The sequence below is a fragment of the Novosphingobium tardum genome (genome assembly GCF_042652045.1).
GTDB lineage: Bacteria > Pseudomonadota > Alphaproteobacteria > Sphingomonadales > Sphingomonadaceae > Novosphingobium > Novosphingobium tardum.
In genome coordinates, this window is the sequence record NZ_JBHSDR010000003.1 from 616,094 (window position 1) to 1,278,094 (window position 662,001).

General features: G+C 66.4%; 634 protein-coding genes, 9 tRNA genes, 1 other RNA gene and 5 pseudogenes (1 of these 649 running past the window's edge). 345 read left to right on the plus strand and 304 right to left on the minus strand.

The features are described from left to right. On the plus strand, positions 1–300 hold the final stretch of the coding sequence (locus tag ACFO0A_RS03115; protein ID WP_379537516.1) for a DMT family transporter. It extends 624 nt beyond the left edge of the window; the window shows 300 of its 924 coding nt (coding positions 625–924); the start codon falls outside the window, past its left edge; its stop codon occupies positions 298–300. Here the strand turns inward: ACFO0A_RS03115 and ACFO0A_RS03120 are convergent. Next, the gene (locus ACFO0A_RS03120; RefSeq protein ID WP_379537517.1) at positions 201–1,088 is read right to left on the minus strand and encodes a Rossmann-fold NAD(P)-binding domain-containing protein; all 888 of its coding nucleotides are present in this window, start codon (positions 1,086–1,088) and stop codon (positions 201–203) included. The genes ACFO0A_RS03115 and ACFO0A_RS03120 overlap by 100 nt on opposite strands. A 179-nt stretch (positions 1,089–1,267) precedes the next feature. Between ACFO0A_RS03120 and pepN the strand changes: the two genes are divergently transcribed. Beyond that, complete coding sequence (gene pepN / locus ACFO0A_RS03125; protein ID WP_379537518.1) at positions 1,268–3,943, plus strand: aminopeptidase N; 2,676 nt, start codon at positions 1,268–1,270, stop codon at positions 3,941–3,943. Further along, complete coding sequence (gene pgeF / locus ACFO0A_RS03130; RefSeq protein ID WP_379537519.1) at positions 3,936–4,700, plus strand: peptidoglycan editing factor PgeF; 765 nt, start codon at positions 3,936–3,938, stop codon at positions 4,698–4,700. The genes pepN and pgeF overlap by 8 nt, the downstream gene beginning before the upstream one ends. On the opposite strand, the gene ACFO0A_RS03135 is transcribed toward pgeF, so the two are convergent. Further along, on the minus strand, positions 4,697–5,347 hold the full coding sequence (locus ACFO0A_RS03135) for an SOS response-associated peptidase (protein ID WP_379537520.1): 651 nt from the start codon (positions 5,345–5,347) through the stop codon (positions 4,697–4,699). The genes pgeF and ACFO0A_RS03135 overlap by 4 nt on opposite strands. 29 nt (positions 5,348–5,376) lie before the next feature. Between ACFO0A_RS03135 and ACFO0A_RS03140 the strand changes: the two genes are divergently transcribed. Next, the gene (locus tag ACFO0A_RS03140; protein WP_379537521.1) at positions 5,377–6,138 is read left to right on the plus strand and encodes a class II aldolase/adducin family protein; all 762 of its coding nucleotides are present in this window, start codon (positions 5,377–5,379) and stop codon (positions 6,136–6,138) included. Positions 6,139–6,164: 26 nt separating this feature from the next. Further along, complete coding sequence (locus ACFO0A_RS03145; protein ID WP_379537522.1) at positions 6,165–6,707, plus strand: (2Fe-2S)-binding protein; 543 nt, start codon at positions 6,165–6,167, stop codon at positions 6,705–6,707. Here ACFO0A_RS03145 and ACFO0A_RS03150 read toward each other — a convergent pair. Further along, positions 6,704–8,794, minus strand: coding sequence for a TonB-dependent receptor (locus tag ACFO0A_RS03150; protein WP_379537523.1), 2,091 nt, complete (start codon positions 8,792–8,794; stop codon positions 6,704–6,706). The genes ACFO0A_RS03145 and ACFO0A_RS03150 overlap by 4 nt on opposite strands. A 126-nt stretch (positions 8,795–8,920) precedes the next feature. Here ACFO0A_RS03150 and ACFO0A_RS03155 point away from each other — a divergent pair, with 126 nt between their 5' ends. Then, entirely contained in the window at positions 8,921–9,265 is a 345-nt protein-coding gene (locus tag ACFO0A_RS03155) for an arsenate reductase family protein (RefSeq protein ID WP_379538151.1), read from the plus strand. 202 nt (positions 9,266–9,467) lie between these two features. On the opposite strand, the gene ACFO0A_RS03160 is transcribed toward ACFO0A_RS03155, so the two are convergent. Further along, entirely contained in the window at positions 9,468–10,637 is a 1,170-nt protein-coding gene (locus ACFO0A_RS03160; RefSeq protein WP_379537524.1) for a M14 family metallopeptidase, read from the minus strand. After that, a complete protein-coding gene (locus ACFO0A_RS03165; protein WP_379537525.1) occupies positions 10,634–11,239 on the minus strand; it encodes a DUF4136 domain-containing protein in 606 nt (201 codons plus the stop codon). The genes ACFO0A_RS03160 and ACFO0A_RS03165 overlap by 4 nt, the downstream gene beginning before the upstream one ends. A 177-nt stretch (positions 11,240–11,416) precedes the next feature. On the opposite strand from ACFO0A_RS03165, the gene galE reads away from it, so the two are divergent. The 3 genes from galE (at position 11,417) to ACFO0A_RS03180 (ending at position 13,367) form a co-directional block, all read left to right on the plus strand. Next, positions 11,417–12,421, plus strand: coding sequence for a UDP-glucose 4-epimerase GalE (gene galE / locus ACFO0A_RS03170; protein ID WP_379537526.1), 1,005 nt, complete (start codon positions 11,417–11,419; stop codon positions 12,419–12,421). 109 nt (positions 12,422–12,530) lie between these two features. After that, complete coding sequence (ykgO, locus tag ACFO0A_RS03175; RefSeq protein WP_003046794.1) at positions 12,531–12,656, plus strand: type B 50S ribosomal protein L36; 126 nt, start codon at positions 12,531–12,533, stop codon at positions 12,654–12,656. Positions 12,657–12,722: 66 nt separating this feature from the next. Next, on the plus strand, positions 12,723–13,367 hold the full coding sequence (locus ACFO0A_RS03180; protein WP_379537527.1) for an HAD-IA family hydrolase: 645 nt from the start codon (positions 12,723–12,725) through the stop codon (positions 13,365–13,367). Here the strand turns inward: ACFO0A_RS03180 and ACFO0A_RS03185 are convergent. Then, a complete protein-coding gene (locus tag ACFO0A_RS03185; protein ID WP_379537528.1) occupies positions 13,364–14,845 on the minus strand; it encodes a hypothetical protein in 1,482 nt (493 codons plus the stop codon). The two genes, ACFO0A_RS03180 and ACFO0A_RS03185, sit on opposite strands and share 4 nt — an antisense overlap. Beyond that, positions 14,842–15,852, minus strand: a complete 1,011-nt coding sequence (locus tag ACFO0A_RS03190; protein WP_379537529.1) for an NAD(P)H-dependent flavin oxidoreductase — start codon at positions 15,850–15,852, stop codon at positions 14,842–14,844. Before ACFO0A_RS03190 ends, ACFO0A_RS03185 begins: the two co-directional genes overlap by 4 nt. Positions 15,853–15,944: 92 nt before the next feature. Here ACFO0A_RS03190 and ACFO0A_RS03195 point away from each other — a divergent pair, with 92 nt between their 5' ends. Next, a complete protein-coding gene (locus ACFO0A_RS03195; protein ID WP_379537530.1) occupies positions 15,945–16,940 on the plus strand; it encodes an aldo/keto reductase in 996 nt (331 codons plus the stop codon). Between the two features lie 16 nt (positions 16,941–16,956). Here ACFO0A_RS03195 and ACFO0A_RS03200 read toward each other — a convergent pair whose 3' ends face one another. Beyond that, positions 16,957–18,225: an aspartate kinase gene (locus ACFO0A_RS03200; protein WP_379537531.1), complete on the minus strand. Its 1,269-nt coding sequence runs from the start codon at positions 18,223–18,225 to the stop codon at positions 16,957–16,959. Between the two features lie 78 nt (positions 18,226–18,303). Between ACFO0A_RS03200 and ubiG the strand changes: the two genes are divergently transcribed. Beyond that, positions 18,304–19,041: a bifunctional 2-polyprenyl-6-hydroxyphenol methylase/3-demethylubiquinol 3-O-methyltransferase UbiG gene (ubiG, locus tag ACFO0A_RS03205; RefSeq protein WP_379537532.1), complete on the plus strand. Its 738-nt coding sequence runs from the start codon at positions 18,304–18,306 to the stop codon at positions 19,039–19,041. Here the strand turns inward: ubiG and ACFO0A_RS03210 are convergent. The 4 genes and pseudogenes from ACFO0A_RS03210 to ACFO0A_RS03225 all read right to left on the minus strand — a co-directional run bounded on the left by ACFO0A_RS03210 (position 19,014) and on the right by ACFO0A_RS03225 (position 20,776). Beyond that, a complete protein-coding gene (locus tag ACFO0A_RS03210; protein ID WP_379537533.1) occupies positions 19,014–19,538 on the minus strand; it encodes an AAA family ATPase in 525 nt (174 codons plus the stop codon). The two genes, ubiG and ACFO0A_RS03210, sit on opposite strands and share 28 nt — an antisense overlap. Next, a pseudogene (gene pnuC, locus ACFO0A_RS03215) lies at positions 19,511–20,086 on the minus strand (nicotinamide riboside transporter PnuC). The gene ACFO0A_RS03210 and the pseudogene pnuC overlap by 28 nt, the downstream one beginning before the upstream one ends. Before the next feature lie 10 nt (positions 20,087–20,096). Beyond that, positions 20,097–20,468 (minus strand): arsenate reductase, encoded by a 372-nt coding sequence (locus tag ACFO0A_RS03220; RefSeq protein ID WP_379537534.1) that lies wholly within the window; start codon positions 20,466–20,468, stop codon positions 20,097–20,099. Next, positions 20,465–20,776, minus strand: a complete 312-nt coding sequence (locus ACFO0A_RS03225) for an antibiotic biosynthesis monooxygenase family protein (RefSeq protein ID WP_379537535.1) — start codon at positions 20,774–20,776, stop codon at positions 20,465–20,467. The genes ACFO0A_RS03220 and ACFO0A_RS03225 overlap by 4 nt, the downstream gene beginning before the upstream one ends. 108 nt (positions 20,777–20,884) lie before the next feature. On the opposite strand from ACFO0A_RS03225, the gene aroC reads away from it, so the two are divergent. Then, a complete protein-coding gene (gene aroC / locus ACFO0A_RS03230) occupies positions 20,885–21,961 on the plus strand; it encodes a chorismate synthase (protein WP_379537536.1) in 1,077 nt (358 codons plus the stop codon). A 76-nt stretch (positions 21,962–22,037) separates the two neighbouring features. Beyond that, positions 22,038–23,354, plus strand: coding sequence for a dicarboxylate/amino acid:cation symporter (locus tag ACFO0A_RS03235; protein ID WP_379537537.1), 1,317 nt, complete (start codon positions 22,038–22,040; stop codon positions 23,352–23,354). On the opposite strand, the gene nth is transcribed toward ACFO0A_RS03235, so the two are convergent. Beyond that, positions 23,351–24,028 carry an endonuclease III gene (gene nth, locus ACFO0A_RS03240; protein ID WP_379537538.1) on the minus strand — a complete coding sequence of 226 codons (678 nt, stop codon included), beginning with the start codon at positions 24,026–24,028 and terminating at the stop codon, positions 23,351–23,353. The two genes, ACFO0A_RS03235 and nth, sit on opposite strands and share 4 nt — an antisense overlap. Continuing rightward, positions 24,025–24,753, minus strand: coding sequence for a 4-hydroxy-tetrahydrodipicolinate reductase (gene dapB, locus ACFO0A_RS03245; RefSeq protein ID WP_379537539.1), 729 nt, complete (start codon positions 24,751–24,753; stop codon positions 24,025–24,027). Before dapB ends, nth begins: the two co-directional genes overlap by 4 nt. Before the next feature lie 35 nt (positions 24,754–24,788). Between dapB and ACFO0A_RS03250 the strand changes: the two genes are divergently transcribed. Next, on the plus strand, positions 24,789–25,505 hold the full coding sequence (locus tag ACFO0A_RS03250) for an NAD-dependent deacylase (protein WP_379537540.1): 717 nt from the start codon (positions 24,789–24,791) through the stop codon (positions 25,503–25,505). Here the strand turns inward: ACFO0A_RS03250 and ACFO0A_RS03255 are convergent. From ACFO0A_RS03255 to mutM, 4 genes are all read right to left on the minus strand, one after another. Then, complete coding sequence (locus ACFO0A_RS03255; protein ID WP_379537541.1) at positions 25,491–26,261, minus strand: HesA/MoeB/ThiF family protein; 771 nt, start codon at positions 26,259–26,261, stop codon at positions 25,491–25,493. The two genes, ACFO0A_RS03250 and ACFO0A_RS03255, sit on opposite strands and share 15 nt — an antisense overlap. A gap of 61 nt (positions 26,262–26,322) precedes the next feature. Further along, on the minus strand, positions 26,323–27,813 hold the full coding sequence (dnaA, locus tag ACFO0A_RS03260; RefSeq protein ID WP_379537542.1) for a chromosomal replication initiator protein DnaA: 1,491 nt from the start codon (positions 27,811–27,813) through the stop codon (positions 26,323–26,325). A gap of 424 nt (positions 27,814–28,237) precedes the next feature. Continuing rightward, positions 28,238–28,498 (minus strand): 30S ribosomal protein S20, encoded by a 261-nt coding sequence (gene rpsT / locus ACFO0A_RS03265; protein ID WP_379537543.1) that lies wholly within the window; start codon positions 28,496–28,498, stop codon positions 28,238–28,240. A 154-nt stretch (positions 28,499–28,652) separates the two neighbouring features. Continuing rightward, a complete protein-coding gene (mutM, locus tag ACFO0A_RS03270) occupies positions 28,653–29,465 on the minus strand; it encodes a bifunctional DNA-formamidopyrimidine glycosylase/DNA-(apurinic or apyrimidinic site) lyase (protein ID WP_379537544.1) in 813 nt (270 codons plus the stop codon). 54 nt (positions 29,466–29,519) lie between these two features. Here mutM and ACFO0A_RS03275 point away from each other — a divergent pair, with 54 nt between their 5' ends. From ACFO0A_RS03275 to ACFO0A_RS03285, 3 genes are read left to right on the plus strand one after another with little or no spacing between them, the layout of a single operon-like run. Then, a complete protein-coding gene (locus ACFO0A_RS03275) occupies positions 29,520–30,257 on the plus strand; it encodes a class I SAM-dependent methyltransferase (protein ID WP_379537545.1) in 738 nt (245 codons plus the stop codon). A gap of 16 nt (positions 30,258–30,273) precedes the next feature. After that, positions 30,274–31,836, plus strand: a complete 1,563-nt coding sequence (gene ubiB, locus ACFO0A_RS03280) for a 2-polyprenylphenol 6-hydroxylase (protein ID WP_379537546.1) — start codon at positions 30,274–30,276, stop codon at positions 31,834–31,836. Between the two features lie 11 nt (positions 31,837–31,847). Continuing rightward, positions 31,848–32,996: a hypothetical protein gene (locus ACFO0A_RS03285; protein WP_379537547.1), complete on the plus strand. Its 1,149-nt coding sequence runs from the start codon at positions 31,848–31,850 to the stop codon at positions 32,994–32,996. On the opposite strand, the gene ACFO0A_RS03290 is transcribed toward ACFO0A_RS03285, so the two are convergent. Further along, positions 32,969–33,367 (minus strand): hypothetical protein, encoded by a 399-nt coding sequence (locus ACFO0A_RS03290; protein WP_379537548.1) that lies wholly within the window; start codon positions 33,365–33,367, stop codon positions 32,969–32,971. The two genes, ACFO0A_RS03285 and ACFO0A_RS03290, sit on opposite strands and share 28 nt — an antisense overlap. 104 nt (positions 33,368–33,471) lie before the next feature. On the opposite strand from ACFO0A_RS03290, the gene ACFO0A_RS03295 reads away from it, so the two are divergent. Continuing rightward, positions 33,472–35,163, plus strand: coding sequence for a bifunctional phosphopantothenoylcysteine decarboxylase/phosphopantothenate synthase (locus ACFO0A_RS03295; RefSeq protein WP_379537549.1), 1,692 nt, complete (start codon positions 33,472–33,474; stop codon positions 35,161–35,163). Beyond that, positions 35,156–35,626, plus strand: a complete 471-nt coding sequence (gene dut / locus ACFO0A_RS03300) for a dUTP diphosphatase (protein ID WP_379537550.1) — start codon at positions 35,156–35,158, stop codon at positions 35,624–35,626. Before ACFO0A_RS03295 ends, dut begins: the two co-directional genes overlap by 8 nt. Positions 35,627–35,671: 45 nt before the next feature. On the opposite strand, the gene ACFO0A_RS03305 is transcribed toward dut, so the two are convergent. The 4 genes from ACFO0A_RS03305 to secB form a co-directional block, all read right to left on the minus strand. Next, positions 35,672–36,397, minus strand: a complete 726-nt coding sequence (locus ACFO0A_RS03305) for a DUF4136 domain-containing protein (RefSeq protein ID WP_379537551.1) — start codon at positions 36,395–36,397, stop codon at positions 35,672–35,674. A 141-nt stretch (positions 36,398–36,538) separates the two neighbouring features. Further along, positions 36,539–37,552: a tryptophan--tRNA ligase gene (gene trpS / locus ACFO0A_RS03310; protein ID WP_379538152.1), complete on the minus strand. Its 1,014-nt coding sequence runs from the start codon at positions 37,550–37,552 to the stop codon at positions 36,539–36,541. 37 nt (positions 37,553–37,589) lie between these two features. Beyond that, positions 37,590–39,203 (minus strand): murein biosynthesis integral membrane protein MurJ, encoded by a 1,614-nt coding sequence (gene murJ / locus ACFO0A_RS03315; RefSeq protein WP_379537552.1) that lies wholly within the window; start codon positions 39,201–39,203, stop codon positions 37,590–37,592. Between the two features lie 54 nt (positions 39,204–39,257). Further along, the gene (gene secB / locus ACFO0A_RS03320) at positions 39,258–39,794 is read right to left on the minus strand and encodes a protein-export chaperone SecB (protein ID WP_379537553.1); all 537 of its coding nucleotides are present in this window, start codon (positions 39,792–39,794) and stop codon (positions 39,258–39,260) included. A gap of 229 nt (positions 39,795–40,023) precedes the next feature. Between secB and ACFO0A_RS03325 the strand changes: the two genes are divergently transcribed. The 3 genes from ACFO0A_RS03325 to ACFO0A_RS03335 all read left to right on the plus strand — a co-directional run bounded on the left by ACFO0A_RS03325 (position 40,024) and on the right by ACFO0A_RS03335 (position 42,547). Then, the gene (locus ACFO0A_RS03325; protein ID WP_379537554.1) at positions 40,024–40,713 is read left to right on the plus strand and encodes a Tim44/TimA family putative adaptor protein; all 690 of its coding nucleotides are present in this window, start codon (positions 40,024–40,026) and stop codon (positions 40,711–40,713) included. A gap of 185 nt (positions 40,714–40,898) precedes the next feature. Continuing rightward, positions 40,899–41,972: a murein transglycosylase A gene (gene mltA / locus ACFO0A_RS03330; protein WP_379537555.1), complete on the plus strand. Its 1,074-nt coding sequence runs from the start codon at positions 40,899–40,901 to the stop codon at positions 41,970–41,972. Further along, the gene (locus ACFO0A_RS03335) at positions 41,969–42,547 is read left to right on the plus strand and encodes a Smr/MutS family protein (protein WP_379537556.1); all 579 of its coding nucleotides are present in this window, start codon (positions 41,969–41,971) and stop codon (positions 42,545–42,547) included. Before mltA ends, ACFO0A_RS03335 begins: the two co-directional genes overlap by 4 nt. Positions 42,548–42,551: 4 nt before the next feature. Here the strand turns inward: ACFO0A_RS03335 and dapE are convergent, their stop codons facing one another. The 9 genes from dapE to ACFO0A_RS03380 form a co-directional block, all read right to left on the minus strand. Next, complete coding sequence (gene dapE, locus ACFO0A_RS03340; protein WP_379537557.1) at positions 42,552–43,697, minus strand: succinyl-diaminopimelate desuccinylase; 1,146 nt, start codon at positions 43,695–43,697, stop codon at positions 42,552–42,554. 28 nt (positions 43,698–43,725) lie between these two features. Next, positions 43,726–44,649: a S1/P1 nuclease gene (locus ACFO0A_RS03345; RefSeq protein ID WP_379537558.1), complete on the minus strand. Its 924-nt coding sequence runs from the start codon at positions 44,647–44,649 to the stop codon at positions 43,726–43,728. Next, complete coding sequence (locus ACFO0A_RS03350) at positions 44,571–45,236, minus strand: glutathione S-transferase family protein (protein WP_379537559.1); 666 nt, start codon at positions 45,234–45,236, stop codon at positions 44,571–44,573. Before ACFO0A_RS03350 ends, ACFO0A_RS03345 begins: the two co-directional genes overlap by 79 nt. 91 nt (positions 45,237–45,327) lie before the next feature. Then, complete coding sequence (gene yihA, locus ACFO0A_RS03355; RefSeq protein ID WP_379537560.1) at positions 45,328–45,987, minus strand: ribosome biogenesis GTP-binding protein YihA/YsxC; 660 nt, start codon at positions 45,985–45,987, stop codon at positions 45,328–45,330. Then, positions 45,984–47,855, minus strand: a complete 1,872-nt coding sequence (gene yidC / locus ACFO0A_RS03360; RefSeq protein WP_379537561.1) for a membrane protein insertase YidC — start codon at positions 47,853–47,855, stop codon at positions 45,984–45,986. Before yidC ends, yihA begins: the two co-directional genes overlap by 4 nt. A 60-nt stretch (positions 47,856–47,915) precedes the next feature. After that, on the minus strand, positions 47,916–48,128 hold the full coding sequence (gene yidD, locus ACFO0A_RS03365; RefSeq protein WP_379538153.1) for a membrane protein insertion efficiency factor YidD: 213 nt from the start codon (positions 48,126–48,128) through the stop codon (positions 47,916–47,918). Positions 48,129–48,151: 23 nt separating this feature from the next. Further along, complete coding sequence (rnpA, locus tag ACFO0A_RS03370) at positions 48,152–48,532, minus strand: ribonuclease P protein component (protein ID WP_379537562.1); 381 nt, start codon at positions 48,530–48,532, stop codon at positions 48,152–48,154. Positions 48,533–48,594: 62 nt separating this feature from the next. Continuing rightward, a complete protein-coding gene (rpmH, locus tag ACFO0A_RS03375) occupies positions 48,595–48,729 on the minus strand; it encodes a 50S ribosomal protein L34 (protein ID WP_379537563.1) in 135 nt (44 codons plus the stop codon). A gap of 160 nt (positions 48,730–48,889) precedes the next feature. After that, the gene (locus ACFO0A_RS03380; RefSeq protein WP_379537564.1) at positions 48,890–49,645 is read right to left on the minus strand and encodes an alpha/beta hydrolase; all 756 of its coding nucleotides are present in this window, start codon (positions 49,643–49,645) and stop codon (positions 48,890–48,892) included. 132 nt (positions 49,646–49,777) lie between these two features. On the opposite strand from ACFO0A_RS03380, the pseudogene ACFO0A_RS03385 reads away from it, so the two are divergent. Together ACFO0A_RS03385 and ACFO0A_RS03390 are read left to right on the plus strand one after the other, a co-directional pair. After that, positions 49,778–50,464: pseudogene (locus ACFO0A_RS03385) on the plus strand (magnesium chelatase domain-containing protein); the annotation flags it as partial. A 32-nt stretch (positions 50,465–50,496) separates the two neighbouring features. After that, entirely contained in the window at positions 50,497–51,342 is an 846-nt protein-coding gene (locus ACFO0A_RS03390; RefSeq protein WP_379537565.1) for a hypothetical protein, read from the plus strand. A gap of 62 nt (positions 51,343–51,404) precedes the next feature. Here ACFO0A_RS03390 and ACFO0A_RS03395 read toward each other — a convergent pair whose 3' ends face one another. The 4 genes from ACFO0A_RS03395 to ACFO0A_RS03410 form a co-directional block, all read right to left on the minus strand. After that, positions 51,405–52,088 carry a recombinase family protein gene (locus ACFO0A_RS03395; protein WP_379538154.1) on the minus strand — a complete coding sequence of 228 codons (684 nt, stop codon included), beginning with the start codon at positions 52,086–52,088 and terminating at the stop codon, positions 51,405–51,407. A 2-nt stretch (positions 52,089–52,090) separates the two neighbouring features. Beyond that, on the minus strand, positions 52,091–52,228 hold the full coding sequence (locus tag ACFO0A_RS03400; RefSeq protein WP_379537566.1) for a hypothetical protein: 138 nt from the start codon (positions 52,226–52,228) through the stop codon (positions 52,091–52,093). Between the two features lie 592 nt (positions 52,229–52,820). Continuing rightward, complete coding sequence (locus ACFO0A_RS03405; protein ID WP_379537567.1) at positions 52,821–53,402, minus strand: hypothetical protein; 582 nt, start codon at positions 53,400–53,402, stop codon at positions 52,821–52,823. Positions 53,403–54,058: 656 nt separating this feature from the next. Next, the gene (locus ACFO0A_RS03410; RefSeq protein WP_379537568.1) at positions 54,059–55,633 is read right to left on the minus strand and encodes a recombinase family protein; all 1,575 of its coding nucleotides are present in this window, start codon (positions 55,631–55,633) and stop codon (positions 54,059–54,061) included. 37 nt (positions 55,634–55,670) lie between these two features. On the opposite strand from ACFO0A_RS03410, the pseudogene ACFO0A_RS03415 reads away from it, so the two are divergent. Then, positions 55,671–56,546: pseudogene (locus tag ACFO0A_RS03415) on the plus strand (YifB family Mg chelatase-like AAA ATPase); the annotation flags it as partial. An 18-nt stretch (positions 56,547–56,564) separates the two neighbouring features. Here the strand turns inward: ACFO0A_RS03415 and ACFO0A_RS03420 are convergent. After that, positions 56,565–57,065 carry a winged helix-turn-helix transcriptional regulator gene (locus ACFO0A_RS03420; protein ID WP_379537569.1) on the minus strand — a complete coding sequence of 167 codons (501 nt, stop codon included), beginning with the start codon at positions 57,063–57,065 and terminating at the stop codon, positions 56,565–56,567. A gap of 164 nt (positions 57,066–57,229) precedes the next feature. On the opposite strand from ACFO0A_RS03420, the gene ACFO0A_RS03425 reads away from it, so the two are divergent. The 8 genes from ACFO0A_RS03425 (at position 57,230) to ACFO0A_RS03460 (ending at position 65,255) form a co-directional block, all read left to right on the plus strand. Continuing rightward, positions 57,230–57,601, plus strand: coding sequence for a CC_3452 family protein (locus ACFO0A_RS03425; protein WP_379537570.1), 372 nt, complete (start codon positions 57,230–57,232; stop codon positions 57,599–57,601). Between the two features lie 195 nt (positions 57,602–57,796). Continuing rightward, a complete protein-coding gene (locus tag ACFO0A_RS03430; protein WP_379537571.1) occupies positions 57,797–58,519 on the plus strand; it encodes a hypothetical protein in 723 nt (240 codons plus the stop codon). A gap of 81 nt (positions 58,520–58,600) precedes the next feature. Next, on the plus strand, positions 58,601–59,584 hold the full coding sequence (locus tag ACFO0A_RS03435) for an SPFH domain-containing protein (protein ID WP_379538155.1): 984 nt from the start codon (positions 58,601–58,603) through the stop codon (positions 59,582–59,584). A 4-nt stretch (positions 59,585–59,588) separates the two neighbouring features. Beyond that, on the plus strand, positions 59,589–60,038 hold the full coding sequence (locus ACFO0A_RS03440; protein WP_379537572.1) for an NfeD family protein: 450 nt from the start codon (positions 59,589–59,591) through the stop codon (positions 60,036–60,038). Positions 60,039–60,119: 81 nt separating this feature from the next. Continuing rightward, positions 60,120–60,545 (plus strand): peptide-methionine (R)-S-oxide reductase MsrB, encoded by a 426-nt coding sequence (gene msrB / locus ACFO0A_RS03445; protein ID WP_379537573.1) that lies wholly within the window; start codon positions 60,120–60,122, stop codon positions 60,543–60,545. 106 nt (positions 60,546–60,651) lie between these two features. Beyond that, positions 60,652–62,901, plus strand: coding sequence for a transglycosylase domain-containing protein (locus tag ACFO0A_RS03450; RefSeq protein ID WP_379537574.1), 2,250 nt, complete (start codon positions 60,652–60,654; stop codon positions 62,899–62,901). A gap of 91 nt (positions 62,902–62,992) precedes the next feature. Beyond that, positions 62,993–64,939, plus strand: coding sequence for a S9 family peptidase (locus tag ACFO0A_RS03455; RefSeq protein WP_379537575.1), 1,947 nt, complete (start codon positions 62,993–62,995; stop codon positions 64,937–64,939). 73 nt (positions 64,940–65,012) lie between these two features. Then, positions 65,013–65,255, plus strand: a complete 243-nt coding sequence (locus ACFO0A_RS03460; protein WP_379537576.1) for a hypothetical protein — start codon at positions 65,013–65,015, stop codon at positions 65,253–65,255. Positions 65,256–65,327: 72 nt separating this feature from the next. Here ACFO0A_RS03460 and ACFO0A_RS03465 read toward each other — a convergent pair whose 3' ends face one another. The 3 genes from ACFO0A_RS03465 to hflK form a co-directional block, all read right to left on the minus strand. Further along, entirely contained in the window at positions 65,328–66,875 is a 1,548-nt protein-coding gene (locus tag ACFO0A_RS03465) for a Do family serine endopeptidase (protein WP_379537577.1), read from the minus strand. Positions 66,876–67,036: 161 nt separating this feature from the next. Continuing rightward, positions 67,037–67,879, minus strand: a complete 843-nt coding sequence (hflC, locus tag ACFO0A_RS03470; RefSeq protein ID WP_379537578.1) for a protease modulator HflC — start codon at positions 67,877–67,879, stop codon at positions 67,037–67,039. Further along, positions 67,876–68,991, minus strand: a complete 1,116-nt coding sequence (gene hflK / locus ACFO0A_RS03475; RefSeq protein ID WP_379537579.1) for an FtsH protease activity modulator HflK — start codon at positions 68,989–68,991, stop codon at positions 67,876–67,878. The genes hflC and hflK overlap by 4 nt, the downstream gene beginning before the upstream one ends. Before the next feature lie 132 nt (positions 68,992–69,123). Here hflK and ACFO0A_RS03480 point away from each other — a divergent pair, with 132 nt between their 5' ends. From ACFO0A_RS03480 to ACFO0A_RS03495, 4 genes are read left to right on the plus strand one after another with little or no spacing between them, the layout of a single operon-like run. Further along, entirely contained in the window at positions 69,124–70,179 is a 1,056-nt protein-coding gene (locus ACFO0A_RS03480) for an Mrp/NBP35 family ATP-binding protein (protein ID WP_379537580.1), read from the plus strand. Positions 70,180–70,225: 46 nt separating this feature from the next. After that, on the plus strand, positions 70,226–72,505 hold the full coding sequence (locus ACFO0A_RS03485; RefSeq protein WP_379537581.1) for a molybdopterin cofactor-binding domain-containing protein: 2,280 nt from the start codon (positions 70,226–70,228) through the stop codon (positions 72,503–72,505). 5 nt (positions 72,506–72,510) lie between these two features. Next, a complete protein-coding gene (gene hemH / locus ACFO0A_RS03490; RefSeq protein ID WP_379537582.1) occupies positions 72,511–73,524 on the plus strand; it encodes a ferrochelatase in 1,014 nt (337 codons plus the stop codon). A 43-nt stretch (positions 73,525–73,567) separates the two neighbouring features. Continuing rightward, positions 73,568–74,959, plus strand: a complete 1,392-nt coding sequence (locus tag ACFO0A_RS03495) for a cytochrome P450 (RefSeq protein ID WP_379537583.1) — start codon at positions 73,568–73,570, stop codon at positions 74,957–74,959. A gap of 3 nt (positions 74,960–74,962) precedes the next feature. On the opposite strand, the gene ACFO0A_RS03500 is transcribed toward ACFO0A_RS03495, so the two are convergent. After that, positions 74,963–75,430, minus strand: a complete 468-nt coding sequence (locus tag ACFO0A_RS03500) for a thermonuclease family protein (protein ID WP_379537584.1) — start codon at positions 75,428–75,430, stop codon at positions 74,963–74,965. A 161-nt stretch (positions 75,431–75,591) separates the two neighbouring features. On the opposite strand from ACFO0A_RS03500, the gene ACFO0A_RS03505 reads away from it, so the two are divergent. Both ACFO0A_RS03505 and ACFO0A_RS03510 read left to right on the plus strand, forming a co-directional pair. Further along, a complete protein-coding gene (locus ACFO0A_RS03505; RefSeq protein WP_379537585.1) occupies positions 75,592–76,041 on the plus strand; it encodes a ferritin-like domain-containing protein in 450 nt (149 codons plus the stop codon). A gap of 73 nt (positions 76,042–76,114) precedes the next feature. After that, positions 76,115–76,300: a hypothetical protein gene (locus tag ACFO0A_RS03510; protein WP_379537586.1), complete on the plus strand. Its 186-nt coding sequence runs from the start codon at positions 76,115–76,117 to the stop codon at positions 76,298–76,300. Between the two features lie 43 nt (positions 76,301–76,343). Here the strand turns inward: ACFO0A_RS03510 and ACFO0A_RS03515 are convergent, their stop codons facing one another. From ACFO0A_RS03515 to gluQRS, 5 genes are all read right to left on the minus strand, one after another. Further along, positions 76,344–76,715 (minus strand): hypothetical protein, encoded by a 372-nt coding sequence (locus ACFO0A_RS03515; RefSeq protein ID WP_379537587.1) that lies wholly within the window; start codon positions 76,713–76,715, stop codon positions 76,344–76,346. Positions 76,716–76,810: 95 nt separating this feature from the next. Continuing rightward, positions 76,811–77,680: a 3-hydroxyacyl-CoA dehydrogenase NAD-binding domain-containing protein gene (locus ACFO0A_RS03520; protein ID WP_379537588.1), complete on the minus strand. Its 870-nt coding sequence runs from the start codon at positions 77,678–77,680 to the stop codon at positions 76,811–76,813. Positions 77,681–77,769: 89 nt separating this feature from the next. Beyond that, positions 77,770–78,351: a cob(I)yrinic acid a,c-diamide adenosyltransferase gene (locus ACFO0A_RS03525; RefSeq protein WP_379537589.1), complete on the minus strand. Its 582-nt coding sequence runs from the start codon at positions 78,349–78,351 to the stop codon at positions 77,770–77,772. A gap of 32 nt (positions 78,352–78,383) precedes the next feature. Further along, positions 78,384–78,614, minus strand: a complete 231-nt coding sequence (locus tag ACFO0A_RS03530; RefSeq protein WP_379537590.1) for a hypothetical protein — start codon at positions 78,612–78,614, stop codon at positions 78,384–78,386. Beyond that, a complete protein-coding gene (gluQRS, locus tag ACFO0A_RS03535; protein WP_379537591.1) occupies positions 78,611–79,459 on the minus strand; it encodes a tRNA glutamyl-Q(34) synthetase GluQRS in 849 nt (282 codons plus the stop codon). Before gluQRS ends, ACFO0A_RS03530 begins: the two co-directional genes overlap by 4 nt. Before the next feature lie 194 nt (positions 79,460–79,653). Here gluQRS and ACFO0A_RS03540 point away from each other — a divergent pair, with 194 nt between their 5' ends. Then, positions 79,654–80,271, plus strand: coding sequence for an HNH endonuclease (locus tag ACFO0A_RS03540; protein WP_379537592.1), 618 nt, complete (start codon positions 79,654–79,656; stop codon positions 80,269–80,271). 2 nt (positions 80,272–80,273) lie between these two features. Here ACFO0A_RS03540 and kynU read toward each other — a convergent pair whose 3' ends face one another. The 4 genes from kynU to ACFO0A_RS03560 are packed head-to-tail and all read right to left on the minus strand — an operon-like array spanning position 80,274 to position 83,576. Continuing rightward, on the minus strand, positions 80,274–81,497 hold the full coding sequence (gene kynU, locus ACFO0A_RS03545; protein WP_379537593.1) for a kynureninase: 1,224 nt from the start codon (positions 81,495–81,497) through the stop codon (positions 80,274–80,276). After that, the gene (kynB, locus tag ACFO0A_RS03550) at positions 81,494–82,120 is read right to left on the minus strand and encodes an arylformamidase (protein WP_379537594.1); all 627 of its coding nucleotides are present in this window, start codon (positions 82,118–82,120) and stop codon (positions 81,494–81,496) included. Before kynB ends, kynU begins: the two co-directional genes overlap by 4 nt. After that, positions 82,117–82,908: a tryptophan 2,3-dioxygenase gene (locus ACFO0A_RS03555; protein ID WP_379537595.1), complete on the minus strand. Its 792-nt coding sequence runs from the start codon at positions 82,906–82,908 to the stop codon at positions 82,117–82,119. The genes kynB and ACFO0A_RS03555 overlap by 4 nt, the downstream gene beginning before the upstream one ends. 35 nt (positions 82,909–82,943) lie before the next feature. Continuing rightward, on the minus strand, positions 82,944–83,576 hold the full coding sequence (locus ACFO0A_RS03560; RefSeq protein ID WP_379537596.1) for a class I SAM-dependent methyltransferase: 633 nt from the start codon (positions 83,574–83,576) through the stop codon (positions 82,944–82,946). A gap of 119 nt (positions 83,577–83,695) precedes the next feature. On the opposite strand from ACFO0A_RS03560, the gene ACFO0A_RS03565 reads away from it, so the two are divergent. Continuing rightward, positions 83,696–84,118, plus strand: coding sequence for a hypothetical protein (locus ACFO0A_RS03565; RefSeq protein WP_379537597.1), 423 nt, complete (start codon positions 83,696–83,698; stop codon positions 84,116–84,118). 17 nt (positions 84,119–84,135) lie between these two features. On the opposite strand, the gene ACFO0A_RS03570 is transcribed toward ACFO0A_RS03565, so the two are convergent. The 3 genes from ACFO0A_RS03570 to ACFO0A_RS03580 form a co-directional block, all read right to left on the minus strand. Continuing rightward, entirely contained in the window at positions 84,136–85,068 is a 933-nt protein-coding gene (locus ACFO0A_RS03570) for a sulfotransferase domain-containing protein (RefSeq protein ID WP_379537598.1), read from the minus strand. A 327-nt stretch (positions 85,069–85,395) separates the two neighbouring features. Beyond that, a complete protein-coding gene (locus tag ACFO0A_RS03575; RefSeq protein WP_379537599.1) occupies positions 85,396–85,740 on the minus strand; it encodes a DUF1294 domain-containing protein in 345 nt (114 codons plus the stop codon). A 136-nt stretch (positions 85,741–85,876) separates the two neighbouring features. Further along, a complete protein-coding gene (locus tag ACFO0A_RS03580; protein WP_379537600.1) occupies positions 85,877–86,941 on the minus strand; it encodes a ribonucleotide-diphosphate reductase subunit beta in 1,065 nt (354 codons plus the stop codon). Between the two features lie 229 nt (positions 86,942–87,170). On the opposite strand from ACFO0A_RS03580, the gene ACFO0A_RS03585 reads away from it, so the two are divergent. Both ACFO0A_RS03585 and ACFO0A_RS03590 read left to right on the plus strand, forming a co-directional pair. After that, positions 87,171–87,338 (plus strand): hypothetical protein, encoded by a 168-nt coding sequence (locus ACFO0A_RS03585; protein WP_379537601.1) that lies wholly within the window; start codon positions 87,171–87,173, stop codon positions 87,336–87,338. Between the two features lie 27 nt (positions 87,339–87,365). Beyond that, entirely contained in the window at positions 87,366–87,599 is a 234-nt protein-coding gene (locus ACFO0A_RS03590; protein WP_379537602.1) for a DUF2171 domain-containing protein, read from the plus strand. A 108-nt stretch (positions 87,600–87,707) separates the two neighbouring features. Here ACFO0A_RS03590 and ACFO0A_RS03595 read toward each other — a convergent pair whose 3' ends face one another. The 3 genes from ACFO0A_RS03595 to ACFO0A_RS03605 all read right to left on the minus strand — a co-directional run bounded on the left by ACFO0A_RS03595 (position 87,708) and on the right by ACFO0A_RS03605 (position 90,538). Continuing rightward, positions 87,708–88,214 carry a PepSY domain-containing protein gene (locus ACFO0A_RS03595; protein ID WP_379537603.1) on the minus strand — a complete coding sequence of 169 codons (507 nt, stop codon included), beginning with the start codon at positions 88,212–88,214 and terminating at the stop codon, positions 87,708–87,710. A gap of 129 nt (positions 88,215–88,343) precedes the next feature. Further along, positions 88,344–88,637, minus strand: coding sequence for a hypothetical protein (locus ACFO0A_RS03600; protein ID WP_379537604.1), 294 nt, complete (start codon positions 88,635–88,637; stop codon positions 88,344–88,346). Beyond that, a complete protein-coding gene (locus ACFO0A_RS03605) occupies positions 88,619–90,538 on the minus strand; it encodes a ribonucleoside-diphosphate reductase subunit alpha (RefSeq protein WP_379538156.1) in 1,920 nt (639 codons plus the stop codon). The genes ACFO0A_RS03600 and ACFO0A_RS03605 overlap by 19 nt, the downstream gene beginning before the upstream one ends. Positions 90,539–91,220: 682 nt before the next feature. Here ACFO0A_RS03605 and ACFO0A_RS03610 point away from each other — a divergent pair. Continuing rightward, positions 91,221–91,844 carry a GNAT family N-acetyltransferase gene (locus ACFO0A_RS03610; RefSeq protein ID WP_379537605.1) on the plus strand — a complete coding sequence of 208 codons (624 nt, stop codon included), beginning with the start codon at positions 91,221–91,223 and terminating at the stop codon, positions 91,842–91,844. 100 nt (positions 91,845–91,944) lie between these two features. Further along, positions 91,945–92,190, plus strand: coding sequence for a GlsB/YeaQ/YmgE family stress response membrane protein (locus tag ACFO0A_RS03615; protein ID WP_379537606.1), 246 nt, complete (start codon positions 91,945–91,947; stop codon positions 92,188–92,190). A 4-nt stretch (positions 92,191–92,194) separates the two neighbouring features. Here the strand turns inward: ACFO0A_RS03615 and ACFO0A_RS03620 are convergent, their stop codons facing one another. The 3 genes from ACFO0A_RS03620 to ACFO0A_RS03630 are packed head-to-tail and all read right to left on the minus strand — an operon-like array spanning position 92,195 to position 95,996. Then, positions 92,195–93,439, minus strand: coding sequence for an APC family permease (locus ACFO0A_RS03620; protein ID WP_379537607.1), 1,245 nt, complete (start codon positions 93,437–93,439; stop codon positions 92,195–92,197). Next, the gene (nadB, locus tag ACFO0A_RS03625) at positions 93,436–95,034 is read right to left on the minus strand and encodes an L-aspartate oxidase (protein WP_379537608.1); all 1,599 of its coding nucleotides are present in this window, start codon (positions 95,032–95,034) and stop codon (positions 93,436–93,438) included. Before nadB ends, ACFO0A_RS03620 begins: the two co-directional genes overlap by 4 nt. Positions 95,035–95,036: 2 nt before the next feature. Next, on the minus strand, positions 95,037–95,996 hold the full coding sequence (locus ACFO0A_RS03630; RefSeq protein WP_379537609.1) for an ABC transporter ATP-binding protein: 960 nt from the start codon (positions 95,994–95,996) through the stop codon (positions 95,037–95,039). Between the two features lie 177 nt (positions 95,997–96,173). Between ACFO0A_RS03630 and ACFO0A_RS03635 the strand changes: the two genes are divergently transcribed. From ACFO0A_RS03635 to ACFO0A_RS03650, 4 genes are all read left to right on the plus strand, one after another. Continuing rightward, the gene (locus ACFO0A_RS03635; protein ID WP_379537610.1) at positions 96,174–96,800 is read left to right on the plus strand and encodes a DUF4402 domain-containing protein; all 627 of its coding nucleotides are present in this window, start codon (positions 96,174–96,176) and stop codon (positions 96,798–96,800) included. A 54-nt stretch (positions 96,801–96,854) separates the two neighbouring features. Continuing rightward, positions 96,855–97,100, plus strand: a complete 246-nt coding sequence (locus ACFO0A_RS03640) for a zinc-finger domain-containing protein (RefSeq protein WP_379537611.1) — start codon at positions 96,855–96,857, stop codon at positions 97,098–97,100. A 45-nt stretch (positions 97,101–97,145) separates the two neighbouring features. Then, positions 97,146–98,588 carry a metalloprotease TldD gene (tldD, locus tag ACFO0A_RS03645; RefSeq protein WP_379537612.1) on the plus strand — a complete coding sequence of 481 codons (1,443 nt, stop codon included), beginning with the start codon at positions 97,146–97,148 and terminating at the stop codon, positions 98,586–98,588. Positions 98,589–98,687: 99 nt separating this feature from the next. Then, complete coding sequence (locus tag ACFO0A_RS03650) at positions 98,688–99,104, plus strand: hypothetical protein (protein WP_379537613.1); 417 nt, start codon at positions 98,688–98,690, stop codon at positions 99,102–99,104. 93 nt (positions 99,105–99,197) lie between these two features. Here ACFO0A_RS03650 and ACFO0A_RS03655 read toward each other — a convergent pair whose 3' ends face one another. Both ACFO0A_RS03655 and guaA read right to left on the minus strand, forming a co-directional pair. Further along, positions 99,198–99,653 (minus strand): CHRD domain-containing protein, encoded by a 456-nt coding sequence (locus ACFO0A_RS03655; protein ID WP_379537614.1) that lies wholly within the window; start codon positions 99,651–99,653, stop codon positions 99,198–99,200. Positions 99,654–99,774: 121 nt separating this feature from the next. Continuing rightward, positions 99,775–101,334 (minus strand): glutamine-hydrolyzing GMP synthase, encoded by a 1,560-nt coding sequence (guaA, locus tag ACFO0A_RS03660; RefSeq protein ID WP_379537615.1) that lies wholly within the window; start codon positions 101,332–101,334, stop codon positions 99,775–99,777. A 104-nt stretch (positions 101,335–101,438) separates the two neighbouring features. Here guaA and ACFO0A_RS03665 point away from each other — a divergent pair, with 104 nt between their 5' ends. Further along, the gene (locus ACFO0A_RS03665) at positions 101,439–102,671 is read left to right on the plus strand and encodes a TCR/Tet family MFS transporter (RefSeq protein ID WP_379537616.1); all 1,233 of its coding nucleotides are present in this window, start codon (positions 101,439–101,441) and stop codon (positions 102,669–102,671) included. On the opposite strand, the gene ACFO0A_RS03670 is transcribed toward ACFO0A_RS03665, so the two are convergent. From ACFO0A_RS03670 to ACFO0A_RS03680, 3 genes are all read right to left on the minus strand, one after another. Further along, positions 102,647–104,284: a class I adenylate-forming enzyme family protein gene (locus tag ACFO0A_RS03670; RefSeq protein ID WP_379537617.1), complete on the minus strand. Its 1,638-nt coding sequence runs from the start codon at positions 104,282–104,284 to the stop codon at positions 102,647–102,649. The two genes, ACFO0A_RS03665 and ACFO0A_RS03670, sit on opposite strands and share 25 nt — an antisense overlap. A gap of 373 nt (positions 104,285–104,657) precedes the next feature. Continuing rightward, the gene (locus tag ACFO0A_RS03675) at positions 104,658–106,088 is read right to left on the minus strand and encodes a M20/M25/M40 family metallo-hydrolase (RefSeq protein WP_379537618.1); all 1,431 of its coding nucleotides are present in this window, start codon (positions 106,086–106,088) and stop codon (positions 104,658–104,660) included. Positions 106,089–106,153: 65 nt separating this feature from the next. Continuing rightward, positions 106,154–107,560 carry a M20/M25/M40 family metallo-hydrolase gene (locus tag ACFO0A_RS03680; protein ID WP_379537619.1) on the minus strand — a complete coding sequence of 469 codons (1,407 nt, stop codon included), beginning with the start codon at positions 107,558–107,560 and terminating at the stop codon, positions 106,154–106,156. 109 nt (positions 107,561–107,669) lie between these two features. On the opposite strand from ACFO0A_RS03680, the gene gyrB reads away from it, so the two are divergent. Genes gyrB through ACFO0A_RS03695 form a run of 3 tightly spaced genes read left to right on the plus strand, consistent with a single transcriptional unit; the run spans position 107,670 to position 110,955 of the window. Next, positions 107,670–110,192: a DNA topoisomerase (ATP-hydrolyzing) subunit B gene (gene gyrB / locus ACFO0A_RS03685; RefSeq protein ID WP_379537620.1), complete on the plus strand. Its 2,523-nt coding sequence runs from the start codon at positions 107,670–107,672 to the stop codon at positions 110,190–110,192. A 30-nt stretch (positions 110,193–110,222) separates the two neighbouring features. Next, entirely contained in the window at positions 110,223–110,648 is a 426-nt protein-coding gene (locus tag ACFO0A_RS03690) for a voltage-gated chloride channel family protein (RefSeq protein WP_379537621.1), read from the plus strand. A 7-nt stretch (positions 110,649–110,655) separates the two neighbouring features. Beyond that, entirely contained in the window at positions 110,656–110,955 is a 300-nt protein-coding gene (locus tag ACFO0A_RS03695) for a CBS domain-containing protein (protein ID WP_379537622.1), read from the plus strand. A gap of 34 nt (positions 110,956–110,989) precedes the next feature. On the opposite strand, the gene ACFO0A_RS03700 is transcribed toward ACFO0A_RS03695, so the two are convergent. Together ACFO0A_RS03700 and ACFO0A_RS03705 are read right to left on the minus strand one after the other, a co-directional pair. Further along, positions 110,990–111,394 (minus strand): acyl-CoA thioesterase, encoded by a 405-nt coding sequence (locus ACFO0A_RS03700; protein ID WP_379537623.1) that lies wholly within the window; start codon positions 111,392–111,394, stop codon positions 110,990–110,992. Positions 111,395–111,454: 60 nt separating this feature from the next. Then, positions 111,455–112,093, minus strand: a complete 639-nt coding sequence (locus tag ACFO0A_RS03705) for a TetR/AcrR family transcriptional regulator (protein WP_379537624.1) — start codon at positions 112,091–112,093, stop codon at positions 111,455–111,457. Positions 112,094–112,272: 179 nt separating this feature from the next. Here ACFO0A_RS03705 and ACFO0A_RS03710 point away from each other — a divergent pair, with 179 nt between their 5' ends. After that, positions 112,273–114,048 carry a bifunctional metallophosphatase/5'-nucleotidase gene (locus ACFO0A_RS03710; RefSeq protein WP_379537625.1) on the plus strand — a complete coding sequence of 592 codons (1,776 nt, stop codon included), beginning with the start codon at positions 112,273–112,275 and terminating at the stop codon, positions 114,046–114,048. A 73-nt stretch (positions 114,049–114,121) separates the two neighbouring features. Here ACFO0A_RS03710 and ACFO0A_RS03715 read toward each other — a convergent pair whose 3' ends face one another. The 3 genes from ACFO0A_RS03715 to ACFO0A_RS03725 all read right to left on the minus strand — a co-directional run bounded on the left by ACFO0A_RS03715 (position 114,122) and on the right by ACFO0A_RS03725 (position 116,095). Beyond that, a complete protein-coding gene (locus ACFO0A_RS03715) occupies positions 114,122–114,547 on the minus strand; it encodes a hypothetical protein (RefSeq protein ID WP_379537626.1) in 426 nt (141 codons plus the stop codon). 112 nt (positions 114,548–114,659) lie between these two features. After that, positions 114,660–115,454: a DUF1295 domain-containing protein gene (locus tag ACFO0A_RS03720; RefSeq protein ID WP_379537627.1), complete on the minus strand. Its 795-nt coding sequence runs from the start codon at positions 115,452–115,454 to the stop codon at positions 114,660–114,662. Then, positions 115,451–116,095: a lysophospholipid acyltransferase family protein gene (locus ACFO0A_RS03725; protein ID WP_379537628.1), complete on the minus strand. Its 645-nt coding sequence runs from the start codon at positions 116,093–116,095 to the stop codon at positions 115,451–115,453. The genes ACFO0A_RS03720 and ACFO0A_RS03725 overlap by 4 nt, the downstream gene beginning before the upstream one ends. A gap of 93 nt (positions 116,096–116,188) precedes the next feature. Here ACFO0A_RS03725 and ACFO0A_RS03730 point away from each other — a divergent pair, with 93 nt between their 5' ends. Both ACFO0A_RS03730 and ACFO0A_RS03735 read left to right on the plus strand, forming a co-directional pair. After that, on the plus strand, positions 116,189–116,953 hold the full coding sequence (locus ACFO0A_RS03730) for a histidine phosphatase family protein (protein WP_379537629.1): 765 nt from the start codon (positions 116,189–116,191) through the stop codon (positions 116,951–116,953). After that, entirely contained in the window at positions 116,946–117,830 is an 885-nt protein-coding gene (locus ACFO0A_RS03735) for an NAD(P)H-hydrate dehydratase (protein WP_379537630.1), read from the plus strand. The genes ACFO0A_RS03730 and ACFO0A_RS03735 overlap by 8 nt, the downstream gene beginning before the upstream one ends. A 1-nt stretch (position 117,831) precedes the next feature. Here the strand turns inward: ACFO0A_RS03735 and ACFO0A_RS03740 are convergent, their stop codons facing one another. The 7 genes from ACFO0A_RS03740 to ACFO0A_RS03770 are packed head-to-tail and all read right to left on the minus strand — an operon-like array spanning position 117,832 to position 125,202. Further along, complete coding sequence (locus ACFO0A_RS03740) at positions 117,832–118,776, minus strand: NAD(P)/FAD-dependent oxidoreductase (protein WP_379537631.1); 945 nt, start codon at positions 118,774–118,776, stop codon at positions 117,832–117,834. Continuing rightward, on the minus strand, positions 118,773–119,231 hold the full coding sequence (locus tag ACFO0A_RS03745) for a GNAT family N-acetyltransferase (RefSeq protein ID WP_379537632.1): 459 nt from the start codon (positions 119,229–119,231) through the stop codon (positions 118,773–118,775). The genes ACFO0A_RS03740 and ACFO0A_RS03745 overlap by 4 nt, the downstream gene beginning before the upstream one ends. Continuing rightward, positions 119,228–121,114, minus strand: a complete 1,887-nt coding sequence (locus ACFO0A_RS03750) for an acetyl/propionyl/methylcrotonyl-CoA carboxylase subunit alpha (RefSeq protein ID WP_379537633.1) — start codon at positions 121,112–121,114, stop codon at positions 119,228–119,230. The genes ACFO0A_RS03745 and ACFO0A_RS03750 overlap by 4 nt, the downstream gene beginning before the upstream one ends. After that, complete coding sequence (locus ACFO0A_RS03755) at positions 121,111–122,019, minus strand: hypothetical protein (RefSeq protein ID WP_379537634.1); 909 nt, start codon at positions 122,017–122,019, stop codon at positions 121,111–121,113. The genes ACFO0A_RS03750 and ACFO0A_RS03755 overlap by 4 nt, the downstream gene beginning before the upstream one ends. Further along, positions 122,016–123,623, minus strand: a complete 1,608-nt coding sequence (locus ACFO0A_RS03760; protein WP_379537635.1) for a carboxyl transferase domain-containing protein — start codon at positions 123,621–123,623, stop codon at positions 122,016–122,018. Before ACFO0A_RS03760 ends, ACFO0A_RS03755 begins: the two co-directional genes overlap by 4 nt. Next, positions 123,620–124,048 (minus strand): VOC family protein, encoded by a 429-nt coding sequence (locus ACFO0A_RS03765; protein ID WP_379537636.1) that lies wholly within the window; start codon positions 124,046–124,048, stop codon positions 123,620–123,622. The genes ACFO0A_RS03760 and ACFO0A_RS03765 overlap by 4 nt, the downstream gene beginning before the upstream one ends. Next, positions 124,045–125,202: an isovaleryl-CoA dehydrogenase gene (locus ACFO0A_RS03770; RefSeq protein WP_379537637.1), complete on the minus strand. Its 1,158-nt coding sequence runs from the start codon at positions 125,200–125,202 to the stop codon at positions 124,045–124,047. The genes ACFO0A_RS03765 and ACFO0A_RS03770 overlap by 4 nt, the downstream gene beginning before the upstream one ends. Positions 125,203–125,305: 103 nt before the next feature. On the opposite strand from ACFO0A_RS03770, the gene ACFO0A_RS03775 reads away from it, so the two are divergent. From ACFO0A_RS03775 to ACFO0A_RS03795, 5 genes are all read left to right on the plus strand, one after another. Beyond that, positions 125,306–126,820, plus strand: a complete 1,515-nt coding sequence (locus ACFO0A_RS03775; RefSeq protein ID WP_379537638.1) for a sensor histidine kinase — start codon at positions 125,306–125,308, stop codon at positions 126,818–126,820. 68 nt (positions 126,821–126,888) lie between these two features. Then, positions 126,889–127,380: a MarR family winged helix-turn-helix transcriptional regulator gene (locus ACFO0A_RS03780; RefSeq protein ID WP_379537639.1), complete on the plus strand. Its 492-nt coding sequence runs from the start codon at positions 126,889–126,891 to the stop codon at positions 127,378–127,380. Then, on the plus strand, positions 127,373–128,500 hold the full coding sequence (locus ACFO0A_RS03785; protein ID WP_379537640.1) for an HlyD family secretion protein: 1,128 nt from the start codon (positions 127,373–127,375) through the stop codon (positions 128,498–128,500). Before ACFO0A_RS03780 ends, ACFO0A_RS03785 begins: the two co-directional genes overlap by 8 nt. Positions 128,501–128,507: 7 nt before the next feature. After that, positions 128,508–130,109 (plus strand): DHA2 family efflux MFS transporter permease subunit, encoded by a 1,602-nt coding sequence (locus ACFO0A_RS03790; RefSeq protein WP_379537641.1) that lies wholly within the window; start codon positions 128,508–128,510, stop codon positions 130,107–130,109. A 162-nt stretch (positions 130,110–130,271) separates the two neighbouring features. Further along, positions 130,272–131,048: a sulfite exporter TauE/SafE family protein gene (locus tag ACFO0A_RS03795; protein ID WP_379538157.1), complete on the plus strand. Its 777-nt coding sequence runs from the start codon at positions 130,272–130,274 to the stop codon at positions 131,046–131,048. A gap of 18 nt (positions 131,049–131,066) precedes the next feature. On the opposite strand, the gene ACFO0A_RS03800 is transcribed toward ACFO0A_RS03795, so the two are convergent. The 11 genes from ACFO0A_RS03800 to ACFO0A_RS03850 are packed head-to-tail and all read right to left on the minus strand — an operon-like array spanning position 131,067 to position 143,496. Then, positions 131,067–133,445 (minus strand): TonB-dependent receptor, encoded by a 2,379-nt coding sequence (locus ACFO0A_RS03800; RefSeq protein ID WP_379537642.1) that lies wholly within the window; start codon positions 133,443–133,445, stop codon positions 131,067–131,069. Then, on the minus strand, positions 133,432–134,394 hold the full coding sequence (locus tag ACFO0A_RS03805) for a FecR family protein (protein WP_379537643.1): 963 nt from the start codon (positions 134,392–134,394) through the stop codon (positions 133,432–133,434). The genes ACFO0A_RS03800 and ACFO0A_RS03805 overlap by 14 nt, the downstream gene beginning before the upstream one ends. Then, positions 134,384–134,998 (minus strand): RNA polymerase sigma factor, encoded by a 615-nt coding sequence (locus ACFO0A_RS03810; RefSeq protein WP_379537644.1) that lies wholly within the window; start codon positions 134,996–134,998, stop codon positions 134,384–134,386. Before ACFO0A_RS03810 ends, ACFO0A_RS03805 begins: the two co-directional genes overlap by 11 nt. Further along, positions 134,995–136,080 carry a glycosyltransferase family 4 protein gene (locus tag ACFO0A_RS03815; protein ID WP_379537645.1) on the minus strand — a complete coding sequence of 362 codons (1,086 nt, stop codon included), beginning with the start codon at positions 136,078–136,080 and terminating at the stop codon, positions 134,995–134,997. Before ACFO0A_RS03815 ends, ACFO0A_RS03810 begins: the two co-directional genes overlap by 4 nt. Positions 136,081–136,085: 5 nt before the next feature. Further along, positions 136,086–137,444: a lipopolysaccharide biosynthesis protein gene (locus tag ACFO0A_RS03820; protein WP_379537646.1), complete on the minus strand. Its 1,359-nt coding sequence runs from the start codon at positions 137,442–137,444 to the stop codon at positions 136,086–136,088. Beyond that, entirely contained in the window at positions 137,431–138,630 is a 1,200-nt protein-coding gene (locus tag ACFO0A_RS03825) for a hypothetical protein (RefSeq protein WP_379537647.1), read from the minus strand. The genes ACFO0A_RS03820 and ACFO0A_RS03825 overlap by 14 nt, the downstream gene beginning before the upstream one ends. A gap of 47 nt (positions 138,631–138,677) precedes the next feature. Beyond that, positions 138,678–139,364 (minus strand): class I SAM-dependent methyltransferase, encoded by a 687-nt coding sequence (locus tag ACFO0A_RS03830; RefSeq protein ID WP_379537648.1) that lies wholly within the window; start codon positions 139,362–139,364, stop codon positions 138,678–138,680. Further along, a complete protein-coding gene (locus ACFO0A_RS03835; protein WP_379537649.1) occupies positions 139,361–140,020 on the minus strand; it encodes a tetratricopeptide repeat protein in 660 nt (219 codons plus the stop codon). The genes ACFO0A_RS03830 and ACFO0A_RS03835 overlap by 4 nt, the downstream gene beginning before the upstream one ends. A gap of 38 nt (positions 140,021–140,058) precedes the next feature. Beyond that, positions 140,059–140,826: an SDR family NAD(P)-dependent oxidoreductase gene (locus ACFO0A_RS03840; RefSeq protein WP_379537650.1), complete on the minus strand. Its 768-nt coding sequence runs from the start codon at positions 140,824–140,826 to the stop codon at positions 140,059–140,061. Continuing rightward, complete coding sequence (locus ACFO0A_RS03845) at positions 140,819–142,900, minus strand: AMP-binding protein (protein WP_379537651.1); 2,082 nt, start codon at positions 142,898–142,900, stop codon at positions 140,819–140,821. Before ACFO0A_RS03845 ends, ACFO0A_RS03840 begins: the two co-directional genes overlap by 8 nt. Next, entirely contained in the window at positions 142,897–143,496 is a 600-nt protein-coding gene (locus ACFO0A_RS03850) for a thermostable hemolysin (RefSeq protein WP_379537652.1), read from the minus strand. Before ACFO0A_RS03850 ends, ACFO0A_RS03845 begins: the two co-directional genes overlap by 4 nt. Positions 143,497–143,633: 137 nt before the next feature. Here ACFO0A_RS03850 and ACFO0A_RS03855 point away from each other — a divergent pair, with 137 nt between their 5' ends. Next, entirely contained in the window at positions 143,634–145,100 is a 1,467-nt protein-coding gene (locus ACFO0A_RS03855) for a hypothetical protein (protein WP_379537653.1), read from the plus strand. A gap of 177 nt (positions 145,101–145,277) precedes the next feature. After that, positions 145,278–145,706 (plus strand): UrcA family protein, encoded by a 429-nt coding sequence (locus ACFO0A_RS03860; RefSeq protein ID WP_379537654.1) that lies wholly within the window; start codon positions 145,278–145,280, stop codon positions 145,704–145,706. Between the two features lie 30 nt (positions 145,707–145,736). Here ACFO0A_RS03860 and ACFO0A_RS03865 read toward each other — a convergent pair whose 3' ends face one another. Beyond that, a complete protein-coding gene (locus tag ACFO0A_RS03865; protein ID WP_379537655.1) occupies positions 145,737–146,138 on the minus strand; it encodes a (deoxy)nucleoside triphosphate pyrophosphohydrolase in 402 nt (133 codons plus the stop codon). A gap of 89 nt (positions 146,139–146,227) precedes the next feature. Between ACFO0A_RS03865 and ACFO0A_RS03870 the strand changes: the two genes are divergently transcribed. From ACFO0A_RS03870 to ACFO0A_RS03885, 4 genes are all read left to right on the plus strand, one after another. Then, positions 146,228–147,955: a tetratricopeptide repeat-containing sulfotransferase family protein gene (locus ACFO0A_RS03870; protein ID WP_379537656.1), complete on the plus strand. Its 1,728-nt coding sequence runs from the start codon at positions 146,228–146,230 to the stop codon at positions 147,953–147,955. Between the two features lie 135 nt (positions 147,956–148,090). Next, entirely contained in the window at positions 148,091–150,496 is a 2,406-nt protein-coding gene (locus ACFO0A_RS03875; protein WP_379537657.1) for a TonB-dependent receptor, read from the plus strand. 495 nt (positions 150,497–150,991) lie between these two features. Continuing rightward, complete coding sequence (locus ACFO0A_RS03880) at positions 150,992–152,359, plus strand: vanadium-dependent haloperoxidase (RefSeq protein WP_379537658.1); 1,368 nt, start codon at positions 150,992–150,994, stop codon at positions 152,357–152,359. A 264-nt stretch (positions 152,360–152,623) separates the two neighbouring features. Next, positions 152,624–153,463, plus strand: coding sequence for a creatininase family protein (locus ACFO0A_RS03885; RefSeq protein ID WP_379537659.1), 840 nt, complete (start codon positions 152,624–152,626; stop codon positions 153,461–153,463). Between the two features lie 207 nt (positions 153,464–153,670). On the opposite strand, the gene ACFO0A_RS03890 is transcribed toward ACFO0A_RS03885, so the two are convergent. Both ACFO0A_RS03890 and ACFO0A_RS03895 read right to left on the minus strand, forming a co-directional pair. After that, positions 153,671–153,746: transfer RNA gene (locus ACFO0A_RS03890), tRNA-Thr, on the minus strand. Between the two features lie 93 nt (positions 153,747–153,839). Further along, a complete protein-coding gene (locus ACFO0A_RS03895; protein WP_379537660.1) occupies positions 153,840–154,223 on the minus strand; it encodes a hypothetical protein in 384 nt (127 codons plus the stop codon). Positions 154,224–154,503: 280 nt separating this feature from the next. Here ACFO0A_RS03895 and ACFO0A_RS03900 point away from each other — a divergent pair, with 280 nt between their 5' ends. Both ACFO0A_RS03900 and ACFO0A_RS03905 read left to right on the plus strand, forming a co-directional pair. Beyond that, a complete protein-coding gene (locus ACFO0A_RS03900; protein WP_379537661.1) occupies positions 154,504–156,099 on the plus strand; it encodes a hypothetical protein in 1,596 nt (531 codons plus the stop codon). 77 nt (positions 156,100–156,176) lie between these two features. After that, entirely contained in the window at positions 156,177–158,867 is a 2,691-nt protein-coding gene (locus tag ACFO0A_RS03905) for a TonB-dependent receptor domain-containing protein (protein WP_379537662.1), read from the plus strand. Between the two features lie 42 nt (positions 158,868–158,909). Here the strand turns inward: ACFO0A_RS03905 and ACFO0A_RS03910 are convergent, their stop codons facing one another. Next, the gene (locus tag ACFO0A_RS03910; RefSeq protein WP_379537663.1) at positions 158,910–159,587 is read right to left on the minus strand and encodes a response regulator transcription factor; all 678 of its coding nucleotides are present in this window, start codon (positions 159,585–159,587) and stop codon (positions 158,910–158,912) included. Between the two features lie 219 nt (positions 159,588–159,806). On the opposite strand from ACFO0A_RS03910, the gene ACFO0A_RS03915 reads away from it, so the two are divergent. After that, positions 159,807–161,558 carry a cation:proton antiporter domain-containing protein gene (locus ACFO0A_RS03915; protein ID WP_379537664.1) on the plus strand — a complete coding sequence of 584 codons (1,752 nt, stop codon included), beginning with the start codon at positions 159,807–159,809 and terminating at the stop codon, positions 161,556–161,558. Here the strand turns inward: ACFO0A_RS03915 and ACFO0A_RS03920 are convergent, their stop codons facing one another. The 6 genes from ACFO0A_RS03920 to ACFO0A_RS03945 all read right to left on the minus strand — a co-directional run bounded on the left by ACFO0A_RS03920 (position 161,559) and on the right by ACFO0A_RS03945 (position 169,358). Continuing rightward, positions 161,559–163,454: an ABC-F family ATP-binding cassette domain-containing protein gene (locus ACFO0A_RS03920; protein WP_379537665.1), complete on the minus strand. Its 1,896-nt coding sequence runs from the start codon at positions 163,452–163,454 to the stop codon at positions 161,559–161,561. 42 nt (positions 163,455–163,496) lie between these two features. Beyond that, positions 163,497–165,230, minus strand: coding sequence for a DEAD/DEAH box helicase (locus ACFO0A_RS03925; protein ID WP_379537666.1), 1,734 nt, complete (start codon positions 165,228–165,230; stop codon positions 163,497–163,499). Positions 165,231–165,388: 158 nt separating this feature from the next. Then, a tRNA-Cys gene (locus tag ACFO0A_RS03930) sits at positions 165,389–165,462 on the minus strand. A gap of 68 nt (positions 165,463–165,530) precedes the next feature. Next, complete coding sequence (locus tag ACFO0A_RS03935; RefSeq protein ID WP_379538158.1) at positions 165,531–167,117, minus strand: M28 family peptidase; 1,587 nt, start codon at positions 167,115–167,117, stop codon at positions 165,531–165,533. Between the two features lie 117 nt (positions 167,118–167,234). After that, positions 167,235–168,038, minus strand: coding sequence for a crotonase/enoyl-CoA hydratase family protein (locus ACFO0A_RS03940; protein WP_379537667.1), 804 nt, complete (start codon positions 168,036–168,038; stop codon positions 167,235–167,237). A gap of 120 nt (positions 168,039–168,158) precedes the next feature. Beyond that, positions 168,159–169,358, minus strand: coding sequence for an LL-diaminopimelate aminotransferase (locus ACFO0A_RS03945; RefSeq protein ID WP_379537668.1), 1,200 nt, complete (start codon positions 169,356–169,358; stop codon positions 168,159–168,161). A 144-nt stretch (positions 169,359–169,502) separates the two neighbouring features. Here ACFO0A_RS03945 and ACFO0A_RS03950 point away from each other — a divergent pair, with 144 nt between their 5' ends. The 3 genes from ACFO0A_RS03950 to clpS all read left to right on the plus strand — a co-directional run bounded on the left by ACFO0A_RS03950 (position 169,503) and on the right by clpS (position 172,949). Further along, complete coding sequence (locus ACFO0A_RS03950; RefSeq protein ID WP_379537669.1) at positions 169,503–171,413, plus strand: PHA/PHB synthase family protein; 1,911 nt, start codon at positions 169,503–169,505, stop codon at positions 171,411–171,413. A 151-nt stretch (positions 171,414–171,564) separates the two neighbouring features. Then, entirely contained in the window at positions 171,565–172,401 is an 837-nt protein-coding gene (locus ACFO0A_RS03955) for a phasin family protein (RefSeq protein WP_379537670.1), read from the plus strand. Between the two features lie 161 nt (positions 172,402–172,562). Further along, positions 172,563–172,949, plus strand: coding sequence for an ATP-dependent Clp protease adapter ClpS (gene clpS / locus ACFO0A_RS03960; RefSeq protein WP_379538159.1), 387 nt, complete (start codon positions 172,563–172,565; stop codon positions 172,947–172,949). A 19-nt stretch (positions 172,950–172,968) separates the two neighbouring features. Here the strand turns inward: clpS and ACFO0A_RS03965 are convergent, their stop codons facing one another. Beyond that, positions 172,969–173,364 carry an MAPEG family protein gene (locus ACFO0A_RS03965; protein ID WP_379537671.1) on the minus strand — a complete coding sequence of 132 codons (396 nt, stop codon included), beginning with the start codon at positions 173,362–173,364 and terminating at the stop codon, positions 172,969–172,971. Positions 173,365–173,585: 221 nt separating this feature from the next. Here ACFO0A_RS03965 and lptF point away from each other — a divergent pair, with 221 nt between their 5' ends. The 6 genes and pseudogenes from lptF (at position 173,586) to ACFO0A_RS03995 (ending at position 178,945) form a co-directional block, all read left to right on the plus strand. Beyond that, complete coding sequence (gene lptF / locus ACFO0A_RS03970; RefSeq protein WP_379537672.1) at positions 173,586–174,863, plus strand: LPS export ABC transporter permease LptF; 1,278 nt, start codon at positions 173,586–173,588, stop codon at positions 174,861–174,863. Continuing rightward, positions 174,853–175,953 (plus strand): LPS export ABC transporter permease LptG, encoded by a 1,101-nt coding sequence (lptG, locus tag ACFO0A_RS03975; RefSeq protein WP_379537673.1) that lies wholly within the window; start codon positions 174,853–174,855, stop codon positions 175,951–175,953. Before lptF ends, lptG begins: the two co-directional genes overlap by 11 nt. A 71-nt stretch (positions 175,954–176,024) precedes the next feature. Continuing rightward, positions 176,025–176,192 (plus strand): annotated as a pseudogene (locus ACFO0A_RS03980) (plasmid stabilization protein); the annotation flags it as partial. A 292-nt stretch (positions 176,193–176,484) separates the two neighbouring features. Continuing rightward, complete coding sequence (locus ACFO0A_RS03985) at positions 176,485–177,213, plus strand: sterol desaturase family protein (protein ID WP_379538160.1); 729 nt, start codon at positions 176,485–176,487, stop codon at positions 177,211–177,213. 1 nt (position 177,214) lies between these two features. Continuing rightward, positions 177,215–178,402, plus strand: a complete 1,188-nt coding sequence (locus ACFO0A_RS03990; RefSeq protein WP_379537674.1) for an N-acetyltransferase — start codon at positions 177,215–177,217, stop codon at positions 178,400–178,402. An 81-nt stretch (positions 178,403–178,483) separates the two neighbouring features. Further along, complete coding sequence (locus ACFO0A_RS03995) at positions 178,484–178,945, plus strand: response regulator (RefSeq protein ID WP_379537675.1); 462 nt, start codon at positions 178,484–178,486, stop codon at positions 178,943–178,945. 219 nt (positions 178,946–179,164) lie between these two features. Here the strand turns inward: ACFO0A_RS03995 and ACFO0A_RS04000 are convergent, their stop codons facing one another. Further along, entirely contained in the window at positions 179,165–179,914 is a 750-nt protein-coding gene (locus ACFO0A_RS04000; RefSeq protein WP_379537676.1) for a Crp/Fnr family transcriptional regulator, read from the minus strand. A gap of 154 nt (positions 179,915–180,068) precedes the next feature. On the opposite strand from ACFO0A_RS04000, the gene ACFO0A_RS04005 reads away from it, so the two are divergent. After that, entirely contained in the window at positions 180,069–180,455 is a 387-nt protein-coding gene (locus tag ACFO0A_RS04005; protein WP_379537677.1) for a response regulator, read from the plus strand. Between the two features lie 87 nt (positions 180,456–180,542). Beyond that, positions 180,543–181,349, plus strand: a complete 807-nt coding sequence (locus tag ACFO0A_RS04010; protein WP_379537678.1) for a response regulator — start codon at positions 180,543–180,545, stop codon at positions 181,347–181,349. A gap of 66 nt (positions 181,350–181,415) precedes the next feature. Here the strand turns inward: ACFO0A_RS04010 and ACFO0A_RS04015 are convergent, their stop codons facing one another. Further along, positions 181,416–183,131 carry a CHASE domain-containing protein gene (locus ACFO0A_RS04015; protein ID WP_379537679.1) on the minus strand — a complete coding sequence of 572 codons (1,716 nt, stop codon included), beginning with the start codon at positions 183,129–183,131 and terminating at the stop codon, positions 181,416–181,418. 231 nt (positions 183,132–183,362) lie between these two features. Between ACFO0A_RS04015 and ACFO0A_RS04020 the strand changes: the two genes are divergently transcribed. The 4 genes from ACFO0A_RS04020 (at position 183,363) to ACFO0A_RS04035 (ending at position 185,694) form a co-directional block, all read left to right on the plus strand. Beyond that, complete coding sequence (locus ACFO0A_RS04020; protein WP_379537680.1) at positions 183,363–183,518, plus strand: NepR family anti-sigma factor; 156 nt, start codon at positions 183,363–183,365, stop codon at positions 183,516–183,518. Then, the gene (locus ACFO0A_RS04025; RefSeq protein ID WP_379537681.1) at positions 183,511–184,110 is read left to right on the plus strand and encodes a sigma-70 family RNA polymerase sigma factor; all 600 of its coding nucleotides are present in this window, start codon (positions 183,511–183,513) and stop codon (positions 184,108–184,110) included. Before ACFO0A_RS04020 ends, ACFO0A_RS04025 begins: the two co-directional genes overlap by 8 nt. 104 nt (positions 184,111–184,214) lie before the next feature. Next, positions 184,215–184,424: a hypothetical protein gene (locus tag ACFO0A_RS04030; RefSeq protein ID WP_379537682.1), complete on the plus strand. Its 210-nt coding sequence runs from the start codon at positions 184,215–184,217 to the stop codon at positions 184,422–184,424. Positions 184,425–184,503: 79 nt separating this feature from the next. Next, complete coding sequence (locus ACFO0A_RS04035; protein ID WP_379537683.1) at positions 184,504–185,694, plus strand: AI-2E family transporter; 1,191 nt, start codon at positions 184,504–184,506, stop codon at positions 185,692–185,694. A 41-nt stretch (positions 185,695–185,735) separates the two neighbouring features. Here ACFO0A_RS04035 and ACFO0A_RS04040 read toward each other — a convergent pair whose 3' ends face one another. Further along, the gene (locus ACFO0A_RS04040; protein WP_379537684.1) at positions 185,736–186,350 is read right to left on the minus strand and encodes a superoxide dismutase; all 615 of its coding nucleotides are present in this window, start codon (positions 186,348–186,350) and stop codon (positions 185,736–185,738) included. 115 nt (positions 186,351–186,465) lie between these two features. On the opposite strand from ACFO0A_RS04040, the gene ACFO0A_RS04045 reads away from it, so the two are divergent. Further along, positions 186,466–187,455, plus strand: a complete 990-nt coding sequence (locus ACFO0A_RS04045; protein ID WP_379537685.1) for a sensor histidine kinase — start codon at positions 186,466–186,468, stop codon at positions 187,453–187,455. Here ACFO0A_RS04045 and ACFO0A_RS04050 read toward each other — a convergent pair. Further along, positions 187,452–188,726: a dicarboxylate/amino acid:cation symporter gene (locus tag ACFO0A_RS04050; RefSeq protein ID WP_379537686.1), complete on the minus strand. Its 1,275-nt coding sequence runs from the start codon at positions 188,724–188,726 to the stop codon at positions 187,452–187,454. The two genes, ACFO0A_RS04045 and ACFO0A_RS04050, sit on opposite strands and share 4 nt — an antisense overlap. A 128-nt stretch (positions 188,727–188,854) precedes the next feature. On the opposite strand from ACFO0A_RS04050, the gene glmM reads away from it, so the two are divergent. Genes glmM through thiD form a run of 3 tightly spaced genes read left to right on the plus strand, consistent with a single transcriptional unit; the run spans position 188,855 to position 191,168 of the window. After that, complete coding sequence (glmM, locus tag ACFO0A_RS04055) at positions 188,855–190,195, plus strand: phosphoglucosamine mutase (protein ID WP_379537687.1); 1,341 nt, start codon at positions 188,855–188,857, stop codon at positions 190,193–190,195. Then, on the plus strand, positions 190,195–190,422 hold the full coding sequence (locus ACFO0A_RS04060; protein WP_379537688.1) for a DUF1272 domain-containing protein: 228 nt from the start codon (positions 190,195–190,197) through the stop codon (positions 190,420–190,422). The genes glmM and ACFO0A_RS04060 overlap by 1 nt, the downstream gene beginning before the upstream one ends. Next, a complete protein-coding gene (gene thiD, locus ACFO0A_RS04065) occupies positions 190,419–191,168 on the plus strand; it encodes a bifunctional hydroxymethylpyrimidine kinase/phosphomethylpyrimidine kinase (protein ID WP_379537689.1) in 750 nt (249 codons plus the stop codon). Before ACFO0A_RS04060 ends, thiD begins: the two co-directional genes overlap by 4 nt. Before the next feature lie 12 nt (positions 191,169–191,180). Here thiD and ACFO0A_RS04070 read toward each other — a convergent pair whose 3' ends face one another. The 3 genes from ACFO0A_RS04070 to ACFO0A_RS04080 all read right to left on the minus strand — a co-directional run bounded on the left by ACFO0A_RS04070 (position 191,181) and on the right by ACFO0A_RS04080 (position 194,311). After that, positions 191,181–192,059: an LOG family protein gene (locus ACFO0A_RS04070; protein WP_379537690.1), complete on the minus strand. Its 879-nt coding sequence runs from the start codon at positions 192,057–192,059 to the stop codon at positions 191,181–191,183. Between the two features lie 317 nt (positions 192,060–192,376). Beyond that, the gene (locus ACFO0A_RS04075) at positions 192,377–194,053 is read right to left on the minus strand and encodes a M10 family metallopeptidase (protein ID WP_379537691.1); all 1,677 of its coding nucleotides are present in this window, start codon (positions 194,051–194,053) and stop codon (positions 192,377–192,379) included. Positions 194,054–194,237: 184 nt separating this feature from the next. Beyond that, positions 194,238–194,311, minus strand: a tRNA-Gln gene (locus tag ACFO0A_RS04080). A 161-nt stretch (positions 194,312–194,472) separates the two neighbouring features. On the opposite strand from ACFO0A_RS04080, the gene ACFO0A_RS04085 reads away from it, so the two are divergent. From ACFO0A_RS04085 to ACFO0A_RS04095, 3 genes are read left to right on the plus strand one after another with little or no spacing between them, the layout of a single operon-like run. Then, complete coding sequence (locus ACFO0A_RS04085; RefSeq protein ID WP_379537692.1) at positions 194,473–195,666, plus strand: Ppx/GppA phosphatase family protein; 1,194 nt, start codon at positions 194,473–194,475, stop codon at positions 195,664–195,666. Then, entirely contained in the window at positions 195,663–196,343 is a 681-nt protein-coding gene (locus ACFO0A_RS04090; RefSeq protein ID WP_379537693.1) for an RlmE family RNA methyltransferase, read from the plus strand. Before ACFO0A_RS04085 ends, ACFO0A_RS04090 begins: the two co-directional genes overlap by 4 nt. Positions 196,344–196,360: 17 nt before the next feature. After that, positions 196,361–197,758, plus strand: a complete 1,398-nt coding sequence (locus ACFO0A_RS04095; protein WP_379537694.1) for a peptide MFS transporter — start codon at positions 196,361–196,363, stop codon at positions 197,756–197,758. Positions 197,759–197,762: 4 nt separating this feature from the next. Here ACFO0A_RS04095 and ACFO0A_RS04100 read toward each other — a convergent pair whose 3' ends face one another. After that, positions 197,763–198,464, minus strand: a complete 702-nt coding sequence (locus ACFO0A_RS04100; protein ID WP_379537695.1) for a c-type cytochrome — start codon at positions 198,462–198,464, stop codon at positions 197,763–197,765. Between the two features lie 144 nt (positions 198,465–198,608). Between ACFO0A_RS04100 and ACFO0A_RS04105 the strand changes: the two genes are divergently transcribed. Next, positions 198,609–199,514 carry a prephenate dehydratase gene (locus ACFO0A_RS04105; RefSeq protein ID WP_379537696.1) on the plus strand — a complete coding sequence of 302 codons (906 nt, stop codon included), beginning with the start codon at positions 198,609–198,611 and terminating at the stop codon, positions 199,512–199,514. A 113-nt stretch (positions 199,515–199,627) separates the two neighbouring features. Here the strand turns inward: ACFO0A_RS04105 and ACFO0A_RS04110 are convergent, their stop codons facing one another. From ACFO0A_RS04110 to ACFO0A_RS04120, 3 genes are all read right to left on the minus strand, one after another. After that, on the minus strand, positions 199,628–200,074 hold the full coding sequence (locus ACFO0A_RS04110) for a hypothetical protein (protein ID WP_379537697.1): 447 nt from the start codon (positions 200,072–200,074) through the stop codon (positions 199,628–199,630). Positions 200,075–200,206: 132 nt separating this feature from the next. Further along, positions 200,207–201,151 (minus strand): isoaspartyl peptidase/L-asparaginase family protein, encoded by a 945-nt coding sequence (locus tag ACFO0A_RS04115; protein WP_379537698.1) that lies wholly within the window; start codon positions 201,149–201,151, stop codon positions 200,207–200,209. Between the two features lie 2 nt (positions 201,152–201,153). Then, positions 201,154–201,663 (minus strand): phosphatase PAP2 family protein, encoded by a 510-nt coding sequence (locus tag ACFO0A_RS04120; RefSeq protein ID WP_379537699.1) that lies wholly within the window; start codon positions 201,661–201,663, stop codon positions 201,154–201,156. 98 nt (positions 201,664–201,761) lie between these two features. Here ACFO0A_RS04120 and ACFO0A_RS04125 point away from each other — a divergent pair, with 98 nt between their 5' ends. From ACFO0A_RS04125 to ACFO0A_RS04150, 6 genes are all read left to right on the plus strand, one after another. After that, the gene (locus ACFO0A_RS04125; protein ID WP_379537700.1) at positions 201,762–202,280 is read left to right on the plus strand and encodes a GNAT family N-acetyltransferase; all 519 of its coding nucleotides are present in this window, start codon (positions 201,762–201,764) and stop codon (positions 202,278–202,280) included. Further along, positions 202,277–202,834, plus strand: a complete 558-nt coding sequence (locus ACFO0A_RS04130) for a GNAT family N-acetyltransferase (protein ID WP_379537701.1) — start codon at positions 202,277–202,279, stop codon at positions 202,832–202,834. Before ACFO0A_RS04125 ends, ACFO0A_RS04130 begins: the two co-directional genes overlap by 4 nt. Positions 202,835–202,941: 107 nt before the next feature. Then, a complete protein-coding gene (ispG, locus tag ACFO0A_RS04135) occupies positions 202,942–204,078 on the plus strand; it encodes a flavodoxin-dependent (E)-4-hydroxy-3-methylbut-2-enyl-diphosphate synthase (RefSeq protein WP_379537702.1) in 1,137 nt (378 codons plus the stop codon). A gap of 2 nt (positions 204,079–204,080) precedes the next feature. Continuing rightward, the gene (locus tag ACFO0A_RS04140) at positions 204,081–205,007 is read left to right on the plus strand and encodes an EamA family transporter (RefSeq protein ID WP_379537703.1); all 927 of its coding nucleotides are present in this window, start codon (positions 204,081–204,083) and stop codon (positions 205,005–205,007) included. After that, entirely contained in the window at positions 205,004–205,486 is a 483-nt protein-coding gene (locus tag ACFO0A_RS04145) for a GNAT family N-acetyltransferase (protein ID WP_379537704.1), read from the plus strand. Before ACFO0A_RS04140 ends, ACFO0A_RS04145 begins: the two co-directional genes overlap by 4 nt. A 236-nt stretch (positions 205,487–205,722) precedes the next feature. Beyond that, positions 205,723–206,346 (plus strand): murein L,D-transpeptidase catalytic domain-containing protein, encoded by a 624-nt coding sequence (locus tag ACFO0A_RS04150; RefSeq protein WP_379537705.1) that lies wholly within the window; start codon positions 205,723–205,725, stop codon positions 206,344–206,346. Between the two features lie 55 nt (positions 206,347–206,401). Here the strand turns inward: ACFO0A_RS04150 and ACFO0A_RS04155 are convergent, their stop codons facing one another. Next, positions 206,402–207,757: a L,D-transpeptidase family protein gene (locus ACFO0A_RS04155; protein ID WP_379538161.1), complete on the minus strand. Its 1,356-nt coding sequence runs from the start codon at positions 207,755–207,757 to the stop codon at positions 206,402–206,404. 140 nt (positions 207,758–207,897) lie between these two features. Here ACFO0A_RS04155 and ACFO0A_RS04160 point away from each other — a divergent pair, with 140 nt between their 5' ends. The 5 genes from ACFO0A_RS04160 to ACFO0A_RS04180 all read left to right on the plus strand — a co-directional run bounded on the left by ACFO0A_RS04160 (position 207,898) and on the right by ACFO0A_RS04180 (position 213,507). Then, entirely contained in the window at positions 207,898–208,794 is an 897-nt protein-coding gene (locus ACFO0A_RS04160) for a DMT family transporter (RefSeq protein ID WP_379537706.1), read from the plus strand. 127 nt (positions 208,795–208,921) lie between these two features. Beyond that, positions 208,922–211,600, plus strand: coding sequence for an aconitate hydratase AcnA (gene acnA, locus ACFO0A_RS04165; RefSeq protein WP_379537707.1), 2,679 nt, complete (start codon positions 208,922–208,924; stop codon positions 211,598–211,600). Positions 211,601–211,690: 90 nt separating this feature from the next. After that, positions 211,691–212,326, plus strand: coding sequence for a hypothetical protein (locus ACFO0A_RS04170; RefSeq protein WP_379537708.1), 636 nt, complete (start codon positions 211,691–211,693; stop codon positions 212,324–212,326). 526 nt (positions 212,327–212,852) lie between these two features. Then, the gene (locus ACFO0A_RS04175) at positions 212,853–213,296 is read left to right on the plus strand and encodes a hypothetical protein (RefSeq protein ID WP_379537709.1); all 444 of its coding nucleotides are present in this window, start codon (positions 212,853–212,855) and stop codon (positions 213,294–213,296) included. Next, positions 213,289–213,507 carry a helix-turn-helix transcriptional regulator gene (locus ACFO0A_RS04180; protein ID WP_379537710.1) on the plus strand — a complete coding sequence of 73 codons (219 nt, stop codon included), beginning with the start codon at positions 213,289–213,291 and terminating at the stop codon, positions 213,505–213,507. The genes ACFO0A_RS04175 and ACFO0A_RS04180 overlap by 8 nt, the downstream gene beginning before the upstream one ends. Here the strand turns inward: ACFO0A_RS04180 and ruvB are convergent. The 9 genes from ruvB to ACFO0A_RS04225 all read right to left on the minus strand — a co-directional run bounded on the left by ruvB (position 213,475) and on the right by ACFO0A_RS04225 (position 219,039). Next, entirely contained in the window at positions 213,475–214,518 is a 1,044-nt protein-coding gene (gene ruvB / locus ACFO0A_RS04185; RefSeq protein ID WP_379537711.1) for a Holliday junction branch migration DNA helicase RuvB, read from the minus strand. The two genes, ACFO0A_RS04180 and ruvB, sit on opposite strands and share 33 nt — an antisense overlap. After that, positions 214,515–215,120, minus strand: coding sequence for a Holliday junction branch migration protein RuvA (gene ruvA / locus ACFO0A_RS04190; RefSeq protein ID WP_379537712.1), 606 nt, complete (start codon positions 215,118–215,120; stop codon positions 214,515–214,517). The genes ruvB and ruvA overlap by 4 nt, the downstream gene beginning before the upstream one ends. A gap of 189 nt (positions 215,121–215,309) precedes the next feature. Then, the gene (locus tag ACFO0A_RS04195) at positions 215,310–215,555 is read right to left on the minus strand and encodes a hypothetical protein (RefSeq protein ID WP_379537713.1); all 246 of its coding nucleotides are present in this window, start codon (positions 215,553–215,555) and stop codon (positions 215,310–215,312) included. 86 nt (positions 215,556–215,641) lie between these two features. Next, on the minus strand, positions 215,642–216,109 hold the full coding sequence (gene ruvC, locus ACFO0A_RS04200) for a crossover junction endodeoxyribonuclease RuvC (protein ID WP_379537714.1): 468 nt from the start codon (positions 216,107–216,109) through the stop codon (positions 215,642–215,644). A 33-nt stretch (positions 216,110–216,142) separates the two neighbouring features. Then, entirely contained in the window at positions 216,143–216,886 is a 744-nt protein-coding gene (locus ACFO0A_RS04205) for a YebC/PmpR family DNA-binding transcriptional regulator (protein ID WP_379537715.1), read from the minus strand. 130 nt (positions 216,887–217,016) lie between these two features. Next, the gene (locus tag ACFO0A_RS04210) at positions 217,017–217,337 is read right to left on the minus strand and encodes a YbjQ family protein (protein ID WP_379537716.1); all 321 of its coding nucleotides are present in this window, start codon (positions 217,335–217,337) and stop codon (positions 217,017–217,019) included. Between the two features lie 75 nt (positions 217,338–217,412). Next, the gene (locus ACFO0A_RS04215; RefSeq protein WP_379537717.1) at positions 217,413–218,288 is read right to left on the minus strand and encodes an SDR family oxidoreductase; all 876 of its coding nucleotides are present in this window, start codon (positions 218,286–218,288) and stop codon (positions 217,413–217,415) included. A 106-nt stretch (positions 218,289–218,394) separates the two neighbouring features. After that, positions 218,395–218,631, minus strand: a complete 237-nt coding sequence (locus ACFO0A_RS04220) for a DUF2312 domain-containing protein (RefSeq protein ID WP_379537718.1) — start codon at positions 218,629–218,631, stop codon at positions 218,395–218,397. Between the two features lie 102 nt (positions 218,632–218,733). Beyond that, positions 218,734–219,039 carry a DUF1244 domain-containing protein gene (locus tag ACFO0A_RS04225; RefSeq protein ID WP_379537719.1) on the minus strand — a complete coding sequence of 102 codons (306 nt, stop codon included), beginning with the start codon at positions 219,037–219,039 and terminating at the stop codon, positions 218,734–218,736. A 105-nt stretch (positions 219,040–219,144) separates the two neighbouring features. On the opposite strand from ACFO0A_RS04225, the gene pyk reads away from it, so the two are divergent. Next, complete coding sequence (pyk, locus tag ACFO0A_RS04230; RefSeq protein ID WP_379537720.1) at positions 219,145–220,608, plus strand: pyruvate kinase; 1,464 nt, start codon at positions 219,145–219,147, stop codon at positions 220,606–220,608. Positions 220,609–220,625: 17 nt separating this feature from the next. On the opposite strand, the gene ACFO0A_RS04235 is transcribed toward pyk, so the two are convergent. Next, complete coding sequence (locus ACFO0A_RS04235) at positions 220,626–221,306, minus strand: YggS family pyridoxal phosphate-dependent enzyme (protein WP_379537721.1); 681 nt, start codon at positions 221,304–221,306, stop codon at positions 220,626–220,628. A 22-nt stretch (positions 221,307–221,328) separates the two neighbouring features. On the opposite strand from ACFO0A_RS04235, the gene ACFO0A_RS04240 reads away from it, so the two are divergent. Beyond that, positions 221,329–221,859 (plus strand): thiamine phosphate synthase, encoded by a 531-nt coding sequence (locus ACFO0A_RS04240; RefSeq protein ID WP_379537722.1) that lies wholly within the window; start codon positions 221,329–221,331, stop codon positions 221,857–221,859. A 90-nt stretch (positions 221,860–221,949) separates the two neighbouring features. Continuing rightward, positions 221,950–224,292, plus strand: a complete 2,343-nt coding sequence (locus ACFO0A_RS04245) for an FtsK/SpoIIIE family DNA translocase (RefSeq protein WP_379537723.1) — start codon at positions 221,950–221,952, stop codon at positions 224,290–224,292. 21 nt (positions 224,293–224,313) lie between these two features. Here ACFO0A_RS04245 and ACFO0A_RS04250 read toward each other — a convergent pair whose 3' ends face one another. Then, positions 224,314–225,102 carry a hypothetical protein gene (locus ACFO0A_RS04250; protein ID WP_379537724.1) on the minus strand — a complete coding sequence of 263 codons (789 nt, stop codon included), beginning with the start codon at positions 225,100–225,102 and terminating at the stop codon, positions 224,314–224,316. Positions 225,103–225,194: 92 nt separating this feature from the next. After that, entirely contained in the window at positions 225,195–225,821 is a 627-nt protein-coding gene (locus ACFO0A_RS04255; protein ID WP_379537725.1) for a flavin reductase family protein, read from the minus strand. Between the two features lie 154 nt (positions 225,822–225,975). On the opposite strand from ACFO0A_RS04255, the gene ACFO0A_RS04260 reads away from it, so the two are divergent. The 3 genes from ACFO0A_RS04260 (at position 225,976) to ACFO0A_RS04270 (ending at position 231,813) form a co-directional block, all read left to right on the plus strand. Then, positions 225,976–228,759: a TonB-dependent receptor plug domain-containing protein gene (locus ACFO0A_RS04260; RefSeq protein ID WP_379537726.1), complete on the plus strand. Its 2,784-nt coding sequence runs from the start codon at positions 225,976–225,978 to the stop codon at positions 228,757–228,759. 132 nt (positions 228,760–228,891) lie between these two features. Next, entirely contained in the window at positions 228,892–230,007 is a 1,116-nt protein-coding gene (ald, locus tag ACFO0A_RS04265; RefSeq protein ID WP_379537727.1) for an alanine dehydrogenase, read from the plus strand. Positions 230,008–230,103: 96 nt separating this feature from the next. Beyond that, entirely contained in the window at positions 230,104–231,813 is a 1,710-nt protein-coding gene (locus ACFO0A_RS04270; protein WP_379537728.1) for a GGDEF domain-containing protein, read from the plus strand. On the opposite strand, the gene ACFO0A_RS04275 is transcribed toward ACFO0A_RS04270, so the two are convergent. Next, entirely contained in the window at positions 231,810–232,208 is a 399-nt protein-coding gene (locus ACFO0A_RS04275) for an acyl-CoA thioesterase (protein ID WP_379537729.1), read from the minus strand. The two genes, ACFO0A_RS04270 and ACFO0A_RS04275, sit on opposite strands and share 4 nt — an antisense overlap. Beyond that, positions 232,205–234,286, minus strand: a complete 2,082-nt coding sequence (locus ACFO0A_RS04280; RefSeq protein WP_379537730.1) for a S9 family peptidase — start codon at positions 234,284–234,286, stop codon at positions 232,205–232,207. The genes ACFO0A_RS04275 and ACFO0A_RS04280 overlap by 4 nt, the downstream gene beginning before the upstream one ends. A gap of 55 nt (positions 234,287–234,341) precedes the next feature. Here ACFO0A_RS04280 and ACFO0A_RS04285 point away from each other — a divergent pair, with 55 nt between their 5' ends. The 5 genes from ACFO0A_RS04285 (at position 234,342) to ACFO0A_RS04305 (ending at position 239,757) form a co-directional block, all read left to right on the plus strand. Beyond that, positions 234,342–236,156 (plus strand): aminopeptidase P family protein, encoded by a 1,815-nt coding sequence (locus ACFO0A_RS04285; RefSeq protein ID WP_379538162.1) that lies wholly within the window; start codon positions 234,342–234,344, stop codon positions 236,154–236,156. A 57-nt stretch (positions 236,157–236,213) separates the two neighbouring features. Further along, positions 236,214–236,591 (plus strand): VOC family protein, encoded by a 378-nt coding sequence (locus tag ACFO0A_RS04290; protein WP_379537731.1) that lies wholly within the window; start codon positions 236,214–236,216, stop codon positions 236,589–236,591. A gap of 224 nt (positions 236,592–236,815) precedes the next feature. Beyond that, complete coding sequence (locus ACFO0A_RS04295) at positions 236,816–237,574, plus strand: EF-hand domain-containing protein (RefSeq protein ID WP_379537732.1); 759 nt, start codon at positions 236,816–236,818, stop codon at positions 237,572–237,574. Between the two features lie 27 nt (positions 237,575–237,601). Beyond that, a complete protein-coding gene (locus ACFO0A_RS04300) occupies positions 237,602–238,348 on the plus strand; it encodes a response regulator (protein WP_379537733.1) in 747 nt (248 codons plus the stop codon). Further along, positions 238,348–239,757, plus strand: coding sequence for a sensor histidine kinase (locus ACFO0A_RS04305; RefSeq protein WP_379537734.1), 1,410 nt, complete (start codon positions 238,348–238,350; stop codon positions 239,755–239,757). Before ACFO0A_RS04300 ends, ACFO0A_RS04305 begins: the two co-directional genes overlap by 1 nt. Before the next feature lie 4 nt (positions 239,758–239,761). Here the strand turns inward: ACFO0A_RS04305 and ACFO0A_RS04310 are convergent, their stop codons facing one another. Further along, entirely contained in the window at positions 239,762–241,345 is a 1,584-nt protein-coding gene (locus tag ACFO0A_RS04310) for a helicase HerA-like domain-containing protein (RefSeq protein ID WP_379537735.1), read from the minus strand. A gap of 104 nt (positions 241,346–241,449) precedes the next feature. Between ACFO0A_RS04310 and pabB the strand changes: the two genes are divergently transcribed. The 4 genes from pabB to arfB are packed head-to-tail and all read left to right on the plus strand — an operon-like array spanning position 241,450 to position 245,510. After that, positions 241,450–243,264 (plus strand): aminodeoxychorismate synthase component I, encoded by a 1,815-nt coding sequence (gene pabB, locus ACFO0A_RS04315; RefSeq protein WP_379537736.1) that lies wholly within the window; start codon positions 241,450–241,452, stop codon positions 243,262–243,264. A 53-nt stretch (positions 243,265–243,317) separates the two neighbouring features. Then, positions 243,318–244,442 carry a pyridoxal phosphate-dependent aminotransferase gene (locus ACFO0A_RS04320; protein WP_379538163.1) on the plus strand — a complete coding sequence of 375 codons (1,125 nt, stop codon included), beginning with the start codon at positions 243,318–243,320 and terminating at the stop codon, positions 244,440–244,442. Beyond that, entirely contained in the window at positions 244,439–245,095 is a 657-nt protein-coding gene (locus ACFO0A_RS04325; RefSeq protein WP_379537737.1) for an RluA family pseudouridine synthase, read from the plus strand. The genes ACFO0A_RS04320 and ACFO0A_RS04325 overlap by 4 nt, the downstream gene beginning before the upstream one ends. Then, positions 245,088–245,510 (plus strand): alternative ribosome rescue aminoacyl-tRNA hydrolase ArfB, encoded by a 423-nt coding sequence (gene arfB, locus ACFO0A_RS04330; RefSeq protein WP_379537738.1) that lies wholly within the window; start codon positions 245,088–245,090, stop codon positions 245,508–245,510. The genes ACFO0A_RS04325 and arfB overlap by 8 nt, the downstream gene beginning before the upstream one ends. Here the strand turns inward: arfB and ACFO0A_RS04335 are convergent. From ACFO0A_RS04335 to ACFO0A_RS04365, 7 genes are all read right to left on the minus strand, one after another. Further along, complete coding sequence (locus ACFO0A_RS04335) at positions 245,507–246,358, minus strand: HTD2 family dehydratase (RefSeq protein ID WP_379537739.1); 852 nt, start codon at positions 246,356–246,358, stop codon at positions 245,507–245,509. The two genes, arfB and ACFO0A_RS04335, sit on opposite strands and share 4 nt — an antisense overlap. A 2-nt stretch (positions 246,359–246,360) precedes the next feature. After that, positions 246,361–247,584, minus strand: coding sequence for an acetyl-CoA C-acetyltransferase (locus tag ACFO0A_RS04340; protein ID WP_379537740.1), 1,224 nt, complete (start codon positions 247,582–247,584; stop codon positions 246,361–246,363). Beyond that, positions 247,581–248,807 carry a CoA transferase gene (locus ACFO0A_RS04345; RefSeq protein WP_379537741.1) on the minus strand — a complete coding sequence of 409 codons (1,227 nt, stop codon included), beginning with the start codon at positions 248,805–248,807 and terminating at the stop codon, positions 247,581–247,583. Before ACFO0A_RS04345 ends, ACFO0A_RS04340 begins: the two co-directional genes overlap by 4 nt. Before the next feature lie 3 nt (positions 248,808–248,810). Further along, positions 248,811–250,007, minus strand: coding sequence for an acyl-CoA dehydrogenase family protein (locus ACFO0A_RS04350; RefSeq protein ID WP_379537742.1), 1,197 nt, complete (start codon positions 250,005–250,007; stop codon positions 248,811–248,813). A 12-nt stretch (positions 250,008–250,019) separates the two neighbouring features. Further along, positions 250,020–250,937 carry an SDR family NAD(P)-dependent oxidoreductase gene (locus ACFO0A_RS04355; protein ID WP_379537743.1) on the minus strand — a complete coding sequence of 306 codons (918 nt, stop codon included), beginning with the start codon at positions 250,935–250,937 and terminating at the stop codon, positions 250,020–250,022. 77 nt (positions 250,938–251,014) lie between these two features. Further along, on the minus strand, positions 251,015–251,263 hold the full coding sequence (locus tag ACFO0A_RS04360; protein WP_379537744.1) for a hypothetical protein: 249 nt from the start codon (positions 251,261–251,263) through the stop codon (positions 251,015–251,017). 136 nt (positions 251,264–251,399) lie between these two features. Continuing rightward, on the minus strand, positions 251,400–251,723 hold the full coding sequence (locus ACFO0A_RS04365; RefSeq protein ID WP_379537745.1) for a hypothetical protein: 324 nt from the start codon (positions 251,721–251,723) through the stop codon (positions 251,400–251,402). A gap of 173 nt (positions 251,724–251,896) precedes the next feature. Between ACFO0A_RS04365 and ACFO0A_RS04370 the strand changes: the two genes are divergently transcribed. The 12 genes from ACFO0A_RS04370 (at position 251,897) to ACFO0A_RS04425 (ending at position 265,094) form a co-directional block, all read left to right on the plus strand. Then, positions 251,897–252,922, plus strand: a complete 1,026-nt coding sequence (locus tag ACFO0A_RS04370) for an ArsR/SmtB family transcription factor (protein WP_379537746.1) — start codon at positions 251,897–251,899, stop codon at positions 252,920–252,922. Next, positions 252,922–253,887 carry a methylenetetrahydrofolate reductase [NAD(P)H] gene (metF, locus tag ACFO0A_RS04375; protein WP_379537747.1) on the plus strand — a complete coding sequence of 322 codons (966 nt, stop codon included), beginning with the start codon at positions 252,922–252,924 and terminating at the stop codon, positions 253,885–253,887. Before ACFO0A_RS04370 ends, metF begins: the two co-directional genes overlap by 1 nt. Next, positions 253,884–254,930 carry a homocysteine S-methyltransferase family protein gene (locus ACFO0A_RS04380; protein ID WP_379537748.1) on the plus strand — a complete coding sequence of 349 codons (1,047 nt, stop codon included), beginning with the start codon at positions 253,884–253,886 and terminating at the stop codon, positions 254,928–254,930. The genes metF and ACFO0A_RS04380 overlap by 4 nt, the downstream gene beginning before the upstream one ends. Before the next feature lie 22 nt (positions 254,931–254,952). Beyond that, positions 254,953–257,559 carry a methionine synthase gene (gene metH, locus ACFO0A_RS04385; protein ID WP_379537749.1) on the plus strand — a complete coding sequence of 869 codons (2,607 nt, stop codon included), beginning with the start codon at positions 254,953–254,955 and terminating at the stop codon, positions 257,557–257,559. A gap of 73 nt (positions 257,560–257,632) precedes the next feature. After that, positions 257,633–259,822 carry a prolyl oligopeptidase family serine peptidase gene (locus ACFO0A_RS04390; RefSeq protein ID WP_379537750.1) on the plus strand — a complete coding sequence of 730 codons (2,190 nt, stop codon included), beginning with the start codon at positions 257,633–257,635 and terminating at the stop codon, positions 259,820–259,822. A gap of 119 nt (positions 259,823–259,941) precedes the next feature. Then, positions 259,942–261,729, plus strand: a complete 1,788-nt coding sequence (gene recQ, locus ACFO0A_RS04395) for a DNA helicase RecQ (protein WP_379538164.1) — start codon at positions 259,942–259,944, stop codon at positions 261,727–261,729. An 83-nt stretch (positions 261,730–261,812) separates the two neighbouring features. Continuing rightward, the gene (locus tag ACFO0A_RS04400; protein ID WP_379537751.1) at positions 261,813–262,745 is read left to right on the plus strand and encodes an SPFH domain-containing protein; all 933 of its coding nucleotides are present in this window, start codon (positions 261,813–261,815) and stop codon (positions 262,743–262,745) included. Positions 262,746–262,748: 3 nt separating this feature from the next. Beyond that, positions 262,749–262,964 (plus strand): type II toxin-antitoxin system antitoxin, encoded by a 216-nt coding sequence (locus ACFO0A_RS04405; RefSeq protein ID WP_379537752.1) that lies wholly within the window; start codon positions 262,749–262,751, stop codon positions 262,962–262,964. A gap of 56 nt (positions 262,965–263,020) precedes the next feature. Then, positions 263,021–264,007, plus strand: a complete 987-nt coding sequence (locus ACFO0A_RS04410) for a right-handed parallel beta-helix repeat-containing protein (RefSeq protein ID WP_379537753.1) — start codon at positions 263,021–263,023, stop codon at positions 264,005–264,007. A gap of 70 nt (positions 264,008–264,077) precedes the next feature. Next, positions 264,078–264,341 carry a DksA/TraR family C4-type zinc finger protein gene (locus ACFO0A_RS04415; protein ID WP_379537754.1) on the plus strand — a complete coding sequence of 88 codons (264 nt, stop codon included), beginning with the start codon at positions 264,078–264,080 and terminating at the stop codon, positions 264,339–264,341. 52 nt (positions 264,342–264,393) lie between these two features. Continuing rightward, positions 264,394–264,738, plus strand: a complete 345-nt coding sequence (locus ACFO0A_RS04420) for a hypothetical protein (protein WP_379537755.1) — start codon at positions 264,394–264,396, stop codon at positions 264,736–264,738. 56 nt (positions 264,739–264,794) lie between these two features. Then, a complete protein-coding gene (locus ACFO0A_RS04425; protein ID WP_379537756.1) occupies positions 264,795–265,094 on the plus strand; it encodes a hypothetical protein in 300 nt (99 codons plus the stop codon). Positions 265,095–265,109: 15 nt separating this feature from the next. On the opposite strand, the gene ribA is transcribed toward ACFO0A_RS04425, so the two are convergent. From ribA to ppk2, 5 genes are all read right to left on the minus strand, one after another. Continuing rightward, the gene (gene ribA / locus ACFO0A_RS04430) at positions 265,110–266,174 is read right to left on the minus strand and encodes a GTP cyclohydrolase II (protein ID WP_379537757.1); all 1,065 of its coding nucleotides are present in this window, start codon (positions 266,172–266,174) and stop codon (positions 265,110–265,112) included. After that, entirely contained in the window at positions 266,171–266,962 is a 792-nt protein-coding gene (locus tag ACFO0A_RS04435; protein WP_379537758.1) for an exodeoxyribonuclease III, read from the minus strand. Before ACFO0A_RS04435 ends, ribA begins: the two co-directional genes overlap by 4 nt. Positions 266,963–267,220: 258 nt before the next feature. After that, positions 267,221–267,898, minus strand: coding sequence for a LolA family protein (locus ACFO0A_RS04440; RefSeq protein ID WP_379537759.1), 678 nt, complete (start codon positions 267,896–267,898; stop codon positions 267,221–267,223). 101 nt (positions 267,899–267,999) lie between these two features. After that, positions 268,000–268,167, minus strand: coding sequence for a 50S ribosomal protein L33 (gene rpmG, locus ACFO0A_RS04445; protein ID WP_349029074.1), 168 nt, complete (start codon positions 268,165–268,167; stop codon positions 268,000–268,002). Between the two features lie 140 nt (positions 268,168–268,307). After that, a complete protein-coding gene (gene ppk2, locus ACFO0A_RS04450) occupies positions 268,308–269,087 on the minus strand; it encodes a polyphosphate kinase 2 (RefSeq protein WP_379537760.1) in 780 nt (259 codons plus the stop codon). Positions 269,088–269,230: 143 nt separating this feature from the next. On the opposite strand from ppk2, the gene phhA reads away from it, so the two are divergent. Continuing rightward, positions 269,231–270,169 carry a phenylalanine 4-monooxygenase gene (gene phhA, locus ACFO0A_RS04455; protein WP_379537761.1) on the plus strand — a complete coding sequence of 313 codons (939 nt, stop codon included), beginning with the start codon at positions 269,231–269,233 and terminating at the stop codon, positions 270,167–270,169. A 99-nt stretch (positions 270,170–270,268) separates the two neighbouring features. Here the strand turns inward: phhA and ACFO0A_RS04460 are convergent, their stop codons facing one another. The 11 genes from ACFO0A_RS04460 to ku form a co-directional block, all read right to left on the minus strand. Continuing rightward, positions 270,269–270,577, minus strand: a complete 309-nt coding sequence (locus tag ACFO0A_RS04460; RefSeq protein ID WP_379537762.1) for a hypothetical protein — start codon at positions 270,575–270,577, stop codon at positions 270,269–270,271. A 73-nt stretch (positions 270,578–270,650) separates the two neighbouring features. Then, the gene (locus ACFO0A_RS04465; protein ID WP_379537763.1) at positions 270,651–270,920 is read right to left on the minus strand and encodes a GlsB/YeaQ/YmgE family stress response membrane protein; all 270 of its coding nucleotides are present in this window, start codon (positions 270,918–270,920) and stop codon (positions 270,651–270,653) included. A 102-nt stretch (positions 270,921–271,022) separates the two neighbouring features. Further along, positions 271,023–271,850, minus strand: a complete 828-nt coding sequence (locus ACFO0A_RS04470; RefSeq protein WP_379537764.1) for an undecaprenyl-diphosphate phosphatase — start codon at positions 271,848–271,850, stop codon at positions 271,023–271,025. Between the two features lie 31 nt (positions 271,851–271,881). Further along, positions 271,882–272,529 carry a 2-hydroxychromene-2-carboxylate isomerase gene (locus ACFO0A_RS04475; RefSeq protein ID WP_379537765.1) on the minus strand — a complete coding sequence of 216 codons (648 nt, stop codon included), beginning with the start codon at positions 272,527–272,529 and terminating at the stop codon, positions 271,882–271,884. Next, complete coding sequence (locus ACFO0A_RS04480; RefSeq protein WP_379537766.1) at positions 272,526–273,221, minus strand: glutathione binding-like protein; 696 nt, start codon at positions 273,219–273,221, stop codon at positions 272,526–272,528. Before ACFO0A_RS04480 ends, ACFO0A_RS04475 begins: the two co-directional genes overlap by 4 nt. A 67-nt stretch (positions 273,222–273,288) precedes the next feature. Next, positions 273,289–275,430, minus strand: coding sequence for a M13 family metallopeptidase (locus ACFO0A_RS04485; RefSeq protein WP_379537767.1), 2,142 nt, complete (start codon positions 275,428–275,430; stop codon positions 273,289–273,291). Positions 275,431–275,513: 83 nt separating this feature from the next. Then, a complete protein-coding gene (locus ACFO0A_RS04490; RefSeq protein ID WP_379537768.1) occupies positions 275,514–277,658 on the minus strand; it encodes a M13 family metallopeptidase in 2,145 nt (714 codons plus the stop codon). Between the two features lie 149 nt (positions 277,659–277,807). Beyond that, complete coding sequence (locus ACFO0A_RS04495; protein ID WP_379537769.1) at positions 277,808–279,634, minus strand: ABC transporter transmembrane domain-containing protein; 1,827 nt, start codon at positions 279,632–279,634, stop codon at positions 277,808–277,810. Between the two features lie 40 nt (positions 279,635–279,674). After that, a complete protein-coding gene (locus tag ACFO0A_RS04500) occupies positions 279,675–281,813 on the minus strand; it encodes a TonB-dependent receptor plug domain-containing protein (RefSeq protein ID WP_379537770.1) in 2,139 nt (712 codons plus the stop codon). 136 nt (positions 281,814–281,949) lie between these two features. Beyond that, positions 281,950–284,496, minus strand: a complete 2,547-nt coding sequence (gene ligD, locus ACFO0A_RS04505; protein WP_379537771.1) for a DNA ligase D — start codon at positions 284,494–284,496, stop codon at positions 281,950–281,952. A gap of 3 nt (positions 284,497–284,499) precedes the next feature. Beyond that, complete coding sequence (gene ku, locus ACFO0A_RS04510) at positions 284,500–285,372, minus strand: non-homologous end joining protein Ku (protein ID WP_379537772.1); 873 nt, start codon at positions 285,370–285,372, stop codon at positions 284,500–284,502. Between the two features lie 156 nt (positions 285,373–285,528). Here ku and ACFO0A_RS04515 point away from each other — a divergent pair, with 156 nt between their 5' ends. Continuing rightward, on the plus strand, positions 285,529–286,098 hold the full coding sequence (locus ACFO0A_RS04515) for a hypothetical protein (protein ID WP_379537773.1): 570 nt from the start codon (positions 285,529–285,531) through the stop codon (positions 286,096–286,098). Between the two features lie 74 nt (positions 286,099–286,172). Beyond that, positions 286,173–286,844, plus strand: coding sequence for a glutathione S-transferase family protein (locus ACFO0A_RS04520; RefSeq protein ID WP_379537774.1), 672 nt, complete (start codon positions 286,173–286,175; stop codon positions 286,842–286,844). A 17-nt stretch (positions 286,845–286,861) separates the two neighbouring features. Here the strand turns inward: ACFO0A_RS04520 and ACFO0A_RS04525 are convergent, their stop codons facing one another. Next, the gene (locus tag ACFO0A_RS04525; protein WP_379537775.1) at positions 286,862–287,830 is read right to left on the minus strand and encodes an NAD-dependent epimerase/dehydratase family protein; all 969 of its coding nucleotides are present in this window, start codon (positions 287,828–287,830) and stop codon (positions 286,862–286,864) included. A 222-nt stretch (positions 287,831–288,052) separates the two neighbouring features. On the opposite strand from ACFO0A_RS04525, the gene ACFO0A_RS04530 reads away from it, so the two are divergent. The 4 genes from ACFO0A_RS04530 to ACFO0A_RS04545 all read left to right on the plus strand — a co-directional run bounded on the left by ACFO0A_RS04530 (position 288,053) and on the right by ACFO0A_RS04545 (position 293,349). Continuing rightward, positions 288,053–288,139 (plus strand) — tRNA-Leu (locus tag ACFO0A_RS04530). A gap of 89 nt (positions 288,140–288,228) precedes the next feature. After that, positions 288,229–289,803, plus strand: coding sequence for a DUF6538 domain-containing protein (locus ACFO0A_RS04535; protein WP_379537776.1), 1,575 nt, complete (start codon positions 288,229–288,231; stop codon positions 289,801–289,803). Positions 289,804–290,019: 216 nt separating this feature from the next. Further along, entirely contained in the window at positions 290,020–292,455 is a 2,436-nt protein-coding gene (locus ACFO0A_RS04540) for a TonB-dependent receptor (protein ID WP_379537777.1), read from the plus strand. A gap of 108 nt (positions 292,456–292,563) precedes the next feature. Then, the gene (locus tag ACFO0A_RS04545) at positions 292,564–293,349 is read left to right on the plus strand and encodes an SDR family NAD(P)-dependent oxidoreductase (protein ID WP_379537778.1); all 786 of its coding nucleotides are present in this window, start codon (positions 292,564–292,566) and stop codon (positions 293,347–293,349) included. 22 nt (positions 293,350–293,371) lie between these two features. Here ACFO0A_RS04545 and ACFO0A_RS04550 read toward each other — a convergent pair whose 3' ends face one another. Further along, on the minus strand, positions 293,372–294,421 hold the full coding sequence (locus ACFO0A_RS04550; protein ID WP_379537779.1) for an NAD(P)-dependent alcohol dehydrogenase: 1,050 nt from the start codon (positions 294,419–294,421) through the stop codon (positions 293,372–293,374). A 108-nt stretch (positions 294,422–294,529) separates the two neighbouring features. On the opposite strand from ACFO0A_RS04550, the gene ACFO0A_RS04555 reads away from it, so the two are divergent. From ACFO0A_RS04555 to ACFO0A_RS04565, 3 genes are all read left to right on the plus strand, one after another. Continuing rightward, entirely contained in the window at positions 294,530–295,312 is a 783-nt protein-coding gene (locus tag ACFO0A_RS04555; protein ID WP_379537780.1) for an SDR family oxidoreductase, read from the plus strand. Between the two features lie 37 nt (positions 295,313–295,349). Then, positions 295,350–296,141, plus strand: a complete 792-nt coding sequence (locus tag ACFO0A_RS04560) for an SDR family oxidoreductase (protein ID WP_379537781.1) — start codon at positions 295,350–295,352, stop codon at positions 296,139–296,141. A 62-nt stretch (positions 296,142–296,203) separates the two neighbouring features. Beyond that, positions 296,204–297,424 (plus strand): alpha/beta fold hydrolase, encoded by a 1,221-nt coding sequence (locus tag ACFO0A_RS04565; protein WP_379537782.1) that lies wholly within the window; start codon positions 296,204–296,206, stop codon positions 297,422–297,424. Here ACFO0A_RS04565 and ACFO0A_RS04570 read toward each other — a convergent pair. Next, the gene (locus ACFO0A_RS04570; RefSeq protein ID WP_379537783.1) at positions 297,380–298,657 is read right to left on the minus strand and encodes a glycosyltransferase; all 1,278 of its coding nucleotides are present in this window, start codon (positions 298,655–298,657) and stop codon (positions 297,380–297,382) included. The genes ACFO0A_RS04565 and ACFO0A_RS04570 overlap by 45 nt on opposite strands. A gap of 64 nt (positions 298,658–298,721) precedes the next feature. Here ACFO0A_RS04570 and ACFO0A_RS04575 point away from each other — a divergent pair, with 64 nt between their 5' ends. Further along, positions 298,722–299,837, plus strand: coding sequence for a phospholipase D-like domain-containing protein (locus ACFO0A_RS04575; RefSeq protein WP_379537784.1), 1,116 nt, complete (start codon positions 298,722–298,724; stop codon positions 299,835–299,837). Here the strand turns inward: ACFO0A_RS04575 and ACFO0A_RS04580 are convergent. From ACFO0A_RS04580 to ACFO0A_RS04590, 3 genes are all read right to left on the minus strand, one after another. After that, positions 299,834–302,215, minus strand: a complete 2,382-nt coding sequence (locus ACFO0A_RS04580; RefSeq protein ID WP_379537785.1) for a putative bifunctional diguanylate cyclase/phosphodiesterase — start codon at positions 302,213–302,215, stop codon at positions 299,834–299,836. The genes ACFO0A_RS04575 and ACFO0A_RS04580 overlap by 4 nt on opposite strands. 98 nt (positions 302,216–302,313) lie before the next feature. Further along, positions 302,314–303,120: a transglutaminase-like domain-containing protein gene (locus ACFO0A_RS04585; protein WP_379537786.1), complete on the minus strand. Its 807-nt coding sequence runs from the start codon at positions 303,118–303,120 to the stop codon at positions 302,314–302,316. A 50-nt stretch (positions 303,121–303,170) separates the two neighbouring features. Further along, entirely contained in the window at positions 303,171–303,974 is an 804-nt protein-coding gene (locus tag ACFO0A_RS04590; RefSeq protein ID WP_379537787.1) for a crotonase/enoyl-CoA hydratase family protein, read from the minus strand. Between the two features lie 121 nt (positions 303,975–304,095). Between ACFO0A_RS04590 and ACFO0A_RS04595 the strand changes: the two genes are divergently transcribed. Both ACFO0A_RS04595 and ACFO0A_RS04600 read left to right on the plus strand, forming a co-directional pair. Further along, the gene (locus ACFO0A_RS04595; protein WP_379537788.1) at positions 304,096–305,238 is read left to right on the plus strand and encodes an acyl-CoA dehydrogenase family protein; all 1,143 of its coding nucleotides are present in this window, start codon (positions 304,096–304,098) and stop codon (positions 305,236–305,238) included. Between the two features lie 10 nt (positions 305,239–305,248). Beyond that, the gene (locus ACFO0A_RS04600; protein ID WP_379537789.1) at positions 305,249–306,205 is read left to right on the plus strand and encodes an acyl-CoA dehydrogenase family protein; all 957 of its coding nucleotides are present in this window, start codon (positions 305,249–305,251) and stop codon (positions 306,203–306,205) included. A 1-nt stretch (position 306,206) separates the two neighbouring features. Here ACFO0A_RS04600 and ACFO0A_RS04605 read toward each other — a convergent pair whose 3' ends face one another. Further along, positions 306,207–306,623 (minus strand): secondary thiamine-phosphate synthase enzyme YjbQ, encoded by a 417-nt coding sequence (locus tag ACFO0A_RS04605; protein WP_379537790.1) that lies wholly within the window; start codon positions 306,621–306,623, stop codon positions 306,207–306,209. A gap of 20 nt (positions 306,624–306,643) precedes the next feature. On the opposite strand from ACFO0A_RS04605, the gene ACFO0A_RS04610 reads away from it, so the two are divergent. From ACFO0A_RS04610 to ACFO0A_RS04620, 3 genes are all read left to right on the plus strand, one after another. Beyond that, positions 306,644–307,243 (plus strand): alpha-ketoglutarate-dependent dioxygenase AlkB, encoded by a 600-nt coding sequence (locus ACFO0A_RS04610; RefSeq protein WP_379537791.1) that lies wholly within the window; start codon positions 306,644–306,646, stop codon positions 307,241–307,243. Positions 307,244–307,256: 13 nt separating this feature from the next. Further along, entirely contained in the window at positions 307,257–307,745 is a 489-nt protein-coding gene (locus tag ACFO0A_RS04615) for a protein tyrosine phosphatase family protein (RefSeq protein WP_379537792.1), read from the plus strand. A gap of 163 nt (positions 307,746–307,908) precedes the next feature. Next, positions 307,909–308,769 carry a CPBP family intramembrane glutamic endopeptidase gene (locus ACFO0A_RS04620; RefSeq protein WP_379537793.1) on the plus strand — a complete coding sequence of 287 codons (861 nt, stop codon included), beginning with the start codon at positions 307,909–307,911 and terminating at the stop codon, positions 308,767–308,769. A gap of 9 nt (positions 308,770–308,778) precedes the next feature. Here the strand turns inward: ACFO0A_RS04620 and ACFO0A_RS04625 are convergent, their stop codons facing one another. Continuing rightward, positions 308,779–308,991, minus strand: coding sequence for a hypothetical protein (locus ACFO0A_RS04625; RefSeq protein ID WP_379537794.1), 213 nt, complete (start codon positions 308,989–308,991; stop codon positions 308,779–308,781). Positions 308,992–309,180: 189 nt separating this feature from the next. Here ACFO0A_RS04625 and icmH point away from each other — a divergent pair, with 189 nt between their 5' ends. From icmH to ACFO0A_RS04650, 5 genes are read left to right on the plus strand one after another with little or no spacing between them, the layout of a single operon-like run. After that, the gene (gene icmH / locus ACFO0A_RS04630) at positions 309,181–310,014 is read left to right on the plus strand and encodes a type IVB secretion system protein IcmH/DotU (protein WP_379537795.1); all 834 of its coding nucleotides are present in this window, start codon (positions 309,181–309,183) and stop codon (positions 310,012–310,014) included. Positions 310,015–310,028: 14 nt separating this feature from the next. After that, a complete protein-coding gene (tssM, locus tag ACFO0A_RS04635; RefSeq protein ID WP_379537796.1) occupies positions 310,029–311,363 on the plus strand; it encodes a type VI secretion system membrane subunit TssM in 1,335 nt (444 codons plus the stop codon). A gap of 2 nt (positions 311,364–311,365) precedes the next feature. After that, a complete protein-coding gene (gene tagF, locus ACFO0A_RS04640) occupies positions 311,366–311,965 on the plus strand; it encodes a type VI secretion system-associated protein TagF (RefSeq protein ID WP_379537797.1) in 600 nt (199 codons plus the stop codon). After that, on the plus strand, positions 311,962–312,717 hold the full coding sequence (locus tag ACFO0A_RS04645; protein ID WP_379537798.1) for a PP2C family protein-serine/threonine phosphatase: 756 nt from the start codon (positions 311,962–311,964) through the stop codon (positions 312,715–312,717). Before tagF ends, ACFO0A_RS04645 begins: the two co-directional genes overlap by 4 nt. Next, entirely contained in the window at positions 312,717–314,654 is a 1,938-nt protein-coding gene (locus tag ACFO0A_RS04650) for a serine/threonine-protein kinase (protein WP_379537799.1), read from the plus strand. Before ACFO0A_RS04645 ends, ACFO0A_RS04650 begins: the two co-directional genes overlap by 1 nt. Positions 314,655–314,664: 10 nt before the next feature. On the opposite strand, the gene tagH is transcribed toward ACFO0A_RS04650, so the two are convergent. After that, complete coding sequence (gene tagH, locus ACFO0A_RS04655) at positions 314,665–315,825, minus strand: type VI secretion system-associated FHA domain protein TagH (RefSeq protein ID WP_379537800.1); 1,161 nt, start codon at positions 315,823–315,825, stop codon at positions 314,665–314,667. Positions 315,826–316,270: 445 nt separating this feature from the next. Then, on the minus strand, positions 316,271–318,379 hold the full coding sequence (locus ACFO0A_RS04660; protein ID WP_379538165.1) for a protein-disulfide reductase DsbD family protein: 2,109 nt from the start codon (positions 318,377–318,379) through the stop codon (positions 316,271–316,273). A 65-nt stretch (positions 318,380–318,444) separates the two neighbouring features. Between ACFO0A_RS04660 and ACFO0A_RS04665 the strand changes: the two genes are divergently transcribed. Next, the gene (locus ACFO0A_RS04665) at positions 318,445–320,154 is read left to right on the plus strand and encodes an alkaline phosphatase family protein (RefSeq protein WP_379537801.1); all 1,710 of its coding nucleotides are present in this window, start codon (positions 318,445–318,447) and stop codon (positions 320,152–320,154) included. Beyond that, positions 320,144–321,394, plus strand: coding sequence for a UbiH/UbiF/VisC/COQ6 family ubiquinone biosynthesis hydroxylase (locus ACFO0A_RS04670; protein ID WP_379537802.1), 1,251 nt, complete (start codon positions 320,144–320,146; stop codon positions 321,392–321,394). The genes ACFO0A_RS04665 and ACFO0A_RS04670 overlap by 11 nt, the downstream gene beginning before the upstream one ends. Before the next feature lie 4 nt (positions 321,395–321,398). On the opposite strand, the gene ACFO0A_RS04675 is transcribed toward ACFO0A_RS04670, so the two are convergent. Genes ACFO0A_RS04675 through hemC form a run of 3 tightly spaced genes read right to left on the minus strand, consistent with a single transcriptional unit; the run spans position 321,399 to position 324,009 of the window. Then, positions 321,399–322,388, minus strand: a complete 990-nt coding sequence (locus ACFO0A_RS04675; protein WP_379537803.1) for a hypothetical protein — start codon at positions 322,386–322,388, stop codon at positions 321,399–321,401. Then, a complete protein-coding gene (locus tag ACFO0A_RS04680; RefSeq protein WP_379537804.1) occupies positions 322,361–323,065 on the minus strand; it encodes a uroporphyrinogen-III synthase in 705 nt (234 codons plus the stop codon). The genes ACFO0A_RS04675 and ACFO0A_RS04680 overlap by 28 nt, the downstream gene beginning before the upstream one ends. After that, positions 323,062–324,009: a hydroxymethylbilane synthase gene (gene hemC / locus ACFO0A_RS04685; protein WP_379537805.1), complete on the minus strand. Its 948-nt coding sequence runs from the start codon at positions 324,007–324,009 to the stop codon at positions 323,062–323,064. The genes ACFO0A_RS04680 and hemC overlap by 4 nt, the downstream gene beginning before the upstream one ends. Positions 324,010–324,073: 64 nt before the next feature. Between hemC and tsaD the strand changes: the two genes are divergently transcribed. The 5 genes from tsaD (at position 324,074) to ACFO0A_RS04710 (ending at position 329,200) form a co-directional block, all read left to right on the plus strand. After that, positions 324,074–325,123 (plus strand): tRNA (adenosine(37)-N6)-threonylcarbamoyltransferase complex transferase subunit TsaD, encoded by a 1,050-nt coding sequence (tsaD, locus tag ACFO0A_RS04690; protein ID WP_379537806.1) that lies wholly within the window; start codon positions 324,074–324,076, stop codon positions 325,121–325,123. Continuing rightward, complete coding sequence (locus tag ACFO0A_RS04695) at positions 325,120–326,115, plus strand: NAD(P)H-dependent glycerol-3-phosphate dehydrogenase (protein WP_379537807.1); 996 nt, start codon at positions 325,120–325,122, stop codon at positions 326,113–326,115. Before tsaD ends, ACFO0A_RS04695 begins: the two co-directional genes overlap by 4 nt. 3 nt (positions 326,116–326,118) lie before the next feature. Further along, positions 326,119–327,630 (plus strand): lipopolysaccharide biosynthesis protein, encoded by a 1,512-nt coding sequence (locus tag ACFO0A_RS04700; RefSeq protein ID WP_379537808.1) that lies wholly within the window; start codon positions 326,119–326,121, stop codon positions 327,628–327,630. 56 nt (positions 327,631–327,686) lie between these two features. Beyond that, entirely contained in the window at positions 327,687–328,436 is a 750-nt protein-coding gene (locus ACFO0A_RS04705; protein WP_379537809.1) for an OmpA family protein, read from the plus strand. A gap of 158 nt (positions 328,437–328,594) precedes the next feature. Beyond that, positions 328,595–329,200 (plus strand): hypothetical protein, encoded by a 606-nt coding sequence (locus tag ACFO0A_RS04710; protein WP_379537810.1) that lies wholly within the window; start codon positions 328,595–328,597, stop codon positions 329,198–329,200. Here the strand turns inward: ACFO0A_RS04710 and ACFO0A_RS04715 are convergent. Both ACFO0A_RS04715 and uvrB read right to left on the minus strand, forming a co-directional pair. Continuing rightward, positions 329,197–329,841, minus strand: coding sequence for a hypothetical protein (locus tag ACFO0A_RS04715; protein WP_379537811.1), 645 nt, complete (start codon positions 329,839–329,841; stop codon positions 329,197–329,199). The two genes, ACFO0A_RS04710 and ACFO0A_RS04715, sit on opposite strands and share 4 nt — an antisense overlap. Next, complete coding sequence (uvrB, locus tag ACFO0A_RS04720; RefSeq protein WP_379537812.1) at positions 329,838–332,024, minus strand: excinuclease ABC subunit UvrB; 2,187 nt, start codon at positions 332,022–332,024, stop codon at positions 329,838–329,840. The genes ACFO0A_RS04715 and uvrB overlap by 4 nt, the downstream gene beginning before the upstream one ends. A gap of 138 nt (positions 332,025–332,162) precedes the next feature. On the opposite strand from uvrB, the gene ACFO0A_RS04725 reads away from it, so the two are divergent. The 17 genes from ACFO0A_RS04725 (at position 332,163) to ACFO0A_RS04805 (ending at position 348,007) form a co-directional block, all read left to right on the plus strand. Further along, positions 332,163–332,750, plus strand: a complete 588-nt coding sequence (locus ACFO0A_RS04725; protein WP_379537813.1) for a DUF3617 domain-containing protein — start codon at positions 332,163–332,165, stop codon at positions 332,748–332,750. A 39-nt stretch (positions 332,751–332,789) separates the two neighbouring features. Continuing rightward, entirely contained in the window at positions 332,790–333,605 is an 816-nt protein-coding gene (locus tag ACFO0A_RS04730) for an esterase/lipase family protein (RefSeq protein ID WP_379537814.1), read from the plus strand. Between the two features lie 58 nt (positions 333,606–333,663). Next, the gene (locus ACFO0A_RS04735) at positions 333,664–335,094 is read left to right on the plus strand and encodes a circularly permuted type 2 ATP-grasp protein (protein WP_379537815.1); all 1,431 of its coding nucleotides are present in this window, start codon (positions 333,664–333,666) and stop codon (positions 335,092–335,094) included. Next, on the plus strand, positions 335,094–336,038 hold the full coding sequence (locus ACFO0A_RS04740) for an alpha-E domain-containing protein (protein ID WP_379537816.1): 945 nt from the start codon (positions 335,094–335,096) through the stop codon (positions 336,036–336,038). Before ACFO0A_RS04735 ends, ACFO0A_RS04740 begins: the two co-directional genes overlap by 1 nt. Before the next feature lie 22 nt (positions 336,039–336,060). After that, entirely contained in the window at positions 336,061–336,861 is an 801-nt protein-coding gene (locus tag ACFO0A_RS04745; RefSeq protein WP_379538166.1) for a transglutaminase family protein, read from the plus strand. Between the two features lie 63 nt (positions 336,862–336,924). After that, the gene (locus ACFO0A_RS04750) at positions 336,925–337,695 is read left to right on the plus strand and encodes a proteasome-type protease (protein ID WP_379537817.1); all 771 of its coding nucleotides are present in this window, start codon (positions 336,925–336,927) and stop codon (positions 337,693–337,695) included. 146 nt (positions 337,696–337,841) lie between these two features. Continuing rightward, positions 337,842–338,459 (plus strand): response regulator transcription factor, encoded by a 618-nt coding sequence (locus ACFO0A_RS04755; protein WP_379537818.1) that lies wholly within the window; start codon positions 337,842–337,844, stop codon positions 338,457–338,459. A 42-nt stretch (positions 338,460–338,501) separates the two neighbouring features. Next, the gene (locus ACFO0A_RS04760) at positions 338,502–338,885 is read left to right on the plus strand and encodes a cupredoxin domain-containing protein (RefSeq protein ID WP_379537819.1); all 384 of its coding nucleotides are present in this window, start codon (positions 338,502–338,504) and stop codon (positions 338,883–338,885) included. A gap of 207 nt (positions 338,886–339,092) precedes the next feature. Continuing rightward, positions 339,093–340,220, plus strand: a complete 1,128-nt coding sequence (locus ACFO0A_RS04765; RefSeq protein WP_379537820.1) for a phosphoserine transaminase — start codon at positions 339,093–339,095, stop codon at positions 340,218–340,220. A gap of 95 nt (positions 340,221–340,315) precedes the next feature. Then, positions 340,316–341,899, plus strand: coding sequence for a phosphoglycerate dehydrogenase (gene serA / locus ACFO0A_RS04770; protein WP_379537821.1), 1,584 nt, complete (start codon positions 340,316–340,318; stop codon positions 341,897–341,899). 25 nt (positions 341,900–341,924) lie between these two features. Beyond that, entirely contained in the window at positions 341,925–343,061 is a 1,137-nt protein-coding gene (locus tag ACFO0A_RS04775; protein ID WP_379537822.1) for an ATP phosphoribosyltransferase regulatory subunit, read from the plus strand. Positions 343,062–343,189: 128 nt separating this feature from the next. After that, on the plus strand, positions 343,190–343,753 hold the full coding sequence (locus ACFO0A_RS04780; RefSeq protein ID WP_379537823.1) for a hypothetical protein: 564 nt from the start codon (positions 343,190–343,192) through the stop codon (positions 343,751–343,753). 472 nt (positions 343,754–344,225) lie between these two features. Continuing rightward, positions 344,226–345,515, plus strand: coding sequence for an adenylosuccinate synthase (locus ACFO0A_RS04785; protein WP_379537824.1), 1,290 nt, complete (start codon positions 344,226–344,228; stop codon positions 345,513–345,515). Between the two features lies 1 nt (position 345,516). Then, the gene (locus ACFO0A_RS04790) at positions 345,517–346,005 is read left to right on the plus strand and encodes a L,D-transpeptidase family protein (RefSeq protein ID WP_379537825.1); all 489 of its coding nucleotides are present in this window, start codon (positions 345,517–345,519) and stop codon (positions 346,003–346,005) included. A gap of 50 nt (positions 346,006–346,055) precedes the next feature. Beyond that, entirely contained in the window at positions 346,056–346,793 is a 738-nt protein-coding gene (locus ACFO0A_RS04795; protein WP_379537826.1) for a class I SAM-dependent methyltransferase, read from the plus strand. Between the two features lie 57 nt (positions 346,794–346,850). Continuing rightward, complete coding sequence (locus tag ACFO0A_RS04800) at positions 346,851–347,855, plus strand: winged helix DNA-binding protein (protein WP_379537827.1); 1,005 nt, start codon at positions 346,851–346,853, stop codon at positions 347,853–347,855. A gap of 76 nt (positions 347,856–347,931) precedes the next feature. Then, positions 347,932–348,007 (plus strand) — tRNA-Val (locus tag ACFO0A_RS04805). Positions 348,008–348,012: 5 nt separating this feature from the next. Here the strand turns inward: ACFO0A_RS04805 and trxC are convergent. The 4 genes from trxC to ACFO0A_RS04825 form a co-directional block, all read right to left on the minus strand. Beyond that, a complete protein-coding gene (gene trxC / locus ACFO0A_RS04810) occupies positions 348,013–348,471 on the minus strand; it encodes a thioredoxin TrxC (RefSeq protein ID WP_379537828.1) in 459 nt (152 codons plus the stop codon). 75 nt (positions 348,472–348,546) lie between these two features. Further along, positions 348,547–349,704, minus strand: coding sequence for an efflux RND transporter periplasmic adaptor subunit (locus ACFO0A_RS04815; RefSeq protein WP_379537829.1), 1,158 nt, complete (start codon positions 349,702–349,704; stop codon positions 348,547–348,549). Next, positions 349,701–352,067, minus strand: coding sequence for an ABC transporter permease (locus tag ACFO0A_RS04820; protein WP_379537830.1), 2,367 nt, complete (start codon positions 352,065–352,067; stop codon positions 349,701–349,703). Before ACFO0A_RS04820 ends, ACFO0A_RS04815 begins: the two co-directional genes overlap by 4 nt. Further along, complete coding sequence (locus ACFO0A_RS04825; RefSeq protein ID WP_379537831.1) at positions 352,061–352,801, minus strand: ABC transporter ATP-binding protein; 741 nt, start codon at positions 352,799–352,801, stop codon at positions 352,061–352,063. Before ACFO0A_RS04825 ends, ACFO0A_RS04820 begins: the two co-directional genes overlap by 7 nt. A 148-nt stretch (positions 352,802–352,949) precedes the next feature. On the opposite strand from ACFO0A_RS04825, the gene ACFO0A_RS04830 reads away from it, so the two are divergent. Then, a complete protein-coding gene (locus tag ACFO0A_RS04830; RefSeq protein WP_379537832.1) occupies positions 352,950–354,257 on the plus strand; it encodes an acetyl-CoA hydrolase/transferase family protein in 1,308 nt (435 codons plus the stop codon). A gap of 1 nt (position 354,258) precedes the next feature. Here the strand turns inward: ACFO0A_RS04830 and ACFO0A_RS04835 are convergent, their stop codons facing one another. Further along, the gene (locus ACFO0A_RS04835; protein WP_379537833.1) at positions 354,259–355,599 is read right to left on the minus strand and encodes an erythromycin esterase family protein; all 1,341 of its coding nucleotides are present in this window, start codon (positions 355,597–355,599) and stop codon (positions 354,259–354,261) included. Positions 355,600–355,721: 122 nt separating this feature from the next. Between ACFO0A_RS04835 and ACFO0A_RS04840 the strand changes: the two genes are divergently transcribed. Then, positions 355,722–356,438, plus strand: a complete 717-nt coding sequence (locus ACFO0A_RS04840) for a phosphoribosyltransferase (protein WP_379537834.1) — start codon at positions 355,722–355,724, stop codon at positions 356,436–356,438. Between the two features lie 72 nt (positions 356,439–356,510). After that, positions 356,511–357,251 carry an SDR family oxidoreductase gene (locus tag ACFO0A_RS04845; protein ID WP_379537835.1) on the plus strand — a complete coding sequence of 247 codons (741 nt, stop codon included), beginning with the start codon at positions 356,511–356,513 and terminating at the stop codon, positions 357,249–357,251. Here ACFO0A_RS04845 and ACFO0A_RS04850 read toward each other — a convergent pair. Then, positions 357,248–357,856: a TlpA family protein disulfide reductase gene (locus tag ACFO0A_RS04850; protein WP_379537836.1), complete on the minus strand. Its 609-nt coding sequence runs from the start codon at positions 357,854–357,856 to the stop codon at positions 357,248–357,250. The two genes, ACFO0A_RS04845 and ACFO0A_RS04850, sit on opposite strands and share 4 nt — an antisense overlap. Positions 357,857–357,872: 16 nt before the next feature. On the opposite strand from ACFO0A_RS04850, the gene argH reads away from it, so the two are divergent. The 4 genes from argH to ACFO0A_RS04870 are packed head-to-tail and all read left to right on the plus strand — an operon-like array spanning position 357,873 to position 361,656. Then, on the plus strand, positions 357,873–359,258 hold the full coding sequence (gene argH / locus ACFO0A_RS04855; RefSeq protein WP_379538167.1) for an argininosuccinate lyase: 1,386 nt from the start codon (positions 357,873–357,875) through the stop codon (positions 359,256–359,258). Continuing rightward, on the plus strand, positions 359,255–359,593 hold the full coding sequence (locus tag ACFO0A_RS04860; protein ID WP_379537837.1) for a hypothetical protein: 339 nt from the start codon (positions 359,255–359,257) through the stop codon (positions 359,591–359,593). Before argH ends, ACFO0A_RS04860 begins: the two co-directional genes overlap by 4 nt. Then, entirely contained in the window at positions 359,594–360,853 is a 1,260-nt protein-coding gene (gene lysA, locus ACFO0A_RS04865) for a diaminopimelate decarboxylase (protein ID WP_379537838.1), read from the plus strand. Between the two features lie 5 nt (positions 360,854–360,858). Beyond that, positions 360,859–361,656, plus strand: coding sequence for a siroheme synthase (locus tag ACFO0A_RS04870; protein ID WP_379537839.1), 798 nt, complete (start codon positions 360,859–360,861; stop codon positions 361,654–361,656). Here ACFO0A_RS04870 and ACFO0A_RS04875 read toward each other — a convergent pair. The 9 genes from ACFO0A_RS04875 to pyrE form a co-directional block, all read right to left on the minus strand. Beyond that, a complete protein-coding gene (locus ACFO0A_RS04875) occupies positions 361,622–362,056 on the minus strand; it encodes a PaaI family thioesterase (protein WP_379537840.1) in 435 nt (144 codons plus the stop codon). The two genes, ACFO0A_RS04870 and ACFO0A_RS04875, sit on opposite strands and share 35 nt — an antisense overlap. Continuing rightward, on the minus strand, positions 362,053–362,532 hold the full coding sequence (locus ACFO0A_RS04880) for a PaaI family thioesterase (RefSeq protein WP_379537841.1): 480 nt from the start codon (positions 362,530–362,532) through the stop codon (positions 362,053–362,055). The genes ACFO0A_RS04875 and ACFO0A_RS04880 overlap by 4 nt, the downstream gene beginning before the upstream one ends. Positions 362,533–362,599: 67 nt before the next feature. Further along, complete coding sequence (gene ruvX, locus ACFO0A_RS04885; protein ID WP_379537842.1) at positions 362,600–363,100, minus strand: Holliday junction resolvase RuvX; 501 nt, start codon at positions 363,098–363,100, stop codon at positions 362,600–362,602. After that, positions 363,082–364,191, minus strand: a complete 1,110-nt coding sequence (locus ACFO0A_RS04890; protein WP_379537843.1) for a DUF3089 domain-containing protein — start codon at positions 364,189–364,191, stop codon at positions 363,082–363,084. The genes ruvX and ACFO0A_RS04890 overlap by 19 nt, the downstream gene beginning before the upstream one ends. Before the next feature lie 3 nt (positions 364,192–364,194). Beyond that, on the minus strand, positions 364,195–365,310 hold the full coding sequence (locus tag ACFO0A_RS04895; protein WP_379537844.1) for an AI-2E family transporter: 1,116 nt from the start codon (positions 365,308–365,310) through the stop codon (positions 364,195–364,197). Continuing rightward, the gene (gene lepB, locus ACFO0A_RS04900) at positions 365,307–366,209 is read right to left on the minus strand and encodes a signal peptidase I (protein ID WP_379537845.1); all 903 of its coding nucleotides are present in this window, start codon (positions 366,207–366,209) and stop codon (positions 365,307–365,309) included. The genes ACFO0A_RS04895 and lepB overlap by 4 nt, the downstream gene beginning before the upstream one ends. Further along, the gene (gene acpS, locus ACFO0A_RS04905; protein ID WP_379537846.1) at positions 366,209–366,619 is read right to left on the minus strand and encodes a holo-ACP synthase; all 411 of its coding nucleotides are present in this window, start codon (positions 366,617–366,619) and stop codon (positions 366,209–366,211) included. The genes lepB and acpS overlap by 1 nt, the downstream gene beginning before the upstream one ends. 10 nt (positions 366,620–366,629) lie before the next feature. Then, complete coding sequence (locus tag ACFO0A_RS04910) at positions 366,630–367,367, minus strand: pyridoxine 5'-phosphate synthase (protein ID WP_379537847.1); 738 nt, start codon at positions 367,365–367,367, stop codon at positions 366,630–366,632. Then, positions 367,364–367,948: an orotate phosphoribosyltransferase gene (gene pyrE, locus ACFO0A_RS04915; protein WP_379537848.1), complete on the minus strand. Its 585-nt coding sequence runs from the start codon at positions 367,946–367,948 to the stop codon at positions 367,364–367,366. The genes ACFO0A_RS04910 and pyrE overlap by 4 nt, the downstream gene beginning before the upstream one ends. 222 nt (positions 367,949–368,170) lie before the next feature. Between pyrE and coxB the strand changes: the two genes are divergently transcribed. The 9 genes from coxB to ACFO0A_RS04960 all read left to right on the plus strand — a co-directional run bounded on the left by coxB (position 368,171) and on the right by ACFO0A_RS04960 (position 375,802). Then, the gene (coxB, locus tag ACFO0A_RS04920; RefSeq protein WP_379537849.1) at positions 368,171–369,367 is read left to right on the plus strand and encodes a cytochrome c oxidase subunit II; all 1,197 of its coding nucleotides are present in this window, start codon (positions 368,171–368,173) and stop codon (positions 369,365–369,367) included. A 23-nt stretch (positions 369,368–369,390) separates the two neighbouring features. After that, the gene (gene ctaD / locus ACFO0A_RS04925; protein ID WP_379537850.1) at positions 369,391–371,094 is read left to right on the plus strand and encodes a cytochrome c oxidase subunit I; all 1,704 of its coding nucleotides are present in this window, start codon (positions 369,391–369,393) and stop codon (positions 371,092–371,094) included. Between the two features lie 74 nt (positions 371,095–371,168). Then, positions 371,169–372,137, plus strand: coding sequence for an alpha/beta fold hydrolase (locus ACFO0A_RS04930; protein ID WP_379537851.1), 969 nt, complete (start codon positions 371,169–371,171; stop codon positions 372,135–372,137). Between the two features lie 46 nt (positions 372,138–372,183). After that, positions 372,184–373,101, plus strand: coding sequence for a heme o synthase (locus tag ACFO0A_RS04935; protein ID WP_379537852.1), 918 nt, complete (start codon positions 372,184–372,186; stop codon positions 373,099–373,101). After that, the gene (locus ACFO0A_RS04940) at positions 373,098–373,268 is read left to right on the plus strand and encodes a hypothetical protein (protein WP_379537853.1); all 171 of its coding nucleotides are present in this window, start codon (positions 373,098–373,100) and stop codon (positions 373,266–373,268) included. Before ACFO0A_RS04935 ends, ACFO0A_RS04940 begins: the two co-directional genes overlap by 4 nt. 4 nt (positions 373,269–373,272) lie before the next feature. Further along, entirely contained in the window at positions 373,273–373,857 is a 585-nt protein-coding gene (locus ACFO0A_RS04945; protein WP_379537854.1) for a cytochrome c oxidase assembly protein, read from the plus strand. A gap of 89 nt (positions 373,858–373,946) precedes the next feature. After that, a complete protein-coding gene (locus tag ACFO0A_RS04950) occupies positions 373,947–374,768 on the plus strand; it encodes a cytochrome c oxidase subunit 3 (RefSeq protein WP_379537855.1) in 822 nt (273 codons plus the stop codon). Between the two features lie 81 nt (positions 374,769–374,849). Beyond that, entirely contained in the window at positions 374,850–375,203 is a 354-nt protein-coding gene (locus ACFO0A_RS04955; protein WP_379537856.1) for a DUF983 domain-containing protein, read from the plus strand. Continuing rightward, positions 375,200–375,802, plus strand: a complete 603-nt coding sequence (locus tag ACFO0A_RS04960) for an SURF1 family protein (protein ID WP_379537857.1) — start codon at positions 375,200–375,202, stop codon at positions 375,800–375,802. The genes ACFO0A_RS04955 and ACFO0A_RS04960 overlap by 4 nt, the downstream gene beginning before the upstream one ends. A 9-nt stretch (positions 375,803–375,811) precedes the next feature. Here ACFO0A_RS04960 and ACFO0A_RS04965 read toward each other — a convergent pair whose 3' ends face one another. Next, positions 375,812–376,270 (minus strand): SRPBCC family protein, encoded by a 459-nt coding sequence (locus ACFO0A_RS04965; RefSeq protein ID WP_379537858.1) that lies wholly within the window; start codon positions 376,268–376,270, stop codon positions 375,812–375,814. A 51-nt stretch (positions 376,271–376,321) separates the two neighbouring features. Between ACFO0A_RS04965 and ACFO0A_RS04970 the strand changes: the two genes are divergently transcribed. The 9 genes from ACFO0A_RS04970 to ACFO0A_RS05010 all read left to right on the plus strand — a co-directional run bounded on the left by ACFO0A_RS04970 (position 376,322) and on the right by ACFO0A_RS05010 (position 382,495). Beyond that, positions 376,322–376,666, plus strand: a complete 345-nt coding sequence (locus tag ACFO0A_RS04970; RefSeq protein WP_379537859.1) for an ArsR/SmtB family transcription factor — start codon at positions 376,322–376,324, stop codon at positions 376,664–376,666. Between the two features lie 55 nt (positions 376,667–376,721). Continuing rightward, positions 376,722–378,125 carry a threonine synthase gene (gene thrC / locus ACFO0A_RS04975; protein ID WP_379537860.1) on the plus strand — a complete coding sequence of 468 codons (1,404 nt, stop codon included), beginning with the start codon at positions 376,722–376,724 and terminating at the stop codon, positions 378,123–378,125. 32 nt (positions 378,126–378,157) lie between these two features. Continuing rightward, a complete protein-coding gene (locus ACFO0A_RS04980) occupies positions 378,158–379,015 on the plus strand; it encodes a class I SAM-dependent methyltransferase (protein WP_379538168.1) in 858 nt (285 codons plus the stop codon). An 88-nt stretch (positions 379,016–379,103) separates the two neighbouring features. Beyond that, entirely contained in the window at positions 379,104–379,478 is a 375-nt protein-coding gene (locus ACFO0A_RS04985; protein WP_379537861.1) for a dihydroneopterin aldolase, read from the plus strand. Next, entirely contained in the window at positions 379,471–380,262 is a 792-nt protein-coding gene (locus tag ACFO0A_RS04990; protein ID WP_379537862.1) for an SDR family oxidoreductase, read from the plus strand. Before ACFO0A_RS04985 ends, ACFO0A_RS04990 begins: the two co-directional genes overlap by 8 nt. After that, a complete protein-coding gene (gene moaA, locus ACFO0A_RS04995; protein ID WP_379537863.1) occupies positions 380,259–381,281 on the plus strand; it encodes a GTP 3',8-cyclase MoaA in 1,023 nt (340 codons plus the stop codon). Before ACFO0A_RS04990 ends, moaA begins: the two co-directional genes overlap by 4 nt. An 11-nt stretch (positions 381,282–381,292) precedes the next feature. Continuing rightward, positions 381,293–381,529, plus strand: a complete 237-nt coding sequence (locus ACFO0A_RS05000; protein WP_379537864.1) for a MoaD/ThiS family protein — start codon at positions 381,293–381,295, stop codon at positions 381,527–381,529. A 1-nt stretch (position 381,530) separates the two neighbouring features. Beyond that, positions 381,531–382,010 (plus strand): molybdenum cofactor biosynthesis protein MoaE, encoded by a 480-nt coding sequence (locus ACFO0A_RS05005; protein ID WP_379537865.1) that lies wholly within the window; start codon positions 381,531–381,533, stop codon positions 382,008–382,010. Positions 382,011–382,072: 62 nt separating this feature from the next. Then, on the plus strand, positions 382,073–382,495 hold the full coding sequence (locus ACFO0A_RS05010) for a hypothetical protein (RefSeq protein ID WP_379537866.1): 423 nt from the start codon (positions 382,073–382,075) through the stop codon (positions 382,493–382,495). On the opposite strand, the gene ACFO0A_RS05015 is transcribed toward ACFO0A_RS05010, so the two are convergent. Both ACFO0A_RS05015 and ACFO0A_RS05020 read right to left on the minus strand, forming a co-directional pair. Further along, positions 382,492–383,187: a Crp/Fnr family transcriptional regulator gene (locus tag ACFO0A_RS05015; protein WP_379537867.1), complete on the minus strand. Its 696-nt coding sequence runs from the start codon at positions 383,185–383,187 to the stop codon at positions 382,492–382,494. The two genes, ACFO0A_RS05010 and ACFO0A_RS05015, sit on opposite strands and share 4 nt — an antisense overlap. Further along, positions 383,184–383,693 (minus strand): hypothetical protein, encoded by a 510-nt coding sequence (locus ACFO0A_RS05020; protein ID WP_379537868.1) that lies wholly within the window; start codon positions 383,691–383,693, stop codon positions 383,184–383,186. Before ACFO0A_RS05020 ends, ACFO0A_RS05015 begins: the two co-directional genes overlap by 4 nt. A gap of 222 nt (positions 383,694–383,915) precedes the next feature. Here ACFO0A_RS05020 and rplU point away from each other — a divergent pair, with 222 nt between their 5' ends. From rplU to ACFO0A_RS05035, 3 genes are all read left to right on the plus strand, one after another. Further along, on the plus strand, positions 383,916–384,353 hold the full coding sequence (rplU, locus tag ACFO0A_RS05025; protein ID WP_379538169.1) for a 50S ribosomal protein L21: 438 nt from the start codon (positions 383,916–383,918) through the stop codon (positions 384,351–384,353). Between the two features lie 30 nt (positions 384,354–384,383). Further along, positions 384,384–384,653, plus strand: coding sequence for a 50S ribosomal protein L27 (gene rpmA / locus ACFO0A_RS05030; RefSeq protein WP_379537869.1), 270 nt, complete (start codon positions 384,384–384,386; stop codon positions 384,651–384,653). A gap of 216 nt (positions 384,654–384,869) precedes the next feature. Then, the gene (locus tag ACFO0A_RS05035; protein ID WP_379537870.1) at positions 384,870–385,466 is read left to right on the plus strand and encodes a GNAT family N-acetyltransferase; all 597 of its coding nucleotides are present in this window, start codon (positions 384,870–384,872) and stop codon (positions 385,464–385,466) included. 39 nt (positions 385,467–385,505) lie between these two features. On the opposite strand, the gene ACFO0A_RS05040 is transcribed toward ACFO0A_RS05035, so the two are convergent. Continuing rightward, complete coding sequence (locus ACFO0A_RS05040) at positions 385,506–386,399, minus strand: metal-dependent hydrolase (RefSeq protein ID WP_379537871.1); 894 nt, start codon at positions 386,397–386,399, stop codon at positions 385,506–385,508. Positions 386,400–386,427: 28 nt separating this feature from the next. Between ACFO0A_RS05040 and ACFO0A_RS05045 the strand changes: the two genes are divergently transcribed. After that, complete coding sequence (locus ACFO0A_RS05045; protein ID WP_379537872.1) at positions 386,428–387,009, plus strand: TetR/AcrR family transcriptional regulator; 582 nt, start codon at positions 386,428–386,430, stop codon at positions 387,007–387,009. A 6-nt stretch (positions 387,010–387,015) separates the two neighbouring features. Here ACFO0A_RS05045 and ygfZ read toward each other — a convergent pair whose 3' ends face one another. Then, positions 387,016–387,765: a CAF17-like 4Fe-4S cluster assembly/insertion protein YgfZ gene (gene ygfZ, locus ACFO0A_RS05050; protein WP_379537873.1), complete on the minus strand. Its 750-nt coding sequence runs from the start codon at positions 387,763–387,765 to the stop codon at positions 387,016–387,018. 83 nt (positions 387,766–387,848) lie between these two features. On the opposite strand from ygfZ, the gene pyrC reads away from it, so the two are divergent. Beyond that, the gene (pyrC, locus tag ACFO0A_RS05055) at positions 387,849–388,916 is read left to right on the plus strand and encodes a dihydroorotase (protein ID WP_379537874.1); all 1,068 of its coding nucleotides are present in this window, start codon (positions 387,849–387,851) and stop codon (positions 388,914–388,916) included. On the opposite strand, the gene rarD is transcribed toward pyrC, so the two are convergent. Continuing rightward, on the minus strand, positions 388,913–389,860 hold the full coding sequence (rarD, locus tag ACFO0A_RS05060) for an EamA family transporter RarD (RefSeq protein WP_379537875.1): 948 nt from the start codon (positions 389,858–389,860) through the stop codon (positions 388,913–388,915). The two genes, pyrC and rarD, sit on opposite strands and share 4 nt — an antisense overlap. Positions 389,861–390,024: 164 nt before the next feature. Between rarD and ACFO0A_RS05065 the strand changes: the two genes are divergently transcribed. Continuing rightward, on the plus strand, positions 390,025–390,510 hold the full coding sequence (locus tag ACFO0A_RS05065) for a glycine zipper 2TM domain-containing protein (protein ID WP_379537876.1): 486 nt from the start codon (positions 390,025–390,027) through the stop codon (positions 390,508–390,510). Between the two features lie 115 nt (positions 390,511–390,625). Here ACFO0A_RS05065 and ACFO0A_RS05070 read toward each other — a convergent pair whose 3' ends face one another. The 4 genes from ACFO0A_RS05070 to ACFO0A_RS05085 all read right to left on the minus strand — a co-directional run bounded on the left by ACFO0A_RS05070 (position 390,626) and on the right by ACFO0A_RS05085 (position 395,072). Next, positions 390,626–391,801, minus strand: coding sequence for a tetratricopeptide repeat protein (locus ACFO0A_RS05070; protein WP_379537877.1), 1,176 nt, complete (start codon positions 391,799–391,801; stop codon positions 390,626–390,628). 25 nt (positions 391,802–391,826) lie between these two features. Next, positions 391,827–392,927, minus strand: coding sequence for a tyrosine-protein kinase family protein (locus ACFO0A_RS05075; protein ID WP_379537878.1), 1,101 nt, complete (start codon positions 392,925–392,927; stop codon positions 391,827–391,829). A 315-nt stretch (positions 392,928–393,242) separates the two neighbouring features. Next, on the minus strand, positions 393,243–393,503 hold the full coding sequence (locus ACFO0A_RS05080) for a hypothetical protein (RefSeq protein ID WP_379537879.1): 261 nt from the start codon (positions 393,501–393,503) through the stop codon (positions 393,243–393,245). A gap of 162 nt (positions 393,504–393,665) precedes the next feature. After that, the gene (locus ACFO0A_RS05085; RefSeq protein WP_379537880.1) at positions 393,666–395,072 is read right to left on the minus strand and encodes a sugar transferase; all 1,407 of its coding nucleotides are present in this window, start codon (positions 395,070–395,072) and stop codon (positions 393,666–393,668) included. Between the two features lie 278 nt (positions 395,073–395,350). On the opposite strand from ACFO0A_RS05085, the gene ACFO0A_RS05090 reads away from it, so the two are divergent. Then, positions 395,351–396,607 (plus strand): polyhydroxyalkanoate depolymerase, encoded by a 1,257-nt coding sequence (locus ACFO0A_RS05090; RefSeq protein ID WP_379537881.1) that lies wholly within the window; start codon positions 395,351–395,353, stop codon positions 396,605–396,607. Beyond that, positions 396,564–397,577: a dipeptide epimerase gene (locus ACFO0A_RS05095; RefSeq protein WP_379537882.1), complete on the plus strand. Its 1,014-nt coding sequence runs from the start codon at positions 396,564–396,566 to the stop codon at positions 397,575–397,577. The genes ACFO0A_RS05090 and ACFO0A_RS05095 overlap by 44 nt, the downstream gene beginning before the upstream one ends. On the opposite strand, the gene ACFO0A_RS05100 is transcribed toward ACFO0A_RS05095, so the two are convergent. From ACFO0A_RS05100 to ACFO0A_RS05120, 5 genes are all read right to left on the minus strand, one after another. Then, positions 397,547–398,209: a DUF4126 domain-containing protein gene (locus ACFO0A_RS05100; protein ID WP_379537883.1), complete on the minus strand. Its 663-nt coding sequence runs from the start codon at positions 398,207–398,209 to the stop codon at positions 397,547–397,549. The genes ACFO0A_RS05095 and ACFO0A_RS05100 overlap by 31 nt on opposite strands. Positions 398,210–398,280: 71 nt before the next feature. Beyond that, positions 398,281–399,456 (minus strand): acetyl-CoA C-acyltransferase, encoded by a 1,176-nt coding sequence (locus ACFO0A_RS05105; protein ID WP_379537884.1) that lies wholly within the window; start codon positions 399,454–399,456, stop codon positions 398,281–398,283. Between the two features lie 49 nt (positions 399,457–399,505). After that, positions 399,506–399,958, minus strand: a complete 453-nt coding sequence (locus ACFO0A_RS05110; protein WP_379537885.1) for a MaoC family dehydratase — start codon at positions 399,956–399,958, stop codon at positions 399,506–399,508. Between the two features lie 95 nt (positions 399,959–400,053). Continuing rightward, positions 400,054–401,421, minus strand: coding sequence for a putative O-glycosylation ligase, exosortase A system-associated (locus tag ACFO0A_RS05115; protein WP_379537886.1), 1,368 nt, complete (start codon positions 401,419–401,421; stop codon positions 400,054–400,056). Beyond that, positions 401,418–401,588: a hypothetical protein gene (locus tag ACFO0A_RS05120; RefSeq protein WP_379537887.1), complete on the minus strand. Its 171-nt coding sequence runs from the start codon at positions 401,586–401,588 to the stop codon at positions 401,418–401,420. The genes ACFO0A_RS05115 and ACFO0A_RS05120 overlap by 4 nt, the downstream gene beginning before the upstream one ends. Positions 401,589–401,698: 110 nt before the next feature. Here ACFO0A_RS05120 and ACFO0A_RS05125 point away from each other — a divergent pair, with 110 nt between their 5' ends. The 6 genes from ACFO0A_RS05125 to ACFO0A_RS05150 all read left to right on the plus strand — a co-directional run bounded on the left by ACFO0A_RS05125 (position 401,699) and on the right by ACFO0A_RS05150 (position 412,353). Next, a complete protein-coding gene (locus ACFO0A_RS05125) occupies positions 401,699–402,934 on the plus strand; it encodes a TIGR04063 family PEP-CTERM/XrtA system glycosyltransferase (protein ID WP_379537888.1) in 1,236 nt (411 codons plus the stop codon). A 92-nt stretch (positions 402,935–403,026) separates the two neighbouring features. After that, positions 403,027–404,094 carry a hypothetical protein gene (locus ACFO0A_RS05130; protein WP_379537889.1) on the plus strand — a complete coding sequence of 356 codons (1,068 nt, stop codon included), beginning with the start codon at positions 403,027–403,029 and terminating at the stop codon, positions 404,092–404,094. 168 nt (positions 404,095–404,262) lie between these two features. Next, on the plus strand, positions 404,263–408,903 hold the full coding sequence (gene gltB, locus ACFO0A_RS05135; protein WP_379537890.1) for a glutamate synthase large subunit: 4,641 nt from the start codon (positions 404,263–404,265) through the stop codon (positions 408,901–408,903). 15 nt (positions 408,904–408,918) lie between these two features. Beyond that, complete coding sequence (locus ACFO0A_RS05140; protein WP_379537891.1) at positions 408,919–410,352, plus strand: glutamate synthase subunit beta; 1,434 nt, start codon at positions 408,919–408,921, stop codon at positions 410,350–410,352. An 88-nt stretch (positions 410,353–410,440) separates the two neighbouring features. Next, entirely contained in the window at positions 410,441–411,109 is a 669-nt protein-coding gene (locus ACFO0A_RS05145; RefSeq protein ID WP_379537892.1) for a helix-turn-helix domain-containing protein, read from the plus strand. A 299-nt stretch (positions 411,110–411,408) separates the two neighbouring features. Beyond that, positions 411,409–412,353 (plus strand): GGDEF domain-containing protein, encoded by a 945-nt coding sequence (locus tag ACFO0A_RS05150; RefSeq protein ID WP_379537893.1) that lies wholly within the window; start codon positions 411,409–411,411, stop codon positions 412,351–412,353. A gap of 6 nt (positions 412,354–412,359) precedes the next feature. Here the strand turns inward: ACFO0A_RS05150 and ung are convergent, their stop codons facing one another. Beyond that, positions 412,360–413,046 (minus strand): uracil-DNA glycosylase, encoded by a 687-nt coding sequence (gene ung / locus ACFO0A_RS05155; protein WP_379537894.1) that lies wholly within the window; start codon positions 413,044–413,046, stop codon positions 412,360–412,362. Positions 413,047–413,154: 108 nt separating this feature from the next. Between ung and ACFO0A_RS05160 the strand changes: the two genes are divergently transcribed. From ACFO0A_RS05160 to ACFO0A_RS05170, 3 genes are read left to right on the plus strand one after another with little or no spacing between them, the layout of a single operon-like run. Next, positions 413,155–413,772 (plus strand): ribonuclease D, encoded by a 618-nt coding sequence (locus ACFO0A_RS05160; RefSeq protein WP_379537895.1) that lies wholly within the window; start codon positions 413,155–413,157, stop codon positions 413,770–413,772. Between the two features lie 24 nt (positions 413,773–413,796). Beyond that, a complete protein-coding gene (gene lptC, locus ACFO0A_RS05165) occupies positions 413,797–414,441 on the plus strand; it encodes an LPS export ABC transporter periplasmic protein LptC (protein ID WP_379537896.1) in 645 nt (214 codons plus the stop codon). Positions 414,442–414,494: 53 nt separating this feature from the next. After that, a complete protein-coding gene (locus ACFO0A_RS05170; protein ID WP_379537897.1) occupies positions 414,495–415,067 on the plus strand; it encodes an LptA/OstA family protein in 573 nt (190 codons plus the stop codon). A gap of 21 nt (positions 415,068–415,088) precedes the next feature. Here ACFO0A_RS05170 and holA read toward each other — a convergent pair whose 3' ends face one another. From holA to ACFO0A_RS05190, 4 genes are read right to left on the minus strand one after another with little or no spacing between them, the layout of a single operon-like run. After that, positions 415,089–416,129: a DNA polymerase III subunit delta gene (gene holA, locus ACFO0A_RS05175; protein ID WP_379537898.1), complete on the minus strand. Its 1,041-nt coding sequence runs from the start codon at positions 416,127–416,129 to the stop codon at positions 415,089–415,091. After that, the gene (lptE, locus tag ACFO0A_RS05180) at positions 416,126–416,638 is read right to left on the minus strand and encodes an LPS assembly lipoprotein LptE (RefSeq protein ID WP_379537899.1); all 513 of its coding nucleotides are present in this window, start codon (positions 416,636–416,638) and stop codon (positions 416,126–416,128) included. Before lptE ends, holA begins: the two co-directional genes overlap by 4 nt. Further along, a complete protein-coding gene (leuS, locus tag ACFO0A_RS05185) occupies positions 416,635–419,163 on the minus strand; it encodes a leucine--tRNA ligase (protein ID WP_379537900.1) in 2,529 nt (842 codons plus the stop codon). The genes lptE and leuS overlap by 4 nt, the downstream gene beginning before the upstream one ends. 22 nt (positions 419,164–419,185) lie before the next feature. Then, the gene (locus ACFO0A_RS05190) at positions 419,186–419,638 is read right to left on the minus strand and encodes a DUF3576 domain-containing protein (RefSeq protein ID WP_379537901.1); all 453 of its coding nucleotides are present in this window, start codon (positions 419,636–419,638) and stop codon (positions 419,186–419,188) included. 421 nt (positions 419,639–420,059) lie between these two features. Between ACFO0A_RS05190 and ACFO0A_RS05195 the strand changes: the two genes are divergently transcribed. Beyond that, positions 420,060–420,839: a hypothetical protein gene (locus tag ACFO0A_RS05195; RefSeq protein ID WP_379537902.1), complete on the plus strand. Its 780-nt coding sequence runs from the start codon at positions 420,060–420,062 to the stop codon at positions 420,837–420,839. A 143-nt stretch (positions 420,840–420,982) separates the two neighbouring features. After that, the gene (gene phbB, locus ACFO0A_RS05200; protein ID WP_379537903.1) at positions 420,983–421,705 is read left to right on the plus strand and encodes an acetoacetyl-CoA reductase; all 723 of its coding nucleotides are present in this window, start codon (positions 420,983–420,985) and stop codon (positions 421,703–421,705) included. A gap of 40 nt (positions 421,706–421,745) precedes the next feature. On the opposite strand, the gene ACFO0A_RS05205 is transcribed toward phbB, so the two are convergent. Further along, positions 421,746–422,525: a helix-turn-helix domain-containing protein gene (locus ACFO0A_RS05205; RefSeq protein WP_379537904.1), complete on the minus strand. Its 780-nt coding sequence runs from the start codon at positions 422,523–422,525 to the stop codon at positions 421,746–421,748. Positions 422,526–422,634: 109 nt separating this feature from the next. Here ACFO0A_RS05205 and ACFO0A_RS05210 point away from each other — a divergent pair, with 109 nt between their 5' ends. After that, entirely contained in the window at positions 422,635–422,877 is a 243-nt protein-coding gene (locus tag ACFO0A_RS05210; protein WP_379537905.1) for a ribbon-helix-helix domain-containing protein, read from the plus strand. 79 nt (positions 422,878–422,956) lie between these two features. Here the strand turns inward: ACFO0A_RS05210 and ACFO0A_RS05215 are convergent, their stop codons facing one another. Both ACFO0A_RS05215 and murA read right to left on the minus strand, forming a co-directional pair. Further along, on the minus strand, positions 422,957–423,913 hold the full coding sequence (locus ACFO0A_RS05215; protein WP_379537906.1) for a hypothetical protein: 957 nt from the start codon (positions 423,911–423,913) through the stop codon (positions 422,957–422,959). 214 nt (positions 423,914–424,127) lie between these two features. Then, on the minus strand, positions 424,128–425,411 hold the full coding sequence (murA, locus tag ACFO0A_RS05220) for a UDP-N-acetylglucosamine 1-carboxyvinyltransferase (RefSeq protein ID WP_379537907.1): 1,284 nt from the start codon (positions 425,409–425,411) through the stop codon (positions 424,128–424,130). A gap of 89 nt (positions 425,412–425,500) precedes the next feature. On the opposite strand from murA, the gene galU reads away from it, so the two are divergent. Both galU and ACFO0A_RS05230 read left to right on the plus strand, forming a co-directional pair. Continuing rightward, a complete protein-coding gene (gene galU, locus ACFO0A_RS05225; RefSeq protein ID WP_379537908.1) occupies positions 425,501–426,376 on the plus strand; it encodes a UTP--glucose-1-phosphate uridylyltransferase GalU in 876 nt (291 codons plus the stop codon). A 40-nt stretch (positions 426,377–426,416) separates the two neighbouring features. Further along, positions 426,417–426,968: a pseudouridine synthase gene (locus tag ACFO0A_RS05230; protein ID WP_379537909.1), complete on the plus strand. Its 552-nt coding sequence runs from the start codon at positions 426,417–426,419 to the stop codon at positions 426,966–426,968. Between the two features lie 15 nt (positions 426,969–426,983). Here ACFO0A_RS05230 and ACFO0A_RS05235 read toward each other — a convergent pair whose 3' ends face one another. From ACFO0A_RS05235 to glnE, 7 genes are all read right to left on the minus strand, one after another. Next, positions 426,984–428,147 carry a ribosomal protein uL16 3-hydroxylase gene (locus ACFO0A_RS05235; RefSeq protein WP_379537910.1) on the minus strand — a complete coding sequence of 388 codons (1,164 nt, stop codon included), beginning with the start codon at positions 428,145–428,147 and terminating at the stop codon, positions 426,984–426,986. A gap of 43 nt (positions 428,148–428,190) precedes the next feature. Next, on the minus strand, positions 428,191–429,516 hold the full coding sequence (locus ACFO0A_RS05240; RefSeq protein WP_379537911.1) for a cytochrome P450: 1,326 nt from the start codon (positions 429,514–429,516) through the stop codon (positions 428,191–428,193). After that, the gene (locus tag ACFO0A_RS05245) at positions 429,516–431,057 is read right to left on the minus strand and encodes an acyl-CoA synthetase (RefSeq protein ID WP_379537912.1); all 1,542 of its coding nucleotides are present in this window, start codon (positions 431,055–431,057) and stop codon (positions 429,516–429,518) included. The genes ACFO0A_RS05240 and ACFO0A_RS05245 overlap by 1 nt, the downstream gene beginning before the upstream one ends. Positions 431,058–431,242: 185 nt before the next feature. Next, positions 431,243–431,932 (minus strand): M23 family metallopeptidase, encoded by a 690-nt coding sequence (locus tag ACFO0A_RS05250; protein WP_379537913.1) that lies wholly within the window; start codon positions 431,930–431,932, stop codon positions 431,243–431,245. Positions 431,933–432,123: 191 nt separating this feature from the next. Next, positions 432,124–432,924 carry a ferritin-like domain-containing protein gene (locus tag ACFO0A_RS05255; RefSeq protein ID WP_379537914.1) on the minus strand — a complete coding sequence of 267 codons (801 nt, stop codon included), beginning with the start codon at positions 432,922–432,924 and terminating at the stop codon, positions 432,124–432,126. Beyond that, entirely contained in the window at positions 432,921–433,418 is a 498-nt protein-coding gene (locus tag ACFO0A_RS05260; RefSeq protein ID WP_379537915.1) for a peroxiredoxin, read from the minus strand. Before ACFO0A_RS05260 ends, ACFO0A_RS05255 begins: the two co-directional genes overlap by 4 nt. Further along, positions 433,415–436,132 (minus strand): bifunctional [glutamate--ammonia ligase]-adenylyl-L-tyrosine phosphorylase/[glutamate--ammonia-ligase] adenylyltransferase, encoded by a 2,718-nt coding sequence (gene glnE / locus ACFO0A_RS05265; protein WP_379537916.1) that lies wholly within the window; start codon positions 436,130–436,132, stop codon positions 433,415–433,417. Before glnE ends, ACFO0A_RS05260 begins: the two co-directional genes overlap by 4 nt. 129 nt (positions 436,133–436,261) lie before the next feature. Here glnE and ACFO0A_RS05270 point away from each other — a divergent pair, with 129 nt between their 5' ends. From ACFO0A_RS05270 to ACFO0A_RS05280, 3 genes are read left to right on the plus strand one after another with little or no spacing between them, the layout of a single operon-like run. After that, the gene (locus tag ACFO0A_RS05270) at positions 436,262–437,953 is read left to right on the plus strand and encodes a M28 family metallopeptidase (protein WP_379537917.1); all 1,692 of its coding nucleotides are present in this window, start codon (positions 436,262–436,264) and stop codon (positions 437,951–437,953) included. Between the two features lie 9 nt (positions 437,954–437,962). Then, complete coding sequence (locus ACFO0A_RS05275; protein ID WP_379537918.1) at positions 437,963–438,952, plus strand: agmatine deiminase family protein; 990 nt, start codon at positions 437,963–437,965, stop codon at positions 438,950–438,952. A gap of 22 nt (positions 438,953–438,974) precedes the next feature. Further along, a complete protein-coding gene (locus ACFO0A_RS05280) occupies positions 438,975–439,277 on the plus strand; it encodes a putative quinol monooxygenase (RefSeq protein WP_379537919.1) in 303 nt (100 codons plus the stop codon). On the opposite strand, the gene ACFO0A_RS05285 is transcribed toward ACFO0A_RS05280, so the two are convergent. After that, the gene (locus tag ACFO0A_RS05285; protein WP_379537920.1) at positions 439,274–439,726 is read right to left on the minus strand and encodes an RrF2 family transcriptional regulator; all 453 of its coding nucleotides are present in this window, start codon (positions 439,724–439,726) and stop codon (positions 439,274–439,276) included. The two genes, ACFO0A_RS05280 and ACFO0A_RS05285, sit on opposite strands and share 4 nt — an antisense overlap. A gap of 84 nt (positions 439,727–439,810) precedes the next feature. On the opposite strand from ACFO0A_RS05285, the gene ACFO0A_RS05290 reads away from it, so the two are divergent. Further along, on the plus strand, positions 439,811–440,260 hold the full coding sequence (locus ACFO0A_RS05290) for a globin domain-containing protein (protein ID WP_379537921.1): 450 nt from the start codon (positions 439,811–439,813) through the stop codon (positions 440,258–440,260). A 2-nt stretch (positions 440,261–440,262) separates the two neighbouring features. Here the strand turns inward: ACFO0A_RS05290 and ACFO0A_RS05295 are convergent, their stop codons facing one another. The 3 genes from ACFO0A_RS05295 to metX all read right to left on the minus strand — a co-directional run bounded on the left by ACFO0A_RS05295 (position 440,263) and on the right by metX (position 442,633). Beyond that, positions 440,263–440,787, minus strand: coding sequence for a hypothetical protein (locus ACFO0A_RS05295; RefSeq protein ID WP_379537922.1), 525 nt, complete (start codon positions 440,785–440,787; stop codon positions 440,263–440,265). Positions 440,788–440,865: 78 nt separating this feature from the next. Then, complete coding sequence (gene metW, locus ACFO0A_RS05300; protein WP_379537923.1) at positions 440,866–441,453, minus strand: methionine biosynthesis protein MetW; 588 nt, start codon at positions 441,451–441,453, stop codon at positions 440,866–440,868. Positions 441,454–441,517: 64 nt separating this feature from the next. Then, on the minus strand, positions 441,518–442,633 hold the full coding sequence (gene metX, locus ACFO0A_RS05305; protein ID WP_379537924.1) for a homoserine O-acetyltransferase MetX: 1,116 nt from the start codon (positions 442,631–442,633) through the stop codon (positions 441,518–441,520). Positions 442,634–442,718: 85 nt separating this feature from the next. Between metX and ACFO0A_RS05310 the strand changes: the two genes are divergently transcribed. Then, entirely contained in the window at positions 442,719–443,822 is a 1,104-nt protein-coding gene (locus ACFO0A_RS05310) for a pyridoxal phosphate-dependent aminotransferase (RefSeq protein WP_379537925.1), read from the plus strand. After that, a complete protein-coding gene (locus ACFO0A_RS05315) occupies positions 443,819–444,748 on the plus strand; it encodes a prephenate/arogenate dehydrogenase family protein (RefSeq protein WP_379537926.1) in 930 nt (309 codons plus the stop codon). Before ACFO0A_RS05310 ends, ACFO0A_RS05315 begins: the two co-directional genes overlap by 4 nt. Here ACFO0A_RS05315 and ACFO0A_RS05320 read toward each other — a convergent pair. Further along, on the minus strand, positions 444,745–445,890 hold the full coding sequence (locus ACFO0A_RS05320) for a DUF418 domain-containing protein (RefSeq protein ID WP_379537927.1): 1,146 nt from the start codon (positions 445,888–445,890) through the stop codon (positions 444,745–444,747). The two genes, ACFO0A_RS05315 and ACFO0A_RS05320, sit on opposite strands and share 4 nt — an antisense overlap. Positions 445,891–445,979: 89 nt before the next feature. Beyond that, entirely contained in the window at positions 445,980–446,972 is a 993-nt protein-coding gene (locus ACFO0A_RS05325; RefSeq protein ID WP_379537928.1) for a tetratricopeptide repeat protein, read from the minus strand. Positions 446,973–447,242: 270 nt separating this feature from the next. On the opposite strand from ACFO0A_RS05325, the gene ACFO0A_RS05330 reads away from it, so the two are divergent. Genes ACFO0A_RS05330 through ACFO0A_RS05340 form a run of 3 tightly spaced genes read left to right on the plus strand, consistent with a single transcriptional unit; the run spans position 447,243 to position 449,968 of the window. Continuing rightward, a complete protein-coding gene (locus ACFO0A_RS05330; RefSeq protein ID WP_379537929.1) occupies positions 447,243–447,962 on the plus strand; it encodes an AAA family ATPase in 720 nt (239 codons plus the stop codon). A gap of 17 nt (positions 447,963–447,979) precedes the next feature. Further along, positions 447,980–448,567 carry a hypothetical protein gene (locus ACFO0A_RS05335; RefSeq protein WP_379537930.1) on the plus strand — a complete coding sequence of 196 codons (588 nt, stop codon included), beginning with the start codon at positions 447,980–447,982 and terminating at the stop codon, positions 448,565–448,567. A 48-nt stretch (positions 448,568–448,615) separates the two neighbouring features. After that, a complete protein-coding gene (locus tag ACFO0A_RS05340) occupies positions 448,616–449,968 on the plus strand; it encodes an SPOR domain-containing protein (RefSeq protein ID WP_379537931.1) in 1,353 nt (450 codons plus the stop codon). A 16-nt stretch (positions 449,969–449,984) separates the two neighbouring features. Here the strand turns inward: ACFO0A_RS05340 and ACFO0A_RS05345 are convergent, their stop codons facing one another. Continuing rightward, positions 449,985–451,217, minus strand: a complete 1,233-nt coding sequence (locus tag ACFO0A_RS05345; protein ID WP_379537932.1) for a dihydroorotase — start codon at positions 451,215–451,217, stop codon at positions 449,985–449,987. Next, positions 451,214–452,221 (minus strand): aspartate carbamoyltransferase catalytic subunit, encoded by a 1,008-nt coding sequence (locus ACFO0A_RS05350; protein WP_379537933.1) that lies wholly within the window; start codon positions 452,219–452,221, stop codon positions 451,214–451,216. Before ACFO0A_RS05350 ends, ACFO0A_RS05345 begins: the two co-directional genes overlap by 4 nt. 123 nt (positions 452,222–452,344) lie before the next feature. Between ACFO0A_RS05350 and sppA the strand changes: the two genes are divergently transcribed. Further along, positions 452,345–454,237 (plus strand): signal peptide peptidase SppA, encoded by a 1,893-nt coding sequence (gene sppA, locus ACFO0A_RS05355; RefSeq protein WP_379537934.1) that lies wholly within the window; start codon positions 452,345–452,347, stop codon positions 454,235–454,237. Positions 454,238–454,267: 30 nt separating this feature from the next. Here sppA and ACFO0A_RS05360 read toward each other — a convergent pair whose 3' ends face one another. Then, the gene (locus tag ACFO0A_RS05360) at positions 454,268–454,441 is read right to left on the minus strand and encodes a hypothetical protein (protein ID WP_379537935.1); all 174 of its coding nucleotides are present in this window, start codon (positions 454,439–454,441) and stop codon (positions 454,268–454,270) included. A gap of 153 nt (positions 454,442–454,594) precedes the next feature. On the opposite strand from ACFO0A_RS05360, the gene ACFO0A_RS05365 reads away from it, so the two are divergent. From ACFO0A_RS05365 to clpX, 4 genes are all read left to right on the plus strand, one after another. After that, a tRNA-Leu gene (locus ACFO0A_RS05365) sits at positions 454,595–454,679 on the plus strand. A gap of 59 nt (positions 454,680–454,738) precedes the next feature. Further along, on the plus strand, positions 454,739–456,319 hold the full coding sequence (tig, locus tag ACFO0A_RS05370; protein ID WP_379537936.1) for a trigger factor: 1,581 nt from the start codon (positions 454,739–454,741) through the stop codon (positions 456,317–456,319). A gap of 197 nt (positions 456,320–456,516) precedes the next feature. After that, positions 456,517–457,194: an ATP-dependent Clp protease proteolytic subunit gene (locus ACFO0A_RS05375; RefSeq protein ID WP_379537937.1), complete on the plus strand. Its 678-nt coding sequence runs from the start codon at positions 456,517–456,519 to the stop codon at positions 457,192–457,194. A 134-nt stretch (positions 457,195–457,328) separates the two neighbouring features. Further along, a complete protein-coding gene (gene clpX / locus ACFO0A_RS05380) occupies positions 457,329–458,603 on the plus strand; it encodes an ATP-dependent Clp protease ATP-binding subunit ClpX (protein ID WP_379537938.1) in 1,275 nt (424 codons plus the stop codon). A gap of 33 nt (positions 458,604–458,636) precedes the next feature. Here the strand turns inward: clpX and ACFO0A_RS05385 are convergent, their stop codons facing one another. Together ACFO0A_RS05385 and ACFO0A_RS05390 are read right to left on the minus strand one after the other, a co-directional pair. Continuing rightward, complete coding sequence (locus tag ACFO0A_RS05385) at positions 458,637–459,548, minus strand: endonuclease/exonuclease/phosphatase family protein (RefSeq protein WP_379537939.1); 912 nt, start codon at positions 459,546–459,548, stop codon at positions 458,637–458,639. A gap of 226 nt (positions 459,549–459,774) precedes the next feature. Continuing rightward, entirely contained in the window at positions 459,775–460,719 is a 945-nt protein-coding gene (locus tag ACFO0A_RS05390; RefSeq protein ID WP_379537940.1) for a cation diffusion facilitator family transporter, read from the minus strand. A 360-nt stretch (positions 460,720–461,079) separates the two neighbouring features. Here ACFO0A_RS05390 and ACFO0A_RS05395 point away from each other — a divergent pair, with 360 nt between their 5' ends. After that, the gene (locus ACFO0A_RS05395) at positions 461,080–464,454 is read left to right on the plus strand and encodes a TonB-dependent receptor (protein WP_379537941.1); all 3,375 of its coding nucleotides are present in this window, start codon (positions 461,080–461,082) and stop codon (positions 464,452–464,454) included. A gap of 91 nt (positions 464,455–464,545) precedes the next feature. On the opposite strand, the gene mtgA is transcribed toward ACFO0A_RS05395, so the two are convergent. The 4 genes from mtgA to ACFO0A_RS05415 all read right to left on the minus strand — a co-directional run bounded on the left by mtgA (position 464,546) and on the right by ACFO0A_RS05415 (position 469,420). Next, positions 464,546–465,268 carry a monofunctional biosynthetic peptidoglycan transglycosylase gene (gene mtgA, locus ACFO0A_RS05400; protein ID WP_379537942.1) on the minus strand — a complete coding sequence of 241 codons (723 nt, stop codon included), beginning with the start codon at positions 465,266–465,268 and terminating at the stop codon, positions 464,546–464,548. A 49-nt stretch (positions 465,269–465,317) separates the two neighbouring features. Beyond that, on the minus strand, positions 465,318–467,255 hold the full coding sequence (locus ACFO0A_RS05405; protein ID WP_379537943.1) for a hypothetical protein: 1,938 nt from the start codon (positions 467,253–467,255) through the stop codon (positions 465,318–465,320). A gap of 155 nt (positions 467,256–467,410) precedes the next feature. Further along, on the minus strand, positions 467,411–468,289 hold the full coding sequence (gene rpoH, locus ACFO0A_RS05410; RefSeq protein WP_379538170.1) for an RNA polymerase sigma factor RpoH: 879 nt from the start codon (positions 468,287–468,289) through the stop codon (positions 467,411–467,413). 141 nt (positions 468,290–468,430) lie between these two features. Continuing rightward, complete coding sequence (locus tag ACFO0A_RS05415) at positions 468,431–469,420, minus strand: RluA family pseudouridine synthase (protein WP_379537944.1); 990 nt, start codon at positions 469,418–469,420, stop codon at positions 468,431–468,433. Between the two features lie 39 nt (positions 469,421–469,459). Between ACFO0A_RS05415 and ACFO0A_RS05420 the strand changes: the two genes are divergently transcribed. From ACFO0A_RS05420 to rnpB, 4 genes are all read left to right on the plus strand, one after another. Further along, positions 469,460–469,840 (plus strand): M67 family metallopeptidase, encoded by a 381-nt coding sequence (locus ACFO0A_RS05420; protein ID WP_379537945.1) that lies wholly within the window; start codon positions 469,460–469,462, stop codon positions 469,838–469,840. 58 nt (positions 469,841–469,898) lie between these two features. Further along, on the plus strand, positions 469,899–470,552 hold the full coding sequence (locus ACFO0A_RS05425; RefSeq protein WP_379537946.1) for a histidine phosphotransferase family protein: 654 nt from the start codon (positions 469,899–469,901) through the stop codon (positions 470,550–470,552). A 25-nt stretch (positions 470,553–470,577) separates the two neighbouring features. Continuing rightward, positions 470,578–471,276 (plus strand): N-acetylmuramoyl-L-alanine amidase, encoded by a 699-nt coding sequence (locus tag ACFO0A_RS05430; protein WP_379537947.1) that lies wholly within the window; start codon positions 470,578–470,580, stop codon positions 471,274–471,276. A gap of 6 nt (positions 471,277–471,282) precedes the next feature. Then, an RNA gene (gene rnpB, locus ACFO0A_RS05435) (RNase P RNA component class A) lies at positions 471,283–471,706 on the plus strand. A gap of 29 nt (positions 471,707–471,735) precedes the next feature. Here the strand turns inward: rnpB and ACFO0A_RS05440 are convergent. Both ACFO0A_RS05440 and ACFO0A_RS05445 read right to left on the minus strand, forming a co-directional pair. After that, positions 471,736–471,945 carry a hypothetical protein gene (locus ACFO0A_RS05440; protein ID WP_379537948.1) on the minus strand — a complete coding sequence of 70 codons (210 nt, stop codon included), beginning with the start codon at positions 471,943–471,945 and terminating at the stop codon, positions 471,736–471,738. A 123-nt stretch (positions 471,946–472,068) separates the two neighbouring features. Next, positions 472,069–472,956: an MBL fold metallo-hydrolase gene (locus tag ACFO0A_RS05445; protein WP_379537949.1), complete on the minus strand. Its 888-nt coding sequence runs from the start codon at positions 472,954–472,956 to the stop codon at positions 472,069–472,071. 85 nt (positions 472,957–473,041) lie between these two features. Between ACFO0A_RS05445 and ACFO0A_RS05450 the strand changes: the two genes are divergently transcribed. Genes ACFO0A_RS05450 through ACFO0A_RS05460 form a run of 3 tightly spaced genes read left to right on the plus strand, consistent with a single transcriptional unit; the run spans position 473,042 to position 474,687 of the window. Further along, the gene (locus ACFO0A_RS05450) at positions 473,042–473,353 is read left to right on the plus strand and encodes an ArsR/SmtB family transcription factor (RefSeq protein ID WP_379537950.1); all 312 of its coding nucleotides are present in this window, start codon (positions 473,042–473,044) and stop codon (positions 473,351–473,353) included. A 4-nt stretch (positions 473,354–473,357) separates the two neighbouring features. Continuing rightward, positions 473,358–473,882 carry a rhodanese family protein gene (locus ACFO0A_RS05455; protein ID WP_379537951.1) on the plus strand — a complete coding sequence of 175 codons (525 nt, stop codon included), beginning with the start codon at positions 473,358–473,360 and terminating at the stop codon, positions 473,880–473,882. 19 nt (positions 473,883–473,901) lie between these two features. After that, on the plus strand, positions 473,902–474,687 hold the full coding sequence (locus ACFO0A_RS05460; protein ID WP_379537952.1) for a sulfite exporter TauE/SafE family protein: 786 nt from the start codon (positions 473,902–473,904) through the stop codon (positions 474,685–474,687). Between the two features lie 20 nt (positions 474,688–474,707). On the opposite strand, the gene ACFO0A_RS05465 is transcribed toward ACFO0A_RS05460, so the two are convergent. Together ACFO0A_RS05465 and ACFO0A_RS05470 are read right to left on the minus strand one after the other, a co-directional pair. Next, positions 474,708–476,024, minus strand: a complete 1,317-nt coding sequence (locus ACFO0A_RS05465) for a UDP-glucose dehydrogenase family protein (RefSeq protein ID WP_379537953.1) — start codon at positions 476,022–476,024, stop codon at positions 474,708–474,710. After that, positions 476,021–476,824 (minus strand): metallophosphoesterase family protein, encoded by an 804-nt coding sequence (locus ACFO0A_RS05470; protein ID WP_379537954.1) that lies wholly within the window; start codon positions 476,822–476,824, stop codon positions 476,021–476,023. Before ACFO0A_RS05470 ends, ACFO0A_RS05465 begins: the two co-directional genes overlap by 4 nt. A gap of 285 nt (positions 476,825–477,109) precedes the next feature. On the opposite strand from ACFO0A_RS05470, the gene ACFO0A_RS05475 reads away from it, so the two are divergent. Together ACFO0A_RS05475 and ACFO0A_RS05480 are read left to right on the plus strand one after the other, a co-directional pair. Continuing rightward, positions 477,110–477,877, plus strand: coding sequence for a TorF family putative porin (locus ACFO0A_RS05475; RefSeq protein ID WP_379537955.1), 768 nt, complete (start codon positions 477,110–477,112; stop codon positions 477,875–477,877). 115 nt (positions 477,878–477,992) lie between these two features. Continuing rightward, positions 477,993–478,412, plus strand: coding sequence for a VOC family protein (locus ACFO0A_RS05480; protein WP_379537956.1), 420 nt, complete (start codon positions 477,993–477,995; stop codon positions 478,410–478,412). 1 nt (position 478,413) lies between these two features. On the opposite strand, the gene nhaA is transcribed toward ACFO0A_RS05480, so the two are convergent. After that, positions 478,414–479,613, minus strand: coding sequence for a Na+/H+ antiporter NhaA (nhaA, locus tag ACFO0A_RS05485; RefSeq protein WP_379537957.1), 1,200 nt, complete (start codon positions 479,611–479,613; stop codon positions 478,414–478,416). Between the two features lie 125 nt (positions 479,614–479,738). On the opposite strand from nhaA, the gene ACFO0A_RS05490 reads away from it, so the two are divergent. The 6 genes from ACFO0A_RS05490 (at position 479,739) to ACFO0A_RS05515 (ending at position 485,849) form a co-directional block, all read left to right on the plus strand. Then, the gene (locus ACFO0A_RS05490) at positions 479,739–480,506 is read left to right on the plus strand and encodes a glycosyltransferase (protein ID WP_379537958.1); all 768 of its coding nucleotides are present in this window, start codon (positions 479,739–479,741) and stop codon (positions 480,504–480,506) included. Further along, positions 480,413–481,234, plus strand: coding sequence for a glycosyltransferase family 2 protein (locus tag ACFO0A_RS05495; protein WP_379537959.1), 822 nt, complete (start codon positions 480,413–480,415; stop codon positions 481,232–481,234). Before ACFO0A_RS05490 ends, ACFO0A_RS05495 begins: the two co-directional genes overlap by 94 nt. Continuing rightward, positions 481,231–482,322, plus strand: a complete 1,092-nt coding sequence (locus ACFO0A_RS05500) for a hypothetical protein (RefSeq protein ID WP_379537960.1) — start codon at positions 481,231–481,233, stop codon at positions 482,320–482,322. The genes ACFO0A_RS05495 and ACFO0A_RS05500 overlap by 4 nt, the downstream gene beginning before the upstream one ends. Positions 482,323–482,380: 58 nt before the next feature. Continuing rightward, positions 482,381–483,295: a sulfite exporter TauE/SafE family protein gene (locus tag ACFO0A_RS05505; RefSeq protein ID WP_379537961.1), complete on the plus strand. Its 915-nt coding sequence runs from the start codon at positions 482,381–482,383 to the stop codon at positions 483,293–483,295. Further along, a complete protein-coding gene (locus tag ACFO0A_RS05510; protein WP_379537962.1) occupies positions 483,292–484,059 on the plus strand; it encodes a TIGR02186 family protein in 768 nt (255 codons plus the stop codon). The genes ACFO0A_RS05505 and ACFO0A_RS05510 overlap by 4 nt, the downstream gene beginning before the upstream one ends. Before the next feature lie 92 nt (positions 484,060–484,151). Then, positions 484,152–485,849: an ATP-binding protein gene (locus tag ACFO0A_RS05515; RefSeq protein WP_379537963.1), complete on the plus strand. Its 1,698-nt coding sequence runs from the start codon at positions 484,152–484,154 to the stop codon at positions 485,847–485,849. An 18-nt stretch (positions 485,850–485,867) separates the two neighbouring features. Here ACFO0A_RS05515 and ACFO0A_RS05520 read toward each other — a convergent pair whose 3' ends face one another. From ACFO0A_RS05520 to ACFO0A_RS05530, 3 genes are read right to left on the minus strand one after another with little or no spacing between them, the layout of a single operon-like run. Beyond that, entirely contained in the window at positions 485,868–487,331 is a 1,464-nt protein-coding gene (locus tag ACFO0A_RS05520; protein WP_379537964.1) for an MATE family efflux transporter, read from the minus strand. Next, positions 487,328–488,074 (minus strand): 7-carboxy-7-deazaguanine synthase QueE, encoded by a 747-nt coding sequence (locus ACFO0A_RS05525; protein ID WP_379537965.1) that lies wholly within the window; start codon positions 488,072–488,074, stop codon positions 487,328–487,330. The genes ACFO0A_RS05520 and ACFO0A_RS05525 overlap by 4 nt, the downstream gene beginning before the upstream one ends. Beyond that, on the minus strand, positions 488,071–490,740 hold the full coding sequence (locus ACFO0A_RS05530) for a valine--tRNA ligase (RefSeq protein ID WP_379537966.1): 2,670 nt from the start codon (positions 490,738–490,740) through the stop codon (positions 488,071–488,073). Before ACFO0A_RS05530 ends, ACFO0A_RS05525 begins: the two co-directional genes overlap by 4 nt. 124 nt (positions 490,741–490,864) lie before the next feature. Here ACFO0A_RS05530 and ACFO0A_RS05535 point away from each other — a divergent pair, with 124 nt between their 5' ends. Genes ACFO0A_RS05535 through ACFO0A_RS05550 form a run of 4 tightly spaced genes read left to right on the plus strand, consistent with a single transcriptional unit; the run spans position 490,865 to position 494,521 of the window. Then, positions 490,865–491,977: an MlaE family ABC transporter permease gene (locus tag ACFO0A_RS05535; RefSeq protein WP_379537967.1), complete on the plus strand. Its 1,113-nt coding sequence runs from the start codon at positions 490,865–490,867 to the stop codon at positions 491,975–491,977. Continuing rightward, positions 491,974–492,948 carry an ABC transporter ATP-binding protein gene (locus ACFO0A_RS05540; protein ID WP_379537968.1) on the plus strand — a complete coding sequence of 325 codons (975 nt, stop codon included), beginning with the start codon at positions 491,974–491,976 and terminating at the stop codon, positions 492,946–492,948. Before ACFO0A_RS05535 ends, ACFO0A_RS05540 begins: the two co-directional genes overlap by 4 nt. Before the next feature lie 23 nt (positions 492,949–492,971). Next, positions 492,972–493,910, plus strand: a complete 939-nt coding sequence (locus tag ACFO0A_RS05545; RefSeq protein WP_379537969.1) for an MlaD family protein — start codon at positions 492,972–492,974, stop codon at positions 493,908–493,910. A 29-nt stretch (positions 493,911–493,939) separates the two neighbouring features. Then, positions 493,940–494,521 carry an ABC-type transport auxiliary lipoprotein family protein gene (locus ACFO0A_RS05550; protein ID WP_379537970.1) on the plus strand — a complete coding sequence of 194 codons (582 nt, stop codon included), beginning with the start codon at positions 493,940–493,942 and terminating at the stop codon, positions 494,519–494,521. Positions 494,522–494,530: 9 nt separating this feature from the next. Here the strand turns inward: ACFO0A_RS05550 and ACFO0A_RS05555 are convergent, their stop codons facing one another. From ACFO0A_RS05555 to crcB, 6 genes are read right to left on the minus strand one after another with little or no spacing between them, the layout of a single operon-like run. Next, positions 494,531–495,232 (minus strand): ATP12 family chaperone protein, encoded by a 702-nt coding sequence (locus ACFO0A_RS05555; protein WP_379537971.1) that lies wholly within the window; start codon positions 495,230–495,232, stop codon positions 494,531–494,533. Then, positions 495,229–495,444 carry a hypothetical protein gene (locus ACFO0A_RS05560; RefSeq protein ID WP_379537972.1) on the minus strand — a complete coding sequence of 72 codons (216 nt, stop codon included), beginning with the start codon at positions 495,442–495,444 and terminating at the stop codon, positions 495,229–495,231. The genes ACFO0A_RS05555 and ACFO0A_RS05560 overlap by 4 nt, the downstream gene beginning before the upstream one ends. Then, complete coding sequence (locus ACFO0A_RS05565) at positions 495,441–496,103, minus strand: HAD-IA family hydrolase (RefSeq protein WP_379537973.1); 663 nt, start codon at positions 496,101–496,103, stop codon at positions 495,441–495,443. The genes ACFO0A_RS05560 and ACFO0A_RS05565 overlap by 4 nt, the downstream gene beginning before the upstream one ends. 4 nt (positions 496,104–496,107) lie before the next feature. After that, complete coding sequence (locus ACFO0A_RS05570) at positions 496,108–496,710, minus strand: FMN-binding negative transcriptional regulator (RefSeq protein ID WP_379537974.1); 603 nt, start codon at positions 496,708–496,710, stop codon at positions 496,108–496,110. After that, complete coding sequence (locus ACFO0A_RS05575; protein WP_379537975.1) at positions 496,710–498,029, minus strand: RluA family pseudouridine synthase; 1,320 nt, start codon at positions 498,027–498,029, stop codon at positions 496,710–496,712. The genes ACFO0A_RS05570 and ACFO0A_RS05575 overlap by 1 nt, the downstream gene beginning before the upstream one ends. Next, positions 498,026–498,445, minus strand: coding sequence for a fluoride efflux transporter CrcB (crcB, locus tag ACFO0A_RS05580; RefSeq protein ID WP_379537976.1), 420 nt, complete (start codon positions 498,443–498,445; stop codon positions 498,026–498,028). The genes ACFO0A_RS05575 and crcB overlap by 4 nt, the downstream gene beginning before the upstream one ends. 246 nt (positions 498,446–498,691) lie before the next feature. Here crcB and rpsU point away from each other — a divergent pair, with 246 nt between their 5' ends. The 5 genes from rpsU to gatB all read left to right on the plus strand — a co-directional run bounded on the left by rpsU (position 498,692) and on the right by gatB (position 502,889). Further along, on the plus strand, positions 498,692–498,898 hold the full coding sequence (gene rpsU / locus ACFO0A_RS05585; RefSeq protein ID WP_379537977.1) for a 30S ribosomal protein S21: 207 nt from the start codon (positions 498,692–498,694) through the stop codon (positions 498,896–498,898). A gap of 116 nt (positions 498,899–499,014) precedes the next feature. After that, the gene (locus tag ACFO0A_RS05590; RefSeq protein WP_379537978.1) at positions 499,015–499,539 is read left to right on the plus strand and encodes an FKBP-type peptidyl-prolyl cis-trans isomerase; all 525 of its coding nucleotides are present in this window, start codon (positions 499,015–499,017) and stop codon (positions 499,537–499,539) included. 73 nt (positions 499,540–499,612) lie between these two features. Further along, positions 499,613–499,915: an Asp-tRNA(Asn)/Glu-tRNA(Gln) amidotransferase subunit GatC gene (gatC, locus tag ACFO0A_RS05595; RefSeq protein WP_379537979.1), complete on the plus strand. Its 303-nt coding sequence runs from the start codon at positions 499,613–499,615 to the stop codon at positions 499,913–499,915. Next, entirely contained in the window at positions 499,915–501,399 is a 1,485-nt protein-coding gene (gene gatA, locus ACFO0A_RS05600) for an Asp-tRNA(Asn)/Glu-tRNA(Gln) amidotransferase subunit GatA (RefSeq protein ID WP_379537980.1), read from the plus strand. The genes gatC and gatA overlap by 1 nt, the downstream gene beginning before the upstream one ends. Next, complete coding sequence (gene gatB / locus ACFO0A_RS05605) at positions 501,396–502,889, plus strand: Asp-tRNA(Asn)/Glu-tRNA(Gln) amidotransferase subunit GatB (protein ID WP_379537981.1); 1,494 nt, start codon at positions 501,396–501,398, stop codon at positions 502,887–502,889. The genes gatA and gatB overlap by 4 nt, the downstream gene beginning before the upstream one ends. A gap of 52 nt (positions 502,890–502,941) precedes the next feature. Here the strand turns inward: gatB and ACFO0A_RS05610 are convergent, their stop codons facing one another. The 3 genes from ACFO0A_RS05610 to ACFO0A_RS05620 are packed head-to-tail and all read right to left on the minus strand — an operon-like array spanning position 502,942 to position 508,439. Further along, positions 502,942–503,241, minus strand: a complete 300-nt coding sequence (locus ACFO0A_RS05610) for a hypothetical protein (protein ID WP_379537982.1) — start codon at positions 503,239–503,241, stop codon at positions 502,942–502,944. 41 nt (positions 503,242–503,282) lie between these two features. Further along, complete coding sequence (locus ACFO0A_RS05615) at positions 503,283–506,168, minus strand: M16 family metallopeptidase (RefSeq protein ID WP_379537983.1); 2,886 nt, start codon at positions 506,166–506,168, stop codon at positions 503,283–503,285. 60 nt (positions 506,169–506,228) lie between these two features. After that, positions 506,229–508,439, minus strand: a complete 2,211-nt coding sequence (locus ACFO0A_RS05620; RefSeq protein ID WP_379537984.1) for a penicillin acylase family protein — start codon at positions 508,437–508,439, stop codon at positions 506,229–506,231. Between the two features lie 137 nt (positions 508,440–508,576). Here ACFO0A_RS05620 and clpB point away from each other — a divergent pair, with 137 nt between their 5' ends. Then, complete coding sequence (gene clpB, locus ACFO0A_RS05625) at positions 508,577–511,156, plus strand: ATP-dependent chaperone ClpB (protein WP_379537985.1); 2,580 nt, start codon at positions 508,577–508,579, stop codon at positions 511,154–511,156. Positions 511,157–511,204: 48 nt separating this feature from the next. Here clpB and ACFO0A_RS05630 read toward each other — a convergent pair whose 3' ends face one another. Both ACFO0A_RS05630 and ACFO0A_RS05635 read right to left on the minus strand, forming a co-directional pair. Next, on the minus strand, positions 511,205–512,203 hold the full coding sequence (locus ACFO0A_RS05630) for a 2OG-Fe(II) oxygenase (protein ID WP_379537986.1): 999 nt from the start codon (positions 512,201–512,203) through the stop codon (positions 511,205–511,207). 74 nt (positions 512,204–512,277) lie between these two features. Continuing rightward, positions 512,278–515,505 (minus strand): TonB-dependent receptor domain-containing protein, encoded by a 3,228-nt coding sequence (locus ACFO0A_RS05635; protein ID WP_379537987.1) that lies wholly within the window; start codon positions 515,503–515,505, stop codon positions 512,278–512,280. Between the two features lie 312 nt (positions 515,506–515,817). Between ACFO0A_RS05635 and ACFO0A_RS05640 the strand changes: the two genes are divergently transcribed. From ACFO0A_RS05640 to ACFO0A_RS05670, 7 genes are all read left to right on the plus strand, one after another. After that, entirely contained in the window at positions 515,818–516,990 is a 1,173-nt protein-coding gene (locus ACFO0A_RS05640) for an acetyl-CoA C-acetyltransferase (RefSeq protein ID WP_379537988.1), read from the plus strand. A 112-nt stretch (positions 516,991–517,102) separates the two neighbouring features. Next, on the plus strand, positions 517,103–517,885 hold the full coding sequence (locus ACFO0A_RS05645) for an SDR family NAD(P)-dependent oxidoreductase (protein WP_379537989.1): 783 nt from the start codon (positions 517,103–517,105) through the stop codon (positions 517,883–517,885). Between the two features lie 19 nt (positions 517,886–517,904). Beyond that, the gene (locus ACFO0A_RS05650; RefSeq protein WP_379537990.1) at positions 517,905–518,777 is read left to right on the plus strand and encodes a crotonase/enoyl-CoA hydratase family protein; all 873 of its coding nucleotides are present in this window, start codon (positions 517,905–517,907) and stop codon (positions 518,775–518,777) included. Continuing rightward, the gene (locus tag ACFO0A_RS05655; protein WP_379537991.1) at positions 518,774–519,418 is read left to right on the plus strand and encodes a TetR family transcriptional regulator; all 645 of its coding nucleotides are present in this window, start codon (positions 518,774–518,776) and stop codon (positions 519,416–519,418) included. Before ACFO0A_RS05650 ends, ACFO0A_RS05655 begins: the two co-directional genes overlap by 4 nt. Further along, on the plus strand, positions 519,415–520,047 hold the full coding sequence (gene maiA / locus ACFO0A_RS05660; RefSeq protein WP_379537992.1) for a maleylacetoacetate isomerase: 633 nt from the start codon (positions 519,415–519,417) through the stop codon (positions 520,045–520,047). Before ACFO0A_RS05655 ends, maiA begins: the two co-directional genes overlap by 4 nt. Positions 520,048–520,098: 51 nt before the next feature. After that, positions 520,099–520,557, plus strand: coding sequence for a MarR family winged helix-turn-helix transcriptional regulator (locus ACFO0A_RS05665; RefSeq protein WP_379537993.1), 459 nt, complete (start codon positions 520,099–520,101; stop codon positions 520,555–520,557). Between the two features lie 40 nt (positions 520,558–520,597). After that, positions 520,598–521,605 (plus strand): fumarylacetoacetate hydrolase family protein, encoded by a 1,008-nt coding sequence (locus ACFO0A_RS05670; protein ID WP_379537994.1) that lies wholly within the window; start codon positions 520,598–520,600, stop codon positions 521,603–521,605. 46 nt (positions 521,606–521,651) lie between these two features. Here ACFO0A_RS05670 and ACFO0A_RS05675 read toward each other — a convergent pair whose 3' ends face one another. The 7 genes from ACFO0A_RS05675 to ACFO0A_RS05705 form a co-directional block, all read right to left on the minus strand. Continuing rightward, on the minus strand, positions 521,652–522,659 hold the full coding sequence (locus ACFO0A_RS05675) for a type II secretion system F family protein (RefSeq protein ID WP_379537995.1): 1,008 nt from the start codon (positions 522,657–522,659) through the stop codon (positions 521,652–521,654). A 19-nt stretch (positions 522,660–522,678) separates the two neighbouring features. Continuing rightward, positions 522,679–523,647, minus strand: a complete 969-nt coding sequence (locus ACFO0A_RS05680; protein ID WP_379537996.1) for a type II secretion system F family protein — start codon at positions 523,645–523,647, stop codon at positions 522,679–522,681. A 90-nt stretch (positions 523,648–523,737) separates the two neighbouring features. After that, the gene (locus ACFO0A_RS05685) at positions 523,738–525,009 is read right to left on the minus strand and encodes a pilus assembly protein CpaE (RefSeq protein ID WP_379537997.1); all 1,272 of its coding nucleotides are present in this window, start codon (positions 525,007–525,009) and stop codon (positions 523,738–523,740) included. Between the two features lie 2 nt (positions 525,010–525,011). Beyond that, entirely contained in the window at positions 525,012–525,674 is a 663-nt protein-coding gene (locus ACFO0A_RS05690) for a CpaD family pilus assembly protein (RefSeq protein ID WP_379537998.1), read from the minus strand. Between the two features lie 14 nt (positions 525,675–525,688). Beyond that, entirely contained in the window at positions 525,689–527,194 is a 1,506-nt protein-coding gene (locus tag ACFO0A_RS05695) for a type II and III secretion system protein family protein (RefSeq protein WP_379537999.1), read from the minus strand. A gap of 55 nt (positions 527,195–527,249) precedes the next feature. Beyond that, positions 527,250–528,278: a Flp pilus assembly protein CpaB gene (gene cpaB, locus ACFO0A_RS05700; protein WP_379538000.1), complete on the minus strand. Its 1,029-nt coding sequence runs from the start codon at positions 528,276–528,278 to the stop codon at positions 527,250–527,252. A gap of 74 nt (positions 528,279–528,352) precedes the next feature. Further along, on the minus strand, positions 528,353–528,835 hold the full coding sequence (locus ACFO0A_RS05705; RefSeq protein ID WP_379538001.1) for an A24 family peptidase: 483 nt from the start codon (positions 528,833–528,835) through the stop codon (positions 528,353–528,355). Between the two features lie 144 nt (positions 528,836–528,979). Here ACFO0A_RS05705 and ACFO0A_RS05710 point away from each other — a divergent pair, with 144 nt between their 5' ends. From ACFO0A_RS05710 to ACFO0A_RS05720, 3 genes are all read left to right on the plus strand, one after another. Continuing rightward, positions 528,980–529,894, plus strand: coding sequence for an alpha/beta fold hydrolase (locus ACFO0A_RS05710; protein ID WP_379538002.1), 915 nt, complete (start codon positions 528,980–528,982; stop codon positions 529,892–529,894). Continuing rightward, a complete protein-coding gene (locus ACFO0A_RS05715; protein WP_379538003.1) occupies positions 529,891–530,988 on the plus strand; it encodes an NAD(P)/FAD-dependent oxidoreductase in 1,098 nt (365 codons plus the stop codon). Before ACFO0A_RS05710 ends, ACFO0A_RS05715 begins: the two co-directional genes overlap by 4 nt. A gap of 75 nt (positions 530,989–531,063) precedes the next feature. Then, positions 531,064–531,246 carry a YegP family protein gene (locus ACFO0A_RS05720; RefSeq protein WP_379538004.1) on the plus strand — a complete coding sequence of 61 codons (183 nt, stop codon included), beginning with the start codon at positions 531,064–531,066 and terminating at the stop codon, positions 531,244–531,246. A 13-nt stretch (positions 531,247–531,259) separates the two neighbouring features. Here ACFO0A_RS05720 and rnhA read toward each other — a convergent pair whose 3' ends face one another. From rnhA to ispH, 3 genes are read right to left on the minus strand one after another with little or no spacing between them, the layout of a single operon-like run. Continuing rightward, on the minus strand, positions 531,260–531,700 hold the full coding sequence (gene rnhA, locus ACFO0A_RS05725) for a ribonuclease HI (protein WP_379538005.1): 441 nt from the start codon (positions 531,698–531,700) through the stop codon (positions 531,260–531,262). A gap of 25 nt (positions 531,701–531,725) precedes the next feature. Beyond that, positions 531,726–532,724, minus strand: a complete 999-nt coding sequence (gene thrB / locus ACFO0A_RS05730; RefSeq protein ID WP_379538006.1) for a homoserine kinase — start codon at positions 532,722–532,724, stop codon at positions 531,726–531,728. A 12-nt stretch (positions 532,725–532,736) separates the two neighbouring features. After that, entirely contained in the window at positions 532,737–533,708 is a 972-nt protein-coding gene (gene ispH / locus ACFO0A_RS05735) for a 4-hydroxy-3-methylbut-2-enyl diphosphate reductase (RefSeq protein WP_379538007.1), read from the minus strand. Between the two features lie 126 nt (positions 533,709–533,834). On the opposite strand from ispH, the gene ACFO0A_RS05740 reads away from it, so the two are divergent. From ACFO0A_RS05740 to tatC, 9 genes and pseudogenes are all read left to right on the plus strand, one after another. Continuing rightward, on the plus strand, positions 533,835–534,497 hold the full coding sequence (locus tag ACFO0A_RS05740; RefSeq protein ID WP_379538008.1) for a hypothetical protein: 663 nt from the start codon (positions 533,835–533,837) through the stop codon (positions 534,495–534,497). 98 nt (positions 534,498–534,595) lie between these two features. Then, entirely contained in the window at positions 534,596–536,347 is a 1,752-nt protein-coding gene (argS, locus tag ACFO0A_RS05745) for an arginine--tRNA ligase (protein ID WP_379538009.1), read from the plus strand. Positions 536,348–536,350: 3 nt separating this feature from the next. Continuing rightward, positions 536,351–537,181, plus strand: a complete 831-nt coding sequence (locus ACFO0A_RS05750; protein WP_379538010.1) for an SPOR domain-containing protein — start codon at positions 536,351–536,353, stop codon at positions 537,179–537,181. Between the two features lie 104 nt (positions 537,182–537,285). Further along, positions 537,286–538,329, plus strand: coding sequence for a beta-N-acetylhexosaminidase (nagZ, locus tag ACFO0A_RS05755; protein WP_379538011.1), 1,044 nt, complete (start codon positions 537,286–537,288; stop codon positions 538,327–538,329). After that, positions 538,326–539,135 carry a segregation and condensation protein A gene (locus ACFO0A_RS05760; RefSeq protein ID WP_379538012.1) on the plus strand — a complete coding sequence of 270 codons (810 nt, stop codon included), beginning with the start codon at positions 538,326–538,328 and terminating at the stop codon, positions 539,133–539,135. The genes nagZ and ACFO0A_RS05760 overlap by 4 nt, the downstream gene beginning before the upstream one ends. Continuing rightward, complete coding sequence (scpB, locus tag ACFO0A_RS05765; protein WP_379538013.1) at positions 539,128–539,769, plus strand: SMC-Scp complex subunit ScpB; 642 nt, start codon at positions 539,128–539,130, stop codon at positions 539,767–539,769. The genes ACFO0A_RS05760 and scpB overlap by 8 nt, the downstream gene beginning before the upstream one ends. 72 nt (positions 539,770–539,841) lie before the next feature. After that, positions 539,842–540,030 (plus strand): annotated as a pseudogene (locus tag ACFO0A_RS05770) (twin-arginine translocase TatA/TatE family subunit); the annotation flags it as partial. Positions 540,031–540,259: 229 nt separating this feature from the next. After that, complete coding sequence (gene tatB, locus ACFO0A_RS05775; protein WP_379538014.1) at positions 540,260–540,613, plus strand: Sec-independent protein translocase protein TatB; 354 nt, start codon at positions 540,260–540,262, stop codon at positions 540,611–540,613. After that, a complete protein-coding gene (gene tatC, locus ACFO0A_RS05780; protein WP_379538015.1) occupies positions 540,610–541,434 on the plus strand; it encodes a twin-arginine translocase subunit TatC in 825 nt (274 codons plus the stop codon). Before tatB ends, tatC begins: the two co-directional genes overlap by 4 nt. A gap of 136 nt (positions 541,435–541,570) precedes the next feature. On the opposite strand, the gene ACFO0A_RS05785 is transcribed toward tatC, so the two are convergent. From ACFO0A_RS05785 to ACFO0A_RS05795, 3 genes are all read right to left on the minus strand, one after another. Continuing rightward, on the minus strand, positions 541,571–541,795 hold the full coding sequence (locus ACFO0A_RS05785) for a hypothetical protein (RefSeq protein WP_379538016.1): 225 nt from the start codon (positions 541,793–541,795) through the stop codon (positions 541,571–541,573). 297 nt (positions 541,796–542,092) lie between these two features. Next, positions 542,093–543,784: an amidohydrolase gene (locus ACFO0A_RS05790; protein ID WP_379538017.1), complete on the minus strand. Its 1,692-nt coding sequence runs from the start codon at positions 543,782–543,784 to the stop codon at positions 542,093–542,095. Then, complete coding sequence (locus tag ACFO0A_RS05795; protein WP_379538018.1) at positions 543,781–544,698, minus strand: NAD(P)-dependent oxidoreductase; 918 nt, start codon at positions 544,696–544,698, stop codon at positions 543,781–543,783. Before ACFO0A_RS05795 ends, ACFO0A_RS05790 begins: the two co-directional genes overlap by 4 nt. A gap of 126 nt (positions 544,699–544,824) precedes the next feature. Here ACFO0A_RS05795 and ACFO0A_RS05800 point away from each other — a divergent pair, with 126 nt between their 5' ends. The 6 genes from ACFO0A_RS05800 (at position 544,825) to ACFO0A_RS05825 (ending at position 555,329) form a co-directional block, all read left to right on the plus strand. Next, entirely contained in the window at positions 544,825–545,214 is a 390-nt protein-coding gene (locus ACFO0A_RS05800; protein ID WP_379538019.1) for a hypothetical protein, read from the plus strand. A 64-nt stretch (positions 545,215–545,278) separates the two neighbouring features. After that, positions 545,279–546,556 carry a threonine ammonia-lyase gene (locus ACFO0A_RS05805; protein ID WP_379538020.1) on the plus strand — a complete coding sequence of 426 codons (1,278 nt, stop codon included), beginning with the start codon at positions 545,279–545,281 and terminating at the stop codon, positions 546,554–546,556. 184 nt (positions 546,557–546,740) lie between these two features. Continuing rightward, on the plus strand, positions 546,741–547,595 hold the full coding sequence (locus ACFO0A_RS05810; RefSeq protein WP_379538021.1) for an arginyltransferase: 855 nt from the start codon (positions 546,741–546,743) through the stop codon (positions 547,593–547,595). Then, the gene (locus ACFO0A_RS05815; protein ID WP_379538022.1) at positions 547,552–549,801 is read left to right on the plus strand and encodes an autotransporter assembly complex protein TamA; all 2,250 of its coding nucleotides are present in this window, start codon (positions 547,552–547,554) and stop codon (positions 549,799–549,801) included. Before ACFO0A_RS05810 ends, ACFO0A_RS05815 begins: the two co-directional genes overlap by 44 nt. Then, positions 549,801–553,994: a translocation/assembly module TamB domain-containing protein gene (locus ACFO0A_RS05820; protein ID WP_379538023.1), complete on the plus strand. Its 4,194-nt coding sequence runs from the start codon at positions 549,801–549,803 to the stop codon at positions 553,992–553,994. The genes ACFO0A_RS05815 and ACFO0A_RS05820 overlap by 1 nt, the downstream gene beginning before the upstream one ends. Before the next feature lie 51 nt (positions 553,995–554,045). Next, on the plus strand, positions 554,046–555,329 hold the full coding sequence (locus ACFO0A_RS05825) for an MFS transporter (RefSeq protein ID WP_379538024.1): 1,284 nt from the start codon (positions 554,046–554,048) through the stop codon (positions 555,327–555,329). Between the two features lie 37 nt (positions 555,330–555,366). On the opposite strand, the gene ACFO0A_RS05830 is transcribed toward ACFO0A_RS05825, so the two are convergent. The 8 genes from ACFO0A_RS05830 to ACFO0A_RS05865 form a co-directional block, all read right to left on the minus strand. Beyond that, entirely contained in the window at positions 555,367–556,791 is a 1,425-nt protein-coding gene (locus tag ACFO0A_RS05830) for an aldehyde dehydrogenase family protein (RefSeq protein ID WP_379538025.1), read from the minus strand. A 101-nt stretch (positions 556,792–556,892) separates the two neighbouring features. Then, positions 556,893–557,477, minus strand: coding sequence for a fasciclin domain-containing protein (locus ACFO0A_RS05835; protein ID WP_379538026.1), 585 nt, complete (start codon positions 557,475–557,477; stop codon positions 556,893–556,895). Between the two features lie 90 nt (positions 557,478–557,567). Continuing rightward, entirely contained in the window at positions 557,568–558,587 is a 1,020-nt protein-coding gene (locus ACFO0A_RS05840; RefSeq protein WP_379538027.1) for a hypothetical protein, read from the minus strand. A 169-nt stretch (positions 558,588–558,756) separates the two neighbouring features. After that, the gene (locus ACFO0A_RS05845; protein WP_379538028.1) at positions 558,757–559,755 is read right to left on the minus strand and encodes a PAS domain-containing protein; all 999 of its coding nucleotides are present in this window, start codon (positions 559,753–559,755) and stop codon (positions 558,757–558,759) included. Positions 559,756–559,922: 167 nt separating this feature from the next. After that, positions 559,923–561,332 (minus strand): type I glutamate--ammonia ligase, encoded by a 1,410-nt coding sequence (gene glnA / locus ACFO0A_RS05850; RefSeq protein ID WP_379538029.1) that lies wholly within the window; start codon positions 561,330–561,332, stop codon positions 559,923–559,925. Between the two features lie 109 nt (positions 561,333–561,441). Further along, positions 561,442–561,780: a P-II family nitrogen regulator gene (locus tag ACFO0A_RS05855; RefSeq protein ID WP_379538030.1), complete on the minus strand. Its 339-nt coding sequence runs from the start codon at positions 561,778–561,780 to the stop codon at positions 561,442–561,444. Positions 561,781–562,054: 274 nt separating this feature from the next. After that, positions 562,055–562,879 carry a type I methionyl aminopeptidase gene (gene map / locus ACFO0A_RS05860; RefSeq protein WP_379538031.1) on the minus strand — a complete coding sequence of 275 codons (825 nt, stop codon included), beginning with the start codon at positions 562,877–562,879 and terminating at the stop codon, positions 562,055–562,057. 39 nt (positions 562,880–562,918) lie between these two features. Continuing rightward, on the minus strand, positions 562,919–563,761 hold the full coding sequence (locus ACFO0A_RS05865; protein ID WP_379538032.1) for a DUF4163 domain-containing protein: 843 nt from the start codon (positions 563,759–563,761) through the stop codon (positions 562,919–562,921). 68 nt (positions 563,762–563,829) lie between these two features. Here ACFO0A_RS05865 and ACFO0A_RS05870 point away from each other — a divergent pair, with 68 nt between their 5' ends. From ACFO0A_RS05870 to argC, 3 genes are all read left to right on the plus strand, one after another. Next, positions 563,830–565,245, plus strand: coding sequence for a leucyl aminopeptidase family protein (locus ACFO0A_RS05870; protein WP_379538033.1), 1,416 nt, complete (start codon positions 563,830–563,832; stop codon positions 565,243–565,245). 66 nt (positions 565,246–565,311) lie between these two features. Then, positions 565,312–566,076 carry a C40 family peptidase gene (locus tag ACFO0A_RS05875; RefSeq protein WP_379538034.1) on the plus strand — a complete coding sequence of 255 codons (765 nt, stop codon included), beginning with the start codon at positions 565,312–565,314 and terminating at the stop codon, positions 566,074–566,076. Further along, positions 566,073–566,999: an N-acetyl-gamma-glutamyl-phosphate reductase gene (gene argC / locus ACFO0A_RS05880; RefSeq protein ID WP_379538035.1), complete on the plus strand. Its 927-nt coding sequence runs from the start codon at positions 566,073–566,075 to the stop codon at positions 566,997–566,999. Before ACFO0A_RS05875 ends, argC begins: the two co-directional genes overlap by 4 nt. 3 nt (positions 567,000–567,002) lie before the next feature. On the opposite strand, the gene ACFO0A_RS05885 is transcribed toward argC, so the two are convergent. After that, a complete protein-coding gene (locus ACFO0A_RS05885) occupies positions 567,003–567,320 on the minus strand; it encodes a 2Fe-2S iron-sulfur cluster-binding protein (RefSeq protein ID WP_379538036.1) in 318 nt (105 codons plus the stop codon). Positions 567,321–567,430: 110 nt separating this feature from the next. On the opposite strand from ACFO0A_RS05885, the gene ACFO0A_RS05890 reads away from it, so the two are divergent. The 3 genes from ACFO0A_RS05890 to ACFO0A_RS05900 all read left to right on the plus strand — a co-directional run bounded on the left by ACFO0A_RS05890 (position 567,431) and on the right by ACFO0A_RS05900 (position 569,724). Beyond that, positions 567,431–568,048 carry a DNA-3-methyladenine glycosylase family protein gene (locus ACFO0A_RS05890; protein ID WP_379538037.1) on the plus strand — a complete coding sequence of 206 codons (618 nt, stop codon included), beginning with the start codon at positions 567,431–567,433 and terminating at the stop codon, positions 568,046–568,048. Positions 568,049–568,190: 142 nt separating this feature from the next. Further along, the gene (locus ACFO0A_RS05895; RefSeq protein WP_379538038.1) at positions 568,191–569,018 is read left to right on the plus strand and encodes an SDR family oxidoreductase; all 828 of its coding nucleotides are present in this window, start codon (positions 568,191–568,193) and stop codon (positions 569,016–569,018) included. Positions 569,019–569,022: 4 nt separating this feature from the next. Continuing rightward, complete coding sequence (locus tag ACFO0A_RS05900) at positions 569,023–569,724, plus strand: VIT1/CCC1 transporter family protein (RefSeq protein WP_379538039.1); 702 nt, start codon at positions 569,023–569,025, stop codon at positions 569,722–569,724. A gap of 3 nt (positions 569,725–569,727) precedes the next feature. Here the strand turns inward: ACFO0A_RS05900 and ACFO0A_RS05905 are convergent, their stop codons facing one another. After that, complete coding sequence (locus tag ACFO0A_RS05905) at positions 569,728–570,018, minus strand: 4a-hydroxytetrahydrobiopterin dehydratase (protein ID WP_379538040.1); 291 nt, start codon at positions 570,016–570,018, stop codon at positions 569,728–569,730. An 80-nt stretch (positions 570,019–570,098) separates the two neighbouring features. On the opposite strand from ACFO0A_RS05905, the gene ccmA reads away from it, so the two are divergent. The 30 genes from ccmA to ACFO0A_RS06055 all read left to right on the plus strand — a co-directional run bounded on the left by ccmA (position 570,099) and on the right by ACFO0A_RS06055 (position 601,850). Beyond that, positions 570,099–570,713, plus strand: a complete 615-nt coding sequence (gene ccmA / locus ACFO0A_RS05910) for a heme ABC exporter ATP-binding protein CcmA (protein WP_379538041.1) — start codon at positions 570,099–570,101, stop codon at positions 570,711–570,713. Next, positions 570,710–571,372, plus strand: coding sequence for a heme exporter protein CcmB (gene ccmB / locus ACFO0A_RS05915; RefSeq protein ID WP_379538042.1), 663 nt, complete (start codon positions 570,710–570,712; stop codon positions 571,370–571,372). Before ccmA ends, ccmB begins: the two co-directional genes overlap by 4 nt. A gap of 91 nt (positions 571,373–571,463) precedes the next feature. Next, positions 571,464–572,471, plus strand: a complete 1,008-nt coding sequence (locus tag ACFO0A_RS05920; protein ID WP_379538043.1) for a cysteine synthase A — start codon at positions 571,464–571,466, stop codon at positions 572,469–572,471. An 18-nt stretch (positions 572,472–572,489) separates the two neighbouring features. Beyond that, complete coding sequence (locus tag ACFO0A_RS05925) at positions 572,490–572,897, plus strand: hypothetical protein (RefSeq protein WP_379538044.1); 408 nt, start codon at positions 572,490–572,492, stop codon at positions 572,895–572,897. Positions 572,898–572,904: 7 nt separating this feature from the next. Beyond that, positions 572,905–573,696: a Gldg family protein gene (locus tag ACFO0A_RS05930; RefSeq protein WP_379538045.1), complete on the plus strand. Its 792-nt coding sequence runs from the start codon at positions 572,905–572,907 to the stop codon at positions 573,694–573,696. A gap of 382 nt (positions 573,697–574,078) precedes the next feature. Further along, a complete protein-coding gene (locus tag ACFO0A_RS05935; protein WP_379538046.1) occupies positions 574,079–574,552 on the plus strand; it encodes a division/cell wall cluster transcriptional repressor MraZ in 474 nt (157 codons plus the stop codon). Continuing rightward, positions 574,549–575,499, plus strand: a complete 951-nt coding sequence (gene rsmH / locus ACFO0A_RS05940) for a 16S rRNA (cytosine(1402)-N(4))-methyltransferase RsmH (RefSeq protein ID WP_379538047.1) — start codon at positions 574,549–574,551, stop codon at positions 575,497–575,499. Before ACFO0A_RS05935 ends, rsmH begins: the two co-directional genes overlap by 4 nt. After that, a complete protein-coding gene (locus tag ACFO0A_RS05945) occupies positions 575,496–576,083 on the plus strand; it encodes a hypothetical protein (RefSeq protein WP_379538048.1) in 588 nt (195 codons plus the stop codon). The genes rsmH and ACFO0A_RS05945 overlap by 4 nt, the downstream gene beginning before the upstream one ends. Continuing rightward, positions 576,080–577,807 (plus strand): peptidoglycan D,D-transpeptidase FtsI family protein, encoded by a 1,728-nt coding sequence (locus ACFO0A_RS05950; RefSeq protein ID WP_379538049.1) that lies wholly within the window; start codon positions 576,080–576,082, stop codon positions 577,805–577,807. The genes ACFO0A_RS05945 and ACFO0A_RS05950 overlap by 4 nt, the downstream gene beginning before the upstream one ends. Continuing rightward, on the plus strand, positions 577,804–579,276 hold the full coding sequence (locus ACFO0A_RS05955) for a UDP-N-acetylmuramoyl-L-alanyl-D-glutamate--2,6-diaminopimelate ligase (protein ID WP_379538050.1): 1,473 nt from the start codon (positions 577,804–577,806) through the stop codon (positions 579,274–579,276). Before ACFO0A_RS05950 ends, ACFO0A_RS05955 begins: the two co-directional genes overlap by 4 nt. Next, a complete protein-coding gene (locus tag ACFO0A_RS05960) occupies positions 579,273–580,766 on the plus strand; it encodes a UDP-N-acetylmuramoyl-tripeptide--D-alanyl-D-alanine ligase (protein ID WP_379538051.1) in 1,494 nt (497 codons plus the stop codon). Before ACFO0A_RS05955 ends, ACFO0A_RS05960 begins: the two co-directional genes overlap by 4 nt. Further along, the gene (mraY, locus tag ACFO0A_RS05965; protein ID WP_379538052.1) at positions 580,766–581,830 is read left to right on the plus strand and encodes a phospho-N-acetylmuramoyl-pentapeptide-transferase; all 1,065 of its coding nucleotides are present in this window, start codon (positions 580,766–580,768) and stop codon (positions 581,828–581,830) included. Before ACFO0A_RS05960 ends, mraY begins: the two co-directional genes overlap by 1 nt. Positions 581,831–581,843: 13 nt before the next feature. Then, positions 581,844–583,214, plus strand: coding sequence for a UDP-N-acetylmuramoyl-L-alanine--D-glutamate ligase (gene murD, locus ACFO0A_RS05970; RefSeq protein ID WP_379538053.1), 1,371 nt, complete (start codon positions 581,844–581,846; stop codon positions 583,212–583,214). Beyond that, on the plus strand, positions 583,211–584,464 hold the full coding sequence (locus tag ACFO0A_RS05975) for an FtsW/RodA/SpoVE family cell cycle protein (protein WP_379538054.1): 1,254 nt from the start codon (positions 583,211–583,213) through the stop codon (positions 584,462–584,464). Before murD ends, ACFO0A_RS05975 begins: the two co-directional genes overlap by 4 nt. Further along, positions 584,461–585,645, plus strand: coding sequence for an undecaprenyldiphospho-muramoylpentapeptide beta-N-acetylglucosaminyltransferase (murG, locus tag ACFO0A_RS05980; protein WP_379538055.1), 1,185 nt, complete (start codon positions 584,461–584,463; stop codon positions 585,643–585,645). The genes ACFO0A_RS05975 and murG overlap by 4 nt, the downstream gene beginning before the upstream one ends. Next, positions 585,642–587,069 carry a UDP-N-acetylmuramate--L-alanine ligase gene (gene murC / locus ACFO0A_RS05985; protein ID WP_379538056.1) on the plus strand — a complete coding sequence of 476 codons (1,428 nt, stop codon included), beginning with the start codon at positions 585,642–585,644 and terminating at the stop codon, positions 587,067–587,069. The genes murG and murC overlap by 4 nt, the downstream gene beginning before the upstream one ends. Further along, the gene (gene murB / locus ACFO0A_RS05990; protein WP_379538057.1) at positions 587,066–587,959 is read left to right on the plus strand and encodes a UDP-N-acetylmuramate dehydrogenase; all 894 of its coding nucleotides are present in this window, start codon (positions 587,066–587,068) and stop codon (positions 587,957–587,959) included. Before murC ends, murB begins: the two co-directional genes overlap by 4 nt. Then, entirely contained in the window at positions 587,956–588,939 is a 984-nt protein-coding gene (locus ACFO0A_RS05995; protein ID WP_379538058.1) for a D-alanine--D-alanine ligase, read from the plus strand. The genes murB and ACFO0A_RS05995 overlap by 4 nt, the downstream gene beginning before the upstream one ends. Then, positions 588,936–589,874 (plus strand): cell division protein FtsQ/DivIB, encoded by a 939-nt coding sequence (locus ACFO0A_RS06000; RefSeq protein WP_379538059.1) that lies wholly within the window; start codon positions 588,936–588,938, stop codon positions 589,872–589,874. The genes ACFO0A_RS05995 and ACFO0A_RS06000 overlap by 4 nt, the downstream gene beginning before the upstream one ends. A 7-nt stretch (positions 589,875–589,881) precedes the next feature. Continuing rightward, on the plus strand, positions 589,882–591,186 hold the full coding sequence (gene ftsA, locus ACFO0A_RS06005; protein WP_379538060.1) for a cell division protein FtsA: 1,305 nt from the start codon (positions 589,882–589,884) through the stop codon (positions 591,184–591,186). A gap of 121 nt (positions 591,187–591,307) precedes the next feature. Then, positions 591,308–592,876, plus strand: coding sequence for a cell division protein FtsZ (ftsZ, locus tag ACFO0A_RS06010; RefSeq protein WP_379538061.1), 1,569 nt, complete (start codon positions 591,308–591,310; stop codon positions 592,874–592,876). A gap of 237 nt (positions 592,877–593,113) precedes the next feature. Next, the gene (locus tag ACFO0A_RS06015; RefSeq protein WP_379538062.1) at positions 593,114–594,955 is read left to right on the plus strand and encodes an SPOR domain-containing protein; all 1,842 of its coding nucleotides are present in this window, start codon (positions 593,114–593,116) and stop codon (positions 594,953–594,955) included. Positions 594,956–595,100: 145 nt separating this feature from the next. Next, positions 595,101–595,604: a type III secretion system chaperone family protein gene (locus tag ACFO0A_RS06020; RefSeq protein WP_379538063.1), complete on the plus strand. Its 504-nt coding sequence runs from the start codon at positions 595,101–595,103 to the stop codon at positions 595,602–595,604. Further along, a complete protein-coding gene (locus tag ACFO0A_RS06025; protein ID WP_379538064.1) occupies positions 595,601–596,404 on the plus strand; it encodes a pyrroline-5-carboxylate reductase family protein in 804 nt (267 codons plus the stop codon). The genes ACFO0A_RS06020 and ACFO0A_RS06025 overlap by 4 nt, the downstream gene beginning before the upstream one ends. A gap of 133 nt (positions 596,405–596,537) precedes the next feature. Continuing rightward, entirely contained in the window at positions 596,538–597,287 is a 750-nt protein-coding gene (locus tag ACFO0A_RS06030; protein ID WP_379538065.1) for a Bax inhibitor-1/YccA family protein, read from the plus strand. A gap of 193 nt (positions 597,288–597,480) precedes the next feature. After that, positions 597,481–598,392: a hypothetical protein gene (locus tag ACFO0A_RS06035; protein WP_379538066.1), complete on the plus strand. Its 912-nt coding sequence runs from the start codon at positions 597,481–597,483 to the stop codon at positions 598,390–598,392. 104 nt (positions 598,393–598,496) lie between these two features. Then, positions 598,497–598,572, plus strand: a tRNA-Ala gene (locus ACFO0A_RS06040). Positions 598,573–598,649: 77 nt separating this feature from the next. After that, positions 598,650–599,705, plus strand: coding sequence for a GTPase ObgE (gene obgE, locus ACFO0A_RS06045; RefSeq protein ID WP_379538067.1), 1,056 nt, complete (start codon positions 598,650–598,652; stop codon positions 599,703–599,705). Between the two features lie 79 nt (positions 599,706–599,784). Continuing rightward, positions 599,785–600,933 carry a glutamate 5-kinase gene (gene proB, locus ACFO0A_RS06050; protein WP_379538068.1) on the plus strand — a complete coding sequence of 383 codons (1,149 nt, stop codon included), beginning with the start codon at positions 599,785–599,787 and terminating at the stop codon, positions 600,931–600,933. Beyond that, entirely contained in the window at positions 600,933–601,850 is a 918-nt protein-coding gene (locus tag ACFO0A_RS06055) for an NAD-dependent epimerase/dehydratase family protein (RefSeq protein WP_379538069.1), read from the plus strand. Before proB ends, ACFO0A_RS06055 begins: the two co-directional genes overlap by 1 nt. A gap of 6 nt (positions 601,851–601,856) precedes the next feature. On the opposite strand, the gene ACFO0A_RS06060 is transcribed toward ACFO0A_RS06055, so the two are convergent. The 9 genes from ACFO0A_RS06060 to ACFO0A_RS06100 all read right to left on the minus strand — a co-directional run bounded on the left by ACFO0A_RS06060 (position 601,857) and on the right by ACFO0A_RS06100 (position 610,268). Beyond that, positions 601,857–602,648, minus strand: coding sequence for a phosphoadenylyl-sulfate reductase (locus ACFO0A_RS06060; protein WP_379538171.1), 792 nt, complete (start codon positions 602,646–602,648; stop codon positions 601,857–601,859). Between the two features lie 13 nt (positions 602,649–602,661). Further along, positions 602,662–603,117, minus strand: coding sequence for a DUF934 domain-containing protein (locus tag ACFO0A_RS06065; RefSeq protein ID WP_379538070.1), 456 nt, complete (start codon positions 603,115–603,117; stop codon positions 602,662–602,664). Then, positions 603,110–604,744, minus strand: a complete 1,635-nt coding sequence (locus tag ACFO0A_RS06070) for a nitrite/sulfite reductase (RefSeq protein WP_379538071.1) — start codon at positions 604,742–604,744, stop codon at positions 603,110–603,112. Before ACFO0A_RS06070 ends, ACFO0A_RS06065 begins: the two co-directional genes overlap by 8 nt. After that, positions 604,744–605,040, minus strand: coding sequence for a DUF2849 domain-containing protein (locus ACFO0A_RS06075; protein WP_379538072.1), 297 nt, complete (start codon positions 605,038–605,040; stop codon positions 604,744–604,746). Before ACFO0A_RS06075 ends, ACFO0A_RS06070 begins: the two co-directional genes overlap by 1 nt. After that, positions 605,037–605,807: a uroporphyrinogen-III C-methyltransferase gene (gene cobA / locus ACFO0A_RS06080; protein WP_379538073.1), complete on the minus strand. Its 771-nt coding sequence runs from the start codon at positions 605,805–605,807 to the stop codon at positions 605,037–605,039. Before cobA ends, ACFO0A_RS06075 begins: the two co-directional genes overlap by 4 nt. A gap of 69 nt (positions 605,808–605,876) precedes the next feature. Beyond that, the gene (locus ACFO0A_RS06085) at positions 605,877–606,830 is read right to left on the minus strand and encodes a mechanosensitive ion channel family protein (RefSeq protein ID WP_379538172.1); all 954 of its coding nucleotides are present in this window, start codon (positions 606,828–606,830) and stop codon (positions 605,877–605,879) included. A gap of 2 nt (positions 606,831–606,832) precedes the next feature. Next, positions 606,833–608,059, minus strand: a complete 1,227-nt coding sequence (metC, locus tag ACFO0A_RS06090; protein WP_379538074.1) for a cystathionine beta-lyase — start codon at positions 608,057–608,059, stop codon at positions 606,833–606,835. Positions 608,060–608,076: 17 nt separating this feature from the next. Beyond that, positions 608,077–608,919 (minus strand): 3-mercaptopyruvate sulfurtransferase, encoded by an 843-nt coding sequence (gene sseA, locus ACFO0A_RS06095; protein ID WP_379538075.1) that lies wholly within the window; start codon positions 608,917–608,919, stop codon positions 608,077–608,079. A gap of 104 nt (positions 608,920–609,023) precedes the next feature. After that, positions 609,024–610,268, minus strand: a complete 1,245-nt coding sequence (locus ACFO0A_RS06100; RefSeq protein ID WP_379538076.1) for a hypothetical protein — start codon at positions 610,266–610,268, stop codon at positions 609,024–609,026. Positions 610,269–610,421: 153 nt separating this feature from the next. Here ACFO0A_RS06100 and queF point away from each other — a divergent pair, with 153 nt between their 5' ends. Continuing rightward, complete coding sequence (gene queF, locus ACFO0A_RS06105; protein WP_379538077.1) at positions 610,422–610,874, plus strand: preQ(1) synthase; 453 nt, start codon at positions 610,422–610,424, stop codon at positions 610,872–610,874. 10 nt (positions 610,875–610,884) lie between these two features. Here queF and ACFO0A_RS06110 read toward each other — a convergent pair whose 3' ends face one another. The 4 genes from ACFO0A_RS06110 to ACFO0A_RS06125 all read right to left on the minus strand — a co-directional run bounded on the left by ACFO0A_RS06110 (position 610,885) and on the right by ACFO0A_RS06125 (position 614,937). Continuing rightward, entirely contained in the window at positions 610,885–612,612 is a 1,728-nt protein-coding gene (locus ACFO0A_RS06110) for a DUF885 domain-containing protein (RefSeq protein WP_379538078.1), read from the minus strand. Between the two features lie 30 nt (positions 612,613–612,642). Continuing rightward, a tRNA-Thr gene (locus tag ACFO0A_RS06115) sits at positions 612,643–612,718 on the minus strand. A 25-nt stretch (positions 612,719–612,743) separates the two neighbouring features. After that, positions 612,744–613,607: a hypothetical protein gene (locus ACFO0A_RS06120; RefSeq protein ID WP_379538173.1), complete on the minus strand. Its 864-nt coding sequence runs from the start codon at positions 613,605–613,607 to the stop codon at positions 612,744–612,746. 4 nt (positions 613,608–613,611) lie between these two features. Further along, a complete protein-coding gene (locus tag ACFO0A_RS06125) occupies positions 613,612–614,937 on the minus strand; it encodes a replication-associated recombination protein A (protein ID WP_379538079.1) in 1,326 nt (441 codons plus the stop codon). 106 nt (positions 614,938–615,043) lie between these two features. Between ACFO0A_RS06125 and ACFO0A_RS06130 the strand changes: the two genes are divergently transcribed. Continuing rightward, complete coding sequence (locus tag ACFO0A_RS06130; RefSeq protein WP_379538080.1) at positions 615,044–615,712, plus strand: PadR family transcriptional regulator; 669 nt, start codon at positions 615,044–615,046, stop codon at positions 615,710–615,712. A gap of 108 nt (positions 615,713–615,820) precedes the next feature. Then, entirely contained in the window at positions 615,821–616,288 is a 468-nt protein-coding gene (locus ACFO0A_RS06135) for a hypothetical protein (protein WP_379538081.1), read from the plus strand. Here the strand turns inward: ACFO0A_RS06135 and ACFO0A_RS06140 are convergent. Beyond that, a complete protein-coding gene (locus ACFO0A_RS06140; RefSeq protein WP_379538082.1) occupies positions 616,285–617,454 on the minus strand; it encodes a glycosyltransferase family 4 protein in 1,170 nt (389 codons plus the stop codon). The genes ACFO0A_RS06135 and ACFO0A_RS06140 overlap by 4 nt on opposite strands. A 200-nt stretch (positions 617,455–617,654) precedes the next feature. Between ACFO0A_RS06140 and ACFO0A_RS06145 the strand changes: the two genes are divergently transcribed. Beyond that, positions 617,655–618,506, plus strand: coding sequence for an outer membrane protein (locus ACFO0A_RS06145; RefSeq protein WP_379538083.1), 852 nt, complete (start codon positions 617,655–617,657; stop codon positions 618,504–618,506). Between the two features lie 84 nt (positions 618,507–618,590). Here the strand turns inward: ACFO0A_RS06145 and ACFO0A_RS06150 are convergent, their stop codons facing one another. From ACFO0A_RS06150 to ACFO0A_RS06165, 4 genes are all read right to left on the minus strand, one after another. Beyond that, a complete protein-coding gene (locus ACFO0A_RS06150) occupies positions 618,591–618,977 on the minus strand; it encodes a hypothetical protein (protein WP_379538084.1) in 387 nt (128 codons plus the stop codon). Positions 618,978–619,129: 152 nt separating this feature from the next. Further along, positions 619,130–620,971: a translational GTPase TypA gene (gene typA, locus ACFO0A_RS06155; RefSeq protein WP_379538085.1), complete on the minus strand. Its 1,842-nt coding sequence runs from the start codon at positions 620,969–620,971 to the stop codon at positions 619,130–619,132. A 131-nt stretch (positions 620,972–621,102) separates the two neighbouring features. Then, positions 621,103–623,631: an ABC transporter permease gene (locus tag ACFO0A_RS06160; RefSeq protein WP_379538086.1), complete on the minus strand. Its 2,529-nt coding sequence runs from the start codon at positions 623,629–623,631 to the stop codon at positions 621,103–621,105. Continuing rightward, entirely contained in the window at positions 623,628–624,368 is a 741-nt protein-coding gene (locus ACFO0A_RS06165) for an ABC transporter ATP-binding protein (RefSeq protein WP_379538087.1), read from the minus strand. The genes ACFO0A_RS06160 and ACFO0A_RS06165 overlap by 4 nt, the downstream gene beginning before the upstream one ends. Before the next feature lie 27 nt (positions 624,369–624,395). Here ACFO0A_RS06165 and ACFO0A_RS06170 point away from each other — a divergent pair, with 27 nt between their 5' ends. Then, entirely contained in the window at positions 624,396–625,124 is a 729-nt protein-coding gene (locus tag ACFO0A_RS06170; RefSeq protein ID WP_379538088.1) for an arylesterase, read from the plus strand. On the opposite strand, the gene recF is transcribed toward ACFO0A_RS06170, so the two are convergent. After that, positions 625,121–626,191 carry a DNA replication/repair protein RecF gene (gene recF / locus ACFO0A_RS06175; protein WP_379538089.1) on the minus strand — a complete coding sequence of 357 codons (1,071 nt, stop codon included), beginning with the start codon at positions 626,189–626,191 and terminating at the stop codon, positions 625,121–625,123. The genes ACFO0A_RS06170 and recF overlap by 4 nt on opposite strands. Before the next feature lie 240 nt (positions 626,192–626,431). Between recF and ACFO0A_RS06180 the strand changes: the two genes are divergently transcribed. Together ACFO0A_RS06180 and ACFO0A_RS06185 are read left to right on the plus strand one after the other, a co-directional pair. Next, complete coding sequence (locus tag ACFO0A_RS06180) at positions 626,432–626,566, plus strand: hypothetical protein (RefSeq protein WP_379538090.1); 135 nt, start codon at positions 626,432–626,434, stop codon at positions 626,564–626,566. Beyond that, positions 626,563–626,787 (plus strand): PspC domain-containing protein, encoded by a 225-nt coding sequence (locus tag ACFO0A_RS06185; protein WP_379538091.1) that lies wholly within the window; start codon positions 626,563–626,565, stop codon positions 626,785–626,787. Before ACFO0A_RS06180 ends, ACFO0A_RS06185 begins: the two co-directional genes overlap by 4 nt. Before the next feature lie 30 nt (positions 626,788–626,817). Here ACFO0A_RS06185 and ACFO0A_RS06190 read toward each other — a convergent pair whose 3' ends face one another. After that, a complete protein-coding gene (locus ACFO0A_RS06190; RefSeq protein WP_379538092.1) occupies positions 626,818–627,576 on the minus strand; it encodes a queuosine precursor transporter in 759 nt (252 codons plus the stop codon). Positions 627,577–627,656: 80 nt separating this feature from the next. Here ACFO0A_RS06190 and ACFO0A_RS06195 point away from each other — a divergent pair. Continuing rightward, a tRNA-Arg gene (locus ACFO0A_RS06195) sits at positions 627,657–627,733 on the plus strand. Positions 627,734–627,927: 194 nt separating this feature from the next. Here the strand turns inward: ACFO0A_RS06195 and ACFO0A_RS06200 are convergent. The 3 genes from ACFO0A_RS06200 to ACFO0A_RS06210 are packed head-to-tail and all read right to left on the minus strand — an operon-like array spanning position 627,928 to position 630,321. Further along, positions 627,928–629,607: a recombinase family protein gene (locus ACFO0A_RS06200; RefSeq protein ID WP_379538093.1), complete on the minus strand. Its 1,680-nt coding sequence runs from the start codon at positions 629,605–629,607 to the stop codon at positions 627,928–627,930. Next, positions 629,600–630,031 carry a DUF2924 domain-containing protein gene (locus tag ACFO0A_RS06205; protein ID WP_379538094.1) on the minus strand — a complete coding sequence of 144 codons (432 nt, stop codon included), beginning with the start codon at positions 630,029–630,031 and terminating at the stop codon, positions 629,600–629,602. The genes ACFO0A_RS06200 and ACFO0A_RS06205 overlap by 8 nt, the downstream gene beginning before the upstream one ends. Then, the gene (locus ACFO0A_RS06210) at positions 630,031–630,321 is read right to left on the minus strand and encodes a DUF3489 domain-containing protein (protein WP_379538095.1); all 291 of its coding nucleotides are present in this window, start codon (positions 630,319–630,321) and stop codon (positions 630,031–630,033) included. Before ACFO0A_RS06210 ends, ACFO0A_RS06205 begins: the two co-directional genes overlap by 1 nt. A gap of 302 nt (positions 630,322–630,623) precedes the next feature. On the opposite strand from ACFO0A_RS06210, the gene ACFO0A_RS06215 reads away from it, so the two are divergent. Further along, the gene (locus tag ACFO0A_RS06215; RefSeq protein WP_379538096.1) at positions 630,624–631,127 is read left to right on the plus strand and encodes a Ros/MucR family transcriptional regulator; all 504 of its coding nucleotides are present in this window, start codon (positions 630,624–630,626) and stop codon (positions 631,125–631,127) included. A gap of 132 nt (positions 631,128–631,259) precedes the next feature. Here the strand turns inward: ACFO0A_RS06215 and ACFO0A_RS06220 are convergent, their stop codons facing one another. Next, the gene (locus tag ACFO0A_RS06220) at positions 631,260–631,946 is read right to left on the minus strand and encodes a Crp/Fnr family transcriptional regulator (protein WP_379538097.1); all 687 of its coding nucleotides are present in this window, start codon (positions 631,944–631,946) and stop codon (positions 631,260–631,262) included. Between the two features lie 179 nt (positions 631,947–632,125). Between ACFO0A_RS06220 and ACFO0A_RS06225 the strand changes: the two genes are divergently transcribed. The 4 genes from ACFO0A_RS06225 to ACFO0A_RS06240 are packed head-to-tail and all read left to right on the plus strand — an operon-like array spanning position 632,126 to position 637,426. After that, positions 632,126–634,387 (plus strand): TonB-dependent receptor, encoded by a 2,262-nt coding sequence (locus ACFO0A_RS06225; protein WP_379538098.1) that lies wholly within the window; start codon positions 632,126–632,128, stop codon positions 634,385–634,387. Between the two features lie 22 nt (positions 634,388–634,409). Beyond that, complete coding sequence (locus ACFO0A_RS06230) at positions 634,410–635,708, plus strand: CitMHS family transporter (protein WP_379538099.1); 1,299 nt, start codon at positions 634,410–634,412, stop codon at positions 635,706–635,708. Positions 635,709–635,721: 13 nt separating this feature from the next. Beyond that, positions 635,722–637,137, plus strand: a complete 1,416-nt coding sequence (locus ACFO0A_RS06235; protein WP_379538100.1) for an acyclic terpene utilization AtuA family protein — start codon at positions 635,722–635,724, stop codon at positions 637,135–637,137. Beyond that, a complete protein-coding gene (locus tag ACFO0A_RS06240; protein ID WP_379538101.1) occupies positions 637,121–637,426 on the plus strand; it encodes a DUF4387 domain-containing protein in 306 nt (101 codons plus the stop codon). The genes ACFO0A_RS06235 and ACFO0A_RS06240 overlap by 17 nt, the downstream gene beginning before the upstream one ends. A gap of 189 nt (positions 637,427–637,615) precedes the next feature. On the opposite strand, the gene ACFO0A_RS06245 is transcribed toward ACFO0A_RS06240, so the two are convergent. From ACFO0A_RS06245 to ACFO0A_RS06280, 8 genes are all read right to left on the minus strand, one after another. After that, on the minus strand, positions 637,616–638,608 hold the full coding sequence (locus ACFO0A_RS06245) for a GlxA family transcriptional regulator (protein ID WP_379538102.1): 993 nt from the start codon (positions 638,606–638,608) through the stop codon (positions 637,616–637,618). Between the two features lie 39 nt (positions 638,609–638,647). Beyond that, positions 638,648–640,054, minus strand: a complete 1,407-nt coding sequence (locus ACFO0A_RS06250; protein ID WP_379538103.1) for a flavin monoamine oxidase family protein — start codon at positions 640,052–640,054, stop codon at positions 638,648–638,650. 144 nt (positions 640,055–640,198) lie between these two features. Further along, positions 640,199–640,699, minus strand: coding sequence for a PaaI family thioesterase (locus tag ACFO0A_RS06255; RefSeq protein WP_379538104.1), 501 nt, complete (start codon positions 640,697–640,699; stop codon positions 640,199–640,201). Beyond that, positions 640,696–642,123 carry an amidase gene (locus ACFO0A_RS06260; RefSeq protein WP_379538105.1) on the minus strand — a complete coding sequence of 476 codons (1,428 nt, stop codon included), beginning with the start codon at positions 642,121–642,123 and terminating at the stop codon, positions 640,696–640,698. The genes ACFO0A_RS06255 and ACFO0A_RS06260 overlap by 4 nt, the downstream gene beginning before the upstream one ends. Continuing rightward, positions 642,120–642,455 (minus strand): nitrile hydratase accessory protein, encoded by a 336-nt coding sequence (locus ACFO0A_RS06265; protein ID WP_379538106.1) that lies wholly within the window; start codon positions 642,453–642,455, stop codon positions 642,120–642,122. The genes ACFO0A_RS06260 and ACFO0A_RS06265 overlap by 4 nt, the downstream gene beginning before the upstream one ends. Next, a complete protein-coding gene (gene nthB / locus ACFO0A_RS06270; protein WP_379538107.1) occupies positions 642,452–643,099 on the minus strand; it encodes a nitrile hydratase subunit beta in 648 nt (215 codons plus the stop codon). Before nthB ends, ACFO0A_RS06265 begins: the two co-directional genes overlap by 4 nt. Continuing rightward, entirely contained in the window at positions 643,096–643,749 is a 654-nt protein-coding gene (gene nthA / locus ACFO0A_RS06275) for a nitrile hydratase subunit alpha (protein ID WP_379538108.1), read from the minus strand. The genes nthB and nthA overlap by 4 nt, the downstream gene beginning before the upstream one ends. Before the next feature lie 26 nt (positions 643,750–643,775). Continuing rightward, entirely contained in the window at positions 643,776–645,998 is a 2,223-nt protein-coding gene (locus ACFO0A_RS06280) for a TonB-dependent receptor (RefSeq protein WP_379538109.1), read from the minus strand. Between the two features lie 233 nt (positions 645,999–646,231). Here ACFO0A_RS06280 and ACFO0A_RS06285 point away from each other — a divergent pair, with 233 nt between their 5' ends. Both ACFO0A_RS06285 and ACFO0A_RS06290 read left to right on the plus strand, forming a co-directional pair. Beyond that, positions 646,232–647,053: an MBL fold metallo-hydrolase gene (locus ACFO0A_RS06285; protein WP_379538110.1), complete on the plus strand. Its 822-nt coding sequence runs from the start codon at positions 646,232–646,234 to the stop codon at positions 647,051–647,053. Between the two features lie 23 nt (positions 647,054–647,076). Next, the gene (locus ACFO0A_RS06290; RefSeq protein WP_379538111.1) at positions 647,077–647,487 is read left to right on the plus strand and encodes an ester cyclase; all 411 of its coding nucleotides are present in this window, start codon (positions 647,077–647,079) and stop codon (positions 647,485–647,487) included. A gap of 52 nt (positions 647,488–647,539) precedes the next feature. On the opposite strand, the gene ACFO0A_RS06295 is transcribed toward ACFO0A_RS06290, so the two are convergent. The 6 genes from ACFO0A_RS06295 to ACFO0A_RS06320 all read right to left on the minus strand — a co-directional run bounded on the left by ACFO0A_RS06295 (position 647,540) and on the right by ACFO0A_RS06320 (position 654,912). Continuing rightward, positions 647,540–648,688 carry a hypothetical protein gene (locus ACFO0A_RS06295; protein ID WP_379538112.1) on the minus strand — a complete coding sequence of 383 codons (1,149 nt, stop codon included), beginning with the start codon at positions 648,686–648,688 and terminating at the stop codon, positions 647,540–647,542. Further along, entirely contained in the window at positions 648,685–649,575 is an 891-nt protein-coding gene (locus tag ACFO0A_RS06300) for a DMT family transporter (RefSeq protein ID WP_379538113.1), read from the minus strand. The genes ACFO0A_RS06295 and ACFO0A_RS06300 overlap by 4 nt, the downstream gene beginning before the upstream one ends. Next, positions 649,572–651,134, minus strand: a complete 1,563-nt coding sequence (locus ACFO0A_RS06305) for a flavin-containing monooxygenase (RefSeq protein ID WP_379538114.1) — start codon at positions 651,132–651,134, stop codon at positions 649,572–649,574. Before ACFO0A_RS06305 ends, ACFO0A_RS06300 begins: the two co-directional genes overlap by 4 nt. Beyond that, the gene (locus ACFO0A_RS06310) at positions 651,134–651,901 is read right to left on the minus strand and encodes a TetR/AcrR family transcriptional regulator (protein ID WP_379538115.1); all 768 of its coding nucleotides are present in this window, start codon (positions 651,899–651,901) and stop codon (positions 651,134–651,136) included. The genes ACFO0A_RS06305 and ACFO0A_RS06310 overlap by 1 nt, the downstream gene beginning before the upstream one ends. Before the next feature lie 158 nt (positions 651,902–652,059). Beyond that, complete coding sequence (locus tag ACFO0A_RS06315) at positions 652,060–653,505, minus strand: aldehyde dehydrogenase family protein (RefSeq protein ID WP_379538116.1); 1,446 nt, start codon at positions 653,503–653,505, stop codon at positions 652,060–652,062. Between the two features lie 60 nt (positions 653,506–653,565). Continuing rightward, complete coding sequence (locus tag ACFO0A_RS06320; protein WP_379538117.1) at positions 653,566–654,912, minus strand: LLM class flavin-dependent oxidoreductase; 1,347 nt, start codon at positions 654,910–654,912, stop codon at positions 653,566–653,568. 129 nt (positions 654,913–655,041) lie between these two features. Here ACFO0A_RS06320 and ACFO0A_RS06325 point away from each other — a divergent pair, with 129 nt between their 5' ends. The 3 genes from ACFO0A_RS06325 to ACFO0A_RS06335 are packed head-to-tail and all read left to right on the plus strand — an operon-like array spanning position 655,042 to position 658,051. Next, positions 655,042–655,641: an NADPH-dependent FMN reductase gene (locus ACFO0A_RS06325; RefSeq protein ID WP_379538118.1), complete on the plus strand. Its 600-nt coding sequence runs from the start codon at positions 655,042–655,044 to the stop codon at positions 655,639–655,641. A 50-nt stretch (positions 655,642–655,691) separates the two neighbouring features. After that, on the plus strand, positions 655,692–656,876 hold the full coding sequence (gene ribB / locus ACFO0A_RS06330; protein ID WP_379538119.1) for a 3,4-dihydroxy-2-butanone-4-phosphate synthase: 1,185 nt from the start codon (positions 655,692–655,694) through the stop codon (positions 656,874–656,876). Next, positions 656,876–658,051: an acyl-CoA dehydrogenase gene (locus ACFO0A_RS06335; RefSeq protein ID WP_379538120.1), complete on the plus strand. Its 1,176-nt coding sequence runs from the start codon at positions 656,876–656,878 to the stop codon at positions 658,049–658,051. Before ribB ends, ACFO0A_RS06335 begins: the two co-directional genes overlap by 1 nt. Before the next feature lie 893 nt (positions 658,052–658,944). Here ACFO0A_RS06335 and ACFO0A_RS06340 read toward each other — a convergent pair. Next, on the minus strand, positions 658,945–659,334 hold the full coding sequence (locus tag ACFO0A_RS06340) for a MarR family winged helix-turn-helix transcriptional regulator (RefSeq protein ID WP_379538121.1): 390 nt from the start codon (positions 659,332–659,334) through the stop codon (positions 658,945–658,947). 89 nt (positions 659,335–659,423) lie between these two features. Between ACFO0A_RS06340 and ACFO0A_RS06345 the strand changes: the two genes are divergently transcribed. From ACFO0A_RS06345 to ACFO0A_RS06355, 3 genes are all read left to right on the plus strand, one after another. Beyond that, complete coding sequence (locus ACFO0A_RS06345; protein ID WP_379538122.1) at positions 659,424–661,169, plus strand: chloride channel protein; 1,746 nt, start codon at positions 659,424–659,426, stop codon at positions 661,167–661,169. Continuing rightward, entirely contained in the window at positions 661,166–661,423 is a 258-nt protein-coding gene (locus ACFO0A_RS06350; RefSeq protein WP_379538123.1) for a hypothetical protein, read from the plus strand. The genes ACFO0A_RS06345 and ACFO0A_RS06350 overlap by 4 nt, the downstream gene beginning before the upstream one ends. Positions 661,424–661,647: 224 nt before the next feature. Continuing rightward, a partial coding sequence (locus tag ACFO0A_RS06355) for a thermonuclease family protein (protein WP_379538124.1) occupies positions 661,648–662,001 on the plus strand: 354 nt, incomplete at its 3' end.

The following is a 662,001-nucleotide window of genomic DNA, read 5'->3' on the forward strand; positions in this document are numbered from 1 at the left end:
GCGCTGGTTCTTGCCGGTCCACCGCAATTCGACTGGCGGTGGACCTATGGCGCGGGCGTTGCGTACCTCGCTCTCGTCGGCTCGGTGGTGACCTTTCCGATCTACTTCGGCCTGGTGCGTGAACTCGGCGCCGGCCGCGCGGCTTACAATGGGGTCGTCGTTCCGATCATCGCGATGCTTCTTTCGACCCTGTTCGAAGGCTATCGCTGGTCGCTTCTCGCCGGAACGGGGGCGGTGCTGGCGCTGGGCGGACTGGTGCTGGCATTGAGAGCGCGCAATCCCTCGACGAAAGAAGGATAGCGCGGCCGCCAGCCCAGCAGGCGCCTGGCCTTGCCGTTCGCAACACGGCGGTTCTCCGCATAAAAAGCGCGCGCCATCGGCGACAGGCCTGCTTCGTCCAGCGATTGCAGGGGCGGCACGGGCATCTGCAGCAGGCGGCAGGCCTCCTCGATCACCGTATTCTGGCTTGCGGGGAGATTGTCGGCCACGTTGTAGACCCCTGCGGGCCCGGCGAACGAGGCCGCGATCGCGGACGCGATATCTTCGACATGGACGCGGCTGAAGACTTGCGCGGGCAGGTCGATCCGATGCGCCGCGCCGCTGCGGACGCGGTCGAGCGGACTGCGGCCGGGGCCATAGATGCCGGGCAGGCGAAACACGCGCATGTCGGCGCGCAGCGCTTGCCACGCCTCGTCCGCCGCAGCCCGCGCGGTGCGCCGGCCACGCCCGATCTCCGCGGTCTCGTCGACCCAAGCGCCGCCGGTGTCGCCATAGACGCCGGTGGACGAAAGGTATCCGGCCCATTGCGCACGCGCTGCGGCCAGCGCGTCGCCATAGCGCGCGAGCACCGGGTCGCTTCCCGCGCGGTCGGGCGGGACCGACGAAAGAACATGAGTGGCGTCGGAGAGAGCCGCGCAAACCTCGGCCTCGTCGTCGAACGCGATGTCGCCTGAGCCGCCCGTGCCGCGGATGGTCCAGCCCCCGGCGCGCAGCTGCCCGGCCAGCGTCCGTGCGGTGTAGCCCATGCCGAAGACGAACAGCCTGCCGGGCGGTCCCACGGGCGCTGATGTCCGCGCCGCCGCGATCATCGGCGCGCGCAGACCGAACTGGCGCAAGCGGGGAAAGCCGCGGCGAAGGTGTGCGCTGGGACCACCGGAGACAAGAATTCCCTCTGTCGAGAACGGCTCGGCGATGCGGGGCGCGCGTTTGTCCTGTCAAGCGATGTTTGTCGTTTGCCCGGGGGCTGGCGGGGCCTACATTGCCACGCATGACAGACCTTGCCCCCAACCCCAGCACCCCTCCCGGCAATCCCGAGCTCGCCGACGCCGCCCCGCCGCCACAGGCTCCGGCAATCATCCAGCGCAAGGACTATCGCGTCCCCGAATGGTTGGTGCCGACGATAGATCTCGACTTCGCGCTAAAGCTCGACGCGACCCGGGTGAAGTCGACGCTGCGAGTCGAGCGTAATCCCCACGGAGAGCAGGGAACGACGCTTCGTCTGAACGGCGACGGGATTACCGCCGACAGCGTGACGGTGGACGGGCAATCGACCAATTCGTGGCGGATGGACGGCAGCGACCTCGTGATCGAACTCGATGGGGATAAGCACGAGATCGTGATCGAGACGACGCTCGATCCTGCAGCCAACAGCCAGCTTTCCGGCCTTTACGCATCGAACGGGATGCTCTGCACGCAGTGCGAGGCTGAAGGCTTTCGCCGCATCACGTTCTTTCCCGACCGGCCCGACGTTCTCAGCCGCTATGCCGTCCGCCTGGCGGGCGACAAGGCGAAGTTTCCGGTCCTTTTGGCCAACGGCAACGAGGTTGCCCGGGGCGCCGACCCCGAACGTGACGGCCCCGGCACGCATTGGGCCGAATGGCACGACCCGTGGCCCAAGCCGAGCTACCTCTTCGCGCTCGTCGCGGGCGAGCTGGTCGCCAATCGCAGCTCGTTCGTTACCCTTTCGGGCCGCAAGGTCAGGCTGGCGATTTACGTCCGCCCCGGCGACGAGGCTCGGACGGGGCACGCGATGGAATCGCTCAAAGCGGCGATGAAGTGGGACGAGGACGTCTACGGGCGCGAGTATGACCTCGACGATTTCAACATCGTCGCGGTGAGCGACTTCAACGCCGGAGCGATGGAGAACAAGGGCCTCAACATCTTCAACACGCGCTACATCCTGGCCGATCCCGATACCGCGACCGACGGCGATTACGATGCGATCGAAGGCGTCGTGGCGCACGAGTATTTCCATAACTGGTCGGGCAACCGCGTAACCTGCCGTGACTGGTTCCAGCTCAGCCTCAAGGAAGGCTTTACCGTGCTGCGCGACCAGCAGTTCTCGGCTGCGATGGGCTCGGCGCCGGTCAAGCGGATCGAAGACGTTCGCGTGCTGCGCGGCGTGCAGTTCCCCGAGGATTCGGGTCCGCTCGCCCATCCGATCAGGCCCGACAGCTACCAGGAGATTTCGAACTTCTACACCGCGACGGTCTATAACAAGGGCGCCGAAGTCATCCGCATGATGACCGTGATGGCGGGCCTCGACCGTTTCCGCCGCGGCACCGATCTCTATTTCGAACGCCACGACGGCGAGGCGGCGACTTGCGAGGACTTCGTCAAGGCGATCGAGGACGGCGCCGGGCTCGACCTCAAGCAGTTCCGCCGCTGGTACGAACAGGCCGGAACGCCCCGGGTGGAGGTGGAGATGCGCCACGATGCCACCAGCGGAGAAGTCCGGCTGATCTTGCGCCAGACCGTTCCGGCAACTCCGGGCCAGCCCGACAAGGCGCCGATGCCGATCCCGCTGCGCACCGCCCTGTTCGACCGCATGAGCGGCCGCCACGGCGGCGAGCAGACGCTAATCCTCGACGATGCGACGCGCGAGTTCAGCTTTACCGGATTCGCGGAACCGCCGGTTCTGTCGATCAACCGCGGGTTCTCGGCTCCTGTCGCCATCGCCACCCCGACGCCCGCGGAAGACCTCCTGTTCCTCGCGCGCCACGACGACGATCCCTTCGCCCGCTACGAGGCGATGCAGCAGCTGGTCGTCCAGCATCTCGTCGGGGTCGTGAACGGCTCGGTGACGGGCGCGGCGCTCGATCAGGGCCGCGCCGCGATCGGCGAGGCCTTTGAAGCGATTCTCGATGACCGTGCGCTGGACGACCTGATGCGCGGCGAGTTCGTCATCCTGCCGGGCGAGACCTACCTGGCCGAGCAGTTGCTGGTGAACGAACCGGCCGCGATCCACGCCGCGCGCGAGGAGCTGAAAGCCTGGCTGGGAATTAACCTGGGCGCGCAGTTCCGGGCGCTCCACGACCGTTGCAGCGCGGTGCCCTACAGTCTTTCGCCCGAGGCGCGCGGCAGCCGCAAGCTCAAGACCCAGGCGCTCGTCTATCTTGCCCCGGCCGATCCGGCAGAGGCGATCCGCCGGGCCAAGGCCCAGTTCGACGGCGCCGATAACATGACCGACCGCCAGGGCGCGCTGATGGTCCTGTGCGGCCTTTCCGGGCCCGAGCGCGAGGAGGCGCTGGCGGCCTTCCACGATCGCTACGCCGGAAACGCGCTGGTGATCGACAAGTGGTTTTCGCTCCAGGCAGGCTCGCTCAATCCCAAGGCGCTCGAACATACCAAGGCGCTGGCCGATCATCCCGACTTCAACCTGGCTAATCCCAACCGCGTGCGCTCGCTCTACATGGCCTTTGCGGCCAATCCGCAGGCGTTCCACGATGCGAGCGGCGAGGGGTATCGGATGATCGCGGACCTGATCGAGACGCTCGATCCCCTCAATTCGAGCACCGCAGCGCGGTTCGTGACTCCACTTGGCCGGTGGAAGAGGATGGAGCCGGGACGCTCGGCGCTGATGAAGGCCGAACTGGAGCGCCTCGCCGCCGTGCCGACCCTGTCGCGCGACACTCGCGAGCAGGTGAGCCGCAGTCTTGACTGACGGGCCCGAGGTGCTGCGCGCGGCTGCCCTAGCCGGCGCGCCGCACGGGTTCCTCGGCCGGCGCGGGGGTTCGTCGCACGGCATCCATGAGGGGCTCAATGTCGGGCTGGGTTCGGACGATTCGCCGAGTGTCGTGGCTGAAAACCGCCGTCTCGCAGGCGATGCCGTGCTTCCCGGCGCCGCGCTCGTCACCGTCTTCCAGTTTCATTCGCCCGAGGTCCTGACGGTCACCGAACCTCCGGCGGGCGACGAACGGCCCCGCGCCGACGCAATGGTCACCGCGACGCCCGGTCTTCTGCTGGGCATCCTCACGGCCGATTGTGCGCCGGTGCTGTTCCATGACCCGCGCGCGGGCGTGGTCGGCGCGGCCCACGCCGGGTGGAAGGGCGCGTTGGCGGGAGTCACCGACGCCACGATTGCCGCGATGGAAGCGCTCGGCGCGCACCGCACCGACATTGCTGCCGCGATCGGGCCCTGCATCGCCCAGCCAAGCTACGAAGTCGACGAAGCGTTCGTCGCCCGGTTCGGGAGCGACAATGCGCGGTTCTTTTCGCCGGGCAGGGCGGGCCATGCCCAGTTCGACCTCGAGGGCTATGTCGCGCATCGCCTCGAAGCCGCGGGGATCGGCAGCGTTACTCGGCTGGGTGAGGATACTTACGCACAAGAGGACCGGTTCTATTCCTATCGCCGCGCGACCCATCGGGGCGAGGCCGATTATGGCCGGCAGATCTCGCTGATCGGCCTTCCGGCCGCCTAGAGCAGCGAGCCCTGCACTGGCGGCGCGGCGTCGGGAGCAAGCTCGGGCACCTCGACCTCGCGCATGCCGGTGTCGTCGAAGGCGCATTGCATGGTGGCGGCGCTTTCGCCGTCAGCCGCCAGCCAGCGATCCGCCTCCTCGCCGCCGCGCAGGATCACCGGCATCGCCTTGGGATGGATCGCGCCGACCAGCCGGTTGGCTTCGCAGGTCAGGAAGGCATAGCGCGGGCCATCCGCGGTAGGCCGCCACAGGCCGGCAAAGGCGAACAGCGGATCGTCGCGCAGCGCGAACCAGTGCTTGCGCTTGCGCCCCGTGGCGGGATCGGGAGTGGCCGACCATTCCGAGAACTCGGTAACCGGCACAAGGCAACGGCGGCGCGGATCGGCCAGGGCATTGCGCCACATCGGCGAGGCCAGGTTGCGGATGTTGGTGATCGGCCGCTTGACCTGCCCGAACGGCGGCCAGCCCCATTTCATCTGCGCGATCCGGCGCGGTGCGCTGCTGTCTTCGTCCGCGACGATGACCGGCGCTTCGTAGTCGGGGAAAATCTCGTGATAGGCGGGCACGTTCACCCCGCCCGTCGCAAGCGGGGCGAAGAGCTGGGCGATTGCATCGGCATTGCTGGTCATGCGATAGAGGTTGCACATCGAAACCAGGATACGGCGGAGAGAGAACGATGGCCACCCAACTCAAGCGCAACCTCGATTGCACCGAGGCCGAATGGGCCGCGCGGCAGGACCTTGCCGCCTGCTATCGCATCTTCGATGCGCTCGGCTGGTCTGAGTCCATCTACAACCACATCTCGCTCAAGGTCCCGGGCGAGGATGATGCGTTCCTGATCAATCCGTATGGCCTGATGTATTCCGAAGTCTGCGCCAGCAACCTCGTGAAGATCGACATCGACGGCAACAACCTCGACGGTAGCCCCTATCCGGTCAACAAGGCGGGCTTCACCCAGCACGCCTATTTCCACCGCCACCTGCCCAACGCCCATGCCATCTGCCACGTCCACACCACCGCGACGATGGCGGTATGCAGCCTGGAGCAGGGGCTGATGCCGACCAACTTCTACGCCTGCAATTTCATTGGCAAGATCGGCTACCACGACTTCGAAGGCGTGACTGTCCGCGCGGAAGAGGGCGAGCGCCTGCTGGCCAATCTCGGCGACAAGCGCATCCTCATGTTGCGCAATCACGGCCCGGTGGTGCTCGGCCGCACGATCGGCGAGATGTTCATCCAGATGTGGGCGCTTCAGCGCGCCTGCGAAATACAGTGCGCGACGCTGGCGATGGGCCAGCCGGTGCATGTGTCGGATGACGTCGTGGCGGTGCACCAGCGGGACCTGGGCCAGGTCGCGCTGCCCGGCGGGCCGGGCGCGGCCGAGTTCGCCGCATGGACCCGCAAGATCGACCGCATCGATCGAAGCTGGCGCGACTGATCCGACGCGGCTAGGGGCTGGCGGCGATGCCCCGGCTCACCGTCAACGACCGCCCCATCCAATTCCGGATGGACCCGCAGACCCCGCTGCTGTGGGCGCTGCGCGATGCCGCGAACCTTACCGGCACCAAGTTCGGTTGCGGAGCGGGCGATTGCGGCGCCTGCATGGTCATCATCGACGGCGAGGCGATCCGGGCCTGCCTGGTCACGCTGGCCGAGGTCGAGGGCCGGTTCGTCACCACGATCGAGGCACTTAGCCGCGATCGTGGCCACCCGGTGCAGCAGGCCTTCGTTGCCGAAGGCGCGATCCAATGCGGGTTCTGCACGCCAGGCATGGTGATGGCGGCAGCCGCCCTGCTGGCGCGAAACGCCGATCCCGCCGAGGCGGAGATTGCGGCCGCCATTCCCAACCTTTGCCGCTGCGGCGTCTATCCGCGGGTCACGCGGGCAGTGCAGCGCGCCGGCCGCGTGATGCGTCGGGAAGAGACGATCAGCGCGGCTCCGGCGCCGGGGATCAGTCCTGCCGATGCCGCCCGCGCCGTTCCAGCGCTCGGCACCGCCAAGCCCTAGAACTTTACCCGCAGCGTCAGCCGCGCGTTGAGCGGCTCGCCCGGTGCGATGTTGTTGTCGGTATGCGCGGCGGGCCAATAGCGCGAGTCGAACAAGTTCTCGACGTTGAGCTGAAGGCCTAGCTTCGGACTGATATCCCAGAAGACCGCCGCATCGACGCGCGTGAACGCCGGGAGGGCGACCGCATTGCTAATCGTCGTGAACTGACGCGACTGGTGGACGACGCCCGCGCCGAGACCCAGCGACGGCAACAGATCGTAGCGAGTCCACGCCGAGAACTGGTGGCGCGGCAGCTGGGCCAGCCTCCGGCCCGCCGGAGCCGCGGTCGTCGTCGAGCGGATTTGGCCGTCCTGGAGCGAATAGCCCAAGCTGGCCTGCCACCGGGAAGTGATCTGCCCGTTGAGATGAGCCTCGATGCCCTTCGTTCGGGTCGCGCCGGTCAGGACGAACAGGCCAGGATTTGCCGGATCGGCGGCGCGGGTGTTAGACCGGTCGAGCCGGAAAGCCGCAGCGGCGAACGAAAGCCCCGGCGTCAGGTCCCACTTGACCCCCGCCTCGAGGTTGCGGAATCGTTCGGGGGCGAGGGCCGCGGTCGACTCGTCAAGCGCGCCGAACTGGTCGCCCGACTGGGGTAGGAAGCTTTTCGCGTAGCTGGCATAAAGCGAGATATTGGCCTGCGGCTTGACGATCAGGCCGATGCGCGGGCTCCACACGCCGTCCGTCCGGCGTGCGGCGAACCGGGTAAGCCGGTTGAGCGAGGTCAGCCGGAAACGATCGTAGCGCAGGCCGCCGATCAGCTGGACATGCTCGCCCAGTTCGACCTGGTCCTGGATATAGGCCGACAGGACGGTGGCGTCGGAGGTGCTCGAACGGCTGATGGGGGCGAACATCGCGGCCGGCAAGGCGAGGCGACGGGCCAGCGGCACTGTGGTGCGCAGACTCGTCCCGCCGCCGGCCGTGGCGAAGAGAACGTCCGCACGGGTAGAACTGCTGTCCTGCGCCGCGGCTTCTGCGCCGATCAGAAGGGTATGTCGCAAGGGTCCGGTGTCGCCCTGCCAGACGAGGTTGGCCTGCCCGATCCAGTTTTCGCGCCCGTTCGTGCTGTTGTAGCCCGTGACGTCGACCTTAGTGGCGGTAGCGGCGGCGGGCAGGATGTTGCCATAATATTTGTCGTAGTTGGCGTATTGCGCGGTCAGGTTGGCGGTGAGGCTGGCGGAAAAGGAATGCTGCAGTCGCGCACGGGCGACATGTGCCTTTACCCGGCTGTGGTTGAGATCCTCGTCGCCGAAGAAGGTCCGATCGTATCCACGCAGTGGCGAGCCGGCGAAAGATGGAATGCCCCGGTCGGTGACGCGGCTATCGTCGTCATAGGTATAGCTGGCGGTGATCCGGGTATCGTCGCCGGGCTGGACGGTGACCGCCGGACTGACCCCTATGAAGCGGCCGTCGAAGACATCGCGGTGGTTGGCGAAATGCTCGTAGATCGTGTCGATCCGGGCAGCGGCGATGTCGGACAGCGGCTGGTTCACATCCGCGGCGACAGACCATGCGCCGAAACTGTCGACCGAGCCCCGCACCCCGGCCGCTGCACGCGCCGGATCGGCCTGGCGGGTAACGCGGTTGATGACCCCGCCACCGCCGCCGCGTCCGAAGATCATCGCGTTGGCGCCCTTCAGCACCTCGACCCGCTCGATGTTGTAGAGCGGGCGATAATACTGCGCATCGTCGCGAAGGCCGTCGACGAAGAAATCCGCGGTCGTCGACTGGCCGCGCAAGGTGATCTGGTCGCGCTGCCCTTCGCCGGTGCCCAGGGTGACGCCGGGGACGTAGCGCAGCGCGTCTCCCAGTTGCTCGAGCGCCTGGTCGTCTAGCCGCTCGCGGGTGATGACAACGACCGTCTGAGGCACGTCGATCAGCGGCGTGGGCGTCTTCGTGGCGGACGAGCCGTCTCGCGCGTCATAACCCGCTCGATCACCGTTCACGATGATCGGAGCCGCGGCCTCCTCTTCCGCATGAGCGACGAAGGGCAGCGCGATGAAGCCGCCGGAAAGCAGATACGCAGCAAACTTGGCACGACGGTCAGGCATTCAACCCCCTCTTGAGAATCGCTCTCAAGAAGGTCCGTATTGCGATCAATTCTCATTTGCAAGTCATGAATGGATAGCCATTGTCGCGCTTGCGTTTTGTCTCGTCGGAGGCAACAGGAAAGCATGATGAAGGCAACGATCTGGCACAATCCCGGCTGCGGCACGTCGCGCAACGTCCTCGAAATCCTGCGCGCTGCGCCAGGCGTCGAGGTCGAGGTGATCGAGTATATCAAGCATCCACCGAGCGTGGACCAACTTGCCGCGCTTTACCGCGAGGCGGGCATGCGCCCGGCGGAAGGACTGCGCTTGCGTGGGACCGATGCCGAAGAACGAGGCCTGACCAAGGCCGACGACGATGCGGTCCTGGCAGCAATGGCGGCAGAGCCTGTCCTGATCGAGCGGCCGCTGGTGCGGACCGAAAAGGGGGTCCGCCTATGCCGGCCGAAGGAAAAGGTGCAGGAAATTCTCTAGACCGGAGTGGCTCCCGAGCCCGTCAGAAGGGCAGCGGCTGGCCCGCGAAGATGAGCGCAAGCGCTGAACCCGAAACCACAGCGGCACGGACCGCGCCCATCCGCGATAGGCGGAGCGGGGCTTCGAATCGGGCAAACAGGGCGGCCATGCGCCAATCTTGCCCGAACCGGCCCTAACGAACCCTTAAACCTGGCCCCGCAAATCAGTCGCCAGGGCGCAGCCATTCGGCCAGCGCGGCGAGGCAGTCGCGCGCCAGAAGCCGGCTGCGTTCAGGACTCCAGCCCTGCTCCGCGTCGGGGAGCCCAGCATTGTCCTTGAACGGCATTTCCAGCGTCATCGACACGCACCCGTGCGAAGCTCCGAACCGCTCGGCCAGCTGATTGGTCGACATGGTCAGGTTGGCCTTGCCCTTTGGCGTGGTTCCGTAGCCCAGCTTGCGCTGGAAGTCGGGCGTGCGACGCTCGAGAATCTCCTGATACCGATCGTAGGCCGCGCCCTGTTCCGGGGTCCACGAAGGGATGCCTTCGAACCCGGCCATGAACACCGCCGGGATCGCCTCGTCGCCGTGGACATCCATCGCGAAATGAACGCCCGTCGCATCCATGGCATTGCGGATCGCCAGCACCTCGGGGGATCTCTCGAGCGAGGGTTCGGCCCATTCGCGATTAAGGTTCACCCCGGCATAATTGGTCCGCAGGTGGCCACGGCGCGATCCGTCCGGGTTGCAGTTGGGCACAAGGTGGAACCGGCAGGCAGCGCGCAGCACGCGCGCGACCGGATCGGACGCGTCGGTCAGCAGCGCCAGCGCGCCCTCCATCCACCATTCCGCCATCGTCTCGCCCGGATGCTGGCGGGCGTAGATCCAGACCTGCCGATCGCCCTCGCCCAGTTCGAGGCAGTCGATCGGCTGGCCTTCGAGGCTATGGCCCAGCACCCGGTGGGAGACGCCTTCCGCCAGCGCCGCCTCGGTCACCAGGTTGTGATGCTGCTCCATCGAATAGGGGGCAAAGTAGGCGAACCAGGCGATGTCACCCTTCGGCGTGCAGGTGATCGTCAGCGTGCCGCCGTCTGCATCCTTGTCCCACGCCGAATCAGCACGGGCCCAGAACTCGCGGTCCTCGGAGTAACAGGCGCGGTATCCCGGCCAGCCCTGCGGATAGGCGCTTTTCTCCAGACCCGTGATCCGCAGCGTCAATTTCCGCCCCGCCGCACCGGTTACCCGGAAATAGAACCACTGGGCGAATTCCGATTCGCGGTCCTTGCGGATCGCGAGGCGGGCCTCGCAGCCATCTAGCGAGAGGACCTCGATGTTGCCCGCGTCGAATGCGGCGTCGATGACGATGGGAGCGGCGATGTTGGAAGGTGCGTTCATCGCACCTCGATAGTCTCGCCGGACCGTCCGGGGAAGCCCGCGAACAATGCCCTGGCCAAACGGGTCGCGACCACCTGCGTCGCGGCATCGCGCGACTTGTCCTTGACCCGGGTGTCCGCCCGGCCTTCCCACAGCGAAGCGCCCGAGCCGTCGCGGAGGGTCACCGCCAGCTCGGTGTCGATCATCGCCTTCGATCCGCCGCCAAGGCCGATCCCGATGCCGAGCCCGACCCCGCCGAGGCCGCCATGGCGATAGTTTCCGGATCCGAAGCCTCCGCCGACCCCTACCGATACCGGCGAACGCGCGCGCTCGCCCGTGGCAACAGATCGGGTCACGCGCACTTCGGCGGTGCGCGGAGCACCGCTGCCGGGCACCGCGATTCCGCCCCGATTGAGCTCGGCCGCGACCGCTTCCAGGAACACGCGCGTCTCGATCCCGCTAACGTCGCTGCCGGGCGCAGGCACGACCGTGATCGGGCCGCGTCCCAGGGCGGCAAGCGTGGCAGGCGTATGGAAGCGCGTCACCTCGACCGGCGAAGCGGCCTGCACCGCTGATGGGGCGAGGGCGAGGGCGGCGAGCATGAGAACAGGGGCAAGGCGCATGGCTGTGTTTCCCGGAGCATGACGAAAGACTGCGCGCAATTGGCGCGAACGTGGAATATCCCCTATCATCAGGCAATTGCCCAAGGCTGAACGATTTAGCGGCCATCTCCGGAGTGAATTGCGGTCGGCGGCAGCGCTGGCTACTGCGAACCGGGCGCAAACCTTCGAGGACCATCCGTGACCAAGCTTCCCGTCCTCGTCACCGGCGGTGCCGGCTATATCGGCAGCCACGCGGTATGGGCGCTGCACGATGCCGGCTGGCCGGTCAGCGTGATCGACAACCTTTCAACCGGATTCAAATTCGCGCTGCCGGCCGATTGTCCGCTCTACGAGGGGGACATCGAGGACGCCGCATTGCTGGCGCGGATCTTTGCCGAGCAAGGGACGTGCGCGATCATGCACTTTGCAGGCTCGATCATCGTTCCCGAATCGGTCGCGCGCCCGCTGGACTACTATCTCAACAACACGGTGAAGAGCCGGGCCTTGATCGCAGCGGCGGTCGGCGCCGGGGTTCCGCATTTCATCTTCAGTTCGACCGCGGCGGTCTATGGCACGCCAGAGGTAAGCCCGGTGGCCGAGGATGCGCCGCAGCGGCCGATAAATCCCTATGGGATGTCGAAGCTGATGACTGAAGCGATGCTGGCCGATACCGCCCGCGCCCACCCGCTCAACTACTGCGCGCTTCGGTACTTCAATGTCGCGGGTGCCGATCCGCAGGGCCGCACCGGCCAGTCGACCGCGGGCGCTACGCACCTCATCAAGATCGCGGTGGAAGCGGCGCTGGGCAAGCGTGAGCAGGTGGGGATCTACGGCACCGACTATGCCACGCCTGACGGGACCGGGGTGCGCGACTATATCCACGTGTCCGACCTCGCCGCCGCGCATGTCCTGGCGCTCGAGGCTCTCGCCGCAGCGCCGACGACAAGCCTGACCATGAATTGCGGCTACGGGCAGGGCTATTCGGTGCGCGAGGTGCTCGACGCGGTCGATCGCGTGACCAACCGCAAGCTGGTGCGCCAGGAGCTGCCGCGCCGTCCTGGCGATGCCGATTCGCTGGTGTCCGACAACCGCCGGATCATGGCGACCTTGCCGTGGACCCCGCGTTACGCGGACCTTGATGTGATCGTCGGCCACGCATTGGCTTGGGAGCGTCGGCTCGAGGATATCCGCGCCGCCGGCTGACCGCCTTGGCGGTTGACTTGGAGCGGCCCCGCGACTAACCGCCCGGGCTTGTTTTCGCGAGCGCATGACCTTCCCGGCCACCGCGTTCAGCACTTTTCGGACCGTAGCCATGAAGATTCGCAACAGCCTCAAGTCGCTCAAGGACCGTCATCGCGATAATCGCGTGATCCGTCGTCGCGGGCGCACTTACGTGATCAACAAGACCAACCGCCGCTTCAAGGCGCGCCAGGGCTGAATCGCCGGCGCGTTCCCCGCAAGATGCGGGCGGACCCTGGAATTTTGACGACAACCCCTGCCGCGCGTGGCTGACCGCGCCGACAGCGGCGAAGCCATGCCCGTCACCGCGGTGACCTGGGACATCGGTCGCGTCCTCTATCGCTGGAGCCCGCGCTACCTCTACGAAAAGCTGATCGTCGACGCCGCGAAGCTCGAATGGTTCCTCGACCACGTCGTGACCGAGGAATGGCATTTCCAGCACGATGCCGGTCGCCCGCTCGATCGCATGATCTCCGAACGCGTCGCGCAGTTTCCCGCTGATGCGGCGCTGATCGAAGCCTACCACCCTCGCTGGCTCGAAACGATTCCCGGCCCGGTTCCCAAAACTCACGAGCTGGTCGAAGCGCTGGCGGACGCAGGCGTGCCGCAATTCTCCATCACCAATTTCGGTGCCGATACTTTCGCCATGTTCCGGCCCACCGCGCCGATTCTCGACCGGTTCGGTGATATCGTGGTTTCGGGGGTGGAGAAGCTGGCAAAGCCCGATCCGGCGATCTTCGCGCTGGCCCGCCGCCGTTTCGCGATCGATCCCGCGCAAACGCTGTTCATCGACGATAACGCGGCGAACATCCGCAGCGCCGCGGCGTGCGGCTGGCAAGTCCATCATTTCGTTGGCGCGGAGCCGCTGATCGAGGATCTTTCCGCGCGCGGCCTGATCGGCGCGCGCTAGCCTTCGCGCGGCGCGATTCGCGCCAGGAGCGATTCGCTGTCGCGATAGACGATCGTGGCCCGCTTCGGCAGCAGCGCCCGGGCCTTGCCCATGTACCAGACATAATCGGCGGTGACCGGCAAGACTTGCATGTTCATCGCGTTGAGCTTGCGGTTGCGGCGGCGAAACTGCGAGGGATCGACCCACTCGGTATAGGGTGCGCGAACCGACAGCATGTGCACGCCGGGGATCGCGAAGTTGCTGTTGGTGAGCGCGTCGCGGCGAATGACCGCATATCCCGAAAGATGGGAGTTGCTCGGCATGTCGTAGAGACTGCCGTTGGACAGGACGAAATTGAGGACGCGGCTGCCGGGCTCGACTTCCTCGAGCGCGGCGACCTGGCGCTCGCGCAACTCGCCATCGTCGTGCCAGCCGGACGCGACGATCGCCATGCGCGCCGCGAACAGCGCGATTGCCGCCTGACGCAGCCAGTCCATTCCTTCGGCTCGCAAGGACAGGAAGAAGAGCAGGCCCGCGACCGGAAACAGCCGCACGTCGGCAAGGTCCCCGCCGCCGAACGAACGTGGTAGGACCATCGCGGCCATGAAGACGAGCGCGGCCGGGATTCCGAGGCGCAGGTCGATCCGCACGATCCCGCGCGCAATCAGCACGGCCGCAAGCAGCAGGAGCAGGGCAAGGCAAACCGCGTCGAGCAGCTTGAACCGCCCGGTCAGGCAATAGGCCAGCGCGGTGAGCTTGTAGTTCCATGTCGTCAGCGGCGCGTGCCCCGCTACTTGGACGGTCTTGTCCAGCACCAGCGGAAGCGGGGCCAGGGTGGGCAGCGCGCGCAGCCCGGCGATGATCGGGTTTCCGGTGCGAGCCAGCTCGTAGCCGCCGACCATCAGGACCAGCGCGCCCCAACCGCCGGAATGGCACAGCCAGATGCCGCAGGCGGCGAGCGCCATCAGGGGTGCGCGGGAGTCGCGACCCTCGCGCGTGACCCACGCGGCGAACGCGAACAGGGCCAGCGCGATCGACAGCGTGTAGTTGAGGAACCCGAGTGAAAAGGGTGCTGCCCAGACGAAATTGACCGCGAGGTAAGCGGGTGCAGGGATCTGCCCGTAAATCGCCCGTGCGACCAGGAACAGTGCCACCAGGGTGAGCGGAACGATCGATCCCGCGATGATCTGCCCGGCGAGCTCGACCCCGAAAATCCGCCCCAGGGGCAGCGCCAGTAGGTCGGTCCCGAGGTTGCCGACGAGATGCCAGTGGAAGTCATAGAACTTGTGCAGGAACGGCGAATCGTCGAGGTCCAGCATCACGTGCCAGCGCGCCAGGTGCGACGGATAGTCGGTCAGGCTGGGGAAGCTGGTGACGAGGAACGGCAGCAGCGCCATGCCGGCGAGCGCGAGCCAGACCGGAAGTTCGCCGAAGCCGGCCAGCGCGTTGCCGCGCGGTGCGGCTATGCCGATCGTCGGGATGGAAGTGTTGTCGCTCATCGCCGGACCAGTGCCGCTTCACTCTGGGAAAGGAGCGCGGAGATGATGTCTGTCACCGGCTCTTCCTCGTTGACCATGCCGACCGACTGCCCGGCCATGAGCGAGCCGCCCTCGACGTCGCCGTCGATCACGGCGCGGCGCAGCGCGCCCGCCCAGTAGTGTTCGATCTGAAGTTGCGCTTCGCCCATGGCGATGCCTTCTTCGTCAAGCGCGCGTGCCACTTCAAGCTGCTTCGCGGTGAACGCCTCGGTTCCCTTGTTGCGCAGGGCGCGAACCGGGATGACCGGAAGGCGGGGGTCGACCTGCACCGAAGCGACGGCATCGCGCGCGCTCGCCCGAAAGAACGCCTTCTTGAAATTGGGATGCGCGATCGATTCGCTGGCGCAGGCGAAACGGGTGCCGAGCTGTACGCCGCAAGCACCCATCTCGAGATAGCCGGCGATTGCCTCGCCGCGGCCGATTCCTCCGGCGACAAACACGAGGTTGTCCCCAGCGAGTTCGGGCAGGATTTCCTGCGCGAGGACGCTGGTGGAAACGGGGCCGATATGGCCGCCGGCCTCCATTCCCTCGATGACCAGGGCATCGGCGCCGGACCGCAGCAGTTTCTTGCCGAGCGCCAGCGTCGGTGCAAAGCAGATCACCTTCGCGCCCGCTTCCTTCAATGCCTCCACGCTGCCCTTGGGCGGAATGCCGCCGGCCAGGACCACGTGGCTGACCTTGTGCGTGGCGCAGGTCGCGATAAGCGCGAACAGGTCGGGATGCATGGTGATCAGGTTCACGCCGAACGGCTTTTCGGTCAGCGCGCGCGTCGCGGCGATCTCGGCATCGAGCAGGGCCGGGGTCATGGCCCCGCACGCGATCACGCCGAATCCGCCCGCGTTGCTGATCGCGCTGACGAGGTTTCGTTCGGAAACCCAGCTCATCGCACCGCACAGGATCGCGTGGCGGCTCCCCAGAAATTCGGCACCACGGCGCATGAGGGCGTCGGTGCGGGGTGTTGCGGTCATGCGGGGAAAGGCCTTGGCAAGGTGGGAACCAGTTGGTTCTGGTCGCGCTTTAGTCGAAAATGCTGCGTCGCGGCAAGAACGAGGATTGTATTATGCAGCAAAGACGCCTCGGTTCGTCCGGTCCGGTGGTCTCGGCGATGGGCTTGGGCTGCATGGGGATGAGCGGAATGTACGGTCCGTCCGATCGGGCGGAGGGCAGTGCGACCATCCATGCTGCGCTCGATGCGGGCGTTACGCTGCTCGATACGGGCGACTTCTACGGCATGGGCCATAACGAGCTGCTGATTGCCGAAACACTGCGCGAAGTACCCCGCGACAGCTATCAACTGAGCGTCAAATTCGGCGCGCTGCGCGACCCCGCGGGCGGGTGGGCTGGATTCGATGCCCGCCCGGCCGCGCTGAAGACGTACCTCGCCTACTCGCTGCGGCGGCTCGGCGTCGACCATATCGACATCTATCGCCCCGCGCGGCTCGACCCCAGCGTGCCGATCGAAGAGACGGTGGGCGCGATTGCGGATTGCATCGCCAAGGGCTGGGTTCGCCACATCGGACTTTCGGAAGTGGGGCCTGAAACCTTGCGCCGTGCCGCAGCGGTTCATCCGATCAGCGATCTCCAGATCGAATATGCGCTGGTCAGCCGGGGCATCGAGGCCGAAATCCTGCCCACCTGCCGAGAACTCGGCATCGGCATCACCGCCTATGGCGTTCTCTCCCGTGGCTTGATCAGCGGCCATTGGGACAAGGGCAGGCAGGCGACCCGCGACGATTTTCGTGCCCACAGTCCCCGCTTCGCAGGCCGGAACCTCGATGCCAATCTGCGGGTCGTCGAGCGGTTGCGTGACGTTGCAACGGCGCTCGATCTCACGGCGGCCCAGGTCGCGATCGCGTGGGTCGCCTGCCAGGGGACGGACATCGTGCCGCTGGTCGGTGCGCGTCGCCGCGACCGGCTGGCCGAAGCCGTCGAAGCGATCGGGATCGAGTTCACGCCCGCTGAAATGGCGGCGATCGAGGCGGCGGTCCCGGCCGGGAGCATAGCAGGCGAACGCTATCCCGCGGCGCAGATGGCGATGCTTGACTCCGAGCGCTAGGCTCGGGCGATACAGCTCAGACCGCGGCGTCCACAGCGTCGAGGCCATAAGCGGTATGCAGCACGCGCACGGCCAGCTCGGTCTCGTCCTCGTCGATCAGAACGCTGACCTTGATTTCGGAGGTGCTGATCGCCTGGATATTGATGCCGCGGTCGGCCAGCGCCTTGAACATCGTGCTGGCGACCCCCGCGTGGCTCTTCATACCGACGCCGACGACGCTGATCTTTGCGACATGCGCATCGGACAGGACGCGGTTGAAGCCGATTTCTTCCTGCTGTCCTTCGAGCAGGGCCATGCTGCGGGCAAGGTCGGCGCGCGGGACGGTGAAGGTCACGTCGGTCTCGCCGCGATCCTTCGACACGTTCTGGATGATCATGTCGACGTTGATCCCCGCCGCCGCGAGCGGTGAGAAGATGTGCGCGACCGCGCCCGGCTTGTCGGGCACGCGCGTCAGCACGATCCGCGCTTCGTTCTTGTCGTGGGCGATGCCCGTGATCAGCTGACGTTCCACTTTGCTTCCTTCCACTTCCTCGTCGCTGACGATCAGCGTGCCCGGCAGGCTGTCGGCGGGCGGCGCATCGTCGTCGATGAACGACGACAGGACCTGCACCCGCACCCCTTCCTTCATCGCCAGGCTGACCGACCGCGTCTGCAGCACCTTGGCTCCGACCGAGGCGAGTTCGAGCATTTCCTCATAAGTCACCCGGGCAAGCTTGCGCGCCTTCGCAACGATCCGCGGGTCGGTGGTGTAGACCCCGTCGACATCGGTGTAGATGTCGCAGCGGTCGGCCTGGACTGCGGCCGCCACGGCCACCGCCGATGTATCCGAACCGCCCCGCCCCAGCGTGGTTATCCGGCCTTCGTGCGAAACGCCCTGGAAGCCGGGGATTACCGCGATTTCGCCGGCCGCCATCGAGGCGAGAAGTGCCGCCGAATCAATCGTTTCTATCCGCGCCCGCGCATAGGCGTCGCTCGTCGCGACCGGGAGCTGCCAGCCGAGCCAGGACCGCGCCTTGCAGCCCAATGCCTGGAGGGTCAGCGCGAGGAGACCCGAGGTGACCTGTTCGCCCGAAGCGACCACGACATCGTATTCGGCCGGGTCGAAGGCGGGATTCGCCTCGCGGCAGAAGTTTACCAGTCGGTCGGTTTCGCCCGCCATCGCGGACACGACCACGGCGACCTCGTGCCCGGCCGCCTGCTGGCGCTGGACGATCCTCGCAACCCGGCGGATACGCTCGGTCCCGGCCATCGACGTGCCGCCGAATTTCATCACGATGCGGGCCAAGGCCAACTCCACCAATCGGCAATAAAATTGCGCAACGCAGCTCTCGCGCCGCAGCGGCGGCCCTGTTAGGCAGCAGACATGAGCAATGCAACCATCCAACCGGCAACGATCCGGGCCGAAGAAGCATCGCACTTCGGGAAGCTGGCCGCCGACTGGTGGGACCCGAAGGGCTCGTCCGCCATGCTGCACCGGCTCAACCCAGTGCGGCTGGGCTTCATCCGCGAGGCGGTGGACCGCCACTGGCACGGCGATGCCTCGACGCTGAGGCCGCTCGCCGGAAGGCGCGCGCTCGACGTGGGCTGTGGCGCGGGCCTGCTGACCGAGCCGCTCGCCCGTCTGGGCGCGGCGGTGACGGGAGTCGATGCCGCGCATGAAAACATCGCCGCGGCCACCGCGCATGCGCAAGGTTCCCGGCTGGTCATCGATTACCGCGCCGGAGAACTGGGCGCGCTGGAATTGGGCACTTTCGACCTCGTCACCGCATTGGAGGTCATCGAGCACGTGGCGGACAAGGCTGCGTTCGTGCGCGCACTCGCCGCCTCGCTTGCGCCCGGCGGCCTGATGGTCATTTCCACCCCAAACCGCACGCCCCAGGCGGATCTGCTGATGGTTCGCGGCGCCGAACTCGTCGGTGCGATCCCGCGCGGCACCCATCACTGGGACGATTTCATCACGCCCGATGAGCTGCGGGAATTGCTGGCAGCCGAAGGACTGGTCATGGGACAACCGCGTGGGATCGTCTTCTCGCCGGTGAAGGGCCTCCACCTCGGCGAGAACCTCGCGCTCAACTACATCGTCACCGCTGCCCGGACCTGAGCCTCGCGCGCGGCCCAGTCACCCGCGATTCGGGCGAACGGCACTTGCGCCCGCACCAGCACGGCCTCGGCGATGGCCGCGAAGCGGGCCCGCTCGACTGGGGTGCCGAAGAAGCGGGTGCCGTCGCCGACCCAGGGAACGTCGGGCGCAAAAAGCAGGTAACGATCCGCCTTGGGGTAGGCGAGCAGGACGCTGGGCACCTCGCCAAACAGCATTTCGGCCCATGCGGCCGTCATCAGCGGGTCGGTGTCCAGCATCACCAGGCTGGGAGATGAGGCCGTCACGGTACGCATGCGGCGGTCCTGTCCTTCGGCGATGGCGAGCAGGTCTTCCATCGAGAGGTCGGTACCCGTCTCCTCGCAATATTCCCGGCCGTATTCGGGCACCCACGGGCAATGCAGCTCGGCCGCCAGCTTCTGCGCCAGCACGGACTTTCCCGTGCTCTCCGCCCCGTGAAAGCAGAACGTTTTCACGGCTTGCGCGCGGCCCAGATCCACTCGCGCAGGCCCACTACCGACAGCACGAAATAAACGACGTATAGCGCCGACGCGAACCACAGACCGCGCCAAGCGAACAGCGGGATCGAGACGGTATCGATGGCAACCCACAGCACCCAGTTCTCGACCTTGCGGTAAGTGAGGAGGAATTGGGCGGCGATGCTGGCCCCGGTGATCGCCGAATCGGCGAAGGGGAGCACGGCGGTGGTGAATCGCGCCATCATCCATCCGAGCGAAAGCGACAGCACCGCGGTGGCCGCCGCCCAAACGCCGCGCGCGGGCCAGGCGAGCTAGCTCACCGGCACCGCTTCGTCGGCCGCGGTGGGCTCCCTTTGGGCAGCGCGGTGCCACAACCACCAGCCATATCCCTGAACGACAAAGAAGAAGGCCTGGAGCCCGGCCTCGCTGAACAGCCGCGCCTCTGCCAGAACAAAGCCCAGCAGCGCGACAGAGCCCATTCCAAAGGCGAAATTCCACACGCTGCGCCGAACCAGCAGCACGACGTTGACGAGGCCGAGCCCCGCCGCTGCGATTTCCAGCGGGTTCACCGACGCTCGGTCAGGTCAGCGACCCGCCAAGTGCGGTCGACCATTCCTGCGGGTCGAATCCCACCAGCAGGCCGCGCCCGTCCTCGTGCGAATATTCCACGACGGGCCGCTTGATGGCGGACGGGTTGGCTTCCATCAGCGCCACTGCCTTATCGGCATCGAGATCGGTTCGCTGCAATTCGGGCAGCTTGCGAAAGGTGGTGCCGCGGCGATTGAGGATGGTTTCCCACCCGCGCTGTTCCACCCAGTGGCGCAATCGCGCGCCATCGACACCGTCCTTCTTGTAGTCGTGAAAACGATAGCGAAGTCCCAGTCCGTCGAGCCAGCCGCGCGCCTTCTTCACCGTTTCGCAGTTGGGAATGCCGTAAACGGTAATGCTCATCGCGGCTCTCGCTTGAAGTGGTGGATGCGCGGGCTGGCACAGGCGAACAGCGTGTAGTCGGCGTAATAGTCGGACTTGCCGCGCGCCTGCGTGGCGGCGTGTTCGGCATTGCGGCGCCAAGCCAGGGCCGCAGCCTCGTCCTCCCATTCGGACAGGGCGATCACCTCGCCATCGGCGGAGAAGTAGCTCTTGAACGAGACAAAGCCGGGCTGTTGCGCGGCCAGCACCTCCATGCGTCCGGCCTCTGTGTCATAGGCCGCCACGTCGATGTCGGCGCGCTTGCGGTTGCGGAAGACGACGAGGAACATGCCGCACGGGTCTATGTCGTGCAGGCCTTCTGGACAAGCACCGGCTTTGCCGCGAAAGCGCGAGGCCAGAGGAGCCGGCGCGACGCGGCCGGTGCGAAGGGTACTGCGATGAGCCACAACAGCTTCGGGCACCTGCTGCGCTTCACCACTTGGGGCGAAAGCCACGGCCCCGCGCTTGGCGCGGTGGTCGACGGGTGCCCGCCGGGGATCGGCTTGGGGGAAAGCGACATCCAGCCGTTTCTCGACGCGCGGCGCCCCGGCACCAGCCGCTTTACTACCCAGCGGCGCGAGCCTGACGAAGTCCGCATCCTGTCGGGGGTGTTCGAGGGGAAGACCACGGGCACCCCGATCAGCCTCATGATCGAGAACGTCGATCAGCGTTCGAAGGATTATTCGGACGTCGCAAAGGCCTATCGTCCGGGCCACGCCGACTATGCCTACGACGCCAAGTACGGCCTGCGCGATTATCGGGGCGGAGGGCGTAGCTCGGCGCGCGAGACGGCTGCACGGGTCGCGGCGGGCGCGGTGGCGCGGCTCGTCATCCCGGAAGTCCAGATCATCGGCTGGGTCAGCGAGATTGGTGGCGATCCGATCGATCCCGCGGCGTTCGACGAGGCGGAGATCGGTCGCAATCCGTTCTTCTGTCCCGATCCGGCCGCCGCCGCGCGGTGGGAGGGGCTGGTCGATGGCGCGCGCAAAGCGGGCTCGTCGCTCGGCGCGGTAGTGGAATGCGAGGCGCGCGGCGTGCCCGCGGGCTGGGGAGCGCCGCTCTATGCCAAGCTCGATGCCGATCTGGCCGCTGCCATGATGAGCATCAATGCGGTCAAGGGCATCGAGATCGGCGATGGCTTTGCCGCCGCGCGCAATACGGGCGAAGGAAATGCCGACGCGATGCGCCCCGCGCCGGAGGGCGGCGAAGGTCCGCAATTTCTCGCCAATCACGCGGGCGGGATCGCCGGGGGGATCTCGACCGGCCAGCCTGTTCGCGTGCGGGTGGCGTTCAAGCCCACGAGTTCGATCCTTACCCCGGTCGAGACCGTCGACCGCAGCGGCCAGGCCGCGGAAATCGTGACGAAGGGCCGCCACGACCCGTGTGTGGGCATTCGCGGAACGCCGGTGGTGGAGGCGATGATGGCGCTGGTGCTGGCCGACCACAAGCTGCGCCACCGGGGTCAATGCGGATAGGCGATCGGTCGCCCGCATTTGCGCGTTGCGCCAAAAGCCTGTTAGTCGTCGGCCCTACGCAATTTCGGGAGCATCCATGGCCAGGCGCCTGACCCTCTACATCATAGTCGGCATGATCCTCGGCCTCATCGTCGGGTTCACCCTCAACACCACCTTCGATGCCGCCGATCCGCGGCTGGCGCTGGCGGCCGACTATCTCAAGCTCCTGGCCGACGTGTTCCTCAAGCTGATCAAGATGATCATCGCCCCGCTGGTGTTCGCAACGATCGTCGCGGGAATCGCGGGCATGGGCGATGCCGCGGAGCTTGGCCGGATCGGTGGCCGCGCGCTTGGCTGGTTCATTTCGGCAAGTCTCATCTCGCTTTCGCTCGGGCTTTTGCTCGTCAACACGTTCCGCCCGGGGGTCGGTCTCGAAATGACTGCCGCCGGCGATGTGGGCGAACTGGCGACCTCGACCTTCACCGTGCGGCACTTCATCCTCGAAATCGTGCCGACGAGCGTGTTCGACGCGATGGCGCAGAACCAGATCCTCCAGATCCTGCTGTTTTCGCTGTTCACCGGCGTCGCGCTCTCCGCGCTGGGCGAAAAGGGCGCCATGCTCGCGCGGGGCGCCGAGGCGCTGGCCGACCTGATGCTGCGGATGACCGATTACGTAATGCGTTTCGCGCCGTTCGCCGTGTTCGGCGCGCTGGCGTCCGTGATCGCGACCAAGGGGCTGGGGATCGTGGTCACCTATGGCGTGCTCGTCAGCGAATTCTATTTCGGGCTGCTGCTGCTGTGGGTGATCCTTCTGACGCTGGGCGCGGTGTTCCTGCGCGGCCGGATCTGGGCGTTGATCCGCTACATCCGCGAACCGCTGCTGCTGGCGTTTTCGACCGCCAGTTCGGAAGCCGCTCTGCCCAAGCTTTTCGAACAGCTCGACCGGTTCGGCGTGCCCCGCCGCATCTCCGGCTTCGTGCTGCCGCTGGGCTACAGCTTCAATCTCGACGGCTCGATGATGTACATGAGCTTCGCGACGATCTTCATCGCGCAGGCCTATGGGATCGAGCTGTCGGCCGGGCAGCAGATCGCGATGCTCTTGACCCTGATGGTCACCTCGAAGGGCATCGCCGGGGTGCCGCGGGCGAGCCTGGTGGTCATCGCCGCAACGCTGACCCAGTTCGGCCTCCCGATCGAAGGTATCGCCCTCCTCCTGGGCATCGACACCTTCCTCGACATGGGACGCACCGCCACCAACGTGGTCGGCAACGCGGTGGCGACATCGGTCATTACCAAGTGGGAAGGAATGCTTGAAAAGCCCGAGCCCGACGCCATCGACCTGCCGGGGGCACCGTCCCACACGCCCGAACGCGGTCGCAAGGGCCTGGACCTGGACCCCACGGCCAACGCCTAGGGGGCGGACGCGGCCCGTCCCTTGGGTGGCGAAAGGTTCTTTTCGCGCCAGCCACACAGCCCGATGACCGGGCAGCGCCAGCATTCGGGGGCACGCGCCTTGCAGGTGTAGCGGCCATGCAAGATCAGCCAGTGATGCGCGCCTTGCCGGAATGGCGCGGGCACTCGCTTTTCCAGCAGTGCCTCGACCGCCTCGGGTGTCTTGCCCCGCGCAAGGCCGGTCCGATTGCACACCCGGAAAACGTGCGTGTCGACCGCAAAGGTTTCCTGCCCCCAGGCGCAATTCATCACCACGTTGGCGGTCTTGCGTCCCACCCCGGGCAGCGCGGTCAGCGCATCGCGGTCCTGGGGCACCTCACCGCCATGCTCGGCGATGAGCTGTTCCGACAGGAGAATGACGTTCTTGGCCTTTGAGTTGAACAGGCCGAGCGTCCTGATGTGCGCCTTGAGTCCTTCCTCGCCCAGGGCAACCATCTCGGCCGGGGTGCGCACGGCTTCGAACAGCGCGCGCGTCGCCTTGTTCACCCCGACGTCGGTCGATTGCGCCGACAGCACGACCGCGACGAGCAGCTGGTAGGTGTTCCCGAAGGCAAGCTCGGTCTGCGGGTCCGGGTCGGCTTCGGCGAGGAGGCGGAAGAACTCGAAGATCTGTGCCTTCGTGCGCGGCGCGGTCAAAGGCCGAGCACTTTCGCCATGTCGTATCGGCCCGGCGCCTGGCCGGTCAGCCACTGCGCCGCGCGCACCGCCCCGCGCGCGAAGATCGAGCGGTTCTCGGCGCTGTGCGAAAGCACGATACGCTCGTCCTCGCCCGCCATGATCACGCTGTGCTCGCCCGCCACCGTGCCGCCGCGCAACGAGGCAAAGCCGATCGCGCCGCGCCCGCGCGCACCGGTGATCCCGTCACGTCCCCGCTCGCTGTTGTGCTCGATCGCGATCCCGCGACCCTCGGCCGCCGCTGCGCCCAGCATCAAGGCCGTGCCCGATGGCGCATCGACCTTGCGTCGGTGATGCATCTCGAGGATTTCGATGTCCCAGCTTTCGTCCAGCCTCAGCGCCGCTTCGCGAACGAGGTGGACGAGCATGTTGACGCCGAGCGAGGTGTTGCCCGTCTGAAGAACGGGAATGGATTCCGCGGCTTGGTCGACGAGGAAGTGGTGGCGCTCCTCGAGGCCTGTCGTTCCTACCACGATCGGAACGTTGCCCGCCACGGCGGCATCGAGGTTTGCCTCGAGCGCGGCGGGTGAGGAGAAATCGACCAGAACGTCGCTCGCCGAAACAAGGGCCGCCAGATCGCCGTCCTTGTCGATCCCGCCGGCATGCGTTTCGCCCGCCGCGGCGATCGCCTGCACCAGCGCCTGGCCCATTGCCCCCGCACTTCCGATGATTCCGATCCTGGACATTGCTCACCCCGCTAGTGGCGTGCTTCATGCGGCACATGACGACTGATCTCAATGATGTCCGCAATATCGTGATCCTGACCGGCGCGGGGATCAGCGCGGAAAGCGGGATCGATACGTTCCGTGGCGGCGGTGGCCTGTGGGAAAAGCACCGCGTCGAGGACGTGGCGACGCCCGAGGCCTTCGCCCGCGATCCCGAGTTGGTCCTGTGCTTTTACGACATGCGTCGCGCTGCCATCCAGGAAAAGGAGCCCAACGCCGCGCACGCGGCGCTCGCCCGGCTGGACGCGGGCTGGCCGGGCGACTTGCTGATCGTCACCCAGAACGTCGACGATCTGCACGAGCGGGCAGGGGCAAGGCGCGTGCTCCACATGCATGGCGAGCATCTGAACGCCTGGTGCACCGCGTGCGACGTCCGCAGCCCGTGGCGCGATTCGCTGGTCGATCGCCCGGCTTGCCCCGAATGCGGGGAACGGGCGCTGCGGCCAGACGTCGTCTGGTTCGGCGAGATGCCTTACCAGATGGACCGGATCTACGATGCGGTACGCAAGGCGGACCTGTTCGTTTCGATCGGCACTTCGGGTGCGGTCTATCCGGCGGCGGGGCTCGTGCGCACCGCGCGCGATCTGGGCGCGGCGACACTCGAGCTCAACCTGGAACCGAGCCAAGGGTCGGCGTGGTTCGACGAGACGCGGCTGGGGCCTGCCAGCGACTTGGTCCCAGCGTGGGTGGACGAGGTTCTAGGCGCGCGTTGAACAGGCCCGGCAGGCGGGATCCTTGGCAATCGACATGGCGCGCAGGGACGGCACCAGGCCTTCGAACAGGTGCAGCCGCCCGAACTGCGGATCGCCCAGAGCGCTGACGCCCTCGAGCAGAACGCGGGTCGCCTGCAGCGCGGCAAGCGTTCCGACGATCCCTGCCATCGCGCCCAGCATGCCGTCATCGGCGCAGGAGTCGCAGTCCTCGGCGTCGAACGCGTCACCGACAAAGCAGCGATAGCAGGGTTGATCGGGCAGGTGCCCGGCAAAGGCGCCGACCTGGCCCTGGAAGCGCCCGACCGCAGCGCTAAGCAAGGGCACGCCTTCGCTGACACAGGCATCGGACACGGCAAGGCGCGTCGCGAAATTGTCCGTTCCGTCGAGCACAAGGTCGGCGCCGGCGATGGCGCTCCCCGCATTGGCAGGGTCGATTCGCCGGTCGATCAGGTCGACCGCGATCGCCGCGTCGAAATTCGCCAGCCAGCGCCGTGCCGAAACCGCCTTGCCGTGGCCCACGTCGCGCTCGGCGTAGATCGTCTGGCGCTGCAGGTTGGACGTCTCGACCTTGCCGTCGTCGATCAGCGTGAACCGGCCGATGCCAGCTCCGGCAAGATACTGCAGCGCGGGGCTGCCGATCCCGCCGAGGCCGACCAGCGCGACATGACTGCCGCTAAGCGCGACCTGACCCGCGCCGCCGATCTCGGGCAGGACGATTTGGCGGGCAAACCGTTCAAGGCGTTCAGGAGGCAGCATCGTCCCGGTGGACTACTCTGTTCACAAGCCGGGCAAAAGCTGTTCGCCGACTGTTGGCGAATCAGCTCTCCAACTGGCGCAGCAGGCTGCGCACGTCGCCGTCCATGTCGGCGTCGCGCGTGCGCAAATCCTCGATCAGTCGAACCGCGTGGATGACGGTCGAATGATCGCGGCCCCCGAACTTGCGGCCGATCTCTGGATAGCTGCGCGGGGTCAGCACCTTGGCGAGGTACATCGCGACCTGGCGCGGGCGGACGACGGCGCGCGCGCGGCGCTTGCTCGCCATCTCGGTTCGGTCGACCCGGTAGAATTGGCAGACGGTGCGTTGGATCTCGTCGATCGTGATCCTGCGGCGGTTGGCCGAAAGGATATCGGTTAACTGTTCTTCGGCGAGTTGCAGCGAAACCGGCTGTCCGGTGAGCTGGGCATAGGCGATGAGCTTGTTGAGCCCGCCAACCAGCTCGCGAACGTTTCGATTTATCGTCCGGGCGAGGAACTCGATCACGTCGGCCGGCACCTGCGAGGCATTGAACCGGGCGAGGCGGTGCTCGAGAATCTGGCGGCGCAGTTCGATGTCGGCCGGCTGGATGTCGGCGACGAGACCCATCGACAGCCGCGAGAGCAGGCGCTGCTCCACCCCGTCGAGCGCCTGTGGGGCGCGGTCGGCGGCAACGACCAGGCGCTTGCCCACGGCAAGCAGGGCGTCGATCGTGTGCAGCAGTTCCTCCTGCGTGGATGCCTTGCCGATGATGAACTGGATATCGTCGACCAGCAGCAGGTCGAACCCGCGCAGCCGGGCCTTGAACTCCAGCATCTCGTTCTGGCGCATCGCCTGTACGAATTCGATCATGAACCGCTCGGCCGAGCAGTAGAAGATCCGGGCGCCGGGGCGCGCGGCGGCAAATGCGTGGCCGATGGCGTGGAGCAGGTGGGTCTTTCCCTGCCCGGTCGATGCCTTGAGGTAGAGCGGCGAGAACTGGGGCACCGCTTCGGCGCCCATGCGCTGCGCGGCATTGCAGGCCAGCACGTTGGCGGTGCCGGTCACGAATTCGGCGAACGTCAACGAAGGGTCGAGACCAGCCGAGAGCGAATCGGCGATACCCCGCGAATTGAGCGCGGCCGCCGAGGATTCCATTGTCACCAGCGCCGCCGGACGCGCGCCGATCTGCAGTTCGGGTAGCGCGCGGCGCCGGGGATGAACGGTGATGCGCACCTGGCGCACTTCCTGGCGGGCGATCTTCCACGCCAGGCTGAGCCGGTCGGCAAAGCGGTCGGCAACCCAGTTGGCGGAAAATTCAGTCGGCAGGAACAGGTCCAGCGTTCCGGTTTCCTTGCAGAAACAGCCGAGCTGGATGGGCTTGATCCACTGCGTGTGGAGTTGCTGGCCGAGGTCCTTGCGCAAGCCCTGACTGATATCAGACCAGTCTGCCGCGAGATCGAGTGCTTCCTGATCCTCGATGCTCGCTTCTCCTGCCACTCGACGCGCCCCCTGCCTTGTTGCGGGTCCGTGCGCCACGCGCACCCCGTCTTGTGTTGCCGTTGCGATCACCATCCCCGATCCCTGCCACATCATTCGTTTTCCGGCCCGCAAGCTTGCTGGCCGAAGGACATGATTCGTCTATGACCGACCCCCCGTTGGCCCGGCCCAAGATCATAAAACCTGTCTTGTGCGGCCCGCAGCATGAATCGCCGCGGACCCGCATTCCTAGGGTCGGCCCGGCGCGAGAGGCAAGGCCGTGAACCGTAAAAAAACTGAAATAATCGGCTTGACTCAAAACGGTCCGCAGAATGCCGCGCGCTTGATCGTCAAGTATTTGAAATTGCTAGGGAAGTCGTTGCCGTGTGAGCGAATCGCCGCAAAAGCTTGATTCAGTACGCGAAGGAATCCGCGTCCCAAAAGGAAACGCCGGCGGGGTTGCCGCCGGCGTTTTAAATGTTCCGGTTATGTGCCGCGCGGGCAGCGCGCGGCGCGCGAATCAGAGCGAAGCGATTCGCTTTGTCAGGCGCGAGAACTTGCGGCTGGCGGTGTTCTTGTGAACCACGCCGCGAGCGACGCCGCGTGCCAGTTCGGGCTGCGCGGCAGCCAGCGCCTGCGCGGCGGCTTCCTTGTCGCCCCCGGCGATCGCGGCTTCGACCTTCTTCACGAAGCTGCGGATGCGGCTCATCCGGTTGCCGTTGACGAGCGCGCGGGCTTCGTTGCGGCGGATGCGTTTGCGGGCTTGCGGCGTGTTGGCCATGATCTTCCTTCTGCAGGCCGCGGCGCGGCCTCTCGCTGATTCGAACGCTGGTGCGAAATGTCTGACAGGCGGTCAGAGCCGCCGGAAAGCGCGGCCCTTAGCGACAGGGGGGCGAATCGTCAACCGCTCAGAGCACCGGCTGCGGCGCGGCGAGCTACTTCTGGCACTTCGGACAGAACCAGGTGCTGCGCCCACCCTGGACGATCCGCTTTACCGTTCCCCCGCATGGGCACGGTTCGCCCTCGCGGCCATAGACGTCGAAGCGCTTGGCGAAGTAGCCGAGCTGGCCGCTCGGCTGGGCGTAGTCACGCAAGCTCGATCCTCCCGCTTCGATCGATTCCTCCAGGACCTGGCGCAGCGCCGGCACGAGGCGTCCCAGCGCTGCCTTGCCGACCTTGCCCGCTGCCTTGCGGGGATCGATCCGCGCCCGGAACAGGCCTTCGCAGACATAGATGTTGCCGAGACCGGCGACGATTCTCTGGTCGAGCAGGAGAAGCTTGATCGCGGCATTCCGTCCGGCAAGAGCCTTGGTCAGGTGTGCCGGGGTAAACAGCGGGCCGAGAGGCTCCGGGCCGAGCGCGGCGAACGGCGGCCACGCATCGAGCCCGACCTCGTCGACCAGGTCGATAGATCCGAACCGCCGCGGATCGCACAGCGACAGGACGTGGCCGCCGGCTGTTTCGAGAACGAGGTGGTCGTGCTTGCCGATCTCTTCGGGATCGATTCGCCAGCGCCCCGACATGCCGAGATGGAAGACGAGGCTGCGGCCGCGGTCGGTATGAATGAGGCCGTACTTGGCCCGCCGGCCAAGACCGGTGACCCGCGCGCCGGTCAGCGTCTGGACGAGATCGGCGGGGAACGGGCGGCGCAGTCCGTCGCGGTGAACCGCCGCGCGCGCGATGCGTTCGCCATCGAGGATGCGGGCGAGGCCGCGCACGGTCGTTTCGACTTCGGGAAGCTCTGGCATCGACTGGCTCTAACAAGCTTTGCGCACACCGCAATTGCATCTAAAGCCGCGGCGATGAGCGAACCCGAGAGCGTTTCCTTCGGCTACCAGGACGTCGACCCCGCGGAAAAGACCGCGCGGGTGGGTGCCGTATTTTCAAGCGTGGCGCGCCGCTACGACATCATGAACGACGCGATGTCGGCGGGAATGCACCGGCTGTGGAAGGCGCGCTTCGTTCGCCGGGTGAAGCCGCGCGAAGGGGAAGCGATCCTCGACATGGCTGGCGGCACCGGAGACATCGCCTTTCGCCTCGCCGAGGCGGGCGCGCAGGTGACGGTCTCGGACATCAACCAGGACATGCTCGACGTCGGGATCGAGCGGGCGATGGAGCGCGGGATCGACGGCCTCGTCTGGTCGCGCCAGAATGCCGAGGAGTTGGCGTTCCCCGACCGGACCTTCGACGCCTATACGATCGCCTTCGGGATCCGGAACGTCACCCGGATCGACCGCGCTCTGGCCGAGGCGCGCCGCGTGCTGAAGTACGGCGGACGTTTCTTCTGCCTCGAGTTCTCGACCACGCTGTGGCCCGGATTCGCCGAGGCGTACGACCTCTATTCCCACAAGATCGTGCCGCGGATCGGCGAGGCGATAGCCGGCGACGGCGAATCCTATCGCTACCTGATCGAATCGATTCGCCGGTTCCCCGACATGGAGGCATTCTCGGGCATGATCCGCGCGGCGGGCTTCGAGCAGGTGCGCAGCGAAGCGATCCTGGGCGGGGCGGTGGCGATCCACTCGGGATGGAAGACGTGACCGGGCGAGCTTTCGGGTGACCCGTCCCGCCACGCACATCCTCCGGCTGCTGAGCTGGGGCCGCACGCTAGCGCGTCACGGTGGACTGCGGATCATCGAAACCGATCCCAACACCCCGCCGCAGGTACGCCGCCTAAGCCGGATCGCGCGCTTCGGCACGATCCAGCCGCGCATCCCCGATTATGCCGGCGCGTTCCAGGACATCGGCCCGGCAGCGATCAAGCTTGGCCAGACGCTGGCGACGCGGCCCGACATCGTTGGCGAGGAAGCGGCAAACAACCTTCTGACGTTGCAGGACAGTCTGCCGCCGGTCCCGTTTCCCGCGATCCGGGCCGAGATCGAGAGCACGTTCGGGCGCCCGCTCGACGAGCTTTACGCCAGCGTCGATCCGGTTCCGGTCGGCGCCGCGTCGATCGCCCAGGTCCATCGCGCGGTCACCAGCGACGGGCGCGCCGTGGCGATCAAGGTTCTGCGCCCGGGCATCCGCGAGAAGTTCGCCCGCGACATCGACACCTACGAATGGGCCGCGGCCCACCTCGAAGCGCTGGGCGGCGAGGCCAGCCGCCTGCGCCCGCGGCTCGTCATCGCCAATTTCAAGCGCTGGACGGTGCGCGAGCTCGATCTGCGCCGCGAAGCGGCCTCCGCCAGCGAGCTTGGCGAAGCGATGCGCGCCTTTCCTCGCTACCGGGTGCCCGCGATCGACTGGGATCGCACCAACGGGCGGGTCATGACGCTCGACTGGGTCGAGGGGATCAAGATCAGCGAGACTGCCGCGCTCGATGCCGCAGGCCACGACCGACCCGAGTTGGCCCGGCGGCTGGTGCTGTCTTTCCTTACTCAGGCCATCAGCCACGGGCTGTTCCATGCCGACATGCACCAGGGCAACCTGTTCGTCGAACCCGATGGGACCATCGCCGCGATCGATTTCGGCATCATGGGGCGGATCGATCGCCGCGCCCGGGTCTGGCTGGCCGAAATCCTCTATGGCCTGACGACCGGCAACTATCGCCGCGTCGCCGAAATCCATTTCGAAGCGCAATACGTGCCGCCGCACCACTCGGTCGACGAGTTCGCCACCGCGTTGCGCGCGGTGGGAGAGCCGATGCGCGGCAAGCCGGTGAGCGAGCTGTCGGTCGGCCAGATGCTTGACGGGCTGTTCGCGATCACCCGGGACTTCGACATGCAGACCCAGCCCCACCTGCTGCTGCTGCAGAAAACGATGGTGATGGTCGAAGGCATCGCCACCAGCCTCGATCCCGCGATCAACATGTGGGACGTGTCCGCGCCTTTCGTGCGCGACTGGATCCGCGACGAACTGGGTCCCGAGGCCGCGATCGCCGAGCGCATCCGATCGGGAGTGGAAACGCTGCAGCGCTTGCCCGGTCTGGTCCGCCGGATCGAGGACCGCTTCCCCGAGCGCGGCGGCGCACCCGATCCCCTGCCCTTGCCGCGGATCGAGCTGATGTGGGACCGACGGCGCCGGCGCGGATCGGGCGGCGCGATCGTCAGCCACATCCTCGCACTCGCCATCGGCGCCATGCTGGCATGGACCGCGTTGCGCCTGGGATGGTCCGGCTGAACCCGCACGCGATGCAGGCCGACACCACCTGGGACCGGTTCGCGGGCTGGGAGCGCTGGCCCGCGCGAATCCTGCTTGCGCTCGTCGCGATCCTCGTCGCGTTTTCGGCGGTCGTTCCGATCTCGGCCAGCAGGGGTCATCCCCACGCCACACCGCCGACGGTGGCGGCCGCTCTCAAGAAGCATCCGAACGAGCGACCGCGCGATGCCGACCTTGCCCTCTACGACCGGGTGATCGAACGCGTTGCGAACGGCGATAATTACTATCGGGTCGTGGCCGAGGAACACCGGGCCCAGCGGTATCCCCTGCGTCCCGCAATGGCGGTTCGGTTGCCCACGCTGGCCTTTGCCGAGGCCGCGGTCGGCGTTCCGGGAGAGATTGTAGCGGCGATACTGCTCCTGGCACTGACCCTGATCGCCTGGTGGCGGCGGCTCGCCGAGGAGCCGGGCGCCGCACGTTATCGGCTCGTTGCGATGGCGCTGTTGCTCACGAACGCCTCGCTCGGCCTCAATCGCACTTTCTTCGTGATGCACGAATTGTGGGCGGGAATGCTTCTTGCTCTCGCATTCGGGCTTCACCGCCCGCGCAGCGCCACCCGGCCCGGGCGCTACCTTGGAGCGCTTATCGCTGCAGCGCTGGCCTTGGCGATCCGCGAGCATTCGCTGCCGTTCGTATTGCTCATGGCGGCAATGGCGGCGTGGCGGCGGGACTGGCGCGAAGCCGCGGCCTGGAGCGCGCTGGTGGTGATCTTCGCTCTCGCGCTGTCGTGGCACCTTCAGCAGGTTACCGCCGTGACCCTGCCGACCGACGTGCGTTCGGCGCCGTGGATCGCGCTTCGCGGTCTCTCGGGCTTCCTCTCCAACACCGTGCTTTCAGGCAGCCTGCGGTTTCTTCCCCACTGGATCGCCGGGCCGGTCGTGATCCTGACGATGTTGGGCTGGGCGGGATGGCGGTCACCCGCCGGGGCATTGGGCACGCTGTTCTACGGCGGCTACGGCACGGCCTTCATGATCGCCGGGCGGCCCGAGAACTATTACTGGGGCGTGATGATCGTGCCGGCACTTCTGATCGGCCTTGCCTTCGCGCCCCGGGCGCTTGTTTCGCTGGTGCGCGCCGCGCGGCGCGACGGCCCTCAGTCGGCGATTTCCTCGATCGGGTGATGGGGCAGGAGCTTCCACGCCGCGACCAACAGGACGACGTGGAATGCTTCTACCGCCATCGGCATCCAGAACATCGGCGCCGTCCCGTCAGCGAAGATCGAAACCGCGCGTCCGCTGAACGCGATCCCGAACAGCACTGCGGGAACCAGCAGCAGGTCGCCGTTGCGGCGCCAGGCGCCCCAGATCATGCATGCCGCGGCGACAACGAAGAATGCGGTGAAATCGGCTCGCAGTACGGCAAGGCCGCCGGGCCCCACAGGGGAGAGGAAGAAGTTCGACGCGGCTTCCGCCGGATGGATCAGAAATCCCAGCCCAAGGATCAGATCGAACAGTCCGGCGACGAAGATCAGCGCGGTAAGAACGAAACGCATCGGTAAACTCCCCCTGCTACCGAGCGCCTTGTGCCTCGTCCTCGCCTTTCCGCCAAGCTGCAAACAGGTTGCGCCCGGCGCGCGGCCATTGCACAAGCCGCACGATGACGGGGCCCCGCATACTGTTGATCGTCGGTGGCGGCATCGCGGCCTACAAGGCGTGCGAACTCGTCCGCCTGATCCGCAAGGGCGGCGGCTCGGTGACTTGCGTGCTCACTCACGGCGGGGCGCAGTTCGTTACCCCGCTGACGCTTGCCGCGCTTAGCGAGAATATCGTCCACACATCGCTCTGGGACCTCAAGAACGAGGTCGAGATGGGACACATCCAGCTCAGCCGCGAGGCCGATCTTGTTGTCGTTTGCCCGGCGACCGCCGACCTTTTGGCCAAGATGGCTGCCGGCATGGCCGACGACCTGGCGACCACGCTCCTTCTGGCAACCGACAAGCCGGTCCTGGCAGTGCCGGCGATGAACGTACGAATGTGGCTGCATCCCGCGACGTTCCGCAGCGTCGCCACCTTGCGCAACGACGGGGTGACGGTGCTCGAGCCCGACGAGGGCCCGATGGCCTGCGGGGAATACGGGCCGGGCCGCCTGCCGGAGCCCGAGGCGATCTGGCACGTGATCCAGCAAATGCTCGGAGCGTCCGGCGAGGACATAGACTACTCGGGCGCGGAGGATGACCACGACCTCACCGAAGGTGATTCGGAGGAGCCGCAGCCAGTCCAGTCGGGACTGTCCGGACTGGTCAGCAAGGGGCTTGCGGGCCTGTCGGGCATGATGATCCCGCGCTCGCGCCTGCCAGTGAACTTGGCGGAGGACGACTGGGTCGAAGACCAGGGCGAGCCTTGGCCCGAACCGGAGCCGCTGCCAGCACCCGTGCCGGAACAAGCGCCGGCCGAACCGAACGCCGCGCCGCTCCTCGCACGAAAGGGCAAGGGCAAGGCCGCCCCGCCGACCGATCCCCAGGCGATTGCCGAACTGATGGGTTCGACCACGGTCGATCCCGACGCGGGACCAAGCCCCGGCTTCGCGCTGCTGGGGGACGATCCCGCACCTCCCGCAGCGCCGGATGTCCCGGACCTGCTCGATGGCCAGCCCGACTTCGTTGAGGAGCCGGCGCATCGGCCCCTGTTCGGGCGACACGTTCTCGTCACCGCCGGGCCGACGCACGAGCCGATCGATCCCGTGCGCTACATCGCCAACCGTTCGTCGGGTAAGCAGGGCTTTGCCATTGCGGCGGCGGCGGCAGTGGCGGGTGCCCGAGTAACGCTGGTGACGGGCCCTGTGGTGCTGCCCACGCCTCCCGGGGTGGACCGGATTGACGTGGAGACCGCACGCGAGATGGCAGCGGCCGTCGAGAACGCGCTGCCGGCAGACGCGGCAGTGATGGTCGCCGCGGTCGCCGACTGGCGCACGGTCGATACCGCGGCTGAAAAGATGAAGAAGCGCGGGTCGGCTCCGCCCGCACTGCGTCTTGCCGAAAATCCGGACATCCTCGCCACGCTCGGCGCTAGCCGGCGCCGGCCGCGCCTTCTCGTCGGGTTCGCCGCCGAGACCGAGAATGTGCTCGAGAACGCGCGCGACAAGTTGCGGCGCAAGGGTGCGGACTGGATCGTCGCCAACGACGTTTCGGGCGACGTGATGGGTGGGGGCGAGAACCTCGTCCACATCGTCAGCTCGGCGGGCATCGACAGTTGGGAAAACCTTCCCAAGGAAGACGTCGCGGCACGTCTCGTGGAACGGATTGCGCAAGCGCTGGACGAGATCGACGGAGCAACGGTTGCCGATGACTGACGATTCCGTGCCCGTCATGGTCAAGCGGCTGCCGTCGTTCGAAGGACTGACCCTGCCGGGCTACGCCACCGAAGGCGCGGCGGGGATGGACGTCCAGGCGGCCGAGGACGTGACCCTGGCCCCCGGCGCGCGCCATGCCGTCGCCACCGGCCTTGCGCTGGCGATCCCCCACGGGTTCGAAATCCAGGTGCGCCCGCGCTCCGGCCTCGCCTTGCGGCACGGGATCACGGTGCCCAACACGCCGGGCACGATCGATTCCGACTATCGCGGCGAACTGAAGGTGATCCTCATCAACCACGGCTCCGAGCCGTTCGAGGTGATGCGCGGCGACCGTATCGCCCAACTCGTTCTCGCGCCCGTCGTGCGGGCAAGCTGGCTCATGCTCGACGAGCTTGACGAGACACAGCGCGGCGCGGGCGGTTTCGGTTCGACCGGAGTGGGCGTCGTAAGCCCGTTCGCCTGACGATACAGGCGCGCCGCCCCGGCTTTCGCCGGAGCGGCGGCTAGATCAGTCGACCCTGCGAACGGTCGTCTTTTCCGGAGCGACCGAAATCCGCACCGTCTCGCCCGAACGTCCGGGGAAGTCGGTGAACATCGCTTCGACCAGATTGGGGACGAGGTAAGCCAGGCGGTTCGATCGCGAAGCGGCCTGGGCCTTGCCTTCGAAAAGGCGGCGGCCATCGGCCTTGTTGTCGATCTTCACGTCGAGTTCGCTGGTATAAACGGTGACGACATCGATATCGTCGTAGCCGCTGCCGTAGAAGAACGGATCCTGCCACCCGTATCCCCAGGCGCCGCGGCGGTAGTAAGGTGCGTAAAAGCCGGAATGGCCCCAATAGCCGCCGAAGCTGGAACCATAGCCGAACCGCGAACCGTACCACGGAGACCAGAACGGATCGCGAAAGCCGGTCTGGCGCACGCGGTCACGACCCTTGTCGACGCCGTAGTCGAGCCGGACGATCATCGCGGCATGGCTCGGATCGGTGCGGACGTAGCCGAGGCGGCTCATCTGCGCGGCCACCAGGTCGGCGTACTGGCTGAATTCGATGCCCCCGGCATCGCGCGGATCTTCGGCGACAACGGCGTAGCTCTGTCCCGCGGGCGTCGGCATCGCGCTCGAAAAGCGCTTGACGTTCGCGTTGAACGGGGTGGCGCAGGCGGCAAGGCCGGCAAGCAGCAATGGCGCGGCGATGAAGCCGAGACGGCGGGCAAGGGGGGTGCGGCGGTTTTCCATCTGCGGGAGTCTCCAGTGTCCAGTCCGGCTGCCCCCGGAAACGCACCGGGCACGTGACTGTCATTACAACCGGATAACTAGCACGAAGTCGCTGAATATCGCTTGAATACTGGGTTTAACATCTGACGTATGGCGGTGCCGTCAGCCGTGGATCAAACCCAGTGCCCGATAAGCTGTGTCGAGCGTCGGCCGCGCTCTGTCGCGCGCGGCGGCCGCGCCCTTGGCAAGGATCGCGTTCAGGGTAGTCGCATCGTCCTTCAACTCGACGAAGGCGCGAGCGATCGGGGCCAGCGATTCGGCAAGAACCTCGCCCAAGGCGGGCTTGAACGTGCCGAATCCTTGTCCCCCGAACTGCGCCAGCACCGCGTCTGCCGTCGATCCTGTCATCGCCGCGTAAATGCCGACCAGGTTAGCCGCCTCTGCCCGGCCCTCGAGGCCCGCAATCTCCGACGGAAGCGGTTCGGCATCGGTCTTCGCCTTGCGGATCTTCTGCAGGATCGTGTCGGCATCGTCCGAAAGGTTGATCCGGCTCATCTCGGACGGGTCGGACTTGCTCATCTTTGCCGCGCCGTCGCGCAGGCTCATGATCCGGGCTGCCTCGGGCGGGATTATCGGGTCGGGCAGAGTGAAGATCTCCTCGCCCGCGCCGAAGTCGTTGTTGAACTTCTGCGCGATGTCCCGCGCCAGTTCGAGGTGCTGCTTCTGGTCCTCGCCCACCGGGACGTGCGTCGCCTGATAGGCGAGCACGTCCGCCGCCTGGAGAACAGGGTAGGTGAACAGAGCGACGCTGGCGCCCTCGCGGTTCTTGCCCGATTTGTCCTTGAACTGCGTCATCCGGTTCAGCCAGCCCATCCGCGCGGTGCCGTTGAGCAACCATTGCAGTTCGGCGTGGGCGGGAACCTGGGCCTGGTTGAACAGGACCGAACGGTCGGGATCGATCCCGCAGGCGACGAGCGCAGCGGTCATCTCGCGCGTCGCGGCGCCGAGTTCGGCAGGATCGTGCGGTTGGGAGATCGCGTGCAGGTCGGCCAGGAAGAACAGGCACTCGCTTCCCGGCTCCAGCGAATCCTGCATCCTCACCCAGTTGCGGATCGCGCCAAGGTAGTTGCCAAGGTGCAGCTGCCCCGTCGGCTGGATGCCGGACACGATGCGCAGCGCGCGCGTAGGTTGAGGATTTGCCATGGATTGACCTTTAGAGTGCGGGGCCGGCCGCGTCGCGCGTCCGTCCCGGGCGGCGCCGTAGCTGGGCGAGCACCCGCTTGTCGAGCGCGCCGAAGGCCCATGCCGCGATCACGAATGCCGCGCCACCCGCCGACACCAGCAGCCCCAGCGATGTCGCGCGTTCGAATGCCGTGCCAGCATAATGGGTCTGCATCTTGGGAAGCAGCCAGTAGAGGACCGCTCCCATGACAGCGCTCGCAGCGGCCTGGCGCGCGATCCGTGAGGCGAGGCGGGCGCTGAAGCGGAACCAGTGGCGAGCGTGAAGCACAGCATAGAGGAGAACGCAGTTGAGCGTGGCCGAGGCAGCGGTTGCCGCCGCCAGGCCGACAATCCCGAAGCGCCTTACCACGACCAGATTGACGGCGACGTTGAAGGCCAGCGCAGCGAACGCGGTCATCACCGGGGTGCGCGTTTCCTCGCGCGCAAAGAAGCCAGGGCTCAAGATCTTGACGAGGACGTAGGCCGGCAATCCGCAGACGAGTGCGACCACGATGTGGGCCATCAGCGCTCCGTCCCCTGCGGTGAACTTGCCCCCGACAAAGAACGCCGCGGTGAAGGCCGGGGCGCAGATCGCAAGGGCCACGGCGGCAGGCAGTGTGAGCAACGTCGCCATCTCGAACGCCTTTGCCTGAATGTCCTGCGCCTCGCGGTCCTCGCCGGCGTGAATGTGGCGTGCCAGTAGCGGCAGGATCGCTGTGCCCAGCGCAATTCCGACGATTCCCAGCGGCATCTGGTTGAGTCGGTCGGCAAGCTTGAGCAAGGTCAGCGAACCCTGCGGCAGTTGCGTGGCGAAGAACGTGTCGACGAACTGGCTGATCTGGTAGATTCCGGCGCCGAAGGTCGCGGGAAGGATAAGCGCGCCGAGCTTGCGCACCTGCGGCGTAAAGCGCGGGCGGCGAAGGCTTAGCCGCACTCCCGCCCGGCGTGCCGCCCAGCCCATCCAGACGAGCTGCGCCACGCCCGCGAGGCTTACCGCCATGGCCAGTGCGAGTGCCACGATACGGTCATCGCCATTCGGGCCGCGCAGCCACCACCCGGTGAGAATGCCGGCGATCAGCACGACATTGAGCAGCACCGGTGCGAAGGCCCCCGGCGCGAATCGCGCCCGTGCGTTGAGCAGGCCCGACAGCATCGCCACGAGGCTGACGAGCGCGAGATAGGGAAAGGTGATCCGGCTGAGCAGCACGGCCAGCTCGAACTTGCCGGGCACCGCGCGGTAATCGTGGGCAAGGGCAAAGACGATCGCAGGCATCGCGATCATCGCCAGCGCACTGAAGATCAGCAGCACCCAGACGAAGACGGCCAGCACGTCGCTGGCGAAATCGGCGGCGGCGTCCTCGCCCGCCTCTTGTGTCGGTGCCCCGTGGAGCGCGCGGCTGTAGAGCGGCACGAACGCCACCGAAAATGCGCCTTCCGCGAACAGCCGGCGGAACGTGTTCGGAAGCGTGAAGGCAAGTTGGAACGCGTCGCCCGCAAGGCCGGCGCCAAGGACGCGGGCCAGAAGCATGTCGCGGACGAAGCCGAAGACCCGGCTGATCGCGGTCAGCCCGCCGATCGTGCCGACGCTGCGGGCAAGTCCGCTCATGAGTGGCGGTTCAGCGCCGGAACGCGCATTGCGCGGCCCGGCGCCGAAATCCGGTCAGGCGTTGCCGAACGGCGCATCCTGGCCGCCCTGCTCGGCATCGCGCTGGGCGATCTGCTGGACGTAGAGGCCGTTGAAATCGATAGGTTCAAGCATCAGCGGGGGGTAGCCCGCGTTGCGCACCGCATCCGCGACGATCTGGCGGGCAAAGGGGAAGAGGATGCGCGGCGCTTCGGCGAACAGGAACGGGTGCATCATCTCTTCGGTCACGTTGCGCATGCCGATCAGGCCGCAATAGGCGAGCTCGACGATGAACGCGGTGCCCTGCTCGGCACGCGAGGTGATGTTGATCTTGAGCTCGACCTCGTGGACGTCGGGACCCAGGTTGCGCGAGCCGATGTTGAACTGGACATCGACCTGCGGCGCGTCTTCCCACGAATAGCTTTCGGGGGCGTTCGGATTCTCGACCGACAGGTCCTTCACGTACTGCGAGATGATGCCGACCGCGGGGGACGTATCCTCGCCGTTCGTGGCGGGACCGGTCGCCTGATCGTCGAGGCCCAGATCGCTGATGATGTCGCCTTCGTTGGCCATGTTGCCATGCTTTCGTGGATTTGATGAGAATTGGCGCGCGCCTAGCAGGATGCTCAGGCAGCGGCAACCGGCGGCTGAGTGACAGCCACGGTTCGGCAGACAGTGCAAATTGTCCGGGAACGTGCGCGCATCCACGCGTTGTTCATTTGTATTTCGTACCTATTTAGGGCAGGTTCGCTGCCAAGTTGCCGACATCCCGCGGGTGCCGGCGCCTATTCGGGAAAGACGCGTGATCATCCAAATCGTGATTCTGGCCATGGTAGCCGCCTTCCTGGGCTTGCGGCTCTATTCGGTGCTCGGTCGCCGCGCGGAACACAACGACGAGCCGCTCCAGAAGCCCGTGCACCGTCCCGATGCCCCCCAGGCCGGCCGCGCCACGCCTCCCGCCGCCGAACGGACCGCTACCCTGCCGCGACCACAGTCGCCCGCCGGAAGGCCCGAAATTGCCGTTCCGACCGGCTTCCAGCCGGTGGCCGAGCGCGGCATCCGCGCGATAGTCGCCGCCGACCGCCGTTTCGACATGGGTCAGTTCCTCGAAGGCGCCAAGGGCGCCTATGCGATGGTGCTCGACGCGTTCTGGCGGGGCGACAAAGAAGATCTTCGCCAGCTGTGCGATGCGGACGTTTACGAAGGGTTCGCTGCGGCAATCGATGCGCGCGAGGCTGCGGGTGAAACGCTCGACAATCGCCTCATCCGCATCGAGGAAGCGACAATCGCCGGCGCAGAGTTCGCCGCCCCCACCGCGCGGATCACGGTGCGCTTCGTGGCCGATGTCGCGTCCGTTACGCGCGACCGCGATGGCCACGTCATTGCCGGCTCGCTCGACGACGCGATCGAAAGCCGCGACCTTTGGACCTTCTCGCGCGACGTCAATTCCACCGATCCTGATTGGCTGCTCGACGAAACCGACGAAGGCTGACCGGCCGTAATTCAAGCATGGCCGGTCCGATCATAGTGAAGGGGCGCCCTCTACTTACGGGCAGCCTGTTTCGATTCCTGGCAATTTTCGCGGGCATCGTCCTGCTCAGCGCGTGCGGCAGGGTCATTCCGCCGAGTCGCACGCCACCGCCCGTAGGGTCGCCGTCGCCTGGGCCCACTTCAGCATTGCAGCCTTCGACCGCCGCGCTCCTCGGCGTGCGCAAAGGGCCGGCCGTGGCCAGCCTCGGCCTCGGCATGTCGGACGCGGCCGACGCGCTGCGATCGTTCCGCGAGAGCTGTCCCCGCCTCCTTTCGCGCGCGGACGCCAGTGGGCTGACCCGCACGGGTGACTGGACGGCGCCCTGCGCCGCCGCCGCGACCTGGCCCGCGGGCAGCGAGGCGGCGTTCTTCGCCCAATACTTTGAAACCGCCCGGATCGGCCCGGGCGATGCATTCGTTACCGGCTACTACGAACCTGAGATTGCAGGCGTGCGGACGCGTCAGCCGGGGTTCGACATTCCAATCTACGGGATGCCGCCGGATCTCGTGCGGGGATGGAGCGCCGATACGCCTGAGAGCGAGCGGACCGGGCGCGCCCCGCTTGGCCGCTACGACGAAACGGGCGCGTTCGTCCCCTATTTCGACCGCGGCGAGATTGAGGACGGCGCGCTGGCCGGAAAGGGCTTGGAAATCGCCTGGGTTGCAGACCGCATCGAACTGTTCTTCCTCCAGATCCAGGGATCGGGACGGCTGCGCGCGCCCGACGGCTCGATCATGCGGATCGGCTATGCGGGGCAGAACGGACGAGAATATGTCGCGATCGGCCGGACATTGCGCGATCGCGGGCTCTTGGAGCCTGGTCAGGCCAGCATGCAGGGCATAATTGCCTGGCTTCATGCCAACCCGGCTGAAGCCGACGCGGTGATGCGCGAGAACAAGAGCTGGGTGTTCTTCCGCGAGCTCACTGGCGATGGCCCGCTCGGCGCGCTCGGAGTTCCCGTGCGCGGCGGATCAAGCGTGGCTGCAGATCCGTCCTACACTCCGCTGGGCGCGCCCGTGTGGCTGTCGCTCGACCGCGCGGAAGCGAACGGACTGTGGATCGCGCAGGATACGGGCGGCGCGATCAAGGGCGCCAATCGTTTCGACAGCTTCTGGGGCGCCGGTGACGACGCCCGCAGGATCGCCGGGGGCATGAGCGCTTCGGGCCAGGCGCTGTTGCTTCTGCCCAAGGGAACGGTCGCCCGGCTCACAACGCCGTGACCGCGCCACGCGGGCTGACGCCCGCCGAGGCCGCATTATGGCGGAAGGTGGCGGACACTGTGACGCCCCTCGAACCAACCCGGATCGCCCCGCCGACCCTGACCGAACCCGCGGCTGTGGCGCCTGCCCCCGCCAAGTCGCCACCAAAGTTCGTGAAGCCGACGCGACGGACCCCGGTACCAGTCGCGGTTCAGCCCGCGCGCTCAGCAGCGCCGCCGCGCGAATTGACTCGCGCCGGGCTTGACGGATCCTGGGACGGAAAGCTCGCCAAGGCCGAGATTGCGCCCGATCTCACTATCGACCTGCACGGCCACTCGCTCGATTCTGCCTATGCCTTGCTGATGGACGGACTGTCGCAGGCCAGCGCGATGCGCGCGCGGCTGGTTCTGCTGGTGACCGGCAAGCATCGACCGCACGGCGATCACGATGCCCGGGGCAGTCGGCGCGGGGCCATCAGGGCCAAGCTCCTGGACTGGCTCGCCGCCTCTCCCCATGCCTCGCGGATCGCAGCGGTGCGCCCCGCCCACCCTCGTCACGGCGGCGCGGGCGCCGTCTATATCGTCCTGCGTCGCTAGGGCTTCAGTCCACCAGCGCGGCGCGCACTACGCGGCCGTAGATGCGCTGGAGGACCTCAAGATCCTCGACCGCCACGGCTTCGTCGCGCTTGTGCATGGTCGCGTTGACCAGCCCGAACTCGATGACCGGACACAGGGCGCGGAGAAAGCGCGCGTCCGACGTGCCGCCGGTCGTCGACAGTTCAGGCGACAGCGACGTTTCAGCGATGATGGCGTCGGCAAGAAGGGACGAGAAGGCGCCCGGAGGGGTCAGGAAGGGTTCGCCCGAGATCACGGGCCGCGCGATGGCGCCATGGCGGTCCGCAATCTCGGACACGCGCTGGGCCAAGTCGGCGCCGCTGTGGAGGTCGTTGAATCGAATCGAGATCCGGGCCTCGACCTTCGCTGGAATGACGTTCGTGGCGGGGTTGCCGACGCTGATGTCGGTAATCTCGAGGTTTGAGGGCTGGAACCAGTCAGTACCCTGATCCAGTTCAAGCGAATCAAGCTCGGCCAACAGAGCGATCATGCGGGGCAGGGGATTGTCGGCCTGATGCGGATAGGCGACGTGGCCCTGTGTTCCCTCGACCGTCAGCCAGATGTTGACCGAGCCGCGTCGGCCGATCTTGGCCATGTCCCCTAGGCGGGCGACCGAGGTCGGTTCGCCGACGAGGCAGAGGTCGGGTCGCTCGCCATCGGCGGCCATCCGCTCGATCAGCGCGATCGTGCCGAAGCGCGCTGGGCCTTCCTCGTCGCCGGTGATGATGAAGCTGATCGTGCCGGCATCGGCGGGGACCGTAGCCACCGCTGCGATCATTGCCGCGATTGACCCCTTCATGTCCACCGCGCCCCGGCCGTACAGCATGTCTCCGCCCGGGCTGGCGCGGCGAACGGGCGCGAACGGAGCGCTTGACCACCCGTCGCCTGGAGGGACGACGTCGACATGGCCGGCAAAGGCGAAATGCCGGCTGCCCGGAGGGCCCCGGCGCACGGCAAACAGGTTCTCCACCGGGCCATCAGGCGGGGTGCCTGCAGTAAAGCGGGTGACGGCAAATCCCTGGGGAACCAGCATCGCCTCGAGACAATCAAAGACGAGACCCGATGCAGGCGTCACGCTCGGGCACTCGATCAGCCGTTCGGCCAAGGTGCAGACATCAACCGGTTCGCCCATGGCGGCGAGTTAGACGAGCGGCGGCGCGCTAGTCCAGCGCTTCGTCCAGCAAGCGCGCAAGGCGCAGGCCCCCGCGCGCGATACGATCGCGCACTGCGGGCAGGGCCGCCTCGATCGCCGCTTCATCGAGCACGACCGGGTGCGGGGCGGCTCCATCGCACGGATCGCCCTTCAGCGCGCCCCGATAGGAAAGGTCGCGACTGAGCTCATAGCTCTCGCGCGACCAATCCACGACTTCGCCGGAGCCCCATGCGGCGCGCTCGACAGCGGAATACCGCCGGGTCAGGGGCGGGGATGCCGAGGACACCGCGCGTTCTGCAAGATAGCGATCCCAGATCGTGTGAAGATTGCCGACCGGCGCAATGCCGTAGTCCGCCTTGAGCGCATTGGCGCCGGCATCGTCGCGGTCGGCTTCGTGAAGCGGCTGGTGCAGGTCACCGACGAAATGGACGAGAAAGGCCAGCGCCTCCATCCGGAGCGGTGCCGGCAGCGCGCGGTCGGCCAACAGCTTGCGGTTGCGTTCGACTTGGGCGGACACGCAGGTTCCGTTGGCGCAGGTGACCTGGGGCTTGAACGGCTTGCAGATGTCTTGGTCATCGTAGTGCCAAGGGGTCGTATAAGCCCATCGTTCGCGGTCGCGGCGCACGCAGTCCGGCCAGGTCGCGGCATCCTCGATGCTCTTGACCGGGCAGTCAGGCGTGCCGAGCTGGGGTGCGGCGCGCAGCAGGCGCGCAATTTCGGCGCGGGTATGCGGTCGCACGTTGTCTTGCGCGATCGTCGCGATAGCCCGGTGGGAATAATCGCTCCACGCCAGCGCGGGCTGGACGGTGGCGGCGAAAATCAGGCAGGCGACGACCCGGGCGACTGTTCGTCTCAGGATGGCTGGGGACCCTCGAAGCGGCCGATCGTCCAGTCTTCCGCCTCGGCGGCGGCGACCCAGTTCTTCATCCACTCATGCTCCCAGACCGCCTGCATGTAGGCCACGGCAAAGCCCGGCACGGGAACACCGTAGGTGATGAAGCGGCTTACGACCGGGGCATAGATGATGTCGGCGGCGCAGAAGCTGCCGAACAGGAACGGCCCCCCCTTGCCGAAGCGCGCCCGCGCCTCTGCCCACAACGACAGGATGCGCACGATGTCGGCTTTGGCGTCGTCGCTGAAATGGTGATCTTCGACCCGCTTGCGCACGTTCATGGGCAGCTGGCGGCGCAAGGCGAGATAGCTCGAGTGCATTTCGGCGACCATTGACCGGGCCATGCCGCGGGCGGTCTCGTCCTTGGGCCAGAAGCGGTCGCGCCCCACCCTGTCGGCAAGGAACTCGATGATCGCAAGACTGTCCCAGACCACGCATTCGCCGTCCCACAGGATCGGCACCTTGCCCGAAGAGGGCGCAAGTTCATCGGACTTGCGCTCCTCGTCCCAATCCTCGCCGTAGAGGGGGACAGTGATCTCCTCGAACGCCAGGCCGGATTGCTTGGCGGCCAGCCAGCCGCGCAGGCTCCAGCTCGAATAGTTCTTGTTGCCGATGATCAGCTTCATGCGCTTGCCCCGCTCTTGCAGTCCCGGAAGCCGTAGGTGTTCACGATTGGCGTGTCTAGGATGAACGGCAGGCTTGGGTCCGTGGTACGCCCTAGAGGTTGAGCGCGTCCGCCAGAACCGCAGCGCGCAGTTCCGGGATGCCGGCCTTGGTCTCGGCCGACGTTGCGATCACCTGTGGATGCGCCGCGGGATGCTTGCGCGCTTCCGCCTGCGTTGCCGCGAGGACGGCCTCGAGCTCGGTCGGCTTGATCTTGTCGGCCTTGGTCAGGACCAGGCGATAACCGACCGCGGCTTCGTCGAGCATCTTGAGCATTTCGCCATCGACCGGCTTCAGCCCGTGGCGCGCATCGATCAGCACGAGCGTCCGCTGGAGGACGGCGCGTCCCCGCAGGTAATCGCGCACCAGCCGGCGCCATTTCTCGGTCACCGCGGGCGGCGCCTTGGCGAAGCCGTAACCGGGCATGTCGACCAGCCGCATCACGGTGGGTTCGCCGACCTCGAAGAAGTTGAGTTCCTGCGTTCGCCCCGGAGTGACCGAGGCGCGGGCAATCGACTTGCGCCCCGTCAGCGCGTTGAGAAGCGACGACTTGCCCACGTTCGAGCGGCCGGCAAAGGCCACTTCCGGCGCATCGGGATCGGGCAGGAACTGAAGCTGGGGCGCACTCTTGAGGAAGTCCACGGGCCCCGCAAACAGCCGCCGCGCGCGTTCCCCGATCTCGTCGCTGTCCCCGGCGGGGCGGTCGTCGCTCATCGCGTGCGCGGCTTTGGCTTGGCGCGGGTGGTGGTGGTCTTGGCGGTCGGCGCGGGGCGCGCGGTGTCGCGCTCCTTCGCGCGCGAACGATCGGCCGCGTCCTTGTCGTTCTGGGCCTTCAACTGCGGGTGGCGCATGTAGAGGTACTTCTGCTGCGCGATCGTGAGCAGGTTCGAGGTGATCCAATAGATCAGCAACCCGGCCGCGAACGGTGCCATCACGAACATCATGATCCAGGGCATGAAGGCAAATACCTGCGCCTGGGCCGGGTCCATCGGTTGCGGGTTAAGCTTGAACTGGAAGTAGGTAGTGATGCCCAGGATCAGCGCCAGGAGCCCGATCGCCAGGAACGACGGCGGGGTGAAGGGAAGCAAGCCGAACAGGTTGAGAAGGTGCAACGGATCGGGCGCGGAAAGATCCTTGATCCACAGCACGAACGGCTGGTGCCGCATCTCGATCGTCAGGATCAGGACCTTGTAAAGCGCGAAGAACACCGGAATCTGCAGGAAGATGGGCAGACATCCGGCCAGCGGATTGACGCCCTCGTTCTTGTAGAGCTCCATCGTCTTGGCCTGAAGGGTGGGCTTGTCGTCCTTATAGCGTTCCTGCAGCGCCTTCATCTTGGGCTGGATGGCACGCATCGCGGCCATGGACTTGAACTGCTTCTGCGCCACTGGGAACATCAGCGAGCGGATGATGACCGTCAGCAGGATGATCGCCACGCCGAAGTTGCCGGCAAGCCGGAACAGCCAGTCCAGCAGGTAGAAGATCGGCTTTTCAAACCAGCGGAACCATCCCCAGTCGATCGCCAGGCTGAAGTTGCTGATCCCGGCGGCCTCGTAGGCATCCAGAACGCGATTTTCCTTCGCGCCGGAGAACATCCGCGTCGTGCGGGTGAGCTGCTGGCCGGGAGCGAGCGCTGTCGGACGATAGATCAGGTCTGCGCGATAGATGCTGTTGCCGAGCGAGCGGAAGTCAGCCTGCGCCGCGGCGTCGGTCTGCGGGATGAGCGCGGAGAGCCAGTAAACGTCGGTAAATCCGATCCACGTCGGCCGACCGGCGGGAGTGACCGTCCGCTGCTCGCTTTCGCGCACATCCTTGTAATTGGTGCCGAAGTCGACCGAGCCGTCGAATGCCCCGATCGGTCCCGAATGGACGTTGAAGCTGTCGGCACTGGCCGTCCGGTCGGTGCGGTTGACGAGGGCAAAGGGTCGCACGACGACGGGTGCGCCGCCGCGATTGGCGACCGTCTGGGTCGCGGTGATCATGTAATTCGCGTCGATCGCGAAGCGAATTGCGAAGTCCTGTCCGGTGGCGTTGGACCAGCGAAGCGTGACCGGGGTCTGTGCCGTGAGGCGGGAGCCTTGCGCGGTCCATACGGTGCGCGCGTCGGGGAGCTGGATCCCGGCGTTGCCGCCATCCGCCCCGACCCATCCGACCTGGACGAATTGCTGCGCAGGCGTCCCGGCCGGCGAGAGCATGCGTACCGGCGGGGTGTTCTTTTTCTCGCCGCTGCGATGGTCGTTCAGCGTCAGGTCGTCGATCACCGCGCCGACGAGGTTGATCGATCCGCTGACCCGGGGGCCGGCGATCGGCACACGATTGCCGCCCGCCAGGGCTACTGCAAGGTCGCGCTGCTCGGCCGCTACGTCAGCAGCAGCGGTCAGGCCCCCTTCGCGGTTCGTGCGCGGCTGCGCGGCAGGCTCGCCCGCATCGGTCGTGGCGACGGGGGCGCTGCCCGCAGGCGCGGTGGCAACGGCCGCCGGCTTGGGCGGGGCCGGATAGAGATAGCGCATGGCGCCATCCCAACCGAGCAGGAGCAGGCCGGTGAGCACCACCGCCAGGATCAGGTTACGCTGGTTGTCCAAGTGAGGAGATCCTGCAATTCGCGTCATGGCTCCGGGCGCGGCAGGCGCGGAAACCTTGGGTCAGGGAACGGGGTCATAGCCGTGGCCGCCCCATGGGTGGCAGCGCAATATACGCTTCGTCGCCAGCCAACCACCCTTAATCGCACCGTGGCGTGCTAGCGCCTCGATCGCGTATTGCGAGCAGCTTGGCGCGAACCTGCAGGTCGGCGGCAAGATCCGCGACGGTCCCAGTTGCCAGCCGCGCGCGACGAGGATGAGGAGGCGTGCGGGCAAGGCCGTGAGGCGGGAAAGAACGCTCATGCGCGAGCACTGCGGCGGTGCTGGCCGCTGCGAGGACGGCGCGGGGGATCGCCCTTTCCCGCCGCGGCGCGCTGAAGCGCGGCCATCAATTCGTCTCGCAGCGCGGCAAAGTCACGCTCGACGCCGCCTTCGCGGCCGATCAGGACATGGTCGGCCCCTGCGATCCCGGCGACGGGTAGCGCGCTGCGAAGCAATTCGCGAAATCGCCGCTTCATCCGGTTGCGGACGACCGCGTTGCCGATGCGCTTGGTGACGGTGATCCCGAAGCGGATTGCCGGAGCGGCATCGTCACGCGAGCGCACGAGCAGCACGAATCCGGGCCGTGCGACCCGGATGCCCTGGTTGGCGCTGAGAAAGTCCGCCCGCTTGCGCATCACCTCTAAACGAGGGGCACGCGGACAGGGAGGAGACTGCGGCGGCGAACCTTCGCCGGCGGCGGTCAGGCCGAAAGCTTGGCGCGGCCGCGAGCGCGGCGGGCGCGGATGACCTTGCGGCCGCCCGGGGTCGCCATGCGGCTGCGGAAGCCGTGGCGGCGGGCACGCACGAGGCGGCTGGGCTGAAAGGTGCGCTTCATCGTATCTATTCCCGGTATGGGCGCCGTCTGGGCAACCCGCGATTCGCCTGGAGTCAGCAGCAGTGGAGACTGCGACCGCCGTTATTTCGAGCGGGGCCGATAGGCGAAACGGCCCGCCGCGTCAACCTAGGTTCCGGGCCGATCGCGCGGCGCGGCGCGATCAGTCCAGCGCGGCATAGCGCTTCATCTCGGCCACCGAAAGCCAGCGCGCCTCCGCATTGGGGACCGAATTGGTCATCGCGTAGAACGCCTGTGCCTGCGCATCGGACATGCCCATGTCGCGGTAGTAGGCGATATAGGCCTGGTTTACAGGATCGCTGGGCGCGAAATCGGGTGGTTCGCGTCCGTTTTCGTCTTCCCAGCTATGAACGGCGAATTCTGCGCCAAGGTCTGCGCTCCGCCGCGATCCGGCAAGGAACAGCTCGACCGCGCCCGAACGGACGGACCCACCGGCGGGAACATGGGTAGCGATACCGGCGCGTCGGATCATGCGGCCGAGCCGCAGGTTCGCATTGTCGTCGTCGGTGCCCGGACATTCGACCATTTCGATGACCGCAATACCGGGATACACCGCCAGCATCGCGGCCAGCGCTCGCGGGCTGCCGGCGTTGGTCCCCGCGACCAGCGCAGCGCGGTGCGGATCGAGGACGCGGAACGGCCCGAATGCGGCGATCGCGGTTGCTTCGAGATGGGCGTCCGCGAGTGCCGAGGCCACGAATCGGTCGCTTCCCCGCTCGTCGTCAACGACTGTGTCCTCGACGATCTCGTAGGTGGTCGTGGCCTCGGCGACGGGCGGCAATGCTTGTGCGCGAGCAGTCACGGGCGCGAAGCAGCTCGCGGCGCAGCCGAGAGCGAGTGGCAGGAAGGAGCGGAATGTCGCCATCGCGGGCGCACCGTACGCCAGCCAAGGCTGCACTTGCCCTAACGCGCAAGGTTAACCGGCGGGGGACATTGATTTTCCTTGCCTGCCGAGATGCATGCGCAGCCTCGACAGGCGGAGCCCATTAGGGCATGCGCAAGACGGAACAAACAGGGGTCGTTCTTTTCCATGGTCGCACTGGTATCGACGGTTGCCTATCTCGGTCTCGAGGCTCGCGCGGTCGAGGTTCAGTGCCAGGTGGCGCGCGGAATGCCGGGTTTCCACCTCGTGGGCCTGCCCGACAAGGCGGTGGGCGAAAGCCGCGAGCGTGTTCGAGCCGCGCTTTCGGCGCTGGGGCTGGCGCTCCCCCCCAGGCGAATCACCATCAACCTCTCGCCGGCGGACCTGCCCAAGGAAGGCTCGCACTACGATCTACCGATCGCGCTCGCGCTGCTTGCAGCAATGGGTGTGGTCGACGTGGAGCAGATCGCCGATTTTGTCGCAGTGGGCGAACTCGCGCTCGACGGCCGGATAATCGGGTCGCCGGGCGTGTTGCTGGCCGCGCTTCACGCACACGGCGCGGGCAAAGGTCTGATCTGCCCTGCCAGCCAGGGCTCCGAGGCGGTGTGGGCCGGAGGTATCGAAATCCTCGCCGCGCCCGATCTCACCAGTCTGCTCAATCACCTTAAGGGGACGCAGCGTTTGCCGCTGCCGCTGGCGGGAGAGGCGGAGCCGGTGCGGCGCGTCGCCGACCTGGCGCAGGTCAAGGGACAGGAGACCGCCAAGCGCGCGCTCGAGATCGCGGCGGCGGGCGGGCATAACCTGTTCAAGTTGGGCCCTTCAAGACCTCTCTCAGAAGTGTTGACCACATGTGTTAGTGAGGTCCGCTTCCAAAGGAGTGTCAGGGTGTGAAGGATCTGAGGGACGAGGCTGCCACTGGTGTTCGCTTCAGCTTGAATTATCTCTCACGCGGAGGCCCGCTCAAAGATGGTGAGAGATTCCGAAGGAGGCTCTATCGGCTCTTTTCAGACGTGGCGCTGGATCCTGAGAGCATTGCAATTGCCGTCGAGTATGAAACCGGGGCCCGCGTGCCGTGGGGCGGTTATGGTCATGACTGGGAGGACTTCTTTCAGGACGCGGAATTGCGCGATATCTTAGACGCGATAACTGTTATTTGGCGGCTTCTCGGTCCCGGCGGACGGGGCCAAACATGGTTGAGAGAAACTGGGCGCATCTTTCGCGAAGAAAACCTGGGGTATCGTTGTGACGAAAAGGCCGGCGTTCACTTTGCCGTGGACGACGAGTTCCAGCGGAATTGGGCATCCACAATTTCCGGTCTTGGGCTTCCACGTTATGGAGCCGCGCGGGCTGCGTTTGAAGCTGCTCAAGCCTCCTTCGACATGTCCCCGCCTTCGGGTCGCGAGGCTATTAGACACACCTTTGATGCTGTCGAGAACGTGTTTCGCCTAGTCTTAGGTTCTAAGGTTTCGCGGCTTGGCTCCACGGAAATTCAAAAATCGTTGAGGCCGTTGGTGTTGTCGCTTCACGAGGGCACTGCGCGAGAGGGCCTTAATAAGCTGATCTCTGCTTTTGCTGATTGGGTCGATGGGGCTCACCCTTACCGCCATGCGCAAGGCGTCGAGGCCATGGAAGTTGTTCCGCTGGAGGTCGCGGTTCTCTTTTCCAGCTTGGGTGCAAGCATCCTCCGGTGGCTCATAGAGCTGGATCTCAGGATCGCGGAAAAGCGGGCCTAACTACGATCATCGAAGGGTTTTCGACGAAAGGCAGGGGCCAAGGGAAATGCAAACGTAACAGATCACCCGGATAGAGCGGCTATTCGCTGCAAAAGGCGCTGCACACCCACAGGGTGCCACGCCCCGCCCCTAGGGGCCTCAATCCCAAGCCCGTTGAGCCCCCTCGCGAGGTCCCTAAGGCTCTCCGCGCCTTCCGCGCGCAGCAATGCGATATCTTTCGCCAATGCGGCGCAGCGGGCATCAGCGGCGCGCTTACGGGCGACCAGTGAGGCGCTGTTGCCCTTGCCTGCCCGCCGAAGGGCGGCAGCGCCGTTTGGGTTCCCTAGGCGGGTGCCCCGCGCCTTGGCAGCGGCGAGGGCCGCTTTGGTGTTTTCCGAAATCCGCTCTCGCGCATCCTCATTGATGACGGCAAGCACGCCGATGGTGAGGCGGTTCACTTCGGGGTTGTCCGCGCAGATGAAATCAACCCCGCTATCACGCAAGCTAAGCGTGAACGCGGCGTTGCGGCTGAGCCGGTCCAGCTTTGCAACCACCAGGACGGCCCCGGCGAGGGTTGCCCGCCGAAGCGCCTCCGATAGTTGGGGCCTATCGTTGTTCTTCCCGCTCTCGACCTCCGTAAACTCGGCAATCAGGGAGAGACCCCGGGTAGCGCACAGTTCCGTAACCGCCCTGCGCTGCGCCTCAAGGCCCAAGCCAGACCGTCCCTGCGCAGCCGTGGAGACGCGGTAATAGGCTACGGCTTTCATGGTCACAGACCCAGCAGGGTGTTGATGCGGTCGCGGATACGCATTGCGCGGGCAATCTGAAGCGCCTCTTGCCCCCTTGCGGCGCGCGCGGCGGCTTGGGCATCAGCAATCAAGGCGGCGACAGTGGCTTCAATGGACATAGCTATCTCCTGTTACAAATGGCGCAACGACCATTACGCTAAAGGTAACAGGCGGTCAAGAGGCGGGGAGTTAGGCCATAAGGCGGCCCGCTGCCCCGCCCCTCCGCCCTGACAACAGGGGCGCGGCGACTGCTCCTGCCGCGCCCCCTCAAGGGCACCCCCATGGGGGGAAGCCGCCAGTTGTCTACCGCGCTAGGGCCGCGCGGATTTATGCGCCGAAATCAATCGGGCAGGCCGTGGCCCGGCATGGCGTAGTTGGCGAACCGCGAAGGCTCGTCCCCCTCCGCAGCCTTAGGGGGTCCCTTCGGGTCCGGCGGGGGCGGGGAAGCCGGGTCCTCCGACCTAGCGGCGGGCTTAGGCTTAGCCGTTGGTCCTCGGCGCTTCCGGGCAATACCCTCCACATTGTCGAGATAGGTCACCATGACAGTGCCCCCGGGCAACTCGCGAACCTCCGTCACGCGCTCGCTGTCAGCAATCCCCGCCCAATGATCCGGGGACGAGGCCCAATCTCCTACCGGATATTGAGGGGGCGGCGGCAGGCCGCGTTCCTGCCTTCGCCTCGCGCGCTGAGCGAGCCGGGCAAGGCGGGCGCTCACGGCTTAGGCCGCGACTTGCCGTAGGCAGCCGCCTGCCGGGCAATCTCTTCATCCATGGCGATCTTGGCCGCCAGCCGCTTGGCCTGATCGGCAATGTATTGGTTGCGGAAGAGCGCCTTCGTATTGCGCACCGCCTCATCCACTTTCTTTTCCAACGCCAGGCGTCCGGGCTCACCCTCAAGCCGCGCCTTGTCCTCCTGCACAACGGCCAGCCGGTCCACTAGCGCCTTGACCTTGGTGGGGGAGGCCATGGAAATGGCTTCTCCCGTCACCGGGTCATAACTACGGACCTCTGTCAGCGCGCTCATGATGCGGCGCGCTTCAGCGTCCAACGCTTCCTTGGCCTGCTCGTGTTCCCACACGGCGTACTGCACGTCGGTTCCATTAGGGCCGGGGCCCAGAGCATGCCGGGCAGCTAGAACCTTCTGGCCCAACTCTCCGGTAAAGTCCGTTGCGGTTCCATCGGGGGAACCAGTGGGTCGCCAGAATGCCGGTCCTGAGGTTCGCACCAATTCGGCGCGAATGTCGCTGTCGCTCGGCATACCGGGTATGTCGGCGTATTCGTCGATATCGTTCATCTTGGTTTGCTCGTGGTCGGGGTTCTCAGGGTTGAAAAGGGCCGCCGCCCCCCGGAGAAACCAGACACAAGACAGGGGGCGGCGACATCGGGCGGCAGAGCCGTCCACAGGGGGGATTTGGAATTTGCCTCTAGGAGGCCCGTAGAGGCCCTTCGACGTCTTTCCCTAGCGGCGACATAGGTAAGGTTCGTTTTGACGTCTGGCGGCCCATTTCTGGGGCCCTGAGGACCTATTTAGACGGCACCAGTATCCCTACACTAATCAGGGGGGTGAAATTTGCCTCTTTAGGGTGGCCTTAACCGCTCGCGGCAGACGAGGCGCTCAGGTAAGACCATCCCCGGCCTATGGGCCGACGACCACCCGCGCTAAGGGATGGGGAAGAGGCGGAGCCTCTTGAGCCCCCCCCTTAGAGGTAACCTCTAGGGCCCTTAGAGGGTTCTCCTAGTGTCTATCCGTTAGGATGGTAGATAGAGTTATCCTCTTACTCTCTATCCGTAGGATGATACCTTAGAGGGGACCTCTAGGTTCTCCCTAAGGAACCCTTCCAGACACATGAAGAAACCATATGGGAATCCCGTGGGGTTCTCCTATATGTGGGCCCGGATTGACAAGCGGCCTAAGTCATTGATTTATCGTTGCTGATGCAAGGCGCACTTCTAACCGCCCAATCCGGGGGCAGGGGGCATGGAAAACAGCATGGGGGTGACCCCGCCTTGCCGCCAATGGAGCCGCAGTTCTCCGGCCCGATAATCAACTACTACGGCGTCAAACAGCACCTTCAAGGCAGCATTGATCGCGGCCCTATCGGCTTCCCCGCGCTCCTCTATCGCCTCTCCAAGCGCCACTGCTCGCGCATGGATCAACCCGCCATCGGTAAGCCTACGACGCTCCTCAAGGTCCGCTAGGGCGGCCTTGTGTGTGCCAATCTCCGCCTCCAGCGAAGCAAGCCGCCGGGCCAGCGCAACCGAAGGGGCTTGCTCTAGCGTCTCGCCAAGCTCTCCAAGGTGATCCTCAAGGCCCGCGATGGTGTTCCGGGCTGATTGAGCCTCCCTGTCCAACTCTCTGCCGCCATCGCCAGCGGGGATGTTGTCAACGAACCAAGCGGGCTTTGCAAAGACGGCCCGCTCAACCTCCCCAAGGGGAACGGAGTGATAGACACAGCCCGCCCCTGCCTTCGCCCGGGTGCAGACTAGCTTAGGTTGCCCGCCCTTGGCGGGGTTCCCTTTCTGCACCCTCGTCATGGCAGAACCGCAGATGGGGCAGCGGGCCAGCCCCGCTAGCACGTTAGCAAGAGGGCGCTTGGCCCCCTGCCCCCTAGCGGCGGGCGCATGGCCGTCCTTAAGGGACCTCACGGCCAACCAGTCGGGCTCCACAATGATCGCGGGAAAGGCCCCCGGTATGGGCTCCTCAAGGACCCTGCGCTTCACTCCGTCCTGATATTCGATCTGCCCGGGGGTGAGTTCGCCAATGACAGCGGGGTTGCGGAGCAACTTGGAGACGCTGGACCTATGCCACAGCTTCGCCCTGCCTAGCGGGGGCACGCCTTCCCGATTGAACCGCTGAGCAATCATGTGCTCGCCTTCCCCGGCAAGAGTGAGGGCATAGACCCTGCGGACAATGGCCGCCCTGGCTTCATCGACGGACCATCCGGCGGGTTCCTGCCAGCGAAGCCATGCGGGGGCCCTTGAGGTAAGCTTGGCGGCTTCCCCTGCGCGGACCTTACGGCGCTTTTCTGCCCACACTCCGGCAAGCCGAGTGCTCTTTATTCTGCTTTCCTCATATCCCCGCCCGGACGACATGACAGACACCACAAGGCCCAACCCGCCGTCCGCCTTAAGGCTCTCTCTGGAATAAATGTGACCATCCGAAAGGGTGGCAACGGCGATGCCCGCGCGGATCAGCGCCGTAAGTTCAAATTGAACATCGAGGGGTTCCATGCGGGAAAACCTGTCGAGGCTTTCCAAGGCTAAGACCGAACCGGGCTCGACTAGGCCGAGTTGAACTGCGGCCATGAACTTACCTAGACCAGCATCGGCGGAAAGGTTCGCCCCCCGGTAAGCGGAAACGCCCGCATCGGTAATTTGCAAGGTATCGTCTAACTCTAACCCCTGCTCCGCTGCGAACGCCTTCGCTGCCGCTGCCTGCCGCCGAAAGCTGTCGCCCCGGGCCTGCTCAGGAGTGGAAAATCGGATGTAGCTATAAACCTTTGGCATGGCGAAGAAGTGGCGCATTGCAGAGGCTCCTGCAAGAGGTCTCTGCGCTCCATATATGTTGATGATCGGACCGCCGGGCGCGGGCAAATCGCTGATGGCGAGCTGCCTTCCCGGGATCCTGCCCGAACTGACCCCCGCCGAGGCACTTGAGGTGTCGATGGTCGCGTCGGTCGCGGGGACGCTCGAGGAAGGCCGGATCAGCCGCGCACGGCCATTTCGCAGCCCGCACCATTCGGCCTCGATGGCGGCCCTGACGGGCGGCGGCCTGCGCGTGCGTCCTGGCGAGGTGAGCCTGGCGCATCTCGGCGTGCTGTTCCTCGACGAGCTTCCCGAGTTCCAGCGCGCAGTCCTCGATTCGCTGCGCCAGCCGCTCGAAACCGGCGAAGTCACTGTTGCCCGCGCGAACGCCCACGTGACCTTTCCGGCCCGGGTTCAACTCGTCGCCGCAATGAACCCGTGTCGGTGTGGACACCTTGGCGATCCGGCCCTGGGATGCAGCCGCGCGCCGCGCTGCGCGGGCGATTACCAGAGCCGCGTGTCGGGACCCTTGCTCGACCGGATCGACCTGCACGTCGAGGTCGATCCGGTGAGCGCGGCCGACCTTGCGTTGCCCCCGTCATCAGAAGGCTCGGAGCAGGTCGCCGCGCGAGTGGCGCGCGCCCGGTCGGTACAGACTGCACGCATGGAGGGCTCAGGCGCGCGCACGAACGCCCAGCTCGACGGGGATTCACTCGAAAAACATGCAACGCCGGACGAGGCCGGGCGCAAGCTTCTCGCACAGGCTGCTGAAGCGATGCGCCTTTCCGCGAGAGGCTATACCCGGATGTTGCGGGTGGCGCGGACGGTGGCGGACCTGGGGGGAGCCGAGCAGATCGGCCGGATTCATATTGCCGAGGCGCTGAGCTACCGGAGGCAGCCGCCGCGAGCGTGAAGCTCTGTAAGAGCGTCGTCAGGCCGCGTTAGCGCGGCGGTCGACCCGTTCGAGTTCCTCGGCGTCCAGTTCGTGGCGTTCGCGCCAATGAAGGTCGTTGTGATCGAGCAAGCGCCCGTCGTGCGCGTAGATTCCGATCGGCGCGATTGGCTTGCCGTCCCGCTCGTCGCACAGGACGAGGTCGGAGGGACAACCCAGTTCGTAGCGCTCGCCCCATTCGCGCAACGCGAGCATCGCGGGCAGGAGGGCAAGTCCCTTGTCGGTTAGCCGATACTCGATCCGACGGCGGTCGTCTTCGCAATGATCACGGCGCAGAATGCCGACGTCGACCAGCTTGGACAGGCGATTGGACAATATGTTTCGCGCGATGCCGAGCGATTCCAGGAATTCCTCGAAATGGCGGACGCCGTTGAACGCGGCTCGAAGGATCATGAAGGACCAGCGCTCGCCCATCGCCTCGAGCGCGACCGGCAGGCCGCATTGGCCGATTTCGGCAAGTGGTTCTCTTAATTTGCCCATTCTCATCCTCTGACCCGTGGATATCGCATTTTTGTGGGAGGTGCAAAAATTATCGGTTTCAGGTTGCAACTAGAAACCTATTGGATTAGGTAGCGATTCGCAACGGAAAAACGAGGGCCTTTCGCCCGGTCAATTTCCGCCCAGGAATCGAAAGGGGAATACACATGAACGCCATCCTCAACCGCTCCGCCATCGGCCAGGCCGCCGTCGTGGCTCTCGCCCTGCTGGGTACCGCGGGTTCGTTCGGCATCACTGCCGGCCAGGCTCATGCCGCGACCGGCGGCCGCTACTACCGCGTCCAGCTCGAAGCTCCCGTCACCGCCGCCCGTACTCAGGTGGTCAACGACGTCGCCTTCAACTGCGCCGGTAGCGAATGTGCCGCGACCAAGGGCACCTCGCGTCCCGAAGTCGTTTGCGCCCGGCTGGCCAAGAAGGTCGGTCCCATCGCCAGCTTCACCGCCAAGGGCGAAGCTCTCGACGCCGATGGCCTTGCCAAGTGCAACGGCGTGGAGCGTTCGGAAGTCGCCAGCAAGTAATCAGCAGCTTTCGCCTTCGACAGTCCCCGGCGCGTCCGCCAGCTCTCCTGTCCACCCTGACAGCGAACAAGGACGCGCCGCTTCTCGGGCCGCGCGCGGGATATGGACCCCGCCGCGGCCCGGTTTTTTGTCCCTGAGCGACGCACCCGTTTTGTTCATGACGGGTTGCGGCGCGGTCCCTATACCGTGCGCGCCATGACGAACTCATCCCGCGCGGTTCGCGCTACCCTCATCGTTGCCGCCGCGCTCACGGGCTCCGCTATCGTCGCCCAGAGCCCGGGTGGGCCGGTGGCTGCTCAAACTCCTTCGGGCCTCAGCGCGCAGACGCGCAGCGACCTTGCGTGTGCCGCCAGCTTCGCGATCGTCGCGACCGAACAGGCGCACGGCGGCAAGGCGCTGGCCAGCTATCCCCCGATGGCGGTTCGCGGGCGCGAATTCTTCGTGCGCACCGGCGCTCACGCCATGGACGAGGCCGGCCTTACCCGCGAGGCCGTCAAGGCGCTTCTCGAAGCCGAAGTCGCGCGGCTGCAGGGCGAGGCGGCATCGCATCCCGATGCGGTCATCGCGCGCAAGATGGGCGAATGCTTGCCCCGGCTCGAAGCGACCGTCCCGCCGCTCGAACGGCCGACGCTGCCGCAATGCGCCGCCATAATGCAGCTTGCCTATGACGAGCTCCATGCGCGTGACGGGCTTTCCGCCCCCGCGCGCGATCTGAAGACGCTGGCGGCGGTGCTCGAATCGCGTGAGCGTGAGGCTTTGGCGGCGCAGGGTAAGGTGCAGGACGCGATCGACCGCGAAATCGCGGCCCAGCGCGACGCCATGCTCAAGCAGTCCCTCGCTGCCGGTCCGGGCGTGCAGAAATACGATCTGTCGGTCTGCTACGAACTCGCCCGACCCGAGGAAAAGAGCCACTACTGACAAGTACCTGCGCCGCGCCCCATTGTCGGCGCGCGCCGCGCTGCTAGACTGCCGCAGATGTCCGAAGGGGGGACGGCGAGCATGAATGGTTTCCTGATTGCGCTTGTGGCGCTGGTGGTCGTCTTTCTCCTGATGGGAGTTCGGGTCGTGCGCCAGGGCTACGTCTATACGGTCGAGCGGCTGGGCAAGTTCACCCTGGCGGCGCAGCCAGGCCTGCACCTCATCGTTCCGTTCATCGATCGCGTCGGCCACAAGGTGAACATGATGGAGCAGGTGCTCGACATCCCGGGCCAGGAAATCATCACCCGCGACAATGCCATGGTCGGGGTAGACGCGGTCGTTTTCTTTCAGGTCCTCGACGCAGGCAAGGCGGCTTACGAGGTCGCAAACCTCTATCTGGCGATCATGCAGCTCACCACGACCAACCTTCGTACGGTGATGGGCGGAATGGACCTCGACGAAACTCTCTCGAAGCGCGACGAGATCAACGCCCGACTGCTATCGGTGGTCGATCACGCGACATCGCCCTGGGGCGTCAAGATCACCCGGATCGAGGTCAAGGACATCCGTCCGCCGGCTGACATCGTCAATGCGATGGGCCGCCAGATGAAGGCGGAGCGCGAGAAACGCGCCAACATCCTCGACGCCGAAGGCCTGCGCGCATCGGAGATCCTGCGCGCCGAGGGCGAGAAGCAGAGCCAGATTCTCCAGGCCGAGGGTCGCCGCGAAGCCGCGTTCCGCGATGCCGAGGCCCGTGAGCGCGAGGCCGAAGCCGAGGCCAAGGCGACGCAGATGGTGTCCGACGCCATTGCAGCCTCAGGCGCGCAGGCGCTGAACTACTTCATCGCGCAGAAATATACCGAGGCGGTGTCAGAATTTGCCCGCTCGCCCAATGCCAAGACGATCCTCTTCCCGGTCGAAGCGACCCAGCTCATCGGAACGCTGGGCGGGGTGGGCGAACTGGTACGCGACGCCATGGCGGATCGCGAGGTTGGTGCGGCCGCGCGGCCGCGGCCCGCGCCGGTCAATCGGCCGGCCCCGCCGCCACCGCCGCCCGCGGGCTGAGCGGATGACCGAACTCCTCGAAAGCGCCGGCTCGCACTGGGTCTGGCTAGCGCTGGGGCTTGCCCTGGCCGTCGCCGAGATGCTCGCCCCGGGATATTTCCTGATCTGGCTGGCGGTCGCGGCCTTCGTGACCGGAGTTATCGCCTGGTTCGTCCCGCTGATCCTCGTCGTCCAGGTAACGGTCTTCGCGGTACTGGCCTTGCTGGCGGTCATCGCCGGACGGATCTGGCTGCGCGCGAACCCGATCATTTCGGCCGATCCGCTGATGAATCTTCGCGGCGAGCGGCTCGTAGGCGAGAACGTCCTGGTGACCGAGGCGCTCGTCGGCGGCAACGGCAGGGTTCGGCAAGGCGATTCGGAATGGCTGGCACGCGGGCCCGATGCCGCTGCCGGCACCCGGATGCGCGTGGCTGGAAGCGACGGCGCGATCCTGATCGTCGAGCACGTCGAATAGCATTTCACCCGGACCGCCGCTGGAAACGGGCCGGCGCGTTCCCATATTGCCATTCGCACATTTGCGGCGGAGACGATTTGCATGTCCGACAAGATCAAGCTCAGCGACGCCGAATGGCGTGACCGGCTGACCCCCGACCAGTACCACGTCCTGCGCGAGGCGGGGACCGAGCGCGCCTTCACCGGCGCTCTCAATGCCAACAAGGCCGAAGGGGAATATCGCTGCGCCGGATGCGGCGCGCCGCTGTTCGCCTCGGACACCAAGTACGACAGCGGCTCGGGCTGGCCCAGCTTCACCGCGCCGGTTGCGGCCGATGCGGTGGATGAAAAGCGCGATGTCTCGCACGGCATGGTCCGGACCGAGGTCCGCTGCGCGACCTGCGAGGGGCATCTCGGGCATGTCTTTCCCGACGGTCCCGGGCCTGAGGGACTGCGTTACTGCATGAACAGCGCCAGCCTGTCGTTCGCTCCCAAGGGCGACGCCGGTGCCGGAAAATCTTCTGATTAACCCCACGTTCCAAATGTCCTATGCATTGAGAAATCCGGTCGCATGGCGTGCGCTCGGATGGGGATGCGGGCCCTTGCCCCCGCGATGAGGGAACCTGCGACAGCCGATGGCAAGACGCGATGAACCGGGCCGCCGGCGCACGGGAAGCACCCAGCCTTCCCGCGGCGGCCAACCTCAGCGCGGCCGGTCCGCGAGCAGCAAATCCGAGCTTACCGGCTGGCGCCTGGCCTTGCGCCGGCTGATCGTGTGGGGCGCGGGCCTCGTAATCCTCGGCCTGGCAGTCCTGGGCATTTCGGTCGCCATGGCGACGCGTTCGCTGCCCAGCTACCAGCAGTTGAAGTCCAGCCAGGTCGGGCAAATGATCGTCGTGCGTGCAGCCGACGGCACCGAGATCGTGTCGCTCGGGCCGAGCTACGGCAAGTGGTTGCCATATTCCCGCATTCCGCAGGTGATGAAGGACGCCAGCGTGTCGGTCGAGGACCGTCGCTACTTCGACCACTTCGGGGTGGATCCGCTCGGCATCGCACGCTCGCTCGCGGTGCGGGTGAAGTCCGGGCACTGGCGCCAGGGCGGATCGACGATCACCCAGCAGCTTGCCCGGACGATCTTCCTCAACAACAACCGCACGTTCGCCCGCAAGGTGCGCGAGGGCGTGCTGGCGCTGGCGCTCGAGCAGAAGTTCACCAAGGAACAGGTCCTCGAGCTCTACCTCAACAAGGTCTATTTCGGGGGCGGCGCCTACGGCATCGATTCCGCCAGCCGCAAGTTCTTCAACCATCCCGCCGACACGCTGAGCCTGCCCGAGGCCGCGATCATTGCCGGGCTGGTCAAGGCACCGTCGCGCTATTCGCCCACCGCCGATGCACAGGCCGCGATCGATCGCGCCAACGTCGTCCTCCAGACGATGCAGGCGAACGGCAAGATCAGCGCTGGAGAGGCCGCGCACGCCGACATCGATGCGGTGAAGCTTGCGCCTCAGGAAGGGCAGAATTCGGTCCGCTACTTCACCGACTGGGCGCTTCCCCAGCTCGATATGCTGCTGCCCGATAATACCGAGCCGATCGAGGTCTGGACGACGCTGGACATCGGCATGCAGCGCGCCGCGACAGCCGCGATCCAGGCCAACGTGCCCCGCGGTTCGCAGGGCGCGCTGGTCAGCCTTGACCGGGACGGCGGAGTCCTGGCGATGGTCGGCGGCACCGATTACGTCAGCTCGAACTATAACCGCGCGACCAACGCCGTGCGCCAGCCGGGGTCGGCGTGGAAGTTGTTCGTCTATCTCGCGGCGCTGGAAGCGGGCTACACTCCGACCGACAGGGTCGTCGACGAACCCGTCACTATCGACGGGTGGAGCCCGCGCAATTCCGGCGGGACCTACGCCGGCGCGATCGATGTGCGCACTGCTTTCGCCTATTCGAAGAACACTGTCGCCGCGCAGCTCGGCAACGAAGTGGGCTTCGGCACCGTCGCCTCGATGGCGCGGCGCTTCGGTATCACCACGCCGATCAACACGATGCCATCGATGGTGCTCGGCACGTCGGACGTGCGCGTGATCGACATGACGCGGGCGTTCGCGGCGGTGAGCGCCAAGGGTTCCGCGGTCGATCCCTACGGCATCACCAAGGTGACCACGCTCGACGGCGAGGTGCTGTACCGCCATCCGCGCGAAGGCGGACAGGCGCTAGTCCCCCCCTACGTCGCGGCCGGAATTACCGACCTGCTCCAGACGGCCGTGAACATCGGTACGGGCCGCGCGGCGCAGATCGGCCGGCCTGTCGCCGGGAAGACCGGGACCACCAGCAGTAACAAAGACGGCTGGTTCCTCGGCTTTTCCAGCGGGATCACCACGGGGGTATGGATGGGCCGCGACGATGCGCGTGCTGTTCCCGGCCTGCAGGGCGGCACTGCCCCGGCGCGCGCCTTTGCGGCTTACATGCGCTATGCCGTATCCAAGCGTCCGGTCGAGAATTTCGAGACTGACCTGAAGTTGCCCGAATGGCAGCTTGAGCCTGACGACGAGGCGAATTTCGGCGATCCCGGCAATTACCAGTACGTCGATGAGCAGGGCAACCTGATCGACCCGACCCAGCCAGCCGAGGTTCCCGCTCCGGGCGGCCAGCCGGTGCAGCCGGCGTTCCCGCCAGAGGGCGAGATGGTGCCGTCCGCACCCCCGGCGGCAGCTAACGACGATTTCCTCGACCAGGCGACCGGGGCAAGGGCACCGGCCGATCCCGCGGCGGCGGGGCCGGGCCAGCGGCCCACGAACCCAGGTCCGCGGATCATCCGCATACCTCCCGATGGACCTGTGCGCGGCGCTCCGTCTCCGTCCCCCAGTCCGGTTCCCCGCGGCTACTGAGGATATCCGCGGGAGGCAGTCGAGAGGGAATTGCCGCACGTCCCGCGATCGCTATGGTTCCCCCTGAAACGAATTTTCGAGGGGGTTTTTGATGCGTCGCATTCTTGTCGCCATGTTGCTAGCCACCGCTGCCGGCCCGCTTGCCGCGCAAAGTCCGGTGTCCGCGCTGCCCGTGGCGGTTTCCCCCAAACCAGCGGCGCTCGATGCGCAGGACGTTCCCCCCGTTCCCCTTGAACTGGTCGCCAAGACAAGGCCCTACCTCGAATCGCGCAGTGCCGGTTTCGCCGGATGGGATCCCAAGACCCGAGCCGTCCTGATCGCCACGCGCTTCGGCAACACCAGTCAGCTTCACCGCGTGGCAACGCCCCTCGGCGCGCGAACCCAGATCTCGTTCGAGGCGGAACCCGTCAGCGGCGCCTATGCTCCGGACAAGGGCGACGTGATCGTGGTCCAGAAGGACACAGGCGGCGACGAGTATTACCAGCTCTACACCCTCGCCAGTGGACGCCTGACGCTGCTGACCGACGGCAAGAGCCGCAACGAGGGCAACGCGTGGAGCGAGGACGGTGAGCTCGTCGGTTTCAGTTCCACCCGCCGCAACGGCGCCGACAGCGATCTCTACGTGATGAATCCGCGCGATCCGGCATCCAGCCGAATGGTCGCGCAGGTCAAGGGCGGGGGCTGGGGCATCGCCGCCTTTGCGCCGGACAAGTCGAGCGCGATCGTCGCGAACTACCAGTCGGTCCAGGACGTCGATCTCTACCGGCTCGACCTTGCCAGCGGAAGCATGACGCCGATGGGCGACAACAAGCTTCAGGTAGCGCAAGGCGGAGTCCAGGTCGCTCCGGACGGAACGATATGGCTGGTCTCGGATGCGGGATCCGACTTTGCCCGGCTCGGGACACTCGACCCCGGCACGGGCAAGTTCACGCCGCGCGGACCGGCCGAGAAGTGGGACGTCGACGGCTTCGACATGTCGAAGGACGGCAAGACCATCGCCTATATCGTGAACGAGGCGGGCGCTCACCGCATGCGCATCCTGGACGTGCCGACCGGGGCCACGCGAACGGTCGAAACCCTTCCGGCGGGCGTCATTTCCGGCCTCGAAATCGCGCCATGGGGCGAAATCGGCTTTTCGATGAGCTCGGCCCGCAGCGCCAGCGACGTATGGTCGGTCGATCCATCCACGCTGGCCGTCACACGCTGGACGCAAAGCGAGACCGGCGGCCTCGACGTGAAACGTAACAGCGAGCCAGAAATCGTGACGGTAAAGAGCTTCGACAAGCTCCCCGTTTCCGGACTGCTCTACCTGCCCGACCCGGCAAGGTTTCCCGGGCCGCGCCCGCTGATCGTAAGCGTGCATGGCGGGCCCGAAGGCCAGAGCCAGGCCGGCTTTCTCGGCCGCAACAACTACCTTCTCAACGAGCTTGGCATCGGGATATTCCTGCCCAACGTGCGCGGATCGACCGGCTACGGCAAACGCTTCGTCAGCCTCGACAACGGGCCGTTCAAGCGGGAGGATTCGGTCCGCGACCTGGGGGCCATGATCGATGCCCTTCGAAAGGACAGCCGGATCGATCCCGCACGCGTAGGCCTGACCGGCGGATCGTACGGCGGCTACATGTGCTATGCTGCCGCGGTACAGTTGAAGGACCGGCTGCGCGCGACCCAGTGCACGGTCGCCATCTCGAACTTTGTCAGCTTCCTCGAAAATACCAACGCTTACCGCCGCGACCTGCGCCGGGTTGAATACGGGGACGAGCGGGACCCCCGCCAGCGCGCCCAGCTCATGAAGATCTCGCCGCTTACACGGGTGGGAGAGATTACCAAGCCGATGTTCGTCATCACCGGCGCCAACGATCCGCGCGTCCCGAAGTCCGAAGCGGATCAGATGGTTGCGGCGATCCGGGCAAAGGGCGGCGAGGCCTGGCATCTCGTCGCGGCGAACGAAGGGCATGGATATGCCAAGAAGGAAAACGTCGATTATGCCTTCTGGTCGGCGCTCCAGTTCTGGCAGCGCTACCTGCTCGGCCAATAAATTTCGAACCTCGCCGCGAACCTTTGCCCCGCCCCCGCGTTAGCCAAATACAGGTTTGCCAAGGAGCGCGACGATGGGACTTCTGCGACTGGCCGCCATTGGCGGCATCGGTTACGCGGTTTGGAAGGCAATTTCAGGTTCGGGCGGCAAGCTGCAGCATGCCGGATTTGCGCCGGGAGAAAGCGACGGCGCGAATTTCGCCAAGGTGCGCACCGCCGGCCCGGAAGGAATGCGCAGTAATCCGCCGGAGTGGGACAAGACCGACCAGGCGATGGACGAAAGCTTTCCGGCAAGCGACCCGCCCGCCACGTATTGAACCGGGCCTAGAACAAAGAAGGGCGGGCGCCTCGCGGTGCCCGCCCTTTTCATTTGGACTTGCCGAACGCGATCAGCGCAGGCGGATCGGAACGAAGATCGCCGGCTGGCCGCGCCGCTGCACGCGCAGCAGCAGCGCCTCGCGGCCTTCCGACTGGGCCGAGCGGACCGCGCTCTCCAGGTCGGCCGCAGCCGCGACCGGGCGGTTGTTGACCGACAGGATGATGTCGCCGCGTTGCAGACCCTTGGTGCCGGCATCGGACGACCCGTCGACCGCGGAGACGACGAGGCCCTGAGTATCCTGGCTGACGCCGAGCTGCCCCGCGATCGTCGGAGTAAGCGGCATGACCGCCAGGCCCACTGCGCGCTCGATCAAACCCTGCTGGCTTGGCGTCGAGGGCGCACGCCCGAAGCTGTTGTCGTCGCCCTGCGGCTGAGAGCCGAAGCTGCGCGCGGCCAGTTCTTCCTCGCTCGGACGCTTGCCGACGGTTGCGGTGATGCTGAGCCGGCGACCGTCGCGGATGAGGTCGATCGGGATACGCTTGCCCGGCGCGATGTTCGCGACGAGGTAGGACAGCGTCTGGTCCGGCGTAACGTCCTTGCCGTCCACCCGCATCACCACGTCGCCCGCCTTCAGGCCTGCGGCAGCGGCCGCCTGTCCCGGCTCGACCGACTGGATGAACTCGCCGCGGTTGTGCGGAAGGCCAAGGCTGGCGGCGAGATCGTCGCTGAGCGGCTGGATCTGCACGCCCAGGTAACCGCGCTCGATGGCTTTGCCCGCGCGCAGCTTCTCCACGATCGGGGCAGCGATTTCGGCGGGAATGGCGAAACCGATGCCGACGCTGCCGCCGGTGGGCGAAAAGATCGCATTGTTGATGCCGATGACGTTGCCTTGCATGTCGAACATCGGACCGCCCGAGTTGCCGCGATTGATCGCCGCGTCGGTCTGCAGGTAGCGGTCATAGGCGCTGCCGGTGCCGGTGTTACGATAGACGGCAGAAACGATGCCCGACGTGACCGTCCCGCCAAGGCCGAAGGGGTTGCCGATGGCGATCACCCAGTCGCCGACGCGCGCCTGGCGCGAATCGCCGAACTTCACGAAGGGCAGGACCTTCTTTGCATCGATCTTGAGAACGGCGAGGTCGGACGCGGCGTCCTTGCCGATCAGCTTGGCCGGATACTCGGTCCCGTCCGGCATCGTGACCGTGATCGCTTCGACGGTCGAACCCGTGCCTTCGGCCGAAATCACGTGGTTGTTGGTGACCACGTAGCCATCGGGCGAGATGATGAAGCCCGAGCCCAGCGACTGCGCCTCGCGGGTCTGCGTTCCCTGCGCCCCGCCGCCGCCCTGACCGCCGCCGAAGAGGCCTTCGAACGGGGTGCCGGCAAACGGATTGTCGGCCACGCGAACGCGCTGGCGGGTAGAGATGTTGACCACCGCGGGCTGAAGCTGCTGGGTGAGGTCGGCAAAGCTCGCGGGCGCACCGGCCCGAGGCACGACCGACTGCATCTCGCGCTGGTCGTTCTGTGCAACCTGTGCCCCCGCGGGATAACCGGTGGCAAGGGCGATCGCGCTGCCGGCAACCAGCAGCGCCGAAGTTACTCCATAAGCATATCGCACTGGTATCGATCCTCTTGCTCGCAGGTCGGCGGGGATGGCCCCGCCGGCTTTGAATATGGGAACCGCCTGCCCGATTCCCAGTGGCTGACCTTCGCCGGATTCACGCCAGATCGCCTTAACGCCGATTGAATGACGGCGCGGGGGTTCGCGGCTCGCAGCGCCTACTTTCCGCGGAACTGGCGCAGGTATTCGTTGTCAGGCGAAAGGATGATCGAAGTCGATCCGTCCTTGGTGGCAAAGGTCGTGTCGTAGCTCTGCATGGCGCGGTAGAAGTCGTAGAAGCCCGGGTCCTTGTTGAAGGCCTCGGCATAGGTCTTCGACGCCTGCGCCTCGGCCTCTGCGCGGATGATCTGGGCCTGCTTTTCGCCTTGCGCGCGGATCGTCGCCGCCTCCTGGTTCCGGGCCGACTGCATGCGCGTGAACGCGCTGTCGAGCGGCGTGCCGTCGGGCAAGTCGGCGCGCTTGATCCGCACGTCGATGACCTGTGCGCCGTATTCGCGGGCCTCGCGGTCCAGCCCCTTGCGGATCTGCACCATCGCCGCGCCGCGATCGGCCGTCAGCAGCGACTGGAAGCTGCGCTTGCCCAGTTCCTGGCGCAGGACCGAGTTGAGAATGGGCTGAAGCTGTTCGGCCACGCGCTCGGTAGAACCGGCAGTCTCGACCATCTTCAGCGGGTCGATGATGCGGAAACGGGCATAGGCATCGACTTCAAGCCGGAGCTGGTCGGTCGAGGTGACCTGCTGGCGCTCCATGTCGACGTCGAGGACGCGCTTGTCGACCCACACCACCTGTTCGAAGAACGGCACTCGAAAGACGAGGCCCGCGCCGGTCTGGCCGAAATCGCGATTGGGGAGGAAGCGGTTGACGACGCGAACCGGCTCGCCGAACCGGACGATTACCGCCTGGCTGGTTTCGGGAACGACGATAAGGCTGCTCATCAGCGCGATCAGCAGGACGATCGCCCCGATCAGCATCGGGCGATATTCGCGCCAGAAATCGTTCATCGCCCTGCCTCCGTCGTTGCCGGGGGCGTGGATCGCTTGACCTCGGGAAGCGGAAGGTAGGTCTGCACGCCCGGGGATTCGACGATGGTCTTGTCGGTCTGGCTCAGCACGCGCTCCATCGTTTCGTAGTACATGCGGCGGCGGGTCACTTCGGGTGCGAGCTTGTACTGGGCATAGACCTTGTCGAAGGCCGCGGCCTCGCCCCCGGCGCGCGCGGTCAGCTGCTGCGCCCAGGCCTGTGCCTGGTTGATCTTGCTTTGCGCGTCCTGCTGCGCAGCAAGGACGTCCTTGAAGGAATCGATCACCTTCTCCGGCGGATCGGCTTTCTTGATCTCGACGCCCTGGACCATCACGCCCGAACGGTAAGCATCAAGAATCGCCTGCATCCGGGTACGCACGTTCTGTTCGATCTGCGAGCGACCCGAGCCGCCCATCGCCTCGGTGAGCGACACTTCAGCAACGGAAGCCCGCATTGCGGCCTCGGCCACTTCCTTGACCGTGTCGTCAGGCTCGGCGATCTGGAAAGTATAGAGCTTGAGGTCCTTGATGTTCCAGCGCACCAGGTAGCTGAGATCGACGAGGTTCTGGTCGCCCGTCAGCATCAGCTTCTCGACGTCCCCTTCCGGAATTGAATCGCGCCGGATCGAGGTAACGTCGGTGATCGTCACCGCTTCGATCGGCCAGGGCAGGGTCATCGACACGCCGGGACGGATCGTGCGCGAATACTTGCCGAAGGTCGTGACGATGCCCTCTTCCTTCGGGCCGACCTGGTGGACCGTGGAAAGAAAGAACCAAACCGCCGCGATCCCGGCAAGGATCAGGGGGAACCAGCTCTTGCCGTCGGGTCGGTCGGGCAGGCGGGGAAACCCGCCGCCACCGCCGCCGCCGCGGTTCCGCGCGTTGCGGGCCTTGAAGATGTCCTCGATCCCGGCAGAGCGGCGGGGCGCTTCAGGGCCGCCTTCGCGTGAGGGCGGAACCCAGGGATTGCGCGGACCTTCCGGCGCGCGCGGAGGAGGGGTATCGGCGGTCGGTTCGGGCGGCGCGCCGGGAGCTTCGCCCTCCGCGGTATCGTCTCCGCTTCCGCGGCCCCACGGGCTCTTTTTGCCCGCCATGGCAAGGCCGCCCCAAACTGCCGCGCCAGCGCGCGCTATCCGTCCACCCGATCCCGTCATGCTTCGGTTATAGGCATGCGGTCCCCGGAAAAACAGTGTCGCCGCCGATTTTCCTTTTGTAGGGGAGGCGCCATGGATGAAACCCCGAGCCACGGCCCCGACGCGGGCGACCGCGAACCCGCAGACCTCGCCCGCGCCGCGCTTGAGCCGGTAGCCGGCAACGCCGTCCAGACCCTGCGCGTGGCGGACGGCGTGGCGAGCGTGGTTCTCGACGTGGCGGAGCTCGACCGCCTCGCGCGCGACCGGCTCGAGATCGCCGTGCGCGGTGCCTTGCGCCAGGTTCCGGGGGTGGCTGAGGTGCGCGTCGCGATGACCGCGGAGCGCGATCCGAGTACGGCGCCCACGCCAACGCCGGCGGCTGCCCAGGGCGCACGGACAGGCCCGCGGATCATCGCGGTCGGGTCGGGCAAGGGCGGTGTCGGAAAATCGACGCTGTCGACCAATCTTGCCGTCGCGATGGCGCGCCAGGGGCGCAAGGTCGGGCTGGTGGATGCGGACATCTACGGTCCCTCGCAGCCTCGCCTCCTCGCCAACGAGGGGCAGCGCCCCGAAGCGCAGGGGAACAAGCTCGTTCCCGTTCCCAGCCCGTGGGGTGTGCCGCTGCTGTCGATGGGGCATCTGGTCCCTCCCGGCCAGGCGATTGCCTGGCGCGGGCCGATGGCGGGCAAGGCGCTCGGCCAGTTGATCGATGCCGAGTGGGGCGACGTGACCGATCTCATCGTCGACCTGCCGCCAGGCACTGGCGACGTGCAGCTATCGATGCTGCAAAGCCACAAGCCCGCTGGTGCGGTTATCGTCTCGACGCCGCAGGACCTTGCGCTGATGGACGCGATGCGGGCTATCGGCCTGTTCGAGCAGGCCGGCGTGCCCATCGTGGGCCTTGTCGAGAATATGGCCGGCTATATCTGTCCGCATTGCGGTGAGGAAAGCGACCCGTTCGGTATCGGCGGCGCCGAAGCGGCGGCCAAGGCGATGGGGCACGCCTTCCTGGGCCGCATTCCGCTGCAAATGTCCATCCGGGTGGACAGCGACGGCGGGCGTCCGCCAGCCGCAGGCGAAGGCCCTGTCGCCGATGCCTTCGCTTCCATCGCCCGGCGGCTTTCGACCTGGCTCGATAACCAGAAGTGACCCAGCCCGCCGCGCCCGCACCGGGCCATGATCCGACCCTTTGCCGATGCAGTTGAGCCGCAGGGGCCTGCTTGTGGGCGCTGCGGGCGGTGGCCTGCTGGTTGCCTATGCGTTGATGCCCCGGCGTTATCCCTTGCCACTTTCTCCCGCCCCCGGGGAAACCGCGTTCAATGCCTGGATCAAGGTCGCGCGTGACGGCGTGGTCAGCGTTGCCGTGCCGCAGTGCGAAATGGGGCAGGGGATCACCACCCTGATTCCGCAGATCGTGGCAATGGAGCTTGGCGCAGACTGGCGCCAGATCGCGGTCGAACCCGCGGCGATCAGCGCCCAGTACGCGAACCCGGTGCTGGCCGCGAGATGGGCCGGGATGTGGGCAGGGCTGGGCGAAGGACTGGCCGGCAGCCCCGAGGACCTCCTTGCCCGACGCTTTGCCGAGAGCCATCGCCTGATGATCACGGCCGACGGCACTGCGCTGGCCGCCTACGAAGAGCCCGTGCGCGAGGCGGCGGCCGGCGTGCGCAACCTCCTTGCGCAAGCCGCCGCCGATCGCTGGGGCGTCGCCTGGGAGGAATGCGAGGCCGAGGCCGGATTCATCCTCCACGACCGCAACCGCGCTCGGTTCGGCGAACTCGCTGCCGAGGCCGCGACTTATTCCGTTCCGTCGCCCGCGGTCATGCGTCCGGAAGCGCCACGCGAGCGGCCGCGCGACGCATTGGCGGGCCTGCCGCCGCGCTATCCCCGGCTCGACGCTCCGTCGAAGGTCGACGGCAGCTTTGCGTTTGCTGGCGATATCCGCCTGCCGAACATGGTCTATGCCGCGATCGCGCACGGGCCGATTGGCGAAACCGTTCTGTCGCGCTTCGAGCCGTCCGGCGCGAAGGGGATTGTCGGTCTGGTTGGTGTCGTTCGTACGCCACACTGGCTGGCAGCGGTGGGCACTAGCTGGTGGGCCGCGGACCGGGCGCTCGCCGCGATGCGCCCCCGCTTCGACGCGCGTAGCCTCGCCGACAGCGGCACGATCGACAACGCGATGGATGCCGCCTTGCGTAGCGGGCGCGCGCACCGGCTTGCCGAAATCGGCGATCCCGATGCCCTTATCGGCACCAAGCCCAGCCTCGCCTCTCGTTATGAAGTCGCGCCCGCGCTTCACGTAACGGTGGAAACTTCGACCGCGACCGCGCGGCTTATCGATGGCACGCTCGAACTGTGGGTTGCGACCCAGGCGCCCGAGCAGGCTCGCCGCGCCGCCGCGCGCGCGCTCAAGCTGGCCGAGGCAGATGTGGTCATCTATCCGCTGCCCGCAGGTGGCAGCTTCGATCGCCGGCTGGAGCAGGACGTTGCCGTGGAAGCCGCGATTATCGCGCGCGAGGTCGGGCGTCCGGTGCAGCTCGTCTATTCGCGCCACCAAGAAACGCTGCGCGGTTGGCCGCGAACGCCGGTCATCGCGCTCCTGGCCGCGAAGACTGTCAGCAGCGGAGGCATCGCGGCATGGCGGGCGCGGCTCGCGCTGCCGGGAACCTCGCACGAATTCGCCTCGCGGCTGTTCGACCTGGCTGGTCCGTTTGCTGCCGCCGTCGACAACGGCGAGCGCAAGGACCCGCTGGCGCTGGAAGGAGCGGCGCCGCCTTATACGATCCCCAATCTCGCCGTTGACCATGTCCCGGTCGAGATCGGCCTGCCCACGGGCCGTTACCGCGGCAATGCCAACGGCTACACCGCCTTCTTCACCGAAAGCTTCGTCGACGAGCTAGCCCATCTTGCCCGGCGGGAGCCATTGTCGTTCCGGATAGAGATGCTCGCCGGCGACGAACGCCTCGTCGGCTGCCTGATCGCCGCCTCGCGCCTCGGCCAGTGGGGTGGCGGCGGCGATGCCAGCGGGCAGGGAGTGGCCTGCCACCGGATCGACGACATTGCGGCTCCGCGGAAGGGCGGCGGACGGATAGCGGTGATCGCGACCGCAAGACGCGACGCCAGCGGCGTGCGGGTCGACAGCCTTGCCGCGGTCGCCGACATCGGCCGGATCATCAACCTCGACATCGCGCGCCAGCAGATCGAGGGCGGCCTCGTGTACGGCCTGGGCATGGCGATGGGCGGTGCAGCGGCTTATGATCGCGGCATTCCGGAATCGAGCCGCCTTGCGTCGCTTGATCTGCCGCTCATGGCCGATTGCCCGCGAATTAGCGTCGAATTCGTGGATAGCGACGCACCTCCGTTCGACCCCGGTGAACTCGGCGCCGTGGCGGTTGCACCTGCGGTGGCCAATGCCCTGTTTTCGGCGACCGGCCTGCGATTCCGCAGGTTGCCCCTGCTTTCCGAAGGACTGTAGACGCTGTGGATCAACCCCCAAGCCATCCAGCCATCGCGCCGCCGCGGGTCGGCGTACTCGTCGTCAATCTCGGGACGCCCGATGCACCCGATGCGCGAAGCGTGAAGCGCTACCTCGCCCAGTTCCTGTCGGACCGGCGGGTGGTCGAAATACCGCCGCTGCTGTGGCAGCCGATCCTGCGCGGCATCATCCTCAACACGCGTCCGGCCAAGTCGGCGCACGCCTATGCCCAGGTCTGGGGGGAAGATGGTTCACCGCTGGCCGCGATAACCGCCGCGCAGGCACGCGAACTTCAGGCCCGGCTTGGCGAAGGCGTCCTCGTGCGCCACGCGATGCGCTACGGCAATCCGTCGATCCCCGATCAGATTGCGGCGATGAAGGCGCAGGGCTGCGAGCGGATCCTGTTCGCGCCGCTTTACCCTCAGTACAGCGCGGCCACGACTGCAACCGCAGTCGATGCCCTGGCCGATACGCTGAAGGCGATGCGATGGCAGCCGGCCATGCGGACTTTGCCCGCTTATCACGATCATCCGGCCTATATTGCCGCACTGGCGAGCGATCTTGCGCGGCAGATCGGCTCGCTTTCCTTCGAACCCGAAGTGCTGGTCCTCAGTTTTCACGGAATGCCTCAGCGCACTCTCGATCTTGGCGATCCGTACCATTGCCATTGCCGCAAGACCGCGCGCCTGGTCGCGGAAGAGCTGTCTTCGTCCCACCCGGGCTTGCGCATCGAAACAGCATTCCAGTCGCGCTTCGGCCGGGCGAAATGGCTTGAGCCGGCCACCGATGCAGTCCTTGCGAAGGAGGCCGCGGCGGGCACGCGCGCGCTGGCGATAGCCGCGCCGGGGTTCTCAGCCGACTGTCTCGAAACGCGCGAGGAACTGGCCATCCGGGGGCGCGAACAGTTCCTTGGCGCAGGCGGGCGCGAATTTGCGGCGCTCGATTGCCTAAACGTCTCCGACAGCGGCATGGACATGCTGGAAACGCTCATGCGAGGAGAGCTTGCAGGCTGGATTTGACCGATGTAACTGCTTACATAAAGGTAAGTAACACGAGGATCGAATGGCAACGCTTGCTCCCCCGGCTCATTCCACTGCGCGCGCGTTCACTCACTGGTCGCGGCAGCTCGATCCCAAGGCGCTCGACCACATTCCGGGCGAAGATGGCTGGCCGATCGTAGGCACGACGCTGAAGGTGCTGGCGAACCCTGCGGGCTACGGCGAATACATGCGGCGGACTTATGGTCCCGTGTTCCGTGCCAACAGCTTCGGACGGCGTCAGGTATCGTTGGCCGGCGCGGACGCGAACGAGCTTGTCCTGTTCGATCGCAACAAGACCTTCAGTTCCGAGCAGGGCTGGGGTCCCGTGCTCGACCTGCTGTTCCCGCGCGGCCTTATGCTGATGGATTTCGAAAAGCACAGGGTCGACCGGCGGGCGCTGTCGATCGCGTTCAAGCCGGAACCGATGCGCCACTACGCAGACGCGCTCAACGCCGGGATTTCCGAGCGAGTCGCGCAATGGGGCACGGGCCGCGAAATGCTGTTTTACCCGGCGATCAAGCGGCTGACACTCGACCTTGCGGCGACCAGCTTTCTCGGCCTGCCGCTCGGACCCGAGGCCGACCGGCTGAACAAGGCTTTCGTCGATATGGTCCAGGCCTCGATCGGGGTGGTGCGCAAGCCGCTGCCTTTCACCGCGATGGGGCGCGGCGTGGCGGGGCGCAAGTTCCTGGTCGAATGGTTCACTCCGCAGGTGCTGGAACGGCGCGCGGGCGGTGGGCAGGACATGTTCAGCCAGTTCTGTCGCGCTACGACGGAAGACGGCGAGCCATTGCCGGTCGATGCCGTGGTCGATCACATGAGCTTCCTGATGATGGCGGCGCACGACACCATTACCAGCTCGGCTACCAGCCTGATCTGGCTGCTGGCGAAGAATCCGGAATGGCAGGACAAGCTTCGGGCCGAAGTGCTGGCGGTGACCGGCGGATCAGGCCGCGCGCTTGCTTACGACGACCTCGGCAAACTGGATCTCACCGAGATGGCGTTCAAGGAAACGCTGCGCATGATCCCGCCGGTTCCTTCGACCCCTCGTCGCGCATTGAAGGACTTCGAATTCGGCGGTTATCGGATTCCCGCGGGCACCCCGGTGGGGATCAGCGCCGCCTCGGTCCACATGATGGAGGAACACTGGCCCGAGCCCACGAAGTTCGATCCGATGCGGTTCACGCCCGACAAGATCGCAGCGCGCCACAAGTATGCCTGGGTGCCGTTCGGCGGCGGAGCGCACATGTGCCTCGGGCTTCACTTTGCCTACATGCAGATCAAGATACTCACCGCCCAACTCCTCACCCGTTACCGGATCGAAGTCGAACCCGGCTACGATCCGGCGTGGCAGCCCTGGCCGATCCCCAAGCCGAAGGACGGCCTGCGCGTGAAGATGGTGCCGCTGGACTGACGCTCAACACCAATTGCGCCGACGCCCGCGCCAGGGCTCGGCCAACCCTTCGCTGACCAGCCGGGCACCCAGGCTTTCGCGTTTGCGGGTCACTATGCGCAGGAGCCTGCCATACCTGTCGGTATCGCGCGCCACCGCCGCGAGGGTGAAAGGCCCGTTATTGAGAAGCGCAGTTAGCCTGCGGGTGGCGGCATCGCCAAGCAGCGCCTCTTGCACGCACCCGGCACCATGCGTTTCGGGGGTGTTGATGTCGGCGATGCGGATCTTCTCGCCATTGAGCCAGAACGTGTCGCCATCGACCACGCAAGTCATCCGCACACCCGCGCCGCACGATGCGAAGCGTGCGGAAACCCGTTCCGCCGCGCCCTCGGCGGCGGCCGCTCGCCCCGTCGTCGTAGCGAGGATCAGGCCGATGCACAGGATCGCCAGGTGATGGGCAAGACCGACCTTGCGCGAATGTTTGTAACGCATCGCGCGAGGTTGGGCAGCAGCAACCGCGCGGGCAATTCAGGGTGATTGCGTAGGTCGGACCGACGCCTGCAAACGGCGGCCCGATGAAGATTCCGTGCAACCCAATCGGCCGCGCTTCGTTGAAAGGGGCAGTCCCCATTCCGGATTCAGGAGCTATTTCAATGACCGAGCATAACAAGGATACGACCACCCTCAATACGCTGATCGCCACCCTTCTCGACAGCGTCGATGGATACGAAAAGTCCGCCGAGGACGTCGATAATCCGCGCTACGCCGAGCTGTTCCGTGCCCGCGCCGCCGAGCGCAGGCAGGTGGTAACGCAGCTTCAGCAGGCCGTCTCCGCGTGCGGCGGGAATCCCGAGGACGACGGCACGCTTCTGGGCGGCGCTCACCGGGCGTTCGTCAGCCTCAAGGAAGCTGTCTCGGCGCGCGATGACAAGGCGATCATCAACGAGGTCGAGCGCGGCGAAGACTACCTGAAGGACAAGTTTGAAACGGCGCTCAAGAACGTCGACCTGTCGAGCCAGGCCCGTGCTGCTGCAGACGCGGCGTGGACCTCGGTCAAGGCCGGACACGACGAGATGAGCGCGCTCAAGCACGCCACCGTCTGATTATCGATTGATCTGCAGGGCGGCGGTTGACGGGGCAACTTGTTAACCGCCGCCTGCTATTTTGCGGTCCGTCATGATGTTAGGACCCAAGCTTAACACCGTCTTCGCCAGTCGCTGGAAGGCGCTCTATTGGGCGGCGGGCGTCATGCTGACCGCCTATTGTTCGGTCCCGAATCCAGACCCCACGCCTGCGGACAAGGCGCAGGCGCAGCACATGTCGCACAAGAATCCTTGGGCGAAAGACGCAGCTCAACACTGAAGGCGAAAGGGAGGCGACCGTGGACGACCCCCCTCTCATCAGGTCATTCGGCTCCGTGTGGGAAGTCGTCTTCCATTCCCTGCTCGCCGAGCATGCCTTCCTCGTCGTCGTCGTTCCGCTCTCCGCGGAATGCGCTCATGTCGATCTTTCCGCTGGTTTCCATCTGCTTCATGTGATCGACGAGATCGGGCACGTCGCCGTTTTCGTCACCCGATCCGACTTTTTCCGTCTCGCCCAGCACCGAGGTTGCCCGGGAGATCGCCTCGTCGGCGACGGTCTGGGCCTGCGCGTCCTCGTCGTCCTGTTCGACGTTGTGCGCCTCGGGCGGAAGCGAACGGTCGGCCGCGTCCTCGCCCTGGTCCTTCAGCGACTGCGGGTTCTTGTTGTCGGCATCGGCCATTTCATGGGTCTCCATTGCCGCACGCACGATCGCTGCAGCGCTTCTGCAGACGAAACTCGCGGTCAGTCCGCACAGTTCCCCGCCGATGCGCTTCGGACAAGGAGGCTCGTTCAGCGTGTCGGGACCGGCGCCTCGCCCGAATAGTCGTAGAACCCCCGCCCGGTCTTGCGGCCGAGCCAACCCGCCTCGACGTACTTCATGAGGAGCGGCGCCGGGCGATACTTGCTGTCGCCGGTGGTGTTGTAGAGCACGCGAACAATGTCGAGGCAGGTGTCGAGGCCGACAAAATCGGCAAGCTCGAGCGGCCCCATCGGATGATTGAGCCCGATCCGGCAGCCCTTGTCGATATCGGCAATATTGGCCGTGCCCTGACCCAGAACGAAGACGGCTTCGTTGATCATCGGCAGGAGGATGCGGTTGACCACAAAGCCCGGCTCATCCTGCGCCTCGACGATCTGCTTGCCCAGCGCGGTGGCAAAGGCGCGGGTGCGGGCAACGGTGTCGGCGCTGGTGGCAAGCCCGGGAATCACCTCGATCAGGCCCATGACCGGCACCGGGTTGAAGAAGTGCAGGCCGATGAACCGCTCCGGATCGGGCGAGGAGGAGGCCATACGGGTGATCGGGATCGAACTAGTGTTCGACGCCATGATCGCGCCCTGGCTCAGCACCTTGCCGGCGCTCTCGAAAATCTTGCGCTTGATCTCTTCGCGCTCGGTCGCGGCCTCGATAATCATGTCGGCTTCGGACATCGGCTCGTAATCGCCGACGGGCGTGATCCGGGCGAGGGCGCTGTCGGCCTCGTCGGGAGTAAGCTTTCCGCGGCCGACCAGCTTGGCAAAGGCGCCGCCGATCCCGTCACGGGCCTTTTCGGCGACTGCGAGGTCGATGTCCGAAAGCAGAACCTTCATCCCATGCTGGGCAATGGTCTGGGCGATGCCCGAGCCCATCTGGCCTGCACCGATCACCGCGATAGTCTGCATGGGTCCGTCCTCGGAATATGAAACGGACCCGGCCCTAGACCACCAGCGGAGCCATGACTAGCCTTCGCAAGTGCAGCATCGGACGATCGTCAGCGGTTCGCGCCGGGAACCCATTTGACGTCCCCGGCGCCGATCGCGGCGATCGCGCGGGCTAGGACGAAGAGATAATCCGACAGGCGGTTGAGATAGCCGAGCGCCGCCGGATTCACGGGTTCGACTGCGGCGAGCGCCGTTGTCGCCCGCTCCGCCCGACGGGCGATCGCACGGGCAAGATGAACCCGCGCGACAGCCTCGCTACCCCCCGGAAGGATGAAGCTGGTCAGCGCCGGCAGATCGGCATTGGCGCGGTCTATCGCTTCCTCGAGCCAGGCGACCTGCGCCGGAACGATCCGCAGGACCATTTCCGATGGGGTGAAGTCCTTGCCACCAACTTCGCCCAGCGGCGTGGCGATATCGGCACCGAGATCGAACAGATCATTCTGGATTCGGGCGAGGTCACGCGCGCCTGCGTCGTCGAGCGCCACGATGGCCAGGCCGATCGCACTGTTCAACTCGTCGACTTCGCCGATCGCGATCATTCGCGGGTCGTGCTTGGCCCTGCGCGTTCCGTCGACGAGCCCGGTGGTGCCGTCGTCGCCGGTGCGGGTATAGATCTTGTTGAGCTTCACCATGACCGGTGACTAGCCGGTCGAACCGCCTCTTTCTAGCGGTTGAACAGCATCAGCACTGCGACCGCGATGATCGCGAGCGCCTGGTACTTGATGCGGTTGAACATCATCTTGTTCTGCTTCAGCTGCATCGGGGTTGCGCCACCTTCGGTGCCCGAAGCGAGGTCTTCCTTCGTGCTTTGCAGGAAGGCGATGATCCCGCGAACAAGGCTGATTGCGGCCATGATGGCAAAGCCGACGACGACAAGGGCGAGCAGAGTGTTCATGGGAGCCAATCTAGTCCTTCGGATAGCCTAATACCAGTGCCAAACCTGCCCGAACGCAATGAATCGGCAAGGCCGGGGCCGTCCTCTCCGGCCAGGCGCAGCGCGGAAAGACCCGTTGTTCCGCGGCGCTTGGCAAGCTTGCGCCCGTGGTCGTCGAGGAGCAGCGGGTGATGGTGCCAGCGCGGTACGGGAAGTCCCAGCAGCGCCTGTAGCAGTCGGTGAAGGTGGCTGGCGGCGAACAGGTCGATCCCCCGCGTTACCAACGTGATGCCGTCCGCAGCGTCGTCGAGCGTGGCGGCGAGGTGATAGCTGGCAGGCGCTTCCTTGCGCAGCAGCACGACGTCGCCGAACCGGGCCGGATCCGCAACTTGCTCTCCAGCGATCTCGTCGAACCAGGTGAGTGATCCCGCAAGCGCTGTCGCGCGCGACATGTCCAGCCGCCATGCCGCCTGACCTTCATCGCTCGGTGGCCGACGCCGGCACGTGCCTGGATAGAGCGGCCCGTCCGGACCCGTCCGCGTCGCGGCGGCGGCGATCTCGGCGCGGGTGCAGGTGCACGGGTAGAGCAGTCCCATTTCCTTCAGCCGCTCGCCCGCAGCGCGGTAGGCGTCGAGCCGGGTCGACTGGAGGACCAGCTCGCCGTCCCATCGAAGACCCAGCCAGGCAAGTTCGTCGAGAAATTCGTTGATCAGTTCGGGCCGGCTCCGCCCGGCGTCGATGTCCTCTATCCGCAGGCGGAATGCGCCGTCCCGCTGACGTGCGAGATCGTGCGCCACGATCGCCGCATAGGCGTGGCCAAGGTGGAGAGAACCGTTGGGACTGGGGGCGAAACGGGTGACGATCACGGGTGGGCCGGTCCCCGCCCGGGCGTGACCCGGGAGAAACACCGCGCGGAGAACTGTGGATTCGCCAGCGCGGTGGGGGTTGACTGGCGCCCGCTGTGCGTGATCACTTGGCTCACGGCGTCATCTTTCCGTAACTCGCGGCTGGCAGGCGGGTCGGGACGGAGGACCCGGGGCAAGGGAGGGCCGAAACTGGGATGTTCCATCCCGATCTCATCGAACGGGCCGCGCGGGCCCGCCGCAACGACCATGAGGCAGGCGATGCCTCGCGCAATCCTGCAGCCTGCCCCGCGCTCGTCCTCAACGCCGACTATACGCCGCTGTCCTACTATCCGCTGAGCCTGTGGCCCTGGCAAACCGCGATCAAGGCGGTTTTCCTCGAGCGGGTAGACATCGTCGCCAGCTACGAACGCGAAGTTCACAGTCCTTCGCTCGAGATGAAGATCCCCTCGGTCATCGCGCTTCGGCAATATGTGAAGCCATCCGAGTTTCCCGCTTTCACCCGCTTCAACCTGTTCCTGCGCGATCGGTTCGCCTGCCAGTACTGCGGCAGTCCGCACCAGCTTACTTTCGATCATGTCGTTCCGCGCCGGCTTGGCGGGCGAACGACCTGGGAAAATGTCGCCACTGCCTGCGCGCCTTGCAACATGCGGAAGGGCGGGCGCACTCCCAAGCAGGCGCACATGCCGCTGCTGATCGAGCCGATCCGTCCGACGAACTGGCAATTGCAGGAGCGCGGCCGCGGCTTTCCTCCGAACTACATGCACGATACCTGGCTCGATTGGCTTTACTGGGACATTGAGCTTGAGAACTAGGGTCACGTCACCGCGGCGCGTTCGCGGTATTCGGGGCGGTCGTAGGCACGTCCCTCTATGACCTGGGCCAGCAGCTCCACCGCATGCCAGGCATCGCCGAACCCGACATAGGCCGGAGTGAACCCGAAGCGCAGGATATCGGGATCGCGAAAGTCGCCGATGACGCCCCGGTCGATCAGCGCGCGGCAGATCGCGTAGGCATCGGGATGACGCAATGAAACTTGGCTGCCGCGAGGTTCGGGATGCGCAGGACTGACGCATTCGACCGAAGGACAAGTGCCGGCGATAGCGCGCATGAAGAAATCGGTCAGCAGCCGGCTCTTTGCCGCAAGTGCGGGAATACCCAGCGCGGCCACCGTATCCACCCCGCATTCAAGCGCGGCAAGCCCGAGGATCGGCGGCGTGCCCGACAGCATCCGCGTGATGCCTGGGGCGGGGACATAGGCATCCTCGAAGGCAAAAGGCGCGGCGTGGCCCATCCACCCGCTGAGCGGATTGGCGATGGCGTGCTGGTGCCGCGCGGCGACGTAGAGGAACGCCGGCGCGCCCGGCCCTCCGTTCAGATACTTGTAGCCGCAGCCCACGGCGAAGTCGGCGTTGACGCCGTCAAGGTCGAGCTCGACCGCGCCCGCGCTGTGCGACAGGTCCCAGATGACCAATGCACCCCGTGCCTGCACCGCCGCGGTGACCGCAGCCATGTCGTGGAGCCGGCCGCTCTTGTAGTGGGCGTGGGTGAGGAGGACGGCGGCAACGTCGTCGTCAACGAAGTCGGCGATTGGGTTACCGCGGGCCAGGCGCTGCTCGGCAAGGCCCAGCGCCGCCAGTCCCTGGACCATGTAGATGTCGGTCGGAAAGTTTCCCGGTTCGGACACGATCACGCGCCGGCCGGGCCGCAGGGTCAAGGCGGCGCACAACAGCTTGTAGATGTTCACCGAGGTAGAATCGCAGGCGATCACCTCGTTCGGGCGGGCGCCGATCAATGGCGCGATCTTTGCGCCCACGCCCTGTGGCAGGTCGATCCAGTGCGCGTCGTTCCAGCTGCGGATCAGGCCGGTGCCCCACTGGCCCGTCACCACATCGGCAATCCGGGGCGCGGTCGCACGGGGCAGCGCGCCGAGCGAGTTGCCATCGAGATAGGTCACGTCCTCGGGCAGGACAAACAGGTCCCGCGCGGAGCGCAGGGGGTCGGCGGCGTCGAGCGCCCGCGCCTCGTCGGCGAAGCTCATGTCAGTTCCCGCAAGACCGCGCGGACCGGCGCCGCATCCGCGCCCGCGATGGCCAGCGGCAGCGCGATCAGCTCGTAGCGCCCGGCAGGCACGCCATCGAGGACGAGACCTTCGAGGATGCGCATGCCTGCGGCAGCAACCGCGAGGTGCGCGTCCATGGCCTTGGACTCCTGCGGATCGAGCGAGGGTCCGTCGATCCCGATCAGGATAACGCCCGCGGCCGCCAGTGCGGCGATCGTGCCGGCGGCAATCGCGGTCCAGTCGCTGCGCCAGGTGTCATGGGGAAATCGGTCCCAGGTGCGTAGCAGGACCCGCCGCGCACCACCCAACTCGGGCAGGTTGTGGGGCTGGATCAGGTCGCCCGCGCCGCGCGCGTCGATCACGAGGCATTCGCCCAGGTAGGGATCGAGCGCGACCGCATCGATCGCCGCGCCATCGGCCTGGTAATGCAGCGGAGCATCGGCATGGGCGCCGCTGTGCGTCGAGAACGTCAATGCCGATACGTTGACCGGGGTGCCGTCCGCGATCGTCCACGTCCGCCGCTGCGCGAACGCGGTGTCGCCGGGCCAGACCGGCAGGCCGGGGCGCAGCACCTGGCTGATGTCCCAGACCCGCCGCGTCACAGTGCGGTCCGCACCGAGAGCAGCTCGGGAAAGAAGCCCTTGGCCAGTACGCCGGCGAGATAGGGCACGCCCTGCGTTCCCCCTGTCCCGCGCTTGAAGCCGATGATCCGTTCCACCGTCTTGAGGTGGCCGAAGCGCCAGCGCTGGAAATGGTACTCGAGATCCACCAGCTTCTCGGCCAGCTCGTAGAGGTCCCAGTGCCCTTCGGGGTCGGCGTAAATCCGGGCCCACGCGGCTTCCACTTCCTCCGAGGCGGCGTGCGGCACCGCCAGGTCGCGGTTGAGGATCGCCTTGGGAAGGGCAAAGTCGCGACGGGCGAGCATTCCCAAGACCTCGTCATAGAGGCTGGGCCGGGCCAGCTCGGCGCGCAGGGCGGCGGCGACGTCGGGCGTTTCGTCGTGCAGCGCGGCCATGGCGGCGTCCCGGCCGCCCAGGATGAACTCCATCATCCGATACTGGGGCGACTGGAATCCGCTCGACGCGCCGAGGTGCGGACGGATCGCCGAATAATCGGACGGAGTCATCGTCGCCAGAACGTCCCAGCTTCCGATGAGCTGGCCTTGGGCGCGGGCGACGCGGGACAGCATCTTGAATGCGGGCCGCAGATCGTCGGCGGCGATCGCGTTGCGGGCCGCCTCCAGTTCATGGAGGCACAGCTTCAGCCACAGTTCGCTCGCCTGGTGGATCACGATGAACAGCAGTTCGTCGTGGGCGCCCGAGACCGGATGCTGCGCGCTCAGCAGGCGGTCGAGGTCGAGGTAGCTGCTGTAGGTGGTTCGCCCGGTCATCGTCGTGTCAGCGATGGCCCGGCGCCGCTTCCCGGTCAACCGGCTGGCCGCCCGGCACCCCATTCGACCCACCCGGCAAAGCGCGGTGCGCGGGGCACATAGCGCCGCCCTCCTTCGCTGATCGCAAAGCCGGCGTCCTCGTAGGCCGAGGTGATCGGACGGGTAAGGTGACAGCCGCCCGCCAGTCGCTTCCACACCGGCTCGATCCGCCGCTGCCACTTCGCCACCCCGGGATCGGGGGCGGCGCCGTGCTCGAGGAACAGTGCCGTCCCGCCCGGGCGCAGCACCCGGCGGATCTCGCGCAGGGTCTGCGCGTGTTCCTGCACCGAACACAGCGTGAAGGTCGTGACCACCGTGTCGAAACTGGCGTCGGCGAAGGGGATCGCCTCGCCCATCCCGGCCCGCAGGTCGGCGGCGATCCCGCGCTCTTGCGCGACGCGGCGAGTATCGTCGAGCAGCTCTGGCGTGGGATCGATCCCGGCGAAACTGGTTATCCGCGCCGGGTCCATCAGGCCGAGGTTGAGGCCCCCGCCGCAGCCGAGTTCGAACACATCGCCTGCCGCCTGCGGCACAATCTTGGCGCGCGCCGCCATCATCGGCGGCTGCGCGCAGGCGACGCGGATCAGGCGCGGCATGACGTGGGCATCGTACCAGGTGGCTAGCGACATTTGCGGCCAGGCCTTTCGTGCGGGTTGCGCGCCGTGCCTTGCCGGGGCCGCAGCGGGAATGACAATTCGCACTCCACGAAGCCGGCGCTATGCTGGAGGGAGGCGACAAGGAGAACACGATGCGAGGATTGATCCAGCTTGCGGCGGGCGCGGCCCTGGCGGCCCTGGCCGGCGGATGCGTGCGGGTGGACAACGGCAGTGCCGCACCCGTGCCGCTGGCCTGCCCGGCGGCCCGCGCCTTCACCGCCTTCGTCAACGCGATGCCCGGCCCGGGCGCCGTGCCGACGCTGATCGTCAGCGGCGAGATCGACGTGCCGCCCGGCGCGACCGCGCGGCTGGTTCCCGGCCCGACCGACCGGATGATGCCGCCGGGGCAGCGCTTCTCGGTCGAGCTTGCGCGCGCCGCGCCCGGCGCCGCAACCTCGGGCTGGCAGCACGTGCGCAGCCAGATCAGCCCGGCATTGCCCGCCTACCGCGAGGTGATCGTGGGCTGTCAGGGCAAGACCCTGGCGCGGATCGCCCCGATCGAGCGCGCTTACTGAGCAAGGCCGCGCACGCCTCACGCCGGGATTGGCGGCAGCTGCACGGGCGGGCGCGTCCTGCTCAGTTCCTCTTCCAGCGCAGCGAAGCTGGCGTGGCCGGTCACCGGCGCGACCTGTTCCGCCCAGATCGCGTCGAGCCGCTCGGCGAGAGCCGGCGGCAGTTCGCCCGAATGCCGCCCGCCGACGCGCACCTTGGCCGAATCCGCGCCCGGCGGCAGGCCCAGCGAGCTTTCGCTGCGCGCCCGCATCATCGCATCGTCGAAGCGGTCCTTGTGTTCCAGCATGTAGGCCAGCGACGTGCGCTCGAGGACGAGATCGACCAGCGCGTCGTCGGCCGGAATCCCGGCGAATTCGGCCAGGCGGCGGATATGCCCGGCCCGGTCGGCGGTAAGCCCGCGATAGGTCAGGATCAGGACGTCCGGGTTGTCGCGCTGTGCCCACCAGCTCAGCAGGTGCGGCCAGTAGCCCTTGCCCCCCGGCCCTCCTCCGGTGACCCAGCCTTCGAAGAATTCCTCCATCGTGAGCGCGCCGGGTTCGATGAACCACCCTTCCATGAACCGCAGCATCGAGACGAAGGCATCGCCGGGATCGCGCAACGCCACGACGTAGCGCGCCCCGCGCGGCAGGGATTCGTAATCGAGATGGCTCTTGAACCCGCGCGGGTTGGCGCGCTGCGGGGCATTGATGTCGATCCCGAGCGCAGGCGCGGTCTCGATCCATGGGACGACGCGGCTGATGTCGTCGAAGTCCATGTCGCCGCCGGTGCGCAGCTGGTGGAACATCTGCTGGAGCATCGTGGTGCCGCACTTACCGTAAGGCGTGATGATCACGTCGTCGGGCCGCGGCTCATACGCGGGGGCAGGCGGCGCATCCGCGCGCGCCGTCGCCATCCGCCCCATCAGCGCCCCGAACTCGGCCGCATTGCGCGCCCGTGGCGTAAATTCCGGCATCCTCTTGCGCTCCCCCAACACCGAAGCTCGACCCCGGCGTAAGTGTGCCGCATTTCGCGCGACCGCGCACCCCCTTTCGCGCCGCGCCAGGGTGACACAAGTTACACAGGGTGACACCGCAGACGCCCGAACATTGGCGTTCTCGCTCAAGGACTTGCGGGCCGGAATCGGACGTCCGTGCGTCGGGAGGAAAAAGAAATGTCCGGTCGTGCCCACGTAACAATCTTTCCCGCGAAGCGGATACGGGCGGAGGACGGGAGAGGCGAGACGGACCATCATTTTCGACGCTGGCACAGTCCGGCGGCTGTAGGACAGCGCCGCGGCGCGTCAGGCGGCGAGCATCCACCAAGTCAGCAGGCCCAATGCAGTGACCTGGAGAAACGCAATCGCGTGCAGGCGCGAGCAGAACGGCTGCTTGCGGGTCTTGTGGCGAAACAGCGCGCGCCCGGCATAGGCGCCCGGCGTCCCGCCGAGCAGCGCCCACTGCAGCAGCGTGGCTTCGCGAATTCGCCAGCCCCCGTCGCGCGACCGCGCCTTGTCGATCCCGAACGAGGCGAAGGTCAGGAGATTGAGCAGGACCAGCGCGATGCCGATGTTGGCCCAGGTCAGGTAGGGCGCGACCGGGGCCAGGTAGGGCGTCAAGGGCGCCACGTAAGGAGCGACGAAGTGCATCCTTCGCGTAACTGCCGGGCAAGGATCAACATTTGGTGAAGCAGGCGGCGCCGCCGATCGTCACGCGCGCCGGCCGCGCACGAGAAGATCGTGCGCCCCATCGCCCGCGAAAGTCGGACGAAGGGTCGCTGAACTCCTACTCCGCCGCGATCCCCGCCGCGCCGAACATGTCCGGCTCGCCTTCGCCGCCCACCGCGACTTCGTTCGCCGCTTCGACGGTCTTGGCCTTGCGCCGCGAATCGAAGCTCGACCACACGTCGTTCCAGTTGCCGCGCGTCGCGGCCTTGGAATATTCGGTGGCGCGCGTTTCGAAGAAGTTGGCGTGTTCCACCCCGTTGAGCAGCGGCGCGAGCCACGGCAGGGGGTGATCCTCGATCATGTAGATCGCGGGCAGGCCGAGCTGGCCCAGCCGCCAGTCGGCGATGTAGCGGATGTAGCGCTTGATCTCCTTGGGGTTCATCCCCGGGACCGGGCCCTGCTCGAACGCCAGATCGATGAACGCATCTTCCAGCCGGACGGTCTTCTGGCAGCAGTCGATGATGTCTTCCTTGACCGCCTTGGTCAGGCAGCCGCGCTCCTTGGTGAAGGCGTGGAACAGCTTCGTGATGCCTTCGCAGTGCAGGCTCTCGTCGCGGACCGACCACGACACGATCTGGCCCATGCCCTTCATCTTGTTGAAGCGCGGGAAGTTCATCAGCATGGCGAAGCTGGCGAAGAGCTGCAGCCCTTCGGTGAAGCCGCCGAACATCGCCAGGGTGCGGGCGATGTCCTCGTCGCTGTCGACCCCGAACTGGGCAAGGTAATCGTGCTTGTCGCGCATTTCCTGGTATTCCAGGAACATGCCGTACTCGCTCTCGGGCATCCCGATGGTGTCGAGCAGATGGCTGTAGGCGGCGATGTGCACCGTCTCCATGTTGGAGAACGCGGCGAGCATCATCTTGATCTCGGTCGGCTTGAACACGCGGCCGTACTTGTCGTGGTAGCAATCCTGCACCTCGATGTCGGCCTGGGTGAAGAAGCGGAAGATCTGGGTGAGCAGGTTGCGCTCGTGCTCCGAGATCTTCTGCGCCCAGTCGCGGCAATCCTCGCCCAGCGGCACTTCCTCGGGCATCCAGTGGATCTGCTGCTGGCGCTTCCAGAACTCGTAGGCCCAGGGATATTCGAAGGGCTTGTAGGTCTTGCGGGCTTCGAGAAGAGACATCGGTTCAGTCCTGCTGCGTGAAAGGGGAAGATAGGGTCTGCGCGCGCGCCTGGGAAGCACGGGCGCGGGCGAAAGGCGTGGATTGCGAGGCGCGGCAAGTGCTTGTCCTGCCGCTGCGGTAACCATGGGAACGCACCCGCCGCGGCGGCGTTGAACAGGCAATCGGGACGGCCGCGCGCCGAGCCTTCGGGTCGCCAACATCGTCGCAATCGCCGACAGGAGTAATCCTATGCCGCAGGACTATCGTACGAGCCACGAGCCCGATGGCGTGCAGCGCCAGGAAGGGCCAGGCGAGCACAAGGCTCCCCACCCCGGCGAACAGGACACGTCCGCCGATCCCACGGCCGCGCCGCTTGCCCATCCCGACGCGGCGGGCGATGTTGATACCGCCCGCTGAGGGCGCCGCTTTCAAAGGAGAAGATGAATGGACGAGATTCGCGAGCACATGGAAGTCATCGGCGCCGACGGGGTTCACCTGGGCACCGTCGACGCTGTCGAGGATCACCGGATCAAGCTGACCAAGGCCGACAGCGGCATGGGCAGCCACGAAGGGCACCATCACTACATCAGCCGCGGCCTCGTCGCCGGGGTGGAAGGCGACAAGGTCCGCCTCAGCGCGACCGCGGCCAACGCCTACGGCATGGAAGAAGAACAATAGGGATTTCCCGCCCCCTTCGGGAAAAGGCGGCTTAACGCTGCCGGAAGGCGCTCCCCCGCTCGGCGGGGGGGCGTTTTTCTTTGCGCGAAAGGCGGGGGCGGCGCGCATCTATTTCCAGAACCAGCCCGGCTTCAGGCCTCGGTTCGCGCGGTTGCGCCACATCTGGATGTACATCCACAGCCCGGAGAACGCGAAGAAGATCAGCGAGAGGCCCGACAGGATCGAGATCGTCACGCCAAGCGGGCCGAAGCTCTCGCCCGAGTGAAGGTGGTGGAGCGTGCTCACGATGCTGCGCCCGTCGCCTGCCCTGGGCTTGGGCCGGCAGGTCATGTTGGCAGGGCAGACGAAGGCAGCAGGCGCGGCGGCGGGAGCGGCGCCGGTCATTGCCGCCGGGCTCTTCGTCGTGACGGAAAGCTCATCCTCGTCGTGGGCTTGCGCCGCCGGGACCACCGCCTGTTCGACGGCCGCCGCCTCGCTGCGCCCGCGTTCGACCGTCTCCTCCTCGAACCCGCCGCGCTGGACGATCGGCACGACCTGGCTGAGCACCCCGGTCACCGAGATCCACAGGAGGAACACGCCGAAGAAGACCACCAGCCAGCGATGCCATTTACGCATTGAGAAACTCCGTACAGTTGCGAATCGTTCGCAACCGGAAAGACGATCCACGCAGCGCTGGCAACCGCCGCGCGTGTCGCAATTTGTAAGCCCCCCGCTCCTTCATCGCCGCCCGCTCATCCCATCCGCTCATCTGCGCCTGCGTACCGCGGCCGCTCCGCCGCCGCCGAATGCGCCCGCGCCCAAGGCAAAGCCGAAGTCGTACCACCCGCCGTTGTTGGGCACCGCGTAGATCGCGATGGTCGGATCGAACAGCGAGCCGATGAACGAGAACAACACCACCCAGCCGTGGAACAGGCCGAGCAGGAAGCCGGGCGCGTGCGGCGCGACCGCTGCCGGGACCGCGTGCGCGCATCCGGCGAGCGCCAGCGCCGCCAGCGCGGCAGCCCCGGCGCGCACGCGGCTTACTGGCAGGCGAGGCATTCGTCGTAGTCGGTCGTCGGCAGCTCGTACTTGGCGGGCTCGGCGGTGTTGTCCGCCTCGACCCCGCCGGCGAACCCGGCGCGCTGAACCGACTTCGACCGCAGGTAGTAGAGCGACTTGATCCCCCGCTCCCACGCCTGGAAATGGAGCATCGCGAGGTCCCACTTGTCGACGTCGGCCGGGATGTAGAGGTTCAGGCTCTGCGCCTGGTCGATGTAGGGGGTGCGGTCGGCCGCGAATTCGAGCAGCCAGCGCTGGTCGATCTCGAAGCTGGTCTTGTACACCGCCTTCTCCTCGGGCGAGAGGAAGTCGAGGTGCTGCACCGATCCGCCATGCTCGAGGATCGAGTTCCACACGTTGGTGGAATCCTTGCTCTTGGCGGCGAGCAGCTTCTCCAGGTACGGGTTCTTGACCACGAAGCTGCCCGACAGCGTCTTGTGCGTGTAGATGTTGGCCGGGATCGGCTCGATGCACGCCGAAGTGCCGCCGCAGATGATGCTGATCGACGCGGTCGGTGCGATCGCCATCTTGCACGAGAACCGCTCCATCGCGCCGCGTTCCTCGGCGTCGGGGCAGGCCCCGCGCTCCTGCGCCAGGACCATCGAGGCCTCGTTGGCGCCGGCGGCGATGTGGCGGAACATCTTGAGGTTCCACGCCTTGGCCATCGCGCTTTCGAAGGCGATCCCCTTGGCCTGGAGGAACGAGTGGTAGCCCATCACGCCCATCCCGACCGAGCGTTCGCGCATCGCCGAATACTTGGCCCGCGCCATCTCGTCGGGCGCGCGGTCGATGTAGTCCTGCAGCACGTTGTCGAGGAAGCGCATCACGTCCTCGATGAAGCGCTTGTCGCCGTTCCACTCGTCCCAGGTCTCGAGATTGAGCGACGACAGGCAGCAGACCGCGGTGCGGTCGTTGCCGAGGTGGTCGCGGCCCGTGGGCAGCGTGATTTCCGAGCACAGGTTCGAGGTCGAGACCTTCAGCCCCAGCTCGCGGTGATGCTTGGGCATCATCCGGTTCACGGTGTCGGAGAAGACGATGTAGGGCTCGCCCGTCGCCAGCCGGGTCTCGACCAGCTTCTGGAACAGGCTGCGCGCATCGACCGTGCCGCGGACCGAACCGTCCTTGGGGCTGCGCAGATGGAACTCGGCCCCGTCGCGCACGGCCTCCATGAATTCGTCGGTCAGCAACACCCCGTGGTGGAGGTTGAGCGCCTTGCGGTTGAAGTCGCCCGACGGCTTGCGGATCTCGAGGAACTCCTCAATTTCGGGATGCGCGACGTCGAGATAGACCGCCGCCGAGCCGCGCCGCAGCGAGCCCTGCGAGATCGCCAGGGTCAGCGAATCCATGACCCGTACGAACGGGATGATGCCGCTGGTCTTGCCGTTGAGGCCGACGCTTTCGCCGATCCCGCGGACCTTGCCCCAGTAGGTGCCGATGCCGCCGCCGCGGCTGGCCAGCCACACGTTCTCGTTCCACGTGCCGACGATGCCCTCGAGGCTGTCGTCGACCGAGTTGAGGTAGCAGCTGATCGGCAGCCCGCGCCCGGTGCCGCCGTTCGACAGGACCGGCGTGGCGGGCATGAACCACAGCTTCGAAATGTAGTCGTACAGCCGCTGCGCGTGTTCGGCGTCGTCGGCATAGGCATCGGCGACGCGGGCGAAGAGATCCTGGTTGGTCTCTCCCGGCAGCAGGTAGCGATCCTCGAGCGTGTCCTTGCCGAAGTCGGTCAGGAGCGCGTCGCGCGATTCATCGGTGACCACCGCGAACCGGCGCGCGTTGATGGTCTTGCTGTCGCTGACCGGCGCGGCGGTCCCGGCCGCCGCCAGCACGGCCCCGGCCATCGCCTCGACCAGCGCGGCGCTGCCCGCGTCGCTTTCGCTGCTTGCCCTGTCCATCGTCATTGCCGCCTGCTTTCCCGTAGTGGCGGGACGCGCCTCGGGCGCGGTGCCACCGGTCGTGTCGCCTTCGATGGTCGCCAACATGTCCTGCATCACAGCGCCATCGTCCCCGCTTCTGAAATCCATCGTGTCAGCCCCCTGGCGTGCGCCCGAACCGGGCCGGCACGCTATCGATCGTCGTTCGCCGCGGCTTCCGGGGAGTTCCCCATGTTCCGCATCTGTTCGAATCGGAAGGCAAGCGCCCATCCTATCGCAACGGTCCGTCCCACGGGGAAAAACTTTTCCCCAGAACCTGGTGGCCGAGGCGCTCCGCCGCTCTGCCGGCGACGGTCGCACGAACGGGCCCGCACAAATGCGCGGTTTCAACCTTTCACAAGGTGTTGAGGTGCCCCCTGCAACCCGACCACTACCTATAGTGCCTCAAGCGAATTTCGACGCAAGAGGGTAAAGCCGTGAATAACCACACCATTCGTCGCACGTGCGATTCGCTTTGGCGCACCACGGCCCGCGTTGCAGTGCAGCGACGCGTGGACCACGCGGACCTTTCGCGCTGCGCAAGAGCGAAGTGGCCCCGGCAAAATATTTTTCAATCCTGTGACACCGCGGTGGATAAATCGTCCGACTTGATCCGAGTTGCCTCGGTCGGGGCCCGAGCGCACACTCATGCTCCGATCGACGGAGGGCGATGATGGACGGTGGAGGGGGCGAGCGGCCGCGGCCGCGAATCGTTGAGGCGACGAACGGCGACGTGGCGGCCATGGCGGCGACGCTTTCGGCCGCGTTCATGGACGATCCGGCGCTGAGCTGGATCATCCCCGATGCGGCCGAGCGGGCGCGACGCTTCGCCCGGTTCTTTCCACTGATTGTCCGCTCCGACATGGCCGCGGGCAGCGCGCTGCGCTCTCCCGGCGGCGAGGTCGTCACCTTGTGGCGCGAGCCCGATCGGGTCAGCGAAACCGTGTGGGAGACGCTGCGCGAACTTCCCGCGTTCGCGCTGGCGCTGGGCCGGCGGGTAGGGCGCGGGCTCAAGGTCAGCAACGCGATGGAGGCGCATTACCCACGCGGCTTTCCTTACTATTACCTTCATTTCGCCGGCGTCGCCCCCGCGTTCCAGGGGCAGGGCTGGGGCGGTACCGCGATCCGCGCCGGGCTCGAGCGCGCCGCCGCCCGCGGCCTGCCGGTGCACCTCGAGACTGCGACGCGCGAGAACGTGACGATTTACGAACGGCTCGGCTTCACGGTGACCTGCGAATACGACGTGCCCGGCGGCGGTCCTCATTTCTGGGGGATGCTGCGCCCGGCGGGCTGAGCGGCCCCGGCAGGTCCGGGCTGGCTTGCATGGCGCGCGGGTTGGCGGCACACCTTGCCGCATTCGGCCGGACAGTCGCCGGCGGTCAAGGGAGTTCCACATGATCAATATCATCGGCGCCATCGTTTCCGGTCTCGTCGTCGGGATCCTGGCGCGGTTCTTCTACCCGGGTGCGGTCAACATCGGCTGGATCTGGACCGTGGGCCTCGGCATCGCCGGCTCGCTTCTCGCCGGGCTCATCACCGCCCGCGGCGCCCCCGGATTTCACCGAGCCGGCTGTCTTGCCTCGATCATCGGGGCGATGGCGCTGATCCTGATCGGTCGCCTGCTCGGCTGGGGTCTCTGACCGCTCAGACGTAAAGCTCCAGCGCCAGCAGGGTCAGCGCGGCGGCAAGGGCGATCCACACCACCGGCAGCGGACATGAGAACGCACCGGCGGGCAGGGGATCGCCCCGCAGCTTGATCCGCAGCAGAGCGATGTCGATCCCCGCGAAGACCAGCAGTGTCCCGCGTGAGGCAAGGTCGGCAAGCCCGCCCAGGGGCACCGCCAGCGCAAGGACGAGGATCATCGCGACCGCGACCGCGGTGGCGACGTGCGGCGTCGCGGTGCGCGGGTCGACCCGCGCCAGCGGGCGGGGCAGATCGCCCAGCGTCGCCATGCCATAGAGCACGCGGGCGATCATGATGACGTGGACCACGATGCCGTTGAGCGTGGCGACGACGGCGATCGCGCTCATCGTAACCAGCGGCAGCCCGGTCAGGCGCTGGAACACCAGTGCCAGCGGCGCGTCGGAGGCGGCCAGTTGCGCGGGCGGCACCGCGACGACCGCGATCCACACGACGAGGACATAGAGCAGCCCGGTCACCCCCAGGGTGATGAACAGCGCGCGCGGCAGCGTGCGCGACGGTTCCTTCATCTCCTCGCCCACGTTGACGAGATGCTCGAACCCGATGAAGGCGAAGACCGCGACCAGCGCGGTGGCGCCGATCCCGCGCCAGGCGGCGAACTCGCCCGGCGTGGGGATCATTTCGCCCAGCCGCGCGAACACCGGCTCGCCGTCGACCAGCCCCGCCGCGATGATGAGGACGAGGCCGCCCACCTCGACCAGCGTCATCGCTCCGGCGATCGCGACCGAGCGCGCGGTCGCCAGTGCTGCCGCGCTGCCCATCGCCAGCACGACGCCGGCGACGATCCAGCCGCGCGGCAGGTCCACGAACATCCCGATGTAGCCCGCGCTGCCGGCGCTGATGGTGGCGGCGGAAATGGTCGCGCTGGCGATCACCAGCAGCCCCATCGCGATCGTCAGCCAGCGGCGGCCGAACGCGCGCTGGACATAGGCCGCCTCGCTCGCGCTGACCGGCATTCGTGTGCCCAGCTCGGCGAACGCGGCTGCGGTGGGGGCGAGCGCGAGCGCGGCGACGAGGAACGCCAGCGGCGCATGCATCCCGCTGCGCCCGGCGGCGATGCCGACGAGGACGTAGATGCCCGCGCCGATCGTGACCCCGATACCGTAGAGCACGGCGTGGGCAAGTGTCAGCGCGCGGACGAGCTGCGGCTGCGCTTCCTTTTGCCCTACGCCGGGCCGGGCCGTCACGGCACCAGGATCGTGTCGCGCGCGACCGGGTCGGTCTGCGGATAGTCGAGGGTGAAGTGCAGACCGCGGCTTTCATGCCGGGAAAGCGCCGAGCGCACGATGAGGTCGGCGCACTGGAGCAGATTGCGCAGCTCGATGAGGTCGGTCGTGACCCGGAAGTGGCCGTAGTAATCCTCGACCTCGCCGAACAGCAGTCGGGTGCGGTGCGCCGCGCGCTCGAGCCGCTTGGTGGTCCGCACGATGCCCACGTAGTTCCACATGAAGCGGCGGATCTCGGTCCAGTTCTGCTTGATCACCACTTCCTCGTCAGAATCGGTGACGCGGCTTTCGTCCCACGCGCGGATCGGCGGGGGCGCGGTGAACTCGTCCCAGCGAGCGAGGATGTCCGCCGCCGCCGCCTCGCCGAAGACGAAGCATTCGAGCAGGCTGTTGGATGCGAGCCGGTTCGCGCCGTGCAGCCCACTCTCGGTGCATTCCCCCGCAGCATAGAGGCCCGGCAGGTCGGTCCGCCCGGCAAGGTCGATCAGCACGCCGCCGCAGGTGTAATGCTGCGCCGGGACGACCGGGATTGGCTCCCTGGTCATGTCGATGCCCAGTTCGAGCAGCTTCTCGTGGATTGTGGGGAAGTGGTGGCGCACGAAATCGGCGGGCTTGTCGCTGATGTCGAGGTGGACGTAGTCGAGCCCGAAGCGCTTGATCTGGTCGTCGATCGCCCGCGCCACCACGTCGCGCGGGGCCAGTTCGGCGCGTTCGTCGTAATCGGGCATGAAGCGGTGGCCGGTGACCGGGTGCTTCAGGATCCCGCCCTCGCCGCGCACCGCTTCGGTGATGAGGAAGTTCTTGACCTCGAGGTTGTAGAGGCAGGTCGGGTGGAACTGCATCATCTCCATGTTGGAGACGCGCGCCCCGGCGCGCCAGGCCATCGCGATCCCATCACCCGTGGCGCCGCGCGGGGCGGTCGAGAACTGGTAGACCCGGCCCGCCCCACCGGTGGCCAGCACCGTGGCGCGGGCGGTGTGCGCGACGACCGCGCCGCTCGCCTCGTCGAGGGCATAGACCCCCCAGACCCGGCCCGACCCCGAGTAGCGTTCCTCGTGACGCCCGGTCACGAAGTCGATGCAGGTCTGGCCCGGCAGCAAGGTGATGTTGGGATTGGCATTCGCCGCCTTGAGCAGCGCTTCCTGTACCGCCCAGCCGGTGGCATCGTTGACGTGGACGATGCGGCGCTGCGAATGGCCGCCCTCGCGGGTGAGGTGGAGCGCGCCCGCCTCGGTGTTGAACGGCACGCCCAGCTCGACCAGCCGGTCGATCGCGTGAGGGGCGCGCTCGATCACGTATTCGACCGTCTCCAGCCGGTTGAGCCCGGCACCGGCGACCATCGTGTCGTGGATATGCTCCTCGAAGGTGTCGCCGGCATCGAGCACGGCGGCGATCCCGCCTTGCGCCCATGCGGTCGAGCCGCCGGTCAGCGTGCCCTTGGCCAGGACGAGGACGCGGCACTTCTCGGCCAGCGCCAGCGCCGCGGTCAGCCCCGCCGCGCCCGAGCCGATGATGAGAACGTCATGCGCGGCGGCGGGCGGCGGGGCAGGGGCCACGGTCAGGCCGCCTCGGCCGGTGCGCTGGTGAGGTGGAGGAACACGTCCTCGAGGTCCGCCTCGCGCGTCGAGACGTCCTGGATCGCATAGCCCTGCGCCTGGAGCACGGCGAGCACCTCGCCCGCGTTCATGCGGTCCTTGTCGTAAGTGATCTCGACCGTCCGGTCGGCGGTAAGCTCGCTCTTGGCGAAGGCGGGATGCGACGGCGCCTCGGTGATGTCGCGGTCGAGGGTGAGGACGACGATCTTCTCCCGCGCCATCTCGACCAGCTCGCGGGTCGGCTTGTTGGCGATCAGGCGGCCGTGGTTGATGATCGCTATGCGATCGCAAAGCTGCTCGGCTTCCTCGAGGTAGTGGGTGGTCAGGACCACCGTCACGCCTTCGCTGTTCAGCTCCTCGACCAGTTTCCACAACTGCTGGCGCAGCTCGACGTCGACCCCGGCGGTCGGCTCGTCGAGCACCAAGACCGGCGGCGAATGGACCATCGCCTTGGCGATCAACAGCCGCCGCTTCATCCCCCCCGAAAGGGTGCGGGCATAGGCGTCGGCCTTGTCCGCCAGGTGGACTTCGGAAAGCAGTTCGAGGCTGCGCCGAGCGGCCTTGGGCACGCCGTAGAGACCGCCCTGAATTTCCAGCACCTCGAACGGGGTGAAGAACGGGTCGAACACGATCTCCTGCGGGACGATGCCGATCGACGCCTTGGCGTTGCGGCGGTCCTTGTCGATGTCGAAGCCCCAGATCTCGGCGGTGCCCGAGGTCTTGTTGACCAGCCCGGCGAGGATGTTGATCAGGGTCGACTTGCCCGCGCCGTTGGGACCGAGCAGGCCGAAGATCCCGCCCTGCGGCACGTCGAACGATACGTCGTTGAGCGCCAGCTTGCCTTCGCCCGGCCCGTTCTTGCCCCCGGCCGGGGCATAGCGCTTGACGAGGTTGCGGATCGCGATCGCGGGAGGCTGGTCCATGGGCGCAGCCCTGCCCGATGCGGGGCGCGGGGTAAAGCCTTGGGCGCGCGTTCGCGCTCGCCGCCGGGCGAAGCCGGGCAAGGTGCGGTTTCGCGGCAGGGTAAAACGCTTGCGTTAAGCCAAATTAACCATGGTCTGCGACGGGGTCTTCATGCCCGCAAGCTATTGCGGCAGGCGATGTTCTCGTGGTTTCACCCCGGCACCCGCCTTGCGGGACGGTTTACGCAGGCGGCTTTTGCCGTCGCCGCGGTGCTGTGCATGGGGTTCGGCGCGACCGCCGCGCAGGCCCAGACGCGCACCGTCGCAAAGGCCAACGGCAACGCCAAGGCGGTCGTCGTGGCGCCATTGACGCTGCTCAAGACCCAGGACATGGACTTCGGCAAGATCGCCCCGCGCCCCACCGCCGGGACGGTGACGATCGACCCGGCGACCCAGACCTGCGCGGTGACCGGCCCGATCCTGCGCTTCGGCACTTGCGCCGCGGCCCAGTTCGTCGGGCAGGGCAGCAAGAACCTGGGCGCGCGCGTATCGATCGCCAGTGCGACCAACCTCACCGGCCCGGGCACGACAATGGTGCTCGACAACATAGTGCTGGGCGGCAACTCCAGCATCGTGTTCATCGGCAACACGAACGCGCAGGGCAGCGGCGTCGGGCTTTCGGCGGGCGGCGGCAACCAGCGCTATTCGATCGTGTCGAGCAGCGGGATCTTCACGCTCAGCATCGGGGCCACGCTCCACGTCAACGCCAACCAGGCGCCGGGCGTCTATCACGGCTCGATCACCGTCAGCGTGCAATACCTTTAAGGCCGGCGCGGCTTGGGCTGGCCAGGCCCGCTCCGCCTTGCTAATTGCCGGGCCATGATCGATCCGCCCGAAATCACCATGGTCGACAGCGCTCGCGTGCGTTGCGACGGCGCCAGCCAGATCCGCGGCCAGCGCGCCGCCGCGCTCGGCCATCCCCGCGTCTGGCTCGAGATCGACGAGAAGGGATTCGTCGACTGCGGCTATTGCGACCGCCGTTTCGTGCTGAAGGGCGGCCCCGCCGCCGCCGGCATCCACGAGGTCGGCCCCGGCGACCTGATGCCCGAGACGGTCGCGGGCTGAACCGCCGCTGCTGGTAAACGCCCGCCCGCGCGCTATATCGGCGGGATGACCGCAACCGACACCCGCGCGCTGCTCTACAAGGCCGGCGCGCTCACCCCGGACGAAGCCCAGGCCCTGACCCGCGACGCGCTCGCGGCTTGCGACGACGGCGAACTGTTCCTCCAGTTCATCGCCTCCGAAAGCTTCGGGTTCGACGACGGGCGGCTCAAGACCGCCGACTACAGCCGCGACGCGGGCTTCGGCCTGCGCGGCGTGTCGGGCGAAATGACCGGTTTCGCCCATGCCAACGACATTTCCGCCGGCGCGATCCGCCGCGCGGGCGAGACGCTGGCCCTGCTTGATCCCGCCAAGGGCAAGGCAGCGCCGCCGCCACCCAACACCAACCGCCATCTCTATACCGATGCCAGTCCGCTCGACGCGCTGGGCTTTGCCGAAAAGGTCCGCCTGCTCGAGACGATCGATGCCGCGGCGCGCGCCCGCGATCCGCGCGTCGCGCAAGTCTCGGCCTCTCTTTCGGGCAGCTGGTCGGTGGTCGAGATCGTTCGCGCCGACGGGTTCGTCGCGCACGATGTCCGCCCGCTCGTCAGGCTCAACGTGTCGATCGTGGCCGAAGCCACCGGCCGCCGCGAGACCGGCAGCTTCGGCATCGGCGGGCGCTGGCTCTACGACCGGCTGTTCGATCCCGCCAACTGGAACCGCGCGATCGACATGGCGCTGGAACAGGCCCTCACCAACCTCGAAAGCGTGGCCGCCCCGGCAGGCGAATGCACCGTCCTGCTTGGCCCCGGCTGGCCCGGCGTGCTGCTCCACGAAGCGGTCGGGCACGGTCTCGAAGGCGATTTCAACCGCAAGGGCACCAGCGCCTTTTCCGGCCGGATCGGCGAGCGCGTGGGCGCACCCGGCGTGACCGTGATCGACGACGGCTCGCTCGGCGCGCCCGACGGCGACGGCGGACGCCGCGGCTCGCTGTCGATCGACGACGAGGGCACGCCCACGCAGGAAAACATCCTGATCGAGGACGGCATCCTCAAGGGCTATATCCAGGACCGGCTCAACGCCCGGCTGATGGGCGTCGCGCCCACCGGCAACGGCCGCCGCGAATCCTATGCCCACGCGCCGATGCCGCGGATGACGAACACCTTCATGCGCGGCGGCAACGACGACCCGGCCGAACTGCTCAGCCGGGTCAAGAACGGGATCTTCGCCAAGAGCTTCGGCGGCGGGCAGGTCGATATCGTTTCGGGCAAGTTCGTGTTCGGCTGCACCGAGGCCTACAAGGTCGAGAACGGCAAGCTGGGCGCGCCGATCAAGGGCGCGACGCTGATCGGCGACGGGCCGAGCGTGCTGACCCGGGTGATCGGAATCGGCAACGACATGGAACTGGACGAAGGCATCGGCATCTGCGGCAAGGGCGGCCAGTCGGTTCCCGCCGGGGTCGGCCAGCCGACGCTGCTGGTCAGCGGGCTGACGGTGGGCGGAACCGCCTGAAACCAAGGCTGGCAGGATGTTTGCCGGATGATATGGTCAGGCCCGGTTAAGCGGCGATATGCGACGCTTGAAACTCTTCCGTCTGCGAGGACTCACGTCATGGGTATGAAAACGATTTCGACGGTCGCCGCCCTGGCGGTTGCGGCATTCGCCCTGTCGGCAACCGGTCCGGCCATCGCGCGGACGAAGCAGTCTCCCGAAGCCAAGCTGGCCAAGATTCTCAATGGCCGTGTCGCCGGAAAGCCGGTGCACTGCATCTTCCTGCCCTCGGTTCGCAACACCAAGGTGATCGACCATACGGCGATCGTCTATGACGCGGGCAGCGTCATCTACGTCAACCGGCCCGACAGCGGCGCCAAATCGCTGGACGACGACGATGTGATGGTCACCGACCTGCACAGCTCGTCGCTCTGCAACATCGACGTGGTAAAGCTGCACGACCGCAGCTCCGGCTTCTATAACGGCTTCGTCGGGCTGGGCGATTTCGTACCGTACCGGCGGCTCGCCTCTAACTGAGGCGGCGCCGGGGCTGGTCGGCCAGGCGTTTTAGCCGAGATACGCGAACGGGCGGCACCATAGGTACCGCCCGCCCGCACGGATTGCCGCCGATCAGTCGTGAAGCTGCCCGCGGATCGCGCCGTTCGGATACGACGCGGTGTGCAGGTTGATGTAGAACCCGCCGGGGTTGCTCTCCAGGCTGTCCTGGGTCCACTCACTGCGGTTGAAGCAGCCCTTGTAGCCGCCTTCGTTGGCGGGCTTGAGCGTTATCACGACAGGGCCGTTCACGCCCGGGGCGCCGCGATGGATGTGCGCGCCCGTGATCGGCTCGATGTTGCGGACGTTGTTCACGTCGTAGCAGATCTGGTCGAGCCTGTCGGCTACGCTGACTTCGGCGGTAGCATAACCATCGGGATCGCCGCCGCCGGGCTCGTTCGCCCCGGTCAGAGTGGCGTGATAGGTTTTTGCGGTCTTTTCGACCACCGCTTCCTCGACTGTGGCGCAGCCCGCGAGGGCGATCGCCGAAGCGAGGAATCCGGTCGCAAGAATAGTTTTTGCCCTGTTCATGTATGCTCTCCTTCGCGCCCGCGAAGGCGGGCATGACGGGACAAGAACGTTGTTCAGGACCTGCTAGTTCCGGAGCGACGGAGTCGGAGCGGAGTTCCGCCGATTTCGGGTGACCCCTCGCCTATTCCCACTCGATCGTGCCAGGGGGCTTGCTGGTGTAGTCGTAGACCACCCGGTTGATGCCCTTGACCTCGTTTATGATCCGCGTCGCCACGCGGCTGAGGAAGGCGGCGTCGAACGGATAGATATCGGCGGTCATCCCGTCGGTGCTGGTCACCGCGCGCAGCGCGCAGACCTGGTCATAAGTCCGTCCGTCGCCCATCACGCCCACCGTGCGCACCGGCAGCAGCACCGCAAAGGCCTGCCAGATCGCGTCATAGAGCCCGGCGTTGCGGATTTCCTCAAGATAGATCGCGTCGGCCTTGCGCAGGATGTCGCAGGCCTCGCGCGTCACTTCGCCGGGGATGCGGATGGCGAGTCCGGGGCCGGGGAAGGGGTGGCGGCCGACGAACGTGTCGGGCAGGCCCAGTTCGCGCCCCAGTTCGCGCACTTCGTCCTTGAAGAGTTCGCGCAAGGGTTCGACCAGCTGCATGTCCATGCGTTCGGGCAGGCCGCCTACGTTGTGATGGCTCTTGATCGTGACCGATGGGCCGCCGGTGAAGCTGACGCTCTCGATCACGTCGGGATAGAGCGTGCCCTGGGCAAGGAATTCGGCCCCGCCGATCTGCCGGGCCTCGGCCTCGAACACGTCGATAAACGTCTTGCCGATGAACTTGCGCTTGGCCTCTGGGTCGGTGACCCCGGCCAGCCCGCCGAGGAACAGCGTGCTCACGTCCTTGTGGATCAGCGGGATGTTGTAGTGCCCGCGGAACAGCGAGACGACCTGCTCCGCCTCGCCCAGCCGCATCAGGCCGTGGTCCACGAACACGCAAGTCAGCTGCTCGCCGATCGCCTCGTGGATGAGCACCGCGGCGACCGCCGAATCGACGCCGCCCGACAGTCCGCAGATCACCCGGCTCTTGCCCACCTGGGCGCGAATCTCGTCGATCTTGGTCTTGCGGAACTCGGCCATCGTCCAGTCGCCGGCAAGGCCGCAGACGTGGCGCACGAAGTTCTTGAGCAGGCGCGCCCCGTCGGGGGTGTGGACCACCTCGGGGTGGAACTGCATCGCGTAGATCCGCCGCGCCTCGTCGGCGATCACCGCGTAGGGCGCGCCGGGGCTGGCGGCGACGGGAACGAAGCCGGGGGCAAGGCGGGTCACCTTGTCGCCGTGGCTCATCCACACCTGGTGAGTCTCGCCTTCGGCCCAGAGGCCGTCGAACAGCGTGCAGCGCTGCGCGATCTCGATGTAGGCGCGGCCGAATTCGCCCGCGTCGCCAGCGCTCACCTCGCCGCCGAGCTGGTGCATCAGCGCCTGCTGGCCGTAGCAGATGCCAAGGATCGGCAAGCCGCTGGCAAGAATCTCGTCCGCGATGCGCGGTCCTTCGGCATCGAGGACCGAGGCGGGAGAGCCGGAAAGGATGATCCCCTTGGGCTGCATCCGGGCAAAGGCTTCGGCGGCGGTGCCGAAGGGCGCGATCTCGGAATACACCCCGGCCTCGCGCACGCGGCGGGCGATGAGCTGGGTTACCTGGCTGCCGAAGTCGACGATCAGGATCGAGTCAGATGGCTGAACAGTCATGGCCAGCCGTTAGGCAGTCGCCGCGCCCAAGTCCAGCCGGGCAAATTGCCCCCGCCTGTCCGAGGCGCTAGACCCGGCGGCAACGCCGCTAAGGAACCGAAGACATGCCGCAACGGGCCTCGATAAGCTTCGTCTTCGCCGTGGTGCTTATCGACATGCTGGGTTTCGGGATCGTCATCCCGGTCCTGCCGCAGCGGATCATGGACCTGGGTCACATGCCGGTCGACAGCGCGGCGGTCTATGCCGGGTGGCTTGGCGCGGGATACGCCGCGATGCAGTTCGTCTTCGCTCCGATCGTCGGCAACCTTTCCGACCGGTTCGGCCGTCGTCCCGTGCTGCTGGCTTCGCTGCTCGGGTTCGGGATCGACTACGCGATGATGGGCTTCGCGCCCACGCTAGCCTGGTTGATCGCGGGCCGGGTCATCGCCGGGGCGACGGGGGCAAGCTATTCCGCAGCATATGCCTACCTTGCCGACATCACTCCGCCCGAAAAGCGTGCCGCCAGCTTCGGGCTGATGGGCATGGCCTTCGGTTTCGGCTTCATCGTCGGGCCAGCCATCGGCGGGCTGCTCGGCACGATCGGCCCGCGCGTGCCGTTCTATGCCGCGGCGGGCCTCGCGTTCACCAATTTCCTCGTCGGCCTGGTCGTCCTGCGCGAAAGCCTGGCGCCCGAGCATCGCCGCCCGTTCGATCCGGCGCGCGCCAACGCCTTTGCCGCGCTCAAGGCGCTAAAAGGACAAAGCGCGACGGTGCTGTGGCTGATCGCCGCGCTCGGCGTGTGGCAACTCGCGCATATCGTCTATCCCTCGATCTGGTCGTATTTCGCGATCGAGGCTTATGGCTTCGACCAGCGCCAGATCGGGCTCGCGCTGGCGGTCGTCGGAATTTCCAGCGCGCTCGTCCAGGGACTGGGCCTGCGCTGGGTCGCGCCGCACCTGGGGGAACGGGTCGCGGTGATGTTGGGAGTGGTGGCGTTTGCCGCCTCGGCGGTGCTCTACGCGGTCGCCGCCAGCATTCCGATGATCTATTTCGCGATCGTGGTCGGCGGCCTGCAGGGCTTCATCCAGCCCTCCATCGCCGCGCTCAACAGCCGCGCGGTCGATGCCGCGAGCCAAGGCGAATTGCAGGGCGCGACCCAAAGCATCGGCAGCATCGCCGCGATCGTCGGCCCGCCGCTCTATGCCGGGGTGTTCGCGCGCTTCAGCGGGCCGCGGGCAGCGCCGCACTTTCCGGCGATGCCGCTGATCGTCGCCGCAGGGTTCGCGCTACTGGCGCTCGCGCTGTTCCTGTGGGGCGCGCGCAAGCTCCCGCGTCAGGCCGAGGCGCGGGCCTTCTGATCGAGCCGCGCCGCTAGTTCGCGCAGCTCGGTCTTGAGCAGCTTGCCGATGTGGCTGCGCGGCATCTCGTCGATCGCATGGAGCGCGGACACGCGCTGGGTCTTGCCCAGCGTCGCGTTGGCCTTGGCGCGGATGTCCTCCAGCGCATCCTCGCCCACGCCCTGCGCAAGGGTGACGAAGCCGACGGGGGTTTCGCCCCATTGTTCCGAGGGGATTCCGACCACGCCCGCCTCGACCACGCGGGAATCGGCGGCGAGCGCATCCTCGAGATCGATCGGGAAGATGTTGAACCCGCCCGAGATGATCACGTCCTTTGTCCGCCCGACCAGTTCGACGAAGCCGTCGGCATCGACCCGGCCGATGTCGCCCATCCGCTGCCACACCGATGCGTCGACGGGATCGATCCAGTAGCCTTCGCGGGTCTTTTCGGGCTGGTTCTTGTAGCCCAGCATCATCGCCGGCGAACGACCGATCAGTTCGCCCGCCTCGCCCGGGGCCAGCTCGTTGCCGTCCTCACCGATCACCCGCAGGAAATGGCCCGGCACCGGCTTGCCGACCGTGTGCAGCTTGTCAGGGTTCTCGTGCGCGACGAGCATGCAGGTGACCCCGCCCTCGGTCATGCCGTAGATCTCGTTCAGCCCGCCGGGCATCCGCCGCAGGACCTCGGCCTTGAGATCGGCGGGGAAGGGCGCGCTGGTGCAGTACTTCATCTTCAGCGCCGACAGGTCGAAGCTGTCGAACGCGGGCTCGTTCATCAGGCGGCGGTACTGCACCGGCACCAGCATGGTGTGGCTGATACGTTCGGCCTGCGCGCGTTCCAGCCAGCGCTGGACATCGAATTTGCCCATGATCGAGACTACCCCGCCAGCGAACAGCGTCGGCAGGAACACGACCATCGTGGTGTTGGAATAAAGCGGGGTCGATGTCAGCGTCCGCGCCTCGGGCCCATAGGCGAGCGCGGCGCGATAGGCCATCTGGCGCCAGCGCATGATGTGGCTGTGGACGATCCCCTTTGGGGTGCCGGTGGTTCCGCTCGAATAGATGATATTGAACGGATCGTCGGGCCGGGGAAAGAACGGCGCCGCTACGGTGCCTTCGGGCGCCATCCACTGGTCGAGCGAGGGCGCGTCGCCTTCGGGCGCATCGAGCATCACGCGCTTGAGCGCGGGCATCGGGTGCTCGGCGGCGAACGGGGCAAGCTCGGCCGTCTTGGCGCGGTCGATGAACAGGTGGATGGCGCCCGAATCGGCAGCCATCGCGGCAAGCTGCGCGGGACTGGCGCTGGTGGTCAGCGGCGCGGCGACGCCGCCCGCGCGGATCGCGGCAAGAAAGACCAGGGCGTAGTTGATCGTCGACGTCCCCAGGATCGCCACCGACTGGCCGTGGGCAAGCCCGTCGGCCTGCAATTGAGCGGCGATCCGCTCGATCCTGGCGGCGGTCTCGCGCCAGTTCAGTTCGCCCCGCTCGTCGCGCAGCGCCGGTTCGTCGCCGCGGATCCGGCCCCAGGCCTGGATCTGCGCGGGGAGCGATCCGAAGTCCTGCTCCAGCGCGGCGAAGGGATCATACGCGGGATCGAGGCCCGATGTGGCGGCGGGGGCGGTGTCCTGGCTCATGGCCGCAAGCGATAGGAACGCGCCTTGCGTCTGTCCAGCGGGCCCCTTCCGCAAGTTGTGTTGCGCAAAATGCAACTCCCGGTGCGCTAATAGCATTAAGCATGTGACGATTTTCACTTATTTTAATCACGCGCAACATTATTACAGAGCCAGCGAGATGGTGCGGCGCCGATCCGGCCCCCGCCAGCCTCGTCTTCAACAGGAGGAAGCATCATGCGGACCACGGTCCTTCAGATCGCCCTGCTCGTCGCCGCGTTCGGCGCCAGCACCGGGATGTTCGCCGCCACGCTCGTCTGAGCCGGTGGGAACCAGAGAAAAAGGCCGGTAGCGCTTTCGCGCCGCCGGCCTTTCGCTTGTCTGCAGGGCAGGACGCCTAGTTCGCCAGCGTCTTGACCAGGTCGAAAAGGTAGTCGCGCGCGGTGTAGAGCGCGCCGGCCTCGACCCTCTCGTTCAGACCATGGGTGCCGTTCCCGTCGGGATTGGCCCAAACGCTGGGCACGCCATAGACGGGAATGCCCACCGCCTCCAGGTAGATGCCGTCAGTCGCGCCGGTCGACATCGTCGGCAGCACCGGCACGCCCGGAAAGTACTTTGCCGCCAGCTTTTCGGCCGGGCCGACGATCTTCGGATCGAGCGGCGGCTGGACCGCAACGGGCTTGTCCTTGACCCTCTCCTCGATGGAGATCGCGGGATTGCCGATCGCGGCGGCCAGCGCGGCCTTCGTTTCGGCGGAGGTGCGGTCCGGGAACATCCGGCAGTTGACGTTGGCGGTGGCCCGCTGCGGCAACGCGTTGAGCGCGTGGCCGGCATCCACCAGCGTCGCCACGCAGGTGGTCCGCAGCATCGAGTGAAGGCTCTTGTCGCGGTTGACGATCGCCTCGGCCGCGCTGTCGGCGGGGTTCTTCGCCAGCGCGATCATCGCCTTGCCCAGCTCGTCGCCGCGCGCCGCGCCGGACTTCGTGAAGAATGCCCGGGTCACGTCGTTGAACTGGAGCGGGAACTCGTAGGCGCCGACCTTCAGCAGCGCCCGCGAGAGGTCGTAGATGGCGTTGTCCGGCGGCGGCGCCGAGCTGTGGCCGCCGGGATTCGTCGCGGTCAGGGTGAAGTCCTGATAGGCCTTCTCCCCGATCTGCATCGTCTGGACGACCAGCTTGCCGCCTTCGACCACGCCCTTGCCGTCGGTCCGTCCGCCGCCGCCCTCGTTGAGGGCAAAGGCCGCGTCGATCCAGTCCTTGTGGTTGGCGGCCAGCCATTCGGCGCCGTTGAACGCGCCGCTGGTCTCTTCGCCGCAGGTCAGCGCCAGCTTGATCGTGCGCTTAGGCTTGTAGCCCGCCTTGGCGAAGCGGACGAAAGTGTCGGTCCAGATCGCCGCCTGCGCCTTGTCGTCGACCGTGCCGCGACCGTAAAAGTAGCCGTTCTCCTCGACCAGGGTGAACGGATCGCGGACCCAGTCCTCGCGCTTGGCCTCGACCACGTCGATGTGGGCGAGCAGGAGCATCGGCTTCAACCCCTTGGCGGTGCCGGGATAGACTGCGACGAGGCCGCCATCCTTGGGATGCGCGGGGTCGGCGAACAGCGTGATCTGGCTGGCGGGAATGCCTGCGGCCTTCATCCGCGCCGCCATCCGCTCGGCTGCAAGCGTGCAGCTTCCCGCCGACAGGGTGGTGTTCGTTTCCACCAGCTCCTTGTAAAGCCCGCGAAACTCGGCCTGGTCGGGGCGCAGCGTGCCCGCCGGGGCACCCTGGGCCAGGGCCGAGCCTGCCAGCAGCGCGGCCAGCACCGCGCCCGAAATCGTCGTCTTCATGTAACCGATGCTCCCCGTGAGAAACAGGGGCCGTTGAGCCGGCCCCCTGCGTTATCCTTCTTCAATCAGCCCGCGTAGGCTTTCACAAGATCGAACAGGTAGTCGCGCCCGACATAGAGCGAGCGCGCCTCGATCCGTTCGTTGAGGCCGTGGACCCCGTTGCCGTCGGGATTGCCCCACGCGCCCGGTACTCCATAGGTCGGAATCCCGACCGCGCCGAGAAAGGTGGCGTCGGTATACCCGTTCGCCATGACCGGCACGACCGGCACGCCGGGAAAATACTTCGCCGCCACCGCCTTCATCGGTCCGATGATCCTGGGATCGAGCGCCGGCGGGGGCGGCGACGGGCGCAGCGGGGGCAGCGTGGTCACGCTCACGCCCTCGTCGCCGATGACCTTCACCAGCTCGGCCCGGATCGCGTCGACGCTGTGTCCGGGAAAGATCCGGCAGTTGACGTAGGCGCCCGCGCGCTGGGCCAGCGCATTGCGGGCATGACCGCCGTCGAGCATCGTCGCGACGCAGGTCGTGCGCAGGTTGGAATGGAGGAAAGCTTCCTTGTCGACCACCGCCAGCGCCGCCGCATCGGCGGGATTGGCTGCCAGCGCGACCATCGCCGCTCCGGTCGCGTCCTTGCGTCCCGCGCCGCTCTCGCGGAAGAACGTGCGCGTGGTGTCGGTGAATTCCACGGGGAACTCGTAAGCTTCGAGTTTGGCCAGGGCGTGGACCAGCTCGTAGATCGCGTTGTCCGGGCGCGGCGCGGAACTGTGGCCGCCGGGATTGCGGGTTTCGAGCCGGTAGGTGGCAAAGGTCTTCTCGCCCACCTGGATCGATTGGCTCAGCACCTTGCCCTTGCCGTCGCTCGACCCGCCGCCACCTTCGTTCAGCGCGAACGCGGCGTCGATCAGGTCGCGGCGGTTGGCAGCCAGCCATTGCGCGCCGTTGAACGCGCCGTTGGTCTCCTCGCCGCAGGTCAGCGCCAGCTTGACCGTGCGCCGGGGCTTGTAGCCCGCCTGCTTGAAGCGGATCAGAGTATCGACCCAGGTCGCGGCCATCGCCTTGTCGTCCTCGGCGCCGCGGGCATAGAAATAGCCGTTCTCCTCGACCAGGGTGAACGGATCGCGGACCCAGTCCTCGCGCTTGGCCTCCACCACGTCGATGTGCGCGACGAGGAGGATCGGCTTCAGCGTCTTCGAACTGCCGGGATAGACCGCGACGAGGCCGCCTTCCTTGGGATTGTCGGGCCCGGCGTAGAGCGTGAGCTGGCTGTCGGCGAAACCCGCCGCCTTCATCCGCGCCGCCATCCGCTCGGCCGCGAGCGTGCAGCTTCCGGATGACAGGGTGGTGTTGGTCTCGACCAGTTCCTTGTAAAGATCGCGGAAACCGGCCTGATCGGGCCGCAGCGGCTGGTCCGCAGCCTGCGCCGGAAGGGCCGCCGCCAGCAGCGCCGCGATTATTGCCCGTCGTACGATCATGTGTGCCCCGACCCCCTGCCTCAGGGCCGCGAATTGAGCAGGAAATGCCTGTGGATGGAAGGGGTCGCAAACGCTTCCGAAATGGTGCCGCAATGCCTATATGCTGGGCATGACAAGCGAGCCCGATACTCCCCGCGACAACTCCCCCAACGCCAACACCTACGATGCCGAATCGATCAAGGTCCTCAAGGGCCTCGATGCCGTGCGCAAGCGGCCCGGCATGTACATCGGCGATACCGACGACGGTTCGGGCCTCCACCACATGGTGTTCGAGGTGTCGGACAACGCGATCGACGAGGCGCTGGCCGGGCATTGCGACCTCGTGCTGATCGAACTCAACCCCGACGGATCGGTCTCGGTCGAAGACAACGGGCGCGGGATTCCGACCGGCATCCACGCCGAGGAAGGCGTGTCGGCGGCCGAGGTCATCATGACCCAGCTTCACGCCGGGGGTAAGTTCGAGAACACCAGCGACGACAACGCCTACAAGGTTTCGGGCGGACTGCACGGCGTGGGCGTCTCGGTGGTGAACGCGCTGTCCGAATGGCTGGAGCTGACGATCTGGCGCGACGGGCAGGAGCACTGGATGCGCTTCGAGCACGGCGACGCGGTCAGCCCACTTAAGGTCGTCGGCCCCGCTCCCGGGCGCAAGGGCACGCGGGTGACCTTCGCGGCGTCGAGCGACACCTTCAAGAACGTCCTCGAATTCGATTTCGACAAGCTCGAGCACCGCTACCGCGAGCTGGCGTTCCTCAACTCGGGCGTGCGCATTCTCCTGCGCGACCGTCGCCACGCCGAGATCGTCGAGCATGACCTCTACTACGAAGGCGGGATCGCCGCGTTCGTGGCGTTCCTCGACCGCAACAAGACACCGCTGCTGCCCGAACCGATCGCGATCAGTTCCGAACGCGACGGGATCGGGATCGACGTCGCTCTCGAATGGAACGACAGCTATTACGAAAACGTCCTGACCTTCACCAACAACATCCCGCAGCGCGACGGCGGCACGCACCTCGCCGCCTTCCGCGCCGCGCTGACCCGCACGATCAACGGCTATGCCGAGAAGTCCGGCCTCCTGAAGAAGGAAAAGGTCAGCCTCACCGGCGACGACATGCGCGAAGGCCTGACCGCGATCGTTTCGGTCAAGCTGCCCGATCCCAAGTTCTCGTCGCAGACGAAGGACAAGCTGGTCAGCTCCGAGGTGCGCCAGCCGCTGGAAAGCCTGATGGCCGACCGGATGAGCGAGTGGCTCGAGGAAAATCCCGCCTATGCCAAGGCGGTCATAGGCAAGATCATCGATGCCGCCGCCGCGCGCGAGGCTGCGCGCAAGGCCCGCGAGCTGACCCGACGCAAGGGCGCGATGGATATCGCCTCGCTGCCCGGCAAGCTGGCCGATTGCCAGGAGCGCGATCCCGCCAAGTCCGAGCTGTTCCTGGTCGAGGGCGATTCGGCCGGCGGTTCGGCCAAGCAGGGCCGCGACCGCCACTACCAGGCGATCCTGCCGCTCAAGGGCAAGATCCTCAACGTGGAACGCGCCCGGTTCGACCGGATCATCAGTTCCAAGGAAGTGGGCACGCTGATCCAGGCGATGGGCACCGGCATCCGCGATGAATTCAACATCGCGAAGCTGCGCTACCACAAGGTCGTGATTATGACCGACGCCGACGTCGACGGCGCGCATATCCGCACCCTGCTGCTGACCTTCTTCCATCGCCAGATGCCCGAGATCATCCGCGGCGGGCACCTCTACATCGCCCAGCCGCCGCTCTATAAGGTCGCCAAGGGCCGCAGCGAAGTTTACCTGAAGGACAACGACGCGCTCGACCGCTACCTGGTCGAGGCGGGCCTTGCCGGGCGCGTGCTGGAAACCGCGGGCGGGGCGCGCAGCGGCAACGAGCTCGCCGCGCTGGTCGAACACGCGCGGCGTATGCGCAGCCTGATGGCCTTCGTTCCGCGGCGCTATGACATGACGATCATCGAGGCTCTGGCCCTGGCGGGCGCGCTGGCCCCCGGCCTCGACGGCGCGGCCCGCGATGCGGCGCTCCAGGCGACCACGCGCTGGCTGGAGCGCGGCGACACCGAGGCGAAGTGGACCGCCCAGCTTTCCGAAGAAGGCGGATATCTCGTCCAGCGGTTGTGGCGCGGGGTTACCGACCACCACATCATCGACGCCGGCTTCCTCGCCAGTGCCGAGGCCCTAAAGCTCGCGCGTGTGGCGGGCGAAGAGGCCGCGGTCTATGGCGCCCCGGCCCGGCTGGTGAAGGCCGGGACCGAGACGATAGAGCCGGTCGAGGAGCCTGCGAGCGACGGCGACGCCGAGGATGCACCCGCGTCCCGCGGTTCGGCCAAGGGCGACCTCGTCATCACCCGTCCCGCCGAACTGCTCGATGCGGTGCTTGCGGGCGGACGCAAGGGACTGTCGATCTCGCGCTACAAGGGATTGGGCGAAATGAACGCCGAGCAGCTGTGGGAAACCACGCTCAACCCCGACATGCGGATTCTGCTGCAGGTGAAGGTCGAGGACGCCGACGTGACCGACGAAATCTTCACCCGCCTGATGGGCGACATCGTCGAGCCGCGCCGCGAATTCATCCAGGACAACGCACTCAACGTCGCCAACCTCGACGTCTGACCGCCTTCTCGTCAGCGAGGATTTCCGCCCGTGAATCGCGCGGTCCGCATGATCGTGCACCCTGCCAGCCTGCTGATCGGGCTGCAGCGGCAGGTCTGGGCCAGCGAGGTCCTGTTCGTGCTGCTGGCGATCGCGGTCGGCGCGATCGACGGGCTGCTGACCATCCTTCAGGGCGCGATCGCGCGCACCTTTCAGCACGCGTTGTTCGCCCTCCCGCCCGATACGCACCTCAGCGCCTCTGAGCATATCGGCATTCTCGGCCTGTTTGCCCTGCCAGTGGGAGGCCTCCCGCTGGCGGGGCTCAACTGGCTGACGAAGGCCCGCGGCCGGAGGCTGGTCGACGCGGTCGAGGCGAATGCGCTTCACGGCGGCCGGATGTCGTTGATCGACAGCGTGATCATCTCGGGCCACCGCGACCGCGAAGGCCGCCGGGAACGCCGAACCCAAGCGACATGATCGCCGGGTGGTGCTTTTGGATGAAACCGGGCGCTATGCCGGGATCGCCAATCCCGCCGCCGCCTTCGCCGAAGGGATCGATCCGGATCAGCCGGTAGGCACGCTGGCGACCGCGCGCGAGACGTCGCTCTCTCCCGACATGGACATCGTGGCGGTGATGCGCAGCTTCGACACCTTCGGCGGGGACGAGCTTGCGGTGGTCGGTCCGGACCGCGAGGTGCTGGGGCTGCTGACAGAGAATTATGTCCCCCGCCGCTATGCAGAGGAGGTCGATAAGGCCCAGCGGGAATTGTTCGGCGAGGTCTGAACCGCGGACCCAGAGCGACGGTATCGGTCTGCGCTTATTCGCCTTCGGGGAAGAACCGCTTCACGATGTCGGCGGCCAGGCGCGAGGGGCGCAGGGTTTCCGCGTCGACGCAGCACCAGCTCGATTTGACCTCGGCCAGCACTTCTTCGCCGCGGCGGATCACGGTTTCGTAGAACGCCCGGGCGCCGTGGAATTTCTCCAGCAGGACGGTGGCGATCACGTCGTCGCCCAGGAAGGTCGGGCGGCGATAGGTGATCTCGTGCTTGAGCGCGACCCACAGGTGGCGGGCGACGGCTTCTGCCGGAGCCAGCGAGCGCCAGTGATCGACGACCGCGTCCTGCACCCACGACAGGTAGCTCGCGTTGTTGACGTGGCCCATGAAATCGATGTCGCCGGGGGCGACCTCGATGGCATAGCGGAAAGGCGCAGGCTTGCTCACACCGCTGTAAATAGTCGCTCGCAAGCGATTCGGCTAGGGCTGGCGGCTAGGTCGGGCGACTTAGGCCGCGCGCAATCCCTTCACTCCCACCGCGCCGCGATCCTGCGCCGACAGCCCGTCGAAGATCGCATCGACGATCCGCGCCAGCTTCTGTTCGCTCAGCTTGGGCATGACCATCCCCATAGCGCCGATGTTGCAATAGACGCTGACCATCTGGTTGATGAGGCTCAGCGCCTCGTCGATCGTCAGACCGGTGAAATATCCGTCGGCCATCGCCTCGGCGATGATCTCGGCAAGATAGTGGTCGCCGAGGTCGACATAGCTGCGGACGAGTTCGAAATGTTCCTCGCCCAGTTCGCAATACATCGCGAAGCTTACCGGATCGGCATTGTAGCTGTCGCGCAGCCGCACGAACCGGCGGGCGAAGAATTCGTACAGCTTGCGCCGCGGGGGCAGGTCGCTGGCGAGCACTTCCTCCATGATCGCGACCTTGGGCTGGAACCAGCGCTCGGCAATCGCCTCGACCACAGCGTCCTTGCTCTCGAAGAAGCGATAGAGATTGGCGGGCGAGGTATTGGCCATGCTCGCCAGCTCGGTCATCGTCAGCGCGCCGCCGCCGCGCTGCTCCACCAGTTCGATGGCCAGATCAAGCAGGTGTTCCCTGCCAGCGTCGATATCGGTCCGGGGTCGGGCCATCATGGCTCTCCTCGCGCGCTGCTGCACGCTTTCGCGACCCTGTTTTATGACGTTTCCGCGAATTCTTCAACATAGCGACATGTAGTTCATCGGGTGGTCACGGCGGTTGGACCAATTGCGCGGCGGAGCGATTGCGCTAGAAGGCCAGTCGTCTCTTCGTCGCATCAACCGCAGGTCGCCCCATGTCACTCCCGCTCCGTTTCGCCGCGCTGCTGGCGCCCCTGCTGGCGGCTGCCTGCGCCGCGCCGATCGCGACATCGGGGCCGCAAGGCGGCGCAGCGCCGGTCGAGGTCGGGATTGTCGCGATCAACGATTTCCACGGTGCGATCGAGCCGCCCCGGCAGTCGGTATTCGTCCCGGGGAAGGGCAGCGAACCCGATGCCGTTCCGGCGGGCGGCGCGGCCTGGCTGGCTTCGGCGATCGACAGCCTGCGGGCGCGCCATCCCAACCACGTCACCGTTTCGGCGGGCGACCTCGTGGGCGCCTCGCAGTTCGCCTCGTCGCTCTACCTCGACGAGCCGGCGGTGGGCGTGATGAACCGCATCGGGCTGGAATTCAACGCGGTTGGCAACCACGAATTCGACCGCGGACGGGCCGAGCTGCTGCGCCTGCAGAACGGCGGCTGCGAACAGACGACGCTGAACAAGCCCTGCCAGCTCGAACAGTTCGCGGGTGCCAGGTTTCCGTTCCTGGCCTCCAACACGCTGACCGAGGACGGCTCGCCGCTGTTCGCCGCGACCGGCATGAAAAGCTTCGGCAAGGGCGCGCGAAAGGTGACGGTGGGCTTCGTCGGCGCGACGCTTCAGGGCACCGGCAGCCTGGCCCTGCCCGCGAACATCAAGGGCCTGACCTTCGGCGACGAGGCGACCGCGATCAACGCCGCCGTCGACAGGCTCAAGCAGTCCGGCGCCGATGCGGTGGTGGTGCTGATCCACCAAGGCGGCAAGACCACCGGCGCGCCCGATCCCCAGGGCTGTGAGGGGCTTAACGGGGCGATCCTGCCCATCATCGACCGGCTCGATCCCCGGGTGGACGTTGTCGTTTCGGGCCATACCCACTGGTCCTACATCTGCGAGCGGACGGTGCCGGGGCGCAGCGGCCCCCTGCTGCTGACCAGCGCCGGGGTCTATGGCGAGCTCGTCACCGACATCACGCTGCGGATCGACCCGGTGCGGCACGCGGTGATCGACCACGCCGCGCGCAACGTGATCGTGCAGAGCGAAACCTACGTCGCCAGCCGCGGCCCGGTGCCGAACAATCCCGACTTCCCCGCCTTCGCCCCGCGTGCCGACGTGGCCTCCTACGTTGCGCGCTATGTCGATGCGTCGAAGGCCTATTCGGCGCGCGTCGTCGGGCATCTCGCCGGCACGGTCAGCCGCCCCGGCGGCGACGGCTCGCGGAACGGCGGGACGATGGGCAACCTGATCGCGGATGCGCAGCTGGCCGCCACCGCCGGGGCGGGCGCGCAGATCGCGCTGACCAACCCGTTCGGCATCCGCGCGCCCGCCACGCTCATCCCCGGACCCGGCGGCGCGATCACCTTCGGCCAGATTTACCAGGTCCAGCCGTTCAGCAACCAGCTCGTCACGCAAAGCTTCACCGGCGCCGAGCTGAAGGCGATCCTCGAGCAGGGCTTCGATGACGATGCGCCGTTCCAGGCGCTGACCCCGTCGGCCGGGTTCTCCTACAGCTACGACCTCTCGCGCCCGGTCGGCAGCCGGGTGGTGCAGATGACCTACCAGGGCAAGCCGGTGGATCCGGCGGCGACCTACCGCGTCACCGCGGTCAACTTCCTGACCCAGGGGGGAGACAGCTTCACCCTGTTCACCAGGGGCCGCGACGCGGTAACGGGCGGGATCGATGTCGTGGCGACCGAGGCCTGGCTTTCGGCAACGGCGCCGCGGGCGGTGCCTGCCGAGAACCGGACGATCGACCTTACCCCGCCAGACAAGCGCTGAATGCAAACGCTGAATGCAACAAGGGCGGCCGTTGCGGACCGCCCTTGCGCTTGTTCGGTCGGGAGCGTCGCGCTCAGAACGCGCCGCGCTTCCACATCTGGTCGGCCGTCAGGGCATCGACCGGGGCGTCCTTGTCGGCCAGCTTGTAAACTGCGCCGTCGGCGATGGCGTAGACCGCCTTGCCGGCTCCGGCATCGAGAAGGATGCGGCTGCCGTCCTTGTACCACGAGAAGGAACCCTTGGTGACCTTGCCGGTGGCGTCGGTCCACTCGTAGGTGTCGTCCTTGTTCAGCTTGAGCGAGGTCACCTTTCCGTCGGCGCCGACCTGCTGATAGGTGCCCGCGTAGTTCAGCGTGGTGCGCGCGTTCGGACCGACGGTCGGCAGCGCCACCGGGGTTGCGGCGGCGACATCGGCGGTAGCAGTCGCTTCGGGGGCGGGTGCGGGTTTGCTGCACGCCGAAACCATGGCGAGCGCGGCAAGCGGAAGCAGTAGACGCATTGGGGCAGGTTCCTTGCTGGGACTTGGGGGAACGTCTCGGACCCGGACGATCCCCCCTACTAATCCCGGACGCGGCGTTGGTTCCCGCAAATGCCGACGGACGTGTCGACCCCTAGCGCCGGCGCGGCGGAAGCGGAACGAAGCCTGATGTCCGCGCGACGTAGTCGGCATAGCCGGGCCGCGATCTTGCCAGCCCTTTTTCGAGCAGCGGCTTGCCCGACCAGCGGGTAAGCGTGAAGGTTAGGAACAGCGGACCGATCACGCTCAGCGCGGCCACCTGCCAGCCGGCCTCGGCAGCGGCGAGCCAGATGCCCCACCACGCGCAGGTATCGCCGAAGTAGTTGGGATGGCGGGTGTAGCGCCACAACCCGATATCGAGCACGCGGCCCTTGCTGGCGGGGTCGGCGCGAAACCGGGCGAGCTGCCAGTCGCCCACCGTCTCGAACAGCAGGCCGATCGCCCACAGCGCGGCGCCGGCGAGCGCGAGCGGGCCGATCGGCGCCGGGGCGGGGCTGGCAAGAATGCCAAGCTGCGCGGGCAGGCAGGTCAGGAACAAGAGCACCGCCTGCGGCGCGAAGACGCGGGTCAGCGCGGCGGACCCGAAAGCTCCGCGCTCCTTTGCCTTGCCAAGGATGCGGGCATAGCGCGGGTCCTCGCCGCCCTTGCGCCAGCGCGCCAGCAGGTGCAGCGCCAGCCGACCGCCCCACAGCACCGTCATCGCCATGATCAGCGTGGCGCGCACGCCCGGCTGGCCAAGCTGGAGCCAACTGAGCAACGCCAGCGCGGCCATCCCGCCGCCCCAGACCGCATCGATGAAGCTCACGTCGCCGATCCGTACGGCCAGCAGCCACAGCACGAGCATGACGGCCGCATCGGCGGCAAGGTTGATCACAAGCGCTTCGATCATCCGGCAAGTTCTCCGAAGTCGGTGGTGGCGAGGTGTGGGTTCCGGGGCGTCACGCTGCGATAGAATTCCGCGACGCGCGCCATGTCGGCCTTGTAGTCCCCGGTGGTGACGATCGCCGGGCCGAGCCCGCCGGTACGGGTGGCATAGTCCATCAGGCCGCAGACCAGCGGCACCCCCGCGCCGTGCGCGATGTGATAGAACCCGGTGCGCCAGGTCCGCACCGCGCCGCGCGTTCCCTCGGGCGCGATGGTGAGCATGAATTCGCCCCGGCGGGCGAACTCGTCGATCATCGCCTGGACGTAGTTGTGGCGGCTGTCGCGATCGACGGGGATGCCGCCCATGTCGCGCATGAACCGGGCCAGCGGCCAGCGGAAAAGCTGGCGCTTGCCCATGAAGTGGGCCTTCACGCCCAGCGCGTCGGTCAGCCCCAGGAAGTTGAGGAAGTCCCAGTTGGAGGTGTGCGGCGCGGCGATGATCACGCAGCGCCGGTCGGCGGGCGGGGTGCCGACCGCCTTCCACCCGCGCGCGCGGTAGAAAAGCAGAAGCAGGCTGCGGACCACGCGCGAGGCGAGCGTCGGCGCGGGATCGCCGTCCGGGCCGGCGCTTCGTGCCGCGCGCTCATTGTCTGGCCCTGCGTCCATCGTCTCCCCCGTGCCGGCTATAGCGGTGAGGGAACCGGACCGCCAGCCGCACCGTTTGCCGGCTGTGCCGCAACTGCAAATCCGCAAGCTCACATGACCCCCCGCTGGCCAAGCGTGCTGTGGGTCGTGCGCCACGGGCAGAGCGCGGGTAACGTCGCGCGAGATGCCGCTCACGACCAGGGCCTCGCCCGGATCGAGCTTACCCACCGCGATGTCGACGTTCCGTTGTCGGACCTTGGGCGCGAACAGGCGACGGCGCTGGGCAAGTGGTTCGCCGAGGCGCACGAGGACGGCCGGCCGGAGGTCATGCTTTCCTCCCCCTATGTGCGCGCGATCCAGACCGCGCAGATCTTTCGCGAGGCGGGCGGATGCGCGCCGGACGAGAAGATCTGCAGCGACGAGCGCCTGCGCGAGAAGGAGTTCGGCATCCTCGACGGGCTGACGACGAGCGGGGTGGCGCAGTTCCAGCCCGAGCAGGCGAAGTTCCGCCAGCTCCTCGGCAAGTTCTACCACCGTCCCCCCGGCGGTGAGAGCTGGGTCGATGTCATCTTCCGCCTGCGCGCCCTGATGGACACCGTATCGCTTCACTACGGCGGGCGCCGGGTGATGATCGTGGCGCACCAGGTCGTGGTGCTGTGCCTGCGCTACATCATCGAGAACCTCGACGAGGCTGAGGTCCTGGCGATCGACCGCGAGGGCGATGTCGCCAACTGCGCGATCACCGAATACCGCTTCGATGCCTCCGCCGGGCGAGACGGCAACCTCGTCCTCGCGCGCTACAACGTGACCGCGCCGATGGCCTCGGCCGCGACGCAGGTGACCGCCGAGCCCGACCAGATGGTCGCCGCGCGTGGCTGAGCCGGCAATCGCGCTCGACAGCGACTGGCTTCGCGCCCACCCGCTGCCCCAGCCCGACAACGGCGCCGACAAGAACGCCCGCGGACGCGTGCTGGCGATCGGCGGCTGCCGCAGCGTTCCCGGCGGGATCAGCCTGACAGCCGAAGCCGCGTTTCGCGCCGGGGCAGGCAAGGTCCAGATCGCCACGATCGCCAGCGCTGCGCTGCCGCTGGGCATCGCTGCCCCCGAAACGGCCGTGTTCGCGCTCGTCGAGACTCCCGAGGGCGAAATCGCCCGCGGGTGCGCGCCGATCATCGCCCCGTTGCTCGAGCGCTGCGATGCGGTGATTGCGGGGCCGGGGATGAGCGACGGGGCGGCCGGTCAGGCCGTGGTCGAGGCGATCCTCGACGCGGGCGCCGGGGTGACCGTGATCGTCGATGCCGCCGCGCTGATGCGGCTCGGCGCCAATGCCGAAGCGCTGGGCAGGCGGGCGCTGCCGCCGATCATCACCCCGCACATTGGCGAGATGGCCGCGCTGCTCGACTGCGAGGGCGACGCTATCGAGGCCGACCGCGCGGGCGCCGTGCGCCGCGCCGCATCCCGCTATGGCGCGGTCTGCGTGCTCAAGGGCCCGACGAGCGTGATCGCCGAGCCAGAGGGACGGCTGTTCGCCTATGCCGGCGGCGGCGTGGGGCTGGCGACGGGCGGTTCGGGAGACGTTCTGGCGGGCCTTGCCGCCGGGCTCGCGGCGCGCGGCGCCGATCCATTGCGGGCAACGCTGTGGGCGGTGTGGCTGCACGGCGAGGCAGGGCGGCGCTGCTCGGAACAGATCGGCCCGCTCGGCTATCTGGCGCGTGAACTGCTGGCCCACGTCCCCGGGCTGATGCGCGCGATCTAGCTTATTCCGGCACTTCGCCGTCGCGGCTGCGCAGGTCGTTGTGCAAGGTTGTGGCCGCGACCGCGGCATGGCCCATCGCAACGCTGATCTGGTCGAGCGCGGCCACTACGTCGCCTGCGGCATAAAGCCCTTTCAGTCCCAGCCGCTGGTGCTGGTCGGTCAGGATGCAGCGCTCGTCGTCGACGCGCAGCCCCAGCTTCTCGATCAACCCGACGTTGGGATCGGAGCCGAGCGCGGGATAGAGCGTGTCGACCTGCGCCGCGTCGCCATCGGCAAAGTACAAGGTCACATCTTTGCCGGCAAAGTCGTACGCCGCGACCGGGCGCGGGTCCCAGGCCACGCCGTGATCGGCGAGGTCCTTGCGGTCCTTTTCGTGCAGCTCGCACTCGACCAGCGTGAACAGCGTCACGTGGTCGCTGTAGCCGCGCAGGAAAAGCGCCTCGGCCACCCCGTGGCTTTCCGCGCCGACGACGCCGATCCGGGTCGTGCCGCCCACGCCGTCGAGGTGCCAGCCGCCCGCCTCAAACGCATCGCAGATCGGGCAGTAGCGCAGTTTCCCGGCGGCGAGCGCGGCGCGGTGCGTCTCCTCGTCCATATCGGGGCGGCGATTGTCGACCCCGGTGGCGAACAGCACGGTGCGCGCGACGAGGTCTATGCCCGTGCCGGTCAGGTGCCAGTCCGCTCCGCGCGCCGCGATCCCGGTCACGTCGCCGCTGCGCATGTCGGCGCCGAACTCGCGCGCCTGCGCCGCCATCCGCGCAAGCAGTTCGGGCCCCTCGATCCCGCCGGGGTAACCCGCATGGTTATGGCTGCGCGGGATCAGCGCGGCGCGGCTTCCGCCCCGGTCGAACAGCACCGCGCGGCGGCGGAAGCGGGCGAGATAGATGGCGGCGGTCAGCCCCGCAGGCCCCCCGCCGATGATCGCGCAGTCGTAGATTTCGGTCACAGCTTCAGCTTGAAGCCTTCGTGGCTGCGGGTCCAGCCAAGTCGTTCGTAGAAGCGGTGCGCGGCCGTCCGGGTCTTGTCGCTGGTGAGCTGGACCATCCGGCACCCGCGCGCGCGGCATTGCTCGACCGCCCAGTCGATCATCGCGCCGCCGGCCCCCTGGCCGCGCAGCGCCGAGGCGATCCGCACCGCTTCGATCTGCCCGCGCCACGCCCCCTTGAAGGCGATGCCCGGAATGAAGGTGAGTTGCATCGTGCCGATCACCGTGCCGTCCTGCTCGGCCACGATCTGGCGCTGGTCGGGATTGGCATCGATGAGCGCGAAGGCCTCGACATAGCCCGGATCGAGCGGCAGCGACGGGTCCTCGCGCTTTTCGCCCAGCGTGTCTTCGGCCAACAGGGTGACGATCGCCGGCAGGTCGTCAAGCGTGGCATCGCGAAAGCGCACCGCGCTCATTCTGCCGTCGCCTCGATCCGGGCGAGCAGCGCTTCGACCTGAACCTGCGCGCCGGCTGCGGCGTTCAGTTCGGCGACCACCCCGTCGAACGGCGCGGTAAGCGAATGCTCCATCTTCATCGCTTCGAGGGTGAGCAGCTTCTGGCCCTTCGTGACCGCCTGCCCCTGCGTCACCGCGACCGCGATGACCTTGCCCGGCATGGGCGAGAGGATGTCGCCATCGTGGGCGGAATGGTGGCCGCCGCCGCGATAGGCGAGCGACATCTGGTAGGCCGCGCCGTCCTGAAAGCCGATCGCACTCGCGCCGCCAACGGCATAGGCATTGGCGCTGAAGCGGTCGTTGTCCTCGAAGTGGGTTACGTAGTGCCCGTCGATGTAAAGCCCCTGCTGAAAAGCCTTGTCCGCGTTGAGGCGGAAGCCGGGGATCGGGGCCGGATCGTTGAACAGGCTGCTCAGCCTTGAATCGGCGAAGACCAGCTTGTCCATCGCGTCCTTGAACAGCGCGATCGACACCGGCTGCGGCGCGGTAAGATCATCGAGCTTGCGCTCGATCGCCCCGGTATCGACGTTGCCAGCGACAAAATCCGGGTCCTGCAACAGGCGGGCGAGGAACGCCGCGTTCGTCTTGACCGGCCAAACTTCCACGTTCGACACCGCGTCCTCGAGGTTCGCGATCGCTTCGGCGCGGTCGCTTCCCTTGGCGATCACCTTGGCAATCATCGGATCGTAGAACGGCGAAATCGCGCCTTCTTCCTCGACCCCGGTATCGACCCGCGAGCGGTCCACCGGCAGGCGCAGGTGGCCGAGCGGGCCGGTGCTGGGCAGGAACCCCCTGGCCGGATCCTCGGCATAGAGCCGCGCTTCCATTGCCCAGCCGCTGATGCTGAGCTCTTCCTGCTTCAGGGGCAGCGGTTCTCCGCTCGCCACCCGCAGTTGCCATTCTACCAGATCGACGCCGGTGATCTCCTCGGTCACCGGATGCTCGACCTGCAAGCGGGTGTTCATTTCCATGAACCAGATGCGGTCGGCGCGCAGGCCCTCGCTGGCGTCGGCGATGAATTCGATGGTGCCGGCCCCGATATAGTCGACCGCCTTTGCCGCGCGCACCGCAGCGGCGCAGATCGCCTCGCGCGTGGCGGCGTCCATCCCCGGAGCGGGAGCTTCCTCGATCACCTTCTGATGGCGCCGCTGGAGCGAGCAGTCGCGCTCGAACAGGTGGACGACGTTGCCGCGGGTGTCGCCGAACACCTGCACTTCGATGTGGCGGGGCGAAAGGACGTACTTCTCGATCAGGACGTCGGCATTGCCGAACGAGGAAGCCGCCTCGCGCTGGCAGGATGCAAGCATTTCAAGGAATTGCTGCGCAGCATCGACGCGCCGCATGCCCTTGCCGCCGCCGCCCGCCACCGCCTTGATCAATACCGGATAGCCGACCGCTTCGGCTTCCGCGCGCAGCCGCTCGGGCGATTGGTCCGCGCCCAGATAGCCGGGCGTTACCGGCACCCCCGCCGCGATCATGCGCTGCTTTGCAGCGTCCTTCAGCCCCATCGCGCGGATGCTGTCGGGCGAGGGACCGACCCACACCAGCCCTGAGTCGATCACGCTCTGGGCGAAGTCGGCATTCTCCGACAGGAACCCGTAGCCCGGATGGATCGCGTCCACCCCGGCATCCTTCGCCGCCGCGATGATCTTCTCCCCCACGAGATAGCTTTCGCGCGCGGGCGAGGGGCCGATATGCATCGCTGCGTCCGCCGAGCGGACGTGCAGCGCCTGCGCGTCGGCGTCGGAATAGACCGCGACAGTTCGGATGCCCATGCGGCGCGCGGTGCGGATGATCCGGCACGCGATCTCGCCCCGGTTGGCGATGAGGAGGGAGCGGATCATATTGGCAACTCGGAATTCGGATGGCTAAGCCGATTTTCGGCATCGGTGAGTTTTTCGCGCATTGCAAACCGATGCTGAGAGGCCGCTTCGTCAGTCAAGGCCGCCTCCAGCCTCCTCAGCCGCCGGTAAACTGCGCTCGCAAACTCGTTTGGGGAAACTGCCCACGCATAACGGAGGAACTCTTCGGCCTCCGAAGCAAGTTGGGGGTCACGTGACTGCTCACAAATATCCAGAAGTGCAGCAGCGCCTTCGGTCGCCAACACCGCCAAATCCGACTTTTGATATCGCGATCGAATGACGTGCGCACGCCGACAACACTCAACCGCGATGTCTGGCTTCGAACTGTCTCGCGCTGCGGCGGCGCGAAAGATTAGGATGTCCGCCGGGACAAGTTCGTTTGACTGCACACATTCAAGCCATTTGGTGGTGAGCGCTTCAGCAAATCTGACTTCGTGATCCCTGTCGATCTTGGTCCAAGCTGCGGCTCGATCACTACGCGAGCCGGCACTCCCGCGTTCAGCTAGGTAGAATGCCTTAGCCAGTTGACGAGCATCGTCATTGCTGCGCGCAACACGAGCTCCTTTGGAAGCGAGGAAAATTTTCGCTCGTTCCGCCCTAACTTTATCGTCAGGTCTAAGAGCAACCAGTTGTGAGAACGCGTGCTTATCCGCGGTGAGGAAATAGCCCGCAGCCATTCCCGACACGCCGATTCGACGTTCGCAATTGCCACCATTCAAGATCAGAACTGGAGGTGTATCGGGGCTCAAGAGAACGACTGTTTCAGGCTTTTCCGGATCGCTCTGGTAGAATAACCAGCGATTGTCCAACTCGGGCAAATTAAAAGAGCGTTCTCTAGCAATCTCGAGGACAATCTCCCCAGATAACTCCTCTAGTTCCGCGCTCACATCCGGAACACCCCGAAGCGGGGCGCCTCCGCGACCGGGGCGTTGAGGGCGGCGGCAAGGGCGAGGCCCAGCACGTCGCGCGTTTGCATGGGATCGATCACGCCGTCGTCCCACAGGCGCGCGGTGGCATAGTAGGGATTGCCCTCGTCCTCGTATTTCTGGCGGATCGGTGCCTTGAATGCCTCGGCCTCGCTCGCGTCCCACTTGTCGGCATCGCGGTTGACGGTGGCGAGCACGCTTGCCGCCTGTTCGCCGCCCATCACGCTGATCCGCGCATTGGGCCAGGTGAACAGGAAACGCGGGTCGTAGGCGCGGCCGCACATGCCGTAGTTGCCCGCGCCGAAACTGCCGCCGATCACGACGGTCAGCTTGGGCACGCTGGCGGTCGCGACCGCGGTGACCAGCTTGGCGCCGTGCTTGGCGATGCCTTCGGCCTCGTACTTGCCGCCGACCATGAAGCCCGAAATGTTTTGCAGGAACAGCAGCGGGATGCGGCGCTGGCAGGCCAGCTCAATGAAATGCGCTCCCTTCACGGCGCTTTCGGAGAAGAGCACGCCGTTGTTGGCGAGGATCGCGACCGGCATGCCCCAGATATGGGCGAAGCCGCAGACGAGCGTGCTGCCGTAGAGCGCTTTGAACTCGTGGAACTCGGAACCGTCGACGAGGCGGGCGATGACCTCGTGCACGTCATAGGGGGCGCGCACGTCCTGCGGCACGATGGAATAGAGGTCCTCCGCCGGATAGCGTGGTTTGCGCGGGGCGGCGTCGGCTTGCACGATGCCCGCCTGCACTGTCCCGCCCAGGTGGCTGACAATGTCGCGAACGATGGTCAGCGCGTGCTCGTCGTTCTCGGCAAGATGATCGACCACGCCGGACTTGCGCGCATGAAGGTCGCCGCCGCCCAACTCCTCGGCGCTGATTTCCTCGCCCGTCGCGGCTTTTACCAGCGGCGGCCCGGCGAGGAAGATCGTGCCTTGCTCCCCCACGATCACGGTCTCGTCGCTCATCGCCGGCACATAGGCGCCGCCCGCGGTGCACGATCCCATGACGCAGGCGATCTGCGGGATCTGAGCCGCGCTCATCGTCGCCTGGTTGAAGAAGATGCGGCCGAAATGATCGCGGTCGGGAAAGACCTCGGCCTGGTGGGGCAGGTTCGCGCCGCCGCTGTCCACGAGGTAGATGCAGGGCAGGCGGTTGGCGAGTGCGATCTCCTGCGCGCGCAGGTGCTTCTTCACCGTGAGCGGATAGTAGGTGCCGCCCTTCACCGTCGCGTCGTTGGCGACTATCATGCACTGGCGGCCCGAGACGCGACCGATCGCGGTGATGATCCCGGCTCCGGGAATGTCCTCGCCATAGACGCCGTTGGCGGCGAGCTGGCCCAGCTCGAGCAGCGGCGAGCCCGGATCGAGCAGCCGTTCGACCCGTTCGCGGGGGAGCAGCTTGCCGCGTGCGGTGTGGCGCTCGCGGCTCTTGGCATTGCCGCCCAGTGCCGCTTCGGCGACGCGGGCGCGCAGTTCCTCGGCCAGCGCCCGGTTATGCGCGGCGTTGGCGCGCGCTTCGTCGCTCTCGTTGTCGATGCGGGTTTCGAGAACCGGCGCGCTCATGCCGCCGCTCCCGTCCGGCCGGCCACGAACTCGAGCTTCAGTCCGTCGGGGTCGGCGAAGAACACCGCATAGTAATCGGGACCGTAGCGCGGATAGTCCGCCGGTGCGTCGAGCACTTCCGCCCCGATGCCTTTGAGCAGTGCGTGCATGGCGTCGACATCGGCGCGATCGCCGGCGGTCCAGGCAAGGTGGTGGAGGCCGGGCGAATAGCGGTCGTGCGCCCGCTTTGCGCCCGCACCCGTCGCCAGCTTGATCCCGATCGAGTGGAAGCTGGCTTCGCCCTGCCTGTCCCAGTCGCTACCGTCTTCGTGATCGCTCGCGAGGGCATAGCCGAGGAATCCCAGGACCGCGCCGTAGAACGGCCGCGACCTGGCAAGATCGCTCACCGTCAGGTCGATATGGTGGACCAGTCCGCGCGCGTTCATGCCGCGCCGATCAGTTCGCGGCCGATCAGCATCCGGCGGATTTCATTGGTGCCCGCCCCGATGTCGAGCAGCTTGGCGTCGCGCAGGAAGCGTTCGACCGGCCAATCCTTGGTGTAGCCCGCGCCGCCCAGCGCCTGGACCGCCTCCGCCGCGACGCGGAACGCGTTTTCGCTCGCCAGCAGGATCGCCCCCGCGGCATCGAAGCGCGTGGTCTGCCCAGCATCGCAATTGCGCGCCACAGCATACGTGTAGGTCCGTGCCGATTGCAGCGCGACGTACATATCGGCGACCTTGGCCTGGATGAGCTGGAAGGCGCCGATCGGTTTGCCGAACTGCTTGCGCTCGCGCACATAGGGGATGACCACGTCGAGGCAGGCCTGCATGATGCCGAGCTGGATGCCGGCAAGGACCGTGCGCTCGTAGTCGAGGCCCGACATGAGCACGCCGACGCCGCCGTTTTCGGGTCCCATCACGTTCTCGTCGGGCACCTCGCAATCGCTGAACACGAGTTCGGCGGTGGGACTGCCGCGCATTCCCATCTTGTCGATCTTCTGGCCGATCGCAAAACCGGGCATGTCCTTCTCGATCAGGAAGGTGGTGATGCCGCGGCTTCCTTCGCCGGTCTTGGCATAGACCACCAGCGTATCGGCATAAGCAGCGTTGGTGATCCAGAACTTCGTGCCGTTGAGCACCCAGCCGCCCTGGACGCGCTCGGCCTTGAGCTTCATGGAGACGACGTCCGATCCCGCGCCGGCTTCGGACATCGCAAGGCTGCCGACATGCTCGCCGCTGATCAGGCGGGGCAGGTACTTCGCCTTCTGCTCAGGATTGGCCCAGCGCGCGATCTGGTTGACGCACAGGTTGGAGTGCGCGCCATAGGACAGCCCGACCGATGCACTCGCACGGCTCACTTCCTCGACCGCGACGACGTGCTCGAGATAGCCCAGGCCAAGGCCACCGTCGGCCTCGGGCACGGTGATGCCATGCAGGCCCAGCGCGCCCATCGCGGGCCACAGTTCGCGCGGGAATGAATCCTCGGCATCGATGCGGGCGGCCAGCGGGGCGATCTGTTCATCGGCGAAGCGGGCGGTCGCGGCGCGGATCATGTCGGCGGCTTCGCCGAGGTGGAAATCGAAATCGGGGGTAGCGCGCATCCGGGCGGGGCTCCTTTGTGTGCCGCCCATAGCAAGGCGGCAAGGTCGCGCAAACCGTTGTGGTTGCCACCACCGGGCGGGAGGCCTAGTCCCCGCAGCATACATGGATCGGGAGTCCACGCCAGAAAGGCCGCAAGGTGCCAGCGCGCGCGCGGTCGCGGGCGACGAGGACGTGCGCGCGCTTGCGCTGGCAGCCTATGGCCTCGACGCGCTGCAGGACGATCCCGAACTTGCCGCCATCGCCGCCTTTGCAGCACGCCTCTGCGGCACACCGATCGCCCTCGTCAGCCTGGTCGAGGAAGAGCGCGAACGTTTCCTGGCCCGTGCCGGGACCGATGCCCTGGCCGCTGAACGCAACCATGCGCTGTGCGCGATGGCGATGAACGAGGATGGTATCGTGGTGGTCCCCGATGCTGGCGAGGATGCCCGCTTTCGCCAGCATTCGATGGTTTCGGGTGATCCCTACGTGCGCTTCTATGCCGCCGCGCCGCTGGTCTCGGAAACCGGCATCCCGCTCGGCACCTTGTGCGTGATGGCAACGGAGCCGCGCGCGGGCCTCGACGATATCCAACGCGAGGGTCTCAGCGTACTGGCCGCGGCAGTCATGCGTCGGTTCAAGGCGCGGCGCAGCGGGGGTGCGGCGCGAGCCCAGATCGACCTGCGCGACCAACGTCTGCGCGTGCTGGCCGATTCGATGCCCCAGATCGCATGGTCGGCCGACCGCCACGGCAACGTCGACTACTTCAACGCGCGCTTCGCCAAGTACACCGGGGTCACTCCCACGTTTCATGGGGACGACTGGCGGGTGCTGATCCATCCCGATGATGTCGGCAAGGCCAGCAAGGCCTGGAACGCGGCGCTCAAGAAGGGCGGCAACTTCCAGGCCGAATATCGCCTTCGCCGGGCCGACGGCACATGGCTGTGGATGCTGGCGCGGGCGCTGCCCGTGCGCAACGCCGAGGGCGACGTCGATCGTTGGTACGGTACCATCACCGACATCGACGAGTCGCGACGGCTGGCCGAGGCCAACGACCTTATCGCGCGCGAGCTCAATCACCGGATCAAGAACATCTTCGCGCTGATCATCGGCCTCGTCACGATGTCGGCGCGGGGCGCTCCCGAGGCCGCGGAATTTGCCGCGAGCTTGGCCCAGCGCGTGCGCGCGCTCGATCATGCCCACGGATTCGTGCGCGCCGATGCGGCCGGCGAGATGGTTGCCGACGGCGGGCTGCACACGCTGCTGCGCACGCTGTTCTCGCCCTACGACAGGGCGGAGGGGCCGGCGATCGAGATCACCGGTACCGATTTCACGATCCTGCGCGGGGCGACCCCGCTCGCGCTCGTGTTCCACGAACTTGCGACTAACGCGGTCAAATATGGCGCCCTCTCCGAGGAGCACGGACGGGTCTCGGTCAAGACCTGGGCCGATGGCGAAAACGCGGTGATGGAGTGGAGCGAATTCGGCGGTCCGGTGGTGAAGGATCGGCCCAAGCCGACCGGCTTCGGCAGCCGCCTCGTCGAGATGAGCGTCAAGAATCAGCTCGGCGGGACGATCGTCTATTCGTGGCAGCGCGATGGATTGCGCGCGACGATCCGCTGTCCGCTGGAGCAATTGTAGGGCGAGCACATATTGCAGTGCAGCATTTGGCTTGACTCTTTATAAGCATCGTTATTATATCCTGGCCGATGCATGACAACGTTGCCTTTCTCGCGAACGATATTGGCCGGTTGTTCCGCAAGCGCTTCGATGCGGCCAGCGGCCAGGCCGGACTGACCGGGCCGCAATGGCGGCTGCTCGGTGCGATCCAGCGCAATCCGGGTGCCAACCAGATCGCCCTGGCCAATTTCCTCGATGTCGAGCCGATCACTGCCGCACGCATGATCGACCGCCTGGAAAAGGCCGGGCTGGTCGAGCGTCGGCCCGATCCCGGCGATCGCCGGGCGTGGTGCCTGCATCTGACCGAAGCGGCCCAGCCCCAGATCGCCGAGGCGCGCGCGCTCGCGGAAAAAGTCATCGCCCGTTCGCTTGCCGGGATCGACGAGAACGATCAGGCGTTGCTGCGTGATCTGTTGGGCCGGATGCGCGACAACCTGTCGGAAGGCTGTTGTGGGCTCGATGCGACCGAAGCTGCGAAGCATTCCTCCGATGACGATGCCAAGGTTCTGATCAATGGCTGATGCCGATCCCGCCACGAAGATCGAAGCGGCACCGCCGCCGGCGCGCCCCGCGGCCCAGCCTGCCGCCCCCGCTCGCGCGCCTCTGCCCGACGCCGGGATCGAGCTCGACGAACAGCCCAAGCGCAGCAAATGGCGCCTGCCGCTGATGATGATCGTACCCCTGATCGTGCTGATCGGCGGCGCGTTGTGGTGGTTTTCAGGCGGCGATACGGTGTCGACCGACAATGCCTACGTGAAGCAGGACATCGTTTCAGTGGCCGGTGAGGTCAGCGGCCGGATCGTCGAAGTGAACGTGCGCGAGAACCAGATCGTGAAGAAGGGCGATATCCTCTTCACCATCGACGACTCCCCCTATCGCGTGGCGGTGGAGCAGGCCAACGCCCAGATTGCCGGCGCCCAGGCGAACGTCACCGCGCTCAGCGCCAATGTCGGCGCGACTGCCGCCGACATTGCCGGCGCGCGCGACGACCTCGCGCTCGCCCAGGCCAACTACAGCCGCGAGAAGGCGCTCATGGACCGCGGCTTCAACACCCGCGCGCGAATGGACGCGGCCCAGCACGAAGTCGCCTCGGCGCGCGACAAGATCGCCTCGATCCAGGCCGATGTCGCGCGCGCCCAGGCCCAGCTTGCGACGGGCAGCCAGGTCCCCGGGGTCAATCCCGCTATCGCCGCGGGCCAGGCGATGCGCGACAAGGCGCAGCTCGAGCTCGCGCGCACGGTCGTTCGTGCGCCCGCCGACGGCCGCATCAGCCAGGCCACGCGCCTGCAGGTCGGCCAGATGGTCGCCCCCGGAGTTCCGATGCTCAGCATCGTGCGCGAGGACGGCACCCGCGTGGACGCCAACTTCAAGGAAACCGATCTCGGCCGGATCCGTCCGGGCCAGCCTGCGGTGATCACTGTCGATGCCTTCCCCGGGGTGAAGTTCCAAGGCAAGGTCGAAAGCATCGGCGCGGGCACGGGTTCGGAATTCTCCGTCCTTCCGGCGCAGAACGCGACCGGCAACTGGGTCAAGGTGATCCAGCGCGTGCCGGTGCGCATCGCGATCAAGCCCCAGGCCGATCACCCTCTCGTCGCCGGGTTGAGCGCGGTCGCGAGGATCGACGTCAGCAGCGTGAAGTGATCGCGCGATGAGCGGCGCGGTCGTTCCCTCGCGCGGCGGTCCGGGCCCTGCCGCAGCGTCGCCGCGCCCCAGGGCGGCCGCCGAGGTCCCGGCGCTCGTCGTTCCCCACCGCGGCCTGCTGATGGCCACGGTGATGGCCGCGATGATCATGCAGATGCTTGACACGACGATCGCCAACGTCGCGCTGCCGCACATGCAGGCCGCGCTTGGGGCGACGCAGGACACGGTTACCTGGGTCCTGACGAGCTATGTCCTCGCCTCGGCAGTGATGCTGCCGATGGCCGGCTGGCTGGTCGACCGCATCGGGATCAAGTGGCTGCTCATCGGCTCGGTGGTCCTGTTCACGGTGGCATCGGTGCTGTGCGGGCTGTCGCAGAACCTGTCGCAGATCGTGATCTTTCGCGTGTTTCAGGGGATGGCCGGGGCCTTCCTCGCGCCGCTGGCGCAGACGGTGATGCTGAACACGCATACCGCCGCGGAACGGCCCCGGGTGATGGGAGTGTTCACCCAGGGCATCATGCTCGGCCCGATCGCCGGCCCGGTGCTTGGCGGCTACCTGACCGAGAATTTCGACTGGCGCTGGGTCTTCTTCGTCAACGTTCCCATCGGCATCGCCTGCGTTTTCGCGCTGCTGGCGCTGATGCCCTCGACGCCGCGAGTGAAGCGGCCGTTCGACCTGTTCGGGTGGCTGTTGATCGCCACGGCGGTTTCGGCGCTTCAGCTGATGCTCGACCGCGGACCGACCAAGGACTGGTTCGGCTCGCTCGAGATCGCGTTCTACGCCGCGCTCAGCATCAGCACGTTCTGGATGTTCGCGGTCCATTCGATCACCACGAAGCATCCGCTGTTTCCGGCCGCCATGTTCGCCGACCGCAATCTCGTCGCCGGACTGTTCTACATGTTCCTGATCGGCATGGTGATGTTCTCGGTCATGGCGCTCATGCCGGTCATGCTCCAGGGCATATACGGCTATCCGGCGATCGATTCGGGCTGGCTGCTCACCCCCCGCGGGTTCGGCATGTTGTTGTCGATGATGGTGTTCGGGCGATTCATCCCCCGGATCGATCCGCGCATCATGCTCGGCCTCGGCCTCGCCCTGACCGCGTTCTCGCTCTACCTGATGACCGGGTGGGCGCCCGACATGCCGCGCGAACCGATCATCATCAGCGGGTTCATCCAGGGCATCGGCCTCAGCTTCACCTTCGTTCCACTCAACCTCATCATGTTCGCGACGATCCCGCCGGATCTGCGGACCGACGGGTCGAGCCTGGGCAACCTGATGCGCAATATGGGCTCGTCCACCGGGATCGCCATCGCCACGGTGCTGCTGTCGCGCAACATCCAGATCAACCACGCAGAGCTTGGCGCCAACATCACCCGCTTCGGCCTGCCGGTCGATCTCGACCGGATCGGCGCCTACGGTGAATACGGCGAGGCGGCGCTGCGGGTCGTCGATGCGATGGTGAACAAGCAGGCGGCGATGATCGCCTATCTCGACGATTACTGGCTGATGAGCATCGCCTGTGTCGTGGCGATACCGCTGCTGCTGATCCTCAAGGTGTCGAAAGGCCCCCCGCCCAGCGCGGAAGAAATGCAGCCTTCGCACTGATCGTGCAGGCAGTCCTCCTGCACCCTGAATTTCGCGGGATTATTCCTCCGCGCGGCGCGGAAAAGAATTTCTGTGTCGCATCGCGCGGCTTTTGCGACATTGTCCCCAGCCGAGGCCGGGGACCGGCTCGTGGAACTGATCGCTGGTAACGGGCTGCTGATTTTGGAAGTGAATCCCCTCTATTCGGTAGCCGGCGTGCTGGTCGGCATGCTCGTGGGCCTGACCGGCGTGGGTGGCGGCTCGCTGATGACCCCGTTGCTCGTCCTGCTGTTCGGCTTCCATCCCACCACCGCGGTCGGGACCGACCTGCTCTATGCATCGGCCACCAAGGCGGTCGGGACCGTCGTCCACGGCGGGCGCGACACGGTCGACTGGAAGATCGTGCGGCGCCTCGCCTCGGGTAGCCTGCCCGCGGCGGTGATCACCCTCTCGCTCCTCGCCTATGCCTCCGACCGGTTCGCGGACGTGGGCAAGTCGATCTCGCTCGTGCTGGGTTTCGCGCTGGTGCTTACCGCGGGAGCCATGTTGTTTCGCCGCCAGATCCTCGAGCGCCTCGGTCCGACGATGCGGGATGTCTCCGATGCCAGGATCGCCAGGTTCACGGTGGTGCTGGGCATTGTTCTCGGCGTCCTCGTCTCGCTGACCTCGGTCGGGGCGGGCGCGCTGGGGATGACCGCACTGCTGATCCTTTACCCCCACCTGCCGATAAACCGCCTCGTCGGATCGGACATCGCCCATGCGGTTCCACTCACGCTCGTCGCCGGGATCGGGCACTGGATCCAGGGCTCGGTCGACTTCTCGCTGCTGTTGTCGCTGCTGATAGGATCGATCCCGGGGATCATCGTCGGCAGCCTGATCGCGACGCGCGTGTCGGACCGCGTTCTCACCCCGATCCTAGCCGTCACCCTGGCGATCGTGGGCGTTCGCCTGCTGATGTGATCCGCCCCGGCGCGCGGGCTAGAATCGCGCGTCGATGCCTGCCCTGATCGTGCGCGGCCGCAGCGGCGTCTGCTGATCGCGCGCGGCAAGTCCGAACGGGTTGCCAAAGGAAAAGCGGTTGGCGCGCCTGTCGCCCAGGTTCGTCACGTCGAGTGACAGGCCAAGCTTGCCCCATGCGAGCCGCACGCCGGCATCGCCGGTCACGTAGCCGCCCTGCGTCACGTCGAGCGGCGCGCCGATCCCCAGCCGTGAACGGCCGACGTAACGTCCGCTGACATCCACCTGCAGGTCGACCGTCGGCGACAGCGCGGTGCGATAGGCCGCCGCGGCGCGGCCGCCGGCCTCGGCGACGTTGGGCAGGTCGCGGTCCTGTGCCGATGCATAAGCGGGCGCGGGCCGGTCCAGGGTCGAGCGGTCGAGGAAGGCCCCTGCTTCGATCTGCAACGCAGGGGTGGGGCGCCAGGTCAGCCGCGCGTCGGCGCCCATGAGCCGCCCGCTGCCGATGTTCGCCGTCGTCGGCAGGCCATTGGCGTCGATGAGATCGGCCTGGATTTTGGACCATCGCGCGCCGAAGGCCGTCGCGCTGAGTGCGAGGGTATCGATCCCCGGACGGGCGAGGCGAAAGCCGGCCTCGACCATCCTCAGGGTATCGCTGGAAAAGCGTTCGACGGTTGGCGGCATCGTGTCCTGACGAACTGCCAGCCCCCCCGCGCGCACGCCCTGCTGCGCCCGGGCGAAGACGACGAGGCGGCCACCGGGCGTCCACGACAGGGCCAGCGAGGGGTTGATCCGCACAATGGTGTGCGCGCGCTCGAATTCCGCGCCCGGCACGGCGAAGGCGCCGATGGATTCGCCCGTGGCGCGCGCCAGCGTGAGCCGCGCGCCCGAGGTGACCGCAATCCGCGATCCCAGCGGAACCGTATATTCGCCGAATAGCGCGGCCTCGGCGGCGGTATTGCGAACCCCGGCGAGCGGCGCGGGAGCGGCGGGATCGCCCAGCGCGCGGCGTTCCGCCTCGTTGTTGAGAACGAGGCTTATCCCTGCCACCCAGTCATGCCTCCCGTGCCGACGTCCCGATAGCCGCGTCTCGTGCGTGACGAGGGTGATGCGCGCCTCCTCGCAATATTTGCGCGGCGGACCGCCGGGCATCGTCGCATCGAACACGCTGGTCACGTCATGGAGTGCAATTGCGGTCGTCGAGACGAGCGCCGCGCCGCCCAGTGCCCGCGACATTTGAGCCCAGCCAAGGCGATAGTCGTTGTCGAATGGCTGGAGCAGGGCGGAGGACCGGGTCAGCGCGGGGTCGCCGCGCAGGGTGTACTGGCCGTCGGCGCTGTTGATGTTCTGCACCACCGCGCCGATGCCGATGGTCCATGGCCCTGCGGTCTTGCGCAATGCGATCCGTCCACCCTCGGTCACCGTGCGGTTCACGTCGGGGCGAGCGAGCAGCGGATTGTCGATGTAGCCGCCGGCGACGGTTCGCCAGCCCACCGCGCGCAAGGCCGCCGAGCTTCCCAGGGGAAGGTTGAACATTGCCGCCAGGTCGTTGCCCTGCGCACCGTGGCGGGTCGTGCTCAGCCCTGCCTGGATGCTCGCCGCGATACCGGACGGATCGGGCTGCGCCGGGACAAGGCGAACGATCCCGCCGAGCGAGCCCGTGCCGTAGAGCGTGCCCTGCGGCCCGGCGAGCACTTCCACCCGGGTGATGTCGTAGAGATTGAGATCGGGGTCGGGGGCGCTGTAGGTCAGCCGCGCATCGCCGAGATACTGTCCGACGGTGGACTGGCTGCTGCCGTCGAAACTGCTGTCCGCGACGCCGCGGATAAACAGCTTGTTGCGGCCCGAGCCGAGCTCGGTGGAGGTCAGCTCGGGCAGGCGGGCCACGATCGTCGCCGAATCGGCGGGGCGGTGAAGCCCGCGTCCCGCCGGCCCGCCAAGGTCGACCACTTCGACCGCGCCGGGATAGCGTTCCAGCGGAGTGCCCTGCTTGCTTGCGGTGACGATGATCGGCACGTCGCCGACCGTGGGTGGAGCGGGAGCGGGCGGAGCGGCGGGCGCGGCACGCGCAACGGGCGCGGCGGCAGCCTCGCGCTCGATCCTCACCGTCCGGGGATTGATAAAGACGAAACGCGTGCCCGTGCCCTGAAGCAGCCGCGCAAGCCCCGCGCGAACGGTGTACCGGCCTCGCAGTCCCGCCGTGCGGCGCGCGCCAAGCGCGGGATCGGCAAAGACGACCGACAGCCCGGCCTGGCTGGCGAAGGCGACGATCGCCTGGTCGAGCCGGCCCGGCGCGACCGTGAAGTTCAGTACCGCTTCGGCGGCAAGGGCGGGGGGAGAAGCGACGATGGCGGCAAGCGAAGCGCCTACCAGGTACGGCAGATGATCAGCGGTTCGCACGCCCGTGTGGTAGCAACCGCCAGCCCGCCGCGCCATGGCTGACTGATACGTCGAGCAACGCCGCCACATCGGTCATCACCAGCGCGGGATCGCGGCCGACGCGGATCGTGCCGGTGAAGCTGCGGTCCGCCAGCGACGGGTCGAGCACGACCGCCACGCCGAGCGAGCGGGCAAGATCCCCACTGACCTGCGCCAGTGTCGCGCCCGAATAGGTCAGCCGTCCCTGGCGCCACGCGGCGACCGCGGCAGGGTCGGTCTGCGCGGTGACGATCGCAGCGCTGCCGCCAGCGTCGCTCAGGGCCTGGCCCGCGCCAAGCCGGACGGTATCGCCGCCTGCCTCGTAACGGACCGATCCCTCGGCCACCGCCACGCGAACGCCGGCCTCGTCGCGCGCGACGTTGAACACGGTGCCGAGATCGACGATGCGCGCGTCGCCGAGTTCGAGCGCAAAGGGATGCGCGGGATCGTGGCGGATGGTGAAAGCGGCCTCGCCCTGCTCAAGACTGGCGAAGCGGGCGTCCTTGCGGTCCAGCACGACACGGCTGCCGCCGTTGAGCTCGATCCGGTCGCCCGAGGCAAGGGTCAGCGCGCGGGTCTCGCCCGGGCCGGTCTGGACCGTATAGGGGTCGCTGCGCGGAATCGCGTTGAAGCCGATCGCCAGCACCAGCGCCGCGGCGACCGCGCCGCCGATCCACTGACGGCGGCGGGCGGGGCGTTCGTCGTCGTTGGCCGCCGCCAAGGCCTGAACCTCGACCACCGTGGGCGCCGCATGCAAAGCGGCGTCGGCCTCATCCAGCGCAAGCTCGACCTCGTCGTATGCCGCGGCATGCGCCGGATCGGCGCCAAGCCAGTCGGCGAAGGCTTCCCAGGTCGCGGCGTCGGCCTCCGGCAGGCGCATGTGCCAGCCGATCGCGGCGTCGCGCAGCGCGTCGTTCCGCTCAACTGTCATGATCGTGCCTCATACTTCCATGACGCGCTGGCTGCGACAGAGTCGCACCTTCATTCGCGCCTTGCGTGCCGTCTTCGTCCTCGGCGTCGAGCAACGCGCGCGTGGCCGTCACCACCCGGTAGGCGCGGTAGATCTGCTTTTCGACCGCGCTCTTGCTGATTCCCAGCCGATCCGCGATCGATTGCTGGGTCTCGCCCTCGATCCGGAACGCGGCAAAGATGCCGCGCGTCCGCTCGGGCAAGGCGGCAAGCGCGGCATTCATCCGATCGAGCCGCTCGCGCGACAGCAGGACCCGTTCGGATGACGGGGTCTCGTCGGTCTCCGAGATGATTCCGGTGCCTTCGCCGCTCCATGCCTCCTCGCGCCGCTGGCGGCGCTGCGAGGAACGCCGGCGGTCGAGCAGCAGGTTGTGCGCCATGCGGTAAAGATAGGCGCGCGGTTCGCCGACCGGGCCGGGTGCCGCGCCGTCGAGCCTGATCCACAAGTCCTGCAGCACATCTTCGGCATCGTCGCGGGGCAGCCCGCGCGCCATGAGATAGCGCGCCAGCGCGGGCCGGTGGTCGAGATAGACCGCCTTGAGGCCGCCGGTCGCTCCCTCGGTCATGCCGCTTTCCCGAGCCGTTCGACCAGCGCGGCGCCGGTCGCGGCGAATACTTCGGGGCCGAAGCGGCCGAGCACCCTCTCGCGCGAGGCAGCGCCCATCTCCGCGAGGTTCTCGGGCCGGCCCAGCAACCGGGCCAGCGCGTCAGCCAGCGCGGGCGCGTCGCCGGGCGGCACGATCTCGCCCGACCGGCCGGAAACGATCGTATGCGGCATCTCGCCCGTCGCGGTGCCAAGGACCGGAAGACCGGCCTGCATCGCCTGATGCGCAGCGATGCACAGCCCTTCGACCCGCGAGGGCTGAAGGTAGAGGTGCAGGCCTGCCAGAAACGCCAGCGGATCGCCCGCAAAGCCGGTGAACGCGAGGTTCGCGATCCCCGCGGCGCGCGCCTGTGCTTCCAGCGCGGCACGTTCCGCGCCCTCGCCGGCAATCGCCACTTCGAACGGCACGGGCGGCGTGAAGCCCTGCGCGTGCAGGATGGCCAGTGCCTCGATCAGGACGTCGTAGCCCTTGGCAGGGTGCAGGCGGCCGAGGCTACCAAGGCGCAGGAGCTCGCCCGGCCGCCAGGGTCGCGCGGCCGGGGCGTCGGGTCGAGCGGCGAAGATCGGCCAGCACGCCAGCCGGTCCCGCGGCACTGCGAGACGGCGCGCGGTAAGCTCGGTCACCGCCGCCGAATCGCCCACCCACAGCGCGGCGAGCGGCTGCATCGCGCGCAGCAGACGGCGGTTCGCGGGCTTGAGGAAGGCGTTGTGCTGCCAGCTTGCGACGGGCAACCCGCGCAGCTTGCCCACCGCGAGGCCGAGCAGCGTCGCCCGGGTGAGCGAGGTCCAGAGATGGGTCGCCCCCCACTCGCGCGCCTCGCGGTCGATCCAGCGCGCAGCGGCGAGATGGTCGCGCTCGCCGCCCTCGCGCACCCGCACGGTCAGGCCCGCCCGCTCCATCGCCGCAAGCGCGCGTCCGTCGCGCCGGGTCAGCGCCAGGATACGCACTTCTGCACCCGCATCGCGCATAGCACGCGTAATGTCGGGAACGGGAAAGGCCGCGCCCCCGCCCTCGAGCGAGTTGATGACATAGGCGATCCGCAACGGCCTCAACCCGGTTCGACCGCGCGTGCCGGCTCGGCCGCGGGATGCGGCGCGCTGGCCCGCCAGACGAACCAGACGAGCAGGGCGGAGGATGCCATGGCCTGGATCACCGCGTGCACGCCAGCGCCGATCACGCCGAAACGATGCATCAACAGGAACAGCAACGGCACGAGGCCGAGCCCGGTGGCGACATTCGCGCCGACCGAAAGGACCGGCCGCCCAAGCGCGACGAGGGCCGCGCTGATCGGCGGGGCGACAAGCATGATGACGCGCGCCATGGCCAGCCAGATAAGGATCGGCGCCGCCGCCGCAAAGGCCTTGCCGCCGATGAGGACGACGAGCGGGCGGGCAAAGATCGTCAGGATCAGCACGACCGGGAGCGCCGTCGCCAGGGCGATCGCGAGGCAGCGGACCAGCGCCCGGCGCACCGCCGATGCCCTGCCGTGGCTGGCGACCGTGCGGGCGAATTCCGCGTAGGCGGCCTGGCCGAGGATCTGGGCCGGTTGCTGGATCACCACCGTGCCGCGCTGGGCCACCGCATAGAGCCCGGCTGCGGCGGGTCCAAGCACCCAGCCCACCGCGAGAGGCGCGATCCGCCCGGCAAGTTCGCCGAAGGTGATGTCGGCGTTGGCGGCGAGCATGAAGCGCAGGATGCCGGGGTTTTCCTCGATCACTCCGCGCGCGGGACCGAGCAGGCGGTGCGCGGCTATGTTGCGGCGGGCGAGCCACGCGCCCATCGCCCAAAGCGAGGCCCATTCGGCGAGCGCGGCGACAAGCCAGGCGATCAGGAACCCGGTCAGCCCAGCGCCCAGCAATGCAGCGATCGCCGCGCCCGCCAGGCGGACGAGCGGCGCCACCGCGTTATGCGCGCCCAACAGGTCGAACCGGCCGAGGAGCTGGAGATAGCCCGCCGGCGTTGCGCGAGCCGCGGCGAGCACGGCGAGGCTGTAGGGCAGGGCGAAGGCCTGAGCCTCGGCCGACCAGCCGAAGCGCGGCCCGACGATCGGCGAAAGGACCGCGACCGTGATCATCGCCAGCAGGGCGCCGATGCCTTCGACCCCGGCGGCAAAGCGCAAAAGCCGAACCAGCCGCCCGTCGTCGGCATCTTCCAGGGCTTGCGCACCGTAGCGCACGACCGCGTGCCAGCCGGGAAACTCCACGATCCCGCCCACGGTCATGGCAAAGCCATGGACGAGGACGAGCATCCCGTAGTCGGCGGGGCCGAGCGCCCGCGCGGCGATCACCATGTAGGCGAGGCTGAGCAACCCGGCGGTCGCCTTGCCGCCGATCAGGAGTCCTAGGTTCTGGAAGATTCGCTGGACGATGCCCTTGTGCGGGGCGCTCGCTGCTTCAACTGGCTTCACTTAGTTCGTCCGCTGGTTCGACCAGAGCATAGCCCATCGTTCGCGCAATGGCACGTGCCGCGCGCTGCGCCGATGGTTCCTGCGTAAGATCGAAGCTGTGGGCGAACAGCTGTTGCTGGATCGGGCGGTAGAAGTGGGGGTGGCTAGTCTGGGCCAGAGCGAGCAGCGCCCCGAAATCACCCATGTCCTCGACCACCGGGCCGGCGCGCCAGTGGGCGTAGTTGGGATCGTCGGCGCTACCGGTGCCGTGTGCGTTGAGAAACAGGCAGGGGCGCGGCGTGCGCAGGAACTCGTAGACCTGGCTGCTCACGTCGCCGAGGTAGATGTCGGCCCGGTTGGTGTACTGCATCGTCGTCGACGCGCGGCTGCCGAGGTCGATGTGAATGTTCGGCGCGCGCAAGTAGCGTGGCTCGATCTGTCCCGGGCGGTCGATGCGCAGGCGGTCGACGGTCAGGACGAACGGCCGCTGAAACAACATCACGTGAGGCGCGAAGACGAGATGGTACTCGTCATGCGCGACGAACCAGTCGAGCACCTGACGGCCCCAGCGGAACCACGAGGACAGGTGCGGCGACACGTGCGGGTTGTAGAGCACCACCGGCCTTCCGTCCTCGATCATCGGGTGAAGCCGCCCGCCGCTGCCGGCGATGTCGAACTTGGGATAGCCGACGATGCTGATTCGTGCGGGATCGACCCCGGATTCGCAAACCAGCCGATCGCGGATCTTGGGGCCGGAGACGAGCACGTGGTCGAACCGGGCGCTGGCGGGGTCGAAGCCGATCGCCCGGTCGCCCGCGCCGTGGCGGGTGTGAATGATCTTCAGGGAATCGAGGCCGTAGCGGGTCTTGAGGATCAGGGAGGTCTTTTCGGCGACGACCAGCAGGTCGAGGCCGCGGAAGAAATCGAGGTTGTCGCGGTAGACGAGGATCTTGGAAACCGGGAGCACGGCCTCGAGCGAACGGGCGGCCATGCGCGAGGTGCGACCGCGCAGGCCGAGGTCGACCAGCGTGACGAGATCGCCAAGTCCGGGCCCGCCAAGGCGGCGCACCTCGGCAGCGAGCGCGAGATTGGTGGTGGCGACGACAATCTCGAATCCCAGACGCGCACGGGCAAGGGCAAGCGCGATCGGCAGGCTGTGCGCAACCTGATGAATCTGGTCGTGATTGAAGAGAAAGCAGACCCTCACGCCGCGGTGACGCCGCCGGACGCGTTCCCTCGCATCAGCAGGGCGGATTATTTTCCGGCCGGACCGGCGCGCGCGTCGATCCGGTCGAGCGTGGCGATGATGCCGCTGATCCGTCGCGTCACCGCAGCTTGGTCGACGTCGAGGTGGAACGCGTCGCCGCAATGGGGAGCCAACGCCGCGGCGAGCGACGCGCGATCAAAGAGACGATGCGTGCCGGTCTGGGCAAAGCGCCAGTTGCGCATCGATTCAGCGGCGGTGACATAGATCGCAACGCGGCCGCCGGGGCGCAGCAGCCGCGCGAACTCGGCCATGACCTTGCCGAAATCGGTCCAGAAATAAGCGACGTTGGCGGCAATGATCCGGTCGAACGAACCGCTTGGAAACGGCACGTCATCGAACCTGCCGCGCTGGATATATACCCGTCCGGCGGCGATGGCGTGGCGGTTGCGCGCACGCGCCTGCTCCACCATCAGCGGTGAGGCATCGAAACCGCAGGCATGCGCGCAGCGCGGCGCGACCAGCGCGAGAGCCTGCCCCCCGCCGCAGCCCGCATCGAGCACGTGGTGATCGGCCGATATCTCCGCCGCATCGATCACCAGCCTGGTCGGGCGGGCGTTGAGCAGGCCCATCGCCACGCCGACGATGCTGCCCGCAATGCCGCTGGGGGAGGCAAGCTGCCGCCCCAGCGCATGCGCCGCACCCCCTTGGCCGGAAATGGACGCGGCCTGGCTCAATGGCTGACTTTGGCCAACAGGGTACGCGCCTCGGCGCGGCGGCCCGCGTCCCAGACCGGGCGGTTGTGGTCGACCGGCGCGCGCAGGGCACGCGCGAGGTAAGTCTTGGCGCCGGCATGATCGCCCTGCGATTCAAGGAAATCGGCGTAGAAGAAGTTGGCGTCGAGTCCGTTCGGATCGTGGGCCAGCGCCGATTGCAGCATCGCGCGCGCCTTCTTCGCATCGCCGAAGCCGATCGGAAAACCGGGGACCTTGTAGTACAGCACGCCCAAGCTCATCGCTCCGCCGCCGTTGCCGACGTCGGGATCGATCGCGCGAGCGCGCTGGAGAATGTCGCGCGCCGACTTGGCGAGGCCGAGCTGGTTGATCAGGCTGGCGCGCGCGGCTTCCTCGCTCACCACGATGCCCTGCCACAGCAGGGGTTCGGCCTCGCCCGGATAGCGGGCGCTGGTGGCCTTGGCCTGGACTGCGAGCGCGGCGAGCTGGCGGAACTGCTGGTTGCGGTCAGTCACCTCGTAGCGGATGTGCGCCCACTGGTTGTTGATGTGCATCACGTCGGCATGCATCGCCGGGTTGTCGGATGCGGCAGCCACGCCGGGCAGGGCCGCGGCAATGGCGAGGAGGGCGGCGGAAACCTTTCGGCCTAGGGTACGCATGGGAAAGCTTGTCCTTTTCTGGGGCGGGGAAGTGCCGGTCATTCGACCGGGAGGGGAAACATCGTGCGGGCCTTGGCCGTCTGGCCGGCGAGGCCGGCGTCGATCAGGCGCGGCATGACCGCGTTGAGCTGGATGAACAGGCGCTCCTTGACCCCGATCGAGACGTCCTTCTCGCGGGCGGCAATCGCCCTGACGATCCGCTGGGCAACCACGGCCGGGTCGTCGGCGGCCATTCCGGTCAGCGCCATGAAGCGGTTGACCTCGGCATTGTTGAAAGCAGTACGGACCGCGCGGGGGGCGATGTGGGTTACCGCGATTCCCTGGCCCGCGACCTCGCGCCGCAGCCCTTCGGACAGGCCGCGCAGGCCCGCCTTGCTGCTTGAGTAAGTGGCGAAGAAGGGGAAGTTGATCGCCCCCATCACCGATCCCAGGTTCACGACCTGGCCAGCACCACGGCGGCGCATCTGGGGCAGCACTGCGCCGATCAGCGTGGCGGGGGCTATGAGGTTGACCGCGTAGCCGCGCCAGATCGCGGCGGACGGCTGGCTTTCCAGCGGCCCGAAGTACTGCATGCCCGCGATGTTGGCGAGGATGTCGACGCGGCGCGCGGCAAGATCGGCCGCCAGCGCCGCCAAAGCGGCATCATCGCACAGGTCGCTGACCATCGTGTGGTGGCAGGAAGGGCAAAGGACCCGGTCGATCCCGGTCACTTGCGCGCCGAGCGCAGCCAGGCCGCCCGCGACGAGCGATCCGATGCCTCCGGCGGCGCCGGTCACAAACGCCTGCTGGCCGTCGAGCCTACGCATCGGCCGTCTCCCTCACCGGCGCAGGGCCCGCGAGCGGGATCGAAGCGAACACCCCCCCGAACAGGCGGTACATCTTGCTGGCCATGGCGACGATCGCCGCCTGGTCCGCCGGGTCGTCGATCCGGTTCATCAACCCGGCGAAGAAGGTCATGTGGTCCTGGTCCAGCGCGCCGTGCGAGGTGAGGTAGGTGAAGGCCTCAGGCGGCAGCCCCAGCGCGCTGCGCACCGCATCGGCGCCGTGGCTCGCCAGCGCCACGCTGGTGCTTTCGAGGACATAGACCATGCCGAAAAAGCCCGCTGCATTGCCGTGGCGGATCGTCTGGTAGGCATGGTCGACCATCGCCTTGGTCGCCGGATCCGGCGCACTCGCGGCGGCTTGGGCGCGATTGCCGCCAGCGGCGGCGATATCGTCGAGGATCCACTCCTCGTGGCCCGTTTCCTCGGCGATGTAGTCGTCGAGCGCGGCGACGAGGAGCGGTCGATGGCCCAGGCGGGCCCGCGCCTCCTGCATCAGCGGCACCGTGTGGCGCACATGATGATATGCCTGGGTCAAGTAGGCGACGTAGGCATCGCGGTCGATCGCCCCGGCAAGCCCCGAGCGCAGTTGCGGAACGTGAAGCATCGCCGCCGCGTCGCTTGCGGTTTCGGACACCAACCGGTCGAAGAAGCCCATCGCGTCCGCTCCGCGCAAGTAGCGGTGAGCGATCGCATCGCGCCGCAACCGCCCGTTGCCGGTGAGCAGGCCGGCGGAGGGGAGGAACGGCGGCACTTCGCGCCACGCGCCGATTTGCGCGTACTCGGGTAGCGAGGAGTTGGCGGCAGCGACCGCCGCCGCCGCGTCGGTGCCGGGTGCGGTCACCAGCAACGCTCCGATGGCGCCCGCGTCATCGTCGTGAGCCATCGCCTGAAGCACGCCTGGCTGGGCGCAAAGCTCGCTCTCGATCCACTCGGGCGAAACGTTGCGGCCGTGACCAGTGACGATCACGTTCGACTTGCGTCCGGTGATCGTCAGCCGGCCGTGGTCGTCGATTGTCCCCAAGTCGCCGGTGCGCAGCGGGCCCGGTTCGCGCGTCTCGCCCGGCGTGCCGAGGTACAGCGGCCCGTCGATCAGCACCTCGCCATCGTCGGCGAGGCTGATCCGGTTGACGCCTATGCTGCGGCCCACCGTCCCGCGAACGGTCTCGCTGCCATCCTCAAGCGCCACTACCGAACCGCATTCGGTCAGCCCGTAGCCCTGTCGCAAGGGGAGGCCGAGGTCGGTCGCCCGTGCGATCAGCGAAGGGGCAAGCCGCGCCCCGCCGACCGCGACCAGGGTCAGCGCGGGCAAGCGGGCGTGGCAGGCCTCCATCGCCTCGACCAGGACGCGCAGAAGCTCGGGCACCAGGATCAGCGAGGTGGCTCGGGTCCGCGAAATGGCCGAAAGCATGGCGCCCGGGTCTGGCTTGAAGGGGCTGGCCAGCCCGAGCGCGCTCGCCGCGAACGGAAGGTAAGTCCCGCCCGCGAGGAGGATCGGATAGAAGCCCGCGACGGTCTCGAGCAGGATGCCGGGAGGCAGCAGGGGCAGGTGACGTCCGGCGTGGTCCGCGCCGACATGCGCGACGACGGCTGCGGCGACACTTTCGAGGTGCGTTGTCGACAGGCAGATACCCTTTGGGGCGCCGGTCGATCCGCTTGTGAACGTGATCTTGGCCGTTACATCGGGCAGCGCGACCGGAGTGTTACCGAGGGGTTCGACGGTGCTGCCGTCGCCGGTTTCGGCGTCGCGGATCAGCGCCTGCGCTCCGGCGGCGGCAAGGGCGTGGTCGCGTTGCTGTTGGGTGAAGAACCCGGGCAGGTGAAGCGCCGGCAGGTCCGCCATCAGGAGCGCCAGGTCGACGATGCACTGCTCGATCGACTGGCCCATCTCGACGGCGACCGCGCGTCCCGGGGCCAAGTCGCGGCGGTAGGCGGCGGCGCGCGTCTGCACCGCCCCGTCGAGCTCCGCCCAATCGAACGTCGCGGTGTCGTCGGTCAACGCGATCCCGGATGGGGACTGGCTGGCATGGTGGGCGATGGCGCGAGCGATCATGGTCATGCGCAGCGCCCCCGCGAAACGGGCGCAAAGCGGCGAAGTTGCGCGCTCCCCTCGGCGATGAGTCCAGCGCAGACCCGCGGATCGCGTTGGTAGTACGAGCCCCAGGCCACGGCGTCCTCGCCCAGGCGTTCGGGCCGCGCCGGCGCGATTTCGATCAGGTTGATGCCAAGCCGGCCGAACATCCGCCGAAGTGGGAGGGTCAATACCGCGACCGCGATCTCGCCGCTTCCGGCAAGGTCGTTGGCGGCGCGCGCCCAGAGCGAAACCATCGCCCCGGCATTGGTCGCGGCAAGATTGCCGATCTCAACCACGTCGCCGCGCGCGACCGTCCTCCCAAGGCTCAACGAAAGAACCGTCTCGACCGGCTCGTCGAGATAACTCTCGAGGAACAGCGGCCCCGCCGTCGCACGGCGATAGCCGCAGACGGCCGCCGGCTCGCCCTTTCCCAGCGGCTCGGTCAGGAGCTCGTCGAATAGGGCGGAAATCGTCGCGCCATGCACTTCGGCATAACGTCCGGCGATCAGCTGCAACGCTGCGGCGCGCTGCGCCGCCGGCGTCGAGGGAGGGGCGAGCGGGGGGCGGGAGGGAGTGACCATTCGAAAGGGTGGACGTCGCGCGGCCGCCGGAGTCTCAATCCCGGAGGGTGATTTTCTCGTTTCCAGCAAGTGCCTTCCCGCGCCCGGCGAAGCTGTGCCATAGGCTTCGGTGTCGGCGAGGCGGGGGAATTAAGGGCATGGACAGTCGCTTCAGCGCCGCATGGCCGCACGACCGGCGCGTGCAGTTCGCGCTGTGCCTTTTCATCGCCCTGCTGACCCGCGCGCCGGTGTTCGGCGATCCCAACTACCTTCCCGACGAGCAGCTCTTCTTCACCATCGGCCAGCGGATGCACGATGGGTTCCTGCCCTATGTCGGCGTCTGGGACCGCAAGGGACCGGGCCTGTTCCTCGTCTATTATCTCATCGCCGGGCTGTCGCGCAGCGTGGTCGCCTACCAGGCGATCGCGGCGCTGTTCGCCGCGGCGACGGGCTATCTCGTGATCCGGCTGGCCAGTCGTTTCGCACCGGTGGCCGGGGCGATCATCGCCGGCCTGCTCTACATCGCGCTGCTGCCGCTGTTCGCTGGCGGGGCGGGTAACGCGCCGGTGTTCTATAACCTGCCGATGGCCGCGGCGGCGCTGCTCGTCTTCCGCGGCGCCGCGCAACCGCGAAACGACGCGCGGAGCCAACGCGACGAAGTGCTGGCGATGCTGCTGGCGGGCAGCGCGATCACGTTCAAACAGACGGCGGTGTTCGAGGGGATCTGGCTGGGCTGCTTTGCGCTGTGGAGCGCCTGGCGGCAGGGTGCGGGGCCGGCGCGGCTGGCACTGCGTGCGCTGGTCCTTGCGCTCGCAGGGGCGGCGCCGATGCTCGCATTTGCGGCGGCCTACCTCGCGCTCGGCCACTTCGACGCGTTCTGGCAGGCGATGGTCATCTCGAACATGCGCAAAGCCTATCTCCTTGGCGACGACCAGGCGCGGCGGCTTGCCATTTTTGCCCTGTTCCTCGCACCGACACTGGTCCCTGCTGTCCTGTCGCTCACCCTGCTGGGCCGCGCGATGGGGATCGCCCGCTGGTTCCTGATCGGCTGGCTTGGCGCCGCCCTCGTCGGCTTTGCCAGCGTGCCGAACTTCATCGACCACTACGCGCTCCCGCTGATCCTGCCGACGAGCGTGGCGGCGGCGATGGCGCTGGGGTGGCGGCGCGGGACGGTGCTGACCGGTCTCGTCGTCCTTGCAGTCCTGTCGGCGATGCCGCTTCAGCAGCTCGGCCAGCGTGCAACCTCGCGTGCCCAGATGCAGGCGCTGGTGGGCCAGATAATGGGGCGCGACCCCGCACCGCGGCTGTTCGTGTTCGAAGGCCCGGTCTTTCTCTATCCGCTCACCGGCTCATACCCGCCGACGCCGCTGATCTTTCCGCTGCACCTGTTCTACGCGCCCGAGCGCAACACCAGCCAGTTCGATACGGCGGGCGAGGTGCGCAAGGTCCTGGCCTGGCGACCCACGACGATCGTGCGTGCGCATGGTCTGCGCAACGACTACCTGAACGTCGAGACCGACGCGATGGTGCGGAAATATCTCCAGGAGCGCTGCCGCCGCTGGCTCACGGCGCCACTCACCGATCGCTACGGCACGAACGAGTACGACATCTACGCCTGCGTCTGAGCGTGGGCGCCAGGTTTCGCTTCCGATCGAGACCACCAGTCGAGAAGCCGCGCTGGCGCGCATTGGTTTCTGATATAGGATCGGGCGGATCGAAGGTCGCAGGCCGTCAATTGACCTCGATCAATGCGGCGGGAAGCGGTCAGTGTAGGCCGGGTAACGGATTGGGAGGGTTGCCAAATGTTCTCGAAGTCACTCATGGGCACGGCGTGTGCCGCCATGCTCGCCGGCGCGACGCTGGCGCCCGGCGCCGCAGCACAGCCGACCATCGGAGCGCACGGCCCTGAAATCGTCGTCGAAGCACCGCGCTCGGTTCCGCTTCGCGGCGAGCGCAGCCCCTATACCGGTGCGCCGATCGTGGTGACCACGGTCAAGATTCCCGCGCTCTACGGCGATCTCGACCTCGCCAAGCCGGCCGATGCCGCGCGCCTGATGAAACGGCTCGAACGGGTCGCGCGCTCGGCATGTCTTCAACTCGATCAGCTTTACCCGCTCGATCCCGATCCCGAGTGCGTTCACCGCGCGGTCTCGGGGGCGATTGCCTCGGCAAAAACAGCGATAGCCGCGGCGAAAGCAAAGACCGCCAAAGCGCGCAGTCGCCGGCCCTAACGCCTTCCGCGTCGGCCTGGCGGAACCGGCTCAGCCGTGCCGCCGGATGATCTCCTCCGCGATGGGCACGTCTGCGGGGGCGAGGCCGATCGTCAGCAATTCGCGCGGCGCGACCCATGCGTAGGCGTCGTGCACCGATAGCTGCAGATCGTGGTGATCCAGCACGACCTGGACTGCGATAAGGTTGATCGCTCCGCCGGGATAGCGGTGGATCGCCTCGACCAGCACTTCGCCTGCGGTCGTGCCGACGCCCAGTTCCTCGTGAAGCTCGCGCACGATGCAGGTCTGCGGCGTTTCGCCCGCTTCCAGCTTGCCGCCGGGAAATTCCCATAGGCCGGCGAGATTCTGTCCATGCGCCCGCCGGGTCACCAGAACCATGCCGCTCACTATCGCGATGCCGGCGGCAACCTGCTTTATCGGGGCTTCGGGCATAAGGGGGGTGATTGTCCTTGCTGGCGACCGGCATGCGGCAGGACGAGCCGGGTTGCAATCGCGCGGCCGCCGGTCAACCACATGCATCCATGGCGACGTCTCCCCCATCCGGTGCCGAATCGAGCGAAGGGGATGTCCCTTCAGGCATCGATGCGCCCAAGGCATGGCGCCGGCGCGCGCGCCTGCTGCGCGAACGAGGCGACACGCAGGGCGGCCGGGCCGCCGAACTGCGCGCCATCGAAGCCTCGACCGGCGATCCGCTGCTCCAGTCGGCAGCGATGGCGCTGGTGGAGAACCGGCTGTCCGCGGCGGAGCCGCTGCTGCGCTCGCGGCTGAAGGAAGATCCGTTCGATGTCGCGGCGATCCGGATGCTGGCCGAAGTGGCCGGACGGATCGGGCGCTATCGCGATGCCGAGGCGCTGCTGCGCCGCGCGCTGGAACTCGCCCCCGCGTTCGCGCCGGCGCGGGCGAACCTCGCGACCGCGCTTCATCGCCAGGGCCGGACGACCGAGGCATTGGCCGAACTCGACCGGCTTGAGGCCGACATGCCCGGCTCGACCGCGCACGCCAACCTGCGCGCGGCAGTCCTCAGCCGGGCAGGGGCGTTCGAAGAGGCAATCCTGCTTTACGAGGACGTGCTCGCGCGGGCCCAGGCGCACCCCAAGATCTGGATGAGCTACGGGCACGCGCTCAAGACCGTGGGCCGCCAGGACGAAAGCATCGCCGCCTATCGCCGCGCGGTTGCGCTGATGCCTTCATTCGGCGAAGCGTGGTGGAGCCTTGCCAACCTGAAGACGGTCCGCTTGGGCAGGGATGACGTGGCGGCGATGCAGGCGGCGCTCGACGCACTGTCGACGAGCGCGGACGATCGCTTCCATCTCAATTTCGCGCTCGCAAAGGCGCTCGACGACCAGGGCGCGCACGCCGAATCGTTCGACCATTACGCGCAAGCCAACCGGCTTCGCCGCGAACTGTTGCCCTACAGCGCCGCCGTTACGACGGGCCTGGTGGATTCGCTGATCGCAACGTTCACGCCGCAGTTCTTCGCCGAGCGCGAAGGCCACGGCTGTCCCGCGTCCGATCCGATCTTCATCGTGGGCCTGCCGCGTTCGGGATCGACGCTGATCGAACAGATCCTTGCCACCCACAGCGAGATCGAGGGCACGGCGGAATTGCCCGACATGCCGCAGCTCGTGGCCGAACTCGGCAAGCGCTGCGGCTATCCCGAGGGACTTGGCTTGCTCTCGAGCGAGGAGCTGCGCGATCTGGGCCTGCGATACCTCGAGGGCGCAGCCACCCAGCGCCGCGATGGCAAGCCCCGCTTCGTCGACAAGCTTCCCAACAATTGGCAGCACATCGGCCTCATTCGCCTGATCGTGCCCAACGCGAGGATCATCGACGCCCGCCGCCATCCGCTGGACTGCGGGTGGTCCAATTTCCGCCAGCACTTCGCGCGCGGCCAGGCTTTCAGCTACGATCTGTCCGACATCGGCGCTTACTACGCCGACTACGTCCGATGGATGGCCCATCTCGATCAGGCAATGCCGGGCGCGGTCCACCGCGTGTATCACGAGGCGCTGCTCGACGATCCCGAAGGACAGGTCCGCAGCCTGCTGGCCGCGCTCGATCTCCCGTTCGAGGATGCCTGCCTGCGCTTTCATGAAAATCCGCGCGCGGTGCGTACGGCCAGCAGCGAGCAGGTACGCCGCCCGCTCAATCGCGACGGAGTGGGCCAGTGGCGCCCCGTCGCCGATCGTCTCGGTCCGTTGAAGGTGGCGCTGGGCACCGCATTGACGGACTATCCTTACCCCGGGTGATTGTTGCAGCGCGGCAACGCTCCGCCGACAATCTCACCAATCTGGCGACTCCAGCCGCTTTGGACGTTGCGTCGGGGGCCTTCGGGGTGGAGCATGCGAACTGGGCCGCTGGACGTTCTCTGGGAGGCGCTTGCCATGCGTTCGAAGCTCGTGCGGGACCGAATGGTCCCCGTCCTGCTTGCCACAACCATGTTTGCCGCCCCCGGCACCGCGTTCGCCCAGCAAGAGCCCCAGGCCTCCGGCGATACCGCCGACGCCGAAATCATCGTCACCGCCAACCGGCGCGAGGAAAACCTCCAGGACGTGCCGATCAGCGTGACCGCGATCGGCGAAGCGAAGCTCGACCAGGCGCAGGTCGCCAGCTTCGACGATTATGCCAAGCTCCTGCCCAGCGTCAGCTTCCAGTCGTTCGGGCCCAGCCAGTCGCAGATCTTCTTCCGCGGCGTGGCCTCGGGCGGAGACGGGCTCCATATCGGCCCGCTGCCCACCTCGAGCCTCTACCTCGACGAAATTCCGGTCACCACGATCTTCGGCTCGGTCGATGTCCATATCTACGACATCGCGCGGGTCGAGGCGCTGGCGGGACCGCAAGGGACGCTATTCGGCGCAAGCTCGCTGTCGGGTACGCTGCGGATCATCACCAACCAGCCGAGTACGAGCGGCTTTTCGGGCAACATCGACGTTCAGGGCAACAAGTTCGGCAAGGGCGACTTCGGCGGCTCGGTCGAAAGCTACATCAACGTGCCCCTGTCCGACCGCGCCGCGCTGCGCGTCGTGGGCTTCTACGAGAAGCAGGGCGGCTACATCGACAACATCGCGCAGACCCGGACCTTCACGCTCGACGACGGCGACCCGACGACCAACGTGGTCGTCAACAACTCGGCACTGGTCGAGAACGACTACAACGACGTCGAGACATACGGCGGCCGCGCCGCGCTCAAGATCGATCTGGACGATTCGTGGACGGCTACGCCGCAACTCATCTACCAGCATCAGGTCGCCCACGGCGGCTTCCTCTACGATCCGCGCAAGGGCGATCTCAACGTCACCGATTCCCTGCCGAGCGTGAACAAGGACCGCTGGTACCAGGCCGCGCTCACCATCCAGGGCAAGATCAGCGACTGGGACCTCACCTACGCCGGCGGATATTTTTCCCGCAAGGTCAACAACCGGCCCGACTATTCCTATTATTCGGTCGCCTACGATTCCTACACCTACGTCGACGACAACGGCGTCACCCAGTTCGGCTATGCGACATATTACCCCGACGGGAAGGGCGGCTTTCTCGATCCTACGCAGAACGCCATTCTGGGCGATACCTACACCAAGATCACGAACGAGCTGCGGATCAGTTCGCCCAGCGACCGCCGGATGAGGCTGACGGCGGGGCTTTTCATGCAGCGGCAGACCGACGCGGTGCGCGCCGACTACGAAGTGCAGGGCACCGGCGCTGCGGATTTCTCGCCATGGCTGTCGCCCTTCCCTGGCACGGACTCGGTCTATACCACCCGGGTAAAGCGGATCGACCGCGACTATGCCGCGTTCGCGCAGGGAGAATTCGACCTCACCGATGCGCTGACGGTGATCGGGGGCCTGCGCTATTACCGTTACAACAACACGATCTTCGGCTTTTCCGGGCCTAACACGGGCAGCAACCTGGCGACCTGCCTGACCACGACCCCCTACAAGACGGGACCGTGCGTGAACGTCGACAAGCGCTCGAAGGACGATGGCTTCATCTGGAAGGGCAGCGTCAAGTACCAGGTCACGCCCGACGTCATGGTCTATGGCACCGTCTCGCGCGGATATCGTCCCGGCGGCAACAACCGGCGGCCGGGCGTCGATCCGTTCAAGGCCGACACGCTCGACAACTACGAACTGGGCTGGAAGACGCGTTTCTCGAACGTCACCTTCAACGGAGCGGTGTTCTACGAAAAGTGGAAGGACCTGCAGTACAGCCTGGTCCCGGTGGGCCAGAACGGCCAGACCAACACCTACAACGCGGGCGACGCGCGGATTTACGGCATCGAGGGCGAAATCTCGGCGCGTTGGGGCGGGCTAATCCTGTCGGCCGGGGCGACTTACGTCGATGCGCAACTGACGACCGACTTCTGCCAGGTCGATCCGATCACCAAGAACATCGTCTGCGTCCCGGCGCAGGCGCCCGCCGCGGCAAAGGGCACGCGCCTGCCCGTCACCCCGAAGTTCAAGGGCAACGCCACCGCGCGCTACGAATTCCCGCTCGGCGCTTCGCAGGGCTTCGTTCAGGGCGTCGTCAACCACCAGGGCGGAACCCGGTCGTTCCTGACCGATGCGGACTTCGCCGCGGTCGGCGCGACGCGTGCGTTCACGACGTTCGACTTTTCGGCCGGGCTGCACTGGGACCAGTTCCGGCTGGAGGCATTCATTCAGAACGCCTTCGACAAGCGCGGGGCGCTCAGCCTCAACTCGGTGTGCGTCACCCAGATATGTGGGCAGTATTCGCGGATCTACCCGGTCAAGCCGCAGTTATTCGGGCTGAAGGCCGGCTACGATTTCTAGGCGCTAGGCGCGCATCGGCAAACCTGGTGCCAACCGCCTGGTGGACACGATGACGACCGGTCTCGCCGCGATTGGGCTGGCGCCACAGTAAACTTGTGGCGCCTTCGGGGGCGTGATACGCTCGATCCCGCAATGACTCCATCTCATTGGGGAGTCGCCATGCTCGGCCCACGCTTGACTCATGTCGCGGGGCACGCGCCGCGATAACCCTGCAGGTGAGAGGTCAGGGGCTCGCTCAATTTCGGTCGCAACGGAATTCCGCACGCATCGCGCGGGGTTCGAAAGCTTTTTTCTGTCGATGCGTCGCGGGCCTTTTGCTGCCCTCGTCGCGGCAGTTCTTGGAGTGTGGCATGAAATAAGGAGTGGCGAGACATGAAAACGGGGTCAGTTTGCCTTTCGGCTAAGTCGCCGCGCTTACGCGCAACCTTTGCCTGCGGCTTCTTGTCGCTGATGCTCGGGAGTTGCGGGAGCGGATCGAATTCAGCGAGTTCTTCCGTGACCCTGGGACAAGCTCCCACCGCCGCGCTCGCCCCGAAGCTCCAGCCGTCACCAGCGCCCCTGCTTGCCGCCTACCCGGGTGAGAACGAAGCGGTGGACGTATGGAACCAGAGGGCCGTAACCGCGCTCACCAACGCAACCACTGCCGGCACGCCGGGCGTCCAGTTCACGCCTCCCGTCGCGTTCATCCATCTCGCGATGGTTCAGGGCGCGGTGTACGACGCGGTCAACGCCATCAAGGGCGGGCACGACCCCTATCTGGCCGGACTGAAGGCGCCGACCAGCGCGTCCAAGGACGCCGCTGCTTCGACGGCAGCGCACGATGTCCTGGTCGCCATCGTCGATCAGGCGCCGTCGACGGCGAGCCTGACTCCCGAGGTCAAGTCCGCGATAAAGACGCGGCTCGATGCAGATTACACCGCTTCGCTGACACAGGTCCCGGATGGTGAGGCCGAGGCCAAGGGCATTGATGTCGGAGCCGCGGCTGCGGCGGCGATGCTGGCCAATCGGATGGGTGACGGCCGTTTCGGCCCGCCCGGTTTTACGGTCCCCGCCGTGCCGGGTCCGGGACAATGGCGCCCGGCGCCGGTGAACGATCCGAACGCATGGGTGCGCAACGTGCGGCCCTTCACTCTGCCGAAGTCGGAATACTTCCACACTTCAGGACCGAGCGACCTGACAAGCGCGCAGTACACCGCCGAATTCAACGAGGTGAAGGCGCTGGGCCGGGCTACCGGATCCACGCGAACGGACGCCCAGACCTTGCTGGCGTATTGGTCGGCCCCGCACCCCGTTCCCATGCTCTATGCGGCATTGCGCCAGGTGTCGGCCTCGAAGGGACTGACGATCACGGAACGGGCGCGGTTCTACGCCATGACCAGCATGACCGGGGCGGACAGCCTGATCAATTGCTGGGCGGAAAAGGCCCATTGGAGCTTCTGGCGGCCGGCGACGGCGATCCAGCTCGCCGACACCGACGGCAACCCCGCGACCGAGCCCGATACCGCGTGGACTTCTCTCCTGGCCCTGCCGCCTTACCCGGACGAACCTTCGGGCGCCAACTGCGCCTATAGCGGGGTGATGAACAGCGCGAAGGCGTTCTTCGACAACGACCAGGCGGAGTTTGACATAGCGAGCCCGGGCGTGGGAGTGGTGAACGGCGTGCCGACAGGATCGACCCGGCACTACAGCAGCTTCACCGCAGTCGTGGGCGACATGATCGAGGCGCGGATCCTCGGAGGCCTTCACTTCCGCAGGGCCGACGTGAACGGCGCCCTGCTGGGCCAATCGGTGGCGGCCTATGTCGATGCGAACTTCTTCAACTGCACCCCGCCGGGGCAGTGCAAAAAGGAAGAACGCGAGTAACGCTAGCGCGAGCCGCCTGGCGTTGAGGAGGCGTCAGCCTCTTTCGGGGTGTGGCCAGTCTGGAGCCGGACGCAAGGAAGCGAGCGTCCGGCTCCAGCGTCGCAACATCAGCTTCGGGCAGCTTGTATCAGCCGGATGGGCCGTGCCGCCCGATCCACTGGATTTGCTTCCTTAAAGTGTCGTGGGGTCCCTTCGCCAACGACACCGTTGCGGCCATTTGGCTAATCGGCCACACTGGGTGCCCCGCTCCGATGGAGACCGCTCATGAAGTTGAGTCCATTCGGCGTCGCTTTCGCTCTCTCGGCCTCGGCGGCCACCAGCCCAGCACTGGCCGGTCACAGCGCTTCAGACGCTTCGCTCGCTGTTGCGCCGGTGATGATAGAGCGAATGACTACAGTCGAAATCCGTGACGCCATTCGTTCCGGCAAAACGATTGTCCTGATACCTAGCGGTAGCACAGAAGCCACCGGGCCGGCGGTCGCGCTTGGAAAGCATCTCGTTCGCGCAAATTACATTGCTGAGAACGTCGCCCGAAAACTGGGCAACGCGCTTGTCGCGCCAGTAATGCCGTTCGCACCAACGACAGACGAGGCCCGTTTTCCAGGAACGGTAAACCTCTCTGCAGACACATTTACCAGAGTGAACGAAGACGTTGCGGAGAGCATGGTCAGAACCGGATTCAAGTACGTCGTCTTCATCGGCGACCACGACCAAAACCAGCCGCTTCTTCGTGCGCTTGCTAGCAAACTTGATGACAAACATCGCGCGGAAGGCGTGCGAGTTTTTTTCTCAAGCGACGCCTATGCCAAGACAAACCAGCAAATCGACGAATATCTCCGTGTAAAAGGATACCCGCCGAGCAGACATGGCGGCATATCCGATACCTCGCTCACATGGGCCGCCAATCCCGATTACGTTCATCCGGAGCGGCTCGTCTTAGGCGCTCCAGTCCCGCCACCGGGCGCCCCTCTATCGTTGGATGGCGTCGGCATCGAAGGCGATCCGCGCCGAGCCTCACGGGACCTAGGTCTGATGTTCCTGAACTGGAAGGTGAAGAACGCCGTGGCCGAAATCCGCACTTTGGTGAGCGGCAAAAGAGAGTGAACTCGGGCGTCAGCGAAATCGCCACCAGACACGCGATCACAGCCGCAGTAGGAACCTCGCCATTCGCGCAAGGCTGCGACCTTTGGAGTCGCTCCCGACCCTATTTCGGACGCGACAGGGATCCTATGCGCTACCGACGAGCTGACGCCACAGCGCCCCAGCGGGAGGTAGTTCCGCTTAACCTTGTGGATTTGCCTGCTGAAAGAATGGTGCCGCTTACAGGATTCGAACCTGTGACCCCATCATTACGAATGATGTGCTCTACCGACTGAGCTAAAGCGGCCCGTGTGCCAGGGCGCGCGTTTAGACAGGGTGGGGCGCGGGGGCAAATCCTTTTGCGTAGTGCAGGGCAGCTTCGTGCCTTGCACGCCGCGCGCTACTTGAGCGCCAGGGTGCTGCCGGTGCCCAGCAATTCGAGGGCGAGACGCGCTGCTCGCCGCGAATCGAGCCACTGGCCGGTCGCCAGCTCGAGATCGTAGCGATCCCCGCTTTGTACCGCGGCCAGGTAGAGGCTGCGAGCGCGGGCGGCATCGCCAAGGCGCGCATAAGCGGTGCCGAGGTTGATCAGCCGTGCGGGGTCGTCCTGGCTCAGTTCACGATTGCCTTCGATCCGCGCGATGGCGGCGCGGGTCTGTCCGGCCGCGAGCTCGGTGTAAGCGACGTCCACGCGATCGCCTTCGGGATGCGCGGTCGCGGTGCCGGTCACCACGACAGGGGCCTGTGCGAGCAGAAGGGGCAGGAGGAAGAGCGGTGCGGGCATCGTTGAGGCATCCTCGTTGTCTTTCTTTCGATGAAGGATATGTCCCACCGCCTCCATCGCGCAACAAAACTGTAACAGTGTCATAAAACTGCAATGTTCGGGGAGGGGCCTGGCCGGATCAGGTGCCGATTCCGGATGTCATTATTGTCATCGATCACGCTCTTTGAATTGTGACAGCCATTGTCTTCGTTCCGCAGCCAAACTGTCACGGTCAGCTTCTATCGGACCCCCTGAGGCAGCGACGATCTGCCGAATCAGCAATCGATTCAGGGGAAAGACCGTGACGAAGAAATTGTGGCCGCTGGCGTTGGGTTGCAGCACACTGGCTCTCGCCGGCTGTGGTCCGAGCGATATTGCATCGCCCGGGAGCAGCGGAAGTGTGACGATCAACAACCCGGCCCCGGCGCCGACCCCTTCGCCCACGCCGACCCCGGTCAGCACCGTTACCGCCGCGGCCGGCTGTCCTACCATCGCCGACGCGCAGGGCCTGACGGATGGCGGGACGATCAGCGGACCCACCGGTTCGTATCGCGTCTGCACCCTGCCTTCCGTGATCAAGACGTCGTCGACGCTCCCGAAGGTGTCGGGTCTGCTCTATGAATTGAACGGCCGCGTGAACGTCGGCTGCGACGGCGGTTTCCGCGCCCCGACGGCTGCGGCGCCGGTCACTTCCACCACCGTCGGCTGCAGCACCGCGCTTACCGCCGATACCAACGTGACGCTGACCATCGCCGCCGGCGCCATCCTGTACGGCAAGACCGGCCAGTCCTGGCTCGCCGTCAACCGGGGCAACAAGATCAATGCGGTCGGCACCGCCACGCAGCCGATCGTGTTCACCAGCCGCGACAACGTCCTCGGCCTCAACGATGATACCAGCCAGGGCCAGTGGGGCGGCGTCGTCCTGATGGGCCGCGGCATCGTCACCGACTGCAGCGTCGGCAGCGTCGCTTCGGGCACCTGCGAGCGCGACACCGAAGGCTCGGCCGACCTCGCCCGGTTCGGCGGCGCGGACAACACTTATAACGCCGGGCGGATGAGCTTCGTCCAGATCCGCTATTCGGGCTTCGTCCTGGGTGCCGACAAGGAGCTGCAGGCGCTGACCACCGAGGGCATCGGATCGGGCACGACGCTCGACCATATCCAGGCCCACAACAGCTCGGACGACGGTTCGGAGTTCTTCGGCGGCGCGATCAACTTCAAGTACTACATCGCGACCGGTGCGGACGACGACAGCCTCGACGTCGATACCGGCGCGCAGGGCAACTTCCAGTACGTGCTCCAGTTGCCCCGCGCGGGCCGAGGCGACGCGCTGTTCGAGATCGACAGCAACGGGTTCGAGAGCGACACCCCGCGCACGAAGCTCAACGTCGCGAACTTCACCGCGATCCAGCCGCAGACGAGCGCCGACAACGAAGCAGCCGACCTTGCGGCCTCGCTGTTCCGCGGCAACTCGGACACGACGCTAGTCAACGGCATCCTGCTTGCTCCGTCCAACGAATGCGTCCGCATGAACGGGTCGGGCACAACGCCCGCAACGCTCACCGCGCGCTCGGTGGTGATGCAGTGCAACGCCACCAAGTACCTCGGTACCGGTGGCTACACCGCGACGCAGGTGTCGAGCTTCTTCGGCTCGGGCTCGAACAACAACAACGACGCCTTCACTCCGTCGCTGACGAGGCAGTTCATCGACGGTGCGAACGAGACCGCGGTCACCGCGACCGATCCGAAGACGATCTCCAGCTTCTTCGACACCACGACCTGGATCGGCGCCGTGCGCAACGCTTCGGACACATGGTACGCCGGCTGGACCTGCAACAGCGCGACCGCGAACTTCGGTTCGACGTCGAGCGCCTGCACCTCGCTGCCGACGACCTGATCCGGCTGCCGCTTTGGAACCGGGGGCGGCCGCAACGGCTGCCCCCGCAACTGCATTCAAAAGACAAGGACCGCTCCATGTCCACGCCGCTGCGGCTCGCCGGAGCCCTCCTCCTCACCTCCGCCCTCGTTGCCCCGATGCACGCGGTCGCCCAGGTCGAAAACCCGACCCCGGCGCCCACCACGGGCGATCAGGTCGCTGAGCCCGCGCCTGCCCCCGAGCAGCCAGCCGAAGAGCCGGTCGAGATTTCGGTCCCCGGGGCCGGCAACGAGATCGTGGTTACCGGCGCGCGCGACCGCAACATTTCCAAGTCGTCGGATCAGGTGGTCTCGGTGCTCGGCACGGCGGAGATCGCGCGGACGGGCGAGGGTAACATCGCAGGCGCACTGGCGCGCGTCACCGGCCTCAGCGTCGTGGGCAGTGGGCTCGTCTATGTTCGCGGCCTTGGCGATCGCTACAGTCTCGCGCTGCTGAACGGCTCGCCGCTGCCAAGCCCCGAGCCGCTGCGCCGCGTGGTTCCGCTCGACATCTTCCCGAGCGGGGTCATCGCCTCGTCGCTTGTCCAGAAGAGCTATTCGGTGAACTACCCGGGCGAGTTCGGCGGCGGCGTCATCAACCTGACGACCAAGGCCGTCCCGAAGGATCCGTTCCTGACCTTCGGCATCGGCGTTTCGGGCGATACCGAAACGACCGGCCATCTCGGCTACACCTACTACGGGAGCAAGAGCGACAATTTCGGCTTCGACAACGGCCAGCGGGACATCCCGCCCGCGCTCGCGGCGTTCCTGAGTAGCGGCGAGCGGATCAGTTCGGGCAATGTCGACACCCAGGCTATCGCCGGGCAACTGGTCAATTCGCGCAACGGCGTGGTCCAGCGCTGGAAGCATATGCCGCCGAACTTTTCCGCCAATCTCAGCGGCGGCAAGTCGTTCCCCCTCGGCGACGGCGAGCTCGGCGTGATCGCCGCTGCGGGTTACAGCAACCGCTACACCACCCGCCAGCCGCGCCAGCAGTCGTCATTGAGCGCCGACCTTTCGACGCTCGAAAGCGATTTTCTCCAGCTCAATACCGATCAGCGGATCGTCGTGAACGCACTCCTCGGGCTGGGCTACGAATTTGGCCCGAACAAGGTGCGGTGGACGAACCTTTATGTGCGCGACACGATCAAGCAGGCGCGCCTCAGCCTCGGCAATCGGCAGGGGACGGGGGTCGATTTCCTCCAGCAGAAGACTGCCTGGTACGAACGCCAGCTGATCGATACCCAGTTGGTCGGTGAATTCACCCTGACCGACGTGCTCAAGGCCGACGTGCGCGGCGGATACGCCAATTCCCAGCGTGAAGCGCCCGGCGAACTCGCGTTCGAATACGTCCGCACCAACTCCGCCTCAGATCCGTTCGGCGCCTACTTCATCAACCGCCTCAACAACGGCAACCGCGGTGATGGGCAGATCACCTATAGCGATCTCAACGAGGACCTCTTCTCGGCGGGCGTCGACCTTACCTATCTCGTCACGCCGTCGATCAGCGCCACGCTGGGCGGGGCCTGGTCGGATACGCACCGGACAAGCTCGCGCCGCGATTTCCAGTTCCAGGCGCCGAGTTCGTTCCCTTCGGGCGTGGCGCTGTTCCGCCCCGACTTGCTGCTGGCCCCCGGCATCGTCAACTTCTTCAAGATCAGCCTGATCGAGACCGACGAAGGCAATCCGGCGTTCGACGCCCGGCTGCGCAACTATGCCGGTTACGGCAAGGTCAACGCCCAGATCACCGACGAGCTGAGCATCGATGCGGGCGTGCGCTTCGAAAAGGCGACGCAAAAGGTTTCGCCGATCCAGGTCTTCTCGACCCCCGGCGCGTCGACCGCATCGACCGACCTGCGCCGCGACTACTGGCTACCGGCGGCAACGCTGACCTGGCAGTTCCGGCCTGACATGCAGGTGCGGCTGAGCGGATCGAAGACGATAGCCCGTCCGCAGTTCCGCGAACTGATCAACCAGCCTTACTACGATCCCGATTCCAACCGGCCCTATCGCGGCAATCCGCTTCTCGTGGACAGCCAGTTGTACAACGCCGAGGCGCGGTACGAGTGGTACTTCGCGCCCGAGCAGCGGCTTTCGCTGTCGGGCTTCTACAAGCGGATCGACAAGCCGATCGAAGCCTTCCTTGCCGGTGGCGACCTCGTGACCTCGTTCGCCAACGCACCCGAGGCGACGCTTTATGGCGCCGAGTTCGAGGCGCAGAAGTACGTCAATCTCGACGGGATCGGCGGCGAGGGAAGCTTTCTCGCCAATCGCCGCCTGGTGCTCATCGCCAACTACACCTTCACCAAATCGAAGCTGAAGGTCTCGCCGACCGACACGACGACCGTCTTCGGTGCCGCATCGACCATCGCCAGCGACTACTTCCGCGATGGTTCGCCGATGACCGGCCAGTCGGATCATATCGTCAACTTCCAGCTCGGCCTGGAAAACCGCGATCGGCTGTCGCAGCAGACGATCCTGGTCAGCTATGCTAGCGATCGCGTGGTCAGCCGGGGCCTCAACGGCTCGCCGCCGCAACCCGACGTGATCGAGCGTCCGGGACTGCGAATCGACCTTGTCGCGCGCGAGGGTTTCGACCTGTTCGGCAAGGAACTCGAGATCAAGGCCGAGGCCCGCAACATTACCGGGCGCAAGCACGAGGAATTCCAGCAGTCCGGCACGAACCGGGTCGATATCAACACCTATGATGTCGGCACGACTTTCGCCCTCTCGGGCTCGGTGAAATTCTGATCGGCTGAGGGGCCGCGGCCGGGAAGCGTTCCGGCCGCGCCCTTATGCCGGGTCGAGGATATAGCCCATCGAGCGCACCGTGCGCAGCGGATTGCCGGCACCGCCGGCAAGCAGCGCACGACGCAGGCGGCCCACCCAGACATCGACCGTGCGTTCGTCGATTGTCGGTTCCTGCTTGCCGAGTCCCGCGATGAGCTGGCTGCGGGTGAAGATCCGCCCGGGATGCTCGGCGAAAAAGCGCAACAGCCGGAATTCGTTGGGCATCAGCGCGATCCGTCGACCGCGATAACTGACCTGCAGCGTGCCGCTGTCGATCGCCAGATCGCCGTGGCGGATGACGTTGCCCGGGGGCGCCGCATGCAGTTCGCCGGGTGAAAGCGACATGATCCGGTCGAGCAGGCGCGTCCGGTCGAGCGGACCGACCATATAGTCGTCTGCCCCCGCGCGTAGCGCGCGGCGGCGGGCCTCGGGATCGTCCTCTTCGAGCACCATGGTGATGTGCGCGCCCTCTGTCTGCGGGCTGGCGCGAAGCCGGCGGCAAAGTTCCAGCCCGCTCAGGTCCGGCAGGAGCCAGTCGACGAAAACCCAGATCGATCCATCGAACAGGCGGTCCGGGGCGGTGCTGCCAAGCGGCGCGAATTCGACCACGAGGTCATCGTGAACCAGACCTTGGAGACTGGCCACGATCGGGTCGGTCAGAAGGATACTGATCTTTGTCATCGCGGTGCGAAAACCCCCTGCAAGCCCTAACTCTGGCGGGTTTTTGTGACGGAGGGATGACGATTGCCCGCTGCCCGATCGCCGGGGTGTGGGCCGCCGGCACATTCGCGGCTTTGCGATCGGGCAGGTCGGGGATAGGCGGTTTCAAGGACCACGACGAGGTCGCCTCGCAGGCCGGCGATTCCCGGCGGACCCTCAGGAAACGAAGGCGCGACACTGATGGAAGAAGCCGGACACGGATTGCTCTTGCGCGACGGGTTCCTGCTCCTCGGATTCGCGCTGGCGTTCGTTCTCGTATTCCGCCGGCTGGGGCTTGGCGCGACCTTGGGCTACCTCGTCGCCGGCGCGCTCGTCGGTCCGCATGTGCTCGGACTCGTGGGTGATGCCGAATCGAAGATCGGCATCGCCGAACTCGGGATCACGCTTCTGCTGTTCGTGGTGGGGCTCGAACTCAATCCGGCCCGGCTGTGGCGGATGAAGCGCGATATCTTCGGGCTCGGGTTGCTTCAGGTCGCGGCCTGCGGGCTGGCAATTGCCACGGTCATCGCATTGTTCGCCCGCTTCTCGATACCCGCCGCGCTTGCCCTGGGCCTGCCGCTCGCGCTGTCCTCGACAGCGCAGGTGCTGCCGATGCTGCAGTCGTCGGGCCGACTGCGCACCCCGTTCGGCGAGCGCGCTTTCGCCATCCTGCTGTTCCAGGACCTGTCGATTATCCCGCTGATCACGATCATCGCCGCGATGAGCCGCAATCCCGCGGATGCGGGCGGTCCCCCGGGCTGGCTGCTGGCGCTGTACACCGTCGGCGCGGTCGTGGGGTTGATCGCCGCCGGCCGGTTCCTGATCCGTCCGCTGTTCCGCCTGATCGGCAACCTCGGCGAGCGCGAGATGTTCGTCGTCGCCGCATTGTTCACGGTGGTCGCGTCGGCCGCGCTGATGGAACTGCTCGGCCTTTCGACCGCACTGGGCGCGTTCATCGCCGGCGTTATGCTGGCCGACTCGCCCTACCGGCACGAGCTGGAGGCGGATGTCGAGCCGTTCCGCTCGATCCTCCTCGGGCTGTTCTTCCTCGCTGTGGGGATGATGCTCGACCTCGGCGCCATCGCCGAACGGCCGCTGTTCGTGGCGCTGATGGCCCTTGCGCTGATCGCGGTGAAGGCAGGGGTGATCTTCCTCATCGGGCTTGCGTTCCGCATGACCTGGCGCTCGGCGCTCGCGCTTGGCCTGCTCCTGAGCCAGGGCGGCGAGTTCGGCTTCGTGCTGTTTGCGCAGGCTACCGATGCGCTCCTGATCTCGCCCCAGGCGGCCAGCCTGTTCGGCGCGGTGGTGACCGTATCGATGGCCACCACGCCGTTCCTGATGGCGATCACCGCCGGCGTTCGCGCCGCGCCGGTGACGCGCGACGAGGAGCGCGAGGGACCGGTCTCCGACGGCGCGAACGCGCTGGTCGTCGGGTACGGCAGGTTCGGCCAGACCGTGGCCCAGATGCTGATCGCCAGCGACGTGCCGGTCACGCTGATCGATACGGATATCGAGATGATCGACGTCGCCGAGCGGTTCGGCAGCAAGGTCTATTTCGGCGACGGCACCCGGCTCGACCTGCTGCGCCAGGCAGGCGCTTCGGAAGCCTCGCTGATCCTGTTCTGCATCGACGGCGACCAGCTCGAGCGCGAGATGATCGAGGCGGTTCACGAGGCGTTTCCCGGGGCGACGATCTTCGTGCGCGCCTATGATCGGCGCGCGGTGCTCAAGCTCAAGGGCAGCCCGGCACGCTACGTGGTGCGCGAGGTGATGGAATCGGCGGTGAAGATGGCGCGTCTCGCGCTCGAGAGCCTTGAGATCGGGGAAGAGGGCATCGACCGTTCGGAGGACATGTACCGCGCGAGCGACCGCGAGCGGCTGAAGGTGCAGTTCGCCGAAAACGACATCACCGCCGCGCGCGACCGGATCATCACCCAGCCGCAGCGAAGCTGATCAGGCGGCGGCCGAAACCACTTCCTCCAGGGCCTCGCTCGCTTCCAGCCACGCGGCCTCGGCATCGTCGATCCTGTCCGAGAGTTCGGCGCGGCGTTTCATCAACTCGGTCATCGTCAGCGCGGCATATTCGGGCGCGGCGGAGTCGGGCGAGAACATTGCGTGGTCGACCGCCTGTCGCGCCGCAACCAGCTTTTCCAGTGCCGATTCGGCGCTCTTCGCGCGGCGGCGCAATTCCTGCCCGCGCTCGCGCGCTTCGGCGGCGGCCTTGCGCTGGTCCTTCTTGTTCAGGCCCTTGCCCGCCGACTTTCCGCCGTCTGCCCGTGCGGTGGCGGGGTCGCGGGCAAGGACGAAGGCGATGTAACTCTCGATCGACCCGTCGAATTCCGCCGCGGTGCCGCCGTCGACCAGGACAAGCCGATCGGCAGTCATTTCCAGCATGTGACGGTCGTGGCTGACCATGACCACCGCGCCCGAATAGTCGTTGAGCGCCTGGATCAGCGCCTCGCGCGCATCGACATCGAGGTGGTTGGTCGGCTCGTCGAGGATCAGGAGATGCGGCGCGTCGCGCGTGATGAGGGCCAACGCCAGCCGCGCCCGTTCGCCGCCCGAAAGCTTGCCCACCTGGGTCGTCGCCTTGGGCCCTGAAAAGCCGAACCGTCCGAGCTGGGCCCGGACCGCACTTGGGCTTGCGCCCTTCATCAGCACCGTCATGTGCTGCAGCGGGGTTTCGTCGCGGTCGAGTTCCTCGACCTGGTACTGGGTGAAGTAGCCGACCTTCATTCGTCCGCTGGCGGTCATCGCGCCGTCGAGCGGTGCGAGCTGTGCGGCCAGCAGCCGCGCGAGCGTGGTCTTGCCGTTGCCGTTCCGGCCCAGCAGCGCGATCCTGTCGTCGGGATCGAGCCGCAGGTTGAGCCGGCTCAGGACGGGCTCGCGGTCGTAGCCGACGCTCGCGGTGTCGAGGGTGATCAGCGGCGGCCGCAACGGTTCAGGGCTGGGGAAATCGAAGCTGAGCGAAGGATCGTCGACCAGCTCGGCGATCGGCTGCATCCGCGCGAGCGCCTTGGCGCGGCTTTGCGCCTGCTTGGCGGTCGAGGCGCGGGCGGAGTTTCGCGCCACATAGTCCTGCAGCTTCTCGCGCTGCGCCTGCTGGCGGGCGCGGGCCGAGGCGATCTGGGCCTGACGCTCGGCGCGCTGGCGTTCGAACGCGTCGTAGCCACCGGGATAGAGCGTCAACTTGCCGCCCGAGAGATGAAGGATGTGGTCGACAACGTTGTTGAGGAAATCACGCTCGTGGCTGACGAGCAGGATCGTCGCCGGATAGGACTTGAGGAAGTCCTCGAGCCACAGCACGGCCTCGAGGTCGAGGTGGTTCGAAGGTTCGTCGAGCAGGAGCAGATCGGGGGCGGAGAACAGCAGCGACGCCAGCGCCACGCGCATGCGCCAGCCGCCCGAAAAGCTGTCGAGCGGGCGATGCTGCGCTTCTTCGTCGAAGCCCAGGCCGACCAGGATGCGCGCGGCGCGCGCGGGGGCAGAGTGGGCCTCGATGGCGATCAGGCGTTCGTGGATCTCGGCCAGGCGCGCCGGCGCCTCGCACATCTCGCTTTCGACCATCAGATCGGCACGCTCGGTATCTGCGGCAAGGACCGTCTCGAACGGAGAGGCGGCCCCGGCGGGCGCTTCCTGCGCGATGTAGCCGAGGCGGCTGCCACGCGGCTTGTCGACCCGCCCGGCATCGGCCTCGAGCATTCCGGCGATGACCCGGACGAGCGTCGACTTTCCCGCGCCATTGCGCCCGATCAGCCCGATCCGGCCCCGGGGCGGCAGACGCGCCGAGGCATCGTCGATGATCGTGCGTCCGCCGAGGCGAACGGTTATCCCGGATATGTCGAGCATCGGCGGCCCCTAGCGGCTGCGGTACGGCGCGGCAATCGGCCTTCAGGCCGGGCGCGGACCCTGGCCCTTCGGCTTGTCATGGCGACGGAACGGCGGCTTGCCTCCGGGACGGCGCGCATCGTTGGCGCCGCCGTGCTGCTTGCGGGGCGGAGCGCGGGGCGGCTCGGGCGACGGCTCGATCCTGATACCGCTCTCGTCCTCGGCGCCCGGAGTCGCAGTGCGCTTGAGCGCGTCACTGAAGCGGCCGGCGACCGCGCGCGGCACCTGAAAGTAGGTTTCGCCCGGGGCGATGCGGATCGCCCCGATCTCGCCACGGGTGATGTGGCCGCGACGGCACAGCAGCGGCAGGATCCATCGCGGATCCGCATTCTGGCGGCGGCCGATATCCATGCGGAACCAGACGACGTCGTCGAATCCCGGGCGGTGGTGGGCGGTCGAAACGCCGGCGGTGCCGCGATCGCGGGTGGAGATGTCGATCAGTTCCTCCGGTTCCGGCAGCCGCGCGGCATGCGCACGGACGAGCGCGACGGCGATCTCCTCGGCGCTCTTGCTTTCGAGCAGCCGGGCGGCGAGCGCGCGCTCCTCCTCGCTCGATTCGACTGGCGCCATCAGCGTCGTCAGCAGACGCTCGCTGTCCTGCGCCCGGATTGCCGCGGCGCTGGGCACTTCGACCCATTCGGCGGCGATCCGCGCGCTCTTCAGCATCATCTCGACCCGGCGGCGGCGGGGGTAGGGCACGACGATGACCGCGGTGCCCTTCTTCCCGGCGCGGCCCGTCCGGCCCGAACGGTGCTGGAGCACCTCGGCATCGCGCGGCACTTCGACGTGGATTACCAGGCTGAGCGAGGCGACGTCGATCCCGCGCGCGGCGACGTCGGTAGCCACGCAGACGCGGGCCCGCTTGTCGCGCAGCGCCTGGAGTGCGTAGTTGCGCTCATTCTGGCTGTGCTCGCCCGAAAGCGCGACCGCGGCGAAGCCACGCTCGACCAGCGCGGCGTGCATGTGGCGGACGTTGTCGCGCGTCGCGCAGAACAACATCGCCGTCTCTGCTTCATGGAAGCGCAGCAGGTTGATCACCGCGTGTTCGATATCGGCGGGCGACACGGCCACCGCCTGGTACGCAATGTCGCCATGGCCGCGATCGTCTCCCACCGTCGAGATGCGCAGCGCATCGCGCTGGTAGCGCTTGGCGAGCGCGACGATCGGCCGCGGCATCGTGGCCGAGAACAGCAGGGTCCTGCGGCCATCGGGGGTGGCGTCGAGAATTTCCTCGAGATCGTCGCGAAAGCCCATGTCGAGCATCTCGTCGGCTTCGTCGAGCACCACGAAGCGCAGGCCGGTAAGGATCAGCGCGCCGCGCTCGAGATGATCGCGCAGGCGCCCCGGGGTGCCGACGACGATGTGCGCGCCCTGCGCCAGCGCACGTCGTTCCTTCGACGGATCCATGCCGCCGACGCAAGTCACGATTCGTGCCTGGGCCCCGGCGTAGAGCCAGGTCAGCTCGCGGCTGACCTGGAGCGCCAGTTCGCGCGTCGGCGCGATCACGAGCGCCAGCGGAGCCCCGGCGCGGGGCAGGGTTTCAGCATCCCCCAGCAGGTCGCGCGCCATGGCGAGGCCGAAGGCGACGGTCTTGCCTGAGCCGGTCTGGGCAGAAACGACCAGGTCGCGCCCCAGCGCATCGGGTTCGAGGACTGCCGCCTGGACCGGTGTCGGGGCGGAATAGCCCTGTTCGGCAAGCGCTGCGGCAAGGGGCGGAGGGAGGTGGGAAAAGGGCATCGGGCTCGATTTTCGGTTGCCGCGCAGGCACGCGGGGGATGGCACATTGCGGTCAGCCCCGCCATTGGGGGCGGGTGCGCGGCCGGAAGTCAGTTGGCGGGATCCGCGACGGATCGCGGACCGGCAGTTCGTGCGGCGCCATTGCGCGCCGAGGCGGTTGGAGGCCCGAGCCGGAATCGAACCGGCGTGCAAGGATTTGCAGTCCTCTGCGTAACCACTCCGCCATCGGGCCTAACCGGGCGAGCCGCGCGCCTAGCCTAGCATGGCCCGCACTTCAATGGCCAAGGCGAGTGCCGGCCTTCAGCGGCGGGCGGCGGCCGACTTGTCGCGCACCGCCTTGAACTCCGATCCCGGCTTCCATTCCGGCCAGCGGGACGAATTGGCAAGGTCGGTGCCGATCGCCTGCATCACCTCGATATCCTGCACCGCGCCCGCCAGGTTCCAGTCGGGGCTCCATGCGTCGCAGGCCTGGTGATAGCATTTGCCGGTATAGGCATCGACCCATGCCTGGCCCGCGGCCTTGCCACCATCGACAAGGTCGCTTGCGCCGGCGATGCCCATCAGCAACAGGACCGGCACGCCGCGCTTGGCGAGGCTGAAGTGATCGGCGCGGTAGAACAGCCCGCGCTCGGGCAGGCTTTCGGGGCTGACCGTGCGCCCCTGCGCAGCGGCGAAGCGGGCAAGGTCGTCCTCGAGCGTGTCCTGCCCGCGACCGACGAGAATGACGTCGCGCGCCCGACCCGCGGTCTGGAGGATGTCGAGGGTGAGGTTGGCAACCGTCTTTTCGAGCGGATAGATCGGCGCCGCGGCGTAGAACGCGGAACCCAGAAGCCCGCGCTCTTCAGCCGTCCATGCGGCGAAGACCACGCTGCGTACGGGCGGTGGGCCGGACTTCAGATTGCGGGCGATCTCGATCAGTCCGGCAATGCCTAGCGCGTCGTCGTTCGCGCCCGCGCGGTATTTTCCACCCGGCGCGCCCGGCGCGGCGGCTCCGTAAGCGTCCCAGTGCGCCCCGTACATCACGACTTCGTCGGGTCGGCGCGCGCCGGGTATCCGGGCCAGGACATTGTGGCTTTCGACCACCTCGTGGCTGACCGGGACGGAGGCATCTAGCTTCGCGCCGAGCGCAACCGGGCGGAAACCCTTGCTCCGCGCTGCGCGCCTGAGCTTTGCCAGGTCCAGCCCCGCAGCGCTGAAGATGCGCTCGGCCGCATCGCCCGCCAACCAGCCCTGCAGTGCCAGCCCGCCGGTTCCCGGTGCTCTCACGATGTCGTAGTTTTCGCCGTTCGAGCTTGCCGCGACGTTCCAGCCGTACCCCGCGCCGTCGGTATCGTGGATGATTAACGCGCCCGCCGCGCCGCGCCGCACGGCTTCCTCGTACTTGTAGGTCCAGCGGCCGTAATAGGTCATCGTCCGGCCGCCGAACTTGCCAAAGGCGCCTTCCCCCTTGGCCGCGACGAAATCGGGGTCGTTGATCAGGAAGACCGCGACCTTGCCCTTGAGGTCGGCACCCTTGAAATCGTCCCACCCGCGCTCCGGCGCGTCGACGCCATAGCCGACGAAGACCAGCGGCGCCGCCCGGATCGTCGCAACGTCCGCGGGCATCAGCGTTGTGAGCGCTACGTCGGTGTCGGGGGCCAGGGGAACGGTCTTGCCGCCCACGGTGACCGACAACGTCGTCGGCGTGCCCAGCCTCGTATGGAGCAATGGCACGGCCTGGGTCCAGCCGCCGTCAGTGCCGCCGGGTTCGAGCCCCAGTTCCTGGAACCGCGCGATCAGGTAGCCGATCGTGCGGTCTTCGCCGCGACTTCCTGGCGCGCGTCCTTCGAACGTGTCCGACGCAAGCGTGCGCACCGTCCGGGTCAGATTATCGGGCAGGATAGGCATGCCCTGCCCGGTTGGCGCGCCGGCGCCAGCCGGTTGGGCGAGTGCTACGACCGGCGCGCTGCTGAGCATCAGCGCAAGAGCGATCAGCCTTGACGGATTGGTGCGACCCATTGCCGTTCAATCCTGCGGATTTGTGAAGCGCCCGGGCCGCCGCTCGAGCCCTGCCAGGACCGCCTCGCGCTGGTTGGGCGAATACATCAGCTTGTGCTGCTCGTGGCTTTCCAGATGCAGGATCTGGTCCGTGGTCAGCTCGTGCATCCGTTCCGACAATCGCTTGGCCGCGCGAACGGCATGGGGATTCTTGCCCGCGATCTCGTGGGCCAGCGCCATCGCGCGCGCCAGGGGATCGGCATCGACATGGGTCGCGAAACCGAACCTCTGCGCTTCCTCGCCGGAAAATTCCCGGTGAGTGTAGGTCAGTTCGCGTAGAACGTCGTCGCGCACGTTGCCCCGCCACAGCCAGTAACCGCCCATGTCGGGGACAAGCCCCCACTTGACCTCCATTACTGCCATCCGCGCGTCAGGCGAGACGATCCGGATATCCGCCCCGCTCGCGATCTGGAGCCCGCCGCCGAAGCAGACCCCGTGGATCGCGGTGATCACCGGCATGGGCAGCTTGCGCCAGACCACCGCAGCTTGCTGCGCCCGGTTGGCGTTGCCGTGCGTCCGGTCCGTCAGCGAGCCTTCGCTGTGGCGGTCGGTACGCGCCATCGAGGACAGGTCGAGCCCCGCGCAGAACGACCGCCCTTCGCCCGAAAGAACCACGCAGCGCGCCTCGGGCATGTCGAACAGGCGCTGGCCGGTCTCCACGATCGCCGAGAACATCGCATCGTCGAGCGCGTTCATCTTGTCGGGCCGCGAAAGCAGGACATGCGCCACACCGCCTTCGAGGGTGATCTTCACGCGGGTTTCATCGCTCATCTTCCGGAATCCTCCATGAAGCAGCCGCTGCACGCGGCTTTCTCGCCTGTTCGCCCATCGGCGGCGAGGCGTCCAGTCAGAACTGGCCGGAGAAAGCCGGGCGCAACCGCCCCGTGATCGTCAGGCCGCGGTGGAATTGACGCCCATGCTGGCGAGATAGCGCTTTATGTTGCGCGCGGCCTGGCGAAGCCGCTGCTCGTTCTCGACCATCGCGATCCGCACGTACCCTTCGCCGTCCTCGCCATAGCCCACGCCTGGCGCCACCGCGACTTCGGCATGGGTGAGCAGCTGCTTGGAAAATTCAAGGCTGCCCATTTCGCGCAACGCGGGCGGGAGCGGTGCCCAGGCGAACATGGATGCGGGCGGGGCGGGGATATCCCACCCGGCGCGGCCGAACGCCTCGACCATCACGTCGCGGCGCTTGTGATAGAGCGCGCGGTTCTTCTCGACGATGTCCTGCGGGCCGTTAAGCGCGGCGCAGGCCGCGGCCTGGATCGGGGTGAACGCCCCGTAATCGAGGTAGCTCTTCACTCGCGTCAGCGCGCCGATCAGCTTGGCGTTGCCGACCGCGAAGCCCATCCGCCAGCCGGCCATCGAATACGTCTTGGACAGCGAGGTAAATTCCACCGCCACGTCCTTGGCGCCGGGCACCTGGAGGATCGATACGGTCGGCTTTCCATCGTAGTAGAGCTCGGAATAGGCGAGGTCCGAAAGGACCCAGACCCTGTTCTCCCGCGCCCAGGCCACCAGCCGTTCGTAGAACGCGAGGTCGACCGTCTCGGCAGTGGGATTAGAAGGATAGTTGACGATCAGGACCGAAGGGCGCGGCACGGTGAAGGCCATCGCCCGGTCGAGCGCTCGCCAGTAATTCTCGTCGGGCGTCGTCGGCACCGAGCGGATCGTGGCCCCGGCAATGATGAAGCCGAAGGTGTGGATCGGATAGCTGGGGTTGGGCGCGAGCACGACGTCGCCGGGCCCCGTGATTGCGGTGGCGAGGCTCGACAGCCCTTCCTTCGAACCCATGGTCACCACGACCTCGGTCTCGGGATCCAGATCGACGCCGAAGCGGCGGCCGTAGTAATTGGCCTGGGCGCGGCGGAGGCCGGGGATGCCCTTGGACTGCGAATACCCGTGAGCATCGGGCTTGCGCGCCACTTCGCACAGCTTGTCGATCACGTGCTGCGGAGGTGGCAGATCGGGGTTGCCCATGCCCAAGTCGATGATATCCCGACCCGCGGCGCGCGCGGCTGCCCGCATGCCGTTGACTTCGGCGATGACGTAGGGCGGCAGGCGCTTGATGCGGTAGAATTCATCTTCCATGGCGGTGAGCGGATCTTTTCATAAAATGCGCGGACGTAGCGCCGCAGGATCGATTCTACGCGCGAATCGCCATGCCACGCAAACGGGTTGTCGAATTGGCTTCCGGTTGTAGCTATGGTGCACAGGCAGACGGAAGGATCGCAGATGGCCGACAAGCAACAGGACGACCCGCCGACTGTGTTCGACACCTGGCGCACGATGCAGCAGGAGACGCTGCGGTCCTTCATGCCGGGCGCATTGCCCGCCGCGCTCGATGGCGCGGCGGCCGATCTGCCCGACTCCGCCGATCTCCAGCACTGGACGCTGGTCGCCGCGAAGCTGCAGAAGATGTGGCTGGATTACTCGACCGAGCAGGTCGGCGACCAGATGGCCAAGGGCGAGCCAGCGCTGCGGCGCATGTTCGATCCCGCCCAGTGGACCCGAATGGTCGAGTCCTGGTACCGCCAGATGCCGCTTGGCGATCCCAAGGTTCAGAACCAGCTGTGGGAGGAAGGGCTGCAGCTGTGGCAGGCCGTCCTCGGCCAGTTCGGCATCGGCCCCGCGGCGCGCGAGGATGGCGGAAAGTCCGACGGACCAGACCTGCCGCGCAAGGACCGCCGCTTTGCCGATCCGCGGTGGCGCCAGCAGCCGGCCTTTGCGCTGATTCACCAGACCTACCTGATGCTGGCCGAGCAGATCGGTCGCATGGCCGACAAGGCGCCCGGGCTCGACAAGCAGCAGCGCGCCCAGCTCAAGTTCACGACGCAGGCGATCCTCGATGCGCTGAGCCCGGCGAACTTTCCGCTGACCAATCCCGTCGTCCTTGAACGGACGCTGGCCACCAAGGGCGACAACCTCGTCAAGGGGACCGAGCATCTCCTGGCCGACCTGCGGAAAGGCCAGCTCACCCATACCGACCCGGAGGCCTTCGAGCTTGGCCGCAACATCGCGGTGACGCCGGGCAAGGTCGTGTACCAGACCGCGCTGTTCCAGCTCATCCAGTACACTCCGACCACGCCCGACGTGCTGGCGGTGCCGCTGGTCATCTTCCCGCCGTGGATCAACCGGTTCTACATCCTCGATCTCAATCCGGCGAAAAGCTTCATCCGCTGGGCGGTGGAGCAGGGCATTACCGTGTTCGTGGTGTCGTGGAAATCGGCGGACGCCAGCATGGCCGAGACGACCTGGGACGATTACGTGCGCAGCCAGATCGAGGCGATCGATCACGTTCGCGAGCGACTGGACGTGCCGGCGGTGCACACGATCGGCTATTGCGTGGCGGGAACGACCCTGGCCGCAACGCTCGCCGTCCTCGCCCGGCGCGGCGAGGCCGACAAGGTGGCATCGGCCACCTATTTCACCGCGCAGGTGGACTTCGAGCAGGCGGGCGACCTGCGCCTGCTGGTCGAGGACGCGCAGCTTTCGCTGATGGAGCAATTGACCACCGACGGTTATCTCGACGGGCGCTACATGGCGGCGACGTTCAATCTGCTGCGCGGACCCGACCTCATCTGGAACTACGTCGTGAACAACTACCTCATGGGCGAGGATTACCCGGCGTTCGACCTGCTCCACTGGAACGGTGACACTACCAACCTGCCGTTCAAGTGGCAGAAGGCCTATCTCGAGGACCTCTACCGCGACAACCGGCTGGTGCAGCCGGATTCGCTGAGCGTGGACGGCACCCCGATCGATCTTTCGCTGATCGCGACGCCCACTTACATCCAGGCAGGGCGGGAGGATCACATAGCGCCCGCGGCCAGCGTCTGGGAACTGACCCGCTACCTGAAGGGGCCGTGGAAATTCGTGCTGGCGGGTTCGGGCCATATCGCCGGGGTCGTCAATCCGCCCGAAGCCGGCAAGTACCAGTACTGGACCAACCCGGAGAAGGCGAACTCGCTCGACGGCTTCATTGCAGGAGCCAGCGAAACCAAGGGAAGCTGGTGGCCGAACTGGATCGACTGGCTGAAGGAGCGGGACAGTCGCACCGTCAAGGCCAGCGGCAAGCGCGTCCCCGGCGGCAAGGGGGACACGGTGATCGAGGATGCCCCCGGCAGCTACGTAAAGACCCGTTGAGCGGCAGAGCGTTTTGCGGCCGCGGTGCGATGCTGCACTGCACCATTTAATCCTTGACTTCGCAGTTGCGATACGTATTTTGTGCATTGCAACATAAGTCGGCGACTGTCCGGTAAACGGACTGGCTCGCCCGAAGCAAAGGACCGCCGCAATGGCCGATACCGAGACAGCCAAGAGCGACGTCGTCGCTGAAAAGGCTTACGCCGAAGCCGCCGACAAGGTCTCGGCTCCGGCGGCGCCCTCCGCGTCCGTCGCCGCGAAGGCCGAGCCGGTCAAGGCTGAGGCCCCGGTGATGAAAGCCGAGGGTCCCGCCGCCAAGGCCGCTCCCGCGCCAAATAAGGCTCGTGCCGCCAAGCCGGCCCGCAAGCCTGCGACGCTCAAGTCGCCGCTGGTGAAGACCGCCAAGGTCAAGACGGCCGCGAAGCCCAAGCCCGTCGCGATCAAGGCTCCGGCCCGCAAGAGCGCGGTCGCCAAGGTCGCCAAGCCCGCAACCATTACCAAGCCTGCGAACATCATTCAGAAATTGAAGGAAACCACCATGGCCACCACCACCAAGAAGACCGCCGACGACTTCACCGCCAAGATCCAGGATGCCGTCAAGGACGCGCAGGCGCGCGCCAAGACCGCGATGGAAAAGAGCCAGGCGATGTTCGGCGAAGCCGGCGAGTTCACCAAGGGCAACCTCGAGGCGCTGGTCGAGTCGACCAAGATTCTCGCTTCGGGCGTCCAGACGATGGGCAAGAGCTACGTCGAGGAAACCAAGTCGACCTTCGAGAAGCTTCAGGGCGACATCAAGGACATCACCAAGGTGAAGTCGCCGACCGAGTTCGTGCAGATGCAGGGCACCCTGATGCGCAAGTACTTCGACAACGCCGTGGCGTACAACTCGAAGAACAGCGAAGCGATGCTCAAGCTCGTCAACGATGCTTTCCAGCCCATCTCGAACCGCGTCAGCCTCGCGGTCGAGAAGGTCAAGCAGGCCGCCTGATCGGCCGGCCCGCGCCGCCGATGCGGCGGGGCCTCGGAATAACGGAAATTCGGGTCGGTCAGCCGCGCGCTGTCCGGCCCGTTTCCGCTTTGGCAAGACTTGCGCTGCCATGCCGGTCTTGCCGATCAGCAACTGCGATGCGATATTACGGGCCGATGACGATGCGTACCCAACCCTTGCCTGACGTCCTGATCCGCGCCGCGGGCAATGGGCCGCGTTTCGATGACGACGGGGCCGACGGCGGCCGCGGCGGCGATCAGGTCGGCGTCGCCACCAAGACCCGCGCCAAGTCCAAGAAGCCGAGCATGTTCAAGGTGCTCATGCTGAACGACGACTACACCCCGATGGAATTCGTCGTTCTGGTGCTCAAGCGGTTCTTCTCGATGGACCTCGAACAGGCCACGCGGGTCATGCTCCATGTCCACCAGAAGGGCGTCGGAGTCTGCGGCATCTTCCCTTACGAGATCGCGGAAACCAAGGTGAACCAGGTGATGGATTTCGCGCGGCAGAACCAGCACCCGCTGCAGTGCACCCTGGAAAAAGCCTGAACGCGGCGGCTCTTGGCCGCTAGGGCCAGAGCAGGGGCGCAAGTACGAGAGCAAGCCCTACGAGGCTGACCAGGTACACAAGCGTGCGGACCTTCGGCACGCCTTTCCAGTAAAGCGGCAGGTACAACACCCTCGCGCCAAGCCAAATCCAGCCGCCCAGCGCGGTCCACGTGCTGGTGCGTCCTGCCAGGACGACACCCGCCAGCGCGATGATCGCGACCGGGAGCGTCTCGAGAAAATTGTCGCGCGCCCGCTCGAGCCGCGCCGGCACCGGATCCAGCGGCGGCATCACCTCGTCTCGCGCGCCCGTGTTCCAATCCTTGCCGTATTGCTTCGTCTTCGCCTGAATTGCGGAGATGATGTGAACCATCAGCAGCATGGCCGCTAACGCCAATATCCTGATTTCCACCTGCATCGCAGTGCCCCCATGGATTGCCCGCCGCGCATCGTGGCGGGCGCGAGCCCGCTTGTCGAGCGGCGCTGGCCGCGCATCGGCAGCTTGCGGTTCGGCCGCTGTGCCCGGGCAAGGGAATTTCGCGCTTTGACGGTCCGCCTCGCGGCCCTAAAGGGGAAAACTGCGCCGCGCTCGACCGATCCCGCGCCGCGCCATGCCACGCCGGGACTGCGCCAGAACTCGTGAAATCCTTCACCGCAATCGATCGCTATATCGCCCGGCTGGTGATCGTGCCGATGCTCGCGACCTTCGTGCTCGCGGCATCGCTGTTGGTGCTCGACAAGATGCTGCGCCTGTTCGACGTCGTGGCGACCGAAGGGGGGCCGGTGGGCATCGTCTTCAAGATGCTCGCCAACCTCCTGCCCGAATATGCCAGCCTGGCGATCCCGCTCGGGCTGCTGATGGGCATCCTCTTCGCGTTCCGGAAGCTCGCCACCTCGTCCGAACTCGACGTGATGCGCGCGGTGGGGCTGGGCTATACCCGGCTGCTGCGGGTCCCTTACGTCCTGACCATCCTCCTGATGGCGCTGAATTTCGCCAACGTCGGCTATCTCCAGCCGCTGTCGGCCTATTATTACGAGCAACTCGGGTTCGAGCTGCGGTCTGGCGCGCTGGGCGCCTCGATCAAGGTGGGCGAATTCACGACGCTGAAGGACCGCATGGCCCTGCGGATCGAATCGAGCCGCGATGGCGGGCGCGAACTGCGCGGGATCTTCGCGCGCGTGGCCAACGAGAAGGGGCAGGTCCTGTCCATCTCGGCGCGCTCGGGCCGCTTCCTTGCGACTAAAGACAGTCCCGACACGATCATCCTTCACCTCAGCGACGGGCAGATCGTGCAGGACGGGCCGAACCTGAAGACGCCGCGGGTCCTCACCTTCTCCAGCCACGACCTGCCCATCGACCTCCCCAAGATTGAGCAGTTCCGCCGGCGCGGCGGGAAGGAGAAGGAGTATATCCTGCCCGAACTGCTCAAGCTCGGCTGGAACAAGCAGTTGCCCCAGGCGCTGCGCAACGAAACCCAGGCCAGCTTCAGCTTCCGCATGGTCGAAGTGGTGATGATGCTGCTGCTGCCGCTGCTCGCGGTGGCGATGGCGATCCCGCCCAAACGCTCGACCTCGGCGCTCGGCGTGTTCGTGTCGATCGTGATGGTCGTCGCCTATCACAAGGTGAACCAGTACGGGCAGGACATCGGCTCGCTGGGCAGGGTCGACCCTTTGCTTGCGCTATGGGGCCCATTCGCGGTCTTCGCCGCGCTTATCGTCTGGATGTACTGGCGCGTCGCCTACGTGCCGGGCGGCCAACCGATCTCGGGCCTGGAAAAGGCGTTCGCCGTAATCGTCAGGTTCCTGCGCAAGGCTACGGGGGTCGACCGGCGCAACCGCCGTCGTGCCGCCGCTGGACTTGCCCTGCTCGCCGCCCAGGACGATCAGGCGCCCGCCGGAGCCGTCCATGCAGTTTGATTTCTTCCCGTCCAAGACGATGACCGTCTATCTTGCCAAGCTGTTCGTCGTCCGCATTCTGGCAGTCCTTGCGATGCTGGTGCTGGTCCTTCAAATGCTCGACCTGCTCAGCGAAAGCGGCAAGATCCTCGGCGTGGCCGGGAACGGCCAGGCCCAGCTCCTCACTTACGTGTCGCTGCGGATGCCGCAGCTCGTCGCGCGGTTTCTGCCTTATTCGGCGTTGTTGGCAACGATCATCACCCTGGCGACGCTCAACCAGAACAGCGAAGTCATCGCCATGAAGGCTGCGGGGCTTTCGGCACACCAGGTGCTCGCCCCGCTGTTCCTGACCGCGGTGCTGGTTGCCGCCGCCAGCTTCACCTTCAACGAACGCGTCGTTACCCGCGCGACATCCACGCTGAAGGCGTGGCAGGCGGTCGATTATGGCGTAGTCCCGCCGCAAAGCGCGGTAAAGTCAAACGTCTGGCTGACCGACGGCGACAACATCCTCTTTGCCCAGACCATCACCGGCTCCGGCCCCGGCTCGGTCATGAACGGGGTGAGCTGGTATCGCCGGGACCAGGCCGGGATGACCCAGGGCATCGTGCGCAGCCCGCGCGCCACCTTCGCCAACCCGGGATGGAAACTCGATCGTCCGACCGGTTTCCAGGTGCAGAGCGCGCAGGTCGCGCCCCTGTCGGATGGAACGGTCATCGCCCCTTCGGTGACGCCCGCGCAGATCGCGATCAGCAAGGTCGATCCCGACGCCGAGAGCCTGAGCGAGCTGGGCCGGTCGATCGCCGCGATGAAGGCCGCGGGACGTCGCACGGGCGAACTCGAAGGGTCGTGGTGGCACAAGATTTCCGGCCCGCTGGCTGCCGTGCTGATGCCGCTACTTGGCGCGGTTGCCGCGTTCGGCCTTGCCCGCTCGGGCCAGCTTTTCGTGCGCGCGGTGATCGGAATGGGGCTGGGGTTTGCCTTCTTCGTGGTCGACAACGCGGCGCTCGCGATGGGCAACTTCGGCGGCTATCCGCCGTTCCTCGCGGCGTGGTCGGCGTTCGTGCTGTTCGCGCTGATCGGCGAGACCGTCCTGATCCGCACCGAGGAATAGCGCGGGAACAGGTTGCGGGCAGCGGAGGTTGATGCGGTTGCGGGAGGCGGTTGCTGCACAGGAGGCTCGCCATGCCACAGGGCGACAAGGACAAGTACACCGACAAGCAGAAGCGCAAGGCCGAACATATCGAGGAAGGGTACGAGGACCGCGGCGTTTCCAAAAAGGAAGCCGAAAGCCGCGCCTGGGCGACCGTCAACAAGCAGGACGGCGGCGGCAAGAAGTCCGGCTCAGGCCGGCATTAGGCCTGCCGGAACGCGCATGTAGACCACTCTGGCGAGAGTATCGCTCAGCGACGGTTAAGGCGCCTGCGCCTAGTTCGGCCCCTTGCCCAAATCCCGCCGCAAGTTGCGCTTATGGCGCAAGCCGCCCGGGCCTGCTAGGCGGCGGGCCGCCGGCAAGCCGGGCGAACTTTCGAGGACGATGACGATGTCGCAGACCACCACCGCGCCAGGAGCCGCCAATCGCGCCGGCGACCCGGTCGACGATAGCCACCTGCCGTTCTGGAAGCGGTCGCACTATCTCGACCGGATGGACTTCAAGAGCCTCGTCGTCGCCTACTTCCAGCACTACACGATCCTCGCCTATCTGGCGGCGACGGCGGTTTGCGTGATGGTATTCGCATTATATCCCGCGAGCCTGCTCCAGACCGCGGCGGCCGTGGCGGCGGGGATGCTCATCTATCCGCTCGTCTGGCACCTGCTTCACCAGTATGTCCTTCATGGCCGCTGGATGTGGAAGTCGAAATGGCTGTCGCCCACCTGGAAGCGCATCCACTACGATCACCACCAGGATCCCAACCATCTCGAAGTGCTGTTCGGCGCGCTCCACACCACGCTGCCCACGATTGCGATCGCGACGCTGCCGATCGGCTGGCTGATCGGCGGGGTCGGCGGTGCCGCCGCTGCGCTGGCCACCGGGCTGCTGACGACCTGCTATTACGAATTCATGCACTGCATCCAACACCTGGCGTTCAAGCCGAAGGCCAAGTGGATCCAGCACATGAAGCAGCGCCACGTCGAGCATCACTACTTCCACGAGGACGGCAACTACGGGATCACGAACTACATGTGGGACCGGATCCTCGGCACGTACTACGAGAAGAAGGACATCCCCAAGCGCTCGCCGACGGTGTTCAACCTCGGCTACGACGAGGAAGTGGCCAAGACCTATCCGTGGGTGAAGGAACTTTCGGGCGGCATCGCCAGCGGCCATCCCCGGCGCCGTGCGCTGGGCAAGGAAGGCGCCGACGCTGCCTGACATGATGGACACGGCAATGCAGGAGAGCGCGCTCGGAGCGGGCCAGATCACGGTCGCGCCCGTCGCGGGCAAGGCGGATCTCGATGCCTTCATCGACCTGCCATACCGGCTCTATGCGAACGATCCGCACTGGGTCCCGCCGCTCCGCGCTGAAGTGCGCGAGCTGCTTACCCCGGGCAAGAACCCGTTCTTCGAGCATGCGGACGTTCAGCTCTTCCTTGCTCGCCGAGGCGGAGCGGTCGTGGGTCGGATCTCGGCGCATATCGATCACCTGGCGCTGGCCATGCCGGTCGAGCAGGGCATGGGGCCCGGCACGGGCAACTGGGGCATGCTCGAGGCTGAGGACGAGGCCAGCGCGCAGGCGCTGATCGCCCGCGCCGAGCAATGGTTGCGCGAGAAAGGCATGCACCGCGTCCTGGCGCCGCTCAGCCTGTCCATCTGGGACGAGCCCGGCCTGCTGGTCCAGGGCCACGATCACAGTCCGATGGTGATGATGGGGCATCACGATCCCCGCTATCAGGCATGGATCGAGAGCCGGGGATACGAGAAGGCCAAGAGCCTCGTCACTTACGACCTCGAAATCGTCGAGGGCTTTCCCCCGCTCATCCAGCGCATCGTCGCATCGGGTGAGAAGAACCCGCGGATCGTCATTCGCAAGGTCGATACGCGCAAGTTCGACGCCGAGGCGGCGACGATCCTCCACATCCTCAACGATGCGTGGAGCGACAACTGGGGCTTCGTGCCGATCACCGACAGCGAGATCGCCTATGTCGGCAAGAAATTGCGGCCGCTGGTCAACGAGGACCTGATCATGATCGCCGAGCTCGATGGCGAGCCCGTCGCTTTCATGATGACGCTGCCCGACGTGAATCAGGTCATCCACAAGATCCGCGGCAAGCTGTTTCCGTTCGGCTGGGCGCGCCTGCTGTGGTGGCTGCGCCGTCCGACCGAGGCCTCGATGCGGGTGCCGCTGATGGGCGTTCTGAAGAAGCTGCAATCGTCGCGCATGGCAAGCCAGCTTGCCTTCATGATGATCGAGGCGATCCGCCGGGTGGCCGTGAGCAAATACGGTTCGGTCCGGGCCGAGATCGGCTGGATCCTCGACGACAACCAGGGGATGATCGCCATCGCCGAGGCGATCAACAGCAAGGTCAATCGCGAGTACCTGATCTACGACAAGCATCTCTGACGGAACTTGCCGCGCGAGGCGGCGTTTAGGGCTGTCCGATGCGATGACATGACCGCTCAGTCGCGACGACAGGGAGCCTCGATGGCCACGCGCAAGCCACCACAAGCCAAGTCCGCCCGCCGACCCCGCCGTCCCAGCCTCGGCCGTGCACTGGTGGTTGAGGATGATGCCATCCTCGCGATGGCTCTGGAGGACGCGTTGCGCGAAGGCGGCGCCGACAAGGTGGTGGTCTGCGCCTCGGTCGCGCAAGCGATGACCGAGCTGGATCGCCTGAAGCCCGACATTCTCATCCTCGACGTGCAGCTTGCCGACCGCGGCGATGGCTGGGCCATGGCCGAGCTCGTCACAGAGCTCAGTCCCCGGCCGCCCGCGATCATCTTCTCGACCGGTCGGCCCGATGCGATTCCCGAAAATATCGCCAAGCTGGGTGTGGTGCTGTCGAAGCCCTACCAGCCCGAGATCCTGATTGCGGCGATTGCCGACCTGCGGCGCAAGCCCGGCCTCCTCGATCGCCTACGCGAAGCGCTCTCAACCACGACCTGAGTTGCCAGCCTGGCGGGCTAGCAAAGAAACTCGTTGGGTTTCGCGCGCCCAAGAAAAAAGGCCTCCGCTTGGAGCGGAGGCCTTCGGGATCGTATCACCGACCGCTTGGACGGGAGGGGGGGTCTCGGCGGTGATACTGCTACAATGACCGGCGCAAAAATCGGTTCCAGCGGAAGCGGAATTTTTTCTCAAAAAGTTTTTTCGAAAAAAAGCAGTGACTTAGAAGAAGGGGCGGCTCTGCATATATTCGCCGTCCATGCCGGCGAAGTCGCGCGCTGCGTCCAGGTCGCTGATCGCGATGCCGCCGAGGTTCCACGAAATCAGATTCGAGCGCCTGAGCGACTGCAACGTCCGGTTCGTGTGAACCAGCGAAAGGCCGAGCATATCGGCGATTTGGCTCTGAGTGACGCTGAGCGCGATGGTGTTGCCGTCGGCCACGCCCGTGGCCTTCGCGCGCTCGACCAGGAAGACGGCAAGATAGGCGATCCGCTCGCTCGCGCTGCGCTGGCCGAGCGAGACGAGATGTTCCTCGAGCGCCTGCTCTTCCTTCGCGGCCAGCCAGATGACATCGTAGGCCAATGCCGGGTGAGTGACGATCATCTCCTCGAACCGGTCTCGCTGAAACACGCACAGGGTCGCGGGGGTCAGCGATTCGACCCCATGCGAGATCGGTTCGCCCATCGCCACCTGCAGGCCAAGCAGGTCGCCCGGGAACACGAAGTTCAGGATCTGGCGACGACCGTCCTCGAGCAGCCGATAACGCATCAGCACGCCTTCGAGCACAGTATAGAGATGCGGGCTCTTCGAGCCTTGCACGAGGACCTGGGCGCCCCGGTCCACCCGCATTTCCCCCTGCTTGAATTCCTGCATGAAGGCGAGCAGCGGCGCGTCGAGCGGGCGCAACCCGCGACATTGCAACAGCGGGCACTGGGCGCAGGGCACCCAGTTGTTCGATTCGCTGCTAGCCATCGAAAATTCGCTCCCCTCCGGACCCCGTGAATAGGACAAGCGTTGAGCGAAGATAAGGAAAATTCTCTATGTCATATGATTGAGCAGAAATCTGCTTTCGGCCCTAGTGGAAGCTTGCTCGCGGACCTTGCGCGCGAATGGCGAAGGAAGAGCCGTGGCTGAACCTGCTCGACGGGTACTGGTGCTCGAGGACAGCGTCCTGGTATCGATGGCGATCGAGGCCGCGCTGGCCGAGCGCGGGTTCGAAACCGTGCTTGCCGGTTCGCTATCGGCTGCGAAGGCGCGCCTTGGCGGAAGCCCGCTGCTGGCTGCATTGCTCGATTTCCAGTTGCCCGACGGCAGCTCACTGGAACTCGCGCGCGAACTAGAGGACATGGGTTGCCCGATCGCGATCGTTTCGGGCGCGGACGGGGATGCAGTCCCGGCCGAGTTTCCTTTTACCAAGCGGTTCGTCAAGCCCGTGAGCGCCGAAGACCTGGCGGAATGGGTCGCCTCGATCGACCCTTCCGCGCTACCCGTCGCCGCGCCTCCCCCAACATAATTCAAGGTGTCCGGCGTGATATGGCGCCGGAACCAAATCGCGTCTATTGCGTTCGCTCAGCGTTCGTGAATCCGGGAAGGGGTATTGATGTCGCTTGGGGCCAGAGTTGCTGGGAATCTTCCTTATTTGCGCCGCTATGCGCGCGCCCTGACGGGGTCGCAGACCACGGGGGACGCATTCGTGCGCGAAACTCTCGAGGCCGCACTTGTCGATGACGGCCTGCGCGAGATGATCGGCTCCGGCCGCGCCGAGCTTTATCATGTCTTCAACAAGATCTGGTCGAGCGCGCACGTCGATGTGCCGCAGGAAGAGATTGCGGATCCCGGCGCGGACAACGGGCATGAGGCTGCGGCCCAGGCGCGTCTTTCGCATATCACGCCGCTCAGCCGTCAGGCATTGCTGCTCACCACGCTCGAGGATTTCTCGGTCGATGAAGCCGCGTTCGTGATGGATCGCGAACCCTCCGAGGTCGAGGCGCTGGTCCAGGAGGCGGTGGAGGAAATCGATCGTGAATCGACCACCAGCGTTCTCATCATCGAGGACGAGCCGCTGATCTCGATGCAGCTCGAGGATCTCGTGCGTTCGCTCGGGCACGAAGTGTGCGGCATGGCCGCCACGCGCAGCCAGGCGCTTCAGATCGTTCAGGAGCAGACACCGGGTCTCGTCCTTGCCGACATCCAGCTTGCGGACGGTAGTTCCGGTCTCGACGCTGTCGACGATATCCTCAAGATCACCAGCGTGCCGGTGATCTTCATTACCGCTTATCCCGAACGCCTGCTGACCGGTGACCGGCCCGAGCCGACCTACCTGGTCACCAAGCCGTTTCAGGAATCGACGGTCCGCGCGGCGATCAGCCAGGCGCTGTTCTTCGGAACCAGCCGCCCTCTGGGCTGAGCTGGTTGTGCCAGCGGCGCCGGGCGGATTGCCGGCGCCGCGTATCTTGACCTCAGGAATTGGTCGTCAGCGCTCCTGCCGGTTCGCGCGCAGTTCGAACGCGGCCGGTCGGCGAACCGGGATGATCAGCGTGCAGCGCACGCCACCGGGCTCGAAGCGCAAGTCGACCGGGTTCTGCAATTCGTGCGCCACGATCTTTTCGATCAGGTCTGTGCCAAAGCCGCGCGCCCGGGATTCGCTGACTGGCGGACCGCCGGTCTCGATCCACTCCACCCGCGCAAGGTCCTGGGTGAGAAGGTTCCAGCTGACCACCACGCGCCCATCGAGCACGCTGAGCGCACCGTACTTGGCAGCATTCGTTGCCAGCTCATGGACCGCCAGACCCAGCGAGAGAGCATCGTTGGGGGCAAGCGCCACGTCCGGGCCCGTAATTTCGAGCTGCCGGCCGTCCTCCTGGACATAGGGCGCCATTTCGGCCGCAACGACAGCGCGGATCGGTGTCGTTCCCCATTCCGACTGAGTTAGAAGATCGTGGGTTGCCGAAAGCGCCCTGATCCTCCCCTCCAGGCTGTTAGCGTAATCATCGAGTCCGGTCGCGCGCCGCCGCGTCAGCGAGATGATCGACAGGACATTGGCAAGGGTGTTCTTGACCCGGTGATTGAGTTCGCGAGTCAGCGAATTGCGGATCGATTGCTGCTCTTCCAGCCATTCGCGCGCGATGCGGTCTTCGGTTGCCTGCTTCGTTACAAGTCGGGCCAGCACCAGCAGCAGGCTCGCCACCAGCATCCCGAACAGCAGGGTAAGAAGCGAGAGACTGGTGAGCCGGGTAGGCTTGCCCGTCTCGACGACCACCACCCACGGATGGTTGGCGATCTCCAGGCTCTGGACCGCGGTATAGCCGCTCGGCCGGGCAACGGGGATGCGCGCCATCAGGTTGCCCGGCGCCACCGCCCGGTCGTAGAGTGCGACCCCGACGTCGTGATCGGGCTCAAGCTCGCGCGCAGACGCGAGAAAATCGGCCGCAGCGAAGGGGCTGAACACATATCCCTTCAATTGACGGGCGCCATCCGCCGAAAGCCCAAAGACGGGCATGTAGATTACGAACCCGGTCTGCGGAGCGGTGCCGGGCGGGTGCATCAGCGTAACCTTGCCGGTGGCCGTTGGCCGGACGTAGCGCGCCGCATCCTGCATCGCGGCCCGGCGCTGCGGGTCGGAATACATGTTGAAGCCCAGTTCCAGTCGGCTTCGCTCCGTCTCGGGCTGAAGAAAAATCACCGGAACGGCAAAGGCCTGATCCTCGCTCGGCAACGGATGGATCGTGAAGTTGCGCGGGCGGCTCCGGCGGATCTCGTCCTGGACCACGGTGATATCGTCGCGCTCGACCCGCGCCGCCCAACCGATCCCCTCCGCCCCGCGATAGTCGTCGTCGAGGCGAAGCTGGGTGATGAAATTCTGGAACAGCGTCGAGGGCACGTCCTTTTGGGTGGCGAACAACGCGGCGCCTGAACGAAGATAGGCTGCGTTCGCGTTTGCCCGCCGCTCAAGCGTAGAGGCAATCGCCTGGCCGATCTGGTTGACCTGCGCATTGCGGCGACCGCTCTCGGCCCGCTCGATCGCGAAGACGCTGATAACCGTGATAAGCGAGGTCAGGAGGAAAATCCCGACCGGCAGCATCCGCGGAAACCGCTCGTACCAGTGGTGCAACAGCGCACGTTGGGGAACGATGCCATCCATCTGTTGCTGACCGACCGCCTGTTCCGATGCCCGCCAAAGCAAGCTCACCCCCAAGAAAATCCGGCGACAACGTCACCGGCGCGGCTATTAGCCATGGCATGGGAACAAGATGCGAGGCATTTCGTTCCACCTGCGCGCTATGATTTGCCTGCGAGGACGGCGGGCTTGTTTTCCTGCGCGGAAATTCATGAACTAGGGACGGGCCGGAGGCGCAATTTCGTGCAGCCGGGTTATTCGGGGGAGGCGACTTTTCGAAATCGAATGCCCAAAGACAAACCAATGAACAAGACGCGCCCTTCTTCAACGATCTCTGCCCGGCGCAAGTCGCCGGACTGGACGAATGGCCTGCGTCGGCTGTACGATTCCGTGGTCGAAGAGCCGCTGCCGGACAGCTTCGCCGACCTCCTCAACAAGCTAGACAACCAGAATGGCTGATGGTGATCGCGCGGCGATTGCCGCGGGTTTCAAGCGCGAGCTGACCGCGGTCATCCCTCACCTTCGCGCGTTCGCGCGGGGGCTTTGCGGCCGTCCGGACCTGGCGGACGACCTTGTTCAGGAGGCCTTGCTCAAAGCATGGGCGGCCCAGGAGCGGTTCGAGCCGGGTACGTCGATGCGTGCCTGGACGTTCGTGATTCTGCGCAACGCATATCTGACCGATATGCGCCGCAATCGCTTCCGGGCAGACTACGACGAGACGGTGGCCGAGCGCATTCTCGTCGCTCCTGCCGGACAGGAAGGTCCGCTGCACCTGTCGGACATGCACCGGGCGCTGCTGACCCTTCCGCCTGAACGGCGCGAGGCGCTCCTGCTCGTCGGCGCAGGAGGCTTCAGTTACGAGGAAGCGGCCGAGATCTGCGGGTGCGCCGTGGGCACGATCAAGAGCCGCGTGGGCCGGGCCCGCGCCGCCCTGACCGCGATGATCGAGGACGGTTCGCTGCCCCGTCGCAAGACAGGCGACGCCGTGGCGCACGATGCGATCATGGCCGAGCTCGAGGACACCGCGCGCAGCGACGACCGGGTTCACTGAAGGGCCGGAGCGCCGGAACCCTAATCGTCGCGCGACCGTTCTTGGTCGAGACAGCGGCGGGCAAAATTGGTTGTCCGCCCGAACCCTTGATCAGGAGTGTTCCAATGGCCGACGATCCCCTTGCCAACGCCGAAAAGGGCGAAGGCAATTACAAGGCGACCCGCGACTACAACGAGCGGACCGAGAAGTTTCTCGATGAAAAGGGAAACAAGGTCGAGCAGTTGGCGAAGGATGCGGCACGCGCCATCGACAGCGATGAAGGCGCCGAGCTCGATCGGGCCGAGGCCGAGGGCAAGTCGCACGCGAAATCCTGATGCGTGTAGCGCGCGGGCTTGATCGCTCGCGAGCTCTCGCACAAAGTCGCGTTCCGGTCATGGAAGGGCAGGGACGCGAATGATCCCCGAAGAAGAACTGCCCAAAGTCGTGGCCGAACCGGCCGAGGCGACTTCGCGCATCCTTTCCGCACTCGTCCTGCTGATCGGAATCGGCCTCTTTCTTGGCCTGCCGTTCGTCTTGTCGATAGGCTCGGTCGTATTTCTGCCGCTCGTGGCGGCGATCATCCTTACCATCGTACTGTCGCCATTGGCCGATCGCCTTATCCGGCTAGGCTTACCCAATGTCGTCGCTTCGGCCCTATCAGTCGTGGTGATGGTCGTCCTGGTGGTGCTCGCAGTGCTGGTGATCATCCAGCCGGCGTTCGACCTTGTCGACCAGGTGCCGACGATGATCGGCAAGATCGGAAAGGAGTTCAATTCCCTTCGCGGCAACTTCCAGTGGCTGTCCGAGATCAACCAGCAACTGACCCGCGTTGTGGGGCACTCTTCTGGACGTGAGGTTGTCGTCGCCAGTCCCTCGATGCTCGAACAGGTGGCGTTCGCGACGCCGACGGTGGTGCTCGAGACTCTCCTGACCCTGCTGATGACGTTCTTCATGATCGAGGCGCGCATCCGGATGAAGCGCAGCCTGCTGCTGGAACGTCACAGCTTCGGCGCTTCGCTGCGGGCGGCGCGGGTCATGCGCGACGTGCAGGACCGGGTCGCCTCGTACATTCTGACGGTTGCCCAGATCAATCTAGGGGTCGGCGTGATTGTCGCGCTCGGCGCCTGGGCGTTCGGCCTTGCCGCGCCGGTGATGTGGGGCGGGCTTGCGATGGTGCTCAATTTCCTGCCCTACCTCGGCCCCCTGACGATGATGGGGCTGTTGGGGCTCGTCGGGTTAGGTACGGCGGACAGCGTGGCGCTGGGGCTGCTGCCGATGCTCGCGTTCCTCGCGCTTCATTCGATCGAGGCCAACGCGGTAACCCCTTCGGTCCTTGGTGCGCGGTTCACGGTGAACCCTGTCTTGATCCTGCTGTCGATCAGCTATTTCTCGTGGATCTGGGGCGCGGTCGGAGCCCTGCTGTCGGTTCCGATCCTTCTTACCCTCACCGCGCTCTTCGAGCATCTCGGCACGCTGAACATCGTCGGCTTTCTCTTCGGTGAGCCGTTATTCGAGCCGCATGAACTAAGCGACGACGATGACGTGCCGCCAGCGCCCCCGGCTGCGCCGTCTACGGCCCCAGGAACAAGGGCAACCACGGCCTAAGCCCGGCCCGGCGACGAGTCGCGCGGGCCGGCGACCGTTTGTCAGGCGGGATAGGTCCAGCGTTTGCCCGATGCGAGGTTGGCGGCTGCAAATTCCCAGTTCAGGTGCTGGCCGATCACGGCCTTGAGATACTTCGGCCGCTCGTTCTTGTGGTCGAGGTAGTAGGCGTGTTCCCAGACGTCGATTACCAGCAGGGGCAAGGCATCGCCCAAAGCCAGCGTTTCGGCGTCGTGGCTTTCCTCGATCGAAAGCTTCCCGCCGGTCGAGGCGAGCCATACCCAGCCGGAGCCGAAATGCTTTTCGCCCTTTTCCTGCAGTGCTTTGGCGAATTCCTCGTGCGAACCGAAGTCGCGGGCGACTGCATCAGCGAGTTCGCCAGAAGGCGTTTGCGCCGAGGGGCTCAGCGAATGCCAGTAGAACCCGTGATTCCAGGTCTGCGCTGAATTGTTGAAGAGCGGCTTGTCGCCCTTGTCCTTGGCGGCCTTGATGATCTGCTCGAGCGGGGCCGTTTCAAGTTCGGTCCCGGCGATCGCGTCATTCGTCTTGGTCACGTAAGCCTGGTGATGCTTGCCGTGATGGGTGGCGAGCGTGTCCGCCGAAATGGTGGGGGAGAGCGCATCTTCGGCGTATGGCAGGTCGATGAGTTTGATGGGCATGACGATTCCGTTGGGTTAAGGGGACAGTCGTTCAAACGCGTCGTATCCGTGATGGTTGCGGCCTATCTGGAATTTTGCGCTCGGGGGCGCACGCGGCGGGACCAGTGACGCGACGATGACCGATCCTCAGACGAACGCCGTATCCGACGATCCCCGAAAATTCTCCGAAGATCCGCTGCCGCTCGCGGAGGCGCTGCTCGACCAGAGCCGCGATTGCGTCATGACGCTGGACACCAGCGGACGGATCCGGGCGATCAATATCAACGGCGCGGCGCTGCTAGAACTGGCATCACCCGCTGAAGCTGAGGGCAGGCTCTGGAGTGAGCTTTGGCCCGGCGAGGGGCGTCCTGCAATCGAGGAAGCGCTGGCGGAGGCGGCGGCCGGGCGGTCCACCCGGCTCGAAGCCTTGGCCCCTGGGGCGCTTGGCACTGCCAGACGGTGGAGGATATCGGTGTCGCCGCTGCGCGACGGCCGGGGCGGCATAGCGAGCATCTTGGCCGTGCTCGGCGATATCACGGACCGCCGGCAGGCTGACGAGCGCTTGGCAGAAATGGCGCACGAGATGCGCCACCGGCTGCGCAATGCCTATGCGGTCAGCAGCGCGATCACCCTGGCCAGCGCGCGAGAGGACCCCGATCACGAGGATTTCGCTCGCGATCTTGCCCGCCGGTTCTCGTCGATCGCGGTCGCCCAGTCGCAGCTGCTCGACGAGAGCGGAGGCAGTTCGCTGCCCGATCTCGTGAAGCTGCTCACCGATGCCTATAATCGGGAAGAGGCGGCATTTCACATCGAAGCACTGCCACCGGTCATGCTCGACGAGCAGCAGGCGCGGCTGGTCGCGCTGGTGCTGGGCGAACTGTGCACGAACAGCGTCAAGCATGGCGCGTTGGCTACGGGTCACTCGCTCGCCATAACCGGCAAGCACGAAGGGGGTGCGCTGACCCTGATCTGGCGTGAACCGTCATCGCCAGAAGGGGATTCGCAGTCTTGCGAAAGCAGCGGCTTCGCCCTGATGAAGCGCATGGCGCGGGCGCATAACGCGCAATTCTCGCTCGACCTCGGCGTGACCGAACTCGTTGCCCGGCTGGTGATCGAGGGTGTCTAGTCGCCCGGGGCGGAGACGGCCTCGGCGGCCTTGCCGCGGGCGACTGCCGCGGTTACGGCTACGTCCATCGTCACGTTCGCAAGAGTGCGCATCAGGTCGGGAAAGACTTCGACCGCCACCAGCAGCGCGAGTGGCGCGACCGGGACGCCCATCGCCAGCGCGATCGGGCCGATCGACGAAACGAAACTGATTGCGCCCGGCAGCGATACCGCGCCGATCGTCGTGAGCGTGGCCACGGCCACGCCGGCGGCGAGCACCTGCGGAGTGAGCGGGACGCCGAACCAGTGGGCGACGTAGATCGCCACCGCCAGGTTCATGGCGGGCCCGGTCGCCCGGAACAACGCCACGGCCAGCGGCATCACCAGATCGGCCGTCGCTTCGGGAACACCGAGCCTGCGGCACGCGCCAAGCATCGCGGGCAGGCTGGCGAGCGAGGATTGGGTCGATAGCGCGACAGCCTGCGCGGGCAGCATGGCGCGGGCGAATTCGGCGGGTCGGAGCCGCGCGACCGCGATTGCCACGACATAGGCCGCGATCAGCACGATCACACCGACGATTGTGACGACCACGATGTAATGCGCGAGCGCCCCGATCGCCGCCCCCCCGTTCTGTCCTGCCACGCTTATGCTCAGCGCCAGGACACCCAGCGGCGCCGCGAGCAGTACCCACGAGATGACGACCAGCATCGCATTGCCGATCGCATCGAACAGACCGACGAGAAGCTCGCGTTGCGGGGTAGCCAGTCGCATTGCGGCAACTGCGAAGAACGATACGAACACGATCAGCGGCAGAATCGCGTCCGCGGCGGCCGCGGCCAGCACGTTGGTCGGGACCAGCGCTTCGGCAAAGTCCGCCAGCGTCGGAACCCTTCCCGGCTCGGCCGTTGCCAGCCCTCCGCGAAGTGCATCGGCCGCGCCAGAGGGGATCGGCGCCAGGGCAAGGAGCAACGGCATTGCGATCGCGGCGACCACCGCGCCCGCGAACAAGATGACGAAGAACATCATCAGCGCCCGCCGTGCCAGCCGGCCGGCACGCGCCGCCGCGTAAGTCGCCGCGATGCCGCTGAACAAGAGGGCGGCGACCAGCGGGACGATCGTCATCTGCAGCGCATGAAGCCAAAGCTGGCCCACGGAGCCGGCCACCGCGAGCACCATCGGCATCGCGGACGGGGCAACTCGCGGAAGCACCGCTCCCAACACAAGCCCGATGGCGAGCGCGGCGAAGATGCCACCCGTGGAAACCCGGATCGCGCCGGCACCTGTTTCGCTCATCGATACGCGCCCCTGCCGCCTCTGCCGGTCCATCTGCGGCGTGACTTTAGCGGCGGCTCGCGACATAGCAATTCACGCGCCAGGTCGAACGCCCGGCGTAATGACACTGCAGAGGATGGCGTCGGCAAATGGCACGCAAGTATTTCGGAACCGACGGAATTCGAGGGCGCACCAATGCCGGCGTGATGACTGCCGCGACCGCGATGACGGTCGGCCAGGCGGCGGGCACGTATTTCCTGCGCGGCGATCACAAGCACCGCGTCGTCGTAGGCAAGGACACGCGCCTTTCGGGCTATATGATGGAAAGTGCGCTGGTCGCCGGATTTACCAGCGTGGGCATGGACGTCGTGATGCTTGGGCCTCTGCCGACCCCGGCCGTCGCGATGCTCACCCGGTCGATGCGTGCTGACCTGGGGGTGATGATCTCTGCCAGCCATAACCCGTTCGAGGACAACGGCATCAAGCTGTTCGGTCCGGATGGCTACAAGCTTTCCGACGCGGACGAACTGGCTATCGAGCGCCTGATGGGCGAGGAACTGGCGCTGGCGCCGGCACCCGATATTGGCCGCGCCCGGCGGATCGAGGATGCCAAGGGCCGCTACATCCACGCGGTAAAGGCCTCCCTGCCCGACGACGTCCGGTTGGACGGGCTCAAGATCGTGGTCGATTGCGCCAATGGCGCGGCCTACCAGGTAACGCCCTCCGCCTTGTGGGAACTCGGCGCCGAAGTGATCACGATCGGGGTCGAGCCGAACGGCCTCAACATCAACGACAAGGTGGGCTCGACCCATCCTGCCGCGCTCGCAGCCAAGGTCGTCGAAACGGGCGCCGACATCGGCATCGCGCTGGATGGGGATGCGGACCGCCTGATCGTGGTCGACGAACGCGGCCGTACGGTCGACGGAGACCAGATCATGGCGCTTATCGGCAGCCAGCTCGCCGCGCGCGGGGCTCTACGGGGAGGGGGCGTGGTCGCCACGGTGATGAGCAACCTTGGGCTGGAACGGTACCTTGGTGGCAAGGGAATATCGCTCGTTCGCACCGGCGTGGGGGATCGCTACGTGCTCGAGGAGATGCGGCGCGGCGGCTACAACGTGGGCGGCGAGCAGTCGGGACACATGATCCTGGCGGACCATGCGACGACCGGGGATGGCACGATCGCGGCGCTGCAGGTGTTGGCCGCCCTCGTCACTGCGCAGAAACCCGCGAGCGAGCTGCTCCACCATTTCGATCCAGTGCCGCAGCTTCTGCGCAATGTGCGCTTCGCCGGGGGGAAGCCGCTCGACAGTGCGGGTGTGAAGAGCGCCATTGCCGATGCCGAAGCCGCGCTCGCCGGGCGTGGCCGGCTGGTGATCCGTCCTTCGGGCACCGAGCCGGTGATCCGCGTCATGGCGGAGGGCGACGACAGCGGGGAAGTAGAAGCCGTAGTCGCCGCGATCTGCGCGGCGGTCGAGCGGGCGGCCGCCTGATGCTGGCGATGCGGCCCGATTGCGAGCGCTGCGGCACGGACCTGCCAGCCAACGTCGCCGGCGCGTTCATCTGCTCGTTCGAGTGCACGTTCTGCGCCGAGTGCGCCGAGGCTCTGGACGATCGTTGCCCCAACTGCGGGGGCGAGCTCCTCGACCGGCCGACCCGCACGGGCGATAACCTAGCGCGTCATCCGGCCACTACCGAGCGCAAGTTCAGGCAGGGATGACGGCGGTCCGCGTCCTTGCGATCGCCGGCTCGGATTCTTCGGGCGGGGCGGGGATCCAGGCCGATATCAAGACGATCACGATGCTCGGCGGCTATGCGATGACCGCAATAACCGCCCTTACAGCGCAGAATACCAAGGCGGTCCACGGCGTCGAGCCGGTCGGCCCCGAAATGGTGGCCGCGCAGATCGATGCCTGTCTGGATGACATCGGGGTCGATGCGGTGAAGATCGGGATGCTCGGTTCGCCGGACATCGCGGGCATCGTCGCCGCGCGTCTGGCAAGGCTGGACGTACCGGTCGTATTCGACCCCGTCATGGTCGCAAGCAGCGGCGGGACCCTCGCCGATCCCGCAACGATCGCCGCATTCGAGCCGCTGATGCGGCTGGCCACCCTGACGACTCCCAACGTCGCCGAGCTCGAGGCGCTGGGCGGGCACGCCGGGATGGCGGCCCGCGGCGTGGCCTATCTGGCCAAGGGCGGGGATGCAGCGGGGCAGATGATTGTCGACGAGCTTGTCTGTCCCGACGGCCGACGCCTGCCGTTCGAAGGATCGCGCATCGTCACAACCAGCACGCATGGCACCGGCTGCACCCTATCCAGCGCGATCGCGGTGGGCCTTGGCCGGGGGCTTCCATTGCCGGAGGCGATCGACCGGGCGCGGGCATTCGTGCGCTCGGCCCTGCGTGCCGCGCCGGGGTTCGGCAAAGGTGCCGGCCCCCTGGGACATGCCCAGGCCCGCACCTGACCGATCAGATGGTCACGCGTCGATTTCGTAGAAGTTGACGACCTTTTCCCACGCTTCGGCAGCGGTTTCGACCCAGCGGAACAGCTTCACGTCCTCGTGATTGATCACGCCCTCGTCGGCCATCGCACCGAAATCGATGATCTTGTCCCAGAACTCCTTGCCGAAGAGCAGGATCGGGATCGGCTTCATCTTGCCGGTCTGAATCAGGGTCAGCAGTTCCATGAATTCGTCGAGCGTCCCGAAGCCGCCCGGGAAGACCGCGACCGCGCGGGCGCGAAGCAGGAAATGCATCTTGCGCAGCGCGAAGTAGTGGAACTGGAAGGAAAGATGAGGAGTGACGAAGGCGTTGGGTGCCTGTTCGTGGGGGAGAACGATGTTGAGGCCGATCGATTCCGCATCGGCATCGTGGGCGCCGCGATTGACCGCTTCCATGATCGAGGGGCCGCCGCCCGAGCAGATCACGAACTGGCGCTTGCCTTCCTCGACAACCGCGCATTCGCTGGCAAGCCGGCCAAGCTCGCGCGCCTCGTTGTAGTACTTGGACTTGGCCACCAGACGCTCGACCACGGCCTTGCGCTCAGGCGTCGTGGCTGTGCGCATCGCTTCCTCGGCCTTTTCAGGCGAAGGAATCCGCGCCGAGCCATAGACGACGAGCGTCGAGCCGATCCCCGCTTCGTCGAGCAGCATGTCGGTCTTGAGCAATTCGAGCTGGAAGCGGACCGGGCGCAGCTCCTCGCGCAGGAGGAAGTCGGTGTCGCGGAAGGCGAGGCGGTAGGACGGGTCCTGCGTTTGCGGAGTGGTGTGCGGCTGGGCCTCGGCGAACCCGGCTTCCTGTTCCGCCTTGTAGAATTTGCGGCGAACGAGGTCCTTGTCCTTGCGCGGCTCGGTCATGCGATATGGTCTTTCGTTGTTGGCGGCGACCCGATTGGGCCGGACGCCACCCGCTCCGCTCGCTTGAGTGCCCGCAAAGGGCACGGGCGCATGCGGCAGCTGGAAGGTAGCGGGATGCCCCGCGCCGGGCGACTGAGCGGTGTATCCGGCGCATCGCGCGGTTCCGGCCAGTCCACTCCCACGAGGCGGTGGAAATCGAGGCCGGGCAATAGCGCGGTCTGATCGGCTTGGCCAGTCCGTGCGCGTCTTCATCGCCTGGCCGCACGCAGCGAAGGCGCCCCGGTTATCCGAAGCGCCTTCCTTCACTGCGTCCTCGCTCAGCCGAACAGGATGTCGCTCACCAGCACAGCGTCGCCATGAACGTTGATCGTCGTCTCGAAGGATCCGTTGAGATCGGTATCGACGGTGATCTGGTGATTGACGTTGTCGATGTGCACCCGCGAGGCATCGACGCCCTCGAACGCCGAGAAATCGAACTTGTCCTCGCCGGAATGGAAATCCATCACAGTGTCGATCGAGATGTCGTTCGGTCCGTACTTGGCGAAGACGAACGTGTCGGCGCCATCGTTGCCGGTGAACTCGTTGTCTGCCTGGTTGCCGTTGATCCGGTCGTCACCATGGCCACCGATCGCGTTTTCGATGATCGCGCCATAGGCGATGCCGATGTTGTTCTCCATCAGGGTATCGTGCCCCATGATCTCGAACCACGGCACGCCTTCGTTCGCCCCTTCGCGGCCGCCGAAATAGAGATCGTAGGCCGCGGTTCGCGCGGCAAGACCGAGGGCTGCGTTGGCGGCATTGACGATATCGAGATAGTCCGTCTTCGAAAGCGCCGAGGGATCAGTATCCGCGAGCGCGGCATTGTAGGCGCCGAACCCGCCGGCGCTGCTGTAGGCGCCTTCGCGCAAGTCGATGATCGACTTGGTGTAGAACCCGGACAGATCCAGCGTGTCCTTGCCCCCGGCATCCCAGATCGTGAAGATCGTCGACATTTCGCCGGGGACGAACTTCATGGCGGGGTTGGCGACGTCGGCGGTCGAATGGAAGCCATACGTCGTGTCGCCGGTGCGTGTGGTCATGTCCGCGCCGTACTTCGCCTGAATGACCCGCACGTCGTCGACCATCGGGGTCGACGGATAGACGAACCGCATCAGGTTCCAGTCGATCTGGTTGTTGCCGGCTTCGAACGAGTCGAAGTACGACATGATCGTGTACTGGTTGTTGTCCTGGAAATAGAACGCATCGCCTTCGTAGGTGATGGGGTCGGGCACGCCGTCGCCGTCGTTGTCGTCGCCGAAGTTGTAGTCGCCGGGATGGCTCAGGCCGAGCGAGTGGCCCAGTTCGTGATTGAGCGTCTGCAGCCCGTAGAACCCGGGATCGAGCTGAAGGTTCGAAGTGTTGTAGCGTGGATCGGCGATCCACACATCGCCCGCCACCCGCTCAAGCGCCGTGCCGTATCCGGGGTAATAGGCATAGGCCTGCGCCGGACCGGTAAAGGTGTTGGCAAGCATGATGTCGACCGACTTCGATGCCCAGGTGCTGGCGCCGGGGCCATTGGGCACTTCGACGAACTTGGCCGCGATCAGGTCGTCCCAGTTTTGCACCGCGACCCGCGCGGCAGCCTTCTGCGCCTCGGTGAACGGGGTGTAGCCCTTGCCCTCGCCGAAAGACGGATTGTTGGTCAGGCCGGTCGCGTGCTTCTGGTCCAGAAAGCCGAAGGTAATGATCCCGTCGCTGGTGTCCTGCTTGGTCCCGCTGTCGAGCTGCGACATCACGTTGTTGTCGCCCGCCCGCGCCGGGTCCCAGTCGCCCGAGAAGCCATAAACGGTCTTGCCGCGGATGACTTCGCCCGGCATTGCAAGATCGGGCAGGCCGTCGCTGCTGCCGGGGTCGGGAAACGAGAACGAAAACTTGCTGGCATCGACAATGGGTCCGTCCAGCGGACCGTCCATTCGAAAGGTCAAACCCTGATCGGCAACTGCTTTCTTTTTCATGAGAGCATCCTCATTCTGGGGAAGTGCGATCCGCGATAGGATCGGCACAGGCAGACTCGCCTCGATGGCCGCAGACTAAGGGCAATCGATTCAAGGACAAGGACAAACGGAACACCGTTCCGGACAAGGCGGACGCGCCGCCGCGCCTGCGCGCGAACGCGGCGAACCGAGGTGTAAGGCAGGATGGATGCCCCGCGAGGATTCGAACCTCGATTGACGGAGTCAGAGTCCGTAGTCTTACCTTTAGACGACGGGGCAGGAAGCGGGAGCCTCTAGGCCGCGCCCTTGCAGGGGTCAAGAGCGGAGGTGTGCCGCCGTCAGGTGCGGGCCTTGCCGCGAGCGCGGGGGACCGCTAGGCTCGCCTCCAAGTACCCGGGGCGGCTTGTCGTTCGCGGGAAAACATAAGAGTTCTCGTGGCCATGGCGGACCATTCTCCGCCGGCGTCCGGCCCGGAACTGCAGCGTGGCGGACCCGCCGGCGGGGACGCCGCAACCGCAGCTCCTTCGCTCGGTGCGCCTGCATCCGATCCAGCCGACATGCGCGCGACAAATGGCGCGCCCCGCTTTCGCGGCGGCCAGCCGCGCGCGCCGTCACCCGTCCAGTTTCGCCAGGCCTATGCCGCGATCGACCTCGGCACCAACAACTGCCGCCTGCTCGTCGCGCGTCCCTCGGGCGAGAATTTCGTGGTGATCGACGCGTTCAGCCGGGTTGTCCGGTTGGGCGAGGGGCTGTCCCAAACCGGCCGCCTGTCCGACGCGGCGATGGACCGCGCGCTCGAGGCGCTGCGCATCTGCAGTGACAAGCTGCGCAAGCGCAACGTCCATCTCGCCCGCTCGGTTGCGACCGAGGCTTGCCGCCGGGCAAGCAACGGCCAGGAGTTCATTGATCGCGTCCGCGCCGAAACCGGGATCGCGCTGAACATCATCAGCGCGCAGGAGGAAGCCAGGCTGGCCGTGCTAGGCTGTCATATCCTGCTCGAACAGGGCGACGGGCCGGCCATGATCTTCGACATCGGCGGCGGTTCGACCGAACTGGTGCTGATCGAGACCGCCGGTCCCGTCCCGCGTATCCTCGACTGGCAGAGCGTGCCGTGGGGCGTTGTGTCGCTCACCGAAAGCTGCGGGCCGAGCGACGGTTCACCCGAACAGCTCGCCGCCGTCTACGCCGCGATGCGCGACTGCGTCAGCCAGAGCTTTGCCGACTTTGCCGACCGCATCGCCGATCTCCGCAACTCGGCCCCGCCCGAGACGCTGCGTCTGCTCGGCACCAGCGGAACGGTGACGACGCTGGCCAGCCTGCACCTCGAACTTCCGCAATACGACCGCCGCGCTGTCGATGGGCTGATCGTCCCGTCCGGCGCCATGCGCGCCGTAAGCTCCCGCCTCGCCGCACTTGACGCCGAAGGAAGGCGCCAGTTGCCCTGCATCGGGCGCGAACGCGCCGACCTGGTCGTCGCGGGCTGCGCAATTCTCGAAACGATCCTCGACCTGTGGCCGGCCGAAAAGCTCGGTGTGGCGGACCGGGGCATCCGCGAAGGCATCCTGCGCAGCCTGATGGCCGCGGGCGACGAAGGAGCGCGCACGCGTTCCGCGATACGCGGGCGCGTGCGATGAGCCGGTCGGGCAAGGATCCGGGCGAGCGCCTGAAAACCGCGAAGAAGCGCAGCGCCTCGTCCGCGCGCTGGCTGACCCGGCAAATCAACGATCCCTATGTGAAGCGCGCCGCCGCAGATGGTTATCGCAGCCGCGCGGCCTACAAGCTGGCCGAGCTGGACGAGCGGTTCGGGTTCCTCAAACACGCCAGGGCCGTCGTCGATCTCGGCATCGCGCCAGGCGGGTGGAGCCAGGTCGTCGCCCAGCAACGGCCGGGCGCAAGGATAGTTGGGATCGACCTCCTCCCCGTCGACCCGCTGCCGGGCGTCACGATCTTCGAGATGGACTTCATGGCCGACGAGGCGCCCGAGCGGCTCAGCGAGGCGCTGGGCGGTCCGCCCGATCTCGTCCTGTCGGACATGGCGGCCAATACCGTGGGCCACAAGCAGACCGATCACCTGCGCACGATGGGGCTGGTGGAGGCCGCGGCCGATTTCGCGGTTTCAACGCTGTCGCCGGGCGGAGCCTTCGTGGCGAAGGTTTTGGCCGGAGGGACTGACAAGGACCTGCTGGCGCTGCTGAAGCGGCATTTCGCCACGGTGAAGCACGCCAAGCCGCCAGCCAGCCGCAAGGGTTCGTCGGAGTGGTACGTTGTAGCGCAGGGGTTCAAGGGCAGGGCGGAGCCGGCCGACGAATAGATCCGGGGGGAAAGCGCATGAGGGCAAACGGCACACGGGACCTGTTCGGCCATCCACGCGGCCTGTGGGTCCTTGCCGGCACAGAGATGTGGGACCGCCTTTCGTTCCACGGGATGCAGGCGCTGCTGACGCTGTACCTCGTCGGGGCCCTGTTGCTGCCCGGTCACGTCGAGCACGTGATCGGATTTGCCGGATACCGCGCCGCGGTGGAAAGCGTGACGGGGCCGCTTTCGGTCCAGGCGCTCGCCGCGCAGACATTCGGCCTCTATGTCGGCCTTGTCAGCTTCACCCCGATTTTCGGCGGACTGATCGGGGACCGCCTGACCGGACGCCGCATCGCGATCACGCTCGGCGCCCTGCTGATGACCGCCGGCCACTTCGCCCTGGCGTTCGACGCTTCGTTCCTGATCGCCCTGCTGTTGCTGATCCTGGGAGCGGGGCTGGTGCGCGGCAACGTCTCCGCCCAGCTAAAGTCGCTTTACGCCGATGGCGACCGGCGCACCGGCGATGCCTTCCAGGTCTATTACCTGTCGGTGAATCTGGGCGCGTTCGTCGCGCCGCTGGCCACGGGCGCGCTTGCCCTATGGTACGGTTGGCATGTCGGGTTCGCCTTTGCCGGGTTCGGGATGCTCATCGGGCTGACCGTTTATCTTCTCGGCACGCGGCACTTGCCCCCAGAGCCGGTCAGGGTGCTGGCCACCGAACGGAGCCGCCTGACCCCCAACGAGCGAGCGCGGATTATCGGCCTCCTCGCCATCTGGCCGTTTTCCGTCTGCTTTTGGGTCGCGCAAAGCCAGGTGTGGAACGTCTACAACCTGTGGGTGCGCGATCACGTCGACCTGACGGTGGGTAGCTTCGTGGTGCCCGTGCCGTGGCTGTCTTCGCTCGACGGACTGGCCCCGGCGGCAATGACTCCGCTGGTGATCCTCTGGTGGCGGCGGCAAGCCGGTCGCGGACGCGAGCCTTCCATGCTCGTGAAACTAGCTATCGGCTGCCTCATCTTCGCCGCGGGAACGAGCTGGCTGGCACTTGCGACTACGGTGTTCGGCACCGCGCGCGCACCGCTCCTGTGGCCGGTCGGCTTTCATCTCATCTCCAACCTCGGCTGGATCTTCTTTGCGCCGATTGGCCTCGCGTTCTTCGCCGCTCAGGCGCCCAATGCGCTGCGCGGCACGATGATCGGGGTGAACACGCTCGCGGTTTTTGCGGCCAGTCTGATCAGCGGGCGGATCGGCGGATTTTACGAGGTGTGGAGCCCTGCGTCATTCTGGTGGGTCCACACCGCCATCGTCGGCTCAGCGGGCACGATCTTGCTGGCGGCCGCCGGGCCGCTTCACCGCTGGTTCGACCGTCATCAGGACGAGTGCGCGCCGGACCCGAGCCATATGCCCGGCCCGGCCGCCGTTCCCGCCTGACGTCTCAGTTCTGCTTGGTGTTGCCCACGGCCTTGTCGCCGCCGCCCTCGGCCGCGGGTGCGGGCTGGGCTACTGCGCCGGCTGCCGATGCATCGGTCTTGGCCGAAGCGCCGCCCGCCGGAGACTTCGCCACGTCGGCGCCGGAATCGGGAGCCGCCGCGGCCGGGGCCGCCTCGGCCTTGGGCAACGGCAGGTTGGAGCCCTGCGCGTTGAGATAAACGATGAGGTTGGCCCGATCCTCGGCGTTGCTGAGACCGGCGAACGTCATCTTGGTGCCGTTGGCGAACTTCTTCGGGCTGGTCAGCCACGCGTCGAGGTTCTCGAAAGTCCAGTTGCCGCCGTGCGACTTGAGCGCGTCGCTGAACGCAAAGCCGCCCTTGCCCTGGCCGATGCCCTCTCCGACGGTGCCGTAAAGATTGGGGCCGATGCCATTGGGACCGCCCTGAACGATCGTGTGGCAGGCGGTGCACTTATTAAAAACGGCCTGGCCCTTGGCCGGGTCGGCGGCGGCAAGAAGGGTGGGAAGCGGCACTGCCGCGGCCGCGGCGCCGCCTTCAGCCTCAACGCCCTCGATCTCATAGCCCATCTTTTCAGGGCGATGATTCTTGTTCGCTTCAAAATAGTGACCGCTGACGCTGGACAGCCCCAGCGCAACGATACCGCCGAACAGCGTCCATCCGGCAATGGTGTTGAACCTGTCGTCCATCCGTCGTTAGCCCCGTGGGAATGAGCGCCTTGCGCCCGTTTGCTGGCCTTGTTTCGCGGCTGCTCTAGTCAGCGCTCCCGCCCGACGCAAGTGCGATTGAGGCTTGCCGCGGGGGTGCCGGCCTGCCTAAGCGCGGACCGACCGATGACGACCTTTCCCGCCCCCGCGCTTGCGCTTGCCGAAGAAATGACCTGCGCCGCCGCGGCAGACCCGGCGCGCGCGATCGCGTTCCAGGGCGCACCCGGCGCCAATTCGCACAGGGCCGCGCTGGAATATGCGCCGGACGGCCTGCCGCTGCCCTGCTTCTCGTTCGAGGACGCGCTCGACGCGGTGAAGGACGGCCGCGCCGCCAGCGCGATAATCCCCATCGAGAACTCGCAGCACGGGCGCGTCGCCGACATTCACTTCCTGCTGCCGGAATCGGGCCTGTCGATCGTCGGCGAACACTTCCTGCGGATCACGCATTGCCTGATGGCGCTGCCCCGCGATGCCGACGGGGGCCCCCCGATCACCGCCGCCTACAGCCACCCCCAGGCGCTGGGCCAGTCGCGCCACTATCTCCGCTCGCGCGGGATCGTGCCGATGAGCCACGCAGATACCGCCGGTGCGGCGGCTTTCGTTGCGGAAAGCGGCGATCCGACACTGGCCGCGATTTCGCCGCGCATCGCGGCCGACTTCTATGGCCTCGCGATCATCGACGAGGCGGTCGAGGATGCGCCCGACAACACCACGCGCTTCGTCGTCCTTGCGCGCGAGCCCCTGGCCTCCGGGACAATCGCCGGTCCTGCAATGACGACGTTCGTGTTCGAGGTGAAGAACATCCCCGCGGCGCTCTACAAGGCGCTGGGCGGCTTCGCGACGAACGGGGTCAACATGACCAAGCTTGAAAGCTACCAGCGCGGAGCGAGCTTCTCAGCAACCGAATTCTATGCCGACATCGTGGGCATTCCCGGCGATCCTGCGGTCGACCGCGCGCTCGAGGAGCTGGCCTTCCACTGCAAGCGGCTGCGGATGTTGGGGACGTATCCGATGGCCCGGCCGCGGGGCTAAGCCCGTAGGGGCGCGCCGAGACGTCTGTCGAGGCTGCTTGGCCGGCCAAGCCCGAAAAGCCTGTAGGCGCGGAGCAGGACCTAGCCTGACCCCGCGCCCACGAGCCTGGTTGCCTACTTGCGGGGTACGAGCACCTGCAGCAACTGCGAGCCCTCGATATGGCGGAACTTGGCGCGATCGCCCGAAGCCGCCTCCATCTGTGCGTCGGTCATCTTCACGTGATCGCGGATCATCTGGCCGCGCTTGTCGCTCTCGGCTGCCGAAGGAATGCTCTTGTAGCGACGGATGAGATAGAGATCGGGTTCGCCCTTGCGCTTGTAGACGTTGGCGAGGATTTCCCAGTTTGTCTGCCAGCCTTGGCTTATCGCGTATTCCTCCTGCGCCTTGTAGTAGCCGGACAGGAAGGTCGCGTAGTCGAGGTAGTGGCCGTCATCGAGAGTCACGCCGGTCACGTCGACGAACTCGCCGCCCATGAATGGATCGTTCTGCGCGGCTGCGGGGACGGCGGATGCAAACAGCATGGAGATGGCGCCAAGCGCCACGAGACGAACGTGCTTCATTTAGTCTTCCTCCTGTGCACCGGACGCGAGCGCGCCGGCTTCGTTGCTCGGAGGCGGGCGACCCAGACCCCTGTTTTACGTGGCCGTCCCTAAGCAGCGCGGACGCTATGCCTGCGTCAGGGTCGAGTCAAATTAACCTTGTTCGGGCCGCTGGGGGCCGTGGATCGCAACTTCGCGAAGCCCCCGCGACGAAGCGCGGGCACGGTACATCCCCGGCGTATTGAAGCTCCACGCAAGCGTCCCGTCCGGCGCGGCGACGATGACGCCGCCCGTCCCGCCCATCGTGCCGATCTCTGCGATCACCGCGTCGGCGGCGGTCTGCGCATCCTCGCCCGCCAAGCGCATCCGCGCCGCGATCTCGTGCCCCGCGCCGACCCGCAGGAAGAACTCGCCCGCGCCGGTGCAGCTTACCGCGCAGGCCCGGTCGTCGGCGAAGTTGCCGGCGCCGATCACCGGGGAATCGCCGATCCGGCCCCAGCGCTTGCCGGTCAGGCCCCCGGTCGAAGTGGCGGCGGCCACGTGGCCCTCGCAATCGACCGCGACCGCGCCGACGGTGCCGTACTTGAGATCAACGTCGTACCAGCCCAGCTTCCTGGACTTCAGTTCCTCGAGCTGACGCCAGCGTTCGGCAGTGGCGAACCAGTCGGGATCGACCTGTTCGAGCCCCTGCTCACGGGCGAATTCGTCAGCACCTTCGCGGCTGAGGAACACATGGGGGCTGTGCTCCATCACCGCACGGGCGAGCCGCACCGGGTTCCGGGTGTGCGTCGCTCCGGCGACGGCGCCCGCCGAACGGTCGCGCCCGTCCATGATTGCCGCGTCGAGCTCGTTCGTGCCGTGATAGGTGAAAACCGCGCCGCGCCCGGCGTTGAAGTGGGGATCGTCCTCGAGCACCATGACCGCGGCTTCGACCCCGTCGAGCGACCCGCCGCCCGCGGCCAGGACCGCCTCTCCGGCAGCGAGCGCGACGTCCAGCGCGGCAAGGAAGCCCGCCTCGGCCTCCTCGCTCATCGCTCCGGGCGCCATCGAGCCGGCGCCGCCGTGGATCACGATGCCCCAGTTGCCGCTTGCCGCCATCCTCAGAATGCCATCGCCATGCTTACTCCGCCGCCGTGGGGGTCGCCCCATGGCACCCACGCGGCCTCCATGACATGGGGCTTGCGGGTTATCAGAAGCCCCGAGGCGGTGCCGATCGCCGCACCGGCCAGCGAGTCGTACCAGTGATGCTTGTCGGCCTCGACCCGCGCTACTCCCACGAAACCGGCAACGGCAAATGCCGGAATGCCGACACGTGGTCCTTCACGCTCATAAAGGGTCGCCGCGGCGGCAAAGCTCACCGCCGTATGACCAGAAGGGAAGCTGCGGCGGTCGCTGCCGTCGGGACGCAGTTCGGGGAACGCTTCCTTCAGGCCGGTGGCGACCAACCCTGCCGCGCCGATCGAGGCGCCGGCCTGCAGCGCGCCGGATCCGTCGCCCCTTACCGCGGGAAGGCCGACTGCTACGGCAGACAAGCCGATCGCCGCGACGTCGCTCGCCGTGGCCCAATCGCCGTTGGACGCGAGCGCAGGGGCGGGGACGAGAACCAGCATCGTGGCAGCCAGCCTGACGGCGGCGAAGGCGTGAGGACGGCGTATGGGAAGGGTTCCTTCTTGCCGGAAGCGCGATGCATCGTGCATTGGCGCGTGAGATGGCGAAGGACAAGCCCGCAAGGAGCCAAGGCGTGGTCGGCAGCAGGCAAAAAGCACCGGCACCGGTAGTCGCACGGGACGATCCCGCGCGCGCCGACGTGGCCGCGCTGCTCGCCTTTCATCATGCCCAGATGCTGCGCTGGTCGCCCCCTGACAAGGTCCACGTGCTGCCCGCAAGCTGTCTTTCCGCCGACGATGTCTCGTTCTTTTCGGCTAGGGTCGGCGGCACCCTGGCGGGGTTTGGCGCGCTGCGCGAGATCGAGGCGGGACATGGCGAGATAAAGTCGATGCGAGTCGACCCGGCATTCCTCGGCACCGGGGTCGGCGAGGCCATCCTGCTTCATATCCTCGAAGCGGCGCGGGCGGCGGGGCTCGCGCGGCTCAGCCTCGAAACAGGCAGGCCCGAGCCGTTCCTGCCGGCGCAGCGGCTTTACGAAAAGCATGGCTTTGCCCCATGCCGACCGTTCGGCGACTACGTCGACGATGGGTTCTCCATGTGCATGACGAGGGCGCTATGAGCGGAACGAAAACGGTGAACGGCAAGGTCACCCTGCGCGCGCCGGGGCCCGCCGACGTTCCCGCGCTCGCCAGGCTCGGCCGAGAGAGCTTCTCGGCATCCTTCGCGCACCTCTACTCGCCGGCCAATCTCGCCGGGTTCCTGGACGAGGTGCACGACGAGGCCGCGGTCGCGCGGCGGATCGCTGATCCCGAGAGGGTCTATGCTCTTGCCGAGATCGACGGACAGCTTGCCGGGTATTGCCAGGTCGTGCTGCGCGATTCGTTCGACCATGCTGGCACCGCGCGCCGCCCGGTTACGCTGAGCCAGCTCTATTGCGCGCCGGGCGCGACCGGCAACGGCGTCGGCGCGGTACTGATGGACTGGGCGATGGCCGAGGCGCGGGCGCATGGCGCGGACGAGATTCGCCTGTCCGTCTGGTCGGAAAACTTCGGGGCGCAGCGGTTTTACGCCCGTTACGGCTTCACCAAGGTCGCCGACATCGATTTCTGGGTGGGAGATCACCGCGACGACGAATTCCTGCTCGCCTGCCCGATTGGCGAGGCCTCCGCCTAGATCGCGCTTGTTCTGCGCGTTTTCCTACAGGCGGCGAACCTGCTAGGACAATCGCCAAGCGGCCCACTCGATGGTGCCTTGTTCCGAAAATACAGCTGGATTGATCGATGTCCTCGATAAGACCCTGGCGTGATATCGCCCGCCGACCCTGCCGCCAGATCATGGTGGGCAAGGTGCCCGTCGGCGGCGACGCGCCGATCACCGTGCAGACGATGACCAACACCCTGACGTCCGATGCGGCGGCCACGATCGACCAGATCCGCCGGTGCGAGGACGCCGGCGCCGACCTCGTGCGGGTTTCGTGCCCCGATGTCGAAAGCACCTCCGCGTTGCGCGAGATTGTGCGGGCGGCGCGCGTCCCGCTGATTGCCGACATCCATTTCCACTACAAGCGCGCGCTCGAGGCGGCCGACGCCGGCGCGGCCTGTCTGCGGATCAACCCGGGCAACATCGGCAGCAGCGAGCGGGTTGCCGAAGTGGTCCGCGCGGCCAAGGCCAACGGCTGCGCGATCAGGATCGGGGTGAATGCCGGAAGTCTCGAGAAGGACCTGCTCGAAAAGTATGGCGAGCCGTGTCCCGAGGCGCTGGTCGAAAGCGCGCTCGATCATATCAAGCTGCTGCAGGACCACGATTTCCACGAATACAAGGTCGCGGTGAAGGCCAGCGACGTATTTCTGGCGGTGGCCGCCTATACCCAGCTTGCCGACGCCGTGGACTGCCCGCTGCACCTCGGCATCACCGAGGCGGGCGGCCTGATCGGCGGCACGGTCAAGTCCGCAATCGGCATGGGCAACCTGCTGTGGGCGGGGATCGGCGACACCATCCGCGTCTCGCTTTCGGCCGAGCCGGAAGAGGAAGTGCGCGTCGGCTTCGAGATTCTGAAAAGCCTCGGCTTGCGCACCCGCGGGGTCCGCGTCGTTTCATGCCCCAGCTGTGCGCGCCAGGGCTTCGACGTGATCCGCACAGTCCAGGCGCTCGAAACACGTCTGGGCCACATCAAGACGCCGTTGTCGCTGTCCGTTCTCGGCTGTGTGGTTAACGGCCCGGGCGAGGCGCGCGAAACCGATATCGGGATTACAGGCGGCGGTAACGGCAAGCACATGGTGTACCTGTCCGGCGTGACCGATCACCACGTCCAAAGCGATGTGATGCTCGACCACATCGTTGCGCTGGTCGAGGCCAAGGCGGCCGAGATCGAGGCCGGCATGTCCGACGCGGGCGAGGTGGCCGAGGCCGCCGCCTGACCGTGAGTTACCGGGTTCTGCCAACGCGGGGCGGCCTGCCGCCGCTGCACCTCTTGCTCGCGGTCGCGATCATGGCGGTATGGGGGACGAACTTCGTCGTCATCAAGTTCGCGCTGGCCCACCTGCCGCCGATGACCCTGGCGCTGCTACGCTTTGCGATCGCGTTCTTCCCCCTCGCGCTCGTCGTCAAGCGGCCGGCGGTGCCATGGTGGAACCTGGCGCTTTACGGCGTCCTGATCGGCGCGGGGCAGTTCGGCGTGCTGTTCACCGCGATGCGCGCCGACATCACACCCGGGCTCGCCTCGCTGGTGGTCCAGGTGCAGGTCTTCTTCACGATCGGCCTGTCGATGCGCCTGAGCGGGGAAAAAGTGGCTCCGTTCCAGATCGTCGCGCTGCTCCTGGCCACAGCGGGCCTTGCCATGATCGCGCTGCATACCGACGGCAGCGCCACGCCGCTGGGCCTTGCGATGACCCTCTTTGCCGCGCTCTCATGGGCGCTGGGCAATATGGTGGCGCGGGCGGCGGGCAAGGTCGACATGCTTGGCTACGTCATCTGGTCCAGCCTGTTCGCGGTGCCGCCGTTGCTGGTCCTCGCTCTCCTGACCGATGGCTGGCCGCGCATTGCGGCAGGGATCGCGGCTGCCGACGGCGCGACCTGGGCGGCGGTGGTCTGGCAGTCGGTGGGTAACACGATGTTCGGCTATGCCGCGTGGGGCTGGCTCCTCGCCCGCCATCCTGCCGCGATGGTGACGCCGATGGCGCTGCTCGTCCCGGTATTCGGCCTTGGCGCATCCGCGTTGCTTCTGGGCGAGCCGCTGCAATGGTGGAAGCTGGCGGCGTTTATACTCGTCATGGTCGGCCTTGCCATCGGCATGCTCTGGCCGCGCCTCGCCCGTCTGGTCCAGCCCACGGCAGGGGCGGTGGGATGAGCATCGCGATCCGCCCTGCAACGCGCGAAGACCTGCCGCTGATCGCCGCGCTGATCCGCGCGCTCGCGGAATACGAGAAACTCGCTCACGAAGTCCGCTTCGACGAGGCGACGCTCGGAACCAACCTGTTCGGCGCGCGCGCCTTCGCCGAAGTCGTGATCGGCGAGGTTGACGGAACGGCGCACGGTTTCGCCCTTTTCTTTCACAACTTCTCGACCTTCGAGGGACGGCCCGGGATTTACCTCGAAGACCTGTTCGTCAGGCCCGAGGCTCGCGGATCGGGGCTGGGCAAGGCGCTGCTTTCACATATTGCCGGGCTGGCGGTCGAGCGCGGCTGTGCGCGGCTCGAATGGTCGGTTCTTGACTGGAATGCGCCGGCAATCGGCTTTTACGAGAAGCTGGGAGCGCGTCCGATGGACGGGTGGACGATTATGCGGCTCGACGGTGCCGCGCTGTCGGCCCTTGGCGCCCAGGGATAGGTGTCGAGACAGGCGTGCGGGCTTCGGCCGCTGCACATCCGGCTGGTGCAAAGGCCCCGACAGGCGTAAAAAGGGGGTGTGCCTGACGAATCCGGCCAAGCGTGCCTATGGGGCCGCGCCGGCGTCGTTCCGCCGCGTGGCCGCGCCATCCTGTCGGATGGAAGGGGCCCGGCGCTCGACAGCGGGGAAGGGTTCGTTCAGCACATGGTTAGGGATCAAGTGCTAGAAGTCGTGGAATGAGCGGACAGATCGACCGCAGGAATTTACTCAAGGCCGCCGCGCTTGGCCTGCCGGCGCTTGCGCTTCCAGCGCGCGCCTTTGCCCAGCCATTCTCGATTTCGGAACAGAACCGTCGCATCCTCGATATCGCCCGGCGCGAGGCCGATCGCGCGGGCTCGGCGCTGTGGCGCAAGGATATCGTCGGCGTGGCTGATTTCGCCCTGCCGTCCTCGCTCCCCCGCCTGCATTTCGCGAATCTTGAAGCGGGCACGGTGCGTTCGTTCCTTGTCGCGCACGGCAAGGGTTCGGACCCCGAGCACGACGGTTTCCTGAAGTATTTTTCAAACGAACCGGGCAGCTTCGCGACGTCGCGCGGAGCCTTCATTTCCTATGAATGGTACGTCGGGAAGTACGGCGTCTCGATCCGTCTCGGCGGGCTGGATCCCGACAATTCCCACGCGCTGGAGCGCGCCATCGTCATGCATTCGGCATGGTATGCGGCGCCTGACATGCTTGCCAAGTGGGGCAAGCTCGGCCGCAGCGACGGCTGCTTCGCGATGGCGCCTGACGATTTCAACGAGGCACTGCTGCACCTTTCCGGCGGCCGCCTGATCTTCGCCGACCGGCTCGGCATCTACTGATCCCGCGGCGCTCCCTGCGATTGCAGGGAAACAACCGCGGCGTCAGCCACTCCCGTCAGATAGGATTATCGAGCGCGACGACGGCTTCGTTCGACGCGCGCTGGGTGGTGTGCAACTGGCGAGGCGCGGCAAAGCTGGCGAGAACCGGCGCATCGCGGCCGTAGATGTCCTTAAACGTCTTGAGCTCGCCGTTCACGTCCCGCGCCATCGTGAAGTAGGTGATGTAGATCGGGAAGGTCTTCGTCATCGGGACCTTGGTGTAGACCCCCGACAGAGTGTTCGCGATGCCTTCCTCCCGCGTCAGGCCGGCTCCGAGCATGGCCATCAGCATGCCGAGTTCGGTCGCCCGCTCGGTGCGGATGCAGCCGTGGCTGAATGCGCGCGCTTCGGCGTTGAACAGGCCCTTCGACGGGGTGTCGTGGATGAAGATGGCGTGCGGATTGGGCATGTCGAGCTTCATCAGGCCAAGCGAATTGCCCGGGCCCGGCTGCTGCACCACCGACACGAAGCCATCGGCTCCCTTGGTGACCTTGTAGCCCTCGCGCGCCGCGGCGCTCGGGCTCGCCAGCAGGCGCGCGCCCAGTCCTTCGCCCTTCACGATGCTTTGCGGGACGGTCCACGTCGGATTGAAGATCACGCCCTCGACCGTCTCCGCCAGCTGCGGGGTCGCGGTGCGGCCGGGCTTGCCCACGACCGTGCGGTAGGTCGTGATGATCTTGTCGTTCACCGTCAGCCGCAGCATGTATTCGGGCACGTTGGTGATGAGATATTGCTTGCCCAGGTCGTGGGCCAGCCAGCGCCAGCGATCCATGTTGGCGCGGATCATGGCAAGCTGCTTGGGGTCCTTGGTGGTGGCAAGCTGGGACTTGAGTACCGCGTAATCGGGGTGGACGGGGTTGAGCCGCGCCAGCGCACCCTTGATGTCGTGCTGCTCGAGCGCGCTGGCAAGGATCGCCACGGTCGGATTGACGTCCTGATCGGGATCGACCGCGAACCACTGAACCCTTGCGGTCATGGGCGTGCGCCCGTCGCGCAGATCCTCGGCCAGCCAGGAAAAGAGGCGGGTTGCGGTCTCGTCGAGCGCCGCGCCTTCGCCACCGGCGATCGCCGCGGTCAGCCCGGCCGGATCGTAGTCCTTGGCAAACAGACCGTCGGCGCCGATGCCCTGAATCGCGGCGAGCAGGGCCTGCGCGTCGCGCAGCGTCCAGTGAGGGGGCGGCGGCGGAGGCGTGGGCGCGGGCGGAACGACTTGCGCAGTCAGGTCCTGCGGTGCGGGCGCCTGCTGCGGCTGGGCCTGGGTCCGCGCAGCGGGCTGGGCCTGATTCGCCGCAGGCGCCTGGGCGAATGCGGGCGCGGCGGCGACCAGGGCCGATGCCGTACCTGCAGCCAATGCCAGTTTGCCGCCAATCATGCCCATGTTCGTTCCCACTGTAGTGATGTCCGGGGCGCCGTTCCTGGCGCTGCACCGTCCGGCGAATCTGCCGAAATTCAGGTGTGCAATCAAGCATCGCGGCTGACTGGCAGGTGAATCGGGGCTAGGGCGCGGCTTCAATGTCACGCCACAGCCCGATCCTGCCGATCTTTTCCGCGCTCGCCGGAATCGCCCTGTTCGGGGTGATGGACGGGGTGATGAAGGCTGCCGGCGGGGCGCTCGGCGTTTGGTCCACTCTGTTCTGGCGCAGCTGCATCGCGGTCCTGCTGATGTTCCCGCTGTGGAGGCTGGGCGGAGGACGCTGGCCGGCACGCGCCACGCTGCGGCTCCATCTCCTGCGCGGTGCGGTGGCGACGGCGATGGCACTGCTGTTTTTCTGGGGGCTGGTCCGCACCCCGATGGCCGATGCGATCGGCATCTCGTTCATCGCCCCGCTGCTGGCGCTTTATCTGGCGGCGGTGATGCTGGGCGAACGGATCGAAGGAAAGGCGATCGCCGCATCGCTGCTCGGGCTGGCGGGCGTGCTGGTGATCGTGCTGGGCAAGCTCGGGCGCGAAGCGGCAACCGGGCAGGCGGCCGATGAAGCATCGTGGGGCATCGCCGCGATCCTCGGTTCCGCGGTGCTCTATGCCTGGAATCTCATTTTGCAGCGGCGCCAGGCGCAGGTCGCGGGCCCCCGCGAGATCGCGCTGTTCCAGAACATGGTCGTCCTCGGCCTGCTCGGATGCGGGAGTCCATGGATGGTCGCGGTCCCGCCCCCTGCGGCGTGGCTGTTGATCGGAGCGGCCGCGGCGCTCGGCGTCGTCTCGCTCATGCTGATGAGCTGGGCCTATGGCCGAGCGGAAGCGCAAGTGCTCGTGCCGGTCGAATACAGCGCGTTCGTCTGGGCCGCGATCATCGGTTGGCTCGCCTATGCCGAGCAGGTGACCGCGTTCACCGTGGCCGGAGTGGCATTGATCGTTGGGGGATGTCTCGTCGCCGCGCGCCGTTCGCCGATCGAGCAGGTCGCGCTCTAAGGCCGATTTGCAGAGGCCCCACCCTTGACCTGCCGGGGCTAAACGCGCATCGCCGGGCCCGAAATCGGCAGGGCGGTCCGAGGCCGCCTCACTGCCAGCAAGGCCGTACAGGAGGGACTTTCACGCCATGACCCAGGTCGGACAGGATACGCTTGCCACGCGCAGCACGATGACCGTCGGTGCCAGCGAATATGCCTATTATTCGCTCGCCAAGGCCGCAGCCAAGCTTGGTGACGTCAGCCGCCTGCCTTTCTCGATGAAGGTGCTGCTCGAGAACCTGCTTCGTTTCGAGGATGGCGGCTTCACCGTCTCGACCGACGACATCCAGGCGCTGGTCGACTGGCAGAAGAACCCGGTCACCGGCCGCGAGATTCAGTACCGTCCCGCGCGCGTGCTGCTGCAGGACTTCACCGGCGTGCCCTGCGTGGTCGATCTGGCCGCGATGCGCGATGCCATCGCCAAGCTCGGCGGCGACACTTCGAAGATCAATCCGCAGGTGCCCGTCCACCTCGTGATCGACCACTCGGTCATGGTCGACGAGTTCGGCCATCCCAAGGCGTTCGAGCAGAACGTCGAGATCGAATACCAGCGTAATCTCGAACGGTACGACTTCCTCAAGTGGGGATCGAAGAGCCTGGACAACTTCAAGGCGGTGCCTCCGGGAACCGGGATCTGCCACCAGGTGAACCTCGAGAACATCGCGCAGGCGGTATGGACAAGCGCCGCGCCCGACGGCGCCACGGTTGCCTATCCCGATACCTGCGTCGGGACCGACAGCCACACCACGATGATCAACGGCCTGGGCGTGCTGGGCTGGGGCGTCGGCGGGATCGAGGCCGAGGCCGCGATGCTCGGCCAGCCGGTTTCGATGCTGATTCCCGAGGTCGTCGGCTTCAAGCTGACCGGCGAGTTGCCCGAAGGCGTGACCGCAACCGATCTCGTGCTCACCGCCACGCAGATGTTGCGCGCCAAGGGCGTGGTCGGCCGCTTCGTCGAGTATTTCGGGCCGGGCCTTGCCTCGCTCAGCCTCGCCGACCGGGCAACGCTCGCCAACATGGCGCCCGAATACGGTGCGACCTGCGGCTTCTTCGGGATAGACGAGAAGACGATTGAATACATGCGCCTTACCGGGCGCGAGGAAAGCCAGATTGCGCTGGTCGAGGCTTATGCCAAGGAGCAGGGCTTCTGGCTGTCGGCGGACATGCCCGACCCGATCTTCACCGACACGCTCGAACTCGACATGGCGTCGGTCGTGCCCTCGCTCGCGGGGCCCAAGCGGCCGCAGGACAAGGTGCCGCTGACCCAGGTCGACGACGTGTTCAACGACGACTTAGCCAAGGTCTACAAGCACAGCGGGTTCAAGCGCGTTCCGATCGACGGCGCAGGTCATGACATCGGCGACGGCGACGTCGTCATCGCCGCGATCACCAGTTGCACCAACACCTCGAACCCGGGCGTTCTGGTCGCGGCGGGCCTCGTCGCCAAGAAGGCCAACGAGCTGGGCATGAAGCCCAAGCCGTGGGTGAAGACCAGCCTTGCCCCGGGCTCGCAGGTGGTGACCGACTATCTGATCAAGGCCGGGTTGCAGGAGCATCTCGACGCGATCGGGTTCAACCTCGTCGGCTATGGCTGCACCACCTGCATCGGCAACTCCGGCCCGCTGGCCGAGCCGATCAGCAACGCGATCAATGCGAACGACATCGTCGCCGCCTCGGTCCTGTCGGGTAACCGCAACTTCGAAGGCCGGGTCTCGCCCGACGTGCGCGCCAACTTCCTCGCCAGCCCGCCGCTGGTCGTGGCCTATGCCCTCAAGGGCACGGTGATCGAGGACTTCACCCACACCCCGATCGGGCAGTCCCGCGACGGGGCGGACGTCTATCTCAGGGACATCTGGCCGACCGACGCCGAAGTTCACAGTCTGATGGCCTCGTCGATCAACCGCGCGATGTTCCAGGCGCGCTATGCCGACGTCTACAAGGGCGACGAGCATTGGCAGGCGATCGACGTTACCGGCAGCGAGACTTACCAGTGGCGCGCCGGCTCGACCTATGTCGCCAACCCTCCGTACTTCGAGGGGATGAGCATGACCCCGGCTCCGGTCGGCGACATCATCGAGGCCAAGCCGCTCGCGATCCTCGGCGATTCCATCACCACCGACCACATCTCTCCCGCCGGCTCGATCAAGGTCGACAGCCCGGCCGGCGCATGGCTGATGGAACATCAGGTCGCCAAGGCCGATTTCAATTCCTACGGCAGCCGCCGCGGACACCACGAAGTCATGATGCGCGGCACCTTCGCCAACATCCGCATCAAGAACGAGATGGTCCCCGGCGTCGAAGGCGGGATGAGCCGCTACGAAGGCCAGGTCCTTCCGATCTACGACGTGGCGATGAAGTACAAGGACGCCGGCGTCCCGATGGTGATCGTCGCGGGCAAGGAATACGGCACCGGCTCTTCGCGCGATTGGGCCGCCAAGGGCACCAACCTACTTGGCGTGCGCGCGGTGATCGTCGAGAGCTTCGAGCGCATCCACCGCTCGAACCTTGTCGGGATGGGCGTGCTGCCGCTGCAATTCATGGGCGGCGACACGCGCGACAGCCTCGGCCTCACGGGTGATGACAGTTTCACCATCCACGGCGTCGCCAACCTCAAGCCGCGCCAGGACGTACGGGTGGACGTGACCCGGCTCGACGGATCGACCTTCAGCTTCAATGCGCTGTGCCGGATCGATACCGCCAACGAGCTCGAATACTTCCTCAACGGCGGCATCCTGCACTATGTGCTGCGTAATCTCGCCAAGGGCTGACCCGCCCGCCTTGGGCGCATGAAAAAGGGGCGCGCCGAAAGGCCGCCCCTTTTTTCGTGCCTGCTTTACAAGGTTGTTCAGGCGGGGCGCATGGCCAGCCGGCGGCGCCCGACGATCGCGGCCGCGGCTGCGCCGAACAGTAGCAGCATTGGGGGCGCAGGGACTTCGACCGGCGGACCGCCGCTGGAACCCGTGCTGCCGCCGGTGGATGTGCTGGTGGAAATGCTGCCGGACGAGGTCGAGACGTTACCCGACGACGTCGAGACATTACCCGACGAGGTAGAGACGTTCCCCGATGAAGTGGAGACACTCCCTGACGAGGTGGAAACACCCCCGGTCGAGGTCGAAATGCCGCCAGTCGAGGTGGATACTCCCCCGGTCGAAGTGGAGACGTTGCCCGACGAGGTGGATGTCGAAGTGCTCACTCCGCCGGTGGATGTCGAGACGCCGCCCGTCGTCGTGCTGCTGGTGATCCCGCCCGAGGACGTGGACGTGGAAGTGGAAGTCGAACCGCCCGAACTCGAGGTGGAGCCGCCGGAGGTCGAGCTCGAGGTTGAGCTGGAACCGGTGCTGGTCGAACTGACGACGACATTGCCGCCACCCGAGCCGCCGCCGCCGAAGAATCCGCCAAAGAAGCCGCCGCCGCCAAATCCACCGATCGGGCCGCCACCGATCACGACCGGCGCGCTGCCTTGCGACGGCGGGGAGGGGGCGGGCGGCAGGTAGGGCAGGGGAACCGCGACCATCGCCACCTGGTCAGGCGCGCGCGTCGTGGTCGTCACCGTCTTCACGATCCGCCGTTTCTTGGGACGGGGAAGCTGGCGCTTGGCGACGTGTCGGATGGGGCGCTGCGGCTTGGCCTGCTTGGCGTGCTTCACATAGCCCTTGCCGCGCATCGGGGCCTCCGACACGTGCACCGCGCCGCCGCCGACGACCGCGGTCGCCGCCGCCACCGCGCCAAGCTTGGCCAAGGCCATCCTAATCGACATCGTCCGTGCTCGCTTCCTTGCTCGACGATGGGGCGACCAGCCCCGATCGACCGACTAGGAGGCACGCGGCAATGGGTAGCAATCGTGTTAACCGCGTTAAGCGGCGCAAAGTCCTCAAATTCGACGATTTCTGGAGGCGGCCTGGCAACTTGTCCAAGTTTGGGACTGCGAGAGCGGTGCCGGTTAGCCAAATGCCGACCGCGCTTGACGAGACGTAACCCTTGGGTTACATGTAACCTCAGAGTTACTTGAGGGGAAGATTCATGGTCGATTCTGGTTCGAGCGCCGAAGTTGCGGAGCGCCTCGGGCGTCGCCGGGCAAGGCTGTTTCCGGTCCTCGGAATTTTCCTCCTGATCCAGCAGTCAGCCTATTTCGGGCATGGCGGCGGGGAGCGGATCGTCGATCATGTCCGCGTCGGGGCATGGGTGGTGATGAGCGCCGTCGTGCTGTTCGTGCTGACGACCGGCGGCTTCTGGTTCCGTGGTTCCGAGTTGCGCGCAATGCTCAACGACGAGAGCACTCGCGCCAACCGCGCCGCCGCGCTCGAACTGGGCTTCGTGCTGGCTATGGCCACGGGGATCGTCCTCTACGTCGCGCAGGGGGCGTGGCAGCTTACCGTCGGCGAATCGATCCACCTGATCGTGACGGCGGGGCTTTTCGCAGCGCTTCTGCGGTTTTCCAGCCTTGAGCGGCGCGGACTTGGCTGATCGGCTCACTAACTGCCTGCGCGAGGCGCGCGAGGCCGCCGGCCTGACCCAGGCCGAACTCGCGGTGCGGATCGGGGTCAGCCGCAAGACGATCAACACCGTGGAAAACGGGGTGTTCGTGCCCTCGACCGTCATCGCGCTCAAGCTGGCGGCCGCGCTGGGCACGCCGGTGGAGACGCTATTCGCCCTGGTCGGACCCGGTGTCGAATAGCGTGGTCTGGCTTCCGCTGAGCGGGACGAGGCCAAGATGGGTCCAGCCGCGATCGTTGAGGCAGCGCCCGCGCGCGGTTCGCGCGACGAGGCCGAGCTGGATCAAGTAAGGCTCGATCACTTCCTCGATCGTGTCGCGCGGCTCGGCCAGCCCGGCGGCGAGCGTTTCGACCCCGACCGGCCCGCCCTTGTAGATATCGGCGATCATGGCGAGGTAGCGCCGATCCATCGCGTCGAGCCCGAGGCTGTCGACCTCGAGCCGGGTCAGCGCCTTGTCGGCTATTGCGCGGGTCACCATCCCGTCGCCCGCGACATGCGCGAAATCGCGCACCCGGCGCAGGAGCCGGCCGGCGACACGCGGCGTCCCCCGCGCGCGTCGGGCGACTTCGCGCGCACCCTCGCCGTCGATGCCGAGGCCGAGCAGGGTCGCGGCGCGCGTCACGACGCGCTCAAGCTCGGCCACGGTGTAGAAATTGAGCCGGACCGGAATGCCGAACCGGTCACGCAGCGGAGTAGTGAGCAGTCCCTGGCGGGTGGTCGCCCCGATCAGGGTGAACTGGGGCAGGTCGATCCGCACCGAGCGGGCCGATGGTCCTTCGCCGATGATGAGGTCGAGCGCGCGATCCTCCATCGCCGGGTAGAGGACTTCCTCGACCACCGGATTCAGGCGGTGGATCTCGTCAATGAACAGGACATCGCCGTCCTCGAGATTGGTGAGCAGCGCTGCAAGGTCGCCCGACTTGGCGATCACCGGGCCGCTGGTGGCGCGGAATCCCACGCCAAGCTCGCGCGCGACGATCTGCGCCAGCGTGGTCTTGCCAAGGCCTGGCGGACCGAAGAACAGGACATGGTCGAGCGCCTCGCGGCGGCTGCGCGCGGCCTCGATGAACACGCGCAGATTGTCCCGTGCTGCCTCCTGGCCGACGAATTCGGCCAGCGACTTGGGCCGCAGCGCCGCGTCGGGATCGTCGGGCTGGCGCGCAGGGTCGGTGATCGACGCCGCGTCGGTCATCGCGCCGCCTTCTTGAGCGCGACGCGGACGAGCGCATCGAGCCCCGAATCGGCGCCGAGTTCACTTTCGGCATGGGCTACCGCGGCGGAAGCTATCGCCGGCTTGAACCCGAGGTTCTGAAGTGCCGAGACGGCGTCAGCGCCTGCGGATCCGGCTGGCTGTGCGGGTGCCCCCGGCGCCGATCCGGCCAGACCGGTCATGCCGCCGGCCTTGTCCTTGAGTTCGTTGACGATTCGGCTCGCGAGCTTGGGCCCGACGCCGTTCGCGCGCGCCACCATCGCCGCGTCGCCGCTGCCGATGGCCCGCTGGAGATCCTCGGCGGTCAGCGCGGACAGGATCGCGAGCGCGACCTTGCTCCCCACGCCCTGAACTCCGCTCAGCAGGCGAAACCAGTCGCGCTCTCCAGCCGTGGCGAAACCGACGAGGCGCTGGTCGTTCTCGCTGACCAGCATCTGCGTGAACACTGTTACCGCGTCACCCGCGATACCCAGCGCGGCGAGCGTCTTGGCCGAACAGAACACGAGATAGCCCACCCCGTGGACGTCGATCACCGCGCTGTCCGCGCCCGTCTCGTCGAGCGTCCCGGTGAGCTTGGCGATCATGCTTTGTTCTATGACAGGATCGCGGTGCTATGCAAGCTCCGGCAGCGCGGCAGCCGGGGATTGGCGGCGACTACAGACCGGGTATGCGAACGTCCCCGGCAAGCCCGCAGGCGAGCGCGGCCGCGCCGACCTGAACCGTGGTGTTGGTATCGCGCAGGCTCGAGGCGACACCGATGAGGTCGCCGAAGGTCAGTGCGCCGGTGCGCGAGGGATTATAGTGGCGCGCGCGGCGCGGGCGAGGCGGTCGACCTGCCCGGTGGTGAGGTGCCCGCGCAGGAACGATGCCGCGCAGTCGGACTTGCTTGGCGACAGGCCATAGCGCTGAAGCGCATCCGAGATCTGGTAGCGGCTGGCGGTGCAGGCGGACAGCGCAAGGCCGGCGACAGCGGCAAGCGCAAGGGGGGCAAGCATCCTGGTGGTGGTCGGGCGGGTCATTTCGTTGTTCCTCGACTGGCGACGCGAAGGGGGAGGTTGGATGACAACGCTCGTCGCGCCGCAAGGTTGCAAACGGGGAAGTGCGCTCAGCGTGCGACGTGGGCGTGGGCGATGGCCACGGCCAGGGCGTCGGCGGCGTCGGGGCCGGCAAGCCTGACGCCCGGCAGCAGGACTTTCAGCATTGCCTGGACCTGCGCCTTGTCCGCCGCGCCGGTGCCGACCAGCGCCTTCTTGACCAGCCGCGTCGCGTATTCCGCCACCGGAAGACCGGCACGGGCGAGGGCGAGCAGGCAGACTCCGCGCGCCTGCCCGAGCTTGAGCGTCGATTGCGCGTTGGAATTGACGAAAACTTCCTCGACCGCGCCGTTATCGGGGCGATGGGCCAGGATCACGTCGGCCAGTTCGCGGTCGAGCGTGACCAGCCGTTCGGCCAACGCTGCTTTCGGATCGGTTTTGATCTGACCGTTGGCGACGTGGCTCAGCCGGCTGCCGGACTTCGCCACGATGCCCCAGCCGGTTGTGCCGAGGCCGGGATCGAGACCCAGGATCAGCATGGCCGCCGGAGTCCGCAGCGCGGGGCGGAAGCCCTAACCCAGCTTCTCCATCACTGCGTCGGACACTTCGTAATTGCCCCACACGGCCTGAACGTCATCGTCGTCGTCGAGAACGTCTATCAGCCGGAACAGGGTGCCGGCGTCGTCCTCGGCCACTTCGGTGCGCAGCGACGGGCGCCACGCGAGCTTCACCGCCTCTGCCTCGCCCAGCGTCTTTTCAAGTTCGCGGGCGACGGGATGGAGCGAATCGATGCTGGTCCAGATTTCGTGACCGTCTTCGCCGCTCTCGACATCGTCGGCACCGGCTTCGATCGCGGCCTCGAGCACCTTCTCCTCGTCTCCTGCCTTCGCCGGATACTCGATCAGGCCAAGCCGTTCGAACCCGTGGCTCACCGCGCCGCTGGCGCCCAGGTTGCCGCCGTTCTTGGCGAATGCGGTGCGTACATTGGTGGCGGTGCGGTTGCGGTTATCGGTCAGGGCCTCAACGATGAGGGCAACGCCGCCGGGGCCGTAGCCTTCGTACCGCACTTCCTCGTAGTTATCGCCTTCGCCCTTCGACGCCTTGTCGATAGCGCGCTGGATATTGTCCTTCGGCATCGATTGCGCCTTGGCCGCATTGACCGCCGCGCGCAGGCGCGGGTTCATGTCGGGATCGGGCATGCCCATCTTGGCCGCGACGGTGATTTCGCGGCTTAGCTTGGAAAACTGCGCAGAGCGCTTTTTGTCCTGCGCGCCCTTGCGGTGCATTATGTTCTTGAATTTGGAATGGCCTGCCATCGGAACCCCGAAAAGTCGTATCGTTGGGCAACTACCGGCCGGTGCGCCCGCTTGGCGCGGCCCTTACACCGTCCCGGCGCTTCGTGGCAACCGCCGCTCCGTGATGCCAGCGCCAGCACTGGCGGCGGTTTCATGCCAGCTTCACCGCCGTGCCGCTGACCGATACCATCAGCATCGAGCCCTTCTTGCCGATGACCTGGTAATCGATGTCGCACCCGACGAGCGCGTCGCCGCCAAGCTGCTTGCACTTGTCGACCATCTCGAGGATCGCCTCGCGACGGCCGCGCTCGAGCACGCGTTCATAGCTGCCCGAGCGGCCTCCGACGAGATCGGTGATCGAAGCGAACATGTCGCGGAAAAGGTTGGCGCCGACGATGACTTCGCCGGTCACGATGCCGAGATAATCGCGGATCGGACGGCCTTCGACGGTATGCGTGGTGGTGACGATCACGGAAGTTCCCCTGCTTGACAAAGCACTTGCCTACAGTGGGATGCGCGACACCTCCAGACCCGACGCCGTCCGCGCCTAGCCGTTCACGATCGTCCCGCCATTGGGATGCAGCACCTGGCCCGACATGTAGCTGGAATCTTCGCAGGCGAGGAAAAGGAACGCCGGCGCGACCTCGTTCGGCTGGCCGGGACGGCCCATCGGCGTGTCCTCACCGAAAGTCTCCAGCTTTTCCGGGCTGGCTCCCCCCATCGGATTGAGCGGCGTCCAGATCGGCCCGGGAGCGACCGCATTGACCCGGATCCCGTCCTTGACGAGATTTTCCGAGAGCGATCGGGTGAAGGCGGTGATGGCTCCCTTCGTGCTCGAGTAGTCGAGCAACTCGGCGGAACCTTGGTACATCGTTATCGAGGTGCAGTTGATGATCGCGGCCCCTTTCTTCAGGTGCTCGCGTGCGGCTTGAACCAGGTAGAACATCGAGAAGATGTTGGTCTGAAACGTCCGCTGGAGCTGTTCCGGAGTGATATCACGGATGTCCTTGTCCGGATGCTGCTCGCCCGCATTGTTGACCACGATATCGAGCCGTCCGAACTCGTCGATCGTCTTGGCAACCAGCGCCTTGCCGCAATCGGGATCGCCGAGATCGCCCGGGAAGACGAATGCCTCGCTCCCCTCGGCCTCGCACAGCTCACGGGTCAGCGACGCGTCGTCGTGTTCGCAAAGATAGGAAATCGCGACCTTCGCACCCTCGCGGGCGAAGAGCACTGCGACCGCGCGGCCGATGCCGCTGTCGGCACCGGTCACGATCGCGACCTTGCCCGCCAGTCGCCCCGAGCCGGGGTAGCGCGGCTGCCAGTCGGGCTTGGGCTCGAGCGCGCTTTCGTGACCGGGCAGACCGTCTTCTTGGATCGGCTCGATCCTGGCGGCAGTGGCGAGGTCGAGGTTGTCGGTCATCGCAGGCGTCCCATGATTTCAATGTCATGGGATCAACCGTGCGATGGTGGCCGGGTTCCGCGCGTCGTCGCGAGGGGCGAACGGACGGGCCGGTATGGGCGGGGGCTCAACCCAGGCCGAGCGCCGCCTTGTAGGTGTCGAGCAGCATTTCCATCTCGGACCGGTCATCGGGCTTCATCTTCCGCAGGCGGACGATCTGGCGCATGATCTTGGCGTCGTAGCCGACCGCCTTGGCCTCGGCGTAAACGTCGCGAATATCGTCGGCGATGCCCTTCTTTTCCTCTTCGAGCCGCTCGACGCGTTCGATCAGCAGGCGCAGGCGGTCGTCGGTGGCGTCGGCCATCGGGCAGGTCTCCGGTAAATGGGTGAATCGGTTGCCCGCGCTCTTAGCGAGGGCTGGCCCGCCGCGCAAAGGGCACCGGGCCGGTTTTCCCCCTGCCCGCGATCAGTCGCGCCGGTTGAGTGCGACGCTCGCTTCCATGCGGGCGAGTTGCGCGGGCGTCGCTTCAGTCTGGAAGCGCTGCTTCCACTCCGCCGCCGGCATGCCGTGGATCGCCTCGCGCGCGGCGGCCTTCTCCAGCGGGGCGCCGGCATCGACGATCCAGTCGGCAAGGCAATTTCGGCAAAAGCCGGCAAGACCCATCAAGTCGATGTTCTGGGCGTCGTGGCGGTGCCGCAAATGACGCACCAGCCGGCGAAAGGCGGCCGCGGCGACGGCGTCGGGCAGGGCATCGATCGGATCGTCAGACATGGAGAACACTCGACTTGGCCAGATATGATGCGCGAGGCAACGATCAGCCTTGGGTTTCGCGCGGGCCTTTGCCATAGGCTCCCGCGCAATCGGAAGGAATGCCCCTTGGCCAAGATCGCGCCGAACGTTCACGACCCTCGCGGCCGCAAGGTCAAGATCCTCGCCACCATCGGTCCCGCGAGCCGCTCGCCCGAGATGCTGGAACAACTCTTTCGCGCCGGCGTGGACGCCTTTCGCGTGAACATGAGCCACGGCGACCAGGAAACCCACGCGCAGACGATCGCTTCGATCCGTGCGCTCGAAAAGCAGGTGGCGCGTCCCATCACCATCCTGTGCGACCTGCAGGGACCGAAACTGCGCGTCGGCACGTTCAAGGACGGCAAGGCGGTGATCCGCCACTCGGGTCACTTCACGCTCGATAACGATCCCGCGCCGGGAGACGAGACCCGGGTCTGCCTGCCCCATCCCGAGTTGTTCAAGGTGTTGGAAAAGGGCCAGCGTCTCCTGATCGACGACGGGAAACTGCGCCTTCGCGTGATTCGCGCCGAGGCCGACCGCATCCTGTGCACGGCCGAAGTCGGCGGCGTGATTTCCGATCGCAAGGGCGTGAACGTGCCCGACGCGGTCGTCCCGATTCCCGCGCTGACCGAAAAGGATCGCCGCGACCTTGCCTTTGCCGTGCAGCATGGCGCCGACTGGGTTGCGCTGTCGTTCGTGCAGCGTCCGGAGGACGTTGCCGAGGCGCGCAAGCTGATGGGCGGTCACGGCTCGCTGATCGCCAAGATCGAAAAGCCGGCGGCCATCACTCAGCTCGACGAAATCGTCGAGCTTTCCGATGGCGTGATGGTGGCGCGCGGCGACCTGGGCGTCGAATTGAATCCCGAGGAAGTTCCTCCCATACAGAAGATGATCGTCGAGACCGCCCGCCGGGTCGGCAAACCGGTTGTCGTCGCGACGCAGATGCTCGAATCGATGATCGAAAGCCCGGCCCCGACCCGCGCCGAGGTGTCGGACGTCGCCAACGCGGTATACGACGGTGCCGATGCGGTGATGCTTTCGGCCGAAACGGCGGCAGGCGCCTGGCCGGTCGAGGCGGTGACGATCATGGATCGCATCGCCGGGCAGGTTGAGCGCGATCCGGGTTACCAGGGCCGCGTGCACTACATCCGCACCCCGCCCGATGCGACGACTGCCGACGCCCTGGCACAAAGTGCCGCGACGATTGCCCAGACGGTCACCGTTGCGGGAATCATCGTCTTCACCGGATCTGGATCGACCGCTCGGCGCGTGGCGCGCGAGCGTCCTTCGGTGCCGATGCTGGTGCTCACCCCCAGCCTCAAGACAGCGCGGCGTCTGGGCCTGTTGTGGGGCGCTCACGCGGTGCACACGCGCGACATCGGCAGCTTCGAGGAGATGATCGCCAAGGGCAAGCGCATGGCCTTGCGCCACGGCTTCGGCGCGGCAGGATCGAAGCTGATCGCGCTGGCGGGCGTCCCGTTCGGCACGCCGGGATCGACCAACCTGCTTCACGTGGTCACCCTGACCGGCGACGAATTGAAGGAGCACTGAGAGAGCTGCGGTCGCAGTTAGCGGCGCTCTCCGAACAAGGCCGAGCCGACGCGAACGTGTGTCGCGCCGAGCATGACCGCCGTCTCGAAGTCGTCGCTCATCCCCATGCTCAGGCCGCTAAAGCCGTTGTCGGCGGCGAGCTTGGCGAGAAGCGCAAAGAAGGGCGCCGCCTCGATCCCGGCGGGGGGAACGCACATCAGCCCGATCACCGGCAGGCCTGCAGCACGGGCCGCATTTAACAGTTCGGGCAGATCGGCGATCGCGCAGCCGCCCTTCTGTTCTTCGGCCCCGATATTGACCTGCACGAAGCAGGGCACCCGCTTGCCCGTCCTGTCCATCGCCCGTGCCAACGCGGCGACGAGCGAGGGCCGGTCGAGCGAATGGATGCAGTCGAACAGTTCGACCGCCTCGTCCGCCTTGTTCGACTGGAGCTGGCCGACCAGATGAAGCACGATATCGGGGAATTCGGCGCGCAAAGCCGGCCACTTCGCGGCGGCTTCCTGGACGCGGTTTTCGCCGAACAGGCGTTGTCCTCCGGCCAGCAGCGGACGGATTGCTTCGGCCGGTTGCGTCTTGCTGATCGCGATCAGACTCACATCCTCAGGCCTGCGCCGCGCGATCCGCGCCGCGGCGGCGATGCGGTCGCGCGTCTTGGCCAAGGCGGTCGATGGAGGTGCGGCGGTAGCTGGTTCGGACATGGGGCGCTGCTATAGCGCCGCGATGACCGCGCGCCAGTCCGTCCCGCTTCCCCGTATGTGGCTGGTGAGCGATGCCCGCAATGACACGGTGCTCGACCGGGCGATCCGACACCTGCCGCGCGGCAGCGGGCTGATCTTTCGCCACTATCACCTTGCGCCCGGGGCACGCCGGAATCGCTTCGCGGCGGTCGCCCGCCTGTGCCGGGCGCGCGGCGTGGTTATCGTTCTTGCGGCGAACGTCCGCGAGGCCCGGCGATGGGGCGCGGATGGCAGCTACGGCCCGCCGGCGCGCGGAACGACGCTCGCCACCGTGCATTCCCTCGCCGAATTGGCCCAAGCAGTGCGCGCCGGCGCAAGCGCCGCCGTTGTTTCGCCTGTGTTCCCGACCCGGTCGCATCCCGGTGCAGCCGTGCTTGGACCGGTGCGCTTCCTGCTGATCGCGGCGCGTTCGCCCCTCCCGGTAATCGCGCTCGGTGGCATGACCGCGGCTCGTGCAGCGCGTTTGCCGGCATACGGCTGGGCTGCGATCGACGGGCTTTCGGGCAACACCTGAGGCCCCGCGCGCGACTGGAATCCCAAGGATTCTTGACGCGGAGTCTCGCCCGCGCGCATGATGCGCCGGCGATCAGGGGAACGGGAAGAAATGGCATCACGGGCATTCCAGGCGCCAGGCCAGGCGCACGGCAGTGCGGATTGGCGGGCAACGCTGCGCCGCTCGACGCGCCGCGCCGGCGAACTGGCCGGTGCCGCCGCGCTCATCGCGGCAATGCTCTTCCTCGGCCTCGCGCTGGCGAGCTATACGCAGACCGATCCATCGGCGAGCACCGCCGCGGGGGGCGAGGTTGCCAACTGGATGGGCCTGCCGGGCGCGTGGGCGGCTGAACGGCTGCTGTTCCTGTTCGGCCCTGCCGCCGTGCTGGGCCTGCCGCTTTTCTACGTCCATGCCCGCCGCCTGTGGCGCGCCGCGACGGATGAGGCGCCGACCGAATCTGCACGGTGGTGGCGCTCGCTGGGTGCGCTGGTCCTGGGCGTGGCCCTGATCGGCACCGTCCTTGCCCTGAGCTTCACCGCGCCGGGCGGATCGCTGCCGGCCTCGATGGGCGGGCTGGCCGGACTGTTCGGCGCTACCGCCGTCCGCGCGCTCGATCACGTCGTGCCCGCGGCCGCTCAGGGGTGGACGACGATGGGGATCGCCTTCGCTTGCCTCGCCGGCGCCGCGCTGCTGATCGGCAGGGTCTATGCGCTCGACTGGAAGGGCCTGTTCACGCTGCCCCGCGCTCTCCACCGCTCCTCCGCATCGAGCGACGACGCCGAAAGCGCGGTCCCGCTGCGCCGCAAGGCCGAGCCCGCGGTGCGCAAGGCCGTGGATGAACCGGTCGCGCCCCCGCGCAAGCCCCCCGAAATCACCGATCCGCGCCAGCCACCGCGCAAGGCGCAACTTACCGGCAAGTCGAAGCAGGGCGATTTCTTCGAGCAGTACGAATTGCCCAGTCTCGACCTTCTGAACGATCCTCCGAGCCACCAAGCTCCCAAGGTCGACAAGCTGGCGCTCGAGCGCAACGCCCGCCTCCTCGAGAACGTGCTCGACGATTTCAACGTGAAGGGCGAGATCACCGCGGTCCGCACGGGTCCCGTGGTCACGATGTACGAACTGGAACCCGCGCCGGGGATCAAGGCCAGCCGCGTGATCGGCCTGGCCGAGGACATCGCCCGCAACATGAGCGCGATCTCGGCGCGCGTTTCCGCCATTCCGGGCCGGACCGTGATGGGCATCGAACTGCCCAATGCCGACCGCCAGACAGTCGCCTTCAAGGAACTGGCCTCGTGCGCCGCGTTCGTCGATTCCAAGGCCATGCTGCCGATCATCCTGGGCAAGGATATCGCCGGCGAGCCGATCGTCGCCGATCTTGCCGCGATGCCTCACCTGCTCGTCGCGGGCACCACCGGCTCGGGCAAGTCGGTCGGGCTCAACACGATCCTCCTGTCGCTTCTGTATCGCCTAACGCCCGAGCAGTGCCGCCTGATCCTGATCGATCCCAAGGTGCTCGAACTCAAGAGCTACGACGACATTCCCCACCTTCTCTCGCCCGTGGTGACCGAGCCGGCCAAGGCCGTGCGCGCGCTGAAATGGGCGGTCGAGGAAATGGAGCGGCGCTATCGCATGATGTCGTCGATCGGGGCGCGCAACCTCGTCGGCTTCAACGAGCGGGTGAAGGCGGCCGCCGCCAAGGGCAAGCCGCTCGGCCGCCGGATCCAGATCGGCTTCGATCCCGACAGCGGCGAGGAACTCTACGAAGAGCAGCAGCTCGACTACAAGGCGCTGCCCCAGATCGTCCTTATCGTCGACGAACTGGCCGACCTCATGGTCACCGTGGGCAAGGAGATCGAGGTCCTGATCCAGCGCCTGTCGCAGAAGAGCCGCGCGGCGGGCATCCACCTGATCATGGCGACGCAGCGACCCTCGGTCGATGTCATCACCGGCGTGATCAAGGCCAACCTGCCGACCCGGATCAGCTTCCACGTCACCAGCCGGATCGACAGCCGCACGATCCTGGGCGAACAGGGCGCCGAGCAGCTTCTGGGCAAGGGCGACATGCTCTACAAGCCCAACACCGACCCGATCAAACGCGTCCACGGCCCGTTCGTCAGCGACGAGGAGGTCGAGGCTGTCGCCGAGCACTGGCGCGGACAGGGCACGCCGGACTACGTCGATTCGGTCACCGAAGAGCCGGAGGACGGCAGCTTCGGATTCGACGACGTCGATTCCGCTTCCGACAATCCGGAAGAGCGCAAATACCGCCAAGTCTGCCAGATCGTGTTCGAAAGCCAGAAGGCCAGCGCAAGCTGGATCCAGCGGCAGATGGGTGTAGGCTACAATACTGCCGCCAAGTGGATCGAGAAGATGGAGGCCGATGGCTTCGTGGGACCGGCGAACCATGTCGGTCGGCGCGACATCTACCGCGATCGCGACGGCAATCCGCTGTGAGTCGTTAAGGACAGAGTCCGCTCACCGGCGCCTCATTCCGTAGTCGATCCGGATCCGCACCCATTCACCGACCTTCAGCTCTCCGCCCAGGCGGGGTGGGCGGACGCGGAACTGCCACGAAGCACCGACCACTGCCTTGGCGATACCCGAACCGTTGGGCCACTCGTCGAGGACGGTGCAGTCCTCGACCCTGAACTCGGGAACGGTGCGACAGGCAATTAGCCCCCAGCCGGGCCCCTGCGCAGTCGAAAGGTAGCCGGCAAGCTCGTCCGGATAGGGTTCGTGGACCCATGAGGCGGCGTAGAGCGGCTCGCCATTAGGCGCGGTGCCGACCCGAGCGCTGTCGCCCGACGCGCCGCCACTTGGCGCCGCCGGACCCATCATCGCCTTGCCGGGAGCCTTGGGCGCCGGCTGGCTGCGCGGCAGGTTCGCGATGTCGAGAGCGGCCATTTCCCTGGGCGAGATGGCGATCATCGGAGGCGGCTGGGACGTGGGCGGAGCCGTGACAGGGGCGGTCGGCTTGGGCGGAGCGACCCTTGGCGAAGTCTTCTCCTGCGCCGCCCGCTGCGGTTCGGGCCGCGAACTGGGAGAAGGCTTTGGGTCGGGAGCAGCATCTTGCTTCGCGTCGAAGCTTACCAGCGCCGTCGGCACGATTTGCTGTTCGACGCTCGAGACGCCGAGGGTGAGCAACAGCAGCGCCAACAGGCCCTGCACTGCCAGCGCGAGGAGGAAGCCCGTGCCTCGGGATTCGGCCCACTCACGCACCGAGCCGGGAAGGGCGCCGACCAGCTTCTGGAAAGGATTGGACACGGCGCCTCGGGTGTAAGCCGGTGCGGGCAATCACCCGGCGCAGGCTGGCGGCGCGATAGGCGCAGCCCGCACCCGCGGCAAGCGGGTTCGGGTCAGTCGCCGCCGAGGGGCCAGGCGAGACGCTTCATTTCGAAGCTGTCGGTATTGCGCACATACATCCCGGCCCCATGCTGGCGGCCGAGCAGGTGCATTGCCTGGGTATCGATGCGCCGGCCGTCGGCACTCATGAACGCGTCGTCGATGTGAATCGCCAGAATCTCGCCGATGACCACGGTGCTGCGCGGGCTCGGGTCCAAAAGCTGCCAGGTTCGGCATTCGAAGTTCACCGGGGCGCTGGCGATCAGCGGCGGCTTCACGTGGAGAGCAGGGCGGGTCTCGATCCCCGCCACCGCCAGTTCGTCTGTGCCGGGCGGTGCATCGGCGGCGGTCACGTTCATTTTCGGGGCATCGGCCTCGCTAACGAGCGCGATGACGAATTCGCCGGTCTCGCGGATATGGCGCGCTGTGTCCTTGTCGCCGCCACGCTCGTGGTGCGCCATCAGGCCGAGGACGACCAGCGGCGGCTCGTCGGCCAGTGCGTTGAAGAAGCTGTGCGGTGCGCAATTGCGCCCGCCGTTGGCGCCCTGGGTCACCGTCCAGGCGATCGGACGCGGAGTCACCGTGTTGACGATGAGCCGATAGCGGTCGGCGGGGCGAAGGTCGGCCATGTTCCAGTGCATTCGTCAGGCGTTAGCGCGCACGCACCGCAACCGCAATTCCGCGAGTGTTGCGATGCAGCAACGCAGCCGCGCAAAATGGGTGCGGGAATGCAACGCTATTTGCCCAGACCCCGGCAGAGCGTATGTTTGTGGCTTACAGGGAGGCTCAAAGCTCATGAAATTGCGCACCATTCTGACGACCGGCAGTGCCGCTTCGGCCATCGTCCTCGCGTTCGCGACGGCCGTTCCCGCCTTCGCCCAGGATACTACGCCGGCCGAGGAAGAGGCCACGCCCGCCACCGACGATGCGAGCACGATCATCGTGACCGGCAGCCGCTCGACCACGCGTACGGTCGAAAATTCGCCGGTTCCGGTCGACGTCCTTTCCGCCGAGGCGATCACCGAGGGCGGGCAGGTCGAGACCAACAAGATCCTCAACAAGCTGGTGCCCAGCTTCAACTTCCCGCAGCCGGCGATTTCGGACGGCTCGGATGCGCTGCGTCCGGCAACCCTGCGCGGCCTCTCGCCCGACCAGACGCTGGTCCTTGTCAACGGCAAGCGCCGCCACACCGCCGCGCTGCTGAACATCAACGGCACCGTGGGCCGCGGCTCGGCGGCGGTCGACATGAACTCGATCCCCGCGCTCGCGATCAAGTCGATCGAAGTTCTGCGCGACGGCGCATCGTCGCAGTACGGCTCGGACGCCATCGCCGGGGTGATCAACATCCGCCTCCAGGACGCCAGCGAAGGGGGCAAGGCGGTCGCCAGCTACGGCAAGTACGACACCACGCTCGACGGCGTGAGCAAGGTCACCGGGCTTCAGGTCAATGCCGCCGGGCAGCCGATCATCGACCCCACCGACAGCCGCTATTTCCTCGCCAACACCAGCGGCGAACTGCATGTTCGGGACGGCGAAACCTATACCCTCGCCAGCAACTTCGGCCTGCCGTTCTTCGGCACCGAGGGCGGCTACCTCAACCTGACGGCGGAATACCGTCATCGCAGCCGCACCAACCGCACCGGCTTCGACCTGCGCCCGAACTATGTGAAGAGCGGGGCGCTGTTCGACCCGCGCGAGCTGACCTTCGACCGCCGCGAATTCCGCTTCGGCGATCCCACGGCTGACGATTTCAGCCTGTTCCTCAACGCCGCCTATCCGCTGGGCGACTTCGAGATCTACACCTTCGCCAGCTTCAACCAGCGCGATTCGGTGAGCGCGGCCAACTACCGCGGCGAAAACAACGCGAACAACGTCGACTATTCGGTGCTTGCGCCGAACCAGCCGCCGCCGGGGTCGTTCACCCGCGCCGTGCTGTACCCCGACGGGTTCCTGCCGCTGATCAAGTCCGACCTGACCGACTACAGCTACACCGCCGGCCTGCGCGGCGACGTGTCGGGCTGGAACGCCGATCTTTCGGTTGGCTTCGGCCAGAACCAGTTCGACTACCAGACGCTCAACTCGATCAACGCCTCGTTCGGCCCGGCCAGCCAGACCAACTTCGATGCCGGCGGGCTCAAGTATAGCCAGGGTCTGGTCAACCTCGACATGAGCCATGACTTCGACTTTGGCTTTGCCAAGCCGGTGACGTTCGCGCTGGGCGCCGAGTATCGCAACGAGCGCTACCAGATCCGTCCGGGCGACTTCCAATCCTATGCCCTCGGGCCGCTTTTCCGGGCCGCCGTTCCCAATACCACGCTTGCCAACTGCACGGCGCTCGGTGGCCGCTACGGTTCAGTCGCCGCCACCACCTGCGATTTCCCGGGGCGTGCAGGCGGCGCGGGTGCACAAGGGTTCCCGGGCCTGCCCGCCTCGGCGGCAACCGACGCCGACCGGCACAACCTGGCCGGTTATGCCGAACTCGACGCCGACCCCATTCCGGGCCTGTCGACCACGCTGGCCGGCCGGTTCGAGCACTATTCCGATTTCGGCAACACAGTGACCGGCAAGTTCGCCGCGCGCTACGAAATCGTCCCTGGATACGCGGTCCGCGGCTCGATCTCGAACGGCTTCCGCGCGCCCTCGCTGCACCAGCAGGTGTTCACCACCACGTCGACCAACTTCATCGCTGGCGTGCCGGTCGACGTCCTGACCGCCCCGGTTTCGAGCCCGGTGGCCCGCGCCCTTGGTGCCAAGGACCTGAAGCCCGAAAAGTCGGTCAACATCAGCGGCGGCGTGACCGCCAACCCGCTCGCCGGATTGTCGCTGACGGTCGATTACTACAACATCAAGATCAAGGATCGGATCGTCCTTACCGAAAACCTCGGCGCCAGCACCTCGACCGCCGACGCCGCGATCCGCGCCTACCTCGCTTCCGTCGGTTCGACAGTTACCGCCGCGCGCTTCTTCATCAACGGGCTCGACAGCCGGACCCAGGGTGTGGACGCGGTGATGAACTGGCGTCTGCCGCTGGGCGGGCTCGGCAAGTTCGTGCTGACCGCCGCGTACAACTACAACAAGAACAAGATCCTCAAGCGCAACAACACGCTCGGCCCGCTCGCCTCGATCCCGGGCGTCGTGCTCTTTGGGCGCACCGAGTCGCTGCGCTTCGAGAAGGGTCAGCCCAAGGACAAGATCGTCCTGAGCCTCGACGGCGACATCTCGTCGTTCGGGTTCACCGCGCGCACTACCCGCTACGGCAAGGTGCTGTCGCCCGGATCGACCCTGCCGGCAGCGCCGAACCAGGCCAGCTTCACCGCACCCGGCCCGGATGACGTGACGCTTTCGCCCAAGTGGATCACCGACCTCGAGCTTCGCTACGACCTGGGCGAGAAGTACCATCTGGCGATCGGAGCGGACAACGTGTTCGACGTTTATCCTGACCGTCTGCCGTTCGGGAACCGCCCGACCAGCCTCGGCGGCCAGTATCCGCAGAACAACCAGTACAACGCCTACTCGATCTTCTCGCCGTTCGGGTTCAACGGGCGCTTCCTCTACGGCCGGATCGGCGTCGACTTCTGATCGCCTTTCCCGCATCATCTGCGGCCGGTTCGCCCCATGGCGGACCGGCCGTTTTCATATGCGGCGATGCTCTCGCAAGTTGCGTGCATGCGGTTACAAATGTAACGAGCGCGCGCAGTCAGGAGACCCAGCATGCGCGTCGGCACCGTTCGCGAGATCAAGAACCACGAATACCGGGTCGGATTGACGCCCGAGAGCGTCCACGAACTCGTCGTCCACGGTCACGAGGTATGGGTTGAGACCGGCGCAGGGCTGGGCATCGGCGCCAGCGATCAGGATTATCGCGGGGCGGGCGGCATCATCAAGGACACCGCGGCCGAAATCTTCGCCGCGTGCGAGATGGTGGTAAAGGTCAAGGAACCCCAGCCGGGCGAGCGCGCGATGCTGCGCGAGGGCCAGATCCTCTACACCTATCTCCACCTCGCGCCTGATCCCGAGCAGACCGCCGACCTGGTGAAGTCCGGCGTCACCGCGATTGCCTATGAAACCGTGACCGGTCCGGGCAACACTCTCCCGCTACTCAAGCCGATGAGCCAGGTGGCAGGGCGGATGAGCATCCAGGCAGGCGCGACCGCGCTGGAAAAGGCGCACGGCGGGCGCGGCGTTCTCCTCGGCGGAGTTCCCGGGGTGATGCCGGGAAAGGTCGTGGTGATCGGCGGCGGCGTCGTCGGCTTCAACGCCGCGCAGATGGCGGTGGGCCTCGGCGCCGATACGACCATTCTCGACCGTGATCCCGAAGTGCTCGAGCGGCTCGGGATTCACTTCGAAAGCCGGGCCAAGACCCGCTTTTCGAACAAAGCGAACCTCGCCGATTCGATCTGCGATGCCGACCTGGTGATCGGCGCGGTGCTGATCCCGGGCGCCGCCGCGCCCAAGCTCGTCACGCGCGACATGCTCAAGTGCATGATGCCCGGCGCGGTGCTGGTCGACGTCGCGATCGACCAGGGCGGCTGTTTCGAGACAAGCCACCCCACCACCCACGCCGATCCCACCTTCGTCGTCGACGGGATCGTTCATTACTGCGTTGCCAACATGCCGGGCGCGGTCGCGCGGACAAGCACATATGCGCTCAACAACGTCACCCTGCCGCACGCGTTGAAGATCGCCGATCTTGGCTGGCAGGCCGCGCTGAAGGCCAACCCCCACCTCGCCGCGGGACTGAACGTCCATGCCGGCAAGGTCACCTACGAGGCGGTCGCCACCGAGCTGGGATACGACTACGTGCCCGTGGCCGACGTTCTGGGCTGATCCTCCGCAGGGTTAACGTCGTGGAAGCAGGCGCTTAACCCGTTAGCAAAGCCTCTGCGCCATACCGGCCAAATGGGACTGGTACGGGGTCGATTTGTGGCAGCGCTGCTGGCAGCCTTTTGGCTGATCCTTGCCGCGCGCCCGGCCGAAGCGGCCGGTTTTCCGCCAGGTTCGACCTGCTATGCCTCCGGCGCCGCCGACGAGAAGCTCGATCGCGTTCTGGCGACACCGGCGCGATGGAATTGCGGCAGCCAGGCGCTCAGCTATCGTCCCGCGCGGGTATTTGTGCGGTTCGACCTGCCGCGCACCGCAGGCGATCCGCCAGGCTGGTTCATCGGCCGCGCGACCCGGTTCGAGCGCATCACGTTGACCGCGATCGATCCGGGCGGGCGGCAACGACATCGCAGCTACGACATGGATCAGGTCAGGCTGTCGAACTCGGACTGGACCTTCGCCGCGCGCCTGCCAGTGATGGATCGCCAGACGAGCGCGGTGGTCGCGACGATCGATAAGGCATGGGCGACGCCGCTGATTTCTCGCGCCAGGCTGGCCGCTGCCCCGCATGATGCCGAGGGGCCGACCGGCGGCCTGCTGTTTGCAGCCGCGCTGTGCGGGCTGCTGTTCGTGCCGCTGGTCGTCAACCTTGCGTTTTGGCGCGTCCTGCGCGAGCCGTTCGTCCTTTGGCACGCCAGTGCCGTCCTGTTCATGCTGATGCAGACCTTGGCGCTGTCGGGCCTGCTCCAGCGTATTCATCCGGTCCCCCTGTGGCCGACATCGCTGATCGGGATCGTGAGCTTCGGTTTCGGGGTCGCCGCGGCAACAATGTTTTCCGCCGGCTTCATCGAGGAGCGCTCGCTCGACCCCCGGATGCGACGGGCGTTGCGCTGGTCGGCGGCATGGGTCGTGGCCAACACCCTGCTTCTGGCCGCCGGACCGCCTGCGCTGCGCCCCTGGCTGATCGACGCAAGCTATGCCAGCTTCCTGCCCGTCCTCCTGCTTATCGTCGCGGCGATGATCCAGGCCCTGCGGCGCGACAGCCGCGCAGTGAAGTTCCAGATCGTCGCGTGGACGCCGGTGATGATCGTCGGAATCATCCGGATGGTCACCAACGCCATTTCCCCCACCGGTGCGGTCGATGCGTTCTTCGCGCAGAACGTCTCGCTGGCGATCGAAGTACTGATAACCGCGCTGGGCGTGGCCGACCGGATGATCCTCGTGCGCGAACAGCGGGACCGCGCGCAAAGCGAGGCGCGGGTGCTGGGCGACCTTGCCGAAAGCGATCCGCTTACCGGGCTCATGAACCGCCGCGCGGTCGAGCCGCGCTTCGAGCAGCTTCGCCGGCGGGGCTTCCGCGCGATGGCTGTGATTGATCTCGATCACTTCAAGAGCGTGAACGACACGCACGGGCACTCCGTCGGCGACCGGGTCCTGAAGGTCGTCGCCGAGGCGCTGGAGCCTGACGAGGACACGCTGGCGCTGCGCATGGGCGGCGAGGAATTCCTGCTGCTGCTGCGCGGAACGGACATCGAGGATCGCGCCGAGCGCCGTCGCCGCGCCATTACGACGCGGGTCGCGGCGCAGCTCCCCGGCCTGCAACGGATGGTAACCGCGAGCATGGGCCTCGTCGTCCATGCCGAGCGGGCGGGCGATGCCGGGCGGCTGAGTTCCGATTTCACCGCGCTTTACGAACATTGCGACCGCCTGCTCTACGAAGCCAAGCGCGTCGGCCGCAACCGCACGGTAATGGAGCGTTTGCGCAGCTTCTCTCCGGCGCCGGCGCAGCGCCCGGCCCGGCAACGCGCCTAGGCGCGGAAGAACGGCGCGGCGACCTCGTCGCGGATCCGCAGCAGCCTGCCGCTTGCCCGGTCCAGCAGGGCCCAGGTGCTACGCGCGCTCACGATCTCGCGACCCGACGAATTGCGAAACACCACGCAGCGGTCGAACCGCGCGCCGTGCGGCGGGTCCGGAACGAAGGTCTCGGCGACCGCGCTTTCACCGGCGGCGATGTTGCCGCGGTAATCGATCTCGTGCCGCGTTACGACCCAGATAAAGGCCGCCTGGTGCTCGGCTGAGGCGATGGCCGCCCAGTGCGCCACGGCGATGTCCTGGACCCACTCCAGCCACACCGTGTTGTTGACGTGGCCCAGCTCGTCGATGTGCCCGGGCAGCGCCGTGAACGTCCGGGTGAAGCGGTTGCTCACCCGGCCAGGCCCAGTTGCCAGAGGATGAAGGCGAACTCCTCCGCCGTCTCGCGCAGGCTTTCGAAGCGTCCCGACTTCCCGCCGTGGCCCGCGCCCATGTTGGTCTTGAGCAGGAGCTCGTTGTCGTCGGTCTTCACTTCGCGCAGCCGCGCCACCCACTTGGCGGGCTCCCAGTAGGTCACGCGCGGGTCGTTGAGCCCGGCGGTCACCAGCAACGGAGGATAGGCTTGCGCCTTCACGTTGTCGTAGGGGCTGTAGCTGCGGATCAGCTCGAACGCGGTGCGATCCTCGATCGGATTGCCCCATTCGGGCCACTCGCCGGGCGTCAGCGGTAACGATGCGTCCAGCATGGTCGAAAGCACGTCGACGAAGGGGACATGCGCGACCACCGCGCCCCACAACCCGGGATCGGAATTGATCACCGCGCCCATCAGTTCGCCCCCGGCGGATCCGCCCGAGATGCTTATCCGGCCCTCGCGGGTGTAACCCTGGGCGACGAGACCCTTCGCCACGTCGACGAAGTCGTTGAAGGCGTTGGTCCGGCTGGCGAGCTTTCCCGCCTTGTACCAGGCCCGGCCCAGATCGTCGCCGCCGCGGATATGCGCGATGGCATAAACGAAGCCGCGATCGACGAGGCTCAGCCGCGTGGTCGAAAAGCCGGGCGGGATCGCGATGCCATAGGCGCCGTAGCCGTAGAGATGCAGGGGCGCGCTGCCGTCGATCGGCGTATCGCGCCGCATCATCAGGCTCACCGGCACCCGCGTGCCGTCGCGCGCGACGATTTCCAGCCGTTCCGCCCGATAGAGCGAGGCGTCATAGCCCGAGGGGATTTCCTGGACCTTGAGCGTCTCGAGCGACCCGTCGGCCAGATGATAGTCGTAGACCGTCGCCGGGCTGACCATCGATTCATAGGACAGGCGCAACATTTCGACGTGCCATTCGGGGTTGTCGGCCAAACCGGCGTCGTAACTCGCCTCGGGAAAGAGGATCGGCGTGATCGCCGAGGGATCGTCGTAAGACCGGATCTCGATCTGGTCGAGGCCCGCCCGCCGGCCTTCGATGACGTAGAAATCGCGGAACAGCGCGAAGTCGGTGAGGTAGAAGTCGTCCGAGCCTTCGATCAGGGTCGTCCATTGCTGCGGGGCGGCCAGCGCCGCGGTGGCGAGGCGGAAATTCTCGTGCGTGTCGTTGGCGTGGATGAACAGCGTGCCGTCGCGCTCGTCGACGTCGTATTCCACCCCGGTCTGGCGCGGACGGACGAGCAGTGCGGGGGCGAGCGGGTTGCTCGCGGGGATCAGGCGGACTTCGCTGGTCTCGTGGTCGCTGGTGCCGATGATCAGCCAGTCCTCGTTGGCCGACAGCGACGAACCGACGCGGAACCCCTCGTCATCCTCGTGGTAAAGCTCGACATCCTCGTCGATCGGACGGCCCAGCCAGTGGAGCCGGGCATTGTCGGTCCGCCACTGGTCGTTGGCGAGCGAGTAGACGAGCCCGGTATCGTTCGCGACCCAGCACAACGACGAGAGCGTGCCCGGGATCGTGTCGGGCAGAAGTTCTCCCGTCGCGATGACCTTGATGCGGGCCTCGAACCGTTCCGAGCCATTGTCGTCGATGGCATAGGCGAGCAGGCGGCCGTCCTTGCTGACCGACAGCGCGCCAAGGCGGAAGTATTCCTTGCCGGCGGCAAGCGCGACCTCGTCGAGGATCAGCTCGTCGGCGCTGCCGTCGTCCGCCGCGCCGACCGGCCGCCGCCACCATTTCTTGTACTCGGCCCCGTCCTCGAACTCGATCCAGTAGAGCCAGTCCCCGTCCTTCTGCGGGACCGATGTGTCGGCTTCCTTGATCCGTCCGCGCATCTCGGTGAAGAGCGTGTCGATCAGCGGGCGGCAATCCGCCATCCGTGTTTCGAACCAGGCGTTCTCCGCCGCAAGGTGGGCCAGGACCTCGGGGTCCTTCACCTCGGGATAACCGGGATCGCGCAGCCAGGCGTAATCGTCGGAGACGGTGATCCCGTGGTGCGTAACGGTGGACGGGCGGCGCGGTGCGACAGGCGCGGTGGTCTGGGTGGCATTGGGCATCGGGCGGCTCTATGTTGCTGCCAACTCTCCCGCAACCCGGACGCGAACCATGCTGATGAATACGCACGAAGCCCGTCTCGACGCCCTGCGCAAGGAACTTGCCCGGCGCGGCCTCGACGGTTTCGTTATCCCCATATCCGACGAGCACCTGAGCGAATATGTCGGCGGCTATGCCCAGCGGCTCGCCTGGCTTACGGGTTTTGGCGGCTCTGCCGGCACCGCGGTGGTTCTGACCGATCCGGGCCAGGACAAGGGCGCGGCGATGTTCGTCGACGGGCGCTATACCCTTCAGGTCCGCGAACAGGTGGATGGCCGGTTCTGGAATTATGAGTCGGTTCCGCAGACCACGATCGCGGCGTGGCTGGGCGAACACGCGCCCGAAGGTGCGAAGATCGGCTACGACGCGTGGCTGCACGGCAAGGGCTGGGTCGAGGCCGCGTCGCGTGCGCTGGACGACCGCAAGGGCACGCTCGTCGCGGTCGACAGCAATCCGATCGATGCCGTGTGGCAGGACCGGCCCGAGCCTTCCGCCGCACCGGCGATCGTGCACGACACCGCCCATGCGGGCCGCTCCAGCCAGGAAAAGCGCGCCGAAGTGGGCGAATGGCTGACCGCGCGCAAGCTCGATGGCGCGGTGATCTCGGCGCTCGATTCGCTGGCCTGGCTGTTCAACATTCGCGGCAGCGACGTCGAACGCACGCCGGTCGCGCTCGGCTTTGCGATCGTCAACGCCGATGGCACCGCCGACCTCTTCATGCCCGAAGCAAAGCTGCCCGCCGAAGTGCGCGCACACCTGGGCAACGCAGTGCGGATCTTCCCGCGGGAGGCGTTCGTTACCTCGCTTGCCGGGTTGAAGGACAAGCGTGTCGCGGTCGATCCGGAACGCTCGGTCCAGGCGATATTCGCCGCGCTGACCGACGCCGGCGCCCAGATCGTCGAGCTGCGCGATCCTTGCGTCCTGGCCAAGGCGATCAAGAACCCGGTCGAGCAGGCGGGACACCGCGCCGCGCAGGCGCGCGACGGGGTGGCGGTGTCGCGCTTCCTCAAGTGGCTGGGCGAGGCCGCGCCGAAGGGCGCCGAGACCGAGCTTTCGGCCTCGGCCTACCTCCATGCGCGGCGCGAGGAGACGGGGCTGCTGCGCGATCTTTCATTCGACACGATCAGTGGGGCAGGGCCGCACGCCGCGATCCCGCACTACCGCGTGGACGAGGACAGCAATCTCCAGATCGCGCCGAACAGCGTTTATCTCGTCGATTCGGGCGGGCAGTATCCGGACGGCACGACCGACATCACCCGCACCGTGTGGATCGGCCCCGATGAAGCTCCGGCAGAAGTGAAGGACCGCTTCACCCGCGTGCTGAAGGGTCACATCGCGCTCGCCCGCGCGGTATTTCCTGCGGGCACCGCTGGCAGCCAGCTCGACAGTTTCGCGCGCCAGTTCCTGTGGCAGGCCGGGCTCGATTATGCCCACGGTACCGGCCACGGCGTGGGCAGCTTCCTGTCGGTCCACGAAGGCCCGCAGCGCATCGCCAAGTCCGCCGGCGGCCAGCCCGGCACCGAGCAGGCGCTGATGGCGGGGATGATCCTGTCGAACGAGCCGGGCTACTACAAGAGCGGCGAATACGGCATCCGGATCGAAAACCTGGTGCTGGTCGAGGAACGCGAGATTGCCGGCGCCGAAGGCCCTTTCCTGGGGTTCGAGACACTGACATTCGTTCCGATCGACCGCCAGCTCGTGGCGCAAGAGCTGCTTACCGCCGAAGAGACGGCGTGGTGGAACGCCTACCATGCCAGGGTCCGCGAAGTCCTTGCGCCGCAGCTTTCGGGCGATGACCTCGCATGGCTCGATGACCAGTGCCAACCCTTGTAACGTTGGATTTGTTCTCATAATGTTCCACCGGGTCGATTCGCAGCGGGAGAACTTGTGATGATCGGTTACGTTACCCTGGGAACCAGCGACCTGCCGCGCGCGGCACGGTTCTACGACGCGATCGCCGCCGAAATGGGCACGGGGCGCATGATGGAATTCGGTGAGTTCATCGCCTGGGGAACGCCCGGGGGCGGCGCGGGGATCGGACTGACCAAGCCGTTCGACGGCAAGGCCGCTAGCGTGGGGAACGGGGTCATGGTCGCGCTCGAGGCCAAGGACCCGGCGCAGGTCCAGCGCCTCTACGAGATCGCGCTCGCGAATGGCGGGACTGACGAGGGCGCGCCCGGCCCGCGCGGCGACGGCGGGTTCTATGCCGCCTATTTCCGCGATCCGGACGGCAACAAGCTCAACGCCTTCGTGATGGATGCGGGCTGAGGCGGGGGACGGCGCGCCGGGCGCTCCTGCAGGCGGGATGAACGAGCTTCGCGATGCGAGACAAATTGCTACAAATTGGACGGTGCGCGGCATAATCGCGCGACAACCTTGCGCTAGTGCATAAGTCAGAAGCTGCGTCTGTCCGTGCAAAAGGGACTTTCCTCCCCTTCAGTCCCGCCAGGCAGGCGCGGCTTCACGTTTTTTCTCCCACGAGGATGCCACCGATGAAGAAACTTGCTCTTGCAGTGACTGCCGCCGCGATGGCGCTTGGCGGCGGCGCCTATGCCGTTGCGCAGAATGCGGAAATGCACGGCCCCGACGCCAACAACGACGGCGTGGTCACCCGCGCCGAGGCGGTCGCCGCCGCCAACGCGATGTGGGTCCGCATGGACGTCAACAAGGACGGCGTGCTCAACGCCGCCGATCGCACGGCCCGCCAGGCCGAGATGTTCGCCAAGGTCGACGCCAATCACGACGGCCAGGTGACCAAGGCAGAGCTCCAGGCGATGGCCGCTGCCCGCGCCGGCGAACGTGCCGACCAGCGCGCTGCGATGCTCGACCAGTTCTTCGCCAAGCTCGATACCGACAAGAACGGAAGCCTTTCGGCCGCCGAACTGTCGGCCGGACCCGGCATGCGTGGCGGAATGGGCCGCGATCACGCCGGGATGGCGGGTCATGATATGGGCGATCACAAGATGGGCGACCACAAGATGGGTGGCTCCGGCAAGGGCGGCCATCGTATGGGCGGCATGGGCGGAATGATGGGCCGGATGGCTGATGCCAACGGTGACGGCAACGTGACCCGCGCCGAATACGATGCCGCGACGCTCAAGCACTTCGCCGAGGTCGATACCAATCACGACGGCTCGATAAGCACGGCCGAACGCGACGCCGCACGTGCCGCAATGCGCGCCAAGTGGCAGGCCGCTCGCAAGGCTGGCGGCGCCGACCATGCCGGTATGGCGCAAGACGACGGGAACTGATCCCGCATCGCGGGACCAAGTCACGGCATGAGCGACACGTCGCCAACCCGCCTGCTGCTTGTCGACGACGAGCGCTCGCTGCGTGAGCCCCTGGCGGACTATCTTGTCCGCCAGGGTTTCGCGGTGACCCAGGCCGGGACTGCCGCCGAGGCCCGGTCGCGGCTGGCGGAAAACGGCCCGGAAGGGCTCTTCGATCTGGTCCTCCTCGACATCATGATGCCCGGCGAGGACGGCCTGTCGCTCTGCCGCCACCTGATCGAGACCCGCTCGCTTCCCGTCATCTTCATTACCGCGCGGGGCGAATCGACCGACCGGATCGTCGGGCTCGAGATCGGGGCCGACGATTACGTGGTGAAGCCGTTCGATCCGCGTGAACTCGTCGCACGCATCCGCAGCGTGTTGCGCCGGTCTGCGCGCGGTGCGCCGCCCGCCGACGACAACGATCTCTACGTTTTCGAGAACTGGCGCCTCGATCCGCTCAAGCGCCGTCTGCTCGATCCCGAAGGAGCGGTCGTCGCGATCTCTTCGGCGGAATTCCGCCTCCTCATGGCGTTCCTCGAACACCCCCGGCAAGTGCTCGACCGCGACCGTCTGCTCGACATGGTTCAGGGCCGCGAGGCTCACCTGTTTGACCGTGCGATCGACAACCAGATCAGCCGCCTGCGCCGCAAGATCGAGGCCGACAGCCGCAATCCCGAAATCATCCAGACCGTGTGGGGCGGCGGCTACATGCTCGCCGCCGACGTGACCCGGCAAAGCACCGCGACGGCTTGATGGACCCCGGCCGGCGCCGCACCTGGCCGCGCAGCCTGCAGGGCCAGGTCCTGTTCTGGCTCGCCCTCGCGCTCCTGTTCGCACAGGGGCTTTCGGCGGGGCTGATCTACCGCGCGCAGGACCAGCGGCGCGAGGCCGCTATGATCAACGCCGCCGCCGTCCGCCTGACGGGCAATCCGCGCGAACGCGCCGGTCGCGGTGACGCGCCCGTACCGGCTTCGCGCATTCTCGGCCGCGAGAACCGGCGGATGGGGGTCGAGATTTCGCCAACCTCGCCGCTGCGCGACAGCGAGACACGCCTCGCCGATGCCGAACGGACGTTGGGCGAGATTCTTTCGGGCGAAGGTGTCGCCTATACCGAACTGGTCGTGGTCGAGCGCCGCGTGGCAGGCGATCCGCTGGCGCGGCAGTGGCTTGCGATGCATCCGCGCCATTCCCCGTTCGCTTCTACCGAGCCGCCCGAACGGATGCTGCTGGCGGGTGTCCACGACCCCGACGGGACCTGGCACACCGCGCGCATCTTCGTGCCTGGCGGCCAGCGGCGCCTGGTAGGCTCGCTGCTGGCGCAGACGCTCTTCATCTACATCGTCCTCGTCGGGGCGATGGCGCTGCTGCTGCGCCGGATCACTCGACCGCTCGCGGCGCTCACCACGCGGGTCGAGCGCTTCTCGGCCGAACGCGATGGCAGGGGCCAGGTCGAGCCCAGTGGCCCGGACGACGTGCGCCGCCTGATCGCGGCGCATAACGCGATGGAAAACCGCATCATCGGCCTGCTCGATGAAAAGGACGTGATGCTCGGGGCCATCGGCCATGACCTCAAGACGCCGCTCGCCGCGCTGCGGGTGCGGATCGAATCGGTCGAGAACGATGCCGAGCGCGGCAAGATGGCCGCCGGCATCGAGGACATAAACCGATCGCTCGACGACATCCTCTCGCTCGCCCGGGTGGGCCGTCCCAGCGACGATCCCGAGTCGACCGAATTGAGCGCGCTCGCGGGGGCGGTGGTCGAGGAATACGAGGACATGGGGGAGCCCGTGACCTGCGCCGAATCGCCGCGGATCGTGGTTCGCGCACGCGCTACCTGGCTGCGCCGCGCGCTGCGCAACCTGATCGACAACGGACTTCGGTATGGCGGATCGGCGCGCCTGGCCCTCGGACGCGAACCCGGTTTCGCCACCATCCGGATCGACGACGACGGACCGGGCATTCCCGACGACCAGATAGCGCGGATGCTCGAACCGTTCACCCGGCTCGAAGCCTCGCGCAACAGTTCCACGGGTGGCGCAGGGCTGGGCCTGACGCTGGCCCGCGCGGTTGCCGAACAGCACGGGGGAACGCTGGAACTGGCCAACCGGCGCGCCGGCGGCCGGATCGCGGGGCTTACCGCGACCCTGCGCATCCCGCTCTAGCCGGTCAGCGCATCAGGCCGCCCAGAAGCCCGCGGGCGAACCGGCCAAGGCCGGGAAATCCGATCGATTTGCCCAGCTCCGTCCCCAGCGATCCGGCAATGGCGCCCGCGGCGCTGCGGGTAGGCGACGCGCGCGAGGTGCGGCCCGAGATTTGTGCCGCGACAAGCGCGCCGGCCGAGGACGCCACCGCTCCCGCCGCCGCCTTGCCTGCGCGCTCCCACATTGTCTGCGTGCGGCGGGGTTCGGCCCGCACCGCCTCGACGCCCTTTTCTTCGACGGCCTGGGCAACCGCTGCTGCATCAGCAGTCTTGGCCGCAAGCACTTCCGCGGCGGAATCGCGGTCGATCTTGGTGTCGTACTTGCCGTCGACAGGCGAGATCGACTGAACGATCGCCCGCTCCTTCGGCGTGACGGGCCCCAGGCGCGAGCGCGGCGGGGCGATCAGCGTGCGCTGGACTACCGACGGGCTGCCATCTTCCTCGAGCGTGGAGACAAGCGCCTCGCCCACCTTCAGCTCGGTAATGACCTGCTCGACGTTGAGGTCCTTGTTTATCCGGAAGGTCTCGGCCGCCGCGCGGATCGCGCGCTGGTCGCGCGGGGTGAAGGCGCGCAGCGCGTGCTGGACCCGGTTGCCGAGCTGACCCGCGATCTTTTCGGGAATGTCGATGGGATTCTGCGTGATGAAGTAGACGCCGACCCCCTTGGAGCGGATCAGGCGGACGACCTGCTCGACCTTGTCGAACAAGGCTTGCGGGGCGTCGTCGAAAAGGAGGTGCGCCTCGTCGAAGAAGAACACCAGCACCGGCTTTTCGGGATCGCCGACTTCTGGCAGCGCCTCGAACAGCTCGGACAGCAACCACAGCAGGAAGGTCGCGTAGAGCTTGGGGCTCTGCATCAGTTTCTCGGCGGCGAGGATGTTGACGTAGCCGCGCCCCTGCTCGTCGTTGCGGATGAAGTCCGCGATCTCGAACGCGGGCTCGCCGAAGAATTTGTCCGCGCCCTGGCTTTCGAAGGCGAGGAGCTGCCGCTGGATCGTGCCCACACTGGCCTTCGAGATGTTGCCGTACTTGATTCCCAGCTCGCTGGCGTTCTGGGCGCAGGCCATCAGCACGGCTTGCAGATCCTCGAGGTCGATCAGCAGCAGGCCCTGCTCGTCGGCATAGCGGAACGCGATGTTGAGAACGCCTTCCTGCGTTTCATTGAGGCCCATCAGCCGCGACAGGAGAAGCGGGCCCATCTCGCTGATCGTGGTGCGGATGGGATGACCCATCTCGCCGTAGAGGTCCCAGAAGATCGCCGGATTGTCGGCATAGGCATAGTCGGTGATCCCGAGGTCCTTGGCCCGCTGCTCGAGGCTGTCGGCATGCTTGAAGTCGTGGCTGCCGGCCATCGAGATGCCGGAGAGGTCGCCCTTCACATCGGCCATGAACACCGGGACGCCGCGCGCGGAAAACTGTTCGGCGATGGTCTGCAGGGTCACGGTCTTGCCGGTGCCGGTGGCGCCCGCGATCAGTCCGTGGCGGTTCGACCGGCTGAGCCGCAAGACCTGCGGCAGGTCGCCCGCCTTGCCGAGAAAGATATCGTCCATCGCGCACGCTCCATGTTCGCAAGTCATTGACGGGATAGGACGCGCGGCTGCGCGAGGCGAGGGGCTTTTTGCATCGGCGGCGGTGCGCCGCTAGAGCGCCGGCGATGCCCATGCCAGAGCTTCCCGATCCCGCGACGCCATTTGTCCTTCTCGACGATGCCCGCGCCGACGGCGCGAGCGATGCGCGGCTCTACCGCGCGCCGCTGGAGATCGTCGTCGCGCGCCGCGCCGACGAGGTGGAGCCCGCGCTGGCCCGGCTCGAAGCGATGCGGGCAGAGGGGGCGGAACTGGCGGGATACATCGCTTACGAGGCCGGCCTGGCGCTCGAGCCCCGGCTCGCGCCGCTGGCTGCGCACCGGGTGGGCGCGACCGGGCCGCTGGTCTGGTTCGGGCGGTTCGCCGGCTACGAGACGATCCCTGCGGAAGTGGTCCCGCAATGGCTGGCGCGGGCTGCGGGCGATGGCATGGCCGGGATCGGGCCGCTCGATCCGCAAGTCTCGCGCGGCGGCTACGGTGCCGCCTTCGCTCGGCTGCAGGAGGCGATCGTCGCGGGGGATATCTACCAGGCCAATCTCACCTTTCCGCTTGCCGGTGCCTTTCGCGGCGATCCGCTCACTCTCTACGCTGCGCTGCGCGGAAGCGCGGCGGCGGGTTATGGCGGCGTCGTCTTCGATGGATCGCACCACCTCCTCAGCTTCTCGCCCGAACTGTTCGTGGCGCTGCAAGGCGATGCGATCACCGGCAAGCCGATGAAGGGCACCCGCCCGCGCCTGCGCGACCCGGAACAGGACGCGGCGATCTCGGCGGAACTGGGAGCAAGCGTCAAGGACCGGGCCGAGAACCTCATGATCGTTGATCTCATGCGCAATGACCTGTCTCGGGTGGCGGTGCCGGGCAGCGTGCGGGTCGAAGCGCCCTTCGCGGTGGAGAGCTATCCCACCGTTCACCAGATGACGACCACGGTCCGCGCGCGGCTCGCTCCCGGGTTCACCGCGGCCGACCTCGTCCGTGCGATCTTCCCCTGCGGATCGATTACCGGCGCGCCCAAGATCCGTGCGATGGAACTCATCGCCGAGGTCGAGCGCGATGCGCGGGGGATCTACTGCGGAGCGATCGGCCGGTTCGACCCCACTGGTGACGCCGCGTTCAATGTGGCAATCCGCACGCTGCGGCTCGATCGTGAGACGAACCGCGCGGTCCTCGGCGTCGGTTCGGCCATCGTGGCGGACTCGCGCGAGGACGATGAGTGGCGCGAAAGCGTGGTCAAGGGAGGTTTCGTGACGCGATCGGCAGCGGCGACATTCGACCTTATCGAGACGATGCGTTTCGACCCTGCCGAAGGGGTGCCGCTGATCGAACTCCATTTCGAAAGGATGAAGGCGAGCGCGGCGGAGCTTGGTTTCGCGTTCGATCGCCATGCGGTGAAGAACGCGCTCCAGGCCCTGTGCTTCGACATTTCGGAAGCCTCGCGGGTGCGACTCCTGCTGGCGCGCAGCGGCGCCACCGCGTTCGAGATCACGCCGCTGCCCGCGGCCTTGCCCAATCCTGCCAAGGTAGCGCTGCTCCCGCTGCCGGTTAGCGCGGACGACTGGCGACTGCGCCACAAGACTACCGATCGCGGCTTCTATGACGATGGCCTTGCCGCCGCGCGCGCCGCCGGGGCCGACGAGGTCTTGTTCCTGCGCGACGACGGACGTGTCACCGAGGGCAGCTTCACCAACCTGTTCGTCGCGCGCGGCGATGCCGGCCTCGCGACCCCGCCCGCTTCGCTCGGCCTTCTTCCCGGCGTGCTCCGCCGCTCGCTGATCGAGGCGGGCCGGGCGCGCGAGGAAGACGTGGCCATGGCCGGCCTGGAAGGCGAATTTTTCATCGGGAACGCGCTGCGCGGCTTGATGCCCGCCCGCCTGCTCGGCGCGTGAGCGTCCGGACAAGTCAGGCGCTGGGGCGCATCGCCGCCTCGCAGACCAGCGCGATGACCGACCGCGCCACGCGGCTTCGTGCCGAGGGAGCGGACATCATCTCGCTGTCGGTCGGCGAACCCGATTTCGCCACGCCGCAGCACGTCGTCGCCGCAGCCAAGGCCGCGCTCGACGCCGGGCAGACGCGCTACACGCCGGTCGGCGGCACCGCGCGGGCCAAGGAAGCCGCGGCGCTCCATTTTGCGCGCGACCTCGACATCACGGTCCCGACCGAACGGGTAACGGTGAGCGCCGGGGGCAAGCAGGCGATCTTCCACGCGCTGCTTGCGACGCTGGACCCGGGCGACGAGGTCCTGATCCCGGCACCATGGTGGGTCAGCTATCCGCAGATCGTGCGCTTTGCCGGCGCGACGGTAGTCGCCCTGCCGACCAGCGCCGAATATGGCTACCGGATCGATCCCGCCGCGCTTGCCGCCGCGATCACCCCGCGCACGCGCTGGCTCCTCCTCAACAGTCCCGGCAATCCCACCGGCGCGGTCTATCCGGCCGAATTGCTGCGCGCGATCGGCGAAGTGCTGGCCGCGCATCCGCAAGTCCTGGTGCTGAGCGACGATATCTACGCGCCATTGCGCTATACGCCATGTGAGCACGCCACGCTTGCGGTCGAATGTCCCGCTCTGGGCGACCGCGTCCTCACCATCTCGGGTGTCTCGAAGAGCCATGCGATGACCGGCTTCCGGATCGGTGTCGCCGCCGGGCCCGAGTGGCTCATCGCCGCGATGGAAAAGCTCCAGTCTCATTCCAGCGGCAATCCCTGCTCGATCAGCCAGGCCGCCGCAGTCGCCGCGTTCGAAGGGCCGCAGGATTTCCTTGCGGACTGGCGCGACAGGTTCCGCGTGCGAAGGGATCGGGTGGTTGCGGGAATCAACGCCATTCCGGGCCTGGCGACCCCGGTGCCCGATGGCGCGTTCTACTGCCTTGTCGATGCGACCCCGCACATCGCGCGTTTCGGCGACGACACCGGGCTGGCGCTGCACCTGCTCGACCACGGCGTCGCCGTCGTTCCCGCCTCGGCCTTCGGCGGCGCGGACGGTTTCCGGATCAGTTTCGCGGCCGACGACGCCCAGATTGACGAAGCGGTGCGTCGCGTCGCCGCCGCACTGAAAGATACCCCATGACGCTGCCGATCCTGTTCGAAGACGGCGAGGCGCTGGTGATCGACAAGCCTGCAGGCCTGGCAGTCGACCGCCCGCGCAGCGGCGGCGAATCGCTCGAGGATCACCTCGACGAGCTTAAACTCGGTTTCCAGCGCGCGCCGGTACCCGTCCACCGGCTCGACCGCGATACGTCGGGCTGCCTCCTGCTAGCCCGCAATCCCAAGGCGCTGAAGCGGTTCTCCGCAGCCTTCGAGGCGCGCACCGTCGAGAAAGTCTATCTTGGCATCGTCGCGGGCACGGTGGCGGAGGAGAGCGGGACCATCGCCCTGGCCTTGAGCAAGATCAGCAGCGCCGAGAGCGGCTGGCGGATGATCGCCGCGCGCAAGGGCAAGCCTTCGGTCACGCATTGGACGAAACTGGCCGAGATCGGCGAGGCGACGTTGGTGCGGTTTGTTCCCGAAACGGGGCGCACGCATCAGATCAGGATCCACGCCCTTGCCGGCCTCGGCCTGCCGCTGCTCGGCGATCCGGTCTATGGCGCGGGGGCGGCGCGCGGGGCGTCGCGAACGATGCTGCATGCCTGGTCGATCGCGATGCCCCGCGACGGCAAGCCTCCGGTATCGGCCGTCGCGCCCGTACCGGCCGATTTCCGGGCGCTGGGGTTCGATGCCTGAACCCGATCCCGCGATCGCCGAGCGCGCGCTGGCGATTGCGAGCGAATCCTTCATCGCGGCCAGCGGGCCAGGCGGACAGAACGTCAACAAGGTGGCAACGGCCGTGCAGCTGCGCGTCGACGTGTTCGCCTTGCGGCTGTCCCCACAGGTCTTCGCGCGGCTCAAGACCCTGGCGGGGTCGCGCATGACCGCGCGGGGGGAGCTGATGATCGCCGCGCGCCGGTTTCGGACGCAGGAAGCCAATCGCGCCGATGCGCGCGAGCGTCTGGTCGAGCTTCTGAAAGAAGCGCAACGCCTGCCCGAAAAGCGCGCCAAGTCGAGGCTCAACCGCGTGGGCAGGGAGCAGCGCCTCGCGGGAAAGAAGTTGCGCGGCACCGTCAAGGCCGCGCGGGGAAAGGTGACGCGCGACGACTAGCGCGTGGCGCTTGCCGTCATGACCTGGCGTCCGTCGACGGCGAATGCTCCCAGTTCCAGGCCTTGGTCATTGCTGCGCAGCACGAGGTGCAGCATCTCGCCGCAGATCGCGGGACTGACGCCGCGAAAGGCGAAGGTCTTGAGGATGTTGTCGCCCAGTTCGCGCGCCGCCAGATCGAGGAGAAGCGTCGCGGTCAGCGGGCCGTGCACGACAAGCCCACGATAACCTTCTTCGTTGGTCGCGTAGGCGAGATCGTAGTGGATGCGGTGGCTGTTGAAGGTGAGGGCCGAATACCGGAAGAGCAGCGGCTCGGTAGGCACAAGGCTGCGGTGCGACTGCCAGGGCTCTGGATCGAATTCGTCGCAGGTCGGCTCGGGCGGCACGGGCGGTGCGCCCGCCGGAGCGGCCTCGCGATAGACGAGGCTCTGCGTCTCGCGCACGGCAAGCGAGCCGTCGCTGCGCGTGTCGTGTTGCACCTCGACGAAAACCAGATGTCCCGAGCCACCCTGCTTCGCGGTGACCGACTGGATGCGCGAGGTGCGGCGCACTTCGTCGCCGATCCGCATCGGAGTGTGGAATTCGACTTTGCTCGATGCCCACATCCGGCGCGGGAGCGGCACCGGCGGCATGAAGCTTTCCGCGCTCTCGTCGCGTCTCGGATGGCCGTCCGTTCCCAATCCCGCGGTAGGCGCGTCGGGCGTGCACAGGCACCAGTGCAGGCCCTGCGGCAGGAGGTCGGGATTGGCCGGCTCGCGGTCGAGCGTCGCGACCCACCGGGCGACGAGCGCGGGATCGACACGGTCCGTGCGCCGCTCCTCGCGGCCGATCCAGGCTGACCAGTCGTCCATCGTCAGGCGCGCTCGAACACCGCGGCGATTCCCTGGCCGCCGCCGATGCACATCGTCTCCAGGCCGTACCGCCCGCCCCGGCGGTGCAGCTCGCGGGTCAGGTTGGCGAGGATACGGCCGCCCGTCGCGCCGATCGGGTGGCCCAGGCTGATGCCCGAACCGTTGACGTTGAGGATCTCGTGGCGGCTGTCGTCGTCGCTCCAGCCCCAGCCCTTGAGCACGGCGAGGACCTGCGGGGCGAACGCCTCGTTCAGTTCCACGAGATCGATGTCGTCCCAGCTCAGGCCGTTACGGGCGAACAGGCGCTCGGTCGCAGGAACGGGGCCGATGCCCATGCGGCTCGGATCGCATCCCGCCGCGGCCCACGAATGGAACCATGCGGTGGGTTCGAGGCCGAGTTCGGCCAGCTTGTCCTCGGCCACGACGAGGCACGCCGCGCCGGCATCGTTCTGCTGGCTGGCATTGCCTGCGGTCACGACACCGCCCTCGAGCGGGCGGAGCTTGCCCAGCGATTCCATCGTGGCATCGGGTCGATAGCCCTCGTCGTGCGCGAAGACGATCGGATCGCCCTTCTTCTGCGGGACGGGCACGGGCACCAGTTCATCGTCGAACAGGTGCTGGTTCCACGCGGCGGTCGCGCGCTGGTGGCTGCGCACCGCATAGGCATCGGCCGCCTCGCGCGTGATGCCATAGTCCTTGGCGAGGTTCTCGGCAGTTTCGATCATCCCGGTGATCACGCCGAACCGCTCGACCGGTTGCGACATCACGCGTCCGCGCGAAAGCCGGTCGTGAAGGACGAGATTTCCGGCCCGCACGCCCTTGCGGATGTCGGTGGTGTAATGCTCGACGTTCGACATGGACTCGCAGCCGCCGGCCACGACAACGTCGCTGACCCCCGTCTGGACCATCATCGCCGCGTTCACGATCGCCTGGAGGCCCGACCCGCAGCGCCGGTCGAGCTGGTAGCCCGGCACTTCGAGCGGCAAGTCGGCCAGGAGCCACGACCAGTGCCCGATCGAGGGCGCCTCGCCATTGCCGTAGCCCTGGGCAAAAACCACGTCGTCGACCCGCGACGGGTCGATCCCGGTGCGGTCAATCAGCGCGCGAAGGATCACCGCGCCGAGCTGCCCGGCGGTGAGCGAGGAAAGCGCGCCGCCGAACTTGCCGACCGCGGTGCGGATGGGAGAGACGATCGCGGCGCGGCGCAGGCCGTTGGGGGAAGTCATGCGTGCTGGGTCCTTGCTGTGCCGACGATGCCGGCGTCGATGAGACGGGCGATCTCGCCCGAAGACAGGTTCAGTCGTTCGGCCAGGACCTGCTCTGAATGCTGGCCGTTGAGCGGGGCGGGACGGGGCGCGCCACGATTGTCGCCGGGCAGCGCGGCAAAGGGCCCGGCGGCAGGGTAGTCGAAGCCGCTGGGGTTGGGCCCGTCGGGCCGTCCGAACAACGGGTTGTCACCCACCAGAACCGGATCGTTCGCCGCCTCGAGAGTCGTGCGGTAGCGTTCGTAGGTCGCCCCGGCGGCATCCAGCGCGGCGGCAAGGTCGGCATAGTCGCGGGCGGCGACCGCGGGCTCGAACAGCGCGAAAAGCTCGTCGCGCTGGGCGAAGCGCGTATCGTCGCTGTCGAGCGCGACGCCGGATCGGCGTTCGAGCGCGGCGATCGGCTCGGCAAGGTCGAGGACCTGGACCAGCGCGGCCCATTGCTTCGGGGTGAGGGCGGTAAGCATGACCAGCACGCCGTCGCGTGTCTCGAAGTCGCGGCCGAACGCGCCCCAGGTCGCGTTGCCGAGCCGCTCGCGGTTGCGCCCGGTATAAAGCACCTCGGCCAGACCGCCAAGCATCGAGACGCTGCCGATGGCGACGTCTCCCAGCGGAATCCGCACCTCGCCCCCGCGCCCGGTAGCATCGCGCCGGCGCAAAGCGGCGAGCAGGGCGAATGCGGCATAAGCGCCGGTCATGAGGTCCCAACCGGGCACCGGGCTGTTGATCGGTGCCGGATGGTCCTGCTTCACCGGTCCGGCCATCAGGGGATAGCCGACCGCGGCGTTGACGGTAAAGTCCATCGCCTGCCGGCCGTCGCCCCAGCCCATGATCCGCACGGTAATCAGGTTATCGCAACCCTTGCTGAGCTTGTCGTGCGAGAGGAAGCCCGAGACGGGAAAGTTGGTGATGAACTGCCCGGTCGCGCGCACGAGCTCGGCCAGGAGTTCGCGGCCCTCCGGGCGCCCCAGGTCGAGCGCGAGGCTGCGCTTGGCGCGGTTGAGGTTCTCCCACGAGAGCGAATGGCCTTCGGCAGTCTTCTGCGCGCGCTTGAAGTCCGGGCCGCCGCCGATCTGGTCGACCCTGATCACGTCGGCGCCCATCTGCGCGCAATAGAGGCCCGCTGTGGGCGACGCGACGAACGACGACGCCTCGATCACGGTCAGCCCGGAGAGCAGATCGTACACCGATCAGTTCGCTCCCGCGGCGAATTCGCGCAGCATGTTCTTGGCGATGACCAGCTGAAGGATCTGCGTCGTTCCTTCGTAGATGCGGTAGATGCGGGTATCGCGGAAAAAGCGCTCCGCCTCGTATTCGGCGAGGTAGCCCGCGCCGCCGTGGATCTGGACGCAGCGGTCGGCAACCCTGCCGCACATCTCGGACGCGAACATCTTGGCCGAAGCCGCCTTGACCAGCACCTTCTCGCCGGCGTCAGCGCGGCGGCAGGCATCGGCGATCATGCACTCGGCAGCATAGATCTCGGCTTCGCTGTCAGCCAGCATTGCCTGGATCAGCTGGAAGTTCGAGATGGGCTCGCCGAAGGCCTTGCGCTCGGTCGCATAGCGGATCGCGGTGTCGAGGATGCGGCGAGCATAGCCGGCGCTGGCCGCGGCGACCGACAGGCGGCCGTTGTCGAGGCTCTGCATCGCGGTCTGGAAGCCCTTGCCCTCGGCGCCGCCCAGCAGCGCGTCACCCGGAATATGGACATCCTCCATGATGATGTCGGCGATGTGGCTGCCCGCCTGGCCCATCTTCTTGTCGGACTTGCCCACGCTGATTCCGGGCGTGTCCATAGGCACGAGGAACGCGGAGACATGAGCGTTGCGCGGCAACGCTTCCTTTTCGGTGCGTGCCATGATCAGCGCCACCTTCGCGAAGGGGGCGTTGGTGATGTAACGCTTCGTGCCGTTGAGGACGTAGCCGTTGCCCGAGCGCGTTGCGGTGGTCTGCATCGCCGCGGAATCGGAGCCCGAGCCGGGCTCGGTCAGGCCGAAGCTGGCGATCTCGCCCGCGGCGAGGCGGGGCAGCCAGGCGGCCTTCTGCTCATCGGTGCCGCTGTTCTTGATCGCCGAGCAGACCATGCCGAGGTTGATCGAGGTGATCGAGCGATAGGCGGGCAGCGCGTAGGAAAGCTGGCGGATCGTCTCGACATACTGGCTGATGTTCATCCCAGCGCCGCCGTATTCCTCGGGCATCGTCAGGCCGAACAGACCCATCTCGCGCATTTCGTCGAGGATCTCGTCGGGAATCTTGTCTTCGGCGATGACTTGCGCCTCGGCCGGGATCAGCCGCTCGCGGACATAGCGCTTAAGCTGCTCGATGAACTGTTCGAAGATGTCGTCGTCCATCCCGACGGTCGTGCCGGTGGCTTGCGGGATCGCATTCATGGACCGGGCTCCTCAGATGGGGTCGTAAGGGAAGACATGGGCACTGACCTCGTCCGCACGGGCGAAGCTTGCGCGGAAGGCGGGGATCAGCTCGTCGGCGATCGACTGCGCGGTCCAGCCCTCGACCTTCGTCATCGAACGGATCGGGCGCGGCTTGGAAAACAGCACGATCTCGTTCTTGCGCACGGCGAAGATCTGGTTGGAAACGTCCTTCGCCGCATCGGACGCGAGGTACGCGACGAGCGGTGCGATCTTTTCCGCGCCCATCGATTGGAGCCGCTTGACCCGCTCCTCGGCGCCTTCGCCGGTGACGGGGATCGATGCGGTCATCCGGCTCCATGCGAACGGCGCGATGCAGTTCGAACGGACCCCCGCGCGCGCCATGTCCAGCGCGATCGACTGCGAAAGGCCGATGATTCCCGCCTTGGCTGCGGAATAGTTGGCCTGGCCGATATTGCCGATGAGCCCGCTGGTCGAGGTGAAGTGGATGAAGCTGCCCGAACCCTGCTCGCGGAAATAGGGGGTAGCGGCCTTCGAGACATTGAACGCGCCGTTGAGGTGGACGTCGATCACCGCGTTCCAGTCCTCGTGGCTCAGCTTGTGCCAGATGCTGTCGCGCAGGATGCCGGCATTGTTCACTACCGCGTCGATCCGGCCGAAGCGCTGGACGGCGTCCTCGATGATCGATGCCGCGCCCTTGGGATCGGCAACGCTGGCGAGGTTGGCATGGGCCTTGCCCCCGGCAGTCCGAATGTCGTTGGCGGTGGTTTCGGCCGGTCCGGCATCGCCGCCGTCGCCTTCTTGCGCCACGCCGGGGTCATTGACGATCACGGCGGCGCCTTCAGCCGCGCAAAGCAGGGCGATCTCGCGCCCGATCCCACGACCCGCACCGGTAACCGCCACGACCTTGCCTTCAAGAATACCTGCCACGCTCGCCTCTTCTCCGATGGATAAGGTGCGCGTTTAACCGCGCCGTTAAATCGCCATGGCGCAGCCCCGGCGCGAAATCAATTGGCTGCGGAGGGGCTCGGCGTTGGCTGCGACGAAGGGGAGTCGGACGGCGCGGAGGGACCGTTCGCGGGCGCATCCTGGGGCGCGCGGGCGTCGAGCATCGCGGCGGCATCGTCGAGCGCGCGTGCTTCGCCTACGGTCACACCGCCCGGGCCGGGATCGTTTTCGCCGGGTCCGCAAGCAGTTAGCGCGAGACAGGAAGATGCGAGGATCGCCGCGAACGGCAGGGTCAGGGGACGGTTCATGGACGTGGTTCTGCCACGGCACGGGCCTGAGCTAAAGGTTCGAACCAAAAAGGGCGACGCTGGCCAGCTGGCCTACGTCGCCCCATTCGAGAAAGCGCAACGGGGATCGCGCGGGTTGGCGCAATCCCCACGACGATTACATCTTCTTGTCGGTTTCCGTCGCGGCGTCGGCAGCCTTGGCAGCCGAATCGGCGGCCTTGGCAGCGGCGTCGCCAGCGGCCTCGGCGCTCGCCTTGGCGTCGGTCGCGGCCGAACCGGCGGCGGCAGCGGCATCCGCGGCGGGCGCAGCCATCGCGTCGGCAGCCGGAGTCGCCATCGCGTCGGCGGGCACGGCTTCGTCAGCCGGCATTTCGACGTTGTCGGCAGCGGCGGCGTTTTCAGCAGCGTCGTCCGACTTGCCGCAAGCAGCCAGCGCCAGCGCGGCAACCGACGCGAACGCGACGTAAGTGATCTTCTTCATGAGTGGCCCTCTTTCCATGCAACGACGCCGCTTCCCTGCTCTTTTGAAAAAGCCGGGTTCGCGGCGAGGAGCGGATATTTATCGACAAGGCCCAGCCAAGGCAAACGGCAAAATTCATCGCGCGTTCACCTCGTTTCGACGCATGCGTTGCAATGATATAAAGAATTCTTTATATGACTTTCACGATGCCGCAGACGTTTCCCTCGCCGACCATGATCGACACGCTGCGCGCGCTGGCCGACCCCACGCGCCTGCGGATCATGCGGCTGCTTGCCCGAATGGAGCTTGCCGTGGGCGAACTCGCCCAGGTCCTCGGGCAAAGCCAGCCTCGCGTATCGCGCCATATCCGCATCCTGTGCGAGGCTGGCCTGGCCGAGCGGCGGCGCGAGGGTAGCTGGGTCTTCCTTCGCCGGATCGCCGGGGGCGACGTTCCCGCCGCGGTCGCCCGTCTGCTGGAACAGGGCGAAGAATCAGACCCTGCCTTCGCCGCGCAGGGCCAGGCGGATCACCTGCGCCTTGGCCAGATTCGCGCCTCGCGCGAGGTGCGCGCAGCCGATTATTTCGCCCGCCATGCGGGTGAATGGGACGTACTGCGCTCGCGCCACATCGCCGAAGGGCCGGTCGAGGAAGCACTTGCCGGCCTGCTGGGGACCGCGCCGCTGGGTCGCTTGCTCGACGTCGGGACCGGCACCGGGCGGATCGCTGAACTCTTCGGCGATGCCGCGGAGCGCGTGACCGCGCTCGACAACAGCCCCGAAATGCTCCGCCTCGCCCGCGCCAGGCTCCAGCATTTTCCGCCCGAGCGGGTCGATCTCGTCCAGGGCGATTTCGCCGCGTTGCCCTTTGCCGACGCCAGTTTCGACACCGTCCTGTTCCACCAGGTCCTGCACTATGCCCAGGCCCCCGAACTGGCGCTGGCCGAGGCCGCGCGCGTGACGCGTCCGGGCGGGCGGATCGCCATCGTCGATTTCGCGGCCCACGGGATCGAGGAACTGCGCGATCGGCACGCCCACGCCCGCCTGGGTTTTGCCGACGATCAGATTCGCGCGTTGCTCGGCGATGCGGGCTTCGTGCCCGGCGCCGGGACCGCGCTCGCCGGTGCCGAACTGACCGTGATGATATGGACCGGCGAACGGATGGACGACAGCATTCGCCGCCTGCCCGCCCGCAGAGCCGCCCGCGAGGCGAGGGGAACATAATGACGAACGATACGCCCAGCGCCTTGCGCGAACTCCAGACCGCGCTGTCCGCCCCGCTATTCGCCGGGCTTCCCGGCGATATCGCAGTCAGCTTCGAGTTCTTCCCGCCCAAGACCGAGAAGATGGAAGAGACGCTGTGGGATGCGATCGGCACGCTCGCCCCGCTCGAGCCCAGCTTCGTCTCGGTGACGTACGGGGCGGGCGGTTCTACCCGCGAACGCACGCACAACACCGTCGCGCGGATCGCGCGCGAGACATCGATCCCCGCTGCCGCGCACCTCACCTGCGTGGAAGCGTCGCGCGAGGAAGTAGACGCGGTTGCGCGTGATTACTGGGAGGCCGGCGTGCGCCACATCGTGGCCCTGCGTGGCGATGCGCCGGACGGACCCGGCACGCGGTTCACCCCGCACCCGCAAGGCTATGAGAACGCCGCCGCGCTCGTCGCCGGGCTGAAACGGATCGCGCCGTTCGAGATTTCGGTCGCTGCGTATCCCGAATGCCATCCCGATTCTGCCAGCCTCGAGGCAGATCTCGACAATTTGAGGCGCAAGTTCGACGCCGGCGCGAGCCGGGCGATCACCCAGTTCTTCTTCGAACCCGACACGTTCTTCCGGTTTCGCGACCGCGCCGCAGCAGCCGGGATCGACGCCGAGATCGTGCCCGGCCTGATGCCGGTGACGAGCTTTGCCGCAGTGCGCCGGATGTGCTCGCTGTGCGGCACCGCGATCCCGGGCTGGCTTGCCGACCTGTTCGAAGGACTGGACGATCATCCCGCCGCCCGCCAGCTCGTCGCGGCCACGCTGGCGGCGGAACTCGCGCGGCGGCTCTACGCCGGCGGCGTTCGCCACTTCCACTTCTACACTCTCAACCGCGCCGAGCTGAGCTATGCGATCTGCCATCTCCTGGGCATGCGCCCGGGCGGCAGCGCGGCTTCGGGCGCACCATCGAAGGGACTGGCGGCATGAGCCGGCGCGAACTGTTTCTGGCCCAGGCGGCCGAGCGGATACTGATCACCGACGGTGCCTTCGGGACCGAGATCCAGAACTGGAAACTGGACGAGGCAGCCTATGCCGGCACCTTGGGACTGGGGCACGACCAAAAGGGCAACAACGACATCCTTGCGCTGACCATGCCCACGGTACCCGAGACGATCACCCGCGCCTATCTCGACGCCGGGTCGGACATCGTCTCGACGAACACGTTCTCGGCCAACCGGATCAGCCAGGCCGATTACGGTGCGGAACACCTGGTTTCGGCGATCAATCTTGCCTCGGCCCGGATCGCCCGGGACCTGGCCGACGAGTATGCACAGCGAGACGGCCGTCCGCGCTTCGTCGCCGGCGCGATCGGCCCGACCAATAAGACCCTGTCGTTGTCGCCGGACGTGAACGATCCCGGCTTCCGCGAGATCGACTTCGACTTCCTGACCGAAGTCTATCTCGAGCAGGCCGCGTCGCTGGTCGCAGGCGGGGCGGATTTCATCCTGATCGAAACCGTGTTCGACACGCTCAACGCCAAAGCCGGGATCATGGCCGTTCGCCTGCTCGAGCGCGAGCTGGGGCACGAGGTGCCGATCATGCTCTCCATGACGCTGACCGACCTTTCGGGGCGCAACCTGTCAGGCCACACCGTCGAGGCGTTCTGGCACGCGGTGCGCCATGCCCGGCCGATCACGATTGGCCTCAACTGCAGTTTCGGCGCTTCGCAGCTTCGGCCGCACGTCCGCGTGCTCAGCCAGATCGCCGACACGCTGATCATGGTTTATCCCAATGCCGGCCTGCCCAACGAACTGGGCGAGTACGACGAACAGCCCGAGACCACCGCCGGCCTCGTCGGCGAATGGGCGCAGAACGGGCAGGTCAACGTGCTGGGCGGCTGCTGCGGGTCGACCCCGGCGCACATCGCCGCGATGGCCCAGGCTGTGCGGGGCCTGGCCCCGCGCAAGCTGCCGGTGCTCGGTCCAGTGACCCGGCTTGCCGGCCTCGAGCCCTTCGTCCTGGCCGCCTGACCGCGTTTCCTGAAAGTACCCGATGAACCAGGTTTCCAGTTCCGCGCGCTTCGTCAATGTCGGCGAACGCACCAACGTCACCGGATCGGCGGCGTTCAAGAAGCTCATCCTCGCCGGTGATTATGCAAAGGCCGTCGATGTCGCTCGCCAGCAGGTCGAGAACGGCGCGCAGGTGATCGACGTCAACATGGACGAGGGGCTGCTCGACGCCGAGCTGGCGATGGCCACGTTCCTGAAGCTCATCGCCGCCGAACCGGACATCGCCCGCGTGCCGGTGATGATCGACAGCTCCAAGTGGTCTGTGATCGAAGCCGGGCTCAAGTGCGTTTCGGGCAAGCCGATCGTCAATTCGATCAGCATGAAGGAAGGCGAAGAAGCGTTTCTCGACGCCGCGCGCCGCTGCATGGACTATGGCGCAGCGGTCGTCGTCATGGCCTTCGACGAGGCGGGGCAGGCCGATACCGCCCAGCGCAAGATCGAAATCTGCGAGCGTGCCTATGCCCTGCTGACCGGGATCGGCTTTCCGCCCGAAGACATCATCTTCGATCCCAACATCTTCGCCATCGCCACCGGGATGGAGGAGCATGACCGTTACGCGCTCGATTTCATCGAGGCGCTGAAGGCGGTCCGGCTGAGCTGCCCGCACGTCCACTTCTCGGGCGGATTGTCCAATCTTTCGTTCAGCTTCCGCGGTAACGAGCCGGTGCGCCGGGCGATGCACTCCGTATTCCTCTACCACGCGATCCCCGCAGGCCTCGACATGGCGATCGTCAACGCCGGCCAGCTCGACATTTACGACCAGATCGACCCGGTGCTGCGCGATGCCTGCGAGGATGTGATCCTCGCCCGCCGCCCGGATGCGACCGAGCGGCTGATCGCGCTGGCCGAAAGCTATCGCGGCACCGACGCCAAGGCCGAAAAGGAAGCCGAGGAATGGCGCGGCTGGGATGTCGCGCGCCGGCTGGAGCACGCGCTCGTGCGCGGGATCGACGCCCATGTCGTCGAGGACACCGAGGAAGCCCGCCTGCAGTACGCGCGCCCGATCGAGGTGATCGAAGGTCCGCTGATGGACGGGATGAACGTGGTCGGCGACCTGTTCGGTTCGGGCCAGATGTTCCTGCCTCAGGTGGTGAAGTCCGCCCGGGTAATGAAAAAGGCGGTGGCGCACCTCATTCCGTTCATCGAGGCGGCGAAGGAACCCGGCGCGCGCGCCAAGGGCAAGATCGTGATGGCGACGGTGAAGGGTGACGTCCACGATATCGGCAAGAACATCGTCGGGGTCGTGCTCCAGTGCAACGGCTATGAAGTGATCGACCTTGGCGTGATGGTGCCTTGGTCGAAAATCCTCGAGACCGCGAAGATTGAGGGCGCCGACATGATCGGGCTCTCGGGCCTCATCACCCCCAGCCTCGACGAGATGGTGACGGTGGCCGAAGAGATGGCCCGCGCCGAGATGGAGATTCCGCTGCTTATCGGCGGCGCGACCACCAGCAAGCTCCATACCGCCCTGCGGATCGACCCCGCCTATCCCGGGCCCGTCATCCACGTCCTCGACGCGAGCCGCGCGGTCGGCGTCGCCAGCCAGCTTCTGTCCGACACCCAGGCCGAAGGTTTCATCGCCGCGACCGCCGGCGACTATCAGCACGTGCGCGATGTGCGCGCAGGCAAGGAGCAGTCGATCCTGCTCAGCCTCGCCGACGCGCGCGCCAACGCCTTTCCCGCGGACATGAGCGACAAGGCCCCCCCTCCCGAGCAGCCCGGCCTGCACGTTTTCGACGACTGGGACCTGGCCGATCTTGCGGACACGTTCGACTGGACGCCCTTCTTCCGCGCGTGGGAACTCGCTGGTGTCTATCCCGCGATCCTCGACGACGCCGTGGTGGGCGAAAGCGCGCGCGGGCTCTTCGCCGATGCGCGCGCGATGCTCGACCGGATCATCGCGGAAAAATGGCTTACCGCGCGTGCTGTGTGCGGCTTCTGGCCCTGCGCGCGCGAGGGCGACGACGTGCTGCTGCATCTGATCGAGGATGAGCGTCACGTACGTCTGCCGTTCCTGCGCCAGCAGATCCGCAAAAGCCGCGACCGGGCGAACTTCTGCCTCGCCGATTTCATCGATCCGGACGGCGACTGGATCGGCGGCTTTGCCGTCGGCATCCACGGGATCGAACCGCATCTCGTACGCTTCCGCGCCGCTCACGACGACTACAACGACATCCTTTTGAAAGCGCTGGCCGACCGCTTTGCCGAGGCGCTGGCCGAAAGGCTCCACCAGAAGGTGCGCACCGAACTGTGGGGCTACGCGCCGGGCGAGCAACTGACCAACGATGCCCTGATCCGCGAGCAGTACCGCGGCATCCGTCCCGCGCCGGGTTACCCCGCTTGCCCCGACCACAGTCTCAAGCCGATCCTCTTCGACCTGCTCGATGCCGGGACCAACGCGGGGCTCGTGCTCACCGAAAGCCAGGCCATGCTGCCCACGGCCGCGGTGAGCGGGTTCTATTTCGCCCACCCCGAAAGCCAGTACTTCGGCGTCGCAAGGATCGGCCGCGATCAGCTCGAGGATTACGCGGCACGACGCGGGATGGACCTGCAAACGGTCGAGCGCTGGCTGCGGCCCAACCTCGACTAGGCGTCGGCCAAGCGGGGTCTTGATCTCCCGTGCCGGCGGTTCATAACCCCCGGCAACAACAGGGAGATTATCGATGCGTCCGTTACTTGCCGCACTCTTGCTGACCGCCGGCACTGCTGCCGTCGCCGCCACCCCCGCCAGCCGCCTGATGCCAGCGCCGGTGTTTCCCGCGGGCAATACCGTCGACACGATCCAGGGGGTCAAGGTCGCCGATCCCTATCGCGCACTGGAGAATGGTGACGATCCCAAGGTCGAGGCGTGGAGCGACGCGCAGAACGACAGGACCCGCGCCTATCTTGACAACCTGCCCGGCCGCCAGGCGGTCGTCGCCCGCCTGACCAGCCTGATCAAGGCCAGCTCACCCGCCTATTACGGCCTTCAGGCGCATGGGCCGCGGGTCTTCGCGACTTATTCCGACCCGGCGCACCAGCAGCCGATGCTGGTGACGATGAACGCGGCCGCCGATCCGGCGTCTCGCCAGCCGCTGGTCGATCCCAACACGCTCGACCCGGCCGGCCATACCGCGATCGATTGGTACGTCGCCTCGCCCGATGGGACCAAGGTGGCGGTTTCGCTGTCGAAGAACGGTTCGGAAGACGGCACGCTGCACGTTTTCGATGCGGCGACGGGCCGCGAGATCGAAACGCCGATCGATCGCGTGCAGTACCCCACCGGTGGCGGCTCGCTCGCCTGGGCCGGGGATTCGCAGGGCTTCTGGTACACCCGCTATCCCGATACCTCGGCGCCGGAAAGCGAGCGCCATTTCCACCTCCAGGCCTACTGGCACAAGCTCGGCACGCCGATCGCTTCCGACCGGCTGGTCCTTGGCGAGAAGGACGGGCTCCCCCGCACCGCCGAAGTGTTTCTCGACAATGGCGAGGGCGGGGCCAACGCGCTCGCCTCGGTCCAGCTCGGCGATGGCGGTCAGTGGCAGCACTACGTGCTGACGCCCGGCGGCAAGGCGATCCAGATCGGCAAATATGCCGATCGCGTGATTGGCGGCGCGGTGATCGCGCGCGATGGTACCGTCTATGGCGTCTCGCGGCTCGATCCGATGGGCCGGGTCGTGCGCCTTGCCGCGCCATACAAGGGGGGGTTCGCCGCCGCCAAGGCCATCATCGCGGCCCAGTCGGGCGCCGCGATCATCGATGGCGGGCCGGGCAACACCCCGCTGGTGCTGGCGGGCAAGCACCTGTTCGTCAGCCGGATCGCCGGCGGTCCGACCGAGCTCACCAGCTATGATCTCGCGGGCGGACATCCGGCCAAGGTCGCGCTGCCGCCGCTATCTTCGGTGGGAGAGATCGCCGCGCTGCCCGATGGCTCGGCGCTCTACGACGTGTCCACCTATCTTGCCCCGCCCCGGTTCATGCGGTGGGATGCGGCGACCGGCAAGGTGAGCGAGACCGCGCTGGCAGTCACCTCGCCGATCTCGTTCGCGGATGCCGAGGTCACGCGCATCTTCGCCACTTCGAAGGACGGCACCAAGGTTCCGGTGTCGGTGATCGCGAAGAAGGGGATCAAGCTCGATGGCAGCCACCCGGTCCTTCTCTACGGCTATGGCGGCTACGGGGTTAACACGGTGCCCGGGTTCGCGGGCACACGTGCGCGCCTGTTCCTCGACGGGGGCGGAATCTATGCCATCGCCAACATCCGGGGCGGGGGCGAATACGGCCAGAAATGGCACGAACAGGGAATGCTCACCAAGAAGCAGAACGTGTTCGACGACTTTGCTGCGGCCGGCGAGGACCTGATCCGGCGCGGCTACACAAGCCACCAGAAGCTGTCGCTCCTCGGCGGCTCGAACGGCGGGTTGCTGATGGGCGCCGAGATCACCCAGCATCCGGGTCTTGCCCGGGCCGTTGTCTCGGCCGTGGGCATCTACGACATGATGCGGGTCGAACTCGATCCCAACGGCGCCTTCAACATCACCGAGTTCGGGACGGTGAAGGACCCGGCGCAGTTCAAGGCGCTTTACGCCTACTCGCCCTACCACCGCGTCGCCAAGGGCACGAAGTACCCGGCGGTGCTGATGCTGACCGGGGCGAACGACGGGCGGGTGAATCCGCTCAATTCCCGCAAGTTCGCGGCGGCGTTGCAGGCGGCCAACGCCGGCGACAATCCGATCCTGCTGCGGACTTCGAAGACCTCGGGCCACGGCATCGGCTCTTCGCTCGACGAGCGGATCGGCGAATCCGCCGACATCCTGATGTTCCTGTTCGACCAGCTCGACATGGACGCCGCCGCCGCCGGGCGCGGAAACTGAACCGGGTGGCGGCGCGGGCCGGATAACCTCCGCGCCGCCATTGTCCTGACGCCCTTCGATCTGCCATGGCGGGCTGCAATGCCCGCCACCCTAATCAATACCACGCTTCCGTGACCGCCATGGCCGCGTCACTTGAAGGTGCGACCGAGACGCTGGCTCGCGTCTTCGGTTTTCCCGGCTTCCGCGGCCGCCAGGCCCAAGTCGTCGCACGCGTCCTTTCGGCGCAATCCACGCTGGCGGTCATGCCGACGGGCGCGGGCAAGTCGCTGACCTATCAGCTTCCCGCCGTGCTTCTGCCGGGAACCTGCGTCGTCGTCTCGCCGCTCATCGCGCTGATGCACGACCAGTTGCGCAGCGCCGAGGCCAACGGCATCCGCGCTGCCACGCTGACTTCGGCTGACGGCGAGGATTATCGCGAGGCGGCGATCGACCGGTTTCGCGCGGGCGAACTCGATCTGCTGTACGTCGCGCCCGAGCGGGCGAGCCAAGGCCACTTTCGCCAGCTCCTCGCCTCGTCGCCGGTCAGTCTCTTCGCGATCGACGAAGCGCACTGCGTTTCCGAATGGGGCCACGACTTCCGCCCGGACTACCGCCTGCTGCGTCAATTACTCGATCGCTTTCCCGAGGTTCCGCGCCTGGCGCTGACGGCCACCGCCGACGCGCATACGCGTGCCGACATTCTCGCCCAGCTCGGCATTCCCGAAGAGGGCCTGATCGTCGCGGGGTTCGACCGGCCCAACATCCGCTACGCCATAACCCCGCGAGACAATCCCGGCCGGCAGCTGGCGCAGCTTCTGGCCGAGAAGCCGGGGCCCGGCATCGTTTACGCCCAGACGCGGGCCGGGGTCGAGCGGCTGGCCGCGTCGCTGGGGAAGGGCGGACGCGCGGTCCTGCCCTACCACGCAGGGCTCGATCCCGCCGTCCGCGCGCGCAACCAGGCAGCGTTCGTGGCATCCGAAGACATGGTGATGGTCGCCACCGTCGCGTTCGGCATGGGCATCGACAAGCCCGACGTTCGCTTCGTCGCACATGCCGGCCTGCCCAAATCGATCGAGGGCTATTACCAGGAAACCGGGCGCGCCGGGCGCGATGGCGATCCCGCGCAGGCGCTGATGCTGTGGGGTGCGGAAGACTTCGCCCGCGCGCGCATGCGCCTTGCCGAAGTCGACGATGCGCGCCGCGCCGGCGAGCGGACCCGCCTGGCGGCGCTGGGTGCGCTGGTAGAGACGGGCGGCTGCCGCCGTGCCGTCCTCCTCCGCCACTTCGGCGAAAGCCCGCCCGAGGCCTGCGGCAATTGCGACAACTGCCTCAATCCGCCGCCCAGCGTCGATGCCAGCGTGACCGCGCAGAAGTACCTCTCGGCCGTGGCGCGCACCGGTCAGAATTTCGGCGCTGGCTACGTGGAAAGCGTGCTTACCGGCCAGTCGACCGAGCGCAGCATGACCAATGGCCACGAGGGGTTGAGCGTGTTCGGGATCGTCGATGGGGCCGAGGCCGCGCTGCTCAAGCCCGTCGGCCGCGCGCTGATGGTCCGGGGCGCGCTTCTGCCCACCGAGCACGGCGGCCTCATGCTGGGGCCCGCCGCCCGCGCGATCCTGAAGGGGGAGGAGGCGCTGGCCCTTGTCGCCCCGCCCGCGCGCGAACGTTCGGCACGCGGACGCCGCCGCGAAGGCCAGGCCGCGAACCCCGTGGGCGATCCGCTGTTCGATGCGCTGCGGGCGCTGCGCCGCGACATAGCGCAGGAGATCGGCGTCCCGCCCTATGTCATCTTCCACGATTCGGTGCTGCGGGACATCGCCGCCGAGCGACCCGCCAATCGGGCGCAGATGGGCCGGATAACCGGTATCGGCGCGCGCAAGCTCGAAGCCTATGGCGACCGCTTCCTGCAGGTCGTGCGCGACCACTGAGCCAGAGCGCAAACGGAATCCCTTGACCGGGACAACTGAATTATTATGATATCGTAATTATATCAGTCGAAGGGGGCTTTTCGATGTCCGATTCCCGCACTCCGATGGTCGCCAGCCAGGAAAAGCCGGCCTGGTCGATCACCGGCTATCTCATGCTGGCCGTGTTCATCGCGCTTCTCGCGCTCACCGTCTGGCGAACGATAATGATCGCTTCGGGCAATGCCGAAGGCTTGCCGCTGTCGAGCATCGACGGCGAGCTGCCGTGGTTCCTATCGTTCACGGCGCTGCGCATCTTTGCGCTGATCCTCATTGCGTCGGGCTTCTACATGATCCAGCCCAACCAGGCGGTCGCGATCACCCTATTCGGAAGCTATCGCGGAACCGACCGCAACCATGGCTTGCGCTGGGTCTGGCCGTGGATGGGCAAGGCCAAGATCTCGGTCCGCGCCAACAACCTCATTTCCGAACGGATCAAGGTCAACGATCTGCGCGGCAACCCGATCGAAATGGCGGCGCAGGTGGTCTGGCGCGTCGTCGATACCGCGCAGGCGCTGTACGACGTCGATGACTACAAGGCCTTCGTGACCGTGCAGATCGAGGCTGCGGTACGGACCATCGGCTCGCGCTATCCCTACGACGATTTTGCGCACCAGGAGATCACCTTGCGCGGCAATCACGACCAGGTCGGCGCCGAATTGCGTACCGAACTGATCGCGCGTCTGACCCAGGCGGGGATCAGCGTGGACGAGTGCGGGTTCACCCACCTGGCGTATGCCCAGGAAATCGCCGGCGCGATGCTGCGCCGCCAGCAGGCCGAAGCGGTGGTCGCCGCGCGCCAGACCCTGGTCGAAGGCGCGGTCGGAATGGTCGAAAGCGCGCTGGCGCTGCTTTCGGCCAAGAACGTGGTCGAACTCGACGACGAGCGGCGTGCGGCGATGGTGTCCAACCTCATGGTCGTGTTGTGCTCGGAGCGCGATACTCAGCCGGTGGTGAACACGGGCACTTTGTACCAGTAGGCGATGACCGCGCCGAAGAAGGCCTTTCCGCTGCGGCTGGACCCGGCGCTGTTCGCCGCGGTCGAGCGTGCTGCCACATTCGATCTGCGCTCGGTCAACGGGGAAGTCGAATGTCTGCTGCGCGAAGCCCTGGCGCGGCGCGGGATCAAGGTGGCTGTCACGCCCACGCCGCGCCGTGGCAGGCCCAAGAAGGAAACGGCCGGCGACGATGCCGAATGAGCGCCGCCGAAGCGGCGTTGACCGGTCATTAACCATCGTAGGCTAGGCGTTAGGGCATGAACCGGTCCCGTTCGCTTCGGCATCCCCGCCTGTTCGCCGCCGCTTGCGTGGTGCTTGCTGCGGTGGCCGTCCTCGCCATTCCGGCCGGACTCGCCTTTGCGCAGGGTGCGCCATCCCCGGCCTACGTCGTGGTTCAGACAGGGCAGGGTTTCGCCCGCCTGCAGGACGCGGTGAACGCGATCGGCAACGGCACCGCCACGATCAGGGTGGCTACGGGTACGCACCGCGACTGCGCCGTTCAGACCGCCGGATCGATCGAATACGTGGCTCAGATACCCGGCGACTCCATTTTCGAAGGCACGATCTGCGAAGGCAAGGCTGCGCTGGTTCTGCGCGGCCGCTCGGCCACGGTCACCGGGCTGGTCTTTGCCGGAATGCGCGTGCCCGAAGGCAACGGCGCGGGTATCCGTCTCGAGCATGGCGACCTCGCCATCGGCCAGAGCTGGTTCCGCGACAGCGAGGAGGGCATCCTAACTGCCGACGATCCGGCGAGCGCCATTCTGATCGACAAGTCGACCTTCACGCGCCTTGGTCGCTGCGACCGCGATCTTGCCTGCGCGCACTCGATCTACGTCGGCGACTACGGCGCGCTGACGATCCGCCGGAGCCGGTTCGAACAGGGCCGGGGCGGGCACTACGTGAAAAGCCGGGCGCCACGGATCGACCTGCGCGATTCCAGCTTCGACGATTCGCGCGGTTCGGCGACCAACTACATGGTCGACCTGCCCGCCGGCGCCGGCGGAGCCATTGTCGGCAACTGGTTCGTGCAGGGTCGCGACAAGGAAAACTACAGCGCCTTCATCGCCATTGCGGCGGAAGGTCATCGGCATTCGGCCAACGGACTCGAGATCGCCGGCAACGACGCCCGGCTTGCCCCGGATGTGGGACGCACGACCGCGTTCGTGGCCGACTGGTCAGGCGATAATCTGGCCATCGGCGAGAACCGGCTGGGGCTGGGCCTCAAGCGCTTCGAACGCCGCTAGGCGAAGGGGAACCGCCACCCCGAATGCGCGTTTTCCTTTCGGGAAATCAGTCCCTTGAAGGAGAGCTGCCATGGCTGGCGGCTGGGCGCGCGACGGCGCGGTACAAGACCAGATAGACGATACGGTTCGGGACGCTGTCCTGGGCGTGCGGGCGCGCATGCCGAGCGGCGAAGGGACCGTCCACTGCGAGGATTGCGGTGACGTGATCCCGGCCCGGCGACGACAGGCGCTGCCCGGTACCCGAACCTGTGTGCCCTGCCAGCGCGAACGTGACCGGCAGGTTGCGCACACGACGATCAACCGCCGGGGAAGCAAGGACAGCCAGCTGCGCTGACCGCGCGGCGCGGTTGCAGTTCGCCCACTCGGTCCCTACGTCCTGGGGCGAGATGTTCGCCCGTGTTTTCCGTCCTGCCCTGACGCGCCTGTGCGCAGCGTTCCTGCTGCTGACGGTCGGATTGCAGGCGACGCCAGCGATGGCGATTCCGCTCGACCGGGGACACGGTTCGGCCTTCAGCGCGCAAACTCTCGACGTGGCGCTGACCGCTCCGCGCAGGGCAATTGCAGCGGCAGTGGCGCCTTTGCCTCTGCCGCCCCAGCCGGGTAATGTAGTCACTCCGCTGGCGATTACTGAGACCGCTGCGCAGCGCACCGTCTGGCCACGGGCTACGGGTCCGCCGAAGGCTTCCGTCCTGTTGCTTCAACCCGGGCCAAGGGGACCTCCTCCCGCCTGATCCGTCGCGCGTCTCTTTTTGGCGCGCAGTTTTTAAGACAGATCAGGACTTTACCAATGACCCAAGTTCAAGACGGCGCGGATCGCGCCGGCCGCCGCGCGTCAATCGAAGCCGCGCTGGCCAACTACCCGCATCTGCCGCCCGAGCAGCTGAGCGACGTTCTGCAGTGGTTCCGATCCGAGGCGTCGAGCCTCGATGTGGGACTGATCGCCAGCAACCCGGCGATCGAGCAGCCCTATCGCGCCTTCCGTGCCGATCACGTGGATCGGATGACCTGGCGCGATGGAGTGAGGGCCATCGTCTTCACGCTCGTCGTCATCGCGATCCTGATCGGGATCGTGTGGCGGGGAATCTAGGCCTCCCGGGCAAGTCTAGCCGAGCAAGTGGCCCGAGCGTTCGCGCTTGGTGTCCAGGTACCGAGCGTTGTGGCGGTTGGCAGGAAGCACGTGGGGAACGCGCTCCGCCACCGTCACCCCGTGCTCGGCAAGAGCAGCGACCTTTGCCGGGTTGTTCGTCATCAGGCGTATCGAATCGACGCCCAGAAGCGCGAGCATCCGCGCCGCGACCGGAAAGTCGCGTGCCTCGGTCGGCAGGCCAAGCCGCTCGTTCGCGTCGACTGTATCGAAACCCTGGTCCTGCAATTGATAGGCGCGCAGCTTGTTGATGAGCCCGATGCCACGGCCCTCCTGACGCAGGTACAGCAGGATACCCCAGCCGCCTGCCGCCGCTTCGGCTGCCATCGCTTCCAGCGCCGCGTCGAGCTGCGGACCGCAATCGCACTTGAGACTGCCGAGCACGTCGCCGGTCAGGCATTCGCTGTGCAGGCGGACCAGAGGCGCTCGCCCGCCGTCCTGGCGACCGATGATCAGCGCGACGTGCTCGCGCATGTCATCGCGCGCCCTGAAGGCCACAATCTCGGCCGCTTCCGCAGCGTGGGTGGGCAGCTTGGCGCGCGACTGGATCGTGAGGTTGGCGGGATCGCTCCACTCGGCAAGATCGGCGGCGTGCAGCGAGACCGCAGGCTCGATCCCCGCATCGACCAGGAATGCGGGGAGAATGCCGGCAAGGCGCGCCAAAACCATTGCGGTGCGCGCCGCTTCCCCGGCAGGCAGCGGCAGGGCCAGGAACGGGCCTTTGAGCGGGTTCGCGAGATCCAGCGCCGGATCGGCAATGGCGCGCGCCAGCGCAAGGTCGAATGGCTCCGCGCCACGGATCAGGACGGGAGCATCGGGAACGGCAGCCTCGCGCTGGTTGGCGAGCTTGAGCGTGGCCGCGCGCGCGGCGGAAATCAGCAACTGCGGAGAGGCGAGCGGTACGTCGGCATAGCCGGTTTCAGCCGGCAGCAAGGTCAGCTCGCCGTCCGGGCCGGCAATGCGGATCGCCCAGCCATGCCGCAGCGCGTCCAATGCCTGCGCGGTCCGGCGCGAACCGTTCATATCGAGAATTCGGTTACGAGCGGCACGTGGTCGGACGGTTGGTCCCAGCGCCGCGTTTCCTCGACAATCCGGTGAGCGCGGGATTCGCGCGCGAGTTCCGGGCTGGCCCACATGTGGTCGAGCCGCCGCCCCTGGTCCTTCTCGCGCCAGTACGAGCGGTAGCTCCACCAGCTGTAATTGCGTTCCGGTGCGGGGATATGCTGGCGGCCGAGGTCGACCCAGCCGTGCGCATCGCGGAACGCACCCAGCGTCTCGACCTCCACGGGCGTGTGGCTGACGACTTTGAGGAGGGCCTTGTGATCGTAAACGTCGCAGTCGAGCGGCGCGATGTTGAAGTCGCCGAGGATCAGCGTCGGTCGGTCCAGCGCATCGGCCCAGCGCGTCATCCGGCCGAGAAAATCGAGCTTCTGGCCGAACTTCACGTTGGCCTCGCGATCGGGAACGTCGCCGCCGGCGGGAATATAGACGTTCTCGATCACCAGGCCCTTGGCGGGACCGAGCAGCTCCACTCCGACATGGCGCGCCTCGCCGTTATCCTGCCAGTCGTGGCGGCTGAATTCGCGCAAGGGGATGCGGCTTACCGTGGCGACGCCGTGGTAGCCCTTCTGGCCGTGGACAACGCGGTGAGTGTATCCGAGCGCCTCGAACGCCGCGTGAGGAAACAGTTCCTCGCGCGTCTTGATCTCCTGCAGGCAAAGGACGTCGGGCGCCTGTTCGGACAGGAACCGTTCGACCTGCCCCATGCGGAGGCGGACGCTGTTGATATTCCAGGTTGCGATTGTGACCATCGTCACAGCGCCTAGCCCAGGGTGTGCGAAAAGGAAAACCCCCGCCCCGGGGGCATTGGGGCGGGGGTTCCAGTTGCGTTCGTCACGCTTGACCCAGCGGTATGTTTGAGAGGTTGGGGCAACAGGGGGGAAACCCGCCTCAACCGCTGTGTCAAAGACCGTTCTAGGCCGATTCCGCTTGCTGCGCGATGAACGATATCTGCAGAAACGTCGCACTTTGTCGCATCCAGCGAACCCCGCACGGCGACCCGTGGCCTCCTATCGACGAGTCGACGCGTTTCGGCGCGGATCGTTGTAAGCGAACGTGCTGTCGGGGACGGCCATCCCGTACTTCTGGTTGGCCAGGCGAATCGTCGTCCGCTTGTTCTGCGAATCGAGCGCGACCCACGAATTAAGCGCCATGCCGCCGGGGGCGGACGGGTCCTTGACGAAGATCAGCGTGATCATGCCATATTCCGGGTGCTTGGAGTCGCGCACCTCGATGCTCGTGACTGCGGGATTTCCGGTCGGGATCAGCTTGCCGAACCGCGCGACATCGCGCTTCGGGTCGAGCAGCGCACCAAGCGGACTGTTGCTGATCGGCCAGCGCTGAACCTGGCGAACCTCATAGTCGACCATCGTCAGCGCCCGTCCGTCGGAAACGATCAGGAGCGGAACGCCCTTTTGGTACTGGAAGCGGATCTTGCCGGGACGCTTCAGGGTCATCACCCCGGTGGTCCGCTGGCCGCTGCGGTCGGTCTGCACGAAATCGGCGCGCATGGTATCGATCGAGCGCAATGCCGCGACGGCACGGTCGAGTTCGGCCGAGCGCGGCGCGCCTTGGGCGGCGAGCGGCGGGGCAGCCGTTACGCCGAGCGTCGCGAGCGCAAGCGCGGGAATGGCTAGCGCGCGCGCAATGCGGGCGCCGGTGGAGCGGTGGGAAGAGTTCTGGGTCATTGCGGTCCTGCTAGAGTACCGGCGTTGAACTCGCCGTGAACCATCCGGTTCCGGCGCAAGACCCAGTTCCAAAGCGCGAGCAAGATGCCCGGCGCGCCGAATTACTTGATCTTGGCTTCCTTGAACTCGACATGCTTGCGCACGACGGGATCGTACTTGCGGAAGGTCATCTTCTCGGTCGTGTTGCGCGGATTCTTCTTGGTGACATAGAAGAAACCGGTCTCGGCGGTGGAAACCAGCCGGATCTTGACGGTTGCGGGCTTGGCCATCTTGCTAAATCCTGATTCGACCGGCGGACATTTCGCCGCGCCTGAAATGATGAGGGCGGCACCGCGGGCGCCGCCTTTACAAGCCGACGCCCTTGGCGGTCCCGGGCGATAAAGTCAAGCCGCGCCGGCGATGCGGCCAATCAATCGAGCGGGAACGGCGGGATGGGCTGCAGCCTCGTGAACCGCTCTTTCAGGGGCGGGCGGCCAAGCGGGGTGAAGTCCACCTCGGGCGGATCGACCCGCGTATCCGGCAACCGATCCAGAAGGTCGCGCACGAGGGTGAGGCGCCCGCGCCGCTGGTCGTTGAAATCAACCAGGGTCCACGGCGCGTCGGCGGTATGCGTTGCCGCGAGCATGGCTTCACGCGCCAGGGTGTAGTCGGAGTAGTGCTCACGCGCCGCAAGATCGACCGGCGACAGCTTCCAGCGCTTGAGCGGATCGTCGCGACGTTCTTCCAGCCGCTCTTCCTGCTGCTTCTGATCGGCGGCCAGCCAGTACTTGAACAACAGGATGCCGTCATCGACGAGCAGCTTCTCGAATGCGGGGACCTGGTCGAGGAACGCGTCGACCTGTTCCGGGGTGGCGTAGCCCATCACCCGCTCAACTCCGGCGCGGTTGTACCAGCTGCGATCGAACAGCACGATCTCGCCCGCGGTGGGAAGATGGGCGACATAGCGCTGGAAGTACCACTGGCCGGCCTCGCACTCGCTCGGCTTGCTCAGCGCAACTGTCCGGCATTGGCGCGGGTTGATCCGGTCTCCGACCGCCTTGATCGCGCCGCCCTTGCCGGCGGTGTCGCGCCCTTCGAACAGGACCAGGATGCGCTGCCCCTTTGCCGCGACCCAGCGCGACATGGCGACCAGCTCCTCCTGCATCGGCTCCAGCAGTTCTTCGTACTTCTTGCGCTTCAGTTTGCTCACGCCGGATTCCTGCCGATTCGCCACGGGAACGTTCGATAAGGCAGGGTGCGCATGGTCGCAGCGCAGCGCAAGGCGGCCTCGTTCGGCGGCATCCCCTCGTTTGCCTGGGGCACGGCAAGGTGCTAGAAGTTACGGTTGAAACCATGGCGACACTGAGCGATCCCGAACCAGATTTTACCACGCTGCCCGTCATGGACGGCGAGGTATTCACTGCACCCCTGCGCAAGCCCGATCATGTCGGCGACGACTGGATCGAGCCGCGTCAGCGCGATTACGATGCCGCAGACGATGCGATCTGGGACGATCTCTACGCACGGCAGATGGATATCCTGCCCGGGCGCGCCGCTTCGGCTTTCCTCGCCGGCACGCAAAAGCTGGCGCTCGGCCGGGGCGGAGTGCCCGAGTTCGCCCGCCTCTCGTCGGAACTCGGCGCCCTCACCGGCTGGAGCGTGGTGCCGGTGCCCATGCTCATCCCCGATCACGTGTTCTTTTGGCACCTGGCCAACCGCCGGTTTCCGGCAGGCAACTTTATCCGCACGCGCGAGACGTTCGACTATATCGAGGAGCCGGACGTCTTCCACGACGTGTTCGGCCACGTTCCCATGCTGGCCGACCCGGTCTACGCCGATTACATGCAGGAGTATGGGCGCGCCGGCTGGAAGGCGATGCGGTACAATCGCCTCAAGGCCCTGGGCGCCCTCTATTGGTACACTGTTGAATTCGGGCTGGTGATGGAGCAGGCTGGCCTGCGCGCCTACGGGGCAGGCATCCTCTCCGGGCCGACCGAGGCGGTCTTCGCGCTCGAGGCCAAGTCGCCCAACCGCATCTTTCTGAACGTCGACCGCGTGATGCGAACCGATTACGTAATCGACGACCTGCAGCCCACCTACTTCGTGATCGACAGTTTTGCCGATCTCTATCGCCAGACGGTGGAGCGGGATTTCGACCGGCTTTATCGCGGGCTCAACCCCGGCTTCACCTATGCGAATGCTGCGGTGATCGACGTCGACAACGTACTGCACCGGGGAACGCAGGAATACCTGCTGCGCGGGGGTCGCGCCTCCGGCGCGAAGGCCGTCTAGCGTCCCGAATCGACGGATTTCGCGCAGTCCAGACAAACGAAAACCGGCGCCAGGTTGCCCCGGCGCCGGTCCATACCGTTAGGAACGGATGCTGCAGGATTACTGCGGCGTACCGCCATCCTTCTTGTCGGCAGCATTTTCCATGGCGTCGGCCTTGGCGTCGCCCGCTTCGCGAACGGCGTCAGCCTTGTTTTCCATGGCGTTCTCGGCCGGGGTGTCCACGCCGTCGGTGGTCGTGTCCATCGCGTCGGCAGTGTTTTCCATGGCGTCGGCGGTGCTGTCGGCCTGGTCGCGCACGGCGTCGGCCTGTGCTTCCTGGGCGTTCTCGGCCGAGCTGTCGCAAGCTGCGAGGCTGAGGCCGAGGGCGGCAACCGACGCGAACATCGCGGTCTTGATAACGGTCTTCATAAGGTATTCCCCTTCATAAAACGGGGACGGCAGGCGTTACCTACCGTCCCCTTTTGCAATTAACCGCCAGTGCTTAGCGCACCGAACCGCGGCGAACAAGATTCACGATCGCGAGAAGCACGACCGCACCGAGGAACGAAACGAGCAGCGAAGAGACGCTGAAATCGCCCGCCATGATGTTTCCGCCGCCGATCATCGGGTTCAGGATGAAGCCCGCGAGCAGGGCACCGATGATACCCACAACCACGTTCAGCAGGATTCCCTGCTGTCCGTCAGTGCGCATTACGATGCTGGCAAGCCAGCCGAGAATGCCGCCGACGATGATAAGAATGATGAGGCCCATGTTTTAGTTTCCTTCTGCAGTCTGAACCGGAAAACCTTGGCCGCGCTGTTTGGTTCCTAAAGTGCGACGAACCGAATATCCGGGCTGCAGCAAAAAATCGCGTCAGCGCAGCATAAGCCACGCGATTGCGGCGCTTCCGGCAACGATGCGGTACCATGCAAAAGGTCCGAAACCCGACCGGCTGACGAAGGCGACGAACGCCTTGATCACCGCCAGAGCGACCACGAACGACACGACGAAGCCTACCGCCACCTCGGACCAGCCGACCCCGCCCGGGCCTCCGATCCCGCCGGCGGCAAGCGCCGCGCGGTTGTCGAGCAGTTCGAGGGTGCTGGCGCCGAGCATCGTCGGCACGGCAAGAAAGAAGCTGAACTCGGCCGCGGTGCGCCGCTCGATCCCCATCGCCAGCGCGCCCATGATCGTGGCGCCGGAACGGCTGACCCCCGGGACCATCGCCAGGCATTGGGCGACTCCAACGCCGAACGCCTGGCGCATCGGAAGCTGGCCGATGCCGCTGGGCGGTCCGGGCTTGGCCACCTTTTCGATCGCCAGGATGGCGATCCCGCCGACTACCAGCGCCCAGGCCACGACCATCGGGCTTTCCAGCATGATGTCGATGTAATCCTTCAGTGCGAGGCCGATCACGGCCGACGGCAGGAATGCGATCAGGATGTTGCGCAGGAATTTCCAGCTGATGGCCTCGAGACGCAGGATGCCCCAGCCCACGGCCCAGAACGTGCGCCAGTACTGGACGACCACGGCGAGGATCGCGCCGAGCTGGATGACCACGTTGAACATGGCCCATTGCTTCGCATCGTAGCCGAATAGCTCGGTCGCCAGGATGAGATGTCCGGTGGACGACACCGGGATGAATTCGGTCACGCCCTCGACGATGCCGAGGAGGATTGCGGTTAGAGTAAGGCTGTCCATGGGCTGCGGTGTGACTTGGCCCGCAGCGAAGTCAAGCGCTTGCGGTGGACAGTCGGTCGAGCGCCGCTTCGACGAGCGGGAGTCGGTCGTTTCCGAAATACATGTCGTCTCCGCCGACGAATATCGTCGGCGAGCCGAAGCCGCCCCGGGCGATCAGTTCGTCGGTGTTGGCGCGCAGCCGATCCTTTATCGGCGGGGTAGCGGCGGCCGCGAAGATCGCTTCCGGATCCTCGCCTTGCGCAGCGATCAAGGGTGCCAGCACCTCCGGGTCGGCCAGATCGCGCTCGTGCGCCCACAGCGCATCGAAGGCAGCAAACGCGAACGGTTCCAGCTTGCCCGCCTCCTGCATCGCCAGGGCGCACCGCATCGAGAGCACCGCGTTCACAGGGTGGCCGCAGGCCGGCGGAAAGTGAATCTCCAGGCCCGCCAGCCGAGCCCAGTCCTGCAGGTCCTTGGCCATGTAGCGATCCTTGACCGGAACCGGATTGTTGCGGCGCTCATAGACCGTGGGATTGACGGTATTGAACAGCCCGCCGACCAGGATCGGCCGCCACGCAATCGTGATGCCGCGCCGGGCGGCAATCGGGACAAGGTTGTGCACCGCCAGCCACGTCCACGGGCTGGTAAGGTCGAAGAACACCTCGAGCGGCGGAGGAGCGGGTGAAGTCAACGCGCTCATGCCGGCTTGAGCCCGAAGAAGCGGGCGCGCGCCGCATCGTCCATCTCGCGCTTTTCTGCGAAGATCTCCTTGCCCGCGGAAAGGCCGCGCTGGAGCGCGGGGCGGGCGCGCAGTTCGGCATACCAGCGCTTTACCGCGGGCCAATCGTCGAGCGTGAACCCTTGCGCCTTGTGCGTCATCGCCCACGGAAAGATCGCCATGTCGGCAATCGAGTAATCATCGCCTGCGACATGCGCGCCAGTGGCGGCAAGCTGGCGGTCGAGCACGCCGTACAGCCGCTCGGCCTCGGTCCGGTAGCGCTGGATCGCGTAAGGGTGCTTTTCGGCGGCGTAGAGCGCGAAGTGCCCGTGCTGACCCAGCATCGGGCCGAAGCCTGCCATCTGCCACATCAGCCACTGCATCACCCGCGCCTCGCCCCGCGGGTCGGAAGGCAGAAAGCGCCCGGTCTTGCGCGCGAGGTAATGCAGCATGGCCCCGCTCTCGAACAGCGACAGCGGCGGGCCGCCATCGGCCGGAGCATGATCGACCAGCGCGGGCATCCGGTTGTTCGGGGAGTGGGCGAGAAATTCCGGCGCGAACTGTCCGCCGTCGGCGAAGAACACCGGGGTTATCCGGAAGGGAAGCTCGGCTTCCTCGAGGAAGATCGTCAGTTTCCAGCCGTTGGGCGTGGGCGCGAAGAAGAGTTCGATCATCGCCGCCGACAGTGGGAGCGCCGGGCGCGCCGTGTCAACACGGCACGGCCCGGCGCCCGCCCATTCGTCACCAGATGCGCAGGCGCTGTTCCGGCGGCAGGTACATCTTGTCGCCCGGCTTCACGTTGAACGCCTTGTACCATTCGTCGAAATTCCGGACGATGCCGTTGATCCGGTAGTCGGCGGGCGAGTGGGGGTCGGTCGCGAGGCGCTTGCGGGCTTCTTCCTCGCGGATGCGGCTGCGCCAGACCTGGGCATATCCCATGAAGAAGCGCTGATCGCCGGTGTAACCGTCGATGACCGGGGCCTTCTTGCCGTTGAGCGACATCTTGTAGGCGCGGTAGGCCAGGCTGAGACCGCCGAGATCGCCGATATTCTCGCCCAGCGTCAGGCGCCCGTTGATGCAGGTCTTGCCCGCGTCGAATGGGCAAAGCGCGTCGTACTGCGCGGCGAGCTTGCCGGTCAGTGCCTCGAACGCCGACTTGTCGGCCGGCGTCCACCAGTCGCGCAAGTTGCCCGCGCCGTCGGACTTGGCGCCCTGATCGTCAAACCCGTGACCCATCTCGTGGCCGATCACCGCACCGATCGCTCCATAGTTCACGGCCGGATCGGCGGCGAGGTTGAAGAACGGGGGCTGCAGGATCGCGGCGGGAAACACGATCTCGTTCATCGTCGAGTTGTAGTAGGCGTTGACCGTTTCGGGGAGCATTCCCCACTCCTTGCGGTCGACGGGGCCGCCCAGCCGCGCGAGCTCGTAGTCCTTGGCCCACTTGGCCGAGGCAATGGAGTTGCCCAGCGGGTTGTCGGCGGCAAGCGCAAGACCATCGTATGTCTTGTACACCTCGGGCGCGCCGATCTTGGGCGTGAAGGCGTCCAGCTTGGCCTTGGCCGCGACCCGGGTCGCGGGGCTCATCCACTTCAGGTCCGCGAGATTCGCGGCCATCGCCTTGCGCAAGTTGGCGACGAGATCGGTCATCGCGGCGCGGTTCGCCTCGGGAAAGTACTTCTCGGCATAGCGCTGGCCGACGAGCTCGCCGACCTGGCCTTCGGCCGCAGCAATGCCGCGCTTCCAGCGGGCCTGCTGCTCGGGCTGACCTGAAAGGGTCTTGCCGTAGAAGGCAAAGCGCGCGGCATCGACGTCGCTCGGCAGGACCGACGCGTGATCGCCCACGAAATGCGCAGCAAGCCAGGCCTGCCACGTGGCAACGGGCGTCTCGCCGATCAGCCGCAGTGTCGCGGGCACGCCGCCGCCCAGCTTGGCGGCCATTTCCGGAGTGTATTTCGCCGCGGCCAGTTCCTCGGCCGTCGGCGGGATCTGGCGGACGATCACGGTGTCGACGCTACCCGCGCCATAGGCGCGCATGAACGCGTCGAGCGGGGCGGACGGCGCCATCGCGGCAAGCTCCGCGACGGGCAGCTTGTTGTAGGTGATGTCCCGATTGCGGCTGAGCGCGCGGTCCCACATCGCCGCGGCCATCTTGTGCTCGAGATCGTAGACCGACTGCGCGGCGGCGCGGGGATCGGAATGCCCCGCCTTGCCCAGCATGAACGCCAGGTAGTCCATGTAGCGCGCGCGAATCTCGACGTTGCGGGGACTGTCGACGAGGTAATAGTCGCGGTCGGGGAGGCCGAGCCCGCCTTGCGAGATCTGGAAGGCGTAGCGATCACTGGCCTTGGCATCGATGCCGACACCGGCGCCGATGGGCGATGAGAACGCGGAATCGGCGAAAAGGGCCATCAGATCGGTTACCGATTTCGCCGCAGCGATCCGGTCGAGATAGGGCTTCGCCGGGCTCATGCCGGCAGCGTCGATCGCCGCCGTATTCATGAACGCCGAGTAGCTCGCGGCGATCTTGCCTTCGGGCGTGCCGACGGCCGGCTGCGAGGCAACGAGTTCGTCCATGAGCGCGTGGAGGCGCGCGTCTGACAGGTCGTCGAGCATCGTGAACGAGCCGTAGCGCGACTGGTCGGCCGGGATCTGAAAGCTTTGTAGCCATTTGCCGTTGACGAAGGCGTTGAAGTCGTCGCCCGGTTTCACGCTGCGGTCGATGTAGCGGGTCTGGATTCCGAAATCGCCCCAGCTTTGCGCCTCGTCCGGCGTGGACGTGGCGGCGCTGACATCGACGTTATCGTCGGCCATGGCGGGCGAGAAGGTGAGGGCGAGCGAAAGGGCGGCAAGCGACGCCGCGAGGAACTTTGGTGCGACCATGAGTTGATTTTCTTCTTTGCTTGAATGCGATGCGGGGGCGCGGCGGAGTTAAGTCCGCCGCACCCCGGCAAGGGATGAGGAAGTTACCAGACCTTCACGCGATCCTTGGGATCGAGCCACAGCTTGTCGCCGGGCTTCACGTTGAATGCCTTGTACCAGGGGTCGAAGTTGCGCAGCACCTCGTTGGTGCGGGCATAATCGGGCGAGTGCGGGTCGGTCTGGAGGATCTGGCGTTCCAGCGCCTCGCGCCACTGCTCGCGGTGCGAGACGGCGTAGGCGATGAAGAACCGCTGGTCCCCGGTCAGCCCGTTGATCACCGGCGCCTTCTTGCCATTGAGCGACATGTGATAGGCGCGGTAGGCGATGGTGACGCCGGTCAGGTCGCCCAGGTTCTCGCCAAGGGTAAGCTGGCCGTTGATGCAGGTCTTCCCGTCATCATAGGGGCAGACCTTGCTGTACTGGGTCGCCAGCCGCGAGCCGAGTGCGTTGAATGCCGTGCGGTCCGCGTCGGTCCACCAGCTGCGAAGCGCCCCGGTGCCATCGTAGCGCGATCCCTGATCGTCGAAGCCATGACCGATTTCGTGGCCGATGGTGGTGCCGATCGCGCCGTAGTTCACTGCCGGGTCGGCACTGATGCTGAAGTTGGGCGCCTGGAGATAGGCGGCGGGGAACACGATCTCGTTCGCCGGCGGCATGTAGTAGGCATTGACCGTCTGCGGGGTCATCAGCCACTTCGCCTTGTCGACCGGCTCCTTCAGTTCGCGCAGCTGCTTGTTCCACTGCCACTGCTCCGCGGCGATCGAGTTGCCCAGCGGATCGTCGGCGCTGATCGCCAGGCCATCGTACGTCTCGAACTTGTCGGGGTAACCAATCTTCACCCCGAACGAGTCGAGCTTGGTCAGGGCCTCGGCGCGGGTCGCCGGGCTCATCCAGGTGCCTTCCTGGATCGACGCACGCATCGCCTTGCGCAGGTTGCCGACCAGATCGACCATCGCCGCCTTGCTCGCAGCAGGGAAATGGCGCTCGACGTAAAGCTTGCCCACGGCCTCGCCCATCTGGCCCTCAACGGCGGAAAGCGCGCGCTGCCACCGCTCGCGCTGGACCTGGCGGCCGGTCAGGTAGGTTCCGTAAAAGGCGAAGTTCGCGTTATCGAGCTCGGTGGTCAGGTTCGGTGCTGCGCTGCTCAGGAAATGGGAGGCCATCCATGCCTTCCAGGTGTCGACCGGCGTATCGCGCAGGATGCCGAACATCGCGGGCATGCCGCCGCCCAGTTTGGCAAGCTGCTCAGGCGAAAGCTTGAGCTCGGCGATTTCTTCCGGCGTCGGCGGCATCTCGCCGACCACCAGCGAATCGACGTCGCCGATGCCCAGCTTGTCGAGTGTCGCCTGAAGCGGGAAAGCGCCGGCCATCTTCACCAGGTCCGTGCGCGAGACGCGGTTGTAGGTGAGGCGCGGATCGCGCGACACCGCGCGATCCCAATCGGCCGCGGCAATCTGCTTTTCGAGATTGTACACGGCTTCCGCGCTCGCCTTGGGATCGGCATAGCCGGCCTTGCCCAGCATGTACGCGACATAGTCCTTGTACTTGGCCCGCATCTCGATGTTGCGGGGAGTATCGACAAGATAGTTGTCGCGGTCGGGCAGGCCCAGCCCGCTCATCCCGGCGTAAAGCGTATTCGCCGACGGGTTCTTGGAATCGATCGAGACATACGTGCCGAACGGCGCGGGATAGCCCATCGTCCCGAACAAGGTGGCAAGGTCGCCAAGCGATTTGGCCGCGGCGATCTGCGCGAGATAGGGCTGGGCCGGGGCCAAGCCGCGCGCGTTCATCGCGGCGACGTTCATGAAGGCCTTGTAGCCATCGCCCACGCGCTGCTCGATGCTGCCCTTGGCCGCATTGACCGCAGCCATCTGGTCGACGATCTGGCGCAAGTCGCGCTTTGCGCCGAGCGACAGGTTCGTGCCCACGCCATAAGCGGGATACTGGGGCGGGATCGGCGTTGCCGCCTGCCACTTGCCGTTGACGAATCGGTAGAAATCGTCGCCGGGCTTGACCGTCCGGTCGAGGTCGCCTGGATCGAAGCCCATCGCTGGAAAGACCATCGGCGTCGGCTCGACCAGCTTTGCCGGCGCGGGAGCCGCAGCGGGCGCGGATTCGGCATATGCGGAAGCAGCGCCAAGGACGCCAAGCGAAACAGCCGCGCACAACGCGGCAAGGCGCTTATTCATTTTTCCCAGTCCCCACCAATTTTAGTGACATTTGCAACGATTAGAACGCCTTGGCGCTTAAGCGTGGCTTAACGCAAGGCATTTGGACGAGCCGGGTATGTCGTTGGTCGATCAACCGCCAAGGAAGGCGTGGCCGAAGGAGCGGTGAATCAGGCCGCCAGCCCGTCGAACTGGAGGCGCGCCAGCCGGGCGTAGAGCCCGTCGGCGCTCGTCAGCGCGGCGTGAGTGCCCTGCTCGACGATACGCCCGCCATCCATCACCACGATCCGGTCAGCGGCGCGGATCGTCGCGAGGCGGTGGGCAATGACCAGCGTGGTGCGGGTCTTGATCAGGCGGTCGAGCGCATCCTGCACCAGCCGCTCGCTCTCGGCGTCGAGCGCGCTCGTCGCCTCGTCCAACAGCAGGATCGGTGCGTCGCGCAGCAATGCGCGGGCGATTGCCACGCGCTGGCGCTGTCCGCCCGAAAGGCGTGCCCCGGCTTCGCCCAGGAAAGTGTCGAGCCCGTTGGGCAGCGCGCGGAGGAATTCCTCGGCATTGGCGGCCCGGGCCGCTTCCCATATCTCGTCGTCTGTGGCGGACCAGTTGCCATAACGCAGGTTGTCGCGCGCGCTGGACGCGAACAGCACCGCATCCTGCGGCACCAGGGCCATGCGGCGGCGGATGTCCGCCGGGTCCGCGGACGGCAGGGGGACGCCATCGATCTTCACCGCGCCCGACTGAGGATCGTAGAACCGCTGCGCCAGCATGAAGAGGGTCGACTTGCCGGCGCCCGACGGGCCGACCAGCGCCACCGTTTCGCCCGGCTCGACGTGCAGGTTGAAATCGACCAGCGCCGGGGTATCGGGGCGGGTCGGATAGCGGAAGGTGACGTGCTCGAACGACAACTGGCCGCGGGGCGGTTCGGGCAGCGCGACGGGGCGTGCCGGGGCGGCGATGCCAGGCACCTCGTGGAGCAGTTCGGCAAGGCGGCTGGCCGCGCCAGCGCCGCGAAGAAGGTCGCCATAGACCTCTGTCAGCGCAGCGAATGCGCCGGCGACGAGGCCGCCGGTCAGCACGAAGGCGGCGATCGTGCCGCCCGATACCGTCCCCGTCGCAACGCCCACCGCGCCCTGCCACATCAGCAGGGTGATCGAGCCGAAGATCAGGAAGATGACGATGGCCGTCATTACCGCGCGGATCATGATCCGGCGACGAGCGGTGTCGAATGTCGCCTCGACCGCGCCGGCGAAGCGCTCACGCTCGCGCTCTTCCTGCCCGAACGACTGGACCACCTTCATCGCGCCGAGAACCTCGGACACCATCGCGCCGACGTCGGCCACGCGGTCCTGGCTGGTGCGCGACACGTTGCGCAGGCGCCGGCCGAACAACATGATCGGGGTGATCACCAGCGGGATTGCCAGCAGCAGCGTCGCCGTAAGCTTCGGCGCCAGGGTGAACAGGAATATCACCCCGCCGATTCCGGTGATGAGATTGCGCAGCGCCACCGATACGGTGGTGCCGACGACCTGCTCGATCAGCGTGGTGTCGGAGGTCATCCGGCTGCTGATCTCCTTGGGGCTGTTCTCCTCGAAGAAGCTCGGCGGCATCCGCAGCAGGTTCGATTGAACCTTCAGCCGGATATCGGCGACGACGCGTTCGCCCAGCCAGGAAACGAAGAAGAATCGCATGGCCGTGGCCGCGCCCAGCACCGCGACGATCATCAGCAGGTAGCGGAACGAATGACCGATCTGGTCGATGCTCGCTCCGGGGCCGAACGCGTCGTCGATGATCACCTTGAACCGCGCCGGGATCGCCAGCGTGGCGGCCGAGGTAGTCATCAGCGCAAGAACCGCCACGATGAGCTGGCGCGGGTATTTCAGCGATTCCCGCCAGATCATCTTCAGGGGCCGCAAGGTGCGCGCAGGCGGGCGCGCCTCGGGCGGGACGATGGCGGCTGCCTCGTCCTGGGTGTCGATCTCGGCGGTGGGTTCGGTCATGGCGCGGACCTAGCCCAAGCGAGCACCCGATTGAAGAGCCTCAGAAGCCGCCCTTGACCGAGAACGCGATGATCGGCCCGATCAGCCGATCGCGGCTTTCGGTGAACGCGATCGGAGATGCCCCGCGCAGCCCGCCATAGACCACGCGTTCGCGGCGCGAGCGTGCGTTCCCGATGTTCCTGAGGTCGGCGCGCATGGTCAGGCCGAGGACATTCTTGTTTTCGACAAAGATAGAACCGAACACCGGCCCTTCCCAGATCCGGTCAGTCTGGTTGCGGCGGAAGCTGGCCTGCTGGTGATTGTAGTCCGCCTCCGCGCCATAGGCCCAGGGCGAGCCGGGAATGTCGCGCCGGAAGCTGAGCTCTACGATCCGGTTGGTGAAACCGCTGTACGGCCGCGACTGGCCGGTGAACGGATCGCGCAGGCTCGACTTCTGAAGGATGACGTGGGCGTCGAGCTTTGCTCCCTTCCATCCCAGCGGGTCGAACTGGACCGTGCTTGTCCAGTCGATTGCATGCGCTCTCGCCTTGGGGATGTTGCCCACCGACTCGCCGGTAGCGCCGATCGGCACGATGTCGACATAATCCTCGACCGAACGGTGGATCAGGCGAAGCTTGGTCGACCCCCAGGGCCCCAGCTTCTTGTTCGCCTCGATCTCCACCGACCAGTCCTGCTGCGGCACGAGTTGGTTGTTGCCCGCATTCTGGTTGTCGTCGTCAAGGAAGGCGCGCGCGAGAAAGTCGTAAAACGAGAGCTGGAGCACCCGCCGGCGCAGCTTGGCCGAAAGGTCGAACGTGGACGATGGCTTCCATGCCAGCGAAACCGAGCCCTTCGGGCGAAAGAACGTGCGCGTCAGCCCGTTCGCCCCGGTTTGCGAGATCGTCGAACGCTCCGCGCCCGCCACGAGCTGGAACGACAGTGTGCGTGAAAGCGGACGGCCGAAGCTCAGCAGCCCTTCGTAGCGATCCTCCTTCACTCCGCCCGAGCCGCCGGGAAACGGCAGCCCGACGAAGTCGCCGCTTGCCGGGTCGAGCGCGAACAGGGCGGCCACGTTGTCGAGCGTGTTGAACGCCGCTTCGCCTGAAACCTGCCATTCGCCGCCCAGCATCTTCCACGAGTATTCGCCGCGGGCGATCTTCTCGCCGATATCCCCGACCTGGGCGTAGCGATCGCCTTCGGGAACGCGCCCGTCGGCAAAGCGCGTGATGACGGTCTGGCGGTAGGGTTCGTGACTGAACCGGTCGAGCCCGATCAGCTTGAGCTGGCCAGGGCCGAGCGGAAACGCATAGTCGCCGCCGAACTCGTAATTGTAGGTGTCGTTGCGCTCGCTCACGAAGCGGCTGCGGTCGGGCAGCCCGCTGGAGACGCGTATGCCGTTCTCGTCGTAATGCGAGTAGATCCGCTGGTAATGCGCGTTGACGTTGCCCTTGGCCTTGCCTGGACCGGCGATGGCGAGGCGGGCCGAAAGCTTCGGCGAATCGTATTTCGAGGTCCAGATATCGTTGCGCCGCTCGATCACCTCGCCCGCGCCGTTGCGAATGATCGTCAGCCCGCCCGCCCCGCTGCGTCCGGAATCCGAATTGGTCAGCCCGACTTCGTAGTCGACCGGTCCCCGCGTGCCGCTGACCGAAACCGCGCCGCGCGTCAGCAGCGGGTCGGTGAAGTGCGCGCGCGCCTGCGGCTGCCACGAGAACTGGCCGGAGAATGCGTCGGCCTTGACCACTAGGTTGGCGACTTCGCCCGACAGGCCGGGAATATCCAGCGTGGCGCCGTCGACGATCTCGATCCGGGTGACGTTGCTTGCCGGAATTCGCGAAAGCTGGGTGTAGATGTCGTCAGACTTCGAAGAGAGGCGCTGGCCGTTGACGAGGACGTTGCCGGTCGCCTGCCCCAGCCCACGCATCTGTTCGCTGTCGCGGATCGAGAACCCGGGAACCTGGCGCAGCATGTCGAAAGCGTTGCGCGGGGCGTAACGCGCGAAATCCGCTGCCTGGTACACCTGGCGCCCAGCAGTGCTGGCCACGCTGCCGATCGCGGCCGAAGCGACCTGAGGGGACGCGGGTCCGGGCGTCGCCACGGGCAAGGGCGCGGCCGATTCCTCGGCTCGTGCCGCGGGCGCGATCGCGACTGCCAGCACGGCCGTCAGCGTCAGCGCCTGCGAATTGGTCGTCGTCGGCAAAATGGCTCCCCTCCTGCGCTGCTTGCGGCGCTGTTAGCTCATTGGCGGGGGCGGACAGGCATTTCCCCCCGGCATCGACCAGCGTCACATCGGCATCGACCAATGTCACCGGCCTGCGCCAAGCGGTTGGCGGCATTCAGAAATCGGGCAGGTGCTGCTCGGCAAAGCCCCAGCCGGCCAGCCCCTTGCCCTTGCTGCGGGCAAGCAAACGCTCGGCGTCGCTGATCGAGAAGGGATGCGCGTGTTCCTGGGCAGCGAGCTCGCCCCAGGCGATAGGCACCGCGACCGGCGCCCCCTCGCGGGCGCGTGCCGAGTAGGGCAGCACCGCGGTCGCACCGCGCTGGTTGCGCAGCCAGTCGATGAAGATTTTGCCCACGCGTTTGGCCTTGCTCATCGTCGCCACGAAACGCTCGGGTTCGGCCATGCTAAGGGCCTCGGCAAAGCGCCGGGCGAAGTCCTTGTGCTGGTCCCAGGTATGGCCCGGGCTGAGGGGGGCGATCACGTGGACACCCTTGCCGCCCGACAGCATGGCGAAGCTGGCAAGGCCGATGTCGGCGAGGCGGTCGTGGATGTGCTTGGCCGCCGTCTTGACCGCCTCGAAATCGAGACCCTCGTCGGGATCGAGGTCGAAGATCATCCGGTCGGGGCGCTCCACGTCCTCGGCGCGCGAACCCCAGCCATGGAATTCGATCGTCCCCATCTGGACGCAGGCGGCAAGTCCGTCGGCGCTGTCGAGGTAGAGATAGTCCTCGATGCTGCCGTCCTTCTCCGCGATGGGCACGTGCTTCATCGCGGCGCCGAACGAGCCGCTGTCGTGCTTCTGGAAGAAGCACTTCTTGCCGCGCCCCTGTGGGCACCGCACCAGGCTGATCGGCCGATCGGCCGCAAACGGCAGCATGAGTGGCGCGATTGCGGCATAATAATCGGCAAGGTCGCCCTTGGTCTCGCCCGAATCGGGAAAGATGACCCGTTCGCGGTTCGAGATGGTTACCGCCGAGGGCTTTTCGGCGGGCACCGGTTCGGCCCGTTCGGGAGTGACCTCAGCCGCGGTCTTGTCTCCGCGCAAGCCGAGAAAGCTGCCGTGGCGCACCGACCCGTCCGCAGTGAATTCGGCAAAGGCGATTTCCGCGACCAGTTCGGGCCGAACCCAGGTCACGCCGCGCCGCGCCTCCCGCGGTACCTCCAGAGGGGGATCGTCGGTACCCAGCTTCTTCATCCTCCTGGCAAGATCGCCCAGCGTATCGCCATTGAATCCCGTGCCGACGTTACCCTTGTAGACCAGCCGGCCGCCTTCGTTCTGGGCGAGAAGCAGCGAGGAAAACGGACGCGCCTTCGCGCTCGACTTCTTCCAGCCGACGATCACGAATTCCTGGCGAAGGATGCATTTGACCTTGAGCCACGACTTGCTGCGCTTGCCGCTGTAGCGCGCGTCGATCCGCTTGGAGATGATCCCTTCCTGGCCCGCTGCGCACATTGCGCCAAACAGCTTTTCGCCCGCCCCGATCACGTGGTCCGCAACGTGAATCGGCGGCTGGGCCGCGGCGAGCAGGGCCTCGAGCCGCTCCTTGCGTTCGATGTTGGTAAGCTCGGTCAGATCCTTTCCGTCGAGTTCCAGCAGGTCGAATGCGTGGAAACTCAGCGGCGTTTTGTCGGTCTGGGCGCCATGGCCGCGCTTCAGTACAGACTGGAGCGATGAAAAGTCGGGATTGCCCTCCTTGTCGTAGGCGACGATTTCTCCGTCGATCAGCGCCGGGGGGAGGTCCAGCGCGGCGATCGCACGGGCCAGCGGCGCGAACTTGTCAGTCCAGTCCAGCCCGTTGCGGGTGAACACGTGCACCTTGTCACCGGAAACCGCGACCATGGCGCGATAGCCGTCGAACTTGATTTCATGCATCCATCCGTTTCCGGAAGGCACGGCATCGACCAGCGTCGCAAGCTGCGGCGCCTGGAATGCAGGCGGCTTTCCCTGCGTTCGGCGGGTCGACGACTTGGCGCTCTTCGTAGGCGCCGCGTTCTTGGCGATCTTGCCATTGTGACGCGCCGCCTTGGCCATCGTCGCCGCGAAATCGGTACCCTCCTTCCCCGCCAGCGACTGCTCCCCGCCCTCGTCGCCTGCGATCGCGGCCATCGAACGGCCGGTGAGAACGCTCGTCAGGTTACGCTCGACCAGCGCATCGCCGGTTTCAGCATACTCGTCGGCAACTTTTCGCAGCAGCCAATTCTCGCGCTTCTCGTTTCCGCGCGGCTTCAGTCGGATGAGGATCCATTCGCCCTTCATCCGCTCTCCATCGAGCGTGAAGTGTAGGTGTCCCTTGTCGAGATCCTTCGCACTTTTCCCCTCGATCGGAGCCCACGTCCCGCGATCCCACAGCATCACCGTGCCGCCCCCGTATTCGCCCTTGGGAATCGTCCCTTCGAATTCGGCGTACGCGAGCGGGTGGTCCTCGGTCCGCACCGCCAGGCGCTTGTCGTGCGGATCGGGGCTAGGTCCCTTCGTCACCGCCCATGACTTCAGCACGCCTTCCACCTCGATCCGAAAGTCCCAGTGCAGACGCGTCGCATCGTGCTTCTGGACGATGAAGCGGTTGCGGGTAGCGCTATTGGCGCGCTTGCCCGCGGGCTCGGCGGTAAGCTTGAAGTCGCGCTTGGCCTTGTAGGCGGCGAGGGGATCGGCGCGGCCCATGGCTCAGGCCCGCTTGCGCGAGGCGGCCTTTTTGGCCGGGGCCTTTGCCGGCGCCTTCGTGGCGGCAGGCTTTTTCGCCGCGGTCGCGCCGGTTCCGCCGACCGACTTCTTCAGAGCTGCCATAAGGTCGATCACATTGCCCCCGCGCGGTGCAGGCTCGGAAACGTCCTCGAGGATCTTCTTGCCCTTGGCCTTCACCTTCTTCTCGATGAGGTTCTTCAGCGCATCGACATAGCGATCGTGGAATTCCTCCGGGTGAAACGGCGCGGTCTTCTTGTCGATCAGGGTCGTTGCAAGGTCCAGCAGTTCGGGCGCGGGCTTGCTGTCGCCGATCTCGCGGAAATAGCCTTGCGCCTTCTGCACCTCGTCGGCGTAGCGCAGCACCTCCATGATCAGCCCGCGGCCACAGGGCTTGATGGACACCAATTGCTCGCGCCCGCGCACGGAAAGCTGACCGATCGCGACTTTTCTGGCCTGCTTCAACGCCTCGCGCAGGACGACATAGGCTTCCTCGGCTAGGTCATCCGCGGGCACGACGAAATAGGGCTTTTCGAAATAGAGAACGTCGATTTCGTCGGCCCCTACGAACTGCACCAGGTCCAGCGTCTTGCGGCTTTCGATCTTGACCGCCTCGATCTCGTCTTCGCCGAGCAGGACGTAGTTGCCCTTCGATACCTCGTAGCCCTTGATGATCTCGTCACGGTCGATGGGGCCGACGCCGGCCACGACCTTTTCGTAGTTCACCGGCTTGCCCGTGGGTTCGTGGATCTGGCGAAAGCTGATTGCCGCGCCCGAACGTGTCGCGGGATAGACCTCGACCGGGATGGACACGAGCGCCAGCCTGATCTGTCCTTGCCAGTATGCGCGCGCAGCCATCGGTCGAATCCCCTTGCGAACAGGCCCGGCTCCCAAATGCCGGTAACGGACTCAAGAATCCTTGCGGGGCGGGGGGTTCCCGGTGAAAACCGCGTTCACCGCGCAGCAAGCAGCGCGGGCTACCATCTTTCGCCCTGTCTGAAGAGGAGTCGCACCATGGCCCACCGCCTTTCGCGCGTTGCCACGATCGCGCTTGCCGTAGCCGCACTTGCCCCGTTTCCCGCTGCCGCGCGTGATCGCGCCACGTCGGAAATGGCCGAGAAGATGCAGGACCCGCGCCTTCAGCACACGATGGCCGCAGCGGTCCGCGCGATGAGCGACGCCATGCTCGACATGCGCGTCGGCCCGCTTCTGCGCGCCGCGGAAAGCGTGAATCACCCGGTGCGCGGGCGGCACATCGACCCCGACACGACGTTGCGCGACTATGCGGGACCCGAGGCGGAGCGGATGCCCGAGGAAATGAGCCGCCAGGTCCCGAAGATGATGGGCCAGATGGGGCGCATGGCCGGTGCGTTTGACGACATGGTGCCCGAACTGAAAGGTATGGCGCGCGAGATGGGCGCCCGGATGGGGGCCGCCATGGCGGGGGCTGGTGACGATGGCGCCGCTTCGGACGAGGATCGTCGCGAAGATCGGAGGGGCGGCCCCGACGCCGAACGCGGCCGGGATCGCGGCGATGCGCCTGACGCGGTCGATCAGGACATTCCAAGCGCCCAGGAAGAATAGCCCGGCGGCTTTTTTTGATTGTCTTCCGCCGCGGTGCTGGACGGTGCCGACAGGCTTGGGCATGACGCTTGCCCATGTGGCAGCTCTATCAATTTCCCCTGTGTCCGTTCAGCCGCAAGGTGCGCCTGCTGCTCAGCGAAAAGGGCATTGGCTACGAATTGTGGAGGGAGAACCCGTGGGAGGAACGGGACGAATTCCTGGCCCGCAACCCGGCCGGCCGCACTCCCGTGATCGAAAACCCTGAACGCGGGATCACCCTCGTCGATAGCCGCGCGATCTGCGAATACTTCGAAGAGACGGTCGACAAGGCTCCGATGATCAACGGCACCGCGGCCAATCGCGCGGAAATCCGCCGCCTCGTGGCCCTGTTCGACGAGAATTTCTTCGGCGACGTCACCGGCCCGCTGCTCCACGAACGGATGAAGAAGCGGATCATCCTGCGCCAGCCGCCCGACTCACGCGTGCTGCGCGAATCGATGAAACTGGCCGACGCGCACCTCGACTATATCGACTACCTGATCGACCACCGGCCCTGGCTGGCCGGCGCGACGATGAGCCTGGCGGATCTTGCCGCCGCAGCGCAACTTTCGGTGGCCGACTATCTCGGCGGGATCGACTGGTCGGGCCACGAGCAGGCGCGAAGCTGGTATTCCGTGTTCAAGAGCCGGCCCAGCTTCCGCCCGCTGCTGTCGGAGCGGATGGACGTGATCCACCCGCCCAGCCACTACGCTGACGTGAATGCCTGAAGCGCCAACTCCGGAAATCAGCGCGTGGCGGCCACCTTGTCGCCGAAGCGGCCGTGACGCCGGTAGCGCACCATCCAGCGGTCGAGGAAGAGCGCCAGCGGACGCGGCGTAACGCCAAGCTCGACCAGGCCCGGCAGTGATCCTGACGCGACGTTGCCGGCCTTCAGAAGTTCCCACTGGTCGCGGCTGAGCGGCGCGCCCGGCAGCCAGCCGGTCGCCGTGGCAAAGGCGCCTGACACGAAGTCGGGCAGCGCGATCAACATTCGTTCGCGGCCCTGCGCCGCGGCAATGCGGCGATGGAGGTCCATCATCGAAATCGGCTCGGGCCCGGCGATCTCGTAAACCTTGCCGCCGTGCCGGCGCGGATCGGCCAGCGCATTTGCGGCGGCTTCGGCCGCATCGTCGACGAACAGCGGCTGCAACCTGGCCTGGGGACCGAACACGGGAAGTGCGGGCAGGGCAGAAATCAGCCCGGCGAACAGGTTCACGAAGGCATCGTCCTCGCCAAACAGGACCGAGGGGCGCAGGATTGTTGCGCTTGGGAACGCCTTGAGCACGGCGGTTTCGCCCTCGGCCTTTGTGCGGCTGTAATCGATCGCCGAATCGGCGTCCGCGCCAAGCGCCGAGATATGGACGAACGCGGCCGCACCGGCATCGCGCGCAGCCGCCGCGACCCGGCCCGCGCCCGCGCCCTGAAGGGCGTCGAGCGGGCCTGAAAAGGCGCCGGCCAGGTTCACCACCGCGTCGGCGCCGACCATCACCGGCGGCAAAACATCGGGCCGCGTCACGTCGACACGGGCGAACTGGATCTGGCCGAGGTTGGCAAGCGGACGCAGGCGGAAGGCCTCCTCCGGGTGGCGGCTGGCGATGCGAAGCCGCGCGCCTCGGGCAAGCAGGGCCTGCGCCAGGTGTGTGCCGAAAAAGCCGCTACCGCCGATCAGCACCACCAGCCTGCCGTCGAGATCGCGTGTCTTGCCCTTGGCCATCGTAATCGCTGCCTTGCTCGAATGAATGCCCCGTTGCGTTCCCGGCACGGGGGGGGGCCGCTTTGGCACAGGGGTACGCCGGGCCGCAACCGCCTTGGGCAGGGCATGGCGCTTCCCGTTCCAACAATTTGCGCCGGCCACGTGCCAGCCGCATTGACATCCAAGGTGCGCCCCCGCTATCGGCCCGCTCCTACCCGGACCGCGCGATTGGCGGTCACCCGTGCCCAGATGGCGGAATTGGTAGACGCACCAGCTTCAGGTGCTGGCGCTCGCAAGGGCGTGGAGGTTCGAGTCCTCTTCTGGGCACCAGCACCTCCTAGGGGGCTGAAATTGGCGGAAACTCTCAGGTTTAGGCACCCGTGACACAGGAAACTGTCACAGAATCGGGTTCTGATCCCATGGGCAACCAACGCCACCTCATCCGTCGCGGCAACCGATGGCATTACAACCGCGCCTATCCTCTAGATGTGCAGGAAAAACTGGGCGCGGCTCCCTTCAGGCGCTCGCTCCGCACAGACTCGCTCGCTGAGGCTCAGAGGGCCCGACCCGAAGCGGAACGACAATATTGGGCGACGGTGGATGCGGCCCGGGTCACGGGGCAAAGGGGTGGCGCGGCTCCGCTCAAGCCCGCTGATGAGGTCTCGCTTGCAGTGCATTGGTTTCGCGAAGCCATTGCAGAACAGGAGGATTGGGTTGGGGAGGCCTATGCCCCGGACGAACTGGAACAGGCCGTAGGGGGGAAGTCTCAAGAGTTGGGCGATTTGCGGCGCGAGCTCGCGGAAGAAGGTGGTGGGCTGGACGCGTGGCGCATAGCCCGCGAAGTTGCGGAGGCGGCGGGCTTTGCAGCAACCAAGGGTCTCGCACGGCTTATCCAGAGGGCCCGCATAGCTAAGGCAGAGATATTCTTTGCCCGCGCGCTGGGGGACTACGGCGAGCGGCCATCCGACCCGCTCTTCGCCGCTGCACTTGCCGATGTTGTTCCGGTGGCGGCTCCGGCTGTGACCCAGGTGGCACCTAAGCGGACCATTGAGGATCTTGAGGCTGCTTTCAGGGCCGACCGTTGGGACAACATCAAGCCCGCTTCCCAGGCATCCTACGCCCTAGTCATCAGATTTTTGAAGGACGTGCTTGGCGCGCGGCGGGAGGTGGAGGGCCTAACCCGGGATGACGGGCGGCGGCTCTTCGAGGCCGCTAAGGCGCTCCCCGCGGGCTACGGCAAGGGAAAGCAATGGGAGGGGCTCGACACGCTTGCTGCGATTGAGCGAGGCAAACGAGAGGGCCTTGCAACCATCCTCCCTAAAACAATCAATGGGACCTACATGGGGCTCTTGGCGTCTCTCTTCGGCTGGGCGGTTAGGGAGGGGTGGCTTCCGCTCAACCCGGTCTCGACTTTGAAAGTTAGGGACCCGGTTCTGCCCCGGGACAAGCGCGATGCCTTCACTCCCGACCAGTTGCTAGCCATCTTCGGGGGGAGCCCTTGGCGGCCCCGTGATGATTCCCCAAGGGGCCATCCGGTTCGCTATTGGATGCCCCTTATCGCGCTCTACCAAGGGATGAGGCGGGGCGAGATTGCGCAGCTGCGCCCGCAATACTTCCACGTTGAAGATGGCATCCCGCTGTTTGAGGTGCGGGGCGATTTGAAGAATGAGAATGCAAGGCGGTTGCTACCCGTGCACCCAGAATTGGCTCGGCTGGGATTCCTAGACTTTGTGGAGCGGCGGAGGAAGGCGGGAGCGGCGGGGCTATTCCACGATCAGCACCCTGACAAACAGGGCAAGTGGGGCGATGCGGCCGGAGATTGGTTCAGTCGGCACATCAAGTCGCTGGAGCTAAAGGGGGTCCGGCTAGGGCTCCACTCCCTCCGCCACAACTTCGAGGACGCGCTGAGGCGCGCGGAGCTTCATGGCACGCCCATTGGAGCGGCACTTGCAGGGCGGAAGGGGGCTTCGGCAATCGCCCGCGCATCGGTGTGATGCGCGGCCGTACCGCATGCGCGCTGCGCGCATGTGTTTGCGTTCCACGACGATCCCCCTTCTTCGGCCTCTGCTCAAAAAGTAGGGTGCGTACTAGTTTGTTTGACAGTGGCGGGACGTGTTTCGTTCTGCTTGGGCGCTTGCGAACCCCGCAGGTCACGCTTGCGGCATGTTTCGTGACGTCCCGACAAGGGCACGCAGACTTGGGAGGATGAGTTGAATCAATCCGTTACGGCCGCGCACCTGAAGCTTACGGCAAGCACCCTGGCCGGCGCCTGGGCGCTCGCCCTGGCTGTTCCGGCGACTGCGCAGACCGCTGCTGGCGATACCTCGACGACCCCTCCCGTGGCCGCCGCGACGCAGCCCGAGGCGGCGCCCGAGACGCAGGCCGTCAACGACGAGGAAATCATCGTCAGCGCCCGCCGGCGCGATGAGACGCTGCTCAACGTGCCGGTCGCCGTGACCGCGCTCAGCAGCCAGGACATCACCCGCTATGCCGCGACCGACCTGAGCAAGATCGGCCAGCTCGTGCCGCAGGTGCAGATCGTCCGCTCCGGCGCTGGCACGGGCGGCGCGTTCTCGATACGCGGTGTCGGCTCGTCGCCGGGCGACGCGGGCATCGAGCAGACCGTCTCGGTCAATATCGACGGCATCCAGATCAGCCGCGGCCGCGCAGTGCTGCAGTCGTTCTTCGACGTTCAGCAGGTCGAAGTGCTCAAGGGCCCGCAGGCGCTCTTCTTCGGCAAGAACAGCCCCGGCGGCGTGATCTCGGTCAAAACCGCGGGTCCGACCGAGACGCTGCAGGGCTATGCCAAGGCAGGGTACGAGTTCAAGGCCAACGAGCGCTTCCTCGAGGCGGCGGTCGGCGGACCGATCAGCGATACGCTGGGCTTCCGCGTGGCCGGCCGGGCGAGCAAGCTCGACGGTTACATCCGCAACAACGCGCCCGACCGGACCAATCCGATCGAGCCCAACTTCCCGCTTCACGCCGGCAACGATCCGCAGCCGGGCGGCAAGTCCTATGCCGGCCGCGCCACGCTGACCTGGAAGCCGACCGACTCCTTCGACCTGACCGCGAAACTGTTCGCCAACTATTCGAAGGACAATGCCGAGAGCATCGCGGAAGTCGTTTGTGCCGACCCCAACGCGCTGCCGACGACGCTCGGCATCCCCGACGTCTATGGCGACTGCAAGCTCAACGGCGTTCGTTCGTCGACCAATGCGCCGACCGATCCCGCGCTGCTCGGCCCGTGGCCCGGCGCGCCGAAGGACGGCAAGCATTATGCCCGTTTTAACGGCACCTATGGATCGCTTACCGGCAACTACAGGACCGGCGCGTTGACGCTGACCTCGGTCACCGGGTTCTACAATTACGACGTCAACACCTGGGAAAACTACGACTACACCTCGATCGGCCTCGTGCAGAGCGTGAATGACGACGCCTACAAGTCGATCAGCCAGGAACTGCGCTTCGCGACCGATTTCGATTCGCCGCTGAATTTCGTCGGTGGCGCCTATTACGAACACGTTTCGCGTCAGCAGGAAACGAACGGCCGGATAGCGCCACTTGGGCCCGATCCGCGCAACGGCAAGTACGAGACCTGGGATCGCCCGGCCAAGAACAAGGGCGACACCTACTCGGGCTACGGCCAGTTGATCTACAAGTTCGGCGACGCGGTTGAGCTTGCCGGAGGCGTTCGCTGGACGCACGAGATCAAGTCGATCGACATGCGCCACACCTTCCTGCACTCGCGCTTCCCCGCCGGCATCTTCCTGCCTGAAGGCGTGGTCGTCGCGGGCAAGTTCAAGGATACCAACTGGTCCCCCGAAGCGACGGCGACCTGGCACCCGACGACCAACACCACGCTCTATGTGGCCTACAAGACCGGCTACAAGTCGGGCGGCTTCTCCAACCCGTCGGCGCTGTCGGCCAACTATGCCGACATCAACCAGGCGCGGTTCGGTTCGGAAACCGCCGAGGGCGGCGAGATCGGCGCGAAGGGCTCGTTCCTCAACGGGCGCCTGTCGATCAACTCCGCGCTTTATCGCTATACGTTCGACGGGCTGCAGCTTTCGTCGTTCAACGCCGCGACGACGACCTTCACCATCCGCAATGCGGCCAGCGCCCGCACCACCGGTGCCGAACTGGAGACCCGCTTCGCGGTCACTCCGGACTTCTCGGTCCGCGGTTCGGTCGGCTACAATCACGCCCGCTACCTGAAGTTCCCGACCTCGGCCTGCTACGCCGGCCAGACCGCCGCGCAGGGCTGCGTCGGCGGCGTGCAGAACCTTTCGGGCAAGCCGCTGACCCGCGCGCCCGATTGGACGCTTTCGGGCGGGTTCAGCTACGACCGTCCGGTGAGCGACGGGATCGCGATCGGCCTGTCGGGCGATGCGAACTACACCGACGACTACTTCACCCAGGAAAACCAGAACCCTGTCGCGTTGCAGCAGGGCTTCTGGCGCTTGAATGCCAGCGTCCGTCTTCATGAAATCGACGACAAGTGGGAACTGGCACTGATCGGCCGGAACCTGACCGACAAGATCTACGGGCTTTCCTCGGCCGACAAGCCGCTCGGCGGTCCGGGGCAGATCAGCCAGCAGCCGTCGCGTCCGCGCGAGATCATGCTGCAGGGCACGATCCGCTTCTAGGAGACGGGTGAACCGAATGTCAGGGGCGCCGGGCTGGAAATGCCCGGCGCCCCTTGACGTTCACCTCCCGACACGCTTGGCGCAGGACTCCGTTGCAGGAGCGCTTAAATGTCCGACAATCCGCAGCTGCCCCACTTCGACCTGACCGGCAGAACCGCGCTCGTCACCGGCGCCTCGTCGGGGTTCGGCGCGCACTGGGCGCGGCTGCTGGCGGCGGCGGGCGCCCGGGTTGTCGTCGCCGCGCGGCGAACCGACCGGCTGGCCGCCCTGGTCGAGGATATTCGCCGCGACGGGGGGAGCGCTCATGCAGTCGCGCTCGACGTCACGGACGAGGCGGCGACTGCCGCCGCCTATGCCGAAGCCGAGAGCGTTTTCGGCACGGTCGATACGATCATCGCCAACGCCGGCACCTCGACCGAGAAGTCTTCGCTCCTGACGAGCGGTGCAGAGTTCGACACGATCGTCGACACCAACCTCAAGGGCGTCTTTCTGACGGTCACCGAGGGCGCACGCCGACTGATCGCGGCGGGAAGTGCGGAGAGCGGCCGGGGGCGGGTGGTGATCGTCGGCTCGATCACCGCGCGCAAGCTCTACTCGGGCACCGCGCCCTACAGCGCCAGCAAGGCGGGCGTCGGCCACATGGGTCGCGTCCTGGCGCGTGAACTGGCGCGCAAGGGGATCAACGTCAACGTCATCCTGCCGGGCTATTTCGACACCGAGATGACGGGTGACATGTGGAACGCGCCCAGCGGCGACTACCTGATGAAGAACTTTCCCCGCCGCCGGCTGGGCGTGATCGGCGACATGGACGTGCCCCTGCTGTTCTTCGCATCCGACCTGTCGCGGCACGTCACCGGATCAGAACTCGTGATCGACGACGGCCAGTCGCTCTAGCGCCCGCCGCCGGCTCGGCCGGTTATTGTCCGATCGTGGCCATGTCGATCACGAAGCGGTACTTCACGTCGCCCTTTTCCATCCGCTCGAAAGCGTGATTGATCTCGTCCATCCGGATCATCTCGCATTCGGGAAGGATGCCGCGCTCGGCGCACAGGTCGAGCATCTCCTGCGTCTGGGCGATGCCGCCTACGCCCGAACCCGCGACGGCCTTCTGGCCCCCCAGAAGGAGGCCCGAGTGAAAGCTGGGCATCATGTCGATCGCACCGACGATGCACAGCGTGCCCTGGCGATCCAGGAGGAGGAGATAGGGCGTCACGTCGTGCGCGACGGGGATAGTGTCGAGCAGGAAGTCGAAGCTGCGGCGCGCGGCTTTCATCGCATCCTTGTCGGTCGAGATCAGGACATGATCCGCGCCCAGCGCTTGCGCGTCGGCGCCCTTTTCAGGCGAGGTGGTGATCATCGTCACCTCGGCGCCCAGCGCCTTGGCGAACTTCACCCCCATGTGGCCCAGCCCGCCGAGGCCCACCACTCCGACCTTAGAGCCCGGGCCGACATTCCAGTTCTTGAGCGGTGAATAGCTGGTGATACCCGCGCAAAGCAGCGGCGCGGCAAGGCCTGGATCGAGGCCCTCGGGAATGCGCAGGACATAGGGTTCCGCCACGACGATCTCGGCCGAGTAGCCGCCGTAGGTAGGCGACCCATCGATCCGGTCCTTGCCGTTGTAGGTGCCGGTGACGCCTTCGCGGCAATACTGCTCCTCGTCGTCCGCGCAGGCGTCGCAATGGCGGCAGCTGTCCACAATGGTGCCGATCGCGACCTTATCCCCCACCGCGAATCGGGTTACCGCCGGGCCGACGGCCTTGACCGTTCCGACGATCTCGTGGCCCGGCACGAACGGATATTTCGTGCCGCCCCAGTCGTTGCGCGAGGCGTGAAGATCGGAATGGCAGACTCCGCAATGGGTGATCGCAATGGCCACGTCCTCATCACGCAAGGCCCGGCGATCAATGGATATCGGGGAGAGCGGCAGGTCGGCGGCGGTGGTTCCCCAGGCGGCGGTCATCGGCATTCTCCTGCTTTGTCGCGTGATCGAGCGATCAGTGGCGAAACGGTTTTAATCGGTCAATTAATTTGGCATGGGCAATTCCAGACAAGGTTCCACAGGAGAGTTCATCCCATGCAGATCACCCCCGAAACCGCCGCTGTCGTAACCGGTGCGGCCTCCGGCCTCGGCCGCGCCACGGCCGAGGCGCTCGCCGCCGCCGGCGCCAAGGTCGCGGTGTTCGACGTGAACGTCGAGACGGGCGAGGAAGTCGCCAAGGCGATCGGCGGGATCTTCTGCAATGTCGACATCACCAGCGAGGAAAGCGTCGTCGCCGGCTTTGCCCGCGCCCGTGCCGCGCACGGCCAGGAACGGATCACCGTCCACTGCGCGATGACCAGCCGGCGCGGCAAGACCCTGGCGTTCGACAAGGAAGCCGGCGCGCTGAAGCGCCTTTCGACCGAGGATTACGAATACGGCGTGCAGGGCATCCTCGTCGCCAGCTACCGCATCGCTTCGCTTTCCGCCCTTGGCATGGCAACGCTCGAGCCGCTTGAGGACGGCGAGCGCGGGGTCATCACGCTGACCGCCTCGGTCGCGGCGATGGACGCGCAGATCGGGCAGGTGACCTACGGTTCGGCCAAGGCGGGGGTCAACGGCCTCGTCCTGCCGCTGGCGCGCGATCTCATGGACCTCGGCATCCGCGTCAATTCGATCATGCCGGGCATCTTCGCGACGCCGCTGATGCTGGGCGCCAAGCAGAACGTGCTCGACAGTCTGGCGGCCTCGGTGCCGTTCCCCAAGCGCTTGGGCAAGCCAGAAGAATTCGCCAGCCTCGTGCTCGAATTCGTGCGCAACGGCTATTTCAACGGCCAGGCGATCCGCCTCGACGGCGCCATCCGGATGGCGCCGCGCTGATCGCACCACCTCGAACCGCCTGACTGGGAGACATGCCATGAGTCCGTTTCGTGACAACCTGTTCGCCGGAAAGGTCGCCTTCGTTGCCGGCGGCACCAGCGGGATCAACCTCGGCATCGCGCGCCGCCTGGCCGAACTCGGCGCGAAGGTCGCGGTCGCGGGGCGGGATCCCGAAAAGGCCAAGGCCGCGGCGGCCGACATCGGTCACGGCGCGATCGGGCTTTCCGCCGATGTGCGCGATTACGGCGCGATCCGCGGGGCGATGGAGCATGTGCGCAACGAGTTTGGGCCGATGGACATCGTGATCTCGGGCGCGGCAGGCAATTTCCTCGCCCCGGCGCTCGGAATGTCGGCCAATGCGTTCAAGACGGTCGTCGACATCGACCTGCTCGGCACGTTCAACGTCTTTCGCGGCTGCCACGACCTGCTGGCGACGCCCGGCGCCTCGCTTATCGCGATCACGGCCGGCCAGGCGGTCAACGCCAGCGCGCTCCAGGCCCACGCCTGCGCGGCCAAGGCGGGGATCAACCAGCTCGTGCGCGTGCTCGCGCTCGAATGGGGTCCCCATGTGCGGGTGAACGGCATCTCCCCCGGCCCGATCGCCGGCACCGAGGGCATGAAGCGCCTGGCCCCCAACGCAGAAACTCGCGCCGCGCACTACGACCGCATCGCGATGAAGCGCTGGGGCGAGGTCGAGGAGATCGGCGAGGCAGCGGTCTTCCTGTGCTCGTCGGCGGCGAACTACATCACCGGGACAATTCTCGACGTCGACGGCGGCAGCCAGGTGGGCGATGCCTCGCGCTCCAGCCTCGAACGCGGCATGGCCTGATTGCCTTGATGCATCCGCTGCGTCATGGCGCAGGCCAAGATCGCGCAAAGGAGCCCTGACGAATGACGATGAGGCAGTTCAAGGGTTTCGGCGGCGTGCGGCTCGAAGCGGAAGAGCTTGGCGACGATAACGATCCCGCGGTGCTTCTCGTCCACGGCCCGGGCCAGACGCGGGCGGTGTGGAATGACACTGCGGCAGCGCTGGTGCGCGCGGGGCGCAGGGTTGTCGCGCTTGACCTGCGCGGTCACGGGGACAGCGAATGGCCGTCCGACGGACGTTACGAATTCGATGCCTTCGTCGAGGACATCCGCGCCGTGCTGGCCCAACTCGAGACCCGCCCCGTGGTCGTCGCGGCGACTCTCGGCGGCTGGATCGCGACGATGGCGCTGGCGACCGACGCGCCGCTGCTGGCGGCGGGACTGGTGCTGGTCGACATGCCCGCACGCGGCGGGAGCGACATCGCGGCCGCGCTGGGCGAACGCCTGACGGATCCCGCGCGCGGGAACGTCGGGCGCTGGGACGAGCGTCTGATCTCCCAGTTCCGCGCGCACGACATCGCCGCCCGCCTGCCGGCAGCGGCTCCGGGGATAGCCTTACCCACGCTCGTCGTGCGCGGCGGCCTCAGCTGGCTGGAGCAGTCGGATGACAGCAGGCCCTTCAACGCGGCGCTGCCCAACGGGGAATGTGTCGATCTGGCCGAGGAAGACCTGCTCCTCGTCACTGACCGGACCGAAGCGTTCATGGGCGTGCTGCTCGACTTTCTCGAGCGCAAGCAGCCACGCGCCGCGGCCGAATTTCGCGCGGGCTCCGACGCCCGCACATTGCGTGACGCCCTCGGCTGCTTCGCGACCGGCGTAACCATCGTGACCGCGCGGGATGCCGACGGCGTGCCGGTGGGCCTGACCGCGAACAGCTTCACCTCGCTGTCGCTCGATCCGCCACTCCTGCTGGTCTGCGTCGCCAATACTTCGGGCAGCGCCGCGGTGTTGCGCGAAGCCTCGCACTTTGCCGTCAACGTCCTCCAGATCGGCCAGCAGCCGACCTCGAACCGCTTCGCGGGCAGGAACGAGGACCGTTTCGGTCAGACCGCGTGGGAGGAGGGCGAACAGGGTATCCCCGTGCTCACCGGCTCGCTCGGCATCTTCGAATGCAGCCGTCACGCGGTGCATGAGGGCGGCGATCACTTCATCCTCGTCGGCAAGGTCGAACGCGCCCAGTTCGAGCCGCGGCGCGATCCGCTACTCTACTTTCGCGGCAAGTACCGCCGGCTCCACTTCGCCTGAGACGCGGCGCCGCGCCAGTTCGGTGAACAGCGCGCCGTACTCGGCTAGGATGGGCGCGATATCGAACCGGGCGACGAATCGACGGCCATTCTCGCCCAGTCGGCGCCGTTCTGCCGGATCGGCGCAAAGCCGCGCGAGCGCAGCGGCAAGCGCGGCTTCGTCGTCCACGGGGACAAGAACCCCCGTCTCGCCGTCGCGCATGAGGTCGCGCGGGCCATAGCGGCAGTCCGCGAGGATGACCGGCGCGCCGCAGGCCATCGCCTCGCCCGCGGCGGTCGGAAAGCCCTCCCAGCGGGAAGGCAGCGCGAAGACGTCGCAGGCCGCCATCCAGGCATAGGGATTGGCGGCGAACCCGGGAAAATGGACCTGCCCCGAGAGGCCGGCGCCCGCTACCTGCGCTTCAAGTTCGTCACGCAGGCTGCCCTGGCCTAGGATGACGAGGTCATGCGTCCGCGCCGCGCCGCTGCGGGAATAAGCGGCGATCAGCAGCCCTTGCGCCTTCTGGTATTCAAGCCTTCCGGCGGTGAGAATGAACGGGCGGCGCGGCAAGCCCGGAACCGGCTCGGATGCCTGCCTGGCAATCTCGGTCAGGTCGAGGGGGTTGTTGATGGTGCGCGCCCGGGCCGGCAGGACGCCGAGGCAACGGACGAGATCCGCGGTCAGATCGCTCGCGTTGCTGAGCGCCACGTCGGCCCGGCGATAGGCGCGCGCGGTAAGCGCACGGACGACCCGCGCGGCGATCCTTCCGGGCGCTTCCTGTTCGATCACCGCCAGCACGTTGTTGCCTTCGCGCGCTATCCACGCCGGGCGGCGCAAGCCGAGTTCCATCAACGCCAGCCAGGCGATGAGGTTCGTGCCTTTGAGGAAGCTCAGGACGACGTCCGGACGGTAGTCTTCGATCATCCGTCGAAAGGCGCGCGGGGCGGCGATCGCGCCAGCGAGCAGCCGGCCGGGGCGATAGTTGCCGGCATTGGGGCCATCGAAGTTGAACCGCTCACCGTCTCCGGGGGCGATGACGACGCGGGTAGCGTCCGCCTGCGCCAGATAGGGTCCCGAGGCGCGCAGAAGGCCCATCCGCACCTCGAAGCGGCGGGGGTCGAGGCGGTTGAGGATGTGGACCGCCACGCGCTCGGCGCCGCCGCCGTGGAGAGAAGTGAGCAGAAGCAGGACCCGGACCGGGCGGCCGGGCGTTGAAGCGGGATCGAGGCTGGCGTCCGGAGCTACGGTTACCATCTCCGGCTGATTGCCAGCGGTCCGCGCGGGTGACAATAACATGCGATTGGCAGGGAGCTGTTGCGTGCCCGACTACAGCCTTCTGATCGGTGCAGAAGCTTTCTGGTCGAAGGCCGCTGCCGATATCGCCGGGGCCAGGCGGCGTGTCCTTATCCAGGCGATGACTTTCGAGGGCGATGCTGCCGGCCAGGCCGTGGCCACGGCGATCGGGCTGGCATCGGCTGCCGACCGGCGGGTGCTGATCGACGACTACAGCCGCCATGTCACCAACGACACCCTGCTGCCGCTGATGCCCTATCAGGCGACCGGCCTGCGACAGGAGGCGCGGGCCACGCGCGCGATGTTCAGCGCGCTGGCGGCGGGCGGGACCGGGGTGAGGGTGACCAACCCCGTGGGCTACCAGCCGCTGCGCTTTCCGCTGCGCAACCACAAGAAGCTGCTGGTCATCGACGATGTCGCCTACATCGGCGGGATCAACTTCTCGGACCACAACTTCGCCTGGCACGATCTGATGGTGCGGATCGACGATCCGCAGGCGAGCGCCTTCCTGGCCGAGGATTTCGACCGCGACTGGGCTGGGCGGCCGGCCAGCGCCGCGGGGCGGTTCGGCGGGCTCGAGCTGGTCACGCTAGATGGCACGAGCAATTCGGCAGCTCTTGCGCCGGTCCTGGCGATGTTCGCCGGTGCCCGACGCTCGATCGAGATGATCGGCGCATATCCGACCGCGCCCTTCACCGATGCCCTTGCCCGGGCCGCTGAACGAGGTTGTGCGGTCACGCTCTATTCGCCGAGCGAGAACAACAAGCCGTTGCTGCGCGACTACCTTTTCGCGCTGGCCGGAAGCAGCCGGATCTCGCTGCGCCTGCTGCCCGCGATGACACACGTGAAGGCCGTGCTCGTCGACGGGCGCACCCTGCTGCTGGGCTCGGTGAACTTCAATGTCGCGAGCTATCGCACCAATGGCGACTTGCTGGCGATCTCTCGTGACAAGGCATTGGTCAAGGCGTTCGAGCAGGAGTTGTTCGCTCCGGCCCGCGCGCAAGCCGGACCGCCAGTCCGGCCGCGCGTTGCCGGCTGGCGGCGGTTGCGTGCCCGCGGGACGCTGGCCTTGACCGATCTCGTTCTGGCCCGGCTGCGCCACGGCCCTGTCAGGTCGATCGAATGGGCCGACGTGGTCTAGCCGGCGGCCCGCATTCGTCTTCCGCGCCGCCGCGGCACCGCGGCCCGGCTGGTCTGCGCGGCGGCAATCGGGATGGCCTCACTGGAAGCGGCAGAACGAGCAGGGACGGGCTGGTAATGCTCCGAGGGCATTGCCTGGCCGAACAGCCAGCCCTGCACCATCCGGCAGCCATGTTCCCTGAGTTTGGCGAGTTGGCCCGCCTCCTCGACGCCTTCGGCAAGGGTGCACATCCCCAGCTTGTTGGCCAGCTCGATCACCGCGCCGACGATCGCGCGCGATTCCTCGCGGTTCTCCAGGTCGGATATGAAGCTTCGGTCGATCTTGATCTTGTCGAAGGGGAAGGTCAGCAAATAGTTGAGCGAGGCATATCCGGTCCCAAAATCGTCGAGCGCGATCTTCAGGCCCAGGTCGTGCAGCCGGTTCAGCATCTGGATGTTGGCGTCGGAATTGTGCAGCAGCACGCTTTCGGTGATCTCGAATTCCACCAGCGCGGGATCGAGGCCCGTCTCGGCCAGCGCATTGACGATGGTCGGGAGCAGATTTGGACTGTCGAGCTGCACCGGTGAAAGGTTGATCGCGATGGATTGGCCACCGCTCCACTGCGCCGCCTGGGCGAAGGCATTGCGGATAACCCATTCGCCGATCGGGACGATGAGGCCGGTCTCCTCGGCCAGGGGAATGAACATGTCCGGCCCGATCAACCCGCGCGTGGGATGTTCCCACCGCAGCAGCGCCTCGTAGCCGGTGCGCGTCTCGGTCTCGACGTCGATCAGCGGCTGGAGGAACAGCCGCAGCTCGCCGCCGCCCACGGCCCCACGCAGGTCCCGCGCCAGCGTGTGGCGTTCATGCAGCGCCTCGTCCATGCCGGGGGCGAACATCTCCCACCGGTCGCGGCCGTCGCCCTTGGCGGCGTAGAGCGCGATGTCGGCGTTGACCTGAAGCTGCTCTGCCACCGCGGCGTGATCGGGTGCGAGCGCGATGCCGATGCTGACGCTGGTGTCGAGTTCGTTGGCGCCGACCGAGAAGGTGCGGTGCATTTCGGTGCGGATCACCTCGGCTAGGCGCACCGCCTGGTCGCAGGCATCGTCGCCGCCGACGATGATCGCGAACTCGTCGCCGCCCAGTCGCGCGACCAGGCTGCCTTCGCCGCCCAGTCCGCTGTCCTCGACCGCGTTGGCCATCCGCGTCGCGACCTCGCGCAGGAAGGCGTCGCCGGCGGGATGGCCGTACATGTCGTTCACCGGCTTGAAGTGATCGACGTCGACCAGCAGCAGCGCGACCCGCGCCTCAGCCCCGCGTTCGTCGAGCATGCGCGCCAGCACCGAGTTGAACAGCGAGCGGTTGGGCAGGCCCGTAAGACTGTCGTAGTGCGCCATGTGATTGACGCGGCGTTCAGCGCGCTTCTGGCTGGTGATGTCGGAGATCACCCCGCGATAGGCTACCCGGTCGCGGTCGGAGGCGTAGGTGGGACGGCCGCTGATCGACCACCAGGTGCCGTCGCTGCCGGCCAGGGCGACGACGTGGTCGCGCAACGGGCGGCGGCGGACGAGCGCGTCGGTGATCGTGGCCGCTGCGGCGCCCGGTTCGAACAGGCCGACGAAGTTGCGCGTGTTCAGCCTTTCGGGCGGAATGCCCGCGGCTTCCGCGAAGCGCCGGCTGACGCCGAGCAGGCGGCCGTCGCCGTCGAGCTCGAACAGCCAGTCGGATCCGCTCTCCTCGAACTCGTTGAGCAGCAGCTTGACCGTTCGGCTGGTGGCAGCAAGTTCGCGCTCGCGCAGGATGCGGGTGATGAACAGGTCGTGCGCGGTGAAGACCATCCGGATCAGCAATCCGCACGATGCCGCCATCAGCACCGCCGCGCCGATCGCACCGAGCAGGCCGGTGCCGATCAGGCCCAGCGCAAGCCCGGCGGTGACCGGCGCCATGAAGAACACCGCGCTGCGCGGCAGCGTGCGGATCGTATAGGCGGCAGCAGAGATCTGCGTCGCCGCCGACACGGCCAGGACAAGCTGTGCGGCGGGCGAGAGGATCGGCAGCGCCTGGGCGCAGAACATGCCAAAAGCGATGCCGTGGACGATGCTGTTGGCCTGAAGCGCGACGATCATCTGCCCGGGGTTGCGCCCGCGGCGCGAACGGGCGCTAGCACGGCCCAGCCAGAGGCGGTGGGCGGCGGGCACGAGGCAGGCCATCTGTAGCACGGCGATTGCCCACCAGGGCAGTTCCGGGGCGAGGCAGATAGTCAGCACCAGCAGGTTGAAGACTGTGCCCAGGACCATCGGCTGGATGATCCGGATGTGCGCGTTGACCAGCCGGTTATCGACCCAATCGCGCAATTCGGGGGTGATCACCGCCCCCATCGAAATGTTCTTCGAAACCATGCCCGCGACGACCCCCCGTTTATCGGTTGTCGGGGGCTTAGGCGGGGCAGGTAAACGTCACGTAAAGTTACATGCAATGCGGTTTCGGCTGAAACATTTTAGCCGGTGCGAGTGACTGCAATGTCCTTGGCGACGAGCTCGGCGGAACCGTAAAAGGTGATGAAGCTGCAGTCCGCCGCATCGCGGCCGATGGCGATCTTGGCGATGTCTTCGGGCTTGGCCATCCCCGTGGGATCGACGAGATGCCAACTGCCCGCGCCGGGCGCATCGACGGTGGGGTCGGCCAGAAACACTTCGGCCACCGCGTGGAAATCCATCGGCGTGACGTCTGGCGCATAGACGCTGGCGAAGCGCGCCGGGATGGCCGCGGCACGGGCAAAGGCGATCAGGGTATGCGCATAGTCGCGGCATACCCCCCGGCGCTCGACGAAGCTTTCGATCGCGGTAGTGTCGGAATTGCTGGAGCCCGCCTCGTACGAAAAGCTGGCCGCGATCCAGTCGCGCATCGCCGCGATCCGCGCGCCGCCCGTCTCGTGTGCAAACTCGGTATCGATGAAGTGCTGGAAGTGCGTTGCCGGACAGTAGCGCGAATCCATCAGGTACTGCACCGTTTCCGCCGGCAGGTCGTGCGGAGCGACCATCGGCAGGTCCTCGATCGGCGCGATCATCCGCTCGATCGCGACATCGGCGGCGTAGTTGATCTCGAACGGTCCTTCGTGCCGCATCCAGATGCGGTCGCCGACGTCGTCCTGCGCCGAAACGCGCGTGAAGTATTCGCTCGGCGTGGTCGTCAGCCGCGTGTTTGACAGGCGCTGCTCGGGGATGACCGCCGCCTCGATCTGCAGGAGGAAGTCGGTCGGCGTGGCGAATTCGTAGGCGAGACGCGTGGAGATGGAGAGGGTCATGCGTGGGCCAAAGCCGCGAGCGCCGCGTTCGTTCCCGCGATCCGCGCCGATTAGTCCCCGGTGTAGGTCGGCGCGCGCTTTTCCAGGATCGCGGTCACTGCCTCGACGTGGTCCTTGGTCTCGTGAACCAGCGCCTGGTAGGCGGCCGACAGCTCCAGCACGTCGTCGGCACGGCTGTGCTGCGATTCGCGCAGGAGGCGCTTGGTCAGGCGCAGCGCGCGCACCGGGTTGGCGGCGATGCGCTCCGCCATCGCCAGCGCGGCGTCGAGCAGGCCGTCGGCGGGCGTGACTTCGCCGACGAGGCCGATCTGCCTGGCATAGGCGGCATCGAACGTGTCGCCCGTCAGGAAAAGTTCGGCGGCCTTGGAGTAGCCGACGATCTTCGACAGCGTCCAAGCGCCGCCGTCGCCCGGAACGATCCCGACCTTGATGAAGCTTGCCGCCATCTTCGCGGTCTCCGAGGCGATGCGGATGTCGCACAGGCAGGCAAGGTCGAGGCCCAGGCCGATGGCGTGCCCGTTGATCGCGGCGATGATCGGGATCTCGCTGTCGAGAAAGGCGCGGGTCGTGCGCTGCACCCCGCGGCGGTAGTTCGCCCGGGTCGAGTCGGGCTGGTCGAGCGGGCCGATGCCGCGGCGTTCCTTGATCCCCTTGATGTTCCCGCCCGAGCAAAAGGCCCGGCCCTTGCCGGTCAGGATCGCGGCATGGACGGAGCGGTCGTTGCCCAGTTCGAACAGCGTATCGACGATGTTGTCGCAGTCCTCGATCGTGCCGATGGCGTTCAGCGCGTCGGGCCGGTCCATGCGCAGGATCGCGATGCGTCCGCGGCGTTCGACTTCGAGGAAGGGGGTCATCGGCGGTCTCTCCATCGTGGCGGGCCATGTGGCTGGTTGTCGGCCTCGCGCTGATTGCCGCGCGCGTCCGATTTGGCAAGCCGCTTGCGCTTTCCGACCCGGCGGGGCTAGGCGAATCTTCATGCAGGTCTTCGCAATCCACCCGTTCGATGCGCCCGGCGACACCACCGCCCTGCGCGAGGAAGTACGCGTCCTGGTGGCCCGCCACCAGGCGGCATGGCCGCTCGAAGCGCGCTCTAACAACTGGTTCAGCTTCGATGCGGACTTCAGCCGCGCGCTGGGCGAGGCCGGGTTCCTCGGCATGACCTGGCCCAAGGAATACGGCGGTCACGAACGCGACCCGCTCGAACGCTATGTCGTGATGGAAGAACTGCTCGCGCTGGGCGCGCCGGTTGGCCTGCACTGGATCGCCGACCGCCAGACCGGGCCGCTGCTCCTTCGCTACGGCACCGAGACGCAGCGCCGGAAATACCTGCCAGGCATGGCGCGCGGAAAAATCTACGCCTGCATCGGGCTGAGCGAGCCGGGCGCCGGGTCCGACCTCGCCAGCGTGCGGACCTTTGCGAAGAAGACCCCCGAAGGCTGGCGCGTGAACGGGCAGAAGGTGTGGACCAGCGGCGCGCATCGCAGCCATGCCGCGCTGACCCTGCTGCGGACCGAGGAAGGCAGCCAGCGCAACGCCGGGCTCAGCCAGTTGATGATCGACCTCGACACGCCGGGCGTCACCGTGCGCCCGATCGTCGACATGACCGGCACGCATCACTTCAACGAGATATTCTTCGACGATGCGCTGGTTCCGCTGGACGCGCTCGTCGGCACCGAAGGCGAGGGCTGGCGCCAGGTCACCGCCGAGCTTGCGCTCGAGCGGTCTGGTCCGGAACGCTACCTTTCCGCGCACGCCCTGCTGGTCGCGCTGATCGACGCGGCGGGGACCGATCCCGAACCCGGCCTGGCCGAACTTATCGGGCGCTTGACGGCAGAGATGTGGACGCTGCGCCAGATGTCGATGTCCACCGCTGGAAAGCTCGCTGCCGGCGAAGACCCGATGGTCGAGGCCGCGATCGTCAAGGATCTGGGCAACGCCTACGAACAGGCGATGCCGCGCCTCGTCCAGGCGGTCGCCGATCAGGTCGACCTCGCGGGCAACAGCGACCTTGCCCGCCTGTTGTCGTGGGTGCTCGTCTCCTCGCCCAGCTTCTCGCTGCGCGGCGGCACGCCCGAAGTGCTGCGCGGCATCATTGCCAAGGGACTGGGGCTGCGATGAGGACTGATCGATGAGCGAATCGCGCCAACTCCTGACCGACATGGCCGAAGGGCTGTTCGCCGAGCTTTCGGGCGAAGAGCTTGATACCGCGTGGCCGCGGATTGCCGAGGGCGGTTTCGCCAGCCTGCTGGTGGCCGAGGATCGCGGCGGCTTCGGCGGCGACTGGGGCGACCTGTTCGCGGTGCTGCGTCTTGCAGGCCAGCACGCGCTTGCCGCGCCGTTGGGAGAAACGATCGTGGCGCACCGCCTGCTGGCCGACGCCGGGATCGAAGCGCCCGAAGGACCGATCGCGCTTGCGGTCGACGGCGCCCGCGTGGCGTTCGGGCGCGACTGCGCCGCGGTGCTGACCATCGAAGGTGGTGAGCTGCGGCTCTATCCGGCCGATGCCTGCCGCTTCACCAATGGCGAGGCGATTTCGGGCGAGCCGCGCGACGCGGTGGAATTCGTCGGCGAACCTGCCGCGCGTGCTTCGAGCAACGCCGACCTCCTCGCACTGGGCGCGTTCGTGCGCGTCGCGCAGTCGGCGGGCGCGCTCGACGCGGCGTTCGCGCTGGCGATCGAGCACGTCAACGGCCGGGTCCAGTTCGGCAAGCCCCTGGCCAAGTTCCAGGCGGTGCAGCAGGCACTCGCCGAGGCGGCCGAGCATTGCGCCGCGGTCAATGTCGCGGGACAGGCGGCGGCGGTTGCGCTCGATGCCGGGGATGCCGGGTTCGAACTGGCGGCGGCCAAACTGCGCACCAACCTTGCGATCGACGTGGTCGTTCCAGTGACGCACCGGATGCACGGCGCGATAGGCTTCACGATGGAATACGGCCTCAACCGCTTCACCCGCAGGCTGATGGGCTGGCGCAGCGAGTTCGGCAACGATTCGCACTGGGCGCGGGTGCTAGGCAGGCAAGTGGCCCTGCTGGGCGGCGCGGGCCTGTGGCGTGAACTGACGGCGCGGAGCGACCGCCAACTGGCCTAGCTCATTCGCCGATCAGGTGCGCCGCGATCTCGCGCCGGTGCCCCCTTCGGCGATGCTCGACAAGATAGATGCCCTGCCAAGTGCCGAGCATCATCCGCCCGTCGTTGACCGGAATGCTCAAGGTCACTCCCGTCAGCATCGCCTTGAGGTGCGCGGGCATGTCGTCGGGCCCCTCGTCGTCGTGGGCATAGCCGGCGTCCTCAGGCGCGAGGCACGACAGCCAGCGCACGATGTCGCCGCGCACCGCCGGGGCCGCATTTTCCTGGATGGTCAGCGAGGCCGAGGTATGGCGGCACAGCAGCGTCAGCACCCCCTCGTCGATGCCCGACTGTTCGATCCACTCGGTCACCTGGCGGGTTATCTCGACCAGGCCGGGTCCCGTGGTGGCGACCGTCATGACATTGGAACACTGGCGCATCACACCCATATAGCGCGCCGATGACCGCCCTCCAGCCAGATCTCTTCGGCGCCGCCGAACCCGAAACGGCGGCGCCTCCGGTGCCAGGGATCGCAACGTTCGCCGATGTCGTCGATCCCGACGAGGAGCGCGCACTGATCGGGCGGATCGACGCGGCGGGCCTCGCGCCGTTCCGCTTCCAGGGATGGGAAGGCAAGCGGCTGACGGCCTCGTTCGGCCATTCCTACGACTTCGAAAGGGGCCGGGTGCTGGAGGCGCCGCCGATGCCGGTCTGGCTCGAGCCGTTGCGCAGCCGCGCAGCCCTCCGGTGCGGGCTGGATCCTGCCAGCCTCGTCCAGGCGCTGGTGATCCGCTACGATCCCGGGGCGGGGATCGGCTGGCACCGCGATCGTCCGCAGTTCGGCACGGTCATCGGCCTGTCGCTCGGCGCGCCTGCGGTGCTCCGGCTGCGGCGGCGCACGACGTCGGGGTTCACCCGTGCGGCGCTGCCGCTGCCGCCGCGTGCGCTCTATTGCCTCGACGGAGAGGCGCGCAGCCAGTGGGAGCATTCGATCGTCCCGCTGGAACAGACCCGGTGGTCGATCACCTTTCGAACGATGGCGAAACCACCCGAGCGGTGATAACCGACGGGTAATGACGCGGGACCCGGACCATATCCTCAACTGGCAGCGGCTCGATCCGCTGATCACGACCTCGGGCCAGCCGAGCGAGGAGCAAATCGCTGAGCTCGCGATGATCGGCGTGCAGCACGTGATCAACCTCGGGCTGCACTCCCACCCGCGCGCCTTGCCCGACGAGGAGGCGAGCGTTCGCCAGGCGGGCATGCGCTATACCCACATCCCCGTGCCCTTCGATGCGCCCGACGAGGGGCATTATGCCGCGTTCCGCGAAGCTCTTGATGCCTGGCCGGGCGCCGTGCACGTCCACTGCATCATGAATTTCCGCGTCTCGGCGTTCTTCTATCGCTGGCATGTCGAGGAACGGGGGATGGACCTCGCAGCCGCGCGCGCCCTGATGGAGCAGCAGTGGTCGCCCGATGCCCCGCCAAGCGAGGAGCAGCGCGCGGCCTTTGCCGCTTGGGCGGCCTTCATGGCGGGGACGCGGGGCGCGGCGGCGGATTGAGGATCGGCGCGCCGCAAGCACGTTGACACCTCCGGGAGCGCCCTCCAAACTCGCTCCCACGCAGAGATAACGATAATCAAAGGGTTGCTTGTCAGCCGGCCTCGGTCGGCCAACGCTCGTTGGCGCTGCAGCCGGCGCGGGCGCATGCAGGCACGGGGGTTCGATGTCCATTTCGGCTGAGCGCAGCGAGCAACCGCCGGGGGGGCGGCGGTCGTCGGCCATGCTCGGCTGGCTGGCGATGGCGCTCGGCCTGGCCGCCGCGCTGTTGCTGCTTCGCGCCGGGCAGGCGGTCGCCGAACTCGTCAGCGTAAGCTCGCTCACCGGATCGATCGTACTGTTCTATGGCGCGGTGTTCGGGCCGCTGGTCGTCCTCAGCCTTGCGCTCGGCAAGATCGAAGGACGATCCGTGCTGCGCGGCGGGACGCGGCGCCTGCGCTGGGCCACCATCGGCCTTGTCACCGGCGCCGGGGGACTTGGCGCCGCGGCGCTGTTCGCCTGGCTTCACGGCGTGCTGGCCGCAGCGCCAATCGGGGATGGAGCGGCCGATCGGGGCGCGGGGTTCATCGCGCTCGGGCTTGCGATCACCGTGCTCCAGGTCCTGGCCGAGGAACTGCTGTTCCGTGGCTGGCTGCTGGCCGCCCTGCTCGACCGGATGATGCCCGCGCTGGCAATCGGTCTCTCGGCGGCGGCGTTTTCGCTGTTTCACCTCATCGGCGGGGCGCAGGCGCCGCTCAGCCTCCTGAACCTGATGCTCGGCGGGGTCTGGTTCGGACTACTCGCATGGCGCAGCGGCGGCATCCTCGCCCCGTTCATGGCGCACTTCGGCTGGAACGTGGCGGAAGACATGGGCCTCGGCCTTGTTCCCAATCCCGGCGTCGGCGAATTCGGCGCGCTGTCCGATCACGACATCATCGGCCCGGCGCTGTGGGGCGGTTCGGACGACGGCCTCAACGCCAGCATCGCGATGACGATCGTCCTCGTTGCCCTCATCATTCCACTGCTGGCCCGCCGTGCACGGGCCTGATTGCCTCGCCTACCGCCGGGCCGTGGTCTCGGCCGACGCCGGATCGGCGCGCGTCAGCCAGGCACCTGCTGCCCCAGCGGCGAGCAGGGCCGCCGCTGCGGCAATGTGCCACGCGGGATGGCCCCAGTCGCGCGGATTGCCCGAGGCGGACGGAGACTTTCCGGCTTCGTCGGGGGAAGGAGGGTGGATCCAGGTGCGCGGGTCGAAGGAATTGCTCTTCATTCGCGACCTTGTCCTGCCTTGCTACAGCACGCCGGATATAACCCGCCTTTTGCATCCGCGAAACCTGTGCTTATTGTCCCGCGGCGGCGAAGGGGGGCATCCTTTGATCAGATTGGGCAGACAGGTTCGAGCAACGCGGCAACCCGGCGGCGTCCGCGCGCGTCCTGGCAGCATCATGGAGAACTCGCGATGAGCGGCAGCGACCCCGGCAGCAACGACGTGCCGCCCGATCCGGGCGCCAATCGCACGGTCTTCCGGCCTTCGCCGCTCTCGGGGCTGGGCACGCCGACGCCGTCCGCCGCCGCTACTCCAGCCCAGACCGCAGCTTCCGCCCCGCGCGCTCCCGTGCTCAGCGATGCAGGAATCCCGGCTCCCGCCACCCCGCGCGAGACGCGCGCCCCGATGGTCACCGAAGCGGGGCCGGTCCTCGCTCTGGCGGCGAGCATCCGTTCGGGCCGCGCCCGGATCGGGATGGCCGAGCTTCACCGCGAGGCGCAGGCCGGCATTGCCGCCTGGGACCGCGCGATCACCCCCCTCTACGGCGAGGACCTGCGCCGGACCGCGCGCAGCCTGCTCGCCGCGACGATCGACGACATTGCCGGCAACCTGCCCAACCTCGACGGAACCGCGGATACCTGGGCGGGCCGCAGCCTGAGCGACGAGTTCGGCCCGCACCCCGACGGAGAGGACGGGATTTGGCGCGCGCTCGACGCAGCGTTCGACAAGCCCGAGGACAATTACGACCTGATCGAGCTGGCTCACGCCTGCATCGCCGCCGGCTTCGAGGGCCGCTACCGCCGCTCGCCCGAAGGCAGGGCCGAGCTCGGCGAACGTCGCGAGCGCATGTACAAGGCGCTCGACCACACCCGCGCCCTGTCGCAGCGGTTCGTCTCGCCGCAATGGGTCGGGTTCGACGCCCCCCTGGGCAAGGTGAGCCTGATTAATTGGCTGGCGCTGGCAGTTGCCGCCGGGCTGGTCATCCTGCTCGCCGTCTATGTGCTCACGCACACGATGCGTACCTGACGAGGGGCCGTCTGATGAACCGCATCTTCTCAAGCTGGACCGCCGTTACCGGGCTGTTTGCCGCGGCACTGGTCATCCTGCTGTGCTTCGGCCTTCCGCTCTTCGTCCCCGCACTCCAGCCATTCGGCGTGCGCGCGGTGATCGCGCTCGTCGTCATCGGCATCTGGATCGTGCTGGTCATGGTCCGCCAGCGTCAGGCGCGACGGGCGAGCGACGAGATCGCGGCAGAGCTTTCCGGTGCCTCGGGCGCGCAGGAGGAAGCCGTCGTCACCCAGCGCATGCGTGATGCTATCGCCTCGTTCAAGCAGGCTTCGGGCGGCGCGCGCGACTATCTCTACAGCCGTCCGTGGTACGTCATTATTGGCCCGCCGGGCGCGGGCAAGACGACTGCGCTGCTCAATTCGGGGCTGCGCTTTCCGTTTGCCGACCAATCGCTCAAGGGCATCGGCGGCACCCGCAATCTCGACTTCTGGTTTGCCGACGAGGCGGCCATCGTCGATACCGCTGGTCGCTATACCTCTCAGGATTCCGATGCTTCGGCTGACAGCCAGGGATGGCGCAGCCTGCTCGCCCAGCTTCGCCGGAACCGCCCGAAGCAGCCGATCAACGGCGTCATCGTCGCGATCGGGGTGGACGAGTTGCTGAAGGCCGATCTCGCCGGGATCGACCGCCACGCGACCAGCGTCCGCCGCCGCCTTTCCGAGCTGCGCGCCGCGCTCGACGTCGATACGCCCGTGTACCTCCTCCTGACCAAGGCCGACCTGCTGGCCGGCTTCGTCGAGTTCTACGACGATCTCGAAGTCGAGGGCCGCCGCGCGGTGCTTGGTGTGACCCTGCCCGATCCCGACACGCGGCCGGCGCAGAACGCGATCGTGGCCGCATTCGACCGGATGGTCTCGGCGCAAGGCGCCCGTCAGGCGAAGCGGCTGAAGGAAGAAGCCGACGCGACCCGCCGCAGCCTGATCCTCGGCTATCCCTCTCAGCTTGCGGCGCTGCGCTCGCGTCTTGCGCGCTTCATGGAGGGCGCGTTCGCCTCGGGAGAGGCGGCGGGCACCCTGCGCGGATTCTACTTCACCAGCGGCGTCCAGGAAGGGGCGCCGCTCGACCGCATCCTGTCGGGCGTGGCGGAAATCTATGACGCGGCGCCAGCGCAGACCGGACAGTCGGGCCGCACCTACTTCCTCAACCGGCTGTTGCGCGAAGTCGTCTTTCGCGAAGCGGGACTGGTCCAGACCGGCCGCGCGGCGCGCGAGAAGCAGCGCCGCCAATTGATCGGCGCACTGGCCGCCGTGGCGATCTTCACGGTGATCGGCGTGGTGCTGATCGTGATGAGCGCGAAAGGCGCCTGACGGTGGCGCTGTTCCAGCGCAACACGCAGGCGCGGGCGGCTCCGCCCGCCGCGGGTGGGACGCTGGCGGACAGCTCGCTGCCCTCCGAGCCTTGGCTGTTCGGCAAGCTCCCCGCTCACGGCGATTTTCTCGTTCGCGGCGTTTCGGGCCCGCTCCGCGACCAGCTCGACGACTGGCTTGCCGCCGCGCTGGCCCGGGCCCGCGCCCGGTTCAGCGACGATTTCGACGCGCGCTATCTCGCCGCACCGGCCTGGCTCCTGATCGATCGCGGCGGCGACGGGGGATGGCGCGGGGCCGCTCTGTGTCCTTCGGTCGATGCGGTCGGGCGCCGCTTTCCGCTGTTCCTGGGTATTCCGGCCGCCGGTGCGGGCGAGGCCGCGGTGGCTGCGCGTCACTGCCTCGAACTCGCCGCCGCGGCCATCGGCAGCCGCTGGGACGCAGGCCGCCTCGACGAAGCCTTGCGCCAGCCGGTTCCCGCTTCGCCGCCTCCCGTCGATCCTCGTGAAGGCTGGAGCATCGAGGGCCAGGATGGCTCCTTCCTGACCGAACCCGGCCGTTTCCCCGAAGGGCTTATCGAACGAATGCTGGAGATCGCCGGATGACCGGATCAATCCGCGTCGAGGATTTCGCGACCACCGATGTCGGGCTTGCCCGGGCGGCGAACGAGGACAGCCACGTCAGCCTGCCTCGGGAACAGGCGTGGCTCGTCGCAGACGGCATGGGTGGGCACGAGAACGGCCAGTTCGCCTCGCAGGCGATCGTCGATGCGGTCGCTGCGACCAGCCTGCCCGAAGGGCTGGAAGCGGCGTGCGAAGAACTTGGCAACGCGGTCCACGCCGCCAACGCGCGGATCTTCGCCGCGTCGCAGGATGCGGGCAAGATGATGGGCTCCACTTTCGTCGCGCTCGTCCTGCGCGGCGATGAGTTCGCGGTTTTGTGGGCGGGCGACAGTCGCGCCTACCTCTACCGCGACCGCCAGCTCATCCCCCTTACCCGCGATCACAGCCAGGTCCAGGAACTGCTCGATCGCGGGCTGCTCGATCCCGAGGACCTGGCCGATCACCCGATGCGCCACATCCTTGCCCGCGCGGTCGGTGTCGAGGAAACGCTGTCGATCGACGCGATCCGAGACCGCGTGCGTCCCAACGACCTGTTTCTCCTATCGAGCGACGGCCTGCACGGGGTTATCGCGGACGACGAGATCGCCGCCATCCTCGACAAATCGGGCAGCCGCTCGGGCGAAGCGCTGGTCGCCGCCTGCCTGGCCCGCGGTGCGCCCGACAACGTCACCGTCATTCTGGTCCATGCCAACGAGCCGACCCTGCTCGCGCTTGCCGGAGAAGGAAGCGCATGATGAGCGAGAATACCCCCAAGGACGAAACCCCCGCCGGCGCGGGCGGCGGAGATGAGGCGACCCGCTTCATCCCTGCCGGCCAGGCCGACGACAAGACCCGCTTCGTGGCGGGCAGTGCCGCGGGTTCCGTGCCGCCGTCCACTCCCTCCACGCCGCCCGCAGGACAGGCGGCGCAGCCCGCCGGGCAGGCCCGGCAAATCCAGATCGGCGACGTTCTCAACCACACGTACGAGGTGCGCCGGTTCATTGCCCGTGGCGGGATGGGCGAGGTGTTCGAGGGCGTGAACGTCAACGCCGAGGATGACCGTGTGGCGATCAAGGTCATGCTGCCGCACCTGGCAGCCGATCCGCTGGTCCAGGCCATGTTCTCCAAGGAAGCGAAGACGCTGACGCGGCTGCGCCACCCCGGCCTCGTCCAGTACCGGTTGCTGGGGCGTGAGCCGACCCTAGGCGTAACCTACATCGTCACCGAGTTCGTCGACGGGGTGAACCTGTCCGAAGTGCTGCGCACGCTGGATGCCGCGCCTGCCGATCAGGTGGCGATGCTGCGCCGCCTCGCGGCGGCGCTCGGCGCCGCGCACGAACTCGATGCGATCCACCGCGATATCGCGCCGGACAACGTCCTTCTTGAAGGCGGCCGGCTCAAGGACGCCAAGATCATCGACTTCGGCATCGCCAAGGACCTGGATCCCAGCTCCAAGACGATCGTGGGCGAAGGGTTCGCCGGCAAGCTCGGCTATGTCGCGCCGGAGCAGCTCGGTTCCTACAATCGTTCGGTCGGCCCGTGGACCGACGTCTATTCGCTGGGCCTGGTGATGCTGGCGGTCGCGCAGAAGCGCGACGTGGACATGGGCGGCTCGCTCGCCGACGCGTTCGAGAAGCGCCAGTCGATCCCCGACCTTTCCGCTGCGCCCGAGGAATTGCGCCCGGTGCTGGCGCGGATGCTGGAACCCGATCCCGCCAACCGGCTGCGCTCGATGGACGAAGTGCTCGCCGCGCTTTCCGGGCAGGGACCGGAAACGACCGGGCTGCATCACGCCCCTCGGGTCCACGCCGGCGCAACGGTGCTGACGCCCGACGCCTCGCCCCAGCGCCAGGGCGGCGGCAAAGGCCTCTTGTATGGCGGGATCGCCGCAGCGCTCGTCGCGCTTGCGGCAGGGGGCTGGTTCATGTTCGGCGGCGGTGGCGGGACCAGCGGCGGCGCTGGCGGCGGTGATGGTGCGGCAAGCGAGCGTGCGGCGCGCACCGCGATCCTGGCCGGGCTTCCCAAGGTCGAATGCAGCTGGCTCGATATCGCCTCGCTCCATGCCCAGGGCGATACGGTCGATTTCGCGTTGCGCGGCGTGGCGGGCAAGCCCGCGGCGGCGGAAACGCAGATCGACGGCCTGCTGGCCGCTGCTGGGCTGACTGCAGGCAAGGCTGATTTCGATGACGTGAGCCGGATCGACGTGAAGGACTGCGGGCCGATCGAGGCCTTCCGGCAGATTCGCGATTACGACGGCAACCGCCTCACCGTCAGCCAGCGCAAATACGAGATGAAGAAGCTCGGCGCCAACTATGCCGACGCGGGCGACCTTGCCGCGGTTCCGATCGTCGAGATCGACCTCAGCGACTACGACGGTGACGTCGGCCTGTTCGGGCTGGAGGAAAGCGGCGAGATCCAGCCGATCATCACCAGCCGCAGCCAGCTCGTCCCCGGCGACGGGATCGCCGAGCCGCGCAAGGACGTCTTCCGGCTATCGGTCCAGACCGACCACAAGGGCTGGTCGGGCGTCCTGCTCCTCAAGGGCAAGGGCCCGTTCGACGCCAAGATGTTGAGCAAGCCCGCGGGCGAGAGCGATCGCAACCAGATCGACGAGTTCCTCGATGCGGCGGACAAGCGCGAGTGGAAGTCCGAAATGATCTGGTACCGGACGGTGGACGAGCAGCCCGGCTGAACGCGCGGCATCAGCCCCCGCGGCTGATCTCGTCATAGGCTCGGCGGAACTCCTTGGCGAACATGTCCATGAAGGCCTCGTCCGATTCGAACGCGACTCCGCTGAACTCGCGCTCGTAGGACTTCCACAGCGCGGCATCGCGCGCGGCGGGCAATATCTTCTCCAGGATGCCGCGCCGGTCCGCGCGCGTCCGGATCGACTTGGGCGAGAAGCGGTCCAGCGTGGCCCGAAGCGCGCCCTGCATCGCCCGCAGAGTGGCGAGCTGATGCGCCTGAAGGTCCTGGAACGCGTCGTCGATCGCCCGTTCGGCCGACATGAACCCGCGCTCGGGCGGGTTGAGCATGTGCTGCATCGCCTGTTCGGGCGTGCGGACGAACTTGAGCGGATTGTTCCCCTCGATCTCGAGCCCGGTGCCTTGCGCGCCCATCTGGCTCTTGGCGCGAGCCCGTGCCTCGAGCATCACGACCATCCCGGCGACCAGACGGCGCAGCAGCGCGCCCGCCTGGCCCAGCACCGCCCCCGGCTCCTGCCGCATCAGCGCGGGATCGACCCCTGCGCCGCCCAGCATCGCCGCCATGCCCGCTGCTGCCGACGAAGCGTGCTCGTCCGCGCCTGCCGCGACCGGCGCGGCGGGCGGGGCTGCAGCCTCGGCCGAAGCGCCGATGCCTGCGCGTGCCCAATCGATCGCATTGCTTGCGGCTACCCGGTTCCACACGTCGCTGTCGGCCTTGGCCGAGGGGGCGGGAGCGGGAGCCGGCGCTGCCACGGGCGGGGGCGGGGGCGGAGGTGGGGGAGGAGGAGGTGGTGGTGGTGGCGGTGGTGGTGGTGGAGGCGGCGGAACCGCGGGAGCGGCCTCTGCCGGCGTCATCGCGGCCACGATCTCGTACCGGCCGATGCGAATGACGTCGCCTTCGCGAATTCGATGCGGCGCGGACAAGCGTGCCTGATCGTCGTTGACGAAGGTGCCGTTGGTGCTGCTGTCGATCAGATCGTAGCCGCCGTCGCGACAGACGATGTCGCAGTGCCGCGACGAGATGTGCAGGTCGGGATCGGGAAGCGACCAGTCCGCGCTGGCGGCGCGCCCTATGGTGGCGCCCTTGGGCCCGACCTCGAGCGCGAGCGGCGAGCCGTTGTCGAGCTTCTCGGCGTTGCGGATCGTCAGCGTCAGCATGCGCGGCTCGCAGGGGCCGGCAGCGTCTCTGAGCGAATTGTGCGCATCGAAGGGCTTCCTCCAGACTTTCGGCCGGGGGCGGCAATCCAGGGTGCAGCGAGGTTTCCCCGCGGCGCCTGCCCCACGCGGTTCGCTCGCTAGCATGGCCGGCGCACCGGATAAAGGATGCCGCGAAGGCCGCTGGCGCGCGCTTGCGCGGGGGGTCCGTCGCCCACCTCGTTCGGTTCGTCGCAATCCCGCAGTCCCAACGCGGGATTGGCTTGACCCTGCCGCATGCGGGGGACAGAACTCCTCGCGAAACCGGCAGGTGACGGCCGGTATTCCCTGCAGGGGCCCTTCGGGTCGCCAATTCGAAGTCCCCGTGGGAAACAGGGCGGGAACGTCATCGAAAGGCAGCCGAAACGGCGCCGTCTGGCGTTCCCGTCCTCTCACCTTTTCCGATTCGCTAGATCTTTCGTGCGCGCTCCACGAGCTCGGCTTCGGTCAGGAGCTGAGGCAGCACTTCGCCTTGGGGCGCGTTCGGCGAATACCACAAGTAAAGCGGGACGCCTGCCGCGCCATTTTCACCGAGGAAGCGGGTGATCTCGGGCTCTCGGCGGGTCCAGTCACCGCGCAGGCTGCGCACCCCGGCTGCACGAAACGCGGCTGCCGTTCCGGGGCTTTCTATCGCGGCGCGCTCGTTCACCTTGCAGGTCAGGCACCAGTCCGCGGTAAAATAGACGAACACCGGCTTGCCCGAGGCACGCGCGCGGGCGAGCGCATCGCGTGAGAAATTGCGTGAATTGAGTGCATCGGTTTCCTGGCTCGGCGGCGTGGCCGACACGGTTGGCGGCAAGGCGATCACGCCGAGCAGGGCCAATGCGGCAAAGCCCGCCGTCGCGCGTCCCGCCGGACGGCCGGCATGCTGGTTTCGCCCGATCCTGACGAGGACCGCGATGAGCGCAACTGCCAGTAACGCGCTGGCCGCGAGAAATCCGATCCCGCCGATCCGCCAGGCGAGCCAGGCAAGCGCCAGTGCGGTCAGACCCATCGGAACCGCCATCGCGTGTCGGAAACGTACCATCCACGGCCCGGGACGCGGCATCAGGCGGCGCAGCGGCGGGACGAGGGCGAGCGCAAGAAACGGCAGCGCGAGCCCGAGGCCGAGCGCGCCGAAGACCGCCAGCGCGGCCGCGGGGGGAAGGACCAGCGCCGCGCCCATCGCCGCAGCCATGAACGGCCCGGTGCATGGCGTCGCGACGAACGCGGCAAGCAGCCCGGTGGCAAAGGCGCTTCCGCCCCCGCTCCTCTCCATCAGCATCGGCAGTTCGTAAAGCCCCGCAAGGTTGGCGGTGATAGCGATCGCCAGCATCAGCAGCCCGGCAACGACCAGCGGTTCCTGCAACTGAAACGCCCAGCCCACCTGCTCGCCCGCGGCGCGCAAGCCCAGCATCGCTGCGCCTAGCGCGAGACAGGCGAGGATCACCCCTGCGGTATAGGCCAGGCCGTCGCGCCGGGCCTTGCCGCCGTCGGCGTTCGTGCCCGCCAGCGACAGCGCCTTGAGGCTGAGGATCGGAAAGACGCAGGGCATAACGTTCAGCAGGAGTCCGCCAAGGAGCGCGCCGCCGAGCAGGGCAAGCAGGCCGGCGGTCGACATCGCGGCAGGTTCGCTCGCCGCCCCGGCCAGCGGGGTTCCCGCCGGGGGGACCCCGCCGGGCAGCGCACGGACGGTCAGCCCGCCCGCGCCGTCGCCTGTGCCGAAGGCCAGGACCGCGTCCAGCGCCTCGGGCGAAGCGGCTCCGGCCGCCGGCTTCAGTTCGACGATCAGGCTGTCGCCGCGCCGCGAAAAGACCTGCGGGGCAGCGTAATCGGCCACCCGCTCGTTCGCGACGAACAGGTGCGGCCGCGCCAGGGCCAGGCTGGCGGGGAGCGGTATCGCCAGGCGAACCTTGCCGTCCTGTAGTGCGAACGCCGATGTCTCCGCCATCGGCGCAGGAAGCTTGCGGCGCCAGCCATCGAAGCGCGGATCGCGCGCGCCGGGCGTGCCGACCGTGATCGTGGTGGCGAGCTGCGCTTTCTCGGGCACGCAGACCTCGCGCGTGCAGGCGAGCCAGTCGGCCGCGACGGTGATCGGCAGAACGGACCCCGCCACGGACCCGCGCGGCACCGTAAACGGCACCAGAACCGCATACTCGCGCTCGTAGACGTGGTTCATCAGGCCCGAGATCAGCAGGGTCTGGGGGACGGGATAAAGCGGCTTGCCGGTGCTCGCGCCGTTGGGCAGCGACCATGCCAGGCCCATGCCGAACCCGGCGTCTCCGGGATTTTCCCAGTACCCGTGCCAGGTCGGCTCGGGACGCATGTGGAGCGCCAGTGCCACGGTTTCGCCCGGCGCGGCGACGGTGCGTTCGGGGACCAGTTCGGCGGCGATATGCGTGGGGGCGGCAAGCGCCGGGGCCGTGCCCACGGCAAGGGCGGCCAGCACCAGCAGGCTTCGCAGCAATCGGCGCACGCTAGACAAGGTTTCCTCCGCGCCATCGGACATGCGCTTGCGTCGCGCGTCGCCCGGGGCCATCACGCCATATGCGTCGCGCCCGGTCCGGGCAACGTCCGTATTTGCGAATCGAAGAGAGGCCGTTCATGCGCGTCCGCGCCCGTTTACTGACATTTCTCGCCTTGTCCGCGTTTCCGCTGGGCCTTGCCGGCTGCGCCACCGCCCCCGCCCAATCCGTCTCTCCTCCGCTCGCCGCCGCGCCGATCCCGGCGGCCGAACCCGCCGCCGTCCCCTCGGGTCCGCCGCGTCTCATCGTCGCGATCTCGGTCGACCAGTTTTCCGCCGATCTCTTCGCCCAGTACCGCTCGCGCTACACCGAGGGCCTTCGCCGGCTTCAGCAGGGCGCGGTCTTCCCCGCCGGCTACCAGAGCCACGCGGCGACCGAGACCTGTCCGGGCCATTCGACGATCCTGACCGGTGATCACCCCGCGCGCACCGGGATCATCGCCAACAACTGGTTCGATCTTGGCGCCGCGCGCGACAAGAAGAGCATCTATTGCGCCGAGGACGAGACAAAGGCCGCGTCCGATCCGAAAGACTACGTCGCATCGGTCGGCCATCTGCTCGTGCCCACGCTGGGCGACCGGATGAAGGCCGCCGACCCGCGCACCCGCAGCGTGGCGGTGGCGGGCAAGGATCGCGCCGCGTTGATGATGGGCGGGCGCACGCTCGACCAGGTCTATTGGTGGAAGGGCAGCGGCTTCGCCACGCTTGAAGGCCGCACGCTCGGCCCCTCGGCGCTGGCTGAGAACGAGGCGGTCGCGGCGCAGCTTGCGGTCCCCGCCGCCGCGATGCCGCTTCCCGGCGATTGCACGGCGATGGATCGCCCGATCCAGGCGGGCAAGGTCACGGTCGGCACCGGCCGCTTCGCTCGCGGGGCGGGCGAGGCCAACCAGTTCCGTATCTCGCCCGCGCTCGATGCGGCGACCGTGGATCTCGCCAAGAAGGTCATCGCCGAGATGGACCTTGGCACGGGTGCCGCGACCGACATCATCGCGGTCGGGTTGTCCGCCACCGACTACATCGGCCACGCCACCGGCACCGAGGGGACCGAGATGTGCATCCAGATGCACGCGCTCGACCACGCGGTGGGCGACCTCCTGTCGTTCCTCGAAAGTCGCGGCATCGATTACCAGGTCGTGCTGACCGCCGATCACGGCGGCTTCGACGTGCCCGAGCGGCTCGACATTCAGGGCCTGCCCCATGCGGCTCGCGCGGTGCCGGCACTGGTGCCTGAGGCGCTGGGCAAGGCGATCGCAGAGAGGCTGAAGATCGCGGTCAAGGGACCCTTGATCCTGGGCGACGCGCCGTTCGGCGACCTCTATTTCAACCGCGCACTGACCGCGCGGCAGAAGACGCAGGTCTTTGGCGAGCTTAAGCGCGAGGCGCTGGCCCAGCCCCAGGTCGCAGCCGTGTTTTCCGCCGCGGAAATCGCGGCCACGCCGCCGCCAACCGGTTCGCCCGAGACCTGGACGCTCATCCAGCGGGCGCGCGCGTCCTACTATGCGCCGCGTTCGGGCGACGCGGTGATGCTGCTCAAGCGCGCGATCGTGCCGATCCCCGTGCCTGCGCCTGGCTATACCGCCACACATGGTTCGCCCTGGGACTATGACCGGAGGGTTCCGATGCTGTTCTTCCGCCCCGGCATGACCGGTTTCGAGCAGCCCAATGCGGTTGAGACGGTCGATATCGCGCCCACACTGGCCGCACTGATCGGCCTTTCGTCCGAGCCCGGCGCCTTCGACGGACGCTGTCTCGATCTCGATCCCGGCGCGGCGACGACCTGTGCCCGCTGATCCGGCTTCCGCGCGCGGCGAGCGCCGCGACGTCGTCATCCTGGGCGGCGGACTGGTCGGCATGACCCTGGCGATCGGGCTGGCCCGCGCCGGGATCACGAGCCACGTCATCGACCGCGCCGAGCCCGCCAGCGTGACCGGCGAGGGCTTCGACGGACGCGCCTCCGCGATCTCCACCGCAAGCTGGAACCTGTTCACACATTTGGGCCTGGCCGAACGGCTGGAGCCCAAGGGCTGCCCGATCGCGGCGATTGCGGTCAACGACGCCATGCGACCGGGCAGGATCGACTTTCGCCCGGACGAGCGGGACGAGGGCGATGGCGCCCTTGGCCGGATGTTCGCCAACCGCGAGCTTCGCCTGGCGCTATTCGCGATCGCCGCCGAATGTCCCGAGATCGCGTTTCATCCCGGCGTAGAGGTTCTCTCGCGCGAGCGGGGCGCGCACGGCGTCGTGGTGACCCTGTCCGATGGCCGCACGCTGGGCGGAAGCCTGCTGGTCGCCGCCGAGGGGCGCAATTCGCCGACGCGCGACGGGGCCGGGCTGAACATCGCCAAGTGGGACTACCGCCACCGGGCCATCATCGCCGGGCTTGCTCACTCCATCCCCCACGGCAACGTCGCCTGGGAGATCTTTTATCCCGCCGGGCCGTTCGCGTTGCTGCCCATGCTGGACGACGACGCCGGCCGCCATCGCAGCGCGCTGGTCTGGACCGTCGCCGAAAGCGACGCGGCGGGGGTGCTGGCGATGTCCGAGACCGCGTTCCTGGCCGAGGCGCGCGAGGCGATGGGTGGTGTCCTGGGCGAGATCGCGCTCGCCAGTCCGCGCTCGAGCTATCCGCTTGGCTTCCACCACACGGCGCGGATCGTCGCCGACCGTCTTGCGCTGGTGGGCGATGCCGCGCATGGCATCCATCCCATCGCCGGGCAGGGGCTTAACCTGGGCTTGCGCGATGCGGCGGCGCTGATCGAGGTGATCTCCGACGGGATGCGCCTGGGGCTCGAGCCGGGCGATGCGCAGGTACTGGCGCGCTACGAACGGTGGCGTGCAGTCGATGGCTTCACGGTTGCCCTTGCGACCGACGGGCTGACCCGCCTGTTCGGGATTCCGGGACGGCTGCCGTCGCTCGTGCGGCGGATCGGGATGGCGGGAGTGCAGCGCATGCCGCCGCTCAAGCGCTGGTTCATGGACGAGGCTCGGGGCGTTTCGGGCACCCTGCCGCGATTGCTCCAGCCGGCTTGAGGTTTCAGAAAGTCGCTTCGGCCGCGCTTGCCGGGGGGACCGCGCCGGTCGGTGCCGCGATCGGGCTGGGCGCCGAAACCTTGGCGCCGGCTTCGTCACGCAAGGTGCGCGGTTCGAGGATCGCGGCGGTCTCGATCAGGTCGAGCGCGCGCTGCGCCCGGACATAGCGCCGGGCCATCACGATCCAGTTCTCCGCTGCGGCGCGGCCGGGCAGGCGCTCGACCTCGCCGATCGCCGCATCCACCCGGCCCGTGTCGAGGAACATCCGCGCGCGGTCGATCCGCCGCTCTGGCGCGGGCGAGGGGGTGCCCACCCGGCGCACGACGAACAGGTTGGCGACCTCGCGGCCCACCCGCTGGAACAGGTCGGCGCTGGCCGGGGCATGGGTGATCGTGGGGGCCAGCGCGTCCAGACCCTGGGTCAGCATGTCGAGCGTGACCGGGCTGGCGGCCACCTCGGTAAGGGTCTGGACCGCGTTGGGCTGGGCATTGCCGAAGCGCAGCTTGAGCTGGTCCTCGAGATAGCCGAGCGGGGTTCCGCGCTCGATCGCGCGGCGTGCGGCGAAAGCGATCAGGAGGCCCTCGGCACGGGCGGCGTTGCCTTGCGCGGCATCGGCCTGGAGATTGAGCTGGGTCATCCGCTGCTCGAGCTCGGCCATGCGAACGCCTAGCGCGACTTGCGTGGCATCCTGCACCTGCTCTGCCGGGATGGGAGCCGGCTGCGCGGCTACCGGCTGCGGCTGACCTGCGGGCGCCGCGCTGGTCATGGGCGTCCTGGTCGTGAAGGTCACGTATCCGGCGCGGTGGCCGATCCACAGCGCCGCGGCGCCTCCGAGAAGGAGCGCGACAAGCAGCGCAACGATGGTGAACTGTGTCGTCGACGACCTGTCGGATCGTTGGCGCGTCACCGCCGACGGCGGCTCCGCATAGATATCGTCCTGCATCCGGTTTACGGCTTCGCTCTGGTTTATGACCCCTGACGGGGGGTCTGGCACAGTTCGCGGGCCATGGCCAGAAGCGAGACATCGCGCGGCTCGGGTGCGACGGCGACTTGTCTCCAGCCGGGACCTGCTGCATCGGCGACGCGCGGCGCGAGGCAGGCCAGCGCGATCTCCTGGCGACGCAACCCGAGACGGTCGACCTCGCGGGCAAAGTGGACGGCCGCCTCTCCAGAATGAAGCGCCACGACGGCCCCGGCCGAAAACAGGCGCGCGGCATCGGCCGGAAGGGGAAGCGGGCGGACCCGGTAGACGACGCGCGTCGTCACGTTGAGCCCGGGCACGGGAGCCAGCGCGACGTGCGCCTCTCCTGCCAGCCGGAGGGCATGGCGGCGGCCGTCGCGCTGCGCAGGCGCGAGGCACGACTGGAGGCCGCCGCGCCCCGTATGAGCCACTTCGAAACCTGCGGCCCTTGCCGCTGCGGCGGTTTCCTCGCCAACCGCGTAGACCGGCAGCGTGGAAAGCCCGCGCAGCCCCTCGCCGCCATGGCGCAGCGCGTTGGCGCTGCCGAGCAGCAGCGCGTCGCAGGCGTCGAGGCCGTCGGCGTTCCACGCGACCGGCTCGACGCTGAACAGGGGAAAGCCCGCGGCTTCCAGTCCCAGCGCTTCGGCGGCGGCCAGCGTCGCGCGGTTGCCCGGCTCGGGCCGGACGACGACGAACGGCCGAGCGCTCACCCGTCGTTCGCGTGGGCGTGGAACCAGCGGGCGATCTCGGGGCCGCCGCGCGTGAGTAGGTCGGCCGCCAAGCGCGCGGGGCCGTCGGCGTCGTCGATGGAGAATTCCAGGGTGCCGTCCACCCGCGCCGCGCCGTCGGGCGAAAGCAGCGCGGCGCGCAAGGTCACCGTGCCGTCTTCGCAAGACGTCAGTACGGCAATCGGGCTGTGGCAGCTTCCGCCCAATGCGGCGAGCAGCGCGCGCTCTGCCATCACCGCAGTGCGGCTGGGCGCGTGGTCGATGGTGGCAAGCGCGGCACGCATCGCCTCATCGTCGGCCCGGCATTCGATCCCGATCGCGCCCTGAGCCGGGGCGGGCAACCAGTCCTCGGTGGAAAGCGGTGTGCCGACGCCGGTTTCGCCCAGGCGTGCGAGGCCCGCTGCGGCGAGCAGGGTTACGTCGACCTCGCTCGCCGCGAGCTTGGCCAGCCGCGTCGCGACGTTCCCGCGGAGCGAGACGACCTCGACGTCCGGCCGGGCATTGAGCATGAGAGCGGCCCGCCGGGGGGCCGAGGTTCCCACGCGCGCGCCCTGCGGGATCGCGGCCACGGTGGCCGCGCCAATCAGCACGTCGCGGACGTCGGCGCGCGGCAGGACGGCGGCAATGACCAGCTCGTCCGGGCGGAACGTCTCGACGTCCTTCAGCGAATGAACGGCCGCGTCGATCCGGCGCTCGAACAGCGCCTGGTCGAGTTCGCGCGTCCACAGCGCCTTGCCGCCGATCTCGGCCAGCGGACGGTCCTGGATCCGGTCGCCGCTGGCGATGACTTGGACGAGTTCGATCGCATCTTCGGAGAGGTCCAGCGCAGCGCGCAGGCGGTCCCGGGTTTCCTCGGCCTGGGCCATGGCGAGGGGAGAACGCCGGGTTCCCAGGCGCAAGGGCAGGCGGTGCGGCGGGAGGGTCATCGGGGCGCGGTCATGCTGGGCTCGGCTTGCCCTAACCGCGATTGTCGTTCAGGGGAAGGCGGCGATGGCGCTGATCCTCGGGATAGAATCAAGCTGTGACGAAAGCGCGGCTGCAGTGATCGACAGCAGCGCCGCGGGTTTCGCCGCGCGCGTCGTCGCCCAGCACATCGCCTCGCAGGACGAAGCGCACCGGCCCTACGGCGGCGTGGTCCCCGAGATCGCGGCCCGCGCGCACGTCGAGAAGCTGTCCCCGCTGATCGCCGCGACCCTTTCCGATGCCGGACTGACGCTCGACGATCTCGATGCGGTCGCGGCCACTGCCGGCCCCGGTCTGATCGGCGGCGTCATGGTGGGTCTCGTCACCGGCAAGGCGCTGGCGATGGCCGCCGGCAAGCCGCTGATCGCGATCAACCATCTCGAAGGCCACGCCCTGTCGCCCCGGCTGGCCGATCCGACGCTGGCTTTCCCCTACTGTCTCCTCCTGGTCTCCGGCGGGCACTGCCAGATCGTGGAAGTACGCGGGGTGGGCGACTATCGCCGCCTCGCCACCACCATCGATGACGCGCTGGGCGAGGCGTTCGACAAGACGGCCAAGATCCTCGGCCTCGGCTATCCCGGCGGCCCCGCGGTCGAACGGCTGGCCTTGCAGGGCGATCCGCGCGCGGTGCCGCTGCCGCGACCGCTGCTGGGCAGCGACGAGCCGCACTTCTCGTTCGCCGGGCTCAAGAGCGCGGTCATGCGCGCCAAGCTGGCCGGGGCGCATGCCGATGCCGATATAGCCGCGGCGTTCCAGCAGGCCGCGATCGACTGCGTGCTCGACCGCACCCGGCGGGCGCTGACCACGCTTTCGGGCATGACCGCGCTCGTCGTGGCGGGCGGGGTCGCCGCCAACGCGGCGATGCGCGCCGCGCTCGAAGGGCTGGCGGCGGATGCCGGCCTGCGCTTCGTCGCTCCCCCGCCCGCGCTCTGCACCGACAACGCGGCCATGATCGCCTGGGCCGGAGCTGAACGCTTCGCGCTCGGGCAGGACGATCCGCTCGACCTTGCCGCCCGGCCGCGCTGGCCGCTCGACGAGCAGGCGACGCCGGCGCGCGGCGCCGGGGTGAAGGGATGAGCGCGGCTGTCGCCGTCGTCGGCGCGGGCGCGTGGGGCACCGCGCTGGCGCAAGTGCTGGCGCGCGATGGGCGAGAGGTCGTCCTATGGGCGCGCGAGGCCGAACTCGTCGGCGCGATCAACGACGACCGCCGCAATCCGTTGTTCCTGCCCGGCATCGAGCTTGCGCCGTCGATCCGGGCGACCGGTGATTTGGCCGAGGCTGCCACCGCGCCGGTGATCCTGCTGGTTACCCCCGCGCAGCATCTTTCCGCCACGATCGCGGCGCTCCCCGACGTTGCGGGCCGCGACCTTGTGCTTTGCGCCAAGGGGATCGAGGCGGGGACGCTGCGCCTGATGGGCGAGGTCGCGCGCGATGGGGCGCCGGGCGCGGCGCTGGCAGTCCTGTCCGGGCCGACTTTCGCGGCCGAGGTCGCCACAGGCCTCCCCACCGCGGTCACGCTCGCGTGTTCGGGCGGCGAAAAGCAGTGGGACCGACTGGCCCCGCTCGTCGCCGGCCCGGCCTTCCGGCCCTACTATTCCGACGACATCGTCGGCGCGGAGATCGGCGGCGCGGTGAAGAATGTCTTGGCGATCGCCTGCGGGGTCGTCGACGGCCTGCAACTCGGCCAGAACGCGCGGGCCGCGCTGATCAGCCGGGGCTTTGCCGAAATGCTTCGCTTCGGGCTGGCGATGGGCGCGCGGGCCGAAACGCTCGCGGGGCTAAGCGGGCTGGGCGATCTCGTCCTCACCTGCTCGTCGGTCGCCAGCCGCAATTATTCGCTGGGCAAGGCGCTGGGCGAAGGGCAGAGCGCCGACGCCGTGCTGGCCGCGCGCAACAGTGTGGCCGAGGGCGCGCATACCGCGCCGGTCCTGGCCAGCCTTGCCGCCGCGAAGGGAGTCGCCATGCCGATCGTCGCCGCCGTCGTCACGCTGCTCGATGGCGGCGCGCCTGCCCGCGAGGTCGTGGCGTGGCTCCTCGCGCGGCCTCTGCGCGCCGAACAGGGCGGCTGACGCTTGCCCGATCAGTCCGCTACCGCACCGTCGAAGGACATCGCCGCGCTCGCCAAGGGCGGGCGGACCAACTTCTTCGGCTTTCTTCTGCGCCTTGCCGCACGCTTGCCGTTCCTGTTCATCGCCGGGCGCCTCTACGGCCCCGAAAACCTCGGCCGCTTCGCTTCGGCGGTGATCGTCGTGGAGTTCGCGGCGCAACTCGCGACGCTTGGCCAGAAGCGCGGCCTGGCCCAGCAGCTCGCGCGCGGGGACGAGGACCCCGCCTGCGTGATCGCGGACGGCCTGCTCCTGAGCCTGGCGATCTCGGCCATCCTCGCGCTCGTCCTGTGGCTGTTTCCGCTGCCCCTGTTCCCCAGCGGCAACTACGATCCTTACGAACGGCTGCTGCCGCTGGTGATCTTTCCCATCGCGGCGGGCGACATCGCCCTCGCAGCGCTGGCCTACCGCTACGACATCGGCGCGACGGTGCGCGCACGTTCGATCGTCGAGCCGTGGACCCTGTCGATTGCCGCCGGAGTCTTCTATTTCATCACCCCCGCCGACGGGCTCATCCTGTCCTATTTCATCTCGATGACCGCGGCGATGGTCACTGCCCTGGTGCCGCTGGTCAAAAGCTACGGGTTGCCCCACGGATGGAAGCCCCACCCGCTCGATATCGGGCGACAGGCGGTGGCGAACCTGCCGATCGCGGGCGCCGACATGGTGGAATCGGGCACGCGCAAGCTCGACATCGCGCTGCTCGGCGCGTTCGCTCCGCCATCTGTCGTCGGGGTCTATTACGTCGCCCAGCAGATCGCGAGCCTGCCGCAGAAGCTGCGCACCAGCTTCGAGCCGATCCTCGGCCCGGTGATCACCCGCAACCTGGCGGAAGGCAACATGGCCGCGATTGCCAAGCAGGTCTGCCAGGTGGGCTTCTGGATCACCGCGGCGCAGGCGGGCATCGCGCTGGCGCTAGGCATCCCCGGACCGGCGGTCATGGGCCTCGTGGGTCCGAATTTCGTCGGCGGCACCGGGGCGGTCAACTTCCTGCTCCTGGCCGAAGTCGTGGCGGCGACCGCGGTGGTGAGCGAGGCGGCGCTGATCTACCTCGCGCCGCTGCGCAACCTCCTGATCTCGCTGGCTATGATTGTGCTGCAGGGCGCGCTGACCGTCGCCCTGGTGCTGACCGTACGCAGCCTGAACCTGCCCCCGCTTTGGTCGGCGGCGGCAGCGGCGGCGGCGCTCATGCTCAGCCTCGCGCTGTCGAGCGTCGCCAAGGCGCTGCTGCTGGGCCGGATTCTCCAGCGGCCGATCAACAACTGGCGCTGGGCGCTGGTGTGGGCCTGCGCGCCCGCGGTGCTGGTCGGATGGGGCGTGCGCCAGTTGCCCGAATGGGCCCAGCTCGCGTTCGGCATTCCCGCCATTCTGGGGATCTATGGCTTCGTCATCTGGCGCCGGGGCTTCGGACCCGAGGACCGCGTCCTCTTCCGCCGCGAGGCCGCCGCCGAAACCGCGCCCGCCAGCAGCACGGCATGACCGGTTCGCGCGCCAAGTTGCCATCACGACACAAGAATCTTTAGAACGGACGCATCGTGAAGGATGGATACAAGATTCTCCTGGGCGCGGTCGCGGCCGCCTGCGTCTCGGTAACCAGCCATGCGCTGGTCAACCCCGGTCTGATCGCCAGGCTCAACGCCGACGCGCGCGCCGCGCTCGATGCCAACGGCGGCCGCCGGGTAGGGGTCAGCTTCACCAGCGGCGGGGGATGGCTGACGCGGCACCCCTCGCTTTCGACCGGGCGGCGGCTGTCGGACGGCGAACGGGCCAGGCTGGCGCGGATTGTTGCCGCGCTGGATGGCATCGGCGCCACATGGTGGCGTCGCGCACCCGGACTCGCTGCTGAAAAGGCGCAGGCCGCAACCGCCGCGCCGCTCCCGCCGGATCATTGCCAGAACGGGGTCGATGCTCTGCTGAAAGTGCGCACGATCCGCTTCGCCAGCGCCAGCGCGGGCATCGATCCTGCCAGCAACGCCCTGCTCGACGAGGTCGCCGCCGCGCTGAAACCGTGTGGAGGCAGCGTGGTGGAGATCGCGGGACACACCGATGCTCAGGGCGATCCCGCCGCGAACGGCGCGCTGAGCGAGGACCGCGCCTATGCCGTGCGCGATGCGCTGATCACGCGGGGCATGCCGCCCAGCCAGCTCGTCGCGCGCGGGTACGGCGCCGAGCGCCCGCTTGCCGGCCTGCGGCCCGACGATCCCGCCAATCGCCGGATCGAGTTTTCGGTCGTCGCGACCGAGCCGCTGCGCCCGACACCGATCGACACCCCGGTTGCGCGCTGAGCCGCCTTGCCGATAGGAGAGGCGCGATGCCGCTTTGGATAGAGACAATCGTGCTGATGCTGATCGCGCACGCCTTGGGGCTTGCCGCGGGGTGGATGAAATGGGGCGCGCGGCGCGATTGAGCGGGACCGCAGTTTGCTTGGGGAAGGATGCGCGAAATGCTTGAACTGATCGAGGCCAACTGGATCGCCTTCGTGATCGTGCTGCTGCTCGGCGTGGCGGTGGCCTGGTGGGTCTGGGGCCGCCGCCCGGCCGAGCGCGTTCGTGCCCATACGCCGGACGTGCTGACCCCCGGGGCGGCCCCGGCGCAGCGCAACAACGAGTTGCTCGAAATGCCGCCCGCATCGGCATCCCCCGACACCGTCCTCGCCCCGGCGAGTGCGCCGGCGATGGCGGGGATCGAGCAGGTGATCGCGGCGGCGGCCGCGCAGGAAGTGAACGACGCCTCCGCCGCCAGCGCGCCTGCGGCCGCCGACGCGCCCGTTCCGCCCGCCAACCGTCCGGGAATCGCTCCCGCCAGCGGCGCCCCCGACGACCTGACTCGGATCAAGGGCGTGGGTCCCAAGCTGAACGCACTGCTCGGCGAACTGGGCGTCACCCGGTTCGATCAGATCGCGGGCTGGAAGGATGCCGACGTCGCCATCGTCGATCCCTATCTCGGCGCGTTCAAGGGCCGGATCGTACGCGACAACTGGGTCGACCAATGCGGCTATCTCGCCCGGGGGGACACCGCCGGGTTCGAAAGCAAGTACGGGAAGCTCTAGCCCGACCCCGGAATCCGGCGCCCGGTTTCGGCGGGCGCGGGCGCCAGGGTTGGCCCCGACGCCGGCGCGACTTCACCGGGTTCCGGCGTCGCTTCGGCGTCCCGCCCGACGGCGCAGCGGTCGATCACTTCCGCCGCCGGCCCCATCGCCGGCAGTTCGAGCATGCCCGCACCAGGCAAGGTCGCCTTCATCGCCCCGCCGCGCAGCACTTCGACCTTCGGATCGTCAAGCGGGATTGTACCGCGCCATTCGTTGGCGCCGCCCGTCAGGCGAACCGCGTCGACCTTGAGCCGCAGGATGCCTTTCGCGCTCTGGAACGCGAACAGCGCCTTCGCACCAGGATCGGCGGGCGCGTGGCGGACGATCGCCAGCATCGGGCGCGGCCCGGCCCAGTCCTCGCACGAGATCGACAGCAGAGCCGGCCCCTGCGGGGGTCCGAACCACGCGGCACGGGCCGATTCCGCGTGAGTCCAGACCGATCCCTCCAGCGTGGCGGGAGGCGCCGGGGTCTCTTCGATCGCCGGGGAAAGCTCCTCGACCGGAATCTTCACCGTCTGCCCTTCGCTGTTCTCGGCCCGGCCATGGCAGGCCGATAGCGTCGTGCCGGACAGGGCGAGGGCGAGGATCGCGGGGTGCTTCATCGGCCCCACTTGCGCTGGGTCTTGCCGAAGCGGGTCTTGCGCGTTCCAGGCTTGCCCTCGTTGCTGCGGCCGACCTTGGGCGCCTGCGGATGTGCCGGGGGCAGGCCCAGCTCGTCGGCCTCGAGCCTGCGGATCTCGTCGCGCAATCGCCCGGCTTCCTCGAACTCGAGTTCGGACGCGGCCTTGCGCATGCGCTTTTCCAGATCTTCGATGTAGCCGCGCAGATTGTGACCGACGAGGTTGTTGCGCTCGGAATCGTCGATGTCGACCAGCACGCTGTCGCGGTTGGCGGTGTGAGCGACGATATCCTGGATGCCGCGCTTGATCGTTTCGGGCGTGATCCCGTGCTCGACGTTGAATTCGTGCTGCTTGGCGCGGCGGCGGTCGGTTTCGGCCATCGCCCGCTCCATGCTGCCGGTGATCCGGTCGGCATAGAGGATAACGCGCCCCTCCACGTTGCGCGCGGCGCGGCCGATGGTCTGGATCAGCGAAGTCTCGGACCGCAGGAAACCTTCCTTGTCGGCATCGAGGATGCAGACGAGTCCGCACTCGGGAATGTCGAGTCCCTCGCGCAGCAGGTTGATGCCGACGAGCACGTCATAGACCCCCAGGCGCAGGTCGCGGATCAGCTCGATGCGTTCCAGCGTCTCGACGTCGGAGTGCATGTAGCGAACTCGTAGCCCGGCCTCGTGCATGAACTCGGTGAGGTCCTCCGCCATACGCTTGGTCAGCGTGGTGACCAGCGTGCGGTAGCCTGCCTGCGCAGTGAGTCGGCATTCGTTGATGCAGTCCTGCACCTGGTCCTCGACCGGGCGGATCAGCACCGGCGGATCGATCAGCCCGGTTGGACGGATCACCTGCTCGGCGAAGACGCCGCCGGCCTCGTCCATCTCCCACGGCCCGGGAGTGGCCGACACCGCGATCGTCTGCGGGCGCATCGCGTCCCATTCGTTGAAGCGCAGTGGGCGGTTGTCGATGCAGCTCGGCAGGCGAAAGCCGTATTCGGCCAGCGTGATCTTGCGGCGGTGGTCGCCCTTCGCCATCGCGCCGATCTGCGGCACCGTCTGGTGGCTTTCGTCGACGAACAGCAGCGCGTTCTCGGGCAGGTATTCGAACAGGGTCGGCGGCGGTTCGCCGGGCAGGCGCCCGGTCAGGAAGCGGCTGTAGTTCTCGATCCCCGCGCACGATCCGGTGGCGGCGATCATCTCGAGATCGAAGTTGGTGCGCTGCTCAAGCCGCTGGTGCTCGAGCAGCTTGCCTTCGGCTTCCAGCTCCTTGAGCCGCTCGGTCAGCTCGAAACGGATCGCCTGGCTGGCCTGCTTCAGCGTGGGGCCAGGGGTGACGTAGTGCGAGTTGGCATAGACCCGCACCGACGAAAGCTGGGTGCCGCTCTTGCCCGTCAACGGATCGAATTCGGCGATGGCTTCGATCTCGTCGCCGAAGAACGACACCCGCCAGGCCACGTCCTCGTAGTGCGAGGGGAAGATTTCAAGGCTGTCGCCGCGCACGCGGAAGTTGCCGCGCTGGAACGCGGCGTCGTTGCGCTTGTACTGCAGCGCGACGAGCTTTCTGATGATCTCGCGCTGGTCGACCGTGTCGCCCTTCTTCAGGTCGAAGATCATCGCCGAATAGGTCTCGACCGAGCCGATGCCGTAGAGGCACGACACCGAGGCCACGATGATCACGTCGTCGCGTTCGAGCAGCGCGCGGGTGGCCGAATGGCGCATGCGGTCGATCGCCTCGTTCACCGAGCTTTCCTTCTCGATGTAGGTGTCCGACCGGGGGACGTAGGCTTCGGGCTGGTAGTAGTCGTAGTAGCTGACGAAATACTCGACCGCGTTCTCGGGGAAGAAGCTCTTGAACTCGCCATAGAGCTGCGCGGCGAGGATCTTGTTCGGGGCCAGGATCAGTGCGGGCCGTTGCAGTTCTTCGATGACCTTGGCCATCGTGAAGGTCTTGCCCGACCCGGTCACGCCCAGCAGCACCTGCGTCTTGTCGCCCTCTCGCGCCTGGCCCACCAGATCGGCGATCGCGGTGGGCTGGTCGCCCGCCGGCTCATAGTCCGAGACGATCTTGAACTTGCGCCCGGGCTCCGACTTGTCGGGCCGCTGCGGCTTGTGCGGGACAAAGGCCGCGGTTGTGTCGGGTTCTTCGAGACCGCGGCGGATGACGAGTTCAGCCATGGCGCACATATGGGCACCGCCTCGCGCCACTGCAATCGGCTTTGGCCGCCCTTGCCCGAACGCGGGGCATTGGCACGCCGCCCGGGCGCTGATAGCCCTGTGCGGCTGGGCCACGTGGCCCCTTGAGGAGACGGTCCTATGCGCGCGGTTCTTGCCACTACCCTCGGTCTCGCCCTCGTCCTGCCGCTGGCGGGCTGCGACAAGCCCGACAAAGGGCCCAAGACCCTGGACCAGGCGAAGGCCGAGGCCGCGCAGCTTTCGCGCCCGGCGCCGGGGCAATATCGCCAGACCACCAAGATCACCCGGTTCGAAGTCCCCGGCGCTCCGCCCCAGATGGCCGAGCGGATGAAGCAGATGATGGGCGGAACGGGCCAGACCGCGACTTATTGCCTGAGCAAGGCCGACGCCGAGAAGGGCTTCGAGGAAATGTTCAAGAACGTGGGCAAGGGCGAGTGCCGCTATGACCGCTTCGACGCGACGAGCGGAACGATCGACGCGATCATGGTCTGCAAGACCGGTCCTTCCTCCACCGCGAAGATGGCGATGAACGGAACCGTCTCCACCACCGGTTCCAGCGTGAAGGTCGATGTCGAACAGACGGGCGGAAGCGGGCCGATGGACAACGCCAAGATCGGCATGGACATCTCGTCCGAACGGATCGGCGATTGCCCCGCCGGCGCGGCGACGCCGTCGGCGCCCGCACCGTCGCCCACCGCGGCGAATTAGGGCTGCGGAAACAGCGGCGCCTTCGCGCGTTGATGCCTGATGATGTGGCAACCCCAGACATTTGCGCTCAAGGCCCGCCGGCTTCCCGGCTTCGACAACGCAGCGCGGCGAATGCGCGAGATGCGCACCGAGATGGGGCGGCGCACCACGCTGGCGCGCCAGCCGCAGCCCGAAGGCGTCACCGCGCCGCGGATCGGTCTGCTGCTGGGCGAGCTTACGACGGCCGCCGATATCTGGCGCGCGCGGCGTGACGCCGAGCCGCCCGCCCGGGGCGAGGCCGCGCGCACCGTCATGCTCCTTCCGGGTTTCGGCACCCACCCCTTCCGCATGCGCGCCTTGCGCCATGGCCTGACGGCAGCGGGGCACGAGGTCATCGACTGGGGCGAAGGCTTCAATCTGGGCGCCTCGGCGGAGCTGTTCGACCGGGTATGCGGACGGGTTGAGCGCGCGGCGCAGGCCGCCGGCGCTCCGATCGCGCTGGTCGGGTGGAGCCTGGGCGGACTGTTCGCCCGCGAGGCCGCGAAGCGCCGGCCCGATGCGGTCGATCTGGTGGTGACGATGGGGACGCCGTTCTCGGGCGACCTCCACGCCAACAATGCCTGGCGGGCCTACCACTGGATTGCCGGGCACGATGTGACCGAGCCCCCGATCGGCGGCGACTTTTCGGCCAAGCCGCCGGCACGCACTGTGGCCATGTGGAGCCCGCGCGACGGGATCGTCGCGCCGCGTTCGGCGGCCGGCCGGCCGGGCGAACGCGACGCCGCCATAGCGCTTCGCTGCACCCATCTGGGCTTTGCCAGCCACCCCGCCGTGCTGTCCCGCCTGGTCGCCGAGCTGGACGGAAGCGCGCTCTGAAACCGCGCGCTTGGCAGCGCTTCGCAATTGCGGCAAGCATTGCATCGGACATGCCCCGATGAGACCCCCCAAGCCCGTCTGTTTCGACGAGATGCACGATGAAGACGGTGCGATCCGGCCCGCTTACGCAGAATATGCCCGCTGGCTGGACCAGCAGGACCGGGTCATGCTGCGCCGCAAGGGCAACGAGGCCGAAACCGTCTTTCGCCGCACCGGGATCACCTTCAACGTCTACGGCGAGGATGCAGCCGAAGAACGGCTGATCCCGTTCGACATGATCCCCCGGATCGTGAGCGCGGCGCAGTGGCGGCGCCTGTCGCGCGGGATCGAGCAGCGCGTCCGCGCGATCAACGCGTTCCTTCACGATCTCTACCACCGCCAGGAGATCGTGCGCGCCGGCCGGCTGCCCGAACGGCTGTTGCGCGGCAATGGCGCGTTCCTGCCGCACATGGTCGGCTTCACCCCGCCCGGGGGGGTGTACACCCACATCGTCGGGATCGATCTCGTCCGCACCGGTGAGGACGAGTTCATGGTGCTCGAGGACAATGCCAGGACGCCCAGCGGGGTCAGCTACATGCTGGAAAACCGCGAAACGATGATGGCGATGTTCCCCGAATTGTTCACCCACGTCCGGGTGCGCGAGGTTTCGGACTATCCGCGCCGCCTGGCCCGCAGCCTGGCCGCCTGCGCGCCCGATGCCGCCGCCGACCGTCCCGTCGTCGCCGTACTCACCCCCGGCATCTACAACAGTGCCTACTTCGAGCACGCCTTTCTTGCCGACCAGATGGGCGCGGAGCTTGTCGAGGGGTCGGACCTTCGGGTGGAGAACGGGCGCATCGCAATGCGCACGACGCGCGGCTACCAGCCGATCGACGTGCTCTATCGCCGGGTCGACGACGAATATCTCGATCCGCTGACCTTCAACCCGCGTTCGGTGCTGGGTCCGGCGGGGATCATGGACGTCTATCGTGCGGGTGGCATCACCATCGCCAACGCGCCCGGTACGGGCATCGCCGACGACAAGGCGATCTACAGCTTCATGCCCGAGATCGTGGAATTCTACACGGGCGAGAAGCCGATCCTCGCCAACGTGCCGACCTGGCGCTGCGCGGAAAAGGATTCGCTCGCCTACGTGCTCGACAACATCCGCGAGCTGGTGATCAAGGAAGTGCACGGTTCGGGCGGCTACGGGATGCTGATCGGCCCGACCTCGAGCAAGGCCGAGATCGAGAAGTTCACCGCCAAGCTCAAGGCCCGGCCCGAAAACTACATCGCCCAGCCCACCCTGGCGCTGTCGACCGTGCCGATCTTTACCCGCGCCGGCCTGGCTCCGCGCCACGTCGACCTGCGGCCGTTCGTGCTCGTCTCGCCCGGCGGCGTCGACATCACCCCGGGCGGGCTGACCCGCGTCGCGCTCAAGAAGGGCAGCCTCGTCGTGAACTCGTCGCAGGGCGGCGGGACCAAGGATAGCTGGGTGCTGGAAGACTGATGCTGGGCCGCGCCGCCAACGGGGTGTTCTGGCTGTTCCGCTATCTCGAGCGGGCTGAGAACATGGCGCGCCTGCTCGAGGCCGGCTTTCGCATGGCGCTGACCCGCGGCGACGCCGACGCGCGCGACGAATGGGCCTCGGTCGCGATCACCGCGGGCGTGCGCGCCGGTTACGAGGCCAAGCATTCCGATTATTCCGGCCCGCAGGTGTTCAACTACATCCTGCGCGACCGCGACAATCCGGGCAGCGTGCTCGCGATCCTGGGAAAGGCGCGCACGAATGCCCGCATGGTCCGTGCCGGGCTGACCCGTGAGGTGTGGGAATCGATCAACGAGGCATGGATGCGGCTGAGCGAGCAGCTCGCCCGCCCGGTGCGCGAAACAAACCTGGGCACGGTGCTCGATTCGATCCGGCGCGAATCCAACCAGGTGCGCGGCGCCACCGCCGGCACCATGCTGCGCAACGAGATCTTTAATTTTGCGCGCATCGGCAAGTTCATCGAACGCGCCGACAACACTGCGCGAATCCTCGACGTGAAGTACTACGTCTTGCTGCCGGCGGTGTCCTACGTCGGCTCGAGCCTCGACAACGTGCAGTGGGATAACGTCCTGCGTTCGGTCTCGGCGGAGCGGGCCTATCGCTGGCTCAACGCCGGGCGGATGGACGCGCGCTCGATCGCCGAGTTTCTGATCCTCGACGGGCGGTTCCCGCGCAGCCTGGCCTTTTGCTACGCCAAGCTCCGCTCGAACATGGCCTCACTGGCGCAGGACTACGGCACGGAAAATCCCTGCCACGAACTGCTGCGCAACGCCGACGTGCAGCTCCACGGCCTCACCATCGAGCAGATCTTCGACCAGGGGCTGCACGAGTTCATCGGCAAGTTCATCGCCGGCAACCAGTTGCTGGCCAGCCAGATCCAGGCCGACTTCCGGTTCAACGAGTAGGAACGACCCACTGCGCCTGTCGATTAGCCATGTCACCAGCTACACCTTCGACCGGCCGGTTTCGCACGGGTTGCAGCGGCTGCGGCTGACGCCCAAGTCCACTGCGGGCCAGGCCGTCCTGGACTGGCGGATGACGCTGATCGGCGCGCGCGAGGAAGCGCGCTACGAGGATCACAACAACAACGCGACTGTGCTCGTCTCGATCGAACCGGGCACGACCGAGCTGGTGGTAAGCTGCGAGGGCCTTGTCCAGACCGATGACCGGTCGGGGGTACTGGGCCGCCACGCCGGCCACCTGCCGATGTGGCACTTTCTCGAACACACTCCGGCGACCCGCCCCGGACCGCGCCTGCGCGGCCTCTTGGGCGCGATTCCGGTTGAGGACGACGCACTCGCCACGCTGCACCGCGTGTCGGCGGCGATCCTTGCCAGCGTCGCCTACGAGATCGGGCAGACCACCGCGCTCACCGTGGCCGAGGAAGCGCTCGCCGCGGGATCGGGCGTGTGCCAGGATCACGCCCACATCTTCATATCCTGCTCGCGCATGCTGGGCATCCCGGCACGCTACGTCAGCGGCTACCTGATGATGGACGACCGCATCGACCAGGAGGCCGGCCACGCCTGGGCGGAAGCTTATGTGACCAACCTCGGCTGGGTAGGGTTCGACGTGTCGAACGGGATCAGTCCCGATCCGCGGTATGTCCGCGTCGCCACCGGACGCGACTATACCGAGGCGGCGCCCGTCACCGGGATTACCTTCGGCCGCGGCGAGCAGGCGATGCAGGTCAGCCTTGCGGTCAGGCAGCAGCATGTGGAACAGTAGCCCGCTCAAATGACAGTACCCGCGCGCCGCGCGGCCGCCGCCAGAGCGGGAAAGGGGCAGGAAATGACCTATTGCGTGGGGATGACGCTCGACAAGGGCCTCGTCCTGATGAGCGACACCCGCACCAATTCGGGCGTCGACAACATCTCGGTCTTCCGCAAGATGTTTCACTGGTCGGTGCCGGGCGAACGGATCATCTCGCTGATGACGGCGGGCAACCTCGCCACGACGCAGGCGGTCGTCAGCCAGGTCGAGGAACGCACGAAGGCCCCGGGCGAGCGTCGCCCTTCGATCCTCGAAGCGCCGACGATGTTCCAGGTCGCCACCGCTGTGGGGGCGATGCTGCGCGACGTGATCACCAGCCGCCAGGCCGACAATCGCGATACCGGCAGCAACGGCCCGCGCTTCACCGCGTCGATGATCCTGGCTGGCCAGATCAAGGGCATGGAGCCCCGCCTGTTCCTGATCTATCCCGAAGGCAATTTCATCGAGGCCTCGTTCGACACGCCGTTCTTCCAGATCGGCGAGACCAAGTACGGCCGGCCGATCATCCTGCGCGCCTACGATCGCGCGATGAGCTTCGAGGATGCGGTCAAGCTGTTGATGGTCTCGTTCGATTCAACGCTGGCGGCGAACCTTTCGGTGGGCCTCCCGCTCGACATGATGGTGATCCAGCGCGACAACTTCGAGCCGCTGCACCAGCGCCGGATCCTCAACACCGATACCTACTTCCGCTCGATCTCGACAAGCTGGAGCGATGCGCTGCGTTCGGCCTTCCATTCGCTTCCCGATTACACGTTCTACCAGGAAAAGCCTTCGACCGAGGTCGAATAGGGCCGCCTGATCGATCCGCTTCGGAGATATTTCCGGCGCGGTTTCGCGGGGCATTGAGGACCCGGGAGTCGCTGAACGGCCCGGATTCCTGCCATTTCGAACCCAGCGCCGCTGGCGCGCGCGGCGGCTGCGGGCATTGTCGGCGGGTGAGCAGGCTCGTCATCCACGTTCTCGACAGCGACCATGGCCGCCGCGCGGGCATCGCGCGGCAGGTCTTCGCGCTGGGCCACCATGCCGAAGTCTATGCCGATCCCGCCGAACTGGCCGGCCACGCGCCCAAGGACGGGGTCGTGCTGGCGCTGGAGGACGCGGCGCCGGGCGGCGTCGCCGGTCTGGCCGATTTGCTCCAGCGTCGCGGGCACTGGCTCGCGATCATCGCCACCAGCGCAGCGCCCACGATAGACAAGGCGGTCGACGCGATCCGCCAGGGCGCGCTCGATTATCTTGCCCTGCCGCTGGCAACGTCCGACCTGGCCCGCGCGCTGACCCTTGCCGAAGCGCACGTCCGGCGCGACCGCGAGGAGACGACCCGGCGGGTGCGCGCGCGAAGCCTCATCGAGTCGCTCTCGCGCCGCGAGCGTGAGGTGCTTGGCCTGCTGGCCGAAGGCCGTTCGAACAAGGAGATCGGCCGCCTGCTCGGGATCAGCCCGCGGACCGTGGAAATCCACCGGATGCACGCGCTGGCGCGGGTGGGCGCACGCCGTTCCGCCGAGGGGGTGCGCCTGTGGTGGGAAGCGGGCGAGGGTGCGCGCAAGGCGGCCTGATCCGCGCTTGGAACGTGGCGCGGCGAGGTGTATCATGCATCCATGCTGCGCAAGTTGGCCTTCGTCGCTCTTGCCCTTGCCCTCCCTGGCGCCGCGCAGGGACAGGCGCCGCAACCGCGCGTTTCGGTGCTGCTCTCCAGCTTCAAGTTCACGCCCAAGGTCATCCACCTGCGCGCCGGCCAGCCGATCGTGCTTCATCTTGAGAACACCGGGTCGGGCGGGCACGATTTTTCCGCGCCGCAGTTCTTCGCCGCCGCCACCATCGCCGCGGCCGACCGCGCCGCGATCGTCGACGGGACGGTGCAGGTCGGCAGCCGCGAGTCGCGCGATATCGCCTTGACCCCGGCGGCCGGAACCTATTCGCTCAAGTGCACGCACACGATGCACAAGATGTTCGGCATGTCCGGCAAGATCGTGGTTTCCTGACCCCTGCGGCGGGTCTCTCCGCCGCGGAAAAAGCCTCTCTCCAACAACGACATGACTAGCCAGGCCTTGGCTCCGGCAACGGCTGGCCCGTCTGCGGACGCGAACGGATTGCCGACAAGCCGCTTGACTTGATGCAGTGCAGCACTACTCACGGCGCCGGGCCACGCGGTCCCAACGCCGCGCGTGCTCTCTGCAAGGAGAGACTACATGACTGAGCTTACCCGACCGGCGCGCAAGCCTGCGCGCCCGTTTTTTTCTTCCGGTCCCTGCGCGAAGCCGCCCGGCTGGTCCCCCGACAAACTCGCAACGCAATCGCTCGGCCGCTCGCATCGCGCGAAGATCGGCAAGACACGCCTGCAGTATTGCATCGACCTGATGCGCGAGGTGCTCCAGCTTCCCGAGACCCACCGCATCGGCATCGTTCCCGGTTCCGACACTGGCGCGTTCGAGATGGCGATGTGGACGATGCTGGGCGCGCGCGGCGTGACCGCGCTGGCCTGGGAAAGCTTCGGCGAGGGCTGGGTGACCGACGCGGTCAAGCAGCTTCACCTCGAGCCCACGGTGCTGCGAGCCGATTACGGCCAGCTGCCCGATCTCGACACCGTCGACTGGGCGGACGACGTGCTGTTCACCTGGAACGGCACCACCAGCGGCGTGCGTGTGCCCGACGGCGAATGGATTCCCGCCGACCGTGAAGGGCTGTCCTTCGCCGACGCCACCAGCGCGGTGTTCGCCTACGACATTCCCTGGGACAAGATCGATGTCGCCACGTTCTCGTGGCAGAAGGTGCTGGGCGGCGAGGGCGCGCACGGCGTGCTGATCCTGGGACCCCGCGCGGTCGAGCGGCTGGAGGAATATACCCCCGCCTGGCCGCTGCCCAAGGTCTTCCGCCTTGTGTCGAAGGGCAAGCTGACCGAGGGGATCTTCAAGGGCGAAACGATCAACACGCCCTCGATGCTGGCGGTCGAGGACGCGATCTTCGCGCTCGAATGGGCGAAGTCCGTCGGCGGTCTCGAAGGCCTCAAGGCGCGTTGCACCGCCAACGCAGATGCGCTGGCCAAGATCGTCGCGGCGCGCGACTGGCTCGGCCATCTCGCGGTCGATCACGGGACGCGCTCGAAGACCAGCGTGTGCCTGACGGTCGAGGGCGCGGACGAGGACTTCATCAAGAAGTTCGCGGGCCTCCTCGATGCCGAAGGCGCGGCCTACGACATCGCCGGCTATCGCGATGCCCCGCCGGGCCTGCGAATCTGGTGCGGCGCAACCGTCGACACGGCGGACATCGAGGCGCTCGGCCCCTGGCTCGACTGGGCCTACGAGAGCCTGAAGTCCTGACTTCGCCATCCCCGCCACGGCGGGGATCGACCCGACCCCCAATTGATACGCGACGGCGCATGGATTCGTGCTTTCGCGGGAACGACGAGGATTAGATGACCAAGCCCCGCGTACTCATTTCCGACAAGATGGACCCCAACGCCGCCGCGATCTTCCGCGAGCGCGGCTGCGAGGTGGACGAGATCACCGGCGAAACGCCCGAGCAGCTCATCGCGCGCATCGGCGACTACGACGGCCTCGCCATTCGCTCGTCGACCAAGGTGACCAAGGCGGTGCTCGACGCCGCGACCAACCTCAAGGTCATCGGCCGCGCCGGGATCGGCGTGGACAACGTCGACATCCCGGCCGCCAGCGCCAAGGGCGTGGTGGTGATGAACACCCCGTTCGGCAATTCGATCACCACCGCCGAGCACGCCATCGCGCTGATCTTCGCGCTCGCCCGCCAGCTGCCCGAGGCCGACGCTTCGACCCAGGCAGGAAAGTGGGAGAAGAACCGCTTCATGGGCGTCGAGGTCACGGGCAAGACCCTGGGCCTGATCGGCGCGGGCAACATCGGCTCGATCGTCGCCAGCCGCGCGCTGGGCCTCAGGATGAAGGTCGTGGCGTTCGACCCGTTCCTCACCCCCGAGAGGGCGGTGGAGATGGGGATCGAGAAGGTCGACCTCGACGCGCTGCTGGCCCGCGCCGACTTCATCACGCTGCACACTCCGCTGACGGACCAGACCCGCAACATCCTGAACCGCGAGAACCTGGCCAAGACCAAGAAGGGCGTGCGCATCGTCAATTGTGCGCGCGGCGGGCTGATCGACGAGGCGGCGCTCAAGGACGCGCTCGATTCGGGCCATGTCGCGGGCGCCGCGCTCGACGTGTTCGAGACCGAGCCGGCCAAGGCCTCGCCGCTGTTCGGCACGCCGAACTTCATCTGCACCCCGCACCTCGGCGCGTCGACCAACGAGGCGCAGGTCAACGTTGCGCTTCAGGTGGCCGAGCAGATGGCCGATTACCTCGTCAACGGGGGCGTCACCAACGCGCTCAACATGCCGTCGCTGTCGGCTGAGGAAGCGCCCAAGCTGCGTCCCTACATGGCGCTGGCGGAGAAGCTCGGCAGCCTTGTCGGCCAGCTTGCCCACGACAACCTGACCAAGATCAGCATCGAGGTCGAAGGCGCGGCCGCGCAGCTCAATCCCAAGCCGATCACCGCGGCGGTGCTGGCCGGGCTGATGAAGAACTATTCGCAGACCGTGAACATGGTCAACGCTCCGTTCCTCGCGCGCGAGCGCGGGCTGGACGTGCGCGAGGTGCGCCATGACCGCGAAGGCGTGTACCACACGCTGGTGCGCGTCACCGTCGGCACCAGCCAGGGCGAGCGGTCGGTCGCGGGGACGCTGTTCGGCAATACCCAGCCGCGCCTGGTCGAGATCTTCGGAATCGGGATCGAGGCCGACCTCGAAGGCGACATGCTCTACATCGTCAACGAGGACGCGCCCGGCTTCATCGGCCGGATCGGTACACTGCTGGGCGAGAGCGGGATCAACATCGGCACCTTCCACCTCGGCCGGCGCAACGCGGGCGGCGAGGCGGTGCTGCTGCTCAGCCTCGACAACCCGATCTCGCAGGGCGTCATGGCCGAAGCCTGCAAGCTGCCGGGCGTGAAGACGGTCAAGGCACTGGCGTTCTGACGGCGAGAGGCTAAGGCCCGGCGCGATGGACGACAGCGATAGCGATCTCCTGCCCGAAGGGCTGCAGGACCGTCTGCCTCAGGCGGCGGCGGCGGCGCAGCGCGTCATGCGCGCCGTGCTCGATGTGATGGACGGCCACGGCTACGACCGCGTCCAGCCGCCGTCGATCGAGTTCGAACGCAGCCTCGCCAGCCGGATGGCGGGGGTCCAGCCGCGGCGGATGTTCCGCTTCGTCGATCCCGCCAGCCTGCGTACGCTGGCGCTGCGCTCGGACATGACCGTGCAGGTCGGGCGGATCGCCGAGACCAGCATGGCGGGCGCCGCCCGGCCGCTGCGGCTGTGCTATGCCGGGCAGGTCGTGACGATTCGCGGCGACGGGCTCGACCCGGCTCGCGAACGGCTCCAGCTCGGCGCCGAGCTGATCGGCAGCGACACCGTGGCCGCGGCGGGCGAAATCGTCGCCATGGCGATCGAGGCGCTGGCGGCGGCGGGCGCGACCGGCATCTCGGTCGATTTCACGCTTCCCGACCTCGTCGATACGCTTGCCGAGAAGGCGCTGCCGCTGGCCCCCGAGGCGGTGGATGCGGTGCGGCGCGAGCTTGACGCCAAGGACGCGGGCGGGCTGATCGATGCGGGCGGCGAGGCCTATGTCCCGCTCCTCTATGCCACCGGCCCGTTCGACTCCGCGATCGAGCGGCTTCGCGCGATCGACGCCGGCGGCGCGCTTTCGAGCCGGATCGCGGGGCTGAAGGAAATAGCCGCGCGGATCGGCGATTCGGCGCGTCTCACCCTCGATCCGAGCGAGCGTCACGGCTTCGAATACCAGTCCTGGTTCGGCTTCACCCTTTACGCCGACGGCGTGCGCAGCGCGGTCGGCCGGGGCGGCACATACCGCATTCGCGGCAAGGCGATTGCTGGCCAGAGTGGGGCGGACGAGGCGGCGACGGGTTTTTCGCTTTACCCCGATCCGCTGATCGACGCGCTCGGAACGGGCGAAGCGCCGCGCGATGCCCTGTTCCTTCCCCTCGGCCACGATCCGCAGGTCGCCGCGCGGCTGCGCGCCGTCGGTTGGCGCACCGTGGCCGCGCTCGGCCAGGAATGCAGCCCCGCGAAGCTCGGCTGCACCCACCGTCTCGAGGGCGAGGACGTGTTTCCCGTCTGACGGCGCCGTTTCACCTGTTTTCACCCTCCCACCACGGTCGTACCGGGCTGGATTCGCGGTAAACCGGGATACCCCGGCCTCCTCATTCGTTTCATCAGATCGTGGGGCAGGAACCGAGGAGCAGTAACATGCGCAAGACCTGGATCGCGGTCGCCGCGGTCATCGCTTTGGCATCGACACCCGCATTGGCCCAGGGCCGCGGCAACGGAGGTGGTGGCGGAATGGGTGGAGGTCCCGGCGGCGGCATGGGTGCCGGCCCGCCGATGAGCCCTCCCGGACACTCGACATTCGGTGACCATGGTGCGTCATCGAGCGCGCGCGACATCGCATCGCAGCGCGGTGCGTTCGGCCGCGATTTCGCTTCGGACCGGCGCATGACCACCGAGCAACGCCAGGATTTCGTCCAGCAGCGACGGTCGGTTGCAATGCAGTATGCCCAGGCCGCGCGCGCAGGACGTACGCTTCCCCGCAACGCCGACCGCGATATCCGCAGCGCCCTGGCCGAGGACATCGATAACTGGCGCGACGAGTTCAAGGTCGGGCGCAGCGAATGGCAGGCGATGCGCGACCAGTGGATCGCCGACCGTACGAGCCTGACCGCGGCGCAGTGGGCGCAGCGCCGCGCTGACTGGTTCACCGCTCGCGACAGCTGGATCGCCCGGCATCGCGACCACGTCCAGGCCGGCCACTGAACGCTTCGTCAGCGGCTTGGGTGAAAGCCCTAGCCGTAAAATCGCCGAGGTTGGGACAGTCTGGTAACCTCCCCGGGCTTGTCCGGCCTCGGCGATGACGTTCGCCCTTGCGAGCGGGTGCTGCCCCGCCGGGTATGCGCCCGCTTTCCTACACCGTCCGCCCGTGCCAGCTTGCCGCAATGGCAACGCCGGCGCGCAACAATATTTCTTTTTCGGTTACAGGCGAAACCGTCGCCCGACCCGCCGCAACCCCGCGCAAATGCTGGGATGGCGCCGCAAGTTGGATGTGTCACCCCGTGTCACTTGTGTCACCCTGCATGGGCTTGCCGGGATTGCTTGACTTGGGCCGCGTCCAGCCGATAGGGCGCGCCGCGCAGTGCGGGCCGCGGGCCTGTGCGTTCATGTCCCGCACCCGTACCCCGTCGCAAGCCGCGCAGGGGATCGCGCGCGGGCTGGGTGGAGCCCCATAGCCATGGCCAACGTTACCGTAATCGGCGCCCAGTGGGGCGATGAGGGCAAAGGCAAGATCGTCGACTGGCTCGCCAGCCGCGCCGATGCCGTCGTGCGCTTCCAGGGCGGCCATAACGCCGGCCACACGCTGGTCGTCGGCAACCAGACCTACAAGCTCAGCCTGCTGCCGTCGGGCATCGTGCGCGGCACGCTGTCGATCATCGGCAACGGCGTGGTGCTCGACCCATGGGCGCTCAAGGCCGAGATCGAAAAGCTCACCGCCCAGGGCGTCGAGATCACGGTCGAGAACTTCGCGATCGCCGACAACTGCGCGCTGATCCTGCCCGTCCACCGCGATCTCGATGCCTTGCGCGAGACCGCCGCCGGCAGCGGCAAGATCGGCACCACCGGGCGCGGCATCGGGCCCGCCTATGAAGACAAGGTGGGCCGCCGCGCGATCCGCCTCTGCGACCTTGCCCATCTCGATGCGATGGAGCCGCAGCTCGACCGGCTTTGCGCGCACCACGATGCGCTGCGTGCCGGGTTCGGCGAGCCGCCGATCGACCGGGCCGAACTTATCGCCCAGCTCAGCGAGATCGCGCCCTTCGTGCTGCGCTTTGCCCAGCCGGTGTGGAAGCGCCTGAAGAAGGTGCGCAAGGCCGGAGCGCGGATCCTGTTCGAGGGCGCGCAGGGTGTGCTGCTCGACGTCGATCACGGGACTTATCCCTTCGTCACCTCGTCCAACACCGTCAGCGGCACCGCGGCCTCCGGCTCGGGCCTCGGTCCCGGCTCGACCGGCTTTGTGCTCGGCATCGTCAAGGCCTACACCACCCGTGTCGGCAGCGGGCCGTTCCCGACCGAGCTCGACGACGAGACCGGCCAGAAGCTGGGCGAGCGCGGCCACGAATTCGGCACGGTGACCGGGCGCAAGCGGCGCTGCGGCTGGTTCGACGCGGTGCTGGTGCGCCAGTCGTGCGCGATCTCTGGCGTGACCGGCATCGCGCTGACCAAGCTCGACGTGCTCGACGGGTTCGACAAGGTGAAGATCTGCACCGGCTATCGGCTCAACGGCAAGGTGCTCGATTATCTTCCCTCCCATTCGGCCGACCAGGCCGCGGTCGAGCCGATCTACGAGGAAATGGAAGGGTGGCGCGAGACCACCGCCGGCGCGCGCAGCTACGGCGACCTTCCGGCGCAGGCGATCAAGTACATCCAGCGCGTGCAGGAACTGATCGAAACGCCGGTGGCGCTCGTCTCGACCAGTCCGGAACGCGAGGACACGATCCTCGTGCGCGATCCCTTCGTCGACTGAGGTGGCCGCGCGGCTCGCCCTGGCGCTCGCTGCGCTGGCGCTCGGCGGGCCAGTGGCCGCGCCGGCGCCCGTGGTGGACCGGGTTGAGGTGCGCAAGGCAGCCCGCACGCTGACGCTGTGGTCGGGCGGTGCGGCGGTGCGCACCTACCCGGGGGTCCAGCTCGGCGACGCGCCGACTGGTCCCAAGCATTTCCAGGGCGACGAGCGGACGCCTGAAGGACGCTACATCATCGACCGGGGCAATCCCGAAAGCGCCTATCATCTGTCGCTTCACGTCAGCTATCCCGGTCCGCGCGACATCGCCTTTGCCCGCTCGCGCAACCGGTCGCCCGGCGGCGACATCTTCATCCACGGCCAGCCCAATGCGCTGAAGGGTGGCGAACGCATGGCGGGCGACTGGACCGACGGTTGCGTTGCGCTCGCCAATGCCGAGATGGACGAAGTCTGGACGCTGGTCGGCGACGGCACGCCGATTGACATTCTCCCGTAACCGTTATCCCCCAAACCGCCGCGATCCAGCGACGGATCGAAGGACTTTGAATGACCACTCGCGACACCACCGGCCTGCTCGCCCAGCGCGATGCGGTGGCACGCTCGTTCCTGTCGCGGGCGCGCGTAATCGGCTGGGGCGCGATCCAGTGGCCCTGGCTTGCCCGCAGCCTGTGGGGCGGGCGCCGCGCTGACAAGCGCGTCCTGCTCGACCACCTCGGCCTCGCGCACGATGCGCTGCCCAACCTCGGAAGCTGGAAGGCCGACGTCGCCTTTCTGCGCCACATAGTGGGCGCTGTCGAAAAGCTTCGTCCGCGCGAGGTGGTCGAACTGGGCTGCGGCGCTTCCACCCTGGTGCTGGCGCAGGCGCTGAGCCGCAACGGCGGCGGCCGGTTGACGAGCTTCGACCAGCACGCCGATTTCACCGCCGCGACGGGCGAATGGCTGGCCGACCACGGGCTTCACGCTTCGATGCGGCATGCGCCGCTCGTCGCCGACCCGTCGCGCTGGTCGGAAAGCTGGTACGACCTTTCGGGGGTTCCCGACAGTATCGACCTGCTGGTGATCGACGGTCCGCCTTGGGCGGTCGACCCGTTCATCCGCGGGCGCGCCGAAGTGCTGTTCGAGCGTATCGCCCCAGGAGGCATGGTCCTCCTTGACGATGCCGCACGGCCGGGCGAACGTGTTGTCGCGCGCGAGTGGCGGAAGCGCTGGCCGGGGTTCGAGTTCGTTCTCGACACGCGCGGCGCCAAAGGCACGCTGATCGGGACGCGCGCCAAACATTCTTGACGCGGACTTGTTTTGTTCTACGCCTGTTCGCGTTCAACGAATCAGGGGTTAGCGCCGATGAGCCAGGTCTTGCAGTCATTCCTGCACGGGGAAACGCCATTGGCGGGCGATCTCGCGGCAGGCGCGCTGCCCCTCGCGGTTTCCGTTTTCGCCGACCGCGCCCACATCCGCGCCGAGATCGCGGAGGATGCCGAAGCGGCCGGGCTGCGCCTCTCTGCCAGTGGTGCGCTGGAGGATCTTGTCGAAGGCGAAGCGCGCCCATTGGGCGAAGTGATCCTAGTCGACGTTCCGGTGGTGGGCGCAAGGTCGCTTGCGGCTCTGGCGCGGATCGACATGCGCGCCGCCCACAGCGAGGCGCGGCTCGTCGTCTCGACCAGCCTCGCCGCGCTCGACGACGTGTTCGGTTGCCTCGATCAATCCGGCGCGCAGATTCTCGTCGCGCCGAGCAGGGCCGAACGCGTCATCGCATTGGGCCGCGTGCTGGCCGAAGCGCCGCGCGGGCGGGTGCGCGAATTGTCCGACGGCGACCGGCTGACGCTGCTGCGTTTGACCGAACAGGTCGGACATCTGGCCGAACGGCTAGAACAGATCGCCGGGCCGGGAGAGGGACGGAGTGCCTACGGTGGTGCATTCCGCTTTGAATCGCCGGTCGCCGCCTTTTCGGCCGCTGACCCGGACGCCGGCGATCGCCTCGTCCGCGCCGCCCGCCCGTCGCTTCCCGATCCGCGCCTGGTGCGGCGGATCATTCGCCAGCGCCAGTTGCGCGGGCGCTTCTTCGAAGGCGACCTTTTCGCCGACCCGGCCTGGGACATGCTGCTGGATCTCACCGCTGCGCGTGCCGAACACACGCGGGTTTCGGTCACCAGCCTGTGCATCGCGAGCGGCGTCCCGCCGACGACGGCGCTGCGCTGGATCGGCCAGATGACCGAGGCCGGCCTGCTCGAACGGGTCGAGGATCCAACCGACCGGCGCCGGGCCTTCATCACCCTGACCGATCGCGCGGCGGATGCGATGGCGCGCTACTTCGCGGAACTGGGCAAGGGCGCGCAGCGCCTCGCCTGACCGGAACCGATCCGCGCGGCAGCAGGTTGTGCGGCGATGAATTTGCTGGCAGAGCCGCGCCGCTGGCCATGGTGCCGGGCGATTAGCTCAGTTGGTAGAGCGCTTCCTTTACACGGAAGATGTCGGCGGTTCGAGCCCGTCATCGCCCACCATGCTGTCAGGTGGAAAGCGCGTTTCTCGCCCAGTTCACGATCGCGCCGGCGGGCATCGCGCCTGCCTGACGAGCCACTTCGCGGCCTTTCTTGATCAGGACGATCGTCGGGATCGACCGGATCGCAAAGCGCCCGGCGATGGCCTGCTCGGCCTCGGTGTCCAGCTTGCCGAGCCGCATGAACGGTTCGAGTTCCGCGGCGGCCGCTGCAAAGGCAGGTGCCATCTGCAAGCAAGGTCCGCACCACGAAGCCCAGAAGTCGACCAAGAGCGGGATGTCGCTCTTCGCCGCGTGGGCATCGAAGTTCGCCGCGGTGAGCGTTACCGGCGCGGCGGCGAACAACGGCGAGCCGCAGCGTCCGCATGTGCCCTTGGCGGAAAGCCTGGCGCGCGGCACCCGATTGCTGGTTGCGCAGGACGGGCAGACGACCAGCAGAGGGTCGGTTGCTCCGGAGGAATCAGCCATGGTCGTCTCCCGATGTGCGGCATCGCTGGCGGCCTTCCATGCGATGGAAACACATTGCGACGGCGACGGGTCCGGTCATCGTGCCTTGACTCTCGCTCCCGGCTTCAAGGTGCTGCTGGGGTTGAGGATGACAGTCTCGTCGGGAGAAATTCCCTTCAGCACCTCGCCAAATTCGTCGTTGATATGGCCGATCGTCAGGCTGCGCTCCCGCGTTCTGCCGCCTTCGACCACGAATGTCCGCCAGCCGCCATCGGCGCCGCGAAACAGCGCGCCGATCGGCACCCGGACGGCGTCCGGCCGAGCCCACAGGATGATCGTCGCGTCGAGCTGGTAACCGTGGCCGAGCCGGGCCGCTTGCGCCATTGCCGACTGGTCGAAGGCGATGATGACGTTGACGCGCTGTTCCTCGATGCCGAGCGCCGAAACCTTCAACCGGCCGAACGGCTCGATCCGCACAACGTGGCCAGCAAGTGGCACGTCGCCGCCCCATTGGGTGATCTCCACCCGGTCGCCCGGTTTCACCCGCACCGCCTCGCGGGACAAGAGGTCGACCACCACCTCGATCTGGCGGGGATCGCCGATGGAAATGATCGGCGTGCCCTCAGGGATCACACCGGCGCTTTCGTTGATGACCGACAGCACCGAACCGCTTGCCGGGGCTCGGACCGCGACCGGCGAAGAGGCGGCGGCCCCGGTCGCAGCGGCGCCCTGCGCCTGGATGCGAGCGATTTCCGCGCGGGCTTGCGCGAGTGCGGCCTGACCGGTGGACACGCGGGTTTGCGCCGCCTCGAGTTGCGCCCGCGGCAGAAAGCCCCTGCGCGCAAGTTCCCGGGCGCGCGCGAGATCGCGGCGGGCCTGGGCCAGCGACGCTCCGATCCCGCCTTCGCTCGATCGTGCTGCGGCGAGCGCCGCGCGCAGCTCCTGCTGGCTGCGTGGATCGAGCGGAGTGGAGGGGCGTCCGCTCATCCTGGTGATTTCGGTTCCGCGCGAAATCGGATCGCCCACCTCGAGCTCCAGTCGCGAGAGGTAGCCGGTGACGGGGGCGGACACCACGTAGAGGTCGTGCGCCCGCGTAACTCCGTCGTCGGTGATCCCGACCGACATCGGGCCGCTCGTGACCTTGGCGGTGTCGACAGGGGTCGCCGTGGGCCAGAACGCAAATGCCAGTCCCGCGACCAGCAGGGCCGCTAGGAGCAATGCCCAGCGCCAGCGCCAGAGGCGGCCCTTGATCAATCGCGCGCCTTCAGAACGCGCACCATGTCGAGCGTCTGCACGCGCCGCGCGACCGTCATCGCGGTCCCCATCGCCGCCAGCAGGACGATCACGATCGCCCAGCCATAGCTTGCGCGCGACGGCGCGAACGGCAGGCGGAACAGGTCGGAGCTGAACATCGCAGTCATAAGCTGCGCCATGCCATAGCCGATCAGGCAGGAAAACGGCACCGAGACGATCACAAGCAGCGCCAGTTCACCCAACAGGACTAGACCGACCTCGCTCCGGAAATAGCCGAGCACGCGCATTGTCGCGAGTTCGTGGGCACGTTCCGAGTAGAGGATCCGCGCGCTGTTGTAGACGACGCCCACCGCGATGGCCGAGGCAAAGGCGATGTAGAACGTGATCATGGTCAGCATGTTGTCGTCGATCATCTCCCGGAACTTGTCGAGCGCGGCGGTCTTTTCGGTCACGCCCAGCACCGCGGGCATTTCCTTCAATTTCGCCAGCACGCGGCCGCGGACCGATGGATCGATGCGAACCAGCGCGGAGCCTACCGGCGAGCCATCGCGGGCAAGGTCTTCGATCGTGGCAGCGCTTGCATAGGCGCGTTCGCCGATGAGTTCATCGACGATGCTGACTACCGGCAAGGCGACGTTCGTGCGGCGCCCGCCCAGCATTTCAAGTTGGACTCGGTCCCCGGGATGCACCGCCAGCTTGTCGGCCAGCTGGCGGCTCAGCATCACACCGGCAGGCGGCAAGTCGAACGCATTGCCGCTCCGGTCGATGCGGAAGCTGAGTTGCGAATTCGGCGATGCGCTTTCGATCGCGGTGCGCTCGACCCGATGGCCGTAGCTCAGCTTGACGGGCAATGCTCGGGTCGGCTCGACCCGCAGGACTCCCGGGATCTGCGCCAGCGCGAACAGCACGTCCTCGTTGCGCGGCTCGGTGAAGGAGACCGTCAGATCCTGTCGCTGGGCACGGAAGAAGAATGTGTCGAGCATCGAGTGGCTCGAATCGACGAATTGCGTCGTGGCGAACAGCAACCCGCCGGAAAGTGCGACCCCCAGCACGGTGATGGCCGATCGTCCGGGCCAGCGCGCGATGTGCCGCGCGATCATATGCCCGATCGCGGAGAAACCCGCCGACCGACCGAGCCGCTCGACAATGCCGGAGCGATAGATGGGCGGTGGTGGCGGCGCCATCGCGACCGCCGGGGTCAGCCGCACCGCCGACCTCGTGCCGCCTAGGGCGCCGAGCGCAGCCGTGAGGAACGAAAGCGACGCTGCGCCCAGGATGACCTGCGGCGAGATGCGGTAGTAGAGGAACGGGAAACGGTAGTACTGGGCATAGAGCCGCGTCATCGAGCCGCCCATCCAGATGCCGGCGACCGAACCCATGAGCGCGGCCAAAAGCGCGATGGCGAGCGCAAACTTGAGGTAGTGCAGGCCGATCGCCCAGTCGGTGTAGCCGAAGGCCTTGATCAGGCCGATCTGGGTTCGTTCGGTCCTGATCATGCGCCCCATCACGATGTAGACGAGGAACATCGCCACTAGCAGGAACACTGGCGGGATAACCCGCGTCATCGCATTGAGCTGCATCAACTCGTTGTCGAGGAAGGCGTGGCTTATCTGGTCCTTGCGGCCATAGGCGCCGGTGCCGCCATATGGTGCCAGGATGGTGTCGACCGCGCGGATCACGTCGACTTCCGATGCTCCCCGTTCGAGCGATAGCGAGAGCGTGTTGATCGCCTCGGTCCGGTCGGTGGCGCCCTCCAGTGCCTTCTGCCCTATCCAGAACACACCGAAGCGCGAATCGTCAGGGATGATCTCACCCGGCGCGATCGCATAGATGAAGTTGGGCGCGAGCCCGATCCCGACGATCCGCAGCGGTTGCTTTCGGCCATAGATCAGCGCGTCGATCCGGCTGCCGATGGAAAGATTGTTGGCTTTCACAAAAGCCTCGTCGGCTACGACCTCACCGGGATTTCCCAGTTGCGGCAGGCGCCCGCGGCGCAGCGTCAACTGATTGAGGTGACTTCGCCCCAGTTCGTCAACCGAGTTGAGAAGAGCGCGAACCGGCACGGACCGTACGGGAAAATCGAGCGTTGCATATTGCTGGATCGAACCTTCTGCCCGCCGTACGCCGCGAATGGCGGCGATGCGAGGAACCACGCTGCGCGGTGCCCGGGTCATTCCGGCAAAGACATCCGCGAAGTGGTTGCGGGCGTAATAGGCATCGCGCGTCTCGGTCAGGGAATGATGGACCCCGAGCGACATGACGAAAGTCGCGGTCGCTGCCGCAAGGACGATGGCAATCGCGAAGGCCTGCCCGCGCAGGTGCCAGAGGTCGCGCAGCAGCTTGAGGTCGAGCGCTCTCACCATGTGATTCCCGATGGATCGACCGGATGGTTGTTGATCTCGATCCGCGCGACCTGGCCATCGAGAAAGTGGAACACGCGGTGCGCCATCGCCGCAATGCCCGCATTGTGGGTTATGATAACCACCGTCGTTCCCAGCTCGCGGTTCGCCTGCGCCAGCGTCTGCAGCACGTGGACGCCCGTGGCGCTGTCGAGCGCGCCGGTCGGCTCGTCGCAGAGCAGTACGCCGGGCTGCTTGGCGATCGCGCGGGCAACCGCCACTCGTTGCTGTTCGCCGCCCGAAAGCTGCGCGGGATAATGGTCGCGTCGCTCTGCCAAGCCCACCAGCGATAGTGCCTCGCCCGCGTCCATCGGCCGTTCGGCGATGTCGGTGACGAGGCGGACGTTCTCCTCTGCGGTCAGGCTCGGGATCAGATTGTAGAACTGGAATATGAAGCCGACATTCGCCCGGCGAAACCGCGTGAGGTCGGCGTCGTCGAGGTCGGACAGTTCCTGTCCTTCGTACGCGAGCGAACCGGACGTCGGCCGGTCCAGCCCGCCGATGATATTGAGGAAAGTCGATTTGCCGCTGCCCGAAGGGCCCAGCAGGACAAGTATTTCTCCCGCCGGGATCACCAGGTCGACGTTGCGCAGCGCGTGAACCTCGGTCTCGCCTGTGCGATAGACCTTGCAGAGGCCAGCGACGGAAAAGGCAGGTTCGCGCGCCTCGGCCAGACCGGCGATGTCGTCAGCGCTCATTGCCAGCCCGTCTCGGCCAATTGGAGTGTCAGCACGTCGTTCGCCCGCGCAGCCATGGACGCCTGGCGATGCTCCGACATTGCGGGAAAACAAACAAGCTGTTCATCGCGCGGGCGCGGCGCGTAAGACGGGACAGGGGAGGTCTTTCATGGATCATGCCGAAGAATATCGCGCGAAGCTGGTTTCACCCGAAGAGGCGATGTCGCTCGTCGGCGGCGGCAGCGACGTGGCGATGGGCATGGCGCTTTCGGAGCCGCCCGCGCTGCTCGCGGCGCTGGCCGCGAGGGTCGAACAGGGCGGCCTTGACGGTTTCAACCTGTGGTACTTCCACTCGCTGACCCATGCCGAGGCGACGGTCCTCAAATTCGAGTTGACCGACCGGATCCGGCCGCACTGCATGTTCCTCACCGGGATCGAGCGCGAACTGATGCGCCGGGGCGCGCAGGCGGGCATCAGTCCCGTTGAGTACGTGCCGACCGCGTTCAGCGAAGCCCCGCGCCTGCTCTCCGAAAAAGTGTCGCTCGACACGTTCCTCGTGACCGTATCGCCGATGGATCGGAACGGCTGGTTCACGTTCGGGACCGGGAACGATTACGCAACAGTCGCCGCGCGTTCAGCAAGGCGCCTGGTCGTCGAGGTCAATCGTCACATGCCCCGCGTGTTCGGCGATTCGTTGCTGCACGTGTCCGAAGTCGACGCGATCGTCGAAAATCACGTTCCGCTGCCCGACCTGAACAGCCGCGAGCCTACGCCAGAGGAACTCACCATCGCGCGAACGATCGCGGGGCTGATCGACGACGGCGCATGCCTGCAGATGGGCATTGGCTCGCTACCCAGCGCCGTCTGCGCGGAACTGGCCGACCGCCGGGACCTGGGGGTTCACACCGAATTGCTCACGCCCGGCCTGGCCTGCCTCATCCAGAGCGGAGCGGTCACCAATCGGCGCAAGGCGACCTATCAGGGACGCAGCGTGTTCACGTTCGCGATGGGCAACAAGGCGCTGTACGATTTCCTCGATGACAACCCTTCGATGCACAGCCTGCCTGTGAACATCGTCAACGACCCGCGGCACATCGCCAAGAACGACAACGTCGTATCGATCAACGCCACGCTGCAGGTCGACCTGTCGGGCGCATGCAATTCCGAGCATGTGCTGGGTCGCCAATACAGTGGATCTGGTGGCCAGCTCGATTTTGTGAGGGGGGCGCGGGCTTCGAAAGGGGGAAAGTCGATCATCGCCTGCACTTCGACCGCCAGGGACGGGACTGTGTCGCGCATAGTGCCCACGTTGACGGGGCCCGTGACGACGCCGCGCAACGACGTCCAGATCGTCGTTACCGAACATGGCTGGGCGGATCTCGCGGGCAAGACCCTGACCCAACGTGCCGACGCCCTGATCTCGCTAGCCGATCCGCGCTTTCGCGACGACCTCGCGAACGCGCAGGGACGCCTATGAGCTAAAGCCCGAAAGGAAACAGTTCGGGCGCGCCGCGGGGATGCTCGGCACCCAGCGGGGTTACTGCGGTCGTTTCGTCGAACCAGACCCACGCGTCGAACTGTTCGGCCATGACCGCTTCGAAGTAGTGACTCGCGAACTCGGTCTCGGGCCGATAGATCACGCCGATCGCGCGTTCGAGCAGTGGCTCTCGCAGCGCTTCGACGACAGCCTCGCGACCGGGTGAGCGCCAATCGGTCAACGTTCGCGCGAGTCCGGTCAGGCGAAAGGCATGCTCGTAGCTGTCCTCACGCGCAGGACGGACGGCCTTGATCGCCATGTCTCCGTCCCAGTCGCTGGCGGCGGCGACGTGGCCCCGGTTCGTGCCGAAGCCGATCAGCACGGCCTCGTTCCCATGCGCCATGCGGCACAGTTCGCCGATGTTGAATTCGCCTTGCCAACCCATCGCTGTCGCCGCGGCATTGCCGATATGCGAGTTGTGGGCCCACACCACGGCCTTGGCGGAATCTCCTCGATGGGCAAGCAGCGCCTGAAGCGTCGCAAACATGTGGCGGTCGCGCAGGTTCCAGCTTTCGCTGCCGCCGCGATACATTGCGCGATAGTACCGCTCGGCCTCCCTGACGATCCGCGCGTTCTGGATCGCGTCGAACCACCTCTCGCCATCGTCACGCATCAAGGCGATCCGCCGGTCGAACAACTGGCGAACCTGCGCGACCGCGCCGTCCTCGCAACTCGCGCGACCGCCGCGAACGACGGACCTACCGTAGGATGCCGGATCGTCCTGCCACGGCGTCAGACAGGAATAGCGACGGCGCGCCTCGGCGGCCTCGCCCGGATCGGCCTCGTCGAGGTAGGCAAGAACGGCGTGGATCGATTCGCCCAGGCTGTAGACGTCGAGCCCGCTGAACGAGACTTTTGCTTCCTCGGCCAGCGCCGCGTTGTGGCCCCGCAGCCAGTCGGCGAAATCGAGCACCTCCTGATTGCGCCACATCCATGTCGGGAAACGGATGAAGGCATCTCCCTTGCGGGGACGGGGCGCCTGGTGGCGGACGTAGTCATCGATCCGCGCGGCGTCCGGCCAGTCCGCCTCGACCGCGACCAGGTTGAAGCCGTGGCGCTCGATCAGGCGGCGGGTGATCGCGGCGCGGGCGCGATAGAATTCTGACGTGCCGTGGGTCGCCTCGCCCAGGAGAACCACGCGAGCGTCGCCGAACCGGTCGAAGAAGGCGCCGAAAGCCTCGCTGTCCTGCGGATCGGGAAGCGACTCGGCGGCAGCGCACAGCACGTCCACGGTGCTGCGAAGGATTCCATGCTTCCGGGGCATTCTTTCGGTCACGCTCATGGTTCGCATCCTTGCGCACACGTGCGGTAAAACTCGCGCATTCTCGCCCCATGGCGGGCGCGGGTGCCCGGCTTGCAGCGAAATTGCGTTGACCCTGTCCCGCCATAATACACGATAATGCGATGCGTTTCCCCCTGCGTGGCTGGTCGCCAGCGCGGATCGCGGCAGGTGGACGGCCAGCCATGGAGATTGCCATGTCCGCATATTTCGCCAATCGCCGCGACGCCGGACGGCAGCTTGCCGCAGCATTGTCAGCGCACGGGCTCCAAGATCCGCTGGTCCTCGCGTTGCCGCGCGGAGGCGTCCCTGTCGCGCTGGAGGTCGCCAAGCGGCTTCATGCTCCGCTCGATGTGCTGTTCGTCCGCAAGATTGGCGCGCCGGGGCACGAAGAATACGGCATCGGCGCGCTTGTCGACGGCGCATCGCCCCAGATTGTCATCGATCACGAGATGGCCGAGCGGGTTGGTGCGTCGAAAGCCTACATCGACCGAACGGTGGCGCGTGAACTCGCTGAGATCGAGCGCCGGCGCGCGCTTTACCGGACGGGTCCCCCACACCCGATCGAGAGCCGCGATGTCATTCTCGTCGATGATGGCATCGCTACCGGCGGAACGGTTCGCGCCGCGCTCGCGGCGCTGCACCAGGCCCGCGCCGGCCACGTCGTCCTGGCCGTGCCCGTCGCGCCGCGCGATGTGGTCACGGCCCTCGGCGCGCTATGCGACGAGGTCGTTTGCCTCGCGATGCCAGAACCGTTCCATGCCGTCGGCATGCATTACGTGGACTTCGACCAGACCAGCGACAAGGAAGTCATCGCATCGCTTGCCGAGGCAAATGCCTGATGGCAGGCCGGATGACTGGCCGTTAGAGGACGTTACGCCTAAGGCGCAATTTCCCTTTCAGGAGCGACTGGCATGACCGACCCCATTGCCGGCAAGGTAATCGTCATCACCGGCGCAAGCAGCGGCCTGGGCGAGGCCGCCGCCCGCATGCTCGCCGCGCGCGGTGCAAGACTGGTGCTTGGCGCCCGTCGCCTGGAACGCCTCGTGGCGCTGGCGGAGGACCTCGGCATGCCATCAGGTGTCGCGATTGCGACTGACGTTTCCGACGCCGCGCAAGTGCAGGCGCTGGTCGATCAGGCGATCGACGCGCACGGTCGTATCGATGTCATGATCAACAACGCCGGGGTAATGCCGCAGTCTCCGCTCGATCGGCTGCGGATCGATGAGTGGGACCGGATGATCGACGTCAACATTAAGGGCGTCCTCTACGGAATAGCCGCCGCGTTGCCGCACATGCAGCGCCAGAAATCCGGCCACTTTATCAACGTGGCCTCGGTGGCGGGTCACAAGGTTCGCCCCGGCGGAGTCGTATATTCCGCAACCAAGCATGCGGTGCGCACGATTTCCGAAGGGCTGCGGCAGGAAGTGAAGCCGTTCAACATTCGCACGACGATCATCTCGCCCGGCGCGGTCGACACCGAATTGCCCGAATCGATCAGCGAACCCGATTTCGCGGCGCGGACGCGAGAATTCTACGCTCGCAGTGCGATCCCGGCGGATTCCTTCGCGCGCTGCGTGGCCTTTGCACTTGAGCAACCGGAGAACGTCGACATCAACGAGATCCTCTACCGCCCCACCGAGCAGGAGTACTAACTTCCCGCGAGGATCTCGGCGAGCATCGCCGAAGTGCGCGGCCCGCTCCAGTCATGGCCGCCGATCATCCGCCAGACCTCGCGGCCTTTTGCGTCATAGAGCACCGTCGTCGGCAGGATGCCGGTGCCGTAATGCATCGACAGGGCGTTCTCGGGGTCCATCCACGGTTCGAGGTGCGCGAACTTGCGCGCGGCGAAGAAAGGCGTGACCTTTTCCGCGCCCTGGATGTCCTGGCTGACCGTGATAACGCGCAGCTTCCCTGAATCCTCTTCCGCCAGCTTGTCGAGCATCGGCATTTCGAGGACGCAGGGCCCGCACCATGTGGCCCACAGGTTGATCAGCACCGGCTTGCCCCTGAGGTCGGCGCTGCGCAGCGTCTTGCCGGATGGGTCGCTCAGCGCGAAATCAGGCATCAGGCTACCGCGGTTTTCGATGTTGAGCGTTCCATTGAACGTTTCGGCGCCGTCGCTCGCTGCCTGTTCCGCCGCAGCAGTAGTGCTCTCCGGTTGCGGAGCCGCGGGGCTTTGCCTATCGCACCCCCCGGCGGCCATGACGGCCACGGCAAGGACGGCGAGCTTGAGCGACCGCGCGAAAAATGTGGGCAAGATGGGCTCCAATACGATGTGGGGCGGGCGCTTTGCCGCAGGCCCTTCCGCGATCATGCGCGAGATAAACGCCTCGATACCCTTCGACAAGGCGCTGTGGCGCCAGGACATCGCGGCCTCCAAGGCCCATGTCGCGATGCTCGGTGCCCAAGGCATTGTCTCGGCTGAGGATGCCGCCGAAATCGCTTCGGGCCTGGACAGCGTCGCCGATGAGTACGAGCGCGACGGCGTACCCGAGGACTGGGACCTCGAGGACATCCACATGACCACCGAAAGCCGCCTCGCCGCGCTGATCGGGCCGGTAGCGGGGCGGCTGCACACCGCGCGCAGCCGCAACGACCAGGTGGCGACCGACTTTCGCCTATGGGTACGCGATGCGATGGACCAGGCCGATGCGGGCCTTGCCGCCTTCCAGCGCGCGCTGGTCGATCGCGCGGAGGAACATGCCGCCTCGATCATGCCCGGTTTCACGCATCTCCAGACCGCGCAACCGGTAACGCTCGGCCATCACCTGATGGCCTATTACGAGATGGCGGCGCGCGACCGTTCGCGTTTCGCTGACGCGCGCGATCGGGCCAACCAGTGTCCGCTGGGATCCGCGGCGCTCGCCGGCACCGGCTTTCCCATCGACCGGCACGCCACGGCTGCCGCGCTCGGCTTCGACGGCCCGACGGCGAACAGCCTCGATGCGGTATCGGACCGGGATTTCGCGCTCGACTACCTGATGGCGGCGGCCCAGTGCGCGCTCCATCTTTCGCGGCTGGCCGAAGAATTCGTGCTTTGGGCAAGCCAGCCTTTCGGCTTCGTCAGCCTGCCTGACAGTTTTTCGACCGGTAGCTCGATCATGCCGCAAAAGCGCAATCCCGATGCGGCCGAACTGGTTCGCGGACATTCGGGCCGCATAATCGGCTGCGCGACCGCCCTAATGGTGACGATGAAGGGCCTTCCGCTCGCGTATTCAAAGGACATGCAGGACGACAAGCCGCCGGTGTTCGAGGCAGCCTCGCTGCTTGCGCTCAGCCTTGCGGCTATGACCGGCATGGTCGCCGAGACGACTTTTCGCGCGGAGCGGATGCGCGCCGCGGCTGAAAATGGCTACGCAACCGCAACCGATCTTGCCGACTGGCTTGTGCGGGTGCGCGGCATCCCCTTCCGGGAAGCGCATCACATCACCGGCGCGGCGGTCAAGCTTGCCGAGCAGCGCGGGGTCGCGCTCGACGCACTGGGACTGGACGATCTGCAAGCGATCGACACGCGGATCGACGACGGCGTCTTCGCTGCACTTTCGGTCGAGGCATCGGTCGCGGCGCGCGCCAGCCATGGTGGAACCGCGCCGGTCGAGGTAAGGAAGCGGGTGGCAGAGGCGCGCGCGGCGCTGGCCCGCGACGGAGACAGGACATGAAGCGGTTAGTCGCGGTTGGAATGGCGAGCCTGGCGCTGGCCGGGTGCGGCAGCCGCACAGACCTTACCCCGCAGGCCGGCCACCAGCTTCCGGTCGCCCCATACGGCCGGGCGGACCGGCCGACCACGGCTGAACTTCTCGCTCGCCCGCCGCAACTTGCGCCCGAACGCACCGTCGAACTGCGGCGCAAGTCCGAGGAACGCGCCGACGATCCGTTCGACCTTCCGCCCGACGTGGGCGACAGGCCTTCGGATGAGCTGTCTTCGCCGACCTCGACCGACCCTGCCCCGTCGGCTCCCGACCTGCCGCCTGCCTCGAACACCCCGAAGAGCTAGATGGATCATTTTGCCTATCGCAACGGCGTGCTCCACGCCGAGGACGTTCCGCTGCCCGTCATTGCGGCCGAGGTAGGAACGCCCGTATATGTATATTCGAAGGCCACGCTGGTGCGCCATGCCCGCGTTTTCCGCGAGGCGGTTGCGGTTGCGGGACGGCACCACATCGCATTTGCGGTAAAGTCCAATCCCAACATCGCGGTCCTGCGTGTCCTGGCGCGCGAAGGCTACGGCGCCGATGTCGTCTCGGGCGGCGAACTCGACCGTGCGCTGGCGGCGGGCATGGCCGCTGAAGACATCGTCTTCTCAGGCGTTGGCAAGACCGAAGCGGAACTGGCCCACGGTCTGGAGTGTGGAATCGGCCAGTTCAACATCGAGCTCGAGGCCGAAGGCGCCGCGCTTGCGCGGATCGCCAGCGCCATGGGCAAGACCGCGACGGCAGTACTGCGCGTGAACCCCGACGTGGACGCGGGCACCCACGCCAAGATCTCCACCGGGAAGGCCGAGAACAAGTTCGGCGTGCCGATCGGCGATGCTCCTGCAATCTTCGCCCGGCTTGCGGCGTTGGACGGTCTCAACATGCGCGGTGTTGCGGTGCATATCGGCAGCATGGTCGCCGACCTTGACCCGCTCGCGGCCGCGTTCGAGCGCGTTGGCGAACTGGTCACCGAACTGCGCGCGGCAGGCCATACGATTACCCATGTCGACCTGGGCGGCGGGATCGGCGTCCCCTACCGCCCCCACGACAGGCTGCCGACGCCGGCACAATATGGCGAAATGGTCGCCCGCGTCACGAAGGACTGGGGTGTGACCCTGATGTTCGAGCCGGGCCGTGTCATCTGCGGCAATGCCGGAATCCTGATGACGCGGGTTATCTGGGTGAAGCCCGGCGTCGTCCGACCCTTCGTCGTGGTCGATGCGGCAATGAACGATCTTGCCCGGCCCGCGCTCTACGAGGCCTATCATCACTTCCAGGCCGTCGAGCCGGGCGAAGGCACGTTCGACGCCAACATTGTCGGGCCGGTGTGCGAAAGCACCGACACTTTCGCGATGGGCAGGACGATCGACCTGGTGGAACCCGGCGACCTCGCCGTCTTCCGTACGGCCGGGGCGTATGGCGCAACGATGGCCAGCACCTATAACAGCCGCGCCCTGGTGCCCGAAGTGCTGGTCGACGGCGATCGCTATGCCGTCGTTGCCGACCGGATCCTCCCGGCGACGATCATGGCCGCCGAGCGCGTTCCGGACTGGCTGGACTAGGGCGGGTGCACAGCCTGCCGCTTTTCCATCGTGTTGCCGGGCAGCCGGTAATTGTGGTGGGCGAGGGCGACGCGGCGCAGGCCAAAAGGCGGATGGTCGAACGCGCTGGCGCGCACGTCGTCGGCATCGACGACAGGAATGCCCGCCTGGCTTTCGTCGCCCTGGAGGATGCGGAGCGATGCGAGGCGCTGGCCCGGGAATTGCGATCCCGGGCAGTTCTGGTGAATGTCGTCGACCAACCTGCCCTTTGCGACTTCACCGTCCCGGCCTTGGTTGAGCGTGAGCCGCTGCTGGTTGCGATCGCGACGGGGGGCGCTTCGGCGGGTTTGGCAAAAGCCGTGCGCTTACGGATCGAACGTTTGCTTCCGCCGACTGCTGGCGCGCTCGCTGCGGCGCTCGGGTCAGCGCGGGGTGCCTTGCGCGCGCGCTGGCCCGATGCCGGCGAGAGGCGGCGCGCCCTCGATCAGGCCTTGAGCGAAAACGGACCGCTAGACCCGTTCTCGGACGGAGCGAGTGACCGCGTGCAGACCTGGCTCGCGTCTCCGCACGACGAGCGGCCCGGACGTGCGGAGATCATCCGGCTGCGCTCCGGGGATCCCGACGACCTGACTCTGCGTGAGGCGCGGCTGCTCGGCTCTGCTGACGTGGTGCGCCATGACGGCCGAGTTACTACGGAGATTCTCGACCGGGCCAGGGCAGATGCACGCCGCGAACTTCTTGTAGCCACGGCCGAGCGCATCAGCGCCCCGTCAGGTGCCCTCGTCGTCGTTATCTACGGTCCAGAGAGCCCAGCAGAATGTTGAGCCAGGCGGTCGCGATCGGCTTGCCTCGGTCGTCCTGCCATGCCTCTGCGCTCACGTTGGCTACGCGGCGACCGGCGCGCGTGACCCGGCCCAGGGCAAAGGTGCGCTGCTGGGTTCCACCGCGCAGAAACTCTACATTCATGTTGATGGGCTTGATTCGCGAAGGGGCACCGCGGCGCTCCAGCTCGCAGCGCAAGGCGACGATCGCAGCCATTTCCAGCAGGCCGCTGATCGCGCCGCCGTGGAGGTAGCCGGGACGCCCGTGGAGCCGCTCGGAAAAGTCGAGCGCGAGGAGCGGAATGTCGTTTTCCATCGCCTCGACCGTAAGCCCGAGCGCAAGTCCGTATGGGGGGAGCATGCTCTGGGCATGGGCGGCATCGATGGTGCGCGAAAAAGTCATGCCGGCCCCTCGACCAGCATGAAGGTGCCGACCGCATGGGCCACCGGGTCTGCCGGGTCGCCATCGTGGGCAAGGCCGCGCACGAAAGCGACGTTGCGCCGCATCTGGTAGCATTCGCCGCGAGCGACGACCGTCTTTCCTGGCGTCGCCGCGCGCATGTAGTCGATCCTGAGGTCCAGGGTGACTTGCGGCTGGAATGCCTTGCGCAGTGTCCAGACCGACATCGAGGTCACGTTGTCGAGCAGACTGACTATCGGGCCCGAAGCAAGGACGCCGGTGTCGGGATTGCCGACGAGGTCCTCGCGCCACGGGAGCTGGAGCTCGAGCCAGTTGTCGCCGTGGTCGTGATAGTCGATGCCGAGAAAGCCCCCATGGCCGCGCCGGTTCATGGCCCGGCTGAATCGCTTGGGATCGAAGACCGTGCCGGGGGGAAGGATGAACTCCTTTTCGCCCGATGGAGGATGCGCCTGGCTCATCGTTCGCGCTCCTGCCGAGCGGCCATGACGATTACAATATCTATTTGGGCGCTGCCTTGCGCGCTGGCTAGCGCTCCGCGCCGCCGGTCAGCGCGTCGAGCGCGGCCTGGAGGATCGTCGCGGCGGCGGCTGAATCGATCCGTTCCTTGCGCTTGGCGCGGCTCATGTCCTGGTCGATCAGCGCGCGCTCTGCCGCCACGGTGGACCAGCGTTCGTCCCAGAGCAGCACGGGCATGGCGAGCACAGCGAGATTGCGCGCATACGCGCGGGCCGACTGGCTGCGCGGACTTTCGCTGCCGTCCATGTTGAGCGGCAACCCGACGACGATGCCGACTGCGCTGCGTTCCTTGGCCAACCCCTCGATCGCCGCGCGGTCGCGGGCGAATTTGCCGCGCTCGATCGGCTTGCCGGGCGACGCGAAGCGCCATCCGGCATCGCACACTGCGGTGCCGATCGTCTTGGTGCCGGTATCGATGCCGATCAGCACTCCGCCTTCGGGCAGCGCGGCGCGGAACTCGTCGACCCGCGTGGTAACCGGCGGGGCGGAAGTCAGGGGACGGGCTTCCACGCGGCGACCCGGGCGGCGACATCCGCGCGCAGATTGCTCCAGAACAGCGGGATATCGTAGACGTGGTAATTGTTGCCGGGCAGCACGTAGGGACCGAGCGAGGGCGGCGGTCCGATCAGCAGCATGCCCCCTTCGCAACGTGCGGGTACGAGCCCGGGCTTCACCTCGCCTTCACTGAGTTGCGCATTCGGGATCAGGGTGCCGAGGTTGGCGCTGGCCGGTGCATTCCCGCCGACACCCCCCGTAAGGGGATTGGTGCAAAGGATCTCGCTGTCACCGCGCTTCTGCCCGTCGAAGCCGGTCGATGCCGCGTAACTGTCCTTGACCGTCGAGGGGTCGGCCGGCTCGGCGTAGCTGGACCAGCTTACGATGCAACCGGGCTGGCCGGATGTGGCGCAGGCCGGGAGGCCCAGCTTGGGCAGGTCGTGCGATACCGAGATCGGCCAGCCGATCGCGTATGCGGCGGCGATGCGCCCGGCGAGCGGAGTGCCGGCAACCTTTTCCTTCAGGAGCCGAATCAGGTGAAGGGCACCCTGGCTGTGCCCGGCAAGCACGATTGGCCGGTCCTTGGGGACGCTGGCGACGAAGTAGTCGAATGCCTGGGCAACGTCCTTGTAGGCAAGATCGGTTGCGGCCTGCGCATCGGCACTGTCGGTCAGGAACGAGCCGAATGCCGCCTGCCGGTAGCGCGGCGCCCAGACTTCGGCGGAGCCTGCAAAGGGGCTCGCCATGCCGCGAAGGAATAGGCGCGCGCGGTTCTGCGATTCTTCATCGTCGAGCGGGGCGTTCCAGTGATCGCGGGCCAGATAGCTGGTCGGGTGAATGAAGAAGACCGCGGCGGGAAGTGGGGCCGGGGGAGCGGCACCGGCCGGAGCCCAGTGAGCAGCGTCGTCGATACCCATGCCGGGCCGCGCAAACCACAGCTTGGCGTCCTCATAAGCGTTGCCCGCCAGCGCATCCTGCGCCTCGAACTTGACCCGGGGGACGAAGGCGAAACTGCTAAGCTCCTTCGACCAGTAGCGCAGCCCCACCGCGCCTGCGACGAAGACCACGACCATGAACGCCACGAAATAAAGGAATTTGCGGACCATCGTTCAGCTTTCGGCACGGACGCGTTCGGTGTTGAGTTCGGCCCGCCGCTCGAGCGCGATCTTGACCATCGCGACGATCGGGTCCGCCAGCGCGAGTCCGAGAATGCCGAACATCACGCCGAAGACGAGCTGTGCGCCAAGAACCAGCGCAGGAGCAAGATCGACGGTCTTTTTGGCGACCATCGGCACGATCAGGTAGCCGTCGATCGATTGCACCGCGATGTACACCCCGATGCAGAACAGGCCCATGTCGGTGCCGCCCGAAAATCCGACCAGGATCATCAGCACGCCCGAGATCGGCGCGCCGATATTGGGCAGGAAGGCTAGCAACCCCGTCAGCAGGCCCAAGAGCGCAGCCATCGGCACGCCGTAGATGCTCAGTGCCACGCCGGTCGCGACCCCTTCGACCGCCATTCCGGTCAATCGGCCGGCGAGTAGCCGGCGTAGCGCAAAGCCCATGCGGCTGGCGGTTTCATGAAAGCGCTCGCGCCCTTCGACCGGGAGCATCCACGCGACGCCACGCTCGTATAGCCGGGGTTCGAGCGCGAGGTACACGCCGAGCACGACGATCATGAGAAGCGTGGTCAGCCCGCCGATCAGCCCACCGAGCGCGCGCGTTACCGGACCCACGCCCGTGACCATCTGTTGGGCCAGCGATTTGATGTCGGCGGTTCCGACATCAATCCCATGCGCGCTCGCCCACGCTACCGCACGGTTGGCCTGCAGCTGGATCACCGCCGGCATTTCGGCCGCCTGCGTGGCGATCTGCGAGCCGGTGTAGGCAATCGCCCAGATGAGGAATATCAGGGTGAGGACGAGTACGATCCCCACTCTCGTGCCGCGGCCCAGCGGCAGGACTCGACCCAGCAGGCGCGCACCGCCGTCGACCATGGTGGCGAAGACGACGCCGCCCAGGATCACGAGAAGCGGCTGAGCGAAGAAAACGATCAGCGCCGCTAGCAGCGTCATCCCGATCCAGATCGCTGCTTTGCGCACCTCATGGCGGAGACGGGGATCCTGTATCTCGGACGGGCTTTGCTGGACGGGCTCGCCTGCCATCGCCGCCTTTTGTGTCGCCGGGTCGTGAGGTTCGGCGTGCGGCGTGATGGTTTGCTTCATCGCGACGTCTTCGCCGGATCGAGCGCGGCGCGCAAGTTGCGCCATGCGCGGTCCTTGCGCAACGAGGCCCACCAGGTGCGCGGATCGAGCGTCGCGCTGCCATCCAGCGAAAAGGTTATGAACTCGGCTCGGCCACCGACGCTCGAAAGCGGCACCGGTCCGCCAAGACCCTTTTCGAAAGGTCCCGAATTGGCCCGGCTGTCCGCGGAATGGTCGCGGTTGTCGCCCATGAGGAAGACGTGGCCCGCTGGAACCTTGATTTCGGCGTAATTGTCGAGCGGCTGGTTCTGAAGGTGATCGATGATGTCGTAGCTGACGCCGTTGGGCAGCGTTTCGCGCAAGATGGGAAGCTCGCAAAACTCGCGGCCCGACGCGCTGCGATAACGCAAATTTGGAAATTCCTCAGGCGAACACGGCTCATTGGGGTCGACGGCGAGTTCGAGCGGAGGCTCGACCGCTTGGGGAATCGGCCTGCCGTTGAGGATGATCTGACCGTTCACCACCGCGATCCTGTCGCCCGGAAGCGCGATGACGCGCTTGATGTAATCCTCGTCGCGATCGGGGGGAACGACGATCACGATGTCGCCATAAGCGGGAGTCTTGCCGAGCAGCCTTTCGCGGCTGCGGGGCAGGACATGGAAAGAGGCAGAGACCCACGACCAGCCATACGGATACTTGCTGACCACCAGACGGTCGCCGACCAAAAGGTTCGGCATCATCGAGATGGAGGGGATGTAGAACGGTTTCGCGATAAAGCTGTGAAAGCCGATGACCGCGAGCAGCATCAGCAGCAGGCCGCGTGCCTCGGCCCACCAGTCCACCTTGTGGGCGCCACGACCGCGCGAATCGGGTGTCGAAGTTTTCAATGCCTCGGGCGGGCGAGGGCCGGCGTCGCTCATCAGCGCTGCGCCAGCGGACGCGCCTCGATGACCACGAAGGCCTGGGCAAAGGGATGGTCGTCGGTCATCGTCAGGTGCACGGTGGCTTCGTAGCCTTCAGGAGTGATCGCGACGAGCCGGGCCAGGGCGCCTCCCGTCAGCGCCAGCGTCGGCGCGCCCGAATGGGCATTCACCACGCCGATGTCCTTCATGAACACGCCGGCCTTGAAACCGGTCCCGACCGCCTTCGAAAAAGCCTCCTTGGCGGCGAAGCGCTTGGCATAAGTGCCGGCGCGGGTGAACGGCCGCCTCGCGGCCTTGGCGCGTTCGACCTCTGTAAACACACGCCGCTCGAAGCGCTCGCCGAAGCGGGCCAGCGAATTGGCGATCCGATCGATGTTGCAGAGGTCCGAGCCGATGGCGATGATCATCGCGAAGTCCTCAACGTGCGTCGTCCATCAGCGTGCGCATATGCCGCACGGCACTCTCCAGTCCGGTGAAGATCGCCTCGCCGATAAGATAGTGGCCGATGTTGAGTTCTGCGAGCTGGGGAATGGCGGCGACCGGCTGGACGTTTTCGAAGGTCAGGCCGTGCCCGGCATGCGGCTCGATCCCGTTCTTGGTCGCAAGCGCAGACATCTCGGCAATCCGCCGGAGTTCGATTGCCTGCTGCTCGCCGGTTGCGTGCGCGTATTCGCCGGTGTGAAACTCGACCACCGGGGCCTTCAGGCGCATCGCAGCCTCGAGTTGGCGCGCTTCGGGGGCGATGAACAAACTCACCCTAATGCCGGCATCCGCGAGCCGCGCGACGATCGGCGCAAGCCGGTTGTGCTGGCCCGCCGCGTCCAGGCCGCCTTCGGTCGTGCGCTCCTCGCGCCGCTCGGGCACGATGCACGCGGCATGCGGCTTGTGGCGCAGGGCGATGGCTAGCATCTCGTCAGTCGCGGCCATTTCTAGGTTCAGCGGCAGGTCGGTGGCGGCCTGGATGCGCGCAATGTCGTCGTCACGAATATGGCGGCGGTCCTCGCGTAAGTGCGCGGTGATCCCGTCGCCTCCCACCGCGGCCACGATCTGGGCTGCGCGCACCGGGTCCGGGTGATCGCCGCCCCGCGCGTTGCGGATCGTGGCCACATGATCGATGTTTACGCCAAGACGCAGGCGAGGCGGTGACGCGCTCATGGCTTGGCGCGGCTTCCCGGCTTCGTTGCAGGCGTCGCGGCAAGGGCAGCCGGCACCTCATCGGGCGCATAGGTCGGGAAATCGAGCGCGATCAGCGGAAAGAACGGCACCGGGAAGTCCGCGGTCCCGCCCGACCGGTCGACAAGCGAGGCGGCGGCAACAACCTTTCCGCCCGCGGCCTCGACCGCGGCGATAGCCTCACGGCTGGAAAGCCCTGTCGTGACGACATCTTCAACCAGCAGGACCTTCTCACCCGGCTGCAGGGCGAAACCGCGACGAAGCTCGAACGTGCCGGAAGGTCGTTCGACGAACATCGCGTCGATCCCGAGCGCGCGCCCCATCTCGTGGCCGATGATCACCCCTCCCATCGCCGGGGAGACGACCGTTGCGATGCTGGCGCGAAGGTCGGACGGGATACGGTCGGCCAGCGCTTTTGCCAGTCGCGCGGCCCGCGCTGGATTCATTAGAACACGTGCGCATTGCAGATAGTGTCCGCTATGCCGCCCCGACGAAAGCAGGAAGTGCCCTTCGAGCAGCGCGTCGCTGGCCCTGAACTCGGCGAGGATTTCGTCGTCGGTCATCATGCTCCTGGCGGGTCCGTCCCGGCATGGAATCGCCAAGTGGCGAGGCGTGAAATGCGATGGCCCAGAGTGTGTCGGGCGCGTCCGAAAAATATCCCCCGGGGCGCTTGAGACTGGCGGAAGCCGCGCGTATAGGACGCCGCAACCGTCGATCCCCCAGGGGCAAAAATGCGGGTTCGCCCTTAGGCGGCACTCTGCAAAAAGGGAAGCGAAAGCGATACGATGAGCCGAGCCGAGAATACCCGGTCGTTCACCCGGACCTTGACCGGAGGTTTCAGGAAACTGGCGTTGGCGGCGGTCCTCGTCGCTGCTCCGGCAATGGCGCAGGCACCGGCTGCGGCCCCCGCGGCTCCTGCGGCAGCGGCTTCCGCGCCTGCCATTTCGGCTCCCGGCGCTGCTCGCGCGCCGGACGTAGTCACTCGTGCTACCGATACCGCGGCCGGAGCTTCGGCAGGGGCCGCGACCGCTGCCGTTCCCGCCGCTGCCGTTCCCGCCGCTGGCGGTGGGTACACCCCGATGGCGCCGACGGCCGGCAAGGGCCAGCCCGTCGATGGCGGTTGGACGTTCCAGGACCAGTACTCGCCGATCGGCGAATATGCGCTCTGGATGCACGACGCGATACTCGTGCCGCTGATCACCGTGATTAGCCTGTTCGTGCTGATCCTTCTCCTCGTGGTGATGGTCCGCTTCCGCCGTGGCCGTAACCAGACCCCGTCGAAGACGACGCACAACGCGATGATCGAGGTCGTCTGGACGCTTCTTCCCGTGCTCATCCTCGTCGGCGTGGCGGTGCCCTCGATCAAGCTGCTGGCCAAGCAATACAAGCCGGCGCCCGCCAATGCTCTGACGGTGAAGGCTACCGGCAACCAGTGGTTCTGGTCCTACTCCTATCCCGACAACGGCGGGCTCGAGATCGTCTCGAACATGCTGCCCGACGAGGAAGCGATCAAGCGCGGCGAGCCTGCGCAGCTGGGCGTCGACAACCGCATGGTGCTCCCGGTGGGCGAGCCGATCCGGCTTCAGACGACCGGCGCCGACGTGATTCACTCGTTCGCTGTCCCCTCGCTGTGGTTCAAGCTCGATGCGGTGCCGGGCCGGATCAACGAGAAGGTGCTCTTCATCAAGGAGCCTGGCGTCTATTACGGTCAGTGTTCGGAACTGTGCGGTGCTCGCCACGGCTACATGCCGATCGCGATCGAGGCGCTGCCCCGTCCGCAGTTCGACGCATGGGTGCTCGCCAAGGGCGGATCGCTGAAATCGGCCAAGCCGGCGGAGGCTGCCGCTGCGGTGCCCGCGCCTGCTGCCGCACCCGCAGCGGCCGCAAGCCCCGCCGCTTCTCCCACTTCCGGGGCCAGCCCCGCCGCCGCGGGCGCTTCGCCTGCTCCCACCGCTTCCGGCGCACCCGCGCCCGCCGCCTGACCTGACGAGGCTCGAGAAGACCCATGGCAACTATTCCCGCCCCCACAGAAGGCTTCCAGGCCCACGATCACGCGGCCCATGATCATGGGCACGATCACATGCCGGGCTTCTTCGCGCGCTGGTTCATGTCGACGAACCACAAGGACATCGGCACGCTTTACCTGATCTTCGCGGTCTGCGCGGGAATCATCGGCGGCGCCGTTTCGGGCCTGATGCGGGCCGAACTCGCGCAGCCCGGCATCCAGTACCTGACGATGTGGACGAGCTGGATGGAGGGCAAGCCCGCCGAATTCAACTCAGCGCTGCACATGTGGAATGTGCTGATCACCGCGCATGGCCTCATCATGGTCTTTTTCATGGTCATGCCGGCCATGATCGGGGGCTTCGGCAACTGGTTCGTGCCCTTGATGATCGGTGCGCCCGACATGGCGTTCCCGCGCATGAACAACATCTCGTTCTGGCTTACGGTTGCGGGTTTCTGCAGCCTCATGTTTTCGGCCTTCGTCCCGGGTGACGTTACCGGAGGTCTTGGCGCGGGGACGGGCTGGACGGTCTACGCACCGCTCTCCACCAGCGGAAGCCAGGGGCCAGCGGTAGATTTCGCGATCTTCTCGCTCCACCTGGCGGGTGCGGCCTCGATCATGGGCGCGATCAACTTCATCACCACCATCTTCAACATGCGCGCACCGGGCATGACCCTGCACAAAATGCCGCTGTTCGTTTGGTCGGTGTTGGTCACGGCCTTCCTGCTGCTCTTGGCCCTGCCGGTGCTGGCAGCCGCGATCACCATGCTTATTACCGACCGCAATTTCGGCACCACATTCTTCGATGCCTCGGGCGGCGGTGATCCGGTGCTTTACCAGCACCTGTTCTGGTTCTTCGGTCACCCGGAGGTCTACATCATGATCCTGCCGGGCTTCGGCATGATCAGCCAGATCGTGGCGACGTTCTCGAAGAAGCCGGTGTTCGGCTATCTCGGCATGGCCTACGCGATGGTTGCGATCGGCGTGGTCGGGTTCATCGTGTGGGCGCACCACATGTATACGACCGGCCTCGACGTGAACACGAAGATGTATTTCACCGCGGCGACGATGGTGATCGCGGTGCCCACGGGCATCAAGATCTTCAGCTGGATCGCGACGATGTGGGGCGGCAGCCTCTCGTTCAAGAGCCCGATGGTCTGGGCGCTCGGCTTCATCTTCCTGTTCACCGTCGGCGGCGTTACCGGCGTCGTGCTCGCGAACGGCGGAATCGACGACAACCTGCAGGACACCTACTACGTGGTTGCGCACTTCCACTACGTGCTCAGCCTCGGTGCGGTCTTCTCGCTGTTCGCCGGTTTCTACTACTGGTTCCCTAAGATGAGCGGGCGCTGGCACTCGGAACTGCTGGCCCACATCCACTTCTGGATTTTCTTCGTCGGCGTGAACATCATCTTCTTCCCCATGCACTTCCTCGGACTGCAGGGGATGCCGCGCCGCTATCCGGACTACACCCCGGCGTACGAATACTGGAACAAGCTCGCTTCCGAAGTCGGCTACACGACGATGGCGGTCGGCATGCTGGTGTTCTTCGTCAACATCGGCTGGGCGCTTGCGGCCGGCCGCAAGGCGGAAGGCAACTACTGGGGCGAAGGCGCCACCACTCTGGAGTGGACGCTGTCCAGCCCGCCGCCGTTCCATCAGTTCGAAACGCTGCCGGTGATCGACGACCACGCTCACCATTGAGCGTTCGCCGCACCGCAAGATCGATCGCGCCCCGGCCTCAACCGCCGGGGCGTTTTCGTTTCAGGAGATAGAAGATGGCCGAAACGCGCATGATCGACGCTGGCGAAGTGAACTTGCGGGCCGCGGTCGAGGGTTCGGGGCCGCTCGTGATCTTCGTGCACGGGTTTCCGGAGAGCTGGTATTCGTGGCGGCATCAGCTCGGCCCGGTCGCTGCGGCCGGCTTTACCGCCTGCGCGATCGACGTGCGCGGCTATGGCGGATCGGACAAGCCTCACCCGGTGGAGGCCTATACGCTCGAGCACCTCGCGCGGGACCTCGCCGGAGTGGCCGACGCGATGGCGCCCGGAGAACCGGCGATACTTGTCGGTCACGACTGGGGCGCGCCGATCGTATGGAACACCGCGCTCACGCGCCCCGAGCGGTTTCACGCAGTCGCGGGCTTGTCGGTTCCGTACTCAGGCGTTCCCGAACGCCCGTTCACCGAGGTCTTCCGCCAGCATTTCACCTCGCAAGGGCGGTTCTTCTACCAGGAATACTTCCAGGAACCGGGTGTTGCCGAGGCCGAGGCCGAGGCCAACCCGCGCGATTTCGTGGCGCGGATGATGTACTCGATCTCGGGCGACGTTCCGCCGGGCGCTTATTGGGACAAGCCGCTGGGTGCGACGTTCCTCGAAGGCCTGCCTGACCCCCGGCCGGTGCCGTGGCTGACCGAAACCGATCTCGACTTCTACGAGTCTGAATTCGCCGCTTCCGGCTTTCGCGGTCCGCTCAATCGCTATCGCAACCACGAGCGCGATTTCGAATGGCAGCAGAAGTACGCAGGGTACGTCATCGAGCAGCCTTCGCTGTTCATCGGCGGGACCCGCGATCCGGCAACGACTCTGTTCGGGGCGGTCGCCGATCCGGTGGAGATGATGCGAAGGTTCGCTCCGCGCGTTGAAGGCCATGTGCTGGAGGGCGTCGGCCACTGGACGCAGCAGGAACGGCCCGCCGAAGTGAATGCCATCCTCATCGAGTGGTTAAATCGGCTGCCCCGGGGCTAAGCGCTTCCAACCGGGACAGAGGCGGCCTATAGGGCCGGGACTTCCGATGTCCGCAACCGCTTCCCTCCAACTGCCCACCGATTGGCGCGACTTTTATTCGTTGACCAAGCCGCGGGTGATGAGCCTGGTGATCTTCACCGGCCTGTGCGGTCTGCTGGCAGCGCCCGGAACAATCCATCCCGTGCTGGGCTTTACCGCCATCCTGTGCATCGCAGTGGGCGCGGGCGGTGCGGCCGCGCTCAACCAGTGGTGGGAAGCCGATCTCGACGCCGGGATGAAGCGTACCGCTGCGCGTCCCTTGCCCGCAGGACGGATGGACCGGACGTCCGCCCGTGATTTCGGCGTCGGATTGTCAGTGGCCTCGGTGCTCGTCATGGGCCTGGCCGTCGGTTGGCTCGCCGGCCTCCTGCTGGCGGTGTCGATCGTCTACTATGCGGTCGTCTATACGATCTGGCTGAAGCCGCGGACGCCGCAGAACATCGTTATCGGCGGCGGAGCCGGCGCCTTCCCGCCGCTCATCGGCTGGGTTGCCGTCACGGGGCACATCACTGCGATGCCGCTCCTTCTGTTTGCGATCATCTTCATGTGGACCCCCCCGCACTTCTGGGCGCTCGCCATGTTCGTGAAGTCCGATTACGCAAAGGTGGGAATCCCGATGATGCCGGTCGTCGCAGGCGAGCAATCGACGCGGCGACAAATCCTCATTTACGCCGCTCTTCTCGTCCCGGTCGCGCTGGCCCCCTGGTTGATCGGCGGCACCGGCGCGATCTACGGCATTAGCGCGCTGGTGCTGTCGCTAGCGTTCCTGGCATTGTCGGTGAAAGTCGGCCTGCGCCGCACTGGCGCAGCGGACCGAATGAAGCCCGAAAAGCGTCTGTTCGCATTCTCCGTCGTCTACCTCTTCACGTTGTTTGCCGCGCTGGTGGTCGATCACCAGGCTTCCCTCCAAGGATGGTTGCAATGAACGATATCCACGAACCCCCGGTCATTTCCGAGGCCGAGATGGCAGCCTACCGTGCGCGTCAGCGGGGCCGCAATCGCGTGATGGGGCTGGTCCTCGGCGGGCTCGCGATCCTGTTCTTCGCCATTACGATGGCCAAACTGGGCCTCAAAGCCAGCGGGCAGGGCTGACACAATGGCAAGCGCTCCTTCCGTCAACGGCGCCGATGCCGTTTCCCGCCGTAACCGCCGGGTAGGGCTCTACGCGGCGTTTTTCGCGCTCGCGATGCTGGGCGTCGGCTATGCCGCTGTCCCGCTCTACCGCCTCTTTTGCCAGGCAACCGGATTTGCCGGCACTCCGGCGCGCGCTACCGAGGCGGACGCCGAAAAGGTTGTCGCAAGCGCGGGCCGGACGATGTCCATTCGCTTCGACGGCAACGTCGCCGCGGGCATGCCGTGGAACTTTCGTCCCGAACACGTGACCGATACGGTCGACGTGGGCGCGCGCGACATGGCGATCTTTCTGGCCAAGAATCTGTCGGACAAGCCGGTAACCGGCCGGGCAACCTTCAACGTTCAGCCCGAACAGGCGGCAAAATACTTCACGAAGATCCAGTGCTTCTGTTTCACCTTGCAGACCCTCAAGCCGGGGCAGGAGGTGCGGATGCCGGTGATCTATTACGTGGATCCCAAGATCCTCGATGATCCCGACGCGCGCGATGTCGAGCAGATCACGCTGAGCTATACCTTCAATGAAGTGAAGGCTTCACCCGCCGGCTGACGATTGCCCGAGCAAAGCCTCTGGACCGTATGGAAGCGGGGCGATAAGGGCCGAGACAGCCAACGCGACGCACGTACGGGGACCTATCGATGGCCGGCACGAAGAACCACGACTACCACATCCTTCCGGCCGATCCCTGGCCGTTCATCGGGGCGTTTTCCGCGCTGACGCTGACCAGCGGCGGCGTGCTGTCGATGCACAGCATGCCGTTCGGCAAGTACGTCCTGCTGCTGGGCTTCGCGCTTGTCCTGCTTACGTTCTATTCGTGGTGGTCGAACGTCATCAAGGAAGCCAAGGCCGGCGATCACACGCCTGTCGTCCAGCTTCACCTGCGTTACGGCATGATCCTGTTCATCGCGTCCGAAGTCATGTTCTTCGTGGGCTGGTTCTGGGCCTTCTTCGATTTCTCGCTGTTCCCGTCGACGCTCGCCGAAGTGGTGGGCGGACAATGGCCGCCAAAGGGCATCGAAGCGGTCATGGATCCCTTCGACCTGCCGCTGCTCAACACCCTGATCCTGCTGTGCTCGGGCACGACCGTTACTTGGGCGCACCATGCGCTCATCCACGGCGACCGTGACGGGCTCAAGAAGGGCCTGTGGGCGACGATCCTGCTGGGCATCCTGTTCTCGAGCATCCAGGCCTACGAATACGCGCACGCGCCGTTTCCGTTCGGCGAAAACACCTATGGGTCGGCGTTCTACATGGCGACCGGCTTCCACGGGTTTCACGTGCTGATCGGTACGATCTTCCTGATCGTGTGCCTCAAGCGCGCCTACAACGGCGATTTCACGCCCCGCCAGCACTTCGGCTTCGAGGCGGCCGCATGGTACTGGCATTTCGTCGACGTGGTCTGGCTGTTCCTGTTCCTGGCGATCTACGTCTGGGGCGGTTGGGGCGCCCCGACCCACTAGGGTCGGGCGCAAGCGATTACCTTGCCGGATAACAAGACACCCGCGGGGCCGGGGCCGGATGACAAGCCGGCTTCGGCACCGTTGCGTTTCGGCTCGACGCTTCCTTACGGCAAGTGTCCGCGCTGCCATGCGCAGACGCTGTTCGACGGGGTGATCCGCTTTGCGCCACGTTGCCGGGCCTGTGGCCTGGAGTTTTCCGCGTTCAATGTGGGCGACGGCCCGGCGGCCTTTCTTACCCTGTTCATCGGAACGCTGGTTTCGGCGCTGGCGATCTGGCTCCAGCTCGCGTTCGATCCGCCCTTCTGGGTGCACATCGTGCTGTGGGTGCCGCTGACGGTGCTGGCGGTGCTTGTGGGACTGCGGGCGGCCAAGGAAAAACTGCTGGTAGCCGAATATCGCCGCCGGGCAGGAGAACACCGCCGAAGCGGCCCATGAACAAGGTCGTGGCGCACCCGCGGATACCTCTTTTGCCGACCATTCTGGTGATCGCGGCGATCGGCACGATGATCGCGCTCGGGTTCTGGCAATTGCAGCGTCTCGCGTGGAAAGAAGCGCTTATAGCGCGCTATGCCCATGCTCAGGACTTGCCAGCCGTGGCCTGGCCCCGCGATCCGGCCGATCGCGCCGACGCGCTTTATCGGCGCAGCAGCGTTTCCTGCGAACGAGTGATTACGAGCGGTGCCGTGGCGGGCCGCAATGTGAAGGGTGACAGCGGGTGGGCGCAAACGGCCCGTTGCGCGATCGGCGGTGGCGGAAATGCTGACATCGTGTTGGGCTGGTCCAGCGATCCGGCTCTGCACGCATTTACCGCTGGCGAAATCGTGGGCCGCATAGGGCCTGCCGCCCGCGATGGAGTGCGCCTGATCGCCGATCCGCCCTTGGCCGGACTTGCCGCTAATGCGCTGCCAGACCCGCGCGACCTGCCGAATAACCACCTGGCATACGCCGTTCAGTGGTTCCTTTTCGCGGCTACCGCGGCGGTGATCTATATCCTGGCACTTAGGAAGAGATTGCGCGCCGGCGCCGGGCGCTGACGCGGGCCCTCACTTGTACATCCCGTCGCGCAGGTTGATGCCGTGTTCGGCCCAGACCTTGAGTGCGGCGAGCATCTGGCTCCAGCCCATGCAGTTGCCATAGCTCGCCGCCAGTCCGCCCCGGGTTTCGTGCCAGCCCTCTTCGGCGATCTCGACCAGCGTTCGGTCTGGTCCGACCGGTTTGAACGTCATCGTCACGGTGGTATTGTAGGGTGCCTCTCTCGCATCGGGGTCATTGGCTTTCCACTCGAGCACGATCCGCTCGTCAGGGACCACTTCGGTCACGTGGACCGGGAACGCGCCGGGGAAGTCGTGGAAGTCCCACATGACCGTCGCGCCTTGCTCTAGCCGCCCGACAGCGCCCCCGGTGGTGAAATAGTGCGAGAGCTGGGCCGGGTCGGCCACGGCTTCGAACACCTCGTGCAACGGCTTGGCAATGTGAGCGAACACCCTGAACTTCAGATCCATGGCCGATCCTTTGCGCTTGAGTCGGACATTATTATGTTATAAAAATATAACATGTCAAACGAAGTGGAATTCGACGCTATTTTCAGGGCGCTGTCCAATCCCGCGCGGCGGGCAATCTGCGACGAGCTCAAGCTGCGGCCGCTCACCACGAAGCAGCTTTGCGCCGTATTTGAGCGGCTCGATCGCTGCACCGTCATGCTCCATCTCAAGGTGCTGGAGCAGGCCGGCCTGGTCGTTCCCGTGCGCAAGGGGCGCGAGCGGTTCAATTACCTTGATGCGATGCCGATCCAGGCCATCCACGAACGGTGGATCGGACCGCACGCCGCCGCTGCGGCGTCCGGACTACTCCGGCTGAAGAACGAGGTACAAAGCGCCGGCAAGCAAATCCACGCCTGAACCTAGCACCGATTGCTTGCGGCCCGCGCGGCGCCCGTCTAACCGCCGCATCACCATGGAATACGTCAGCACCCGGGGGGCCGCACCGGCACTCGACTTTCGCGGCGCAACGCTTGCCGGGCTGGCCAGCGACGGCGGCCTGTATCTGCCGCGCGAGTGGCCCCGCTTCTCGGCCGACGAGATCGCCGCAATGGCAGGCTTGCCTTATGCCGAGTTGGCAGCGCGGATCATGCAGCCTTTCATCGGCGACGCGATCGCGCCAGAGCGGTTGCGCGAACTGACCGCAGCGGCGTACGGGCGTTTCGCGCACGCCGCGGTGACCCCCCTCGTCCAGCTTGATGAGAGGCAGTGGCTGCTGGAGCTTTTCCACGGTCCGACGCTGGCGTTCAAGGACGTGGCCCTGCAGTTCCTCGGCCTTCTGTTCGAGGAATTTCTGCGCGGCGTCGACGATCACCTGACGATCGTTGGCGCAACTTCGGGCGACACCGGTTCGGCGGCGATCGACGCGGTCGCGGGAAGGGCCGGGATCGACATCTTCATGCTGCATCCGCGCGGACGCATCAGCGACGTCCAGCGCCGCCAGATGACCACCGTCCTGGCTGACAACGTCCACAATGTGGCGATCGAGGGCAGCTTCGACGATGCCCAGGCATTCGTGAAGCGCATGTTCAATGATCCCGCGATGGCCGGACGGTTCCACCTGTCGGCCGTCAACTCGATCAACTGGGCCCGCCTGATGGCCCAGGTCGTCTACTACTTTGCCTCGGCGCTTCAACTCGGCGCGCCGTCTCGCCGGGTCGCCTTCAGCGTGCCAACGGGCAATTTCGGCGATGTCTTTGCGGGCTACGTGGCGGCGCGGATGGGGCTGCCGGTCGAACGGCTGTTCGTGGCCACGAACGTCAACGACATTCTTCACCGTGCGCTGTCGAGCGGCGACTATTCGGCAAGCACCGTCACGCCAACGGCCGCGCCATCGATGGACATCCAGGTCTCGTCCAATTTCGAGCGACTCCTGTTCGACCTTGGCGGACGGAACGGCGCGGCGCTGGCCGAACAGATGGCGGGTTTCGAGGCAACTGGCGCGATGCGCCTCACCAATGCGCAGCGAGAAGGCGCGGCGGCCCTGTTTGCCAGCGCCCGCGCTGATGCCGACGACATGGCCGGCGCGATGCGGTGGGCGTTCGAGGCGACAGGACAGGTCATCGATCCGCACACGGCGATAGGCCTCCACGCCGCGCGCAAGGCCGAGGGTCTGGGAGCGTCGGTCCCGATTGTCACACTCGCCACGGCCCACCCAGCCAAGTTCGGCGACGCGGTCGAACGCGCTACAGGCCTACGCCCTTCGCTGCCGGCGCGCGTCGGCGACCTGTTCGAGCGCGCAGAGCGTTGCAGCGACCTGCCCGGCGACTATGCCGCCGTGGCCGATTTCGTCGCCGCGCACGCAACCCGGCAGGCTTGATCGTGGCAGAGCTGGCGCCGGCCCCGCTGGTCATGGCCGGCGCCTCGTGGACCGACTACGCACTTCTCGACAGCGGTCATGGTCGCAAGCTCGAACGCTACGGCAACTACCGCTTCATCCGCCCCGAAGCGCAAGCGCTCTGGTCGCCGCGCACTGCGGATTGGGCGGCAGACGGCGAATTCGTGCCCGGCTCGGACGAGGACGGCGGCGGGCGCTGGCATTTTACGGGTAAAGTGCCGGGCGAAGGTTGGCCGCTGTCGCGCGGGCCTGTGCAATTTACCGCCCAGTGTACCCCGTTTCGCCATCTCGCCTTCTTTCCGGATATGGCACCCGTGTGGGACTGGATGGACGCCAGGCTTGCAGGCCGAGTTGATGCCGCGACGCTGAACCTCTTCGGGTACACCGGCGTTGGCACCTTGGGCCTGAGCGCCCACGGACAGGTCACCCACGTCGACGCATCGAAGAAGTCGGTCGCCCAGGCGCGCGAAAATGCCGCACTATCGGGCATGGCCGATCGGCCGATACGCTGGATCGTCGACGACGCCGCTAAGTTTGCTGCGCGCGAAGTGCGTCGTGGCCGCCGTTATGACGGAATCATCCTCGATCCGCCCAAGTTCGGGCGCGGGCCGGAAGGCGAAGTCTGGCGGCTGGAAGAGCATCTTCCCGGCCTCGTCGCGGATTGCGCACGACTGCTTGATGCCGACTCCCGGTTCCTGTTCCTTACCGTCTATGCGGTAAGGATGAGCGCGCTGGCACTCGCCGGCCTTCTGGCCGAGGCGCTCGCCGATTTGCCGGGTGTGATCGAATTCGGCGACCTGGCGATGGCAGAGGAGGGGGACGCTGCCCGTTTGCTGCCCACCGCGATCTTTGCACGCTGGAGCAACGACTGAGTGCCGCTGGATCGCCGTTCGCCAGCGCATGGACAAGCGCGGCCGCAGGTGCCATGCGGCGCCAGCCCTCACTAGCTGAAAGCGCGATGTGGCCGACAGCCTGATCCTCGAAGTTGCCGATCTCGAAGTCGATGTCCTGACCGGCATCTACTCCGAAGAAACGGGACGTCCGCAGCCGTTGCGGATCACGATCCAGGCGCGGATGAGGCCGGCCGATCGATACACGCCCGAAACCCCGCTGCACGCCAGCAAGAACTACATGGACCTGAAGTTCGCGGCGACCGGCGCACTTCCGCCCGGGGTGCACTTCAAACTGATCGAGGCGGTCGCCGATCACATCTGCGAAACCCTGTTCCTTCAGGACGAGCGGGTCGATGAAGTGACGGTCAAGATCGTCAAGCTGGCGATCAGCGAGAATGGCGAGGCCATCGGCATCACCCTGACCCGGCAGCGCCGTGACTGAGCAGGGCGGCGCCACACCGCGTCCCTTGGCGCTGATTACCGGCGGCTGGCGGCGGATAGGGGCGGCGATTGCCACTACCCTCGCGGCCGACGGCTGGGACCTCGCGCTTCATGCGCACCATCCTTCTGCATTCGACCTGGCTCTGGAAAACAAGCTGTCCGCCCTCGGCGCGAGGGTGCGCGGCATATCGGGCGACCTCGCAGATTCAGGCTATGTTGGCCGCGCTGTGCGTGACACTGCGCTGGAGTGGGCCAAGCCCCCGACCCTTCTGGTCAACTGCGCGTCGTTGTTCCGCGACGATACCATTGCCGATGTGACCGCGGCCGGGCTCCACGAGACGCTTGCCGTCAACCTTGCCGCTCCAATCCTGCTCACGCGTCACTTCGCCGAGGTGCTGAGCGAAGCCGAAGCCGGCGTTTCCGGCAGCGTCGTGATGATTCTCGACCAGCGGGTCCGCAATCCCGTGCCGGACCAGCTGAGCTATACCTTGTCCAAGCAGGCGCTTTATCAATCGGTGCGCACGTTGGCCCGAAGCCTCGCTCCGCGTGTGCGGGTCAACGGCGTTGCGCCTGGCCTGGTCCTGCCGACGCCCGATTATGGCGAGGATCAGTGGCGGCGTCTGGGCGAGATGATGCCGCTCGGCCGGCTCGCGGAGCCGACCGAGATCGCCTCGGCCGTTGCCTGGCTCGCTCGCGCGGGTGCGGTGACCGGCCAGACGATATTTGTCGACGGCGGCGCCAGCCTTGAATCCTGGCCGCGCGATTTCGTATACCTCGGCAAATGAGCTCTCCGGGCCAGTCCGCTGCCGCGCCAAGGCTGATCGACGCGTTCGCGCGCCCGATTACATATCTGCGGCTGTCGGTGACCGACCGCTGCGATTTGCGCTGCACCTACTGCATGCCCGAACGCATGGAGTTTTTGCCGCGCTCCGAAGTCCTGTCGCTTGAGGAATTGCGCGACCTGGCCGTCGGATTCATCGCGCGGGGGATCACCAAGATACGGCTCACCGGCGGCGAGCCGCTGGTCCGGCGTGACATGCTCGACCTCGTCCGCGCTCTTGGCCGCGAATTGGGAAGCGGGCTCGACGAGCTCACCCTCACCACCAACGGCATGCGCCTGGCCGAATTCGCTCCGGCCCTGGCCGATGCCGGCATCCGCCGGGTCAACGTCAGCCTCGACACGCGCGATCGCTTCCTGTTCGCACGCCTCGCACGGCGCGACGGGCTGCCGAACGTCCTAGCGGGGATTGCCGCGGCGAGGGCTGTCGGACTTGCAGTGAAGATCAACACCGTTGCGCTCAAGGATCTCAACGAAGCGGAACTGCCGTCGCTGATCGAATGGGCGCATGGCGAAGGACACGAGCTTTCGCTGATCGAGGTCATGCCCTTGGGCGAGATCGAGGGCGATCGCTTCGATCACTACCTGCCGCTCGACGCGGTGCGGCGCGACCTCGAATCGCGCTGGACCCTCGCCCCCAGCACACATCGCAGCGGCGGTCCGGCGCGTTATTTCGACGTTGCCGAAACCGGCGGCCGACTGGGCTTCATCACCCCGCTCACGAACAACTTCTGCGACGGCTGCAACCGTATCCGGGTAAGCGCCACCGGCGAACTGTTCATGTGCCTTGGCGGCGAGGGCAAAGTGGACTTGCGCTCAGCGTTGCGCTCAGCCGACCCGGCACCGGCACTGGCAAAAGCGCTCGACCTTGCCATGAGGATCAAGCCGGAACGTCACTCTTTCGCCATCGACCGCCCAGGCGCTGCGCCGGCGCTTGCCCGCCACATGTCGCACACCGGCGGCTGATCGGCCATTCGATGAGCCTGCGCTTGCTGTTCCTTGGACGCCTGCGCGACATTGCGGGAGCGGACGAGCGTGTAGTCGGATGGGCGCCACGCCTTGCCCAGGTAATCGCCGCCCTCGAACCTGAACTTGCGCAAGCTCTGGAAACGCCGATGGTGCGGATCGCGATCAACGGCACGCTCGGCGACAGGCTGACGCCGCTGGCGGACGGAGACGAGATCGCCTTCCTTCCCCCCGTAAGCGGGGGATGACGTGAATTCCCATGTAGCGCTGGCTGTCGAGCCGCTCTTGCCGGGGGCCGAGCTTGCATCGTTCGCCCGCCGTCATCCGCAGGCGGGAGGGATCGCGAGCTTTCTCGGCCAGGTCCGCGCCGGAGATGGCGAGGAAGCGGTGCTGGAACTGGAACTCAGCCACTTCGCGCCGCTGACCCTGCCGGGAATGGAGGCATTGGCGAACGAAGCAGGCAAGCGATGGCAGCTTGAGAGCCTCCTGATTGTCCACCGCGTTGGTTCACTGCTGCCCGGCGATCCCATCGTCCTTGTCGCCGCCGCCGCGCGCCATCGGCGCGAGGCGTTCCTTGCCGTCGACTTCGTGATGGATCACCTCAAGAGCGACGCCTGGTTCTGGAAGCGGGAGCGGACGAAGGGCGGCTGGCGCTGGGTCGAGCCGCGTTTGGCCGATCATGCGGACCTGGAGCGCTGGAGCACCGCCGGCGCGTCTGCGCAGGTTTGATCGCAGTCAAAGCGCGGTCGCGACCCAGCGTTGCATGAAGTCTCCACGCCAAGGAGACTGTCATGACCCAGAAGATTACCGCCCGCGAACTGGCTGATGTCGCGCGGATCGTCGATGCACCGACCCGCAATACTCCGGTCGATCGCAATTTCGGGATGCCGACTCGCCTCTACGGGATCACTGTCGGCAGCTATCTGGCGTTTTTCGGGGTCATGGCGGCGGGCTTCCAGACGCGCCAGCTTGCGATTCCGATGGTCATCTTCACGCTGTACGTCGTCATGGCCTTCGGGGTGCCGGCGTTGTGGACGCGAATGCAGCCCGACAATCCTGGCGCACCCCAGACCTGGCGCGAGTTTCGCCGTCGGGGAATGCAGACCGGCACCGGCCCCATTGGCGCAGGGGACGCCATCGTCCAGGTTCTCCTCCTGCCGGTCCTCGTCTTGTTCTGGGGCATCGCCGTGGTGGCGGTTGCGGCGCTGGCCTAGTCGACGAGAGCTTCGAGCTGGCGGGGCTGACGCATGTCGATCCCCCGGGCGCCGTGGCGCGCGATCAGGCCCTTTGCCTCCAGCGCCCCCAGCTGCCGGCTGACCGTCTCGATGGTCAGCCCAAGCAGGCCCGCGATCTCGCCGCGGGTCAGGGGGAGATCGAATGACTGTGCCCCGTGGCAGGGCGAGGTGCTGGCCGCGCGGGACATCGCGACCAGAAGACCCGCGACCTTCCCCGCCGCGCCGCGACGTCCCATCAGTTCGATGAGTTCACGGGTCTCGTGGATCTCTTCTTGCGAGCGGCGCAGCAGCGCCTGCGCAAGAGCGGGATACCGCTCGATCGCGCTCTCGAGCTGGGCACGCGAAAATACGCACAGGCGGCTGTCGGTCAGGGCGACGACATCGTGATGCGTGAAGGGGGCGAACAGCTCGCCGGTGAAGCCGGAAGGATGGACCAGCGCAAGGATGCGCTCGACCCCTTGGCTGTCGAAGGAAGTCACTTTCAGCGCGCCCTCGATCAGTGTGGCGCAGGCATCGTTGCGATCGCCGGCCGCGAACAGCGTTTCGCCTCGCTTGAGCGTGCGAATCCGGCCAGCGCGCGCCAGTTCCTCGCGCTCCTGCGGCTCGAGGGCGGAGCACGCTGCCCGGTCGCGTACCGGGCACTCCGCGCAGCCGAGGCCGCCGGCGCTCATCCGGCGAGCCTGCCACGCAGGCTGGATAGCACGGCGTCTTCCTCGCCGATCCAGCTCGTCACCTCGCTCCGGACAGCAGCCGTCGCCTCCAGATCTCCCGAAGTACGTGTCGGTACCGCGGCGACCGATTCGGCGACATATAGCGCGTCGAGGTCGGCGAGCGCGATCATGGCCTGGCTGCGAGCGGATTCAAGATCGGCCAACGCGACCTGAGCCACGGACCAGGCCTCGCTGGCCACCGCGGACCCCGCGGCAGCCGAAGCAAGCGCAGCGGCGTTCGAGCGGCGACCCATGAAGCGCTGGTGCGCGGCAAGTGCGGAACTGCGCAGGGCGGCAAGCTTCGTTCCGCTCTGCACGGTAGCCACAGGGATCGCGGGCGGGGCCGGCTCTGCCGTGCCGGTGACACGCTCGCCCGGGCGAATCGCCAGCGAGGGGAAGCGCGCGTCGTTGTTGCTGGCGCACGCGCCGAGGGACAGGCTGACGGCTAGCAGAAGTGCAAAACGCATAATTGATGCCATAGCCACCTGATCGTCGCGGCGCCAGACCGCGCGATCGGGGCCGTTTTGGCTCTGTCGCCGGCAGGATGCGGATTGACATGGCGGAGCCGCTCAATTAACGGCGGCTCTCTTTTGCCGGACCCTCGCATGTCGCGGGGCGTGTGGCATGTCGTCCGCGCAGGTGCCATCAGGCGTCCGCCCGGGGCACACCAATGGATGGAAAACGAAGTCATGTTCGCAGTGTTGCGCACGGGCGGCAAGCAGTATCGGGTTGCCGCCGGAGACAAGATCGCGGTCGAGAAGCTGGCGGGTGAAGCCGGCGACAAGATCACCCTGGGCGAAGTCCTGCTGGCCGGCGACGGCGGCGAAGTGAAGGACGCGGCCGGGGTCGTGGTGTCGGCCGAGATCATCGCCCAGGCGAAGTCCGAGAAGGTGATCGTCTTCAAGAAGCGCCGCCGCCACAATTACCGCCGCAAGAACGGCCACCGCCAGCAGATGACTCTGCTGCGCATCCTGTCGGTCGGCGGGGAAGAGAAGAAGGCTGCTGCCAAGAAGGACGCTGCGCCCAAGTCTGACGAGGCCTCCCAGGCTGCTGCAGCGCCCGAGGCTGCGCCCAAGAAGGCTCCGGCCAAGAAGGCCCCGGCCAAGACCAAGACCGACGCTGAATAAGCGCGCTGACGGAATTCGGAGTAGTTTGAGATGGCACACAAGAAAGCAGGCGGCTCTTCGCGCAACGGTCGCGATTCGGCAGGCCGCCGCCTCGGCGTGAAGAAGTTCGGCGGTCAGGAAGTGATCGGCGGCAACATTATCGTCCGCCAGCGCGGAACCAAGGTCTATCCGGGCGCCAACGTCGGGATGGGCAAGGACCACACGCTGTTCGCGCTCGGTGAAGGCCGCGTGCGCTTCCACGACGGCAAGCTTGGCCGAAAGTACGTGTCGGTCGACATGATGGCAGAAGCTGCCGAATAACCGGATGGTCGATCATGGGCCATCCTTGACGGATGGCCCCGCCGGGCCCTTTTAGCCCGGCAGTTTCGAGGGAGAGGGCCCCGCCCGTCTCCCTCTTTTTGCATCTCCCTCACACGTACCGCCCACCCGAAACAGTGGTCGGCCCGGCGCATCGCGCCACACGAGTGTCATCAGCCGCGCGTAGGAATGCGGCAGGCGACGATGAGGAGAGATACAATGTTCATCCGTAGCGAACGCCTGTTCCTGCGCCCGGGTTGGCCCGAGGACTGGGAGGAGTTGTTGCACCGCATTGCCGACCAAGGCATCGTGCACAACCTCGCCCGCGCGCCGTGGCCCTATCGCGCTGAACATGCGCGGGACTTTGCCGGACGGGCACAGGACAAGCGCTTTCCGCACTTTCTGGTGACGCTTCCCGGCGCGACAGGGCCGCGCCTCGTCGGGAGTTGCGGAATGGCGCCTGTCGATGGTTCCGGCGGCGGCGATGCCGAGCTGGGGTACTGGATCGGCCGCGACTACTGGGGCCAGGGCTTTGCGACCGAGGCGGCACGCGCGCTCCTGCGCCTTGCGCACACGCTCGGCCACCGGCGGATCGAGGCGGGTCATTTCGTCGACAATCCCGCGTCGGGGAAGGTTTTGAGGAAGGTAGGGTTCAGGCCCACGGGCGACATCACGCGGCGCCACAGCAAGGGCCGAGGCGTGGCGGTCGATTCGGTCAGCTATGCGATCGATCTGGGCGAAACCGGCAACTGCGACGGAGATTCGCCCGCGCCATGTCGACGCGATGCCCCGCTGCCCGCGATGCGGGCCGCCTGAACGAAGTGGCCCCCGGCCGCAACGCCGGGGGCCGATTGTTCAGGCTGCCATGACGGCGGCTGGAAAGTCGCTCTCGTACTTTCCGATCAGCGCGCGGTCGTCGTGGTTCCACGGGTGGAAACCGGGCAGGAAGTAGGCCAGCCAAGCGGGAAGAATACGGCGCACGATTCCCGGGTTGCCCAGTAGGTACCAGGCCAGACGTGCCTTCCACTTTGTGCCGGTCAATCCGTCCTGGGCCAGCAGATCGAGCGAATCGATCACGCGGTTGCGAAAGAAGCGGCTCGTGACGACGAGCATCATCAGGCTCTTCACCTTCCAGCGCTTCCACCGCGACCAGTGCTGCGTGGCATGGAGCCAGGTGTCGTAGGCGACGCCCTTGTGCTCGATCTCCTCGATCGCGTGCCAGCGCCACATGTCGCCCGAATCGCCCTGCGCGCCCGCAAAATGCTTGGGATTGGCGATGAATTCGTGCGCCATCATTGCGGTGTAGTGTTCCAGCGCCATGGTGGCGGCAAGGTTGAGGATCGCTGGTCGGTCCTTGGTCAGGGCCAGCATTTCCTCGACCCGCTTGTCGATCCGCGAGAGATCGTATCCGGCGTCGGTCGCGGCGCGATTGAATGCGATATGCTCGCGCGTGTGGTTGATCTCCTGCTTCACGAATGCCCGGATCTCGGCTTCGAGCCGGGGGGAAGCACCTTCGCGGTTGGCCTTGACCGCCTCGATGAAGAAGGCCTCGCCGCGAGGGAAGGTGGCCGACAGGGCATTGTGCCACGCGGTCGCCACTGGATCGTTGTTAAGCCACCAGCGCGGCGGCTTCGCATTTCGTCCAAAGCGCTCGTCACGCACGGTGATGCTGAGGTCCGCAGGCGTCGGCCCCTTGCGGGGGGCGCTTGCGGGTTCTAGGTCGCGAGTTGCGGAATTGATCGTATTCATGGCCTCAAAGATAAAGTAACTGACACTTATGTCAATAAGGAAACGCTGGTCGCCGGAAGAGAGCCGCACTGCCGCGCTGGAGGCGGCGCGCGCGCTGCTGATAGAGACGGGCCCTCAATCGGTGACGCTCAAGGCCGTAGCGGCGCGGATCGGGCGGACGCATGCCAACCTGCTGCATCATTTCGGCTCGGCATCCGGCCTGCAAAAGGCCCTTGCGGCGCATCTCGCCGGCACGATCTGCGCGACCATCGCTGAGGCTGTCCACGCCAACCGCGCCGGGATCGGATCCCCCCGCGAGATCGTCGATCTAACGTTCGACGCCTTCGACAAGGAGGGTGGCGGCGCGCTGGCGTCGTGGATGCTGGTGTCGGGCAACGAGGATGCGCTAGATCCGATCGTCGAGGCGGTTCACAACCTGCTGGACGAAATCCATGCCGACGGTTTTCCCGCCAACCCGGAGACGACGCTGGCGCTGGTTCTGATGGCGCTGGGCGACGCCCTGATGGGCGGCGCGATGTCGCAGTCGCTCGGACTGAAGCGCGAAGCGGCGCGCGACATCGCCGAAGAGATGCTTCGAAACGAAGCTGCCGCCGCCGCAGGAAACGCCTGAGCGAGACTAGCTCGGACTTGTCTCGGTCAAGGCCTGACGGAGCCAGTCCGGCACGACAGCGGGGTCGATGTCCTTCACCCGGCGGTGATCGACTGCAAGCGCGAGCGCGGGATAGGCCGCGCGCTGGCGTTTGGGGTCCGACGCGGCAAGCGGGACGACTACCAGCCGGCGATTGACCTTCTGCCGCCAGTTCATGCGCGCGGTATTTTCCTGACCGACGTAGCAGCCCTTGCTGAACGACACGCCGTTCAGCTCGGCGGCGTTGGCCTCGAGCCACAAGGTCGCGTCGCTGCCGAGTTCGGCGGCGCCTTCCGCGACGCCGAGTGAGAGTCGGTGCGCCCGCCATGCATCATCGGCAGCCTCGTCGCCGGGGTCGACGGGGGCGAGCCAGCGCGTTCCCAGCGCCGGCAGACGCGGGTCCGCGGCGCCGCCGTCGCCGCCATGGCCTTCCCAATGGACGGCCACGTCGTCGTCTCGTTCGATCCGGATGGCCCGGCGCAGGCGGTAGAGCGACAGGCGGCGGACGAGGGCATCGGCCGCTGACGCCTCGCAATCGATCAGCAGGTCATTACCCGATGGCCAAACGATGAAGTCGAACAGCGCCTTGCCCTGTGCGCTCAGCAATCCGGCCCAGACCGGCAACGGCCCCTTCACGTCGTGAGTGACCAGGCCCTGGAGGAAATCCGCAACGTCCTCGTCTGGATCGTTGGGCGACAGGCGAACGATCGCGCGATCGAAAAGGCGGGTTGCGGTCATTCCTGCAAAGTGGCGCGGCAGCCGGGCAAATCAAGTGCGTTCGCCCGCTGTCCTACAGCAGCGGCCTGTGGCATGGGCCGCGCATGCCGATGCCGACCGATACCGCCTCCGCCCAGACGATCACGCTTCGCCGCCCCGACGACTGGCACGTCCACTTGCGCGATGGCGCCATGCTTGCCGCGGTGGTGCCTTGGACTGCACGCCAGTTCGCCCGCGCAATCGTGATGCCGAACCTTTCTCTGCCCGTTACGACCGCGGAAATGGCGAGCGCCTACAGGGAGCGAATTCTCGCCGCACTTCCCCCGGGCGCGGCCTTCACCCCGCTGATGACCTGCTATCTGACCGACGCCACCGATCCAACCGGCTTGCGCGCAGGATTCGCCGAAGGCGTGTTCACCGCGGCCAAGCTCTATCCCGCCCATGCCACCACCAATGCGGCGCAGGGCGTCACGGACGTGGCCCTGATCCGTCCGGCGCTGAAGGCGATGGAAGAAATCGGGATGCCGCTTCTCGTCCACGGCGAGGTGACCGACCCGGCAGTCGACGTGTTCGACCGCGAGGCGGTATTCATTGAGCGGGTGATGACGGGTCTCGTCAGGGACTATCCCGGATTGAAGATCGTCTTCGAGCATATCACCACCGCCGATGCGGTCGGTTTCGTGGATGGCTGCGGTCCGCTGGTCGCCGCAACCATCACGCCACAGCATCTCCACATCAACCGGAACGCGATGTTCGCCGGGGGGCTGCGTCCACACGCCTACTGCCTCCCTGTCGCCAAGCGCGAAGTGCACCGGCTTGCGCTGCGCAGCGCCGCCACGTCCGGCAGCCCGAAGTATTTTCTCGGCACCGACAGCGCCCCCCATGCCCGCGGCGCGAAGGAGGCCGATTGCGGCTGCGCGGGCATCTTCAACGCGCCCTACGCGCTCGAAAGCTACGCGGCCGTGTTTGAAGAGGAGGGGGCGCTCGGCCTGCTCGAAGGATTTGCGTCCGAGCACGGGCCGCGCTTCTACGGTCTGCCGCTCAACGAAGGGCAGATCGTTCTCGAGCGCGGCGATAACCTCGTGCCGGCCGAACTCGACGCGGGGCAGACGCGCATAGTTCCCTTCCACGCCGGACAGACCTTGGGCTGGCGCGTGCGCGAAGCGCGCTAACCCGGCTTTCGGCGCGAAAGCAGGTCCCAACTAAATACCGCGATCGCCGCCCAGATCAGGATGAAGCACCCTAGTTGCACCGGGCGTAGGATCTCGCCGAACACGGTCAGCCCCAACACGAAGGCAATTGTGGGCGACAGGAACTGGACGAAGCCCAGCAAGGAATATTCGAGCCGCCGCGCCGCCACTGCGAACAGCAGGAGCGGAACTGCGGTCAGGACGCCGGCACCCACGAGGAGCGCACTTGTCGTCTGGTCGACGCCGAAGCTTGATCCCGCTGGAGTGCTTCCGAACCACGCGACGGTAGCGATCGCAGGGATCAGGAGAAGCAGCGACTCGACCGTCAGGCCCGGGACCGCACCGACCGGCGTCAGCTTGCGGATCAGTCCGTAGAAACTGAAGCTGAGTGCGAGCGCGAGGCTGATCCATAACGTGTCGTGTGCGCCGCCCAGCAGCAGCGCCACGCCCAGTGCTGCGAGCCAAACAGCGAACCATTGGGTGCGGCTCAGCCGCTCCTTGAGGAAGACCGTGCCGAGCAGGATGTTGACCAGAGGGTTGATGTAATAGCCCAGGCTCGCGGCGTAGATGTGCCCGCCGTTGACGGCAGCGATATAGACCAGCCAGTTGAACGCGATGAAGGCAGCGCTGGCCAGAAGCCGCACCAGGATCGCCGGATTGCGCAGCGCAGCGAGGACTTCGCCCGTTTGTCCGCGAAGCGCCACGATGGCGAGGCAGAACGGCAGGGTGAAGATGACTCGCCAGCCGACGAGTTCGAGCGCGGGCACTTCTTGTAGCAGGCGCAAGTAGAGCGGGAGAAAGCCCCAGGCGATGTAGGCGCCGAGCGCCATCGGCAGCCCGCTGGCGGGCTTTCGTGACAGATGGGGGAACGGTGCGGGGTCCAGCGGGACCGCGGCCGCAGCGGTGTGGTCGGGGCGCGCGCTCATCGTCGGCGGCTTTTGCACTTCGGTCTGTCGCTGTCGAGGCTCGGCTTGTCGAACAACGGAATTCTGTCGTTCCAGTTGCCGAACGTTCAGATTGGCGGGTCTAGAGATGAACCAACGCCGCTTTCCTGCCGCTGGTTGGAAGGCAATTCCAGGAGGTCGTAACGATGAACAAGTTCCACACCGCCGCGCTGGCCCTGGCCGTCCCCGGCCTCATGGCGGCCAGCCTTCCTGCCGCCGCTGCCGTGGCGACTCAGCCGGCGATCGCGCACGCCCAGTTCAATGACGTGTACCGCGATCACGATGACGAGGACGGCGACCGCTGGGAGCACAGCGATCGTGGCCGCCACAATGGCTGGCGCAATCAGGGCTACTATGGCCAGCGCGCCTATGCCCAGCCCTATTACAACCAGCGCGCTTACGGCGAGCAGGTCTATGCCAATACCCGCGTCTGGCAGGGTAACGACGGCCGGTACTATTGCCGCCGCTCGAACGGTACGACCGGTCTTCTGATCGGTGGCGCCGCCGGCGCCCTGCTGGGCCGCGAAGTCGCGGGCCGCGGTGGCGACCGCACGCTTGGCGCCATTCTCGGGGCGGCGGGCGGTGCCCTGCTTGGCCGTTCGGTCGACCGCAACAACTCGCGCTGCCGCTAACGGCATCGCACGAGCGACCATGCGAAAGCCCTAGGCTCTTCGCATCGCAGGGAAGGCTCCGGAGCGATCCGGAGCCTTTCTCGTTTGCGAGCAGTTTCCGCCGATCTGGCGAGGTCTAGCGGATCGACTTGACTGTGATGTCGGTGAGCGCGGCCGCGCCTGCCCCGGGGATAATCGAGAACGACAGCGATTGCGAAGTGCATCCGGCTGGCACCGCGAATGTTGCGGTGAAGGGACCTCCCTTGCTCACGCTGACTTTGCCGAGGGCCAGGTTATCGGCCAGAAAACACGCCACGCCGGGCCTGATCGGGGAACTGGGATTTCCCTGCTCGTCGATCGCGGACCACGCCAGGCGGTAGCGGCCGGGCGTAAGCGCGAGGCGCTGGGACATCACTGGTTTTGCGACCGGCGCGGTGCTGCTCACCCCCAGATATTTGCCGCCGCGCGGCGAGCGGGCCGGAAAGCTGCCGATCCCGGTCGTCACGTCGCTGTCGCCCGGAAATGTCCAGTCGAACGGACCGGGGGTGGCAAGATCGCCCAACCTGTGGAGCCCGCCGTCGACCGGAACGGCGTTACCACCGGCCGTCGGGCACTGACTGCGCCAGAGGTCCAGGGCCTGGCGGGGAAGATTGGCGGAGAGAAGTGCGGTGACCAGCGAGCCGATCCCGACGCAGCCCACCGATACGCCGCGAGCGGCGAGTGCCTGGGCCACGATTGCGCGCCGTTCGAGCCGGGTGCCGTCCAGCCCGGCAAGGTCGGTCAGGAAAAGGGGCAGCCATTCGGGCCGCGCGGACAGTCGTTCGGCCAATGCGGCGCGCCCCGCGGGCGACACTTCGAGGACGGCGATGGCTTGGGTGCCTTGCGCCATGCGCGGATCCTGCCGCAGCAGCGCGTCAATCCGTTTGCTGGCGAGGCGCACGTCGCCCGCGTCGAGGCTGCGCGCCGCCCAGTAGAGCTGGGTCGTGGGCTCGCGCCAACCGAACCGTGCGGACACGCGATAGGCTGCATCGGCGCCGGCGAAATCCTTTTGCTCAAGGTGGGCCGCGCCGATCAGGGCCGCACCGCGCCAGTCGCCCGGATCGTGGGCGACGGCGGCGCGGGCCTGCAGCAGCGCCCCGGGAGCGTGATGCTGGGCAAGGGCTTGCGCGGCCAGAGTGCGCCATCCTTGCGCGCGAAACGGTGTGGGGACCGCCTGGGCTAAGGCTGCCGACCGCTCGCTCAGGCGGTCGATCGTGGAGGTTACTGCGGCTGCAGCGAAGCCGAGCGCGACGACGATCGCCGCGATCCGCACAGGGCGTGTGCGGGCGACGGCAGTATCAGTAGGCGGCAGGGGCCGTCTCGCTGTCCTTGTAGTGATAATATTGTGCGCCGTAGTAGGCCGAATAGCGGTTTGTGCCCGCTTCGGGCCGGAACTTGGTCAGCACCGCGCCCAGGATGGTGCTGTTCATCATCCGCAGCCGGCCAAGCGCCGAACGCGTCGACCCACGGCGTGCCCCGTTTGCTTCGACCACCATCACCACGCCATCGACCAGCGCCGAAATGAGCGGTGCATCGGCAAGGCCGAGGACGGGCGGACTGTCGATCACGACGACATCGAACTGGTCCTCCATTTCATCCAGCAGTTTGCTGAAGCGCGATGTGGAGAGAAGTTCGGTCGGGCTAGGCGGAATCGGGCCGGACGGGATGAGAGTTAGGTTCGGCTCGACCGCGGCGAACTGGTGTGCGGCCAGTTGCGGGCGAGCCTCGCCGCCGAAGCTTCCTCGCTGGGCGAGCTTGCCGAATAGCCCGCTAGCCCATCCCGCGGCGAGAGTTACGGCAAGCGCGGCGGCGGCAATGGGCGCATTGACCCGGCCAAGCGCAGGGACGCGCGTGCGGCCTAGCCACAGAGCGGCGAACGCTGTCACGAGCGTGCCAATCGCGACGCCGGCACGCGAGCCAGTCAGCAGCAGGGCTAAGAGGAGCATGACGACGCAAGAAATCGCCCAGCCGGCGCTGCGGCGAGAGGAGTGATCGTAATAGAGTGCCGCTGTGCCCATGACCGCGATCGCCAGCACGTCGGCCTGTGCGTTGCGATTGGCCTGGAACCCGGTGAGATAGCCCATGTGGCTGTTCGAATAAAACCGCAGGACTTCGGCCCCCGTCGCAACCTGAGCCATCCCCACCAGCGCCGAGAGCAGGACGAGCTCAACGAGTGTCTGCAGCAATGTGCGCCTCGTTGCAGGGCTGGCCGAGGCAGTTGCGGCCATCATCAGGAGAGGGGGAACGAGCGAGAGGAGCGAGGCAAAGGTGCGCGGCGGTGAGATGGAGAGGGGCTGCCACGTGGCGCCGGATCCCGCCAGGTCAAGCGCGGCGGCGATATCCCCGCGACCGGGAAGTGCGGTCCAAAGCGAGGGCGGCAGGCGTAGGAGCTGCAGCAAGGGCAAGGCGAAGACCGCGACGGCAAGGACGACGGCCGAACGCGGCGGAGGAGCAATCCGGCGGTCGGCCGCCCACTAGACCATCACCGCCGCAGCGACCAGTTCTACCAGGAGTTCAGCCGCAGGAGCCGGAGAGCCGCCGCCGCCGAAAATAACGGCGGCCACGAGCAAAACGACCGCCGGCCAATCTATGGTGCCGGCGGTGGGAACGGTGAGAAACCTGGAAGCTGTTGAGGCACGGGCAGCGCCAGAAAGCGATGACGTGCGCAAGATCAGGAAGAGGGACTGCTAGAGGTTATCCGGCAGTGCCAGCGATCAGCCCGGGCTGTCGTTGCCGCCGCCGCCGCTCGCCGCGACGAGCAGGCCGATCGCGCCGATCAGGGCGAAAAGGATCAGGATGAAGGAGTGACCGCCAACTTCGTTGGCCGATTCGACAGGAGCGGTTGCGCGGGCCGTATCGACCGCTGCAGCCGTCGGCAGGGCGTCGGCAGAACGAGTCGACTGGGCGTTGGCCGGCGATGAAAGGGCCAGGATCGAGGCGGCAGCAATGGCTGCGGCATTCTTGACTGCGTTCATCGGGGGATGCTCCAACATACTGAATTACCGGCTTCGTATAATGAAACGGCGAACTTTCAAAATAGTTTTCGCAGTTGCAATAAAAATAAGCGCTTGAGGCGCTTAGCCCACACTTTGGTGCTTTTCGTGCAGCCAACTGCGGCCGGTCGAGGTTCTGCGAAGCTAAAACGCGTTATGGTGGGAGATGACGCCCAGGGTACGGGCCAGGATCGCGAGGTCGCGCCAGATCGTCCAGCCTTCGAGGTATTCGAGATCGGCCTGAAGGCGGCCCGCGAGGTCGTTCTCGTGCGTTGTCGCCCCGCGCAATCCGCGTACCTGGGCCAGTCCGGTCAATCCCGGCTTCAGCGAATGGCGCATGCCGTAACGCGCGTCGACTTCCCAGAACAGCTTGTCGCCCGCAAGGGAGCCAAGGGCGTGGGGCCGTGGGCCGACGAGGCTCATCTCGCCTTTCAGGACATTTACCAACTGCGGCAGCTCGTCGATACTGCTCGACCGGATCAGCCTGCCCATCCGGGTCACGCGGCGATCGCTCCGCTGTGCCGACGCGGTACCGTGCGAATCGGTTTGATCGACCGACATCGAACGAAACTTGTAGATCGAGAAGAACCGGTTCCCGCGTCCCACCCGGCGCTGCACGAACAGGATCGGGCCCCGGTCCTCGAGCTTGATGCCGATCGCGGTGAGCAGGAGCAGCGGACTGAGGAGGACCAGCACGGCGCTCGCCAGGCCGACATCGAGGCCGCGCTTAAGGATACGGTTGCGCAGGCCGAGCGGGCCCGTCGCAATGACCAGAGCGCCATAACCCCCGCTGCGCCGCGCACCGAGGACGCCAAGCTCGCTCACCTGGTCGTCGACAATCTCGCCCTGCACATTGGCGCCCTTGAGGACGAGCGACCAGGCGGCTCGGCGCTCAGGAGTGCACGAAACGATGACCCGGTCCATGTTGCGCAGGAACAGGCCGATCCGGTTGAGCGCATGCGGGTCGTTGACGTCCGGCTCCAGCCCGTGCTGGCGAGCGTCGATCTGGTAGGAATTGGGCAGGTCCAGCGGGTGTCCGCCATCGAGGAGAACTAGCTGGTTCATTGCGGTGGGGCCGCAACGCCAAGCGGCGAAGCGGGTCAGATTGTCGCGCAGGGCAACGATTGCGCCCACCGACAGCAACGTGCCCAGCGCCGAGATGGCGCGCGAGAAATTCTGCGAGGCCCGCAGGAAGAATGCGAGGAACACGATGGTTGCCGCGGCGAGGAGGATCGCCAAGACCGCACGGGCTGCGCCCTTCCGCGCGTTGAGTGCGGCTTCCGCACCATAGGCGCCGTTGCTCATCGCGACGGTCCAGTAAATCGGGACGATGAGCTGTGCCTCGAGCATAACCTGGGCGTGAAGCGCGTCACCGAAGTAGAGATAGCCGGCCAGCGAAAACGCGGCGAGAACCGCGGCGGCATCGACTAGAAGCAGGACGATATAGACCTGGAGCCGCCGCCGTTCGATCGGCGGGGCAAGCGGCAGGCCCAGCGAAGGTGTCGCCGGGGCCGCTTCCGGGCGAGTGGCGGCGATTTGCGAGGCTACCATATCCAAAATGGGGGTCATCCGGCCGGCAAGGTCAGAGCGGTTTCTTGCATTGGAACTGCCTATCACAGCAGGATTGGGGTCCCAATGCCGGCGGGGTTATCGCCCTCGGCGGATCATCTGTAAACACTATGTTGTTGCGCTGCCGCGCAAATTTTCACGTTGGCGCGATGGTTTCGTTGAAATTCCGCTGCATGCGCTAAAAATCGAGGGTGCTGCATTGCAACACGCTTCGTTCGGGTCCAACTAAGTAGGCAAAGCTACAGGCAAAGGGCCGCTTCATGCTCTACAAGACCTATGAATTGCAGCGGTCGCTGCTCAACGCCGGCAGCGCCTGGGCCTCGATCCTGGCCGACATGTTGGCCGACCGCCGCTATCCTCCCGCCAACCTCGGCTGGGGGCAGATGGCGAGTTCGGCGCTCGAGGTATTCGCGCACGCGGCCGCGCCGCGCGGCAAGCCCGCTTTCGGCATCCACACCATCACGTTGGGCGAAACCGAGCATGCGGTCGAGGAGACGACCGTCGTCACCCGCCCGTTCGGCGATCTCAAGCGCTTCTCGCATTCGGGATTGCCCGATGATGCGCCGCGCCTCCTGATCGTCGCGCCGATGAGCGGTCACTACGCCACCCTGCTGCGCGGCACGGTCGAACGGATGCTCGAGACGAACGTCGTCTACATCACCGACTGGGCCGACGCGAAGCTCGTCCCGCTCGATAAGGGCACGTTCGATCTCGACGATTACATCGATTACATCGTCGGTTTCCTCGAGCATATCGGCCCGGGCGCGCATATGATGGCGGTTTGTCAGCCATCGGTTCCCGCGCTGGCGGCGACTGCCATCATGGGCAAGGTCGATCATCCGTGCCGGCCGCTCACCCTTACCATGATGGGTGGACCGATCGACACGCGCGAGGCGCCCACCCAGGTCAATACGATGGCGGTTGGCCGGCCGCACGTATGGTTCGATCACAACGTGATCGCCACGGTACCGATCAATTACCCCGGCGCCGGCCGCAAGGTCTATCCAGGCTTCATCCAGCTCGCCAGCTTCATGTCGATGAACCTGGGCAGCCACATGATGAGCCATTGGGGCCTGTTCAAGCACCTCGTCGAAGGCGACGAGGACGGGGCTGACGCGACCAAGGCTTTCTACGACGAATACCGCGCGGTCTGTGACATGTCGGCCGAGTTCTACCTCCAGACGGTCGATGTCGTGTTCCAGCGACACGCCCTGCCGAAAGGCGAGTTCATTCACCGCGGCACCCCGGTCGACCTGAGCGACATCACCGACACGGCGATCCTGACCATCGAGGGCGAGCGCGATGATATCTCCGGGATCGGCCAGACCCGGGCCGCGCTGAAGCTTACTCCCAACCTGCCGGACGCAATGAAGCGCTATCTGCTGGCCGAGGAAGTTGGCCACTACGGGATATTCAACGGGTCGCGGTGGCGTTCGCGGATCGCGCCCGTGGTCGACGAATGGATCGCGGCTCATGCCAGGGTACCGGCGCGAAAGCGGCTCGCCGCAGTCAACTGAAGCCATGCGGTTTACCGCGTGGGTGGAGCGGTTCCCGGTCGCGGGGGCGTTCACGATCGCGCGCGGCGCCAAGACGCACGTGGATGTCGTCGTTTGCGAAGCGAGCGACGGCGTTCACGTCGGCGAGGGCGAGGGTACGCCGATTTATTATCGGGGCGAAACCGCTGCCGATTGCGTCGCTCAGATCGAAGGCTGGTCAGCCTCTGGCGGTCACGACGACCGCCGCCGCTTGCTTGATGAGATGGCGCCGGGGGCGGCACGCAACGCGCTCGATTGCGCATTGTGGGCGCTCCAATCCCAGCGCAAGGGCCGCAGCCTGGCTTCGCTGGCAAGCTTGCCCGAGCCGGGGCCGGTAGCCACCGCTTTCACCGTCTCGCTCGCCACGCCCCCGGACATGGCTGCGGCCGCAAGCGAGGCGCAGTCGGGCGGGTTCACCCTGCTGAAGGCGAAGCTGGCCGGCGACGGATTGGATCGGGCGCGCATTGCCGCCGTCCGCGCTGCGGCGCCACGGACCCGGCTGGTGATCGACGCGAACGAAAGCTGGGCGCCTGACCAGGTTCTGGCCGAGGCTTCGGCCCTGGCCTCGCTGGGCGTCGAATTGATTGAGCAGCCCTTGCCGGCGGGCCGCGACGGGTCGCTTGCGGGGATTGGGGCGCCGGTTCCGTTCTGTGCCGACGAAAGCTGCCATGTGGCCGCGGACCTTCCCGTGATCGGGACACGCTATCAGGCCGTGAACGTCAAGCTCGACAAGGCCGGAGGACTGACCGCCGCGCTCGATCTCGCCCGCGCGGCGCGCAGCGCGGGACTGGACGTGATGCTTGGCTGCATGCTGTCGAGCAGCCGTGCCGTGCGTTTCGCGCAGATCCTGACCGGGCTCGCACGCTGGGTGGACCTTGATGGGCCGGCGCTGCTTGCCGCCGACGTCCTCAACCCGCTGCGCTACGAGGGCGGGATGCTCTGGCCCGACTGATCGGGCGTTCCGACCGGGGTCGATGCAGGGCGGCGGACGAAAATGCGCCGCAGCACCCGCCGCGCCAGCAGCAGCAACCAGATCGCCAGGACCAGCAGAACCAGCGCGATCCCCGCCGCAACGACAGAATTATGGAATGCGAGGAACAAGAGGCCGCCTGTCGCGACATCCTCGGCCGTCGAGACCACGACGTTGCTGAACGGTTCGGGACTGGTGTTCACCACCGCACGGGCGCCGGCCTTGCCTCCATGCGCAAGCAGCGCGCTTCCCCCGCCGAGCAGGAACGCGATGACCTGCATCGCGGGGTCCTGCGGATTGACGATCGCGAGCGCCAGCATTGCCCCGCCAAGCGGGCGGATGACGGTGTGGACCGTGTCCCAGATGGAATCGAGCCAGGCGACCTTGTCGGCGAAGAACTCGGCGACGGCGCCGAACCCCGCCACCGCCATGATCCACGGATTGGCCAGCACTTGGAGTGAAGCGAGGTGATCGGGAAGGGGAACCAGCCCACTGCGCATCGCGATCCCCGTCGCCAGAACGCACAGGTACAGCCGCCATCCCGCAAGCAGACTGACGCTTGCCGCAAGGCCAAGAATTTCCACGATTCCAAACGGGTGAACTGCGGTGCCCATCCAGCCTGCTCCCTGCGATGGTCGGGAAGGCTAGATGGGCCTCGCAAAAGCGCGACGCAAGCCGCGCGGGTCTAGAGGACCTCGAACAGGCCCGCCGCGCCCATGCCGCCGCCGATGCACATCGTGACGACGACGTACTTCGCGCCGCGCCGCTTCCCTTCAATCAGGGCGTGCCCGGTGCAGCGCGCGCCGGTCATCCCATACGGGTGACCGATCGAGATCGAGCCGCCGTTGACGTTGAGCAGTTCGTCGGGGATGCCCAGCTTGTCGCGGCAGTAGATGACCTGCACGGCAAAGGCTTCGTTCAGTTCCCACAGGCCGATGTCGTCCATTTTCAGCTCGAAGCGTTCGAGCAGCTTGGGGATCGCGAACACAGGGCCGATGCCCATCTCGTCAGGCTCGGTCCCGGCAACCGCCATGCCGACATAGCGCCCGAGCGGGGTGAGGCCCTTCTTCGCGGCGACCGACGCTTCCATGAGAACCGATGCCGAGGATCCGTCCGAAAGCTGGCTGGCATTGCCCGCCGTGATCGTGCCGTCCGGCAGAACGGTCTTGAGGCCCTTCAGCCCCTCGAGCGTGGTGTCGGCACGGTTGCCCTCGTCCTTGGCGACCGTGATTTCCTTTTGCGTGGTCTCGCCCGTCGCCTTGTCTGTCACGTTCATGGTCACCGTGACTGGCACGATCTCGTCGTCGAACCGGCCAGCTGCCTGAGCCGCGGCCGTGCGCTGCTGCGATTGAAGCGCATACTCGTCCATCGCGTCGCGGCTGATGCCATAGCGCTTGGCGACGACCTCGGCGGTCTGCAGCATGGGCATATAGATGTCCTTCTGCATCGCCAGCAGCTCACGGTCGGGGGCAACGCGCATTTCCGGCGTCTGCACGAGGCTGATAGATTCCTGTCCGCCGGCGGCGACTACGTCCATCCGGTCGATCACGATCTGCTTCGCCGCGGTCGCGATGCTCATCAGACCAGACGAGCACTGGCGGTCCATCGTCATGCCGGAGACGGTGACCGGCAGGCCGCTGCGCAAGGCGACCTGACGCGCCAGGTTCGTGCTTTGCGTGCCCTGCTGGAGCGCCGAGCCCCACAACACGTCGTCGACCTCGCCGCCGACGATACCGGCGCGCTCGATTGCGGCCTTGAGCGAATAGTGGCCCAGGGTTGGTCCGCTGGTGGCATTGAAGGCGCCGCGATAGGCCTTGCCGATCGGCGTGCGGGCGGTGGAAACGATTACGGCGTCGCGCATCTGTACGGTCCTTGATGGAGTGTGGTGATCTCCCGGGGAGGGCGGGTCCTCACATGAAGAACTGGGTGATCCATTCCGCCATCAGGGCGGGCTTGGGCTCGTTCTCGATCTCGATCGTGATTTCCATGGTCTGCTGCCACTGACCGGGACGCTTTTCGTCCATTTCCAGCAGCTTGAAGTGCGCGCGAACGCGCTTGCCAGCGCGGACGGGCGCGATGAAGCGCGTCTTGTTGCCGCCGTAGTTGACGCCCATCTTGATCCCCTCGGGACGCGGGCAGTCGGACTTGGCGGTGAGAACTGGGATGAGCGACAGGGTCAGGAAGCCGTGGGCGATGGTTCCACCGAATGGGGTCAGCTTGGCCTTTTCCTCGTCGATGTGAATGAACTGGAAGTCACCCGTGGCTTCGGCGAACTTGTTGATCCGGTCCTGGCTGATCTCGAACCACTCGGACGTGCCGATCGTTTCGCCGATCCGTGCCTTCAGGTCGTTGGGGGTTACCATCGCAGCGCCTCTCCTTCTCTGGGAATGAGGGCGCCTCATGGACGCTTCGCCGGCAAATCGCAACGGGCGCTCGGCCCCTCGCGCGATGCCTTGGCTCAGGCCGGAACGGCGGGGGCGCGAGGGCGGCGGCGGGCGAGGGGAACGGCCACCGTGCGCGGCTGACGCAGCCGCTGCGCCATGCTCCACAGCGCGCATTGCAGCGCGACGACCATGTAGCAGAATGGCTGGAAGGCGATGCCGACGAAGAGTGATCCGACGAGATAGACGACCTGCGCCTGCAACAACGCCTGGGCCAGCGGGCCGATCCATTCCTGTCCCTCCGGAACCTCGCGGCGAAAACGGCGGCGCAGGACCTCCATCTGCCAGACGCCCAGGCCGTGAAGCAGCAGCCATAGCGCCAGGCCAGGCCAGCCCTGTTCGCCGAGCATCTCGAAATAGCTGGAATGGTATGCCCGTCCGCGATCGGTCACGGTCGCCACCTCGGTTGCGGTGGTGTTGCCGCTAGCCTGAGTCTCGACCATGTCGATCGACAGCCGGTTCTGGCGGTAAGCCTCGAACCCGCCGCCGAACGGGTGCTCCTTCGCGTAGTCGAGCGTCCAGGCCCAGACCGCGAGGCGCGTGGAGGCCGACTGATCGGCCGAGTGGTTTGCGATCGTCTCCATCCGCGTGGTGAACGAGGGGGGCAGGAACGGCACCGCGACAAGCCCGACGCCCGCAATCAGCAGCGTGTACAGCACGCGCCGCCGCGCGGTGCGCAGCGCCATGCTGACAAGCGCGCCCAAGCACAGCAGTCCCGTCCGGGCCGCCGTTCCCACCGGGATCAGCACGCTGGCGAACGAAAGGGCCCAGGCGAATGTTTTGACCTTCCAGTCAGGCGGAAAGATTGTGCCGAAGCGCGCCAGCCAGAGCGCCAGCGGAATGATCGCGATGGCCACGCAGGAAATAATGCTGCCTTCGTATAGCCCGCTGTTGTCGTTCACGAACAGATGCAGCTCGCCATACCCGCCGCCGGACACGAGCGTCTTGATCGATCCACCGATGACGATCGCTCCGGCCGAAAGCACCATGACCAGAGTCGCCGCCTCGATCCGCAGCCGGGTCCGCAGGGTGAGGGGCAGGAAGATCGCGAAGACCAGCGCCTTCCACACCCAATCCCACTTGGTCAGCGCCTCTTGCGGGAAGTCCGCGCCCAGCGTGGTGATGCCGCAATAGACCAGCAGCAGCGCGATCAGGCCCTGGCGCAAGGTGAAGCGGCTGCCGCGCTTGTCGTCGACATAGAGGTAGCCGATGAACGCGAGGACGAAGGCGATCAGCGAGATCGGGATGTTGTGGAGCAGGAACCACGAGATTTTCTGCGGCGCCAGGATGTCGATGTAGAGATATGTCAGCACGAGCACGAACGGCTTTCGCAGCCCCGCCGCGAGCATGGCGAAGACGAAGGCGGTCAGCAGCAGGTCGATCATGCGTGCGGCGCCCCGGCGCCGGTCCGGCGCGGGCGCCGTGCGGAAAATCCCTTTGGTGGGGCCGGCTCCGCATCTGGCTCCCGGTCGAGGTCGGCGCGGCCAAGCAGTCGCCAGACCGCCACCGCCAGCAGGAAGTGCGTAAGGCCGAGGGCGAAATTGTCGATCATCTGATGGTGCCGCGGGTCGTCCCTTGCCGGGCGCGGCGGCGCCCTCGGGTGCCTCCTAACAGTGGGGTGTTGACGGCCCGTTAAGCCTTGTCTGGCAGCGAGGCCGGGCAATGACGCGCGTTCTTCACGTCCTCGATCACGGCTTGCCGCTCCATAGCGGGTACGCATTTCGCACCCGGGCGATCATGGCGGCGCAACTTGCTGCCGGAATGGACGTGCGCGCCATCACCGGAGTTCGCCAGGGAACAACGGCGACGGGGGCGAACCCCGAGATCGTCGACGGATTGACCTTCTACCGCACCCCCGGCCGGCTGGGCAGCGTGGCCGGTCTGCGCGAGATGCGCGAGATCGGCGCCTTGGCCGATGCGCTGGAAAGGCTTTGCGAAAACTGGCGGCCCGACGTCTTCCATGCCCATTCACCGCTGATGAATGGGCTCGCGGCGTCGCGGGCCGGGTCAGCGCTAGGTATCCCCGTGGTCTACGAAATTCGCGCCTTTTGGGAGGACGCTGCGGTCGGCAACGGGACAGGTAGCGAGGGCAGCCTGCGCTACCGGATGACGCGGAGCCTCGAGAACCGCGCCGTCGCGGCGGCGGACGCGGTGGTGACGATCTGCAAAGGTCTGCGCGATGACCTGGTGATTCGCGGTGTCGCGCCTGGCAAGATCACCATCGTGCCCAACGCGGTCGATCTGAACCTGTTCGGATCGCCCCTGCCTCGCGATGCGGCGCTCGCGCGCGAGCTCGACCTTGGCGAGGGCCCGGTTATCGGGTTTCTCGGCAGCTTTTATCCCTATGAAGGGCTGGCCGATCTCATCGCCGCCATGCCTGCGATCGTCGAAGCCCATCCCGGCGCCCGGCTGCTCCTGATCGGCGGGGGACCGGAAGCCGATGCCTTGCGCGCCGCGGCCGAGCGTTCCAGTGCGGCGCCCGCCATACGCTTTGTCGGCCGCGTCCCCCACGCCGAGGTGGAACGCTATTATTCGCTGGTCGATGTCGTCGCATACCCGCGCAAGGCGATGCGCCTGACCGAGCTAGTCACTCCGCTCAAACCGCTCGAGGCGATGGCGCAGGGCAAGATGGTCGCCGCCTCGGCGGTCGGCGGCCATCGCGAACTGATCGTGGAGGGGATGACCGGCACGCTTTTCGCCCCGGACGACCCGGCTGCTTTGGCCGCCGCGCTGAACCAACTGCTGTCGCGGCGGGACGAATGGCCAGCGCGGCGCATCGTGGCGAGCGAGTTCGTCAGGCGTGAGCGCGACTGGGCCGGAAATGTCGAGCGTTATCGGACCGTTTACCAGCGCCTGTTAGAGCGAGGGCCGATCGCGGCAAGTGCAGCCGCGGCCTGACCGAAGCGACACATACCCGGGGTATTGCAACGACCATGCAGCACGTCTCGCCACCGGCTCGTCGCCCGCGCGCCTCGATTTCCTCTCATCCGATGTTCCGGGTCGCCCTCGCGACCTGGTGCGCGGCGGTGATGGGCCTCGGCAGTCTTGCGCTGGCACCCCCCGTGCTCGAACGGATTGTCGGGGTCACAGGCATTGCCGGCTTGATCCCCGCAGCGGCACCGCCGCTCGGCGTCACGGCGCGCCTACTTTTCGCCGGCCTCTGCGCCAGCGCAGGGGCGCTTGCCGGGGTCCTGATCGCGCATGGTTCGCAAACTCGCGTCGCCGAGGCGCGCGTCAGCACCAAATCGGAAAATGTGCCGCTCGCAATTGCCGACGCAACAATCGAGGATCAGTGCAAAGCCAACTGGACGAGCGACGAGGATGATCGCGAAGCCGTTTCCCTTGCGATCGAGGAGCCTGGTCCTGCTGCGGCGGCCGTAACCCCGCCTCGGGCCGCTCCGGCTTGTCGGCCCGCGCCAAAGGCTGCTGCGCCGCTGCCTGCAATCGCGACCGCGCCGCTCGACACACTGGGAAATGTCGAACTGCTCGAGCGCTTGGCCCTGGCGATGGCCGCGCGTCGTGAGCGCCTCTCTGCATCTGCCGACGAGGCCGCGTGGTCCTCCGAAGCGTGGAGCGAACCCGAATATGAGCCCGCGCCCGTCTCGCCGCGCCCAGGGCGGCGCAAGGCGCTGGCACTGCCGCCAATCGACCCTGCCGAGGCCATGCTGGGTGAGGATGACTTCACTGACGAGGACAGCGCCGAACCGGGCTGGCGTGCGGTGCTCGAAGGGCGTCCGGCCCCCGTGGACGAACACGAACACGATGGCGAACATGACGAGGATCTGCCCGAGGATGGTTACTCGTCGCTGCTCGACATGACGCCTGCAACCTTGCGCACGGAATTCGTCCGGATCGACGCGGCGCTCGATGGCGACTTCGAAGATCCGGTCGAGGATGGAGTGGTGATCTTCCCCGGCCAGCCGGCGCAGCCGTCGCGAATCGCGGCCGCGCCGGGCTTCCACGCGTTGGGCGACGATGCCGCCTCCCCACCTGCCGATGCCGACGAGGCGCTCCGCTCCGCCCTCGCGTCGCTGCAAAGGCTTTCCGGGTCGCGTTGAACCGGGTCCGACAAGCGAGACGCCGAGCGGCTTCGCAGTTGCAAAATAATAATCCTGCCGTCATGGGGGACTGACACGAAACTTTCGCTGCATTCGCGGCGGGCCGAGTCGTGATTAGTTGCCGTGGAAACCATTGTTCCGCGGCCTTCTACAGGGTTTTTGATGACGATGAGTTTCCCGCCAGCTCAGGGACTGTACGATCCGCGTAACGAACACGACGCCTGTGGCGTCGGCTTTGTCGCTCATATCAAGGGCGCGAAGAGCCATGCGATCATCGACCAGGCGCTGGAAATTCTTAAAAATCTCGACCATCGCGGCGCGGTCGGCGCCGACCCCTTGCTGGGCGACGGCGCGGGCATCCTGATCCAGCTTCCCGACGCGCTGTTTCGGCGCTGGGCGAACGAGCAGGGCCACGACCTGCCGGCCCCGGGCGATTACGCCGTCGCGATGTGCTTCCTCCCGCAGGACGAGGCGGCGCGCGACTTTGCGGTGGGCAATTTAGAGAAGTTCATTGCCAAGGAAGGTCAGCGGCTGATCGGGTGGCGCGATGTGCCCACCACGCTCGATGGCCTGGGCAAGGCGGTTATCGCCCAGATGCCGGTGATCCGTCAGGCTTTCGTCGGCCGCGGCGCCAATTGTCCCGATCAGGATGCGTTCGAGCGCAAGCTGCTATCCATCCGCAAGCAGGCGCAGAATCCGCTCGCAGCCCTGGCAATCAAGTACGACCTGCCGGGCCTGACCGAGCTTTACCTGCCGAGCTTTTCCTCGCGCACCATCGTCTACAAGGGACTGCTCCTGGCGAACCAGGTCGGCAGCTTCTACGACGACTTGCGCGATCCCGACTGCGTCTCGGCGTTGGGCCTGGTTCACCAGCGGTTCTCGACCAACACCTTCCCCTCGTGGAAGCTTGCGCACCCCTATCGCTTCATCGCCCACAACGGCGAGATCAACACCGTCCGCGGCAACGTGAACTGGATGAACGCTCGCCGGCGCACGATGGAATCCGAGCTTCTCGGACCCGATCTCGACAAGATGTGGCCGATCATCCCGCATGGGCAGTCGGACACGGCCTGTCTCGACAACGCGCTCGAGCTGCTCCTGGCGGGCGGGTACAGCCTGGCTCACGCGGTGATGATGCTGATCCCCGAGGCATGGGCGGGCAATCCGCTGATGGATGCCGGCCGCCGCGCGTTCTACGAATACCATGCCGCGTTGATGGAGCCGTGGGACGGCCCTGCCGCCGTCGCGTTCACCGACGGACGCCAGATCGGCGCGACGCTTGACCGCAATGGCCTGCGGCCCGCCCGGTTCTGCGTGACCGACGGCGACCTCGTGGTGATGGCTTCGGAAAGCGGCGTCCTGCCGTTCAAGGAAGATGACATCGTCCGCAAGTGGCGGCTCCAGCCGGGGCGTATGCTGCTGATCGACCTAGAAGAAGGTCGGATCATCGAGGACGAGGAGATCAAGGCCAAGCTCGCCGATGCCGAGCCTTACGCGAAATGGCTGGAATCGGCGCAGTACAACCTCAAGGACCTCGACCTGATCGAGCCTGAACTCGCGGCCATCCCGGTCGATGCGACCAGCCTGCTCGATCGCCAGCAGGCGTTTGGCTACACGCAGGAAGACATCTCCAAGTTCCTCGAACCGATGGCGCTGGCGGGCGAGGACCCGATCGGCTCGATGGGTACGGATACGCCGATCGCGGTGCTGTCGAAGCGCCCGCGGCTGCTTTACGACTACTTCAAGCAGAACTTCGCGCAGGTCACCAATCCGCCGATCGACCCGATCCGCGAGGAACTGGTGATGAGCCTCGTCTCGATGATCGGACCGCGCCCCAACCTGCTGGGCATGGATGCGGGCAGCCACAAGCGGCTCGAGGTCGACCAGCCGATCCTCACGAACGCCGACGTCGCCAAAATCCGCTCGGTCGAAGCGGCGCTCGACGGCGCGTTCCGCACCGAAACGATCGACATGACCTGGAGCGCCGAGGAAGGCGCCGCGGGTCTCGAGATGGCGATCAAGGAAATGTGCTGGGCCGCGACCGAAGCGGTGCTTGCGGACAAGAACATCCTGATCCTGTCCGACCGCGCCCAGGGGCCCGACCGGATTGCGATGCCCGCTCTCCTTGCGACCTCCGCGGTGCACCATCATCTCGTTCGCCAGGGACTGCGGATGCAGACCGGGCTCGTCGTCGAAACGGGCGAGGCGCGCGAGGTCCACCATTTCTGCATGCTCGCCGGCTATGGGGCCGAGGCGATCAATCCCTATGTCGCGCTCGAGACGATGGAGGCGATCCGCCTGGACAAGGGCTTGCCGCTCGAGCCCGCGGATGTGCGCAAGAACTACATCAAGGCGCTGGGCAAGGGCATCCTGAAGGTCATGTCCAAGATGGGCATATCGACCTATCAGTCCTATTGCGGGGCGCAGATCTTCGACGCGGTCGGGCTGTCGAGCGCGTTCGTCGACCGGTATTTCACCGGTACCGCGACCTCGATCGAGGGCGTCGGGCTGGAGGAAATCGCAGAGGAGGCCGTGCGCCGTCACAGCCTCGCGTTCGGCGACAACCCGATCTATCGCAAGATGCTGGATGTCGGCGGGATCTACCAATACCGCATCCGGGGCGAGGACCACGCCTGGACGCCGTCCAACGTTGCCAACCTGCAGCACGCCGTGCGGGGCAACGATCCGAAGAACTACGCCGAATTCGCCGCTTCGCTGAACGAGCAGGCCGAACGCCTGCTCACGATCCGCGGGCTGCTCGAACTCAAGCCGGCGGACGTGCCCGTGCCGCTCGACGAGGTTGAGCCGGCGTCCGAGATCGTGAAGCGGTTCGCAACCGGGGCGATGAGCTTCGGCTCGATCAGCCGCGAGGCGCACACCACGCTGGCGATGGCGATGAACCGCATCGGCGGTCGTTCGAACACCGGCGAAGGCGGCGAGGAAGCCGATCGCTTCGTTCCGCTGGCCAACGGCGATTCGATGCGCTCGGCGATCAAGCAGGTCGCCTCGGGCCGCTTTGGCGTGACCGCGCAATACCTCGTCAACGCCGACGACATCCAGATCAAGATGGCCCAAGGCGCAAAGCCTGGCGAAGGCGGCCAGCTTCCGGGACACAAGGTCGACAAGGCGATTGCCGCGGTGCGCCATTCGACGCCCGGCGTCGGCCTCATCTCGCCGCCGCCGCACCATGACATCTATTCGATCGAGGATCTGGCCCAGCTCATCCACGATTTGAAGAACGTGAATCCCGGCGCGCGGATCTCGGTCAAACTGGTGTCCGAAGTGGGCGTCGGCACGGTCGCGGCTGGAGTGTCCAAGGCGCGCGCGGACCACGTCACGATATCGGGATACGAGGGCGGGACCGGCGCCTCGCCGTTGACGAGCCTTACCCACGCGGGTTCGCCCTGGGAAATCGGCCTTGCCGAGACCCAGCAGACGCTCCTCCTCAACGGGCTGCGCAGCCGCATCGCGGTGCAGGTCGACGGGGGTCTGCGCACTGGGCGGGACGTTGCCATTGGCGCGCTGCTGGGAGCGGACGAGTTCGGCTTCGCCACCGCGCCGCTGATTGCGGCGGGCTGCATCATGATGCGCAAGTGCCACCTCAACACCTGCCCCGTGGGTGTGGCGACGCAGGATCCGGTTCTGCGCGCGCGCTTCACCGGACAGCCCGAGCACGTCGTCAATTACATGTTCTTCGTTGCCGAGGAACTGCGCGTGCTGATGGCCCAGATGGGCTTCCGCACCGTGGCCGAGATGGTCGGGCGGTCGGACAGGCTCGATGCGCGCAAGGCGGTGTCGCACTGGAAGGCGCAAGGGGTCGATCTTTCGCGGCTGCTGCACCAGGTCGAATTGCCCGAGGGCACCCCGCTCTCGTGGACCGAGACGCAGGATCACGGCCTCGAGCATGCGCTCGACCGCACGCTCATCGCCGCGGCTTCCGATGCGCTGGACAACGGGCAGGCGGTGCGGATCGAGCAGGTGATCCGCAACGTCAACCGCACCGCGGGCGCGATGCTGTCCGGCGAGGTGGCGCGGCGCTATGGCCACCGCGGCCTGCCCGACAACACGATCACCGTCCGCTTCACCGGAGTCGCGGGGCAGAGCTTCGGCGCATTCCTGGCGTACGGAGTTACCCTCGACCTGTCGGGCGATGCCAACGACTATGTCGGCAAGGGGCTTTCGGGCGGTCGGGTGATCGTCCGCCAGCCCGCCCATGTGAGTCGCGAAGCGCCGGAAAACATCATCGTCGGCAATACCGTGCTCTATGGCGCGATCGCAGGCGAGGCGTTCTTCAACGGGGTTGCGGGCGAGCGATTCGCGGTGCGCAATTCAGGCGCCGTCGCGGTCGTCGAAGGCTGCGGGGATCACGGCTGCGAGTACATGACTGGCGGCGTGGTCGTGGTGCTGGGCAACACCGGCCGCAATTTCGCCGCGGGCATGTCTGGCGGGGTGGCCTATGTCTACGATCCCGGGCAGCGGTTCGCGGCTTTGTGCAATCCCGCAATGGTCGACCTTTCGCCGGTATCGGCTGAGCGGGACGAAGACGATGGCGCGGGTCGGCCGCAGCAGCGCCCAATCTCCGTGAGTGACTTCGGGATGGGCGACATGCTGCGTCACGACGCGGAACGCCTGCGCATCCTCGTGGAACGTCATCATCTCCATACCGGAAGCAAACGCGCCCGCGCCTTGCTCGACGATTGGGATCGTGCGCTCGGGGCATTCGTGAAGGTCATGCCGCGCGACTATGCGCGCGCGCTGCAACAGCTGGACGCGGAACGGCGTGAAGCCGCCACCGTCGCGGCGGAATAGGGTCAGGGTCGAAAAGTGGGCAAGGAAACCGGATTTCTCGAAGTCGAGCGGCGCGAGCGCGTTTACCGCCCTGTCGAGGAGCGCCTGAGGCATTATCGCGAGTTCACCGTTCCGCACGATGAGCCGACCCTGAAGGGCCAGGCATCGCGCTGCATGAACTGCGGCATTCCGTATTGTCACAACGGCTGCCCGGTGAACAACATCATCCCGGACTGGAATCACTTGGTCTACGAGGGGGACTGGCGCGAGGCGCTGACCAACCTTCATTCGACCAACAACTTCCCCGAGTTCACGGGACGGATTTGCCCCGCCCCGTGCGAGGCCGCGTGCACTCTCAATATCGTGGACGCACCGGTCACGATCAAGTCGATCGAATGCGCCATCGTCGACAAGGGCTGGGAGGAAGGCTGGATCGAGCCGCGCCCGCCGCTGCGCAAGACCGGCCGTTCGGTCGCGGTTGTCGGCTCGGGACCTGCCGGGCTCGCTTGCGCGCAACAGCTCGCGCGCGCGGGTCATAGCGTAACGGTGCTGGAAAAGGCCGATCGGGTGGGCGGACTGCTGCGTTACGGCATTCCCGACTTCAAGATGGAAAAGCACCTGATCAATCGCCGGGCGATGCAGATGGAGGCGGAAGGCGTCCAGTTCCGCACCGGCGTCGAGGTCGGAGTGTCGATCAGCTTCGCCAGCCTCGAGGATAATTTCGACGCGGTCGTGCTCGCCGGCGGTGCGGAAGAACCGCGCCCGCTCGAGATCCCGGGCGCCGAACTTCCCGGCGTGCGCCTGGCGATGGAATTCCTGACTCAGCAGAACAAGCGCAATGCCGGCGACGACGAGCTTCGCGCCGCGCCGCGCGGCACGCTGATCGCGACGGGCAAGCACGTGGTCGTGATCGGCGGCGGCGATACCGGGTCCGACTGCGTCGGCACATCCAACCGTCAGGGCGCGGCCAGCGTCACCCAGCTCGAGATCATGCCCCGTCCGCCCGAAAAGGAGGACAAGGCACTGTCGTGGCCCAACTGGCCGATGAAACTGCGCACGTCGAGCAGCCACGAGGAAGGCGCCAACCGTGACTGGGCAGTGCTGACCAAGCGCGTGATCGGCGGCAACGACGTCACCGGGCTCGAATGCGTTCGGGTCGAATGGCGCGACGGCCAGATGGTCGAGATCGAAGGCAGCGAATTCACGCTGAAGGCGGACCTGATCCTCCTCGCCATGGGCTTCGTCGGTCCGCGCAAGCAGGGCTTGCTGGAACAGGCGGGTGTCGTGCTCGACGCGCGCGGCAACGTGGCCGGCAACGTCGCCCACTATCGCACCAGCCGCGACAACGTGTACTCCTGCGGTGACATGCGCCGCGGGCAGAGCCTTGTCGTCTGGGCGATCCGCGAAGGCCGGCAATGCGCGCGGGCCGTCGACGAGGCGTTGATGGGGTCAAGTGAACTACCGCGCTAAAAGTGCGTCCTGCCGAGCGTTATCCGGGATGCTAACCCGGTCTTAACGCATTTGGCGCGACGTGGTCTTCCTTCAGGGAGACGCACTCGTGGCACTTGCCGCTCATCTGGATAACACTTCGCAGGACGCTGGATCGAAACGCGCGGCGCGGCGCAAGCTGCGACTGGAGACGCGGGGCGCCCGTGCCACGGGCGACGTGGCCGACGTGGCAATCCACAATATCTCGTCGACCGGACTGCTTCTGGAGACGACCGCCGAGCTTGAAGTGGGCGAGACGATCGAGCTCGATCTGCCGCACGGCGGCTCGAACCCGGCCCGGGTCATCTGGGCCAGTGGCGCGCTCTATGGCTGCCAGTTCGAAGTGCCGGTTTCGACTGGCGCGCTCAGCGCCGCCGAGCTTCGCAGCGTTGCCTTGCCGCGACTCGAAATTCCGACCGAGCCGGCCGGAGTGGCAGGCGAGGACTTCGCCACGCGCCTGCTCCGCCTGCGCAAGGCGCGAGGCCTCACGCTGGCCGCCATTGCCGACGCAGTGGGGGTCAGCAAGCCGACCGTCTGGGCGTGGGAACACGGGCGGGCCCATCCGGTCAACTCGCGGATCGCGGCACTGGCAGAGGTGCTCGGCATCGGCGAGGCGGAACTTCTTCTCGGCGGCGAGGGCGTTTACGAGCTGCCTGAACTCGTCGCCCGCGCCCGCGAGAGGATCGCAAGCTCGATCGGTACAAGCCCGGATCGCGTCAGGATCATGATCGATCTCTGAGGGTGGAACACCCGCGAAATCATGGACAATATTCCAAGTACGCAAGACCCATTGAGATAACTGTCTTTCCCACAATGAAATTTATGGTAAATATCCTCCTAAGTCGTTGAAGTGATTCTGCATCGGTTAGTGTCAAATACTAACATTTTAAGAAGGCAGAACGCGAGTAACGGCTTAAGTTGGTTAATCGGGTCGCCGAATGTTAGTCAAAAGCTAACAAATTTGTCCCTCGGTTAACTGGCATCAGTGGCGACGTTTCTTCGGGAACGGCGTCGGGGTAGCCGGGGGGCACAACGTCGATGGGTGTAATGATTACGCCGCAGGAGAGCTCTGCGCTCTACGAACTGCTGGCCGAGCAGACGACAGACATCATCATCAAGACCGATTGCGATGGGTTCATTCGTCACGTGCTTCCTGCGGGGGCCGCGCCGCCTGAACTGGCAGGGGGCAGGCTGGAGGGCTGTCACCTGCTCGACCTGGTCGACACGCCGTTCGCACCGGCGGTCATGGCCGGCCTGCGTGCCACGCTGGCGGGACGCCAGGAAAGCAAGTGGGTGGAATTCCGCAGTCCGCGACAGGCCGTTCCGGGCAACTGGTTCGGTCTGCGGATGCGGCGTTTGCTGGACGAGGACGACCGGCCCTACGGCGCGGTCGGCATCATCCGCAGCATTGCCGAGCGACGCAGCTTCGAGGAACGCCTGTTCGCCGCCGCCATGACCGATCCGCTCACCGGACTCACCAATCGCAGCGCCTTTTCATGGATGCTGCAACATATGGTCGAAGGCGCGGTTTCGGGGTGCCTGGCGATGTTCGACATCGATCATTTCAAGGCCATCAACCTGAAGTTCGGTCATGCCGCGGGCGACGACCTGCTGGTCGTGTTCGCCGACCTGGTGAAATCGCTAACCCGCTCACAGGACATCATTTCGCGCATCGGCGGCGAAAGCTTCGGCGTATTGCTGCCGCACGCGACATCGGACCAGGCCGAGGCGATTTGCCGCCGGATCGTCACCTCGCTGGCCGAGGCATGCGGGCCCGCGGGCGGAGATCGCCTGCGCCTGACGGTGAGCGCAGGACTCGCGCCGATCGAACATTCGCTGGACGCAACGATCAAGCGGGCCGAGCTGGCCCTTGCCTTTGCCAAGGCGCGCGGACGTAACCGGGTCGAGACGGCCAGCCGGCAACGTTCCTACTGGCAGGGTTCGATCCCCGGTTCCGATCCGGAGTCACGAATCGCGCACTGATGCGTGCTATCGCCGCCAGTCTATGGCGCCGCGGCCGTGCGCGGTCAGGAACTCGTTCGCGCGGCTGAAGGGCCGAGAGCCGAAGAACCCGCGATGCGCCGAGAGGGGGCTGGGGTGCGGCGATCTTATGACCAGGTGCGGCCCTTCCGCGCCAAGGCCGGCGACGCGCGCGGCCTTGCCTTGGGCGTGGCTGCCCCAGAGGATGAAGACGGCCGGATCGCGGCTGGCAGCCACCGCTGCCACAACCGCATCGGTGAAGCCTTCCCATCCCGCGCCGGCATGCGCCCCGGCGCGCGCTTCCTCGACGGTGAGAGTGGTGTTGAGCAGCAGGACGCCCTGCCGGGCCCAAGCCTCCAGATTGCCATGATCGGCCCGGGCAATGCCCAAGTCGGTCGCAAGTTCCTTGTCTATATTGACGAGCGAGGGAGGAATCCTCACCCCTCGCGGGACCGAAAAGGCGAGCCCGTGCGCCTGGCCTGCGCCGTGATAGGGGTCTTGCCCCAGGATCACCACGCGCACGGTTTCGAGAGGAGTGAGCTGCAACGCCGCCAGCCGCTGCCCGCGCGGAGGAAAGATGCGCTTTCCCGCCGCCTCCTCTGCCGCAAGAAATCCGCCCAAGCGGCGCATGGGGGGCGTCGCCAGTTCAGGTTCCAGCGCCGGGCGCCAGCTTGCGGGAAGATCGTCGGCCGACATGCGCGCCTGCGATAGCCGCGCGCCCGCCGGGGCGGCAACCCCGCCCGAGCGGAAGGCCCTCGTGTCCGGGCTTTTGTTTGGCAGGCAATGGGCCTAAGGGCATGGCCAATGGCTGTTTACCTGCATGAAGAAGACCTGCCTGGAGATGTCCTGGCACCCGGAATCGTAGCGGTCGACACCGAAACGATGGGTCTGGTCACCACTCGCGACCGGTTGTGCGTCGTGCAAATCGCCGATGGGCAGGGCGACGAGCATCTGGTCCGATTCGCGGTCGGGAGCGATTATGCCGCGCCGAACCTGCGTGCAGTCCTGGCCGATCCTTCGCGGCTCAAGCTCTTCCACTTCGCCCGGTTCGACCTGGCGGCGATCCATCACTACCTGGAGGTGCTGGCAACCCCGGTTTTCTGCACCAAGATCGCCAGCAAGCTCATCCGCACTTACACTGACCGTCACGGGCTGAAGGAACTGGTGCGCGAACTGCTGGGCAAGGAAATGTCCAAGCAGCAGCAGTCGAGCGATTGGGGCGCTCCGGTGCTGAGCGACGCGCAGCGCGAGTATGCCGCCTCGGACGTACGCTGGCTGCATGCGATGCACGAAGTGCTGGTCACGCGGCTGGAGCGCGAGGGCCGCACCGCTTGGGCGCAGTCCTGCTTCGATTTCCTGCCGACGCGGGCTCTTCTCGATGTCGCCGGCTGGGCCGACCGCGACATCTTCAGTCACGAGTAAGCGCGTGGATCGCAGGGCTCGCCCATGACCGCCCAGGCCGATCTCCAGCGTTCTCAGCGCCAGCATTTCGCAGCTCCCGGCGGTTTTCACGACAAGCTCGTGCGCACCCTTGCCGTGGCCCTGCCGGCCGCGGTGGGCGTGCTGGCGGCGTTCATGGTGCTCGCCCCCCTAAGCCCGCGCGGCGAGATCAGCTTCCTTCTCGACCGGAACAAGGTCGCGGTGGTGAACGACCGGCTCAAGGTCGAGAGCGCGATGTACCGGGGCAAGGACAATTCCGGTCGTCCGTTCTCGATCACTGCGGGATCGGCGGTACAGCACTCCGCGGCGACCCCGGTCGTCGAATTGCAGGACCTCGTGGCCCGGCTCCTCCTCTCGCAAGGACCCGCGGCATTGAGCGCAGGTTCGGGCAAGTTCGTTATGGACGAGAACCGCATCGAGGTGTTCGGCCCGGTCGTCTTCGCCGCTGCCGATGGATATCGAATGACTGCCGAGAACGTCGACATCGACGTGCCTGCGCGCACGATGGTCAGCCGGGGTCCGGTCGAAGGCCGCGTTCCGGCGGGCACGTTCAGTGCGGACCGCATCCATGCCGACCTCGATGCTCGGACGGTAACCCTTGATGGCCATGCGCGCCTGCACATGACCCCCGGCCAGATGAAGATGCCATGAGCGCCTCGCGTCCCTCTTCCGCTGGCGGGCGCGAGCCGCTAGAGCGGCCTTTAATGGACCGTTCGCTCTATCGCACCGCGCTTCGCGCCCTTGCCGCCGGGTTTCTTAGCGGAGGTCTGGCGATGGCCGGGTTTGGCACGCTGGTTTCAGCCCAGGCAATCTCGGGCTTCAACAGCGATGCCCCCGTCAACTATGCCGCCGACCGGATCGAGCTCCAGGACCGCCAGCAGCGTGTGATCCTCTCAGGCAACGTCGATATCAACCAGGGCGGGCTGCGCTTGCGCGCCGCGCGCACAACCGTTGCCTATACAAATGCCGGTTCGCTGAAGATCCAGCGGATCGATGCCACCGGCGGGGTCCAGGTTACTCGCGGTACCGAGACCGCCAGGGGCAACGTGGCGATCTATGATTTCAATCGTCGCATCATCACCATGGTGGGCAACGTCGCTCTGCGCCGGGGAACAGACACGCTCAACGGCGGACGGCTGGTGATCGACCTCAACAGCGGCGTATCAAGCGTCGATGGCCGTGCGGGTGGCAGTTCGTCCGCCGTCGGCAGCCCGGTGGGTTCCAGCACTGGTGGCGGGCGGGTCTCAGGCTCCTTCTCGGTCCCCAAGCGGAACTGATCTTTTAAGACTGGCGAAGCGTCAGCGTGCCGCACCGGCGCGCGCTGCCGCGCGCGCGATCTCGCCCAGCCCATGGGCCAGTACGACTTCCGCATTCTGGCTCGATGAAAGCAGGCTGCGGTGCAATTCCACCAACCGGTCGATCAGTCGGTCCAGCCTGTCGCCGCGCCACTTGCGCAACTGGTCGGCAAGGTCTGCCGCATCGCGGAAGAACACGCGATTGGCCTTGCGTTCGCCCGCCATGAACCCGGCGATGTCGCTCCGGCGGCCAAGCCTCGCCGCCAGTTGAGCGAGCTGGGCGGCACGCCGCTCGAATGCCAGCAACAGGCCCACGGGGTTAAGCGCCAGTTCGCGCATCCGGGCCAGTTCGACCGACAGCCGCGGCAGGTCTCCGCCAAGCACACAGTTCACGACCGGCATGAACCCGTCGTCCTCGCTCTGCGCGCCGATGGCGTCGAGCGCCTCGGCGTCGGCAGTGCGCGGCGAACTGGGCGAGGCGTCGAGGTAGAGCGCCAGCTTGTCGATCTCGGACTGGGCCATGCGCGTATCCAGCGCGCAGTTGCGGGCAATGCGCTCGGCAATAGCGGCGTCGACCCGCAAGCCGGCGCTGCCCGCCATCGTCCGCACCGCGCCGGCAACCGCGCCCAGCTCCGGCGCGTAGAACATGACCACTAGCGCGTCAGGGCGGTCCGCGATCAGCTTGGCGATGCGGGACTTGTCGGTCGCGCCGGTGGCCACGATCAGCACCGGGCAATTTTCGACCGGGCTGTCGAGCAGGAGTTCGACAGCGTCGAACGCCTCGTCGCCGGACGTCCGTATGACGATGTAGCGCGTGCCCCCGAACAGCGAGGTCGAGCGGGCCTCGTCGGCCAGCCGCACCGGGTCGCGCTTTACGTCGGTCCCGGACAATTCGATTCGCTCGCTGTCGGCGGGCAGCAAGGCGACGATGGCCTTGGCCCCGTCATGTGCGCCGGCTTCGTCCGGTCCGCAGAAATAGAACAGTCGGCATTCGGCCGCTGCGCGCCGCGCGATCCCGGCAAAGGCGCTGTGCTTCGCCTTCACGGCGTCGGCGCGGCTGGTGCCTGGCGAAGCTTGAGCGAGAGACGGGTGACGATCTGGTCGGCCACCACCTGCGCCAGGTTCTCGAGCGCGGTCTGCTCGGCCGCGATCGTCGCATATTCGCTCGACACGATGTCGATCCCGGCATCCGATCCCGCCGAAGCGTCGATCACGATCTTGCCGCTGCCCGCGTCGACTAACTGGTAACGCGCGCGCAGCGTGCGACGTTCACGCGCGATGGTGTCGTTTCCGAGGAGCGCCAGGCCTTCCAGCTTGTCGTCAAGGCGTACGTCGAGCCGGTATCTTGCAGGCGCGGAGCCGGCGCCAAGGCGATCGACCAGCGCATTGCGGACCAGCCACCCGCTCTGGCCCTCGATCGGCGAGACTTCCACCGCGGCGAGCGACCTTGCCACGCTCCCGCCCGCGCCGCCGGCATACATCGGCTGGAGCGCGCATCCGCCGGCGAACAGAACCACCGCCGCAGCTACGGGAAGGGCGCGCAGGACCTTCACGCGACCAGGTTCACGAGCCGGTCGGGGACAACGATCACTTTCCGGATTTCCGCGCCATCGAGTGCACGCTGCACTTTGTCGCTGGCGAGGGCAAGCGCCTCCAGTTCCTCACGCGCAGTACCCTTCGCAACGGTCAGCGTGTCGCGCAGCTTGCCTCTGACCTGGACTGCGACGGTGACTTCGTCGTCGACCAGCAAGGCGGGGTCGACCGAAGGCCAGGCGGCATCGGCGATCAGCGCTGTCGAACCGGTTGCCGCGTGCGCCTGTTCGGCAAGGTGCGGCATCATCGGTGCGACGAGCAGCATAAGCGCACGAATGGCCGCCAGACGGCTGGCTGAGGGCGCTGCCTTCTCGATTGCCGAGGTCAATTCATATATCCGTGCGACCGCCTTGTTGAAGGACAGCGCCTCGATATCGGCGGCGACCGCTGCGACCGCCTGATCGCGCTTGCGGTCGAGCGCGTTGTCCACGCCGTCACCGTTCTGGTCTAGTTGGCCAAACAGCCGCCACAGCCGCTGCACAAAACGCCAGCACCCTTCGATTCCCGCCTCGGACCACGGAAGGTCGCGCTCGGGCGGGCTGTCAGAAAGCATGAACCAACGCACCGCGTCGGCGCCGTATTTGGCGACGATCTCGTCGGGGTCGACCGTGTTCTTCTTCGACTTGGACATCTTGATGACGCGGCCGATCGAAACCGCCGCGCCATCGGCCTTCAGCGTTGCCGCCTCGCCGGTCCGGGCAACCTCGCCGGGGCTGTAGAAGACCTCTCGACCGTCGATGTCGCGCGAGTAGGTTTCGTGCGTCACCATGCCTTGCGTGAACAGCGAGGCGAAGGGCTCCTTCACGTCGATCAGGCCGATGCGGTTGAGGGCGCGGGTCCAGAACCGGGCATAAAGCAGGTGCAGGATCGCATGCTCGATCCCACCGATATACTGTTCCACCGGCAGCCAGCGCGCGACCTCGTCGCGGTCGAACGGCTTGTCGGCTGGTTGGCTGGCAAAGCGCAGGAAATACCATGAGCTGTTGACGAAAGTGTCGAGCGTGTCGGTCTCGCGCTCCGCCGCGCCGCCGCAAACGGGGCAGGCCACGTGCTTCCACGTGGGATGGCGCGCCAGCGGGTTGCCCGGCGTCTTGAAATCGACATCCTCGGGCAGGACGACCGGCAGTTGCGCCTTGGGGACCGGCACGATCCCGCATGCGCCACAATGGATGAACGGGATCGGGGTGCCCCAGTAGCGCTGGCGGCTGACGCCCCAGTCCCGCAGCCGCCACACGGTCTTGCCCCGGCCCCAGCCTTCGGCTTCGGCCCGGGCGATGACTTCCGCGATCGCGGCGGCCACGCTCATGCCGTCGAGAAACCGCGAATTGACGATCACACCGTCGGAGGTATCGGCGGCATCCAGCGGTTCGCCCGCGGCGGCGGCGCTGTTCGCCACCACGCGCGGAATTGGCAAGCCGTACTTCGATGCGAATTCGAAATCGCGTTGGTCGTGGCCGGGAACGCCCATCACCGCGCCGGTGCCGTATTCCATCAGCACGAAGTTGGCGATGTAGACCGGCAGTTCGTTGCCCGTGAACGGATGTACGACCTTCAGCCCGGTATCGTAGCCCAGCTTTTCGGCGGTTTCGAGCTCGGCCGCGGTTGTCCCCCCGGCCTTGCATGCGACGATGAAGGCTTGCGCCTCGGCCGAATTGGCCGCGACAGCCTGCGCCACCGGGTGATCGGCGGCGACGGCGACGAAGCTCGCGCCGAAGATGGTGTCGGGGCGGGTCGAATAGACCGCGATCTCTTCGTCGAAGTTCGCGGGGCGGAAGCTGAACTCGAGGCCCGTGCTCTTGCCGATCCAGTTTTCCTGCATCAGCCGGACCTTGTCCGGCCACTGGTCAAGCGTCGACAGTCCGTCGAGCAGTTCCTCGGCGAAGTCGGTGATCTTGAGAAACCACTGCGACAGCTTGCGCTTTTCGACCAGCGCGCCAGAGCGCCAGCCGCGTCCGTCGATCACCTGTTCGTTGGCAAGGACGGTCTGGTCGACGGGGTCCCAGTTGACCGCGCTTTCCTTGCGATAGACCAGTCCGGCGGCATGGAGATCGAGGAACAGTGCCTGTTCGTGTCCATAATAATCGGGATCGCAGGTCGCCAGCTCGCGGCTCCAGTCGAGCGCCAGGCCCAGGCGCTTGAGCTGTGCCTTCATCGTCTCGATGTTGTGGCGGGTCCAGCCGCCGGGATGGACACCCTGCTCCATCGCCGCGTTTTCGGCCGGCATGCCGAATGCGTCCCATCCCATCGGGTGGAGCACAGCATGGCCGATCATGCGCTTGTAGCGCGCCAGCACGTCACCCATCGTATAATTGCGGACATGCCCGATGTGTATCCGCCCGGAAGGGTAGGGAAACATCTCGAGCACGTAGCTACGCGGGCGGTTATCGTCGGTCGCGCCGGCCGGGACGGTGAATGTGCCGCGTTCGTCCCACGCACGCTGCCAGCGGCCGTCGGCGACAGCCGGATCGAAGCGCTCATCGGTCATGGCCTTCCTCGTATAGTTCGGGTCAGCCCTTGACCGCGCTGCGGCGCAGGTCGCGCGCCTTGGTGAGGATGATATCCTCCAGCTTCTGGACGGTCGCCGCCTGGACCGGCGCGTCGGCCCAGCCGCCGGCCTGCGCGACCTGGCGGCTGGCGGCGACGCGCAGCGCGTCGGCCCGCAGGTCCTGATCGAGGATCGAAACGGTCACCTTCACCCGCTCGCCGGGATTTTTCGGGTTGGCGTACCAATCGGTAACGATCACGCCGCCGTTGCTGTCGGTCTGGAGCAGGGGCATGAACGAAAGCGTCTCGAGGCTGGCGCGCCACAGGTAGCTGTTCACGCCGATCGTGGTGACCTTGCTCGCGGCCAGGTCGGCCTTCGGGCGGTCGTTCTTGCCGGCACAACCCGCAACGAGCGTCGTCGCGGCAAGTATGGCGACAGTCAGGGCAGGGCGGCGAAAGGGGCGGCTGCGGATCATCACGGAAACACTGGTCCTTGGGCTCGCGGCGGGAAGTAGGTAGACCCCGCGCCGCAGTTGGATAAAACGCCGTCTCGGCGCCCGGCGCGCGCTCTATCACCGGTGCCTTGCACGCGGCAAGCAACATCGGCGCGAAAGCCGCGTCGCCGGGCTCGCCGGCGGCCAAAAGCGGGTTGCGGCGGTGAACGCGGCCTTAACCCCGGCCGTCGCTGTGGGGATAGGGCCACACCCTTCGCCCCAACGCGCGGAAATTGCGCTGCGGACTAGTATTTTCTGGTTGTCATTCGTATGTTGTGCGCAAGGAAATAAGTCGACCGACGCGATTCCGGCGAGTCCCGGTGAGTCGTTCGGGAACGGTTAACGCGCAATGCGTTTAGGTGTAGCGCGGTTCATGAGGTTACAGGGGGTTTCAGAGGAAACAATGCGCGTCAGCGATCTTCAGGTGTCGGTACGGCGGCGGGTGCTCGGCACCCTGCTGGCGGGCGGCGCATTGGTCGGTCTGTTGGTCGCCCCCGAAGCCGGGAACGCTTTTTCCAGCGGCTTCGATTCCCATCCAGTGAGCCTCGCGGCGCGTGGCGGGATCGGATCTTTCACTCCCGCTTCGGTGGATCCGCGCATGGCTGCGGTGATGACGGTCAGCGCGCTGAATCACGGCCGCCTCTTCCGCTTCACCCCTGCGGGCAGCACCACTCGCCCGGATCGCTCGGTGACCGTTGCGGTGCGCGTTGATGGAGAAGCGGCCCGCGCGGTATCCGTGCGCAGCACTCTTGCCGCGGCCACCAGCGCGCCCGGCACGCTGCCGGTTCGTATCGCGCCCACCGCCTTCAATCTGGGCGTGGCGCGCGGGTATGAAAGCTTCGCTCAGAAGCTTGCGACGCCCACGGTCCTGCGCAAGATCGACATGCCCGACCTCGCCAGCTTCGATGCGGGCCGGGCGCGCGATCGCACTGCCCGTCCTGCCGAGGCCCGGTTCGCTCCGCGCATCGCGCTGGACGAAACCGCCAAGCCCGGTCGCCTTCCCCGTACGCTCGAAGGGCAGGGCGATTATTCGGTCGATGTCGGCGGCAGTTACCGCTTGACGCGCAATCTCAACGTGACTGCCGGCGTGCGTTACTCGTCGGAACGTGACCGCGTGGTCAAGCTTGCGGATACTCCGCAGGACAGCCAGGCCGTCTACGTCGGGACCCAGTTCCACTTCTGACCTGAATGCAGCTTTAGCCAATTTCATGGCTCGGAGATCCCGCGCCATGTTTGTTTTGCGCGATCGCGCCATCGCGGCTTGCCGTGTTCGATTGCCCAACCTAGCCTGCGATCCTAGCAAACCGGCACGGCAAGGGGATGATCATGGCGCATGTGGCAATCGTGACGGGCGGCACCCGCGGGATCGGCGAGGCGATCAGCCTGATGCTGCAGCGCGACGGTTTTACCGTCGTCGCGAATTATGCCGGCAACGATGCCAAGGCGAAGGCCTTTTCCGACAAGACGGGCATTCCGGCTTACCGCTGGGACGTAGGCGATCACCAGGCGACGCTCGACAACTGTGCCCGCATCTCCGAGGAGGTCGGCCCGGTCGATGTGGTCGTGAACAACGCGGGAATCACGCGCGACGGGACGCTCCACAAGATGAGCTTCGACGACTGGAACGAGGTTATGCGGATCAACCTCGGCGGTTGCTTCAACATGGCCAAGGCCTGCTTTCCCGGCATGCGCGAACGCGGCTGGGGCCGGATCGTCAACATCGGTTCGATCAACGGCCAGGCAGGTCAGTATGGACAGGTCAACTATGCCGCAGCGAAATCGGGCATTCACGGCTTTACCAAGGCGCTGGCGCAGGAGGGCGCCAAATTCGGAGTGACCGTCAACGCCATCGCACCGGGCTATATCGACACGGACATGGTGGCCGCCGTTCCACCGCCGGTACTCGAGAAGATCGTCGCCAAGATCCCCGTCGGCCGGCTGGGCCACGCCAACGAGATTGCGCGCGGCGTGGCGTTCTTCGTCTCGGAAGACGGCGGCTTCGTTACCGGATCGACTCTTTCGATCAACGGCGGCCAGCACATGTACTGACAAGGCAAGCCTGCCGCGATCGGCGGGCTCTCCCGTGGCCTCAGTCGATCGTGTAGCCGACGACCTTCCAGCTCTCATCCTCGCGGCTGAGCGAGACAGTCTCGACGACGCCGGTCCTGTTCGCAAAGCTGGTCCGGAAACGGATGACACGGTAGCCGTAGGGCGGCGCCGGCACGAATTCATCGCCTACGAGCTCGCGCGATTGCACTCCACCGAGCGGGACACGCACGTTTCGCGACACGGCCGCCCACTTGTCGCTTGTGTTGAGGGTCTTGAAGGCCTGCCCGGTGGCGTTCCAGCTCTCGGCCCAATTACCGGCATCGACGACTTCGAGCCATTGGATCGCCGATCGCGCCGCCGCCGTGTCCGCCTGACCGTGGGCTTGGGGTGGAGTCTCGGTCGAGCGCGATCCCTGGGCCGTGCCGGAAACCGTATCGGCTGCGCCGGTCATCGACGACAGGGCGAGAATGGCGAGAGTGAGTGACATTACGATACCTCCGATGATCCAGAGGTCACGGCGGAAGGTGCTGCGACGGTTCTGGGGAAGCCCGTGATGTCCCATCGGTTCGGCGGGATTGGCTTCCCCCAAATCGTTGTCCCCTGCCAATTGGGGGTGATGGCCTTCCGCGGCGCGAAGCTGACGGGCGGCCTCGCGGCTGCTCGAAACCGATAACTTCCGCCGCGCATCGCGCAGCCGCTCGTTCACCGTGTGGACCGAAAGGTCCAGGTGCCGGGCGATCGATTTCGCATCGTGGCCGCTCGTGAGCAGGCGAAGGGTCTGCTTCTCCTTTTCCGTGAGTTTGAGGTAACCTTCGCTCATCAACCCGCCCGCCTGCGCATCGTGTCTTACCGGTCTAGAATGTGGCGAATTCGCGTCCACCCCAAATAAATCGTACCTGCAAGCGAGGCTCCCGCACTAGGCTGCGGCGATGACTTCGCAATATCACCCGCCCCGCAAGCACTCTGTCGAGATCGCCGGACACAAGACCTCGATCAGCCTCGAGCCGCTGTTCTGGGAAATCCTGCGCACGGCCGCCGCGCGTGAAGGGGTGCCGGTCAATGCGCTGGTGGCGCGGATCGATGTTGAGCGGATCGCCAGCCCGACCCCACCCGGCCTGGCGAGTGCAATACGGTTGTGGCTGGTGGCTTGGCTGGCGCGGCAGATGGGCTGAGATCAGCAGCAGCTAAAAACGACAGGAGGCGACCCTTTCGAGCCGCCTCCGCCGACGAACATTAATTTGGTGGGTCCGGTCAGGCGTCGACCAGTTCCTTGCGCTGGTCCGCAGGGAACAGGCGCTGCCAGTCGTACGCACTCGCATTGGCGGCCGTGTTGTCGCCGAACTGGGCGCCGCCCATGATCAGGCGCGCGCGCCGCATTCGGGCCTTGCGGGTGCGGAACGGGTTCGCCGCATCGGGCTCCGCGGCGACCATCCGTTCGAGCGTGGCTTGCTCGTCGCTTTCTTCCATGGAAGTCGGGCGGTAGGCCGCTGCACTCGCTGCAGCCGCAGGCGCTGCATAGGTGGGCGCGACATACGCTGGCGTCGCCGCGGCCGCCTGAACGGGCTCAACCGTAGCGGGCGCATATGCCTCGGTCGGATAAGTCGCAGCCACGTAGTTGTCATCCTCATAGGCATCGGCGCGGCGCCGACGCGAGCGGCTGAGACCGTAAAGGCCGATGGCGCCAAGGCCCAGCGCGCCGAGCAGGCCAGCAAGTGTCAAGTCCATGCCATTGTCGCTGGCGGGGGCGGTCGCGGGCTCCGCCACCACCGGCGGCTCGGCGTTTACGGACGGCACGACAGGAGACTCGGGCGCGACCGTAGCCATCGGCTCTGCCGGTGCCGCAGCGGGTGCTATCGCAACTGGTACAGGCGCGACATTGCCTGAACGGGGGGCGGCCGCACGCGAAGGGGCCGGCGCCGCTGCACGAACAGGCGCACTGCGCGCGGTCGTGGCGGTGCGCGCTGTAGCAGTCTTTGCCGGCGTGGCTGTCTTGGCCGTGGTGGCGACGGGGGCGGTATCAGCCGGCGCAGCCGTTGTCGTCGTTGTCGTCGTCGTCACGGGAGGAAGAACGATAACGGGCGTTGCGGGCGGGGCGGCCACTTCGGCTGGCGCGGTGGCGTCCTGCGCCATCACGGGGGTGGAACCGAGCACGAGAACCGCGGCGATCGCGGCTCCGGCAATGCGATAGGGGGGAATGGTCTTGTTCATGCGAAAGTAACGTTCCGCACGGCAGGAATGTTTCTGGAAACCCGATGGATTCACGACAAACCGAACCCCTCGCCGGGACGAATCGATGGGAACCGGGTTAAGAAACGACCCTTCGATCCCTCCGACGGAACCAGGGCATCGCACTCGTTATTCAGCCGGAAATCTTCTGCCCTACGGTAGAGTTTTTTGTGTTACTTGGCCAAGAGCAATTGGTTCAGTCGCCGCCGACCCGTTCAACTTGCGCGCCGAGCAGCGCAAGTTTCTCTTCAAGTCGTTCGTACCCGCGATCGAGATGGTAGAGGCGGTGAACCTGGGTTTCGCCCTCTGCAGCCAGGCCGGCGATCACCAGGCTCATCGATGCGCGCAGATCGGTCGCCATGACCTCGGCGCCGGTCAGCTTGGACACACCGTGGACGATCGCGGTGCGCCCGCTCGTCTCGATATGAGCGCCCATCCGGTTGAGTTCAGGAACGTGCATGTAGCGGTTCTCGAATATCGTCTCGTTGAGCACGCTGGTTCCCTCGGCCAGGCACAGCAGCGCCATGAGCTGGGCCTGCATGTCGGTGGCAAAACCGGGGTAAGGGGCGGTGGATAGGTTAATGGCGCGTATTGGCCCTTCGGCGGCGACATGGATACCGTCCTTGACAACATCGACGCGGACACCGGCATTGCGCAAGGCATGGATCGTGGCGGACATCTCGTCCGCGCGTGCTCCGGTAAGCGTAACCTCGCCGCCGGTGATGGCGGCGGCGCAGGCATAGCTGCCCGCCTCGATCCGGTCGGGCATGACCCGGTAAGTCGCGCCGTGCAGCCGGCCGACACCGTGAATGGTAAGGTCCGAGGCGCCGATATCCTCGATCTGCGCGCCCATCGCGACGAGCAGGTTGCACAAGTCCACGATCTCGGGCTCGCGCGCCGCATTCGAGAGCCTCGTGGTACCCGAGGCGAGTGCCGCCGCCATCAGCGCGTTCTCGGTCGCGCCTACCGAAACGACAGGAAACGCAAAGTCGCCGCCCGGAAGACCGCCGTCAGGCGCATGCGCGCGGACGTAGCCCGCAGCCAGCTCGATCCGCGCGCCCATCGCCTCCAGCGCCTTGAGATGCAGGTCGATGGGGCGATTGCCGATGGCGCAGCCGCCGGGAAGCGAGACCGTGGCTTCGCCCGCCCGCGCCAGCATCGGACCTAGCACGAGGATGGAGGCGCGCATCTTGCGGACGAGTTCATAGGGCGCCGTGGTGTTCGTCACGCGAGTAGCGGCCAGGGTCATAACCCGTCCGAAATCCTCAGGCCTGCTCCCCGCAATGGTGGTCGAAACGCCGAACTGGTTCATCAGGTGTTGAAAGCCGTCGATATCGGCCAGCCGCGGCAGGTTGCGCAGGGTGACCGGCTCGTCGGTCAGCAAGGCGCAGGGCAGCAGGGTGAGCGCGGCGTTCTTGGCGCCTGAAACGGGAATGGTGCCGGAAAGGCGTCGTCCGCCCTCGATGATGATCTTGTCCATGCGGCTGTTTAGCCTCCCCGGCGCGGCGCACAAGGGCGCGCCGCCGAACGCGCTTGCGCGGACTCTTGCGCGGCGATAACCCGCCGCGGATGAGCGCCATCAAGCCGATCCGAAAAGCCGTCTTTCCCGTCGCGGGACTGGGCACCCGCTTCCTCCCCGCAACAAAGGCCATTCCGAAGGAGATGCTCCCGATCATCGATCGGCCGCTGATCCAGTACGCGGTCGACGAGGCGCGCGAGGCCGGGATCGAGCAGATGATCTTCGTGACCGGGCGCGGCAAGGTCTCGATCGTCGAGCACTTCGACATGGCCTACGAGCTCGAGACCACGATGGGCGAGCGGCAGAAGGATCTCTCGGTTCTGGAGCCGACCCGGCTGACCCCGGGAAACCTCGTGACCGTGCGTCAGCAGGTGCCGCTGGGGCTCGGCCACGCGATCTGGTGCGCGCGCGCAATAGTCGGCGACGAGCCCTTCGCCATCCTCCTGCCCGACGAACTGATGATCGGCGCCCCCGGGTGCATGAAGCAGATGGTCGACGCTTATGACAAAGTCGGCGGCAACCTGATCTCCGTGCTCGAAGTCCCGGAAGAGCAGGTGTCGAGCTATGGCGTTATTGACCCGGGCACGCGCGATGGCGCGCTGACCGAGGTGCGAGGACTGGTCGAAAAGCCGCGGCACGAGGATGCGCCGTCAAACCTTATCGTATCCGGCCGTTATATCCTGCAACCCGAAGTGATGCGCACGCTGGAAGGGCAGGAGAAAGGCGCGGGGGGCGAAATCCAGCTCACCGATGCGATGGCGCGCATGATCGGCGCGCAGCCGTTCCACGCAGTGACGTTCGAGGGTCGCCGCTTCGATTGCGGCAGCAAGGTGGGTTTCGTCGAGGCGACGCTCGCGCTGGCGTTGGAACGCCCCGACATGGCGGATGAAGTCCGGGCCATGGCCACGCGGTTGCTCGCGAAATAGCCGAAGGCCTGACTTTGCCCGTTGAACAGGTGGAGGCGGAATGTCGCGGCTGATCCTGTTCAACAAGCCATACGGCGTCCTTTCGCAGTTTACCGATCGCGGCACGGAAACTGCTCGGCAAACGCTGTCTGACTACGTGAGCGTCCCTGGCGTCTATCCGGCCGGAAGGCTCGATCGCGACAGCGAGGGATTGCTCCTCCTGACCGACGACGGGCCGCTCCAAGCGAAGATTGCCGATCCCCGGTTCAAGCTGGCCAAGACCTATCTGGTACAGGTCGAAGGCGAACCGGACGAGGGCGCTCTCTACGCGTTGCGCAGCGGAGTCAGGCTGAACGACGGGATGACCCGCCCCGCAGATGCAGTTCGCATCCCCGCGCCTGAGCTATGGCCCCGTGATCCGCCGGTTCGCTTCCGAAAGACCGTACCGGATGCATGGCTATCGCTGACGATACGGGAAGGCCGCAATCGGCAGGTCCGTCGCATGACGGCGGCTGTTGGCCTGCCCACCTTGCGGCTGGTGCGCTGGCGGGTGGGAGACTGGTCGGTCGAGGGGTTGAACCCGGGGGAATGGCGCGAAGTCGACGCGCGATAGGATGCGGCTTGCGCTTCAGTCGTCGGAAGCGAAAGCCACGCTGCCCTGATTGATCAGTCGTGCGATGAGCCCCGTCACGCTGTCGTCGTCCTGCCATGCGGGGTCGCAGGTCACCTGGTCTGACTTGCAGATCTGTTCGGCGAGCAGCCGCGACCTGCCGCTGCAGGTGAAGGACTCGCCATCGACGAACAGGACCACATCGTCGGCGCCTTCCCGAACGAAGGCAAAACGGCTGGCCGGATTGCGGACAAGCGGGATTTTCTCCGCAAGGGCGCCGCGCAAATCACCCGCCTCAATCGGCTCGTCCGGGTGCCAATCGATCTCGGGATACTTGCGCGTGCTGGAATAACGACCGAACCAGCGGGCGAAACCGGCCCGGTCGGCGAGACGTTCGGTGATCATCGCATGGAGGCGCGCGATCGCGGCGGCGGTGATTTCCCCCGGGTTGTCCTGGAGAGCAAGGTCAGGGTCGACATAGCGATCGTCGTCGCCAAGTTCCTCAACAAGGTCCTCGCACCAGCTTTCGATAAGCTCGCCGCGCGAGGGGGCGCGAAACCCGATCGAATAAGTCATGCAGTCGGCGCCGACGGCCACCCCGTCGTGGGCGAAGCCCGGCGGCACATAAAGGATGTCACCTGGCCCGAGGACCCACTCGTCCGTCGCCTCGAACCGGGCGAGAAGGCGCAGGTCGTCGTGCGGCAGCAAGGGGGTTGCGGCGTCGCATCGGGGACCAACTCTCCAGCGGCGCCGGCCAAGCCCCTGCAACAGGAACACGTCGTAGTGGTCGAAGTGCGGACCCACTCCGCCGCCGTCGCTGGCATAGCTGACCATTACATCGTCGATCCGCCAGTTCGGCACGAACCTGAACGGCGCAAGGAGCGCTGCCACCTCCGGCACGTGGTGGTCGACTGCCTGCACGAGCAGGGTCCAGGGGGACTCGCGCAGTCGCGCGAACCGGTCGTCCGCGAAGGGGCCATGCTCGGCCAGCAGCGCTCCCGGCGCGGCCGTGTCGTCCTGGACGATAAGTCGCGATTCGACTTCGGGTTCGCATGCCAGGCCCGCCAGTTCGTCCGGCTCCAGCGGGTTGTGCCAGGAGGTCCACGGATTGCGGATCAGCAGCGGCTTCTTCTGCCAGACGTCGCGAAGGAAGGCCGCGCTGTCGAAATCGCTGAACTGCATCGTGTCGCCCCTGCGGAGCGTCGGCGCCCTCTGAAACCGGTCCTTACGCCGTGGTGAAGCGCAAGGGGAGTGTCTTTAGGCCGCCGACGAATGTCGAATTGGCGCGCTTGGGTTCGCCTGCCAGCTCGACGCTTTCGAGCCGGTCGAGCAATGCCTCGAACAGGATCCGCATTTCCAGCCGGGCGAGGTGCAGACCAAGGCACTGGTGCGCTCCCGCGCCGAAGGCGAGGTGCCGGTTGGGACTGCGGGCCGCGTCGAACCGCCGGGGATCGGGAAATTGTGCAGGATCGTGGTTGGCCGCGACATAGTTGATCATCAACCAGTCGTCCTTGGCGATGGCCTGCCCGCCGACTTCGGTGTCGGTAGCGGCCGTGCGCATGAAGTTCTGCACCGGGCTGGTCCAGCGGATCGCTTCCTCGACTATGCCGGGCAGTAGCGATCGGTCGGCCTTGACCCGGGCGAACTGCTCGGGATCGCGGGCCAGCGCCATCATCGCGCCCGCGGTGGAGGCCGATGTCGTGTCATGTCCGGCGGCGGCGAGGATGATGTAGTAGCCGGCGAGGTGGCGATCATTGACGTGCTCGCCGTCGACGATGGCGTTGGCGATGATGCTCGCGACATCCTCGGTCGGATGGGCACGGCGCTCGGACGTCAGGCGGCTGAAGTACGCCTCGAAATCCGCGACCGCGCCGGCGACCAGCTGCGTGATCGCCTCGGGCGGAAGATCCTTCATCCCCGATTGGTTTAGGTCTTCGTCCTGCCCGCCGAACATCTGCTGTGTCAGCATCAGCATCCGGGGCTCGTCCTCCTCGGGCACGCCGAGGATCTGCATGACGACGTGGAGCGGATAAGGGGCCGAAACGAGCTTGACGAAGTCGGCTTCGGGCCCGGCAGCGACGAGCCGGTCCACCGTTTCATTCGCGAGCTCGCGGATCTGCGCCTCGATGCGCTTGAGGCTCTTGGGCATGAACCATTCCTGGGTCAGCTTGCGGTAATTCATGTGGATCGGGGCATCGAACACGACGAGCGATTCGACGAGGTTGTGGCTCCCGCCGGTGATCGCGCGGGCGAAGTCCTCGCCCATCTTGGTCGTGAATACGACCGGGCGCGGATTGTTGAGGAACGTCGCGTTGTCCTTGCTGATCCGCATCACGTCGTCATAGCGCGTCACAAGCCAGAACGGCTCGTGCCACAGGGGCGAGCCTTCCGGCTGGTCCGAGACGATTCGCGCGACGGGCATGTGTTCGCGCAGCCAGTCGAACTTGTCGAGCAGAGGGTCCCAGGCGGCATATGACTTCGGGTCGATGACTGCATGCGCGATCTCGCGCGGAGCGACCGAATCGTCGATCGTTTCGCCGGCTGTCGCCATCACGATGCTCCTTCCTTGGCCCCGGCCCAGTATTCTTCGCGCAACAGGCGCTTGTAGAGCTTGCCGGTCAGTTCGCGCGGCAGTTCGGCGCGGAAATCAATCTGGCGCGGCATCTTCACCCGGCTCAGGCTAGGGGCGAGATATTCGCGCAGTTCATCCGCCAGCGCTTCGCCCGCGGTGGCGGGATCGAGCGGCTGAACCACCGCGACCACACGCTCGCCCATCTCCGGGCAAGGCGCTCCAATCACCGCGGCATCCGCTACCTTAGGATGGGTAACGAGCAGGTTTTCGATCTCCTGCGGATAGATGTTCACCCCGCCGGAAATGATCATGAAGCTCTTCCGGTCGGTCAGGAACAGGAAGCCTTCCTCGTCGAGCCAGCCGATGTCGCCGAGCGTCGACCACGTGGGATGGTGCGGGTGGCGGCTGTCGCGGGTCTTGGCTTCGTCGTTGTGGTACTGGAACTGCGATTCGCTCTCGAAATAGACGAGCCCTTCCTGGCGTGTCGGAACTTCGCGGCCTTCGTCGTCGCAGATGTGGATGACCGCGTTGATCGCACGGCCGACAGATCCCGGGCGCTCAAGCCACTGCTGGCTGGTGATGAAGGTGAACCCGTTGCCCTCGGTCCCGGCATAGTATTCGTACAGCACCGGACCCCACCAATCGATCATCGCGCGCTTGACGGGCACGGGACAGGGCGCGGCGGCGTGGACCGCGCACTTCAAGGTCGAATGATCGTACCGCGCGCGCACTTCCTCGGGCAGCTTCAGCATCCGGACGAAATGCGTCGGCACCCACTGGCTGTCGGTCACCCCGAAGCGCTCGATCGCGGCAAGGGCCGCCTCGGCGTCGAACTTTTCCATCACGACCACCGTGCCGCCAAGGCGGTGAACGCTCATCGACCAGCGCAGCGGAGCCGCATGATAGAGCGGAGCGGGACTGAGGTAGATGGCATCGCCGGTGATCCCGAACGCCTGGTTGGCGATTGTGGCGAGCGATGTTTCGGCATCGATCGCGGGATCCTCGGGCAGCGGATTGCGCACACCCTTGGGCTTGCCCGTGGTGCCCGAGGAATAGAGCATGTCGCCCCCCGCCCGCTCATCGGCGATCGGCGTTTCGGGCATGGCGGCGAGTGCGGCTTCGGCGCTGGCATTGCCGGGAGTATCGAACCGCAACTGGGCGATGTCGGGCGCAATCCGCGACACTTCGTCGAGCGTGGGCGCCAACGCGGCCGACCCGAACAGCAAGTGCGCGCCACTGTCCTGCAGGATGTAGGCGACTTCCGGCGGCGTCAGCCGGCTCGATATCGCGACCAGCATCGCGCCAGCGCGCTGGGCGCCCCAGGCGACCGCGAAGAACCACGGGTGATTCTCCATGCACAGGGCCACCGTATCGCCGATCCCGATGCCGCGGGCCCGCAGGAGCTGAGCGACCTGGTTGCTACGGGCATCGAGCCTTGCGTAACTGATCGTCTCGCCGCTGCCGGCCATGATGATGGCGGGCTTATCGGCATTAGACTTGGCGTGAATCTTGGGATGCATGAAAATGTCTCTCCGCGCGGCGTCTCGGAGGCGGCCGCTTCACGGAGCATCTTAATCGCCCGGTTAAACGACGCAAAGAAAATCCGGGCGGCAAGCAGTGCGCAGATACGAAAAAGGGCGGCACGTTGCCGCGCCGCCCTTTTCCAGATGCATCCTCTCCGAGATGCTGAATGACGTTTGGCGCCTTACTCGGGGCCGCCCTGCGCACCCTTGGTGTCAGCCGAGGCGAAGGCCTTCTGGAAGCTGGCAGCCTGGAGGTACGGAATGGGGTTCACGGCTTCGCCGGCGATGCGCACTTCGTAGTGAAGGTGCGGGCCGGTGGAGTGGCCGGTGCTGCCGATGTAGCCGATCACGTCGCCCTTGTGGACGCGCTGGCCGGCGGCAACGTTGAGGCGCGACATGTGACCGTAGCGGGTCTCCATGTTGCCGCCATGCTCGAGCGCGACATAGAGGCCATATCCGCCGAACCAGTCGGCCCGGCCGACGACGCCATCGGCAGCAGCATGGATCGGAGTACCGGTCGGTCCGGCAAGATCGACGCCCTTGTGAGCGCGGCGCCCGCCCTCGACGGGGTTGGTGCGCATTCCGAAGCCGCTGGTGAAGCGCACATCGTTGACCGGCATCAGCGAAGGAATGGAGACCGAGGAGGTCGGCGCAGCGACGCTCTTGTCGACGCCGGCCCAGGAGCTGAAGAGATTCTTGAACTGCTCGTCGCCAGTGCCGAGCGCGGAAGGCTTCGAGGCTGAGGCGGAACGGAGAGGGGCGGCGATGTCGGCGGCCGCTGCGCTGGAGTTGGCAAGTGCCGGAGTGGCAGTAACCGTCGCGGCGAAGGCGGCAAACGCGCCCAGTGCCGATCGAACGAAAAATTGAACCATGCGAACCCGATCCCTAAGTATTCTCCGGCCCGTCATTCGGCAAACATGCCAACGACTTAAGGCCGCACGAACCCCCGTAAGCGGCTTCGGCCGAGGATCGCGGAAACCGCATTGATCCTTGCCGAATAATTTTCAGAGAAGTTCGGAACCCCCCGCCCATCTCGTGAGTTGGGGGGTATGGCCGGAATGGTTTACAAGGCAATACCGGCGTAGAATACGCGCGGCAAACCGGCTGCCTCACGCGCTGAGTCGTTGAACGGAGGCTTCAGAGCCCCGTTGAAATGCTTTTCGACCAAGCTTTTCCACAGGGCCGCGGGATCGCACCCGCGGCTTTCGCACAGTTGGGCGAAGTGTGTTGTGCCGCATCGCACATGCCGAATCTCGTCGGCCAGAATCCGGTCGAGAATGCGCGCGGTGCGTTCGTCGCCCATTCTGCGAAGCCGCTCTGCCGTCGCTGGCGTGATATCGAGCCCGCGCGCCTCGAGGACCATCGGCACGATGGCCAGGCGAGCTGCCAGGTCGCCGCTCGTCTTCTGTGCCGCCTCCCACAGGCCATCGTGCGCTGGCAATGCGCCGTACTCGCTACCCAGCGTGCGCAGCCGGCGGGCAAGCAGCGCGAAATGGATGGCCTCGTCCGCCGCCACGTCCAGCCAGTCGGCTACGAAGGCCGCATCCTGCTCCCGACCGAATCGCCCCGCCATGTCGAGCGCCAGGTCGATTGCCACGCACTCGATATGCGCCAGCGAATGGACCAGGGCGATCCGGCCCCGCTCCGATCCGCCGCGCCCCCTCTTGGGCATACGATTGGGCGGCAGCAGCTCAGGACGCGCTGGCCGCGCCGGGCGGCCGGGCATGGCAACGTCGAATACGTGGGCGAGGCGTCCCGCCGCATGGTCGCGCCGCAAGGATCGTACTGCCATCGCCTTGGTATAAGGGTCTGCGGTGAGCAGCGCGGCGCGGATCGCGCGCGCGACGGAAGGTTTCCCGGTCAAGGAGCCGGCTTGTCGGTCATCGCCTGCGCCGCGGCCAGGACCTGCGCCGCATGGTCCTTTACCTTCACCTTGCGCCAGACCTGCGCCACCTTCCCGTTCGCATCGACGAGGAACGTCGTGCGCTCCATGCCCATGTATTGCCGCCCATAGAGCGATTTCTCGACCCATATCCCGAGCGCCTCGGCCAGCCCGTCGCTCTCCGCGTCGGAGGCCAGCGGGGCCGAGAGGCCATGCTTGGCCGCGAATTTGGCGTGCTTTGCCGGCGGATCCTTGCTTACCCCCAGCAGGGCCACGCCGGCGCGCGCGAATTGATCGGCAAGGGCCGAGAAGTCCTTGTTCTCGGTCGTGCAGCCCGGCGTGTCGTCCTTGGGGTAGAAGAACAGCACGAAGGGCTTTCCGCGCCAGTCCGCCAGGCGGAGGGCGCTGCCGTCCGCGGCGACAAGCGGAACGTCTGGGAGGGTGTCGCCGACTTCGGTGCGGGCAGCTGCGGTCATGGGGCAATCTCCAGGGTCTGTCCGAATACTTTGTGCCACTGGGCGGCAACCACGTCGCGCGCCTGTTCGAACCGCGACAGCAGCTCATCCCAGCTATCGCAGCCCGCGGCCCGGGCCACGATCGGTCGGCTGGCCTCGGGCGGGTAATCGCCGTCAGGCGCGAACAGCCGCCCTGCGACCAGCATCCGCGTCATCAGATCGTGCCCTTCGCGCAAGGCCGGCGGCAACAGTCCCCCAGCGATCAGCGAATCGATCGCGACGCGCAAGTCGGGTGAGAAGGCGGTCCGTTCGCGAAGCTGGAGGTAATGGACAAGGAACTCGAGATCGACGAGCCCGCCGCGCACCAGCTTGGCATCGAGATTGCCGCGCGGCGGTTTGTGCGCCGCCATGTCGCCGCGCATCTTCAGGACCGCGCCCCGCAATTCGCCCTCATCGCGGGGACGGTCGAGGACGCCGTGGATTATCTCGCGCAACGCGGAGCGATCTTCAGGAGTGCCATAGATCGGGCGGGCCCTGGTCAGCGCCATGTGCTCCCACGTCCACGCGTCTTCGTGCTGGTAGCGGGCGAAGCTGTCGAAGCTGACGGCGATGGGGCCCTGCGCGCCCGAAGGCCGCAGCCGCGCATCGATCTCGTAAAGCGCCCCCGCGGCGGTCGGCACGCTGAGCGCGGCGATCACCCGCTGCGCCAGCCGATTGAAGTACAACGTCGCGCCCAGCGGCCGGGCACCGTCCGATTCGCCGGTATGATCGCCGGAAAAGAGAAACACGACATCCAGGTCGGAGGCGTGGGTCAACTCGCCGCCGCCCAGCCTGCCGAGGCCGAGGATCGCGAGGCGCGACCCGGCTATCTGTCCATGGGCGCGTTCGAACTCGGCGATGGCGGCGCGCGCCAGGACTTCGACCGCTGCCTCGGCCACGCGCGAAAGCGCCGCGGCGATATCGAGCGGGTCCCGCGTGCGTTCCAGCAGCTGTGCGCCAAGCGCGAAACGCAGTTCGCCGACATCGATCCGCACGCCGTCCAGCAGGCGCTGGTAGTCGTCGCCCGCCTCCCCGCGCGCGAGGCCTGCTGCGATCTCCTCCACGCCTCCCGGTAGATCGAACGCCGTGCGGTCGATCAGCGCGTCGAGCAGATCGGGGCGGCGGGCCAGTTCGTCGGCGAGGGTGGGAGCGTGGGCCAGGATGCGCACCAGCAATGCCAGCAGGGCGGGCCTCGCCTCCAGCAAGCGGAACACGTTGATCGCGGACGGCAGAGCGCTGAGCAACTGTTCCCACCGAGTCAGGGCCTGCGCCGGATCGGGCGCGTGCGCCAGCGCTTCGAGCAGCGCGGGAAGCACGCGGGCGAAGGCGGCACGTGCCTCGGAGCTGCGCAGCGCGCGGACGTTCCCTCCTGTCCACCCCGCGATCCGTTCCTCCAGCGCCTCGGGACTGGATTGACCAAGCGCCCTTGCCGCATCCGCGACCGGCAACGACTTCGTGGAAGTGGAATCATCGTCGCCATAAGTGGCGATCAGGGCGTCGAACCGCGTCCCCACGGTTTCGCTGATCGTCGCTAGTTCGGCGATCAGCGCCGCACCATCGGGCAGGCCGTCGAGACGCGCGACCGCATCGAGCGCGTCGCGATCGCCCGGCAAACTGTGAGTTTGCTGGTCGGCGACCATCTGCAGGCGATGTTCGATCGTCCGCAGCCGGTCGTACGACTGGCCCAGCGCCTTCGCATCGTCGGCTGAAATGATCCCTGCTTCGGCCAAGGCATCGAGCGCGGTTCGCGTGCCGCGCAGGCGGAGCGCGGGATTGCGCCCGCCATGGATAAGCTGGTGCGCCTGCGCGAAGAACTCGACTTCGCGAATCCCGCCGCGACCCCGCTTGAGATCGTAACCCGGTCCGACTGCCTGTCCGGCGGCATAAGTCTCGCGGATCTTGCGCGTCAGCCGGCCGATTTCCTCGATCGCCCCGAAGTCGAGACTGCGGCGCCAGATGAATGGGCGGATCGTAGTCAGGAAAGCCTCGCCTGCCGCAATGTCGCCGGCGGCGGCACGCGCGCGAATGAACGCGGCACGCTCCCACGCCAGCGCGCTCGATTCGTAGTGGCTGATCGCAGCGTCGAACGAGAGCGCCAGCGGACTGATCTCGGAAGCCGGACGCAGGCGCAGGTCGATGCGGAAGACGTAGCCTTCGTTCGTCTGGCGCGAGAGCGTCTCGACCACCGCCCGCGCCACCCGCTGCGCCGCCTCGCCCGGCTCGTCGCGTTCGCGTCGGGGCAGGGTCGCCGGATCGTAGAGCAGGATCGGATCGATGTCGGACGAGTAGTTGAGCTCGTGCGCGCCTTGCTTGCCGAGCGCGATGGCGACGAAACCCCGTGGTTCGGCGTCGGGCGCACGTCGCGCGATCGCCTCGGCGATTGCGGCATCCAGGGCGCGGTCGGCGAAGTCGGACAACTCCGTCACGACGCGGGCCAGCGGCAAGAGCCCGGCCAAATCGCCGATTGCCAAGGCCAGCGACAGCGCCAGCCGCTCGCGTCGCAGCGCCACGCCGACGTCGTCGGTCCCCGCGCCGGCGCCCCGGGCAAGCGCCAGCGCTTCATCCACCCTGCCTTCGGCGAGCACCGCTTCGAGCGCCGGCAAGGCCTCGATCGCCCGGGCGAGGAACGGCGCCTCGGCGCGGGCGCGCGCCAGCGCGTCGCGACAGGAGGCGGCAGGGTCGCTTGGTTCGCTCATCGTCCTTGCCCGATGCCCGCTTGGCGCTGCGCAGGCAACAGTCGCGGCATCGGCCGCTGCGCTTGCGCCACAGGTTGGGCTCTGCGTATGGAGCCTCTTAGATTGCCTGCACTCAAGAGGTCGCACCCCATGATCCGAACCGTTCGCCCCGCCGTGGCGGCCCTGGCACTCGCCGCGCTGTCCGCCTGCGCAGCATCCCCCTTGGCGTCCTCCATTCCGTCATCGCCAGCGACGATCACCGCCCCCGAGGTGCCCGTGGCGCTGATGAAGGATACTGTTCAGGCACTCTCCAGCGACGCGTTCGAAGGGCGCGCTCCCAGCACGTCGACCGAAAAGCTGACGCTCGACGAGATCATCAAGCAGTTCACTGCGGCTGGACTGAAGCCCGGAAATCATGGCCAATGGCTGCAGGACGTTCCGACCGTCGAGATTACCGGTTCCCGCCAGACCCCGCTTGCGGTCAGCGGCGGGGCGCGCCCGATGACCTTTGCCTTCGGAAACGACTATGTCGCCACCAGCTATCGCGCGACCCCGCAGAGCCGGGTGCAGGACAGCGAGCTGGTCTTCGTGGGCTACGGCATCAACGCGCCCGAACTCGGCTGGAACGACTATGCCGGCATCGACATGCACGGCAAGACAGCGGTGATCCTCGTCAACGATCCAGACTACGCGATGACCGGCGAGGACGGTCTGTTCCGCGGGCGGCGGATGACCTACTACGGCCGCTGGACCTACAAATTCGAAGAAGCCGCGCGCCAAGGTGCGACCGCGGCCCTGATCGTCCACGATACTTTCCCCGCCGCTTATGGCTGGAACGTCGTGAATTCGAGTTGGACGGGCGCCCAGTACTATGTTCAGTCGGCCAACGACGGGATGGACCAGACGGTCGCCAACGGGTGGATCCAGAAGCCGGTGGCCGAATCGATCCTTGCCGCCGCGGGCCAGGACCTCGGGCGGTTGACCGCAGCGGCGCAGGCCAAGGGCTTCAGGGCGGTGCCACTCGGCCTCAAGGCGTCGTTCGGGTTCGACAACGCCATCCGCAAGGCCCAGTCGCACAACGTGGTGGGCATTCTTCCCGGGACAAAGCGGCCCGACGAGGTCGTGCTCTATTCGGCCCACTGGGACCATCTTGGCCGCTGCACGCCCGACGCGACGGGCGACGATATCTGCAACGGCGCGGTCGACAACGCGACCGGCGTCGCCGCACTGACGGCGCTCGCCGACATGAACCGGCGCGCCGGCTCGACCGCGCGCAGCCAGGTATTCCTTGCGGTTACGCTGGAGGAATCGGGACTGCTGGGTTCGGAATATTACGCCCGCCATCCGATCTACCCGCTCGACCACACGGTCGGCGGAGTGAACATGGATGCGCTCGCTCCCACCGGCGCTACCCGCGACGTGACGCTGACCGGCGGCGACAAGTCCGATCTCACCGGCTACCTCCAGGCCGCGCTTGGCGCGATGGGCCTGACGCTGGCGGGCGAGGCGCATCCCGAGCGCGGCAGCTACTATCGGTCGGACCACTTCAGCATGGCGAAGCGGGGCGTGCCGATGTTCAGCATCGGGCGGGGCCAGGACATGGTGAACGGAGGCGTCGCGGCCGGCGAGGCGGCGAGCGCCGACTACACCAAGAACCGGTATCACCAGCCGAGCGACGAGTATTCGCCGGACTGGGACTGGAGCGGGATCACCCAGGACGTCACCCTGTTCTATCGCCTCGGCCGTGCACTCGCGGTAGGCGATGCGTGGCCCAACTGGCATGAGGGTGACGAGTTCCGCGCGATCCGCGACAAGAGCTGCGCCGCGGCCGGCGGCTGCTGAGGAGGCCCCATGACCCAACCCGTCTTGCGCCTGCCGCCCGAATGGCACCCGCAGGAATGGCTCTGGGTCGGCTTTCCCCACGCCGCGGACGAGTGGCCCGGCGTACTCGATCGCGCGCAGGAACAGATCGCAGCCTTCGCCACTGCCGTGGCCGACAGCGGCCAGGATGTGCGGTTGATCGTGCGCGATGCGGGCAACGAGCAACGGGCACGCAGCCTCGTGGGCGCTTCGGTGACGTTGGAGCGGCGCGTGTACGGCGACGTCTGGCTCCGCGATACCGGACCACTGGTAGTCGCTGATGGAGCCGGCGTACGCGCCGCGCGGCTGTTCGGCTTCAACGGCTGGGGCGGCAAGTACCTGATGCCCGGAGACGAGACGGTCGGCGCGGAGCTGGCGACAAGCGCCGGTCTGGATGCGCGCCGATGCGACTGGATCCTCGAGGGTGGAGCGCTGGACGGCGACGGTACCGGCCTTGTCGTTACTACCGAGCAATGCTTGCTCAACCCCAACCGCAACCCGTCGCTCTCGCGAAGCGAGATCGAGCAGCGTCTGGCGGCCGACCTTGGCCTCGATCGGGTGCTCTGGCTGGGCGACGGACTGATAAACGATCACACCGATGGCCACGTCGACAACCTCGCCCGCTTCGTCGGACCGAACCGGCTGGCGGTTCCTGTCGCGACCGGGCCTGACGACCCCAACACCGCCATCTATGCCGATGCCGCTGCGCGCGCCCGCGCGTTTGGAGTGAAGGTGGCCGAAGTGCCTTCCCCCGGCCGGATCGAGGAAGGGGCGATCGTTCAGCCGGCGAGCTACATGAATTTCGTCGTGACGACCGGTCTCGTCGTGGTCCCGATCTTCGGAACCCAGCACGACGACGCCGGAGTCGAGGCAATTGCCGCGTTGTTTCCCGATCGCGCGACGATCGGGCTGATGGCCGATGCCGTTCTAGCGGGCGGCGGGGGCTTTCACTGCGCGAGTCAGCAAATGCCGGCGGCGTGACCGCGAAGCGAAAGGAAATGCGATGATCATCGTCGAAGGTTGGCTCAAGCTGGCGCCGGGGCAAATCGACACGATAATGGAGGCCGGGCGCGCGATGATCGCCGCCACGCGCGCCGAGGATGGGTGCCTGCATTATTCCTATGCGCAAGATTTCAGCGACCCCGACGTTATCCGCATTTCCGAACGCTGGGTCGACGAGGCCGCGCTAACCGCCCATTTTGCGACGCCGCACATGGCGGTGCTCAACGAAGCGCTGGCCAACGTCGAAAGACTGGGCGGCGACGTCCGCCAATACAGCGCCGAGGAAGTGCGCCGCCTGATCTAGGGGGCCGTAGCGCCCCTCTCACCCAATCCGGCGCCGGGCGAGGGGAGGGTAAACGCGGTCGGAACCTCGCGCGCCGCGTCGGCCAGGGACGTGCGGTCGAGCACGGCCATGAACGCGGCAAGCGCTTCGCCCAGGTAACCGCTTGTCGCGCAATCGAACCGCAGCGCGCAGCCCGCGCAATCGGCCAGCCGCATTCCGGGTTCAAGCGCACGCACGACTTCGCCCACGGTCATCTCCGCGGCGGGTCTGGCCAGCGCCACGCCGCCGTTGCGGCCGCGCAGCGTGGTGACGAAACCGGCGCGGGCCAGACCCTGCGCCACCTTCGCGACGTGGTTGTACGAAAGTCCCTGTTCGCTGGCGAAGGCGGGGAGGGCGATGGGCTCGCCGCCCCGGCGCGCCAGGACGATTAGCAGGCGCAGGCCGAAATCCGTGTGCTGGGTCAATTGCATGAGGGGAGTGTGGAAAACCCGCTTGCGTAATTCAAGACTCAACTATACCGGTATTTTCTCTGCTTGATTTATGAGGGAACCCGAATGCGCACTGCTTCTGCCGCCGCCATGGAAATCGTCAAGTCCACCGCCCCCGCGCTCGAGAAGCATGGTCTGGCGATTACCAACGCGATGTATGCCCGTCTTTTGCAGGATGCCGAGATCGCCTCGCTGTTCGATCGCGCCGCACAGGAAAGCGGCGAACAGCCGCGCCGCCTGGCAGGAGCGATCCTTGCCTATGCCCGCAACATCGACAAGCTGCAGAACCTGGGCGCGGCGGTGCAGCGCATGGTCGCCCGCCACGTCGAGACCGGCGTCCGCCCCGAACATTACCCCCATGTCGCCAATGCGCTGCTGCCGGCAATTCGCGATGTTCTTGGCGCCGAGGTCGCGACTGACGAAGTGTTGGCCGCGTGGGGCGAAGCATACTGGATGCTGGCCGACATCCTGATCAGCGCCGAATCGCAAGCTTACGAGGACGCTGTCGCCGCCTGATCCTACTTGATCTGCCTCGCACCGAGCTGAGGGTTGATTGCGGCGATGTGGTTGAGCCATTCCTTGGGACGGCGCAGCATCGAAGCCGGAAAATCGACCCTCAGCCCGGCCAGTTCGGCCATGCGGCCTACGAAATGAATGCAGTTGTGCGTCTTGAGGTCGTAGGCCTTGCCGGGTGCGTCGCGCCATGCGGCGACTTCGGCGATGATCCGGTGATAGGTCGCGTCGCTGATCGGAATGGTGAAGTGCCGGTTCGTGCTTTCGACGTATTTCGGCTTTTCCACCATGACGATCTGGCGCACTGGGCCCATCAGGATTTCGGGCCCGACCGATTTGGCTGAATAGCCGTAATTCTCGTCGATTACCTGTCCATCGCCGTCCAGTGTTCCCTTGAGAACGATGAACGTGTGGGGATAACGGCCACCAAAGTAAGAGCCGTTGAAGCTCTGGAACGAGAGCATGACTTGCGCCGCCGCGGGCAACGGCAGCATCAGCACGACAAGCGCGAGGATCAGTCGGCGGACCATGGGGATTTCCTGGAGGGACTAGTGTTTCGCGGGCGTGAATAGGCAAGCGCCGCAGGGCTGTCGAACAATTCCAGGCGCTTAACGCGAGAGAAGGAACACGGCATGTTCCGCACGCAGGTTTGCTGCCGCGTGGGCGATCTCGTGATCGCCGGCAAGGAACCAGGCGCGTTCCACGGTGATGCCTCGAGCGGCAACCAGAGCGCGGAAATCGCCGATCGTCACATGGTGTATGTTCGGCGTCTCGTACCACGCGACCGGCAGCAGCCGCGTGACCGGCATCCGTCCGCCCCACAACAGCGAAAGCCGGACGCGCCAGTGCGCGAAATTGGGGAAGCTGACGAAGGCCTTGCGCCCGATCCGCAGCAGTTCGTCCAGAACCTTGTCGGGCCGATGCGTGGTCTGAAGCGTCTGGCTGAGGATCGCGTAGTCGAAGGCGTGAGGCGGATAGTCGGCAAGGTCGATGTCGGCGTCCCCCTGGATGGCCGAAAGGCCGCGCGCCACGCAGGCCGCCACGTTGCCCGGATCGATCTCCATTCCACGCGCGTCGGCCCGAGACTCGTCGCGAAGCGCTGCCATAAGCGCACCGTCACCGCAGCCGACATCGAGCACGCGGCTGCCCGGCGCGATATTGCGCGCGATGATCGCGAGGTCGGGCCGCAAGCTCATGGCTGGCCCGGCCGTCGCGCGGCGGAACCGGAACCAAGCCGCGCCTTGTGGCTGTCGAACAGGATCACGTGCCGATCCCGAGAAAACCAGCGACGACGCGGTCGAGCGCGGGCACGTCGAGGAGGAAGCTGTCGTGCCCGAACGGGGCGGAGAGTTCGACGAAGCTCACCGCCGCGCCCGAGGCGTTGAGCGCGTGGACCACGCTGCGCGATTCTGCGGTCGGATAGAGCCAGTCGGTATCGAAGCTGACGAGGCAGAAACGTGCGGTGCTCGCGGCAAAGGCGTCGGCCAGACGGCCGCCGTGCTCTTCCGCGAGGTCGAAGTAATCCATTGCGCGCGTGATGTAGAGATAGGAGTTGGCGTCGAACCGGTCGGTGAAGCTCAAGCCCTGGTGGCGCAGATAGCTCTCGACCTGGAAGTCGGCGTCGAATCCGAAGGTCTTGGTCGCGCGGTCCTGAAGCCGGCGACCGAACTTCTCGGTCAGCCCCTGCTCGGACAGATACGTGATGTGCGCCGCCATCCGCGCGACCGCCAGGCCCGCCTCGGGACCCTTGCCCGCCGCGTAGTAATCTCCGCCGAGCCACTTCGGATCGGCCATGATCGCCTGGCGTCCGACTTCGTGGAACGCGATGTTCTGCGCCGAATGGCGCGGCGCGCTGGCGATGACGAGCACCGCCGCGCTGCGCTCGGGGAAGTTGGCGGCCAGGCTGAGCGCCTGCATGCCGCCCATCGACCCGCCGACGACTGCATGAAGCCGCGCGATGCCCAGCGCGTCGAGCAACGCCACTTGTGCCCGAACCATGTCCCGGATGGTGATGACGGGAAACCGCATCGCCCACGGTTTGCCGTCGGCCGCAATACTGGCCGGACCGCTGGAGCCCATGCAACTGCCGATCACGTTTGCGCAGATGACGTGGAACCTGTTGGTGTCGATCGGCTTGCCGGGTCCGACCATGCGCGCCCACCAGCCCGGCTTGCCGGTGATGGGATGCGGGCTGGCAAGGTGCTGGTCCCCGGTCAGTGCGTGGCAGACCAAGATCGCGTTGCTGCGCGCGTCGTTAAGCGTCCCATAGATCTGGTAGGCGATTTCCACCGGCGCCAGTGATTGTCCGCTGTCGAGCGGGAGCGGCGCCGGCAGCGTCAGGCGCTGGTCGCGCACGGCAGGATCGGCTTCACCCATGGTCGGCGGCGATTGGCGGGAAAAGCGCTGGCCTGTCAACGCCTGCGACTTTGCGGATTGCTTCCGGCCCGCTAAGGCCCGCGCCGTGAGCACCACCGCACCGTCTCCCAAGCCCTGGATCGAGGGCATTCACGCTTACGTCCCCGGTAAGGCGACCGCTTCTGATGGGCGGCCGCTTATCAAGTTGTCCGCCAACGAGAATCCGCTCGGTTCCAGCCCGGCGGCCTTCGCCGCTATGGCGGGCGCGAACGTTCCGTCCCGCTATCCCGATCCCGAAGCAAAGGCGCTGCGCGCCGCGCTGGGATCGCTGCACCGGATCGATCCCGCACGGATTGTCTGCGGGACCGGGTCCGACGAGCTGCTTAACCTGGCCGCACAGGGCTTTGCCGGTCCGGGCGACGAGGTGATCTACGTCCGTTATGGCTTCGCGGTTTACGATATCGCTGCGCGCCGTTGCGGGGCGACACCTGTGGTCGCGCCAGATGCGGACTACGGCACGGACGTCGACGCGCTTCTTGCTTGCGTGACCGAACGGACGCGCGTCGTGTTCGTCGCCAACCCGAACAATCCCACTGGCAGCTATATTCCCGCGCACGAGCTCGCCCGCCTCCATGCGGCGCTGCCGGGGGATGTCCTGCTCGTCATCGACCAGGCCTATGCCGAATATTGCGATGTCGACGAGGACGACCACGGCCTGGCGCTCGCCGCCAGTTATTCCAACGTCCTCGTGACCCGCACCTTTTCGAAGATCTACGGCCTGGCTGGCGAGCGGATCGGATGGGCCACCGGCGCGCCGCCGCTGATCGACATCCTCAATCGCATCCGGGGTCCGTTCAACGTGACCAACCACGGCCAGGCGGCGGCGCTCGGCGCGCTGGGCGACCCCGATTTCGTCGCTCGCTCGCGCCAGGAAAACGCCGCCGTGCGCGAAGCGTTCACGAAGCGCCTCACGGCACTGGGCAACCACGGCCTTCGCCCCTTGCCGAGCAAGGCGAATTTCGTGCTGGTCCTTTTCGAAGGCGCACTGACCGCCGAGGCCGCGCTCGAAGGGCTGATCGCGCGCGGTTACGCCACCCGCTGGCTGCCGGGGCAGGGCCTTGCCCACGGTCTGCGAATCACCATCGGCACCGCGAGCCAGATGGACGAGATCGCGTCGGCCCTGGCCGAAATGGCGGACGCGGCACGATGACCGGCGACTTGCCCTTTGCCCATGTCGCAATCATCGGCCTTGGCCTGCTTGGCGGGTCGGTCGGCCTGGGCGTAAGCGCGCACCTCCCGGGCGTGCGCCTCACCGGCTACGACGCAGATCCCGCCACGCGCGCCCGGGCAGCCGAGCGCGGGCTGGTCGACGAGGTCTTCCCGTCGGCCGCGGAGGCAGTAGCCGAGGCCGATCTTGTGATCCTTTGCGTCCCGGTGGGGGCGATGGCGTCTGCGGCCGGCGAGATTGCGGCAGCGCTTAAACCCGGCGCGCTCGTCAGCGATGTCGGCTCGTCCAAGCAATCGGTCGCCAAGGCATTGGCCACCGCTTTGCCGGATCAGGCGGTGATCCCGGCCCACCCCGTTGCGGGTACCGAGCGCAGTGGCCCTGACGCCGGCTTTGCGACGCTGTTCCAGCATCGTTGGTGCATCATCACCCCGCCCGAGGGCGCGGACCCCGAGCTTATAGCCCGGCTGACCGCGTTCTGGGAGGCCCTGGGCGCGCGCGTCGAGATCATGGACGCGGCGCACCACGACCTCGTCCTCGCCATTACCAGCCACCTGCCGCATCTCATCGCCTACACGATCGTTGGCACCGCCTCCGACCTCGAAACGGTGACGCGTGGTGAGGTGATCAAATATTCGGCCGGCGGCTTTCGCGATTTCACACGAATCGCCGCATCAGATCCGGTGATGTGGCGCGACGTGTTCCTTTCGAACAAGGATGCAGTGCTCGACATGCTCCAGCGCTTTTCGGAAGACCTCAGCGCGCTGCAGCGCGCGATCCGCTGGGGGGATGGCGACGCGCTCTTCGACCTGTTCACCCGGACCCGCGCGGTACGCCGGTCGATCATCGAGGAAGGGCAGGACGATGCGCGGCCCGACTTCGGGCGAAGCGATCACGAAGCTGCCGGCTAACGTCGGAACGGCTCGCGCCGCCTGCGGACGAGCGAACGCCACAGCCATTCCAGCGGACCCTGGCGGTAGCGTTCTAGCCAAGGGCGACTCCAGGCCAGCATCAGCAGCCATCCGAGCACGACGAAGCCAAGCAGTTCGACCCTCGTGTAGCGTGCGAAATAGGCCAGGCCCCAGCCCTGGAAGATGAAGGCCATCGCGAGGCTGGTTCCAATGTAGTTGCTGAACGCCATGCGCCCCGCTGCAATAATTCGCTCCCCCAGCCATGAAGCAGGTGCGCTTCGGGCCAGCGGCACCAGTAGGGCGGCAAAGCCCAGCGTCATCGCCAGACGGCCGGGAAGGGCGAGCGCCAGCCCGACAAGAAAAACCACCTGCAGCGCGAACTCCTCACGCCATTGCCACCATGCCAGCGGCAGGGTCAGCACGAGACCGCCGGCAATCCCGCGCCAAGCCCAGCGGCGGTAGCGCGCCGTGTCCCACGCGCCGGCGAAGAACCCGTCCTTGAGTAGCGCCATGCCGAACATCATCAGCGGAATCGTCTCCAGCGCATAGTTCGCGACCGTTACCAAGGGCTGTTGCCAGTGGTTGAACACGCTGTCGGCAAGCCGGGTCGTCCAGGGTCCGAGCGCCAGCGCCGTCTCAGCTTGCGCAGCGCGGTCGAACTGCTCCACCAGTCGCTGCGTGGCCTGGTGGCCTTCGACGCCGGGCAAAAACCAGGGCAGTGCCGCGGGCAGGTTCGACGCCAGAAGCCATGCCGTGCCGACGGCGTAGATGATCAGCGCCCGGCGGATGAGTGTCCGGGCTTCCCAATCGATCATTCCAAGTACGGCGAAGCCGCAGACCGCATAGAGAAAGAGGATGTCGCCCCACCAGAGGAGGAAGAAGTGGGCGAGCCCGAATAGCGCCAGGAACGACAGCCGGCGCAGTTGCAGGGTGATCCCGCCTTCGCCCCGCGCGTCCGCCCGTTCCACGAACAGCAGCAAGCTGGCCCCAAACAGAAGCGTGAACAGCCCGCGGAACTTGCCGTCCACCAGGACGAACTGCGCGCTGAAAAGGATGTCATCGGGCAGGTTCGGCACCGGCCCGCCCGGGGCGCGAGGAGACAGGTAAACGATCTCGGGCCAGGCAAAGCCCACGATGTTCATCAGCAGGATGCCTAGTACGGCGATCCCGCGCGTAAAGTCGAGCGCGTCGATCCGCCCAAGTGCGGCAGGCGCGGGGGGAATTGCGGACGTCAGCGGCGCAGGGCCAGGCAGGGGGACCCCAACGTGGCGCAGGCGCGAAGCGCGGCCGCCTCGCTCGGAAATGGACCGACCAGAAGCCGTGTCACCCGGCCCGAAGGAACGAGATAGCGCTCGGCGCCGGCAAGGGCAGGGCGCGTACGGACCCTGTTCCACAGTGCATCGGCGTTGGCGGCAACCGCGAAAGCGCCGATCTGGGCGCGCCATGGCCCTGCGCCGATCAGCGAAACCGCAGCCTTGGCGGTGGCTAGGGGCGGCGTAGTGGCACTCTTCAGCGGAAGAGGAGCAGGCCGCGCCTTCGCGGGAGCGGGGGATTTTTCGCGGCCTGGCGACGGGGCGGGGCCCAGATCTGCCGCGGAAAACTGCACATTGCGACGCGCCAGTGCCTGCTGTTCAAGCTTTGCGGCGAGGGCAACGCCCTCGCGGCGCTGCTCGATCGGCAAGACAGCATCCATTTTTTCCAGCGCTCCCTTGGCCTGATCGAGGCCCACTGCCGCCGCGCGCGTCATAAGGGCATAGCCGCGCACCGGATCGCGGGCCACAAGGTCGCCGTTGAAGTACGCGATGCCAAGCACGTACTGGGCCCTTGCTTCGCCCCGCTCGGCCGACGGGACGAGCCAGCCCATCGCCTGCTCGCGCTTGCCGGTCTGGAACAGCAGCAGCCCGTAATTGTCGGCGGCCTGGATGTGGCCCTGCTCGGCGGCCTGGCGATAGAACTCTTCGGCGCGAGCGAGATCGGACTTCGGCACGCCTTTGCCCAGCTTGTAAGCCTGGCCAAGGTTGAACTGCGCGTCGGGGTCGCCGGTGGCCGCCGCGGCTTGCCACAGCTTGACCGCTGCTTCGTATTGGCCCGCGGTCCAGGCATCGACTCCGCGCTTGACCGCATCGGCGGTCGTGGGGGTCTTCGGCGCTGCGAACGCAGCCGGAATGCTGGCGGAAAGCAGGGCGGAAAGCAGCAGCGCCTTCGCTTGCAAAAGCTTTCGCATGGCCAATAACTCCTCGACGTCCGGTTCGGCAGGCGCGGCGCATGGTTAGCAACCGCATTGCCGTGGAGCGAGCCGATCGACCAGTTTCGGGGCCGTTCGTGCGCGCTCAGTCTCAACTGACATAGTCAATGCCCGCTTACCAAACGGTTTATCGGCGGCCTTCTCGAAGGGCGTTTCCGGGGCAAAGGCGGCGCGATAGCGTTAACTCTATATTAGTGGTGATCCACGATACCGCTTTCCCAAGACCGCTGGCTTTTGGGGGGTATCACGTTGCGCGTTCTGGCATTGGCATCGCAGAAGGGGGGATCGGGCAAGACCACCTTGTCCGGGCATCTCGCCGTTGAGGCCCAGCGCGCAGGCGCCGGTCCCGTCGTCCTGATCGACATCGATCCCCAGGGAAGCCTGGCCGACTGGTGGAACGAGCGCGAGGCGGAGTTTCCCGCCTTTGCTCAGACTACAGTGGCTCGTCTGGCAAGCGACCTTGCGGTCCTGCGGCAGCAAGGCTTCCGCCTTGCCGTCATCGACACGCCGCCGGCGATCACGATGGCGATCCAGTCGGTCATCTCGGTCGCCGAACTGATCGTCGTGCCGACTCGCCCCAGCCCGCACGACTTGCGCGCCGTCGGCGCCACGGTCGACTTGTGCGAACGCGCCGGCAAGCCGCTCATCTTCGTGGTCAACGCCGCTACTCCCAAGGCCAAGATCACGTCGGAAGCCGCGGTAGCGCTCTCGCAGCACGGCACCGTCGCCCCCGTTACGCTGCATCACCGGACCGATTACGCCGCCTCGATGATCGACGGTCGCACGGTCATGGAAGTCGACCCCAAGGGTCGTTCCGCGCAGGAAGTCATGAACCTGTGGGGCTACATCTCCGACCGTCTCGAAAAGAATTTCCGCCGGACCGTCTTCGCCGCCCCGGGCAGCGTATCGGTCGTGCCGGGGGCTCACCGGCCGCAGGGCGGCTTCGGTCGCCGAGTCGCCGGGTCGTAGGCGGGGTAGTGCCGGCCATGAACGAATCCAGGCCATTCGCGTCACTTTCGCCGACATTGCTGGCCCGCAAGGGCAGCGCACGTCCGGCGATGCGCCCGCAGCTCCAGCCACTCGGTTATCCGACCCCAGAGTTTCCTTCGCATCAACTCCAGCAGCAGCCTTCCGCGAATCCGCAGGACGACCTCGGCTGGAACGACATGGGCGAAGAAGCCGAGGTCGAGGGAACCGAGGAATCCACTTCCGAAGCGACCGTTCTCCAGTTCAGCCCGACCGAACCGGCGGCGCCGGCACGTGTACCCGAGGTCATCCGCCAGCAGCACAATCTGGCCGATCGGGTGATCGAACCGGTGACGCCGATCGCCGTCGTCTCTGCGCCGATCCCGCTGACGCCGCGCCGCACGCCGACTGCTCGGCGCTCGGCTCTGGCCGACGGTCGCCGCGCCGCCTTCACCTTGCGGGTGGACGGCGAACGGCACCTCAAGCTGCGCCTCGCCTGCGCGGTCGAGGGACGCAGCGCGCAGCAACTCGTGACCGAGGCGCTCGACCGGCTGCTTTCCGAGCTGCCCGACCTTGAAGATCTGGCCAAGCGGGCCAAGCGGCGCTGATCCTGGGGGGAAGGCGCCGGCACTGAAAATGATTGTGGGGACATCGACATGACCAGCACCGCCACGACTTCGTCTCGCACGGCTGCCCGGCTTGCGCTCGGCACCGCGCTCGGCAGCGTAATGCTTACCGGCTGCGCGATGGGCGGTGGCGGCGACAGGCCCAGCGCCTTTGCGGCACAGGCCGAAGCCACGCTGGCCAAGGGCAAGCCGGACAAGGCCATCGTTCTCGCCGAAAAGGCGGTCGCGGCCAGCCCGCGTGAAGCTGCGCAGCGGGCTCTTCTCGGCAATGCCTATCTCAAGGCGGGACGTTTCGTCGCCGCCGCGCAGTCGTTCGACGATGCGCTCGACCTCGGTGACGAGAGCCCGCGCACGGTGCTCAGCCTCGCCCTCGCCGAGATCGCGCAGGGCCACCAGAGCGCGGCGGTCCAGCTACTGACCGATTGGCGCGACGTGATCCCGGCAAGCGACCTTGGCCTTGCCATGGCGCTGGCGGGTGAAACGGGCCGCGGGGTCGACATCCTGAGCCAGGCGCTGCGCGACGGAGACAGCACGGTGAAGACGCGCCAGAACCTTGCCTATGCCTTCGCGCTCGACGGACGCTGGCGCGAAGCGCGAGTCATGATGGCGCAAGACGTTCCTGCCGACGAGATCAACGACCGGATCGGAGAATGGGCGGCGATGGGCCGTCCCGAGGACAACCAGCTTCGCGTGGCCACCTTGCTCGGCGCGCCGGTGCGCGGCGACGACGGTCAGCCGCAAGCCTTGGCGCTCGCCAACTTCCCTGGCGCGGCCGAACTTGCTGCCGAAGCCGCGGCAGCGCCGGTGTCCGGCGAAGCCGTGCCCGAAGCGCCGGTTGAGCTCGCATCGAACCAGAAGCTTGCGCCTGTCGCCCCTGCGGCCGAACCAGTCGCGCCCGCCGCGCCGGCTCCGGCCCAGCCTACGCAGGTCTCGGTTGCCGTCGTGCAACCGCTGCCCGCCGCCGCTGCGATGGAATATCCTGCGCCCCGTTTCGCCGGGCCCAAGGTTGCCGCGAAGCAGCCCCGCATGATCGGCAACTATGCACCCGAAGCGCCGAAGACGGTGCGTTCGGTCCGCGCCGCCGCGGCACAAAAGATGACCGGCAACAGCCCGGTCCTTGTACAGCTTGGCGCGTTCTCTTCGCCCGAGAGTGCACAGCGCGCGATCGGAACCTACAAGCGCCACGGCGCGCTCGCCGATTATCGCCTTGTCACGACCAGCGCGTTCGTGAACGGCAAGCAGTACTGGCGGGTTTCGGCTTCGGGATTTGCCGGACGGTCCAGCGCCTCGGCAACTTGTTCGACGCTGCGCCAGGGCGGCAATTCGTGCTTCGTTGTTAATACACTGGGCGCTGGTGGCGGGGCGCAATACGCGCGCCGTTGACGAGGTCGCGTAACTCCTAGAGGACTCGCGCGCCGCCCTTGAAGAGAGCGGTGACGCGGCCTTCGACCGGGCGCCGGTCGAACGGGGTATTCCCCGCGGCCGCTTCCATCCGGTCCGAGCTGACGATCCACGGGCGCGCCGGGTCGATCAGCGCGATATCGGCCTGCGCGCCCACGGTCAGGCTTCCCGCATCGACGCCGAGCAGATTCGCCGGATTAGTCGCCAGCAGCGCGAAGGCGCGCGCCAGATCGAAATGCCCGTCCCGGACCAAGGTAAGCGTCAGCGCCAGAAGCGTCTCGGCGCCAGCCATTCCTGGCGCGGCGTCGGCGAACGGCAGGCGCTTGTCTTCCGGTCCGCGCGGATCGTGTCCCGACGCAATCACGTCGAGCGTGCCGTCCGCCAGCGCGGCGATCACGGCGACCCGGTCCGCATCGGACCGGAGCGGCGGCGACAGGCGGGCAAATGTGCGGAAATGGGTGATCTCGAGGTCCGAGAGCATGAAGTGCGCAGGGGTTACGCCCGCGGTCACCTTGACTCCGCGCGCCTTGGCCACGCGGATCAGCTCCAGCGCGGCGGCGGTCGTAACCTGGCGGAAGTGGATCCTGGCGCCGGCAAGCTCCGCCAGCGCGATGTCGCGGCCCACGGCAAGCGCCTCGGCCTCGGCTGGCGCGGAAGGAAGGCCCAGCCGCGTCGCCATTGCACCCGCGGTGGCAACGGCATTGCCGGCGAGACCGCCATCCTCGGCATGGGTGACCACGACGAGGTCCAGCATCGCGCAATAGGACAGCAGCCGCAGCTTCGTGCCCGAATCAGGGATCCAGCGTCGCCCGGTCGCGACAGCCCGCGCGCCGGCATCGCGCATCAGCGCCAGTTCGGCCAGTTCCTCGCCCCCAAGCGCGCGGGTAGCGGCAGCCAGGGGATGAACCCACAGGTCGGGCTTGCCGCTCTGCGCGGCGAAACGGACCAGCGCCGGATTGTCGAGCGGCGGGTTCTGGTCGGGCATCAGCGCGGCGCGCGTGATCCCGCCGAAGTGGAACGCGGGCTTGTCCACCGCGAACACTCCGAGGTCGACGAGGCCCGGGGCGACAAGGGCGCCATTTGCGTCCAACACCTCGTCGTCGTCCTCGGGCGCGATGTCGCCCAGAGCCACAATCCGTCCTCCGGCGCAGCGCAGTGCGCCCGTCGCGGGCTCCCCGGAAGGCAGGACCAGCCGGCCGCCGGTGATCGTCAGCGGGCGTGCCGTGCTCATGACCAGCCCGCGACGCCCCGCTGACGGCGCGTGAGAACTTCGAGGCACGCCATGCGGATCGCTACGCCGAGTTCGACCTGACGAGTGATGGCCGAGCGCCCGGCCAGGTCGGCGACTTGGCTGTCAATCTCCACCCCCCGGTTCATCGGCCCCGGATGCATGACCAGCGCGTCGGGCTCGGCCCGCGCGAGACGTTTGAGCGTAAGGCCGTAAAGGTGGCGGTATTCGCGCGGCGAGGGGATGAACTGGCCCTGCATCCGCTCCTGCTGAAGCCGGAGCATCATCACCACTTCGGCGCAGTCGAGCGCGGCATCGAAATCTGCGAAGGGTTCAGCGCCCAGCGCCTCGATTTGGGCAGGCATCAGGGCGGGCGGGGCGCAGACCCTTACCTGCGCGCCAAGCGCGGTCAGCGCAGCGATGTTCGAGCGCGCCACGCGGCTGTGAAGCACATCGCCGCAGATCGTCACGCGAAGCCCGTTGAATTCCTCGCGGCCCTTGATGCGCAGCCAGTGCCGGATGGTGAGCGCATCGAGCAGCCCTTGTGTGGGATGTTCATGGCTGCCGTCCCCGGCATTGAGGACGGGGCAATCGACCTTGCCCGCAATCAGTCCGACTGCGCCCGAGGCGGCGTGGCGGATGACGATCGCGTCGGCGCGCATCGCGTTGAGGGTGAGCGCGGTGTCGATCAGCGTCTCGCCCTTCTTCACGCTCGACTGGGCGGCATGCATGTTGACGACGTCCGCCCCGAGCCGCTTGCCCGCGATCTCGAAGCTGAGAAGCGTGCGTGTGGAGTTCTCGAAGAAGGCGTTGATGATCGTCAGGCCCGCAAGGGCATTGGCATGCTTGGCCGCGCCGCGGTTGAAATCGACCCATTGCTCGGCCTCGTCGAGCAGGAACAGCAGTTCGTGCGGGGGCAGGCCGGAAAGGGCAATGAGGTCGCGGTGCGGGAAGGCGGCTGCGCCCGCGGGATAGCGGGCGGCGTGCGAGGTTTCCGGCGATGCCATTGAAGCCATGCCCCTAGTCGAGCGGAGTGGACCGCTCAAGGAGTTTCGGGTGGCGCTGGTGCGGTGGGGCCCCTAAACGCAATGACTGGCCGCCCACCGGCCGCACCGGGGATAGTTCATCCAATGATTTTCGCTCGCAAGATCTGGCACATACTCGTGGGGATCAAGGATGGCCTGGCGCTGGTCCTGCTGCTCCTGTTCTTCTGGATGCTCTACGTCGTCCTGACCGCGCGCCCCAATCCGGGTGCGGTCCACGAAGGCGCCTTGTTGCTCAAGCTCGACGGCACGGTGGTCGAGGAGCCGGCTAAGATCGATCCGCTGCGCATGCTGGTCGGCGGCGAGGTGCCGGCGCGCGAATTCCGCGAGCGCGACCTTGCCCGCGTAATCGAACGCGCTGCGACCGACGACCGGATCAAGGTGGTCGTGCTCGACCTCGACAGGTTCCTGGGCGGCGGGCAGGTTCATATGATGCGGATCGGCGCCGCGCTGGACAAGGTGCGCGCGGCCAAGAAGCCCGTGCTTACCCATGCGCTCGCCTATACCGACGACGCGATGCTGCTGGCTGCCCATTCGACCGAAGTCTGGGTCGAACCGCTGGGCGGCGCGGCAGTGACCGGACCGGGCGGGCACCAGCTCTACTACAAGGGCCTGCTCGACAAGCTGAAGGTCAAGGCCCACGTCTACAAGGTCGGGACGTACAAGAGCGCGATCGAACCCTTCATCCGCAGCGACCAGTCACCGGAGGCGGCAGAGGCCTTGCGCGCGGTTTATGCCGCGCTTTGGGATGGATATCGCGCCGATATCGCCAGGGCGCGGCCCAAGGCCAACATCGCGCTCGTCACTACCGATCCGGCTGGCTGGCTCGCGGCGGCGGGCGGCAACACGGCGCTCGCGGCGCAACAGGCTGGGCTGGTCGACGTCATCGGCGACCGCGTGGCGTTCGGCGACCGCGTGGCCAAGCTCGTCGGCGCCGAGCCCGGAGGCGACCCAGGCAGTTTCCGCAATACTTCGCTCGATCCCTATCTGGCCGATATGCCGAGCGACAACGCTGGCAGGGCGATCGGCGTGGTCACCATCGCAGGCGAGATCGTCGATGGCGATGCGGGCCCCGGCAAAGCTGGCGGCGACCGCATTGCCAAGCTGCTCGACAAGGCCCTCGACGACGATCTGGCCGCGCTGGTTGTGCGGGTCGATTCGCCCGGCGGCTCCGTCCTCGCATCGGAAAAGATCCGCGCAGCGATTACGCGCTTCAAGGCAAGGAACATTCCCGTCGTCGTCTCGATGGCCAACCTCGCGGCGAGCGGCGGCTACTGGGTATCCACCCCCGGCACCACGATCTTCGCGGAGCCGGGGACGATAACCGGTTCCATCGGCATCTTCGGGATCATTCCGACATTCGAGGCGACGCTGGCCCAGTATGGTGTCACCAGCGATGGAATTCGCACCACCCCGCTATCGGGGCAGCCCGACGTGCTGGGTGGCCTCACCCCCGAAGTCGAATCGATGGTTCAGGCCGAGATCGACAACGGCTACCAGCGGTTCATCACGCTGGTCGGCCAGTCGCGCCACAAGTCCCCCGCACAGGTCGATGCCATCGCGCAAGGGCGGATCTGGGACGGTGGGACGGCCCGCCAGCTTGGCCTCGTCGACCGCTTCGGCGATCTCGACGACGCGCTGGCTTTTGCCGCTTCGGCCGCAAAGCTCGGGCCGGACAAGTGGCATGCCGACTACCTGGGCCAGGACGACCAGCTCTATCAAACGCTGCTAGTCCAGCTTCTGCGTGGCGACGACGATGATGCCGGAAGCGATGGCGCGGCATTGGGATTCAGTGGAATCGCCGGCGCCCAGCAAGCGGCCTTGGCGCAACGGCTCACCCGTGATCTTGGCATGTTGCTGGGAGGCACGGGGATGCAGGCTTACTGCCTCGAATGCCCGGTAGGCGGTGGCGCGGCGCCCGCACCAGTACGGGATGCAGGATGGCTCGCGGGCCTGGCCCGGTTGACCGGCCTGTCCTGAACCGACGGTTCGGCAGGCGCGGCCGCTTCCTCAGATTTGCGGGACTTCGCTTGGCGCAGTGTCCGGCTGATCGAAATCGGGCTGCATCGGCTCGATCTCTGGCGGCTCCTGAAATGGCTGTTCGTTGGGGCCTGAGGGATTCGGCGTTTCGGGCGGCGATTGCGGCTCGATCGTATCGGGGCGGGGCTTGGGGTCGCTGGCCATTTCGTGGCACTCCTGATTGGATTCTCGAAACCTAGAACGTGCTTGCGTGTTGCGCGGTTCCGCGGGGTTCACAGGGTGTAGCCGGGAACCACCGGTTCGCCTTGCCCTTTTATGACTCTGCCGATAGAGGCTCGCACCTTGATTTCGCGGGCCGCGGGCGTGGCGGAACTGGTAGACGCGCTTGGTTTAGGTCCAAGTATCGCAAGATGTGGGGGTTCGAGTCCCTTCGCCCGCACCAGTCCCGCGCCGCAAGCGGCCAGGTCCCGCGCCGATTCACGCATTGAAAAGAGACGCAAGATGCAGATTGTCGAAACCACCAACGAAGGCCTGAAGCGCGGCTATGCGGTGACCATCGCCGCCAAGGACATCGCCGACCGGGTCGAGGGCGAGGTGAAGAAGATCGCGCCGCAGGTCCGCATGCCCGGCTTCCGCCCGGGCAAGGTTCCCGCCAACCTGGTGCGCAAGATGCACGGCCCCGCGCTTCACCAGGAAGCGCTTGAGGGCTCGATCCGCGAGGCTGTGGACAAGCTGGTGCGCGACAAGCAGCTGCGCCCCGCGATGCAGCCGCAGGTCGATCTCGCCGAAGGCTACGACGAAGGCAAGGACGCCGAGGTCACTGTCGCGCTCGAAGTCCTGCCCGACGTGCAGACCCCCGATCTCGCCACGCTCAAGCTCGAGAAGCTGACCGTTGCGGTGGACGATGCCGCGGTCGACGCCGCGCTGATGCGGATCGCCGAAGGCCAGAAGAGCTACACCGACGCCAAGAAGGGCCACAAGGCCTCGACCGGCGACCAGCTGATCATCGATTTCGCCGGTTCGATCGACGACGTTCCGTTCGACGGCGGCACCGCCGAGGACCAGCCGCTCGAACTGGGCGCGGGTCGCTTCATCCCCGGCTTCGAGGAACAGCTCGACGGCGTGAAGGCCGGTGACGAGAAGACTATCCAGGTCACCTTCCCGGCCGACTATCCGGCAACTGAGCTGGCCGGCAAGCAGGCCGACTTCGCGATCAAGGTTAAGGCGGTGAAGATCCCGGGCGAGGCCAAGCTCGACGACGATTTCGCCAAGTCGCTCGGTCTCCAGGGCATCGACCAGCTCAAGGGCCTGCTGCGCGGGCAGCTCGAGCAGGAAACCGCCGGCCTGACCCGCACCCAGATGAAGCGCTCGCTGCTCGACCAGCTTGCCGCCGGGCACGATTTCGACGTGCCGCCCTCGATGGTCGAGGCCGAGTTCCAGCAGATCTGGGCGCAGCTTGAGCAGGAAGCGGCGGGCGAGCCCGATCCCGAGGCCGCCAAGGCCGAGATCGAAGCCGAACGTGACGATTATCGCGCGATCGCCGTGCGCCGCGTTCGTCTCGGACTGCTGCTCTCGGAAATCGGCCAGGCCAACGACGTTCAGGTGTCGGGCCAAGAAATGGAAATGCTGATCCGCCAGGCGGCGCAGCAGTACCGCGAGCAGGATCGCGACCGCTTCGTCCAGTACATCCGTTCCGACCCGCTCGCTGCCGCGCAGCTTCGCGCTCCGCTTTACGAGGACAAGGTCGTCGACTTCCTGTTCGACAAGGCTGAAGTCACCGAGCGCGCCGTGACCCGCGAGGAGCTGCAGGCCGCGATCGAGGCCGAGGAAGGCCATGTTCATGGCCCGGACTGCGGCCACGACCATGCCGCGGAAGCCAAGCCGGCGAAGAAGGCGGCCGCCAAGAAGGCGTCCGCCAAGGCCGCCGAAAAGGCTGAAGACAAGGCTGGAGACGAGCCTGCCAAGAAGGCTCCGGCCAAGAAGGCTGCCGCCAAGAAGACTGCGGAAGAGCCGGCCGATGCCGCCCCCGCAAAGCCGGCAGCCAAGAAGGCCCCCGCCAAGAAGGCTTCGGCCAAGGGCTGACCCTTCGGCGGCCGTCTGGCCGGCAACCATTCGATCGGCCCGGTGCGTGATATGCGTGCCGGGCCGTTTCGGTTGGGGCACGGCGCCTCTCCAAAGCGACTGTCGCCCGGGCGCCGGGAGCGCATTAGAGGTTAATCCCCTTGAACATCGCCGGGGCAGGGGCGACATAGCGGGTCGCTATTCCAGACGAGGGCTTCATGTACGATCTTTCCGGCCGCAATACCCGCTTCGATCCGATAACCGGCGCACTGGTGCCGATGGTGGTCGAGCAGACCAGCCGCGGCGAACGCAGCTTCGACATCTTCTCCCGGCTGCTGCGCGAACGGATCGTTTTCGTGACGGGCGAGGTCGAAGACGGCATGGCCAGCCTCATCGTCGCTCAGCTGCTGTTCCTCGAAAGCGAGAATCCCTCTAAGGATATCTCGATGTACATCAACTCGCCTGGGGGCGTGGTCACTGCCGGCATGGCGATCCACGACACCATGCAGTACATCAAGCCGCGCGTTTCCACGGTCTGCGTCGGGCAGGCCGCGTCGATGGGCAGCTTCCTTCTCGCCGCGGGCGAGCCGGGCATGCGCATCGCGCTGCCCAATGCGCGGATCATGGTCCACCAGCCTTCGGGCGGGGCGCGCGGTATGGCCAGCGACATCGAAATCCAGGCGCGCGAAATCCTGCGCCTTCGCACCCGGATGAACAGCCTCTATGCCAAGTACACCGGCAAGACGCTGCCCGAGATCGAGAAGGCGATGGACCGCGACACCTTCCTCGAGGCCGACGAGGCGATGGCCTTCGGCATCGTCGACAAGGTGTTCGAGACGCGCCCCGAGCTTGACCAGACGGGTGCAGAGGCCGCGCCGCCCGCGAAGGATTCGTAAACCTCGCGCCTTCAGCCGGGCGAAAGGGTCCTTGCCCTATGCCCGGTTTGCGACAGGCTGCTGTTGATTAATGGGGCTCGCCGGCTAGACTTGGCGAGTCTCGTCCCCGGCTGCGGGGACGCATGGGATAGAATATGACCAAACTGAGCGGATCGGATACCAAGAGCACCCTCTACTGCAGCTTCTGCGGGAAATCGCAGCACGAGGTGCGCAAGCTGATTGCCGGACCCACCGTGTTCATCTGCGATGAATGCGTCGAGCTGTGTAACGACATCATCCGCGAAGAGACGAAGGCCGGCATCGCCGGCAAGAAGGATGGCGGCGTTCCCAGCCCCCGCGACATCTTCGAGACGCTGAACGATTATGTGATCGGCCAGGACCGCGCCAAGCGCGTGCTCTCGGTCGCGGTTCACAACCACTACAAGCGCCTCAAGCACAGCGGCAAGGGCGGTGAGGTCGAGCTTTCGAAGTCGAACATCCTGCTCGTCGGACCGACCGGTTCGGGCAAGACGCTTCTTGCGCAGACCCTGGCCAAGACGTTCGACGTGCCCTTCACGATGGCCGACGCCACCACGCTCACCGAGGCGGGCTATGTCGGCGAGGACGTGGAGAACATCATCCTCAAGCTGCTCCAGGCGAGCGACTACAACGTCGAGAAGGCGCAGCACGGGATCGTCTACATCGACGAGATCGACAAGATCAGCCGCAAGGCGGAAAACCCCTCGATCACGCGCGATGTGTCGGGCGAAGGCGTGCAGCAGGCGCTGCTCAAGCTGATGGAGGGCACCACCGCCAGCGTGCCGCCCCAGGGCGGGCGCAAGCATCCGCAGCAGGAATTCCTGCAGGTGGACACCACGAACATCCTGTTCATCTGTGGCGGGGCGTTCGCGGGCCTGGAAAAGATCATCGCCGATCGCTTGCAGAAGCGTTCGATCGGGTTCGGCGCTCATGTCGCCGATCCGGACAAGCGCCGCGTGGGCGAACTGCTCCAGAAGGCAGAGCCCGAGGATCTTCTGAAGTTCGGCCTGATCCCGGAATTCGTCGGCCGTCTGCCCGTCATCGCGACGCTGGAAGATCTCGACATCGAGGCGCTCGTCAAGATTCTGAGCGAACCGAAGAACGCGCTGGTCAAGCAGTACGCCAAGCTCTTCGATCTCGAAGACGTGCAGCTGACCTTTACCCCGGACGCGCTGGAAACGATCGCCAAGAAGGCGATCGAGCGAAAGACGGGCGCGCGCGGGCTTCGCTCGATCGTCGAATCGATCCTGCTCGACACGATGTTCGACCTGCCGACCACCGAGGGTCTTGCCGAAGTGGTGATCGACAGCGACGTCGTCGAAGGCCGCAAGGAGCCGGTGCAGGTATTCGAAGGCGGCGACGCCAAGAAGACAGGCGAGACCGCCGCTTAATCCGATCGGGCGGCCTTGCGCCGCCCGAGCATATCACGCTGCCGGCTTGGCGACCCGGTAGGTGACTTCGAAGCCCATGTGATCCGAAAGCATCGCCCCGCCGGGTTCGCGGCCGAACAAGACGGTTGCGTCCCTCGGCGCAAGCGTGGCGGCGGTGCCGTTGCCGATGAACTGCCAGTCGCGCCCCCGCCGCAATATCCAGCGCGCATCGGCGGGATCGCCGACCGCGGCGTCGCTGCGCGCGAGGCATCCGCTCAAGCCGTCGCGAACCGATGATCCTGGCGTGACGCCGCTCGTCGGCTCCAAAGCTGCCAGCAGCGCGGCGCGGCGCACCGGCCGCGGCCCCATGTTGAAGTCGCCTGCCACCAGCAGCGGGGTGGCCGGATCGTGGTTGGCGGAAAGAAACTTGCCCAACACGGCCGTCTGGCGCGCGTAGGCGGCATTGCTGCGCAGGTCCGGGACACCCGACGCGTGGCGTGAGTTGAGATGGGTGTCGACGATGTCGACCGGTGTGGAAACGCCCGGAATTTTCACTGTGACCATCACCGCGCCCTTGTTGGCCAGGCAATCGTAGCCGGCGCAGGCTCCTGCCGGGAAAGCCATCCGGCGCACGCGCACCACGGGATAGTCGGAGAGGATCAGAAGGCCGCTGTCGAGCACCTTGCCTTCGGTTTCGCCTTTCACCCACCGTCCCGCATCGATGAAGCGCCAGTCGGAGACATTGCCTCCGTCGCGCTCGGTGGCTGAAGGCCCGGCCACGACGTTGGCATAGCCGGCGGCCTTGCCGATCGCCTTGGCGTCATCGGAGAAGGCTTCCTGCAGCGCTACCACGTGTGGCTGACGGCCGCGCTGGCGCAGCCATGCCAGCCGCTCGCCAATCGATTCGAGCGCCGCCCCCCGGCCCCAGCGCACCGGCCAAGGCAGGCCTTCCACATTGTAGGTCATAACCGACAAAGGTGCCTGGGGATCGAGCGGGGGAAGCAGGGTGGCGGGGGCGGTATGGGCGGGTCCGCCTAGCGTCGCCGCCAGGACCACGCAGCCTGCAATGAAAATGGCCTTGTTCCGCACCGTGCCCTGCGTTCCCGATGCGACGGGATGGTCCGTCGCTTGCCAACATGACGCCGCGCGACGTGCGGGATCACATCAGCGCGCAGAAAAAATGCGTCTGTGGCTAGACGACGTGCTCGGGGTGCAAGGCGCAGTCAGCCTCGGTTTCGACCTGGATGGTGGGGTGGCCAATACCGAACCGGTGTTCCAGTTCGTGCGCCACGTTGTGGAGGAACACGTCTCCCGGATGACCCGCGGGCATGACGAGATGTGCGGTGAAAGCGGTCTCGGTGGTGCTCATGGGCCAGATGTGGAGGTCGTGCACGGCGGTCACGCCGGGCAGCGCGGCCAGCCAGGCACGCACCTCGGGCGGCTCGATCCCCTCGGGCACGCCAAGCAGGCCAAGCTTCACAGAATCGCGCAGCAGGCCCCAGCTGCCCCAGCCGATGATCGCGACGATGGCCAGGCTGGTGACCGGATCGATCCAAGCGGCGCCGGTCTTGGCGATAGCGAGGCCAGCCACGACCACGCCGGCGGAAACGGCGGCATCGGCGGCCATGTGAAGGAACGCGCCGCGCACGTTGAGGTCGCCTTTTCGGCCACGCATGAAGAGCAGCGCGGTGACGGTGTTGACCACGATCCCCACCGCGGCCACGGCCATTACCGTGCCGCCGGGAACGGGCTGCGGATCGGCCAGGCGGCGCAGGGTCTCGATGAGGATCGCCCCGAGCGCGATCCACAGCAGCGCGGCATTTATCAGCGCCGCCAGGATGGAGCTCGACTTCAGGCCGTAAGTGAACCGCTCCGACGGCGGCCGGGCGACCAGCACGCTCGCCCCCCAGGCGACGAGCAGGCCGAGAACGTCGCCGAGGTTGTGGCCGGCATCGGCGACGAGCGCCATCGATCCCGATGCGATGCCGTACCCAGCCTCGATCGCGACGAAGGCGGTGTTCAGTCCGACGCCGATGGCAAAGGCACGTCCGAACGAAGTCGGCGCGTGATCGTGGCCGTGCCCATCATGGCCGTGATCCCGGTGAGGCCCGGTTTCGACATGGTTTTCTGCGCTCATGAAGCGGGCCATTAGCGGGAGGGTACGGGTATGTCCCCTGCCTCGTTGTAAAAATGCCGCACTGCGGCAAAAAAAGGAGAAGCCGGGTATGGCGGGAATGCCCGCCGATCCAAGCATTTGAGCCCAAATTTGGAATAATCGGACGTTAGGCGTGCCTCCCGCGCAATCCTGTTTCAATTGTCACGATCTTGTCCCGGAACGCTCCCGGCGTTGTCAACGCATTGTCACATGAGGGGTGTTCTGGAGCGCCGCGGGCGTTTGTAGAAGCCCCCGCGAACATAGCTCTCACCTGCGATTCGCGGGGGGCAATCTCGACTTGGGTCACGGGTCCGGCAGCGCCGGAAAGATGGGGTTCACACGATGCAGCTGAAGTATTTCCTTGCCGCGAGCGCGGCCAGCCTTTCGATCGCATGCGGCCTGGCGACGCCCGTCGCCGCGCAGGAAACGACCTCGGGCATCCGTGGCACCGTCACCAACGCCGGCGCACCGGTCGCAGGCGCGACGGTAGAGGTCCTCAACACCGCCACCGGCGCGAAGACGACTGTCACCACCGGCGAAAACGGCGCGTTCGACGTCAGCGGCTTGCGTCCGGGTGGCCCCTATACCGTCTCGATCACCGCGCCGGGCTTCACCAGCACTCAGATCACCGACATCAACACCGTCGTCGCCCAGTCGTTCGAGCTGCCCATCGATCTCGCCACCGAGAGCGCCAGCAACGACCAGGTCATCGTCGTGACCGCCGGCCGCATTGCCGGTGCGCGTACGGTCTCGCAGGGTCCGGCAACGGTCCTTACCACCGAGCAGATCGCCAGCGTCGCCTCGGTCAACCGCGACATCCGCGATCTTTCGCGCCGCGATCCCTTCGCCCGCCTCGACGATTCGCCGAGCGGCGGCCGCGCGATCTCGTTCGCGGGTCAGAACGCGCGCTACAACAAGTTCTCGGTCGACGGCGTCGGCATCACCGACAGCTTCGGTCTCAACACCGACGGCCTGCCCAGCCGCCGCTCGCCTATCCCGTTCGACGCGATCGGCCAGTTCCAGGCAAAGGTTGCGCCGTTCGACGTGCGCGAAGGCAATTTCCAGGGCGGTTCGATCAATATCGTCCTGCGCTCGGGCACCAACGACTTCCAAGGCACCGGTTTCTACGCTTATTCGAGCGACGAACTCAGTGGCACGAAGACCAAGGCCGGCCCCGGCATCCCGACCGGAACGGTCACGCTGCCCAACTTCAAGTACCAGAACTATGGTGCGGAGCTGTCCGGCCCGATCATCAAGGACAAGCTGTTCTTCATGATCGCGGGTGAGCGCCTGCGTGCGAACCAGCCGATCGCCGAAGGGCCGATCGACAACAACGCCGGTACCGCAATCCCCTCGCTGACGCAGGCGCAGGTCGACACGATCAGCGGCATCGCCAAGTCGAAGTACAACTACGACACCGGCGGCGTCCTCAAGGGCAACAACGACCGCGACGACCGTCTCGTCGCCAAGCTCGACGCAAACATCTCCGACACCCAGCGCGCGTCGCTGACCTACACTTACGCCAAGGACGCGATCAATCTCGTCCAGAACGCGTTCACCACGCCGCCTCCGGGCCTCGGCCTTGCTTCCAACGCCTATGTCAGCAGCAACCGCCTGCACACCGGCGTCGCGCAGCTCAACTCGGACTGGAGCGACGAGGTTTCGACCGAAGTCCGCGGCTTCTACAAGGACTACGTGCGCGGCCAGGATCCGCTGCTCGGTCGCGGCTTCGCCCAGTTCCAGGTCTGCACCGCGCCGACTTCGGACCGCACCAACACGGGTGCCCCGACTTCGGCCAACATCAACTGCCCGTCGGGCTTCGCAACCGTCAGCTTCGGTCCGGACATTTCGCGCCAGACCAACGCGCTGAACGTCAAGAGCTACGGCGGCCTTGCCCAGATCCGCTACAAGCATGACGATCACGACCTGCGCATCTTCGCGGAGGTGTCGAACACTAAGACGTTCAACTCGTTCCTGCAGCGTTCGGCTGGCGACTACTACTTCGACTCGATCGCCGACTTCCAGGCCGGCAACGCGCAGCGCTTCCGCTACGGCAATGCCATCCCGACGCTGGTGCCCGAGGATGCGGCGGCAAACTTCCGCTATCAAGCTTACGTCTTCGGCATCCAGGACAACTGGCGCGTGAACGACATGCTGACCGTGAACTACGGCATGCGTTACGACCTGTACGGCGGCAACAGCCGTGCGGCGCTGAACCAGAACTTCGTCAACCGCTACGGCTTCCCGAACAACAAGTTCCTGTCGGGCCTCGGCATCTTCCAGCCGCGTCTGGGCTTCAACTTCAAGCCCACGCCCACGCTGTCGTTCCGCGGCGGCGTCGGCATCTTCGCGGGCGGCACGCCTGACGTCTATGTCTCGAACAGCTTCTCGAACACAGGTATCCTGACCAACGCCATCGAGATCCAGCAGGCGAACAACGGCACCTACACCGGCACCAACCTTCCCGCCGGCACCGGCGCCGCGGTCCTGACCAACGTCACCGGGACATCCATCCCGGCGGCCGCGAACAGCTACCTGCTGGCCGGAACGGTTTCGGCCAACTCGCCGACCAACGCCATCGATCCCGACTTCAAGATCCCGTCCCAGCTGCGTGCCACGCTCTCGGCGGACTGGCAGCCGGACGAGATGGGCCCGCTGGGCAGCGGATGGCAGTTCGGCGCCGACCTGTTCTATTCGGAAGTCCGCGATCAGGTTTTCTTCCAGGACCTGCGCGTTCGCGCCAACGGGCTGACTACGCCTGACGGCCGCTCGCGCTATACGCCGATCACCTCGTTCACCGACACCAACTCGGACCTGTTGCTCACCAACTCCAGCCAGGGCCGCAGCTACATCGCGGTTGCGCGGATCCGCAAGTCGTTCGACTTCGGCCTCGAGACCGGGCTGAGCTACACCTGGGAAGACATCAAGGACCGCAATCCGGCCACCTCGTCGACCGCGTCGTCGAACTATGCCGCGGGCGTCTCGCTCGATCCGAACGGCCCGGCCTACGGCATCTCGAACGACCAGGTGCGCAACGCGTTCAAGGCTGACATCAACTTCAACCACGCGTTCTTCGGTGACTACAAGACGAACCTCGGCATTTTCGGCGAAAGCCGCAACGGCCGTCCGTTCAGCTACACCTTCCGCGATCCGGCCTCGCGCTCGACCGTGTTCGGAACCATCGGTTCGGGCAGCCGCTACCTGCTCTATGTCCCGACCGGCCTGACCGATCCGAAGGTGTCGTTCGCCAACGCGACGGTGGCCCAGCAGTTCGATGCCTACATCAACTCGACGGGTCTGGGTAAGTATCGCGGGATGATCGCGCCGCGTAACGCGTTCACTTCGAAGTGGATCACGAAGGTCGACCTGCACTTCTCGCAGGAGCTCCCGACGTTCGTGGGCGATTCGCGCTTCACCTTGTTCGCCGACGTGGAGAACTTCACGAACCTGCTGAACAAGAACTGGGGCCAGACCCGCGAGTACGCGTTCCCCTACACCGTGGCTCCCGTCACTGTGCAGTGCCTGACCACCCCGGTGACGACCGGCACGGCGGCAACCTCGGCCCAGGTCGCGGCGAATGCCGGCCAGGCCTGCGCCCAGTACCGGTATGACGCGAACATCAAGGATTCGTCAGGCAACTTCGTGGCGCCCAGCGACACGATCTATCCGAAGCAGTCGCTCTACACGATCCGGATCGGCGCGCGGATCAGCTTCTGATCGCAGCCGCTTCGGCGAAGAATTGGGGCGGGGGAACTTCGGTTCCCCCGCCCTTTTTCTTGCCGGAGTCTCGCGCCCGGCAACTTGCGTCTCAATAGACGCAGGCGTCCATGCCGTCGCCGCGCACGACCCGGCTGTTGGCGGCGATCGCGTTGCCGTGGCGGCGGGTAAAGCCGCTGGCTCCGGTCACCGCGCGCTTTTTCGGCGCGGGGAGGGCGGCCGCGATACGCGCGGCCTCAACCCGGGTCAGGCTTGCCGCGCTCTTCCTGTAATAGCGCTGCGCGGCCGCCTCGACGCCGTAAGTGCCGATCCCGGTCTCGGCCACGTTGAGATAGACCTCCATGATCCGGCGCTTGCCCCAGACGTTCTCGATCAGCAGCGTGAACCAAGCCTCCAGACCCTTGCGGAGATAGCGGGTCCAACCGGTGCCCTGCCACAGGAACACGTTCTTGGCGGTTTGTTGGCTGATGGTTGAGCCGCCGCGCAGGCGGCCGCCGCGGGCATTGCGTTCGGCCGCCCGCTGGATAGCGTCGCGATCGAAGCCGTCGTGGCTGCAGAACTTGGCATCCTCGCCCGCGATAGCCGCATCGACCATCGTGCGGTCGATGTCGGACAGGCTGGTCCAGTCCTTGGTGATGCCGTTGGCGTCCATCAGCATCGTTGCGGTGATGGGAACGGGCACGAACTTGTAAAGCAGCGTGAACCCTACGCTCAGCGCCAGGAACCAGATGATGAGCCGCCCGACGAACCAGCCGACGCGGTAGCCGGAAGAGTGGGATTTCTTGGGGCGGGATGGTCGAAGATTAAGGGCCATGCCACCGGTTAGCGCGGCATGGCCCCTTCGTCATGCGTCAGTTGCAGGCTCAGGCGATGGCGAGGTGCATCTGCTGGAGGAGGAGCGCGGTATCGTGGCCGGCCACGTCGTGGAACAACGCTCCGGCGCCCGAAGCATGGCTCGCCGCAGCGCCGCCGTCGTAATCGGCCACGCCCAGAAGGGTTACCGAACCGCCCTTGCTCATCTGCAGGACGGTGTCGGTCTTCCCGTCACCGTTGACGTCGCCGTGCGTCTCGTTCCGCACGCCTACGCCGTCGGCGAATACCAGGCTGTCGAGCCCGGACTGTAAATCGGTGATCGTGTCGTCACCGAAGCCGAGACCGCTGAAATCGAACACGTCGGCTCCGTCGCCGCCGATCAGGATATCCACCCCGCGCCCACCGACAAGCAGGTCGTTGCCTGCGCCGCCGTTCAACGTGTCGTCGCCGTTGTCGCCATAGAGGCTGTCGTTGTCGGCCATGCCGAACAGCGCGTCATTACCGTTGTTTCCGTGGAGCACGTCGTTGCCGGAACCGCCGCGAACGGTGTCGTTGCCATTGTTGCCTGAAAGCGAATTGGCGGTGGCGTCGCCGTTCACCGCGTCGTCGCCGTTGCCGCCGTCGTGCGGCGATTCCACCTTCATCAACAGGAGCTGGCCTTTCTCGACCGTGGCCGGATCGCCGGTGGCCGCGTGAACCTGGGCATCGAGCAGGTAGGCGCGGATATCGGCAGTCCCGAAGATCGAGGTAACGTCGATTACGCCAGACGATTCCTCGTCCTGGGTGATGAAGCCAGCCGATCCCGGAGCGAACTGGGCGGGGTCGAAGGTCGAGATGGCATTCAGCGTGTCATGGGCGATGTCATATTCCCACACGCGGGCGATGTAGCTCTGGTTGCCCGGATCTTCCTGCAGGATCACCTTGCCGTCGGCGACGGTGATGTTGTCGAACATCTTCTGGCCTTCGGACCCGTCCAGCACGGCGACGATGGTGCCGCCTAGTTCGGGGTGGGCGATGTCGGTGAAGGTTGCTTGATACAGCCGCGAATTGCCGGTGAAGCTGTTGGTGGTGGTGAAGTAGAGCACATTGGGGTTGTCAGGGTCCCAGGCGCTGTCCTCGGGGCGCAGGAAGGTGGTCACGCCCTCGCTGACGCTTTCCGCCTCTATCTGTGCGCCCGTCAGATCGCTGACGTTGCCGTTCGGTCCCAACTGGTCGAGCGTGAACGAGCCTGAAACCGCAGTCCCGTTTGTTTCCGCGGACATGCCGGCGACCTTGATCCCGTAGAAGGCTCCGCCGCTTAGGCCGGCCTGTTCGATCTCGCTGCCGCCGGCCTGCTTGTCGCCAACATAGATGTAGACCTGGCCACCCGTGCCGTCGTCGGTCATCGCGACGATGGTCTTGTCCTGCGCCAAAGGATTGGCGGTCAGGTTCTCGAACGACATGTTGCCGAGGAACGGCAGCTCATAGGCGGTGCCGGCGTGCTCGCCGCTGATAATGGTTGCGACCGCGCGACCTTCGACGCCGCTTTCCTCGCCGGTAAGATAGATGCGTGCCTCGGTTCCGAGCCCGCTGGCGGGGTTGAGGAATGCGGTCGGCTGGGCGAGATCACCCGAACAAAAGCGGCTGAAGGCAAGCGTGCCGGGCGCATACGCGTCGGCCGCGTCGTTCCAGACATTGAGGGACTTGATCGCATCGTCGCCGCTCAGGACCGCGAGGGTCGCTTTGTCGATCACGATGCGGTCTATGAACGAGCCGATCGACCCATGGTCGCGAAGCACGCCCGCAATTCCGCCCAATTCGTGATTAACGATCACGGTCACGGTGCCGTCGCCGTTGTCGAACGCGCCGATGCCGTCGGGAATGCCCGCGAAAATTCCGGTCGTGCTGCCCGGCAGGGCATCGCCCACCGTCAGGATCGAAGTGAAGCTGACATTCGGCTCGAGGGCCAGGAGATAGGGGTCGGTCGTCGTCGAAGGTCCGATAGGCATCGCGCGTTCCTTTCGCTGGAGTCGCGCGAATGCCTACCGGGCGGATGCGTCGCCCGGGCTACAGATTGGTGACGGTTTGGGGACACTCCTCACGATACGGGCCGCGCCCCTCCTGGCCTTCGTGCGGCCCGGAGCAGGGTCGACCGGATCGTGATTCAGCCAGCGGCGAGGGGGATCAGGCGTTCCCCGGCGATGCGCTGCATCGCCTTCTGCAGCTTCTCGAAGGCGCGAACTTCGATCTGACGAACGCGCTCGCGGCTGACGTTGTAGACCTGGCTCAGTTCCTCAAGCGTCTTGGGCTCTTCGGACAGGCGCCGGTCGGTCAGGATATGGCGCTCACGCTCATTGAGGACGTCGAGCGCCTCGCCCAGCATTTCGTGCCGCATCACGGTTTCCTGCGCCTCGGCCACGGTCTCGTCCTGGAGCGGGCCGGTGTCGGCCAGCCAGTCCTGCCATTGCCCGTCGCCATCCTCGCGCATGGAGACGTTGAGCGACGCGTCGCCGCCCATCATCATCCGGCGGTTCATGTTGACGACTTCCTGCTCGGGCACGCCCAGCGTGGTCGCGATCGAACGGACGTCCTCGGGATGCAGGTCGCTGTCCTCGAAAGCCTCGAGGTTTTTCTTCATCCGGCGAAGGTTGAAGAACAGCTTCTTCTGCGCCGCGGTCGTCCCCATCTTCACGAGACTCCACGAACGGAGGATGAATTCCTGGATCGACGCCTTGATCCACCACATGGCGTAGGTCGCCAGGCGGAAGCCGCGATCGGGCTCGAACTTCTTTACGCCCTGCATCAGGCCGATGTTGCCTTCCGAGATCAGCTCGCTGACCGGCAGGCCATAGCCGCGGTAACCCATGGCGATCTTCGCCACGAGTCGCAGATGGCTGGTAACCAGCTGTGCCGCGGCCTCGGGATCCTGGTGTTCGGCGTAACGCTTGGCGAGCATGTACTCACGCTCAGGCGTAAGCAGCGGAAACTTGCGGATTTCCGAGAGATAACGATTGAGCGAAGCCTCGCCGCCGAGGGCTGGCATGCTGGGAAGATTGCTCTTGTCACTCACCTGAACTGAACCGTCCTTTCAACGTCGATCCTGTTATTGCCGCAACCTTTAGCAAGCATCGCGGCGGAGGACCACATAGGGTTTCTATTTGCAACCCATCTAGATATTGCCGTCTCAACTCGAGCCGGCCACCCCGGGAGTTGAACCGCCCAATCCTTCGATCAGTTCCCGCATGTCGGCAGGCAGGTCGCTGGAAAAGGCAAGCCGCTCGCCAGTCGTCGGGTGGAGAAATCCGAGCCGCGCGGCATGAAGTGCCTGGCGGCGGAACCCGAGCGTGGAGAGCAAGGGGCGGAGGCGGGGGGGAATGCGTCCATAGACAGGGTCTCCCAATAGCGCATGACCGATTGACGCAAGCTGAACCCGGACCTGGTGCGTCCGTCCGGTTTCCAGCCGGCACTCGATCAGCGCCGCCGAATCGAGGCGCTGCAACGTGCGATAGTGAGTTACGGCATGCTTGCCCTTGCCTTCATCGACGAGCGCCATCTTTTTCCGGTCGAAGGTCGAGCGGGCGATATGTCCGCGGATCGTGCCCGAGGGAGGCGCAGGATGGCCACCGCACACCGCGAGGTAGGCGCGCTCAATTGAATGGTCGGCAAACTGCGCCGCGAGCCCTTCGTGCGCGGCGTCGGTCTTGGCCACGACGAGAAGGCCGGAGGTATCCTTGTCGATCCGATGGACGATGCCGGGCCGCGCCACTCCGCCGATGCCTGATAACTGGCCGGCACAATGGTGGAGAAGCGCGTTCACCAACGTTCCGTCGAGATTTCCCGCCGCGGGATGGACGACCAAGCCGGCCGGTTTGTCGACCACGATGAGGTCGGAGTCCTCGTAAGCGATGACGAGCGGAATATCTTGCGGCCGCGCCTCGGCTTCGACCGTTGCCGGTACGACGATCCGCCATGGCGTTCCCGCCGCGGGCTTGAGCGAGGCCTGGCTCGCGGTCTTGCCCGCGACATAAATCCGCCCCACGCCGAGGAGCGCCTTGACCCGCTCGCGCGACAGGCCGCTAGCCTCCGCCAGGGCCTTGTCGAGGCGCTCGCCGCCGTTTTCGAAGGTGCCTTCGAGAACGCGTTCGCCCGAATTGATGCTTTTGTCGGCCCCCATCGCATCCCCCATGATATGCATGTGGGCATGACGGTGACAGTGACAAGTAGCTTGATCGAGGAACTGCGGCGGCTGGCGGCCCAGTCGGCGCCCGAGGAGTGCTGCGGGCTGTTGCTGGGGGACGAGCCATTGGCGGTGGCACAGTCCTGCGCCAACGTATCGGACGAGCCGCGCCGCCGGTTCGAGATCGACCCGGTCGCCCTGATCGCGGCCCACAAGGCCGAACGCGCAGGTGGGCCCCGGCTCGCCGGATATTTCCACTCGCATCCCGAAGGCCCGGCCGAACCGTCCTTCACCGACCGCGCGCTCGCCAGTGGGGACGGGCGGGTGTGGGCGATAGTCGGAGCGGGCGAGGTCCGCTTCTGGCGTGATGGCGCAGGCGGGCTTGAACTGCTTTCCACCGTCGTCACTGATGGTTAAGGGCTGGCGGGCGCGCGCCGCGGCGCTCCGATCTCCTGCTCCCAGCGAAAGTGCCTGAATGAACACCGATCTGCCCGACAGCACCTCCGGCCTCGAACTCGCCAGCCTTCTTTGCTCGCGCCTGTGCCACGATCTGCTGAGCCCGGTGGGCGCACTGTCCAACGGTCTGGAGCTGCTCGCGGACGAGAAGGATCCGGAGATGCGCAAGCGCTGCTTCGAGCTGCTCGAGCAGAGCGCGAAGGCGAGCGCGGACAAGCTGAAGTTCTTCCGCCTGGCGTTCGGCGCGGCGGGGGGTTTCGGCGAGATGGTCCCCGTGGCCGAGCCGCGCGCTCTCGTCGATGCGCTGGCGGGTGGGCGGATTACCGTGAACTGGGCGCTGGCTGGCGATGCGCTGCCCAAGCCGGCGGTAAAGACACTTTTGAACCTCTCGATGATCGGGATCGAGGCGCTGGTGCGCGGGGGCACGCTCGATATCGGGGCGGAACTGCGCAGCGGAGCAAGCGAGATCGTCATTCGCGCGGCAGGCCCGCGCATCGCCTTCGATCCCACCGTGGGTCAGGCCCTCGACGGAACGCTGCCGGCGGAGCAGCTTTCCAGCCGTACCGCACCCGCCGCGATGCTTCACCAGCTTGCCGCGCACCATGGCGGCGGCGTGCAATATGCGCTGAGCGAAGAGGCGCTGGTGATGGGCGCGGTCCTGCCGCAAGGCTGAGCAAAGGCGCGGGGGAGATTGGGCCATGGACGAACTGGTGACCCGAGAGAACCTTTCGCCCAACTGCAACGACCGGGCGTTGCCGGTCTCGCTCGTCGTCCTTCATTATACCGGCATGCCGACCGCGGCCGAGGCGGAGGCGCGGCTGTGCGACCCCACCGCTGGCGTTTCCGCGCACTACCTTATCGAAGAGGACGGGACGGTCGTGCGGCTCGTTCCCGAAGATAAGCGCGCCTGGCACGCCGGCAAGAGCTTCTGGCGCGGGCTGAACGACATCAATTCGGCCAGCATCGGGATCGAACTGGTCAATCCGGGGCACGAGTGGGGCTATCGCCCCTTTCCCGACGCGCAGATGGAGGCGCTCGTCCCGCTGCTGGCGCGGATCGTGCGCGTCCACGACATAGCGCCCGCCAATGTCGTCGGCCACTCTGACGTCGCCCCAGCGCGCAAGGACGATCCCGGCGAACTGTTCGACTGGCCGCTGCTCGGCCGGCTGGGGCTGGCGCTGGAAACGCCCGCGGCGCGGCTCGACCCGCTGTGGACCGATGCGGCGTTCCTGCTCGCGCTTGAACGGTTCGGCTATGACGTGACCGAAGGGCGCGCGGCGGTGCGCGCGTTTCAGCGCCGCTTCCGTCCGGCCAAGCTCGATGGCGAGATCGACGGCGAGATCCGCGCGATCCTGTTCGCGCTGCTGTTGGACCGCGACGAGGGGCGTGCTAGGTAGTGCGCGCCAGGGGGCCGGGCAGCCGCGTCGTCTTCTTCTGAAGATGCCGAGGAAAGTCCGGGCTCCACGAAACAAGGGTGGCGGGTAACGCCCGCCGGGTGTGCGGCCTTCGGGCCAGAGCGCCAAGGGAAAGTGCCACAGAGAGCAGACCGCCGAACCGGTTCGACCGGAGGCAAGGGTGAAAGGGTGCGGCAAGAGCGCACCGCGCCTGCGGCAACGCAGGCGGCACGGCAAACCCCACCCGGAGCAAGGCCGAATAGGGGCGGCGCGCTGGTTCGCGAGAGCCGGCAGAGGTGTTTCTCCTCGACCGCCCGGGTTGGCTGCTTGAGCGCACGGAGCAATCCGTCGCCTAGAGGAATGGCTGCCGGCGCCGCCGCGTCCCAGGATACGGGCGGTGTCACAGAACCCGGCTTACAGGCCCCCTGGCATATTCGCCCGCCCCTTCGCTGCAGAGATTCTTCAGTCGCGGTCGATGATCGCCCGAACCGCATGCACTTCCAGCTTCAAGGTCGAATCTTCGGCCCCGTTGCCGGCCTGCCTGATCCGGGCGCGGTAGAGATCGGCCATCTTCTCATGGACCCGCTGGACGTCCAGCCGGTCGGCGCGCGCCGCTTCGGCAAGCTCCTCCTCCAGGCGCCGCTTGAAATACTCCGTATCCTCAAGTCCCATGGCATCCTCCTAGTAGGGTTCATGCACGCAACAAAAGTCTGGATCGGACAGCCTGTATGCCACGCTGGTCGCGCCGATACCTTATCAGATGTTGCATTGCGGGTCTTGGGCGATGAGGCCGGTTCAGGATCCTGATGCAGCCTCATCGGCGATCGTCAGCGGAATCTTGAGATAGCGCACCCCATTCGCTTCGGCTTCGGGCAAGCGTCCAGCACGCACGTTGACCTGGATCGATGGCAGGAGGAGGCGCGGCGCGCTGAGCGTGGCATCGCGCGCCTGTCGCATCGCCACGAAATCGTCCTCGCTGACCCCGTCATGCACGTGAACGCTGTTCTTGCGCTGCTCCTCGACGGTCGTTTCCCAGCGATAGTCGTCGCGCCCCGGGGCCTTGTAGTCGTGGCACATGAACAGGCGCGTTTCGGGCGGCAGGGCAAGCACGTGGCGGATCGAGCGATAGAGTTGGCGGGCGTCCCCGCCGGGAAAATCGGCGCGGGCGGTGCCGTAATCCGGCATGAACAGCGTGTCGCCGACGAACGCGGCGTCGCCGATCAGGTAGGCGACATCGGCCGGTGTGTGGCCGGGTACGTGCATCACCACGATCTCCATGGATCCCACGTTGAAGCGCTCGCCATCCGCCAGCAACCGATCGAAGTCCGATCCGTCGGTCTTCATTCCTTCCAGCGCAAAGATGGGGCGGAAAATCTTCTGCACTTCCCGGATGTGCTCGCCGATGCCGATCGGCGCGCCGGTCCGCGCCTTGATGTAAGGCGCGGCCGACAGGTGATCCGCGTGGGCGTGGGTTTCGAGGACCATCGCGATGTTCCATCCGCCATCGCGGGCGGCGGTCAGGATGCTGTCGGCCGAGCGCACGTCGGCGCGGCCGCTGGCGCCGTCAAAGTCGAGCACCGGGTCGATCACCACCGCCTGATGTGTCGCCGGATCGCCGACGAGATAGCTGATCGTGTTGGTCGGTTCGTCGAAAAACGCGCGGATAACGGGTTTGCTGTCCATGGGGAACTCCTTTGCGGCTTGACAATATATCTAGGAATGCTAATTTAGCAACAGCCGATATACAACTTCGGAGAATGGAACCGCGATGTTGGTTGAAATGGACCCGATCACCTTCGAACGCCACGCCGCGTCGGTTGCGGCGCTGCTGAAGGCGATGGGCAATACCCGGCGGCTGATGCTGCTGTGCAAGCTGGCTGAGCATGGCGAATTGAACGTGAGCGATCTCGCTTCCACGCTTTCGCTGTCGCAGTCGGCGTGTTCGCAGCATCTGGCGAAGATGCGCGACGAGGGCCTCGTGGCCTTCCGGCGCGAGCGCCAGACGCTGTGGTACCGGATCGCCGATCCGCGGACCGAGGCCCTTCTGGCCGACCTCTACAAACTTTACTGCAAGGACTGATTCGATGCCGAATTCATCGCTTACTTCGATCTCTCCGGCCCGGGCGCAGCAACTGGTCCGCTCCGGAGCCACATTGGTGGATATCCGCGATCCCGACGAGCACGCCCGCGAACGAATTCCTGGCGCCGTCAGCGTTCCGCTCGCCCGGCTCGATCGGCTTCCTGCCGGCCCGGTCGTGTTCCACTGCCGATCGGGCATGCGCACGAATGCAAATGCCAGCCGGCTGGCCGCGGCCTCGGCCGGCGCGCCCTGCCACGTGATCGAAGGTGGTCTCGATGCTTGGCGCAAGGCCGGCCTGCCGGTCACTGCCGACAGGTCGCAGCCGCTGGAACTGATGCGCCAGGTCCAGCTTGTCGCTGGTGGGCTTGTCCTGCTCGGCGTCATCCTCGGCTTTCTTGTCGCACCGGCTTTCTTCGGCCTGGCGGCGTTCGTCGGCGGCGGCTTGATGATGGCTGGCGCCACCGGTTGGTGTGGAATGGCGAACTTGCTGCGAACGATGCCGTGGAACCGCCGCGCCGGCACAATCTGACGCTCGAAGGATATCGTTGATGACCGTCGCCACCATCCTTCTCGCGCTGCTTGCCGGTAGCCTGATCGGCCTTGTCCTCGGCCTCGTGGGCGGAGGCGGGTCGATCCTGGCGGTCCCGCTGCTCGTCTATGTCGTGGGGGTGGGATCGGCGCATGCGGCGATCGGCACGGCGGCGGTCGCGGTCGCGGCGAACGCGGCGGTCGGTCTTGTCGGCCATGCCCGGGCCGGGCGGGTCAAGTGGCGCTGCGCGCTGGTGTTTGCGGCTGCGGGCGTCGTCGGCGCGGCGATCGGCTCGGAAATCGGCAAGGCATTCGACGGCAAGCGGCTGCTGATGCTGTTCGGGATCCTGATGGTTGGGGTAGGCCTGTCGATGCTGCGCAAGCGCCGCTCGGTCGAGGCTCCCGACGTGCGCCTGACCCGTGAATCAGCCGGTGCGCTGATCCCGCGCCTCGTCCCGATCGGGCTGGGCGTCGGTCTGGCCGCGGGCTTCTTCGGGATCGGCGGCGGCTTCCTGATCGTCCCCGGGCTGATCGCCGCCACGGCGATGCCCCTGACCGTGGCGGTCGGCACATCGCTCGTGGTGGTCACCGCGCTCGGCCTGACCACCGCGACTTCGTACGCCCTGTCATTCTTCGTCGACTGGGCATTGGTGGGCGTTCTGCTCGTGGGCGGAGTCGCAGGCGCAGCCGCCGGTATTGCGCTTGGTCGCCGGCTTGCCGCTCAGAAGGGCTTGCTCGAAAAGATTTTCGCGTTCGTGGTGATCGTGGTCGGAGTGTACGTCACCGTCCGCGGCTTCACCGGCTGAACCCGGCAGCCCTCCCGCGATCAGGGTCGTCCGATGCTGTGGTAGTGGAAGCCGGCGGCGCGGACCTCGTCGGGGTCGTAGACGTTGCGCAGGTCGACCAGCAGCGGGGTTGCGACGAGCGCCTTGAGCCGGGCCAGATCGAGGGCGCGGAACGCGTCCCATTCGGTGACGAGCACGATCGCGTCGGCGCCTTGCGCGGCGGCGTAGGTGTCGCTCGCCATGGCGACACCCGGCATCATCGCCTGTGCGACCTCCATTCCTTCGGGATCGTAGCCGACCACCTCGATCCCGGCGTCCTGCAGCGCGGTGGCGATCGCCAGGCTGGGCGAATCGCGCATGTCGTCGGTGTTCGGCTTGAAGGTCAGGCCGAGCAGGGCGACCTTGCGCCCGCGCGGATCGGCGATCCCGGCCTTGGCCATCGCCTCGATCACCTTGCGCCCCATCGCGCGCTTGCGCGCATCGTTGACCTGGACCACCGCCTCGACGATCCGCACCGGGCTGCCGAAATCCTCGGCGGTCTTGAGCAGCGCCAGCGTGTCCTTGGGAAAGCAGCTGCCCCCGTAACCCGGGCCGGCGTGAAGGAACTTGGCGCCGATCCGGTTGTCGAGCCCGATCCCGCGGCTGACGTCCTGGACGTCGGCGCCGACTTCCTCGCACAGGTCGGCCATCTCGTTGATGAAGGTGATCTTGGTCGCGAGGAAGGCGTTGGCCGCGTACTTGATGAGCTCCGCGGTCCGCCGCCCGGTGAACATGATCGGCGAGCGGTTGAGGAACAGCGGCCGGTAGATCTCGCGCATGACGTCGCGCGCGGCCTCGCTCTCGGCGCCGATCACGATCCGGTCGGGGCGCTTGAAGTCTCCGATCGCCGCGCCTTCGCGCAGGAACTCGGGGTTGGACACGACCGCCACGGTGTGCGCGGTGCCGGCCTCGCCGATGATCCGTTCGACCTCGTCGCCGGTCCCGACCGGCACGGTCGACTTGGTCACGACCACCGTGTCGCCCGTCAGGTGCCCGGCGATCTCCGCGGCGGCGCCATAGACGTACGAGAGGTCGGCATGGCCGTCGCCGCGCCGCGCCGGCGTACCCACCGCGATGAACACCGCCGCGGCGCCATCCACCCCGGCGGCAAGGTCGGTGGTGAAGCGCAGCCGTCCGGCCGCGGCGTTCTTGTGGACCAGCTCGGCCAGACCCGGCTCGTAGATCGGCATCCGGCCACCCTGCAGCGCCTCGATCTTGGCAGGATCCTTGTCGATGCAGACCACGTCGTGGCCGAAATCGGCAAAGCAGGACCCCGAAACGAGACCGACATAGCCGGACCCAACCACCGCAATCTTCACGCCGCATCTCTCCCGGCAGTACTACCCCGCGCGCCGTTAGACGCGCTCGCCGTGATATACCAGCGCTGGTCGCCCTCCAGCGCGAGGCAGGTCAGGCGCCCGCTCTTGTAGGCTCCGGTATCGATACCGATGCGGTTGGGCATCTCCTCGACGTCGTCGCAGATGGTGTGGCCATGGACGACGATGCATCCGTGATCGCGCGAATCCTCGATGAACATCTCGCGAATCCAGCGCAGGTCCGACTGGCTCTGGTCCGCCAGCGGGACGCCGGGCCGGATGCCCGCGTGGACGAACAGGTAATCGCCAATGGTCACGCTGTCTTCGAGTGATTCGAGATAGGCGACATGCTCGGCAGGGACGATCTGCGGCATCCGTTGCTGCAACTCCTCGAGCGACAGGCTTTGATATTCGGCCAGCCCGATCGGATAGCTCAGCAAGGTCTCCCTTCCGCCGAAGCGGAGGAAGTGGCGCAGCGTCTCCACCTTGTCGAAACTCTTTAGGAACATCTCCTCGTGATTGCCTGCCAGAACGCGCAGCGGCCGCCGCTGCGCCCACGCGCGGGCGGCATCAATCACCCCTGCGCTGTCGGGGCCGCGGTCGATCAGGTCGCCGAGCAGGACGACAGTGGTCGACGCAGGCCCGCGGCGGGCGTCGTCCTCCTCGATCTGCTCGATCATTTCGGAGAACAGGTCGAGCCGGCCGTGGATATCGCCGATAGCATAGACCCGCTCGCCCGGCGGCACGGCGGGTGCGGCGGCGCGAAGTCGCGGAGAGAGATAGTTTCGAAAACGGCGGATCATCTGCGGTCAATCGGCTCCGGACGCGGTTCGGGTCGGATTATCGGGAAAACCATCGCGGCAATCCACAAATGACGCCGCTTGTTCCCGCATGACGCGCCGACCCTGAACCGGTGATGTGCAAATGCCACGCCCATAGCGCGATGTGCGGCGGACCGATAATTTTTTCTTGTGCGATGCAGCATCGGCATGCACGATAACTGCGCTTTGCCGAGGATCGTCCACTACCACGAGACGACCCGGCGCTGCGCAGGTGGGACGACGCGTCAACGTTTAAGGGAATTTGACATGCGCACGTCCAACACGGGCCTCAACGCCCGCCTCATCGCCGCGACGATGCTCGCCGGCCTCGCTTTCGTTTCCTCGCCGGCTTTCGCTGACGAGACCGATCCGCCCAGCGACTTCACCTTCTCGGGCTACGTCCAGGGTGTCAGCGACTACCGCTTCCGCGGCCTTTCGCTGTCGGGCGGCGATCCAGCCATTCAGGGCTCGATCAACCTCAATCATTCCAGTGGCTTCTATGTCGGCACCTGGGCATCCAGCCTGGAGCAGGACGCGGCCGACGTTTACGGCTCGACCGAGCTCGACCTCTACGGCGGCTGGACCGGCGAAGTCACATCAGGCCTCACCGCCGACGTCGGGCTGCTGTACTACGTCTATCCCGCCGGCGGTTCGGGCAAGGGCAACTACTTCGAGCCTTACGCCTCGCTGACGGGCGCGGTCGGCCCCGCCACCGCCAAGGTCGGCGTCGCCTACGCACCGAGTCAGGATTCGCTCGGCAATGACGACAACCTCTATGTCTATGGCGAACTGGGTGCGGGCATTCCCAACACCCCGATCTCGTTGGCGGCGCACCTCGGCTATGCCGACGGCGTGCAGTCTCCCGACCGCCTGACCGGCAAGGGCACGGGCGGCGGCTTCGACTATTCGCTGGGCGCGACCTACAACATCACGCCCAAGTTCTCGGTCGGCGCCAGCTACGTCGGCGTCGACGGCAACAAGATCGATTCGTTCTCGGACGACACGGTCGTGGCGACGGTCAAGCTGGCGTTCTGACGCCACCAGGGTCGCGCGCATTCGGGGCGGTCGGCAGTGCCGGCCGCCCTTTTGCATCGCCCGGCCCGCGTGCTAAGCGCTCCCCATCCCGGCACCAGGTCGGGCGGAGCGCCGGGTGACCAAATTCCTTCATACCATGATCCGGGTTACCGACCCGGACGCGACCATCGCGTTCTTCAAGCTGATCGGGCTGGAGGAAGTGCGCCGCTTCGATAGCGAGGCCGGTCGCTTCACGCTGATCTTCCTCGCGGCGCCAGGCGAAGAGGGGGTCGCGGAGGTCGAACTGACGCACAACTGGGATCCGGAGGAATATACCGGCGGCCGCAATTTCGGTCACCTCGCCTACCGCGTCGACGATATCTACGCGACGTGCCAGCGGCTAATGGACAACGGCGTCACCATCAATCGACCGCCCCGCGACGGACACATGGCATTCGTGCGCAGTCCCGACGGAATTTCGGTCGAACTGCTCCAGGACGGAAATCTGCCGCCGCAGGAACCCTGGGCCAGCATGCCCAATACCGGCGTCTGGTGAACTAGCTGGCGGCCGCGGTCGTCACAGGCCGCGCGCTGCGCAGTACCGCGAAGCCGGCCAGCGCCGACAGCAGCGACCCGGCCAGAACGCCGAGCTTGGCCTCTTCGACAAGTTGCGGGTGGCTGGGAAAGGCCAGCGCGCCGATGAACAGGCTCATGGTGAAGCCGATTCCGCACAGCAGCGCCATGCCCCACAGTTGCTGCCAGCTTGCTCCCGCCAGTTTTCCGCTTTCGCCCAGACGCTCGGCCACGATCAGCGTGCCGAAGATTCCGGCCTGCTTGCCTACGACAAGGCCCAGCGCGATGGCCAGCGGCAGCGGATCGGCAAAGGCGCCCACCCCCGTGCCGGCGAGTGAAACCCCGGCGTTTGCCAGCGCAAACAGGGGAACGATCAGGAATCCGTTCCACGGAACCAGTGCGTGCTCCATCCGCAGCAGCAGCGAATCGCCGCTCTTGCGCCCCACGCGCACTGGGATGGTGAGGGCCGCAGCCACTCCGGCGATCGTGGCGTGAACGCCCGAATTAAGCACGGCATACCACAGCAGCGTCGCGAGAATCACATAGGGAAGCGCGCGCTCCACTCTCATCCGGGCAAGGCCGATCATCGCAACCAGGATGACGAGCGATGCGATAAGCCAGGTCCCGTCGATCCGCGCGGTATAGGCAAGCGCGATGATCAACACCGCGCCCAGATCGTCGACGATCGCGACGGTCAGCAGGAACAACCGTATCGACGGCGGGATGCGCTTGCCCAGCAGGGCCAGCACGCCCATCGCGAAGGCGATGTCCGTCGCGGCTGGTATCGCCCACCCCCGGTGGAGTTCCGGATGCGCGCGGGTAATTAGCAGATAGACAGCCGCCGGGACGGCCATACCCGCCGCTGCCGCCACCACCGGAAGCCGTCGCGCCGCAGCGTCGGCCAAGGCGCCCGTCACGATCTCGCGCTTGATCTCGAGGCCGACGACGAAAAAGAACACCGCCATCAACCCGTCGTTTATCAAGGCATGGACGGTGTTGAGGCGGGCAATCGGGACGATGGCCAGCGGATCATGGAACAGCGCATGGTAATCGTGCGCCAACGCCGAATTTGCGAGGCCCAGCGCGACAAGGGTAACCGCCATCAAGAGGACGCCGGGCGCGGCTTCGCTATGTGCCAGCGCGCGCAGCCGTGGCGACAGGGCAAGGCGTCGCCGCCGGCTCACCGGATGTCGAGGGCAGCGTTCCGCCCGCTTGAAAAATAACGGATAAGGCTCATGAGTCGAGGCAGTCAAAGAATGTAACGCGCGTTGCATGCGCAGGGTCAAGGCGATAGTCTGGCCGAGTCGCAATGGCCACAATGCGCCGCCGGGGCAAGCGGAAGGGGACAGGCCCCGACCGCGCGGCGCGCAGCACGGGCCGGTCTGGGGGAACTGCCGGCTTGGTCGTGCTGTGGGGTTACTCGCTCTTCCAATGGCTGGAGCTTGTCCAACGCGAACTGCTTCTGTTCGCGGCGGCCTGGTTCGTCCTGGGTGCGCTGGACGAGGTCGTCGTCGACTTGACCTGGCTTGGCCTGCGCTTGCGCGGTCGCGGTCGGGCCGAGGTCCTGGTGGGGGATGACAGTGCCGAACTGACAGGTCCCGCCGCTGTGCTGGTACCGACCTGGCGTGAAGCGGCAGTGATCGGCGCCATGATCGAGCATTGCCGGACGAGCTGGCCCCAGAAGGCCTTGCGCATTTACGTGGGCTGTTACTGCAACGATCCCGGAACCCTGTCGGCGGCGATCGAAGGTGCGGGCGACGATCCCCGCGTTCGCATAGTGGTCCATGAAGCCCTGGGTCCCACGACGAAGGCCGATTGCCTCAACCGCCTCTACACCGCGCTTTGCGCTGACGAGGAGCGAGGGGGCGAGGCGGCCCGCAGCGTGATCCTTCACGATGCTGAAGACATGGTCCATCCCGCGGCTCTGGCCCTGATGGACCGCCACCTCGTTACCGCGGATTTCGTGCAGCTTCCGTGCTCCCCGTGCCGCAGTCGAGCTCGCGGTGGATCGCAGGGCACTATGGCGACGAATTCGCCGAAGCGCATGGGAAGGCATTGGTTGTTCGCGATGCGTTAGGCGCGGGGATTCCCGCCGCCGGCGTAGGCTGCGGCTTCACCCGCGCCGCGCTGGGCCGGATCGAGGCCGTCCGCCGAAGCCATGGCGAGACAGGGCCGTTCGCCGCCGAATGCCTGACAGAGGACTATGAACTGGGTCTGCTGATCGGGGAACTCGGCGGCCGCAGTCGCTTCGTGCGGGCGCGCTGCACCAACGGCGATCTCGTCGCGACGCGCGAGCTCTTTCCATCGGACCTCGGCGTGGCCGTTCGTCAGAAGACGCGCTGGATGCACGGTATCGCCTTTCAGGGCTGGGACCGGCTGGGCTGGCGCGGCCGGCCGGTGGAGCGCTGGATGCGTATGCGCGACCGACGCGGGCCGCTGACCGCGATTGTCCTGTTCGCTGCTTATGCCCTCGTACTTCTGTGGGGGCTCGGACTCGTGGCCAAGTGGTTTGGGCTCTACCATCCGCGGCCACTGCCCGTCGCGCTCAAGGCCTTGCTCTGGACGAACTTTGCCGGCTTCCTGTGGCGAGCGGCGTTCCGTTTTGCGTTTACCGCGCGGGCCTACGGCCCGGTTGAAGGGCTTCGCGCCCTGGCGCGGATTCCGGTCGCTAACATAATCGCGATCATGGCAGGCCGCCGTGCCATCAGCGCCTACCTGCGCAGCCTGCTGGGGGCTGCCGTGCACTGGGAAAAGACGACGCACGAGCATCATCCCGCCCATCGTACCGCGTCCGCGCGGACGTGATCGCAGCGACGCCAGTTCCGCGCGCCGCACGCCGGCGCGGACAGCCGCTCGCTGTCCTCGCGCTGATCATGGTCGGCTGGGTCGTGGGCCGCGCGGTTCTCTGGCACTCGCCGTTTCCCCGCGCCTCGGCGAGCGCCCGGCCCAGCGAAGCGCGCCGCCCGCCTCGATACATTCCGCCGAACCTGGCACGCCAGCAACTCCTTGTGCTGCCGTCCGGATTGGCCAGGCCTGCGCCGCTGCCGATCGCAAGCGCCACTCCGCAGTCTTCAGGTCGGCCACCCATTCTCAGCACCGCTCAGCCGCTCTCAGAGGAGCGTGGCAGCGTCGTTGCGACCGCCCGCGCACCAATTGCGTTTCGAACTGACGATCCTTGGGATGGCCGTCAGGCGTCGCTTAACACCGATCGCAAATCCCGGCGCTGGTCGGCAGACGGTTGGCTGCTGCTGCGCGGGGGCAGGCAGGCAGGGGGGATCGGGGGATCGGGATTCGTGCCCGGATATGGCGGGAGCCAGGCAGGCGCGGTCCTGCGCTACGATCTTGCGCCAGCCAGCCCTAGCCTTCCTCAAGCCTACGTCCGTCTGTCGCGCGCACTGGGAATGAGCGGCGAGAGCGAAGCGGCGCTTGGCTTGTCGCTTCGCCCGCTTGTGCACATCCCAGTCCGGCTGCTGGGCGAGGCGCGGGTTCAGCGCGGCGGCGGCCCCACGCGGGTTCGGCCCGCGGCTCTCGCCGTAACCGAGCTGCCGCCGGCGCGGCTTCCGCTCGGCATCGTGGCTGAAGGCTACGGTGCGGTGGGCTATTCCGGTCCGGCTCTTGGAAGGCGGCACGGCGCGACACCGTTTTTCGATGCCCAACTCGGCGCGACCCGGCTCCTTGCGGGTCAGGACGAGGCGACCGGCGTGCACGCAGGCGCGGGGCTATGGAGCGGGGGGCAGAAAGGTGCGGCGCGCCTCGACATTGGGCCAAGGCTCGACCTGCGGGTCGCGACGGGCGCGGTTCGCGGCCGGCTCGCTCTCGACTGGCGGTTTCGGATTGCCGGGCATGCCGCACCGGCATCGGGCCCGGCGCTCACCTTTTCGGCAGGTTTCTAGTACGACCGGCTCGGCCCGCGTTCCCTTCGCCGCCGGGCTGCGCTAGGCCGGCAAGAGGATGGACGTCTACCTTCCCATTGCCAATCTTTCGGTGAACGGGCTCGTCATCGTCGGGCTGGGCGCCCTTACCGGGCTGCTTTCGGGCATGTTCGGTGTGGGCGGTGGGTTCCTGACCACGCCGTTGCTGATCTTCTATGGCATCCCGCCGACCGTCGCTGCCGCATCGTCGGCCAGCCAGGTCACCGGAGCCTCGGTTTCCGGGGTGTTCGCGCATACGCGCCGCGGCGGGGTGGATTACCAGATGGGCGGGGTGATGGTGCTGGGCGGTGTGCTCGGCACGGGCGTGGGCGCGGTGCTGTTCAAATTGCTCCAGAACCTTGGCCAGATCGATACCGTGATCAATATCCTCTACGTCACGATGCTGGGCGCGATCGGCGGACTGATGGCGCGCGAGGCTGCAATGACGCTCCACGCGGCGCGGACCGGCAAACCGCTGCGGCCGCGCAAACGGCGGCACCACCCGATGGTCGCCAACCTCCCCCTGCGCTGGCGGTTCTATCGTTCGGGCCTCTACATTTCACCGCTCGCGCCGCTGATCCTCGGCTTCGTCACCGGGATGATGACGATGTTGATGGGGGTGGGCGGCGGCTTCGTGCTCGTGCCCGCGATGCTCTACATTCTCGGGATGAGCGCAAACGTCGTCGTCGGCACATCGCTGTTCCAGATCCTGTTCGTCACGATGGTCACGACGATGATGCACGCGCTGACCACGAAGGCAGTCGACATCGTCCTGGCGATCCTGCTCCTGATCGGATCGGTCACGGGGGCTCAGGTCGGTTCGCAATTCGCCCAGAAGGCACGGCCTGAGCTGCTGCGACTGATCCTGGCGGTCGTCGTCCTCGGCGTCGCGCTGCGCATGGCGCTGGGGCTCGGTTTCCGACCGAGCGAAATCTTCACGGTGAGCGCGCTGTGACGGGCCGGGGCTGCCGCGCGCTGGTGGCGCTGATCCTGCTGCTGGTGCTGGGCGGGGCGCGCGACCCGATCCTGGTGCCCGAAATCTCCCAACACGAAATCCAGGTGCGGCAAGGCTTTACGGGGGCCAGCCTGCTACTGTTCGGCGCGATCCTGAACCCGGACGGCACCCGCGCGGCGCGCGGCTACGACATCGTCGTCGTGCTCAAGGGGCCGGTCCAGTCGATCGTCCTGCGCGAAAAGCAGAAAGTCGCAGGCATCTGGATCAATGCCGACAATACCGCCTTCCGTTCGGCGCCTTCGTACTTCGCGGTCGCCTCATCGCGTCCGATCAACCAGATCGTGGACGACAAGACCGCCGCGATCTACGAGCTGGGCCTTCCCTACCTGCAGCTTTCTCCCATCGGTGCGATCGACCCGCAGGAGCAGACGCGCTTTGCTGCCGGGCTGGTCGACCTGATGAAGCGGCAGTCCCTTTATGCCGAGAGCGGCGACGCGGTGAAGATCAGCGACGGCGTACTGTATCAGGCGCGGATCGAACTGCCTTCGACCGTACAGACCGGCACATACACCGCCGAAACCTTTGCCATCAGCAACGGCAAGGTCGTGGCGGCCGCGTCAAACACCATCGAAGTGCGAAAGCAGGGGTTCGAGCGCTTCGTGGCCCTGGCCGCGCAGCGCAGCTCGCTGCTTTATGGACTGTTCGCGGTCTTCGTCTCGGTGGCGATGGGCTGGGTCGCAGGGCGACTGTTCGCGCTGGTCTGAAGCGCGGGTGCTGGGCCCGTAACGTTACCCGATCTTAACCGTCCCCGCCTAAACCACTGCAAGATACGGAAGACGGGGATCAGGGCGGCACTATGTCGGATATGAGCGTGCAGAACTTCGGTGCAACCGCGGCGGCCGATCCGGTCGACGTCGCCGGCGCCGCCCCGGGCGCGCGCTCCAGCGTCGACAACGCGCGCGAACCGATCGGCATGGTGCTCGAGATCGCGGGCTCCAGTTCCAGCATCGCCCTTGACCTGGGCCGGCTCGAAGAATGCGCTGCCGACACCGATCCGTCGATTGCCCTGGCTGGCCAAGTCGGCAGCCAGATCAAGATTCGCGTCGGCAATTCGTGGCTGCTCGCCAGCGTGCGCACCCAGCGCCAGGACAGCACGATGCCGGGCGGCATCGTCGCCGGCATCGACTTCCTTGGGGAAGGGGACGAGGAGCGGCTGACCGGGCGCATCTTCGGCTTCCGTCGCGGCGTGACCCGCTATCCGATTCCGGGTGCGCTCATTTATCCCGCGACCAGCCAGGATCTTCGCCAGATCTACGCCAGTGACGGGCGATCCAGCATTCAGATCGGCACCGTGTTCCCCACCAAGGACATCCGCGCCGGACTCTATATCGACGCGATGCTGGGCAAGCATTTCGCTCTCCTGGGCTCGACCGGAACCGGCAAGTCGACCAGCGCCGCGCTGATCCTTCACCGGATTTGCGAGAAGGCGCCCGAAGGCCACATCGTGATGATCGACCCGCACGGCGAATACTCGGCGGCGTTCAAGCACACGGGCATGCTGTTCGACGTATCGAACCTTGCGATGCCGTACTGGCTGATGAACTTCGAGGAGCACTGCGAGGTCTTCGTCACCTCGAGCGGAGCCGACCGGCAGGAGGACAGCGACATCCTTGCCAAGTGCCTCCTCCAGGCGCGCAGCAAGAACCGGCTGGCCGAGGGGATGGGCAAGATTACGGTCGATTCCCCGATCCCCTATCTGCTGTCCGACCTCACCACCGCGATCCAGAACGAGATGGGCAAGCTCGACAAGGCGAGCTCGTCCGCTCCCTTCATGCGGGTCAAAGGCAAGATCGACGAGATCAAGGCCGATCCCCGCTACCAGTTCATGTTCTCGGGCATGCTGGTCGGCGACACGATGGCCGACTTTCTCGGAAAGGTCTTTCGCCTGCCCTCCAACGGCAAGCCGATCTCGATCATCGACGTGTCGGGCGTGCCGTCGGACATTACCTCGACCGTGGTCGCGGTGCTCAGCCGGCTGGTCTTCGATTATGCCATATGGTCGCGCGACGACATCACCAGGCCGATCCTTCTCGTCTGCGAGGAGGCGCACCGTTACGTCCCCAACGAGAAGAACTCCGACGGTTCGTCCGTCGGGCGCATCCTCAGCCGTATCGCCAAGGAAGGGCGCAAATACGGCATCTCGCTGGGGCTAATCACCCAGCGCCCGTCCGACCTTGCCGAAGGCGTCCTGTCGCAGTGCGGCACGATCATCTCGATGCGTCTCAACAACGACCGCGACCAGGCATTCGTGAAGGCGGCGATGCCCGAAGGCGCACGCGGCTTTCTCGATTCGATCCCGGCGCTGCGTAATCGTGAGTGCATCATCTGCGGTGAGGGCGTGTCGATTCCGATCCGCGTTGCGTTCGACGACCTCGAGGAAATCCGCCGCCCGGCGTCGGCCGACCCTTCGATTTCCGAGCTTTGGTGCAATACCGGCGGCGAAGAGGAAAGCGTGCAACGCGCCGTGTCACGCTGGCGCGCACAGGGGCGTTAAAGTCCCCACCAGGGCGCCCTAAAGCGCGGGTTGCATCCTGCCGGCTGCCTCGCCCGAAGCCTGGCATTCCTCTGCCGCCTCGAGCGGACCGACGATCCGCCCCGCCTTGCGCCAGCCGGGCCGGCGATAGGCATAGTAGGCAAGCGCGGTGGTAACCAGCGAACCCACGGGAAACGACAGCCAGATCGCGTCCGCGCCGATATGCGGCATCGCCAGCGCGATCACGCCCAGGCGTACGGGATACATCGCGATGGCAAGGATGATGAGCGGAGCATAGACCACACCGCCCGCGCGCATCGTGCCGAACAGTACGATGGTGGCGCCAAAGGGGATGAAGCTCCAGCTCGCCAGGAACTGGATATGGCGCGCCAGCGGCACTGCGGGGCTGTCCGGTCCCAGGAACAGCACTAGGACCGCGCGGTCGAAAATCAGGAGGATGGCGGTCAGGACCCCGGTCATAGCCACGTTGGCGATAACGCCGGATCGCGTGATCCGGTCGAGCCGCTCGGGCAGTCCCGCGCCAATCGACTGGGCGGCCATTGCGCTTACCGCCGCGCCTATCGCCATCGCGGGCATCTGCAGATAGGTCCACAACTGCAGGGTCGCGCTATAGGCGGCCGCGGTTAGCAGCCCTTCGCGGTTGACGATCCCTACCATGACGATCCCCGCGCCAGAGATGATAAGCATCTGCGCGCCCATCGGCAGGCCCTTGCCGAGAATGTATTTCAGCTCCGCCCGGTCGGGCACGAGATAGCCCAGTTCCGCCCCGCGCAGCCTAAGCGGCAGGTCACGCCAGTAGATGAAGGCGATGTTCGCGATAAGCCCGACGTAAGTGGCGATCGCGGTCGATAACGCCGAGCCGGCGATCCCCAGCGCGGGCAGCGGTCCCGCGCCCCGGATCAGGAGGGGGTTGAGCACGACGTCGAGAACCACCGTCAGCGCCATGAACTTTAGCGGAGTGTTGGCGTCGCCTGAGCCGCGGAGGCCCATCGAAAGCATCACCGCCAGCATCGAAGCGGGCATGGCGAGGAAAATGACCCGCAGATAGGTGAGCGCCAGGCCGCGCGAATCTCCCGGCGTGCTCAGGATGTCGAGCAGCGCCGGCGCGCCGATCCACCCCGCGACCGCAACGATGATCGCAAGTCCCACGCAAAAGCCCACCGCCGTGCCGAATGTGCGCCGCGCGGCGTCGATCTCACGCGCGCCGAAGGCCTGTCCGACCTTGATCGTGGCGGCCATGCCGAAGCCGAAGACCGCGGCGAAGACCAGAAACATGATGATGTTGGCGTTGGCGGTCGCGGCCAGCGCGGCCTCGCCGATCAATCGCCCCACCCAAACCGAATTGACCGAGCCATTGAGCGACTGAAGCACGTTCGACGCAAGGGTCGGCAAAGCAAACACGAGGAGCGTCTGCATGATCGGCCCGCTGGTGAGATCGCGGCCCGGTCGTCCCGAGGCGGCGGGTGCGGGTTGCTCGGTCATGTCCCGCGAGTGTCCCCGTAGAGGTGGATGTGAAGCCGGTCACTGAACCGCAGGCCGTGGCGGCACGCAAGGTCCGCCAGCCATACCGAACGCAACCGCACAACCTCGCTCGAGGTTCCCTCGGGCATGACGAAAAGCCGCTCTCCGGGGATCGCGTATTCGGCCTGAAGGCGCAGGACTTCGTCGAAGTCGGCAGGTTCGGCAATCACGAACTTGAAGAACGAGCACGCGTCGGCGGCGAAGTCGGCAAGCCGCTCGGGAAGCAAGGCCAGCGATGCCGGATTGCCGCTGTGCGCCAGCTTGGGGCTGATGTTGAACTGGTCGACGAGCGGGCGAAGCGAAGGGTGAGGCGCGACCGTACCGTTCGTCTCGACTTCGACATGAAGCGCAGGACGATGCGCATGCAGCAGGTCGAGCAATCGCGCCAGGGCCGTGCCCTGCAGGAGTGGCTCGCCGCCGGTGACGACGAGGCGGTCGCCGGGCATGTCCAGGATCAGCGCGGCCACGGCGGCTTCGTCGAGCACGACCTGGTTCGCCGCGCGATCGAATGCGACTCCGTCGCGATGCGGGCGGTTATCGCCGGAAAATCGCCAAGTATAGGCCGTGTCGCACCACTCGCAGGCTAGGTTGCACCGCGACAGCCGAACGAAGATCGACGGACGTCCTGCCGACGGCCCCTCGCCCTGGAGCGAGGTGAAGATCTCGGGCTCCCCGGCGCGGACCGTGGCGAGCGCCAGGCTCACCCCAATCGCGCCAGTGCCGAGGCCAGCCGCTCTGCTTCCGCGGCATGGGCCGCGTGGTCGGTGCGCGCCTTCTCGACCGCCTCGGGCTTGGCCTTCTCCACGAACGCGGGATTGGCCAGGCGCTTATCCAGGCTGTCGCGCTCTTTCTCGGACGCCGCCAGCGCCTTGGCGAGGCGATCCTTTTCAGCAGCGATGTCGATCACGCCCTCCAGCGGGATGACGAGCGTATCGGCGCCGACGCCAACCTGCATCGCCGCGCCGGCCGGCGCGCTTTCGAACCGGATCGCCGAGACGCGGGCAACGCGCTCGATCGCCGCGCCATTGCCGGCGATGATCCGGCGACCTGCCTCGCTCGGCGTCGCGAGATAGGCGTCGAGCCGGGCGCCGGGCGAAATGCCAAGCTCGGCCTTCGCGCCGCGCAGTTCGCGGGTAAGCGCGATCAGCCAGTCGACCTCGGTGCGGGCTTCCGCGTCCACCGCAGCCTGTGGCTCGGGCCATTTCGCCACGATGAGTTCGTAAGGCCTGGGGTGAGCAGGATCGGCAAGCTTGTGCCACAGTTCTTCGGTCACGAAGGGCATGAACGGGTGGAGCATCACGAGGATCTGGTCGAGGACCCAGCCGGCGACGTCCCTCGTCTCGGTATCGATCTGCCCTTTGATCAGTTCGAGATACCAGTCGCAGAACTGATCCCAGACGAAGTGATAGATCGTGTTGGCCGCCGCATCGAAGCGCAGATCGGCCATCGCCTTGTCGAGCGCGGCAACCGTTTCGACTACTTCGCCGACGATCCACTTGTTGACCGCCAGCTCTGCAGTCGGCGCGGCCACGCCGGCGCTCGCCCCGATGCCGTTCGCCTGGCAGAACCGTGCCGCGTTCCACAGCTTCGTCGCGAAGTTGCGGTAACCCTCGACCCGCTTCTCGTCGATCTTGATGTCGCGGCCCTGGCTCTCCATCGCGGCCATGAAGAAGCGCAGCGCGTCTGCCCCGTACTGGTCGATCAGGCCCAGCGGATCGACCACGTTGCCCTTGGACTTGGACATCTTTTGTCCGTCCGCAGCGCGAACCAGCCCATGAAGATAAAGCCGCTTCCACGGCACCTCGTTCAACAGGTGCATCCCCTGCATCGCCATCCGCGCATCCCAGAAGAACAGGATGTCGAAGCCGGAAATCAGGAGGTCGTTAGGATAATGGCGCTTGAGCAGTTCAGTCTGCTCGGGCCAGCCGAGCGTGGCAAACGGCCACAGCGCGGACGAGAACCAGGTGTCGAGCACATCCTCGTCACGGGTCAACGCCACTCCCGGGCCCGCCTGCTTCGTCGCCTCTGTCTCAGTCTCGGCAACGAAGATTCTGCCGTCCTCGGCATACCACGCTGGGATGCGGTGACCCCACCACAGCTGGCGGCTGATGCACCACGGCTGGATGTTCTCCAGCCAGTTGAAGAAGGTCTTTTCCCAGCTCTTGGGGACAATCTCGATCCGTCCGTCGCGCACTGCGGCGAGCGGCGCGGCGACCAGCTTCTCGGCCGCCACATACCATTGGTCGGTCAGCCACGGCTCGATCACCTCGCCGCCGCGGTCGCCGTAAGGCGTCTGGATCACGCGGTCCTCGACCCGTTCGAGCAGGCCTTCCGCCTCGAGCATCGCGACAACCCGCTTGCGCGCCTCGAACCGGTCGAGCCCGACGAGTTCGGCGGGAACCAGCCCGTCGGCGGTCTGCACGACCCTTGCCTCGGAATCGAGCATGTTGAGCATGTCGCCGGCGGCGATGCCGGCGCGGCGGCCGACCTCGAAGTCGTTGAAGTCGTGCCCCGGGGTGATCTTGACCGCTCCCGACCCCAGCTCGGGATCGGCGTGCTCGTCATGGATGATCGGAATTTCGCGCCCTGTGATCGGCAGGCGCACTTTGGCTCCGCGCGCAACGAGCGCGGCGTAGCGTTCGTCCGTGGGGTTCACCGCCACCGCCATGTCGGCGAGCATCGTCTCGGGCCGGGTGGTGGCGACCGACACGCTGCCGCTTCCATCCGCCAGCGGGTAGGTCAGGTGCCAGAACTGGCCGTTTATCTCGCGCGTTTCCACCTCAAGGTCGCTGATCGCGGTCTTGAGCTTGGGGTCCCAGTTCACCAGCCGCTTGTCGCGGTAGATCAGCCCCTCGTTATAGAGATCGACAAAGACCTTGATGACCGCCGCGGAAAAGTGCGGGTCCATCGTGAACTGTTCGCGGCTCCAGTCCATCGAGCAGCCAAGCCGGCGCAACTGGCGCGTGATCGCGCCGCCGCTTTCGGCCTTCCAATCCCAAACCTTCTCGATGAACTGCTCGCGGGTGTAGTTGGTGCGCTTGTCCTGGCGCAGCGCCATCTCGCGCTCGACCACCATCTGGGTCGCGATGCCGGCGTGATCCGTGCCCACGACCCACAGCGCGTCCTTGCCGCGAAGCCGCTCGTAGCGGATCACCACGTCCTGCAACGTGTTGTCGAGCGCGTGTCCGATATGGAGCGAGCCGGTGACGTTCGGCGGCGGATTGACGATGGTGAAGGGCACCGCATTGGGCCGCGCCGGGCGGAACAGGCCGGCGTCTTCCCAGTGCGCGTACCAGCGCGCCTCGATCGCCGCAGGATCGATCGTCTTGGCCAGTTCGCCGCCGGCCGCCGTGGTTTCGCTGTCGCTCATCGGCCCGCGCTTTGCCAGTGCCGGCACGCGCAGGCAAGCATGCTGGAAGGCGCTTGTGAGGCCTTCGGATGGTCGCACGCGATACACTTGTCGGCGCTGGCTTTTTACCGCATGAGGCGAGACGATGCGGGCTCTTGCCGATTTCACGACCACACCGGGCAGCGATGGCGGGGTGACACTCGCCTTCAGCGGGCCTCTCGTCGTGTCGGGCCTTGGCGTTCTTGACGGGCGTCTGCGCCGGCTCGACGAAAAGGTCACGAAAGTCGATTTGGGCGGGATCGACTGCATCGACACCGTCGGCGCATGGACGGCCTGGCGCGTCGCGCGCGACAACAATGCCGAGATCGTCAACGCCACCGAGGGCACCCAGCGGCTGATCGATGCGGTAAGCCACGTCGAAGGCACCGCCCCCATCCGCCCGGACCGGGATGCATTGCTCGAACGCGTGCCGGAAGCCGTCGGCACCCTGGTCACTGGCTGGGGCCATGGCATTCTTGCGATGATCGGCTTTCTCGGCGCAATGCTTGTCTCGACCGGCACCGTTATCCGTCATCCGCGCCGCTTCCGCTTCAAGGCGGTCATTCATCAGTTCGAGCTTGTCGGGGTGTCCAGCCTCGGGATCATCGGCTTGATGAGCTTCCTGATCGGCATCGTCATCGCCCAGCAGGGCGCCGTGCAGCTCCGCCAGTTCGGCGCGGAGATCTACACCATCAACCTGACAGGCCGGCTTGCACTGCGCGAACTCGGCGTGCTGATGACCGCAATCATGGTTGCGGGTCGGTCCGGCTCTGCCTTCGCCGCGCAGATCGGCACGATGAAGCTGACCGAGGAAGTCGACGCAATGCGCACCATCGGCGTCTCGCCGGTAGAGGCGCTGGTCCTTCCGCGGGTGATCGCGGTCGTGTTCATGATGCCGCTGCTCGGTTTCTATTCGGGCGTCCTGGCGATCATCGGCGGCGCGGTGCTGTCTACGCTGACCCTTGGCATTCCATTCTTCACGTTCCTTTCGCGCATCCAGGAAGTCGTGCCGCTGCACGACCTCTTCGTGGGTTTGACCAAGGCACCCGTGTTCGGGCTCATCATCGGACTGGCCGGCTGCTACCAGGGCATGCAGGTCAAGGGTAACGCCGAGGAGGTGGGCCTGAGGACGACTGCGGCGGTGGTCCAGGCGATCTTCATGGTGATCGTGCTCGACGCGTTCTTCGCAGTGTTCTTCACCAAGGTCGGCTGGGCATGAGCGAAAGCAATGTCTTGCCCGACGAGGCGCTCGACATCGACGTCGAGCCTTTTACCGGCGAATATCCGATACGCATTCACGGATTGCGCAACAGCTTCGGCGAACAAGTGGTTCACGAAGGGCTCGACCTCGAGGTGCGCAAGGGCGAGATTCTCGGCGTCGTCGGCGGATCGGGCACGGGCAAGTCCGTACTGATGCGCTCGATCATCGGACTGCAGATCCCGGACGAAGGGGAGATCGAGGTCCTCGGCCGGTCGATCACCGGCGCGCAAGACGATGACGACATCGACATCCGCTCGCGCTGGGGCGTCCTCTTTCAGGGCGGCGCGCTTTTCTCGACCCTGACCGTGGGCGAGAACGTCGAGGTTCCGCTGAAGGAATTCTTCCCCGAAATCCGGCACGAACTGCGCCACGAGATCGCGCGCTACAAGGTGGTGCTATCAGGCCTGCCCGAATCCACGACCAGCAAATACCCGTCCGAACTGTCAGGCGGGATGCGCAAGCGCGCCGGTATCGCCCGCGCCCTGGCGCTCGATCCCGAACTCCTGTTCCTCGACGAGCCGACGGCGGGCCTCGATCCTATCGGTGCCGCGGCTTTCGACGAGTTGATCGTCGAACTTCAGGCGACGCTCGACCTGACGGTGTTTCTGATCACCCACGACCTCGACACGCTTTACGAAATCTGTGACCGGGTGGCGGTGATCGCCGACCGAAAGGTAATTGCGGTGGGCACGATCCCCGAGCTGCTGGAAACCGGGCATCCGTGGATACAGGAATACTTCAACGGCCCGCGCGGTCGGGCGGCGCGCGATACGCGCGACCGGCTGGAAGCGCGCGGCGGCACTTCAGCGCTCGCGCAAGAAGCGGCGGAGCGCCGCGCCGCCGCCACAAAGTCAGCAGACAACGCAGCCCATGAAGGCCCCGACGACGGCGCGAATAGCGTGGACAGTCCGCCGGCGGCAAAGGCATAGGGCGGGGGCAAGAAGGCAATACGATGGAAACGCGGGCAAATCATCTCTGGGTCGGAGCGGTGACGCTGATCCTGCTGGCGGCACTGGCCGCCGGCTTCATCTGGCTCGCCAAGCTCAACAAGGGCGACCAGAACGAATACGACGTGTTCTTCAAGCAGTCGGTCGATGGTTTGGCCAAGGGGTCCGAGGTTGCCTTCTCAGGCGTTCCCGCGGGTCAGGTGAAAGAGATCGAGCTGTGGGAGAAGGACCCCGAATTCGTCCGGGTTCGCCTGCGCATCGACGACAAGATACCCATCCTTCAGGGTACCACTGCCAGCATGCAGGGCAGCTTTACCGGCGTTTCGACCGTTCAGCTCGACGGCGCGGTGCGCGGCGCCCCGCCGATCACCGAGATCGGGCCGGAAGGCGTGCCCGTGATTCCCACCCGCCGCGGCGGTCTGGGCGAACTGCTGAGCAACGCTCCGCTGCTTCTTGAACGCCTCGCCACTCTTACCGAGCGGCTCACCTTGTTGCTTTCCGACAAGAACCAGGCCTCGATCGAGGGCATCCTTGCCAACAGCGAACGGATGTCGGGCAGCCTTGCCGACAGCGCGCCGAAGATCGACCGGACGCTGGCCGAACTGCAGAGCACATTGCGCCAGGCCAACTACACGCTCGCCAGCTTCGAAAAGCTCGCCGGATCGACCGATCAGATGATCAACAAGGAAGGCGCCAGCCTGGCAGAGCAGCTTCGCACCACTCTGAAATCGGCACAGGCCGCGGCAACCGAACTGCAGGGCACGTTGGGCGATGCGCGTCCCGCCGCCCGCCAGCTGTCGGAAAAGACGCTGCCAGCGGCCGAGGCGGCGCTGCGCGACTTGCGCGCGACGACGAATTCGCTGCGGGATGTGACCGACAAGATCAACGACCAGGGTGCTGGCAGTCTCGTCGGCGGCGCCAAGCTGCCGGACTACAAGAAGTGACGCGGATGACCATTGGAAAGGGCCGAGCGATGACGACCACCCGGGCACTTGCCCCGCTTGCGGCGGTGCTGCTGCTGTCCGGCTGCATCAGTTTCGGATCGAAGCCGCCGCCGACCCTGTTCAACCTTACCGCGACCAGCCCGGCGCAGGCCGGCAGCGGGGCGAGCGGGACACTCAGCAGTGCGATCGTGGTGCTCGAGCCTCAGGCCGAACAGCGCCTCGACGTAGTCCGCGTGCCGGTCCAGATCGACGACGCCAACGTCGCCTACATCAAGAACGCGGCCTGGGTCGAACGTCCTGCACGCCTGCTTCAGCGTCTGGTGACCGAGACGATCCGCGCACGTGGATCGCGCCTTGTGCTCGATACCGATCCCGGCACCGGCAACAGCACCAAGCTGGAAGGTCGGTTGCTGGACATGGGCTTCGATGCCCGGACTTCGTCCGCGGTGGTGCGGTTCGACGCAGTGCGCACCGCCATCGGCGGCGAGATTTCCACGCGCCGCTTCGAAAGCATCGTTCCCGGCGTGACGGCCAAGCCGGAGTCGATAGGTCCTGCCCTCAACCAGGCGGCCAACGACGTTGCGCGTCAGGTTGCCGACTGGGTCGGCTGACGGGGCTGGCTAGGCGCCCGGGCGGGAAAGCCGGGCAAAGCGGATTGCGTTTTCGAACAGTGTGAAGCGCGCAGCGCGGTGCGCCTGTGCCTCGGCGTCGGTGCCCCACTTCTCGGCCTGGAAGTCCTCTTCCAGGTTCGCCGCGGACCACAGGTGCTCCGCGTCGGCATCGGGCGCAAGCGCCGCCAGCCCGATGACCAGCGAGGCCGACAGGTTGGCGGTCACTCGCAGGCTCGCCAGCGCGAAGTCGTCGAGGGCAGTCACGGCCGCGCGCATCGCTGCAAGCGTCGTGGCGGGCTGGGGGCGGTGGAGGATGCCGACCACGCGCTCGAAACGCACGTGGTGGCGCGTCTCGACCTCTTCCAGCAATGGGTCCCACAGCGCGCGTTGGCGGATCGCCAGGGGCTCGTCGGGCTCGGCCCGGTAACACAAGGTATCGCTCTCGGCGTAGCGCAGGCAATCGGCGATCGATCCCTCGCGATCGCCGCCAACGATGTCGATGGCGCTGTCGGCAAGGTCCCGAAAGACGAAAGCGGCGAGTTGGATCGTCTCCCCCTGCGCGCGCCATTCCGCAGCCAGTGCGTCGGCAAGGGCAATTGTCGGTACGACCTGCGGCTTGCGCCCGGCAGTCCGTATCGGGCGCCCGTCAAGCTCGACTTGCCAGCCGTCGCCCTGCGCGGAAACGGTCACGTCCTTGTAGAAGCGCTTCACTGTGGCGGCGTCCGCCAGCGGCGGGCAAGCAGCAGCGGAGCGACAAAAGTCCCGGCCAAACCCGCCACGATCAGAATGATCCCGGCGGCCGGCGGAAGGATCGCGAGCCGACCCACGTTTATCAGTATGCCGACGAGGACGAGTGCCACGCTGGCAAGGCGCGCGGCCTGGATCACCGCAAAGCGTGCTGCAGCCGGGTCGCGCTCGCTCATCGCGCACCCCTGAGCAGTGCGCCCAGCTCAGCGGCGGTGTCGGCCACGGCGCTGGCGCCCGCCTCCGTAAGCTCGGCTGGCTCGTGATAGCCCCAAGAAACGCCCAGCGCGCGCACCCCGGCGCTGCGCGCCATGGTCATGTCGAAACTGGTGTCGCCGATCATCGTCGCGTCAGAGTTGGCGACGCCTGCCTCGTCAAGCGCAGCCTCGATCATGGCGGGATGAGGCTTTGACGGGTGTCGGTCGGCGGTCTGGAGAGTGACGAAGCGGTCGGCGATGCCGTGAACCGCAAGACAGTGCGCCAGCCCCCGGTCCGACTTGCCGGTGGCCACGCCCAACAGCCAGCCTTCCCGGGCGAGATCCTCGATCAGCGCGGCGATCCCTTCAAACAGCGGCTCGTGGATCGCGCCCGCGCTGCGCAGCGCCTGGTATGCTTCGCGGTAGTGCTCGGCGAGCACGGCGTGTTCGGCGGCATCCGCCTCGGGCAGAAGGTGGTGCATGGCGCGGTCGAGCGACAGTCCCACGGCGCGGCGAATCTGCGCGCGGCCGGGGGCGATGCGCCCGCCCTGCGCAAAGGCGGTTTCCATCGCCACGCAGATGTTAGCCTGGCCATCGACCAGGGTTCCGTCGCAATCGAAGATGGCGAGCCGACGGGACATGTCCTCAGGCCTCCGTCCGGCGCATCAGCGCCGCGATACCCGCGCTTCCGGCTGCTTCGAGCCCGGCGGCGACGCGTTCGCGCTCCTCCACCGGCTTGTTCTGACTGAGCTTGAAAGTCGGCCGCCACGCGGTGATCTCAAGTTCGAAGCCGACGATGCCGTCGAGCAGCCTCGCAAAGGCATTCCCGTCCATCTTGGAACGTGTCCACGGGCTTCCTTGCGCCACACGTGCCTCGTTCCGGTCGGACAGGTCGTCGAGCAGCGAAACCAGGTCATCGCGTGCAAGGCGGCGCACCGGCCCCTGCATCTCGAGCGCGACATAGTTCCACGTCGGGACCTGCCGCTGGTCGGAATACCAGCGCGGGCTGACATAGCCGTCCGGCCCATTGACCAGCGCCAGAGTCTCCTGGCCATCGAGGTGGCGTGAGAGCGCATTGCCGCGGGCGAGATGAAAGCGCAGGCGATCATCACCGTGGCGCAGCAGAGGCGCGTGCGCGACGCGCGGTCCGTCCGGAACCGCGGCGAAGACCATCCCAAAGCCGACCTGGTCGACCAGCGTATGGCACAAGCCGCGATCGTTCTCCCGGAACACCGGGTTCGGATGCATCAGCGCGGACCCTTGCGCGGCGGCCCCGAAGTCTTGCCAGGTCCGGACCTGCCGCGCGGCGTCTTATCTCCAAGGCGGGGCTTGCCCTCGGAGCGGGGCTTGCCGCCCGGCTTGGGCTTGCCGCCGGAGGCTGGCTTGGATGCGCCAGTGCGCCGTGCCGCCGTGCGCGCCGGTGCGGCATCGCCTTCGCCGCGCCCGCGCCGCTCTCCGCGCCGTTCCTTGCGGTAGGTCTTGGCATAAGCCTTTGCCGCCTGCTTCTTCGCCGCCGGATCGGGCGGGGGCGGCGTGAAGTCGGTTTCGCCCATCGCCTCGTCGAACCCGAGTTGGATCATGCTGGCGGCGAAATGTTCGGGCAGCGGCGCCGTCACGTCGATATGGTCGCCGTCGGGATGCTCGATCCGCAGGCGGCGGGCGTGAAGGTGCATCTTTCGGCTGATCGAACCGGTTAGGAACGCGTCCTGCCCGCCGTACTTGCCATCGCCGACGATCGGGTGGCCTATCGCCGCCATATGGACGCGCAACTGGTGTGTGCGGCCGGTGAACGGCTGAAGCTCGACCCACGCGGCGCGGTTGCCGGCGTGGTCGATCACCCGGTAACGGGTTCGGGCCGACTGGCCATATTCGCTCTCGTCGACCATCATCTTCTCGCCGCCCGTGCCGGGCTGCTTGGCCAGCGGCAGTTCGATGAGGCCGTCCTCGATCGATGGCACTCCGACGACCAGCGCCCAGTAGATCTTGCGCGCGCTGCGGCCGGAGAACCGCTTCGAAAAGAACGCGGCGCTGCCCGGAGTGCGTGCGATCAGCAGGACGCCCGACGTATCCTTGTCGAGCCGGTGGACGAGACGCGGCCGCGGCGCGGTATCGGCGGCGAAGGCATCGAGCAGTCCGTCGACATGGACGGTGGTTCCGCTCCCGCCCTGCGTGGCAAGGCCGGGGGGCTTGTTCAGCACGATCGCGGCGCGGTCCTGTTCCAGCACCATAGCCTCGGCCTGGGCAAGCTGCTCGTCGGTGAGCTGCTTGCGCGGTCGCGCGGTCTTGCCAGTTGCGGCGGGAAGCTGGGCGGAGCCGGGGGGCACGCGCAACACCTGGCCCGAGGCGAGGCGGTCGGCGGGATCGGCTCGCTTGCCATCCACCCGCAACTGGCCGGTCCGCGCCCAGCGCGAGACGGTGGCGAAGCCGACCTCGGGCAGGTTGCGGCGGAACCAGCGGTCGAGCCGGACCCCGTCGTCATCGGCGCCGACGGTGAACTGGCGGACCTCGGAATCCTCACCCGAGGGCGGGCCGACGCGTGCGGAGGAGCGGGCGGGGAGGCGGGTCATCCTGCGACCCGCATCACCAGAAGGCCGGCGAACAACGCAGCGGCACCCGCCAGTACCGAGAAGAAGGCGTAGATCGCCGCAGCGCCGACCGCGCCGCGTTCGATCATGAGGATCATCTCAAGACTGAAAGCCGAGAAGGTCGTAAATCCGCCGAGAAGGCCAACGCCCAGCAGCAGGCGCCAGGCTTCGCCGCCGCTGCCGTGTCTGGCGAGCCAGCCGGCGAGCAGCCCCATCGCCAGGCTACCGGCGACATTGACCGCGAGCGTCGCCCAGGGAAACACGCCGGCCGCGGCGGGCCCGACCGCGGCGGTGACCGCGCGACCCGCCTGGTAGCGCAGGACGGCGCCGGTCGCTCCGCCCACGGCGACGAGCGCAGAAGCGGCGAGGGGTCCGGGAAGGGCTGGGGATACGCTCATTCACCCGGCCTTAGCGGGGCAGCGTCGATTGCGAAAGGTGCGCGGCGCTGGTATAAGCCGGCTTCGCCCGATGAGGGTGGCAGGTCCATGCGCGCTTGCTTTCATGCCGGTGTGCTGCTAGCGGCGCGTCTGCTTTGGCGGGCTGGATCGAACGGATTCGGCCTGCTTCGTTCGTTTTTCAGGGAATTCGGGGTCGGTGCCTGCGGGCGCCAGTGGCCTTCAGATATATCGAGGTTTCAGCGGTTTATGCAAATCATCGTTCGCGAAAACAACGTCGACCAGGCTCTGCGCGCGCTCAAGAAGAAGCTGCAGCGCGAGGGCGTTTATCGCGAGATGAAGTTGCGCCGGCACTATGAAAAGCCTTCGGAAAAGCGCGCCCGTGAAAAGGCCGCCGCCGTTCGCCGCGCCCGCAAGATGGAGCGCAAGCGGGTGGAGCGCGACGGAGGCAAGTAAGCCTTCGCGCTTGATGGATCGGCTGCAAGCAGCCATTGAGGGCGCCGATGATTTCGGCGCCCTTCGCTTTTGCGGCGCGCGAAATCGGCCGGCAGCGAATCGGGGGTTGAGTTACCATGTCTGAAATCACGCGGGTTCCGCTCCAGCCGATCGCCAAGGGTTCGCTCACAAAGCTGTGGCTCGGGATAGTCGTCGCCCTGCTGCTCGCCGCGGGCTTCGCGTGGTCGCAGCGCTACCAGGGCGTGACGGTCGAGACGCTGGCCCCGGGCGCGGGGCCGATGCCCACGAAGGATGACGTCGTCCTCATCAACTACACCGGCAAGCTGGCCGACGGCACCGTCTTCGACAAGGGCGAGAAGGTTCCGCTTCCGCTCGAAGGCGTGGTGCCGGGCTTCAGCGAGGGCCTGTCCAAGATGCAGAAGGGCGGCAAGTACCGGCTCTTCATTCCCGCGTCGAAGGGCTACGGGGCAGAGGCGCAGCGCAATCCCTCGACCGGCCAGGTCGTGATTCCGGCGAACAGCGCGCTTGAATTCGACGTCGAGCTTCTCGACTTCCGCAGCCGCGCCGAGATCATGGCCCAGCAGCAAATGCTCCAGCAGCTTCAACAGCAGGGCGGAGCGGGCGCCGCGCCGCCTCGGTGACCTTGCGCGCCGGTGGCGGGAAGTCCCGCCGCGGCGCTTGATGCAGTGCAGCGCAGTCGCTAACGCGGCCCGCATGTCAGTCGATACCGCAACCGTCCGGAAAATTGCCGGCCTCGCTCGCATCGCCATGGGCGATGAGGCGATCGCCGCGATGGTCCCAGAACTCAACAACATCCTCGGCTGGGTCGAGCAGCTCGGCGAGGTCGACGTGACCGGCGTAGAGCCGATGACTGCAGTCATTCCCGTCGCCCTCCGGCTTCGCGCGGATGTCGTCGCGTCCGATCTCGAGACCGGCGGCGGCAAGCGCGACCGCGTGCTGGCCAATGCCCCGGCGAACGAGCATGGCTTTTTCGGCGTGCCCAAGGTGATCGAATAGTGACCGACCTTACCGAACTCGGCGTTGCCGCGATCCGTGACGGCGTTGCCGCGGGCAGCTTTACCGCCCGCGAAGTGGCCGAAGCGTTCAACGCCAACGTCGCTGCGGCGTCCATTCTCAACGCATTCATCGTCGCCACGCCCGAGCGGGCGCTGGATGCTGCCGACAAGGTCGATGCCGCGCGCTCGGCGGGGCAGCCGCTGGGCAAGATGGCAGGCGTCCCGATCGGGATGAAGGATCTGTTCGCCACGCGCGGCGTCCAGACCACGGCCGCGAGCCACATCCTCGAAGGGTTCGTTCCCGAGTACGAGAGCACTGTTTCGCAGAAGCTGTGGGACGCTGGCGCAGGCATGCTGGGCAAGCTGAATCTCGATCAGTTCGCGATGGGTTCGTCGAACGAGACCAGCTATTTCGGCAACGTGATCAGCCCGTGGCGGCGCAACGACGGCGGCAACGCCGCGCTCGCCCCCGGCGGTTCGTCGGGCGGCAGCAGCACTGCGGTCGCGGCGCTGCTCGCCCCGGCGGCTACGGGCACCGATACCGGCGGATCGATCCGCCAGCCGGCCGCGTTCACGGGCATTGCAGGGATCAAGCCGACTTACGGCCGGTGCAGCCGGTGGGGCATCGTCGCCTTCGCCAGCAGTCTCGATCAGGCGGGCCCGATGGCGCGCGATGTGCGCGACTGCGCGATCATGCTCGAAGCGATGGCGGGTTTCGATCCGAAGGATGCGACCAGCATCGACATGCCGGTTCCCACCTGGGAAGCGGGCCTGTCGGGCAACCTTTCGGGCGTGCGCGTGGGTATTCCGCGCGAATACCGGATGGACGGCATGGACGCTGACGTGGCGAAAAGCTGGGACGACGGGATCGCCTGGTTGCGCGACGCAGGCGCCTCGATCGTCGACATCAGTCTTCCGCACACCAAATATGCGCTGCCGGCCTATTACATCATCGCGCCGGCCGAAGCCTCGTCCAACCTCGCCCGCTATGACGGGGTGCGGTACGGGCTGCGCGAACTGCCCGAAGGCGCTGGGCTGCAGGACATGTACGCCGCCACGCGCGCCGCAGGTTTCGGCGACGAGGTGAAGCGCCGCATCCTCATCGGCACCTACGTGCTCTCGGCCGGCTTCTACGATGCCTACTACACCCAGGCGCAGAAGGTCCGGGCGCTGATCGCTCGGGATTTCGAGAACGCATTTCGCGATTGCGACGTGATCCTCGCGCCCACCGCGCCGAGCGCCGCCTTTGCGCTCGGGGAAAAGAGCGACGATCCCCTGGCGATGTACCTCAACGACGTGTTCGCCGTTCCGGCGAGCCTTGCCGGCCTGCCGGCCATGTCGGTTCCCGCCGGCCTCAACCGCGAGGGGCTTCCCCTGGGGCTGCAGGTCATCGGCAGGGCCTTCGACGAACAGGGCGTCCTCAATGCCGGCCTCGCGATAGAGAGCCGCGCCGGCTTCGCGGCCAAACCGGAGAAGTGGTGGTGACCGAGTATCGCATCGAGGGCGCAACCGGGGCGTGGGAGGTCGTCGTCGGCCTCGAAGTCCATGCTCAGGTGACGTCGAATTCCAAGCTGTTCTCGGGCGCTTCGACCAAGTTCGGGGCCGAACCCAACAGCCAGGTTAGCCTCGTCGACGCAGCGATGCCGGGAATGTTGCCCGTGCCGAACCGCGAGTGCATCCGCCAGGCGGTGCGCACCGGCATGGCGATCGAGGCCGAGATCAACGCGTGGAGCCGGTTCGATCGCAAGAACTACTTCTACGCCGACCTGCCGCAGGGCTACCAGATCAGTCAGCTCTACCACCCGTTGGTGGGTGAAGGCGGGCTGGACATCGTGCCTGATGAAAAGCAGCCCGAGGCGATCAAGCGCATCGGGATCGAGCGGATCCATGTCGAACAGGATGCGGGCAAGCTGATGCACGATCAGCATCCGACGATGAGCTACGTCGACCTGAACCGCTCGGGCGTCGCGTTGATGGAGATCGTCAGCCGCCCGGACATGCGCTCCCCGGCAGAGGCCGGGGCATACCTGCGCAAGCTGCGCAGCATCCTGCGCTATGTCGGCTCGTGCGACGGCAACATGGAAGAAGGCTCGATGCGCGCCGACGTAAACGTCAGCGTGCGGCGGCCGGGCGGCGAACTGGGCACGCGCACCGAGACGAAGAACGTCAACTCGGTCCGTTTCGTGATGGCCGTCGTCGAACAGGAGGCACGCCGCCAGGTCGGGGTGATCGAGGATGGCGGAACGATCGTGCAGGAAACGCGCCTCTACGACCCCGACCGCAACGAGACGCGGTCGATGCGCAGCAAGGAAGATGCGCACGATTATCGCTATTTCCCCGATCCTGACCTGCCGCCGCTGGTCCTCGACGGCGATTTCCTCGCCGAATGCCGCGCCAGCCTTCCCGAACTGCCCGATGCGAAGCGCGCGCGTTACATCGGAGAACTGGGCCTGAGCGCCTACAACGCCGACATCCTCACCGCGGAAGTCGAGACCGCCCGCTGGTTCGAGGTGCTGCTGACCGAAACCGCGGCGCGCCAGGGCAAGGGGCCGGCTGACGTCGCCAAGCAGGCGGCCAACTGGCTGACGTCGGAATTGTTCGGCGCGCTCAACCGCACCGGCAAGACTCTCGATACCAGCCCGGTCAGCCCGGCCCAGGCAGCCGAGTTGCTTGCGCTGGTCGGTGACGGCACGATCTCCGGCACGATTGCCAAACAGGTGTTCGAGAAGATGCTGGAAACCGGCGACGGCGCCGGCACCATCGTTGAGCGCGAGGGCCTCAAGCAGACCAGCGATACCGGCGCCATCGATGCCGCAGTGGCAAAGGTGCTGGGCGACAATGCCGAAAAGGTCGAGCAGTACCGTGGCGGCAAGGAAGCCCTGTTCGGGTTCTTCGTCGGACAGACGATGAAGGCGATGCAGGGCAAGGCCAACCCGCAGCTTGTCAACGCCGCGATCAAGAAGGCGCTGGGGTGATACCCGGCGTTCCCCGCGCGCCACACCGCAGCGCGGGGAACGCCGGTCAAAATCAGGCGGCGCGGGTTCCCGTCATCGCCATCGTGCCGAAAGCGCCGGCCTTGACGTTGCCCGTCAGCGTATCCCCGTCGATCACCGCGTCGCACTCCAGCGTCATCGGCATCGGCACGGTCATGTTCATCTTCCAGGTGATGTTGTTGCCATCGACCTTTCCGTCGACGACATCCATCGAGCCCATCGCCCCGGCATTCTGCCCGGTGAAGCTGTCGCCATCGACGTTGATGGTAAACTTGGACTTCTGGTCGCCCATCGGGGTCTTGGTGACGCAATCATAGGTTCCGGCAACGGACATCGATTCTCTCCCTTTGAAAATTGCTCTCGTCGTCCCGCGTTTCAGTCGTTGCCGACATTGCTGTCAATAGCCGGCGCATATTCCACCGGTAGGCCCACGCCCTTCAATTGGGGGTCGATCACCTTGCGGTCGCCCACCACCACGAAGACCAGATCGTCGGGCTGAAGGTACTGGCGCGCCGCGGCGTCGATCTCGGTCGCCCCGATCGCGCGGTAGCGGGTGGGCAGCGTGGCATAGTAGTCGTCGGGGCGGCCGAGGCGGTCGTTAATGATGATGGCCGAGAGGATCTGCGCGCTGGTTTCGAAGCGATTGGGCAGTCCGCGAATGTTGCCGTCGGTCACCCGGTTGAGTTCCACCTGGTCGACCCCGCGTTTGGCGGGGAGCGCCTTCATGTCGGCGATCAGCAGCTTGAGCGCGTCGCCGGTGCGGTCCGCCTGGACCGGCGCGCTGACGGTGAGCGCGCGGGTGCCGAGCGGCTCCGACACGCCCGAGCGAACGCCGTAGCTCCAGCCCTTGTCCTCGCGCAGGTCGAGATTGAGCCGCGACAGGAAGCCGTTGCCGAGAACCTCGTTGGCAAGTTCGAGGGCTTCGTTCGACTGCCTTCCCGAAAGCGGCAGGGCGCGGCCTCCCACGATCACCGATTGCGGGGAATTGGGCCGGTCGATCACGACGATCCGCGGGTGCGGGGCGGGAATCGCGGCGTTAAGGTTCTTGGCCGGACGCGGGCTCGCCGGTGCCCGCCAGGTGCCGAAGTTGCGTTCGAGCAAGGGTAGCAATTCGGCCAGCGTGGTGTCGCCGACCACCGTTATCCGCGCGAGGTCCGGGCGCAGCCAGGTATCGTGCGCGCTGCGCAGATTTGCAGGGGTGAGGCGGGCAACTGCTGTCGCATCGCCCAATCCGCTGCCGGGCACGCCATAGGGGTGGTCGGCTCCGTAGATCAGCGGTGCAATCGCGCGTCGGGCCAGGCCGACCGGCGAGGCAAGTTCCTGTCCGATCTCGGCGACGCGCTGGTCTGCCAGCCGCTTGACCTGATCGGGCGCAAACGCAGGATTTCGCGCGACGTCGGCCATCAGCGCGAGCGATGGGGCGAGATTGGGCGCCAGGGCGCTCAGCGTTATGGCGCTGGAATCGAGGCTGGCGCCAGCATTGATGCTCGCGCCGAGCCGTTCCTGCTCTTCCGCGATGGCGACGCTGTCGCGGGTCGTCGTTCCCTCCTCGAGCAGCGCAAGCATCAGCGATTGGGTGCCCAGCGCATCGTGCGGATCGGCGGCGAAGCCCGCGTCGAAATTCATGCTGACGAGCACCTTGGGAACGGTCGTCCGGCGAGCGAAGGCTACCGGAATGCCGTTCGAGAGGGTCGCGCGCTCGATCGCCGGGAACGCTAGATCGCCAACCGGCAGCACCGGCGGAACTGGGCGTGGCGGGCCGGTGACAATCTTCGCGGCAGGCTTCTTCGCGTCGGGTTTGGGCAGCGGGCTCGTCGCCTCGTCGCCCCAGCCGCCCATCTTCGCGCCGTCCTCGGTCCGTGCGCCGGGAACGATGGCCAGCTTGTAAACGGGTCGGGTCAGCCAGCGCTGCATCGCCGCGGTGACTTCTTCCGGCGTCAGCGAGGCGATCACGGCGAGGTCCGCCTTGTACTTCTCGGGATTGCCGGAATAGAGCAACCCTTCGGCCAGCGTCGCGCCCTTGCCGCCGAAGCCGCCGACGCTTTCCAGTTCACCGATCTGGGACGAGACGTACTGCGTGGCAGCGCGGCGCAATTCGTCGGAGGTCGGTCCCTTGGCTATGAAGTCGGCGATCAGGGCGTCGAACCGTGCTTCCGCGACGGCGCGATCGACCCCGGGCTTCACCTCGATGTCGGCTTCGACAACCCCGGTCTGTTCATCGGTGTCGGCGTCGGCCGAGACATGCACAGCAAGTTGCTCGTCGCGGACCAGCGCGTTGTCGAGGCGCGAGCTTGAAAGGCCGCCGAGGACGCGCATCCCCATGTCGAGCGCTAGGGCATCGCGGTCGTTCAGGCCCGGTCCGCTCCACATCCGCACCAGCATGGTATCGGGAACCTGGTCCTTCATTTCGCGGCTGACCGGCGCGGGCAGGGTGACCGGACCGGCAGGCGGGTTCACCACCTTGGGTCCGCTGGCGATGTCGCCGAACCACTTTTGCACCAGCGGCCTGGCGGTCGCCGCGTCGATGTCGCCGGACAGCACGAGGACGGCGTTGTTGGGCGCATAGTGATCGGTGAACCACTTGCGCACGTCGCCCAGGCTGGCCGCATCGAGATCGGCGAGCGATCCGATCGTCGAATGGCGATAGGGATGGCCGACGGGATAAAGACCCTCGAGTGTCGCATAGCGAATGAGGCCATAAGGCTGGTTGTCGCCCTGGCGCTTCTCGTTCTGGACAACGCCGCGTTGCTTATCGAGCTTGTCCTGCGTCACCGCGCCTAACAGGTGGCCCATGCGGTCGCTTTCCATGAACAATGCCAGGTCGAGCGCGCCGGTGGGCACGGTCTCGACATAGTTGGTCCGGTCGAACGAGGTGCTGCCGTTGGTCGAAGTGGAGCCTGCGGCCTCGAGCGGAATGTCGAAGTTGGGCACGTTCTCCGAGCCGCCGAAGAAGAGGTGCTCGAACAAATGGGCGAAGCCGGTGCGCCCCTTGGGCTCGTGCTTGGAGCCTACGCGGTAATAGACGGTCACTCCGACGATCGGGGCCTTGCGGTCGGTGTGGACCAGCGTCGTCAGCCCGTTGGCGAGCGAGAATTGCTCGTAGGGAATGTCGACCGCTCGCACGAGGTCTGCCAGCGGCGCGGCGGGAGCGGCGGCTGCCGGCGAAGGCTCGGGCAGCCCTGCCACCGCGTTCTGGCGCGGAGCTGTCGCACAGCCGGCAAGAGCAAGAGCAAACAACGAGACAGCGAGGAAACGGCGCATGAAGACAACCCCGAAAGCGTGACGATTATGGCGGACTTGTAGCCACTTGGGCGCGCGAGGCTAGGGGGCTGTCACCGTTTCCCGGCTCACCGCATGGGCCGCGATGTCGGCGGGGGTGAAATGCACCGGCTTGAACCGGTGCGCCACGAACAGCGGGGCCTGGTCGGCATAGTGGGGGCTCGCCGGACGCGTTGTTGCGGCGCCGAAGGGCTGGATCGATTGCGAACTGACCGCGCCGCCCTTCGGCCACTCGATCATCATCACGAAACTGTCGCCGTGCTTGATCGGCAACCGCCCGTCTGGGGAGGTCTTGATCCAGCTCGTCGCAGCACGCAGCGTGTCGCCGCCACCGTCCATCGGCAGGTCAACCTTGCCTTGCCGCAGCCTGATCACCGCGCCGAGCGGCGGGTCGATCCGGCCGAAATGACGCTGGAGGTGATGGACCGCCTTTGCCAGCTCGAACTGGGGATCGGGCGGCGGCCGGTGATTGTAGCTGCGCGACATGGCCTCTTCGAGCACCATCACCGCCAGGGCATCCGCCGGTCCCCGTCCATCGGCGGTGTAGTCCCACTGGGCCAGCAGCTTCTGACCGGCGGCAAGATCGGGCGTGCGGCGCAAGTCGAGTGCTGCGATCGCATCGAGCATCCAGGCGACGTAGCCGGTGCGCTCGTAGCCGGTGTCGAACTTTATCGCGTAAAGCTCGCGTCGGCCGATCGGGTTCGTGGCTGCAAGCAGCTTGCCCGCGCGGCGCGACCGATTGGTCTCGTCGAGCTCCACGCCCAGAAGCGCCGAAGTCGCCGAGGGGTCGAGATCGCTACCCGGCCCGGCTGCCAGGAACGGCGTGTTATTGGAGTTGTAGAGGTAACCTGAAGCCGGGTTGAGGTAGTGTGGGATCTGGTCCGGGGCTACCGCTTCGCGCCAGATCAGGTCCGAGCGGTCACCCGGAAGCACGCGACGCCAGTCGAAGCCTGGCTTCCGCTTGGGAAAAGCGGCGTTGTAGAGATAGGCGATGTTTCCTGCGCGGTCCGCGTAGAGGAAATTGGTCGATGGCAACGGATGGCGCGCCATGATCTGCTGCCATTCCGCAAAGTCCCGCGCCTTGTTGAGATGATAGTAGTCGCCGACGCTGGCGATGCTGTCGATCCCGCCATAGCGGAAAGCGAATGCGCCGCGGGAGTTGACGATCGCCGGGCCATGCGCCGATCGCCAGACCTCCTTGGGTATCGGCAGCACGAACGGGCCGAAGCGGACCGGAAGCCAGACTCGCTCCCTGCCAAGCGGCCGCCATGAGCCGTCGAGGCGATACTTCGTGCCGTCTCCGTTCAAGACGAGTTTGTAGACGTCGACCAGATCGGGGCGATTGACGGTATTTGTCCAGCCGAGCGTTTCGTTGTGGCCGAGGGCAAGGAACGGCATGCCTGGGAACAGCGCCCCGGCCATGTGCCAGCCCTGATCGCTCTGGACGACAATCTCATACCACGCCACGCCGCCCCACCAGGGCTGATGCGAGTTCGAGACGAGCCGCGTAATGCCGTCGTCCGCGCGCCGCGGGGAAATGGCAAAGGCGTTCGATCCGGCGAGCGCGCCATCCTCTCCGATGGGCAATGGGGCGGGCCGGACGGTCGGGGTGCTGATGATGTCGCCGCCGCCATGGCGATAGTCGGGGAGCGGCCTGCCATCCAGCGCCGGTCCGGGATCGAGAGGAACGGACTTGCCCTCGACAAGCGCGCCGATCGTCCGGTCGAGGCCGAAGAAGAACGGCTGGCGCAAGGCAAAGCCCGCCGCGATATCGCGTCCGTTTACCGGGAACAGGCGCGCCAGCTTGATCTCGGCCGGGTGGCGCGCGGCGTAGAGGTTGAGGCCGCTCGCATAACCGTCGAGCAGCGCTTTCACATCCGCCGGAAGCGCCGCGTAGTGCCGATCGACGGTGCCGCGTGCATCGAGCAGGTGGAACGCGAAGTCGATCTTGGCTCCGTCAGCTCCAGCAATCGCGCCGTACCGGCCCCGGGTCATCGCCACCACATCCTGCAGGGTGAAGAAGTCGTCCTCGGCGTGGGCCCAGGCAATGCCGAACGCGACGTCGGCGTCGCTCTTCCCGTGCACGTGCGGCACGCCGAATTCGTCGCGAGTGATTTCGACCTTGTAGGGACGGGCTGGCGGGGCGATGCCGGGCCGGGCCATCAGGGGTTCCCAGGTCATCAGCGCAATGAGGCTGATCAGAACCAGCGCCAGCATGCCCCAGCCCAACCGTGCACCCCATCTGCGCGCCATTACCAAACCCCCTGAACCTGCATGGAGTTGTGGCACCCACCGCCGCGCCTGTCGATGACGATCCGGGAAATTAGAGCTGGCGTCTTGTGTTGCCAAAGGGCAACACTATCTTCGGCGAGCAGGAGGACCACCACACCATGAACCTCGAGAAATTCACCGACCGCGCCAAGGGCTTCCTTCAGGCCGCACAGACTGTCGCGATCCGCATGAATCACCAGCGGATCACGACCGAGCACCTGCTCAAGGCGCTGCTCGAGGATGGCGAGGGGATGGCTTCGGGCCTGATTCAGCGCGCCGGTGGTGACCCTCGGCAGGCCGAAGCCGCGGTCGATACTGCGCTGGGCAAGATACCCGCAGTGTCGGGCAGCGGCGCACAGGCGACTCCGGGACTCGACAACGATGCAGTCCGCATGCTCGACCAGGCAGAGCAGATAGCGACGAAGGCTGGCGACAGCTTCGTCACGGTCGAACGCATGCTGGTGGCCATCGCGCTCGCCACCACGACCGCCGCGGGGCAGGCCCTGAAGTCGGCGGGCGTCAGTGCGCAAGCGCTCAACACCGCCATCGAAGCGCTGCGCAAGGGCCGCTCGGCCGACAGCGCGAGCGCCGAAAATGCCTATGACGCGATGAAGAAGTATGCCCGCGACCTCACCGAAGCGGCGCGTGATGGCAAGCTGGACCCCGTGATCGGGCGGGACGAGGAGATCCGCCGCACGATCCAGATCCTTGCCCGGCGGACCAAGAACAACCCGGCGCTGATCGGCGAGCCCGGCGTCGGCAAGACCGCGATTGCCGAGGGCCTCGCGCTGCGCATCGCCAATGGCGACGTGCCCGACAGCCTCAAGGACCGTCGCCTGATGGCGCTCGACATGGGTTCGCTGATCGCAGGCGCGAAATATCGCGGCGAGTTCGAGGAACGGCTGAAGGCCGTGCTCGACGAGGTGAAGGGGGCCGAAGGCGAGATCATCCTGTTCATCGACGAGATGCACACCCTGATCGGCGCGGGGAAGTCGGAAGGTGCGATGGATGCTTCCAACCTGCTGAAGCCCGCGCTGGCCCGCGGCGAACTGCATTGCATCGGCGCGACGACGCTCGATGAGTACCAGAAGCACGTCGAGAAGGACCCTGCGCTGCAGCGGCGGTTCCAGCCCGTGTTCGTGGGCGAGCCAACGGTCGAGGACACGATCAGCATCCTGCGCGGGCTCAAGGACCGCTATGAACTGCACCACGGCGTGCGGATCACCGACGGCGCGATTGTCGCCGCTGCAACGCTCAGCCACCGTTACATCGCCGACCGCTTCCTGCCCGACAAGGCGATCGACCTGATGGACGAGGCCGCCAGCCGTATCCGCATGGAGGTCGAGAGCAAGCCCGAGGAGATCGAAACGCTCGACCGGCGGATTATCCAGCTCAAGATCGAGGAAATGGCCCTGGCCAAGGAAAGCGACCAGCCTTCGAAGGACCGGCTGGGGACGCTGCGGGGCGAGCTTGCCAATCTCGAGCAGCAGTCGGCAGAACTGACCACGCGCTGGCAGAACGAGCGCGACAAGATCGCGGCGGAAGGGAAGATCAAGGAACAGCTCGACACCGCGAGGATCGAACTGGAACAGGCGCAGCGTTCGGGCGACCTCGCGAAGGCGGGCGAGCTTTCATACGGCCGCATTCCCGAACTGGAACGGCAACTCGCCGAGGCCGAAGGCGTCGGCGACAACGCGCTCCTGCGCGAGGAAGTCACCTCCGAGGATATCGCGGCGGTCGTCAGCAAGTGGACCGGCATCCCGGTTGAGCGGATGATGGCGGGAGAGCGCGAGAAGCTGCTCCAGATGGAGGACATCATCGGCCAGCGCGTCATCGGCCAGGATGCGGCCGTGCGCGCGGTGTCCAAGGCGGTGCGCCGGGCCCGCGCCGGTCTTCAGGATCCCAACCGCCCGCTCGGCTCGTTCCTGTTCCTGGGGCCGACTGGCGTCGGCAAGACCGAACTGACCAAGGCGCTCGCCGGCTTCCTGTTCGATGACGACAGCGCGATGGTTCGCATCGACATGTCCGAGTTCATGGAAAAGCACGCGGTGAGCCGGCTGATCGGCGCGCCTCCGGGCTACGTCGGCTACGACGAGGGCGGGGTGCTCACCGAAGCGGTCCGGCGCCGGCCTTATCAGGTCGTGCTCTTCGACGAGGTCGAGAAGGCACACGCCGACGTGTTCAACGTGCTCCTTCAGGTGCTCGACGACGGCCGTCTGACCGATGGCCAGGGGCGCGTGGTGGACTTCACCAACACCCTGATCATCCTGACCAGCAACCTCGGCAGCCAGTACCTTGCCAACCTCGAGGAAGGACAGGACGTCTCGGCGGTCGAGCCGCAGGTGATGGAGGTCGTCCGCGCGCACTTCCGGCCCGAATTCCTGAACCGGCTCGACGAGATCATCCTGTTCCACCGTCTCGGCCAGGAGCACATGGCGCCGATCGTGGACATCCAGGTCAAGCGCGTCGCCAACCTGCTCAAGGATCGCAAGATCACGCTCGACCTTACCGAAGCCGCCAAGCGCTGGCTGGGCCGGGTGGGATACGATCCGGTCTACGGTGCCCGTCCGCTGAAGCGTGCGGTGCAGAAGCACCTCCAGGATCCTCTCGCGGAGAAGCTCCTCGGCGGGGAAATTCCCGACGGGGCGGCGGTGCGGATCGACGAGGGTGACGGCGCGCTGGCCATCGCGGTCGCGTAACCCGCGTGGGGGCGCGGGGAATAAATCTCGCGCCCCCAACGTGCCGGTCTAGAAGGGGCGGCCCGGAGGCCCGGACAGGTCCAGCGGCGTGGCCCGGATCCACTTCGAGAGGATAAGCTTGCGCCCGCCCGTGACGGGGAGGCCGGCATGCCATGTGCGTTCATCGGGACGGCCGTCTGGGGTCACGTTGTCGAAAAGGATGGCGTCGCCCATCCCGCCGCGAAATCTTGCGGGGATACGCGGGAAGTCGGTTTCCCCGCCGGAAAAATCGTCTCCCAGCGTGACCAGGAAGGTCTTTGTCCGCTGGTTAGGCTCGCCCGGAATAGCGTCGCTGTGAAGTCTGTATTCGTCGCCGGGTTGGTAGCTTAGCACCTGCAGCGGTTCGCCCTGCTCATAAGTCGTTCCGGTGGCTGCCGCGATCCGGCGGTTGATCGCGTGAAGGACCGGATCCTCCATGACGAACGGAAAGGCGGCGCTGTGCGCGCGGCGCACGGGATCGTTCACGAAGCGACCGGTCTGGGGGTGAATTACCACCGCAGGCCGGAGAAAGTCCTGCGCCAGGTCAGTCACGTACCGGCACTCGGCGGCGGACATGAATCCGGCGAGGCGTTCGATCCGGGGGCTTTCATGCGCAATTGCAGACAACGGGCGCCTTAGCGGATCCCCCGCATCGTCGATGGCCATATTCGCCAGCAGATCGTGCTGTCTGTTCGCATGCGGGTCATGGCTGGCATTCGCTGCAATCAGATCGAGCGCGCGCCGCCACTCGCGCCCGGAACCGCCTGCACCGTTGGCAAGCATCGCGATGTGCACGGCTGCGACTTCATGGAGGCCGAGTTCCGCCGCCCTGCCGTAAAGCGCCCGGGCCTCGCCCAGATCGCGGCGGATGGGATCGCCAGCCAGGCGCCAGTCCGCAAGCTGCGCAGCGGCAAGCGCGTTCCCCTGGTTCATCGATTCGCTCAGCAGGCGGTATGCTCCGGCCACTTCGCCGCGCTCAGCCAGCGCGAGTGCCTGCTGTACCGCTGCCGGATAGCCCGAGTTCGTCATGCTGGGGCGCTACCAAGAAAAAGGGGGCCGGAACAGCGTTCCGACCCCCCAATTCGTTCAGGCAGTGCGTTCGATCAGAAGTTCGCCTTCACGCCGGTGTAGAAGTACCGACCGCGGTTGTCGAAGATGCCCGAGCCGCCACCGACGCCGGTCAGGCCGTACGGAGGCATGCGGTTCGCGACGTTGTCGACACCGAAGTAGATGTTGAACTGATCGGTAACGTCGAGCGCAACCCGGACGTCCATGTAGGCAGTGTCCGGATACTTCTTGACCGCAGCGTAGTCCGCGTTCTGCGGCGGCAGGCCGTTCAGCGGATTGAAGTCCTCGTAAGTGTTCAGATACTGCTTGCCGATCCAGCGGATCTGGTAGCCGGCAGTGAACTTCTTGTACTTCACGCTGGCGTTGAGGTTCACCTGATCCTGGGGATCGCCCAACTCGTTGATGATCCGGTTCTTGAACGCCGGGTTCTGCGGGTTGGTGAACGCATCGTTCTGCAGGACGTGGGTCCACAGGGCGTTCAGGTTAACGGTCCAATCGCCTTCGACATAACGATAGTCGAGCTGGCTATCGATGCCGCGCACCTTCAGCTTGGCGAAGTTGGCCGACGACTGGAGAAGCGAACCTTCCAGGATCTGGAAGGGAATTTCGCCAGCCGGACCGGTCGCCGCGGTGTTACGCGTGAACAGTCCGCAGAACGGGTTGTTCAGATCGGGCGAGTCGTAGCAGAGATTGGCAATCTGCTGCGCCGAAACCGCCGAGATCACGTCGTTGACAGTGATGTCATAGTAGTCGGCCGAGAGCGACAGACCCGGGATGAACCGGGGCTGCAGCAGGATGCCGCCCGTGTACGAGTCCGAGGTTTCCTCAGTCAGGTTCGGGTTGCCGCCGCTGCTGATCTCGAGCGAGGACGAATACACGAAGTCGTAACCCGCCGGGCGTCCCGCCGCGTTGCAGTTCGCCACGCGGGTGGCAGAGCCGGTCGCGAGGTTACGTGCAGAGCACGGATCGGCAAAGCCCGGAGCGAAGTTCTGACCCGCGGGCGAGTAGATTTCCGAGAGGTTCGGCGCACGGACCGAGCGGGCATACGTCCCACGCAGCGTGACGTCGTTGATCGGCTTCCAGGTGACTTCGCCGCCGTAGGCATAGGTCGTGCCCGTGGCGCCCTTGTAGTCCGACACCCGGCCGTTGCCGCGCAGCGTCAGCTCCTCGAAGAACGGAGTGTCCTTGAGCAGCGGGATCTGGATTTCGGCATAGGCCTCCTTCACCGAGAACGACGGCGAAGTGAAGCTCGGGATTGCGTTGTAGAACGCGTAGCCCGCCTGGGTCAGATCATCGAGATCGTAACGCAGCGTTTCCTTGCGGTACTCCGCACCGACCGAGAAGCCGACCGGGCCGCCCGGCAGGTTGAAGAACCCGCTGGTATCGCCGGTCACGAAGCCGCCGAAGTTCAGCTGGGTGATCTTGCCGCTGGCGCGCGAGTCGACGAGCACGTACTTGCGCGCCGCGTCGGTTACCGAGCCCACGCCGAACGGATTGATCGGAACGCAGGCCGCGATGTCGGCGGCAAGCTTCGGATCGTCGCCGGCGCTGAGCGGGGAGCCCGTCAGGTACGAGATCGTGCCGGCCGGGTTGAGCTGCGAACGGCAGACGATGTTGCCATTGGCGTCGCGCGTGGTGTCGAGACCCAGCAGGTAGCGCTGGATGTTGACGTTGCCGGCGATGATGTTCTTTTCCTTGTGCTCGCCATAGTTGGCAAACACTTCGTAGTTCCAGTCATCGTTGAAGTCGCCGCGCACGCCGATCACGCCGCGATAGGTCTCGCGGGTGATGTCCTCGTCGCGGATGCCAAAATCGGTCCAGTTGCGACGAAGACTGAAGCGGAAGGTTCCCGCCGTGACCGCTGCCTGCTGAGCGGCAAGCGACGCAGCACTAAGCGCTGCACCAGTGTTCGGGTTGACCGTCGTCGCCAGGAACTGCTGCGTCAGGAGCGAACGCGCCTGGCTGCTCAGGTACGGATTGTCCAGGCGGACGCGCTCGCGCCCGCCGGGATCGCCCAGCGTGGCACCCTGCGAGAAGAACGGACCGCTCTGCGAACCGAAAGCTTCCGAACGGACGTACTTGGCTTCCAAGAACGGCACGAAAGCAGGGCTGATCTCGTAATGCGCGATCAGGTTGGCCGAATAGCGCTGCAGATCGGGCGAAAGGGCAAGCAACTTGCCCTCGCGGTTGGTCAGTCCGTTACCGCCGAGGAAATTCCCCGTCGGGCCAAGGCCGATACGGGTTCCGGTTTGCGGCACAAGGGTACCGTCGGGCTGGAACAGGAACGAGCAGGCGTAAGCCGCAACGTTGAAGCCACAAGGCGCCGTGGTCGGGTTCGGGAAAGCCAGAACCGATCCACCAAGCGCGAGGCTGGCAAAACGGATGTCGTTGTAGAACGCCCGGTCGGGAACGCCGTCCGATCCGTTGACCGAGCCGCCCGGGTCGGTGTCGACGACGACGAAGTTCCGGTTGTAGCGCAGCGAGGGACGCCCGGGGGCGTAGAAATCCTGGCTGTGCGCGTATTCGACGTTGAGCGCGATGTTGCCGCGGTCATCCGAGCCGAAGTTCGTGCCCGCCGTCATCGAGACGAACTGGTTGCCCGCGTCCTTGTACTTGGAGACGCCGGCCTGGCCGCGAAGCTGGATGCCCTCGAAGTCATCCTTGAGGATGAAGTTGACGACGCCCGCAATGGCGTCGGAACCGTAGACCGCCGAAGCGCCGCCGGTCACGACGTCGATACGCTCGATCAGGTCCGAAGGGATCGTGTTGGTGTCGACCGAGACGCCGTTCGAAAGCACGTCGGAACCGACGTGGCGGCGACCGTTGACGAGCACCAGGGTGCGCTGGGTGCCGAGACCGCGAAGATCGAGGAGGTTAAGGCCGCGGGTGCCGAGAAAGCGCGTGCCGTTCTGCTGGCTGAAGGTGCTGCGCAGCTGCGGCAGTTCGTTCAGCAGGTCGCCGACCGAGATGTTGCCGGTCTCGAAAACCTGCGCGCCGGTGACGACGGCGACCGGGTTGGCCGATTCGAGGTTCGGCTGGCGGATGCGCGAGCCGGTAACGACGATCGTTGAGCCTTCCTGATCGTCGCATACGGCGTTGCCGTTGGCGTCGACGCAGTTCGCCGTGTCGACCGCGGCGGTTTCATCAGCCGGGGCAGCCTGCGCGTAAGCCGCCGACGAACCGCCGACAGCCGCGAAAGCGACCAGGGCCGCCGAATAAAGAGAAGTCGTCCCGCGAAGCGCGGGCTTGATGGATAATGCCACGGTGTCAGTCCCTTCACACCAAAAGTCCGACTGTGCCGGACATTCCTGTTGAATTTTGCGAGTGCCCCGCTGGCTTGCCATCCCTCTGTTGTTGATCCCGGGGACGCACAGGCCAGTAAGATCGTGGGACGTTGGGGTCTCCGTGCGTTTGCAGCAACTTGCGATTTGCCGTGAAGTTACGATTGTGACCTTTCTGTTGCAAATCGACAACACGCCCGGCTTTCGCGACAGAGCGCGCCGCCCGACCGCGTTGCTTGACCGCTTCGACTGTCCGCTTTAACCGGTCGATTAAACCTTCCTGGGAGAATCGTTGTGGCCAGTGCCTATATCGTTGATGCAGTGCGGACCGCCGGCGGACGTCGCGGCGGCCGACTTGCCGGAACCCATCCGGTCGATCTCGCGGCCGCCTCGCTCGACGCCTTGGTCGAGCGGACGGGTGTCGATCCGAATGCCGTCGAGGACGTTATCATGGGTTGCGTCACCCAGGCGGGCGAGCAGTCGATGCAGGTCGGGCGCAACGCCGTTCTTGCCTCCAGGCACTTGCCGCAAAGCACGCCCGCGGTCACGATCGACCGCCAGTGCGGCTCGTCGCAGCAGGCAATCCAGTTCGCGGCGCAGGCGGTGATGTCGGGCACGCAGGACGTCGTGATCGCCAGCGGGATCGAGAGCATGAGCCGCGTTCCCATGGGCTCGAGCGCGATGTTTCACATGAAGGAGGGGCTCGGCAACTACAAGTCGCCCGGCCTCGAGGCGAAGTACCCGGGCATCATGTGGTCGCAGTTCGCCGGTGCCGAGATGATCGTGAAGAAGCACGGCCTCACCAAGGACGATCTCGACCGCTTCGCCTTCGAAAGTCACCAGAAGGCCATTGCCGCGACACAAGGCGGGGCGTTCCGTGACGAGATCGTGCCCATCACGATCGAGACTCCCGAAGGGCAGGCCCAGCATACCGTCGACGAGGGCATCCGCTTCGACGCCAGCCTCGAAGGCATCGCCGGGGTCAAGCTGCTGACCCCCGACGGCATGCTGACCGCTGCCAGCTCCAGCCAGATCTGCGACGGCTCGAGCGCGGCGCTGGTCGTATCCGAGGCGGCGCTGAAGACTTATGGCCTGACGCCGCTCGCCCGCATCCACACGTTGACAGTAACCGCCGGTGATCCGGTGATCATGCTGGAAGAGCCGTTGTTCGCGACCGATCGCGCGCTGCAGAAGGCCGGTCTCGCTATCGACGACATCGATCTTTACGAAGTGAACGAGGCGTTCGCCAGCGTACCGCTCGCGTGGCTCAAGCACACCGGCGCCGACCCGGCGCGCCTCAACGTCAATGGCGGCGCCATCGCGCTGGGGCACCCGCTGGGCGCCAGCGGCACCAAGCTGATGTCGACGCTGCTTCACGCGCTTAAGGCGCGGGGCAAGAAGTACGGCCTGCAGACGATGTGCGAAGGCGGCGGCGTCGCCAACGTCACGATCGTCGAGATGGTCTGATCGTCCCGGGCTCCGGCGAAAGCCGCAGCCGATCCCGCGCGGCAGCGTCCCCGCAAGGTTACGAAGTTCGGACCCTGGCCTGCGCGCCGGGGATCATGAGAGGAAGACAAGAATGAAACTCGACAACACAGTGGCCGCGGTCGTTACCGGCGGAGCTTCGGGCCTGGGCGCCGCCACTGCGCGGGCGCTTGCGGACAAGGGCGTCAAGGTCGCGATCTTCGACCTGCAGGAAGAGAAGGGCAAGGCCGTCGCAGCCGAAATCGGCGGCGTGTTCTGCGAGGTCAACGTGACCGACGACGCATCGGTCGACGCCGGCTTCGCCAAGGCGCGCGAGGCTCATGGCCAGGAACGCATCCTCGTCAACTGCGCGGGCACCGGCAACGCCATCAAGACCGCATCGCGCAGCAAGGAAGACGGCTCGATCAAGCACTTCCCGCTCGAGGCCTTCAACTGGATCATCCAGATCAACCTTGTCGGGACCTTCCGCTGCATCGCCAAGTCAGCGGCCGGTATGCTGACGCTGGAGCCGCAGGAAGACGGCGACCGCGGCGCGATCGTCAACACCGCCTCGGTCGCCGCCGAGGATGGCCAGATCGGCCAGGCGGCCTATTCGGCCTCGAAGGGCGGCGTCGTGGGCATGACCCTGCCGATCGCGCGCGACCTGTCGGGCGAAGGCATTCGCGTCAACACCATCCTGCCGGGCATCTTCGACACCCCGCTGCTGGCCGGCGCGCCCCAGAACGTGCGCGATGCGCTCGGTGCCTCGGTTCCCTATCCCAAGCGGCTCGGCAATCCGACCGAGTATGCCCAGCTTGCCATGACGATGATCGAGTGCGGGTATTTCAACGGCGAGGACGTGCGGCTCGACGGCGCGATCCGCATGGCCCCGCGCTGAGAGACAGGAGCACCTGACGATGGGCGACTACAGCCAGATCAATTATGAAGTCGCCGATCGTGTCGCCACGATCACCCTGAACCGTCCTGAAAAGATGAACGCGTTCACCGACACCATGCGGCTGGAGATGCACGACGCGTTCGACCGCAGCGACGCGGACGACGAAGTCCGCGCGGTGATCGTTACGGGGCAGGGGAACCGCGTATTCTGCGCCGGCGCCGACCTGACCCCTTCGGACGGTCGCGCCGTGTTTTCGAGCGGCGAGGCGGTTTCCGACCTGTCCGATCCCATCGTGCGCGACGGCGGCGGCAAAATGACCTTGCGCATCTTCCAGTCGGTCAAGCCGGTGATCGGGGCGATCAACGGCGCGGCGGTCGGCGTGGGCGTTACCATGCAGCTGCCGATGGACATCCGCCTCGCCAGCACGACCGCGCGCTTCGGCCTTGTCTTCGCGCGACGCGGGATCGTGCCCGAGGCGGCGTCGAGCTGGTTCCTGCCGCGCATCGTCGGCCTGCCGCAGGCGCTCGAGTGGTGCATGACCGGGCGTGTTTTCGACGCCGAGGAGGCGCTTCGCGGCGGCCTCGTGCGTTCGCTCCACGCTCCGGAGGATCTGATGCCGGCGGCCCGGGCGCTGGCGGCCGAAATCGCCGAGAACACCAGCGCGGTATCGGTGGCGATGACCCGCGCGATGTTGTGGCGCGTGCCGTGGGCGGATCACCCGATGGCCGCGCACAAGATCGACAGCCGGGCGATCTATCGCCTGTCGAAGGGCGTCGATGCGGCCGAGGGTGTGGCCAGCTTCCTCGAAAAGCGTCCCGCCGCCTTTCCCGGAAAGGTCAGCAGCGACATGCCCGACTTTTATCCGTGGTGGAGCGAGCCCGACTACGCATGAGCGACGATCCGGCGCCTTGCAACGACACCCCGGGCGCCCGCGCGCTCCTGCTGGAAACCGCCAGCGCGATCATGCGCGAGGGCGATATCGTCGACATCTCGCTGTCCGAGCTGAGCCTGCGTTCGGGCCTGAACTCGGCCCTGGTGAAGTATTACTTCGGCAACAAGGCCGGGCTGATGAAGGCCTTGCTCGACCGCGACATGGCGACGATCACCGGCGGCGTAGGCGCGCTGCTGCACAAGGAGATGGATCCCGAAGCCAAGTTGCGGCGCCATCTGTCGGCGATGATCGACACGTTCTTCGCTTACCCCTACCTCAACCGCCTGCTGATGAGGCTGGTTCGCGACAGCGACGAGGCGGAGGCGCGCCGCATCGCCGAGACCCACCTTGTCCCGCTGCACAAGGCGTACGACCAGTTGATTCGTGAGGGGGTGGAGACCGGCGTGTTCCGCCGGATCGACCCGCAACTGTTCTATTTCTTCGCGACCGGCGCGGCGGATCGGTTCTTCTCCGCGCGGCTCGTGCTGCGGCACTGCTTCGATCAGGATACCCTCACCGAGGAACTGCGCGACCGCTATCGCGATCATGTGATCGACCTGACGATGGCCGCGATCCTCGCGCGCGGAAGCGCGCCTGCATGAGCGGCGCGGTCCTGCATGATTACTGGCGCTCCTCCGCCGCCTATCGGGTCCGGATCGTCCTCAATCTCAAGGGCGTGGACTACACCGCTCACCCCGTGGATCTTCGGCTGGGCGAGCAAACGCACGACGATTATCTCGCTCTAAACCCGCAAGGGCTGGTGCCGACGCTGGAAATCGACGGGCTTGTCCTGACCCAGAGCCTGGCGATCATCGACTACCTCGATGCGACTCACAAGGACCCGCCGATGGTCTCGTCCGATCCGGCGCGGCGATCGCGTACGCTTGCCCAGGCCTTGGTCCTCGCGGCCGATACCCATCCGCTGAACAACCTGCGCGTCCTCAACTACCTTCGCGAGGAATTCGGCGCGGACGAGGCGCGGGTCGAGCGGTGGATCCAGCGCTGGATCACCTCGGCGTTCGAAACGCTCGAGCGCGATGCACCGCGGGACGGTTTCTTCGGCGGCGATGCGCCCGATCTTGCCGACGTGTGCCTCGTCCCGCAGATGTACAGCGCGCGCCGCTTCAACATGGACCTGCAGGATTTCCCCCGGCTGCTGCGGATCGATGCCGCGATGCGCGCGCTGGAACCTGTCGCGCGCGCTGCACCCGAAGCGGTCAATCCGGACTGAATCCGCTCGCCCCTTGCGTGCCGGTGAGGTTGCATTAGAAACCTTTGCAACATGCCCCACCGACACACCCGCCTGGCCGAGTTCATGCCCTACCGGCTTTCGATCACCAGCAACGCGGTGAGCGACATGATCGCCGACAAGTATCGCGCGCGTTTCGGCCTGAAGATTCCCGAATGGCGGGTCATGGCGGTGCTGGGCGATGCAGGCCCGCGGACCCAGCGCGAACTCGTCAATGCGACGCTGATGGACAAGGTGGCGGTCAATCGCGCGTGCAAGGTGCTGGAAGATCGAGGCCTTGTGGTCCGCAATCCCAACGTGGCCGACGGCCGCTCGCACCACCTCGCCCTGACCGCGGTAGGAGAGACGATGCACGGCCAGATCATGCCGCTGGCCGAGGACATGTACCAGCGCATCTTCGCATGCCTGACCGCCAAGGAAACCGAGGTATTGCGTGCGACGCTGGGCAAGCTCCTTGCCAGCGTCGAATCGCTCGAACGGGCCGAAGCCTGACCCGACAACCCTCACTCTTGCCCGCGAGGCGATCTGACCGATGAAACTGGCATCACTTCCGCAGGGGCGCGACGGGCGGCTGATCGTCGTGTCCGACGATCTCGCCTGGTACGCCGATGCCGATCACATCGTGCCGACCATGCAGGCGCTGCTCGACGACTGGGATCGCTTCGCGCCCGAGGTTGAATCGCTCGCGATCGAGCTTTCCCATGAGGCTATTCCACGGAAGCGCTTCCACGAGCGCGAGGCGGCGGCACCGCTGCCGCGTGCCTATCAATGGGCTGACGGCAGCGCCTACGTGAACCATGTGGAACTGGTCCGCCGCGCGCGAGGGGCCGAACTTCCTGAAAGCTTCTGGAACGACCCGCTGATGTATCAGGGAGGCAGCGATGACCTGCGCCCCGGCCGCTCACCAATCGCGCTCGCGGACGAGGCCTGGGGCTGCGACATGGAGGCGGAGATCTGCGTCGTGACCGGTGACGTCCCGCAAGGGGCAACGCGCGACGAGGCACTGAAGCAGGTCCGTCTGGTCGGACTGGTCAACGACGTTTCGCTGCGCAACCTCATCCCGGGCGAACTGGCGAAGGGGTTCGGCTTTGTCCAGGCCAAGCCCGCCACGGCGTTCTCGCCGGTGTTCGTCACGCCCGATGCGCTGGGCAGCGCCTGGCGCGACGGAAAGCTGCATCACGCGTTGCAGGTCGACCTCAATGGCAAGCCCTTCGGACGGGCCGAGGCAGGCGAAGAGTGCACTTTCGACTTCGGTATCCTGATCGCTCACCTTGCCAAGACCCGCTCGGTCGGCGCCGGCTCGATCATCGGCAGCGGGACCGTTTCCAACCGCGATCCAGACGGCTCGCCCGGACGCCCTGTTTCCGCGGGCGGGCGCGGCTATTCCTGCATTGCCGAACAGCGGATGGTCGAACAAATCGCCAGCGGCGAAGCGACCACGCCGTTCCTGCGCTACGGCGACACGGTGCGGATCGAGATGCGCGACGACAAGGGCAAGAGCATCTTCGGCGCGATTGAGCAGGAAGTCGTTCCGCTCTAGCCCGCTCCGCCGCCTCGCTGCGCGAAGGCGGCGGCTTAGTGGTCCCTTACTGTCCGGGCTTGTGCGAGAAGGCGTCGCTGATCGAGCAGGCCGCCGGCCCCAAGATCACGATGAACAGCACCGGCAGGATGAACAGGATCAGCGGCACGGTCATGATCGCGGGAAGGCGCGCGGCCTTTTCCTCGGCGCGCATCATGCGCTCGTTCCGGAATTCGGCCGAGAGCACGCGCAGCGCGGATGCCAACGGGGTACCGTAACGCTCGGTCTGGACCATGGTCGTGACCACGCCCTTCACCGCATCGAGATTGACGCGATACGCCAGGTTCTCGAACGCCTGGCGGCGCTCGGTAAGGAACGACAGCTCGATCGCGGTCAGGGCGAACTCGTCGCCCAATTCGGGATAGGCGCGGCCCAGTTCCTTGGCGACGCGGTTGAACGCTGCGTCGACAGTCAGGCCGGCCTCGGCGCAGATCACCAGCAGGTCGAGCGCATCGGGAAGGCCCTTGCGAATGAGGTCGGTGCGCTTGTTGATCTTGTTCTTGATGAAGATGTCGGGGCCCTTGTAGCCCGCGCCGACAAACGCGGCGAAGGCCATGAACCGCTTCATCGTGCCCCATTCGGGGAATGTGTTCGTCCAGTAGACCAGAATCGCGCCGATCAGCCCGAGCACGATCGGCAGGATCATGCGCGCGAAGATGACCGCAACGGCCCACTCCTTCTTGCGGATACCGGCCTGGGCGAGCTTCTGCTGCACGTCCTTGAGCTGGCTGTCCTGCAGCACCCGCAGCGATTGCAGGGTGTCGCGCATGCGATCGGTGGTCTCGTTCTTGCGGATGAGGCTCACGCGCTTCTTGGCGTTCGAGACCATCAGGCCCGACTTGAGCTGCTCGCGCCGTTCGGTCAGCGCCTTGACGCGCTTGGCCATGGGATCGCGCACGGTAACCGCGGCGTAGATCGCAAGCAGGATCGCCATCGTCGCCATCGCCACGAGGATCGAGCCGACCCAGATGACATCGAAGCCGAGAAGCGTCGGACCGGGAGAGGAGTTGAGCATGTTGGTTCGTTCCGCTCGCTTAGATTTCGAAGCTGACCATCTTGGCCATGATGAAGGCCCCGATGGCCATCCACACGGCCCCGCCAAGCCCGGTGGCGATCAGGCGGTCGTCGCTGAAGAACCCGCTGAGGTATTTGGGGTTGATCCACCAGACCATCGTGAACACGAGGAACGGCAGCGATCCGACGATGTAGGCCGAGGCTTTCGATTCAGAACTCATCGCCCGGATTTTCAGCTTCATCTGCGCGCGCTTGCGCAGCACGTCCGCCAGGTTCGACAGCGTTTCGGCAAGGTTGCCGCCGGTTTCGCGCTGGATCGCCAGGGTGATGACAAAGAAGCTGAATTCGGGCGTATTGAGGCGATCGGCGGTTTCCTGAAGGGCATCCTCCATTGTACGGCCGATGCGGATCCGCTCTGTCACCATCTTGAATTCTTCGCCGACGGGCCCGGGAACCTCGGTGGCCACGACGCCCAGGGTCTCGGTCACGGGCAGGCCCGAGCGCAGGCCGCGGACGAGCAGCTCGATTGCGTCGGGGAACTTGGTCGTGAACTTCGCGCCGCGCTTCTTGATGTTGTAGTTGACGATAAAGTGCGGAAGACCGGCGCCGACGAACAGCCCCATGCCAAGCGAAAGCGCGGCCGCGTGGCTCTTGAGGAACACGATCATGGCCACGGCGACGGTCAGGCCAAGCGAGGTGTAGAGATACTGCTTAAGCGTCCAGCCCTTGCCGGTGCGGTGCAGCCGCAGCGCCAGGGCCTCGATCCGGCTGGCCGAGCCCGCAACCTGGTGGACCATCGGTTTGCGTGAAGCGATGGCCTTGCGGTACTGCGCCTCGACCTTGGCGTTCGTGCTGTCGGAATGGCGCAGGCGCAACGCCTGGAGGCGGCGCTGGCTTTCCTTTGACGTCGATGGTCCGGCGAACGCCGAATAGCCCAGGAACAGGACAAGCGTCAGCCCGCCGGCAATCAGCAGCAGCTGCATATTCATCCCTTTCGCCCGCCTTTCCTTGGTTCAGACATCGTGATGGCGGGAACGGCGCCGCCGGCAACCGCCGGCGGGCCGCGCCCGCATCGCTGGTTATTTCTTCGGCTTGTTGGGCAGCATCGCCTTGAGGTCGCCGATCTTGCCGAACAGCGACTTCTTCTGCGCCGCTTCCGTGCCTTCGCTTTCGTCGATCTGCACAGTGCCGAGGATCGCGGTCGCGACATCGCGCAGCGCTGCGCCGGCCTTGCTCGAGCGGTTGGCATCGGCGAACGTCTGACCGAGCTTGGCGGCGTTAGCTGCGGCCTTGAGGTCGTAAGGCACCAAGAAGTCGATCTTGCGCTCGATCGAGGCTTCGAAATCCGCCCGACTGATCTCTGCCATGCCCGGCTGGACCTTGTTGGCCACCACGATCGGGCGGGCGTGCGAGGCATTGGCCTTGAGCCACGACAGGAGCCGGATCGAATCGCGCGCCGAAGCCAACGTCATTTCAGTCGTCAGGACGATGACATTCATGTCGGCCAGAAGGTGCGGGAAGTTGATCAGCATGTTGCGCGGCAGATCGACCACGGTCATCTCGAATGCCTGGCGGAATTCCTCCTCCAGCTGCACGAATGCCGAACCGTCGGTCATCAGCGGCGAGCCGATCGGCGCTTCGGCCGAGAGGATCGCAAGGTTGTCGTTCGCGCGGATCATCGCGCGTTCGATGAACAGGCCGTCGATCCGGCTCGGGTTGTCGATCGCATCGGTCAGGCCGCGGCCCGGCTCCAGGTCGAGCGCGAGCGCGCCCGTACCGAAGTGCACGTCGAGGTCGAGCAGGGCGGTCGGCAGCTTGTGATCGGCACTGAACAGCCAGGCGAGGGAGGTGGCGACGGTGCTCGCGCCGACCCCGCCGCGCGTTCCGATCACTGCGGTCGAAATGTGCTGCTTTACGGTCTGCGCCTCATGGCTTTTGGGCGCCATGAAGATGGTCTGCGCGTTGACCAGCGAATCCCTGATCTGTGAGGCCGAAAGCGGCTTGAGCAGATAGTCGTGGATCCCGCTGGCGAGCAGGTCGCGATAGAGCCGCACGTCGTTGACCTGGCCGATGGCGATCACCACCGTGCCGGGCTCGCACACTTCGGCGAGGCCGTTGATGTCGTTCAGCGGATCGCCGCTTTCCGACAGGTCGACCATGAGGATGTTGGGGCTGGCCGTGATCGAGAGCGACTGGACCGCATTGCGCAGGCCGCCCTTGTTGCACTTCTCGGGCTGCCAGCCCATTTCGACGACCACAGGACGAAGGACGTCCAGGGCAGCTTCGTCACAGATGAACGCGGCGAAGGCATCGCGGCCGGTCTGGGCTGCCGGTTTCCAAGGCGCGTTCATCGTTACTTACCCCCGTTTTCGGTAGACGTCTGCTTCAGGCCCTGCTCGCCCGTGGGCTTGGCCTGGCGATAGCTGTCGATGGCCTTGCTCGAAGTGAGCACGGTCGTTTCGCCGGTGCCCTTCTCGCCGTGGATCAGGTGTTCCGGATCCGCGACCATCGAGGCCAGGTTGCCGTTGATCGCGCAGCCGTAGCCGGGCGAGGTGGCGTTGTTCATGCTGAAGTCGGACTTCATCGACCAGTCGGGACAGCCCGGGACCGACGCGGTCGTGCGGGTCACCACGACGCGGGCAGCGCCCGACGGGACTGCACCCGGAGTGACCGGCGCGGTGTCGCTCACCAGCAGGCCGTAGCGTGCCGCAACCGCTTCGACCGAAGCGCGCGCGGCGCCGCCATAAGAGGGGTCGTCGATCGCGATGCGGTCGCCGTAGCGCAGGTCCATTGCCTCGAACCAGCCGGCGAGCCGGCGCTGTTCCGGGATCGAGAGGCCGTCGGGACCGGACTGAACGTCGAGCGTGTAGTTGGTCCGCGCGACGACCGGTTGCCTAACGCTTTCCAGCGAGTGATTGGCCGGCATCGTTCCGCAGGCCGAAAGGGCCAGCCCGAGCGAGAGGGTGATGGCGCCGGCCAGCAGACGGCGCGGCGTGCGTGTCAACGAAGGAGACATGTCTTGCACCTTTCTCACTTGAGGCTGAAGCCGGGGGTGGCGCCCGCGTCGGCGGAACGCTGACCCTTGCGGAACCGCTTGCCGGACTTGGGATCGACTGCGGGGACCGCGTCGAGCGAGCCCACCTGCGGGTTGGCCGGGGCCGTTTCGACCGCCTGCGGAACCGCGCGCGATGCGCCCGACTTGCCGGCATTGTCCATGTTGCCGAGAAGGCGCTGGATGTCGTTCGGCGTGCGGAAGCCGTCGGTCGGCAACTTGATCGAATTGGCGTCGACCGGATTCACGAGGTAAGGCGTGACGACGATGACCAGCTCGGTCTCGCCCTTCTGGTACGAAGTCGACCGGAACAGGCTTCCCAGGATCGGCAGGTCGCCGATGCCGGGTGCCTTGCTCACGTTGTTCAGCGCCTTGTTGGAAAGCAGGCCCGCAATCATGAAGCTTTGGCCCGAGCCGAGTTCGATCGTCGTCTCGGCGCGCCGGATGGTCAGCGCCGGAACCTGGAAGCCGTTGAGGTTCACCGCGCCCTGGCTCGAAAGCTCGGACACTTCGGGGCGAACGCGCAGCGAGATCCGGCCATTGGCAAGGACGGTGGGCGTGTAGGCGAGGCTGACGCCATACTTCTTGTATTCGATCGAGGTCGTGCCGAGGCCTTGGCTGATCGGGATCGGATATTCGCCGCCCGCCAGGAAGTCAGCGGTCTCGCCCGACAGCGCGGTGAGGTTGGGCTGGGACAACGTGGTCACGAGACCGTCGGTCTCGGCCAGGTCCAGCGCGCTCGCGATGTCGAGGCCCAGGAACTTGCCGAACCCGGCGATGGCGGTCTTGCCGGCCTGGCCGACGAAGTTCTTGGTGCCGTCCGCATTGAACGAAACCGAACCGGCGCGGCCCTGGGCGATCCCGAACTGGAAGCCGCTGGTGTTGTCACGGGTAAGCAGGTTGACGCCGAGTTCGCGGACCAGCGAACGGCTGACCTCGGCGAACTTGACCTGAAGGTTCACCTGCAGCGGCGTTGCGGTCCGCAGGCGGCTGATGACATTGGTCTTGTCGGTGACGAAGGCCTTGACCAGCCGCTCGGCCTCGGCGGCATCTTCGGGCGCGGCGACCGTCCCCGTCAGTAGCACGGTGCCGTTCATCGTCGCCACGTTGACCTTGGCGTCAGGCATGGCGAGGTGGAGCATCTGATCGACGCTGTCGATGTTGGAGCCGACCCGGATGTTAGCCGACCAGATCACCGCGCCCGCAGCGTTGCTGGCGTAGACCGTGGTCTCGCCGCCTTCCTTGCCGAAGACGTAGAGCTGATTGGCCGACTTCACCTGGACGTCGGCAATGCTTTCGTCGGCGACGAAGACGTCCGACATCCGTCCGGGAATGGTGACCAGCTGGCCACGCCCGATCGAGAGCACGATGTCGTTGGCCGGGCGGTTGAGCGACTGCGCCGAGGCGCTAGAGGCGGGAACCAGGGCCAGCGGAGCGAGCGTACAGGCCGCACTCAGCAGGGTAGCGATCAGTCGGCGTTTCATTGAATTGCCCCTCGAAATTTCGTTGCGTTTGGTGCGCGTCCCCACGCGCTCCAGATTACCTGCTTACCGGCACCTCGACGGTGCTCTTGCCCCTGGTGACGCGCACGATCGGGCCGGAGCTCACGGTCACGGTGACCGGGCGAGCCTGGGCGGCGGCGAAAGACGCGGGAGTTACGAAGGCTCCGGGCGCGGGCCGTGCTGGCGCCGCGGCGGGCATCGAGCGGCGCTGGAAGCGCGACACGTCGCCACCGGTCACGAAGGTGCTGCCGTTGTCCATCGGACGGCTCATCGCGGCCTTGAGGAGCTTTTCTTCCTCTTCCTTCGATGCGCCCTCGGGTACCGAAATGTCGCCCGCTGCAATCGCGCGCTCGAGCTCGGACTGGTTGTCGGCGATCGAGCGCAGCGACAGGCTGAGCGTGCCGATGGTCTGCGCCACCGCGATCTTCTCGGCGATCTTGGGCGTCACTTCGAGCGTGACGGTGCGGAACTGCTTCACGACGGTCTTGCCTTCGACGACCGCGGTATCGGTCGACTGGTCGGTGGCGAGCACGCGAAGGTTGCGCAGGATGGTCTCCGCCGCCTTGAGCGCTTGGCCGCCGTCCTCGCCCTTGACCGTCTGGGTCAGCATGAGGTCGACATGGTCGCCCGGGAACACGAAGCCGCCGACGCCGGTCTTGGCCGACACGGGAACGGTGATCGCACGCATGCCCGGTCCGAGCGCTGCGGCCAGGAAGCCGCGATCGCCCGGCGCGACGAGCGAGCCTTGCGTCATCGGTTCGCCTGCGGTGATGGGAAAGCGTACGACGGTGCCGAGCAGCTTGGAAATGTCTGCCTCGCCGTCGATGAAGTAGGCGTCCTGCACCATGTCCTTCGGCCAGGCCTGATAAGCCACCGAATCCGCGGTGATGATCGTGCCTACCGGCAAGGCTCGCTGGGCGACGAGGACCTTGGGTCCCTTGGCCTCGAGCTGGGCGGCTTCCGCCTGTGGCGAACCGGCCCCTGCGAAAACGCTCCGGGCAGCAAAGGCGGTGCCGATCGCCACGATCAGCGCCCCCACCAGCAGCATCAGCTTCTTCTTGTCCATGGCTTACACCCGCCCCTTGCAGTTCCGCCCCGTCCTATCGGGCAAAATGGTTAATTTGAGGTTGATCCCGTTCGTCAGCCAAGCTGCCCGGCCGTGGGCCAGTAGCTGGTAGTCAGCACCCAGAGCCCCGCGGTCGCGATTGCGACGCCGTAGGGGATCTGAACCTTCCCCTTCCGCTGGGCGAGTTTGTGCCACGAGGCGACGATGATGGTCAGCACACCGCCGATCAGCGCCATCATCACCAGCAGCTTGAGGAAAGGCACGATGGGGAGCCAGAGCGCGAGCGCGGAAAGCAGCTTCACGTCGCCGCCGCCCATGGCGCGGATTGCGAAAAGCCCGGCCAGCGCCAGGAACGCGGCAAATGCAATGCCCACCTGCATGGCCACGCCGGGCCACAGGGAAAGGCCGCTCGCCCACCAGTAGAGCGGCGCGGCAAGCGCCACGCCGGCGGTTAGCCAATTGTCGATCTCGCGCCGGCGAATGTCGGTGCAGGCCGCGACAAGCAGCGCGATTGCCAAGGCTGCGAGCAGCCCGTAAGAAAAATTTACCCCCGTCATGGGGACCTACGTAGTCACCATGACTTACCAAAAAGTAACTATCGCCGGGAAGTCGGGATTATCCACACAGACCAGGCCAGCCCCGTCGCGCCGCACCGCTCCGGCGCAGCTGCGTTCGATCGACGCGCCATCCCGTCCGGCGCGGTGGAAGGACATTGGCAGACCGCCGACGGCCAAACGATCCGCCGGATCGATTGGTTCCCCCAGCCCGGCAGCACCGCGCGCGGCTCGCTGCTGTTCCTTCCCGGTCGCGGCGATTTCTACGAGAAGTATCTCGAGACGCTGGATCACTGGGCTGCGCTCGGCTGGCGGGTCACCGCGATCGACTGGCGGGGGCAGGCGGGTTCCGGCCGCTTCGGCAGCGATGCACTGACCGGGCACATTGCCGATTTCGGGATATGGGTGGCTGACCTTGCCGCGTTCTGGAGCGACTGGAAGGCGGAGGGGCAGGGCCAGTTGGTGCTCGCCGGCCATTCGATGGGCGGGCACCTTGCGCTCCGCGCGGTCGCCGAACACGCGGTCGATCCCGATGCGCTGGTCCTCAGCGCACCGATGCTGGGCTTTCTAGACAAGGGCGTGCCCGCCGGCCTGATGCACGGCCTCGCCGCGCTCATGGCTAGGCTGGGAGACGACCGCCGCCCGGCCTGGAAATGGAGCGAGAAGCCGGGCGAGAAGCTGGCATTTCGCGCCCGCCTGCTCACTCACGACACCGAACGCTACGCCGACGAGATCTGGTGGCGCGAGCACCGTCCCGAGATCGCGATGGGACCCGGGAGCTGGCGCTGGGTCGAGCGGGGTTATGCCTCGATGCGCGCGCTTGCGGTCCGCGGGGTGCTCGAGGCCGTGACGATTCCGGTCATTATTGTCGCGGCGGCGGAAGACGGCCTGGTCAGTTATCCCGCGATCGAACGGGCAGCGCAGCGGCTTCCCCGTGCCCAGCTGGTGACCTTCGGGCCCGAGGCGCGGCATGAAATTCTGCGGGAATCCGATCCCGTGCGAGACAAGGCCTTGCGCGTGATCGATTCCTTTCTCGACCAGGTGGTCCCGCCACGGGCATGAGCGAGCGTTTCGATATCGCGATCGTTGGGGCCGGCATGGCCGGGGCCTCGCTTGCCGCCGAACTGTCGGGCGACGCCCGGGTCGTGCTGCTCGAAGCCGAGGATCGGCCCGGCTACCACTCGACCGGACGTTCCGCCGCTTTCTGGGAGGAAAGCTACGGTGGCCCGCAAGTCTATCCGCTGACCGCTGCCTCCGAGGACTATCTAAGGGAGCACGGCTTTCTCTCTCCGCGCGGGGCTCTTAACATCGGGCGCGAGAAGGACCGCGCGCTCGTAGAGGCATTCGTCGCCCGCTTCGCCCAAGCCGGGGTGCGGATCGAACTTCTCGACCGCGTCGGCATCGAGGCCCACGTTCCAGGCCTGCGCGCTGAGTGGACATGCGGCGCGTGGGAGCCGGCCTGTGCCGACATCGACGTGGCCGGGCTCCACGCGCACTACCTGGCGCTTGCCCGCCGCAATGGCGCGGATCTGTTGACGCGGGCGAACGTGTCCGCGGCGTCGCGTAACGGCGCCGGCTGGCGCATTGACGCAGGCCAGGCCGGGGAAATCCGCGCGGGCATCCTGGTCAATGCTGCCGGCGCCTGGGCGGATCGCGTGGCCGAGATCGCGGGTGCGGCGCCGCTCGGCATCTCCCCCAAGCGACGCACGGTCGCGCAACTGCGCACCGTGCCTCCGCCGCCCGCCTCGCTGCCGCTGGTGCTCGACATCAGTGAGCGGTTCTATTTCAAGCCCGAGTCAGGCCGCCTGTGGTTGTCGCCGCACGACGAGGAGCCTTCGGACCCATGCGACGCGGCGCCCGAGGAATTGGCGGTCGCGGAGGCGATCGACCGTTTCGAACGGGTGGTCGACTGGCGGGTGGAGGCTGTCGAGCGGCGGTGGGCGGGGCTGCGCAGTTTCGCGCCCGATCGACTGCCGGTGTACGGTTTCGACCCGCGCGCAGCAGGATTCTTCTGGTTCGCGGGGCAGGGCGGGTTCGGGATCCAGACCGCGCCGACGGCCGCGCGGCTTGGTGCGCAACTGCTGCTGGGCCTTCCTCGCGATGCGATGACCGAACGGCTGGACGCGGCGCTCTATTCCCCTGCGCGTTTCGGATGACGCGATTGTAGCTGGCGCCGGTATTTCGAACGGTTAAGTTGGCCGGCGGTCACCCAGCATAAAGGGAGAGCATTCATGGCGCATCGGTTCGAGATCCGGAAAAACAAGGCCGGGGAATTCGTGGCGTATTTCTGCTTCAACAAGGAAGCGATCTTCTGGACGGAAGGGTACAAGTCCAAGAGCGGCGCACAGAACGCGATCGATTCGATCCTCAAGAACGGGCCGGGCGCACCGGTCGAGGATACGACCTCAACCTGACGGGCGCGGCCCCTTAGCGCTGGCTGGCGGCAACGGCCGCGTCGCTGGCCAGCCGATCCACCCGCTCGTTCTCGGGGTGGCCGTTGTGGCCGCGCACCCAGACCCATTCGACCTGATGCGGCAGCGCGGCCGCGATCAGTTCGTGCCACAGCTCTGCGTTCTGGACCGGTTTGCGGCTCGCGGTCTTCCAGCCGTTGCGCTTCCACCCCTCGACCCAGCGGGTGATCCCTTCGAGCACGTACTTGCTGTCGGAATGAAGTGTCACGGCGCAGGGTTCGATCAGTGCTTCGAGCGCCTTGATCGCTGCGGTAAGTTCCATCCGGTTGTTCGTCGTCAACGGATCGGAACCCGACATTTCCTTTTCGTGTCGGCCCATGCGCAGCAGCGCTCCCCACCCGCCGGGGCCGGGGTTGCCCTTGCAAGCACCATCCGTGAAAATCTCGACGCTCTTCATGCAACTCGGTTCTTGAATAAATGGATCAGGCGAAGAGGTCCGCATTGGCGGGATCGGCATAGAATTCAAGCCGCCTTGCAAAGGCCAGCGGGTCCTTGCGTGTCACCATTGCGCCAGGCGGAGTGTTCACCCAATCGAAAGCGCGGGTAAGCACGAAGCGCAGCGCCGCCCCGCGCGCCAGTCTCGTCATCGCCGCACGCTCCGCAGGTTCGATCGGCCGCACCGCCTCGTATCCGGCGAGTAGCGCCTGCGAGACCGCAGGACTGAAATGTTCGCCCGCCTTGTCGAAGCACCAGGCGGCGTGAGTGACGGCGAGGTCGTAGGCCATCGCGTCGGTGCACGCGAAATAGAAGTCGATGAGTCCCGAAACGCGGTCATCGACCATCAGGACGTTATCCGGAAACAGGTCGGCGTGAATGACCGACGAGGGCAGGTTCGCTGGCCAATCCGTTTCCGCCGCCGCCACCTCGCGCTCGACCAGCCGGCCAAGACCGAAGGCATTTCCGGGATCGATCTCGTCCCAGTGCCCCGCGCATGCAGCGGCAAGCGGGGGCCAGCCGATTGGCCCGAGCGTGTTGGCGCGCTCGCCGGCAAAGCTGCGCGCGGCGATATGCATGCCCGCCAGAGCTGCGCCAACGCTGCGCGCCTGGGCCGGCGTCGGCTGGTCGAGCGAGACGCCGGGCAGGAACTCTATCAACGCCAGCGCCTTGGCGTCAGGACCGATCCCCAACATGCGGAACGCCGCGCCCTGGCGATCGTGGATCGTGCGCGGGACAGGACAGCCAGCGGCAGCGAGGTGATCGAGCAGGCCCAGGAAAAACGGCAGATCGGCTGGCTTCACGCGCTTCTCGTAAACGGTCAGAATGAACCGCGCGCCCGCGCCGTCGCGACCGGCGGTGTCGACCAGCCAGTTGGAATTCTCCACGCCCTCGGCGATGCCCTTGGCCGAGACGAGGCCGCCGACATCGTATTCGGCGAGCAGCGCGGCCATCTCTTCGGCCCCGATATGGGTATAGACCGCCACGCGCCGGAACTGTCAGCCGACGAGCTGGCGCGGCAGCTTGAAGACGATCTTTTCGTCGGCGGTGGTGATGGTCTCTTCGCTCACGGTGCGCCACTTGCTCACCTGCTCGACCACCTCGCGCACCAGCACCTCGGGCGCGGAGGCCCCGGCAGTCAGTCCCAGGGTCTCCACACCGTCGAGCCACTCGGGAAGGATATCGGCCCCCCGCCCGATCAGCCGGGCCGCAATACCGCATCTCTCCGCCACTTCGACGAGACGGACAGAATTGGAACTGTTGGGCGCCCCGATCACGAGGACGAGCTGGCAGCGCGGCGCTATCGCCTTCACCGCCGCCTGCCGGTTCGACGTGGCGTAGCAGATGTCCTCGGCCTTGGGGCCGGTGATCGCGGGGAAGCGAGTGCGAAGCGCGGAGACGATCTCCGCCGTATCGTCGACCGACAGGGTGGTCTGGGTGAGAAAGGCAAGCGGGGCATCGGCGGGAAAGTTGAGTGCCGCCACGTCTTCGAGCGATTCGACGAGCGTGATCCGGTCTTCCGGCACCTGGCCGAATGTGCCGATCACTTCGGGATGGCCGCGGTGGCCGATGAAGACGATGTGCCGGCCCGCCTCGATCTGGCGTTCGGCCTGGCGGTGCACCTTGCTCACCAGCGGGCAGGTAGCATCGAGCCAATCAAGCCCCCGGCTCGTCGCTTCCTCGGGCACCGACTTCGGCACGCCGTGGGCGGAAAAGACCACCGGGGCGCCATTGGGCACTTCGTCGAGCTCCTCGACGAAAACCGCTCCCTTCTCCCTCAGTCCATTGACCACGAAGGCGTTGTGGACGATCTCGTGGCGGACAAAGACCGGCGCGCCAAACTGTCCGATCGCGCGCTCGACGATCTCGATCGCGCGGTCGACGCCGGCACAAAATCCACGCGGCGCGGCGATCAGAAGCGTAAGCGGCGGTTTGCTGTCGGCAACCGGCGTGGGACAGGGGGCGTTCATGCCCCGCCCCATAGGCGCAAATGCCGCCTTTCGCAAAGCCGCCGGGGTGGCTAGAGCAGGCGCGGCCGGCCTCGCCACCGCAAGGGCGCAGGTATTCTGCCGGCAATGTGACGAGGAATGGAATTCATGATCGCTTGGCCGACCCGCACCCTTGCCCTGATCGCCGTGCCCCTTCTGGCGCTTGGCGCGGGTGCCTGCGCCAAGAAGGGCGAACTGGTCATCGATTCCGGCGTCGGAGTGACCGCGCTGCGCAGTTCCTGCCCGACGGTGGGCGTGCCGAACTACACTGGCGACGTGACCTTGTTCACCGCTCCCGGGCGGACCGATGCCGGCGCGATCGACGTTGTCGCCAGCATGACCGACCTGCGCAGCCAGTGCAGCGAATCGACCGACAAGATCTACACCGCGGCGACTTTCGAGGTTCTTGGCCGCCGCACTGACGTGCGGGGTGCGCGGCAGGTCCAGTTGCCCTACTTCATTACCGTCGTGCGCGGCGGCAGCGCCGTGGTCAGCAAGCGGGTAGGCACGGTCACGCTCGACTTCGCGGACGGGCAGGAACGCGCCCAAGGCCGCGGTCAGGCTGCGGCTTATGTCGATCGCGCCGAAGCAACGCTTCCCGCCGACATCCGCGCGAAGATCACCGCCAAGCGCAAGGCGGGCGACGAATCCGCCGCGGTCGATCCGCTCAACGAGCCGGACGTGCGCGCGGCGCTCGCCCGGGCGAGCTTCGAACTGCTGGTCGGTTTCCAGATGAACGAGCAGCAATTGACCTACAACGCTACCCGATGATGCGCGGCTGATCATCTCGCGCCCGCGTTTTCCGCGGGTTTTGCCGGCACGATCGTCCCGTATCTGCGGTTCGCGTGCGATTTTCCAAGTGGCCCGCCATGACCGATTTCACCGACAACCTTCACGCCGCGTTCGCGCACCACATCGACGCCGCGCTCGATCGCCTGGAAGCGGCGGGTACGCTGCCGGCCGGCCTCGCGCGCGGAGCGATCACTTGCGAGCCTCCGCGCGATCCCTCGCATGGCGACCTGTCGACCAATGCGGCGATGGTCCTGGCCAAGCCAGCGAAGACGAACCCGCGTGCGCTGGCGGAGGCACTGGGCGAAGAGCTGAAGGGCGCTCCCGGGGTCGTAGCGGTCGAGATCGCCGGGCCGGGCTTCATCAACCTGCGTCTTGCCGACGATGCCTGGCTTGACGAACTGCGGGCGATAGCGCGCTCGGGCCAGGCCTATGGCCGTTCTTCGTTGGGCGCGGGGCAGCGGGTCAATGTCGAGTATGTTTCGGCCAACCCGACCGGGCCGATGCATATGGGGCACTGCCGCGGCGCGGTTGTCGGCGATGCGCTGGCCAAGCTGCTGGAATTTGCGGGCCACAAGGTCACGCGCGAATACTACGTAAACGACGCCGGCGGACAGGTGGACGTTCTCGCCCGCTCGGCGCACCTGAGATACCGCGAGGCTCTTGGAGAGGACGTCGGCGAAATTCCCGAGGGTCTTTACCCGGGAGAATACCTGCTCCCGGTCGGCCAGGCGCTGGCCGCGGAGTTCGGCGACCGGTACACAAAGGCGCCCGAGGGCGAGTGGCTGGCGTTGTTCCGTGCCCGCGCGGTCGCCGCGATGCTCGACATGATCCGCGCCGACCTCGCGCTGCTCGGCATCCACCACGATCTCTTCAGCTCGGAGGCGGAGCTTCAGGCGGCAGGAAAGCCCGCTGCCGCAGAGGCGTGGCTGCGCGCTCACGATCTCGTTTACGACGGCATCCTCGAAGCGCCCAAGGGCAAGGAGCCGGATGACTGGGAACCGGTCGTCCTGCCGCTGTTCCGCTCGACCCGTTTCGGCGACGACCAGGATCGGCCGATCCGCAAGTCGGATGGGACCTGGACTTATTTCGGTGCCGATCTGGCCTATCACTTCCAGAAGGCCGAAAGCGCCGATGCGCTCGTCGACATCTGGGGCGCGGACCATGCCGGCACGGTCAAGCGGATCAAGGCGGCGGTCGCGGCGCTGACCGGCGCCGATGGCGCCGCGCCCAAGCCGTTCGAGATCAAGATCGTGCAGATGGTCCAGCTTCTGCGCAACGGCGTGCCGGTGAAGATGTCCAAGCGCAGCGGCAATTTCGTTACGCTGGCCGACGTCGTGCGCGAAGTGGGCAAGGACGTCGTGCGTTTCACGATGCTTACCCGCAAGCCAGACGCGCAGATGGACTTCGATTTCGCCAAGGTGGTCGAAGCGTCGAAGGACAACCCGGTCTTCTACGTGCAGTATGCCCATGCGCGGATTCGCTCGACCCTGCGCAAGGCGGCGGCCGAAGGCATTTCCCCCGACGCGGCGGCGCTCGACCGGCTGGGCGCTGAGGAGCTGAGCCTTGTCAAGTTCGCGGCCCAGTTCCCCCGAGTGGTCGAGGCGGCGGCGATCGCACGGGAGCCACATCGGATCGCCTTCTTCCTCGACGACCTTGCCGCGGCGTTCCATGCCTATTGGAATCTGGGCAACGACCGTCCCGACAAGCGCTTCATCGTGGCGCAAGACCCCGCGCTGACGGGGGCGAGACTTTTTCTCGGCAATGCGATCGGGCAGGTGATAAGGAACGGCCTGGCCTTGCTCGGGGTGGAGGCGGCCGAGGAGTTGTAGGATATGGCGGGCAGCGACAAGAAGGCCAACCGAAAGTCTTTCCTGCAGGGCGACGACCTGCCGCTGGACGATTCGATCGCTTCCTCGGGCGACGAACCGTGGAGCGAAGCAGCGGCCTTTGCCGACTATGACGATGCAGCCGCCGATGCCGCTGCTGCCGGCACGCCGTTCATCAGCGAGCCGGCGCGGCTGGACTTTCCCGAGGACGACCGCCTGCCATGGCTGGAATCCGCCGACGACATCGACGACGCCGGAGATGTCGACAAGGGCAGGGTCATCGCGATGCTGGTGCTCGGCCTCGTCACTCTGGCGATGGTCGTCGGCGGCGTCTGGATCGCCACCCATCGCGGTGGCTTCGATCGCCAGGCCGACGGCAGCCTGATCCGGGCCGAGGCGGGGCCGTACAAGGTCCGGCCCAGCGATCCCGGCGGCAAGACCTTTGCCGGCACCGGCGATGCGAGCTTTGCGGTGAGCGAGGGCAAGACCCGCGGCGCCAAGCTGGCAGGCAGCGACGCACCGGCCCCGGCGACGCCGGTGGATAACCGCCCTGGGTTCGCAGCGACGCAGGAAGGAACGCCGACACCCGGCCAGGCCGCCGGCGGCGTGGGGGTGCAGGTCGGCGCTTACATGAACAACGCCGCCGCGGAAGCGGGATGGGCAACGATATCCGGACTTAACCCTGTCCTGTCTTCGGTTCGACACCGCGTGGTCGAAGGCCGCGCCGATATCGGCAATGTTTATCGCCTCCAGGCCGTGGCGGCCGACCTGGCGGCAGCCAACGCCCTTTGCGCCCAGCTCAAGGCCAATGGCCAGGATTGTCAGGTCAAGCGGTAGCGAGGCCCTTGCGCGTCGCGCCCGTGCGGCGGAGCGTGGACATTTCCCCACGAAATCGGCCTGAACGCTTGCCGTAGGCGGGGTTATCCCGCAGATTCACGAGTATGACCCCGGCCATCTTCGGGCTTTCCGGGCCCACTCTCACCGCTGACGAGCGCGCATTCTTCCTCGATTCCGATCCGGCGGGCTACATCCTGTTCGGCCGCAACGTGCAAACCCGCGAACAGGTCCGGGCACTGACCGACGATCTGCGCGCGCTGCACGGTCGCGACCGCACCTTCATCTGCATCGATCAGGAAGGCGGCCGCGTCGCACGGATGAAGCCGCCGCACTGGCTGGCCTTTCCGCCGGGCGAGCGGTTCGATCGGCTCTACGACGTCGCTCCGGCCAGTGCGATAGAGGCGGCGCGCGCCAATGCTGAGGCGCTCGGCCTAGACCTTGCCGAAGCCGGGATCAGCGTCGATTGTCTTCCCCTGCTCGACGTTCGCCAGCCAGGCGCACACGATGTGATCGGCGACCGTGCTTTCGGTGCAGAACCGATGCGCGTCGCGGCGCTGGGCCGCGCGACGCTCGACGGCCTGGCCCGTGCCGGCGTCGCCGGCGTGGTCAAGCATATCCCCGGCCACGGCCGGACGACAACCGACACGCACAAGTCGATGCCGACCGTCACCGCCTCGGAAGAGGAGCTCAAGACGGACCTTGCGCCCTTCATCGCCCTGCGCGACGCACGGATCGCGATGACCGGGCACCTCCTGTTCACCGCCTGGGACAAGGACAATCCGGCCACCCTGTCGCCTTTCATCATCCACGAGATCATCCGCAAGCGGATTGGCTTCGACGGACTGTTGCTGACCGACGACCTCGACATGGAAGCCCTTTCCGGGACCGTTCCCGAGCGGGCGGAAAGGGCCATCGCGGCAGGGTGCGACATTGCGCTGAACTGCTGGGCTCGAATGGACGACATGCAGGAAATCGCTAACCGCCTTCCTGCGGTGTCCGCGCAGGGCCTCGCCCGGCTCGATCGGGCGCTCGAAGGCACCGCCGACTTCTCCGTTTACGCTGCACTGGCGGACCAGGCCCCTCTGGTCGCCAAGCGCGACCGCCTCCTCGCCTTGTGCGAGGAGGGCGAGCTTCCGGCGCGCACATGAACGCAGAACCGGTCCAGCCGGCGCTCTTCGCTGACGATGCGACCGAATGGACCGGCATTGCCGCGCCCGCTGATGACGAAGCGGCGCTCTATCTCGAACTCGACGGGTGGGAAGGACCGCTCGACCTTCTGCTCGACCTGGCGCGCCGCCAGCGGGTCGATCTGCGCACGATCTCGATCCTCGAACTGACCGACCAGTACCTGGCCTATATCGATCGGGCGGAGGCGTTGCGCCTCGAGCTGGCGGCCGATTACCTGGTGATGGCAGCTTGGCTCGCCTACCTGAAGTCGCTGCTCCTGCTGCCCCGCGAGGAGGGTGAGGAACCTAGCCCAGAGCAACTCGCGCTGCGCTTGCAGTTGCGGCTGCAACGGCTCGGCGCGATGCGCGAAGCCGGTGCGCGGCTCGTCTCGCGGGACAGGCTGGGGCGGGACGTGTTCCCGCGCGGCGCGCCCGAAGGCCTGCGCGTGGACCGCAAGGCGCTGTGGCAGTGCGACTGGTTCTCGCTCGTGCAGGCGTATGGCCAGGTAAAGGCGCGCACCGCGCCGGTCGTCCACATCGTTCGGGACCGGGCAGTGATGACGCTCGATTCGGCTCTCCAGCGGGTGTCCGCCATGCTCGGCGTGGCGCTGGACTGGATGGAACTGCGCGACTTCCTTCCGCCGCATGCCGCGCCCGACCTGCGCCGCTCGGCGCTGGCTTCCAGTTTCGTCGCAGCGCTCGAGCTTGCCCGCCAGGGCCGTGCCGAATTGGAGCAGGAGGAAACCTTCGGGCCGCTGATGCTGCGCCGGGGCAGGGGCCGTGGCTGAAGGCGACACCGCGCCCGACGATCTGGTCCGCGCGGTCGAAGCGACGCTGTTCGCGGCGCAGGAGCCGCTTACGGTCGATGCGCTTTCCACCCACTTGGGCGGCGCGGCAGTGCGCCCGGCGCTGGCCGTCCTGACCAAGCATTATGCCGGACGCGGCATCCAGCTCGTCGAGCGTGGCGGGCGATGGCACTTCCAGACCGCCTCCGACCTCGCGCACCTTCTCCGGCGTGAGCGCGAAGACGTTCGCCGCCTGTCGCGTGCCGGCACCGAGGTTCTCGCCATCATCGCCTATCACGAGCCGGTAAGCCGGGCCGAAATCGAATCCATCCGCGGGGTGCAGACCGCCAAGGGCACGCTCGACGTTCTCATGGAAGCGGGATGGGTGCGCGTCGCCGGGCGTCGTGAGGTTCCGGGCCGGCCGGTGATCTATGCAACGACTCCCGAGTTCCTCGCTCACTTCGGGCTCGCCTCCCGCCGTGATCTGCCGGGGATCGACGAGCTCCGCGCGGCCGGGTTGCTCGATCCGATCGACGATGCACTTGCTGCGCTTGGCGGAGATCCGGCAGAGGACAAGGGGGAGCTGGGCGACGCCGACGACGAGGAAGATGAGGCGGGCGACGATTCGGCTGACTGACTGGCAAGCTGGCCGGTTATCACCTACATGGGGGCAGCGCCCGGATAGCCGGGCATGGCGGAGTATGTTTCGATGGGTGGTTTGTCCCTGCCGCACCTGATCGTGGTGGGCTTGATCGTGCTGGTCCTGTTCGGCCGAGGCCGGATTTCGGAAATGATGGGCGATTTCGGGAAGGGCATCAAAAGCTTCAAGCAAGGCATGGCGGACGAGACCGACCGTCCGGTCGTCGCGCCGCCGCCCCGGATCGAGCATCAGCCCCCGCAGGCCGCTGCTGCACCGGCGCCCGCTACGCGCGCCGCAGCGCCGATGGACTACGATCCGGTCAGCGCGCCGCCCACGACCGATCCCAATCCTCCGCACCCCGTGCCGCATTCTGCAGCCACGCCCGCACCCTCGGCCCCGCTGCCGTATGACCCGGTAACCGCACCCGCCACCGCCGACGATCCGGACAAGCGCGGCTGACAGGCATTCCGCCGGCGAAAGCGGCACCATGTTCGATGTAGGCGCTTCCGAGCTGCTGCTAGTGGTCATCGTCGCGATCGTCGTGATCGGGCCGAAGGACCTGCCCATGGCATTGCGCACCGCTGGCAGGTGGATCGCAAAGCTGCGCCGCATGTCGAATCACTTTCGCAGCGGGATCGAGACGATGATCCGCGAAGCGGAACTCGAGGAACTCGAGGCGAAGTGGCGAGAGCAGAACGCTGCGATCATGGCGGCAAATCCCGACGAAACAGCCGTCGCTCCTGCCGAACATGAACGCGGCAGAGATGACGCAAATAAGCCCGCAGTTCCAGCGGACGATCCGGCCGCGCCGCGCCTGCCGTTAGGCGATCCACCGCCATGAGGCCGCCCAAGCTGGCCCTGCGCGATATCGACGAGACCCAGGCGCCCTTGCTCGACCACCTGATCGAACTGCGGACGCGGCTTCTGCGCTGCGTCTATGCGCTCGGGGCAGCGTTTGCGGTCTGCTATTACTTCGCCGACGAAATATTCGGAATCCTTGTCCGGCCGCTGACCCAGGCATTCGGTCCGGGGCAGGGGACGCTGATCTATACCAAGTTGTACGAAGCGTTCTTCGTGAACATCAAGGTGGCGCTGTTCGCGGCGTTCTTCGTCAGCTTTCCGGTCATCGCGAACCAGTTGTGGGCGTTCGTCGCGCCGGGCCTCTATGCGCGCGAGAAGCGGGCGTTCCTGCCCTTCCTGATCGCCACCCCGATCCTATTCGCCGCGGGCGCGTCGCTCGCCTACTTCGTGGTGATGCCCACCGCTTTCCACTGGTTCCTTGGGTTCGAGGGGAATCGGGGCGGGCTCAAGCTTCAGGCGCTTCCGGGAACGGGCGATTACCTTGCGCTGGTGATGCAATTCATCCTGGCGTTCGGCATCAGCTTCCTGCTGCCGGTCCTGTTGCTGTTGTTGAACCGGGCGGGCATCGTGAGCCGCGCGCAGCTCGCCAAGGTGCGGCGCTATGTTATCGTGATCATCTTCGCGGTGGCGGCGGTCGCAACCCCGCCGGATGTTGTTTCGCAATTGATGCTGGCCATTCCACTGCTGTTGCTGTTCGAAGGCTCGCTGCTCGTCATGCGGCTGACCGAGCGGAGCGATGCCAAGCGCAAGGCGCTAGAGGCAATGGAAGCGCCTGCCCAGACGGATGAAGCCGTCTCCTGATCGTTTGCTGCCGGGCCTAAGGCCACCGCGCTGACCGACCCCGCCAGGTGACGGCATTTCTAGCCGCCGCCACCGGATTCAGGGCAAAAAAAAGCGGGACACGAGGCCCCGCTTTTCAATTCGAAAACCGAACAGCTTACGGGCTGTTGGGCTTGTCGTTGTTGTTGTCGACCAGGAAGTAGATCCCGGCGCCGAACAGGACAACCGCGAGAACGAGCAGGAGGGTCGAAGAACCGCCCACCTGGCTAGCGTCGGAAACCGGCGCCGCCGCACGATCCAGAGCCGGAGCGGTCTGGGCCAGAACGGGGGTAGCAGTCAGGGTCAGAGCTGCGACAGCGGCAGCCATGGTACGGAACTTCATTGAATCGTCTCCTTTTGAGCTCTTTCGAACCGTCGCTTAGTGCAACTTCATTAGTTGCACAAGACACTACAAACATTACCCCTCACACGAATAGACGGCCTCCCACCGGCAATTCGCTGCAGAGCATCAATCGCGAGGCACGCTTTCAAAGGAACGTTGCCCACACCAACTTATTAAACGCAAACCCGAATTTGTCCACCCGTTTTGCGTCCGTTACCGATCGGGTGGTTGCCAGATCGTTAATGGCCGCATGAGTTTAACGCAATCAATCTACCAGCGGGAGGGCTGGTCGCCGTCCTAACGCCCGATGGGCTTGTCGCGTTCCCTGCCGGCTTCAAAAACTTTCTGGCCGCCTATCCATGTTTCAATGACATGCGTCTGACGCAGGGCGGCGGGCGCCGCGACCAAGGGATCGGTGTCGATGATTACGAAGTCCGCCCATAGGCCCGGCGCAAGTCGACCGAAGCGCTGCTCGGCGAATCCGGCATAAGCCGCACCCGTCGTGTAGCCCGCCAACGCGGCTTCGCGGCTGATCTTCTCCTGCGGTTGCCAGCCACCCGCCGGCTGACCGTCGGGGCCTTCGCGGCCGATTGCGGCGGCCATCCCCGCAAAAGGATCGGGCGCCTCGACCGGGGCGTCCGATCCGAAGGCCAGCACCGCCCCGCCGGCCGCGATTGAGCGCCAGGCGTACGCGCCCCCCAGGCGGGCAGGCCCGAGCCGGGTTTCGGCCATCGTGCGGTCCGAGACCTGGTGGATCGGCTGCATCGAGGCGATCACGCGCAAGCGCCCGAATCGGGCGATATCCGCCGGATCGACGATCTGCGCATGTTCCACTCGCCAGCGCCGGTCGCCCTTGTAGGTTTCCTGCAGGTCGTCAACCGCATCGAGCAGGGTGCCGTTGGCCTGGTCGCCGATCGCATGGACCGCGATCTGGAACCCGTCCATCGCCGCCCGGCTCATCAGGTTGCCGAGCTGCGTGGTGTTGAGCAGCGGATAGCCGCGACTGCCGGGACTGTCGGCATAGGGTGCCTTGAGCCAGGCGCCGCGCGATCCCAATGCCCCGTCGAGGTAAAGCTTCACCCCGTTCATCCGCAGGCGATCGTCGTAGAGCCAGGGAGTCGGCTCGGGCCCCGCGATCGAGAGCATGGCGTCGATTCCCAGCGCGTAGCTCATGATCCGGGTGCGCAGGCGGCCGAGGTCGCCCGCGCGGCGAAAAGTCTGCCAGTCGTCGAGCGAGGTGCCCATGTCGGCGGCGGCGGTCACGCCCCGCGCCCAGAGGATGCGCTGCGCCTTGTCGAAGGCGAGATCGCGGTCGACCGGGCGGGGCGGCGGTACGAACTTTTCGACGAGCTCGCTCGCGCCATCGACCAGCACGCCGGCGGGCCTGCCTCCCGGGCCGCGCTCGATGCGTCCTCCGACCGGATCCTTCGTTGCCGCATTTATCCCGGCGGCCGCCAGCGCGGCGCTGTTGGCCCAGCCCGCGTGCTCGTCGGCGCGGACGAGCCATACCGGCCGGCCGGGTACTACTGCGTCGAGTTCTGCGGCGGTTGGAAACCGGCCGAGTCCCCAGGTCTCCTGGTTCCAGCCGCGGCCGACGATCCACGGCCGGTCGGGATGCGCCGCAGCATAGGCGGCGATTCGCGCCTGAGCCTCGGCCAGCGTGCGCGTGTCGGAAAGGTCCAGGGTAAGCGTCGAAAAGCCCAGGCGCATCATGTGAAGGTGGGCATCGATCAGGCCGGGAATGAGGGTGCGACCCTTCCCATCGACCTGATATTGCGCCTTGGGCCGCTTGTCCTTGCGCTGGTAAAGCGCCCTGACTTTTCCGTCAGTCCCGAAGAGCATCGCGGAGAAGGTGCGAACCGCGCCCTTTTCGTCGAGCGTGATGCCGTTGACGTTCTCTACCAGGGTGTCGGCGCGCAGCGGCGCTGCCGCCAGCATCGCCAGCGTCGCAATCGCAGCGGCCGTCGTCCGGCCGAACCGAAACGTCATGCGGGTTCCCCGCGCTTCGGCCAGCGGCGGATGATGGCGCTGGTATCCTGCCTCCCCCCGCCCTTGGCCTGAACTTCGGCATAGAACTGGTCGATCAGCGCGGCGATCGGCACGGCGGCGCCGATGCTGCGGGCCTCGTCGATCGCCAGGCCGAGGTCCTTGCGCATCCAGTCGATGGCAAAACCGAAATCGAACGAGTCCTCGTCCATCGTCGCCCAGCGATTATCCATCTGCCAGCTTTGCGCGGCCCCGCCCGAGATCGCCTCGAACACCTTGCCGGTATCGAGCCGCGCGCTTTGGGCAAAGCGAAGAGCCTCGCTCAGCCCCGCGATAACGCCGGCAATGCAGATCTGGTTCACCATCTTGGTGGTCTGCCCCGCGCCCGGCTTCCCGACATGGGTGATCCGCGATGCATAAGCCTGCATGATCGGCCGCGCTGCTTCGACCGCCGCGGGGCTGCCGCCGCACATGATCGAGAGCGTTCCCTTTTCGGCGCCGGCCTGGCCTCCCGATACCGGGGCATCGACGCACAGGATTTCCTTGTCGCGCGCCTCGACGGCGATCTGGCGGGCTATTCGCGCCGAGACGGTGGTGTGGTCGATGAAAACCGCGCCACGCCTCAGCCGCGAGAACGCGCCTGCAGGACCGAGTACTACGTCGGCCAGGTCGTCGTCGTTGCCCACGCAACTCACCACGGCGTCCGCGCCTTCGGCAGCTTCTGCTGGCGTTCCGGCAACCCGGGCGGTCAGGCCGAGGGGCTCGGCTGCGGCAAGCCAGGCGTCGGCTCTTGCGGCGGTGCGATTGTAGATGGTGACCCGATGGCCCGCTTGCGCGAGGTGGCGGGCGATCGGTGTGCCCATGACCCCGAGGCCGAGGAAGGAGACGTTGAGGGCGGTCGGAAGAGGATCGGTCATGTGGCGGCGGGATAAGGGGGATTCGCCTCGCTGGCCAGATTTTCCTGTCGCGCTCGGCCCGCCAGACCCGACCGCATCGGCCATCGCGGCCTTGACCGCGACGCCGCACGACCTATCCAGCGCACGATGAATGCGCGACTGCAAAGCCGGCTGACCCGGACTGCCTTCTGGCTTGCCGCGGCGACTGCCCTGGTCCTCGCCGAACTACCCAAGCCGCCCAGCCTGCCGATCGACGGGTTTGGCGACAAGTTCGAGCACATCCTTGCCTTCGCCGTCCTCGCACTCCTCGGCGCTGCCGCCTATCCCCGCTATCCGCTGGCGCGGCTGGGCGAGCGGCTGTCGTTCTTCGGCGCCCTCATCGAGGTGCTTCAGGCCCTCCCCATGCTCAACCGCGATTGCGATATCATGGACTGGGTCGCCGATACCGTGGCCGTCGCGGTGGTCCTGGGAGTCGTCGCCTGGTTCCGGGCGAGGGGCCGGTCGCGCGCGGCCTCGCTGGCTGGCGAAGCGGCCTGACCATCGCGCTTTCGCGGGCGTTTGCGGTTCCCAATCCCGCCTTCATCGGTTACGGGGCGCGGCCATGGAAAACCTTGCGCGCCAGCTTCACCCGTTCGCTTCCGGATCGCTTGCCGAAGACGAGAGCGCCGCTCTCCTGACGCTGGCCGATATTCGTGCGGCCGCCGGACGAATCGAGGGACAGGTCGTGCGCACGCCGACGCTGCACAGTCGCACCCTGTCGCAGATCAGCGGCGCCGAAATCTGGCTGAAGTTCGAGAATCTCCAGTTCACGGCGGCGTACAAGGAGCGCGGCGCGCTCAACGCGCTGCTGCTGCTCAGCGATGAGCAGCGCCGCCGCGGGGTCATCGCGGCCTCGGCGGGCAACCACGCGCAGGGCCTCAGCTATCACGGCACGCGCCTTGGCGTGCCGGTGACCATCGTCATGCCGCGCTCGACGCCTACGGTTAAGGTCATGCAGACCGAGAGCGTTGGCGGGAAGGTCGTGCTGCACGGCGAGACCTTCGACGACGCCTTCGAGCATGCGTGCCAGCTCGAATCCGAATTGGGCCTGACTTTCGTTCACCCGTTCGACGATCCGCACGTTGCGGCGGGGCAGGGGACGGTAGCGCTCGAGATGCTGGCCGACGTGCCCGAGCTCGACATGCTCGCGGTGCCGATCGGTGGCGGTGGCCTGCTCTCGGGTGTTGGGACCGCGGCGCGCGCTCTCAAGCCCGACATCGGCCTTATCGGCGTTCAGGCCGCACTTTATCCGTCGATGTATGCGCGCCTGCACGGCCTGGACCTGCCGTGCGGCGGTGACAGCCTCGCCGAAGGCATCGCGGTGAAGGAGCCGGGGGCGTTCACTTCGGCAGTGCTGGCGCGAATCGTGGACGATATCGTGCTGGTCGACGAACCGGCGCTGGAAAGCGCGGTCGCGCTGCTGCTCCAGATCGAGAAGACGGTTGTCGAGGGCGCGGGCGCAGCCGGGCTGGCTGCGGTCCTGGGTAACCGCGAGCTGTTTGCCGGGCGCAAGGTCGGGATCGTCCTTTGCGGCGGCAATATCGACACGCGCCTTCTGGCCAACGTCCTGCTGCGCGACCTTGCGCGTTCGGGCCGCCTCGCGCGCTTGCGGCTGACGCTGCAGGACCGACCCGGCGCGCTGTTCAAGGTGATGCGCCAGTTCGACAAGCATCAGGTCAACATCATCGAGATCTATCACCAGAGGATCTTCACGACCCTGCCGGCCAAGGGCCTGATCACCGACATCGAGTGCGAGGCGCGCGACAAGGACCAGATCGACCATCTTGTCGCCGCGCTGCGCGAAGCGGGATATTCGGTAAGCCAGGTCGAACTGGCCTGAGCGCTTTTGCCCGGCAATGTTCTGCCATGGGACGCCGGCGCGCGCATTCGTGCGCACGTCGCCACTATTTTGGACCTTGTTGCCCGGTTTCGTGGTTAAGGGGCTTTCACCATAGCCCGCGCTTCGGCATAGTCGTCAGGGTCCGCCAAAAGGGGCGGTTAGCCCAAGAGGATCGCCCGCTGCCGTGACGGCTCCAGTTCGCTTTCCCCGCTTCTATGTCACGAGCCCGGCGCCGTGCCCGTATTTGCCGGGCAAGAGCGAGCGAAAGGTGTTCACCGAACTATCGGGCCCGCACGCGGATTCGCTGAATGACGCGCTCGGCCGGATCGGTTTCCGCCGCAGCCAGACGGTTGCCTATCGCCCCAGCTGCATCGATTGCCAGGCCTGCATCTCGGTCCGCGTCGTGGCCGATTCCTTCCGTCCCTCGGCGACCCAGCGCAAGGTCATCCAGCGCAATTCCGACTTGGTGGTCACTGCGTGCAAGCCCTGGTCGACTGCCGAGCAGTTCGATCTCCTCCAGCGGTATCTCGCGGTGCGCCATCCCGGCGGCGGCATGGCGACAATGGACGACATCGATTACGCCGACATGGTGGAACACACCGCGGTGAACAGCTATGTCATTGAATACAGGGAGCCGGGTGATGGGATCGTGCCCGGAAAGCTGGTAGGCGCATGTCTGACCGATCATCAGGGCGATGGCCTCTCGATGATCTACAGTTTCTACGATCCGCAACACGAGACGCGCACCGGGCTTGGCAACTACATCATCCTCGACCACATCGCGCGCGCGACGCAGGCGGGCCTTCCCTATGTCTATCTGGGCTACTGGGTCGAAGGCTCTGCGCGCATGCAGTACAAGATCCGTTATCGGCCGCTTGAACGGCTCGGTCGCGACGGCTGGGAACGGTTCGACGCCGAAGATCAGGACAGCGCCATCCGGCGTGCTGTCGCGGCTTCACACGATCCCCTCGTCCTGCCCGAAGGAAGCGGCAAGGATGGGGTTCCCGGCGGCCAGGACCAGTATCGCCTCGCCGACTGAAAAGGCCAGGTCGCGCCGCGAAACGCTCGTTCGGCTGCTGGTGTCAGCCGCTCTCGTCCTTTCTCCCGTGCCGGCGCTCGCCCAGACGCGCGAGACGGAACCCGCGCTCGAAGACCTGATTCCCGATAGTGCGGTCGACAATCCCGAAGCCTGGGCCCGCCAGACCGATGCCGCGCGCAGCGAACCGGATACCGCCGCCCCGCTCGTGATCCTCGAAGACCTCGATCCTGCGGGGCCGCTGGCGCCTCTTCCCGACATGCAGCTCGCCTGGCCGGAAGACGTCGACATGCCTGCGGTCGAACCCTTGACCGCTGATCCCGACATTCAAATGGCCGAGGATGCGGCGCAAGAGGAACTCAAGGCCATCGGAGTCGGTGATGATGGGGAGGCACCACGCCTCGCCGATGCCGACATCGTGAATATCGGATCGCAGGTCGAACTGGCGTTTCCAGCCAATGCCCCCTTTGCCGAGCGGGACGAGGTCGGAGATCGCTTTGCCTCGCTCAGCTCGCTCAAGCGGCTGCGCGACAAGGACGACAACATCGCGCAAGTTGCCCGCCGCGCGCGGGTCGATCGCGACCTTCTGCTACGGATGCTACGTGTTTATGGGTACTATGACGCCGAGGTGTATCAGACCCTGGGCGGGCTCGATCCGGTAGCGGGCGCCGCGGCGACCGACGTCAGCAAGGTCTCCGTCCGGTTCGACGTCATTCCAGGTCCGCAATACCTGTTCGGAACGATCGACCTTGCCGCTCTCGAAACTACCGGCAGCGATTACGCCGATCTTCGGGCGACTTTCGACATCCATCCCGCCGACCCCGTGAATTCGGACGACATCGTGCAGGAACGCGTGGATCTGGGCACGGCGCTGGGGGAAACGGGCTATGCTTTTTCCACGGTCGGCGATCCTGACCTGCTGATCGATCATGCGCGGCGGCAAGGTGATCTGACCGTGCCGATGACACCCGGCGGCAAATACCGTTTCGGCCAGGTAGTCAGCGCGCTCCCCCGGTTCCTGAGTTCGCGCCACCTGGCAAACATCGCCCGGTTCGACGAGGGCGACATCTACAAGCGCTCGCTGGTCGACGACCTGCGCCGCGCGATCCTGGCAACCGGGCTGGTCTCAACCGTCAACGTAACCCCGCGCGAGACTGTCCCGCCCGCAGCCGGCGAACCCGGAACCGTCGACCTCGACGTCGCGATCGCAAAGGCGCCGCTGCGGACGATCGCAGGCGAGGTAGGCTATTCGAGCGGCGAGGGCTTTCGCCTCGAGGCGAGCTGGGAACACCGCAATTTCTTCCCGCCCGAGGGCATGCTGCGCGTTCGGGGCGTCGCGGGCACGCGCGAGCAGCTCGCCGGCGTGACCTTCCGCCGCAACAACTTCCGCGGTCGCGACCAGGTTCTTTCGGTCGATGCCTTTGCCCAGACGACCGACCGCGATGCGTTCAAGGCGCGCACCGTCTCGCTGCTCGCGAACTTCGAGCGCCAGTCCACGATCATCTACCAGAAGGACTTCGTCTGGTCGGCAGGGCTGGAACTTGTCGCCACGCAGGAGCGCGAACCACCGGTCGACGGGGTGAAAAGCCCGCGGCAGACCTATTTCATCGCCGCCCTCCCGGTGCGGGCAGGGTTCGATGGCAGCGACGATCTGCTCGATCCGACGCGCGGGTTTCGCGCCGCGCTGCGCCTCTCGCCGGAAATCTCGGTTCTCGATGGAGACAAGTCGACTTACGTGAAGGCGCAGGCTGACGCGAGTTACTATCAACGCGTCGGCGGCAGGGTCGTGCTGGCGGCGCGGGCGCGGCTCGGCACGATAACCGGTGCCCCCCTTGTCAGCATCGCGCCGTCTCGCCGGTTCTATGCCGGCGGGGGTGCCTCGGTGCGCGGGTACGGCTACCAGCAGATCGGCCCGCGCAATACGGCTGGCGAGCCAAGCGGCGGCCGCAGCCTCAGCGAGCTTGCGGTCGAGGCGCGGATCCACACGGGCCTGTTTGGCGGGGCAGTATCGTTCGTGCCGTTCCTGGATGGGGGCGCAGTGGACGAGACTTCTACCCCGCGCCTGAACGACCTGCGGTTCGGCGCGGGTGTCGGCATTCGCTACAACACCAATTTCGGCCCGCTGCGGATCGACATCGGCACGCCGCTCAACCCGCGCAAGGGCGACAGCCGCATCGGCGTCTATGTCGCGCTGGGGCAGGCCTTCTGATGGACGAGGTCGCCGCGCTTCCAGACGTGCCGTCCGACGAGCCGGCGCCCCGCCGTCATCGCGGACGGCGCTGGGCAAGGCGCGGGGCGTTGCTCGTCCTCGGCTTGCTCGCTGCAATCGTGGCTGCCCTGCTCCTTCTGGACAGCCAGATCGGCCACCGGCTTATCCTCGACAAGATCGCCGGCCTCTCGCCCAATTCGGGCCTCAAGATCGAAGTCGGCCGGATCGAGGGTTCGATCTACGACGAGGCTATCCTCCACGACCTAGTGCTGAAAGACCCGGACGGCACGTTCATGACCGTGCCCGAGGCGGATCTGAAATGGCGGCCGCTGTCCTGGCTCAAGAGCGGGCTCGATATTCGCAGCCTCGTTCTTCATCGCGGCGAACTGAGGCGTCTGCCTCACCTGCGGCCGGGCGATCCCAACGCGCCGATGCTGCCGCAGTTCGACATCCGCGTCGATCACTTCGCGTTCGACAGGCTGACGGTGGACGAAGCGGTCGCGGGGGTAAGGCGGCGGATCGACCTCGTCGCAAAGGCGGACATACGTTCGGGGCGCCTGTTGCTCGACGTCGACAGCAAGCTGGGAGGCAACGACGCCTTCTTCGCCAAGGTCGATGCCATGCCCGACGCCGACAAGTTCGACGTCAATCTGCTTTATCGCGCGGCCAAGGGCGGGCTGCTTGCGGGGGTGACGGGGGCGCAAAGCGCGGTCACCGCCCAGGTGTTCGGCAAGGGCTCGTGGACCGCGTGGCGCGGCGGGGCATTCGTCACCCGCGCAGGCCAGCGCTTCGCCAGCTTTCGGCTGCACAACCGCGCCGGGCGCTACTCGGCGCTGGGCGAACTGTATCCAGGCGACCTGGTGAAAGGCACGTCCGCGGCGGCTTTGGGAAAGGCGGTCGCGCTGGGCTTCGACGGCACGTTCAAGGACAGCGTGCTGACCGGCAAGCTTGGCACCACTGCCGCGGCATTCAAGCTGAACGGTGGCGGCGCGGTGGATTTTGCCCGCAACCGTTTCGATCACGTGGTCACGAAGCTCGCCGTCACGAGGCCCGAGCTTCTCCTCGCTTCGCCCCGGCTTGGCGGAGTCCGGCTCGCCGCAACGCTCGACGGCGCCTTCCGCGACTTGTCCATCGACCATGTGCTGACGATCGACTCGCTCGACGCAGGCGCCACCAGCGCACGCGGCTTGCGCACCGCAGGCGTCGCCCGCTGGGACGGGGCGCGGCTGGAGCTGCCACTTGATCTCACTGCCGAAATGGTCGTCACGGGCAACGCTCAGCTCGACCCGCGCTTTGCCGGCGCGAACGTGCGCGGAAACCTGGTCCTTGCGGGCCAGTCGCTGTCGTCGGACAACCTGGCGATAAACCTGCGCGGGCTTGCCGCGCGGCTGGCGCTGCGCGGCGACATCCGACGTGGTGGCTACGCGCTGTCCGGTCCGGTGACGGCGCGAGGCTTTGCGCTGCCCAACCTCGGGCTGGTCGACGCCGATGCCAAGATCCTCTTCAAGGTCGGAAGCGGAGTGCCGTGGACCCTTGCCGCCAATGCCGCGGGGCGGATGGTCAGGGTGGACAATGCCACGCTGGCTTCCCTGGCGGGAAGCAACATCCGCTTTTCCGGCGGGGTAACGCTGGGCCAGTCGGCACCGCTGCTGTTCCGCAATGCCCGCCTCAACGCCTCGAAGCTGGCGCTTGCCATCGACGGCCGCCGCCTCGCCGACGGGACCACGACGATCGCCGGGCGTGGGCGACACGTCGATTACGGGCCTTTCACCGTCGAGGCCGCACTTGGCAAGGCGGGGCCGAGCGCGGTGCTAGTATTCGCCGATCCTTATCCCGCCGCGGGTCTTGCCGATGTGCGGGTCGCGCTGTCGCCGATCGCTAATGGCTTTCGCATCGTCACGTCGGGCGGCTCGCGCCTTGGTCCCTTCGACGGCACGCTGGGCCTGTTCTCCTCCCCCGGCGGTCCCACCCGGATCGCGATTGAGCGGATGAAGGTCTGGCAGACCGACGTCACCGGCCAGCTCCTTCTCGGGCGCGGCGGCGGAATTTCGGGCAACCTTGCGCTCAACGGCGGCGGGCTCGACGGCACGATAAGGATCGACCCACGCGGCAATGGCCAGGCGATCACCGCGTTGGTCACTGCGCGCGACGCGCACTTTGGCGGGCCCACGCCGCTGGCGATTGCCGATGGTCGGCTCGAGGCAAACGGGTTCATCGCGAAGGGACGGACGAGCATCGACGCGACCCTTAGTGGAGAGGGAATTTCCAGCGGGCGCCTGTTCATCGGACGCTTCGCCGCCAATGCCAAGCTCGTGAACGGGAGCGGCGACATCACGGCTTCGATCACCGGCCGGCGAGGCAGCCGCTTTGCGCTGAGCGGCACGGGCCGGGTCGAACCGAACCGTATCGTCGCCCTGGCGGGCGGCGAGTTCGCAGGGCGCCGGATCGTCATGCCGCGCCGGGCGGTGCTAACGCGCGAGGGGGACGGCTGGCGGCTGTCGCCCACTCAGATCGGCTTCGGGCAGGGCATCCTGATCGCGTCGGGCCATGTTCTTGGCGGCATCACCGACGTCGATCTGAAGATGGCCGGCATGCCCCTGTCGATCGGCGACATCGTGATGGCTGACCTGGGGCTCGGCGGCCGCGCCTCGGGCCTTGTCACCTACCGCGCCGCACCGGGAGGAATTCCGACGGGCAGCGCCAGGCTGATGGTCAAGGGCCTGACCCGCTCCGGTCTCGTCCTCACCTCACGGCCCGTCGATCTGGCGCTGGTCGCCCAACTCTCGGCCAATCGGCTCGAGACCCGCGCCGTGATCTACGAAGGCGGGGAGACGCGCGGCCGGCTCCAGGCCCGGATCGCCGGGGTTCCCCCGGGGGGATCGCTGGTGGAACGGTTGAGTGCGGGCAATCTCTTCGCCCAGTTGCGCTATTCCGGTCCGGCCGATGCCTTGTGGCGGCTTGCCGGTGTGGAGGCGTTCGACCTGACCGGCCCGGTCGCCGTTGCGGCGGATGCTACAGGCAGCATCGCCAACCCCCAGGTCCGCGGGGCCGTCGCAAGCACCGATCTGCGGATCCAGAGCGCGCTGAGCGGCACGGACCTGCGCCAGGTTGCCGCACGCGGCCGTTTCAACGGTTCGCAGCTCTACCTCTCCAGCATCGCGGGCACGACGCCCGGCGGCGGCCGCGTGGTCGGCAGCGGCAGCGTCGACCTGTCGAACCTGGGGACGCAGGGTCCGGGCATCGACCTACGGCTCGCCGCAGCGAACGCCTTGCTGGTCAACCGCGATGACATGGCCGCCACCGTCACTGGTCCGCTGAGGATCGTGTCGAACGGAAACGGCGGAACGATCGCCGGACGGCTGCGGATCGACAAGGCGCGCTGGCAACTGGGGCGCGCGGCTGGTCCGGCCTCGCTGCCGGTCGTCGCCACGCGTGAAATCAACCAGCGGGCCGATATCGCACCCGCGCGGGCGGCCTCGGCGCCGTGGAACTACCTGATCGATGCCCGCGCGCCTAACCGGGTCGACGTGCGCGGCCTGGGGCTGGACAGCGAATGGAGCGCCGACATCCGCCTGCGTGGCGCGGCCGACAATCCTCGAATATTCGGCGGTGCCGACCTCGTGCGCGGCGGCTACGAGTTTGCTGGCAAGCGTTTCGAGCTTAGCCGTGGGCGGATCCGCTTCGCGGGCGAAGCGCCGCCCGACCCGCAGCTCGATCTCGTCGCGCAGGCCGACGTCGACAGCCTGAGCGCGACTATAACGATCCAAGGGACTTCCTCGGCCCCGGAAATCACCTTCAGCAGCGTGCCCGCACTGCCCGAAGAAGAATTGCTCGCCCGCATCCTATTCGGCAGCTCGATCACGAACATCTCGGCAGTGGAAGCGTTGCAGCTTGGGTCTGCGGTAGCTTCCCTGCGCGGCGGCGGCGGTCTCGACCCCATCAACAAGCTGCGTAGCGCCATCGGCCTCGACCGGCTGCGGATCGTCGGCGCGGATGCGACGACCGGACGCGGCACGAGCATCGCTGTGGGTAAGTACCTTGGCCGGCGGTTCTTCGTCGAGATCGTGACCGACGGGCAGGGCTACAGCGCGACCCAGCTGGAATTCCGCATCACGCGCTGGCTGGCGCTGCTCGCCAGCATCTCTACGCTGGGCGACGAAAGCATAAACGCCAGGGTCAGCAAGGACTACTGACGGCTTGGCGGCGCATTAGCGGCGGCTCAGGGACGATGAAGAAGGGGCAGGATGACCACGACGACACGTAGCCGCCTCCTGAATATCGTCGGCGGCTCCGCGGGCAACTTCGTCGAATACTTCGACTGGTACGTCTACACCGCATTCGCGCTCTACTTCGCGCCGAGCTTCTTTCCCAAGGGCGACCAGACCGCGCAGCTCCTGTCCACCGCGGCGGTCTTTGCGGTCGGGTTCTTCATGCGGCCAATCGGCGCGGCGATCATGGGCCGCTATGCCGACACTCATGGCCGGAAGGCGGGCCTCGCTCTTTCAGTCGGGTTGATGTGCGTCGGAGCGCTGATGATTGCAGCGGCCCCGACTTATGCGCAGGCGGGCCTGCTTTCCCCTGCGGTCCTCGTGTTAGCGCGGATGCTTCAGGGGCTTAGCCTTGGCGGCGAGTACGGGGCCAGCGCCACCTACCTTTCGGAAATGGCAGGCCCGCGCAATCGCGGTTTCTGGTCGAGCTTCCAGTATGTGACGCTCATCGGCGGACAGCTTGCGGCGCTGGCGCTGCTGCTCGTCCTTCAGGCTTGGCTGGGAGACGACGCGCTGACCGCCTGGGGCTGGCGGATTGCCTTTGCCGCCGGAGCGGCGCTGGCAATCGTCGTCTATTTCATCCGCCGACGTCTTGCCGAAACCCCCAGTTATGCGCGCGCAAGGTTGGAAGCGGTGGATCGGCCTAAGTCCGGCATGGTCACCCTTATGCGCGATCACCCGCGCGAGGCGTTGCTAGCCTTTTCGCTGACCGCCGGCGGCACGCTCGCCTTCTATGCCGACACTACGTACATGCAGAAGTTCCTCGTCAATACGGTGGGCTTCGACAAGGCTACCGGCTCGCGGATCATGACCTTCGCGCTCATCGCGATGATAGTGATGCAGCCCATCGCCGGACTGATCAGCGACAGGATTGGCCGCAAGCCGATGATGACCTTCTTCGGGGTGGCGGGGACGCTTCTGACCGTGCCGTTCTTCATGGCGCTTGAAAACGCGACGAACCCGTTGACCGCGTTTGCGCTGGTCATGGCCAACCTGGTGATCCTGACCGCCTACACTTCGATCAATGCGGTGGTGAAGGCCGAGCTCTTCCCGGATCACATCCGCGCGCTTGGCGTGGCGCTGCCCTATGCGCTCAGCAACACGATCTTCGGCGGGACGGCCGAATACGTCGCGCTCTGGCTCAAGGGCGCGGGCCACGAGCAGTGGTTCTACTGGTATGTGGCGGGGATCGTTGCGCTCAGCCTGGTGAGCTATGCCTCGATGCGCGAGACGCGCGACGCGGGCTTGATCGCGGACTGAATCGCGGGGCGCCGCCGGCGCCCCGCGATCCGAATGATCAGGCGGGAAGGCCGCTGATCGCCTTGATTTCCATGAAGTCCTTCAGGCCGAACAGGCCGCCTTCACGGCCGTTGCCGGACTGCTTGTAGCCGCCGAACGGCGCGCCGGGCGCAGGACCCCAGTTGTTGATCGCGACCATACCCGCACGCAGCTTCGGAGCGATGTCCGCCGCCTTTGCCGGATCGCCGGAGATGACCGCCGACAGGCCATAAGCCGTGTCATTGGCGATCTCGATGCCCTGCTCAAGATTGTCGTACGGCATGATCGTCGCCACGGGACCGAAGGTCTCTTCCTTGGCGATGCGCATGTCGGGGGTCACGCCCGAGAAGACGGTGGGCTGGATGTAATAGCCGCGATTGACGTTTGCCGGCATTTCGGTGCCGCCGGTTTCGAGCTTCGCGCCTTCGTCGATCGCCGACTGGATCAGGTCACGGATCTTGTCGTACTGGGCCTTGTTCACGACCGGACCAAGGTGCTGCCCTTCCTGAAGCGGATCCCCGACCGGGGTGGCTTCGTACATCGCCTTGATGAACGAAGCGGCTTCCGCCTCGCGTTCCCGCGGGACGAGGATGCGGGTGGGCGAGATGCAGCTCTGGCCGGTGTTGACCAGCACGCCCGAGACGGTGGGCGGCAGGACGGTCGCGAAATCGGCATCGGGCAGGACGAGGTTGGGGGACTTGCCGCCAAGCTCCTGGTGAACGCGCTTGACCGTGTCCGCCGCGTTCTTGGCGACCATGATGCCGGCGCGGGTCGAGCCGGTAAAGCTGACCATGTCGATATCGGGATGCGCGGCAATCGCGGTGCCGACGCCCGGACCGTCACCGTTGATGAGGTTGAACACGCCCGGAGGAACGCCGGCGGCGTCCAGGATCTCGGCAAAGATAACCGCGTTGGTCGGGCATTCTTCCGACGGCTTGAGGATCATCGTGTTGCCAGCTGCAAGCGCGGGCGCGACCTTCAGCGCGATCTGGTTGAGCGGCCAGTTCCACGGCGTGATCATGCCGACGACACCGATCGGCTCGTAGGCGATCGTGTTGGCGCCCATCTTTTCGGTGAACTGGAAGTTTTTCAGCGCCTCGATCGTGCCGAGGAAGCCGCCGATGCCTGCGCCGACCTGGGCGGTGGCGGCGAAGCTGACAGGCGCGCCCATTTCCTCGGCCATCGACTGGGCGAGGTCGGGAACCCGCTTCTTGTATTCTTCGACGATCCGATTCATCAGCGCGATGCGCTCGTCGCGGGTCGTCTGCGAGAAGGTCTTGAAGGCGCGCCGTGCTGCCTTGACCGCGGTGTCGACGTCTTCCTTCGTGCCGAGCGTGATGGCGGTGCAGGGCTCTTCGGTTCCCGGCGAAATCACCTCGTGGCGCTTGCCGCCCTGGCTGTCGACCCACTTACCGTCGATGTAATTTTGCAGATGCTCACGCACGGCGAATCTCCCATTAATGGCTCGATTAAACTCGATGAGCCATTTCGGGAGAGACGGGCCCTATTGCAAGAGGCAATCGGGCAGAATGGCGGCCTTTCGCGTCAGGCAGCCGGCTTTGGCGGCACCTTCTTGAGCACCGTATCCACCGGGATCACCACGCCGTTGGTGGCGACGAGCGGCGAGCCGTCGATCTTGCCCGTCGTCCCGTCGTCGGAAGTGACAGAAATGTGGTCGCCCGAGCGGGCAAAAGTCAGCTTGCCGTCGCCCATCGTCGGCATGGAGACGGGCTTGCCCTTGGCGCTATCGAGCGCCGCCTCGATATCCTTCACGGTCACGAAGCCCGGCATGATGTGGCTGCGCAGGATCGCAACCATCTGCGGCCGCTGTTCCGGCGTCTTTAGCGCTGCTGCGGCGTCGCCCAGCTTGCCGAAGGCGTCGTCGTCGGGCGCCAGGAACGTGTAGGGCGCATTGCCGTCGAAAACCGACGCAAGGCCCGAATCCTTCAGCGTGGCCGCAACGGTCGTGAGGCCCGGCGCGCCGGCGATGGCCTTGGCCAGCGTCCCGCTGGGCGCTTCGCTGCCGGCAGTCGCGGCAGCGTCGGAGGAGGATTTGCTGCACGCGCCGAGCGTGGCCAAAGATGTGGCCGCAAGGGAAAGTGCCGCCAGTCGGATGAAGGTGTGTGCCATGCGTGTCTCGCCTCTGAAAATCGAAGATTAATGTGCGGGTGCCGGGCGCTCCAAGCCTCGGGAGAGGATTACGCCCGGCACCCGACCCGGTCAGGTCAAAAGCTGGATCGCGGTCTGGACGAGCCGCGTCGTGGGATCGACCTGGTAAACATAGCCGTCGCTGTATCGATACAGGGAGTCCGGACCGTCAGCGTACCTGTCCCGATAGGAGTACGGTACGTTGTAGACGTCGTAACTCGTCGGGAGCGGCTGTCCCACCGAGATGTCCTGCCCGGTCAGCAGTGCCACGATCGAGGTGATGGCGTTCGTCTGGGGATCGATGCCGTAAAGCGCATCGTCAGCATAACGATAGCCATTCGGCGTTAGCCCGTAATAGTCCTGGTAATACGGGGGCAGGGGCTGCGAGGCGTAATAGCTAGGCCAGGTGTTACCGATGCCCAGCGCGCCGCCGAGCAGCGGAATATATCCGAGCACGGAGTTGCTATCGTTCATCCGCAGCAGGTAGCCGTCATAGTAGCCGTAGCGGCCGTCGTTGTAGCCCGAATAGCCCCACCAGTCGGGCCGGTAGTAGGTGTCGTTATAGGCAGGGTAGTTGACCCGCACCTGACCCGGAGGCTGGCAGCCGTTGTTCTTCTTGGCGAGGCCCGGAGGGCACCCGTCGATCAGCCCATGGCTATCGGCCTGGTGCCATGAGTAGGGCAGGTTGGTGCCCGCCACTTTTACTTTGCTGTCATCGCGACGGACCGCCGCCGCCTGGACGCCACGGTCGTTCTGCGGGCCCTTGATCGCCTTGCCGAAATTACCGCGTTCCACAGCGCGTGACGTAGCAGCTTGCGCCTTCTTCTCGGCGCCGCGGCTAACGACCGCATGATCATTGCCACCATTGCCGCGGCTGACATGAGCGTTGCCCGGGCCAACATCCTTGCCGCCGCCCTTGTTTGCGTTGCCGTTGCCATTTCCGTGTTCGACCGCAGGCCCGGCGGCCGCATGCCCGCCGGCGTTGCCATGACCGCCGCCCGGATTGCCGCCGCCCTTGCCGCCGCCGGGGTCTGCATGAAGTGCTCCGCCAGCCAGTGCGATCGCCGCGGCGCCGATGATCAGTTTGCGCATGATAAACTCCTCTTTGGGGGTCAATCCGCGAGGGATGGATGCGTTCCGTCGTTCATCCGAGGTTGTGTCGGATCAGCCGGGCACGACCCTGAAGCAAGAGACGCGCAAGGTTGACGATGCTGGCAGCGACTATCTTTGCGGCCCTGGTGACCCAGCGTGGCCGGTCGGGTCAGTCGGGCGCGATACCCCTGTCCGCTTCGTGTTGCAGCGGCACGACCATGTTCAGCCGGTGCCCCAGGCCGTCAAACGCGCGTTCGACCGCTCCGCCGGTGTCCATCGGCAGCAGCCGCTCGATGATCGTCGTGCCAAAACCCCGCCGGGTCGGCTGGGTGGCGGAAAATCCGCTTTCGTGCCACGCGAGATGGAGGTTCTTGCCCGTCGGATCGACCGACCAGCGGACGTCGAGCTTGCCGCCATCGTGCTTGAGCGCGCCGTATTTTGCCGAATTCACCGCCAGTTCGTGAAACGCCATTCCCAGCGTCTGCGCGGTCGCGCGCGTCAGTGGCACTGGCGGGCCTTCGCCAGCCGCCTTGCCGAGGTTGCCGTAGGGCTCAAGCTCGGCATTGAGCAACTCCCCGACGTCGGCGGTTTCGCTGCCCCCGATCAGGATGGTCTGCGTCCGGGCGACGGCGCCAAGCCGCTGGCGCATCTTTTCAAGATAACTTCCCAGTTCCTTTTCCTCGCGCGCGGTCAGTTCGCTGATGGCGTTGACCTTGGCGATCAGGTTCTTCAGCCGATGGTCGAACTCGCGAAGCACTGCCTGGCGGGATTCATCCGCCGCAACTTCGGAGCTGACATCGAGCGCCTTTTGCAGGACGCCGATGATCTCGCCCGCCTGATCGCGCACCGGAATCTGGTGGGTTGTCCAGGTGACCTGGCGCAGTCCGCCCCCCTCGGCGGGAGGGCGAAGAATATCGAAGCGCTGACGGACGAGAACGACAGGCTCGCCGGCAAGCGCGCCACGGAACGCATCGCCGAACAGTCTTTCGCGCTCCGCGGTTTCGGGAAAAGCCTCGAAAACGTAGCGCCCCATGATCTCGTCGCGTGAACGGCCGGTGACCGAAAGATACGCCTCGTTCGCATCGATATAGCGTAGTTCGCGGTCGAGGATCATGTAGGGCGATGGCAGCGCATGGAACAGGGCTGCGAAATCGATCCGGCCGTCCATCGCGCTTCCCTCGTGGCGGGCCCGTGCGGTCCGCCTATCCTGCGCAATAGTTGCCTAAAAACAACGCGATTGCAAACGGAAGCGTCCTAGAGAGGGTGGGCCCGGCAATAAAGAGGCGCGCGGATCGCTCCGCGCGCCTCGATAGATTGCGTCGAAGGCGGAAGTCCTCAGGCGCTGTAATACATGTCGAATTCGACCGGGCTGGGGGTCGTTTCCCAGCGCATGACTTCCTGCCACTTCAATTCGGCATAGGCGTCGATCTGCTCCTTCGAGAAGACATTGCCCTGAAGCAAGTAGTCGTGATCTGCCTCGAGCGATTCGAGTGCTTCGCGCAGGCTTGCGCAAACGGTCGGCACTTCGGCCAGTTCGGCGGGAGGCAGGTCGTACAGGTTCTTGTCCATCGCCTCGCCCGGGTGGATCTTGTTCTTGATCCCGTCGAGCCCGGCCATCACCAGCGCGGCGTAGCACAAGTACGGATTGGCCATTGCGTCAGGGAAGCGGAATTCGACCCGCTTCGCCTTGTCGCCGGCGCCGTAGGGGATACGGCACGAAGCCGACCGGTTGCGCGCCGAGTAGGCCAGAAGCACCGGCGCCTCGAAGCCGGGAACCAGGCGCTTGTAGCTGTTGGTGGTCGGATTGGTGAAAGCGTTCAGCGACTTGGCGTGCTTGATCACGCCGCCGATGAAGTAGAGGCACATGTCCGACAGACCGGCATAGCCGTTCCCGGCGAAGAGAGGCTTGCCCTTCGACCAGATCGAGATGTGGGTGTGCATCCCGCTGCCGTTGTCCGACTTGATCGGCTTGGGCATGAACGTGGCGGTCTTGCCATAGGCGTGCGCGACTTGCTGCACGACATACTTGTACACCTGCATCCGGTCCGCCGTCTGGACCAGCGTGCCGAAGGTCAGCCCAAGCTCGTGCTGCGCCGAGGCGACTTCGTGGTGATGTTTGTCGCAGGGCAGGCCCATCTCGATCATGGTCGAGACCATCTCGCCACGGATGTCGACCGCGCTGTCGACCGGCGCGACGGGGAAGTAACCGCCCTTTGCACGCGGGCGATGGCCCATGTTGCCGCCTTCGTATTCGCGGCCCGAGTTGGTCGGAAGCTCGATGTCGTCGATCCGGAACGAGGAGCCGGTGTAGCCGTCCTCGAAACGCACGTCGTCGAACATGAAGAATTCGGCCTCGGGACCGACGTAGACCGTGTCGCCCACGTTCGAGGAGATCACGAACGCTTCGGCGCGCTTGGCGGTCGAACGCGGATCGCGGCTGTAGAGGTCGCCGGTCGAAGGCTCGACGATGTCGCAGCAGATGATCATCATCGGCGTCGCGCTGAACGGATCGATATAGACCGCGTCGAGGTCGGGCTTGAGGATCATGTCGGACTCGTTGATGACCTTCCAGCCCTCGATCGACGAGCCGTCGAACATCAGGCCGTCCTCGAGCTCATCTTCGCCGATGACCGACGCGACCATCGTCAGGTGCTGCCATTTGCCCTTGGGATCGGTGAAGCGAAGATCGATCCACTCGATCTCCTCGTCCTTGATCCGTTCCAGGATTTCCTTTGCGTTGGCCATGATGATCCCTTTTTGCTGAAGTTGTCCCGCCCGCACGGGGGGTTATTCGAAAGAATTGCGATGCGCGCCGTCTTCCGCGAGCGATCCCGCGGAACGGTGCGCCTGCGTATCAGATCGCGTCGTCGTCGCGTTCGCCCGTACGAATGCGCAGGGCGCTTTCGACGGGGATGACAAAGATCTTGCCGTCGCCGATCCGCCCGGTCTGCGCTGCCGCTGCGATCGCCTCGACGGTGCGCTCGGCCATGGCGTCGGTCACCACGACCTCGAGCTTAACCTTGGGCAGGAAGTCGACGACATATTCGGCGCCGCGATAAAGCTCGGTATGGCCCTTCTGGCGCCCGAAGCCCTTGGCCTCTGTCACGGTAATGCCGGACACGCCGACTTCGTGCAGCGCCTCCTTCACCTCGTCCAGCTTGAACGGTTTGATGATTGCCTCGATCTTTTTCATCAGTCCTGCAGACCCCATCCACTGAAAAAGCCGGAGACGCCAAATGGCGCCCCGGCCGGCCGTCCGGCACTGGTGTGAGAATAATGATCCAAGAATCGTGCCAACACCGGGTGCCTCGACCCTAGGCCAACACGCACGCGCTCGAAAGGCTCAATTTCGCGGATGCAGCAATGTTCGACGCGCGACCGGACGCCGCGCCGAACGAATATTCCGCTCGCGCGACAACAACTGCCCGATTTTTGCGCAGGGGCTGCCCAAAGAGCAGGCAGCCGCGTCAGTATGGAGGCTTGTGCAGGCCCTTGGGGCTGAGCGTGAAGATCTCGCAGCCGTCTTCGGTGATGCCGATCGAATGCTCGAACTGAGCCGACAGGGAGCGGTCGCGGGTCACGGCCGTCCAGCCGTCTTCAAGCAGCTTTACTGGGGGTTTGCCCAGATTGATCATGGGTTCGATCGTGAAGAACATCCCGGGGCGCAGTTCAGGCCCCGTACCGGGCCGGGCGGCATGGACGACTTCGGGCGCGTCGTGAAAGAGCCGGCCAAGGCCATGACCGCAGAATTCGCGAACGACGCCGTAGCGCTGGCTTTCCGCATGGCGCTGAATGACGTGGCCGATATCGCCAAGCCGGGCCCCCGGGCGTGCCTGCTCGATTCCCAGCATCAGGCATTCGTAGGTGACATCCACCAGCTTGCGCGCCTTCAGCGGCACGTCGCCGACCAGGTACATCCGGCTTGAATCGCCGTGCCAGCCGTCGAGCAAGGGGGTCACGTCGATATTGACGATGTCGCCATCCTTCAGCGTCTTTTCCGACGGGATGCCGTGACACACGACATGATTGATCGAGATGCAGCACGAATGGGCATACCCGCGGTAGCCAAGCGTGGCCGGCACCGCCCCGCCGTCCAGCGTCATCTGGCGAACCACGTCGTCCAATTCAGCAGTGGTTACGCCCGGCTTTACCAGAGGTGCCATCGCGTCGAGTATCTCGGCCGCAAGGCGACCGGCGCGGCGCATGCCTTCGAAGGCCGCGGGTCCGTGGAGCTTGATTGTCCCGTCGCGCGGCAGGACATCGTCGTCGTCAATCGTCACGTAATCGGTCATGTCACCGATATAGCGGCGCAACCGCCGGATTGCGAGGTTTTAGCGCAACGCGAAGGCATCACGGTAGGCGGGGCGCACTGCCGCAAGCACCGCCGAGGTCACCGGTAGGGTCACTTCATAGCTCCCTTCCGCGAATGATCCGGCGACATAGGGGTCCATCAGGAAACCGATCCGGTCGAAGGCGCGGCGATTGCTCGAGCCAAGAATCACTGTCGCCTGGGACACCGGATCGACGCAGTTCGGGAAGACGGAATCACCTTCGGGGGGCCGAACAATGCCCTTGGCGCGGCGCGCGGCCTCGAGCCCCGCGCAGAACGGCTTGAGCACCGCAGACTTGAGCGCGGCTTTCGAGGTGAACATGTCGAGCACAGGCACCTCGCGCCCCGCCTGCTTGTCCCAGATCAGGCCCTTGAACCCCAAGTTTCCGTGCGCGCCGCCGGTGAAGAAATAAAGTTCCTCGGACAGGCTGAGGAAGCGCGCGGTCGACGTGACAACCTTCCAGGTGAGGTTGAGCGAGTGCTTGTGAAAGGGAAAGCCCTCCTTTCGAGCCGAGTTCCGATCCGCGGCGGCGGCGGCGTGCGCCTTGCGTTGCGCGGCGTCTCGTTCGCCTTCGAGCCGGGCCCTCAGCGCGGGAATGGCACCAACCTCGGCCGGGTGTGCATAGGAGAACTCCAGCACGTCGTCTTCCTGCTCGATCTTGCTTGCGCCACCATTTGCAGTCGCGGTTGCTGTCGCCGAAGCCGACGCGCTGGCCGAAACCTGCGGCATTGCGGCAGACGTCGCATTGGCGGTGGCGGTCTCTACCGCCGCGGTGGGAGAGGCTTCCCGCGAGCATCCCGAGATCAAGGCCGCGACAATGGTGAGTGGGATCAACGGACGCATCGGCGCTCCTTAATTGGTGACAGTTTATTCTCGCCCCGTCCGGCCGCTTCACGCTAAACGCCGCTGCCATGACCGACAAGCACGCGCTGATCCAGCCCGATCGCGGCCAGCAGGCCATCGCCATCCACGTCGTCGACAAGGCGACCTTTCCCGGCTGGCTCTCCTCGCTCACTACCGCGCAGAAGGCGGCAGTCGCCGCGCAGAAGTTCGTCGGCGGCGGCTACGAGCGCGCGATCGTCCCCGATGGAGATGGCTGGTTCGCGGTCGCCGGCGTGGCGAATGCCGCAAACCTGTCGAGCTGGTGCCTCGCCAAGCTGGCCGAGACGCTCCCCGCCGGCATTTACCGGCGGGTCGACGGGCAGCCGGGGAAGGCGCTTCACGGCTGGGTAACCGCGCAATACCGGTTCGATCGCTACCGCAAGGCGCCTGACGAGGCACCCGAGGGCGCACGCATTCTCCTTACCACAGATGCCAAGGCGATTGCTCCCGCACTGGCGGAGGCAGCGGCCGTCGCCAAGGTTCGCGACCTCGTCAACACGCCCGCCGAAGACATGGGGCCCGAGGCGATCGAGGCTGAGGTGCGCGCTCTTGCGAAAGGACATTCCGGTGGAAGGGCCGGCGCAGAAGTCACGGTCACCGCAGGCGACGCCCTGCTCAAGGGATATCCGATGATCCACGCGGTGGGACGCGCCGCCGCGCGCAGTCATGCGCCGCGCTTGGTCGAAATGACCTGGGGCGATCCGAAGGCGCCCCGCATCGCGATCGTCGGCAAGGGCGTGTGCTTCGATTCGGGCGGGCTCGACATCAAGCCGTCCGCGGGCATGTTGCTGATGAAGAAGGACATGGGGGGCGCCGCGCATGCGCTTGCGCTCGCGGGGCTCGTCATCGGCGCGGGACTCAAGGTGCGGCTTCACCTGCTGATCCCGGCGGTCGAGAACGCGGTCTCAGGCAATGCCTTCAGGCCGGGCGACGTCCTTGCCTCGCGCGCGGGGCCAACGGTGGAAGTCACCAATACCGACGCGGAGGGCCGTCTCGTGCTGGCCGACGCACTTGCCAAGGCCGCCGAAGACAAACCCGAACTCATTCTCGATTTCGCCACCCTGACCGGGGCGGCGCGGGTCGCGCTGGGACCCGATCTGCCGGGGCTGATGGCACGCCGTGACGAGACTGCAGCAGGCCTAGTCGAAGCGGGCCTGGCGCACGACGATCCTGTCTGGCGGCTCCCCTTGCATGAGGGCTATCGCGAATACCTCAAGTCCGACATTGCCGAAGTCGTCAATTCGCATTCCAACGGCTTTGCCGGGGCCAGCGTAGCCGGGCTCTTCCTCGATCGCTTCGTGCCCGAAGGCGTCGACTGGGCGCATTTCGACACGTTCGCGTGGCGGCCGGTGGCCAAGCCCGGCCGGCCAAAGGGCGGCGAGGCGCTGGGACTGCGCGCAGCGTGGCACTATCTCCGTCAACGTTACGGGGAGGATCGCCCGTAGGCTTCAACTTGCCCGCAACCCTTGCGCGCTATAAGGGCCGCCGCTTGCCGATAAGGGGCCCGATACTTGACTGCCGCCGTTGCCCGACAGACCGCCGATCCCGCCAATGGCCCCTACGCCGGGCAGTATGCGCTGGCTGGACCGGCGCGCATCGCCGATCCGCGGGTGACGCCAATCCGCGGCGACTTGGCCGACATCGCACTGGCTGGAAAGCTGTTCGCGCCGCACTATGTCGTGCCGCTGGAACGCGCGGTTGTCGTGCCCAGCGTCGCGCTGCGCAAGGCAGCCTCCGATGCTTCGGAGCAAACTTCCGAGCTTCTCGCCGGCGAAAGCTTCATGGTTCTTGATATCGCCGGGCGCGATGACGCCGCCTGGGCCTGGGGTTATGGCAAACACGACGACTATCTCGGCTATCTTCCGATGTCGGCGCTTGGCGAACGCGACACCGTTCCGCCGGCCGCTACGCCCGATGGCGCCGATCCGGTCGCGAGTGCCGAAGCAATGGTTGGCATGCCTTACTTGTGGGGCGGACGCGGGGGCGGCGGGATCGATTGCTCGGGCCTAGTCCAGGTCGTTTTCGCTCGCGCCGGGATCGACTTGCCGCGCGACAGTGACCAGCAGGCCGACGCTCCGGTCGGCCGTCTGCTTGACGACGGCGAGGCTTCGCAGCGCGGCGATCTCCTGTTCTTTCCCGATCACGTCATGATCCAGCGCGACGCCGAGACCGTCATCCATGCCAGCCAGGACAACGGCAAGGTGAGCATCGAGGCGCTGGCCGATGTCCTTGCCCGCAAGGCCACGGCCTTGACCGGTCGGCGGAGGGTGCTGTGAACAAGGTCTTCATCGACGGTGCCGCCGGGACCACCGGCCTGGAAATCGCGGACCGGCTGGCGGGACGCAGGGAATTTTCGCTGATCACGCTTGACGACGACCAGCGCAAGGACGCGCGGGCGCGGCGCGACGCCTTCCACGCGGCCGACTTTGCCATTCTGTGCCTGCCCGACGATGCGGCGCGCCAGGCGGTCTCGCTGGCCGACGGGTCTGCGGTTCGGATCATCGATGCGTCGAGCGCGCACCGGATCTCGCCGGGCTGGACCTTCGGGTTTCCCGAGGTCGTCGGGCGCGATGCCGTGGCGGACGCCCACCGTGTCTCCAACCCGGGATGCTATTCGACCGGCTTCATCGCACTCGTTGCGCCTTTGGTCCGCGCCGGCCTTATCCCAGCGGACTGGTCCTATACCTGCAATGCGGTGTCAGGATACTCAGGCGGCGGAAAGGCTCTCATCGAACGGTTCGAGGGCGATCCGGGGATTGCCTATCGCGCTTATGCGCTCGGCCTTGGGCACAAGCACGTTCCCGAGATGCAGGTGCGCAGCGGACTGTCGCACGCACCCCTGTTCAGCCCGGCGGTCATTCCTGCGCACCGCGGGATGGTGGTCGAAGTGCCGCTTCCCTTGGCCGCGATGCCGGGGGCGGGCAGCCCTGACGATCTCGCAGGCGCACTGACCGAATTCTATTCCGGTTCGCCGGTCGTGAAGGTCGTACGGGGCATGCCGGCGGACGGCGAGCTCCTGATCCGCGAGGGCGCGGCCCCGGCCGACGGCCTGGAGCTTCACGTCTTCGCAAGCGAAGACGGCAGCCAGGTGCGGCTCGTCGCGGTGCTCGATAATCTGGGCAAGGGCGCCAGCGGCGCCGCGGTGCAGAACCTGAACCTGATGGCCGGATTGCCCGAGACCGCGGGCCTCAGGCTCTAGACCTCAATCCTCGGGAGCGATGGTCACTTTCAGGCCGTCGAGCGCATCGCTCAGCGGGATCTGGCACGACAGGCGCGAGAACTCGTTGCGGTGGTCGGAGCTGTCGAGAAGGTCGTTCTCGTCCTCGCTCATCGGTTCGAGCTTGCCGGCATGATCGGCATCGACATAGACGTGACACGTCGCGCAGCTGCAGCAACCGCCGCACAGCGCCAGCAGCTCGTCAAAGCCGTTGTCGCGGATCGCTTCCATCACCGACAGGCCGGAGTCGGCTTCGACCGTCTTTTCCTCGCCCGCCCGATTGACCACCACCAGCTTCGGCATCGTCGTGTATCCCCGCGTCGTTTCCCAGACCTCACCTATCGGTGGGCGCCCCGGGCTGCTAGTGCCTGCTCCCGCCTTTGGCAAGGTCACGAAATTGGGAGCGCGGTGCGATGGGTTTGAGTGGCGAGGCAATCCGGGCCGGGCTCGACGATATCGCGGCGCGTGAGCCCAAGTTTGCCAGCGCTCTCGACCGGGCCGGTTATCCCGAGCCGCGAATCCGCGCCACGGGCTATCGCACCCTGCTGCGCACGATCGTGGGCCAGCAGGTCAGCGTCGCCGCTGCCGCTTCGGTATGGAACAAGCTGGAAGCCCTGCTGGGCGAGGACATGCCCCCCGAACTGCTTCTTCAGGCCTCGTTCGACGACCTTCGCGCCTGTGGCCTGTCGCGCCAGAAGCAGGGCTACGCCCGCTCGCTGTGCGAGCTCGTGGTGGCGAACGAACTCGATCTCGACGACCTGCCCGCGGACGACGAGGAGGCGATAGCCCAGCTCACCCGGATCAAGGGCATCGGGCGTTGGTCGGCAGAGATCTACCTGCTCTTCGCGGAAGGCCGCGCGGATATCTGGCCGGCGGGTGACCTGGCCGTGCAGGCGGGTCTGGCGCGGCTGCTCGAACTTGCAGAGCGTCCCGACGAAAAGGCGGCCCGCGCGATGGCGGAAGCCTGGCGTCCGCATCGCGGCGCGCTCGCGATCTTCACCTGGCACGTTTACAACAATCCCGCCTTGTAGGGCGCCGTCGCGCTTCGGCTGAGTGAGGCACCGGCCGATTTCGAGGGCTTGATCGGGCGCTAGCGCCGGCGACCTCATCCTGATACGCCCGTCAAATCCCGCGCGCAGACGGGAATTTTTTCCACGGGCTGGGGGAGTTCCGATGGTCGACGAAACAGCGTGCCAGGCGATCTTCATAACCGGGGCGGCGTCCGGCATCGGCCGTGCGGTCGCGCGGTATTTCGCGGCGCGCGGCTGGTGCGTGGGCTTGGCCGACGTCAACGCGGCCGGACTTGCCGAGACTGCGGAGATGCTCCCGGGCAAGGCCAGTTCGATCCACATCCTCGACGTGCGCGACCGCGAGGCTTGGGACGTCGCGCTTGCCGACTTCGCCCGGTTCAGCAAGGGCCGGCTCGACGTCCTCTTCAACAACGCCGGCATCGCCCACGGCGGGCCGTTGATGGACAACACGCCGGCGCAGATCGACGACCTGATCGACATCAATTTCAAGGGCGTCGTGAACGGCGCGCGGGCGGCCTTTCCGTACCTGCGCGATACGCCCGGGAGCTGCCTGCTCAACACCGCCTCGGCCGCGGCGCTTTACGGCTCGGCGGGCTTTGCGGTCTATTCGGCGACGAAGTTCGCCGTGCGCGCCATGACCGAGGCGCTCGAGATCGAGTGGCTGGACGCCAATGACAGCGGCGGGATCAAGGTCCGCTCGCTGATGCCGGGCTTTATCGACACGCCGCTCCTCGACGGTCCCTCAGGCAATCACACCAATATCTCGAAGCGCGAACGGGTGATCGAGGCCGGGCTGGAATTCACCCCGCTCGAGGAAGTCGCCCAGTGTGCGTGGGACGCCGTCCACCGCCGGAAGCTGCATACGCTCGTGGGCAAGACCGCGCGCCAGTTGGGCTTCGCTGCACGATGGATGCCGGGGCGGATACGCAAGCGGGCACGCGGGGTCATGGGCGCGGGAAGGCAGGGCTAGATCGATGAGCAGGCTCAAGACACATTCCGAACAGCATCTCGTTGCCCGGATCGGCTGGTTGCGGGCAGCGGTGCTGGGGGCGAACGACGGCATCGTTTCCACGGCCAGCCTGATCATCGGTGTCGCTTCGGCCGCCGCCGCGAAAGGCGAAATCGTCGTGGCGGGAGCTGCCGGGCTGGTCGCGGGTGCGATGTCGATGGCGGCGGGCGAATACGTCTCGGTCAGCTCTCAGGCAGATACCGAGAAGGCCGACCTTGCGCGTGAGACTGCCGAGCTTGCCGCCAATCCCGAAGCCGAACATGTTGAGCTTGCCGGCATCTACGAAAAGCGCGGGATCGATGCCGCCACCGCCGCCGAAGTCGCGCGGCAGCTGATGGCGACCGATGCGCTGCGTGCCCATGCGCGCGACGAGCTGGCGATCAACGAGATCACGACCGCCCGTCCGATCCAGGCCGCGCTGACCTCCGCCGCCACGTTCACCGCAGGGGCGCTGATGCCGCTCGCGGCCGTCCTGTTGAGCCCGCAGCGCCTGCTCGTTCCCGTTGTCGCGGGGGCCTCACTGCTGTTTCTGGCCGGGCTTGGTGCCGTTGGGGCGCGAGCGGGCGGGGCGCCCATCGCGCGCGCCACGCTCCGCGTAACATTCTGGGGAGCGCTGGCGATGCTGGCTACTGCCGGGATCGGGCGGCTGGTGGGAACCGCGGTCTGAGGATCAGAGCAGGCGGTCGATCGCTTCCGCCATTGCCGCGTCGCGGTGGCTGAGCCCGCCGGCATCGTGCGTGGTGAGAGTGATGGAGACGCCGTTGTACACGTTCGACCATTCCGGGTGATGATCGGCCTGCTCGGCCAGCAACGCGACCCGGGTCATGAAAGCAAATGCTTCGGAGAAATCGGCGAACCTGAAATCGCGGGAGATCGCCAGACCATCGGCGCGCAGCGTCCAGCCGGACAGCGCGCCAAGCGCCGCGTCACGCTCCGCATCGGTCAGCCGGGGTATGGTCATCGGATGAAGCTCCGCGTGTAGTTGAAGCGGTTACTCCGCCAGCTTGGCAGTCCGGCGGCTTTGACCTATCGCGACGGACGATGCAAGGCGCACGACGACCCTGGCGCCTCGCCGCCGCCGACCTGGCCTGCCGGCGCGGCGACCGGGTGCTGTTTGCGGGCGTTCATTTCGCGCTCGAGCCGGGCGACGCACTGCACCTTGCCGGGCCGAACGGCATCGGCAAGTCCAGCCTGATCCGCATACTTGCCGGCCTCCTTCGTCCATATGCGGGCCGGGTGGAGCGCAGCGGCGCGATTGCTCTGGCGGACGACCACCTTCCGCTCGACGGGCAAGCCCCGCTCGCGCGCGCACTGGACTTCTGGGCCGGCTTCGACGGGATCGCGCACGATGCGCTCGAGGCGGCCGTCTTGCGGCTCGAAATCGAGGGTCTGCTCGACGTTCCTGTCCGCTATCTTTCAACCGGACAAAAGAAGCGCGCGCTGCTCGCGCTGACCGCGGCGCGCGGCGTGCCGATCTGGCTGCTCGACGAGCCGCTCAACGGTCTCGACACGCAAGGGCTGGCGATCGTCGAAACCCTGATCGAGGAACATCGCGCGGCGGGCGGGATCGCGGTCATCGCCTCGCATCTTCCCCTTGGCCTGCCGGATATTCAGCGCGCCATGCTGGCCGACCACGTCCCGGGGCCCGAAACATGATTGCACGCTTCGGCCGATTGCTGGCGCGCGACCTCGCCATGCTCCTGCGCGGCGGCGCAGGGCGGGGCGGAGCGACGATGCCCGTGCTGTTCTTCCTCGCGGTCGCGATGCTCTATCCCTTCGCGGTGGGACCCGACGCGGCGCTTCTCGCGCGGACGGGGGCCGGAGTTGTGTGGATCGCCGCGCTGCTGGCGGCGATCCTGCCGCTCGACCGCCTGATCGAACCTGATCTAGAGGCCGGGTTCTTCGACCAGTGGGCGCTGCGCGGCGTGGCCGAGGAAGTGGTCCTGGCCGCGCGTATCCTGGCCCACTGGCTCAGCTTCGGCCCGCCGCTGATGCTGGCCGCCCTACCGGCGGCGGCACTGCTGGGTCTCGATGCGGAGCGCTTGCGGACGGTCGAGGCCGGGTTGCTTCTGGGCACGCCCGGGCTGGCGGCAATCGGCGTCACCGTCGCGGCGCTCACGGCCGGACTGCGTGGCGGCGCGGCGCTGGGCGGATTGCTTGTGATCCCGCTGGCCGTGCCGCTACTGATTTTCGGCGCGGGATCGCTCCAGCGCGGCGGCGAAAGCGGTCTTGCGCTCCTTGCTGCGGCCAGCCTTGCCGCGCTGGCGATAGCGCCGTTCGCCGGCGGCGCGGCGCTGCGGGCGTTGAGGGAATAGCGGGCCGAGGTTGGGCGATGCATGTGCGTCTTGGGCATGGCAAAATCCAATTATGTTGCCCCGGCCCCCTGCGCACCTTACCTCCACCGCCATGACCGCTCCGCCTGCCGCATCCGACACCCTTAAGCTCATCGGCAATACGCCGCTCGTTCGCCTTGCCGGGGCAAGCGAGGCCGCCGGCTGCGACATCTTCGGCAAGTGCGAGTTCGCCAACCCCGGCGCTTCGGTCAAGGACCGGGCCGCGCTGTGGATCGTGCGCGACGCGGAAGAGCGCGGCACGCTGACAGCGGGCGGCACCATCGTCGAAGGGACGGCCGGCAACACGGGGATCGGTCTCGCGCTCGTCGCCAATGCGCTGGGCTACAAGACGGTCATCGTCATGCCCGAAACGCAGAGCCGCGAGAAGATGGACACCCTGCGCGCGCTCGGTGCCGAGTTGGTCCTCGTTCCCGCCGCGCCGTTTTCGAACCCCGGGCACTTCGTCCACACCTCGCGCCGTCTGGCCGAGGAGACGCCGGGCGCCGTCTGGGCCAACCAGTTCGACAACACCGCCAATCGCAAGGCCCATATCGAGAGCACTGCTCCCGAAATCTGGGCGCAGATGGAAGGCCGGATCGACGGCTTCACCTGTGCCGCGGGAACGGGCGGCACAATCGCGGGCGTGGGCCTGGGCCTCAAGGCGTTCGACGAGAACGTGACGATCGCGCTGACCGACCCACACGGCGCGGCGCTCTATTCCTGGTACGCCGAGGGCGAGTTGCGATCGGAGGGTTCCTCCGTCGCAGAGGGCATCGGACAGGGGCGGATAACCGCCAATCTGGAAGGCGCGCCGATCGACACCCAATTTCGCATTTCCGACGAGGAAGGGCTTCATTGGGTGGAACGCATCCTGGCCGACGAGGGCCTGTGCCTGGGTCTGTCATCCGGCATCAACGTCGCCGGCGCGGTCGCCTTGGGCCGCAAGCTGATCGCCGAAGGCCGGCCCGCCCCACGGGTGGCGACGATCCTGTGCGACACGGGGTTTCGCTATCTCTCGTCGCTCTACAATGCCGACTGGTTGCGGTCCAAGGGCCTGCCGGTGTTCCCATGGCTGGCATAATCGGGTAATCGGGGCGCAATGGCGTCTATCGCACCCGAACCGATCCCGTCCGCCGCAGCGCCAAAGCTCGCGCCGCAGCACTTCTTACCGCCCACGCCGCGCGAGCTCCGGGCTCAGGGCGTGCATCGCCTGCAGGTCGGGCTGTTCGGCCTTGCCGGGATGGTCCTGCTTGTGGGCCTCGCCAACATCATCATGGATCACGCGCGGGCGAGCGATAATGCCACGGCCGAGGCCGCTGCCGCATCGGCGGCGGTCGCCCGCGTTGCGCCCGAAACCGCGGTGTCGAGACCGGGCGGCGATCCGCTTGCCGATATCGGCGTCGTACCCGATCTCCCTTCGAGCGCGGACACCCGCGCGGCCGTGCCCGCGCCGGCGCTTTCGCCCGCTATAACGCCCGATCCGGCAGCCTCGCCGGTTCGGCGCTAGGCGCGCGATGCCCGGGCCTCGGCCGCGTCGGCGGCTGGCGACGCTGCTGGCGGCAGTGATCCTGGCCATCGGACTGGTCTTCCTGCTCGTACACACCCGCGTCGCCGAACCTGCCGAACCCGGTGAAAAGCCCAAGCTTGCTCTGTTCACCTCGCTGCCTCTGTTCTGGGCGGAAGCGCCCGATCTCGCCACGATGCTGCGCGACGACCGCCCGCCCCATTGGGCGCGAGGCGCGCTGGAGAGGCGTTACGTAGTCGCGCCGCTCGACACGCTCGAGCCGGGGCCGGGCGGGCTGGACGGAACCGAACGTCTTGCGCTTATCCAGCCGCGCCCTCTCTCACCGTCCGAGAACGTGGCGCTCGACCGCTGGGTGCGCGAGGGCGGCAGTCTGCTCCTGTTCGCCGATCCCGCGCTGACCGAAGACAGTAGTTTCGCGATGGGCGACAAGCGCCGCCCGCAAGACATCGCGATGCTTTCGCCCATCTTGTCGCGCTGGGGCCTGAAACTGATGTTCGACGACGAGCAGCCGCTCGGCCTGCACGACGTAGGCGTCGGCGCGGCAAGGCTGCCGGTCAATCTTCCGGGTCACTTCGTCCTGTCGCCCGGCGGCGCGGAGGGCAGATGCGCGCTGGCGGAAGGGGGGCTGGTCGCCAGTTGCTCGATCGGGCGGGGACGTGTCCTCGCGGTCGCTGATGCGGCGCTCTTTGAAACTGCGCCAGATGAGGCCGACCGAGCCACGCGAAGCCGCGCGCTTTTCCCGCTGCTCGATCGCGCATTCGGGGCAGACCCGGCGTCCTGAGCGGGGCGTTGCCAACCCCACCCTATCGCCCACAGCGGGAATTCACGGGACAAACTTCTGCCGCGCGCGGGCCAATGCGAATCACTGCGGTAAATACTTGATTTTACGTGAAGAACAAATAGACAACATCGCGCCGGCGGGCGGATCAGCGTCCTTCATTTATTCAAATAAAACAATATTATACCGTTTATCCCCGTAAATTCCCGCATTTTTCCCTTTTCTGCGCCCCCGCCGAGGGTTAATGAATTGCTCTATCGGAGTGAATCCATGCGGCATCCCGTGGGGGTGAGCCGGCTCGCATCAGCGCGGGCCGGGTCGGGGAGGTTCACGCTTGGCGGGGTTGGGCATTTTGGCGGCGAGGCAGCCTTTCAGCTTCAGGGGCATGGGCTTTTCGCTTCGCGGCGAGAAGGATCGCTTCGTGTTGCCCCCGGCGTTCCGCAAGCTGGTCCGCGATGCCTCCGACGGCCAGCGCGTGCTGTGCCTGGCCAAGCATGACCGCTGGCCCTGCCTTACCGGCTTCGGCCTTTCGCGTATCGACGAATTTGCCGACCAGATCGACCGTGAGGAAGGCGCTGCCCTGGCCCGGGGTGTCGAATTCGATCGCGATCTGCGCGCTACCCAGCTCTACGGCTTCAGCGAGGTTCCGTTCGATGAATCGGGCCGCTTCGTGCTTCCCGAGTTTCTCGGCCAGCTTGGCGAGATCGCCGGCCAGGCTTTTTTCCAGGGCGGCGGCCCCTTCTTCACGATCTGGAACCCCGAGGCGCTGATGGCGATGGGGTCCGGGTGGGAAGCCGCGCAGGCCGGCTGCCGCGCGCTCGCCGCCGAAGCGTCCAGCGGCGGAAGGGCGCGGCGATGAGCGCGCCACATCTCCCCGTCCTGATCGACGAGGTGATTGCCGCGCTGGCGCCCGTTCCGGGCAGCGTGATCGTCGACGCGACATTCGGGGCCGGGGGTTATACCCGCCGCCTGCTCGACGCGGGAGCGACAGTTCACGCCTTTGACCGCGATCCCGATGCGATCGCCGCGGGCTCGGTCTGGCCTGAAACGGGCTCGCAGCCGCCGCGCCTGGTGCTTCATCCACGCCGGTTCTCCGAACTCGTCGCGGGGCTGGCCGAAGCAGGCGTTGCCGCGGTGGATGGAGTGGTGTTCGATATCGGGGTCAGCTCGATGCAGCTCGACCAGCCGGCGCGGGGCTTCGCCTTCTCCAGCGACGGACCGCTCGACATGCGGATGTCGCAGGAAGGCGAGAGCGCGGCAGACTTTCTGAACGAGGCGGACGAAGCGGCGATCGCCGACGTCCTCTACAACTATGGCGAAGAGCGCCAGTCGCGCCGCGTGGCGCGTGCGATCGTTGCCGCGCGTCCGCTCACGACGACGGGCGAACTCGCCAGGGTTGTGCGCAAGGCGCTCGGCTATCGGCCGGGCGCGCCCAAGGATCCGGCAACGCGCAGTTTTCAGGCGATCCGCATCCACGTGAACGGCGAGCTGGACGAACTGCGCGCCGCGCTCGCTGCGGCGGAGCAGGTCCTTGCGCCCGGCGGCCGCCTGGCGGTGGTTTCGTTCCACAGCCTCGAGGACCGGATCGTGAAGCAGTTCCTGCGCGATGCGGGCGGGGCGAAGGCCGGCGGATCGCGCCACCTTCCGCACCTCGCCGCGGTCGACGCGCCGAGCTTCAAGCGCCCCTCGGCGGCGATCCGGCCGAGCGAGGCCGAGCTTGCCCGGAACCCGCGCGCCCGTTCCGCGACGCTGCGCTGGGCGGAGCGGACCGCGGCACCGGCCCGCGAGAGGAGGGTGGCCGCATGATTACCGCCGGCAACATGCGCAAGATCGGCTGGGCGGCGCTCCTCGCGGTCTGCTTCGCCATGTTGTTCGCACTGTCGCTGCGGGTCAACGCGTTGCGCAGCGAGGTGCGCCGCACCGAGATGAAGATCGTCGCCCTGAAGCGCGAGAAGGTCTATCTCGAGACCGAATTCGAGACCCGCGCCAACCAGCAGCAGCTCGAAAGCTGGAACGACGTCGAGTTCGGATATGTCGCGCCGGGGCCCGGCCAGTATCTCGAAAACGTTCGCCAGTTGGCGGCGCTCGGCAAGCCTGCGGGCCCTGCCGCGCCTGCGCCGATCCGGGTGGCGGTGGCCCAGCCGGTCGAGGAAGGGTCGGTCTTCCCCGCGATGGTCTCTCCGCTGACGGGGAAGCATCTCGACAGTGACGACGCGGGTGACGAAACGGCCGCCGAACTGGCGCCCGCGGATCATGACAAGGCGGCAGCGCGCCTTGGCGAACGGCTCGGCACCGTCGATCACGACGCGGACAAGGGCGATGAGCCTACCGCCAAGACCGCCAAGGTGAAGCTCGCCGCTGCTGGCTCGAGCCCGGACAAGCGCAAGTGAACGCGCTGACTTACTCGACCGCCGTCGCCACGGGGCGGGTCCAGCTTGCCAACGTGCGCGCCAAGTCGCTGCTTACGGCGCAGGTTCGCCTTCTGGCGGTGCTGCTGATGATTGCTCTGGCGACAGCCGCATTTCTCATGCGGATCGCGGTCCTCGGACTGGTGGAGCCCGCCCCGCGTGCCGCCACGATCGACGAAGCCCTTCTGCCCAGCCGCGGCGAGATCACCGACCGCAACGGCGTTCCGCTGGCCCGCGCCTTTCCGGCATATGCATTGTGGTACAACCCCGATGCCTTGGGCGGCGGCTCGCCCATGGTCCACAGTCCGGCAGTCGTCGCGCGTGCTCTTACGGCGATTTTCCCGGACATGGACGAGACAGACCTTCGTCAGCGCCTGGCGGCGGGCAAGCCAGGGTACCTGCGGCGCCGCCTGCTTCCCGAGGAAGCGAACCGCGTACACGCCCTGGGCGAGCCTGCGCTGGAATTCCCGCGCGAGAACGATCGCTATTATCCGCAAGGCTCGCTCGCCGCGCACGTGCTTGGCTACGTCGCTTCCGACGGCAAGGGCCGCGTCGGCATGGAGCAGGTTCTCGACAAGCAGCTCACCGATGCGGCGACGCGCGGACAGCCCGAACGTCTCGCTCTCGATATGCGGGTGCAGGGCGCGCTCGAGGACGAGCTTAACCGTGGGATGCTGGAATCGAACGCCAAGGGTGCGGCAGGGATCGTCCTCGACGTCGACACCGGCGAGGTCATGGCACTGGCGTCGCTGCCCTCGTTCAATCCCAACCGGATCGACGGCGCGATCAACAGCCTGGTGTTCAACAAGGTGACGAACCAGGTCTATGAGCTGGGCTCCACCTTCAAGCCGATCACCGTCGCTTCGGCGATCGATGCCGGCGTGGTGACCGACCTTTCCGTCCGCTACGACGCCACGCGCCCGCTTTCGATCGGCGGCTTCCAGATTCACGACAGCCACTCGATGGGTTGGCTCAACGTGCCCGAGGCGCTCATTCATTCGTCCAACATCGTCACCGCGCAAGTCGCGGACAAGCTGGGCAGCGCCCGCCTCGAGGCGACGATGCGCGCGCTGGGAATGAACGAGCGGCCTTATATCGAATTGCCGGCGCGCGGCTTTCCGCTGTGGCCCCGAGGCAACTGGGCGCGGATCACGACGATGACGGTTTCCTATGGCCACGGTATCGCGGTCACGCCGCTGCATCTCGCCTCGGCCTATGCCGCGCTGGTGAACGGCGGCGTGTGGCGCCCGGCAACGCTGGAAAAGGTCGCGCCCGGCCATGCGGTCGCCGGACGCCGGGTGTTCAAGGCTTCGACCAGCGCGCGGATGCGCCAGCTCCTGCGCATGATCGTGGCCGATGGCACGGGCAAGAAGGCCAACGCCCCCGGATTCCGCGTAGGCGGCAAGACCGGCTCGGCCGAAAAGCCTGGCGCAGGCGGCGGCGCCTATCGCAAGAACGCGCTCATCGCGACTTTCGCCGCGGCCTTCCCCATGGATCGTCCCCGTTATGTCGTGATCGCGATGCTCGACGAGCCGCAGGGCACCGTCGCCACGTCGGGCCAGCGCACGGCGGCGTGGAATGCCGCCCCAGTCGTCGGCCGCGTCGTTCCGCGCATCGGCCCGCTTCTGGGGATCATGCCCGACTCGACCCGCGACATCGACATTTCCGATCTGTCGCCGCTGGTCGCGAACGGGGACGGCGAGTGAAACTGGGCCGGCTCGCGGCCGAAGCGGGATTGAGCGGAGCAGAAAACGTGGCCGCGACGGTCACCGGCTTTGCCATCGACCATCGCAAGGTCGCACCCGGCACCGTCTTCGGTGCATTTCGCGGCACGCGCGTGAACGGCGAGGATTTCATTCCTGCAGCGATCGAAGCGGGTGCGATTGCCGTGGTCGCGCGTCCCGACGTCGTCGTCACCGGCGCGTCGCACATTGCCGATCCCGAACCCCGCCGCGCGTTTGCCCGCCTTGCGGCCAGGTTCTTCGTGCCCGTGCCCGAAACCGTCGTCGCGGTGACCGGCACCAACGGCAAGACCTCGACCGTCGAAATGACGCGCCAGTTGTGGCGGATGGCGGGCCATCGCGCGGCCTCGATCGGCACCCTAGGCGTGACCACGCCGGACGAGTCGGTGTCCACGGGACTTACCACGCCCGACATCGTCACCTTCCTCGCCAACATGAGCGGTCTTGCTCGCGAAGGCGTCACGCACGTCGCTTATGAGGCATCGAGCCACGGTCTCGACCAGTTCCGCAACGAAGGTCTGGCGGTTGCCGCCGGAGCTTTCACCAACCTTTCGCGTGACCATCTCGACTATCATGCCGGAATGGACGAGTATTTCGCAGCCAAGATGCGCCTGTTCGACGAGGTCGTCCAGGATGGCGGGGCGGCGGTGGTCTGGGCCGACGATGCCTGGTCCGACAAGGCTTGTGAGCATGCGCGCAAAAGGGGGTTGCGCCTGCTCACCGTGGGCGAGCGAGGCGGCACGCTCCGTCTCCTCGCCCGCACCCCGGGACTGCTCGGCCAGTCGCTCGAGATCGATTACGAAGGCGCGAAGCGCACCATCGCGCTGCCGCTGATAGGAGCCTATCAGGCCGCTAACGCGCTCGTCGCCGCAGGGCTGGTACTGGCGACTGGTGGACAGCCAAGTGCCACGTTCGATGGCCTTTCCCGGCTCCAGCCCGTCCGCGGCCGGCTCGAACGCGCGGCGATTGCCCGTTCGGGCGCACCGGTCTACGTCGATTACGCACATACTGCCGACGCGCTGGAGGCTGCAATCGCCGCGCTGCGTCCGCACGTTCGCGGGCGTCTGATCGTCGTGTTCGGCGCGGGCGGCGACCGCGATCAGGGCAAGCGGCCCGAAATGGGCGCCGTTGCCGCTCGCGATGCCGACGTCGTGATCGTGACGGACGACAATCCCCGGGGCGAAGATCCGGCCGCGATCCGCAAGGCCGTGCTGGCTGGCGCGGGGCCGCAGGCGCTGGAAATCGGCGATCGACGCGCGGCAATCGCGTCCGCGGTGGGGCAAGCCGGTGAGGGCGATATCGTCCTTGTCGCCGGCAAGGGACATGAACAGGGACAGATCGTGGGGACCGGAGACGACATGCGCATCCTTCCATTCGACGACGTGACGGTGGCGCGCGAATGCGCCGCGCCGAATGGGGGAACCGGGGAATGAGCGCTTTCTCCGCGCTGCTCGCCTGGCCACGTGAGCTGGCCGACCGGGCCGGTCTCGCGTTGTGGACTTCCGACGCGGTTGCCGCCGCGGTGGGCGGGGTCGCCTCGGAGCCGTTCGCGGTTTCCGGCGTGGCCTACGATTCGCGCGAGGTACACGAAGGGGACTTGTTTTTCGCCCTGACCGGCGAACAGGCCGACGGCCATGCCTTCCTCGATCAGGCTTTTTCCCGTGGCGCCGCCGCGGCCGTGGTCGACCGGCCGATCGACATGCCGCACGTTCTCGTCAAGGATACCTTAAGTGCGCTTGAGCTGCTTGCATCAGCTGCTCGCGGACGGGTCGATGCGGCCATTGTCGGGGTTACCGGATCGGCCGGCAAGACCGGCGTCAAGGAAGCCCTTTATGCCGCGCTCGATCGCGGAAGCCGGGGCCGGGCGCACCGCTCGGTCAAGAGCTACAACAACCATGTCGGCGTTCCCCTCAGCCTCGCGCGGATGCCCGCGCGCACGGCGTTCGGGGTATTCGAGATGGGAATGAACCATCCCGGCGAACTGGCGTACCTCACGCGCATCGTCCGGCCCCACGTGGCGATCGTCACTACTATCGCGCCCGCACACATCGGCTTCTTCACCGGCGAGGAGCAGATCGCCGATGCCAAGGGTGAGATATTCGAGGGCCTCGAGGCTATCGACGGCCTTGCCGGGGAGCGCGGCGGGGTCGCCATCATCCCGGCCGACAACCCGCACTACGAGCGCCTGCGGGCCAAGGCCGCGCGCCACGCGGGCATGATCGTATCGTTCGGCCGTGCGGCGCACGCCGACGTGCGGGTACTCGATACGGTTGCGGCGCCCGGCGGGGGAACGCTGGTCACCGCGGACATGGGCGACCGGCGGATTTGCTACACCGTCAGTCAGCCGGGCGATCACTGGGTGCTTAACAGCCTGGCGGTGATGGCGGCCGTTCGCGCGGTGGGAGGAGACCTTGGGGCGGCGGGCCTTGCGCTGGCCGAGATGGAAGGCCTGGCCGGTCGCGGTGCACGGCACATCGTTTCGGCCCCCGCCGGCGACGGCAGCGGCGAGGCCCTGCTGATCGACGAAAGCTACAACGCAAATCCCGCCTCGATGCGCGCGACCATCGCGCAACTGGGGATCACCCCGGCCCGCCGCCGGGTCGCCGTGCTTGGAGCGATGCGCGAACTGGGCGAGGACGAGGCCCGCTATCACGCCGAGCTGTCGGCCCCGCTGTTCGCGGCGGAAGTCGACCGGGTGGTGCTCGTCGGCGACGAAATGGCCGCTCTGGCGGATGCGCTGGGGAAATCGCCGGCCCTGGCGCTTGGCAAGCGAATCGATGTAGCGCATGTGGCTAACGCCTCCGAAGCGCTTGCCATGCTGCGCCGCGGCGGCATTGCGGGCGGGGATGCCATTCTCGTCAAAGGGTCGAATTCGGTCGGGCTGGGCGCCATCGTGCGCGCACTGACCAGCAAGGAAGGTTGATGCTCTATTGGGTCGCCGAGCTGTTGGGATTCCACGGGCTTTCCAACCTCGTGCGCTATCAGACCTTCCGCGCGGGCTCGACCTTGCTCACCGCGCTGGTGATCGGCCTGATCATCGGACCACGCTTCATCTCGATGCTTCGCGTGCGCCAGGGCAAGGGCCAGCCGATCCGCGAGGATGGGCCCCAGACCCATCTGGCAAAGCGCGGAACGCCGACGATGGGCGGCCTGATGATCATCATTGCCCTGATGCTGGCGGCAGTGGTCTGGATGGACCTTTCGTCGCGCTACGTCTGGGCTTGCATCGCCGTAACCGCGGGCTTCGGCCTGATCGGCTTCCTCGACGACTGGGACAAGGTCCGCAAGGCCAGTCACAAGGGCGTTTCGGGCCGCACGCGCCTGCTCGCAGAGTTCGTCGTGGCCGGGATCGCCGCCGCGCTGATCGTAAAGGAAACGCACCTCTACGTTCCGTTCTTCAGCAATCTCTACATTCCGCTCGGGCCGTTCTACTACGTTTTCGCCGCTTTCGTGATCGTGGGCGCGGGCAATGCGGTGAACCTCACCGACGGTCTCGACGGGCTGGCGATCATGCCGGTCATCATCGCCAGCGGAACGTTCGCGATCATCGCCTATCTCGCCGGACGCGCCGACTATGCGCATTACCTCGGCATTCCGCACGTGCCGGGAGCCGGGGAGCTGGCGATCTTCTGTGCGGCGGTCATGGGGGCGGGGCTTGCATTCCTGTGGTTCAATGCGCCGCCTGCGGCAGTCTTCATGGGCGATACCGGCAGTCTCGCCCTGGGCGGCGCGCTGGGCGTGATCGCGGTCGCCGCGCATCACGAGATCGTGCTGGCGATCGTCGGCGGCCTGTTCGTGCTCGAAGCGGCTTCGGTCATCATCCAGGTGTTCTTCTTCAAGCGCACCGGGAAGCGGGTCTTCCGCATGGCCCCGATCCATCATCATTTCGAACAGCTCGGCTGGGCCGAGTCCACGGTCGTGATCCGTTTCTGGATCGTCTCGATCGTCCTCGCGCTTATCGGGCTTGCAACGCTCAAGGTGCGCTAAGGGGAAGCCCGCCATGATCACCAGCCCCACCTTTTCGAACAAGCGTTACGCAGTCCTGGGTCTTGCCCGATCGGGTCTTTCGAGCGTCGCGTCGCTCGTCGCCAGCGGCGCACAGGTGATGGCGTGGGACAATCGCGATGAAGCGCGCAGCGTCGTCGCCGCGACGCATGGCCGTTCGGTCGAGCTCGCCGATCCGCTGACCGCCGACCTTACCGGCTTTGCCGGCATCGTGGTATCGCCCGGCGTTCCGCTCAACCGGCATCCCATCGCCGATGCCGCCCGCGCCGCCGGGGTGCCGTTGATCGGCGATGTCGAGCTGTTCGCCCAGGCCCGTGCCGGTCTCCCGCCACACCGCGTGGTCGCGATTACGGGTACCAACGGCAAGTCGACCACGACTGCGCTGCTGCACCACATCTGCAAGAGCGCGGGACTGCCGTCGCGGATGGGCGGCAATATCGGCCTGCCGATCCTCGGGCAGGAGCCGCTTCCTGCCGGCGGCCTCTATGTCCTCGAGCTGTCGAGCTACCAGATCGACCTTACGCGCAGCCTGGCCGCGGACATCGCGGTCCTGATCAACCTCAGCCCCGATCACCTGGACCGCTACGACGGGTTCGCCGGCTATGCCGCGTCCAAGACGCGGCTGTTCGGGATGCAGCGGCCCAGCCAGCAGGCGATCTTCGGATGCGGCGATCCGCATACCCTGGCGATCGCGCACGACATCGCGGCCCAGCGAGGAGAGGCCCTGGTCGACGTGGTCGATCCCCTAGCGCTTACGGGGCAGGCCGGTTGGCCGTCGTTGCAGGGGCCGCACAACTTGCAGAACGCCGCGATCGCGGTTCGCGCGGCCGAGAGACTGGGAATTGCCGAGGCGCAGTGGCGCCCAGCGCTGGCGACCTTCGGCGGGCTACCGCACCGAATGGAGCGCGTGGCAGAGCATCGCGGCGTCCTGTTCGTGAATGACAGCAAGGCCACGAACCCCGCGTCCACCGCGCCGGCGTTGGCCGCCTGGCCGCCCGCGCCCGGCGGAGCGCCCCGAGTCCACTGGATCCTGGGCGGCCTTCCCAAGGGCGACACTCTCGACGAATGCATGGATCAGCTCGGCAACATCGCGGCCGCCTACACGATCGGCGAAGCGGGACCGCGGTTTGCCGCGCTGCTCGAACCGCATGTGCCCGTGCGGCGTAGCGAGATGCTGTGCGAGGCGCTGCGTCAGGCCATGGCAGCCGCTCGCCCCGGCGACGTCGTGCTGCTTTCCCCGGCATGCGCCAGTTTCGACCAGTTCCGTGACTTTGAAGCCCGTGGCGATGCGTTCCGCAATATCGTCGCCGCGCTGATCGAGGATCAGGACGCCCCGTGTCCGTCGCTTCGCGAGGCCGCGCAATGACAACCCCGATCGCCGGAGCGCCCACGCGCGCCGTCCCGACCATCGGTCGCGACGGTGCGGTCCGCGTCGTCGGACATGGCGCGCGCTATCGCCGCAGCCGCCGCAGCGAACTGCTCGTCTGGTGGCGTGAAATCGACCGCGTGCTCCTCGGCCTTGTCGCCACGCTGCTGCTGATCGGCGTCGTAGCGGTAGCCGCCTCCTCGCCGGCAAGCGCGCATCGCCTGTCGACCGCCGCGGTGCATATCGACGACCTTCACTTCCTGAAGCTTCACCTCATCTGGTTGAGCCTTGGGCTGGTCGCGATGTTTGTCTGCTCGATGCTGCCCAAGGATACGGCCCGCCGCAGCGGGGTGGTCCTGGGCGGCGCAATGCTGTTCGCGCTCGTGCTCGTTCCGATCCTGGGGACCGACGTGAACGGCGCGAAGCGGTGGCTGAACCTGGGCATTTCCCTGCAGCCCTCGGAATTCCTGAAGCCGGCCTTCGCCATCGGGGTCGCCTGGATCCTGTCGTGGCGGGTGCGCGATCCCAACCTGCCCGTCATACCCATTACGCTCGGCCTGATGGGCCTGGTCGCCGTCCTCCTCATGCTCCAGCCCGATTTCGGGGCGACGATGCTGTTCGGCGGGGTGTGGTTCGTGCTTGTCCTGCTGTGCGGCTTGCCGATCCAGCGCATCGCCTTTGCGGTCGCGGGCATCGTGGCTTTCGTCGTCCTTGCCTATTTCTTCTACCCGAACGCGACGCACCGGATCGACAGCTTCTTTTCGGGCGGCACTGCCTTCGACCAGGTAGACCTTGCCCAGCGGACCCTGCTCAACGGCGGGTGGACGGGATCGGGCCTGTGGCTCGGGGTCAAGAAGATGGCCCTGCCCGAAGCGCATACCGACTACATCTTCTCGGTGATCGGAGAGGAATTCGGGCTGATGGCCTGCGCGGCGGTGATCATGCTCTATGCGGCGATCGCGGTGCGCGTGCTGTTGCGGCTGACAGAGGAAGACGATCTGTTCACGATCCTCGCCGCCGCGGGCCTGACTGCCCAGCTCGTCGGGCAGGCTTTCATCAACATCGCGGTCAACCTCCAGCTCTTCCCGTCTAAGGGCATGACACTGCCGCTGATCTCCTACGGCGGCAGTTCGATGATCGCTCTTTGCATGGGGGTTGGCTTCCTGTTGGCGATCACCCGCCGCAATCCCTTCCTCAGCCGCGACGTGACCCCGTTTTTTGCGCAACCCGCGCCGGGCACCAAGCGATGACCGGCGTTTCGCGTCACTATGTCCTGGCTGCCGGCGGAACCGGAGGGCACCTTCTGCCCGCATTCGCCCTGGCTCAGGAGCTTGAGCGCCGGGGCCATCACGTGGCCCTCATCACCGACGAGCGCGGCAGTCGCATACCGGGCAAGCCTGGAGCGCTGACCGCCCATGTCCTGCCGGCGGGAAGGCTCGGGACCGGGCTGCTGAAAGGCGGGCCGATGGTTTGGCTTCGTGCCGTCCGCGCGATCATGCAGGGCCGCCGGATGGCCCTGCGCCTGTTCGAAAGTTTCGAGCCGAGCGCAGTGGTCGGTTTCGGGGGCTATCCCGCGCTTCCCGCGCTGCTGGCGGCACGGTCCGCCGGGATCGCGACAGTCATCCACGAACAGAACGCGGTGCTGGGCCGGGTGAACCGCTTCCTAGCCAAGCGCGTCGACGCCATTGCTACGGCCTATGGCCAGGTCGAGCGGCTCGATCCCTCGCTTTCGGGCAAGGTCCACCTTGTCGGCAACCCCGTGCGTCCCGAAGTCCTGGCGCTCAGGGGCGAGCCCTTTCCCGATTTCACCGAGGATGGTCTGTTCCGTGTGCTGGTAACTGGCGGCAGCCAGGGCGCGAGTGTCCTGTCGCAAGTGGTGCCCGATGGCCTGGCGATGCTTCCGCCCAACCTGCGCCATCGGTTGCAGGTGACGCAGCAATGCCGCGCCGCGGATATCGACACCGTGCGCGCGCGGTATGCCGGCCACGCCATTCCCGCGGAACTCGGCACGTACTTCGAGGACATGGCGGAAAAGCTCGCCGATACACACTTGTTCATCGGGCGCGCCGGCGCGTCGACGATCGCTGAGCTGACCGCGGTGGGCCGCCCCGCGATTCTCGTCCCGCTGCCGATTGCGACCGACGATCATCAGGCCGCCAACACGCGCGAGATGGTCGCCGCCGGCGGCGCGCGCGCGATCCGGCAGGACAGGTTCACCGCCAAGGAACTGGCCAAGCAGATTCAGAGCATCGCCCTGCGCCCCGATACGCTTGCCAATGCCGCGCATGCCGCCTGGAACTGCGGCCTGCCCGATGCGGTCCGCGATCTTGCCGACCTTGTCGAAAGCTTCGGCGGCGCACCACTGATGGACGTGATCCGGGTTTCGGAGCCCGAGCAGGCTGCGCCCAGCGGACAGGAAGTGCTGGCGTGAAGGGCGTCGGCACCGAGATCGGGACTATCCACTTCGTCGGCATCGGCGGGATCGGCATGTCCGGCATCGCCGAAGTGATGCATAACCTGGGTTATTCGGTGCAGGGCTCCGACATTGCCGAGGGCTATGTCGTCGAAGGGCTGCGCGAGCGCGGGATTCCGGTGATGATCGGGCAGCGGGCCGAAAACGTCGCTGGGGTCGCGGTGATCGTCACCTCGACCGCGGTGAAGCGCGACAATCCCGAGGTCGCCGCCGCCCTCGAAGCGCGCATTCCCGTGGTGCGCCGGGCCGAGATGCTTGCCGAGCTCATGCGGCTCAAGAACACCGTCGCCGTGGCCGGCACTCACGGCAAGACAACGACCACTTCGATGATCGCCGCGATGCTTGATGCCGGCGGGGTCGATCCTACCGTGATCAACGGCGGCATCATCAACAGCTACGGTTCGAATGCGCGCCTTGGCGCAAGCGACTGGATGGTGGTCGAGGCCGACGAAAGCGATGGCAGTTTCCTGCGTCTCGACGGCACGATCGCGGTCGTGACCAACATCGATCCTGAACATCTCGACCACTACGGCAGCTTCGACGCGGTGCGCGAGGCCTTCGTCGAATTCATCGAGAACGTCCCGTTCTACGGTGCGGCGGTGCTTTGCATCGACCATCCCGAAGTGCAGGGCATCATCCCCAAGATCCGCGATCGCCGCGTCGTGACCTATGGCTTTTCCGCACAGGCCGATGTCCGCGGCGACAACGTGACACCCATTCCCGGCGGCAACCGCTTCGATGCGGTCGTACGCCAGCGCGACGGGCATTCCCGGCGGATCGAAGGGATCGAAATGCCGATGCCGGGCCGACACAACGTGCAGAACGCCCTGGCGGCGGTGGCCGTTGCGCTGGAAATGGGCTGTTCGGATGCCGCTATCCAGACCGGGTTCGCCAAGTTCGGCGGGGTCAAGCGCCGCTTCACCAAGGTTGGGGAGATCCCTGTCGGCGGCGGCCTTGCGACTGTGATCGACGATTACGGACATCACCCGGTCGAAATCCGCGCCGTCCTGGCCGCGGCGCGCGAAGGCGTGCGGGGAAGGGTGATCGCCGTGGTCCAGCCGCACCGCTTCACCCGCCTGCGCGATCTGATGGAAAACTTCCAGACCGCGTTCAACGATGCGGACATCGTCTATGTCACGCCGGTCTATCCCGCGGGAGAGGCGCCGATCGAGGGTGTCGATGCGGCCGCGCTCGTCGCCGGTCTCAAGGCGCGCGGGCATCGGTCCGCATTCGTCGTGAACAGTGCCGACGAGCTTGCGCGCGACCTGGCAACCACCGTCGAACCGGGCGACATGGTCGTTTGCCTCGGCGCGGGCGACATTACGAAATGGGCCGCCGGGCTCGCTACCGCCGTGAGCGGGCAGGGCGCGCGGGCGGCATGATGGCTACCACCATGCCGCGGGTGGCGGGCAAGCTCACCGCGCAGGCGCCGCTTGCACCGTTGGTCTGGTTCAAGGCGGGCGGGAAGGCCGATTGGCTGTTCGAGCCGAAGGATCTTGCCGACCTCCAGGCCTTCCTGCGCGACCTCGATCCCGAAGTGCCGGTCATGGCGCTGGGCCTCGGCTCGAACCTGATCGTGCGCGACGGCGGGGTCTCGGGCGTCGTCGTGCGATTGGGCAAGGCCTTCGCCAAAGTCGAAGCGATCGATGCAGTCACACTTTCCTGCGGCGGCGGGGCGAGCGGCATTCTCGTATCATCCACCGCCCGGGACGCGGGCATCGCGGGGGTGGAATTCCTGCGCTCCATTCCCGGGACGGTCGGCGGCTTCGTGCGGATGAACGGTGGCGCCTACGGAGGCGAGGTGAAGGACATCCTCGTCGATTGCGACGTCGTCCTGCGCACGAGCGAACTCGTGACGCTTCCGGTTGAGGCGCTACGCTATACCTACCGCCATTCCGAACTGCCGGCGGGCGCCATCGTGGTCGCGGCGCGGTTTCGCGGGCGGGCGGGCGATCCCTCGGCTATCCAGGCCGAGATGGAGCGCATCGCCGCAGCCCGCGAGGCCAGCCAGCCGCTGCGCAGCAAGACTGGCGGATCCACCTTCAAGAACCCCGAAGGACACAAGGCCTGGCAACTGGTGGATGCCGCCGGTTGCCGCGGCCTGACCGTTGGCGGGGCACAGGTCAGCGAAAAGCACACCAACTTCCTGATCAACACCGGCACCGCGACCAGCACCGATATCGAGGAGCTTGGCGAGACGGTGCGACGGCGGGTGCAGGACAAGGCGGGCATCACGCTCGAGTGGGAAATTCAAAGGGTCGGCAGGAAGTGAGCCTCGCAAAACTCCATATCGCGGTCCTGATGGGCGGCTGGTCGAGCGAGCGCCCCGTCTCGCTGATGAGCGGCAACGGCGTTGCCGATGCGCTCGAGGAGCGCGGCCATCGCGTGACCCGGATCGACATGGACCGCAATGTCGCCGCTCGCCTCGCCGAGGCCAAGCCCGACGTCGTATTCAACGCGCTCCACGGAACGCCGGGAGAGGACGGAACCGTCCAGGGCATGATGGACCTGATGGGGCTGAAATATACCCATTCGGGCCTCGCCACGTCGGTCATCGCCATCGACAAGGAACTGACGAAACACGCGCTCGTCCCGCACGGCATTCCGATGCCCGGCGGCCGCATCGTCGCGTCGGAAGAGCTTTACCAGCGCGATCCGCTGGCGCGGCCCTACGTCCTCAAGCCGGTTAACGAGGGCTCATCGGTTGGCGTTGCGATCGTTACCGAGGGCGGCAACTACGGCAATCCCATCGGCCGCGACGTTGCGGGGCCGTGGCAGAAATTCGAGCATCTGTTGGCCGAACCGTTCATCCGCGGCAAGGAACTGACCACAGCGGTCATCGCCGACCGGGCGCTGATGGTCACCGAACTCAAGCCGAAGACCGGGTTCTACGATTTCGACGCCAAGTATACCGAAGGGCTGACCGACCACATCTGTCCGGCCGAGATTCCGGACGAGATCACCGAGGCGTGCAAGGACATTGCGTTGCGTGCGCACCGCTTGCTCGGCTGCAAGGGAACGAGCCGTTCGGATTTCCGCTGGGATGACGAGCAGGGCGTTGCCGGGCTCTTCCTGCTCGAGGTCAATACTCAGCCCGGGATGACCCCGCTCAGCCTGGTGCCCGAACAGGCCCGCCATTGCGGCATGAGTTACGGCGATCTGGTCGAGGCGATCGTCGCCGACGCGCTGGCCAACGGCGCGTCGCACGAAGACACTTCGGGTATTGGGGAAGGAGCTGGGGGGGCGCCATGAGCCAGACGATCCGGCGCGGGGGCAAGGGGGTCCGCCGCGCTGCCGCAACCCGCGGCAAGCAGGCGAAGGTCGCCAAGGCCCGGGCAAGCACCGGCTCGGCGGTCGATGCCGCTATGCGCTGGGTGCCTATCAGCGAAACGCGGCTTCACCAGATGTTCCTGGCGATGATCCTCGGCGGTGCTGCGGTGCTGGCGTGGATCGTCGCGAGCTTTGCCGGCGTTCCTGCGATGGCCCAGGCCCAGCTCGCCAGCCTGGCATCCGACGCGGGCTTCGAGGTGCACCGGGTCGAGGTGCGCGGGGTCAAGCGGATGAACGAGCTCAAGGTCTATGAAAGGGTCCTGGGCGAGCGAGACCAGCCGATGCCCCTTGTCGATGTCGCCGCACTGCGCGACGAACTGCTCCAGCTTGCCTGGGTCGACGATGCCCGCGTCTCGCGCCAGCTTCCCGACACGCTGGTGGTCGATATCGTCGAGCGGGTGCCCCACGCTGTCCTCAAGAAGCCGGGACGCTATGTCCTGATCGACGCCGCGGGCCATGAACTCGAACCCGTAGAGCCCAGCCGCGCCCGCGCCATGCTCACGCTCGAAGGGCCGGGAGCCGGTCGCCGCGTCGCCGAACTGGGCCACCTGCTGGACGCGGCACCCGCGTTGAAGCCGCAGGTGCGGGAGGCCGAGTGGGTCGGCAATCGCCGCTGGAACCTCACGTTCAAGACCGGTCAGGTCCTTGCCCTGCCGCAAGGCGACCGTGAATCCGCGTCAGCGCTGCTTTCGTTCGCCAAGCTCGACGGGGTGAACCGCCTTCTGGGCGGCGAGGTGGCCTACATCGACATGCGCGCGCGCGACCGCATCTATCTGCGCGTGCCCGGCCGGGCCGACAAGCAGGCCGCCGACAATCGTGCCGCGGCTGCCGCCGCCGCTGCCGCGAAGAAGGATTGAACGCCCGATGGCCAGCAAGCCCCAGTCACGTTCGGTTCCGCGCATCGAGAAGGTCATCGGCGCGGTCAACATCGGCTCGTTCCGGGTGTCGGCGATGATCGCCGGCGTCACCGAAACGGGTGAGATGATCGTGCTCGGCTCGGGCCACCGCGCCAGCCACGGGGTCAAGCGCGGCTACGTGACCGACATGCAGGCCGCGACCCACGCGGTGCGCGACGCGATCGAGCGCGCGGAAAAGATCGCCAACGTCTCTCTGACCAAGGTGTGGATCGGCTGCTCCGGCGCGGGGCTGGCCAGCTCTATCGCGCGCGCCGAGGTCGACATCGGCGGGCGGAGGATCGAGCAGGACGATATCGAGCACCTGCTCGTCGCCGGGCGCGAGGTGATCGAGCCCGATGGCCGGATCGTGCTTCACGCCCAGCCAGCGCATTACACGCTCGACGGCGCCCATGGCGTGCCCAATCCCAAGGGCCTTCATGCCGAGCGGCTTGGGGTCGACATCCACGTGATGCTCGCTGACGGGGCGCCGCTGCGCAACATCACCGAAAGCGTCCAGAACGCGCACCTCGAGGTCGAGGGCGTGGTCGGCTCGCCGATCGCTGCGGGCCATGCCTGCTTGACGCCCGAGGAGCGCGAGCTTGGGGTGGCGCTGATCGAATTCGGCGCGGAAGTGACGAACGTCTCGCTCTATGCGCAAGGGATGCTGGTAGGGCTCACCGCGATTCCGTTCGGCTCGGGGGATGTGACCGATGCGATCGCCTCGGCCTTCGGCATTCGCCGTTATCAGGCGGAGCGGCTGAAATGCGTGCACGGTTCGGCCATCGCGAGCCCGGCCGATCACCGCGAGATGATCCCGGTCAATGCCCCCAACGATCCGGAAGGACAGGGGCCGATCGCGCGTCATGCCGACGACAAGAACCGCATTCCGCGTGCCGAGTTACTCTCGGTCATCACCACTCAGCTTGCCCACCTGACCGAGGAGGTCGGGCGGGCGCTCAAGGCGATGGGATTTACCGGGCAGCGCGGACAGCAGATCGTGCTGACAGGTGGCGGCGCCGAGCTTCCCGGCCTGGCCGACTATGCGCAAGGCGCGCTCGGCAAGCCGGTGCGGATCGGCAAGCCGCCGCAGATGACCGGCCTTCCCGAAGCTCACGCAACCCCCGGATTCGCAACGCTTTCCGGCCTCGTCCTCTACGCGGCGGCCGACCCTGTCGACATCCGTGCGATCGGCCCGGCCTACCAGGCGACGATGAAATATTCGGGCATGGGCCTCGTCAACCGCGTGTACCGCGCGGTCCGCGAGTATTTCTGATGGCGATCCCGCGCCTTGCGCCTGTGGAAAAGGTTAATTTCGCTTTGATTCGACGAATCAATCCGTGCCACAAGCGCGGTCAAGTGCAACGTCACGCGCAATATCTCTTCAGGAGAGCCTCATGAGCATCAATATCGGCCCGCCCAAAGTCGATGAGTTGCGCCCCCGCATCACCGTCATCGGGGTCGGCGGCGCGGGCGGCAATGCCATTGCCAACATGATCAACGCCGAAATCGAGGGGGTCGATTTCATCGTCGCCAACACCGACGCGCAGGCGCTGAACAACTCGATCTCGGAACACCGGATCCAACTCGGGCCCGACATCACCCAGGGCCTCGGTGCCGGATCGCGCCCCGAAGTGGGTCGGGCCGCCGCCGAGGAGACGCTCGATGACGTCGAACGCGCGCTCGAGGGCTCGCACATGTGCTTCATCGCCGCGGGCATGGGCGGCGGCACCGGCACCGGCGCCGCGCCGGTGATCGCCAAGGCGGCGCGCGAGCGCGGCATCCTGACCGTTGGCGTGGTGACCAAGCCGTTCCTCTTCGAAGGAACGCGCCGCATGCGCGCTGCCGAGGCGGGAATCGAAGAGCTGCAGAAGCACGTCGATACGCTGATCGTCATTCCCAACCAGAACCTTTTCCTGGTCGCCAAGGCCGAAACCACCTTCAAGGAAGCGTTCGGCCTCGCCGACGAAGTCCTGCAGCAGGGCGTTCGTTCGATCACCGACCTCATGGTCATGCCGGGCCTCATCAACCTCGACTTCGCCGACGTGCGTTCGGTGATGGGCGAGATGGGCAAGGCGATGATGGGCACGGGCGAGGGCAGCGGCGAGAACCGCGCGCTCGAGGCCGCGGAACGCGCGATCGCCAATCCGTTGCTCGATGGCGTTTCGATGCAGGGTGCCAAGGGCGTCATCATCTCGATCATCGGCGGCGAGGACATGAAGCTCCTCGAGGTCGACGAAGCGGCGAACCACATCCGCGAGCTGGTCGATCCCAACGCCAACATCATCTGGGGTTCGGCCTTCAATCCCGATCTCGACGGCAAGATCCGCGTGTCGGTCGTCGCCACCGGGATCGAACAGACGCAGGAAATGGCGGAAGAGGCTTCGCGCCCATTCAGCATGGGCAGCTCGCGCGGCCCCGTCCGTCCCGCGCAGCTCGCTCCGGCGGCGCCTGCCCGGGTTGAAGAGCCAGCGGCATGGACGCCGCCCGCTGCCGAGCCCGAGCCTGTTGCCGAAGAAGTGTTCGAGGAAGAGGAGGCAGAACCGGCCGCCGAGCATTTCGAGGCTGAAGCTGCCGCCGACGAGCAGGTGGGCGATGCGCTCGACCTTCAGCTCGAACTGGACGAAGGGCGCGCCGAAGCGACCGGCACCGAAACGCATCTGCCTCGCTTCACCAGCGATCCCGAGCCTGAGTCTCCCCCGCCCGCGTCGGACGAGCTGTTGCTCGACGCCGATCGCCTGGCGAGCGAGAACAACGAGGTCACGCCCCGCTTCCCGCGCGGCAATCTCGGTCTCACGCCGATGCCGAAGCCGGGCGGTGCCGGTGCCGGCAGCACGCTGTTCGAACGCATGGCCAACCTGTCGCGAGGCGGCAAGTCGGCCAACGAAGCCGAATCCGAAGACGACCAGGATGATGGCGGCGCGCTCAACATTCCGCGCTTCCTCGGCCGGCAGAACAACCAGTAGGCGACTTATCGCGGGGGACGGTTCGGCCGTTCCCCGCGCTCGGCGCAACAGCGCAACCGCCGGGCGCTTTCGTGGCGCCGTTCATCTTGGCGTCGCCCGTTCTCTGCTATGCACCCGAGACGGGTGGTCGCGGGCAGAAGTGTCCGGCATGGCGGGAGAGTTGGCGTAGCAATGGCGAATTTGGCTGTATTCCGGAAAATTGCCGGCGTTCCCCTGGCCGCTCTTGCCGCATGGGCGGTGACAGGCGGGCCAGCGCTTGCCCAAGGCACGCCGGGCGACGACGATTTCAGTTCGGTTTCGCGGCCCGTCGTCCAGTCTGCGCCTTCGGGTGGCAGCTACGCGCTCAATGCCGCTCTCGGCCGGCTGGCGCGCAATCCGTCCGATGTCGCGGCACTGATCGATGCGGGCAACGCCGCGCTCTCGATGGGCGACTTCGATGCGGCACTCGGCTTTCTGGGTAGGGCCGACCAGCTCTCGCCAGGCAACCCGCGGGTCAAAACGACGCTCGCCAGCGCTTATATCCGCAACGAAAATCCCTATGACGCGATCCGCCTGTTCAACGAGGCGGAGCGGGCCGGCGCAAACACGGCGGCGCTCGCCGGCGATCGCGGGCTGGCCTACGACCTCGTTGGCGACAACGTTTCCGCCCAGCGCTTCTATCGCCAGGCGCTGGCCGTCGCTCCTTCCGAGGAAGTCGTCCGCCGCCTTGCGCTCAGCCAGGCAATCGCCGGGGACCGCAAGGGAGCCGAGGCCACCCTGCTGAGCCAGGTACAGCGACGACTGCCCGCCGCATGGCGCACGCGCGCGTTCATGATGGCGATCCTGGGTGACGAGCGCGAGGCCGAGGCCATTGCCCAGGGTACCATGTTGCCGACGATGGCCCAGGCGATCATTCCCTACCTGCGCTACATGCCCCGCCTCACGCCAGCGCAGCAGGCCGCGGCGGGCAACTTCGGCCATTTTCCGCGTGCCGCTGAAATCGGAAGGGACGATCCGCGCGCGGTGCAGTATGCACTGGCCAACCCGCAGGTGCGTACGGGACGCGGCGCAGACGCGGGTCTGATTCCGGCGGGTGAGCCGCTGGGCGCAAGGAACGGCGGCAAGAAGCCCAAGGAAGACAAGGCAAGCCGTCGCCGGCGCGCCGAACAGGAACGCGCTGCCGCAGCTGACGTCAGGGTCGCACCGGGGGCTCGATCTGCGCGCTCGCTGCCGCCCCAGGTCGCCATGGCGACCCCCGCACCCGCTTTCCAGGGACCTGTCTACGAGCCGGCTGTTCGTCCCCAGCCGGTCAGTCCACCGCCGGTCCGCGTTGCGGCGGCGACCCCTGTCCCGGTGCAGCCGCGCGTCGCACCCCCGACGTCGAACCCGCTTCCCGCTACTCGCCCCGTCATCGCCCCCGCGCCCACGAATGGTGCACCGCCATCCGCTTTCGAGCAGGCAAGACTGGCTCAGGAAGCTTCGGCTCGGCCCGCACAGCCCGTAAGTCAGCAGCCTGCCGCAATCCAAGCCGTGATTCCGGCACCGGCACCTGTCGCAGCCACCGCGCCCGCGCGTCCGGCGCTGGCCGACCTGTTCAACGACTTCCGCCCCCCTGCGGCGGAGCAGTCACGCTCAGCCAATGTAGTGGACATCTTCAAGCTGCCGCCGACCCAGGCCCGGCCCGTGGCCAAGGCCGCGCCCGCCGGGCGCGAGCCGCCGCCTGAAGCGATTGTCGCGACCAAGCAGACGCAGCCCGCCGCCGCAACTGTGGGCAAGGGCAAGAATGCCAAGGCCGCGCCTCCGCCCAAGCCCGCGGCGCCCAGTCATCCCAGCCGCATCTGGGTCCAGGTCGCGACCGGGCGGGACAAGGCGGCGCTGGCGTTCGACTGGCGCAAGCTGACCCGCCAGGAGCCCGAGGCATTCAAGGGCCGCAAGAGCTTCACCACGCCGTGGGGGCAGGCCAACCGGCTGCTGACCGGCCCGTTCGAAAGCCAGGCCGCGGCGCAGGCGTTCCTCAAGCTGCTCGACAAGAACAAGATCGACGCATTCCTGTGGACCAGCCCGGCGGGCCAAGCGGTCGATACGCTGCCGATCAAGTAGTGGCGGTCAACGCACCTGTCCCCGCGTTGTGCACAGCTTTTGAACAGGCTTGTCGAGTTTTGCCCAGCGCCGGGCGGCGCGCCGGTTGTCTGCACGGGGCCATGACGCCAAGCACCGTCGCGATGAAAGGCAAGGCGAGCATACGATGATGCCCGGGCAAAGCGAGAGCGAACGCGACGACGCTGCGCCGGTCGATATGCTGGCCTCGCTGTTCGACGCGCGTGGCTGGACTTACGAATTCGTGTCCGACGACGAACTGCTCGGCGAGATCCAGGGAAGCTGGGCCAAATACCAGCTCCGCGCGATCTGGCGGGCAGACGACAACGTCCTCCAGCTCCTATGCCTGCCCGATATCCGCGTCGCAGAGGACAAGCGCGCCCCGCTCTATGAGGTCATGGCGCTGATCAACGAGCAGCTCTGGCTCGGCCACTTCGATCTCTGGTCGAATGGCGGGGTGCTGGTTTACCGGCACGGGCTGATGCTCGGCGACGACGGCCTGCTGAGCCTCGACCAGGCACAGACGGCGGTCGAGGCTGCCGTGGACGAGTGCGACCGCTTCTATCCGGCATTCCAGTTCATCCTGTGGGGCGACAAGTCGCCGGCGGAGGCGCTGGCCAGTGCGCTCGTCGACGCGCAGGGCGAAGCATGATGGGCAGCGCCGCACCGCGCGTCCTGCTGGTCGGCTGCGGCAACATGGGCGGCGCGATGCTGCGCGGCTGGCTTGCTGGCGGTTTCTCTCCCGACGGCTTCACGGCCTTCGATCCCCGGCTCGAAGAGGCGCCTGCCGGTGTTCGTCTGCTGCGCGAACTGCCTGTCGGCGAGACATTCGATGCGATATTGCTCGGCATGAAGCCGCAAGGGCTGGGCGAAGCTGCGCCACAGATTGCCCCGCTGGCCGGCGCAGGTGCAATCGTCCTGTCGATGCTTGCCGGCGTCGAACTGGCAACGCTGGCCGGCCATTTTCCCGGTGCGGGCGCGATCGTTCGGGTGATGCCCAATCTTGCGGTCGCGCTGGGCAAGTCACCGGTCGGGCTGTTCGCCGAGGAGTTGAGTGCGGGCCAGCGCGAGACCGTTGACCGGCTCATGGCGCCACTTGGCCAGCCCGAATGGCTGGCGAACGAGGCGATCCTCCATGGCTTCACCGCCCTGGCCGGCTCGGGTCCTGGCTTCGTGTATCGCTTTCTCGACGCGCTGGGCGCGGGTGGAGAGGCGCTTGGCCTTCCGGCCGAGCAGGCCGCGCGGATCGCACTGGCGATGGTCGAGGGCGCGGTCGCCCTGGCCGCACAGGCGGGAGAGAGCCCGGCCACGCTGGCGCGGCGTGTCGCCAGCCCCGGCGGGACGACCGAGGCGGGCCTGGCCGTCCTCGACCATGAAGGGGCGATGGCGCAGCTTGTCGCCAAGACCTTGCGGGCCGCCAGCGATCGCAGCGAGGAAATGGCGCGGTCGTGACGTCACGACGTCCGTCCTAGCCAGCTAATACACTTTGCGACGCGGTTTCCCTTGAACCGCGACCTCAGGCTTGCGATATTGCCGGTAACCGCCAGCGCAATCCTCGCGCGCGGCGGCATAGGAGAGACTTCTAATGGCCAACTGGAACGATCCCCAGCCCACCCGGATGGGCGGCTTCGGCGCGTCCCCGAGCCTGTCCGGAGCGATGGTCGGCAGCGCTGGCGCCGTCGATCAGGGCCTTCGTCGCTATATGCTTTCGATCTACAACTATATGGCTTCGGGCGTGCTGCTTTCGGGCATCGTCGCGCTGCTGTTCCGCGGAGTGGCGGAGCAGCTGATCCTCACCGGATCGCCGCTGCTGTGGGTGATCATGCTTTCGCCGCTCGCCTTCGTGATGGTGATGAGCTTTGGCGCCAATCGCCTTTCGACGGGCGCACTGCAGGCCACTTTCTGGGGCTTCTGCGCAGTCATGGGGCTGTCGCTGTCCACGATCTTCACGGTCTATACCGGGGCATCGATCGCCGCGACCTTCTTTGCCGCGGCCGGCGCGTTCGCCGGCCTAAGCTTGGTCGGTTACACGACCAAGAAGGACCTGACCGGCATGGGCAGCTTCCTCATCATGGGGCTGTTCGGCATCATCATCGCTTCGGTGATCAACCTGTTCCTCAAGTCGCCGGGCCTCTACTGGGCGATCAGCTTCCTCGGCGTGCTGATCTTCGCGGGCCTGACCGCCTACGACACGCAGCGCCTGAAGAACGCCTACTACCAGCTGCAGGGCAGCGAATTCATGGGCAAGGCCGTCGTTCTCGGCGCGCTGACCCTGTACCTGGACTTTATCAACATGTTCCAGTTCCTGCTCAGCTTCATGGGCGACCGCCGCTAAGCAATTGTATTTCAGCCCGGCGCACCGCCCGCAGGTTCGAAAAACGGGATGCCCGGCGAAGGATTGCCTTCGCCGGGCATTTTCTTTGGCCGGCTTCCCGTTTACCATGTTGCCCTTAAGGCTGGGTCAAGCCAGTATCGTGCATGATTGGGCGCTGTTAGGAATGCAGCGTTTCGGGAGGGGTTCGCGCAACATGTTCCGTTTCGTTAAAGTCGCCGGCAGGTTCGCCGCCGCCGTCCTTGCCACGACGATCATCTCCGCCTGCGCTACCACGCCGCCCCCGCCGCCGCCGCCGCCGCCGCCGCCGCCGGTCGTCATCCCGCAGCGGCCCGTTCCGCCCTCGGGCGCCGTGGCATCGATGTTCATTCCGCAGCGGGACGCCTTCGGCGTCCGCCGGACGGTCAATGCCGAGCTTACCCCCGCGCAGAAGACGTGGAACCTGCGGTCGGCTCTCAACGTCGCCGCGCTCAACTGCCTCGAGCCGCGGTTCTCCTCCATCCTGCCCAATTACTCGGCCTTCCTGAAGACGCAGGCCAAGGGGCTGTCAGCGACGAACCGCGCGCTCGACAGCGAGTTTCGCCAGAAATACGGCGCGACGTATCGCGACGTTCGCGACCAGTACATGACCCAGGTCTACAACTACTTCGCGCTGCCGCCGGCCTTGCCCTCGTTCTGCGAAGTCGCGCTTGCGGTGAGCAACGAGGCCCAGCTCGTCGCGCCCGCCGATCTCGACAGCTTCGCCGCGCTGACGATGCCCCGGCTGGAACAGGTTTACGAAAATTTCTTCACCGCTTTCGAACGCTACCAGATCGACGTTGCCGCGTGGGACGCGCAGTACGGCCCGCGCTACGGCACGACCTCGAGCGGCCTGATCAATCCGCTCGCCCCCGGGGTGACGGTGCCTGCGGGCAATACGCTGGGCGCCCCCGCGTCGGTCCCGCTCCAGCCGGCGATCGTCCTGCCGGCGCCCGCTCACCCCGCAGCCTCCGCCCTGCCTCCCGCCTCCGCCACCGCGACGCCGACTGCCGGAACGATCGTGTTGCCCGCGCCGAGCGCCACGACCACCCCGGGCGCTGTCTATGGACCGGGTTCGCCGCGCCGCTGAACGGGCAAAGCTCGGATGAGCATTTTCGTGCTGGCAAGCGCCGAACCTTTTCGCTAACAGCGCGCTCTCGCCAGCGGGTCGCCCGCTTGGCCGGACACTGGAACGGGGCCGTAGCTCAGCTGGGAGAGCGCGTCGTTCGCAATGACGAGGTCAGGGGTTCGATCCCCCTCGGCTCCACCATTCCAGTGCGGTGAACGGATCGGGCCAGTCCCGATCCCCACAGCGGCAGATGCCGTCAGGCGGCAAAAGGACCGCACATGCACTTTCTCGACCAGGCCAAGATATTCCTACGTTCCGGCGCGGGCGGGCAAGGTGCGGTCAGCTTCCGCCGCGAAAAGTATGTCGAATACGGCGGCCCGGACGGCGGCGACGGCGGCAAGGGCGGCGACATCGTGTTCGAGGCGGTGCCCGGCCTGAACACCCTGATCGACTTTCGCTATACCCAGCATTTCAAGGCGCAGCGCGGCACCGGGGGCGCGGGCAAAAATCGCACCGGCGCGGGCGGCAACGATCTCGTCATCCAGGTTCCCGTCGGCACCCAGGTGCTCGACGACGAGCGCGAGACGGTGCTCGCCGACCTTACCGAGGCAGGCCAGCGCGTCGTCCTCCTGCGCGGCGGCGACGGTGGGCGCGGTAACGCCAGCTACAAGTCCAGCACCAACCGCGCGCCCCGCCAGCACGGCCCCGGCTGGCCCGGGCAGGAGATGTATGTCTGGCTGCGGCTGAAACTGATGGCCGACGTCGGCCTCGTGGGCCTGCCCAACGCGGGCAAGTCGACTTTCATCAACCAGGTCACCAACACCGACGCCAAGGTGGGCGCCTATCCGTTCACCACGCTGCGCCCGCAGCTTGGCGTGGTGCGGCACAAGAACCGCGAGTTCGTGCTTGCCGACATTCCCGGCCTGATCGAAGGCGCGGCGGACGGTGCGGGGATCGGCGATCGCTTCCTGGGCCATATCGAGCGCTGCCGCGTGCTGATCCACCTGATCGACGTCTCTGACGAGGACCCTGCCGAAGCGATGCGGATCGTCGAGGACGAACTGACTGCCTATGGCGCGGGCCTGGACGAAAAGCCGCGCCTTATCGCCCTCAACAAAATCGACCTCGCCGGACCCGAGCTCACCGCCGCCTTTGCCGCAGAGCTGCGCGAAGCGGGGGCTGACAAGGTCTATCCCATCTCGGGCGCCACAGGGCAGGGCGTAAGCGAGTTGCTCGACGCGGTGATCGCGCACCTGCCGGTCGCAACTGTGACCGAGCGGCCGACCGGCGCGGTGGAAGACGCGAGCGAGGAGAGGCCCTGGTCTCCGCTCTGACCCCGGCCGTCCCGATGCGTCGCGGCTTTGTCGCCTCCGCCCTTCAATTCCCGCCAAACCTTCCCTAAGCCCCGCCCCGATGAAGAAGCTGCGCACGATAGGCCGCCTGGCCGACCTGACCGACGCCGAAGCCTGCCCCCGGCTGGTAATCAAGGTCGGCTCGTCGCTGCTGGTCGGCACCGATGGCGCGCCGCGGAGCGACTGGCTGGCGACCCTGGTGGGCGAGATCGCCGCCGCACATGGCCGCGGGCAGGAAATTCTCGTCGTCAGCTCGGGCGCGATCGCGTTGGGCGCCCGGCGGCTGGACCTGTCGCGCGGGGGAAGGGCGAGCCTTGCCGATGCCCAGGCGGCCGCCTCGGTCGGTCAGATCGCGCTCGCGGGCCTGTGGGCTGACCTGCTCGCCGCGCACGGGATCACGGCGGCGCAGATGCTCCTCACGCTCGACGATCTAGAGGACCGCAGGCGCTACCTCAACGCTACCGCGACGCTCGGGCGCCTTCTGGCCGCGCACGCCGTGCCGGTCATCAACGAGAACGACAGTGTCGCCACCAACGAGATCCGGTTCGGGGACAACGACCGCCTTGCCGCGCGCGTCGCCCAAGCGGCGGGCGCCAATGCCGTGATTCTGCTATCCGACGTCGATGGCCTCTACGATCGCAATCCGAAGGCCGAAGGCGCGCAACTCCTGCGGATCGTGCGGGGCATTACCGCCGAGGTTCACGCGATGGCGGACGGCGGCTCGGGCTCGGGCATGGGTTCGGGCGGCATGACCTCGAAACTGCAGGCGGCCGAAATCGCAGAGCGCGCGGGCATTGCCCTGGCGATCCTCAACGGCACGCATGACGCGCCACTGGGGCGCGCGCTGAGCGATGGAAGCGGCACGCTGTTCATGCCCCGCGCCAGCGGAAACGTGGGGCGCAAGGCATGGCTCGGGGGGCGGCTGCGGTTGCGCGGGGCGCTGGTGATCGATCAGGGCGCGGCGCGCGCCCTTCATGCCGGCAGCAGCCTGCTCGCCGCAGGGATCACAGCAGTGGAGGGGAGCTTCGCGCGCGGCGATGCAGTGGCCGTTCGCGATGCCGACGGCGCGATCCTGGCGCATGGCCTGGCCGAATATGGCGCGGGCGAGTGCGAGCTCCTGATGGGGCGCCATTCGCGCGATCACGCGGGTCTGCTCGGCTATGCGCCGCGCAGCGCCGTCATCCACCGTGATCAGCTGGTCCTGCTCTGATGGCGCGGCATCTGGTGGCGATAACCGGCGCGACCGGATTCGTCGGGCAGGCATTGCTCGAACGCGCGGGCGAGGCGGGCCTCGACGTGAGGGCGCTCACCCGCCGTCCGCAGGAACGCCGCGAGCGGGTCGATTGGATTGCCGGCGATCTCGCTGATTCCCACGCCTTGGGTAGGCTGGTCGAAGGTGCAGAGGCAGTGATCCACGTCGCCGGCGTGGTCAACGCGCCCGACGCCGCGGGGTTCGAGGAAGGGAACGTCGCCGGAACGCTCAACGTGGTCGAAGCGGCGGTCGCGGCGGGGGTTCCGCGCCTGGTCCACGTCTCCTCGCTGTCGGCGCGCGAGCCGCAGTTGTCGGATTACGGCAATTCCAAGCTGCGCGCCGAAAAGGTGGTCATGGCCAGCCCGGTCGACTGGACGATCGTTCGCCCGCCCGCGATCTACGGCCCACGCGACCGCGAGATGCTGGAGCTGTTCAAGATCGCGCGGCGGGGCTTCGTGCCGCTTCCGCCCAAGGGGCGAATGTCCGCGATCCACGTCGATGACCTTGCCCGGCTGCTGCTGGCGCTGATTTCACCGGGCGAGGACGTAAGCCACCGTGTGTTCGAGCCTGACGACGGGCGCGAGGGCGGGTGGAGCCACGAAAGCTTCGCCAAGGCGATCGGATGGGCCGTTGGGCGCCGCATCAGCCCGCTGCGGATGCCTGCGCCCGTGCTGCGCATGGCGGCGCATGGCGACCGCCTCGTGCGCGGCGCGGGGGCAAAGCTCACCGCCGATCGGGTCGAGTACATGTGCCACCCCGACTGGGTTGTGACGGCCGACGCGGCGGTTCCGGTGCAACGCTGGACGCCTGAGATTCCCACGCGCGACGGATTGAAGAAAACGGCCGCCTGGTATCGCGAGGCCGGCTGGCTCTAGCTTGGGCTAGAAGACCGGATCGTAACCCGGAGGCAGCTCGCCGCCCGTATCCGGCTGGCCGGGCACGTGAATGCCGCATTCGGTCTTGTCCCAGCCCTTCCACCGGCCGGAGCGCGGGTCTTCGCCCGGAGCGACGCGGCTGGTGCACGGCGAGCACCCGATCGACGGGTAGCCTTGCGCGACCAGCGGGTGTGCGGGCAGGTCGTGGCGCAGGAAATATTCGTCGAGCGCTTCCTTGGACCAGCTTGCCAGCGGGTTGATCTTGAGCCGCCCCTGCGCATCGCTGTGATCGATTTCGAAGCGCGGCAGGCCGGCGCGGGTGGCCGACTGAAAGCCCTTGCGCCCGGTAATCGAGGCATCGAACGGCGCCAGGGCGCGCGCCAGCGGCTCGACCTTGCGGATTTCGCAGCAGCCATCGGGATCGAACGACCAGCGCAGCTCGTTCGCGTCCTTTGCCGCAAGCAGCGCCGGGTCGGGCGCGGCGATGACCAGGTTGGTAAGGCCGAGGCGCGCGACGAGCGCGTCGCGATATTCGATCGTTTCGGCGAAATGCTTGTGCGTCTCGAGAAAGATCACCGGCACGCCGGGATCGACCGAGGCGACGAGGTGCAGCAACACCGCGCTTTCCGCGCCGAAGCTGGAAACGACCGCCAGTTCCCCCGCCAGCCGGTCGCGGATGACCGAGCGCAGCATGTCGGTGGTTTCGGTACCCCGGAACAGGTTGTTCAGCCGGATCGCGTCGGCCTCGGTGAAACGAGGACCGGTGTCGATCGTGTCGCGTACGCGCTCGCCGTCCATAATCTGTGCCGTCCTAGCCACGGTCCGCGTCCTGCGCCCGCTTTTGCCAGATCGGCACGGCGTGGTCGGCGGCGGTCTGGTAGTAATCGGGGAAGCGGGCGAAGGCATCGGCCACCGCCGAGGGATCGAGCGGCGCTTCTGGCGCGAAGCTGTCGAACCCGCAGCGGCGCATGAAGAGAAGTTGATCGACCAGCACGTCGCCCTGTGCGCGCAGTTCGCCTGTATAGCCGTTCTCGCGCAGGATCCGCGCCGCAGAGTAGCCACGCCCGTCGCGAAAGCGCGGGAAGGCGATCTCGATCAGCCGGAGCCGGTCGAGGAACGGGATGAGCGCGCGTGCATCGTCGCCGGCTTCGAGCCGCACGGCGGTGGCGTCGGGCTGGCCGGTAAAGGCGTCGAGCGTCACCGCGGGCTCTTCCAGCGGCTCGTCGTCGCGCAGGCGCAGCGGGTCGGAAACGGCTGCATCAACCATAGATCGCCTCCTTGAAGGGCTCGACGCCGACGCGGCGGTACGTGTCGAGGAATCGCTCGCCCTCGGTGCGCAGGTCGCGGTAGCGCTCCACCGCGCGTTCGACGGCATCGACGATGCCGTCCTCGTCGAAGCCGGGACCGGTAATCTTGCCGAGGCTGGCGTCTTCCGCGCCCGAGCCGCCGAGCAAGAGCTGGTAGTTCTCGGTTCCCTTGCGATCGACGCCGAGGATGCCGATGTGGCCGGCGTGATGGTGGCCGCAGGCGTTGATGCAGCCCGAAATCTTGAGTTTCAGCTCGCCCAGGTCGCGCTGCCGGTCGAGGTTGGCGAAGCGTTCGGCGATCTTCTGCGCCACCGGGATCGAGCGCGCATTGGCAAGGCTGCAGTAGTCCAGCCCCGGGCACGCGATGATGTCGCTGATAAGGTCGAGGTTGGGCGTCGCGAGACCCGCCGCGTCCAGCTTCTGCCAGATCGCGTAGAGTTCGGCCTTCGGAACGTGCGGCAGCACGATGTTCTGGGCGTGGGTCACGCGCAGCTCGTCGAAGCTGTGCGCCTCGGCAAGGTCGGCCATCAGGTCGATCTGGTCGGCGCTGGCATCGCCGGGGATGCCGCCAACCGGCTTGAGGCTGATGTTGACGATGGCATAGCCCGGCGCCTTGTGCGGCGCGACGTTCTGATCGACCCACAGGGCGAAATCGGGGTCGCTGCGGTCGATCTCGTCGGACAGCCCAGAGGCGAACGGCGGCGGCGCGAAGAACGCGGCGATCCGCTCGAACTCGGCCATCGGCACGTCGGTGCCGTTGGGCAGGATTGCCTGCCATTCGTCTTCGACGCGGCGGGTGAATTCTTCCTGGCCCAGTTCGTGGACGAGTATCTTGATCCGCTGCTTGTGGATGTTGTCGCGCCGGGCCCACCGGTTCCACACGCGCAACACGGCCTCGAGGTAGCTGACGACGTGCTTAGCCGGCAGGTAAGGCCGGATCAGCGGGGCGACGAAGGGGGTGCGGCCCATCCCGCCGCCGACATAGACCTCGAACCCGGTTTCGCCGTCTGGCCCGGCCACGAGCTTGAGCCCCACGTCGTGGAGGCGGATCGCGGCGCGGTCGGTGTCGGCGGCAGTGACCGCGATCTTGAACTTGCGGGGCAGATAGCTGAACTCGGGGTGGAAGGTGGTCGCCTGGCGCAGCAGTTCGGCCCAGGGGCGCGGGTCGGCGATCTCGTCGGCGCTGGCCCCGGCGTACTGGTCGGAAGACAGGTTGCGGATGCTCTCGCCGCTGGTCTGGATCGCGTGCATTTCCACGGTCGCCAGCTCGGCCAGGATGTCGCCCGCCTCTTCCAGCTTGATCCAGTTGTACTGGATGTTCTGCCGGGTGGTGAAGTGGCCGTAGCCGCGGTCATATGTGCGCGCGATATGGGCCAGCTTGCGCATCTGCCGGCTGTCGAGCGTGCCATAGGGAATGGCGACGCGCAGCATATAGGCGTGTAGCTGAAGGTAGAGACCGTTCTTGAGCCGCAGCGGCTTGAACTGGTCCTCGGTCAGGTCGCCCGCAATGCGGCGCGCGGCCTGGTCGCGGAATTCCTCGACGCGGGCGTCGACCAGGGCCTGGTCGTAGTTGTCATAGCGATACATCAGATCACCCAGTTCCCGGCCGCCGGATCGGCGGGCTTCAGCGTCAGGTCGGGCCGCACAGTGGGGCCGAGCGCCCTGATGCGGTCCTTGATATGCGCGGGCCGCACGCCTTCGGGCGTGGCAACCGCCTCGATCGCGTAAGGCGAGTTCACGCGGCGCGCCGCTTCCTCCTGCGCCACGATCACCTCGGCGTGTTCGCCGACGTCGGCAGCATCTTCGACATGGAGCGACCACGCGGTGCCGTCCCACCAGATGACCGCCCCGGTCTTGAGGTCGTTGCCGGTCAGGATCTTCATGCCGCCATCTCCAGAAGGGCGCGCAGGGCGGCACTGTCGCCGCGCTGGGCGACATCGCCGATTACGATCAGCGCCGGGCTCTTGACCCGCTCGCTCGCGACCACCGCGCCAAGGCCGGCGAGCGGCGCGCGCAGGACGCGCATTTCGGGCCGGGCGCCATTCTCGATCACCGCAATGGGCATCGTGGGGGAAAGGCCGTCGGCGATCAGCTTTTCGGCGATCGCATCGGCGGTCGCGACGCCCATGAATACCACCAGGGTGCGTCCGACGCCGGCGAGGCCCGCCCAGTTTTGGTCGGACAGGCCCTTGCACTGCCCGGCGACGAAGCTGACGACGCTGGCGCTGTCGCGGTGGGTAAGAGGGATTTGCGCGGCCGCGGCTGCGCCAAGCGCGGCGCTGATTCCAGGAACGACCGAAACTGGAACCCCAGCGGCGATGCAGGCTTCCATTTCCTCGCCGCCGCGGCCGAAGACGAACGGGTCGCCGCCCTTCAGCCGCACGACATCGTTGCCCGCGCGGGCTTCCGCAATCAGCAGCGCGTTGATCGCATCCTGGGGCATCGTATGGCGCGAGCGCCGCTTGGCCACCGAGACGAGCCGTGTGGCGGGACGCGCCATCGCGAGGATTGAGGGATCGACGAGCCCGTCGTGCACGATGATTTTCGCGGACATGATCAGTCTGGCCGCGCGCAGCGTCAGCAGGTCGGGATCGCCGGGACCTGCGCCCACGAGGTGGACGGTGCCGATACGGGAGGGGGTCTCGTTCATGCCAGCGCAGATGGTCCCCGGGCGGGACCGGCGCCAGCGAGAATGGATTGGGGGCGCGCTAGGCCAGCTTTAGTCGACGCGGGGAGCTTGCGGGCCTTGGTGCAACGCGGCCAACAGTTCGCGAAATGCCGCGCTGTCGCGCAAGTTGAGGTCGCGCTGGGGCAGGGGAATCTCGATTCCGTTGTCGCGAAACAGCACGAACAGGCGCTTCAGAACGTCCGAACGGACGTTGCCAAGACCCTCTTCGGGATCGTTGATCCAGCACTGGATCACGAATTCGAGCCAGCTTTCGCCATAGCCTTGCAGCCATACCGAGGGCGCGGGGACGGTGAGAACCCGTTTCGCGCCGCGCGCGGCCTCGAGCATCAGCCGCTCGGCCAGGGCGATGTCGCTGGTGTAGCCGATCCCGACGGGGATCTGGATCCGCACGTCGCGCGACGAGTAGGACCAGTTCTCCACCTGATTGATCATCAGGTTCTCGTTCGGGATCAGGTATTCGCGCTGGTCTCGGGTGGTGACAGAGACCGCGCGGATGCCAATCTTCTTGACCTGTCCGAAGGTGGCAGCCGCGCCTTCGCCCACCGCGATCACGTCGCCCGGCTTGATCGAACGGTCCATCAGCAGGATAATCCCCGCGATCAGGTTGCCGAAGGTCTTCTGCAGGCCAAAGCCGATGGCCAGGCCGAATGCGCCGGAGAACACCGCCAGCGCGGTCAGGTCGATACCCAGGACGTCGATCCCGATGAGGATCGCGAAGGCCCAGACGCCTATGGATACGAGCTTTTCGCCCAGAAGCTGCTGCGTAGGGTCAAGCCGGGTGATCCGCCCGAACGCCCGCTTCGCCAGCGCGCTCCCGAGCCTGGCAAAGGCCAGCACCGCGATCACCACGACGATCACGACGAGCACCGACCACACCGAGATGCGGTGCGAGCCGACGTCGAACCCGATCAGGTCCAGCGTGTCGATAAGCCGCGCCAGATCGTGCGGCAGGCCGTCAGGCGTTCGCACGACGTCGCGTGCCATGGTCATCCCGCGGCCATCGCGGCAAAACCACGGTCGAGATCGGCGATCAGGTCGTCGACGTTCTCGAGGCCGATGCTCAGCCGCACGGCGAAGCGATCGGCCGGGTCCATGTCGGCCGGCGGCCAGGCCATGATGCTGCGGTCGCGCGCCGGGTCGATCGGGATCGCCAGGCTTTCATAGCCGCCCCAACTGTAGCCGATGCCGAACAGATCGAGCGCGTCGATCAGGCGGGCGCGCGCAGCCGCATCGCCGCCCTTGAGCACGAAACTGAACAGCCCGCAGCCGCCCTTGAAGTCACGCGCCCATATTTCGTGCCCGGGCGATCCGGGCAGCATGGGGCAGAGCACTCGCGCCACTTCGCCGCGTGCTTCGAGCCAGCGGGCGATGGCGAGCGCCGATGCGGATTGCCGTTCAAGCCGCACCCCCAGCGTGCGCAGGCCGCGCAGCGCCATGGCGCAATCGTCTGGCGCCGCGACTTGCCCCAGCGCCTGCGCGGCCTTGCGCAGCGCGGGAAGGTATTCGGCGGTCGCGGTAACGCTGCCCAGCATGAGGTCGGAATGGCCCCCGACGTGCTTGGTCAGCGCCATGATCGCAAGATTCGCGCCGTGCGCGATCGCCGGCAGGCCCAGGGAGGAAGCCCAGGTATTATCGAGCACGACCGCCAGCCCGCGCTCCTTCGCGGCGGCGGCGAGAGCGGGGATGTCGGGCACTTCCATCGTCAGGCTGCCGGGCGTTTCGAGCAGCACGCCCCGCGTCTTCTCGCCGATCAGGGCGGGAAATCCGGCAAGGTCGAGCGGATCGAAGTATGTTGCGACCACGCCCCAGTCCTTGAGCCAGCCCGTGCCTAGGTTGCGGGTGGGATCGTAGCCGTTGTCGCTTATCAGGACTTCGTCGCCCGGCCGAAGCACCGCGAGCAGCGCGAACGCCACCGCCGCGAGGCCCGAGGGATAGAGCATCGTTCCCGCCGCGCCCGGCTCCAGCGCGGTAAGCGCGTCGGCCAGCGCCCACTGCGTCGGCGCGCCGCGCCGGCCGTAGAAGAACTTGCCATCCTCGTTGCTGCGGACGCCGGCCGCCAGCGCCGCGCAATCGGGATAGAGGTGCGTGCTGGCATGCCAGACCGCGGGATTGACGACGCGGCCGGGCTGGCCGGGGATGCCGGTCCATTCCTCCCGGCGGCCGCCGGTTACAAGCCGGGTCTGCGGATCGTGTCCGGCGTCGCTGTCGGCCATTCGCGCGGGTTCGCGGCTCAGGCCGCGCCGGTCGCCTTGGGCGTGTCGGGATCGGCACCCCATTCGGTCCAGCTCCCGTCGTAGAGCGCGACGTCGCTCTTGCCCACAAGGTGCAGCGCGAAGGCCAGGACGCTGGCGGTCATGCCCGTCCCGCAGGTCGTGACCACCGGGCGCGAAAGGTCGATCCCCGTGTCGGTCAGGAGCTTGGCAAGTTCGTCCTTGCTCTTCCAGGTGCCGTCGGAATTGAACAGGCGGTCATGCGGAAGGCTGACCGAACCGGGAATGTGGCCGCTGGCGAGGCCGGGCCGCGTCTCGGGATTTTCGCCGGTGAAGCGCGCGGCGGGCCGGGCGTCGACCACCTGCTCGGTCTTCTCGTGCAGGTTCTTGAGCATGTCGGCCTTGGTGCGGACGTTCTTGTCGTCCTGCCACACGGTAAAGTGGCGATGGCGCAGCGTTTCCTTGCCCTGCGTAACCGGACGACCCTCGGCCTTCCACTTGGCCAGGCCGCCGTCGAGGATCGCCACGTCGTGCGCGCCGAACATCGTCAGCATGAACCAGGCACGGGCAGCGCTCTTGAGCGGGCTGTCGTCGTAGAGGACGATGCGGCTGCCGTCGCCAAGGCCAAGGCTTTGCATCCGGCTGGCGAACTTCTCCGCCGGGGGCAGGGTGTTGGTGACCGAGGCGTGGCTGTCGACGAGGTTCTCGAGGTCCATGAACACCGCGCCGGGGATGTGCCCGGCCTCGTATTCCGCAGCCGCGTTGCGGCCGGATTCGGGAAGGAACTTGCTGGCATCGACCACGCGCAGGTCGCTTGCGCCCAGTTCCTTGGCGAGCCATTCGGTCGAGACGAGCGATTCCATGCGATAAGCTCCTGCGTCGGCCCATCTGGCGGGGCCTGTCCCACATTTCCTAGTGCGGCCCGCTTCTTCCGTCCAGCACCCACGCGCGCCGCGCGGGGCGCGTTTCAGGCAACCGCGGGAAGGAGCTGCTGGCCCAGCCGCGAATAGTTGCGCGGCCCCAGGTCGAGGCGGAACGGCTGAAGCTTGGCGCTGCTCGACGGCTCCTGTCCGACGAGGAAGGTCCCGCCGGCGACGACCGGCGCGCCGGCAGCGCTGCGGCCTTCGGCACGCAGGCGGGCGAGCGGAATGAACAGCGCCTGGCTTCCGCGCCGGATGGGGGTGATCGCGATCAGCGGCAGACGGATGTCGCCGGTCAGCGTGACGCTTTCGCCCGGGGCCAGTCCGGCAAGCCGGTGCAGCGCGGGCAGTTCGGCGCGGCCGGGCCCGACGACCGGCTCGGCCTTGCGAGAGGCGTGAGCGGCGATCATGTCGCCCGAGATCACCAGTTCGCCGAGCGGTTCCGTGCCGCTGTTAGTCACCGCGAGGCGGTACGAAAGCGTGGTGTTGACGAGCGAGGCGCTCATCCGCGTGGCTTCGAGCGACAGGACGAGCGGCTCGCTGGCGAGTGCGCTGGAGGCTGCAGGCGCGGTCGGCGCCCGGAGCGGTGCGGCGGGCGGCGTCGCGCCGGCCAGTGCGGGCTGCGGCGCGGGCGCTTGGGGAACGGCCGGCTTGACCACCGGGCGCTCGATTTCCGGAAATGCGGCGGCGCGCGGGGTCGCAAGCCCTCGCTTCCACGCCAGCCAGGCACCGGCACCGACGAGCGCTGCGAGGAGCGCGATGGCGATCCACCACAGTCCAAGACCGCCCGATTCCTCGGCGCCAAGATCGCGCGGCACATAGGCGCCCGGCGCAGGGGCGGACGGCGCCGGGGCAGGTGAAGCAGCCTGTCCGGCCGCGCCGGGCTGGACCGTCGGCAAGGCGGAGACTGCGCCCTGTTCGGGCGAGGGAAGCGGCAGAGAGCGGGTTGCGGTTGAAACGGGAGCAGGGCTGCGCGGCGCAGGAGTCCGCGGCTGCGCGGCCGTGGCGCGCTGTTGCGGTGCGCTGGGAGATGCCTGCGTCGCCGTCGGGGCCGGGGTCTGGCTCGGCAGGACGATGGGCTCGGCGGGAGCAGGCGCGGGCGTGCGGCGGGCGCGAACGGAAGGAGTGTCGGGATCGACCGGGCCGACCACTTTCGGCTCCGGCGAGGCGCTGGGCCCGGCGGGGAGGGAATAAGTGCCCGAAGGCTGCGCGTCCTGCGCGTCGGCAAGCTGCGGCAGCGCAAAAGCGAGCGCTGCCGTCAGAACTGCAATTCGCCTCGAAGTTGCACTCACGTTCACTATGCCTGCCTTGTCCTGCTGCCTGTTCGCGCGGACCTTGCCGCTTCCGGCCTCGCGAAGCGCGGGGCCGGTTTAATAGCGGCTGAACCCACCCGTTCCAACCGATCACTTGTGCGGCGCGCGCGATGGCGGCAAAGCGCGGGCATCATGGCAACACCACCGCTCCATCTCGGCCAGTCCAGCACGCTGCCCGCCTCGCCCGAGGCGGCGGTGCTGGATTACGTGGCCAATCCGCGTCCCGGCGCGCTCTATGCCGTGCGGTTCGCCGCGCCCGAGTTCACATCGCTCTGCCCGGTCACCGGCCAGCCTGATTTCGCCCATATCGTGATCGACTATGCCCCTGGCAAGACGATCGTCGAATCCAAGTCGCTCAAGCTGTTCCTCGGCGCCTTCCGCAACCACGCCGGTTTTCACGAGGACGTGACGGTCGGCATCGGCGAGCGGCTCTTTGCCGAGATGGCGCCGCAATGGCTGCGGATCGGGGGCTACTGGTATCCCCGGGGCGGAATCCCGATCGACGTGTTCTGGCAATCGGGTCCCCCGCCTGCGGGCCTGTGGCTGCCCGACCAGGGCGTGCCGGGCTACCGCGGGCGGGGCTGACCCGCGCTTTCTAGAAGACCGCGCGGGCTGACGGCTCGCCCATCATCGCCCGGCGAACGAGCGGGATCGGCGGGCCGCCGTAGCTCAGGAACTGGTCGTGGAAGTCCTTCCACGCCGCTCGCCCGCCGCGCGTCGCGGTCCAATCGGCGCGGAGCTTGCGGATCATCAGCTTGCCCAGCGTGTAGTTGAGGTAGGCCGGGTCATAGGTCCCTCGCGCCGCCTGCTGATCGGCGGTGCCTTCGTTCTGGTAGCACTGCTGCCTGAACAGCTGTTCCGACTGCGCCTGGGTCATCGTGCCGCTGTGCATCCCGATTGCCGAAAGAAAGCGGCAGTCGCGAAGGAGCGCGTTGGAAAGCTGGCCGATGTGCGTTTCGGCATCGCCGCCGCGCAGCCCGGCCTCGTACATCATTTCCTCGGCATAGTGCGCCCAGCCCTCGGCATAGGCGTAGCCGACGAACAGCCGGCCGAACATCGAGGGCGAGCGGTTGGCGTGGAGGAACTGGAGGAAGTGTCCCGGCATCACCTCGTGGACGCTGGTGAACAGCAGGTCGGATTCGCCCGAGAGATAGTCGTGCTGCTTTTCCTTCGACCACGCCGGATCGGGCGGCGAGATGTAGTAGATCGACGGGATGCCCTTTTCGTACGGCCCCGGTGGATCGATGTAGGCGCCGTTCTGGCGGTTGTAGGGGGGACTTTCGCGAACCAGCGCCTGCTCGGTCCCCGGAATGGTGACGAGGCCCTGGCTGCGTACGAACGCGGTCAGTTCTGGGATCTGGCGGCGCGCCTCGGCAACGTCGCCGTCCTTCGGCTTGCGATCGTTCATCTTCTCGACGCAGTCGGGAATGGACTTGCCGGGCGCGAAGGTGGCGCAGGCGGCGTCGAGCGCGGCGCGATTTCGGGCAAGGTCGGCCTTGCCGACGGCGGTCAGTTCGGCCAGCGGCACATCGACTGCCTCGGTCGCCGAAAGCATTCGCGAAAAGCGTTCGGCGCCCAGCGCGAAGTCCTGGGTCTGGGTTGCCTTCTGGCTTTCGAGCCAGGTCTTGAGCCCAGTCATCGCCTGCGCAGCGGCAGCCGAAGAAGCGGTAAAGCGGGCCTGGAGCGCGGGGTCCTTCACATCGGCGAAGGCAGCGCGCGCATCGCCGGTGTAGTAATCCGCAAAACCGCCGAACGCGGAAATGCCGTACTTGATGAAGCTTGCCGGCATCGGCGTGCGCAAGTTCCGGCGAATGTTCGCGGCGGCTTGGGGCACCTGCTCGAAGAACGCGATCATGGCCTTCATGCGGGTCGGCTTGTCGGCATATTCGCGGCTGATGTAGACATTGGGGTCGAGCCCGCCGCCGACATACCAGGCGGGGTTCGTGTGCGGCTGATCGGCGTCTTCCAGCCAGAAAAGCTGCCCCTTGGCGACCTGGATCATGTAGTCGCGCTCGAACGCCTGGCTGGCGGGAAGCGCGGTGTAGGCCTGCGCGCCGGCGATGACCGAGCGGAGGAAATCCCCCCGCGCCTTCAGGCCTGCCTCGCTCCAGTCCGCCAGCCTGCCGTCATACTGGTGCGCGCCCTGATAGACAGCGGCGGCTGGATCGATCGCCAGCCAGCGGTCGATCGTGGCGGCGGCGAAGGCGTCCCACCCGGCTGGCGCGGGGGCGGCCGCGACCGGCGGCGCCTCGGGGACGGAAGCAGTCGTCGCGCAGCCCGCAAGGACGGCGCAGAGCGGGCCAAGAAGCCAAGTGGTTTTCATCGGAGCGACCCTCAAATCTTTCCCTGTGTCTGGTGCCGGCTGCAGGAATCGAACCCGCGACCCCCTGATTACAAATCAGGTGCTCTACCAACTGAGCTAAGCCGGCCCCATGACAATGACGCTCTATTGCGTCAGGCGACGCCGAACGTCCAGCCCTCGGTCGTTCGCACTTCGTCGAGCCCGGCAGGTTGCCACAACGCGCGCTGGGCGGAAGCGCCGCGCAGCCACGCGGCGGTCACGAGCGCATCGCTGCGATGGTCGTCGATCGGGCCGGACCCCGCCACGGGTCCGCTGCCGAGCGCGGCCAGGGCCACGTTAAGCTCGCCCACGTCGCGAATTTTCGAACGTCCTGCAGATCGCCCCGCAACCATCGCGGCGATCGTCGTGTAGATCTCGACGAGGACCGAACCGCGATCAGGGAGCGGGTCGATCGGCCACACCGGCAGGCGGCCGTCCAGCCGGTGAAGAAGGCGCATGCCGGTAAGGCTGGACTTGCCGACCTGGCTTGCCCCGACAAGGTTGAAATTGCTGGTAGGACGGCACCCCTGGGCCTGCTGGGCAAGCTCGGTCACGCGGAAGCGCCCGCGTCCGCCCCCGAACGCTGAACCCTCACGCCCGCCATGCCGGCGAAAATGCAGCGCCGCGTCGTCATGGTCGACAAAGCTGTTCGCACCGAGGTGCGGATCGTCGGCGCAGATCGCGTCGAGCAATGCCCACAGCGCGCGAGCATCGGCGGGGCTTTCGGCCCAACCGGGCAGGAAGGCGCCCCGATCGGCAAAAGGAAGCGAGATGCCCAGATCGAGGCCGACGAGCGTGTCCGCCGGCATTTCGCCAAGCAGCCAGTCCAACACCTCTTCGCGCGACCAGCGGTGACCGGCACGCACCAGGGCCGGGGCGTCGGCTCCATGTCGCCACAGCGCGACCGCGATCCCGCGATGTCGCTCCCCCGCGGCACCGGACCAGTCGATCGCGGCGAAATTGGCAAAACGCGGCATGGCGTCAGTCACGCTGGCGGCGCAGCTTGTCCCAGTATTCCAGCCGCTCGATCACCTTGCGTTCGAAGCCGCGCGCGACGGGCTGGTAATAGGTCTGCGGCTCCATCGCCTCGGGCCAGTAGTCGGCGCCCGAGAACCCCTCGTCGGTGGAGTGGTCGTAGGCATAGCCTTCGCCATAGCCGATATCCTTCATCAGCTTGGTCGGGGCGTTGAGGATGTGCGCCGGTGGGGCAAGGCTGCCCGTCTCGCGCGCACTCTTCCAGGCGGCCTTTTGCGCGGTGTAGGCGGCATTCGATTTAGGCGCGGTCGCGCAGTAGAGGCACGCCTGGACGATCGCCAGCTCGCCCTCGGGACTGCCGAGGAACTGGTAAGCGTCCTTGGCGGCAAGGCACTGCACCAGCGCCTCCGGATCGGCAAGACCGATGTCCTCTGAAGCGAAGCGGGTCAGCCGGCGCAGCACGTAGAGCGGCTCTTCTCCGGCCGTCAGCATCCGGGCGAGGTAATAGAGGCTGGCCTGCGGGTCCGATCCCCGCAACGCCTTATGGAGCGCGGAAATCAGGTTGTAGTGCCCGTCGCGATCCTTGTCGTAGACGGCCACCCGGCGCTGGAGAAAGGCGCCCAGCGCCGTAGGGTCCAGCGGGGCGTCGAAGGCGACGTCGAACAGCGTTTCGGCCTGGTTGAGCAGGAACCTGCCGTCACCGTCGGCCGAAGCGATCAGCGCTTCGCGCGCATCGGCGGTAATCGGCAGCGGCCGCCCGACAAGCGCCTCGGCCCGGTCGAGCAGGGCGCCGAGCGCGCGTGCATCGAGCCGGTGGAGGATCAGGACCTGCGCCCGGCTGAGCAGCGCGGCGTTGAGCGCGAAGCTGGGGTTCTCGGTCGTCGCGCCGACGAGGGTGACGGTCCCGCGTTCGACGAAGGGGAGGAAACCGTCCTGCTGGGCGCGGTTGAAGCGATGAGTCTCGTCGACGAACAGGAGCGTGCGGCGTCCGCTTACCGCCAGGGCATCGGCCTCGGCAAACGCTTTCTTCAGGTCCGCCACGCCCGAGAATACGGCGCTGATCGAAACGAAGCGCAGGCCCACCGCATCGGCGAGCAGGCGCGCGATGCTGGTCTTGCCGGTGCCGGGCGGGCCCCACAGGATCATCGACGAAAGCTTTCCCGCGGCAACCATGCGCCCGATCGCGCCCTCGGGCCCGGTCAGGTGCTCCTGGCCGATGACCTCATCCAGCGACCTGGGCCGCAGGCGGTCGGCGAGCGGGGCATCGTCGGCCGGCGGGGGCGGGGCGGCCGCTTCAAGCGGAAGAGGTTCGTCGGCAAACAGGTCGGCCATCGTGGCCCAAGATAGGGCGCGCCGAGAAATTTGCATGGCCTATTGCAAAGCTATTCGAAAGATATATCTTAGCGCTATCGTAAATGCATCAATAGGAGTTAGCGCAATGCGCATGCATGGACATTACAAGCACGGCCCGCGCGGTTGTGGATCATCAGAACGGCACGGGATGGGGCCGATGGCCTTCGCGATGAAGTTCGGCTCTCGCGGCCGTGGCGCTGCCGGGTTCGGCGGCGACTGGGGCGAGATCGGCGAGGCCTTCAGCAGGGCTTTCGGCGAAGGGCCGGGGCGGCGCCACCGCCGGGGCGGTCCGGGTGGGCGGATGTTCGCCGGCGGCGAGCTGCGTCTCGTCCTGCTGGCACTCATCGCCGAGCAGAGCCGCCACGGTTACGAACTGATCAAGGCGATCGAAGAACTTACCGGCGGCAACTATGCCCCGAGCCCCGGCGTGGTCTATCCCACCCTCAGCCTGCTGCAGGACGAGGGCGCGGTCGATCAGATTGACGATGGCGGCACCCGCCGCGCCTATGCGGTTTCGCAAGCCGGCCGCGCCGAGCTGGACGAGCGCAAGGACGAAGCCGAGGCGCTGCTAGCCCGACTGAAGGCGCTGGGCGAGGACGCCGAGGAACGCCGCGATCCCGCCATCGGGCGCGCGCTGAAGAACCTTTTCGGGGCGTTCCGGGGCCGGATGGCGCGCGGCGAGGTCGACCGCGAGACGATCCACGCGATCGTCGACATCATCGACGAGGCCGCGCGCAAGATAGAGCGCATCTGATCATCGCAGACGCCTCGCAAGGGGCGTGTCACGGGAGCGGATTAACGGATTTTGTCCGTTGCCGCGCCCGTGATAGCATGGCCCATCCGGGTCGAAACGGAGGGGAACATGCAAGACACTGTCTCCAATGACCTTGCCGCGGACGATGCCGCCACCGGCGAAACGCCCTGGCACTTCTGGGCGGTCGCGATCGTCAGCCTGCTGTGGAACAGCTTCGGCGTCTACGACTACGTGATGACCGAGACGCGCAACGCCGCGTACATGGCCCAGCTCAACGCCGAGCAACTCGCCTACATCGAAAGCTACCCGGGCGTCATGGTCGGGTTTTGGGCGCTGGGCGTCTGGGGCGCCTTGGCCGGTTCGGTCCTGCTCCTGCTGCGCTCGCGCCGGGCGGTCACCGCCTTTGCCGCCTCGCTCGTGGGATTGGCGGTGTCCACGCTCTACCAGTGGGTCGGCGGCACGCCTGAATCGATGCGCGGCGGGGCGATGATCGCCATGCAGCTCGTGATCTGGGCGTCGCTGCTGTTCTTCCTGTGGTATTCGATGAAGATGCGCGACGCCGGGGTCCTGCGCTAGGCCTGCTTCGCGCGGCGGCGGACCAGTCGCAGGTAAGTGTCGGCAACGACCTTGTTGATCTGGTCCCAGTCGTAATCCAGCGCCCGGCGGGCACCTGCACCGCCGTGGCGTTCGCGCAGTTCGGGGTCTTCGAGGTAGCGGCGCAGCGCCTCGGCGAAGCCGTGGACGGCGCCGGGCGTGACCAGCCGGCCCGACACCCGGTCGTCGACCAGACTCTGGCTCCCGGTTGCCGCCGCTGCGACCACGGGAACCCCGCAGGCCATCGCCTCGAGCGTCACGTTACCGAAAGCCTCGGTCACCGAAGGGTTGAAGAACACGTCCATTCCCGCGACAGCGCGCGCGAGATCGTCGCCGCCCTGGAATCCGGTGAAGACCGCATCGGGCAGACGCGCCTCGAACCATTCGCGCGCCGGGCCTTCGCCCACCACCATCACGCGGTGGGCCACGCCCCGCCGTTGCAGCTCGTCGATCGTGTCCGAGAACACGTCGAGCCCCTTTTCCATCACCAGCCTGCCGAGGAAACCGATGACCGGGGTTTCGTCGGCAATGCCCAGCGAACGGCGCCAGGCGAGATCCCGTCGACCGGGATTGAACCGCGCGTGATCCACGCCGCGGGTCCACAGTCCGATATCGTAGTTCATGCGCTGCTCGCGCAACACCTGCGCGAACGATTCCGATGGCGCCACAAGGGCGTCGCAGCGGCGATAGAAGCGGCGCAGCATCGCAAGCAACACCGGCTCCATGAAAGCCATGTTGTAGTAGCGCGGGTAGGTCTCGAACCGCGTGTGCACCGACGCCAGCACCGGAAGACGCCGCGCCCCGGCCCAGCTTACCGCACGATGGCCGACGAGATCCGGGGACGAGACATGGACGATGTGCGGAGCAAATTCCTTGAGGTCGCGCCGCACGCGCGGGGTCAGCGCCATCGGGAAGCGGTATTCGGCGCGGCCGGGCAGGCGGAACGAGGGGACGCCCACCAGCTTGCCGGTGGACGGGAAAGCGGGATTGGCGACCTTGGGCGAATAGATGCGCACCTGCGCGCCCTGGCGCATGAGATAGCCGGTCAGCCGGTTAAGCGCCTGATTGGCCCCGTCGCGCACGTAATTGTAGTTGCCGCTGAACAGCGCGATGCGCAGATCGGCAAGGTCTGTGGGGGCCTGGTCCATCGCCGCGCGGCATAGCGGCGGACCGCGCCGATGGCGAGGGCATTGCGCCAGTCCATTGACAAACCAACATGTTGTTGCAATGCAACACCGGCAAAAGAATGGGCCGATGACCTTCCGGCAGGAAGGAACGTCTTCCATCGCCGACGGGTTGCACTTCGCGAATTACAGTTGTTTCGTCGCCCTTCTTCAAAGGACATGCCATGTCGTTAACCCGCCTTACTGCCGTGGCTATCGCCAGCAGCACCGCCGCCGTCGTTATTCCGTCGCCGGCGTTCGCACATGACGATCAGCGCTCCAATTACGACGGACCCTACATCGCGGTCTCGGCAGGCGCCGCCATGCAGAACAACGATCGCAAGAACGTGGTCGTGTTCGACGTGAACCGTGACGGCAACTTCGCCGACACCGTCACCACGACCACTGGCGCCAACGCCTTCAGCCCGGGCTTCTGCAACGGCGCCGCCACTTCGAACTCGCGCGCCTCGGGCTGCCGGGGTGACAAGAACGGCCGCGAATATTCGGTCAAGGTCGGTTACGATGCGCAGATGGGCGATCACTTCGTCACCGGCGTGGTGCTGGAAGGCGCCAAGACCGATATTCGCGACGCCACCACGGCGTTCAGCACGACCCCGGCCTCCTACACCTTCATCCGCAAGGCCGACTATTCGATCTCCGCTCGCGGTCGGTTCGGCTACACGCCCAACGGCAGCGGCCTGTTCTATGTCACGGGCGGACCTTCGTACGCCAAGATCAAGAACCGCTTCCGCACCACGAACACCGCCAACAGCTTTACCCAGGTCAACGCCAACGACGGGGAGTTCGGCTACCAGATGGGCGGCGGCGCGGAATTCGCAGTCACCAGCGGCGTCGGCGTGGGGATCGAGTATCTCTACAACAGCTACAAGAACGACGACTACTACGTCGCCGTCGGCCCCGGCACGGCGCCCGCAACCAACCCGTTCATCCGCCAAGGCGGCGGGACGAACTTCCGCTCGTCGGGCAACCAGCTCAACTATCACTCGGTTCGCGTGAACCTGCTCTACAAGTTCTGACCGCGTCAGGCCTTCGGACATGAAAAGGGCGGCTCCCCGCGAGGGGGCCGCCCTTCTTCGTTCCAGGCGACGAACGCTGCCCGGTCAGTAACCGCGATGGCGCCAGCGGCGGTCGCGATAGCGATAGTTGTCGTAGGTCCGGTACCCTTCGTACCCGCGGTAGGGGTAGCTGTAGTTATAGGCCGGGTAGCTGTTGTAGTAATTATAGCTCGGATAGCTGCTGTAATAGCTGCCGCGGTAGCGCGGGTAGTACGACTGGTCGTAGTAGTACCCCCGGTCGTAGCGGTCGCCGTGCGACGAGATCGCCGCGCCGATGGCAAGGCCGACAAGGCCCGCACCGATGGCGATGGCGGCATCGTCGCCGCCGCGGTGGCGATAGTAGCGGTCACGTGCCTCGGCCGGCGATGCGGCCATCGTGCCGGCGGCGAGCAACGCGGCGGCAAGGGCGGTCTTCTGGAATATGGTGGTCATGGTGCGGTCTCCCGGGGTGCCGGGCCGTCGCGCCTCGCGCGACGAGTCGCGGTCCCTTCTGCGCACCAGAAAACGCCCCGGCGGCTGAACGCGCCGTTAACCTTTTGCGGGACCACGGTTTCCTTGCGGGTTCCGTGGTCCCTGCAAGAGCCTCAGGCGGCTTCCTTCTTGCGACCGGCCTTCTTGCGCTCGTGCGGGTCGAGCAGGGCCTTGCGCAGGCGGATCGACTTCGGCGTGACCTCGACCATCTCGTCATCGTCGATGTAGGCGATCGCCTGTTCGAGGGTCATGATCCGCGGCGGGGTGAGGCGGATCGCGTCATCCTTGCCGGTCGAGCGGAAGTTGGTGAGCTGCTTCGACTTCATCGGATTGACTTCGAGATCGTCGGGCTTGGCGTTCTCGCCGATCAGCATGCCCTCATAGACCTTTTCCTGCGGCCTCACGAACAGCGTGCCACGTTCTTCCAACATGTTGAGGGCATAGCCCACCGCCTCGCCGGTGCCGTTGGAGATGAGAACACCATTGGGGCGGCCCTCGATCGGACCCTTGTAGGGCCCATACTTCTCGAACAGCCGGTTCATGATCCCGGTGCCGCGGGTGTCGGACAGGAACTCGCCGTGATAGCCGATCAGGCCCCGGCTCGGCGCCGAGAACGTGATGCGGGTCTTGCCGCCGCCCGAGGGACGCATGTCGGTCATCTCGCCCTTGCGGGTCGCCATCTTCTCGACGACCGTGCCGGCGTAGTCGTCGTCGACGTCGATCACGACGGTTTCGTACGGCTCGGTGCGCTTGCCCGCGTCATCTTCGCCGAACAGCACGCGCGGACGGCTGATGCCGAGCTCGAAGCCCTCGCGGCGCATTGTCTCGATCAGGACGCCGAGCTGCAGTTCGCCGCGACCGGCCACGTCGAAGCTGTCGCGGTCGGCGCTCTCGGTCACGCGGATGGCGACGTTCGATTCGGCTTCGCGCAGCAGGCGGTCGCGGATCATCCGGCTGGTGACCTTGGTGCCTTCGCGCCCGGCAAAGGGGCTGTCGTTTACTGCGAAGCGCATCGACAGCGTCGGCGGGTCGATCGGCTGGGCGTGGAGCGGCTCGGTAACCGTCGGATCGGCAATCGTGTTCGCCACGGTCGCGGTCGTCAGCCCGGCGATGGAGATGATGTCGCCCGCGCGCGCCTCGTCCACCGGCACACGCTCTAGCCCGCGGAAAGCCATGATCTTGGATGCGCGACCGGTTTCGATGATCTTGCCATCGTTGTCGAGCGCGTGGATCGGCGAGTTGACCTTGATCGTGCCCGACTGGACCTTGCCGGTCAGGATGCGGCCAAGGAAGTTGTCGCGGTCGAGCAGGGTGACGAGGAACTTGAACGGGCCGTCGAAGTCGGCTGCCGGCGGCGGCACATGCTCGACGATTTTGGCGAACAGCGGGGTCAGGTCGCCTTCGCGCGCATCCATGTCTTCGCTTGCGTAGCCGTTGCGGCCCGAAGCGTAGAGCACGGGGAAGTCGAGCTGCTCGTCGTTGGCGTCAAGGCTGACGAACAGGTCGAAAACCTCGTCCAGAACCTCCTGCGCACGGCCGTCGGCGCGGTCGATCTTGTTGACGACGACGATGGGCTTGAGGCCCAGAGCCAGCGCCTTGCCGGTGACGAACTTGGTCTGCGGCATCGCGCCTTCGCTGCTGTCGACCAGCAGGATCACGCCATCGACCATCGACAGGATGCGCTCCACCTCGCCGCCGAAGTCGGCGTGACCCGGGGTGTCGACGATGTTTATGTGCGTGGTGTTGCCGTGGTGATCGTCCCACTCGACGCTGGTGCACTTGGCCAGGATGGTGATCCCGCGCTCTTTTTCGAGATCGTTGGAGTCCATCGCGCGCTCTTCCACGCGCTGGTTGTCGCGGAACGTGCCGGACTGGCGAAAGAGCTGGTCGACGAGCGTGGTCTTGCCGTGGTCGACGTGGGCGATGATGGCGATGTTGCGCAGGGCGGCGGACATTGGGAACTACCTGTGATCTGGAGCGGGTCGGCGACGGCGCTACAGCGGGCGCGTCTCAAGTTGCGCGCCCCTAGCCGTTATTGTGCGTTGCGGCAAGGTTTCTGCGCGCACGCAGGTCTGCCGCTCGCCGGCTAGAGCTCGCGCAACGCCTGCGCGGGCCTGGCGCGCAGGAGGGGCAGCGAGCCCGCGAGAGCGAAGCCGAGGACGACCGCGATTCCCCCGCCCAGCACGGCAAGGATCCGGGGCCAGTCGGGCAACCAGTCGAATTCGAACAAGCGCTCGACGATCAGCCACGCCCCGGTGATGCCCAGCACCAGCGCCACCCCGCCGAGCAGGACGGCAAGCAGGCCATACTCGGCGAGTTGGAGGCCAAGAAGCTGCCTGCGGCTGGCGCCGAGGACGCGCAGGATCACGTTGTCGTAAAGCCGGCTGGCGCGGGCGGCGGCGAGCGCCCCGACCAGGACCGCGAGGCCGGCAAGAATCGCGACGCTGGCGGCTGTCAGGATCGCGCTGCCCATCTGCGACAGGATGTCGCGCGCCCGACCGACGACCGGGCCGACCTCGATCACGGAACTCGAAGGCAGCGCGCGGACGAGGCCCGAGAGCAGCGCGCGCTTGTCGGCGGGGCCATCGAGATTGATCGTGGCGGCGAGATTGTGCGGAGCGTCGGCGATGGCATTGGGGCTGAAGACAAGGACGTAGTTGAAGCCCATCGAATCCCAGTCGATCCGGCGGAACGAGGCGATCGTCGCGCTGCGCTCCACTCCCAGAAGCCCGATCGTCAGCCGCTCGCCCAGCTTGAGGTTCAGCGCCTCGGCCAGCTTCTCGTCGATCGAGACCAGCGGCGGCCCGCCATAGCCAGCGGGCCACCACTTCCCCGCGGTGACCACGTTGCCTTCGGGGATCGCGCTTGAATAGGTAAGCCCGCGCTCCCCGCGCAGCGGCCAGGCGTCGTCGGGAATGCTGGCCATGTCGGCCACGCGGATCATCCGGTCGGGCGGACCGTAGGCCAGGATCGCGCCGCGAAGCGCAGGCACGGTGCGGACCCGGGCGGCGGGGGCGGCGGCACGCACGATCCGGGTGAATTCGGCCGCGCTGGCCGGCGGCAGGTCGAGCACGAAGTAGTCGGGCGCGCGCTGCGGAACGCGCTGGGCGATGTTGGCGTCGAGGCTGGTCTGGACCCCGGCGAGGAGCACGAACGAGGCGAGCCCGAAGCCCAGCGCGGTCACCAGCGCGCCCGTCTGCGCGCCGGGACGGTGCAGGTTGGCAAGCGCCAGGCGCAAGAGCGGACGGCGCGGGCGAGGCAGTCGGGCCGCAAGCGCGCGCACTCCCGAGCCGAGCAGCGCCATCAGGCCGAACAGGACCGCCGCGCCGAGGAGGAAACCAGCGGCAAGAAGCGGCTGGGCCGCGCGGGCCAGCGCCAGCGCGGCGATGGCGGCGAGCCCGCCGCCCACCGGCAGCGCCAGCGCGCGCCATTGCCCGGCCAGCGGGCTGACCCGGGCGCGCATCAGCGCCATCGCCGGGACCGAGCGGGCGCGCAGCAGCGGCGGGGCGGCGAACACGGCGGCGATGAGCAGGCCATAGGCAGCGGCGGCGGCGAGCGCGGCCGGATCGAACACCAGCCCCGGCGCAACTGGCAGCAGCGTTCCGAGCGCCGCCCCGATCAGCGGAGTGACCGCCACTCCCGCCGCCAGCCCGGCGGCGATGGCCAGCAGCGCGGCAGCGCCGATCTCCAGCGCATAGATTCGGGCGATGTCCCGGCTGGTGGCGCCGAGGATCTTCAGGGTGGCAATGCTGGCGCGGCGGGCGGCGAGGTAGGACGACACCCCGTTGCCGATCCCGATCCCGGCGATGGCGAGCGCCGCCAGCGCCACCAGCTCGAGGAATTGTCCCATCCGGCTGACGAAGCGATCCAGACCCGGCGTCGCCTTCGATCGGTCGCGCAGCTCCCACCCGGCGTCGGGAAAGCCGCGCTTGAGCGTCTCTGCCGCTGCCGAAGCATCGGCGCCGGCGGGCAAGCGGATACGGTACTTGGCGCGGACCATTGCCCCAGGTTGCACCAATCCGCTGCGCGCCAGCGCCTCGCGGCTGACGATGACGACGGGTCCCAAGGTGAAGCCTTCGCCCAGCCGGTCCGGCTCGTCCGCGATGATCCCGGCGACTGTCAGGCCGGCCCCGCCCACCCGGAAGCGGTCGCCCACGCCAATGCCGAGGCGGTCGGCCACGCCCGGTGCGATCCATGCCGCCATGCCGCGCGGGGCCTGTCCGACCCGGCCCCCGGCAAGCTTCAACTGGCCGTAGAGCGGCCATGCCCCGTCGACCGACTTGAGCTCGACCGGCACCGCCAGCCCCGCGTCGCGCGCGGGCACCGCCATGGCCTGCAACCGCTGGCCGGCCGAAACCGTGCCCAGCGCGCGCATCGCGGCCAGCTCGTCTGGCGCCGCCTCGCGCGCATAGACGGCAACTTCGATATCCCCGCCGAGCAGGACCTGTCCGCGACTGGCCAGCTCCTTCGTGATCGCGCCGGTGAGAGTCCCGATCGCGGCCAGCGCCAGTGTGCCCAGGAACAGGCAGGCAAGCAGCAGGCGCAGCCCGGCGAACCGCGCGCGCAGATCGCGGCGCGCGATCGTCCAAGCGGTGGCCCAGCCCGGCGCTGTCATCGCGCGGCGACGGCCCCGCGCGTGTCCGACACGATCTGACCGTCGGCAAGAGTGATGGTCCGCTCGCACCGCGCGGCGAGCGCCGGGTCATGCGTGATCACGATCAGCGTCGCTCCGGTGCGCGCGGCGCGGTCGAACAGCAGGTCCATGATCGCGTGTCCCGTCGCCGTGTCGAGGTTTCCGGTCGGCTCGTCAGCGAACAGGATCGCCGGCTGCGTGACCGTTGCGCGGGCGATGGCGACGCGCTGCTGCTCGCCGCCGGAAAGCTGCGCGGGATAATGATCGAGCCGGTGGCCAAGCCCGACGGCTTCGAGCTCGCTCGCGCTGCGGGCCTCGGCATCGGCCACGCCGGCGAGTTCGAGCGGGGTGGCGACGTTTTCGCGCGCTGTCATCGTGGGCAAGAGGTGGAAGGCCTGCAGCACGATCCCGATCCGCGCCCGCCGCGCCAGCGCCAGCGCGTCCTCGTCCATCGCGGAGAAATCCTGCCCGGCAACCTTAAGTGCGCCCGCCGTGGCCCGCTCCAGACCGCTCAACACCGCCATGAGCGAGCTCTTGCCCGAGCCCGAGGGACCAAGCAGCGCCAGGGTTTCACCGGCGGCCACCCGAAGGTCGATTCCGCGAAGGACTTCGACCGCCGAGCCGCCGCTGCCGAGGCGCAGGACAAGGCCGCTGGCTTCGATGACGGGCGTGGCTGGAAGGGGGCGAGGGGCCGGCGAAGCCGCGGGGGAGCTTGTCACTGCGCCGCGATGGCATAGATTGGTTGCATGGAGCAACCCGTCACCCCTTCTTTGCCTCTTCGCGCCGCGCGCCGCCTGCGCCTTTCGGCGTTCCTCGCGCTTGCCGCGCTGGCCTCGTGCGGGGGACCGGAGCCGGGCGTCGCCCCCACTGCCGCCGCCCAGGCGAGCGCGCCCGCGATCCAGCGACCCGCCGGGCCCGAGCGGCTGGTCGTGGCGATCGGCGACAGCCTCTATGCGGGCTACGGGCTCAAGCCTGGCGAGGCTTATCCGGTAAAGCTGGAGAAGGCGCTGTGGGCCAAGGGGGTCAATGCCACGCTGGTCAACGCCGGGGTCTCGGGCGATACCACCGCGGCGGGTCGCCAGCGGCTCGGGTTCATTCTCGACAACCAGCCACGCAAGCCCGACCTCGTCATCCTGGGCTTCGGTGGCAACGACATGCTGCGCGCGCTACCGCCGGAGGAGGCGAAAGCCAATCTCGCGGCGATGCTGGCCGAACTGAAGCGGCGCGACATCCCGGTGCTGCTGACGGGGATGCTCGCCGCGCCTAACCTTGGGCCGGACTACGCGGCGAAGTTCAACGCGATGTACCCGGCATTGGCGAAGCAATACGGCGCTGCGCTGATCCCGTTCTTTCTCCAGCCGGTCCTTGGCCGCGCCGACCTGATCCAGGCGGATCACGTCCATCCCACCGCGCCTGGGATCGACCTCATCGTCGGCGCGACGGTCGACAAGGTGGCAAAGGAACTGGCGGCCTAGACCCGCTCGGCGGCGCCTTCGCTGACCTGCCACACCGCCGCTTCGTCGCGGATCGCGGCGAACGGGCCGAGTTCGGTCCCGGTCAGCCAGTATTGTCCCTCGCCCTCGCGCAGACGCGCGAACAGCGCTTCGCGCCGGGTTGGATCGAGGTGCGCCGCCACCTCGTCGAGCAGGAGGATGCGCGGGCGCGCGCGGTCGAGCAAACCGGCGTGCGCAAGGACGATGGCGATCAGCATCGCCTTCTGCTCTCCGGTCGAGCATTCGCCCGCCGGCTGGCCCTTGGCTGCGAGCACGACCGCCAGATCGTCGCGGTGCGGGCCGTCGAGGGTGCGCCCCGCCGCCCGGTCGCGCCGCCGGCCCTCGGCCAGCGCCGCCGCCATCGCCGCCGGTTCGCTCGGCAGGGCCGCGGCATAGGTCAGCGCGGGGCGGGCGAACGGCGCCTCCGGTAATGCCTTGAGCGCGGCATCGAGCGCATCGACCAGCCGGCGGCGGGCGGCCGCGACCGCGGCGCCGGTCTCGGCAAGCTGCGCCTCGATCGCGTCGAGCCAAGCGGGATCGGGTTCGGCCTCGCCCGAAAGCAGGCGATTGCGCTCGCGCAATGCGGCCTCATACCGGGCAGCGAGGCGGGCGTGGCCCGGTTCGACCGCGAGGACGAGGCGGTCCAGAAAGCGGCGGCGCGCGCCCGCGCTGTCCGCGAACAACCGGTCCATCGCCGGAGTCAGCCAGGTCAGGCTCGACCATTCGGCGAGGCGCGCCGCCGGGCTTTCCGCGCCGTTGACGTGAACCAGCCGCCGCGTGCCGCCGGGCGCGCTGGCGGTGCCAAGCGACACTGCGTCGGTCCCGCCGAGCCGGGCGCTCACCGCGAAACCGGCGCTGCCTTCGCGCACCATCTCGCCCAGTCCCGCCCGGCGCAACCCGCGCCCGGGCGCGAGCAGCGAGATGGCTTCGAGCACGTTGGTCTTGCCCGCGCCGTTGTCGCCGACCAGCAGGTTGAACGTCTTCGCGCCCTCGAGCAGCGTGGCCGGATGGTTGCGGAAGTTCTCGAGGAGGATGCGGTCGAGCGCCATGAACGGGTGCCGGGTTACAGGTTGGCCGGTCAGGAAAGAACCCCACAAACGGCCAAAGCGAAAAATCGGTGAATTTCACCAAACCGTGGCATTAACCCAGCGTTCATCGCGCCCGTCTCGACCGTGCGTTATTGCGAAATGGCGGAAATCTGGGATTGAGGGGCAATTGGCACGGCCCGTGCAATGCTTGGGACATCCGGCGGATAGGCCGTCCGGAACAAACATTGAGGGAATTTTATCATGACTGCCATCCGTTCGTTCGCCAACCAGATCGTCGCCGGCGCCGCCGCGCTCGCCCTGTCGGTCGTGCTCATCAGTGGCACCGTTTCCACCCCCGCGCCGTACAGCGTGCCCGTTTCGGAGATGATGGCGTGAACGACCTTCGCTTCGAAGACCAGCCCGTCCGCGAAGTCGGCCGGCGCCGCGGCTTCCATCTCGACAAGGCCAACGGCAAGCTGATGGGCGTGTGCTCGGGCATCGCCGATACGTTCGGATGGGACGTCACCCTGGTCCGCATCGCCTGGGTCGCGGGCACGCTGCTCGGCCTCGGCTCACTGATCATCATCTACCTCGCGATCGGCCTCCTGGCCGATTGAGGAAGACCTCCAGCCGGGAGGCCCCGTCGTTCAACCCGACGGGGCCGAACCCGCTTTCGCGAAAGGCGAGAAGTCGGTGCCGCGGTCGAACACGTCGACCCCCTCGCGCCGCTTGAGGAACCCCACCGCCGCATAGGTCACCGGGGTCAGCAAGGCCTCCCACGTCACCTTGATCACCCACTGGGTCACCGCGACCGTCGCCACCTGGCCCGGCGTCCAGCCGGCCGCGCCAAGAAACGCGAGCGGATAGAACAGCGCCGAATCGACTGCCTGGCCGAACACGGTGGAACCGATGGTGCGGGTCCACAGCGCCTTGCCCGCGGTCCAGATCTTCATCCGCGCAAGCACGTACGAATTGACGAACTCGCCGGCCCAGAACGCGGCGACCGAGGCCGCGGCGATCCGCCAGGTCTGCCCGAACACGGACTCGTAAGCCGCTTGGCCCGTCCACCCCGCGTCCGGCGGCAGCGCGACGACCACGGTCGCCATGAACACCATGAAGATGATCGCGAAGAATCCCGCCCAGATGCAGCGCCGCGCGTGGGCATAGCCATAGACCTCGGTCAGGATATCGCCGATCACGTAGGATACGGGGAAGAACAAGACGCCCGCCCCGAACGGCCACGGTCCGATCAGCGGCAGGTCGACGACCGCCCGCTTGCCCGCGCCGATGAGGTTGGAGAGTAGCAGGATCGTGACGAACGCGGTCATCACGTAGTCGAAATAGCGGAAGTTGCGCGGCGCCGCTGCATCGCCCTCGATCTGCCGCAGTCCCTGTGCGTCCATCATGCCCCGTCCCGTCGCTCGTGCCCCGCGTCGTGCTATCCCGATTTGCACGGGCCGCAAAGCATGCTTATGCGCATTCCCGCGCGCCCGTAGTTCAACTGGATAGAGCACGAGCCTTCTAAGCTTGGAGTTGCAGGTTCGAGTCCTGCCGGGCGCACCATGTAGTCCTGGTTCTCCGACATCACTTGGAGAGTTCGCGCGCGGAAGCGGGTGATCCGCCCGCTTCCGCGCCATTTGCAGGATCGTCAGTCGCGAAGTGTATGTAGAGACGCCCGTCTCCCCGGGCCTGGACGGCCTCAATCGTGCGCCAGTCTCAGGCGCGGATGATGCACATCCATGCCGGTTTGACGGGCTTTAGGTGAACCCCAGGAGCTCGTGCTGCTCCCGCCATACGAGCGGAAGCGGGGTGTTGAGCAACATTGTATTTGAAAGCCCGATCGGCTCACGTCCTTCAAGGATCGCCAGCACAATCTCGGGAGAGAGGCACGCGAGCCGAAGTAGTTCCTTAAGACGGACGCGGCATCGCCCGGCGCTGCGTGCGACCCCGGAAAGCGTCAAGCCGGGGTTCGCGAGGACAAGCTGCCGCGCTTCATGGACATCCGCCATAAGGCGGACGAGTGCTGGAGAGGGCGGGCGGTTATCGCCCGTATCTGGCCCTGAAACGACAAGCCGCAACTGCCGCCCATGCCACACCCTGGCGGCTGTGCTACGCAGGACGATCGGTTCAAAAGAGGCGTCACCCGAAAGTGATTGGCCGGCCATTTTGAGTACTGCCTTGCGCTCAATCGTGATCTCGACATCTTCAGTGTTGAGCTGAACGCGCTCGATCAACTTTGAAAGTTCGCGCAGACGCAATTGAGGCGGACCTTCGCTCAAAGTCTGGGCGCTGGCCTCGCCGGATCGAAGTAGTTGGTCTGTGGCCTGCGCGTCGAAGGCGGCCGTTCGGACGGCGTCCAGCAACTCCTGTCTGTCGCGCAGAAAACGAGTGAGACGTTCGCACACGATGTTTTCAACATCGTGCGCCGATACGCGCCAAGCTCGCGCACCATCACCAAGGTCTGGTCGCGTGATGTAATACCGGTAGCGCACGCGCTGCTTCACCGCATGGCTGGGCGTCATCGGGCGGCCTTCGCCATCGAACAGTAGCCCTACGAGAAGGCTCGGCGCCTTCGCCTTCATCCGGCGGGAATGCCCTTGGGTGCGCTCGGCAAGTGCTTGTTGCACCTTGTCCCAAAGTTGCTTCGATACGATCGCGACGTGCTCGCCAGGATGCGCCTCACTCTTGTGTATGATCATCCCGCGATAGACCGGGTTGGTAAGCAGGCGGTAGAGCATGCCGCGACTATAGAGGACCCCTCCGCTCTGCTTGCCCTCCGCGCTGATCTTGATCTCGGTACGATAGCCCGATCGAGAAAGGTCATCGACCAGTTCTACCACCGAACCGAGTTCGACGTAGCGCTGCATGATGTGTCGAACCACTTCCGCCTGCGGTTCATTCACGATGAGTTTGCGGTCCTTGACGAGATACCCAACCGGAACGGTGCCGCCCATCCACATCCCGCGGCGCTTGGATGCTGCGATCTTGTCGCGGATGCGCTCGCCCGTCACCTCGCGCTCGAACTGGGCAAAGGACAGCAACATGTTGAGCGTGAGCCGGCCCATCGAAGTCGTCGTATTGAACGACTGCGTAATCGACACGAAGCTTGAATTGGCTGCATCGAGCACTTCCACGATCTTCGAGAAGTCGCCGAGTGAGCGGGTCAGACGATCGAGCTTGTAGACGAGGATCACGTCGATCTTTCCCGCAGCAACATCGGCCAGCAACCGCGTCAGGCCTGGCCGCTTCATGCTTCCGCCCGAGAAGCCGCCATCATCGTAGCGTTCGGTCACGAGCTGCCAGCCCTCATGGCGTTGGCTGAGGGCATATGCGCAACATGCCTCGTACTGCGCATCGAGGCTGTTGAACTCCTGCTCGAGTCCATCTTCGGTGCTCTTCCTCGTATAAACCGCGCAGCGCGACAGCTTCTCAGGCACGGCGGTTGAGACCAAAGAAGCGCGGCCCCGACCAATGCGCGCCGGTCACTTCACGCGCGATCTCGCTCAGCGAACGCCAAGCTCTTTCCTGCCACCAGAAGCCATCGGGCCGAACCTCGACCGCGATGGTTTGACCATTCCACTCACGGATAAGGCGTGCGCCCGCCGTGAGTGGAACTGAGCGGCGCGTACCCCTCAACCTGCGGGCACGGCCAGCACGCTCCAGCTCCCGCACGACGGTTGCCGAGAGGCTCCCGTGCCGGCGCTCTTGCAAGCGTTGCGCAAGCAGGCGTCGGAGGAGGGGCTCGGGAAGGGCGGGTGTCGGCGGCCCTTCCGTCTCGACCCAATGCTTCCTTAATTGATCACATGACATTGTGATAAGCGCCACCAAGTCAGCCTCGAGAGTGCCTTGGCTGCGTCCCATCAGCCGGCCTCCACGATCCGGTAACAGGTCGCATCGCCGCGCTTGTCCTTGGCCAAAACATGGCCTTTCTTCTTCAATCCCGTCAGCGCGGCGCGGGTGGTGTGTGGCAGCCAGCCGGTGGCTTCGACCAGCTCGGCAAGCGTTGCGCCTTCACTTCGACGGAGCAGCTCGATGACGAGGCTCTGCTTGCTGGTGGGCTTGGGGACGGTCGCTGGCGCAGCGCTAGCCGCGACTGCCGGAGTGTCGCCGACTGGCGATGCAGGGCGTGCCATGCGGTTGTACTTAGCCATGGGTAGTTCTCCTGATCGAAGCAGTACAGCGCTGCTCCCACCACCCAGCGCCCCGCCAGTCGCGCTGGGCGGGGCGGCAGCCGGCTTGGCCGGCTCTCCTCACACCCACACCAATGCTTCGTTCGAACACGAAGTCGAATGGAAAGTTCTGCGGCGCAAGATTTTCAGTGATGTGCCTGGCTGACCAGGCCGAGTAATCAAAAGACAGCGCGACCTATCTTTGCATGCCGAAGGTCAAGCGGGTCTTGACCCGATCACCATTAAACCTAGAGCGAGCCGTCGCACGAATAAGGAGAACAATCTTGGCCGATCTTGAAGCCGAAACCAGCAGCGTCGAGCTTGCCACTGAACTGACGATTGCCTGGCTTTCCAATCCCAACACCCGGGTTGATGCCAGCGACATTGGGAGTGTCCTGCAGCAGATGCACAATGCCGTCATATCGCTCAACAACAGCGGTAACGTCGAAGATGAACCCCAGCAGGTCAATTACGAGCCGGCTGTTACGGTGCGCAAGTCGCTTGCCTCCAAGGACTTCATCATCTCGCTGATCGATGGGAAGCCTTACCGCACGCTCAAGCGCCACCTTTCGCGTCATGGCCTGACGCCTGACGATTACCGAGCACGCTTCGGCCTGAAGTCCGATTATCCGATGGTGGCCGAAAGCTACTCGCAGGTTCGCCGCGACATGGCCCGGAAGATTGGCCTAGGCCGCAAGGTTGGGACAAAGGTCGCCGCCAAGACAACCGCTACCGCGCCGGCCAAGCGGGCTCGCAAGACCAAGGATGCGGATGGGCCGGCGGCCTGACGCCATCCACTATAACGAAGAGCGGACCGGCTGGCTCAGAATCCAGCCGGTCCGCTTTGCGCCCCAATTGGGGCCATTCCCGAGGGTGAGTTGTTAACCCAAAAGCTGCCGTGAGAGGGCGTATCAGCTTTCCTATTCCAGCGTCGCCTGAAGGTGTTGCGAAGCTGGAAGTCGAAGATACCAACGACCGCCCCGGCGTGTCACAGTCCCAGCGCTTTGGAGGGCGGTCATTTCACGTTGCACGGCCTGACGAGTTGCATCCAGGTGTTGCGCAATGTCGGTGTTTGATAACGGCAGGCTGAAGCTGACCTTCCCGCTCGGCTCCTGCTCGCCACAATATTTCGCCAGGTTCTCCAACACGATCAGTATACGTTCGCGCAAGCGGTAAGCTGCGGCTTGTTCACGGGTCTGGAACAGGCTGGTGATAGTGCGGGCGAACTTGCGGCATAGCGCTTCAGGTATCTCCGGATGCGCGCGATAGAGGCGCCAGAAATCTTCGCGCGCTAGCCTGAGCACAGAGGTTGCGACGAGCGCGATAGTGGTGTGCTTGTGACCGCTGCGTCTGGCCACGATCGAAGTCTCGGCAAAAGTGTTGCCGCTTCGGTACAGGCCGATGAGCATGGGCCGGCCATCAGGGTGCAGCCCCATCAATTTGATGAAACCGCTCTGCACCTGATAGCAAGCGTCGGGCACGTCTCCCGCGGCCTTGAGACCGTCCCCGGCTTCGAGCGATCTGACCGTCATTGCAGACAGGATTTCGCTGCGGACTGGCGCCGGCAGCTCGGCGATCCAGTTTTCTGAGCTGAGCAGGCCGGTCATGTCTGGGTCGCTCTCCTTCGCGCCATCTTGCGCCAGGCCTGCGCCAAAAAAAAGCGACCCCTGCAACTTTGGTTGCACCCCGATCCGCACACGGCTGCGCAACACCGGCTCACGCGCTCGTCGCACCGTGCCGGTTGGCAAGGTGAGCCGGTTCGCGGAGAACAGATCACGGGAGAGGAATGATGCTGACCCTTCGCCAGGCCATGTGGGCTTCGACGGCCATCGTGTGCACGATGACCACGCCGGCCATCGCCCAGGACAGTGGCGCGGCAGCGTCCACTTCCGATGAGGCAACCCCGAGCGCCACCTCTGGCGATGAAGGACAGATCGCCGAAATCACTGTTACCGCCCGCCGGCGCGAGGAATCGCTCCAGAATACGCCGGTGACGGTGACCGCTTTCACCGCGGAGGAACTGCAGGCGAGGGGAATCAACGACGTTTCGAGGTTGATTCAGGCCACGCCGGGCGTGAACTTCGACGTCTTCCCCAAGACCGCACCGCGTCCGTTCTTCCGCGGGATCGGAAGCTCGAATCAAGGCGCGGGCGGCGATCCGTCGTCGGTTGCGTTTCTCGACGGGGTGTACCTGGCGCGGGCCGGCATGCTCGGGATCGATTTCTATGACATGCAGCGGATCGAGGTCCTCAAGGGCCCGCAAGGCACGCTCTTCGGCAAGAACGTCGTCGGCGGCGCGATCAACTTCATCACCAACAAGCCTGTCGCGGAGAACGAAGCCAGCGCCCAACTTACCGTGGGGCAATACCAGCAGCTGAACGGCAATCTGATGGTCAACGTCCGGCTGAGCGATACCATCGCGGTGCGAACCGTGCTCGGCGCGATCAGCAACGACGGCTTTCGCCATACGGTTGATGGCCGCTCGCTGGACGACGAGAACAAGAAATCCGCGCGGATCCAGGCGGCATTTGGCGTTACCACCGACACATCGCTGCTTCTCTCGGCCGACATCGCGAGCCAGGACGTCGCCCAGGGCGCGCGTTACAATGTCGAGGTCCTCCCCTTTCACGCCACGGGCAGCAAGAAGGGCTACGACGACTTCGACAAGCCCCGGATATCCAACCCCGATCAGCCCGGCGGTACCGATGTGACCACGGGAGGACTTCGCGCGGAATTCGTGACCGAAAAGCTGGGGTTCGCGACTTTGACCGCGACGGCGGCATGGAGGACGCTCAAGTTCGACAACAGCGAGGATTTCGACGGCACGACCGCTGCGCAAAACGCAGCGAACGGCATCCCGGTGTCCGGTATACGCGTCATCCAGAACGAGCGGGCGGATTCGTATTCGGCCGAAACCCGCCTGAATTCCAACTCTGGCGGGCCGCTGTCGTGGGTGGCCGGCCTCTACTGGAACCATGACAACATCGAGCGGGTGCGGGAGTCCCTGACTTCCGTCACGCCGACCACGATCAATCAATTCACCGGCCACTCCAGGAACCGCAGCTACGCCGCCTACGGCGAACTGCAGTACAATTTCGACAACGGCTTCGGGGTTTTCGGCGGCGCGCGGTATACCGACGAGCGCAAGGAATACGAATCCACCCGCCTGACCGGTCCCCGCGCCTCGCCGGTCGTGAATTACACCACCGTGGGCGCGCCTGGCATTGCCCGGGCCAAACTGGCGACCTATCGCATCGGCGCGCAGTGGCGCGCAAACGACAACCTGTTCGCGTTCGCATCGGTCTCGACCGGCTTCAAGTCGGGCGCCTTCCCCGAGACGCCGGCGAGCGCGATCCTGGCTCGCACCCCGACCGCTCCGGAAAAGGTCACCAGCTACGAAGCGGGGCTGAAGACCGACTGGCTCGATCGCCGCTTGCGCTTCAACGTGACCGGGTTCATCGCCAAGTATCGCAATTTCCAGACCATCCAGGCCATCCCTGATGCGACACTGGGACCGGGCGGAACGAGCATTTCGATCGACACGGGCGATGCCACTATCAAGGGGATCGAGACCGAGCTTATGTTCGTCCCCGTCAAGTGGTTCGACCTAACCGCGCGGTACGCCTATCTCGACGCGACGTTTGACCAACTCACCCAGACTACCGCTATCCTTGCGGACGGCTCGCCGGTGCGGCGCGACCTGTCGGGTAATCGGCTGAGCAGGACGCCCAAGCATGCCCTCAACGCCGAAGCCGGCTTTAGCACGCCCAATGCGAGCTGGGGCTGGCTTCGTGCTGCCGTCGGCGTCGATCATCAAAGCGAGATCTTCGACGACAACGACAACGATTTTGTCGAGTACCGCCGCCCCCGCACGCTGTGGGATGCGAGCTTGACGTATCACATCACCGACGACTTTTCCGCCCAAGCCTGGGTCCACAATCTGACCGATAAGGAATATCGTGTTCACCAGGCTGACACCGCGGGTGGGCTGTTCGTGCTGTACGGCGCGCCGCGCCAGTATGGCCTGACGTTCAACGCCCGGTTCTGACCGGCCGTCTGGAGCTGAACCAATGTTGATGTGGCTCGGCTTCTTCATGATCGCGGTCTTCATGGCCGCGATCATGACCCAGCGCCTTTCGGCATTGGTCGCTCTCATTCTCGTCCCGGTAATATTCGCTGTCGCACTGGGTTTTGGTCCCCAGCTCGGCGCGATGGTGGGGGAGGGTCTTCTGCAGGTGGCGCCGACTGCTGCGCTCATCCTGTTCGCGGTTCTTTTCTTCTCCATCATGATGGACGGGGGGTTGTTCGAGCCGCTCGTGCGCCGGATTGTTGGGTTGGTCGGAGACGATCCAGTCCGCGTCGTGATCGGATCTGCAGTCATGGCGGCGATTGTTTCGCTGGACGGTGACGGCGCAACAACTGTGCTCATTGTCATCGGCGCATTCCTCCCGGTTTATCGGCGTCTGCGAATGAATCCGATGGTGCTGGGTGTCGTGCTTGGGTCCGCCAACACGGTCATGAACATCATGCCATGGGGCGGGCCGACCGCTCGTGCGGCCGCGGCGACCAAAGCGGACATCGACGCAGTCTTCTTGCCGTTGGTCCCGACAATCGCCGCGGGAATACTAGGCACCGTCGCGATCGCCTGGTGGTTGGGTCGTTCGGAGCGAGCTCGCCTCGCGCGAGGAGATGACAGCCATCGGTGGAGCGATGGCCCGACTGGCATCGCAGAAATCCTCGAATTGCCTGTTGCAGGCTCACGGCTGAGGTTTTGGGCGAACCTCGCCCTGACACTCATCGTCCTCGCAATGGCAGTCTTTCATATCGCACCGCTGCAATTGGTATTCATGGCTGCGCTTGCCGTGGGACTTCTGATTAATTTTCCAAAGCCGGCCGATCAGCGAAAGCGGCTCGCTGAACATGCTGAGAACGCGCTACCGATCGTGCTCCTGATCTTCGCTGCCGGGGTATTCACCGGGGTGCTCAACGGGACCGGCATGGTCCAGTCGATGGCCAATGGTCTCACCCGGCTGATCCCGGACGGTGCAGAAGGATTGATGGGGCCATTGACCGGCGTGCTAGCCGTCCCGCTGACCTTTGTCCTTTCCAACGACGCGTACTATTTCGGCGTCCTGCCGGTCCTCGCGCAAACCGCAGTTGCGAACGGCGTTTCGCCACTCGAGATCGCGCGCGCTTCGTTGCTAGCCCAACCTACTCACGCACTAAGTCCCCTGGTGCCGGCGCTGTACCTCGCCACTGGGCTGCTCGGCGTGGAGGTCGGCGCGTACCAGCGCTTCGCGCTGAAGTGGGCCCTGCTGCTTGTCGCTCTCCTTGTCGCCACCGCCACCCTTACCGGTGCGATCATCTGATTTGAGGAATGAAATGACCCAACCCAATGTTTCCGAGGCGGTTGTCGTGCTAGTGCCAAGCGGTGCGCTGGGGGCCGGAGTGATCGAGGAGGAGCTCGCGTACGGTATCGCGCAAGGGGCGCAGGTCATCGCGTCCGATGCCGGGTCTACCGACAGCGGCGCGGCCTACCTGGCCCTCGGGAAAGCGAAGTACAATCGCGGGGCGGTAAGGCGCGATCTCAAGCTTATCGTGGAAGCGGCCTGGCCCAAGCGGCTGCCGGTCCTGATCGGAACCAGCGGTCAGGCGGGCGGCGACGAAAACCTCGCATGGACGCGGGATATCCTGCTAGAGATCGTCGAGGAACTTGGCATCTCCCCCCGGATCGCACTCCTTCATTCCGAGCTCGGCAAAGACAAGCTCAAGACCTTGAACAAGGCAGGCCGGGTCCGACCTCTGCCCCCGCTGGGTCCTCTCGAGGAAACGACGATCGACGCTTGCGACCACATCGTCGCCGCCTTGGGCGTCGAGCCGTTTATCGATGCGCTGAGTGGGGGCGCCGATATCATTCTGGCCGGGCGAACAACTGACACGGCCGTGCTGGCTTCGTTTCCGCTTTTCAAAGGGGCGGGAGCAGGCGCGGCCTGGCATGCCGGCAAGGTCGGTGAATGCGGCGCGGTCTGCACAATCCGGGAAGACCCGGGGGCAGGCGTACTGCTCCGCGTCGGGCAGGACAGTTTCACCATCGAACCGCTTAGCAAGACCAATCGCTGCACCACGCGCAGCGTGTCGGCGCATATGCTCTACGAAAATGGGAACCCGTTTCACCTCGTCGAGCCGGGCGGCATCCTCGATGTGACGGAGGCTCGCTACGACCAGATCGACGATAGGTCCGTCCACGTCTCGGGTTCGATCTGGAGGGAGCAGCCTTACACTCTGAAGCTCGAGGGGGCAGCCGCGCGGCAATACCAGACGATCATGCTGGTCGGCATCCAGGACCCCATCGTTCTTGCCGATCTACCGACCTTTGAGACACGCATGCAGGCGATGCTCACCGAGCGTGTCCATAAGACGATGGGCAATGAAGTAGGGGATTTCGATATCTCTTTGCGGATCTATGGCTGGAATGCGGTGTCGGGCGAAGACGTGCCGCGAGACGCTCCGCCGCCGCGCGAGGTCGGCGTTTTGTTCGTCGCAACCGCAGAAACTCAAGACACTGCCACCCAGATTGCGAAAGCCTGCAACCCTCTGTTTTTCCACATGTCCATGCCCGAGCATGAGGAAATGCCTAGCTACGCTTTTCCGTTCTCGCCCGCCTACATTCCGCGGGGGCCGGTCTACGAATTCCTGCTCAATCACGTGGTTGAGCTCGACGATCCCTCTGAACTTGTCCGCATCGAGTGGCTCAAGGTCGAGCATGCGAAGGAAGCTGTAAATGCCCAAAGTTCGTGATGTATGTGATGAAGTGCGTTCCAAGAACGCCGGGCCATTTTGGGTGACTATCGATTTATTTTTCAAAACCCCTGACGACTTTTCTCGCTATGCTAATTCAGCGGAATTGGACTCTTCGAAATTCGCGAAAATATTCGGCGTGAGCAAAGATCTCGTGAAGCATTTTCCTGTCGATTCACTAAATGTGTTGAAGGTCACCTATGCTAGGCCAAGGCCCCAGGGCGGTATGATCGAACGCGACATGCATGCCGGGCAGCAGTTCGTTAAACTCCTCGACCTTGATCTATGATCGAGGTCCCGGGCGGGCAAAGGACGAGCAGCTAAGCGTTCTTAACCTGCAAAAGCCGCCAGTCGGCGAACGGCCCAGAAGCGGCTGGGCTGTTGAGCGCCCAAAGACGGTCGCGAAGCTCGCGCTTTGCCCTACTCAATAGCTGACATTAGCAGTGTCATTCTAGCTCGCTGACGGGGATTGTTAGCCTCAGTTATTTGGGCGGGGGGAAGTGATGGGGGCCTGCGAAAATCGCTGACGATATTCGCCAGGGGAAAGACCCAGGATCCGTCTGAACACCTTTCGAAAGGCGCTTGGGTCGGAGTATCCCACGTCCCATGCAATTCGGTCGACCGCCGCAGAGGTATCTAGAAGCAATGCCTTGGCCCGCGCGACGCGAAGGCGTTGCCAATATTCGGTGGTCGTATAGCCCGTGGCCTTCTGGAAGCGGCGCAGGAAGGTCCTTTCCTCGAGCCCCGCGCGTTCCGCTAGTGCCGCCACGTCGACTTGCTTGCCGTCAGTTTCTTCGAACCAGCGTTGAACTCGCAAGATCGCTTCATCCCTGTGGTCCAGGCGCGGGGCAAAGCCGCTGTAGTAGCTCTGCTGCCGGCCAGGGGGGTCCAGAAGGAACGAGCGGGCAACCTGCATCATCACCTTATGGCCCACAAACCGGGAGATCAGGGTCAGGGCTAGGTCAGTCCAGCTCATCGGTCCGCCAGCGGTGATGATGTCGCCGTCGTCGACGATCAACCGGTCCGTGTCGATGCGCGCCATTGGGAAGGTCGCGCGGAAGCGGTCCTCGTAGGTCCAGTGCGTGGTAACGGGACGCCCTACGAAGACGCCGGCCTCGCCGAGGACGAAGGCGCCTGTGCAGACCGATGCCAAGACCATGCCGTCGCGGTGACGTGACGATAGCCACTCGGTCGTGACCGGGTCCGCCGTCTCGGGCGGGCCAAGAAGCGCGGGCGGCAGCACACACACGCTCGGCCCCTGCTCAGTTTCAGCAGAGCAAAAAACCCGTTCGACTGCGCCTGTCGTTTCCGATGCCTGCCAATGGCTGACAACAATCCGTCGCACGTTATTCGTATTGGCATGCGCGAACATGTTGGCCGTTAGCAACAGGTCGGTCAGCCCCAGCACCGCCGCCTGCTGCGCGCCGGGATAGAGGAGTATCCCGATTTCGTGAAACCGTGCATCACTCATGTGCCGCGTAGCTTAGGCGCCCGAGTGCGCAAATCGAGCTTAGAGTTGCTTCGATACGCCCAGGAGTTGAGCTACTTCGGTTGCCGCTCTCTCGCCTGCCTGCAGCGCACCCTCCACGTATCCCGGCCAGAAGGTTGCTGTCTCGGTGCCGGCCCAATGAATGCGGCCGACCGGCTCACGCAGAGCACGCCCGAAAGTCGTCCAGACACCCGGTGGCATCACCCCGGCATAGCACCCGCGCGAATACTCCTCGTTCATCCACGACAACTCGATGTAGTCGCGAACATCGCGCGCCGCTTGGCCGAAGCACCCAGCCACCGTTTCGACCGCTGCGCCGCGCCGTTCGCCTTCGCTCCGGTCGATCCAGCGGCGGGCCGCCGAACCTTCGGTAAACCCGACGAGGATGCCGCACGAGGCGTCCTCGGGCGAGTTATCGAACATCAACTGCGGCACGTCCTGGTCGGTCAAGGCAAAGCCCGACAGACCTTCGTCGCGCCAAAACGGTCGGTCGTAGATCAGCATCATCTTGATCGCGGTACCCATCGGCATCCGCTGCGTGAGCGCGTCGCGCAACGCGGGCATAGGCGGGGAGTGCTCGATCCGCCCCGCAATTGTCGGGGATGTTGCCACGATCACACGCTGCGCCCTGATCACCGCGTCCTTGCACTCAATGCTCACCCCCGAGGTGTCCTGCACGATGCGGCGCACGGGACGGCCGAGCAGAATACGGTCCCCCAATTCGCGCGCCAGTCCGAGGGAGAGTTCCTGCATGCCCGTGGTGAATCGACTGTCTTGGCCGCCGCCCCTAGTCTTTGTGAGCACATCGAAGCCCCCAGCAGCCCCGAAATAGAATGCGACGTGAAGCATGGAAAGTTCGCACGCATCCACCGAAAATACGGCCGGCGCGATCATCTTCATGCGAAGGCGGCCACCTACAGTCGTCAGTGTTCGGTCGGTCCACTCCGAGAAGGTCATCATGTCGAGTTCGCCAGCATCTGGATGCGTCCACGGCGCTTCCAGATCGATCGTGGCGGCGAGCTTTTCCAACGCGGTCTGGCCTTGCCAGAAATCATCGTGGACATCCGCAGCTTCGTTGATTTGGCCCTCAGCAAGCCGCTGGACCGCGTTATCGACTAGCAAGCTGTGGTGGCCGTCCTCGAATGTCTGGAAGGTATGAAGGCCCAGCTTCGCGGCCAGCGCGAGGACCCGCTCCTGAGTCGGCGCGACCCATTGCCCGCCGAGATCTATCGTTACCCCGTTTTCCAGGCGCTTGCTCAGAGTCCGTCCACCGACACGATCGCGCGCCTCGATCACCAGTACGTCGGCTCCAGCCTTCACGAGGTCCCGCGCCGCCGCCAGCCCTGAAGCGCCGGCGCCAACGACTGCGACGTCGCATGTGAGGATCTGCGACCCGTCGGTCGTGATAGTTGTCGTTCCCTCGTCCATCTTTCGCACCCTTCATGTCAGGTAATCTACCGCATCGTCGTGACGACGCGGACGGCAAAGCGGGTTTTGCGACCCCAACATCTCGAGCCCCATGACCATCCCCAGACGGTGCTGCGAACTGGTCCCTGGTCGCTGGCCATCAAGTCATGTGAGACCTTTCGAGTCGGGCTTCCGGGCCACTGTGTCGATGATCAACAGTGTGGAGGTCGCTGTGGCGCAGAGACGTCCGGCACCATCGTGCAACTCGGCCTCGGCAAAGCTGACACGGCGACCGCGCATAAGGACTCGGCCCGTTGCTCTCAGCACACCGCTCTCGTCGGTCAGCGCGCGCAAATACGAGATTTTGAGCTCGAGCGTGGTGAAAGACAGACCTGCTGTCAGCGTTGAGTGCACAGCGGTACCGCAGGCGCTGTCGAGAAGCGTCGCGACATACCCGCCATGCACGCTATTGAGCACGTTATAGGCTCCGCGAGTCGGCTCTCCTTCGAGTACTGTGCGACCCTCTTCGGCTTCTACGAGCGCGAAACCGAGTGTCTCCCCGATGGGAATTGCAGCCATACCTTCTGCGACCATTCGACGGACGCGACCAAGGCCGATCGGCACTGTGTCGGTTGGTTTGTGCAACTGCTTTCCCGGTACATTCACGCTCGTTCACCCGTCAGCATTGGATGTCTCAGATGCCAATGTGTACGCGCCTGGTAAGCGTGGGCGATCTTGATCAACATGGCTTCGGACATCCGTGGCCCAGCGATCTGCATGCTGAGCGGCATGCCGCTCGTGTCGACGCCGTTCGGCAGCGTCACGGTGGGTGAACCGGAAAAATCGAACGGCGCGGTGAAGCGGAGCAGCTCCCCAGTCCAAGCCATGTCCGGCACGCGTTGTGCGAGCTCCTCGAGCGTCGGGATCCGCATCGGCATCGTTGGGATCAGCATTGCGTCCACGTGATCAAACATGGCCTTTAGCGCCGAAGAGAACTCGTATCGCCGCTGAAAGCCGCGCGCGATTGTAATGGGCGATGTCTCGGCAGCTCCCTCCAGCAGGAAGCGGAGCGCGCGACCGAAATCGTCCGGGCGTTCCGCGAAGCGATCGTGATGGACGAGTGCCGCCTCTGCGCCGCACAGTTCCGTCCACGACGCTGCTAGATCAGCACTGGGTGGCACGGTCACGCCGACGAATTGCGCACCGAGATCCTGAAATACTTCAATCGCCGCTTCCAAGGCCGCCGCGACCTCCGGATCGGCGGTGGCGAACGCATAATCGCGATCAATGCCAATCCTGACGCCGTCGAGGTTGTCGACGCAGCTCGCGAGGTAATCTGGCACTGGCGCGGTAAGTGAAGTAGGATCCTCAGGGTCGAAACCGGCAATCACGCCTAGCATTGCTGCACAGTCTATTACCGATCGAGCCATGGGCCCGATGTGATCCAGAGTTTCAGCCAGGGCGAAGGTGCCGCGCCGGCTCACGCGTCCCCAGGTGGGCTTGATGCCGCTCAGGTTATTCGCGGCGCAAGGGAAGCGGATCGAACCACCGGTATCGCTGCCGATCGCTCCGAAACATAGGCCCGCTGCCGTCGCCACCCCGCTCCCGGACGACGAGACGCCTGTCCAGTAGTCCTGGTTCCAAGGGTTCACCGGCGCGGGAATGTCGGGATGATGAAGGCTGAACGCGCCTTCGGTCATCGCCAATTTGCCGAGGATTATCGCGCCGGCTTCCTCAAGCCTGTCCACCACTGCGGCGTTGCGCGGTGCCATAAAACCGGCGTACGCGACTGTTCCTGCAGCCGTGGGCGCGAACGTCGTGTTACACAGGTCCTTGACCGCAACCGGGACCCCATGGAGGGGCCCCCGGTAGAGACCCCGAGCCCGCTCGCGGTCGCACCGCTTGGCCTGTTCGATCGCCCGTTCGGCACATACATGGACGTAGCTCCGCGTATGTCGGTCCAGCAGGTCGATTCTATCGAGCATGAGCCCAGTAAGCTCGACCGAGCTGATTGCTCCTGACCGTAGTGCGCTCGCGGCATCGTCGATCCCAGCGAACGCTTTCACTGTATCGGCTTTTGCTCTGCTCATGCGATCGCGATCGGCTCTCGCCGCGCTACGAAGTCGTGAGGCGGGGGATTGTCGATGATGTTCTTAAGTCTGTCGGCGAGCTCTTCCCGAGTGATCAGGTTGCGGTCCGTGACCATGTGCTCAAGCGCTTCCAGCCAGACCTGATAGTATGGCACGTCTGCTTTCTCGGCGAGACACTTGGAAAAAGTTTCGACCCACTGCTTCCAGGTGAATAGACCGCTCTCGCTAAGTCGAACCGTGAGCGCGAAAACACTCGCTTCCCATGGGGCGGCGAAATGGAGGTCATCGGCAGCTGGGTGCTGCAACGGGATACGTGTTCGATCGTCTGTCATGACGGCTGCCCAGCCTTCTCGAGATATGGCTCCCACAATTCGAGTTGCACCGTGTCTCGCGGGTTACGAGCGTCCGGCCCCCACAGTGCTTCTGCAGTGAACGACACGCTGTACATATGGCGCGGGTCGGGCCCGAGGCCGTGCGCATGGCTGTCGGGAAACACAAAGGCTCCCCGGTGCGCGACGATGCACCCGACCTGGCCGCGCACGTACCACGGCAGGCGGGTGTGGCCTGCGGGGTGTATGTTACGGGCGCGGATCTGGGCGCCCACGGCAAACGCGGGAGCGGCATCCAACTCCATGCGCGCGGGCGATCCGCCAAACACCATCGCCTCGACAAGATGAGATGGAAAGCAGGTGACCGGTGAAGTGGCGATTGCCTCGTCCAGCAGGCCGGCAGTGCGGCACCCGTCTTCCACCGCAACCAACCAATGCTCGAAATACGACGTTGCCAGATAGTCAGCCGCCGGCATGCGCTCGATCGCGTGCCGGAACTGATCGATGTTCATGTATCCGCCGCCCGCCATCGCGATGTGCATGGCGAAGACGCGCCGTTCCCAATCTTCATGGAAGACCGGCTCCGCGGGCTCAAACGATATGGGCCCCATTCCATCGCGCCCGCCGAGATCGTGCACGCCGTTCATGATTGCGCTTCCGCGGGTGATTTGGGCAGGCCCACCCCTATCATGGAATTGCGGGTGACCAGTTCGGCCAGCTGATCTTCGCTCAATCCCTCGGTGCCTTCAGGCCGGCGGGGCAGGACGAGATAACGCAACTCTGCATTACTGTCCCAAACGCGCACTTCGGTTTCAGCGGGAATCGAGACGCCGAACTCCTCAAGAACGCCCCGGGGATCCTTGACCGCACGCGACCGGTACGGCGGGGACTTGTACCAAGACGGCGGCAACCCAAGCGTAGGCCAAGGATAGCAGGAACATAGCGTGCACACGACCATGTTGTGGACGTCCGCAGTGTTCTCAACGACTATGGTTTCCTCGCCTTGCATTCCCGTAAACCCGAGTTCCGCGAGCGCCGCGGGTGAATTGGCAAGCAGTCGTGCGCGATAGTCGGGGTCCGCCCACGCTTTAGCGACCACTTTCGCACCGTTACGGGGGCCGATGCGGTTCTCGTAGAGGTCGATCAGCTTCTCCATGGCTGCCGGATCGAGAAGTCCCTTTTCCACGAGGAGCTGCTCAATGGCTTTTACCCGCAGCGTCACATCCTCAGCGGATCCATGGTCATGCCCATGCTCATGTCTGTGCTCGTGCTCATGATCGTGGGTATGGCCTGGCATCGCGGTACCTCGTCCGTTCAATGGGGCTAGAACTTGCGACCCACGGTTATGCCGTATGTCCGGGGATTCCCAAGATGGTTGTAATCGAAGCCGTACGAGCCGAGCAGATCGAGACGAGATGTGAAGTAGGTCTTGTTCGTTAGGTTCCTGCCCCAGACCGATGCAGTCCACAGTCCGTCAGCCGTCTCGTAATCCATCCGCCCGCCAAGCAGGGCATAGCTGCCCTGCTCGAGCCGCGGCACGTTCAGGACTTCGAAGAACTGGCTCGACTGATAAGAGATGTCGGGATGGACTGAGAATTTGCCGGCAGCCGAATCCGAAAGGATCAGGTCGACGCCCGCATTGAATGTCAATCGCGGCGCGTTGGACAGGCGATTCCCGGCCACGTTCACCCCGCTGACTAGGCCTTCCTTGATCTTCGTCGATAGTAGCCCAAGCCCAGCCCGGAACGACAGCGCATCGCTGGCGAATACACCCAACTCGAACTCGGCGCCGTAGATGCGAGACTTGGCGATGTTCAACAGGGACTGGAAGCCCGTGACGGGATCAATGTTGATGAACTGCTGGTTGCGGTAGTCATAGTAGAAGGCGGCGGAATTGAAGGTCACCCTGCGATCAGCCAGTCTCGTTTTGAGCCCGATCTCGTACGCGGTGACTTTTTCGGCCTTTGCGATTGTCGCTTCGTCAAGTGAGAATAGCGCTTGCGCGTTGAAACTTGGCGCGCGGTACCCACGACTGATGCTGGCGTAGGCCAGGTTGCCATTATCAAACTTGTAGTCTGCTCCGATTTTGCCCGACAGATTATCCTTCTTGAACGAACGGGTGGTATCCGGGATGAGCTCGTAGACAAGCTCGTCTTGCGCCGAGTAGGCCCCGGCAACGAGCCCGGTCTGTTTGCCAGTATCGTGGGTGTAGCGCAAACCGCCGCGAAGCGCGAAGTTGTCGGTCATCCGGTAGGTGAAGTCGCTGTAGAGCGCGACGCTCTTCTTCGACTGATCGAAGCGGTTTCGGAGCTGACAGGCCGCCGGGATGCCCAACGCGCAATCTTCCGCATCAACATCGCCATCCTCGTCCACGTCGAACAGTAAAGCGGATTCGATATTGTTGGAGTTGAACACGTCCTCCTTGGCAAAATAGGCGCCGAGGATGAAGTCGAACGGTCCGCTGGTCGAACTGGTCAGACGCAGGTCCTGGGTGAATTGCTTCGCACGATCGCCGTAGCTGATTTCGAGCAGGTCGATCGGCTGGCCGTCCGTGTCTTCCTTGAAAAACAGGCTGCCTTCATCGTACGAAGTGATGGAGGTAAGTGTCAGGGCATCGCTGACGTCGATGTCGGCGTTAAGTGCAACGGCGTATGTCCGCGCACGGCGACGATCGGACACATCAGACTCGATCTCGCGCGTCTTGAGGCCTGGCCGAAGGGTGGCCTCGGGCTGAGCATAGATACCATAGTTGTGGGGGTTCTGGTAGCTCGTCGAAGCCCGAAGAACGAAGCGGAGGGAATCGGTCGGTTCAAACCGTACGGTCCCACGAAGTCCGTACTCCCGAGTCTCGTTTAAGTCCGCGAATCCGGGCAGAACATTGTCGAACCAGCCGTCCGCTCGCGTGAAGGTACCTGCCAGCCGCAGTGCCGCGCGATCGCCCAACGGAACGTTCACCGCCCCGTTGAGGTCGATCCTGTCATAATTGCCATAGCCGGCGTTGACGTAGCCGTTGAACTCGCCGAGCTGGGCAGTCCGCGCGATGAGATTGACCGCCCCGCCGGTAGTATTTTTCCCGTACAGCGTGCCTTGCGGTCCGCGGAGAACCTCGATGCGGTCGAGGTCATACATCGCGACGCCCAGGAAGGCGAAATTCCCTTTGTAGACCTCGTCGTAATAGGTCGCGACCGGGCTCGACTGGTTAAGGCTGTAGTCCGACATGGACACGCCGCGCAGCGCGAAGATGGGCGCGTTGTCCCCTACGGTCGCACTTAGCTGCAGGTTCGCAACCTTGGTCACGAGCGCATCGACGGTTGTGATCCTCGACTTCGCCAGTTCGTCTCCGCCGATGGCGGTCACCGAAATCGGCACCGCCTGAAGGCTCTCCGAGCGCTTTGTCGCAGTGACGACTATCTCTCCCGGCGCGGCTTGCTCGCTCAATGCCAAATCGTTCGCGGGGTCTGACTGCGCAAACGCAGGCAGTGGAGCGAACGCGGCGATCAGCACGAGCGACGTCGATAGGCGCAGGCTGATTTTCGAAGATTTCATTTATCCCTCCCACCGCGATTCACCAACCGCGCATCAAGGATGTTGGACGAGTGTCCGAGTTTAGTCAACTGTGCAAGGTTTGGCGCATTCTTCAAGCGGGCGATGTCGGAATCGAACCGCCGAATGTCGGCTACGCCACTGCCGAGGCGGCGCGCTTGGTCCTAGTTGTGGGATGAAGTTGGGAAGGCATGACGCCGATCCCGACCCAATCTCACTGAAGTGGAGCGGTCGACATGAAGATAAGACAGATCCGCAATGCGACGTTGCTCATTGAGTACGGCGGCGTGAAATTCCTGGTGGACCCCATGCTGTCTGCCAAAAGCGCATGGCCGGCCTTTGCGGGCACCGCGAATGATCATCTGCGCAATCCGACCGTCGATCTGGTCGTACCAATGGAGGATATCCTCGCCGTCGATGCCGTGATCGTCACGCACACTCATACCGACCACTGGGACAAGGCAGCGGCGGAAAATATCCCGGCGGACACGCCCATCTATGTCCAGCATTTCGGCGACAAGGCGCTGGTGTCGAACGGCGGCTACATCGAGCTCGAAGGCCAGCCGCATCTTGCGATGATCGAGGGCAAGACCTTCACCAACGTGAAGGTGTTGACGGGCAATCCCGAGGTTCAGGGTGTCAAGCTGCGCAAGGTGCCCGGACAACACGGGTCCGATGTGGCGATCGAGCACGCTTACGACGCGCTCCAGGAGGTCTGCGGGGTGGTGTTCAGCCATCCCGGCGAGAAGACTCTCTATTTGGCCGGCGACACGGTATGGAACGAGTACGTCGAGGCCAACATCGCGAAGTACGCGCCTGAGGTGATAATCCTCAATGCTGGTGATGCGCAGATTCCCGGTCTGGGTGCCATCATCATGGACGCGAACGATGTCCTCAAGGTGTGCGAGGCCGCGCCTGAAGCCACCATCGTCGCCAGTCATTTCGAAGCCGTGAACCACGGCGTCGCTACGCGGGACGAGCTACGTCAGCTGATTGGTCTGCACAGTTTGGAAGATCGTGTTCTCGTTCCTGAAGATGGCGAGACCGTCACCCCTTAAACTATCTACGCAAAGGAATTGCCGTGACCCTCGAAACCAACAAGCAGCTCGTTCGCGACTTCTACCAGGCGATCGACGAAAAGCGCTTTGACGACCTTGGGCAATACGTGTCTGACGACTTCGTGTTCTACACTCAGGTCGATACACCCAAGCCGGGGTTGTCGGGCTTCATCGACTCTGAGAAGGCCAGCTTCGACGCTTTCGAAGAGGTCAGTTTCAAGCTTAACGAAATAGTCGCCGAGGGCGATAAGGTCGGCGCCTATCTGATCTTCGAAGGCCGCAACCAGCTTCACGGGACAGGCGTCATCAAACCGAGCGGCAAGAACTTGCGCCTGTCGCTGTTCTGCCTGCTGACTATCCGAGACGGAAAGATCACTGAAAAGCGGGCGCATTTCGATGTCGCGGATGCCCAGGCACAACTAGCCACCAACTGAACTGTCGGAAGCGCATTGGAAGAGCTGGTCGGCAGGCAGTTTGTGCCACCGATCAGCTTCCGCCGGGAACCACCTGCCGGGGCCGCGATAAATAGGCTGCCGTCACCGCAATGATGCTGACGACTGTCCCTATGCCACACGTCAGCATCACGCCGTCAAGGCCGATATCCGAGACCATCAGGCCGACGAGGGTCGGCAAGGATGCGGCACCAAGCAGCTGCGCTGTTGAAAGGTAGGGCAGACTCCGCCGGGTTGTATCTACGTCCCGCACAAACCCTGCCAGTGTAGGAGTCGCCACCATCCACGCCACGCCGAACGCGACCACCAGTAGCCATCCGGCCGGCCCCGTGCCTCCGAACACGACGAACCCACCGACCGTGGCGAGCAGCACAACGGCGGCCACGACGACCTGCGAGGTGCTGTGAGCGCGATGGCCGAGTGCTGCAGCGATCAGAGCGCCCGCCATTTGTCCGACCATCGAAGCGGTCAAGGCAGGCGCGATCGAGTCCGCAGGAACGCCGCGGCTTTGCAACCACAGGCCTAGATAGGCCCACAAGCCTACTGCCGATCCCTGGAACAGGCCTGCCGCTACGAGCGAGAAAAGACCGGATGCAGGCATCCGCGTGCCGTTAGTCAACGCTTCCTGAAGTGGATAATCCGCTTCGCCCCCCTTCGGCAGGAGGGGGAGGAGCAGGAACATGGCCAGTGCCAATCCAGCCAGAATGCGCTCGATTTGGATCGAGCCGGCAAAATGAGTACCAATCGAAAACCATTGAAGGATGAAGAACTGTGTCAGGGACTGGAAGAAGAGAAAGGCGCCCGAAGCCGCGTTGACGTTGTGGCGGGTCGCAATCGATTGCGCCGCTAACGCGACAAGCAATCCACCGCCGACCCCCGCCATGCCTCGAGCGAAGTAAAGCGAGAAGCTTTCGGGCAGCAAGTTTCCTGCGAACATCAATGTGATGCCGAGGGCCACGACCTGCCAGACTGGGACGCGCTTTATCAGCGTGATGCCGAGACCGCTGCTGAGCGCTATCGCCGCGATCTCCACGGCAGCGAGCAACCCTAGACCGCCCTCAGTGACCCGGCCTTCGTTGACGTATGCACCATACAGGAGCGGCTGGACCCCAAACACGACCAGGCCGATCGAACCGATCGCCAATGCGACCATGAGCTGGCGGTTGATCCAGGAAAGATTCATTGATCGGGCTCGCTGAGGGCATGAGAAATCCGGCCGCGGCTGGCGATGACTACGGCCACTCCGCCGAGAACGGCGCACGAGGTGAGTATGAGGCGCGTAGTCAGCGTTTCGCCAAGTACGACAGTGCCCGCGAGAGCCGTGATCACCGGGACGCTGAGTTGCACGGACGCGCCTTGCGCCGAGGACAGCCCAGCCAGGGCAGCGTACCAAACCGCGTAGCCAACCCCGGACGCCAGCGCTCCGGATAGAATCGCGCTCACCAAGCCGGAGGCTTCGGCGTGTTCGACGCCTGCAATCATCGGCAAGAAGAGAAGCAGGGCCGCCGGGGCCGCGCGAATGAAATTGCCGCAGGTCGAAGCAAGCGGGTCAGCCACGCCGCGCCCTAGCAGAGAATACGCGCCCCAGGCACTTCCGGCCAATAGCATGAGTAACGCCCCCACCGTGCTGGGTGCCGAAACGCCGGGCGCCAGAAGCACAGCGAGCCCCACGATCGCGATCACAAATCCCAGGGACTGGATCGCGGTAAAACGTTCTCCTCGCCACAGACCCACCCCGATCATGGTGATTTGCACGGCGCCGAAAAGCAGCAACGCGCCCGTGCCGGCTGAAAGCGAGACATATGCATAGGAGAAAGCCGCGGCGTACACGAACAGCGCAGCTGCTCCGCCCCAGGACCCCGCCAGCCGGTCGGCTCGTCTCGCCGAGCGCAGAATGGCGTATAGTACGACGGCGCCGGAAAGGAGCCGGACAGCGGTGAACGCACCCGGGTCGATCAAATCGGCCGCGAGCGCGAAGCGGCAGAGGAGCGAATTTGCAGCGAACGCGATCATCGCAGCCGCCGTGAGAGCGATGACGGGCATACCTCGCGCTGTGGTCACTTCGCTCACGCGGCGCCGGTCTCGATAGCGGGGCGCGTCCGAGACCCTGACATTGGGCGCGCCGCCACCTTGGCGGAATCTACTTTCTGCCCGTCCAACCCCCGCAACACGAAGGTTTCGGCGGTAAAGTCGATGGCCGGAAGTGAATCCTTCTCGTCCCAGTAATCCTGCGCTTCCCATTCCGGTGTCGGCCCGGTCATCGGAAGGGTGGATTTCCCCCTTCGCGCGTAGGACGCTGTAAAAGGAAGCACCTCGCCTTTCGAGGGTCGTCGACCCGTGCGCGACTGCGGTTCCCTGACCTCGATCGATTGGGCGCCCACGCGGTCGAGGGTAGCAAGCATGCGGCAAACGAAGTCCGCGATCAGTTCGCAGCGAAGGGTCCAGCTCGACAAGCGCAAGTAGCCGATCGAACGCGCCAGGTTCGGCACGCTCGTGAACATGATGCCGCGATAAGACACGGTATCTTCGAAGCGAAACGGCGTACCATTGAGACTGAAGTCAATGTCTCCGTCCATGCAGAGTTCGAAGCCGGTGGCGGTGACAATGATGTCGGCATCGAGGGCGTCCCCCGAAGTCAGTTGAATGCCGGACGGAGTGATTTTTTCGATCGTGTCGGTCACGACCGTGGCTTTGCCATCTCGGATGGCCTGGAACAGGTCCCCGTCAGGCGTGAGAGCCAATCTCTGCTGCCACGGATAGTACGCCGGCGTGAAATGCTTCTCAACCTCCGCCTTGGATAACCACGCGGGCAGCGCCGCGATTAGCTCCGCCTTGGCCCGTTCAGGGTGGCTCCGGATGTGATGGAAATAGGCGTCATGATCGTAAGTGATCTTGCGCCGGACGATATCGTGAACGATCGCGTCATCGACTTTGAGCTCTCTCAACGTTTCAGCCAAGGGATGCCGGTTGGGGGCGACGCTGAAGTAGGTCGGTGAGCGCTGCAGCATTGTCACGTGCGCCGCCTTGCGTGCCATCGCGGGCACGAGCGTGGCGGCCGTCGCGCCCGATCCGATGACGATTACGCGCTTGCCGCTGTAATCGAACCCTTCGGGCCAGTGCTGAGGATGTATGATGCGACCTTCGAACGAGGCAAGGACAGGCCAGTCGGGCGTGTAGCCGCGACTATGGCGATAGTAGCCCTGGCACATCCAAAGGAAGCTGCAGCTCGTTCTGAAAGCTGCCTCTTCGGGACCATGAACACCCTCGATGTGCCACAAGCTGGCAACGCTGTCCCAGTCAGCCCGCGTCACGCGGGTCTGGTAACGGAAGTGTTCTTCGAGCCCGTATTCCTCGATCGCCTCTCGCATGTAATCGAGAATTTCTGCCCCCGACGCGACGGGTGCCCCCGTCCAAGGCTTGAAGCGGAACCCGTACGTGAACAAATCGCTGTCCGACCGGACGCCGGGATAGCGGTGCGACCGCCACGTTCCGCCGTGGCCTTCGTATGCATCCAGTACCAGAAATGACTTATCGGGATGCTGGCTGCCCAAGGCGTGAGCCGCTGCAATGCCAGCCAGGCCGGCGCCAATTACGATAACGTCGACGCGGTCTTCGATGCTGGCCGTCATCAATTCCGGCCCTTCGCCGCTGCGCGCCGCCCGTCATCGCGGCCGGACGTGTCGTTGCTGGCAGAAATGGGTTCCCCCCGCAGATTGTCGGTGTGCGAACGCTCGATGAGCGCTGCGAATTCTTCGGGAGTGAGGCTGGTTGGCGGCTTCCACCCACTCGGCGTCCCTACCTCGGGGGCGCCATAGGCGGTCAGCTGCTCAGCGGTGATGTTCGCGACCGTTTCGACAAGTGCCCGGCTGGCAACTGCCTTGTATAATGACAGCTCGCTTGACCAAGGCTTGCCGTGGCCGATGAACATCGTCGAACCGGCCACCGAGGCGGAAATGAACACGGCTAGCGTTTCCCGCTCGCGCAGTCCCAACGCTGGGTTGATCTTCGCGATCAGGTTGTTGATCGATACGCGTTCGAGGACGTAAATGCTTTCCACCGTCCGGGCGGCGAACTCATCGTGGTTCGCGAGAACCCATAGATGAGGGAACAGCCGCGTCGTCTGCTTGGACTGCATGTCATCAAGCAGCAGCTCGATGATCGCCTGTAACTTGTCGCGTGGCGTGCGCGCCGCATCCCGCATGATCGCGAAGAAGGGTTTTGAGTAGTTCTCCAGGACCAAATTGATCGTGTCCTGGAAGAGGTCGCTGCGGCTCTTGTAGTAATAACTGATCGCCCCGACGTGCACATTGCAGCGGCGCGCTACTTCCCGGAGCGAGAGCGCGGCGTAGCCATCTTCGATCAGTATCTCCAGCGCCGCTTCGCGGATCTGGAGCAAGCGCTCCTTGCCGGTTTGATAGACGCCCGAACCCTTGCGCGAACGGGGCGCGGGGGAGTCTGGCGCATCTCCCCCGGCTGGCGCGTTTCTCGGCGCTTTGCGGATTTCGCCTGGCTTGGATGTTTCTCGCGTCATCGATTTCACTCCCCCGTGCCTGCTCAGGCGGGCTGTTCCGCGCGCGGTTGGGGAGCGTAGCCCATGATGGCCTTCGTCTCGAGAAACTCATGGAAGGCGAAGTCGCCCCATTCCCTTCCGTTGCCGCTCATCTTGTAGCCCCCGAACGGCGCCGAAATATCCGACGCGCCGTTGATCGAAACCTGGCCGGCACGCAGCCGCGAAGCCACCTCGCGCGCGGTGTCGAGGTCAACCCCGTTCACATAGGCTGCGAGGCCGTACTCGGTATCGTTCCCAATCGCGATCGCATCGTCGAGGGTCTTGTAACCAACGATCGCCAGCACCGGTCCGAAAATTTCCTCCTTCGCGATGGTCATGTCATTGGTGACGTCGGCAAAGATCGTCGGCTTGACGAAGTAGCCGGTTTCTAGCCCTTCAGGTCGGCCGACCCCGCCCGTGACAAGTTTCGCGCTCTCGTCGATCCCGCGTTGGATCAGCGCCTGTATCTTTTCGAACTGCACTTCGCTGACAACCGGCCCCATCTTGGCATTGCCTGTCGGATTGCCGACGGTGATCTGGTCCGCGGCTTCTTTGGCCGCGGCAGCAGCTTCTGCCATCCGCGCCATCGGGACGAGCATGCGGGTCGGAGCGTTGCAGGACTGGCCTGAATTGGTCATCACCACCCGGACCCCGCCCGAAACCGACTGACCAAACTGCTCGTCATCGAGCACAATGCTGGGGCTCTTGCCGCCGAGTTCCTGATGAACCCGCTTGACCGTGGGCGCGGCGTTTTTGGCCACCTCGATGCCTGCCCGAGTAGACCCCGTAAATGACACCATGTCGACGTCCGGATGGGCACTTAGCGCGGCGCCAACGCCAGGCCCATCGCCCTGCACGAGATTGAACACTCCCTTGGGGACCCCGGCGGCTTCCATGATCTCGGCAAAAATCTGTCCAGAGAACGGGGCAACCTCAGACGGCTTCAGCACCATCGTGCAACCTGTCGCGATGGCCGGGGCCACTTTGCAAGCGATCTGGTTGAGCGGCCAGTTCCAGGGCGTGATGAACGCGCAGACGCCGATTGGCTCCCTTACGATCAACGTAGGTCCGCGCGCCTCTTCGAATTTGAACGTCTCGAGGATCTTCGCGGCAGTCGCCAGATGGCCGAGACCAGCCGGAACGTGCGCGTTCTGCGCGAGCGATGCCGGTGCGCCCATTTCCTCAGTCACCGCCGTGGCGAGGTCACGGAAACGCTTCTGATATTCCGCAATTATGCGCGCTAGCACTTCGAGGCGATCCTGGCGGGAGGTCTGCGACCAGCTGGCGAACGCGCGGCGGGCCGCCGCAACCGCCTTGTCCACGTCTGCCTGCGACCCTAGCGCGATACGCCCAACTGTCTTCTCAGTCGCCGGGTTCTCGACGTCGAGGGTACCAGAGCTGGCGGGCTCAACCCATTCGCCATCTATGTAAAACTTCAGGTAGTCGCGCATCTGCCTCTCCTAATCTTGATATTCCCGGTCAGTTGCGGGTGACCGCACGGAAGACCAGAATCAGCCGCCCTTGCGATAGGCTGCCGCCGGATGACTCGCGTCAAGCCGCGGGCCGTGGCCGAACAATTTGTCCCGATAGGTCCCGTCCACATAGTCCCGCTTCACGAGGCCGCGACGCTGGAGCTCGGGCACCACATGCTCGACGATATCCTCGAAGGTCTCGGGCATCACGACGTAGGTGAAGTTGAACCCATCAAGGTCCGATTCCTCGGCCCACGCCGCCAGCTCGTCCGCGATTTGCTTTCCGTTGCCAACCAGCACTGGACCCCCGCCCCCAAGCGCTACCGAAAGGCCGATCGCCTCTACACCTTCGGCGCCGGTTGCGGCGCCGTCCGCAAACATGGCGGCGACAGACTGGATCGCATTGCTGCTCGACGGACCCGCCGCGAGTTTCTCCGGGTCGGAGAAGTCCATACCAGTCCATCCTGAAACCAACGCGAGTCCGCCCTTCACGCTTAAGTAAGTGCAATAGTCGTCGTACTTGGCCTTTGCGCCTTCGGCGGTCGCGTCGGCAATCACCGTTGCAAGAGCGAACACTTTGATGTCCGAAGGATCGCGGCCGACCTCCACCGCCAGCGCGCGCAATTTCTCGACGTCGGCTGCCATTTTCGAGCGGGATCGCCCCCCGACGAAGACGCATTCTGCATGCTTTGCCGCAAAGGCCATCCCCTTGGATGAGGTGCCCGCCTGGTAAAGAACCGGGGTGCGCTGCGGGGAAGGTTCGCAAATATGAATTCCGCTGACCTTGAAGTATTCGCCGTCATGCTCGACGCGGTGGACCTTCGCAGGATCGGTAAACACACCTGTCTCGCGGTCCCGTACCACAGCACCATCTTCCCAGCTTCCTTCCCAGAAGCCGTATTGGATGCTCATGAACTCCTCCGCGATGTCGTAGCGGATGTCGTGGGCCACCTGCTCTCCCTTACCGGCCCCCTTTGAGCCGCTGTCGAGATATCCGGTCACTATGTTCCAGCCGATGCGCCCGTCCGTCATATGGTCCAGTGTCGACATCCGGCGGGCAAACGGGAGCGGCGGCTCGTGCGAAAGGTTGCAAGTGACCGCGAAACTGAGGTGATCTGTTGCCTCCGCCATTGGCGGGATGATGAGAAGCGGGTCGTTGGTCGGGACCTGCACCGCCTCTTGGAGCGCAGTGTCCGGATTGCCTCCGAAGACGTCATAAACGCCGACCACATCGGCGAGAAACAGGCCGTCAAACTTACCCCTCTCGAGAAGTTTCGCGAGTTCGACCCAGTGCCGCGTGTGCGTGTACTCAGCCGAATGATCCCGAGGATGCCGCCACAGTCCGTGCGATTGATGGCCGACGCAATTCATCGCGAATGCGTTCAACCGAAGTTCCTTGGCCATGACCTCTCCTCTCTCAAACTCGGACAACCTGTTAAGGCAGCTCCGAACTTTAGTCAACTTGACTAATTTTGGTCACGTGTCCATGATTGATGCGTCGGAGCAGGAGATTTCATGCCAAGGATCGGGTCGGTAACGGGGCAAGAGCGGCCGCTAATCCTCGGCATAGGCGGGACTTCGCGTGCTGACTCGAGCACTGAGCGAGCGCTCAGCGAATCACTACGAGTGGTCCAACAGGCGGGCGCCAAAACCAGACTGCTCGGCGGGGATTTCCTGTCGACCCTCCCAATTTTCGATCCGGGCCCCGAGGGCCCTACGGCCGAACAAATGGAACTGGTTGCGGCAGTGGGAGAAGCCGACGGAGTTATCGTCGCGAGCCCTGGGTATCACGGCGCGATTTCCGGCGTGATGAAGAACGCGTTCGATACGCTTGAACTCGCGCGGGCGGGGGACCGGCCCTACCTTTCCGACTTGCCGGTGGGCATCATTATTACAGCTGGTGGCTGGCAGGCGGGAGGCACCGCGCTCGTGACCCTGCGCACGATCGTCCACGCGCTGCGCGGATGGCCGACTCCGTTCGGCGCAACGCTCAATTCGAGCGTTTCCCTATTCGATGAGGGGGGTCGCTGTTGCGCAGAGAAGGATGCCGCCCAGCTAGCGACCGTTGCCACGCAAGTACTGGATTTCGCCCGGATGAAAAGGAGGGCTGCATGAGAACGACGTCGTACACCCAAGCAACCATCCAGGAAACTGAGGTACGAGGCGTGACCCAACTGCCCCATCGCTATCTCTCGACACCCGAAGAGATCATCGATGAGGCCCGCAACGGCCGGATGTTCATCCTGGTCGACGATGAGGATCGCGAGAACGAAGGCGACCTGGTCATTCCGGCTCAGATGGCGACGCCGGAGAAGATCAATTTCATGGCCCGTCACGGCCGCGGACTGATCTGTCTCGCTATGACCAAGGAACGGATCGATACGCTGGGACTGCCGCTCATGAGTCGCAGGAACGGCACGCGGCACGAGACTGCGTTCACTGTCTCGATCGAAGCGCGCGAGGGGGTCACGACGGGCATCTCAGCCGCTGATCGCGCCCACACCGTTGCAGTGGCCATCGATGCCACGAAAGGCCAATCCGACATTGTCACACCAGGCCATGTCTTCCCGCTAGTCGCACGCGACGGAGGAGTGCTTGTGCGCGCCGGCCACACTGAGGCGGCCGTCGATGTCTCCCGCCTCGCGGGCCTCAATCCCGCGGGTGTAATCTGCGAGATTATGAACGACGACGGGAGTATGGCCAGGCTCGACGACCTTATTTCCTTCGCGCAGCTCCATTCGCTCAAGATCGGCGCAATCCGCGATCTCATCGCCTACAGACGCCGGCACGATCACCTTGTCGAACTCGCCAGCGAAGCGCCCTTCACCAGTCGTTGGGGCGGAGACTGGACGGTCCGCGCCTATCGCAATCGTGCAACGGGAACCGAACAGATCGCGTTGGTGAAGGGGGAAATCGACGCTCGCCGACCCACCCTCGTGCGGATGCATGCTCTATCACCATTCGCCGACATCTTCGGTGAGAATTCCGAGCGCAGCTCATTGTTGTCGCGCTCAATGGAACTGATCGCCGGGGAGGGAAGCGGAGTGGTTGTCGTCATCAATCGCCATCGCGCCGACGGGTTCACCACCGCGGTGAAGCGCAAGGCGGGAGAGCCGGTTGAGCTCGATGTCGAGGAGCTGCGAGATTATGGCGTCGGGGCGATGATCTTGGCCGATCTGGGCGTCCTTGACATGGTGCTTCTAACTAACACGCATCGATCGCCGGTTGGGATAGAAGGTCATGGCCTGCGAGTCATCGAGGAGCGACCAATAGCGCGCTCCTCTCGCCCCGAGCTGCCCGAAGCCGGCGAAGTTGCTGCTCATGGTCGGCTCCTTCGGGCTGAGGCGTAATGCAAGTTTTCGACTGGCAGGATCCGTTCGGCCTCGACGTTCAGTTGAGCGAGGACGAGCGGATGATCCGCGACGCCGCCCACGCGTTCGCACAATCCGAGCTGCAGCCGCGCGTGATCGAGGCGTTCGCCAACGAGGTGGACGCGCCAGAGCTGTTTCCGCTGATGGGCCGCGCCGGCCTGCTAGGCGCGACAGTGCCGGAGGAATACGGCGGCGCGGGCGCCAACTACGTTGCATACGGCTTGATCGCGCGTGAGATCGAGCGCGTGGATTCGGGCTACCGGTCGATGGCGAGCGTGCAGTCGTCGCTCGTGATGTATCCGATCTTCGCTTACGGCTCGGAAGAGCAGAAGCGGAAGTATTTACCCGGCCTCGCCAGCGGAGAGCTGATCGGCTGCTTCGGCCTGACGGAGCCCGATGCCGGCTCCGATCCGGGCGGAATGCGTACCTACGCCAAACAGGACGGCGACGGCTTCGTGCTGTCGGGCTCCAAGACCTGGATCAGCAATGCGCCGTTCGCCGATGTGTTCGTCGTCTGGGCCAAGAGCGAGGCGCACGGCGGCGCGATCCGCGGGTTCGTACTCGAGAAGGGCATGGCCGGGCTGTCGGCGCCCAAAATCGAGAACAAGCTGAGCTTGCGCGCCTCGACCACCGGAATGATCCTGATGGACGAGGTAAAGGTAGGCGCCGACGCACTGCTGCCTGAAGTCTCGGGCCTCAAGGGCCCGTTCGGCTGCCTCAACCGGGCGCGCTACGGCATCTCGTGGGGCGCGATGGGCGCCGCAGAGTTCTGCTTCCACGCGGCGCGCCAGTACGGGCTTGATCGGGAGCAGTTCGGCGTGCCGCTTGCCTCCAAACAGCTTTACCAGCTCAAGCTCGCCGACATGATGAGCGAGATCGCGCTGGGCCTGCAGGCCTCCCTGCGTGTCGGCCGGCTGATGGACGACCACGCCTTCGCGCTGGAGATGATCTCGATCGTCAAGCGCAACAACGTCGGCAAGGCTTTGGACATCGCGCGCAAGAGCCGCGACATGCACGGCGGCAACGGGATCAGCGGCGAATACCAGGTGATCCGCCACATGGTGAACCTCGAGACCGTCAACACCTACGAAGGCACGCATGACGTTCACGCGCTGATCCTTGGCCGCGCGGTCACGGGTATCCCGGCGTTTTGATCCCTCGCGTGCGGGGTGCTTGCGCAGGTGTCTGAAATGTTGCGTTTGATTCAACTCTTCGGGCCTCACACCAAGTCGGGCGGTGGAAAAACTCGCATCCGATCCTCGACGGGGCGAATGTTGAGAAGGCAGCCCACGTCGGTACCGACGTTCCTCCACCCCCGCGGCTTGCCTCCCTCGATCAGAATACCATCCCAAGGACCGAGAAATACCTTCTCGGTTTCCCCTAGATCGAAGTAGATCACCCAGTATCCGCCCGCTGAAAATATCAGCTATTCGCCAGTGTGATCGTGCAACGGCATGCCTGGGCCCGGCTGGCAAACCCCAGCCACTATTCGGAGCTCGTTGCTTTCTGCGCCGGGGCGTACCGACATCGGCATGGTCGGGAATGACCCGTCGCAATACCTGTAGTAAGGTAGGACGAATTCGGGGCTTACGGCGCCGGTGGGCCAGTGCGGCTTCAAAGTCGCAAATTTTATGAGCGTATAATTGCCGGCCGTCTTCCCTTCACTGCAGGACTCGTGACTGGTTGTTGACATGGATGACCTCCGCTGAGTCAAGTTCGCGGCACTCAACATAACCTCCATACTATAGTACGGAGTCAACCCGATGTTTACTGCTGGAGCTACAAATGCGAGCAACGCGGTTGGGCGGGACCCCTTGGGCCACACTCCCGTGGTAAGCGTGACCCAGAGTGCCAATAAGATCCTCACCTGAAGTGAGTTGGAGGAGACTGTGCCTCTGATCGCAGTCGCCTTCCGATCGGCTGCTTTGCCCAAAATTTTTCAACAAGCTGCCATTCCGGTTTCGGCCCAAAATCTGACAGTTCTCGCCACTTTCTTACTCGTCCAGACCCTTGCGAGCACCATCTCGCGACTCAAGCGTGTGGGCAGTCAGGTAAGTTTATCGAGCAGATCGATCAGCAGCGGGCGAAGTCGCCCGATTTCTTCGCGATGCGTCGCTGAGAGTTCTGCCAGCAGGTCTTCGGCCTTTTCGGTCAGCGTGAGCAGCGCGACGCGTCTATCCACCTGAGAGGCTTGGCGTGCGACCAACCCTTGCGCCGCGAGACGGTTGACCAGGCCAGTGGCGCTATGGGGCTTGAGAATGAGGCGCTCGGCGACATAGCCCACTGTTACTGCCCCACCGGCTCCGCGGATTGCGAGGAGCGCCTGATGCTGTTGGGCGGTGAGCCCGTGCTCGCCTGCACGCCCTTCGCTGAAAGCCAGAAACTGGCGCAGCGCGTGGCGAAAATCTGCGAGTGCGGCGTAGTCCGCGACCTTCAACGTCGTCCTCTGATGCAACGGCTCTCCTCCCTTGAATAATATCGCAATGCGATATAGTCGCTCCGTTCCGAAACGAAAGCGCGTCGTAGATGTCCCCCACCCGTTCCGTGTCCCGAACGCCGCGCCTGGCCGACCATAGCGCCGACTGGCGCCTTGTGCCGCTGGCTGGTGCGGCCGTCCTGATCGGCGCCGGTGCGGCAGGCGGGGCATGGTTGCTGATGCGGCTCATCTCACTTGCGACCAACCTGTTCTGGTTCGGAACTCTGTCGACCGGACCGCGTGAGATTGCCGACGCCAACGTGGGGCTCGCGGTACTTGCCATTCCCGTCATCGGAAGCCTTATCGTCGGGCTCATGGCCCGCTTCGGATCGGACAAGATCAGGGGCCACGGTATTCCCGAGGCGATCGAGGCCATTCTCTACGGGGAAAGCCGCCTGTCGCTCAAGGTCGCCATCCTCAAGCCGCTCTCGTCCGCGATCTCGATCGGCAGCGGCGGGCCTTTCGGCGCCGAAGGGCCGATCATCATGACCGGCGGGGCTATAGGGTCGCTGTTCGCCCAGCAGTTCAAGCTGAGCGCGGCCGAGCGCAAGACACTGCTGGTTGCCGGCGCAGCTGCCGGCATGACCGGGATTTTCGGCACACCGCTTGCGGCGATCCTGCTCGCAATCGAAGTCCTGTTGTTCGAGTGGAAGCCGCGCAGTTTCGTGCCGGTCGTAATCGCGGTCCTGGTCTCTTTGGGCTTGCGGCCATTGCTCATGGGCTCGGGTCCACTGTTCCCGTTCCCCGGGGCTTCGACACCTGACTTCGGCACGGCAGCGCTTGCCCTGGGGATGGGTCTGGTCATTGGCCTCGAGGCGACCGCGCTCTCATGGCTGCTTTACCGTGTCGAGGATGCCTTCCACCGGCTTCCGGTCCACTGGATGTGGTGGCCAGCCTTGGGCGCAATCGTCGTCGGTTTGGGCGGGCTTATTGACGCGCACGTGCTCGGTGCGGGCTATGCCAACATCCAGGCGCTGCTCGACGGGTCTCTGACGATGCAAGTGGCTCTCACATTGCTGGTGGTAAAGGCGACCGTCTGGCTGGTTGCGCTTGGCTCCGGAACATCGGGCGGAGTGCTAGCACCGCTGCTCATCCTTGGCGGGGCACTTGGCGTGCTGCTGGGCCAGTTCCTGCCTGGCGCGGTAGGGTTCTGGGCGATGATCGGGATGGCCGGCATTCTCAGCGGTGCCATGCGCGCTCCGCTTACCGGTGCGCTGTTCGCGGTTGAGCTGACTGGCCATTTCGATGCACTGCCGGCGACGATTGCCGCCTCGGCTGGCGCATACGGCGTCAGCGTCCTTATCATGCGCCGCTCGATCCTCACGGAAAAAATCGCGAGGCGCGGCCGGCACGTGCTGCAGGAATACTCGGTCGACCCGCTCGATTTCCTCCAGGCGGGGGAGTTGATGTCACGCGATCCCGATACCCTACCCGGCGAGATGAAGATCGGCGCCGCAGTGGCATTCTTTGCCCAGGGCGCGGCGCATCGCAGCTATCCCGTCATCGATCCCGCCGGACGGCTCCTGGGTCTGGCATCGCGATCCGACGCGCTGCGCTGGCAGGTCGAAGGGGATTTGAACGACGTCTCGCTGGCGGAGGCGCTATCCGATCCCCTGCAGCCCTATGCGTTCCGCCATGCCCCCATTGGCGAAGTCGCCGACCTCATGGTTGAGACCGGCATCGGCCGCGTACCAATTGTCGATGAGGCGACGGGGCGGGTGGTCGGCATACTTTCTCGCCATGACCTGCTCAAGGCACGCACTGCCACGCGGCGAACGGAGTTGGAGCGGACATGACCGAGTCTTCCGGCAGAGGCCGTACGGTCGTCCGCGAGGAAATTGCACGCTATCGGTGCAGTGGGGCCAACGGCCTGCTGCGGATCGTCATCGAATACCAACTCGTTTCCATCGAGCAGACCGGCGAGCGGTCTCGTCGCCGCCCCGGAGTTCGTGGAGTCCGATTGGAATCAGGTGAGGAGCTTCGCTTGATCGATGCGCGCAGTTTTGAGGTTCCGAGCTCAGGAGAACTGATCAGCGTGGATGACGTATAGTCCGAAGCCTGTGGAGAATTGTTTCGCAACCAACGGCAAGGCAACGTTGGCCAATGAAGAGATCCTCGTCGGAATGGCCCTCGTTACCGCCCTGCCAGCCCAGGCGCAGACGTTGTCTGGTCCCGCCGAGGTAGTCGACGGGGACTCGCTCAGCGTTGCGGGATTGTCGGTACGCCTGTTCGGGATCGACGCTCCCGAGGGCAAGCAGACCTGCACCCGGGGGGGTGGAAACCTGGCGCTGCGGGGAAGAGGCGGCCTCGCGCTTGCGCGGGCTGATCGGCTCGGGCCGGGTGGACTGTCGCGGCCGCGGGATGGACGCCTATGGCAGGACCCTTGCGACCTGCGCCGTGTCCGGGGTCGAGCTCAACCGGACCATGGTCGAAACAGGCTGGGCCACCGCCTTTCGCAAGTACAGTCAGGACTATGTTCGGGAGGAGGATCAGGCCAAGGCTGCGCGTCGCGGCATCTGGAGCTCGCAATTCCAGCAACCTGAGGAATACCGCGCCGCTCAGGCAATCACCAGGAGTGGGGCACCGGCCAGGCACGCTCCAGCGTACCTGGCAGCCCCTTCGCGCAAT

Coding starts and splice junctions, on each gene's coding strand:
- ACFO0A_RS03120 (WP_379537517.1), bottom strand. CDS start 1,088: ATGATCGCGGCGGCGCGGACATCAGCGCCCGTGGGACCGCCCGGCAGG.
- pepN (WP_379537518.1), top strand. CDS start 1,268: ATGACAGACCTTGCCCCCAACCCCAGCACCCCTCCCGGCAATCCCGAG.
- ACFO0A_RS03135 (WP_379537520.1), bottom strand. CDS start 5,347: ATGTGCAACCTCTATCGCATGACCAGCAATGCCGATGCAATCGCCCAG.
- ACFO0A_RS03140 (WP_379537521.1), top strand. CDS start 5,377: ATGGCCACCCAACTCAAGCGCAACCTCGATTGCACCGAGGCCGAATGG.
- ACFO0A_RS03145 (WP_379537522.1), top strand. CDS start 6,165: ATGCCCCGGCTCACCGTCAACGACCGCCCCATCCAATTCCGGATGGAC.
- ACFO0A_RS03150 (WP_379537523.1), bottom strand. CDS start 8,794: ATGCCTGACCGTCGTGCCAAGTTTGCTGCGTATCTGCTTTCCGGCGGC.
- ACFO0A_RS03155 (WP_379538151.1), top strand. CDS start 8,921: ATGAAGGCAACGATCTGGCACAATCCCGGCTGCGGCACGTCGCGCAAC.
- ACFO0A_RS03160 (WP_379537524.1), bottom strand. CDS start 10,637: ATGAACGCACCTTCCAACATCGCCGCTCCCATCGTCATCGACGCCGCA.
- ACFO0A_RS03165 (WP_379537525.1), bottom strand. CDS start 11,239: ATGCGCCTTGCCCCTGTTCTCATGCTCGCCGCCCTCGCCCTCGCCCCA.
- ykgO (WP_003046794.1), top strand. CDS start 12,531: ATGAAGATTCGCAACAGCCTCAAGTCGCTCAAGGACCGTCATCGCGAT.
- ACFO0A_RS03185 (WP_379537528.1), bottom strand. CDS start 14,845: ATGAGCGACAACACTTCCATCCCGACGATCGGCATAGCCGCACCGCGC.
- ACFO0A_RS03190 (WP_379537529.1), bottom strand. CDS start 15,852: ATGACCGCAACACCCCGCACCGACGCCCTCATGCGCCGTGGTGCCGAA.
- ACFO0A_RS03195 (WP_379537530.1), top strand. CDS start 15,945: ATGCAGCAAAGACGCCTCGGTTCGTCCGGTCCGGTGGTCTCGGCGATG.
- ubiG (WP_379537532.1), top strand. CDS start 18,304: ATGAGCAATGCAACCATCCAACCGGCAACGATCCGGGCCGAAGAAGCA.
- ACFO0A_RS03220 (WP_379537534.1), bottom strand. CDS start 20,468: ATGAGCATTACCGTTTACGGCATTCCCAACTGCGAAACGGTGAAGAAG.
- ACFO0A_RS03225 (WP_379537535.1), bottom strand. CDS start 20,776: ATGTTCCTCGTCGTCTTCCGCAACCGCAAGCGCGCCGACATCGACGTG.
- aroC (WP_379537536.1), top strand. CDS start 20,885: ATGAGCCACAACAGCTTCGGGCACCTGCTGCGCTTCACCACTTGGGGC.
- ACFO0A_RS03235 (WP_379537537.1), top strand. CDS start 22,038: ATGGCCAGGCGCCTGACCCTCTACATCATAGTCGGCATGATCCTCGGC.
- dapB (WP_379537539.1), bottom strand. CDS start 24,753: ATGTCCAGGATCGGAATCATCGGAAGTGCGGGGGCAATGGGCCAGGCG.
- ACFO0A_RS03250 (WP_379537540.1), top strand. CDS start 24,789: ATGACGACTGATCTCAATGATGTCCGCAATATCGTGATCCTGACCGGC.
- ACFO0A_RS03255 (WP_379537541.1), bottom strand. CDS start 26,261: ATGCTGCCTCCTGAACGCCTTGAACGGTTTGCCCGCCAAATCGTCCTG.
- dnaA (WP_379537542.1), bottom strand. CDS start 27,813: ATGGTGATCGCAACGGCAACACAAGACGGGGTGCGCGTGGCGCACGGA.
- rpsT (WP_379537543.1), bottom strand. CDS start 28,498: ATGGCCAACACGCCGCAAGCCCGCAAACGCATCCGCCGCAACGAAGCC.
- mutM (WP_379537544.1), bottom strand. CDS start 29,465: ATGCCAGAGCTTCCCGAAGTCGAAACGACCGTGCGCGGCCTCGCCCGC.
- ACFO0A_RS03275 (WP_379537545.1), top strand. CDS start 29,520: ATGAGCGAACCCGAGAGCGTTTCCTTCGGCTACCAGGACGTCGACCCC.
- ACFO0A_RS03285 (WP_379537547.1), top strand. CDS start 31,848: ATGCAGGCCGACACCACCTGGGACCGGTTCGCGGGCTGGGAGCGCTGG.
- ACFO0A_RS03290 (WP_379537548.1), bottom strand. CDS start 33,367: ATGCGTTTCGTTCTTACCGCGCTGATCTTCGTCGCCGGACTGTTCGAT.
- ACFO0A_RS03295 (WP_379537549.1), top strand. CDS start 33,472: ATGACGGGGCCCCGCATACTGTTGATCGTCGGTGGCGGCATCGCGGCC.
- dut (WP_379537550.1), top strand. CDS start 35,156: ATGACTGACGATTCCGTGCCCGTCATGGTCAAGCGGCTGCCGTCGTTC.
- ACFO0A_RS03305 (WP_379537551.1), bottom strand. CDS start 36,397: ATGGAAAACCGCCGCACCCCCCTTGCCCGCCGTCTCGGCTTCATCGCC.
- murJ (WP_379537552.1), bottom strand. CDS start 39,203: ATGAGCGGACTTGCCCGCAGCGTCGGCACGATCGGCGGGCTGACCGCG.
- secB (WP_379537553.1), bottom strand. CDS start 39,794: ATGGCCAACGAAGGCGACATCATCAGCGATCTGGGCCTCGACGATCAG.
- dapE (WP_379537557.1), bottom strand. CDS start 43,697: ATGGGCGAACCGGTTGATGTCTGCACCTTGGCCGAACGGCTGATCGAG.
- ACFO0A_RS03350 (WP_379537559.1), bottom strand. CDS start 45,236: ATGAAGCTGATCATCGGCAACAAGAACTATTCGAGCTGGAGCCTGCGC.
- yihA (WP_379537560.1), bottom strand. CDS start 45,987: ATGAGCGACGACCGCCCCGCCGGGGACAGCGACGAGATCGGGGAACGC.
- rpmH (WP_379537563.1), bottom strand. CDS start 48,729: ATGAAGCGCACCTTTCAGCCCAGCCGCCTCGTGCGTGCCCGCCGCCAC.
- ACFO0A_RS03395 (WP_379538154.1), bottom strand. CDS start 52,088: ATGAAAGCCGTAGCCTATTACCGCGTCTCCACGGCTGCGCAGGGACGG.
- ACFO0A_RS03400 (WP_379537566.1), bottom strand. CDS start 52,228: ATGTCCATTGAAGCCACTGTCGCCGCCTTGATTGCTGATGCCCAAGCC.
- ACFO0A_RS03405 (WP_379537567.1), bottom strand. CDS start 53,402: ATGAACGATATCGACGAATACGCCGACATACCCGGTATGCCGAGCGAC.
- ACFO0A_RS03410 (WP_379537568.1), bottom strand. CDS start 55,633: ATGCGCCACTTCTTCGCCATGCCAAAGGTTTATAGCTACATCCGATTT.
- ACFO0A_RS03420 (WP_379537569.1), bottom strand. CDS start 57,065: ATGGGCAAATTAAGAGAACCACTTGCCGAAATCGGCCAATGCGGCCTG.
- ACFO0A_RS03425 (WP_379537570.1), top strand. CDS start 57,230: ATGAACGCCATCCTCAACCGCTCCGCCATCGGCCAGGCCGCCGTCGTG.
- ACFO0A_RS03430 (WP_379537571.1), top strand. CDS start 57,797: ATGACGAACTCATCCCGCGCGGTTCGCGCTACCCTCATCGTTGCCGCC.
- ACFO0A_RS03435 (WP_379538155.1), top strand. CDS start 58,601: ATGAATGGTTTCCTGATTGCGCTTGTGGCGCTGGTGGTCGTCTTTCTC.
- ACFO0A_RS03440 (WP_379537572.1), top strand. CDS start 59,589: ATGACCGAACTCCTCGAAAGCGCCGGCTCGCACTGGGTCTGGCTAGCG.
- msrB (WP_379537573.1), top strand. CDS start 60,120: ATGTCCGACAAGATCAAGCTCAGCGACGCCGAATGGCGTGACCGGCTG.
- ACFO0A_RS03450 (WP_379537574.1), top strand. CDS start 60,652: ATGGCAAGACGCGATGAACCGGGCCGCCGGCGCACGGGAAGCACCCAG.
- ACFO0A_RS03455 (WP_379537575.1), top strand. CDS start 62,993: ATGCGTCGCATTCTTGTCGCCATGTTGCTAGCCACCGCTGCCGGCCCG.
- ACFO0A_RS03460 (WP_379537576.1), top strand. CDS start 65,013: ATGGGACTTCTGCGACTGGCCGCCATTGGCGGCATCGGTTACGCGGTT.
- hflC (WP_379537578.1), bottom strand. CDS start 67,879: ATGAACGATTTCTGGCGCGAATATCGCCCGATGCTGATCGGGGCGATC.
- hflK (WP_379537579.1), bottom strand. CDS start 68,991: ATGGCGGGCAAAAAGAGCCCGTGGGGCCGCGGAAGCGGAGACGATACC.
- ACFO0A_RS03480 (WP_379537580.1), top strand. CDS start 69,124: ATGGATGAAACCCCGAGCCACGGCCCCGACGCGGGCGACCGCGAACCC.
- ACFO0A_RS03485 (WP_379537581.1), top strand. CDS start 70,226: ATGCAGTTGAGCCGCAGGGGCCTGCTTGTGGGCGCTGCGGGCGGTGGC.
- ACFO0A_RS03495 (WP_379537583.1), top strand. CDS start 73,568: ATGGCAACGCTTGCTCCCCCGGCTCATTCCACTGCGCGCGCGTTCACT.
- ACFO0A_RS03500 (WP_379537584.1), bottom strand. CDS start 75,430: ATGCGTTACAAACATTCGCGCAAGGTCGGTCTTGCCCATCACCTGGCG.
- ACFO0A_RS03505 (WP_379537585.1), top strand. CDS start 75,592: ATGACCGAGCATAACAAGGATACGACCACCCTCAATACGCTGATCGCC.
- ACFO0A_RS03510 (WP_379537586.1), top strand. CDS start 76,115: ATGATGTTAGGACCCAAGCTTAACACCGTCTTCGCCAGTCGCTGGAAG.
- ACFO0A_RS03515 (WP_379537587.1), bottom strand. CDS start 76,715: ATGGAGACCCATGAAATGGCCGATGCCGACAACAAGAACCCGCAGTCG.
- ACFO0A_RS03520 (WP_379537588.1), bottom strand. CDS start 77,680: ATGCAGACTATCGCGGTGATCGGTGCAGGCCAGATGGGCTCGGGCATC.
- ACFO0A_RS03525 (WP_379537589.1), bottom strand. CDS start 78,351: ATGGTGAAGCTCAACAAGATCTATACCCGCACCGGCGACGACGGCACC.
- ACFO0A_RS03530 (WP_379537590.1), bottom strand. CDS start 78,614: ATGAACACTCTGCTCGCCCTTGTCGTCGTCGGCTTTGCCATCATGGCC.
- ACFO0A_RS03540 (WP_379537592.1), top strand. CDS start 79,654: ATGTTCCATCCCGATCTCATCGAACGGGCCGCGCGGGCCCGCCGCAAC.
- kynU (WP_379537593.1), bottom strand. CDS start 81,497: ATGAGCTTCGCCGACGAGGCGCGGGCGCTCGACGCCGCCGACCCCCTG.
- ACFO0A_RS03555 (WP_379537595.1), bottom strand. CDS start 82,908: ATGACCGGGCGAACCACCTACAGCAGCTACCTCGACCTCGACCGCCTG.
- ACFO0A_RS03560 (WP_379537596.1), bottom strand. CDS start 83,576: ATGTCGCTAGCCACCTGGTACGATGCCCACGTCATGCCGCGCCTGATC.
- ACFO0A_RS03565 (WP_379537597.1), top strand. CDS start 83,696: ATGCGAGGATTGATCCAGCTTGCGGCGGGCGCGGCCCTGGCGGCCCTG.
- ACFO0A_RS03570 (WP_379537598.1), bottom strand. CDS start 85,068: ATGCCGGAATTTACGCCACGGGCGCGCAATGCGGCCGAGTTCGGGGCG.
- ACFO0A_RS03575 (WP_379537599.1), bottom strand. CDS start 85,740: ATGCACTTCGTCGCTCCTTACGTGGCGCCCTTGACGCCCTACCTGGCC.
- ACFO0A_RS03580 (WP_379537600.1), bottom strand. CDS start 86,941: ATGTCTCTTCTCGAAGCCCGCAAGACCTACAAGCCCTTCGAATATCCC.
- ACFO0A_RS03585 (WP_379537601.1), top strand. CDS start 87,171: ATGCCGCAGGACTATCGTACGAGCCACGAGCCCGATGGCGTGCAGCGC.
- ACFO0A_RS03590 (WP_379537602.1), top strand. CDS start 87,366: ATGGACGAGATTCGCGAGCACATGGAAGTCATCGGCGCCGACGGGGTT.
- ACFO0A_RS03595 (WP_379537603.1), bottom strand. CDS start 88,214: ATGCGTAAATGGCATCGCTGGCTGGTGGTCTTCTTCGGCGTGTTCCTC.
- ACFO0A_RS03600 (WP_379537604.1), bottom strand. CDS start 88,637: ATGCCTCGCCTGCCAGTAAGCCGCGTGCGCGCCGGGGCTGCCGCGCTG.
- ACFO0A_RS03605 (WP_379538156.1), bottom strand. CDS start 90,538: ATGACGATGGACAGGGCAAGCAGCGAAAGCGACGCGGGCAGCGCCGCG.
- ACFO0A_RS03610 (WP_379537605.1), top strand. CDS start 91,221: ATGATGGACGGTGGAGGGGGCGAGCGGCCGCGGCCGCGAATCGTTGAG.
- ACFO0A_RS03615 (WP_379537606.1), top strand. CDS start 91,945: ATGATCAATATCATCGGCGCCATCGTTTCCGGTCTCGTCGTCGGGATC.
- ACFO0A_RS03630 (WP_379537609.1), bottom strand. CDS start 95,996: ATGGACCAGCCTCCCGCGATCGCGATCCGCAACCTCGTCAAGCGCTAT.
- ACFO0A_RS03635 (WP_379537610.1), top strand. CDS start 96,174: ATGTTCTCGTGGTTTCACCCCGGCACCCGCCTTGCGGGACGGTTTACG.
- ACFO0A_RS03640 (WP_379537611.1), top strand. CDS start 96,855: ATGATCGATCCGCCCGAAATCACCATGGTCGACAGCGCTCGCGTGCGT.
- tldD (WP_379537612.1), top strand. CDS start 97,146: ATGACCGCAACCGACACCCGCGCGCTGCTCTACAAGGCCGGCGCGCTC.
- ACFO0A_RS03650 (WP_379537613.1), top strand. CDS start 98,688: ATGGGTATGAAAACGATTTCGACGGTCGCCGCCCTGGCGGTTGCGGCA.
- ACFO0A_RS03655 (WP_379537614.1), bottom strand. CDS start 99,653: ATGAACAGGGCAAAAACTATTCTTGCGACCGGATTCCTCGCTTCGGCG.
- guaA (WP_379537615.1), bottom strand. CDS start 101,334: ATGACTGTTCAGCCATCTGACTCGATCCTGATCGTCGACTTCGGCAGC.
- ACFO0A_RS03665 (WP_379537616.1), top strand. CDS start 101,439: ATGCCGCAACGGGCCTCGATAAGCTTCGTCTTCGCCGTGGTGCTTATC.
- ACFO0A_RS03670 (WP_379537617.1), bottom strand. CDS start 104,284: ATGAGCCAGGACACCGCCCCCGCCGCCACATCGGGCCTCGATCCCGCG.
- ACFO0A_RS03675 (WP_379537618.1), bottom strand. CDS start 106,088: ATGAAGACGACGATTTCGGGCGCGGTGCTGGCCGCGCTGCTGGCAGGC.
- ACFO0A_RS03680 (WP_379537619.1), bottom strand. CDS start 107,560: ATGATCGTACGACGGGCAATAATCGCGGCGCTGCTGGCGGCGGCCCTT.
- gyrB (WP_379537620.1), top strand. CDS start 107,670: ATGACAAGCGAGCCCGATACTCCCCGCGACAACTCCCCCAACGCCAAC.
- ACFO0A_RS03705 (WP_379537624.1), bottom strand. CDS start 112,093: ATGATGGCCCGACCCCGGACCGATATCGACGCTGGCAGGGAACACCTG.
- ACFO0A_RS03710 (WP_379537625.1), top strand. CDS start 112,273: ATGTCACTCCCGCTCCGTTTCGCCGCGCTGCTGGCGCCCCTGCTGGCG.
- ACFO0A_RS03715 (WP_379537626.1), bottom strand. CDS start 114,547: ATGCGTCTACTGCTTCCGCTTGCCGCGCTCGCCATGGTTTCGGCGTGC.
- ACFO0A_RS03720 (WP_379537627.1), bottom strand. CDS start 115,454: ATGATCGAAGCGCTTGTGATCAACCTTGCCGCCGATGCGGCCGTCATG.
- ACFO0A_RS03725 (WP_379537628.1), bottom strand. CDS start 116,095: ATGGACGCAGGGCCAGACAATGAGCGCGCGGCACGAAGCGCCGGCCCG.
- ACFO0A_RS03730 (WP_379537629.1), top strand. CDS start 116,189: ATGACCCCCCGCTGGCCAAGCGTGCTGTGGGTCGTGCGCCACGGGCAG.
- ACFO0A_RS03745 (WP_379537632.1), bottom strand. CDS start 119,231: ATGAGCGCGGTGCGCTTTCGCGATGCCACGCTTGACGACCTGCCGGCG.
- ACFO0A_RS03750 (WP_379537633.1), bottom strand. CDS start 121,114: ATGATCCGCTCCCTCCTCATCGCCAACCGGGGCGAGATCGCGTGCCGG.
- ACFO0A_RS03760 (WP_379537635.1), bottom strand. CDS start 123,623: ATGAGCGCGCCGGTTCTCGAAACCCGCATCGACAACGAGAGCGACGAA.
- ACFO0A_RS03765 (WP_379537636.1), bottom strand. CDS start 124,048: ATGAACGCGCGCGGACTGGTCCACCATATCGACCTGACGGTGAGCGAT.
- ACFO0A_RS03770 (WP_379537637.1), bottom strand. CDS start 125,202: ATGCGCGCTACCCCCGATTTCGATTTCCACCTCGGCGAAGCCGCCGAC.
- ACFO0A_RS03775 (WP_379537638.1), top strand. CDS start 125,306: ATGGATCGGGAGTCCACGCCAGAAAGGCCGCAAGGTGCCAGCGCGCGC.
- ACFO0A_RS03780 (WP_379537639.1), top strand. CDS start 126,889: ATGCATGACAACGTTGCCTTTCTCGCGAACGATATTGGCCGGTTGTTC.
- ACFO0A_RS03785 (WP_379537640.1), top strand. CDS start 127,373: ATGGCTGATGCCGATCCCGCCACGAAGATCGAAGCGGCACCGCCGCCG.
- ACFO0A_RS03790 (WP_379537641.1), top strand. CDS start 128,508: ATGAGCGGCGCGGTCGTTCCCTCGCGCGGCGGTCCGGGCCCTGCCGCA.
- ACFO0A_RS03805 (WP_379537643.1), bottom strand. CDS start 134,394: ATGACAGTTGAGCGGAACGACGCGCTGCGCGACGCCGCGATCGGCTGG.
- ACFO0A_RS03810 (WP_379537644.1), bottom strand. CDS start 134,998: ATGACCGAGGGAGCGACCGGCGGCCTCAAGGCGGTCTATCTCGACCAC.
- ACFO0A_RS03835 (WP_379537649.1), bottom strand. CDS start 140,020: ATGCGTACCCTAGGCCGAAAGGTTTCCGCCGCCCTCCTCGCCATTGCC.
- ACFO0A_RS03840 (WP_379537650.1), bottom strand. CDS start 140,826: ATGCGTAGGCTCGACGGCCAGCAGGCGTTTGTGACCGGCGCCGCCGGA.
- ACFO0A_RS03845 (WP_379537651.1), bottom strand. CDS start 142,900: ATGACCATGATCGCTCGCGCCATCGCCCACCATGCCAGCCAGTCCCCA.
- ACFO0A_RS03850 (WP_379537652.1), bottom strand. CDS start 143,496: ATGGTCACTCCCTCCCGCCCCCCGCTCGCCCCTCCCTCGACGCCGGCG.
- ACFO0A_RS03855 (WP_379537653.1), top strand. CDS start 143,634: ATGGACAGTCGCTTCAGCGCCGCATGGCCGCACGACCGGCGCGTGCAG.
- ACFO0A_RS03860 (WP_379537654.1), top strand. CDS start 145,278: ATGTTCTCGAAGTCACTCATGGGCACGGCGTGTGCCGCCATGCTCGCC.
- ACFO0A_RS03865 (WP_379537655.1), bottom strand. CDS start 146,138: ATGCCCGAAGCCCCGATAAAGCAGGTTGCCGCCGGCATCGCGATAGTG.
- ACFO0A_RS03870 (WP_379537656.1), top strand. CDS start 146,228: ATGGCGACGTCTCCCCCATCCGGTGCCGAATCGAGCGAAGGGGATGTC.
- ACFO0A_RS03875 (WP_379537657.1), top strand. CDS start 148,091: ATGCGTTCGAAGCTCGTGCGGGACCGAATGGTCCCCGTCCTGCTTGCC.
- ACFO0A_RS03885 (WP_379537659.1), top strand. CDS start 152,624: ATGAAGTTGAGTCCATTCGGCGTCGCTTTCGCTCTCTCGGCCTCGGCG.
- ACFO0A_RS03895 (WP_379537660.1), bottom strand. CDS start 154,223: ATGCCCGCACCGCTCTTCCTCCTGCCCCTTCTGCTCGCACAGGCCCCT.
- ACFO0A_RS03905 (WP_379537662.1), top strand. CDS start 156,177: ATGTCCACGCCGCTGCGGCTCGCCGGAGCCCTCCTCCTCACCTCCGCC.
- ACFO0A_RS03910 (WP_379537663.1), bottom strand. CDS start 159,587: ATGACAAAGATCAGTATCCTTCTGACCGACCCGATCGTGGCCAGTCTC.
- ACFO0A_RS03915 (WP_379537664.1), top strand. CDS start 159,807: ATGGAAGAAGCCGGACACGGATTGCTCTTGCGCGACGGGTTCCTGCTC.
- ACFO0A_RS03920 (WP_379537665.1), bottom strand. CDS start 163,454: ATGCTCGACATATCCGGGATAACCGTTCGCCTCGGCGGACGCACGATC.
- ACFO0A_RS03925 (WP_379537666.1), bottom strand. CDS start 165,230: ATGCCCTTTTCCCACCTCCCTCCGCCCCTTGCCGCAGCGCTTGCCGAA.
- ACFO0A_RS03935 (WP_379538158.1), bottom strand. CDS start 167,117: ATGCCTATCCTGCCCGATAATCTGACCCGGACGGTGCGCACGCTTGCG.
- ACFO0A_RS03940 (WP_379537667.1), bottom strand. CDS start 168,038: ATGAGCGATGAAACCCGCGTGAAGATCACCCTCGAAGGCGGTGTGGCG.
- ACFO0A_RS03945 (WP_379537668.1), bottom strand. CDS start 169,358: ATGGAAGATGAATTCTACCGCATCAAGCGCCTGCCGCCCTACGTCATC.
- ACFO0A_RS03950 (WP_379537669.1), top strand. CDS start 169,503: ATGGCCGACAAGCAACAGGACGACCCGCCGACTGTGTTCGACACCTGG.
- ACFO0A_RS03955 (WP_379537670.1), top strand. CDS start 171,565: ATGGCCGATACCGAGACAGCCAAGAGCGACGTCGTCGCTGAAAAGGCT.
- clpS (WP_379538159.1), top strand. CDS start 172,563: ATGCGTACCCAACCCTTGCCTGACGTCCTGATCCGCGCCGCGGGCAAT.
- ACFO0A_RS03965 (WP_379537671.1), bottom strand. CDS start 173,364: ATGCAGGTGGAAATCAGGATATTGGCGTTAGCGGCCATGCTGCTGATG.
- lptG (WP_379537673.1), top strand. CDS start 174,853: ATGCAGTTTGATTTCTTCCCGTCCAAGACGATGACCGTCTATCTTGCC.
- ACFO0A_RS03985 (WP_379538160.1), top strand. CDS start 176,485: ATGGACTTCAAGAGCCTCGTCGTCGCCTACTTCCAGCACTACACGATC.
- ACFO0A_RS03990 (WP_379537674.1), top strand. CDS start 177,215: ATGATGGACACGGCAATGCAGGAGAGCGCGCTCGGAGCGGGCCAGATC.
- ACFO0A_RS03995 (WP_379537675.1), top strand. CDS start 178,484: ATGGCCACGCGCAAGCCACCACAAGCCAAGTCCGCCCGCCGACCCCGC.
- ACFO0A_RS04000 (WP_379537676.1), bottom strand. CDS start 179,914: ATGGCTAGCAGCGAATCGAACAACTGGGTGCCCTGCGCCCAGTGCCCG.
- ACFO0A_RS04010 (WP_379537678.1), top strand. CDS start 180,543: ATGTCGCTTGGGGCCAGAGTTGCTGGGAATCTTCCTTATTTGCGCCGC.
- ACFO0A_RS04020 (WP_379537680.1), top strand. CDS start 183,363: ATGAACAAGACGCGCCCTTCTTCAACGATCTCTGCCCGGCGCAAGTCG.
- ACFO0A_RS04025 (WP_379537681.1), top strand. CDS start 183,511: ATGGCTGATGGTGATCGCGCGGCGATTGCCGCGGGTTTCAAGCGCGAG.
- ACFO0A_RS04030 (WP_379537682.1), top strand. CDS start 184,215: ATGGCCGACGATCCCCTTGCCAACGCCGAAAAGGGCGAAGGCAATTAC.
- ACFO0A_RS04035 (WP_379537683.1), top strand. CDS start 184,504: ATGATCCCCGAAGAAGAACTGCCCAAAGTCGTGGCCGAACCGGCCGAG.
- ACFO0A_RS04040 (WP_379537684.1), bottom strand. CDS start 186,350: ATGCCCATCAAACTCATCGACCTGCCATACGCCGAAGATGCGCTCTCC.
- ACFO0A_RS04045 (WP_379537685.1), top strand. CDS start 186,466: ATGACCGATCCTCAGACGAACGCCGTATCCGACGATCCCCGAAAATTC.
- ACFO0A_RS04050 (WP_379537686.1), bottom strand. CDS start 188,726: ATGAGCGAAACAGGTGCCGGCGCGATCCGGGTTTCCACGGGTGGCATC.
- glmM (WP_379537687.1), top strand. CDS start 188,855: ATGGCACGCAAGTATTTCGGAACCGACGGAATTCGAGGGCGCACCAAT.
- ACFO0A_RS04060 (WP_379537688.1), top strand. CDS start 190,195: ATGCTGGCGATGCGGCCCGATTGCGAGCGCTGCGGCACGGACCTGCCA.
- thiD (WP_379537689.1), top strand. CDS start 190,419: ATGACGGCGGTCCGCGTCCTTGCGATCGCCGGCTCGGATTCTTCGGGC.
- ACFO0A_RS04070 (WP_379537690.1), bottom strand. CDS start 192,059: ATGACCGAGCCGCGCAAGGACAAGGACCTCGTTCGCCGCAAATTCTAC.
- ACFO0A_RS04075 (WP_379537691.1), bottom strand. CDS start 194,053: ATGAAAAAGAAAGCAGTTGCCGATCAGGGTTTGACCTTTCGAATGGAC.
- ACFO0A_RS04085 (WP_379537692.1), top strand. CDS start 194,473: ATGGCGGACCATTCTCCGCCGGCGTCCGGCCCGGAACTGCAGCGTGGC.
- ACFO0A_RS04090 (WP_379537693.1), top strand. CDS start 195,663: ATGAGCCGGTCGGGCAAGGATCCGGGCGAGCGCCTGAAAACCGCGAAG.
- ACFO0A_RS04095 (WP_379537694.1), top strand. CDS start 196,361: ATGAGGGCAAACGGCACACGGGACCTGTTCGGCCATCCACGCGGCCTG.
- ACFO0A_RS04100 (WP_379537695.1), bottom strand. CDS start 198,464: ATGGACGACAGGTTCAACACCATTGCCGGATGGACGCTGTTCGGCGGT.
- ACFO0A_RS04105 (WP_379537696.1), top strand. CDS start 198,609: ATGACGACCTTTCCCGCCCCCGCGCTTGCGCTTGCCGAAGAAATGACC.
- ACFO0A_RS04110 (WP_379537697.1), bottom strand. CDS start 200,074: ATGAAGCACGTTCGTCTCGTGGCGCTTGGCGCCATCTCCATGCTGTTT.
- ACFO0A_RS04115 (WP_379537698.1), bottom strand. CDS start 201,151: ATGGCGGCAAGCGGCAACTGGGGCATCGTGATCCACGGCGGCGCCGGC.
- ACFO0A_RS04120 (WP_379537699.1), bottom strand. CDS start 201,663: ATGCTGGTTCTCGTCCCCGCCCCTGCGCTCGCGTCCAACGGCGATTGG.
- ACFO0A_RS04125 (WP_379537700.1), top strand. CDS start 201,762: ATGGCGAAGGACAAGCCCGCAAGGAGCCAAGGCGTGGTCGGCAGCAGG.
- ACFO0A_RS04130 (WP_379537701.1), top strand. CDS start 202,277: ATGAGCGGAACGAAAACGGTGAACGGCAAGGTCACCCTGCGCGCGCCG.
- ispG (WP_379537702.1), top strand. CDS start 202,942: ATGTCCTCGATAAGACCCTGGCGTGATATCGCCCGCCGACCCTGCCGC.
- ACFO0A_RS04145 (WP_379537704.1), top strand. CDS start 205,004: ATGAGCATCGCGATCCGCCCTGCAACGCGCGAAGACCTGCCGCTGATC.
- ACFO0A_RS04150 (WP_379537705.1), top strand. CDS start 205,723: ATGAGCGGACAGATCGACCGCAGGAATTTACTCAAGGCCGCCGCGCTT.
- ACFO0A_RS04155 (WP_379538161.1), bottom strand. CDS start 207,757: ATGATTGGCGGCAAACTGGCATTGGCTGCAGGTACGGCATCGGCCCTG.
- ACFO0A_RS04160 (WP_379537706.1), top strand. CDS start 207,898: ATGTCACGCCACAGCCCGATCCTGCCGATCTTTTCCGCGCTCGCCGGA.
- acnA (WP_379537707.1), top strand. CDS start 208,922: ATGACCCAGGTCGGACAGGATACGCTTGCCACGCGCAGCACGATGACC.
- ACFO0A_RS04170 (WP_379537708.1), top strand. CDS start 211,691: ATGGCCAGCCGGCGGCGCCCGACGATCGCGGCCGCGGCTGCGCCGAAC.
- ACFO0A_RS04175 (WP_379537709.1), top strand. CDS start 212,853: ATGGTCGATTCTGGTTCGAGCGCCGAAGTTGCGGAGCGCCTCGGGCGT.
- ruvB (WP_379537711.1), bottom strand. CDS start 214,518: ATGACCGACGCGGCGTCGATCACCGACCCTGCGCGCCAGCCCGACGAT.
- ruvA (WP_379537712.1), bottom strand. CDS start 215,120: ATGATCGCCAAGCTCACCGGGACGCTCGACGAGACGGGCGCGGACAGC.
- ACFO0A_RS04195 (WP_379537713.1), bottom strand. CDS start 215,555: ATGACCCGCCCGACCACCACCAGGATGCTTGCCCCCCTTGCGCTTGCC.
- ruvC (WP_379537714.1), bottom strand. CDS start 216,109: ATGCTGATCCTGGGTCTCGATCCCGGCCTCGGCACAACCGGCTGGGGC.
- ACFO0A_RS04205 (WP_379537715.1), bottom strand. CDS start 216,886: ATGGCAGGCCATTCCAAATTCAAGAACATAATGCACCGCAAGGGCGCG.
- ACFO0A_RS04215 (WP_379537717.1), bottom strand. CDS start 218,288: ATGACCGACAACCTCGACCTCGCCACTGCCGCCAGGATCGAGCCGATC.
- ACFO0A_RS04220 (WP_379537718.1), bottom strand. CDS start 218,631: ATGGCCGACGCCACCGACGACCGCCTGCGCCTGCTGATCGAACGCGTC.
- ACFO0A_RS04225 (WP_379537719.1), bottom strand. CDS start 219,039: ATGTCTGACGATCCGATCGATGCCCTGCCCGACGCCGTCGCCGCGGCC.
- ACFO0A_RS04235 (WP_379537721.1), bottom strand. CDS start 221,306: ATGTCCGAACCAGCTACCGCCGCACCTCCATCGACCGCCTTGGCCAAG.
- ACFO0A_RS04240 (WP_379537722.1), top strand. CDS start 221,329: ATGACCGCGCGCCAGTCCGTCCCGCTTCCCCGTATGTGGCTGGTGAGC.
- ACFO0A_RS04245 (WP_379537723.1), top strand. CDS start 221,950: ATGGCATCACGGGCATTCCAGGCGCCAGGCCAGGCGCACGGCAGTGCG.
- ACFO0A_RS04255 (WP_379537725.1), bottom strand. CDS start 225,821: ATGCACTGGAACATGGCCGACCTTCGCCCCGCCGACCGCTATCGGCTC.
- ACFO0A_RS04260 (WP_379537726.1), top strand. CDS start 225,976: ATGAAATTGCGCACCATTCTGACGACCGGCAGTGCCGCTTCGGCCATC.
- ald (WP_379537727.1), top strand. CDS start 228,892: ATGCGCGTCGGCACCGTTCGCGAGATCAAGAACCACGAATACCGGGTC.
- ACFO0A_RS04280 (WP_379537730.1), bottom strand. CDS start 234,286: ATGCCCAATGCCACCCAGACCACCGCGCCTGTCGCACCGCGCCGCCCG.
- ACFO0A_RS04285 (WP_379538162.1), top strand. CDS start 234,342: ATGAATACGCACGAAGCCCGTCTCGACGCCCTGCGCAAGGAACTTGCC.
- ACFO0A_RS04290 (WP_379537731.1), top strand. CDS start 236,214: ATGATCGGTTACGTTACCCTGGGAACCAGCGACCTGCCGCGCGCGGCA.
- ACFO0A_RS04295 (WP_379537732.1), top strand. CDS start 236,816: ATGAAGAAACTTGCTCTTGCAGTGACTGCCGCCGCGATGGCGCTTGGC.
- ACFO0A_RS04300 (WP_379537733.1), top strand. CDS start 237,602: ATGAGCGACACGTCGCCAACCCGCCTGCTGCTTGTCGACGACGAGCGC.
- ACFO0A_RS04305 (WP_379537734.1), top strand. CDS start 238,348: ATGGACCCCGGCCGGCGCCGCACCTGGCCGCGCAGCCTGCAGGGCCAG.
- ACFO0A_RS04310 (WP_379537735.1), bottom strand. CDS start 241,345: ATGGACGATATCTTTCTCGGCAAGGCGGGCGACCTGCCGCAGGTCTTG.
- pabB (WP_379537736.1), top strand. CDS start 241,450: ATGCCCATGCCAGAGCTTCCCGATCCCGCGACGCCATTTGTCCTTCTC.
- ACFO0A_RS04320 (WP_379538163.1), top strand. CDS start 243,318: ATGACCGACCGCGCCACGCGGCTTCGTGCCGAGGGAGCGGACATCATC.
- ACFO0A_RS04325 (WP_379537737.1), top strand. CDS start 244,439: ATGACGCTGCCGATCCTGTTCGAAGACGGCGAGGCGCTGGTGATCGAC.
- arfB (WP_379537738.1), top strand. CDS start 245,088: ATGCCTGAACCCGATCCCGCGATCGCCGAGCGCGCGCTGGCGATTGCG.
- ACFO0A_RS04335 (WP_379537739.1), bottom strand. CDS start 246,358: ATGGACGACTGGTCAGCCTGGATCGGCCGCGAGGAGCGGCGCACGGAC.
- ACFO0A_RS04340 (WP_379537740.1), bottom strand. CDS start 247,584: ATGACTTCCCCCAACGGCCTGCGCCGCGCCGCGATCGTCTCTCCCATC.
- ACFO0A_RS04350 (WP_379537742.1), bottom strand. CDS start 250,007: ATGAATGCGATCCCGCAAGCCACCGGCACGACCGTCGGGATGGACGAC.
- ACFO0A_RS04360 (WP_379537744.1), bottom strand. CDS start 251,263: ATGAACCGTCCCCTGACCCTGCCGTTCGCGGCGATCCTCGCATCTTCC.
- ACFO0A_RS04365 (WP_379537745.1), bottom strand. CDS start 251,723: ATGAAGAAGATCACTTACGTCGCGTTCGCGTCGGTTGCCGCGCTGGCG.
- ACFO0A_RS04370 (WP_379537746.1), top strand. CDS start 251,897: ATGACTTTCACGATGCCGCAGACGTTTCCCTCGCCGACCATGATCGAC.
- metF (WP_379537747.1), top strand. CDS start 252,922: ATGACGAACGATACGCCCAGCGCCTTGCGCGAACTCCAGACCGCGCTG.
- ACFO0A_RS04380 (WP_379537748.1), top strand. CDS start 253,884: ATGAGCCGGCGCGAACTGTTTCTGGCCCAGGCGGCCGAGCGGATACTG.
- metH (WP_379537749.1), top strand. CDS start 254,953: ATGAACCAGGTTTCCAGTTCCGCGCGCTTCGTCAATGTCGGCGAACGC.
- ACFO0A_RS04390 (WP_379537750.1), top strand. CDS start 257,633: ATGCGTCCGTTACTTGCCGCACTCTTGCTGACCGCCGGCACTGCTGCC.
- recQ (WP_379538164.1), top strand. CDS start 259,942: ATGGCCGCGTCACTTGAAGGTGCGACCGAGACGCTGGCTCGCGTCTTC.
- ACFO0A_RS04400 (WP_379537751.1), top strand. CDS start 261,813: ATGTCCGATTCCCGCACTCCGATGGTCGCCAGCCAGGAAAAGCCGGCC.
- ACFO0A_RS04405 (WP_379537752.1), top strand. CDS start 262,749: ATGACCGCGCCGAAGAAGGCCTTTCCGCTGCGGCTGGACCCGGCGCTG.
- ACFO0A_RS04410 (WP_379537753.1), top strand. CDS start 263,021: ATGAACCGGTCCCGTTCGCTTCGGCATCCCCGCCTGTTCGCCGCCGCT.
- ACFO0A_RS04415 (WP_379537754.1), top strand. CDS start 264,078: ATGGCTGGCGGCTGGGCGCGCGACGGCGCGGTACAAGACCAGATAGAC.
- ACFO0A_RS04420 (WP_379537755.1), top strand. CDS start 264,394: ATGTTCGCCCGTGTTTTCCGTCCTGCCCTGACGCGCCTGTGCGCAGCG.
- ACFO0A_RS04425 (WP_379537756.1), top strand. CDS start 264,795: ATGACCCAAGTTCAAGACGGCGCGGATCGCGCCGGCCGCCGCGCGTCA.
- ribA (WP_379537757.1), bottom strand. CDS start 266,174: ATGAACGGTTCGCGCCGGACCGCGCAGGCATTGGACGCGCTGCGGCAT.
- ACFO0A_RS04435 (WP_379537758.1), bottom strand. CDS start 266,962: ATGGTCACAATCGCAACCTGGAATATCAACAGCGTCCGCCTCCGCATG.
- ACFO0A_RS04440 (WP_379537759.1), bottom strand. CDS start 267,898: ATGACCCAGAACTCTTCCCACCGCTCCACCGGCGCCCGCATTGCGCGC.
- rpmG (WP_349029074.1), bottom strand. CDS start 268,167: ATGGCCAAGCCCGCAACCGTCAAGATCCGGCTGGTTTCCACCGCCGAG.
- phhA (WP_379537761.1), top strand. CDS start 269,231: ATGGCGACACTGAGCGATCCCGAACCAGATTTTACCACGCTGCCCGTC.
- ACFO0A_RS04460 (WP_379537762.1), bottom strand. CDS start 270,577: ATGAAGACCGTTATCAAGACCGCGATGTTCGCGTCGGTTGCCGCCCTC.
- ACFO0A_RS04465 (WP_379537763.1), bottom strand. CDS start 270,920: ATGGGCCTCATCATTCTTATCATCGTCGGCGGCATTCTCGGCTGGCTT.
- ACFO0A_RS04470 (WP_379537764.1), bottom strand. CDS start 271,850: ATGGACAGCCTTACTCTAACCGCAATCCTCCTCGGCATCGTCGAGGGC.
- ACFO0A_RS04475 (WP_379537765.1), bottom strand. CDS start 272,529: ATGAGCGCGTTGACTTCACCCGCTCCTCCGCCGCTCGAGGTGTTCTTC.
- ACFO0A_RS04480 (WP_379537766.1), bottom strand. CDS start 273,221: ATGATCGAACTCTTCTTCGCGCCCACGCCCAACGGCTGGAAACTGACG.
- ACFO0A_RS04485 (WP_379537767.1), bottom strand. CDS start 275,430: ATGGTCGCACCAAAGTTCCTCGCGGCGTCGCTTGCCGCCCTTTCGCTC.
- ACFO0A_RS04490 (WP_379537768.1), bottom strand. CDS start 277,658: ATGAATAAGCGCCTTGCCGCGTTGTGCGCGGCTGTTTCGCTTGGCGTC.
- ACFO0A_RS04495 (WP_379537769.1), bottom strand. CDS start 279,634: ATGACCGAACCCACCGCCGAGATCGACACCCAGGACGAGGCAGCCGCC.
- ligD (WP_379537771.1), bottom strand. CDS start 284,496: ATGGGCCGCGCCGATCCCCTCGCCGCCTACAAGGCCAAGCGCGACTTC.
- ku (WP_379537772.1), bottom strand. CDS start 285,372: ATGGCTGCGCGCGCATACTGGCAAGGACAGATCAGGCTGGCGCTCGTG.
- ACFO0A_RS04515 (WP_379537773.1), top strand. CDS start 285,529: ATGGCCCACCGCCTTTCGCGCGTTGCCACGATCGCGCTTGCCGTAGCC.
- ACFO0A_RS04520 (WP_379537774.1), top strand. CDS start 286,173: ATGTGGCAGCTCTATCAATTTCCCCTGTGTCCGTTCAGCCGCAAGGTG.
- ACFO0A_RS04525 (WP_379537775.1), bottom strand. CDS start 287,830: ATGGCCAAGGGCAAGACACGCGATCTCGACGGCAGGCTGGTGGTGCTG.
- ACFO0A_RS04535 (WP_379537776.1), top strand. CDS start 288,229: ATGGGCAACCAACGCCACCTCATCCGTCGCGGCAACCGATGGCATTAC.
- ACFO0A_RS04545 (WP_379537778.1), top strand. CDS start 292,564: ATGTCCGACAATCCGCAGCTGCCCCACTTCGACCTGACCGGCAGAACC.
- ACFO0A_RS04550 (WP_379537779.1), bottom strand. CDS start 294,421: ATGCCGATGACCGCCGCCTGGGGAACCACCGCCGCCGACCTGCCGCTC.
- ACFO0A_RS04555 (WP_379537780.1), top strand. CDS start 294,530: ATGCAGATCACCCCCGAAACCGCCGCTGTCGTAACCGGTGCGGCCTCC.
- ACFO0A_RS04560 (WP_379537781.1), top strand. CDS start 295,350: ATGAGTCCGTTTCGTGACAACCTGTTCGCCGGAAAGGTCGCCTTCGTT.
- ACFO0A_RS04565 (WP_379537782.1), top strand. CDS start 296,204: ATGACGATGAGGCAGTTCAAGGGTTTCGGCGGCGTGCGGCTCGAAGCG.
- ACFO0A_RS04570 (WP_379537783.1), bottom strand. CDS start 298,657: ATGGTAACCGTAGCTCCGGACGCCAGCCTCGATCCCGCTTCAACGCCC.
- ACFO0A_RS04580 (WP_379537785.1), bottom strand. CDS start 302,215: ATGGTTTCGAAGAACATTTCGATGGGGGCGGTGATCACCCCCGAATTG.
- ACFO0A_RS04585 (WP_379537786.1), bottom strand. CDS start 303,120: ATGACCCTCTCCATCTCCACGCGTCTCGCCTACGAATTCGCCACGCCG.
- ACFO0A_RS04590 (WP_379537787.1), bottom strand. CDS start 303,974: ATGACCCCCTTCCTCGAAGTCGAACGCCGCGGACGCATCGCGATCCTG.
- ACFO0A_RS04595 (WP_379537788.1), top strand. CDS start 304,096: ATGCAGGTCTTCGCAATCCACCCGTTCGATGCGCCCGGCGACACCACC.
- ACFO0A_RS04600 (WP_379537789.1), top strand. CDS start 305,249: ATGAGCGAATCGCGCCAACTCCTGACCGACATGGCCGAAGGGCTGTTC.
- ACFO0A_RS04605 (WP_379537790.1), bottom strand. CDS start 306,623: ATGCGCCAGTGTTCCAATGTCATGACGGTCGCCACCACGGGACCCGGC.
- ACFO0A_RS04610 (WP_379537791.1), top strand. CDS start 306,644: ATGACCGCCCTCCAGCCAGATCTCTTCGGCGCCGCCGAACCCGAAACG.
- ACFO0A_RS04615 (WP_379537792.1), top strand. CDS start 307,257: ATGACGCGGGACCCGGACCATATCCTCAACTGGCAGCGGCTCGATCCG.
- ACFO0A_RS04620 (WP_379537793.1), top strand. CDS start 307,909: ATGTCCATTTCGGCTGAGCGCAGCGAGCAACCGCCGGGGGGGCGGCGG.
- ACFO0A_RS04625 (WP_379537794.1), bottom strand. CDS start 308,991: ATGAAGAGCAATTCCTTCGACCCGCGCACCTGGATCCACCCTCCTTCC.
- icmH (WP_379537795.1), top strand. CDS start 309,181: ATGAGCGGCAGCGACCCCGGCAGCAACGACGTGCCGCCCGATCCGGGC.
- tssM (WP_379537796.1), top strand. CDS start 310,029: ATGAACCGCATCTTCTCAAGCTGGACCGCCGTTACCGGGCTGTTTGCC.
- ACFO0A_RS04645 (WP_379537798.1), top strand. CDS start 311,962: ATGACCGGATCAATCCGCGTCGAGGATTTCGCGACCACCGATGTCGGG.
- ACFO0A_RS04650 (WP_379537799.1), top strand. CDS start 312,717: ATGAGCGAGAATACCCCCAAGGACGAAACCCCCGCCGGCGCGGGCGGC.
- tagH (WP_379537800.1), bottom strand. CDS start 315,825: ATGCTGACGCTGACGATCCGCAACGCCGAGAAGCTCGACAACGGCTCG.
- ACFO0A_RS04660 (WP_379538165.1), bottom strand. CDS start 318,379: ATGGCCCCGGGCGACGCGCGACGCAAGCGCATGTCCGATGGCGCGGAG.
- ACFO0A_RS04665 (WP_379537801.1), top strand. CDS start 318,445: ATGCGCGTCCGCGCCCGTTTACTGACATTTCTCGCCTTGTCCGCGTTT.
- hemC (WP_379537805.1), bottom strand. CDS start 324,009: ATGACCCTCCCGCCGCACCGCCTGCCCTTGCGCCTGGGAACCCGGCGT.
- tsaD (WP_379537806.1), top strand. CDS start 324,074: ATGGCGCTGATCCTCGGGATAGAATCAAGCTGTGACGAAAGCGCGGCT.
- ACFO0A_RS04695 (WP_379537807.1), top strand. CDS start 325,120: ATGAGCGCGGCTGTCGCCGTCGTCGGCGCGGGCGCGTGGGGCACCGCG.
- ACFO0A_RS04710 (WP_379537810.1), top strand. CDS start 328,595: ATGCTTGAACTGATCGAGGCCAACTGGATCGCCTTCGTGATCGTGCTG.
- ACFO0A_RS04715 (WP_379537811.1), bottom strand. CDS start 329,841: ATGAAGCACCCCGCGATCCTCGCCCTCGCCCTGTCCGGCACGACGCTA.
- uvrB (WP_379537812.1), bottom strand. CDS start 332,024: ATGGCTGAACTCGTCATCCGCCGCGGTCTCGAAGAACCCGACACAACC.
- ACFO0A_RS04725 (WP_379537813.1), top strand. CDS start 332,163: ATGCGCGCGGTTCTTGCCACTACCCTCGGTCTCGCCCTCGTCCTGCCG.
- ACFO0A_RS04730 (WP_379537814.1), top strand. CDS start 332,790: ATGATGTGGCAACCCCAGACATTTGCGCTCAAGGCCCGCCGGCTTCCC.
- ACFO0A_RS04735 (WP_379537815.1), top strand. CDS start 333,664: ATGAGACCCCCCAAGCCCGTCTGTTTCGACGAGATGCACGATGAAGAC.
- ACFO0A_RS04740 (WP_379537816.1), top strand. CDS start 335,094: ATGCTGGGCCGCGCCGCCAACGGGGTGTTCTGGCTGTTCCGCTATCTC.
- ACFO0A_RS04750 (WP_379537817.1), top strand. CDS start 336,925: ATGACCTATTGCGTGGGGATGACGCTCGACAAGGGCCTCGTCCTGATG.
- ACFO0A_RS04760 (WP_379537819.1), top strand. CDS start 338,502: ATGCTGCGCAAGTTGGCCTTCGTCGCTCTTGCCCTTGCCCTCCCTGGC.
- ACFO0A_RS04765 (WP_379537820.1), top strand. CDS start 339,093: ATGACTGAGCTTACCCGACCGGCGCGCAAGCCTGCGCGCCCGTTTTTT.
- serA (WP_379537821.1), top strand. CDS start 340,316: ATGACCAAGCCCCGCGTACTCATTTCCGACAAGATGGACCCCAACGCC.
- ACFO0A_RS04775 (WP_379537822.1), top strand. CDS start 341,925: ATGGACGACAGCGATAGCGATCTCCTGCCCGAAGGGCTGCAGGACCGT.
- ACFO0A_RS04780 (WP_379537823.1), top strand. CDS start 343,190: ATGCGCAAGACCTGGATCGCGGTCGCCGCGGTCATCGCTTTGGCATCG.
- ACFO0A_RS04785 (WP_379537824.1), top strand. CDS start 344,226: ATGGCCAACGTTACCGTAATCGGCGCCCAGTGGGGCGATGAGGGCAAA.
- ACFO0A_RS04795 (WP_379537826.1), top strand. CDS start 346,056: ATGACCACTCGCGACACCACCGGCCTGCTCGCCCAGCGCGATGCGGTG.
- ACFO0A_RS04800 (WP_379537827.1), top strand. CDS start 346,851: ATGAGCCAGGTCTTGCAGTCATTCCTGCACGGGGAAACGCCATTGGCG.
- trxC (WP_379537828.1), bottom strand. CDS start 348,471: ATGGCTGATTCCTCCGGAGCAACCGACCCTCTGCTGGTCGTCTGCCCG.
- ACFO0A_RS04820 (WP_379537830.1), bottom strand. CDS start 352,067: ATGGTGAGAGCGCTCGACCTCAAGCTGCTGCGCGACCTCTGGCACCTG.
- ACFO0A_RS04825 (WP_379537831.1), bottom strand. CDS start 352,801: ATGAGCGCTGACGACATCGCCGGTCTGGCCGAGGCGCGCGAACCTGCC.
- ACFO0A_RS04830 (WP_379537832.1), top strand. CDS start 352,950: ATGGATCATGCCGAAGAATATCGCGCGAAGCTGGTTTCACCCGAAGAG.
- ACFO0A_RS04835 (WP_379537833.1), bottom strand. CDS start 355,599: ATGAGCGTGACCGAAAGAATGCCCCGGAAGCATGGAATCCTTCGCAGC.
- ACFO0A_RS04840 (WP_379537834.1), top strand. CDS start 355,722: ATGCGTTTCCCCCTGCGTGGCTGGTCGCCAGCGCGGATCGCGGCAGGT.
- ACFO0A_RS04845 (WP_379537835.1), top strand. CDS start 356,511: ATGACCGACCCCATTGCCGGCAAGGTAATCGTCATCACCGGCGCAAGC.
- argH (WP_379538167.1), top strand. CDS start 357,873: ATGTGGGGCGGGCGCTTTGCCGCAGGCCCTTCCGCGATCATGCGCGAG.
- ACFO0A_RS04860 (WP_379537837.1), top strand. CDS start 359,255: ATGAAGCGGTTAGTCGCGGTTGGAATGGCGAGCCTGGCGCTGGCCGGG.
- lysA (WP_379537838.1), top strand. CDS start 359,594: ATGGATCATTTTGCCTATCGCAACGGCGTGCTCCACGCCGAGGACGTT.
- ACFO0A_RS04875 (WP_379537840.1), bottom strand. CDS start 362,056: ATGACTTTTTCGCGCACCATCGATGCCGCCCATGCCCAGAGCATGCTC.
- ACFO0A_RS04880 (WP_379537841.1), bottom strand. CDS start 362,532: ATGAGCCAGGCGCATCCTCCATCGGGCGAAAAGGAGTTCATCCTTCCC.
- ACFO0A_RS04890 (WP_379537843.1), bottom strand. CDS start 364,191: ATGGTCCGCAAATTCCTTTATTTCGTGGCGTTCATGGTCGTGGTCTTC.
- ACFO0A_RS04895 (WP_379537844.1), bottom strand. CDS start 365,310: ATGAAGCAAACCATCACGCCGCACGCCGAACCTCACGACCCGGCGACA.
- lepB (WP_379537845.1), bottom strand. CDS start 366,209: ATGAGCGACGCCGGCCCTCGCCCGCCCGAGGCATTGAAAACTTCGACA.
- acpS (WP_379537846.1), bottom strand. CDS start 366,619: ATGATCATCGCCATCGGCTCGGACCTCTGCAACATCGATCGGATCGCC.
- ACFO0A_RS04910 (WP_379537847.1), bottom strand. CDS start 367,367: ATGAGCGCGTCACCGCCTCGCCTGCGTCTTGGCGTAAACATCGATCAT.
- pyrE (WP_379537848.1), bottom strand. CDS start 367,948: ATGACCGACGACGAAATCCTCGCCGAGTTCAGGGCCAGCGACGCGCTG.
- coxB (WP_379537849.1), top strand. CDS start 368,171: ATGAGCCGAGCCGAGAATACCCGGTCGTTCACCCGGACCTTGACCGGA.
- ctaD (WP_379537850.1), top strand. CDS start 369,391: ATGGCAACTATTCCCGCCCCCACAGAAGGCTTCCAGGCCCACGATCAC.
- ACFO0A_RS04930 (WP_379537851.1), top strand. CDS start 371,169: ATGGCCGAAACGCGCATGATCGACGCTGGCGAAGTGAACTTGCGGGCC.
- ACFO0A_RS04935 (WP_379537852.1), top strand. CDS start 372,184: ATGTCCGCAACCGCTTCCCTCCAACTGCCCACCGATTGGCGCGACTTT.
- ACFO0A_RS04940 (WP_379537853.1), top strand. CDS start 373,098: ATGAACGATATCCACGAACCCCCGGTCATTTCCGAGGCCGAGATGGCA.
- ACFO0A_RS04945 (WP_379537854.1), top strand. CDS start 373,273: ATGGCAAGCGCTCCTTCCGTCAACGGCGCCGATGCCGTTTCCCGCCGT.
- ACFO0A_RS04950 (WP_379537855.1), top strand. CDS start 373,947: ATGGCCGGCACGAAGAACCACGACTACCACATCCTTCCGGCCGATCCC.
- ACFO0A_RS04960 (WP_379537857.1), top strand. CDS start 375,200: ATGAACAAGGTCGTGGCGCACCCGCGGATACCTCTTTTGCCGACCATT.
- ACFO0A_RS04965 (WP_379537858.1), bottom strand. CDS start 376,270: ATGGATCTGAAGTTCAGGGTGTTCGCTCACATTGCCAAGCCGTTGCAC.
- ACFO0A_RS04970 (WP_379537859.1), top strand. CDS start 376,322: ATGTCAAACGAAGTGGAATTCGACGCTATTTTCAGGGCGCTGTCCAAT.
- thrC (WP_379537860.1), top strand. CDS start 376,722: ATGGAATACGTCAGCACCCGGGGGGCCGCACCGGCACTCGACTTTCGC.
- ACFO0A_RS04980 (WP_379538168.1), top strand. CDS start 378,158: ATGGCCGGCGCCTCGTGGACCGACTACGCACTTCTCGACAGCGGTCAT.
- moaA (WP_379537863.1), top strand. CDS start 380,259: ATGAGCTCTCCGGGCCAGTCCGCTGCCGCGCCAAGGCTGATCGACGCG.
- ACFO0A_RS05000 (WP_379537864.1), top strand. CDS start 381,293: ATGAGCCTGCGCTTGCTGTTCCTTGGACGCCTGCGCGACATTGCGGGA.
- ACFO0A_RS05010 (WP_379537866.1), top strand. CDS start 382,073: ATGACCCAGAAGATTACCGCCCGCGAACTGGCTGATGTCGCGCGGATC.
- ACFO0A_RS05015 (WP_379537867.1), bottom strand. CDS start 383,187: ATGAGCGCCGGCGGCCTCGGCTGCGCGGAGTGCCCGGTACGCGACCGG.
- ACFO0A_RS05020 (WP_379537868.1), bottom strand. CDS start 383,693: ATGCGTTTTGCACTTCTGCTAGCCGTCAGCCTGTCCCTCGGCGCGTGC.
- rplU (WP_379538169.1), top strand. CDS start 383,916: ATGTTCGCAGTGTTGCGCACGGGCGGCAAGCAGTATCGGGTTGCCGCC.
- rpmA (WP_379537869.1), top strand. CDS start 384,384: ATGGCACACAAGAAAGCAGGCGGCTCTTCGCGCAACGGTCGCGATTCG.
- ACFO0A_RS05035 (WP_379537870.1), top strand. CDS start 384,870: ATGTTCATCCGTAGCGAACGCCTGTTCCTGCGCCCGGGTTGGCCCGAG.
- ACFO0A_RS05040 (WP_379537871.1), bottom strand. CDS start 386,399: ATGAATACGATCAATTCCGCAACTCGCGACCTAGAACCCGCAAGCGCC.
- ACFO0A_RS05045 (WP_379537872.1), top strand. CDS start 386,428: ATGTCAATAAGGAAACGCTGGTCGCCGGAAGAGAGCCGCACTGCCGCG.
- ygfZ (WP_379537873.1), bottom strand. CDS start 387,765: ATGACCGCAACCCGCCTTTTCGATCGCGCGATCGTTCGCCTGTCGCCC.
- pyrC (WP_379537874.1), top strand. CDS start 387,849: ATGCCGATGCCGACCGATACCGCCTCCGCCCAGACGATCACGCTTCGC.
- rarD (WP_379537875.1), bottom strand. CDS start 389,860: ATGAGCGCGCGCCCCGACCACACCGCTGCGGCCGCGGTCCCGCTGGAC.
- ACFO0A_RS05065 (WP_379537876.1), top strand. CDS start 390,025: ATGAACAAGTTCCACACCGCCGCGCTGGCCCTGGCCGTCCCCGGCCTC.
- ACFO0A_RS05080 (WP_379537879.1), bottom strand. CDS start 393,503: ATGAACGCAGTCAAGAATGCCGCAGCCATTGCTGCCGCCTCGATCCTG.
- ACFO0A_RS05085 (WP_379537880.1), bottom strand. CDS start 395,072: ATGGTAGCCTCGCAAATCGCCGCCACTCGCCCGGAAGCGGCCCCGGCG.
- ACFO0A_RS05090 (WP_379537881.1), top strand. CDS start 395,351: ATGCTCTACAAGACCTATGAATTGCAGCGGTCGCTGCTCAACGCCGGC.
- ACFO0A_RS05095 (WP_379537882.1), top strand. CDS start 396,564: ATGCCAGGGTACCGGCGCGAAAGCGGCTCGCCGCAGTCAACTGAAGCC.
- ACFO0A_RS05100 (WP_379537883.1), bottom strand. CDS start 398,209: ATGGGCACCGCAGTTCACCCGTTTGGAATCGTGGAAATTCTTGGCCTT.
- ACFO0A_RS05105 (WP_379537884.1), bottom strand. CDS start 399,456: ATGCGCGACGCCGTAATCGTTTCCACCGCCCGCACGCCGATCGGCAAG.
- ACFO0A_RS05110 (WP_379537885.1), bottom strand. CDS start 399,958: ATGGTAACCCCCAACGACCTGAAGGCACGGATCGGCGAAACGATCGGC.
- ACFO0A_RS05115 (WP_379537886.1), bottom strand. CDS start 401,421: ATGATCGACCTGCTGCTGACCGCCTTCGTCTTCGCCATGCTCGCGGCG.
- ACFO0A_RS05120 (WP_379537887.1), bottom strand. CDS start 401,588: ATGATCGACAATTTCGCCCTCGGCCTTACGCACTTCCTGCTGGCGGTG.
- ACFO0A_RS05125 (WP_379537888.1), top strand. CDS start 401,699: ATGACGCGCGTTCTTCACGTCCTCGATCACGGCTTGCCGCTCCATAGC.
- ACFO0A_RS05130 (WP_379537889.1), top strand. CDS start 403,027: ATGTTCCGGGTCGCCCTCGCGACCTGGTGCGCGGCGGTGATGGGCCTC.
- gltB (WP_379537890.1), top strand. CDS start 404,263: ATGAGTTTCCCGCCAGCTCAGGGACTGTACGATCCGCGTAACGAACAC.
- ACFO0A_RS05150 (WP_379537893.1), top strand. CDS start 411,409: ATGGGTGTAATGATTACGCCGCAGGAGAGCTCTGCGCTCTACGAACTG.
- ung (WP_379537894.1), bottom strand. CDS start 413,046: ATGTCGGCCGACGATCTTCCCGCAAGCTGGCGCCCGGCGCTGGAACCT.
- ACFO0A_RS05160 (WP_379537895.1), top strand. CDS start 413,155: ATGGCTGTTTACCTGCATGAAGAAGACCTGCCTGGAGATGTCCTGGCA.
- lptC (WP_379537896.1), top strand. CDS start 413,797: ATGACCGCCCAGGCCGATCTCCAGCGTTCTCAGCGCCAGCATTTCGCA.
- ACFO0A_RS05170 (WP_379537897.1), top strand. CDS start 414,495: ATGGACCGTTCGCTCTATCGCACCGCGCTTCGCGCCCTTGCCGCCGGG.
- leuS (WP_379537900.1), bottom strand. CDS start 419,163: ATGACCGATGAGCGCTTCGATCCGGCTGTCGCCGACGGCCGCTGGCAG.
- ACFO0A_RS05190 (WP_379537901.1), bottom strand. CDS start 419,638: ATGATCCGCAGCCGCCCCTTTCGCCGCCCTGCCCTGACTGTCGCCATA.
- ACFO0A_RS05195 (WP_379537902.1), top strand. CDS start 420,060: ATGCGCGTCAGCGATCTTCAGGTGTCGGTACGGCGGCGGGTGCTCGGC.
- phbB (WP_379537903.1), top strand. CDS start 420,983: ATGGCGCATGTGGCAATCGTGACGGGCGGCACCCGCGGGATCGGCGAG.
- ACFO0A_RS05205 (WP_379537904.1), bottom strand. CDS start 422,525: ATGAGCGAAGGTTACCTCAAACTCACGGAAAAGGAGAAGCAGACCCTT.
- ACFO0A_RS05210 (WP_379537905.1), top strand. CDS start 422,635: ATGACTTCGCAATATCACCCGCCCCGCAAGCACTCTGTCGAGATCGCC.
- ACFO0A_RS05215 (WP_379537906.1), bottom strand. CDS start 423,913: ATGAACAAGACCATTCCCCCCTATCGCATTGCCGGAGCCGCGATCGCC.
- murA (WP_379537907.1), bottom strand. CDS start 425,411: ATGGACAAGATCATCATCGAGGGCGGACGACGCCTTTCCGGCACCATT.
- galU (WP_379537908.1), top strand. CDS start 425,501: ATGAGCGCCATCAAGCCGATCCGAAAAGCCGTCTTTCCCGTCGCGGGA.
- ACFO0A_RS05230 (WP_379537909.1), top strand. CDS start 426,417: ATGTCGCGGCTGATCCTGTTCAACAAGCCATACGGCGTCCTTTCGCAG.
- ACFO0A_RS05235 (WP_379537910.1), bottom strand. CDS start 428,147: ATGCAGTTCAGCGATTTCGACAGCGCGGCCTTCCTTCGCGACGTCTGG.
- ACFO0A_RS05240 (WP_379537911.1), bottom strand. CDS start 429,516: ATGGCGACAGCCGGCGAAACGATCGACGATTCGGTCGCTCCGCGCGAG.
- ACFO0A_RS05245 (WP_379537912.1), bottom strand. CDS start 431,057: ATGCATCCCAAGATTCACGCCAAGTCTAATGCCGATAAGCCCGCCATC.
- ACFO0A_RS05250 (WP_379537913.1), bottom strand. CDS start 431,932: ATGGTTCAATTTTTCGTTCGATCGGCACTGGGCGCGTTTGCCGCCTTC.
- ACFO0A_RS05260 (WP_379537915.1), bottom strand. CDS start 433,418: ATGACCGCAGCTGCCCGCACCGAAGTCGGCGACACCCTCCCAGACGTT.
- glnE (WP_379537916.1), bottom strand. CDS start 436,132: ATGAGCGAACCAAGCGACCCTGCCGCCTCCTGTCGCGACGCGCTGGCG.
- ACFO0A_RS05270 (WP_379537917.1), top strand. CDS start 436,262: ATGATCCGAACCGTTCGCCCCGCCGTGGCGGCCCTGGCACTCGCCGCG.
- ACFO0A_RS05275 (WP_379537918.1), top strand. CDS start 437,963: ATGACCCAACCCGTCTTGCGCCTGCCGCCCGAATGGCACCCGCAGGAA.
- ACFO0A_RS05280 (WP_379537919.1), top strand. CDS start 438,975: ATGATCATCGTCGAAGGTTGGCTCAAGCTGGCGCCGGGGCAAATCGAC.
- ACFO0A_RS05285 (WP_379537920.1), bottom strand. CDS start 439,726: ATGCAATTGACCCAGCACACGGATTTCGGCCTGCGCCTGCTAATCGTC.
- ACFO0A_RS05290 (WP_379537921.1), top strand. CDS start 439,811: ATGCGCACTGCTTCTGCCGCCGCCATGGAAATCGTCAAGTCCACCGCC.
- ACFO0A_RS05295 (WP_379537922.1), bottom strand. CDS start 440,787: ATGGTCCGCCGACTGATCCTCGCGCTTGTCGTGCTGATGCTGCCGTTG.
- metW (WP_379537923.1), bottom strand. CDS start 441,453: ATGAGCTTGCGGCCCGACCTCGCGATCATCGCGCGCAATATCGCGCCG.
- metX (WP_379537924.1), bottom strand. CDS start 442,633: ATGGGTGAAGCCGATCCTGCCGTGCGCGACCAGCGCCTGACGCTGCCG.
- ACFO0A_RS05315 (WP_379537926.1), top strand. CDS start 443,819: ATGACCGGCGACTTGCCCTTTGCCCATGTCGCAATCATCGGCCTTGGC.
- ACFO0A_RS05320 (WP_379537927.1), bottom strand. CDS start 445,890: ATGAACATCGTGGGCTTTGCCTGGCCCGAGATCGTTTACCTGTCTCCT.
- ACFO0A_RS05325 (WP_379537928.1), bottom strand. CDS start 446,972: ATGCGAAAGCTTTTGCAAGCGAAGGCGCTGCTGCTTTCCGCCCTGCTT.
- ACFO0A_RS05335 (WP_379537930.1), top strand. CDS start 447,980: ATGAACGAATCCAGGCCATTCGCGTCACTTTCGCCGACATTGCTGGCC.
- ACFO0A_RS05340 (WP_379537931.1), top strand. CDS start 448,616: ATGACCAGCACCGCCACGACTTCGTCTCGCACGGCTGCCCGGCTTGCG.
- ACFO0A_RS05345 (WP_379537932.1), bottom strand. CDS start 451,217: ATGAGCACGGCACGCCCGCTGACGATCACCGGCGGCCGGCTGGTCCTG.
- ACFO0A_RS05350 (WP_379537933.1), bottom strand. CDS start 452,221: ATGGCATCGCCGGAAACCTCGCACGCCGCCCGCTATCCCGCGGGCGCA.
- sppA (WP_379537934.1), top strand. CDS start 452,345: ATGATTTTCGCTCGCAAGATCTGGCACATACTCGTGGGGATCAAGGAT.
- ACFO0A_RS05360 (WP_379537935.1), bottom strand. CDS start 454,441: ATGGCCAGCGACCCCAAGCCCCGCCCCGATACGATCGAGCCGCAATCG.
- tig (WP_379537936.1), top strand. CDS start 454,739: ATGCAGATTGTCGAAACCACCAACGAAGGCCTGAAGCGCGGCTATGCG.
- ACFO0A_RS05375 (WP_379537937.1), top strand. CDS start 456,517: ATGTACGATCTTTCCGGCCGCAATACCCGCTTCGATCCGATAACCGGC.
- clpX (WP_379537938.1), top strand. CDS start 457,329: ATGACCAAACTGAGCGGATCGGATACCAAGAGCACCCTCTACTGCAGC.
- ACFO0A_RS05385 (WP_379537939.1), bottom strand. CDS start 459,548: ATGACCTACAATGTGGAAGGCCTGCCTTGGCCGGTGCGCTGGGGCCGG.
- ACFO0A_RS05390 (WP_379537940.1), bottom strand. CDS start 460,719: ATGAGCGCAGAAAACCATGTCGAAACCGGGCCTCACCGGGATCACGGC.
- ACFO0A_RS05395 (WP_379537941.1), top strand. CDS start 461,080: ATGCAGCTGAAGTATTTCCTTGCCGCGAGCGCGGCCAGCCTTTCGATC.
- mtgA (WP_379537942.1), bottom strand. CDS start 465,268: ATGGCCCTTAATCTTCGACCATCCCGCCCCAAGAAATCCCACTCTTCC.
- ACFO0A_RS05405 (WP_379537943.1), bottom strand. CDS start 467,255: ATGCCTATCGGACCTTCGACGACGACCGACCCCTATCTCCTGGCCCTC.
- rpoH (WP_379538170.1), bottom strand. CDS start 468,289: ATGCCAGCCCTCGGCGGCGAGGCTTCGCTCAATCGTTATCTCTCGGAA.
- ACFO0A_RS05415 (WP_379537944.1), bottom strand. CDS start 469,420: ATGGGGGCCGACAAAAGCATCAATTCGGGCGAACGCGTTCTCGAAGGC.
- ACFO0A_RS05425 (WP_379537946.1), top strand. CDS start 469,899: ATGAACACCGATCTGCCCGACAGCACCTCCGGCCTCGAACTCGCCAGC.
- ACFO0A_RS05430 (WP_379537947.1), top strand. CDS start 470,578: ATGGACGAACTGGTGACCCGAGAGAACCTTTCGCCCAACTGCAACGAC.
- ACFO0A_RS05440 (WP_379537948.1), bottom strand. CDS start 471,945: ATGGGACTTGAGGATACGGAGTATTTCAAGCGGCGCCTGGAGGAGGAG.
- ACFO0A_RS05445 (WP_379537949.1), bottom strand. CDS start 472,956: ATGGACAGCAAACCCGTTATCCGCGCGTTTTTCGACGAACCGACCAAC.
- ACFO0A_RS05450 (WP_379537950.1), top strand. CDS start 473,042: ATGTTGGTTGAAATGGACCCGATCACCTTCGAACGCCACGCCGCGTCG.
- ACFO0A_RS05455 (WP_379537951.1), top strand. CDS start 473,358: ATGCCGAATTCATCGCTTACTTCGATCTCTCCGGCCCGGGCGCAGCAA.
- ACFO0A_RS05460 (WP_379537952.1), top strand. CDS start 473,902: ATGACCGTCGCCACCATCCTTCTCGCGCTGCTTGCCGGTAGCCTGATC.
- ACFO0A_RS05470 (WP_379537954.1), bottom strand. CDS start 476,824: ATGATCCGCCGTTTTCGAAACTATCTCTCTCCGCGACTTCGCGCCGCC.
- ACFO0A_RS05475 (WP_379537955.1), top strand. CDS start 477,110: ATGCGCACGTCCAACACGGGCCTCAACGCCCGCCTCATCGCCGCGACG.
- ACFO0A_RS05490 (WP_379537958.1), top strand. CDS start 479,739: ATGGCCACAATGCGCCGCCGGGGCAAGCGGAAGGGGACAGGCCCCGAC.
- ACFO0A_RS05505 (WP_379537961.1), top strand. CDS start 482,381: ATGGACGTCTACCTTCCCATTGCCAATCTTTCGGTGAACGGGCTCGTC.
- ACFO0A_RS05515 (WP_379537963.1), top strand. CDS start 484,152: ATGTCGGATATGAGCGTGCAGAACTTCGGTGCAACCGCGGCGGCCGAT.
- ACFO0A_RS05520 (WP_379537964.1), bottom strand. CDS start 487,331: ATGACCGAGCAACCCGCACCCGCCGCCTCGGGACGACCGGGCCGCGAT.
- ACFO0A_RS05530 (WP_379537966.1), bottom strand. CDS start 490,740: ATGAGCGACAGCGAAACCACGGCGGCCGGCGGCGAACTGGCCAAGACG.
- ACFO0A_RS05535 (WP_379537967.1), top strand. CDS start 490,865: ATGCGGGCTCTTGCCGATTTCACGACCACACCGGGCAGCGATGGCGGG.
- ACFO0A_RS05540 (WP_379537968.1), top strand. CDS start 491,974: ATGAGCGAAAGCAATGTCTTGCCCGACGAGGCGCTCGACATCGACGTC.
- ACFO0A_RS05545 (WP_379537969.1), top strand. CDS start 492,972: ATGGAAACGCGGGCAAATCATCTCTGGGTCGGAGCGGTGACGCTGATC.
- ACFO0A_RS05550 (WP_379537970.1), top strand. CDS start 493,940: ATGACGACCACCCGGGCACTTGCCCCGCTTGCGGCGGTGCTGCTGCTG.
- ACFO0A_RS05560 (WP_379537972.1), bottom strand. CDS start 495,444: ATGAGCGAGCGCGACCCGGCTGCAGCACGCTTTGCGGTGATCCAGGCC.
- ACFO0A_RS05565 (WP_379537973.1), bottom strand. CDS start 496,103: ATGTCCCGTCGGCTCGCCATCTTCGATTGCGACGGAACCCTGGTCGAT.
- ACFO0A_RS05570 (WP_379537974.1), bottom strand. CDS start 496,710: ATGCATCCGAACCCGGTGTTCCGGGAGAACGATCGCGGCTTGTGCCAT.
- ACFO0A_RS05575 (WP_379537975.1), bottom strand. CDS start 498,029: ATGACCCGCCTCCCCGCCCGCTCCTCCGCACGCGTCGGCCCGCCCTCG.
- crcB (WP_379537976.1), bottom strand. CDS start 498,445: ATGAGCGTATCCCCAGCCCTTCCCGGACCCCTCGCCGCTTCTGCGCTC.
- rpsU (WP_379537977.1), top strand. CDS start 498,692: ATGCAAATCATCGTTCGCGAAAACAACGTCGACCAGGCTCTGCGCGCG.
- ACFO0A_RS05590 (WP_379537978.1), top strand. CDS start 499,015: ATGTCTGAAATCACGCGGGTTCCGCTCCAGCCGATCGCCAAGGGTTCG.
- gatC (WP_379537979.1), top strand. CDS start 499,613: ATGTCAGTCGATACCGCAACCGTCCGGAAAATTGCCGGCCTCGCTCGC.
- ACFO0A_RS05610 (WP_379537982.1), bottom strand. CDS start 503,241: ATGTCCGTTGCCGGAACCTATGATTGCGTCACCAAGACCCCGATGGGC.
- ACFO0A_RS05615 (WP_379537983.1), bottom strand. CDS start 506,168: ATGCGCCGTTTCCTCGCTGTCTCGTTGTTTGCTCTTGCTCTTGCCGGC.
- ACFO0A_RS05620 (WP_379537984.1), bottom strand. CDS start 508,439: ATGGCGCGCAGATGGGGTGCACGGTTGGGCTGGGGCATGCTGGCGCTG.
- clpB (WP_379537985.1), top strand. CDS start 508,577: ATGAACCTCGAGAAATTCACCGACCGCGCCAAGGGCTTCCTTCAGGCC.
- ACFO0A_RS05630 (WP_379537986.1), bottom strand. CDS start 512,203: ATGACGAACTCGGGCTATCCGGCAGCGGTACAGCAGGCACTCGCGCTG.
- ACFO0A_RS05645 (WP_379537989.1), top strand. CDS start 517,103: ATGAAACTCGACAACACAGTGGCCGCGGTCGTTACCGGCGGAGCTTCG.
- ACFO0A_RS05650 (WP_379537990.1), top strand. CDS start 517,905: ATGGGCGACTACAGCCAGATCAATTATGAAGTCGCCGATCGTGTCGCC.
- ACFO0A_RS05655 (WP_379537991.1), top strand. CDS start 518,774: ATGAGCGACGATCCGGCGCCTTGCAACGACACCCCGGGCGCCCGCGCG.
- maiA (WP_379537992.1), top strand. CDS start 519,415: ATGAGCGGCGCGGTCCTGCATGATTACTGGCGCTCCTCCGCCGCCTAT.
- ACFO0A_RS05665 (WP_379537993.1), top strand. CDS start 520,099: ATGCCCCACCGACACACCCGCCTGGCCGAGTTCATGCCCTACCGGCTT.
- ACFO0A_RS05670 (WP_379537994.1), top strand. CDS start 520,598: ATGAAACTGGCATCACTTCCGCAGGGGCGCGACGGGCGGCTGATCGTC.
- ACFO0A_RS05675 (WP_379537995.1), bottom strand. CDS start 522,659: ATGCTCAACTCCTCTCCCGGTCCGACGCTTCTCGGCTTCGATGTCATC.
- ACFO0A_RS05680 (WP_379537996.1), bottom strand. CDS start 523,647: ATGAATATGCAGCTGCTGCTGATTGCCGGCGGGCTGACGCTTGTCCTG.
- ACFO0A_RS05685 (WP_379537997.1), bottom strand. CDS start 525,009: ATGAACGCGCCTTGGAAACCGGCAGCCCAGACCGGCCGCGATGCCTTC.
- ACFO0A_RS05690 (WP_379537998.1), bottom strand. CDS start 525,674: ATGTCTCCTTCGTTGACACGCACGCCGCGCCGTCTGCTGGCCGGCGCC.
- ACFO0A_RS05695 (WP_379537999.1), bottom strand. CDS start 527,194: ATGAAACGCCGACTGATCGCTACCCTGCTGAGTGCGGCCTGTACGCTC.
- cpaB (WP_379538000.1), bottom strand. CDS start 528,278: ATGGACAAGAAGAAGCTGATGCTGCTGGTGGGGGCGCTGATCGTGGCG.
- ACFO0A_RS05705 (WP_379538001.1), bottom strand. CDS start 528,835: ATGACGGGGGTAAATTTTTCTTACGGGCTGCTCGCAGCCTTGGCAATC.
- ACFO0A_RS05715 (WP_379538003.1), top strand. CDS start 529,891: ATGAGCGAGCGTTTCGATATCGCGATCGTTGGGGCCGGCATGGCCGGG.
- ACFO0A_RS05720 (WP_379538004.1), top strand. CDS start 531,064: ATGGCGCATCGGTTCGAGATCCGGAAAAACAAGGCCGGGGAATTCGTG.
- rnhA (WP_379538005.1), bottom strand. CDS start 531,700: ATGAAGAGCGTCGAGATTTTCACGGATGGTGCTTGCAAGGGCAACCCC.
- ispH (WP_379538007.1), bottom strand. CDS start 533,708: ATGAACGCCCCCTGTCCCACGCCGGTTGCCGACAGCAAACCGCCGCTT.
- ACFO0A_RS05740 (WP_379538008.1), top strand. CDS start 533,835: ATGATCGCTTGGCCGACCCGCACCCTTGCCCTGATCGCCGTGCCCCTT.
- argS (WP_379538009.1), top strand. CDS start 534,596: ATGACCGATTTCACCGACAACCTTCACGCCGCGTTCGCGCACCACATC.
- ACFO0A_RS05750 (WP_379538010.1), top strand. CDS start 536,351: ATGGCGGGCAGCGACAAGAAGGCCAACCGAAAGTCTTTCCTGCAGGGC.
- nagZ (WP_379538011.1), top strand. CDS start 537,286: ATGACCCCGGCCATCTTCGGGCTTTCCGGGCCCACTCTCACCGCTGAC.
- ACFO0A_RS05760 (WP_379538012.1), top strand. CDS start 538,326: ATGAACGCAGAACCGGTCCAGCCGGCGCTCTTCGCTGACGATGCGACC.
- tatB (WP_379538014.1), top strand. CDS start 540,260: ATGTTCGATGTAGGCGCTTCCGAGCTGCTGCTAGTGGTCATCGTCGCG.
- tatC (WP_379538015.1), top strand. CDS start 540,610: ATGAGGCCGCCCAAGCTGGCCCTGCGCGATATCGACGAGACCCAGGCG.
- ACFO0A_RS05785 (WP_379538016.1), bottom strand. CDS start 541,795: ATGAAGTTCCGTACCATGGCTGCCGCTGTCGCAGCTCTGACCCTGACT.
- ACFO0A_RS05790 (WP_379538017.1), bottom strand. CDS start 543,784: ATGACGTTTCGGTTCGGCCGGACGACGGCCGCTGCGATTGCGACGCTG.
- ACFO0A_RS05795 (WP_379538018.1), bottom strand. CDS start 544,698: ATGACCGATCCTCTTCCGACCGCCCTCAACGTCTCCTTCCTCGGCCTC.
- ACFO0A_RS05800 (WP_379538019.1), top strand. CDS start 544,825: ATGAATGCGCGACTGCAAAGCCGGCTGACCCGGACTGCCTTCTGGCTT.
- ACFO0A_RS05805 (WP_379538020.1), top strand. CDS start 545,279: ATGGAAAACCTTGCGCGCCAGCTTCACCCGTTCGCTTCCGGATCGCTT.
- ACFO0A_RS05815 (WP_379538022.1), top strand. CDS start 547,552: ATGGGGTTCCCGGCGGCCAGGACCAGTATCGCCTCGCCGACTGAAAAG.
- ACFO0A_RS05820 (WP_379538023.1), top strand. CDS start 549,801: ATGGACGAGGTCGCCGCGCTTCCAGACGTGCCGTCCGACGAGCCGGCG.
- ACFO0A_RS05825 (WP_379538024.1), top strand. CDS start 554,046: ATGACCACGACGACACGTAGCCGCCTCCTGAATATCGTCGGCGGCTCC.
- ACFO0A_RS05835 (WP_379538026.1), bottom strand. CDS start 557,477: ATGGCACACACCTTCATCCGACTGGCGGCACTTTCCCTTGCGGCCACA.
- ACFO0A_RS05840 (WP_379538027.1), bottom strand. CDS start 558,587: ATGCGCAAACTGATCATCGGCGCCGCGGCGATCGCACTGGCTGGCGGA.
- ACFO0A_RS05845 (WP_379538028.1), bottom strand. CDS start 559,755: ATGGACGGCCGGATCGATTTCGCAGCCCTGTTCCATGCGCTGCCATCG.
- glnA (WP_379538029.1), bottom strand. CDS start 561,332: ATGGCCAACGCAAAGGAAATCCTGGAACGGATCAAGGACGAGGAGATC.
- ACFO0A_RS05855 (WP_379538030.1), bottom strand. CDS start 561,780: ATGAAAAAGATCGAGGCAATCATCAAACCGTTCAAGCTGGACGAGGTG.
- map (WP_379538031.1), bottom strand. CDS start 562,879: ATGACCGATTACGTGACGATTGACGACGACGATGTCCTGCCGCGCGAC.
- ACFO0A_RS05865 (WP_379538032.1), bottom strand. CDS start 563,761: ATGCGTCCGTTGATCCCACTCACCATTGTCGCGGCCTTGATCTCGGGA.
- ACFO0A_RS05870 (WP_379538033.1), top strand. CDS start 563,830: ATGACCGACAAGCACGCGCTGATCCAGCCCGATCGCGGCCAGCAGGCC.
- ACFO0A_RS05885 (WP_379538036.1), bottom strand. CDS start 567,320: ATGCCGAAGCTGGTGGTGGTCAATCGGGCGGGCGAGGAAAAGACGGTC.
- ACFO0A_RS05890 (WP_379538037.1), top strand. CDS start 567,431: ATGGGTTTGAGTGGCGAGGCAATCCGGGCCGGGCTCGACGATATCGCG.
- ACFO0A_RS05895 (WP_379538038.1), top strand. CDS start 568,191: ATGGTCGACGAAACAGCGTGCCAGGCGATCTTCATAACCGGGGCGGCG.
- ACFO0A_RS05900 (WP_379538039.1), top strand. CDS start 569,023: ATGAGCAGGCTCAAGACACATTCCGAACAGCATCTCGTTGCCCGGATC.
- ACFO0A_RS05905 (WP_379538040.1), bottom strand. CDS start 570,018: ATGACCATACCCCGGCTGACCGATGCGGAGCGTGACGCGGCGCTTGGC.
- ccmA (WP_379538041.1), top strand. CDS start 570,099: ATGCAAGGCGCACGACGACCCTGGCGCCTCGCCGCCGCCGACCTGGCC.
- ccmB (WP_379538042.1), top strand. CDS start 570,710: ATGATTGCACGCTTCGGCCGATTGCTGGCGCGCGACCTCGCCATGCTC.
- ACFO0A_RS05920 (WP_379538043.1), top strand. CDS start 571,464: ATGACCGCTCCGCCTGCCGCATCCGACACCCTTAAGCTCATCGGCAAT.
- ACFO0A_RS05925 (WP_379538044.1), top strand. CDS start 572,490: ATGGCGTCTATCGCACCCGAACCGATCCCGTCCGCCGCAGCGCCAAAG.
- ACFO0A_RS05930 (WP_379538045.1), top strand. CDS start 572,905: ATGCCCGGGCCTCGGCCGCGTCGGCGGCTGGCGACGCTGCTGGCGGCA.
- ACFO0A_RS05935 (WP_379538046.1), top strand. CDS start 574,079: ATGGGCTTTTCGCTTCGCGGCGAGAAGGATCGCTTCGTGTTGCCCCCG.
- rsmH (WP_379538047.1), top strand. CDS start 574,549: ATGAGCGCGCCACATCTCCCCGTCCTGATCGACGAGGTGATTGCCGCG.
- ACFO0A_RS05945 (WP_379538048.1), top strand. CDS start 575,496: ATGATTACCGCCGGCAACATGCGCAAGATCGGCTGGGCGGCGCTCCTC.
- ACFO0A_RS05960 (WP_379538051.1), top strand. CDS start 579,273: ATGAGCGCTTTCTCCGCGCTGCTCGCCTGGCCACGTGAGCTGGCCGAC.
- mraY (WP_379538052.1), top strand. CDS start 580,766: ATGCTCTATTGGGTCGCCGAGCTGTTGGGATTCCACGGGCTTTCCAAC.
- murD (WP_379538053.1), top strand. CDS start 581,844: ATGATCACCAGCCCCACCTTTTCGAACAAGCGTTACGCAGTCCTGGGT.
- ACFO0A_RS05975 (WP_379538054.1), top strand. CDS start 583,211: ATGACAACCCCGATCGCCGGAGCGCCCACGCGCGCCGTCCCGACCATC.
- murG (WP_379538055.1), top strand. CDS start 584,461: ATGACCGGCGTTTCGCGTCACTATGTCCTGGCTGCCGGCGGAACCGGA.
- murB (WP_379538057.1), top strand. CDS start 587,066: ATGATGGCTACCACCATGCCGCGGGTGGCGGGCAAGCTCACCGCGCAG.
- ACFO0A_RS06000 (WP_379538059.1), top strand. CDS start 588,936: ATGAGCCAGACGATCCGGCGCGGGGGCAAGGGGGTCCGCCGCGCTGCC.
- ftsA (WP_379538060.1), top strand. CDS start 589,882: ATGGCCAGCAAGCCCCAGTCACGTTCGGTTCCGCGCATCGAGAAGGTC.
- ftsZ (WP_379538061.1), top strand. CDS start 591,308: ATGAGCATCAATATCGGCCCGCCCAAAGTCGATGAGTTGCGCCCCCGC.
- ACFO0A_RS06020 (WP_379538063.1), top strand. CDS start 595,101: ATGATGCCCGGGCAAAGCGAGAGCGAACGCGACGACGCTGCGCCGGTC.
- ACFO0A_RS06025 (WP_379538064.1), top strand. CDS start 595,601: ATGATGGGCAGCGCCGCACCGCGCGTCCTGCTGGTCGGCTGCGGCAAC.
- ACFO0A_RS06030 (WP_379538065.1), top strand. CDS start 596,538: ATGGCCAACTGGAACGATCCCCAGCCCACCCGGATGGGCGGCTTCGGC.
- ACFO0A_RS06035 (WP_379538066.1), top strand. CDS start 597,481: ATGTTCCGTTTCGTTAAAGTCGCCGGCAGGTTCGCCGCCGCCGTCCTT.
- obgE (WP_379538067.1), top strand. CDS start 598,650: ATGCACTTTCTCGACCAGGCCAAGATATTCCTACGTTCCGGCGCGGGC.
- proB (WP_379538068.1), top strand. CDS start 599,785: ATGAAGAAGCTGCGCACGATAGGCCGCCTGGCCGACCTGACCGACGCC.
- ACFO0A_RS06055 (WP_379538069.1), top strand. CDS start 600,933: ATGGCGCGGCATCTGGTGGCGATAACCGGCGCGACCGGATTCGTCGGG.
- ACFO0A_RS06060 (WP_379538171.1), bottom strand. CDS start 602,648: ATGGACGGCGAGCGCGTACGCGACACGATCGACACCGGTCCTCGTTTC.
- ACFO0A_RS06065 (WP_379538070.1), bottom strand. CDS start 603,117: ATGGTTGATGCAGCCGTTTCCGACCCGCTGCGCCTGCGCGACGACGAG.
- ACFO0A_RS06070 (WP_379538071.1), bottom strand. CDS start 604,744: ATGTATCGCTATGACAACTACGACCAGGCCCTGGTCGACGCCCGCGTC.
- ACFO0A_RS06075 (WP_379538072.1), bottom strand. CDS start 605,040: ATGAAGATCCTGACCGGCAACGACCTCAAGACCGGGGCGGTCATCTGG.
- cobA (WP_379538073.1), bottom strand. CDS start 605,807: ATGAACGAGACCCCCTCCCGTATCGGCACCGTCCACCTCGTGGGCGCA.
- ACFO0A_RS06085 (WP_379538172.1), bottom strand. CDS start 606,830: ATGGCACGCGACGTCGTGCGAACGCCTGACGGCCTGCCGCACGATCTG.
- metC (WP_379538074.1), bottom strand. CDS start 608,059: ATGGCCGACAGCGACGCCGGACACGATCCGCAGACCCGGCTTGTAACC.
- sseA (WP_379538075.1), bottom strand. CDS start 608,919: ATGGAATCGCTCGTCTCGACCGAATGGCTCGCCAAGGAACTGGGCGCA.
- queF (WP_379538077.1), top strand. CDS start 610,422: ATGGCAACACCACCGCTCCATCTCGGCCAGTCCAGCACGCTGCCCGCC.
- ACFO0A_RS06110 (WP_379538078.1), bottom strand. CDS start 612,612: ATGAAAACCACTTGGCTTCTTGGCCCGCTCTGCGCCGTCCTTGCGGGC.
- ACFO0A_RS06120 (WP_379538173.1), bottom strand. CDS start 613,607: ATGCCGCGTTTTGCCAATTTCGCCGCGATCGACTGGTCCGGTGCCGCG.
- ACFO0A_RS06125 (WP_379538079.1), bottom strand. CDS start 614,937: ATGGCCGACCTGTTTGCCGACGAACCTCTTCCGCTTGAAGCGGCCGCC.
- ACFO0A_RS06130 (WP_379538080.1), top strand. CDS start 615,044: ATGCGCATGCATGGACATTACAAGCACGGCCCGCGCGGTTGTGGATCA.
- ACFO0A_RS06135 (WP_379538081.1), top strand. CDS start 615,821: ATGCAAGACACTGTCTCCAATGACCTTGCCGCGGACGATGCCGCCACC.
- ACFO0A_RS06140 (WP_379538082.1), bottom strand. CDS start 617,454: ATGGACCAGGCCCCCACAGACCTTGCCGATCTGCGCATCGCGCTGTTC.
- ACFO0A_RS06145 (WP_379538083.1), top strand. CDS start 617,655: ATGTCGTTAACCCGCCTTACTGCCGTGGCTATCGCCAGCAGCACCGCC.
- ACFO0A_RS06150 (WP_379538084.1), bottom strand. CDS start 618,977: ATGACCACCATATTCCAGAAGACCGCCCTTGCCGCCGCGTTGCTCGCC.
- typA (WP_379538085.1), bottom strand. CDS start 620,971: ATGTCCGCCGCCCTGCGCAACATCGCCATCATCGCCCACGTCGACCAC.
- ACFO0A_RS06160 (WP_379538086.1), bottom strand. CDS start 623,631: ATGACAGCGCCGGGCTGGGCCACCGCTTGGACGATCGCGCGCCGCGAT.
- ACFO0A_RS06170 (WP_379538088.1), top strand. CDS start 624,396: ATGGAGCAACCCGTCACCCCTTCTTTGCCTCTTCGCGCCGCGCGCCGC.
- recF (WP_379538089.1), bottom strand. CDS start 626,191: ATGGCGCTCGACCGCATCCTCCTCGAGAACTTCCGCAACCATCCGGCC.
- ACFO0A_RS06180 (WP_379538090.1), top strand. CDS start 626,432: ATGACTGCCATCCGTTCGTTCGCCAACCAGATCGTCGCCGGCGCCGCC.
- ACFO0A_RS06190 (WP_379538092.1), bottom strand. CDS start 627,576: ATGATGGACGCACAGGGACTGCGGCAGATCGAGGGCGATGCAGCGGCG.
- ACFO0A_RS06205 (WP_379538094.1), bottom strand. CDS start 630,031: ATGGGACGCAGCCAAGGCACTCTCGAGGCTGACTTGGTGGCGCTTATC.
- ACFO0A_RS06210 (WP_379538095.1), bottom strand. CDS start 630,321: ATGGCTAAGTACAACCGCATGGCACGCCCTGCATCGCCAGTCGGCGAC.
- ACFO0A_RS06220 (WP_379538097.1), bottom strand. CDS start 631,946: ATGACCGGCCTGCTCAGCTCAGAAAACTGGATCGCCGAGCTGCCGGCG.
- ACFO0A_RS06225 (WP_379538098.1), top strand. CDS start 632,126: ATGATGCTGACCCTTCGCCAGGCCATGTGGGCTTCGACGGCCATCGTG.
- ACFO0A_RS06230 (WP_379538099.1), top strand. CDS start 634,410: ATGTTGATGTGGCTCGGCTTCTTCATGATCGCGGTCTTCATGGCCGCG.
- ACFO0A_RS06235 (WP_379538100.1), top strand. CDS start 635,722: ATGACCCAACCCAATGTTTCCGAGGCGGTTGTCGTGCTAGTGCCAAGC.
- ACFO0A_RS06240 (WP_379538101.1), top strand. CDS start 637,121: ATGCCCAAAGTTCGTGATGTATGTGATGAAGTGCGTTCCAAGAACGCC.
- ACFO0A_RS06245 (WP_379538102.1), bottom strand. CDS start 638,608: ATGAGTGATGCACGGTTTCACGAAATCGGGATACTCCTCTATCCCGGC.
- ACFO0A_RS06250 (WP_379538103.1), bottom strand. CDS start 640,054: ATGGACGAGGGAACGACAACTATCACGACCGACGGGTCGCAGATCCTC.
- ACFO0A_RS06260 (WP_379538105.1), bottom strand. CDS start 642,123: ATGAGCAGAGCAAAAGCCGATACAGTGAAAGCGTTCGCTGGGATCGAC.
- ACFO0A_RS06265 (WP_379538106.1), bottom strand. CDS start 642,455: ATGACAGACGATCGAACACGTATCCCGTTGCAGCACCCAGCTGCCGAT.
- nthB (WP_379538107.1), bottom strand. CDS start 643,099: ATGAACGGCGTGCACGATCTCGGCGGGCGCGATGGAATGGGGCCCATA.
- nthA (WP_379538108.1), bottom strand. CDS start 643,749: ATGCCAGGCCATACCCACGATCATGAGCACGAGCACAGACATGAGCAT.
- ACFO0A_RS06280 (WP_379538109.1), bottom strand. CDS start 645,998: ATGAAATCTTCGAAAATCAGCCTGCGCCTATCGACGTCGCTCGTGCTG.
- ACFO0A_RS06285 (WP_379538110.1), top strand. CDS start 646,232: ATGAAGATAAGACAGATCCGCAATGCGACGTTGCTCATTGAGTACGGC.
- ACFO0A_RS06295 (WP_379538112.1), bottom strand. CDS start 648,688: ATGAATCTTTCCTGGATCAACCGCCAGCTCATGGTCGCATTGGCGATC.
- ACFO0A_RS06305 (WP_379538114.1), bottom strand. CDS start 651,134: ATGACGGCCAGCATCGAAGACCGCGTCGACGTTATCGTAATTGGCGCC.
- ACFO0A_RS06315 (WP_379538116.1), bottom strand. CDS start 653,505: ATGCGCGACTACCTGAAGTTTTACATAGATGGCGAATGGGTTGAGCCC.
- ACFO0A_RS06325 (WP_379538118.1), top strand. CDS start 655,042: ATGCCAAGGATCGGGTCGGTAACGGGGCAAGAGCGGCCGCTAATCCTC.
- ACFO0A_RS06335 (WP_379538120.1), top strand. CDS start 656,876: ATGCAAGTTTTCGACTGGCAGGATCCGTTCGGCCTCGACGTTCAGTTG.
- ACFO0A_RS06345 (WP_379538122.1), top strand. CDS start 659,424: ATGTCCCCCACCCGTTCCGTGTCCCGAACGCCGCGCCTGGCCGACCAT.
- ACFO0A_RS06350 (WP_379538123.1), top strand. CDS start 661,166: ATGACCGAGTCTTCCGGCAGAGGCCGTACGGTCGTCCGCGAGGAAATT.